General features: G+C 44.2%; 756 protein-coding genes, 19 tRNA genes, 6 rRNA genes, 1 other RNA gene, 2 pseudogenes and 2 riboswitches (2 of these 786 cut by a window edge). Of the genes and pseudogenes, 402 read left to right on the forward strand and 382 right to left on the reverse strand.

From position 1 onward, the window contains the following. The 6 genes from serB to hemJ all read left to right on the forward strand — a co-directional run. Positions 1-412: the final stretch of a phosphoserine phosphatase SerB gene (serB, locus tag AC5JPY_RS06015; protein ID WP_443525604.1), read on the forward strand. 776 nt of this gene lie to the left of the window's left edge; only the last 412 of its 1,188 coding nucleotides appear in the window; its start codon lies off the left edge, out of view; it ends in the stop codon at positions 410-412. A gap of 219 nt (positions 413-631) precedes the next feature. Next, positions 632-1,627 (forward strand): DUF368 domain-containing protein, encoded by a 996-nt coding sequence (locus AC5JPY_RS06020; RefSeq protein WP_443525603.1) that lies wholly within the window; start codon positions 632-634, stop codon positions 1,625-1,627. A gap of 289 nt (positions 1,628-1,916) precedes the next feature. Further along, the gene (aciT, locus tag AC5JPY_RS06025; RefSeq protein WP_443525601.1) at positions 1,917-2,309 is read left to right on the forward strand and encodes an AciT family ciprofloxacin tolerance protein; all 393 of its coding nucleotides are present in this window, start codon (positions 1,917-1,919) and stop codon (positions 2,307-2,309) included. Between the two features lie 189 nt (positions 2,310-2,498). Then, positions 2,499-3,005: an SCP2 sterol-binding domain-containing protein gene (locus tag AC5JPY_RS06030; protein WP_443525599.1), complete on the forward strand. Its 507-nt coding sequence runs from the start codon at positions 2,499-2,501 to the stop codon at positions 3,003-3,005. Between the two features lie 299 nt (positions 3,006-3,304). Beyond that, positions 3,305-4,426: a biotin synthase BioB gene (bioB, locus tag AC5JPY_RS06035; RefSeq protein WP_443525597.1), complete on the forward strand. Its 1,122-nt coding sequence runs from the start codon at positions 3,305-3,307 to the stop codon at positions 4,424-4,426. A 319-nt stretch (positions 4,427-4,745) separates the two neighbouring features. After that, entirely contained in the window at positions 4,746-5,180 is a 435-nt protein-coding gene (hemJ, locus tag AC5JPY_RS06040; RefSeq protein ID WP_319050960.1) for a protoporphyrinogen oxidase HemJ, read from the forward strand. A gap of 111 nt (positions 5,181-5,291) precedes the next feature. On the opposite strand, the gene AC5JPY_RS06045 is transcribed toward hemJ, so the two are convergent. The 6 genes from AC5JPY_RS06045 to AC5JPY_RS06070 all read right to left on the reverse strand — a co-directional run bounded on the left by AC5JPY_RS06045 (position 5,292) and on the right by AC5JPY_RS06070 (position 13,860). Next, positions 5,292-6,062, reverse strand: coding sequence for a hypothetical protein (locus AC5JPY_RS06045; protein WP_443525595.1), 771 nt, complete (start codon positions 6,060-6,062; stop codon positions 5,292-5,294). 263 nt (positions 6,063-6,325) lie between these two features. Further along, entirely contained in the window at positions 6,326-6,817 is a 492-nt protein-coding gene (locus tag AC5JPY_RS06050; RefSeq protein ID WP_443525594.1) for a hypothetical protein, read from the reverse strand. Positions 6,818-6,934: 117 nt separating this feature from the next. Continuing rightward, positions 6,935-7,651: a ribonuclease PH gene (rph, locus tag AC5JPY_RS06055; protein WP_194364566.1), complete on the reverse strand. Its 717-nt coding sequence runs from the start codon at positions 7,649-7,651 to the stop codon at positions 6,935-6,937. Positions 7,652-7,833: 182 nt separating this feature from the next. Next, positions 7,834-9,633 (reverse strand): AMP-binding protein, encoded by a 1,800-nt coding sequence (locus tag AC5JPY_RS06060; protein ID WP_443525593.1) that lies wholly within the window; start codon positions 9,631-9,633, stop codon positions 7,834-7,836. Between the two features lie 501 nt (positions 9,634-10,134). Next, on the reverse strand, positions 10,135-11,862 hold the full coding sequence (locus tag AC5JPY_RS06065; RefSeq protein WP_443525592.1) for an AMP-binding protein: 1,728 nt from the start codon (positions 11,860-11,862) through the stop codon (positions 10,135-10,137). Between the two features lie 354 nt (positions 11,863-12,216). Next, positions 12,217-13,860: a vWA domain-containing protein gene (locus AC5JPY_RS06070; RefSeq protein ID WP_443525590.1), complete on the reverse strand. Its 1,644-nt coding sequence runs from the start codon at positions 13,858-13,860 to the stop codon at positions 12,217-12,219. 567 nt (positions 13,861-14,427) lie between these two features. On the opposite strand from AC5JPY_RS06070, the gene parC reads away from it, so the two are divergent. After that, a complete protein-coding gene (gene parC / locus AC5JPY_RS06075; protein ID WP_443525588.1) occupies positions 14,428-16,734 on the forward strand; it encodes a DNA topoisomerase IV subunit A in 2,307 nt (768 codons plus the stop codon). Positions 16,735-16,965: 231 nt separating this feature from the next. On the opposite strand, the gene AC5JPY_RS06080 is transcribed toward parC, so the two are convergent. From AC5JPY_RS06080 to AC5JPY_RS06090, 3 genes are all read right to left on the reverse strand, one after another. Beyond that, complete coding sequence (locus AC5JPY_RS06080; RefSeq protein WP_443525587.1) at positions 16,966-17,427, reverse strand: BLUF domain-containing protein; 462 nt, start codon at positions 17,425-17,427, stop codon at positions 16,966-16,968. Positions 17,428-17,737: 310 nt separating this feature from the next. Further along, on the reverse strand, positions 17,738-18,211 hold the full coding sequence (locus tag AC5JPY_RS06085) for a BLUF domain-containing protein (protein ID WP_493844260.1): 474 nt from the start codon (positions 18,209-18,211) through the stop codon (positions 17,738-17,740). A gap of 432 nt (positions 18,212-18,643) precedes the next feature. Continuing rightward, complete coding sequence (locus AC5JPY_RS06090) at positions 18,644-19,183, reverse strand: hypothetical protein (protein ID WP_443525586.1); 540 nt, start codon at positions 19,181-19,183, stop codon at positions 18,644-18,646. A 319-nt stretch (positions 19,184-19,502) separates the two neighbouring features. Between AC5JPY_RS06090 and AC5JPY_RS06095 the strand changes: the two genes are divergently transcribed. Continuing rightward, entirely contained in the window at positions 19,503-20,342 is an 840-nt protein-coding gene (locus tag AC5JPY_RS06095; RefSeq protein ID WP_443525584.1) for an HAD family hydrolase, read from the forward strand. 66 nt (positions 20,343-20,408) lie between these two features. Here AC5JPY_RS06095 and AC5JPY_RS06100 read toward each other — a convergent pair whose 3' ends face one another. After that, on the reverse strand, positions 20,409-21,206 hold the full coding sequence (locus AC5JPY_RS06100) for a 3-oxoacyl-ACP reductase (protein ID WP_443525583.1): 798 nt from the start codon (positions 21,204-21,206) through the stop codon (positions 20,409-20,411). Between the two features lie 368 nt (positions 21,207-21,574). Here AC5JPY_RS06100 and AC5JPY_RS06105 point away from each other — a divergent pair, with 368 nt between their 5' ends. Then, entirely contained in the window at positions 21,575-22,702 is a 1,128-nt protein-coding gene (locus tag AC5JPY_RS06105) for an ABC transporter substrate-binding protein (protein ID WP_443525582.1), read from the forward strand. Between the two features lie 94 nt (positions 22,703-22,796). On the opposite strand, the gene AC5JPY_RS06110 is transcribed toward AC5JPY_RS06105, so the two are convergent. The 11 genes from AC5JPY_RS06110 to pilM all read right to left on the reverse strand — a co-directional run bounded on the left by AC5JPY_RS06110 (position 22,797) and on the right by pilM (position 39,837). Then, a complete protein-coding gene (locus AC5JPY_RS06110) occupies positions 22,797-24,008 on the reverse strand; it encodes an FUSC family protein (RefSeq protein WP_443525581.1) in 1,212 nt (403 codons plus the stop codon). A 203-nt stretch (positions 24,009-24,211) separates the two neighbouring features. Continuing rightward, positions 24,212-25,633, reverse strand: coding sequence for an FAD-dependent oxidoreductase (locus AC5JPY_RS06115; RefSeq protein ID WP_319050978.1), 1,422 nt, complete (start codon positions 25,631-25,633; stop codon positions 24,212-24,214). A 265-nt stretch (positions 25,634-25,898) separates the two neighbouring features. Further along, positions 25,899-30,362 (reverse strand): glutamate synthase large subunit, encoded by a 4,464-nt coding sequence (gltB, locus tag AC5JPY_RS06120; RefSeq protein ID WP_443525580.1) that lies wholly within the window; start codon positions 30,360-30,362, stop codon positions 25,899-25,901. Positions 30,363-31,244: 882 nt separating this feature from the next. After that, entirely contained in the window at positions 31,245-32,360 is a 1,116-nt protein-coding gene (locus AC5JPY_RS06125; protein WP_443525579.1) for a hypothetical protein, read from the reverse strand. A 163-nt stretch (positions 32,361-32,523) separates the two neighbouring features. Continuing rightward, complete coding sequence (gene aroB / locus AC5JPY_RS06130; protein WP_443525577.1) at positions 32,524-33,633, reverse strand: 3-dehydroquinate synthase; 1,110 nt, start codon at positions 33,631-33,633, stop codon at positions 32,524-32,526. 106 nt (positions 33,634-33,739) lie between these two features. Continuing rightward, positions 33,740-34,300, reverse strand: coding sequence for a shikimate kinase AroK (gene aroK, locus AC5JPY_RS06135; RefSeq protein ID WP_443525576.1), 561 nt, complete (start codon positions 34,298-34,300; stop codon positions 33,740-33,742). Positions 34,301-34,503: 203 nt separating this feature from the next. After that, entirely contained in the window at positions 34,504-36,858 is a 2,355-nt protein-coding gene (locus tag AC5JPY_RS06140) for a type IV pilus secretin PilQ (protein WP_443525574.1), read from the reverse strand. Positions 36,859-36,885: 27 nt separating this feature from the next. Further along, positions 36,886-37,419 carry a pilus assembly protein PilP gene (locus tag AC5JPY_RS06145; protein ID WP_443525573.1) on the reverse strand — a complete coding sequence of 178 codons (534 nt, stop codon included), beginning with the start codon at positions 37,417-37,419 and terminating at the stop codon, positions 36,886-36,888. Then, positions 37,419-38,138, reverse strand: coding sequence for a type IV pilus inner membrane component PilO (locus AC5JPY_RS06150; RefSeq protein WP_319050985.1), 720 nt, complete (start codon positions 38,136-38,138; stop codon positions 37,419-37,421). The genes AC5JPY_RS06145 and AC5JPY_RS06150 overlap by 1 nt, the downstream gene beginning before the upstream one ends. Then, complete coding sequence (locus tag AC5JPY_RS06155) at positions 38,135-38,782, reverse strand: PilN domain-containing protein (RefSeq protein ID WP_443525571.1); 648 nt, start codon at positions 38,780-38,782, stop codon at positions 38,135-38,137. The genes AC5JPY_RS06150 and AC5JPY_RS06155 overlap by 4 nt, the downstream gene beginning before the upstream one ends. Then, positions 38,782-39,837, reverse strand: coding sequence for a type IV pilus assembly protein PilM (pilM, locus tag AC5JPY_RS06160; protein WP_319050987.1), 1,056 nt, complete (start codon positions 39,835-39,837; stop codon positions 38,782-38,784). The genes AC5JPY_RS06155 and pilM overlap by 1 nt, the downstream gene beginning before the upstream one ends. A gap of 192 nt (positions 39,838-40,029) precedes the next feature. Between pilM and AC5JPY_RS06165 the strand changes: the two genes are divergently transcribed. Beyond that, positions 40,030-42,684, forward strand: coding sequence for a penicillin-binding protein 1A (locus tag AC5JPY_RS06165; RefSeq protein ID WP_443525570.1), 2,655 nt, complete (start codon positions 40,030-40,032; stop codon positions 42,682-42,684). A gap of 114 nt (positions 42,685-42,798) precedes the next feature. On the opposite strand, the gene AC5JPY_RS06170 is transcribed toward AC5JPY_RS06165, so the two are convergent. The 15 genes from AC5JPY_RS06170 to AC5JPY_RS06240 form a co-directional block, all read right to left on the reverse strand. After that, a complete protein-coding gene (locus AC5JPY_RS06170) occupies positions 42,799-43,323 on the reverse strand; it encodes a DUF6586 family protein (RefSeq protein WP_319050989.1) in 525 nt (174 codons plus the stop codon). A gap of 166 nt (positions 43,324-43,489) precedes the next feature. Then, positions 43,490-47,707, reverse strand: coding sequence for a DNA-directed RNA polymerase subunit beta' (rpoC, locus tag AC5JPY_RS06175; RefSeq protein ID WP_443525568.1), 4,218 nt, complete (start codon positions 47,705-47,707; stop codon positions 43,490-43,492). A gap of 151 nt (positions 47,708-47,858) precedes the next feature. Next, positions 47,859-51,977: a DNA-directed RNA polymerase subunit beta gene (gene rpoB / locus AC5JPY_RS06180; protein WP_443525566.1), complete on the reverse strand. Its 4,119-nt coding sequence runs from the start codon at positions 51,975-51,977 to the stop codon at positions 47,859-47,861. Positions 51,978-52,730: 753 nt separating this feature from the next. Further along, positions 52,731-53,102, reverse strand: coding sequence for a 50S ribosomal protein L7/L12 (gene rplL, locus AC5JPY_RS06185; RefSeq protein WP_319050992.1), 372 nt, complete (start codon positions 53,100-53,102; stop codon positions 52,731-52,733). A gap of 132 nt (positions 53,103-53,234) precedes the next feature. Beyond that, on the reverse strand, positions 53,235-53,762 hold the full coding sequence (rplJ, locus tag AC5JPY_RS06190) for a 50S ribosomal protein L10 (protein ID WP_057761724.1): 528 nt from the start codon (positions 53,760-53,762) through the stop codon (positions 53,235-53,237). Positions 53,763-54,237: 475 nt separating this feature from the next. Then, a complete protein-coding gene (gene rplA, locus AC5JPY_RS06195; RefSeq protein WP_319050993.1) occupies positions 54,238-54,939 on the reverse strand; it encodes a 50S ribosomal protein L1 in 702 nt (233 codons plus the stop codon). Then, the gene (gene rplK, locus AC5JPY_RS06200; RefSeq protein ID WP_058025423.1) at positions 54,940-55,371 is read right to left on the reverse strand and encodes a 50S ribosomal protein L11; all 432 of its coding nucleotides are present in this window, start codon (positions 55,369-55,371) and stop codon (positions 54,940-54,942) included. A gap of 87 nt (positions 55,372-55,458) precedes the next feature. Continuing rightward, on the reverse strand, positions 55,459-55,989 hold the full coding sequence (gene nusG, locus AC5JPY_RS06205; protein ID WP_319050994.1) for a transcription termination/antitermination protein NusG: 531 nt from the start codon (positions 55,987-55,989) through the stop codon (positions 55,459-55,461). 71 nt (positions 55,990-56,060) lie between these two features. Then, on the reverse strand, positions 56,061-56,546 hold the full coding sequence (secE, locus tag AC5JPY_RS06210; RefSeq protein ID WP_443525565.1) for a preprotein translocase subunit SecE: 486 nt from the start codon (positions 56,544-56,546) through the stop codon (positions 56,061-56,063). A gap of 51 nt (positions 56,547-56,597) precedes the next feature. Beyond that, positions 56,598-56,673 (reverse strand) — tRNA-Trp (locus tag AC5JPY_RS06215). A 371-nt stretch (positions 56,674-57,044) separates the two neighbouring features. Continuing rightward, on the reverse strand, positions 57,045-58,235 hold the full coding sequence (gene tuf, locus AC5JPY_RS06220) for an elongation factor Tu (protein ID WP_319050997.1): 1,191 nt from the start codon (positions 58,233-58,235) through the stop codon (positions 57,045-57,047). A 223-nt stretch (positions 58,236-58,458) separates the two neighbouring features. After that, entirely contained in the window at positions 58,459-60,585 is a 2,127-nt protein-coding gene (gene fusA, locus AC5JPY_RS06225; protein ID WP_319050998.1) for an elongation factor G, read from the reverse strand. A 340-nt stretch (positions 60,586-60,925) separates the two neighbouring features. Beyond that, complete coding sequence (gene rpsG / locus AC5JPY_RS06230) at positions 60,926-61,399, reverse strand: 30S ribosomal protein S7 (RefSeq protein ID WP_057761735.1); 474 nt, start codon at positions 61,397-61,399, stop codon at positions 60,926-60,928. Positions 61,400-61,606: 207 nt separating this feature from the next. Further along, positions 61,607-61,981 (reverse strand): 30S ribosomal protein S12, encoded by a 375-nt coding sequence (rpsL, locus tag AC5JPY_RS06235; RefSeq protein ID WP_011281154.1) that lies wholly within the window; start codon positions 61,979-61,981, stop codon positions 61,607-61,609. A gap of 471 nt (positions 61,982-62,452) precedes the next feature. Next, on the reverse strand, positions 62,453-63,547 hold the full coding sequence (locus AC5JPY_RS06240; RefSeq protein ID WP_443526984.1) for an EcsC family protein: 1,095 nt from the start codon (positions 63,545-63,547) through the stop codon (positions 62,453-62,455). Positions 63,548-64,099: 552 nt separating this feature from the next. Here AC5JPY_RS06240 and AC5JPY_RS06245 point away from each other — a divergent pair. Beyond that, entirely contained in the window at positions 64,100-65,335 is a 1,236-nt protein-coding gene (locus AC5JPY_RS06245; RefSeq protein ID WP_443526985.1) for a beta-ketoacyl-ACP synthase II, read from the forward strand. 3 nt (positions 65,336-65,338) lie between these two features. After that, a complete protein-coding gene (locus tag AC5JPY_RS06250; RefSeq protein ID WP_443527043.1) occupies positions 65,339-67,048 on the forward strand; it encodes an anthranilate synthase component I family protein in 1,710 nt (569 codons plus the stop codon). A gap of 150 nt (positions 67,049-67,198) precedes the next feature. Here AC5JPY_RS06250 and hisC read toward each other — a convergent pair whose 3' ends face one another. The 8 genes from hisC to AC5JPY_RS06290 all read right to left on the reverse strand — a co-directional run bounded on the left by hisC (position 67,199) and on the right by AC5JPY_RS06290 (position 75,431). Next, positions 67,199-68,323, reverse strand: a complete 1,125-nt coding sequence (gene hisC, locus AC5JPY_RS06255) for a histidinol-phosphate transaminase (RefSeq protein WP_443526986.1) — start codon at positions 68,321-68,323, stop codon at positions 67,199-67,201. Positions 68,324-68,398: 75 nt separating this feature from the next. Continuing rightward, entirely contained in the window at positions 68,399-69,694 is a 1,296-nt protein-coding gene (hisD, locus tag AC5JPY_RS06260; protein ID WP_443526987.1) for a histidinol dehydrogenase, read from the reverse strand. Positions 69,695-69,944: 250 nt separating this feature from the next. Further along, a complete protein-coding gene (gene hisG, locus AC5JPY_RS06265; protein ID WP_319051004.1) occupies positions 69,945-70,637 on the reverse strand; it encodes an ATP phosphoribosyltransferase in 693 nt (230 codons plus the stop codon). A gap of 116 nt (positions 70,638-70,753) precedes the next feature. Next, entirely contained in the window at positions 70,754-72,022 is a 1,269-nt protein-coding gene (gene murA / locus AC5JPY_RS06270; RefSeq protein ID WP_443526988.1) for a UDP-N-acetylglucosamine 1-carboxyvinyltransferase, read from the reverse strand. 111 nt (positions 72,023-72,133) lie between these two features. Next, positions 72,134-72,385, reverse strand: coding sequence for a BolA family protein (locus tag AC5JPY_RS06275; RefSeq protein WP_058025509.1), 252 nt, complete (start codon positions 72,383-72,385; stop codon positions 72,134-72,136). Between the two features lie 170 nt (positions 72,386-72,555). Beyond that, positions 72,556-73,557 carry an alpha/beta hydrolase gene (locus tag AC5JPY_RS06280; RefSeq protein ID WP_443526989.1) on the reverse strand — a complete coding sequence of 334 codons (1,002 nt, stop codon included), beginning with the start codon at positions 73,555-73,557 and terminating at the stop codon, positions 72,556-72,558. A gap of 356 nt (positions 73,558-73,913) precedes the next feature. Further along, the gene (locus AC5JPY_RS06285; protein ID WP_443526990.1) at positions 73,914-74,714 is read right to left on the reverse strand and encodes a BON domain-containing protein; all 801 of its coding nucleotides are present in this window, start codon (positions 74,712-74,714) and stop codon (positions 73,914-73,916) included. 246 nt (positions 74,715-74,960) lie between these two features. Further along, complete coding sequence (locus tag AC5JPY_RS06290; RefSeq protein ID WP_443526991.1) at positions 74,961-75,431, reverse strand: YraN family protein; 471 nt, start codon at positions 75,429-75,431, stop codon at positions 74,961-74,963. A gap of 134 nt (positions 75,432-75,565) precedes the next feature. Between AC5JPY_RS06290 and rsmI the strand changes: the two genes are divergently transcribed. Then, the gene (rsmI, locus tag AC5JPY_RS06295; RefSeq protein WP_443526992.1) at positions 75,566-76,522 is read left to right on the forward strand and encodes a 16S rRNA (cytidine(1402)-2'-O)-methyltransferase; all 957 of its coding nucleotides are present in this window, start codon (positions 75,566-75,568) and stop codon (positions 76,520-76,522) included. Between the two features lie 82 nt (positions 76,523-76,604). Further along, entirely contained in the window at positions 76,605-77,618 is a 1,014-nt protein-coding gene (locus AC5JPY_RS06300; protein WP_443526993.1) for an adenosine kinase, read from the forward strand. A gap of 217 nt (positions 77,619-77,835) precedes the next feature. Here AC5JPY_RS06300 and AC5JPY_RS06305 read toward each other — a convergent pair whose 3' ends face one another. After that, complete coding sequence (locus AC5JPY_RS06305; RefSeq protein WP_443526994.1) at positions 77,836-79,152, reverse strand: O-acetylhomoserine aminocarboxypropyltransferase/cysteine synthase family protein; 1,317 nt, start codon at positions 79,150-79,152, stop codon at positions 77,836-77,838. Positions 79,153-79,378: 226 nt separating this feature from the next. Continuing rightward, positions 79,379-80,050, reverse strand: a complete 672-nt coding sequence (nfuA, locus tag AC5JPY_RS06310) for a Fe-S biogenesis protein NfuA (protein ID WP_443526995.1) — start codon at positions 80,048-80,050, stop codon at positions 79,379-79,381. A gap of 628 nt (positions 80,051-80,678) precedes the next feature. On the opposite strand from nfuA, the gene AC5JPY_RS06315 reads away from it, so the two are divergent. The 4 genes from AC5JPY_RS06315 to AC5JPY_RS06330 all read left to right on the forward strand — a co-directional run bounded on the left by AC5JPY_RS06315 (position 80,679) and on the right by AC5JPY_RS06330 (position 85,288). Beyond that, positions 80,679-81,668, forward strand: coding sequence for an alpha/beta fold hydrolase (locus AC5JPY_RS06315; protein ID WP_443526996.1), 990 nt, complete (start codon positions 80,679-80,681; stop codon positions 81,666-81,668). Positions 81,669-81,807: 139 nt separating this feature from the next. Further along, positions 81,808-82,875, forward strand: coding sequence for a bifunctional nicotinamide-nucleotide adenylyltransferase/Nudix hydroxylase (locus tag AC5JPY_RS06320; RefSeq protein WP_443526997.1), 1,068 nt, complete (start codon positions 81,808-81,810; stop codon positions 82,873-82,875). A 194-nt stretch (positions 82,876-83,069) separates the two neighbouring features. Further along, positions 83,070-84,467, forward strand: a complete 1,398-nt coding sequence (locus tag AC5JPY_RS06325; protein ID WP_443526998.1) for a nicotinate phosphoribosyltransferase — start codon at positions 83,070-83,072, stop codon at positions 84,465-84,467. Further along, positions 84,461-85,288, forward strand: coding sequence for an SGNH/GDSL hydrolase family protein (locus AC5JPY_RS06330; protein ID WP_443526999.1), 828 nt, complete (start codon positions 84,461-84,463; stop codon positions 85,286-85,288). The genes AC5JPY_RS06325 and AC5JPY_RS06330 overlap by 7 nt, the downstream gene beginning before the upstream one ends. Positions 85,289-85,397: 109 nt before the next feature. On the opposite strand, the gene AC5JPY_RS06335 is transcribed toward AC5JPY_RS06330, so the two are convergent. Beyond that, a complete protein-coding gene (locus AC5JPY_RS06335) occupies positions 85,398-85,676 on the reverse strand; it encodes a type B 50S ribosomal protein L31 (protein WP_057761772.1) in 279 nt (92 codons plus the stop codon). A 516-nt stretch (positions 85,677-86,192) separates the two neighbouring features. On the opposite strand from AC5JPY_RS06335, the gene AC5JPY_RS06340 reads away from it, so the two are divergent. Further along, positions 86,193-86,792 carry a YceI family protein gene (locus tag AC5JPY_RS06340; protein WP_443527000.1) on the forward strand — a complete coding sequence of 200 codons (600 nt, stop codon included), beginning with the start codon at positions 86,193-86,195 and terminating at the stop codon, positions 86,790-86,792. A gap of 118 nt (positions 86,793-86,910) precedes the next feature. Here AC5JPY_RS06340 and AC5JPY_RS06345 read toward each other — a convergent pair whose 3' ends face one another. Continuing rightward, positions 86,911-87,345: a COG4315 family predicted lipoprotein gene (locus AC5JPY_RS06345; protein WP_443527001.1), complete on the reverse strand. Its 435-nt coding sequence runs from the start codon at positions 87,343-87,345 to the stop codon at positions 86,911-86,913. A 599-nt stretch (positions 87,346-87,944) separates the two neighbouring features. Here AC5JPY_RS06345 and AC5JPY_RS06350 point away from each other — a divergent pair. After that, positions 87,945-89,513, forward strand: a complete 1,569-nt coding sequence (locus AC5JPY_RS06350; RefSeq protein ID WP_443527044.1) for an FAD-dependent oxidoreductase — start codon at positions 87,945-87,947, stop codon at positions 89,511-89,513. Positions 89,514-89,708: 195 nt separating this feature from the next. Here the strand turns inward: AC5JPY_RS06350 and AC5JPY_RS06355 are convergent, their stop codons facing one another. After that, positions 89,709-90,392 (reverse strand): LOG family protein, encoded by a 684-nt coding sequence (locus tag AC5JPY_RS06355; protein ID WP_443527002.1) that lies wholly within the window; start codon positions 90,390-90,392, stop codon positions 89,709-89,711. A 306-nt stretch (positions 90,393-90,698) separates the two neighbouring features. On the opposite strand from AC5JPY_RS06355, the gene AC5JPY_RS06360 reads away from it, so the two are divergent. Beyond that, the gene (locus tag AC5JPY_RS06360; RefSeq protein ID WP_443527003.1) at positions 90,699-91,664 is read left to right on the forward strand and encodes an alpha/beta hydrolase family protein; all 966 of its coding nucleotides are present in this window, start codon (positions 90,699-90,701) and stop codon (positions 91,662-91,664) included. A gap of 7 nt (positions 91,665-91,671) precedes the next feature. Here the strand turns inward: AC5JPY_RS06360 and AC5JPY_RS06365 are convergent, their stop codons facing one another. Beyond that, a complete protein-coding gene (locus AC5JPY_RS06365) occupies positions 91,672-92,391 on the reverse strand; it encodes a 3'-5' exonuclease (protein WP_493852313.1) in 720 nt (239 codons plus the stop codon). A gap of 196 nt (positions 92,392-92,587) precedes the next feature. Here AC5JPY_RS06365 and AC5JPY_RS06370 point away from each other — a divergent pair, with 196 nt between their 5' ends. Further along, positions 92,588-93,178 (forward strand): M23 family metallopeptidase, encoded by a 591-nt coding sequence (locus tag AC5JPY_RS06370; protein WP_443527005.1) that lies wholly within the window; start codon positions 92,588-92,590, stop codon positions 93,176-93,178. Positions 93,179-93,394: 216 nt separating this feature from the next. Here AC5JPY_RS06370 and phoR read toward each other — a convergent pair whose 3' ends face one another. The 3 genes from phoR to dtd all read right to left on the reverse strand — a co-directional run bounded on the left by phoR (position 93,395) and on the right by dtd (position 95,832). Further along, positions 93,395-94,504, reverse strand: a complete 1,110-nt coding sequence (gene phoR, locus AC5JPY_RS06375; RefSeq protein WP_443527006.1) for a phosphate regulon sensor histidine kinase PhoR — start codon at positions 94,502-94,504, stop codon at positions 93,395-93,397. A gap of 58 nt (positions 94,505-94,562) precedes the next feature. Continuing rightward, positions 94,563-95,267 (reverse strand): phosphate regulon transcriptional regulator PhoB, encoded by a 705-nt coding sequence (gene phoB / locus AC5JPY_RS06380; RefSeq protein WP_319051026.1) that lies wholly within the window; start codon positions 95,265-95,267, stop codon positions 94,563-94,565. A 112-nt stretch (positions 95,268-95,379) separates the two neighbouring features. After that, complete coding sequence (gene dtd / locus AC5JPY_RS06385; protein ID WP_443527007.1) at positions 95,380-95,832, reverse strand: D-aminoacyl-tRNA deacylase; 453 nt, start codon at positions 95,830-95,832, stop codon at positions 95,380-95,382. Positions 95,833-95,946: 114 nt separating this feature from the next. Here dtd and asd point away from each other — a divergent pair, with 114 nt between their 5' ends. Then, the gene (asd, locus tag AC5JPY_RS06390; RefSeq protein WP_443527008.1) at positions 95,947-96,783 is read left to right on the forward strand and encodes an archaetidylserine decarboxylase; all 837 of its coding nucleotides are present in this window, start codon (positions 95,947-95,949) and stop codon (positions 96,781-96,783) included. A 93-nt stretch (positions 96,784-96,876) separates the two neighbouring features. On the opposite strand, the gene AC5JPY_RS06395 is transcribed toward asd, so the two are convergent. The 4 genes from AC5JPY_RS06395 to fadB form a co-directional block, all read right to left on the reverse strand. After that, on the reverse strand, positions 96,877-97,506 hold the full coding sequence (locus AC5JPY_RS06395; protein WP_443527009.1) for an HD domain-containing protein: 630 nt from the start codon (positions 97,504-97,506) through the stop codon (positions 96,877-96,879). 130 nt (positions 97,507-97,636) lie between these two features. After that, on the reverse strand, positions 97,637-98,212 hold the full coding sequence (locus tag AC5JPY_RS06400) for an isochorismatase family protein (RefSeq protein ID WP_443527010.1): 576 nt from the start codon (positions 98,210-98,212) through the stop codon (positions 97,637-97,639). A 270-nt stretch (positions 98,213-98,482) separates the two neighbouring features. After that, positions 98,483-99,655, reverse strand: a complete 1,173-nt coding sequence (gene fadA, locus AC5JPY_RS06405) for an acetyl-CoA C-acyltransferase FadA (RefSeq protein WP_443527011.1) — start codon at positions 99,653-99,655, stop codon at positions 98,483-98,485. A gap of 231 nt (positions 99,656-99,886) precedes the next feature. After that, positions 99,887-102,046, reverse strand: a complete 2,160-nt coding sequence (gene fadB, locus AC5JPY_RS06410) for a fatty acid oxidation complex subunit alpha FadB (RefSeq protein ID WP_443527012.1) — start codon at positions 102,044-102,046, stop codon at positions 99,887-99,889. A gap of 797 nt (positions 102,047-102,843) precedes the next feature. Here fadB and AC5JPY_RS06415 point away from each other — a divergent pair. The 5 genes from AC5JPY_RS06415 (at position 102,844) to AC5JPY_RS06435 (ending at position 107,265) form a co-directional block, all read left to right on the forward strand. Further along, complete coding sequence (locus tag AC5JPY_RS06415; protein WP_443527013.1) at positions 102,844-103,902, forward strand: polyprenyl synthetase family protein; 1,059 nt, start codon at positions 102,844-102,846, stop codon at positions 103,900-103,902. A gap of 71 nt (positions 103,903-103,973) precedes the next feature. Next, positions 103,974-104,792 (forward strand): DUF72 domain-containing protein, encoded by an 819-nt coding sequence (locus AC5JPY_RS06420; RefSeq protein WP_443527014.1) that lies wholly within the window; start codon positions 103,974-103,976, stop codon positions 104,790-104,792. 70 nt (positions 104,793-104,862) lie between these two features. Beyond that, a complete protein-coding gene (locus AC5JPY_RS06425) occupies positions 104,863-106,023 on the forward strand; it encodes a metal-dependent hydrolase (protein WP_443527015.1) in 1,161 nt (386 codons plus the stop codon). Next, complete coding sequence (locus AC5JPY_RS06430) at positions 106,016-106,210, forward strand: hypothetical protein (protein WP_443527016.1); 195 nt, start codon at positions 106,016-106,018, stop codon at positions 106,208-106,210. The genes AC5JPY_RS06425 and AC5JPY_RS06430 overlap by 8 nt, the downstream gene beginning before the upstream one ends. Before the next feature lie 314 nt (positions 106,211-106,524). Beyond that, complete coding sequence (locus AC5JPY_RS06435; RefSeq protein ID WP_443527017.1) at positions 106,525-107,265, forward strand: SDR family oxidoreductase; 741 nt, start codon at positions 106,525-106,527, stop codon at positions 107,263-107,265. Positions 107,266-107,351: 86 nt separating this feature from the next. On the opposite strand, the gene sodB is transcribed toward AC5JPY_RS06435, so the two are convergent. Then, entirely contained in the window at positions 107,352-107,981 is a 630-nt protein-coding gene (sodB, locus tag AC5JPY_RS06440) for a superoxide dismutase SodB (RefSeq protein ID WP_319051038.1), read from the reverse strand. Positions 107,982-108,530: 549 nt separating this feature from the next. On the opposite strand from sodB, the gene rdgB reads away from it, so the two are divergent. Then, positions 108,531-109,181 (forward strand): RdgB/HAM1 family non-canonical purine NTP pyrophosphatase, encoded by a 651-nt coding sequence (gene rdgB / locus AC5JPY_RS06445; protein WP_443527018.1) that lies wholly within the window; start codon positions 108,531-108,533, stop codon positions 109,179-109,181. 424 nt (positions 109,182-109,605) lie between these two features. Further along, positions 109,606-110,949 carry a trigger factor gene (tig, locus tag AC5JPY_RS06450; protein ID WP_319051041.1) on the forward strand — a complete coding sequence of 448 codons (1,344 nt, stop codon included), beginning with the start codon at positions 109,606-109,608 and terminating at the stop codon, positions 110,947-110,949. 168 nt (positions 110,950-111,117) lie between these two features. Here the strand turns inward: tig and AC5JPY_RS06455 are convergent, their stop codons facing one another. The 7 genes from AC5JPY_RS06455 to AC5JPY_RS06485 all read right to left on the reverse strand — a co-directional run bounded on the left by AC5JPY_RS06455 (position 111,118) and on the right by AC5JPY_RS06485 (position 117,932). Continuing rightward, complete coding sequence (locus AC5JPY_RS06455) at positions 111,118-111,870, reverse strand: HupE/UreJ family protein (protein ID WP_493852314.1); 753 nt, start codon at positions 111,868-111,870, stop codon at positions 111,118-111,120. A gap of 69 nt (positions 111,871-111,939) precedes the next feature. After that, positions 111,940-112,626, reverse strand: coding sequence for an urease accessory protein UreG (gene ureG / locus AC5JPY_RS06460; protein ID WP_493844213.1), 687 nt, complete (start codon positions 112,624-112,626; stop codon positions 111,940-111,942). Positions 112,627-112,683: 57 nt separating this feature from the next. Next, entirely contained in the window at positions 112,684-113,478 is a 795-nt protein-coding gene (locus AC5JPY_RS06465) for an urease accessory protein UreF (RefSeq protein WP_443527021.1), read from the reverse strand. Next, positions 113,468-114,082 carry an urease accessory protein UreE gene (gene ureE / locus AC5JPY_RS06470; RefSeq protein ID WP_319051045.1) on the reverse strand — a complete coding sequence of 205 codons (615 nt, stop codon included), beginning with the start codon at positions 114,080-114,082 and terminating at the stop codon, positions 113,468-113,470. Before ureE ends, AC5JPY_RS06465 begins: the two co-directional genes overlap by 11 nt. Positions 114,083-114,247: 165 nt before the next feature. Beyond that, on the reverse strand, positions 114,248-116,431 hold the full coding sequence (ureC, locus tag AC5JPY_RS06475) for an urease subunit alpha (protein WP_443527022.1): 2,184 nt from the start codon (positions 116,429-116,431) through the stop codon (positions 114,248-114,250). 55 nt (positions 116,432-116,486) lie between these two features. Then, a complete protein-coding gene (gene ureA / locus AC5JPY_RS06480; RefSeq protein ID WP_443527023.1) occupies positions 116,487-116,789 on the reverse strand; it encodes an urease subunit gamma in 303 nt (100 codons plus the stop codon). A gap of 159 nt (positions 116,790-116,948) precedes the next feature. Further along, positions 116,949-117,932: an urease accessory protein UreD gene (locus AC5JPY_RS06485; protein ID WP_443527024.1), complete on the reverse strand. Its 984-nt coding sequence runs from the start codon at positions 117,930-117,932 to the stop codon at positions 116,949-116,951. Between the two features lie 978 nt (positions 117,933-118,910). Here AC5JPY_RS06485 and clpP point away from each other — a divergent pair. The 3 genes from clpP to AC5JPY_RS06500 all read left to right on the forward strand — a co-directional run bounded on the left by clpP (position 118,911) and on the right by AC5JPY_RS06500 (position 122,352). After that, positions 118,911-119,546: an ATP-dependent Clp endopeptidase proteolytic subunit ClpP gene (gene clpP, locus AC5JPY_RS06490; protein ID WP_319051071.1), complete on the forward strand. Its 636-nt coding sequence runs from the start codon at positions 118,911-118,913 to the stop codon at positions 119,544-119,546. A gap of 204 nt (positions 119,547-119,750) precedes the next feature. Further along, positions 119,751-121,025, forward strand: a complete 1,275-nt coding sequence (gene clpX, locus AC5JPY_RS06495) for an ATP-dependent protease ATP-binding subunit ClpX (protein WP_319051048.1) — start codon at positions 119,751-119,753, stop codon at positions 121,023-121,025. A gap of 340 nt (positions 121,026-121,365) precedes the next feature. Continuing rightward, positions 121,366-122,352 (forward strand): SDR family NAD(P)-dependent oxidoreductase, encoded by a 987-nt coding sequence (locus tag AC5JPY_RS06500; RefSeq protein WP_443527025.1) that lies wholly within the window; start codon positions 121,366-121,368, stop codon positions 122,350-122,352. Positions 122,353-122,506: 154 nt separating this feature from the next. Here AC5JPY_RS06500 and AC5JPY_RS06505 read toward each other — a convergent pair whose 3' ends face one another. The 3 genes from AC5JPY_RS06505 to argS all read right to left on the reverse strand — a co-directional run bounded on the left by AC5JPY_RS06505 (position 122,507) and on the right by argS (position 126,443). Beyond that, positions 122,507-123,601 (reverse strand): PTS sugar transporter subunit IIC, encoded by a 1,095-nt coding sequence (locus AC5JPY_RS06505; RefSeq protein WP_443527026.1) that lies wholly within the window; start codon positions 123,599-123,601, stop codon positions 122,507-122,509. Positions 123,602-123,725: 124 nt separating this feature from the next. Then, a complete protein-coding gene (locus AC5JPY_RS06510) occupies positions 123,726-124,526 on the reverse strand; it encodes an SPOR domain-containing protein (RefSeq protein WP_319051051.1) in 801 nt (266 codons plus the stop codon). A gap of 87 nt (positions 124,527-124,613) precedes the next feature. Continuing rightward, on the reverse strand, positions 124,614-126,443 hold the full coding sequence (gene argS, locus AC5JPY_RS06515; RefSeq protein WP_443527027.1) for an arginine--tRNA ligase: 1,830 nt from the start codon (positions 126,441-126,443) through the stop codon (positions 124,614-124,616). A 431-nt stretch (positions 126,444-126,874) separates the two neighbouring features. On the opposite strand from argS, the gene AC5JPY_RS06520 reads away from it, so the two are divergent. Further along, positions 126,875-127,093, forward strand: a complete 219-nt coding sequence (locus tag AC5JPY_RS06520; RefSeq protein WP_319051053.1) for a DUF2788 domain-containing protein — start codon at positions 126,875-126,877, stop codon at positions 127,091-127,093. Positions 127,094-127,387: 294 nt separating this feature from the next. Here the strand turns inward: AC5JPY_RS06520 and cmoB are convergent, their stop codons facing one another. Beyond that, positions 127,388-128,422, reverse strand: a complete 1,035-nt coding sequence (gene cmoB / locus AC5JPY_RS06525) for a tRNA 5-methoxyuridine(34)/uridine 5-oxyacetic acid(34) synthase CmoB (RefSeq protein WP_443527028.1) — start codon at positions 128,420-128,422, stop codon at positions 127,388-127,390. Positions 128,423-128,472: 50 nt separating this feature from the next. After that, positions 128,473-129,270, reverse strand: coding sequence for a carboxy-S-adenosyl-L-methionine synthase CmoA (gene cmoA / locus AC5JPY_RS06530; RefSeq protein ID WP_443527029.1), 798 nt, complete (start codon positions 129,268-129,270; stop codon positions 128,473-128,475). Between the two features lie 247 nt (positions 129,271-129,517). Here cmoA and msrA point away from each other — a divergent pair, with 247 nt between their 5' ends. The 4 genes from msrA to AC5JPY_RS06550 all read left to right on the forward strand — a co-directional run bounded on the left by msrA (position 129,518) and on the right by AC5JPY_RS06550 (position 133,372). Next, positions 129,518-130,039 (forward strand): peptide-methionine (S)-S-oxide reductase MsrA, encoded by a 522-nt coding sequence (gene msrA / locus AC5JPY_RS06535; protein WP_319051057.1) that lies wholly within the window; start codon positions 129,518-129,520, stop codon positions 130,037-130,039. A gap of 181 nt (positions 130,040-130,220) precedes the next feature. Then, positions 130,221-130,934 carry a thiopurine S-methyltransferase gene (tmpT, locus tag AC5JPY_RS06540; protein WP_443527030.1) on the forward strand — a complete coding sequence of 238 codons (714 nt, stop codon included), beginning with the start codon at positions 130,221-130,223 and terminating at the stop codon, positions 130,932-130,934. Positions 130,935-130,984: 50 nt separating this feature from the next. Then, on the forward strand, positions 130,985-131,698 hold the full coding sequence (locus tag AC5JPY_RS06545; RefSeq protein ID WP_443527031.1) for a DUF1499 domain-containing protein: 714 nt from the start codon (positions 130,985-130,987) through the stop codon (positions 131,696-131,698). Positions 131,699-131,914: 216 nt separating this feature from the next. After that, positions 131,915-133,372 carry a lytic murein transglycosylase gene (locus AC5JPY_RS06550; protein ID WP_443527032.1) on the forward strand — a complete coding sequence of 486 codons (1,458 nt, stop codon included), beginning with the start codon at positions 131,915-131,917 and terminating at the stop codon, positions 133,370-133,372. Between the two features lie 147 nt (positions 133,373-133,519). On the opposite strand, the gene AC5JPY_RS06555 is transcribed toward AC5JPY_RS06550, so the two are convergent. From AC5JPY_RS06555 to AC5JPY_RS06570, 4 genes are all read right to left on the reverse strand, one after another. Then, on the reverse strand, positions 133,520-133,819 hold the full coding sequence (locus AC5JPY_RS06555; RefSeq protein WP_319051061.1) for a hypothetical protein: 300 nt from the start codon (positions 133,817-133,819) through the stop codon (positions 133,520-133,522). Positions 133,820-134,054: 235 nt separating this feature from the next. Further along, complete coding sequence (locus tag AC5JPY_RS06560; RefSeq protein WP_443527033.1) at positions 134,055-135,059, reverse strand: DUF4062 domain-containing protein; 1,005 nt, start codon at positions 135,057-135,059, stop codon at positions 134,055-134,057. A 164-nt stretch (positions 135,060-135,223) separates the two neighbouring features. Beyond that, complete coding sequence (gene murI, locus AC5JPY_RS06565; protein WP_493852729.1) at positions 135,224-136,102, reverse strand: glutamate racemase; 879 nt, start codon at positions 136,100-136,102, stop codon at positions 135,224-135,226. Between the two features lie 434 nt (positions 136,103-136,536). Continuing rightward, on the reverse strand, positions 136,537-137,322 hold the full coding sequence (locus tag AC5JPY_RS06570; RefSeq protein ID WP_493852315.1) for a DUF1285 domain-containing protein: 786 nt from the start codon (positions 137,320-137,322) through the stop codon (positions 136,537-136,539). A gap of 535 nt (positions 137,323-137,857) precedes the next feature. On the opposite strand from AC5JPY_RS06570, the gene AC5JPY_RS06575 reads away from it, so the two are divergent. After that, positions 137,858-139,495: an electron transfer flavoprotein-ubiquinone oxidoreductase gene (locus tag AC5JPY_RS06575; protein WP_319051073.1), complete on the forward strand. Its 1,638-nt coding sequence runs from the start codon at positions 137,858-137,860 to the stop codon at positions 139,493-139,495. Positions 139,496-139,632: 137 nt separating this feature from the next. Here AC5JPY_RS06575 and AC5JPY_RS06580 read toward each other — a convergent pair whose 3' ends face one another. Continuing rightward, positions 139,633-141,129, reverse strand: a complete 1,497-nt coding sequence (locus AC5JPY_RS06580; protein ID WP_493852316.1) for an alanine/glycine:cation symporter family protein — start codon at positions 141,127-141,129, stop codon at positions 139,633-139,635. 738 nt (positions 141,130-141,867) lie between these two features. Here AC5JPY_RS06580 and AC5JPY_RS06585 point away from each other — a divergent pair. The 3 genes from AC5JPY_RS06585 (at position 141,868) to AC5JPY_RS06595 (ending at position 144,710) form a co-directional block, all read left to right on the forward strand. After that, entirely contained in the window at positions 141,868-142,128 is a 261-nt protein-coding gene (locus AC5JPY_RS06585; protein ID WP_319051064.1) for a DUF4212 domain-containing protein, read from the forward strand. Positions 142,129-142,131: 3 nt separating this feature from the next. Continuing rightward, on the forward strand, positions 142,132-144,000 hold the full coding sequence (locus AC5JPY_RS06590; protein ID WP_319051065.1) for a sodium:solute symporter family protein: 1,869 nt from the start codon (positions 142,132-142,134) through the stop codon (positions 143,998-144,000). Positions 144,001-144,161: 161 nt separating this feature from the next. Continuing rightward, positions 144,162-144,710, forward strand: a complete 549-nt coding sequence (locus AC5JPY_RS06595) for a hypothetical protein (RefSeq protein WP_443527036.1) — start codon at positions 144,162-144,164, stop codon at positions 144,708-144,710. A 60-nt stretch (positions 144,711-144,770) separates the two neighbouring features. Here AC5JPY_RS06595 and AC5JPY_RS06600 read toward each other — a convergent pair whose 3' ends face one another. The 13 genes from AC5JPY_RS06600 to AC5JPY_RS06660 all read right to left on the reverse strand — a co-directional run bounded on the left by AC5JPY_RS06600 (position 144,771) and on the right by AC5JPY_RS06660 (position 157,281). Further along, the gene (locus AC5JPY_RS06600) at positions 144,771-145,373 is read right to left on the reverse strand and encodes a rhomboid family intramembrane serine protease (protein WP_443527037.1); all 603 of its coding nucleotides are present in this window, start codon (positions 145,371-145,373) and stop codon (positions 144,771-144,773) included. Between the two features lie 41 nt (positions 145,374-145,414). After that, entirely contained in the window at positions 145,415-146,461 is a 1,047-nt protein-coding gene (locus AC5JPY_RS06605; RefSeq protein WP_443527038.1) for a 5'-nucleotidase, read from the reverse strand. Positions 146,462-146,623: 162 nt separating this feature from the next. Next, a complete protein-coding gene (locus tag AC5JPY_RS06610) occupies positions 146,624-146,842 on the reverse strand; it encodes a dodecin family protein (protein ID WP_057761866.1) in 219 nt (72 codons plus the stop codon). A gap of 144 nt (positions 146,843-146,986) precedes the next feature. After that, positions 146,987-148,276: a TRAP transporter large permease gene (locus AC5JPY_RS06615; protein ID WP_443527039.1), complete on the reverse strand. Its 1,290-nt coding sequence runs from the start codon at positions 148,274-148,276 to the stop codon at positions 146,987-146,989. Then, the gene (locus tag AC5JPY_RS06620) at positions 148,273-148,800 is read right to left on the reverse strand and encodes a TRAP transporter small permease (protein WP_443527040.1); all 528 of its coding nucleotides are present in this window, start codon (positions 148,798-148,800) and stop codon (positions 148,273-148,275) included. The genes AC5JPY_RS06615 and AC5JPY_RS06620 overlap by 4 nt, the downstream gene beginning before the upstream one ends. 17 nt (positions 148,801-148,817) lie before the next feature. Continuing rightward, a complete protein-coding gene (locus AC5JPY_RS06625; RefSeq protein WP_443527041.1) occupies positions 148,818-149,879 on the reverse strand; it encodes a TRAP transporter substrate-binding protein in 1,062 nt (353 codons plus the stop codon). A 370-nt stretch (positions 149,880-150,249) separates the two neighbouring features. Continuing rightward, positions 150,250-150,597 carry a hypothetical protein gene (locus tag AC5JPY_RS06630; protein ID WP_443527042.1) on the reverse strand — a complete coding sequence of 116 codons (348 nt, stop codon included), beginning with the start codon at positions 150,595-150,597 and terminating at the stop codon, positions 150,250-150,252. 113 nt (positions 150,598-150,710) lie between these two features. Continuing rightward, positions 150,711-150,824 (reverse strand): 5S ribosomal RNA (gene rrf, locus AC5JPY_RS06635). Between the two features lie 146 nt (positions 150,825-150,970). Further along, a 23S ribosomal RNA gene (locus AC5JPY_RS06640) occupies positions 150,971-153,826 on the reverse strand. A gap of 339 nt (positions 153,827-154,165) precedes the next feature. Beyond that, positions 154,166-154,241: transfer RNA gene (locus AC5JPY_RS06645), tRNA-Ala, on the reverse strand. A 10-nt stretch (positions 154,242-154,251) separates the two neighbouring features. Continuing rightward, positions 154,252-154,328 (reverse strand) — tRNA-Ile (locus AC5JPY_RS06650). A 73-nt stretch (positions 154,329-154,401) separates the two neighbouring features. Further along, positions 154,402-155,940, reverse strand: a 16S ribosomal RNA gene (locus AC5JPY_RS06655). Together the 16S, 23S and 5S rRNA genes with 2 tRNA genes alongside form the textbook arrangement of a ribosomal RNA operon. A gap of 672 nt (positions 155,941-156,612) precedes the next feature. After that, a complete protein-coding gene (locus AC5JPY_RS06660) occupies positions 156,613-157,281 on the reverse strand; it encodes a DNA glycosylase (protein WP_443526811.1) in 669 nt (222 codons plus the stop codon). Positions 157,282-157,666: 385 nt separating this feature from the next. Between AC5JPY_RS06660 and upp the strand changes: the two genes are divergently transcribed. Further along, on the forward strand, positions 157,667-158,326 hold the full coding sequence (upp, locus tag AC5JPY_RS06665) for a uracil phosphoribosyltransferase (protein WP_443526642.1): 660 nt from the start codon (positions 157,667-157,669) through the stop codon (positions 158,324-158,326). A 69-nt stretch (positions 158,327-158,395) separates the two neighbouring features. After that, complete coding sequence (locus AC5JPY_RS06670; protein WP_443526643.1) at positions 158,396-159,148, forward strand: SDR family NAD(P)-dependent oxidoreductase; 753 nt, start codon at positions 158,396-158,398, stop codon at positions 159,146-159,148. Between the two features lie 27 nt (positions 159,149-159,175). On the opposite strand, the gene AC5JPY_RS06675 is transcribed toward AC5JPY_RS06670, so the two are convergent. Then, the gene (locus AC5JPY_RS06675) at positions 159,176-159,832 is read right to left on the reverse strand and encodes a hypothetical protein (RefSeq protein WP_443526644.1); all 657 of its coding nucleotides are present in this window, start codon (positions 159,830-159,832) and stop codon (positions 159,176-159,178) included. A 170-nt stretch (positions 159,833-160,002) separates the two neighbouring features. Here AC5JPY_RS06675 and AC5JPY_RS06680 point away from each other — a divergent pair, with 170 nt between their 5' ends. After that, a complete protein-coding gene (locus AC5JPY_RS06680) occupies positions 160,003-160,959 on the forward strand; it encodes an alpha/beta fold hydrolase (protein ID WP_443526645.1) in 957 nt (318 codons plus the stop codon). A gap of 182 nt (positions 160,960-161,141) precedes the next feature. After that, positions 161,142-161,978 carry an alpha/beta fold hydrolase gene (locus AC5JPY_RS06685; protein WP_443526646.1) on the forward strand — a complete coding sequence of 279 codons (837 nt, stop codon included), beginning with the start codon at positions 161,142-161,144 and terminating at the stop codon, positions 161,976-161,978. Positions 161,979-162,072: 94 nt separating this feature from the next. Here AC5JPY_RS06685 and AC5JPY_RS06690 read toward each other — a convergent pair whose 3' ends face one another. After that, positions 162,073-162,309 carry a DUF1653 domain-containing protein gene (locus tag AC5JPY_RS06690; RefSeq protein WP_443526648.1) on the reverse strand — a complete coding sequence of 79 codons (237 nt, stop codon included), beginning with the start codon at positions 162,307-162,309 and terminating at the stop codon, positions 162,073-162,075. A gap of 71 nt (positions 162,310-162,380) precedes the next feature. Then, a complete protein-coding gene (gene tyrS, locus AC5JPY_RS06695) occupies positions 162,381-163,595 on the reverse strand; it encodes a tyrosine--tRNA ligase (RefSeq protein ID WP_443526650.1) in 1,215 nt (404 codons plus the stop codon). A 143-nt stretch (positions 163,596-163,738) separates the two neighbouring features. Between tyrS and AC5JPY_RS06700 the strand changes: the two genes are divergently transcribed. The 3 genes from AC5JPY_RS06700 (at position 163,739) to AC5JPY_RS06710 (ending at position 167,621) form a co-directional block, all read left to right on the forward strand. Then, positions 163,739-165,169, forward strand: a complete 1,431-nt coding sequence (locus AC5JPY_RS06700; protein WP_443526651.1) for an anhydro-N-acetylmuramic acid kinase — start codon at positions 163,739-163,741, stop codon at positions 165,167-165,169. A 153-nt stretch (positions 165,170-165,322) separates the two neighbouring features. Beyond that, entirely contained in the window at positions 165,323-166,657 is a 1,335-nt protein-coding gene (gene fabF / locus AC5JPY_RS06705) for a beta-ketoacyl-ACP synthase II (protein WP_443526813.1), read from the forward strand. Positions 166,658-166,787: 130 nt separating this feature from the next. After that, positions 166,788-167,621, forward strand: a complete 834-nt coding sequence (locus AC5JPY_RS06710) for a hypothetical protein (protein WP_443526652.1) — start codon at positions 166,788-166,790, stop codon at positions 167,619-167,621. Between the two features lie 130 nt (positions 167,622-167,751). Here AC5JPY_RS06710 and AC5JPY_RS06715 read toward each other — a convergent pair whose 3' ends face one another. The 5 genes from AC5JPY_RS06715 to AC5JPY_RS06735 form a co-directional block, all read right to left on the reverse strand. Next, a complete protein-coding gene (locus tag AC5JPY_RS06715; RefSeq protein WP_443526654.1) occupies positions 167,752-169,569 on the reverse strand; it encodes an aminopeptidase P family protein in 1,818 nt (605 codons plus the stop codon). Positions 169,570-169,978: 409 nt separating this feature from the next. Then, positions 169,979-171,484 (reverse strand): peptide MFS transporter, encoded by a 1,506-nt coding sequence (locus AC5JPY_RS06720; protein WP_442967666.1) that lies wholly within the window; start codon positions 171,482-171,484, stop codon positions 169,979-169,981. A 361-nt stretch (positions 171,485-171,845) separates the two neighbouring features. Further along, positions 171,846-172,301: a hypothetical protein gene (locus tag AC5JPY_RS06725; protein WP_443526655.1), complete on the reverse strand. Its 456-nt coding sequence runs from the start codon at positions 172,299-172,301 to the stop codon at positions 171,846-171,848. Positions 172,302-172,492: 191 nt separating this feature from the next. Next, positions 172,493-174,067 carry an apolipoprotein N-acyltransferase gene (gene lnt, locus AC5JPY_RS06730; protein ID WP_443526657.1) on the reverse strand — a complete coding sequence of 525 codons (1,575 nt, stop codon included), beginning with the start codon at positions 174,065-174,067 and terminating at the stop codon, positions 172,493-172,495. 297 nt (positions 174,068-174,364) lie between these two features. Next, complete coding sequence (locus AC5JPY_RS06735; protein WP_319051586.1) at positions 174,365-175,264, reverse strand: CBS domain-containing protein; 900 nt, start codon at positions 175,262-175,264, stop codon at positions 174,365-174,367. Positions 175,265-175,597: 333 nt separating this feature from the next. Here AC5JPY_RS06735 and AC5JPY_RS06740 point away from each other — a divergent pair, with 333 nt between their 5' ends. Then, on the forward strand, positions 175,598-176,809 hold the full coding sequence (locus AC5JPY_RS06740; protein WP_443526659.1) for an Lnb N-terminal periplasmic domain-containing protein: 1,212 nt from the start codon (positions 175,598-175,600) through the stop codon (positions 176,807-176,809). A 49-nt stretch (positions 176,810-176,858) separates the two neighbouring features. Here AC5JPY_RS06740 and AC5JPY_RS06745 read toward each other — a convergent pair whose 3' ends face one another. Next, positions 176,859-177,386, reverse strand: a complete 528-nt coding sequence (locus AC5JPY_RS06745; RefSeq protein WP_443526815.1) for a YcgN family cysteine cluster protein — start codon at positions 177,384-177,386, stop codon at positions 176,859-176,861. Between the two features lie 235 nt (positions 177,387-177,621). Here AC5JPY_RS06745 and AC5JPY_RS06750 point away from each other — a divergent pair, with 235 nt between their 5' ends. From AC5JPY_RS06750 to mutY, 5 genes are all read left to right on the forward strand, one after another. Next, positions 177,622-178,359 (forward strand): dienelactone hydrolase family protein, encoded by a 738-nt coding sequence (locus tag AC5JPY_RS06750; protein WP_443526661.1) that lies wholly within the window; start codon positions 177,622-177,624, stop codon positions 178,357-178,359. Between the two features lie 351 nt (positions 178,360-178,710). Next, complete coding sequence (locus AC5JPY_RS06755; RefSeq protein WP_443526662.1) at positions 178,711-181,854, forward strand: DUF2339 domain-containing protein; 3,144 nt, start codon at positions 178,711-178,713, stop codon at positions 181,852-181,854. Between the two features lie 174 nt (positions 181,855-182,028). Then, positions 182,029-182,985 (forward strand): ribosome biogenesis GTPase YlqF, encoded by a 957-nt coding sequence (ylqF, locus tag AC5JPY_RS06760; RefSeq protein WP_443526663.1) that lies wholly within the window; start codon positions 182,029-182,031, stop codon positions 182,983-182,985. 23 nt (positions 182,986-183,008) lie between these two features. Continuing rightward, the gene (locus tag AC5JPY_RS06765; protein ID WP_443526664.1) at positions 183,009-183,938 is read left to right on the forward strand and encodes a GIY-YIG nuclease family protein; all 930 of its coding nucleotides are present in this window, start codon (positions 183,009-183,011) and stop codon (positions 183,936-183,938) included. Between the two features lie 91 nt (positions 183,939-184,029). Beyond that, positions 184,030-185,304 (forward strand): A/G-specific adenine glycosylase, encoded by a 1,275-nt coding sequence (mutY, locus tag AC5JPY_RS06770; RefSeq protein ID WP_443526666.1) that lies wholly within the window; start codon positions 184,030-184,032, stop codon positions 185,302-185,304. A 98-nt stretch (positions 185,305-185,402) separates the two neighbouring features. Here the strand turns inward: mutY and AC5JPY_RS06775 are convergent, their stop codons facing one another. Together AC5JPY_RS06775 and rapA are read right to left on the reverse strand one after the other, a co-directional pair. After that, a complete protein-coding gene (locus AC5JPY_RS06775) occupies positions 185,403-186,305 on the reverse strand; it encodes an acyl-CoA thioesterase (RefSeq protein ID WP_319051593.1) in 903 nt (300 codons plus the stop codon). A 384-nt stretch (positions 186,306-186,689) separates the two neighbouring features. Continuing rightward, entirely contained in the window at positions 186,690-189,578 is a 2,889-nt protein-coding gene (rapA, locus tag AC5JPY_RS06780; RefSeq protein ID WP_443526668.1) for an RNA polymerase-associated protein RapA, read from the reverse strand. A 491-nt stretch (positions 189,579-190,069) separates the two neighbouring features. Here rapA and AC5JPY_RS06785 point away from each other — a divergent pair, with 491 nt between their 5' ends. Further along, a complete protein-coding gene (locus tag AC5JPY_RS06785) occupies positions 190,070-191,014 on the forward strand; it encodes an NAD(P)-dependent oxidoreductase (protein WP_443526669.1) in 945 nt (314 codons plus the stop codon). Positions 191,015-191,054: 40 nt separating this feature from the next. On the opposite strand, the gene AC5JPY_RS06790 is transcribed toward AC5JPY_RS06785, so the two are convergent. Together AC5JPY_RS06790 and AC5JPY_RS06795 are read right to left on the reverse strand one after the other, a co-directional pair. After that, positions 191,055-192,611 carry a flavin-containing monooxygenase gene (locus AC5JPY_RS06790; RefSeq protein WP_443526817.1) on the reverse strand — a complete coding sequence of 519 codons (1,557 nt, stop codon included), beginning with the start codon at positions 192,609-192,611 and terminating at the stop codon, positions 191,055-191,057. Between the two features lie 182 nt (positions 192,612-192,793). After that, on the reverse strand, positions 192,794-193,507 hold the full coding sequence (locus tag AC5JPY_RS06795; protein ID WP_443526670.1) for an RluA family pseudouridine synthase: 714 nt from the start codon (positions 193,505-193,507) through the stop codon (positions 192,794-192,796). A 406-nt stretch (positions 193,508-193,913) separates the two neighbouring features. Between AC5JPY_RS06795 and trxA the strand changes: the two genes are divergently transcribed. The 3 genes from trxA to AC5JPY_RS06810 all read left to right on the forward strand — a co-directional run bounded on the left by trxA (position 193,914) and on the right by AC5JPY_RS06810 (position 196,657). Next, positions 193,914-194,240 carry a thioredoxin gene (gene trxA / locus AC5JPY_RS06800; protein WP_443526672.1) on the forward strand — a complete coding sequence of 109 codons (327 nt, stop codon included), beginning with the start codon at positions 193,914-193,916 and terminating at the stop codon, positions 194,238-194,240. A gap of 523 nt (positions 194,241-194,763) precedes the next feature. Further along, entirely contained in the window at positions 194,764-196,032 is a 1,269-nt protein-coding gene (gene rho / locus AC5JPY_RS06805; RefSeq protein ID WP_319051599.1) for a transcription termination factor Rho, read from the forward strand. A gap of 397 nt (positions 196,033-196,429) precedes the next feature. Further along, the gene (locus tag AC5JPY_RS06810; RefSeq protein WP_058023542.1) at positions 196,430-196,657 is read left to right on the forward strand and encodes a YMGG-like glycine zipper-containing protein; all 228 of its coding nucleotides are present in this window, start codon (positions 196,430-196,432) and stop codon (positions 196,655-196,657) included. A 174-nt stretch (positions 196,658-196,831) separates the two neighbouring features. On the opposite strand, the gene ypfJ is transcribed toward AC5JPY_RS06810, so the two are convergent. Continuing rightward, complete coding sequence (gene ypfJ / locus AC5JPY_RS06815; RefSeq protein WP_443526673.1) at positions 196,832-197,722, reverse strand: KPN_02809 family neutral zinc metallopeptidase; 891 nt, start codon at positions 197,720-197,722, stop codon at positions 196,832-196,834. A gap of 525 nt (positions 197,723-198,247) precedes the next feature. Between ypfJ and AC5JPY_RS06820 the strand changes: the two genes are divergently transcribed. Next, entirely contained in the window at positions 198,248-198,604 is a 357-nt protein-coding gene (locus AC5JPY_RS06820) for a hypothetical protein (RefSeq protein WP_443526675.1), read from the forward strand. Between the two features lie 228 nt (positions 198,605-198,832). Here AC5JPY_RS06820 and AC5JPY_RS06825 read toward each other — a convergent pair whose 3' ends face one another. The 5 genes from AC5JPY_RS06825 to rpmI all read right to left on the reverse strand — a co-directional run bounded on the left by AC5JPY_RS06825 (position 198,833) and on the right by rpmI (position 203,960). After that, positions 198,833-199,132, reverse strand: a complete 300-nt coding sequence (locus tag AC5JPY_RS06825; RefSeq protein ID WP_058023539.1) for an integration host factor subunit alpha — start codon at positions 199,130-199,132, stop codon at positions 198,833-198,835. 245 nt (positions 199,133-199,377) lie between these two features. Further along, entirely contained in the window at positions 199,378-201,783 is a 2,406-nt protein-coding gene (gene pheT, locus AC5JPY_RS06830) for a phenylalanine--tRNA ligase subunit beta (RefSeq protein ID WP_443526676.1), read from the reverse strand. Between the two features lie 102 nt (positions 201,784-201,885). After that, complete coding sequence (gene pheS, locus AC5JPY_RS06835; protein ID WP_443526678.1) at positions 201,886-202,941, reverse strand: phenylalanine--tRNA ligase subunit alpha; 1,056 nt, start codon at positions 202,939-202,941, stop codon at positions 201,886-201,888. 328 nt (positions 202,942-203,269) lie between these two features. Beyond that, complete coding sequence (gene rplT / locus AC5JPY_RS06840; RefSeq protein ID WP_011281252.1) at positions 203,270-203,626, reverse strand: 50S ribosomal protein L20; 357 nt, start codon at positions 203,624-203,626, stop codon at positions 203,270-203,272. Positions 203,627-203,762: 136 nt separating this feature from the next. Continuing rightward, positions 203,763-203,960, reverse strand: coding sequence for a 50S ribosomal protein L35 (gene rpmI, locus AC5JPY_RS06845; protein WP_011514608.1), 198 nt, complete (start codon positions 203,958-203,960; stop codon positions 203,763-203,765). A gap of 435 nt (positions 203,961-204,395) precedes the next feature. On the opposite strand from rpmI, the gene AC5JPY_RS06850 reads away from it, so the two are divergent. The 6 genes from AC5JPY_RS06850 (at position 204,396) to AC5JPY_RS06875 (ending at position 209,586) form a co-directional block, all read left to right on the forward strand. Continuing rightward, on the forward strand, positions 204,396-204,839 hold the full coding sequence (locus AC5JPY_RS06850; RefSeq protein WP_319051604.1) for an acyl-CoA thioesterase: 444 nt from the start codon (positions 204,396-204,398) through the stop codon (positions 204,837-204,839). A 170-nt stretch (positions 204,840-205,009) separates the two neighbouring features. Further along, positions 205,010-205,846, forward strand: coding sequence for a bifunctional phosphoribosyl-AMP cyclohydrolase/phosphoribosyl-ATP diphosphatase HisIE (gene hisIE / locus AC5JPY_RS06855; RefSeq protein ID WP_443526680.1), 837 nt, complete (start codon positions 205,010-205,012; stop codon positions 205,844-205,846). A 201-nt stretch (positions 205,847-206,047) separates the two neighbouring features. After that, on the forward strand, positions 206,048-206,290 hold the full coding sequence (tatA, locus tag AC5JPY_RS06860) for a Sec-independent protein translocase subunit TatA (RefSeq protein WP_319051606.1): 243 nt from the start codon (positions 206,048-206,050) through the stop codon (positions 206,288-206,290). 26 nt (positions 206,291-206,316) lie between these two features. Continuing rightward, on the forward strand, positions 206,317-206,976 hold the full coding sequence (gene tatB / locus AC5JPY_RS06865) for a Sec-independent protein translocase protein TatB (RefSeq protein ID WP_443526682.1): 660 nt from the start codon (positions 206,317-206,319) through the stop codon (positions 206,974-206,976). Between the two features lie 143 nt (positions 206,977-207,119). Continuing rightward, complete coding sequence (gene tatC, locus AC5JPY_RS06870) at positions 207,120-207,857, forward strand: twin-arginine translocase subunit TatC (protein WP_443526818.1); 738 nt, start codon at positions 207,120-207,122, stop codon at positions 207,855-207,857. Positions 207,858-208,089: 232 nt separating this feature from the next. Continuing rightward, positions 208,090-209,586: a UvrD-helicase domain-containing protein gene (locus AC5JPY_RS06875; protein ID WP_443526684.1), complete on the forward strand. Its 1,497-nt coding sequence runs from the start codon at positions 208,090-208,092 to the stop codon at positions 209,584-209,586. A gap of 14 nt (positions 209,587-209,600) precedes the next feature. On the opposite strand, the gene AC5JPY_RS06880 is transcribed toward AC5JPY_RS06875, so the two are convergent. Next, entirely contained in the window at positions 209,601-209,999 is a 399-nt protein-coding gene (locus AC5JPY_RS06880) for a hypothetical protein (protein WP_443526686.1), read from the reverse strand. 27 nt (positions 210,000-210,026) lie between these two features. After that, entirely contained in the window at positions 210,027-210,431 is a 405-nt protein-coding gene (locus AC5JPY_RS06885; RefSeq protein ID WP_443526687.1) for a hypothetical protein, read from the reverse strand. An 84-nt stretch (positions 210,432-210,515) separates the two neighbouring features. Here AC5JPY_RS06885 and AC5JPY_RS06890 point away from each other — a divergent pair, with 84 nt between their 5' ends. Then, positions 210,516-211,532, forward strand: coding sequence for a tRNA dihydrouridine synthase (locus AC5JPY_RS06890; RefSeq protein WP_443526689.1), 1,017 nt, complete (start codon positions 210,516-210,518; stop codon positions 211,530-211,532). Between the two features lie 46 nt (positions 211,533-211,578). Here the strand turns inward: AC5JPY_RS06890 and AC5JPY_RS06895 are convergent, their stop codons facing one another. Further along, complete coding sequence (locus AC5JPY_RS06895) at positions 211,579-212,007, reverse strand: MAPEG family protein (protein WP_319051611.1); 429 nt, start codon at positions 212,005-212,007, stop codon at positions 211,579-211,581. A gap of 11 nt (positions 212,008-212,018) precedes the next feature. Continuing rightward, on the reverse strand, positions 212,019-212,432 hold the full coding sequence (locus tag AC5JPY_RS06900; protein WP_443526690.1) for an OsmC family protein: 414 nt from the start codon (positions 212,430-212,432) through the stop codon (positions 212,019-212,021). A 477-nt stretch (positions 212,433-212,909) separates the two neighbouring features. Here AC5JPY_RS06900 and AC5JPY_RS06905 point away from each other — a divergent pair, with 477 nt between their 5' ends. Next, on the forward strand, positions 212,910-213,428 hold the full coding sequence (locus AC5JPY_RS06905; protein ID WP_057761956.1) for an RNA pyrophosphohydrolase: 519 nt from the start codon (positions 212,910-212,912) through the stop codon (positions 213,426-213,428). Positions 213,429-213,542: 114 nt separating this feature from the next. On the opposite strand, the gene AC5JPY_RS06910 is transcribed toward AC5JPY_RS06905, so the two are convergent. Together AC5JPY_RS06910 and AC5JPY_RS06915 are read right to left on the reverse strand one after the other, a co-directional pair. Next, entirely contained in the window at positions 213,543-214,367 is an 825-nt protein-coding gene (locus AC5JPY_RS06910) for an NRDE family protein (protein WP_443526691.1), read from the reverse strand. 93 nt (positions 214,368-214,460) lie between these two features. Beyond that, the gene (locus AC5JPY_RS06915; RefSeq protein WP_443526692.1) at positions 214,461-216,113 is read right to left on the reverse strand and encodes a DUF4139 domain-containing protein; all 1,653 of its coding nucleotides are present in this window, start codon (positions 216,111-216,113) and stop codon (positions 214,461-214,463) included. Positions 216,114-216,501: 388 nt separating this feature from the next. Here AC5JPY_RS06915 and urtA point away from each other — a divergent pair, with 388 nt between their 5' ends. The 8 genes from urtA (at position 216,502) to AC5JPY_RS06955 (ending at position 225,587) form a co-directional block, all read left to right on the forward strand. Next, on the forward strand, positions 216,502-217,854 hold the full coding sequence (gene urtA / locus AC5JPY_RS06920) for an urea ABC transporter substrate-binding protein (RefSeq protein WP_443526694.1): 1,353 nt from the start codon (positions 216,502-216,504) through the stop codon (positions 217,852-217,854). A 496-nt stretch (positions 217,855-218,350) separates the two neighbouring features. Further along, positions 218,351-219,988, forward strand: a complete 1,638-nt coding sequence (urtB, locus tag AC5JPY_RS06925) for an urea ABC transporter permease subunit UrtB (protein ID WP_443526819.1) — start codon at positions 218,351-218,353, stop codon at positions 219,986-219,988. 58 nt (positions 219,989-220,046) lie between these two features. Next, on the forward strand, positions 220,047-221,069 hold the full coding sequence (gene urtC / locus AC5JPY_RS06930; RefSeq protein ID WP_443526820.1) for an urea ABC transporter permease subunit UrtC: 1,023 nt from the start codon (positions 220,047-220,049) through the stop codon (positions 221,067-221,069). Continuing rightward, complete coding sequence (gene urtD, locus AC5JPY_RS06935) at positions 221,069-221,914, forward strand: urea ABC transporter ATP-binding protein UrtD (protein WP_443526696.1); 846 nt, start codon at positions 221,069-221,071, stop codon at positions 221,912-221,914. The genes urtC and urtD overlap by 1 nt, the downstream gene beginning before the upstream one ends. Before the next feature lie 98 nt (positions 221,915-222,012). Beyond that, complete coding sequence (gene urtE / locus AC5JPY_RS06940) at positions 222,013-222,711, forward strand: urea ABC transporter ATP-binding subunit UrtE (protein ID WP_443526698.1); 699 nt, start codon at positions 222,013-222,015, stop codon at positions 222,709-222,711. A gap of 308 nt (positions 222,712-223,019) precedes the next feature. Next, the gene (lgt, locus tag AC5JPY_RS06945) at positions 223,020-223,904 is read left to right on the forward strand and encodes a prolipoprotein diacylglyceryl transferase (RefSeq protein WP_443526700.1); all 885 of its coding nucleotides are present in this window, start codon (positions 223,020-223,022) and stop codon (positions 223,902-223,904) included. Positions 223,905-224,055: 151 nt separating this feature from the next. Beyond that, positions 224,056-224,925, forward strand: a complete 870-nt coding sequence (locus tag AC5JPY_RS06950; protein ID WP_443526701.1) for a thymidylate synthase — start codon at positions 224,056-224,058, stop codon at positions 224,923-224,925. 80 nt (positions 224,926-225,005) lie between these two features. Then, positions 225,006-225,587: a dihydrofolate reductase gene (locus tag AC5JPY_RS06955; RefSeq protein WP_443526703.1), complete on the forward strand. Its 582-nt coding sequence runs from the start codon at positions 225,006-225,008 to the stop codon at positions 225,585-225,587. A gap of 465 nt (positions 225,588-226,052) precedes the next feature. Here AC5JPY_RS06955 and uvrC read toward each other — a convergent pair whose 3' ends face one another. Both uvrC and AC5JPY_RS06965 read right to left on the reverse strand, forming a co-directional pair. Further along, positions 226,053-227,897: an excinuclease ABC subunit UvrC gene (gene uvrC, locus AC5JPY_RS06960; protein WP_443526704.1), complete on the reverse strand. Its 1,845-nt coding sequence runs from the start codon at positions 227,895-227,897 to the stop codon at positions 226,053-226,055. 269 nt (positions 227,898-228,166) lie between these two features. After that, the gene (locus tag AC5JPY_RS06965) at positions 228,167-229,702 is read right to left on the reverse strand and encodes a DUF3360 family protein (protein ID WP_443526706.1); all 1,536 of its coding nucleotides are present in this window, start codon (positions 229,700-229,702) and stop codon (positions 228,167-228,169) included. 408 nt (positions 229,703-230,110) lie between these two features. Between AC5JPY_RS06965 and AC5JPY_RS06970 the strand changes: the two genes are divergently transcribed. Continuing rightward, positions 230,111-230,671, forward strand: coding sequence for a DUF4442 domain-containing protein (locus AC5JPY_RS06970; RefSeq protein WP_443526708.1), 561 nt, complete (start codon positions 230,111-230,113; stop codon positions 230,669-230,671). A gap of 230 nt (positions 230,672-230,901) precedes the next feature. On the opposite strand, the gene rplS is transcribed toward AC5JPY_RS06970, so the two are convergent. The 4 genes from rplS to rpsP form a co-directional block, all read right to left on the reverse strand. Next, positions 230,902-231,321 carry a 50S ribosomal protein L19 gene (gene rplS / locus AC5JPY_RS06975; RefSeq protein WP_290176744.1) on the reverse strand — a complete coding sequence of 140 codons (420 nt, stop codon included), beginning with the start codon at positions 231,319-231,321 and terminating at the stop codon, positions 230,902-230,904. A 205-nt stretch (positions 231,322-231,526) separates the two neighbouring features. Then, positions 231,527-232,291 (reverse strand): tRNA (guanosine(37)-N1)-methyltransferase TrmD, encoded by a 765-nt coding sequence (gene trmD, locus AC5JPY_RS06980; protein WP_443526710.1) that lies wholly within the window; start codon positions 232,289-232,291, stop codon positions 231,527-231,529. 76 nt (positions 232,292-232,367) lie between these two features. Continuing rightward, positions 232,368-232,901 carry a ribosome maturation factor RimM gene (gene rimM, locus AC5JPY_RS06985; RefSeq protein WP_443526711.1) on the reverse strand — a complete coding sequence of 178 codons (534 nt, stop codon included), beginning with the start codon at positions 232,899-232,901 and terminating at the stop codon, positions 232,368-232,370. 165 nt (positions 232,902-233,066) lie between these two features. Beyond that, entirely contained in the window at positions 233,067-233,336 is a 270-nt protein-coding gene (gene rpsP, locus AC5JPY_RS06990; protein ID WP_021812802.1) for a 30S ribosomal protein S16, read from the reverse strand. Positions 233,337-233,786: 450 nt separating this feature from the next. On the opposite strand from rpsP, the gene AC5JPY_RS06995 reads away from it, so the two are divergent. After that, the gene (locus AC5JPY_RS06995; RefSeq protein ID WP_443526712.1) at positions 233,787-235,268 is read left to right on the forward strand and encodes an ATP-binding protein; all 1,482 of its coding nucleotides are present in this window, start codon (positions 233,787-233,789) and stop codon (positions 235,266-235,268) included. A 33-nt stretch (positions 235,269-235,301) separates the two neighbouring features. On the opposite strand, the gene AC5JPY_RS07000 is transcribed toward AC5JPY_RS06995, so the two are convergent. From AC5JPY_RS07000 to AC5JPY_RS07060, 13 genes are all read right to left on the reverse strand, one after another. Then, positions 235,302-235,481 (reverse strand): hypothetical protein, encoded by a 180-nt coding sequence (locus tag AC5JPY_RS07000; protein ID WP_443526713.1) that lies wholly within the window; start codon positions 235,479-235,481, stop codon positions 235,302-235,304. 131 nt (positions 235,482-235,612) lie between these two features. Continuing rightward, positions 235,613-237,301, reverse strand: coding sequence for an ATP-binding protein (locus tag AC5JPY_RS07005; protein ID WP_443526715.1), 1,689 nt, complete (start codon positions 237,299-237,301; stop codon positions 235,613-235,615). A gap of 312 nt (positions 237,302-237,613) precedes the next feature. After that, the gene (locus tag AC5JPY_RS07010) at positions 237,614-238,330 is read right to left on the reverse strand and encodes a response regulator (RefSeq protein WP_058023509.1); all 717 of its coding nucleotides are present in this window, start codon (positions 238,328-238,330) and stop codon (positions 237,614-237,616) included. Positions 238,331-238,942: 612 nt separating this feature from the next. Continuing rightward, positions 238,943-239,359, reverse strand: coding sequence for a F0F1 ATP synthase subunit epsilon (locus AC5JPY_RS07015; protein ID WP_261869167.1), 417 nt, complete (start codon positions 239,357-239,359; stop codon positions 238,943-238,945). A gap of 114 nt (positions 239,360-239,473) precedes the next feature. Then, positions 239,474-240,907, reverse strand: coding sequence for a F0F1 ATP synthase subunit beta (gene atpD, locus AC5JPY_RS07020; protein WP_443526717.1), 1,434 nt, complete (start codon positions 240,905-240,907; stop codon positions 239,474-239,476). 38 nt (positions 240,908-240,945) lie between these two features. Continuing rightward, positions 240,946-241,827: a F0F1 ATP synthase subunit gamma gene (gene atpG / locus AC5JPY_RS07025; RefSeq protein WP_443526718.1), complete on the reverse strand. Its 882-nt coding sequence runs from the start codon at positions 241,825-241,827 to the stop codon at positions 240,946-240,948. Positions 241,828-242,036: 209 nt separating this feature from the next. Next, positions 242,037-243,581 (reverse strand): F0F1 ATP synthase subunit alpha, encoded by a 1,545-nt coding sequence (atpA, locus tag AC5JPY_RS07030; protein ID WP_319052002.1) that lies wholly within the window; start codon positions 243,579-243,581, stop codon positions 242,037-242,039. A gap of 96 nt (positions 243,582-243,677) precedes the next feature. Further along, on the reverse strand, positions 243,678-244,301 hold the full coding sequence (locus AC5JPY_RS07035; protein ID WP_443526721.1) for a F0F1 ATP synthase subunit delta: 624 nt from the start codon (positions 244,299-244,301) through the stop codon (positions 243,678-243,680). Between the two features lie 13 nt (positions 244,302-244,314). Beyond that, positions 244,315-244,785, reverse strand: coding sequence for a F0F1 ATP synthase subunit B (locus AC5JPY_RS07040; protein ID WP_493844142.1), 471 nt, complete (start codon positions 244,783-244,785; stop codon positions 244,315-244,317). Between the two features lie 117 nt (positions 244,786-244,902). Continuing rightward, positions 244,903-245,151 (reverse strand): F0F1 ATP synthase subunit C, encoded by a 249-nt coding sequence (gene atpE / locus AC5JPY_RS07045; protein ID WP_010197960.1) that lies wholly within the window; start codon positions 245,149-245,151, stop codon positions 244,903-244,905. A gap of 33 nt (positions 245,152-245,184) precedes the next feature. Continuing rightward, positions 245,185-246,051 (reverse strand): F0F1 ATP synthase subunit A, encoded by an 867-nt coding sequence (gene atpB / locus AC5JPY_RS07050; RefSeq protein ID WP_443526724.1) that lies wholly within the window; start codon positions 246,049-246,051, stop codon positions 245,185-245,187. A gap of 674 nt (positions 246,052-246,725) precedes the next feature. Continuing rightward, a complete protein-coding gene (locus tag AC5JPY_RS07055; protein ID WP_443526725.1) occupies positions 246,726-247,124 on the reverse strand; it encodes an ATP synthase subunit I in 399 nt (132 codons plus the stop codon). Positions 247,125-247,395: 271 nt separating this feature from the next. Beyond that, positions 247,396-248,280: a metal ABC transporter solute-binding protein, Zn/Mn family gene (locus AC5JPY_RS07060; RefSeq protein ID WP_443526726.1), complete on the reverse strand. Its 885-nt coding sequence runs from the start codon at positions 248,278-248,280 to the stop codon at positions 247,396-247,398. A gap of 275 nt (positions 248,281-248,555) precedes the next feature. Between AC5JPY_RS07060 and AC5JPY_RS07065 the strand changes: the two genes are divergently transcribed. The 6 genes from AC5JPY_RS07065 to gluQRS all read left to right on the forward strand — a co-directional run bounded on the left by AC5JPY_RS07065 (position 248,556) and on the right by gluQRS (position 254,184). Beyond that, positions 248,556-249,110 carry a transcriptional repressor gene (locus tag AC5JPY_RS07065; RefSeq protein WP_443526727.1) on the forward strand — a complete coding sequence of 185 codons (555 nt, stop codon included), beginning with the start codon at positions 248,556-248,558 and terminating at the stop codon, positions 249,108-249,110. Between the two features lie 163 nt (positions 249,111-249,273). Continuing rightward, complete coding sequence (locus AC5JPY_RS07070; protein ID WP_443526821.1) at positions 249,274-250,032, forward strand: metal ABC transporter ATP-binding protein; 759 nt, start codon at positions 249,274-249,276, stop codon at positions 250,030-250,032. A gap of 101 nt (positions 250,033-250,133) precedes the next feature. Then, the gene (locus AC5JPY_RS07075) at positions 250,134-250,955 is read left to right on the forward strand and encodes a metal ABC transporter permease (RefSeq protein ID WP_493852317.1); all 822 of its coding nucleotides are present in this window, start codon (positions 250,134-250,136) and stop codon (positions 250,953-250,955) included. Positions 250,956-251,213: 258 nt separating this feature from the next. Continuing rightward, positions 251,214-252,056, forward strand: a complete 843-nt coding sequence (locus AC5JPY_RS07080) for a metallophosphoesterase (protein ID WP_443526730.1) — start codon at positions 251,214-251,216, stop codon at positions 252,054-252,056. Between the two features lie 486 nt (positions 252,057-252,542). After that, positions 252,543-252,980, forward strand: coding sequence for an RNA polymerase-binding protein DksA (gene dksA, locus AC5JPY_RS07085; protein WP_319051992.1), 438 nt, complete (start codon positions 252,543-252,545; stop codon positions 252,978-252,980). Between the two features lie 223 nt (positions 252,981-253,203). Then, complete coding sequence (gluQRS, locus tag AC5JPY_RS07090) at positions 253,204-254,184, forward strand: tRNA glutamyl-Q(34) synthetase GluQRS (RefSeq protein ID WP_443526732.1); 981 nt, start codon at positions 253,204-253,206, stop codon at positions 254,182-254,184. A 122-nt stretch (positions 254,185-254,306) separates the two neighbouring features. Here gluQRS and ftsW read toward each other — a convergent pair whose 3' ends face one another. Continuing rightward, a complete protein-coding gene (gene ftsW / locus AC5JPY_RS07095) occupies positions 254,307-255,503 on the reverse strand; it encodes a putative lipid II flippase FtsW (protein ID WP_443526734.1) in 1,197 nt (398 codons plus the stop codon). Between the two features lie 274 nt (positions 255,504-255,777). Then, positions 255,778-257,214 (reverse strand): UDP-N-acetylmuramoyl-L-alanine--D-glutamate ligase, encoded by a 1,437-nt coding sequence (gene murD / locus AC5JPY_RS07100; protein WP_443526735.1) that lies wholly within the window; start codon positions 257,212-257,214, stop codon positions 255,778-255,780. A gap of 668 nt (positions 257,215-257,882) precedes the next feature. Between murD and AC5JPY_RS07105 the strand changes: the two genes are divergently transcribed. From AC5JPY_RS07105 to AC5JPY_RS07120, 4 genes are all read left to right on the forward strand, one after another. Further along, positions 257,883-259,382, forward strand: coding sequence for a SulP family inorganic anion transporter (locus AC5JPY_RS07105; protein WP_443526737.1), 1,500 nt, complete (start codon positions 257,883-257,885; stop codon positions 259,380-259,382). Between the two features lie 176 nt (positions 259,383-259,558). Next, positions 259,559-260,413 carry a universal stress protein gene (locus tag AC5JPY_RS07110; protein WP_443526738.1) on the forward strand — a complete coding sequence of 285 codons (855 nt, stop codon included), beginning with the start codon at positions 259,559-259,561 and terminating at the stop codon, positions 260,411-260,413. A 457-nt stretch (positions 260,414-260,870) separates the two neighbouring features. Continuing rightward, positions 260,871-261,209, forward strand: coding sequence for a P-II family nitrogen regulator (locus AC5JPY_RS07115; RefSeq protein WP_201556743.1), 339 nt, complete (start codon positions 260,871-260,873; stop codon positions 261,207-261,209). A 106-nt stretch (positions 261,210-261,315) separates the two neighbouring features. Further along, a complete protein-coding gene (locus AC5JPY_RS07120; RefSeq protein ID WP_319051986.1) occupies positions 261,316-262,578 on the forward strand; it encodes an ammonium transporter in 1,263 nt (420 codons plus the stop codon). Between the two features lie 233 nt (positions 262,579-262,811). Here the strand turns inward: AC5JPY_RS07120 and AC5JPY_RS07125 are convergent, their stop codons facing one another. The 3 genes from AC5JPY_RS07125 to AC5JPY_RS07135 all read right to left on the reverse strand — a co-directional run bounded on the left by AC5JPY_RS07125 (position 262,812) and on the right by AC5JPY_RS07135 (position 264,624). Beyond that, the gene (locus tag AC5JPY_RS07125) at positions 262,812-263,195 is read right to left on the reverse strand and encodes a DUF2147 domain-containing protein (protein ID WP_319051985.1); all 384 of its coding nucleotides are present in this window, start codon (positions 263,193-263,195) and stop codon (positions 262,812-262,814) included. Between the two features lie 272 nt (positions 263,196-263,467). After that, positions 263,468-263,731 carry a hypothetical protein gene (locus AC5JPY_RS07130; protein ID WP_443526739.1) on the reverse strand — a complete coding sequence of 88 codons (264 nt, stop codon included), beginning with the start codon at positions 263,729-263,731 and terminating at the stop codon, positions 263,468-263,470. A gap of 71 nt (positions 263,732-263,802) precedes the next feature. Next, positions 263,803-264,624 (reverse strand): DNA/RNA non-specific endonuclease, encoded by an 822-nt coding sequence (locus AC5JPY_RS07135; RefSeq protein ID WP_443526740.1) that lies wholly within the window; start codon positions 264,622-264,624, stop codon positions 263,803-263,805. A 204-nt stretch (positions 264,625-264,828) separates the two neighbouring features. Between AC5JPY_RS07135 and AC5JPY_RS07140 the strand changes: the two genes are divergently transcribed. Then, positions 264,829-264,919: transfer RNA gene (locus AC5JPY_RS07140), tRNA-Ser, on the forward strand. 856 nt (positions 264,920-265,775) lie between these two features. Here AC5JPY_RS07140 and AC5JPY_RS07145 read toward each other — a convergent pair. The 3 genes from AC5JPY_RS07145 to AC5JPY_RS07155 all read right to left on the reverse strand — a co-directional run bounded on the left by AC5JPY_RS07145 (position 265,776) and on the right by AC5JPY_RS07155 (position 269,442). Continuing rightward, entirely contained in the window at positions 265,776-266,846 is a 1,071-nt protein-coding gene (locus AC5JPY_RS07145) for a hypothetical protein (protein WP_443526742.1), read from the reverse strand. An 81-nt stretch (positions 266,847-266,927) separates the two neighbouring features. Continuing rightward, positions 266,928-268,466: a YHYH protein gene (locus AC5JPY_RS07150; RefSeq protein ID WP_443526743.1), complete on the reverse strand. Its 1,539-nt coding sequence runs from the start codon at positions 268,464-268,466 to the stop codon at positions 266,928-266,930. Between the two features lie 673 nt (positions 268,467-269,139). Further along, complete coding sequence (locus AC5JPY_RS07155) at positions 269,140-269,442, reverse strand: hypothetical protein (protein ID WP_443526744.1); 303 nt, start codon at positions 269,440-269,442, stop codon at positions 269,140-269,142. A 372-nt stretch (positions 269,443-269,814) separates the two neighbouring features. Here AC5JPY_RS07155 and AC5JPY_RS07160 point away from each other — a divergent pair, with 372 nt between their 5' ends. Next, complete coding sequence (locus tag AC5JPY_RS07160) at positions 269,815-270,597, forward strand: YdcF family protein (RefSeq protein ID WP_443526745.1); 783 nt, start codon at positions 269,815-269,817, stop codon at positions 270,595-270,597. A gap of 88 nt (positions 270,598-270,685) precedes the next feature. On the opposite strand, the gene AC5JPY_RS07165 is transcribed toward AC5JPY_RS07160, so the two are convergent. The 7 genes from AC5JPY_RS07165 to rsmH form a co-directional block, all read right to left on the reverse strand. Continuing rightward, the gene (locus AC5JPY_RS07165) at positions 270,686-271,630 is read right to left on the reverse strand and encodes a putative RNA methyltransferase (protein ID WP_443526822.1); all 945 of its coding nucleotides are present in this window, start codon (positions 271,628-271,630) and stop codon (positions 270,686-270,688) included. 139 nt (positions 271,631-271,769) lie between these two features. After that, entirely contained in the window at positions 271,770-272,888 is a 1,119-nt protein-coding gene (mraY, locus tag AC5JPY_RS07170; protein WP_443526747.1) for a phospho-N-acetylmuramoyl-pentapeptide-transferase, read from the reverse strand. Between the two features lie 3 nt (positions 272,889-272,891). Continuing rightward, positions 272,892-274,343 carry a UDP-N-acetylmuramoyl-tripeptide--D-alanyl-D-alanine ligase gene (locus tag AC5JPY_RS07175; protein ID WP_443526749.1) on the reverse strand — a complete coding sequence of 484 codons (1,452 nt, stop codon included), beginning with the start codon at positions 274,341-274,343 and terminating at the stop codon, positions 272,892-272,894. Between the two features lie 82 nt (positions 274,344-274,425). Beyond that, on the reverse strand, positions 274,426-276,207 hold the full coding sequence (locus AC5JPY_RS07180; RefSeq protein ID WP_443526751.1) for a Mur ligase family protein: 1,782 nt from the start codon (positions 276,205-276,207) through the stop codon (positions 274,426-274,428). Between the two features lie 68 nt (positions 276,208-276,275). Further along, on the reverse strand, positions 276,276-278,357 hold the full coding sequence (locus AC5JPY_RS07185) for a peptidoglycan D,D-transpeptidase FtsI family protein (RefSeq protein ID WP_493852318.1): 2,082 nt from the start codon (positions 278,355-278,357) through the stop codon (positions 276,276-276,278). Next, a complete protein-coding gene (gene ftsL / locus AC5JPY_RS07190) occupies positions 278,354-278,833 on the reverse strand; it encodes a cell division protein FtsL (protein WP_493852319.1) in 480 nt (159 codons plus the stop codon). The genes AC5JPY_RS07185 and ftsL overlap by 4 nt, the downstream gene beginning before the upstream one ends. Before the next feature lie 421 nt (positions 278,834-279,254). After that, complete coding sequence (gene rsmH, locus AC5JPY_RS07195; protein WP_493852730.1) at positions 279,255-280,307, reverse strand: 16S rRNA (cytosine(1402)-N(4))-methyltransferase RsmH; 1,053 nt, start codon at positions 280,305-280,307, stop codon at positions 279,255-279,257. A gap of 367 nt (positions 280,308-280,674) precedes the next feature. Between rsmH and gltX the strand changes: the two genes are divergently transcribed. From gltX to AC5JPY_RS07220, 5 genes are all read left to right on the forward strand, one after another. Beyond that, positions 280,675-282,198 (forward strand): glutamate--tRNA ligase, encoded by a 1,524-nt coding sequence (gene gltX, locus AC5JPY_RS07200; protein ID WP_443526754.1) that lies wholly within the window; start codon positions 280,675-280,677, stop codon positions 282,196-282,198. Positions 282,199-282,371: 173 nt separating this feature from the next. After that, positions 282,372-282,737 (forward strand): hypothetical protein, encoded by a 366-nt coding sequence (locus AC5JPY_RS07205; protein ID WP_443526755.1) that lies wholly within the window; start codon positions 282,372-282,374, stop codon positions 282,735-282,737. 122 nt (positions 282,738-282,859) lie between these two features. After that, positions 282,860-282,935, forward strand: a tRNA-Ala gene (locus tag AC5JPY_RS07210). A 148-nt stretch (positions 282,936-283,083) separates the two neighbouring features. Further along, positions 283,084-283,159 (forward strand) — tRNA-Glu (locus AC5JPY_RS07215). 291 nt (positions 283,160-283,450) lie between these two features. Continuing rightward, positions 283,451-284,104 carry a LysE family translocator gene (locus tag AC5JPY_RS07220; RefSeq protein ID WP_443526756.1) on the forward strand — a complete coding sequence of 218 codons (654 nt, stop codon included), beginning with the start codon at positions 283,451-283,453 and terminating at the stop codon, positions 284,102-284,104. 98 nt (positions 284,105-284,202) lie between these two features. Here the strand turns inward: AC5JPY_RS07220 and acnA are convergent, their stop codons facing one another. Further along, on the reverse strand, positions 284,203-287,040 hold the full coding sequence (gene acnA, locus AC5JPY_RS07225) for an aconitate hydratase AcnA (protein WP_443526758.1): 2,838 nt from the start codon (positions 287,038-287,040) through the stop codon (positions 284,203-284,205). Positions 287,041-287,347: 307 nt separating this feature from the next. Beyond that, complete coding sequence (locus tag AC5JPY_RS07230) at positions 287,348-288,364, reverse strand: DUF3025 domain-containing protein (RefSeq protein WP_443526759.1); 1,017 nt, start codon at positions 288,362-288,364, stop codon at positions 287,348-287,350. A gap of 127 nt (positions 288,365-288,491) precedes the next feature. Here AC5JPY_RS07230 and AC5JPY_RS07235 point away from each other — a divergent pair, with 127 nt between their 5' ends. Further along, positions 288,492-289,208: a metal-dependent hydrolase gene (locus AC5JPY_RS07235; RefSeq protein WP_443526760.1), complete on the forward strand. Its 717-nt coding sequence runs from the start codon at positions 288,492-288,494 to the stop codon at positions 289,206-289,208. 29 nt (positions 289,209-289,237) lie between these two features. Next, a complete protein-coding gene (locus AC5JPY_RS07240; RefSeq protein ID WP_443526761.1) occupies positions 289,238-289,813 on the forward strand; it encodes a YchJ family protein in 576 nt (191 codons plus the stop codon). Here the strand turns inward: AC5JPY_RS07240 and AC5JPY_RS07245 are convergent. From AC5JPY_RS07245 to AC5JPY_RS07265, 5 genes are all read right to left on the reverse strand, one after another. Beyond that, a complete protein-coding gene (locus AC5JPY_RS07245) occupies positions 289,810-290,241 on the reverse strand; it encodes a hypothetical protein (RefSeq protein ID WP_443526762.1) in 432 nt (143 codons plus the stop codon). The two genes, AC5JPY_RS07240 and AC5JPY_RS07245, sit on opposite strands and share 4 nt — an antisense overlap. Positions 290,242-290,375: 134 nt before the next feature. Further along, positions 290,376-291,296 (reverse strand): class II glutamine amidotransferase, encoded by a 921-nt coding sequence (locus AC5JPY_RS07250; protein ID WP_443526763.1) that lies wholly within the window; start codon positions 291,294-291,296, stop codon positions 290,376-290,378. Beyond that, positions 291,297-291,620, reverse strand: coding sequence for a hypothetical protein (locus AC5JPY_RS07255; RefSeq protein WP_443526764.1), 324 nt, complete (start codon positions 291,618-291,620; stop codon positions 291,297-291,299). 78 nt (positions 291,621-291,698) lie between these two features. Continuing rightward, a complete protein-coding gene (locus tag AC5JPY_RS07260) occupies positions 291,699-292,865 on the reverse strand; it encodes a homoserine kinase (RefSeq protein WP_443526765.1) in 1,167 nt (388 codons plus the stop codon). A gap of 281 nt (positions 292,866-293,146) precedes the next feature. Then, positions 293,147-293,995, reverse strand: a complete 849-nt coding sequence (locus AC5JPY_RS07265; protein ID WP_443526767.1) for a class II glutamine amidotransferase — start codon at positions 293,993-293,995, stop codon at positions 293,147-293,149. A gap of 97 nt (positions 293,996-294,092) precedes the next feature. On the opposite strand from AC5JPY_RS07265, the gene hisF reads away from it, so the two are divergent. The 9 genes from hisF to AC5JPY_RS07310 all read left to right on the forward strand — a co-directional run bounded on the left by hisF (position 294,093) and on the right by AC5JPY_RS07310 (position 304,512). Then, positions 294,093-294,875 (forward strand): imidazole glycerol phosphate synthase subunit HisF, encoded by a 783-nt coding sequence (gene hisF / locus AC5JPY_RS07270; protein WP_493852320.1) that lies wholly within the window; start codon positions 294,093-294,095, stop codon positions 294,873-294,875. A 186-nt stretch (positions 294,876-295,061) separates the two neighbouring features. Next, the gene (ribH, locus tag AC5JPY_RS07275; protein WP_493852321.1) at positions 295,062-295,580 is read left to right on the forward strand and encodes a 6,7-dimethyl-8-ribityllumazine synthase; all 519 of its coding nucleotides are present in this window, start codon (positions 295,062-295,064) and stop codon (positions 295,578-295,580) included. A 257-nt stretch (positions 295,581-295,837) separates the two neighbouring features. Beyond that, positions 295,838-296,680, forward strand: coding sequence for a transcription antitermination factor NusB (gene nusB / locus AC5JPY_RS07280; protein WP_493852322.1), 843 nt, complete (start codon positions 295,838-295,840; stop codon positions 296,678-296,680). 2 nt (positions 296,681-296,682) lie between these two features. Continuing rightward, positions 296,683-297,723: a thiamine-phosphate kinase gene (thiL, locus tag AC5JPY_RS07285; protein ID WP_493852323.1), complete on the forward strand. Its 1,041-nt coding sequence runs from the start codon at positions 296,683-296,685 to the stop codon at positions 297,721-297,723. Between the two features lie 3 nt (positions 297,724-297,726). After that, entirely contained in the window at positions 297,727-298,332 is a 606-nt protein-coding gene (locus tag AC5JPY_RS07290; protein ID WP_493852324.1) for a phosphatidylglycerophosphatase A family protein, read from the forward strand. Between the two features lie 169 nt (positions 298,333-298,501). Continuing rightward, on the forward strand, positions 298,502-299,878 hold the full coding sequence (gene glmU / locus AC5JPY_RS07295; protein WP_493852325.1) for a bifunctional UDP-N-acetylglucosamine diphosphorylase/glucosamine-1-phosphate N-acetyltransferase GlmU: 1,377 nt from the start codon (positions 298,502-298,504) through the stop codon (positions 299,876-299,878). Positions 299,879-300,074: 196 nt separating this feature from the next. Continuing rightward, positions 300,075-301,919: a glutamine--fructose-6-phosphate transaminase (isomerizing) gene (gene glmS, locus AC5JPY_RS07300; RefSeq protein WP_493852326.1), complete on the forward strand. Its 1,845-nt coding sequence runs from the start codon at positions 300,075-300,077 to the stop codon at positions 301,917-301,919. Between the two features lie 200 nt (positions 301,920-302,119). Next, on the forward strand, positions 302,120-302,887 hold the full coding sequence (gene truC, locus AC5JPY_RS07305) for a tRNA pseudouridine(65) synthase TruC (protein WP_443526776.1): 768 nt from the start codon (positions 302,120-302,122) through the stop codon (positions 302,885-302,887). Between the two features lie 665 nt (positions 302,888-303,552). Further along, positions 303,553-304,512 carry an SEL1-like repeat protein gene (locus tag AC5JPY_RS07310; RefSeq protein ID WP_493852327.1) on the forward strand — a complete coding sequence of 320 codons (960 nt, stop codon included), beginning with the start codon at positions 303,553-303,555 and terminating at the stop codon, positions 304,510-304,512. A gap of 270 nt (positions 304,513-304,782) precedes the next feature. On the opposite strand, the gene AC5JPY_RS07315 is transcribed toward AC5JPY_RS07310, so the two are convergent. The 8 genes from AC5JPY_RS07315 to AC5JPY_RS07350 all read right to left on the reverse strand — a co-directional run bounded on the left by AC5JPY_RS07315 (position 304,783) and on the right by AC5JPY_RS07350 (position 315,460). Then, complete coding sequence (locus AC5JPY_RS07315) at positions 304,783-305,598, reverse strand: sulfite exporter TauE/SafE family protein (RefSeq protein ID WP_443526780.1); 816 nt, start codon at positions 305,596-305,598, stop codon at positions 304,783-304,785. 38 nt (positions 305,599-305,636) lie between these two features. Further along, positions 305,637-306,161, reverse strand: coding sequence for a flavin reductase (locus tag AC5JPY_RS07320; RefSeq protein ID WP_443526781.1), 525 nt, complete (start codon positions 306,159-306,161; stop codon positions 305,637-305,639). A gap of 38 nt (positions 306,162-306,199) precedes the next feature. Beyond that, complete coding sequence (locus tag AC5JPY_RS07325) at positions 306,200-307,228, reverse strand: methionine synthase (RefSeq protein ID WP_443526782.1); 1,029 nt, start codon at positions 307,226-307,228, stop codon at positions 306,200-306,202. Positions 307,229-307,281: 53 nt separating this feature from the next. Then, a complete protein-coding gene (locus AC5JPY_RS07330) occupies positions 307,282-308,289 on the reverse strand; it encodes a DUF1852 domain-containing protein (RefSeq protein ID WP_443526783.1) in 1,008 nt (335 codons plus the stop codon). Between the two features lie 579 nt (positions 308,290-308,868). After that, positions 308,869-309,870: an NADPH-dependent aldehyde reductase Ahr gene (ahr, locus tag AC5JPY_RS07335; RefSeq protein ID WP_443526785.1), complete on the reverse strand. Its 1,002-nt coding sequence runs from the start codon at positions 309,868-309,870 to the stop codon at positions 308,869-308,871. Between the two features lie 346 nt (positions 309,871-310,216). Beyond that, entirely contained in the window at positions 310,217-310,831 is a 615-nt protein-coding gene (locus AC5JPY_RS07340) for a YceI family protein (RefSeq protein ID WP_443526787.1), read from the reverse strand. A gap of 196 nt (positions 310,832-311,027) precedes the next feature. After that, a complete protein-coding gene (locus AC5JPY_RS07345) occupies positions 311,028-314,132 on the reverse strand; it encodes an efflux RND transporter permease subunit (protein WP_493852328.1) in 3,105 nt (1,034 codons plus the stop codon). Next, positions 314,129-315,460, reverse strand: coding sequence for an efflux RND transporter periplasmic adaptor subunit (locus AC5JPY_RS07350; protein ID WP_493852329.1), 1,332 nt, complete (start codon positions 315,458-315,460; stop codon positions 314,129-314,131). The genes AC5JPY_RS07345 and AC5JPY_RS07350 overlap by 4 nt, the downstream gene beginning before the upstream one ends. A 525-nt stretch (positions 315,461-315,985) precedes the next feature. Between AC5JPY_RS07350 and AC5JPY_RS07355 the strand changes: the two genes are divergently transcribed. Continuing rightward, positions 315,986-316,114, forward strand: a complete 129-nt coding sequence (locus AC5JPY_RS07355) for a hypothetical protein (RefSeq protein WP_493844083.1) — start codon at positions 315,986-315,988, stop codon at positions 316,112-316,114. A 152-nt stretch (positions 316,115-316,266) separates the two neighbouring features. Here AC5JPY_RS07355 and recG read toward each other — a convergent pair whose 3' ends face one another. Beyond that, positions 316,267-318,630 (reverse strand): ATP-dependent DNA helicase RecG, encoded by a 2,364-nt coding sequence (recG, locus tag AC5JPY_RS07360; RefSeq protein WP_443526792.1) that lies wholly within the window; start codon positions 318,628-318,630, stop codon positions 316,267-316,269. A 276-nt stretch (positions 318,631-318,906) separates the two neighbouring features. On the opposite strand from recG, the gene AC5JPY_RS07365 reads away from it, so the two are divergent. After that, positions 318,907-319,887 (forward strand): patatin-like phospholipase family protein, encoded by a 981-nt coding sequence (locus AC5JPY_RS07365; RefSeq protein WP_443526793.1) that lies wholly within the window; start codon positions 318,907-318,909, stop codon positions 319,885-319,887. Positions 319,888-320,086: 199 nt separating this feature from the next. Here the strand turns inward: AC5JPY_RS07365 and AC5JPY_RS07370 are convergent, their stop codons facing one another. Next, the gene (locus AC5JPY_RS07370) at positions 320,087-320,668 is read right to left on the reverse strand and encodes a hypothetical protein (protein ID WP_443526795.1); all 582 of its coding nucleotides are present in this window, start codon (positions 320,666-320,668) and stop codon (positions 320,087-320,089) included. 547 nt (positions 320,669-321,215) lie between these two features. On the opposite strand from AC5JPY_RS07370, the gene argA reads away from it, so the two are divergent. Beyond that, on the forward strand, positions 321,216-322,538 hold the full coding sequence (gene argA, locus AC5JPY_RS07375; RefSeq protein WP_319052100.1) for an amino-acid N-acetyltransferase: 1,323 nt from the start codon (positions 321,216-321,218) through the stop codon (positions 322,536-322,538). A 146-nt stretch (positions 322,539-322,684) separates the two neighbouring features. On the opposite strand, the gene bamJ is transcribed toward argA, so the two are convergent. Then, positions 322,685-323,416 (reverse strand): BamJ family beta-barrel-assembly machinery protein, encoded by a 732-nt coding sequence (gene bamJ / locus AC5JPY_RS07380; RefSeq protein WP_443526796.1) that lies wholly within the window; start codon positions 323,414-323,416, stop codon positions 322,685-322,687. A 444-nt stretch (positions 323,417-323,860) separates the two neighbouring features. Between bamJ and AC5JPY_RS07385 the strand changes: the two genes are divergently transcribed. Continuing rightward, complete coding sequence (locus tag AC5JPY_RS07385; RefSeq protein WP_443526798.1) at positions 323,861-325,525, forward strand: mechanosensitive ion channel; 1,665 nt, start codon at positions 323,861-323,863, stop codon at positions 325,523-325,525. Positions 325,526-325,729: 204 nt separating this feature from the next. Here the strand turns inward: AC5JPY_RS07385 and AC5JPY_RS07390 are convergent, their stop codons facing one another. Beyond that, positions 325,730-327,235 (reverse strand): hypothetical protein, encoded by a 1,506-nt coding sequence (locus tag AC5JPY_RS07390; RefSeq protein ID WP_443526799.1) that lies wholly within the window; start codon positions 327,233-327,235, stop codon positions 325,730-325,732. A gap of 294 nt (positions 327,236-327,529) precedes the next feature. Between AC5JPY_RS07390 and budC the strand changes: the two genes are divergently transcribed. Then, positions 327,530-328,312: a meso-2,3-butanediol dehydrogenase gene (gene budC / locus AC5JPY_RS07395; protein ID WP_443526800.1), complete on the forward strand. Its 783-nt coding sequence runs from the start codon at positions 327,530-327,532 to the stop codon at positions 328,310-328,312. Between the two features lie 106 nt (positions 328,313-328,418). Here budC and AC5JPY_RS07400 read toward each other — a convergent pair whose 3' ends face one another. The 3 genes from AC5JPY_RS07400 to AC5JPY_RS07410 all read right to left on the reverse strand — a co-directional run bounded on the left by AC5JPY_RS07400 (position 328,419) and on the right by AC5JPY_RS07410 (position 332,108). After that, a complete protein-coding gene (locus AC5JPY_RS07400; RefSeq protein WP_443526802.1) occupies positions 328,419-329,108 on the reverse strand; it encodes a lysophospholipid acyltransferase family protein in 690 nt (229 codons plus the stop codon). Between the two features lie 177 nt (positions 329,109-329,285). Further along, positions 329,286-331,172, reverse strand: a complete 1,887-nt coding sequence (parE, locus tag AC5JPY_RS07405) for a DNA topoisomerase IV subunit B (RefSeq protein WP_443526803.1) — start codon at positions 331,170-331,172, stop codon at positions 329,286-329,288. A gap of 276 nt (positions 331,173-331,448) precedes the next feature. Then, positions 331,449-332,108: a YqiA/YcfP family alpha/beta fold hydrolase gene (locus AC5JPY_RS07410; RefSeq protein ID WP_443526805.1), complete on the reverse strand. Its 660-nt coding sequence runs from the start codon at positions 332,106-332,108 to the stop codon at positions 331,449-331,451. Positions 332,109-332,296: 188 nt separating this feature from the next. On the opposite strand from AC5JPY_RS07410, the gene AC5JPY_RS07415 reads away from it, so the two are divergent. After that, positions 332,297-332,557, forward strand: a complete 261-nt coding sequence (locus AC5JPY_RS07415; RefSeq protein ID WP_443526806.1) for a DUF1289 domain-containing protein — start codon at positions 332,297-332,299, stop codon at positions 332,555-332,557. Positions 332,558-332,608: 51 nt separating this feature from the next. On the opposite strand, the gene AC5JPY_RS07420 is transcribed toward AC5JPY_RS07415, so the two are convergent. The 8 genes from AC5JPY_RS07420 to AC5JPY_RS07455 form a co-directional block, all read right to left on the reverse strand. Then, on the reverse strand, positions 332,609-333,298 hold the full coding sequence (locus tag AC5JPY_RS07420; RefSeq protein ID WP_319052110.1) for a DUF3885 domain-containing protein: 690 nt from the start codon (positions 333,296-333,298) through the stop codon (positions 332,609-332,611). A 122-nt stretch (positions 333,299-333,420) separates the two neighbouring features. Beyond that, the gene (locus AC5JPY_RS07425; protein WP_443526808.1) at positions 333,421-334,251 is read right to left on the reverse strand and encodes a TIR domain-containing protein; all 831 of its coding nucleotides are present in this window, start codon (positions 334,249-334,251) and stop codon (positions 333,421-333,423) included. A 378-nt stretch (positions 334,252-334,629) separates the two neighbouring features. Next, on the reverse strand, positions 334,630-334,851 hold the full coding sequence (locus AC5JPY_RS07430; protein ID WP_319052112.1) for a hypothetical protein: 222 nt from the start codon (positions 334,849-334,851) through the stop codon (positions 334,630-334,632). Positions 334,852-334,963: 112 nt separating this feature from the next. Beyond that, positions 334,964-335,077 (reverse strand): 5S ribosomal RNA (gene rrf / locus AC5JPY_RS07435). Positions 335,078-335,223: 146 nt separating this feature from the next. Then, positions 335,224-338,079: ribosomal RNA gene (locus AC5JPY_RS07440) — 23S ribosomal RNA — on the reverse strand. Between the two features lie 339 nt (positions 338,080-338,418). After that, a tRNA-Ala gene (locus tag AC5JPY_RS07445) sits at positions 338,419-338,494 on the reverse strand. A gap of 10 nt (positions 338,495-338,504) precedes the next feature. Next, positions 338,505-338,581, reverse strand: a tRNA-Ile gene (locus AC5JPY_RS07450). 73 nt (positions 338,582-338,654) lie between these two features. After that, positions 338,655-340,193 (reverse strand): 16S ribosomal RNA (locus AC5JPY_RS07455). Positions 340,194-341,353: 1,160 nt separating this feature from the next. Between AC5JPY_RS07455 and thrS the strand changes: the two genes are divergently transcribed. From thrS to rnr, 4 genes are all read left to right on the forward strand, one after another. After that, complete coding sequence (gene thrS, locus AC5JPY_RS07460) at positions 341,354-343,288, forward strand: threonine--tRNA ligase (RefSeq protein ID WP_443524851.1); 1,935 nt, start codon at positions 341,354-341,356, stop codon at positions 343,286-343,288. 23 nt (positions 343,289-343,311) lie between these two features. Continuing rightward, on the forward strand, positions 343,312-343,815 hold the full coding sequence (gene infC, locus AC5JPY_RS07465) for a translation initiation factor IF-3 (protein ID WP_057762155.1): 504 nt from the start codon (positions 343,312-343,314) through the stop codon (positions 343,813-343,815). A gap of 350 nt (positions 343,816-344,165) precedes the next feature. Beyond that, the gene (locus AC5JPY_RS07470) at positions 344,166-345,410 is read left to right on the forward strand and encodes a toxic anion resistance protein (RefSeq protein ID WP_443524853.1); all 1,245 of its coding nucleotides are present in this window, start codon (positions 344,166-344,168) and stop codon (positions 345,408-345,410) included. A gap of 138 nt (positions 345,411-345,548) precedes the next feature. Beyond that, positions 345,549-347,825, forward strand: a complete 2,277-nt coding sequence (rnr, locus tag AC5JPY_RS07475) for a ribonuclease R (protein WP_443524855.1) — start codon at positions 345,549-345,551, stop codon at positions 347,823-347,825. A gap of 97 nt (positions 347,826-347,922) precedes the next feature. On the opposite strand, the gene AC5JPY_RS07480 is transcribed toward rnr, so the two are convergent. Next, positions 347,923-348,210, reverse strand: a complete 288-nt coding sequence (locus AC5JPY_RS07480; protein WP_443524856.1) for a hypothetical protein — start codon at positions 348,208-348,210, stop codon at positions 347,923-347,925. A 294-nt stretch (positions 348,211-348,504) separates the two neighbouring features. Here AC5JPY_RS07480 and AC5JPY_RS07485 point away from each other — a divergent pair, with 294 nt between their 5' ends. Next, complete coding sequence (locus AC5JPY_RS07485) at positions 348,505-349,005, forward strand: 2-thiouracil desulfurase family protein (RefSeq protein WP_443524857.1); 501 nt, start codon at positions 348,505-348,507, stop codon at positions 349,003-349,005. A 22-nt stretch (positions 349,006-349,027) separates the two neighbouring features. Here the strand turns inward: AC5JPY_RS07485 and AC5JPY_RS07490 are convergent, their stop codons facing one another. After that, entirely contained in the window at positions 349,028-350,638 is a 1,611-nt protein-coding gene (locus AC5JPY_RS07490; RefSeq protein WP_443524858.1) for a mechanosensitive ion channel domain-containing protein, read from the reverse strand. Positions 350,639-350,694: 56 nt separating this feature from the next. Continuing rightward, complete coding sequence (gene hisA / locus AC5JPY_RS07495) at positions 350,695-351,432, reverse strand: 1-(5-phosphoribosyl)-5-[(5-phosphoribosylamino)methylideneamino]imidazole-4-carboxamide isomerase (protein WP_201547583.1); 738 nt, start codon at positions 351,430-351,432, stop codon at positions 350,695-350,697. Between the two features lie 1,077 nt (positions 351,433-352,509). Here hisA and AC5JPY_RS07500 point away from each other — a divergent pair. The 14 genes from AC5JPY_RS07500 to AC5JPY_RS07565 all read left to right on the forward strand — a co-directional run bounded on the left by AC5JPY_RS07500 (position 352,510) and on the right by AC5JPY_RS07565 (position 367,310). Further along, positions 352,510-353,862 (forward strand): Na(+)-translocating NADH-quinone reductase subunit A, encoded by a 1,353-nt coding sequence (locus AC5JPY_RS07500; RefSeq protein ID WP_443524859.1) that lies wholly within the window; start codon positions 352,510-352,512, stop codon positions 353,860-353,862. Positions 353,863-353,867: 5 nt separating this feature from the next. Beyond that, the gene (locus AC5JPY_RS07505) at positions 353,868-355,103 is read left to right on the forward strand and encodes an NADH:ubiquinone reductase (Na(+)-transporting) subunit B (protein WP_443524861.1); all 1,236 of its coding nucleotides are present in this window, start codon (positions 353,868-353,870) and stop codon (positions 355,101-355,103) included. Then, complete coding sequence (locus AC5JPY_RS07510; protein WP_443524862.1) at positions 355,084-355,986, forward strand: Na(+)-translocating NADH-quinone reductase subunit C; 903 nt, start codon at positions 355,084-355,086, stop codon at positions 355,984-355,986. The genes AC5JPY_RS07505 and AC5JPY_RS07510 overlap by 20 nt, the downstream gene beginning before the upstream one ends. 1 nt (position 355,987) lies before the next feature. Further along, the gene (locus tag AC5JPY_RS07515; RefSeq protein ID WP_201602231.1) at positions 355,988-356,659 is read left to right on the forward strand and encodes an NADH:ubiquinone reductase (Na(+)-transporting) subunit D; all 672 of its coding nucleotides are present in this window, start codon (positions 355,988-355,990) and stop codon (positions 356,657-356,659) included. Next, positions 356,659-357,267 (forward strand): NADH:ubiquinone reductase (Na(+)-transporting) subunit E, encoded by a 609-nt coding sequence (nqrE, locus tag AC5JPY_RS07520; protein ID WP_075107228.1) that lies wholly within the window; start codon positions 356,659-356,661, stop codon positions 357,265-357,267. Before AC5JPY_RS07515 ends, nqrE begins: the two co-directional genes overlap by 1 nt. A 122-nt stretch (positions 357,268-357,389) precedes the next feature. Continuing rightward, complete coding sequence (gene nqrF / locus AC5JPY_RS07525; RefSeq protein WP_443524864.1) at positions 357,390-358,625, forward strand: NADH:ubiquinone reductase (Na(+)-transporting) subunit F; 1,236 nt, start codon at positions 357,390-357,392, stop codon at positions 358,623-358,625. Between the two features lie 147 nt (positions 358,626-358,772). Continuing rightward, positions 358,773-359,573, forward strand: a complete 801-nt coding sequence (locus AC5JPY_RS07530; RefSeq protein WP_443524865.1) for an SDR family NAD(P)-dependent oxidoreductase — start codon at positions 358,773-358,775, stop codon at positions 359,571-359,573. A gap of 122 nt (positions 359,574-359,695) precedes the next feature. Then, entirely contained in the window at positions 359,696-360,862 is a 1,167-nt protein-coding gene (locus AC5JPY_RS07535; protein ID WP_443525524.1) for an FAD:protein FMN transferase, read from the forward strand. Between the two features lie 182 nt (positions 360,863-361,044). Further along, complete coding sequence (gene nqrM / locus AC5JPY_RS07540; protein ID WP_443524867.1) at positions 361,045-361,290, forward strand: (Na+)-NQR maturation NqrM; 246 nt, start codon at positions 361,045-361,047, stop codon at positions 361,288-361,290. A 344-nt stretch (positions 361,291-361,634) separates the two neighbouring features. Next, a complete protein-coding gene (locus AC5JPY_RS07545) occupies positions 361,635-362,849 on the forward strand; it encodes an MFS transporter (RefSeq protein WP_443524869.1) in 1,215 nt (404 codons plus the stop codon). Positions 362,850-362,999: 150 nt separating this feature from the next. After that, complete coding sequence (locus AC5JPY_RS07550) at positions 363,000-363,788, forward strand: arylesterase (protein WP_443524871.1); 789 nt, start codon at positions 363,000-363,002, stop codon at positions 363,786-363,788. 51 nt (positions 363,789-363,839) lie between these two features. Beyond that, entirely contained in the window at positions 363,840-364,553 is a 714-nt protein-coding gene (locus tag AC5JPY_RS07555; protein ID WP_443524873.1) for an ABC transporter ATP-binding protein, read from the forward strand. Next, positions 364,553-367,147: an ABC transporter permease gene (locus AC5JPY_RS07560; RefSeq protein WP_443524874.1), complete on the forward strand. Its 2,595-nt coding sequence runs from the start codon at positions 364,553-364,555 to the stop codon at positions 367,145-367,147. The genes AC5JPY_RS07555 and AC5JPY_RS07560 overlap by 1 nt, the downstream gene beginning before the upstream one ends. Positions 367,148-367,157: 10 nt before the next feature. Continuing rightward, positions 367,158-367,310 (forward strand): hypothetical protein, encoded by a 153-nt coding sequence (locus tag AC5JPY_RS07565; protein ID WP_443524876.1) that lies wholly within the window; start codon positions 367,158-367,160, stop codon positions 367,308-367,310. Between the two features lie 336 nt (positions 367,311-367,646). On the opposite strand, the gene AC5JPY_RS07570 is transcribed toward AC5JPY_RS07565, so the two are convergent. Further along, on the reverse strand, positions 367,647-368,507 hold the full coding sequence (locus AC5JPY_RS07570) for a DUF4760 domain-containing protein (protein ID WP_443524877.1): 861 nt from the start codon (positions 368,505-368,507) through the stop codon (positions 367,647-367,649). Positions 368,508-368,998: 491 nt separating this feature from the next. Here AC5JPY_RS07570 and AC5JPY_RS07575 point away from each other — a divergent pair, with 491 nt between their 5' ends. Beyond that, the gene (locus AC5JPY_RS07575) at positions 368,999-370,324 is read left to right on the forward strand and encodes a valine--pyruvate transaminase (RefSeq protein WP_443524878.1); all 1,326 of its coding nucleotides are present in this window, start codon (positions 368,999-369,001) and stop codon (positions 370,322-370,324) included. 103 nt (positions 370,325-370,427) lie between these two features. Here the strand turns inward: AC5JPY_RS07575 and hchA are convergent, their stop codons facing one another. The 4 genes from hchA to hisB all read right to left on the reverse strand — a co-directional run bounded on the left by hchA (position 370,428) and on the right by hisB (position 373,592). Beyond that, complete coding sequence (gene hchA, locus AC5JPY_RS07580) at positions 370,428-371,333, reverse strand: glyoxalase III HchA (protein WP_443524879.1); 906 nt, start codon at positions 371,331-371,333, stop codon at positions 370,428-370,430. Positions 371,334-371,739: 406 nt separating this feature from the next. Further along, positions 371,740-372,129: a hypothetical protein gene (locus AC5JPY_RS07585; protein WP_443524880.1), complete on the reverse strand. Its 390-nt coding sequence runs from the start codon at positions 372,127-372,129 to the stop codon at positions 371,740-371,742. A 171-nt stretch (positions 372,130-372,300) separates the two neighbouring features. After that, entirely contained in the window at positions 372,301-372,936 is a 636-nt protein-coding gene (gene hisH, locus AC5JPY_RS07590) for an imidazole glycerol phosphate synthase subunit HisH (protein WP_443525526.1), read from the reverse strand. Positions 372,937-372,944: 8 nt separating this feature from the next. Then, a complete protein-coding gene (gene hisB / locus AC5JPY_RS07595) occupies positions 372,945-373,592 on the reverse strand; it encodes an imidazoleglycerol-phosphate dehydratase HisB (RefSeq protein ID WP_443524882.1) in 648 nt (215 codons plus the stop codon). Between the two features lie 413 nt (positions 373,593-374,005). Between hisB and AC5JPY_RS07600 the strand changes: the two genes are divergently transcribed. The 4 genes from AC5JPY_RS07600 (at position 374,006) to AC5JPY_RS07615 (ending at position 376,070) form a co-directional block, all read left to right on the forward strand. Beyond that, entirely contained in the window at positions 374,006-374,428 is a 423-nt protein-coding gene (locus tag AC5JPY_RS07600; protein ID WP_319050843.1) for a hypothetical protein, read from the forward strand. 123 nt (positions 374,429-374,551) lie between these two features. Continuing rightward, positions 374,552-374,627: transfer RNA gene (locus AC5JPY_RS07605), tRNA-Phe, on the forward strand. A gap of 192 nt (positions 374,628-374,819) precedes the next feature. After that, positions 374,820-375,320, forward strand: coding sequence for a DUF4385 domain-containing protein (locus AC5JPY_RS07610; RefSeq protein WP_443524884.1), 501 nt, complete (start codon positions 374,820-374,822; stop codon positions 375,318-375,320). A 42-nt stretch (positions 375,321-375,362) separates the two neighbouring features. Further along, complete coding sequence (locus AC5JPY_RS07615) at positions 375,363-376,070, forward strand: phosphoglycolate phosphatase (RefSeq protein WP_443524886.1); 708 nt, start codon at positions 375,363-375,365, stop codon at positions 376,068-376,070. Between the two features lie 61 nt (positions 376,071-376,131). Here the strand turns inward: AC5JPY_RS07615 and AC5JPY_RS07620 are convergent, their stop codons facing one another. Beyond that, positions 376,132-377,661, reverse strand: a complete 1,530-nt coding sequence (locus AC5JPY_RS07620) for a YifB family Mg chelatase-like AAA ATPase (protein WP_493852330.1) — start codon at positions 377,659-377,661, stop codon at positions 376,132-376,134. Between the two features lie 315 nt (positions 377,662-377,976). Between AC5JPY_RS07620 and AC5JPY_RS07625 the strand changes: the two genes are divergently transcribed. Then, the gene (locus AC5JPY_RS07625) at positions 377,977-380,427 is read left to right on the forward strand and encodes a penicillin acylase family protein (RefSeq protein ID WP_443524901.1); all 2,451 of its coding nucleotides are present in this window, start codon (positions 377,977-377,979) and stop codon (positions 380,425-380,427) included. A gap of 396 nt (positions 380,428-380,823) precedes the next feature. Next, complete coding sequence (hemN, locus tag AC5JPY_RS07630; protein WP_443525530.1) at positions 380,824-382,302, forward strand: oxygen-independent coproporphyrinogen III oxidase; 1,479 nt, start codon at positions 380,824-380,826, stop codon at positions 382,300-382,302. A 73-nt stretch (positions 382,303-382,375) separates the two neighbouring features. Here hemN and AC5JPY_RS07635 read toward each other — a convergent pair whose 3' ends face one another. The 4 genes from AC5JPY_RS07635 to AC5JPY_RS07650 all read right to left on the reverse strand — a co-directional run bounded on the left by AC5JPY_RS07635 (position 382,376) and on the right by AC5JPY_RS07650 (position 385,448). Then, the gene (locus tag AC5JPY_RS07635; protein WP_319050837.1) at positions 382,376-383,257 is read right to left on the reverse strand and encodes an SPFH domain-containing protein; all 882 of its coding nucleotides are present in this window, start codon (positions 383,255-383,257) and stop codon (positions 382,376-382,378) included. Between the two features lie 90 nt (positions 383,258-383,347). Then, positions 383,348-383,944 (reverse strand): NfeD family protein, encoded by a 597-nt coding sequence (locus tag AC5JPY_RS07640; RefSeq protein ID WP_443524903.1) that lies wholly within the window; start codon positions 383,942-383,944, stop codon positions 383,348-383,350. 196 nt (positions 383,945-384,140) lie between these two features. Next, positions 384,141-384,692 (reverse strand): outer membrane protein, encoded by a 552-nt coding sequence (locus tag AC5JPY_RS07645; protein ID WP_443524904.1) that lies wholly within the window; start codon positions 384,690-384,692, stop codon positions 384,141-384,143. A gap of 219 nt (positions 384,693-384,911) precedes the next feature. Next, a complete protein-coding gene (locus tag AC5JPY_RS07650) occupies positions 384,912-385,448 on the reverse strand; it encodes a porin family protein (RefSeq protein ID WP_443524905.1) in 537 nt (178 codons plus the stop codon). A gap of 303 nt (positions 385,449-385,751) precedes the next feature. Between AC5JPY_RS07650 and AC5JPY_RS07655 the strand changes: the two genes are divergently transcribed. Beyond that, a complete protein-coding gene (locus AC5JPY_RS07655) occupies positions 385,752-386,999 on the forward strand; it encodes an 8-amino-7-oxononanoate synthase (RefSeq protein WP_443524907.1) in 1,248 nt (415 codons plus the stop codon). A gap of 72 nt (positions 387,000-387,071) precedes the next feature. Next, the gene (locus AC5JPY_RS07660; protein WP_443524908.1) at positions 387,072-387,881 is read left to right on the forward strand and encodes a methyltransferase domain-containing protein; all 810 of its coding nucleotides are present in this window, start codon (positions 387,072-387,074) and stop codon (positions 387,879-387,881) included. A 227-nt stretch (positions 387,882-388,108) separates the two neighbouring features. Here AC5JPY_RS07660 and dnaK read toward each other — a convergent pair whose 3' ends face one another. After that, positions 388,109-390,052 (reverse strand): molecular chaperone DnaK, encoded by a 1,944-nt coding sequence (gene dnaK / locus AC5JPY_RS07665; RefSeq protein WP_443524909.1) that lies wholly within the window; start codon positions 390,050-390,052, stop codon positions 388,109-388,111. A gap of 184 nt (positions 390,053-390,236) precedes the next feature. Next, complete coding sequence (gene grpE / locus AC5JPY_RS07670) at positions 390,237-390,836, reverse strand: nucleotide exchange factor GrpE (RefSeq protein ID WP_443524910.1); 600 nt, start codon at positions 390,834-390,836, stop codon at positions 390,237-390,239. Between the two features lie 465 nt (positions 390,837-391,301). Between grpE and AC5JPY_RS07675 the strand changes: the two genes are divergently transcribed. Continuing rightward, entirely contained in the window at positions 391,302-392,696 is a 1,395-nt protein-coding gene (locus tag AC5JPY_RS07675) for an alpha/beta hydrolase (RefSeq protein WP_443524912.1), read from the forward strand. A 158-nt stretch (positions 392,697-392,854) separates the two neighbouring features. Here AC5JPY_RS07675 and AC5JPY_RS07680 read toward each other — a convergent pair whose 3' ends face one another. From AC5JPY_RS07680 to fmt, 8 genes are all read right to left on the reverse strand, one after another. Then, positions 392,855-393,988: a metallophosphoesterase gene (locus tag AC5JPY_RS07680; protein ID WP_443524914.1), complete on the reverse strand. Its 1,134-nt coding sequence runs from the start codon at positions 393,986-393,988 to the stop codon at positions 392,855-392,857. A 98-nt stretch (positions 393,989-394,086) separates the two neighbouring features. Further along, the gene (locus tag AC5JPY_RS07685; RefSeq protein WP_443524915.1) at positions 394,087-395,142 is read right to left on the reverse strand and encodes a TIGR01777 family oxidoreductase; all 1,056 of its coding nucleotides are present in this window, start codon (positions 395,140-395,142) and stop codon (positions 394,087-394,089) included. Positions 395,143-395,497: 355 nt separating this feature from the next. Then, complete coding sequence (locus AC5JPY_RS07690; RefSeq protein WP_443524916.1) at positions 395,498-396,127, reverse strand: L-threonylcarbamoyladenylate synthase; 630 nt, start codon at positions 396,125-396,127, stop codon at positions 395,498-395,500. Between the two features lie 124 nt (positions 396,128-396,251). Further along, positions 396,252-397,529 (reverse strand): DNA-processing protein DprA, encoded by a 1,278-nt coding sequence (gene dprA, locus AC5JPY_RS07695; protein ID WP_493852331.1) that lies wholly within the window; start codon positions 397,527-397,529, stop codon positions 396,252-396,254. A gap of 51 nt (positions 397,530-397,580) precedes the next feature. Further along, a complete protein-coding gene (locus AC5JPY_RS07700) occupies positions 397,581-398,690 on the reverse strand; it encodes a LysM peptidoglycan-binding domain-containing protein (RefSeq protein ID WP_443524919.1) in 1,110 nt (369 codons plus the stop codon). A gap of 335 nt (positions 398,691-399,025) precedes the next feature. Then, entirely contained in the window at positions 399,026-400,447 is a 1,422-nt protein-coding gene (thrC, locus tag AC5JPY_RS07705; RefSeq protein WP_443524920.1) for a threonine synthase, read from the reverse strand. Positions 400,448-400,493: 46 nt separating this feature from the next. Then, entirely contained in the window at positions 400,494-402,083 is a 1,590-nt protein-coding gene (locus AC5JPY_RS07710) for a transcription antitermination factor NusB (RefSeq protein ID WP_443524922.1), read from the reverse strand. 65 nt (positions 402,084-402,148) lie between these two features. Next, positions 402,149-403,243 carry a methionyl-tRNA formyltransferase gene (gene fmt, locus AC5JPY_RS07715; RefSeq protein ID WP_443524924.1) on the reverse strand — a complete coding sequence of 365 codons (1,095 nt, stop codon included), beginning with the start codon at positions 403,241-403,243 and terminating at the stop codon, positions 402,149-402,151. A 343-nt stretch (positions 403,244-403,586) separates the two neighbouring features. On the opposite strand from fmt, the gene AC5JPY_RS07720 reads away from it, so the two are divergent. Then, the gene (locus AC5JPY_RS07720; protein ID WP_443524925.1) at positions 403,587-406,451 is read left to right on the forward strand and encodes a response regulator; all 2,865 of its coding nucleotides are present in this window, start codon (positions 403,587-403,589) and stop codon (positions 406,449-406,451) included. A 107-nt stretch (positions 406,452-406,558) separates the two neighbouring features. Here the strand turns inward: AC5JPY_RS07720 and AC5JPY_RS07725 are convergent, their stop codons facing one another. The 8 genes from AC5JPY_RS07725 to rpmH form a co-directional block, all read right to left on the reverse strand. Next, a complete protein-coding gene (locus AC5JPY_RS07725; RefSeq protein WP_443524926.1) occupies positions 406,559-407,233 on the reverse strand; it encodes a riboflavin synthase in 675 nt (224 codons plus the stop codon). A gap of 424 nt (positions 407,234-407,657) precedes the next feature. Continuing rightward, complete coding sequence (ribD, locus tag AC5JPY_RS07730; RefSeq protein WP_443524927.1) at positions 407,658-408,713, reverse strand: bifunctional diaminohydroxyphosphoribosylaminopyrimidine deaminase/5-amino-6-(5-phosphoribosylamino)uracil reductase RibD; 1,056 nt, start codon at positions 408,711-408,713, stop codon at positions 407,658-407,660. Positions 408,714-408,793: 80 nt separating this feature from the next. Continuing rightward, positions 408,794-409,252 (reverse strand): transcriptional regulator NrdR, encoded by a 459-nt coding sequence (gene nrdR, locus AC5JPY_RS07735; protein WP_319050816.1) that lies wholly within the window; start codon positions 409,250-409,252, stop codon positions 408,794-408,796. 87 nt (positions 409,253-409,339) lie between these two features. After that, positions 409,340-410,776, reverse strand: coding sequence for a tRNA uridine-5-carboxymethylaminomethyl(34) synthesis GTPase MnmE (mnmE, locus tag AC5JPY_RS07740; protein ID WP_443524929.1), 1,437 nt, complete (start codon positions 410,774-410,776; stop codon positions 409,340-409,342). 196 nt (positions 410,777-410,972) lie between these two features. Next, entirely contained in the window at positions 410,973-412,655 is a 1,683-nt protein-coding gene (gene yidC / locus AC5JPY_RS07745; protein ID WP_319050814.1) for a membrane protein insertase YidC, read from the reverse strand. Positions 412,656-412,872: 217 nt separating this feature from the next. Next, on the reverse strand, positions 412,873-413,247 hold the full coding sequence (gene yidD / locus AC5JPY_RS07750) for a membrane protein insertion efficiency factor YidD (RefSeq protein ID WP_493852332.1): 375 nt from the start codon (positions 413,245-413,247) through the stop codon (positions 412,873-412,875). A 1-nt stretch (position 413,248) separates the two neighbouring features. Then, a complete protein-coding gene (gene rnpA, locus AC5JPY_RS07755; protein ID WP_443524935.1) occupies positions 413,249-413,620 on the reverse strand; it encodes a ribonuclease P protein component in 372 nt (123 codons plus the stop codon). 174 nt (positions 413,621-413,794) lie between these two features. Further along, complete coding sequence (gene rpmH / locus AC5JPY_RS07760) at positions 413,795-413,929, reverse strand: 50S ribosomal protein L34 (RefSeq protein ID WP_007394757.1); 135 nt, start codon at positions 413,927-413,929, stop codon at positions 413,795-413,797. A 589-nt stretch (positions 413,930-414,518) separates the two neighbouring features. Here rpmH and dnaA point away from each other — a divergent pair. From dnaA to gyrB, 4 genes are all read left to right on the forward strand, one after another. Further along, a complete protein-coding gene (dnaA, locus tag AC5JPY_RS07765) occupies positions 414,519-415,964 on the forward strand; it encodes a chromosomal replication initiator protein DnaA (RefSeq protein ID WP_443524936.1) in 1,446 nt (481 codons plus the stop codon). Positions 415,965-416,124: 160 nt separating this feature from the next. Then, positions 416,125-417,300 carry a DNA polymerase III subunit beta gene (dnaN, locus tag AC5JPY_RS07770; protein ID WP_443524937.1) on the forward strand — a complete coding sequence of 392 codons (1,176 nt, stop codon included), beginning with the start codon at positions 416,125-416,127 and terminating at the stop codon, positions 417,298-417,300. 128 nt (positions 417,301-417,428) lie between these two features. Beyond that, the gene (gene recF, locus AC5JPY_RS07775) at positions 417,429-418,640 is read left to right on the forward strand and encodes a DNA replication/repair protein RecF (RefSeq protein WP_443524939.1); all 1,212 of its coding nucleotides are present in this window, start codon (positions 417,429-417,431) and stop codon (positions 418,638-418,640) included. Positions 418,641-419,213: 573 nt separating this feature from the next. Beyond that, complete coding sequence (gene gyrB, locus AC5JPY_RS07780; protein WP_443525531.1) at positions 419,214-421,766, forward strand: DNA topoisomerase (ATP-hydrolyzing) subunit B; 2,553 nt, start codon at positions 419,214-419,216, stop codon at positions 421,764-421,766. 334 nt (positions 421,767-422,100) lie between these two features. On the opposite strand, the gene rlmF is transcribed toward gyrB, so the two are convergent. Together rlmF and AC5JPY_RS07790 are read right to left on the reverse strand one after the other, a co-directional pair. After that, positions 422,101-423,138 (reverse strand): 23S rRNA (adenine(1618)-N(6))-methyltransferase RlmF, encoded by a 1,038-nt coding sequence (gene rlmF, locus AC5JPY_RS07785; protein WP_443524940.1) that lies wholly within the window; start codon positions 423,136-423,138, stop codon positions 422,101-422,103. 65 nt (positions 423,139-423,203) lie between these two features. After that, positions 423,204-423,911, reverse strand: coding sequence for a LysE family translocator (locus tag AC5JPY_RS07790; RefSeq protein ID WP_443524942.1), 708 nt, complete (start codon positions 423,909-423,911; stop codon positions 423,204-423,206). Between the two features lie 260 nt (positions 423,912-424,171). Between AC5JPY_RS07790 and AC5JPY_RS07795 the strand changes: the two genes are divergently transcribed. Next, positions 424,172-424,972 (forward strand): crotonase/enoyl-CoA hydratase family protein, encoded by an 801-nt coding sequence (locus tag AC5JPY_RS07795; protein ID WP_443524943.1) that lies wholly within the window; start codon positions 424,172-424,174, stop codon positions 424,970-424,972. Positions 424,973-425,081: 109 nt separating this feature from the next. Here the strand turns inward: AC5JPY_RS07795 and AC5JPY_RS07800 are convergent, their stop codons facing one another. Next, positions 425,082-425,573: a cupin domain-containing protein gene (locus tag AC5JPY_RS07800; protein WP_443524944.1), complete on the reverse strand. Its 492-nt coding sequence runs from the start codon at positions 425,571-425,573 to the stop codon at positions 425,082-425,084. Between the two features lie 190 nt (positions 425,574-425,763). On the opposite strand from AC5JPY_RS07800, the gene AC5JPY_RS07805 reads away from it, so the two are divergent. Continuing rightward, the gene (locus AC5JPY_RS07805) at positions 425,764-426,918 is read left to right on the forward strand and encodes a MalY/PatB family protein (RefSeq protein ID WP_443524945.1); all 1,155 of its coding nucleotides are present in this window, start codon (positions 425,764-425,766) and stop codon (positions 426,916-426,918) included. A gap of 133 nt (positions 426,919-427,051) precedes the next feature. Here AC5JPY_RS07805 and AC5JPY_RS07810 read toward each other — a convergent pair whose 3' ends face one another. Together AC5JPY_RS07810 and AC5JPY_RS07815 are read right to left on the reverse strand one after the other, a co-directional pair. Then, positions 427,052-428,113 carry a hypothetical protein gene (locus AC5JPY_RS07810; protein ID WP_443524946.1) on the reverse strand — a complete coding sequence of 354 codons (1,062 nt, stop codon included), beginning with the start codon at positions 428,111-428,113 and terminating at the stop codon, positions 427,052-427,054. A gap of 247 nt (positions 428,114-428,360) precedes the next feature. Continuing rightward, a complete protein-coding gene (locus AC5JPY_RS07815) occupies positions 428,361-430,343 on the reverse strand; it encodes a YadA-like family protein (protein ID WP_443524947.1) in 1,983 nt (660 codons plus the stop codon). A 573-nt stretch (positions 430,344-430,916) separates the two neighbouring features. Here AC5JPY_RS07815 and guaA point away from each other — a divergent pair. Then, the gene (guaA, locus tag AC5JPY_RS07820; protein WP_443524948.1) at positions 430,917-432,527 is read left to right on the forward strand and encodes a glutamine-hydrolyzing GMP synthase; all 1,611 of its coding nucleotides are present in this window, start codon (positions 430,917-430,919) and stop codon (positions 432,525-432,527) included. 212 nt (positions 432,528-432,739) lie between these two features. Here the strand turns inward: guaA and AC5JPY_RS07825 are convergent, their stop codons facing one another. The 4 genes from AC5JPY_RS07825 to AC5JPY_RS07840 all read right to left on the reverse strand — a co-directional run bounded on the left by AC5JPY_RS07825 (position 432,740) and on the right by AC5JPY_RS07840 (position 436,517). Next, a complete protein-coding gene (locus tag AC5JPY_RS07825; RefSeq protein ID WP_443524950.1) occupies positions 432,740-433,588 on the reverse strand; it encodes an HNH endonuclease in 849 nt (282 codons plus the stop codon). 199 nt (positions 433,589-433,787) lie between these two features. Next, positions 433,788-434,792, reverse strand: a complete 1,005-nt coding sequence (locus tag AC5JPY_RS07830; RefSeq protein ID WP_443524951.1) for a YhdH/YhfP family quinone oxidoreductase — start codon at positions 434,790-434,792, stop codon at positions 433,788-433,790. Between the two features lie 197 nt (positions 434,793-434,989). Then, positions 434,990-435,967, reverse strand: a complete 978-nt coding sequence (locus AC5JPY_RS07835) for a zinc-binding dehydrogenase (RefSeq protein ID WP_443524952.1) — start codon at positions 435,965-435,967, stop codon at positions 434,990-434,992. Positions 435,968-436,262: 295 nt separating this feature from the next. After that, positions 436,263-436,517, reverse strand: coding sequence for a DUF2798 domain-containing protein (locus AC5JPY_RS07840; protein ID WP_319050797.1), 255 nt, complete (start codon positions 436,515-436,517; stop codon positions 436,263-436,265). 304 nt (positions 436,518-436,821) lie between these two features. Between AC5JPY_RS07840 and AC5JPY_RS07845 the strand changes: the two genes are divergently transcribed. Together AC5JPY_RS07845 and AC5JPY_RS07850 are read left to right on the forward strand one after the other, a co-directional pair. After that, positions 436,822-437,544 (forward strand): aspartate/glutamate racemase family protein, encoded by a 723-nt coding sequence (locus AC5JPY_RS07845; protein ID WP_443524954.1) that lies wholly within the window; start codon positions 436,822-436,824, stop codon positions 437,542-437,544. Between the two features lie 86 nt (positions 437,545-437,630). Next, positions 437,631-438,578 carry an alpha/beta fold hydrolase gene (locus AC5JPY_RS07850; protein ID WP_443524956.1) on the forward strand — a complete coding sequence of 316 codons (948 nt, stop codon included), beginning with the start codon at positions 437,631-437,633 and terminating at the stop codon, positions 438,576-438,578. A gap of 2 nt (positions 438,579-438,580) precedes the next feature. On the opposite strand, the gene AC5JPY_RS07855 is transcribed toward AC5JPY_RS07850, so the two are convergent. Next, positions 438,581-439,624, reverse strand: coding sequence for an NAD(P)H-dependent flavin oxidoreductase (locus tag AC5JPY_RS07855; protein ID WP_443524958.1), 1,044 nt, complete (start codon positions 439,622-439,624; stop codon positions 438,581-438,583). A 217-nt stretch (positions 439,625-439,841) separates the two neighbouring features. On the opposite strand from AC5JPY_RS07855, the gene AC5JPY_RS07860 reads away from it, so the two are divergent. Continuing rightward, positions 439,842-440,750 (forward strand): abortive infection family protein, encoded by a 909-nt coding sequence (locus AC5JPY_RS07860; protein WP_443524960.1) that lies wholly within the window; start codon positions 439,842-439,844, stop codon positions 440,748-440,750. A gap of 121 nt (positions 440,751-440,871) precedes the next feature. Here the strand turns inward: AC5JPY_RS07860 and AC5JPY_RS07865 are convergent, their stop codons facing one another. The 4 genes from AC5JPY_RS07865 to AC5JPY_RS07880 form a co-directional block, all read right to left on the reverse strand. After that, a complete protein-coding gene (locus AC5JPY_RS07865; RefSeq protein ID WP_443524962.1) occupies positions 440,872-441,249 on the reverse strand; it encodes a DsrE family protein in 378 nt (125 codons plus the stop codon). A 254-nt stretch (positions 441,250-441,503) separates the two neighbouring features. After that, complete coding sequence (locus tag AC5JPY_RS07870; protein ID WP_443524964.1) at positions 441,504-442,046, reverse strand: acyl-CoA thioesterase; 543 nt, start codon at positions 442,044-442,046, stop codon at positions 441,504-441,506. Positions 442,047-442,114: 68 nt separating this feature from the next. After that, the gene (locus tag AC5JPY_RS07875) at positions 442,115-443,212 is read right to left on the reverse strand and encodes a YheT family hydrolase (protein WP_443524966.1); all 1,098 of its coding nucleotides are present in this window, start codon (positions 443,210-443,212) and stop codon (positions 442,115-442,117) included. 239 nt (positions 443,213-443,451) lie between these two features. Beyond that, positions 443,452-444,054: an IMPACT family protein gene (locus tag AC5JPY_RS07880; protein ID WP_443524967.1), complete on the reverse strand. Its 603-nt coding sequence runs from the start codon at positions 444,052-444,054 to the stop codon at positions 443,452-443,454. Between the two features lie 196 nt (positions 444,055-444,250). On the opposite strand from AC5JPY_RS07880, the gene AC5JPY_RS07885 reads away from it, so the two are divergent. Beyond that, positions 444,251-444,955 carry a pseudouridine synthase gene (locus tag AC5JPY_RS07885; protein ID WP_443524968.1) on the forward strand — a complete coding sequence of 235 codons (705 nt, stop codon included), beginning with the start codon at positions 444,251-444,253 and terminating at the stop codon, positions 444,953-444,955. 375 nt (positions 444,956-445,330) lie between these two features. Next, the gene (locus AC5JPY_RS07890) at positions 445,331-446,395 is read left to right on the forward strand and encodes a disulfide isomerase DsbC N-terminal domain-containing protein (RefSeq protein ID WP_443524969.1); all 1,065 of its coding nucleotides are present in this window, start codon (positions 445,331-445,333) and stop codon (positions 446,393-446,395) included. Between the two features lie 184 nt (positions 446,396-446,579). Here AC5JPY_RS07890 and AC5JPY_RS07895 read toward each other — a convergent pair whose 3' ends face one another. Beyond that, a complete protein-coding gene (locus AC5JPY_RS07895) occupies positions 446,580-447,230 on the reverse strand; it encodes a DUF2939 domain-containing protein (RefSeq protein WP_443524970.1) in 651 nt (216 codons plus the stop codon). 417 nt (positions 447,231-447,647) lie between these two features. On the opposite strand from AC5JPY_RS07895, the gene dnaJ reads away from it, so the two are divergent. The 3 genes from dnaJ (at position 447,648) to AC5JPY_RS07910 (ending at position 450,819) form a co-directional block, all read left to right on the forward strand. After that, positions 447,648-448,784, forward strand: coding sequence for a molecular chaperone DnaJ (gene dnaJ / locus AC5JPY_RS07900; RefSeq protein WP_319050784.1), 1,137 nt, complete (start codon positions 447,648-447,650; stop codon positions 448,782-448,784). 172 nt (positions 448,785-448,956) lie between these two features. Continuing rightward, positions 448,957-449,787 carry a 4-hydroxy-tetrahydrodipicolinate reductase gene (gene dapB / locus AC5JPY_RS07905; RefSeq protein ID WP_443524971.1) on the forward strand — a complete coding sequence of 277 codons (831 nt, stop codon included), beginning with the start codon at positions 448,957-448,959 and terminating at the stop codon, positions 449,785-449,787. Positions 449,788-449,922: 135 nt separating this feature from the next. Then, positions 449,923-450,819 (forward strand): hypothetical protein, encoded by an 897-nt coding sequence (locus tag AC5JPY_RS07910; protein ID WP_443524972.1) that lies wholly within the window; start codon positions 449,923-449,925, stop codon positions 450,817-450,819. A gap of 97 nt (positions 450,820-450,916) precedes the next feature. Here the strand turns inward: AC5JPY_RS07910 and AC5JPY_RS07915 are convergent, their stop codons facing one another. The 8 genes from AC5JPY_RS07915 to erpA all read right to left on the reverse strand — a co-directional run bounded on the left by AC5JPY_RS07915 (position 450,917) and on the right by erpA (position 459,487). Further along, positions 450,917-452,092 (reverse strand): type III PLP-dependent enzyme, encoded by a 1,176-nt coding sequence (locus tag AC5JPY_RS07915; RefSeq protein WP_319050873.1) that lies wholly within the window; start codon positions 452,090-452,092, stop codon positions 450,917-450,919. Positions 452,093-452,205: 113 nt separating this feature from the next. Then, positions 452,206-452,760: a peptide deformylase gene (gene def, locus AC5JPY_RS07920; RefSeq protein WP_319050781.1), complete on the reverse strand. Its 555-nt coding sequence runs from the start codon at positions 452,758-452,760 to the stop codon at positions 452,206-452,208. 206 nt (positions 452,761-452,966) lie between these two features. After that, positions 452,967-453,221, reverse strand: coding sequence for a GlsB/YeaQ/YmgE family stress response membrane protein (locus AC5JPY_RS07925; RefSeq protein WP_319050780.1), 255 nt, complete (start codon positions 453,219-453,221; stop codon positions 452,967-452,969). 389 nt (positions 453,222-453,610) lie between these two features. Next, positions 453,611-455,098 (reverse strand): UDP-N-acetylmuramate:L-alanyl-gamma-D-glutamyl-meso-diaminopimelate ligase, encoded by a 1,488-nt coding sequence (gene mpl / locus AC5JPY_RS07930; protein WP_443524975.1) that lies wholly within the window; start codon positions 455,096-455,098, stop codon positions 453,611-453,613. A gap of 325 nt (positions 455,099-455,423) precedes the next feature. Then, on the reverse strand, positions 455,424-456,068 hold the full coding sequence (locus AC5JPY_RS07935) for a copper resistance protein NlpE N-terminal domain-containing protein (RefSeq protein WP_443524976.1): 645 nt from the start codon (positions 456,066-456,068) through the stop codon (positions 455,424-455,426). Positions 456,069-456,521: 453 nt separating this feature from the next. Continuing rightward, a complete protein-coding gene (locus AC5JPY_RS07940; RefSeq protein WP_443524977.1) occupies positions 456,522-457,049 on the reverse strand; it encodes a disulfide bond formation protein B in 528 nt (175 codons plus the stop codon). Positions 457,050-457,173: 124 nt separating this feature from the next. Then, complete coding sequence (gene gshA, locus AC5JPY_RS07945; protein ID WP_443524979.1) at positions 457,174-458,748, reverse strand: glutamate--cysteine ligase; 1,575 nt, start codon at positions 458,746-458,748, stop codon at positions 457,174-457,176. A 358-nt stretch (positions 458,749-459,106) separates the two neighbouring features. Further along, entirely contained in the window at positions 459,107-459,487 is a 381-nt protein-coding gene (gene erpA, locus AC5JPY_RS07950; RefSeq protein WP_057757666.1) for an iron-sulfur cluster insertion protein ErpA, read from the reverse strand. A gap of 734 nt (positions 459,488-460,221) precedes the next feature. On the opposite strand from erpA, the gene AC5JPY_RS07955 reads away from it, so the two are divergent. After that, positions 460,222-462,243, forward strand: coding sequence for an ATP-binding cassette domain-containing protein (locus AC5JPY_RS07955; RefSeq protein ID WP_443524980.1), 2,022 nt, complete (start codon positions 460,222-460,224; stop codon positions 462,241-462,243). A 74-nt stretch (positions 462,244-462,317) separates the two neighbouring features. On the opposite strand, the gene AC5JPY_RS07960 is transcribed toward AC5JPY_RS07955, so the two are convergent. Further along, the gene (locus tag AC5JPY_RS07960) at positions 462,318-462,680 is read right to left on the reverse strand and encodes a septal ring lytic transglycosylase RlpA family protein (protein ID WP_319050774.1); all 363 of its coding nucleotides are present in this window, start codon (positions 462,678-462,680) and stop codon (positions 462,318-462,320) included. A 680-nt stretch (positions 462,681-463,360) separates the two neighbouring features. Between AC5JPY_RS07960 and AC5JPY_RS07965 the strand changes: the two genes are divergently transcribed. After that, complete coding sequence (locus tag AC5JPY_RS07965; protein WP_493852333.1) at positions 463,361-464,380, forward strand: DnaJ C-terminal domain-containing protein; 1,020 nt, start codon at positions 463,361-463,363, stop codon at positions 464,378-464,380. A 98-nt stretch (positions 464,381-464,478) separates the two neighbouring features. Further along, complete coding sequence (locus AC5JPY_RS07970) at positions 464,479-464,802, forward strand: chaperone modulator CbpM (protein WP_493843991.1); 324 nt, start codon at positions 464,479-464,481, stop codon at positions 464,800-464,802. Positions 464,803-464,880: 78 nt separating this feature from the next. Here the strand turns inward: AC5JPY_RS07970 and sstT are convergent, their stop codons facing one another. From sstT to AC5JPY_RS07990, 4 genes are all read right to left on the reverse strand, one after another. Then, entirely contained in the window at positions 464,881-466,083 is a 1,203-nt protein-coding gene (gene sstT, locus AC5JPY_RS07975) for a serine/threonine transporter SstT (RefSeq protein ID WP_493852334.1), read from the reverse strand. Positions 466,084-466,430: 347 nt separating this feature from the next. Next, positions 466,431-466,895, reverse strand: coding sequence for a DNA polymerase III subunit chi (locus AC5JPY_RS07980; RefSeq protein WP_443524987.1), 465 nt, complete (start codon positions 466,893-466,895; stop codon positions 466,431-466,433). 7 nt (positions 466,896-466,902) lie between these two features. Then, positions 466,903-468,534: a leucyl aminopeptidase gene (locus tag AC5JPY_RS07985; protein WP_443524989.1), complete on the reverse strand. Its 1,632-nt coding sequence runs from the start codon at positions 468,532-468,534 to the stop codon at positions 466,903-466,905. 194 nt (positions 468,535-468,728) lie between these two features. Next, positions 468,729-469,346 (reverse strand): cysteine hydrolase family protein, encoded by a 618-nt coding sequence (locus AC5JPY_RS07990; RefSeq protein WP_443524990.1) that lies wholly within the window; start codon positions 469,344-469,346, stop codon positions 468,729-468,731. Positions 469,347-469,866: 520 nt separating this feature from the next. Between AC5JPY_RS07990 and AC5JPY_RS07995 the strand changes: the two genes are divergently transcribed. After that, on the forward strand, positions 469,867-471,159 hold the full coding sequence (locus AC5JPY_RS07995; protein ID WP_443524991.1) for an LPS export ABC transporter permease LptF: 1,293 nt from the start codon (positions 469,867-469,869) through the stop codon (positions 471,157-471,159). Next, positions 471,159-472,367, forward strand: a complete 1,209-nt coding sequence (gene lptG / locus AC5JPY_RS08000; RefSeq protein WP_443524993.1) for an LPS export ABC transporter permease LptG — start codon at positions 471,159-471,161, stop codon at positions 472,365-472,367. Before AC5JPY_RS07995 ends, lptG begins: the two co-directional genes overlap by 1 nt. Positions 472,368-472,465: 98 nt before the next feature. On the opposite strand, the gene AC5JPY_RS08005 is transcribed toward lptG, so the two are convergent. From AC5JPY_RS08005 to recN, 9 genes and pseudogenes are all read right to left on the reverse strand, one after another. Continuing rightward, the gene (locus AC5JPY_RS08005; protein WP_443524994.1) at positions 472,466-473,074 is read right to left on the reverse strand and encodes a class I SAM-dependent methyltransferase; all 609 of its coding nucleotides are present in this window, start codon (positions 473,072-473,074) and stop codon (positions 472,466-472,468) included. Between the two features lie 59 nt (positions 473,075-473,133). Next, positions 473,134-473,537 (reverse strand): annotated as a pseudogene (locus AC5JPY_RS08010) (MgtC/SapB family protein). Positions 473,538-473,715: 178 nt separating this feature from the next. Further along, the gene (locus AC5JPY_RS08015) at positions 473,716-474,054 is read right to left on the reverse strand and encodes a DUF3817 domain-containing protein (RefSeq protein WP_443524995.1); all 339 of its coding nucleotides are present in this window, start codon (positions 474,052-474,054) and stop codon (positions 473,716-473,718) included. A 67-nt stretch (positions 474,055-474,121) separates the two neighbouring features. Further along, entirely contained in the window at positions 474,122-475,060 is a 939-nt protein-coding gene (gene xerD / locus AC5JPY_RS08020) for a site-specific tyrosine recombinase XerD (RefSeq protein WP_443524997.1), read from the reverse strand. A 65-nt stretch (positions 475,061-475,125) separates the two neighbouring features. Then, entirely contained in the window at positions 475,126-475,452 is a 327-nt protein-coding gene (gene tusA / locus AC5JPY_RS08025) for a sulfurtransferase TusA (protein WP_443524998.1), read from the reverse strand. Positions 475,453-475,506: 54 nt separating this feature from the next. Next, the gene (locus AC5JPY_RS08030) at positions 475,507-476,025 is read right to left on the reverse strand and encodes a hypothetical protein (RefSeq protein ID WP_443524999.1); all 519 of its coding nucleotides are present in this window, start codon (positions 476,023-476,025) and stop codon (positions 475,507-475,509) included. A gap of 84 nt (positions 476,026-476,109) precedes the next feature. Further along, a complete protein-coding gene (ruvX, locus tag AC5JPY_RS08035) occupies positions 476,110-476,598 on the reverse strand; it encodes a Holliday junction resolvase RuvX (RefSeq protein ID WP_443525533.1) in 489 nt (162 codons plus the stop codon). A gap of 214 nt (positions 476,599-476,812) precedes the next feature. Next, positions 476,813-477,376, reverse strand: a complete 564-nt coding sequence (locus AC5JPY_RS08040) for a YqgE/AlgH family protein (protein WP_101204671.1) — start codon at positions 477,374-477,376, stop codon at positions 476,813-476,815. A gap of 189 nt (positions 477,377-477,565) precedes the next feature. Beyond that, entirely contained in the window at positions 477,566-479,245 is a 1,680-nt protein-coding gene (gene recN / locus AC5JPY_RS08045; RefSeq protein WP_443525001.1) for a DNA repair protein RecN, read from the reverse strand. A gap of 727 nt (positions 479,246-479,972) precedes the next feature. On the opposite strand from recN, the gene ppnP reads away from it, so the two are divergent. Together ppnP and rlmB are read left to right on the forward strand one after the other, a co-directional pair. Next, positions 479,973-480,308 (forward strand): pyrimidine/purine nucleoside phosphorylase, encoded by a 336-nt coding sequence (gene ppnP / locus AC5JPY_RS08050; RefSeq protein ID WP_319050756.1) that lies wholly within the window; start codon positions 479,973-479,975, stop codon positions 480,306-480,308. Between the two features lie 248 nt (positions 480,309-480,556). Next, positions 480,557-481,327, forward strand: a complete 771-nt coding sequence (rlmB, locus tag AC5JPY_RS08055; RefSeq protein WP_319050755.1) for a 23S rRNA (guanosine(2251)-2'-O)-methyltransferase RlmB — start codon at positions 480,557-480,559, stop codon at positions 481,325-481,327. Here the strand turns inward: rlmB and coaE are convergent. The 4 genes from coaE to pilB form a co-directional block, all read right to left on the reverse strand. Next, positions 481,290-481,976, reverse strand: a complete 687-nt coding sequence (gene coaE / locus AC5JPY_RS08060) for a dephospho-CoA kinase (RefSeq protein ID WP_443525002.1) — start codon at positions 481,974-481,976, stop codon at positions 481,290-481,292. The two genes, rlmB and coaE, sit on opposite strands and share 38 nt — an antisense overlap. Before the next feature lie 114 nt (positions 481,977-482,090). Continuing rightward, on the reverse strand, positions 482,091-482,993 hold the full coding sequence (locus AC5JPY_RS08065; RefSeq protein ID WP_443525003.1) for a prepilin peptidase: 903 nt from the start codon (positions 482,991-482,993) through the stop codon (positions 482,091-482,093). A 7-nt stretch (positions 482,994-483,000) separates the two neighbouring features. Then, the gene (locus AC5JPY_RS08070) at positions 483,001-484,224 is read right to left on the reverse strand and encodes a type II secretion system F family protein (protein ID WP_443525004.1); all 1,224 of its coding nucleotides are present in this window, start codon (positions 484,222-484,224) and stop codon (positions 483,001-483,003) included. Between the two features lie 172 nt (positions 484,225-484,396). Beyond that, complete coding sequence (gene pilB / locus AC5JPY_RS08075; RefSeq protein WP_443525006.1) at positions 484,397-486,112, reverse strand: type IV-A pilus assembly ATPase PilB; 1,716 nt, start codon at positions 486,110-486,112, stop codon at positions 484,397-484,399. Between the two features lie 419 nt (positions 486,113-486,531). Between pilB and tpiA the strand changes: the two genes are divergently transcribed. From tpiA to pnp, 14 genes are all read left to right on the forward strand, one after another. After that, positions 486,532-487,356, forward strand: a complete 825-nt coding sequence (gene tpiA / locus AC5JPY_RS08080) for a triose-phosphate isomerase (RefSeq protein ID WP_443525007.1) — start codon at positions 486,532-486,534, stop codon at positions 487,354-487,356. Positions 487,357-487,562: 206 nt separating this feature from the next. Then, a complete protein-coding gene (gene secG / locus AC5JPY_RS08085) occupies positions 487,563-487,871 on the forward strand; it encodes a preprotein translocase subunit SecG (protein WP_319050749.1) in 309 nt (102 codons plus the stop codon). Positions 487,872-488,014: 143 nt separating this feature from the next. Next, positions 488,015-488,099: transfer RNA gene (locus tag AC5JPY_RS08090), tRNA-Leu, on the forward strand. Positions 488,100-488,223: 124 nt separating this feature from the next. After that, a tRNA-Met gene (locus tag AC5JPY_RS08095) sits at positions 488,224-488,300 on the forward strand. Positions 488,301-488,755: 455 nt separating this feature from the next. Next, positions 488,756-489,256, forward strand: a complete 501-nt coding sequence (gene rimP, locus AC5JPY_RS08100) for a ribosome maturation factor RimP (protein WP_443525010.1) — start codon at positions 488,756-488,758, stop codon at positions 489,254-489,256. 158 nt (positions 489,257-489,414) lie between these two features. Next, complete coding sequence (nusA, locus tag AC5JPY_RS08105; RefSeq protein WP_319050747.1) at positions 489,415-490,899, forward strand: transcription termination factor NusA; 1,485 nt, start codon at positions 489,415-489,417, stop codon at positions 490,897-490,899. A 151-nt stretch (positions 490,900-491,050) separates the two neighbouring features. Then, on the forward strand, positions 491,051-493,777 hold the full coding sequence (gene infB / locus AC5JPY_RS08110) for a translation initiation factor IF-2 (protein ID WP_319050746.1): 2,727 nt from the start codon (positions 491,051-491,053) through the stop codon (positions 493,775-493,777). 195 nt (positions 493,778-493,972) lie between these two features. Next, complete coding sequence (locus tag AC5JPY_RS08115) at positions 493,973-494,362, forward strand: ribosome-binding factor A (protein WP_319050745.1); 390 nt, start codon at positions 493,973-493,975, stop codon at positions 494,360-494,362. A gap of 9 nt (positions 494,363-494,371) precedes the next feature. Further along, positions 494,372-495,466, forward strand: coding sequence for a tRNA pseudouridine(55) synthase TruB (gene truB / locus AC5JPY_RS08120; protein WP_443525013.1), 1,095 nt, complete (start codon positions 494,372-494,374; stop codon positions 495,464-495,466). 348 nt (positions 495,467-495,814) lie between these two features. Next, entirely contained in the window at positions 495,815-496,339 is a 525-nt protein-coding gene (locus tag AC5JPY_RS08125) for a type 1 glutamine amidotransferase domain-containing protein (RefSeq protein ID WP_443525015.1), read from the forward strand. Positions 496,340-496,394: 55 nt separating this feature from the next. Next, entirely contained in the window at positions 496,395-496,556 is a 162-nt protein-coding gene (locus AC5JPY_RS08130; RefSeq protein WP_443525017.1) for a hypothetical protein, read from the forward strand. A gap of 116 nt (positions 496,557-496,672) precedes the next feature. Beyond that, on the forward strand, positions 496,673-496,843 hold the full coding sequence (locus AC5JPY_RS08135; RefSeq protein ID WP_443525019.1) for a hypothetical protein: 171 nt from the start codon (positions 496,673-496,675) through the stop codon (positions 496,841-496,843). A gap of 348 nt (positions 496,844-497,191) precedes the next feature. Further along, positions 497,192-497,458 carry a 30S ribosomal protein S15 gene (rpsO, locus tag AC5JPY_RS08140; protein WP_045443035.1) on the forward strand — a complete coding sequence of 89 codons (267 nt, stop codon included), beginning with the start codon at positions 497,192-497,194 and terminating at the stop codon, positions 497,456-497,458. Between the two features lie 746 nt (positions 497,459-498,204). Further along, a complete protein-coding gene (gene pnp, locus AC5JPY_RS08145) occupies positions 498,205-500,307 on the forward strand; it encodes a polyribonucleotide nucleotidyltransferase (protein WP_443525021.1) in 2,103 nt (700 codons plus the stop codon). Between the two features lie 151 nt (positions 500,308-500,458). On the opposite strand, the gene AC5JPY_RS08150 is transcribed toward pnp, so the two are convergent. The 4 genes from AC5JPY_RS08150 to AC5JPY_RS08165 all read right to left on the reverse strand — a co-directional run bounded on the left by AC5JPY_RS08150 (position 500,459) and on the right by AC5JPY_RS08165 (position 504,234). Further along, a complete protein-coding gene (locus tag AC5JPY_RS08150; protein ID WP_443525022.1) occupies positions 500,459-501,022 on the reverse strand; it encodes a hypothetical protein in 564 nt (187 codons plus the stop codon). A gap of 29 nt (positions 501,023-501,051) precedes the next feature. After that, positions 501,052-501,603, reverse strand: coding sequence for a hypothetical protein (locus AC5JPY_RS08155; RefSeq protein ID WP_443525024.1), 552 nt, complete (start codon positions 501,601-501,603; stop codon positions 501,052-501,054). A gap of 177 nt (positions 501,604-501,780) precedes the next feature. Then, the gene (locus AC5JPY_RS08160) at positions 501,781-502,038 is read right to left on the reverse strand and encodes a YheV family putative zinc ribbon protein (protein ID WP_443525026.1); all 258 of its coding nucleotides are present in this window, start codon (positions 502,036-502,038) and stop codon (positions 501,781-501,783) included. Then, a complete protein-coding gene (locus tag AC5JPY_RS08165) occupies positions 502,039-504,234 on the reverse strand; it encodes a M3 family metallopeptidase (RefSeq protein ID WP_443525028.1) in 2,196 nt (731 codons plus the stop codon). 559 nt (positions 504,235-504,793) lie between these two features. On the opposite strand from AC5JPY_RS08165, the gene AC5JPY_RS08170 reads away from it, so the two are divergent. The 11 genes from AC5JPY_RS08170 (at position 504,794) to AC5JPY_RS08220 (ending at position 520,231) form a co-directional block, all read left to right on the forward strand. After that, positions 504,794-505,906, forward strand: coding sequence for an AOC03_06830 family ribosome hibernation factor (locus AC5JPY_RS08170; protein ID WP_443525030.1), 1,113 nt, complete (start codon positions 504,794-504,796; stop codon positions 505,904-505,906). A gap of 642 nt (positions 505,907-506,548) precedes the next feature. Beyond that, positions 506,549-506,662: riboswitch (guanidine-I (ykkC/yxkD leader) on the forward strand. 45 nt (positions 506,663-506,707) lie between these two features. Next, entirely contained in the window at positions 506,708-507,472 is a 765-nt protein-coding gene (locus AC5JPY_RS08175) for an urea amidolyase associated protein UAAP1 (RefSeq protein WP_443525032.1), read from the forward strand. Between the two features lie 229 nt (positions 507,473-507,701). Beyond that, a complete protein-coding gene (locus tag AC5JPY_RS08180) occupies positions 507,702-508,331 on the forward strand; it encodes an urea amidolyase associated protein UAAP2 (protein WP_443525535.1) in 630 nt (209 codons plus the stop codon). Positions 508,332-508,390: 59 nt separating this feature from the next. Continuing rightward, the gene (gene uca / locus AC5JPY_RS08185) at positions 508,391-512,044 is read left to right on the forward strand and encodes an urea carboxylase (protein WP_443525034.1); all 3,654 of its coding nucleotides are present in this window, start codon (positions 508,391-508,393) and stop codon (positions 512,042-512,044) included. A gap of 79 nt (positions 512,045-512,123) precedes the next feature. Beyond that, positions 512,124-513,959, forward strand: a complete 1,836-nt coding sequence (gene atzF, locus AC5JPY_RS08190; protein ID WP_493852335.1) for an allophanate hydrolase — start codon at positions 512,124-512,126, stop codon at positions 513,957-513,959. 119 nt (positions 513,960-514,078) lie between these two features. After that, the gene (locus AC5JPY_RS08195; protein WP_443525037.1) at positions 514,079-515,104 is read left to right on the forward strand and encodes an ABC transporter substrate-binding protein; all 1,026 of its coding nucleotides are present in this window, start codon (positions 514,079-514,081) and stop codon (positions 515,102-515,104) included. Positions 515,105-515,176: 72 nt separating this feature from the next. Beyond that, positions 515,177-516,118 carry an ABC transporter permease gene (locus AC5JPY_RS08200; protein WP_443525039.1) on the forward strand — a complete coding sequence of 314 codons (942 nt, stop codon included), beginning with the start codon at positions 515,177-515,179 and terminating at the stop codon, positions 516,116-516,118. Between the two features lie 15 nt (positions 516,119-516,133). Next, positions 516,134-517,051, forward strand: a complete 918-nt coding sequence (locus tag AC5JPY_RS08205) for an ABC transporter ATP-binding protein (protein ID WP_443525537.1) — start codon at positions 516,134-516,136, stop codon at positions 517,049-517,051. Positions 517,052-517,298: 247 nt separating this feature from the next. Then, on the forward strand, positions 517,299-518,054 hold the full coding sequence (locus AC5JPY_RS08210; RefSeq protein WP_443525041.1) for an endonuclease/exonuclease/phosphatase family protein: 756 nt from the start codon (positions 517,299-517,301) through the stop codon (positions 518,052-518,054). A gap of 140 nt (positions 518,055-518,194) precedes the next feature. Beyond that, a complete protein-coding gene (locus AC5JPY_RS08215) occupies positions 518,195-519,193 on the forward strand; it encodes an NADP-dependent oxidoreductase (protein WP_443525043.1) in 999 nt (332 codons plus the stop codon). 195 nt (positions 519,194-519,388) lie between these two features. Next, on the forward strand, positions 519,389-520,231 hold the full coding sequence (locus AC5JPY_RS08220) for an EcsC family protein (RefSeq protein WP_443525045.1): 843 nt from the start codon (positions 519,389-519,391) through the stop codon (positions 520,229-520,231). 78 nt (positions 520,232-520,309) lie between these two features. Here the strand turns inward: AC5JPY_RS08220 and AC5JPY_RS08225 are convergent, their stop codons facing one another. The 3 genes from AC5JPY_RS08225 to AC5JPY_RS08235 all read right to left on the reverse strand — a co-directional run bounded on the left by AC5JPY_RS08225 (position 520,310) and on the right by AC5JPY_RS08235 (position 523,815). After that, positions 520,310-520,927: an alpha-ketoglutarate-dependent dioxygenase AlkB family protein gene (locus AC5JPY_RS08225; protein ID WP_493852336.1), complete on the reverse strand. Its 618-nt coding sequence runs from the start codon at positions 520,925-520,927 to the stop codon at positions 520,310-520,312. Positions 520,928-520,940: 13 nt separating this feature from the next. Beyond that, positions 520,941-521,831 carry an alpha/beta fold hydrolase gene (locus AC5JPY_RS08230; protein WP_443525049.1) on the reverse strand — a complete coding sequence of 297 codons (891 nt, stop codon included), beginning with the start codon at positions 521,829-521,831 and terminating at the stop codon, positions 520,941-520,943. A 76-nt stretch (positions 521,832-521,907) separates the two neighbouring features. After that, on the reverse strand, positions 521,908-523,815 hold the full coding sequence (locus AC5JPY_RS08235) for an ABC transporter ATP-binding protein (RefSeq protein ID WP_443525051.1): 1,908 nt from the start codon (positions 523,813-523,815) through the stop codon (positions 521,908-521,910). Between the two features lie 378 nt (positions 523,816-524,193). Here AC5JPY_RS08235 and AC5JPY_RS08240 point away from each other — a divergent pair, with 378 nt between their 5' ends. Both AC5JPY_RS08240 and AC5JPY_RS08245 read left to right on the forward strand, forming a co-directional pair. Further along, positions 524,194-525,042 (forward strand): EamA/RhaT family transporter, encoded by an 849-nt coding sequence (locus AC5JPY_RS08240; protein ID WP_443525053.1) that lies wholly within the window; start codon positions 524,194-524,196, stop codon positions 525,040-525,042. A 174-nt stretch (positions 525,043-525,216) separates the two neighbouring features. Next, positions 525,217-526,107: a fructose bisphosphate aldolase gene (locus tag AC5JPY_RS08245; RefSeq protein ID WP_443525054.1), complete on the forward strand. Its 891-nt coding sequence runs from the start codon at positions 525,217-525,219 to the stop codon at positions 526,105-526,107. A gap of 134 nt (positions 526,108-526,241) precedes the next feature. Here AC5JPY_RS08245 and thiC read toward each other — a convergent pair whose 3' ends face one another. Then, on the reverse strand, positions 526,242-528,380 hold the full coding sequence (gene thiC, locus AC5JPY_RS08250; RefSeq protein WP_443525056.1) for a phosphomethylpyrimidine synthase ThiC: 2,139 nt from the start codon (positions 528,378-528,380) through the stop codon (positions 526,242-526,244). 242 nt (positions 528,381-528,622) lie between these two features. Then, a riboswitch (TPP riboswitch) is annotated at positions 528,623-528,778 on the reverse strand. 293 nt (positions 528,779-529,071) lie between these two features. On the opposite strand from thiC, the gene pstS reads away from it, so the two are divergent. From pstS to phoU, 5 genes are all read left to right on the forward strand, one after another. Then, entirely contained in the window at positions 529,072-530,232 is a 1,161-nt protein-coding gene (gene pstS / locus AC5JPY_RS08255) for a phosphate ABC transporter substrate-binding protein PstS (RefSeq protein WP_443525058.1), read from the forward strand. A gap of 243 nt (positions 530,233-530,475) precedes the next feature. Further along, positions 530,476-531,429 (forward strand): phosphate ABC transporter permease subunit PstC, encoded by a 954-nt coding sequence (gene pstC / locus AC5JPY_RS08260; RefSeq protein ID WP_319050716.1) that lies wholly within the window; start codon positions 530,476-530,478, stop codon positions 531,427-531,429. 49 nt (positions 531,430-531,478) lie between these two features. Continuing rightward, a complete protein-coding gene (gene pstA, locus AC5JPY_RS08265; RefSeq protein ID WP_319050715.1) occupies positions 531,479-532,384 on the forward strand; it encodes a phosphate ABC transporter permease PstA in 906 nt (301 codons plus the stop codon). Between the two features lie 78 nt (positions 532,385-532,462). Beyond that, a complete protein-coding gene (gene pstB / locus AC5JPY_RS08270) occupies positions 532,463-533,383 on the forward strand; it encodes a phosphate ABC transporter ATP-binding protein PstB (RefSeq protein ID WP_442967648.1) in 921 nt (306 codons plus the stop codon). 149 nt (positions 533,384-533,532) lie between these two features. Next, the gene (gene phoU / locus AC5JPY_RS08275; protein ID WP_443525061.1) at positions 533,533-534,315 is read left to right on the forward strand and encodes a phosphate signaling complex protein PhoU; all 783 of its coding nucleotides are present in this window, start codon (positions 533,533-533,535) and stop codon (positions 534,313-534,315) included. Between the two features lie 91 nt (positions 534,316-534,406). Here phoU and AC5JPY_RS08280 read toward each other — a convergent pair whose 3' ends face one another. Continuing rightward, on the reverse strand, positions 534,407-534,697 hold the full coding sequence (locus AC5JPY_RS08280; protein WP_443525063.1) for an oxidative damage protection protein: 291 nt from the start codon (positions 534,695-534,697) through the stop codon (positions 534,407-534,409). A 290-nt stretch (positions 534,698-534,987) separates the two neighbouring features. Beyond that, on the reverse strand, positions 534,988-536,361 hold the full coding sequence (gene argH, locus AC5JPY_RS08285) for an argininosuccinate lyase (RefSeq protein ID WP_443525539.1): 1,374 nt from the start codon (positions 536,359-536,361) through the stop codon (positions 534,988-534,990). A gap of 227 nt (positions 536,362-536,588) precedes the next feature. Here argH and AC5JPY_RS08290 point away from each other — a divergent pair, with 227 nt between their 5' ends. The 6 genes from AC5JPY_RS08290 (at position 536,589) to AC5JPY_RS08315 (ending at position 542,584) form a co-directional block, all read left to right on the forward strand. Continuing rightward, the gene (locus AC5JPY_RS08290; protein WP_443525065.1) at positions 536,589-537,614 is read left to right on the forward strand and encodes a histidine kinase; all 1,026 of its coding nucleotides are present in this window, start codon (positions 536,589-536,591) and stop codon (positions 537,612-537,614) included. Between the two features lie 222 nt (positions 537,615-537,836). Further along, positions 537,837-538,574, forward strand: a complete 738-nt coding sequence (locus AC5JPY_RS08295; RefSeq protein WP_319050711.1) for a LytR/AlgR family response regulator transcription factor — start codon at positions 537,837-537,839, stop codon at positions 538,572-538,574. Between the two features lie 193 nt (positions 538,575-538,767). Next, complete coding sequence (gene hemC, locus AC5JPY_RS08300; protein ID WP_493852337.1) at positions 538,768-539,802, forward strand: hydroxymethylbilane synthase; 1,035 nt, start codon at positions 538,768-538,770, stop codon at positions 539,800-539,802. A 96-nt stretch (positions 539,803-539,898) separates the two neighbouring features. Continuing rightward, a complete protein-coding gene (locus AC5JPY_RS08305; protein ID WP_443525069.1) occupies positions 539,899-540,930 on the forward strand; it encodes a uroporphyrinogen-III synthase in 1,032 nt (343 codons plus the stop codon). A gap of 59 nt (positions 540,931-540,989) precedes the next feature. Beyond that, on the forward strand, positions 540,990-542,045 hold the full coding sequence (locus AC5JPY_RS08310) for a hypothetical protein (protein WP_443525071.1): 1,056 nt from the start codon (positions 540,990-540,992) through the stop codon (positions 542,043-542,045). Positions 542,046-542,095: 50 nt separating this feature from the next. Beyond that, entirely contained in the window at positions 542,096-542,584 is a 489-nt protein-coding gene (locus AC5JPY_RS08315; protein WP_443525073.1) for an acyl-CoA thioesterase, read from the forward strand. A 160-nt stretch (positions 542,585-542,744) separates the two neighbouring features. On the opposite strand, the gene ribBA is transcribed toward AC5JPY_RS08315, so the two are convergent. Together ribBA and AC5JPY_RS08325 are read right to left on the reverse strand one after the other, a co-directional pair. Continuing rightward, positions 542,745-543,857, reverse strand: a complete 1,113-nt coding sequence (gene ribBA / locus AC5JPY_RS08320) for a bifunctional 3,4-dihydroxy-2-butanone-4-phosphate synthase/GTP cyclohydrolase II (RefSeq protein ID WP_319050705.1) — start codon at positions 543,855-543,857, stop codon at positions 542,745-542,747. Between the two features lie 346 nt (positions 543,858-544,203). Then, complete coding sequence (locus AC5JPY_RS08325; protein WP_493852338.1) at positions 544,204-545,493, reverse strand: replication-associated recombination protein A; 1,290 nt, start codon at positions 545,491-545,493, stop codon at positions 544,204-544,206. A gap of 447 nt (positions 545,494-545,940) precedes the next feature. Here AC5JPY_RS08325 and AC5JPY_RS08330 point away from each other — a divergent pair, with 447 nt between their 5' ends. Further along, positions 545,941-546,474 carry a type IV secretion protein Rhs gene (locus AC5JPY_RS08330; protein ID WP_443525077.1) on the forward strand — a complete coding sequence of 178 codons (534 nt, stop codon included), beginning with the start codon at positions 545,941-545,943 and terminating at the stop codon, positions 546,472-546,474. 246 nt (positions 546,475-546,720) lie between these two features. Beyond that, entirely contained in the window at positions 546,721-547,686 is a 966-nt protein-coding gene (locus tag AC5JPY_RS08335; RefSeq protein WP_493852339.1) for a hypothetical protein, read from the forward strand. Positions 547,687-547,804: 118 nt separating this feature from the next. Here the strand turns inward: AC5JPY_RS08335 and gltA are convergent, their stop codons facing one another. Continuing rightward, on the reverse strand, positions 547,805-549,085 hold the full coding sequence (gene gltA, locus AC5JPY_RS08340) for a citrate synthase (protein WP_443525081.1): 1,281 nt from the start codon (positions 549,083-549,085) through the stop codon (positions 547,805-547,807). Between the two features lie 1,029 nt (positions 549,086-550,114). Here gltA and sdhC point away from each other — a divergent pair. The 13 genes from sdhC (at position 550,115) to AC5JPY_RS08405 (ending at position 568,453) form a co-directional block, all read left to right on the forward strand. Beyond that, positions 550,115-550,501 carry a succinate dehydrogenase, cytochrome b556 subunit gene (sdhC, locus tag AC5JPY_RS08345; protein WP_319050700.1) on the forward strand — a complete coding sequence of 129 codons (387 nt, stop codon included), beginning with the start codon at positions 550,115-550,117 and terminating at the stop codon, positions 550,499-550,501. Positions 550,502-550,503: 2 nt separating this feature from the next. After that, positions 550,504-550,908, forward strand: coding sequence for a succinate dehydrogenase, hydrophobic membrane anchor protein (gene sdhD, locus AC5JPY_RS08350; RefSeq protein ID WP_319050869.1), 405 nt, complete (start codon positions 550,504-550,506; stop codon positions 550,906-550,908). Positions 550,909-551,236: 328 nt separating this feature from the next. Further along, entirely contained in the window at positions 551,237-553,087 is a 1,851-nt protein-coding gene (gene sdhA, locus AC5JPY_RS08355) for a succinate dehydrogenase flavoprotein subunit (protein WP_319050699.1), read from the forward strand. A gap of 224 nt (positions 553,088-553,311) precedes the next feature. Then, the gene (locus tag AC5JPY_RS08360; RefSeq protein ID WP_192518379.1) at positions 553,312-554,022 is read left to right on the forward strand and encodes a succinate dehydrogenase iron-sulfur subunit; all 711 of its coding nucleotides are present in this window, start codon (positions 553,312-553,314) and stop codon (positions 554,020-554,022) included. A gap of 936 nt (positions 554,023-554,958) precedes the next feature. Then, entirely contained in the window at positions 554,959-557,844 is a 2,886-nt protein-coding gene (locus AC5JPY_RS08365; protein WP_443525084.1) for a 2-oxoglutarate dehydrogenase E1 component, read from the forward strand. 154 nt (positions 557,845-557,998) lie between these two features. Next, on the forward strand, positions 557,999-559,231 hold the full coding sequence (odhB, locus tag AC5JPY_RS08370; protein ID WP_443525086.1) for a 2-oxoglutarate dehydrogenase complex dihydrolipoyllysine-residue succinyltransferase: 1,233 nt from the start codon (positions 557,999-558,001) through the stop codon (positions 559,229-559,231). A gap of 259 nt (positions 559,232-559,490) precedes the next feature. Further along, entirely contained in the window at positions 559,491-560,945 is a 1,455-nt protein-coding gene (lpdA, locus tag AC5JPY_RS08375) for a dihydrolipoyl dehydrogenase (protein WP_443525088.1), read from the forward strand. A 152-nt stretch (positions 560,946-561,097) separates the two neighbouring features. Then, positions 561,098-562,264: an ADP-forming succinate--CoA ligase subunit beta gene (gene sucC, locus AC5JPY_RS08380; RefSeq protein WP_201579290.1), complete on the forward strand. Its 1,167-nt coding sequence runs from the start codon at positions 561,098-561,100 to the stop codon at positions 562,262-562,264. 122 nt (positions 562,265-562,386) lie between these two features. Further along, entirely contained in the window at positions 562,387-563,262 is an 876-nt protein-coding gene (gene sucD, locus AC5JPY_RS08385) for a succinate--CoA ligase subunit alpha (protein WP_298808923.1), read from the forward strand. Positions 563,263-563,339: 77 nt separating this feature from the next. After that, positions 563,340-564,413 (forward strand): UDP-glucose 4-epimerase GalE, encoded by a 1,074-nt coding sequence (gene galE, locus AC5JPY_RS08390; protein WP_443525091.1) that lies wholly within the window; start codon positions 563,340-563,342, stop codon positions 564,411-564,413. Between the two features lie 70 nt (positions 564,414-564,483). Beyond that, positions 564,484-565,356 (forward strand): UTP--glucose-1-phosphate uridylyltransferase, encoded by an 873-nt coding sequence (locus tag AC5JPY_RS08395; RefSeq protein WP_443525092.1) that lies wholly within the window; start codon positions 564,484-564,486, stop codon positions 565,354-565,356. A gap of 3 nt (positions 565,357-565,359) precedes the next feature. Next, complete coding sequence (gene pgi, locus AC5JPY_RS08400; RefSeq protein ID WP_443525094.1) at positions 565,360-567,030, forward strand: glucose-6-phosphate isomerase; 1,671 nt, start codon at positions 565,360-565,362, stop codon at positions 567,028-567,030. A 64-nt stretch (positions 567,031-567,094) separates the two neighbouring features. Continuing rightward, the gene (locus AC5JPY_RS08405; RefSeq protein WP_443525096.1) at positions 567,095-568,453 is read left to right on the forward strand and encodes a UDP-glucose/GDP-mannose dehydrogenase family protein; all 1,359 of its coding nucleotides are present in this window, start codon (positions 567,095-567,097) and stop codon (positions 568,451-568,453) included. Positions 568,454-568,554: 101 nt separating this feature from the next. Here the strand turns inward: AC5JPY_RS08405 and AC5JPY_RS08410 are convergent, their stop codons facing one another. Continuing rightward, positions 568,555-570,048: a phosphohexomutase domain-containing protein gene (locus AC5JPY_RS08410; RefSeq protein WP_443525098.1), complete on the reverse strand. Its 1,494-nt coding sequence runs from the start codon at positions 570,046-570,048 to the stop codon at positions 568,555-568,557. 244 nt (positions 570,049-570,292) lie between these two features. On the opposite strand from AC5JPY_RS08410, the gene mazG reads away from it, so the two are divergent. The 8 genes from mazG to yjgA all read left to right on the forward strand — a co-directional run bounded on the left by mazG (position 570,293) and on the right by yjgA (position 577,987). Next, positions 570,293-571,156: a nucleoside triphosphate pyrophosphohydrolase gene (mazG, locus tag AC5JPY_RS08415; RefSeq protein ID WP_443525100.1), complete on the forward strand. Its 864-nt coding sequence runs from the start codon at positions 570,293-570,295 to the stop codon at positions 571,154-571,156. Then, positions 571,140-571,517 carry a ComEA family DNA-binding protein gene (locus AC5JPY_RS08420; protein WP_443525101.1) on the forward strand — a complete coding sequence of 126 codons (378 nt, stop codon included), beginning with the start codon at positions 571,140-571,142 and terminating at the stop codon, positions 571,515-571,517. Before mazG ends, AC5JPY_RS08420 begins: the two co-directional genes overlap by 17 nt. Positions 571,518-571,683: 166 nt before the next feature. Next, positions 571,684-573,906 carry a polynucleotide adenylyltransferase PcnB gene (gene pcnB / locus AC5JPY_RS08425; protein ID WP_443525103.1) on the forward strand — a complete coding sequence of 741 codons (2,223 nt, stop codon included), beginning with the start codon at positions 571,684-571,686 and terminating at the stop codon, positions 573,904-573,906. A gap of 32 nt (positions 573,907-573,938) precedes the next feature. Further along, a complete protein-coding gene (gene folK / locus AC5JPY_RS08430) occupies positions 573,939-574,517 on the forward strand; it encodes a 2-amino-4-hydroxy-6-hydroxymethyldihydropteridine diphosphokinase (RefSeq protein WP_443525105.1) in 579 nt (192 codons plus the stop codon). 118 nt (positions 574,518-574,635) lie between these two features. Then, entirely contained in the window at positions 574,636-575,436 is an 801-nt protein-coding gene (panB, locus tag AC5JPY_RS08435) for a 3-methyl-2-oxobutanoate hydroxymethyltransferase (protein ID WP_443525106.1), read from the forward strand. 52 nt (positions 575,437-575,488) lie between these two features. Beyond that, on the forward strand, positions 575,489-576,391 hold the full coding sequence (panC, locus tag AC5JPY_RS08440; RefSeq protein ID WP_443525108.1) for a pantoate--beta-alanine ligase: 903 nt from the start codon (positions 575,489-575,491) through the stop codon (positions 576,389-576,391). Positions 576,392-576,459: 68 nt separating this feature from the next. Further along, on the forward strand, positions 576,460-577,425 hold the full coding sequence (gene rapZ / locus AC5JPY_RS08445) for an RNase adapter RapZ (RefSeq protein ID WP_443525110.1): 966 nt from the start codon (positions 576,460-576,462) through the stop codon (positions 577,423-577,425). A gap of 49 nt (positions 577,426-577,474) precedes the next feature. Further along, on the forward strand, positions 577,475-577,987 hold the full coding sequence (gene yjgA / locus AC5JPY_RS08450; protein WP_319050683.1) for a ribosome biogenesis factor YjgA: 513 nt from the start codon (positions 577,475-577,477) through the stop codon (positions 577,985-577,987). 138 nt (positions 577,988-578,125) lie between these two features. Here the strand turns inward: yjgA and AC5JPY_RS08455 are convergent, their stop codons facing one another. Continuing rightward, entirely contained in the window at positions 578,126-578,746 is a 621-nt protein-coding gene (locus AC5JPY_RS08455; RefSeq protein WP_443525112.1) for a thiol:disulfide interchange protein DsbA/DsbL, read from the reverse strand. A 501-nt stretch (positions 578,747-579,247) separates the two neighbouring features. Between AC5JPY_RS08455 and ubiG the strand changes: the two genes are divergently transcribed. From ubiG to AC5JPY_RS08475, 4 genes are all read left to right on the forward strand, one after another. Beyond that, the gene (gene ubiG, locus AC5JPY_RS08460; protein ID WP_443525113.1) at positions 579,248-580,081 is read left to right on the forward strand and encodes a bifunctional 2-polyprenyl-6-hydroxyphenol methylase/3-demethylubiquinol 3-O-methyltransferase UbiG; all 834 of its coding nucleotides are present in this window, start codon (positions 579,248-579,250) and stop codon (positions 580,079-580,081) included. Between the two features lie 68 nt (positions 580,082-580,149). Next, complete coding sequence (locus tag AC5JPY_RS08465) at positions 580,150-580,860, forward strand: HAD family hydrolase (protein WP_319050680.1); 711 nt, start codon at positions 580,150-580,152, stop codon at positions 580,858-580,860. 126 nt (positions 580,861-580,986) lie between these two features. Then, a complete protein-coding gene (locus tag AC5JPY_RS08470) occupies positions 580,987-581,835 on the forward strand; it encodes a YciK family oxidoreductase (protein ID WP_443525114.1) in 849 nt (282 codons plus the stop codon). 146 nt (positions 581,836-581,981) lie between these two features. Further along, positions 581,982-582,248, forward strand: coding sequence for a DksA/TraR family C4-type zinc finger protein (locus AC5JPY_RS08475; RefSeq protein ID WP_201600864.1), 267 nt, complete (start codon positions 581,982-581,984; stop codon positions 582,246-582,248). 130 nt (positions 582,249-582,378) lie between these two features. Here the strand turns inward: AC5JPY_RS08475 and AC5JPY_RS08480 are convergent, their stop codons facing one another. Together AC5JPY_RS08480 and ompR are read right to left on the reverse strand one after the other, a co-directional pair. Further along, on the reverse strand, positions 582,379-583,590 hold the full coding sequence (locus AC5JPY_RS08480; protein ID WP_443525116.1) for a CobW family GTP-binding protein: 1,212 nt from the start codon (positions 583,588-583,590) through the stop codon (positions 582,379-582,381). A gap of 79 nt (positions 583,591-583,669) precedes the next feature. Next, a complete protein-coding gene (gene ompR / locus AC5JPY_RS08485) occupies positions 583,670-584,428 on the reverse strand; it encodes an osmolarity response regulator transcription factor OmpR (RefSeq protein WP_319050677.1) in 759 nt (252 codons plus the stop codon). Positions 584,429-584,804: 376 nt separating this feature from the next. Between ompR and AC5JPY_RS08490 the strand changes: the two genes are divergently transcribed. Further along, positions 584,805-587,339 carry a Tex family protein gene (locus AC5JPY_RS08490; protein WP_443525119.1) on the forward strand — a complete coding sequence of 845 codons (2,535 nt, stop codon included), beginning with the start codon at positions 584,805-584,807 and terminating at the stop codon, positions 587,337-587,339. A 119-nt stretch (positions 587,340-587,458) separates the two neighbouring features. On the opposite strand, the gene AC5JPY_RS08495 is transcribed toward AC5JPY_RS08490, so the two are convergent. From AC5JPY_RS08495 to AC5JPY_RS08505, 3 genes are all read right to left on the reverse strand, one after another. Further along, the gene (locus AC5JPY_RS08495; RefSeq protein ID WP_443525121.1) at positions 587,459-587,983 is read right to left on the reverse strand and encodes a hypothetical protein; all 525 of its coding nucleotides are present in this window, start codon (positions 587,981-587,983) and stop codon (positions 587,459-587,461) included. Between the two features lie 450 nt (positions 587,984-588,433). Further along, on the reverse strand, positions 588,434-589,273 hold the full coding sequence (locus AC5JPY_RS08500; protein ID WP_443525122.1) for a hypothetical protein: 840 nt from the start codon (positions 589,271-589,273) through the stop codon (positions 588,434-588,436). Positions 589,274-589,771: 498 nt separating this feature from the next. Then, the gene (locus AC5JPY_RS08505; RefSeq protein ID WP_443525124.1) at positions 589,772-591,058 is read right to left on the reverse strand and encodes a saccharopine dehydrogenase family protein; all 1,287 of its coding nucleotides are present in this window, start codon (positions 591,056-591,058) and stop codon (positions 589,772-589,774) included. A gap of 474 nt (positions 591,059-591,532) precedes the next feature. Here AC5JPY_RS08505 and AC5JPY_RS08510 point away from each other — a divergent pair, with 474 nt between their 5' ends. After that, complete coding sequence (locus AC5JPY_RS08510; RefSeq protein WP_114701374.1) at positions 591,533-591,688, forward strand: DUF1328 domain-containing protein; 156 nt, start codon at positions 591,533-591,535, stop codon at positions 591,686-591,688. A gap of 108 nt (positions 591,689-591,796) precedes the next feature. On the opposite strand, the gene AC5JPY_RS08515 is transcribed toward AC5JPY_RS08510, so the two are convergent. From AC5JPY_RS08515 to AC5JPY_RS08530, 4 genes are all read right to left on the reverse strand, one after another. Continuing rightward, the gene (locus AC5JPY_RS08515) at positions 591,797-592,090 is read right to left on the reverse strand and encodes a 4a-hydroxytetrahydrobiopterin dehydratase (RefSeq protein WP_319052233.1); all 294 of its coding nucleotides are present in this window, start codon (positions 592,088-592,090) and stop codon (positions 591,797-591,799) included. A 293-nt stretch (positions 592,091-592,383) separates the two neighbouring features. Then, a complete protein-coding gene (locus AC5JPY_RS08520) occupies positions 592,384-592,677 on the reverse strand; it encodes a GNAT family N-acetyltransferase (RefSeq protein ID WP_443525125.1) in 294 nt (97 codons plus the stop codon). Between the two features lie 319 nt (positions 592,678-592,996). Further along, on the reverse strand, positions 592,997-594,424 hold the full coding sequence (locus AC5JPY_RS08525) for a fatty acid desaturase family protein (RefSeq protein WP_443525126.1): 1,428 nt from the start codon (positions 594,422-594,424) through the stop codon (positions 592,997-592,999). A gap of 249 nt (positions 594,425-594,673) precedes the next feature. Beyond that, complete coding sequence (locus AC5JPY_RS08530) at positions 594,674-595,855, reverse strand: flavin reductase family protein (RefSeq protein WP_443525128.1); 1,182 nt, start codon at positions 595,853-595,855, stop codon at positions 594,674-594,676. A 464-nt stretch (positions 595,856-596,319) separates the two neighbouring features. On the opposite strand from AC5JPY_RS08530, the gene ettA reads away from it, so the two are divergent. Further along, positions 596,320-597,981 carry an energy-dependent translational throttle protein EttA gene (gene ettA, locus AC5JPY_RS08535; RefSeq protein ID WP_102090906.1) on the forward strand — a complete coding sequence of 554 codons (1,662 nt, stop codon included), beginning with the start codon at positions 596,320-596,322 and terminating at the stop codon, positions 597,979-597,981. A gap of 99 nt (positions 597,982-598,080) precedes the next feature. Here ettA and plsB read toward each other — a convergent pair whose 3' ends face one another. Next, on the reverse strand, positions 598,081-600,885 hold the full coding sequence (gene plsB, locus AC5JPY_RS08540) for a glycerol-3-phosphate 1-O-acyltransferase PlsB (protein WP_443525129.1): 2,805 nt from the start codon (positions 600,883-600,885) through the stop codon (positions 598,081-598,083). 248 nt (positions 600,886-601,133) lie between these two features. Here plsB and ybaK point away from each other — a divergent pair, with 248 nt between their 5' ends. Next, positions 601,134-601,622 carry a Cys-tRNA(Pro) deacylase gene (ybaK, locus tag AC5JPY_RS08545; RefSeq protein WP_443525131.1) on the forward strand — a complete coding sequence of 163 codons (489 nt, stop codon included), beginning with the start codon at positions 601,134-601,136 and terminating at the stop codon, positions 601,620-601,622. Between the two features lie 90 nt (positions 601,623-601,712). After that, positions 601,713-602,087, forward strand: a complete 375-nt coding sequence (locus AC5JPY_RS08550; RefSeq protein ID WP_443525133.1) for a 5-carboxymethyl-2-hydroxymuconate Delta-isomerase — start codon at positions 601,713-601,715, stop codon at positions 602,085-602,087. Positions 602,088-602,203: 116 nt separating this feature from the next. Here AC5JPY_RS08550 and AC5JPY_RS08555 read toward each other — a convergent pair whose 3' ends face one another. After that, positions 602,204-604,024: an acyl-CoA dehydrogenase C-terminal domain-containing protein gene (locus tag AC5JPY_RS08555; RefSeq protein ID WP_443525134.1), complete on the reverse strand. Its 1,821-nt coding sequence runs from the start codon at positions 604,022-604,024 to the stop codon at positions 602,204-602,206. Positions 604,025-604,404: 380 nt separating this feature from the next. On the opposite strand from AC5JPY_RS08555, the gene AC5JPY_RS08560 reads away from it, so the two are divergent. Further along, positions 604,405-605,529 carry an FUSC family protein gene (locus tag AC5JPY_RS08560; RefSeq protein ID WP_443525136.1) on the forward strand — a complete coding sequence of 375 codons (1,125 nt, stop codon included), beginning with the start codon at positions 604,405-604,407 and terminating at the stop codon, positions 605,527-605,529. A gap of 63 nt (positions 605,530-605,592) precedes the next feature. Here the strand turns inward: AC5JPY_RS08560 and aroE are convergent, their stop codons facing one another. Further along, entirely contained in the window at positions 605,593-606,456 is an 864-nt protein-coding gene (gene aroE / locus AC5JPY_RS08565; protein ID WP_443525138.1) for a shikimate dehydrogenase, read from the reverse strand. A gap of 376 nt (positions 606,457-606,832) precedes the next feature. Between aroE and AC5JPY_RS08570 the strand changes: the two genes are divergently transcribed. Continuing rightward, on the forward strand, positions 606,833-607,498 hold the full coding sequence (locus tag AC5JPY_RS08570) for a hypothetical protein (protein ID WP_443525139.1): 666 nt from the start codon (positions 606,833-606,835) through the stop codon (positions 607,496-607,498). Positions 607,499-607,501: 3 nt separating this feature from the next. Beyond that, on the forward strand, positions 607,502-608,521 hold the full coding sequence (locus AC5JPY_RS08575; protein WP_493852340.1) for an aminotransferase class IV: 1,020 nt from the start codon (positions 607,502-607,504) through the stop codon (positions 608,519-608,521). A 12-nt stretch (positions 608,522-608,533) separates the two neighbouring features. Here the strand turns inward: AC5JPY_RS08575 and AC5JPY_RS08580 are convergent, their stop codons facing one another. Next, the gene (locus tag AC5JPY_RS08580) at positions 608,534-608,701 is read right to left on the reverse strand and encodes a DpnD/PcfM family protein (protein ID WP_493852341.1); all 168 of its coding nucleotides are present in this window, start codon (positions 608,699-608,701) and stop codon (positions 608,534-608,536) included. A 173-nt stretch (positions 608,702-608,874) separates the two neighbouring features. Between AC5JPY_RS08580 and AC5JPY_RS08585 the strand changes: the two genes are divergently transcribed. Then, positions 608,875-609,207 carry a hypothetical protein gene (locus AC5JPY_RS08585; RefSeq protein ID WP_493852342.1) on the forward strand — a complete coding sequence of 111 codons (333 nt, stop codon included), beginning with the start codon at positions 608,875-608,877 and terminating at the stop codon, positions 609,205-609,207. A 9-nt stretch (positions 609,208-609,216) separates the two neighbouring features. Continuing rightward, positions 609,217-609,441 carry a hypothetical protein gene (locus tag AC5JPY_RS08590; protein ID WP_493852343.1) on the forward strand — a complete coding sequence of 75 codons (225 nt, stop codon included), beginning with the start codon at positions 609,217-609,219 and terminating at the stop codon, positions 609,439-609,441. On the opposite strand, the gene AC5JPY_RS08595 is transcribed toward AC5JPY_RS08590, so the two are convergent. Then, positions 609,433-610,197, reverse strand: a complete 765-nt coding sequence (locus tag AC5JPY_RS08595; protein ID WP_493852344.1) for a DpnI domain-containing protein — start codon at positions 610,195-610,197, stop codon at positions 609,433-609,435. The genes AC5JPY_RS08590 and AC5JPY_RS08595 overlap by 9 nt on opposite strands. Positions 610,198-610,367: 170 nt before the next feature. On the opposite strand from AC5JPY_RS08595, the gene mltG reads away from it, so the two are divergent. Together mltG and tmk are read left to right on the forward strand one after the other, a co-directional pair. Continuing rightward, positions 610,368-611,648 (forward strand): endolytic transglycosylase MltG, encoded by a 1,281-nt coding sequence (gene mltG, locus AC5JPY_RS08600; RefSeq protein ID WP_493852345.1) that lies wholly within the window; start codon positions 610,368-610,370, stop codon positions 611,646-611,648. Positions 611,649-611,730: 82 nt separating this feature from the next. Then, on the forward strand, positions 611,731-612,459 hold the full coding sequence (tmk, locus tag AC5JPY_RS08605; protein ID WP_443525151.1) for a dTMP kinase: 729 nt from the start codon (positions 611,731-611,733) through the stop codon (positions 612,457-612,459). Positions 612,460-612,614: 155 nt separating this feature from the next. Here the strand turns inward: tmk and AC5JPY_RS08610 are convergent, their stop codons facing one another. Then, positions 612,615-614,948: a cation:proton antiporter gene (locus AC5JPY_RS08610; RefSeq protein ID WP_443525153.1), complete on the reverse strand. Its 2,334-nt coding sequence runs from the start codon at positions 614,946-614,948 to the stop codon at positions 612,615-612,617. Positions 614,949-615,827: 879 nt separating this feature from the next. On the opposite strand from AC5JPY_RS08610, the gene AC5JPY_RS08615 reads away from it, so the two are divergent. From AC5JPY_RS08615 to purC, 4 genes are all read left to right on the forward strand, one after another. Beyond that, positions 615,828-617,192 (forward strand): Do family serine endopeptidase, encoded by a 1,365-nt coding sequence (locus AC5JPY_RS08615; RefSeq protein WP_443525541.1) that lies wholly within the window; start codon positions 615,828-615,830, stop codon positions 617,190-617,192. Between the two features lie 532 nt (positions 617,193-617,724). Beyond that, on the forward strand, positions 617,725-618,630 hold the full coding sequence (dapA, locus tag AC5JPY_RS08620; RefSeq protein ID WP_443525155.1) for a 4-hydroxy-tetrahydrodipicolinate synthase: 906 nt from the start codon (positions 617,725-617,727) through the stop codon (positions 618,628-618,630). 144 nt (positions 618,631-618,774) lie between these two features. Continuing rightward, a complete protein-coding gene (locus AC5JPY_RS08625; RefSeq protein ID WP_443525157.1) occupies positions 618,775-619,098 on the forward strand; it encodes a hypothetical protein in 324 nt (107 codons plus the stop codon). Between the two features lie 129 nt (positions 619,099-619,227). Continuing rightward, positions 619,228-619,941, forward strand: a complete 714-nt coding sequence (gene purC, locus AC5JPY_RS08630; protein ID WP_443525159.1) for a phosphoribosylaminoimidazolesuccinocarboxamide synthase — start codon at positions 619,228-619,230, stop codon at positions 619,939-619,941. 190 nt (positions 619,942-620,131) lie between these two features. On the opposite strand, the gene AC5JPY_RS08635 is transcribed toward purC, so the two are convergent. Both AC5JPY_RS08635 and AC5JPY_RS08640 read right to left on the reverse strand, forming a co-directional pair. After that, a complete protein-coding gene (locus tag AC5JPY_RS08635) occupies positions 620,132-620,665 on the reverse strand; it encodes an SMI1/KNR4 family protein (protein WP_443525160.1) in 534 nt (177 codons plus the stop codon). A gap of 387 nt (positions 620,666-621,052) precedes the next feature. Further along, the gene (locus tag AC5JPY_RS08640; protein ID WP_443525162.1) at positions 621,053-621,370 is read right to left on the reverse strand and encodes a barstar family protein; all 318 of its coding nucleotides are present in this window, start codon (positions 621,368-621,370) and stop codon (positions 621,053-621,055) included. A 292-nt stretch (positions 621,371-621,662) separates the two neighbouring features. Between AC5JPY_RS08640 and AC5JPY_RS08645 the strand changes: the two genes are divergently transcribed. Both AC5JPY_RS08645 and AC5JPY_RS08650 read left to right on the forward strand, forming a co-directional pair. Next, entirely contained in the window at positions 621,663-622,295 is a 633-nt protein-coding gene (locus AC5JPY_RS08645) for a DNA-3-methyladenine glycosylase (protein ID WP_443525164.1), read from the forward strand. A 41-nt stretch (positions 622,296-622,336) separates the two neighbouring features. Beyond that, on the forward strand, positions 622,337-622,648 hold the full coding sequence (locus tag AC5JPY_RS08650) for a YqfO family protein (protein WP_443525166.1): 312 nt from the start codon (positions 622,337-622,339) through the stop codon (positions 622,646-622,648). A gap of 142 nt (positions 622,649-622,790) precedes the next feature. Here AC5JPY_RS08650 and AC5JPY_RS08655 read toward each other — a convergent pair whose 3' ends face one another. The 4 genes from AC5JPY_RS08655 to AC5JPY_RS08670 form a co-directional block, all read right to left on the reverse strand. Continuing rightward, positions 622,791-623,165 (reverse strand): hypothetical protein, encoded by a 375-nt coding sequence (locus AC5JPY_RS08655; protein ID WP_443525168.1) that lies wholly within the window; start codon positions 623,163-623,165, stop codon positions 622,791-622,793. A gap of 154 nt (positions 623,166-623,319) precedes the next feature. Beyond that, positions 623,320-623,988: a hypothetical protein gene (locus tag AC5JPY_RS08660; protein ID WP_443525170.1), complete on the reverse strand. Its 669-nt coding sequence runs from the start codon at positions 623,986-623,988 to the stop codon at positions 623,320-623,322. Positions 623,989-624,789: 801 nt separating this feature from the next. After that, complete coding sequence (locus tag AC5JPY_RS08665; protein ID WP_319052385.1) at positions 624,790-624,993, reverse strand: CsbD family protein; 204 nt, start codon at positions 624,991-624,993, stop codon at positions 624,790-624,792. A gap of 507 nt (positions 624,994-625,500) precedes the next feature. After that, positions 625,501-626,733, reverse strand: coding sequence for an NADH:flavin oxidoreductase/NADH oxidase family protein (locus tag AC5JPY_RS08670; RefSeq protein ID WP_443525172.1), 1,233 nt, complete (start codon positions 626,731-626,733; stop codon positions 625,501-625,503). Positions 626,734-627,066: 333 nt separating this feature from the next. On the opposite strand from AC5JPY_RS08670, the gene AC5JPY_RS08675 reads away from it, so the two are divergent. Next, a complete protein-coding gene (locus AC5JPY_RS08675; protein WP_443525173.1) occupies positions 627,067-627,759 on the forward strand; it encodes a TetR/AcrR family transcriptional regulator in 693 nt (230 codons plus the stop codon). Positions 627,760-627,808: 49 nt separating this feature from the next. Beyond that, on the forward strand, positions 627,809-630,007 hold the full coding sequence (locus AC5JPY_RS08680; protein WP_443525175.1) for a molybdopterin oxidoreductase family protein: 2,199 nt from the start codon (positions 627,809-627,811) through the stop codon (positions 630,005-630,007). A gap of 105 nt (positions 630,008-630,112) precedes the next feature. Here AC5JPY_RS08680 and AC5JPY_RS08685 read toward each other — a convergent pair whose 3' ends face one another. Beyond that, on the reverse strand, positions 630,113-631,438 hold the full coding sequence (locus tag AC5JPY_RS08685) for a D-amino acid dehydrogenase (protein ID WP_443525177.1): 1,326 nt from the start codon (positions 631,436-631,438) through the stop codon (positions 630,113-630,115). Positions 631,439-631,522: 84 nt separating this feature from the next. Then, a complete protein-coding gene (ygfZ, locus tag AC5JPY_RS08690; RefSeq protein WP_443525178.1) occupies positions 631,523-632,275 on the reverse strand; it encodes a CAF17-like 4Fe-4S cluster assembly/insertion protein YgfZ in 753 nt (250 codons plus the stop codon). 371 nt (positions 632,276-632,646) lie between these two features. Between ygfZ and AC5JPY_RS08695 the strand changes: the two genes are divergently transcribed. The 3 genes from AC5JPY_RS08695 to AC5JPY_RS08705 all read left to right on the forward strand — a co-directional run bounded on the left by AC5JPY_RS08695 (position 632,647) and on the right by AC5JPY_RS08705 (position 636,450). Continuing rightward, complete coding sequence (locus AC5JPY_RS08695) at positions 632,647-633,000, forward strand: zinc ribbon domain-containing protein YjdM (protein WP_319052121.1); 354 nt, start codon at positions 632,647-632,649, stop codon at positions 632,998-633,000. Positions 633,001-633,122: 122 nt separating this feature from the next. Then, entirely contained in the window at positions 633,123-634,424 is a 1,302-nt protein-coding gene (hemL, locus tag AC5JPY_RS08700; protein WP_443525180.1) for a glutamate-1-semialdehyde 2,1-aminomutase, read from the forward strand. 280 nt (positions 634,425-634,704) lie between these two features. Then, positions 634,705-636,450 (forward strand): AMP-binding protein, encoded by a 1,746-nt coding sequence (locus AC5JPY_RS08705; protein ID WP_443525182.1) that lies wholly within the window; start codon positions 634,705-634,707, stop codon positions 636,448-636,450. Between the two features lie 123 nt (positions 636,451-636,573). Here AC5JPY_RS08705 and AC5JPY_RS08710 read toward each other — a convergent pair whose 3' ends face one another. After that, a complete protein-coding gene (locus AC5JPY_RS08710) occupies positions 636,574-636,909 on the reverse strand; it encodes an Mpo1-like protein (RefSeq protein WP_443525543.1) in 336 nt (111 codons plus the stop codon). A gap of 695 nt (positions 636,910-637,604) precedes the next feature. Here AC5JPY_RS08710 and ppx point away from each other — a divergent pair. From ppx to AC5JPY_RS08735, 5 genes are all read left to right on the forward strand, one after another. After that, entirely contained in the window at positions 637,605-639,167 is a 1,563-nt protein-coding gene (ppx, locus tag AC5JPY_RS08715; RefSeq protein WP_443525184.1) for an exopolyphosphatase, read from the forward strand. Positions 639,168-639,348: 181 nt separating this feature from the next. After that, complete coding sequence (locus AC5JPY_RS08720; protein WP_443525186.1) at positions 639,349-640,152, forward strand: acetyl-CoA carboxylase carboxyltransferase subunit alpha; 804 nt, start codon at positions 639,349-639,351, stop codon at positions 640,150-640,152. 219 nt (positions 640,153-640,371) lie between these two features. Continuing rightward, the gene (gene tilS / locus AC5JPY_RS08725; RefSeq protein WP_443525188.1) at positions 640,372-641,931 is read left to right on the forward strand and encodes a tRNA lysidine(34) synthetase TilS; all 1,560 of its coding nucleotides are present in this window, start codon (positions 640,372-640,374) and stop codon (positions 641,929-641,931) included. A gap of 167 nt (positions 641,932-642,098) precedes the next feature. Continuing rightward, the gene (proC, locus tag AC5JPY_RS08730) at positions 642,099-642,932 is read left to right on the forward strand and encodes a pyrroline-5-carboxylate reductase (protein ID WP_443525189.1); all 834 of its coding nucleotides are present in this window, start codon (positions 642,099-642,101) and stop codon (positions 642,930-642,932) included. 109 nt (positions 642,933-643,041) lie between these two features. After that, positions 643,042-643,611, forward strand: coding sequence for a YggT family protein (locus tag AC5JPY_RS08735; RefSeq protein ID WP_493852346.1), 570 nt, complete (start codon positions 643,042-643,044; stop codon positions 643,609-643,611). A 111-nt stretch (positions 643,612-643,722) separates the two neighbouring features. Here the strand turns inward: AC5JPY_RS08735 and AC5JPY_RS08740 are convergent, their stop codons facing one another. Continuing rightward, on the reverse strand, positions 643,723-644,517 hold the full coding sequence (locus AC5JPY_RS08740) for a hydroxymethylpyrimidine/phosphomethylpyrimidine kinase (protein ID WP_443525190.1): 795 nt from the start codon (positions 644,515-644,517) through the stop codon (positions 643,723-643,725). 337 nt (positions 644,518-644,854) lie between these two features. On the opposite strand from AC5JPY_RS08740, the gene AC5JPY_RS08745 reads away from it, so the two are divergent. The 3 genes from AC5JPY_RS08745 to AC5JPY_RS08755 all read left to right on the forward strand — a co-directional run bounded on the left by AC5JPY_RS08745 (position 644,855) and on the right by AC5JPY_RS08755 (position 646,132). Further along, positions 644,855-644,944: transfer RNA gene (locus tag AC5JPY_RS08745), tRNA-Ser, on the forward strand. 183 nt (positions 644,945-645,127) lie between these two features. Further along, positions 645,128-645,204 (forward strand) — tRNA-Arg (locus AC5JPY_RS08750). Between the two features lie 265 nt (positions 645,205-645,469). Next, positions 645,470-646,132: an RDD family protein gene (locus AC5JPY_RS08755; RefSeq protein ID WP_443525192.1), complete on the forward strand. Its 663-nt coding sequence runs from the start codon at positions 645,470-645,472 to the stop codon at positions 646,130-646,132. A gap of 99 nt (positions 646,133-646,231) precedes the next feature. Here AC5JPY_RS08755 and AC5JPY_RS08760 read toward each other — a convergent pair whose 3' ends face one another. The 11 genes from AC5JPY_RS08760 to AC5JPY_RS08810 form a co-directional block, all read right to left on the reverse strand. After that, a complete protein-coding gene (locus tag AC5JPY_RS08760; RefSeq protein ID WP_443525193.1) occupies positions 646,232-647,212 on the reverse strand; it encodes a calcium/sodium antiporter in 981 nt (326 codons plus the stop codon). 188 nt (positions 647,213-647,400) lie between these two features. After that, on the reverse strand, positions 647,401-647,781 hold the full coding sequence (gene panD, locus AC5JPY_RS08765; RefSeq protein WP_201548990.1) for an aspartate 1-decarboxylase: 381 nt from the start codon (positions 647,779-647,781) through the stop codon (positions 647,401-647,403). A gap of 100 nt (positions 647,782-647,881) precedes the next feature. Beyond that, positions 647,882-648,463: an aminoacyl-tRNA hydrolase gene (gene pth / locus AC5JPY_RS08770; protein WP_443525195.1), complete on the reverse strand. Its 582-nt coding sequence runs from the start codon at positions 648,461-648,463 to the stop codon at positions 647,882-647,884. Positions 648,464-648,640: 177 nt separating this feature from the next. Continuing rightward, entirely contained in the window at positions 648,641-649,330 is a 690-nt protein-coding gene (locus AC5JPY_RS08775; protein ID WP_443525197.1) for a 50S ribosomal protein L25/general stress protein Ctc, read from the reverse strand. 436 nt (positions 649,331-649,766) lie between these two features. Continuing rightward, a complete protein-coding gene (locus AC5JPY_RS08780) occupies positions 649,767-650,714 on the reverse strand; it encodes a ribose-phosphate pyrophosphokinase (protein ID WP_057758042.1) in 948 nt (315 codons plus the stop codon). A gap of 108 nt (positions 650,715-650,822) precedes the next feature. After that, a tRNA-Gln gene (locus AC5JPY_RS08785) sits at positions 650,823-650,898 on the reverse strand. 240 nt (positions 650,899-651,138) lie between these two features. Continuing rightward, positions 651,139-651,214 (reverse strand) — tRNA-Gln (locus AC5JPY_RS08790). A gap of 214 nt (positions 651,215-651,428) precedes the next feature. Continuing rightward, positions 651,429-651,908, reverse strand: coding sequence for a hypothetical protein (locus AC5JPY_RS08795; protein ID WP_443525198.1), 480 nt, complete (start codon positions 651,906-651,908; stop codon positions 651,429-651,431). A 77-nt stretch (positions 651,909-651,985) separates the two neighbouring features. After that, positions 651,986-652,948, reverse strand: coding sequence for a 4-(cytidine 5'-diphospho)-2-C-methyl-D-erythritol kinase (gene ispE, locus AC5JPY_RS08800; protein WP_443525200.1), 963 nt, complete (start codon positions 652,946-652,948; stop codon positions 651,986-651,988). Positions 652,949-653,023: 75 nt separating this feature from the next. Next, positions 653,024-653,653, reverse strand: a complete 630-nt coding sequence (gene lolB, locus AC5JPY_RS08805) for a lipoprotein insertase outer membrane protein LolB (protein WP_443525201.1) — start codon at positions 653,651-653,653, stop codon at positions 653,024-653,026. Positions 653,654-653,815: 162 nt separating this feature from the next. After that, positions 653,816-655,753: a tetratricopeptide repeat protein gene (locus tag AC5JPY_RS08810; RefSeq protein ID WP_443525202.1), complete on the reverse strand. Its 1,938-nt coding sequence runs from the start codon at positions 655,751-655,753 to the stop codon at positions 653,816-653,818. A 550-nt stretch (positions 655,754-656,303) separates the two neighbouring features. On the opposite strand from AC5JPY_RS08810, the gene hemA reads away from it, so the two are divergent. The 4 genes from hemA (at position 656,304) to AC5JPY_RS08830 (ending at position 660,480) form a co-directional block, all read left to right on the forward strand. Then, on the forward strand, positions 656,304-657,704 hold the full coding sequence (gene hemA, locus AC5JPY_RS08815; RefSeq protein WP_443525203.1) for a glutamyl-tRNA reductase: 1,401 nt from the start codon (positions 656,304-656,306) through the stop codon (positions 657,702-657,704). Between the two features lie 462 nt (positions 657,705-658,166). Further along, positions 658,167-659,303, forward strand: a complete 1,137-nt coding sequence (locus tag AC5JPY_RS08820; RefSeq protein ID WP_443525205.1) for an aminotransferase class V-fold PLP-dependent enzyme — start codon at positions 658,167-658,169, stop codon at positions 659,301-659,303. 221 nt (positions 659,304-659,524) lie between these two features. Further along, positions 659,525-659,962, forward strand: coding sequence for a YeeE/YedE family protein (locus AC5JPY_RS08825; protein ID WP_443525206.1), 438 nt, complete (start codon positions 659,525-659,527; stop codon positions 659,960-659,962). Between the two features lie 98 nt (positions 659,963-660,060). Further along, entirely contained in the window at positions 660,061-660,480 is a 420-nt protein-coding gene (locus AC5JPY_RS08830) for a DUF6691 family protein (RefSeq protein ID WP_443525208.1), read from the forward strand. A 203-nt stretch (positions 660,481-660,683) separates the two neighbouring features. On the opposite strand, the gene AC5JPY_RS08835 is transcribed toward AC5JPY_RS08830, so the two are convergent. Further along, positions 660,684-662,348 carry an AMP-binding protein gene (locus AC5JPY_RS08835; RefSeq protein ID WP_443525210.1) on the reverse strand — a complete coding sequence of 555 codons (1,665 nt, stop codon included), beginning with the start codon at positions 662,346-662,348 and terminating at the stop codon, positions 660,684-660,686. Between the two features lie 487 nt (positions 662,349-662,835). On the opposite strand from AC5JPY_RS08835, the gene AC5JPY_RS08840 reads away from it, so the two are divergent. Continuing rightward, positions 662,836-664,971, forward strand: a complete 2,136-nt coding sequence (locus tag AC5JPY_RS08840; RefSeq protein ID WP_443525212.1) for a 2,4-dienoyl-CoA reductase FMN-binding domain-containing protein — start codon at positions 662,836-662,838, stop codon at positions 664,969-664,971. Positions 664,972-665,143: 172 nt separating this feature from the next. Here the strand turns inward: AC5JPY_RS08840 and AC5JPY_RS08845 are convergent, their stop codons facing one another. The 3 genes from AC5JPY_RS08845 to AC5JPY_RS08855 form a co-directional block, all read right to left on the reverse strand. After that, on the reverse strand, positions 665,144-665,707 hold the full coding sequence (locus tag AC5JPY_RS08845) for a hypothetical protein (protein ID WP_443525213.1): 564 nt from the start codon (positions 665,705-665,707) through the stop codon (positions 665,144-665,146). A gap of 103 nt (positions 665,708-665,810) precedes the next feature. Further along, a complete protein-coding gene (gene lplA, locus AC5JPY_RS08850; protein ID WP_443525214.1) occupies positions 665,811-666,815 on the reverse strand; it encodes a lipoate--protein ligase in 1,005 nt (334 codons plus the stop codon). A 253-nt stretch (positions 666,816-667,068) separates the two neighbouring features. Then, positions 667,069-667,482: a hypothetical protein gene (locus tag AC5JPY_RS08855; protein WP_443525215.1), complete on the reverse strand. Its 414-nt coding sequence runs from the start codon at positions 667,480-667,482 to the stop codon at positions 667,069-667,071. A 605-nt stretch (positions 667,483-668,087) separates the two neighbouring features. On the opposite strand from AC5JPY_RS08855, the gene AC5JPY_RS08860 reads away from it, so the two are divergent. Both AC5JPY_RS08860 and AC5JPY_RS08865 read left to right on the forward strand, forming a co-directional pair. After that, positions 668,088-669,017: a DMT family transporter gene (locus tag AC5JPY_RS08860; RefSeq protein WP_443525216.1), complete on the forward strand. Its 930-nt coding sequence runs from the start codon at positions 668,088-668,090 to the stop codon at positions 669,015-669,017. A 223-nt stretch (positions 669,018-669,240) separates the two neighbouring features. Then, on the forward strand, positions 669,241-670,344 hold the full coding sequence (locus tag AC5JPY_RS08865; protein ID WP_443525218.1) for an alkene reductase: 1,104 nt from the start codon (positions 669,241-669,243) through the stop codon (positions 670,342-670,344). Positions 670,345-670,445: 101 nt separating this feature from the next. Here the strand turns inward: AC5JPY_RS08865 and AC5JPY_RS08870 are convergent, their stop codons facing one another. Beyond that, positions 670,446-671,441, reverse strand: a complete 996-nt coding sequence (locus tag AC5JPY_RS08870; RefSeq protein ID WP_443525219.1) for a pirin family protein — start codon at positions 671,439-671,441, stop codon at positions 670,446-670,448. Between the two features lie 115 nt (positions 671,442-671,556). Beyond that, complete coding sequence (locus AC5JPY_RS08875) at positions 671,557-672,897, reverse strand: BaiN/RdsA family NAD(P)/FAD-dependent oxidoreductase (RefSeq protein ID WP_443525220.1); 1,341 nt, start codon at positions 672,895-672,897, stop codon at positions 671,557-671,559. A gap of 347 nt (positions 672,898-673,244) precedes the next feature. Between AC5JPY_RS08875 and AC5JPY_RS08880 the strand changes: the two genes are divergently transcribed. From AC5JPY_RS08880 to pgsA, 22 genes are all read left to right on the forward strand, one after another. Continuing rightward, on the forward strand, positions 673,245-674,123 hold the full coding sequence (locus tag AC5JPY_RS08880; protein WP_319051226.1) for a branched-chain amino acid ABC transporter permease: 879 nt from the start codon (positions 673,245-673,247) through the stop codon (positions 674,121-674,123). 76 nt (positions 674,124-674,199) lie between these two features. Beyond that, positions 674,200-675,297, forward strand: a complete 1,098-nt coding sequence (locus AC5JPY_RS08885; protein ID WP_443525222.1) for a branched-chain amino acid ABC transporter permease — start codon at positions 674,200-674,202, stop codon at positions 675,295-675,297. Continuing rightward, positions 675,294-676,061: an ABC transporter ATP-binding protein gene (locus AC5JPY_RS08890; RefSeq protein WP_443525223.1), complete on the forward strand. Its 768-nt coding sequence runs from the start codon at positions 675,294-675,296 to the stop codon at positions 676,059-676,061. The genes AC5JPY_RS08885 and AC5JPY_RS08890 overlap by 4 nt, the downstream gene beginning before the upstream one ends. Beyond that, entirely contained in the window at positions 676,061-676,903 is an 843-nt protein-coding gene (locus tag AC5JPY_RS08895) for an ABC transporter ATP-binding protein (protein ID WP_443525225.1), read from the forward strand. Before AC5JPY_RS08890 ends, AC5JPY_RS08895 begins: the two co-directional genes overlap by 1 nt. A 5-nt stretch (positions 676,904-676,908) precedes the next feature. Continuing rightward, on the forward strand, positions 676,909-678,894 hold the full coding sequence (locus AC5JPY_RS08900) for an AMP-dependent synthetase/ligase (protein ID WP_443525227.1): 1,986 nt from the start codon (positions 676,909-676,911) through the stop codon (positions 678,892-678,894). 87 nt (positions 678,895-678,981) lie between these two features. Next, complete coding sequence (locus AC5JPY_RS08905) at positions 678,982-680,214, forward strand: ABC transporter substrate-binding protein (RefSeq protein WP_443525228.1); 1,233 nt, start codon at positions 678,982-678,984, stop codon at positions 680,212-680,214. Between the two features lie 425 nt (positions 680,215-680,639). Continuing rightward, a complete protein-coding gene (gene acs / locus AC5JPY_RS08910; protein ID WP_443525229.1) occupies positions 680,640-682,601 on the forward strand; it encodes an acetate--CoA ligase in 1,962 nt (653 codons plus the stop codon). A gap of 266 nt (positions 682,602-682,867) precedes the next feature. Continuing rightward, the gene (locus AC5JPY_RS08915; RefSeq protein ID WP_443525231.1) at positions 682,868-684,085 is read left to right on the forward strand and encodes an NAD(P)/FAD-dependent oxidoreductase; all 1,218 of its coding nucleotides are present in this window, start codon (positions 682,868-682,870) and stop codon (positions 684,083-684,085) included. Between the two features lie 311 nt (positions 684,086-684,396). Next, complete coding sequence (locus tag AC5JPY_RS08920; RefSeq protein ID WP_493852347.1) at positions 684,397-685,731, forward strand: tyrosine-type recombinase/integrase; 1,335 nt, start codon at positions 684,397-684,399, stop codon at positions 685,729-685,731. A gap of 114 nt (positions 685,732-685,845) precedes the next feature. Further along, on the forward strand, positions 685,846-687,030 hold the full coding sequence (locus AC5JPY_RS08925; RefSeq protein WP_493852348.1) for a hypothetical protein: 1,185 nt from the start codon (positions 685,846-685,848) through the stop codon (positions 687,028-687,030). A gap of 217 nt (positions 687,031-687,247) precedes the next feature. Then, positions 687,248-688,702: a hypothetical protein gene (locus AC5JPY_RS08930; RefSeq protein ID WP_493852349.1), complete on the forward strand. Its 1,455-nt coding sequence runs from the start codon at positions 687,248-687,250 to the stop codon at positions 688,700-688,702. A gap of 157 nt (positions 688,703-688,859) precedes the next feature. Further along, entirely contained in the window at positions 688,860-689,885 is a 1,026-nt protein-coding gene (locus tag AC5JPY_RS08935) for a hypothetical protein (RefSeq protein WP_493852350.1), read from the forward strand. 258 nt (positions 689,886-690,143) lie between these two features. Beyond that, entirely contained in the window at positions 690,144-690,374 is a 231-nt protein-coding gene (locus AC5JPY_RS08940; protein WP_240365797.1) for a helix-turn-helix transcriptional regulator, read from the forward strand. 2 nt (positions 690,375-690,376) lie between these two features. Then, entirely contained in the window at positions 690,377-690,658 is a 282-nt protein-coding gene (locus tag AC5JPY_RS08945) for a helix-turn-helix domain-containing protein (RefSeq protein ID WP_493852351.1), read from the forward strand. Further along, the gene (locus tag AC5JPY_RS08950) at positions 690,659-690,946 is read left to right on the forward strand and encodes a hypothetical protein (RefSeq protein WP_493852352.1); all 288 of its coding nucleotides are present in this window, start codon (positions 690,659-690,661) and stop codon (positions 690,944-690,946) included. Continuing rightward, positions 690,939-691,220: a hypothetical protein gene (locus tag AC5JPY_RS08955; RefSeq protein WP_493852353.1), complete on the forward strand. Its 282-nt coding sequence runs from the start codon at positions 690,939-690,941 to the stop codon at positions 691,218-691,220. Before AC5JPY_RS08950 ends, AC5JPY_RS08955 begins: the two co-directional genes overlap by 8 nt. Then, a complete protein-coding gene (locus AC5JPY_RS08960; protein ID WP_493852354.1) occupies positions 691,207-691,833 on the forward strand; it encodes a hypothetical protein in 627 nt (208 codons plus the stop codon). The genes AC5JPY_RS08955 and AC5JPY_RS08960 overlap by 14 nt, the downstream gene beginning before the upstream one ends. Then, entirely contained in the window at positions 691,826-692,407 is a 582-nt protein-coding gene (locus AC5JPY_RS08965) for a hypothetical protein (RefSeq protein WP_493852355.1), read from the forward strand. The genes AC5JPY_RS08960 and AC5JPY_RS08965 overlap by 8 nt, the downstream gene beginning before the upstream one ends. A gap of 109 nt (positions 692,408-692,516) precedes the next feature. Next, positions 692,517-694,634 carry a DUF3987 domain-containing protein gene (locus AC5JPY_RS08970; RefSeq protein ID WP_493852356.1) on the forward strand — a complete coding sequence of 706 codons (2,118 nt, stop codon included), beginning with the start codon at positions 692,517-692,519 and terminating at the stop codon, positions 694,632-694,634. Between the two features lie 474 nt (positions 694,635-695,108). Next, positions 695,109-695,324 (forward strand): hypothetical protein, encoded by a 216-nt coding sequence (locus AC5JPY_RS08975; protein ID WP_444521130.1) that lies wholly within the window; start codon positions 695,109-695,111, stop codon positions 695,322-695,324. 197 nt (positions 695,325-695,521) lie between these two features. After that, complete coding sequence (locus AC5JPY_RS08980) at positions 695,522-695,782, forward strand: hypothetical protein (protein WP_444521131.1); 261 nt, start codon at positions 695,522-695,524, stop codon at positions 695,780-695,782. A gap of 854 nt (positions 695,783-696,636) precedes the next feature. Then, on the forward strand, positions 696,637-697,317 hold the full coding sequence (gene pgsA, locus AC5JPY_RS08985; RefSeq protein WP_443525233.1) for a CDP-diacylglycerol--glycerol-3-phosphate 3-phosphatidyltransferase: 681 nt from the start codon (positions 696,637-696,639) through the stop codon (positions 697,315-697,317). Positions 697,318-697,401: 84 nt separating this feature from the next. On the opposite strand, the gene AC5JPY_RS08990 is transcribed toward pgsA, so the two are convergent. Further along, positions 697,402-697,896 carry a pyridoxamine 5'-phosphate oxidase family protein gene (locus AC5JPY_RS08990; protein ID WP_443525235.1) on the reverse strand — a complete coding sequence of 165 codons (495 nt, stop codon included), beginning with the start codon at positions 697,894-697,896 and terminating at the stop codon, positions 697,402-697,404. A 404-nt stretch (positions 697,897-698,300) separates the two neighbouring features. Further along, positions 698,301-698,795: a pyridoxamine 5'-phosphate oxidase family protein gene (locus AC5JPY_RS08995; RefSeq protein WP_319051217.1), complete on the reverse strand. Its 495-nt coding sequence runs from the start codon at positions 698,793-698,795 to the stop codon at positions 698,301-698,303. 386 nt (positions 698,796-699,181) lie between these two features. Between AC5JPY_RS08995 and purL the strand changes: the two genes are divergently transcribed. After that, the gene (gene purL / locus AC5JPY_RS09000) at positions 699,182-703,180 is read left to right on the forward strand and encodes a phosphoribosylformylglycinamidine synthase (protein WP_443525237.1); all 3,999 of its coding nucleotides are present in this window, start codon (positions 699,182-699,184) and stop codon (positions 703,178-703,180) included. Between the two features lie 204 nt (positions 703,181-703,384). Here purL and AC5JPY_RS09005 read toward each other — a convergent pair whose 3' ends face one another. The 13 genes from AC5JPY_RS09005 to AC5JPY_RS09065 form a co-directional block, all read right to left on the reverse strand. Further along, a complete protein-coding gene (locus tag AC5JPY_RS09005; RefSeq protein WP_443525238.1) occupies positions 703,385-704,296 on the reverse strand; it encodes a hypothetical protein in 912 nt (303 codons plus the stop codon). Further along, complete coding sequence (locus tag AC5JPY_RS09010) at positions 704,289-704,858, reverse strand: DUF6932 family protein (RefSeq protein WP_372887599.1); 570 nt, start codon at positions 704,856-704,858, stop codon at positions 704,289-704,291. Before AC5JPY_RS09010 ends, AC5JPY_RS09005 begins: the two co-directional genes overlap by 8 nt. A 428-nt stretch (positions 704,859-705,286) precedes the next feature. After that, on the reverse strand, positions 705,287-706,312 hold the full coding sequence (tdh, locus tag AC5JPY_RS09015) for an L-threonine 3-dehydrogenase (RefSeq protein WP_443525240.1): 1,026 nt from the start codon (positions 706,310-706,312) through the stop codon (positions 705,287-705,289). 53 nt (positions 706,313-706,365) lie between these two features. Continuing rightward, positions 706,366-707,556, reverse strand: coding sequence for a glycine C-acetyltransferase (gene kbl / locus AC5JPY_RS09020; protein WP_443525242.1), 1,191 nt, complete (start codon positions 707,554-707,556; stop codon positions 706,366-706,368). Between the two features lie 102 nt (positions 707,557-707,658). Then, positions 707,659-708,405, reverse strand: coding sequence for a pyridoxine 5'-phosphate synthase (locus AC5JPY_RS09025; protein ID WP_443525244.1), 747 nt, complete (start codon positions 708,403-708,405; stop codon positions 707,659-707,661). 63 nt (positions 708,406-708,468) lie between these two features. After that, the gene (locus AC5JPY_RS09030; protein WP_443525246.1) at positions 708,469-709,344 is read right to left on the reverse strand and encodes an N-acetylmuramoyl-L-alanine amidase; all 876 of its coding nucleotides are present in this window, start codon (positions 709,342-709,344) and stop codon (positions 708,469-708,471) included. A gap of 65 nt (positions 709,345-709,409) precedes the next feature. Then, a complete protein-coding gene (locus tag AC5JPY_RS09035) occupies positions 709,410-709,550 on the reverse strand; it encodes a hypothetical protein (protein WP_493852357.1) in 141 nt (46 codons plus the stop codon). A 42-nt stretch (positions 709,551-709,592) separates the two neighbouring features. Continuing rightward, the gene (locus AC5JPY_RS09040) at positions 709,593-710,669 is read right to left on the reverse strand and encodes a hypothetical protein (RefSeq protein ID WP_443525248.1); all 1,077 of its coding nucleotides are present in this window, start codon (positions 710,667-710,669) and stop codon (positions 709,593-709,595) included. A 60-nt stretch (positions 710,670-710,729) separates the two neighbouring features. Continuing rightward, a complete protein-coding gene (locus tag AC5JPY_RS09045) occupies positions 710,730-711,485 on the reverse strand; it encodes an MOSC domain-containing protein (RefSeq protein WP_443525249.1) in 756 nt (251 codons plus the stop codon). A gap of 213 nt (positions 711,486-711,698) precedes the next feature. After that, positions 711,699-712,112, reverse strand: a complete 414-nt coding sequence (gene rsfS, locus AC5JPY_RS09050; protein ID WP_443525250.1) for a ribosome silencing factor — start codon at positions 712,110-712,112, stop codon at positions 711,699-711,701. A gap of 131 nt (positions 712,113-712,243) precedes the next feature. Further along, complete coding sequence (locus AC5JPY_RS09055) at positions 712,244-713,188, reverse strand: nicotinate-nicotinamide nucleotide adenylyltransferase (protein ID WP_443525251.1); 945 nt, start codon at positions 713,186-713,188, stop codon at positions 712,244-712,246. Positions 713,189-713,413: 225 nt separating this feature from the next. Further along, positions 713,414-715,561, reverse strand: coding sequence for a phosphate acetyltransferase (gene pta / locus AC5JPY_RS09060; RefSeq protein ID WP_443525252.1), 2,148 nt, complete (start codon positions 715,559-715,561; stop codon positions 713,414-713,416). A gap of 80 nt (positions 715,562-715,641) precedes the next feature. After that, positions 715,642-716,874 (reverse strand): acetate/propionate family kinase, encoded by a 1,233-nt coding sequence (locus tag AC5JPY_RS09065; protein WP_319051202.1) that lies wholly within the window; start codon positions 716,872-716,874, stop codon positions 715,642-715,644. Between the two features lie 680 nt (positions 716,875-717,554). On the opposite strand from AC5JPY_RS09065, the gene lptM reads away from it, so the two are divergent. The 4 genes from lptM (at position 717,555) to AC5JPY_RS09085 (ending at position 721,581) form a co-directional block, all read left to right on the forward strand. Continuing rightward, complete coding sequence (lptM, locus tag AC5JPY_RS09070; protein WP_443525253.1) at positions 717,555-717,866, forward strand: LPS translocon maturation chaperone LptM; 312 nt, start codon at positions 717,555-717,557, stop codon at positions 717,864-717,866. A 255-nt stretch (positions 717,867-718,121) separates the two neighbouring features. Next, entirely contained in the window at positions 718,122-719,351 is a 1,230-nt protein-coding gene (gene lysA, locus AC5JPY_RS09075) for a diaminopimelate decarboxylase (protein WP_443525545.1), read from the forward strand. Positions 719,352-719,569: 218 nt separating this feature from the next. Beyond that, positions 719,570-720,457 carry a diaminopimelate epimerase gene (gene dapF / locus AC5JPY_RS09080; protein WP_319051200.1) on the forward strand — a complete coding sequence of 296 codons (888 nt, stop codon included), beginning with the start codon at positions 719,570-719,572 and terminating at the stop codon, positions 720,455-720,457. Positions 720,458-720,540: 83 nt separating this feature from the next. Then, on the forward strand, positions 720,541-721,581 hold the full coding sequence (locus AC5JPY_RS09085) for a tyrosine recombinase XerC (protein WP_443525254.1): 1,041 nt from the start codon (positions 720,541-720,543) through the stop codon (positions 721,579-721,581). 51 nt (positions 721,582-721,632) lie between these two features. On the opposite strand, the gene AC5JPY_RS09090 is transcribed toward AC5JPY_RS09085, so the two are convergent. Further along, on the reverse strand, positions 721,633-722,532 hold the full coding sequence (locus AC5JPY_RS09090; protein ID WP_443525256.1) for a nitrilase-related carbon-nitrogen hydrolase: 900 nt from the start codon (positions 722,530-722,532) through the stop codon (positions 721,633-721,635). A gap of 287 nt (positions 722,533-722,819) precedes the next feature. On the opposite strand from AC5JPY_RS09090, the gene AC5JPY_RS09095 reads away from it, so the two are divergent. After that, positions 722,820-724,433 (forward strand): RNA polymerase factor sigma-54, encoded by a 1,614-nt coding sequence (locus AC5JPY_RS09095; RefSeq protein ID WP_443525258.1) that lies wholly within the window; start codon positions 722,820-722,822, stop codon positions 724,431-724,433. A gap of 71 nt (positions 724,434-724,504) precedes the next feature. Here the strand turns inward: AC5JPY_RS09095 and AC5JPY_RS09100 are convergent, their stop codons facing one another. After that, the gene (locus tag AC5JPY_RS09100; RefSeq protein ID WP_443525259.1) at positions 724,505-725,191 is read right to left on the reverse strand and encodes a LemA family protein; all 687 of its coding nucleotides are present in this window, start codon (positions 725,189-725,191) and stop codon (positions 724,505-724,507) included. Positions 725,192-725,780: 589 nt separating this feature from the next. Between AC5JPY_RS09100 and hpf the strand changes: the two genes are divergently transcribed. After that, positions 725,781-726,161, forward strand: a complete 381-nt coding sequence (hpf, locus tag AC5JPY_RS09105) for a ribosome hibernation-promoting factor, HPF/YfiA family (RefSeq protein ID WP_319051195.1) — start codon at positions 725,781-725,783, stop codon at positions 726,159-726,161. A 287-nt stretch (positions 726,162-726,448) separates the two neighbouring features. On the opposite strand, the gene thiS is transcribed toward hpf, so the two are convergent. From thiS to AC5JPY_RS09125, 4 genes are all read right to left on the reverse strand, one after another. Continuing rightward, positions 726,449-726,649: a sulfur carrier protein ThiS gene (thiS, locus tag AC5JPY_RS09110; RefSeq protein WP_319051194.1), complete on the reverse strand. Its 201-nt coding sequence runs from the start codon at positions 726,647-726,649 to the stop codon at positions 726,449-726,451. Positions 726,650-726,785: 136 nt separating this feature from the next. Then, a complete protein-coding gene (locus AC5JPY_RS09115; protein WP_443525262.1) occupies positions 726,786-727,160 on the reverse strand; it encodes a DUF423 domain-containing protein in 375 nt (124 codons plus the stop codon). Positions 727,161-727,184: 24 nt separating this feature from the next. Next, positions 727,185-728,075 carry an RNA polymerase sigma factor RpoH gene (gene rpoH / locus AC5JPY_RS09120; protein ID WP_319051242.1) on the reverse strand — a complete coding sequence of 297 codons (891 nt, stop codon included), beginning with the start codon at positions 728,073-728,075 and terminating at the stop codon, positions 727,185-727,187. A 214-nt stretch (positions 728,076-728,289) separates the two neighbouring features. Continuing rightward, positions 728,290-728,754, reverse strand: coding sequence for a sulfurtransferase TusA family protein (locus tag AC5JPY_RS09125; protein ID WP_443525263.1), 465 nt, complete (start codon positions 728,752-728,754; stop codon positions 728,290-728,292). Positions 728,755-729,078: 324 nt separating this feature from the next. On the opposite strand from AC5JPY_RS09125, the gene AC5JPY_RS09130 reads away from it, so the two are divergent. Beyond that, positions 729,079-730,698: a M48 family metalloprotease gene (locus AC5JPY_RS09130; protein WP_443525264.1), complete on the forward strand. Its 1,620-nt coding sequence runs from the start codon at positions 729,079-729,081 to the stop codon at positions 730,696-730,698. Between the two features lie 81 nt (positions 730,699-730,779). On the opposite strand, the gene AC5JPY_RS09135 is transcribed toward AC5JPY_RS09130, so the two are convergent. Both AC5JPY_RS09135 and rpsU read right to left on the reverse strand, forming a co-directional pair. Further along, positions 730,780-731,229 (reverse strand): GatB/YqeY domain-containing protein, encoded by a 450-nt coding sequence (locus AC5JPY_RS09135; protein WP_443525265.1) that lies wholly within the window; start codon positions 731,227-731,229, stop codon positions 730,780-730,782. Positions 731,230-731,431: 202 nt separating this feature from the next. Continuing rightward, entirely contained in the window at positions 731,432-731,647 is a 216-nt protein-coding gene (gene rpsU / locus AC5JPY_RS09140; protein ID WP_110921885.1) for a 30S ribosomal protein S21, read from the reverse strand. Positions 731,648-732,039: 392 nt separating this feature from the next. Between rpsU and AC5JPY_RS09145 the strand changes: the two genes are divergently transcribed. From AC5JPY_RS09145 to crcB, 4 genes are all read left to right on the forward strand, one after another. Then, positions 732,040-732,399, forward strand: a complete 360-nt coding sequence (locus AC5JPY_RS09145; protein WP_443525266.1) for a hypothetical protein — start codon at positions 732,040-732,042, stop codon at positions 732,397-732,399. 20 nt (positions 732,400-732,419) lie between these two features. Continuing rightward, positions 732,420-732,902: a c-type cytochrome gene (locus AC5JPY_RS09150; protein ID WP_443525268.1), complete on the forward strand. Its 483-nt coding sequence runs from the start codon at positions 732,420-732,422 to the stop codon at positions 732,900-732,902. Positions 732,903-733,138: 236 nt separating this feature from the next. Continuing rightward, positions 733,139-734,197: a tRNA (adenosine(37)-N6)-threonylcarbamoyltransferase complex transferase subunit TsaD gene (tsaD, locus tag AC5JPY_RS09155; RefSeq protein WP_443525269.1), complete on the forward strand. Its 1,059-nt coding sequence runs from the start codon at positions 733,139-733,141 to the stop codon at positions 734,195-734,197. 44 nt (positions 734,198-734,241) lie between these two features. Next, positions 734,242-734,613 carry a fluoride efflux transporter CrcB gene (crcB, locus tag AC5JPY_RS09160; RefSeq protein ID WP_443525270.1) on the forward strand — a complete coding sequence of 124 codons (372 nt, stop codon included), beginning with the start codon at positions 734,242-734,244 and terminating at the stop codon, positions 734,611-734,613. A gap of 213 nt (positions 734,614-734,826) precedes the next feature. On the opposite strand, the gene AC5JPY_RS09165 is transcribed toward crcB, so the two are convergent. The 6 genes from AC5JPY_RS09165 to potA all read right to left on the reverse strand — a co-directional run bounded on the left by AC5JPY_RS09165 (position 734,827) and on the right by potA (position 739,953). Continuing rightward, the gene (locus tag AC5JPY_RS09165; protein ID WP_443525271.1) at positions 734,827-735,276 is read right to left on the reverse strand and encodes a hypothetical protein; all 450 of its coding nucleotides are present in this window, start codon (positions 735,274-735,276) and stop codon (positions 734,827-734,829) included. 121 nt (positions 735,277-735,397) lie between these two features. After that, complete coding sequence (locus AC5JPY_RS09170) at positions 735,398-735,790, reverse strand: CDI toxin immunity protein (RefSeq protein ID WP_397476623.1); 393 nt, start codon at positions 735,788-735,790, stop codon at positions 735,398-735,400. A gap of 242 nt (positions 735,791-736,032) precedes the next feature. Next, positions 736,033-736,923 (reverse strand): LysR family transcriptional regulator, encoded by an 891-nt coding sequence (locus AC5JPY_RS09175; RefSeq protein ID WP_443525272.1) that lies wholly within the window; start codon positions 736,921-736,923, stop codon positions 736,033-736,035. A 104-nt stretch (positions 736,924-737,027) separates the two neighbouring features. Continuing rightward, positions 737,028-737,834, reverse strand: a complete 807-nt coding sequence (gene potC, locus AC5JPY_RS09180; RefSeq protein ID WP_443525274.1) for a spermidine/putrescine ABC transporter permease PotC — start codon at positions 737,832-737,834, stop codon at positions 737,028-737,030. After that, positions 737,834-738,712, reverse strand: coding sequence for a spermidine/putrescine ABC transporter permease PotB (potB, locus tag AC5JPY_RS09185; RefSeq protein WP_443525275.1), 879 nt, complete (start codon positions 738,710-738,712; stop codon positions 737,834-737,836). The genes potC and potB overlap by 1 nt, the downstream gene beginning before the upstream one ends. Beyond that, on the reverse strand, positions 738,712-739,953 hold the full coding sequence (potA, locus tag AC5JPY_RS09190) for a spermidine/putrescine ABC transporter ATP-binding protein PotA (protein WP_443525276.1): 1,242 nt from the start codon (positions 739,951-739,953) through the stop codon (positions 738,712-738,714). The genes potB and potA overlap by 1 nt, the downstream gene beginning before the upstream one ends. Before the next feature lie 413 nt (positions 739,954-740,366). Between potA and AC5JPY_RS09195 the strand changes: the two genes are divergently transcribed. The 4 genes from AC5JPY_RS09195 to AC5JPY_RS09210 all read left to right on the forward strand — a co-directional run bounded on the left by AC5JPY_RS09195 (position 740,367) and on the right by AC5JPY_RS09210 (position 743,993). Then, complete coding sequence (locus tag AC5JPY_RS09195; RefSeq protein ID WP_319051178.1) at positions 740,367-741,005, forward strand: carbonic anhydrase; 639 nt, start codon at positions 740,367-740,369, stop codon at positions 741,003-741,005. A gap of 154 nt (positions 741,006-741,159) precedes the next feature. After that, positions 741,160-741,723, forward strand: coding sequence for a lactoylglutathione lyase (gloA, locus tag AC5JPY_RS09200; protein WP_443525277.1), 564 nt, complete (start codon positions 741,160-741,162; stop codon positions 741,721-741,723). A gap of 79 nt (positions 741,724-741,802) precedes the next feature. After that, complete coding sequence (locus tag AC5JPY_RS09205) at positions 741,803-742,777, forward strand: mechanosensitive ion channel family protein (protein ID WP_443525278.1); 975 nt, start codon at positions 741,803-741,805, stop codon at positions 742,775-742,777. Between the two features lie 85 nt (positions 742,778-742,862). Beyond that, a complete protein-coding gene (locus tag AC5JPY_RS09210; RefSeq protein ID WP_443525279.1) occupies positions 742,863-743,993 on the forward strand; it encodes a hypothetical protein in 1,131 nt (376 codons plus the stop codon). A 74-nt stretch (positions 743,994-744,067) separates the two neighbouring features. Here the strand turns inward: AC5JPY_RS09210 and AC5JPY_RS09215 are convergent, their stop codons facing one another. The 3 genes from AC5JPY_RS09215 to ribA form a co-directional block, all read right to left on the reverse strand. Further along, positions 744,068-744,541 carry a c-type cytochrome gene (locus AC5JPY_RS09215; protein WP_319051174.1) on the reverse strand — a complete coding sequence of 158 codons (474 nt, stop codon included), beginning with the start codon at positions 744,539-744,541 and terminating at the stop codon, positions 744,068-744,070. A 398-nt stretch (positions 744,542-744,939) separates the two neighbouring features. Continuing rightward, positions 744,940-745,926, reverse strand: a complete 987-nt coding sequence (gene hemF / locus AC5JPY_RS09220; RefSeq protein WP_443525547.1) for an oxygen-dependent coproporphyrinogen oxidase — start codon at positions 745,924-745,926, stop codon at positions 744,940-744,942. Between the two features lie 31 nt (positions 745,927-745,957). Next, the gene (gene ribA, locus AC5JPY_RS09225; RefSeq protein ID WP_443525280.1) at positions 745,958-746,647 is read right to left on the reverse strand and encodes a GTP cyclohydrolase II; all 690 of its coding nucleotides are present in this window, start codon (positions 746,645-746,647) and stop codon (positions 745,958-745,960) included. A gap of 590 nt (positions 746,648-747,237) precedes the next feature. Here ribA and dxs point away from each other — a divergent pair. Beyond that, on the forward strand, positions 747,238-749,292 hold the full coding sequence (gene dxs / locus AC5JPY_RS09230) for a 1-deoxy-D-xylulose-5-phosphate synthase (protein WP_443525281.1): 2,055 nt from the start codon (positions 747,238-747,240) through the stop codon (positions 749,290-749,292). Between the two features lie 351 nt (positions 749,293-749,643). Beyond that, positions 749,644-750,471, forward strand: coding sequence for an inositol monophosphatase family protein (locus AC5JPY_RS09235; RefSeq protein WP_443525283.1), 828 nt, complete (start codon positions 749,644-749,646; stop codon positions 750,469-750,471). A 98-nt stretch (positions 750,472-750,569) separates the two neighbouring features. Here AC5JPY_RS09235 and AC5JPY_RS09240 read toward each other — a convergent pair whose 3' ends face one another. Beyond that, a complete protein-coding gene (locus AC5JPY_RS09240; protein WP_443525284.1) occupies positions 750,570-752,009 on the reverse strand; it encodes a WS/DGAT/MGAT family O-acyltransferase in 1,440 nt (479 codons plus the stop codon). Positions 752,010-752,129: 120 nt separating this feature from the next. Further along, positions 752,130-752,912, reverse strand: coding sequence for a thiazole synthase (locus AC5JPY_RS09245; protein ID WP_443525549.1), 783 nt, complete (start codon positions 752,910-752,912; stop codon positions 752,130-752,132). 464 nt (positions 752,913-753,376) lie between these two features. Between AC5JPY_RS09245 and gspE the strand changes: the two genes are divergently transcribed. Next, positions 753,377-754,930, forward strand: a complete 1,554-nt coding sequence (gspE, locus tag AC5JPY_RS09250; RefSeq protein WP_443525286.1) for a type II secretion system ATPase GspE — start codon at positions 753,377-753,379, stop codon at positions 754,928-754,930. 215 nt (positions 754,931-755,145) lie between these two features. Here gspE and AC5JPY_RS09255 read toward each other — a convergent pair whose 3' ends face one another. Next, positions 755,146-755,817 carry a DUF4442 domain-containing protein gene (locus AC5JPY_RS09255; RefSeq protein ID WP_443525287.1) on the reverse strand — a complete coding sequence of 224 codons (672 nt, stop codon included), beginning with the start codon at positions 755,815-755,817 and terminating at the stop codon, positions 755,146-755,148. A 212-nt stretch (positions 755,818-756,029) separates the two neighbouring features. Between AC5JPY_RS09255 and AC5JPY_RS09260 the strand changes: the two genes are divergently transcribed. The 24 genes and pseudogenes from AC5JPY_RS09260 to tfpZ all read left to right on the forward strand — a co-directional run bounded on the left by AC5JPY_RS09260 (position 756,030) and on the right by tfpZ (position 781,033). Beyond that, positions 756,030-757,550, forward strand: a complete 1,521-nt coding sequence (locus AC5JPY_RS09260) for an McrB family protein (protein WP_443525288.1) — start codon at positions 756,030-756,032, stop codon at positions 757,548-757,550. A 15-nt stretch (positions 757,551-757,565) separates the two neighbouring features. Next, a complete protein-coding gene (locus AC5JPY_RS09265; RefSeq protein ID WP_493852358.1) occupies positions 757,566-759,101 on the forward strand; it encodes an McrC family protein in 1,536 nt (511 codons plus the stop codon). Between the two features lie 287 nt (positions 759,102-759,388). Next, positions 759,389-759,465, forward strand: a tRNA-Pro gene (locus tag AC5JPY_RS09270). A gap of 107 nt (positions 759,466-759,572) precedes the next feature. Next, positions 759,573-759,649, forward strand: a tRNA-Arg gene (locus tag AC5JPY_RS09275). A 39-nt stretch (positions 759,650-759,688) separates the two neighbouring features. Further along, a tRNA-His gene (locus AC5JPY_RS09280) sits at positions 759,689-759,764 on the forward strand. Between the two features lie 465 nt (positions 759,765-760,229). Next, a complete protein-coding gene (locus tag AC5JPY_RS09285; RefSeq protein WP_319051165.1) occupies positions 760,230-761,165 on the forward strand; it encodes an AraC family transcriptional regulator in 936 nt (311 codons plus the stop codon). Positions 761,166-761,502: 337 nt separating this feature from the next. Further along, positions 761,503-762,549 carry a hypothetical protein gene (locus AC5JPY_RS09290; RefSeq protein WP_443525290.1) on the forward strand — a complete coding sequence of 349 codons (1,047 nt, stop codon included), beginning with the start codon at positions 761,503-761,505 and terminating at the stop codon, positions 762,547-762,549. Positions 762,550-762,621: 72 nt separating this feature from the next. Then, positions 762,622-763,824 carry a type II secretion system inner membrane protein GspF gene (gspF, locus tag AC5JPY_RS09295; RefSeq protein ID WP_443525291.1) on the forward strand — a complete coding sequence of 401 codons (1,203 nt, stop codon included), beginning with the start codon at positions 762,622-762,624 and terminating at the stop codon, positions 763,822-763,824. Between the two features lie 514 nt (positions 763,825-764,338). Continuing rightward, positions 764,339-764,776, forward strand: a complete 438-nt coding sequence (gspG, locus tag AC5JPY_RS09300) for a type II secretion system major pseudopilin GspG (RefSeq protein ID WP_443525551.1) — start codon at positions 764,339-764,341, stop codon at positions 764,774-764,776. Between the two features lie 260 nt (positions 764,777-765,036). Next, positions 765,037-765,603 carry a protein-disulfide reductase DsbD N-terminal domain-containing protein gene (locus AC5JPY_RS09305; RefSeq protein WP_443525292.1) on the forward strand — a complete coding sequence of 189 codons (567 nt, stop codon included), beginning with the start codon at positions 765,037-765,039 and terminating at the stop codon, positions 765,601-765,603. Positions 765,604-765,650: 47 nt separating this feature from the next. Continuing rightward, complete coding sequence (locus tag AC5JPY_RS09310; protein ID WP_443525293.1) at positions 765,651-767,798, forward strand: cytochrome c biogenesis protein CcdA; 2,148 nt, start codon at positions 765,651-765,653, stop codon at positions 767,796-767,798. Between the two features lie 391 nt (positions 767,799-768,189). Continuing rightward, positions 768,190-769,641 (forward strand): phospholipase A, encoded by a 1,452-nt coding sequence (locus AC5JPY_RS09315; RefSeq protein WP_443525294.1) that lies wholly within the window; start codon positions 768,190-768,192, stop codon positions 769,639-769,641. Positions 769,642-769,682: 41 nt separating this feature from the next. Further along, positions 769,683-770,531 (forward strand): ComF family protein, encoded by an 849-nt coding sequence (locus tag AC5JPY_RS09320; protein ID WP_443525296.1) that lies wholly within the window; start codon positions 769,683-769,685, stop codon positions 770,529-770,531. A gap of 272 nt (positions 770,532-770,803) precedes the next feature. Continuing rightward, positions 770,804-771,298, forward strand: coding sequence for a pilus assembly FimT family protein (locus AC5JPY_RS09325; protein ID WP_493852359.1), 495 nt, complete (start codon positions 770,804-770,806; stop codon positions 771,296-771,298). Further along, positions 771,298-771,864, forward strand: a complete 567-nt coding sequence (gene pilV / locus AC5JPY_RS09330) for a type IV pilus modification protein PilV (RefSeq protein ID WP_493852360.1) — start codon at positions 771,298-771,300, stop codon at positions 771,862-771,864. The genes AC5JPY_RS09325 and pilV overlap by 1 nt, the downstream gene beginning before the upstream one ends. Further along, entirely contained in the window at positions 771,864-772,847 is a 984-nt protein-coding gene (locus AC5JPY_RS09335) for a PilW family protein (protein ID WP_443525300.1), read from the forward strand. Before pilV ends, AC5JPY_RS09335 begins: the two co-directional genes overlap by 1 nt. Before the next feature lie 21 nt (positions 772,848-772,868). Then, positions 772,869-773,744, forward strand: coding sequence for a pilus assembly PilX family protein (locus AC5JPY_RS09340; protein WP_493852361.1), 876 nt, complete (start codon positions 772,869-772,871; stop codon positions 773,742-773,744). A 31-nt stretch (positions 773,745-773,775) separates the two neighbouring features. Beyond that, the gene (locus AC5JPY_RS09345) at positions 773,776-777,768 is read left to right on the forward strand and encodes a pilus assembly protein (protein ID WP_493852362.1); all 3,993 of its coding nucleotides are present in this window, start codon (positions 773,776-773,778) and stop codon (positions 777,766-777,768) included. A 12-nt stretch (positions 777,769-777,780) separates the two neighbouring features. Next, positions 777,781-778,329 (forward strand): type IV pilin protein, encoded by a 549-nt coding sequence (locus tag AC5JPY_RS09350; protein WP_493852363.1) that lies wholly within the window; start codon positions 777,781-777,783, stop codon positions 778,327-778,329. Then, positions 778,329-778,778, forward strand: coding sequence for a type IV pilin protein (locus AC5JPY_RS09355; protein WP_493852364.1), 450 nt, complete (start codon positions 778,329-778,331; stop codon positions 778,776-778,778). Before AC5JPY_RS09350 ends, AC5JPY_RS09355 begins: the two co-directional genes overlap by 1 nt. A gap of 414 nt (positions 778,779-779,192) precedes the next feature. After that, positions 779,193-779,316: pseudogene (locus AC5JPY_RS09360) on the forward strand (prepilin-type N-terminal cleavage/methylation domain-containing protein); the annotation flags it as partial. A 20-nt stretch (positions 779,317-779,336) separates the two neighbouring features. Beyond that, positions 779,337-779,675, forward strand: coding sequence for a pilin (locus AC5JPY_RS09365; RefSeq protein ID WP_493852731.1), 339 nt, complete (start codon positions 779,337-779,339; stop codon positions 779,673-779,675). An 86-nt stretch (positions 779,676-779,761) separates the two neighbouring features. After that, a complete protein-coding gene (locus tag AC5JPY_RS09370; RefSeq protein ID WP_493852365.1) occupies positions 779,762-780,211 on the forward strand; it encodes a pilin in 450 nt (149 codons plus the stop codon). A gap of 84 nt (positions 780,212-780,295) precedes the next feature. Next, positions 780,296-781,033 (forward strand): TfpX/TfpZ family type IV pilin accessory protein, encoded by a 738-nt coding sequence (gene tfpZ, locus AC5JPY_RS09375; protein WP_493852366.1) that lies wholly within the window; start codon positions 780,296-780,298, stop codon positions 781,031-781,033. Positions 781,034-781,118: 85 nt separating this feature from the next. On the opposite strand, the gene fdxA is transcribed toward tfpZ, so the two are convergent. Both fdxA and mutS read right to left on the reverse strand, forming a co-directional pair. Next, positions 781,119-781,442, reverse strand: a complete 324-nt coding sequence (fdxA, locus tag AC5JPY_RS09380; RefSeq protein WP_194363584.1) for a ferredoxin FdxA — start codon at positions 781,440-781,442, stop codon at positions 781,119-781,121. 201 nt (positions 781,443-781,643) lie between these two features. Further along, positions 781,644-784,784 carry a DNA mismatch repair protein MutS gene (gene mutS / locus AC5JPY_RS09385; RefSeq protein WP_493852367.1) on the reverse strand — a complete coding sequence of 1,047 codons (3,141 nt, stop codon included), beginning with the start codon at positions 784,782-784,784 and terminating at the stop codon, positions 781,644-781,646. A 443-nt stretch (positions 784,785-785,227) separates the two neighbouring features. Here mutS and secA point away from each other — a divergent pair, with 443 nt between their 5' ends. Then, entirely contained in the window at positions 785,228-788,026 is a 2,799-nt protein-coding gene (gene secA, locus AC5JPY_RS09390; protein ID WP_493852368.1) for a preprotein translocase subunit SecA, read from the forward strand. Positions 788,027-788,242: 216 nt separating this feature from the next. Beyond that, positions 788,243-788,773 (forward strand): hypothetical protein, encoded by a 531-nt coding sequence (locus tag AC5JPY_RS09395; RefSeq protein ID WP_443525314.1) that lies wholly within the window; start codon positions 788,243-788,245, stop codon positions 788,771-788,773. 127 nt (positions 788,774-788,900) lie between these two features. Here AC5JPY_RS09395 and AC5JPY_RS09400 read toward each other — a convergent pair whose 3' ends face one another. From AC5JPY_RS09400 to AC5JPY_RS09420, 5 genes are all read right to left on the reverse strand, one after another. After that, positions 788,901-789,479 carry a YsnF/AvaK domain-containing protein gene (locus AC5JPY_RS09400; RefSeq protein WP_493852369.1) on the reverse strand — a complete coding sequence of 193 codons (579 nt, stop codon included), beginning with the start codon at positions 789,477-789,479 and terminating at the stop codon, positions 788,901-788,903. Positions 789,480-789,687: 208 nt separating this feature from the next. Then, positions 789,688-790,536: a DUF2382 domain-containing protein gene (locus tag AC5JPY_RS09405; RefSeq protein WP_493852370.1), complete on the reverse strand. Its 849-nt coding sequence runs from the start codon at positions 790,534-790,536 to the stop codon at positions 789,688-789,690. Between the two features lie 407 nt (positions 790,537-790,943). Further along, positions 790,944-792,125: a thiolase family protein gene (locus tag AC5JPY_RS09410; protein WP_493852371.1), complete on the reverse strand. Its 1,182-nt coding sequence runs from the start codon at positions 792,123-792,125 to the stop codon at positions 790,944-790,946. Between the two features lie 130 nt (positions 792,126-792,255). Further along, complete coding sequence (locus AC5JPY_RS09415; protein ID WP_493852372.1) at positions 792,256-793,614, reverse strand: homoserine dehydrogenase; 1,359 nt, start codon at positions 793,612-793,614, stop codon at positions 792,256-792,258. A gap of 285 nt (positions 793,615-793,899) precedes the next feature. Then, complete coding sequence (locus tag AC5JPY_RS09420) at positions 793,900-794,769, reverse strand: DsbC family protein (RefSeq protein WP_443525320.1); 870 nt, start codon at positions 794,767-794,769, stop codon at positions 793,900-793,902. Between the two features lie 443 nt (positions 794,770-795,212). Between AC5JPY_RS09420 and AC5JPY_RS09425 the strand changes: the two genes are divergently transcribed. Then, complete coding sequence (locus AC5JPY_RS09425) at positions 795,213-796,145, forward strand: DUF808 domain-containing protein (protein ID WP_443525321.1); 933 nt, start codon at positions 795,213-795,215, stop codon at positions 796,143-796,145. 160 nt (positions 796,146-796,305) lie between these two features. Here the strand turns inward: AC5JPY_RS09425 and AC5JPY_RS09430 are convergent, their stop codons facing one another. Both AC5JPY_RS09430 and AC5JPY_RS09435 read right to left on the reverse strand, forming a co-directional pair. Continuing rightward, positions 796,306-800,466, reverse strand: coding sequence for an Rne/Rng family ribonuclease (locus AC5JPY_RS09430; protein ID WP_493852373.1), 4,161 nt, complete (start codon positions 800,464-800,466; stop codon positions 796,306-796,308). A gap of 519 nt (positions 800,467-800,985) precedes the next feature. Beyond that, positions 800,986-801,171, reverse strand: coding sequence for a hypothetical protein (locus AC5JPY_RS09435; protein WP_493852374.1), 186 nt, complete (start codon positions 801,169-801,171; stop codon positions 800,986-800,988). Between the two features lie 473 nt (positions 801,172-801,644). Between AC5JPY_RS09435 and AC5JPY_RS09440 the strand changes: the two genes are divergently transcribed. Beyond that, positions 801,645-802,655, forward strand: coding sequence for an RluA family pseudouridine synthase (locus AC5JPY_RS09440; RefSeq protein ID WP_443525324.1), 1,011 nt, complete (start codon positions 801,645-801,647; stop codon positions 802,653-802,655). 135 nt (positions 802,656-802,790) lie between these two features. Next, positions 802,791-803,504 carry an HAD-IA family hydrolase gene (locus tag AC5JPY_RS09445; RefSeq protein ID WP_443525325.1) on the forward strand — a complete coding sequence of 238 codons (714 nt, stop codon included), beginning with the start codon at positions 802,791-802,793 and terminating at the stop codon, positions 803,502-803,504. Positions 803,505-803,584: 80 nt separating this feature from the next. On the opposite strand, the gene yihA is transcribed toward AC5JPY_RS09445, so the two are convergent. Beyond that, positions 803,585-804,340: a ribosome biogenesis GTP-binding protein YihA/YsxC gene (yihA, locus tag AC5JPY_RS09450; protein WP_443525327.1), complete on the reverse strand. Its 756-nt coding sequence runs from the start codon at positions 804,338-804,340 to the stop codon at positions 803,585-803,587. A 391-nt stretch (positions 804,341-804,731) separates the two neighbouring features. Between yihA and AC5JPY_RS09455 the strand changes: the two genes are divergently transcribed. From AC5JPY_RS09455 to AC5JPY_RS09470, 4 genes are all read left to right on the forward strand, one after another. After that, positions 804,732-805,076, forward strand: a complete 345-nt coding sequence (locus tag AC5JPY_RS09455; protein ID WP_319051136.1) for a c-type cytochrome — start codon at positions 804,732-804,734, stop codon at positions 805,074-805,076. A gap of 320 nt (positions 805,077-805,396) precedes the next feature. After that, positions 805,397-806,065, forward strand: coding sequence for a c-type cytochrome (locus AC5JPY_RS09460; RefSeq protein WP_443525329.1), 669 nt, complete (start codon positions 805,397-805,399; stop codon positions 806,063-806,065). 338 nt (positions 806,066-806,403) lie between these two features. After that, positions 806,404-807,537: a hypothetical protein gene (locus AC5JPY_RS09465; RefSeq protein WP_443525331.1), complete on the forward strand. Its 1,134-nt coding sequence runs from the start codon at positions 806,404-806,406 to the stop codon at positions 807,535-807,537. Next, positions 807,525-807,896, forward strand: a complete 372-nt coding sequence (locus AC5JPY_RS09470; protein ID WP_443525333.1) for an RnfH family protein — start codon at positions 807,525-807,527, stop codon at positions 807,894-807,896. The genes AC5JPY_RS09465 and AC5JPY_RS09470 overlap by 13 nt, the downstream gene beginning before the upstream one ends. A 52-nt stretch (positions 807,897-807,948) precedes the next feature. On the opposite strand, the gene AC5JPY_RS09475 is transcribed toward AC5JPY_RS09470, so the two are convergent. Then, positions 807,949-808,368: an outer membrane protein assembly factor BamE gene (locus AC5JPY_RS09475; RefSeq protein ID WP_443525334.1), complete on the reverse strand. Its 420-nt coding sequence runs from the start codon at positions 808,366-808,368 to the stop codon at positions 807,949-807,951. A gap of 323 nt (positions 808,369-808,691) precedes the next feature. Between AC5JPY_RS09475 and fur the strand changes: the two genes are divergently transcribed. Beyond that, the gene (gene fur, locus AC5JPY_RS09480) at positions 808,692-809,126 is read left to right on the forward strand and encodes a ferric iron uptake transcriptional regulator (protein WP_319051131.1); all 435 of its coding nucleotides are present in this window, start codon (positions 808,692-808,694) and stop codon (positions 809,124-809,126) included. Positions 809,127-809,247: 121 nt separating this feature from the next. Here fur and AC5JPY_RS09485 read toward each other — a convergent pair whose 3' ends face one another. Beyond that, entirely contained in the window at positions 809,248-810,369 is a 1,122-nt protein-coding gene (locus AC5JPY_RS09485) for a PilT/PilU family type 4a pilus ATPase (protein ID WP_443525337.1), read from the reverse strand. A gap of 119 nt (positions 810,370-810,488) precedes the next feature. Next, the gene (locus tag AC5JPY_RS09490; protein WP_443525339.1) at positions 810,489-811,544 is read right to left on the reverse strand and encodes a type IV pilus twitching motility protein PilT; all 1,056 of its coding nucleotides are present in this window, start codon (positions 811,542-811,544) and stop codon (positions 810,489-810,491) included. Between the two features lie 363 nt (positions 811,545-811,907). Between AC5JPY_RS09490 and AC5JPY_RS09495 the strand changes: the two genes are divergently transcribed. Further along, on the forward strand, positions 811,908-812,645 hold the full coding sequence (locus AC5JPY_RS09495) for a YggS family pyridoxal phosphate-dependent enzyme (protein ID WP_443525341.1): 738 nt from the start codon (positions 811,908-811,910) through the stop codon (positions 812,643-812,645). Positions 812,646-812,858: 213 nt separating this feature from the next. Here AC5JPY_RS09495 and paeA read toward each other — a convergent pair whose 3' ends face one another. Continuing rightward, positions 812,859-814,133, reverse strand: a complete 1,275-nt coding sequence (gene paeA, locus AC5JPY_RS09500) for a polyamine export protein PaeA (RefSeq protein WP_443525342.1) — start codon at positions 814,131-814,133, stop codon at positions 812,859-812,861. Between the two features lie 212 nt (positions 814,134-814,345). Then, positions 814,346-816,037 carry an NAD+ synthase gene (locus AC5JPY_RS09505; protein ID WP_493852375.1) on the reverse strand — a complete coding sequence of 564 codons (1,692 nt, stop codon included), beginning with the start codon at positions 816,035-816,037 and terminating at the stop codon, positions 814,346-814,348. A gap of 812 nt (positions 816,038-816,849) precedes the next feature. On the opposite strand from AC5JPY_RS09505, the gene AC5JPY_RS09510 reads away from it, so the two are divergent. The 3 genes from AC5JPY_RS09510 (at position 816,850) to epmA (ending at position 820,375) form a co-directional block, all read left to right on the forward strand. Continuing rightward, positions 816,850-818,007: an AI-2E family transporter gene (locus tag AC5JPY_RS09510; protein WP_493852376.1), complete on the forward strand. Its 1,158-nt coding sequence runs from the start codon at positions 816,850-816,852 to the stop codon at positions 818,005-818,007. An 86-nt stretch (positions 818,008-818,093) separates the two neighbouring features. Continuing rightward, complete coding sequence (locus AC5JPY_RS09515; RefSeq protein WP_493852732.1) at positions 818,094-819,275, forward strand: 4-phosphoerythronate dehydrogenase; 1,182 nt, start codon at positions 818,094-818,096, stop codon at positions 819,273-819,275. 77 nt (positions 819,276-819,352) lie between these two features. Continuing rightward, entirely contained in the window at positions 819,353-820,375 is a 1,023-nt protein-coding gene (gene epmA / locus AC5JPY_RS09520) for an EF-P lysine aminoacylase EpmA (protein WP_493852377.1), read from the forward strand. Positions 820,376-820,546: 171 nt separating this feature from the next. On the opposite strand, the gene AC5JPY_RS09525 is transcribed toward epmA, so the two are convergent. From AC5JPY_RS09525 to AC5JPY_RS09550, 6 genes are all read right to left on the reverse strand, one after another. After that, complete coding sequence (locus tag AC5JPY_RS09525; RefSeq protein ID WP_493852378.1) at positions 820,547-821,185, reverse strand: SDR family oxidoreductase; 639 nt, start codon at positions 821,183-821,185, stop codon at positions 820,547-820,549. Positions 821,186-821,460: 275 nt separating this feature from the next. Continuing rightward, entirely contained in the window at positions 821,461-821,910 is a 450-nt protein-coding gene (locus AC5JPY_RS09530) for a YaiI/YqxD family protein (protein ID WP_102093310.1), read from the reverse strand. Next, complete coding sequence (locus AC5JPY_RS09535) at positions 821,910-823,250, reverse strand: 5-(carboxyamino)imidazole ribonucleotide synthase (RefSeq protein ID WP_493852379.1); 1,341 nt, start codon at positions 823,248-823,250, stop codon at positions 821,910-821,912. The genes AC5JPY_RS09530 and AC5JPY_RS09535 overlap by 1 nt, the downstream gene beginning before the upstream one ends. Before the next feature lie 201 nt (positions 823,251-823,451). Next, the gene (purE, locus tag AC5JPY_RS09540; protein ID WP_493852380.1) at positions 823,452-824,003 is read right to left on the reverse strand and encodes a 5-(carboxyamino)imidazole ribonucleotide mutase; all 552 of its coding nucleotides are present in this window, start codon (positions 824,001-824,003) and stop codon (positions 823,452-823,454) included. 99 nt (positions 824,004-824,102) lie between these two features. Beyond that, positions 824,103-825,068, reverse strand: a complete 966-nt coding sequence (locus AC5JPY_RS09545) for a metallophosphoesterase (protein WP_493852381.1) — start codon at positions 825,066-825,068, stop codon at positions 824,103-824,105. A gap of 136 nt (positions 825,069-825,204) precedes the next feature. After that, positions 825,205-825,813 (reverse strand): rhomboid family intramembrane serine protease, encoded by a 609-nt coding sequence (locus AC5JPY_RS09550; RefSeq protein ID WP_319051118.1) that lies wholly within the window; start codon positions 825,811-825,813, stop codon positions 825,205-825,207. A gap of 381 nt (positions 825,814-826,194) precedes the next feature. Here AC5JPY_RS09550 and AC5JPY_RS09555 point away from each other — a divergent pair, with 381 nt between their 5' ends. Next, positions 826,195-827,892, forward strand: a complete 1,698-nt coding sequence (locus tag AC5JPY_RS09555; RefSeq protein WP_443525351.1) for a hypothetical protein — start codon at positions 826,195-826,197, stop codon at positions 827,890-827,892. A 461-nt stretch (positions 827,893-828,353) separates the two neighbouring features. After that, positions 828,354-829,934, forward strand: coding sequence for an OmpA family protein (locus AC5JPY_RS09560; RefSeq protein ID WP_443525352.1), 1,581 nt, complete (start codon positions 828,354-828,356; stop codon positions 829,932-829,934). Between the two features lie 117 nt (positions 829,935-830,051). On the opposite strand, the gene nagZ is transcribed toward AC5JPY_RS09560, so the two are convergent. After that, positions 830,052-831,137 carry a beta-N-acetylhexosaminidase gene (gene nagZ / locus AC5JPY_RS09565; RefSeq protein ID WP_443525354.1) on the reverse strand — a complete coding sequence of 362 codons (1,086 nt, stop codon included), beginning with the start codon at positions 831,135-831,137 and terminating at the stop codon, positions 830,052-830,054. A gap of 585 nt (positions 831,138-831,722) precedes the next feature. Between nagZ and AC5JPY_RS09570 the strand changes: the two genes are divergently transcribed. Next, positions 831,723-833,933, forward strand: coding sequence for a carboxy terminal-processing peptidase (locus AC5JPY_RS09570; protein ID WP_443525356.1), 2,211 nt, complete (start codon positions 831,723-831,725; stop codon positions 833,931-833,933). 568 nt (positions 833,934-834,501) lie between these two features. On the opposite strand, the gene AC5JPY_RS09575 is transcribed toward AC5JPY_RS09570, so the two are convergent. Continuing rightward, positions 834,502-834,987 carry an FKBP-type peptidyl-prolyl cis-trans isomerase gene (locus AC5JPY_RS09575; RefSeq protein WP_319051113.1) on the reverse strand — a complete coding sequence of 162 codons (486 nt, stop codon included), beginning with the start codon at positions 834,985-834,987 and terminating at the stop codon, positions 834,502-834,504. A gap of 324 nt (positions 834,988-835,311) precedes the next feature. On the opposite strand from AC5JPY_RS09575, the gene AC5JPY_RS09580 reads away from it, so the two are divergent. Next, entirely contained in the window at positions 835,312-837,327 is a 2,016-nt protein-coding gene (locus AC5JPY_RS09580; protein WP_443525357.1) for a M61 family metallopeptidase, read from the forward strand. A gap of 171 nt (positions 837,328-837,498) precedes the next feature. On the opposite strand, the gene copM is transcribed toward AC5JPY_RS09580, so the two are convergent. Then, a complete protein-coding gene (copM, locus tag AC5JPY_RS09585) occupies positions 837,499-838,365 on the reverse strand; it encodes a CopM family metallochaperone (RefSeq protein ID WP_443525358.1) in 867 nt (288 codons plus the stop codon). A 215-nt stretch (positions 838,366-838,580) separates the two neighbouring features. Beyond that, positions 838,581-839,192: an rRNA large subunit pseudouridine synthase E gene (locus AC5JPY_RS09590; protein ID WP_443525360.1), complete on the reverse strand. Its 612-nt coding sequence runs from the start codon at positions 839,190-839,192 to the stop codon at positions 838,581-838,583. 455 nt (positions 839,193-839,647) lie between these two features. Between AC5JPY_RS09590 and icd the strand changes: the two genes are divergently transcribed. Then, positions 839,648-840,907, forward strand: coding sequence for an NADP-dependent isocitrate dehydrogenase (gene icd / locus AC5JPY_RS09595; RefSeq protein WP_443525361.1), 1,260 nt, complete (start codon positions 839,648-839,650; stop codon positions 840,905-840,907). Between the two features lie 387 nt (positions 840,908-841,294). On the opposite strand, the gene AC5JPY_RS09600 is transcribed toward icd, so the two are convergent. Further along, positions 841,295-843,514 carry an NADP-dependent isocitrate dehydrogenase gene (locus AC5JPY_RS09600; protein ID WP_443525362.1) on the reverse strand — a complete coding sequence of 740 codons (2,220 nt, stop codon included), beginning with the start codon at positions 843,512-843,514 and terminating at the stop codon, positions 841,295-841,297. 606 nt (positions 843,515-844,120) lie between these two features. Between AC5JPY_RS09600 and AC5JPY_RS09605 the strand changes: the two genes are divergently transcribed. The 4 genes from AC5JPY_RS09605 (at position 844,121) to AC5JPY_RS09620 (ending at position 849,788) form a co-directional block, all read left to right on the forward strand. After that, positions 844,121-845,500 carry a GNAT family N-acetyltransferase gene (locus AC5JPY_RS09605; RefSeq protein WP_443525364.1) on the forward strand — a complete coding sequence of 460 codons (1,380 nt, stop codon included), beginning with the start codon at positions 844,121-844,123 and terminating at the stop codon, positions 845,498-845,500. A 99-nt stretch (positions 845,501-845,599) separates the two neighbouring features. Next, on the forward strand, positions 845,600-846,100 hold the full coding sequence (locus tag AC5JPY_RS09610; protein WP_443525365.1) for a chorismate--pyruvate lyase family protein: 501 nt from the start codon (positions 845,600-845,602) through the stop codon (positions 846,098-846,100). 468 nt (positions 846,101-846,568) lie between these two features. Beyond that, positions 846,569-847,825: a serine hydroxymethyltransferase gene (glyA, locus tag AC5JPY_RS09615; protein WP_319051105.1), complete on the forward strand. Its 1,257-nt coding sequence runs from the start codon at positions 846,569-846,571 to the stop codon at positions 847,823-847,825. A 427-nt stretch (positions 847,826-848,252) separates the two neighbouring features. Further along, positions 848,253-849,788 (forward strand): alanine/glycine:cation symporter family protein, encoded by a 1,536-nt coding sequence (locus AC5JPY_RS09620; RefSeq protein ID WP_443525368.1) that lies wholly within the window; start codon positions 848,253-848,255, stop codon positions 849,786-849,788. 135 nt (positions 849,789-849,923) lie between these two features. Here the strand turns inward: AC5JPY_RS09620 and gltS are convergent, their stop codons facing one another. From gltS to AC5JPY_RS09640, 4 genes are all read right to left on the reverse strand, one after another. After that, positions 849,924-851,198 carry a sodium/glutamate symporter gene (gltS, locus tag AC5JPY_RS09625; RefSeq protein ID WP_443525370.1) on the reverse strand — a complete coding sequence of 425 codons (1,275 nt, stop codon included), beginning with the start codon at positions 851,196-851,198 and terminating at the stop codon, positions 849,924-849,926. A gap of 130 nt (positions 851,199-851,328) precedes the next feature. Beyond that, entirely contained in the window at positions 851,329-851,763 is a 435-nt protein-coding gene (locus AC5JPY_RS09630) for a barstar family protein (RefSeq protein WP_443525371.1), read from the reverse strand. A gap of 58 nt (positions 851,764-851,821) precedes the next feature. Further along, positions 851,822-852,622, reverse strand: coding sequence for a ribonuclease domain-containing protein (locus AC5JPY_RS09635; protein WP_443525373.1), 801 nt, complete (start codon positions 852,620-852,622; stop codon positions 851,822-851,824). Between the two features lie 151 nt (positions 852,623-852,773). Beyond that, the gene (locus AC5JPY_RS09640; RefSeq protein ID WP_443525375.1) at positions 852,774-854,075 is read right to left on the reverse strand and encodes a glutamate-5-semialdehyde dehydrogenase; all 1,302 of its coding nucleotides are present in this window, start codon (positions 854,073-854,075) and stop codon (positions 852,774-852,776) included. Between the two features lie 435 nt (positions 854,076-854,510). Between AC5JPY_RS09640 and AC5JPY_RS09645 the strand changes: the two genes are divergently transcribed. From AC5JPY_RS09645 to AC5JPY_RS09695, 11 genes are all read left to right on the forward strand, one after another. Continuing rightward, entirely contained in the window at positions 854,511-854,810 is a 300-nt protein-coding gene (locus AC5JPY_RS09645; protein ID WP_443525377.1) for a hypothetical protein, read from the forward strand. Positions 854,811-855,213: 403 nt separating this feature from the next. Further along, positions 855,214-856,011, forward strand: a complete 798-nt coding sequence (locus AC5JPY_RS09650; RefSeq protein WP_443525379.1) for an ABC transporter ATP-binding protein — start codon at positions 855,214-855,216, stop codon at positions 856,009-856,011. Positions 856,012-856,401: 390 nt separating this feature from the next. Beyond that, positions 856,402-857,202: a transporter substrate-binding domain-containing protein gene (locus AC5JPY_RS09655; protein WP_443525381.1), complete on the forward strand. Its 801-nt coding sequence runs from the start codon at positions 856,402-856,404 to the stop codon at positions 857,200-857,202. A 138-nt stretch (positions 857,203-857,340) separates the two neighbouring features. Continuing rightward, on the forward strand, positions 857,341-858,159 hold the full coding sequence (locus AC5JPY_RS09660) for a transporter substrate-binding domain-containing protein (RefSeq protein WP_443525383.1): 819 nt from the start codon (positions 857,341-857,343) through the stop codon (positions 858,157-858,159). Between the two features lie 131 nt (positions 858,160-858,290). Continuing rightward, positions 858,291-859,220 (forward strand): ABC transporter substrate-binding protein, encoded by a 930-nt coding sequence (locus AC5JPY_RS09665; protein ID WP_443525385.1) that lies wholly within the window; start codon positions 858,291-858,293, stop codon positions 859,218-859,220. Positions 859,221-859,854: 634 nt separating this feature from the next. After that, positions 859,855-860,589, forward strand: a complete 735-nt coding sequence (locus AC5JPY_RS09670; protein ID WP_114701215.1) for an ABC transporter permease — start codon at positions 859,855-859,857, stop codon at positions 860,587-860,589. A gap of 12 nt (positions 860,590-860,601) precedes the next feature. After that, positions 860,602-861,327: an ABC transporter permease gene (locus AC5JPY_RS09675; RefSeq protein ID WP_443525387.1), complete on the forward strand. Its 726-nt coding sequence runs from the start codon at positions 860,602-860,604 to the stop codon at positions 861,325-861,327. 91 nt (positions 861,328-861,418) lie between these two features. Continuing rightward, positions 861,419-862,135 carry a fumarylacetoacetate hydrolase family protein gene (locus tag AC5JPY_RS09680; protein ID WP_443525389.1) on the forward strand — a complete coding sequence of 239 codons (717 nt, stop codon included), beginning with the start codon at positions 861,419-861,421 and terminating at the stop codon, positions 862,133-862,135. A gap of 369 nt (positions 862,136-862,504) precedes the next feature. After that, the gene (locus AC5JPY_RS09685; protein ID WP_443525391.1) at positions 862,505-864,712 is read left to right on the forward strand and encodes a PhoX family protein; all 2,208 of its coding nucleotides are present in this window, start codon (positions 862,505-862,507) and stop codon (positions 864,710-864,712) included. 284 nt (positions 864,713-864,996) lie between these two features. Next, positions 864,997-866,490 carry an esterase/lipase family protein gene (locus AC5JPY_RS09690; RefSeq protein ID WP_443525393.1) on the forward strand — a complete coding sequence of 498 codons (1,494 nt, stop codon included), beginning with the start codon at positions 864,997-864,999 and terminating at the stop codon, positions 866,488-866,490. A 48-nt stretch (positions 866,491-866,538) separates the two neighbouring features. Next, positions 866,539-867,201 (forward strand): hypothetical protein, encoded by a 663-nt coding sequence (locus AC5JPY_RS09695; RefSeq protein ID WP_443525395.1) that lies wholly within the window; start codon positions 866,539-866,541, stop codon positions 867,199-867,201. A gap of 115 nt (positions 867,202-867,316) precedes the next feature. On the opposite strand, the gene hslO is transcribed toward AC5JPY_RS09695, so the two are convergent. Then, positions 867,317-868,297, reverse strand: a complete 981-nt coding sequence (gene hslO / locus AC5JPY_RS09700) for an Hsp33 family molecular chaperone HslO (protein WP_443525397.1) — start codon at positions 868,295-868,297, stop codon at positions 867,317-867,319. A gap of 407 nt (positions 868,298-868,704) precedes the next feature. Here hslO and AC5JPY_RS09705 point away from each other — a divergent pair, with 407 nt between their 5' ends. From AC5JPY_RS09705 to AC5JPY_RS09765, 13 genes are all read left to right on the forward strand, one after another. After that, positions 868,705-869,676, forward strand: coding sequence for a glutamate/aspartate ABC transporter substrate-binding protein (locus AC5JPY_RS09705; protein ID WP_443525399.1), 972 nt, complete (start codon positions 868,705-868,707; stop codon positions 869,674-869,676). Between the two features lie 99 nt (positions 869,677-869,775). Further along, positions 869,776-870,522, forward strand: a complete 747-nt coding sequence (locus tag AC5JPY_RS09710) for an amino acid ABC transporter permease (protein ID WP_319051089.1) — start codon at positions 869,776-869,778, stop codon at positions 870,520-870,522. Then, positions 870,519-871,187 (forward strand): ABC transporter permease subunit, encoded by a 669-nt coding sequence (locus AC5JPY_RS09715; RefSeq protein WP_319051088.1) that lies wholly within the window; start codon positions 870,519-870,521, stop codon positions 871,185-871,187. The genes AC5JPY_RS09710 and AC5JPY_RS09715 overlap by 4 nt, the downstream gene beginning before the upstream one ends. 150 nt (positions 871,188-871,337) lie before the next feature. Next, positions 871,338-872,069: an amino acid ABC transporter ATP-binding protein gene (locus tag AC5JPY_RS09720; protein ID WP_319051235.1), complete on the forward strand. Its 732-nt coding sequence runs from the start codon at positions 871,338-871,340 to the stop codon at positions 872,067-872,069. A gap of 231 nt (positions 872,070-872,300) precedes the next feature. After that, positions 872,301-872,924 (forward strand): FMN-binding negative transcriptional regulator, encoded by a 624-nt coding sequence (locus AC5JPY_RS09725; RefSeq protein WP_493852382.1) that lies wholly within the window; start codon positions 872,301-872,303, stop codon positions 872,922-872,924. Between the two features lie 95 nt (positions 872,925-873,019). After that, entirely contained in the window at positions 873,020-873,616 is a 597-nt protein-coding gene (locus AC5JPY_RS09730) for a DJ-1/PfpI family protein (protein ID WP_319051086.1), read from the forward strand. 100 nt (positions 873,617-873,716) lie between these two features. Continuing rightward, complete coding sequence (locus AC5JPY_RS09735) at positions 873,717-874,958, forward strand: FAD-dependent oxidoreductase (RefSeq protein WP_493852383.1); 1,242 nt, start codon at positions 873,717-873,719, stop codon at positions 874,956-874,958. 303 nt (positions 874,959-875,261) lie between these two features. Next, the gene (locus AC5JPY_RS09740; protein WP_493852384.1) at positions 875,262-877,040 is read left to right on the forward strand and encodes an AMP-binding protein; all 1,779 of its coding nucleotides are present in this window, start codon (positions 875,262-875,264) and stop codon (positions 877,038-877,040) included. A 179-nt stretch (positions 877,041-877,219) separates the two neighbouring features. Further along, positions 877,220-878,830 carry a carboxyl transferase domain-containing protein gene (locus AC5JPY_RS09745; protein WP_493852385.1) on the forward strand — a complete coding sequence of 537 codons (1,611 nt, stop codon included), beginning with the start codon at positions 877,220-877,222 and terminating at the stop codon, positions 878,828-878,830. Positions 878,831-878,920: 90 nt separating this feature from the next. Next, a complete protein-coding gene (locus AC5JPY_RS09750; protein ID WP_493852386.1) occupies positions 878,921-879,727 on the forward strand; it encodes an enoyl-CoA hydratase/isomerase family protein in 807 nt (268 codons plus the stop codon). Positions 879,728-879,796: 69 nt separating this feature from the next. Next, positions 879,797-881,902, forward strand: a complete 2,106-nt coding sequence (locus AC5JPY_RS09755) for an acetyl/propionyl/methylcrotonyl-CoA carboxylase subunit alpha (protein ID WP_493852387.1) — start codon at positions 879,797-879,799, stop codon at positions 881,900-881,902. 15 nt (positions 881,903-881,917) lie between these two features. Next, the gene (locus AC5JPY_RS09760; protein WP_493852388.1) at positions 881,918-882,838 is read left to right on the forward strand and encodes a hydroxymethylglutaryl-CoA lyase; all 921 of its coding nucleotides are present in this window, start codon (positions 881,918-881,920) and stop codon (positions 882,836-882,838) included. A gap of 203 nt (positions 882,839-883,041) precedes the next feature. After that, positions 883,042-884,229: an isovaleryl-CoA dehydrogenase gene (locus AC5JPY_RS09765; RefSeq protein WP_493852389.1), complete on the forward strand. Its 1,188-nt coding sequence runs from the start codon at positions 883,042-883,044 to the stop codon at positions 884,227-884,229. A 148-nt stretch (positions 884,230-884,377) separates the two neighbouring features. Here the strand turns inward: AC5JPY_RS09765 and AC5JPY_RS09770 are convergent, their stop codons facing one another. Continuing rightward, entirely contained in the window at positions 884,378-885,106 is a 729-nt protein-coding gene (locus AC5JPY_RS09770) for a pantothenate kinase (protein ID WP_443525418.1), read from the reverse strand. Positions 885,107-885,181: 75 nt separating this feature from the next. Beyond that, entirely contained in the window at positions 885,182-886,177 is a 996-nt protein-coding gene (locus AC5JPY_RS09775) for a biotin--[acetyl-CoA-carboxylase] ligase (protein WP_443525420.1), read from the reverse strand. Between the two features lie 175 nt (positions 886,178-886,352). Here AC5JPY_RS09775 and AC5JPY_RS09780 point away from each other — a divergent pair, with 175 nt between their 5' ends. The 6 genes from AC5JPY_RS09780 to AC5JPY_RS09805 all read left to right on the forward strand — a co-directional run bounded on the left by AC5JPY_RS09780 (position 886,353) and on the right by AC5JPY_RS09805 (position 896,804). Next, positions 886,353-887,156, forward strand: coding sequence for a sulfite exporter TauE/SafE family protein (locus AC5JPY_RS09780; RefSeq protein WP_443525557.1), 804 nt, complete (start codon positions 886,353-886,355; stop codon positions 887,154-887,156). Between the two features lie 50 nt (positions 887,157-887,206). Then, positions 887,207-888,148 (forward strand): hypothetical protein, encoded by a 942-nt coding sequence (locus tag AC5JPY_RS09785; RefSeq protein WP_443525422.1) that lies wholly within the window; start codon positions 887,207-887,209, stop codon positions 888,146-888,148. Positions 888,149-888,214: 66 nt separating this feature from the next. Continuing rightward, positions 888,215-892,177 (forward strand): AAA family ATPase, encoded by a 3,963-nt coding sequence (locus AC5JPY_RS09790; RefSeq protein WP_443525424.1) that lies wholly within the window; start codon positions 888,215-888,217, stop codon positions 892,175-892,177. 213 nt (positions 892,178-892,390) lie between these two features. Then, positions 892,391-893,407 carry a cell division protein ZipA gene (locus AC5JPY_RS09795; protein ID WP_443525426.1) on the forward strand — a complete coding sequence of 339 codons (1,017 nt, stop codon included), beginning with the start codon at positions 892,391-892,393 and terminating at the stop codon, positions 893,405-893,407. 282 nt (positions 893,408-893,689) lie between these two features. Beyond that, a complete protein-coding gene (gene ligA / locus AC5JPY_RS09800; RefSeq protein WP_493852390.1) occupies positions 893,690-895,810 on the forward strand; it encodes an NAD-dependent DNA ligase LigA in 2,121 nt (706 codons plus the stop codon). A gap of 67 nt (positions 895,811-895,877) precedes the next feature. Further along, entirely contained in the window at positions 895,878-896,804 is a 927-nt protein-coding gene (locus AC5JPY_RS09805) for a Hint domain-containing protein (RefSeq protein WP_443525427.1), read from the forward strand. 148 nt (positions 896,805-896,952) lie between these two features. Here the strand turns inward: AC5JPY_RS09805 and AC5JPY_RS09810 are convergent, their stop codons facing one another. From AC5JPY_RS09810 to AC5JPY_RS09820, 3 genes are all read right to left on the reverse strand, one after another. Beyond that, positions 896,953-897,522 carry a hypothetical protein gene (locus tag AC5JPY_RS09810; protein ID WP_443525429.1) on the reverse strand — a complete coding sequence of 190 codons (570 nt, stop codon included), beginning with the start codon at positions 897,520-897,522 and terminating at the stop codon, positions 896,953-896,955. Between the two features lie 267 nt (positions 897,523-897,789). Continuing rightward, a complete protein-coding gene (locus AC5JPY_RS09815) occupies positions 897,790-898,191 on the reverse strand; it encodes a hypothetical protein (protein ID WP_443525430.1) in 402 nt (133 codons plus the stop codon). A gap of 406 nt (positions 898,192-898,597) precedes the next feature. Next, the gene (locus tag AC5JPY_RS09820) at positions 898,598-901,045 is read right to left on the reverse strand and encodes a YgiQ family radical SAM protein (RefSeq protein ID WP_443525432.1); all 2,448 of its coding nucleotides are present in this window, start codon (positions 901,043-901,045) and stop codon (positions 898,598-898,600) included. Between the two features lie 478 nt (positions 901,046-901,523). Here AC5JPY_RS09820 and AC5JPY_RS09825 point away from each other — a divergent pair, with 478 nt between their 5' ends. Then, entirely contained in the window at positions 901,524-902,840 is a 1,317-nt protein-coding gene (locus AC5JPY_RS09825; protein WP_443525559.1) for an ammonium transporter, read from the forward strand. Positions 902,841-902,850: 10 nt separating this feature from the next. After that, complete coding sequence (locus AC5JPY_RS09830) at positions 902,851-903,480, forward strand: hypothetical protein (protein ID WP_443525434.1); 630 nt, start codon at positions 902,851-902,853, stop codon at positions 903,478-903,480. Between the two features lie 153 nt (positions 903,481-903,633). Here the strand turns inward: AC5JPY_RS09830 and AC5JPY_RS09835 are convergent, their stop codons facing one another. Together AC5JPY_RS09835 and AC5JPY_RS09840 are read right to left on the reverse strand one after the other, a co-directional pair. Continuing rightward, the gene (locus AC5JPY_RS09835; RefSeq protein ID WP_493852391.1) at positions 903,634-904,383 is read right to left on the reverse strand and encodes a YidX family protein; all 750 of its coding nucleotides are present in this window, start codon (positions 904,381-904,383) and stop codon (positions 903,634-903,636) included. A 146-nt stretch (positions 904,384-904,529) separates the two neighbouring features. After that, positions 904,530-904,997, reverse strand: coding sequence for an Lrp/AsnC family transcriptional regulator (locus AC5JPY_RS09840; RefSeq protein WP_443525438.1), 468 nt, complete (start codon positions 904,995-904,997; stop codon positions 904,530-904,532). 240 nt (positions 904,998-905,237) lie between these two features. Here AC5JPY_RS09840 and rarD point away from each other — a divergent pair, with 240 nt between their 5' ends. Further along, positions 905,238-906,263, forward strand: a complete 1,026-nt coding sequence (rarD, locus tag AC5JPY_RS09845; protein WP_443525440.1) for an EamA family transporter RarD — start codon at positions 905,238-905,240, stop codon at positions 906,261-906,263. Between the two features lie 158 nt (positions 906,264-906,421). On the opposite strand, the gene smpB is transcribed toward rarD, so the two are convergent. After that, entirely contained in the window at positions 906,422-906,898 is a 477-nt protein-coding gene (smpB, locus tag AC5JPY_RS09850) for an SsrA-binding protein SmpB (RefSeq protein ID WP_057758370.1), read from the reverse strand. Positions 906,899-907,149: 251 nt separating this feature from the next. Between smpB and coaD the strand changes: the two genes are divergently transcribed. The 12 genes from coaD to recO all read left to right on the forward strand — a co-directional run bounded on the left by coaD (position 907,150) and on the right by recO (position 917,713). Continuing rightward, positions 907,150-907,668, forward strand: a complete 519-nt coding sequence (gene coaD / locus AC5JPY_RS09855; protein ID WP_443525441.1) for a pantetheine-phosphate adenylyltransferase — start codon at positions 907,150-907,152, stop codon at positions 907,666-907,668. A gap of 267 nt (positions 907,669-907,935) precedes the next feature. Next, on the forward strand, positions 907,936-908,184 hold the full coding sequence (locus AC5JPY_RS09860; protein WP_201568453.1) for a YfhL family 4Fe-4S dicluster ferredoxin: 249 nt from the start codon (positions 907,936-907,938) through the stop codon (positions 908,182-908,184). A 61-nt stretch (positions 908,185-908,245) separates the two neighbouring features. Continuing rightward, the gene (bioA, locus tag AC5JPY_RS09865) at positions 908,246-909,574 is read left to right on the forward strand and encodes an adenosylmethionine--8-amino-7-oxononanoate transaminase (protein ID WP_443525561.1); all 1,329 of its coding nucleotides are present in this window, start codon (positions 908,246-908,248) and stop codon (positions 909,572-909,574) included. A 2-nt stretch (positions 909,575-909,576) separates the two neighbouring features. After that, positions 909,577-910,305, forward strand: coding sequence for a dethiobiotin synthase (gene bioD / locus AC5JPY_RS09870; RefSeq protein WP_443525444.1), 729 nt, complete (start codon positions 909,577-909,579; stop codon positions 910,303-910,305). A gap of 74 nt (positions 910,306-910,379) precedes the next feature. Next, an RNA gene (gene rnpB / locus AC5JPY_RS09875) (RNase P RNA component class A) lies at positions 910,380-910,746 on the forward strand. A 121-nt stretch (positions 910,747-910,867) separates the two neighbouring features. Further along, positions 910,868-910,944: transfer RNA gene (locus tag AC5JPY_RS09880), tRNA-Met, on the forward strand. A 387-nt stretch (positions 910,945-911,331) separates the two neighbouring features. Continuing rightward, the gene (gene lepA / locus AC5JPY_RS09885; RefSeq protein ID WP_319051907.1) at positions 911,332-913,131 is read left to right on the forward strand and encodes a translation elongation factor 4; all 1,800 of its coding nucleotides are present in this window, start codon (positions 911,332-911,334) and stop codon (positions 913,129-913,131) included. 102 nt (positions 913,132-913,233) lie between these two features. Continuing rightward, positions 913,234-914,136 carry a signal peptidase I gene (lepB, locus tag AC5JPY_RS09890; RefSeq protein WP_443525446.1) on the forward strand — a complete coding sequence of 301 codons (903 nt, stop codon included), beginning with the start codon at positions 913,234-913,236 and terminating at the stop codon, positions 914,134-914,136. Positions 914,137-914,262: 126 nt separating this feature from the next. Then, on the forward strand, positions 914,263-914,655 hold the full coding sequence (locus AC5JPY_RS09895; RefSeq protein ID WP_319051905.1) for a DUF4845 domain-containing protein: 393 nt from the start codon (positions 914,263-914,265) through the stop codon (positions 914,653-914,655). 103 nt (positions 914,656-914,758) lie between these two features. Further along, positions 914,759-915,556 carry a ribonuclease III gene (rnc, locus tag AC5JPY_RS09900; RefSeq protein WP_319051904.1) on the forward strand — a complete coding sequence of 266 codons (798 nt, stop codon included), beginning with the start codon at positions 914,759-914,761 and terminating at the stop codon, positions 915,554-915,556. Positions 915,557-915,907: 351 nt separating this feature from the next. Further along, positions 915,908-916,873 (forward strand): GTPase Era, encoded by a 966-nt coding sequence (gene era / locus AC5JPY_RS09905; RefSeq protein WP_443525563.1) that lies wholly within the window; start codon positions 915,908-915,910, stop codon positions 916,871-916,873. 63 nt (positions 916,874-916,936) lie between these two features. Then, positions 916,937-917,713, forward strand: a complete 777-nt coding sequence (gene recO, locus AC5JPY_RS09910; protein ID WP_319051903.1) for a DNA repair protein RecO — start codon at positions 916,937-916,939, stop codon at positions 917,711-917,713. Between the two features lie 46 nt (positions 917,714-917,759). Here recO and AC5JPY_RS09915 read toward each other — a convergent pair whose 3' ends face one another. After that, on the reverse strand, positions 917,760-918,314 hold the full coding sequence (locus AC5JPY_RS09915; RefSeq protein WP_443525449.1) for a pilus assembly FimT family protein: 555 nt from the start codon (positions 918,312-918,314) through the stop codon (positions 917,760-917,762). Between the two features lie 586 nt (positions 918,315-918,900). Here AC5JPY_RS09915 and AC5JPY_RS09920 point away from each other — a divergent pair. Beyond that, complete coding sequence (locus AC5JPY_RS09920) at positions 918,901-920,082, forward strand: OmpA family protein (RefSeq protein WP_443525451.1); 1,182 nt, start codon at positions 918,901-918,903, stop codon at positions 920,080-920,082. A gap of 343 nt (positions 920,083-920,425) precedes the next feature. Then, positions 920,426-922,276 carry a translational GTPase TypA gene (gene typA / locus AC5JPY_RS09925; protein ID WP_319051900.1) on the forward strand — a complete coding sequence of 617 codons (1,851 nt, stop codon included), beginning with the start codon at positions 920,426-920,428 and terminating at the stop codon, positions 922,274-922,276. A gap of 150 nt (positions 922,277-922,426) precedes the next feature. Here the strand turns inward: typA and AC5JPY_RS09930 are convergent, their stop codons facing one another. Then, on the reverse strand, positions 922,427-922,746 hold the 3' portion of the coding sequence (locus tag AC5JPY_RS09930; protein WP_443525452.1) for a hypothetical protein. Its footprint extends 121 nt past the window's final position; only the last 320 of its 441 coding nucleotides appear in the window; its start codon lies beyond the right edge, outside the window; its stop codon occupies positions 922,427-922,429.

The raw sequence follows: 922,746 nt of genomic DNA on the forward strand, positions 1-922,746 counted from the left end.
CACCATCAGTGCGCTAAAAGCATTGGGCTATCATACGGTGCTGGTCTCAGGCGGTTTCACTTATTTTGCCCGCTATATCGCTGAGCAGCTGGGTATCGATGAAGTCCATGCTAACGCCTTGGATATTGAAGACAATGAAGTAACTGGTCATGTGCAGTTTCCTATTGTTAATGGTGCCAAAAAAGCCGCTATCGTCGAGCATACTGCTGAACGCTTGGGCATCAAGATGTCACAAGTGGTCTGTATCGGAGATGGTGCTAATGACCTGCCGATGATGGCGCTTGCTGATCTAGGGGTTGCCTATCATGCTAAGCCAATCGTGCAAGCACGTGCAGATGCCGCTATTAATGTGACTGGTCTTGAGGGTACGCTTTATGCACTCGGCTATCCAGCGCTTGCGCCTACTGAGTAATCACTAAACATTCTAGAGTACCTGCTAAGCTGGATTGATGTTTTTTTCATTGATCCAGCTTTTATGCGTTAGTGCATGCCTTATGAGATGGTTTTACTTCGATGGTTTAATATTCTAGTAGTACCCACCACTTATATTTTTCATTGCTTATTAGTCATTCATGCTTAGATGACACTTACTCTCAAACCATACTCACTTCCAAAAAATAAAGGACTGTTCATGACGGCACCACAATCTCCACGGCCAAACCAGCCGTCAGCAGCGCAGCTACTTGATACCAGCACGGCTCCTGTACGCAACGACAACCCAAAACAACTTTTGGGGGTTTATCTCAAAGGAATGGCTATGGGAGCCGCTGATATCGTACCTGGTGTTTCTGGTGGTACCATTGCACTGATTGCCGGCATCTATGAGCGCTTGATTAATGCGCTTAGTAGCATTGGTCCCAATCTATGGCAGATATTTCGCCAAGAAGGCGGCATCAAAGGATTCGCTGCGATTTGGCGCCACGTTGATGCGACATTTTTGTTGTGCTTACTACTTGGTATTGTCACAAGTTTTGCTACGCTAGCTGGTATCATCAAGCATCTACTGGACAACCAACCGCTCCTCATTTGGTCGTTCTTTTTTGGGTTAGTTGTCGCGACCGTATTTATCTTATTGAGTGAAATCAAGCACTGGAACATAGGCCGTGTGGCATTGTTTACTATTGGATTAATTACTGCTGTGGGCGTTAGTAGCCTGCCACTACTCGCAGCCACACCCAGTCTGCCCTATTTGTTTTTTGCAGGGGCAATCGCTATTTGTGCCATGATCCTGCCAGGTATATCAGGGTCTTTTATTTTGCTACTGTTAGGTGCTTACGATGCGGTACTAGAAGCAGTCGACACGATGAATCTAAGCGTCATCCTAACTGTCGTCGCAGGTATGGCGACTGGATTGTTGTTATTTACTCGCGCATTAAAGTGGTTATTGTCCCGCTACTATCAAGCAACATTGGCACTGCTGACAGGGTTTATCGCAGGCTCTCTAGTAAAAGTCTGGCCGTGGAAAGTAGATGTTTCGGGTGCGCTTAACAGCGAGGCAATCAATAACGTCATGCCATGGCAATATCCTACTGGTCCACACTGGGTCACCACAATTGGTCTTATGCTGATCGGCGCTGTTTTGGTGTCCTTACTATCGTGGTGGGGCAATCGTACCAATCGAGTCTAAGCGTTTGGCAGACTGTCAATTCTAAAACTGACAATCATATTAGCGAACTTACCAGCTAACAGATGACATCCCAAGCAAGCAAAACCATTTCCGTATCACTCAAAATGAGCGCCAGTCCTCACGGCGCTTAGCCTAAAACCTAGCCATCAAATATCTTAAAAACAAACTAAAAAAATCAAACGTCAACGGTTGTCGCAAAGTCGCCTATACCCTCTTTAGCTTTGTCCGATAACCTTTCATAATAGCTTCATTGGAGTTCACCTTATGAATAGCGAGATGAATGATGGTAATGACGGTTTTTTCTTTTATTGGTGTAGAGGCATGGAGTAGCACAGCTTGGCTGGGCTATGGCTTGCTGGTAGGGATGATTGTGGCACTCGCCTTATCATCACAGCGTTGGCTTTTATGGTATCTGTTTGGCGGGATGGTTTATTGGCTGAGCGTTGAGGTTATCCAGAATATCTTGGCAGGTCGCTCGATGTTATCTGCACTGTCAGAATGGCACAGCTATGTCATTGCTATGGGTATCAGCTGGTTGCCTTTGGCAGGTTGGGTGTTGTATCGAGCATTGCGTTACGACGATGTGAGCCAGTCAGTGAGTCAGCAGCGCGAGCTGGAAGCGGCACGTTATGTTGAGCATACACCTGTTTACGATGATGATTACCATCCACGCTTTCACTAATCCTGTCTTATATATGCCGCTGTCTCATTCATAATACTGACATCGAATGTTACAAGATACTTAACGCACTCTACTTAACTCCTAAAGAGTTCAAAGCATCTGATAGTTTATAATCTAATTATATATTTATTATAAAAACTGGTATAAAGTACGTTTTATTTTTATGCCCCATCCTTTAGGAGTTCCACTATGTTTACTATTCCTGTATTAGATATCAAATCTGACCCATTAGATGCATTGCTCGCAGTCGTTGGCTACCGTCTATCTATGCTAGCTGATAGCGACAACGAAGATGTCAAAGCATTGTTTGCTGATCGCAACGTCACCATTGAGTTTGCCAGTACCGAATCTGATATCGCTCGTTCTTTTAGCTTTGATAACGGACAGTTTAGTCAACAAAGTGGTCATGCAAAAGACGCAGATCTTACCATCACTTTTAAAGACTCTATGACTGGTGTAAAGCTATTGACCAAAGGCAGCTTACCTGCGTTTATGACAGCTGTTCAAGAAGGCAATCTGAGCATTGAAGGTGACTACAGCTTAATGATGTGGTTCAATAAACTGGCTAAACATATCGTGCCAGCCGTACCAGAAGAGTGCAAACCATACCTCCAAAAAGCCAAGCCTTATGTTTATAAAGCACAGCAGCTTGCTGGACATTGGGTTGGGGTTGCTAAGCATAAATTGGGTAAATAAATAATCGTAAGTCAGGTCAAATAAATCAGAGATTTAGTATTGAGCTGGTTACATAAACGGCTAATGTATTAGATCATAGTAAGTAGTAAAAAGTTTGTCATGCAGTTGAGCAGAATATAAATCCTTACTATTTATGTGCGCTACTGTGACATTTATACATACTCTCTAGCAGGGTTCTGATTTTCTAAAAAGGTTGCGGTATACTATACTGCAACCTTTTTTGTTACCTTATAAATGACAACAGATAACAATATTGATTTTACCCAATACTAACTAATATCTATAAAAGGACTTACCTTATGGCAGGACTGCTTAGCATCTCTGAACCAAACGCCGATAGCCTAATTGATGACGGCGCAATCGAGGATAGCCTAATCAATGATAGTACTTCGACAATATATAGCCGTGACGATATCGCTCAGTTGTTTGACCTTCCGTTAATGGATTTGCTGCTACAAGCGCAAACTATTCATAGAGAGCATTTCAAAGCCAATGAAGTACAAATCAGTACACTACTGTCTATTAAGACGGGTAACTGTCCTGAAGATTGTGGCTATTGTTCTCAATCGGGTCACCACCGCGACACGACAAAGCTACAAGCAGAAAAACGCATAGAAGTGGACAAGGTCATCGCTGCAGCAAAACGTGCTAAAGCAGCTGGCTCCTCACGCTTCTGTATGGGTGCGGCTTGGAAGCATCCAAGCGCCAAAGATATGCCTTATGTGGTAGAGCTCGTTAAGGAAGTCAAAGCATTGGGGCTTGAGACCTGTATGACGCTAGGTATGCTCGATACCAATCAAGCAACGCAGCTCGCCGATGCAGGACTGGACTATTACAATCATAACTTAGATACTTCGCGTAGCTATTATGAGCAGGTGGTCAGCACACGTAGCTATGACGAGCGTTTGGATACGATAGAAAACGTGCGCAACTCTGGCATCAATGTCTGTAGTGGCAACATCGTTGGCATGGGCGAGAGCCGTGATGACCGTATTGATTGGGTTCACGAGCTACTCAAGATGCCAAAAGCACCTGAATCTATTCCTGTGAACTTGTTGGTTCCTATTGCTGGGACACCAATTGGTGATAAAGTGTTGGCGGAAGGTCAATTGTCAGTACTTGAGTGGATTCGTACCATTGCTGTGGCGCGTATTTGCTGTCCAACCAGTTACGTGCGTTTGTCTGCTGGTCGTGAGAGTCTATCAGACTCTGAGCAAGCCCTAGCCTTTATGGCAGGTGCCAACTCTTTCTTTTATGGCGACAAGTTACTGACGACTGGTAATGCAAGTCAATCAGGCGACGATAGACTCATGCGTGAGCTTGGTCTAACCAAGCAGTTTGCCGCCCCAAGAGCACCTAAAGTGTTACCTGTAATGGATGCAATGAACGGTCATCAAACCCAAGTGGTATTGGCTGACTAATGTGGCCATGTGCAGTTGCTATGCATTAACAACATGCATCAGTAACCTGCATCCATAATCTGCATTTGACGTATCAACAGTTAGCCCTAACAGACAGTATATGAAAATAAGCCTAGGGCGTTTCCCTATTTTAAAAATGGAGATAGAAATAAGATAAATCGCAGGCAAACAAGGAAAATGGTACAGACAATATCGAGATATTGACCAGCTATTTGACGCCGTTTGTCAAAGATTTAACCATTTTTAGCCCATTTAGTGATAAAAGTTTGAATTAGGGACACGCCCTAGTAACACATGGCTAATAACAAGAGATTAAGTAATGGCAGATTATTTCAACTGGATCAAGGCGGCACATATTATTTCGATGGTCTGCTGGTTTGCGGCGATTTTCTACTTGCCGCGCCTGTTTGTTTATCATGCAATGAGTGATGATACCATTAGCCAAGAGCGCTTTTCTATTATGGAGCGCAAGCTATATCGCGGTATTATGACACCATCGATGATCGCGACATGGGTATTCGGTCTATGGATGTTGGGGCTGGGCTGGGATGTCTACAAAACCCAAGGCTGGTTACATGTCAAATTGCTATTAGTAGTGCTGCTGTCAGGCTATCATGGCGCTTGTGGGTTTTATCGTAAGAAGCTGATTGATAATCCGCATTATAAAACTCATAAATTCTGGCGCTGGTTCAATGAAGTACCTGTCTTTGCCTTAGTGATTATCGTGATTTTGGTCGTGGTAAAACCGTTTTAGGTTCAGAAGAACCATTTAACCTGTAAAACAAAAGCGTCCGTAACTTCAATGAGTTGCGGACGCTTTTTTATTCAATTATAGAACATGTTGTCAAACTGGAAATATCAAACACTAAACACTAGGGCGCATAATTTGATAAACATTGCTTAAATCATAAACACGGTAGCGCGCAGGCTCACGGCGATTTTCGCCAGCATAGCTCAGTATTAATGCTTGCTTGGCACGCTCATCGACCCAACCGACGAACAGTCCACTATGCTCGACGCCATTGTAACCATGATTGATATAATAGAGCCAGTCGCCTGCTTCAATCTCACTGCTACTAGCATAGGGCCCTTGCGCATAAGTGCCTTTGTGTATGGTATCACGCGATACCCCTGCCCGATTAAATACAGCATTTAAATAGTCCCAGCAGCCACCTTGAATAATCGTGCGCTCGTTAAGTGCCATTTTGCGGGCCGTACTCACTACCTCACGCGCAGCCCTACTGCTTTGCGTTTCAGCACTACTTAGTAGCGGCAAATACTCGTTATCGACGTTGTCATAATTCCCTGATAAAAACGCAGGCAATATTTGAGGCGCCTGACGCTGCATCTCAGGGTACTGATAAGTAGAACTCGTAGCGTAGTTGTTATTGTATGTTGGCAATACTTCGGTAGAGCGTCGAGGTAAGCTTGCACGTTGAATGGTAGAGTGTGTACTTACTTTGACAGCAGGGACTGCTGGATAGGATGATGTATAGCGTGTATGGGTATCAGACTGAACTGACTTTTGCGCAATAAGTGCACTCATACTATCTGCATGGGCTTGTCCGGTGATACTACAGGTAAATAACAACAAACTGCACGACGCTGCGACTGACGGTATAGACAAACGCGACATGACTAACTCCTGGTCAAGAAAGTATCAATGACAGTATAAGTAATAGTAGGATTAATGTTTATACGCTTACTTATAAACCATTTAGATAGGCGTCTGCAAGCACTATTCGCTTTAGATGGGCGATAGACGGTGCAAATATAATGATGGATGGCACTATTGGAGAGGCGCGCAGAGTAGAATTTAAAATGACATTTGGGTTAGGAATTTAGATGATACGAAGATAATAGCTGTGATTTCGCACCGTATGAGAGTGAGCGATCATATCAGTTACTTTTCATTTTGATATTTACGTGACGTTTGGTCAGCGCCTGCCCTTCTAATATAGCTTTCGTTGCTTTTACTTCTTGAATACTTTCAAAACCTGCAATATGGTATTTACGGACGTCACTATCATCAACAATCTGTAGGGTGTCACCATTTATCACGATTTTATCATTATCAGTGAGATGGATATGCTCACGCTTGCCTAAATTGTCATGAACCAGCTCACCAGCGCGCACCCACAATGTACCACTGCTGATCACACCGCTCATGGCTTTCTTATGCTGCTGGCGTTTTTTGTTAAATACAAAGCTACCGATGATAAGTAGTGCCAGCGCACCAATCGCCAATCGTTCAGACAGTAGACTCATTGCCATAGCCACCGCGACCGCGCCTATCAGTAGTGCAGACCCAAACCAGAACATACCATTGTCAGCAGTACTTGGCTGACCCTGTAAGGTGATTTTGGCGCCATCGTCAGTCAGCTTAAGCATGCATTTTTACCTATTAATAGATACAGGAGATATTTTTTAATAAAAAACTGCCTATCAGAAGCTAACAGGCAGTTATTGAAACCAAAGATAAAGACAGCGTACTATATGATAACTGGACTACCAGCCAAGCGCTGTCTGTTGCATCTTAATCAATTCAGCGATGCCTTTTTCTGCCATTGATAGCATAGCGTCTGCTTGTGCACGAGTGAACGGCTTTTCTTCAGCAGTTCCTTGCAGCTCAATAAACTCGCCTTTTTGAGTCATAACCACGTTCAAATCAGTGTCACAACTAGAGTCTTCTTCGTAGTTCAAATCCAGATAAGCTTCGCCGTCTTTCATACCGACAGAAACCGCAGCGACCAATCCGATGAGTGGATCTGCTTTAAGTTTTTTGCTCTTTTGGATGGTTTCTAACGCATCAATCAGTGCAATTGCCGCACCAGTGATACTGGCTGTACGAGTACCACCATCTGCCTGTAATACATCACAATCAAGATAAATGGTGTTTTCACCGAGCTTACTTAGATCAATCATGGCACGTAAGCTACGACCTATCAAACGCTGAATCTCTTGGGTACGACCTGATTGCTTACCACGGGCCGCTTCACGCTGATTACGGGTGTTGGTCGCACGTGGCAGCATGCCGTATTCAGCCGTAATCCAGCCTTTGCCTTTACCTTTGAGCCAGCGCGGCACGCCAGATTCGACACTAGCCGTACAGAGTACTTTGGTATCGCCAAAACTGACCAGTACGGACCCTTCAGCATGCTTAGTATAGTGGCGCTCAAAGCTGATAGAGCGAAGTTGGTCAAGTTCACGATTGTCAATACGCATAAAAATTCCTAGTACGATGTTGTAAAAGCAGTGTCATAAAAGCGCACTGTCGATGGCTAATGAACCAATTAATAGGTGCTTGTCTGACTAAAATCTTAAGATATCCTAACGTGGTAGCAGCGCAATAGCAAGATTCACACCAGCTATCGCGCCATTCATTAGGGGATAATCGACGTTGAGAGCTATTCTAAGCCTTCCATCTTACGCAATTCTTTACGTAGGATTTTGCCAACGTTCGACTTTGGTAATTCATCAACGAACTGTATGTGACGTGGACGCTTGTAACCAGTCAGCTGTTTTTTGCCGTAATCGAGCAGCTCTTTTTCGGTGACCTCACCTTTTTTGACCACGAACAGCTTTGGCTCTTCGCCGCGTTCATCATTTGGCACACCGATAGCACCGCACTCGACCACAGCTGGGTGCTCGCTCATGGCTTCTTCGATCTCATTTGGATAGACATTAAAGCCAGATACCAAAATCATGTCTTTTTTGCGATCGACGATTTTGATAAAACCTTTTTCGTCCATGATACCGATGTCACCTGTCTTTAAGTAGCCATTAGCAGTGAATGATTCGGCCGTCTCTTGCGGACGGTTCTGATAGCCAATCATGACCTGTGGACCTTTGACACAGATCTCACCGCGATCCCCCATAGCCACTACATTTTCTTCTTCATCGATTAGCACAACATCAGTACTAGGCGCAGGGATACCGATCTTTCCCGTAAACTCTGCAATAGTCATCGGATTGAAAGCGACGACTGGTGAGGTCTCAGACAAACCATAGCCTTCAACAATCGGCAGACCAGTGATTTTGTGCCACTCTTTGGCGACGCTCGGCAATACAGACATACCTCCGCCGATAGAGGCTTTTAGATTAGAAAAATCTAAGCCAGCAAAACTCTCTTTATGTACTAAGCCATTGAACAGTGTATTTACGGCTGGGATAAAAGACGGTTTGTATTTCCCCATCTCTTTGATAAGACCATCAAGATCGCGCGGGTTAGGAATGAGCAGACCAGCATAACCTTGGTACATGCTGCATATGCCGCACACCATAAAGGAGAATACATGGTATAGCGGTAGCGCCGTCAAGATCACATCTCTGCCATCCACATCATCATCAAATGCGCTATTCATCAATGCGCTGACCTGTAGCATATTGGCGACTAGGTTGCCATGTGACAACATCGCACCTTTAGCCACACCTGTCGTACCACCAGTATACTGTAGCAACGCCACATCATCTAAGTTCAACTCAGGACGCTCATACTTACTGGCAGATACCGCGCCTAATGCGTGCTTAAAACTTACGCTATTTGGAATGCTATAAGGAGGAATCATTTTTTTGATATGGCGAGCCACAAGATTGACCACGGTCCCTTTTACTGTGCCCAGCATGTCACCAACTTTACAGACGACGACATGCTCAACTTGACCTTTGTCTTCTGCGTCTTGGTAGGTTTTTGCAAAATTTTCAACGATAAACAATGCTTTGGCACCGCTGTCATGCAACTGATGCGACAGCTCGCGACTGGTGTACAGCGGGTTTACATTGACCAGTATCATACCGGCGCGAATAACGCCCAAAGCCACGACTGGATACTGCAAGATATTGGGCATCATGACCCCAACTTTATCGCCCTTGACCAGACCTAACGACTGCAAATAACTGGCAATCTGGCGGCTATATAGATCTAACTGCTTAAAACTAATAGACGCGCCCATGCAGATATAGGCTGTTTTTTGCCCATAACGGCTAAAGTTACGCTCGAATACATCAAGTAAAGAGGTGTTGTCCTCTGGCATATCGATGGTCGCATCGATGCTATAGCGCTCATACGCGCTCAGCCACGGACTGTCACTGGCGATGGTAGGCATAGTAGGAAATGCATTATCCTGATAAGTATATTCAGATGTATTGCCTGTGCCATTGGTCTCAGCGTTGTTGCCTGTCGTCTCTTTATTGATGTTATCCGTCATAATTTTCCCTAAATGTTACCGTTGAAGACATAGAATATTCTATATAAAAACACCATTTTTTATATTTGGTTTATGATAATACGCTCGTAAATAAACAGCAGTTAGCCTCAAGCTATTTACCGTTCACAAGCGGTATCATGCGTAAGCTTTGTAGACCGAAAAACATCACTTAGCGCATAATAAATGATATTAAGCCTCGGTAGGGCAAAGTCATAATGATCATAGTCGTTTTGCAAATCATACTAAGTAAAATTAATACTCTGTTGTAAATAAATACAAAAATATATCGGTGGGCACTATAGCAGTTTTGCCACAAATTCTCTATCTATACCACTTGAGCGGGAATGTTCACAAAGATTACGAATACAAAAAATGATAAGGCAGCATAGAGCAACCTTATCATTTTGATTATAACGGCATTGATCATTCTAGTATTTTATAAGTAAACGTTATTAATGACTGTACTCATAAAATAGTTGTCTGACACTGAGGATTGGTAGCCTAGCCGTTGTTTTTCTCTTCGAGCGCACGTAGGTCTTTACGTAGGATTTTACCGACGTTAGATTTTGGTAGCTCATCGATAAACTCAACATGGCGAGGACGTTTGTAGCCAGTTAGGTTTTCTTTACCGTAAGCGATGACTTCATCCGCTGTTAGGCTATCGTCACTACGTACCACATAAATCTTTGGCACCTCACCACTCTTCTCATCATCAATACCGATAACACCACACTCCAAAATTTTTGGATGTATCGACATTGCATCTTCTACTTCGTTTGGATAGACGTTAAAGCCAGACACCAAAATCATGTCTTTTTTGCGATCGACAATCTTAAAGTAGCCTTCCTCATCCATAACCCCAATATCACCAGTACGGAAGAAACCATCCGAGGTCATAACCTCAGCAGTCGCATCTTCGCGTTTCCAGTAGCCTTTCATTACCTGAGGACCACGGATACTAATCTCACCGCGCTCACCTAGAGCAACTTCATTGCCTTCTTCATCCAAGATTGCCATATCAGTGGCAGGCATCGGCAGACCGATGTTGCCTGAAAACTCGCCTGTACCATGTGGGTTTGCTGACGCCACTGGCGAAGTCTCTGACAGACCATAACCCTGAACGATGACGTTACCCGTTACTTGTTCCCACTTGGTCGCAGTGTCTTTTAGTACTGCCATACCGCCGCCCATAGACATCTCAAGCTTACTATGGTTTAACGACTGAAACTCTTCGTTGTTAGCAAGCGCGGTAAACAATGTATTTACTGCTGGGAAAAACGCTGGCGGATAATCTTTGTATGCTTTGATCAAGCTTGGTAGATCACGCGGGTTTGGTACGAGTAGACCAATACAACCACGATATAAGCCATACATACCACAAACGGTAAACGAGAAAATATGATATAGCGGTAGAGCAGTCATAATAACCGGCTGCTCGTTACCCTTCTCAAACTTCTCAAAAGCATCACCTAGATACGTATCGCTCTGAATCAGGTTGGCCACCAAGTTACCATGCGTTAGCATCGCGCCTTTGGCGACACCAGTAGTACCACCAGTATACTGCAGTACAGCGACATCATCGAGACCGATGTTATTGGGACGCTTATAGTTTGCAGCAGAAAAGCGGTTCATTGCTTTTTTGAACTTAACACTGCCTTTGATATGATAGTCAGGTACCATTTTTTTGACATGACGTACAACAGCATTAACAATAAATCCTTTGAGCGGACTCATCATATCGCCCATTGAAGCCACAACAACATGGTCAACTAAATCCTGACCGATGTCTTCATAAGTTTTGGCAAAGTTCTCAAGTAAGATCAGAGCTTTGGTATCTGAATCTGTTAACTGATGCGACAGCTCTTTAGTCGTGTAGAGTGGATTGACGTTGACCAACGTCATACCAGCACGCAGCACGCCCAGTACAGCAACAGGCAGCTGTAAAATGTTGGGCATCATCACCGCAACTTTATCGCCTTTTTGCAATCCTAGTGACTGTAGATAGGCGGCGACTTGTTTACTATAGAGATCCAACTCTTCGTAAGACAGCTTTACATCCATACAGACAAATGCTGTCTTTCCAGCATAGTTGATGAAGTTTTGCTCAATGATATCGATGAGAGACGTATTGGCTGGTGGCATATCGATATCATACTGAATGCCTAGCTTTTCATACGTTTTTACCCATACTTTGTCGTCACGACGAGTCATGTTACCTTGATTTTCCATAATCTTTTCTCTCCTAGTAATAAACATTACCGTCCACTCATGCAAATCGCAATATGATACCTATGCGAAAAATCAGAGCACAAGCTTGCCATCATAATGGTCAGCGAGACTAAGATATAATCATACGATGATAAGCGGACAATATAGTGGTAAGTAGCCCTTTGTTCATTAACATACACACTTTGTACAGACTACTCAATATAAAAGATTGCTACACGAGTTCTCAAACTGGCTTGACTGCTACTATTGACATAAATATCAATCATTTACATAGTTAGCAACCAATCCTACCCTACAAATTGAGCATGGTGTGTTTTTTACTTTTAGTAATACTTTTGGCATGGTACAGGCCTGTTATCGGGTACTCTCAAGCGCACCGGCCAGCTCAGTCAATGTCAAAAAGTTGCGACGAATACCATCTTTGTCGCTACTTGCTCTAGCGTCGATGGTGTTCTGCACGAGCTTGGCAGTATCATCATATTGCCAATTGTTTATATAATCGCTCTGGTTTAAACGCTGACCAAACCCTGCCACGGCTATCGCAAATTGGGTATCCATACTGGCTTTGGTAAGTACCTGAGCAGCGTTCACAATCGGCTGGTTAATCAGTTTTGAGCGGCTGCCTGTAGGATCCTTATAACGTATCTTTAGATAACCAAGCTCATTGGTTCTTTTACCTTTGTTGATACTGGCATTCATCTCTTTATCATTACTCGTCCCATAACGCCTATCACTATATAAGCCTTTTTGTCCTGTTGGTGTCACTTCAAAAAGCGCAATGACCGCTTTGCCAGCGCCCAGCTCACCTGCATCGACTTTGTCATTGTTAAAGTCTTGCTCATCAAGCACACGATTTTCGTAACCGATCAAGCGCCACTCACTTACCACATTAGGGTTGAACTCTACTTGTACTTTGACGTCTTTGGCAACGGTATTGAATGTCGCTGCTAGCTCATCACCAAAGACCTTTTTAGCTTCTGTTAAGCTATCGATATAGCTATAATTGCCATTGCCGTTATCTGCCATTTGCTCCATCATATAGTCGTTTAGATTACCGCGACCAAAGCCGACAGTAGATAACGAGATGCCACGGTCACGATTGGCTTTGACCACATCTAGCATGTCATCGACATCACTAATACCAACATTAAAATCGCCATCGGTCAGCATGATAATACGGTTGATACCAATCTTTTTCATTGCTTGTTCAGCTTGTCTATAAGCCAGCTTTAGAGCGTCTTCGCCGTTGGTTGACCCTGCCGCATTCAAGCTATCAATTGCAGCAAGTATTTTTGCTTTTTGGTCACCCGTAGTCGCAGACAATGCCACATTAGTACTGCCTGAATACGTCACAATACTAATGCTGTCTTGAGCACGCATCTGCTCTGTCAGCAGCTTGAGCGAGGATTGCGCTAGTGGCAATTTGTCACGCGATGACATAGAGCCTGAGACATCGACTAAGAATACGAGGTTGGCAGGTGGCATAGACTGCGTGTCAGTCTTATAAGACCCATTTTTTTCAACGGCTTTGATACCGATCTTGACTATTCTATTGTTCTGGTCGGCGCTATCCCATGGCGACTCAACAACTTCAGTTGCCACAACAAATGGCGCGTTGCCGATGCGCTTAGCATCATCAAATTGATAATTGAAATAGTTAATCAACTCCTCTACCCGTACAGCATCAACTGGAGGAAGCTGACCTTCGTTTAGGTAGCGGCGCACGTTGGCATAGCTGCCTGTATCTGTATCAATAGACAGTGTCGATACTGCCATATCGGTCGTACGGTGCACAGGGTTGGCGGTGTTTTCTTGATAGTTGTCTCTTGTTTTTGGCTGTATTGCTATACTAGGCAAAGGACGAATACCCAACTGAGGCGCAGCACGTATCATCATCTGTGAGGCATTGGTTACACTCATCTTGTTTGGCGCAATCATCATAGACTCTGATACCACGACTGTGTCCTGACCGACGGAGCTACTGGTCACAGTTGACACGGAGCTGTCTCTCTGCGATGAGCTGCAGGCTACAAGTCCTAAACTGGCGATAGTGGCAATAGTGACTGTTAAGAATGTGCTTTTAGGTAAGTTCTTAGGTGAGCTTTTGACTATATGCCTGGTCGTGTTTTTCGCAGCGTTACGTATTGGTATTGATGATAAATGGTCAGATGACATAGCAGATTTTCCTTATTGTAAATAGGTCAATGGCGACGTGTCCTTGTCGATAGTATAAACTTGCCAGCTAATAAATTTTTATAGCCAATATAATGAGATATTTATTAATAACTTAAAAAAATATTAGATTTACTATACTCAACTTAACGGGCGAAAGCTACGTGTCAAAACACTATACTGGAAGTCTATAAAGGTAAGTCATAAGCACGTCACGAGCTGTCGTATATTCTGACATACGCCTTTTTAATTGGCTCAATATCCTTTACGATAGCACTATCTTAATTTTAAGTGGATGTTGCGCCGAACCCAGTAGACACTGCGACGCCTATTCACGCTATGCATCACTATATAAACCATACTAATTAAAAATCTATAAGCGAAATCTATTTTATGTCTGATGTTATTGATAATACGATTGCTCCACCCATTGCTAATGAACCGATGGATACTCGCTCAGTTGCAGAATTCACTGAGCAGGCGTATCTCAACTACGCCATGTACGTCATCATGGATCGGGCACTACCCAATATCGCCGACGGTCTAAAACCTGTTCAGCGCCGCATCGTCTACGCTATGAGCGAGCTTGGCCTAAAGTCCTCTGCTAAAGCAAAAAAATCAGCACGTACTGTCGGTGATGTACTGGGTAAGTACCATCCGCATGGGGATAGCGCTTGTTATGAGGCCATGGTACTGATGGCACAGCCGTTCAGCTATCGCTATCCGCTCATCACAGGTCAAGGCAACTGGGGTAGCCCAGATGATCCTAAATCCTTTGCGGCTATGCGTTATACCGAAGCAAAAATGTCAGCTTATGCCAATACCTTGCTTGCAGAACTCGGTCAAGGCACGGTCGACTGGCAAGATAACTTTGACGGCACCATGCAAGAGCCAACTACCCTACCCGCTCGCTTGCCTAATATACTATTGAACGGTACGACAGGTATTGCAGTCGGTATGGCAACGGATATCCCGCCACATAATCTCAATGAAGTGGTGCGCGCAGCGATTCGTTTATTGAAAAATCCTGAGCTGTCCGTCAAGCAGATTACGCAATCGATACCAGCACCTGATCTGCCAACCCCAGCTGAGATCATCACTAGCAAAAAAGACTTGCAGGCGATGTACGAGACTGGTCGTGGCAGCTATAAAATGCGTGCCACGTTCCATATCGATAGCAAAGAAAAGAATCTCGTCATCATTGATGCGCTGCCCTACCAAGTCTCAGGCAACAAAATCCAAGAGCAAATAGCTAAGCTTATGACGGACAAAAAACTGCCTTGGATCACCGATATTCATGATGAGTCGGATCACGAGAATGCTTGCCGTATCGTATTGGAACTACGCTCGACGCGGGTCGATGTCGAGCGTGTCATGAGTCACTTGTTTGCCAGTACAGACCTAGAGAGCAATTACCGCGTCAATATGAATATGATTGGCCTCAATGGTAAACCGCAGGTCAAAAACCTAAAAGAAGTGTTAGAAGAATGGCTCATCTGTCGCCGTTCAGTAGTCACTCGCCGTTTGCAGTATCGTCTTGATAAAATCGATAAGCGCTTGCACATTCTGGCAGGTTTGCTGATTGCATATCTTAATATCGACGAAGTCATTCGCATCATTCGTGAAGAAGACGATCCAAAAGCGACACTGATGCAGGACTATGACTTAACTGATATTCAAGCCAATGCAATCTTGGATATTCGTCTGCGTCAATTAGCAAAGCTAGAGGAAATTGAGCTGCGCCGCGAGCAAGATGAATTGGCTGCCGAGCGTGCCACTATTCAAGAGTACTTGGATAATCCAGACAGTCTGACCAATCTGATGATTGATGAGCTGACTGCCGATATGAAAGAGCATGGCAACGAGCGCGTATCACCATTAGCAGAACGTGAAGAAGCACAAGCCTTAAAAGAGTCTGACCTGGTGCCGAGTGAGCCTATTACTGCCATCTTATCAAAAGCAGGCTGGATTCGTGCTGCCAAAGGTCATGACGTAGACGCCGCTGGTATGAGCTATCGTTCAGGTGACAGCTATCAAGCCCATGTGCGCGGTAAATCTAATGAAAAAATCTACGTACTTGACAGTACTGGACGCAGCTACAGTGTCGATGCGCACAACCTCGCCTCAGCGCGCGGTCAAGGTGATCCACTAACCAGTGTATTGAAGCCGCCAGCAGGTGCCAGCTTTGAGCAGCTATTGACGGGTGCTGACGATCAACGCATCATTCTTGCCAGCTCGCAGGGCTATGGTTTTATCAACACTCTTGGTAATTTAGACAGCAATCAAAAGGCAGGTAAAAATGTCATTAATCTAGCTGCTGATAGCCGTCTGCTGTCTGTTGCTCGTATCGATGCACCAGTAAAAATGGCGGATAGTACTGATGACGAGACCACCAAGCTAGATATAAGTCCTGATCATGTCGCTGTGGTAACCAATGCCGGATATTTACTGATATTTGCCCTCGATGATTTGCCTGAACAGGCTCGCGGTAAAGGAAATAAGCTGATCAAGTTAAAAGATGGCGAAGAGGTACTCGCCATCACGCCACTGAGTCAACAAAATAGCCTTGTCATCACCGCTGGTAAACGCCATGTGACACTAAAGCCGAATGATTTGGCTAACTATACAGGTAGTCGCGGCAACCGGGGTGGACAGCTGCCAAGAGGATTTCAGAATGTGACGAGCGTTGAGGTTGGGTAGTTTTAGTCTCTCAAGTTTAACCAAGCCCAGTTACCACACATTAAAAAGCCGCCTATATGATATAGGCGGCTTTTTTGTACTATTAAAGGTTTGCACTATCACGAACAAGAATTTGTATAACTAGAGAAAAGTAGCTAACCATATTGAATGTCAAAGCTATGAGCTACTGACACTAGAAGCTATTAAAACTAAAGTGGCAAAATACCATTTTAACGAACACATACACTCAGTTTAAATTTCACTAAGCTGCTTATCTGTAAAAAGCGCATCCATAAAGCTTATGATGCGATCCTTTGACATAAGATAGGGATTGAAATCAGTTCCTGCCGAAAAATGTTTGAGGGTATGCACTTCGTATTCAGGACCTGACGTTAAATATCTAATCAAAAAACCATCCCATTTACGTACTTCCACTTCTTTAATTTCTACTACATGAATTGATAAATGCGGACGTTCTGTGATGATTCTGGTTATCAGCTCGTTGACATCAAGTCTTGAACCTTCAATATTTTGAATAATATAGTTATCATTGATGGCAAGTGCTGAAGTTATACCGCTTTGCTCGTTGTTTCGTCTTGCTATCTCAAACGTACGAGCCATTTTGACACCATTGTCTTTTTCGCGGTTTTTACCAATATACGTCAAGCTGGTGAGAATGTGAGCACCATTTTTATTTCTCTCGTCTGAAATCATTCCCTTCTCTCTTCTGAATTAGAATTCAATAAATCTGTGCATAAGATATCTAATTAAAAAATCCATTTAACTTAAGATACTATTTAAGAATCACCCTAATCAATAGCCTCTTAGTTTTTTTGTTATATGACTGTTAATTGATAACCTTAAGTTATTAATTATCGAAAATCCAGCTTGTATTTTTATTCAATTTTAGCTTATTAAACTCTAAGAACAGCACTTACAATACCCTTCTTTAGGAGATCTGTAGCGAGAATAACTTATCAACTCTCCTTCCCAACCCTCTTTTGATCGTTAGGTGGTTATGTCATCATAAAGTTTTTTGGTCTGCAAAAATCTCGTGCAAGAAGCTCTCAATCTGGCTACTTCTCATGAGATAAGGGTTATAGTCAGAGCCTGCTGAGAAGCTTTTTAAGGCATACAACTCATCCTCATTACTTGACGTTAAATGTTTGATCAAAAAACCGTCCCATTGACGTGATTCTATTTCCTCTATGTTGATAATATTAGGAAAGATGGTTGAATGCTCATCGAATATCTTGTGTAAGGCAGTGCTGATGGCAGGCCTTGTTCCTTGAAAACTTTGGACAAAATAGCCTTCACTAATAACCAACGCTGAAACGATACCGTTTTCTTCAAAATACCTCCTCCAATACTCAAGTGCACGAGTCAACTCGATACCTGAGTCTAGATCGACATTTCTGGCGATGTATGTCATGTTGATAAGGATATGTTCGCCATTTCTTTTTTTGTTTTCTGGAACATGGCTTATAATAGAAGACATAAAATACCTCATTTATAAAAATGATAATCTAAATTAAGATACATTTTGAAGTTAAATACAATCAATAAAAACTTTTAGCTTTTGATGATTTTGAAATTATAGCTTAAACATTTTAACACGATACCATACCAATATTCGTCATAGTAAAATAACACTACAACTCTTGGCATTACTAGGGCGATAGCATTATTCTAATCAGTTAAAAGTTTAATCCATATTTCTTTATAACACTAATTCAATCCCAAAATAGCACTAGCTGGGTTTTTCTTGTTGAGTTGATGACGTTTTAGTATCTGTTTACTAATTTTAATCAATTTTTCCACCATTTACTGTCATATATTTAACACATACAGCTAGATTGCATTGATTAAAAACCCGCTTATAAACGCTGTATAAAAAACTCTTTGTATTTAATTTTAGATTATCTATATATCAATAGCGACCCATCTCAACGGTTGTCTCAGCGAGTACCGTATCACCTTGCCATGCCTGCACATCCACCGTATAGAGGTGGTTTTTGCCACCTGAGCAAGGTGGTTTGTAGGCACCGCGAATATCGCCCTTACGGCTACGATACTCTGCTATCATCTCAATACCGACTGGCACTTCATAAGTATGCCCGAACACACGTGGTACTTTGGCATTCATTGCGCCTTCTGGTAGCGCAAACTCTACGATACCATGTCCACCACTTTGCATACGCTTATTGCTGACGTCGTTATAAACGAACACCAAGCTCTCTGCACCTGTTGGAATATTTGAGACAGTCATACTGGGTGTGGCTGGACTTTTGCCATCGTAGTTCAAACATTGCTGCCCTTCAGGTATTGTTTTACCATTCCAAATAGCATCGTCAAATGTAACATCCATCGCAAAGACATGCGTAGATAAGGCTAACGTTGTACAAACCATAAGCGTTTTTGTGGTGAGTGACTTTATAGTAGAAATATTAATAATAGTAGAAACGTTCATATTTATTCCTTTAAATAGCTGATGCGTTAGCGACGTACCATGATTAGTATATTGCTAACTGTTGGCGGTGGTTTGGTACTAACCTACTAGTTAAACTGCCCTATTAGTAAAACTACGCTATTCAGTGACCGATATCGTTGGGGGTTTTGTTACATTTTTGGACAAACGTCAGTCAACCTTAACACGATAGCATCGAGCACTTGATTGTCAGATGACTTTACAACATCACAGGTTACGCTATGAGTATTTATCTCTTTAGCGCTGTTGTAGTAGTATTTAAATCATGAGTATCTAAACGACCAAAAATAATAGGATCATCATGTTTATCGAAGATAAAATTGCCAAAGAAAATATAACCACTAAGACCCCAGCGCCCAAAATCATATTTTTTGATATTGATGATACTTTGAGTCGTGGCGGTATCATTGCTGCACACAATAAAACCACCCTTGAACAGCTAGCAGACACTGATATTAAATTGGTGATTTCGACTGGTCGCTCCAAAGCTATACTGCCCGAAGATATTCTGGGTCTGCTTGATGTCGGCGTATTGGACGCTATTATTTGTATGAATGGACAATATAGCTTCGATAAAAACGGCCGAATCAGCCACTATCCATTGACGGATGGGCAAGCGGAAAAAATCGTGCGTCTTTGTGAGCAGAGCCAGCTCATTCATAAGTTTGACTCCGCCACTCATATCGCATGGTCGGGTGAAAACGATCGATTACGTCAGTTCAATGCGATAACGCCCAATTCTATCGTTGACCCTGAGTACTATCAATCAAACACCATCTATCAGTGTTCTGTATTTTTTAATAACCAGCAAGAAAAGATGCAGAATATTGACTTTGCACAGTACGACCTAAAGCTGGTTCACTGGCATCAAATTGGCGCAGATATCTTACCCGCGGATGCCTCTAAAGCCCGCGGAATAAAAGATGTATGTGCATATTATGGCGTAGAGGCAAGCGACTGCATGGCGTTTGGTGATGGGTTTAATGACCTTGAGATGTTTGATTTGGTTGGATTCGCCGTGGCGATGGGCGATGCACAACCTGATCTGATAGAGCGTGCTGATTTCGTCACGGGGACAATCGAAGAGTATGGTATACAAGCAATATTAGAGCCATTTTATGCGGTGCCCGTAGCTAAATAAACCGTAGCCAAATACAAGCATCGCGCTTATTGATTTGGCTACTTTGACTCGCATTAATCATACAATCTAAGGCATAGTCAGACCGCCATCAACAGCAATTGATTGTCCAGTAATAGCCATACTCAAATCAGATGCCATAAGTAATACGGAGTTGGCAAAGTCAGCTACCGAAGTTGCTTGACGCAGCGGCGTGGTGATCGCGATATAATCGAACACGTCTTCAGTCGTCAAGCTACTCGCATCGGTTGTCTTTAATAACCCGCCTGCCAGTAAGTTCACACGAATACCATATTGCCCAAGCTCGCTTGCTAAATTACGCGTCAAGCCAATCAGTGCAGATTTTGCCGTAGTATAGTCGTAATAAGTGACGACAGGGTTGTAGACAAGGTTGGTTGAGATATTGATAATTTTACCCATCTGCTGTGTTTTCATCTGTGGCAATACGGCTTGTGTTGTATTGACTGCGCCTTTGACAATACCATCCATCTGCTGCGAGAAATGCGACCACTTGACGGTTTCAATACTGGTGTATTCAGCACTTGGGTCAAACTTGTAATACGGTAAGGCATTGTTGACCAATATATCGATATGACCATAACGGCTGACGACCTCAGCAGCCATTGCTTGTACTTGCTCAAGCTCAGTAACATCTGCCTGATAAGCAAAGGCCTGTCCGCCCGCCCCTACGATATCAGCAACTACCGTATTGGCGGCGTCTACGCTGCTTAGATAGTTGACACAGACAATGGCGCCTGCTGCTGCCATTTGCTGGGCAATCTGTGCACCAAGCCCGCGACTAGCGCCAGTGACAATTGCAACCTTATTGGTGAGTAGCGCTGGTATAACAGAGGTGTGTTCAGACATCGTATTGCATCCTTTACTATTGTGGTGTGTTCAATGTTCTATAGGTTCGGCTGTGAGACTATGCTGGTCTTTATACTGCTTCCTATACCCATTGTAGTATGGTTATATACTATCATCACTCAGCTTATCATTGGCAATGACCTAAAAAACCTGCTTAGCACGCGTTACCTCTACACTTAATGTATAAGTCTATTCGATGAGCAATATTCACTGTTTTTATTAGTATGACTCCGCACTGTCTTGGTAATTGCCCTTTAAATCGCATGGAATAATAACCATAATAGGGTTATTGGTGACGCTATTCATCTATCGTTTTGCTATTTTCATTTTCTTTTTACTTTGTATTGTCTTTATTTAGGAGAGCTATTTTGACTCATTTATCATCGTTTCACCCAGACAACCCAACCCCTATCGGACGTATCGTACCAAAGGCACTGCTAGCAGCAGCGATTGGTTTGGCACTGGCCAGTTGTAGCAGTTCTGATAACGCTGCAGATGGTAGCGCTGCGGCGAGCAATGAGACGCTCAACTTGTACAACTGGTCAGAGTATATGCCGCAAGAGATTTTGGATGGATTTGAAGAAGAGACTGGCATCTCGGTCAATTACACCACGTTTGACTCTAATGAAGCGATGTACGCCAAACTCAAACTGCTTGATGACTCTAGTCAATACGATCTGGCAATACCCTCAACGTATTATGTCGAAAAAATGGCGAAAGAAGGACTGTTGCAAGAGCTAGATAAGTCTAAATTAAGCAACTTTAAAAACCTCGATACGTCATTTACTAACACCAAAGTCGATCCTGAAAATAAGTACTCTATCCCTTATATGTGGGGTAGCACCGGTCTTGCGATAAATGGTGATAGTGTCGATCCTGCGACTGTAAATAGCTGGAATGACTTATGGGATCCTAAGTACAAAGGTCAGGTGATGCTGACCAACGATGTACGTGAAGTGTTTGGTATGGCTTTGCTGACGCTTGGCTACTCGGGTAACAGTAGCAACCCTGACGAGATCGAAGCGGCTTATGATAAGCTGACTGACTTGATGCCAAATGTCAAGACCTTTAACTCTGATGCAACACGTATGCCCTATATTGAGGGTGAAACGTCGCTTGGTATGACTTGGAATGGCGAGGCTGTCATGGCAAATGACGAGGGTCTGACCAGCTTGGTTTATAAATACCCAAGTGAAGGCGCGATATTGTGGATGGATAACTTTGTTATTCCAAAAAACGCCAAACAAGTTGATGCAGCACACAAATTTATCGATTATCTGCTGCGTCCTGAAAACGCTAAGATCGTTAGTGAAGAGATCGGTTATGCCTCACCAAACATGGCTGCGCGTGAGCTGATGGACGACAGTGTTCAGAACAACCCGACAATTTATCCTTCTAAAGAAGTCCTTGCACAAGCTGAGTTCCAAGAAGATGTAGGCGACGAAGCGTTGCAGGTATATCAGCAGTACTGGGATAAACTAAAAACTGGTCGTTAATAGCCATAGCTTAGTAACGATTTAGAGTTTTAGAAATAAAGTAAATCTTTAAGAGCAAAACGCTGATCCTAAATGGTCAGCGTTTTTTTGTGCGTTATAAGTGCAAATCTGTCTCACCGCCCTGCTCTTTCATCCGGCGCTGCTCACGGCGCTGATAACCCAAACCTGACGCTGCAAACCAGTGAGGCTTACAGGTCTGTAGCAAATCACTCAACTGCTGCAGCTGCGTCTGCAAAGTCTGCGTCAACCAAAAATATCCCTGCCATTCAAACGCCAAGTGCTGCACGCTTGGGTACTCCGATACAGCAATGCGAGTAATAGGACGAAACACTTCGTCGCTCGGGCTACGTAGCACCGCTGCGATATGCTGCATAGCTTGCGTCAACTCATGCTGATAATGTATCAATAGCACATGGTTTTCTTCATCTATCTCGATATTCGCCAAGCGCGGTGCAGCACTCAACAATAAATCAATCGTACCAATGATATTACGATGCGTGCGCTGAATCGTCTCTAGCGTCTCTTTTTCAATCCCTGACTCACTTGCTGTTGCGGCGATATGAGGGCGTACGGCTAGCAGGCGTTTATTGATTTGCTGCAACGCGTTGACTAGTGCTCGATCGACAGGCACCTCCTCTACAGGAAAAGCTACTGGGTTTACCTTTTGGACAGAATCATCCACTACCCCATCTGCTGCATCAATATGATGACCTACGCCCGCGTAGAGACTGCTACAGGCGTCGAGATTGCTGCTCAGCAAGAACCGCCACATCAAAGTCGATTTCAGTGGCAAAATAAGCGTAACCGCAACGGCAACACCTGTACCCAACAAAATATTTAGAGCACGGTAAATACCATCTTGACCAATACTGTTATTGCCCAAGTCAGAGACAATCATCAGCATGGTAATACCCGTCAGCAGTCCTGTATATCCAAGCTTTCTGACAGCTAGATAGCCAATGATACCGCTTAGTAGACCGATGAGCGCATAGTCTACCCATAGCCATGCGCCTGCATTTTGATTGAACCATAGTACGCCAAGGGCAGCAGCAATACCGAATAGCGTACCTAATATGCGCTCTTTTGCCTTAGTATAGATCGCACCTTGATACTGCAACAAACCAAGAATGATAAAAACCGTAATGGTCGTCCACTCTCCATGTGGCAAACCAGTGAGTTTGTTGACCAAAAAAGCCAGTATTACGGCCGCACCCAAACGAATAGCGTGCAAAACATCTGCATGCTGATATCGAACATAAGGTTCAGTAAATGGAGCAGTAATACGCTGGTAAAGGGTTGGTTTCACGCAAGGCTACTCTTTTTAGTTGATAAGCGAGATAGATGACTATTAAAACAGATCATACAGCACATAGATTGCTCACAAACATGCTAGCAGTTGAACCTCCATTTACAAAGCATTAATCAAAAAAAACGCCTTTTGCCTATTAAAGACAAAAAACGTTCAATTATGAACCAAAGCCATAAGTGGCTAAGCTTAGGTAAATATAACTACACTTCCAAAAAGTCTAGGATACCTTCCGCTGCCTGACGACCTTCCCAAATCGCCGTGACGACCAAATCAGAACCGCGAACCATATCGCCCCCAGCAAAGATCTTTGGATTTTTGGTTTGGAACTTGTAAGGCTGCTCTTCAAGAGCCAGTACAAGACCATTGAGATCCATTTCAACCTCATAACCTTCAAACCAATCAGCAGGACTGGGTCTAAAGCCGAATGCCATAATGACCGCATCACATGGGATAATCTCTTCAGAGTTAGGAATGGGCTCAGGACGCCTACGACCGCGGTTATCTGGCTCACCTAAGTGAGTCGTCACGACCTTAACCCCATTAACCTTACCATTTAAGCCAATGATTTCGGTAGGCTGACGGTTGAATAAAAACTCAACGCCTTCTTCACGTGCATTGACTACTTCGCGGCGTGAGCCAGGCATATTTTCTTCATCACGGCGATAGGCACAGACCACTTGTTCAGCACCTTGGCGAATACTGGTACGGTTACAGTCCATCGCTGTATCGCCGCCGCCTAGTACCACCACTCTTTTGCCCTTGAAGTCGATATACTCTTCGGCATCTTTTTCCCAGTCATTGCAACGGTTTACATTGGCAATCAAGTAATCTAGCGCATCATAAACGCCTGTCAGCTCTTCACCTGCAAAGCCGCCGCGCATATACGTGTATGTTCCCATACCCATAAAGACCGCGTCATACTCAGCCAATAGCTCGTCAATAGTGACGTCAGTGCCGATCTCAGTCTCTAAGCGGAACTCCATACCCATGTCTTCAAAGATCACACGGCGATTGCGCATGACGTCTTTTTCCATTTTAAACTCAGGAATACCAAAAGTCAGCAAACCACCAATCTCAGGACGCTTATCAAAGACGACAGGTTTGACGCCATTTCTGACCAAAATATCTGCACAGCCAAGACCCGCTGGTCCTGCACCAATGACCGCGACTTTTTTGTCTGTCCAAACGACTTCAGACATATCTGGACGCCAGCCCAATGCAAACGCAGTATCGTTAATGTATTTTTCTACATTGCCGATAGTCACGGCACCAAAGCCATCATTCAGCGTACAAGCGCCCTCACACAAACGATCTTGAGGGCAAACACGACCACAAACTTCAGGCAACGTATTGGTACGGTGGCAGAGTTCAGCTGCTTGAAAGATCTGTCCTTCGGTGGCCAGTTTTAGCCAGTTAGGGATATAGTTATGGACTGGACATTTCCACTCACAGTAAGGGTTACCACATTCAAGGCAACGATGCGACTGCTGTGCAACGGCTTCGTTTTCGAACGGTTTATAAATTTCGACAAACTCTGTTGAACGTGTGGCAATGTCTTTTTTGGTGGGATCAAAACGAGGTACATCTAAAAACTGAAAATTATTTTCTAAGCGTTTTGCCATGGTGCTATCTCTTTTATCTAAGGTTCTTTTATAGTGAGCGGCGACCATCAGCAATGTCTCATTTATCTGCTACCCTATTTGGGTTAACACTGAGACTTATGATGTACTGTGGTCGCTTACCTGCTAAAAACCTGTGAGTTAAACGTCTCTAAAAACGGAACGCTGGCTAACCTAATCAAAACTATCGATACTCTATGCCTACCAAGTAGCGATCATAAAGTCATAAATAGCAAATGATCGTTACTGAGTAAGCATTACAGATCGACTACTGAGGATCTGCCATAGTGGTTTTGAGGAGGCTTGCGATATTTGCCGCTTTTGGCTTCACCAAATAGAACTTACGAACGTAATGTTCAAAGTCATCTAGTATGGTCTGGCCCCATGCGCTACCTGTTTTTTCTACGTGAGTCTCAATCACTTGTTGCAAGTGAATACGATGCTCTTCGGTTTGCTCGCTTGAGATACGGTTGAGATCGATCAGCTCATGGTTACAGCGATCAAAGAAATCTCCTTCCATATCGAGTACATAAGCAAAACCACCGGTCATACCAGCACCAAAGTTGAGGCCAGTACGTCCAAGGATAGTCACGATACCGCCTGTCATGTATTCACAGCAATGATCACCTGTGCCTTCGATGACAGCATGCGTACCTGAGTTACGTACCCCAAAACGCTCACCTGCTGTACCAGCAGCATATAGCTTACCGCCTGTTGCCCCGTATAGGCAGGTATTACCAATGATGGCGGTTTCTTGTGCTGTAAAGTTCGAATTTTTTGGCGGGTAAATAACAATCTCACCGCCTGCCATACCTTTACCGACATAGTCATTGGCATCGCCTTCAAGCTCAATATTCAGACCGCCCGCATTCCATACACCCAAGCTCTGACCTGCTGTACCAGTAAGACGAAGCTTGATCGGCATATCACTCATGCCAAGGTTGCCCCATACTTGTGCAATCTCACCAGAGATACGAGCACCGATAGAGCGGTCACAGTTACCAACGAAATAGTTGTAATCACCGCCTGAACCTTGGCGAATATTCACAATCATATCGCTAATCATCTGTTCAGCAAGTAACCCTTTATCAAATGGCTCGTTACGCTCCACTTGACACGTCTGGGCTTTGCCCACACTAGCTGGATGACTAAATAGCAATGGGGTCAAATCAAGATGGCGCTGCTTTTCAGTATTGCCTTCTAAAATATCGAGCAAGTCAGTACGACCGACCAGCTCTTCCATACTACGAACCCCTAGCGCTGCTAACCATTCGCGTGTTTCGGTCGCCACAAACTTAAAGAAGTTAATCAGCATTTCTGCTTCGCCAATGAAATGCTCATCACGCAGTTTGGCTTTTTGGGTAGCTACGCCTGTTGGGCAGTTGTTCAAATGACAGATACGTAGGTATTTACAACCAACCGCAATCATCGGCGTGGTACCAAAACCAAAGCTTTCTGCACCAAGAATAGCGGCCTTGACGACATCCAGTCCTGTTTTTAAGCCACCATCAGTCTGAACACGTACCTTATCACGTAATCCATTCACTCGTAGAGACTGATGAGTCTCAGCCAGACCCAGCTCCCATGGTGAGCCTGCATGGTGGATAGACGATAGCGGAGACGCTGCTGTACCACCATCATAACCTGAGATAGTAATCAGATCGGCATAGGCTTTTGCAACGCCCGTTGCGATTGTTCCCACACCTGGACGCGACACCAATTTAACTGATACTAATGCGTCTGGATTGACTTGTTTTAAATCAAAAATCAACTGCGCCAAGTCTTCGATAGAGTAAATATCGTGATGCGGCGGCGGTGAGATCAGTGTCACTCCTGGCACCGAATAACGTAAACGTGCAATCAGCGCGTTTACTTTACCACCAGGCAGCTGTCCACCTTCACCTGGCTTAGCGCCTTGAGCAACTTTAATCTGCATCACCTCAGCTGAGCGTAGATAGGCAGGCGTCACGCCAAAACGACCAGAGGCAACTTGCTTGATTTTTGAGTTGCGCAGCGTACCGTAACGCGCAGGATCTTCGCCGCCTTCACCAGAGTTTGAGCGCCCACCGATGGTATTCATAGCCATCGCGATTGACTCGTGCGCTTCAGGAGATAGCGCGCCTAACGACATACCAGCTGAATCAAAACGGGTTAAAATCTCAGAGATATCCTCTACATCATTGACATCAATACTGTTGTCAGTTTTGAGTTGCAACAAATCACGTAACGTCGCAACCGGACGGCTATTGACCAGATTGGCATAATTCTGATAGTTCTCATAATCACCTGTACGTACTGCTGTATGTAGGCTGTTGATCACATCAGGGTTAAAAGCATGGTACTCTTTGTTAAAGACAAACTTGAGCAAGCCACCCTGATCTAGTGGTGCACGGCGCTTAAATGCATTGGCAGCCAGTTGCGCTTGGTCAGCAGCAAGATCTGCAAAGGTAGCGCCTTTGATACGGCTTTGTACGCCTTTAAAGCATAGATTTACCACTTCTTCTGATAGACCAACTGCTTCAAACAGCTGTGCCCCGCGATAAGAGACAATGGTAGAGATACCCATTTTCGAAAGGATTTTTAGTAAGCCTTTATCCAGGCCTTTACGGAAATTGACGCGTGCTTGGATCGGATCACCAAGCAGCTCACCAGTAGCAACCAAGTCATCAATGACATCATATGCTAGGTATGGATACACACAGGTTGCACCAAAGCCAATCAATACTGCTATTTGATGCGAGTCACGAGCAAGACCTGTCTCAATCACTAAGTTGGCATCGGTACGAATACCCTGAGCGATAAGGTAATGGTGTACGGCGCCAGTAACCATAATAGCGTTGGCCGGTACTTTGTCTGCATCGATATCTCTATCAGATAAGACAATCAACGTATGACCTGAGCGGATGTTATCTGCCACTTCCTCACAAATAGCGACGATAGCATCAGATAGCTCCAGAGTACGGTCATAGTTTAGATCAATACGGGCCATCTTAAACGCTGGATCATCCAGTTTTTCAAGCTGCTGCATCTTGCTGGCTGACAAAACTGGTGACGACAAGATAATACGGTGCGCGTCTCTCGCTGATGGTGCAAATACGTTAGTCTCAGCACCTAAGCATGTCTGCAATGACATCACAATAGATTCACGGAGTGGATCGATTGGTGGGTTGGTTACCTGAGCAAACTGCTGACGGAAAAAATCACCGACATGGCGAATTTGCTGTGACAACACTGCCATTGGCGTGTCATCACCCATCGAGCCAACTGGTTCCTGACCGTTTTCGGCATTGGGGCGAATGATTTCTGTACGCTCTTCATTGGTGATGTGGTACATCTTCTGTAAGGCTTTTAACTTGTCACCGCGGCACGATTGCGTGGCCAAAGTTTCTTCTAAGCGCTCATCATCACGAACACGCGTCGCCTCTTCACGTAACCACCTACGGTACGGATGTGCGTTTTTCAGTAAGTTTGCAATGGCTGTGGTATCCATCACTTGACCTGTTAGCGTATCGATTACTAGCATCTGACCAGGCCCAACACGGCCTTTTGCCAATACGTCCGTTGGCTCATAATCCCAAACGCCAACCTCTGAGGCAACAGTGATATAGCCATTTTTGGTAGTTACCCAACGTGACGGACGTAGACCGTTTCTATCAAGCATACAAACGGCATAACGACCATCTTGAATCACGAGTCCTGCTGGACCATCCCACGCTTCCATATGCTGCGAGTAAAACTCATAAAACGCGCGTAAGTCCATGTCCATACTATCGACATTCTGCCATGCAGGTGGCACCAAAATCGACATTGCATGGAACAGATTCATACCACCAGACATTAGCACTTCAAGCATATTGTCTAAGCTTGATGAGTCAGAGCCTGTACTATTTACAAGTGGTGTCAGCTCATTCAAGTTAGGCAGTTTATCTGATTTGAGTTTTGGCGTACGTGCTTTAGACCAGTTGCGGTTACCTGTGATGGTGTTCAATTCGCCATTATGGGCAAGGTAACGGAATGGCTGTGCCAATGGCCAGCGCGGCAATGTATTGGTGGAGAAACGCTGATGGAACACAACGATATGTGACGCCAGGCGCTCATCTTGTAAATCTAAAAAGAATGCTGGTAGATCTGAAGGCATCACCAGACCTTTATAGATAATTGTCTGGCAACTCAATGAACAGACATAAAACAGCTCGTCGTCAGCCAAGCGCTGCTCTGCTTTTTTGCGTGCGACAAACAGCTTACGATTAAAGTCATCCGCAGCCAAATCATCTGGCGCGTTGACGAATACTTGCTTAAAGTCTGGCAACGTTTCACGGCCAATATCACCGACGATGCTCAAATCAAGTGGCACATCGCGCCAGCCAGCTACTTCTAATCCTTGGGCTTTAATCTCATCGCTTAGCACTTGCTGGCTATGTTTGGCTTTATCATCGTCCAAATTGACGAACACCATACCAACAGCAAAATTATCTGTGATTGCAAATTGCTGCTCATGGGCAATCTGTTTAAAAAAGTCGGTAGGCGTTGCTAATAGCAGGCCACAACCATCACCAGTTCTACCATCAGCTGCTACGCCGCCGCGGTGTGTCATACAACTTAAACTATGAATGGCGGTTTTTACCAAGTCATGGCTGGCTTGACCTTCAATATGAGCAATCAGACCAAAACCGCAATTATCAGAAAAATCATCTGGCGTGGCCAGGTGTGTTTGCGAGGAAATCATCGACATAGCTTGTCCTTTTAAGTAGACGGGCAACTTACACCTCCAATGCGGAATATAAGCTGGTACCCGTAGGCAGAACGGGCTGATAATGGATATTCGGGTTTTCTCGAATTAGTAAATGGCGCGAGGCTCAATAGACATCATGCTCTAGCAGCAAGTAAACCCCTGACCCTCCTGGTCATTAGATAATGTCGTGACATATGCTTCATATATTAATAGACAGTAAGTAGCAGCCCTTGGCAACGGGGTAACTTATACTCCTAAATGCCAGTTACTTACTCATTAATATCTTATGTCATTCGTTTAAGCATCGTTTGTTATGTTGTCATGTCTAGCAATGAAGGCTGGACATCTGACCATTTAATAACCGTGCATTTGGTTCGTTTTGAATATCTGACGCTCTGTATTCAAGCGCTTTATTCACCCTAAAAAGAGTGATAATAAGAGAGGTTGCGTCACTTACGATAACTTTATTGTAGATGGCAAGTAGCCGCGCTTGAGACAACAAATTATAGTTACAAAACCAAAAAAACCTTGGATTTATAACTAAATGATTGTTTAATAAACAGTTTTTACGATAACTATACAGAACGTCGCCCACAGTTATATTAGTTAATGATTCACAAAAAATCTAGTCTTTTCTGTCGATTCATCAGCCATAATTTGTAAGAAGACTTATTACTATTGGTTATAGGATAGACAACAACGCTATTAAAAATTTAATGTAATAAGACCATATAAGGCTTCGCTGCGTTGATATATATCAGTTTATCTCCGTTGATATCTCTTTTAAATTATTCAGACCTACTATTAGCAACCTAGAAAATAGCACAAAAAAACCCACTAGCTATTTGGCTAGTGGGTTCTATAAGCAACGACAAATAAAGATCAGTTGCTTTTATCTTCTATCAGTGTCTTTATGCTATCACTGTTATTTTTAGGTGCGTTTGTGCTAGCAGGTTTATTGGTAGCGTTTGAGCTGTTACTGGTGCCAGTATTAGCTGTGCTTGGTGGTTTTGGTGCAGGTACGACTGGTGGTTTTTTACTAGTCGTATTGTTTTCAGGTGCTGGCGTTACTGGCTTTTTGTTGTCCTGTTTTGGTTTATTGGCATCATTTTCAGTTTTTGCTGGTGCTTCAGGAGTAGACTGTGGCTCTCCTCCAACGGTACGCTCTTCAGTAACGGATAGCGTGGCTGAGGTATCGACTGACTGGCGGATGCTTTCTTCTGTACTGCGGCTACTACTAGCGGTACTCTGACTGCTTTGACTAGACCCGCTATCGGTAGCTTGATTGTTACTAGTATTATTGACTGCTTGAGCCTGCTGACGTGCTGGTACTTCACGTTTAGTCGGCTTAAGATTCACAGCCCGCGTACGCTTGGTACTCAAGTCTTTTACTGGATCAGGGCGTTCGTAGTTATCGATAATACTGACATATCGATTGATCTCTTCTGGCAGCACTCGCACATTAGCAGGTAGCTTAAAATCTACCAATTTAGATGCGCCTGCCGCTTCTTGTGGACTACTCATCAGTCCATAAGTCAACATATAACGGATTTGTTTTTCTTCATCAAGGTAGCGAAAATAAGCAAACTTATCACGATCCGCACGGCCTTCAAGATAGCTGACAATCACATCATTCTCAGCAACGTTCATCACCTGCACGGTCCACTTGCCTTTATTAGCGAGTAAGTAACGCTTATCCTTGAACTCATCAGGATAGTTACGTAAATCACGGACAGTTGCATCAAAACTGATTGGCTGCACATCCGTATCAAGCTCATGTAGCGACTCGATCTGCAATGGCTGTTCAAACTCTTCTGCTAGCATTTGCGGCACTGATACCGGCTCGTTTTCGATTTTGGCACCCATTGCTGGTGTCTGACTGAGCATCCACACTAGGGCGGTAACAACGCCCAACAGCAGCGTCACTACTAGCCAAATCAATGCTTGACGACTGTGTGACTGCCTAGCGGTACGCGTCGTCGATTTTGATGCTGCCATGGAGATATCCTTGGTAAAAACACATTTAAGAGGAGTGTAGAAATACTCATTCTAGCAGAGGTGCCGTCAGTAACCTTAATAACCTCAGTACTTATCAAAAACGCTCATCAAAAGTGTTTACCAACGCTTGATATAAACAACTGATCGCTAAGATTTTGATAAACTATGCGCTATGTTGTGATAACACTTCAGATAACAGTGCCGAATCGAAATCATTAGTTAACACCGCACTGCCTATTGATTTTAACAAAATCAGCCTGATTTGTCCGTGTTTGACTTTTTTGTCGTGACCCATTAAATTCAGAGCCGTTTGTGCATCAATTGCAGGCGGCGTAATTGGCAAATTACCTAGAATTAGAACGCGTCTAATGCGTGCAACATCATCATGGGTCAACCAACCGATTTTTTGGGATAATTCAGCAGCTTGCATCATGCCAGCGGCTACTGCCTCACCGTGTAACCAATTGCCATAACCTTGATGAGTCTCTATCACATGACCAAAGGTATGTCCAAAGTTAAGCAATGCACGTACACCGGATTCTCTTTCATCTTGCGCTACGACATCTGCTTTGTATTGGCAGCAGCGCTTCACGGCTTCACCAAGCACAGCCAAATCTAGTGCCATCATCGCTGGCAAATTCTCTTCAAGCCATACCAAAAATGCATCGTCCATAATAAGCGCATATTTGATGATTTCAGCAACGCCTGCCGATAGCTCACGCGCAGGTAAGGTTTTGAGCGTACTCATGTCTGCAAGCACCATCTGCGGCTGCCAGAACGCGCCAATCATGTTTTTGCCTTGTGCATGATTGATACCCGTCTTACCCCCGACACTAGAATCAACTTGTGATAATAGTGTTGTTGGAATTTGGATAAAGTTCACTCCTCGCATAAAACTGGCTGCAGCAAAACCTGTCATATCACCAATCACGCCGCCGCCAAGCGCAATAAGTGTGACGTCACGATTGAAGTGCTCTGTCATTAGTGCATCATAGATCTTATCAATGCTTTGCTGGTTCTTGTATTGCTCACCATCTGGCAACACACAAACCTTTACTGTGAATTGCTCTGCCAGCTCGTCTTCCAATGCTTTTAGGTACAGGGGGGCGACCGTATCATTGGTGACAATTAATACTTGGCGACCACTGATATAAGGGGCAATCTGTTTTGCCATACTACTGTTTTCTGCCTCAGCATCTTCAGTAATAACAATTGGATAGTCATGGCTCTGAGCGTGAACAGTTAGGCGATCATGAAATAGTGATGCTGTCATGAGACACTCCTTAAGCATTTTTATTAGGGTAAAAGTAACTGAATTGACAGGTCGATACTATTGTTAACAGTTAAAATTATTAAAAATTAACATCTATAATATCGACCTATTTCTCATTATCTGTCAGCGATGCATCAGTACAGTCAAAAAACGTGGTTAGCTGCTGCAATAACTGATTGACCATATGGCGTGGGTAGGTGTGACCAGTGGGCATAATAATATGCGAAACCTGACGATATAATGGGTCACGAATGCTATATAGCTCTTGCAAGATTTTTCTGGGATTAGGCTGTTGTAGGAGTGGTCGCGATTTGTCTTTAGCAGTGCGTGCCATTTGTACATCAACGGGTGCATTTAGATAAACCACAATGCCACGTTGTTTTAAAAACGCTCGGTTTTCGGCACACATGACCGCACCACCGCCTGTCGCTAATACGATTTGGGGCGTTTGAGTCAATTCATCAATGGCACGTGTTTCACGCTCACGGAAACCTGCTTCGCCTTCTTTGGCAAATATCCAAGCAATATCGGCACCTGTTTGCGATTCAATATACCAATCGCTATCTACAAAAGTTCGACCCAGTTGCTTGGCAAGCAATTTGCCAATCGTTGTCTTCCCTGCTCCCATCGGTCCCACTAAAAACACCGACGGCAATTCCTGCACCATAATACTCACTCAGCTAAATTAGCTATGATACAACGTCATTGATATTCTGGCTAGTAATGCGCCATGATTATTGTCAGTAATATTTAGAGCGTCCTGCCCATTAGCCAATGTAGGTATATCGCAATCTTAGAGATATTTGATTCGCGCACAAAAAAAGCAAGCACGATGGCTTGCTTTTTAACTAAGGCGCAATAGATAGACGGTTAGTTCAGACGACTAGTACCATCATTGATCAGTTTTGGTGTGATAAAGATGAGTAGCTCTTCCTTGTTGTTATTACGGACATCTCTACGGAATGCGCGACCGATGTATGGTAAATCACCTAAGAAAGGCACTTTGTCTACATTATTGTTGGTACGGTTTCTAAATATTCCGCCCAGTACAACCGTTTGACCATCTTCGATAGTGACGTTGGTTGATATAGAGTCTTCATTGATAGCAACGATGCCATTAGTGAACACTGGCGTGCCGTTGGTGATAAGCAACTGCAAGCCAATCTTACCATCAGGTGTGATGTTCGGTGTGGCCTCCAAGCTCAATGCTGCTTCTCTGAAGCTGGTCGTAGTTGCACCGCTAGCTGAGGCTTCCTGATAAGGAATCTGTGTACCAGAAGAGACTTTCGCGGTTTGCTTATCAGCGGTCAACACTTTCGGCGTAGAAATGACCTCACCGCGATTGTCTGCTTGCAAGGCGGACAGTTCAAGGTCGAGCATGTAATCAGAAATATTTAGTAAGCCAAAGGCAATGCTGCCAGCCGCATTATCAATACCCAAATCCACATTGAGGTTGTCAGGACTAGTGATATCATAAGAAGGGTAAGAAACCGTTTGTCCGTTAATTGTCGTGGTTTCTATATCAAAATCTTTAAGATCTGCTAACGTCTGATTACTACCACCAACCAATAAGTTACGGTTAGTAGCTGCGCCACTAGACAAGATACCCCAGCTTACGCCAATCTCTTTACTGAAAGTATCAGTGGCGCTCACGATACGCGCTTCAATCATGACTTGTCGAACAGGAATATCGATTTTACTGATTAATTTGTGGATATTCTCAATGCTATCCGCCACGTCTTTAATGATGAGTGTGTTGGTACGCTCATCAATCGTTACCGTGCCACGACTGGATAATAACGTATTGTTGTCATCTACTCGATTTGACAGACTACTGTTGTTATTCGATGCGCCGCTGCCTTGAGAAATAAGTGTTAAGACATCTTGTGCTTTTGCATAGCTCAGACGAATATATTCAGTACGGAGCGGTGCATAAGATTGAACCGCTTGTTGTGCTTCTAGCTCACGAGCTTCTTGCTCTGCAAGCTCTGTAGAAGGCGCGACCAAAATGACATTACCGTTTTCGCGCTTACCTAAATTTTTACTTTTTAAGATAATATCAAGCGCTTGATCCCAAGGTACATTAATCAGACGCAACGTAATATTACCAGCGACTGAATCGCTAGCCACAACATTCATCTCAGTAAACTGCGCTAAGATATCTAGAACACTACGAATTTCAACGTCTTGAAACTCCATAGACAACGGCTCGCCGCTATATACTCTTTCTTCAAGCGTCGGCTCACGTAGCAGCTCAGGCCTATTGATACTGATATTTAATTGATTGCCTGACTGGTAAGCTTGATATTCGTAGTCCTCAGTCATGTTGATAGTGACAACACCATTTTGACCTTGGTTTTTTGTATCAATACTACTAACCAGACCACTATTAATATTTAATCGACGCAACAGGTTTCTAGGAACCGTACTGCCCGTTAGGCGTACCACAAGCTTGTTACCCTGACGCTGTACGTCCACTGGGATGGCTTCATTGGCCAGTACCATACTGACGTTGCCACCACCGTCACTACCTGCCGAAAAATTGACCGCGCTTAGACCGTCATAACTGTACTGTCTACTTACTTGTGAGGAAGCGAGCTGCGGATTTAGTAGTGGATTAACTCTTACCACCATCGTGTCGGCTGGCACTTCGTTTTTTACTACTGTGGTACTGGTTGTTTGGACAGCCGCCACAGGAGTAGCACTCGTCTCGACAATTGGTGTCACGACTGCCGTGGTGGTTATACCATTGTTGTTATTAAGGACATCTTGTATAGGGTCATCAGTTACCACTGGGCGGTTAGGATCAGTAATCGTCAATAGTAGATCATTACCCTCAATCGCTGTGGTGTAATTTCCTGACTGTTTGAGACCAACGATAAGGCGCGTTGTGCTATCGCTACTCAACGTGGTGACATCGTTGACCATACCAATATTGTATTCGTTAAAGCGACTAGTAAGACCGTTTTGCACTTGTTCAAAATCTAGTACTAAGCGGCTAGGATCATCAAGTTGGTAGGCTGCCGGCAATACAGGTAGTCCTGCAAACCCCAAACGCATTTGTGTCACTGCTGGTGCCGTTTGTACCACAGAGACATTATTGATACGCTGAGCCGCATGAGCGCTACTGCTTACTGCTACCATGCTCACTGCCAATGCTGAAATGGCAAAAGCAGAAGAAACGCGGTTACTCATCGTCATTACCTTGTTATTGCGTACTGTCATTATTTATTCCTCAAAAAATCTGCCGACTTAGCTTATGGGGGATACCAGCGACTGGGGTTTTTCAACAAACCCTGCGCGGCTGTCTGGCACAATTTCAATCAAGTTAATCTGGGTCGGCGTGATTTCAACAATACGGCCGTCATTCAATCCAAGATAATCACCTACCTTTACACTAGCAACTGAACCATCAGGGCGTTGTACCAATGCGTATCGCTGACCTTCGGGTGAAACCACGACTCCTCGAAAGATCAGTTGCGATAACTCATATTGCTCAAGTGGTTCTTTGACCCTTGTAATGTCTGGGCGGACGCCATCAATAGACGTCGTAGGACCTTGTACATTGACCAAGCTTGGCGGTAGAAAAGGACTACGCTGCGCGCTGGCACTATAGACAAAATCTTCTACCAGTTCAGCTTGAGGCGGTGGTTCGATAGGCTGTGCTGGCTGGTTACGAATATCAGTCATCGCTTGCTCTGCCATTCCGATACGGTCAGCACAGCCAGCCATAAATACAGCTGAGACACTCAAAGCCAACAACATGGGTAATTTTTGTATACTCATTAGTTGCCTCCTGCGTTTGTATCAGTAGCGACTGCTGCTTCATCTTCAGGAGCAGCTTCTTTGGAACGATAAGTCTTCGTTTGCAGTACCAAATTCAGTTCTGGTAAAACATCCAAACTCGGCTGCGGGTTACTCACTTCAAAATCATGCATAGTAATGATTCGAGGTAATGCAGCAAGGCCACTGATAAAGCTACCAAATTGATGATACTCACCCAAAGCCGCGATACGGATCGGCTGCTCAATAAAGAATTCGTTTTCAATCTCAGGCTCTACTGATATATCTTGGAAACGAATATTACTACCGACACCTGTCATATTGATACCTTCTACCAATTCTGACACACGGGTATCTTTTGGCAACTGATCTAACAAGGTATTAAATTCAGTTTCCATTTGCACAACTTGCGCTTGATAAGCTTCTAAGTGACGCGCACGTGACTCTTTTTCACGGTAGCTGTCAAGCAAGGTCTGTTGCTGACTCTCAGCTGCCTTGATCTCATCTATTTTGCTGCTAATTGGTAGCGCCCATGACAGTGCCGCGATAAAGGTAATAATAAGACCAATTACCGTTACCTTTACTGGTAATGGCCAGCTGCCATAGTTCTCAGAATCCAACGATTCAAAGCTGCGGCGGAATTCATTTAAGTCAAACTGCTTTTTCGGTTTTAACGCCGTTTTCTTAGTTTTGACTAGGCTTTTCTTGCGGACAAGCTTCATAACTCCCCTCCCACACCATCTTCAGCAGGAACAGGTGTCTCAGATTGTACTTTAGTCGTTACCACAAACTGCACATAACTGTCTTCAGGGTATACAGGACGTGGTTGTTCGCCAGTAGCGACAGTGTTATTAAGTACTGGGGCTGCTTCATAAGCACTGATATTCTGCTGAATATTACTCACTGCCGAGTTACCCATCCACTTACTACTATCTAAGTTACGAATCAAGCTCGACACAATGTTTGGGTTATCTGCAAGGCCTGTCAAAGTCAAAACATCGCCTTCGCGTTTTAGGTTGTTCAAATATAGTGCTGGTGGAATGGCACGAGCCAAGTCATCCCATAAGCGTACAGGAACCGGACGGCGACCCTGCAAGTCCTGAATAACCTGCATACGCGAGATAATATCTTCACGGCGCTGCTCTAAACTGTCAATTTCAGTGAGTGCCGTATCTAAGCGTGCGTTTTCTTGTTCAATTAATGCATTGGCATCAAGCTGCTCATCGAGCTCATTATTGAAATAGCTCCATGAAGCAAATGCAGCCAGTAAAGTGAGTAGAGTCACTGCGACTACCAGAGTCATAAACTCTTTGTTGCGACGGTCACGCTCTTCTTGTCGCCAAGGTAAAAGGTTAATACGAGCCATTAGTCAAAGCTCCTTAACGCAAGACCGCATGCAGCCATTAGGCTTGGTGCATCAATGGTCAATTGTTCATTATCAATATTAGGCGCAATGGTCATATTGGTAAATGGATTGGCCACACTAACACTCACCCCGAGTTTTTGTTGTGCCAATCCAGCGAGACCTGCGATAGAGCTACTACCGCCTGCAAGTACTACATGGTCAATACTGCTGTACTGACTAGAAGAGAAATAAAACTGCAAAGAACGAGTGATTTGTTGAATGGTACTTTCTATAAAGGGGGTCAAGATTTCAGGATAGTAATCATCAGGTAAAGTACGTTCACGCTTGCTCAGCGTTGCTTCTTCAAACGATAATCCGTAGCGATTCTGGATGGCTTCTGTCAGTTGCACCCCGCCAAATAACTGCTCACGACTATAAATAAACTCGCCATTTTTTGCGATATACAAGGTAGTTTGATTATGACCAATATCTACCAATGCAACCAACTCTGGCATGTTTGGCAGATTGTCTACCATCAACCCAAAAGCGCGTTCAATAGCATGCGACTCAATATCCATGACCTTGGCTTGCATACCACCAAATGTGAGGGCATCAACACGTTGGTCGACGTTTTCTGAGCGAGAGGCTGCGAGCAACACTTGCACCATATTGTCATCAACTAAAGACGGGCCTAGCACCTCAAAGTCGAGATTGACGTCTTCTAGTGGATAAGGCACATACTGGTCAGCATCCAAACGTATCTGTGCTTCGCGCTCAACATCGTTTAGTACCATATCCATGTCAATGATTTTGGTAATGACAGCAGATCCTGACACAGCTGTTGCCGCATTACTGCCCGCTACCTGGCACCGTCTCGCTAGACTGGCTATAATGTTGCCAACCGCTTCTGTGTCTACTAAGAGTTTGTCAACGACTATACCTTCCGGTATTCTCTCGATACCATAAGATTTGAGATGGAACATGCCTTGTTGGCGCTGTATGTCAACCAACTTCACTGAAGTGGCACAAATATCCACACCAATCAAATGTCGACTTTTAGAAGTAAATAGCCTCACAAACTCTATACCTTATATTAAGTGTACAATCTGATAGTTATTTGTAATAATTGAATACAATACTTTACTTAATTGATAGATTCAAGCGTTTAAAAATATATTAAGGCCTACTTACACATTTATTATGACCTGCTGATTTTGTTCAAGGTATAATGAGTTATCCGCTACAAACTCTAATTAATAAGTCTTATTATGGCCAAAAAAAATGCTACCGCTCGTCTCATTCACTTTTTGGTGGGGCTTTTTGTCGCTTGCCTAGCATTGGCAGTCATCTTAGCACTTGCTGTGCCCATTGGTTTTTATGGCATGGCGATGTATTTATCGCCGACTCTGCCTAGCACTCAAGAAATCAAAACTGCCAACCTAGAAATGCCATTGCAGATTTATAGTAGCGATGACAAATTGATTGGTCAATATGGTAACCGTTTATCATTGCCAGTCACTTTTGATGAAATACCAAAAGATTTGACTCATGCTTTTTTAGCAGCAGAAGATGCTTCTTTTTTTCAGCATAGTGGTATTAGTATCAAAGGGCTTGGGCGCGCAGTTACTGAAGTTGTGACTGATGACGATAGTCAAACTGGTGGATCTACTATCACCATGCAGGTCGCCAAAAATTACTTTTTGAGTCCAGAGCGTACCTTAAATCGTAAACTGACGGAATTATTTTTAGCACGTAAAATCGAAGACGAGCTGAGTAAAAATGATATTTTAACTCTATATGTCAATAAGATTTATTTGGGCGAAGGCGCTTACGGCATTCGCGCTGCTGCCAAAAAGTATTATAGTAAATCATTAGACAGTTTAAGTATTGCTGAGATGGCAATGCTTGCCGGTCTACCAAAAGCCCCTTCTAAATACAATCCTGTTGCCAATCCTACGCGGGCTTTGACTCGCCGCAACTGGATTATTGGCCGTATGCATGAGCTTGGCTACATTACCAAGGCTCAACATGATGAAGCCGTAAACTCACCTGTGGGCATCAAACTATATCAAGAAAAGCTTGATGTAAATATGCCTTATTTAGCAGAAATGACGCGTGCTACCTTAGTTGAACGCTACGGTGAGCAAGTCATGCATGGCGGTTGGCGCGTACGTCTCACGGTCGATAGCAAAGCACAAACAGATGCAGAAGCTGCCATACTAACAGGCTTAGTGGCCTATGAGCACCGTCATGGTTGGCGCGGTGCCGAAGCAAATGACGAGCCTCTCGAAAATTTCCAGCGCTATAGCAATATGTCCCCTGCTAAAGTTACCAAAGTCAACGCTCGTAGTTTTGAAGCGACCTTGAAGTCAGGTGAAAACGTAACAGTCAACTGGTCTGGTATGCGCTGGGCACGTAAATATATCTCTGCCAACCGTATCGGTTACTACCCTGATAATGCCAGCCAAGTGGTCAGCAAAAATGATATCGTTCGCGTAATACCTACTAACAATGGCAGTTGGCAACTGGGTCAAATACCTGAAGTACAAGGTAGCTTGGTTTCTTTGAATCCAGAAACTGGTGCTGTCAATGCCTTGGTAGGCGGCTTTGACTTTAACCACAGTAAATTTAACCGAGCCTTACAAAGCTGGCGTCAACCTGGTTCAACCATTAAACCGCTTGTCTACACCGCTGCTTTAGAAAAAGGCTATCGTCCAGATAGTATTGTCTCAGATCGTCCTATACAAGTAGGGGACTGGAAACCTAAAAACTCGGACGAACGTTTCTTGGGCGATATCACCTTGCGCCGTGGTTTGTACCTGTCTCGCAACTTGGTTTCTATCCGCTTACTACAGGCCATTGGTATCTCCGATGCCCGTAACTTACTAGATGAGTTTGGCTTAGACAAAGAAAAACTACCAACGACTTTATCGCTAGCACTCGGCGCAGGACAAGCAACTCCTTTACAAATGGCAACGGCCTATTCGACCTTTGCCAACGGTGGTCATCGTGTACAGCCCTACTTTATTGAGCAAATCTATAACTATAAGAACGAGCTACTATTCCAAGCCAACCCTCTCCAAGCCTGTGCATTGTGTTTCAACGAGCAACTCGAAGAGGTCAATAAAACGCTATTAGAGGAATACAATCAATCACTCGAAGATGAGACTAGCACCACCGATGAGTCGACTACTGAAGACTTAGAGAGTGATGGAGAGACTGAAGAAGAAGCTACTACTGTTGCTGATGATACGATCTACAACGCAGGTCCACAGTCAGATCGCTTAAAAGCGCCTGCTGTACAGTACATCATGGCCAAACAAGCACCGCGAATACTAAAACCTAGAGTCGCATTTGAGATGGCAGATATCCTACGTGATGTCGTGCAGCGCGGTACTGCAGTACGAGCAAAAGCTTTGGGACGTGATGATATTGGCGGCAAAACTGGTACCACCAATGAAGCTAAAGACGCCTGGTTTGCAGGGTTTCATCCTACCAATGCAACAGTAGTATGGATGGGCTTTGATCAACCGACATCTATGGGTCGCCGTGAGTACGGTGGCGTGGCCGCCCTGCCCGTTTGGATAGACTTCATGAAAGCACAGCTCGAAGACACACCAAATCAGTGGGTATCTATCAATAATCGCTCAAAATCTAAAAAGCAACAACAGCAAATTATAGAAATGACTGATGATGGCATTGTCTCTAATGCTGCTGACGATGATGAGTTGTCCGATACCAATCAACCTGCAAAACCGGTTAAAACTCAAACCCAGCAGCGCAAACCAACTGCCCCTGAACCTATCGAAAACTCAAGCATTTCACAGACACAGGCATCGGGCAACAGTCGGAGTACTGACGGATCATCACAAAATGCTTTGTCAGCAACACCCGTTCAGCGTATGCCACCAATGCCAGAGTAGTTTCTATAAATTTATAGCACGTATTTAGAGCAAAAAGACCTGTCCAGTAATCACTGAACAGGTCTTTTTTTATGCTATTAGTTATTATCTCATTTATACTTCCAAGCAGTTTTATTAGAACTCAACCATCCCTGCACGCAACTGCTCAATCAACTCTAAAAGCTGTTGACGCCATTCGCGTATCGTGGCCTCATCAGGTAGCCACTGATTCGATAGAGTAACAACATTAACAATAAGATCTGGTGATACTGAGTTGTCGTTTGGTGTATTGTCTACAACAGTATCTGGTGGTACCGCATAGAGACAGCGTTGATAAGCACGCTCTATATTTGCCACAAAACCTTGCTGCTGCAATTGCTGTAAGCGCTGAATCTCAGGAGATACTTGCGTACGCTCGCTCAGTGCTTGCTCAATATCGAGCAACGTTGGTGCAGTCATGTTTAAACTATAGAAATGACCCAGTTCTTGAATAAATGCTAATAGTGCGCCATGCAAATGGAAAATAGCGGTTTCACAATGTGCCTGGTATAACTGCTTGTCATTGGAACCGCCTGCTGCTTGGCAAGATAAACGACAAAAATATAGCTTTTGATTGGTTCGATCTGCTTGGTATTTAGCGACGCGTGTTTTACCTGCCATTTGCTAATTGTCCTTTTATAAATAGTGAATTAGAGCCTATTTCCCAGTGTACTATTTTTTTAGATGATAGCACCATGCCTTTCTCAGTTTTTTACACGCACAAAAAAGCCAGCAACTTAGGCTGGCTTTTTATCAAATTAAGAATGAATCAAGATACTTAATACGATTAGTTGTCTTGATTCAACTCTTGAGCAAATGCTTCATCAAAGCTAGCGAAGTCTTTGCTATCAGTGCTTGCAGTCATATCGAAAGCGGCATTAAGATCTTTATCTTGTAGCTTCTGATCTGCTGCTTCTTTACGTGCCTTGTGGTAAGCGAGCCCCGTACCTGCAGGAATCAAGCGACCAACAACCACGTTTTCTTTCAGACCACGTAGCTCATCCACTTTACCAGTCACAGCAGCCGCAGTTAGTACACGGGTTGTCTCCTGGAATGACGCTGCTGAGATAAAGCTTTCAGTTGCAAGACTTGCTTTGGTGATACCTAACAATTGACGCTCAAACTGTACTGGGAATTTATCTTCCGCTTCTAGCTTCGCATTCAATGCTTTGATATCTGCATACTCGACCTGATCACCTTTGAAGTGACTTGAATCGCCGCCGTCAGTGATTTCAACTTTACGCAGCATCTGACGAATGATAACTTCGATGTGCTTGTCGTTGATTTTTACGCCCTGCAAGCGATAAACGTCCTGTACTTCATTGACGATATAGTCAGCAAGCGCAGTTTGTCCTTTCAGACGTAAGATATCATGCGGGTTTTGTGGACCATCAGCGATAACCTCACCACGTGCTACTGTCTCGTTTTCAAAGACGTTGATTTGACGCCATTTCGGGATTAGCTCTTCATGTACTTCACCATCTTCATTAGTAATAATAAAGCGGTTTTTACCCTTGGTCTCTTTACCGAAGCTAACCACACCAGTCATTTCTGCCATGATGGCGTGATCTTTTGGACGACGTGCTTCGAACAAGTCAGCAACACGTGGTAGACCACCAGTAATATCTTTTGTACCAGAAGACGCTTGTGGTACACGGCCTAGAATCGAACCGGCTGCTACTTTTTCACCGTCGCTTACGCGGATGATCGTTTCAGCTGGTAAGAAGTAAACCACTTCTTTGCCTTCATCAGTGTTCAAGATAATCGCAGGACGTAAGTCTTTTGCTGAGCTTGAACGGTCACGAGTCGCTAGAATCTCAAACGAGCTCATACCAGTCGCATCATCAACTTTTACTGTTGCAGTCATACCATCAGTGATGTCACTGAAGCGTGCTGTACCAGCAAATTCTGTGATAATTGGATGCGTATGCGGATCCCATTTAGCGATAGTTTGACCGCCTTCAACCTGCTCTTCGTCTTTTACAAGGACGCTTGAACCATATGGTACTTTATAGCGCTCACGCTCACGGCCAAGCTCATCGGTCAATGCGATTTCAGCTGAACGCGATACGATGACTAAGTGACCATCAGTATGCTGTACTGTTTTCATGTTCTCAAAGTGCGCTTGACCAGCATTACGTACAGAGATGCTGTTATCTACAGAAGCTGAGCTCGCGGCCCCGCCCACGTGGAACGTACGCATGGTTAACTGAGTACCCGGCTCACCGATAGACTGAGCAGCCATAACACCAACTGACTCGCCAATGTTCACTTTATGACCACGTGCAAGGTCACGACCATAACACTGTGAACACACGCCATGTTCGATATTACAAGTAATAACTGAGCGCACCCAGATATCATCGATTGCGTTGTTATCTAGAACGTTAACCCAGTACTCATCAATCAATGTACCCGCTGGAATCAAGATCTTATCAGCATCATCATTGTACGCAACATCGCGTGCAGTAACACGGCCCAGTACTAGCTCACCTAGCTTCTCAATGATTTCACCACCTTGGATATGTGGTTTCATGAGTAGGCCTTCTTCGGTACCACAATCATCGCTGGTGATAACCAAATCTTGCGCCACATCAACCAGACGACGAGTTAGGTAACCCGAGTTAGCTGTTTTCAGTGCGGTATCCGCTAGACCTTTACGTGCACCGTGAGTTGAGATGAAGTACTGTAGTACGGTCAAACCTTCACGGAAGTTAGCTTTAATCGGTGTCTCAATGATTGAGCCATCTGGTTTCGCCATCAGACCACGCATACCTGCCAACTGACGAATCTGTGCCGCACTACCACGAGCACCAGAATCCGACATGATGAAGATAGAGTTGAATGACTTCTGCTCGTCCTCTTCACCTTGTGCGTTGATAACTTTATCTGTTGCCAAGTTGTCCATCATCGCCTTAGCGACTTTGTCATTAGTACGTGACCAAATGTCAACGACTTTGTTATAACGCTCACCAGCAGTTACGAAACCTTGCTCGAACTGATCTTCGATCTCGCGAACTTCGCCTTCTGCCACTTCGATAATATTCTTTTTCAGTGGTGGAATGACCATGTCATCGATACCGATAGACACACCAGATAGCGTTGCTTGAGCAAAACCAAGATACATCAGTTGGTCAGCAAACATAACACTTTCTTTAACGCCAACTTTACGGTAGCAAGAGTTAATCAAACGAGAGATGTTTTTCTTCGTCATCTCTTGGTTACACTCATCAAACGTCATACCTTTAGGCATGATGTTCCAGATAAGTAGACGACCAGCAACCGTATCTTTGATACTGATCTCTTTGGTTTCGTTGCCGTCTTCGTCAATTTGCGTCTCAGTAACACGCACTTTGATCTTAGCGTTTACATGTAGATCGTTTGAACCAATTGCACGCAATGCTTCATTAACGGTAGCAAAAATCATGCTCTCGCCTTTGGCATTGATAGACGAGCGACTGATGTAATATAGACCCAGTACAACATCCTGAGATGGTACGATGATCGGATCACCATTCGCAGGTGACAAGATGTTGTTGGTAGACATCATCAAGGCACGTGATTCAAGCTGTGCTTCTAGCGTCAATGGCACGTGAACGGCCATTTGGTCACCATCGAAATCGGCGTTGAATGCAGTACAAACAAGCGGATGCAACTGGATTGCTTTACCTTCGATCAATACTGGCTCAAATGCTTGCAAGCCCAAACGGTGAAGTGTTGGTGCACGGTTCAAGAGTACTGGATGCTCACGGATAACCATGGCCAGCATATCCCACACTTGTGGCTCTTCACGCTCTACCATCTTTTTAGCAGCTTTAATCGTAGTCGCTAGACCATGAGACAATAGCTTGTTATAAGTAAATGGCTTGAATAGTTCTAGTGCCATTTTCTTCGGTAGACCACACTGATGTAGACGTAGTGTTGGACCTACAACGATAACCGAACGACCAGAGTAATCGACACGCTTACCAAGTAAGTTCTGACGGAAACGACCTTGCTTACCTTTGATCATATCTGCCAAAGATTTCAATGGACGCTTGTTACTACCAGTGATGGCACGACCGCGGCGACCGTTATCAAGCAACGCATCTACTGACTCTTGCAACATACGCTTTTCGTTACGTACGATGATATCAGGTGCGCTTAGCTCAAGTAGACGCTTAAGACGGTTGTTACGGTTGATCACGCGGCGATATAGATCGTTTAGATCTGATGTCGCAAAGCGGCCACCTTCTAGCGGTACTAGAGGACGCAAATCTGGTGGTAGTACTGGCAAGATATTCATTACCATCCACTCAGGCTTATTATTAGAATCACGGAATGCTTCTAATAATTTGAGACGCTTAGACATCTTCTTAAGCTTAGTCTCAGAACCAGTTTGTGGAATCGCTTCACGTAGCTCATCAATTTCAAGATCGATATCGATGTCTTTTAATAGGTCTTGAACGGCTTCAGCACCCATCTTGGCTGTGAATTCGTCACCAAACTCTTCAAGCGCTTTGTAATAATCTTCATCATCAAGCAACTGGTACTTTTCTAAGCTAGTTAGACCAGGCTCAGTTACGATGTAGCTTTCAAAATATAGAACACGCTCGATATCACGTAGCGTCATGTCTAGCAATAGACCGATGCGGCTTGGTAATGATTTCAGGAACCAGATATGCGCCACAGGACTGGCTAGGTCGATATGACCCATGCGATCACGACGAACTTTAGCAGTGGTAACTTCAACACCACATTTCTCACAGATAACGCCTTGGAACTTACGGCGCTTATATTTACCACATAAACATTCGAAATCTTTTACTGGGCCAAAGATTTTGGCACAAAAAAGACCATCACGCTCAGGCTTGAACGTGCGATAGTTAATGGTTTCAGGCTTTTTCACTTCGCCGTGCGACCATGACTTGATGACGTCAGGTGAGGCTAAAGTAATTTGAATGCTATCAAACTCTTGGTTACCGTTGCCGGTAGGGCTTTGCATGATATCGAGTAAATCTTTCAAGTTGCTTCTCCGTTATCTTTATAATCATCTGACAGCGTACTATAGACGCGGATGAGATGAATGAAGGCAATGAATAGGGTTGAGACAAATCACTAAAAGCAGCAGCAACAAAGCAGACTGCCTTTAGTGGACAACTAAGTTAAACAATGGGTTAGTTGCTTTGTTTTAACTCAATATTGATACCCAGTGATTTGATTTCTTTGGTCAGTACGTTGAACGACTCAGGCATGCCTGGATCCATATACTGCTCACCATCAACGATGTTTTTGTACATACGCGTACGGCCTTCAACATCATCCGACTTCACCGTTAACATTTCTTGCAACGTGTACGTCGCGCCATAAGCTTCTAGTGCCCATACTTCCATCTCACCAAAGCGCTGACCACCAAACTGAGCTTTACCGCCGAGTGGCTGCTGCGTCACTAGAGAATAAGAACCCGTTGAACGCGCATGCATTTTGTCATCAACCAAATGGTTCAATTTAAGCATGTACATGTAACCAACGGTTACTTTACGGTCAAACTTCTGACCAGTACGACCATCATACAGTGTCTGCTGACCATCGCGATCCATACCAGCAAGCTCAAGCAGATCTTTGACTTGGCTTTCTCTTGCGCCATCAAATACCGCTGTACCCATTGGGACACCGCCACGTAAGTTAGCTGCTAGCGCCATGATGTCGTCATCATTCAAGCTATCAAGATCAACTTGCTCACCGCCAACTTGGTTATAAATTTTATCCAAGAAGTCGCGTAGCTCTTTGATTGCTGCTTGAGATTTGAGCATACCGTCAATCTTCTCGCCCAACCCTTTCGCTGCCATACCCAAATGCGTCTCTAGAACCTGACCGATGTTCATACGAGATGGTACACCAAGCGGGTTCAATACGATGTCAACGGTATTACCATTTTCATCATAAGGCATGTCTTCAACTGGCATGATGCGCGATACAACACCTTTGTTACCATGACGACCAGCCATCTTATCACCAGGCTGAATACGACGCTTAACCGCTAGATATACTTTAACGATTTTTTGTACGCCATGTTGCAGGTCATCACCAGCAGTCAATTTGCGTTTTTTCTCAGCAAATTTCACATCGATATCTTTTTGCTTATCAACCAAGTAATCAGAAATCTGGGTCAAACGCTCAGAGATTTCTTCTTCTACTGGTTGGATATCAAGCAATGTCTCAAGGCTCATGTCTTTCATGTCAGCCAAAGCCATTACCGTACCCGCTTTTAGACCAGCCCCGCCGCTGACTTTTTGGCCATCTAAGAGATTACCAATACGGCCACGTGCTGCTTCTTCAAAGATACGTAGCTCTTCTTTCAAATCTTTGCGATAGCTATCAAGCTGCGATTTTTCAATCGCTCTTGCGCGTGCATCTTTTTCAACGCCATCACGAGTGAAGACCTGTACATCAATAACCGTACCTTTACTTGAAGTTGGTACGCGTAGTGAAGTGTCTTTCACGTCAGCCGCTTTTTCGCCAAAGATAGCCCGTAGTAGTTTCTCTTCTGGCGTTAGTTGTGTTTCACCTTTTGGCGTCACTTTACCAACTAGAATATCACCAGCGTCAACTTCAGCACCGATATAAACGATACCTGCTTCATCAAGGCTTGATAACGCTGCTTCACCAACGTTTGGAATATCAGCAGTGATCTCTTCTGTACCTAGCTTGGTATCACGAGCCACACAAGTCAATTCTTGGATATGAATAGTAGTGAAGCGATCTTCTTTCACGACTTTTTCAGATAGCAAGATTGAATCTTCGAAGTTGTAACCATTCCACGGCATAAATGCGATGCGAATGTTCTGACCAAGTGCAAGCTCACCAAGATCCGTTGAAGGACCATCAGCCAAGATATCACCCAAAGCAATCTCATCACCTTGGTTAACGATAATACGTTGGTTGATACAGGTGTTCTGGTTAGAGCGCGTGTATTTGATCAAGTTATAGATATCGATACCCGCTTCACCAGCAGTCATCTCGTCTTCGTTCACACGAACCACGATACGTGAGGCATCAACATCTTCAATCACACCGCCACGCTTAGCAATAACACAAACACCAGAGTCACGAGCAACATGACGCTCCATACCGGTACCCACTAGCGGCTTATCAGCACGTAGCGTAGGAACTGCCTGACGCTGCATGTTCGAGCCCATCAAGGCACGGTTAGCATCATCATGCTCTAGGAACGGAATCAAACCTGCTGCAACCGATACGACCTGACTTGGCGACACATCCATATGCGTCACTTTTTCTGGAGGCATACGAACAAATTCACCATAGCTACGTACACTGACCATCTCGTCAGATAACGCGCCTTCTGGAGTTATTGGTGAATCAGCCTGTGCAATGACCGTACCGACTTCTTCAATAGCTGATAGATACTCAATAACGTCAGTCACTTTACCATCAACCACACGGCGATAAGGTGTCTCTAGGAAACCAAAGCTGTTGGTTTTAGCAAAGGTCGCTAGTGAGTTGATCAGACCAATGTTTGGACCTTCAGGAGTCTCAATAGGACATACACGGCCATAATGGGTATCATGTACGTCACGTACTTCAAAGCCTGCACGTTCACGAGTAAGACCACCAGGTCCTAATGCTGATACACGGCGCTTATGAGTAACTTCAGACAACGGGTTGTTCTGATCCATAAACTGTGACAACTGGCTTGAACCAAAGAATTCTTTCACTGCAGCCGCAACTGGCTTAGAGTTGATCAAATCTTGTGGTGACAAGTTATCAGATTCCGCTGAGCTTAAACGCTCTTTTACCGCACGCTCAACACGTACTAGACCAACACGGAACTGGTTTTCTGCCATTTCGCCAACTGAACGAATACGACGGTTACCTAAGTGATCGATATCATCGACATCGCCGCGACCATTACGAATCTCGATAAGCTCTTTTAGAACGTTAACGATATCGTCGTTGGTCAATACACTGCGTTCACGCTGTACATCAGGATCATCAGTGTTATCAAACTCTAAACCGAGACGACGGTTGAACTTCATACGGCCAACGTTTGACAAGTCATAACGATCAGCGTTGAAGAACATGCTTTCAAATAACTTTTCGGCAGTTTCAACTGTTGGTGGCTCACCTGGGCGCATGACTTTATAGATTTCGATCAACGCTTCTTCACGGCTCGACGTGCTATCCGCACGTAGCGTATCAGCGATATAACTACCTTGATCGATATCGTTCGTGAATAGGATACTGAACTCTTTGATGGCACCACTGGCTTCAAATGAGTTCAATTTAACCAATAACTCATGGTCAATTGGCGTGTTTGCTTTAGCGATAATTTCGTCATTAACAACGATATCTTCGGCTAAGATACGCTCATATAGATACTCATCAGGCACAGCGATTTTCGTCATACCTGCTTCTTCAAGCTGACGAATGCGGCGTGCATTGATACGTTTGCCCTGCTCTACGATAACGTCACCTTCAGGTGATACGATATCAAACTGCGCCATTTCGCCACGCAAGCGATCAGCAACTAGATCAATTTCGAACGTCTCTTCGGCTTTATAAACAGCAACTTTATCAAAGAATAAATCTAAGATTTCAGAAGTGGTCAGACCAAGTGCACGCAGAATGATCGATGCAAGCAGCTTACGGCGACGGTCAATACGAGCAAATACTAAGTCCTTTGCATCAAATTCAAAATCTAACCATGAACCACGGTAAGGGATGATACGTGCGTTATAAAGCACTTTACCACTTGAATGCGACTTACCTTTATCATGATCAAAGAAGACGCCAGGTGAACGATGTAGCTGAGAGACGATAACACGCTCAGTACCATTGATAATAAAGGTACCGTTCGCAGTCATCAAAGGCATCTCGCCCATATAGACGCTTTGCTCACGGATATCTTTGATAGCGGCTTTGCTATCTTTGTCTTTGCTGTCTTTGTCTTTGATGATCAAACGGATTTTGACACGCATTGGCGCAGCAAACGTTGAACCACGTAAGATACACTCACGCTCATCAAATTCAGGCGTGCCTAAATAGTACTCAACAAATTGCAACTCAGCGTTACCAGAGTGACTCTCAATTGGGAAAATAGAGGAATACGCAGCTTGCAAACCAGTATTCTCACGAGCTTTTGGCTTTTTGTGCTCTTGCAAAAATTGCTCGTAAGAATCTACTTGAATAGACAGTAAATAGGGAACGTCCATTACAGTGGGCAATTCAGCAAAACTTTTGCGAATACGCTTTTTTTCAGTATAAGAATATGCCATCGAGAGTCCTTACAGTAAACGTGGAAACAAATTAAAAGCGCGGCTAGCATGCATAAATAAGATGCACACTTAGCGACGTAAACGATAATATAAAACGGGTCTTCGTGTTCAGTTCATGTCTTTTCTGTCAATTACTACTTTACTCATCAGTGCTTACCTAGCACATTTCACTTAATATCATTGTTGATTGCTATATTCATGGTAGGTGAATCAGTCTATATGACTGTTGCGACCAAGAAATTCAACATCATATAATATCTTGCCTATCAGGCTAAACTTACAAATACTTTGCTAGAAATAGAGTCAGCTGAGATTGCATATAAACTACTTGCCATCTAAACTACTTCTAAATAAGCTACTTACTACCAAACCATGACCCTACACGTATAAGCGGTCTATGAATCTAAATGCCGACAATAATGCCACACCAAGTAGGCACCTTAAGATCAACAGCTTTTTTCAGAATTAAGAATCGGGGTAACTATAACTTTTAGAATCAGTATAAACTATAGTGTTGATAGGAAAGCATGCAGACACAAAAAAATGCCAAACATCTACGGACGTTTAGCTCATATTAACTGATTTCAAAAACTGGTATGTGTGCTTGCATGTATATCGTCTGTCCTTTTGATGGGTATCCACCGTGATGTTGCATACGTATGTTGGCAGACACAAAAGGTCAAGCTACGAATTATAATAAAAAAAAGCTGGCAATGCAAGGCATTACCAGCTTTTTTTAGTACAGTGTTAAACTTATTTTAGTTCAACAGTTGCACCAGCTTCTTCAAGCTTCTTCTTCAACTCTTCAGCTTCAGCTTTAGATGCAGCTTCTTTGATTGGAGCTGGAGCGCTTTCAACCAAATCTTTTGCTTCTTTCAAGCCAAGGCCAGTCGCTTCACGTACAGCTTTAATTACAGCTACTTTCTTCTCACCAAAGCTAGCAAGAACTACGTCAAACTCGTCTTTTTCTTCAGCAGCAGCAGCAGGACCAGCAGCAGCAGGTGCAGCAGCGGCAACAGCAGCTGTTACGCCGAATTTTTCTTCCATGTCGCTGATTAGCTCAACGATATCCATTACTGACATTTCAGCGATTGCATTTAACACGTCATCTTTAGATAGTGCCATGAGAACTCTCCGTTATCTGATAAAAATTAATTGATTCTAATATCGCTTTGACCGCTTGCCACGATTTCAAATAGGTGTGGCAATAAAGTGCAATCAAGGTTAGCGATGTTAAAGTTACGTTAAAACAAGCAATTAAGCAGCTTCTTTTGCGTCTTTGATTGCCGCTACAGTGCGAACGAACTTGCCAGGAACAGCGTTCATAGTCTGGACAAGCTTGGTCACTGGTGCATTCATAGTAGCCATCAAGATAGAGATTGCTTCGTCGCGAGTTGGTAGCTTCGATACGCGCTCTAGCTCTTCTGGACCATAAACTTCACCACCGACTGATACTAATTTGGTCTCTAAAGCTTTGTTATCTTTGCTAAAGTCGAAAACGACTCGAGCGGCAGATCCCAAATCTTCCATAGAGAAAGCCAAAAGTAGTGGACCAGTCATACGGTCTGACATGCTCTCAAACTTAGTGCCTTCAAAAGCGCGTTTTGCTAGTGTATTTTTCACCACTTTCAAAACAACGCCTTTATCACGGGCTTGTTCGCGCAGCTTAGTAAGCTGTGCAACACCAATTCCATGATACTCGGCAGCTACTGCTGAGTAAGCATTAGCAGCAACTTCAGACACTTCAGCCACAACTTGTTGTTTTTGTTCTAGCGTTAATGCCATAAGTTGACTCCTTTAATCTTATCAATCTACTAATAGTAAAAATGCTAAAAACCGAAGTTTATCTGCCTTTGGACTAAAAGCTACGACTGACTTGATACGACACATTACCAGATGATTCGATTAATAAAAAAAGTATCAACTGGTAACGACTGATTACGGCACCGTTATCAGAATGACGTTAAGTAATAGTTTGGAGATCGTATAAACAATCATACCGCCCTATTGCCTCGTGTCTTAAACTGTGTGGGCCACCGTCTGCGTAGGACAACTAAGATTTTCATCTGTCATCGATTAACAAAAGTGACTCATAGTCATAAGCAACTATCCGAAGATCATTACTCATGACGTTAAACCACTCTCTACCTACGGTCTTAGACAGCGTAGCAAATGCTACGCTGACCTAATTCTTTAAAAATTCTTTATGCTCATCATTCAAAATATTCGACGTGCAAATATTAGAAGATAGAGACTCTAATTATTTTGCAGTGCGATAAGGTACTGGATCGATCGTTAGACCTGGACCCATAGTGCTAGACAAAGTAATTTTCTTGATGAAAGTACCTTTAGACGTAGCAGGCTTAGCACGCTTAAGATCTGAGATTAGTGCTTGAGCATTTTGGATAACTTGCTCAGCAGTGAAACCTACTTGACCGATAGTGGTGTGGATGATACCAGCTTTATCAACACGATACTGCGCTTGTCCCGCTTTTGCGTTAGTCACAGCTTCAGCAACATTTGGCGTTACCGTACCAACTTTTGGGTTAGGCATTAGGCCACGTGGACCTAGGATCGTACCCAATTGTCCAACAACACGCATTGCATCAGGAGCGGCGATAACAACATCAAAGTCCATGTTACCGGCTTTGATTTCTTCTGCTAGGTCTTCAAAACCAACGATGTCTGCACCAGCTTCTTTAGCGGCTTCAGCAGCAGCACCTTGAGCGAATACAGCAACGCGTTTGGTTTTACCAGTACCAGCAGGTAGATTAGTTGCGCCACGAACCACTTGATCAGATTTACGTGGGTCAACGCCCAAGTTTACTGCGATATCAATAGATTCTTTGAATTTTAGCGCTGGCAAATCATTTAGGATTTGAACCGCTTCTTCAAGCGTGTATTGCTTTTCGTTATCAATACGGCTTTGAATTTCTTTTTGACGTTTGGTTAGCTTGCTCATTTACACACCCTCCACGGTAATACCCATTGAACGTGCAGTACCAGCGATGGTACGGACAGCAGCATCAAGATCAGCAGCAGTTAAATCTGCATTTTTGGTCTTAACGATTTCTTCTAGTTGGGCACGGTCAACTTTACCAACTTTAGCTGTGTTCGGTGTACCTGAACCTTTAGCAATACCAGCAGCCTTACGTAGTAAGTATGCAGCAGGTGGTGACTTCATGATGAAGGTAAAAGACTTATCGCTGTATACCGTGATCTCAGTTGGGATCGGTAGACCTGGCTCTTGGCCTGAGGTCGCAGCGTTAAATTCTTTACAGAACGCCATGATGTTCACGCCTTTTTGACCCAAAGCTGGACCAATAGGTGGTGAAGGATTAGCTTTGCCTGCAGGCACTTGCAGTTTGATGTAACCATCAATCTTCTTAGCCATGATACTCTCCTAAATGGGTAATAACGCCAAGCCAAATCATTATCTGATGTGACGGGAGGCTCCCCGGTTGATGAAATTTTTGCTGAATTAGTCTAGTTTTTCAACTTTACTAAACTCAAGCTCAACCTGTGTAGGTCGATTAAATACGTTTACCGTTAGATGTAGCTTAGACTTTTCGTAATCGACCTTTTCGACCATTCCTTTGAAATCAGTGAATGGACCGTCGATAACCAATAACTCTTCGCCCGGCTCAAATAGCGTCTTAGGACGTGGGTCAGTTTCAGTCTGGTTCAAACGGTTTAAAATGCGGTCAGCTTCTACTTGCGTAATCGGTGCAGGCATCTCAGGCGTACCACCGATGAAGCCCATAATACGAGGACAGTCTTTTACGATGTGCCACGTATTATCGTTCATTTCCATCTGGATCAATACATATCCTGGAAAGAACTTACGCTCACTTTTACGTTTTTTGCCGTCTTTCATTTCGACGACTTCTTCAGTAGGAACCAATACATCACCGAATGACTCTGTAAAGTCACTACGGTTAATACGATCAGTTAATGAACGTTGTACTTGTTTTTCATATCCTGAAAACGCTTGGACAATATACCAACGCATATCACGCTCCTGATCGTTATAAATAAGTTGTTGTAAGTAAATGTCTCGCTAATGGTCACCAATACGCGCCATTAACCGATAAAGATACCAACGAACCAATTAAAGAAATTATCTAATAACCAAATAAAAAACCCAACAATCCCGATCACGACAATCACTTGCCATGTGTATTGAAAGGTTTCGTCTTTACCTGGCCATGTCACTCGGCGAAGCTCAACAGCCGCATCTTTTAATAATATTTTAAAAGCGCGACCTTGATGCGTCAATGCCAAGCATACTAATGCAAATACAATAAGTGCAACAATAATACCAATACGTACCCAAACATCATTAGCTGGTTGCCAATAGCCTGGTAAGTATTGATTAACGAGAGTCGCACCGATCAAAACAGCTGCAGCAAGTAGCCACAAAATCAAATCTTTTATTGAACCAGTCTTAGCCACTTCAACAGCAGTAGTACCGCTCGCTGAGACGTGCTTATCTTTAGACAGCATTCCACCAGCAACCGCCTTGGCATCAGATAACTTAGTCTCGAGGTTATCTTGATCATTGCTCATAAAGAACTCGCTTCGGAGATGGTGGGGTACAACAAAGATGAGATAAGAAGATGGCAGGCGATGTAGGACTCGAACCTACAACCCTCGGTTTTGGAGACCGATGCTCTACCAATTGAGCCAATCGCCTATGGGTGTAAAGGACAGCATTATACAATATTTAGCATAGAATGCAAGCCTTTAGCGGTAAAATTATTAGTTTTACCTGATTTGTCACTTAACTAACAGAGTTATCGTACTAACAGTGTTTTAACTTTCGCTAAAAGTAGATACTCGTTTTAAGTGCAGCGCTAATATAACAATCTATGAGATAGATTACAATACATTGTATAGTAAATAAGTGACTGGTCTCATCGGCTAAACTAACGATTCTATATCTCAGCTAAGCTATTACTTCATTCAACTACGACATCACACACAACGCAACCCACAAAAAAAGCCACCCTAAATAGGGTGGCTTTTTTATGACTAGCTCATAAGCTCATTACTGAGACTTAATGATTAGTTCAATACGTTAGCAACAACACCAGCGCCTACAGTACGGCCACCTTCACGAATAGCGAAGCGAAGACCTTTGTCCATAGCGATTGGGTGGATAAGCTCTACGCCCATCTCAACGTTATCACCAGGCATTACCATTTCAGTACCGTCTTGTAATTGGATTGCGCCAGTTACGTCAGTAGTACGGAAGTAGAACTGTGGACGATAGCCGTTTAAGAATGGTGTGTGACGACCACCCTCTTCTTTTGACAATACATATACTTCAGCGTCAAACTTAGTGTGAGGCGTGATTGAACCTGGCTTAGCTAGTACTTGGCCACGTTGTACGTCTTCACGCTTAGTACCACGTAGTAGTACGCCACAGTTTTCGCCTGCACGACCTTCGTCAAGCAGTTTACGGAACATCTCTACACCAGTACAGGTAGTTTTTTGAGTGTCACGGATACCAACGATTTCGATCTCGTCACCAACTTTAACGATACCAGATTCAACACGGCCAGTTACTACGGTACCACGACCTGAGATTGAGAATACATCTTCGATTGGCATTAGGAATGCTTTGTCGATGTCACGCTCTGGCTCTGGGATGTAGGTGTCTAGTACGTTTAGTAGTTCTACTACGGCTGGTTGGCCATATTTGTCTTCTGAGCCTTTTAGGGCTTCAGTAGCTGAACCTTTAACGATAGGCGTGTCATCACCTGGGAAGTCGTAGTCGTTCAATAGTTCACGAACTTCCATTTCTACTAGTTCTAGTAGTTCTTCGTCATCAACCATGTCACATTTGTTCATGAATACGATGATGTACGGTACGCCAACCTGACGTGAAAGCAGAATGTGCTCACGAGTTTGTGGCATAGGGCCGTCAGTTGCAGATACAACTAGGATTGCGCCGTCCATCTGAGCGGCACCAGTGATCATGTTTTTAACATAATCGGCGTGACCTGGGCAATCTACGTGGGCATAGTGACGGCTGTCTGTGTCATATTCTACGTGTGAGGTGTTGATGGTGATACCACGTGCTTTTTCTTCTGGTGCTGAGTCAATAGACGCGTAGTCTTTTGCTTCGCCGCCAGAGGTGATTGCAGCTACGGTTGCGATTGCAGCGGTAAGGGTGGTTTTACCATGGTCAACGTGTCCGATGGTTCCGACGTTGACGTGTGGCTTGTTACGTTCAAACTTGGCCTTTGCCATGGGTATTTCCTCTTTTTTTGGGGTCCAAGGCTCAACTCATATAAATATGATAATTGAGGTGTTCTTGACCACATTAAGATAATTGTTAAAAGGGTGCACATACTAATGTGCAGATATTATAAGAAAATTGCGACCAATAACAAGTCTTTTAACAAGTTATTGGTCTATTCTTTAGTGACAATACACAGATATACTCTATATTGTCACCTTCAGTAAGCTTTATTTACTCGTCATCATCTTTAGAGTTGAACTTAGAGATGATCTCAGCAGCAACTGATTTTGGAATTTCAGCGTACTTTTGGAATTCCATAGAGTAAGTTGCACGGCCTTGTGACATAGAGCGCATTTGAGTGGCATAGCCAAACATTTCCGCTAATGGTACTTCAGCACGAATCTGTTTAGTACCGCCAGGTAGATCTTCCATACCCTGTACCAAACCACGACGACGGTTAAGATCGCCCATGATGTCGCCCATGTAATCTTCAGGCGTTTCAACTTCTACTTTCATTACTGGCTCAAGTAGAGCTGGGTCAGCTGCCATGAAACCTTTTCTAAAGGCCATAGAACCTGCCATTTTGAACGACAATTCATCAGAATCGACGTCATGGTAAGAACCATCATACAAGGTCGCTTTTACGCCAACTACTGGGTAACCAGCAAGTACGCCGTTTTTCATGCGCTCTTGGATACCTTTATCAACGGCACCGTGGAATTCTTTTGGTACTGTACCACCAACAACTTCTTCAGCGAATTCGTATTCAGTGTCACCAGCTGGATCAAGTGGTTCAAGACGTAGCCAAACATGACCGAACTTACCACGACCACCAGTCTGACGTACAAATTTACCTTCTTGTTCAACCGTGTTACGAATCGTCTCACGATAAGCAACCTGCGGCGCACCGATGTTTGCTTCAACGTTGAACTCACGCTTCATACGGTCAACTAGAATCTCTAGATGTAGCTCACCCATACCACTGATGATCGTCTGGCCAGATTCTTCGTCAGTGTGTACACGGAACGAAGGATCTTCTTTTGCCAAACGGCCAAGCGCGATTGACATTTTTTCTTGGTCAGCTTTGGTCTTTGGCTCAACTGCTAGAGAGATAACTGGATCTGGGAATTCCATACGCTCAAGTGTGATCACGTTTTGCTCATCACATAGCGTATCACCAGTAGTCACATCTTTCATGCCGACTAGAGCTGCGATATCACCAGTACGGATTTCTGGAAGCTCTTCTTGAGAGTTTGCCATCATCTGTACGATACGGCCAACACGCTCACGCTTCATTTTAACTGGGTTATAAACACTGCTACCCTGCTTCATCACACCAGAATAAACACGTACGAAGGTTAAGTTACCAACGAATTTGTCATTCATGATTTTGAATGCTAGTGCTGAGAAAGGTGCTTCATCTGATGCTTCACGGCTGCCTTCGCTTTCGTCTTTGTCATCAAGAATACCTTTAATAGCAGGTACGTCGATTGGTGCTGGTAGATACTGAATAACAGCATCCAACATCTTCTGTACACCTTTGTTTTTAAAGGCAGTACCACAAAGAAGTGGGATGATTTCGTTATCGATAGTCAACTGACGAATAGCGGTATGAATTTGCTCTACGCTCAATTCACCGTTTTCTAGATATTCGTTCATCAACTCTTCGTTGGCTTCAGCAGCGCTTTCTACAAGATGTTCACGGTACTCGTCCGCTTTGTCTTGTAGTTCAGTTGGGATATCACGCTCTTCGTAGTTCATACCTTGAGACGCTTCATCCCAATAGATGGCTTTCATAGTAACTAGGTCAACAACACCTTCGAAGTCATCTTCTTTACCAATTGGGATAACCAATGGTACCGGGTTACCACCCAAACGAGTTTTGATCTGTTCAATAACACGATAGAAATCAGCACCAACACGATCCATTTTGTTTACAAATGCAAGACGTGGTACTTTATATTTGTTTGCCTGACGCCATACGGTCTCAGACTGTGGCTGAACGCCGCCTACTGCACAGTAAACCATGCAAGCGCCATCAAGTACACGCATAGAACGTTCAACTTCGATCGTGAAGTCAACGTGACCTGGGGTATCGATGATGTTAATACGGTGTTCGTCAAACTGCTTGGCCATACCTGACCAAAAACAAGTTGTTGCGGCTGAGGTAATAGTAATACCACGCTCTTGTTCTTGCTCCATCCAGTCCATGGTGGCTGCGCCATCATGTACTTCGCCAATTTTGTGGCTAACACCGGTATAGAATAAAACACGCTCAGTAGTGGTTGTCTTACCAGCATCGATATGCGCTGAGATACCAATATTGCGATAGCGTTTTAGGGGAGTTTTACGAGCCATAGTGTTTTCCTAGGAAAAGTCGTGTATATAATAATGTATTGTGTCTCTACCTCATACTCTATGACAAAGCGTTCAGCTTCGTAATATTACTTACTGATTATTGAGCCTAATGCGGACAAAAACAGAGCAAATACTAAGAATAGTGTGGCATCAAATTCGGGATGCTCTCTAATAAAAATTTTATTTTCAAAAGAAACATCTTGATAGATTTCCGCCATCTCAGTTAATAAATGAACTTACTATACAACTGGATAAATGATGGCGGCAATCAATAGAATAAACAACAATGTAAGACTAGTTGGCCTAAACCATTAGTCTCAAGCTACTGTTAAAAAGTAGCTTAGAAACGGTAATGCGAGAATGCTTTGTTGGCATCTGCCATGCGGTGAACTTCGTCACGCTTCTTCATAGCAGCGCCTTTACCATCAGCGGCGTCATTCAATTCGCCAGCTAAACGCAAAGCCATTGATTTTTCAGAACGCTTAGCAGCAGCTTCAGCTAACCAACGCATAGCCAAGGCAGTACGACGGGAGGGGCGTACTTCCATTGGTACTTGATAGGTTGCACCGCCGACGCGGCGAGCTTTTACTTCTACCATTGGGCGTACATTTTCAAGCACTTCTTCGAAGAAAGATACTGGATCTTCAACTTTACGCTTCTCACTTACTGTCTCAAGTGCACCATAAACGATACGCTCAGCAGTAGATTTTTTACCATCACTCATTACATGGTTGATGAATTTTGCAACAGTTTGGCTACCAAACTTAGGATCCGGTAGGATCTCACGGGCAGCAACGACGCGACGTCTTGGCATAATAAATTTCCTTGTCTTCAGGAGTGTCTAACATTCATAACATCAACTATGTTTCTTAATAAAAAATAGCAAGTTATCAGTTAGCCTTACTGCATGGTGGTATGTTTCGAGCATACACGACTTATATAAAAGTAATGTGACTACTGACACCAAACCCATGCACAGTTATTGGGTAGTGCAAAAAGCTTATTCAATAACGTTTAGTTATTAAACTTTAGGCTTCTTAGCACCGTATTTAGAGCGACCTTGCTTACGGTCTTTAACGCCTGCGCAATCTAGTGCACCGCGAACAGTGTGATAACGTACACCTGGTAGATCTTTTACACGACCACCGCGGATAAGAACAACACTGTGCTCTTGTAGGTTATGACCTTCGCCGCCGATGTAGCTTGATACTTCATAGCCTGAAGTCAAACGTACACGACATACTTTACGCATGGCAGAGTTAGGTTTTTTTGGCGTGGTAGTATATACACGAGTACATACACCGCGACGCTGTGGGCACGCTTCCAACGCAGGAACTTTTGACTTTTCCTTGATGGTTTTGCGACCTTTACGAATCAATTGGTTAGTTGTTGCCATAAGGCATCCTTCTCCCGTTTGGTATAAAACAAAAAAATGGGCCAATGCACCATCTATCTGACAATATTTGCAGATTTCGGGGCACCCATTTTTAGGACAGTGTATTATAAAGAGTTGTTGCTGCTATTTCAACCACTTATCTATGGTTTAACTTTACAACATTTGATGATATGCATCCAGCCTGACGCTATGCCGTTTTATAAATTTTTAACTAAAAAATAACTCAATAAATAAAGCAGATAGGTCAGTCTCAAGCTGGATTTACAGAAGATATTAAAAACTGCTCGATAATGCATATGTTGTGATGGTTGCTCTAGTTTTCAAGCTTTTTATGAAATCTAAACAAGTACCAATGTGAATACTGATATTTATGCAAGCAGATTGCTTATTATAGATAATACGTTATGGATACTATAGTGATGATTCCATGCTGACTGGGTATGTAACCAATATCAGCATGGATATTGATACTTATTTGGTCTTTTTATCAGATGTTTGCTTATCCGATAGCTTATCATCACTATTGTCTTTATCACTATCTGTTTCATTTTCACCCTTCGTATTTTGCTCTGCAGTGTTGTCACTATCGCTTGCTTTTTTTACTTCAGCTTCGCTACTGCTATCATCAGTAATGGCGCGATTGACCATTTTCGCTTCTGGTGCAAAAGTCGCTTGAGCAACGCCGATAACCTCGTCGATTAATTGACTATTGTAATGCACCCCTACCGCTACTGCAGTGATAGGGATAAAGCGGCGAACCCATGATAGATCGATCTGGTCAAGATCAATGCCTACTTGACTGGCAATGCTATCTATTTGCTCGGCATAATAGTTCACATTTTTATTTTTTAGACCTAAGTTTTTGAGCTCACTATGTAATCCACTGCTTTGAGCATTGTCAAGTAAACCTTTACCAATACCCATACCTGCTAACAATGCTTGTTTTTCTTGCATTTTGCTCAGGTCTGCACTGGAAAGTAGCTCATAAGCCATTTTTACGCCTTGCTTACCTGTTAATGGCTTATTGTACACAGATGCGATTTGATAAATCGTACGTAACGAGACCAATAATAACCATAATGTATCAGCAAGCAATCCTGGCAATCCAGCCAGACCAGTTATGCCGCCAATTGCTGCAAGCGCACGGTTTTGGTTGGCGATATCTGTCGCTAGCGCATAGCGCTCTTCGTCATCTAAGGTTGCGATATTGGCAAATCGGTGCTCATCCGGTAAATCTAACTGACTCCAGCTCGATGCAAGGTTAGCTACTTGGGCAAATGCACTATCAACTGTCGACTGAAAAAAACTATTTGGTACCACTTTTTTGGCGTACTTGCCATACATAGCAAAGCGTGGTCCTAATAACTGTTGCGTTGCTTTTAGCGTCTGTTCACGAAACAAGTCTTGTTGATAGTCTTCATCCCCTAAATCTACCGCTTTGTATTGACGCGGCTTGCCTGTTTTGGCATTGACGTTATCAATCATAGCGCCCATACGCTCTAGGTTGTTCCGAGCAAAAGAGCCAATAGTATTGATGCTTTTAGAAAGAGTACTACGCTTTGCCATCGTGATGTCCTTAATGTGATGAATATGGTAATTGGTTTTGTTTTAATAATAGTCAAGCTGTCATTCTAGCCAGCCGCTGTAACCTTTGTCAGTGCGAACAATGTTATCACGGTCACAAATTTTGTATCTAAAAGTATAATTGAATTTTTTATCACTTATCCATGGCTTTTAATTCATTTACAATATTTTCGCTGATTTCTATCTAACGCCAATAAATCTATTTAGCAAAGACCGTCTGTGAACATGTATTTGTTAATAAGCCTTAACGACAAGGGGCGGTTAGTCGTTTTTTTACATTTGCTCAAAGATTTTCAGCGCTTGATACGTTATCATGTGCCGTAATTGAGAGCATAATTGTACACTGAGTTAATATTACCTTTAATAGACTGTTAATAGAGTCTAGTTACCTAAATTCGTGCTATCGTTATCTCTTCTACATGAACTACTTTTTACTATAATGCTCACATTAATTCATCGTTAAATATCATATATAGATTTGCAACGATTATTGCAACCAACTGCTAGCAAGTCGTTACTTATAAGGAATAGCATATGCGCCGCGTCGTTATCACTGGAGCAGGGATTGTCTCTTGTATCGGACATGATTTAGCCACCGTTACCACTGCTCTCAAAGAAGGACAGTCTGGCATTACATTTAATGAGGCTCATGCCGAGCATGAATTCAAGTCACACGTGAGTGGTAGTATCAACCAATCAGACTTAGATACCAGCGGTATCGACCGCAAACTCAAACGCTTCTTTAGCGATGCCAGTTTGTATGCTTATGTTAGTGCCTTGAATGCTATTGAGCATTCAGGGTTATCACTTGAGACCATTAATAATAACCCACGCGTAGGCGTTGTCGCCAGCTCAGGTGGCGCATCAACAGAAAATATCGTAAACGCCGTAGATGCTATGCGCGAAAAAGGTTTACGCGGTGTCGGTGCGATGGCCGTACCCAAAACTATGGGTAGCTCAGTATCAGCAGCCTTAGCCACAGGTCTAAAAATCCAAGGGGTCTCCTACTCGCTTTCTTCTGCTTGCGCGACCTCGACCCACTGTATCGGTCATGCTGCCGAACTTATTCAATTGGGCAAAGCTGACGTCATACTGGCTGGTGGTAGCGAAGCTGAACACTGGACGCAGTCTTGTATGTTTGATGCGATGGGTGCAGTCAGTACGCAATACAACGACACGCCAACACTTGCTTCAAGAGCTTATGACAAAGATCGTGATGGTTTTGTCATTGCTGCTGGCGGTGCAATGGTAGTAGTTGAGAGTTTAGAGCACGCACAAGCACGCGGTGCTAATATATTAGCTGAAATCGTCGGCTACGGTGCTAGCTCTGATGGTGCAGAAATGGTTGCCCCAAGTGGTGAAGGTGCCGTGCGCTGTATGCAACAAGCCCTAGCCGAAGCTGGTCTAGAAAGCGTTGATTATATCAACAGCCACGGTACGAGCACACCGCTAGGCGATATCACAGAACTAAAAGCAATTGCCAAAGTCTTTGATAATGACATCAGTAAAGTACCTGCTATCAGCTCTACCAAATCCATGACAGGTCACAGCTTAGGTGCTGTCGGTGCTCAAGAACTTATTTATTGCTTATTGATGCTACAAGAGAGCTTTATCGCACCAAGTATCAATGTCGATAACCTAGATCCTGCAGCTGAAGGCTTCGATATTGTCACCCAGATGCGTGAAACTGACCTTGATACCTTGATGAGTAATAGCTTTGGCTTTGGTGGTACTAATGCTACGCTAATCATAAAAAAATTCGACGGTTAAATGATGCCTGTACCAAATCAAAATATAACCAGCCAGATAGACTCTGCCCCATCGCCAGCTATTAACTCTAGCTGGCGTTTTGGTGATTTATCTGCTGCCGAGTTGATGACCCATCTACAACACCATTTGCTCAATCAAGATAATGAAGCAAATTGGCAGCTTGTTTGGCTAAATAACCATAAGCAACCAGTCATTGGTCTGTTACCGAAAGTCAGCTGGTCTGTGTATCCTACTGATAAACAGCGCTCTAGCAATCTCTACAAAGTGGTTAAAATCTGGCGTGGCGATGGCCCTAACACTAGCAAATCTATCACGGCGTCTTATATAAGCTATCTAGACTGGCAAGATGAGCTGATTGCTTACAGCAAAATTTATGATACCAATAGTGACAATTCAAAAAACATAAATGTAGAAAATGCGAATTTAGAAAATGCAAATCCCGGTTATCATCACGGTCTAATAGGTTTTATTGGTTACGATATTGCCGCTCATGAATTAAGCCCTACAGATAGTATCGAATTGGCACAGCAGCCTTGTGCCTCATTAGGTCATTATGATATTTATCTCACCCATATAGCTGATACAGGTTGGGAGCTCACTAGTCATCAAACCAATAAGTATTCGGATGACACTACCGACAGTGAAGCACAGCAGAAGCTTTTGACTGCTCTTATATCTTCTCTAAACGAGTTAGATCACAAGTTGGTTGAGAAACACCTTTCTCAAACACTATCTGAAACCGCATCCAAGGTAGAGCCTATTGTTCTAACTGCACAATGGAGCAAGCGTGACTATCAGCAAGCATTTGATCGTACTCAAGACTACCTACAGCAAGGCGACTGCTATCAGATCAATCTGACGCAAAAGTGGTCTGGCAAACTACCGTATAACAATGATACTAACCAACCAACAGTCGCGCTTATCGATTATCTCCCTGCGCTGCATTACAATACAAAAGCCCCTTTTGCAGGTTACCTGAGCGTTGATGACTATACTGCCAAACACTTAAGTGAAAGTGGCAGCGATGCCACAGGTGATAACCGATTTGAATTACTAAGCTGCTCACCTGAATTATTTTTTACCTTTACAAAAGACAGCGATACTGGCAAACATCATATCTTAACCAAGCCTATTAAAGGCACCATGCCGCGTAGCCTCGATCAAGATCAAGATGACGCTCACAAACAACAGCTGATCGATAGTGAGAAAGATCGTGCCGAAAACGTCATGATCGTGGATTTACTGCGTAATGATTTGGGCAAGTATGCCAAGATCGGCAGTGTAAAAGTACCACAGCTATTCGCGATTGAGAGCTTTAGTAATGTTCATCATATGGTCAGCACGATCATCGCTGAGCTAAAAGCGAATACTCATCCGCTGGCAGTGTTGTTCGGTAGTTTGCCTGCTGGCTCCATCACAGGTACACCCAAAAAACGCGCTGTTGAAATCATCTCTGAACTAGAGACCTCAGCTCGCGGTGCCTATTGCGGCACGATGGGTTATATGAATTTTGATGGTAGTGGTCAATGGAATGTGCTCATTCGTACGCTACAGGCCAATGCATCGTGGAATGATGAGGCTGTCAGCGAAAGACATCTCAACCTATGGGCTGGTGGCGGCATCACGGTTGCATCAGATTGCGATGCCGAATACCAAGAGTGCTTGGACAAGGTAGGTAATCTGCTAGCGGTGCTGGCTAAAAAATATAAATAATTGTACTGCGCTTTTTCTTATGACCCAAAAAAGCCTGCTCACGTTGCGTTAGCAGGCTTTTTCAATACTTCTTAATACATCTATTACTTCTTAGTACATCTGTCTAATCATTACGATGTGCGCGTTGATATAAGTATTGAAAACACTGTATTAATCACTAGTAACGCTGTTATCGGCATGCAACACTGTCAAAGCCTCAATCAAACGGCTGTTCTGCTCTGCTGTACCAATTGTAATACGCAAGTACTCATTGATACGCGGTTTGTCAAAATGACGAACGATAATTCCTTGCTCACGTAACGCACTTGCCACTCCACTAGCATCACCGCCTTTTGGGCGGACAAAGACAAAGTTGGCATGTGACGGCAATACGTCATAGCCCAATGCTATCAGCGCTTCTGTCAATGACGTACGCAGGTCGATGACTTGTTGACGAGTCTGCTCGAAGTAGTCCACGTCTAGCACACTCGCCGTCGCTCCAGCTTGTGCCAGCTTATCTAACGGATAACTATTAAAACTGTTCTTCATACGCGTCAATGCTTCAATCAATGACGCATTGGCAAAAGCCATGCCGACACGTAAACCAGCTAATGAGCGTGACTTTGAGAAGGTTTGTGTCACGATGATATTGTCACATTCATTGATCAGACTTACTGCTGATACTTGAGTCTCTGACTCTCTCTGAGAAAAATCAATATAAGCCTCATCGATGACAATGACGGCATTGGAGTGTTCGCTGGCAAGCTTACGAATATCAGCAAGCGATAATAGCAAACCAGTTGGTGCATTCGGGTTGGCGATGATGATACCGCTACAAGGCTGGCGGTACGCATCAGGGTCGATACTAAAATCTTCTTCTAGGGGTATCTTAACAAGATGTACACCAAAGGTCTGTGCATAGACAGGATAAAAGCTATAGCTGATATCAGGTGACAACAGTGGACGCTCTTTTAGGAAGAAGCTGGCAAATATAAGTGCCAACACCTCATCTGAACCATTACCAACAAACACTTGGTTGATATCTAGATCATATGACTGTGCCAATGCCGCACGCAAATCATTAGACTCGGGCGCTGGATACAAGCGCAGCTCTTCTGCTTGCTGCGTCAATACCTTGGCAATTGCCTCTCCTACTTTTGGCGACGGTGGAAACGGGTTTTCATTGGTGTTCAGTTTGCACAAATTGTCATGCTGTGGCTGCTCGCCCGGTACGTAAGGTGACAAATTGCGTGCTTTAGATGACCAAAGTCTGGTATCTATCTTTGACTCACTCATAAATTATCCTGCTAATTAGTCAGACAGACTATTAAATACATATTAAAAGTAAATAAGAAAACGCTCAAATATATTTTACTGGTAACGATAACGTGCTGAGCGTGCATGGGCTTCTAAGTCCTCACGCTGCGCTAAAATATCAGCCGTCTCAGCCAATGGCTTGCTGCCAGCTTGGGTACAATAAATAATAGATGATTTCTTTTGAAAGTCATAGACACCTAACGGCGAAGAAAAACGCGCTGTACCAGACGTCGGTAACACATGGTTCGGACCTGCACAATAATCTCCGATAGCCTCAGGCGTGTGACGTCCCATAAAGATAGCACCGGCATGACGAATATTATCTAATAGCGCATCAGGGTTATCAACAGAGAGCTCCAAATGCTCAGGAGCAATACGATTGATCAGTGCCATGCCTTCACTACGGTCTTTTACTAAAATAAGCGCACCGCGGTTCTGCAACGAATCGCGTGCGATATCTGCTTTTGGCAGCTCAGCCAGTGCTTTTTCGATCTCCATTGCCACTTCTTTAAGCTGATCTTCGCTAGTGGTCACAAAGATAGCTTGAGCAATGCGATCATGCTCTGCTTGTGACAATAAATCCATCGCCAGCCAATCGGCACGATCTTGTGCTTCACCCTCTGCGTATACCAGCACCTCTGAGGGCCCAGCAATCATATCAATACCCACCTGACCAAATACCGCGCGTTTGGCTGCTGCGACATATTTATTACCAGGTCCTGTGATTTTGTCCACGGCTGGAATGGTTTGGGTACCGTAAGCCAACGCTGCTACCGCTTGTGCGCCACCAATAGTAAAAACACGGTCAACTTGTGACAAATGTGCCGCCGCCAACACTAGAGGATTAAGCACGCCTTTGGGTGCTGGCACGACCATGATAACTTCTTTGACGCCAGCGACCTTGGCAGGGATAGCATTCATCAATACCGACGAAGGATAAGAGGCCAAGCCACCTGGGACATAAATGCCAACACGATCAAGTGACGTAACCTTCTGGCCCAAACGGTTACCCAGCTCATCCTCATACTGCCACGTTTCTTGTACTTGACGCTCATGAAATGTCTGCACTCGAGTCGCAGCTGTAGTCAGTGCTGCCTTTACTTTATCATCTAGGCTGGCAAATGCCTCAGCCAGCGATTCTTTAGAAAGCTCTAACTCTTGCATCGCTGTTGCTGGGTGATGATCAAATTTCTGGGTCAACGCCAACACGACGTTATCGCCATCAGCACGTACTTGTGCGATGATGTCATCAACGGTATGTAATAATTCAGAGTCGTTAACCGTTTCAAAAGCAAGCAATTGTGTCAACTGACTATCAAAATCGGCATCTTGGGTACTTAACTGGCGCATGACCTAATCCTATATCTGAGCATAAAATACTTCTAAAAATAAATGAGGTAAACATAACTAATGTATGCTTAATTTTTATAAAATTATGGCTTATTCGCTGTCTTCTAATGTAGAGTTTACTTATATTTTATTTTTTGGCAAGCCAAGACAACAAAACCAGTTTAGCACGCTATATCTATCATAGAGCGCCAAACTGGTTTAAAAATTCGTATAACCGTGCTTTATATTACCAATGATCAACACCGGTCTATTAGGCATTTGCAATACTGTCTTTAAAGCTATCTAAAATTGGTTCTAGCAGGGCAAATTTGCGCTTGTAGCTGACCTGATTAACAATAAGACGTGATGAGACATCACAGATATGGTCGCGGGCTTCGAGCCCATTCGCACGTAGCGTATTACCAGTATCTACCACATCAACAATCAAATCACCCAGACCCACCAACGGTGCAAGCTCCATCGAGCCATACAGCTTGATGACATCGACTTGCTGACCTTGGCTTGCAAAATAAGCGCGCGCCACATTCACATATTTGGTCGCGATGCGTAGGCGACGATTGGGTAGTGGCGCATCTTTCACACCAGCAGTCATCAGCTTGCACTGAGCAATTTTTAGATCAAGTAGCTCATAAACATGATTGGCACCATGCTCAAGCAACACGTCTTTACCCGCCACACCAAAATCAGCTGCCCCGTGCTCGACATAGGTCGGCACGTCACTGGCACGCAAAATTAATACACGCACATTTGGGTTTGATGTCGGAAAAATAAGTTTGCGAGAGGCTTCAGGGTCTTCTAGTAAGTCAACGCCAGCTGCACGTAACAGTGGCATAGTTTCTTCTAGAATACGGCCTTTTGACAACGCTAAGGTTAGACCTGAAAACTCATCGTTTACTTCGTTTAATAAACCACTGGCTGGTAAAGGTTTGCTTGTCTCAGTCATAATGACATCATGTCCATGTACGGTTGATACCTCCCCCCAATTAAAAGTAGTAAGAAGGTAAGGAGGTTTTGATTTATAGCGTAATGTGCCCAAAAGTTAGCATCAATCTAGTGATACTAATCGTTGGTATTCACACGCTGAATATTGACACCCAGGCTACGTAGCTTTTCTTCGACATGCTCATAACCGCGATCAATATGATAAATACGGTCGATTAAGCTCTCGCCTTCTGCAGTTGCAGCCGCCATCACAAGTGACATAGAAGCACGTAAATCTGTTGCCATAACAGGCGCCGCAGTGAAGTTCTCGACACCTCTTATCACTGCAGTATGACCATCAACTTGGATAGACGCACCCAAGCGATTAAGCTCAGGTACATGCATGTAGCGGTTCTCAAAAATGTTTTCGATAATGGTGCTGGTACCATCAGCCAGACAGCAAATCGCCATCAACTGGGCTTGCATATCTGTTGGAAAACCTGGATGTGGCTGAGTGCGAATATCGACCGGCTTTGGACGGCCTTTCATCTGCGCGCGAATCCAGTCATCACCTGTCGTAATCACTGCGCCCATCGCTTCAAACTTCTCAAGTACAGGATGTAATAACGACGCTGTAGTATTTTTAGTCAATACATCACCACGCGTCATTAACGCACCAGCAAGGTATGAGCCGGTCTCAATGCGATCAGGTACGACTGAATACTCACAACCGTGCAGGCGCTCAACGCCTTCGATGGTCATGGTTGAAGTACCGATACCGCTAATCTTAGCGCCCATAGCGACCAGCATATTGGCCAAATCAACCACTTCTGGCTCTAACGCACAGTTGCCTAGCACTGTTGTGCCGTTGGCCAGTGCCGCTGCCATGATGACGTTCTCAGTACCACCAACGGTAACCATGTCAAATGAGAAGTTACAGCCCAAAAGCTTGCCGCCTTTAGGTGCTTGTGCTTTTACATAACCGTTTTCTACACTGATTACTGCACCCATCGCTTCAAATGCTTTTAGATGCTGATCAACAGGACGTGAGCCAATCGCGCAGCCACCTGGCAGTGATACTTCGGCTTCACCAAACCGTGCCAGCAATGGACCTAACACCAGTATCGAGGCACGCATGGTTTTTACTAAGTCATACGGCGCATAAAAGTTATCAATGCTTTTTGTATCGCAAGTGACGGTATCATCCTGCTTTTGGATATCGATACCCATACCACCGATCAATTCAATCAATGTTCGCACGTCTTTTAGTGACGGTACATTATGCAATGTCGTTGGCGTCTCAGCCAGTATCATAGCAGCAAGTAACGGCAAAGCGGCATTTTTGGCGCCTGAGATAGTGACTTCCCCTGCGATACGACTACTACCAGTGATTAAAAATTGATCCATAAAGGTGACAACCTAGCAATGAGTATAAGAAATTATGAAAACCAAATTTATGAAAAGCGTCTATTAAAAAGATGCATTCTATAATACTTGGTCATGTATACAGCTATTTAATTAGCCTTTTGACTGAGCGTCCCACTCAGCAGGCGTTAGCGCTTGGATATTGAGGGCATGAATATCGCCACTCGCAATCTTATCATTGACTAGCGCATAGATAGCTTGCTGGCGTTGAACTGCACGTTTGCCTTCAAAGCTGGCATCAACCACGCGTACATCAAACTTATTACCTTGGTTGGCAGCTTGAATAAAAGCGTCTGGGAAGTGAGTCTGTAAAAATGCGATCAAATCGTCAGCGTTCATGCTCATAAATATTCTGCCTTAAAATTTAGAATAGGGTGTAGATTTAAAGTGGTGACATTATAACAAGAGTTTGCCTGTCTTACAGCACTGTCTTGCTCAAGTACATTGCAGTGCTCGAGCAAGACAATAGAGATGAGGTTGCACGTAACTATTGACACCGACTGCGTCTATATAGACTATTTGAGCGTTTCGTCTAAATACGCTAACACTTGCGCACGCACATCATTGACCCAGCGCAGCGGCGGCGCCATTGCGCCAATACTGGTGGCATGACTTGCGCCTTCGATTTCACCAGTCTCGACCGTGACACCTGCTTCTTTGAGTGCTGCTGTCATCTTGGTCGTATTGCTTTCATAGACTATTTTGTCTTTTTCTGCTGTCAATAACAGATATGGCGGCTGAGCACCTTTAATCTGACGATCCGGCATCACTTGATCTGGTGTGGCATCTGGAGCAAAGGCTGTCGCACTATCGAATTTACGAAAGTCATAGCTATAAGGACCTGCAATACCAACCACCGCTGCTATGTCTGTGGGCTTCATACCGTAAGGTGCCAAGAAGTCTTCATTGGCAATGGCGGCAACCGCATTGAACGCGCCAGCAGAGTGACCCATGACAGCGACACGTGATGGATCAGCATGTAAGCTTTCGGCGTTTTTTACACTCCAAGCAATTGCTTGGGCTGCATCTTTGACATAATCAGGATAAACATGCTCAGGGGCTTTGCGGTAATTAATTACTGCGGTGACATAGCCTGCTTGCGCCAAGCTTTGACCGACAAAGGCATATTGCTCTTTGTTGCCACTCTCCCATGAACCACCATGCACAAACACCACCATAGGGTAGTTATTGCTAATAGTGCTTTGTTCTTTCATGGCCTTTGCCAAAGGCTTAGGATAATAAATATCCAAGTCTTGTAATGGCTGATCACCATATAAGATGTCTTTGCTAACACTGACACCGCCACTAGAGGTAATGCCGTTGACGATAGCCAGCGGTGAAAATGCCTGTGCATTTTGTGTGGCTAGCGCAATACTACCGAACACTACTATCATCGCCCCACCGAATTTTAGCGTGCGACCTTTGTTGCTAGCGACATGACCATACGTACCTGTATCACTGAACGTATCTCTACTGGTGCTATCACTCTGTTGTGTGTGGTTTTTTGAATCCTTCATTGCCAGTATCCTATTATATTTATTAATAATGCGTAACGTCATTGCAGCTATTGTTTTATCCATTGTCTAAAAATGCGTTGCTACTTAAATATATCAGCGACCAATATGCTGTCTGTGCTACTTTTTACTATGAATATAGTACCTACTGACCCAATATTTCTCGTGCTCTTACTGTTATCTCTATTTAGGCTTATTGTGATTAAATTAAAAAATCTATTAGCAATACGAAGTTATCAGCAATACATAGAGCTATTGAAAACAGATACAGACAACCTGTTTTTATCTGTTCGTTTTTAGCCACTCATCGCTATGACTGAACAGCATGCGGTAAAATGTCGCGCATTAGCTGAGATACTTTATGGTTCTTTATAGAGCTCAATATAAGGACTCGATGAGGGTTGAGTAACAGTATTCCCATCTTCTGTGACGACTATAGGCGTTGCCGTGCTGACCGCCGTATCTACAATCACTGGTGTGGTAGTAGGATTGGCTAGGTTGTTTTCATACATAATATCGTCATTATTTATTTTTACGCCTGTGTTGTCGACTACCGTCGTTAGCAATACAAGTTCGGTGACACCAACCGTGCTGTTGGCAATATCGATCAGATGGCTCTGCTGAGTGGGTGTCATCCGCCCCATGATATACACCACACCATTATTGGTAACGGCTTTGATCTGCGATGCTTTCACGCCATCACTAGCAGCTACCTTTGCCAGTAGCTTTGAGGTGATGTAACCATCATGCACAGTTGAGCTGTAGCCCTTTGACGCACTTACTTCCATCTCGTTATAGACACGGCGCACATCTGGCATAGAGCTGATGACTTTTTCTACTTCTACTTTGAGCGCTTCAGTAGGTACTTCACCCGTGAGGAGCACTTCACTGTTAAAGCTATCGATACCCATACGACTGCTCTGCTGCAAGTCTTCTTTTAGACCATAGACATTGATCTTGGCGGTGTGTTCGATACTACGATCGAGTAGCCGCTGCGGAATCGTGCGCTCAGTCATTGGTACACCATAGGTCCCCTCTGTACTGTTGGTCAGATAGTTTGTGGCACAGCCCGTACTAGCAACACAGGCAGCAACCATAATACCTGTCGTGATACGACGTGAGGAACCAAAAATAGCCGTGCGCAAATGCATCCGTGTCATTACTTACCTCTTAGAACCTGATGGTATAAATTCAATAAATTTATATTTAATGGTGATGTGCTAAATTTTTTCAGTAGGCACCCTACTTAAGCTACCCTACTTAACATAGCTACTTTACTTAATTTTAATGATGAGCGGTTAGGTTTTTAGTAACGAGTATTGCTCGTAAAATACGGCCCAAGCTCAGTAAACTCTGGGCTTATGATTATCTAGCCTTATATTCAGCGCTTGTATGCTTATGCTTAACTACCATGCAGTAGCCGCAAAAGCGCCTTTTAACCACTCAGGTTGGCTGTTTGTACGATCTTCTTTTACCGTATTATAAGCAATAACATCAAATCGGCAATCATAATGGCTATACTCAGGGTGCTGCTGCAAAAAACATTGCGCTGTTTTGATCACTTTGCGTTGTTTACTGGGCGTCACACTGAGTGCTGCATCGCCATAAACCGAGCGCTTGCGTTGACGAACTTCCACAAATACCAGCGTCGACCATGCAGATCCTGCCTCTATCATAACCAGATCCAGCTCACCTACCGCTGGCTGCTGCCAATTCTGTGCAAGTAAGTCCATCCCCTGCTCTTGCAAAAACTCACAGGCACGCTGCTCAAACCAACTTCCTTGTCGTTGTCTTGGCGAGGTGAGCATCAACGGTTTATGATTGGTCATAAGAGTAATGTGTCTAATCAACATTTGAGAATTATCATAGCACAACATGCTAAACTAGCCACTTCTGCGCCGCCCACTCTCGATATCTATACGTTTGTTCATTCATTATTTGATTGAAGCGCGCCATAAATAGCGACTGTGCATAATGGCGCACTATTACTTTTTAACGACCCGAGGTTTTCATGTCTACTCTCACTACGATGCCGGCTTGTCTCTATATCGTTGCCACGCCGATTGGTAACTTGACTGACATGACCCCACACGCCATTGATGTGTTAAAACAAGTCGCTATTATTGCCTGTGAAGACACACGCACCTCAGGTAAGCTGTTATCGCATTTCGGTATTGATACCAAAGGCAATAAAGCTGACGAGGCAAAAGACACTGAGACTCATACTGCTAAAAGTAACGCTGACAGTGATGACACGACCACCAAGCAAAAAGGTCACAATAAGCTATGGGCCTATCACGAGCATAATAGCGCGATTCAAACGCCTAAGATTATTGAGATGATTGAACAAGGTCATTCGGTTGCCCTTATTAGTGACGCAGGTACGCCACTGGTTAGTGATCCAGGCTATCAGCTGGTGCAAGCGGCGCATGATGCGGGCGTGACCGTATCACCTATCGTTGGTGCATCCGCTGCCATTGGTGCCTTGTCAGTAGCAGGTCTGCCATCGGATCGATTTAGCTTTATTGGGTTTTTGCCTGCCAAGACCCACGGCCGTCAAAAACAACTGAGTGCACTGGTATCACGTACCGAAACTTTAATCTTTTATGAAGCACCGCATCGCATCGTATCTAGCCTAGAAGATATGGCAACGATATTTGGAGCCGATCGCGCGGTGACGTTTTGTCGTGAATTGACCAAAACCTTTGAAACGGTACACAAAAGCACCCTTGGCGAGTTGGTCGAGTTTGTCAAAGCGGATGACAATCAACAACGCGGTGAGATCGTCGTGGTCGTTGCGGGTGTCAACGTAGCAAAAGATAGCGACGACATCAGTACTCATGATAAGTTACTGCAGCGGTTACTAGAGGATCTGTCAGTCAAAAAAGCGGCAGCGTTGGCGGCTGACATCACTGGGGTAAAAAAGAATGCGCTCTATCAGCGTTTGCTAGAATTACAAGCTGAATAAGTCATAGGCTGAATAATTTCAACGATACAATTCATAGTAATAAATCGATCATAGTTATAAACATATTAAAGAGAGGTAAGCAATGTACGACGTAATGGCAATAGGTAATGCGTTGGTTGATCACGAGTATGTGTTATCAGATGCCGCACTAGAAGAAACCGAGCTGACTAAAGGCAATATGACCCTAGCAGAATTTGAAGAGCAACAGCAGCTCCTAGCATACTTCCAGCTTGCCAACATTGCCCCGTCAAAGCAGGCGGGCGGCGGTTCAGCAGCCAATACGATGTATGCCTTTGCAAGCCTAGGCGGCAAACCGTTCTATGCCTGCCGCGTGGGTGATGACGATCAAGGCGCATTTTACCTTAGAGATTTGCACGAAGCAGGCGTCTCCACTTCAAAAAAATCTATCCATGCAGGCGGTGTGACTGGCTCATGTGTGGTCGCTGTCACAGAAGACGGTGAGCGTACTATGCAAACCTATCTTGGCACCTCAAGCGAGATCGCTGCGGACAACGTCGACTTCGATGCCTTGACGCAAGCGGATTGGCTATACCTCGAAGGATATCTAGCGATGTCTGAGAGCATTCAGCCAGCGATGACGCAGCTGCGTCAGCAAGCAGGTATTCATAATGCAAAAATCGCGGTGAGTTTTGCTGATCCTGCCGTGGTGAAGTTTGCCAAAGAAGGCCTACTCAATATGCTAGGTAATAAAGTCGCGGTGATATTCTGCAACAGTGAAGAAGCCAAGCTATTTACAGATAAAAAGCAAGTCAAAGCAGCAGCGCGTGCCCTACTTGAGTACTGTCAGACAGCGGTTGTGACTGATGGTGCTAATGGCGCCATTATCGTGCACAAACCAAATGACGAGGCAGAGATTGAGGTTTATGACGTTGCAACGCCAGTAGTGGCTAATGTTATCGATACCAATGGCGCAGGTGATAACTATGCTGGTGCTTTCTTATATGCCTTATCGCAACAATTTAGCTTACCAGAATGCGGACGTCTTGCCAGCGAGATATCAGCGCAAGTGATTCAACAGTTTGGACCACGCCTGACCTCGCAAGATTATCGAGACATCGCGCAGCGTATACTTTAGTTCAGCGCATATAATAGCCAGCCTTATATTGATAAAATACAGTGTCAGGCGCACGCCTTTGTATATCTAAGCTGATCATCTCTACTTTATCACTGAACATATTTACATAAAAAAGCCCATATCAGACAGATATGGGCTTTTTTGTATTTGAATGAGCACCATTCAATTACGTTGCTTTTGCTTCTATGTTGCTTAAAAAAGCAAGCAGTTGCTGATGTTATGCAGCAGCCAGTGCCTGTGCAAGATCCGCTTTGATGTCTTCAATATGCTCAATACCAATCGACAATCGCACCATATCTTCACTCACGCCAGCTTGCTCAAGCTCTTGTCCATTCAACTGACGATGAGTCGTCGTTGCTGGATGACAGGCCAGTGATTTGGCGTCGCCAATATTGACTAATCGAGTAATCAGCTGTAACGCATCGATAAAACGCGCGCCTGCTTCAAGACCGCCTTTTACCCCAAAGGTCAAAATAGCAGAAGGTGTGCCATTCATATATTTTTTAGCAAGCTCATGTTCAGGATGATCAGACAGACCTGCGTACTTCACCCAAGCGACTTTGTCATGATCACGCAAATATTCTGCGGCAGCTTGTGCATTCTGTACATGACGCTCCATGCGCAGACTCAACGTCTGCATTCCTTGTAAGATACTAAATGCGTTCAGTGGGCTAAGCGCGGCGCCCGTATTGCGCAATGGCGCGACACGTGCGCGAGCGATAAAGGCAGGTGCGCCCACGTCTTTTACAAAATTCACGCCATGATAGCTATGGTCTGGGGTGTTCAACAACGGAAAACGCTCTGGGTAGTCGCCCCAAGCAAACGTACCGCTATCGACAATTGCACCACCAATTGATGTTCCTGTACCACTCATATATTTGGTCAATGAATGAATCACAATATCTGCCCCAAACTCAAACGGGCGACATAGCGCAGGCGTTGCCACTGTATTATCAATCACCACTGGCACACCATATTCATGAGCGATATCACTGAGCGCCTGAATATCTACGATATTACCTAGGGGGTTACCGATACTCTCTGCAAACACCATCTTGGTCTTATCATCGATCAAACCCCGAATCGCTTCTGGGTCTTTGTGATCAAAAAACCGCACCTCGATACCCTGACGCGGCAGTGCGTGCGCAAACAGATTGTAAGTACCGCCATATAGCGTCGATACAGCGACAATATTGTCACCTGCTTCACAGATAGTCTGAATGGCATAAGTGATGGCTGCCATACCAGAAGCGACTGCAAGCGCACCGATACCACCTTCAAGCGCTGCAACACGCTCTTCTAGCACCGCGTTGGTCGGATTCATGATACGCGTATAAATATTTCCAGCGACTTTGAGATCAAAAAGATCAGCACCATGCTGCGTATTATCAAACGCGTATGAGCTGGTGTGATAGATAGGTACGGCTACGGCCTTGGTTGTTTGTTCAACACTATAGCCAGCATGAATGGCTAGCGTCTCCAGACGCTGGTTGCTCTCTAGGTCTTGCTGCTGGACTGCTTGTTCGTCGCTCATAGTACATTCCCTTGTGTGCATAAAATGTATAGATCAAAAGTTAATGTTTAACAATGACTGATTAAAAACTACTGCTCGAAAGTCAGCGTTTCAATACGGTCTTAAAAAGCTATCTACCAAATCATATCAATAAAAAAAGCCAAGTTCATTAGAACTCGACTTTTTTATTAAATATAATACTAAAGCTATTGTTTGACCATTCAGATTTTATATGGTTGACAAGCTTTTATTTATAATAAGCGTTCTCTGTGCGCGTGTGGTCAGTATCATCAACCACTTGCGTCAGCTCTGGTATTTGCTGCTTGAGCTGCACTTCAACGCCTTGACGCAGTGTCATATCAACAGCCGAGCACCCTTGACAACCACCGCCGAATTTCAATACCGCCGTCAGACCAATGCCTTCTTCGTCAATCAACTCAAGCAATTGTACATCACCACCATGAGCCGCCAACCCTGGGTTAATCTCAGACTGTAGTACATAGTTGATGCGCTCTTCGACGCTAGCATCAGCGCCTACTTTAGGTACCTTGGAGTTTGGCGCGCGGAAAGTCAGCTGACCACCAAAACGGTCTTTATTGTAATCAATGACCGCATCTTCTAGATAAGGTACTGACGCCGCCTCAATAAAGGCAGAAAAGTCATCGTAAGTAAAACGCAAGTCAGCGCTGTCTTCTTCGCCCGGCTGGTTATAAGCCATGCAGCACTCTGCACGCGGCGTGCCAGGATGCTCAACAAAGATGCGTACACCAATACCATCGGTATCCTGCTTGGATAACAAATCTGCCAAGTATCCTTGAGCAGACTCAGTGATCGTAATGTTACTTTTCGCTTCAGCTTGCTCGGTATCTAATGCTGATTCGTAATCGGTAGACTGATCTGGTTGGTTTAGCTCACTCATAATATTTCCTATGCGTTATGACACAAATGCGATATCTATTATGGCTACTGTGTCGTGAATTTGAATTTTTAATGTCTAGCATTTATGTTGGTTGGTAAGTCATCAGTGACTGAGGTTTATTATTGTATGACACTGATCACCATATTTATGAAAGGACCACAATGTTTGTGAAATTCAATCCGTTTATGGTGGTCATTATACCTGAAACAAGTCACAATTCCGACTGTGCTACTGTGAATTGGACAGTGACCACGACAAATGGTTGACATTGATTTTTTTAATAGCAAAAACAATCCATTGGGGTCATGTTAGTACGCTGATCTAGACGCTACCCTATATATAAAGACAGACTGGTCACTTATCAAGCACTCATTGCTTTTCTAGCAGGTCACAGGTTTTATTCTTGTCACTCTACATTGCTATACAATCATCGGTATGGTTTTCATCACTGCTCTATAAATCAATTAAACTACCCTGCAAATAAATTAATGCATACGCCGCAATGATTAAGTCTATACCGAGCAAATAATTTAGTTTTGACGTACTATTAACCATTTGATGCGCTGTTTTTATGAGCCATGGATGGCGGTATATCAGTCGTGCGTATGCTTAAGATAGGATCACTTTTATGATGACACGGACGTTGCACTTAGTAACTACCAAAGATGATGAAGAAATTGCCGTTTGGAAGGTGGTCGATACGGCAGCAAGCGCTACTACGACAGAGGGTTTAGCCAATACTGGTTCTGACGTTACCGCACAAAATGTATTTTTGACACATGGTACGTTTTCAGACAAACAAACCTGTCTAAAAATCGCTGAGTATTTTGCGGGTTTGGGACATCATTGCTATATCATGGAATGGCGTGGTCATGGTGACAGCTCACAGCCAAAAGAGTCGTTTAACTTTGAAACTGTTGCCACTTACGACTACGAAGCGACTTTTCGTTATTTCTTTGAAGAATTAAAACTTGATAACCTACACTGCGTTACTCATAGCGGTGGCGGTGTTGGTTTGACCATGTTTCTTGTCCAAAACCCTAGCTATATCGATAAGGTCAACAGCATCAGTATGTTTGCCTGCCAAGCTTTTGGGGCGACGCTAAATTCAACAAGCTACGCGAAAATTCTCGCCGCCAAACTCGTTACCAGGCTAGTTGGTTTTATTCCTGCCAAATCACTCAACATGGGGCCCTTTAATGAAAGCTATCATACGATGACCCAGTGGTATGATTGGAATTTGCACAAAAACTTTAAAAGCAGCTTTTTGAATGCGGCAAGTTTTAGCCAAGGCGCTGCGCATGCAGACAGTATGAACGAGCCTATGCACCACTCAAAAAACGCTAGTAACGACTTTATCGACTATCGACAGTATATGCCACAAATCACGACCCCTATTTATTCTATCAGTGCTAAAGGAGATAATTTTATCTCCCCTACTCGCGGCTGCCAGTTGTTTTTTGATGGTTTTAAAAATTCGTACAATGTCTTTCGAGAATACTCGCTCAGTAACGGCGATTTAGATGACTACACACACAGTCGCATTATGATCAGTCGCAACGCAGCCACAGAGATTTGGCCAACAGTGACAGCATGGATAGAGAAGCATTCAGGTTAAAGCAAATATGCGGATTAGATGATATCGATAACGACACACCCCTAAACATCTTTGCACTTGTCATAAAGTCATGCGCTGTGTCAGTATTAGCGTCATCAATTTTTAATCAATAAAAATAAGTCGTAGGAAGTTGGCGTCTATGAGTGAATTATCAGAGCAACAGTCAGATAAGCAAAACCTGGATCAGAAAGGCAATAAACACTATCGTTATTTGGTTTTTATCGGACGTTTCCAGCCGTTTCATGCTGGACACAAGGCCGTTATTGATGAGGCACTAAAACGCTCAGACGATGTGATTATGCTGATTGGCTCTGCTAATCTACCACGCAGCTTACGTAATCCGTTTAGCGTCGCTGAGCGTGCTGCAATGATCAAAGGCGCTTATTCAGCAGAGGATGCTGCACGTATCCACTGTGTTGGTCTAGACGATGCACTATATAACGACACACGCTGGCTCCAGTATGTCCAAGCAGGCGTGAAATCTGTCACTGGTGACTTGCAGACAGATATTGGCTTGATTGGTCATTCAAAAGACAGCTCATCGTATTACCTATCGCTATTCCCTAACTGGGACTCTGTGTCAGTGCCCAATTATCAGAACCTATCTGCCACGCCGATTCGCGACAGCTACCTAATGGGTGCTACGCCGACGCCCGAGCGTACGCCTGAGTCGACACGTAACGTCCTCGACAAGTTCAAGCAAACCGAAGACTATCAGCAGCTGCACGAAGAAGCAGACTTCATCGATAAATACAAAAGACAATGGGAGTCAGCACCCTACCCGCCGACCTTTATGACGGCTGACGCGCTGATTGTACAGTCGGGACATATCTTACTGGTTGAGCGGCGCAGTATGCCAGGGCGTGGGCTTTGGGCACTGCCGGGCGGGTTTTTGGACCCAAAAGAGACGCTATTCGATGCGTGTATCCGCGAGCTGCGTGAAGAGACACGCCTCAAGGTCCCTGAGCCTGTACTGCGCGGCTCTTGCCACAGTCAGCATACCTTTGACGACCCGTATCGATCAGCGCGTGGTCGCACCATTACCCAAGCCTTTTATTTTCAACTCAAAAACGATCCAAAAGGATTGCCAAAAGTAAAAGGCGGCGATGATGCAACCAAAGCATTTTGGTTGCCACTCGCTGAGCTTGATGCCAAGATGATGTTTGAAGACCACTATGCGATTATTACCAAGATGGTTGGATTGTAGCCTGTTTTTAGACATAGCTTGTCTTAGTGACTGGTTGAGAGAATAGCTGCTAATTCAACCATCATTAGCGAGCGCACCATTCGTCCTCAAAATTTTATACCAGTGCCGATAGACGGCACTTAACCGCCGCTACTGCTTTCTAATTGTTTTTTTATTAAAGCAGCTGCGGCATCTCAAAGCAGAGGAGTTCTGTGATGTACACCAGCAATCTAAATAATTTAATCTTAAACAGCGACAGCTATAAGACCTCACATTGGGTGCAATACCCAAGCGGTAGTGAGTATCTGTCAAGTTACATTGAAGCGCGCAAAGGTGACTACGATGTGGTGTTTTTTGGCTTGCAAGCCTTTATCAAAGAATACCTAAGTACCCCTATCACCCATCAAGATATCGATGAAGCCGAAAAAGTAATTCAAGCACATGGGCTAACCTTTAATCGTGCTGGCTGGGAGCACTTGATCGAAAAACACAACGGCTACTTGCCACTGCGTATCGAGGCCATCCCCGAAGGCAGTATCGTTCCTGTGTCTAACGTGGTCTGTCAGGTTATCAATACCGACCCTGAGTTTTACTGGCTACCCAGCTATATTGAAACGGCACTATTACGCGCGATTTGGTACCCGTCAACGGTTGCTAGTGTCTCTCGCTACTGCAAAGACATTATCCGTCAAGCGTTAGAAAAGTCAGCGGACAACACAGAGTCGCTCCCGTTTCGCTTGCATGACTTTGGCGCACGCGGTGCCTCTAGTCAAGAGACCGTTGCGCTGGGTAGTTTGGCACATTTGGTTAACTTTGCTGGGACGGACTCGATGACAGCATTGGTTGCTGCCAGTCGCTGGTATCAGATGGGTGATGACATGCCTGCGTTCTCTATCCCAGCGGCTGAGCACAGTACGATGACCGCATGGGGACGTGATGGTGAGACCGCTGCTTTTCACAACATGATTGAGCAGTTCGGCGGTGAAGATAAAGCGTTCTCAGTCGTATCTGATAGCTATGACTTGTGGAATGCAATCGACAATATCTGGGGTGATACCTTAAAGGATGAAGTCAAAAATATGGGCGGCACCTTAGTCATTCGACCAGACAGCGGTGAGCCGACCAAAGTCGTTCGAGAAGCATTAGAGCGTTTGGCTGTGAAATTTGGTACGACGACAAACAGCAAAGGCTACAAAGTACTGCCCGACTATGTGCGTATCATCCAAGGGGATGGTATCAGTGCCCAGAGCTTGAGCAAAATTATTGATGTGGTGACGAAAGCAGGCTTTAGCGCCGAAAACGTGACTTTTGGTATGGGCGGCGGTCTACTACAACAAGTCAATCGCGACACTATGAGCTGGGCAATGAAGTCTAGCGCCATCTGTATCAATGGCGTATGGAAAGACATTTACAAAGACCCTGTCACTAGCCGCTCAAAACGCTCAAAAAAAGGGCGACTGGCGCTAGTAAAAAACGAAAGCGGTCAGATAGAAACCATAAAAGAACAAGACATAAGTGCCACAGCTGACAACCTATTACGTGATGTCTATGTGGACGGTCAACTACTAATCGAAGATAGCCTGACAACTATTAGGGAACGTGCGGGATGGTAGATACCAACAAACTAACAGCGGTTGCAAAAGACGTACTATTTGCCCCTGTATACTTTTATCAAGGTCGTAAAATCAAGCGTGATACGGTTCGTCTGCCTGAGCCACACGGTGAAAGGCATGGTATGGTTAAATTGCCGAAAGCAGATGGGTCGTCATCTGAAATAAATACTACACTTAACCTAATGGTCGTCGGTGACTCGGCAGCAGCAGGTGTCGGCAGCCAAACCCAGCAAGAGGCGCTGGTTGGCAAACTCATACCGATATTGGAGCAGCATCAGGTTATTCGGGCCAACTTTGCTCAGCTTAATTGGTCATTGCAGGCGACCACAGGTCATACCAGTTTTGATATTTTGCGCAGATTGTATGTCTTACCTGCTCCTGAGCAACCTATTGATGTGATGTTGTTGAGTGTCGGCGTCAATGATACGACTTCTAATGTCTCTGTACAAAAATGGCAGCAGCAGATCGAAGACATTATTAATATTGCACAGCGTAAATTCGGTGTCCGTGAGTTAATATTTTTGAGTTTACCACCAATGGCGCAAATGCCTGCAATCCCTGCCCCGCTCAATAATTTTGTGGGTGCAAAAGCCTCATTGCTTGATGAGATATTACAGCAAGTATGCGCAGCTCATAATGGTGTCCACTACATGGCAACTGACTTTGCCCGTATGATAGAGGAGCATGCAAATGGTGACCCTATCGATATCGCTGTGATGTTCGCGAGTGATGGCTTTCATCCCAGTAGCCTGATGTATGGCTACTGGGCGCAGCAGATTGTAGAGACGATGACTCAGTTATTAGACTCATCTACCGCTTAGACTGACTACTAAGCACACCTAAAAACAAGAGACTCAAAACAAAAAAAACCGCTGAATAGTCAGCGGTTTTTTATTGCTTGGCAGTATATATTTACACCATAAGGGTAAATTACTCAGCAGCGTCAGCAGCTTTCTTGCTACGGCCACCAAATGCACCAAAGCGTTTGTTGAAGCTTGCAACACGGCCTTCAGTAGACGTTTTACGTTGCTCACCAGTATAGAATGGATGCGACGCACTTGAGATATCAAGTGGGTAGTATGGGTATTCTTTACCTTCGTATTCACGAGTCGCTTTAGTCTTAGCCGTTGAGCGAGTCAAAAAGAACACGTCAGCGTTAGTGTCGTGGAATAAAACTTCTTGATAGTTAGGATGGATATCTTTACGCATAATATACTCTCTAGGTCCGATGTATGTAGGGCAGTGTCAATCAACATCATAAATGATGTCTCAAACAAGCGAACACATACGTAACTGAGGCACTAAGGACATTACAAGTATGGCAACTGCATCACTGGCTTATTCCAGCACCCAATACCACGCTTCTGCTCACTTAGCCTTTCCCCAGCGGGAAAATTAAACCGCGATTTTAACGCTTTTTTGACGCGGACGCAAGCTGCAGTTGTGATAGAGATATGTGATAAGTTGTCAATAATATAGCTACGGTCTTGAGATAAGCAATGTAATTCAGTACAATTATTTAGTTAGTAAAATTAATCTGTAGTATAAAATACTGTAGTTTATCTAAATAAATATGCTATGACTATGTCATTTATACTTAGCATATTAAACTACACAACTATGCGATATTGATCAGGTCTACAGGAAGTATCGCTCTACTCATTTATAGACAAGCTTAGATTTATAATCAAGCATGGAAAACAAATACTCAATAAGGACTATTCAATGATAAATATGACAATGAAAACTACTGCTAAAGCGTTATTCGTCAGCTCAGCGCTTGCTATCACTACTATGGCAAGTGCGGCACTACCAACTCAGTGGGAATTAGATAATTCACATACTCGTGTTGGATTTTCTGTGAGCCATATGGGATTCTCGACCACAATGGGTCATTTTAGTGATGTCGAGGGCACGGTGAATTATGATATGAAAGCACCAAATCAAGCCAGCATGGAATTTACTATTGCAACTGATAGTATCGATACCAATTGGGATGCTCGTGATAAACATCTAAAAACCGATGAATTTTTTAATGTCGAAAAGTACCCAACTATGACGTTCAAATCGACCCAAGTTAAATTTATCAACCCACAGCAAGCCAAAGTAACCGGTGACTTTACCTTACTCGGTCAGACCAAGCCACTGACACTGGATGTTACGTTAAATAAAATCGATAACAGCCCACTGACTAAAGAGCCCGTTGCTGGTTTTCGCGCTACTGGTACGATCGATCGCGCCGCTTATGGTATGACTGCTTACGCTAGCGGTATTACGACCAACGTCCCTATCCAAATCGACGGTGAACTGGTAGAGAAAAAATAAAGACAGACTTTGCTGAATATCTACGTTCGTCCTAAATATCAATTTTTAGTCGACGGTAACAAAAAAGCAGCACCTATATAGGCGCTGCTTTTTTATGTTTATATCAAACTATCGTAGATTATTTTGTTGGGATCACGTGCCAAACGTCAAGCTTATCGTCGCCATCTTTATCACCCATTTTGGTGTCATTGGCGTAGAAGTATAAAGGCTTACCATTCATGGCCCACTGATACTTACCATCTTCACGTTTGAATGCAGCAAACTGACCAGAAGCTTTTGCATTGCTTGGTGCTTGAAATATTGGCCACACAACTTGGCAGGCGCCGCCGCAAGCTGACATGTTCATTGAATCTTTATCAAAAGTATATAGTGTCATGTGATTGGTTGCGTCGACCAATACGCCGTTTTTACTAGCGACTGGCGCAGTATTATTGCTAGTGGCTCGCACCTCATGTGTACCTGACATGTCATTACCGACGACGCTCTTTAGCGTCGTACAACCTGTCAGTGCCAAAACGCCTGTTAGAGCAGATAACATCATGATATTTTTCATAGTAACTTCCTTGTCATTTTGATAATTGTAATAATAAATTTTATGAGCCGTTTTTATTTTCTGATATAAAAACTGGGCTTTAACCTCACTTGAGCGAAATAAATATAGCACACAGTTTTTCGCCATAACGGTCATCCATATACAAACTTACAAAAGTGGCTGAACTTTACAAAATGATTAAGTACGAGCATTTTCACTTAGCACCTTAACTCTACTATCTTGCTTCCTGCTTTGCCCTTCTGCCAAAAACCAATCTGCGGTTATAGCACCTCGTTGACAAAACTCATGCATCTACTTACGTATTTGTCATCATATTATCTACAGTTCTTCGTAAAATAGTCTTATGGAAGTGAAGAATGACTACACAATAGACTATGACATGATAGATAACATGCTCACTGCAACTCATACATAAATGTTGAACTTAGCGCCTTTCGCACGCATATCAATAGTTATAAGACATTACACGATTACACCGAGCATAGCCTGATGCAAATGCTACTAAGGATACAACGACGACAATGACTCAGTCTTCTAATAAAAATCGCGCTCACCTTATCAAACAAGACTCTGCAAAACAGGGTTCTGCTTTTGACTTGATGTCTCATGGAGGCAAAAACGTATCGCCTACAAAACGCGTTGGTATCTTGGGCGGCGGTACTGCAGGGTCAACGATTGCTATTCGCTTAGCAGCGCTAGGACTTGAAACTTACTTGTTTGAAAAGAAAAAATCACTTATTGATGGTCCACCAATGTGCCATTTGCATGCAGGTGGTAACTTATACCGTGAGATACCTGATGAGGATTGTGTGGCACTTCTCAAACAATGTATCGATATATTACGCCTCTATCCTCATACCATCGATGTTCGCCCCACTGTATTTGCGGTGCCAACACGCGATGAAGGGTTTCCTGAAGACTTGCTACCGCGCTTGAACACGTTAACAGACGCTTATCAAGAACTGATCGAGCAAGACGCTAACAATAAAGTATTGGGCGAGCCTGAAGACTACTATCAGCTCTATAGTCATGAACAGCTGCTAGAGCTCTCCAAACGTGAGCAAGTTGCCGTACCGAGCACAGTTGATGAATGGGTAATACCTGTTGCCAAATACCTAGACTTAAACAAAGTAAAATTTCCGTTGATTGTGGTACAAGAGTACGGCTGGAATATCTTTCGTTTGGCGGCCTCTGCGCAGTTAGCGCTTGAAGAGTATGACCATGCCCATGTCTTCACTGATACTACGGTACAAAAAGTAGTTCCGGTAGATTGTGAGAACTGCACCAACGCCGATCATCATGTTACTAAATGGCGTATTGACTATCAACAAGCTCATAACCAAGCTTACGATCAAGAGAACGCCTCTCAAACTGAGTCTATCGAAGTTGATTACCTAATCAATGCGTGCGGTTTTCGTACTGGCGTCATCGACGATATGGTCGGTGTAGAAGTCACGCGTATGGTTGAGTTCAAGTCTTCCTATGTTACCCATTGGGGCGATGCAGGTGGACAGATACCCGAGATTATTGTTTATGGTCAACGAGGTACGCCCGAAGGTATGGCACAGTTAACCCCTTACCCTGGTGGCTACTTCCAAATACATGGGATGAGTAAAGCGATCACTTTATTCGATGATGGTTTGGTCGCCTCTAACACTGACAGTGCTCAGCCCAAGCTACCACAGCAGTATGTACATTACATCGAAGATGGCTGGGACAAAGCACCGCTACAAGCGCGTAGTCAGCAAGCAATTGAATATGTGGCTGAGTTTGTACCGACATTCAATAGTGCGCGTACCATCGGTAACGCGCTATATGGCGGGCAGCAAATTCCTGGAGAAGATGATACCTTACGGGTGGCTGATGTCAGCCTATACTCTAATATACGCTACGCCCGTGCAGAAAATGTCAAAGCGTCTTCAACCCTGATCGCTGCTGATCAGATAGTCAATGAGTTGACAGAACTTGGACTAGTAGATAACGATACACCGATGAATCGTGGCCGTTATGCGCACGAATGGTCATATCTGACACACAACGATGGTGTGTCTGTCGATAAGGTGGCTCGCGTACTCGCTGAGCAGCGCGGTTTTCCAATAGCGATGGCAGATGTCAATCATAGTGTTCGCGAAGCGGTTTTGGACGATTTGTCACCGGCTGGTGCGTAGCCGTTATCGTTTATTGATAAGTTGTTACTTTGTCCATACGTAGAAAAAAGAGCAGACAACCTATATAGGGTTATCTGCTCTTTTTTTGTGCTCACTTGCAGTGTGCTTGCTTTCAATGTACCTGCTTTCAATGTACTAATGATGATTGCCATCATTTCAGATTGATAAGCGTATTTAGGTTATATACTGACAACCCTAGCGGTTACTGCCCGCCATTTTTTCTGTATCGACATCGTCTTTGATAGTCACGACGGTCTGTAACATGTCGATTGCCTCATCAATGGTATTGCATACTACTAGACGGTCTAAATCTTGCTGCTTCATAAAGCCTTGCTCAGTCGTATATTTTAGATGCTCGATCATACGGTCATAAAAACCATTGATATTTAAAATAATCATTGGCTTTTCGTGTTGGTACAACTGACGCCATGTAGCGATTTCCATGATTTCTTCTAGTGTGCCTAGCCCGCCCGGCAAGGTAATAAAAGCATCCGCGTACTCTGCCATGACTGTCTTTCGAGTATGCATCGTATCGGTCAAATGCAAGCGAGTTAGCTGCTCATGAGCAATTTCGTGCTTGAGCATGAAAGTTGGGATGACGCCCACGGCCTCAGCACCACCAGTGATGACTTCATCTGCCACAGCACCCATAAGACCGATACTGGCTCCGCCATACACCAATCCCATGCCATTATTTGCCAACGCACTACCTAACTCACGCGCCGCCTGCTCATAAATATCACTGTTACCCAAGCGCGAACCGCAATATACCGCGACCAATGGCATCGTCAATGCTGATTTATCCACTGCTTTTTCTATATCTGTGATGTCCTTACTAGTAATTACATCGTAAGTATCGTCATTTATTTTCATTTGCATACAGCATCCTTAATTTTTATATCAGGTTTTATTGAGTGCTTGTTATTGGTGAAGGTAAAACACCGACACCCTTCGTTTGTATTATCATGCACATTGTTTATAAAACGCGCTCAGCCAAGGTTTATAAAACTTGGAAGTCATATTTGAGCAACCGTCTCACCAGCATTTATCTTAACATAAGCAATGCTATCACACAGTCACAGGGATTTATCACTACGCAAAAACTACACTTTAAAGACATGTATTTGTGACACATCATAGTTTAATAATTATTATCTACCAATAAAAAAACACTAAGGTATAACGATGGATAATCGCGACGCTTCTTTGACTACAGACCACCCAAATTCTATCATCGATAACAACTTGATCAACGCTAATAGTACGGACAGCGCTACTGATATCGACATATACTCGCTAAGCATCATGACCGATCGCAATCAAGTACTGGCAGCTACAGTCTATCGTCCTAAAGAGGCGCCCACAAAAGCCATTATGATGGCGCCCGCTACCGGCATCAAGCGCCGTTTTTATCATAACTTTGCGACATATTTGGCACAGAGTGGCTTTGGTGTCCTGACCTTTGACAATGAAGGTATCGGCGAGTCATTGTCGACTGAGCTGGCAAAATGTAGTGCTTCTTTAATCAGCTGGGGTCGCCATGATATGCCAGCCGTACTTGATGCGCTACAAGATCAGTTCCCTAACGCGTCTTACCATCTCATCGGTCACAGCGCGGGTGGACAGCTCATTGGGTTAATGCCGAACCATGACGCCATCTCTTCAGTGTTCAATGTCGCCTGCTCATCAGGACAGATCAAAAACATGGGTATGCCCTATAAGCTCAAAGCGATGTGGTTTATGGATGTTTTTATTCCGACTACTAACTTAGCATTGGGCTATACACCTGCAGACAAGATTGGTATGGGCGAGCCATTGCCACGCGGCGTTGCGCGCCAATGGCGTGAGTGGTGCAATGGCGCAGGCTATATCAAAACCGCGTTTGGCAAAAGCATTCACACGCATTTTTATGATGAGCTCAGCACGCCAGCACTGTGGTTAGGCTTTAGTGATGATGATATCGCCAATAGTGAAAACATGGACGATATGATACGCGTATTTACCAAGATGCCTGTAGAGAAGCGCTTCTTAGACCCTGATGATTTTGGACTAAATCAAGTCGGTCATATGCTCTATTTTAGTGGTAAAACCAATGCCAAAGCACCAGAGCTTTGGCAAATGGCAGTAGATTGGCTGAGCAAAGGTGAATAGGCTTTAATTATTCACCTTCTTGGGTTTTCTCTGCTTCAATACGCTTCTTTAGAGCAGAGTATAGCGACGGCTGCATATTATGAATATTGCCTATCATCCATTTTACATAGCTGATAGGCACCTCTTTGATTGGTTTGCCTTTATGCTTACCAAACGGCATCTTACTCACAGGAGTCGCTTTGTTAGAAATCGCATGTGCCGCTGCAAAATCTGTCGGGGCAATCTCCAGTCGCTCACAGCATGCCTGATAAAGCAGATAGCACATTCGTGCGTCACCTAACGCGTCATGAGCGGCAATCGTCATGGCACCCGCCTCGCTCTTGCCCAACAACTGCTCAATGCACTTGGACTGACCATACGCGCGCCATTCTGGAAAAGCGGCGCGCGCCAGTCTCACGGTACAGATGAGCTTAGCAGAGGGACTACCAATTACTCGCCAATCAAAGCGTACGTTATGTCCGATCAAATACTCTGGTAGCTCAAATTGATCTAACTCAAAGCGCTCAAGACCAGCGACATCAGCATCCGTAATACCATGCACCTTGATAACCACAGGTGATATCGAACGACCACTGTTAAAATATTTCATCCACTCATATCCAGTAGCTACGTTGATCGTTGCGACTTGAATCGGCCTCGGATCACGGCCTTGATCGGTTTCAGTATCGATGACAAGCGCCGTCTCAGCCATAGTAGAGATATCAGCCGTGTTAAAAGCATCATTCATAAGAAGTTAACCATCCATAGCACCGTCATCGCTCAACAACAGTGTTAAGTAGATAACGTTATATTTGCTGTGCTTGTGTTTAATGACACCTGTATTTATGGGGATAAAATCCATAGATAACAATGCTATACACACCTTTGTATACAGGGCTTTTATAATAAAGTCTTATATCGTATAAAACAAATAAGAGACCTCAATGCTAGCAGATGAAAAAAACCAACAACCCAAGCCTTCTATTTTTGGGCGCGTGTTGAGCGTACTGATTAGAGCAGTGGTATTGCTTGGGCTGTTATTTGTGTTTGATAAGCTGCTGCCCGATATCAGCCAACAGACCCAATCATTTGTGGTCGCCAAATGGCAACAGATGAGTTTGCTGCAGCAAGAACTGCCGACAGAAGATAGCTTACCCAGCCCACTACCAGGGCAAAACCTGACGGATACGTGGGGCGCAGCACGCAGTCAAGGGCGCTCACATGAAGGTATCGATATCTTTGCAGAACGAGGAACACCCATACAGTCAACCACGCAGGGTATCGTGAGCAAGGTTGGCGAAAATACTTTAGGTGGCCTCGTGGTCGTCGTAGTAGGACCGGGCGGTGCAGGACATTATTATGCTCATCTAGAGGACTATGCTGATATCTCTCCCAATGATTGGGTCAATAAAGGTGATACTATTGGCTACGTGGGTGATAGCGGCAATGCAAAAGGGACACCGCCGCATGTACATTATGGTATTTATATTAACGGCAGTGCTGTGAACCCCTACCCGCTTTTACAAAAGAATTAAGCATAATGTATAAAAAGCTCTAATAGCATGTATCAAGAGAGGTGCTAGGGCGTGTCCCTATTTTAAAAATGGTGATAAAAATGAAATAAATCGCAGGCTAACAAGGAAAATAGTGCAGACAATATCGAGATATTGACCAGCTATTTGACGCCGTTTGCCAAAGATTTAGCCATTTTTAGCCCATTCAATGATAAGCGTTTGAATTAGGGACACGCCCTAGTTTGCGGTGACTGTACGCACATAAGTGGCTGGAAATACCACACTAAATGTCGAACCCTCACCCTCTATTGATTCAATCTGTAGCTGCGCTTCGTGTTGATGCAGTACGTGTTTTACGATAGCTAACCCCAGACCTGTACCACCTGTGGCACGGCTGCGACCTTTATCAACACGGTAGAAGCGCTCCGTCAAACGAACAATATGCTCTGGTGCTATCCCCAATCCGTCGTCTTCGACTGCAAACCGGCATCCATCTGATGTTCGCGTCCAACTGATAGTAATATTGCCACCTTTTGGTGTGTATTTTATCGCGTTGATCACCAGATTGGACAATGCGCTGTTTAAGTACATCTCTGATCCATATAGACCATCATAGGTGTCTATATGTAGATGAATGATGTGCTTATAGGCTTGGTTATAGGCTTGCGCATCATCATAGATATTGGTGAGTAGCTTGGTCATATCTATAGCATTGACTTCGTGCGTCTCTTCGATCTCAATTCTAGATAAAAGCAGCAAGTCATTTACGATTCTATTCATACGCGCGGTTTGCTGAGTCATGAGCTCAAAACCACGGCGCCAATGGGGCGGCATATCTGGCTGATCCGTAAAGTTTTCTAAGTAACCGGTCATGACGGTCAATGGTGTGCGTAGCTCATGAGAGACGTTTGCCACAAAGTCTTGGCGCATTTGCTCTAAGTGCTTTAAGCGCGTCACATCATAAATAAATAGGAGTTTTTCATCACCAAAAGACGTGAGCTCAAATTTTAGGTAACGGCTAGGGTCGCGCCATGACTCTATGTGGATACCATCATTGGGCAGTGTGGTGTCTTCATAATACTGGTGAAACTCTGGTATGATAATAAAATCAAAGACACTCTTCCCTTTATCATCTTTCTGCAAAGACAATAGATCCTGCGCCGCCTGATTCCACCATCCTAAGCAATCATTCTCATCGATTAAAATCACCGCGTCTCGTAGTGCTCGCAGTGCGCTTCTGATTTTTTGTAGCTGCTCTGCTTCATGCTGGGCAGAGGTGTTTTCTGGGGTATCTTGCTGATGGCTGTTACGGGTTTTTTTGTGTTGTGCTGGCACTGTCTTGTCCATTTCTTATCCTTACCACTATCCGCTATTTTAGTATTCCAGCGACCTTATGTATGCAAGACTAGCTTGGTTCAATAAGACTAGAGAATCGATAGCCTGTACCGCGTACCGTCTGTATCAATGTATCGCAGTCATGAGGACGCAAGAGTTTACGCAGACGCTTAATATGTACGTCGATGGTGCGATCTTCGATGTATACGTTGCCGCCCCAAACCTGATCGAGGAGCTGCGTTCGTGTATAAGCGCGCTCTGGATGACTCATAAAAAACGCCAATAGACGATACTCTGTCGGACCCACATCGATGACTTTTCCGGCGGCGGTCACACGCTGACTTTTGGTATCTAGACTCAACTGACCGATTTCAATAGGCTTGTCACTACTCATCGCACTACTACGGCGCAATACCGCTTTGATTCTAGAGATCAGCTCACGGGTTGAAAAAGGCTTGGTCATATAGTCATCTGCACCCGCATCGAGTCCATAAACCTTGCTGTCCTCTTCACTTTTCGCCGTCAACATAATGACTGGTATCTCAGAGAGCAGCTCATCGTTCTTTAGCATACGACAAAAATCAACGCCGCTTTTGTCTCCTGGTAGCATCCAATCTAACAAGATCAGCGACGGTCTATGATCGACCACTTGCTGGTGCGCCTCTGAGACATCAGCGGCTTGCAGGCTCTCAAATCCAGCCATTTCTAGCGTCATCACAACCATTTCACGAATCGCAGGTTCATCTTCAACAATCAAAATTTGCTCGTTATACATATGACATTCTCAGTGTTAGAGGGCAAAATTTAGCATGTAAAAAGGCGATAAATACTCACCAGTCTTTATCTATTAAACGGATTAATTATGACAGCTTGATGACACTCTAGTGTCAGATCTCCAGTAGAAAATTTAGGGGTCCGTCATTGACACTAGCGACTTGCATGTCAGCGCCAAACTGACCAGTGGCGACGTTTGGGTACTGTGTTTTTGCATAATCTATAAGTTGCTCAAACAGTATTTGAGCCGCATCAGGTGCCATTGCACCACCAAAATCAGGACGGCGACCTTTGTCTGTTTTTGCCATCAAGGTGAACTGCGACACCAATAACAAACCACCGCCTGCCTGCTGGACATCTTTATCTAGTTTACCAAATTTTGTAGGATCTTCATCATTTTCAAAAATACGATACGTGAGAATTTTATCAATCATTCGCTGAGCCGTACTCAGACTATCCTCGTGTCCCAAACCAATATAAGCCAGTATTCCATGATCTATTTTGCCAACACAATGCTCATCGATAGTCACACTAGCCCGCCTGACTCGTTGTATAAGTGCCTTCATTTACTCATTCCTTAACAGATTATGCTCAGACAATAATGGGCTGTCCATGATAAAATACGGTCATTAACTTGCACATGCAATAATGACATCATCTCTTATTTTGGTAGCCGTATTATGAATGTATTTACCACCTTACAACAGCTGGTACCACAGCAGCAGCTCAGTAAAGTCGCTGGACGTTTGGCCGCCAGCCGCCATCCTTATGTTAAACGTACCTTTATTCGTAGTTTTGCAAAAGCCTATAACATCAGCCTAGACGAATATGAGCGCCAGAGTCTCAATGCATACGAGAGCTTCAATGATTTTTTCACTCGTGAATTAAAAGAAGACGCTCGTACCATCGATACCACTGACAACGGTATCGTCAGCCCTGCTGATGGTATTATCTCTCAGCTCGGACAAATCCAAGACCATAAGTTATTGCAAGCCAAGGGTCGTCACTATGATGTCGGACAGCTGCTGGCTGATAGCGAAGATGGCAGTTACTTTGCGGATGGCAGTTTTGCGACGATCTACCTAGCGCCTAGCAATTATCACCGTGTCCATATGCCGTTTACAGGTACGTTGACCAAGACTCGCTACGTACCTGGCACGTTGTTTTCGGTTAATAACACTACGGCCGCTAACGTGCCAGATTTGTTTGCCCGTAATGAGCGTCTGGTCTGCATGTTCGATACCAAGTACGGCAAAGCAGCCGTTGTCATGGTAGGCGCTATGATCGTCGCTGGTATCGAAACCGTCGCGACAGGTAAAATCACTCGTACTGACGACATCCAAGAAGCCGAGCATGACCTGCCGTTTGCCGCAGGGGATGAGCTTGGACGTTTTTATTTAGGCTCAACGGCTATCGTGGTGCTACCAAAAGCGGCAAAAGCTGACTGGTTGGATAGTATGCAAGCCAACAGCATCGTGCAAATGGGTCAACTGTTGGGGATGGCGAACGCTCAATAATATGACTGTATAAAAACGCTCAAAATATCAGCCCAGTTAGGTATGTTAATGCATACTTAACTGGGCTTTTTTATGCCTGTCACTCATATAGAGTTATGCATCGATCAGCCATCCTTGCTGGGTTGCATAGTCGATATTTTTGTTAAGCCAATCATGAATGGGTGGAAAGCTGTCTTTGATAAAAGCAAGGGCACAAGCTACCTGCGAACGTGTTACTTGGGCTTCGACCCACGTTTTTCCCTCAGTATTAAGATTGAGTAAAAATGGCAATAAGCGGTCAACCACTCTAAGCAACTGGCTTTCTTTGCTGCTACCCGTTTCTTGCGCCTCCCAAACCTCACTTAATGCTGCGATACCATTGCCACGCTCTGCTTGTAGTCGAGCAATACCAGCGCGCTCTTCAACGTGCGCATCGCTACGACTGTTTGCGAATAAAAACGTATCGCCAGCGTCAATCTCACCTAAATCATGTACCAGTGCCATCTTTAGCAGTCGCTCATGATTGACATCTAATTCAAACGCTTCAGCAATCGACCAACACGCCATAGCCAAGTGCCAAGAGTGCTCGGCAGAGTTTTCGCGGCGAGTGGTTTGTGTCACATAGCTACGGCGATTGATACGCTTGAGGGCATCTAGCTCTAATAAGAAGTGAGTAACATCATCTATGTCGATGTTTGCAGCAGACTTTGGGTTGGTCAATGACATAGTTGTGTTTAAGGACATATTTCTCTCTAATTTTTTGATAATCTTATGAATTATGATGTTGCTAACAGCAAGATAGCGCTGATGTTATCAAGCGCTATCTCTTATAAATGTTTCAGTTAAATGACTGAGCACCCTATTATATGACTGTCTACTTTATCAAATTAATAATGGTTTTGAACGCAGGATCTTCACTACTACGACACAGCTCAAACAATATCGACTCAACAGTACTGATCACTCCACCCGCACGGCGGATACGGCGAATCGCTTGTTTTTTATCGTAAGGGAAACGAGAGCCAACCGCATCGCCAATAATGACAGGTTGCATGCCGTTGTCTAATAAATCTAATGCTGTCTGCATAATACAGACATGCGCTTCAGCACCAAATAGCAGCACGGTACTACGGTTCTGCTGCGCCAAATGATGCCATGTGTCATTGTTATCACAAGCGCTAAAGGTAGCTTTTTCGAAGCTCTTGGCATTATCACCTTCAAGCACGTCGCGTAACTCTGGCAAGGTATCCCCCAATCCCTTTTTGTATTGTTCGTTCAGCATAATTGGGATATTGAGTGCTTGCAGCCCTTTGATTAGAGTAACGGTTTTTTTGACGATGTTTTCGTGGTCATAGATATGCGGTGTTAGGCGCTCTTGTACATCAATAATCATTGCCTGGGTGTTCTCACGAGCGATTCGATAGGTGCGATCATTAATCATGGTAGACATAGTACACTCCTTGTACGGCTGACAGTTATTATCAAAAGCTATTTTAGAATTATCATTAATAGTGCCATGGTTTATCTCACTCTTATTTAGTCACAGTTTTTTGGATGCGTCAATGGAGATAATTTGCAAACGCACCACATGTTTTGTTTTTGGGCATGTGCCTCGTTTATTTATGCCATAAAAAACCCCCAGCCATAATGACTGGGGGTTTTATTTATTAGAAAGTAGCTGTTTTTGCGTGTTCAGGTAATCTTATTTATATAGACTAGATTAAACGCGCTCAATAACAGTAGCAATACCTTGACCAAGACCGATACACATCGTCGCTAGACCGATTTCAGTATCTGACTGCTCCATTGCGTTTAGCAGAGTTACGGTGATACGAGCACCTGAACATCCTAGTGGATGACCTAGAGCGATTGCACCACCGTTGATGTTAACGATGTCTTGCTTGTCAGACAGGTTCAGTCCTTTCAATACAGACAGACCCTGAGCTGCAAATGCTTCGTTTAGCTCGATGGTTTGCATGTCATCGATGCTCATACCAGCACGCTTTAGTGCTTTGTTGGTAGCAGGTACAGGACCATAGCCCATGATAGCCGCATCACAACCAGCAACGGCCATACTACGAATACGAGCACGCGGTTTTAGACCAAGATCTTTGGCTTTTTGTGCGCTCATGACTAGCATGGCTGACGCACCATCAGACAATGCAGATGACGTTGCTGCTGTAACCGTACCGCCTTTTGGATCAAACGCTGGACGTAGGTTGCGCATTTGCTCCATCGTCGCATCTGGACGAATCACTTCATCCACAGTACATAATTGCAAGCGACCAGCCGCATCATGACCTTCAATGCCGATGATTTCATTGTCAAAACGACCTTCAGTAGTCGCAGCCCATGCACGGCGATGTGACTCAAGACCAAAAGCGTCCTGCTCTTCACGTGTAATGCCATTCATACGGCCTAGCATCTCAGCGGTCAAGCCCATCATGTTTGAGGCTTTTGCATAGTGCTTAGAGGCAGCTGGGTTTAAATCAACGCCGTGCATCATGCCTACGTGGCCCATGTGCTCGACGCCGCCGATGATGAATACATCACCTTGGTTGGTCATGATTTGCGCAGCAGCAGTATGTAGCGCTTGCATAGAAGAGCCACATAGACGGTTGACCGTTTGTCCACCAGCAGTTTTTGGAATACCAGCTAGCAGACCGATGTTACGACCGATATTTAAACCTTGCTCTAGAGTCTGGTTAACACAGCCCCAGATAATATCTTCGATGTCATTGGTATCAAAGTCATTACGTTCTACCAAAGCACGTACCAGTTCAGCTGAAATGCTGTCAGCACGTACATGGCGGAACATACCGTTTTTGGTTTTGCCCATTGCCGAGCGTACGCCATCTACGATGACCACATCTTTTGGACTTAAAGTTGTCATACTATCTTCCTTTTCAATTTTTATTGTCAGTGTAGGCAGTCCACTTCAGCGCTATGGTTTACTGGTCTTGCACAAAGCACCGTATGCTATGTACGTCGACGATTAATCCCATCCATCAGTTCTGAAGTAAATCTACTAAAACAGTACGTCCGCAATCAAAGAGTATTAATAAATCCATTGTTATCTCTCTTTTGCCAGACGTACCACACTTATCCTAATACGGTATGTTCATTAAGCGACCGAGTAAAAAGTCTCGCCAGCTGCTGCCATATCGCGAATCTTTTGCGGCGCTTCATAGGCTTTGCCAAGGTGTGCATACTTTTCACACAGTGCTAAATAGTTATCTAGACCCATTTGGTCAACATAACGGCAAGGGCCACCGCGGAATGGTGGGAAACCGACGCCCATAATCATTGCCATGTCGGCCTCGGCAGGCGTGCTTACGATGTTGTCTTCTAGGCAGCGAACCGTTTCGTTGCAAAACGCAATCATAGTACGGTCGATGATCGCTTGATCATCAAATTCTTGCTTGTCGCTGTCAGTCGTGGTTTTGAGTAACTCGTAAGTAGCTTCGTCAGCAACTTTCTTTGGCTTACCGCGCTTGTCAGTTTCATACTTATAGAAACCAATGCCGTTTTTCTGACCCAGACGCTCATTCTCATATAGATGCTGGATGGCACCTTTGTAGTCAGGCTTCATACGATCAGGGAAACCATCAGCCATTACTGCTGCGCCATGTACACCTGTATCTAGACCGACGACGTCGATTAGGTATGCAGGGCCCATTGGCCAACCGAATTTTTCCATGACTTTATCGACATGAGCAAAATCAGCACCTTGCTTGAGTAGTAAGTCAAACGCGCCAAAGTATGGGAACAAGACACGGTTCACAAGGAAACCTGGGCAGTCATTGACTACAACAGGGACTTTACCCATTTTAGAGGCTAGTGCAACGGTAGTCGCCACGGCTTCTTCAGATGATTTCTCACCGCGGATAACTTCTACCAGTGGCATACGATGTACTGGGTTAAAGAAATGCATACCCACGAAGTTTTCTGGACGCTCAAGCGCTTCTGCTAGATAAGTAATAGAGATCGTCGAGGTGTTTGACGCTAGGATGCAATCGTCTTTTACCAGGCCTTCTACTTCTTTTAGTACCGCACGTTTTACGTTTGGATTTTCTACGACCGCTTCGATTACGATATCAGTCTCAGAAAAGTCACCATAGTTCAAAGTAGGACGAATACGGCTCAACGTTTCACCCATTTTCGCTGGGGTCATTTTCTTACGTTCAACCATTTTGCCAAGCAGTTTGCTGGCTTCGCCCATACCAAGGTCTAATTGCTCAGACTTGATATCTTTCATGATGATTGGCAGGCCTTTGCTGGCTGCTTGATACGCGATACCGCCGCCCATGATGCCAGCACCTAGTACGGCTGCTTCATTGATTTCATGTGCTTGTTTGCTGTGTTGTTTCGCTAGCTTTTTAACCAATTGATCATTTAAGAATAGACCAACCAAGCTCTCTGCTTGTGGGGTTTTAGCCGCTTTAGCAAAACCAGCCGCTTCTACTTCGATTGCCTTGTCACGTGGTAGATTGACGTGCTTCTCAATCGCTTCGATTGCTAGCGCTGGCGCTGGGTATTGTTTAGGGTTGGCTTTAGCAAAAATAGCACCTTTGGCACTGTTGAACGCCATGGCTTGCTCAAGCTGGTTTAGCTTAACTGGAGCTAGTTTTTCTTCACGTTTTGCTTTCCAATCAAGCTCACCTGAGATACATTTTTTGACTAGGTCAATTGCAGCATCTTGTAAGTCATCAGCAGGTACGGTTGCATCAACTAAGCCAAGTTTAAGAGCAGCAAGTGGTTTTTTTGGGCTACCAGTAGCGATAAGCTCAAGCGCATTGTCGATACCGATCACACGTGTACTACGAACTGTACCACCAAATCCTGGGAAAATACCAAGTTGAGTTTCTGGTAGACCGATGATTGCTTTGTCGCTCATGACGCGGTATTCACAGACCAATGTCATCTCACAACCACCGCCCATCGCAGCGCCATTGATGGCAGCAACTTTCGGGAATGGTAGGTCTTCAAAACGGTTGAAAGCGTCATTGACATGAACGACCCAATCTTTGATCTCGCTTTCTGATTTTTTGAAAGAACCGACAAATTCTGTGATATCAGCACCAGCGATAAACACACCTTTGGCTGAAGTTACAATAAGACCTTTTACGTCGTCAGCTTTTTCTAACGCGCTAACGGCTTCACCAAACTGCTTGTTGGTCTCAGCATCAAACTTGTTCACGCTCTCATTTTCGGCGTTGTACTGCATGTTGGCGATGCCATCCTCTAGCATTGTCACCGTGATGCGATTTCCTTGGTATACCATTTGAAACTCCTTTCTATATAACGAAAGCTACGTTTTGAATTAAATAAATAGCCAGTTATTGTTAGTAAAATGGGTAATAGCACTCCACGCATGCTACGTCTTAGAGATAAACACATAGCTTACGCACGAGTGAAGATGTCTTTATTATCCAGCGCTCATGATGGGATACTTGTGTTGACGCTTGTACCTCACCACACGGCGCTTCATTTATATGTTACAACCACTGATATTAAAATACTGACTGAGACATGCTCCAATACAGATGATCGACCACACTGAGCAAAACTCAATACGATCACTATCGGACCATTTTCACGTCAATTAGTGTAGGGGATTATGCCCCTAGCTGTCACAAGCTAATACCATACTCGCAAGTCACTCTTAAATCACCTGTAGGCATTTACCTTATGCGCAAAGTGTTTTAGTGTATGACTGTATACTGAGTTACTGTTTTGGTATTAATTTATCTGGCTTGCCTATGCTGTCTACCACCACAAGGATGATAAACCGTTGCTGTGCTCAACAAATATGACTTACTTAGATTGTACCTTTATCAAAGCATATTCAACCAGTGAGTGACACCATCCATACGTAACAAAATCTTGTCGTTGTATTTCAGCTCAGCATGTCTTATTTTGGGATCTACACCCACTGTGAGAATCGTGATAAAAAAATGCAAAAAACAATCAATTGATACGGTGTCTCACAAAAGCCGTATAACCTATCATGCTACACTAATACTGTTTTTACCTTATCTCTGATAAGTCTCTACTGTACTCCTAATAAATGGTTGGATTATGACTGTTTCCCTTACTTCTGGCACTACTTCTTCTGATATCACCTCTTTTGACTTTATCTCTTTTCAAAGCACTGAGCAGTTTCATGGTGCTGTGCGCGAACAATTGGCGCAAGACATCGAGGTGTTGTTTGCTTATGCCAGGCTTCCTAGTCCACTGGTAGATGCTTGCCGCTATGTGATGACTGGACAAGGCAAACTGGTAAGACCGCTCATGGTTGCCAGTGCTTTTGCCAGTATCAACAGCAGTAATAATGAACGTACAGACGAGCGCAATGATGTCGATATGCTCAATGCTGATCTGGACTCATTACTCGAGAACGACTCAGACTATGATATGTCGCGCCGTGCTGCACTGGCTGTCGAGCTACTGCATACCTACTCGCTAGTACATGATGATCTGCCCTGTATGGATGATGATGAGCTACGCCGCGGCCAACCAACGGCTCATATTGCTTTTGATGAAGCGACGGCGCTGCTGGCAGGAGATGTGCTGCAGACGCTAGCATTTGAAGTACTCACTGCAGAGCTGCCAACCTTTGCGCCATTCAATGCGGACATTGCAAGCCAGCTATTGGCAATTTTTGCTCCGCGCGCACGGCGCATGGTGTCGGGTCAAATGCTAGATCTTAATGCCGAAGCCAGTACCAGTATCGCGCAGGACGATTTAGAAGCCATTCACCGCGACAAGACAGGGGCGTTGATCGAGGCAGCTATGCTTATGGGCGGCGTTTGTGCTGGTGCAACAGCCCCGCAGCGCATGGCACTGCAAGAGTGCGCACAACACATCGGGCTTGCCTTTCAAGTCCAAGATGATGTGTTGGACGTCACCATGACGACAGACACACTTGGCAAACCGGCAGGTAGCGATGAAAAGCTGGACAAGTCTACCTATGTAAAACTGATGGGTGTCGATAATGCGACCAGCTACGCGCAATCTCTTTTTAATGACGGACGCGCAGCAATCAGTCGTGAGCTTGGCGGTAACAAAGACAACATTGGCAAAAACAATGATGCTCTACTGGCGTTGATTGAATGGCTCTGGTCGCGTAAAAAGTAGCTTGTCGAATAGCAGTCGAAAGCAGATATCGTAGTACATTTTATTACCCAAAACGGCAGTGAGTGGTCAACATGGACAGTCCCCCTACCCCGCGTATCTATCTTGGCACTGGTGGCTATAGCGATACTGATTTACTCGGTACGCTATATCCAAAAGGCACCAAAAAGACAGATTTCCTACGTGAATACGCCAAGCAGTACGGCGCGGTAGAGGTAAACAGCACATTCTATGCACCCATCGGGCAAAAAGCCTTTGCGGGGATGGTTGATAAAGCCTACGCCCAAGCCGACAGTCAGTTAAAATTTTCTGTAAAATTGCATCAAGACTTTACCCACGCTCGCAAAGGCACTGCCGAACACGCACAAGCATTTCTAAACGCTCTATCACCGCTTATCGAAGCGGATGCGTTAGCACCGTTATTACTCCAGTTCCCACACGGTTTTGATCGTACCCGCACGCATCGCCTCTATCTGGCAGAGCTTGTCAGTTGGTTTAAAGATTATCCACTTGCTATCGAGTTCCGCCATAACGGCTGGCACACACCACAAGTGGTCGATAGTTTCCAGCAGCAAGGTCTCATTTGGTGCAGCGTCGACTATCCAAAAGTCGGTGGGTTGCCACCATCACGATTGATATTCACTGAGCGCACTGGCTATCTGCGTATGCATGGCAATAATACGGGCTGGTGGGATGCGATGAGCGCAGCTGACCGTCATGATTATCGTTATAGCGAAGCTGAGATGCAGGGCTGGGCACAAGCGATTGCCAATCAGCGTCAGCATTTTGATACACTTTATATCTTCTTTCAAAACACGGTCAAGGCGCATGCTTATTACAATATTGCGATGCTGCGTGAAGCGTTGATGACGCATCACTTTGTGGTTCTCTAAATAAAAATGTGCTGATAAACGCACTGATATAACGCACAATCCTTATTCGATAATCAACAAGTAGATAACTATGGACTCACTCAGTCAGATTGTCTTAGGTGCTAGTGTACAAGGTGCGATACTGGGAAAATACCAAGGTCGAAAAGCCTACCTATACGGGGCTATGCTAGGCACGCTACCTGATTTGGATGTGCTAGTTCATTATCCTGACCCCATCAGTGACATGACTTACCATCGCGGTTTTAGCCACTCACTGATCGTCCTGACTGCAGTGGGTATCATGGGCGCTTGGCTAATTAGCCGTTACCATCAATGGCGCGATATGCCATTGCCCTACTCCAAAGCTCGCTTAATGCTAGCCATGACATTGGCGCTGACGACTCATCCGATTTTAGACAGCTTTACCGTCTATGGCACTCAATTACTGTGGCCGCTACAGGAGTCTTTATCGCTGACACCTTTTAGCATTGCGTCAATGTTCATCATTGATCCGCTATATACCTTGCCATTGTTTATAGCACTACTTCTGGGACTTATTAAGGGTAGCAAACTTGCGGTATTCAAAGCAGGACTGCTAATCAACTGTCAACGCTTTACTCTATGGATGCTGCTGCTTAGTAGTAGTTACTTACTGCTTAGCTTAGGATTAAAATACCATGCACAGTCTCAAGCTAAGCAAACTTTGGCAGCGGCTAATATCCATACCACGCGCCTCAAAACCATGCCTGCCCTGCCGACAGTGCTTATGTGGCGTACAGTCGCTGAAGACGATAAAAATAGATTGATTGAAGTACGCGGTAGCGTTTTAGACAGTCGCTTACCTGAATATCGCTACCTGACGCAGTACGACAACGCGCAGACGCTACGCGCAAACATGCCAGCGCAAAGCCGACCTTATGCCGATCGTCTTGATTGGTTCTCAGGTGACTGGACAGGCTACCGAACTCAAACGATTCTTAATGACGCTGCCGAGCCTAACAAAAAAGACATTCAGCTGGTCGTTGATGACCTACGTATGATGGCAGGTGACACGGCGTTCTTTAGTTTTGTATTGGCTAATAAAATAGGACAAGGGGCACCATGGCAATCGATTACGCCTATAGAAGCACCTGTTATCAAAACGGATGGCGAACCTGAAGTGTCGCGTATTGAATTGGTCAAACAAGGATTTGTGAGAGTGTTTGATGAGTCGGTTGTGGATAGAGGTACCGGATGGAAGGTAGTTGAATGAAGATATCCTCGCTACTCAAACTATAAGTCTAAAAGAAGCTCCTAAAAAAGATTTTATTATAAAAGTCACAGGTATTTTAACTACTAAATATGGAGAAGTATTACCTTTCTCATATACTCGAAAAGGTGAAGTTCACTTAATGTCTAATTATTACTCTGGTTTTTACCTGTTAACGCCTACTGTGTAATACCTTCTTATCTTTCTAATCTAGAAATTGAGACTAATAAACCCGTAAAAATCTGACAGCAGCCATAACCTATAAACCAAAAAAAGGACACCTCACCGTGTCCTTTTTTTCATCCAAACCCTTAGCAACTCAAAATTTTTATCTTTCAAACCTATAGAAACTCAGCTCATACATTTATCTAAAAACAAGCCTACAGAATCGCTCTACTTATCGGTTTTGCACACTGGTAACTTATATCCTACTAATCAAGAGACATTAGTCAAGATGCAACATAAGCGTACTGATATTCACCTACAATAATAGAGAGAATAATAATGACAACCCTAAAAAATAAAGTCGCGATTGTAACTGGTTCATCAAAAGGTATCGGCGCACAGATCGCTATACTGCTCGCAGAAGCAGGTGCCAAAACGGTCATCAATTACGCAAATGATGATGCAGCAGCGAATGATATCGTGAGCCAGATTAAATCAGCAGGCGGTGAAGCCATCGCTGTGCAAGCTGATGTTAGTGATACTCAGCAAGTTGCTACGCTGTTCGACACCACCATCAGTGAATTTGGCAAACCAGATATTTTGGTCAATAGCGCAGGTATAATGATTAATAAACCCATTGCAGAAACTACTGATGAAGACTTTGACCGTATATTTTCTATCAATGTAAAAGGCACGTTTAACACGCTACGTGCGGCGGCGACTAAACTTAATAATGGCGGTCGTATCGTTAACCTTTCAAGCACGACCACTCGCATGATGCTGCCTGCCTATGGCACATACTGTGCAACCAAAGGTGCGGTAGAGCAGCTAACTAGAATCTTTTCTAAAGAAGTTGGCGAGCGCAACATCACTGTCAACGCAGTCTCTCCTGGCCCTACTGACACTGAGCTATTCAATCAAGGTAAAGCTGACGAGACTATCGAAAATCTCGCTGGTATGTCACCATTTAATCGTATCGGTGAACCAATCGATATCGCCCGCGTAGTGTCATTTTTAGTGAGCGAAGAAGCGGCTTGGGTGACAGGACAAAATATCGGTGCAAACGGCGGTATAGCGTAATATCGTTTTCTACTGAAAGTGATCAAACAAAAAAAGGACACCTTTCGGTGTCCTTTTCTATAAATCAAATACTTAGCTATTAAAGATTATGCTTCAACGCCAGCATCTTGACCTTTATATTTTGCGTTTGCGTAATCCCAGTTCACTAGCTTGTCTAAGAACGTATCAACATAGTCAGGACGACGGTTACGGTAATCTACATAATACGCGTGTTCCCATACATCACAAGTCAGTACAGCGACTTGGTCATGTGCAAGTGGCGTATCAGCGTTGGCAGTTTTGGCGATTGACAATTTGCCACCGACTTTATCAGCCACTAGCCATGCCCAACCTGAACCAAACTGAGTCAATGCTGCGTTCTTGAACTCTTCACGGAACTTGTCATAGCTACCGAAGTCTTCTTCGATTTTTGCTTTTAAATCGCCAGTAGGTTCGCCGCCGCCGTTTGTTGGCGTCATGCAGTTCCAATAGAACGTGTGGTTCCATACTTGAGCTGCTTGGTTGAATAGGTTTTGAGTGCTTTCGCTTTCAGAAGCTGCCTTGATAATTTCTGGCAATGTTTTGTCTTCTAGACCAGAACCTGGTAGCAAGTCTTTTAGCTTATTTACGTAAGCAGCATGATGCTTATCATGATGGTATTCTAGCGTCTCGGCACTGATATGTGGCTCTAGTGCGTCTTTTGCATATGGTAGGTCTGGCAATGTAATGTTTGACATAATTATTTTATCCTTGCTTATTTGGCCACTCATACTGTTTATATCTCGGAAATATATCATCAAAGTTAGTATTTCTGTCGATAGGCAAGCCTAAAAACAGAACTACCCTAAGAAGATGCGTACTAAAGACATAAACAATATCGAGCTAAATTGGCTGAGTTTATTGTTTGAAATGAATTTGATCGTTTAATACACGTTATTGCTTAACACAGTATCACGTATTATTATGAGTCCAAAATTAATCTAGCTATTACTTATTGCTATTATTCTTTGTCTAAAGGCTAAGTGTCTAACCCTATAGACTTTTATTAACTTAATGTTCACAAGCTATAAAATTTTATTCACTGTAGCTTAGAAACCATTATAGCAACAGTAGCCAATAATATCAGTTACCAAATGTTATAGCCCGCATAATTTGCATAGCAATTGGTTATTCATTTAATGATAATCACCACCATCGTATAGCCATACGCTATCAAGCGTAATACAGTCACAACATAGCTATCAAGGTCGATCAAATCATCGCTACTCACCTAACGGAATGTCTATATGAGCACCACTGACCCCTCTTTACTTTCTACTGAGTCGACCTCCGATGACCAATGGGTACTCGCCAGTAATAATAAAGGCAAATTGGCTGAATTTAAACGACTATTTGCTGAAGCCAATCTGAACGTAACGATTGTCCCGCAAGGTCAGCTCGATATTGACGATGCGGTTGAGGATGGCCTGAGCTTTGTAGAGAACGCCATTATCAAAGCCCGTCACGCCAGCCGTATCAGCGGACTGCCTGCTATTGCTGACGACTCAGGACTGTGTGTGCCGGCACTAGGTAATGCCCCTGGCATCTATTCAGCTCGCTATGCAGGTGAGCACGGTAATGATGCCAAGAATAACGCCAAACTCATCGCTGACTTACAGCCATTACGCACAGCCCAACCTGATACCCCAATTGAGGGCATGTTTGTTTGTGTGCTAGCCATGGTACGTCATGCTGATGACCCGCTGCCGATTATTGCTCAAGGTCTATGGCACGGCGAGATTTTGGAGACGCTGCATGGTGACGGCGGCTTTGGCTATGATCCATTGTTTTGGTTACCTGACTTTCAAGCCAGTGCCGCGAGTCTCAGCGCTACTGACAAAAACCGCATCAGTCATCGTGGTCAGGCAATCCAGCAGTTATTGAAACAGCTGGCCTAAACTTACCCAACTGACTTGATAAGCGTGCTTAATAAAAACAGCAACATAAGAAAACATGGCGTTAAAGAGATAATTTTTACTTTAATAAACAGATAGATTATACTGTTCTACTTTTAAAATTTTGTTGAAAGCCGTTATTTGGCTGTATAATTCACCAAAAAGCGTTATTATGCGCTGCATTAACGGTTTATGATTGATATTTGATAGTGTCTGCAACTTGGACAGCGTTATCTTAATGAGTATCAGCGGCGATGGCTACTGGTGCTGATTTTGAGGTTGCGAACTTATCACTATCCCCTATTTATTCCAACGGCAGCCCGTCGTACATGCCCGTAATTTGAGGCGCGGTCTGTCTATTACAATTTAACCCTAAGTACTATTTCATTAATCAAACGTACTACTTAATCCTAAAGGTGTAATTAACATGGCTACAGATTTACAAGTCACAACTAACAAGCTATCTAATAAAGAAACCCAGCTAACGGTTAAAGTGCCCGTTGAAAAAATTCAAAACAAAGTTGAAGGCCGTATTCGCCAAGTTGCGAAAACTGCCAAGATTGACGGTTTCCGTAAAGGTAACGTCCCTATGTCACACATCCGCTCTCAGTACGGTGCTGGCATTCAACAAGAAGTTATCAACGATGTCATCCGTGATACTGTATTTGAAGCGATCAAATCTGAAGACATCCGCGCTGTTGGCATGCCTAACATCGACGACGTAAAACTTGAAGACGATTTCTTGGTATATCAAGCTACTGTTGAAATCTTCCCAGAAGTAGACGTACAAGGTATCGATGAGATCGAAGTTGAGCGTCACACTGCACAAGTGAGTGAAGAAGACGTTGACACCATGATCGAAAACCTACAAAAGCAACGTGAAGAATTCGTTGAGAAAAAGGGCATGGCGGCAAAAGACAACCAAGTGACTTTTGACTTTGAAGGCTCTATCGACGGCGAAAAATTCGAAGGCGGCTCTAGCGAGGACTTCAAATTGGTTATCGGTAGCAACCAGATGATCCCAGGTTTTGAAGCTGGTATTAAAGGCATGAAAGCTGGCGAAGAAAAAACTATCGACGTGACTTTCCCAGAAGACTACCAAGCTGAGAACCTAGCTGGTAAAGAAGCTCAGTTCAAAATCAATGTAAAACTGGTTGAAAAATCTAAGCTACCTGAAATTAACGAAGAGTTCCTAGAGCTATTTGGCGTGACCGAGGGCGGCGTTGAGAAGTTGAAAGAAGACGTACGCAAAAACATGGAACGCGAAATCAAAAATGCTGCGCGTAGCCAAGTTAAGCAAGCGACTTTTGACGCATTGTTAGAAAAGAACGAATTTGACGTACCAAACGCGATGCTAGAGCAAGAAATCGAGCGTCAACGCAACATGATGATGCAACGTTTTTCTCAGCAGTTCGGTGCGAATGCTGATAGCTTCGATAAAGACATGCTACCAAATGAGCTATTTGAAGAGCAAGCGCTACGTGCTGCCCGTCTTGGTATCATCGTTGCCCGTGTTATCGATACCAAAGGTCTAGAAGTAGATCAAGAGCGTGTTGAAACCTTCATCAAAGAAGCCGCTGAAAACTACGAAGATCCAGCAGAAGTTATCGAGTACTACACCAATGACAAGCAGCAGCGTGCTAACATTGAGTCTGTAGTACTAGAAGACCAAGTAGTAGATTACTTGATCGAACAAGGTAAAGTCACTGACAAAGAAGTTAGCTACCAAGACTTGCTAGCCGCTCAGCAACAACAGCAGCAAGCAATGTAATTGATACGACAAGCTGTCTTTTTAGATATGCTGTAGTCTATTATCAAAACTAAAATGCGCCCCCGACCTTTTAATCGGGGGCGCATTTTTTGTGGCATTCGTTAACTAGATGAAATTAGTCGCAACTATCGAACCTACAAGCATCGTACTTGTACTATAAAACGCGCCTTATACCAAAACAGGCGCAAATACGGCGCTCAACCCTAGCAGTACTACCCCGCGCTGTAACCATAAGCTATCGCTAAATCGTTGCTGCAACTGTTGACTAACTAGCGTACCAACTGCATATAGCGCTAGCATCGTGACCATCATCCCTGCATAAAAACCCAGCTGACCGCTCACACCAACATTCGCTGGCACTTCAAGCGCATGTGCCAACCCGTGAAAGACTGCTAGACCACCAAAGCCAAACAGTGACAACTGCTGGATGTTTGGCGTACGTGCTGTATGGGTCTGCGCAGAGAATGCTTCTTGTCTGCTTTTTTGACTCATCAAAACCATCGCCAACACGACTACCGATAATGATATGGCGACTTCGATCAGCCCAGATGAGGCTGCAAACCCAATACCACCGATCAAGACACCAACCGTGCCTAATACTGCACCTAACGACAACCCTGCCGTCAATGACATCATACCTAAGCGCTGCTTTTGTAACCCATAAAACAACATGCCCATGCCTACTGCCAAAAATAGATGATCAAGGCCAGTCACTGGATGCATCAGTCCCGCTTGCAACGTACCCAAGAACGATGGCGCTTGCGTAGCAGTCGAATGAATATGCCCTGAGTGTGCTTGTGCCAGCGACGGCACCACAGACAACGTTGCCAATGTCGATGAACCAACTACGAGACTACGAGTAGACAACCTCTGTGAAAATTTAGCATTTTTGACATCAAGCTCTTTTGTATATCGTGTCATGTGGTTTGTTCCTTTTTATTCATGTTGTATTTTCGATGGTGAAGGATTCGGACTAAGGATATGCCTAAGCTACGCAAGCATACCGTGCTCTTTGATAAAGGCAATAATCTCATCCAGACCGTCACCTGTTTTCATATTGCTAAAGACAAAAGGTTTGTCACCGCGCATTTTTTTGGCATCGCGCTCCATTACCTCAAGCGACGCACCAACCATAGGCGCAAGATCGGTCTTATTGATAATCAGTAGATCAGATTTGGTAATACCGGGGCCACCTTTACGCGGTATCTTGTCGCCTGCAGAGACATCAATGACATATAAGGTCAAATCAGACAGTTCTGGGCTGAAAGTCGCGGCCAAGTTATCCCCACCTGACTCGATGATGATCATCTCCAAGCCGTCAAAGGTCGCCTGCAGCTCGGCAATGGTGGTCAGATTGATAGACGCATCTTCGCGAATGGCTGTGTGCGGGCAGCCGCCTGTCTCAACGCCGCGGATACGCTCAGCTGGCATGGCGTTATTACGGGTTAAAAACTGTGAATCTTCTTTGGTGTAAATATCGTTAGTGACAACTGCCATATTGATCGTATCACGCAGGTTTTGACATAGTCTCAAGGTCAAAGCCGTTTTACCACTGCCGACTGGCCCGCCAATACCAAGGCGTAAACACGATAAAGCAGGCTGATGTGAGCTCTCACTATCAATAGCTGAGTCGGGTATGGCTTGAGTATTTTTTGGTTTTATTGGGGTTAGAGACATCGTAAGCTCCTTAGAGGATTCATATAGGAATAACTGTAAATAGAAACAAATGTAAAATTATGAGCGGAATAACCGGCTGTATTGCTCCTCATGCATACTCGAGAGGATAGCTAGATTGGGCAAGTTGTTAGAGATGTTGAGGCTCTCATAGAGGTCTTGACACAGTTTTTGACAAACCTGATCTTCATTCATATCCAAAGCATGGGTAGCGTTTGCTGACGTGATTACATCATCAAAGGCTTGTTTTACGTCACCGCTCAACGCATCAACTTGAACGCCGAGATTGTTTTGTAATTGCCATAAAATACGTTGACCTGCCATCTGTCCTAGCGGTACGGTCTTTACAGCGGCGAGCACCATATTCTCTAATTGCGCAAATCCATAGGTAGTCATTGACTGCGCTAGTGGTAGTTGCCAATGCTGAGCAATATGAGCGAAAAGTGGCAAAAAGCCATCTTCAGGTAGCTCTGTAGGTACGCCCAGATTTAAAACTTCATTAAGCCAAGATACCATCGCCTGTGCCAACTGTTGGGACTCAAGCACAAACTCTTTACTCTCGAGGCTGGCATGGTAGTCATGTGCTACCTCGTTTGCCAGCGCCTCATGTCCTCCACCGAGCGCACACATTATTAGCCCTAATAGTGGTAGCTCGTAGCCAATCACTGCAAGCTCTAAATAGTCCTGCATAAATGCAAGTGTACTGGCTTCGTCAGAGATAACCCCTGACTCAATCGCTGACTCTACACCTTGCGAATAGGTATAGCTCCCGATTGGCAAATTACTTGATGCCAGCATCAATAGCTGTCCCAGTTGGACGGATTGAGTAGATTGCGTGCTGGTATTAACCATCATGTGAATGACCTACAGATGCCTCATCATGGTTATGGGAATGACTGTGTGAGTCGCTACTCGAATGAGAGTGGCTGCTTGCATGCGAATGAGAGTGCGCGTGAGAATGGCTATGTGCATGCCCTTGTCCTGTCTGATAGGCCCCTGTCTCAGGCTCGAACGGTACGGACGTGGACTCAGTATATAACCCTAAGTTTTCGAGCATTTGAGCCAGCACATGATCGTTTTCAAAATACAGCGCATAGCCTGCATCATCCTGATCAAAACTGTGCTCAAACATCAACGGCACATGACGATTGCCCAAATGATAAGCGCCTTTCATGAGTAAAAAATCATCGTTGGCCGTCACTTTAGTCACTGCTTGCGGTTTGGCGATGATTTGTATCAAGTCTCCTGCTGCATTACTAAGCACATCATTTCCTTTTAACACCCCTGTACGAGGCAGATCAATACCAACAGCTGTGCCTGCTGCAGTAACTGCTCTAAAGCGTGTATGCTGGCGCGTGTCAAAGTCCAGTAGCAGGTAATCATCCGCTTGATACTGCGCTGTTAGCTGCGCTTGTTGTGTGTCGTTAGGTGCGCTTAAACGGGTATTAAATATTTTCATAAATATAAGGCTCTGTTTACTGTTGCTCAAACTATCGGTCTATAATTTGAATGGTAAAATTGTTGGCAATGAAGGCAAGATCACACTCAAAACACCCCCTAACCATTGGCATACATGGTCTATGGTTCGCTCTTTTAAAAATCCTAAAAACGTGCGTCATAAGGCCTAAAATAAAAAGTAGCGCTGCGCCATGGGTAGTACCTCAGCTGGCTCACAAGTAAGTGTCTTACCATCAGCGCGCACCTCATAGGTCTCAGGATTGATATCCATATCAGGGCAGTAGCTGTTAAAGCGCATATCGCTTTTACGAATTTGACGGATTCCATGTACAGGCTGAATGACTTTGGTCAATCCAAGCTGTTTATCGACCTGCTTATCGATGGCGGCTTGCGACATAAAGGTAATACTGGTTTGGGCAACCGATTTTGGATACGACGCGAACATAGGACGATAATGTACGGGCTGAGGCGTAGGAATAGAGGCATTAATATCACCCATCGGCACCGCAGCGATGAGACCACCTTTGATGATGCACTCAGGCTTTACCCCAAAAAATTTAGGTGACCATAGCACCATATCTGCCCATTTACCTACCTCAATTGAGCCGACCATATCGCTAATACCATGCGTGATCGCAGGATTGATTGTGTATTTTGCGATATAGCGTTTGATACGGAAGTTATCATTGTCCACGTTTTGGTCGTAGTCTGTCAGCGTGATACGCTGGTTTTGGTGCTCGGTTTCTGCTGTCGCATCTGGAGCAAGATGCCCGCGCTGAACTTTCATTTTATGCGCCGTTTGCCACGTACGAATGACCACTTCGCCCACCCGCCCCATCGCTTGCGAGTCACTACTCATCATCGAAATCGCACCCAAATCGTGCAAGATGTCTTCAGCCGCGATGGTTTCTTGACGAATACGGCTTTCGGCAAAGGCCACGTCTTCTGCGATAGCAGGACTTAAATGATGACAAACCATCAGCATATCGAGATGCTCATCAATGGTGTTGACGGTATATGGACGCGTTGGGTTGGTTGAGGATGGCAGCACATGCGACTCGCCAATCGCCTTTAGAATATCGGGTGCATGACCACCGCCCGCACCTTCGGTATGAAAGGTATGAATACAGCGGTTTTTAAATGCGCCTAGCGTGCTCTCAAGATAGCCACTCTCATTTAGCGTATCGGTATGGATGGCGACCTGCACATCATAATCATCAGCGACGCTCAAACAATTATCGATAGCTTGCGGCGTCGTACCCCAATCCTCATGGAGTTTCAGTCCGACCGCCCCTGCTTCGATTTGCTCAGCAATCGGTTTGGGAACACTCACATTGCCTTTACCCAATAGCCCAATATTCATAGGGATACTATCAGTAGATTTTAGCATTGAGGCAATATGATATGCTCCTGGCGTACAGGTGGTAGCGAGTGTTCCTTGGGCAGGGCCTGTACCACCGCCCAGCATCGTGGTCACTCCCGACATCAGCGCCGTCTCACACTGCTGGGGCGCGATGAAATGAATATGACTATCAACGCCCCCTGCAGTGAGAATCTTTCCTTCACCAGCGATGATCTCAGTCGCGCCGCCAATAGGGATATCGATGGCAGGCTGAATGTCAGGATTGCCCGCTTTACCAATAGCACTGATACGACCATCTTTAATACCGATATCGGCTTTATAAATGCCTGTATAGTCCACAACTAATGCGTTGGTAATCACTGTGTCAGCAACTTCTGCCCCTAACAACTGCCCTTGCCCCATACCATCACGGATGACTTTACCACCGCCAAACTTGACTTCCTCACCCTTGATCTCTGTGGTTTTGCTAATACCCTCATCGCTTTGCGACGTCTGCGTTTGATCCATATCTGTGTGACTGGTCAAGTCCGCCTCAACCTGTAACCAAAGCTCCGTGTCAGCAAGGCGTACTTTATCACCAGTGGTCGGACCGAAATGCTCAGCATAAATCTGCCGGCTTACTCGCTTTTGCGAAGTGGTTACTGGTGCTTTGTCATGAGACGTATCTGATTCTTCATTTGGCTGTGCATTACCCATGATGCGACCCGCAAAACCGTAGACTTCCTGTTTGCCTGCGTAGGCCACCAATTCTACTTCTCGCGATTGTCCTGGCTCAAAACGAACTGCTGTCCCAGAGATAATATTTAGGCGATATCCGCGGGTCGACTCTCTATCAAAACTCAGCGCATCATTGACCTCGTAGAAATGATAATGCGAGCCAATTTGGATAGGTCTATCCCCAGTGTTGCTGACACTGATGGTCTGCACCTGTCGCCCTTGGTTTAAGATAATATCGCCATCTTTTATATTGTATTCACCTGCTTGCATGGGAGCCGCCTTATTTTGGAGTAATCATTTCGGTGGTAGACAGTGATAGACAGAACTACACGATGGGATGATGCACGGTGACCAGTTTGGTACCATCAGGGAATGTCGCCTCGATTTGCACCTCATCGACCATCTCTGCCACCCCTTCCATAACGTCATCGGCAGATAGATAGGTTGCCCCTTCACTCATCAATTCAGCAACTCGCTTACCATCTCGAGCCCCTTCCATCAGTAGCATACTGATATAAGCGATGGCTTCTGGATAGTTCAGCTTAACACCGCGATTTTTGCGGCGCTCAGCCACCATACCTGCGGTAAACAGCATGAGTTTGTCTTTTTCTGTTGGGGTCAGATGCATGGCAGATCCTTGTTATATTTGTCATTATTATTTATAGCAGGCTAGAGTTTGGCCAACATTATATACTGCCCAAAACAGACTTAGCACCACTTAGCCTCAGTAATTAGCCTCAGTAATTAGCTTCAGTATTCTTCAACTTTGGTGACAGTAAATGCAAGCTTAGGTGTCCCAAATACGCGGGCGACAACGCTCAAGCTGCCACCAGTGCTCACGTAAAGCCTCTCTGAGCTGATAAAACGCTTCAAAACAGTCGCGCACATCTGAGCCAATATAACGGATATTAACCGCTTGACTATTATGAGTGCAATAGACGGGCAGTTCAGCTTGAGCAATGACTTGACGTAATGCTGCTATGGTGTGGTCTAGATAGCGCGTTAATGCTTGTTTGGTAGCTGCTTGTGCAGTCTCGTCTGATTGCGTTGGCTGAGAGGCAGACAATGTAGGATTATCATGGACATCACTCAAACTTGGCACTGCCCAAAACGACCCATAAATATGATGGCTCGCTAGTCCCAAGTTTGAGGTAAACCAACGACTTTGGGCAGACTGATCTACACGTTCAGCAACGACGACTTTACCTTCTCGGTAAATGCGTAAGCCAGTATGATAACGCCCTTGTAGGAACTGTTCATCATACGCTTGTCGCCCAAACACGCTGATCTCCCAGGTTAGCAAGCTAGATGAATCCGCTAAATCAAAGCGACTCGTCGCATGCATATTGGCTTCATTATAAATAATGCTCTCTTGTGGCAGCCACTCCAAACGAGTATCTGCTTCAAGTTTGGCCTGTACATTCTGACTGGCATAGGTAGCCATCTCGTCTGTCACGGTATTAGCTGGCAATTTACTATCCTTGCCGTACCATTTACCGGCGCCTGGGGTAGTGATAACAGCATGGCTGCCCTGATCTAAACGTAAGTCTATCGTCAGGGTATCACCGCCTGCAATACCTGCTGGTGGATATAGCATCAATATATGACAAATACCTTGTTGTACACTCGGTTCAGGATAAAGCGCACGCTGTACCATAAGCGCGCCTGTGTGCTTTCGGTGATACAGCCGCGTCTTATCAATAGATGCGCCTTGGGTAGTCGTACGTTTAACAGCGTCAAAACTCAATGCTAAGGAGGAAGCCCAACTCATCTTATATACTCATCAAATATGATCTAGCGTCTTACACAACCATCATTATTTAGCAGTTGCAACTAGAGTGCTGTCAACATAAAAACTAGGTCACATAACGTAAAAAACCATCAATACTACTATTTATACAAGCATTGTGCCAACTTGTATCGGCCTAGTGCTGTAAAAATCAGTCTGTCTATCCAACACCGTGATTTTGCATTGGTTTTTGTTTCCTGTATTCGTTTAAGAAAACAGCAACAACAGTTTGGCTATTTTCTTACCCGATTTTGGGACTCGTTATACATGGACAGTTAGCTATACTTGCACCAAACCATGGCGCTCTAATGAGTATATGCACCATTTTTCAACAGAGCTATTGACCGATATGTCATATGCATGGTTGCTATTCTTTGGGCATATCCTGTTCATTCTTCACGCCACACTAGGCATATTTAATTACAAAGTCGAACGGAAAACTATAAAGATATTTCCCCACTCATAAAATTGACTAGGGCGTGTCCCTATTTTAAAAATGGTGATAAAAGTTTGGATTAGAGACGCGCCTTAGCAAGATAGGTAGATTGTCATGCTGTTAATCAGGTATTCTATGTTAAAAGTAGGCTGGCATGAGACTCAGGATATCTGTATCAAGGCGAAATACTATAGTAATCATTTGAGTCAAACATTGTGAAAAACGCTGTAAAAAACACTTAAGCCACTACTGACTTTATTCACATATTTGTTATCAAAAAGTTCTTTTTTAGTTCATACAGAAAATATAAAAACAGAGGATAGTTATTTTTTCCTCTATTTTGTGCACAAACCGTTTTTATAGGCTTGAATAGTGGGCACAGACCCCCTATAAACTATCCATTAGTTCAAAACCTACTAGACAATAAAATTACTCAAACCATTTTTATTTTATACTTTTATCGATAGGACCTCTCTATGACAGATTATGATCGCATCACTGCTAACCCACATTTTGATATGCTCATGAGTGCGCACAATGAAGTACAAAGCGCGCAAAACATTCAAAGCGCTTTAGTACCAATGGTGGTCGAGCAGTCCTCACGCGGTGAACGCTCGTTTGATATTTTTTCACGTCTATTACGTGAGCGCGTTATCTTTTTGACCGGACAGGTCGAAGACAATATGGCAAATCTTATCGTCGCACAGCTACTATTCTTAGAAGCTGAAAACCCTGACAAAGATATCCATTTATATATCAACTCACCAGGCGGCTCAGTAAGCGCAGGCCTAGCAATTTTTGATACCATGAACTTCATCAAACCTGAAGTATCGACCATTTGTATGGGCGGTGCTTACAGCATGGGTTCATTCCTATTGGCCGCTGGTCAAAAAGGCAAGCGCTACTCACTTGCTAATGCGCGTGTCATGATTCACCAGCCATCAGGCGGTGCGCAAGGTCAAGCGACTGATATCGAAATTAATGCTCGTGAAATCCTCAAAACTCGTGCACGTCTAAATAAAATCTTAGCTGAGCGTACCGGTCAGCCAATCGAAAAAATCGAAAAAGATGTTGAACGTGATTATTGGTTAGATGCTGATGAAGCAAAAGAATACGGATTGGTTGACGAAGTATTAGAGCGTCGCCCTGAATCTTTGTAATCTACCGATAAGTATTATGCCTCTCAAATGAGGGTACAATCATAAAAATAGTTATAGTCTGTTTGTATTATGGTAGATCAATATGTCGCTCATACCTGATAGCTCATATCTGATAGATAGTAAGCAGGTATGAGCGTTTAACCAATATAGCCATCGATGTGACGCAAATAGACTAACCAGTTTTAAACTTTAGGAGCGCCTTTTATGGCAGAAGATAATACCCCGCAGTGTTCGTTTTGCGGCAAAGCCAAAAGTGATGTACAGCAGCTGATTGCTGCCGACGATGCCAATATCTGTAATGAATGTATTGAACTATGTACGGATCTAATCGCCGATAGCGCAGAATATAGTGATGACGATAGTGACGTGGATACCTCGTGGGTCAACAAAAAGCTACCAACGCCAAAGGAGCTGCGTGCCAAGCTTGATGAGTATGTCATCGGTCAGGACGCTGCCAAAAAAGCCTTGTCTGTTGCGGTCTACAACCATTACAAACGTCTAAAAGTTAGCCAAACACTCGCTAATGACAGCAAAAAAGCCAAAATTGGTGCTGATGACGCTATGGTAGAGTTGGCGAAAAGTAACATCTTGCTGATAGGCCCAACGGGTTCTGGTAAGACATTGCTAGCCCAAACGTTAGCTCGTCTACTTGATGTGCCATTTGCGATGGCTGATGCCACGACCTTGACTGAAGCTGGTTATGTCGGCGAGGACGTTGAGAACATCGTACAAAAGCTGTTACAAGCCTCTGACTACGACGTGGCAAAAGCTGAGCAAGGTATCATCTATATTGATGAGATCGATAAGATCAGTAAAAAAGGTGACAATCCATCGATCACTCGTGATGTATCAGGTGAAGGCGTACAGCAAGCACTGTTAAAGCTTATCGAAGGTACGGTTGCTGCGATTCCACCGCATGGTGGTCGCAAGCACCCACAGCAAGAGCTGATCCAAGTTGATACTAGCAACATCCTAATCATCGTGGGCGGCGCATTTGCTGGACTGGATAAAGTCATTCAGCAGCGTACCGAAAAAGGCGGTATCGGCTTTAACGCTGATGTCAGCTCAAAAGATGACAGTCGTCGCAGCTCAGACTTGCTACAAGAAGTTGAGCCAGAGGATTTGATCAAGTTTGGTCTTATCCCCGAGCTGATCGGTCGTCTACCTGTACTTGCGGCACTAAAAGAGCTTGATGAAGAAGCACTGGTACAAATCCTGACTGAACCTAAGAACGCACTGGTCAAACAGTACAAGTACTTGTTCGATATGGAAGGGGCTGATATTAGCTTTACGCAAGAAGCGCTTGATGCCATTGCTAAAAAAGCCATGGAGCGTAAAACTGGCGCGCGCGGTCTACGTTCTATCGTAGAAAACGCTTTGCTTGAGACCATGTACGAGCTGCCTTCTATGGAAAACGCCAAAACCGTTATGGTTGATGCAGAAGTTATCAATGAAGGCAAAATCCCTAAAATTGCTTAATGTATATCAAGCCTTAGATAACTCATTATTAGTAATGAGCTATTCAAAAAAGCGCCTAGCTAAATAAGCTGAGGCGCTTTTTTTATGCCTATTTATCATCTGAATTATCTGAAAAACTCTCAATTGGGCTTCATATCGTAATAAGACGTAGCGACATCATATTTTAGAGATAATGGACCATCTCTCACAAAATGACAGCCGCGTTTATCAATCGCAAGTAGACCTCATCATGAATCATGCTAATGTAGATAGTCGGATTCGATCCTTATTCCATTGCTACACTCCAATATTTATAGCATCTGCGAATACTCGTTATTAATAATACAAAGGACTGTTTATTATGCTCACTCATGTGACTACTATGGCGACATCATTGCGCCAGCACCTGCCATTTTCCTCCCACACAGACTCACTAGATGATGCTGATATTGCTGCTTATTATCGTAATCATGTCGCTGCCATCACGGGCGCAGGGTCTGGTATGGGACGTGAGCTGGCGATTCATCTAGCAAAAATGGGCTGTCATGTCGCGCTATCAGATATCAATCCTGAACAGCTGGCAGAGACCAAACAGTTACTCAGCGGTTATGATGTCAACATTACGATGACTGTACTCGATGTATCAGATAATAAAGCTGTAGAAACGTGGGCTGATAGTGTCATGAGCGATCATGGCAAAGTGAATTTTATCTTTAATAACGCAGGTGTGGCGCTCTACTCTACGGTTGAAGGTAGCAGTATCAGTGAGCTTGAATGGGTAATGAATATCAACTTTTGGGGCGTGGTCTATGGTACTAAAGCCTTTTTACCTTTGATAAAAAACAGTGTGCAGCAGAGTCAGTTGAGGGAGCATGGTCATATTATCAATATCTCAAGTCTGTTTGGGCTGACAGCGCAGCCGTCACAATCTGCCTATAACTCTAGTAAGTTTGCGGTACGTGGCTTCACAGAGAGCTTACGCCAAGAGTTAAACATCCAGCGCTGCGGGGTATCAGCAACCTGTATTCACCCAGGTGGCATCAAGACCAATATTGCCAATAGTGCGCGCGGTAACGAGAGCATCCATGATATTGGCATGAGCACTGGACCCAAAGCCATCAGAAGCTTTAATAAGTTCTTAAAATTCGATGCCAGTGAAGCCGCTTGGATTATTTTGCATGCAGCAGCGACCAATCAGCAGCGCTGCTTAATTGGTAATGATGCCAAAATGATTGACGCCATTCAGCGGGTATTTCCATCGCACTACAGTCAAATCCTAACTGAATTTCATCAGCTCTCTCTTAAGCTAAAGCCGCGTCGCCATAAGAAGCCCAAAGCAGTTGAGTAATAGGCTATAAGCATCCTTTGTAACATGACAGTTGCACGACCCTGTATACAAAAAGCCCAGCTGCGATAATAGCTGGGCTTTTTGAGAGTTGTTAACTGCAGACCACAAGGCGTTTTGATACTGTCAGTAATATCTTAATTCGACATTTTGAGTATTAAGGCAGCTTCATATCTCCAGCAACCAACCAGCCCATACGGCGCATAATATAAGCAACCACACCTGCAATCACCGCAGGTAATACAAACATTAATAGAATAATCGCTGTCCACAGCTGACCTGTACTCATGATTTCTTGTGATGCTTCGATGACTCCGAACACCCCGACCAAACCAGCCGTACCCATGCCCGCTCCTGTCGCGGTACAAGCCAGCTCAAAACCGACAGTCGCGATAGGACCTACGATGGCACTCGCAATGACAGCAGGCAGTAGAATTAATGGCTTTTTTAGTACATTGGGAATCTGCAGCATACTGGTGCCCAGACCCTGAGATATCACACCGCTAACGCCATTATCCTTAAAACTAGCGACAGCAAAACCAATCATATGCGCTGCGCAGCCAACCACGGCAGCACCGCCCGCCAAACCACCAAGACCAATCGCGATACAAATGGCAGCACTCGATGTCGGTAAGGTTAATAGGATACCGACCACAACGGCAATGACAATACCCATTAGTAATGGCTGTAATTCAGTTGCCGCATGAATACCCTGTCCGATAGCCGCAACCCCTGCCACGATGGGTGGGTTGAGTAGCGCACAAACCAATAACGCAACACCGCACACTACTAAAGGCACCAATAAAATATCAAGCTTGGTTTTGCCAGCGATCCACGTACCCGCACGATAGGCAAACACCGAGGTCAAATATGCTCCTATTGGATTACCCGGTAATGCCACAAAGGTGGCAGGCCCAACCTCTTGCGGCGTAAATAGCGTCCCTGCCATCAATGCCTCAGAATGCGCACCCAGCATACCTGCTACAAGGCAACTGAGCATCACAAGCGTTGGTGCTTTTAGGTAGTAAGCGATACCGACACCGATACCTGCCCCCATCAATATCGAAGCAAGCTTGCCGACAGCGACCAGTGCTGGCAGATCCAACCAACCACCGATTTGAGAGATAATTAGACCAGCGATCAACGTGACAAATAGCCCTAACGCCATACCAGTAAAGGCGTCGATAAAATATTTTTGAAAGAATGCTCTGATAATGCCGACTTGCGGTGCCGCTGGGTGAGATACTGCCATAACCGTACTCTTTGTGAACGTTGCAATTGGATAAAATCGTTATGAGGGTTTGATAAAATAAAGAGATAAAAAAAGCGTCATTATGACGCTTTTTTCTTTACAGACTCACCTGATACGTACACGTTTAGCGGCGCTGTTCAACGATAATAGAATCAATACCATTGTTTTGTAGGCGCTGCTGTGCTGTTGTCACTGCTTGACGGTTATTTAACGGACGCGAGATTACCTGATAGATCGGTAAGCCATTACCTGTGGTGTTTTTGATTACTCTAGCATCAACACCTGCCATCAGCACTTGGGCGCGGCGGCGATCTGCTTCATCTGCATCACTAAAACTATTGATCTGCAAGATATAAGTCGCAGCAGGCTTAGCCGCTTGGATACTTGCTGTACCTGCTCCTGCAGTGTTGTTTCGAGTTGTAGGATTACTACTAGCTGGCGGCGTTCCGTCATAAGTCGCATCTTCTTCAACAATTACAATATCATCGTTCGCGGCATCATTACCACTATCACCTGCAGCATTGTCGGCACTACCAAAGCTACCAGTACCGTCTACGCCATTGGTCGACGTACCTTCTGGTTGAGTCACCACAACATCTGGTTCGAACTCGTCGATATCCCCTATTTGATCATTATCGATTTCTGCGATATCTTCATCAGGGATGGTTGCCATCTCTTGATTGGGCAAAATATCATAGAACTCATAATCACCATTATCAGTATCAGTATCCACACGTGGCTGTACTTGTCTGTCAGGATCGTTCTCAGCACTACTATCCGCGGGGCTAAAGTTAAATAATGGTGAGAGGTAGATAAACACCCCTATCATAAGAGTCAATACGGCCCCAACAAACATCCACAATAAGCCTGATACGCTACTTGATTTGCGCTTTTCTGTTGCGCCTTTGGGTTTTTTGGCTAGCATGGATCTCGTTCTCCCTACTGAATTTAACTATCATCATCGAATTAATGCTATCAGCTGTCTACACTTATTTCACGTAGTAAAAAGTTATTACATAGCAGAGGGTGCAGACAAGCCTAGCAGACCAAGGCCGTTCGCTAATACTTGTCTAACAGCTTTGGACAAACGCAAACGCGCTTGCATTAAGTCCAGCTCGTCAGCACTTGGCGTCTCACCTGATGTGACACTGACCGGCAAGATACGATTGGTGTCGTACCAGCCGTGGAATAATGCAGCAAGCTCTTTTAGATAATTAGTCAAGACGTGTGGTTCATAGCCTGTCGCTGCACGTAATAGCGTTGCTGGATAGCCTGCCAATAGCTTAATCAGCTCATCTTCATTGGGCGCATTAAGCAGGTCTTGCTGCGCTAAACCAACGGTATCATCTACCGCAAGACCATTGCTTTGTAGCTTTTCTAATACGCGGCAGACGCGCGCATGAGCATACTGAATGTAATACACTTGGTTGTCTTTACTCTGTGATTTGGCAAGCTCCAGATCAAAATCAATATGCACTTCAGGCTTACGGGCAACATAGTAAAAACGCGCCGCATCATTGCCGACTTCTGCGCGCAGATCGCGTAAGGTAACAAACTGCCCTGAGCGTGAAGACATTTGTACTTTTTCACTGCCGCGCCATAACGCTACAAACTGAACCAATACGACATCAAGGCGCTCTGCATCAATACCTAACGCGAGCAGCGCCGCTTTTACGCGTGGCACATAACCATGGTGGTCAGCGCCCCACACGTTAATGACTTTATCAAAACCGCGATCAAACTTGTTTTTGTGATAAGCGATGTCAGAAGCAAAGTACGTCGACTGACCATTGGCACGGCGCACTACGCGGTCTTTCTCATCACCAAAGTCAGTCGATTTGAACCAGATATTGCCGTCTTTTTCGTATAAGTAGCCTTTGTCATCAAGTATCTGAAGTACAGGCTCAATCTCACTATCGATAGAGCGCTCACTGAACCAGCACTCATAGCTCACACCAAAGTCATTTAGGTCGTCTTTGATATCCGCCAAAATACTACTCAATGCCGCATTCAAGAATAGCGCATAGCTGTCAGCAAGCAAGGCTTTGCTATTCGCAATCAAACCATCAATATGCGCTTCTTTATCACCTGAGATGAGCGTTTTTTCGCCATCAGCATTGATCTCAAACTTAGCATCTTCTGGTGCGTCCTTGGCAACTTGTGTAAAATCATGTACGTAACTATCGCCATGTTGCATTTTTAGTGTCTGCGCGATATCGCTGACATAGTCACCTTGGTAGCCATTGACTGGGAACGTGATTTGCTCACCATTGAGAGCCAAATAACGCAAATAGGTACTGGTCGCCAAGATGTCCATTTGACGACCAGCATCATTGACGTAATACTCGCGCGTGACGTCGTAACCGATAGCTTCTAATAGGTTAGATACGCTCATACCAAACGCCGCACCGCGCCCATGACCGACATGCAGGCTTGAGGTTGGATTCGCGGATACAAACTCGACTTGTACCTTTTGACCATCAAACTGGTCACTCAAACCAAAACGATCTTGCAAGCTAAAGATATCGTCTAGTACTGAAAATTTAGCCTCTGAATTTAGAAATACGTTGATAAACCCTGGGCCTGCGATTTCTACTTGACGGATATCTTGATTCTCAGGCAGCGCGCTGACAATTTTTTCAGCGAGTTGGCGCGGATTGGCTTTGGCAGCCTTTGCCGCAGTGAGCGCGATGTTACTGGCAAAATCGCCATGACTAAGATCTTTAGTACGGGTGATTTGGCTGTTATTTTGCCAATCACTTGGTAGCGTACCATCTGCTTGTAGGGTTTGAATCGCATCGTTAAATAGGGATGCAAGCGTATCAATTTGGGCTTGTGACATAGGGATCTGAACTCAATTAAATAGACAACAAAAGCGGTGCAAATACGAGCGATTAATAACGGTTTATGGTAATAGCGACCGACATTGCAGGGATAAAATAACGTAAAAAGATAAGTAACCTGTAAATATAACAATCTTTACGATGTATTGCACCATTTGCACTAAAATTAGCACCAAAATCTTACTGTTATGACAGCTACGACTGATAATTGATGACAATAAAAAATTGGTCACGTACTCGCTTATACTTAACGACGCAAAGTTGATATCACGCACATACAGCAACTCAGCGAATGGCACGCTCAATTGTAGCGTTCCTGTTGCCCAACACTGGGCAGTCGTTTATACCTATCTGCTTCCACGTTATAATAGCGGTTTGTACGGCTCTTCTAAAATATAGGAGATGCGTTACTACTTCATAGGATTACGCCATGTTTGCTATTGCTGCCAGTACGGTCACCAGTTGGGGACTGTACGTCTTACTGCCGATTTTCATCGCTTTTTTATTCTTTATTATGTGGGATATCTCCAAAAAATCTGACGCTGGGCGCGCAGGTACATTCTGGATATTTTTGGCACTAGGGGCAGGCTCTGTGGGATTCATACTTAAGATAGTCATGGAAGTCGCTTTCAAAAAATGGCTGATGTAAACGGTCATTTTTTATGTGTTGATTATGCAGCAAACACATATAGCGCATAACCAATATGGTCAATAAGATATCAGGTATTCGTCTTAAACGGCTATCTAGTGAGCATTCCTATTATTTTCTACGACCTTACTCACGTAAGTTGGCAGATTCCATGCGCCACCAGCAAAGCCTCGACACATTCCCGTACTCGACTTTTCGCTCTTAGCAAACGTTTGACCATTCTACGTCCATACAGCGCAATTCCAACAGTCACTAATACCTTATTTTTCCTAGTATTGTCCAGTACGGTACCTGCTATCTTTTTGCGATCAAAGTCGCACGCATAGGCGCAGGATAGCCCTCGATAGTCTTTGCGGCATCGTTAGGGTCTAAAAAATCTGTTAATGAATGGTATGTCATCCACTCCGTTTTTCGTTGTTCCTCAGTTGAGGTGACGGCGACATCCACGCAGCGTACATCGACAAATCCTGCTTTTTCTAGCCAGCCTGTCAATGCCGCCACTGACGGTAAAAAGTACACATTATTCATCTGCGCATAGCGATCATGTGGTACCAGTACTGTATTGGCATCGCCCTCTATGACCAACGTCTCAAGCACCAGTTCGCCACCTTTTACGAGCTGGCCTCTAAGCTGCTGTAAATGCTCGAATGGTGACTGACGATGATAGAGCACCCCCATGCTAAACACGGTGTCAAATAACTGACTGTGCTCAGGCAATGCCTCAAGCGGTACAGGAATATAATGCGTGCGGTAGCGACCTGTCTCATGAGCATCCGCGCCACCAACAAAATGACGAATCGCCATAAACTGATGATAAAACAAGCAAGAGGGATCAATAATAATAACAGTATCTGCCCCTGCGCCAGCCATCCGCCAGCCGTGATAACCCGAGCCTCCGCCGACATCCAATACGCGGCGACCATCTAATCTACTCAAATGCGGTGCGACCCGTTGCCATTTCCAATCACTATGCCATTCCGTATCAATCTTAATACCTGATTCATCATTACCAATATGAAACGGCCCTTTACGCCACGGCATGAGCTGCTTTAGTAATGCGGTGGTTTGTTTATATTGAGACTGATTCAAACTTGTATCAATCGTCAATGTAGCACTATTTAAATCGACGTGATTGACCGTCAAATGTGGCAGACGTGCCACTGACGCTTGGTAAGCAGGCGCATGAGCGTAGTTGGCTTTATCTTTGATCGCATTTAACCATGTTGGCAGTCGCGTCAGCCATTCGTAAGCGCTTGGATACTGCTGAGCCAGCTCTAATAAGGTTAAATATAATTCGCGTTCGGCGTGCGTGATTGTGTCGTTGAGCATAAAAACAGGTTACCGTATTGACTAAGAAATAACTGTGTTAAAAGTAAGGTTTATTTAAACGCCACAATAGAGACAAAGTTTAAAAACTGAAACCACGTCAAATGACGTTGAAAGCCAACTTGATCTAACCGCGCATGATGCTCATCTAGCGTATCGGTAATCAGCACGTTTTCTAGCGCATTACGTTTGCCACTGATCTCCATCTCGGTATAGCCATTGGCACGTTTAAAGTCATAATAACGCTCAACCAACCATGCATCATACTGCTCATCAAAGGCATGGGTTTTTTCGGTTAATACCAGTATGCCGCCTGCGCTTAATGCCGCATATATCTTCTCTAATATCGCGACTCTATCGGCTGCTGGCAAAAACTGTAACGTTAAATTCAGAATAACCATGTCGCAGGGTTCCAGCTCCACGTCGCGAATATCCGCAGTGATCACTTCGATGTCATGCTCAGGATAATTGTCACTTAATAACGTTGTGGCTTCGGTCGTCATCGCAGGCGAAATATCAATCGCCTTAATCTGCAAGTCTTGCGGCTCAAACTCGCCCGCCAGCGTCATACTTGCGGCACCCAGTGAGCAGCCCAAATCATAAATTCGACTAACGCGCTGACCACTATCGCTCTGCTGACGATACTTGCAATGACGACGGGCAAATATTGGTAGCATCGCTAAAACTTGACCATAACCAGGGACACTACGGCGAATCATGTCAGGGAAACATGCCACCACCTGCTCATCGAATGAAAAGCGTGCCGCCTTATCCAGCGGCGTGGTAAACGGTTTGTCAAATAGGGTGTCATGTTTGATAGCAGGCTGCGATTGGCTCATGGGGCGACTCATTTTTGATAATAGAACTTATATTAGGCGTTACTTGATGTATTTTACTTGATAGTTTCGCTTGTCACTGTCAGTTGATAAACAAGCGAGATAGCAAAAGCTCATTATAACATTACTGTTTGTTACTTATTGCCTTTGGCTTGCCTGCTAAGCTGAATAAATAGCGCTAGGACTAATGAGGCATTGAAAAATGAGAACATTACAACCAAATACAGTGCTTAATCCATATTTATAATAATAGGAAAAAACTATGCAAACAATCGTATTAGGCGGCGGCTGCTTTTGGTGCACTGAGTCGGTATTTTTGTCCGTGAAAGGCGTACAATCTGTTGTCTCAGGCTATATGGGCGGTGATGCAGTGTCTGCCAATTATGAAGCAGTATGTAGCGGTACAACTGGTCACGTCGAAGTTATCAAAGTCGAGTTTGATGAGACGACTGTTCCTCTAGAAGTCATCCTCGACGTCTTCTTTGCCACGCATGATCCCACCACGATGGATCGTCAGGGCAATGACGTTGGCAGTCAGTATCGCAGCGTGGTCTTTTATACTGAAGAAGATCAGAAGCCAACGGTCGACCGTACCATCAATAAGCTACGTGACATGGGCGTCAACGTCGTCACAGAAGTACATCCTGCCGTTGAATTTTACCAAGCAGAAGACGCGCATCAAGACTTCTTTAATCGCAATCCAGGACAGGCTTACTGTAACTTTGCGATACCACCAAAGCTGGCAAAATTGCGTAAAGAGTTTAGCAAGTATATGATAAGCTGATTTTAATTAAAGAAATTGAGCATCGTATTATTCAAAAAGATTAACACGATGCTAGCGAAATACCTAAGCCAAACACTTATACGATAGGTGTTTGGCTTTTTATTATTGTTTACTATATCGATAGCTGATATTTATAGTAAACGCTCCTTCCACATACACTATCCTGTTAGAGACCTCACATATGAACCCTGAGTTTTGGCGTAAACGCTGGCAAGAAAAACGCATTGGTTTTAATCAATCGGCTGCTAATCCATTGTTAGTTGAATATATCAAACATTTGGATTTATCGGCGGGTAGCCGTATTTTTGTTCCGCTGTGTGGTAAATCTATTGATATGGTTTGGCTAGCTGCTCAAGGATATGATGTGGTCGGTGTTGAACTGGTTAAAACAGCTGTGCAGGATTTTTTTGTTGAACAAAATATCCAGTACACTATCTCTCAACATGTAGAAAATCCAGCTATCACATGCTATCAAGGTCAACTGATAGAAGGTGAAGAGCGGCGAACTATTACATTATGGGTTGCCGATATTTTTACGCTTACCCCTACAGATGTTGGTCCTATCGATGCAGTATATGACAAAGCGGCATTAATTGCCCTACCAGCTGATATGCGAACAAAATATAGTGAGCAGATACGACAGCTTAGTGGTAATGTAAACAAATCTGTCAGCGTCGATAGCATTGACAATAATGTCGCACCGCAGCTTTTAATGACATTGAATTATGATCAAAGCAAGAAAAATGGACCGCCATTCTCTATCAGTGAAGAACAGCTACAGCAGTACTATGGCAGTCACTATCAAATATGTGAACTGGCAAATGTGCCTACTGTTATAGGGTCTACACCTAATTTACTCGTCACAGAGCATGCTTGGCTATTAAGTCATAAATAAATCAGTTTGCGCAGCGATTAATCAGTACTAAATCACAAGGAAAAAGCGGAATGAAAATATTGGTTGGTCTGATAAGTTTAATCGCTGTCTTACTGGTCGCGCTCGCAGGCCCACTCTATAAGTTTGGCATGATTGAGTTAGCGACTGCCTTTGCAGGGTTTAAGTTTGGCGTATTTGCGGGTATTGCAGCTTTAGTATTGTTGGTTATACAGCTTTTATTTAAACGAAACACAGCGAGCGTTGGCAGCGCATTGATATCAGCAGTATTGGCTATCACTGCCATCGCTATTCCAGTAAGTATGATGAGTACGGCCAAAAAGGTACCGCCTATTCATGATATCTCTACCGATTTAGCAAATCCGCCTACATTTGTGGCCATTGCCCCACTACGTGCTGACGCGCCTAATCCAGCTGCTTACGCTGGTGCTGAGACTGCAGAGCAACAGCGCAAAGCGTATCCTGACCTAAAAACATTACACTATAATCAATCACAACCTGAATTGATTGAGGCAACCAAACAAGCTGTTGAGAACTTAGGCTGGGAGCTGGTCAATATTGATGTAGATAGCGGTATTGTCGAAGCGACGGATACGACTGCTTGGTTTGGCTTCAAAGACGACGTTGTCGTCCGTGTGACTGATAACGATAGCGCGCGCCTAGTAGATATACGCAGCAAGTCGCGGGTTGGTGGTAGCGATTTGGGCAAAAACGCGGCGCGAATTGGTACATTTATCAATGAATTAGATAGTGTATTGGCTGAGTAGTTAAATTATATCTACCAAAAACCATTAGATGTTATTTGACTCTTGGCGTTCTGTTAAAGTTAAACCCTCTCCCAACCTCACGCCATCGTCAATTTATCGTAACCATTCATAATCTTGGTACTTCGGCAGCTTTTCTTTACTGTTTAGATTGGTTACTCTACGTTAATATCGCGTTTTACCTTTTGGTAACCACTTTGACGTTTATAGGATATTTTCATGCGTTTCACTCCTTTCTCTACCATGTCACTGCTTAGTGTTGCAGTTGGCATTAGTCTCGCAAGCACTGCTCAAGCCGCTCAGCCACCAGCACCAGATTTATCTAATAGCGAGTTTCAGCAGTGTTTGGATGGTCTAAAAAATTCAAGTAAATTTAGTGGCGTGAATAGCTATACCTTTAACAATTATCGCCCAAGCCAGCCTGATCCAAGCGTTATTCAGTCGCTTAACTACCAACCAGAGTTTCAAAAAGATGTCTGGGACTATCTGTCATCGCTAGTAGATAAAGAGCGTGTCGAAGATGGCATCCGAGCCAAGCGTCAGTGGGGCTCAACGCTTCGACAAATTGAGGCACGCTACGGTGTCAAAGCCGAACACGTACTGGGTGTGTGGGGCGTAGAGTCTAATTTTGGTCAGACATTAGGTAAAAAGCCATTGTTCGAGTCTTTGGCGACATTGTCTTGCTTTGATCGTCGTCAAAGCTACTTCCAAGGTGAGTATGCTAATGCCCTAAAGATTGTGCAAAACGGCGACATTGCACCTGGTGATATGACAGGATCATGGGCAGGTGCTTTTGGACAGACGCAGTTTATGCCCAGCACCTTTTTGGAATTGGCAGTAGATTTCGATGGTGACGGGCGCCGAGATTTGGTCAATAGTGTTCCTGATGCACTCGCTTCTACCGCAAACTTCTTGGATAATCGTGGCTATCGCACGGGCGAGCCTTGGGGTTACGAAGTCAAGTTGCCTGATGGATTTTGGGCAGCCTCAAATCGTAAAGATAAAAAATCTATCAGCCACTGGCGCAATCAAGGGCTGACCCTCGCCAACGGTAGCCCGCTACCTTATGACCTCAATAGTGCTGGCTTATTGCTACCTGCTGGTATCGATGGCCCTGCGTTTTTGGTCGGCAAAAACTTCGATACGTTTTACTCTTATAACGCCTCAGAAAACTACGCCCTAGCTATCGCGCACTTATCAGACTTGGTCACTCGTGAAGATAGTAGCAAAACAGACTTCATGACCGCTTGGCCAACAGACGATCCTGGTATCAGTCGCCAGCAGGCAAAAGATATCCAACAAGCATTGCTCAATACTGGTTATGATATTGGTGGCGTTGATGGCATCATCGGCGACAATACCCGTACCGCTATTCAACAATATCAATCTAGCCGTGGTATTTTTCCAGCTGACGGACGCGCAGGCCAAAAATTCTATCGCGCTATCGTTGGCAGTTCAGCACCAAGCCAAACTCAGTACGGGCAACCAATAAACAGTCGACCATTAAACCCTGCACCAGCCGATCGTATGGGGCAACTGATTCAGCAACAAACAACGCCTAATAGCTATTCGTCTCAACCATCGATCAGTCCATCACCCTCTAGCAATGCACGCTATCGCCGCACCACTAGTGCCGATGGTACGATTAAGCTGGTTCGTATTGATGAAGGGTTATAATAACGTATTGAACCGCTTTATCTTAGAGCACTAAAAAAGCCACGCTAATCATAGCGTGGCTTTTTTCACTTCTTATGTATCAATTTGTGTCTGTTATCGTGGGTCTATCACAGTATGTTTTTATCAACCAAGTCAGTCATTACAGATCTAAACAATAGGTGGTGGGTTTGGCTTACCGTTATCACCATCCCAATTTTCACGAGCATTGTCATCTAGATCAGCAGCAGTTTTCGGTTCCCACTTACCATTTTCTTTCCAAGTGGCATCGCCCCAGTCTTCGTCTTCTGCTTTTCTATCCAAATCTTTGTAGGCTTCGCTTGGATCAATACCGCGACGCTTCATGTCTGCCACTTGCTCTTCTAACGTGTGAAACTGATCTGCGTCATGCATGCTTTTTTCTAGACCATCAATCTCGCTTAACAGCTTGTCATTTTTATCGTTACTCATTATGTGTTCTCCTTAATAGATCAATGTTGTTTTGCATTTTATGTATTTTTAATTGCTACAAGTTATAATAAAGATAAGATCGTTATCTGATGCTTCTTATTATCACGAGTCCTGAGTCGATTCACAACCAGTGACGCGTATGCTTTGTATTACAAAACGTAGCCATAGACAGAAGTGGTGTTTTTTCGGATGTTTTATTGAATGTCACAAGGTTAGTGTATGCCAAGATTAGGCTTTACTCGTGTGTTTGGGAGGAGTTACTTACTAGTAAATTTTTTGCATAAAAAGTGAGCTTCCAAAGCTCTTGTGATAACCGCGTACCATAGGTCGTCAGCTGTATCCAATTTGCGCTTACCAGTTGACGCTGTAAATTGTTTAAGTCATCTTGAGCGATTTGGCAACGTGAGACAGCGTGAACATTTGGCATATCATTCTTGATGTCTATCTCAGCTTTTGGTGCGATTAGACGGTTGATAGCGTTTTGTAGACCGTAGCTAGAAAACGTAGAAGGTATTTTTATTAGAGCAACCAATATCTCTTGCCAAGATAAAGTAATTTCGCGAGTCACGTCTTTTAGATTACCACCTTCATAGGCTTGAGCGGTGTATTTCACAGTGAAAGTCTCTGTCAATACAATGGGCTGGCTGACATTGTCATCCGCAAAGTTATCCTCTACAGGGGCTTGTTTTTTTGTATTCTTATTAATTGCCAAAATATCAGCAAATCTTTCAGCAACAGTCTGATTGCTAAATTTGATCATCTCTTCAGTGGCTCTTATCCAACCACCCTCTACTCTATTACTCGCCAATGTGTTGTAGTAGGCTTGGACGAGTAGCGGCTCGATATCATCTTCTGATTCATAATAATATATTTGATTGTCTTGCTTAGATACCGTTTTGATGAGCTCTTGTAGTTGCCGGCTAACATCCAGTTCATGATGGTGTTTCTTTGCCAAGATTAATAATGGTTTGAGCTTGGCTTTGGCATTTAGATAACTCAGATGCATCTGACTGACACCATTCTTCTGCACAGTTCCGTAGCTGTCTCCAATAATCATCAACGCATAATCACAGGAATCTATGCATTGACGACCATATAAAGAGGCTTTGGGGAGCTTGCTAGACACATCATAAGTCAAAAATGCACGTGCTTGAAAAAATATCGCTAAGCTATCCAAGACTAACGATTGATCGTTGTCAGCGCATATAACATGAATATGGTGATAGCGGCGGTTTGGCACAATTACCTCTGAGCTTAGGTGATGGCATAAATAGGTGTAATATGAAATAGAGCACAAATATCTTGTTCTGCACAGCCTAGCATATTCTAACAAAACTGCACTCAGCTTGTTTCAAATAAATCAACAAAATGAGTAAGGATTAGCTTAAATAGTACTATCAGCACTTACTCAGTGTGGTATTGCAGCACAGTCTCTCTACCAAGTAAACGCACAACTAAAGCGCCTAGTCTATCACTATATTTGGTAGCATGAAAAGTTAATGGATAGCTAATATCAACTTTTGTTTTACTACTCACTTCTGAATGATAATCCTTTGTTTCACTATCTAAGCTTGCAGACATCTGATTTGCTACCAATAACTGCTTGACTCGCTCAGCAATCGCTTGCCCAGAGTCAACCACTTGTATCGATAGCTGCTGTCGTGCAATCTCATCAAGCAAAAACGCTTTGAAAAATGGGTAATGTGTACAACCTAACACCAGCTGATCCACGCCATCATCAGCAAATGCTTGTATCTGTTGACGCAATCGCTGTGCGGTTTCGTCTTGCACTGGCATTCCAGACTCTACCCAAGGCACCAATTGTGGATCAAAATATTTGGTAACCAATGTGCCATTAGGGTCAGCCACATTGCTAATGACATCATTGAGCAATGTACCATTCAAAGTGGCTTTGGTAGCCAGTACTGCAACATGTCCACTCTTGCTGGCCAATACAGCAGGCTTTAGTGCTGGTACTAAGCCGACAATAGGCAACTCTGGGTAGCAACGTCTTGCTCTGTCTAAAGCATAAGCTGACGCGCTATTACAGGCAATAACGATCAACTTGCAACCTTGCTGATACAGCCATTCCACCGCATTCAATGTCAACGTCTCAATGTCCTCGCTATCGCGGTTGCCATAGGGGACATTGAGGGTATCAGCGTAATATATATAATGTTCAGCGGGTAGTTGTTGAGCTAAATGCAGATAAACAGATAAACCACCAACGCCAGAATCAAACAATCCTATTGGCGCATGACGCACTTTACGATTGGCAGTCATACTGTTTTTACCGTTACTGTTTTTGACAATATTGTTTTTACTGATATCAGCTTTACTAATCCTAGCGTCTTTAACAGAATTACCGTCTAAAGTGTTTACGCGCGCTAGAGAATTTGCTTGCACAGGCTCCACTTTCATGATGTTATTTGCGGTAATATCCATGTCTACTCTACCGCTACTTTTGTATGCATGTGATTATCTTCATATTATTTATGTTTTCATCACTCAATTAAACGTCTCACACTTTGTGTGATTCCAATGTTTGGTCATGATCCAAAGACAGCCTAATTGTACGGCGAATCTCAACGTAGCAAGCCATTATCAGACCACTATAATTTGTGAAAGTTATAAACTTATAACATTCGCCATCATATAGCAATCAATAGACGTCTCTCTATTGATTGCTATCTATTGCATTATTGCAGCTTAATAGCTTAATTAGCTGGCATAGATAATGAGTAATCCTGTCCACCACTCCGTAAAGTCAATATGGTCTCGCCATTGCGTTCTGTCAATTCACCAATCTCTGCCAAATGGTAAAAGGTATTGCGTCCAATAAGCGCGGTCAAGCCATTTCTGACTAGCATATAAGGGCGTACTGGCTCATCGGTCGTAACGTTTTTACTTTGATCCGTATTTTCACTCTTGAGGCTTTCACTAAAATTTTCATTCTCAAGGTCGTTGCGCTTAACGTTTGATGAGTGATCTGCAGGCGCCGCTTTATCATTATTTTTAGGATCATACTTCTGTAGTGTGATTTGATGCTCATCATCCAAACGCACTACATCACCAGTTGTCGTCGTAAACTCCAGCCAACTCACATCGTCTTCATGGACGATACCAACATCGTTAATTAGAAGCGGGGCATCCTCGACTTGAATCCGTATTTTTTGTACTGGCGTCTTCAGAAAATACTCAGTAACGCCGTTATTTTCTTCTTTCCACAAAATAGTCGCAAACAAACTGACCAATGACTCACGGGTCATTTGTCCACCTTCATGCCACCACTCACCGTTTGCTTTTATGACCAGATCCATATCGGCAATATCTTCAGGATGCCATTTGTCGAGTGGTGGTATCGCACGCCCTTCACGCGCCCCAGCAGCAGACTTGAGATATTGACTTAATGCATCTACATTATTCATGCTAGAGGCCTTATCAATTGGGGCTTCAGCACTGTGATTTACATCTTCATTAGTCTTGTTATTATCATTACTCATCGCTCAATCCTTTATTTAGTATTCAAAGTTTGGCAAATCTATTATTACTATAAATTTTTGTTTCGGGTATGATGAAACGATATGGTTCAAGCACACTCGTTTATTCAATATAACCTTAACACCTATACTCATAAATGCGTATCGTGTTTGTAGGACTTTTCTTTTATAATGAGTAACGATTTTTTATTGAGATGGTCAAGCGGTCATTACGTTGATGGCATAATTTACGTTATGTGTTGATATCCTTGAATAAATTATTCACGACACCGACGTATTAACTGATACCGCAAAGACAGTTTTATCGGGCAGCCATATGTCTGAGTGACGTTAGCGCCGCAAGTCTATTATTCAGTTGTTAAGCTAATGATGCCCTGAGATAAGCCACTAAAGTTTAGGAGTAGGTATGCAAGAGCAAGACAATCAAGCGCCAGTCGTTGATGACAACACTGTGAATGCTGATGCACCAGTAGCAACAGAGACAGCAGCTCCAGTTGTAGAGCCTGTGGCAGCGGAACCTGAAATCGAGCGCGAATCAATGGAATTCGACGTTATCATCGTTGGCGGTGGACCTGCAGGTCTGTCTGCTGCCATTCGTCTACGCCAGCTCGCTATCGAAGCAGGTAACGATGAATTTATGGTGTGTGTGGTCGAAAAAGGCTCAGAGTTTGGTGCTCATACGTTATCTGGCGCCGTTATCGAGCCACGTGCGCTCAATGAGCTGATTCCAGACTGGAAAGAAAAAGGCGCGCCGCTTAATGTGCCAGCGACAGAAGACCGTTTTTATTACTTAAACTCTGCCACACGCTCAACCAAAGTGCCTCACTCGTTGATTCCAGGACCTATGCATAATGATGGCAACTACATCGTGTCATTGGGTAATGTGGTTCGCTGGTTAGCGGTACAAGCAGAAGAGCTTGAAGTCATGATGTTCCCAGGCTTCCCTGCCGATGATATTTTGTACAACGACGATGGCTCGGTACGAGGTGTACTGACGGGCGATATGGGTGTGGCCGCTAATGGTGAAGCAAAGCCTAGCTTTGAGCCGGGTTACGAGCTGCTTGCCAAATACACTATCTTCGCTGAAGGTAGCCGTGGTCACTTGGGTAAGCGTTTGATCAGCCGTTTTGATCTAGACAAAGATTCTGATGCTCAGCACTATGGTATTGGTCTAAAAGAGCTGTGGGACGTCGATCCTGAGAAGCACGAGCAAGGCGTTGTCATGCATGGTCTTGGCTGGCCATTGACTGAGACTGGCTCAACTGGTGGCTGGTGGTTATACTTTGATGAAAACAATCAAGTAAGTTTTGGTCTTGTGGCTGATTTGTCTTATCACAACCCATACATGTCTCCCTTTGATGAAATGCAGCGTTTGAAAACACATCCTGTTATCAAGAATGTCTTAGAAGGCGGCAAGCGTATCTCTTATGGCGCACGTGCATTGACCAAAGGTGGTCTTAACTCACTGCCGAAATTTACTTTCCCAGGCGGCGTATTGGTGGGTGATGATGCAGGTTTCTTAAATCCAGCAAAAATCAAAGGTACTCATACTTCGATGAAGTCAGGTATGCTCGCAGCCGAAGCGATCTTTGAGGCGCTACAAGCAGATCGTCAACATGATGAAGTGGTTGCTTATAGCACCATGTACAAAGAGTCTTGGTTATATCAAGACAACTATGAGTCACGTAACTTCTCACCAGCGATGCATCGTATGGGGCAGTTCATGGGCGGTGCTTTTATCTTTATCGAGCACAATTTGCTAAAAGGTAAGATGCCATTAACCATACATGATAACACTCCGGACTATGATCAGTTAGAGCGTGCTAACCACGCTTATCAGCCTACTTACCTCAAGCCTGATGGTAAACTGGTATTTGATAAGTTGTCGTCGGTGTTTATCTCTAATACTAACCATGCAGAAGATCAGCCAACGCATCTAAAATTGACTGATCCAACGGTGCCTGTTTCGATCAACTTACCATTGTATGCTGAGCCTGCACGTCTATACTGCCCAGCGGGTGTGTATGAAGTGGTCAAAGATGCTGAAGGTGCTAAGTTTGTCATCAATGCGCAGAACTGTGTACATTGTAAGACCTGTGATATCAAAGATCCTTCACAGAACATCACTTGGGTAACACCAGAAGGTGGCGGTGGTCCAAACTATCCAAACATGTAAATCAGAATAAATTCTGGTTCACGCTGGTGCAGTTAAGATCATTAAAACTGCACTCCAATAAAAACCGCCCTTCTCTTCGTAGGAGAAAGGCGGTTTTTTAATGCCTGGAACAAACCACTTTCGTTGATCAATGCTACTTAATCTGTCCATGCATCACGGTTGGCTTCATTTTTGAGTTTTACAAAGTTATCAGGGTTAAATTTAATCTGATCGCCTGTCTTACCTTCTTTCACCTGACGCTCATAGTCACGCAAGATTCTCAGCGCCACAGGAGATAGCATTAAAATAGCCACCAAGTTGACTAGTGCCATCAGACCCATAGACAAGTCAGCAAAGTTCCATATAGCAGGTAGACTGGCAACAGCACCAACAAACACCATACCAAGCACTAAAAAGCGAAAAATCATAATCATCACTTTGGCATTCTTCTCGCCAGAGATAAACTCAAGATTTGATTCACCATAGCTATAATTGGCAATGATAGAGGTAAATGAGAAGAAGAAAATAGCAATAGCGACGAATATCACACCCAGGTCACCCACATATTGCGATAGCGCTAACTGAGTCAGCTGTATACCTTCTTGCTCGACATTGGGATCAACCACGCCAGATAGTATGATGATTGATGCTGTTGCGGTACAAATAATAAGCGTATCCATAAACACGCCCAGCATCTGCATAAACCCTTGTACTGCTGGGTGATCAGGATGACTCTTTGCCGTTGCCGCAGCATTCGGTGCTGAGCCCATCCCTGCTTCGTTAGAGAACAGACCACGTTTGATACCGTTAATCATGGCCTGTGCAATACCATAACCGATCACACCGCCTGTCGCTTGTTCAAAACCAAATGCTGATTTTACAATCAATACGATTGCTGCTGGGAATTGGCTAAAGTTAGTGACGATAATGAATAGTGCTAGCAAAATATACAAGATCGCCATAACGGGTACGATCTTGCCTGCGATACGAGCCACTGAACGTAACCCACCGAATACCACTGGCGCTACCAATACTACCAATATCAATCCTGTCATCCACGTCGGGATACCAAACGCTTCATTGGTAGCTTGGGCAATGGTATTGGACTGTACGCCATTGAATGCCAAACCAAACGCCACTAACAAACACAACGAGAAAAATACCGCAAGCCAGCGCTTGCCCAGACCTTTTTCGATATAGTAAGCAGGGCCACCGCGGTACACATTATCATTGTGCGGTACTTTGTACGCCTGTGCTAAGGTTGATTCGATAAAGCTTGTCGACATACCGACAAGCGCCGTCATCCACATCCAGAATACAGCACCTGGTCCACCCAAATAGATGGCAATTGCCACCCCTGCCAAGTTACCAGTACCCACGCGCGCTGCCAGTGACGTCATCAATGCTTCAAATGAGCTGATACCGCCATCTTTGCGTCCTTGGTTAGATACACGCAGCAACTTCCACATATGACCAAAGTGCCGAAACTGGATAAATCGTGTAGCAACGGTGAAGTAAAGACCCGCACCTATCAGTAAGAACATTAGTAGCCCATACCAAGGGTTACTCGCGATCAACCAATCGTTATTACCCCAAATAATGCCAACACCATAATTGACGATGCTATTAAACCAACCGATTACCCCTTCATTCATGCGGACTCCTTATTCACACTTTATATAATTCATTTTAATTTTGCGTTGATACCGTATTTTGATTGATCAAAATCTTAACTAAACAACTCTGTCATATTGTCCGATACCAAAATGTCCTGTGCATGATATAGATATTCAGTCGCGTGCGACCATCACGTTTGGTTATTGGTTCCTTATTTTTATTTTTGAAATAAATAATCTTTGTAAATCATCTTATATAGAATATATTGAGTAATAAATTAAATGCATATACTGGATATTTGTCGTACACTTTCAGTCATGCACTTACTTATCGCTACCTTTTCCAAACTAATTTTTGGCAAAAATGACGTTAGATATGATTTGTTGTTTATAATCATATTTATTTAATCGTGCTAAGATAACCCTACATTCGTTGGTGCTATTTTATAATTTGCAGTTTGCATTTGCACTTAGAGCGTTAAAATTGTTAGAACTCTTGTCAGGAAGACGAGATTAAGAAAAAGACATCGGATAGTCCTACCCTTCTGTCTTCCTCGATAAATCCTATATTTGATAGTTGTATTCAAGGGTTCAATGTCGTGCCCGAAACTGTATTTATTTTGCTAAATAATTGCCGATAAATACATATGTGGCGGTGCATCGTCATTGGTACTATATAAAGTGGTCTCAGTCTATTTTTATGACGGTATTTATCATAAGAATGGCTCAAGGCGTTTTTATATAGTGGTTATTTTAGAAGACAAAAGGAGTTGTCCTATGAAAGGTCATAATGATCCATCTGGATATTGGCGAGCCAATATCCGTCTCATTGCAGGTAGCCTAGTTATCTGGGCGCTATGTTCTTACGGCTTTGCCATCTTGCTACGTCCTCTCTTAGCTGGCATCAAGGTTGGTGGTACTGACTTGGGCTTTTGGTTCGCCCAGCAGGGATCCATCGTGGTGTTTATTATTTTAATTTTCTTCTACGCCTGGCGTATGAATAAGTTAGATAAACAATATGGCGTAGACGAGGAATAGACTATGAGCCAGTATGTCATTAATATTATTTTTGTGGGTCTATCATTCGCTCTATACTTCGGTATTGCGATTTGGGCTCGTGCAGGATCTACCAGTGAGTTTTATGTAGCAGGCGGCGGTGTCCACCCTGTTGTGAACGGTATGGCAACCGCAGCTGACTGGATGAGTGCCGCTTCCTTTATTTCTATGGCAGGTTTGCTTGCTGCTGGTGGTTATGGCGCCTCAACCTATCTAATGGGTTGGACAGGTGGTTATGTACTATTAGCCATGTTACTTGCGCCCTATTTGCGTAAGTTTGGCAAATTTACCGTGCCTGACTTCATTGGCGATCGTTTTTATTCAAAAACAGCTGCCATGATTGCTGTTGTTTGTTTGATTATCGCCTCTACCACGTATGTTATCGGTCAGATGACAGGTGCTGGTGTTGCATTTTCACGTTTCTTAGAAGTCGATAACGACACAGGTCTTATTATCGCGGCCGTCGTTGTTTTCTTTTACGCGGTTCTTGGAGGCATGAAAGGGATCACCTATACGCAGGTTGCGCAGTATGTGGTTCTGATCATTGCTTATACGATTCCTGCTGTCTTTATCTCACTTGAATTAACGGGCAATCCGATTCCAGGTTTGGGCTTGTTTTCAAACCATATTGAATCTGGTGTTCCTATCTTGACCAAGCTTGATCAAGTAGTCACTGATTTGGGCTTCACAGCATATACCGCTGACGTACCTAATAAGCTAAACATGGTGCTATTTACGTTATCACTCATGATTGGTACAGCGGGTCTACCACACGTTATTATTCGATTTTTTACCGTTCCTAAAGTTGCCGATGCTCGCTGGACAGCTGGTTGGACATTGGTATTTATCTCACTATTGTACTTTACGGCACCTGCCGTTGGTGCGATGGCACGTCTAAACCTTGTTGATACTATCTACCCACAAGGGGTTGCAGAGCCTGCTATCAACTATGATCAACGTCCTGACTGGATGAGAACATGGGAAGATACTGGTCTAATCAAATATACTGACCTTAATAATGATGGTCGTATTCAGATGTACAATGATAGTGGACTTGGTGCAGCAGAGATTGCACTGACCAACGCCCAAACCGAAGGTGGCGATATAGCTGCTGCGACGACTGCTGTCGAAACCGCACGTCTCGCCCACGATACAGAAGTTGATGGCCGCTTTGCCGATGCAGGCTGGGCTGGTAACGAGCTGGATGTTAATGCTGATATCTTGGTATTGGCCAATCCAGAAATTGCACAGCTACCACCTTGGGTAGTCGGTCTCATTGCCGCAGGTGGTCTTGCTGCTGCACTATCCACTGCTGCTGGTCTCTTACTTGCTATCTCATCAGCAATCAGTCATGACTTGATCAAACGAAACCTGAATCCAAACATTACTGATAAGGGAGAGCTACGAGTTGCGCGTATCACTATGGGTGTCGCGATTGTCATCGCTACCTATCTAGGAATGAATCCGCCAGGGTTTGCAGCACAGGTTGTCGCACTCGCATTTGGTATCGCTGGTGCGTCCCTTTTCCCTGCCTTGATGATGGGTATCTTCTCAAAACGTATTAACAATATTGGCGCTATCGCTGGTATGTTGACAGGTTTGATTAGTATCTTGGTTTATATCTTTGTGTTCAAAGGCTGGTTCTTTATTAGCGGTACTGCCAACTTCCCTGATACTGCAGAGTACTGGCTATTTGGTATCTCACCATTATCATTTGGTGCGGTTGGCGCATTGCTTAACTTCATCGTCGCATTCATTGTCTCTTATGCGACCAAAGCACCACCGCTACACATTCAAGATTTGGTCGAGAGTGTTCGTTCACCACGTGGTGCTGGCGGTGCAGTCGATCATTAATTTGACGAATGATGACATGCATTCTGTTACTCTGTCTCACTCACTAGCAGTCACTGCCGGTGAGTGATTTTTTGTCTGTTACTTATTAGAATAACTTTTAGACTGTGCGTATACTGTTGAACACACCTGACGACCAGTATCTAGTGCATTAAGGAATACTTATGCTTTTTGAGTTTATCGCTACCATAACTGCCGCATTCGGTATGGCTGGGGTGGCATTGATCATAGCGCATCTCAGTAAACTGTCAGGTAAACGCGCGCCAAAATGGCTGGTGCCCTTGTTTGCTGCAATTGGTATTTTTGGGTTTCAAATACATCAAGAGTATAACTGGTATGACCAGCAAGTCAGTCAACTGCCCAAAGGGGTCAATGTTGTCAAAACTGCTGAAAGTACAGAGTGGTTTCGCCCCTGGTCTTATATTAAGCCGCAAGTATTACGTTTTATCGCGGCAGATACTGGCAATGCTAGCGTGCAAGTAGATGACCCAAATATGCATTTGGTTAATTTGTATCTGTTTGAGAGGCGCAGAAGTGTGCAAAAGATCCTACAAGTGATCGACTGTGACACCCCTGCTCGGGCAGACTATGTGATACCGCAGAAAAACAGTAACCTTTCGATTGATGAACACGTCAAACAAACTACCGCATGGCGAGAACTGACCACAAATGACCTTTTATTTATTAGGGTTTGTACTGATGCAAGCGTCTGACTCCATAACGCTGAGTACGACGATACTGATCCATTAAACGCTGATAGTAAGTTGCTTTTATTAGCGCCGATCAGTTGCTGAATACGTATGTTTGGAGTTAGCTCCCAATAGTAATCCAGCGCATAAACCACCGAAGTGTGCAGCAAACGAGATGCCTTGCTGCGGCATCAATCCTTGCTTGATGGTTAGCCAATAGCCAGCACCCATCACAATACAAGCAATCAGGTAACCCCAGCGCCTAGCAAACACAGCGCCGCCTATCATGTAACCGAACATGGCAAAACACAATCCTGATGCGCCGACATGGATAGAAGACGGTGATCCAATCACCCAAGTGACCAGCCCCGAAGCAATGATCAGCTTGATAATCGTCCGATAAGCATTCTTCTCAAATAACCCAAATAAAAATAAAATTTGCAATAATGTCACGGTATTGCCGGTCAAATGTGACAGGTTGCCATGCATGGTCCATGACGCAAATACCCCAATCATACTGCCTACATCCAACGTACGCGGTACAATACCAAAGATATTCCACAGACCAAATAACACCACTTCATTTAGAAAAAACATTCCCCACATCGGTATGAGTACAAAAGCATATAAGCCGATAACTTGTTTTATTCGTGTCACGATCAAGCTGAGCAACTGCTGCCAATCCATATCCCATCCTATGTTTTATATTCTGCGCATCTATATGTGCTTTATTGATTTATAGCAAATAACGGGCGTACAGCAGGCTTGAACGACAGCGGTGATGCATCCTTACTGGAGGTTAAGTAACTGTCCCCATGCAGCAACGATGTTGAATGATAGGGAACGAGTGCCGTAGGTATGAAACGACGTGCTGCATCAATATGCTTGATTGAGTCATCAAAGAAAATATGCGGTGCAAACGTTCTGAGCACCGCTGTCTTCTCAAGCCCTCCCAAAAAAAACGCCATATCCACATTGACGCCCCACTCTCTCAAGGTTTTTATGGCACGTAAGTCAGCTGGTGCATTACGAGCTGTCACTAGAGCAATTTTGATTGGAGAATATTTCAGACCCGCTGGTAGACGCTCTTGTAAATTTGATAGTTTAATCAACAACTCAGCGTAAGGGCCTTTTTCGATTGGTAGATCACGCAGTTGCACCTCACGATCATGAAAGGCTCGCAATCCTTTTTGCTTGTACAGCAGCTCACCCGAGTCATCAAACAGTACCGCGTCCCCATCAAAAGCAATACGTAGCTGCTGAGTATCCAATTCATAAGTGTTGACAGGCGTTGCGTCTAGTATGGCACAAGCACAGATATTGGCATCAGCCACTTGCTGAGCATCGTCACGGTTGGTGGTCAAAAACAGATCAACATTAAAGTCTTTTATATAGGGCGCTACAGGACTGCCTGAAATAAACGCCGAGCGTGAGATATTGATACCGCGTTCTAAAATTGCATTCAGCACTTGAATGCCTGTATCTGGGCTACTTTTTGAGACGATAACGACTTCTACTAAAGGCGTTTCCGTTTCTAAATCCTGCTTATTTTCACAATACTTATTCAAGTTTAGCAACGCTTTGATCAATGGATAGCCTGCACCACTATTTAGCGTATCGTTTTCACGTGCTGTCATATAATCTCGAAACTCTTTTATAGCGCTCTCAGGCCGCTCTTCGAATAACGCTAATAAGTAGTTTTCCGACTCTGTTAAATCAAAAAGCGCCGTTGCAGAGATTGCGACAATGAGCGTATTACTAAAATCGACAGCCATAAATATGTGCTTCTATGATAAGTATTGAGAATTAGAGGATTTATTTTACTATATATAAAAGTATGCCGTGTAGCTACTCGTGTATATCGTAGTTCTACTAATGACCATTTTTTTGTGCAAAAAAAAGACTGCAATCGCAGTCTTTTTTATCTTTATCAACGTTTAGCTGATATCAGTACCATCATCGATGACAAAGCTTACAATCATAATGACATGATATTTGCTGATTTTTCCATCAGTAACGCCTACTTTTTGCTCTTTTATCCAAGCACCTTCAACATTCTTGACTGTCTTAGAGATTCTTGCGATACCTTGTTGAATAGCATCTTCAAAGCTGGTTTCAGAAGTACTGCTGATCTCGATATTTTTAGCAATAGTCATAATATTTTTCGCATCCATATGATTTTAGAATAATTTTTATAAGACAGAATAACGATAAAAATATACATTTGGCTTTCTGTCTCTTAATCATTCTAGCGTTATACCCCGTATACAACAGTGTATCTATGTTACTTTATGTATGACTTACCCCAACAACACCAGCGATATTGCAGGGAATGCCACCAAGATTACCAATCGAATCACGTCAGAGACAATGAATGGAGCCACCCCGCGGAACATATCGGACAACTTAATGTGCGGTGCCATCGCCTTGATCACAAAGATATTCATCCCCATCGGCGGCGTGATCAAACCAAGCTCTACCGTCAATACTGCAATAATGCCAAACCAGACTGGATCAAACCCTAATGCTAATATAATTGGGTACACAACGGGAATGGTGATTACTAGCATTGCTAGCGCATCCATGAACAGTCCTAATAGGAAGTACATGAACAGGATACAGATCAGCACAATCATTGGACTAACAGCCAACCCACCAATCCAAGATGCTAACGAATATGATAAACGCGACACTGAGATAAAATAACCCAATGCCTCTGCACCTAATAGCATAAAGAACACTACGGCAGAGAGTGCTAACGTCTCAATCAATGACTGCTTGAGACCGTCTAAACGCATGCCTTTGGCAAAAGCATAAGCCCAAGAGACAAATGCTCCTACTGCCGCCCCTTCTGTTGGCGTAAATAATCCAAAGAAGATACCGGCAATAATCACAATAAAGATAAAGCTAAATGGTATTAGACCCGTTAGCGACAGTAGCTTGGCTTTCCACGTGGTTTTCTCACCACGCTGGGCTAAGTGCGGTTTCCAGCGTACCATGATCATCACGGTGATAGAGTACATTACCATGCCCAGCATACCCGGTAAAAAACCTGCGATAAACATATCGCCAACCGACTGCTGGGTTAAGATGGCATAGACGAGTAACGCAATACTCGGTGGAATCATGATACCTAAAGTACCACCAGCGGCTAAGATACCGCAGGCAAATCCCGGCTGATAACCATACTTCTCCATTTGCGGTAGCGCCACTTTAGTCATAGTAGACGCAGTGGCAAGTGATGAGCCTGAGATAGAGGCAAAGATACCAGACGATCCTATACCTGCAATACCCAGACTACCTCTCACTCCACCAAATATGGTTCTAGTGGCTTCAAAAAGCTTACCTGCCATACCAGAGTGTGTGGCAAACACGCCCATGAGAATAAACAAGGGAATGGCACTAAAGTCATACTTTGCTAAGACATCAACAGGGATATCTTTGAGCATTTGTAGGGCCCCACTTGGCGCGGTAACCGCACCGAAACCTACCAAACCCACACCTAACATGGCAAGAGCAACGGGTACGCGTAGGATAACAAGCAGGATCATGACAACTAGGCCAATGGCTCCGATAATCTCTGGACTCATGCGCCTGTCTCCTCGGCGTCAAAGAATTCGCCTGTCTTAAAGATGTTAATGGATTCGATCAATGAGCGAATGGCAAGTAGTAAGCTTAAGAACGCGCTAATCATATAAATAGGCATCATAGATAGTCGAAGATCTTGGGTGACCTTACCATACTCGACAGCGTCAATGGCACTCTCATAGAGCCCCCATGCGAAGACGACGCCGATGACAAAAAAACCCATCATGAAGATGCCCATAAGGTAGCCTTTGATAGACTGCGGCATCTTTTGGGTAAAAACATCAACGATAATTTGCGAGCGCTCGACGAAAGCGGCAAAGGCGGCAAGCAATGCAAATAGCATGAAGTAAGAAACAATCTCGACGGAGCCCTTGACGGTGAAGCCAAGCTCACCGCCGCTAAGCTTGAAGATGTAGCGTGCAGTAACGTCTAGCATGGTGGTCAGTACGATGATGATAAGACTCACCCCGCCTATAAACTGACACAATCTAGAGATTAGGACGCTGAGCTTGACTAAAAATGCCATGTGACACCTCCAATGGGTTATACCACTTTACAGGCGGCACTAGCGGCTTTGGCTTTTTCGTAGACGCCATCTGCATCTAGACCTAAAGCATTAACATCGTTTAAGTATTTCTGTGTGCCTTTTTCGAGCGGTCCTTTCCAGTTTGGATCATTTAACGGATCAGGAATATCCACAATTTCATCACCCTTATCTTTGGCCGCTTGCATTGCCATCTGATCATGCTTATCAAAGACTTCACCAACTTTACTGGCTAGGGCCATGCCTGAGTTTTTGTCTAGGACTTGCTTTAAGTCATCAGGTAAATTGTCATACTTATCTTTGTTCATAGTGACCATGAGGGCTGAACTATAAAAAGGAATGTTGGTATGATATTTAGTAATTTCATCAATTTTAAAAGCTGTCACCGCTTCCCAAGGGAAACTCAAACCATCAACGACACCACGCTGTAGAGAGGTGTACATATCATTTGCAGGTAGACCTACAGGGGACGCACCAGCACTTTCAATAATATCACCAGCGACTGCAGAAGGACGACGAATACGCATACCTTTCATATCCTCAGGCGTGCGAATCAGCTTATCTGTGGTATGAAGCGAACCAGGTCCCGCACCATACATAAACAATAGATGTGAGTCTTCATACTCACTAGCAAGAGTACCATCATCATAAAGGGTTTGAAGCATACAGCCCATTTGAGTGGCTGAGTTAGATAGTCCTGGTAGCTCGGTGATCTGAGTTAAAGGAAAACGACCATTGGTATAACCGTGCGCTTGTGAGCCGATATCGATCGTACCTTTAGCAGCGGACTCATAGGTTACATCTGCTTTGGCAAGACCAGCCGACGGATACAACTCTACCTTTAGGCGACCATCAGAATCTGTCTCTATTTGCTTAGCCCACGGTTCAAAAACTTCTTTGCTAATAGATGAAGTGGCTGGCCAAAAATGCGAAAAGCGCAAAACAGTAGTTTCTTGAGAAGTCGCTGATGAACCATCAGAGGTATCAGCAGATTGATTGGAGCAGCCGAAAAGACTAATAGCGGCCAAAGCGCCAATTGAAAAGAGAGGAGCTAACTTCATTATCAATTCCTTTTGATAATTATAAGAATGGGAGTAGAACATCACGAGTAAATAATCCGACTCAAACTAAATTAAACTACTTACAAGCTTTTATATATCTTTTACATCCCTGTAAGAAAAGTATAGTCTAAAATTAACAGCTATAATGATATAAGTCAAATCATTTTGATAATATGCTAAATAATGAATTGAAGCTTTGGGGCACTACTAGGCACTTATTTATAACTGATACAGCCGAATTAATATCGAGTAGATGAGTCGAATGAAAATAAAAAAAACCCTCAACTCGGCGTCAAGTTGAGGGATTTTCTGTCAGCTAGGAATAAACTAAAAATGGCTAAAGTAAATTACAAATGTAGGCAATGTAAATCTACTTTTCCATATGCCATCTGTCGTCTACCCACACCGCATCAGTATCGTCCACATGCACATGCCACTCTGCATCAGTTACTACGAGACGAATTTCAGTTAAGCAGTGTAGCCAATGGTTTATGCTATACATTAGGACTTCGATATCAATACTAGAGGGTACTTTAGTCGCTCCTGCGAGTATCACATCTGACTCACTATCATCATATGCATAAAGGTCAAAAGATTCTGCCTCTTCTATATACTTGAAGCTTTCATTGTACTTATCGACAATAGAAATGACATCTTCCTGCTCTTTTTCAGTCAAAAGCGTCGCGCGCTCAGCTGTATAATAAATAGCGGTGCCCATAATACATTGCTCCAAGATACGATAGTGATAGTAGATAATAGTATAATATATTTTCGCTAGACAAAGAAAATCCCCCGCCTAGATAACTAGTCGGGGGATATTTCAGAATAGAGAGCTGACGATGACCTACTCTCACATGGGCGAACCACACTACCATTGGCGCAACGATGTTTCACTTCTGAGTTCGGGAAGGGATCAGGTGGGGCCATCGCGCTATTGTCGTCAGCAAAGGGGGTTAGATATGAGTCTGTTTTATAGTTTTACTTATTTGACTAAGTATCACTTAACCTAACTGAATCAAGGTTAAAGGTGATATCGAAATGTTCTGTCTATGACAGATAATTAGACTTGATACAAACCACTTGGGTGTTGTATGGTCAAGCCAAACGAGCAATTAGTACAGGTTAGCTACACACATCGCTGTGCTTCCACACCCTGCCTATCAACGTCCTAGTCTTGAACGGCTCTTTAGGGAAATCTAATCTTGAGGTGGGCTTCCCGCTTAGATGCTTTCAGCGGTTATCCCATCCGAACGTAGCTACCGGGCAATGCCATTGGCATGACAACCCGAACACCAGTGGTTCGTCCACTCTGGTCCTCTCGTACTAGGAGCAGATCCTCTCAAATTTCCAACGCCCACGGTAGATAGGGACCGAACTGTCTCACGACGTTCTAAACCCAGCTCGCGTACCTCTTTAAATGGCGAACAGCCATACCCTTAGGACCTGCTTCAGCCCTAGGATGAGATGAGCCGACATCGAGGTGCCAAACACCGCCGTCGATATGAACTCTTGGGCGGTATCAGCCTGTTATCCCCAGAGTACCTTTTATCCGTTGAGCGATGGCCCTTCCATACAGAACCACCGGATCACTAAGACCTACTTTCGTACCTGCTCGACTTGTGGGTCTCGCAGTTAAGCGCGCTTTTGCCTTTATACTCTACGACCGATTTCCGACCGGTCTGAGCGCACCTTCGTACTCCTCCGTTACTCTTTAGGAGGAGACCGCCCCAGTCAAACTACCCACCATACATTGTCCTCGGTATTGTTATACCTGAGTTAGAACCCCAACATGACCAGGGTGGTATTTCAAGATTGGCTCCACCAAGACTAGCGTCTCGGCTTCAAAGCCTCCCACCTATCCTGCACAAGTCAGGTCAAAGTTCAATGTAAAGCTGTAGTAAAGGTTCACGGGGTCTTTCCGTCTAGCCGCGGGTACACAGCATCTTCACTGCGATTTCGATTTCACTGAGTCTCTGCTGGAGACAGCGCTGCCATCATTATGTCATTCGTGCAGGTCGGAACTTACCCGACAAGGAATTTCGCTACCTTAGGACCGTTATAGTTACGGCCGCCGTTTACTGGGGCTTCGATCAAGAGCTTCGCTTACGCTAACCCCATCAATTAACCTTCCAGCACCGGGCAGACATCACACCCTATACGTCCACTTTCGTGTTTGCAGAGTGCTGTGTTTTTAATAAACAGTTGCAGCAGCCTGGTATCTGCGACTGCCAGCAGCTCAAGGAGCAAGTCCTATCACCACCAACAGCGTACCTTCTCCCGAAGTTACGGTACCATTTTGCCTAGTTCCTTCAGCAGAGTTCTCTCAAGCGCCTTGGTATTCTCTACCTGATCACCTGTGTCGGTTTAGGGTACGATTCGTTTATAACTATTGCTTAGAAGCTTTTCCTGGAAGCATGGTATTTGCCACTTCGCTGTACAAGTACAGCTTGCTATCAGATCTCGGTATAAAATAGCCCGGATTTACCTAAGCTATAAACCTACATCCTTTCACCTGGACAACCAACGCCAGGCTGACATAACCTTCTCCGTCCCTCCATCGCATTATAAACAAGTATCGGAATATTAACCGATTTCCCATCGACTACGCCTTTCGGCCTCGCCTTAGGGGTCGACTCACCCAGCCCCGATTAACGTTGGACTGGAACCCTTGATCTTCCGGCGTGCGAGCTTTTCACTCGCATTATCGTTACTCACGTCAGCATTCGCTCTTGTGATACCTCCAGCATGCTTTACAACACACCTTCACAGGCTTACACAACGCTCCCCTACCACTTGAAAACAAATTCAAATCCGCAGCTTCGGCTCCTAGTTTGAGCCCCGTTACATCTTCCGCGCGGGCCGACTCGACTAGTGAGCTATTACGCTTTCTTTAAAGGATGGCTGCTTCTAAGCCAACCTCCTAGCTGTCTATGCCTTCCCACCTCGTTTCCCACTTAACTAGGAATTTGGGGCCTTAGCTGGCGGTCTGGGTTGTTTCCCTCTCCACAATGGACGTTAGCACCCACTGTGTGTCTCCCGGATATCACTCATCGGTATTCGGAGTTTGCATCGGTTTGGTAAGTCGGTATGACCCCCTAGCCGAAACAGTGCTCTACCCCCAATGGTGTTCGTCCGAGGCGCTACCTAAATAGCTTTCGGGGAGAACCAGCTATCACCGAGTTTGATTAGCCTTTCACCCCTATCCACAAGTCATCCCCTGGCTTTTCAACGACAGTGGGTTCGGTCCTCCGGTGCCTGTTACGGCACTTTCAACCTGCTCATGGATAGATCACTCGGTTTCGGGTCTATGCCCTGCAACTAATCGCCCTATTAAGACTCGGTTTCCCTACGGCTCCCCTAAACGGTTAACCTTGCTACAGAACATAAGTCGCTGACCCATTATACAAAAGGTACGCGGTCACCTAACAAGTAGGCTCCCACTGCTTGTACGCACACGGTTTCAGGTTCTATTTCACTCCCCTCACAGGGGTTCTTTTCGCCTTTCCCTCACGGTACTGGTTCACTATCGGTCAGTCAGGAGTATTTAGCCTTGGAGGATGGTCCCCCCATCTTCAAACAGGATTTCTCGTGCCCCGCTCTACTTAATATGTTAATGCTAATGTTTCGAATACAGGACTATCACCTACTACGGTCAGCTTTCCCACGCTGTTCTTCTACATTAGTACTAATCGGCTTCTCCCCGTTCGCTCGCCGCTACTAGGGGAATCTCAATTGATGTCTATTCCTAAGGGTACTGAGATGTTTCACTTCCCCTCGTTCGCTTCCTAATAAATTAGGATACTTACCTTATGGTAAGTGGGTTTCCCCATTCAGAAATCTCCGGATCACAGGATATTGCCGCCTCCCCGAAGCTTATCGCAGGCTGTCACGTCTTTCATCGCCTCTGACTGCCAAGGCATCCACCATGTGCGCTTCATTACTTGACCATACAACCCCAAGTAGTCTTTCGACTCCAAAGTGTCATACACTCTAATTATGATAACGATATCACCTATGTTTATACGCTTGATTCAGTTCTCTTTACTTTTTTAATAACTCACCCCTGGGATAACAACTGATGTCGTTAAGAGGTGAGTTATTAAGGTTAAGAAGTGCGCGTGAACACGCACCTCCTAACCCAGACTCATATCTATGTTTTTAAATAGTCTCTATGCTCTCGTCGAGTCACAGATTCTGTATAAAACAGAAAGAAGTAATCTTGTTCAAATCACTTGTTTCTATTTGATACCTATTTTTATTTAGCACTCTAAGCTTAACTAAAGTAGTGGTGGAGCCAAACGGAGTCGAACCGTTGACCTCCTGCGTGCAAGGCAGGCGCTCTACCAACTGAGCTATGGCCCCATTATATAAATGGTGGGTCTAAGTGGACTCGAACCACTGACCCCCGCGTTATCAACACGGTGCTCTAACCAGCTGAGCTACAGACCCTAATACGTCCTAAAACGTAAGCTTAAACTAAAGAACAACTTGTTGTGAATTCTTGCTGACCGAATGCTGTCTATAAGGAGGTGATCCAGCCGCAGGTTCCCCTACGGCTACCTTGTTACGACTTCACCCCAGTCATCAACCACACCGTGGTGAACGCTCCCCCGAAGGTTAAGCTATCCACTTCTGGTGCAATCAACTCCCATGGTGTGACGGGCGGTGTGTACAAGGCCCGGGAACGTATTCACCGCGGCATTCTGATCCGCGATTACTAGCGATTCCTACTTCATGGAGTCGAGTTGCAGACTCCAATCTGGACTACGATAGGCTTTTTGAGATTCGCATCACATCGCTGTGTAGCTGCCCTCTGTACCTACCATTGTAGCACGTGTGTAGCCCTGGTCGTAAGGGCCATGATGACTTGACGTCGTCCCCGCCTTCCTCCAGTTTGTCACTGGCAGTATCCTTAGAGTTCCCGGCTTAACCCGCTGGTAACTAAGGACAAGGGTTGCGCTCGTTGCGGGACTTAACCCAACATCTCACGACACGAGCTGACGACAGCCATGCAGCACCTGTATTCTAATTCCCGAAGGCACTCCCGCATCTCTGCAGGATTCTAGATATGTCAAGACCAGGTAAGGTTCTTCGCGTTGCATCGAATTAAACCACATGCTCCACCGCTTGTGCGGGCCCCCGTCAATTCATTTGAGTTTTAACCTTGCGGCCGTACTCCCCAGGCGGTCTACTTATTGCGTTAGCTGCGTCACTAAGTCCTCAAGGGACCCAACGACTAGTAGACATCGTTTACGGCGTGGACTACCAGGGTATCTAATCCTGTTTGCTACCCACGCTTTCGAGCCTCAGTGTCAGTATGATGCCAGGAAGCTGCCTTCGCCATCGGTATTCCTTCAGATCTCTACGCATTTCACCGCTACACCTGAAATTCTACTTCCCTCTCACCTACTCTAGCCTAACAGTTTCAGATGCAGTTCCCAGGTTAAGCCCGGGGATTTCACATCTGACTTATCAAGCCACCTACGCTCGCTTTACGCCCAGTAATTCCGATTAACGCTTGCACCCTCTGTATTACCGCGGCTGCTGGCACAGAGTTAGCCGGTGCTTATTCTGCAGCTAATGTCATCGTCTCCGGGTATTAACCGAAGAGTCTTCTTCACTGCTTAAAGTGCTTTACAACCAAAAGGCCTTCTTCACACACGCGGCATGGCTGGATCAGGGTTTCCCCCATTGTCCAATATTCCCCACTGCTGCCTCCCGTAGGAGTCCGGGCCGTGTCTCAGTCCCGGTGTGGCTGATCATCCTCTCAGACCAGCTACAGATCGTCGCCATGGTAGGCCTTTACCCCACCATCTAGCTAATCCGACTTAGGCTCATCTAATAGCGAGAGCAACAAGTTGCCCCCTTTCTCCCGTAGGACGTATGCGGTATTAATACGAGTTTCCCCGTGCTATCCCCCACTACTAGGTAGATTCCTAAGTATTACTCACCCGTCCGCCGCTCGACGCCTGATAGCAAGCTACCATCGTTTCCGCTCGACTTGCATGTGTTAAGCCTGCCGCCAGCGTTCAATCTGAGCCATGATCAAACTCTTCAGTTTAATCTTGCTATGAAGCTCTTTAAAGAAGCTTCTAAACTTGGCTCATCTAATCTGGCAAAATCGCTAAAAATTATGTTCGTAATGAATTAACTTTGAGTTTTTCTGCTGTCTTAAATGATAATTTTTATAGTTAATAATCTTTCCGAAAAGAAAAGATAGTCAACTTTATTTTTTAGCATTCTGAATCAGCAAAAATCCACACAAGTTGTTCTTTAGTTATGCTTTTAAATAGTCTCAATCACTGTCGTCCAGTCATCGATATATAGGGTATTTCTTTTGCCATCTAGCCAATCCGTCTCCGGTTAAGCTATCTAGCGAGCCGACTATCTTATCATAATGATTTGATTTGTCAAGACTTTTTATAATTTGTTTCACCAGGTTAACTGCGTTATTAATATGTAATTTACATATTAGCTGCCGCTAGTCCGTCCGATGAGGGCGTATTATAGAGAGTTTAATAACTGTGTCAACCAATTTTATACATGTTTTTAAACTTATTTTACAGCTATTAAAAATAATAAATAGTTTCAATAGGTTATGAATTGGTCGATTGGTTGATGTAGTAGAGGAATAGGTACGTGCTTCCCTTTTAGTAAGAATATTCTGCTTTAACAGATATAGATCCTTTACTATTTCCAGATCTTTTTTTGTATTAGGATAACTCTACTTACCTTATAACTTGCCCATTTTCTCAAAAAACGCTCTATACGCAGCAACTTTCTTATCCAGCGATAACGGATAGGCTCGTGAAGTCGACGGTAACCTATGTAGGGTTAGATTATTGACATCAGTTTTCTGGTTATCTGTACTCTGCCACTCGTAAGGATAATTGATACTTTGGTTGGTTTTGGGGTGCTTCGACTTGGCAAGTGGTTCTTTCAATAGTTCGATCAGCACTTCGGTTGCCTTACCTCCTGTCGTGAACAACGTTTTTACCTTTGGTACTTGTGGCAAAATACTATCTAAGTCAACGGGGGTAACTACCGTTAGGTTTTTATCCGACGCATTACCTGTCTCGCGAATGGCTTGTTTTACTGTGGGACATGAAGCGATACCTCGCTCAAACATAAAGTCACGGATACGTTCAGGATCAAATCGCTTCTCATCGCCTACTCTAAAATAATCAGCATCATCAAAGAATACTCGACCATATATTCGCCACATGTCGTTATAAAAGTTAGGGTAATGAAAATTCATTGCCCACTTATCGGCAGTCGGTGGAAAAGTACCCATCATCATGATAGTCGCGTTCGGTGGCAACACAGGCTCGAAAGGATGCGTTTCAATTTCTACAGCTTTGTTTTTAGTAGATGTGAGCGTTGTCTCTTTATCTTGGGTCATTGATGTTTTTATAGTCATGATATTCTTCATCAGAAAAGCAGTTTTTTTGGTATCATAGCAGGTCTAAACACTACCTCACTTATCATTACGCTTATAGTCAAATTTAGTCGGTTCAATCAGTTGACTTAAATGGCGCGATATCCTTTTACTTAGCCTGAACTGTTTAGGCTTTGATGGCCGTTGTGAACGTAAATATTGTCGTTGCGCTAAATCAATATCATCATAAAGCTGTGAGAGTAATTTGATTGTCTCAATTTTGAAGGCGTTAATTTTACTATTTACGCGTGATAAATAGGGTTAAAGTGCGGTAAGTGTTTGTATCTTTTATACTAATAGCAACCGCAGCAACTGCGCAAGCATCAGACAAGAAACCAAGAGAGATTCTATGAGTGACTTAAACAACGATTTGAACATTACGGTAATCGATCATCCACTAGTCCGTCATAAACTCAGTCTCATGCGTGAAAAAGACTGTAGCACTTATAAGTTTCGCACATTGACCAAAGAACTTGCGCGCTTGATGGCGTATGAAGCAAGTCGCGATTTTGAGATTGAGACGTTTCCAATGCAAGGCTGGTGCGGCGAGATTACTGGTGAGCAAATCATCGGTAAGACAGCAACTATCGTACCTATTCTGCGCGCAGGTATTGGCATGCTTGATGGCGTGCTCGATCTAATCCCTACTGCTAAAATTTCTGTTGTCGGCCTACAACGTGATGAAGAAACGCTACAGCCAGTACCGTTTTTTGAAAAATTCGTCAGCCATATGGACAAACGTCCTGCGCTGATCATTGACCCGATGCTAGCCACAGGTGGCTCAATGGTAGCAACCATCGAGATGCTCAAGAAAAATGGTTGTACGAATATCAAAGCATTGGTACTCGTGGCGGCACCTGAAGGCGTACGCTTGGTGAACGAAGCGCATCCTGACGTGACTATCTATACCGCTGCGCTAGACAGTCATTTGGATGAGCATGGTTATATCATCCCAGGTTTGGGTGATGCTGGCGATAAGATTTTTGGTAAGCAGTTATCTAATAAATAGTACCAAAACAGACAAAGTCGTCATTAGGGTTATAGCAAAAGTAGACAGTATCGCTAATAAGGACAGATAATGAACGTATTGATTACAGGGGCAAGCGCAGGGTTTGGTAAAGCGCTAGCAGAGCGTTTGGTTGCAAACGGTCATCGCGTGATTGGTTGTGCTAGACGCCTTGATAAACTGAATGCTTTGGCAGATACCCTAGGCGATGCGTTTTTGCCCGTGGTTATGGATGTGAGTGAAACAGACTCTATCCCGCAAATTCTTGCTGATCTGCCTAATGGTTTCAAGCAAATCGATGTGCTCGTAAATAATGCAGGATTAGCGCTCGGTACAGAGCCTGCACACAAAGCCAGTCTCGATGACTGGATGCGTATGAATGATACCAATGTCAAAGGTTTGATGGCGTTGACTCATGCTGTCCTGCCAGCGATGGTTGCGCGCGATAGTGGTTATATCATTAATGTTGGCTCAATCGCAGGTAACTGGCCTTATTTTGGTGGCAACGTTTACGGCGCAACCAAAGCATTTGTAAAACAATTCAGCCTAAACTTACGTGCCGATCTGCTTGGTACGCAAGTGCGTGTGACCAATCTTGAGCCAGGAGTAGTTGCGGGTACTGAGTTTTCAAACGTACGCTATCACGGTGATGATGACAAAGCGGCAAAGGTCTATGATGGTTTTAAGACCATGACGGGTGAAGATATTGGCGATATTTTGCTGTGGCTGATTGAGTCACCTGCGCATATTAATGTCAATCGCTTAGAAGTCATGCCAGTGGCCCAAACCTACAATGGCTTAACCGTTGCCAAGCAAGACAGTTAAGACAGGTCTAGCTCCTCGATATACTTATTAGCGTAACTCATACGACCGAAGCAATATAGAGCCCTCTATATTGCTTTTTTTTATGTCTTCAATCGTTACCTCACCCACCAGACGCAGGTCCTGAAAGTCCATAATCAACACTTCATTGCGCAGCCGCTCGCTCGTGCGTTTGTTGTGACGTATTGCAAACCCCAATACTTGCTTACCCGTGATGGTAATTTGGTTAATCACTACTCTGGAGGCATTGGTGACTGATGTCTTGGATGTTTTCTGAGCATTGACGATCGCAGTGGCTGGATTGACAGTAGTGGTAAGCAGTTTGGTCTGTCGCACACTTTTTGGCATATCTCCTGCAAAAAAAAGCACCTGTGTGAGCGGCAGATACTGCGTATGGCGCATTAGCTCCTGACGGAACAACGAAGGCATATCTATATTGAAACTGTCTTCTGTCTGCTGATAAAAGGCGGTAAAGTTGCGATGCAGGTACCGTCCAAATACCGTGGTATTGATCCATTCTTTATAAATATTATTCGCCAGTAGCTGCTTGGTAAAGGCGCTGGCATCAACCGTGACCTCGTTATTTAACATCGACAATAAAAGTGCTTGTGGACTGGTAAAGGTCTGCTGCTCCCAGACTTGTGGATACAAGCTACTATCCAATAATGATAATATCGATTTGCCCATACCCTTCTACCCTTGTCAGTTATTGCTACTGCTTTTACCACCCGCCAAATTTTGTGCTATGGTCAGATGACTGTTTAATATAACAGTCTTTTATCAGCGGTAAAGCCCATTTTGTAGCGACCTGTCTCAACAAATAAACAGGTGGCTTCATAACCCAAAGTGATCCCTCTATGAAAAAAAACCTTAGCGCCTTGGCTGCTCCTTATCAGTTACAGACGATCACTATCAAATCAGCGGATGGTATAGCGCTACCCGTATCGGTTATTGGACACGGCAAACCCGTCATGATGCTGCATGCTTATGGTATGGATGCACGAGAGTTTTTACCTTTTATACTGCCACTGATCGGTAAATACGAATTTTATCTGCCACATTTTCGGGGGTTTGGTGCCGCACAAAATATCGAGCTGACGCCGTTTGATTTTATCAATCAGTACGCTGAAGATATTGATGACATCATTGAGCATGTCTGCATAAACCGTAACGTAGAATCACTGCCCGTTGCTGCGATTTCGATGGGGGCGTTGGTGATGTGGTCTTATTTTACCCACTTTGGCACATCTCACATCAGCCGCTATTTGAACATCGATCAAAGCCCTGTGATTCACAATCAACCAGATTGGCAAGGTGGATTGTTTGGTGATCGGCAAACAGAGATGTTTGCAGTTTTCCAAGAAATTATTGATATGACGCTACCGTATGCGCAAGTCGAATGCTTTACGCATTTGCCTTTTTCTCTTAAACGCCGTGTGACAGACATTGAAAAATTATTTTCTTTACTCTCTGTCAGCCGCCCGCGCTCAAAAGCCATCGTGCAAGCGCTCACTCATCAAAACGATCATAAACTGGCATTTTATAATCACCAAACATGGAAACACAAAATGCGCTGCCTGCAAGCCTATCTCGCCATACCTTATGATTTTCGGGTAGGTATAGAAAACATCACCATTCCCGTCGTCAGTTTGATCGGTGGTCAATCAACGCTCTATGACCCTAAATGGCAGCAAAGAATCACCCAAATGCTGCCCAATGCTAGTGAAATCATACTGCCACACTCAGGTCATGCCGTGCCACTAGATGCACCTATAGCCTTCTATAAAGTCCTAAAAGAATTTCTACAAGATTAACTAGAGTTTTACACAACCGCTTTATAATCACTACTATAGCTTTACAACCTGTCATAGCAATTCATTTGGGCTGATTCTATACTTAAACGCTGATGCAAATCCTTAATAACTCACTACGAGTGACAGTCACTGATAAGCATCAACAAAATATATGACTACAATAATATCAAAAGGATGAAACCATGCCCTACGCTACCGTTGCAACACAGGACGACCAATCCGTCGAACTCTATTACGAAACCCAAGGTATAGGCAAACCTATCATACTCATCCATGGCTGGCCACTCAGTGGTCGCGCTTGGGAAGCACAGCTACCTGCGCTAGTCGCAGCAGGCTATCAAGTCATTACTTATGATAGACGCGGCTTTGGTCAGTCATCCAAACCATGGAACGGCTACGACTACGATACCCTAGCCCAAGACTTAAAAGGTCTTATGGAGACACTTGATTTGCAAGATGCCACCATCGTTGGTTTCTCTATGGGCGGCGGTGAAGTGGCGCGTTATCTGGGTAAATACGGCTCCGAGCGTGTGAGCAAAGCGGTACTCGCCTCTGCGGTCCCACCGTACTTATTTAAAGCAGATGATAATCCTGATGGTGGTCTTGAAGAGTCAGATATTCAAGGTTTTTTGGATGGTGTTAGCAATGATCGTATTGCCTTTTTAAATGACTTTACTAAGAACTTCTTTACCCCAAAAGATGGTAAGTTGCTGGTCAGCAAGCCAATGCGCCTATACAATCGTGATATTGCTGCATTTGCTTCTGCTAAAGCGACACTTGATTGCGTTAAATCCTTTAGCTATACCGACTTTCGCGATGATTTAAAAGCGTTTGATGTACCGACATTAGTCATACATGGCGATGCGGATCAAATTGTACCGATCGAAGCGAGTGGTGAACGCTCTCACGATATGATTGCAGACAGTAGATTACACGTCATTGAAGGTGGTCCACACGGTATCAATGTGACCCATAGCGAAGAGTTCAATAAAGCATTGATTGCATTTTTGAACAACTAATGGCGCATCTATCTAAAACCTAGATATAAAACAAAAAACGACCTCAACGGGTCGTTTTTTTTGGGTGAAATTTCTCGTGCGTGGTGGTTCAGTACTAATCATTCAATGGTTGAATCAACTCAAATCGTGGTACCTCTTTACCTTCAACGCTGACTGTTTCAGCAAACATCGCAAGCGGTCGTACCCACACCCCATACTCACCGTACAGACAACGATAGACTACGAGCGACTCTTCAGTCTCTGAGTGCTGCGCGGTATGCAATACTTGATACAAGCTGCCTTTGTAATGGCGGTAAATGCCTTGAGTTATAGTGGCTTGATTTGTCATCATTACAGTTTACTCTTTATATTTTGTTATTCACTCGCTATGACAGATTGAGCAGGCACTTGAGCAATAAGCACTTAAGCAACAGTCACTTTTGCATAGGCTTTCTTGCCCGCTTGAATCACGACCGTCTGACCTGAGGTTAGACTAAACCCACCATCAACCACTTCACCGTCGACTTTTACTGCGCCGCGCTTGACCATATCTTTAGCAGCTGCACCGTTTTTGGCAAGCTCAGCTTGGTTTAGGATTTGCGCGATAAATAAGGCTTCTTGACCTGCTTCAAGCGTTAATGTCACTTCTGGCAAATCAACCGGTAGCTCACCATCTGCCAAGACATTACCAGCAGATTTATGCGCATTGGCAGCAGCATCCGCATCATGGAAACGCTCAATCAATTCCTCGGCAAGGATACGTTTGATTTCTTGTGGGTTGCGCCCGGCTTCCATTTCCGCCATCAAGGCTTCGATCTGCTCCATCGGCTTGAAACTTAAAAACTCAAAGTAACGATGGATTAAGGTATCAGGCATCGATAGGATTTTCTGGTACATGGTACCTGGCGCATCATAGATAGCGACATAATTATTTAGTGACTTAGACATTTTATTAACGCCGTCCAATCCTTCTAAGATTGGCACCGTGATGCAGACTTGTTGCTCTTGATCATATCGCCCTTGCAATGTACGTCCCATTAGCAAATTGAAGGTTTGATCGGTACCACCGAGCTCAACATCGGCTTTTAGCGCGATAGAGTCATAGCCTTGCACTAATGGATACAGAAACTCATGGATTGAAATAGGCGTTTGCGAAGCATAGCGTTTAGAGAAATCATCACGCTCAAGCATACGCGAGACCGTCTGCTGACTGGCAAGCTGAATCATGTCAGCGGCGCTCATGTCACTGAACCACTCAGAGTTAAAGACCACGCGAGTTTTTTCTTTGTCTAAGATTTTAAATACTTGCTCAGCATAGGTTGTTGCATTGGCTTTGATTTGCTCATCAGTCAATGGCGGACGTGTAGAGTTCTTACCAGAAGGGTCGCCAATCTTGGCCGTGTAGTCACCGATTAGAAAATAAATCTCATGACCTAAATCTTGAAAATGCTTGAGCTTATTGATCAGTACTGTATGACCTAAATGCAGGTCGGGCGCAGTAGGATCAAAGCCTGCCTTGATACGTAGCGGGCGATTAAGCTTTAGCTTAGCCACCAAATCGTCTTCGGAGAGTATCTCTTGCGTACCGCGCTGAATGAGGGCCAGTTGTTCTTCTAGGGTGTAGGTTTTATCGGTCATGGTACTCTCTATATATTACTTTCGTTAGGGTTTTTATAAGTGATGGTTACCGGCTCTATACCTTATGACGTTTAGAAGCTCAAAAGGTAAGAAAAAATGCTAGAATTTGACGGATATACTAGCGTTTTTTAAGGTAAATTGCCATGACCAACCCCGCATCAACTACTGATACTGACCATAATGCCCTTGCCGACTTGCTTATGAATAATGGTTTGGATAATAGTTCAGACGATATCGACGACTTAACCCATGATAGTTCGAACTACGCCACACTGACCGACGCTCTTGAGCAAACGGTGTTTGAAAGCTTTGATGATGGCTTATATATCGGAATGATGTCAGGCACTAGTTTGGATGGGATGGATGCGGTTCTTTGTCAGTTCAATAACGACATGGCTGATAAAGAAAATACCAACAAAGAAAACACTATTGATGAAGAGAATAGCCAACCAGCAATGCAACTGCTCGCGACGTATAGTCAAGAGTTTCCACCAAGACTACGTGAAGTGCTACTGGGGTTATGTCAGCCGAATGGTGTGAATCAACTCGTACCGGAGGTCAATGAACCAAACAGTGAATTGGATTGGTTTGGCTGGGCAAGCCGCGCGTATGCGGAGTTCGCAAGCGAAGTGGTCAATACCTTATTGCAGCAATCAAATACCGACCCCGAATCAGTACTGGCGATTGGCTGTCATGGACAAACCGTCCGTCATCGCCCGCAAATGGGCTTTAGTTTGCAACTGGTCGACGCCAATATCATCGCTGAGCGTACAGGCATCAGCGTGGTCAGTGATTTTCGTCGTCGTGACATGGCAGTTGGTGGTCAAGGTGCGCCTCTAGTACCTGCGTTTCATCAGGCCTTATTTGCGATACCTGATAGCACACGCGTGCTCCTAAATTTGGGCGGTATTGCTAATATAACCGTCTTGCCAGCGTTAACTAATGGCGTGGACAGCAACCTAGATAGCAACACAGATAGCGCAGATAATGTCATTGGCTATGATACTGGACCTGCTAATCTATTGTTAGATGCATGGACGGCGTTGCATACAGATAATGACTATGATGCAAAAGGCGCTTGGGCACAATCTGGCACCATCATTGAGCCACTATTACACCAGCTGTTGACCCATGCATTTTTCGCTCAGCCTCACCCCAAGAGTACTGGTCGTGAAGACTTTAATTTGGCATGGCTACAGGGTGAGCTACAGGCTTTTGAACAAGCCAATGCTAATGTCAGTTATTCAGCAGCTGATGTACAAGCCACTTTGACTGAACTAACCGCTATCAGTGCGAGCACGCAAATCAGTATGTTTACAGATACGGATAAAAACAGCTCGGTATACGTCTGTGGTGGCGGCGCACTGAATGATTATCTAATGACACGTCTACAAGCTCATCTACTTCGCTGCACAGTACAAACCACTGATCATTTAGGGCTGGCGCCAACATGGGTAGAAGCCGTCGCTTTTGCGTGGTTAGCCCGTCAAACTATCATGGGTGAAACAGGTAATTTGCCAGCAGTAACTGGTGCCAATAAACGCGTGGTATTGGGTCAAGTCTGTTTTGCCTGACCAGTTATATTTTAGTTTACATACGTGCACCTATGTGTTTTATAATAACTTTTAAAACGCCATCCTCTTAGGACCCGTAAGTATAGGACATATCGTATGAGCCAACACAGCAGTTCACCTATTGACCAAGCCACCAATGATGACACAAACAATATGACCGCAGCACCTGTACATAAATCGCGTCAAAAACCACCACACTACGAGCGTTCTGATGAGACTCGCGTGGTGGTCACAGGGATGGGCGCCATCACACCGCTTGGTCTAGATGTTGATAGCTCGTGGTCCAAATTGCTCAATGGTGATAGTGGTATCGCACCGATTACTCATTTCGATGCCACAGGCTACCGTGCTCAGATCGCAGGCGTGGTCAAAGACTTCGATGCCAAACAGTATATGAGCGCCAAAGATGCCCGCCGCTATGATGAGTTTATACATTATGGGATTGCAGCATCTTCTATGGCATTGAAGCATGCTGGGTTTATTGATGAGATCGGTGCTGCTGATGCGCCAGTACAGGGTGTGGAGCAAGATCGTTTTGGTATTATTTTGGGCTCAGGTATTGGTGGTATCCAAACCATCGAAAACAGCCGCGATACCCTACGTGAAAAAGGCGCAGCCAAGGTGTCGCCTTTCATCATTCCAGGATCTATTGTCAATATGGCGGCAGGATTGGTCGCGATTAAACACACCCTAAAAGGTCCGAACTTGGCGACATCAACCGCTTGTACCACTGCCACTCATGCTATGGGTCTGGCAGCACGTTTGATTGCTTACGGTGATGCTGATGTCATGCTGGCGGGTGGTAGTGAAAAAGGCTCAAGCCCGCTTGGTATATCAGGGTTTAGCGCCATGCACGCACTCTCAACGCGTAACGATGAGCCGACCAAAGCGTCGCGTCCATTCGATAAAGGTCGTGACGGTTTTGTACTTGGGGATGGTGCTGGCGTGGTCGTATTAGAAAGTCTTGCTCACGCCAAAGCTCGCGGCGCGACGATATTGGCAGAGCTTGTCGGGTTTGGTATGAGCGATGATGCCAGTCATATTACCGCACCACCAGAAGACGGTAGCGGCGCTGCAAAAGCGATGCGAAATGCACTCAATGATGCGGGTATCGAGCCATCAAGCGTGGGTTATGTCAATGCTCATGGTACCAGTACACCTGCGGGCGACGTGGCGGAGTCCATTGCTATCGAAACTGTGTTCTCTCCTGTTAAAGACAGTATCTTGGTCAGCTCGACCAAATCAATGACGGGGCATTTGCTGGGTGCTGCTGGCGGTGTTGAAGCTATCTTTACCGTACTTGCCCTACAGAACCAACATGTACCACCGACAATCAACTTAGATGACGTCGAAGACAACTGTAACCTCGATTATGTAGCTAATCAATCGCGTAAGGTCGATAACCTACAGTATGCTGTCTCTAATAGCTTTGGTTTTGGCGGTACCAATGGGTCTTTGGTATTTGCACGTTGGCCTATCAGTCAATAACAGCCACCCATCTGCATCGCAGTGCATGATAATGATTGCGTTGTAACGCTGGTGTCAGATTGGCTACGTTTGTCCACTTGCAGCCCCTTATCGTACTTGCGTATGATAAGGGGTAATTTTTGGAACATTTATGGAAGATACCATGTCAAGCTACTCATTTTCCCATCAGTTTTATCAGCGTTGGACGTGCGCGCCTGAGCCGGTACGCGCAGCAATCACTCAAGAGCTCAAAGACATCACCACTCTACTACAAGCTGACACTCCATTTGAAAGCTTTGAATTTAATACGCATGATCTGGACGCTCATGTGGACGAGCTATACGACAACTATAATGCTGAACAAGCCATTGCCAAAGCGATCGCTGACAAACAAGAGCAAGCAGATGTAGCAGCCGAAAAACAGCGATTAGAAGAAGAACAAAAGAAAAAGGCTGAAGAAGCGGCTCTCCAAGCAGAAGCTGAACTGGCTGAAGAAGCTCAAAAAGAACAAGAAAAAAATGAGCCGATAGCAGCAGATAAAAATAATACTGATGAAAAATTTATCGCTACTAGCATAGATAAAGTAAATGCTGATAAAGACAGTCCAGTTACTGATAATTCTATTGCAAAGACCGAAACAGCAGCATCAGAACCACAAAAGACTGAAAGTAGTGCTAGCGATAACAAAAATGCTGACCACAAAGCCATTAACGAACAAACTCATGCTATTGGTGATAGCCATATTAAAGACATTCATCATAAAACCAGCACAGCGATTAACTTAGTCTTAAAAGACTCAAAATTAGATATAATGCATCAAGAGCTCATCCGTGAACTTGAAACGCAAGTCGATGATTATTTGAGTGAGCAGATGATGCTATTGTCTGAAAATCTAAAGTCTTGGCTACGTGCTGAAGTCACCCAGCATTTAAACGAACAGAATGATTCAACTGTCAATAACGAAGCCGCTAAGAGCATCCATTAATTTTGCTCATTTTTTAATATTGGACTTGCCGTTAGAAATAGCCGCTCAGCAGTAAGTAACGAGCATTAAAAAGCCCCGTAAATCTTTACGGGGCTTTTTAATGCTTTTATTTAATGTTTTGAGCTCAGTATTAAATGGCTTTGGTACGTTCAGTCAACCATTCAAGCGCAGCGCCTTCGACCCGATCTTTTAGCTCTGTATAGACTTGGCTATGATAGTCATTGAGCCAGTCTATCTCGGTTTGATCCAACAACGATGGCTCAATCAGGCGCGTATCAATTGGACAGTAAGTGATGGTCTCAAAGTTTAAGAAATCACCAAATTCTGTCTCAGTAGGCTTGGTAACTGGCGTATTTACTACCAAATTCTCAATACGGATACCCCATTTGCCTTCGCGGTACAGACCTGGCTCATTACTTGAAATCATACCGACTTTCATCGCGCGCTCTTTTGGCGTGCTGGCACTATAGGCGATGACTTGTGGGCCTTCGTGTACATTTAAGAAATAACCAACGCCGTGACCGGTACCATGACCATAGTCCATCTGTGCTTGCCACAACGGAGCACGGCAAATCGCATCAATCAATGGTGAGGCAATGCCATCAGGGAAATGGGCGCGAGCTAGTGCAATATGTGCTTTTAGCACTGTTGTAAAATCACGCTTATGCTCGGCGGTGACTTGACCAATACCAACCACACGGGTGATATCTGTCGTGCCGTTCTGGTACTGCGCACCTGAGTCTATCAGTAACAATCCGCCTTCGCCCTCAGCCACATCAAGGTAGCTGAAACTCTCTGGCGTCGCGCGGTAATGTGGCAATGCACCATTTTCATTAAAACCCGCGATAGTCGGGAAGCTTGGCGACACATAATGCGGCTGACGACTACGTACCTCTATCAGCATACTATCGACATCCAGCTCACTTAGACGCTCGCCTGCCGTTAGACGCTGCTCAAACTCAGCAAAGAACTCACTCAATGCCGCACCATCTTGACGCATCGCTTCACGCACATGCTCGATATCTGCATCAGACTTCACAGACTTAAGCAGTGTGCTGGGTGCCATCTGCTCAATAAAACCAATATCATCTGCCATTTTTGAGAGCGTACCTACGGCAACTTTGCTCGGATCTAGTAGCAATAAATCGTCTGGCGTCAGTGCGCCAAGTGCTTCTTGTACAGCCGAATAATCAGCCAAGGCGATACCGCTGTCTTTTAGACTCTGTGCTATGTCAGCACTGACTTTACCATTATCAACAAACAACGTCGCACGGTCTGCATCAATCAGCATATGTGATAAAAACACAGGGTTGTAGTCAACATCAGCGCCACGTAAGTTCGTCAACCAAGCGATGTCATCTAAGCTTGAAAGCAAATGATGGGTTGCTCCTGCCGCTGCCATACCTTCGCGTACTGCGGCAAGTTTTAAAGCAGCAGACTGGGCAAGGAACTGCTCATCATGTACGTATAGCTTGGCAGCTGGCAGAGCCGGGCGATCTGTCCAAACGCTCGTCAATACATCACGCTCAGTGATCAAAATAATGTCATTCACATCAAGGGCCGTGAGCAATCGGTCTTGCTCAGCGATAGAGAGTACATTGCCATCTATTGCCACGCTATCCCCTTCTTGTAGATGTTCGGCTAACCAATCGATATGGTTTGGTTGACCTGGCGCGAGCTTTTCTAAAGTGATACCTGTACCTGCTAACTGATCAGCAGCATGTACCCAGTAACGGCTATCAGTCCACAGACCAGCAAACTCAGCTGTTACAACTAGCGTACCAACAGAACCGGTAAATCCTGATAGCCATTGGCGGGTTTGCCAATACTCTGGTAGATACTCAGACAGGTGAGGATCAGCAGAGGGCACGATGATTGCAGTGAGATCTTGCTCTACTAAGCTCGCACGTAGGCTAGCTATCCGCTCGTGAATGGTTTGTTTTTTCATTGAATGTGTCCTTCTAGATGTTTTAAGAATATGATGATGACGTGATTATTTATAATCGTCTTGTTCTAATAGTCATTTCGCTTGGGTTATTGATACCGCTTTAGTTTTAATAAAATATTTATTATCGATAGTAATTGTTTAAGTAAGCACTTTCTTTAACTGTGTTTGCTTGATAGTTGCTTCTACTTATTGAGAATATTTGATTGAGGTTGATATTGCGTCACTGATGTTTAGCGTGAGCTACTCTTAGATGTTTGGGCAGAGTGTAAGCTTTCAATGACTGATGCCAAATATCTCACTAAATAAAACAATAAGACGTGCTACCAGCAATGGTAACACGTCTTGTCATACGTCATTTATGCCGTTGTCGTTCGCGGCTATACCGGTCACTCAGCTCCATAGACGTCGCTTACTGTTTGGCCAGCTGCTTCTCACGCTCACTATCTCTAAGCATTTTGTTGATAGGTTTAGCGAGTGCTAGCAAAAACAATGCTGTCACCACCAAGAATATGGTCATGGTAGTAAACAGTCCTGGCAACCCTTCGATTTTGTCAGCAGATACATGACCACCGAAGAACGCAGCAACCAAGTTACCCATGGCGATAGAAGCGAAGAACAACCCCATCATCTGACCTTGCATGCCCTCCGGCGCCAGCTTAGTCATTGCAGATAATCCAACAGGGCTTAATGCCAACTCACCTAGCGTCAGTAATAATAAACTACCAACCAACCATAGTGGCGATGCCAAGCCAGCACCCGGTGCTAAAATGCTTTTAGAGGCAAAAATCATCAAAGCAAAACCCGCAGCGGCAAGTAACATACCCAGCGCAAACTTCGCCATACTGCTTGGCTCAAGACCTCGGTTACCAAGCTTGACCCAGATGATACTGACGATAGGCGCCAGTATCAAAATAAACAATGGGTTCAATGACTGGAACCAGATACTAGGAACGTCAAACCCTAAAACGTTTAGATCGGTATAACGATCAGCAAATAAGTTAAAAGATGTGGGCTGCTGCTCAAAACTTGACCAAAACAGCGTCGAACCGATGATTAAGACAAAACAAATCAACAAGCGTAATTTGTCCGTCTTATCGAGGCGCGGTGAGATAAACATAATCGCAAAATATAAGATGACCACCGCAGCGATGATATACGTCATGTACTCTGCGACCATCTCAGGATTGAACGATATCATGCCAGTAGACACTAATAGCACTACGGCGACTAACAACGCGACAAACCCACCAACCCAGCGTCCAATGTTTTTGTAGCGGTCATTGGAATGCTCCCATTCGGCAGAGATACCTTTGGCTGTGGCATAACGAGTCAGATTTTTTTGCGCGACAAAACGATAGATAAGCAAGGACACGAGCATCCCCAAACCACCGACGCCAAAGCCGACATGCCACATGCCTTTTTCTTTGAAGACACCAACGATCAGTGCCGCCAATAGCGCGCCGATATTGATACCCATATAAAACAAGGTAAAACCACCGTCACGGCGAGAGTCCCCTTTAGGGTATAGCGCGCCAACCATGACTGAGATACAGGTCTTAAATAATCCTGAGCCCAAGACGATACAGATTAGACCTACGAAGAACAATGTCATGCCAAACATGGCAGAAAGCGCGATACATAAGTGACCAAGAGCAATCACAATACTGCCCCACCACAGCGCGCGCTCTTGACCAAGCCAGTTGTCAGCCAACCAACCCCCTGGTACCGCTGCTAAATACAACGAACCTGCAAAAATACCATAGATAGCAGAAGCCGTGACTTCACTAAAACCAAAACCGCCGCTACCCACAGTCGCAACCATAAATAGAACTAATAATGGACGGATACTATAGTAGGAGAACCGCTCCCACATTTCGGTAAAAAATAATGAGCGTAATGGCGCTGGGTGTCCCATAAAGCCATTGTCTAGTGCTTGCAGCTCTGCTGCACTAGTACCTGTTTTTGATTCTGTAATCACAGCTTTATTCCTTTAAAGATTGTTTTTTTAATGACCAAATGCCCTATTATCCAGACGAGCGGTCATATAGGCGGAACATTGTTTCACTTGGCCATAATCAAGTAAAGAAATAATTGGTTAAAAATTACACAAATACCCATAAAAAAGCCCGCTCTCGATGATTGAGAACGGGCTTTTTTATAGGTTTATCAACACATCTATCATATTGATATGACTAATAATCAGTACTTATAGAATGACCTACTTATAAGGTATTTCGCAATGTAGCTATTTACCTATCGAGTCACGACAGCAAACACTACTGTGCGGCGGCAGTATCGTCAGCGGTCGTGCCGGCATCGCCAGCATCTAAATCGCCATCTGCTTGCTCAGCGGTCAAGTCAGTATCGGCAACCGCGGCTTGGCTCACTGTACCAGAAGCTGTCGCTGTACCTGCTTCTGCAGTAACAATTGCGCTATCAGCGTCTGTTGCTGCTGCTGGTGTTACCGCTGCATCTGCAGCCGTATCAGGTGCTGCTGCATCTTCTGCAACCATCGCAGTATCTGTCTCAGCAGCTGTGTCTTCAGTCGCAATGGCTTCTGCCTCGTCTGCCGCCGCTGATGCTTCCGTTGACTCAGCAGTGATATGCTCACCTGCTGGACGCAAAAATGCAGAAACACCAATGAGTAAGACAATACCTAAGAACATGGCAATGCCGCCCAGAGTAAACAACAGCTCTTTTTTTGGATTGTTATTGACGATACCTTCTGACATACCTTATCACCTTGCACAAAATATTTGAAATATTGACCTATTATATCGCAATTTATACTGATTTGTGAAAACCCTTAAGTATTTAAAGGGTTTATTATCAACAATTTTACTACTCATTTTTGGTATATATAGCCATCATTCACCCAATTACCTGATTATCATAGGCTATCACCATTGAGCGTGTATCGTTTTTACTTACCCAGACGTACTGGAGTCTTTGGACGCTTGCCCAAGTAACTCAGTATGAGTAATAGCGCCATAATAAATAAAATAGGATAATGACCAAAGCGCATGAATGGTGTGTTACCCACTCGTGCTTGCACCTCACCGCGTAATACCGTGCGCTCGAACTGTGGCGCGCGTTCTACGATACGACCTTTGTGATCGATGATAGCGGTCACACCTGTATTGGTCGCACGCATAAACCAGCGACCGTTCTCTAGTGCGCGCATCTGTACCATTTGCAGATGTTGTAGTGGACCTGCTGACGTACCGAACCAAGCATCGTTTGAGATGGTTAATAAAAAGTCCGTACCAATCGCGTTTTTGCGCGTCGTATCTGGATACGCGACTTCATAGCAGATGGCAGCACCTAAGCTATGACCACGCACCTGTAACGGTGATTGTTGGTCACTGCCTCGGCTATAACTCATAATGTCTTGACTACCAGCCAGATTGGGCAATATGTCAAGCACACCTTGAAACGGGATGTATTCACCAAACGGTACTAGACGCTGCTTTTTGTATAGACCCTCTGCCTGAGCACCAAGCGCCACCACGCTATTATAAAACGGCGCATACTTGTCTGTACTGGCATCAAACGTGGCTTCGTCTTTGTAGGGAATACCCGTCACCCATGTCGTATCCGTTTCTTTCGCCATCGCTACCATTTCATTGATGAAGCCAACTGCTTCTGTCTGAAACATAGGAATCGATGACTCAGGCCACAAAACAAGATCACGGCCCCATTCGTCACGCGTCAAAGTAGCGTAGATTTTTAGGGTTTCAATCTGATACTCAGTGAGCCATTTTAGATCTTGCGGGATATTGCCTTGAATCAATGACACTGACAGATCAGGTGTACCTTTGGGCTTGGTCCATTGCGGATTGACCAACCACAGCGTAGTACTAATAACCAGCAACGCAATAGATGGAATCATGTAACCGCCACGGCGACGCAGCAGCTCAACGATACTGGTAGCCAATAGTATCGCCACAAAGGAAACCGTGAAGACGCCAGCAACAGGAGCGAGCGATGACAGCCAATACTGCTCAGTAAAGGCATAACCGACAAACAACCAAGGAAACCCTGTGAACAACCATGTTTTCAGCCACTCTTGGAGTATCCAAAGCGCGGCAAAAGATAATGGCTGTTTGCCAACCACGCGATTGAAAATCAACGCCAAAAACCCATGGAACAATCCCATGCCAAGACCCATCAACGCAATCATAATTAGCGCAAGCCATGCAGGGGTGGAGCCGTAAACATGAATAGATGTATATAGCCAAAATGCCCCCACGCACCAAAGCCCTGTACCGTATGCCTGACCAATAACAAAGGCGCGGCGACCTGTCATCTCAGGCATCAATAGTGCATATAAGATAGCAGGCGATATCAGAGCCACTGGCCAAATGCCATAAGGCGCGAGCGCAAGTATAAAAGCAGCCCCTGCCAACAAAGATATCAGTGCCGCCAATCCCAAATGTAAGCCTTTTGACTTCTCAGGGTTCAAGCGTTTTTGTAAATCAACAGTAGACAGGCGCATAGCAATTATCCAAGACTATATTTTTCAAATATTTCACGGCTCAGCACTAAAAAATTAAAGTAGAGCTGAGGCAAAGCTGGCTGCATCATACGTCATGCAGAACCACAAATAAAACCCACCCATGATACCAGTCAAAACCCATCAATGGGTAAATTTGCGTAGCGAAACCTCAAACTAAAAAGTAAAAGCCAGAAAGCAAAAAAACACGATTTTTTATCGTGTTTTTTATTACATTTACTAGCGAAATTCATTGAGCACTCAGCTGCTAAGACCTGGCTAACAAACTATATGAATAAGTTAATGGCTACCTATTAATATCTGCTGGTCTGCAGTGGTCTTGGTCAGCTCTAGGTTTTGGATAAATCGTCCCTCAACATCAGTGATGGTAATCTGCCAATCATCTATCAAAACGCTCTCGCCTTCTAGGTCGCCGACATAACCGAGTGCTTGCATGACCAATCCGCCCATCGTGTCGACATCGGTATCATCGAAACGACTACCAAGCTCATCATTGCAGTCTTCGATGACGGTAGACGCTTGGACACGCCATGTGTTCGGCTTTTCTGGATCTGCAACGATGTTGTTGATGTCGCTGTCTTCATCAAAGTCGTCATGCTCATCCACGATGTCACCGACGATTTCCTCAAGCAAGTCTTCCATGGTCACCACACCGCCAAAGTTACCAAACTCATCGACGACAATCGCCATATGAACTTGCGTCCGCTGCAACGAGCGTAGCAAAGTATCTGAGCGCGCAGTTTCACTAATATAGAGCGGCTGACGTACTAGGTCTTTTAGGCGTTTGCTATCGATTTTGTCTTCTTGGTTACGCACCATATGAACCAAAATAGGAATCAAATCTTTGGCCAGTAAGATACCAATAACGGCATCATCATCTTGACTGTCAAAAACAGGATAGCGCGAGTGCGTGGTCTCAAGAATAATGTCCATCACTTCAGCAAGGCTGGTGCTTTCGTGAATACCAATCACTTGCGGGCGTGGCGTCATGATTTCGCGCACTTGGGTTGCTGGTAGATCGAGTACGCCTTCTAGCATATCGACCGTATCAGGCTCTAAGAACTGGCGCGAGTCTTGTACCAGACGAATCAATTCGTCACGGGTCTCGGGGGCGGTCGATAGCCAGCGTTTTAAGCCGCGCATCGACCAACTACTCGGGCTGGGAGTGTCGTCAGACATGGTGGTGTGATTTAACCTCTTTAGTTAATGGCAATTAAAATAATCGTGAATAAAAACAAGTAGCGCCTAGATGGGGACAAAAGTAGCAAATAAAATGGCTGATTTATCATTAGTTGATGATTCAATCGTAAACATGCCAGCACAAATTAGCTTCACTTTATCGCAAGGCTCACCGACATTCAACGACAAATTCACTCAATTTGTATTGTCAGCGTGTTATAAACTTTGCTATGGTCAAAGCCTTTATTTAGCAAAACAAACCCTATGTCGCTACGTTCTCTTTTTTCTCGCTTGCTCTCGTCGCGTTCACGCCGCCATCCTAAGGATCGTAGCGTGAGCGATAGCGTAGCAGATAGCAAACAGCCAAAATCCACATGGCGACATCGGCTCGTGTCTTTTTTGATTGCTATTACTCTGCTCCTATCGGCAGTATGGTTGCTGCTAGCGATTTGGTACCAGTACGGGATAGGCTCTATAGTGACCTGGCTTTTCACCATTGTCATCATAAGTCTACTAGGAACACTGCTTAGCACCCGCTATTGGCGTGCCGTCACAAAAATACTGTATCGCCATACCTCAGCTGACAACACAGTGACTAATAAAGCCACTGCCAATAAATGGCTCATCGGACTATACGGCGCGATTTGGTTTATGGGTCTAGGTTGGTTTTTTTCTATTGAGCCCAAGCAGGATCGTGACTGGATGGCTGAGGTCGATCAGCAAGTCGCTTATAAGCGTAATGCGACCAACCCTAATTTGATTACTCTAACCAATGTCCGCAACTTTGATTGGCGTACAGATACAGAAGCAACCGCGCACTGGGATACCCGTACGATTGATTTGTCCAAACTCTCAGGCATCGATGTGACCAACTCTTATTGGATGGGACCACTCATCGCTCATACTTTGGTCAGCTTTCGTTTTGAAGACGATAGACCACTTGCCTTTTCCTTTGAAATTCGTAAAGAAGATGGTGAGTCGTTTTCAGCCCTTGCTGGGTTTTTTAGGCGTTATGAGCTGAGCCTGATTGCGGCAGAAGAGCGTGACATTATCTATACCCGTAGCAACGCACGCGGTGAGCAGGTCTATCTATTTCCCATCAGCAACTTGCAACAGCATGAAGTCAGATCATTATTTGAGTCCTACCTGACTGCCATTGATGAGCTAAATAACAAACCTGCTTGGTACAACACATTGACGAGCAACTGCACCAATATTATCTTTTATATGGCGCGTATTGTCAGTGGCGATCGCTTGCCATGGGATTACCGGATTTGGGTCTCTGGGTGGTTACCTAACTATCTATATGATGTTGGTATGCTCGATGCAGCGCCAGAACAGCCCGATCAACCTTGGTCGATGGATACATGGTATGAGCGTACTCATATTAATCCAAAGTCGCTCGGTTTTGACAATCTGCACTCCATTGGCAATAGCCATGCATTCTCACAGCAAATTCGTCAAGACATTCCACTACCACCACTCGCCCACTCTCAATCTAGTGCTGAGGCAAAAGCCAAGTCTACTGCTCAGGCGTCTAACTAAGTATCATCTAACGAATAAATGAAGAAATAAAAGTAGCGCAGTATTTTTGCTAAGGGTTAACCCAACTGACCACCCGTATCTCCATCTCTTCCTCAGACATACTGGTTTCAGACACACAGCGCCCTGCAACGCCGACATTAGCAGCGCGCATTTCGTGTTGTGTCACCACTGGATCCTGAGTCAATAACAGGTGCCAGCTTGGCAGACTCTGTCCTTTATATAACCGCTTGTAAGCACAGTGCGATGGTAGCCACATCATGTTGGGCAAGTTGTCCATGGTGAGCTGAATGCAATCTGGGACATACTCTTGACGCGTCGCATAATGGCTACAATACCCCGTCGCACAGTCCATTAGCTGGCAGGTGACATCGGTATATTCAACTAGCTCTTCGTCTACATTGCCGTCCTCATCCTCATCGATGTATTTGATCAAACAGCAACTGCCGCAGCCATCACACAATGCTTCCCATTCGCTATGATTCAGCTCGTTCAATGCAAATTGCGACCAAAACTGCGGGCGCAGTGGCTCAGACTTAAAGCCATTATTAGAATCGACACTAGAGCTATCAGGAAACAAACTTATCGATTGCGTAGGCTTAGTATCTGAATCAATACTTGAGTGCAAGTCTGGTTTGTCATCATTTTTGTTTAACAAATTTATAGTCATAAGGTCGCAGTAGCATTTTGATAAAGAGCGTTACAGTATTATAGCTGTTTTTGCTAGACATGGGCGTTAAGGTAGTACGAGTTAGGAACACGAACCATCACAGCCACAAAGAATTAAAACTCATAACATAAAAAAGGACAATAATATGTCAATTAAGACTTTTGAATTAATCAGTACAACCGAAAACGGTATCGAACTTATCAGCTATGTTGCACTGCCAGAAAATGCTTCAGATGATAATCCAGCAGCAGGTATTTTGGTCGCACCAGAATGGTGGGGCGTGGTCGACCATCCAAAATCAGTAGTAGAGCGTTTGGCCAAAGCAGGCTACGCGGCTGTCGCTATGGATGTCTACGGTGAAGGAAAATTAACTACTGATGCTGCCATGGCCAACATGTGGATGGAGCAAGTATTGGCTGATCAAGACATGCTCATGTCGCGCTGCCGTCTGATTCTAAATGACTTTAGCGATCAGTTATCAGTTGATGGTGACAACCTAGGCGCAATCGGTTACTGCTTCGGTGGTAAAGTTGTCCTCGATATGGCGCGCGAAGGCATGCCACTAAAAGCTGTTGCAACCTTCCATGGTAACCCAACGCCAAAGCAGCCAGCAGACAAAAACTTTGCCGCAAAAGTACTCGTCGCTCATGGCCGTGATGACTCAATGGTATCGATGGACGCTATCGAAGGTCTAAAATCAGAGCTAGATGCTGCTGATGTCGATTACACTATCGATGTCTATGACAACGCTAAGCACGGCTTTACCAATCCGCATGCTGATGAGCGCGCTGCCAACAATGAAGTAGACCTTGGCTATAATGAAGCAGCGGCTAAGCAAAGCTGGGAAAACATGATTGAGTTTATGAAAGCAAACTTGGCATAAAAGCAGTTTGATATAAAACTTATCAAGAAGGACAGCTTAACTATTTAAGCTGTCCTTTTATTTTGCGTATATTTTAACCACCATTTCTGAGACACGTTATCAGACCAGTCTTGTACTTCTTATCAAATCGCGTCATTATCACCTTACTATCTGTTGGCTTGAGTGACGAAGATGTTATATCTATTGGTGACCCAGCTCGGTTGGCTGGCTTTTACGATTCTATTGATTGTGGTAGTCGCGTTATACACTAGGACAACTCGAAAAATCGAGCATCTACGCCGCGATGTCACGAAACTACAATCTGAGCTTACACAGCGAAAAGACCTCAGAAAAGACAATAGTATAAGTCGTATGACTGCCTCATCTAACCGTTTGGCTGATGACAATGGTCATGTGCGTAGACCTTTTGCTGAAGATATCGCAACTGAAAACAATGCGCCTAAAAATAATGCGACTGAGCCCTCTAATAACGTTGCAACAAACAATGCTACTGAGGGTACAGCTTTTGATTCACAACATCCGTCAACAGCTGATACCTTACCAAGCACATCATCAGTCACATCCTCACTCCCGTCGTCACCCACATCACCGCCACCATTGCCAACGATGGCACCGGTGTCAACACCAGCGCCAGCCAAAAATAGCATATCGGGCGTCGCTAATGATGGAACTATAGGTCAACCCCACTCAAAAACAACTGCGTATAGCGTGCCAGTACCGAGCGCACCAGCTGCCCCAATTGAGCCTGATGAACGCTCACTACCCATCGTCACATCGCTCATTCATTCCATCAAAAACTGGTTTTTCGGTGGTAATCTTGTCGTGCGTGTCGGGGTACTGGTACTACTCATCGGAGTGGTATTGCTACTGCGATTATTAAGTGAGTATGTCGAGATTTCAATTACCACAAAGCTGATAGCCGTCGGTATCACAGGATTAGCATTGTCAGCACTTGGATTGAAGCTCACGGCAAAACGCTTCTCGTATGGCATTACGCTACAAGGTGCAGGCTTAGCGATTGCTTATTTGAGTACTTTTTTTGCCTATAGCGTCTATCAGATCATTCCGAGTGTACCGAGCTTTATTGGGCTAGGGTTATTGTCTGCGATTACGATTGCTTTAGCCGTACGCCAAAATGCCTTTCCTTTAGCGTTATTGGCATTGTCTGGTGGATTTTTTGCACCAATTCTGACCAGTGACGATACGGGGAGTTTAGTCACGTTATTTAGCTATTATCTATTGTTAAATGTCACGATTGCCGTTATTGCTCATTATCGCCCATGGAAAATCCTAAATTTATTCGGTGCATCGGTGACGTTTGGCTTGGCCTACTACTGGGGCGTCAGTGAAAATCTGAGCGCTGTCATAGAGTCGCAGCGTTGGTCACTTGTGATACTGGTTGCATTACATTTACTGCTTTATTTATTTGTCGTCATTCGTTATGCGCAGCAAATCATTACTTACAATACGCTTAATGACCAGAGTCTTAACCATACAGATGATGCAAACATACTAGGACATTTGGACAAAACACCTAAAAGTAATCACCCCTACCTATTCCCCATCGATACCGGACTGCTGTTTTCAGTACCGATTCTGGCTTTTGGCTTATTTGCTGCCTTACTCGATGACATTCCAAATGCCCTAACCTTTACTAGTACAATTTTGGCAGCGGTGTATCTCGGACTAGGCTGGCTGTTTGTGCAGCGTAGTGGGCGCTATGCACTCATTACTGAAGGTATGCTGGCATTGGGTTTTGGGTTTTTAGCGCTGGTAATACCGCTGGCGCTGGATGCTGAGTGGATTGCTTTTGGGTGGTCAGTACAGGGGCTCGCATTGGTCTGGTTTGGCAGGCGCTCCTTACGGTCATGGTCCGTGTTATTTGGTTTGCTTTTACAGCTTGTTAGTATCGGCATGCTCTTGACCACCGCGATATTCTCTATCAAAGACTATCCCGTCTTAGCCTTTAGTGTCTCAGCGATTGCTTATCTGGCGACTGTCTTTATCTTACGCGCCAGCAACTCCCCTACCATGCTCATGACTGAGCTCAATAATAGCAACACTGATGGCAACAGCAATAAGCACAACGCGGCAACTGCCTCAGAGTCGGTTACTCGTTACGCCCGTACGCTTGGTGTCAGCACCCAAGCTGCCCAGCAATGGCTAACCTCTATTGATAATCAAAGCCGCGCATTCAAGCTTGTTTGGCACAGTCCTAGACTAATAAAGTTCCTAACAGTGACTGCTATGGCGTGGGTGTTACAAGTGCTCATACTTGATCTTCATCATTGGTTTGATATTTGGCAGTTAGAGACCACGGTCATTGCGCTAGCTGCACTCATTAGCCTAACGACCTATTGGATGATCAATCGCTATCGCCCATGGGCGGAGATCCGGCAGTTTAGTCGTGGATTGCTACTATTGTTTTGTCTCATGCTAGTGGTACAACTCCCACAAAAGTTTGAGCTCAATTTGACATGGACGCCAGCAGAATGGCTGATATTCGTAGGTTTGATAATCGGCTGGCTCATGATAGGTCAGCTATGGCTAAAAGCATGGTCTGATATCTGCTTTGATACAGGGTCTAATAATAACAATACCTCACGCTATACGGCTATTAGTTGGCTGGGTACTGGTATCTTACTGATTGCTGCCGCTGCGCATTATGGCTTACCAGACTCTGATGGCATCATGGCAGTATTGAGCTCAGTGGTGCTCATTTTGACTGGGCTATGGCTCAGTCATCGTGATCTCAGTCATCGTGATCTCACTCAAAGCGAAAAAAACCCATCAACCAATAAAACTTCACAACAAGGGCTACTGTATTGGTTTGACTGGCAACAGGCACTACGAGGATGTGCTGCGATCTTTGCGCCCATTGCTTTACTTTGGGTTGTCATGACCAATTGGTCTTATGACGGTATAGTTTGGGACATATCTTATTTTCCATTATTCAACCTTTACGACATTACCTCATGGTTGACGCTATTGGTTGGTTTTAGTCTTTATTATATAAGCTGGCGACACCGAGACAAAAACCCTATCCAATCAAGTACAGTCACCAAAACCAAGCAGATATTCAATGCTGGCAGTTTGCTAATAGTACTAGGGTTTATTAGCTTTTGGCTGATATCTAGCATGTTAGTTAGAACGCTGCACGCCTTTATCGGTACACCGCTCTGGGACGGTACTGGCACTCAAGGCGGTGCATGGCAAAGTGAGCAAGTGCAAACAGGACTGACGATTTTATGGACGCTCTTGGCATTGGTCGCCACCATTATGGCGAGTCGCTACTGGCAACGCGCGCTTTGGTTTATGGGTATTGGATTGCTAGGTGTCGTCGTGCTCAAGCTGGTACTGGTTGATCTGTCACAGACCGAAGCGATTTGGCGCGTGATTTCCTTCCTTGGCGCGGGTAGCTTGATACTATTGATTGGTTATCTTGCGCCTTTACCACCAACCACCAAGGAAATAGAAAATAAGAATCAAGAGTAGTGGCGTACCTGGTCAAGCGAGCGGATCAAGTGAACTGGTCAGGTGAAATTGTCCCGTGAATACATGGGTTCTGTAGTAAACTGGCGACTATGAATAAAGACAATGCCAAAAGTTACCAAAATCGCGCACTGTCTTTAATGCAATATTTTATGAATAAAAAGGTTATGAAAGACAATGGATAAGAGAACAAGCATTCAGTGGTTCCCTGGGCACATGAACAAAGCCCGTAACGAAATCAAAGAAATCATGCCGCAGATGGATTTGGTCATCGAGGTCATTGATGCGCGTATCCCTCATAGTAGTGAAAACCCGATGGTTGCAGCACTACGCGGCGAAAAGCCTGTAATCAAAATCCTGAATAAAGCCGATCTTGCCGATCCAGAATTGACCCAAGCGTGGATGGACCATCTTGAGCAGCAAAATGGTGTCAAGGCCATTGCTTGTGATACGGAGAAAGCAGATGACGTCAAACGCATCATCGCCATCTGTAAGCATCTCGTACCCAACAAAGTCGGTACTGGCCGTCAGATCAAAGCGATGATTATGGGCATCCCGAACGTCGGTAAATCAACACTGATCAATACGCTAGCAGGACGCGCCGTGGCAAAGACAGGCGACGAGCCAGCCGTAACCAAGTCGCAGCAGTTGATTAAGCTCGATGATGACATCATGCTCTATGACACGCCTGGTATGCTGTGGCCAAAAGTTGAAAACGAAAACTCTGGCTATCGTCTAGCCGCAACGGGTGGCATCCGTGATACGGCGTTTGATTTTGCTGATGTGGCAAGCTATACCGCTGAGTACCTCATGCACGCCTATCCTGAGCTGCTAAAATCTCGCTACAAAATTGAAGAACTGCCCAAGACTGACTGGGAGTTCTTTGAAGTGGCGGGTCGTAATCGCGGCTGTGTGCGCGCGGGCAACCAAGTCGATACGTATCGCATGTCTGAGATTCTCATCAATGAGCTGCGTAGCGCGAAAATTGGGCGTATGACGCTTGAAACCCCAGCTATGATTGAAGCAGAAGAAATTGTCGTCGCTGAACAACGTCTCGCTGCTGAAGAGAAGCGCAAAGCTAAGGAAGAAGAAAAACGTCTACGTAAAAAGCGTACCCGTCAGAATCGGAAGTAGATCCCTCAACAATATAAGCTTTTATGAATCCATTAATACCCTCAGCAAAAACCATTCAAATCTACCTGCCCACAGGTAACCCTCGTGGGCTGCGTGTCGCTGAGATGACCACGCGCACCGTGCGTCTGATTGAAGTACCGCGCATTCATATTGCAGATTTTTTGAACATGCCCGATGCCAAACGAGTGGGCTTATACTTTTTAATCGGCGATACTGATAGTACGGACAAACCACTACTCTATATTGGGCAAACAGGCGATTTAACCCAGCGCCTAAAAAGCCATAATAATGGTAAAGATTTTTGGACAAGGGTGTTTGTCATGCTCTCAACCAATAACACCATTACCCAGACGCATGCGCTGTATATGGAGCATAAAGCCATTCAAATTGCCACAGACGTTGGGCGTTACGATTTGCAAAATGGTAATAATGGCAGCAAGCCGCACACGCCTGCACCGCTTCAAGCAGACTGCGAAGAACTGTTTCACACATTAGATATTTTACTATCTACCCTCGGACAGCCAGTTTTTGAAGCGATCGGTATTGATACTCCTAATACTGAAGCTTACCAACCAGTGATACCAGATACCTGCCAGTCTCTCCAAGACGCACCAGAAGTCGTACCTAACAAGCAACCAATGCTGTTTTATTGCAAAGCCAAAGACTGCGATGCTCAAGGCTACTACGATAATGATGGTTTTGTCTTGTTAAAAGGCTCCCTCTTTCGCAAAAGGCATACGCCATCATTGGGGAAATGGGCTGTTAACAAGACACACGAGCTGTTAGTAAATGGCAAATTAGTTGAACACAATAGTGATTCTTATCGACTCACAGAAGACCAGCTTTTTAAAACGCCAAGTGGCGCAGCGCAAGCGGTTACTGGCCGACCAACCAATGGCTGGGTAGAATGGAAAAACGGCTCAGGGCAAACACTTAGCGACATTTACCGCTAGTAAATCAACCAGATAATCACCATATAGGATAAACGCTTTGCTTAAGTATAATCAAAGCTCCCTTTACTTAATGTCAATTTTATAAGAGCCTATGACCCAACCTACCGCCATACCCGACACTCCCTTTTCTCAGCCTACAACAGCATTAGACTCTTTCGCTCCACGCCTACTCGATTGGTTTGCCGAAAACGGTCGCCACGATTTGCCGTGGCAACAGCATCAAACCGACACGCCCAATCCTTATATTGTTTGGCTATCTGAAGTGATGCTTCAGCAAACGCAGGTCACCACCGTATTACCCTACTTTGCGCGTTTTATGGAGACGTTTCCGACCGTGCAGGATTTAGCCGCAGCAGAATGGGATACCGTAGCAGAGCATTGGGCAGGACTTGGCTACTATGCGCGTGCACGTAATCTGCACAAAGGCGCGAAGCAGTTGGTCGAGGTAATCGATGAAACAGGCAACTTCCCGCAGACGCTCGCAGGGTGGGAGGCTATTTCTGGTGTTGGTCCATCTACTGCTGGCGCGATCATGGCGATGGGATTACACCGTTACGGCGTCATCTGCGATGGCAATGTCAAACGCGTATTAACGCGCTGGGCGGCCATCGATGGTGACATTACCAAGTCTGCCACGACCAAAGAGTTATGGGCACTAGCGGAGCGCCTGACCCCAAAAGAAAACTCAGGACTGTTTGCTCAAGCGATGATGGATATGGGCGCAACGCTATGTGTTCGCCGCAAGCCTGCGTGCCTATTATGTCCATTGCAAGCCGACTGCTTGGCACATGCAGAAGGGCGCGAGACTGACTACCCCGTCAAAGCCAAAAAACAGCCCAAACCAAGTAAGTTTAGTAATGCATTGCTGATAGAAAATGTAGACGGTGAGATACTATGGCTACAACGCCCTGACAATGGCATTTGGGGTGGATTGTGGAGCTTGCCATTACAGTTTGTAGAAAAAATTGACGGTAAGACAAGTAGTAAAGCCACTGGTAAGACTGATGCTAAAAAACCAGCGAGCGATGATAAATCATCAACTGTGCCAAGTGACGTCCGTAGTCATGAAAAAGTATACGAAGCCGAATTCACCACGGCTGAGCAAATTATTAATGAATGGTTGACGAATAATAAGCTAGCTGCACAATCAGTCAGTAAGTCATTGCTTGATGATGCGCCTATCAAGCACTCATTAACTCATTTTCATTGGTATTTAACCCCACAAAAACTAACGGTCAATGCTTCGCAAATACTAGAGCTCAATGAGAAATTAGCAGCGGCTGAGATTGATTTTAAATGGCTGACTGAACAAACAGCCCAGGATAGTTTAGGACTGCCGCGTGCGATGATTAAGATCTTAGAATAAAAGTCAGTGTAAAAAACTGGTACAAAAAAAGCGACTCACTATAGACAGTGAGTCGCTTTTTTATGATGGCAATGTAAAGGTAGCTGAAACTAAGAATCTTAAGACTTTGGCACACGCAAGCGCATTAGACCTTCTTGCTGCACGGTTGCGACCAGTTTGCCTTCTTGCCAAAACTGACCATGGTTTAACCCTTTCGCATTAGAAGTGGTGTCACTCCACATGTCGTATAGCATCCATTTATTCAGATCAAACTCACGATGAAAATGCATCGAGTGATCGATACTAGCGGCTTGTAACCCACTGGTCATAAAGCTCACGCCATGTGACATCAGCCCCGTGCCAACCAAATAAAAATCCGACGAAAATGCCAATAGTGCTTGCTGAATCGCTACTGGCTGATTCCCAAGCTTATGAATACGTAGCCAGTTTGCCTGTTTGGGTTTCATAGGTTCTGGGCTAATCGGGTTACGCGGCTTAACGGGTTTTATCTCGACATGACGGCGGCGCATAAATCTTGCTTTGAGCGCTTCTGGTACTTTTCCAACATTCTCTTCTTTTAACTCTTGCTCGGTCAGCAAGTCTTCTGGCGGTGGATAAACAGGCATGTCCTCTTGGTACTCAAGCCCTTCCTCCATCGGTGAAAACGAGGCAATCATCGAAAATATCACTTGCTCAACAGGCGGCTTACCACGTACTTCTTTATACTGAATAGCCGTCACTTCGCGTGCAGAGAGGCTGCGACCATCACGCAGACGGCGCACTTGATAGATCACTGGTTGATTGATATCCCCGCCGCGCAAAAAGTACCCATGCAGTGAATGACAGGGCTTGTCTTGCTCCAAGGTATGCGCGGCTGCCATGATCGCTTGGGCAAGCACTTGTCCACCAAATATACGACTGCCCACATAGTCATGGCTTTTGCCTTCAAAGACATCAGGGGTAACTTCAATAAGTGCGATGGTAGCCAGCAGCTCATCGATCAGTTGTGAATTATTGGACATGACGATATGTTTCCTTATTTTTATCAACAACACCCAGCATTCGAAAATAAGCATCTAACCATATCGACGCGATATAACTGCTGCGCTTGCATGTAAAATAACATGAGATCACTTGCTAACAGACACAAGCGATACTGTAGAACGAACATACAACGGTAGCTAACAGAGCCATCGCTACATATTTATTTTCGATAGAAAAGGTAAACATCTTACCCAATATCTATAGCTTTGACTAGCTACTGTCGGCTTACTTGCGAGTGTTGCTTTGCTGTTTTTGCTCAACAAATAACGATTTATCAGTGTGTGTAAGTAGTATGAACCAAAAAAACGAGATGTCTGATAACATCTCGTTTTTTGATGGTTTCAACGATAATACTGCACTATCTATGGCTTGACGGCGACCAGCACACGAATAGAGTCCGGTACCAATGACAAGTTACCAAGCGCTTGCTCGCCTTGGGCCTTGAGCTGTTCTAGACGCTCAATCTCTTCAGGACGTACGTTTGGATTAATAGTTTGCAGATGCTTGAGACGTTTGATCTCGCGCGACCACTGCTGACTAAAGCGGCTACTGGCTTGCTCACCAATCTCAGCGATCTGCGCGCGTGCGATATCTTCAGCTTCATAGTAACGCTGCTCAATCACATCGCTGCGTACCTTGATGACTTGGCGGGCACGGTTTTTGTCCAAACGCTCAATATGCGGCATGATCATATCGGCACTAATACGAGCAGATAAGTCACTGCCTTGCTCACTGATAAAGACGCGGATGTTTTGTGTGGTCAATGTCGCGGGCAAATTAAGCAGCTTTGGTGCGATGGCTTCAACGCGGAAGTTGACCTCTAGCAGTACCATGCCTTGCGGGACAGCAGCGCTTTTAAGCATAGCCACAGTGGTATTACCAAAGGTGCTGGTACTCGCCAGCTCATAGATGGCGCGCATCAACGGATGCTCATGCGTGATAAAGTCGATATCTTCACGCTGCAGCGCTTGCTCACGCTCAAATGTCAATGTCATACCATCTTCATCGCCAAGCGGCAACCCGTCGATATAGTCACTAATCTCTGTGCTGTCGATAGGCGCGATAACCCACGAGCCATCACGCTGGATGTTATGATCGATATTGGCAGAGGCAAAGAAACGCTCAATGAAGTGCGGTAATAGATTGTTGCCATCAAAATCGCGCATAGCGTCAGCGATACGACCAGCGACACGCGGGCGACACGAGTTGTACTCTAACAGACGATCGCGACCCGCTTGCAACTGCGCTTCAAGCCCCAGTCGCGTTTGCAGCGCTTCATCGATAATGTCTTGTAGAATGACATTGTTTTCAGCGGTGTCAGCGCCTTCAAGCATAGGCTTAAGATCTTGAATATACTGCTCTTGTACGCTTTGTGCGGTTGGCGATATTTGGCTAAACATGTTCAGCGCATCGTTATACCAGTGATACAGACGCTCTTGTGCCGTACCCTGCACATAAGGGACATGCAGCATGATCTGCTGGGTTTGTCCGATACGATCTAGGCGACCAATACGCTGCTCTAGCGTATCTGGATTGGCAGGGAGATCCCATAGTACCAGTTGGCTTGCAAACTGGAAGTTGCGACCTTCTGAGCCAATCTCCGAACACAATAGTATCTGCGCGCCTTCACTATCAGCAAAGAATGCGGCGGCTTGGTCACGCTCTAGTAGCGTCATCTGCTCAGTAAAGATAGCGGTTTTTATACCGGCATGCAGACGCAATACCGCTTCTAGGCTCTCTACGGTTGCACCACTACGCGCGATCAACAGCACCTTTTGCTGCTTAAGCTCACCGCGTAGGATATCAATCAACCAAGAGACACGCGGGTCGTCCTCTAACCAGCCACCATCTGGTTGGTTTTCTTCACCCCACAGCTGCTCACGCAATTTGCCATTGGTTTGATAGCTGTCACGCCATGCTTCAGGCAATGGTAGTGGATGCGGCTGGCTACTACGACCATAGAACCCCTTGACACTCTCACGCGTATTACGGAATAAAATACGACCCGTACCATGACGATCTAGTAGCTCGTTGAGCGCATGCGTGCGTAGCTTGTCGTCTTCATTAATCGAAGCCAGCTCATCAATACTGATGTCCAATAGACTACTCAGAGCAGCGATTTGACCTTCATTTAGCGGCTTGTCTTCTATCAAGACACCAGCCACAGCTGCCGTCTCCTCAAAAGCAGCCTGACCATCAATGAACTCATCTAGATCATCAAAACGGTCTGGATCGAGCAGACGTAGACGGGCAAAGTGACTTTGCGCACCAAGCTGTTCTGGTGTTGCGGTCAGCAGCATGACCCCTGGGGTCTCTTCTGCAAAATCTGCCACCAGATCATATTGATCATTACCGCCCTGTGCTTCATCCCAATGCAGATGATGCGCCTCATCAACGACCAGTAGGTCAAACCCTGCATCCATCGCTTGATCATACAAATCAGGATGGTCTATCAATAGATCCATACCTGCGATGATGCATTGCTCAGTGGCAAAGACGTTTTGCTCAGGGTCATGTTCTTTGATAGCAGCCGTACGCACCAAATCAAACAGCGCAAAATTTAGATTAAATCGGCGACGCAGCTCGATCATCCACTGATACTGCAAGCTGTCTGGCACTAAAATGAGCACGCGCTCAGCCTTGCCTGTTAGCAGCTGCTGATGGATAATCATACCCGCTTCGATGGTTTTACCAAGACCCACTTCGTCAGCCAATAGTACACGCGGCGCGATACGCTTACCGACTTCGTGTGCGATATAGAGCTGATGCTCGATAATATCGACACGCGCACCCATCAGACCCTTTAGAGGATGACCTGCCAGTGCTGACTGCATACGCAAGATATCTTGGCGCAGCTCATACCAGTCACCACGTTCGATACGACCAGCAAGCAGACGCTCAAGCGGCTTAGCCAATGTGATATTGGCAGCCAAACGGGTCTCCATGATGCCTTTTTCGTGCTCATCAACGCCGTACTTGAGTACACCCATGACTTCATCGACAGCATTTACGGTGTAGCTTTTGCCATCTTGGTCATAGATGGTATCGCCCACTTTGAACACCACGCGCGATAGTGGCGCAGAGTTTTTTGCGTAGACGCGCGTCTCTTCACTTTGTGGAAATAAAATATGCACACATCGATCATCGACATCGATAACCACACCTAAGCCAAGCTCAGATTCCGTATCAGATAAATAACGTTGGCCAACGGCGAATTCAGTACTGTGCAATGAAGCAATAGAGATAGTCATAGGGCGATGTCTTTTGTACTCAGATAATTAAAAATTAGATAGCAATGGTGGCTTTTGATAGCGATAAGATTACAAACCATGCACAGCATCAGTAAATGTGAATGCAGTATTGTAATCTTGGTAAAATTAGTCTTAAGAAAACCAATAGCTAAGCCATACCATTATATAACGTTAGCGGCTAGATGAGTGCGTTAAGTTGAATTTTCAAGAGGTCGATTGTGATACCCATAATTTTATGAAGACTTCAGACCAAATCAGCCTGGGTAGATCGGTTTATTATATAAATTACTTTGTTTTTAGCCGCTTATGTCTACGGCGATAGCATTTCACGAATTGGTTTTTGACTAAAAATATTAGCGTGCTACATTAAGCCGATAATGATTTATTTGATGAATGCTTATGTAAAGTGATTTGTTCGAGCATTTTCTATATAAAACTGACCTATATGACAACAATAAATCCTATATGACAACAATAAATAAGGAGCAACCATGCAAGCCGTTTTTTTAGACAAAGGTACTTTTTCTGACGGTATCGACCTGCCTGCACCAACAGGCGTGAGCGATTACGTCACTTATAATGACACACCAAAAGATACAGACGTCATCATCGAGCGCTGTCGTGACGCCGATATTATTATCACTAATAAAGTCCACATCAGCGCTGAGGTAATAGCACAACTCCCCAAGCTAAAGCTTATCCAGTTGACTGCTACTGGCATGAACAATGTCGATCATGACGCTTGCGATAAGCATGACGTCACACTTTATAATGTCGCAGGTTACGCGGTAAAAAGCGTCCCTGAGCACACCTTTATGCTGATGCTAACTGCCTTGCGTGCTGGCATTCACTACCATCAAAAAGTCGCTGATGGTACATGGCTAGCAAATGGCAATTTTTGCCTGCTAGATATTCCGCTGATAGACTTGGAAGACAAGACGCTAGGCATCATTGGTATCGGTACGATTGGCAAGCGCGTAACCGAGATCGCACGTGCTTTTGGCATGACAGTACTCTGGGCAGAGCATCAAGAGCGCACTCCTCGTAGTGATGAGTACACTGCATTTGATGACGTGCTAGCACAGGCTGATGTGATAAGCCTGCATTGCCCGCTAAACGAGCAGACCGAGCATCTCATTAATAAAGACACTCTGGCAAAAATGAGCAAGCAACCACTCATCGTAAATGTGGCTCGTGGCGGTGTGGTCGACAGTCAGGCATTGACCGACGCGATTAACAAGGAACAAGTTATCGGTTATGCCAGTGACGTGTTCGAACAAGAGCCTATTGCTAAGGACGACCCACTGCTCAGTCTCAGTGACCATCCGCGTGTTATCTTTAGTCCGCACAATGCTTGGGGCAGTAAAAGCGCACAAGAGACTTTATGGCAGATGTTGAGCAAACAGGTGGCTGAATTTATTGACAGTCACCATTGAAAACGAACATCAATAGCGACTGTCATACACTGATTAGCTACTAATGACTAAACCGCAACCAGTCGTCTTTTATTTTGCGGTATTTAAGCATGACATGATCGCTAAGATAGTTATTGGTCACGTACCACGGGTAGCGATCGCCTTGCTTAGGCAGTCTGTCTGTGGCGCGCCTGACATATCCAGATGACAGCGAGCCCATCACAGTGTCTGTCTGAGCACAGGCAGTAGCTTTCGCCGTCTCTGCTTGTGGCAATGCAACTTGGTAACGGTTTTTATGCATGTAACTCAGTAGCCTGACCAGATACTGACACGCCAAATCGATTTTTAGCGTCCATGAAGCATTGGTGTAACCGAACAAAGCCGCCATGTTAGGTATGCCCTCAATCATGACTGCCTTATACGTCATGCGCGTGCCGATATCGATAGCTTGACCATCGATATATACCGCTGCGCCGCCCAGCATTTGCAGTTTCAAACCCGTTGCAGTAACGATGATGTCAGCATCGAGATGCTCTCCTGATTGCAGCAGGATACCAGTCGTGGTAAAACGGTCGATCTGATCGGTCACCACCGCTGCACGTTTGCCTTGCAAAGACTCAAATAAATCACTGTCTGGTACGGCGCATACTCGTTGATCCCAAGGATCATAGTCAGGCATGAAATGCTCGACATCAATATCGCTACCTTTTAGCTCTTTTTTTACGCCACTCTTGAGTACAGCTCTCATCAGCTTGGGTGCGTGAGTCGCTAATTTATATAACCCTTGCTGCCGTAGCACATTACGTGCACGTAGCGCTGTATAAGCTTGCTCTTTTGACAAGGGTGAAAATTTACCTGATAGCCAATCCATAGCATAATCATCGCCTGGCACACTCGCCACATAAGTTGGCGTCCGCTGTAGCATCGTGATGTGGCGTGCACACTGATCACTATCTTCGTCCACCATCGCAGGCAGTAGCGTCATGGCAGTCGCACCGCTACCGATGATGACTACTTTTTTGTCGTGATACTTTAGATCATTCCAGTGCTGTGGATGGACAATATGCCCACGGAAGTCCTCTTCGCCATCAAAATGAGGTCGATACCCTTGCTCATAGTCGTAGTAGCCCGTAGCACCCACGACGAACTTTGCTGTTTTGACAAATACCTCTCCGCTGGCATGATTTTTTATGGTTGCTGTCCATAACTGATCAATGCTCGACCATGCTATCTGCTGGACTTCATGCTCGTAGCGGATATGATCTGTAATACCAAACTCGCGCGCCGTATCAGCGATATAACGCTTAATATCGCCCCCTGCTGCCAACATTCTATAATCTAGCCACGGCCTAAAGTTATAGCCAAAGGTGAGCGCATCGGAGTCAGAACGAATACCAGGATAAGTAAATAAATCCCACGTACCGCCAAGATCAGCACGTTTTTCTAGTACGACAAAGCGCTGCGAGGTATTTTTCTTATCGACTGATTTATTTTTCTTTTGCTTTTTTGCGCTTTTTTGGCCAAATAAGTTTGTGTGCTGTAGTTGCTGTAAACGGCAAGCCATGCCAATACCGGCGATACCGGCGCCAATAATCATGACTTCATAATCGGCTGGCACATTCAATTTTTTGCTTTTACGTCTAAGACGTTTTTTGATACCTTGTGCGGTGTTGTTAAGCATGCTCTCATCCTTGTGTGCATAGCTGATGCTATGTGACTGACTTTGAGGCCATAGCTGTTATGGCCTCTATTCATTTCCCTTTACAAAATCTAACGCTCTAAAACACAGAATCTAACGCCCTAAAACGGACATGGGCTTTCCCAATCCATCCAAGCACCCAATACTGGATGTTTTAACCGTAATTGCTGCGCATGTAAGTTTAGCCTTGGTGCAATCTTGAGTGCCGCACCTTCAGCATAAATCGGGTCACCAATCATCACGTGACCTGCATGGACCATATGTACGCGCAACTGATGACTGCGACCCGTCACCGGTTTGAGCATCACTCGAGTAACTGCTTCACCATTACACATTTCGTGCGCTATGACTTCATACAATGTTAATGCATGTTTTGACCAGTCGTGATCGACGATATGACGCGGTTTGGTAGTCGGCTCATAACGCACTGGCACGGAGATCTTACCCGTTGCACCCACCTGCTCCCATTCGCCAAAGACCCGCGCTTGATATTTTTTTTGTGGTAGACGCTCAATAAACTGCTTACTGATATTGGTTTGGGCTTCTGCATTTTTTGCAAAAATAAGCAGTCCTGATGTATCCATATCTAATCGATGAATCAGTTTGACCGCTGGATTGGCACGCGCAAGCCGAGCGAGCAGACTTACCTTTAGCGTTTTGCCATCGACACTTAGCAGCCCTGCTGGTTTATCAACCACCCAAATATCATCGTCCTCATAAACAGTAATTTCTTGTGCAAAATTCTTGAAAAACTCGAGCGGGTAAGCATTTTCTTGAGCGTTAAGGGCATTGACTTCTTCATCGGTAAAAGGCATAAAATTAACTACTTATGTAAATTGGATTAAATATGTGATTTTGATTGATGTCGTTTTGATACGCTAGCGCTGTGGTTACTGTGCTCAAAATATTGTTGTTTGATACCGAAAGCAACCGCTGCTATATGACTGGCAGGTGCTTAAAGAAATGCATTATTGTCACAATGGTTATAGCAAGTAACAGGGAAAACCTAAGCAGTATTATTTTGTCTTGATTTATTGTGCTAATCGTAATTGTTAAACAATTTAACCAGCCTGCATCTGTCAAGCATGAGCAAACATGTTAATATAATGGCACATTTTCACCCCTTCTAAACAATTCTTTAATCATCAATCGATTCATTATTAAATCAATATGCACGTCGATACGTGATGATAGAAGTTACAAAACAAGAGAGATAAAATTATGTCAGACATTATTGTACATACTACCGACACAGACTTTGATCAAGACGTTCTACAATCAGACGTGCCTGTACTGGTAGACTTCTGGGCACCATGGTGTGGTCCTTGTAAAGCCATTGCCCCTATTTTAGAAGATCTAGCAACTGAGTACCAAGATAAAGTTAAAATCGTCAAAGTAGATGTGGACAACAACCCACAAGCAGCAAGCCGTTTCGGTATTCGCAACATCCCAACGTTATTTGTATTCAAAGACGGCGAAAAGGTTGACTCAGTAATGGGTCTACAACCAAAAGCTGAATTGGCTAAAGTCCTAGACAAGCATTTATAAGCCGAATGCAGTTGCTCTAAACTATTTGGGGCAAATAAGTAGAACACGTGAAAAGCCATTATCTGAATCAGATAGTGGCTTTTTTGCTTGTTTTTTGTGCAAAAAACTTGATTATACGAATTTTTTGGCAAAAATTATTGACAATGCTATTGTGAAGACCGTATAGTCTGCTGACAAGAGAAAACCAACTGTTTTCCTAGTATCTTGTCGCTATTCTCCTCGTGTTTATCAACAAAAACACAATCGTCATTATAAACACCATTGCTGAACAAAATGACTAAACGCAATTACTGATATTGAGTTTTTGACGCAGACTCTTATGTAGCCTTTTTTATCCCTATTTCTTAAGACCTTGCATCTACCGATCGCAATGCGTCCATAAGCAGACATGCATAACCAAAACTACATAAACCACAGCGCTGTACAACTACCCTCTATCCTCATATTACTGTTATTTTAATCACTGTCGTGATTTGTGCTGCTAATGGCATCTCTCATCTGATCAATTGCTAATGACCTATCTATGAATCTAACTGAATTAAAGAAAAAATCAATCTCTGAGCTATTGGCTATCGCCAAAGAAATGGGTCTTGATAACATGGCGCGTAGCCGTAAACAAGACATTATCTTTGCTATCCTAAAAACTCACGCTCGTAATGGCGAGGCTATCTATGGCGATGGCGTACTTGAGGTTCTTCCTGATGGCTTTGGCTTTTTGCGCTCATCAGAAGGCTCTTATTTAGCAGGTCCTGACGATATCTACGTCAGCCCTAGTCAGATCCGCCGCTTCAGCCTAAAAACTGGTGACAGTATCGCTGGTACGATTCGCCCACCAAAAGATTCTGAGCGTTATTTTGCGCTTCTTAAAGTCGGCGAGATCAACTTTGATACACCAGACCGCTCACGTCATAAGCTTATCTTTGAGAACCTAACGCCCCTATTCCCAACTGAGCAGCTAAAACTTGAGCTTGGTAACGGTACTACTGAGGATTTGACGGGTCGTATCATTGACCTAATCGCTCCGATTGGTAAAGGTCAGCGCTCTATCATCGTCGCACCGCCAAAAGCAGGTAAAACGATGTTATTGCAATCTATTGCTCAGTCCATCACTCGCAATAATCCTGAATGCTACCTGATTGTACTTTTGATTGATGAACGTCCAGAAGAAGTCACCGAGATGGAGCGTACCGTGCGCGGTGAAGTGGTTGCCTCGACCTTTGATGAGCCGCCACAGCGTCACGTACAAGTGGCTGAAATGGTCATCGAAAAAGCCAAGCGTTTGGTTGAGCATAAGCAAGACGTGGTCATTTTATTAGATTCGATTACTCGTCTGGCGCGGGCTTATAACACCGTCATACCGTCATCAGGTAAAGTCTTGACTGGTGGTTTGGACGCCAATGCTCTAGAACGTCCAAAACGTTTCTTCGGTGCTGCGCGTAACGTCGAGGAAGGCGGAAGCTTGACGATTATTGCCAGTGCATTGATCGATACTGGTAGTAAAATGGACAGTGTTATCTTTGAAGAATTTAAAGGAACGGGTAACCAAGAAATCACGCTTGAGCGCGACTTGGCCGAAAAACGCGTCTTCCCTGCGATTAATATCAAAAAATCTGGTACGCGCCGCGAAGAGCGTCTATTGGATGAAGATAAGCTGCGTAAGGTATGGATCTTGCGTAAACTACTACAGCCAATGGATGGTGTCCAAGCGACTGAGTTCTTGTTAGATCGTCTCAAAGAAGCAAAAACTAATGACGAATTCTTTGAGCAAATGAAGCGCAAATCACAGCATTAATTTGCACACACTTTGCTAGCGCTGTTTTTGTAGCCAACTCAGATTAAGACCACTACTAGGTGGTCTTTTTTTGCTTATCTAAAACTCAGCGTACTCGCTATCATACTATTACTATTACTATTACGTCAGTTATGTCACCTAAGAAGGTATCAACACGATAAAGTGTCAATATAGAAAAACACTAATATAAATAGGTGATCATACGTGTAAGTGCCAGCTTGATGATACAGTCTGGCAACATCGATTACATTTTATTTGCAAAGTTTAGCGTTTTTACTACGACCAATAAGTTGTTAACCGACTATTATGGCAGACAGTAGAAATATATTTGAAAATACAATGGGTACTACTTTCTAAAAGTTCTGTATTCTAACTTGACGACTCAATAGGTGATAATATGAAATTTGCTAAAACAATCGCAATGACTGCAATTACTAGTTCAGCACTAATCATGACTGGCTGTAACTCATACGGTGGCATGAGCAACACTGCTAAAGGCGCAACTGCTGGTGCTGCTGCTGGCGCACTTATCAGAAGTAAAGGCGACAGCAAAGATATCGCTCGTGGCGCGTTAGCTGGTGCAGCTATCGGCGGTGCTGGTGGTTATGTTCTTGATAACAACTAATAGTACTTTACTTTGATATTCTCTGACTGTTAGGTTGGTAATATCAGATACAAGATATTAAAAAAGCCTGCAATCAATTGCAGGCTTTTTTAATGTCTTTATTTTAGTGTTATATGTGAGCTGTGGTGTTTACGGTTTAGTATACGTCGCTTTTAGCTCACGCTACTGATAGTTCTAGAGCGCACCACTAAAGGTGTCGCAAGATTGTACGTTACCGCTCTCTAGACCACGAGTAAACCATTCCACACGTTGTTGACTGGTGCCGTGAGTGAAGTTATCAGGAACAACTGCCCCGCCGCTAGCTTGTGCTAGACGATCATCACCGATTTGACTGGCAGCATTCACAGCTTCATCAATGTCACCTGCTTCTAAGAACTGTACGCGCTCTTGATTACGCTGCGCCCATACACCCGCAAAGCAATCTGCCTGCAGCTCTTGTAATACTGATAATTTATTAGATTGTGCTTGCGTGACTTGCTGACGAGCTTCGTTAACTTGCTGACTGATACCAAGTAGCGTCTGCACATGGTGACCGACTTCATGTGATATGACATAAGCCTGCGCAAAATCTCCTGCTTTGCCTTGGTTCTCTTGACTACCTGACCCTTGCTGATCTCCTGAGATACCAAGGTTCTGACGCATCTCTACAAAAAACGAGGTATCTAAATAGATTGTTTGATCACCAGGGCAATAAAATGGACCTGTCGCTGAACTGGCACTACCGCAAGCTGAGCTGACTTGACCATTAAAAAGAATTAGCGAGGGCTCTTTATAAGTACTACCTCCTTCATTGAATATCTGATGCCATACTTCTTCTGTATCCGCCAGTACCACTTTTACGAACTGTGTATCCCGATCAGTACTGGTCGCAGGCTCGGTAGAGGTCCCATTACTACCACCACCAGCAACCACCTGACCTGTTTGTAATGCGGTCATTGGATTGACGCCAAAGACTAGCCATAAAATTCCAGCAATAATAATACCGCCAATACCGCCGCCTATCATCTTACCGCCACCCTTACTGGATTGTACGTTAGAGCTACCTCGTCTGCCTTGCCATTTCATAGTTTGTTCCTCAAATATACGATATCTATAGTCATTCGTATTGGTTATTCATTATGTGATACAGTTTTTAGTACAAAGTTTCCAATTGGTTTTCTGTTCAGCCATCTGATATTTTCGTTAGATACTCTAAAACGAGCGATTCTAAAATACTTCAGCTGTCTTCGTCCCTCATAGTCTCAAGAACTGATATATTTTCTTATACTACTTATAGGTAAAACGCCAAGAATAATCAAAAACCATGGTGAATATTAAGCACCTAACACTTTCTTGAGTAGGCTGATGTCATTGATTATACGTCGATTAATTTTATTTGTTGTATTAAAAATACTATCAGTTAGACAAAGTAAAATATTATTGAAAATATTATTGTTACTTAATTGTACAGCCTATTCCTATTTACATAGAAAACATATAGAATGCGTGAAAGCTGAGTAGCTGTAACTGAGACTAGTTGGATTCTGAGAAATCTTGGAATTCAGCCTTTGTTGCTGCTACTGCTCATTTCATTTTTCCGGAGAAAACCTTATGAAACTTAAATTACTTGCTCTAGCTGGTATCATGACTGCAACTATGGGCTTAACTGCTTGTGATAGCAGCAAAGAAAACGCTGCTGAAGATCTATCTGACGCACAAGAAGAAGTGCAAGACGCATCTGAAGAGCTAAACGAAGCTGCTGCTGAAGGCGAAATGACTGCTGATGCTGAAGCTGCTGTTGTTGATGCTGAAGCTGACATCGCTGATGCACAAGCTGCTACTGCTACTGACGAAATGGACGCTGAAGTTCCTGTAGACGGTACGACTACTAGCATGGACGTAGCTAGCGAAACTGATACTGCTGCTGTTGAAGCTTCTGACGAAGTAGTAGTTGAAGAAGCTCAGTAATTTATTGTTCATACAATAGATACACTGTAGTAAAAAAAAGAGAGCATATGCTCTCTTTTTTTATGTCCAAATTATGGTGTTAATATCGCATGCTGTATCTAGTCTCGGCTGCTATAGCGATATCAGAACTATATATTATAACACTGATATAAAAGACCACAGTAGATGCTCTATAAAGTAATAATAAACGCTACTAGAGCATCATTTGAGCTCCTACTAAACAACACATCAAGTATCAAATAAACGCTCATCGACTTTTTGGCGAAACTTTTGTCCCGTTTTAAAAGTAACAACGCGGCGAGCAGATACAGCAACTGGCTCCCCTGTCTTTGGGTTACGACCGGGACGGCTGTTCTTATCTTTAAGCTCAAAGTTGCCAAAGCCTGATAGCTTGACCTCTTTGCCATCAATCAAACTATCTGACAGCTCATCAAAAAAGTTCTCTACCAAACAGCGGCCTTCTTGGCGTGTTAGGTTCAGGTGACTCATCAAGTGCTCAATCATGTCAGATTTGGTTAAGGTGCTCACAGTACGACTCCTATGCTATGTCGTGATGTCGAATATCATGGTTTAGCGGTATGAGGTTAAGAGTAGTCATTATAAAGGTTTTTTGACTGCTTTTTAACACAGTATGCATTAAAATCCTTTATTAATAACGACTTAACGTATTCTATAAACAAAAAAGGTTATAGATAATGGTTTTACGAATAACAATGCTCTATAGCCTAATAAGTAAAAGGCTATAGAGCACTGGGTGTTTTAAGTACTAAAAATTAGCTATCGCGTAACTGCGCTGAGTGCTGCTCTGTTAATGCCTGTACGACATTGTTCGTAGCAGTCTTTACAGCGTCATCAGATAGGGTCTGAGTACTGTCTTGCCATATCAATGCAAACGCCAATGAACGCTGACCTGTAGGCACGTTATCCCCTTGATACACATCGAACAGCCACAAATCAACCAACAAGTCCCCTGCCGCAGCTCTCACCGTTGACTCTAAGGTCTGCAAACTGATATCACTGTCAACTAAGATAGCAATATCACGGCGTACTTGTGGAAACTTACTTGGCGTGGTGATCGCATGCTGCTCACGAGCCATCGTTAATAGCGGTGCTAATGACAATTGAGCAACCCATGTCGTTGGCAAATCTAGTTGCTTTGCCGTACTTGGATGCAGCTGACCCAACCAACCGACGTATATATCATCGATATACAACTCAGCGCTTTGGCCAGGGTGCAAGAAGCTCAGCGTGCTACGCTCGTAGCGGATACGGGCGCTATCGATTTGTGCTGGTAATAGCTGCTCAACATCATGCTTTAGGTCATAGAAATCTAAGGCACGGTTTTGATACGCTTGCTCACTCCATATATCACCAACGGCAACTAAAGCAATGCTTGGCGTTTGTACCAACTCGCTAATACTTTGTCCAACAAAGCTAAGACCTGTCTCAAAAAAACGTACACGCGGCTGCTGACGATTCAAGTTGTATTGCACGCAAGGCAGTAGGCTCGATAGTAACGTACGACGCATCACAGCCAAATCACTAGAGATAGGATTTGCCAGTGCCAATACCTCCCCTAGCGCCTCATCATCAAGTAATGCTTCTAGTTTTGCATCACTAAAGCTAAAGCTGATAGCTTCCATATAGCCATTATCAACTAATGCCAGCTTCATCTGATGCGTCAAATCTGCAGTATCGTCATAATCCATGCTGACTTGCAAATGTGGCAATACGCTTGGAATATTGTCATAGCCATAGATACGAGCGATTTCTTCGATTAAATCCTCGCGGATACTCATATCAAAACGATAAGATGGCGGTATGCAAACCAGTTCATCACTCTGCTGCGTGACGTCAAAACCCAATTGAGTCAAGATACGTACCATCTCTGATGGCTCAATATCAATACCAATGACATCACGAACTTTTGCGATTGGCAATGTAATTGGCGCGCGTGCTGGGAGATGCTCGAGAGTCTCAACTGTTACTATTTGACCTGCTTCGCCGCCCGTGATGCTAGTGATCAGATCACAAGCACGTGCCAACGCCAGCTGTGGTAATTCAAAGTCGACGCCACGCTCAAAACGCTGCGAGGCATCAGTATGTAGACCAAAACGACGTGCGCGTGCAGCGATAGCAAGCTGATTAAAGAAAGCACTCTCTAACACAATGTTGGTGGTGCTATCCGTGACGCTACTGCGCTGTCCACCCATGATACCAGCTAAGGCCAAGGCACCTTTATCATCAGCAATGATGAGCTCATCACCCGTCAAGGTAACGGTTTGCTCATTGAGTAAAGTAAGGGTTTCAGACGGTTGTGCCAAACGTACAACGATATCACCGACGATGGTATCAGCATCAAACGCATGTAACGGTTGCCCCAACTCCATCAACACATAGTTGGTCACATCGACTAAAAAGCCATGCGAGCGTAGACCTGACTGTACCAACGCATCTCGCATCCATTTCGGCGTCTCAATGCTGCGATCGATATTGCTAATCGATTGTAACAAGTATCGAGGACATGCTTCTACTGCATCAACGGTTACCGCTGGTGTTGTGCCATTACTAGAAGCGACTATGTTGTCAGGAATCGCTGGTATTTGTACAGACAAATCATTGATGACTGAGATCTCACGAGCAATACCGCGAACGCTAAAGCAATCACCACGGTTTGGCGTGATAGAGATGTCCAGTATTTGATTATCCAGACCTAAGTATTCACGGATATCAGTACCGATTGGTGCATCTTCAGGCAACTCAAGCAAGCCATCGATGTCATCGACCAAGTCAATTTCAGAAGCGCCGCACAGCATGCCATTTGAGGCCACACCGCGTAGCTTGCTCTTTTTAATCTTAAAACCTTTGCTATCGTCACTTGGTAATACCGCACCGACAGTTGCAACGGGTACTTTCATACCGACGGTCACATTGGGCGCACCGCAGACGATTTGTAATGGCTCAGCAGCGCCGATATTTACCTGCGTCACACGCAGTTTATCTGCATCTGAATGCTGCTCAACACTGATGACTTCACCGATAACCACACCACTAAACTCACGGGCAACGGCATAACGATCATCAATCTCAAGCCCTGCCATGGTTAGCTGCTCGGCCAACTCTTCACTAGTATTGTTGGGATTTACCCATTGACGTAGCCACTGTTCGCTAATTTTCATAAATATCTCGGATCAGAATTTTATAATAAAGATGTTGGAGTAAAGCTTGGCAAATTAACTTGCTATATTAACAAGGGGCACTTTTATATCAACAAAAGCACTCTAGCCAAATTGCTTTAAGAAGCGCACGTCATTTTGGAAAAATAAACGTAAATCATCGATACCGTAATACAGCATCGCAAAGCGCTCGATACCCATACCAAAAGCAAAGCCAGTATATTTGTCGCTATCGATACCGCAGTTGGTCAATACTTGTGGGTGCACCATGCCGCAGCCCATTACCTCAAGCCATTTGCCGTTATCATCCAAGATATCTACTTCCGCAGACGGCTCAGTGAATGGGAAAAACGAAGGACGGAAGCGCACGGTTAGCTCTTTGGCAAAAAACGCTTCTAGAAACTCACTGATCAAACCCTTTAGCTCAGCAAACGTGCTCGACTCGGTAACCATAAGTCCCTCTAGCTGATGGAACATTGGTGAGTGGGTTTGGTCTGAGTCATTACGGTACACACGGCCAGGACAAATAATACGAATTGGTGGCTCGTTTTTTTCCATGGTACGGATCTGTACCGGACTGGTATGCGTACGTAATAGATAATGCGCATCAAAATAAAAAGTATCATGCATCGCACGTGCAGGATGATGCGAGGGAATGTTTAATGCTTCAAAGTTATAGTAATCACTCTCAACTTCAGGGCCGGTTGCGACATTAAAGCCTGCTTGAATAAAATACTGCTGCATGCGCTGAGTAATCATCGTTACTGGATGCAAATGACCTTTTTGACCACCGCGAGCGGGTAAAGTAACATCAATACTCTCACTCTCTAACTTGGCGTTGAGCGCAGCCACTTCTAATTGCTGCTGTTGATCAGTAAGTGCTTGCTGAATGCGACTACGCACTTGATGCAACCAGCCGCCATAGATCTTTTTATTATCGGCATCGAGTTTACCCATTTGCTTTGACCAACCTGTCAATGGGCTTTTTTTACCAGTCAATTGCACACGTAAGTCTTGTAGTGTACGCGCATCAGTTACTTGCACAATCAAAGCTTCAGCAGCACTCGCAAACTCAGTAAGTTGAGCCTCATTGAGCTCACTTAGCTCTGAAGACAAGGTCGGTAACGCCGACAAGTCGTTGGTAGCAGCAGGGTTAGTCATAAGACGCATTATTCCTGATTTAAACGGACAATTAATTGTAGGGATTTGACCAAATATTGCAAACCATTTATCCAGTTATATTCATATACAGAATGTACAGAGAGACTGGCTATTAGAATGGCTTGAATATTTAGTCGATGATAAGCGTATTTACTGTCGATACAGTCTCAACATCGATTAGGCATGGAATAATTTAATATAAAAAAAGCCACCGACCAGCGGTAGCTTCTATTAATATCATACTATTAATCAATATTAGTCCTATCCGTTTAGATAACTACTTATAAATAATTATTTAAAAGCATCATATCTAAAGGACGGTTAATATTTAGGCCAATTCCGCTTTTGCTTTTTCGACCAATGCTGTGAAAGTTGCTGCATCATGCATAGCGATGTCTGCTAGAACGCGACGATCGATTGCGATGTTTGCTTTTTTCATACCATTGATAAAGCGGCTATAGCTTAAGCCATTTAAGCGTGCACCAGCATTGATACGTGCGATCCAAAGACGACGGAAAGTACGTTTCTTGTTGCGACGGTCACGATAAGCATATTGACCAGCTTTGGTCACTGCCTGTACCGCTACGCGGTAAACACGTGAACGGGCACCGTAGTAGCCTTTTGCGCGCTTTAAGATTTTTTTGTGACGGCGATTTGCCTGTACACCACGTTTTACACGGGCCATAATTTACTCCAAGATTTTTTTGATCACTGTTAAGCGAGTGATGATGTTGTCAAATGACAAACACCATTGTCAGATTGCAAAGTCAAATATCATTTCATCAGATAATTTCTGATTAGATATAGATGACGGTAGGCTATTAGATGTATGGGCACATACGACGAACTGCTGCTTCGTCAGATTTATGCACTAACTTAAGACCACGCAACTGGCGAATACGCTTAGGTGATTTCTTGGTCAAAATATGGCTTTTGAATGCTTGCTTACGCTTGAAGCCATTCGCTGTTTTTTTGAAGCGTTTAGCTGCGCCGCTTCTGGTTTTCATCTTGTTTTTCATGATGATTTGCCTCTTTTTCTGTTTTAGAACCTGGTCGTCAAATAGTCATGCTGGCCAATTGTTATCATAAATAACAACCAAACCTCTATTTGCCTCGAGGTGGGAGGCGCTATTTTAGCAGATAGTGCGTTGTTTTGCCAAGTAAAGTTTTGGCTTGGCTCTGGTGAATAATAAAGACGGGTAGCCAATAGAATACAAGCCTTAACAGCACTGCCAAAAATTCCAATAAAATATCTAATTTGTCTCCAAATAGATTGAATGTCAGCTTAAGCTGTGCTTAAGTATGTACTGTATGTTTCCATGATACGCGTGCCATTGAATCAAGCGTATTTATCGCCTACATATAGCTGTACTATAAGGTCTTAATCACTGTAATACTACTCGCCTCTCGCATGATAGGTGGCGTAATCAATTACCATCACTTTAGGAGATAGTGTGTCAGAACAAGCGTTAGCATTTGAAGATGACTTATTCGTCTTTGAGACAGTGATGCGTGTGCGTCATACTGAGATTGACTTGGGACAGCATATGGCCGTTGAGTCTCTAACAGCACTCCTGTCTGAGGCACGTCTTAGATTCCTACAAGCCAAAGGTATTAAGGATATCAACGCAGAGCAACAGGGTTTGATTATTGATCAATTGCAGCTAGATATCATGAGCCGTATACGAGTGCGCGAAGAGCTTTTATTCGAAGTCGGTGTGGAGCCAATATATGACAATGGCGGTCACATAGTCATAAAGGTCACCCGTATGCATACTGGTGAAATCATGGCACAATCACGGCAGCACTTTGTCAATTATGACTTTAGCCTCAATAAAGTAGTCAAACTCGATAAGACGACCAAAGAAGCGCTGTATCCGCATTTATTTAGGCTGTAAAATAGTGGGCTATAGCGTACTTTTATTTTAATCAGTATTCATCTGATACAACTTGTCGAATCATCTCCTCGCATCCTTCATTACTTCACTCATAACATTGCTTCACTCATAAGTAGTATAATTGCTTATTGATCTTTTTCACCTTTTACCTATAAGACGATAGATTCATTATGACTTTACCTGCTTGGCTGACTGCCGTAACTTTTAACGATGATGGTTTGATTCCTGCGATTGCTCAAGATCACCAGTCAGGTCGTATCTTGATGATGGCTTGGATGAATAGCGACGCACTACAACTAACGGCACAAACAAAGACCGCCGTTTATTTTTCGCGCTCGCGTGCCAAATTATGGCACAAGGGAGAATTATCAGGTCATACGCAGACGGTGCATGATATTCGTCTAGACTGTGATGCTGACGTGATTGTCCTTAGTGTCACGCAAGCGGGCGGTATTGCCTGTCATACGGGCCGTGAATCTTGCTTTTATCAGCGTTTAGATTTATCTGGTCCAACGCCAGAGTGGCAAACGGTTGATAAGGTACTAAAAGACCCTGCTGATATTTATCATGCTACAAAAACTACTAACGATATGCCTGAAGGCAAGAAAGATGATACCCATGCTGATTCTGCTACTAACCAAGAGTCAGTTGATAAAGCCTCTGTACTACAACAGCTCGATCAAGTCTTAGCAGAACGAAAACAAGCCGATGCTGACAGTTCATACGTAGCCAGTCTATATGCCAAAGGCTTAAATAAGATATTAGAAAAAGTCGGTGAAGAAAGTACAGAGAGCATCATCGCTGCTAAGGATTTTGCTCACTGTGATAAAAGTAGGGATAAGGCGCAGTATGACGAGGCGCGTCACGAGCTAATATATGAAGTGGCAGATGTCTGGTTTCACACCCTAGTTGGACTGGCGTGGTTTGATATTGAGTCAGATGCTGTGTTGGGCGAACTGGGCAGACGTTTTGGGTTGTCAGGTATCGATGAAAAGGCTGCCAGATAGCACTTATGCAATAAGCATCACTTTTATTTGATTACTGTTGTTTTCATCTATTTGTAATAACTGCAGGTTATAATATATCTCTGTTTTATCTCGACTTATATGTCGATGCTTTTTGTTTGATACGTAAACCTTTTGTAACTGCAAAATATACATATAAAGACTGAAAACTAAGTCACAAAACCAAGTCACAAGGATACCGTTATGGGTAGTTTTTCTATTACACATTGGCTAATACTATTGGTTGTTGTCGTTGTCGTTTTTGGCACTTCAAAACTTAGAAATGCTGGCAAAGATTTAGGCGGTGCGGTTAAAGGCTTTAAAGAAGCGGTCAAAGACGAAAATACAGAACACGCCAAAAAACACGTGGTGCTTGATCACGACGGCACAGCCCATACCGAAGAGCGCACAGCAACCACCAAGGTTGATGATAAGCATAATGTATAGCATTTAGACAGTGACATCGGACCATTATGTTTGATATTGGGTTTTCTGAATTACTCCTCTTTGGCGTTATCGCTCTCATTGTCTTGGGCCCAGAAAAACTGCCGCAGGCAGCGCGTACGGCTGGGCAATGGTATGCCAAAATTCGTCGCACCGTCTCGACCTTACAGTCCGAGATAGAAGCAGAGTTGGATCTGGCTGAGACACGCCAACAAATGCAAAAAGAGCTTGCCAAAATTCGCGAAACCGAAGCTGATATGAGACGTGAGATGGCTGAGATGCGTGGCAACATGAAAGCTTTTGAAAGCTCACATAGTCCATCTTCAATGTCTGATGACGTCACAAATGATAGCAATAATGAAGAGAGTAAAGAAAACGGCACCCCTCATCGAAAATCAGCCACACCAAAAGCATTCGACTATCGTTATGCCACTGATACGCGCGAAGATACTTTAGAAGATAACCAACTATCTAAGAGTGACCACAGTAGCGATGACAGTGATAGGGTCGTTCCAATTACTCAAGTCATAAATACCCGGCCATGGGAAAACATGTGGTTTCGCCTCGGTGCTTATGACAAGGCAAGACGTTTACCGATTCCCCCATATGTACCAAATTATAAAGCCGATACTTTGCTAAATAACCCTATAGATATACAGACTTCTGACAACAAGCAGGAGACTGATTGATGCAATTATTCAAACGCAAAAAAAGCCGCCAAGAAAAAATCGCGCACTCAGACAGCCCTGCCAATATCACTGGTCAAGATACAGATACAGCAAACGATCCTAAAGACAAAGCAGCAGATGACGTGCTGAGCTCGTTGGGCGACATGCCCATTACCGAGCACCTAATCGAGCTGCGCCGGCATTTGATCAAAATATGCGTGGCTGTTTTAGTCATATTTTTGGCATTAGTCGGTTATTCACGTGAGCTTTATAATTTTTTGTCAGATCCGCTAGTTGCGCAGTTGCCCGCCAATTCAACGATGATTGCCACTGATATCACATCCAACTTTATGGCACCGATACGCCTGACGGTCTTCGTTGCTGCATTTTTGGCGATGCCCTATATCCTCTATCAAATTTGGTCATTTGTCGCGCCAGGCTTATACAAAAAAGAAAAGAAAATTGCTATTCCAGTCCTCCTGTCCTCGATATTTTTGTTTTATGCAGGTGTGGCCTTTTCTTATTTTATTGTCCTAAAAGGCGTCTTAAAATTCTTTATTTTGTTTGCCCCGCAAAACGTACTACCGATGACCGATATCGATAGTTATCTGAGTTTTGCCTTAAAACTATTTATGGTATTTGGCTTAACCTTTGAGATTCCCGTTGTCACTTTACTATTGATATTGGCTGGCATTGTCTCCATTCAAAGTCTAGAAGAAAAACGCCGTTATATCATTGTTGGCTGTTTTGCTGTGGCTGCCGTCGTCACGCCACCTGATGGGGTATCGATGTTGATGTTAGCCTTTCCAATGTGGCTGTTGTTTGAGCTTGGTTTATTTCTGGCAAAAATTTTGATAAAAGAAGAGACAAGCCCTAATCTGACATCAGCAGTCAAAAAATAGTCTCACCAGTGCCCTATTTGGATGTCCAATAGGTCCTAATTTAGATTAGAATGAGACTAGATACATAAAACTGTGCTGTAAACTGCTCACATATTTTCTTCTTGTCCCATCAGTAAGCTTAGCGCTTATTATCACGTTTTAGCACCATCATCATCTCTAAGCCATTGTTTATCCAATGGCTTTTTTTGCCCCTTGTGTTTTAATCATTTTTTGTACTTTAGGTAACTTTATTATGTCCGCATCGATGCCAGCTTATATGAGCGACCCCACTGATGAGCAGCTTGCCGCGCTGAATATGGCGATGGATCACAAGTCATTTAAAGTGGTCGCTTATGCAGGTGCTGGTAAGACAACGACCCTCAAGCTAATTGGGGAACGTTTACGTGGGCGCGGTCTATATTTGGCGTTTAACAAAGCCATTGCCAATGATGCACGGCAGAAGTTTCCGCCGCATGTAGAATGCCGTACGTTTCACTCGCTGGCCTATCGACATGTCGCTCGTGATATTACCGCAAAGCTGTCTTTGCCGCGCTTTTCACCCAAACGTCTGGGTGACGACTTGGGACTGCAGCCTGTGCAAGTACGTCGGCAAATGGATGGGGTCAATAGATATATTACGCTCACGCCAGCCAGGTTATCTCGGTTCGTCAGCGATGCGGTCAGTAATTTCTGTAGTACACATGCCAGCTACCCTGCGCCAAGGCATATCCTGTTCCCCAGTTGGCTCGATGCGTCGGACGCAGAGCAACTGCGTGAGATGCTCTACCCTGCTGTTGAGCAACGCTGGTTACAATCGATCGATGCGCGTCATCCTGCAGGTATCGGCCATGATATTTACCTTAAACTATGGGCGCTATCCAAGCCTAGTATCCCTGCGGATTTTATTTTGTTTGATGAAGCGCAAGATGCTGACCCCTTGATGATGGGCATTTTGACCCAGCAATCGAGACAAGTCATCTATGTGGGCGATGCGCATCAGCAGATTTATGAATGGCGCGGCGCGGTCAATGCCATGAAAAAACTGCCACTACCGCAGACATTATTGACGCAGTCCTTTCGCTTTGGTGAACCGATTGCAGAAGTGGCCAATACCTTGCTAAAAGCCCTACAAGAAGAGGTGCCACTAAAGGGCAATCCGAACAAACAGTCCTCTACCGATAAAGGCATGGTACATAGTAAAAAAGACGCTATTCTCTGTCGTACCAATGCCGCAGCGATGTCACAACTACTCACAGGGTTAAAGCACGGGCATCGCGTTGCGCTACAAGCAGATACCGATCGTATGCTCAAGTTCTGTCAGGCAGCCGAAAACTTAAAAAATGGTAAGTCGGCCTACGGTGTACCTGAGCTGGCTTATTTCTATAATTGGGGTGATGTGCAAGAGTACGCTGAAACCAATGAAGGCAGCGATTTGAAAACACTGGTCAAACTGGTCGATGACCACGGCACTAATGTACTCAGCCAAGCGGTCAACAGTCTCACCAGTATTGACAATGCGGACTATGTCATCTCGACCGCGCACAAAGCCAAAGGGCTCGAGTGGGGCAAAGTACAGCTCGATGATGACTTTTATTATGATGTGACCACTAATGCGGTCAAGATAAGCCCAGAGGAATTGCGCTTGCTCTATGTTGCCTGTACGCGCGCGCAGAGTAATTTAGACATTCACAATATTAAAGACTTGATCTCTGGATTACAGACAGGGAAAAAAGTGATTTTTGGGTCTTGAGCTCTTTTTAGTTTTTAAACCTTCTGTTGCCATATATCTAACTTCCCTTTTGTATATAAGCCAGAATCATCAGCATAGATTCCGTTCACCAGTTCATTTAAAGTCACTTGATTTAGCTCGCATCTAAAAGGCAGTTTTTTGTGCGACTGGCTGACGGCAGAAATTCTGATTTGTCCTGCTTGCTCATCGAACCATGCATAAAATAGCATTTCTGAAACACCACTTTTTCTATGATATAAATTAGCGCATTTACTAATAAACTCTATGACAGAATCTTCGCTCCACTCTACAAGTAGATCTTGGTTAAAGCCAAAGCTAACTATGTTTTGCGCTGCTTCCTGATGAATATCTTCAGCACATATCACTACCATGTCTTCTAACTCTGTTAACCACCTTCTAAACGTATTGTGCATATTTTATCCCAAGTAGCTAATCTGTTTTTAAAGTAGAGGATCTACTGTAGTAATTTTTGGTGCACTAGGGGATAGAATGCTAATACAGTCGTCTATTCCGATTACTAGATACTCTGTTAATAGGTCTTTTTCAAAATAACCTGTTACAAAGCCTTCTCGCTGTTTTTCTAAGTCGAACCAACCTCCATCGTTAACCTCCCATAGCCAACCGTTCGGGCAATCATCATTCCAAAATTCAACAAGGTTTCCATTATCTAATACTCTAAATCCAATAATATCAGTGAAATCGACGTACACCATTTGCCGTATTTCTTCAGTTGAAAAGAATAAAGACACTCTTAATAACCATGAATCATAACTTATATGATTAATTAACGGTACAACACTATAAAGCGGAATACTTTTGACTGACTCTACTCGTATTTCAGACATAATAAAGTCCTGTTTTAATTTATTAAGGACTATAATACTAGAATGAAATTATTTTACATTTATTAAAAACAGTCTTTTGAATATATGCCTCTATCAGAAAACCTATTTGCCAACCCCGTCCGCCTCCTCGCACCCATGGAAGGCTTGACCGATCCATTGATGCGCCAAATTCTAACGCAGATTGCATCAGATTTAGGGCGTCCTTATGATTGGTCAGTGAGTGAGTTTATTCGTATTACTCAGCATGTCTTGCCTGCGCATGTTTTCTATAGGTACGTCCCCGAACTCCATCATGATGCCAAGACCGCCTCTGGCACGCCCATCCATGTGCAGATTTTGGGTAGCGACGCGCAGCTGATGGCAGAAAACGCTGCTTATGCTTGCGAGCTTGGCGCACCTGCGATTGATATCAACTTCGGTTGCCCTGCCAAGACGGTCAATAGCCATCGTGGGGGTTCTGTATTGTTAGATGAACCCGAAACCATGTATCAGATTATCAGTGCAGTACGTCTGTCTGTGCCCGCGCATATTCCTGTATCAGCAAAGATTCGCTTGGGCTATACCGATACTAGCCGAATGGATGATATTCGCGGCGCGATTGCCGCAAGTGGCGCTGACTGGCTCACTATTCATGCCCGCACCAAGACCCAAGGCTATAAGCCGCCTGCCTATTGGGACAAAATCCAAAGTTTTAATGCGCTCGATATTCCAGTCATTGCCAACGGGGAAATATGGACAGCAGCGCAAGCAAATGACTGTATGACGCAGTCGGCAACGCATCATTTGATGTTAGGTCGCGGTGCAGTCACGCGTCCCGATCTGGTTGCACAGGTCGATAGCCATACTAATGCTAATGCTGAGAGCAATACTGAAAGTCTAGAGAATGCCTCTACATTGTTATGGCAAGATTTGATCGCCCATCAGATTAAGTTTTTGGAGGGCGCAGCAAAGAATGATGTGGTGTTGGTCGGTCGTTATAAGCAGTGGCTAGGTATGCTTACCAAAGGCTATGCTGAGGCGCAAACATTATGGGAAAGGATTAAAAGAGAAAAAAATAAAGCGGTGATTATTAGCGCACTACAAGCGAGTGTGCAAAAATAATCACCTAGTCATACGTGGCTTGCTTTATAAGTAACAATGGGCAGTGCTATACGCTGACTCGTATCGCTAAATAAAACAGCATTAGACAACATGCCATCGACAATACCCAGAGAATAGAGCGAAATGTCGATAAGTTGGTAATATAAGCGGTGCAGTAGCCAATCCTAATCATTACATACAACCAAGCCAATACATTAATAATAGACTGCGGTACAAAGAGTAGCATCGCTGTCAGTACAGCTGCTAAAAATACAGGTAAGGTTTCATAGCTGTTTTTTTGTGCGGCATCAGCGCGTGCAGCAATACCAGTAGTGCTTTGCATAAAGTCACGTGGATGCGCATTGTTTCTGATTCTAAATCCACCGGATATTTTTGCCACTAAAGATACTGCCCATGGCAGTAAACTTGCGGCTATCATCGCCCAGATAGCGGAGGCAACTTTATCAGAAACTAAGTCAAAGAGTGCACTGATCATTGTATAAGTCCCTAACCTGCAATCACTTCAAAATCGTGGGTAATGTTGACCCCACCTTCCACTAGCATACGGCTAGCAGAGCAGTATTTTTCTGCTGATAAATTAATGGCTTTTTCGACTTGTTTTTCTTTGACATCTTGACCCGTGACAATGAAATGCATATGGATATCAGTATAGACTGCTGGTACGGTCTCAGCGCGCTGGGCAGTTAGCTCACAACGTACATCCGTTACTGCTTGGCGTGATTTCTGTAAAATCTCTACGACATCGTAACTGGCGCATCCACCCAATCCTAGCAGGATCAGCTCCATCGGGCTTGAGCCTTTTTCTTTATCAGCATCAAGCTGTACGTTATGCCCTGATGGTGACACGCCCATAAAGGCTTTGTTTTCTTGCCATGTGACGCTTGCTTTTGATTCTGACATTGCAGATGCTCCTTACTTTGATTGGCATATTGCCTATTTTTATTGTTTGAAATATATAACACTTGGCTAGTGTAGCATAAGCCAAAGCAAGATTTTATAGAGCCATTGTTCTGCTACCGTGTCACGATGAGTAAATACACTACTCTTACTCTTCGATTTTTGATAAAGCTGTTATTTCGTAAACCTTTTGATTGTTTTGGAATAGTGCATTTGTCGCTGCTCATTACCACGCCTACAAAACCATTATCTTATAAACATACAAGAGTTCATTTATAAATAGTTGATTTTAAAAGGTAAAACTCGTGAAACATTTTATAGCAAAATACTGTTACACATTTTGCTTATTTCTTGGTTTAATAACGGTAATGAAACTCGTTTTAGGCAGATATCAATAACAATCACCTTATAATAATTACGATTGCTATTATGATTTGGATCTAGGACGAGCTATTTTTAAACAAATTAAAAGGTTTAGTCATGATAGATGCAGACGGCTTTCGCGCCAACGTCGGCATCATCTTGGCAAATACACAAGGGCAGGTTCTGTGGGCAAAACGTATTGGTCACAACGCTTGGCAATTTCCGCAGGGTGGTATCGACCGCGGGGAGACGCCGATGGATGCAATGTATCGCGAGCTCTGGGAAGAGGTCGGCTTACATCCGCGTCACGTAGACTTATTGGCAGTCACGCAAGACTGGTTGCGCTATCGTTTGCCAAAACGTTATGTACGTCATGGCCAGCACCCCTTGTGTATTGGGCAAAAACAAAAATGGTTTTTGCTACGCTTAGATGAGCCAAATACTCAACATATTCGCTTCGATGAAGGGAAGCCTGAATTTGACCATTGGCAATGGGTCAGTTACTGGTACCCACTCGGACAAGTAATTCACTTTAAACGAGGCGTTTATCGCCGTGCCTTGCAAGAATTGGTACGCGAACTCCCCCTAAAGCAAGAACTGATCATTCCTGAGCAGAATAACCATCTGCTTATGTAATGAGTTACTCAATAGTACGATGCAAAACACCCACTATAATAGCTAGAATTTTTAGCAATTACCGTGGGTGTTTTTTATGCTCCTAGACCTATACTCTCAAAACGCTATTGATGACTACTTTGGATTACCGTCAAATTCTCGGCTGATGATATCGGTCGTGAAATCTGCATCTCTATCTTTGCGTAATGTCAAAATGCTTTGAGTTCGCGTACCATAAGTTGGTGTGTTGGTTTTAACATCACCAAAAACTATTGGTTCAATATAAACAGAGGACAAGGTTTGCTCAATCTCAGTGCTCATACCTGTCTCTGGCAGCTGATCATCTGGTGCTTTGGTGTTATCCGATAGTACATCGAATGCCGCCGCTTGCCAGTATTCAGCCGAACTGTCCTCAGCAATCAATGGCAACACCTCTTGGCGCAGCCTGCCGCGCAGACGTTCTGTCTTAAACCAAGCTGATTCTGGCTGACCGTTAGATATGACATGCAGACCTGCATATAATGGCGTGGGTGCATGACCGCGATTATTAACGATGACAGCTTGAGTGGCGTCACCAATAATCAGGTTAAAGCCTGCATAGTTTTGCAAATCAATCTGCCGTGCAAATGTCATCGGACTAAGCATACTAGTCAAAAAATGGGTGACCAGCTCACCTCGTGAACGCTCATTAATACCTGCCTGCACACCATCACGAAAGTTCAATACTGCCGCCCAGCGTCCGTTCTGCTCATATATAACGCTTCCTTCTTTATCTGGCAGTGGCTGCTGATGAATGCCCAGCCAAGTCCCACCGCTTTGGCTATCACGTCCTGCATAAATAGGCTGGTCAGCCCACTGATGTAGCGGATCCGTCGGACGCTGTAAAAACTCATCGCGATTGGACAATAGTACTAAAGGTAGTTCGTCAAATAACTGCCAAGCAATGGCAACAATACACATAGCATTCCTTTTATTATTTTATGTTGGGCGCGAGATTTTCGGTAAAAATAAAAATCATCACTTAAAGCTGATTTACTAATCAAGCGCCGGTTATCAATTACCACTCAATATTTTATTAGCAGGGTAACTGATTTGAGACGTTGAGCGTATAACCTGTGACTGTTTACTCGGCAAGTCAAAATCCCACGCCACCATGCCTTGATTGTCATTCCAATTGCGATCAGTGATAGGCGGCGTGTGGGTGACTGTAACTTTCAGACTATCATCGCGGCTGATAGGCTCGCTACCTAGTACTTGCAAGCGTACAGCGCGGTTATGCTGGTTAGTAAATTGATAGGCTTGGGTAGTCGTTAAGGTTTGTGTGCGGCTTAGCACACCTTTTTCACCTTGCTTATCTTCGTTGATCAGCGCTTTCACGAGAATATTTGAATCACGGCCAAAACCAATCCCCTGCTCTTTTAGCATCTGATAATTATAGCGCGACTGTCCGACATAGTTGTCATCACGGTACAGCTGTAATGACCCATCCACCCACTCTGGCGTCAGAAATGGCGCTGATGCATACCAATACGCTGTCGTCTCAACGCTAGGGGTACTTCGAACCCACAGCTTACTGCCGCCAGACTGCTCGCCAATAACTGTGCGTACCCGTCTACCATCACTAGGGATACTCACCAGCTGCGCTAACCGATACTCGATGATACCGTTTTTGTTCTGGCTACTGACCGTAAAGTTCGGTAGCGGCGCCATATTTGGCGAGCTAGAGTCGTCGCTATAGCTCTCTCTTGCAGACACGACTACAGGCGTGTTATCCGCCATAGCTGATGCATACTGAGCATTTTGGTTTTCTTCATATAGCGATAGGCGCGGTACATATGGCAGTTGTCCTGTCGCACTTTGGTTGGGATTAGCGGTACTGAGAGTGACAGGTACGTTGGTCCAGTTCTCACCCGTTTGCTGGGCGATGATCGCCGAGGCGGTGAGACTCAACTGATCACTATTGGTGTTGAGACGCGCCTGATACGTAGGCTCCCAACCTGCACCCTGTACTTGATAGTGCAATTTAACGCTACTTGGCAAGCGACTGGCAGTGCGCACACTTACCTGTGTCACATCATTGGAGGTTGACGTTGCGCTGCCCGCCATCAGCTGATTCAGTGCGTCTTGGGCACTTGCCTGTCGCCGCTCAATATTAAAAATCTTTTGGTTAATGCGGGTTGCTTGCGCTTCTATGTCGCGTGCGTTATTTGCAATCGTACTCGCTGTGTTGACTTGCGTGGCTTTAGTCAAATTTTGTAAGTATGCTTTTGCCAAGCGCGCCGCTTCTAATTCAGCATTGATACTGGCTAGAGTGTTTTGCTGCGTCTGCACTTTAGTATCGCCTTGGTATTGGCATTGGGCGGCTTGCTCTCCACTCAACGCTTCAATACTGATTTCACCAATATTGACATTACCTATTGCCTGTACGCTTAGACTTTCTTTATCTATATAAGGTGACAGGCAAGAGAATATCACGGTTTGCTCGCCACTCTCTGTGATAGGCAACGAACGTGTGACACTTGCCAGTCCCTGATAGATAGTCACTTGCTCGACGCTACTGATAGCTGCTTGTGCACTAGATATACCCCATACTGCACTGCTACCGCATATCACTGGCAGGACATTGAGCCGCGTCATTCGAGCGAACGCAGACAATATACTGGTACGATCATTTGAGACAGACCAGTGTGTTAGGTGGACATTCATACGTCATTCCTCAAAATGAAATTATCCTAGCGTCACCGTCAGTCTTATATCAGATAAGCGCATAAGAGAACCTCTATCTTAGCAAGATTACCGTAGCCGTTTTGACCGTTTTTAATAGAAACTTTTTTATCGCCTCAGGTCTTTGAATGAGAGCTTCTCTATTTCAGTGTGCTGCTCTATACACTGCACCAACTTTTTATTCCTCTCCCCTTTATGGTGCACTTTTATTAACAATCGTGCACTAAATTAATGAAAACAACCGACAAGATTTAATTATTGCTCAATTATTACTCGATTACTGACTTTTTTGACTTGGCACAGAACTTGAAGTCTTAATTATTGTTCAGCAGCAGTATTTTTACTTTTTGTGTTTATTTAGGAGATGTCCATGTTTTCGTTACCAACTTTAGCCAATCCTCAGTGTGTTGACTCTCACTTACCCAGCAAAATCAAATCTCGCTTCTCACTATTAACCATCGCTGTCGTTGGTAGCTTGAGCCTCGCTGGCTGTCAAAAACCTGCTGAAACGGCGACCTCTACAGAGACAACAACCGAAACCACTACAGAAACAACGACGACTCCTGCTGCTGATGGCGACACCATCAAAGTGGGCATTTTGCATTCACTATCTGGCACCATGGCAATCTCCGAAACCTCTCTAAAAGACACGGCACTCATGACCATCGATGAGATTAATGCCAGCGGCGGCGTACTCGGCAAACAGCTAGAACCTGTGGTCGTTGATCCTGCTTCTGATTGGCCGTTGTTTGCTGAAAAAGCCCGTCAACTACTCACCCAAGACAAAGTAGATGTTATTTTTGGTGGCTGGACATCAGTATCACGCAAGTCAGTATTACCAGTGGTTGAAGAGCTAAATGGCTTGATGTTCTATCCTGTGCAGTACGAAGGACAGGAGCAATCAGAAAACATCTTTTATACTGGCGCAGCGCCTAATCAGCAGGCTATACCCGCGGTTGAATACTTAATGAGTGAAGAAGGTGGCGGCGCAGAACGCTTTGTACTGTTAGGTACTGATTACGTCTACCCACGAACCACCAACCAGATCTTAAAGGCGTTCTTAAAGTCAAAAGGTATTGCTGATGAAGACATCATGGAAGAGTACACACCGTTTGGCTTTAGTAATTATCAAACCATCGTCTCCAATGTCAAAAAGTTCTCAACAGGCAAAAAGACAGCCGTAATCTCTACCATCAATGGCGACTCAAATGTTCCGTTCTATCGTGAACTTGCCAACCAAGGTATCAACGCCTCAGACATTCCGGTTATGGCATTCTCAGTCGGTGAAGAAGAGCTACGCGGCATCGATACCAGTTTATTGCAAGGGCATTTGGCGGCATGGAACTACTTTATGTCGATCAAAAACCCAACCAACAGCGACTTTACCAAACGTTATAAGCAGTATGCACTAGATCAAAAACTACCAAATGCTGAAAAGGTTGTGACCAATGATCCGATGGAAGCCACCTATGTGGGCATCAATATGTGGAAACAAGCCGTTGAACAAGCAGGTACCACTGATGTCGATAAAGTACGTATTAGCATGGCTGGACAGACATTTGATGCGCCTTCAGGCTACACGCTAAAAATGGATGAGGAAAACCATCATTTATGGAAACCTGTCATGATTGGTCAAATTCGTGCCGATGGTCAATTTGATACGATTTTTAAGACGCCAGAAGTCATCCAAGCTCAGCCTTGGAGCGAGTACATTCCTAAATAGATCGTATTTTTAATGACTGTATGCTGACAAATATATGGCTGGTGAGCCTATAACGCCTGAGCATAATCACGAATCAGAGCGCGTTCAACCGCCATAGCTATGTTTGACTTTATAGTTATGTTTGACCTTTTAAAACCCTTCAAACTTTATCAAACCTTTATCGCTTAAGACATGAGCGGTAGAGGCTGAAGGTTTGTTGTCTGTAAAACATAGGGAGCCGCATATGCAGCGCCACACTTTACGCCCATTTGCAGGGCAAATATCGTCCAAAAATGATAACGCTCAACAAGCATCGTTAAGCGGGCTAATGACGCACGTCACTCGTTTTTCAGTGTGCACGATTTTGCGGCTACTTGCAGTCACCACGTTATTCATAACGACCTTGGCCACCACTGCACATGCTGATCACGGTGACCATGGTAATACAGAACATGCCCATGACCATATGATTAAGGCCACTCAATCTGCGAACACCGTCGCTGCGACATCGGAGTCAATGACCGACGGTAATGACACATTACGCATAAACAATGATCAGTCATTGACCACACCTGCTAATGCCTCAACGCCTGCAAAATCTCCCACTGCTCATCCAGCAACGATTAGCCAAGCAACTGTAGGCGATGCTATTCCCCAATTTGTGGCAGGAGACTTTAGTCAACGCCAAGCCATGCTAAGCAATTGGCCAGGATCGGTTGAGAGTTTGGACAGTTTGGTTGAGTTGATTGCAAATGACGAGCTATACCAAGGCAATGATGGACAGACTTATTTGCTCAATGCAGAGGATCAGCTATTTACCTATCCTGACAAAAAAGAAACGTCAGACTGGCCTAGTGATTTATCACAAATAACGTTGACCAACACATTACGCTCAGCGCTTATTTTTGGACAGGCAAAGGTAAAGCTCGAATCTGATAAGCCAGCTCAGCGCCTGCAAGCGGTGGAGATTTTGGCTAATAACATCGATCAAGTCGATCCAGCCATTATCACAGCAGCAGCCGCAAATGAAGACAATACCAAAGTCAAAAAAGCATTAGCCGCACTACAAGCTCGTATTGACTTCAAAAACGGTGACCTCCCCACTCAGATCGCCGCGGTCAATCTACTCGCCGATAGCGACAGCCCGCAGGTATTGGTTGATATCGAGTCCGCTCTTGCAGCCGATAACGTGGATCCTACGCTCGAAGCAGCGCTAATTGATGCCAGAGATAGCGTGGCACGCCGTATTCAGATAAGCACGTGGACGGGGCATATTTTCACTGGTATGAGTACGGCCAGTATTTTATTGCTAGCAGCGCTTGGTCTTGCAATTACCTTTGGGTTGCTTGGCGTCATTAATATGGCGCACGGTGAGCTGATCATGATTGGCGCTTATACCACCTATATGGTGCAAAACGCATTCCAAGCTTATATGCCAGACATGGCGGGCTGGTACTTGCTTGTTGCTATTCCCGCAGCATTTTTGGTCAGCGCCATCATCGGTATGATTATTGAGCGCATTGTCATTCGTCCGTTATATGGTCGTGAGCTAGAGACACTATTAGCGACCTTTGGCGTGAGTCTGATTCTCATGCAGCTGGTGCGGATGATTTTTGGCGCACAAAACGTTGAAGTCAGTAACGTGGCATGGCTCAGCGGTGCGTATCAAGTGTCCTCAAGCCTAGTACTACCTTATAACCGTATCGCCATTATCGTGTTTACGGTCATCGTCGTGGCGCTACTGGTGTACTTGCTCAACAAGACTCGCTTTGGGTTATTTATACGCGCCGTCACTCAAAACCGTCAAATGGCGCGTGCCGTTGGTATCCCTTCAGCACGCATCGATATGATGGCATTCGGTCTAGGCTCTGGGCTGGCTGGTATGGCAGGTTGTGCACTGGCGCAAGTAGGCAACGTCGGTCCTGATCTGGGTCAGACCTATATCATTGATACGTTTTTAGTCGTCGTTGTGGGCGGTGTCGGACAAGTGTGGGGCGCGGTATTGGCCGCCTTGGGATTGGGTGTCAGTGGCACCGTACTTGAGATTGGTATTGGCGCAGTATTGGCTAAGATTGTGCTGTTGGTTCTTGTGATTCTGTTTATTCAGAAGCGGCCACAAGGTTTATTTGCCCTCAAAGGCCGCTTTGTCGAATAAGGAGAGCTCTATGATACTGACCAAATTACTGTCTGACTCGCGGCGCAGTGCCATTTTAATCGGTTTATGTTTTGCCATACTTTTAATACTCCCTTGGCTACACCTAATGCCAGAGACCTCACCTTTTCATCTCTCAGCTTATTGGATCACGCTTATTGGTAAGATCATGGCACTGGCGATGGTAGCATTAGCACTAGATCTGGTCTGGGGCTATGCTGGCATTCTAAGCTTGGGACATGGTCTATATTTTGCGTTGGGTGGTTATGCGTTTGGTATGTACTTAACGCGTGAGACTGCTGGCAATGGCTTGCCTGATTTTATGCGTTTTCTGAGCTGGACTGAGATGCCATGGTACTGGGCAGGTACGCAGCATTTTTGGTGGGCAGTAGCATTAGTAGTCTTAGTACCAGGACTGATTGCCTTTATCTTTGGTTTTTTTGCCTTTCGCTCCAAGATCAAAGGCGTATATTTCTCCATCATCACCCAAGCAATGGTATATGCTGCAGCGTTGCTATTCTTCCGTAACGAAACAGGCTTCGGTGGTAATAATGGTTTTACTGGTTTCACTACCCTTTTAGGCTACGATATTACGGCTGCCTCAACCCGTGCCGTGCTATGTTTCGTGACTGCTTTGGCACTGCTGGTGTCTTACATGGGTTTGCGTCATTTGATGAACCAGCCTTATGGACGCGTACTGGGTGCGATTCGCGATAGCGAAAACCGCTTGCAGTATTTGGGTTATCGTACCCTATGGTACAAGCTATCCGCTTGGGTATTGTCCGCTGTCATTGCTGGTATCGCAGGCGCGCTCTATGTGCCGCAAGTCGGTATTATCAACCCGAGTGAAATGAACCCTGTGAACTCAATCGAGATGGCAGTCTGGGTCGCGACTGGCGGCCGAGGAAGTTTGATCGGTGCGATTTTGGGAACGGGTGTGGTGAATGCGGTCAAAACCTACTTTACAGTCGCTTACCCTGAGTTTTGGCTATTGATATTAGGCGGGCTATTCGTCGTAGTCACCTTGTTTTTACCCAATGGCATTATGGGCTTGTTTGACCGATTCAAAAAGGAGAAACAATAATGCTAAGTGATAAACCATCAACGACTGAGCAGCTTATCAATGAGTATGGGCGTACTCATGGCGGTACGGGACGCAGTCATCCTAAGCCATCAGGCGTCGATTTTAGCCACGGTATTGCGCTATACCTAGAAGATGTGAGCGTTTGGTTTGATTCATTTCGAGCACTCAACAATCTCTCACTCTATATCGAAGAGGGCGAGCTACGCTGTATTATTGGTCCCAATGGTGCAGGTAAAACCACGCTGATGGATGTCATCACTGGTAAGACCCGCCCTACTGACGGTAGTGTATTTTTTGGTCAAACGCATAACCTTGCTAGCCTATCTACCGAAGAAATCGCTGAAGCAGGTATCGGTCGTAAGTTTCAAAAGCCCACCGTATTTGAAAATTTTAATGTCATGGATAATTTACTACTTGCGGCGCCAAAAGATAAGCGCGTTGCTAAAAGCTTATTTAACAAACTCGATGCCGATACTCGCGACACACTCGATGCTACTCTTGAACAAATTCGTTTGACCGACAAAACCAACAAACCTGCCGGGCTGCTCTCTCACGGTCAAAAGCAATGGCTAGAGATTGGCATGCTGCTGATGCAGAGCCCCAAGCTTATTTTGCTCGATGAGCCAGTAGCAGGCATGACCGATGCCGAAACCGAGCATACAGCAGAGCTATGTCTACGACTAAAGAAAAATCATACTCTAGTGGTGGTTGAGCATGACATGACTTTTATCGATGCTATCAGTGAAAAAGTCACAGTATTGGCACAAGGGGCGATATTAGCCGAAGGTACTTTGGCGGAAGTGCAAGCCAATGAAGCGGTTATTGAGTCCTATTTGGGCCGATAATTGGTCAATAGCTAGAGTGATGATCAAGTGTATCTCGAGTAAATACACGGCTAGACAATATAGACATCAGAAAACAATGTAGAGGTTAGGAGACCGTCATGTTACAAGTCAATGGCATCAATCAATATTACGGCGGCAGTCATATTTTACGAGACGTCTCGTTCACAGCACCTATAGGCGCGTGCAGCGTGGTACTTGGGCGTAATGGCGTGGGCAAAACCACGCTGCTCAAATGCTTAATGGGTATATTGCCGATCAAATCAGGGCAAATCTTACTCAACGATAAAGACATCAGTAAGATGTCACCAGAGCAGCGTGTCCGAGCAGGTTTGGCCTATGTACCGCAAGGTCGCGATATCTTTTCGACACTGACGGTAGAAGAAAATATCTTGATTGGTATGGCAAAATTCTCACGCAGTAAAGCCAAGCAAGTACCCAAGCATTTATATGATATCTTTCCAGTGCTCGATGAGATGAAGCATCGTCGCGGCGGTGATCTGTCTGGTGGCCAGCAGCAGCAGCTTGCTATCGCTCGTGCGCTCGCCTCCGAGCCATCAGTATTGATCTTGGATGAGCCAACCGAAGGTATACAGCCGTCTATTATCAAAGATATCGGCCGCGTGCTTCGCGACTTAGCAGACAAGGGTGATATGGCGATTGTGTTGGTCGAGCAGTTCTATGAGTTTGCCGAAGAGCTCGCTGATAACTATACAGTGCTATCACGGGGCAAGGTTGTGTCTCAAGGTGCAGGCGACACCATGGTCGACAACAACGTACAAGAACTGGTGGCTATCTAATTGTTTCAATCCTATCTACTTGGTAGTGGGCATCTTTTATGCGCTAAGAACGCCATACTTTTCTTAGACTGTCCACTATCAAGAACCTCCTATGGTCACCTCAACCCCTTCTTCTATCACTGCGGCTATATCTGAGATCTAACGCTCCTTATCTCTCACACCTCTTGCCTAGCACTCTATCAACGACCCTCAACACCAATAGTAAATCTCCTAGCGCCCCCTAACTGGCGTCATAGCAATTATGTATGCTGGGCGCATGAAATTTGCTATTATAGTCAGCACTTTATTATCAATATTATGACACTCTTATGACGATTCACCCTCAGTACGATCCTGTCGCTTTAGCACTGGGACCTGTCGAAGTCCACTGGTATGGGCTGATGTATTTACTGGCATTTGCTGCCGCTTATGGCCTGGCATGGTATCGCAGTACCAAGCGTGAGGGCTGGACGACAGATATGGTCTCAGACTTAGTGTTCTTTGGCGCACTTGGCGTTATCTTAGGCGGCCGTGTCGGTTATGTGTTGTTTTATCAATTTAGCGAGCTGCTACAAAACCCTGCCTACTTGTTCAAAGTCTGGGAAGGCGGTATGTCATTCCATGGCGGTCTGATCGGTGTGATGCTAGGTATGCTGTACTTTGCTCGCAAGTATAAAAAGACACCGTTTCAAGTGCTTGATTTTATCGTACCCTGCGTACCGACGGGTTTGCTGTTTGGTCGCATCGGTAACTATATCAACGGCGAGCTATGGGGCCGCGTCTCTGATGGTGGCTATAACTGGCTCACCTACTTTCCCCAAGCGGCTGGGTTTGATATGCAGCAGCTACAGGCCAATCCGGCACTGCAAGACGTTATGACTGAGGTCAATGGTCAGTACCTACTACCTCGTCATCCGTCACAGCTATACGAGGCCTTTGCCGAAGGTCTGCTATTGTTCTTATTCCTGTGGTGGTATTCATCAAAACCCCGTCCACGCATGGCGGTGACTGGTGTCTTTATGCTGGGCTATGGCTTGAGCCGTTTCATCATTGAGTTCTTCCGTCAGCCAGACGTTGATCAAGGGTTTATCTTGCTCGGTTGGATGACCAAAGGTCAGATATTGAGCGCACCGATGATTATTATTGGTCTGTTTTTGATCGGTTACGCTTACAAGCGCGGCATCTACGACTGGGGCAAACAAGCGGCTTACTAAGGCTGTGCTCCCAGTAGAGTGATGGATAACTTGAATAATAGGGTAAATGGTCGCAGCACCTACCCTAGCAATACTTTTCATAATGACAGCGGCGGTATCGGTTATTTGACTAGTCGGTAGCTACTGTCAGCAGTAACTAAAGAGCATTTTTATGATCAATGGTAACCACAGTAATAACGAGCAAGCGTATCTTGATTTGCTACGCCACGTCTTAGACAACGGTACCGAAAAAGGTGATCGTACGGGTACGGGTACGCTGAGTCACTTTGGTGCGCAGTTGCGTTTTGACTTAGCAGAAGGTTTTCCACTGCTAACCACCAAAAAGGTTCACTTCAAATCTATTGCTTACGAACTGCTATGGTTTTTGAGTGGTAGCACTCATGTTCAGTACCTACAAGACAATGGAGTGCGCATTTGGAATGAGTGGGCAATAGCGGAGCAAACCGCACGCTTCAATCGTCCCGAAGGTGATCTTGGCCCAGTATATGGTCATCAATGGCGCAACTATGGCGCGACCAAAAATGAAGACGCCAGTTATAATTCTGATGGCGTCGATCAAATTGCACAAGTGGTCGAACAAATAAAAACCAATCCTAACTCGCGCCGCTTGATTGTTTCAGGTTGGAATCCAGGTGAGGCAGAGCAAGTAGCACTGCCCCCTTGTCATACGTTGTTTCAGTTCTTTGTGGCAGACGGCAAACTCTCTTGTCAGCTGTATCAGCGTTCGGCTGATTTATTTTTGGGTGTGCCATTCAATATCGCCAGCTATGCGTTATTGACTCACATGGTGGCACAGGTTTGCGGTCTGGATGTCGGTGAGTTCGTCTGGACAGGTGGTGATTGCCATATCTATCAAAACCACCGCGAGCAAGCTGAGTTGCAACTGACACGTTCGCTTTATAAGCTGCCAACACTGTCTTTGAATACGGATATCACAGATATATTTGCGTTTAAATATGAAGATATTAGCGTCAATGACTACGAGTCGCACCCTGCTATCAAGGCAAAAGTTGCTGTATAGAGCTGGTCTTAGTACCCGCTCTACGTAAGATCAAAATTTAGAAATATAAACGTTTAAAAATATAGTATAAAGGACACATTATGAGCTATGCCCACACTGAAGTCGCCCAGATCGCTGCCATAAGTAGCAATCGTTGTATCGGTAAAGACAATAAACTACCGTGGCACATCTCGGCAGATCTGCAACATTTCAAAAAAATGACCACACGCGATCCGCAAAATACTGCATCTAGTAGTGATATGCAGGGCATCGTTATCATGGGCCGTAAAACATTTGAGTCAATGGATAGCAAGCCACTACCCAAACGTGTGTGCTTCATCATCTCTACCCGGATGGACTATGCAGAGCAGCAAGGGCTAGTCGGACATGACCACGTGCATGTGGTTCATAATTTGGACGATGCACTCACTCACGCGGCAAGTTTGGCACATGGGCTACACCTAGATACGATTTGGGTGATTGGCGGTGAGCGTGTATTCAGTGAAGCGCTGATGTATACCGATCGTATTGAACTGACCCACGTAGATACTGATATTACCGATGGTGATGCGTTCTATCCTGAGTTACCTGCTCGTTTCAACGTAGCAGAAGAGTCTGAGCAGATGCATGATGAAAAAAGTGATTTAAACTTTAAATTTACGACTTATAAAGTAGAAGCCTAACGTCAGTTAGTCTTCTATTCTACTTAAAAGCATATAACGTAAGAGGAGAAATCAAATATGGAAAATTAAAAAAGCCCAGCAACGCTAATTGCTGAGCTTAAAAAACATTTAAATAAGACAACCGTGGAGCTAGGCTCCATTGTTAGCATATTGCAAATATTTTATATACCTGTCGGAAGGTCCATATATTTTATAGCAAATGCTAATAAACGTCTACGTCTCCATTGTTGTGAAATTATCATCATAATCATGGAGGTCATAATGGCCATTCAATGCGGTTATCCTAAAGCTGTGCACGTACGTTGGTACTGGAGATATAGATTTAATCGCTGGGAACACGTTTGCGAGCATTGTCGCAGTTACCCGAATCAACAGTTGAGTTTTGATTTTTAATAATTAAAACTTTCTAATATTAAAAAGACAAAATCCTAATGGATTTTGTCTTTTTCTATGCAATGAACAAAATTACTCGTGCAGTACTTTATAGACTGTTTTTGCGAGTACAGGTCCAATTCCCTGCACACCTGCCAGCTCTTGCTGTGACGCGCCAAGCAACTGCTGCATACCGCCGAAGTGGTTAAGCAAATCGCGGCGGCGCTTTTCACCAAGCCCCGGTATAACTTCTAACACCGATGAGGAGCGGCGCTTATCGCGTTTTTTACGGTGCGCAGTAATGGCAAACCGGTGCGCCTCATCACGAATATGCATCAATAAATGTAGCGCCTTGCTATCCATCGGCAGATCTAACGGCTCATGATCGATGAAATGTAGCACCTCAAGTCCCGCTTTGCGTCCCTCGCCCTTTGCCACACTGATAAGCAAGGTATCACCTAGGATACCCAATTCTGTTAGCACTTCTTTTGCGATACCAAGCTGTCCTTTCCCGCCGTCAACCAGCAATAGATCAGGCAATGGCTGCTTTTTGTAGCGTCTGGTCAGCACTTGCTTCATGGCGGCATAGTCATCACCGCCTTGGATATCATGAATAGCATACTGACGGTAATCTCGCTTACGTGCGCCGCCTTGATCAAACACCACACAGCTACCAATGGTCGCCTCACCCATCGTATGAGAGATATCAAAACACTCGATACGGTCAACGGTGCGGTCTGTCACATCAGCCAGTACGTCCTTTAGTGCACCAAAGCGCGCATGCAGCTCTAGATAATCTCCCAACTTGGTTTTTAGCGCATTACTGGTGTTGAGCGTTGCCAAATCCAGCCATTCTGAGCGATGCTCGCGCACATTGGTCTTAATGGTTACTTTACTGCCAAAATGCGTTGCCAGTGCTTCGCTCACTGCCACCTGATCTGGTATCTCATGACTCAAGATAATCTCGGCTGGTAGGTCATCGGTCACCTGAAAGTAAAATGATGTGATAAAAGCCGATAGATTATCTGCTAGCGACTCACTACTATCCACATCGGGGAAGTAGTTTTTGCCGCCTAACACGCGGCCACCGCGTACGGTCAGTATGTTGACGCAGGTCATGCCAGCCTGACTGGCAATCGCGATTACATCAGCCTCGCCTTGTACCGTATAGACTGCTTGTCTTGCCTGCACTTCGCGTAACATGGACAGCTGATCACGATAAAACACCGCCTTTTCAAAATCTAGCGCTTCAGCAGCCCCTTCCATTTTTTCAATTAGCGTACTATGAATATCACCCGAGTCACCTTTCAAAAACCGAATGGTATTATTCACATCTTCCGCATATTCCTCTGGCGATACCAGACCGACACAGGGCGCACGGCAACGCTTAATCTGATACTCAAGACAAGGGCGCTGACGCTGCTTAAAAAAAGTATTGGTACATTGACGCATTTGAAACATTTTCTGCATCAATACCAGCGTTTCTTTTGCGGCGTGGGCGGATGGGAATGGGCCAAAAAAACGACCTTTTTGATGGTTGCCTTTGCCGCGTCCATACGCCAAACGTGGATAAGGCTTATCGGCTGAGATAAACACATAGAGGTATGATTTATCATCACGCAGCAGGACATTATAGGGTGGGCGATGTTCTTTGATGAGGTTTTGTTCGAGCAGTAGTGCCTCGGTCTCACTACGCGTGATAATGGTCTCAATATTATGAATCCGAGCCACCAATGCGCGCGTCTTTGGATGATCAATCGTCTTGGCAAAGTAACTGTTCACACGGCTTTTTAGCGACTTAGCTTTACCCACATATAAAATATCACCGTTTTTTCCCAGCATCTTATACACCCCTGGCAAGTTTGGCAGGCGTTTGATGAGATGTTTGAGGCGGGCTTTTTCATCATCGACAGGGCTTGTTTCTGAGACGTTGACCATAGACTTTTTTGCTCTTAAAACCTTAATTGATATAGCCAGTTATGGGGCGGGAATGCTCATTTTACAAGCGAGTAGATCGTGTATGATGACTCACAAAAAAGCCAGCTTGATGCTGACTTCGTATGATTTATCTTATTTTAAGGTATGTTGACCGTTCAACTATGGCACTGATAGAGACAATTTTTTGACGATTCAAGGTAAAAATAGTGAGTATAGTCAGTCTATGCTTATCAATGAAGCGACAAAAAGAGTCATGTCCCCTGCTTTTATTATTGGCGGAAGCTTGCCATCAATGCTGGGATGCCAGGCAGCATACCAACGATAGCCATTACCCCTGTCAGCACCACAAACATAATGCCTGGTATGATCCAGCGGCTCATTTTAGATAAGCCCGCACTGCGCTCTTTAGAGCCAATTAAGCCTAAATTATCGAGCAGTAATGTGAGCGACCAACCAAAAGCGGGATTGACCAGTGCAGAAGCAAACACCACGATAGCAGCAGACTGCGTGGTCTTTCCTTCGCGCGTCATCTCCATGCCCGCTTCTAGCAATGGGATAAACACCCCTACGATCAATGCCACACACATCACAGGCTGCCAGATGGCCAAATCCATCGGATAACCCCAAACCCCTGCGATAACACAGAATAGTGCTGTCAATAACGCACCAGCCGGAATCGGACGCTTCGCAATCGCTGCTGGGACAATGTATGTGCCCCACGACGACGCAAAGTTGGCACCGCCCAGCACCGAACCCACTACTTGACGAAACGACGCACTGGTCATCGTATCATCAATGTCCATAAGTACTTTTTCAGTTCGTTTGGGATAGCTGATTTTTTGAAACACTTGATGACCCAAAAAATCTGGCGACCACATAGCAACGGCTAGGATGGCAAATGGTAGAACTACGATAAAGCTTTCAATCGTGGGCAGACCCAACATCCACCCTGTGTTTTCACCCCACCAATACATTGGATTCATGTTTGGTAGACCTGGCGCGGTCTGAAACTCAAAAGGCGCGCCCAATGCAAATGCAAGACCGCCGCCCAGTACGCAGCTAAGCGGTACCGCAAGCCAGCGCTTTTGCCAATGCTCAAGTAAGGCATATAGCAAGATAGTCGCCAGAATAATAAAGAAAGCAATGTGCGTCATACCAATACTTTCTGACCATGCAAAGAGATTTTTGACCTGCGATGTCGTACCAATAAACCCTAAGTAAATAAGTAGACCACCACAGACGCCTTTACTGGTCAAGTTGGCCAGCAAACTCCCCCCTTTACTGATAGCAAGGAGTAGACCAAAAGCACCGATAAGCAAACCAAATGCCATAGGGTGACCACCAGCGGCCACAACAATAGGAATCAATGGAATGAGTGGACCATGAGTACCAGCCAGGTTGGCTGTCGGTAATAAGAAACCAGAAAACAAGATAATGAAGAACGAAACAATCAATAGCTCATAGCGTACGTTTTCTAGAACAAAAGCATCGCCCAACCCTAGTGGTCCTGCAAACGTTGCGGCAATAGCACCCACCATAACTACTTTGCCAATCGTTGCTGCCATCGCTGGGATCGTATCTTCATACTCAAAACGATAATCTCGAAACGGCAAATTAGGTCGCCAGCGCTTCGGCTGCATGATCTGTAATTCATGGTTCAGATAAGCATCGCGATTATCAAAGCTTGAGCTTGGCTTATGTAATTCTGGATAGCTACCCTCTCTGTTACTGTCATTATTATTGTCATGATCGGATAGGTTCGGCGTCGGATTAGACCCCGGAGAAGGGGTCTGAGGGTTACTCATCACATTTCCTTGTGTGGATTACGTCTTTTATGGTTGCTAATACTCTGATCAAGTACTGAGTAGATCAATGTGTCCATCGCAAACTGCAAACTATTGTATGCTATGCATTGGTGAAATGCGACCCAAAACTCATGTAAAGATACTGTGTGTCTCACTATAATACATAAATGAAAGTTTGCATTTGTAATGGTACAAAGCCCAATAGAACTTTGTAGATGCGCTATATTGACAATATATAAGTGCATACCAAATAAATATATTGTTTTTTTGGTTACGCTTTAGAGCTAGCGAGCGTAGCCATTTTTCACTATGATAAATATTTTTTGACGATCTTCACCTGATAGTCAATACCGAAAAACAGTACTACTGGTAATATCAAAAAATTGAAAAAAGCAACAGGATAGAGCTATGAGTGTATTTCCCGCTAATTTTGAGACTTTAAAGCGTCGAGCAAAACAAAGTATCATGCCATTACTGACACCGCACCTTTTAAAGCTGCGACTCAATACTTATGCTCCATACATTGGCGCAGGTATCAAAATCGACCATATCAGCCTCGATCAGGGATTATGTGTGGTCAGCATGGGACTGACCACGCTAAACAAAAACATCGTCGGTACTCAATTTGGTGGTAGCTTATATTCGATGGTTGACCCCTTCTACATGCTCATGCTGATGCATCAACTGGGTAGCAACTACGTGGTATGGGACAAAAGCTCAAGTATTGACTTTGTCGCGCCCGGCAATAGCAAAGTCACTGCACGCATGAAAATACCCAGCTCAGAAGTCATTACCATTCAAGAACTGGCAAAAGATGGTGACGCTGTATTCCGCGAATATAAAGTCGACATCGTCGATGATCAACAAAAACTCATCGCTACCGTCACTAAGACGTTATATATCCGACTGCGAAAATACAGTAAGTCTAAAGAGCAAGTCAGCCGAATTGAAACACCTGACCCTGAATAACTACTGATTGTTAGTCTTAGGTTGATGATTGATGGTTGATAAAATCTACATTTATAATGGCACACATACAAAAACCCCAATCTAGCATACGCATAGATTGGGGTTTCGTCTTTTTTGGTATGGCCCGCTTATTTATAAATAAACCTATGAATAAGGGCTTGTATCTACTATTACCTTATCTTGAGTCAACCCTAAAATAATACGATCAACTCAAAACGGCAAACTTGTGCTTAAATACCAGGTGCGGTATCAACGGCATCAGGTACGCCAGCATCAGTCTTTTTCTGAGCTGGACGTGGCGCAAGTTTTTCGCGGATACGTGCTGATTTACCAGAACGCTCACGTAAGTAGTACAGTTTCGCACGGCGAACAGCACCGCGGCGTTTCACTTCAATGCTATCAATGATTGGTGAATGCAACTGGAATGCACGCTCAACACCAACGCCGCTTGAGATTTTACGTACGGTAAACGCTGAGTTTAGACCGCGGTTACGCTTAGCAATTACAACGCCTTCAAAAGCCTGTAAACGCTCACGCTCACCTTCACGTACTTTTACTTGTACCACAACGGTATCGCCGGGTGCAAAGCTTGGGCGCTCAATCAATTGAGCATTTTCGATGACCTGAACCAATGGATGCTTGTTGCTCATGAGAGTTATCTCCTCACATTAGATAATAGAGGCTTGACGCATATCACCTGTTTGTAATAATTAATTATATCTCTTTATAGTGAGACACAACGTAAATGGGTTATAACCAACGGCCACTATGTGATGACTCGTTTTATTATTGCTCAAAATTCTGTCTTTTAACTGTTTATCAAGCTTAAAAGCGATAAAACTAGATTTTGAAAATCTACTTTTTATCTACTTTTGCCAGTGCTTTTAGCCACTTCGCTTGCTCTGCCGTTGGGGTAAACGCTTGCCACAAATCTGGACGACGCGTTTGCGTACGACTGACTTGCTGAGCAAAACGCCACTTGGCGATATTGGCATGGTGACCTGATAGTAATACTTCAGGAACTGCCATGCCGGCAAACTCATGTGGCTTAGTATAATGTGGACAGTCAAGCAAGCCATCGACGAACGAGTCTTGCTCTGCTGACTTGTCATCACCCATGATATCAGGTAGACGACGTATTACACTATCCATCAGCACCATCGCTGGTAGCTCACCACCAGTCAACACATAATCACCTAATGACACTTCCATATCGACATACTGTGACAGCAGACGCTCATCGATACCTTCATAACGACCGCATAATAAAATCATGCCATCGTAATCAGTCATACCGACTACGCTACTCTCACTAAGCGTCTGTCCTTGTGGCGACATATAGATCACCGGACAGTGCTCGCTATCGATACGGCAGCCATGCTGACTGGCGCGCAAACGGGCATCCTCGATGGCTTTCGATAATGGCTCAGCCATCATCACCATCCCAGGACCGCCACCATAAGGGCGCTCATCAATACGGCGATAGTTATCAGTGGTATAATCACGTGGATTAATGCATTCAATCGTAACTTGCTCTTGAGTCACTGCCCGTCCCGTGATTCCAAACTCACGAATCGTGGCAAACATCTCAGGAAAAATACTAATTACGGCAAAATACATCTGATGTCTACTTACATTGAGGCTAAAACAATCGGTGTAAATATCAATAACGTCTAACTAAAAGCTAGAATCGATATTAATAATCACTCGGCCATGCCACAAGTACTGTCTTTTCAGTCATATTGACCTCTATTACAGTTTGCTTGTGCCATGGAACTAGGCGCTCTTCATTATCCAAACTGTCTGAATTGGCCGCTACGCGCATGATGTCATGGGCACCGGTTTCAAACATTTCAGTGATATTGCCTAGATACTCATCCTGCTCGTTCATCACGCGCAGACTGACCAAATCCGACCAATAATATTCGTCTTCAGCTGTTTCAGGCAAGACGTTTTGTTCGACCCAAACGGTAACACCGTTCATAGTCTCAGCAACATTACGATCAGGAATCTGCTCAAATTGAGCCACAATTCCTGTTCCTTGCTCACGCCAAGCTTTCACAGTCAAAGGTTTCATACCAGTGGCAGTTTTCATCCACCACGGCTTCATATCGAATATCGCTGTACGATCATCCGTATCACTGAATACCCATAGCCAACCTTTGATGCCGTAAGGCTTCTTAAGCTGACCGATTTTCATAAGGGCACTAGCGTTTGGAATGGATGACATAGCAGCTAACCTAACAATGATTACAACAGCAATTGCAAAAACAATTGTGTCAAAAGCGATAAACAGTTAATGGCGCACCCTGGTCAGACCAGTTACGCTATGTATTCTAAAGTCTACTGAATCAACTTGTAGTTAGACTATAAGTGGCTCAGTAACAGCAAAAACTTAAGCAGTTGCTTCAGTTTGTGCGGCAGACTTGTTGTAAGCTTTTGCTAATGAAGCAACGCGATCTGAAGGTTGTGCACCTTTTGCGATCCACGCATTGTACGCTTCCATGTTTAGGCGTACTGCTTCTTCAGACTCTTTAGCGAGTGGGTTAAAAAAGCCGATGTTTTCAATATAGCGACCGTCACGCGCGCGGCGTTGATCAGCAACAACTACTTGATAAAATGGGCGTTTCTTGGCACCGCCCCGTGCTAAACGAATAACAACCATGTGAATTCTCTCTTTCGCAGGTATACCAAAAAGGGCATAATTATATCACAGTCTTTATTTGTTGAAAACATAAACTGTGCATATTTAATTATTTATTAACAATAGCTTAAATACCAGTCTGTGTAAAATATAATTGTCGATAGGCGTTTTTTAAATGCGCACAGTAGCCACTTCATACAAACAAATTAATTACGTATCAAACTGTCTTTAAACCAAACTAGGCATCAAGCGAATTATGCATAAGTGATTTTATTTTGATCTTAAGTATTTAATGGTTATCCTTGGTGAGTACTATAAAGGTACTATTCATTGGATGTGGTATTCTATGATTATTGTAGCTTGCTTGGTTTTACACATACTCAAGGTATCAGTTGGACTTTCTTAGCCGCGGTACAGCGGTTTAACCCCAGACCAAACCCAACACAGTATCTCTCAATCTGCTGGATTTATATGATCACACCAAACTCAAAGCCACGTCGCAAAGGTTGGCTACCAAGCTCTTACTCCAACACTTGGCTGACGACCTTGATGGTCTCTTTTATTGTTCTTATCAGTGTGGGTTTGTCAATTCTATTTTTTTGGCGCAGTCTATATCTACCAGAGCTCAAAAATCACGCCCGTTATTTGACGAGTGAGCTGCGCTTAATCAATAGCGTTAATAAAGACTGGCAGTACCGCCCTGATATCCGTCAGTGGGTTTATCAGCATTCTCACGTCGTCGTCGTCAACAATCCCAGTGATTTCCCTGAAGTTGCTGATAAGGCGTTTGTCGGTTTCTTTACTGACGTGCTTCAGCGTGAGATTGGTGCACAGCTGGGTCGACCTGTCGAAGTGTACTTTAAATTTAAGCCAACGCCGCAGCTTTGGGTACAGGACAGCCGCGACGACAGTTTTTGGATTCGTGAGCCAGTAGTTTACTATTCACAGTACAGTCCGACATTGCTCGTACTGTTCTTGATTGGGTTGCCGATATTATCCCTACTGACCATTATTTTGCTTGCACGGCAACTCAATCGCCCGTTACGTTATTTGCAGCGTGCAGCGACCAATTACATTCGTTTAGGACACGCTACCACTTTACCTACGCAAAAGGGCCCTACTGAGATACGTCAAGTAAATATGGCTTTTAACCGTCTGTTTACGACATTAAACCAAGCGCAAAAAGAACGGACAATTATGCTTGCTGGTATCTCACACGACTTGCGTACGCCATTGACTCGTATGCGTTTGACTGCCGAGATGCTGCCAGATGATTTCTTTCGTGAAGGGTTGATTTACGATATTGAAGACATGGATGCCATTTTGGAGCAGTTCATCTCGTTTATGAAAGACGGCTCTGATGAGCCCGTCAGCCTAACCAATTTGGATACGATATTTAATGAAATCATGGTGCAATTTGCTCCGATGAAATTTATATATCAATCAGAGTGTAATAAGGTCGTTCCGGTGCGCCCCTTATCTATCAAACGTCTGATTATCAATCTCATCAACAATGCCAATCGCTATGGTAAACCACCGATTTATCTTTCAGCCACAGTAATACCTACGTTTATAGAAACGGCTCCAGAAGAAGATAGCGATGTGGTCAGTGAGAACGTAGTCACCCAAGAGGCGCAAGAGCAATTGATGATTTGTGTGCGGGACTGCGGTAACGGGGTAGCAGAGGATCAGTTAGAGCGGATTATGCAACCGTTTGAGCGTGGGGAGACCGCACGTACGACGCAAGGTAGTGGGTTAGGACTGGCTATCGTCGATCGTATCGCAAGGTTACATCACGGTACGGTGGAGGCCATTAACCATCCTGATGGCGGGCTACAAGTATGCGTACGCATACCCCTACTCTCCAAAGTTACTGGAGATAATACCATCGCAGCTGATACGGTCGATACCTCTGCAACCGAGAATGCTACAGCAAATAAAGAAACGCGATAAAACTGTCGCCCATATATATCGAGTGACAGCCGCTCAGTCTCTTGTACCAATAATAGGCGGGAGATACTCAGCACCATTGGTGAAGGTGAGTGGCTGCGTCATTTCCTCTTGTGCTGCCTTCAGCGTTTGGGTCGTTAAAGGCTGCTTTAAGAACAAATGATAACCCAATGTTATTGCGTTCAACAGCACTAGCCCTCCAAATAAATATGGCATCCTTTGCCCTCCTATATTATCAAGCTATTTTAGAAATATATGGTAAACGCATCATCTCATTACCAAAATGTCTGTAATCAAACCTGTTTAACCATAGTTCTTGTATTGCTCAACATGGTTACGAGGAGCAATTATTTAGTATCAAAATCGCGTTCGCTTCTCTCTTGCGTCAACTCATCAGCAGCAAGAATCTGGGTCAGCGGTTTGATAGGCCACGTCATCACAAATCTCGCGCCACCAAGCGTATGGCTTTCATCGACTTTCATACTACCATTAAACCAAAAAGCAATGCGCGATACAATTGATAAGCCTAAGCCATAACCACCAGACGCCCGTGTACGACTGTCATCTAAACGTGAAAACGGTATAAATACTTTTTCGCGATCCGCTTCAGAAATACCATGTCCATCATCCTCTACACTGACAAACGCATTGCCTTTTTTGACGCCTGCACTAACGATGATGGTCGTCTCAGCGTAACGCAAAGCATTTCCCGCAAGATTCTGAATCACGCGGTGCAAATAGCGGCGATCTGCAATGGCAGTGACTTTTGCACTTGGTAAATTAGTCACGATTTTAATTGGTTTACCCAATGCATTGGTCTCACGCTCGATTTGCTCAAGTAGCTCTTTGAGATTTACTGGCTCCAAATCTAATTTTGGCGAGCCTTCCTCAAGCTTAGCATAAGTCAAAATCTCATCAATCAGCCCATTAAGTGATTCAATATCTTCATCGATATAATCACGTTGCATGAAGCGCGAGTCCTCATCGTCAGTATCAGCAAGCATATCTACGGCAAACCGAATACGTGCCACTGGCGTCCGAAGCTCGTGTGATACTGCTCGCGTCAGCTCTCGTTGCGACTCAATCAAACGCTTGATATGTGACGTCATGGCATTAAATGTCGCTGACAGACGCGCAATCTCATCTTGCCCAATGACCTGTACTTGAATATCAAGATTGCCTTTACTGACTTCGTTGACACCTACTTGAATCAGCTGTAGCTTACGCTCAAGCGGGAAAATAAGCGCATAAACACCCAAACTGATTAAGAACATACTAATCAGAATCATACTGATGATTAGGTTAAGTGGGAACCAGTTGAACAACGGCACAGGACCAATCAATATCGCCATATCATTGATTTCAGACGGTACCACTACTCTAATAGATGAGTTGCTTTTGCTGCTATTAGTATCTTGCAATGAGATAACCACTTCGTCACGGCGCAAACGCGACATCTGATCTGAATCCAAATCGAGCGTATTGACAGCAGTAAACGCTAAAGGAAAAGAAAATTTCTCCTCTAACTCTGCTAGACGCGCACGCTTATCAGACAAGGTCATCTGATAGGACAAATCATCCAGTAAAAATATTGCGATAGCTCGTACTTGCTGCTCTGTGACTTGCGATATTCGCGCGGTCAACACGTTCTCATTGTCTGGCAGACGATAATACACATCTGCATAGACAGGTTGGCTCATATAACGAACCACTGTGGCATCGTTCTTAAAGCGTCTTAATTCACTGGCAGTAAAGTCTACCTCATCGATAGGGACAATCTTAAACGTTGAACCAAATAGACTACTGGCATCAGACAGCCAATACTCACGATCTTCTTTAGTATCTTGATGAGAGATGCCTTCACTTACTAAATGAAACGCCCCCATCGCCATACTCTCGCGATAGGACTGCACGCGTTCCTTATTGATGGTGTCCATCAATAACTGCGCAAACAATGCTACGCATAAACAGACTATAAGCAGTCCAGCATAGATACGAACAAAAATACTGTGTTTTAAAGAAGAGACTAATGACATACGTGCCGTGACCAACTTAATAGATAGAGAGTGCCGATATCATTCGCTACATAGTGAGCGCCATATACTGATATCGAGTATTATCAAATAGAGATAGACTTTGACTAATGCAGTCTAATTAATCTGCAATAATCGCCCAAATATAGATACAAGTCACCCATATTCGATCAGTGTCTATAATAATGGGTTAATTAAACCACATAACACTGCATTTAAGTTCAAAAGTTAAAATTTAGCCACAAAAAAACCAGCAAAGATGCTGGTTTTTTTCGAAAATGACTAATAATTAATCACTACGTAGATGCAGTAATCTTAGTTGCCTTCTTTCACAAACAGATAACCTTTACTACGTACGGTTTTGATACGCTTTGGATTTTCTGGATCATCACCGATTTTTGGACGAATACGTGAAATACGCACATCAATTGAACGATCCTGACCATCATACTCAATACCACGTAGACGCTCAAAGATATCTTCACGAGATAAAATGCGACCTGCGTTAGAAGCAAGTAACCACAATAGATCATATTCAGCGCTAGTAAAATCAACCAGCTCATCACCTAGATTGACTGAGCGACCACCGTTGTCAATGACTAACTCGCCAAACTCTAAACGCTGCGGCACATCTTCTGATGGTGCGTTTTCTGAACGACGTAATAAAGCACGGATACGAGCGAGCAATACGCGCGGCTGAGCAGGTTTGGCGACATAATCATCAGCACCCATCTCTAGACCCAATACTTGATCCATATCTTCGGTACGCGCAGTCAGCATCAAAATAGGATTTTGATAGTGCGGGCGAACTTCACGGCAAACTGTCAATCCGTCGCTACCAGGTAGCATGACATCAAGTACGACCATATCTGGTTGTTCATTGACAATGCGGCGAATAGCACGGTTACCGTCAGTTTCAATTGCCACTTCTAAACCATTTTTGACCAAGTAATCTTGAGTCAACATGGCCAGACGCTCATCATCTTCAACAATCAGGATTCGGGGGGTGTTGTCTTCTTCAGTCGTTGTCATTGTTATATCCTCTAATACATCTAATTTAAAAGCAGTAAAAGTAAGAGCGGTAAAATTAATAGCACCATAAAGCGGTACAATTGATGTTCGTATAGCTGTTACAAACTTGGTAGCACAGTATACTATTAAACCTACAGCTTCCTATACTATAGCTGATAGTCGTTAACAAAACCTATAAACTACCTCTAATAAAACTTTAGTTTGCGTCCAAGAATAATCCTACCTATCTCAATAATAGGCAGTAATTTAGTTTTCGTTAAATACTTACGACCAGAGCGCATCTTAATAACCAATGTTAGTGTCTTACATCGCACAGACGCACCACAGTATCACTCCATACTTACGATATTTCATAGTCTAATATAACCACATATCACCCTTACTGCTAGTGGCATTTTAAGGAAATTCAATATTATCTTGTTCTCAAACGATAATTAACGGAGGCTCATAAAATACTTATCTGTCCAAACACTGATATAAGTAAAAGTAGCAGCCATAGCATTGGCAAATTCAAACTGACAGACATAAAAAAGCAGCCCATATAATGGACTGCTTTCTGTCTTCAACTACACTGTTAGCTTCAGATTATTATCTATAACTAACAGTGATAAATTACACGCGATTTTTGTACTTGCGAATAGTCTGTAGCTGTCCTACTGACTCTGCAAGTGAGGCTAAAGCTGCATTAGTCTGTAGTGTATCAGACTGGTTTACTAGCATTTGCTCAGCTTTCTTGCGAGCTTCGACAATCTTACTTTCATCAAGATTGCTTGCACGCATAGCGGTGTCAGCCAATACGGTAACCATCTTAGGTTGTACTTCTAATACACCACCTGAGACATAAATTATTTCTTCTTCACCGTTTGGTGTTTGCACTCGCATTGCACCTGGCTTTAACAAAGTAATAAGCGGTGTGTGACCTGGCAATACACCAATCTCGCCTTCGGTACCAGTAGCTATTAACATGCTAATTTCGCCTGAATACAACTCTTCACGAGCACTTACGACGCGACATTGTAACGTTGCCATACTTAATTCCTTACCATCAAAGCGCGATCAAAAAACAGTAAAACTGCGATGCGTTACTGAAGAGTAGATACAAGAGTTATGTTGTATCTACTCATTAGCTCATGCTCATACAGCTTACGCTGCAGAAGACTTCATTTTTTCAGCTTTAGCGACAACTTCATCGATGCTACCAGCCATGTAGAATGCCTGTTCTGGTAGGTCATCGTATTCACCAGCGATGATTGCTTTGAAGCTAGCAATAGTATCGCGTAATGGTACGTATTTACCAGGTGCACCAGTGAAGACTTCAGCAACGTGGAATGGCTGAGACAAGAAGCGCTGAATCTTACGAGCACGATAAACAACCAGTTTATCTTCTTCTGATAACTCGTCCATACCCAAGATAGCGATGATGTCTTTAAGCTCTTTATAACGCTGTAGAACTTCCTGAACACCACGAGCAACATTGTAATGCTCTTCGCCGATCACTTGTGGATCTAGCTGACGTGACGTTGAATCGAGTGGATCAACCGCAGGATAGATACCTTGTGATGCGATATCACGGCTTAGTACGACCGTTGCATCCAAGTGAGCAAACGTTGTAGCAGGTGATGGATCAGTCAAATCATCCGCTGGTACATATACCGCCTGAACTGACGTGATAGAACCTGACTGAGTTGACGTAATACGCTCTTGCAGCATACCCATCTCTTCAGCTAGTGTTGGCTGATAACCAACCGCTGATGGCATACGACCAAGCAGGGCTGATACTTCTGTACCGGCTAGTGTATAGCGATAGATGTTATCAACAAACAATAATACGTCACGACCTTTGCCAGTGGCAGGATCTTTGGTATCACGGAAGTACTCAGCCATAGTCAAACCAGACAGTGCAACACGTAAACGGTTACCCGGTGGCTCATTCATCTGGCCATATACCATTGCTACTTTAGACTTACTAAAGTCTTCAGTGTTTACAACGCCAGCTTCCTGCATTTCGTGATAGAAATCGTTACCTTCACGAGTACGCTCACCGACGCCCGCAAATACTGACAAACCTTCATGTTTTAGAGCGATGTTGTTGATCAGCTCCATCATGTTAACGGTTTTACCAACACCAGCACCACCAAATAGACCAACTTTACCACCTTTAGCGAACGGGCAAAGTAGATCAATAACTTTAATACCAGTCTCTAGCAGCTCAGTGCTGTTTGACTGATCCGCGTAGCTTGGCGCTTCACGGTGGATAGACCATTTTTCGTCAGCAGCAACAGGACCTTCTTCATCGATAGGACGACCAAGAACATCCATGATGCGACCTAGCGTACCAGTACCTACAGGCACAGAAATCGGTGCACCAGTGTTGGTAACAGGTAGGTTACGCTTTAAGCCTTCGGTTGAACCCATTGCAATAGTACGTACAATACCATCACCCAGCTGTTGCTGTACTTCTAGGGTGGTTTCGGTACCATCTACTTGCAAGGCATCAAAAATCTGAGGAACTTCATTACGGTTGAACTCAACGTCAAGAACCGCGCCAATAATCTGTACAATACGACCGCTACTCATTGCGTTCTCCTTGAACTTCTATATATAGGTGTAGTCAATTATGAAACAGCAGCAGCACCGCCAACGATTTCCGAGATTTCTCGGGTAATCGCCGCTTGACGCAGCTTGTTATAAACCAACTGTAAATCGTTAATAAGGTCACCAGCATTATCTGTTGCCGCTTTCATCGCAACCATACGTGAAGACTGCTCAGAGGCAATGTTTTCCATTACCGCTTGATAAACAATCGACTCAATATAGCGACCAAGCAATTCATCAATCAATGTCTTGATATCAGGCTCGTAGATATAATCCCAGCTAAGTTCTGTCTGTAGACCACTGTCTTCATCATCAAATGACTGCTCTGGTAGAGGAACCAACTGATTGACCGTTGGTTTCTGAGTCATCGCATTGACGAATCGGTTATAGACCACATAGATACGGTCAATATTGCCGTTACTATAGTCTTCAAGCATCGCTTGAACTGGTGCATTCAACTGCTCAAACGTTGGTTTATCGCCATAATCGGTCACAGCCGATGTGACTTTACCACCAAAATTTTTGAAGAAGCTCACACCTTTGGCACCGATGACTGCAAACTCAGCTTGTACTGACTGATCTTGATAATCTTGGATACTTTTAGATAAAGCTTTGAATAGGTTAATATTCAAGCCACCCGCTAGGCCACGGTCAGAGGTAATGACGATATAGCCAACCTTATTGACTGGACGCGATACCATATACGGATGTTTGTAGTCTGATGAGGCATGCACCAAATGTGAAATAACCCGGCGCATACTATCAGCATACGGGCGACCCACTTCCATGCGCTCTTGAGCACGGCGCATCTTACTTGCCGCTACCATTTGCATAGCACGAGTAATTTTCTGGGTGCTTTTAATACTGGTGACTTTGGCACGTATCTCTTTTAAGCTTGCCATAATGATTCCAATATAAGAGGGTTAAAAAGCATTGGCGCATGCGACAATCATTTGATATGCAACATCACTCTTATAGAATAACATTTTATATCTTGTGGCATTACGCGATCTAATACCGGTAATGGTTAAAACAGTGGCGCAAATATCTAGTCAGACAACGCGCCACTTTTCAAACGACAGTTATAACCATTTCGGCTTAACCCGTTAAATTAATAACTGTGATTTTGTTTAAAGGTCTCTAACGCTGACTTTAAACGACCTGCGATATCATCATTGTAGTTCGCAGTGTCATCAATCTCACGCATCAATTCACTTTGCTCATCATGCATATAGCGCAAGTATGCTTCTTCAAAAGAACCAATCTTTTCAACAGGAACGTCAGCTAAGAAGCCTTCGTTTGAAGCATAGATAACGGCTGCTTGCTCAGAGATTGACATCGGCTGGTATTGCTTCTGCTTCATCAATTCAGTTACACGCTCACCATGATCAAGCTGTTCGCGAGTTGCGTCATCAAGATCTGAGGCAAACTGAGCAAATGCTGCTAGTTCACGATACTGAGCTAGAGCAGTACGAATACCACCAGATAGCTTTTTGATGATCTTAGTCTGAGCGGCCCCGCCCACACGAGATACCGAGATACCAGCGTTGACTGCTGGACGGATACCTGAAGCGAATAAACTAGACTCTAGGAAGATCTGACCATCAGTGATTGAGATCACGTTAGTCGGTACGAATGCAGAAACGTCACCGGCTTGGGTTTCAATAATAGGCAATGCGGTTAAAGAACCAGTTTTACCTTTCACTTCACCGTTAGTGAACTTTTCTACATAATCAGCGTTTACGCGTGATGCACGCTCAAGTAAACGTGAGTGTAAATAGAATACATCACCAGGATAAGCTTCACGACCTGGCGGACGACGTAGCAATAGTGAAATCTGACGATAAGCAACCGCTTGCTTTGATAAATCATCAAATACAATCAATGCATCTTCGCCGCGGTCACGGAAGTATTCGCCCATCGTACAACCTGAGTACGGTGCGATATACTGTAGTGCGGCAGGCTCTGATGCTGAAGCAACCACAACAGTGGTATATTCTAATGCACCAGTTTGCTCAAGTTTACGTACCACGTTAGCGATGGTCGAACGTTTCTGACCGATAGCCACGTACACGCACTTAATGCCAGATGATTTCTGTGCGATGATCGCATCGATAGCCATCGCTGTTTTACCAGTCTGACGGTCACCAATGATAAGCTCACGCTGACCACGACCGATTGGAATCATGGTATCAACGGCTTTATAACCGGTCATTACTGGCTGATCTACTGACTGACGATCGATAACGCCTGGAGCGATCTTTTCGACTTTGTCAGTCATTTTGGCATCGATAGGACCTTTGCCATCAATAGGATTACCCAAAGCATCAACAACACGGCCTAGCAGCTCAGGACCTACGGGTACTTCAAGAATGCGACCAGTACAATAGGCTTTTTGACCTTCTTGTAACTTTAGGAAGTCACCTAGTACTACTGCACCAACAGAATCACGCTCTAAGTTAAGCGCCATTCCATAGACTTCACCTTCAAACTCAATCATTTCGCCGTACATGGCATCTTCAAGACCATGAATCTGCACGATACCGTCAGATACTTTGACAATCGTGCCTTCATTCTTTGCAGTTGCACCCGCATCAAGGTCTTGAATACGCTGCTTAATCAGGTTACTGATTTCCGCTGGATTCAATTGTTGCATTGCCTTGTTTCCTTTAATTTATGATAACCCGCCCACTGACTTAAATGCTCTTACTATCACGCAGATTGTATTATATGTCTGCGCCGATACATGGCATTAGGCAGTTAGCTGTGTTTTTAACTGTTGTAACTTGCCGCGCATCGAATCATCAATGACTTTATCACCGACTTTGATTGTAGCGCCTGCCAATAGGCTTGGATCAACTGTTTCGTGAATCACTACACTCGCATTTAGCGAGGTAGCAAGACGCGTTTGTAGCATTTGACGCTGTTCATCAGTCAATGGATAAGCAGAGGTCACATATGCGTCAAGCTGCTTTAAGCTTACTGCCTTATGACGGCGATAATGCTCATAAACTTCAGGAAGCAGCGCTAGACGCTCTTGTTCTGATAACTGTTTAACGAAATTGCTAAGTGCTACTGATACTTTTGGATAGCTGGCGTTGCTGCCAAGGTTATTACCTTGAGCATCATCTAATAACTGCTTAAGAGCAGAGTCATTAGCGCTAGCTACTTGCGTATCATAAAGATCGACCAAAGCAGCTGACTTATGCTCAGCAGAAACAGCTGGATTGTCTAGCCAAGTACTGAACGACTTGTCATCGACAACAGTGCTAGCAACAAGCAAGAAGTTTTCCCACTCATTTACTGCGCCGTTTTCGTTGGCATAGTCAAACGCGGCTTTAGCGTACGGTCGTGCTAAGGTTGATAAGTCAGCCATTATATCCTCACAATTACAGCTTCGCCGCCAGTTGGTCTAACATACTGGCATGTTTTTGCGCATCGACTTTGTCTTGCAAAATCTTTTCTGCACCAAGTACAGCCAGCTCAGCAACTTGGGCACGTAATGATTCACGTGCTTGATTGATTTCTTGATCAATAGATGCTTGAGCTTGTTGACGAATACGCTCGCCTTCCGCTTGGGCTTGCGATTTTGCATCTTCGACAAGCTGATTAGCACTTTTGTTGGCTTGCTCGATTAATGCAGCAGCCTTGGTCTTTGCAAGATCAAGTTCCTGCTGGACACTTTGCTCCGCGGTCGCCAAATCTGCTTTTGCTTTTTCTGCGGCATTTAAGCCATCTGCGATTTTACGCTGACGCTCATTGATGGCACCGATAAGTGGTGGCCACACGAATTTCATGCAAAAAACCACAAATATTGCAAAAGCAATGGCTTGACCGACGAGGGTAAAATTGATATTCACGTGATCACCTCTTTGTTAATGAAAAATCAGTTTCATTGATCATGTTTGGCAGTCAAATCTTGACTATATGTGATAGAAAATTCTTGAGTACCAAACATTTACAACTGAGCTTTCGGATTAACCTGCTAGAGGGTTAGCGAACAACAATAGCATAGCAATACCAACACCGATCATCGGAATAGCATCAAGAAGACCTGCTACGATGAACATACGAGTTTGCAACTGTGAGCCAAGCTCTGGTTGACGTGCAACACCTTCTAAGAATTTGCCACCTAGAATAGCAAAACCAATACCTGTGCCAAGTGCGCCAAGACCGATAAGTAGTGCTACTGCGATAACTGTGTAACCACCTAATACTGGATCCATTGATGTATCCTCATTTACCTATTGAATGTCTAATTAATGTTCAGTTGATGATGCAAGCGACATATAAACTATCGTCAGCATCATGAATACGAACGCTTGAAGTGTAATAACTAAGATGTGGAAGATAGCCCACGGTACCGATAACGCCCATTGAATCCAAAATGGCATTAGAGCAATCAGTATGAAAATCAATTCCCCAGCATACATGTTACCGAATAGACGTAGACCAAGTGATACAGGCTTAGCTATTAGAGTAACTGCTTCTAGGATGAAGTTGATCGGGATCAAAATCGCTTGTACGATTGGGTTTTTGGCACCAAACGGATGTAGTGTTAACTCACCGATAAAGCCGCCCAAACCTTTTTCTTTAATGCTATAAAAGATAATCAGTGCAAAGACAGAGAACGACATGCCAAGCGTAATGTTAGGGTCAGTCGTTGGAACAATCTTGAAGAAAACATGATCTGGATCATGGCCCATAGCGGCACCGATCTGTCCAGCTAGACCTGGAATAAAGTCAACCGGTATCAAATCCATCAAGTTCATCAAGAAGATCCAGACAAAAATAGTCAACGCCAGTGGCGCGATCAATTTTGAGGTACCACTGTAAGAATCACGAACGTTGTTATCAACAAACTCAACGATCATCTCAACCGCTGCTTGAGTTTTACCTGGTACGCCTGAGGTTACTTTTTTGGCAACCATCCAAAAGACGGCACAAAATAAGATTCCTAGACCGATTGACCATAGCATAGAATCAAGATGGATAGCATTAAAGCCCATTAACCCTGCTTCTTCAGCATTGTAGGCAACTTTCCAACCTTCGCCCGGCAAGTAGCCGTACGTCCAGTTCGTTAAGTGGTGAGAGATATATTCTGATGATGTTTGCTCGGATGCCATAATGTAAGCTTCTTATTAATCAACGATTTAATCAACTACCAAAAATATGGTTGTCATCTGATGGGTTTAGCGTTTTTATTTGTGGTGCTATTAAGCAAGCAAATAAATCATACTAAAGCGCCCATGTAACCAATAACATCCAACCCATAGTTCTATTGCTAATGCTATATCTGATAGCGTGACATAAATTTTAGCTATCAAAAAAGGGCTTATGATAACTCAGTAATAGCCCTTGCATTTTTATACGCAAAATTATTATACATGTGCTTGCCTATTGGCCGTTTTTACGACCGACGCTCAATGTAGCGTTTATAAGCAAAATATTTAGCTGCCTATATTAATGCAGCGTTGTATTCGTGTAAAGTCTATTATGATCTTATTATCCATTGTATGAATAAGTTAGCTGACAACAACGATTGCTAATATAGCTTTTCGTTCATAATTAAACTGTAAAAAGTTCATTATTAATGACAGTTATGGCTGCGTCCGCCCTACCCTATCATTGTGTCGTTGCATACTGCGCCTAACGTAGAGGCTCATACTTCGGTCTTCATGATCATTAGTGCTGCCATAAGACAGTTTTGTGCTTTGACTTTCCGAACTAGTCATAGAGAAGTTGGACGGCAGGGTGACTTGCCAGTACTATTAATAAATCATCTAATCATTTATTAGCGCTAGCGTATATGCCACAACATCCAACTGTGACTAATTTGCATTACCATAAAACCGATAAACAACGCAGGCGCAGATAGGGGTTGTACGGTAATAAAAATTAGTGCGAAACCAAACACGGTCAACAGCCACTTTGCCATCTGACCTCGATATAGCTGGCTAACGATATGTTGGCGCGCGCGATATCCTGTGTACCAAAAGATAAAAAAAGCAAATACGGCTTGAGTCGTGAAACTGAGCAATGCCCCGATTGCGGCGCTTTTTGCTACTGTAAGCTCACTACGTAACCAAGTAGTATCTACCATCCAAGCAACAATGATAAAAATAAACAATATCCATGCTTGCCGTTTGATATAGATGCCAATCTTATCTTTTTGCGTGCGTTTGGCAGGCTTGGTCATCGATATTCCTATAGCCTTTCAGCATTGGGACAATATAGCATACTTGCCATATTTTTATCCGTGAATGACTTACTCTACAGGCATTACCTTTAAACCAAAATAAAACGCCACTTATTATAAGGAGACCATTACTATTAAGCAAGTAAAATATGACCTTTATCAGTCACCTAACTCACAGACTTACGACGATGGCGTGTTTTCATCTATCAAAATCAAATCACGCCATTACTTGAACATCTCTATATGACCCGTGGTGTAGTGTATATCACGTTTATGATGTTATACATTGATTGATTTGCTGGGCCATAGTTTGCCAACTGCTAACAAAATCTTCGCTGTTGTTGCTCATATCTTCGACTTGGATGGTTGTATTAACTGGCTGTAACTTAGCAAGCAAACCTTTTGAAACACTACCTTGGTTGACCATACACATTTGCTCAACAGGACGGTTTTTATTTAACCAAAGTAGCTGGCTGGCTTTTGGAGAGATATGATGATCGGGGCTTAGACTACCTGCTAATTTTATATGCGCCGCTTTTTCAATATATTGATAAGCGTCATGATATACCCAGTAAGGGCGATCTGTCTGTGTGCCTTGCTGTACGTCAGCAACGGCTTTATCCATACGTTCAGCAAACTTTTTGACATTGGCTTGATAAGTACTTGCATGCTCTGGATTAGCATGGCTATGAATCACAGCTAGTGCACGGGTAATGGCTTTGGCATTTTCAGGATCGAGCCAAATGTGCGGATCTAGCGTACCTTCAATCGCCTCGCCTTTTACATCACGCAGCGGATAACGGTTAAAGGCATCAAACTCAAACATAGCAATGGCGTTGGGTGCATTTTTCAAACTACCCGTTAGACTATTTTCTAATGCAGGCCCAAACCAAACAACAAATTTACTGTCTTTAATAGCTTTCATATCACTTGGACTAACGCTACCATGATGCCCAACATCGCCTGCCTGTAGAATTCTATTGGCCGATGGTGTGCCATCAGTGACCGCTTCACTAAGTAAAAACATCGGATAGTTGCTCACACTGACCGTCGCAGCTTGCGTACTTAATGTAAAAGATCCTATCACTAGTCCTGTAATCAGTAAGCGTTGTAGCATGATGATTGAGCGTCGAAAATAAGTAACAATAGCGTTCATAGCAAGCTCTTTGGTTAATGAGTCATTCTTTATTTAAAGTCGTTCTTTAGTTAACAAGTAACCACAATGCGAATCATCGTTTTTATTGTAAGGCTCCTTTTAAGAAGGAGACACACATATGGGAACAGCGTGTCTGGCTGTCTGTAGCGGCTTTAAAACAGCTGATTCGGATCTGTAGTTATAGTTTCAGCTTTATTATGTTATACTATAACAACAAAAAACGCTATCATAAAAAACGTCATACGATTACCATGCTATTTTTAGGAGCCTATACTATGTCTACTACTCCGTCACTCTGTGAGCATTTGCATGATGTGCAAGATTTGACTGCGCATGACGTTACTGAGCGATTGCTAGCCGCAAAGGAGCACTGCCGCTTGAATGGGGCACGGTTTACGCCGCTACGCCAGCAGATATACCAGTTGGTACTAGAATCTGATCAACCTGTTGGCGCTTATGACTTAATCACTCAATTACAGCAAATGCGACTGTCTGAAACAGATGATATATCGAAGACGCCTGTGGACGAACCAGCTGTTAAGAAGCGCACCCCCAAAAACGTTGCGCCACCAACCGTTTATCGCAGCTTAGAGTTTTTGTTGAGCGAAGGGTTGATTCATCAGCTGACGTCTATCAACGCTTATGTTCCTTGCTGTCATCCCAGAGCACGGCACACGGCCGCCTTTTTAATATGTGATCAGTGTCAGCGGGTTCAAGAGTGTAGTAGTTTACCGGTACAAGAGATGATGAGCTTTGCTGAGCAAGATGTAGGCTTTGTCGTTGAGCGCAGCGTGATCGAACTCAGTGGCCGGTGTCAGGCTTGTCAGTAACATATAAATTCAGCGACCCGTCAATACTGCCTACCTTTCTTTTAATACTGTTCTATTGGTTCTTAACACTTATATTCTGGTTATCCCTCCCCTTTACTTATCTATTTGTTGTCATATTATGAGCCTGTCTACCCTACCCTCTAATCGGCCAGTTGCCCCTATTATGGATAAAAATATTGTGAACGATGCTAGTCAACTGCTGAGCCTACGCAATATCAGCTATTATATTGGGCCGCAACGTCTTCTCTCGAACATTGATATCGACATTGCAACCAACGAAACCGTGAGTCTCGTTGGGCCTAACGGGGCTGGAAAATCTACACTGGTCAAACTCATCTTAGGTTTAATTGACCCGACCAAAGGCAGCATCACGGCACACCAACCACTACAGCTTGGCTACGTACCACAGCGATTTACCGTACCGCCAATATTGCCATTGCGAGTCAGCGACCTATTGGATCAAGCAGATAAAAAACGTCTTACCGCTGAGCAGCGCCAGTTTATCTTTGATAATTTATCGTTAACACACTTATTATCGCGACAAATGTTGCATTTATCGGGCGGAGAGGCGCAGCGAGTGTTGCTTGCCCGAGCATTGTTAGACAAACCCAACTTATTGATTCTGGATGAACCTATGCAAGGGCTTGACCCTGATACAGAGGTTTGGCTGTATCAGTTTATCGATAAATTGCCAGATTTTTTACGTTGTGCCATGTTGGTGATATCCCATGATTTGCACTGGGTTATGAGAGGCAGTCGACGTGTTATCTGTCTCAATAAGCATATTTGCTGCGAAGGAAAACCCAGCGAGCTAGCCATCAGTACCGAGTTTAAAAAGTTGTTTGGTCATTATTATGAACAACCTTACGTGCATCAGCCACATGCTTGCCAGCACCATGCACCAAACGAGCTCGAACTATAACCCTTAGCATCACATACTCTATAGCTTAGCTGTATTGGTTTCAATGTTTTGACATTTAGCAGTGCAGTATTAAGCTCTATAAAATTTCATGGATATTTATTATGACCTCATGGTTAGCTATTATCGCTCCTGCTTGGATCGCTGGCAGTATTTTAGCGCTACTATCGGCACCTTTAGGTTGTTTGGTATTGTGGCGACGTATGGCCTTTTTTGCTGATGCGTTAGCACATGGTACTTTGCTGGGCGTAGCTCTAGCAGCTTGGTGGCAGATGCCAATGGGAATTGGCGTTGCGTTAGTCAGTATCGCAGTAGTGTTAGGGCTGGTTTTGATTGATGATGAGCGTTTGCCTGCTGATGCAGTGTTGGCCGTTGTTGCGGTGTCATTGCTGTGTTTGGGTTTGTTGACCTTGACCCAGCTGACAGACCAACAAGCCAATGTGCTTGGTTTTTTATTCGGTAATTTACTGGAGCTTGGTTGGGATGAGTTGCCCCTACTCGCAGGGTGCGCACTCGTAGGCTTAAGCCTGCTCAGTTATATTTGGCCCGCTCAAATCAAACTGGCCACCCACGAGGCATTGGCGCGTATCCAAGGTATTAATCCGACCCGTCAGCGGCTGTTTTTTATGGGCTTACTTGCAGGGTTCTGTGCCGTTGCTTTACAAGCCGTTGGTAGCTTATTAATCAGTGGGCTACTGGTATTGCCTGCATTGACTGCCCGCTTATGGTCATCATCACCAAAACAAATGGTGATTATCGCATTTATCATCGCTCAGCTGGGGGTGACACTGGGTGTATGGGGAAGTATCTGGTTAGATATTCAAACGGGCCTCTCTATTGTATTGATATTAGCAGCTTTATTTTTTATCGCTCTGATTTTTTCGAAGCTAACCAAAATAAAATTTCGTTCAGCACGTCATCCATAGTTCATTGGCGTTCAGGCTGTAATGAAGATTTCTAGAAACTTTGTTCAACTTTATTTCACCAATATTACTAGAGCTTTAACTGGCTTTATGTTATAAAATTGGTTTACCACTGCGCGTCGCGATTCACTATTGTGACTCGTCACCAATCGGTGTTGATAACCGTTATAATAGGCACATGTACCATTAAAAATAGTAGATCATTTATCCACACTCGTTCTCACAATGACCATTGTTTTGATTCGATAAGGGACTGACCCAATGCCAAGCTATCCTGTCAATAAGATCAGTACGCCCGATGAACAGATGAATATTTTACAAATCACTGATTTGCATTTATCCACGCCTGTCGCTGCTGATATTGATAGCAGTGGTTACAACGATGCTGGCAATTGTCAGCGCAGCTTTGAGACAGTACTCCAGCAAGCACTGAGTGAAGATATTCGCTGCGACTTGATCATTGTGACCGGCGATCTGGTGAATAAAGTAAGGCTGTCAACCTACGACCACATATTTGCTGTCCTACAAGCGACTCAAATCCCTTTTGTTTGTATCGCTGGCAATCATGACGTGACTGACGAGGAGGGCGAACACCTACCGTTTTTTCAGAGGTCGCTCGTTGCCCAGCCAGCTGACTCACGTCTGCTCAGCCGGCATAGGATTGAGGGAGATCACTGGCAATTACTATTGCTAGACTCATCGATTACAGGCAAGGTAGCAGGTGAAGTAACAACCACTGATATTGATTGGCTGTGCGAATGTCTTGATGCCTGTGATAAGCCAGCGCTCGTTGCTCTACACCACCACATCATACCAGTGGATTCTGACTGGATTGATACCCATATGGCAACAAACACGGAGAGTTTTTGGGAGCATATGGCGCCTTTTGAGCATCTACAAGTCATTATTAGTGGTCACACTCATCAAGAGCAAGTTCGTTATCGCCAAGGGGTTACCGTCTATAGCACACCGTCTACCTGCTACCAGTTCAAACCTTATTCGCACGATTTTGCTTATGATGAAAGTGGCCTACCAGGCTACCGCTGGTTGCAATTAGCCAACAATGGAAAGGTTGCAAGCTGGGTTGAAAGACTGGATACTTAATGGCCATATTTTTTACTACAGATAATAGCTCCACCCCTTGCCCACTATGAGCTTAGCCTATATTGACCAAGATTGTACAAGTTAATGAATTAAGAAAAAACGAGATCAAAATAAAAAATAACTTCATTATTACTATAAACAATGATACAACTTGTAAAATGAAGCGAGGACGGTCTAATATTTAAAATTAGGCAATAGAATAATAGCTAGGATGGCCAAGAAACCACAAGCTAAGTGTTAATAGTCAATCATTTATAATACGATTTGAGCAGTGCTATTGAACTAAAGATTTGCATAGCAATATACCTGAGTCAGAGTATGCCGATATACTAAAATAACGATATTATTTGATCAGCTGTGTTACTTGTATCACCAAGTGGTAAAACGTTTGATAAAGGGACAACTTATAGCGTTTGTAAAACTGATAACGTCTTGTCTTTTGATACGTCGTTTTATTGAATTAATTTGAAAAAGTAGGATACCCATATGAGCACCGTGACCACGAATCCAAGTGAAGTCAAGTTTACTCCCTATGTGCCAGCCAAAGACGAAGAGTACATGTCTGACGCACAGTTAGAGCATTTTAAGTCAATTTTGTTGGAATGGAAAAACCAACTGATTGGCGAAGCGGATCGTACCAAAAACTACATTCAAGATGAGTCAAGTGCGATGCCTGACATCAATGACCGTGCAACTCAAGAAGAAGAGTTTGCGCTTGCCTTACGTACACGTGATCGTGAACGTAAGCTCATCCGCAAGATCGACAAGTCTATGTTAGAAATCGAAAATGATGACTATGGATTTTGTGAAACCTGTGGTGTAGAGATTGGTCTACGTCGCCTCGAAGCTCGTCCAACAGCCACGCAGTGTATCGACTGCAAAACCTTGTCAGAGATCAAAGAGCGCCAAAACCAAGGGGCTTAAGCGGTATACAGATAACCATACGTAAGCAGAAGCGACCACATCATGGGTCGCTTTTTGCTTTTACAAGACTATCATTTTTCTTAACCACCACCCCTACTCTACTCTCAAATATATGATCGACGCAAAGCTGCCATTACTAACAAAATAATTTCATTTAATAAATATCTTTTGATACCGATCTTTATTATTCTATCTCTATCATTTTTATCGATAGTTATTTATTTTGAAAAATATTTATACTGATACACCAACTGAACCCAGATTATCACAGCCTATTGGCCGTTTTGCGCCATCACCTACGGGTGAGCTGCATCTGGGTTCTTTTACCACGGCACTTGCTAGCTTCTGTCATATAAAATCGCTCGGTGGCCAATGGTTGCTGCGCATCGAGGACACCGATACTGCGCGCTGTGACAAGCAGTTCACTGAGCAGATTTTGATGGATCTAGAAATACTTGGATTGCACTGGGACGGTGACGTCATCTATCAGTCTGAACGTATCGATATTTACAATGACTACCTGTCTTCATCGCTGCGCCCCTTAACCTACGGCTGCCGATGCTCACGCAAAGACTTAGAGCAGTACTGGGCACAAGAAGATATCAATAGACATCATAGCCAGACCCATACTGAAACACCAGTCAATCAAAAACAGCCAAACCGGCAGCGTTATCCAAGGCGCTGTGTGGCAACCCATCTTGATAGGCAGCAGCATAAATTACGTATACAGCTACCAGACTATAAAATCGGTTTTAATGATGGTATTCAGGGTCAGCAATGGGATAATCCACAGCAGACACTAGGAGACATGGTAGCGCGTCGTCAAGATGGTATGATCAACTACATATTAGCCGCCAGTATCGACGATGGTCTACAACAGGTTACTCATATCATGCGTGGTTTGGATATCCTGCCGATGACCACAGCGCAGATCAGTATTATGCAGGCAGCGGGTCTACCAACGATCGACCATTGGTACCACTTGCCGTTAATTAATAATGCAGATGGTCAAAAGCTCTCCAAGCAAAACCTCGCGCAGCCAATAGACACATCGGATCCAAGCCAACTTATCACTGATGGACTGGCACTCCTACGGCAACCAAAAGTCGATGTCGACACGCCAACCAATATGCTCATCCAAGCCATTGCACAGTGGGACAATGCACCGCTACAAGGTATGCAGCAGCTAAATTTACTCTGTTGATGAGAACCAAGGAACCCTTAATAGCAGTAGACAGCAAAAAGCGCCACTATTTGCGGCGCTTTTTTTAGGTCTTACTCATAAAATGTATAAGCTAACTCAGATGTTTTACTAATTAAAATCTTTTAATAGTAGCGGCATTGGCTCTTTTCGATTTCAGGACTTTCTTTATATATCTTCAGTAGTAGTGCAACCATCACTAGGCTGATCAACATCGAAGATCCACCATAACTAAAGAATGGCATAGTGAGGCCTTTGGTTGGAATGGCACCCATATTCATCGCCGCGTTAATAATTGTCTGCGCAATAAATACCACACCGATACCAAACGCCGTATAACTCATGCGCATTTGACGACGTTTGAGTGCGTTGTAACTGATGCGCATCGCACTACCAATGATCAGTGCTTCGAGCACCAACACCATGCTGACCCCAACAAAGCCTAACTCCTCACCCGTAATCGCCAACAAAAAGTCAGTATGAGCCTCAGGTAAATGCGATAGTTTTTGTACGCTTTCGCCATAGCCGACACCCGTGAACTGTCCACGCCCAAAAGCAATCAAACTACGTGCTAACTGGTAGTCAGTATCTTGCACATCATCAAATGGATCCATAAAAGACATGACACGCACCAATCGGTACTCTGCCGTAGTCACCATCAGTACAGCACCGCCAATAGCCGCCGCACCTAATGCTAAGAAGTGCTTGTAAGGGGCACCAGCGATATAAAAAATCGCGAATAGTGTCCCTAAAATAACGACAAACGAGCCAAAATCAGGCTGTGATAAGAGCAGTATAGTGATTAGCGCTACCACCAGCATAATTCGCAAAAAACCATCGAGACCATTACGCACCTCAAACGAACGGCGCACCACAAAGTCAGAGACAAACACAATCATGACCAGCTTGGCCAACTCTGCGACCTGAAAATTAAAACCGCCTAACGTCAGCCAACGCTTAGAACCATTAATAGGTGTACTAAATAGCGTTGCCACTAGCAACAGACCTGTGATACCCAGTAAAAGAAATTGGGTTTCAGTCTTATAAAGCGTTCGCAGCGACACACTATAATAAGGGATAACAGCGACGATCAAACCAATCATCATGTACAACAGCTGGTTTTTGAAAAAATACAGCTCTGTCATACCGCGGCTGAGCGCAAAAGGAATAGAAGCAGATGCGACCATCAGTAAACTAAGCACCATCATGCAGCCTACGCTCGATAGTAAAATTGCACGTGCTGATGGCATAGAAAGCACACCATCTGTGCCAGAGGCTTGCTTGGTCTGAGACGAGGAACGAAAAAAAGAAGAGAGCGCCATAATTTTATATACACTAACGAACGAAGAAACACGGCGTCTATAAAACGCCACCGTTTAAAAAATGATAAAGTAAATCGTACCAGATAGAGGATGATAGGACAGTCATGAGCAACAAAAGATGCGTGAACTACCACCTATCTAAGCATCAAACCAGTTATGGTGACAGTAGCAGCAATCTATAAGCAAAACAATCGTTTATAAAGAAAATACCATCTAATGCCTACTGCCACAACGACTGAGCTGACTGATCAGAGCGTTTGGCTGATCGAGACTTTTAGCTGATAATCGTGTTATCTGATTGTGTCGCACCTAACTGTTCGACCAATTTACTAAAGTGCTCGCCGCGAGCAGCATAGCCACTGTATTGATCAAAGCTCGCGCAGGCAGGTGACAACAGCACCGCTTGCACTTGTGAAAGACTGCTTATCGTCACTTGCTGAACCGTTACAAACGCGTTTTCTAGTGTCTGGCATTGATGTAATGCGACATCATCACTGAGTTTGGCCGCTCGCAAATGCTGCTCAATCTGTTGTCCATCTTCACCGATGAGTATTACCTGACTTACGTATTGATTGATAAAAGGAGTCAACTCACCAAATTGCTGACCTTTACCTTGCCCACCCAAAATCAGTAGCAGCTTGCCATCTTTTGGGGCATAGACCGCGCCCAACCCTTCGATAGCAGCCATAGTAGAACCGATATTGGTGCCTTTAGAGTCGTCAAAATAGTCGATACCAGCAACGTTCCCTACATATTGGCAACGATGCTCAAGTCCTGAGAAATGCTGCAGCGTATCCAGCATGCTCTCGATAGGTAACCCTGCAAGCTCGCCAAGCGCTAAAGCAGCCTGCGCGTTTAGCAGATTATGACGACCTTTAATCAACAGTTTGTCCGCCGACAGTAACCGTTCTGTACCGCGCGCCAGATAAGTCTGACCTTCCGTATCGGTAATAAGACCGTACTGTCCTTTATCAGGAGCATGAATACCTGTGCTGATTCTTGGTAGGTTGTCTGCCACTAATGGACGGGTGAGCGCATCTTCACGATTAATGACTACTGATTTGGCGCCCTGAAAGATACGATGTTTGGCTTGATGATAACCAAGCATATCACCGTGACGATCTAAATGATCGGGCGACATATTGAGTACCGTCGCGACTTTTGCACCTAAATTAGTAACGGTTTCTAGCTGAAAGCTAGACAACTCTAACACGGCCAACTCCATATCCGTATTATCAAGCAAAGTCAGTGCTGGCACGCCAATATTGCCACCGACACCCACATTAACGCCAGCATCTGCTGCCATTTGCCCAACTAAGGTAGTCACGGTACTTTTGGCATTAGAGCCTGTAATGGCTACTATCGGTACTGTACATGCGTCACAAAACAGTTGAATATCACTGACGACTGGAATATTAGCTCGGCGGGCTGCTGCCACGGCATCGGTTTCAAGCGAGATACCTGGGCTGATAATAATACGTGCTGCTTGCTGTAGTAGCTCTGCATCGATCGCCCCAAACTGACGAATTTCAATATCAGCTGGCAGTTGATCCGCAAGCTTAGGCGCGGCTTGTGCATCTGTTACTGCTACTTGATAACCTTGCTTGGCAAGATAGTGCGCTACCGATAGTCCAGACTGTCCCAAACCGACCACGACCTGTAGACCGTTGCCCTTATGAATCAAGGTTTCTGTTGCGGTATTAGCGGTCATATCTATTCCTTCTGTTAGACGAACAAAGTAGTGGCAAGAAAACAAGCGTGTAGCGACTTTCGGTGACACCCTCACGATGATAGGCATCATAACGGTATCGTTCAAATTTGGGTAATGATTTTTTATGACTTTGTGCTATTATTCGCCTGTTTTTATATTTGGTAGCTAATGCTATAATGGCTGACTTGATTGGTATGTGACATTGTTATGCAATAAGGCGCTACGCCTGATTATTTTAGTTTAGCATGTTGTCACATTTATCGCGCTATTGTCACGTCTCTTTAGCACTGATTCGTGTGTGGTAACTTTATGTCAGGCAACGATCGTTGTGTGGCAAATTATTTATCACCCTCTACTACAGCAAATAATTGCTGATTCTATGCCTTATCTTGGGTGTTATATTCAATAGCCTATTTTAAGCAACCCAGTCCAAACCATATTTTTAGGTCATCTTACTGTCTTCATCATATTTATTATTGATGAGCGTATACGCGATACCAAAAAAATGAGTAGACATACTTATTATTGACCTTGCACATTCCAACACAGCAACATGACCCAGTGCATGTTGACGTAAAAGACAAATGAATAGCTATTATTAGCGACGCGATCATTTTATAAATGAGTAATGATTACTTTTTTTGCCTCTAACCCTATGTAGTTTACTTATGACATCTTTTATTGATAACTTGCGTGACGAGTGGTTTTCCAATGTTCGCGGCGACGTTTTATCGGGCTTAGTCGTAGCCCTAGCACTGATTCCAGAAGCCATTGCCTTTTCTATTATCGCGGGTGTTGATCCAAAAGTTGGCTTGTATGCCTCATTTTGTATCGCCGTCGTGATCAGCTTTGTCGGTGGACGTCCAGGGATGATTTCGGCAGCGACAGGGGCTATGGCATTGGTCATGGTTGATTTGGTTGCCGATCATGGTTTGCAGTATCTGCTTGCTGCTACCCTGTTATGCGGTGCCATTCAGGTCGTAATGGGCATTCTAAAGCTGGGCAATCTGATGCGTTTTGTCTCGCGCTCAGTGGTTATTGGCTTCGTCAACGCACTGGCGATATTGATATTCGCCGCGCAACTGCCTGAGCTAAACCCCATGACCGAACGTGTCGGTATGACGGTTTATATTATGACAGCGGCGGGTTTAGCGATTATTTACCTGTTCCCACTTATCCCTAAAATAGGTCGTGTGATTCCTTCTCCATTGATTTGCATCGTTGGATTGACCGCTGTTGCCATGTATATGAATCTTGATATTCGCAACGTTGGCAGCATGGGTGACTTGCCAGATTCATTGCCAGTATTTTTGCTGCCTGATATCCCATTGAATTTGACGACACTACTTATCATCGCGCCGTATTCTATTGCGCTTGCTATTGTTGGTTTATTAGAGTCTATGATGACAGCAACCATCGTCGATGAGTTGACGGATACACCCAGTGATAAAAACAAAGAATGCCGTGGTCAAGGTATGGCTAACGTGGTATCAGGGTTTTTCGGTGGTATGGCAGGCTGTGCGATGATTGGTCAGTCTATGATTAACGTAAAATCTGGTGGACGTACGCGTCTATCTACGTTGATGGCTGGTGTTGTCTTACTGATTATGGTGGTGTTTTTGAGTGAATGGGTCAGCCAAATTCCAATGGCTGCGCTGGTTGCCGTTATGATTATGGTATCGATTGGTACGTTTAACTGGCAATCTATTCGCGAATTCAAAACGCATCCTATGTCGTTCAATATTGTGATGCTGGCGACAGTATTGACTACGGTCTTTACTCATAACCTAGCTTATGGCGTTGGTGTTGGTGTGCTGCTATCTGCCTTGGCATTTGCCAATAAGATTGGACAGTTCTTGACCATCTTTAGCGAGTACGATGACAGTAGCAATACCCGTTACTACTATGTTCAAGGTCAAGTATTCTTTGCTTCTACGACACAGTTCTTGAATAGCTTCGATACCAAAGAAGCCGTAGATAGCATTCAGATTGATGTTAGCCAAGCACATTTTTGGGATGTGACTGCTGTGGATACTTTGGACAAACTGGTCATGCGCTTGCAACGTGAAGGTATTGATGTCAAAGTGGTAGGACTCAACAATGCGAGTCGCACACTGATTGACCGCTTCTCTGTTCATGATCGCCGAGATATTGGCTTATTAGATTAAGCCACTCTCTATCAGCCTTGCCATACTAATACGAATCAAGGTTTTGTAAATTGATACATGGTATGGATTGATATATGAATAGGCGGCCATAATGGTAATCAGGGTTGAGTATGATGGTTATGCTTAGCCCCGAACTGAGTGGCTGATTCTTATTATTAAAATGATGTGGTCGTTTTATGAGTAATTTAAAACTTGATAGTGTGATTGCTTGCTTGGATTGTCCCGATCATGTTCAAGCGGTATTAGAGGCGAGTATGTGGGCTTCTACCCGTCTGCAAGCACCTATTGGACTATTACACTCTGCACCAAGCTTACAACAAAAAGCTGCGGTCAATTATTCTGGCTGTCTAAACATCGATGATGAGAATGCATTGCTTGAGCAGTTCACGAGTAAAGAGCATCTGAGCAACTGTGAGTTAAAGGCACAAGGCAGATTGCTACTCTCACAAGCGACCACTTATTGTGAACAGCAGCGCCGCAAGCTTAAAACGTACACCTTACATCGTCATGAGAACCTAAACCAAAGTATCGATTACGTTGATGACAAAGCCCAATTGATCGTTATTGGTCATCATGTTACCTGCAAATCCACCCTAAGTCAGCTTATCAGAGTCAGTCACTGCCCCATTTTGGTGACACATGCACCATTTTTGACCCCTACTACGGCTTTATTTGCTTTTGACAACAGCCCAACGTGCCATAAACTACTCAATTGGCTATGTAAGACGCCACTTGTACGTGCCTTGACCGTACATATTGTTATGGTTGGTAGAGAAAATTCTGACAACTGTGATGCCCTACGCGAAGCTTATGCAAAGCTCAAGCAAGCAGGTATTAAATCCAAAAAGACACTACTAGACTGCCGTGATGTCGCAGCGGCCTTAAATTACTATCAGAATCAAAACGACATCGGTCTACTCATGACAGGCGCCTTCGGTCAGTCTCGTCTGCGTGAATTACTACAAGGTAGCGATACCAAAAAACTGCTAGTCAGTACCAAAACGCCGTATCTGCTATTCCCTAAAGCGTAAGTACGCTGCTGCATACACCCCCTATATCTAAGTACAGAGCACCCGTTACCTTGCTGGCGCTCTGCTGCTTATATCTGTTTTATATTTATCTTCTGTTTATAGCTTCCTCGCAAAAACCCCTTTTGATTGCCGAACTCAAGTTAGCAAATCGTCACATGAAATACGGGGATAGCTTCCCCAAGCACTCAAAAAGTTGGTTATAATAAAGTTGTCATTAACCAAACGCTGAAGATTGATTTACCTTTATTACGTCTATAATGAAGGCTCTCATTGTTGTACCGTCGGTTATATCCTCTATCGGAATGACGGTTATTTTTGAACGGACACGTCCAATTTACTTCCCCTTGAGTAAATTGGCACAGTTCTTGAATAACTTACCGTAAGCAAGGCAGAGATACGACGATGCACCATAATGCCTCTATCAATCTGCAGCATCACACAAATAAGGAATTTTTTTATGAAGCTAATCACTGCGATCTTAAAACCGTTTAAGCTCGATGATGTGCGTGAAGCGCTTTCTGACATCGGTGTCAAAGGTGTTACTGTCACTGAAGTCAAAGGTTTCGGTCGTCAAAAAGGTCACACAGAGCTCTATCGCGGCGCAGAATACGTGGTGGACTTTTTACCTAAGGTAAAAGTTGAAGTTGCTGTGATCGACGAGATGGTCGACCCTGCTATCGAAGCCATCACTCGCATCGCTAGTACTGGCAAGATTGGTGACGGCAAAATCTTTGTTACTGCACTTGAGCAAGTCATTCGTATCCGTACAGGTGAAACCGGACCGGATGCTATCTAGATTTGAGGCCATATCTATAAAAGGAGATTTGTAGATATAGGTTCTTACAGCATTTTTATCTATCGGTCATACCGATATCTATATTGTAAATTCAAGGGGAATGTAAATGGAAAGTCAAATCTTTGAGCTCCAGTATGCGCTCGATACGTTTTACTTTTTGATCTGTGGGGCGTTGGTCATGTGGATGGCCGCTGGCTTCACTATGTTAGAGGCCGGACTGGTCCGATCAAAAAATACGGTCGAAATCTTAACTAAGAATGTCGCGTTATTTGCAACGGCCAGCATTATGTACATGGTATGTGGTTACGCTATTATGTATGGTGGCGATCTGTTCTTAAGCGGAATTGCAGGCGGTGACACTTTAGTAGAAGATGCGTTGGCAGCCTCTGCCGAAAATGGCTTTGGTGGCGACTCCGTTTACTCTGCAGCCTCAGACTTTTTCTTCCAAGTAGTGTTTGTAGCGACCTGTATGTCAATCGTTTCAGGTGCCGTTGCTGAGCGTATGAAATTATGGGCTTTCTTATTGTTTGCAGTCGTCATGACTGGCGTTATCTATCCATTAGAAGGTAGCTGGACTTGGGGTGGCAACGATGTCTTTGGTTTATTCAACCTAGGTGACATGGGCTTCTCTGATTTTGCAGGCTCTGGTATCGTTCATATGGCAGGTGCTGCTGCTGCCCTAGCTGGCGTACTACTATTGGGCTCACGTAAAGGTAAATACGGTCCTAATGGTGAGATACGTGCCATTCCTGGTGCCAATCTACCACTTGCTGCACTTGGTACATTGATCTTATGGATGGGTTGGTTCGGCTTCAACGGCGGCTCAGTACTTAAACTTGGTGATATCGCCAGTGCCAATGCTGTTGCCATGGTATTCTTAAACACTAATGCTGCTGCTGCTGGCGGTGCTGTTGGTGCCTTAATCCTAGCCCGCATCATCTTTGGTAAAGCGGATCTAACCATGCTCCTAAACGGTGCATTAGCAGGTCTAGTGGCCATTACTGCAGAGCCTTCAACCCCTTCTGCACTACAAGCCACTATCTTTGGTGTCATCGCTGGTATCATCGTCGTGTTATCAATCTTAGCTTTAGACAAAATCAAAATTGATGACCCAGTAGGTGCAATCTCAGTTCACGGTGTTGTTGGTTTATTTGGTTTGCTCATTGTACCAATCACTAACCCAGCATCTACCTTTATCGGTCAGATTGTAGGCGCCGCGACTATCTTTGCTTGGGTATTCATTGCTAGCTTAGTAGTCTGGGCAATCATCAAAGCAGTTATCGGTCTACGTATCTCTGAAGAAGACGAGTACGAAGGTGCTGACATCGCTGAATGTGGTATGGAAGCTTACCCAGAGTTTATCAGATAAGATCACTCTCATAAGCTAGACATAAGTCTTAAATGCGCTGATACTGCTTACTGTAGTATCAGCGTTTATTATTTTAATCGATAAGAAACTTCCTCTATTAAACCTTCAATATAGAACTTACTTATTGAACCTAGAAAACAAATCTAGAATATAGAAAAATCCCGCAACACCTTTCGGTAATGCGGGATTTTTTTTATTAAGTTAAGGCTTGATGATTGGTTCTTAATGCTGGCTTATTTCTTTTTCCATTCTTGGCTACGAGAGAATGGACCAATATAACCTCTTAGCTTCAATGTGTTGCCGCTTAAGTTTGCAGTCATACGATAGTCCTTACCTTTTTCAGGGTCAGTGATCGTACCACCGCTATATTTACCACCACCGTCAGACTTCAGACCTTTGATAATAGTCGTACCAACGTGCTTCTTACCTTTGGCTGAATTAGTAGCAACAAGCGTACCTGTCAATACACCGTTTGACTCAGTGATTTTTACAGTACCTTTTGGCTTGCCCTCATCATATGTTTGCCAAGTCGTATTGGCAAGTGGATCAGCGGCAAAAGCCATGCTAGCGATACCAATACCAGCAACTGCTAAAGTGGTTTTTGTAAATAATTTCATAGATTGACTCCCTTCATACAATGATTGCTCGAAACGTTATGTTTCCGATGTCCTATGCTTATCCTTTGCTAGAATCTTTTATTATGAGCTTTGGGATATCTATCTAAGCACTTACACCTTAGGTAGGTATTACCGCAATTGCTCATAAGGTTTTGTTCAAAGACCTGAGCGACATAAGCGATGTCTTGATTCATTATAAGCAATTTTTTAAGTTTGCCTAGTAATTTTTTTATACTTTATTATTTCTGGAAAAATAAAACTATATCAAAGACTTACAGGAAAGGGTTGTCGATATCTTTGCCCAACTGGTCATCAATTTCTTTTGACTTACTGTCATTATTACTATAAAGGCTATTGACCTGAAATGCGTCAATAATCTTACTAGTTAGCTCATGTAACTGCTGGGCTTGCTCATATCCTGACGCATCTAAAGTCAGATCGATATCACCATAAATAACAATCTTGTCTTCTTGATTTTCAATAACTAGCTCGCCTATCTGCATGCTTTGGTGGTTGTTTGCGAATGGCTCAATCATGTATTCATCCTCACTATTAGTATGCTTTGGCGCAATTCTAATCTTTTATGCGTCGATATTTATAAAGCCTTTTACGCTTTTAGCTGTGCAATTAACCATTCTAGAATAGCCCATACAAATAACATCCAGTCAGGCTCTTCGTCTGTAGTATCAGGTGTATCTGAGCGCTCCCCTGCCTTTAATGGTAAATCAAACGCTTGTGTTTTTGTTTGGATGTCTAACATTGGTAAGACATCGATACCCGTTTCAGCGGTTAACTCATCAACACTAATAACATCGATACGTTCTGATTCATCATTGGGTGCGTAGTACACCCCGGCTTGATTGGTTGCTGGAATATATACCGCTTTAAAAAAATGGCTAGGAACCAGTACGCGGTTCGCAAGTTGCTTGGTTTTGCTATTAGTGAATGCTACACCTGTGATGGTATAGACCTCACCGTATTGCTGCGTTAAATATCGAGTAGCCGATTCAATATTACGCCAGATATAACGATTGTTGCGCGGTGACTGCGGCGCGATATTGGCCAGACTGAAACTATCATATTGCTGACTACGCGTTGCCATGTCGGCATTGGGTGCGAGATGTCCGCGATCATAACCTGAACCTGAATAGTCAGATAATGACGCGCGTGCTGACTCCGGGAGCTTACTTTCTTCGTGAAAGCTGTCTTCACGGTCGATTTGTTTTGCTTGTTGTAGGCGTGTCCGATCTAGATACTCTGCTGACCATAGGGGTGTGCGTGATACACCAGAGTACATGACAGCAAAACCATCCATACATAGTGCTTGTGTCTGATTACTCAGTTTGGTATTGGTAAATTCAGGATAAATACCACCATAAAAAGATTGGCTACACTGGCTGAAGTCATCAGCATATGCCTGAGTAGACATACCTATCGTAACAGTCACTATCGCCGTCAGCACGCTATGTTTAAATCCACTTTTGGACTTACTGAAACTTATCATTCAACTCTCAACCATTTATACTTGCTATTACATACTTGCTATCCTAGCAGGCGGCCACCAATAAAGAAAGATAGTGCGCAAGTCGTGACATTTTAAATGGTATCCGCTATACTTAGGCGTTCAAAAAACGGTGAAGTGGGTGAGTGGCTGAAACCGCACGCCTGGAAAGTGTGTATACGTTCATAGCGTATCGAGGGTTCGAATCCCTCCTTCACCGCCAATCTTATCTATTTTGATAAAAGCCCCAGTTTTTCTGTTTTGTCTTACTCTATCCTAAATAAAATTCAAACACTTCAATAGTAAGACTGTCAGTCTATACTTGTCATCTAATGCTGCCTGAATCGTTATTATCTATCAAAAAAACCAACAATAAAGTATATTGCTGGCTCATACCATTCATCTATCGCTGCTAATATCCAAACCTACAGCTACTTACTGCCTATACATCTCTTCATTGCTTCTTTTTCACTGTCACTTAGATTCGTGTATAACTTGTTCAGACCCAAATTGATGCGACATTCGCGTCTGATTTTTCGTATTTTAGCAGATACGACTGGTTTTGGAGTCGCGTCTACTGCTTCTGCAAAGGCAATACTCGGTACCATTGCATTGGCTGAGTAGCCTATTGCACTGAAAAAGATGGCAAATAGTATGAATAAGGTTTGTTTCATTGGCGCTCTCAGTCGATTTTTGAGATGATTATTTAGGACAATTAGTGGATATTTGGCATCATTTTTTTGGTTGGAAAGCATTACTTTGAATAACTAGCGCACGTAGACGATGTTAATAATACTGCCCTTTATCATAGCTAGTCCCTATGTTAAGTAGCTTGATGAAAGTTTAAGAAAGGTAACGATTTTTGAGTTCAACCAGCGCTTACAGACATACAAGTACGCGGTAGTGACAAACGAGGAAGGATATCGATAGATAGCTTTTTATTTATAAATATATACTGAGAATAAAGATACGGCTTACAAATAAAACGTAACCGCTATACCACTGCCGCTCCAAGATAGATCTAAGATAGCTATTTTGGAGCGGCATTTATGATGGTCTTTTAAGTATTTGTACAGCGCTTATAACGCATCTACGGTATAGCGTACGATAACTTCATTATCGAGTACGACATTGGTTGACCAAATGAATTGGGCATCTGCTTTTTCATTATCAAAAATATCTATGAAATTGGTATAAGCTTGTTTATTATCTACCCCAATGGTTTGGTTACTATAAGTAGTAGCGTTCGGCCAACTAGAGTCATCAAAGTCTGCTTGTTGCCAGTTGGTAGGCAATTCCCAATGCAGGCCATAATCTGCCGAACCGTCTTGTACATTAGCTGTGGTAACACAATTACTAGATAGGCGCTCGCTACCTGACTCACTAACACAGGATAAGTCTCTAATCGGCGCGGTATAAAAGGTCTGTGCTTTCCAGTTTTCATCAGTCTTAGCGATGATGCTATTGTCTTTATCTTTGATCACAGCGACTAGACCGCCGTCTCCTGCATGAAACTCTGAGCCTTGATTACTCTCTGAACCAATACCTAAGTTTTCTTCCCAATCCACCAAATGCATAGCAACGGTAAATGGTGCTTTTGCTTTGAAACGCACTATATTTGAATTGAACTGAGTAAATGGCACATTGTCACGTCCAACTGCCACACCATTTACATACATCTCAAAATAATTATCTGCAAAGACGTAAGCGGTATACACTTCACCATCTGCATCTATTTCAATGATGTCTGAACCATCAAGTTGAGCTAAAGCTTCACTGGCAGTGCGATAGTCGTTGCCCGTACAAGGGTTGTTTAAGTCAGACGCCACTGGGAAATCTGTATTGAGCAAATTGGTCGCTGCTGGTACTGTCCATGTTTTACCGTCAGATGACTGGATACTACCAATGTTGGTTTGACGACCACGGTCACATTCATAAGCATTTGTCACGTCAGTCTGGGCAACACCTTGGGTTAAGCTCGCGCTGCCAGTATAGCTGCTGGCATCTGCACTACTATTTACTGATGCTGTCGTTTGCTCATTGGCATTGGCATCGGTAGCCGCTGAGTCTATCTGGGTTTGGCTACACGCTGCCAGCAATACAGCAGATACTGTCGTGGTTAGCAAAGCAGGTATTAAAATAGGTTTCATTAGGATTCCTTAGCATTATATAAGATGGTTTTTGAACTCAGCTTATTATCTCTATAATTGATAATTATCATTAGATACGTATTATTTTTTCTGTGTGTTACCAGTGCGTTTATAAGTCTGTACGGTCGTACCCTCTGGATCAATAAATTCAAAAGTATAAATATCTTTGGTCGCTTCAGTAGCGCCCCAACCATAGTTAAGCTTATGCTCTTGACCGTCATGGGTATACGTTAGACTGTATTGAGTCGGACTTATAATCTTATAATCTGTGATCTCAGCTCCGCGCAAAGGCGTCAGCGCTGGGCGAACGCCATGAGTATGTGCTTGCGGTGAAATTTCATTTTCTGGCGCTTTTGTATCTGGGTTTATAGTGACCTTACCGCGCAAACCTGCAATTAAATACGGAAACTCTGAGGTAGCATGATATTCATAGCTGCCGTCTTCGTTAAATTTGCCTAAATACTCATCAAGCTCATCATCCGTTTCACCATAGACAGGAAAGCCGTCTAGTGCATAAGCAATAGGCTTACCTGCGCCAACTTGTGACTGTAGGTGGGTTGGTGCAAGATGATAGTGGTAATCATCAGCGCGTCCAGAATGCCCGCCCCAATTGTCTAATTCTCCGAATGCTTTGGCGTCCTCACCCCGATTGTTTAATGGGTTGAATATAGGAATGCCATTAGCTGCAATCGCGATGGCGCCTTTCATAAAATTGTCTTTGGCCATTAAAGGCTCATCGGCAAGCTCAGGCTGTAAGGGAATGACCCAACTGTTCTCATCGGTATAATCTTGGTCGATAGGTACTTGCTGTTGCCAACTGGTGATACCTATCATCATTTCGTGGCTTGGAATACCATTTGATTCGATATACAGATATTTATCATCATGATGAGTACTGACGTTATCGAATGAGCCAAATACTGACGCCATAAAATCAATATCATTGGCTGGTACTGGCAAGTGAGCGATCGCCTCTTTGGTCTTTTCACCGATATTTTGGACCGTCTCAGTACTGCTACAAGCAACCAGTAAAGCAGCTGAACCCAATACACCAAAAACTGAATAAGCTACTTTTGAGGTTCGGTTTTTTTTGTGGCGTATGTTCAAAACATAAAGACAAACCAAACCACTCGCTAAGATCAAGCCGCCCAAGAGGTAGAAGAATAAAACAGAGCGCGTGTCACTGTTATCCGTTATAACAGAACTTTCCGCATCAGCTTTGTTTAGGGCAGTCCCATTATCATTGGCAATAACAGTAGTATCGTTTGGATTTTGGATAGCCGTTAATTGATTACTACTTACTAGATTTTCAATCACTGCTAGCTGATTGATCGCTTGAATATGAGCGTTTTTTTCCAGAATATAGGTTTGATCATTGGCTGAAAAATCCGCCAAAATAAAAGAGAGTAGCTGATGGCGACTATCGGTCAGATAAACCGTACTGTCTTCTAATTTGATAAAGTCAGCGGCGACACTAGGCTGGCCTGTGATCTGCCACTCTTTGGCAGGCATGGTATGTTCATTAAGGTCATGGGCATAGGCAGAGGTCAGTGATGAAACTTGTATGGCAGTGACAATAGCAAGCAAGCTGAAAGCTTTAGCCGTTTTTGTGAGGTTCATAAAGCACTCTTGTAGGATATAAGACCTGAAAGGCAATGGTAGTGAAACAGGGAAAACTATCAGTTACCTGTTTATACGTCGTAATTGTTGATATTTATTCAAAAATAAACCTCTTATATTGATTAGATAATATCAACTTTTACTTTATAGAAACTTTAAGAAACGTTAAGTCTTGCTGAGTTTTTCTTCATGAAAGATACTTATATTCTAAGGCTTAGCGCCAAATATTATTTTAAAACACCTAATAGTGAGACTTACCAGCTATATTTATGAAAACTCAAGCAAGATATTGGGCAATATATAAAACACATCATCATATTTGCACTTACCGTAAAAAGGGCAAAAAAACCACCAAAATAATGCGTTATCTAGAAGATACTGAGCGTGGCATTGATGTAAAACAGTAGCTGTTCTCTCACATATTTTCTGACCACCAGTCCGTCAAATGGCTCAAAGCTATGTATCGACACTATATCTCCATGCATCAATACCATATTTCAGTACTCTCAATGATTATCACCTTTTGCTGAACTGTCCGTATAGGTTCATAGTCTAACGTTGAGGTATGATCATAAGCATTAAATAAGCCACTATCTTGAACAACGCTTAATTCGTCCTTACAAAAAAATGACGCCTACTTGAGGCGTCATTTTTAGATAATCAGATATTACTTTTAAGAGCGGTGTCTGTAATCATTTTTACTTTGTTTATCATTTTTATACTTGCTCTGATATTTGTCTTGGTGCTTTTCTTGTGCTTTATGTTTGGCAGCCATTATTTTTGCTTTTTGCTGTGATACCTTTGCCTTGTTTTTGACAACCTTGTGTTTGCTATCTGCTTTTGTTTTAGCATCATGTTTTTGATGCTGTACTTGGGCGGCATGAGACTTTGAGTAATCAGGTGCCGCGTTGGCTTGACCAACCATAGACAAACAAGCGGTAGCGGCTAAAATTGAACTTACTATTATCTTTTTCATTTTATTTTCCCAGTTTCATTCATATTGATGAATAATAATTAAAGATACCTTATGACGTATCAAATAAGATATTGCGATGTCGCATCGCTCTATCGACAAAGAAAATGATAACTGATTCTAGTATTAAGTAGATTTATGAAACATGAAGAAAGGTTGCGATTGTTGCCGTTGTTTGGCACATTCAGACACTAAACTGTAGACAGCCACAAAGTTGTGCTACTAGTGTAAGTAAATAGATGGGCAGACCTAAAAGTATATATATGATGCTTTTGATTACTGTAGAGGCGGATGTAGCATTCAATGTTTAATGTTTAATATTTGACACTTATATAGACAGCGCGACTGATCTATAAGTGCTGACTGGAAAAACTTATGTTTGGGTTATTACGTATTGTATTGATAGCACTTGGACTCATACTTATCATCGACTGTATCGCACTGATAGCCATTGACAAGGTTAATTTTGGCACGGTACTGCCTTTTCTGATAGGTGTAGTTTTTTTGGGTCATGGGCTGGGTGCGCCTATGATTGCTAGAGTGCTTGTCAAACATCCTGTACTGCGTCGTATCTGGTATGGGTTATGGTTAATATTTGGGTTATGGCTCATGAGCTTTTTGGTATTTGTTTACTCATTGCAGCAGCAGATTGCTCGTGGCAAACAAACGCTACCGCCCGTGGCCGCTATTATCGTGCTTGGTTCTGGTACCGTTGCGGGCAAACCCAGCGCCACCCTCGCCAGTCGTCTGGATACGGCAGCAACGCTGATTGAGCAGCAACCACAAGCATTGATCATTACCAGTGGCGGTATCGGTCTGGGGCAGCCGCGCAGTGAGGCAAACATTATGGCAACTTACTTGCAGGACACGCACGACATTTCGCTAGATCGTATTTATCAAGAAGGCAAAAGCACCAGCACTGAGGAAAATTTGGCGTACAGTCAGGATATTCTTGCGCAGCATAGTATCAATAAAAACATGCCCATTGCGATTGTCACCAGTGATTTTCATACCATTCGTGCCGTAGCAATTGCAAAGCATCAAGACTACCAGCAGCCTATGGCCCTCGCCAGCCCAACACCGCTATCTATTCGCTACAATGCCTGGTTTAGAGAGTATTTTGCCTTTGGTAGTGGCTGGTTGCTAAAAGAATACTAATACTTGGAGTATCAAAGACATCATTGCAGTGCACTGCACTGCAATGCACTACACTGCAGTGTATAACACCATGCTATTTTGAGAAGTGCTACGCTATCCTTTGTAAAACATAAACCACAAACTTTGCCTCTGTATTGAATGACGATTTTTCTACTGCTGACAATAATGCTTGTCGCTTCTCACTACGCGCCCGGTACGCATAAGGCGTCATCGTCATTAAATCGGCTAAGTCCTCTGCGGATAGACTCATGTCGGTACTGACACGCTGAGTCTCAACCAACGTAAAATATGGCGCCAATTCCTGTAGAAACTTATCAGAGTCATGCTCACGCACACTATCGAATAAGGCTTCACGTAGCGTCGCCAAATGCCCAACATCTGGTTTGGCAATAATCAGATAGCCATTATCAGCCAACACCTTAGCGAACGCTTCGGGCAAAATGGGGCTAAATATACTACTGATACCGGTAATGCTATGAGGGCGTAGTGGTAGATGCGCCGCACTGGTCACTAGTGGATAGACGGCTGTTGGCTTAGTAACACTATCCTCATTCTGTTGATACCAGAGATGACCTATCGCTTTGCTCACTTTAGCCAGCTCAACCAATGCAGGCTTACTGATATCAGCGGCTATTAACGTGTCTATGAGCGACGAGCCCATTTGTGCCATTGCCTGCGTATAATAACCTTCACCGCAACCGATATCGAGCCAATGAACAGAGTTGGTATTATGCTCATCTGTGGACTCAATTTTTGACAACAGCACTTCCATTTTTTGGCTGATCAGATCCTGCAGCGGTGCATAATACCCTTGGTTCAAAAACCGTTTACGCGCATTGATAGACGCTTGACTGTCGCCAGGTGCTTTGGACTTTTTCTGTTGCACAGGCAGCAGATTGACGTAGCCTTGACGGGCAACGTCAAAGGGGTGCGAGGTGTTTTTGGGATGCAAACTACCATCACAGCGCCACGTATCTGCGGCTGGCTGTAGTGGTGACTGGCAAAGTGGACAAATAAATAAGGACACAGATATCTCAAAGTCATAGCAATATGACTCGCATTTTAACAAATTTCGTGTGCCTTGAACGATAAAAAGCCACCTCAATATTGTTTGAAATGGCTTTTAGGAGGCTGGTATAAGTGTACTTACAATACGGTTTGAGGCTGACGTTTTAACGCAGCTTCAATGTCATCAGTCCAAGAATAACAAGTATGATAGCGATAATCCAAAACCTGGCTACTACTTGTGTTTCTTTCCAGCCAATCTCTTCGAAATGATGATGCAGCGGTGCCATACGGAAAACGCGCTTTTTGCGCAGTTTATAAGAACCCACTTGTAGCATCACTGATAGCGCCTCAGCAACAAACAAACCACCCATAATAGCAAAGGCAATCTCTTGTCTCGTCATCACCGCAATCGTACCTAGCATCGCACCGAGTGCCAGTGCACCGACATCTCCCATAAATACCTGCGCTGGGTGAGCATTGAACCATAAGAAACCAAGTCCTGCCCCAACCATCGCGCCACAAACAATGAGAACTTCAGAGTTATAGGCAATATAAGGCACATGCAAGTAATCTGCAAAGCGCACATCACCCGATACATAAGCCATTGCGCCCAAACCTGCAGCAACCAAAACGACTGGCAAAATCGCCAAACCATCTAAACCGTCCGTGAGATTGACCGCATTGGAGGCGCCATTGATCACAAAGTAAGTAAAGATAATAAAACCAATACCAAAGGGCACTGCTGAAAATGGAATCATCCAGTCTTTGAATACGGGCAATAACAGGTCCTGCATCTCACGAGTGGTGTTGATGTCTGGCTGTAGTGTGGCGATATAGTACAACGAGACACCGACGAACAATGCGCCCATCGACAACCAAAAATATTTCTTTCGTGCGATCAGACCTTTGGGGTCTTTATATTTAATTTTGAGCCAATCATCTGCCCAGCCTACCGCGCCAAAAATAACCATAACAACGAGCAAAATCCAAACGTAAGGATTATTTAGGCGTGCCCATAGCAGCGTCGATATGCCAATAGCACTCAGAATGAGTACCCCGCCCATGGTAGGCGTACCTGTCTTGGCCAAATGCGATTGAGGCCCATCGTTCCGAATAGCCTGGCCGTATTTGAGCGAACGCAAATGTCGAATGACACGTCCGCCAAAAACCATGCTAAACATAAGCGCGGTGACGACCGCGAGCAGTGCTCTTAGCGTCAACGAAGAAACCGCAGAAAACGGCGTATAATACTGACCAAGCCAGCCAAACAACCAAACTAACACCGCCTACTCCTCTACTAATGCATGTATAAGTGTTTCCATTTTCATGGAGCGCGAGCCTTTGAACAACACAGTGCAAGGCTTAGCTTGTTGCGCTTGTAAATACGGCTGTAAATATTCTAATAAACTGTCTTTGTCTGCAAATGCATGCGCATTGATATCAGAAATCTCTTGCGCGCCGGCAACAGTATAGGCGGCATACTCACCTACACACAGCAATACATCAATACCTGTGGTCGCGATAGTACGGCCCAAGCTTTGATGCTCACTAACTGCCGCATCCCCAAGCTCACCGATATCCCCTAACACCATCACTTGCGTGCCCGTTTGTGCAGCCAGCACTTTAGCAGCGGCACGTACCGAGTGAGGATTAGCATTATACGTATCATCAATAAGGCGATGCATACCCAGTATCTGACTGTTCAGGCGACCTTTTGCTGGACGCGCATTTTCTAGACCCACAACGATATCATTGACCTCAATATCTAGCGCGTATGCACAGGCGGCAGCGGCCAAAGCATTATTGACATTATGCTCGCCTGCTAATGGCAAATTGATATCATGAATTTGATTACCGATATGTAGCTTAAACTCACTACGCTCAGGTTCTACATCCAGATGACTTGCACTGACATCGGTATTACCGAACCCAATCACATGTGAAGTGTGCTTTTCAGCAATACGGCGCAACTGATTGGTAAAATCATCCTTATCAGGCACTATCGCATACTGCGCGTCCGTCAAAGTGTGATAAATCTCTGCTTTGGTTTGGCAAATCCCTTCACGGCTACCAAACTCGCCTAAATGGGCAGTACCGATATTTAGGATACAGGCCACGTCAGGGCGGACGATCTCAGTCGTATAAGCGATCTCACCAATATGATTGGCACCCAATTCTAAAATAGCATAGCGATGATGATCTGATAGCTCAAGCAGCATCATTGGCACGCCCAAATCATTATTGAGGTTGCCACGAGTAATCAATGTCGGCGCCAATCTACCAAAAATGCTACCCAGCATCTCTTTGCAGGTTGTTTTGCCACTCGAGCCTGTAATAGCAATCACGGTCAGGTCTGTGTGCTGCTGACGTCGATAGCTGGCCAATTGACCTAAAGCCAAACGGGTGTCACTTACCACCAACTGCGGGATAGTATTTGCATCGGATGATGCGGTAGGACGAGACACGATAGCAGCAATTGCACCTTTTGATGCTGCCATATCAATATAATCATGACCATCAAAATTCTCACCACTTAACGCCAAAAAGATATCACCTGGTTTTATCGTGCGAGTGTCGGTAGCGATACGCTTACTGGCTAGAGCGACTTCTCCTGCATTTGTATGGTCTTGTGGCAGTTGCCAATGACCATCGAGCGACGCTGTCGCAGCAAGCATATTATCCATTTGCCAGACATAAAGCCCTTGCGACTGGATGGTGTTATCGGTGTCGGCTGTCATAGTGGTTACCTTATATGATGACTACTTAATTTTTGTATTTAATGATCACTCTTGACTATTTTATGCAGCGAGAGTCTATCGGCTATACACGGCCCGCTTGTTCTAATACCTGTTGCAAAATAACACTGTCATCAAAGTCATAACGAACATTGTTGATTTCTTGGTAAGTTTCATGGCCTTTGCCTGCAATGACGACGATGTCATCTGGACCCGCCTGACTGACGGCATACACAATTGCTTGTTGGCGCGCAGGCTCTATGTGAGTGTGTTGATATTGCTCAGCACTCATTCCAGCTTGCATGTCTTGCAAAATAGCAGTGGGGTCTTCGGTACGTGGATTGTCCGCAGTTAGGACAACTTTATCAGCACCTGCTAGACCTGCTTGTGCCATCAGCGGACGCTTACCTGCATCACGGTCGCCGCCGCAACCAAATACTGCCCACAATTGGCCCTTACAGTGGGTCTTCAAACTCGCTAACACCTGACTGAGTGCATCTGGTGTATGCGCATAATCAACGATAAAACAGCCATCATTAGATGGCACACGCTGCATACGCCCGACAGCGCCTTGTAACTGTGTCACTGCCTCTGCAATGCGATGAATACTTATATCTGAATGGGCAGCATTTAACTGAACATCATTTAACTGAGTTCTATTTGACTGATTTTTATTTGACTGGGTATTCAGCGCCGTAGTAGCGGCTATCGCGGCGAGTAAATTGGCTACATTAAAACGGCCCAATAATGGACTAACAATATCTATAGTCGTGGCTTGCTCATCACCAAAATCTGTACGTAAGCTAATCTTGACCCCTTGCAGACTCGGCGTGATATCAGCCGCGACAAAGGTAGCGGATGCCAACGGGTCTAAACTGTAGGTCCATACCGTTAATTTACTAGCGCGTGCAGTCTCTAGCATCACCTGAGCATGCTCGTCATCAATATTGATAATGGCATGAGTTAGATCTGGAAAATGTGCCGTATCAAACAGCCTGGCTTTGGCGGCAGCATATTCTGCCATATCGGCATGATAGTCTAAGTGATCACGGCTAAGATTGGTATAAATTGCCACAGAAACAGGCATACCTTGCAAGCGCTGCTGATCTAAACCATGAGAGCTGGCTTCTAGTGCCAGTATTTCAGCACTCTCTGCACCCATTTGATACAAAAACTGCTGTACAGCCAAGGCGTCTCCTGTGGTATGACTCGCCTGCACTAACGCGCCAAGCCTACCATTACCTGCGGTACCCATCACCGCGCTACTCATACCTGTCAATTGTGTAAGCTGCGCTACCAATTGACTGATAGTGGTCTTGCCATTAGTACCTGTCACCGCCACTACTTTGGGTAATGTCACTGGCTGCTGATATTGTAGATACGCTTGGATTAAACTACCCAAAAAATCACGGATGTTAGGAACGTATAAGACTGGGCATGGGAGTGCTGCTAATTGCTGTGACGCATCGCTTTTGCTATCTACCGCCAACGCATTACTGGTATCTACAGAGCCACTCATTTCGCTCATTAAGGTGATAGGATCAATTTCTGATAGCACAAAAGCCGCTTTTGAGGCGGCCTGCAACAGATAATCGCGGCTTTTTTGAATGTTCGGCGTGTGGCTGTTTAAAAGGATAAATACGTCATTATCAGACAGTTGGCGACTGTCTAATTGAAACTGCCGAAAGGCGATATCAGCGATAGGATGAACCTGAGCTGAGATTGCCTGATTTGCCGCCTTTTGAGCCGATGTTGCCATCATTTCTGTCAATTGCTGCGTCAGTCTGCTATCGCTAGTATCGATAAGCTGTTGCAAAGTAACAGAGATAACAGGGGCGCCATTTGGCGATAAGGTAGGCAAGGTCATGAGCGATTCCTAAACAGTTAATACAAATCAGCGCTTAGAAGCGCTGACTACTTAAAATAATTCAACGCCTACTGTGGTTCTGTTTTGAGCGGCTTATCCAAAGGCACATTGTACAATCGTAACGCCTCTTTCATAACGTTATGAAATACAGGGGCAACGGTGAGGCCAGCATAGATTTGACCACGCGGATCTTCAATAAGCATCACGCCTACAAGCTTTGGATTAGAGGCTGGTGCCATACCAGCAAACACATTGCGATACTGATCAGTATAATAGCCGCCTTCTGGATTGATGCGGCGCGAGGTACCTGTCTTACCTGCCACACGATAGCCATCAATAGCAGCGGCTTTGGCGGTACCGCCTGGCTCAGTCACACTCTCGAGCATTTGGACGATCGACATCGCTTGTTCGCGCGCCATAATACGTTTGCTGGGCTGCGGCTTGTCATTTTTGATTAAGGTCAATGGGTGCATTACTCCGCCTGCCGCTAGTGCTGAATAAGCTTGAGCCACCTGTGCTAGCGTTACTTGTAGACCGTAACCGTAACTGACCGTCGCACGCCGTGAGGTTTCTTTTTCTTTTGGTGTCACAATGAGACCACTGCCTTCACCTGGGAACTGTAAAGGGGTTTTTGTCCCAAAGCCAAACTGTTTTTGCATGTTGGTAATGGCTTCAGGCGGTAGCGAGAGCGCAATCTTGGTAGAGGCGACGTTACTGGATTTTTGTAGCAGCGTTGCCATGTTGATCATACCAAGATTATTATGATCTCGAATGGTATAGCCGCGCACACGAATTGAGCCAGGGTTGGTATCAATCAAGGTAGTCGGTGTATATTTACCTGAGTCCAATGCAGCAGCAACGGTAAATGGTTTCATAACTGAACCTGGTTCAAACACATCTAACAGCGCGCGGTTACGTTGGTTTTCGCCCGTCATCTCATTGAGATTATTTGAGTTAAATGACGGCCATGTCGATAGTGCCAGTACCTCGCCCGTTTGCACATCGACGATCATACCTGTTGACCAGCGTGCTTTTTGCAAGCGTCCTGCTTTTTCCAGCTCTTTGTAGAGCAAATACTGCAAACGCGAATCAATCGTCAGGGCCACATCTTTACCTGGTATCTCAGGCTCGATTTGCTTGATCTCTTTTAGACTGTTTTGTTTGGCATCTTTCAAGACCAGCACTTTACCGTCATCACCTGCCAGCTCTTTTTCATGCTGACGCTCAATACCAGCACGGCCCTCATAACCGCCCTCGGGATCATTGGCATTCTGTCCCATAAATCCTAGTAGCTGCGCATTAGATTGCGGCTGCGGGTAATAACGCTGAAAGAAGTTTTTCTCGTGGACACCAGGGAAGTCAAGGGAGCTGACGCTTTGAGCAATCTCAGGCGTTACTTTGTTGAGCAGCGGTAGATAATGCGAGCCTGCACCAGATGGCAGTGCCGCTTTGACAGCATCCTTGTCAGTCACATCGAGACTGTCATCGATTGCGGTGACTTTTTTTAGCTCATCGACTGAAATATTAGCAGCCGTTGCTAGCGTGGTCAGATCCATATTATCCAAGCGTTTTTGCATACGCGCCTGTAGTTGTGGACTACTAGGGTTGGTCAAAATAATACGCTTAAGCTCGTAATACTCACTGGCGTAATCGTGCGGACTAAATGATACGGTCGCAAGCGGCGCACTGACTGCAAGCGGTAAGTTATTGCGATCTGTAATCATGCCTCGATAAGATTTTTGTGTGCGCTCACTGGTGATGAGCTCATTGCCTTTGTCTTGATAAAACTGCGCATTAGCCACTTGGATATAATAGGCACGGCCAATCAATAACACTAATATTACCAGCGCCAAACCCCAAACAGTACGAAAACGGTTTTTGTCTTGCTCAAAACCGCCACGAGAAGAAGCGCCAGAGGCCTTACCTAAGAACCCTCGTTTGCTCTTTGAGTTTTTCCCAGCGTTATAAGCGCCTTTAGTATCACTCTTTTTTATACGGCCAAATAACTTTGCCTTACGATTGCCTGCCGCCTTATCGCCCGCTTGCCCAGATTTGGCAGTGCTAGCACGGCGCAACGGCTTTGTTACCTTGCCGCTGGCTGGTTTTTTACCAGTGCTTTTTGCTGTAGGTTTGGGTTTTTTCTCACTCATTGTCCTGCCTCCATTGCTGGCTCTTCAGGAGAGATATCGGTGGAAGCACGTGGACCAGTAGCGTCAGTCAACTCTTCGTCTGAGTCATCAGAAACTACTGGCACCAACGCTGTCGCGACGCCAGGCTGGATAATAAGCTTGTCTTTTAGGGTTGGGGAGTACATGCCCAGTTCAGCAACGGCACGGCTGGCAATCTGAGGTGTGGCGCTGAAGGTTTGCTGCTCAATCAATAGCCGCTGGTGCTCTACTTGTAACTTACGCTCTTGTTTTTTCATGTCTTGCAAGGTTTTATAATCCTGATGATATTGCTGAACTTCTTCGGCAGTTTTGATACCACTCCAGACGATTGCGGCTGCCAGTAGCAGCAGTACGACCACATAAATGCTTACCACATTGAATCGGCGCACGAACAGCTCGCCAATATCGGTGTTGGAGGGTATAGCGCGGCGATTTGCAGGTTTGTCAGATATTGCCATGACGATCTCAAAAAAGTGAACGTAAACGATAAAGTAAATAGTGAGTTGCAAACAACGAACTTAACATTGCCCAGCAGTACCATCAATAAAAATAAAACCAAAGATAACCATCGTATGACCGTAGCAGCCTGACTATAAAAGCCTATTACCTTACAAGTCTCCGACTATCAATGTATCCTGCTAAAGCCAGATCTACTGCTGTGCTAGATTAAATGAATGGACACTTAATTTTAACTTAGAAGATGATCGATCCATGAGCCCATAAGCCTCATAGATCGTGAAACAGATAAAAATTATTTGCCGAGCCTAACAGACAATATTTACAGCTTTTTAACAGTGGCGTAGCGATTAAGACATTTGCACATCATTGAGATAGATAATAGTAACCATACGCGACCTGCTTAGTGCTTTCATCCAAGATTTATGATGCGTCCATTTGCTCATAAGCTGTGTTAGTACGCGTTGCCAGTCGCAACCAGGCGCTGCGCGCGCGCGGATTTTGACTGGTTTCAGCTTTGCTAGGGCCAACGCGTTTTGGCTTGCTAAAATAACGCGGGCGATTCGGCGGCATCGGCAGGCTTTCGTCTTCTGGATATTGGCCTTTACTATGGCGCTGCAAAAACTGCTTGATACGGCGATCTTCTAATGAATGAAAGCTAATGACTGCAAGCTGTCCACCTGACTTTAAGATAGGAATGCTTTGCGCTAAAAAATTGTCAACATCATCCAGCTCATTGTTAATAAAAATACGCATCGCCTGAAAGCTTTGCGTCGCTGGATGCTTACCGCGCTGCCAGTTAGGATGCGCAACCTTAATCACTTCTGCCAGCTCAAGCGTAGAGTCATAGCTTTCCATCTGTTTGATAGCGCGGGCAATACGGCGACTGTGACGCTCTTCACCAAACTCATAGAGCACATTGGCCAACGTCTCATCATCGACTGTTTCAAGCCACTCGGCAACGGACTGTCCACGGCTGGTGTCCATACGCATGTCCACTGCCCCATCACGCATAAAGCTAAAGCCGCGACTACCATCGTCGATCTGCGGTGATGAAATGCCCAAATCCGCCATCAAGCCATCAACTTGACTAATGCCCATAGCAGCTAGACTGTCAGTCAAGGTCGCAAAGCTGTCATGAACCACACGCACACGGCTGTCTTTACTTGCCAACTCTTGCGCTACGCTAATGGCCGTTGGGTCTTTGTCAAAGACAATCAGTGTGGCATCATCAGCAAGTTGACTTAATAGTAACCTACTATGACCGCCACGACCGAAGGTCGCATCGACGTAAATCCCACTTATATCTAAGCTATCTTGGTTATTTGGGCTATTTTGGTCGCTTGCTTTTTGCTTAGGTAATGCTTTTACGCCCAGCACTGCAGCGACAGCCTCTTGTAATAGCACCGCATCATGGACAAAACTTAATTCATCAGACGTGATATCGCCCTCATGACGGGCGTGAGTAATATCCATATCGACATTTTGCGTAGACGCATCACTTGTCAATGATGGGCTGGGCGCTGACTCAGAGAGATCAGTGGCAATAGAAGAACTGGCTTTCGATTTTGGCTTAGACTTTGATAGGGACACAAACAACTCAATAGATGACGACCATACTGGCCAGTAATTGGATGAAAATAAACAAGTTATGACTTGCCTAGCATTATTATCGCAAGGATACACGGCGAGTCAAGCACTAGAAGGGCTTTTCATTAAAAATATCACATGTCTCTGTTATACTAGCGCTATATTTTACGCTATTTCTTCACATCGACTTCATATCTTTCATCGCTATTTATACTAATAGCTTATATCGATAGCAAATTTTGAGACTTTTACCATGCAAACCTCTACTGACAGCACACGCCCTGTGCGCACGCGTATCGCCCCTTCACCTACTGGCTTCCCACACGTAGGTACTGCTTATATTGCGCTATTCAACCTAGCATTTGCCAAAGCGCATGGCGGCGAATTCATCTTACGTATCGAAGATACTGACCAGACGCGCTCGACTGAGCAATCAGAACAAATGATTTTGGACGCCTTACGCTGGGTCGGACTAGATTGGGCGGAAGGTCCAGATATTGGTGGCCCGCATGCCCCTTATCGTCAGAGCGAGCGCAGCGATATCTACAAAAAACACGCCGAGATACTCATAGAAAAAGACCATGCGTTCCGCTGTTTTTGTACTAGCGAAGAGTTAGATGCCATGCGTGCTGAGCAAATGGCCAACGGCGAGACCCCTCGTTATGATGGTCGCTGTGCTCATCTTGCACCGGAAAAAACTGAGCAATTGGTAAGCGAGGGCAAGCCGCATGTGATTCGTATGCGTGTACCGACTGAAGGCATCTGTCACGTAAATGACATGCTGCGCGGTACCGTTGAGATTCCTTGGACCCAAGTCGACATGCAAGTGCTACTAAAAACAGATGGCATGCCAACGTATCATCTAGCCAACGTCGTCGATGACCATCTGATGGAAATCACCCACGTCATGCGCGGTGAAGAGTGGCTGAACTCTGCGCCTAAACATCAGCTGCTTTATGAGTATTTTGGTTGGGAGATGCCAACCCTTTGTCATATGCCGCTACTGCGTAACCCAGATAAGTCAAAGCTCTCTAAGCGTAAAAACCCAACGTCGATCACCTACTATCGTGATGCAGGCGTACTGCCTGAAGCATTGTTAAACTATCTTGGGCGTATGGGCTACTCAATGCCTAATGATGCCGAGCAATTTACCTTGGATGAGATGATCGCAAGCTTCGATATTCAGCGTGTGTCGCTTGGCGGCCCTATATTCGACATCGAAAAGCTCAACTGGGTCAATAGCGAATGGCTACGTGCGCTCACCCCTGAAGAGCTAAAGAACAAAATTCTTGAATGGGCCAGCAATAGTGACAAGCTCACCGCAATCGCAGCGGCGATTCAACCACGTATCGAGCTATTGTCTGATGCGGTAAACTGGGGAGGTTTTTACTTCCAAAACTTACCTGATATTAATGCTGAGAGCTTCACTCATAAGACGCTTGCACCTGAGCAAATTATCGAGATGCTGCAATTGGCGCTTTGGCAGCTTGAGACCCTACCAACGTGGTCGGAAGAAAACATCTATGCCACGTTAAAAGGCCTTGCTGCTCACCTTGATATCAAGATGCGCGACTTTATGGCGCCGTTCTTTATCGCTATCGCTGGTAGCACGTCATCGACGCCCGTTATGAACTCCATGGCGATTATCGGTGCTGATATGACATTGACTCGCTTGCGTCATGCGGTTGATGTACTAGGTGGTTTGGGTAAAAAGAAACTTAAAAAGCTTGAAAAACAAGCGGCAGAATTACCAGATTTCTTAGCCTCTGCTGAATAGTTCAGTTGCTGCATAGTTTATCGGCTAAACAGCCTAAATAGTTTCAGCCAATTAGCCAAACTTGTTGAATGTAAAAGGGTCAGGCCATCTCTGACCCTTGTTTCGTTGTTGATAAGCACTACTACTCTCAGAATATAAAAATCTCTTACTCAATATTTTAATTGGAAATAGACATGGCTGCCAAAACCGTCACCATAGAAAGCAAAGATTATGTATTTAACACCCTAAAAGAAGCACAGAAATATTATGATGCCATCGTAAAAGAGCTTTTTGACGCAAATTTGACTCTGACCAAGGGCCAAGACTTCGAAGATTTAAAATGGATATATAGCACTTACTGTGGTTACACCAAGCATAATCTAGATAAATTGAGCGAATATGACATCATTGGCGTCAAAGGTATAAGAACAATCAGAGAAAAAGGCGGTCAATATGTGCCAACTGAATGCTGTGCGATTATTTTTTCTGATGGCAGCGAAGCAGAGTTTTATACCGATAAAGCCATCAAAGAGATCGCACTTAAGCAAAATCTACGTTAATTTGGCTTTGTTAAGCTTTTAGAGTAGGCTAAATCACTTTTTTTTGCATATTTATGAATTATTTTTAAAATAGTGGTTGACAGGACAGCCGGTCTTGCATAAAATACGCACACTCTTAGCGAGGGGCTATAGCTCAGTTGGTAGAGCACTTGCATGGCATGCAAGGGGTCAACGGTTCGACTCCGTTTAGCTCCACCATACTTATTTATACCAACGCTCAGTATTACTGAAACGTAATCATAAATACTCGCTAGTAGGACGATATCAGCACCTGGGCAATGCTTATTTAATAAGCTATCTGATATTGTGAAGTACCGTTGTAACCACTGGTTATAACACTCTATGCGTCCCCATCGTCTAGAGGCCTAGGACACCGCCCTTTCACGGCGGTAACGGGGGTTCGAATCCCCCTGGGGACGCCACTATTCGGCGTCACTTATTAGCACTTTTGCTTAGCATCAGGTTAGACTAATAAGCGAACAATAAAAAACCCAGTCATCATACGGTGACTGGTTTTTTTTATGTCTGTCATTTCTCAAAACCCTCTATTCTGTTGTCGTTAGCTTATTATTAATAGCTGCTAGCTTACTGTTGATAGCGCTATTGCCAAACTATCTAATACTCGTTAATATCGATCTGATAAGCATATTTACAAAGCGTACCTATCTACTATAAATGATGGGGCTTAGCGTGATTGAAGGGAAGTGATTGCTATGTTTGGTATTGAGGACTATTTAGGGTTTATCTTGGCAGCTATTTTGTTAAACCTAACGCCAGGTACGGATAGCATGTACATCATCACCCGTAGTGTTTCACAAGGGCAAACAGCAGGGTTTTATTCTGTTCTGGGCATCACCTCGGGTATTTTGGTCCATACCCTCTTGGCATCTTTAGGATTGTCCGTATTGATCGCCAGTTCACCTGTGGCCTTTATGATCGTCAAATATATCGGTGCGGCTTACTTATGCTACTTAGGTCTAAAAATGCTACTGAGCAAAAATTCAAATTCAATAGCGAATAGTTTATCTAAAGACGAACGCACTATTGATAAACAGAATGTAGACAGCTGGCAAATCTATAAGCAAGGCGTGTTGACCAATGTATTTAATCCAAAGGTCGCCTTATTTTTCCTCGCGTTTTTCCCTCAATTTATCGATGCCAGTTATGCTTATGGCATGTTGTCATTTCTAATGCTAGGGCTGACCTTTGCTACCAGTGGGTTTATATGGTGCTTATGTTTGGCACTATTAGCAGCTCGGTTTAGTATACGCTTGCGAGAAAACCCTTCTATTGAAACAATACTCAACAGAATTAGTGGTGTGGTGTTTGTGGGCTTGGGGATTAAGTTATTGACTGAAGAAGCATAGAGAAAAGTGTATTAATAAAAAAACATCTTCAATAAAAAAGCCCAATCCCCTACTTTAAAGGAGATTGGGCTTTTCGTCATATAAAGCTTAACGAATTACTAGCTTGCTTCTTTACTTTCAGCCGCCAGTTGACGTAGTACGTAGTGCAATACGCCGCCATGACGCACATATTCGCGCTCTTTTGGCGTTTGTAGACCGACATTAACCTCAAAGGTCTCGCTCGATCCATCAGCACGCGTAGCCGTAACGGTGGCCGTTTTGCTTTCGCCATTGTCCAGACCCGTGATGCTCAATACTTCAGAACCATCTAGTTTGTAGGTTTCTGCGTTTTCACCATCTTCAAACGTCAATGGCAACACGCCCATACCGACGAGGTTTGAACGGTGAATACGCTCAAACGAACTGGTCAATACCGCTTTTACGCCTAGTAGGATTGTACCTTTGGCTGCCCAGTCACGGCTAGAGCCTGAGCCATACTCTGATCCGCCAAGCACGACGAGCGGACGCTTATCTTCTTTATACTTCATCGCTGCATTATAGATGGGCATTTCTTCGCCATCTTGTAACGTAGCGCTGTCATCTTTGAAGTAATAGGTATAACCGCCTTCCTTGCCGTCCATCATGGTGTTTTTGATACGGATATTAGCAAAGGTACCACGGGTCATGACTGCATCGTTACCACGGCGTGAACCATAGCTGTTGAAGTCTGCTTCCATTACACCGCGCTCTTGTAAGTACTGACCTGCTGGCGAATCTGGGTCGATGTTACCTGCTGGTGAGATATGATCGGTGGTGATTGAATCACCGAACAGACCAAGGATACGTGCGCCTTCGATATCAGGAATACCTTCTGGCTCCATAGTCATACCATCAAAGAACGGTGGGTTTTTGATATAGGTCGAGCCTTCGTCCCACGGATACAGCTGACTATCCGCTGAGCTAATTGCGTTCCACGCTGCGCTACCATCGAACACTTCACCGTAGTTTTTGCGGAACATATCAGCGTCGATATTGTTAGCGATCAGCTCATTAATCTCTTCTGAGGTTGGCCAGATATCTTTTAGATAGACATCATTGCCGTCTTGGTCTTGCGCTAATGGATGTGTTGTCAAGTCGATATCGACCGTACCTGCCAACGCATAGGCAACTACTAGCGGCGGTGATGCCAAATAACTGGCCTTCACATGTGAGTGGATACGACCTTCAAAGTTACGGTTACCTGACAGTACGGCAGAAGCAACCAAGTCGTTCTTTTCAATACCTTTTTCAATCGCTTCAGGAAGTGGCCCTGAGTTACCGATACAGGTGGTACACCCATAACCCACAAGATAGAAGCCTGTTTTTTCTAGCTCATCCATAAGGTTGGTTTTTTCTAGGTAATCAGTGACGACTTTAGAGCCAGGGGCCAATGACGTTTTGACCCATGGCTTAGCTTTGAGCCCTTTGGCAGCAGCTTTTTTGGCTACTAGGCCGGCACCGATCATAACCGCAGGGTTTGAGGTATTGGTACAAGAGGTAATGGCAGCAATTACGACTGAGCCATCTCTTAACTTGTGCTGCTTATCATCGATACTGACATTTGAGAAGACGTTATTTGCCGGAGCATGTTTGAGATCATCGTCTCTTGTGTCGACTTCGATCTTTGGCTCAGCCACTAGATCCTCTGCTTGCTCTTGCTCGCCGCCCTCTTGATCAAAACGTATCTTACCGTCCACTTCTACTTTACGGTCTTTATTCATTTTTGCTAACGTTTCGCCAAACTTCTCATGCATATCTGATAGGTTGATACGCTGCTGCGGCAAATTAGGACCAGCTAGTGCTGGTTGTACTGAAGATAAGTCTAGCTCTAGTTTACTAGAATAAGTCGCCGCTGGTGTATCAGCATCATGCCATAAGCCTTGCGCCTTGGCATATTGCTCAACCAGCTCAATTTGCTCTTCATCTCGACCAGACAGACGCAGGTAATCAATCGCCATCTGATCGATTGGGAAAATACCACAAGTCGCACCGTACTCTGGCGACATGTTGGCGATAGTAGCGCGATCGGCCAATGGCATACTGTGTAAGCCTTCGCCATAAAACTCAACGAATTTACCCACCACGCCGTGTGCACGTAGCATCTCCACCACACGTAATACCAAATCAGTTGCTGTGACGCCTTCGGTCAGCTTGCCTTTGAGCTCAAATCCGACCACTTGTGGAATCAGCATCGAGGAAGGTTGACCCAGCATCGCCGCTTCGGCTTCGATACCGCCCACACCCCAACCAAGCACACCGATACCATTAATCATCGTGGTGTGGCTGTCTGTGCCAAATACGGTATCTGGATAAGCCATCAGCTCGCCATCAACATCTGCTGCCATCACGACGCGAGCGAGATACTCAAGGTTGACCTGATGCACGATACCTGTCGCTGGTGGTACGACGACGAAGTTCTCAAAGGCTTGTTTGCCCCAATGCAAAAACTCATAGCGCTCATTGTTACGCTTAAATTCGATTTTTTCGTTGAGATCTAGTGCGTCCTCACGGCCATAAGCATCGACCTGTACAGAGTGATCAACGACCAGCTCACTAGGGATAAATGGGTTAATTTGCTCAGCTTTACCGCCAAGCTCAACCACTGCATCACGCATCGCGGCCAAATCAACAACTGACGGCACACCAGTGAAATCTTGCAAGACCACACGTGCTGGCATAAAGGCAATCTCTTTTGATGCCTCAGCGCCTGCATCCCAGTTAGCAACTGCTTCGATATGGTTTTTGCCAACCGACTGGCCGCCGTCTTCGTTACGCAATAGGTTCTCCAATACCACTTTCATACAAAATGGTAGGGTATCGATATGTTCGTAAGTTTCGGTCAGCTTTGGCAAACTATAAAAGGCATGTTCCTTGCCAGCGACTGAGAGGGTGTCTTTTACATTAAAAATATCACTCATGATAGCTTCCTTATCGTTGTTATAGATCCTAGACGTCAATTATTATGGGTGTAGGTATATGACTGGTGGCTGAATAAATGATCGAATTGATTTTGATAATCGAAAGGTGTCGTCAATTTATCTTATGACCGCTTCTGCTCGCAAAGAAAATAATGCTACTTTAACAATGCTATTTGCTTGCTCAACAAAAGCTTCTTTTACCATAACAAACATGCAAGGCTTTGTTAACGTCTAGACGTTATCGAATCGTGGCACAATCGTAAACGTAACAAAGGCTTAATGAGCTATATACTAATGGTGATCGCTATCACTTACTGGGTTTTTGGCGTCTGCCACTACGGAACACGTAGCTGTCGTCATAAAACTCGGTCACGGCGTTTGCTGCCCAGAAATGCGGTACACCTAAAATCGGTAGCGGCGCAAGCTGTCGTGGTTTGACATCATCATTTGATAATAACGTGTCCATGTATTCGGCAACCTTATCATCTAAATAGCTCATACGTTCAGCCAATGATAAGGTAAAGAGCTCTTGTGAAACATGAATGACAATACTATGCGCACATAATGGTTTACGCGGTTGTATCAGTTGCTCAAGTAGTGCATGCCCAAAGATATAGACTGCTGCCTGAGCGCTGTTATCAGGTTGTGCTGGGTTGTCCCATTTAGCTCGTGGTTTCACCAAACTTGCCTGCCAGTCAAAACTAACCAACGCCTCACCGATACTAACATCAGAAGTCACCAGCACGGCGCCATTCTCATCAAAGACAGTAATAGTGTCACGTACCCGTCCTCGTCGCTCACTAACGCCTTGCTTGGCAATCTCTAGCATATGATAGTAATTGAGCATAGCCTTAGTCTTTGGGAAGGTCAGCCAGATACTACCGTTAAATAAATCATGCAAATTGTCCCTCGTCGGAATATGTCCGCTTGTCCCGATGAAATGCTCGTAAGCTTCGCCATCGGGCAATGCATTTTGAGAGACAAACTGCAGGGTCTGCGGCTTGTTATCATGAGCTGGTTTGGTCTGTGGTAAGGGTTGCTCCAAGACCGCCGCTTGCCGTTCCATCGCTGTTTTCAATACTGCACCAACGACATCAGGTGTACTACCGATAGCTTTTGGCGTGCCCACACTGTCTGCCTGGTGCTTGATATTGCTAAGGTGCGCAATAGTTGTGCTGAGATAACCCAGCTGGGTAATATGAGACAACCACGGTGCTTGCCAATCAATATCGGCAAAGGACTTATCAAGTGTACCCTTTACGATAGAAGGGTCGTTATTGTCTGTGTCGGGATTTGGTTTGGCTGGCAAGTCACTGGCTGGCATAAGCGCTATCTCTCAAGGTTTATCTCTGTTAGACGTATGGGCGGTCTATGGTATCATGGTGCGCTTTTTTACAGCTAGATGAGCGACTCGAAAGGTCTTTTTGAGCGCGATGGATAAATGAGTTTTTATGGCAAATTTTAATACCCACTTAAACGTTGCATTTATGGTTAGCGGTGCCATGAGTCTGACCGTATATAAAGCTGGACTGATCGACGACTCAGGATTTTTGATGTGTGTGGCGCTTGGGACTATTGGCGGGTTGTTACCAGATTTAGATTCGGATAACTCAACACCGATTAAGCTTGGTTTTAATATCACCTCGTTTGTCTTTGCCTTTGGTTTAGTCATGCACTGGCGTAGTGAGCTAAGCTTGCTTTCGCTGATAGCATTATGGCTGGCTGGCTACGGTTTTATGCGTTATGTCGTTTTTCATATTTTTACTACGATGACTGTGCATCGCGGCGTCATCCACTCTGTGCCATATATGGCGATATTGGGATTGGGTCTGACGTGCTTAAGTTATTACGGTCTACACCTACCACTGACGACCAGCTGGTTTTACGGTCTGTTTTTGTTTGGCGGGGCGATAGTGCATTTATCATTGGACGAGCTGTATAGCGTGAATTTGTCTAATATGAAAATGAAGCGCTCATCGGGCACAGCGATGAAGTTCTACCAGCCAAAAGATAAATGGTGGTACTTGCTCTTATATACTATCCTTGCATTACTGGTGTATGTCGCTCCGCCTTTTGAGATGTTTTGGTCGCGACTAAGTGATCCTTCTGCATGGGCACAGCTAAGAGTTGGTATGCTGCCGACACTCCTAGAAGATATGCTACGGTAAGCTATTACTACCAATCATTAGAGTATGCTATGTCACTTTTTATACCATCTACTACCCAAACCTGCCCTTGCCAAATCAATCCGTTATCAGAGACAGACTCGCCGCTCTCCTATCAAGAGTGCTGCCAGCCTTATCATAATGCTTTTTATGATGACGAAGTAGGTGGTCTAAAAGCGGAGACAGCCGAGCGGCTTATGCGGTCGCGCTATAGTGCATTTGTACTCATCAAACCAGACTATATCGTTAAGACCACGCTACCTGCACAGCAGGCTTTGCTTGACGTCACATCGGTTGAGAGTTGGGCAAAAGAGACGGACTGGGCAGGCTTAGAGATTGTGAAGCATACGCCAAAGCTGGGCAAAAGACATGCGCAGGTTGAGTTTGAGGCGTATTTTAATACCAAAGATAATGCTCGTGATTTAGCAGAAAAAATACAAGCGCATCATGAGTTATCTACCTTTGTGAAAACAAAAGACAAGTTTAGTAATGATGCGCGTTGGTACTTTTTAGACCCGACGGTTGCGATAACAGTGACGCAAAAGCAACCGTGTATTTGTGGTTCTGGAGAGAAATTTAAGCGGTGTTGTGGGGGATATTTGGGTTAGTTTTTTATTAGCTTGTTATGAAAATATATTTGCTTATTATCTTCATTGTCGTCTTTAAGCCATTCAGATACTTCAATCATTTCGCAATCTGGCGTAATTTTGTAATAGTTGTAGTAACTACTAGCATAAACATTTTCAGAGGGCACATAGCAAGTTATAGACTCAGTTTTGCAAAAAGATTGAAGTCTTTTCAAAAAAATATCAAGTGGAATCTTAATTCGGTAAATCTGTAATAGCATACAAGCATCACCTTCTATGAGACTTTTTACTCCGAGACATTCGCAAAGTTTTGGAAGTTGATTTCCTAAGGTTCCTATCTCTTGCAAGCTTAATACCGCAACCTTATTTTCTGGCAAGCTAAAAACTTTCTGTAGTAACAAACTAGCCTTTTCATCACTAATAGCTTGTTTTACAAAAAAATCAATCATTAAGATACCTGATACAGTATGAAGAGAATTAAATACTGCTTATATATACATTCTAAGTTATTAGAAGGTCTGAACTATTCGTCAAAAACATCAATGTACAAAGTAAACTATTCAAAATTGCCAAATATCATTCCCTAAACACTCGCCCCAACCTCCCGTGCAATCGCAATCCCTTCCTCAACCGTCAAAAACTTGCGCTGGCTTGGGCTATCTTTATAAATGACATCACCGTCTTGAAAGATTAAGCACTCATTGACCGCCAGCTGTTGCCATTTCTCATTTTCAGTGAGCGGCACGGTGACTAAGATCGTGACTTTGTCCGTGTCTGTGGTCACATCACCAAAGTTAATCGCCAGATCGTCGTCTGATAATTTCGCCTCACCAAATGGTGCTTTTCGCGTTAGATAAAACAACAAACTGCCCGCATAAGCCAGTTGCCACTTGCCGTTCGATATCAAGCAGTTGAATAGACCATTTGCAGACAGATAGCGACACTGCGTGGTCAAAAAATTAAACAGTGTTTGGTCGTCAGGACGAGTTTTGAAGCTACTCTTTAAACGATTAATGAGATAGCAAAAGATCATTTCAGAGTCAGTGCTACCCACTGGCTGACAATGCGCGGCATTACCGTTGTCTTGCAGGCGCTGGCAACGCTTGATAAACTCGCTATTCATCTGTCCATTGTGCGCAAACACCCACTGCTCGCCCCATACTTCACGGACGAACGGATGCGTATTTGCCAAACAGTTCTGCCCTTGCGTCGCTTTACGGATATGAGCGATGACATTCATGGCTTTGATTGGGTAATTGTTCACCAAGTCAGCTACTGGTGACAGGTGGCTCGGTCTGTTGTCATGAAATAGACGCAGGCCTGTTGAATCATTTACCGTGTCATCGTTAGTGTTGTCATTATTGCTGCATTCGCTACGTTCAAAAAACGCAATACCAAAACCGTCTTCATGACTGTCTGTCATTCCGCCGCGTTTGCGAAATCCTGCAAAACTAAAGCCAATATCCGTCGGGGTATTGCAGTTCATTCCTAAAAGTTGACACATTTATAGTTCACCGTTTTTATAGTCTTGTTTGCCATGATTGTGCTCGGTTTCTGGAGTAATACCGAGCTCAGCATCGCTCATATTGGCGAGTAGATCAGCCCTAGCACTACTGTCTGTATCGATACCCTCTAAGATACGCTGAGCTTCTGCTAGCTCTGTACCCTCTACCCAAAGCACTATACCAGAGTTCATACCAGGGATAGCACTTAGCGGCTGTAGAGACACCGCGATGCCATTATTGCGTAGCAGGTTGGCATGCAGCTCGCCCTGCATGTTGGTATCGAAACGTGCCAGTTTGTGCCAGTTATCAACTTGATCAGTCATGGTGTCGTCTCCAAAGTGCTGCTACTAGGATATCTACTGCTAGCATATTTGTTACTAGGGTAAGTGGATAAGCAATGTTTAGGATACTTGATCTAGTGTATATTCTTTGACTGCAAACTCACTACTATTAGCTAATTTTTCGTGTGCTTGCTCGGCTTGTGCCATGCTACTAAACACACCAGCAATGTGATTGTTCTGTGTGTTCGATAATACAAACACTGCGTTCTGCGCTTTTTCGACATGTGCCCAATGATAGGCGGCTAAACGCTTCATCAAGTCAGGGTTTTTGACCATGATGTTGTCACCCGTACGACCTTCGGTACGGTTGTAATGAATCACGTTTAGACGCAGTAACCAGAATATCACTGCTGCTTTTGCTAGCATAACAGGTAGTGCACGTTTCTCATCAGTATTTAGTGGGCGTATCGATTCATAACCTTGTAAGAATACCGCCATTTTATTGCGATCAAAGTTCACAGACTCGCCCTGCTCAGCGACGCCCCACGTGGTACAAAAATCATTGATAGTGATAGCAATATCCATCACATAGTGCTCGACACTGACTTCAGTGAAATCTAACAAACCCGTCAGACGTGCTTCACCTTTTTGTAGATTCCATAATGTGTTGTCAGCAAACATATCTAAATGACATAAGCCGTTTGGCAATGTAGTCAGCGGTAGATCGCGATAAGACTGCCAAATATCGCTCATCAATTTGGCTTCGTCACCTGGCATAAACTGCATTTCGCGGTCACGTACATCTGCCCATGGGTATAAGGGTACGCCATATTGCTCGCTTGGCTGCAGTGCTTGCAGGGTCTCATGCAGCATGGCTAACGCCGCCCCGATATCGTGACACATCGCTTGCGTGGTTTGGTCTGGATGCGATCCTGATAGGCATGGCACTAGGGTAATCGCTTTGTCTTCATAATGGATGACATAACGTTTATCGTCACTATCCGTTTGAGCGCTATTCGATTCAATAACTGCCAATGGCGCGGCAACAGGTAGTTTGCCATCTAACTGGTTTAGGATGATTGCCATTTTTTCGATATCAGCAGGTGGACGCTCTTCAAACAAGGTAAATACATAAGAGTATGTACCCTCTACATCATCAGTCGTTTGAATAAACCAGTTTGAGTTTTTGATACCTTGAGTGATTGGAATCGCACGGGCGAACGACACACCAAAGCTTTGGCAAAAGGCGGCAAACTGATCATCGGTTAACTGGGTATAGACGGACATGACATCTCACTTATGACGGTTAAATAGTAAAAGTAGTACGTGAAATAATAAATTCAATTTGGGTAATAATAAATGTGGTGACAGTCAATAATAGTGACCATTACGTCGCCGATAAGCAAACTTTAAATATCGTTAAGATATTTTGTCAATCGGCTGCGTTCTATGACGTAGCTGATACTGATAAAAGTAGCCACATAGTAAAATAGCAACTCAGCAGGCAGCTACTTAATAAAACAATGACTTAATAAAACAGCTGACACATAGGCTAGCTAATATATAGGCTAAGCATTTTTTGCAATCTTTAAACCTTCTTCAATCGACAAATAAACAGGGGACTTAGGGACATCTTGATAAACCATATGACCTTCTGCAAAAATAATGCACTCATCAACGGCCAGCTGTTGCCAGTTTTCATCACTAGTAAGTGGGGTGGTAGCGAGCACCGTCATGACATCGTCTGTCTCGTTGACGGTCTCAAAGTCCATCGTTACATCCACATCAATGAGAGCCGCTGAGCCAAATGGAGTTTGACGAGTCACATGAAACAATAACGTATTGGCATAGCCAAGCATCCACTCACCATTGGACATCACGCAATTGAACAGTCCATAATTCGCCAAAAAACGGCATTGCACGGTTAAGAACTCATACAGTGTCTGTGCATCGGGCTTGTACTCAAACTGGTCTTTTAGTTGATTGAGCAAGTAACAAAACGCAAATTCCGAATCGGTGTCCCCTACTGGGCAATAGTGATGTGATTTGCCTTGCTTGATAGGGTCGCTATCGGCCGCATCTTTAATGGTCATTTTACCGTTGTGAGAAAACACCCAAGCCTCGCCCCAAATCTCACGCGTAAAAGGATGAGCATTACTGAGTAACTGATCATCTGATTTGCGTATATGGACAATAGTATTATCAGCTTTTACTCGAGTTTGACTGACCAACTCAGCAAGTGGGGAGTCCATCGCCGCGCGATTATCGCAGTACAAACGCAGACCCGTCGGCTCAAAATAAGCAATGCCAAAACCGTCAACATGATCGTCTGTAAGCCCACCACGAGCCCGAAAACCAGCAAAAGAGAAACCGATATCAGCAGGATTTTTACTGTTCATGCCGAGCAGTTGACACATAAGCACCCTTTGCATTTGTTTTGTAAAATAGTTACGCGTATCATAGCATTTTATGTGATGTATCTTTGTATTCTTGCGCGAATTAATAGGCGGTTTTATGCTAGCAAAACGTATTATTCCCTGTCTTGACGTAGACAATGGCCGCGTGGTCAAAGGGGTTCAGTTTGTTGATATCAAAGACGCTGGCGACCCTGTCGAAGTCGCCCGACGCTACAACGAACAAGGCGCTGATGAGATTACCTTTTTGGACATCACCGCGACCAATGACGAGCGCGACACCACGTATCATACCGTTGAGCGCATGGCTGAGACGGTATTTGTGCCACTCACCGTCGGCGGCGGCGTGCGAAAAATCGCTGATATTCGCAATTTGCTCAATGCAGGTGCGGACAAAGTCGCAATCAACTCAGCAGCAGTATTCACCCCTGAGTTCGTTGGTGAAGCCGCGCAAAAATTTGGTAACCAATGTATCGTTGTGGCCATCGATGCCAAACGTGTCGCTGATATCAACGTCGACGGTATTACCGTGCCGCGTTGGGAAATTTTTACCCATGGTGGTCGTAAGCCAACCGGTATTGATGCCGTTGCTTGGGCGAGCAAAATGGCCGAGCTGGGCGCTGGTGAATTGCTAGTCACTTCGATGGACGGTGATGGTACCAAAAAAGGCTATGACTTGGCACTCATGCAGCAGATCACCAGCCGGGTCAATGTACCTGTTATTGCCTCAGGTGGCGTCGGCAACCTACAGCACTTGGCAGAAGGCGTGCTAAAAGGTGGCGTCGATGCGGTACTTGCCGCCAGTATTTTTCACTTCGGTGAGTACACCGTGTTGGAGGCCAAGGAATACATGGCAGCGCAAGGTATACAGATGCGTCTATAGCACGTTCGTAAAATACAAATAAAGACCAAAAAAATGCTATCATAGTGCTAACCATTTATTTTCGTTCAATTAACTATGACAACGCCAAAATGATAGGCGACCGAGTTGATTGAACGTATTTGTATATTTAGCTATTTATTTACGTCTATATCTCAATTGAACGCTTTATTAAGCAAAGGATTTTTTATGTCGAACTTACAACAGCAGCGCAGCGATGTGACCCATATCGATGGCAACTTGCATCAAAATGCTGACGCTCGCATTGGCATCGTCGTTGGTCGTTTTAATGGTTTTGTCGTCGAGTCACTAGTTGATGGCGCAATCGACGCCCTACTCCGTCATGGTGTATTGGGTAGCAACATTACCGTTGTCCGTGTTCCTGGTGCATTTGAGTTGCCACTTGTTGCCCAGCGCGCGGCTGAATCAGATCGCTTTGACGCGATTGTGGCACTGGGTGCAATCATCCGTGGTAGCACGCCGCACTTTGATATTGTAGCCAGTGAGTCGGCCAAAGGTCTGAGCGCTGTGGCAATGGATTATAATATCCCTGTTGCCAACGGTATCATCACAACGGATAGCATCGAGCAAGCTATTGAGCGCTCTGGTACTAAAGCAGGCAATAAAGGCTCTGAAGCTGCGATGGTTGTGCTAGAAATGATTGCTGTTTTGTCACAGCTCGATATTGATGATATCGATGAAGTTTAAGCTTTGAAGCTAGAACGTACTGTTTTGACTGGTGCTGCTATTTGGTAATAACAGCACCTTATAGCATGACGCCAGCTATCAACACACTGGCTATTTTTTGAATTTTCGCCGTATTTCTATACCCTTTATAAAATTGAATAAGCAAAGTAAGTACATATGCGTTCTGATAGCATTCTGTCTCGACACACTTGAATCAATGCTTTGCTGGTTTAGTTTTTGACTGGGTATCATCTTAAAAATTTAGGTACAGACCCCCTATGACTGACCAACTCAAGCGCGCTATCAGCGCTGCGAAAACCGCACAAGCCAACGAAGCTGAAGCTACCCGTATAGCGAGCAGTAGTGCAGGTGATCAAACCTTCGATATGAGTGAGTCTTCTTACAAGACCAGTCACACTGCTATCCGTAAAGCGCGCCGCTTTGCGATGCAAGGACTATACGAGTGGCTCGTCACCGACCGCCGCTTTGATGTGGATGGCAAGCTTGGCTGGAAAGACAATGCTCCGCATGACATCGCTGCACGTACGCGTGCCACCAACGCCATGCATACTGTACATATCGGTTACTATCACGAAATGATGCGTGATATTCCAGAGCAAATTGAAGCGCTAGACGCCCTTATCAGTCAACATCTCGATCGTGAGATTGATAAGTTAGATACCGTTGAGCACGCTATTTTGCTGATTGGTGCCTATGAGCTGCAAAACCGTATGGAAATTCCTTACAAAGTTGTGCTCGATGAAGCGATGAAGCTTAACAATCACTTTGGCGCGACTGATGCTCACAAATTGATTAATGCGGTACTGGACAAAATGGCTGTTGAAGTGCGCGCGCTTGAAGTGCAAGCAGATACCAAAGCTAACCTACGTACCTCACAAAAAGCAGCATCTAAGCAAGCTGAAACAGTGCTAGCAGACGATGTTGAATCAGCTACTCAAACTACAAACGCTGTCGATGAGGCACCAACCGCTTCAAACAAGACGCGTATCAGTGCTAACAAGGCCAACGTCAAGCGCAGTAGTGCCAGTAAAGCCAGTGCCAATATCAGTGAATTTAAAGCAAATAAGAAAGCCACTGACGACACAAAAAGCAAAGACTAACCATGAACGAGTTTGAGCTGATTGAGCGTATATTTTTGCAAATGCAAACTGACTATTTACCGTCAGATGCTATCAAAAAGGGTATCGAAAAAGGTATCGGTGATGATGCGGCGGTCATGGCGGTACCAGCAGGGTCACGCTTGGTCAGTTGTATCGATACGCTGGTTCAAGGTCGCCATTTCCATGCTAATTTTGAGCAAGTAAATAAGCTTGCGTTTGAAATCGGCTACAAAGCCGTCGCAGTCAATGTTTCAGATATTGCAGCAATGGGTGCCACCCCGCACAGTATCTTACTGGCATTGGCATTGCCCGAGCAATTGGCAAACAGTGACTGGCTCACGACCTTTGCGAAAGGCTTATTTCATGCCTGTCAACTGTTTGGGGTCACGCTAACTGGCGGTGACACTACACGCAGCGAGCAATTGGTGATCAGTGTGAGTGCGCAAGGATTACTCGGAGCAGATACACCTGCTGTCTATCGCTCGGGGGCGCAGGTCGGTGACAAGGTTTATGTCTCAGGGACGCTTGGTGATGCTGCCTATGCATTAGAGTTCCCTGACAGCCCACAAGGTATAGAGCTGGCGCATCGCTTGCACATGCCAACACCTCGCATCACTTTAGGTGCAGCATTGGCAAACGCGGGCGCAACGGCGATGATCGATATCTCTGACGGTCTATACCAAGACCTTGGGCATATCTGTCAGCAGAGCGGTGTGAGTATGCAGCTTAACCTTGAACAACTGCCTACTAGTGATTCGTTATGCTTAGTAGACTTATCTGAGCGCTTGTTGTGTCAGCTGGCAGGTGGAGATGATTATGAGCTGGCTTTTACTTTGCCTGCGCATATTGAGCCACCAGCTGGCAACACATCTATCACCTGTATCGGAACAGTGATTGCGCTAACAGAGTCTGCAGTAAATAAAAGCACATCTACAGCGTTACGTCCGGAACTGTTCTATAACCATCAGTCAGTGACGCCTACCCAACCTGCACCATTCTCTACATGGCCTAATATGACTGGCTACCAACACTTCACAGGCTAATCTATGACTGATCATGACCTATCTAAGCCTGATATCCGTAAAGCAAATGACTGCCCACCACTGCCAGCAAGTGCCAGTATGTTTGATACTATCGTTTATTGGCTTGGGCTAGGCTTAGGTAGCGGCATGCCCCGCCGTGCCCCTGGTACGTGGGGCACCGTTGGTGGTCTGATTGTGGGCGTGCCGCTCATGGCCTTGGGGTTTGTCCCTTTTTTAATATTAACTATTCTATCTTGTATTGTTGGTATCTGGATATGTGGACGGACGTCTGAGTTGATGCAGGTACATGATGATCCACATATTGTGTGGGATGAGTGGTCCGGTATGTGGATTACCTTGCTACCCCTATCGTATATTTTGTCCTATGTATTTCCTCCTTCTGTAGATGCCTTATCGATGATGATGTTGCCGACCTTTTGGGGCTGGTTACCGGCAGCTTTTATCCTATTTCGTGTGTTTGATATTTTAAAGCCACCACCGATTGGCTGGGCAGACAAAAAAGTTGCTGGCGGTCTTGGGGTGATGTTAGATGACATCATTGCAGGAATCATGGCGGCCGTTATTTGGCTAATTATATATACCGTTGCAGTCATGTTTTTTGCTTTTTGATAGCAGTACGCAGGAATATCTAGGATAGTACTGGTGTATTTACTGGTTTGATTTCGCTGAATTAAGCGAAGTATATTCAAGTTACAAAGCCTGCACGTCATATTTTATTTTCAAAAGGGATTTTGCGTTATAATCCAATTTTATATTTTGTTGCACTTGTAGGGTTATTATGACATCTCCTCTTTCTGTGATTATTTTAGCGGCCGGTAAAGGCACGCGTATGCAGTCTGCAAAACCAAAGGTATTGCAGACATTGGCTGGTAAATCATTATTGGGTCACGTACTAGACACTTGCCATCAGCTCACTGTCGATGAAACGATTATCGTTCATGGGTTTGGCGGTGAGCAAGTGAAGTCGGAAATCACCAATCAATATACACAGTCATCGATCACTTGGGTTGCTCAAACTGAGCAATTAGGTACTGGTCATGCCGTCAAAGTGACACTGTCTGCTCTGCCACAATCAGGGCAAAGCCTTGTTTTGTATGGTGATGTACCATTGGTAAGCTGTCAGACGTTAGCCGCATTGAAAACTGCCAATACTGACGGTATGTCTATGTTAACCCTTACTGTCGATAATCCGTTTGGACTCGGTCGTATCAAGCGTGATCAAGCAGGTAATATTGAAGCTATCATTGAGCAAAAAGATGCCAGTGCCGATGAGCAAAGTATCAAAGAAATCAACAGCGGTATCTACTGCGTAGACAATGCGCTATTGCACAAATATTTACCTGAACTCTCTAACGATAACGCCCAAAAAGAATACTATTTGACTGATATTGTCAAAATGGCAGTCGCTGATGGTATTACTATTGCGGCGATTGAGCCTGAGCATACGTTTGAGATTGAAGGCGTGAATAATCGCCAACAACTTGCCAGCCTAGAACGCATATGGCAGCGCAAGTTAGTCGCTGATTTACAAGAAGCAGGTGTACAGTTTGCTGATCCTACCCGTGTTGATATTCGTGGGTCTCTAACCGCTGGCCAAGATGTGTTTGTAGATGTTGGCGTGGTATTTGAGGGTAATTGCGTTTTAGGTAATAACGTCTATATCGAAGCTGGCTGTGTGATTAAACATGCCACTATCGGTAATGCCTGCCATATCAAACCTTACTGCGTGATCGATCATGCTGATATTGGTGCTGGTGTCGATGTAGGGCCTTTTGCCCATCTGCGTCCTGAGACGGTATTGTCTGATAATAGTAAAATCGGTAACTTTGTAGAAATTAAGAAATCGACCGTCGGTCACGGCAGTAAAGTAAACCATTTGAGTTACGTGGGTGATGCGACTGTTGGTACAGGCGTCAATATTGGTGCTGGTGTCATTACCTGTAATTATGATGGTGCTAATAAATCACAGACCATTATCCAAGACAACGCTTTTATCGGTTCCAATGTTAGCTTGGTTGCGCCTGTCACGATTGGTGATACTGCGACCGTGGCGGCAGGTTCTGTAGTTACCAAAGATGTTGATAACAATGCTTTGGCATTTGGCCGCGCGCGTCAAGTACAAAAAAACGACTTTCAGCGTCCGACCAAGAAGTAACCGGCTCGTTGCCAGCGTGATCAATGACCGTCACTCTTGAGCAACCCTAAGCAGTACTTCAATCTTTGTGGTACTGCTTCATCGTATTTATAAACTGATGTGCTAATTGATGACTAGAGTGATGAATCAGTCGCTAGTCTTTTTATCTTGTACCATTCTATATTGAACTACTAAAAATTGAATTTAAGGAATAGCCATGTGTGGAATTGTAGGCGCAGTCGCTGAGCGAAATATTGCCAATATCTTACTTGAAGGCTTGAAGCGTTTAGAATATAGAGGCTATGATTCAGCTGGTCTGACGGTGATTCGTGATGGTGAGCTACACCGCGAGCGTCAAGTGGGCAAAGTAAAGGCACTGGTCGATGCCGTCGCTATCAACCCAGAGTTCTTTGATGGTCATATCGGTATCGCTCATACACGCTGGGCCACCCATGGCGAGCCCGCGCAGTGCAATGCACACCCACATGTATCAGGCAAAATTGCCGTTGTTCATAATGGCATCGTCGAAAACTATGCCGAGCTAAAAGAAGAACTGATGGCCAAAGGCTATGAGTTTACTTCGCAGACAGATACTGAAGTGGTGGCGCATTTAATCCATGATATCTATAAACAAACGCCTGACTTATTAGAAGCTGTCCGTACTATCATTCCATTGCTACATGGTGCCTTTGCTTTGGGTATCGTACATGTAGATTGCCCAGATGAGCTTATTACTGTACGTCTAGGCTCACCATTGGTGATTGGTGTCGGTATCGGCGAGAATTTTATCGCCTCAGACCAGCTGGCCCTTTTGCCGGTCACCAACCGCTTTATGTATCTAGAAGAAGGCGATATTGCTAGATTGACTCGCAGTAGCATTCAGGTTTATGCAGATGGCGTTGAAGTCCAACGTCAAATACATGAAATTGATGCCACTCAGCATAACGCAGACAAAGGCGAGTTCAAGCACTATATGCTCAAAGAAATCTATGAGCAGCCAGACGCGGTTGCCCGTACTATTGAGATGGCTTTGGACAATGGCGAAACCGCTTCACTACGCGATGATTTTTTGCAGCGTTATGAGACAAAGTTATCAGGTATCCGTAATGTCCAAGTCATCGCTTGTGGTACCAGTTATCATGCCGGCATGGTCGCCAAGTACTGGTTCGAGAGTCTTATTCGTATCCCTTGTTCAGTCGAAGTGGCAAGCGAGTTCCGTTACCGCAATCCTGTCGTCGTCGATAATACTTTGGTTATCTGTATCTCTCAGTCGGGTGAAACGGCTGACACCTTATCCGCACTACGTGATATTCAAAAAAACATACCTACAGGCTTGGTCAGCCTAGCGCTGTGCAATGTACCAACCTCATCGCTGGTACGCGAAACAGATATCTTCTTGCCGACACTCGCAGGTCCTGAAATTGGTGTTGCTTCAACCAAGGCATTTACCACGCAGCTGGTTGCACTAATGTTATTAGTATTGAAAGTTGGTAGCACTCAGCAGCGTATGACTGCTGAGCAATTAAGTAGCTTATTAGATGAGCTGCATCAATTACCAGGTCAGCTGCACACCAGTTTGATGCTAGATGCTCCCATCAAAGCCATGAGTGAGCATTTTGAAGATAAGAAAAGCTGTCTGTTTTTGGGACGTGGCTTGCAATTCCCAATCGCTCTCGAGGGTGCGTTAAAACTAAAAGAGATCTCTTATATTCATGCCGAAGGCTACGCCGCAGGTGAGCTCAAGCACGGACCATTAGCACTGGTGGACAAAGACATGCCAATCGTTGTATTGGCACCCAAGGACAGTATGTTTGATAAATTAAAAGCAAATATGCAAGAAGTGCATGCGCGTCATGGTGAGCTATTCGTTTTCGCTAGTGAAGCCAGTCAAATGGTCGCAGAGGACAGACTGCATTTGGTAAATGTGCCTGACGTTTGCGAGGCCCTAGCCCCTATCGTCTACAGTGTACCCGTACAGTTGCTGTCGTACCATGTAGCAGTGATGCGTGGCACTGATGTCGATCAACCACGCAATTTGGCCAAGTCAGTGACGGTTGAGTAGTATAACCTATTGATTTTTAATTTATTATTACTTAATAGTCACCTATTATACTGAAGAATCACCAACCATTCTATGATGCATCACTAAATCCTTCGCCATCTACTACTGACAAGATGACGAAGGGTTTTTTTTGAATAACGAAATAAGAAACTATGCATCATTCATATGACTATAGTTTCTACTATATAGGTACTGAACGCATGGATACTGAGAGTGAAAGCACTAACCAAATAGACATTATCTATGAAGATGAGCACCTAGTGGCAATTAACAAAGAAGCCGGGCTGCTAGTACATCGTAGCTGGCTGGATAAAGGCGAAACACGCTTTGCTATGCAGCTGACCCGTGATGCGGTCGGTTGCCATGTGTTTCCGGTGCATCGTTTAGACAAACCGACTTCGGGCGTGCTTTTGTTTGCCAAAAGCTCAGCCGTAGCGCGCACCTTGACCGAGGCATTTACTGAACGCAAGGTTACCAAGCAATATATAGCCGTGGTGCGCGGCTTCATGCCAGAGCACGGCACGATTGATTATGCGCTCAGCTTTAAGCCTGATGCCATCGCTGATAAACTCGCCAACTTAGACAAGCCCGCTCAAGAGGCGGTGACCCACTGGCAAAGCTTGGCAAAAATCGAGCTGCCGTTTGCAGTGTCAAAAAAGCATCCCACCAGCCGCTATAGCCTTGTGCGCCTGACACCTGAGACGGGACGCAAGCATCAGCTGCGTCGGCACATGAGACATGTATTTCATCATATCGTGGGTGATACCAGCCACGGTGATATACGGCACACACGATTTTTTCGCACTCACTATGACTGTACGCGCATGCTATTACATGCTCAGACATTGGCGCTCAGTCATCCCGTCACTGGTGAGCCATTACTCCTAAAAGCAGGCTTGGACGATCAATGGATGCGCATCCTAAAAGCGTTTTCTTGGGTAGAGAGTCTTGAATCTCAGATGCATTAAGATTTTTTGGTGCTGTTGCTTCATAGAAGTAACGACCCCGATACTACTCGTAAAGGCTCAATGCGCTAACAATGGCTCATCAATTCGAGCATTTTGCTCTGACAGAATATATTATTTCTCTAAACCCTACTTTCTTTTAAGACTCTGATTGATGACTAAAAGGTCGAACAAAAGACCAGATTATTTAACTCAGTCTTTGAGCAGCTACTAGCGCAACTTTTCCAATGAAATGGCAAGTATTTAGCTAATTAGAGCTTGTAAACTCACTTGTGTTATACCTACTCTAATAGAGCGAGTTATTGATCAAGTTACAACCTATTTTGTAAGGTCATTACGCTATAAACGTTACGCAGCCCTTATTTTTTCAAAATCTCTAATAATTCCAAACTCTTAATCATCTATTTCGAAAGATATATTTTGCGCTTGAAGTTTACTAATACAGGCCTCTATTTTGAAATAGCGGCATCAGAGCGTATGCTGAGGAAACAGCTAGTAGTAACTTAATCTTAGCTAAATAACATGACAGTTCACTAAAGGTAATTGCCCCATTCAGCATCTTTCTCTATAATCTCAACGAGATTAATTTTAAAGAACGAACAATGGTTTTTAAGTACCTAAAAGCGCTTTTCTCTTATAATAGAAGAGAATCTTATCTTGGCGAAAGCTTGACTATAGCTGCTAAATCGTATCAAAAAGCAGCTGAACAAGGTCATGCTATCTCCCAGTATCATCTTGGTTTACTTTACCAAGAAGGGCAAGATATGCGTCAAGACTTGACTGCGGCTATCAGTTGGTACCAAAAGGCCGCTGAGCAAGGTCATGTCACCTCCCAATATAATCTTGGTTTGCTTTATGAAGATGGTAAAGGCATTCGTCGAGATTTGGCTACAGCTTTCAGTTGGTATCAAAAGGCCGCTGGGCAAGGTCATCTCATCTCCCAGTATCATCTTGGTTTGCTTTATGAAGAAGGTAAAGGTATTCGTCGAGATTTGGCTACGGCTATCAATTGGTATCAAAAGGCTGCTGAGCAAGGTTATATTATTGCCCAGTATCACCTTGGTTTGCTTTATGAAGAAGGTAAAGGTACTAGTCAAGATTTGACTACCGCTATCAGTTGGTACAAAAAGGCCGCTAAACAAGGTCATGTCACCTCTCAGTATCACCTTGGTTCACTTTACGAAAATGAGAAAGGTACTAGTCAAGATTTGACTACCGCTATCAGTTGGTACAAAAAGGCTGCTGAGCAAGGTTATATCATTGCCCAATATCATCTTGGTTCACTTTATGAAGATGGGAAAGGTACTAGTCAAGACTTAACTAGGGCTATCAGTTGGTACAAAAAGGCCGCTAAACAAGGTCATGTAACCTCTCAGTATCATCTTGGTTTGCTTTACCAAGAGGGCAAAGGTGTTCATCAAGATTTGGCTACCGCTATCAGTTGGTACCAAAAGGCCGCTGAGCAGGATCATACTATTGCCCAATATCATCTTGGTTCACTTTACGAAGAAGGTAATGGCGTTCGTCAAAACAAGTCTCAAGCAAAAGAATGGTTTGGTAAGGCTTGTGATAGTGGTGGTCAAAATGGGTGCGATAAATATCGCATACTAAACGAAGCAGGTTACTGATCTTGTTCATTTGATATAAAAACCTCTCAATATAGTTTATGTGTACAAACAAAATATCAAAAAATACCGATCAGTTAAAAACCTGATCACTTAGATTATTAGAATTAATCTATGAGTCTGTTGCAAGCATATCCTAGCCAATTAACTCTCTCCCCTCCAGCATATATGTAGACTACTTAAAAAATCTCACTAAACTATGCATGGCTCGCAGCATTAGGCACTATCATCTTGTTCATGAGCTTTATCCTTTAGACACACCACTCCAAACCCTCAAAATAATCCTTTATACAGAAAGTAAAACCCTACAATAGTCAGCAGCACTGCAAAGCATTTTTTTAGTAGCGCTGGTGATAAGATATGCGCGACTTTTGCGCCCAGCTTGGCGGTAAAAAAGCTCATGATACTGATACCCGAAAAGGCATAGATATGCACAAAGCCAATCGCATTAGGTACATTGATATTGGCCTGCATCCCAAAAATCATAAAACCAAGCGCGCCTGCGATGGCAATCGGCAGACCGCAGGCAGCGGACGTGCCTACCGCTTTTTGCATCACCACACCGTAACGTGTGAGATAGGGCACCGTTAAACTTCCACCGCCAATACCAAAAATAGCGGAGGCAATACCAATACCCGCGCCTGCTGCCAGTTGCTTCGGTTTTGATGGCAACGCGGCATCGGTATGCTGGGCGCTGTTGTTTGTTTTCTTTTTTCCGCCCCTAAACATCTTATAGGCAACCCACAGCAAAAACACACCTACAATCAGCTGAAGGTACAATCCTGATATCTGCCCTGCAATCCCTGCCCCCAAAAAGCAGCCGATGGCTAAACCTGGGGTTAGGTTTTTAAAGACCGGCCACATAACCCCGCCCTTTTTGTTGTGCGCCATGAGCGAGCTGATAGAGGTGACAATGATAGTGGCAAGCGAGGTGCCCAGCGCCAGATGCATTACATTATCAGGGTTGTAGTCTATTTGAGTAAAAACGATAAATAATAGCGGCACGATGATGGTACCGCCGCCGACGCCGAACAGCCCCGCTGCAAACCCTGCCAGCGCTCCAATGATTAAAAAAATTATAAGTTCCACAGAATCGTTACTTTTGGTTGGAGGATAGAAAGATACGGTTAAGCCATATCAATTTGACGGACTTGACCGACTGGATGATAGCGACGGTTGAAGTAGACCAGACTCTCGCCTGACCCATTTCCACCCTCAGCATGTCTGTCAGTTTGGCTAATCGCGACGACGCGGCATATAAAGATGCTATGCGTACCCACCGCTTGTACTTGCTCAATCTCACAATCAAAGCTCACCAGCGCATCGTCTAACACAGGCGCACCCGTGATCAAAGTATGCCATGCGCCATGGGTAAAGCGCTCATCTGAGTCAAGCTTGGAGGCAAAGACATTAGATAGGTGCTCATGATGTGCGCCAAGCACATTGACGCTCAGGACGTTGTTATCCACAAAATGCGTGTGCGAGCGCGAGGATTGGTTCATACACACCAGCAAGGTCGGCGGGCTATCGCTGACACTGCACACCGCCGAGGCGGTAAACCCATGCTCGCCTGCCGCGCCTGCGGTAGTGACCACGTTGACTGCCGTCGTCAGCAGTGACATGGCGTCTCTAAAATTGCTTGCTTCACTCATCACTCACACCCCAAATTTGGATTATTACTAATCTCTCGTTAGCCTACTAGTTCTTGACGAACGATGTCTGCGCCTGCGCTTAATGCTTGTAATTTGCCTTTTGCCACTTGGCGCGACAACGGTGCCATGCCACAGTTGGTTGAAGGATAGAGCTTGTCGGCATCGACAAATTGTAGCGCTTTACGTAAGGTATCTGCGACCGCCTCAGGCGTCTCGATGTCATTGGTCGCCACATCAATCGCACCAACCATGACCTTTTTACCACGAATCAGTTCAATCAAGTCCATCGGTACGCGCGAGTTCTGACACTCAAGTGACACGATATCGATTTTAGACTGCTGCAATTTGGGAAAGGCTTTTTCGTATTGACGCCACTCTGAGCCGAGCGTTTTTTTCCAATCGTTATTGGCCTTAATGCCGTAGCCATAGCAGATGTGTACCGCCGTTTCGCACTTTAGCCCTTCAATTGCACGCTCAAGCGTGGCAATGCCCCAATCGTTGACGTCATCGAAGAACACATTAAACGCAGGCTCATCAAACTGAATGATATCCACGCCCGCCGCTTCTAGCTCTTTAGCTTCTTGATTGAGGATGGTAGCAAATTCCCACGCCAGCTTTTCGCGGCTCTTATAATGACTGTCGTACAACGTATCAATCATGGTCATCGGCCCAGGCAGCGCCCATTTGATCGGCTTGTCAGTGTGCTGACGTAAAAACTTGGCATCATCAACGAACACAGACTTTTGGCGGCTCACGCCGCTCACAACCGTTGGCACACTGGCATCATAGCGATTGCGGATACGCACGGTCTCGCGCTGATTAAAATCCACGCCGTCTAAATGCTCAATAAAGGTGGTGACAAAGTGCTGACGGGTTTGCTCGCCATCACTGACGATATCAATCCCTGCCTGTACCTGCTCTTGTAGCGACACCAATAGCGCATCTTGCTTGGCTTGGATTAAATCCTCACCGTCCAGCTGCCATGGTGACCAAATTTTTTCAGGTTCCGCCAGCCAAGTGGGTTTGGGTAAGCTGCCAGCAGTTGAGGTTGGTAGTAATACTGTCATATTGCTTCTTCTTTTGTATTGGTCTTTTATTAGTTTTTTCATGACGTGATCAATTAGGCAGCATGCTGTTTAGGCAGTGCCTCTTTCACAGAGTAACTGGCCGCCCATGTCTCAAGAATATCCTGATAAGGCTTGATAAAATGTGTTTCGGTGAACTTGCCTTGGGTCACTGCCATTTGGCTACGCTCTGCACGATCATATACGATCTGGGTCAATGAATAATCTTGGTAGTTCAAGCTTGGCTGATACACTTCCCCAGCGCTCGAGTTGGCATTATAAATCTCAGGACGATAGATCTTTTGAAAGGTCTCCATGGTACTGATCGCGCTTATGAGCTCAAGATCGGTATAGTCGCTGAGTAAGTCACCTGCAAAATAAAACGCTAACGGTGCGACGCTACCTTCAGGCTTAAAATATCGCACAACTAAGCCCATCTTGTGAAAATAGTCGTCGGTGAGCGAGTATTCATCTTGCTTGTACTCGACACCCAATACCGGATGTTGGTTGTTGGTACGATGATAGGTTTTGCTTGTCGACACACTCAGGCAAATCACAGGCTGCTTATCAAAATTGGCTTTATAGGCATCTGAGTTCAATAGGTACTGAAACAGCTTGCCATGCAAGTCACCAAAGTGCTCTGGTGGCGATGACGTTGGGTTTTTATCGAAATGATCTAATAGCACGACGCTAAAATCATAATCGCGCACATATGATGAAAAGCTATTACCAATCATACCGTTGATGCGTTTGTTTTCTTTGTGGTCAATAATCGTTGTTTTGAGTGTTTCAATGACAGGAAAAGCATCGCCATTGCCTTCGATATCCATATCTACAGAGATGATATCAATCTCAACAGAATAACGATCTGCTGTAGGATTGTCCCAATGCGCAAGGGTATTAAAACGGTTGTTAATCATCGTCAACGTTTTGCGTAGGTTATCCTCGCGCTGCTCTCCGCGTGCTAAGTTGGCAAAATTTGTCGTCAGTCGTGTATTGTCAGCAGGATGATAGTTTTCATCAAAACGAATGCTTTTAATCGAACAGCTAAACTCTTTACTCATAATGATTCACCACTTTCATATTTAAAATAGAACAAAATATCGTTATGGGTGAATCATACTCAAAACTTTACATGAATAAAAACGATACTATTTTAATATAAGATGAATTTTATTCATCTTTCACATAGATCTGGAATTAGATATAGATTGATAAGAGCATTTTTAACTATCGCTATAAAAAATCTAAGTCTGCAAAAAACTGAGAAGTGATGGCGGCGATCGACAAATGGGATAGAAAGGATAGAGAGCGATGTCTGATTAGAAATTGTGGACGAGTGATACCGTACTGTGATCCAAAGATTTTAAAGAAGGTAGAATTGTCACAAGTGAAAAATCAAAACGATATGATATATTCAAGACTCTAAATCAGTACCTAAACATGACTAATTTCTCGCAAGGTATACTACATAAAACAGCAAAGTAATCTTAGCAGTCTTATTTTACCTAGAGCCATTTTTTGATAGCATCAAGCACTGCTACGAGTACAAGACAAAAAAATAGTAGCGATACGTCATCTATTAAATGACCTATCGCTACTATGTTTAGAGCTCTCTATCTTTAGAGTAATGTCCTTAGAAGCTATTCTCTTTCCAATACCACTCTGTAGCGAGCATTACCACTTTCTAGGCGCTCAAACGCTTCGTTTATTTCAGACATTTTGTAAGTCTCAGTCACTGGTTGGATTTTGTGTCGCGCCGCGAAATCTAACATTTTGCGCAGCGTCGATGGTGAGCCAACTGGTGAGCCTGATAGGCTTTTTTGCGCCATAATCATCGGTGCAGCTGATATCTCTAGTGGTGCTTCTAATATACCAACAAAGTGTAGTTTACCCTTTGGCTTCAAGGTCTGAACAACCAGATCCCAATTCATATCGACGTTTACTGTTGAGATGATCAAATCAAAAGAACCCGCGACTTTTTCGATTTCGCTATCATTTCGTGAGTTCAATGAGTGGTGAGCACCCATCTCTTTTGCTTCTTCTAGTTTCGACTCACTGGTAAACGCGGTCACTTCACAGCCCCATGCATTGGCAAACTGCAACGCAAGGTGACCTAAGCCACCAATACCGATTACGGCTACTCTTGAGGTTGGTGTGATACCGTACTCTATAAGTGGGTTAAACACGGTGACACCGCCGCATAATAGTGGTCCCACTGCATTAAAATCTAGGCCTTCAGGAACCTTTATGACGCTGGTATCTTTTGCGCGCACTTTGTCTGCAAAGCCGCCATGGTTACCAATAATCGTACCTTCTTGCTCAGGACATAGGTTATGGTCGCCATCGATACATAAATCACAAACGTTACAGTACCCTTTATGCCAGCCAAGGCCGACTTTATCACCTAGCTCCAGGTGCTTAACATGTTTCCCCTTATTAAGGACTTTACCTGCAACTTCATGTCCGCCAACAAACGGGTATTGGGTCATACCCCACTCGTTTTGCCACATTGATAGATCACTGTGACAGATACCGCAGCTGTGTACTTCGATTTCTACTTCATGGTCGCCTAAAGTACCTGGGTCATACTCATAGGGCTCAAATTTGCCACCTTTCTCTTTTGCTGCATATGCATTAATCATCGTTATTCCTCATTTTTAGTCATTGTAAGAGTTAAATTTTTGGTCGTTGTGATTGTTGATTTATAGTTCTATTGGCTATTGGGACATCAAATGCATTGTTAAGGTCAGGCGTCATCGAGGTATCAACATCACTGAAATATCTATCGACCCGACATAGAAAGCATTTTGAATAGAGACGTTTTATATTGCAGCATCTTAAACAAAATCGCCTTTGATAAATCCAATTGAGCGGGCTTCCAATTGAGCGGACTATAGCAAAGACTAATGCTATTACACCATCACCTTTAACAAATTAGGACCAACCTCATACACAGTCTCATACTTAAAGGGCTGAGCACAGCTACTACTAACGCTTTGCGGCTTCAATCTGAATATTCAGCTGCACTTCGCTGGTGATACCTAATAGCGTATATTTACTAATACCCCATTTTGTTCGATCGATGGTTGTGGTGAAATCGCCACCGCAGACTGGCTTTTTGAGTATCGGGTTTAGGTAACAATTGAACTTAGTCGCTGTTAATGTAACAGGGTTAGTCTTGCCATGTAGCGTCAACATCCCATCGATTTTGCTGACGTTTGAGCCACTATCATCGGTCGAAAAGTACCATTTAGTAGACTCAAATTGCGCTAATGGAAACTGCTTAACATCAAAAAAATCTGCGCTTTTGAGTGCGATATCAAACCCTTTATCTCCTGTATTTAAGCTGTTCAGAGGAATAACCAACGAGATATTACCAGTTTTGGCAGCTGCGTTATAGTCCAGCTGTCCAGTTAGATTATAGAACCCGCCTGTGTTGGTTGAGGTATTAAAGTGGTCAATAGCAAAACGTACATTGGTATGAGTAGGGTCAATATCATAAATCACCGCATGGCTGCTAGTGAGACCTAACATGCCTATACATACAGCTGGTAGAAGCTTGCGAGTGGGCAGCATGATTGCCGCAAGAGACATTCGATTCATAATAACATTCCTTTGTGATCGTAAATGATAGGGCAATCGTGTCATTTATATTCTTTGCAATCAGGCCCTTATAAGTACTGCGCTCTTATATAATGACAACAAGCCCATACTTAATCAATAAGTATGGGCTTGTCTGTTTTGATACGACATCATTGCTAGTAGTATGTCACGCAAATGATCGACCAAAGACATCACATCATATCTTACTGTCCGTGGTTGCCTGATCTTTACCACTTGGCACCAACCATTTGGCAAACCATCCTGACAAATCATCCATCAGAGTATAGACGACTGGAATGACCACTAGACTAAGTAACGTTGAGGTGACCAGACCGCCCAATACCGCTGCTGCCATTGGTCGTCTAAATGTTGGGTCAGCATCACCCCAACCAAACACCAGTGGCAACATGCCAGCGCCCATTGCAATAGTAGTCATGATAATAGGGCGCGCGCGTTTGCGGCATGCATCTACGATAGCTTCAAAACGTGCCAAGCCTTGGCGCTGCGCAATCAGTGCATAGTCGACGAGCAGAATTGAGTTTTTGGTCGCAATACCCATGAGCATGATAAAGCCAATCATCGATGGCATCGACAAGCTACTATTGGTAATGACCAAACCAACAAACGCCCCGCCTATCGATAACGGCAATGCCATTAAGATAGTAAACGGCTGCAACAAACGACCAAACAGTAAGATGAGTACACCTAAAATACAGACCACACCCACCGACATGGCGATAATAAACCCACTAAAGAGATCGGCCATGTTCTCAGCTTGACCCTGATCAATAATAGTAATCGCAGATGGCAGTTGCTGCATGGTGGGTACAGATTTGACCGCTTGAACCAAATCACCAAGCTCACCACTCGCTGGTTGTACGGTGATACTGATAGCCCGCTCGCGATCTAACCTACTGATCTGCGCAGGACCTGTGCCAAAGTCTAGATCGGCGACCTCGCCTACGCGTACCCCCTGTCCTGCAGGCAATGTACTCGGTACATACAGACCTTCTAACTGATTCACATTTTGCTTGGCCACATCTGGTAGACGCACCACGATAGGAATCTGACGCGTATCCAGATTGAGCTTTGACAAGCGCTGCTCGTAGTCGCCAACAGTCGCCACGCGCAATGTGGTCGCTATGTCCTGAGTTGTGACCCCTTTATCAGCCATTGCCAGTCTATCAGGCGTTACCGTCAGCTCTTGACGCGGCAGACTACGGTCACTGGTCACAGCGCCTGCGCTCGGTAGCCCGCGTATTTCGGTCATGATTTGCTGGGCCGTTTGCTCCAGCAGTTGCGGATTGGTGCTGGTTAATGAAAAGTTATAGCCACTCTCCCCGCCACTTGATAATCCTACCGTAAAGCGTGCTCCTGGCACATCTGTCATCAACTCGCTGATTTTTCGTTCGATTTCTTTTTTGGTGCCTCGTTCTGCACGCGGCGCCAGCACGATATCTAAGCCTGCTATGTTTTCAGCTTTACCGCCACCACCATCTGACGCACCCATCGATGCCTGCGCCTCTCCCACTGAGGTGAAAATATTGGTCACTTCAGGCATTGCTAAGATACGAGTGCTAGCAAGTGCTGCCACGCGTTCTGTATCGGCCAATGACACATCAGGTGTCAGCTCAATGGCAACCCGAGTCTGGTCGATATCATTATCGGGAATGAATGAGGTCGGTAACAGCTTGACTAACCCTAGTGAAGCCACGAACAGCACTAACGTAGCAGCCATAGTGAGCCAGCGATGATGCAGTGTCCAAGAGACTATCTTAAGATAATACGTCATGATCGCGCTTTGTTTTTCGACGTGCTTTTTCTCTGGTCTGAGTATATACGCTGCCATCATAGGGGTGATCAGGCGCGCTACCATGAGTGATGCAAAGATCGATAACGCAGCGGTCCAACCAAACTGACGAAAGAACTGTCCAACAATACCGCCCATAAATGCCGTCGGTAAAAACACCGCAATCAAAGTAAAAGTAGTGGCAACCACCGCCAGACCAATCTCATCGGCCGCTTCCATAGCCGCCTCATAAGGCGTCTTGCCCATACGTAAATGCCGAATAATGTTTTCGACCTCAACGATGGCATCATCAACCAACACCCCGATGACCAATGACAACGCCAGCAGCGAGATGATATTGAGGCTAAACCCAAACAGATACATACCCAAAAAGGTCGGTATTACCGATAAAGGTAAGGCAACGGCAGCAACAATCGTCGCTCGAATATTGCGCAAGAACAGAAATACGACGACAACGGCTAAAATACCCCCTTCAATGAGCATACGTAGCGAGGATTCATAGTCTTCAGCTACTGGCGTTGCGCGATCATAAACTTTTTCGATATTGATATTACCCACATCAGCTGTGAGCTTGGCAAGTTCCTCATCGACAAGCTTCATGACATCGACTTCGCTGGCACCGCGTGAGCGAGTGATGTTGAACGCCACCACCGTCTCCCCATCCAGTTTCGCAATAGAGCTTGGATCAGCGGCGCCATCAGTAATTTGTGCCATACGTCCAAGCGCTTGTGTACCGCCTGTGGGCACAGCAACCTGTACATTATTGAGCTCATTTGCACGCTCAACAGCACCCAGCACACGGATAGTTTGAGTGGTATTACCCACTTCAGCTTCCCCGCCCGAGCTGTCTTGCTGGATACCAGCGATTTGCTGTGACAGTTGCGAGATGGATAGTTTTAGACCACTGAGCGCAATTGGATCAGCGGCAACCGTGATTTCACGCTGTAGTCCCCCAACACGGCTGACGGTACTGACACCAGGTATATCAGAGAGCCGCTTGGTGACAGTATCATCGACAAACCACGATAGATCCTCCACACTCATGTTTTGAGCGGCCACAGAATAAGTGACGACTGGAAACCCTGCCGTAGATACTTTGGTAATAATGGGATCATTGGCAGCGGCTGGTAGATCTCCTCGTACTTCACCGACTGCCGAGCGTACATCATCGACGGCTTCTTGAATGTCTTTTTCTAACGTAAACTCAGTCGCCATCGTCGCGGCACCAGTCTGTAACGTGGTACGAATATGACTCACACCCTCGATACTGGTCAGCTTATTTTCGATCTTCTTTGCGATGTCGTTTTCGAGCTGTGAGGGCGCGGCGCCTGGTAGTGTTACCGTCACGACCACAGCGGGTAGATCTATATCTGGGAACTGCTGCACCTTCATTTTCATGAAGCCGTAAATACCGCCCAATGTTAGAAGCACAAACAGCAAGATAGCCACTAGCGGGTTTTTAATCGAGTAAGCGGAGACGTTTAAACTCATGACTGTGCCTGCACTGCTGTACTCGTTTGGCTCACACCATCTACGATACGCACCAAGTCACCATCATTTAAAAAGCTACCACCTTGTTTTACAATTCGGCTATCACTTGGCAAAGGTTCTAATACGGTGACATTTTCACCCAGTCTTTCGCCTAGTGTCACACGTTGTTGCTTGATGCGGCCCATAGACTTGTCGTCTCGAGACGTGGTCTCAGCCATCACTAGCATCACATAATCGTAGCCATCGTTGCTCACAATAGCGCTATTCGGAATCGTTTGGGTACTGGTACTTCCAAGCAGGAACTGGCCTGTCTGATACATGCCAGCACGTATGTTTGCATTGGGTGCCAAACTTGCATAAATCGTGATTTGGCGATTGCTGTCTGCTGTCGGGGCAATACGGCTCACCTGCCCCATCACTGCATCACCGCCAGGCAGAGCGACTCGTACCGATGTACCAACGTTGATATCGCCAATGAGTTTAGGGTCGATATCAGCTTGCCATTCTAAAATACCGCCTTTGATAATTGTAAATAAAGGCTCGCCGCCTGCGACCTGCCCAACCTCTACCATCTTGGCACTGATGATACCGCTCACTGGTGCGACCACTTTTGCATTATCACGTGTCAAACGCTGATTGCTCAAACGAGCTTTGGACGCCTGCAAAGCGGCTCTTGCACGTACTTCAGAGGTACGATAGCGATCAGCTTCTTGTTTGCTAATGGCATCAATATCGATAAGAGGCAATACACGTGCCGCATCTGCACTAGCATTGGCAAGGGTTGCTTCTGCTTCTGCGACATCTGCCTCAGCCTGCAGCACTTGTTGCTCCATCGCATCGGTGTCAAACATTGCGAGGACTTGTCCTGCGCTTACGCGGTCACCCTCCTCGACCAGTATACGTTCGATGGCAACACCATTTACTTTTGCACTGACGTTGGCAGTGTCTTTGGCATTAATGGTGCCATCAGCACTGAGTGTACTACCGATCTCCTCTTGGCTTGGACTGATAGTTTCTACTGAGAGCACAGACTGCTCCGTACTAGCGCTACCATCAGCTATATTATCGCCTGCCACACTAGTGGACGCTGCTGACTCGTCCGTTGCTACCGTATCATTATTGCCCCAATACTTGCCCAAGAGGACACCAACGACCAGCACCGCTGCCAATACAGGTAGTAGCCATAGCGGCATTTTGGAAGTAGAGTTTTGAGACAGGGTATCAGATTGACGATACGGTGGTAGTTTGGAGGGTTCGGATGGCTCAATATTGGTGTCTTGCTCGCGAGTTGGTACGTGCTTATCCTCAGGCTGTTTAAAATCACTCATAGTTGGTCTCTATAAATAAGCACGGTACTAACGCCGCAAAAAGTATAAGGGAAACAAGATGATGCAAACCGATATTATCAACAATAGTCTTTTATCATTGTAGACTATCTCTTTACAGAGTCAATTGTGTAGAATATCTGCATAGTCAATTGATGATGATTATCAGAATATAGTAAGACATTGAACTTGATAAAGATATTAACAGCCAAAATTATAATGTGAGTAAAAAACCGACCACGATAATTTATCGTTGTATATCCACATTGCGTCCAAACCTATTTATCTATTCTTTTATATCTAATATTCAGCCTTCAAGGCATCTCTTTAACAATAACGCTTAATCCTTTATCCTTTGGATAGATAAGTAGCTGAACATGATGTCGCAGCGAATGCACGGATATGTAAAAGGCACACTTAAAACAGCAACTTGCAATAACTCACGATACATACGCCCTACAGTTTATACTTGTATTTATGAGGTAATTTGTCATTATTGATATAACGTCATCAATAAAGGAAACCATCATGGCTAATAAAGCAGAAGTAAAAAAGATTAAGCAAGAGATTAAAGATACCAAAGTAAAAATTAAGCAAAAACAGAAAGACCTTAAAGATTTAAAGAAGTCATTAAAAAAAGCGAAAAAAGCCAAATAGCTTTTTGCTGAGAAATGGCTTGATGCTGAGAGTAAGCCGCTTTTATAAAATAGCTTGGGTTCAAAATAGAAGAGGATAGCGTTGGCTGTCCTCTTTTTTGCTGTTTATTGATGGTAAGAAGATCGCAAACGGTATTGCTAGGCTTGACTTGACTAGGCGTTGGTATAACGACTGGCCTCTGGCATCCAGCGATGAATTAATTGGCTAACATCTGGTTTACGCGCTGGATCTGCTATCAAATGCTTAGCCAAACGCTGAGCAATGGCAAATAATTGCTCATCACGTATCAGGTCAGCCAAATAATATCCGACGTTACCCGTTTGGCGCTTACCCAGTAGTTCACCCGGTCCACGCAGCTCTAGATCCTTTTGAGCAATAACAAAACCATCAGTGCTATCACGCAATACCTTGAGACGCTCTGTGCCAGTCTCCGAGAGTGGCTTTTGATAGAGCAGCACACAGTAGCTTTTAGTAGAGCCTCGCCCAACACGCCCGCGTAATTGATGCAGTTGTGATAGACCCAAGCGCTCAGCATTTTCGATCACCATAAGCGACGCATTAGGGACATCGACACCTACTTCGATTACCGTTGTCGCAATCAGCAAGTCCAAGCTACCTTCCTTAAACGCTTGCATGATGGCTTGCTTATCAGCAGATTTCATTTTGCCATGCACCAGCCCAATGCGAATATCTAAGCGCTCATTTAAGTCTTCATAGGTGGCTTCAGCCGCTTGTGCATCTAGCACGCTTGATGCCTCGACTAACGAGCACACCCAGTAGGCTTGCCTGCCTGCCTCACAGTTAACAGCTATGCGCTCAATCACCTCATCACGTCGGTTCCGATCAACGGTCACCGTCGTGATTGGTGTGCGTCCTGGCGGCAACTCATCAATGATGGAGGTATCCATGTCGCCATAGACACTCATTGCAAGTGTCCGAGGGATTGGTGTTGCTGTCATGATCAGTTGGTGCGGCGTGCTGTTGGCTACCCCTTTATTAGTCAACGCCATTCGCTGCTCAACGCCAAATCGATGCTGCTCATCAATGATGACAAGACCCAGCTTGGCAAACTGTACTTGCTCCTGGAACAGAGCATGCGTACCAACGATGACTTGTACGGTATTTTCCGCAACCGCTTCCAATGCCTCGCGACGTTGTTTGGCCGTTTGCTTGCCGGCAAGCCAGCCAACACTAACTCCCAATGGCTCAAACCATTGCTTGAAGTTTACCAAATGCTGTTCTGCCAAGATCTCAGTCGGCGCCATTACGGCCACTTGCCAGCCGCTATCTAACGCATATCCGGCAGCTCCTGCTGCAACCAATGTCTTACCAGCACCCACGTCACCCTGTACCAGTCGCAGCATCGGAATTGAGGTTGCCATATCTGTGGTGATGTCTGTCATTACTCTTTTTTGGGCACCCGTTAAATCAAACGGCAATGCGCCAAACAACTGATCGGTAAGCTGGCTATGAGTAGTACATTTAGGCGCTTTGTGCTGATGTAGCTGTTGGCGGCGATATAGTAGACTGAGCTGATGAGCAGTCAACTCTTCAATAATTAGACGCTGACAGGCAGCATGAGTGCGTGCCGTCAGTTGAGTCAATAACTTGTACTGCTGGCTCGCATTCGTATAAGTCGGCGGTGTATGCAGCAGTACCAATGCTTCAAATATTGTTAAATTATAGACATTGTGCTGAGCAATACTGACAGCGACGTTATGTATGTCATTATCTGCCTGATAGGTAGAAGGACTGGGCTTATATACGCTATTGCCAATCGCATTGCTAGTCACATTGTCAGGCACGCTACGCGCCAACGTCGAGAAAATATCTTCGGTATATTCGGCCTCTGATACCACTGATTTGGATGGCTCAAACGGCACTAATGGTAGATCGGATACAACTGCAAAATCTTCAGCCGTAAACAAGGTCATGGGTAGACCTTGGCTCCGAACCGTTTGCAATGCCAGCTTAATCAAGGTGCGCAGCTTGTTTTGATGTAAGCCTTTGACAGTAGGATAAATAGGCTGCAATCCCGTATCAGTCATGATGGTATTGTCAGTGATAATTTGATATTCAGGATGATGTATCTGCTTACCGTAACGGCTGACTTTGACCTCACCAAATAGCTGTAAGCGTGTTCCCAAATTCATAGTCTGTACTAGACCACGATAGACCTTAAAAAACCGTAAGGATATCGTACCAGTGTCATCGTCCACGGTCACGGTCATACCGCTGCGTTTGGTATCGACATGGACGACCCGACCAGTGATCAACGCCGACTGTCCATGCGCCACCTCGCCAATTGATACCAGTCGACTGCGATCTTCATAATCACGCGGTAAGTGGAGCAGCAAATCAAATATCCGTTTGATATTCAGTTGCGCTAGTTGCTCTGCCACTTTTGTTCCAACGCCTGCCAGCGCTGTCACTGGCATGTCTAGCGATGAAAGTGGTAAATCAGACCTTGTGTGGACTTTTACACTGGCTAAAGAAGTATTCGTTGATACTAACATCAAAGATCCTAACGATATTATTTTTAATTTTTATATACTAAGGGTGTTTTTAATATACCGTACATATTGGCAGTTGTCATAAAATAGCTACCATATATAGCACATATAAAAATACCAATTCGTATCATTATAGCTGACAATACAATTGCTTATGCCCAGCTATTTGGTAATACTGCTGCAAAACAATCCAATGGCAAACGACTGAACGTCTGACTGTTATCCAGTAAACAACTTCTATCTTCTTTTTACATCATGGCAAAGCTATAAGGTGCTTTTATGTTCGCTTCTGCTTTTTATAGTCACCCTCCTCTAGGCCTACTACGCGCCAGTCTGTTGACTGTATTTGGACTTGCTATCAGTGCTTGTAGCACCATAACGCCTGACTATTCAGTAACATCAGAACCAGCCATAGAGCTACCTAGTGTTGCACTGGTATTGGGCGGCGGCGGGGCGAAAGGCTTTGCTCATGTGGGGGTAATCAAAGCATTAGAAGAGAATGGCATTAAGCCTACAATGGTGGTTGGTACCAGTGTCGGTAGCTTAATTGGCAGCTTGTATGCGAGTGGCTACACGCCTGCACAGCTTGAGCAGTTGGCACTGACCACCTCGGACAGCCAGCTGACAGATTTTACGATATCCAACCAAGGATTTGTTGAAGGTATCAAGCTCAAAAACTTTATTAATAATAAAGTGAACGCAAAAGCAATAGAGGCGTTTCCTATTAGCTTTGCAGCGGTCGCAGCAGAAAAGCATACTCTAAAAAAGGCCGTCTTTACGACGGGTGATGCAGGTCTTGCTGTTCAAGCCTCTTGTAGCGTGCCTAATATTTTTATCGCGCCGCGCATCCCCGAAAAAGTCGGTAAAAAATACGTCGATGGTGGGGTGGTGAGCCTAGTCCCTGTAGATAGCGCTCGTGACTTGGGTGCGGATATCGTTATTGCTGTTGATGTGACCACTGCTCAAGACAATGCCGCTACGATTAATAACCCTCTAACCATCAGCTCATTGAGTGACTTTTGGGGGTTTCTCGAAACCAATATCGTATCACCCGCAACGCACCAACGTACCTCATCAATGCGCCGTGAGCGAGACCGTGCTGATATTGTCATTACACCAAATGTGGGACACATCAGTTCAATAGATACCAGGCAGCGTCGCCATCTTATAGAAGCAGGCTCACAAGCAACTACATCTCACATCAGCGCTATCAAACAACTGATACAAGAAAAGTCCAAAAGCAAATACGCAACCCTTTAATCAGACCTATCTAAAAACGTGTATCCAAAGATACTTATTCAGAAACACCTACCAAAAAATTTCGGCCAACATTTATTCCAGTACATAAAAAAGCACCATAGCTATGAACTATGGTGCTTTTTGTTAATGCTTACTGTTACCTGGTAGCGCTTGGCAAACCCCTCAGAATAAAGTTTTTCAAGCCGTAGCTGATTTAGTGTTATTTAACACGTGCGCGATATTTTACTGCTACCGTATCATTCAGACCAACGCCTTCGAGATCCCAGCGAACTGCTTTGTAGTATCTGAGCGCAACATCTTGCAGTTGATTATCTACCTTTGTACGTAGTGGCATACGAGCGAAGTTATTGCCATCAACACTACCATATGGGAAATCAGGTGCCACGGTACCAAGCAGCTCTACTTGATCAGGAATACTCATAGTGACCGTCATCTTACGTACACGATCTGCATTGGTATTGGTGAAGTATCCTTTATACTCCAAAACATTGCCCGATTGCAATCGAGTATTAGTATCAACAGGAACGAGAGTCTCCTGACCATTGGCATCGACGCTTACCAACGATGCTGTGATCTTGCTATTGACCGCTTGGGCGCTTGAGTTACCGCTCGCACTTGCCTGCATTGCCATTGAACTATCAACTGCTTGCTCTGGTGTTGGGAGCATTGCTGACGCTTGCGTGACTACCATTGCACCGATGAGCGTACCGGCAACAACGTGAAATAAGCGATGACCGCTCCAAGCACTAAATGGGCTAGCAAATTGGTTACTTTTTTTCATAATTCTCATTATCCCTAGTTGATATTTCAGTAAAACGCAGATGGCAAAACGTAAACTTTTTAAATCTATTCAATAGCTGTCTTATATCGCTCATGACTGCTTGAGCAACCTAGCCCTAATACTACAGCACATATAACTGATGGTATTACTTAAACCATAGCCGATAAGCAAATTATCATTATCTGCTTTTTGACTATTTTGTTCTATCAATTACATGATCACGTCACAGTTGCTATTTCTTTCAGAGCCACTCTTTTTATAAAGTCACTTCTTACTTCCTACAAGGGTACTTCTTATAAAATCACTATTTTTATGATTATCTTCGTTCGCTAACCGTAAAGCAATAGCGCTTAGCATAGCAAAAAGCTTTTGTGTGTACATTAACCCCGTGTTGAGGTTGTGTATATCGTAATCCTGCGATGAAACACCCGAACACAGCTGAAATAAAAGATAGCTCATAACCGCGTTTTTTGCTATGGTAAATCTTTAGCGTAAGGCATATTTTTGCTGCGCACTCTTTCTTATTCTAACGACTACTGCTCCCATTATGACTACTAGTTCCATGCCCCAGATTAATCCTGAATACGTCCATTGGTTCCGTAACTCTGCCCCATACATTAATACCCATCGCGGCAAAACGTTCGTGATCATGTTTGGCGGTGAGGCGGTCAATCATCCTAACTTCAGCACACTGATTCATGACTTTGCTTTGCTCCATAGTTTGGGCATCAAGCTGGTACTGGTGCATGGGGCGCGACCACAAATCGAAAAAAACCTCAAAGACGACAATATTGAGTCTCCGCTACATCAAGATATCCGTATCACCCCGCGTGCAGCGATGCCAGCTATCCTACAGGCGGTTGGCGCTATTCGTTTACAGATCGAAGCACAGCTGTCGATGGGGCTTGCCAATTCACCTATGTATGGTTCGCGCATTGATGCCATCTCAGGTAACTTTGTGACGGCGCGCCCTTATGGCATTCGTGAAGGCATTGATTATCAAATGACGGGCGAAGTTCGTTCTATCGATGTGGAAGCTATCAAAAACAACTTATTACACGACCACACCGTGATACTAGGCTCTATGGGCTATTCAGCGACGGGCGAAGTATTTAATTTGCTCGCTGAAGACGTGGCGCTTAGTGCTGCAGTAGCGTTAGGAGCCGATAAGCTTATCTTCTTGGGTGAGGAAGCTGGCATCAATGATGGTGATCGTTTATTACATGAGATGATTCCCAACGAAGTGGATCGCTTCTTGCGCGACCGTGATCTAAACTGTGAAATCAATTACTTCTTAAACTGCGCAAGCCTAGCATGTCGCCAAGGGGTACATCGTACACATATCATCTCATATGCCAAAAATGGCGCACTACTAGAAGAGCTATTCACTCGTGATGGTTCTGGTACGCTTATCAGCCATGACCCTTACGAAGAGATTCGCCGTGCCAACATTGATGACGTGGTTGGTCTTATCGAGCTGCTATCCCCTCTAGAAGAGCAAGGCATCTTAGTCAGCCGCTCACGTGAACGCTTAGAGCAAGAGATTGATAATTATAGTGTCATCGAGCGTGATGGTATGATTTTGGGCTGTGCCGCGCTACATACGTTAGATGCTGAGTCAGCAGAAGTGGCTTGTGTGGCCGTACGTCCTGAGTATCGCAGTGGTAGTCGCGGTGCTGACTTGCTGGCGTTCTTGGAGCAGCAAGCGCGCAGTCATGGCTTGCATAAGCTATTTGTTTTGACGACTCGTACCGCGCATTGGTTCGTTGAGCAAGGCTTTGCTGAAGTTGAAGCAGATGCCTTACCAGAATCACGTCAAGAGCAGTACCATAATGGTCGCAACTCTAAAGTCTTTCAAAAGAACCTATAGAGGATAGCCAAGCTGATATTATTCTTATTTGACTTGCTCTAACAAGGGTAATATCAATCAAACTAAAATATTTGCGCAAAAAAAAGCCTTCATAATCATTATGAAGGCTTTTTATTCGCTAGATACCTATTTCACGCGCTAAATACTTACTTAACGCTTAATAGCTCAACCGTGAAGATAAGCGTGCTGTTAGGCTCGATACCCGCATTACCCGCTTCGCCATAGGCAATATCTGATGGGATATAAAACTCATATTTGCCGCCTTCTTTCATCAACTGTAGACCTTCTGTCCAGCCAGCGATGACTTGGTTAAGTGGGAACTCGATTGGCTCACCGCGCTCATAAGAGCTATCAAATACGGTACCATCAATCAATTTACCTTCGTAGTTGACTTCCACCACATCAGTTGCTTTTGGTGATTTACCAGTACCTTCTTTTAGTACTTTGTACTGTAAGCCAGAATCAGTTTGCTTGACGCCTTCTTTCTTCGCATTTTCTGCTAGGTATGCAGTACCTGCTGTTTTGTTTTCTGTTGCTTTGTTTTCCATGTCTTTAACGAACTGTTCTTCTTGTTCTTTTTGATAAGTCATCAATACTTCTTGCATCTGCTCTTGAGTCAATGCTGAGTCATTGCCTTCATAGCCATCACGGAAGCCTTTTTCAAAAGTATCTAGGTTCAGATCTTTAACTGCTTCTTTATTACCTTCTGCCATCATGAAGCCTAAGCTGTAGCCCACTTTTTCACTTGCTGAGCTTTGCTCTGTAATAGAAACGCTTTGAGCGGCTGTTTCTTGACTGCCGTTATTAGTGCTACAACCTGTCATTAACAACATAGCACTAGCAAGAGCGCTAACGCTTAAAGTAGTGATTTTTTTCATAAAGTACTCTCTAATTGTAAGAATAGTGGCGAGATGTCACATTTCTCTATAATAACAAATCTTAGTTTTGGGAACCACGCTTTGCACAAAATTATCGAGCGAATGTACAGTCTGTGTAAATATCTCCTGTGATAATAACAAGTTATCACACAAATATAGTGTCGGGTAAAGCTTTCTGTCTTTAAATCCATCAATACTTCAGTTAAGCTGAGTTCGTTAAGGAGATAAGTAATCGAATGTTGACATTTATTATCAACATATGAGTATCAGTAGCAAATCGATAACTAAAAATCAGACTGATGCCGTTGATAATAGAACCATTCAAAAAATACTATCTTCGTATAACTCAACCCCAAGACATTATTTTAATAATCATCTACATATCTGTCTCGCTCACTCATAGTTTTATTAGCGATATTTATAGGATGCTTCAAGGAGGATAAGATGAACCCAATGTATACATCTTTTAACGGTTATCTTGGTGGGCCTATCGGTTCTATCATTGGTGCTATTTTGATATTTATCATTGGTTGGCTAGTAGCACTCGGTATCGCAGCACTTGTCCGCGGTGTCCTATCTAAAGTCAATCTCAATCAACGCATGAACTCTTCAACCGGTAAAACTTACGATCTTGAGGGCATTATCTCCAAGATTGTTTTTTGGTTTATCTTTATCATTGCCATTTCAGGCGCGCTTAGCCAACTGAACCTAAACTCAATCTCGGCACCATTTGCAAATATGGTCAACCAAGTATTGGCGTTTATTCCTAACCTCATCGGTGCGATTGCTCTTGGTGTCATCGGTTGGGTCGTTGCTACGGTAGCTCGTACTGCTATCAATGCTGCACTGTCTAAAACCTCAATGGATGAGCGTTTAAGCGCAAAAGCTGGCGTAAAACCGATGAGCAGCACGATTGCTGACATGGTTTACTGGTTCATCTTGTTAGTGGTGTTGACCATGGTACTTGGTCAGTTAGAGCTTGATGGTTTGTTTGCCCCATTAACGAATATGGTCGACAAAATCTTCAGCTTTATTCCTAACATCCTGATTGCAGGTGTGGTATTTGTTGTCGGTTATATCATTGCCAAAGTGGTTCGCGGCATCGTAACCAATCTTGTTTCTACGTTTAATGTTCAAGCATTGGCGTCAAAAGCAGGCTTAAGTGAACAAAACAGCCTACCTAACATTGCAGGTTCGCTAGCATTTTTAGTAGTTATTATTCCAACGATTATTGCTGCGTTAAATGCATTGAAAATCGAAGTAATTGCTCGTCCTGCGACCAATATGCTTAACAAAATTATGGAAGCATTGCCAAATATCTTTATGGCAGTCGCTATCCTAGTAGTGACTTTCTATGTGGTTCGTATGGTTGCCAACATCGTTAAAGGTTTGCTTGAGAATACGCAAGTGAACCAATTGCCTGCCAAAGTAGGCTTGCAAGAAACCATGGGCAGCCAGAGAGTATCGGACTTAGTTGGTCATGCGATTATCTTCTTTGCTATGCTATTTGCAGCCATTGCAGCCGCCGATCTATTAGGTTTTGTTGCTATATCAGGCATCATCACGATGTTCATCGCTTTTGGTGCCAACATCGTATTAGGTGCGATTATCCTATTCATCGGATTTTGGCTTGCCAATATCATTGCAGGCGTTGTTGAACGTTCTGAGCAAGGTTCACAGTTCTTAGCAAACATCGTACGTGTATTGATCATGGGTCTTGTACTTGCTATGGGTCTAAAAGCAATGGGTATTGCTGATTCGATCGTCAATTTAGCATTTGGCCTAACTCTAGGTGCCGTAGCCGTTGCCTTTGCTCTATCGTTTGGTCTTGGTGGTCAAGAAGCAGCAGCACGCTTCCTACGTAAGATGCAAGACAAAATGGATCGTGAACGTGACGAAGCGAAAGCAAAGTCTGCAGTCACGCCAAACTCATCGACGCAAGAGAAAGTTGCTGATTCAGTACGTGAAAATACGCCTTCAGCTGCTACTACGTCAACTACTGAATTGCGTACTGATGTTATCGAAACGCCTCGCGTAGATACCAATGACATCTACAACAGTGATCAGACGCTTCCTGGTAGCAATCTTAACGATGATATCAATAAGTAAGCATCCATAACGCCTTACTTTTAAATAAGAAAAAGACAGCCTAGGCTGTCTTTTTTTATGCGCGTATCAGTAGAAATCGCTTAGAGGTAAGGTACAAAAAAATTGAAACCACATTGAAATAGCGTTGAAACAGCACCTGACTCAGAACCACCCTGCTCTAAAAACTACTTTGTAGAAATCATTAATCCCTATAATCATTGATCATTATCTGTCTTTTTTTGCAGGTATAGAAAGACTTAGCTTTACTTGAGGTAACTTAGCAGGTTTATTATTGTTCTCGGATTTATCCTCATACTTAGCATTCTGGTCAGCTTGCCTGTTTACTCTTTGGGCATTTTTTTGCGATTCTTGCTTTTTTAGCTGCTGTATTTGTTTAGTCAACTGCCGCTCTCTTTGAGTCATCGTATCGACTGGCTGTATCCACACATCAATATCAATAAATGTCTCATTGTCTTCAGTAATAAAGTCGATACCAAGCACAACGATATGATGTAACTCTACTATTGGCAAGCGCGTCGCTACGTCCTGGGCAATTTTTGCTAGATTCGGCTGGATAGCCGCTTTGCTGTTATTTGCCTGAGCATCCTGACCATAGAATATGAGCACATAGTGCCGACCCAAGCTCTCGTAAGAATGCTGATGTACCACATAACCATCTTGTCTCAGCTTATCACTTTGCTTAGGATGTCTATATAGCGTACGGACCAGCTCATGCCGCGAGAACAACGACTCATCCAACAGTTGCTGCTGCCAGCGAGACACCAAGGTATCTGGCTGTGTTTGGTCATCTGTCGCTGTCTGCTTTTCACGATACATTGCTATCATCTGTGCACTTAACTGCGACCATAGTGTCGCTGCTTGTTGCATATGCTGATGATACATCTGAGCAGTTGCACTTTGATTTTTGTACGCGAGCGCCATGGTGACAAGTGCTGGATTGGGTTTGTCCTGAGTTTCATGTTTGATAAGCGTATTATCTACTGTGATAGCAGGCGCCAACAAAGATGGACTTTGCAAAAACTGAGCCGCGAGTACTTCTTCTGATACAAAACTTGGCGCATGACTGATAGCCGAGTATTGCAACTGCGCTAAGTGATAACTCAAAAACCGCCATAACTCGCAGGGGGTCTGTACCGCTACCAAGACCGATTGCCAGTCGTGCCAGCTAAACACGTGTAGTTGTGGCCCAGCCTCACTCATATCTACCACCAAATCCTCCAAAAAATAGCGAGCGCCGAAGTCATGCTTTAGACGACTGGGTGGTTTGGTCTGATGACTATCAGTATGTGCTGCACTCCTCTCTTCATCATCAGTCAGCTGAATATCGACAACTAAAACATCATGGCAAAGGGGCTCTATGTCTTTATTGTTGGTGTCGATACTTTCAGTGCGGTTTTTTTCGATGTCGTTTCTTTCGGTGCTTTTATTTTGAGAAGCTGATGCCTTATGCCATGCGAGGGCAGATTTTACCGCAGTCATACGTGCTGCACTAATATCAGCTGAACTGGTATCTAAAGGTAAATACAGTGTCAACGCCAGCAGTTGCAGCTTGCCTGCTGGGAGTTGGTAGAGATATTGACCAGCATCATATTTTTGTCCAGCTGTTTGTATAGCAGGCAGCGTGACGCTTATCGCAGCTGACTGTAAATAACAGGCAAGCTCACTAGCAAGATAACTTTCATCAGATATTGTAGTAGAGGACTGAGACACAAATTCCAACCTTTTATTATCGTAAATTAGGCGATTAATCGCCTTTTAACTTCTCAAAACCATAGCGTTTTTACTAATATCATTGCTAGTACTTTAGCGCATTTACGACTGTAAAATTATGCTACATAAGCACTATCAGACACAGTCGCTTTCAACGCAATGACTTGTTATGATGATATCAAAGCGGTGTTACTTGTCCGTAGACTTTATAGTTCTAAGCTGCATCCACGCACCGCTGTTAGGTTCATTTATCAAATTTTAATCAGCACTATATAATAACAAGGATTGAGCATTATGAAGCGTTTTAAAGAAAAAACCGTGATCGTCACTGGAGCAGGTTCAGGTATTGGCCGTGCTACTGCCATTCGCTTTGCTGAAGAAGGTGCTAGAGTGGTTTTGGTGGGGCGTACTGCTGATACCTTAGCAAAAACAGCAGAACAGTTTCCAGAAGATCATACGTGGATTCATACTGATAACTATCTATGTGTCACTTGCGATATCAGCGTACAGAGCCAAGTACAGGAGATGATCAAACATACTATCGATAAGTTTGAAAGGATTGATGTTTTGGTCAACAACGCTGGAAAAGCGACTCAAGGTAAAATAACAGATCTGTCTGCTGAAGACTGGCGCTCAGCCATTGATGTTAATCTAAATGGTACATTTTATGTCTCACAAGCGGCGATGCCCCATTTGATAGAAACCAAAGGCAGTATCGTCAATGTCTCATCCCTCTCGGGAATGGGCGGTGACTGGAATATGGCCGCTTACAACGCTGCCAAAGCAGGTGTAACCAACTTAACGCGTACACTAGCGTTAGATCATGGTCCTGACGGTGTGCGCGTAAATGCTGTCAATCCAAGTGTGACTAAGACCAGCATGACCACTGCCATTCAAGACAATGACAGTAAGACAGACAAATTTCTAGCCCGCTGTCCACTTGGGCGTTTGGCTGCCCCAGAAGATATTGCCGCTGCCATTACTTTTTTGGCCAGTAGCGACGCTGCTATGATTACTGGGGTGAACCTACCTGTTGATGGCGGCGTTAGCGCCTCTAACGGTCAGCCACAGTTCTAATATCTTGGCTCTCTAAATTAACAGCCACGATAAAATCACTCAAAAAAAGCCCCTGATAATATATTATCAGGGGCTTTTTTATCTTTAGAGATATATTAAAAAAGGCTTATTCAGATTTAGCTGCGTTGTTGATATCCTGTAGCGGCTGCGATAGACGCTCAGGATGCCTTGGCATGACGCCTTGGTATTGAGCATAAATTTTTGGTAAATCCGCTTCAATATCTCCAGTTGGATGCATCACAGATAAAAAACGAACTTCTTTGGTATTATAATCCAGCGCGACTGGCAAGATAGGCACGCCAGCACCGAGCGCCAAATAGTAAAATCCTGTTTTCCAGCTCTCGGTATATTGCCGTGTACCCTCTGGTGATAAGCCCAAAAATAGTGGCTCACCTGTCTTAAACTTGTCGATACTGGCTTGCAATACTGAGCCTTTTTCAGTGCGATTAATCGGAATAATCCCCATCCAATACAGCAGCTGAGACAATACTGGCACTCTAAACAGCGTATGCTTTGCCATGATACTAATTTTTAAATCTAGCGCAAATAAACTAGGAAGTGCATAAACGCCATCAACATTAGAGGTATGGGGCAGTGCCAATACCACAGCCTGAGAGATATTAGGAATATCACCAACCGTTCGCCATCCCAATGTCTTCATGAGCCACAAGCCAATCACAGGCGACACTTTATTACCGCGCCTAGGCACGTTATCACCCACTTGTTTTCTACTGAGCTTTGGCAGTATCTTTGAGCGTGTAGATTCAGTAGTGGCAGACTTAGAGCGTTTAAACATCTTTGGTATCATGACAGCACAATATAGTGAAAGGTACTGATATGATAACATCTAGCCTGTTTAACTAGGCTGAATTTTGCGTGCTTTTACTATGTGCAATAGCGCGCAGCCATAAATATAAGTAATACCCTATGCCATTTAATCTTGCACATATTTCTCAAGACTCACTGATATCGATTAAGAAATATCAGCCAAGTCCCCTTTACTCTCAAGCCAAGACTTACGATCAGCGGCACGTTTCTTGGCTAGTAGCATGTCCATGATGCCATTGGTCAGTACCATGTCATCCATATCTAACTGCACTAACCGGCGCGTATCACGGCTCATCGTCGTCTCACGCAATTGCTCAGCACTCATCTCGCCCAGCCCTTTAAAACGGGTGATTTGCGCTTTTTTGTTGCCCGGTACATTAGCTAGGATATGCGCAAGCTCTGGCTCATCTAACGCATAGTGCACCTCTTTACCCACGTCCACACGGTACAATGGCGGCATCGCGACAAACAAGTGACCAGCATCCACCAGCGCAGGGAAATGCTTGACGAACAACGCACAGATCAGCGTCGCAATATGCAAACCATCAGAGTCAGCATCTGCCAAGATACATATCTTGTCATAGCGTAGTTCGGACAAATCATCAGAGGCAGGATCCACACCGATCGCAATAGCAATATCATGAATTTCTTGGCTTGATAGTACCGTATCTGACGACACTTCCCATGTATTCAAAATCTTACCGCGCAGAGGTAATATCGCCTGATAATGACGATCACGTGCTTGCTTGGCACTGCCACCTGCCGAGTCACCCTCTACTAAGAACAGCTCAGCGCCATCACGTAAATCACCACGGCAATCTGCCAATTTACCTGGCAGTGCTGGCCCTTGCGTGATTTTCTTACGAGCGACTTTTTTGGCTGATTTTAGGCGGCGACCTGCTTTATTAATCGCCAATTCCGCAATTTGCGTACCCATATCCGCATGTTGGTTTAACCACAGACTAAAGGCATCTTTTGCCAAGGTCTGTACAGCGCCCGCAGCTTCACGGCTCGATAAACGCTCTTTGGTCTGACCAGAGAACTGCGGCTCAGAGAACTTCAAGGATAAGATATAGTTCACCCCATCCCAGACATCTTCTGCGGTCAGTTTTACACTGCGCGGTAGCAAATTATGAATATCACAAAACTCACGTAATGCTTCTAAGATACCTGTGCGTAATCCATTGACGTGCGTACCGCCCTGCGCCGTCGGGATAAGATTCACATAGCTTTCTTGAATCGGTGTACCACCCTCAGGTAGCCAAGACAACGCAAAGGTCACACCCGCACGTTCGCCCACTTTTGCATCGTAATTATAATAAAAGGGTGCTTCTGGTAGCGTCTCAAGACCATCTAATTGCTCGCTTAGATACTCGACCACCCCATCAGTAAATTGCCAAACCACCTTTTCATCATTGATATCATCGGTGAACTCAATCGTTAGTCCCGCAGCCAATACCGCTTTGGCTTTTAAATTGTGCTTAAGCTGCTTCACATTAAATTTGGGCGTGTCAAAAAAGCTGCCATCGGCCCAAAAATGCACTTTAGTACCACGTTTGCGTTTATTTGAGCTGACCGCCTCGGTCAATGGCGTCACGGGCGCGCCATTTTCAAACGCCATATCAAACTGTGTACTATCACGCCATACCGTCACTGCAACGCGGGTTGATAGCGCATTGACGACAGAGATACCCACGCCATGCAAACCGCCTGACACTTCGTAATTGGAGGTCGAAAACTTGCCACCCGCATGCAAACGGGTCAAAATCAGCTCGATGCCTGATTGACCAAATTCAGGGTGAATATCAGTCGGCATACCGCGCCCATCATCCTCGACAGACAGCGACCCATCACTGTGCAGTTGCACCTTGATGTTTTTGGCATAACCCGCCAACGCTTCATCCACCGAGTTATCAATGACTTCTTGCGCCAAATGATTTGGACGCGTGGTATCGGTATACATACCTGGGCGACGACGGACGGGTTCAAGCCCCTCTAAAACTTCTAACGATTGCGCATTATATTGACTCACAAATGCATCCTTAACTATTCATGTGCGTTTAACTCTATAAAACCATTATAACCAAAAACAGCGACGTTAAGGTCAATAGTCCATCGTTCACGTCATATAATGTCGTCTATTTAAGACTTTACTAGGGCGTGTCATCATTTAGATAGCGAGGCTTAAAATGAGATAAATAGTAGTCAAACGAGGAAAAAATTGCAGAGAATATAGGTATATTCGCAAAATTTTTGACGATTTTTGACAAGATTTAGCCATTTTAAGACCGCTAAATGATTGAATGGGCTAGTTGATGATACGCCCTAGCTCTCGTAGCATCTCTATCACCATCGGTAGCTGCTCACCAAAATCACTAAAGCGATGATCGCCACCTGCTTGTGCGGTTACTGCTGCGCCTTGCCCTTCATAAAAGGCTTGAGACAGCTCAGAGTTTAATAGCTCATCACCCTGTTTAAGCAGTACAGCAATTTTGTTGGGATAATTAACTTGAGAGATTTGATGATCTGCAAACCATTGCAAATCAGCATTGGTTATATCCCAGCCGCCTGCTGTCGAATGTAAAACATAATCTTCAGACAATGCTGCTTTACCACTATCGATTAATACAGACTCATCAGCAAACCGCTGTAGCGTAATATGTGGCTGCGTACTAGGGTTTAGTAGTAATGCAGGGCAACCCATTTTATTACTGATTAACGTAGAAAAATATCCACCCAATGAGCTACCAACCAATACCGTACTGGAAGATTCGGTCTGCTCATCTTTGCTATTGTTTAACCCGTCTATCAATAACAACAACTTCTCACGAACTTGCGCAGGCGATTTATTCAAATCAGGACGCAGCACCGTGATATCAGGATGATGATGCTGACAGTATTTGTCTAACAGCAGCCCTTTAGTCGAGTTCGCATCGCTGTCCAGTCCATGGATATAAATCAGGTTCACGTATTATCTCACTTATTAATTTTGTTATGATTGTCTTATATAGGCTAGTAGCGCTAAGCATAGCACCCGATGCGCAAAAATAATAACAATAAAACGGCACACTATTAGTCGGTATTTGCGACATAATAATATGATCATAATCGTCTGGTGCCAGTCAAAGGAATGATGGTAATAGCAATGGAGTCGCCATGAATCAACAGTTTGAGCTGTTCGACATTGACAACCCTTGTATCGGTGTCTGTGAAAGCAATAAAAAAGGCTATTGCTTTGGTTGCCTGCGCAGTCGAGCCGAGCGCCAACGATGGCATCATATGACGACAGAGCAGCAACGTGAGGTACTGAGGCTTATCGCAGGACGTAAGCTGCGTATTGAGCTTATGCGGCTGCGCAAAAACGAGCAGCTAGGATTTGATTTTGAAGAAGAGGTTGAGATGGGTGAGTTGTTTTGATACTTTGGAATAATTTTGGTTACTAGAGCAAATCTGCTTAGCTTCTATTCATTATTTGCGTCGAAATAAATGATCGAATGTTTCTATATGGTACTCAACTAGCCATTCATAGAGGTTATCATATAAAAATCGAATAGACTCTATATCTGATGAATAGACCATACACCCACGATCATCATACATGTAAAAGACGATTTTCTTAGATTTGTTAATAAAGTATATATTGTCACTTATTGCTGGGGATAAACCCATTTCAAGATTAGCAGTACCTCTAAGGATATTGATATAGTTTACTGAGGCAAGATCTACTCTAAATATTTTCTGAATATGATGAGTAGTAATTGTCATTATCTCTGAAATTTCTTTTTGAATATCATAAAACTCGTCAGTTTCTGAAGTTATAACAATATTCTCATCTTTAATTATTTCGTCAAAATACGAAAATTGTGCTTCTAGATACCCATTCGTTGGCTTATAAAACTCTCCACCTCCGTCATGTTTAAAGGAGTTAATTAGAATGTAGACTTCATCTTCATCGTTAAATACAGACTCAAAAATCTTAACTGCTTTTTTTACACAATGATCAACTCTTTTGATGGTACCGTTTTCAAAACCATCGCCTAGTTCAAATCTTAAATGGTTGGTATGACTAATAAATGACTCTGTAGGATGTAAATTACTATCAGGAAAATTAGTTTTGATAAAATTTTGAAAAGCATACCAGTTTGAATTTTTACTCATAATATTCCTTAACCCTAAACTAAACAGTGTATGAGTCGACTACGAATAATTTGTAAAGCAAGCAATACACTACCTTATGAAACGCTTATGGAAAACCAGTGATTAACACTACTTTATATTCTTCAAAACGGAATATGGTCATCAAAACTGTTCACCGACTTAGATACTTTTAGTTGAAGAGCTTCTTCATTTTTTAAAAGTTCATCAACCCCTAATTCAGTTATAGAGTAAGCATAGAACTCATAACCTTCTTGGTGATCTATTTCTATAGATTTGCTTAAAAAACCCATGCGCTCTAGTTTTACTAAAGAAAGCTGAAGAACAGCATCGTCTATCCCATTGACATTATTACTTATCATGTAAAAAGGTAAACCAATAGGATTAGCAACTTGACTTTGAAGACAAGAAGCTAAAAATCTATAGTCTTGCTCTTTCAACTTGTAATTTGATGGATTCGCAATAATTGCTTTCGATTCAGAAAGACTAGAACGATTTAGAATACCTAAACTAGCAGCTTCTATTTTAATTAATGAGCAAGCCCTATTAGTTGCAGAAACTAAATCACCATCTGAACGATTCACATCATAGTCAGCAGGCGTCACACCTAATAAATCAGTTGGTAGATGTATATCTATATCACGAGGCTTAAGAATAAAAGAACGTTTCTTTCCAATAGCACCAATAAATAAACCAAGTTCAAATACTACATTATCTCTAACTATATGTTGATTTTCATCCCTAATTACAGCTACATCATCTGGTGCAAAAATAAACAGTGCAAAGTCGACAGTAGAAGACTTCTCAACTAAATCTTCAATAGTTGAAGATGAGAGTTTAAAAGTACCCCCTGTCCAAATAGTAACTTCAAACTGATGATCTAGATTGACATTAACAGCTTCGGCAATTGGAATACTTTCAACTGAGGATGCAATAAATAATCGGGGTTTTCTCAACTCATAATCTCCGTACTTTATTAAATGTCAAAAATTTAAAATCCTAAAAATAATGCCATAATCTCCTAAATAATATAGCAATAAAAATCACATCTTGCACTCTTTCGTATTTGTAAATAACAAAATCAAAAGTATTAAATATAATACTTTCAAAAAATAAAGCTTATTGAGATCCAAAGGCTAGATATAAAAAGGTCTCCAATCACACAATTGATTGAAGACCTTTAGTTATAAAAAGATAACGATGACCTACTCTCACGTCAGCGAACCACACTACTATCGATTATAAGATATTTCACTTCTGAGTCCGACAATTAACAAATTTTACATCGTGCTCTTTTCGTCAGCGATTGGGCTATTACTGCTTTACTTTCTCATTTATAAAGGACTAGTAACTAAACTATAAAGAGTACGTACGCCATTAATATAGTTACCCATGCGCATATTTTCATTGGCAGCGTGCTGATTATTGTCAGCGTTGACCAAAGGTACGATAACAAACGGCACTTGCAGAGCATCTACAATCTCTGCCGTTGGCACTGTACCGCCCATCATGCGAATACGGACTGGCGCAGGTTTCGCGCTGAATGATTCTACCATCGACTGGTACGCCCATTTACCGACTACCGACAGGTGCATCTGAGCTTTAGGAAATTCCAGCCAAAGAAAAGCCCCTTGATACGTTAGTATCAAGGGGCAAATCAGAATAGAGAGCTGACGATGACCTACTCTCACATGGGCGAACCACACTACCATTGGCGCAACGATGTTTCACTTCTGAGTTCGGGAAGGGATCAGGTGGGGCCATCGCGCTATTGTCGTCAGCAAAGGGGGTTAGATATGAGTCTGTTTTATAGTTTTACTTATTTGACTAAGTATCACTTAACCTAACTGAATCAAGGTTAAAGGTGATATCGAAATGTTCTGTCTGTGACAGATAATTAGACTTGATACAAACCACTTGGGTGTTGTATGGTCAAGCCAAACGAGCAATTAGTACAGGTTAGCTACACACATCGCTGTGCTTCCACACCCTGCCTATCAACGTCCTAGTCTTGAACGGCTCTTTAGGGAAATCTAATCTTGAGGTGGGCTTCCCGCTTAGATGCTTTCAGCGGTTATCCCATCCGAACGTAGCTACCGGGCAATGCCATTGGCATGACAACCCGAACACCAGTGGTTCGTCCACTCTGGTCCTCTCGTACTAGGAGCAGATCCTCTCAAATTTCCAACGCCCACGGTAGATAGGGACCGAACTGTCTCACGACGTTCTAAACCCAGCTCGCGTACCTCTTTAAATGGCGAACAGCCATACCCTTAGGACCTGCTTCAGCCCTAGGATGAGATGAGCCGACATCGAGGTGCCAAACACCGCCGTCGATATGAACTCTTGGGCGGTATCAGCCTGTTATCCCCAGAGTACCTTTTATCCGTTGAGCGATGGCCCTTCCATACAGAACCACCGGATCACTAAGACCTACTTTCGTACCTGCTCGACTTGTGGGTCTCGCAGTTAAGCGCGCTTTTGCCTTTATACTCTACGACCGATTTCCGACCGGTCTGAGCGCACCTTCGTACTCCTCCGTTACTCTTTAGGAGGAGACCGCCCCAGTCAAACTACCCACCATACATTGTCCTCGGTATTGTTATACCTGAGTTAGAACCCCAACATGACCAGGGTGGTATTTCAAGATTGGCTCCACCAAGACTAGCGTCTCGGCTTCAAAGCCTCCCACCTATCCTGCACAAGTCAGGTCAAAGTTCAATGTAAAGCTGTAGTAAAGGTTCACGGGGTCTTTCCGTCTAGCCGCGGGTACACAGCATCTTCACTGCGATTTCGATTTCACTGAGTCTCTGCTGGAGACAGCGCTGCCATCATTATGTCATTCGTGCAGGTCGGAACTTACCCGACAAGGAATTTCGCTACCTTAGGACCGTTATAGTTACGGCCGCCGTTTACTGGGGCTTCGATCAAGAGCTTCGCTTACGCTAACCCCATCAATTAACCTTCCAGCACCGGGCAGACATCACACCCTATACGTCCACTTTCGTGTTTGCAGAGTGCTGTGTTTTTAATAAACAGTTGCAGCAGCCTGGTATCTGCGACTGCCAGCAGCTCAAGGAGCAAGTCCTATCACCACCAACAGCGTACCTTCTCCCGAAGTTACGGTACCATTTTGCCTAGTTCCTTCAGCAGAGTTCTCTCAAGCGCCTTGGTATTCTCTACCTGATCACCTGTGTCGGTTTAGGGTACGATTCGTTTATAACTATTGCTTAGAAGCTTTTCCTGGAAGCATGGTATTTGCCACTTCGCTGTACAAGTACAGCTTGCTATCAGATCTCGGTATAAAATAGCCCGGATTTACCTAAGCTATAAACCTACATCCTTTCACCTGGACAACCAACGCCAGGCTGACATAACCTTCTCCGTCCCTCCATCGCATTATAAACAAGTATCGGAATATTAACCGATTTCCCATCGACTACGCCTTTCGGCCTCGCCTTAGGGGTCGACTCACCCAGCCCCGATTAACGTTGGACTGGAACCCTTGATCTTCCGGCGTGCGAGCTTTTCACTCGCATTATCGTTACTCACGTCAGCATTCGCTCTTGTGATACCTCCAGCATGCTTTACAACACACCTTCACAGGCTTACACAACGCTCCCCTACCACTTGAAAACAAATTCAAATCCGCAGCTTCGGCTCCTAGTTTGAGCCCCGTTACATCTTCCGCGCGGGCCGACTCGACTAGTGAGCTATTACGCTTTCTTTAAAGGATGGCTGCTTCTAAGCCAACCTCCTAGCTGTCTATGCCTTCCCACCTCGTTTCCCACTTAACTAGGAATTTGGGGCCTTAGCTGGCGGTCTGGGTTGTTTCCCTCTCCACAATGGACGTTAGCACCCACTGTGTGTCTCCCGGATATCACTCATCGGTATTCGGAGTTTGCATCGGTTTGGTAAGTCGGTATGACCCCCTAGCCGAAACAGTGCTCTACCCCCAATGGTGTTCGTCCGAGGCGCTACCTAAATAGCTTTCGGGGAGAACCAGCTATCACCGAGTTTGATTAGCCTTTCACCCCTATCCACAAGTCATCCCCTGGCTTTTCAACGACAGTGGGTTCGGTCCTCCGGTGCCTGTTACGGCACTTTCAACCTGCTCATGGATAGATCACTCGGTTTCGGGTCTATGCCCTGCAACTAATCGCCCTATTAAGACTCGGTTTCCCTACGGCTCCCCTAAACGGTTAACCTTGCTACAGAACATAAGTCGCTGACCCATTATACAAAAGGTACGCGGTCACCTAACAAGTAGGCTCCCACTGCTTGTACGCACACGGTTTCAGGTTCTATTTCACTCCCCTCACAGGGGTTCTTTTCGCCTTTCCCTCACGGTACTGGTTCACTATCGGTCAGTCAGGAGTATTTAGCCTTGGAGGATGGTCCCCCCATCTTCAAACAGGATTTCTCGTGCCCCGCTCTACTTAATATGTTAATGCTAATGTTTCGAATACAGGACTATCACCTACTACGGTCAGCTTTCCCACGCTGTTCTTCTACATTAGTACTAATCGGCTTCTCCCCGTTCGCTCGCCGCTACTAGGGGAATCTCAATTGATGTCTATTCCTAAGGGTACTGAGATGTTTCACTTCCCCTCGTTCGCTTCCTAATAAATTAGGATACTTACCTTATGGTAAGTGGGTTTCCCCATTCAGAAATCTCCGGATCACAGGATATTGCCGCCTCCCCGAAGCTTATCGCAGGCTGTCACGTCTTTCATCGCCTCTGACTGCCAAGGCATCCACCATGTGCGCTTCATTACTTGACCATACAACCCCAAGTAGTCTTTCGACTCCAAAGTGTCATACACTCTAATTATGATAACGATATCACCTATGTTTATACGCTTGATTCAGTTCTCTTTACTTTTTTAATAACTCACCCCTGGGATAACAACTGATGTCGTTAAGAGGTGAGTTATTAAGGTTAAGAAGTGCGCGTGAACACGCACCTCCTAACCCAGACTCATATCTATGTTTTTAAATAGTCTCTATGCTCTCGTCGAGTCACAGATTCTGTATAAAACAGAAAGAAGTAATCTTGTTCAAATCACTTGTTTCTATTTGATACCTATTTTTATTTAGCACTCTAAGCTTAACTAAAGTAGTGGTGGAGCCAAACGGAGTCGAACCGTTGACCTCCTGCGTGCAAGGCAGGCGCTCTACCAACTGAGCTATGGCCCCATTATATAAATGGTGGGTCTAAGTGGACTCGAACCACTGACCCCCGCGTTATCAACACGGTGCTCTAACCAGCTGAGCTACAGACCCTAATACGTCCTAAAACGTAAGCTTAAACTAAAGAACAACTTGTTGTGAATTCTTGCTGACCGAATGCTGTCTATAAGGAGGTGATCCAGCCGCAGGTTCCCCTACGGCTACCTTGTTACGACTTCACCCCAGTCATCAACCACACCGTGGTGAACGCTCCCCCGAAGGTTAAGCTATCCACTTCTGGTGCAATCAACTCCCATGGTGTGACGGGCGGTGTGTACAAGGCCCGGGAACGTATTCACCGCGGCATTCTGATCCGCGATTACTAGCGATTCCTACTTCATGGAGTCGAGTTGCAGACTCCAATCTGGACTACGATAGGCTTTTTGAGATTCGCATCACATCGCTGTGTAGCTGCCCTCTGTACCTACCATTGTAGCACGTGTGTAGCCCTGGTCGTAAGGGCCATGATGACTTGACGTCGTCCCCGCCTTCCTCCAGTTTGTCACTGGCAGTATCCTTAGAGTTCCCGGCTTAACCCGCTGGTAACTAAGGACAAGGGTTGCGCTCGTTGCGGGACTTAACCCAACATCTCACGACACGAGCTGACGACAGCCATGCAGCACCTGTATTCTAATTCCCGAAGGCACTCCCGCATCTCTGCAGGATTCTAGATATGTCAAGACCAGGTAAGGTTCTTCGCGTTGCATCGAATTAAACCACATGCTCCACCGCTTGTGCGGGCCCCCGTCAATTCATTTGAGTTTTAACCTTGCGGCCGTACTCCCCAGGCGGTCTACTTATTGCGTTAGCTGCGTCACTAAGTCCTCAAGGGACCCAACGACTAGTAGACATCGTTTACGGCGTGGACTACCAGGGTATCTAATCCTGTTTGCTACCCACGCTTTCGAGCCTCAGTGTCAGTATGATGCCAGGAAGCTGCCTTCGCCATCGGTATTCCTTCAGATCTCTACGCATTTCACCGCTACACCTGAAATTCTACTTCCCTCTCACCTACTCTAGCCTAACAGTTTCAGATGCAGTTCCCAGGTTAAGCCCGGGGATTTCACATCTGACTTATCAAGCCACCTACGCTCGCTTTACGCCCAGTAATTCCGATTAACGCTTGCACCCTCTGTATTACCGCGGCTGCTGGCACAGAGTTAGCCGGTGCTTATTCTGCAGCTAATGTCATCGTCTCCGGGTATTAACCGAAGAGTCTTCTTCACTGCTTAAAGTGCTTTACAACCAAAAGGCCTTCTTCACACACGCGGCATGGCTGGATCAGGGTTTCCCCCATTGTCCAATATTCCCCACTGCTGCCTCCCGTAGGAGTCCGGGCCGTGTCTCAGTCCCGGTGTGGCTGATCATCCTCTCAGACCAGCTACAGATCGTCGCCATGGTAGGCCTTTACCCCACCATCTAGCTAATCCGACTTAGGCTCATCTAATAGCGAGAGCAACAAGTTGCCCCCTTTCTCCCGTAGGACGTATGCGGTATTAATACGAGTTTCCCCGTGCTATCCCCCACTACTAGGTAGATTCCTAAGTATTACTCACCCGTCCGCCGCTCGACGCCTGATAGCAAGCTACCATCGTTTCCGCTCGACTTGCATGTGTTAAGCCTGCCGCCAGCGTTCAATCTGAGCCATGATCAAACTCTTCAGTTTAATCTTGCTATGAAGCTCTTTAAAGAAGCTTCTAAACTTGGCTCATCTAATCTGGCAAAATCGCTAAAAATTATGTTCGTAATGAATTAACTTTGAGTTTTTCTGCTGTCTTAAATGATAATTTTTATAGTTAATAATCTTTCCGAAAAGAAAAGATAGTCAACTTTATTTTTTAGCATTCTGAATCAGCAAAAATCCACACAAGTTGTTCTTTAGTTATGCTTTTAAATAGTCTCAATCACTGTCGTCCAGTCATCGATATATAAGGTATTTCTTTTGCCATCTAGCTAATCCGTCTCCGGTTAAGCTATCTAGCGAGCCGACTATCTTATCATAGTGATATGAATTGTCAAGACTTTTTATAATTTGTTTCACCAGGTTAACTGCGTTATTAATATGTAATTTACATATTAGCTGCCGCTAGTCCGTCCGATGAGGGCGTATTATAGAGAGTTTAATAACTGTGTCAACCAATTTTATACATGTTTTTAAACTTATTTTACAGCTATTAAAAATAATAAATAGTTTCAATAGGTTATGAATTGGTCGATTGGTTGATGTAGTAGAGGAATAGGTACGTTCTCCAATAAGCGAGCTTTTATGGCTACTTTTGGCTTTTATTAGTATAGATAATATTTGGGTTTTCTACCTATCTAATATTCGCTCTACTTGAGCACTTTATCGATTCTACCTTTTATATTGATATTTTCACAAATGATACTATATAGGAGAACCACGATAATCATTTATAGAGTACTAGCGATACTTTGACCCACAGAACTGGATTTATAGAATTGCGTGTTCAAAACCGTTTCTTCTTATCTATTAGCTTTTGTACCTCTTTCTAACTACCTCTCTATCCTTTGATATCTAGTGTTGTTAGAGGGTTTTTGCTATAATCGTCGGTCTATTGCATTATTTGTTTTTGCGCCGCACTAGCATTGCTCTGACAACGAAGTATTACTTACTGTATTAATAGTGGTGAATCTCCTTGAAGAATAATTGAGCTTCGCAATATGCAGTATTGGACAGCTTATAGAATAATGTATACCTCCCACTACATATCACAATGATTAGATATAATTGATGCGGTCTCACGGTTACATGATTGATGGTTGCAGTCATCACTGCCAACGGACCCAATAACAGGCGAATAGATTATGGTAGCGATTACTTTACCCGATGGTAGCGTAAAAGATTTCGAAGGTAATACAACAGTCATGGAAGTGGCGCAGAGTATTGGGACGGGACTCGCTAAAGCGACGGTTGCTGGACGTGTAAATGGTCAATTAGTCGATGCGCACGACCCTATCATCGCTGACGCCAATGTCGAAATCGTAACGCCGAAAGATGATGATGGTGTCGATATTATTCGTCATTCATGTGCTCATCTATTAGGGCATGCGGTTAAGCAGCTTTATCCTGACGTCAAAATGGTAATTGGTCCTGTTATTGACGATGGCTTTTATTATGACATTTTTAGTGAGACACCGTTCACACCTGAGCATATGGAAGCGATTGAAAAGCGCATGATGGCGCTGATCAAGCAGGACTATGACGTTATCAAAAAGATGACGCCACGTGCTGAAGCGATCGAGATATTCGAGTCACGCAATGAAGACTATAAGTTAAAGCTGATCAATGATATGCCAGGCGAAGAAGCATTTGGTTTGTATCATCATCAAGAATATGTCGATATGTGCCGTGGGCCGCACGTGCCGAACACGCGATTTTTGAAAGTATTTAAATTGACTAAAATGTCAGGTGCTTATTGGCGCGGTGATGCGAAAAACGAACAGCTACAGCGTATCTACGGTACGGCTTGGGCAGATAAGAAACAGCTAAAAGCTTATATACAGCGTATTGAGGAAGCTGAAAAACGTGACCATCGTAAAATCGGTAAAGCGTTAAATTTATTCCATATGCAAGAGCAAGCGCCAGGTATGGTGTTCTGGCATGCGAATGGCTGGACAATTTACCAAGTACTTGAGCAATATATGCGTAAAGTGCAATACGATAACGGCTATGAAGAGATCAAAACGCCACAAATTGTTGATCGTAGTCTGTGGGAACGCTCGGGCCATTGGGGCAATTATGCAACCAATATGTTCACGACTGCTAGTGAAAACCGTGATTATGCGGTAAAACCGATGAATTGCCCTTGCCACGTGCAGGTCTTTAACCAAGGTCTAAAGTCTTACCGTGACTTGCCACTACGTATGGCTGAGTTTGGTTCTTGCCATCGCAATGAGCCATCAGGTTCATTACATGGTTTGATGCGCGTACGCGGTTTTACGCAAGATGATGCACATATTTTCTGTACTCAGGCACAGATTCAGCAAGAAGTGGCTGACTTTATTAAGCTAACGCTCGCTGTTTATGAAGATTTCGGCTTTGATAATATTATTATGAAGCTCTCTACCCGTCCTGAAAAACGTGTTGGTAGTGATGAGTCTTGGGATTTTGCAGAAAAGGCTTTAGCAGATGCGCTTGATAGCTCAGGGCTAGACTGGGATTACCTACCTGGTGAAGGTGCATTCTATGGTCCAAAGATTGAGTTTAGTCTAAAGGATTCATTAGGTCGTATTTGGCAGTGCGGCACCATTCAGGTTGATCCAAACATGCCTGAGCGTCTCGATGCAGAGTTCGTCAATGAGCAAAATGATCGTGAAGTCCCTATTATGTTGCACCGTGCAATCTTAGGTTCGTTTGAGCGTTTCATTGGTATTTTGATCGAAAACTATGCCGGTTGGATGCCAGTATGGTTAGCACCGCAACAAGTTGTGGTGATGAATATCACTGATAAACAAGCTGATGCCTGTGAAAGCGTCGTTAGCGAGCTCAAAAATGCAGGTTTGCGCGCTATTAGCGACTTGCGTAACGAAAAGATTGGATTTAAGATACGAGAGAAAACATTAGAACGTATTCCCTATATGCTAGTATTAGGGGATAAAGAAGTCGAATCGGGCAGCGTTAACGTCCGAACTCGCGAAGGTGAGAACCTTGGCGTCATGAGTATTTCTGAATTTATTACATTAGTACAGACCGCTGTCAGTAAAAAAGGCCGACAGCCCCCAAAAACAGATGAGGAGTAATACCTATTAAACAGTCAAACCGTTTGAACATCAACGAAGATATCAACGTCAAAGAAGTCCGTCTCGTCAAAGAAGATGGCGAGCAAATGGGCGTGGTTGATATCGCAACCGCGATGAAAGCGGCACGTGATGAAAACCTAGATTTGGTTGAACTAGTTCCTGAAGCTAAGCCACCAGTATGTAAGATTATGGATTATAAGCATTTCCTCTATGATCAAAAACAAAAGGCTAAAGAAGCTAAGAAAAACCAAAAGCAGACTCAGCTAAAAGAGATGAAGCTACGTCCTAGTACCGAAGAAGCTGATTATCAGGTTAAACTGAGAAAAATCGTAAGCTTCTTGGAAGATCAAGACAAAGTTAAAATTAGCATCCGTTTCCGCGGACGTGAAATGGCGCACCAAGATATTGGTCGCAAACAACTTGATCGTATCATTGAAGATACTGCTGATATCTCAAACGTCGAACAATACCCTAAGATGGAAGGTCGTCAAATGGGTATGCTGCTCGGACCTACTAAGAAAAAGTAATCTGTTTGTAGGACTACTTTGAGTAGTGGCTGTTAGTCGATATAGCTATTTATAACTCTGACCATCAATATGCTGCGGGATATTGATGGTTTTTTATTACCTATGCTGATGCAGACCTCCTTGAAATGATGGCAGGGAAATGTGTGTAGCCAGATATAATTGGCTGACGCTATTTTACAAAACCCACCTTCTCAACTATTTGATTACGCGGTAATCTAAAGGTCTGTTTTATATTTGCTAATCAGCATTTATTCGAACGTTTTAGGTAAGTGTATAAAAATAACGTACATCATGACCATCAGAGTCATTGACAACAAACACTACTTTTATCAGACATCAAAGGAAATTTCATGCAAGAATTGACACCGCCAGAAAACGCCGCAACTCCTACTATATCTCTCACAGCGCCTGAGCCTGTCAAAGAAATACAGAAAAGTGAAGCCGATCAGATGGTCAAGTTGGATGAAAGCCAAATTCCAGAACTCGATGCCAAAGTTGATGCATTTGTCGATCATGTGATTACCAATTCAGTGCATAGTCCAGAGTTTCAGCAAAACGTTCAATCTATTCATAATCTAGGGACAAAAGAGATTCGTGAATCGGCACAAGTCTCTAATCGTATGCTGGATCTACCAGCAAAAAGTCTTAATGACAGTTTGTTTGATAACTCCCCTATTGCAAAGTCTTTAACTGAGCTACGCGGTATTGTGGAAGATTTAGACCCAAGTAAAAAAGAGCTGACTAACTCACGTAAGCTATTCGGTCTGATTCCATTCGGTAATAAAGTACAGGACTATTTCCGTCAGTATGAGTCCGCCCAGTCTCACATTAATGCTGTTGTGACCAGTCTATACAATGGCAAAGACGAGCTGCTCAAAGACAATGCGATGATTGAGCAAGAAAAAGTCAATATGTGGGAGCTGATGCAATCTATTCGTCAATATGTCTATGTTGGCAAAAAAATTGATGAACAGTTGGAGCAAAAGGTCTACGCGATAGAAGCAACAGATCCAGAAAAAGCGCGCATCATTAAAGAAGAGATGCTGTTTTATGTCCGTCAAAAAAACACCGACTTTTTGACCCAGTTAGCAGTGAATGTACAAGGCTATCTGGCACTGGATACCATTCGCCGTAATAATCTAGAACTAATTAAAGGCGTTGATCGTGCAACCACGACCACCGTTTCAGCGCTGCGTACGGCTGTTGTCGTTGCCCAAGCAATGACCAATCAAAAACTGGTACTAGATCAAATCACAGCATTGAACAAGACAACCAGTAGCTTGATTGAGTCAACCTCGGCGATGCTCAAGCGTCAGTCAGGCGAGATCCATGAGCAAGCGACCAGCAGTAGTATTGAACTTGATAAACTGCAAAACGCCTTCAATAATGTCTATGACACTATGGACATGATCAGTAACTATAAAATTGAAGCGCTAGAAAATATGAAGCAAACGGTCAATACCTTGACCACTGAAGTAGATAAAGCACAAAAATATTTGGATAAATCAAATCAAACTACGGTGCTCGAAGTTTCAAAAGAGCTGGATAGCAAAAAAATCACTAACCAATCAAACAGTGTCGATATTGATATTTGATTTATCTATATAGCAGTCACTAAAAGTTGGCTGCTTCCTGCTATCGAATACACATAAGAAAATTGACGCAAGATATTGCGCCGTCGTTCGTGTTAAGATAGCCCCTATTAATAGTCTTAAAAATAGATACGGTAATTTATGAGTTGGAATGATCCAAACGCCTCGAGTGAGGCAAAAAAATACGACAACCCGATTCCTAGTCGCGAACTGATACTCAGTACGATTAATGAACATGGGGAAGTCACACATCAACAATTGGCAAAAGCCTTTAATATTGATGATCCCGACCAATTCGATGCTCTAGGCAATCGCCTAAAAGCAATGGCACGTGATGGACAAGTAAACCGTGAAGGCCGTCCTTATCGCTATCGCACAGTCACTAAGCAAGATATCGTCACAGGTATGGTGTCTGCACATCCAAAGGGTTTTGGGTTTGTGGTATTGAGTGATATGCCAGATTTGTTTTTGCATGAAAAGCAAATGCGCTGGGTATTCAATGGCGATACGGTAGCAGCAGTCGGTACATCAACAGACAATCGTGGTCGCACTGAAGGTCGCATCGTCGATGTGGTTAAACGTCGCCAAAACAACTTCATTGGAACGCTTGCACGTGATGAAGACGGCTACTGCGTGGAGCTTGGTAGTCCAAACAACCATCAGCCAATTACCGTTACTGATGAAAATGTACAAGCGCTAAATGCTAAGCAAGGCGCACCTGTCAAAGTCGATATTATTGACTGGCCAAACCAGCATGAGTTTGGTACAGGTAAAATCACTGAAGTCCTATCTGACGATAATGATCGTGAACTGATCATCGAAACAACCCTTCTTAACTATGATATTCCATCAGAGTTTAGTGAGGCGGCTCTTAAGCAAGCTGGTGACTATCAAGAACCAACTGAAAATGATATCAAAGGTCGTAAAGACTTGCGCCATCTACCGCTTGTCACTATCGATGGCGAAGATGCTCGTGATTTCGATGATGCTGTATTTGCCGAGAAGCGCTCAGGTGGTAACTACCGTGTGGTGGTTGCAATTGCTGATGTTAGCTACTATGTCACGCCAAATTCACCACTAGACCAAGATGCTTATGAGCGCGGTACGTCCGTATACTTCCCACATCGCGTGATTCCGATGCTACCTGAAGTGCTCTCTAATGGTCTGTGTTCACTGAATCCTAATCTAGATCGTCTATGTATGGTCGCTGATATTAAGATATCGCGTGCTGGTAAAGTGACCGGATATGAGTTTTATCCATCAGTCATGCATTCACAAGCCCGTCTAACCTATAATCAAGTGAACGATTATTTGGTGAACCCGAATGATAAGAGACTACCTAAATCGTTAACGGGTAATAAAGACGTTAAAAAGTCTGTTGATACCCTACATCAGTTGTATGAACTACTGCTCAAAAAGCGTGAAGAACGTCATGCAATGGAATTTGAAACGGTTGAAACGTACATCAAGTTCAACGAAAAAGGTGGCATCGAAGCGATTTTGCCACGCACTCGTGGTGACTCTCAAAAGCTAATCGAAGAGTGCATGCTCCTTGCTAACACCTGTGCGGCTAACTTTGCGCTTAAACACGAGTTACCAGTCTTATATCGTAACCATGATAAGCCTGATAACGAGAAGTCGATGCGTATCCATGAATATGCAAAAAACTTCGGTTTACCTTTCCCAGAAGAGAACCCAACGCAAGCGGATTATCAGCGGATTATTGAAGCGACCAAAGACAGACCAGATGCAATCAGTATTCATAGCATGCTACTACGTTCGATGATGCAAGCAAGCTATGCACCTGACAATATTGGTCACTTTGGCTTGGCTTATGACGAATATAGCCACTTTACTTCGCCTATCCGCCGTTACCCAGATCTGATGCTGCATCGTGGTATCAAAGCACAAGTAACGAACAGCAAGCAGCCTTTTATGGACTTCTCGCTTGAAGGTGCTGGTACGCAGACCTCAGACACAGAACGCCGTGCAGAAAAGGCGTCACGATTTGTAGAGTCATGGCTCAAGTGTCATTACATGACTGACCATGTTGGTGAAGAGTTTGAAGGTGTAGTGACTACGGTTACTAGTTTTGGTCTGTTTGTTACATTGACTGACTTATACATCGATGGTTTGGTACATATCTCAAACGTCGGTGATGACTTCTTTGTCTATGATGAGCAGCAGCAACAGCTTATCGGTAAAGACAAAGGTACATTATTTGGGCTTGGTGACTCGGTCAAAGTACAAGTTGCTGGCGTGAACATGGACCTACTGCAAATTGATTTTGATCTAAAAGAAAAGTTGCAGTCGAGTGCCATGAACCAGTCAAAGAAACAGCCTGCTAAAAAAGATCAGCCTAAAAAGAGTCCTGCGAAAAGAAGTAATAATCGCAGAGGGTCTAGCAAAAAAAGCTAATCCGTAACTGAGATTGCAATACTACAAATAAAAAGGGCTAACGTTATCGTTGGCCCTTTTTATTTATGTGCACTTCAACTATAAGATAAGTCGATGATTACTGTGTATTATTCATTTGATCCAAACGATCTTGCTCAGATTGCTGCGCTTGATTGATTTTATTAGTGGCATCGTCTAGCATAACTTTTGGCTGTTCGCCAAGTGGCTTACTAGTAATAGCTGCCGCGTTGTCCTGAGTACTATCTGCATCAGTAGCTGAATCAGTAGCGACAGTACTGACGGCAACCTCCCTATTTTTCTCGCGACTGTTACCGTTTATGATATTAAAGCCCAACAGTGCGACTATGCCAATCACTGCAAATATAATGACATGTTTCATTTCCATAAAAAACCCCGTGTTTGACTCACCATCAAATACGGGTTTCGTTGCACTTTTTGTGCCTATCTTGTGAAGCAGTAGCTGAATATCAGTAATAGTAAATAAAATGAAAAACAACATGCAGATCGCCATAGTTACTTATGCGGACGAAAGCTTAATAGATATCGCTTGTTAAACAACATGTTAGAGCAGTAACCTCAAAATGTGATAAACACAAATAACATTAATAAGAGTGGTCTGATACTATCAATCAACGCCTCTCAAAAAACAAAGCAACTGAAAATGAGATAAGGAACATTTATGGAAAAGGTACTGGTCAGCGCTTGTCTGTTGGGCAAACCTGTACAATATAATGGCAAGGGATTAGCAGCAGCCAGTGACATTCTGACACGGTGGCAAATAGAAGGACGACTGGTTTTAGTGTGTCCAGAGGTCGACGCAGGTATGAGCATACCAAGAGCGCCTGCAGAGATCGTACGCGGTGATGGTACTGATGTCTGGCTGGGTAAATCGGAGGTTATAGAAGAGACAGGCACTGATGTAAGCGTGTATTTCAAAAAAAGGGCTCAGTTGGCATTGGCACTGTGTCAAAAACATCATATTAAAGTAGCAGTGCTGACTGAAAGCAGCCCTTCTTGTGGTAGTAATACCATATACAACGGCCATTTTAGCAATAATAAGATAGCAGGTATGGGCGTGACGGCAGCGCTACTGAGAAAGCATGGTATTGAGGTTTTTAGTCAATATGATCTTGTTGCTGCTGATAGCGCATTACAGTCCGTCATGCCCACAGGGGATTAGACTGTCTACTATCTAATAGGGTTTACTCTTGCGGACTATTGTTATTGAGTAAATCCGTCTCATCTGAGCTCTGGGCAATCTCCTGCTCGACTTTTTCCATTAGCTTGTCATCAGGGCGAGCATCGAGAACATCATTAGCGCTCTGACCTTGTAAAATAACTTTGGCTCGTGCTTTTGCCTGCTTCTTATCCTTATCATCAATATCACGCTCATCATTTGCTGGTGCATCAGGCATAGTAGGCGTAATTGTCAGGTCAGATTTGTCACTACTCGCACCACTCTGCATATGCTCAAAGGCTTTTTCTAATTTGTTGTTAAACCTCAGACGATAAATAGGTTCAGGCAAGCTAAAGCCCTCGTTTTCTAACGCATGCTTGGTTTCGCGAATGGCAATACTACGTGCTTTTAAAAAGTCCGTTTCGGATTGATCAACCCACACTTGAAATTCAAGCACGATATTAGAATCACCTACATTGGTAATAATCGCAATTGCTTTTGGCTCTTCTAATACAAATGCTAATGTATGTATCGCATCCAGCCCTACTTTGATTGCAGCCAATGGATCATCATTGGCATCCACACCCAACTCAAAGGTGAAGCGACGCTCGGGATTTTTGGTATAGTTTAGGATCGTACCTTTAAACACTTCAGCATTGGGGATACGTAGCTGATTGCCATCTAGCGTCATTAATATCGTCGCACGTGACGTCAGACGAACCACAATCCCCTCTTGACCATTAATCACCACTTGATCACGTGCACGAAAGGGCTGACGGATACTGAGCATTAAAGAAGCTATATAATTTTCGATAGTGTCTTTGACTGCAAAACCGACCGCGATACCAATGACACCAGCACCGCCGAGCAACGTGCCCAATACTGTTTCTGCACCGATCAAGCTCAGTGCCAGAATAAGACCAAAAATAATAAAGATAACTTTAATGGTCTGCGACAAGAGCTCAGCGACAAAAGGATTGGGCGTGAGGCGCTGCCACATTTTTTTGCGTCTAGATAACCAACTACCAAACCATGTCACGAGTGCAAATATGACGATACCAACCAGCAATAAAGGCAGCGCCTTTACTAGGTTTTCCAGTTGCGCTTTTAGACCCTGATAAACTGTCGATACGTTTTCTTGAACATCTAGTGTACGGTTGATGTTGTCATCAACCGTCACGACGTCTGTCAAACGGTTGGTCAAATTGATAGCTTGTTGTGCCTTTTTTTCGTTGGCAGTTTCTCCCGCTAAGGTGACGACACCTTGAGTAACATTAACAGTAACGGCTTGTAATCCTTCTATTTCAGAAAAGATTCCATTGATTCGCTGACGGATGTCGTTGTCTTTTTGGAGGGTGGGTGTAGTTTCAATTTGACCATTATTGGTACTTTCGCCATTGATTGCGGGTGGCGGGGCAGGAGTCGGTGTGGAAATGTTGGTTTCTGACGTGTCGTCATCTGCTGTCGTTGTATTATCAGGTATTGCGTCCTCTACACCCAATGCCGCTGCAATACCAGAAACCTCTTCACCAGCAGCATAGGCTGGCAACGTACAAAAGATGCTTAGTAGCAACACCATTTGACCCCACGCTCTTAGAAGATGACGTATCCTTGGGCGGTCAAGATAAGTGTCCATAAGCATCCTTTGCTGTTATAGAGTTTGTACCATTACGTTTTTACTAACTTTGAGCGTTAGCTGTCTAGATAGCGCTGCGCCTCACTCAAGTTCAATGTGCCTTCGTAGATAGCACGGCCAGTGATAATACCTTCTATACAGTCGCCATAAGGCTTCAATAGCTCAATGTCTTTCATATCAGTAACGCCACCTGATGCAATCACTGGTAATCCGCCTTCACGTGCCAAATTGACGGTTTGCTCTACATTAACGCCTTGCATCATGCCATCACGGGCAATATCAGTATACACAATAGAGGAGACACCCACATCAGCAAAACGCTTGGCTAGCTCAGTTGCCTTAGTATCAGTAACATTGGCCCAGCCATGTGTAGCCACCATACCGTCTTTGGCATCGATACCAACGATAATGTGTCCTGCAAACTCACGACAAGCTTCTGCGACAAAATCAGGATCTTCGACAGCTTTTGTCCCAATGATAATATAAGTCAAACCCGCAGTGATGTACTGCTCAATGGTATTCATATTACGCACACCGCCGCCCAACTGAATAGGCAGGTTCGGATACGCTTTGGTAATATCGTTGACCACTTGTCTGTGCACGGGTACGCCATCAAAAGCCCCATTCAAATCGACCAAATGCAGACGACGTGCGCCTTCATCTACCCAGCGTGCTGCCATCGCAACCGGATCATCAGAGAATACCGTATCATCTTCCATACGGCCTTGTTTTAAACGTACACATTTACCATCTTTTAAATCAATAGCCGGGATAATGACAGGTACAGCACACATATAGCATTCCTTATAAAGCACAGTATTGGTAATAAATTTAGACAAGCATATTTTTGGAAATCAAACGATATCAGAGCATTACACAATAATAGAAAACGTCACTCAACAGCGGTATAAATCATAGACAGATTATAAACCAGATAAAAAAGTCAAAATCTGCTCAGATAGAAATAGGAAATGAGGGAAACCAAACAGTCATAACCATAAGTTTTCGTATTTGGAATCACCACCAACATTCGTTAAATTCCATTACTGACTGGCAATTTTAGGTCAATTTAGCGTATAATCCTAGGTAAATTTTTATTTGTTTCTATGTGATGGTAACCAGGTGTTACGCTTTTTGTTGAGTCATTATTACTTAGTCGTAATTAAAGAGGACTCAGACACAAAGAGCAATAGCTGAATGTATCCGTATGATATTGACTGATATATTGCCCAAAAAGGTTATAATAGAAATCTAATCTGGTAGTCTGTATACCACCGATTCTGCAGTATTAAGCCCCATTGGATACCTTTTAAATTCCTGTCACTAGCCAACAATATCAGAACCGTTAAACCTAGCGTTGTAGCAGCTCATCACAACGATGTGATCCTGCTGACCTAGATTATCTTTTAGCCAGTTTATCATCTACTCAATAGATCGTTATGTGGTCACACTTCTAACCAATCAGGTATGTTTGACTGATAATGATTGGATAAAGGTGGTCCCTATACTGGTGTTACAAGTTTTAAATTTCAATGAAACGTGTGATAGGGCTGTTATTTTCAAAATAGTTTCTCTTAGCAATGTGCTTTAGAGGATTAATTTGGCTTAATAGTTTTAGCATACACCTTGGTAGCCAGTCGCCACTTTGGTAATTCGAATAAGACATTAACGTGTTGTTAAGGAGTCTAAGGTCAGCGTTAATACTCTTAATAGTAGTTATGATTATGTATTGTCCCAACAGAGCTTTCATCCCTATTTCGATATAGAAATAGACGATTGAAGGCTCTATTGAGTGATACAGGTTTTCATACTACCGATGTGCCAAACAGGATGTCTGGTATCGTTTTAGACTATGGACTAAGTTTTCGCTTATGATTACCATCAAAAAAGGTTTGGATTTGCCCATTACCGGTGAACCCTCCCGCGAGATATCTGAGCACCAACCGACACATGTAGCACTTGTCGGCTATGACTATGTGGGTATGAAACCTACAATGAATGTCAAAGAAGGTGACATTGTAGCCAAAGGTCAGCCCGTTTTTGAAGATAAAAAACGTGTCGGCGTCATCTACACTGCCCCTGCTGCCGGTAAGGTCGTCGCTGTTAAACGTGGCGAGCGTCGAGTGTTTGAGAGTCTTGTGATTGCGGTCGACCCAAATGGTGAAGAAGTAGACTTTGAGCGCTATGACTCACAGCAGCTTGCTGACCTAGACTCTGAAGTCGTTGAAACCCAACTGATTGCCTCTGGCGAATGGACAGCGTTTCGCACGCGTCCCTATAGCCGCGCACCAGAAATCGGTGCTCGTCCACACGCTATCTTTGTCACAGCGACAGATACCAACCCATTGGCGCTTGACCCAATGCTGGTGATCAATGAGCAGCTACAAGCGTTCAATGATGGCCTTGCTGTACTGTCTACGCTCACGCCAAAGACCTTTGTCTGTCATCATGGTGATGCCAAACTGACGCCAGTTGCAAAAACTGCTGCGGATAATGTCACTGAGTATCATGGTTTTGCTGGAAAACATCCAGCTGGTCTTGCTGGTACGCACATTCACTTTTTGCATCCGATTATGCGCGGTGTGACCGTGTGGACAGTTGGCTATCAAGACGTGATCGCGATTGGTAAGCTGTTTACGACAGGTCGTCTATATACTCGCCGTATGCTGAGCCTAGCTGGTCCTGCGGTTACCAACCCGCATTTGGTTGCAACCGAGCGCGGTGCTGATATTACGGCATTAACCAAAGGCAAGCTTGCTGCTGGCGAGAACCGAGTTATTTCAGGTTCAGTGTTGTCCGGTCGCAAAGTGTTTGACAATGTGGCTTATCTTGGTCGTTTTCACAACCAGATCAGTGTACTGACTGAAGGTCATGAGCGCCCAGCGTTTCATTTCTTTAGCCCAGGTAAAAACCGCTTTTCAAAACTGCCTATCTATATTTCGCAGTTCTTTGGTGGCAAAAAATACAACTTCACCACGACAAGTAATGGCTCACCGCGAGCGATGGTACCCATCGGTGTCTATGAAGAAGTCATGCCACAAGATTACCTACCCACTCAACTACTACGTGCATTGATTGTCGAAGACATTATTAGTGCTGTAGATTTGGGCGTTCTTGAATTGGATGAAGAAGATTTGGCACTATGCACCTTTGTATCTCCTGGCAAATATGAGTTTGGTGATATTTTGCGTGATAATTTAACGCGCATTGAGCTGGAGGGCTAACCACGATGAAATTTTTACACAATATGTTCGATCGTATGGAGCCATCTTTCACCAAAGGCGGCAAACACGAAAAGTACTATGCCATTTTTGAGATGTTTGATACGTTTCTGCGTCAACCAGGTACAACGACATTTGCCTCATCACATGTACGCGACGGGATCGACCTAAAGCGTATTATGATTACCGTATGGCTATGTACGTTCCCAGCGATGTTTTGGGGTATGTACAACATCGGTCATCAAGCACTGACGGCTATCGCCCAGCTTGGTCTACAGCCCGACGGCTGGCGTACTGTCATCACTAGCATGGCAGGCTATAACCCAGACAGTATCTGGGCAAGCTTCGTTTACGGGGCCATGCAGTTTTTACCTATTTATATCGTGACTTTTGCTGTTGGTATTCTCTGTGAGATTATCTTCGCGGTCGTACGCGGGCATGAAGTTAACGAAGGTTTCTTTGTGACCTCAGTTCTGTTTGCGCTATGTCTACCACCAGATATTCCTTTATGGCAAGTTGCCTTGGGTATTATCTTTGGTGTAGTCGTCGCAAAAGAAGTGTTCGGTGGTACCGGTAAAAACTTCCTGAACCCTGCCCTATCAGGTCGTGCGTTCTTGTACTTTGCTTATCCAGCCTATATGTCTGGTGACTCAGTATGGACAGCTGTAGATGGATTCTCAGGTGCAACCCCTCTCGGTCTTGCCGCGCTTGGTGTGGTTCCTCAAGACTTCGTTGATGTCTATGGCAATGCGATCACGTGGAGTGATGCGTTCTTAGGCAACATGCAAGGCAGTATCGGTGAAGTATCAACGCTGGCAATCTTGTTGGGTGCTGCAGTACTGCTATGGACACGTATTGCCTCTTGGCGCATCATGGCAGGTTGTGTGGTTGGTCTGATTGCGACCTCTCTTGTATTCAATATGATCGGCTCTGATGACAATATGATGATGAGCTTGCCATTCTACTGGCATCTGGTCATTGGTGGCTTTGCATTCGGTGCGGTCTTTATGGCGACCGACCCTGTTTCAGCTGCACATACCAATAAAGGCCGCTGGGCTTATGGTATTTTGATTGGTTTTATGACCGTATTGATTCGTGTCATTAACCCAGCTTTCCCAGAAGGCATCATGCTGGCCATCTTATTTGCCAACTTATTTGCCCCATTGTTTGATTATTTTGTGACTCAAGCAAACATCAAACGCCAAACTGCTCGGAGGGTTCGTTATGTCCAAGCCCAAAAGTAATAACGCAAAAACCATCAGCGTGGCGTTGACGCTATGCTTGGTGTGCTCAGTATTGGTCTCAGCGGTCGCTGTTGGTCTAAAGCCTGCACAAGTCGAAAACGCACGCTTAGACCGCAACAAAAACATCTTGGTTGCTGCTGATCTATATGATGCTGAATCTGATACCGCCGATGATGTTGCTGAACGTTTTAAAGACTTTGATGTGAAAATCATTGATCTAAACGAAGGCACTTATCTCGATGACGATGCGCTAAAAACTGCTGGTATTCCTGATCGTAATGCCTATGACGCCAGTCAAGCGACAAAGAACCAAGCCTTGAGCGAAGACTTGGGTGACAACGATCCTGCTGGTATCGGCCGTAAGCCAAAGTATGCCAAAGTCTATGTCAAAGAAGACGATGCTGGTCAACCAGAAGCGATTGTACTACCTATTCAGGGCTACGGTCTGTGGGGTACGATTTATGGTTTCTTAACGCTTGAGAGCGATATGAACACCATCAAAGGTATCAGCTTTTATGAGCATAAAGAAACCCCAGGTCTGGGCGCTCGTATCGAAGAGCCAGCATGGCGTGCAAAGTGGAGCGGTATCGAGTCTTATGACGAAAACGGTGACGTTGCTACTGGTGTAACCAAAGCGGGTAATCCAAAAGAAAACTGGGTCGATGGCATTAGCGGTGCAACACTGACTAGCCGCGGCGTCAGCAACATGATTCAGTTTTGGTTAGGTGAGCAAGGCTATAAGCCTTATCTAGATATGCTACGTGAAGAGAGCGGTCAAACGATTGATGATGCAGAAGCGCAAGCCAATCAATCAAAACCGGCCGCTCAACCTAAAACCGAATTGGCAGCCAAGCTACCAGTAGCAAACGGCAAGGAGGCATAACATGGCTGATACTAAAAGTATTTTAACCACGCCTATTTTTGACAATAACCCCATTGGCCTACAGATCCTCGGTATCTGTTCGGCGCTGGCGGTCACCACAAGTATGGCAAACGCCATGGTTATGTGTGTGGCATTGACATTGGTGACGGCGTTCTCAAGCTTCTTTATCTCCGTGATTCGTAAAAAGATTCCATCAAGTATTCGTATCATTGTACAGATGACGATTATTGCGTCATTGGTTATCTTGGTTGATCAGGTGCTAAAAGCTGTCGCTTATGATGTGAGTAAAGGTCTGTCGGTTTTCGTTGGTCTGATCATCACCAACTGTATCGTTATGGGCCGTGCTGAAGCGTTTGCCATGAGCAACCCACCAATTCCAAGCTTTTTAGACGGTATTGGTAACGGTCTTGGTTATTCGGCGGTCTTGCTGTTCGTTGCTACTATTCGCGAACTATTGGGCGCGGGCACTTGGTTTGGTATCACTATCCTACAGCCAGTTACTGATGGCGGTTGGTATATACCGAATGGTCTGTTGCTATTGCCACCATCAGCGTTCTTCATTATTGCTTTGTTTATCGCGATCGTGCGTATCTGGAAACCAGAACAAGTGGAAGAAGCTGAGTTTGTAATGAAGCCGCAGTCTAAAGGCATGGCACATGGAGGCGGTCACTAATGGGACATTATATTAGTTTATTTATAACCTCAGTCTTTATTGAGAACATGGCACTTGCCTACTTCTTAGGCATGTGTACTTTTTTGGCCGTATCCAAAAAAGTCTCAACTGCTATCGGACTTGGTGTTGCCGTTATCGTCGTTATGGCCATCACGGTTCCGCTAAACAACTTGCTATTCCAGTTCATCCTAAAAGATGGTGCACTGGCATGGGCAGGCTTCCCTGATATCGACTTGAGCTTCCTAGGATTGCTCAGTTATATCGGTTTGATTGCGGCTACCGTACAGATCCTAGAGATGTTCTTGGACAAGTTTGTACCCAGTCTTTACAACGCGCTTGGGGTATTCTTACCATTAATCACTGTAAACTGTGCCATCTTAGGTGGTGTACTATTTATGGTAGAGCGTGATTATAACTTTGGTGAGTCTGTTGTCTATGGTGTGGGTGCAGGCTTCGGTTGGGCACTTGCTATTACTGCATTGGCAGGTATTCGTGAAAAGCTTAAATACTCAGACATTCCAGCGCCATTGCGCGGTCTTGGTATTACCTTTCTCACGGTTGGTCTGATGTCGCTCGGCTTTATGTCGTTCGGTGGTATGTCCATCTAAACTGCTAAGCTCAAAGCTCTCATTAGCTGTTTGACTTATTTAATTCATTTATTCGGTAAGGGTTCGGATACAGCATAAAACATGCCTCCGCTCCCCTACCCCATAGATTAAGGATACCTACCATGGATTACGCTACGGCGATTGGTGGCGTTGCTATGTTTACCTTGATCATCATGGGCCTTGTCGCTATTATTTTGGCGGCACGCTCAAGACTGGTCAGTTCAGGCGATGTTACTATCCATATCAATGATAATCCCGATAATGACGTGGTGACACCAGCAGGCGGTAAGCTACTGCAAACCCTAGCAGGCGAAGGTATATTTTTGTCTTCAGCGTGTGGTGGTGGTGGTACTTGTGCGCAGTGCCGTTGCCGCGTTATTGAAGGTGGTGGTTCTATTTTGCCCACCGAAGAAGGCTATTTTACTCAAGGCGAAATCCGCAATCACATGCGCTTGGCCTGTCAGGTAGCTGTTAAGCAAGACATGAAGATTGAGATCGATCCTGAGTTCTTTGATGTACAAAAGTGGGAATGTGAAGTTATCTCTAATGATAACGTGGCTACTTTCATCAAAGAGCTGGTACTAAAAATCCCAGAAGGCGAAGAAGTAAACTTCCGCGCTGGTGGTTATGTACAGCTCGAAGCGCCGCCGCATGAAGTACATTACAAAGACTTTGCGATTGATGAAGAATATAGAGAAGATTGGGAAAAATTTGGTATCTTCGACTATGTGTCAAAAGTTGATGAGCCTGTTATCCGTGCTTACTCGATGGCCAACTATCCTGAAGAAAGAGGCCTGATCAAGTTCAACATTCGTATCGCAAGTCCACCGCCACGTGGCGGTGAAGGTATTCCGCCAGGCAAAATGTCTTCATGGGTATTTAGTCTCGTCCCTGGTGACAAAGTGACGGTTTCAGGTCCTTATGGTGAATTCTTTGCCAAAAAGACTGAAGCTGAAATGATCTTTGTTGGTGGTGGTGCTGGTATGGCTCCGATGCGCTCGCATATTTTTGATCAGTTGAAGCGCTTAGACACTGATCGTAAAATCAGTTTCTGGTATGGTGCTCGCTCGATTCGTGAGATGTTCTATGTTGAAGATTATGATCAACTAGAAGAAGAGTTTGATAACTTTGAGTGGCACGTTGCACTGTCTGACCCATTACCAGAAGATAACTGGGAAGGTCCAACTGGCTTTATCCATAATGTATTGCTCGAAAACTATCTGAAAGATCATCCAAACCCAGAAGATTGTGAGTATTACATGTGTGGGCCACCGATGATGAACGCTGCCGTCATCGACATGCTACACAGCATGGGCGTAGAAGACGAAAACATCATGCTTGATGACTTCGGTGGTTAAACCAGTTAGCTGAATTTAGAAGCATATAAAAAAAGAGTCTCAATTGAGGCTCTTTTTTTATGCCAAAATTTTAACTACAAATCTAATTGGTAGAGTAGCTTTGCTATCCTATATTATGGATGCTCTACACACTAAGAAAGGACTCTTATGAAAACAAAGTACAAAGATCTGACCATCTGGATCACGGGTGCTTCTAGTGGCATAGGTGAAGCCCTCGCTATTGCTTTTGCCAAACGTGGCGCTCGAATTGTTCTAAGTGGACGTGATAGTGGAAAACTAGAAACCGTCAAAAAAAGCTGCAAGCGTGCTAGCAAGCATATTGTTGTACCATTTGATATCAGTGATGCCAGTCAAACAAAAGCCGCTTATGACACTGCTAGAGCTCAAGCAGGAAAGATCGATTGGCTCATCAACAATGCTGGTATTAGTCAACGCTCGCTCATCATGGAGACAGATGAAGAGGTCGAGCGTCAGATTATGGAGATTGACTACTTTGCACAAACGCGTCTAACGAGATTGATATTACCTGACATGATTGCACAAGGCGGCGGTAAGGTTGTTATGGTATCGAGTGTGGCAGGTTTGTTGGGCACGCAATATCGCGGTGCGTACGGGGCAGCCAAAGCAGCACTTCATATGTGGGCAAACAGCTTACGTGCTGAACTATATGATCAAGGCATAGAAGTGGCGACAATATTCCCAGGGTTTATCCAGACCAACATCTCTATCAATGCTTTGACAGGCGATGGTAGTGCTCAAGGCACTATGGATGAGGCAACCAGTAACGGTCTGACTGCAACTGAGTTTGCCAAACAAGTTATGAAGGCGCTCATAAAGGGCGAAGAATATATCATTGTCGCTGGTAGTAAAGAAAAGCTGGCAACCAGAGTCAATCGAGTATCGCCGCCAAAGCTGTATAAGCTGATACGTGAGTCACAAGTAAAATAATCGAGCAGCCAAACAAACGATCATTGAGTATTACCATCGTTAGTATTTTGGGGCTTAAGGGGTGTAAAATGAGCATGACTTGTTTTACACCCTATTTATTTGTGCATCATACCGAAGATATTATGAAAAATAACACGTACCGCCCAGCTTCCAGAAACCTTTTGAACAACACGCTACTTAGCATCGTCGGTCTTGGTAGTATTATAAGCCTCAGCGCCTGCCAGCAGACACCAGATTATAACTATCTGACTGGTGAAACTATGGGGACGAGCTATCATATCAGTTACCAGCTGCCTGACAATGTAGACAGTGCAGACGAAGCTGCCATACAAGCATCGATTGATGAGCGATTAAAACAAATCAATGACAGCATGTCGACCTACCAGAGTGACTCGACCATATCTAAGTTCAATCAGTTGGGTGCAAATACCCCTATTGTCATTGACGCTGATTTTAGTCGGGTGCTAGATATCTCACAGGTTGTTTACGGACAATCTGGCGGCGCGTTTGATCCTACTGTGATGCCATTAGTAGAAACTTGGGGCTTTGGCAGTACCATGACCGTTGAGCGTTTGCAGAGTCCCCCAACAGCACTTGAGATTGCTCAAGCAAAAGCGCTGGTAGACTTTGAAAGCATTATAAAAAAAGACCAAACCCTCTATAAGACGAAAGACGGTGTCGAGCTTGATTTTTCTGCGGTTGCTAAAGGATATGGCGTTGATGTGATTGCTGACGTACTCAGAGATGAGTATCAGATTCGTAATTACATGGTTGAGATTGGCGGTGAGATTGCTACTTCTGGTGTGAATAGCCAACAGCAGCCATGGCAGATTGCGATTGACGCGCCTATCGAAGGCAGTACTGTCAGCGAACGCCAAACCATATCTGCCATTCGCCAACCAACAACTACCGCCACCCAAATGCACTTGGCAACCTCGGGCAACTATCGCAATTCTGTCATATTCGATGGTAAACGCTATAGTCATACCATTGATCCAACCACAGGCGAACCCATTGCAGGTGGCGCGCCTTCAGTAACGGTCGCCGCTGACTCTGTTGCACTGGCCGATGCATGGGCGACTGCTCTTACGGCAATGCCTTATCAAAAAGCACTAGATGTGGCTACCACGCAAGATTTAGCCGCCATGTTTGTAATATTGGCTGATGATGTAGAGGTAGGTGGCGCTGATAGTAATACTTTGGATGACGCTACCAACGACAGTATCGACAACTGGCAAGTGGTGCAGACTCCGGCGATGCAAGCATTACGTACAGACAAAAAACGCTAAACCTATGCTGAGCTCAGGATCACACAGTAGATTTATAGATGTGAAACAAGAGAATACGTTAATGCAAAACGAGCAGCGCCAAAATTTGTTATAATACAGCTATAGTTGCGAGCAAATTTATTTATGAAAATCATTCATTAATGTCTAGCGCGACTGCCCTATTTTAAAACGAGGTTACTTCTATGCTTAGCCAACTACTCCCGATGCTTGCCATTACCTTCACTGTTTTTGTCCTGTTCTTTATTTTTATGGGTATTGGCTATATGGTCAAGAAAAAACCGCTTAAAGGATCTTGTGGTGGTGTTGCTAAGCTCATGGGTGATGAGCAGTGCTCATTCTGCGGTGACGATCCCAATAAATGTGACTCATTGATCGCTGAACAGCAAGAGAACGCATTAAGAGCGGCTCAACTGGGCAAGTCAGTATAAGTTTCTTTGATTACCTTATGCGGGTAGCATTTACCTGACATCTGTTCGTATAATAGCGTCAAGTCTTCTATAGGAGGCTTGACGCTATTTTTATTGCGCAATGCTATCTTCTGGCTATAGATGCCTTTTATTTGGATGCTTTCTATATAGAAATATTAGCCAGCAGATTTGTCTGTATTGCTTCCTGCAAAATTTTCGAATGCTGATCGATACTATCAATGATCGTCTCGGTCTGTTTCTAGGTATCAGTTTCTAGATAAATGCTCTCTGGTGTTGTTTTGCGGACGACGATATGTCGTCTCTGTCTTACAACAGTTCTTTTCTATTATCATCGTTGTATTGCTATGTCCACCTCCTCCCATCTACCGTCACCGCGTTTTACATTTTGGCTAGTCCTATGTGCCATGGTCTTGCTGGCGACCAATATGCGCGCGCCTATCGTTGCACTCGGCGCTATCGCTCCCGTGGTACAAGAGGCATTAGATATCTCCGAGTTTCAGATTGGCTGGCTAGGCGCTGTCCCTATGCTGAGCTTCGCCGTTGGGGCGCTGATCTCGCCAGCAATTGCTAAGCGCTTCGGGCTTGAGAATACGCTGATTATGATGATTGGGCTACTGACCACAGGTATGATGATTCGTACCGTGATCCCAACGTGGACGGGATTTTTGGTAGGTACGTTGTTACTAACACTAGCTATTGGCTTTGCCAACACGCTGGCCGCGCCTATCATTAAGCAACGTACGCCTAGGCATATCCCGCTGATTACAGGTTTGTTCAGTTTAACCATGACCGTGACCGCGGGGATAGTCTCAGGGGTAGTTCTGCCTTTATCTGAGCGAGTAGGCTGGCAATGGGCGCTAGGCGGTTGGACGATTTTAGGGGTTTTTGCCTTGTTAATTTGGCTGCTTTTGCGTGTGCGTCTTGGCTCATCAAACCATCAACCCATAGTCTCGACAGACCCAGACGCCTCTGATATTTCGATGTGGCGCACGGCCTTTGCGTGGCAGATTGCTATTTTTATGGGACTACAATCATTATTGTTTTACACTGTTGCTAGTTTTTTGCCGTCTATTTGGGTCAGTAAAGGATTATCTGCTGTGAGCGCTGGACAAATGGGTTCTGTGTTTCAGTTTATGGCGCCCATCTCTATTTTGAGTCTCACATGGCTAATTAATCGCGGTCGTCCGATTCAAGCACTCGCTGTGTTTGCCGCTGTGCTCAATGTCGTTGGGGTGCTGGGCGTCAGCTATCTATCCACGGAGTTGGCGTGGCTCTGGTCAGCCCTGATGGGGATTGGGTGCTCAGCGATTTTTACCTTAAGTATGATGCTGTTCTCCCTACGAACCTATACCACCAATCAATCAAGTGAGCTGTCTGGTATGGCGCAAGCCGTCGGTTATTTGATTGCATTTTTTGGCCCGCTAGGCACAGGTTGGCTTCATGAAGCGACTGGTAGCTGGAGTGTACCGCTTTTTATTATGCTGATACTGATGATTGCAAACGTGGTGATTGCGTGGCTCGTGAGTCGTCCAGTGATGGTCGATGGCAAATATATTTGATTATAAAACATTAAATGCTCTAAATAGTACTCTCTATAATTCTTTAATTTCTAAAGCGCAATAAACCTGTCTCTAAATTAACCTTAGGGCAATATTGGTTGCTGTCTTATTTTGCTACACTGGTTTGATTGCTTATAGGACACAACTCCCATGATGAACTCCCCCTTACGTTTCTTGCCTGCTATCGTCACGCTCGCGGCTGTCATGGCTATCAGTGGCTGTCAAAAAGAGACGGAGCCTACTGAATCTACCAACACCACTGAAACACAGAGTACGAGTACTGAGACGACTACTAGTCCAGCCAATACGACGTCTGTAGACACTAATGCCGACGTATCCACCGATATCCAAGTCAACGACGCGCCCCTGACTATTTTGGCGCTTGGTGATTCATTGACAGAAGGTCTTGGGGTGGATAAAGATGACAACTACCCTGCGCAGTTAGAAGATCGTCTGCAAGCCATGGGGTATAAGAATACCGAGGTCATCAACTCAGGGCTGAGTGGTGAAACCAGTACTGGACTGGTCAATCGTCTTGACTGGGTGCTACAAACCAAACCTGATGTGACGATTTTGACCATTGGTGCAAACGATGCTATACGCGGTATCGATGTAGCAACGATTGAAGCGAATATTCGTACGGCAGTTAAACGATTACAAGACAATGGCAGTGTCGTCATCTTGGGCGGGATGTCAATCTATGACAACTTAGGCGATGACTATGTTGCCGCGTTCTCAGATATCTATCCTCGCGTAGCAAAAGACATGAACGTCACCCTTATTCCGTTTTTCTTAGAGGGTGTGGGCGGTGACCGCGCGCTCAACCAAGCGGATGCGATTCATCCGACGAAGGAAGGCTACACCATCATCGTCAATGACAATATCTTGCCTGTCTTAGCACCCACGCTAGAAGAAGTCACAGCAGCCGAAACCCCTTAGGCCGAAATGACCGAAAACACGACAAACGAGACCACTTAACGAGACACTGTAATGACATCACCTTCGACTGCCACATCAACACCGCCAGTAGATACTAAAAAAGCTGTCCTACTCACCGCCTCCCAGTTAAACAAAACCGTGCAAGTCGGCGAGCAAAGCCTGTCTATCATCAAAGACGTCGATATCCACGTCAACGCTGGCGAGTTTGTGGTCATCATGGGCAAATCAGGCTCAGGCAAATCGACCTTGCTAGGACTACTTGCCGCATTGGACTACCCCGATAGCGGCACGGTTACTTTGGCAGATCAAACGCTCAGCAGTTTGGACGAAGACGCGCTTGCCGTTATCCGCCAACAGGATATGGGCTTTGTCTTTCAGTCATTTCATCTACTGCCCACCCTAACCGTCGCCGAAAACATCGCCTTCCCATTAGATATTGCACGGCGCTCAAACCCAGCGCGAGTAGACGAGCTGATTGACGCGGTCGACTTAGGTCATCGCCGTCACAGCTTACCCAATCAGTTATCAGGCGGTGAGCAGCAGCGTACAGCGGTGGCAAGGGCATTGGTGTCGCACCCAAAGATTGTGTTCGCCGATGAGCCAACAGGTAACCTCGATGAGCAAAATGCCGATCAGGTCATGCAGCTATTATTGGATTTGCGCCAGCAGGTTGGCTCGGCATTGGTCGTGGTGACTCACGATCCTGCGCTTGCCGAGATGGCGGATCGCGTCATTACCATGCATGATGGTCGGATTGTAACCTAATGAATCAACGCACAGAAAACCAATCAACTGATGTTAAAAATACTGATACTAGTATGCTCAATCAACTGTTTACCAAGACGCTAGGCTCGCAAGCACTCAGCCGTAGCTGGTGGCAACGCTGGGTCTATCCAGTATTGTTTTTGCTGACGCTCACCCTATCGCTTGCCACCTATCTGACCCTCGACTCGGTGCAGCAATCTGTTGATCGCTATATCAATGACAATCAGCGTGCACTCGTTGGTGGCGATTTGATTTTGAACGGCAAGCAGGATTGGTCAAGCGACGTATTGACACAAGTAGACACAATCCCTGACACGCAGGTCGTATACGATTATCAGTTTAGCGCCATGCTGGTCACTGATGAGCAAACCTTGCTTGCCCGCGTCAAAGCCGTCTCACCGTCCTACCCTTTATACGGCGATGTTGAACTGGCCTCAGGACAGCCGCTATGGGATCAGCTGACCTCTGACAATGTCGTCGTTGCACCAGAAGTGCTTAGTAGCCTAAACGCTAGTGTCGGTGACCGTATAGCTATTGGCGATGCGCAGTTTACCATCAGTGATGTGCTGACCAAAGAACCTGACCGACCTTTGACCGCGTTTGGTTTTGGTGGGCGGGTGTTGATGAAACAAGATGCCTTGGCAGCGACCAACCTACTCGGTCAGCGTAGCCGCGTCAATTACCGTATTGAGATAGCAGGTGATCCTGAGCTGATAACGACGCAGCGTGATGCGTTCACAGATATCCTGACCAATTATCCTGATATCGAGCTGTCTGAAGCCGAGTCCGAAGACACCTCTGTGTCCCGTATCTCTGACAATGTATTGATGTTCTTAAAACTGCTGGTCATCGCCGTATTGCTACTCTCGGCCGTCGCCATGTATGGCGTCATTAGCGCGTTTGTCACCAAGCAACAATCCAATAATGCGATTCGCTTGGCATTAGGTGAACCGCTTGGCTCACTTAAGCGCAGCTATTATCAACTGCTTATCGTCACCACCGCCATTGCTTGTGTCGCCGCGATTATCCTGAGTTTAGGTTTGCTTAAAATCGGTCAGCCGTATCTCGTGGCTATCTTGCCTGCTGACGTGGGTCTCGCCATCAATCCAATCAGTGCGATCAAGACCATATTCATTGCATTAGCTCTGACCCTACTGATAGCGCAGCGTGGATTAAGTACGTTAAATACCACCAAACCCGCCACCCTACTCAATCAAGGGGCGAGTACGCAGGCGCAAAACCTACCGTGGTATCGACGCACGCCGTTACTATGGTATGGCATCGTGCTGGCAGGACTCTATGCCTTCTTCGCTTATGAAGTTGGCTCGCTGTCATTAGGCGCGCAGTTATTGGGCGGATTGATCGGCTTTGTAGCGATATTTTGGCTACTGGCGCGTGGGTGGCTATGGCTGCTTAATAAGTTAGCGAGCAATACCAAGGTCAGTTGGATGCAGCGTATCGCCATTCATAATCTGGCGCGTAAAGGCAATCAATCAGCATTATTCTTTGTCACCTTATCGCTATCGGTCGCGGTGCTGACGCTCATCACCACCCTCAATCACAGTATCAACGCGCAGTTTATCAATGCCTATCCTGAAGACGCGCCCAATCTGTTTTTGCTCGATGTGCAGAGCGATCAACACGATGAGATTGATACGATCATTGACGCACCTGTCACCTATTACCCAGTCATTCGCGCCCGTGTGGAGACGGCGAACGATGTACCAGCAAAAGATATCGAGCCTGAAGATGGCTTTGATGATCCTACGCGGGTGTTTAACTTAAGCTACGCAGATACGGTGATGGATACCGAGTATATCGTTGACTCGCTCACAGACGATGCGCTCTATACGCCTATCGATGATGCCGATCAGCAAGTCAAACCCTTATCCATCTTGGACACTGCCGCCAGTATGCTCAATGTCGGTATGGGTGATCAGGTACGCTTTAATATTCAAGGTATCGAAATCGTCGGGCAGATTACCAGTATCCGCACGCGCTATGAGCGTGGCCCCAGCCCGTATTTTTACTTCTTGTTTGAGCCGTCGGTGCTGTCCGCTGCGCCGCAGATTCAGTTTGCTACTGCGCACGTATCAGAAGATGCCATTCCAGAGCTACAAGGCAAACTGGTACGCGAGTTCCCTGCTGTCACGACGATTGATGGGACTGCTATTGCGAAGCAAATCCAAGAGCTGGTGGTACAAATGAGCCGCTTGGTCTATGTGTTCACTTTGCTTGCCCTACTCACTGGGGTCATGGTACTGATCAGCTCGCTACTGTCTACGTCACAAGATCGTATGAAAGACAGCGCGTCATTTAGACTGCTCGGTATGCAAAAGCGCGACTTGTATATGCTCAATATCTTGGAGCTGGGCGTGCTTGGTATTAGCGCGGCGACATTTGCGGTGGTCATCGCCAGCGTTGGCGCATGGGCGGCTATTACGCAGTGGTTTAATCTACAGTTTAGTGTGCCGTGGATGAGCTTGGCTATTGGCGGTGCAGCGTTAATCGTATTGCTGTTTGCCATTGCCATTATTTATGTAAGATTGGTGATTGGGCGCGGGATTATGGCTAGAGTCAGGGCGATGATTTAGGAGATGTGCTATGAATTCAAATGATCTAATAGTGAGTACTTTTCTGATAGGGGTTATTCGACTTTTACGCCTTGGTGAAATTAGCATCGACCAAGCTCATTTTTTGATTTTCAGCCCTGGTGGATTATCGAGAATTGAAGGTAATGATGACTTAAAAGGGTAGCGCCTATTATTCATTATGCGCTTGAACTCGAAGATATATTGTCTACATTAGGTATCGAAAAGTATCAGCAAGAACTGACACAGCTTGAACAACTTTTGGTCAAGCATCTAACGTTTGGTAGTCATGAGAAACTGTGTGGCACATCAAAAGTGATAATTTCACTAAAGTCTGATGGATAGGGCTTATTTAAAATTTCGCAATTATAAGTTGTATCTAACTTAAAATAAGCACTTTATTCCCGACTGGAATACTATACTAATATCTGGACAAAGAGTGATAGGAACAGGAATAATTTCATTTATATAAAACAGCTTATCTTCCTAATATGTAAATATTTCAATTGATTTTCTCATCATCAATTATTTCTACGCTAAGAGAGTGCATCTTTATGGGTTCATTATCCCACCTTCTTGCTAAATACTCTATTTCTTGATAGATAGTCTTTTTGCCACTTATGGCTCGAATCCGAATAATTAACGGATGAGCATATTTCCATAGTTTCATAAAACTAGAATAGTGTAGATTCTTAAAAAGCTCTTCTTCAAAAGCTTTTACACGTATACCTAGAGCGATGTGTTCATAATAATTTAATACATAATGGATATCATCTTTTAACTTTTCATCCTCTAATATTCTCTTATACCTTTTCTTTTTCTCTTCTTCGACATCTACTTTTCTTTTCTTTTCATTTTTTAGAAGATTTTTGTTTATCTTTATATGTTCAAATATTGTAAAATCTTCTTTATGTCTAATTTCTTTTGATATTTCCTCATCGGATTTGTTTTTGTACTTATGATTGTCTAGCTGACTATAATATTGGGGTAGATCGTTTCCTTTAACAAAAATCAAGTTCTTAGTATTTTGCAGTCTCTTATTTTCATTAAGCTCTGTCACAAGTTGTATTGTTAGTTGTTTCCTACTAGTAGACTTACTACTTTGTATGGACTGATAAGTTAAGTATAAACCTATTGTAGCTACAGCCACTAAAAGATAGCTAGGAAAAGATCCAAGAACCACTCTATATACGCTATCCTGGAAGCTTCGTACCGTTGCTCCACCTGAAGCGGACGTTACAGCATCTGAATAATTTATCTGATAGTGCCACCACAACCAAATAACCCCTAATGTAAACAATACAATAGGGGTTATTATAGGTAATTTGATTTTTCTTGTTAGTTTAACCATCCCATCCTTCATGAGCGACCTTTTTGAACATATTAAATTTTACCATTTAAACTCTCCTAGTTAAGTAGAATTGTAAGCTTAATTTCACTTCCCTATTAATTTGATTTACAGATAAAAAATACAATACATAGTATAAAAGTTTTATGCACGACAATGTGGTGTCAGTATTAGTTCACGTAAATAGAAACGAATATTAGTTTACTTCTCTGCCTCTGCTTAGCCAGCCGTTATTATCAAAATAATAACGGCTGGCTAAGCAGAGGCTTAATTATACACAAAATACTCTGTTTTGTCAATAGATAATTTTTAGAATACACGACAGGTTAGGGATGAACAAGACTTCTATATGATAATTATATTAATAATATGTATAAACTAAACTCTTTTCAATCCACATCTACTCCTGAACACCTCTACCCTCATCACCACCTTTTGCTATACTAGCCCAACTTTATCGGTTAAATACCCACTTATAACACCCTCCCAAACAGCATGGTAGCCTTATGAAATTCTCAAAGTTCGGTCAAAAATTTACCCAGCCCACTGGCATCTCGCAATTGATGGATGATCTCGGCGATGCGCTAAAAAGCGATCAGCCAGTCAACATGCTGGGCGGTGGTAACCCTGCCAAAATTGATGCCGTCAATGAGCTGTTTTTGGAGACCTATAAGGCGCTAGGTGTTGATAACGATGCGGGCGTACCCAATAGTAGCGCGATTATCAGCATGGCGAACTACTCCAATCCGCAAGGCGATGCTGCCTTTATCGATGCGTTGGTTGGCTTCTTTAACCGTCATTATGACTGGAACCTCACAGCGGACAACATCGCCCTGACCAATGGCTCACAAAATGCGTTTTTCTACCTGTTTAATCTGTTTGGCGGTGCGTTCACAAACGAGCAGAGCGAATCTGTCGACAAGTCCATTCTACTGCCATTGACCCCTGAGTATATCGGCTATAGCGATGTGCATGTGGAAGGTCAGCATTTCACCGCCGTATTGCCGCATATCGATGAAGTGACGCATGATGGCGAGGAAGGCTTCTTTAAATATCGTGTCGATTTTGATGCGTTAGAGAACTTATCAGCGCTAAAAGAAGGTCGTATCGGCGCAATTTGCTGCTCACGCCCGACCAATCCAACGGGTAACGTGCTGACCGATGACGAAATGGCGCATCTCGCCGAGATTGCCAAACGCTATGACATACCACTGATCATCGATAACGCCTACGGTATGCCTTTCCCAAATATCATCTATTCTGATGTCACTTTAAATTGGGATAACAATACGATTCTGTGTTTTAGCCTGTCCAAAATTGGCTTGCCCGGTATGCGTACGGGTATTATCGTGGCTGATGCCGAAGTGATTAAAGCGGTCAGCGCGATGAATGCGGTAGTCAATCTAGCACCGACACGCTTTGGTGCAGCAATTGCCACGCCATTGGTAGAAAACGATCGTATCAAACAGCTATCCGATAATGAGATTAAACCGTTTTATCAACAGCAAGCGACACTCGCGGTGAAGCTGTTAAAAGACGCATTGGGCGACTATCCGCTAATGATTCATAAGCCTGAAGGCGCGATATTCTTTTGGTTATGGTTTAAAGACTTGCCGATTAGCACCCTTGAGCTGTATGAGCGTCTCAAAGAAAAAGGCACGTTGATTGTACCAAGCGAGTACTTCTTCCCCGGTGTTGACGTGACCAATTATCAGCATGCCCATGAGTGTATCCGCATGAGTATCGCCGCCGATGAGCAGACACTGACGGATGGTATTAGAGTGATTGGGGATGTGGTGCGTGAGCTGTATGATGAAGCACAGAACAAGTAGTCATAGACTCAAACGAGCGAATAAAAAACGGACTGATTAATAGTCCGTTTTTTTATGCTCTGAAATGGTCTATTTTATTTTAGGTGAACGGTTTGCCACCCTTTTAGCTAAGCGCTTTTAGTAATTCATTAGCGCTTAGTTTACCAAACTCATTGGCAGCTAATGGTCCATCTCCTGAGATCAGTTTTCTATCTTGATGAGTGCTACCGGTGGCCAGTTTATTGCTAATAGTGACGCCTAGGTCTTCAAGCTTTTCACCAAAGTACCATGGCATCGTACCGGGCAGATAGCCAATTTTTGGCATTTGCTTATCCATACCAGTGGGGAACGCTACCATCTCATAGCCTTTAAAGATAAAGTCGCGCTCGGACTTATCATCTGCCTTATCAGAACCGTTTAGATTGACGGACAATAAAGCGGCAGGTCCATGGCAAATCGCTAAGGTAAACAAGTTATTTTCATGGCCCCAGCGTAGCAATTCGCCAAGGTTCTTGTCCTCAGGCAAGTCTAGCATCGCGCCATGACCACCTGGAATAAAAATCGCTGCATAGTCGTCGCTATCGGCCATGTCATTTTTGACAAAGTCAGCAATACTGTTCGGACTCTCAAGCTTTGACCGATACTCAGCGTATAATTGTTTAACGTCGTCATCATCTTCTGGCATCGCCCATTGCTCAACTTTGACAGACGCTCCTGTTGGCGTAAAGACGTCCACGTCAAAACCCGCTTTTTTAAAATGCAATAAGGGCACCATCATTTCAACAGGGTGATTGCCGGTATCAAACTTTTTACCGTTTTCCATAGTCATGTATTGCTGCTCGGTACAGACCATGAGGATTTTTTTATTGCCCGTATACGGCGTGTCATACTCTGTATTGTCATAATTAGTTTTACTTGGGGCCGCCAATTTCAAAGATGACTTGGAAGGAATATATACTCCCGCTTCGGTTTCTTGTGCTTGCAACCCTAACGTTTCTTTTGCATTGTCTAGTATTTCTTGGATATTCATAGTGCTTCCTAGTTATTATTAATTATGGAGGATCGATACCGAGTCAGGCGATATCTAAAGGCAGTATCTAAAGACAATATGCTTAAGATATACGCCGATACCGCTACCCTTTTATCTTAAGATAACAAACTGAGAAAGGGTTAAATAGACAAGACTTTTTATATTTCGTAAGCTTTGTAAAGAGAGCGTGTTTGATCTGTCAAATCACAACCGCTGCAATAGCGACCGATTTAGGTAAAAGCTATTTTAGAAGTCATTTGTGTGATGTTCTTATAGGAGTACTGCTCTTGACAAACAAATGCAAAAGCATGGTATCAAAGCGATTGTCGGAAGTGTTTCGTGAGCTTTATAATTAAGCACAAAGCAAATAGTCGTAAGTTCAAACGAACAAATAAAAACGGACTGATTAATAGTCCGTTTTTTTATGGCGTTTGGTTATTGAAGTAGATTTATTGGTTGGGTGAAAGACCGTCGTCCATTTATTGAGCGCAAAGAGCACATAGGGTAGCAAACACGTATTCATTAGATCGTGCAGGCTGGCCTTTATATCCACCATTTCTAAAGCTAGGAGCCCTTTGGGTATGATGATATGGCGATTGTCCAAGTATTCACCAGATAACGCCACGCCAGTCACAACAATCAAAGCGATAAATGCTCTGATATTTTGGCTTTTGATGATAGGACGCAGTAAGAATAGACAAAGCAGGTAGACACCAATACCGACATAGATATGTAAAGCATCTTTGGCAAGACCCGTAATCTCAACCATATTGAGTTTAAAATCGGTAAATTCCAATAGAGTATTCCAAATATAAGCGAGCAAGAAGTAATTGAGCGTATCACCAAACAATAATAACTGAGAATCAACAACTAAGAATGAAAATAATAGAGAACAAAAAAGGTAGATTATACAATTGATAATCTACCCTTTGCTAAATTAAATATTCAATTTATATTTATCGTTTATCTATATATTCCACTCTACAAAATTCTTGAGCAGTTGCAAGCCAGCAGTATGGCTTTTTTCTGGATGGAACTGGGTGGCGAATAGATTGTCTTTGATAACACTGGCACAGAACGGTTGACCATAGTCACATACCGCCGCGACTTGCGCACTATCAGCAGGCTCGCAGTAATAGCTATGTACAAAATAAAAATGCGCGTTGTCCTCAATACCGTGCCACAGCGGATGATCGGTATCCATCTCATTGATAGTATTCCAGCCCATATGCGGTACTTTTATCGTAGCGCCTTGCTGGTCAGTCCACGTCGGATCGAATGCTTCTACCGTGCCGTTTAAGATGCCAAGGCAATCTGTGCCGCCATTTTCAGCGGATTGCTCAAACAACGCCTGCATACCCACACAGATAGCCATGACGGGCTTGTTGAACACTGCTTGGCGTATGACCTCATCGATGCCAGCCTCTCTCATACCAGCGATACAATCGCGCATGGCACCGACCCCAGGGAAGACGATCTTATCTGCTGCCGCTACGATTTTTGGGTCATTGGTGATAGAGACGTCTGCGCCAACGACTGACAACGCTTTGCCAGCTGAGTGCAGATTGCCCATGCCATAATCTAGTAATGCTACTTTAGTCACTTTAGCCATTAAAACGCCTCTTTGGTCGATGGCAAGGTGTTCAATGCACGCTCATCATATTCACAGGCCATACGTAGCGCACGCGCAAAGGCTTTGAAGGTTGATTCGATCTGATGATGGCTGTTTTTACCTTTGAGATTATCCAAATGTACGGTCATCCATGAGTGATTGACGAACCCATAGAAGAACTCACTGAATAGGTCAACGTCGAAGCGGCCAACGTGCGAGCGGGTGAATGGAATATCCATGTGCAGCCCTGGACGACCTGATAGATCAACCACTGCGCGGGTCAGCGCTTCGTCTAGCGGCGCATAAAAATGTCCGTAACGACGGATGCCTTTCTTATCGCCCAATGCTTTGTTGAATGCTTGACCCAGCGTAATACCCGTATCTTCGACACTATGGTGGTCATCGATAAAGGTGTCGCCAACACATTTGATATCTAGATCAAACAAACCGTGACGCTTAATTTGATCAATCATATGATCCAAAAATGGCACACCCGTGTCTACCACACCTTTACCAGTCCCATCGAGGTTGACGGTACAGGTGATTTGCGTTTCGGCGGTGATGCGCTCGACAGTCGCAATACGCTCAGGGCGACCATGTAGATTTAGGTTTGTTGCTTGATTTTGCTCAGTTGCATTGGCTGTCATGGCTACTCTCTATCGGTTCTTTATCAGTGAAAAGCGGTCAATAAGTAGTGCAAAAAATACCCATTACTTTATATTATGTTTTCTGCCAGCACTCTAATCAGCACTAGCAATACAAGTATTAAAAAATGATATATACAAAAGATATCAATATATTAGGGTTTATACGTACTTAATATTATGTAGCCTCATCATAGCAAACCCTAACATTTACTGCCACGCTCAAGGGCCAAACCATGCACAAAATCACCTCATTCTGCTAAAATAGTGTGTTGAGTATTATCAATCATGACTTGCACCAACTTTTAGATACTCTATTCTGTAGCCTACCCTTTAACGTTGTGCCGTATTATGACTTTGTGCTGTGCCGTACTATACCCTTATACTATAAAAACCCTTTATTTATAGGAACCACTATGCCTTTAGAAGCGATTGCCATCAATAGTTTGGATGCACCACTCATCAAAAAACCATCTCGCGACAATGAGCTAGCAGAGCGTTTGCAGGCATTGTACGATAGCGATGATACGCAGCCTAATGGTACTGAGGTGTTAAATATCGTTGAGCAAGGGTTTAAACGCGGACAGACCCTATATGTCGGTATGTTCAATGACAAACCTATCGCTGCGGTTGGGTGTTTTGATGATGGACAGACCGATGCCAAACGTTTGCAATATCTCACAGTACACCCAGAGAACCGCAAACGCGCCATCGATGCCAAATTTATCAAATTGGTCTATGATGCGGAAGTCAAAAAAGGCGTCCGTGAGTTTGTCCCGGCTGATACTGATATTCACCGTATCATGAGCGAGTACGAACTGCTGCGCGTAAAAGACTAAACTGAGCGCTAAAACTGTTAATTCTGCCCATATCTAGTTATTTATCGTCTTTTATCAGATATAATTCAAAAACAGCTTGACAGCGACGCGTATATTTAGTTTAATAGCGACCTCAACGAAGACGGCTCGATAGCTCAGTCGGTAGAGCAACGGATTGAAAATCCGTGTGTCGGCAGTTCGAACCTGCCTCGAGCCACCATTCGTTAATAGAATTCTAAAAAGCCCCGAACAGCGATGTTTGGGGCTTTTTTTATGCCTGTTATTCATGCTTGTCGCACACCGTCACTATTGCATAACATTTCTATCCTGTTTTCTAAACAGCTTGGCTCAGTATACTCAATAACCATATGTGAGTAGATACCAATTATAATAAAGAGCAAGGGTAGCCATTATGAGAGAATTTGATTACGACTTAGATTACAAAAACTTAGATTTGCGCGCTCAGCCTGAATTGTATCGTGTGGGCCGCGGTGAGCAAGGGGTGCTACTGGTAGAACCTTATAAGTCTGAAATCTTACCGCACTGGCGCTTTGCCACGCCTGATATCGCCACCGAGAGTAGTGAGACTATTTATCAGATGTTTTTGGACTACTTGGCCGACGATGATTTTGTTGGTGCGGATATGGCGCGTAAGTTTATACAAATGGGCTATACCCGCGCTCGTCGCTATGCCAATCATAAAGGCGGCAAAAAGTATAAAGGCGCGGTCCCTGATGATAAAAAAGGTCAAAGCGGTGCTCATGGTCGCGAAGAATTGCCAAGGCAAATCGAGGATCCTATCAAAGCAGAGTCTGCGCGAATCTTTAAGGTCAAATGGGACGAGTGCCGAGAGAATAAGGATTATTTAAGGATGAAAAAAGAGCATCGCGAGCTTTATAAAGATGTCGAGTAACTACAAGAGCAAACGCAAACCCTTTAACCAGTAGGCAAAGCAATGAGTAAAAAAGAAATGAACAATAACGACAAGCAACTTTTGATCTTTGATTTTGATGGCACACTCATTGATAGCGTGCCCGATTTAGCTGATGCGACCAATGCTATGCTGACCAGCCTTGGTAAGGAAACCTACCCTATCGAAACGATACGCAATTGGATAGGCAATGGTTCACGGTTGCTGGTAGAGCGCGCGCTGGTGGGTAGAGTAGAAGTAGCAGACAGCGAGTTAACGGTTGAGGAAGCCAATCACGCAGAACGCGTATTTCTTGATGCATATAACGAGCTAAGCGGTAGTAAAACTGTCGCCTATCCCGATGTCGACGAAGGACTCAAAAAACTCCATGCCGCTGGCTATACGCTTGCCTTGGTGACTAACAAACCCATTCGTTTTGTCCCAAAAATACTACAGTCATTTGGCTGGCATGATTTGTTCAGTGAAGTGATGGGCGGTGACAGTCTACCTGTCAAAAAACCAGACCCAGCGCCCCTACTACACGTCTGCAAAAATCTTGATATTGATGCTGCTCAAGCAATAATGATTGGCGACTCTAGAAACGATATATTGGCTGGACAAAACGCCAATATGGATACGCTTGGACTGTCTTATGGCTATAATTACGGACAAGATATTCGTGAGCTAAACCCGACCGCAGCATTTGATAATTTTGCCGACTTGGTGGCTTGGGTTATGGCAGATAGCATTTAATCCGTAACAATATCTGCCTAGTGTTCAGAAGAACTTGCCAAAAAATCTGCTAAAACCAAGGTTACGCTTTGCTGCGATAGCTCAGTGCCTCAGACACATGGGCGCTATTAATATCAGTACTATTGGCCAGATCAGCGATGGTGCGAGCAACTCGCAGTACCCGATGATAACCACGAGCAGAGAGGTTCAAACGCTGCTGGGCAAGCTGCAATAGTTGCTTTTCACTATCACCCAGCTCAATGTACTGATCGATCTCACTAGGACTAAGCTCATTATTGACTTTTTGTTGCCGTTTTAACTGCTGCTGATGCGCAGTCGCTACTCGAGTACGCACTTGCTTAGACGTCTCACCTGCCTGCGTGTTTTGCAAGTCAGCAATAGGCAGCGCTGGTACGGTGATATGCAGATCAATACGATCTAATAGCGGCCCTGATAATTTGTCTTGGTAGCGTTTGATTTGTTCTGGTCGACAACGACAACGCCCTGAGGTATCGCCATCATAACCGCACGGGCAAGGGTTCATAGCAGCGACCAGCTGAAAGTTCGCCGGAAAGGTCATTTGAGAGTTGGCACGGCTAATAGTAATTTGCTTGGCTTCTAACGGCTGACGCAGCACCTCAAGCACGCTGCGATCGAACTCTGGTAACTCATCGAGAAACAAAACGCCCTTGTTCGCCAAAGTAATCTCGCCCGGTTTGGGTCGTGAGCCACCACCTACCAATGCGACGGCCGATATCGTATGATGAACCTGCCTGAACGGCCTTGTCCCATAGTCATAATCGCTGTCTGCCACTGAGTACGTACTGGCCACTTCTAGCGCATCTTCATCGCTCAGATCAGGCAGTATCGTCGGCAACCGTGATGCCATAAGCGTCTTCCCCGAACCTGGCGGACCAGTAAACAACAACGAATGACCACCAGCTGCTGCAATCTCTAGCGCGCGTCTGGCATGATGCTGTCCTTTGACATCCGCTAAATCTACTTGATACCCGACATGCTTTGGCGTGGGACTGGGCTGCACCACTTCCAAGCAGTCATAAGTTGCGCTTGGGTCAGTCAGGGATTGCAAATGATCGCAAACTGCCTTTAGACTCTGCGCGGCCAGTATCGTCACGCCATCGACGCGACTGGCCTCACCCCCATTATCAACGGGTACGATAAGTTGCGGTGTCTGCGATAGTTTTGATGCTAGCCCTTCCGCTTTGATCGCGCGAGCAACTGCCAAACTGCCAGTGACCTGCCGCAGCTCACCGTTGAGTGCCAGCTCTCCTATAAACTCAAACTTCGATAGCACCTCTGGCTCAAGCTGTCCGCTTGCCGCCAATATACCTATGGCTATTGGTAAATCTAAACGTGCACCATCTTTAGGTAGATCAGCCGGAGCTAAATTAATCGTGAGACGCCGATTGGGAAACTGAAATCCTGAATTAAGAATAGCAGAGCGCACTCTGTCTTTGCTCTCGCGTACAGCCGCTTCAGGCAGACCGACGATGGTCAACGCAGGTAATCCTTGCGACAGATGAACTTCAATGATGACTTTGGGAGCATGCAAACCGACGACTGAGCGGGTATAGACTTGGGCAAACGACATCAGTGTTTTCCTAATATTAGGGGATGATTGATGATAGATTATTCTTTATCAGTGCGCAAATGTCGTGTTTTATCACTGGTATAGTGAGTAAATAGTGTTATATGATGAGCAAATGTTCGTTTTAATTTTGATCCTACTGGCTAAATACTGAGGCGTGTTTGATACCACTCTTGTTTGCTGATCAGCAAATATCAAGCCACTACTAGCGTTCAAAATCAATCAGAGCATGGATGATAAACGGATTTTATTGTCTATATAAAGCGGCTTTTTGCTATCCGCTTTATACACACCAACTAACCATGGATGGATAAGCTTATGAGCATTGATATGCTTCCTCAGCGTGTGCCTAGGCTCGCGCTACTCACAGTGGCTGTTTCTGTAGGACTGTCTGGTTGTTTCACAGATGGCGATAACGATCCTTTTGGTTCTGAGACTACCTACGTTGCAGATATTCAGCGCACTGAATTTGGCATCCCACATATTACCGCACAGGATTATAAAGGGCTCGGTTACGGCGTAGGTTACGCTTTTGCGGAGGACAACATCTGTTCACTAGCACGTGAGGTCGTCGTAGCCAGCGGACAGAGCATGCGCTACCTCGGTGACGACGGTGACGTAGACAGCGACGTTTTTTATACTTGGTATAACTCTCCAGAGAGACGCGCTAGTTTCTTGGCCGCTCAGGATCCCGAGACTATTGATGCTGTCACAGGTTACGCTGCTGGCTATAGCCGGTATCTACGTGATACAGGGGTTGATAACATCAATCCTGACTGCGCTGGCGCCGAATGGGTACGTGAGATTACGATTGATGATTTGCTGACTGTCTACGGCAAAGCAAACTTGCGCGGCGGCTTGTCTAACTTTGTCAGATCTATCGTCGCAGCAGCACCGCCTGATCAAGATATGACTATGGACAGCAGTAGAATGCGTACTGTCAGCCCAGAGCCAGTAGCTGATTTCGATAATTCAACAATCAATGCGATGAAAGGTGGTAGTAACGCCTACGCATTTGGCAGCGAGGTAACCGGTACTGATAGCGGTATCTTGTACGGCAATCCACATGAGCCATGGGAGGGCGTACAGCGCTTCTATGAGTTTCATTTGACCTTGCCAGGCGAGCTCGATGTGATGGGCGCCGCTCAACAAGGCCAGCCCTTTATTAATATTGGTTTTAATAAAGATGTGGCGTGGAGTCATACGGTCTCTACCGCCAAACGCTTTACCCTTTATCAGCTTAGCTTGGTAAATGGCAATCCTATGAAATACAATTATCAAAATAGTGACGGTGTATTTGAGCAGCGTGATATCGAAGAAGTCGAGGTAACGATTCAGTTGCCAGATGGTGGGGAGCGTGTTGAATCCTTATATCTATCTCAATATGGACCGATGCTGAATGTAAAAGCACTAAACGATCAGCTGCCTAACTGGGGTGATAACAATCTCGCTTATACCATTCGCGATGCGGCATCTGAGAATCCGCGTGCCCTCAATCAATGGCGTAGTATGAATAAAGCCACGAGCGTCGAAGACCTAGTCGATAGAATGCAAGATACCCTTGGTCTTGGGTTCGTTAATACCATTGCCACTGATCGCTACGGCAAGGCCTTGTACGCCGATATTTCAACCGTACCGCATGTCACCAAAGATAAGCTTGAAGCTTGTAGTGCCAATGCTGGTCCATTCCTTGGCGCATTGATTGCAGCAGACTTGCCAGCACTAAACGGAGCCACAGCTGCCTGTGAATGGGGTAATGATGCTGACTCGCCGCAAGCAGGTATTTTTGGACGCTCAAACCTTCCTTTCTTAATTCGTGATGATTACGTCGCCAACTCAAACGACAGTTACTGGTTGAGCAATCCTCAGCAGCCACTGACTGGGTTCTCACCGCTCCTACGTCGTCGTCTAACGCCATTCTTAGGACCCAATGCAGTAGAAGGCGTACCGTTACTGATGCGTTCGCGTATGGGACTGACACAGATCTCAGATCGACTGAGCAATACAGACCAACTTGGTGGCTCCACCTTTAATCTGGATAATATGCAAGACGTGGTCTATGGCAACCGCAGCTATGTTGCTGAGCTCGTACTCGATGATGTATTGGCAGACTGTACAACCAACCCTATGATGCCACTGACTAGCGGTGGTACTATCGATGCCACTCAAGCTTGTAATATTCTGAGCAATTGGGATCGCCGTAACAACCTAGATAGCAAAGGTGCTCATGTATTTAGAGAGTTTTGGCGCAGCGTCGACTTTACTGAAACTACAGATGATGCCTTCAATGTGAAGTTCGATGTCAATGACCCTGTCAATACGCCACGTGACCTGATTATCAATGATAATACGCGTCAGGCATTGGGAGATGCCATTAGCTACTTCAATGACAAAAATATCGCCCTTGATGCCTCTTTGGCAGACTTACAGTACGTCATCGATGCAGGTAGTAATAACGAAAAAATCTCTATGCATGGCGGACTTGGACGCGAAGGTATCTTCAACGTCGCTCAAGGCCCAGGACTCAATGAAGATGGTACTTATAAGCCAATCACTACTGGTCCTACCTATATGCAGACCGTAACTTTTGATAGTAATGGCCCTGTCGTAGAAGCATTGCTGGCATATTCACAAGCCTCAGACAGTACGCGACCGTACCACCGTGATCAGACACGCCGTTACTCAGCCAAAGACTGGATACGCTTGCCTTTTAGTAAAACTGAAGTCAATGACCAAGCGGTTGGTGGTACCATTCAACTGAGAGAGTAGCATTGGCAAAATGAAGTAGATAAGTAAAGCAGAAATATAAAAACCTCAGCCCAGTGCTGGGGTTTTTTTTATTCAAAGTGCTGGGGTTTTCTGTGTCAAAGTAACCGCTGTATTTTAATAGCTGAGCACACTGACCAACCACCCCACTGGCAATAAGGATTTGTTATACTAGCCATCATAAATTCGGTGATAAATACAGCTACCAATAACCTGCTCAAATATTCTTATCAGCTTTCTAAAAATGAGACTAGCATTCACTTACTGAACGACTAACCATATAAGAATCCGTATGTTCGGCGTCAAAACGAGGAATATCGCATGACAGACTACTCAGAACAACACACTCAACAGCCTTACAACCGTGCGGACGACTCGCCCACCACGGTGCGCCCTGTTATGCAACCAGACAACCCTTATGCCAGCACCCGCGGTAGCATCACCAGTAAGCAATTACCACCGTTCGATGAGACCATCATCAACAAGTATAATCGTTCGGGCCCACGTTATACCTCATACCCAACGGCGTTAGAGTTCACGCCGATACCGGACAGACTCGAGACGACTGCTCTTGAGACAAAAATTCTTCAAAATCGCGAGTCTCGTGCGCCCCTATCTTTGTATTTTCATATTCCGTTTTGTCGTCACCTTTGCTATTACTGCGCGTGCAATAAGATCATTACCAAAAAAAACAGCGACTCTGGTGACTATCTACAGTATCTAATCGCTGAGATTGCTCTGAAACGTCGTTTGCTATCTGCGCCAGATGGCAGCGAAAAACCACTGGTCAAGCAGCTCCATCTAGGCGGTGGTACACCAACGTTTTTGCGTGATGAGGAAATAGTAAAACTGTGGGCATTCTTGCAAACTCAGTTTGAGTTTTTACCTGAAGATGAAGGTGATTACTCTATCGAGATTGATCCCCGTGAACTGGGTGACAATACCCTACAAACGCTGCGCAACCTGGGTTTCAATCGTATCAGCTTGGGTGTACAGGATTTGGATGAAATGGTACAAATCGCCGTCAATCGCGTGCACTCAGCAGAAATGATTGAAAATGTGTTAAATGAAGCGCGTAAGCTTGGTTTTGGCTCTATTAATATTGACCTCATTTACGGTTTACCGCATCAAACGCCTGATACTTTGGGCAACACTGTACAGCGTATTATCGAGATGTCACCAGATCGTCTGTCAGTCTTTAACTATGCTCACCTGCCCGAGCGGTTTAAAGCTCAGTGTCAGATCAAAGATGAAGACCTACCAACTCCAGCTGACAAACTTGCCATGCTCGGCAATACTGTCAATACACTGACCGAAGCTGGTTATCAATACATTGGCATCGATCACTTTGCCAAGCCTGATGACGAGTTGGCTGTTGCCCAGCGCCAAGGTAAATTACATCGCAACTTTCAAGGCTATACCATCATGGGCGACTGTGATTTATTGGGCTTTGGTGTCTCATCTATCAGTCAGATTGCCAATAGCAACACCCGCTATATATCGCAAAACGATACCGATCTACACACCTATCAAGCTAGAATAGACAAGGCAAAGTCTAACCCTCTTGTTATGCCTGCTGTAAAATATATCAAGACATCTATCAGAGATCGATTGCGTGAATATGTCATTATGAATCTGCTCTGCCACGATTATCTCGACTTTAAAGATGTGAACCAAAAGTTTGGTATCGATGCCATTACTTACTTTATTGATGAAATTCAACAATTAGGGACGATGCAAAACGATAGACTGATCGATATGGATGCAGCAGGTATTCGTGTCTTACCAAGAGGACGCCTACTTGGTCGCAATGTCGCCATGGTGTTTGATGAGTACTTGAAAGATAAACATAACAGCCATTTCTCAAAAGTGATCTGAGCTTACGACTCAAAAACCACTTATCAGCTATAAAAAAAGACCTCATGTGAGGTCTTTTTTTATGACTGGCTATCTACACTTTTAATTTATCACCAACCATACCTTTTACAGTGCTTAAGATATCTGCTGGTAGTACCACCATTTTTGAGTTATCAGACTCTGCCAGTTGGCGAATAGACTTGATGTACTGCTCACCAAGTAAGTAGACAATCGGCATCTCTTCATCACCCATCGCCGCTGTGATAAGACGAATCGACTCCTCTGAACCTCTGGCCAGTACCACTTGCGCTTCAGCATCGCGACGTGACGCTTCAAGACGTCCATCTGCTTCCAATATAGCCGCTTGTTTTTGGCCGTCAGCACGGGTGACTGTCGCTCGGCGTAAACGCTCTGCTGCTGCCTGCTCTTCCATAGAGGCTTGCATGGTTTGCGAAGGATTAATGTCTTGAATTTCTACGGTTTTGAGCGTAATACCCCAATCAGCGATGTCTTCTGAAATCGCTTGTTTGAGCAATGCCTTGATCTCATCACGACTCGATAAAGCATTATCAAGATCCATCTCACCAATGATTGAGCGCAATGATGTCTGTACTAAATTACGGATACCATGCTCATAATCTTCAATACCATAGACCGCTTTGTCTGGGCGTAGGATATTGATATAAGCGACCGCATTAGCGATGATGACCACGTTATCGCGGGTGATAACCTCTTGCGATGGGATATCTAGTACGATGTCTTTGGTAGTAACTTTATAGGCGATTCTATCCACAAAAGGAATAATAAGGCTAAAGCCAGGTTCTAGGGTCTGCTGATATTTACCCAGCCGCTGCACGACCCACTTGTACCCCTGCGGGACAATACAGACACTCTTAAAGACAGTAAAAACCACCAAGGCTGCTAATACCAACATCACGATACCGCCGCCATTTAAAATACTTAAGATGCTACTCATACGATTCTCCTTGATCCTCGCCTTGTTTGCCAGCGACGTGATTTATGTCCTTTTTATCTTGATTTAAAAATATTCGGTATATCATGCGCGTCATTTGCTAGTGCCTGTCTTTGTGGGGTCAGGTTTGTGCAAGCTCAGTCTATTCCCGTTAGGTTTTTTGGTAGACACTTGAGTATTTGCAGGTACTTGGCTATTGAGTGTCGGTGTAATATTTGGGCGTATCGTTTTGGGTGCTTGGAGGCGCTGTGTGGGAGCAACCACCAGCTCATCGCCGACCACTTTTAAGACCACCACGCGATCGCCCATCTCCACCCTCGCACCTGCTGTGCGGCATGGCCACTCGTCTGCACCCCAAACAGGTACGTTAAAGCGTATCATACCAGGGATACCTTTTTGCGGTTTGACCACGATCATACCGGTCTCACCAATCACCAAATTACTGCTTTGCGCCGCCTTTTTGCGACTCATGGATAGGGGCTTGATGTATTTGACCCAAGCCAGCATAAAAAAAACCGAAAGCGTAAGCCAGATCAGCACCTGAAATAATAAAGGAATAGGGAGCAACCATGCTAAGGCCGCAATGATCACAGCGGCTACGCCAAACCACAAGCTGGCAAACGTCGGCACAAACATCTCAACGATCAATAGTAAGAAGCCCAATACCAGCCAATGCCAAGGTTCAATCATCAAAAACATCTCCATCCTTGCCACCATTCCTATCTTTATCATTCCAGTTTTTAATGTATCATATTTTTAAGGATAACAATGCTTTAACCGTATTTCTGATACACATTTACATACTGTGCGCCCAAAATATCTGTTACGAATTTTAGGCAAAAAAAACGACCACCTAAGTGATCATTTTTTAGCTAAGGTTTGAGACTTAGAATTTGTAATGTGCACCAAGAGTTAATAGCGTAAGGTCTTCAGCAACATAGTCATATTCAGCTTCAACACTCATGTTAGGGTTGAAGTTATACCCTAAACCAATACCACCAGCGACACCACTATCACTACCACTGTTATTTTCAAAGTTGCCAAAGTCGTCGCTTATAGAAGCATCAATCTCGGCTTTAGCATAGCCTAGTTTACCCTTGGCATATAGACCAGTGTTAGGGAATGCATAGCGGTAAGTACCATAAGCACCATAGGTTTTAAGGTCATACTCAGCGTCAACACCACTATTACCTGTATCGACATCAGTATCACTAGAGCCTACGTATTCAATCTCGGCACCAAAGTTAGAATCAAAATTATAGCCAGCATATACACCGTACGCCGTTGGATCATCTAGATCATCAACATCTATCATGAACTTACCGGCTTTAATACCAACATACGATTGACCAGCACCATAAGAGATTGCTGCTTGCGCACTCATTGTCATTACTGAACCGACGATTGCTGCGAGTAACGCTTTTTGTAGATTTTTCATAGACTATTCTCAACCTTGGATTTAATAAACAAATGATTTGTTTAACCTTGAATACTACTCAACTATATTTCACTTGTTTTTAGTAGTGCGACATCATACCAAATTATCCAATAAAGTAAACATATGTTTTATATAATTTTAGACGAAAAAAAACGACCACTTAGAGTGATCGTTTTTTATTGCAGTACTTAAGCTAAATGCTTAATCTAGGCTAAATGCTTAGAATTTTAGCTGTGCACCAACAGTCATAAGATCTACATCATCACCTAACATGTCGTATTCAGCTTCAACACTGAAGTCAGAGTTTACTGCGTAACCAAGACCTACACCGCCAGCAAGATTGGTATCGTCTCTTGAACCATCAGATAAACCTAGATTAGTATTAGATGCTTCTACTTCAGTTTTCGCTACACCCAGCTTACCTTTTGCATATAAGCCAGTATTTGGGAATGCATAACGATAGGTACCATAAGCGCCATATGTTTTGGCATCGATGTCGCCGCCTCTATAGTCAGCGTCATCTGAACCAACATACTCAGCTTCTATACCGAAGTTAGGATCAAAGTTGTAACCAGCATACACACCATAGGCAGTTGGATCATCAGCATTATCGATATCTAAATCGAATTGACCGACTTTAGCACCAACATACGGCTGACCTGTATAGCCATTACCATAGTTAACAGCGGCTTGTGCGCTAACAGTAAGTAAAGAACCAGTTGCTAGTGCAAGTAACGTTTTTTGTAGAGTTTTCATTATTAGCTCCTCAGAGAAAATTGGGACAAACAAGTTGTTTATTTATAGTGGTCTTAGTGACCTATCGTCTTGTCTGCTAACGATGAGGATATAGTAACAAACTATTTCAGACACTCTGTCAGTGTTTAATGGTATGACAGTTAAAGTTTGAAAGCATTTATCAGTCCACTAGTTACAAAGGCTTAGATATGAAACCTTTTGTTACAACCGCTCCATTTGTGCAATAATTCCTACTCATTTCGCAGAATTTTTGCCAAATATTTGGTCAAATACGACTTAAATGATAAAAAATAAAGAGAAAAGATGAAAAAAGCCATCACCGATCATTTGCAAGTCGCACTTGCAGACCTCAAAGCAAAACAACAATATCGCCAACTGCCCGAGCTGCAACATCATGGTCGCTACATTATTAAAGAAGGCGAAGCATTACTCAATATCGCCAGTAATGACTATCTAGGCTTGGGCGGTGATACCGAGTTGCAGGCTGAATTCTTCGATCAGTTGGAGCAATCATCCGATACGCTGCCTCCCAAAATGAGCGCTACTTCATCGCGGCTATTAACGGGCAATGACACCCAGCTACAAACATTAGAGTCTGAACTGCAAAATTGGTACGAGAGCGCAGTAGAAAAACAAAACGTTCCTAAACAAAATATCCTTAACTCAAGAACAGCACTGGTATTGAATAGTGGCTATCATGCTAACCTTGGTATTTTGCCCGCGTTGACCGCCTTGCCAGTCAAGACACTTATATTAGCTGACAAGCTGGTACATGCGAGTATCATCGATGGTATGCGTTTGAGTCAAAGCAAACTGGTCACCTATCGTCGCTACCGTCACAACGATTACGAACATTTGGCTCGGTTTATTGAGCAGGCAGATGAGAGCGTTGAGCGCATCATCATTGTCACTGAAAGTATTTTTAGTATGGATGGTGACCGTGCTGACTTACTTCAATTAGTACAACTAAAAGCAAAAGATGCACGTATTGAATTATATGTCGATGAAGCACATGCTGTTGGCGTACTTGGCAAAACAGGTTTGGGCCTAGCAGAAGAAACACATACTTTAGTAGATATTGATTACTTGGTGGGGACGTTTGGTAAAGCCTTTGCATCAGTTGGTGCTTACATCATGTGTGACGATATCACAAAGCAGTGGTTGATAAACGCCATGCGTCCACTGATATTTAGCACTGCACTCCCCCCTATCAATCATGCATGGACGCGCTTTATTTTAGGAAAAATGCCAGCGCTCACTGATCAACGCGTACACTTAGCACAAATTTCAAGACAACTGAGCCAAGCCATCAGTCCTGAATATCGTGTCCCATCATCAGCACAAACTCCTACCTACGAATCGCCTATTGTGCCTTATATCTTGGGTGACAATGCGCGTACCATGGCAAAGGCAAAACAGCTCCAAGCCGCTGGATTTTACGCCTTGCCTATTAGACCGCCTACTGTTCCTGCCAACACCGCTCGCATTCGACTCGTTATGAATGCCAAATTGACCATCGCAGACTGCGAGCAACTGATAGCGCAGTTATGACATAGTCGTTTAGCACAAACGTTTGCGCTCACTATCAGCTGATTAGTGACTCACTTGGATAGAATAAAGCACATGACAATACTTAGCGCCCCTAATACCTTTAGTGTCCGAAAACAAACCATCGCTCATCACTTTGCTAGTGCCAGTGACTATGATCAGCACGCCAGTATTCAACGAGAAATCTGTCAGTATTTGCTCGCAAATATCGCTCATACGAAGCAATCAAGTGTGTTAGAAGTTGGCGCAGGTACAGGCCAGATGACTCGTCTGCTTGCTGAGCACATTCGTAGCCAACACTGGCGCATTAATGAGTTATGTACTGAGCAAGCTGCGACATTGCAATCGATACTACCAACTGCTGAGATAGTTATTGGCGATGCTGAAACGATGAATTTGGCAGCACATCACAGCCTAATCATTAGCGCCAATGCGATACAATGGTTTGACAATCCACTCAGCTTTGTCGCGCAATCAGCACAGCGTCTACAATCTGGAGGACAGCTGGTCTTTAGCACCTTTACGCCAAATAATTTTCTGCAAATCAAGACTCTCACTGGTCAAGGGCTGAGTTATCCAGACATTGATGCATGGCAATCAGCATTAGACTGTGCTGGTTTTAAAAATACTGAGCTTTCGGTTCAGCGCTATGATTTACCATTTCTATCTCCCTATGCTGTCTTAAAACATATGAAACTCACTGGCGTATCGACCAATCAGACACAACAGTCAGCCCATGATACTCAGACTTTTAGATGGACAAAGTCACGTCTACAGCAATTTGAGTCAGACTACTGGCGGTATTTTTCCGCAGAAAATGAAACAGGGCAACCTGTTGTGAATTTAACCTATGAAGTACTTGTAGTGAACGCCTTTATGCCATAAGCGCGCAGCACGAAATCAAGGCAGTAGCTGGGGCATATCATAAATAGCAAAAATAACAGCCATAAAAAAACGCATCTCGAAAGATGCGTTTTTTGATTTAACTGCTTGTCGATTTGTATCAACTATACCATTTTCAAAAACGTGAGTAGCAAGGAAAACGAGCGTAAGTACTACATTGAGTAGACTAGGCGAGTTTGACGCAGCTAAACGCGTTTTTGGAGTTGATATTATTTTTTGTCTTCGTCTACTTCAGTAAACTCAGCATCAACGACGTCGTCATCAGCCTGGTTGTTTTCTGCTGCACCTTCAGCACCTTGTTGGAACTGGCTTGGATCCATACCTTCTGCGCCAGCACCGCTATCAGCGTAGATTTTTTGGCTGATTGGCAAGAAGGCATTGTCTAATGCTTCAAGCTTGGCTTTGATTTCGTCATGATCGTCTTCTTTCGCTGCCGCTTCAAGCTCAGTGATCGCAGTTTCTACTGTTGATTTTTCTTCATCAGTAACTTTATCTTCTGCTTCTTTCAGTGCTTTTTGTACCGCATGAATACGACCATCTGCTTCGTTTCGAACTTGCGCTAGGTTAGCGAATTTCTCATCTTCAGCAGCATTGGCTTCTGCATCACGAACCATTTGTTCAACTTCTTCATCCGACAAACCAGAATCTGCTTTGATCTGGATGCTTTGTGCTTTACCAGTACCTTTATCGGTTGCTGAGATGTTCATGATACCATCAGCATTGATGTCAAAAGACACTTCGATTTGCGGTAGGCCACGTGGTGCTGGTGGGATATCCGTCAAGTCAAAACGACCAAGCATTTTGTTTTGGTTAGCGATTTTACGCTCACCTTGATATACCTGAATCGTTACTGCTGGCTGGTTGTCTTCAGCCGTTGAGAATACCTGTGATTTCTTGGTAGGAATCATGGTGTTTTTCTCGATAACTGGCGTCATCACACCGCCCATGGTTTCGATACCTAGGGTCAATGGCGTCACATCAAGTAGCAATACGTCAGTTTTATCACCAGACAATACCGCACCTTGAATCGCTGCACCCGCTGCAACTGCTTCATCAGGGTTCACGTCTTTACGTGGCTCTTGACCAAAGAACTGCTGTACGTTTTGCTGTACTAGTGGCATACGAGTCTGACCACCAACGAGGATAACGTCATCGATATCGCCAATTTTTAGACCAGCATCTTCAAGTGCAGTCTTACATGGACCGATTGTACGCTGTACTAGGTCTTCAGTTAGGCTCTCAAGTTTTGAGCGGCTGATAGTAACAACCAAATGCTTAGGACCACTGCTATCAGCGGTGATGTATGGCAAGTTGACTTCAGTGCTTTGCGCGCTTGATAGTTCAATCTTCGCTTTTTCAGCGGCTTCCTTTAGACGCTGCATCGCAAGAGAGTCACCTTTTAGGTTCACATCTTGCTCTTTTTTGAATTCAGCAACTAAGAAATCAATCAATGCTGAGTCAAAATCTTCACCACCAAGGAAAGTGTCACCGTTGGTCGCTAGTACTTCAAACTGTTGCTCGCCATCGACGTCTGCGATTTCGATGATTGAGATATCGAAAGTACCACCGCCCAAATCATATACAGCAACCGTGCTATCGCCTTGCTTCTTATCCATACCATAAGCAAGTGCCGCAGCAGTTGGCTCATTGATGATACGTTTTACATCAAGACCAGCGATTTTACCCGCATCTTTAGTTGCTTGACGCTGTGAATCGTTGAAGTAAGCAGGTACAGTTACGACCGCTTCAGTTACGCTCTCACCAAGATAGTCTTCTGCTGTTTTTTTCATTTTTTTCAAGATTTCAGCAGAAACCTGTGGTGGCGCAAGCTTTTTACCGTTGATTTCTACCCATGCATCGCCGTTGTCTGCTTTAGCGATTTTGTAAGGTACCATGCCGATATCTTTTTGCACGACTTTGTCATCGAAACGACGGCCAATCAAACGTTTGATTGCAAATAACGTGTTGCTTGGGTTGGTTACTGCTTGACGTTTAGCTGACTGACCAACAAGCGTTTCGTCGTCTTTATAAGCGACGATTGATGGTGTGGTACGCGTACCTTCAGCATTTTCGATAACTTTAACTTTGTCACCTTCCATCACTGCTACACACGAGTTAGTTGTACCTAAATCAATACCAATTACTTTACCCATAATCAATTGCTCCTAATTTGTTTTTAACTATAAATACTTATTTATCCAGACCGTAGTCGGTCACTTGTTGCTATATATCGGTTTGCCTGTTGTATTTTTCAAGGCAATAAATACGCAAAAACTGTCTTTCCTGTGGTTTTTTGTGAAAAACCTTCATATTAGTAGGGTTTAACCCCTAGAAATACTACTGACCAACACGAACCATCGCCGGACGCAACAGACGACCATTTAGGCTATAGCCTTTTTGTAAGACTGTACCAACTGTATCCGCTTCTGCTTCTGGGTCAATACCAACAGCTTCATGGAAGTCAGCGTTGAACTTTTCGCCTTGTGGGTCGACGGTCTCTACGCCATTTTTGGTCAATACAGCGACCAGCGCTTTATGAGTCAATTGAACCCCTTCAGCTACTGGATCGTTTGCATTTGCATTTTCCATAGCGCGCTCTAAGTTATCAACGATGTCGAGTAACTCTTTAGCGAATTTTTGCAGGGCGAATTTTTTGCTCTTATCTGCTTCTTGCTCAGCACGCTTTTGCGCATTGTAAGCTTCAGCATTAGCGCGCGCAGTACCTTCTTTGGCTTTTTTTACTTCGCCTTCTAGCTCAGCAATACGTGCTTTGAATGTGTCGAGGTTGATTTCGTTTTCGATAGTCGCCTCTTCACCTGAGTTGTTTTGCGGATCAAACTCTTTCATGGTTTCTTCTAAGATACTGTTTTGATGCTCAACATTATCGTGTACCACAGTCTGGTCAAGCGTTTCTTTATTTGGGGTTTGCTCGCTCATGATAGCTCCTTGGAATTTCAATAATAATGATTACGACAATAATAGTTACGACAAGACGCAACGACTCAGCCAATTGTTGGCTGTATTGAACCTTTATCAGATGCCTAACGATTCTTACTCATTGTTTTTATTAATGCGCTCTAATAGCTGATTGATAAAGGTGATACGTATAAATTTCAAGCCTAAAACGCAGGATTTTTTCGTATTTATGACAAATATAGTCAAAATACTCTTTAGCAGCGTTGCACAGTATTTTTCCGTTGTGTCAACGAATCTCCATATTTACTCACAAAACGTACAAAAAAACGTCAATTAGTCAAAACACTTTACTATTGCTATTCACGCCATTACTAAACAACACCCTGCTTTACGCACTACTGCCTTATTATTGCTACAAATATTATGACTTACATCAAAATGTACCTCGATGTAATCGTAAACACCCAAACCGTTATGAGAGATGTTATGTCCAATCCCACAGTATCATCAATCAATACCTTACTTAACAAAACCTTGATGGCGATGCACCTAGCATCGAATGATGAAACAGCCAATGGAACAAGAGAAAGTAGCGCACATGAGAAGCGTCTGAGCGTCAGAGAAAAAGTACTCAGCTACAACCCAGTTTCACAGTACCAACCACATACTTTGCATTATGCGATGAAAGGCTTTGGTTATTTGCCAACGCCGATACTAGAGGGCTTAATTGCCTATCTAAAAGGTCCGAATTCAAAACAATATCTTCATGCCAATGCACATTTACGCTTGATCCTCGCTGTAAATAGTCATCTGAAGACGCCTTTAGAGCTGACGCCCATGCATGAGCTTCGCGAAAGGTTTATTACCGATGCGGTGGCAATGCAGGCACCAAGAGTATGGCAGCAAGCTAGCGACAACATCCTGAACAATATTAAACCCTTTACCAAAAAGGGCGAAAAGCTTGTCAATTGGGAAGACAAGACGATAGCTAATGCTGATGACGGTGATATGACCATTCGCTGCTATCAAACGAAGGCCAATAAAAAACGCGCTAAAAAAGGGGCAGTACACAATCCTGACGAGACAGTGATGCTGTTTTTCCACGGCGGTGGGTTCTGTATCGGCGATGTCGATACACATCATGAGTTCTGCCATGCAGTCTGCGAGCAAACTGGCTGGCCTGTTGTTAGTGTCGACTATCGATTGGCCCCTGAGTGTCCTGCACCAGCCGCCCTCAAAGACTGTATCACAGCTTATGCTTGGTTGGCTGAACACTGTCATACACTAGGCGCGTTGCCATCACGTATCGTACTTGCAGGTGATAGTGCAGGCGGTGGTTTATCCACTTTGATCGCACAGCAGCTGACTGCACCGACCGAGAGCGCTTGGTCAGACTTGGGCGCTCAAGGTCAGAAGATGTACAAGCTTCTAGAGAGCCTACCAAAGCCATTAGCACAAATGCCGCTGTATCCTGTTACCGATATCGAAACAGACTATCCAAGCTGGGAGTTATACGGCGAGGGATTATTGTTAGATCATGCTGACGTAGCAGTGTTTGATGCAGCCTGCCTAAAAGACAGTCTCCTACCACGCCTACACATACTAAACTCACCCATGCTCGGTGATAACAGCAAAGTATGTCCGACTTATATCGTGGCCTCTGAGCTCGATGTACTGCGTGATGAAGCGTTTGCTTATGCAGAGCAGTTGAAAGGCTACAATGTGCCCGTTGAAACTCATACTGTTTTAGGTGCACCGCATGGTTTTATTCATTTTATGAGCGTGCATCAAGGTCTTGGGCAAGAGACAAAAGACATTATCAATGGGTTTTGTGGTTTTGTGCGCGATGTCATCAGTACTCGATCACAGCTGGCAGCATAGTGGTTTTTGAAGGTGCTTTACTTAAAGGTACTGTGATTTAAAGATGCCGCTATTTAAGAGCGCTATTACTTAGAGGTACCACTCAAAGACACTGCTTAAAAATGCTATTGTACGAATACATCAGTATATTGAAGGTACTGATCGATTAAAAACATCTATCAATCAGCATTACCAGACACGTTGATCAACCAGACCTCAGAGCGTGAACCCAATCTAAAGGGAATGCCCCAAAATCCATAGCCAGAGGAGACTACAAAATGTCCTTGGCCGATTGCTTCATATCCATAACCTAGTCTATTGATAGCACTGACAATAAAGTTAGCAGGAAACACCTGGCCATTGTGGGTGTGACCTGATACTTGCAGATCGATTGGTAACTGGCTATGCTCGTCGATATCACTCGGTCTATGATCTAGTAGAATCACTGGCTGTGAAGTATCCACTTTCGCTAACAGATCTATCGTGGCGACACGCTGACGTTTATGATTATCAAAACGTCCGACCAACCATACCTTCTGCCCTTCATGCTCTATACAAAATACGTCATCATTTAATAGATGCACATCTGCATCACGTAACGCTTGGCTAATTGGTCGCTCATGACCGTACAAATCATGGTTACCCAACGTCGCATAGACGCCATATGGCAAATTGGCACACAGTTCGGCTAGATTATTCTCCATACTATAATCATTAAATGCGTCTGTATTATCATCCATGATATCCCCTGGCATTAGCAGCATATCTGCACGTGTACTGTTCATCAGACGGGTGAGTCTATCTATTGCTGTAACCCCGAATAACCGTCCTAAATGTAAGTCACTTGCAACTGCGATGCGTAGTGGTTTGGCTAAAGGTTTATCAATACTGATAGACAAATGACGTACGATAGGGACATAGGCACTATATAGCGAAAAAATAAACAGTCCTAAGAACACGACTACTGCCAGTGCTCGCAGCCTAAGAGAAAGCGTATTTGACCCGTACCCTGTCTCACCTATTAGCGATACTACTAGCCAATAACCACCATACAAAAAGCTTACTACCAAAGCGGTTAATAGTATGAAATGCATGATCAGCATCCAGCCACTGACCCAGCGATAACTGTTCGCAAAGACTCGTTTTACACTAAGTACTAATAAGCCATTGGTGATAATAAACACGGCAGACCATACGATAGTTTGCAGTGTTTGGGTGATCCAAGGTTGTAGCCACCACTGTATACTCAACGCCGCACCTGCACTGAACAGCTGCAATAGCACAAAGATAGTAATAAAGAACGCATAGCGCATGATAGATCCTTGAGCATGATTAACTACAATATATGATGCTCAGAGCAAATAAAGCTATATAGAATAGCTTACTATGTTTCACATGAAACAATCGAAACTTATTGGTTTTGCTTTTCTAATGCTTGCTTGAGTGTAGTGTGTTCAAATGAATAACCTGCTTCCAACAATGCTTTTGGCAACACTTTTTGTCCATCGATGAGTAATGTCGACATCTCACCAAACATGAGCTTGAGCAAGAATTCTGGTAAAGTAAACACTGTCGGACGATGTAGCCACGAGCCAAGTGCCTTAGTAAAAGTGTGATTGGTCACAGGCTCAGGTGCTGTAAGATTATAGACGACTGCTGCTGTATTATTTTGCGTCTTTAAGCTATTGTTATTTGAGGTGCGGTCGCTTAAAACTCGGTCATTTGAAACATTACTACCTAAAGCCTGTTCGTTAAGACTCATAGCATCAGTAACTGGCTCACTGATATATTTGGCAGCTTTTGTATTAGCAAGATGCTGTTCGATAATAAAAATCACCGCACTTACCCAATCATCTCGGCTAATCCAACTCATAATTTGTTGTCCATCACCCAGTTGCCCACCAACACCAAACTTAAATGGTAGCAGTAACTTGGCCACCATACCGCCGTTGGGATGAATAACCACACCTGTTCGCACGATTGCTACAGGGACATCATACTCAGTTGCTCTGAGTGCCATATCCTCCCATTCCTGACACAGTGCATGCGCAAAATCTTCTTTGTAGTCGCTGTTTTCCGTTAGTGTTTTGTCGCCTTGCGTACCATACCAGCCAATGGCTGAGCCACTTACTAATAGCTTGGGCTTTGTGCTGATACGGGCGATGAAGTCGAGTATTGATTGAGTAGGTTTGATACGACTGGCAACCAGTTGCTCTTTGCGCTCATCGCTCCAGCGTGAATCGGCAATACCAGCACCCGCTAAATTTAAGATGACATCAAAGCTCGTCTCACACGTCGTAAGCTCATCATAAGTCATCATATTGATGTCATCAGGATGCGCCTGACTACTATCGCGAGTCAACCAAGTCACACTCACATCTTTATCTTGTTTACGATACCGTGCCAGTAGCTCTCGGCTGAACGCACTGCCCAAAAATCCTGAACCACCACTGATCAAAACATGCATACCCTACTCCCTATATGTACCCAATATTGCTTGTCACCAATATTGCAACTATGACTTATCGTTAAATGATTTGTTATTCCATAAATACCAAATGGTTATAACCATCGTCTGCTTTTTTGTGGTGTTTATCAAAATGACTTTTACATACTTTTGGTAAAGCAAGGACGAGATAAGAATAAGCTTAGTTGGGGCGGTACTCAGGAGAGGTATTTCTATTTTAGTGATATGACGATCGTAATCACTCGCTCAAGAACAGTTACTTTATATAAGGAACGCTGCTTCATAAATAATAAAGTCAAAAGGAGTTGTTGTAGAAGATTGCATTACAGTTTTGTGTAAAGGGGTATATTACATTTTAACGAATAACTAAGCCGGTCACAGCATCACGGATTTGGCTAGGAAGCGTGTAATGCAACGTATCCGCCTGCAAATACCCGATTTGCTTATCAAAATACGCATAGGCAGCATCGAAAGTACTGGCAGGTGATTGACCTGATGGGTTGCAGCTGGTCGAGACAAGTAAGCCAAACGGATTATGGGTACTGACCATCTGTTGACACAGTTTACGTATGGTCGGATGAGCAATGACTCTTACCGCGACAGTCTGATGCTCACCAGTTATCCAAGTAGGAATGGCTGTAGACAAAGCGTCAGGAATGGGTAGTAACCAAGTATGGGCTTGTCGGTTCTGTCGGTCATTGTCATCACTGCCTACCTGCCAGCTGTCAATGACTTGTTTTCGCTGCTCATCGTTTAACGCAACCAATAATGGTGTCAAGCGAGCTGCACTGTCAGTGATAACAATCATACCTTTGGCTTGTGGACGCTGCTTAATGTCCAAAATGCGCTGTACAGCCGCTTGGTTATAAGGATCACAGCCAATGCCCCAGACGCTCTCTGTTGGATACGCGAGCAGCTGTCCTTCTTTTAGCCACTGTGCAGCTTGAACGGTAGAATCAGTAATAAAAGATGTAGAGTGGCTCATAGCTGAAATATTTCATACTAGAATGGAGGTAGATGCTCATAATAGCATAACAAAAAGAGCAACTCAGAGCGCTACCATTATAGATGAGCCTTCTTTATATGTAGAAGCAAACATGTGTAACACTTTAAACACGTAGGTACCGTCCGCCCTGAACGCTAATAATACCCATTAGCTCAAGTTCCATCAACTGTCCGATGAGCTGTGATGGCTCAAGCTTGGTTGCGACAATAAGCGCATCCAAATCCTGTCCATGCCAATCGAGCTGCTCGTAGATTGCTGTTAAATGCTCAGGTATAACGGGCGCGCTACGAGTAGATTTGATGTTAGAAGGCTTCTGCTGGTTATTCGCTGTGCTAAGCGATCTACTATGCGATTTTTCGACATCTGAGCCTTCAGAGGACACTTTTGGAGAAGGACTTATTGCTGGTTGATCGTTACTTAGGTCAGTAGTAGCGCTTGATGCATTATACGAGCGATTGTCGTAGTCGAGCTGAGCATTCACATCTTCTAGTACTTGCTCAGGATGATAGATCAAGGTTGCGCCTTCACGTATTAAGTGATGGCAGCCTTCGGCATTGCTGTTATCAATATGACTTGGAATCGCAAAGACTTGTTTGCCTTGCTCTGAGGTTAGACGGGCGGTAATCAGCGAACCACTTTTGATTGTGGCTTCGGTCACGATAGTGGCTAGACTGAGCCCAGCTACCAGACGATTACGACGCGGGAAAGTATGCTTGTGCGGCTGAGTATGCGGTAACAGTTCACTAATAATACAGCCACCTTGATCAACAATTTGAGCAAACAACTGGTCACGATGATTGGGATAGTTCACATCAATCCCTGTACCCATCACGCCAATAGTACGGCCTTGATAGTCCTGATCTGTCTGCGCCAAGGCTCCTAAGTGCGCTCGTTTATCCACCCCTATCGCCAGACCACTAGTGATAATATATCCTGACTGCGCAAGATATTGCGCCATATCAAAGGTAATTTTTTGCGCGTGTGCAGTGGGTTTGCGGCTACCCACAATAGCAATTTGAGCCTGATGTAGACGCGCACTATTCCCCCGAAAAAACAATAGTGGCGGTGGATCGTAAATCTGTAGGAGCTGGATAGGATAATCAGGCTGATCAGCAAACAGTAGACTATAGCGACTATCAACGAGTGCTTGCTGGATTTTATCGATACTAGCGCGCGTTTGATCTGGCTGCTCGTGGCGTTTGAGATGGGTGTGGTGCAGACCCAACTGCTTCCACGCCTCTACTGTGGCTTGCCAAGCAAGCTGCGCGTTACCATAAGAGGTGACTAGCTTGTGGTAGGCAGACAATGATGCATTCACCTCGTACCATAGCGACAATATAGCACGCTGATCGTCGGATAAAGAAGCGGTGACTGCCGTCATTTTATCTGTCTCTTATAAGCAAATTTAGTATGGCTGTTTTATCACTCGTATTTATAGATAAGGTGGTGGTAATAACTGGTCACCAACGTTGAGTGGTAGCTCAGAATCAAGTACATAAGCATAGCTGATGTGGTCAAATGTGTTAAACACCATTACCATCCCACTTGGCTCATTTGGCAAACGTACAGGCATATCGTTGTCTTTGGTGTCACGTACTAATGGACCTTTTTGATAGACAGTCAACACATCGCCTGGCTTGGCACCATGTAGGCTACCTAAGTTGATAGCGACCACACTACCTTTAGCAGCAGCACTAATGGAATCCATCACCCGTACAATCATACCGCCACGGCTAACGCTGGCAGGTGTTGGGTAAAATACTGGTGGAATAGCATTATCAAGCTCAACAAACACGCGATCGCCTTCGCGCACTTCTTTATCATAACTTTCGGTCAGCTGTAAGCTGGTAATACCATTCGTTTCTGTCGATGTGACAAGACCAGTCGCTACCTGTGTAACCTCTAATCCGATAACCTCTTGAGTTTTAGGATCGACATACAGATCACCCTCGCGGTATACGCCATAACGCTGACCGACGATAAGCGGTACACCTTTGGCATAGACCTTGTCACCGCTTGCAGTAATGAGGTTGCGGTTTTTTGACGCCAAAATATAAGGAGTAGTATTGAAATCTTCTGGATTTACAATAAGGGTTTTATCCAACCAGTGTTGGATAGCAGACCATGGAATAGGCGGGACACTATTGGCGGTTGAAGTAACAGTGACTGTACTCGCAACCATGTTACCCATCATTTGTTTTTCGATACCTGCACAGCCTTCACCCGTATCGACTCCGATCAAGGTTTTGCCTTGAATAACACAAAGGATCAGAATGTCATTAGGATAAATAAGATTTGGGTTTTTGATTTGTTTGTTGGTGGCCCAAATCTCTCTCCAGCGCCATGGACTGTCGAGATAGCGACCTGAGATATCCCACAACGTATCGCCTTTTTTGACAGTATAGCGGTTGGGAGCATCAGCTTTGATAGTAGGTGGCGGATTGTTTGCGTGTGCTGTAGTCATCAACATAGCACTGCTAAATGTCGTAACTAATAATCCTTTTGCCAGTGCTTTTGCTGTCTTTTTTAAGCTCATCTTCATGGTTATATCCACAATATGTACCACTGTTTTGATCATAACAAACTGCACTAGCACTATTGATCTAAAGATATTTTACTTTATTAAAAAATAGCAAAAATCATTTAATATCAGCAATCTACAAGCAGTTCAGTCATGACAACTATAGGGCGGCTGTTCAGTATAATTGGCTGGAACGATTCCTAAAAAAGCGTCTAGCATAATGATGACTTGCCGACGCTGTTTCTAATACTACAATTATCTATACCATAACACAATCATAAACACTTTATTACAATGGTGTAACCTTTGGACCGCCCTACTGGTTCATTGAAGATGAGCTTATACTATCTGGTTGTCTAAGCTGGGTTTGGGGTCACATGCTGACGAATTTGCTCAGCGACCAGATCAGCACTATTTTCTAATACCACAACATGCTGCGGTAGGCTCTCTAAACCTTCCGTGTGAGCTGGGCGCTCGATGTCGATTTGACCCACTGCTTCGATGATAGTATCGGCAAACTTAACAGGCAATGCAGTCTCTGCACAGACAATGATTTCACCCTCACGCTGTAGCTCTTTAGCGACCTTGATACCGTCAGCTGTATGCGGGTCAACCAGCTCACCATGCTGCTCATATAGTGATTTGATCGTATTTAAACGATCGCTATGGGTTGATTTTCCAGCAGCAAAACCATAACGCGTATTGACCGCTTCCATCAAATCAGACAAGTCAAACCCTTGTCCTGATTTTACGCCGTCAAATAACTCGTGGACGCGTGCACTGTCTTTATCCAGCAACAAATAAACAAAGCGCTCAAAGTTCGAAGCTTTTGAGATATCCATTGATGGACTCGAGGTGACATAGGTTTTGTCAGTGGGACGCGGCTGATAAGCGCCTTGATTAAAGAAGTCATTGAGCACATCGTTTTCATTGGTGGCTACTATCAAACGCTCCACGGGCAGACCCATTTCACGTGCGATGTGACCGGCGCAGATGTTGCCAAAGTTGCCTGATGGCACGCTAAAACTGACTTTTTCGTCGTTACTCGTCGTCACCGCAAAATACGCTTTAAAGTAATAAACGATCTGCGCGAGGATGCGTCCCCAGTTGATAGAGTTGACCGTGCCCAAGTCATACTGAGCTTTAAAATCCGCATCTTGCTGTAGCGCTTTTACGATATCCTGACAGTCATCAAACATACCATCGATCGCGATATTATGAATATTATCGTCGGTCAAGCTATACATTTGCGCCCGCTGAAACTCACTCATTTTGCCATGCGGTGATAGCATAAAGACTTCGACGTTTTCTTTACCACGCAGAGCGTATTCTGCCGCACTACCTGTATCGCCGCTGGTTGCCCCAATAATCGTGATACGTGCCTCTTTTCTTTTGAGGACGTATTCAAAGGCATTGCCCAAAAACTGCATAGCAACGTCTTTGAATGCCAGCGTTGGGCCGTTTGATAATCCTAAAATATATATGTTGTCTTTGAGCTTGCGGACAGGGACAATATCATCGGAGCCAAACACATCGGCCGTATAAGTACGCTCGATAATGTCCTGCAAATCAACCGCAGGAATATCAGTGGCAAAGCGCTGCATAATCGCCATCGCAAGCTGTGGATAGCTGAGCGTGCGCCATTCATCAAGTACAGCGCTATCAATCGTTGGGTAATGCTCAGGCAGCATCAAACCACCGTCTGGCGCAAGACCCATTAATAGCACATCACTAAAGTCCATTGGTGCTGTCTGACCACGAGTACTGATATATTTCATTAGATTGTCCTGTCTACAATAATGTTATTCAATAGTTAAAAACGGTTTATTCAGCAGTCTTCTGCAACAACGCATAATAAAAACCATCGCCACTCTCGCTATCAATTGGCAAGCACTGGCGACCAATCTCTTGGGCAATACCCCAATTGCAATCCTCGGTAAACTCAATCGCTACCGCATCGTTGTGATAGCTGATGAAGTCTTGCATTTGCAGCACGTTTTCTTGCTTTAGAATAGAGCACGTGACATACAACAGATACCCGCCAGCTTTAAGCTGTGGCCATAAGTTATGCAAAATATCTGCTTGCAGCAGGACGGTTTGTTCGATGTCTTCTTCGGTACGCAAAATACTGATATCAGGATGGCGGCGAATCACACCCGTCGCGGTACAAGGAGAGTCCAATAATATCGCATCAAATACCGGCTCATTGGTCGCGGCTTTTTTATTTTTGCCGTGCTGCCATCTGGTGGCATCAGCACAGACAACGTTAAGGGCAATATTTTTCTCAGCTTGCTCTAAATCCTGCTGCTTTAAATTGAGACGCTGCAAATTATCATAAATGCGTTCGATGCGCGGAGCTTCATTATCGATAGCGGTTAGCTTTACTTTAGAAGCTAACGGTTTCGCTTCCTCATCGTCTTGTTTCACGTGAAACAGCGATGGAGAGTCGTTTGAGCTGAGTAGCTCTAACCAATGTGCAAGCTTACCACCGGGCGCGGCGCAGGCATCTAGAATATGTATCTCGTTATTGGTATTTTCCGTATCAGACTTTTCAGCGCTGAGCTTCGCCATTAACGCTTTGTTGACAATAGGTGCCGCAAGCTGAGCATGCATGTCTTGCACGCTAGCAATGCCTTCAGCAAAATGAGGCAAAGCATTGACAGCGGTAGTCTGATGCAGTCTTAACCCTTTAATCGACAACGTCGTCGTTGTCGCTGCCTCTGATGAACCAGTCAATTGTAAACCACTGGTAAGCTCAACGATATCGGCATCAATTTCTGCACCATACAGCGACTGTTGATAATCCTCTACTGAAGTAACTGCCGAGTTGACTCGCAAAAACATTGGCGCCGCTTGGCGTAAGCCTTGGGTCAGCTCATCGTACTGCTCACTCCAATCTTGCTTAAGCTGATAGGCAAGCCAGTTGGGCAAGCTGTGTTTTTTATCGCACTTCTTACGGAATTTACTCGGATTCTTAGCAACTTTACGCAAGATAGCATTGATCAAACCTGTCGCATGCGCAAATTCAATCTCCTTTGCCGCTTCGACCGTTTCATGGATCGCGGCATGATCTGCCACTTCTAAATACAACAATTGTGCTAAACCCACCTGAATTGTGGTACGAACTTCGACCTCATCTATGGGGTTGTCAGCTAGCGTATCAAGCAATCGTGCCAGAGCATGCCATTGGCGTAGTGTTGTCAGCAATAGCGCATGAGCAAAGCCTTTGTCACCATCGTGCAAGCTGTTTAATAACGGATCAAGCACGCTTGAGAGGGACTGACCGTTTTGAATAGCCAGTAAGGTACGAATCACACGTACGCGTACGCTACCGTTCATAATCAGATTGCTTGACGGTTTTAGCTTGTTGTTTCTAGGTGCATTGTTTCTAGAGCCAGTGCTGGTTTGTCTCATTGAGTTGTATTTCCTTGACGTCGTATCGATCGCGTCTTGTGCAAGTAAAAGGGAGTGTAGTGAAACTATTTTGATTCTACTGTGAATTTATCACCATCGTTTAACTGGTTGCCATGACAAAGTTGCTCCGCCGTCATCGGCTTACCACCAGCGAACTGTAACTTAGTTATGGCCAGTGTATTACTCAGCTGTATGTCATGAGCGGTATTATTGTTTGACGCCTCTACCTCTTTGCCGCAAGCGACCAAAATTGCTTTGCGCCCGACACTTACGACCGTACCTGCAGGCTTATCTGATGTTTGTATGGTGTTAATGGGCAGTGCCGTCAGTATTTTGACGCGTTGGCCTTCTAAGAAAGTGTATGCACCTGGCCACGGGGTCAATCCACGAATTTGACGCTCAATGGTAGCAGCTGGCTGTGTCCAGTCAATTTCACCTTCGGCTTTGACCAGCTTTTCCGCATAGTTTGCTTGACTATCATCTTGGGGAACGGCGTTCGCTTGATACTGTGACAAATCACCAAGCACCGTAGTGATCGCGCTCGCACCAAGAGTGGCCATCTTATCATGTAGGCTGGCAGCAGTATCATCCGGCGCGATATTGGCGCTAATCTTGTAAATCATATCACCCGTATCTAGTCCTTTGTCCATCTGCATGATGGTAATACCTGTCTCGTCATCGCCTGCCAAAAGCGCACGATGGATAGGAGCAGCACCGCGCCAGCGTGGTAATAACGAGGCATGAATGTTCAAGCACCCATGAGTAGGCGTGTCTAATACTCCAATAGGTAAAATCAAACCATAAGCAGCAACAATCATAAGATCTGGCTGATACGTACGCAGTATTTGACGAGCATCCATTCCTTCTGTGCTTGATTTCTTAAAAGTAACTGGCTGCTCCACCGTGATATTATTGGCTAATGCCACTTCTTTCACAGCAGATGCTGATAGTTTTTGACCACGTCCCGCTTTGCGATCAGGCTGAGTGTATACCGCGACGATATCTATATTGAGTGCTTCTTGCTGACGTATCAATGCCTCTAGACTCACCGCAGCAAACTCAGGCGTCCCTGCAAATACCACCCTTAATCGCTGAACAGATGGGTTATCATGGTTGAAAGACGAATCAGATGGAGCAAAAGTGGCAGCAGTGTTAGTCATAATCATGCATTATATAAAGTTAATTCGCTCATTATAGGTGAGTTTGCGACGTAGTGCCATGACCGTGCTAGTGACAAAACCTGTAGAACCTTTGATACTGTTTACCTTTATAATATAAAAACGATAAGTATTTTATTGATAAACATTCTATTTATCGTCTTTATGCGTAACATAAAAACGTACCAATCGTGACGTGCTACAAACAGTGACCCATTATTCTGTTATAAATAATAGCTACAGGGATTCAGTATCAAGTCAGTGCCAAATTTTTGAGAAGATTAATTATTAAAAAATTACTATGATTTCACTATATTTCTTTGTGTCGATATAGGGCCATGCTCTTATGCAACAGTTTCAGTCCTTACAGCGCTTATTGATTTTTTATGCATTGACTCTGTTAGTAATGCTACTGCTGTATTACGTCACAATGTTCGATGGGATAAGACAACATAGCGAACAACATAGCATAGATACTTTTTACTCATTACAGCACAGTATCATTGAGCATGCTGACCCTATTGATGAAGATATAGAAACTATTTTAGATCAACCTACCCTTCACCATGTCAGTTATCAGCTTATTTTAATGATGCCATCTGGGCAAACCTATATCTATCGTAGGACTCGTCCTAACGAATCAGCGTTTGCTAACGTAACATTCCCTGCTATCAGTGCAACTGCCTCTGATAATAGTCAGCAGAGTGCGTATAGGGTTGGCAGTAGCGAGCTCACAGGAACTATAAACCTCAAAAGTGGCCATCAGGTCTATGTTATTTTGCGGCATGAGCCTTTTACGATTGACTGGACGTCTTATCGTTACTGGTTGCCTTTGATGGTCGCAATCATACTATTTTTTATGGCTATGCTTTACATGCTCAATCGTCGAACCAACTGGGAACAACTACTGGTTTATACCGACAACTTGAGCAGCCGGGCAAAAGAAGCCTACACACCGCCGCCCTTCTCACAAAAAAAATCTACCACTGAATTTTTGCTTTTAGGTAATGCGCTGAGCCGTGTCAGCTATCAGCTTCATAATGACTATCGACGCGTCAAAACACTAAAACATCGTTTGGAGCGCTTGGTTGATCAAGCACCGCTGCCCATGCTGATGAGTGTACGTCATGGTCAGATTAGCTTTTACAATCAACGCTTTGAGCAAATATTTTCGCCATCTTCCCAAAATAGTGGCAGGCATGAGCTTACTGATTTTTTTGTAGGTAAGGATGCATCGACCCAGCAACTATTACAGACTTTAGCCAACTTACGAGTTACACGCATTCTGACAGCTTACAGTATAGAAAATAAGCAAACCTACCAGTTACATATTACACCGTGGTTTGGTGAACATGGACAGGTTCACGGCTTTACTGTCATTATAAATAATATCCATGAACTCATTAATCAAAACGAACAACTGCAGCAGCAAAACACACAACTACAGCGCAAGCTTGATGAGTTTAATACGCTTAAATTTACCATCGGTCACAAACTACGCATACCGTTAGAGGCTATGATTGACATCCTTGAGCCAATCGACCCTAATACGCTAGATGCGAGACAAAACAAGACGTTAGATATTTTGATTACTACCAGCCAAGATATGCTAACAGCGCTGAATGATACTCTACATATAGGAAATATCGAGGCAAGGAAGACTCGTCTCAATGTTGAGCCTGTCGATGTATATAAACTGGGTCAAGAAGTTAACGACCTAATCTTAAATGATGCGCGGTACAAAGGAATTGAGTTAATATATTTCTTTTCGCCAGACGCTCCACGCTCTATCGCTACTGACGATATTCGTCTCCGGCAGATCTTGCTTAACTTATTGCACAATGCTGTGAAATTTACCCCTTCTGGTCACGTCGCGCTGACTATCAACCCGATAACTCAGGAGCAAATATCAGAGGCCAGTAGAGAGACATTACGCCTTATTAGTAAAAACATAGTCACAAATGAAGTTGATTGCTGGATACAGTTTAGCGTGCAAGATACTGGTATCGGTATCTCCTCTGCAAAACAGCAACAGCTATTGGCATACTTCAATAAACCCCGCGGTCAGGATAATAACGAGATAGAGAAAAATGTAATCGACACAGGGCTTGGTCTAAAAAACGTCAATAGTTTTGCACGGTTATTAGGCGGATTTATTGAACTGGCAAGTACGGTCAACGAAGGCAGCATATTTAACCTTTATCTCCCTTGTAGACGCCCAAGTTATCAGCCGGTATATCATCATAGTCAGCATTTGAGTCAGATTTATCTTATTGCAGTTGTCCATCAACCACTTGTTGCAGCACACTTACAGCAACTGTGTGACCACTTGTCTATATCGATAACGATTTATACCTCTGTGGACCTAGCGACTATAGAGCAGCTGACAGACCGACTCAAACAGGATAAGCAAACCCTAGCACCTTTGCTGTTACTGGACTACGAGTACTATGATACCAGTACTATAGTAGTGGGCAGTAACTCTAGTTCTGATAGTCTGGACACCTATCCGCAGCAGTTGAAACAGGTACAAACTGAATCGGCAACAGCCATACTAAGCAATAGCCCTAAGTTAGCCACTAGCATCGATAGACGACAAGCGTTAGACAGCCTACTCGCTAATACCATACTCCCTAAGATATTGTTCAGCATGAAACCTGAGCGCCGTATACCGTCTGTGCTGCTCGACCAATGTGATGGTTTCTTAGCAAAACCTCTAGACAGTGCGCTGTTACTATCTGAGCTGATGCGTCTGACGTTACCAGTCAGGCAAACATTAACGCAGGTAAAAAACGTCAAAGACAATGTTAGTCAGATAAATACCTCAGATGACGTGAAACAAGAAATACAGCCGCTTGTTTTAGTGGTAGAAGACAGTCCAACCAATCAAAAGATAGCTTGCAAGATGCTGAGTAAAATTGGCTATCGTAGTATCGTGGCAGAGGATGGACAGCAAGCACTTGATGTACTGCAAACCCAACGTGAAGAGATTTCACTCATTTTGATGGACTGCCGTATGCCTGTTATGGACGGACTAGAAGCCACCCAAGCAATCCGCGCACAAGGGGATAATATACCTATCGTGGCATTAACTGCAAACAACACAGAAGAGGATCGCGAGGCCTGTATGCAAGTCGGTATGGATGAGTTTTTAGCTAAGCCAATCAGTAAGAAAGAGCTAGAAACTGTTTTGCAGAGCTTTATACCCTAAGGAATAAATAAAAAACACTCTTTCAATATCACTAAATTAAAGCAATATTGGAAGAGTGAGTTATTTGATAAAGAGACTGAGATGGTGGCAGATTAAGTACCTAAACGTTATTTCATAAAACCATTATCTGCCAAAAAACCTTCCGTAATTTGGCTTTGAGGGTTTGACGTATTCATGCCACTAGGTTGCGACTTATTTAATAAACGCTCTAAATAACGTGCAACGATATCCACTTCAATATTAACCTTATTACCAACCAACCAATGCTTAGCGATATTGGTCACTTGAGCCGTATGCGGAATAATGTTCAAACAAACAATGTTGTCACGCACAAGATTGGTAGTCAGACTAATACCATCCACCGTAATAGACCCTTTGGTCGCTGTATAGTGCGCCAGCTCTTGTGGTATTTCAATTTCAATATAGATAGAACGCGCATCTTGTTGCAGCTTACTAACAACACCCACCCCATCTACGTGACCAGCAACGATATGACCACCAAAACGAGTCGTTGGCAGCATTGCTTTCTCTAGGTTGACTATATGGCCTGCTTTCAACTCTTCTAGCGCTGTACGAGCAATAGTTTCACGTGAGACATCGACAGCATAGTAGTTGCTACCGAACTCTACCACAGTCAAGCAAATACCATTTGATGCAATAGAATCGCCTAACTGTACATCACCAAAATCCAAATCATCAGACTCTACGGTCAAGCGTATATCGCCGCCTGTGGGCTGCATGGATTTAACTTTACCAACGCTTTCTATAATTCCAGTAAACATATTACCCTCATCTCATTATTGTATTGTCTTTAGCAGCGATATTTTGTGGTGTATCGAAACCTCAGTATTGTTTGATCAGATCTATGTGTATGGTGAGTTATATACTCAATGTGGACGTTCATAAGATAGATTGTGGATAAGTAATAGTAAATCAATGGTCATTCACCAAAAAAACTTGAGGATTATAGAGTTATCCACAACTCTCCTAAATTCATTTTTTGGCATAAACAGTAATGGTAACTATACCAAGTCATTGATTTATAAATAATTAATTTTTTTTTGATATAAAAATTCGTATTTTATGTTTCATGTGAAACAGAGTTATACACAGTTTCATGTGAAACCCAACATATTCTAGCTTACTTATCCACATATAATGCACACAATAAGAAACTTATAAAGTGCAAGACGGAAAATAGGCAGTTTACAAAGGTAACAAGGTTAACTTGAGGTCAGAACCGAGCTGCTCGTGGTTCTGAATATCAAAGCGTAACTGCTGTGCCAGTGAAATAGGGTTAAAGTTAACCATCGGCCTTGCTTGATCACCGAGTAGACAAGGGGCTTGATAAACAATTAATTCGTCTACAAGCTGTTGACTCAAAAAACTACCGGCAACGCTAGCACCCGCCTCCACTAAGATGTCATAACATTGATACTTACTTACTAGCTCCGCGAGTAACCCTGTAAGATTATCTGTATGCCAATAAACTGTGTCTGTATGGCGACACAATTGATAATCAGACTGCAGGCTGTGTGCTAAACGCTGACGCCTATCAAGTACAATTACTTTAGGTCTTGGTATCTCATCAGCTGATACGCCTAACTGTGTTGAGCGTACATTGAGTTTTGGATCGTCCATTATTACTGTTTCACTACCTGTGATAATCGCGCCACTTATTGCTCTTAGTTTTTGCACATCTTCGCGAGCAGCAGCTGAAGTAATCCATTTAGATTCACCAGATGCCATCGCTGTACGGCCATCTAAACTGGTTGCTATCTTTAGTCTGACGTAAGGCATCTGTGTACGCATGGCTTTCAAAAACCCCCGATTCAATGTCTCTGCCTGCTCTGTTAGCACACCAACCTTCACGTCAATACCTGCTTGCTCCAGCAGCTTTACACCGCGGCCTGCGACCTGCGGGTTCGGATCTAGACCTGCGATTACAACGCGCTTCACACTGGCTGCAACCAGTGCAAGCGCGCATGGCGGCGTACGACCTGTATGACTACATGGTTCTAATGTCACATAAGCAGTTGCACCTACTGCGCGCGCGCCTGCTTCTTTGAGCGCAAATACCTCAGCGTGTGGCTCACCAGCTTTGGGATGAAATCCTTGACCGACTATTTCTTCTTTTTGGACAATCACACAGCCGACCGCTGGGTTGGGTCTGGTGGTATATAAACCGCGTTTGGCTTGTTCGATAGCAAGCATCATGAAGTAACGATCTTGCATATCTTGAGCGTGGTTTTTGGTTGGCATAGCAGTAGACTTAATGAATGATTAATAGTAATTAAGAAACAATGAGTGATTAGGAAACTACGTGCCGATAAGCTGCGAGCTTATTTATCGTTTGGACGGATATTGGCAATTTCTTGATGGAACGCATCAATATCTTGGAAGTCGCGGTAAACACTAGCAAAGCGTACATAAGCAACATCGTCCAATGATTTTAGCTCACTCATGATAATTTCGCCCAATACTTTACTGCTGATTTCACGCTCACCCATCTGTCTGACACGTTTTTCGATGCGACTGATCATCGCCTCTTGCTCGTCGATAGTGATCGGGCGCTTTTGCAACGGCAGTAAAATAGAACGGCGCAGCTTTTCGTTGTCATAAGGCTCAATTTTATTGCTTGATTTGATAATTCTGGGCATAACGACTTCTACCATCTCAAAAGTCGTAAAACGCTCTTGGCAGCTATTACATGAACGGCGGCGACGTACTTGTGCACCTTCTGCAGCGAGACGTGAGTCAATAACCTTTGTCTCTGATGCATTACAATACGGGCAGTGCATAGCATTTCCTTGTTTTACGATTGAGAATAAGATCGATGTTCCATAAGTAGCTAATACAAGTGATTCATAGAAGCTATTGCTGGGTCATTACTTGCCGATACAAAAGCTACCAAATATCTTGCCCAGTAGGTCATCAGCGCTAAACTCACCTGTAATCTCACCCAAGCTCTGCTGGGCTTGACGCAAGCTTTCAGCCACCAATTCACCTGCTTGAAATACGGTTAGTTGCTCATGTGCCTCTGCTAAAAAGTTAGCAGTTCGTCTAAGGGCATCTATATGTCTTGTACGAGCGATTAGACTATTTTCTGGTGGGTGAAAACCTACCTTTGCGCATAGTGCTTCGACTAGACTATCAATACCAATGCCTGTTTCACATGAAACATTGACTTGTTCGTAGCCTCTGTCTCTTATTTCAGCTTGTGTCATAGAAGCAGATTCTTCACTGCTATGATCATTCAATAAGTCGCTTTTATTGGCAATGATTAGTAAGCGTTTGGCTTCTGGTAGCTCACCAAACAACTGCTCGGCGAGTTGCAATGGTGTGCTCGCCTCTTCGACATCGCGAGTCACATCGTAGACCATCAACAGCATATCAGCTTGAGTGATCGCTGTACGGGCACGTTCAATACCAATACGCTCTACGGTATCCTCTGTGTCACGTAGACCTGCCGTATCGGTAAGATGTAGGGTCAAGCCATTGAGTACCACTGTCTCTTGTAGCGTATCACGTGTGGTACCCGCGACATCTGTAACGATAGCACGTTCCTGTCCCGCTAAACGATTGAGCAAGCTTGATTTACCCGCATTTGGTCTACCTGCTAAAACAACGTGAATGCCATCACGCAAGAGCTGCCCTTGTTTTGCAGTTGATAAGACTTGCTGTATTTTATCTTGCGTTTGCTCAAGCTTGCTTTGTATCACACCATCAGATAAAAAATCGACATCCTCTTCATCAGGGAAGTCAATCGCCGCTTCAACATGCAAGCGCAAATGGATCAGCTGTTCTAATAACTGATTGATTTTTTGTGAAAATTCACCGCTCAAAGAACGAATCGCACTACTGGCTGCAGCAGCACTGGTCGCATCAATCGCATCGGCAATCGCTTCTGCCTGTACCAAATCTAACTTATCATTATCAAAAGCGCGGTAAGAAAACTCTCCGGCACTCGCTTGTTTGGCACCTAATTCGAACACGCGCGCGAGCAATTGATTTTGCAAAATAACGCCACCATGCCCTTGCAGCTCAATCACGTCCTCACCCGTGAACGAATGCGGACCTTTAAAATACAGTACCAACCCTTCATCGATCACCGTACCATCCGCCTGATAAAAACGGCAAAAACTGGCCATACGCGGTGTAAATGCAGATTTGCCAGTGAGGGCGCAGGCCATGGCATAGGCACGGCTACCTGATAAACGTATAACGCCCACACCCCCACGTCCAAGCGGCGTTGCAATAGCGGCAATCGTGGCGAGTCCTGCTGTATTAGATTTTTCAGAAGAATTAGGTGTGGCTAGGGCCATCTCTAAGGAATCCACAATTACTCTCAATAGCTTAAAACCCTATTATAGACGCCTCAACTCATACTGACAAAACAAACTTTGAAAGGTAGTCCTTTCTTTACTGTGTTGATAAGTTGTGGATAACTAACCTACCATCTATAAAAAAACCACCGCTTGCGCGATGGTCTTTATTATTGGGTATTTAATAGTGTATCAGTTAATCAACTACTTTTACCGTACGGCGCTTTTGCTCTTCTTCAACCTTTCTATTAACAATATATTGCTGAGTCATACTAAACAAGTTATTCACTGTCCAATATAGAACCAGACCTGCTGGGAAGAACAACATGAACGCTGTAAAGATAATCGGTAAGAACTTCATAACTTTTGCTTGCATTGGGTCAGCTGGCTGAGGGTTCAGCTGCTGCTGTACAAACATTGAAGCGCCCATTAGCAATGGTAAAATAAACCATGGGTCCATTGCTGAAAGATCTTGAATCCACAAAACCCAAGGGGCATGACGCAATTCGACACTCTCTACCAACACCCAATATAGCGCTAAGAAAATTGGCATCTGCATCAAAATAGGCAAACAACCCGCCATTGGATTGACTTTCTCCTCTTTGTATATCGCCATCATTTCTTGCGACATTTTCATGCGATCATCGCCGTGCTCTTCTTTGAGCACCTTAAGTCTTGGAGCGATAGCGCGCATTTTTGCCATAGAGTAGTAGCTCTTATTAGAGAACCACATTAGAGCAATTTTGACCAAGATAGTCAGTATAATAATCGACCAACCCCAGTTTCCTACTACTTTATGCACACCATCCAAGATAGCGAATAGGACCTTAGATATCGGCCATAATAAACCGTAATCAACTGTCTGATTAAGACCTTCCGCCACATCTTTGAGCTCAGACTGTACTTTTGGACCTGAATATAGCGTCGCATTCAAAGTCACTTGCTTGTTCGGTGCTACATTTACTGGCTGACTATTAAAGCCAATAAAGTAATCATCGCCAGTTTCACGACTAAAGAACTTACCCGTAAAGTTTTGAGGCGTCCATGCAGAAACGAAATAATGCTGGACAATGCCGACCCAACCTTTATCACTGGTCGTAGTCAACTCGCCATCACTAAAGTCACCAAATTTCAGCTTGTTATAAGGATCGTCTGGTGTACCCCAAGCACCGCCTAAATAGGTCGCCATGCTCAGCGCGCCTTTATCAGACATGCCAGGATCTTTACTATCGTCACGCTTTAGCTGCGCAAACATTTGGCCTTGCCAAGCGTTGGTAGAAGCGTTTTGAATTTTGTAACTGATATCGATTGGATATTTGTTTTCGGTAAAGGTAAAGGTCTTAGTAACTGTTACACCATCTTTTTTGTACGTAAGCGGTACTGACAGTGTTTGTTGACCATTTTCCATGACATAGTTATTAGCAGTGTGCGTATATATCGCTCGACCTTCTGCTGTATCGATACCATTTTGACCAATCAGACCAGACTGAGCGACATATACACGGTTGCTATTATTTTCTAGCAATACGAAAGGCTTATCGCTATCGAGCGTTGCGTCATACTGCTTGAGTGCAGCATAGACAATATCACCACCTTCTGGGTTGATTTTAATATCATAGCGATCGGTCGTTACTGTGATTAAGCCTGTATCTTTCGCAGGCGCAGCTGTCACAGCTCCGTTATCGACAGGTACTGTCTGTACCGGAATATCACCTGCTGCACCAGTGGTAGAGGGAATGTCAGCACCTACTGAACTTGTAGTTTCTGGCACCGCATCGACAGCTGGCGCATCGGCATAATCATCTCGCCATGCCAAAATCAGCAGATAAGCGGTAATTAACATCGCAATGATGATCATCACCCGAAATATCTTTTGCATAAACCTTTCCTAGATTAAAAAATTAGGGAATGAAAAATTAGGGCATGTGTCATGACTGTACATCACAGGTGCTGGCTAACATGACAACTGCATTGATAGTCATTTACATAAAATGTGCATCATTTTACTAAAAATCTACTCTAAATGATACCAAGAGTGTGGATAACTTGTGGGTAACTCATTAGTTATCCACATTCAAGTTTTGACACCCTATTTTCTACATTAGTTTCATCAAATGGTTGAGACGTGAAACGTAGCTCTGACTGTCTCGGTAAACGCTCCATCCTTGAACACTATTAACTGATATGACAGTAGAGGATAAGTAATGATAGTGATAAGAGGATAGAGGAAGGGGTACAAAATCAATGCCATGTCCACCAAGTGGATGGCACTTACTAAGGCGTTTTAAAAGCAACCAACTACCTGCACGTGTTCCATGCCAAGCTAAAGCTTGTTTGCCATAGCTTGAGCAAGTTGGGTAATAACGACAGCGAGCAGGTAGTATGGGGCTAATTATTTTTTGATAAATAACAATTAAATTAAATAAGATTTTATAAATTATTTTATTTAATATATCTAATGAAAAATTCATTTTATTTTTTTTCTATTTTTTTAAAAATACTATTTATTTGATTTTTTATTTCTTCAGAATTTATATCTCTTAAAGATTTTTTTACAATAAAAACAATATCCTTATTTTCTATATTAAAGGCCTTTGTTCGAAACTGTTCACGTATATGTCGTTTGATCAAATTTCGAGCCACCGCAGTAGGGACTTTACGCTTAGTGATTGCCATGCCAATACGTGGTTTTCCGTGAGCACTGGGCTTCACAAAAGCCATAAGGTGGCTCTGATGTAGTTTACGCTCAGGTGCGTCAAATACTTCACGGAAAGCTGCAGGCGTAAGCAGACGCTGCTCTTTAGTGAAACTGGCTGCAGGTATAGCTGAAACGGATTTTGGCATGATATAACCTAGTATAAGAGCGAATGACGTGTGACAGATAATAGCAAACTATAGAAACAAAAAAAGCGCCGATGCGGGCGCTTTTAATATGTGGCTAAGTGTTAGTTGTGATGACTGCCTATAGCAATCCATAAACAATAAGCACTATTAGCCATGCTTATCGCAATCTAATGATTACACAGTAAGACGATGACGTCCTTTAGCACGGCGACGGGCTAAGACTTGACGGCCTTTTTTAGTTGCCATACGAGCACGGAAACCGTGAGTACGTTTACGCTTGATCACGCTTGGTTGGAATGTACGTTTCATAACTCACCTATCAAAATAATGGACTAAATTCGTAATAACGGAGGATTATACCATCCAGTATACTCTCGGTCAATAAACTAATTTGTCTTACTGTTAGAGAGTCGATTTGTACTACAAAGTTATTAAGCCTTTCTGAATAAATTGATCATCTAACATTAGCTAAATTGCGTCTTTGTTCACTCGTACATTTTGAAGTTATCCACAGTTATTCTTCAACTCTATAATAATAATTAATTAATATATATAAGTATTGTTGTTATTGGGAGCTTATTTTTCTGTGGTTAACTCATATTTCCCCTTTACTATCAAAATACTAGGCTATGGGTAAACCTGTGGATAACCTGTGGGCTAAATATGGATAACTCTCTATTTAAACTTATCCACAAAACTGTCCACAGTCTTATCCCCAAAAAATGATGTTTTATCCACAGGGCATCTGTGTTAGATTAGCGCCTACCTAAAAGTCGCTTTCACATACTGTGCTAGTTTGATTTTTGAGATAAATAAACATTAGTGATATTGATAACTAAGCAACAAGCTAAACGGCTAAAAGTAGCTATCATTTCAAATTATAGGGTCAGTACTTTTCATGATAGACACAGCAAATATTTGGGATAGATGTCTGAACGATTTGCGTTATAACGTCAAAGATAACGTATTCACGATGTGGCTGAGGCCTTTGTCAGCTCATCAAGAAGCACAAACGCTTATCATTCTTGCTCCTAATGACTACTTTGTAACGTATATCAAAAAAAATCACTTGCAGGATATTCAGCAATTGGTAGCTAAGCACAGTCAAGGCAGTATTGAAGAAGTTGTCGTACGTGTTGATAATGCTGGTCGTGATGTAGAAAGTAGTAACCAAGACCAATCAGGCTCGTTGTTTGTAGAAGATAACCCCTCCCCTACCCCATCTGAGCACAAATTTGAATCTATTCATCACAATAATTCAAAAGCAGATATAGACGCTAATATGCGTCATGCAGAATTGATAGATTCCGTTGACGCCAAGTCATTGAGTTATCTTAACCCTGATTTTACTTTTGAGACGTTTGTCACTGGTAAGTCTAATAACCTAGCTTACAAGGCCTGCTATGAGCTTGGTAAGAAACAATCAAAAAATCGACACAATCCTTTATTTATATATGGTCCTTCTGGATTGGGAAAAACACATTTAATGCATTCTGTAGCGCATCGCTATTTAAAAAATAATCAAAGTTTTTATTATTTCACTTCTGAAAAATTTATAAATCAATTGGTTTATTCATTGAGAAACAATAAAATAGAAGATTTTAAAAAGAAAATAAAAAAAGTAGATTTATTGATTGTAGATGATATTCATGTATTGGCTGGAAAGACAAAAAGTAGTAATGAATTTTTGACATTATTTGCTGATTTCACCAGTGGTGATAAGCAGCTGATCTTGGCCTCTGATCGTCATCCCTCACAAATGACAGAGTTCGATGAACGTTTTAGATCACGTTTTTCTTGGGGACTAACAGTTGCTGTTGATCCTCCTGAGATTGATACTCGTGTGCAAATTCTGCAGAAAAAAGCAGCCTCCTATGGCATGGCACTACCTAAAGAATGTGCTCTGTTTATTGCTCAGAATGTCGTATCCAATGTCAGACGTTTAGAAGGCGCCTTAAATCAGGTATTTGCAAATGCCAACCTAACAGGTGCACAAATTACGCTTGAAATGGTGCAATACGCACTAAAAGATATCGTTGCAATGCGTGTGCAAGCCGTCAACATGGATAATATCCGTAAAATAGTCGCCGAATACTACGATGTAACTGTTAAGGATATTATGGGGCGTAAACGTACACGTAGTATTGCAAGACCTCGCCAAATAGCGATGGCTTTATCACGTGAACTAACAGGTGATAGCTTCCCTGAAATCGGTCAATCATTTGGTGGACGTGACCACACCACAGTAATGCACGCTTGCGATAAGGTAAATGAGTTAAGAGCAGCAGATCCTTCGTTTGATAAAGACTACAAGACATTGGCTTTAATGCTACAGGCAGGTTAGACGCTGCAAATATCATTGTGTTTTAGCAGATGGAGATGGTCTATAATAGTGAAGATATAAGCGTACAGATGCTTTGTGGATTATCGTTAGTAGACAAGGTATTATTAGACCATTACGTCAGGTCTTTACAAAAGAATCATTCAAATAAGAGTAACTAAGCATGCAATTATCGATCAATCGAGAATCGTTACTAAAAGCTATCAACTTGATCGCCAAAGCCGCTGATAAACGACACAATATGGTGATATTGGGTAATATTAAGCTTCAGTTATCAGAGTCTGAGCTTATCTTGACAGCTTCAGATTTAGAGGTGGAGCTGACATCGACATTGAAATTGCCTGCTGGCGCTTGTATTGAAGCGGGTAACACTACTTTGCCTGCGACCAAGCTAAAAGATATTTGTAAGTCACTTCCAGCTCAGGCGCAAATCAATCTAGCCACTCAAGCAAATGAGCGCTGTCTGCTTACTAGTGGCAAGAGCCGTTTCACACTAGGTACGTTGCCAAGTGAAGACTACCCAAGCTTGGGTAATCCTGAAAATATCACACCATTGAACATCAGCCGCAGCCGTCTAACAGACTTGATCCATAAGACTCAGTTTGCAATGGCGATTCAAGATGTACGTTATTATCTGACAGGTATGCTGTTTGATGTTTCACAGCAGCAACTAACGACAGTAGCAACTGATGGGCATAGATTGGCTCTAGCACGTAGCGTTATTGATGCGAATGCTAATCTAAATATGCAGGCTATCTTGCCACGTAAGGCAGTAATAGAGCTTGAACGTTTGGCGACTGAGCTGGGTAAGATGCTGGGTGATCAAGACAATGCGGTTACCTTGAGCTTTGGTCGTGAGTTTCTGCAAGTGAGCTTACCATTTGGTGATGTAGATAGTGCAGGGCAAGTGAGCCAAAATCTAATGGTAACCTTTACTGCTCGTCTGATTGATGGAAAATTCCCTGATTATCGCCGTGTCATGCCAAGTAATACCGATAAACTTGCGTTATTTAGTCAAGATAAGATGACTGACGTATTACGCCGCGTTGCTATTTTGAGTAACGAGAAGTCTCGCGGTGTGGTCTTTAATTTTGCCAGTGATGGTATGGTAGAAGTACGTGCTAATAATGCTGAGCAAGACGAAGCCGTTGAGATGATACAAGCAAAATATCAAGGTGAGCCAATGGAGTTGTCATTTAATGCCGCTTATCTACAAGACGTGCTAGGGGTGATACAAGGTGATTTGCAGATGCATATGAGTCAGTCAAATGCCTCTGTACTAGTAAATCAGCTCAATGATGAGTTCCATCAATACGTTATTATGCCGATGCGTATATAGTTTGATTTTTTACGATCTATACAGCATTTAACCACGTTAGTATTTTCAGAAATCTATGTGAACGAATGGAATTTAAATAAACCTTTGCCTAGTTTGGTGTCTGGAAATAATAGGCGGCTATCGATAATATGATTGAACGTCTACAAATATCAAATCTGAGAAACCTTACACAAGTGAATTTACAGCCAACCGTTTGTAATGTCATGATTGGTGCAAACGGTAGTGGGAAAACTTCTTTACTCGAAGCTATATTTTTACTATCAAGAGGTAAAAGCTTTCGTCATCACCAGCCTAAACGCTATATTCAGCACCATCAAGATAATACCGTCGTATACGCCAAACTCAATGACAGCCGTACAGTGGCTATTCAAAAGCAAGCAGACGCCACAACTATTCTACGTCTCAATCAAACCACTGTCTATAACCAAAGCATATTAACAGAGCAGCTGCCCACGCTACTGATAGATCCTTCTACGATGGACATGTTAGAGCAGGGTAGTGCCAGTCGTCGACAGCTATTAGATTGGCTAGTGTTTCACATGAAACATGGGTTTCATGCGCAGTGGGTAGCCTATCAACGTCTTCTAAAACAGCGCAATAGTTTGCTAAAGAGCACACGTCAGTTGACTACAGTTCAGTTGGCTGAACTCAAATCGTGGGATAAAGGGCTAAGCAATCATGCTGCATTGATCCATCATTATCGTGAACGTGTCTTTACAGAGTGGCAGCCTTACTTTGCTGAAAGTGTCCTCAAACTACTGCCAACCTACGCTGAGCAATTGAGTCTAACGTATCAAGCTGGCTACGATACTAGTATTGCACTGGATATACAACTTAACGAGCGATTGGAGCAAGATTTACAGTTAGGATATACCCGTATAGGCAATCATCGCTCTGATGTTCATGTGCACTGGCGCTCTGATAGCGACACAGGCAAGCATGCTGAAAGTCTAAAAACGGCATCATTATCTCATGAGACGAGTGCTAAATTGCCGGCTCTAAAAGAGCAAGCAGCCAACGTCTTATCTCGTGGTGAGAAAAAACTGCTTATTACCGCACTGCGTTTGTCTCAATTACCACTGCTACTCAACAGTACTGACAACAACACTTCAGTTGATACTGGTTCGACATTAGGATTTACTCCTGTTGTATTGTTAGATGACATCACCGCAGAGTTAGATGGCAGAGCGATAAAGATTCTTTTATCAGCCTTGGCTAAGCTGCCTTGTCAGGTTTTTATGACCAGTTTGACGGATGACATTGTTCCTTTAGTTAATGAGTTATGGGCAGAGCCTAAACTGTTTCACGTGAAACGTGGGCAGATATTTCCTGTTGATTAGTCTCTTATCTATCATTGCCTATGACTTTTTCTAGTCTATTCTCAACTCTTTTATGTGATATCTACTTACCGTCATAGAGCAGATTATGGCGCAGATAATCTATCGGGTCAAAATACTGACTCTCTAGCAGTAAAACTCCCAGTAAACAGTGACTTAGAGACAAAAAAATGCTAAAATAACACTTTATTTTTGTCCTGTTCTCAGCAAGTTATTTGATTGCATCATGCAGTTAGCTTTTATCGTTTCTTGATTTTAACATATTGATATATATGCATTTTATTTTTTATATGGCTGTTATCATGTTTGCAATAACAAAGGTCATCGTTAATAAATAGTTCGATAATTTCAATATTGTGCGCCCATCCAAATAATCATGGTTGATAGTATATTCATCATCTATGTGCACTCAAGGTTTTGACGATAAAAGTTAATTTTAAAATGCCATCATAAAGCTTAGCCTTATAGGCGAGCTGATAAAGAAACAGCTGATAATGGCTAGATTAAGGAATGTACATGAGTGATTCATTACCTATTGACCACGAACAACTGACGTCAGATAGTGCTACCGAAACGATGGCCCCTGTTGTAGCGCCAGAAGGGTTGCCTTCTGATTATAGCTCTAAAGATATCCGTGTACTGCGCGGGTTAGAAGCGGTACGCGTGCGCCCTGGTATGTATATCGGCGACACTGACGATGGAACAGGCTTGCATCACATGGTCTTTGAGGTCGTGGATAACTCTATCGATGAAGCACTGGCCGGCCACTGTGATCAAATTGATATCATTATCCATGAAGATGAGTCTGTCAGCGTGATGGACAACGGCCGCGGCGTACCTGTTGATATTCATCCAGAAGAAGGGGTATCAGCGGCACAGGTCATCATGACGGTCCTGCATGCAGGCGGTAAGTTCGATGACAATAGTTATAAAGTATCGGGTGGCCTGCACGGGGTTGGGGTATCGGTCGTTAATGCGTTGTCTAAAAAGCTTGAGATGAATATCTGGCGTGAAGGCTATCACTACCATCAGACTTATACTGATGGGGTGCCTGACGCTGATATTCAGCAAATGGAAGCAACGGATCAAACGGGTACACAAATCCGCTTTTATCCAAGTAGTGAGGTGTTTACTGGTACGATTTTTGAGTATGATATTTTAGCAAAGCGCCTACGCGAGCTATCATTCTTGAACTCTGGCGTGCGTATCGTTCTGACCGATGAGCGCATTGATAAGCGTCACGAGTTTGAGCACAAAGGTGGATTGCTAGAGTTCGTCAGCTACATCAATGCGGGCAAAGACGGTATCAATGAAGTTTTTCATTTTACCAGTCAGCAGGATGACGGTATTAGTGTTGAAGTTGCACTGCAGTGGACGGATACTTATAACGAAAAAGTATTGTGCTTTACTAACAACATTCCGCAAAAAGACGGTGGTACGCATCTATCAGGTTTCCGCTCAGCACTCACACGTGGCTTGAACAGCTATATGGATCGCGAAAACTTGTTCAAAAAGGAGAAGGTCGCGGCGACTGGTGATGATGCTCGTGAAGGGTTGACGGCCATTGTCTCGGTGAAAGTGCCAGATCCTAAGTTTTCAAGTCAGACTAAAGATAAGCTGGTATCGAGTGAAGTGAAGTCTGCTGTCGAGTCAGCGATGCATGATAAGTTCAATGATTACCTGTTAGAGAACCCAAGTGCGGGTAAGGCCATTGCCAATAAAATTATGGAAGCAGCACGTGCGCGTGATGCGGCTCGTAAAGCGCGTGAAATGACCCGTCGTAAAACTACTTTAGATATTGCAGGTCTGCCTGGTAAGCTGGCTGACTGCCAAGAAAAAGATCCTGTACTATCAGAGCTGTACATTGTGGAGGGTGACTCTGCAGGTGGTTCAGCTAAGCAAGGTCGTAGCCGTAAAACCCAAGCAATCTTGCCATTAAAAGGTAAAATTCTAAACGTCGAACGTGCACGTTTTGACAAGATGCTATCTTCTGCTGAAGTGGGTAATCTGATTACTGCACTAGGCTGCGGTATTGGTCCTGATGAGTACAATCCGGACAAAGTGCGCTATCACAAAATCATCATCATGACCGATGCCGATGTGGATGGCTCCCATATTCGTACTCTACTGTTGACGTTCTTCTTCCGTCAAACGCCTGAGCTGATTGAACGCGGTTATGTATATATCGCTCAGCCACCGCTGTATAAAGTAAAAAAAGGTCGTCAAGAGTTGTACTTAAAAGATGATGAAGCGCTGAAAGCGTATCTATTGTCGTCAACGATTGATAATACTAAGCTTCATGTCAGTGCCGATGCACCTGCGATTACTGGTCAAGCGCTTGAGACATTGCTGAATGATTATAACCAAACGCAGCTTATCAAAGCGCGTTTGCAGATTCGTTTTCCAGCGGTGATTTTGGACGCGTTGACCCACACGCCAAAGCTCAGCACTGATATGACTTATGATAAGTCTGCAATGCAGGACTGGAAAGCTGCGATGCAGCTCAAGCTCGATCATTTCGGTAGCGATTTAAACCCTGAGATTGAATTGGTTAATATTCATGCGCCTCAGCCAGAAAACATGGATGCAGCAGCAGCCGATTTACTAGGTATGGCACCAGTACTAGGCGCTGAAGAAGGCGAAGCATCAGATAGTGAGGCGTTATCTACTAAGGCTCAGTGGCTACCACGTGTCACGGTATATGTGCACCAGTTGGCGCATCATTATCTACTAGATGCCAGCTTTATCAACTCAGGTGAGTATAGCAAGCTGTTACGCTTATCGAGTGAATGGAATACCCTGCTTGAGGACGATGCTTTTATTCGCCGCGAGAGTAACAGTGGTAGTAAAGACATGCCGATACGCGACTTTGATTACCTGTGGCAGCAGATGATGCTTGATGCACGTCGTGGTCTATCGGTTCAGCGTTATAAAGGTCTGGGCGAGATGAATGCCGACCAGCTATGGGATACGACTATGGATCCTGAAAATCGCCGGATGCTACGCGTCACTATCGAAGATGCGATTGCCGCTGATCATATGTTCACTTGCCTAATGGGTGATCATGTCGAACCGCGCCGTATCTTTATCGAAGAAAACGCACTAACAGTGTCAAATTTAGACATTTAAGTTTGATCAGCAATAATATAAAAAAACCGCTTCGATAATCGAAGCGGTTTTTTTTGTTTCACATGAAACCTTTTTTATGAAGCTTGCTATACCTAGCACTTGAGATAAGGTAAAAGATACGTAGTTGTAAAGTCGCTTAATTAAATGATGTTTTTCTTTCTTACTATGACGGCGTCTTCATAGGCTAGGAAAAATATCACTTGATCGTATTATCTCTTTTTTATAACGTATAGACTGTATCCCAAAATATTCCCAATAGAAAGCACCGCTTGGACTATCAAAGCGGCGCTTTTTGGTTTCACGTGAAACTTAAATTAACTGATATGTCTACGGGTTACTCTTCGTCAGTGTCAAAGCGCCAAGCCAGTACACGCGTGCTTTTTTGACCTTGGCTCATCTCGATAATACGCATTTGCGCGACATCCAGCTGCTTTAATAGCAGTTGCAAAGGTTTCACGTTTTCTGATTTTGAAACCAGTGTTGTGAACCATCCGACATGCTCAGCAAAGCTTTGGCTTTCTTTTGCCATCTTGGTTAAGAAAGCAATCTCGCCACCTTCGCTCCATAGCTCTTTATGCTGACCACCAAAGTTTAGGTTTTGCGCCGCGTTACCTGACTTGGTTGAATGACGGCTGATCTGCTCGCTTTCATTTTTACCACGATGGCGTTGCAAGTTGTGTTGCTTGCGGCTGTTGGCTTCCATCGCTTCTTCTAATGACGCGTGAAATGGAGGGTTACAAACCACCACATCGAAATAATCTTGACGACCGATGATGTTCTTAAAGATAAACTTAGGCTCAGGTTGCAGCTTTACTTTGACTGCGCTTTTTAGCTTAGGATTGGCGTCACAAATGAGGGCGGCAGTATTGACCGAAATCGGATCGATATCACTTGCGGTAAAGCGCCAGCCGTAGCTTTGGCTACCGACGATCGGGTAGATCGCACTGGCACCCGTACCAATATCAAGGGCATGAATCTCTTTGCCCGTTGGCGGTGTGTTGTCGGCATTGACATGCGTGGTTTGCGCGAGTAAATCCGCAATATAGTGGATATAATCGGCACGTCCAGGGATAGGTGGACATAAGTAGCCGTCTGGAATATCCCAAAACTTAACGCCGTAATAATTTGCCAGTAGCGCCTTGTTCAGCACGCGAACCGCTTGATGATCCGAGAAATTAATCGTCGGCTCGCCTTTGGGGTTGGTGATGGTGTGCTCAGCAAGCTCAGGCAACGCGCGTGTCAATACGGCAAAGTCGTAACGACCTTGGTGCGGGTTTCGCGGATGCAGCTGACCAAGTTTTTTGGCGGTCGCAGGCGATCGGTTTCTATGTTTGCTATTGGCAGGATTACGGGTCATGGGCTTACTTGTCATAATGTCAGGCTACGATATATGGATATAAGTCAGCAGTGTAGCAGATTTCACCGCTCACAAATGAGTTATCGATGACGCAAAATCAGGTTGAGTCCCAATACAATCATCGCCGACCCCAATACACGGTCGATCCAATGCTCAAAACGCTGAAAGCGGCGGTGAATCGCAGGAATAGAGAGTAGTATCACCACGGTGCTAAACCATGCCATCTGTAATACCATCATCCACACACCATAGATGGCCAGTTGCCAAAGTGGGATGTCTGGCGATAAGACGAGGGTAAAGATAGCCACAAAATAAACAGGCGCTTTTGGATTAAAGACATTACAGAAAAACCCACGGCGCAATATGGCAACGGCAGACTCAGCATTCAAAGATTCACTATTTATAGATTTGGTATGAGTAGATGCGTTTTGCTTCGCTTGTAAGTGATCAATAGGTGCGTTCTCTTGCGTTGTGGATGTTGCTAGTTCTGCTGGCTTTTTTGGTTTTGCCTGAATACCTTGCCACCCTAGATAGATCAAATAACCACCACCCAACCATTTAATCGCGGTCAATAGTGGCTGCGAGTGAGCAATGACTGTTGCTAGTCCTAGCACCGAATAAATAATATGTACCGACAGCCCCAAGGTAATCCCCAAGCTACAAATCAAACCAGTACGGCGACCCTTAGCTAACGTCTGCTGTGAAACCAAGACGAAATCAGGACCTGGTGAGGCGGCCGCTAGTAAATGAACGCTCGTGATAAGCAAAAACCCATGCCAAAATTCCATAAAATACCCTGTACGCTACCTGAACCTGAATTATAGTTGCACTTATCGCAAATGAGGTCAACTTTTATCGATTAAGCTTCATGCAAGTCATCTCTACTGCTTGTGTTATGGCATCATGATGTCTATATTAAAAGTCAGATTAAAGACAGAACTATCGACAAATCTCTATCAATATATCTCTATCAATAAGCAATCGAGATTGAGCGATGTGAGCGATATAACCACTTAATACAAAAAATTATTTCAACAAGGACAGTACCATGACAACGGACAGTAATACTCAAGACAATCGCATCACCTATGATACTGACGGTCACGTCTGCCTTATAGGGCTAAATCGCGCTAACAAACGTAACGCCTTTGACAGTCATATGATTGCTCAGCTCTCCGAAGCCATGAGCCGATATGAAAACGATGATCATTTACGTTGTGCGCTTATCTTCGCCCATGGCGATCACTTTACCGCTGGGCTAGATTTGGTCGAGCTACAAGACAAGCTAAACGACGGTGTGTTTGAGTTTGATGACAATCAAATTGATCCATGGGGTATCAGTGGAAAGCTACGTACTAAGCCAGTAGTGGTCGCGGTAAAAGGCACATGCTTTACGGTAGCTATCGAGCTGATGCTCAATAGTGACGTGGTTATCGCCAGTGACAACTGCAACTTTGCCCAAATGGAAGTCCAACGCGGCATCATGCCATTTGGCGGGGCGACGGTACGTTTCGTTGCGGCGGCAGGCTGGCAAAAAGCCATGCCGTATCTACTTACGGGTAAAGCCTTCGATGCGCAAACGGCTGATCGTCTGAACTTGATCAGTGAAGTGGTGGCAAATGGGACTGAGTATGAGCGTGCATTGACGTTAGCCCAAGAAATAAGCAAGGCTGCGCCGCTAGGTGTTAGAGGTGCACTCTCCTCAGCGCAGGATGCGAGCCGCAACGGTGCCGCGACGGCACTGGCTAATATCCATAGCTATCTGCCACCGCTCTTTCATTCAGAAGATGCAAAAGAAGGCGTAATGGCGATGGTTGAGAGAAGGGAAGCTGAGTTTACTGGTAAATAGTTCTTAACCATATTAAAAAGTATTACGCCTCGTGATAAGTATTTAAACCTGCCGTAACAGTGTCGTTCCTAGCAACTACTGATATTGCAGGTTTTTTATGAGGTGCGAACTATACCTCTCCTAAATTCTCCAAATCCACATACTCTTTTTTGCCATGGATCTTATACATCTTACGGTCGATCTCTGGATACAGGGTAATATCGATATCAGGTCGGCTGCCGCCCATTAGATAAGTGGCGTCCGCATCGCTATCATTACGCATCGAGTGCGCCGCGCCATGCGCAGGGAACGCCGCAAAATCGCCAGCCGTTAGCTGATACTGCTCATCACCATAGCGTAGTGACAGCTCACCTGACAGCACATAAATAAACTCATCTGACTCCTCATGATAGTGATGGGTCGTTGTCTCATCGCCTGCCTCAACGCGCACCAGGTGCAAGCCAAATTTGGTCAGACCGGCAATATCACTGAGCGACACTGTATGGCGAATAGCGTGTTCGTTAAACTGGTGGACATGCTTGGTCTCGGCGGTGTTATCGATATCGGATTTGGTTAAGACATATGTTTGCGTATCCTTACGCGGCTTTTGTTCTGTCGTCATCATCAGTCTCCATGATTTTTATTTTGAGTTCACACAGTTATTATCTAACAGTATTAGGTTGCAAAAAGTACAAAGTAGGCATGATTTTGTTAATGTCATCGCGCGTTTGTCTAATTCTCATAAAGCGATTGGTGATGATGCTACTCCTGTTGTACTCTAGGTCATTATCTTTAGATTTAGGAGCGTGCAGGTGTCATATAACTTTGATGAAGTCGTCGACAGACGGGATACAGGGTCGCTCAAATGGCACTATAGCGACGATACGATTCCGCTATGGGTGGCAGATATGGATTTCAAAGCTGCCCCGCCTATCTTAAACGCGATCGAGCAAGCCGTGCAGCATGGCATACTGGGTTATACCAAACCCACCAAAGCGCTGTATGACGCAATTATTAATTGGCACGGCAGTCGCTATGATTTGGCGCTTAATCAAGAAAATATATTGTTCTCTCCGGGTGTCGTGCCAAGCCTAGCGCTAATGATGAATGTCTTCACCGATGTAGGGGATGCGGTACTGGTCAACGCTCCGATCTATACGCCATTTATGAGTAAGGTTGAGCAAAATGGGCGCACGCTCATTACTTCCTCACTACAAGAGAGCGAAGACAAATATCGTTTGAATTTGGTCGATATCGAAGCCAAGATTATCGAGCATGATGTGAAGCTATATTTACTTTGCAATCCACACAATCCGGGCGGGCGCGTGTGGACAGCAGATGAGCTGAATACACTGCTTACCATTTGCAAAAAACATGATGTGGCGATTGTCAGTGACGAGATTCACCAAGATTTGACCCTGAGTGGGTATGCTTTTACGCCGTTTTTAACACTAGCGGCAGGATATGAACATAAGGTAGTTAGCCTAACCTCTATGACCAAAACCTTCAATATCGCGGGTATCAAAGGCTCAATGATCTTTGCTAAGGATGCAGCATTAATCCAAAAAATCAGCCAGCAGCAGCAGCTAAACGACGAGTATGAACTGAATTTATTTGCATACACAGCGATGCGTAGTGCGTATAGCGAGGGCAGTGAATGGTTGTCACAGGCGCTGGAATATATTGAGGGTAATATTGATCTAACCATGCAGTATTTCGCTGAGCACTTGCCTAAGATCAAGGTCATGCGTCCAGAAGCGTCCTATTTGATCTGGCTAGATTGTGCAGCCTATAGTCAAGACGATCAACAACTTTATAATGCGCTGCGTGCAGCAAAAGTGGAGCTCAATGCTGGAATTAAATATGGTGAGGAAGGGCATTCAAAAATGCGCCTTAACGTGGCTTGTCCTCAAGCGGTGTTGATAGAGGGATTAAACCGCATCCATCACGCTTTGAGCACTATATAGTTCCTGTATATAAAAGCTATATACAGGAGCTATTATCAAATGATTTGCTCATAAGTTTCGTCATAGTGAGATATAAAAAACCCCGCAATAGCGGGGTTTTTGCTGTTCATAGCATGACTAATAGTTGTTAGGATTACTGAGCTGCTTTGTAATAATCAACAAGCATGGTACCTAACGTGCCGTTCTCATCAATCGTTACGATACTGACTTGACCTGTCTGTGAGGCGGTACTTGATTTAACTTGTCCTGCATTACCCAAGACGACTTGATGTTTATTGGTTGCTTTGACGCCGTTACCGATAGCAATGCTGTTCAAACCGCTAGCAACCGAGATATTACCGATAGCAATAGAGGCTTCACCCTGTGCTGCAGCAGCTTCACCAACTGCCGTTGCACGTATGCCGCTAGCATTGGCGAGGTGACCAAACGCTTGCGCTCGCTCGCCCGTGGCTTTTGATTTCCAGCCGATAGAGGTAGACCCTAGACCTGCTGCATTGGCTTCGCCGCCGACCGCTGTGGCAGAGTTCATGCCAGCATTGGCTTTGTTACCGACCGCGACAGTGTCATTAGTTCCACCAGCCATTGCAGCTTCACCGACTGCCGTTGCACGTACACCGCTAGCATTGGCGAGATGACCAAACGCTTGTGCTCGCTCAGCCGTGGCTTTTGACTGCCAACCGATAGAGGTAGACCCTAGGCCCGCTGCATTAGCTTCACCGCCGACCGCTGTAGCAGAGTTCATACCAGCATTGGCTTTGTTACCGATAGCGACAGTATCGTTAGTTCCACCAGCCATTGCAGCTTCACCGACTGCCGTTGCTCGTACACCGCTAGCATTGGCGAGATGACCAAAGGCTTGTGCACGCTCAGCAGTAGCTTTTGATTGCCAACCGATAGACGTAGACCCTAGACCGGCTGCATTGGCTTGACCACCGACCGCTGTGGCAGAGTTCATGCCAGCATTGGCTTTGCTACCGATAGCGACAGTATCGTTAGTACCGCCAGCAGTTGCTGCGCTACCACAGGCAATGGCAGATTTGACGTTGCTAGTGGCACCCATAATGGTTTGGGTATTGGCATCATTGATCTGACATTCAGCTGCCATCACAGCGGTAGTGCTCAAAGACGCCGCGGCAACTGTTAGGGCAAGAGTGCTGATCTTTCGTGCTGAGTATGACGAGACTGCAATTTTCATAGTTTTTTCCTCTGTTAAAATAGTTAAAGACTTCCTAGTTGTTTTGATGGAACCGTAAACACGTCTCTGTGAAACGAATTTTTATTTATGTTGAGTAAACTTCTAACGCTAAGAGATATCTACCTCGCTATGTTCAAATACGCATGCAGACGAGGTAGATATCTGTTTATTGACTAGCCCGTATATCAATTAATAGACGAGCCAGTTGCTAAGCCAAAATTATCAAACGAAAATCACTAAGCAACACTTACCAAGCAAAGGTTACCCCGCCGCGTGCGCCTACTTTACCCGTGTCAGTACCGAAACCTGCACCAGTTGAGATAGTGATACTGTCACTGACTCGACCAGCGAATGAGGCGCTGATGGCTGAGCTGCTATTGTAATAGCCCGTACCGATAGTCATGGCGTAACGCTTACCTGAAGGGATAACTGGGGTTTCCATCGATAGAGCCATCGCAATACCATCTTCTGCTTCATCTAAGCGGTCTTCTTGACGGTTGTATTGACTACGCAAATCGTTGAATTGTCTTGATGTTGCTAGGGACTCCATATTAAGAGTACCTAGCGTACCACTTGCATCCGTTGTCACAATATTGGTTACGCCAGATTGTGATAGAGTGCTCTCTTGCAGTTGGTTTGTGCTACCTAAGACGATTTGATTGTCGTTTGCCGCTGCAGCACCATTACCAATAGCGATACCGTTTGAGCCACTAGCAGATGACTGATTACCCAGTGCTACTGATCCTGAACCTTGTGCTTGCGCAGCTTCACCCACAGCAGTAGAGCGTTCGCCCGTTGCAGATGCCAGATGACCAAAGGCCTGTGCACGAACGCCACTAGCGGTTGACTGCCAGCCGATTGCGGTCGCACCCGCTTGCGTCGCTTGGGCTTGCGCGCCGATAGCAGTAGAAGAGGTACCAGAAGCGGTCGTTTGACGCTCGCCGCTTCTATCGCCGCCAACCGCTACACCATCGAGACCTGAGGCGACTGAGTTATTACCGATAGCAATTGCATTGTCTGATTCAGCACTAGCATCTTCGCCTACAGCAAGTGAGCGTACGCCAGAAGCACTGGCTAGATGACCAAAAGCCTGCGCCCTCTCTGCGGTAGCCGTTGCACGCCAACCCACAGCGGTCGCACCTGCAGTCTCACCCGTAGAAGTTAGAGAGCCTGCGTTTAAATCTGTACCATCCGCCACTGTTCCGGTAAAGGCTTCGCCGCCTAATACCGTCGTCGAATTACCATTGGCTTGAGTCTTGTTACCGATAGCCACGGTATCGTTAGTCCCGCCAGCAAAAGCGTCTTCACCGACTGCGGTAGAACGAACACCAGTAGCACTGGCTAAATGACCGACTGCGGTCGCTCTCTCTGCCGTAGCCGTTGCACGCCAACCGAGGGCAGTCGCACCTGCTGTCTCGCCTGTAGAAGTTAGAGCACCTGCATTTAAATCTGTACCATCAGCCACTGTTCCAGTAAAGGCTTCGCCGCCCAATACCGTCGTCGAATTACCATTGGCCTGCGTCAAGTTACCGACAGCCACAGTATCATTGGTTCCACCAGCAAAAGCTGCTTCACCAACTGCTGTAGAGCGCACACCATTTGCTTGAGCCAAATGACCGAATGCTTGCGCACGCTCTGCATTTGCACCCGACTGCCAACCGATAGCAGTGGAACCAGGGCCAGTTGCCACTGATTCGCCACCAACCGCTGTCGTAGAGTTGCCTTGCGCGCTAGCACCAGCACCGATTGCTACAGCGTCATTACCATTGGCATTTGAGCCAACACCATCTTCGTCTAAGTTCCCGTCATTATTGACATCATTATTACCACCAATCGCGATAGCACCGTTACCTGTCGCCGTTGCATCCTCACCGACAGCAACTGACTGAACACCGATTGCAGAGGTCTGATGACCCAGTGCGGTTGATCGATTGCCTGCAGTAACTGCTTGCCAGCCGATAGCAGTAGCACCAGGACCACTCGCCACTGACTCGCCGCCAACCGCTGTAGTTGAGTTACCAGTTGCTGTGGAGTCTGTACCAACAGCAAGCGCATCTACACCTGTTGCAGCCGCATTGACACCGCACTCTAGAGCGGTGGCATCAGTGCCTGCATTACAGTCTGGAGTGGTATCAGCAAAAGCAGAAACCGAAGTCAATGTTGCTGCAGCAACTGCTAAAGTGAGTGAGCTAAGCTTAAGTGCTGAGCGCTTTGAAAATTCCTTTTGCATAATCTTATTCCTTTGATAAAAGCTCCTACGAGCCTTGTGGTTGGTACGACAAGTGTGAGTAAAGGCGTATTGACCCCCATATTTATAGGGCATTTATCTAAATGATTTAATGGTTTATTGTCTCTGTGATAGTAAGAACCTCTTAACAATGTACACGGAGTCGTAACAAAAATCGACTAATATTTCGCTATTGTTTGAATATATTTTTTATTGGATAGCAGTGCTTTATCGTCATTTAAGGACAGGTGTTAAGTGGGTGTAGTCGTTGTACTCTTGAGAAGATTTACAGCTAAAATATACTGACTAAAGAGCCGCTATAAAAAGTAAGAGTCGTTATATAGACATGGTGCTATAGCAAGTGAAAAGTCAGGAAAGTCAGGAAAGTCTTGAACATACAACAATACGATTGAAAAATAACAGGATGCCAGAGGACAAGGTCGTTTAAATGACAGGATTGAATGTTTTTTCCAAAGAAAATGATTGAATAGTAAAATATTGCGGAGGAAGTAACCCTTATGAGGCGTAAACTTGTTAAAATAGGGCACCAATTTATCTATTGATGGACATCGATTTATGACCACTGCCGCTGCCACTCCTACAATCAAAGAAGATCGCATCTTAATCCTCGATTTTGGCTCGCAATACAGTCAGTTAATCGCCCGCCGTGTGCGCGATTCTGGGGTGTTTTGTGAGATGTTCCCTTATGACATCGATACTCAGCGCATCATCGATTTTGGTGCAAAAGGCGTCATCTTATCAGGTGGTCCTGAGAGCGTTCATGCTGAAAACAGCCCACGTATCAACGATGCAGTGTTTGAGCTAGGCGTGCCCGTATTAGGTATCTGCTACGGTATGCAAGCGATGGCAGATCGTTTCGGCGGGCAGGTTCATGCTAGTGATATTCATGAGTTTGGAGCCGCGACCATTGATGTCACTGGTCATTCACAGCTCACTGACGGTATCGAAGACAGCAAGACTGACGGCGCGGCTGCTAAGCTAAACGTTTGGATGAGTCATGGCGATAAAGTCATCGAAGCGCCTGAAGGCTTCGATATCATCGCCAGCACGCCAAGCTGTCCGATTGCAATTATGGCCAATGATGACAAGCAATACTACGGTCTACAGTTCCATCCAGAAGTCACGCATACGCTACAAGGTCAAGAGTTGCTGGGTCGTTTTGTCCATCAAATCTGCGAGTGCGCAGGTGAGTGGACGCCAGACAATATCGCTGATATGCGTATCGCACAGCTAAAAGAGCAAATCGGTGACAAGCAGGTATTGCTAGGTCTATCGGGCGGTGTCGACAGTTCAGTCGTTGCCGCGCTATTGCATAAAGCAATCGGTGATCAGCTGACTTGTGTGTTTGTTGATAATGGTCTATTGCGTCTGCACGAAGGCGACCAAGTGATGCAAATCTTTGCCGAAAACATGGGTGTAAAAGTCATCCGTGTTGATGCTGAAGATTTGTTCTTAGATGCGCTAGCAGGCGAGTCTGATCCAGAGAAAAAACGCAAAATCATCGGCAAGACATTCATCGACGTATTCGCTGATAGCGCGCGTCAAGTGAGCGAGCAGAGCGATGGTAAAGTCGTTGAGTTCTTGGCACAGGGTACGATTTATCCAGACGTTATCGAATCTGCTAAGTCGCATCAAGGCAAAGCCCACGTGATTAAGAGCCATCATAACGTTGGCGGTTTGCCAGATGACTTGGCATTCAAACTGATTGAGCCGTTACGTGATTTATTCAAAGATGAAGTGCGCAAGCTTGGTATCACATTGGGCCTACCAGCCAAAATGATCTATCGTCATCCGTTCCCAGGTCCAGGTTTGGGCGTGCGTATCCTTGGTGAAGTCAAAAAAGAATATGCTGATATCCTGCGTTTGGCTGATGCTATCTTTATGCAAGAGCTTGAGCGTTCAGGCTGGTATGACAAGACGGCACAAGCATTTGCGGTCTTCCAACCTATTAAGTCTGTCGGCGTAGTCGGTGATGGTCGCCGCTATGCGTGGGTAATCGCGCTACGTGCGGTTGAGACGGTAGACTTTATGACGGCTCGCTTTGCACATCTGCCGTATGATCTGATCGAGACGGTATCGAACCGTATCATGAATGAAATCGCTGACGTATCACGCGTGACTTATGATGTGTCGAGCAAGCCACCTGCAACGATTGAGTGGGAGTAGTCCGTTTAAGTATTCTAAACAGTAACGGTGTTAACCGAGCGCAGATGTACAAACACGTACTATCTGCGCTCGGTTGCCTTGTTACCATCTTAGACTACGTAAACTTATCTAAATAGCTTTTCAAAGTAGCTTTTTTGAATTGATATACAGCTTGTCGTAAATAAAAAAGCACTCAACTTAGTTGGGTGCTTTTTTTTGTTGTTACAAGTACCTTATTGGTTTAGACGAGCTTCGATAGCAATAACTGTATCTATTAATCTACTGTTAAACTCTAAATGATCTAGAGAGTAGTGAGCTTTTCGATGACATATAGGACACAACGCGATAACGTTTTGAGGTAAGTCTGCCCCACCGTCTGCCAACCTAGTTAAGTGATGGACTTCAAGGTAAGGTCCAGACTTAGTTTCAAATGGAGCTATCTCGTTACACCCTTCGCATATGCCGTTAGCTCTTTTCTTAGCATAAAGCTTAATTGCTCTACTACGGTTTTGGATAGACTGAATTTTTTCTTGTGTACTTCCTTGGGTTGGTGTTGAACTTAAAGCAATCTCTCGTAGTTTTTGTAATGACTGGCCTTTGCTAGGCTTAGTAACGTACATCGCTTTAGGTGATTCAACTATTTTGGAATTTAGAGTGTGAGCTGCATCAATATTTCGATTGTTAACTATATCTAGATGGAAAATGATAGCCTCACGAAGATTACCATTTCTATCTGGTCGCTTTTCAATATGATGAAAAACATAATTGCATGTTCCTAAAAGCCGTACATAACCTCGTGATGTAGATTCAAAGAGTAGGATTTCTTTATTGTTTTTTTGATGATCGCGAATAGCTAAATTACCTTTAGACATTTTCATGTCACCCTCTTGTCCTTCACCTGTGTATTTAAAGGTACCATTAGGATCGAAATCGTCAATATATCCATACTCGCTACCAGAATCACCTGTAAATATAAATATATATGGATGAGCGGCAGGAGTAGCTATACCACCATATTGTTGGCCCTTATATTTACCGTGTATATCAGCACGCCTATTATAAATTTCTCCTATCTCAAACAATTTAACTTCCTTATTACTAATACTCTATGAAGATATTATAGTAAACTTAAGTTTGTTAAAGTCAATTCATGTTTTTCGACTTTTTATCCTAAGTCTCAATATGAACGAATTTTCCATTGTATATATGCCAAAAAAAGCGGTGCTCTTTTAGATAAAGAGCACCGCTACTATTTATAAAATTCGACCTTAAGCTAAAATCCTAACCCTTCACATTTACTACATAACGCCCAACCACTTTGCTAGACATAAAGCGATCTAAGTATTCTGGCGTTTGCTCTAGCGTAATCTCTTCACCATAGCTCTCAATATTAGGCAATTTCATATCGGTGGCGACACGTTGCCAAATCGCTTCTTTATCAGCCAACGGGATATAGACCGAGTCGATACCCAATAGTGACACGGCACGAGTGATAAATGGCATGACCGTCATGGAGAACTCAGCACCACCTGCTAGACCACAATTGGTCACTGCGCCGCCCGCTTTGGTTTGCTTGAGCAAGTTAGATAGATACTCACCGCCGAGGGTATCGATAGCGTTTGCCCACAGCTCAAGGCCGACAGGTTTTTTACCGATTTCATTGATGGTATCGCGATGACGGACTTCGCTTGCACCCACTTCTTTTAGATGATCGCTCTGCTCTGGCTTACCTGAGAACGCAATCACCTCGTAGCCGAGCTGCTTTAAGATAGCGATACTGATCGTACCGACGCCACCTGTTGCCCCAGTGACAGCAACTGGACCATCACTTGGTTTTGCGCCCATTTTCTCTAGTTTTTGGACACTGAGTGCTGCGGTCAGTCCGCCTGTACCATAGGTCATCGCTTCTTTTAGCGTCAGCGTCTCTGGACACGCCAGCGCCCAATCTGCTGGGATAGAGATCATTTGACCCAGACCGCCGTCGGTATTCATACCGAGATCATAGCCGAATACCAATACTTCTTGCCCTACGCTAAACGTGCCTGACTTATCACTGACGACCACGCCCGCTGCGTCGATACCAGGGGTATGTGGATATTCTCTCGTGATTCGCTTGTTGCCTGACGCCGACATTGCATCTTTGAAGTTCAATGATGAGTAGTGTACTTCAATGAGTAGGTCGTTCTCTGGTAGGTCGCTGACACTACGCTCTTGGATACTTTTTTTAAATTCACCGTCGCTGGTTTCTTCGACGACGAGTGCTTTGAATGTTGTGTTGTTTGACATGGTTATATCCTTATTCGGTTTTATTATGGGTACTTATTGATGATGGTGTAGCAACTATACTAGCGCCGCACTATGGTTAGAGACGTCTGGTCAAAGCAAAAAAGCCCACAGTATTATCTGACGAGTAATACGAGCGGGCTCTTTTGGATGTCATGTTACCTCTCTAGAGGACAGTCATTGTAAGGGTAATATATTGCTTACGGTTTTAAAATAACCTTGCCTTTTTTGCTTGATTGTACTTTTCCAGAGACGGCAGTTGTGATGTCATCCAGACTATAGATGGCTTCGATAGGGAGTTTTAGGTCGCCATTAGAAGCGCGCTCTAGTAGCTCATCGATCAGACGTTGTTTGTTATCGAGATCCATTTCTTGACTGGTTTTGCTGCCCCAGAACCCTTTTACCACCGCTTGTTTAAAGATCAAGCTACCAGCGTCTAGTGCCATTGGCTTGCCTGACATGATACCAAATGAGACCAGCGTGCCTTTGCTACCCAGTAGTGATAGCAGCTCATTGCTTGAATCACCGCCGACCGAGTCAACGGCTGCGGTAATCTTGTCATCACCGATGATGGCGCGGACTTGGTCTTTCCAATCATCGTCAGCGGTGACGACGTTGTTTTTAATATCGAGTGCAGTCAGCTCTTCAAGCGACTCTTTACTACGCACCAGATTGATGGTATTCACGCCGCGCGCAGCAGCGAGCATGGCTAGTGTCTTACCGACTGCGCCATTTGCAGCGTTATGAATAATCCATTGACCGCTATCGACTTCTAAGAACTCTAATAGCATCAAGGCAGACAATGGCATAGCAATCAGCTGGGCTGCTAGCTCGTCTTTGATACTGTCAGGTATGACAAATACCATATCAGCAGGGGCGACAAAATACTCGGCCCATGTCTCATGTACACTAGCGCACGCTACTCGCTGACCGACACTGAGATCTGTGACGTCGTCGCCGACAGCATCGATGATACCTAGCGCTTCACTACCACCGATGGCTGGCATCTCAGGCTTATAGCCGTATTGACCACTGACGGTTAGCAGGTCATGGTTGTGAATAGGGGAGAGAATGGTTTTGATGCGGACTTCGTTGGCAGCAGGCTGCGGCATGGGACTGTCGCCCACGCTTAATACGTCGGAGGGTTTACCAAAACTGTTATGAATAGCACTACGCATGATGATTTCCTTTGCTTATTTATGATTTTATTTATAAGTATATTAAGAGTCTGAATAACCAGCTAAAACATGATGTTATCAAGGTTATTCACCAATATTTTTTTGTTCGAGTGAAAACAATACCACGATAATGATAAATATAGGCCATCGATTCACAAAGATACTATACTTGAAAAAGGATACTATACTTAAAAATAGACTGGTCGTCTAGACAGTGGATACATTCGTGCTAAATGGATTTTATTATAGAAAGCTTGGCTTACATCGGTAATATTTTTGTCTGCTACATTATGGTCTAATAAAACTCAATACGACTGAGGACATGCTCTTGTATCATATAGGCACAGATATACGCGCTCGGCCACGCAAAGATAAAGGCCAGTCCCCAAGAGTGCATCAATTCTGCAAAAAAGCCATCAACGTAGCCTACTTTTACCAATAATAGCGCTGACGAGATGATAAGCGACATCATCATCGCCATCAGACCTGTAAAGATAAGGCGATAGAGCTTGCGGCGGATGCGTATTCTGATAGTGGGGAAGTTTGTCATAGTGTTCGGTGTCCTACAGGATGGTAGCAAATAGCGACGCTCAGCCTATGATGCTGGCGTATGGTATACATCTACGGTAATTAACAAACGTAGCCGACAGGATAGTTGGCTACGAGCGCACATGATACGCCTCAAAAATGAGTAGGTAAAATCGTTATTATTAATGGTAGTAATCGTTGTATATTGATTACAAGGGTTTTGTGTTGAGCAAAATAGCATTGGTGTAAACGCGCACACTATATATAGCCAGCGTTGCTACGATAATTGGCGATGAGCCAGACGATAAAATACCTAGGAGAGTGACATGGCAGATCAACAACAGCGAGATTTTGAACAACGAACATTGGGCATCATCGGCGGTATGAGCTGGGAGAGCACCGAGAGCTATTATCGCCTGATTAATGAAGGCATCAAACATCAGCTTGGCGGACTACATTCAGCAGACTTGATGATCTATAGCGTGGATTTTGCAGCGATCAATGAGTTACAAGAGCAAGGTCAATGGGATGAGCTGGGTACGATCATGGCTAGCAGCACTCAGCGTTTGCAAGCAGCTGGCGTGCAAGGAATCATGATCGCCTCCAATACGATGCATAAATTGTTTGATAACGTAGCAGCTGTCACAGCGCTGCCGTTGATTCATATCGCTGATGCGACTATCGAGGCTATCAAAAAGCAAAACCTGACCACAGTAGTACTACTCGGTACGCAGTTTACGATGACTCAGGACTTTTATAAGCAGCATCTGATCGATGCAGGCTTGCAAGTGCTGATACCAGAGCAGGATGCAAGAGTAGAGGTACACCGTGTCATCAAAAAAGAGCTGTGTGTCGGTGAGTTTAAAGACAGCTCACGAGAATATTATCGTCAAGTGATTAAGGACTTGGCTGCGCAAGGAGCAGAAGGCGTGATATTAGGCTGTACAGAGATTGGTCTACTTATCAAAGAAACCGATAGCCCGATTCCTGTATTTGATACCACTGCTATCCATGCTGCGGCTGCGGTAGAGTTTTTGTTAAATCAATAAAGGCAGTGGAAAAGGCTAGAGCACAAAAGGGTGGCATAAATAAGTGTTGTGCAACTCATTTACTGATAACTAATAAGGATGTTTTGATGTCATTGATGCGTATATGTTTTCCTCTTTTCTTGGCTTTGTCTGTTGCCAGTTGTACAACGCCTAATAGTTTCACCGTTGCCACAACCCAAAAAATCATCCAACACGAGCGCAATAAGTCTGATCTGACCACTAAGGTATTTACACTGGCGTCAGGTGAGCAGCTGACGTATGCCGAAAACAACAATACCGCTGCTGAGCCTTTATTGTTGATTCATGGGTTTGGTAGTAACAAAGACAGCTTTACGCGTGTTGCAAGCGAGCTTGGAGACTATCACCTCATTATCCCAGACCTACTAGGATTTGGTGACTCAAGCAAGCCCGATAGTGCAGACTATCGCGCAGATGCACAGGCTCAGCGCTTACATGAGTTGATGCAAGCGAAGGGCACCGCTTCAAACCTTCATCTAGGTGGTAACTCAATGGGCGGTGCTATCAGCGTGGCATATGCAGCAAAGTATCCAACCGATATCAAAAGTCTTTGGCTCATCGACAGTGCAGGATTTTGGTCAGCAGGTGTCCCAAAATCACTAGAAAATGCCACGCTTGAGAACAACCCACTATTGATCAATAAAACAGAAGATTTCTACAAGCTGTATGAGTTTGTCATGTACAAACCGCCTTATCTGCCCAAAACAGTGCAAGCAGTCTTTGCCCAAGAGCGTATTGAAAATAAAGCGCTACATGCCAACATTCTTGAGCAAATCGTGGTAGACAATGTCGAGACACGTGCCGCAGTCGTCGCAAAATATAATCTCCCAACGCTGGTCGTTTGGGGCGAAGAAGACCGAGTTATCAAACCTGAAACCACAAAGTTGATCAAAGAAATCATCCCACAGGCGCAAGTCATTATGATGCCTAAGGTTGGCCATGTGCCGATGGTCGAGGCGGTAGATCAGACGGCTGAGGATTATAAAGGGTTTCGCGACCGGCTAAAAAGTAAGTAAACCTATAGCTGTTTTACCAACCGTTCAAGCAGGTCAAGTGTGCTTTCTTGTTTGACTAAAGCTACCCCTTGTCCTGCCCATAATGATAGATGTTCTGCATCAAGACTATGAGTAGCATGCGCGCGCATAGACTTAGTCATAGCATTGAGTTGCGGGTAGGGTGGTAGCACATCCGTGTTCTCAAACTGAGCAAAATCACGTAGATAATCGTTTAATAAACCACGAGCGAGCTTACCTGAAAACAATCGAGTTAAGCGTGTCTCACTACTGCGTAACCCTTGCCTGGCATCAATGAGAGCTTGTTTATACGTGTCATTAATACCGCACTGATCTGTGGTCAAAAACGCTGTTCCCAGTTGCGCAAGCTCAGCACCAGCGGCTTGTACTGCCTTGATATCTTGTGCTGTCATGATGCCACCTGCTGCAATCAACGGAATCTCTGTGCATGCGCGCGTTTGGCTAATCAGTGTCAGCAATCCCAAAGGATCGGTTTCGCTTTGTGGCAACCAGCCACCGCGATGACCGCCAGCTTCTGCCCCTTGTACACAGACCGCATCAGCACCAATCTCGCTCCATGCTTTGGCTTCTAATGGATGATTTGCCGTACCGATGACGCATGTGCCGAGACTTTGCAGACGCTGAACTTGCTCAGCACTGATAAGACCAAAGGTAAAACTGGCAACAGGCACAGGGTTGTCATAGAGTACTTGTAGCTGATCTGTGAAATTTTGAGCAGGGCGTTCAGGTAATTCGGCGACTATGCCATTCTCTTGATAGTACTCACTTAGCCAAGCAGGTATAGCGGTATCAAAAATGTTCGAATCATACTCGGAGAGCACCATCAGATTAATCATAAAAGGACGGTCGGTCAGGGTCTTAATCGTATTGATTTGGCTATTCAAAACATCTGGTGCGGTCATGCCAGATCCCAATGAGCCCAACCCACCAAAGTTACTTACCGTCGCTGCCAGTTCAGGTGTGGTTGCGCCTGCCATCGGTGCTTGGATGATCGGGTAGGTTAAGTTTAGAGTATCAAGTAAGCTCATGAATGGCTCCTTTTTATTAGGATATTTGCATGGCTTACTGTAGCAGAGGAAGGCAGTGCGCGTGTTAGATAGTGTTTATTTAGTTTCTGAATGAAGAGGTGAGTTTTGACTACAAAGTTGTAGTTAAAGTAGTTGGCTATAAAACTGTAGTTGAAGCTTGTTAATACATATACTTGAGATTACTAAACACCTAGTCAAAGAAAGTTGGAAATAACTAATGAATAAAATATCTTCAATTACTCGACGCGATATATTTGATTCTATTCAGATAGGAAGTATCGATTGGGCTGGAAGGTTAGATGAAACCACATTTTTATCCAGACTTTATGATTTAGAAAGCCTCTCTTCAACTGATAGTAGGTATCCAAATGCTAAAGGTGATATTTGGCAGCATATATTTAATAACCACGATTGGGATGACGACTGGGTTTTTTATGATAGTAGGTTCAATTTGCTAGATTGCAACGATAATATCTTTCTGGATTTCTTGTGTCATATGATACATCCAGTAGTAAGAACAGATAGAGAAGAAGTAAAAATGCTTCTTGATATCTTCAATAAAATTCTAAGTCATGACGATTTTGAAATTGTCGAAGCAGTTCATATTTTTAATAGACCAACTTTTAGTGGAAGAAAAAAATTTACTGGCAAAGCTTCTATAGAAAAAAAAGGTAATGAGATTAAAATCATTTTTAACGCTGATTACGTTTCTCAGCAGATTAATTTAATGGAATCATCAATTGAGACTTCACCTTATCAAGCGATAGGAGTAGCGAAGGAGTTGATTGAAACTGCTTGTAAATCAATCTTTAAAAGTAGGCAAGAAGAATATAATAAAAACTGGGACTTATCTAAATTAATGAGAGAAACTACTAAACTACTCAAAATTACGCCTGATGATATATCTAACGAAGCAAAAGCGGCGAGGTCAATAAGACAGATTCTAGGTAGTTTATCCGCTGTTATCCAAGGCATTGCAGAAGTTAGAAACGAATATGGCAGTGGTCACGGTAAAGATAGTGAATTTAAAGGGTTACAACCTAGGCACGCTAAGTTAGCAGTTGGAGCATCATCTACCTTGGCTATATACTTACTGGAGACTCATGAAATGAGAAAAGATGATTAAAATTTGTCTTTTGAAGGAGTTTTACCAACTTAGAAAGTAAAAGAGCCAATTATCCAAGCCACCAAAAAGATGACCAAGAAAACTGACCCATTCTTATAACTTGGCTTCTTAATTTTTGCTATTAATTCAACTGCAGCGACCCTTTTGCATTCATCAGCAGCTCAACCACATCATCACCGCTAATCACTTCAAAGCGTTTATCGATATCTGATTCCTCGACTCCGCCATGTTTCATGCAGGCACCGCAGACCAGTACTTGTCCGCCTTTTTCAATAAAGGTCTCAAGCAACTCGTCAGCGGGCTCAAACGGATCGCCAATATCGACACCGTCTAGCGCGTTCGGTTTTGCCAGATGTACCGCATCTACCATGAGTATAACAGTAGCAGAGTGGCCTTTTTTGAGTGCTACGCCAGCCATAGTAAAGGCTAGGGTGATCTTGCTTGGATTTGTTTCGCTATTATCAAATAACGTACCGACAAAATCCGTCATGTTAGCCATATTATTCTCCTTATAGGACTATTTTTGGGTGAGTCAAATATAATACTCACTATTATCCTAACATTTATTATATGTATTTATATAATGACTTGTTATGGAATAGTAGTCATAAGGTGACTTGTTTGTGACGTGACTTTGACTTGTCTGTAATGTGCTTTTTCATGGCTTTGACGTGCTTTTAATCAATGTTCAGCAGCGCCACTTTTAGCTAAGTGGTCTATTCATTATTATTATATCTGTTACCAATCTGCCCATTATTCCGTTGGCGGCCATGGACGATCAGCATCGCTTTTAATCCATTCAGCCACGTAACCCGTTGGCGGTAGTTCCCAGTCAGACTGTCCTAATGCTGCCAGCACCTGTGCCGTGTCTATTACCCGTCCACCTTTGGTCACACCTGTACGCAGTAATCCAGACGAGCAAGGCTTGCCCTTGACCCACATGGATTGCTCGATATAGAGCCAGCGCGCATCGATACCGACAATTTTGGTCTTTAGCGTGACTTTGTCAAAGGCGCGAATACGCTTACGGTATTGGATAGTACTGCCAGCGATGACCAAACCCCAACGCTGTTTTAGGAGCTGGTTGCCAAGACCCGTCCGTACCGCAAAGTCCATACGACCCAAGTCATATAGCGTGAATACGCGACCGTTATTCATTTCCAAAAAGTTATCGATATCGGATAAGCGGCAGCGAAACTGAATCTCACTGGTGTCTTTGAACGTCAGTGTGTCACCCCGTTTTGCTTTTATGGCAGCATGAGCGATGGTAGCGGCATAGCGGATAAATGGATACATAGAACACTCTCAAAAGTTTGTAAACGTTGGCGTTATTATTTTGTCATTGATGACACTGGTGTCATTGATTATTTATCGTTAGAGACTACATCTTGAGAAGGCTCGCTAATGGAAGCCAAACCAATCCAATTAAAATAAGCACTAACCGTTTCAGGTATCCAGTTAATATCGAATTTTGAAATCTTAGACTTTTTAGCACTGGTGACAGACGGTTTGCTTTTGGCATGAGCACTGTCTGAACGATAGCGCAGATAACCGATATGTCCACCGTGTTCTGTATCCAATATAGTGACGCTATCAGAAACATCGTTTGGCGTCGCGGTAAAGCCAATGAAAGGATCGTCTTTTGCACTAATTAACAGTAGAGGCTTGGTGACATTGATCAAGTAAGGTAGGGCAGACGAAGAGTGGTAATAGTGATTGTTGGAGCGGTAGCCATGACGGGGCGCGGTAAAGATATCATCGAAGTCGCTGATACGATTGACGGCTTTGATAGCATCAATTTCTTCTTTGGTGATGTCGTTCGCCAACGCTTTTTTGATAATTGGATTGAGCAGATAAGGCGTATAGATACGATGACTCAAAAAGCTGTGCATAGTAATGGCAGCCGATGACATATCGACGGGAGCAGAGATGACTGCCGCGCCTTTGCAAATGGCTTCGTCACCATACTCGCCCATATATTTCGCTAGTGCGTTACCACCAAGTGACACGCCAGCCGCATAGATATTGGCATACTGTGCACGTAAGTTCTGTAGCGCGTGATGCACCTCATTGGTATCACCGGCATTATAAAAAACTCGTCCATTAGCTGGAATACCGCCACAACTACGAAAGTGCACCACTACAAAATGCCAGCCTTGCGCGTGCATCTGGTAAGCCAATGCGCGAGCATAGTGACTGTCACTGCTGCCCTCCATGCCGTGGAATAGGACAATCAACGGTGTTTGCTCAAGTGATCCATCAGTCGATGAATTTATAGGATGCGCATCATAAAAGTCGTAAGCAATATCGGTTTCACTTAAGGAATCTTGCATCACCACACGGCGATACGTTGGTGCTTTGGGCGCAAAAAATTTAGGCAAGATGCTCTGCAAATGAGGGTTGGTCAGCCAAAATGGTGGCTTAAAGGGAGCTGGAGAAAAAGGTGTGGTCGAGGTGGACATATAAGGATCTTATTTAAGGAGGGTTAAAAAGTAATGTTTTTTATCATAACGCCAGTGCCTACGAAAACCAATGATTTTCAGTGAACGCATGCTTACTGAAAAACAGCTACTGAAAGTAGTTGTTCCAAAGCATTTTCTAAAAGCAGCTATGGAATACAGAGACTGAAAGCAGCAGTTGAAAAAAGCGACTAACAATAAAGCTGTCTAAACTAACGGACGAGAGCAGTTAATCCGATCTTTTAATTTTTTGGCTGATTCAACACGCGACCATCCATTGCCAGACGCTCTTTTAAATTCTCAATATCTGCCTCAGCAAGGGTTGCGCTCAAAATAACTTGTTTGCTGTATGCGACATCATCAACACGCCCACCAAGACTCTCTATGATATAGCGGCATTGTGCCTCAGTCGCAAACGTCGCCAGCACCTGCACTTGTGCCATCGGTACATAGGGGCTCAATATCATCTCATCAACAGCTGCTTGTGCCGCGCCTGCATAAGCACGAGTAAGACCGCCAGCACCTAATTTGATACCACCAAAATAACGCACCACGATGATAATCACGTTGCCGATGGACTTGTGTTGCAGAACATTTAATATCGGCCTGCCAGCCGTACCGCTTGGTTCACTATCATCATCGAACCCTGCACTAGTGGTGTTGTCAGGGTCACCAACGATATATGCCCAGCAAAAATGACGGGCATCAGGGTACTGCTCGCGTAGTTGTTCCACGTGAAACATAGCTTGCTCGCGGGCGGTCACAGGATAGGCATAAGCAATAAACTCGGACTTTTTGATTTCTAGGCGCGCGGTAACCGCACGTTTTAGCGTTTGATAGCTCATATTTCATCAGGCTTAGGTTGGATATGTTAAACTGGTCTGACTGTCACTGGCTTTTATATTGGGCGCAGTGTTCATTCAATTTTTCATTATAGTACCATTTCTAACCATCGAAGATAACGAGGCGCTCACGGCTGAGAGCTGGCATCGTTAATTTCTGATTTAGGGCTGGTATCATAAAACCGATGGTAGTCATAGTATGCGTTTAGATAAATTTATTAGTAAAGCCACCGAGCTGTCGCGCAAAGAATCAAAAAAGATCATGCACGCCGGCGAAATCACTGTGAACGATCAAGTGGTCAAAGACCCTGGTCTACATGTCGATATCGTCAATGACGATGTGATGTGGGCAGGCGAGCCGCTGTCAGTGGCTACTGGCAATCGCTATATCTTGTTGTATAAGCCTGAGGGCTTTGAATGTACATTAAAAGCTAAAGAGTATCCAATCGTCACCGAGCTGATTGCGGTACCAGAACTGGGTAGCTTGCGTATTGCGGGACGTCTCGACGTCGATACCACCGGCGCACTGCTCATGAGTGATGATGGTGGCTGGCTACACCGCGTCACTAGCCCCAAGCACGAGCATGCCAAGGTGTACGAGCTGACCTTGGCAGATGCGATGGATAGCGATTCACAAGAGAAAGCTGTGAAAAAAGTCGCCGAAGGGATTCTATTAGAGGGAGATTTTGAGCCAACCAAGCCTGCTGTTCTAGAATTCATTGATGAGACTCATGCACGCCTGACACTAGAGCAGGGTAAGTATCATCAGGTCAAACGCATGATGGGCTATTTTGGCAATAGAGTCACTGAATTGCACCGCGCTAGTATCGGTCATATCAATTTAGACGGTTTGGAAAAAGGTGATAGCCGCTTCTTAACACCAGAAGAAGTTGCCAAGTTCTAGTTATAGACTGGATTTACTCTTCGCACTATCATTTTTAGACCATTGTTGTACAACTCATGAGCAGCCGCGACACCGTGTGCTGCTTTTTGCTGTCCGCTGTTTTTGTTTACCGTTTTCATCCACGGTGCTTGTGTTGCCTATCTCTTAAGATTAGGTAGCAGTTTTGCGATTTGGGCCATTTATCACTTTGCAAAACCAACCTATGTGCTACAGTTATTTTTATTTGTAGCATGACTTGTCTATTATCACTTGCCGAGTCGGATTTGCTCAGTATGCCTGAGTCGTAAAAGCAATCATTATCGAAAAAATATCATTATCGAAAAACTATCGCTATCAAAAAACGGTCATTATCAAAAACCAGATAGGAACCCTTCAGTGACATTATCTGTATTAAAACCTGCCAGCCTAATCGGCGTTATATTGCTAGCAACCACTGCTTGCGCTCAGCCAAGCTCCGCAGATGCTAGCAGTGCTCAGTTAAGCAACAATAGCCAAAGCGCAAAAACAGCCAAAGCGGTAAGTACGGCTATCGATCAGCGCTTGCGCCAAGTATTGACCCAAGCAGGTATCAAAACGCAAATTACCTCTATCGTGCCTTCCAACTTACCTAATATGTATCAAGTAAACTTGGCAGGGCAGTTGCCGTTGCACATCACTGAAGATGGTAGATATGTCATCCAAGGTGAGCTGCAAAAGAATCCAAGCAAGCGGGTAGTGACCAAAACACCAGCACGTAGCACGAGTGCGCAGGTAGGCAAACCTGTCAGTGCTAGCGTCAAATCTGACATGCTAGCAAATATGGCAGCGCTGAAAAACATGAGTGCTAAAACGCCATTCTTTTATACTGCCGTACCGGGCGTGATTTGGGGAGCAACGCTAGAAGGTGTGCCGTTTTTACTATCAGATGATGCACAGTACATTACTGATGGTGAAATATCAGTGATCGAAAACGGTCAATTTATCGGGCTCGATGAGAATTTTGAAAAGCGCAAAAATCAGTCTGTATTTGCGACATTGGATAACAGCCAGTTGATTACTTATCCAGCGACTAGCCCTGAGAAAGCCGTTATCTATGTGGCAGATGATGTGAACTGCCCTTACTGCCGCCGATTGCATCAGCAAGTACCATCGCTCAATGCAAAAGGCGTGACGGTCAATATCATCGGCTATCCAATATATGAAGCATCACCTGAGCAAATGCGGGGTATCTGGTGTCAAGCTGATGAAGACAGTCGTCGTCAAGCATTTGATAAGGCGATGCTACAAGGTCAGATGACACCTGCATCCTCAAGTTGTACCGTCGATCATGTCACGCCCAATCGTGAAAAAGCCGCGGGACTCGCGGTAATGGCAACGCCAGCCATTTACCGTGAAGATGGTGTGCTATATCAAGCGAGTTTTGAAAGCCCTGAGTTCTTAGAGTTTCTGGGCATAGAGTAACGACGTCAGCGTCATACAACATTCATAATTCATGTAGCCCCGCACTTCAAGCAAACAAAAAACCGCCTTATGACGCTACGCATAAGGCGGTTTTTTTGTTTTATATACTAGTAGTTCGAATACCATGGTTTAAGGGCTATAGTTTGAACGCTATAGTTTTAAGATCGTTGGCTGTCAAAAATAGTTATGGCAGCACCACATCCACAATTTTCCATCCAATCAAACCTTCACGCTGCATCTCGATAGTAAGTGGATAGCCTTTCACTTGACCACTAACATCGAAGCAATTGATACCGCAATAGCTCAATGTTGGTTTTTCGCTATCATTGCCTTGGGCGGCCTGCTGCTCAAGCTCAGCCGCTTGTTTTTTCATGACTTGCTGCATTTGGATTTTGACCACAGCATCTACGTCGCCGCGTTGAATAATTAAGCTTTGAATAAGGTTTTTTAGATCAACCTGATCACTAGCGATGGCCCATGCAGCAGCCAGCTCTTTGGTGGCTGTGTTGGCCTGGCCTTGGGTATTGATGAGTTTCTCGATGTTTTGCGGGGTGATGGCACCGTCGACGGCTTGCGTAATAAAGCCATTTGCCGCTTGGGTAAGTGGCTCACCACCCAGCTCAGCGATCAGCGGGTACTTGGTCAGGGTCGTTGCAAATTGACCAGTCAGCTGGTTTTGAATACTTGGTCGTACCTGCTCATAATCAATAGCCGCTGCGATAGTGGCCCCATCTTTATCATCATAAGCGTTTTTGAGCTGATAGGCGCTGTAGTAAGGGGAGCCTGCATAGACGACTACCGCAATGATGATCAATAAGAAAATCAGCTTTTTCATAAGACTTGGCACCTTGTTGCATGTTGTCGCAAACGTTGTCGCTATAGATATAAATGACGGTAGATATGGCGGTAAATATTAGCACGACTGGACATTACTTCGGTACGAAAAGCTGTGTAGCAACCTTAATAAATCGTGTATATCGCGATTTAACAGCGCTAACTATGAATTTGATGGCTTAAGCGCTTGATAAATCAGCAGACCATCTCCATAAATAGCGCAAACTTTTTATAATTGATTTGGCTAAGCGGCCCCACCAAACTTGCTCGTCGCATCCACTTGTTATTAGCCCGTGATATCGTTGTTTGTTATGTTTCATATGAAACCTGATGATGTAATCACGTATGAATAAAGAGCTAATGAGCAACGTTAATCAGTCAACGAGCTGGCGGTACTGCGAAGACGATAGGAGAAACCATGAGTAAACGCGATTTTTATGAAGTATTAGGTGTCAGCAAAACCGCTGATAGCAAGGAAATTAAGCGAGCCTACCGCAAGCTTGCTATGAAATACCATCCAGATCGCAACTCTGATGACCCTGACTCTGATGACAAATTCAAAGAAGCGTCGATGGCTTATGAAGTGCTAAGTGACGAAGAAAAGCGCTCAGCCTATGACCGCATGGGTCACGCTGCTTTTGAGAATGGTATGGGCGGCGGCGGTTTTGGTGGTGCAGGCGGTGGCAACTTCCAAGACATCTTTGGCGATATCTTTGGCAACTTTGGCGATATTTTTGGTCAATCACGTGGTGGCGGCGGTGGACGTTCACGTCGAGGCTCAGACTTACGCTATGTCATTGAGCTGACATTAGAAGAAGCGGTACGTGGCTGCAAAAAAGAAATCAGCTTCACCGCACCAGCGCCCTGTGATACCTGTGATGGTAAAGGCGCAAAAAACGCCTCTGATGTCGTGACCTGTCAAATGTGTCATGGTCAAGGTCAAGTGCGTATGCAGCAAGGCTTCTTTGCAGTGCAGCAGGCTTGCCCGCAGTGTGGTGGCTCTGGTAAACAGATCAAAAACCCATGTCCTGACTGTCATGGTAATGGCGTCAAAGACAAATCACGCACACTAGAAGTGTCTATCCCAGCAGGCGTCGATGATGGTGACCGCGTTCGCCTAGCAGGAGAAGGTGAGGCGGGCGGTGCAGGTGTACAGAACGGTGATCTGTATGTCGAAGTACGTGTCAAACAACACAATGTCTTTACCCGCCAAGGCGCTGACCTATACATGGACGTACCTGTTAGCATCACCGATGCAGCATTAGGTAAAGAAGTTGAAATCCCAACCTTAGATGGCAAAGTAAAGATCAAAGTCGCAGAAGGTACACAAAGTGGTAAATTGCTGCGTGTACGCGGCAAAGGCGTGACGCCAGTACGCACCACAATGAAAGGTGATTTGATCTGCCGCGTTGTCATCGAGACACCTGTCAACTTGACACGTGAGCAAAAAGATCTGTTACGTCAATTCCAAGATACTTTGGATGATGACAGCAAACATCAGCAGTCACCACACAAAAAATCATTCTTTAAAAAAATCGGCGATTTATTCGATTAAAAAATAGTCTGACTAAGTAGCTAGTACTAAACTAAGCCCAAAGGTTTCACATGAAACCTTTGGGCTTTTTCTTGTGCTGATAAAAAACCACTCAGGTAATGATATTTGCTAAACTTACGATAAATGATATTCACAATAATCCCAGTAAATATAAAGTATTTAAGGTAGAGAGATGAATCAACAAACAAATGAGCAAGCCATCAAAGTTGGTGTGATCGGTGCAGGTGGTCGTATGGGCCGCATGCTTATCGAAGCCGTACAGAACAATTCAAAAACTATGCTTAATGCCGCGATTGAGCGCCAAGGATCTAGTCTCGTCGGTGCTGATGCAGGAGAGGTTGCTGCTATCGGATGTTTAGAGGTACAGATTGTTGATAACCTAGAGACTGTGATTAACGACATCGATGTGCTGATTGATTTTAGTCTGCCTGATGCGACCGAGCAAAATATGCAAGTCTGTGCTGAGCACAAGGTGGCAATGGTTATCGGTACGACTGGGTTCAATGAAGCCCAAGAGCAAGTACTAGCAAAAGCAAGCGAAGCAATCGCCATCGTGTATGCTGGCAACTATTCGACGGGCGTAAATTTATCATTAAAACTACTTGGCATGGCCGCAAAGGCATTTGGTGCTGATGCTGATGTAGAAATCATCGAAGCACATCATAAGCATAAGATTGATGCGCCATCTGGGACAGCCTATATGATGGCAGAGGCTGTCGCCGACGCCCGCGGACAAAATCTAAAAGATGTTGCTGTCTATGGCCGCGAAGGACAAACGGGCGAGCGTGAAACAGGAACCATCGGTATACATGCCGTACGCGGCGGCGAGATCGTGGGTGACCATACCGTAATGTTTATCGCAGATGGTGAGGTGGTTGAGATCACCCATCGCGCACGAGAGCGCATGACGTTTGCCGCAGGTGCTGTACGTGCCGCGACGTGGGTAACCGAGCAAGCAGTTGGACAGTACAATATGCAAGACGTGCTGGGTCTAAATGAGTAGACGTGATCACTGAGGATTTAAAGAAACAATGGCTTAAACAGACAGTGGTTTAAATAGACAGGGATTTAAACAAACAGAGACATACAGGTTTTAAGACTGAAAGAGACGAGGCCGCAAACAACAAGGAGAATGCCTGTGAGTAATATCAAACGCTATACAACGTATAAGCTGGTTGGTGCGATTTCTATAGCCAATATTGCTCGCAGTGCATGCCTTCCTGTATTTGCACTCAGTCTAGCTGTCCTACCTATTGCAGTACAAGCCAATAGCACTCAAACCTATGTGATTGATACTTACGGTGGCGAGGCACTATTGACCCCTGTTAGACAACAATTGAATAGCACCGCTGATGGTGGTACGGCAAGTGTGTATCAGGACAAGCTGATACTGAGAACCACACCTCGCAATTATCAAATGATACAGCAGCTACTCAGCCAGATTGATCGTCAGCCGCAAGCGCTCACCGTTGCGGTACGTGTTGGGAATATTCAGGACAGTCAGAGTAGCACTCAGCAGGGTCAGGTCATCATTACCAATCGCGGTATCCAAGGGTCAGGGATTATCAACCAGCGTCGCAGCCAGCAGCAAAGCAATAATCTATACCAAGTACAAACGCTATCTGGCAGCGCGGCCAGTATCAGTACAGGCACGCTCTACTCACTCTACAATACTAATATTTATTCAAGCCATACCCGACCCTCAAGACAAATCATTATCCAGAATCAAGTATTGCTACCGACTAGCAGAGGCATCGCTGTTTTACCAAGGCTACTGTCAAACGGACAGGTTGAGGTCACACTATCTCAAGTTGAAGAAACATTAGCTAAAAACGGAGTTGCACAATCCCATTCGCCTTATCGTCAAAATAGTTATGACAATAATATGGTCGATGCTCAAAGATTGAACAGTACGCTCATTGTGCCACGTGGACAATGGGTGACGATTGGTCAAATCTCACAAACCTCAATCAGTAGCGGCAGTCGAACGTCTAGTAGCAATAATAACGCACCGATTGCTTTATTGGTTCAATAGCTTCTAAATCAAACAGCCAACCACAAAAAAAGCGCGGTGCTGTGATTGATCTATAATCAATAGCGCCGCGCTTTTTTATGGACAACAGGTTTGAAGGCTAGTCAATATAAACCACTTCGAGCGGCGGAAAACCGTTGAACTCTACTGATGAGTAAGAGTTGGTATAAGCACCAGTGGTGAGCCAGTAGATTTTGTCACCAATCTCAAGCTCTTGAGGCAGCTGATAACCAGCTTCTTCGTACATAATGTCGGTTGAGTCACAGGTTGGGCCTGCCAGTACGACGGTACCTTCGCTGGTTGAAGTTTCCATCTTAGGCGTATAGACAGGATACTTGATGGCTTCGCCTAGCGTCTCGATCAAACCTTGGAATAGACCGACATCCGTGTATACCCAGCGGGTCAAATCGGTATCTGATTTGCGCGAGATAAGCACGACATCACTGACCAGCACACCTGAGCCACCAACCAATGAACGACCTGGCTCCAAGATGATTTCAGGCATCTCTTCAGCGTTGTAGTCATCGGTTAAGTAACTGGTAATCTCTTCGGCATAAACCTTGATCGGGTTGACTTCACTGATATAGTTGGTTGGGAAACCGCCGCCCAGATTGATCATCTGTAGCTTGATGTCTTCTTCGTTTTTCATCCAATCAAACATATATTTGACCTTGGCCAATGCATCATCCCATGCAGCCACGTCTTTTTGTTGACTGCCTACATGGAATGAGATGCCATACGGTACCAAACCCAGCTCGCGTGCTTGAACCAACAAATCAATGGCCATATTAGGGTGACAGCCAAACTTGCGCGATAGTGGCCACTCTGCGGTCTCTGAACCCTGAACCAAAATACGAACAAACACTCTAGAGCCTGGGGCATGTTTGGCAATATTTTTGAGATCAGCTTCTGAGTCGGTAGCGTATAGATCGATACCCTTTTCAAAAGCGTATTTGACGTGTTCGGCTTTTTTGATGGTATTACCATAAGAGATGCGAGAAGGCTCAACACCGCAGTCTAGCACTCGATCAAGCTCATAGATTGACGCGCAGTCAAAGTTTGAACCAAGCTTTGCTAATAAGTTGATGACTTCTACCGCAGGGCTGGCCTTCATTGCATAGTGCAATTTGGCAGTCGGAAATAGACTGACCATTTCGTGGTACTTTGTTTCTATGCGACTAAGGTCTACCACCAGAAATGGGGTCTCACGACCTTCGGCAGCTTTGGTAAATTTCTGCCAGCTGGCAGGTTCAAAATATTGGTCGATTTTGATCATTGTCATAGTAATAAACCTTTAGTAAAAACAATACCCAACAAAAAACGTCGCCACACCGTGAATGTTATAGAGTCACAGTTACGTTAGGCGAGACGATATTAAGGATAAGAAATTTAAGAGTTGAGGGTTTGTGCTTGCTTGTCAGCCGCCTGAGCTTCTTGTTTTTCACGTATTTTGACGACTTTACGAACTTTATCACGCGCACGAGTTTGCTTTAGACGAGAGAGGTAATCGACGAATATCACACCATTTAGATGATCCATTTCATGCTGGATACAGACAGCAAGTAAGCCTTCTACTTCTTCATCAATGACGTTACCCTCACCATCCAAAGCCTCGATGCGTACCTTGGTAGGACGTTCTACTTTGTCATAGACGTCGGGCACAGATAGGCAGCCTTCTTCATAGGGTTTTTTGTCATCTACCAAGGGCGTGACTTTTGGATTGATGAATACTCTAGGAGCAGTTTTGTCTTCAGACAAGTCCATGACGATAAGCTGAATGTGACGATCGACTTGGCTAGCAGCAAGGCCAATACCTTGAGCATCATACATCGTCTCGATCATGTCAGCGATTAAGGTTTTGATTTCAGCTGTCACTTCCTTGACAGGTTTGGCAATCGTGCGCAAACGCGGGTCTGGGTAACTTAAGATAGGGAGTAGTGCCATAACGCTCACCTCAATGATAGGGACAAAATAGGGTTGATATTATAAGATAAATGGGGACAAAAGTAATGCTTATCAATACTTTCCCGTTCATATTAGGTTCTATGAGTCTATAGAATAGAGAGGTTGATGTTTGGTGATACAAAAAAACCTCGCTTGTTGCGAGGCTTCTTTGAGTGTTTCGTGTGACTGCTAACTATGTGCAGCAATTATGCACGGCGTTTGTTTACAATCATTTCATACAAGAATAGCAAGATAATGGCACCGATTACTGAGAAGATAAGACCAGTGAAGCCACCATCCGCATTAATACCAATCAAGCCTGCAATGAAGCCACCTAGCATAGCACCGACGATACCTAATACAATCGTCATGATCCAACCCATAGGGTCACTACCTGGCTTGATAGCACGTGCCAATAAACCTGCGACTAGACCTACGATAATCATCCAAATAAAGCTCATGTTATTCTCCTAAATTATTAATATTTATAATATGTCGTTAATTTGATGACTCCATTGTAAACAGTCCTCAGACACAAAAGTAAGCACGAAATGTTACCTGTGTAGGGGCTATGTGAGAAAAAAGTCTGATTTGCTATTACGTACGGGTAATAAGTAAACGAAAGGTTACAAAGGTAGCCGTGGTGCTAACAGAAAGAAATAATGGCAAGTTACGAGAGAGAAGTGTGTTCAAAAAAGCTTACTTAGAGGCAATTTGTTTAGAATAGCTCATTTAGAAAGGCTCATATAAGTGAACCGGGATAAGTGAACCGGAATAAAAAAACGCAGCTCGTCTACTAAACGGCTGCGCTTTTTATAATAAATACGGGGTCTAATCTTTGGGTAATCGTCTAGTCATTACGCAGTGCAGTGAGCAGACGCTGATGAATGCCCTCAAAACCACCATTGGACATGACGACAATGGCATCGCCTGCCTGTGCATGGGTAGTGATATGTTCGATGATGGTATCGATGCTAGACATCACTTGCTGGTTACCAATAGAGTCACTTTCAGTGCAGGACTGTTCGATGACTTCTTTTAGACCCCATTCTAGTCCCGTAGGCTCGTACCATAACGTATAGTCAGCGAGAGCAGCTGACTCAGCCAAGCTGTCTTGGTGAATACCCATTTTCATCGTATTACTACGCGGTTCGATAATCGCCCAAAGTCGTCTGTCAGCCAGTTTCTTTTTGGCGCCGTCCAAGGTCATTGTAATAGCGGTTGGGTGATGGGCGAAGTCATCAAAAACGAGAATATCGTTTACATCACCGATTAGCTCCATCCGGCGTTTGATACCAGCAAAGGCGGATAATGCAGCGCAAGCAGTAGAAACGCTCACGCCAACGTTGTAGGCTGCTGCAATAGCAACCAAGGCATTGTTGACATTATGAATACCGCTCATCGACCAATTTACGATAGCAGTTGCTTCTTTGTCAGCTGCAAAGCTTACTTGGAACTGACTGCCATCCTCGCGAATAAGCTCAGCTTGCCATTCGCTATTGTCTTTTAGGGTGTCGTCTGTGCTTGAAATAGACGTAGTAGAGTCGATAACCGCCGTACGCCAGATAGGCGTCCAGACCCCTTTTGCTAAGGTGTCCTCTAAACTGATAGTCGCGGCAGGCATGATGATTTTACCTGTGCTTGGAATCATGCGCACCATGTGGTGAAACTGGGTCTGAATAGCATCAAGGTCTGCAAAAATATCAGCATGATCAAACTCTAGGTTGTTCAAGATAGCGGTACGCGGGCGGTAATGGACGAACTTTGAACGTTTATCAAAAAACGCAGAGTCGTACTCGTCGGCTTCAATAACAAAATAACCAGAAGGAACGGTAGTGTCATCGTTTGTTGTTTCTGCGCCCAGATAGCTACTATGCGCAAACACCTTCTGCAAGTGCTCATCAGTCGTATCGACCAATGGCACACCGCCGATCAAAAACCCTGCATCGATACCAGCATAATGCAGTATCCAAGCGAGCATAGTGGTCGTGGTGGTTTTGCCATGAGTACCTGCGACGGCTATCACATGACGGGACTGTAACACTTGCTCGGACAAAAACTGTGGACCTGAGGTATAGCGCAGACCACTATCTAGCATGTACTCGATCACATCCATACCACGTTTCATTGCATTACCAACAACGACTAAGTCTGGCGCTGGTTGCAGATGCTCTACGAGATAACCTTCTTCGATAGTGACGCCAGCATTTTCAAGTTGGGTAGACATAGGAGGGTATACATTGGCATCTGAACCAGTAACAGTATGCCCAAGTTCACGCGCTAACAACGCTAGCGAGCCCATAAAAGTACCACAAATACCAAGGATATGAATATGCATAGACGTTCCGTACGAGCTTGAATAAAGGAGATAGACAGCTAATGAATAATAAGGTTTGGAGTGCTTAGCCGCTATCAGTAAGGATTAGTGCTTTGATCAGGCGTTGCCACTATAGCAGTGTGGCAGAGCAGCAATCATTGTAAAGTAAACGTTGTTCGATGACCAATAAAAAACGCCCAACAAGTAGGCGTTATGTGGCTGAAAAAATATGACTCGTTCAAAAAGATGTTGAATAGGGCTTACCTATTTAAAAAGATAGGTTGTTGATATTGAGTCTATTGATGACTGCTTACGTCGCTTTATTAGTGACTATTTGCGTTGATGATTATTTACGTGACAACGTATAGTCGTTATTGAGATTCTTTTGCTCATCTATCAAAATCAAATGGTTGTCTTGGATGTGATAGGACTCGATGTTCTTGTCTTCGTATACGATGGTGATTTTGTCATTGTCTTGACGATAAACGCCAGATTCAAGCAGAGGGGGTCGCGGTCGTTCTGGATTGTGATAGGTACTGGCTTTCAGTACAGAACCGTCAGCAAATAAGTTCAATGTGACATCAATACTGTCGCAGTCTGCGCAAGGCACCATACCGCCATAATCGCCCATTAATGTTGCTTGCAGTGTACTGCTGTTCGATTTTGAATACAGTGTCGATGGTTTTATCTTTGCATCATTATTTGATTGGGCAGCGGCAATAAGCGATTGCCCTTCGGTAGACTCGCTCAAGTTACTATTGGCATCTGATAGGGAGGTGCCGTCACTCTCTTCTGGCTCGTTTTGCGGTTCAGTCGTATCCGATGTATTGACAGAGCCAATTTTGGTCATCATGTCTTGGTCAGCATTAGATGAGGCGCTATCACAACTGGCCAACAACGCACACAGCGGTATCGCCAACAAAGGTAGACGCCAGCGTTTGATAATAGTAAGTGTAGTAGAGCGAATGGGTGCAAGAGATATCATTGTCATACCAAAAACAGTTTTTAAATAGTGTTTCTAAAAAATCACCCTTACTATCGAAACCCCAAACCATTGACAATATAATGCCGTTATCGAAACTAATCGACATTGGGGAATACAAGTTTAACGATAAAATAAACTTAGGAACTTGAGAACGTCATCTGCTCATCGAGATGCAGATAGCCTGTCGTTCTAAAGCAATTGAGCTATAAGGGCTAACGACTAATGGAATAAGCTGTATAAAGATATCAAAGGGTTAGGAATATCTCTGTAGACTTTTTGTTGTGCTTATTATATGTGCTAGATAAAAGAATATAGTTTTGCATCTGTCGATCGCTCTAATAGAGCTAATAAGAGATATTTAACAATGACATAAGTTAAAACAGACATTGCATAACAAAGTATGAATGTCTGTTTAGAAAAAACATTAGCTATAAAGTAGTAGAGTGCTTTGATGAATTACTAAGCGATACGAGCGTTATGGGTAGGTCGTACGATACGCCATAGGATCAACCCGTGTACCACTAGGAGTACACTAAACAAAATCAAGGACTGCTCAGGAATACTCAACCCCATAAATGTCCAATCGACAGAGGCGCATTCACCAGAGCCTGCAAACACCTCTTTGAATACTTGCAAGATAGGCAGGGTATCAAGCCAATAGTCCAAACCCGGACCACATGAAGGAACTTGGTCGGCAGGCAAATGTTGTAACCATACATGGCGCGCGGCAACAGCAGTCGCCCAGCCAATACCTGCCAAGCTACCAAGCCATAACAGCAGCCTGACAACTTTAGACTTAGGATTGAACAACGCTGATAGTAAGGCAAAACCGCCCATGACCATCAGACCAATACGTTGAAAAATACAGAGTGGACAAGGGGATAGTCCAAGATGCCGCTGCAAGTAAAACAGCGCAAAACTCATGCCTGTTATGGCCATTATCACCAAAAATACTTGCAAGTTACGGTAAGTGGTCAGGTGTCGCATAGTGCGTTACTCTTATATAGTCATCTACAATAGATGTTGGATAGCAGTCAGAACCTAGTAATCAGAGCTCAGTAATCAGAACCTATCAATCAGAACTCAGTCATAAAGACTCAGTAATCAAAACTTAGCGATACTGCTGCAAAAATTCCATAAAGTCTTCTGTTTCAGACTTTTCAATATCAGCTTGTTGTAGAACAGATTTTTCTGCCAATACTTCATACTTTGCTTGGGTATTCGGACTGAGTGTTTGTTGCAACAGAGAGTCACGATGCTGCTGAGCCAAAGTAAAGCCAAGCTGCCATAGGCTACCCAAACGTTTGCTATCTGAGTTTACTTGCGCAGATATGGTCGACTCAGAGTGTCCTGCCTTGCCTTGCATCAATGCTACTGCTGCGCGGTAGTCATTACCACCGTAGTGAGCATCTAACAATGCGGCAAGGGGCTGCATACGCTCCAAATGCGTGAGCATCCAACGCTCTAGTGACTGCTCTTGACCATTATTGATAATGTGTAAATCATCGCGGCGACCTTCATTGACCACACGCTCAAGATTGATAGCGAGTGTCTCTTCTTCTTCAGGAAGCAAGTCTGGCGACTCACTGAATAGACAGTAGAGCGCCATCACTTCTAAGAAGCAAGCACTGGATAGACGGATACCGACATCGCTATAAGGATCAAGGTCAATCGCACGAAACTCAACATAAGCGATACCGCGACGTTCAAGCGCTTCGGTCGGTGTCTCACCACTCAACGCAATCTGTTTAGGACGAATAGGGCTGTAATATTCGTTTTCTATCTGGAGGATATGATTGTTGATTTGGACAGGATTACCATCAGCGTCTTCTAAACCAAGTTTAGAAAAGCTGTCATGCGGCGTTTGAATCGCACGGCGTAGCCCAGCGACATATTCTGGCAGATAGTTATAACGAATATCTAGCTGTTCTTGCACGCTATTGGTGTAGCCAAGCTTACCCATGCGCAGGCTCGTCGCAGCAGGCTTGTAGTAGGTCGAGTCATTGAGCAACTCGAGATCATGCTCACGCCCTGCTACAAAACAAGGACACACGCTTGGGCTAGCGCCCAGTAAATATAGCACAAGGCTGGTTAGGCGCTTGAAGTTACGAATCAGTCCTAAGTACTTCTCGTTTTTGAACTCTGTCAGTGTCTGGTCTTGTGCCGTTGGGGTTTGCGCTTGCCACGTTTCAAAGAGCGTATCACCAAAAGACAAGTTGTAATGTAGACCTGCGATGGTCTGCATGCGGCGACCATAACGAATACCCAAACCACTACGATATAAGGTTTTTAGCTTGCCTGTGTTAGAGCTGCCATAATCAGCCAATGGAATGTCTTCATCTTTCGATGACAACATACAGGGCATAGATAGAGGCCACATTAGCTCACCTTCAGGCATCCCCTGATATACCAACACGTGCAGCTGGCGCAACATGTTTAGGGTCTCTTTTGGCGAGGTTTTTGGTTCGGTGATGAGCTCGAGTAGGCTCTCTGAATAGTCAGTGGTAATAAAAGGATGGGTCAGTTTTGATCCCAATTTGGCTGGATGCGGTGTCTGGGCCAAAAAACCATCGGGCTTTACGCGCAGACCTTCTTTTTCGATACCACGAAGCATACCTGTTAGGTGCTGGCTATCGAACCAGTTGGGAATGTCAAAGTTAACAAAGCTACTCGTAAAATTACTCATAATAGTCATCTATTGTTATTTATTATGGCGGATCAAAACACGATGGGCGTTTGTCCATAAAATAGGTAAATGTTAGGTCAATAATCCCGTCAGTTTAGCTCAAAGCCGTATTGAAAACCACGGACAATTACAAATACGATAAGCTTTAGGAGAGATGATTTATCGAAGTTTTTCTCAGTATTTAGAGCCAAATTCGCTCATACTCATACTAGCCAGTTTTATCAGATAGACTTGGGAGTGATAAAAAAAGCATCTACCGTGTAGATAGATGCTTTGACCGTTATGCTCTAAATCACCCCATACTGTTTTAGCGCGCCCACTAAGGATCTTAGGCCATAGTGCTAAAACGACAGGCAGTTTAAATAGAGAATGACGAGCCGCAGCCGCAAGTAGTGGTTGCGTTTGGGTTGGTCACCACAAAACGAGCACCCTCTAATCCTTCGGTATAGTCAACAGTAGACCCTTGCAAGTACTGATAGCTTAGTGAGTCGACAACCAAGGTCACATCACCATTATCAAAATTGGCATCGTCTTCGTTTAGATCATTGGCAAAGTTGAACCCATAGGAAAAACCAGAGCAACCGCCACCAGTCACATAGACGCGTAGCATCAGATCGCTATCACCTTCTTCTTCGCGCAGACGGCGTACTTTTTGGGCAGCACTATCAGTTAGACTCAATACGGTTGGGTCTACTGGCTGACTTGAGCTTGGGCTAAATTGGTTGGCTGATTCGTTCATATCTACCTCAGTTGCTAGGATCAAATGCGGTCGTCCTGTTTGGGTTTGCAATAAAATGATTGCAAAAAAAGATACGCACGGCGTTTGATTTGATTGGGTGCTGTCGTTATGTCAAAACTAGTAATGCATTATAAGCTGCTTTAAAAGGGTATTTGCGCTGCCACAATGCGTTATAGATACTGGGCGCTTATATCCTGCACTGGTGCTATATACCTATATTAAGCGCTTATTTTTTAGCAGTATATCATAATGGGGGTACGGATTCGTTTGTCAAGAGTGACACGATTCACTGTGTGCTAATCACATCATTGGTCACCATAAATAATGGATTAATATACTGATATTGTCTGTGCTATTTTCCTTGTTGGGCTTCTATCTATCGTGTCTTCATCGTTGTTTTTAGAGTGAGGACATGCTCTAGTATAAAGCACTATTAGACAGTACTAGAATGTATAACGCTTACTAGGCAGTATTGATGCTCGCTGTCTGTGTATAGGCGCATTGTGTTCATAACCTTTATAATAGCAATCTTTATAATGCTACTCGGTATTTGAGCGATCAATAGTTGGTTATCGAACCTCAAGCTATTAGCATAATAAATGCTTAGTTTTGAAATAGTTATTTAATTGTTTGCCTATGGGGCAAGCGTTTGAAATAATAGCCGCCAGTTGGCATACCCTATGTGTGTTTATTATTGCCCTATATTTATATTATTGCTGAGATGAAGAAATTATATGATCGAATTTAAAGACGTTGGTGTTCGCCGTGATGGTCGTGAATTGTTTGCAGGTGCAAGCTTTCAGCTCCATCCAGGTCACAAAGTTGGCTTAACGGGCAACAACGGCACCGGCAAGTCGACCTTGTTTGCACTATTACTGACGCAGATGGGCAAAGGTGATACCGAAGTCACGCTGGATAGAGGCGAAGTCAGTATTCCTGATAGCTGGCAAGTGGCGCATATGGCGCAGGAAGTGGGCGCGACGACGCAGTCTGCGGTTGATTATGTACTCAGCGGTGATGAGCAGTGGTATGAAATCAATGCGGCACTTAATGACTTAAGCAGCGTCAGTGATGAGCAAATTGGCGTATTGCATCAGCAGTTTGATGAAATTGATGGCTATCGTACGCCGACCAAAGCCGCTCAAATTATGGCAGGTCTTGGCTTTAATACCAGCCAGCATGAGCTGCCTGTAGAAGGGTTTTCTGGTGGTTGGCGTATGCGCTTGAATCTCGCCAAAACCTTGATGAGCCGCGCTGATCTGATGTTACTCGATGAGCCAACCAACCATTTGGACTTAGACGCTATCTTGTGGCTTGAGACATGGATCAATGCTTACATGGGTCTGGTTATTGTCATCTCGCATGACCAAGCTTTCTTGGATGCGACAGTTGGTCATATCCTGCATGTCGAGCAGCAAAAAATCACCCTTTATACCGGTAATTATCAGCAGTTCATTCGTACCCGTCATGAGCGTATGGCGCAGCAGCAGCAAGCGTTTGAGAAGCAAGAAGCGACCAAGGCGCATTTAGATGATTTCATTCGTCGTTTCCGTGCCAAAGCCAGTAAAGCGAAGCAGGCACAGAGCCGTATCAAACAGCTAGAGCGTATGTCAGAGCTGTCACCAATGATGGCGGACAATCCATTCTCATTTCAGTTTTATGAGCCAGCAAATATGAGCTCACCACTGATTGAGCTGACTCATGCAGACATTGGCTATAGCGAGACGCCACTGCTACACAATGCCAGCATGCAAGTGACGCCAGACACGCGTATTGGCTTGCTGGGTATGAATGGCGCGGGCAAATCAACATTGATTAAGGCGTTAGTCGGTGAGCTTGGCGTATTGACAGGGACTTACCGCGTTTCAGATACTCTAAAGCTCGGCTATTTCAACCAGCATCAAATGGATATCTTGGACGCCAAAGCCACGCCTATAGAGATGCTGCGTCGCCTAGCAGGTAAAACCTCCGATGCATTGTTACGCTCATTTTTGGGCAGTTTTGATTTTCGCGGTGAGCGTATTGATACCCCAAGTGAGCTGTTCTCTGGTGGTGAGCGTGCGCGTCTGACATTGGCGTTGATCGTTTGGCAGCGTCCCAACGTTCTCGTACTTGATGAGCCAACCAACCATTTGGACTTACAGATGCGCCAAGCATTGACCATTGCACTGCAAGGGTTCCAAGGTGCCGTGGTACTGGTATCGCATGATCGTGAGCTGATTGCCAATGTCTGTGACGAGCTGTATCTGGTACATGATGGCAAAATCGATGAGTTCGATGGTGATATCAGCGACTATGGTAAATGGCTGGCTGAAAAGCGTAAGCAAGAAAGCACACAAGAGAAGAGTAACCATAAAAAGAAAAGCAAAAAAGAGAGTAAGAAGTTTGTTTCACGTGAAACAGATAATAGCCAAGTCAGTAATAAAGCAGCTGACAACTCCTCAAAAAGCAAAACGATAGCGCCCGCACTTAGTAAAGAAGAACAGCGTAAGCTCGCTGCTGAACAACGCAAATTGACAGCGCCTATTCGCCGTGAGATAGAGGACACAGAGAAGTTGCTAGCTAAAATTGACGGGCAGCTCGTGACGCTTGAGGAAAAGCTGGCTGATACGACTCTATATGAAGAGAGCCGTAAGTCTGACTTGCTGGTTTTGTTAAATGAGCAAACGGCGCTACAACAGCAGCATAGTGATAATGAAGAAAAACTGTTGCTATCGATGACGACATTAGAAGAAATGGAAAGTAGGTTTGCATAAACCGCTTTGAATACTTAACAGTGAACAATAAAAAAGGGAGGGCGTTAGCCCTCCCTTTTTTTTAGACTATGACATCATTCTTTACGGTATTTACCATCACCGTAAGACAGTACTTCCATTGTGGTCGTACAAAGTTTACAGTTTATTTGACCAGCAGCGGCTTTCGATAAATCAAGGATGCGTCCACGAATGAATGGACCTCTATCAGTGATTTTTACGACCACGCTCTGCTTTGTCTTTTGGTTAGTTACTTGAACCTTCGTACCGAACGGTAACGTGCGATGTGCAGCGGTTAAAGAGTTCATATTAAAGATACTACCACTCGCTGTACGCTTCCCATGAAACTTACTACCGTAGTAACTGGTATTACCAGCAAAAACCGTAGTGCTCAGCAATAGTGATAACGCGACAACCAAAGACTTGATTAAATAAGACATTTAATACCTATAAGCAATTAATAAAATAGACAGATGCTCTTGCCTACGCTATCTATACTCCCTATGAGTATGAATAATGAGGGGATTCTACAAGAGATAGCTTGTCATATTATTACTACTGTGTAAAAAACTCATCAGGTCAAATGATTGTTTTTTAAGGAGAAAAATACGTTTTTGGCAAGAAAAATTGATATGAAAAAGACTTAATATGACGCAATAGAGATTGGTTCTCATAAACAAGCTGACAAAATACTGGAGACTGGATAATACAATGCAAATAGGTAATATATAAATACAAGTACTATCGATATAGCATTATTAAAGTGGCTTATACCTATCAAAACACTGACCATTAATTGTAACTAAACCTTTCTATAATGTTTCTAGGCCACTAATATAAAAAATTAAATACTCTTCCGAACGCTTTATAAAAAATATTTATCAATTAAAAAGTATCGAGCCCAGAGTAAAAATACTTATTTATCTGCATCATAAAGTTTCAGCATCACTTTGCGCCATGACTGGTAATATTTATATAACGGTGTTTGTCTTTATTATTATTACCATAAAAGGTAAGTTAGAAAGAGACAATATACCAATATTAAGTGGTCATTTATGACCTATCGTTCAAAACTGGTAAACCGATATCACTAATATGCTTTTATTTTGAGGGAAATAACATGGCAGAGAAAAACTACTATGACATTTTAGGGGTCAAAAAAGATGCTTCAGATGCTGATATCAAAAAGAAATACCGTAAGCTCGTTCGTCAATATCATCCTGATGTCAGCGATCATCCCGATGCGGACAATAAAATTGCAGAAATAAACAACGCTTACGAGACCATCAGAGACAAAGACAAACGCGCTGAGTATGACGCGATGCTAAACAATCCATTTGCAAATCAAAGCCGCGCAAGTGGCTTTGGTGGACAGAGTAGTGGGGGGCAAGGCGGGTTTCGTTGGGAAGATATCAAAAGCCAGTTTGGTGATGGTGAGGCTTTTGGTGATGGTGGTTTTCGCTTTGATGATATTTTTTCAGCGTTCGGTCGCGGCGCGCGTGGATCAGCTGGTGGGCAAACGGGTAGTCGCTCTCAAAGCAGTGGATTTGATCAGTTTGGTGGTGATTTTGGTACGCAAGATAGCAAAGGCCAAGATCAACATGCCGAGATTACGGTTGATTTATCCTCAGTATATAGTGGTGACGACTACAGCATCAAGCTAAATGTCCCTGTGCGCCAAGCTAATGGCAACGTCGACTATGACAACAAAACCCTAAAAATAAAAATTCCAAAGGGTATCACGGATGGTAAGCAGATCAGGTTGGCTGGACAAGGCGCTGCTGGTAGCAGTCATGGTAAAAATGGCGACTTGTTTTTAAAGGTTAAAATTCGCCACGATGCCAATATCCGAATAGAAGGCGCGGATGTCTATCAGACCGTAAATATTGCACCATGGGAAGCGGCACTGGGCGAAAAAATAAATGTCGACACGCCAGCGGGCACGCTTGGGGTAACGGTGCCCAAAAACAGCAAATCAGGTAGCAATCTGCGTCTAAAGGGTAAGGGTATTCCTGCCAAACAATCAGGCGATTTGTACTTAACTTTAAATATTGTCAATCCTGATATCAGTAGCGAAAAGGCCACCGATGCGTATGAACAGCTCAAGCAAGCCTTTGCTGATACTAGTATCAACCGTTAAACGACGCCCTTGATGAGAGTCATCTACCACTACAATGATAAGCTGCGCGTAGAGATGACTAGGATAACGATGAAATAGAGCAAACGAGGATAATAGCTATGAAACACTCGACTGAATTTACTGACATTATCATGAGTTTAGATGAGCTAGTCACGGCCTGTGGTCAAGAGCGCCAATGGGTCATTGAATTAATCGAAGAAAATATTATTGAGTATGATGTGCCAGAGCGCGAACAGTTCACTGGTTATCAGTTGACGACCGTACGCCGCGCCTCACGGTTGAGTCGTGATTTTGAAGCCAGTGTACCTGCTATTGGTTTAATTATTGAGTTATTAGATGAAGTTGAGCAGCTACGCCAACTCAAACGTCAAACAGAGCTGCAAACCCCAGTTATAGAGATTGATATAGACAGTATAAAGTAGTTATTTACTGGTAGTATTCAATAAAAAAGGGCCTTTCAAAGGCCCTTTTTTATGTCTATAGAGATGCTGCGCCAAACATTAGCGCGAGTAAGTAGGATCAGCGGCAGCGGTAAATAGTACATCCGTTGAAGAGTTCAAGGCTGTCTCTGCTGAATCCTGAATGACGCCAATAATAAAGCCGATGGCCACCACTTGCATGGCGATATCATTTGGAATACTAAATAAGCTTGCCGCTAGTGGAATGAGCAACAACGAACCACCAGCCACACCAGAAGCACCGCATGCACTGACTGTTGCAACGAGGCTTAATAACAGTGCTGATGCAAACGTGACTTCGATACCCAATGTATGAGCGGCCGCAAGCGTTAACACGTTAATTGTGATTGCAGCACCCGCCATATTGATGGTGGCACCCAATGGAATGGTTACTGAATATGTGTCCTCATGTAGACCCAGTTTGCGTGCCAGGTTCATGTTTACTGGGATGTTGGCAGCTGAACTACGGGTAAAGAATGCTGTAATACCTGACTCACGTAAGCAAGTAAACACAAGGGGATAAGGGTTTTTGCCAGTCTTTACAAGGATAATCAATGGATTGGCAACCAAAGCAATAAATAGCATACAGCTGATGAGTACCATCAAGATACGCGCATAACCTGCCAAAGAAGCAAAGCCTGTCTCAGCGACAGTGCTGGCGACCAGTCCCAAAATACCAAATGGGGCCAACGCGATAATCCACTTAACAACCTGTGAGATGGCATCAGCAAAATCACCAACGACATTGCGCGCACTATCACTGGCCTGACGCAGGGCAAAACCAATGATAATCGCCCATGCCAATATACCAATGTAGTTGGCTTCAGCGATGGCATTGACTGGGTTTGCGACCAGATTCATCAACAAATTCGTTAATACTTCTTTCAAATCAGCAGGTGGTACTTGCGCGATATCGGCGTTTATTAAGACCAAATTCGTCGGGAATAAAAAGCTGGCACCGACTGCAGTTAGTGCGGCCAAAAAAGTACCGAACATATACATGATCAGCACAGGCTTTACGTAGACTTCATTACCACTGCGGTGCTGACTAATTGCTGCCATGACCAAAACAAATACCAAGATAGGAGCAACTGCTTTTAACGCACCGACAAACAGTGTGCCGAGTAAGCCTATGGCAATACCCACACTTGGGGCAAGCCAACCGATCAGTACGCCTAACACCAAACCAATAATAATGAGCGGCACCAGCCCTATACGCTGATACATCGCAATCAATGAACGCATGTATACATCCTCGACGTCTGTCAAAAGTAAATGAATTGTTTAAGGGAAAATTTGTCGATGGATGGTAGCATTTTTTGGCATATTCGCATACCGCTCATAGCAGTGAGTGCTGTATGCAAAGTGGAGCGTAGTAGGTCAGCATCGCGAATAGGATAAAATATGACGCTGAGATGGGTTAACTCTAGATAATGCTGAGCTAAGTCTAGACAATAAAAATGCCTCAATAATGAGGCATCGAAAACCGTGATATATAAGGTAACAGGTAGATTTTATGACAGTAAATTCGATAAAAAGCGACAAAGTGACAAAGTGACAAAGTGACAAAGTGACAAAGTGACAAGGCAAAGCTAAACCTTAAAGTGGGTCAACTCATAGCCTGATTGCTGATACGCTTTATACTTATCACGGCCCGCTTGAGTACTCGCCGTATCTGGTTTGATCAGCTCAAGGACTCGGGAGGGTTTGGCATTACTAGTAGCCGCCATGAAATCATTAACAGGATGTGAAGTGGTATTGAGCACAATACCGTTGAAGTCTGTCGGCATGTGATTACCAAGCAATACAGGTGTCACAGACTTACTAGCCGCCATATCGACATCAGTCTGATTATCTAAAAGACACTGATGCGGTATAAAGCTCGTGGCATCTTGCGCCCAAAGTGCCGTATCTAGGCCTGATAGCAATGCTTTATCTTCAACTAAAATAAGCAAAGACTGAGCGCTTTTGTTGAGCGCCGTCTGAGTCAACTGACAAATAAAGCCCAAGAAATCTTGGGCCTTACTCTCACTTAATACATAAAAGCTGATCTTCATAGAACGCTTATACTCTGTCTGCGCTGTTTTTTAGATATTGCATGAATAGTGGCACAGGACGACCAGTCGCTGCTTTGTCTTTACCTGAATTCCAAGCCGTACCAGCGATGTCTAAGTGCGCCCATGCTTGACCTTCTTCAACGAAGCGAGATAAGAAGCAGGCGGCAGTAACAGCACCAGCACCTTTGCCGCCAATGTTTTGCATATCAGCGATTGGGGAGTCGAGCTGAGCCTGATACTCGTCATCTAATGGCATATGCCAGACAAGATCGCCTGATAGGTTGCTTGCGTTTTCTAAGTCAAACAATACGTCTTCATCGTTACTAAATACCGCTGAGCGCACATGACCTAAAGCAACCACACAAGCACCAGTCAGGGTTGCTACATCGATAATGGCTTTTGGGTTGTAGCGCTGTACATAACATAAGGTATCCGCGAGCACTAAGCGACCTTCGGCATCCGTATTCAAGATTTCAACTGACTTACCATTCATCGCTTTTACGATATCGCCTGGACGTGTGGCATCACCTGATGGCATGTTTTCAGCGCAAGCGAGTGCGCCAACGACATTGATAGGTAGACGCGCTTCACACAAAGCTTTGATGGTACCAAGTACTGACGCTGAGCCGCCCATATCGAACTTCATCTCATCCATTGCTGCGCCCGGCTTGATTGAAATACCACCTGAATCAAAAGTGACACCTTTACCGACCAATACGATTGGGGCATCATCGCTAGCGTTGTCTGCTTTCTTAGCTGATTTTTTGGTTGGTAGCTTATCAGCCAGTGCTTTTAGACCAGATACTTTTGCATTGCTACTGGTTGACTCAGTGGTTCCTGCCTCTGTACCAAATGCTGATTTGCCGCGATACTCCATCAGTACCAGCTTGCCTTCTTTGGTAGAGCCTTGTGCAACGGCTAAGAAACAATGCATACCTAGCGCAGTCATTTCATCTTCGCCAAGTACCTTGACGGTCAACAAATCAGGATAAGTGGTTGCAAGCTCTTGAGCTTGTTCTGCCATATAAGCTGGGAAGCAAATATTACCTGGTTCATTGGCCACGTCACGAGTGAGGCTCTGACCGGCGAATACTGACTGAGCGAAGGCAAGTGCAGGCTGTAATGACTCATCAGCTACTAGGTAGACATCGGTCAATACAGGCGTCGCTTGCTCAGATTTGTATTTATCAAAACGATAGCTGGCAGCTAGTAGATTGAGCGCAAATTGACCGAAGTGATTCTCTTCTAGCGCGTCGCCCAATGCAACTGTAATAGAAGACACACGCTTTTGTGTGCTGCTATAGATGGTCTTAGCAATTTTTTGCAGTACAGTGTTATTGAACTTATCCATGTTGCCCACACCGACTAGCAGTAACTGTACAGGATTCTGTTTGGTTGTCTTTTTATCACCTGCCAACGCATAGTCAGCAACGGTCTCACAGGTAGTGCCTTTGAAATGTGACACGTCTATCAACTGCTCAATACGAGCGGTATATTCGCTCAGCACAGTTTCTGCAAGAATGTTTTTCTTATCATCGACCAATACAACCAGACAAGCGTCGTCTTTGCTTTTGGCTTCTTTTTTTAGCATTTTTTGCGTATGGGTCTTTGGTAGGTGCTGAGATAATTTGATATTCATATCGTTATCCTTATTAGAGTTATGAAAAATACAGCGTTCGTATGATTGCGTATGCCTGTTAAATTATTAGAGTATTTGGCCTATTGAGCAATCACAGTAGTGTAGCATATTGCGATGATAGTGCGCAGTTAGCAAGGCTTAGGTAATAAGTTCGTACAATTTTACTGCGCCAATTTACACGATCATTTTAAGACTTAGCCATTAACCAATTCTTCTGTTGTCATTAGGGCACTGAATCTATCTTGCAATGCTGCCATCGCCGTATCATGCATAACTTCAGCACTGATGGTTTCTTTTTTGGCACTAGGTAGGTCGCGAGTTGCACAAGCGTCATAACAGACAAAGCTATCAAAGCCCAAATCAAATGCGGCGCGAACGCTTGAGCTAACACACATATGACTCATAAAGCCTGCAAAAATAACTTGCTGCTTTGATGCAGATGAAATCATTGATTGTAGCTGAGTATCGTGAAACGCATTGGGATGTTTTTTGGCAATGACTGCTTCGCCATCCTGCGGCTGGAGCTGCTCAACAATCTCAACATTGGCTGATAAAGGGTCAAAGACATTACCGTTTTCTGGTCCGTGATGCGTAATATGAAAGACAGGGACAGCTTGTTGGCGGGCTTTATCAAGTAATCGCTGCGCGTTTCCAATCGCTTTGGTGCCAGCGTCCCCTAATGGCATCGCGCCATCGACATATTCATTCTGATAATCGATAAGCACGAGCGCGCAATTTGACCAGTCAAGTGCATCAAACGTGCCGCCAGCGAGTTCGAGTAGGGTAGAGGGGGTAGAAGTTGTGTTATTCATTAATCTTATTCTCCATTTGATGATATAAAAATAATTTTTGTTTTTACTTAGCTTTATTTAGCAATGTCACTCAGTCTAGCAATTAATATTAGCCATACGCACTCAGTGATACGAACGACAAACAAACCTTTCTAAAATAAATAAAGTAAAAATATGATGGAAGAGACGTGTTTCATTTAATCTCATCTAAGACTGGGTTACTGCTTCATTCAATATTTGCTATATTTCTCTCTTACTGTCAATAATGCGCTGTCAGCAAGGTGTAGGTAATGTTTTCAAACACATTTCACAGCCATTTTTAGGCAAAACATGCTAGCATTAGCGGTTATATTTGCCGCTTGCATTTATTTAGTGTGACTAATTAATTGTTCAGCAGTATTTACTGTAATCTGCGGGTCTGTTTGACTCTATATCTTGCCTATGCTGCATTATCGTCGCCCTCAAATCCGATGATGACTGCTCAATCAACCACGCGCCTATCAACTGTTTAAGAGTACCCATTGTGATATTACGCCGCTATATGACTCAACAAGTTGCCTCGACCACAGCTCTGGTGTTGGGGTTTTTAGTGGTAATGATGCTTGGTGGACGTTTGATACGTTATTTTGGCATTGCTGCCGAAGGGCGTTTGGACGTTAGCCTATTGTTCACGATCATTGGGTACAATCTGCCGTACTTTTTAGAATTGATATTGCCGTTAGCTTTTTTTATTGCCTTGATGTTGGTGTTCGGTCGCTTATACGTCGATCAAGAAATGGCAGTTATTAATGCTAGCGGCGTGTCTCGTGGTAGATTGGCGCGATTGATGACGCCATTGATACTAGCATTGTTTGTTGGTGAAGCGGCGTTATCTATTGTTGGTAAACCATGGGGCGTACGCTCATCTGAGGCGGTCTGGCAGCAGCAAGCACTGACCAGTGCGTTTGATTTGATTCGACCGAATGAGTTTATCAGTAGCGGTAACTATCACTTATATGTAGGCAGTCTCAGCGATGATAAGAAAAAACTGCAAGATGTGATATTGATCCAGTCTGAGCCTACGTCAAAAGGCAGTGATACTAAAGATGCTGCCGATATGAACAACACCATTGATAAAAAGACAGCAGATCAGGTCGGCATCTCTGATATGCCAAAAGACATTGTAAATAGTAGTGCACAAAATATCAGTAAGGATACGATTACGCTTGCCAAGCGTGCTGAGCAAGTAAACACGGGTAATAGCGGCGTGACACAATTGGACTTGTTCCAAGGTCGTCGTTACGAAGTGGGCGCAGGCAGCTTAAAATACAATCAAGTGGCTTTTGATCGTTATCGCATCACACTCACCGAATCCTCACAAGACATTATCACCGAGGACAATATAGAAACCCAAGCGATTGGACCTCTATGGCGCGCTGCAACGGGTGACGCACGGACCAGTACTAATAACGCGCTGCGTGCTGCCCAAGGTGAGCTGGGTTATCGTCTCGCATTACCATGGCTGATGATTATCGCACCGATGCTAGCAGTACCGCTTGCACAGGTACGTCCACGCCAAGGACGTTGGTTGCGTCTGTTTCCCTCTATCTTGTTATTTGTCAGCTGTGCGTTGGGTATTATCTCGCTCAAAAATGCGGTGAGTAAAGGCAGCGTCAGCGTGTGGGCATATGCATGGTTAGTGCTAGGATTTATGGCATTGGCGCTCTATTTGAATTGGGGTAGCCGTGTGCAGCATCGCCTGCGTTTTCGCAAACAAGAAAATAGACTGGCTGCAGCCACTGCACATAGTGATATCGATAATAACAACAACCGCTCATCAGGAGGGCAGTCTTAATGCGCTCTTTATTTGCTAAGTCTGTAAGCACTGACCAACTGGCCAAAAAACCAGGTAGCCTAAAAGTGCTGGGTCGCTACGTCAAACTTAATGCCTTGCTTGCTATTATCGCTGCTGTTATGGGTCTGTGGGCATTGCAGCTGGTATTTTCTTATTTGTCAGAGCTTGATTCTTTGGACGATAGCTATACGATGGGTGAGGCGCTCAAATATATCTTTTATCGTTCGCCGTACTTTTTAGAGCAGTTTATCCCCACGGGTGCTTTATTGGGCGCTGTTATCGGACTGGGTTTACTCGCTAATAAAAGCGAGCTGGTCGTCATGCGTGCAGCTGGAGTTAGCATCTATCGTATCGTTGGCTGGGTCTTACAGCCCGCTTTGATTTTTGTGCTACTGGCACTGGCGATCAATCAGTTCGTGCTACCGCATTCCAATCAATTGGCAAAGCAAATCAACGATGAGGACAATATTTCATTAGTCACTTCGGTGCGCGGCTATTGGACGATACAGCCACGATTTGATAGCGCAGAGGATGGTAGTGCCATACCTGATGGTAGCGATATTTTGTACATCGATTACGCGGATGTCGAAGGTAATATTGGCGAGGTCAAACGTTGGCATTTAGACAATAATGGCAATCTGCAAACGGCAGTTCATGCTGAAGGTGGCAACTATACAGGGCGTGAGCCGATTGATCTTAGCAGTGACAAGCCAAGCGAGCAGTATCGCTACGAGTGGCAACTGAATGATATGGTCAAGCTCAGCATCAATCAGGGTTTTGAGAGTAGTCAAGCAGTCTCGGCCTCAGATACCCTCAGTTTACCTTTTGCCCCAGAGTCGGTGTACTTGCTAACGCGCAAAGCAGAAGACTTGTCATTGACGCAGCTGTACGAGCATCGCACGTTTATGCGTCAACAGGGCAATCGCTCCTTAGAGCATGAAGTGGCGTTCTGGCAAAAACTATTGTCACCCTTGTCGATATTGTCATTGGTCATCGTTGCTTGCTCGTTTGTCTTTGGCTCGCTACGGACACACAGCTTAGGCTTGCGTATCGTCGTAGCCTTGCTGTTTGGATTGCTATTCAGCTATATACAAGACTTGGTTGGGTTTGTATCGCTTGCCACAGGATTCTCGCCCATGCTTATGGTGCTGTTACCGATTATCGGCAGTGCAGCGCTCGGTGGTTATTTGATAAAACGTCAAATGTAGCAGACAACCTATACCCTTGAATAAACCAATAAAAAGCACGTTACATCAGATGTAGCGTGCTTTTTTTATGACGATCTTTTGTGACTCAATGCTAAATATTATTCTTTGATCGCCATGGTAATCGTATAGGTTTTACCTTGTTTGATTTTATCGCTATTGCCAAACACTTCGGTAAACGAGCGCTTCACAAATTGACGTAGGCCATTGATGGTCACCACATAAAAACGTCCACCTTTACGCATGCGCGCATAAGCATCGAGGAAATACAGATAATGCTGTTCTTTACCTACTTTGGCGGGCAAGTTTGACATCACAAGGCTAAAGTCTTTGTCGGCTGCCACATGGTTGAAGCCATTTGATAAATGCACATCGACGTTTTTTAGACCGTTTTTCTCACAGTTAAGGCGCGCATACTCTACCGCCATAAAGTCTTTATCAATGAGCGTATGCTGACCATTCGGACACTCGCGTGCTGCCGTCATACCCAGCACACCATAGCCACAGCCCAAATCGATCGAATCATCATCGTCTTGAAAATCTACATAATCAAGCAGCATCAGGCTACCATCATCGAGCTTTTGCGGTGAAAAAATGCCCCACGTGGTCGCAAAATCAAACGGCTTGCCTAGCACGTCTTGGCGAAAATTAATGTCTTCGCGCCAGTGTTCAGCGTTTTTGAGTAGGTCAGCAGGTGGTCTATGGCTCATGGGATTCTCAATTGATAAGTATGGTGAGTATTGTAGCGACAACCGAATAAAATTTCAGCTTACTTTTTGGTTTGCTTCTCTGTTTTAAATGGACTAGAGAACTGCAATATCAAAAAACTAACAACAGATAAAATAATAGCGATCTCGTAGCGGCTGTAAGCGACTGAGATGCCAATAGCACCCGTATTCCATAAACTTGCTGCTGTCGCTGTACCCTGCCGCCACTTTTAAAAATAGCGCCACCACCGATAAAGCCCATACCAGTGATAATACCGTACATAATACGTGCTTCGGCATCACCATCTGAATAAATATCTCGACCCACCAACATAAAAGCACAGGAGGCAATCGTCACTAGCGGAAAGGTTCTGAGCCCAGCACCACTGTCTTTCATCTCCCGATTGAGAGCAATGGGCAACGACAATATAAAAGCAATGCACAACTGAAAAAAATGATAACCCATTAACTGTAAGTCGATATCAAACCCAAACACAGCGTACCCCGCTATTCACAAGCCAGTAGACAATAATTCATGATACAGGGTTATGGCTCATTTAAAAAACAGCGATGTTTTTTTACTGGTTTCTGCACTATCGTCATCGCTTCAGGGTATAGGTTTGTGTCATCAAGACTTTTTAATACTACTGTACCAGCCGCTTCTTCAATAAGTGATCAAACACAAACGGTCCAAAGGGTAGAAACGAGCCAAGCACACCAGCGGGTAGCGCCCATAGGGGCAGTTTTATTCTACCCGCTGTGATGATTAGCACCATGATATAGGCAACGAATAACACCCCATGCACTGGGCCGACATAGCTTACCGCTTCAGGCATGCCCAACATATATTTGAGGGGCATGGCGATACCAAGTAACAGCAAAAAAGACGTGCCTTCCAAATAACCCATAATAGTAAGATTTCGAAGAGCAGCATTTTGCTTTTTGGTTAGGGTAGATAAGGTAGACGGCTGAGCTTGCGACACTATGTATTCCTCTGACGATCATGAATCAATGTTGAATGATAATTTTGCTCACCACGCTACCCAAAAGTTACCCACGCGGATGATGCGTAGCATGTAACTGCTGCAATCTTGCGGTCGCCACATGGGTATAGATTTGCGTGGTGGATAAATCACTATGCCCAAGCAATAACTGCACGCTACGCAGATCAGCACCATGATTGAGTAGATGGGTAGCAAAGGCGTGACGCAGGGTATGCGGTGATAGTTCTTTATCGATACTGGCAACTTTGGCATACTTTTTAAGTAGATACCAAAAGTTCTGACGCGTCATATAACCACCTTGCGCAGTCAAAAACACTGCTTGGCAATTACCAGATTTCAAATGCGCAATCAAATCCCCGCGTCCATGAGACAGATAGTCTTCTAGCGCGTCACTGGCATATTCACCGAGTGGCACCAGCCTCGTTTTATTTCCTTTACCTGTGATTTGTAGCCAGCCAGCATTTAGGTTCACTTGTTCTAGTGCTAGGTTTATCAGCTCACTGACGCGCAGACCGCAGGCGTAGAGTACTTCTAGCATGGCTTTGTCGCGCAGTCCGAGAGCAGTGCTGGTATCAGGCGCGGCTAAGAGGTTATCAATATCAGCCTCGCTCAAGTCTTTTGGCAGTGGGCGACCAAGCTTTGGACTTTTGATACGTTCACAAGGATTGTCTTCACGTAGGTTGCTCGCGATCATCCACAGATAGAATTGACGTAGGCTTGAGAGCATACGCGCTTGGGTACGCGGGGTTTTGCCATCTTGAGTGAGTAGTGACAGACAGTGCAGCACATCATCAGGCTGCCAGCGAGTCAGGGCAATAGGATTGGTTAATTCACAAGCACGTAAATCGCGCACATACGCATTACGAGTACGCGTTGCCAGGCCACGTGCCAGCATAGCTTGACGAAATTCCGTCATATAAGCTGGCTCATCATCGACTGCCAGTGCTTTGGGTTGCCTTTGCTGTACGGCGCGCTCACGGCTCATAAGACAATCTCAGATAAGGGGTAGGTTAGCAGTGACAGGTAATTATTAGGAAAAAACCAGACCTATTACGCCTCTTTTTTCTTAACCACATAACGATACAGCGTCACGCTTGCAGGTGTAGTATCGTCACTATCGATGGTAATTTCGTCAGGGTCAGTGTCTAAGCTTACGTTTTCAGCCAGCGTTTCTTGACCAATTAGCTCATGACCCAAATGACGACAGAAATTTGGAATATCGCGAGTGGTAGCAGGGTCGGTTGCCAGTATTTCGATCATATCCCCACTGTCTGCTCTGCGGATGACTCGGTGTAGCATCATCACAGGCTCAGGGCAGATCAGCCCCTGCGTGTCTAGATGATGGTTGATCGGGGTATCTGGTATAGAAGTGGTCATAGTCATTATCGTAAAGCTAAATAGGTGGGTTGAATAACAGTTGGTTTGCGTGATTTATTGATGCGTGCTGTCTGAATCGTCTACCATATCTGTCTCTGGCGTTTCGTCGTTATCAGGTAAGTCAGCCACTTCTAAAAAGTTGAAAAAGCGCTTAAAACTTACTTTAAATAAAAAAGCCACACCGAGCCAACAGGACAATCCCAACCAGACAGTATCTGCAAATATTAACCCACCAACGAGTATGATAGTCGAGACACCAATGCTCATCGCGATCATCGAGGGCTGGTTCAAACGGTAGCGATACACCACCAGCGCATCATAAATAGTAATAGGAATGGTGAGAGCAACTAGAGCATAGGGTAGGTTATAAAACAATCGATAAAGAAGCTGGTTGTCATGGAACATCTTGATGCTAGCGATGGTGCCAAAGACCACAAATGCGAGAATAGCCGCATAAATAAGATAAATCGCTACTTGGTTTGCACGCTGCGCACCTCTAATACGGGCAATAGCAAGTGGTGCAAAACCATGTTGCGACTTAGTATGCAAATCTTGGTCTGAAGCGGTGGTCATAGTAATCAGTCATTTATCTGTGGAAAGAGACGATATAGCGAAGTCGCCTCATAAGGCAACTATGTATTTTAGGTATTTTTTTAACTAGTCGGCTTTGATCGCGTCAATAGCCATACTGCTGCTTGGATCCGAAAAGTAAGTCGACATCAGGATACAGGCAGAGATATCATCAATCGGGTCGCGCTCGTTTTTTATCCAACCATTATCCCATGCGATTTCTCTTGCTTCGATTGAGGTTAGGCGCTCATCACATAGTGACACGGTTACGGGCAGATGTTGCTCCATAACCCTATGTGCTAGACGTCGCGCGAATTTATGTGCCCGCTTTGAGAGCATAGAGCTGCTGCCATCCATATTAAGTGGTAGACCGACGATAACTTGTGCCACGCCCCAGACCTTGATAATACCGATTAGATTGTCCCAGTCAGGCTGACCATTGTTCATCGCCAAAATGTCAAATGCACGGGCGGTCTGAGTCATGGTATTACCAAGCGCCATACCCATTTTTTTGACACCATAATCTAGTGCCAAAATAAGATGCGGCTTTACCGTTGGTTCAGCACTCTCAGTAATGCCGGTCTCAGCAGTACTGTCATTGTTACTATCAATGGTACTAAGGTCGCTGGTATTCAGGTCATTATGACTGACACCAGGGGCATTGAGACTATCAATGGCACTATTTATAGCGTCTTTGCTAGTGGCTGTAAAAGGGCTATCTACCATAGTCACGACTATCCTTTGGTTCTCTATCTGTATTTATAAGACGCAATGCATAAAACATATGATATCAAGCGTGACCAATGTCACTGCTGAGATAATCAAAATTGACACCGATTTTGTCCGCAGCGATTTGCCAACGTTCTTCAAATGGCGTATCAAACAGTAAATTAAGGTCGGCAGGGCACACCAGCCAATCACCATTACTCAGTTCTTGGTCTAACTGTTTTTTGCCCCAACTGGCATGACCCAGACACAGCTGATAATGACCGACACCTTGTCCTGCAGCGATACGCTTTAGGATATCTTGACTGGTTGTGATACAGACGTTTTCCGAAATCGCAAAAGAGGACGCCCACTCTGGTTGACCAGTATGCAGCACAAAACCAACCTCAGGATACATGGGACCACCTTCTAGTGCCACATCTTCCATGACTTGTGGATTGGTCACTTCGATATCTAAATCTTCTAATAACTTACCGACTCGAGATTGCTCAAGTGGACGATTAACCATCAGACCTAGCGCACCATGCTTGTCATGACGGCAGATGTAGATGAGCGCCTGCTCAAACCTGGGGTCTGACAGCTCCGGTGCTGCAATCAAGAAGTGATGGGTCAAATTGGTTTTAGACATAGAAACAAACGCAACCGAATAAAAAGGGTGAGAGACCACTATATGGTGATAACGGATAGAAAAGCAAGATTCACGCCACATGCTACTGACGGTTATAATTGTCTAGTAAACACTGTTATCTAGTAAACACTGTTTTGCTGACAAACAATAAAAGATTTGGCGATAGTGGGCGTGCTATTTGATAGTAGGCTATTTGACATCAGACAATAAGCTGCGAGCATGATCACGAGTGACCTCTGTAATAGTCACCCCGCCAGACATACGTGCCAGCTCATCTACTTGTGCACTATTAGTCAATATGAGTAGCTCGCTTTCAGTTTGCTCTTGATGATGCTTTTGTACCAATATATGCTGATGCGCCTGCGCTGCGACTTGGGCTTGGTGAGTAATGGCAAGCAATTGCTGCGTTTGCCCTAGTGTGCGTAGCAGCTCACCAACGACTTGTGCCGTACCGCCACTGATACCGACATCGACTTCATCAAATACGAGCATGGGCTTGGCAGCATTATTATCAGCATTGGTCGCTTGTAGTACTTGCATGACCAGCGCCATGCGCGATAGCTCACCACCTGAGGCGATTTTGTGTAGTGGCTGCATCGGCATACCGACATTGGCACTGAACAGTAAGTCGACATCGAAGCACCCCTGCGCGTTATAGTGACTCGGCTCTGCCTTTTCGGTAAATACAAACTCGCAGCGAGCATTGGGTAGTGCAAGCGGCTGTAACTGCTCAATAAGCTGTTTACTGATTGAGGGCGCCGCTTTTGTACGCGCTTTATTTAGCTGAGCTGCCAATGCTAAATAGTCTTGCCAAGCTTGCTCGATTTGCGCGGCCATCACATCACTGCTCGGCTCATTTTCTAATTGCTCTAATTGCTCTTGCCATCCTTTTGCTTCATCGATCAAATCACTCGCTGGCAAGTTGTGCTTGCGAGATAGGCGATGACCCAAACTGATGAGATTGTCTAATGATTGCAAACGCTCAGGGTCAGGCAGTTGCTGCTCAGCATAGTCCGACAGTAGGGTCGTGGCTTCAGTGATTTGTTGCTGTGCCAAATGCAGCTGTTCAGAGGCTTGCTCAAATGTTTGGCTGACACTTACTTGATGATCACAGAGTTTTATAGCCTGACCAAGCAACGTCATAACGTCTGGTTCGTCGGTATCATTATCGAGCAGATGCAAGCCATGACTGGCTTCTTGCATGAGCGCTTCGATATTGGATAACTCTTCATGCTCAGATTCAACGTCTGTATAATCGACAGCCAATAAAGGGGTGACATCCGCCAGTTGGCTTTGTAATAATTGAATACGGTCTTGACGCTGTGCTTCACGGCTAGCGAGGTCATCAGCGCGGCGCTTTAGCTGCTGATACTCCTGATAGCTACTGGCAGTTTGTTCAGCTAGTGGCGTGATTTGTGCCATCTCATCTAACCATTGCACCACAAACTGTGGTTTCAGCAAGGCTTGCTGAGCATGTTGACTGTGTATATTGACCAGTAACGTACCCAAGCTTTTTAGCTCAGCCAAGCTGACGGGCGAACCATTTAACCACGCTTTTGAGCGTCCTGTATCACTGAGCTGGCGACGAATAAGCACTTCAGGCTCTTCTAGCGCTCGATCATTTTTGGTAAACCACTCAGTGATAACAGGGTTATTCGCTATATCGAACTGAGCATAGACATCTGCATGTGCTGCGCCGTGTCTGACCATCGCACTGTCTGCACGCGCGCCGACACATAAAGACAGTGCATCGAGTAATAACGACTTGCCAGCCCCTGTCTCACCAGTGATGACATTGAAACCTTCAGCCACACTCAGCTCATGCTTAGCGATCAATGCAAACTGATGTAAAGTTAATGATACTAGCATCAACGCCTCTCGTGACAGACAATGGACTTCATATAAAACTCAAGGAGCCATCTATGAAATGGGATGAATAATGAGATGATTTTATCTATTTAACCGTATTAAGTAGATAGATATTGTAGGCAAATAGTATGGTGCTAAATAGGCTTAAATACAAACTTTAAGACGATGTATAATAGACTTTCTTCTAGGAAGAGTATCATATAACTATCGAAAATAGACCGCAAGTCATTACTATAATGTCTACAATATCAACTATTAGGATAGTTTGATGTCTCAAAACCAAGTAGGTATATAAACAGCCAATATATAAAATAACTCAGGCAGTGCTCATGACAGCCTATCCCTTATACTGATTAAATAGTCATACGAAAAAACACTAATTAAGTCGATGGATAATCAGTACTAAGCAGTATTTTCCCAGTCGCTTTAACAAACTTTATGGATATAATGTGGTAGCATAATCTCACACAATGATAAAATGTAATACATGACAACAAGTCATGATTTTGTAAAATTATAGGCGTATAGTGGGAAGCACAATGTCCCGATCAGTTGTTGTTCCAAAGCGTTTTCATAGAAGCTGCGATTACTTGTAGTGCGCAGACATCTAGTATAAAAGGATACAGTACGTCGAGCAGAAGTGTCTGGTCATGACGCTATGCTGGGACGACTGTAACCCGTTACTTATTTTTTAGTTTTACCATAATTATTTGATAAGGAAGCCACGATGACAGCGGCGCAATTTACTAACGTAACAGTCAATGCACAAGCGACAATATCTTATGACGGTCGATGCTCGAGCCATACCATCATGTTTGAAGATGGTCGCCATAAGACATTGGGTGTTATCCTACCCTGTGATAATCTGGTAGAGCACTATCACTTTAGCACCAATACCTCCGAGCGTATCGAAATTACCAGTGGCGAATGTGAAGTGAAAATCAACGGCGATGAGGAATTTAGCTACTACCGTGCAGGTCAATCATTTGTCGTCGAAGGCAACAGTGGTTTCAATCTTCGTACCGAAGAGATCGTTCAGTATGTCTGCCACCTAGAGGGCTGATCATATTAGAAGGCTGATAGTGTTAGCAGTACGATAAAAATACCGTTACGCTAATATCATTAATGATTGGCTAATAATGTCAACAACCAAAAAATAAACAATATCAGATTGGTATTGTTTATTTCTGTTTTTAAGTCTTGTTCAATTGGCAATGAATAGTCATAGCTACATCTATTATCAGTGCTAACGACATCCTTTTTTACTCCATCGCTTATCGCGATACCCACCTAATATTTAATAGGCCTACTATGGCAAAACCCATTTATTTTTATGGCATCCATGCAATTGATGCGCTACTTGAACATCGTCCTCTTGATGGTCTTAGCTTATTTGTGCAGCAAGGGCGCGAGACTGACAGTCATGTACAAGCCATCATAGCCCAAGCTGAGGCTAATGGTATTAGTATTCAGCCAACCCAAAAAGACAAGCTAACGCAGTTATGCGGTAGTCCGCAGCATCAGGGCGTGGTCCTCAATGCTCGTCCACTAGGTTTCGCCGATGAGGGCTTACTCGATACCATTATTGGTCGTGAGCAGTGCTTGTTATTGGTACTGGACCAAATCACAGACGCGCATAACTTTGGTGCATGCTTGCGTACGGCAGTTGCCATGGGTGTAGATGCGGTCGTTTGTCCCAAGCACCATGCAGCAAGCCTAACGCCCACAGTAGCCAAAGTATCGGTTGGTGCAGCAGAGATGATGCCGATTATCAGTGTCACCAATTTGGCACGCACGTTGTCACAAATTAAAAGTGCTGGTGTATTTGTATTTGGTACGGCGCTTAATGCCGATGCCAAACCAATACATGCTGCTGATCTGACTGGGAAAACTGCTATTATTATGGGTTCAGAAGGAGAGGGAATGCGTCGCCTAACAATGGAAAGCTGTGATGAGCTTGTATATATCCCAATGTCAGGAAACGAGCATGGCAATTTACAGAGTCTAAATGTGAGTGTTGCAACTGGTATGGCATTGTATGAAGTTAATCGACAGCGAACTTTAGCTGCTGGGCAAGCATAAGATACTCTTGATGTAAGGGTTCTAGCTGTAGGTATAAGGATGCCAGATCACTTTCATTGAGTATGACGTTGTCCGCATGACGATTACGCTCTTCACGACTGAGCTGATTGGTCATAATGGCTTTGATTTTTTGTATACTTTGATCATCACGCTGACTGGCACGTGCAAGCTGCGTGTCCTCAGTGGCGTCCATGACTAGAATACGTTGACATAAATTAGCAAGTCCTGCTTCCGCAGCCTCAATCAGTAGCGGTGCGGACAATATCACATAGGGGGAGGTGCTAGCCTCTAGCTGTGCTTTTGCCGTCTCACGTATCGCTGGGTGAGTGATAGCTTCAAGCTCAATAAGGGCTTCGGGGTTTGTAAACACATGAGTGCGCACAGCAGCTCTATTCATTGACCCATCACCGTTCAACACCCAATCACCAAACTTTTTCTGGATTTTGCGTAACGTGTCGCTGCCTTTGGCAACAGTTTCATGTGCAATCACATCTGCATCGATGATATCGATACCTTGTTCAGCAAACCAAGCGCTAGCAGCGGATTTACCACTACCAATACCACCTGTCAAACCGATTACAAGTGTTTTATTGCTCGTTTGGGGACTTTGTGATTGGTGCGAATAAGGGTGAGGCGTGTTTTTTAACATAGTAGTAGCTTGTCTAGTATATATAATAAGGAATGCAGCGATAAACCAACCATTAGATTTCAAAAAATCTTGTTTATTCGTTTATGGTGTCTGCTGAAAAGTTATGAGAATCATTTAGTAAGTATACATGCCAAGATACCAACTGACGATATCTGAACCATACAACAACGCCACGATACCTGCGATAGCAATGTAAGGACCAAAGGCAAAAGGCTTGCTCTCACCTTGTTTTTTCATCAAGATTAACCCGACAATCGACCCAAGTAGAGATGATAATAGAATGATTAAGGGTAACATCATGGGCCCAAGCCAAGCGCCCAGTACTGCCAATAATTTAAAATCGCCTTGTCCCATTCCATGTTTTTTGGTGATCAAGTAAAACACCTTCACGACGATCCATAGCGATAAAAACCCGAGCAGTAATCCCCAAATCGACTGTGTTGGTGACACAAACCAACTTTGTGAATTCACCGCCAGTCCTAAACCTGCCAATGGAAACGTCAAACGGTCAGGTAGTAGCTGCGTATCAAAATCAATCCCTGTCAAAGCCACTAATGTCCATACCAAAACCAGAGCAGACAGCCCCGTAGCATTTACACCGAATTTATAGATCACTAACACTGATAGTAGGGCAGTTATCAGCTCGACTAAAGGATAACGTATGCCGATCGAGGCTTTACAATTAGAGCAACGTCCGCGCAGCACTAGCCAACTTATTAACGGTATATTTTCATACCACCTGATTTTATGGGCACAGTGAGGGCAACGTGACGCTGGACGACTCAAAGTGATTGGCTGGTCTTTCGCTACAATGTTTGCTATCGGTAGCGTGTGCTCGCGCGGCATGTCTGCTTGTTCAGTCATGAATTGACTGCATTCTTGTCGCCATCCATGCAGCATCATGAGCGGAGTACGATGAATAACCACATTCAAAAAACTACCAATACAAAGACCCAATAGACCGAATATAACCAAAGCTAAGGCAGTATGTTCTTGTAGTAACTGTATAAATTGCATCGATTTATTATCCTACCACAGCGCCCATCTGGAAGATTGGCAAATACATTGCAATGACTAATCCACCGACCAACACCCCTAACACTGCCATAATCATTGGTTCCATCAAACTGGTCAAACCGTCGACAGCATTGTCGACCTCATTCTCGTAATAGACGGCGACTTTATCTAGCATTTCTTCCAAGCTACCAGACTCTTCACCGATACCAACCATCTGAATGACCAGACTTGGAAACAAGTTGGTAGATCGTATGGAGAATTGCAGTTGCTGACCAGTAGATACGTCATTCTTGACCTGCTGCGTAGCATTGTAAAAAACAACATTGTTGGTTGCGCCAGCAGTAGAATCTAAAGCATCGATAAGTGGCACACCAGCAGCAAAAGTTGTAGATAACGTACGAGCGAAACGAGCGATAATTGCCTGATAGGCAATATTGCCAAAAATTGGTGCTTTTAAGACAGCACGGTCTAAAAAATCACGGAATTTTTTAGACCGTTTTTTTGCTTCTGAAAAACCAACAATTGCAGAACCAATGATAAGTATTAAAATGAACCACCATGATTGCATCCACTCGGACATACTAACAACCATTTGAGTAAACGCAGGTAGTTCTGCACCAAAGGAACTAAAAAGATCAGAGAATACGGGGACTACCTTTATTAAGAGAATCATAGTAACGATAATGGCAACTACGATAACGGCAATAGGATATTTCATTGCTTTTTTGATTTTTGCTTTTAATAGCTCACTTTTTTCTTTATAGGTAGCTACGCGCTCGAGCATGGTCTCGAGTGCACCGGATTGCTCACCTGATTCAACAAGCGAACAGAATAAGTCATCAAAGTAGCGAGGATGTTTGCGTAGAGCAGAAGCAAAGGTGCCACCCGCTTCAACATCCGTTTTAATTTGTAGTACTAGGTCTTTCATGCTTGGATTATCAAGTGAGTCAGCGACAATCTCGAAAGACTGAGTGAGTGGAACGCCTGCTTTCATCATCGTTGCTAGCTGACGAGCAAAGATAGCAATATCAATGGCTTTAATCGGTTTTTTGAAGGTATACAAGGGTTTTGGTTTTTTCTTGATACCTTTAACCGTGATACCCTGTTTGCGTAGGGTCGCTTTGGCTAATTCTAAGCTGCGACTGGTCGTTTCGCCCTTTACTTTCTGCCCGCGTCTGTTCGTACCCTCATAGGTAAAGTCCAACAACATATCGGTCTTAGCTTTTGCCATGTTACTACCCTCAAAATGATCCAGTATAGATATTACAAATGTATAGGAGGATGCCGAACGCGTAATATTGGCTAGGCATACTTTATTTTAGCGTAAAAAACCAGTGTTTATCTGTTTTATTTTTAATTACTAGCTACAAACTTATGAGAGACCGATATCAACACTTAAGTGTCTATTCAGAAGTAACCCGCATCATTTCTTGTATACTAGTGACACCTTGTAGGACTTTTAAAATACCCGAACGGCGTAGATCGCGGAAACCATTTTTGAGAGCAGCATCTTTAATATCTATGGCATTACCGTCTTCCATAATAATACGTGAGATATCAGGGCTTACCTTCATCACTTCGTAAATACCGACACGACCTTTATAACCTTCACGGCATTCATTGCAGCCTACTGGCTCATAAATAACATTATCTTGATTGTCTAAGTCGGCATCGGTAAAACCAATCTCTAACAGGCTTTGCCGCGGAATACTGATCGATTTTTTACAGTTTTTACATAGTCGCCGTGCCAAGCGCTGTGCAATGACTAGGTTGACCGAAGTCGCAATGTTAAAAGAAGCGACGCCCATATTACGTAAACGCGTCAATGTCTCAGGTGCAGAGTTAGTATGCAAAGTTGAAAGTACCATATGTCCAGTCTGAGCTGCTTTTATAGCAATCTCGGCAGTCTCTAAGTCACGAATCTCACCAACCATGACAATATCAGGATCTTGGCGTAAGAAAGACTTGAGCGCATTGGCGAAGGTTAAACCGACTTTAGGGTTGACGTTAACCTGGTTAATCCCTTCAAGGTTAATCTCGACAGGGTCTTCGGCAGTTGAAATATTGGTGGCGCCCGTATTTAAGATATTGATACCAGTGTAAAGTGATACCGTCTTACCAGAACCAGTAGGACCAGTGATGAGGAGCATGCCCTGGGGCTTGTGTAGTGCTTCTAAGAACATTTCTTGTTGATCAGGCTCATAGCCTAATGCGTCAATACCAAGCATTGCTGATGAAGGATCCAAGATACGCAAAACGATTTTTTCACCAAATAAGGTTGGTAAAGAGTTTACCCGGAAGTCGATCGCTTTATTTTTAGAGAGTTTGAGTTTAATGCGTCCATCTTGCGGTACTCTGCGTTCAGAGATATCCATCTGTGACATAACTTTCAAACGGGCTGCAATTTTATTGGCAAGTTGCACAGGTGGGTTTGCCATTTTTTGCATGACTCCGTCGACGCGAAAACGTACTCGAAAAGATTTCTCATAGGGTTCAAAATGTAAATCAGAAGCTCCCATACGTATAGCATCAACCAGCATTTTATTGACGAACTTTACGACAGGTGCTTCATCAACGCCATCGCTAAGCTTGGTTTCCCCATCATCCTTATCTTCATCGCCATCTTCAAAGCCAACGTTCAGATCACTATCAGAAAAGCTATCAAAGCTCTGCATCGTATCAGCGTAAACATCCTCAATTCGTTTCTTGAGTTTGTTTTCTTCAACAACGATGGTCTCAATCGACAAGCGAGAGTTAAAAGCGATGGCATCAATGGCATCAACACGAGTTGGGTCACTGAGTGCCACAAACAGGCGTTGACCTCGTTTGAATAGTGGCAGAGCATTAAACTTACGAACGATCTTTTCATCTACCAGATCTTTTGGAATAACATCAGTGCTTAGTGCATCTAGATCAAATAATGGGTCACCAAAAGCTTGCGATAGCATTTGGGCGAGGTGATAAGCATCAGCCAGTTTATTGTCTACAAGGTAAGGTACCAAACCTATTTGCTGTTGTTGCGATTCCATTTGCGCTGTTTTCATATTTGCTTCGCTAACAACACCATCACTGATGAGTTGCTGGGCTAGACCAGCATACTTACTGGTTGCAATAGACATTATGACCTCTCCTTAATACCAAATATTTTGCATACGTCTTCGGTACGTACGTACTAATTATTTACAATTTAAAATATTTGCGGTGATTGATACATTGTTTTCTCAGTAAATTTCTTTAACACTTTATGATCTTGCTTAATCTGTCATTCTTGGCATATTTACGTAAAGAGAAGCCAATAACGGCATTTAATATTGTTATGCTTAATAATATACGACTTTACTTTAGTTTGAAGGCTTTATATTAACAATCAAATCGTCATAGTATAAAAGTATGGCTGACAACCTTGACGCTTGCATGCAGTGATCAAAACGCTCAGCGCTTCTTGATAGAACCCTACTATAGCACTTGCGAATTATTTGTTATACTGGCGCGCATATTAGCCGAATTGGCATCAATACATGAGACAAGGTAAATGAGTATGCAAGCTTGGGTGATCGGTAATTGGAAGCAAAATCCAGCAACTAGCAATGATGTTAATGTGTTGTTAGATGAGTTGCTGTCTAAAATGGGCACCCAAAAACAAACCGGAACGACAACTTCTAATAGCCAATGTAAGTTAATGGTAGCACCAAGCTGTATTCATTTATCCGCGGTCAGCGAACGCTTAGCAAGCAGCACAATACTCAGTGCCGCTCAAGATATTAGCACCTATAGCGCGAATGTTGGCGCGTATACTGGTGACTGTTCAGCACAGCAAGTCGCCGATGCGGGTGCTACTTGGACAATACTTGGTCATTCGGAGCGTCGCCAATACCATAAAGAATCTCACGACTGCCTGTTGAACAAGTTATCTCATGCATTTTCGGAGAACTTAGGTGTGGTGTTTTGTATTGGGGAAACACAAGAGCAGTATGATGACCATCAAACACTGGATGTTATTGATAAACAGCTCTCAGTAATAAAAGACTTACTTATCCAGCAGCCAAATCTTATCTCGCTGCTCTCTGAGAAACTGATTATTGCTTACGAACCTGTATGGGCTATCGGTACGGGTAAAGTGCCGACGGTAGAGGAAGTCAGTAAGACGCATCAGTATATCAAGCAAGCTATTGCAGGCTTTGCTAGCACCATAGACAATATCACCGTGCTCTATGGTGGTAGTGTCAATGCCAGTAATGCTGAAAGCTTTGCTGCAGATCCTATGATTGATGGTGCTTTGGTTGGTGGTGCTTCATTAAAGGCAGAGAGCTTTTTAGCAATTGCGAATGCTTTTAATCAAGCTAATGCTCAATTAGATAAATAATTCCCATATATCAAGATTATAGCCTATAGAGACTATTAGGTGCTGTGGCTTTATCAGTGGGTAAAAGTAGGTTTAACAGTGCCCTTGCAATCGTGTACAATGCGCCTTATTTATAGAATCGACCCAGCATCATTAGATGCTACTCCCATTAACCCTAAGTTTTATTTTTCGTTATCAGTCGTCATTACGCGGCAAAAGAGGCCACCATGTTTACGTTTATATTAGCCCTGCATATTATTGTGGCCATTGCCATGATCGGCTTGATTTTGATACAGCATGGTAAAGGGGCAGATGCTGGGGCTTCTTTTGGTGCTGGCTCGTCAGGTACGGTGTTTGGCGCAGCAGGTACGGCCAATTTCTTGACGCGCGCGACAGCGGCACTAACCGTGGTGTTTTTTATTACGAGTATGACGCTTGCGGTTCATGCTCGTAAGCAGGCTGAAGATCAGTTCCGTTTGGACGCGCCAGTGTCAGTACCGCAAACACCGCGTCCGTTAACAGAAAACCCTGAATAAGTGTCTTTTGAGCAGGCAACGCTTGCTATTTTGGCACGTTAGATTTACAATGCTTTCCTGTTTTCGCAATGCCTATTTCTACCGATGCCTACCTTAAGCATTATTTACCGTAGATTAGATGCTAGAGAACAGCGTAGTAAAATGCGATTGTGGTGGAATTGGTAGACACGCCATCTTGAGGGGGTGGTGGCGCAAGCTGTGGGGGTTCAAGTCCCCCCAATCGCACCAAGTTTTATAGACGTAGCATATCGTCAGGTTAGATATTTTAGTAGAAAATACTTAATTTATAATTTATTTAAAATAAGTATTGACACTTCCATAAAGTATCCCTATAATATGTGTTCTAGATTGATGCGGGGTGGAGCAGTCTGGTAGCTCGTCGGGCTCATAACCCGAAGGTCGTTGGTTCAAATCCAGCCCCCGCTACCACTTTTTATACTGATGTTTTGTACACTAAATTTGTCAGTACCGATTAGCCCACCATTATGCTTGTGGGTTTTTTTGTATCTGAAGGTCGGTGTTATCGCGGTATCTATCCTACTTGTGCTAAGCTCTAGGTCAATAGAGTATGATGTTACTCGTCACTGGTCATCATCGGCCGCTACTGGCACGATGCTCCTTAAGCAACACTATCTTTTATTCCCCACGCTTTTATCGATAGTAGTGCTTTATGAATAATAAAAGCATTGTTTGGCTGAGCTTGACGTTTTTTATGCTCATCCCTATATAAAGGCACAACACATCTCATATGTTTGTGATTTATAATTATATAATGACCGTGACTCTTCTTACTAAACTAAAAAATTTATATAGACAGAAGAGCAAGACTTCAATACGGTTTACTAAGTACGACAGATAAGTGAATAGGAAAAGACAAAGAGATTATGAAGCTTTCGACTAAAGTTGCAGAACTGACTAATATTATCGCCCCTGCTGTGGCTGCTTGTGATGTGTCACTATGGGGTATCGAGTTTGCGCCCCAAGGTCGCCGCTCTTTACTGCGCATTTATATTGAGGCATTGCCAGAAGAGCAAGCCCAAGATAAGCATGTAACAATCGAAGACTGTGCAGCGGTGAATCATCAGGTTAGTGGTATTTTAGAGGTACATGACCCTATCGCTGGCGAATATATTTTAGAAGTGTCTTCACCAGGTTTTGATCGTGCGTTTTTCTCAGATGAGCAGATGCATGCGTATGTCGGTCAAACTGTGAGCTTGCGTCTGATTCAAGCCATTGGGACTGGTGATCAAAAACGTCGTAAAGCTACAGGTACTTTAGATAGTATTGATGAAAACTCTTTAAAACTGACATCAAGTGATGGTGAACAGTTTGAGATTGCACTAAGTAATATTGATAAAGCCAATTTAGTTTATGAAGATGCCTAAATTCATACTATAACGTAACTGCTAAGAACCATAAAGTGACCTATAAGAGAGTAGTGGTGTCATCTTTCAATAGTTTACGCGGCTTATAGTAACGATATAATAGCAACACCCAAATTATAAAATTTAAGTCAATTAAAAAATGATAGGACAGGTATAGCATGAGTCGTGAAATCTTAACGGTAGTAGAAACTGTCAGTAATGAAAAGGGCTTAAATCCTGAAGATATCTTTGAAGCAATAGAAGATGCTTTGGTGGTATCGACTAAGAAAAAAGTATATACCGAACAGCCAGAAGTAGAAGTACGCGTATCAATCGACCGTGCCACTGGCGACTACGATACTTATCGTTACTGGACCGTGGTTGCAGATGAAGACCATGAAATGCCAGCTTGTCAGCTTGCGATCACAGATCTAGACCAAGAAGAATGGTCAATTGGTGATATCAAAGAAGAGCAGATCGAATCGATCGAATTTGGCCGTATTGCGGCTACTCAAGCAAAACAGGTCATCATCCAAAAAATCCGTGAAGCTGAGCGCGCGCTTGTTGCTGATGCTTTTGAGCCACGTGTCGGTGAAATGATGTATGGCGAAGTCAAAAAACAGACACGTGATGGCTATATTATTGACTTGGGCGATAACGCCGAAGGCTATTTGTCACGCGATCAGATGTTGCCACGTGAGCAACTACGTGCCAAATCTCGTATCAACGCTATCTTATACCATGTGAACCGTGAAAACCGCGGTGCACAGCTATTATTATCTCGCACGCACCCAGAAATGCTATCAGCATTGATGCAAAAAGAAGTGCCTGAGATTGCAGAACAAATTATCGAAATTCGCAACGTTGCTCGTCTGCCGGGTACCCGTGCTAAAATAGCGGTTAAGACTAACGATCATCGTATTGATCCAGTGGGTGCTTGTATCGGTATGCGTGGTACACGTATTCAAGCGGTACAACAAGAATTGGATGGCGAGCGTATCGATGTTGTGGTCTGGTCAGATGATCCAGCCCAATTTATCATCAGCTCTTTAGAGCCTGCTGACGTTAGCAGTATTATTCTAGATGAAGATGCACAGACAGCAGACATTATCTTTAGTACCAATGATCAGCTAGCGCGCGCAATTGGCTCACAAGGTCAAAATGTACGTTTGGCTTCTGAATTGACTGGTTATAAGCTGAATATGATGCTCGAAGAAGAGTATAAACAGCGTCAAGAAAATGAATCAAAAGCGTTCATCGAGTTGTTTTATGAGCGCCTAGAAGTTGATCAAGACTTAGCACAGGCATTGGTCGATATCGGTTTTACCAGTATTGAAGAAGTGGCTTACGTACCTGTTGAGACCTTCTATGACATTGAAGGCTTAGATGATGAAGCCATTGATATGATTCAAGAACGTGCCAAAGAAGTTGTCATCGCAGACGAATTGGTCAAGCAACAGAACATGAAAGAGCCAAGTCAAGAGCTTCAAGAGCTTGAAGGTATGACAGTCAGCTGGGCTTATAAAATGGCACAAAAAGACATCATTACCGTTGATGACTTGGCAGAACAAGCCGTCTTCGACTTAGAAGACATCGAAGGATTAGACTCTGAAACTGCAGGAAAACTCATCATGAAAGCTCGGGAATCTTGGTTCGATGAATAAGCGGTAACTGCATATCGCTGTCTTTTGGTGATATGCTATTGAGAATAAAGTGCTAATACTTACATGTTGTAGGTACTGGCCTTAACCCAATCATTTGTAGCCAACAACTGAATTGAACATATAGCAAATAATAGACAGTAGGTGATAATAAATGGCAGATAAGACCGTCAAAGAACTGGCAGAAATGGTAGGCAAAACTACAAATGCTGTACAGCAGCAACTAGTAGATGCTGGCCTACCTGCTCGCGCAGAGGATGACCTAGTCACCGAGCTTGAGCAAGAGAAGCTAGTGACGTATTTAAAGCAAAGTCATGGTCAACAAGAAAAGCGCCGTATCAGTCTTAAATCTAAGACGACCAGTACCGCGCGTGTGACCGGCTCTTCAGGTAAGTCTAAGAGCGTCAATGTTGAAGTACGTAAAAAGAAAGTATTCGAGAAGCCTGACCCAGAGAAAATGGCTGAAGAATTGGCAGCCCGTGAACAGGCCTTAGCTGAGTCTCAAGAGCGCGCCGCTAAAGAGGCTGAAGAACGTGCAGCCACTAAGAAAAAAGCTGAAGAACGCCAAGCAGCCACATTAGCTGCAATGCGTGCAAGTCTAGGTTCTAGCAAAAAATCAGATGACAAGAACGATGATGTTTCTACATCAGTTGTTGTAAAAAAAGGTGGTAAAGCCACTGCTGAAGTTAAGCCGAAAGAGCAGCCGAAGAAAAAAGTGGCTGCAACCAAGCCTAAAGTAGAAACAGCTGCTGAGCGTAAAGCTCGCGAAACGCGTGAGAAAGAAGAAGCGCGTTTACGTGAAATCGAATTAGAAACCCGCCGTACTCAAGCTGAAGAAGCGCAAAAGCGTACGCTTGAGCAAATGCGTAAAATGGCCGGTAAATATACAGATCGCGAGCCAGTTACTGAAGTGCGTAAAGATGAACCATTGGCCGAAGGTTTGGTTGGTGATGCCCTAGAAGAATCATTTGAAAAAGAGCGTCGCGAAATCAAACGCGGTTCAAACAGTACTGGCACACGTGGCCGTCGTCGCAAAAATCAAGATGAGCGTGAAATTAAGAACCGTAAAAACGGTTTGCGTTCAACTCAGGCGTCACAGCACAAGTTTGAAAAACCAGTTGAAAAGATCGTCTACGATGTTGAGATTAGTGAGCAGATTTCAGTTGCTGATCTTGCGCAGCGTATGGCAGTTAAAGCTCGCGAAGTTACTAAATTGCTCATGAAAATGGGTGAAATGGCTCGTGAGTCAGACACGATTGACCAAGCTACAGCAAGTTTACTTGTTGAAGAGATGGGTCATAACCCCGTGCCAGTCAGCGATACAAAAGTTGAAGATGATCTACAGTACGCTGTTGATGAGCGCAGTAGTAACATTCAAACGCGTCCACCAGTAGTAACTATCATGGGTCACGTTGATCATGGTAAAACGTCATTGCTCGACAAAATTCGTGAAACGAAAGTTGCGAATGGTGAAGCGGGCGGTATCACTCAGCACATTGGTGCTTATCATGTAAATACCGATCGCGGCGTTATTACTTTCCTAGATACGCCGGGTCACGCCGCCTTTAGTGCTATGCGTTCACGTGGTGCTCAAGCGACTGATATCGTGGTACTTGTTGTTGCAGCTGATGATGGTATGATGCCGCAAACAGCAGAAGCTATTGATCATGCACGTGCTGCTGGTACGCCAATCATTGTTGCTATTAACAAAATGGATAAACCAGGTGCTGATCCTGACCGTGTTCTTAACGAGTTGACTACCAAAGAAGTTATCTCAGAAGAATGGGGTGGCGATACGCCGATGGCTCGTATCTCAGCCAAAACTGGCGAAGGTATAGAGGACTTATTAGAATTCATTAGCTTGCAAGCTGAGCTAATGGAACTAGAAGCGCCTCTAGACGGTGCTGCGCAGGGCGTTGTTATCGAATCAAGACTTGAAAAAGGTCGTGGTCCTGTTGTTAGCGTATTGGTCAAAAAGGGTACATTGAAGCAAGGCGATTTGGTCTTGGCTGGTGAGCACTATGGCAAGGTTCGTGCACTAACTGACGAGCATGGTCAGCGTATCAAATCAGCTGGTCCTTCTATTCCTGTAGAAATCCTAGGTCTACCTGAGACGCCTGCTGCTGGTAGCGAGTTCTTGGTGGTTACGGATGAGAAGAAAGCCCGCGAAGTTGCAGATTTCAGAACCAATCGTGAGCGTGAGCGTCAACTCGAACGTCAGAATGCTATGCGTTTAGAGAGTATGTTCGATCAGATGGGTCAAGGCGATGTGTCATTCTTGAACATTGTGCTAAAAACAGATGTACGTGGTTCACTTGAAGCATTATTAGCTGCCCTAAATGAGTTGTCTACTGAAGAAGTGAAAGTCAGAGTCATCAGCTCAGGTGTTGGTCCGATTTCTGAATCTGACGTAACGCTTGCAGAATCAAGCGAGGCGGTACTGTTAGGCTTCAACGTTCGTGCAGATGCGACAGCACGACGCAAAGCAGATACTGCTAATATGGATATTCGCTACTACAGCGTAATCTATGGTTTGATTGACGATGTAAAATCAGCAATGAGCGGTATGCTTGCTCCTGAACATCGTGAGAAAATCCTTGGTGTGGCAGACGTTCGTGAAGTATTCCGCTCTAGTAAATTCGGTGCGGCTGCTGGTTGTATGGTCGTTGAAGGTACAATCTACCGTAACAAACCTATCCGTGTACTACGTGACGACCAAGTTATCTTTACTGGTCAATTGCAGTCATTGCGTCGCTATAAAGAAGACGTCAATGAAGTACGTACTGGCATAGAATGTGGTCTAGCGGTTCGTGGCTATGATGTCGAAGCTGGTGACAAAATCGAAGTCTTTGAAATCCAAGAGTTCGCACGTACTATCTAAAGCCACTGTTCGATAGCAGAGTATTCAGCAATGCAATAGGCGACATTCGCTAAGCATGTCGAATACTCCGTAAATATCTAGCGGTACATAGGCCTAACAGGTACACCCTGCTAGGCCTTTTTTGACAAGTATTCGTACTAAATTGATTGATAAGTCTATTAATAAAAATAAGTATCATTAAAGTAAGGTAATAACATGAACCAACGTCTACAACGCTTGTCCGATCAGATTCAGCGTGAGCTTGCTGTTCTTATCCGTGATGAAGTCAATGATCCTCGTCTAACAGGTTTTGTCACAATCTCTAGTGTCAAAGTCAGCCCAGATCTAGGCTATGCTGATGTCTATGTCACCATCATGGAGCCTGAGCTCAACGATGCCATGACTAAGACCAATCATGAAGATAGTATCAAAGTGCTCAACAAAGCAGCAGGGTTTTTGCGTACTGAGCTGAGCCATAGCCTCAAGACACGTACTACCCCGCGTCTACGTTTTCATTATGATGAAGTGACAGCTCGTGGTAATTACATGATGGACTTGATCAGTAAAGCCGTCACTCAAACTGAGCAAAACGAGAATGATGAGTAAATTATAATTATGTCTATAGCGTCCAAACAAGTGGATAAAAAAACGAATAAAACGCCTGATAAAATAAAAGTGTCGGGTGTTATTTTGGTGGACAAACCTCATGGCATGACTTCACAGCAAGTCGTCTCTAAAGTGAAGTATTTGTTTAAGTCACCTATGCATGACAGCAAAAAAGCAGGTCATACAGGGACGCTTGATCCAATGGCAACAGGCTTATTACCCATTTGCTTGGGTGAAGCCACCAAGTTCAGTCATTATCAATTGGATGCCGATAAATCTTACCAAGCAACTATTCTGCTTGGTAGCCAAACGGATACTGGTGATACTGATGGACAAATCATCGAACAAGCCTCTATTCCAGAGTTTGACGAAGACTTATTAGCGAGTATCGCACAGCAATTTTTGGGTGCGCAGCAGCAAATACCACCAATGTATTCAGCACTGAAAAAAGATGGCAAAAAACTTTACGAATACGCCCGTGCTGGTATTGAGGTTGATAGGCCACCGAGAGATATTACCATTAAAGCGATCGATCTGAATGTGATTGATGATCAGCAGATCCGCTTAACAGTAACGTGTACTAAAGGTACGTATGTGCGTGTACTCGCGGAAGATATTGCAAAGGGTCTAGGTACGCTTGGGCATCTGACTGCTCTGCGCCGTACAAAGGTAGGTAAGTTTATTATTGATGAATCTATCGCCTTATCATCGTTAGAAGAGTGTCGTTTAGAAGAACGTCAGTCTTGGTTACTACCTATCGATGCCTGTATCAATATCGATGCTGAGCTAACGCTCACAGAAGAGCAGTGTGCTCGTGTACATATGGGCCAACGTTTGAATGTATTTGATGAGCTAAACGGAGAACTCAGGGACTACATTTCTAATAAGGTTTCTTATCAAATAACTAATGATAATGCTATTAGCACTAATGACGCTGATCTAGAAATCGATAAAGAAGGCGACGCTGACCTCGAGTCTTATCAGCCCTTAGCACATGAGATACCTGTTGATATACGTCTACTCAATGAACAAGGAGAGTTTCTTGGGTTGGGAGCTGTCAGTCTTAATGGGCGCTTACAACCAAAAAAACTTATCCAGCGCTAATACTGATATCACTTTGTATACAAACCATTAGCCAGAACTCATTCGCTTTACTAATAGTTTACACTAATCACATACCGTCACATTTTATTGCAGGTTTCACCTATGGTGAAACCTGTTTTTTTTGTACATTATATACACCAGCTAGGGAAAGCTGAGCAGAAAAATAAAACGAAAAAACCATAATAATAGAAAATAATAACTAAAATAAACAGCATTATAAAAACACGAACCAAAAGATTTTATAACAATAGACAATAAGAACGAACAATAACACAGCGCAATAATCAGCTGGATCATAAAATCAAAATAATTATAGAAAACAAATAACTATAGATAGTAAGGACTATTATGAAAACGATTGCTTTTCTACTACATAACAATTTTGAGCAAGCAGAGTACGAAGAAGTTAATAATAAACTAAAAGACAAAGGCTATAAGACGCTTCTTATCACTACCAACAAAGACAAAGAAGTTCAAGCCATGCAGCAGGACGTAGATAAAGGCGATACCTTTACGGCTGATATCTTTGCGAGAGAAGCGAACGTTGAAGATTACGACGCATTGGTATTACCAGGCGGTACAGTGAACGCAGACACAATACGTGGCAACGAAGAAGCTCATCGTATCATTAATGCTATCAATGATGCAGGTAAGCCATTGGCAGCAATATGTCATGCTCCTTGGGTACTTATTAATACAGGCATTGCAAAAGGCAAAACGCTTACTTCTTACCAATCATTGCAAACTGATTTAGAAAACGCAGGTGCTAATTACGTAGACAAAACAGTACAAATCGATGGCAATTTGATCAGTTCACGTAATCCGGATGATATTGGCAACTTTGCGGATGCGATCGATAAAGCATTGTCTTAATTTGGTCAAGGATCAATCTATTTCAACTATTTATAACTACAATTAAGGAAATACTATGTCAAACTCTAACCCAAACGATACCAAACTTGAGCAACAGCGTTCTGACTCAGCGAATGCTGCTCTTAAAAGCCAAACTGAAAATAATCATACTGAAGATAGCGATGCTGCAGCAGACCGTATTGCAGATAATCTAGAGAACGCTAAAGAACATAAGTAGTATATTTAATGCGTCATTCATATCTGAATGGCGCTGTTTTTTTGATACTCATTTAGTTATCAAACAAGTAGACATTAGCAATCACGAAATTTAAAAACAATAATTTAGGAGTTAATATGAGTAATTCAGTAGATAACATGGACGAGCAAGAAAAAGAAATTGCAAAGCTCTCAGAAGATATCAATCCTAGAGAAGATAAGACGCCTGATAGTTTGGCTGAGGCAACTACGGCACCACTCGAAGATGACGAGTTGGGCGGTAACGCTAAGGAAAACGACGTTAAGTAGCAAATGAATGGTAACTTTGCTAGATAGACGATTAGACTTACAAGTATTATTAAAAACTGCTGCTAGTTCAGCGGTTTTTTGTTATAATCATCCTCACATTTAAATTAGGTTCTAGACAGTACATTGTATCTTGCCCAGCACTAAAACTAGGTAGGAAGTCAATATGCAGGAGTTTAGGCTTATTAAATGATTGTTATCTGTAACTGAGCTTGTCGTACACTAGGTCAACTCTAGTAATGCAGGGTTGTCCTGAATGGCGTACAAGTTATTTTATTTATTATTCTATTGCTTTAAAGCCGACTTAAATTGTAGTCCGTTCTAAAGCTCTTAGCATTGCCGGAGATATTTATGCTAACTAATACCGATCGTGAACAAATCATCGCTCAATACCAACGTGGCGAAAATGACACTGGTTCTCCAGAAGTTCAAGTAGCTTTGTTGAGTGCTCGTATCAATGATTTGCAGAACCATTTCAAAGCACACAAAGCTGATCACCATAGCCGTCGTGGTCTTATCCGTATGGTTAACACACGTCGCAAACTGCTTGATTACCTAAAAGGTAAAGATCTTGGTCGTTACACGACTCTTATCAGCCAGTTGGGTCTACGTCGTTAACCTGACAGGTACATCACGAGGGGCCACCAAAACTAAAGACACCATTATATGGCACAATCTTGAAGTTTTCGTTAGACCATTCGGGACTTGTTTGTTGTTATCGATAATATAGATTTTTATAAAACGGTGTGGAATAGTTTCACGCCGTTTTTTTATGCTTATTCATTTTATAAGACAGGTTCAGATAATCTCGTAAATCATTAGGTAAGACGCGCAGTGTAGACAGCAGCTTTAGTAAAAACAGCACGAAATGTATATACGATCGAATTTTTTCTATTGATAGTCGCTGTGTTTTGCAATTAATTGGTCAATGGCTCCAAATCACTGTAAAATAATGCTTTGTGACTTTTACAACATATCTACTTCATACATGGCGATTATCTAAAAGTAGTAGTCTCTTAACTTATAAGTTGATTAACTGAGCAAATACCTGACAATTGATATCCGATAACTGTGAGTGCAAGAGTAACCTGTATGATTTTTAGCACCAAAGTCTTTTGACTTGACGCCTTTTTGATAGTATTTATAGTAAAGTCAAAATTGCACGACCGAATATATATGATAGTACGATGTCTAACACAGACAGATATAAGAGATAACCAATTAACGTTATTGGCAGTGATTGAGATGAGTTTTTAGAAAAAGAGTGTCAATCAGTAGTAGCCATATACATAGAATTTTAATGACAGATATCAGCTTATTAGGTTGCTGATATCACTTTTGTCGGTCAACATTAGGAAGATTATATGACAATGTTTAACACCATTAAGCGTGAATTTCAGTACGGTAACCAGCAAGTTGTTATCGAGACAGGCCGTATGGCTCGTCAAGCAAACTCTATTTTAGTACACATGGGTGGCGTAACAGTATTAGTTGCAGCAGTCGTAAAGTCAGAGGCTAAAGAGGGTCAAAACTTTTTTCCGCTCACCGTAAACTATCAAGAAAAAATGTATGCAGCGGGTAAAATTCCAGGTGCTTACGGCAAACGTGAAGGCCGTGCAAGCGAATTTGAAACTTTAACCTCGCGCTTGATTGACCGTCCGATTCGTCCGCTATTCCCAGAAGGCTACGTAAACGAAATCCAAATCACAGCGACTGTTGTATCATCAGATAAAACTCAGTCTGCAGATATCGCTGCACTAATCGGTGCTTCAGCGGCATTAGCTATCTCTGATGCGCCATTCAATGGTCCTGTTGCTGCTGCTCGTGTTGGCTTTATCAATGGTGAATACGTTCTAAACCCAACGTCTGAGCAGCTTGAGAGTAGTGATCTAGACTTGGTTGTCGCTGGTACGAAATCTGCGGTATTGATGGTTGAGTCTGAAGCAGCAGAGCTATCAGAAGACCAGATGCTAGGTGCGGTACTATATGGCCATCAGCAACAACAAATCGTTATTGATAATATCGCGTCAATGGCTGAAGAAATTGGTACTACTAAGCAGCAGTATTCTGCACCTGAGCGTGACCAGGCGCTTACTAGCAGCATGAAAGAGCAGTTCGGCGAGCAAGTTGCTGACGCTTATACCATTACTGATAAGCAAGCGCGTTACACTAAGCTTGACGAAATTAAGCAATCAATTATTGATGCACTTGCTGGTGATGCTGAGTCAGAAGGCTATGCTGATACCGTATCTGAGCTAAAAGAAATCTATAATGACCTTAAATATCGTACCGTTCGTGACAATATCTTGTCAGGTAAACCGCGTATCGATGGTCGTGATCCTGAGACAGTTCGGGCGCTTGACGTACAAGTTGGTGTGTTGCCATACACGCATGGTTCAGCACTGTTTACTCGCGGTGAGACGCAGGCATTGGTTACGACTACGCTCGGCAACAGCCGTGATGTCAATATGATTGACTCATTAGGTGGCACGATTCGTGACCATTTCATGCTGCATTACAACTTCCCGCATTTCTCAGTTGGTGAAACGGGCCGTGAAGGTATTCCAAAACGTCGTGAAATCGGTCATGGCCGCCTTGCACGTCGCGGTGTACAAGCAATGCTACCAGATAGCGAACGCTTCCCATATGTGATCCGTGTAGTATCAGAGATTACTGAATCTAATGGTTCATCTTCTATGGCGTCTGTTTGCGGCGCAAGCTTGGCATTGATGGACGCAGGCGTACCATTAAAAGCACCAGTTGCTGGTATCGCGATGGGTCTGGTTAAAGAAGGCGAGCGTTTTGCTGTCTTATCAGATATCTTGGGTGATGAAGATCATCTAGGCGATATGGACTTTAAAGTAGCTGGTTCTAAAGACGGTATCACAGCGTTACAGATGGATATCAAAATCGAAGGTATCACTCCTGACATCATGGAGCAGGCGCTTAAGCAAGCACATGCTGGTCGTATCCACATCTTGGACGCAATGAATCAAGTACTGCCTGAGAGCCGTACTGAAATCAACGCTCATGCACCGAACTACGCGGTTATCGAAATCAATCCAGATAAGATTCGTGATGTTATCGGTAAAGGCGGCGCAACTATCCGTCAGTTGACTGAAGAGACTGGCGCAGTTATCGACATTGATGATGCCGGTACTATTCGTATCTTTGGTGAAAACAAAGCAGCTACCAAAGCCGCTATTGGTAAAATTGAAGCATTAACTGCTGAAGTTGAAGTTGGTAAAACTTATGAAGGTACGGTTGCTCGTATCGTAGACTTTGGTGCATTTGTTAACGTATTACCAAACACCGATGGTCTAGTGCATATCTCACAAATCGCAGAAGAGCGCGTAGAAAATGTATCAGACTATCTAAAAGAAGGCCAAGTCGTTAAAGTACTCGTACAAGACGTTGACAACCGTGGTCGTATCAAACTTACTATGAAAGGTGTTGAGCAAAACTAAGGCTCAGTATTTGATGTAGTTTGACCCAAAAAAACCGCCTTGAGTACTCATAAAGAGTATTTCAAGGCGGTTTTTTTTATCTTTAAAAACGATAACTGAGCAATTCATAATCAGTTTATAAGTAACAGTCAGTTTATAAGTAATAGTCTGTTTATAAGCTGATGCTTTTTGGGACGTGCACATCGATACGTAGCTTTGGTAGGTCTTGTAAATAGGTAGTCAGTAATGGCAATGTATCAGTCTGCCAATCTAGAGGCAGAGAATTTGCTTCAGTACTTTGGTGAGTTGCAGTATCACGTGGATTATCAAAAATAAGTGGACGTGCCAATAGTGCAACTCTGCGTATGCCTTTATAACGTATGAGCGGCATCATCTGCTGTTGTAGATCAATCAAGGCAGTGGTGAACCAACGCGTACGCGCAGGATGGTATGGATGATTTGATACTACAAGGTTAGCGATATAGCTTGGCTGATTGCCATTACTACTGATACCCAGACCTGCTTGCTCACGCATGCGCTTATGCAGTAAGCAACTGCCAACATTTAAGCTACCATCACGGCAAGCACGATGATAGCGATGATAGTTATCAGGGTACAAGGTTTTGGCTCGTGCAAGGACAGGGTCCAAAAGAACGCCAGCGTTATTGACAGGTAATATGAGCAGTTGTGCTCTACTATTCAATATAGACGCATGCGTAAGTCGCAGGTTCGCCATCCTAAGCCTCTTTATCAGAAATGCTGTTTTTATTGTGGCTCTGTTTGACCAGCGCCATCTGCTTCTAGCTGTGCTATTTGCTGTTCGAGTAGGGCGATCTCTTCTGCTTTCATATCGGTGAGTTTTTTGCTCATGGCTAATTGCTCAGCAGCCAGCTTTTCTTGTTCAGCTAAGCGCTTACGCTCATCTTCTAAACGATCAATCTCTTCTTTTGCTAGGCTGTCAGTCTTTGGTATAGGCGCGTTTAAGATAGCGGCGGGGCTGGGTAGTTCAGTGCTTGCACTCCCATCTAAAATGACACTTTCATTCATGTCTTCGCTATCGTCAATGATAATATCGTGCTCATCATTGGTCATGTCTTTTGAATTTGAAGCGGCTTTAGCGGCCTCAGTTTGCTCAGCCATTGTTGGTGATTTGCTAATAGGTAAGACAGGATCTGGTTGAGGCTTTGCCCAAATAAAGTAAGCCACAGCGACAAGTAGTAACGCAAAAATAAGGGTAATCCAAACTCGTCGGCCAGCTTTTGCAGAGGTTGCTCTAGAAGACTTGGTAGATAAAGGACGCATTTGTTTACGGTTCATATTATGATCGATTTATGTCAAGACTATAAGTAGACATACTATAGCAAACTCAAAATAAAAAGCCTATCTATTGATAGATAGGCTTAATAGACCATGAAACAATGAGTGAGTAATACATAGGTACGCTGTTTGAAACAATTGCTGAGTAGTTAGCACTAAGCGACCAGTTTTCAACAATTAAGGTTTGAACTTTACGGTACCGCTAGTACCTGTAGTCATGGCATCACGAGTAAGCTTATCCTCCAAATGGTTTTTGGCACTGATCGCATCAGGATCAGGACGATGCTCCGAATGTCCACATTGGGTACACTCAATGTACTCATCTGGCGCTGGCGTGACAATATTGACTTGTACTACCGCGTCCATCTCCTGGCATTTTGGACAACGCACTCCTGCCAAAAATCGACGCTTGGGTTTAGATGACTGATAGCGCATTTAGATAACCTCGTGCGTCGTCTGGTCGTTTGTAGCGTCGATGTTCTTAGTATCGACAAAGCCATTGTGACGTAGTAGAGCATCAATACTGGCACTACGACCACGGAAGTTTTCAAAGTTGGTCTTGGCTGGGAAACTACCACCAACGGATAAGACAGACTCACGAAAAGCTTTACCAGTTGCTGGGTTAAAAATACCCTCTTCCTCAAACTTACTAAAAGCATCCGCTGATAATAGCTCTGCCCATTTATAAGAGTAATAACCCGCCGCATAACCACCCGCGAAGATATGACTGAAGCCATTAGCAAAACGGTTATAGTCAGGCGTCTGCATGATAGCGATATCGCTACGTACTGCATTGAGTGTTGCTAAGATACCATCGTAATCAAGGGCTGGGGTATGAGCGTGAATCAGTAAATCAAACAATGCAAACTCGATTTGACGCAGTGTCTGTAGACCGCTTTGGAAGTTTTTTACCGCCAATAGCGCATCCAATTTATCTTTAGGCAATGGCTCACCAGACTCGACATGGCTACTGATAAGCGCAATGCCTTCAGCATCCCACGCCCAGTTTTCCATAAACTGACTAGGCAGCTCGACGGCATCCCACTCGACACCATTGACACCTGCGACATCACCGACGGTAACTTGGGTCAATAAGTGATGCAGGCCGTGACCGAACTCGTGGAACAGAGTCAATACTTCATCATGGGTTAACAAGCTTGGTTTGCCATCAAGCGCTGGTGTGAAATTGCCTACCATGAAGCAGACAGGCAGTTGTGTGTGGTTTTGCTCTTCATAGCTATAGCGAGACTGAAAACCACTCATCCATGCCCCGCCACGCTTGCCACTGCGAGCAAATAAGTCGAAGTAAAAGCCGCCAATCAAGCGATCATCGGCATCAAACAGCTGATAAAAGCGCACATCATCGTGCCAGCGTGAGACAGAGGGAACATCAGTATCAGTATTATCAAAGTCTTGCTCTTGTACCGTAATACCGTATAGACGTTCAACAATAGCAAACAAACCACTAATTACTTTTGGCAATGGGAAATAAGGACGGATCTCTTCTTGCGATAAACTAAACGCGCTTTGCTTTACTTTTTCGGCGATATAAGCGCTATCCCACGGTTGTAATTCATCAATACCATAATCCTGCGCACATTTTTGTAGCTGTGCCAAATCAGCCTTGGCAGCTGGAGTCGCTTTGGCAGCCAAATCACGTAAGAAGGTTTCCACCTCCAAGACGCTATCTGCCATCTTGGTCGATAGGGATACTTCAGCATAGTTGTCAAAGCCCAATAATTTGGCCTTTTGCTCACGTAATGTCAAAATTTGACTCATGATGTCGGCATTATTTAGCGACTCACCTTTAGTATTGGTATGAGTATCAAACTCAGAAGCACGCGTGACGTAGGCGTGATACAGCGTCTCACGTAAGCTGCGATCATCAGCATGGGTCATAACTGCCAAATATACTGGGATATTTAGCGTTGCCACGTAATAAGGAGTAGGGAGCGCATCCACATCAGCTCGGCTGAGGTTATCGCTGTCAAGCTCACGTGCCTTATACTGCTCGCCTGCATCTGCCAATAGTGCCAACCCACTTTCTGTTAGACCCTTCAGCTGTGAGTCTGCTAGAGGCAATACAAATGCTTGGGTCGCATCTAAGATATGATCTGAGAATGTTGCAGACAAGGTAGATAGCTCACTTTGGATAGCAGCAAATTTTTCTTGCTCTACCTTAGGCAGTGCTACCCCTGATAGCTCAAAACTGCGCAGTGCCAGTTCGATCGCGCGCGTACGTGCAGGCTCAAGTGTCGCAAAGAAATCTGTGTCATTTACGATAGTCTGGTAACGACTAAAGAGCGTCTGATGCTGACCAACTCGCGTGCCATAAGCGGAGAGCTTGGGCAGTAGCTCATGATGGACATGACGAATCTCGTCGTTACTCATCACGCCATTGAGGTGTGACAAGATACCCCAGCTGCGATCTAGCGCCAGATTGATATGATCAAAACGCATGACGTCTGCCAATGCCTGTTCAGCACTTACGCTGGTAGCGTCCGTCACTGCCGAAAGGTTATCTAGAAAATTATTGGCTTCATCGATAGCATCAACGACTTGGTTCTGTAGTGTGTGCGGCGCGGCATCGGCAAAGTCGACAAGGCGCAAGTCTGAAGAAGGAATAGTCATAAAAGTATCCAATATTAATGGTTGTTATAGAGCAAACTGTCGTATCAGATCGCACTCGTTACGGTTTCAATCTGTAATGCACGGCTATTTTTATAGTCTACGATTTATAGATAAGTTATATAAAAGATGGGTTCGTTTCATAAAAATACAACCTGAGTGTGCACAAACTGAGCGCGCGCTCAATGTATGAGTACATGATATGGTCAGTAGAGTTCAGAAGACAGTTGGTTGAGACGATGTCTGTCTTTAACAATACAGATTGCTCTATTTACAAAGCGCTATCATTTGCTTGCATTTTAACCCTACAGAGAGTGAGGAGCAGCTGCTAGGATTAAGACAAAGGAATTCAAAAATTATGCACATATAAAGTGTGTACAACATGGAAAAGCAGAAGATGATCAGCAAATGGCTTTAGCAGTTTTTTATGAGCAGTCTATATTTTGTGATTATACTGATAAAACCATCGCTAAGTATGGCATAGAGTAAAACAACATAACGCTGTACTAATAAGAAAATATATAAAATCGAAAGTAAATGATAATAAAACAAGGAGCACTATATGAAAGCGACTCTCAAAAGTTTACGTGAAACCAAAGCGAACCCAGCAGTGAGTATTTTTGTGAAGACTCACCGAGCACATCCTGCTAACGAACAAGATCCTATTGCCCTCAAAAATCAGTTAAAAGTCGTAGAAGATCGTCTGAATAAAGAGTATGACAAGAGCACAGCGACAATTATCTTGGATAACATTCATGCCAAGACCAACGACTTAAATCATAATTACAACCTCGATACCCTAGCTATATTTGCCAGTACTGATGATGTACAAGTTATCCGTATGCCAATTGACACAACAGAACGCGTGGTAATCTCAGATAGCTTCGCGACGCGCGATTTGGTACGTGACATGGCAAGCGCTGTCCATTATTACACAGTAATTCTAACCCGTGACAAAGCACGTTTAATCGAAGCTTCTAATGACCGTGTCATCAGAGAGTTTGACAAAGATGACGATGCGCAAAACAATATGGAAAATATTCAGTTCCCTGTAGAGAACAACGGACTGTATACAACGGGTGATGGTAGCTCGGATCGTTCATCAAATAACGAAAGCAGCCATCTTAAAGAGTACTTCAACCAAGTTGATAAAAGTGTGCAAGAGCTGTGGGGCGAGCACAAAATGCCACTCGTAATTGTTGGCGACGCAAAAAACATCGGTTACTATAAAGAAGTGTGTGATCGTCCAGACAACATCATTGCCACGGTATCGAACGCTACTAATTTAGAAGATGGTAGTGCCCAGCATATCGTGGACAGTGTACAAGACGCTGTAGAAGATTACCGTACATCATTGCATAAAGCAGCATTGGGTGAAATCGATAAAGCTCGCGGTGCCAATATGTTGCAAACTGACTTGCAGGAAGTATATCGTAGCGCGTTCCAAGGTGCTGGCGAGACTCTTTATGTGCGCCGTGGTTATATACAATCTGCCAAGATCGATGAAAAAGCTCAAACCCTAAGTCTTGCAAGCGATGTCACTGCAGAAGGTGTCACTGACGATGCAGTTGGTGAAATTATCGAGCACGTCATTCATAATGGTGGTGAAGCGGTGTTTATGCCACAAGATATCATGGGTGAAGATCAGCCTATTGCTTTGGTAACTCGTTACTAATTAAACAGGTCATTAATCAAACAGGCATATTTTATTAACGATGCTTATCCATAGATAAGCTATCGGGAATAAGCAATTACGATACAAGAGCGTTGGTTCTATATGGACCAGCGCTCTTTTTTATCATGCTTATTACTCATGTCCATGAGTACACACTATATTGGTTACGGATTCGAAGCACTGGTTCATATTGAGTCAGTGCTTTTTGCTATTTTTCACTTTCTAACAGTCAAATTATCGCAGATAAAGCTAAGTATCGATGCATACTTAGCATGGTTCAGAATAGAGCGATATTTCTCATTATGGTGCACGATGTTCTATGATAGTGCGTTTTTTAATTTACCTAGTAACTAACTTCTATCTTTTATGAACTGCTACTGCCAATCATATCAGAGCCCTATTTTTAGGAGAGTATCGAATTTGCTATTATGTACTCAGCCTATATGTATTAGGCTATAAGCGTCCCTAGAAGTAAATTTATCTTGGAGAAATACGACTAATATAGCGAATTTTTTAGTGAGCTAATTTTAAGTTGTGCGAAAAATAAGAGCCAAATCGATAGTGATGGATAATGACTGGCATACCGCTTGCAGAGTTAATAGTACACGGTTAACTACCGTATGCTATTAATCTAAGAGCTAAAAAAATGCCGTCTAGGGTTCCGATATAGTAGAGGAAGGCTTTCTAAAACTATATGACTGGTCCGAGAGATGGCGGTTCGAAAGAACTACACGGAGGGATAAAAGCCCGGGAGACTCTAAGTGACACTGTTCACTTAAGCTCATAACTGTGGAGTTTTTTATGTCATCCGTTTCAATCACTACTTCCGATAGTTCATATTCAGACCGTTTCACCATGCCTCTACCAGGTGGCCACCATTGGTGTGGACGTATCAACAAAAACACTGTATTAACGCTCAAATCAATGGCAGCCAATGCCAATGCTAGCCTATATGTGGTTAATGCTGATGAGAAGCTTGAACGCTTCAACATGCCAGATAGTCTAAAAGCACAACACACCTTATACCTATCTGAAGGTCACGTACTCTACTCCGATATGGGCCGAGTGCTGGCCTCTATTATCAGCGATGACCATGGCTGGAACGATGCTATTTGTGGCCCTAGCACCGCTGCTATGATCAGCTCACAATATGGCAAAAAAACCTTCCAAGATGCTCGTAACGAGCGCTATCAAAATGGTCTTGACGGACTACTAACAGAGATGTCGAAGTTTGCGCTAAATGAGAGCGATCTTACGGCAACGGTCAATTTATTCTCCAAAGTCATCCCCGATCTACAAGGGCAGCTGTCCTATATCGCTGCTGACAACACCAACCAATCTATCGCCCTACGGTTTGAGATGAATTGCTTAGTATTCATCTGTAACGCCCCGCATCCACTTGATCCATCAGACATCTATGATCCAGCTGATATTGAACTAACCATTCAGCAGGCAGCGCCTATCGTGTCGAAGGCAGAGTTTGATATTTGTCGTGACTCCTGCTCGCAAAACCAACGTGGGTTTGAAAACAATGCACGCTATTTTGGCGACTATACGAACGCCTAACGACAGGCAGTGTTCGATAGTCGAAGGCATTTATTAAGTAAGTGGTTATCAATTTCTAATTTTTGACTGGTAAAACGACTCTATAGGTTCGTGAGCACCATACCTACGTCCATAACCATTCATAGTAACTATTTATAATAACTAAGAGAGCAGACTCATGACAATTAATAATGATATTAAAAATAACGATGAATATACGCAAAATCCAGCCACAACAACTTTAGAGTCAATGGATCTAAAGCAGATCAAGCTGCGTGAAACGTGTGCTGCTGGAGAGGGGTGGATGGCCGAGGTTAAGAAAGACCAGACCTTGCGCATTATAGATGCCGAAGGCAATCAGGCAGTCGATACCTTGTTTATCAGCTGTGCTGATACGGCTGAACGTTATAGTGCCACGGATACCTTGGCACAAAATCAAAAGCTGTTTTTGGAGATGGGCAGTCAGCTATTCACTAATAGAGGGAAAGTTATTGCCACTATCACAGATGACACTTGTGGTCGTCATGATACGTTGGGCGGTGCATGCTCATGTGAGAGCAATACCGTGCGTTACGCTCATGATACTTATCCCATGCATAGCTGCCGTAACAACTTTATGCATACTCTAGCAACGCATTCAGTTGCTCAAAAATATGATCTGAACCTACGTCATGTCGGACCAAACATCAATTTCTTTATGAACGTACCTATTACGCCTGACGGTAGTTTGGCGTTTGATGATGGTATCTCAGCCCCTGGTAAATACGTCGATATCACCGCTCAAATGGACATGATTGTCCTGATATCGAACTGTCCTCAGCTCAACAATCCCTGCAACGGCTATAACCCCACGCCCATTGAGCTGGTGATTTATGAGTAAGTAAGCGATTTTCGAACAAGACGATACTGCCTATTAATGAGAATGCTGAGGAAGTTGTGATGTTTAAAAAAGTATTGATTGCCAATCGCGGTGCTATTGCTTGCCGAATTATACGTACCTTAAAGCAAATGGGTGTCGGCTCAGTCGTTGTCTATACCGATGTAGATCGAGGCTCACTACATGTCAGTCAGGCTGATGAAGCCATAAACATCGGCTCGGGTCCTGCCAGTGATAGCTATCTGAATATGGATAAAGTATTGCAAGCAGCGATAGATTCAGGCGCAGAAGCCATTCATCCTGGCTATGGGTTTTTATCAGAAAACGCTGCATTCTGTGATCGCTGCAGTGATGCTGGAATCGCTTTTATTGGGCCAACCTCTGAGCAGCTGCTGAGCTTTGGGCTCAAGCATACAGCTCGTAAGCTCGCCATTGACAGCCAAGTGCCATTGTTACCCGGTAGCGAGCTGCTACAAGATGTGGACGAAGCATTACGTGAGGCCGAGCGTATTGGTTACCCTGTCATGCTCAAAAGCACTGCAGGCGGCGGCGGTATCGGCATGCGTCTGGTATGGAATGAGGTCGAACTAAAAGATGCTTATGAGTCTGTGCATCATTTGGCACAAAGCAACTTCAGTGATGCTGGGCTATATCTCGAAAAATTTGTAGAGCATGCTCGCCATATCGAAGTGCAAGTATTTGGTGACGGGGCAGGTAATATCATCACCTTAGGAGAGCGTGATTGTTCTATTCAGCGTCGTAATCAAAAAGTGATTGAAGAAACGCCAGCGCCCTTACTATCAGACGTACAAAGACAAAACCTACAAGCGGTGGCGACTAAGCTCATGCAACAGGTCAACTATCGCTCTGCTGGTACCGTGGAGTTTGTGATGGATGTGTCGACGCAAGACTTCTATTTCTTGGAAGTGAACACACGCTTGCAAGTTGAGCATGGTGTCACAGAAGAAATCTATCAAGTGGATTTAGTACGCTGGATGATTGAGCTGGCTGCAGGCGAGTTCGTGTTGCCAGAGTTGCCACTGCGCGCATTAGGACATTCGATTCAGGTGCGTCTGTATGCCGAAGACCCTGTCAAAAGCTTTCAACCAAGCACGGGGATTTTAACGGATGCTTATTTTGACCCAGCCGCTCGAGTTGAAACTTGGATAGAAACAGGCAGTGAAATATCAGCCTTTTATGACCCGATGCTAGCAAAAATAATAGTTACGGCACCTGATCGCAAGCAAGCACTGGAGAAAATGAGCCAAAGTTTGGCCGTGTCACGTATGGCAGGTCTTGAAACCAATCTTGAGTATTTGCAGCAGATAGTGGCTTCAGAGACATTTTATGCAGGCGAGCAGACTACAAGGTTTTTGAACACTTTTACATGGCTCAGTCAAAAAATCGAAGTGTTGCAGTCGGGCGTACAGACGGCCGTACAAGATGTACTCGGCCGAGAAGGTTACTGGGATGTGGGCGTACCTCCATCAGGTGCGATAGATGGTCTGAGTCTCAATACGGGCAATCAGCTGTTGGGTAACCCATTTAACACTGCAGGTCTTGAGTGCGTGGTTACTGGACCGACTTTATTGTTCCATTGCGACAGTCAGATTGCTATTACTGGCGGTAACATGGCCTGTACCTTGGATGGTGTAGAGCAACCAATGTGGCAAACCATTCCTGTACGTAAAGGTCAAAAACTCATTTGTGGCAATATCACCTCAGGTTGCCGAAGCTATATCGCTATCAAAGGTGGCATAGATGTCCCTGAGTATCTAGGCAGTCAAGCGACCTTTAGTTTAGGTCAGTTTGGTGGTCATGCAGGTCGTAACTTACTTATCGGCGACATGCTACCCGTTGTACAGTGCGATACGTCCATTGCTACTAAAGCCTTACCTGCTGCCCAGCAACCGGCGTTTAATGGACTATGGCAAATCGCGGTTATGTATGGACCACATGGCGCGCCAGATTTCTTTACGGATGCTGATGTGACGCAGTTCTTTGAGCATGAATGGGATGTCCATCACAACTCTAGCCGTACTGGTATCCGTCTGGTCGGACCTAAACCTGAATGGGCGCGTGAAGATGGCGGCGAGGCAGGGCTACACCCCTCAAATATCCATGACAATGCCTATGCTGTTGGTGCGATTGACTTCACAGGTGACATGCCGATCATTCTAGGACCTGATGGACCAAGCCTCGGTGGCTTTGTGTGTTTAAGCGTCATTGTCGCAGGTGAGCGCTGGAAAATGGGACAGCTCAAAGCAGGTGATCGAGTGCAGTTTGTCCCTGTCAGCTACGATCAAGCTGCACAACTACATCAGCGTTACGATGACATGCTACGGGCTGATCACTGTGATTTGGTGGATTATGATTTACCTATTCATACAGAAAAAGTAACATTGCAAACAGCCATATTAGACACTTTACCCATCAATAATGACCAACCAAAAGTGGTGTATCGTCCTGCTGGAGACAGCTATATATTGATTGAGTACGGCGAGCAGGTGCTTGATTTGCAACTGCGCTTCCGCGTCCAGGCATTGATGGAGTGCCTACAAGCACAGCATATCGATGCCATTATCGATATGACGCCAGGTATTCGCTCACTATTAGTGCATTACCATTCATTGAAATTGCCACAGGCAGCACTGCTGGCAATCCTCAAGCAAGCAGAAAGCGCGTTACCCGATATTAAACATATGCAAGTACCGTCCAGAATTGTCCATCTTCCCATGGCGTGGGCTGACTCTCAGACTAAGCTAGCAACGGAGAAGTATCAGCAACTTGTCTATCCTGACGCACCTTGGTGCCCCGATAATATCGAGTTTATCAGACGTATCAATGGCTTGGCCTCTGCCCAAGCGGTCAAAGATATTGTCTATGATGCCAGCTATTTGGTTATGGGTCTTGGTGATGTCTATTTGGGTGCGCCTGTTGCCACACCGCTCGATCCCAGACATCGTTTGGTCACTACCAAATACAATCCTGCCAGAACATGGACACCAGAGAATGCGGTGGGTATCGGTGGCGCTTATATGTGCATCTACGGTATGGAAGGCCCAGGCGGCTATCAGTTCGTCGGTAGGACGCTACAAATCTGGAACCGCTATCGCTCACATCCAAGCTTTGAAGCCGAAAAACCATGGCTGCTACGATTCTTTGATCAAATTCGCTTTTATGAAGTTAGTGAAGAAGAACTGTTATTAATGCGAACTGCCTTTAAAGCAGGTGAACTATCTATTGAGGTTGAGGATAGTGTGTTAAACCTCGCTGAGTATTACGAGATGTTGAGTGAAAACAAGGATAGTATTCAGACGTTCAAAGATCAGCAGCAAGCCAACTTTGATGCAGAGCGACAACGCTGGAAGCAGCAAGGACTTGATCAGTATGTTGGCGAAGATATCGACGCGGTAGAAGTATCATCAGAGGTCTCTGTACCTGAGGGCGGAGTAGTCGTTAAAGCTCATATGATGGGCAGTGTCTGGAAGATTTCTTGCGCGGTAGGTGATGTAGTCGATGAGGGGCAGACTCTAGCAATCATAGAGGCTATGAAAATTGAGATACCAATTGTCTCACCCGTTGCGATGCAGGTGGTGAGTATTGAAATTGAGATTGGTACTACAGTGAAACCCGAGCAGCCTTTATTTGTACTTGCACCCATTACTGCTCACGAGACATTGGTGGCAGACTCAGACATACACGAAGAAAGCTGATGCTGTACGGACTCATCTAGCCGATAGTGAGATAGCAAAACAACGATAAAAATGGCGAAGAATAATAGAGAGAGCAACTATGCAAAAGAATTGGACGATCAAAGATTGGCAAAGCGCTTATGCCGAAGGAACGACCCAGCTAAGTGATCTATTAGATTATGTGGCGGGTATTAGTAATGATAATAATGCTTGGATTGAGATTGCGACTCCTGAGCAGCTGACCGCTCAGATTGACAGTATCGCCACGCAAAACTCCCAAGACTTACCGCTATACGGCATACCGTTTGCGGTAAAAGACAACATCGATGTGGCAGGGTTTCATACCACGGCAGGATGTACAGATCCTTTGTATTTGGCTGACAAAGACGCACATGTGATTGCCAAGCTCAAGTCGGCAGGCGCTATCGTCATCGGCAAAACCAATCTTGACCAGTTCGCGACAGGACTGGTAGGTACGCGCTCACCTTATGGGGCGGTGGCCAACAGTTTCAATCCTGACTATATCAGTGGTGGCTCAAGCTCAGGCTCTGCGGTCAGTGTGGCAAATGGCATCGTGCCTTTTGCATTAGGAACGGACACGGCAGGCTCTGGACGTGTACCTGCGGGTCACAACAACATAGTGGGTTTGAAGCCTACAAAAGGCTGGTTCTCCAGTACGGGTCTCATTCCAGCGTGTCGATTACATGATGTGATTTCTATTTTTGCGCTGGGTGTTGATGATGCGTGGCAAGTAGCTCAGCTAATGAAAGGCTACGATAAAGAGGATGATTACAGTCGTACCCATCCTGCCACTGCGCCAGTCGCCTTTAGTCTTGGCAAAATTGCTATCCCTGATACCTTAGAGTTTTACGGCGATACCGAGTCAGAGCAGGCTTTTGAGATAGCCATCTCGCAGCTACAGACGATGGGTTATGAGATCACACCGATAGACTTTACCGTCTTCAATGAGTTAGCAGATGCACTTTATAACGACAGCTGGGTTAGTGAACGCACCTTTGCCATTGATCAGCTCGTCGAGCGCGATGCGCTACTACCTGTCACTCGCCAAATCATCAGTCAAGCTGAGAACTACAATGCGGTTGATGCGATGAGTGCTGAGTATTCTCGTGCTGCATTAAGTCGCCGTATTCAACAAACGCTATCTAAATTTGATGCCTTAATGGTGCCAACCGCACCAACCATCTATACCATCGATGCGGTCAATGCTGACCCGTTAACGAAAAATAGTCACATGGGTGCTTATACTAATTTTGTGAATCTAGCGGACTTGTCGGCGTTGGCGTTGCCGAATCTAATCGCTAGAGATGGCCTGCCACGCGGTGTGACCTTTATCGCTATGGGCTGGCATGATGAAGCCTTAGCCAACTTTGGGCATCAATGGCAAACCGCTCTGGATATACCAATGGGAACCTCTCACCATCATTATCACTCCGGCACCTCTCAAACCCAAACCGCTCAATCTAATCAACCACAATCGCTTATTCCACTGAGCACAGATGATAGTGATAGTAGTGTAGCACTAGCAGTGGTTGGTGCGCATTTGAGTGGTATGCCACTCAACTATCAGCTGACCGATAGAGGCGGTGTATTGTCTGAGCAAACCCAAACGGCACATGCCTATCAGCTCTTTGCATTGGCAGGATCGACACCTGCCAAACCGGGACTGAGACGCCATGACGAAGGACGCTCGATTGCAGTAGAAGTCTGGCGAATCCCCAAAGCAAAATTTGGTGACATCGTCAACGAAGTGCCTGCACCATTAGGCATCGGCAATGTCGAATTGGCAGATGGACGCTGGGTCAAAAGCTTTATTTGTGAAGAGTACGGATTTGAAGGTGGTACGAATGTGACCGAGTTTGGTGGTTGGAAATCTTATATAGCTGAACAATCAGAGTCCGTAACTTATATCAAATAACTCTAATCATTATCCGAAAACAGTAACGCAAGCAATGCCGATATCTCTCATGGTATTGCATAACAATAATCAACGGACATTCCCATAATGGGCCTGTCTTTATTCAAGGAGCAAGACTCATGAATCGACGCTTATTTACTTTTGCGGTTTTCTCAAGCTTTATGCTATTTGGTTGTGACAACACGGCTACCGTATCAGCACCTGAAGGGGAGGCAGCACCAGAAAAAGTCACTGCCTCAAATGACGAACCAATCTCTATCGGTTACAGTGATTGGCCTGGCTGGGTAGCGTGGCAGATTGCAATTGATAAAGGCTGGTTTGATGAAGCTGGCGTCAATGTTGAATTTAAATGGTTTGATTATTCTGCTTCGTTATCTGCTTTTGCCTCTAATCAGCTGGACGCCATTTCTGTGACCAATGGCGACAATTTAGTCAACGCTGCGAGTGGTAGTGAGGGCATTATTATCTTGGTTAACGACTATTCAGCAGGTAATGACCAGATCATTGCTAAACCGTCGGTCACTAGCATAGCGGACCTAAAAGGCAAATCAATCGGTGTTGAAAAAGGCTTGGTAGATCATTTGCTGCTCAATAGCGCGCTGGCCGATAACGGGTTGACAGAGGCTGATGTGACACTGGTCAATGCCACCACAAACGAGTTACCACAAGTCTTCACAAATGAGAGTATTGACGCCGTCTCCATCTGGCAACCCAATGCCAATCAAGCCCTAAAAAATGTGCCAAGTGCAAAGGCTATCTATACCTCAGCGGATAAGCCGGGTCTTATTTATGACACGTTAGCCGTCAGTCCCGCCAGCCTATCTGAGCACAAGGCAGAGTACGCCAAAATCATCCAAGTGTGGGGCAAGGTCGTCAACTATATCAATGATCCAGCGACTAGAGATGATGCGATTAGCATTATGTCTAACAAGGTCAACGTGCCTGCTGATCAATATAGTGCCTTCTTGAATGGGACAAAACTGATGGGTCTTGAAGATAACAAGAGAATCTTTGCAAAATCTGATGAGCTCAGCTCTATCTATGGATCTAGCTATCATGTCAATCAGTTCAATATTGACAATCAGATTTATGATCAAAAGCTTGATATCGATAAATTGATCTATCCTGACTTGATTAATCAGTAAGGATAAGTGCCGTTTTATCTATTGCAAAGGCAGTGGTTGTTGAGTCTTCATCATCGTTTTAGAGGGTAGCCCATGAGTCATATCAACACATATCTAACCAAGAAAACCACTCTTGGGCTCAATGTACTCTCATTTTTGATTCCGATCTTACTATGGTGTGCGGTCAGCTACCTTCCTTTTATCTGGCATCCACAAGTTGAGATTACCGATGCTGGCGCGAGTACTTATCTACAAGAGGGTAGCCGCATTGATAAAGAGGTATTTTACCGCGAAGCACAAGATGCGATGGCCTCTGATGCAGCACCACCGCAAGGAAAACTGGTCAATCCTGTCTACTTGCCAGCACCGGATGAGGTAGCCACAGCGATGGTCACTGCCTTCGTCAACCCGCCTGCGCAAGCGGATGGGCCGTGGTTACATGAGAGTCTCTGGCAGAGTATCCGTACGGTATTTATCGCTTTTTTTATCTCATCTATCGTCGGTATTCCGTTAGGGCTGCTGTGCGGATTTTCTCAAAAAATTGCACAAATTACTCAGCCCTTCGTAGAGTTCTTTCGCTATCTACCAGCACCCGCATTTGGACCTTTGGCCGTGGCAGTGCTTGGTATCTACGATGGACCAAAAATTGCCATCATCGTGATTGGGACTCTATTTCAACAGATTCTAATCATTGCAAATACCACGCGTACCATGGATCTTGGTTTGATTGAGGCAGGCTACACGCTAGGCACGACCAAACTAAAAAGTTTCTTTTATGTACTGCTGCCTGCCGTCTTGCCCGACGTCTATCGAGACCTGCGTGTTCTACTCGGCTGGGCATGGACATATTTGATTGTTGCTGAACTGATAGGGACGACATCAGGTATTACTTGGTTTATTGTGCAACAAGCCCGCTACCAGCATTTTGATAACGTCTATGCAGGTATTCTACTCATTGGGTTTATCGGTTTAGGTACAGATATCTTGTTGTACCAGCTCGGTAAAAAACTCTTCAAATGGAAAGCGAGTATTTAAATGATAAATAACGATATGGTCTCTTCCGTCCCTACACATAGTGCTCGCACCACCCATAGCGGTGCCACTGACTATTTCAAAGCTTTGTATCAGAGAAATGTAGTGTTGCAAGTTGAGCAATTGACACAGTCGTTCGATCAAGGTGGTAGCCAAAAAGTAATATTGAAAGATGTCAGCCTAAAAATCTATGAGCGTGAGTTTGTATGTGTGATTGGTCCTTCTGGTTGCGGCAAGTCAACACTGGGGCGTATCGTTGCAGGCTTAGATGCGTATCCTAGCGGCGAGGTAGTCGTTGATAAAGAAAAAGTCAAAGGCCCAAGTGCTAGCCGTGGCATGGTTTTTCAAGGCTATACGTTATTTCCTTGGAAAACAGTCAAAGAAAATGTGATGTTTGGTCCTATCATGGGTGGCCGTAGTAAGTCGAGCGCAGAGCGTAGTGCCCGTGAGTGGCTAGATGTGGTCGGACTGACTAAGTACGAAAACCACTATCCACACCAGCTGTCTGGCGGTATGAAGCAGCGTGTTGCGATTGCGCGCGCACTGGTCAACGAGCCAAAGGTGTTGATCATGGATGAGCCATTTGGTGCACTTGATCCTTATACACGTCAAAAAATGCAAAAGCATCTACTAGATCTATGGCGTAATATTGATATTACCATCGTATTTATTACGCATGATATGGATGAGGCGGTGTTACTGTCAGATCGTATCGTGGTACTCAAGGCAAATCCAGGAGAGGTTCAAGAGATTATTGAAGTACCGCTCGCACGGCCTCGTTCTCCCGATATTGTGACAGACAGTCGTTTTTTACAACTAAAAGCACGTATCAATAGCATCGTTCATAACCCACAACCTGTCATTGACCCTGCATTGACAGATATGCCAGATATCCCGCGCATGACCCCTTTGGACAAACACAAATCCGTAACATAGCTATTTGTCTTAAGTTGAAAAAGGCAGTGTTCGGTCTCCGTTCTAACCTGCACAATCGTTGCTAGCCATATAGCGCAGCGGTTGTGCTCTATTATCATTAGTCACAAAAGCTGTGATGGGTTTATCGGTTTTGCTTAGCAATACTACTACGAGTTATCTCTGATTAACTGCTGCTGATAAATACGACTGCTGTTATACTCAGTAGCGTATTCATCTGCTTGCTGATCTATTTATGACGAACAAATTTATGACTACCAACTCTTTTGTGTTGACCAGCTACAATATTCACAAAGGCATGTCACCACTAAACCGCCAAGTAAAAATGCAAGGTATTGCCAAAGCGCTAGAGGCTGTCGGTGCAGATATACTGTGTCTGCAAGAAGTGCAGGGACAGAACCTAAAGCGCAACATGCAATACAACGAATACCCAAATCAGTCGCAGCATGAATGGTTTGGTGAGTTTTTAGATCTAGAAAACAGCTACGGTAAAAACTCAGAATACGAGAATGGTCATCATGGCAATGCCGTATTAAGCCGATTCCCGTTAGATCCAAAACACAACGTCAATATTACCGTCAATAAACTTGAGCAACGCGGCGTCTTACACTGTGAAGTACAGCCTAATGGTTGGGAGCGACCGGTCGTTGTATTATGCGCGCATCTCAATTTGTTTGAGCGTGATCGTATCAAACAGTATCAAGCGATCAGCGACTATGTGCGACATGAGATCGCGCCTGATCAGCCGCTTATATTGGCAGGTGATTTTAATGACTGGAAAAAGATGTCTTGTGACAAGCTTGCGACCGAGCTGGGTATGATAGAAGCGTTTAAGGATTGTCACGGTAAACTATTACCGACGTTTCCAGCAAAACTGCCAGTACTCAGCCTAGATCGTATCTATGTGCGTAATTTGATAGTCAAAGATGCGTGGGTACACACTGGTAAGCCTTGGTCGGCACTATCAGACCATCTACCGATTAGCGCAGAATTGGCCTTGCCATAAAACAGCATTACCGTACCAAAAAAACAATGAGAAACGCGCTATCAAACAAAGCTTCTGTAAGAAAAGCTCGATTACATAAAGTGCTAGTCAATAAATGGGTAAAAAATAAATTGCCCGATAATATATAAGGATATATAACGATGTCTAATAATCAAATACCGAACACTCAGCATGCAGTACTCATACGCGAATTTGGTGAGCCTGAAGTCATGCAATATCAAGATGGTGTGGCAGTACCAGAGCTGGCCGATGAGCAAGTATTGATAAAAATTGCCTATGCTGGTATCAACCCTGTGGACTATAAGACGCGGCAAGGTAAAGGGTGGGGAGCGACTGCTATCCAAACAGAAAAATTCGACAATGACCAGCCTGCAATTTTAGGATTTGATGTAGCAGGCGAGGTCGTCAGCAGTAATAGCGACCAGTTTGCTATCGGTGATAGAGTGGCTGCTTTGAGCTTTAGTGGTTGTGGCTATGCACAATATGCCGCAGTAGATGCCAAGTTGCTTGCAAAAGTACCAGAAAGTGTCACGCTGGAGCAAGCGGGGGGGTTGCCTTGTATTGGTCAAACCGCATTACAGTTTGTAGATTTTGCGGATATAAAAGCAGGCGAGCACGTGGTAATTAATGCACCAGCAGGCGGCGTTGGTCATTTATTGATTCAATTACTTATGAACAAAGTGGCGCAAGATAATATCAAAGTAACAGTTATTTGCTCACCAGAAAAGTACGCTAAGCTTGATGAGTTGATAGAGGTATCTAAGCTGGCAGGCTGGATTGATTACACCAAGGATGAGGATTTTCCTGAGCTGCAAGCGGATGTGCTGTTAGATTTGGTCGGCGGTGATGCAGGGATACGCGCACTTAGCGTGATGAAGCCTGAAGGTCATGTCTATGTATTACCCACCATTTGGGTAGATAAGCTCAAAGAAGCCGGCAGTCAAAAAAACCTAAACGTGGCAGGTTATAAGTCGCAACGTAACGGTGAAGATATGGCACGTGTTTTACAGCAAGTTGCTGATGGTAAGCTGATTTTGAAGATTCAAAAGATCTATCCATTATCTGAAGTCGTTGCCGCTCACCATGAGCTACAAAAAGGCGATTCTTTTGGCAAAATTGTCTTGTCAGCTGCTGATTGAATGTCAAGATCGCTCGAGTATTAGGCAGTATTTAGTCAGGTTTATTAGTAATGGGATTTCTGTTGAAACCTAATAAAACCAACTGATGACTTAATAAATCATACGAAAGTTTTATGTTGGACAACAGAACACCCCTGTAGTCGCCCCTTGTTTATCATAAGATAGAAAGTGAACGATACTAATAAAGGGACTAATATGACTACTAACGAAAAAACAAATGATCACATTGCTTATGAAGCCAAAGTCCGTGAAGACATAGAAGCGTGGAAAAACCCTGATAAAAGCGTACTTGATAAAGCGCTGTCCGTTATCAACAAACCTATTGTTGAAGCAGGTGACGCGCTTATGAGTATGCCGCAATTCGGTGATGCGCTGACAAAAGCCACAGAGCAGTCTATCACCGCTTTGAGTAATGCCGCAAACTGGACATTGAATACCCAGGACGTCATCAATACTTATCAAAACGAGTCTGATATCGCAGGCTCTTCTATCACTACATTCTCTGATATTGAACGCTTACCGATTGCTGTCGTTGATAAACAGGTTGAATTGTTTAAAAGTAAATATGTGGCTTTAACGAGTGCTCAGGGGGTGACCACTGGAGTCGCCGGGTGGGTAGGTATACCTGCTGACGTGGTCGGTCTCATTACGGCAAATCTACGTGCGATTGGTGAGTATGCGACTTACTATGGTTTTGATATTAATAATAAAGGCGAGCAGTTGTTTGCCATGTCTTTGTTAGCGGTGGCGACGTCTGCATCTGCCGAGGAGCGCAAAGCTGCTTTGGATAATACTGATGCAATGGTCAAAGATCCGCAGACGCAGGCATTTAACCAAGTTAATGAAGAGGTAATGTCGCGGGTAGTACGTCAAACGGCAACCAAAGTGGCGACCAATATGGTCAAAACAAAAGCAGCACAGATTATCCCAACAGTGGGTGCGGTGGTCGCAGGCGGTGTCAACGCCAGCTATACTGCCAGTGTTTGTGAGGCGGCGCACCAATGCTACAGAGAGCGTTTTTTGGATCGCCGTGTATAGTTAGTATTTGCGCATAACTACTAACCCTACATAAAACTAGACTACTTAACGAATACATCGCTCAGTATGACGCTGTTACTAACGGGTGAGCATTTGCCGAAATGTTAGGCTGATCCGCCCAGTAGAGACTGCTTTTGTTTTAGTGACAGTATGCTTCCAAAAGTTTTGCGTCGCGCCATGCATGACAATTAATTGACCAGACTCAAGATGAAGTTCAACTTTGTCTTGAGTTTTTTTATGCTTAAAAACAAATTTGCGTGTGGCACCTAGAGATAGAGAGGCAATAATTGGCTGATGACCAAGCTCTTTTTCGTCATCGGCATGGTAGCCCATACCGTCAACCCCAGAAGGATAATAGTTGAGCAAGCAGGTATTAAAATCGACCACAATACCGACATCTACCAAAGCCTGTTCAACCTGTTGTTTCACGTGGAACACTATACTTGACCACGGTACCGTCTGCCGTTTATGCCCTGAATACTGATAATCGGCATCCGTCTCTCCCATCCAGACAATTTGACGAGTCGTCACATGGGTCTTACCAAACAATCTCACGATGTCTGGCTGCCACGGTAACTCATCTAATAAAGTGTCATAGAGAGTATGAGCGTCGTCGATAATTATGCCCAAATCATTAACTTTACCATCATAAGGCAATAAATTATCGGTAGGAGCAGGGGCAAAGAGATCAGTCATAGATTAGTGGTCGCTATTTGCTGTTTTGATGATGATCATTGATGACTCGGGCACAGAGTGTAGGCGCCTCAATCGGCAGTAGATGACCATAATCTGGTAATGAGATCAGACTGCCATCAGGTACAAACTTGCGCCACTTTTTACGTACTTTATCACTGATAAACAAGGTAGGCTTACCGGTGATTAACGTATAAGGGCAGCTCAATTTTTTGAGCGCAGCATCAATATGAGGCGCACCAAAATAGTTTGCCAGCTCTTGTCCAGGTGCAAACATAAGCGTGTAGCTGCCATCAGTATTTTTGCTTAGACTTTGCTCAGCAAAGATCTGCAAGTGTGTATCACTGATGCGCTTATAAGCACGCTGCGCGCGTAGGCTCTGATAGTAGTCATCAGTACTTGACCAAGTCGATTGCTTAGTTGATGTGCTTTTAAATGGTTCTTGGCTAAGAAGTACAGAGCGAGGCAATAGATTATATAAAGTGGCTTGGCTTTTGGTAAATGTGACAGGTTCTATGAGATACAGCTGCGAAAACAGCTCTGGACGCTTGGCAGCAGCGATTGCCGTAGCTGTTGCGCCTTGGGAATGTCCAATACCCACGACAGGCTTATCTTGCGTTTGTTCTAAAAACTCAATCAGCATATCAGCATCTTGCTCACGTGTGAGGCGACGGCTTTGCGGTTTATCGTACCAGTAACCGCGCAAGGCAAGTGATCTCATATCAAATTCATTTGCTAGCTCACTCAGTAGCGGCATATACGTACCAACCGTAAAGCTGTTACCACCATAAAAGTGTGCTGGTGCACGCTGAGTCGTCGTTGACTCTGCTGGCTGATTGAACTGGCTCAGGTTATAGTAGCGTGCTTTTTTTTTGCTAAGGGTGATACTGCGTGTGAATGCGTCCATAAAATAAACACTTCCTTGTGACTTATTTATTATGATTTATTTTTTGTGATCTATTTGCTTATCGTTTTAGTGAGTCTTAGTTGTCTTCACCTAAGAAGCCACCGCTTTGGCGCTGCCACAATCTGGCATAGACGCCGTTTAACGCTAGTAGCTCATTGTGGCTACCTTGCTCGATGATACGTCCTTGATGCATGACGACCAGTCTATCTAACGCAGCAATGGTAGAGAGTCGATGGGCGATAGCGATAACCGTTTTGCCTGTCATGATGTCATTTAGACTCTCAGTAATCGCATACTCAATCTCAGAATCTAGCGCACTTGTTGCTTCATCCAAGAGCAGAATTGGTGCGTTTTTTAGCATAACACGTGAGATAGCGATACGCTGACGTTGACCGCCAGAGAGTTTGACTCCGCGTTCACCTACTTGCGTATCGAGACCTGTATTGCCTTTATCATCATATAAGTCTTTGATAAAGTCCCATGCTTGCGCTTGTTTTGCTGCAAACATAATCTCCGCGTCAGTAGCATCAGGGCGACCATAAGCGATGTTTTCACGCACAGTACGATGCAGCAAAGAGGTATCTTGAGTTACCATACCTATTTGTTGACGCAAGGATTCTTGAGTGACGGCGTCAATAGCCTGACCATCGATCAAGATTTTTCCGCTATCGACGTCAAAGAAGCGCAGCAATAAATTGACCAAGGTTGATTTGCCAGCGCCTGAGCGCCCGACCAGACCAATTTTTTCCCCTGGTTTGATGTCTAGATGAAAGTTATCTAGCAGTTTGGTATATGAGTTAGGTGTGTGCGTAGTGCCATCATGAGACTCGCTGTCTTGCGCGCGCTCATCTTCTTCAGATTCATAACTGAAATCAACATGCTCAAATACAATACGACCATCAGTGACAGTAAGCGCGCTTGCATCAGGTTTGTCTATGATCGTTTGCGGTGCTGATAGTGTACGCATACCGTCTTGCACGGTACCGATGCTCTCAAATAAACTGGCCGTCTGCCACATGATCCAGCGCGTCAGACCATTTAGACGTAACGCCATAGCGGTCGCCGCCGCAATTGCCCCGACACCCACAGCGCCTTGTTGCCATAAGTACAGACCAATACCTGCGGTACTACTGACCAAGATGACACTGATGAGGTGGGTTGATACTTCTAGATAGCTGACCCAGCGCATTTGTGCATGTACCGTACCCAAGAACTGTCCCATGGCGTTTTTAGCATAACCCAGCTCCCGGCGTGAATGGCTAAAGAGCTTGACGGTCATGATATTGGCATAAGCATCTGTGATACGCCCCGTCATCAGAGCACGAGCATCAGCTTGAACGATGGCAGTGTCCTTGAGCTTAGGAATAAAGTACCAAATCGTTAGTGCTACTAACACCAACCAAATAATAAAAGGTATGAGCAGCAGACTGTCTAGGTTAAATAAAATCACCCCTGAGGTGATAAAGTAGACAGAGACATACATAAACATATCAGTGACAGTCATGACCGTATCGCGGACAGCGAGTGCGGTCTGCATGACTTTAGCGGAGACACGCCCTGAGAACTCATCTTGATAAAACTGCATCGACTGACCAAGCATACGCTGATGAAAACGCCAGCGCATTTGCATAGGGAAAACACCCTGCAAGGTTTGAAAATGGACGAACGATGACAACGCAATCCACAACGGGCTGACAATCATCACCGCAAGCATAAGCAGTAGCATATCGCCTTTTTCTGCCCATAAGTTTTGCGGTGTATAGATACCTAGCCAGTCGACGATATCACCAATCCACGCAAACAGCATAGCCTCATAGATACCGATACCAGCGGACAAAACCATAAAGAGCAACAGCCAGCCACGCAGACCGTTGGTACATACCCATAAGAACTTTAGCATACCATCGCGAGGTGATGGCAGCGGCATAGGGGTGTCTGGAAAGGCGGGTAGACGGTTTTCAAAAAAGCGAAATAGAGCATTCATAGGCAGCAGTAAAACATCAATAGCAGTACGTCGAGATGAACGAGAAGTCTCGTTATCTCAAATCTTTACTTTTGTGATTGGGGTTAGGTGCTATTTTAGCAAAATTACCCATCATACCTGCATGCTAATTGTAATTTGATCACCCATGATGCTCATTGCCAGAGCTTTGGTATGGGCAATAATAAATGGATTGCTGCAAAAAATATATTTTGCTACCTTTTACAGCGCGCTTATCTAACTCACTATTCATGTGCTTAAGTATAGCGTTGGCAGTTATGATGTGATCAGGCGCCCGTTGGATAGATAAAGTGGCTTAAGTCAGGTACTACTGGTATACAAACAAGCACCCAATATAGAGGTCAAACAAGGTAGAAGTGAATGATGTATTTAACAATCGCGGTGCTATGCAGCGTTGCTGTCTCTGTACTCTTAAAAGTATTGCGTCAAAAAAACATAGATATACGTCAGACTATCGTGGCAGGGTATCCGGTGGCATTTTTACTGACATGGGTATTATTACAGCCTGATATTGGTGCCATACATGCGCTTGATAGTGCTTGGGGTATTATCATCGCGCTTGGGGTATTGTTGCCCGCGATATTTATCATTCTGGGCCGTGCTATTGAAGCAGTCGGCATGGTAGCAACGGATGCGTCTCAGCGCTTATCACTGATTATCCCCATTGTCGCTGCTTTTCTATTGTTTGGTGAAGTGTTGACGGGTACTCGTATACTTGGGTTGGCATTAGGATTTTTGGCACTAGGTGCGCTTGTCTATCGACCACAGCATAATGATATCACTCGGCAAGCAAAGCATACGCCACTATGGTTATTCGGGGTATGGGCAGGCTACGGCATTATTGATATCTTGTTCAAACAGGTCGCCAAACAAGGCGCCGCTTTTCCGTTGACGCTGTTTGTGAGCTTCGGTATGGCAGGTATGCTGCTTTTTATCTATCTACTTATCAGCCGGGTACGCTGGCAAAAAGACGCACTCATAGCAGGTCTGCTGCTTGGAGCGCTAAACATGGGTAATATCTATGCCTACGTACGTGCCCATCAAGTGTTATCTGATTCACCCAGTATCGTCTTTACGGGTATGAATGTCGGTGTTATTGCGGTGGCAACATTAATTGGCGTAGGCGTATTCAAAGAGCAACTTAACCGTATCAATATAGTGGGGTTACTACTCGCTGTATGCTGTGTGGGCGTGCTCTTTTTAGCATAGTTTTTACCCAAAATAGTTGTATAAAAGTAATTTTAGACACGCTGTCACGTATCCTATATAGGCAGACAATCCATCCTATGATAAGGTTGTTTGCAAATAACATGGTTTATATAAGCCATATACCGTCTCGTTATGATATTTGACCTCAACCAATAAAAACAGGATGCATCCTCAATGGAATACGATAAGCAATTACAGCACATAAAAAATGGCTCAGGTTTCATCGCGGCGCTTGATCAAAGCGGCGGTAGTACACCAAAAGCACTAGAAAACTATGGTGTTAGCGGTGAAGCGTACGATAGTGATGAGGCGATGTTTGATTTGGTGCACGAAATGCGTGCGCGTATCATGACATGTGACTGTTTTGACAAGGAACGTGTGCTTGGCGCTATTCTATTTGAAGACACCATGGAGCGCGACGTCAATGGTAAGTCGACTGCCAATTATCTATGGGAAGACAAACACATCGTACCATTTTTGAAGGTAGATAAAGGGCTGGCTGACCAGATGGATGGCGTACAAGTGATGAAGCCGATGCCCAATCTAGACCTGCTATTGGATAAAGCAAAAAACTATCCAGTATTTGGCACCAAGATGCGTTCAGTGATCTATGAGCCAAGCGCTGATGGTATTGAGCTGGTGGTACAGCAGCAATTTGATGTGGCCAAGCAAATCATCTCAAAGGGTCTCATGCCGATCGTCGAGCCTGAGGTCAATATAGACAGCGCGCAAAAGCATGATTGTGAGCTATTATTAAAAGCCGATATCTTGCGTAATCTTGAGCGCTTGGGTGACGAACATCAAGTGATGCTTAAGCTGACATTGCCTGAAGAAGCAGGATTTTATCAAGAGCTGATTGATCATCCAAAAGTGCTCAAAGTAGTCGCACTATCTGGTGGTTATAGCCGTACCGATGCGTGTGCTAAGCTCAAGCAAAACCCCGGTATGATTGCGAGCTTCTCTCGTGCCTTTACCGAAGGGTTGAGTAAGCAACAAAGCGATAGCGAGTTTGCTGACACCATCAATAATTCTATCGAAGAGATTTATCAGGCGTCGAAGGTTTAATAGTACTGGTTTAATGAGATGGGTGTAATAGGTACTGGCTTGATAGTCATACATAGACCAAAGAAAAGCCCGAACCTGACTATCAGGTTCGGGCTTTTCTTTGGTAGGACTATTATTTGATAGAGCTAAAAAACTTACACCTCTTTATATAACTGACGCCCTTCCTTATTGTATTTCTCCATCATTTCAGCCATGCCTTGACGGACTTCCTCAGCACTGGCTTCGCCAACTTGTCCCACCAGTTCAGTATCAACTTTTTTAATCAAATGATCAGCATCGCTTAAGTCGCCTGATTGCGGTGTGACTTTTTTATTCGCGGCATCTTTATCAAGTCCAGCTGCATACTCACGTACGTTTTGGGTGATTTTCATGGAGCAAAACTTCGGACCACACATCGAGCAGAAATGGGCTGATTTATGTGCGTCTTTTGGTAAGGTCTCGTCGTGATATTCGCGCGCGGTATCAGGATCGAGCGCCAGATTGAACTGATCATCCCAGCGGAATTCGAAACGTGCTTTGGATAAGGCATTATCACGTGCCTGCGCACCAGGGTGACCTTTGGCCAAATCAGCAGCGTGAGCGGCAATCTTGTAAGTGATAATACCGTCTTTGACGTCTTTTTTGTTTGGTAAGCCCAAGTGCTCTTTCGGTGTCACATAGCACAGCATCGCTGTACCAAACCAGCCAATCATCGCTGCACCAATCGCACTGGTGATATGGTCATAACCCGGTGCGATGTCGGTGGTTAATGGCCCTAAGGTATAAAAAGGCGCATCCGCACACAGCTCAAGTTGCAAGTCCATGTTTTCTTTGATACGGTTCATCGCCACATGTCCAGGGCCTTCGATCATGACCTGTACATCATGTTCCCATGCGACTTTGGTCAATTCCCCAAGCGTACGTAGTTCACCGAACTGCGCCTCATCATTGGCATCTTGTAGACAGCCAGGACGTAAGCCATCACCTAGACTAAACGCCACATCGTACTGCTTCATAATCTCGCAGATGTCTTCGAAATGCGTGTACAAGAAACTTTCTTTGTGATGCGCCAGACACCACTGCGCCATGATAGAGCCACCACGCGACACGATACCCGTTAAGCGTTTTGCAGTGAGTGGTACATAGCGAAGTAGGACGCCGGCATGAATGGTGAAATAATCCACGCCTTGCTCTGCTTGCTCAATCAAAGTGTCGCGGAAGATTTCCCATGTTAGGTCTTCTGCGACGCCATCGACTTTTTCCAGCGCTTGATAAATCGGTACGGTACCAATTGGCACAGGCGAGTTACGGATTAACCATTCACGGGTTTCATGAATATGATTACCCGTTGATAAATCCATAATGGTATCCGCACCCCAACGTGTGGCCCACGTCATTTTGGATACTTCTTCATCGATAGACGAACCCAGCGCGGAGTTACCGATATTGGCATTGATTTTCACCAAGAAATTGCGCCCGATGATCATCGGCTCAGATTCAGGGTGATTGATGTTGTTTGGGATGATTGCACGTCCAGCTGCCACTTCGTCACGGACAAACTCAGGCGTTATGATAGTAGGCGTATTGGCGCCGAAGCTCTCGCCGTCATGTTGACGCATATCGGTCAGCGCGTGCTGTTTTTGCGTCTCACGTATGGCGATATATTCCATCTCAGGGGTGATGATGCCGCGACGCGCGTAGTACATCTGCGTGACATTCCCTGGTTTTTCATCAATATCTTTAGCACGGCGTGGCTTGTCAATATGAGCAAATCTAAGGTTGGCAGTGCTGATATCGCGAGCACGTGCTTGACCGTATGAGCTAGATAGACCGCTTAATTGCTCCGTATCGTCACGCTCGGCGATCCAGTTTTCACGCAGTTTTGGTAGACCTTTCGTCAAGTCAATCTCGACATTGGGGTCAGTGTAGACGCCTGAAGTATCGTAAACATAAAATGGCGGATTATGCTCACCGTTTTTATCACCCGTACCGCCGACTGGTGTATCCGCCAAGCTGATTTCGCGCATCGGTACTTGGATGTCAGGTCTTGAACCTTGGATATAGACTTTGCGAGAGGCGGGTAGAATACGGTGCAGGTCGCGTGCATCTTCTTCAAAGCGCGCATCACTGGCAGCACGGTGGGCAGGTGTTTTTAGGGCGTCTGCTTTTTTATCTGCTTTGACGGTGTCAGTAGAGTCTGAGGTAAGAGGTATGTTGTTGGCTGGGTTATGCGTTTGTGCAGATGAGGCACTGTCTAAAGAGGTGTTGTCTAAAATGCTGTCTAAAGTAGTCATATGCTGTCCTAGCGTGTTGGTTTTTGAATAAAATCAACACCGCCAGTATCTGCGGGTGCAGCACCTATCATTGAGACAAGTTTGGACTATCGACACCTAACAGCGATCAAAAAATTGCCGCGGTAAATGGTCATCAAATAGTGGACGCAGATTTGTATCTTCGCTCGTTGTCTGCTCATGCGGCACGCATACTCAGACAATGATGATAAAAATGTATTTCTACGCGTCCTTTGTCATCAATAACAAAGTGCTTAAGACTTCCCTGCGTCGGTACTAACCGCATCAGGTTCGGCGGGTGATCTCTCAGCGAATGTAGATAGGCGGCTACTGTTATTAATGTTTAACTATAAACGCTTAATAAAGTAGGCCAATACTACACCGCACCCCGAGTCTGTCAGTGTTGTAAATCAGATTTCATACTAGCAAAATTCTGCACTAACAGCTAATAGTATTTGAACGTAAGTATCAGACTCCAAATGCGATGTTTAATATATTTATCCAATAGGCCACTCAGTATCAGTAACGACTATCGCTTGGTATCACTGGGCTAGGCAGAGGTTGTCTAAATATTATGTAAAGCGAATAAAAGATTGCGACGGTTGTCATTAAATTGTCATAAAGATTTGGCAAGATATCACGCATATCACAAACAATGCTTTTTTATATCGTCGTTAAACTTCAGGAGTTCTACATGCGTTATTCGTTATTAGCAGTAGCCGTCAGTTGCACCTTAATGCTTACGGCATGTAATAAGTCAACAGATACGACAGAAACCGCTGCCGCTGATACTAGTAGCGCTACGACCACTACTCAGACTCAGGAAACGACTGCTGCTGATGCTGGTTTTAAATCTGCTGAAAACATCGCAATGAACATCACGGGTGCAGGTGCCTCATTCCCGCAGCCTATCTATGCCAAATGGTCTTATGACTACAATGGCGCGACTGGCGGGCAAGTTAACTACCAGTCAATTGGTTCATCTGGCGGTATCAAACAAATTCAATCAAAAACTGTCGATTTTGGTGCTTCTGATGCGCCATTGACACCTGAAGAGCTAGCAGAATCTGATCTTATCCAGTTCCCAACGGTCATCGGCGGCGTCGTACCTATCGTTAATATTGATGGTATTGAGCCAGGTGCCTTGAAGCTAGATGGTACGACTTTGGCAGACATCTATCTAGGTAAAATTAGCAACTGGAATGACCCGGCTATCGCAGCTATGAACCCAGATTTGACCTTGCCAGATGCGGCAATCACAACGGTATTCCGCTCAGACGGTTCAGGTACGACGTTTAACTTTACTGACTATCTAGCAAAAGTATCACCAGATTGGAAAGATACGGTTGGTGTTGATAAAACGGTTAAGTGGCCAACCTCTGCGACTGGCGCAGGTGGTAAAGGTAACGAAGGCGTCTCAAGCTATGTAAACCGTATGAAAAACTCTATCGGTTATGTTGAGTATGCATACGCTAAGCAAAACAACATGTCACATACTGCACTGAAGAACGCCGCGGGCAACATCGTTCAGCCATCTGCTGAGACATTTGCCGCAGCAGGTGACATCGATTGGTCACAACAAGAAGGCTTTTATAAAGTCATCACTAACTCTGAGACTGAGCAAGCATGGCCTATCGCTGCTGCAACCTTTATCTTAGTACACAAGCAGCCAGAGAATCCTCAGCAAGTTGCTGGCGTGTTGAACTTCTTTGACTGGGCGTATACCCAAGGTGATGACAGCGCTATGAGCCTAGATTATGTCCCATTCTCTGATACGGCAGTGGCTCTATTCAAAGCAAAATGGAACGACGTAAAAGGTAGCGACGGTCAGCCAGTTTATAAGCCAGCGCAGTAAGTTGCTACTCTTGATTTTGACATAGTTAGACTCTCAAACAACCACTCTATAGAGAGCCTGGTTGTTTGAGAGGTTTTATCACAGCAATTTTGACCGTAACACTGACTGCAGTACTGATGGATATATTGAGCAGTTGCCATTGGTACACAGGATCGTCAATGATTATGCGGGCGGGCTTGTTGTGATAAAGCTGAACAAACACACTGGTTTTTTGAATTCACTCTATTCAATGCTGAGACACTTATGACAGACTTAAGGTCCCAACTGGCTAAACAAAAACGTTACGACGCTTTATTTGTCAACTCTACCAAAGCGTTTGCCATACTGGTCCTCCTATCTTTAGGGGGCATTTTAGTTTCTCTCATCGTTGGTGCTTGGCCGAGTATTCAAGAGTTCGGGCTTGGGTTTTATACCAGCAACAATTGGGACACGGTCGCCAATGAGTACGGCGCGCTTGCGCCTATTTACGGTACGCTAGTTACCTCACTCATCGCTATCGTGATTGCCGTACCCGTCAGTTTTGGTATTGCGATATTTCTGACTGAGATGTGCCCTAAGTTCCTCAAAAAACCACTGGGTATTGCCATTGAGCTATTGGCCGGCATCCCTTCTATCATTTATGGTATGTGGGGTTTGTTTGTTTTTGCGCCATTCTTTGGCGATCATATCCAGCCATGGTTTATTGAGCACATCGGTCCTCTACCTATCATCGGTAAATTGTTTGTAGGTGCTCCCATGGGACTGGGGATGTTCACGGCATCTCTAGTGCTGGCTATCATGATTATTCCTTTTATCGCAGCCACCATGCGTGACGTCTTCTCTGTTGTACCAGATTTACTCAAAGAGTCTGCCTACGGTATGGGCGCGACGACGTGGGAAGTTATGTTCAAGATTATCCTCCCTTATACCAAAGCAGGGGTTGTTGGCGGCGTTATTTTGGGTCTGGGGCGCGCACTTGGCGAGACCATGGCGGTGACTTTCTTGATAGGTAATGCTTTCAATATCAGTCCAAGTCTGTTTACTTCTGGTGTGACGATTACCTCTGCCTTAGCCAACGAGTTTGCCGAAGCCTCTAGTGAGCTGCATTTGGCCTCGCTACTACATTTGGGCTTAATACTGTTTGTCATTACCTTCATTGTGCTGTCTTTGGCCAAACTCATGCTTATGCGTATGGATCATAAAGCGGGCAACCGATAAATCATGTATCAGACTTTGATATTGATAAAAGATATGGGAAATAAAGACTATGCCTTCTAACAATGCGCTCAACGCACCACTACCAGTCAAGACAAGCTCTAAAGCACGTTATAACAAGAGTCTTTATAACAAGCGCCGTTGGACCAATAAGCTTGGGCTAGGGTTTGCCATGTCAGCCATGGTTTTTGGTTTGTTTTGGTTGTCGTGGATTCTAGTGACATTATTTGTTGAAGGTTTTCAGGGAATGATGGAGTTACCCATCTTTACCGCTGATACGCCGCCCCCTATGAGTGCTGGTGGTTTGCGTAACGCCATTGTTGGTTCGGTAATGCTCGCATTTTCAGGATTGTTCATTGGTGCGCCCATTGGTCTTATGACCGGTATTTATTTGTCTGAGTTTTCTAAAGGGAGTATGCTGGGTAAGGTCACTCGTTTTTTGAATGATATCTTATTGTCAGCGCCTTCGATTGTTATTGGTCTATTTATCTACGCTCTGATGGTAAAAGGTCAAAGCTTCTCTGGTTGGGCAGGTGCATTAGCATTGGCATTGATTGTTATTCCAGTGGTCGTGCGTACGACTGAGAGCATGCTCAATTTGGTGCCCAATAGTTTGCGCGAAGCAGCATACGCACTCGGTACGCCAAAGTGGAAAATGGTAACGCAGGTCACGGTCAAAGCGGCTAAAGCTGGACTGACCACAGGTGTACTATTAGCCTTTGCTCGTATCACAGGCGAGACGGCACCGTTGCTATTTACAGCACTTAACAACCAGTACTTCAGTACCGATATGGGTCAGCCGATTGCCAACTTACCCAACACCATCTATCAATTTGCTATGAGCCCGTATGATAACTGGCACATGTTGGCTTGGGCAGCCGCGCTGCTTATCACGGCGTCTGTCTTGGTACTAAACGTATTGGCACGGTTTATTGGTAATAGAGGTCAGGTTAAATAAGTCTTGATTCCCTGTAGTATCGCAGCAGATACTCACTCAAATTTATATGAAATCAATTAAGATAGGTTGAATAATATTATGAATGATGTCATAAGCAAAGCCCGTACAAAAACCACAACGAATGATTTTGATACGGCAACCGACAGCCTATTGAGTAGACCTATGTCAAATAACCAAAAGTCACAGCAACCCGTTGCTACTGATTTCAACAAACAAACCCGTCACGATATCCCTAAAAACATGCCTGCCGCAAAAATGGAAGTGCGAGATCTAAACTTCTATTATGATGATTTTCAGGCACTAAAGAATATCAATATTGATATCGCTGATAAAAAAGTCACTGCCTTTATCGGTCCTTCAGGTTGCGGTAAATCTACACTACTGCGTACCTTTAACCGCATGTATGACTTATACCCAGGTATGCGTGCAGAAGGTACGATCAATCTCGATGGCAATAACATCTTGGGCAAAGACGTCGATGTCAACTTGCTAAGAGCACAGGTCGGTATGGTTTTTCAGAAACCAACACCGTTCCCTATGTCTATCTATGACAATGTCGCCTTTGGGGTACGACTCTACGAAAAGCTGAGCAAAGACGAGCTCGATCACCGCGTGGAGTGGGCGCTGAAAAAGTCAGCCCTATGGCCAGAAGTGAAAGACAAACTAAAAGCATCAGGTCTGTCACTATCGGGCGGTCAGCAGCAGCGTCTATGTATCGCCCGTAGCGTCGCGACCAAACCCGAAGTCCTACTGCTCGATGAGCCAACATCTGCACTTGATCCTATCTCAACTGGCGCGATTGAGGCGTTGATTGAAGATCTAAAAAACGACTATACGATTGCTATTGTCACGCATAACATGCAGCAGGCTGCCCGTGTGTCTGACTACACGGTGTATATGTATTTGGGCGATATGATTGAGATGGGTGAGACCGATCAGATATTTACTAAGCCTGCCCAAACAGCTACAGAAGACTATATCACTGGTCGTTATGGTTGATATTGAGTGACACCAAAGGTAAGTAGTAATGCGTTAAAACTGAAGCTGGATCAAACATCAAGTGCTCAACAGGACATTGTGAGTCGAACTGTTTTATCTAGCCAGCACACACTGAGCTCATAAAATATAGATTTCAGGGAATACCTCTCATGCAAAGTGATAAGCATATCTCCAAAAGTTTTGACCAAGATCTTGATGAAGCCATTCGTTTGTTTTTGTACATGGGTGATAGCGCTGCCAACCAAGTGGCGAAAGCGATCCATGCACTGATTGACAAAGATGAGATACTGGCGCAAGAGGTCATCGAGATGGACTTTGATATCAACCGAATGGAGGTTGAGCTCGATGAACACATCTTGCTATTGGTTGCGAAGCGTCAACCTGCAGCAGGAGACTTGCGCCTAGTCATGTCTATCAGTAAAGGTGTGGTAGATCTTGAGCGTATTGGCGATGAAGCGGTAAAAATTGCAAAAATGGCAAGCAAAATTGCAGCACAAGGCAAATCGTCTTATGGCTATGCTGAGGTACAGCACTTAAGCAATCAAGTAAGGTTGATGCTTAATAACGCGTTAGAAGCCTTTAGCCAATCAAATGCTGAGCAGGCGTTTGAAGTGATGCGCAATGACAGTGTGGTCAATAACGAATATCAATCTGCTATCCGAGCATTGATGACCTATATCATGGAAGACTCTAGACAAGTCTCAAAGGTCATTAATATCATGTGGATTTTGCGTTCGCTTGAACGTATCGGTGATCATGCACAAAACGTAGCAGAGCTAGTTATCAATTATATCAGTGGTCAAGATGTACGCCACTCAGACTACGCCATGGTCGAAAAAGCAGTACAAGAAGCCAATGACCGTCTGGCTGCTCGTCAAGTCAGTACCATGTCAGTCGACGACTACGAATCGTTAGAAAGTAATGACGACTGATAATGCAGTCAGCATAGTTTGCTCATAATAAAAAACGCGCTATAGCTAGCGCGTTTTTTTGTGGTCGTTACCAATACATAGAAAGCTCAGATTAGCTTTCTGGTGTCCAGCCTTGGGCGCGTTCGTAGTCTTCATTGTCCAAGAACTTATCACGTTGCTCGGTCAGGAATTTTTTGGCTTCAGGGTCCATCATGCTCAAATGATTTTCGTTGATGAGCATGGTTTGATGTTCAAGCCATTCTTTCCATGCCTTTTCAGATACCGTTTCTTGTAGTTCTTGACCTTTTTTATTTGGGAAAGGTGGATGCGGCATTTTTGGCAGATCTTGCTTGTATTTACGGCAAAAGACGGTATTGGCTTGAGGGTTAAAAGTCTCAGTCATAAGGCATTCCTTATTTATTATATTGGGTAAAATCACATGATCTTATGAGACCATGATAACGGTCTTGGTAGATTTAGCAAAGGATATCTGGTGTATCGTTTGCAATTACTAGCTTAGTAGCATAAGTCTTAGCATCTTAAATTTTAGTGTCACAAGTTTCAGCATCACAAACTTTAGTACGATAAATAAAAACACCCGCTACAGATGCGGGTGTTGGGTGTAGATATTACGAATATTGATCGTCAACCATAGCTTAGCCGCTATTTTGAATCAGCTATCTCGTCAGTTGACTAGACAAAGGCCTTTAAGCGTGCGCGTCCATTAACCACAGCTTTCTTAACTTGGTTTGGCGCAGTACCACCTAAATGGTCACGAGCGGCAAGCGAGCCCTCTAGAGTTAGATAATCAAAAACATCTTCGCCAATAGCGTCGCTGAATTGCTGCAACTGTGCTAATGATAAATCACTGAGATCGACACCTTCTTTGATACCTAGCGCAACCGCATTACCGACCACTTCATGCGCATCGCGGAAGGCAACGCCCTGGCGTACCAGATAATCTGCCAAATCAGTTGCCGTAGCATAGCCTTTCATTGTCGCCGCGCGCATACTTTCTTTATTCGGGACGATGTTTGGTAGCATATCAGCGAATGCCAAAAGCGACCCTGTCAGGGTGTCGACACAATCAAACAAAGGTTCTTTGTCTTCTTGATTGTCTTTATTGTAGGCGAGCGGTTGGCTCTTCATCAAGCTGAGCAATGTCATGAGCTGACCAAAGACTCTTGCCGCCTTACCGCGTACCAGTTCAGGCACGTCAGGGTTTTTCTTTTGTGGCATGATCGATGAGCCAGTACAGAAGCGATCTGGTATCTGTACAAAGTTGAACTGTGCTGACATCCAAAGAATAATCTCTTCGCTCATACGTGACATGTGCATCATCAGGATAGAGGCAGCTGAGGTAAACTCAATTGCAAAGTCACGATCTGAGACCGCATCAAGTGAGTTTTGACAAATACCTTCGAACCCTAATAGTTCGGCGGTGATGGTGCGGTCGATAGGGAAAGTCGTGCCAGCGAGGGCTGCGCTGCCCAGTGGCATCTGGTTGATACGGCGGCGGGCATCAACCAAGCGCTCAGTATCACGATACAGCATCTCAAACCAAGCCATCACGTGATGACCAAAGCTGACAGGCTGGGCGGTTTGTAGGTGTGTAAAACCAGGCATAATGGTATCGGTATGTTGATCAGCCAGATCAAGTAAGCCGCTTTGTAAACGCACGAGCAGGGCAATAATATTATCAGTCTCTTCACGTAACCATAAACGGATATCAGTGGCTACCTGATCATTACGGCTACGACCAGTATGTAGTTTTTTACCGACTGCGCCTATAATGTCAGTTAGGCGTGATTCGACATTCATGTGGACATCTTCAAGAGCGATTGACCAGTTAAACTCGCCTGCTTCGATCTCGCGTAATACCTGGTGCAGTCCATCAATAATCGTGGCCGTTTCATCAGCGGTTAGAATATCGCATTCTTTGAGCATCGTTGCGTGGGCAATTGAGCCTTGAATATCGTGACGAGCAAAACGTTGATCAAAGCCGACAGAAGCAGTAAAAGCGGCAACGAAGCTGTCCGTCGCTTCGCTAAATCGTCCGCCCCACATTTGCTGGCCCTGACTGTTTTGTGTCGCATCAGTTGTTGTAGAGACATCTGTGCTAGAATCAGAGACAGATGAACTTTTACTTGATTCGGGATTACTAAGGTTTGAAGAATTGGCGTTCATATCGGTACAAGACAAGTCAAGAGAATAAGAACTCGAGTATAGCAAATGATGAGGTTGCCTTACTAGCCGAACGTTTAGAGTTTTTTATTCCCAAACTCATGAAGCTCATGAGACCTTGGCAGTGGCTGACATATATCGTTTTTTGGTCACTGTTTCTGACAGTGATTGAGCGTCATGGTCTGTCAGGTTGGTCTGATTTTATTATCAAGTTCTTTTCTCGAGTGCTACAGAATTCACTAACCGTCATTCCAGCGCTATATTTGGTCGATTATCTGCGTCCTGCCTTCAAAAATGCGAGCATTCCTAGTGTGAGTGTGCGTATTGTCATGCTCATGATGTTTTCTGCTACGGTATCCATGGCGTTAGTGGTGTTGGTCATGATTAATCTAGGATTGATGGCATACGACCGTCAAGCTTTTGTGATCAATTTGCTATTCAATACAGTACTGACTGGTGGTTTTACCATTGTGTTTTTATTATATTTTTTGCGTAATCATCGTGAGCTCAACGCACTCAAAATATCTTTTGAGTATAAGTTAACCGCCCAAAACGATTTGATTAAAGCCCGTACTGCTCCGCATTTTTTCTTTAATACGATCAACACACTTGTATCACTTATTGAATCCAATCCGCCAAGAGCTGCTGCCTTACTACAGCATGTCTCTGCTTTGTTCCGTGCCAGTTTTAGCGGTGCGCGTGAGATCAGTTTTGAAGAGGAAGTCGCGCTTTGTGAGCATTACTTAGCGATTGAGTCTAGTCGCTTAGCAGATAAGCTCGAGGTAAGCTGGCAGCTGCCTGATGAAGACATCATGTACGATATGGTCATCACGGCTTTAACCTTACAAAGTGTTTTAGAAAAGATGCTGCTCAATGTTGTAGAGATGACCACCGAAACGATTCATATTGATATCAAAGTCACTTGGCAGCAGCACCGTGTGGCAATTCAGATTGAGGTAGAACTGCCCAAAAAAACCTTGATCATCAATCATGATTTGCGTCAGCACATGAATTTTTATATTCAAACGGATCGTTTACGTGCCCATTTTGGTCAAAGTGCTGATATCCAAAGTCTCGTAACCAGTAACCAAGTTACCACCATTATTGACTATCCCTTACAAGATGTCAGTTTATAATATTTGCACCTTTTAGGTGCTTTTGAGTGCTACTGTTCACGTATTATGAAGTGTGGCATATTTATTGCATCATCTTTTATATCTATATGGTTATTGCGATTTATATCTGGTGAATAATGGTTAATATAAAATAGGATGCGACGAAACGTCATCATATCGAACCGATCAATATATTCGTAATACCATCAAAAACATTAAGTATGTCTTTAGGTGGGAGTTTTCATGCGTATCGTAGTTTGTGATGATGAGCCTTTGGCACGTGAGCGCTTAGTCAGAATCGTACAAGAGTCAGGTCACGAGGTCGTCGCTCAAGCCACAACAGGTGGAGAGGCCATCGTCGCTGTAAAAATTCAGCAGCCTGATATTATATTATTAGACATTCGGATGCCTGAGATGGATGGGGTACGCTGTGCTCAAGAGCTTGCCAAACTTGAGCATCCACCTGCTATTATTTTTGTTACCGCTTATGATCATTACGCGATTGCGGCACTAAAAGCCAATGCAATCGGGTATCTGTTAAAGCCTGCAAACAAAGATGAGCTATTAGAGGCACTGAACAAAGCAAAAAACCTAAACGCGGCGCAGCTCAACGAAATTCGTAAGCTAGAAGATCCAACCGCGCGTCCAGTACGCGAGCATATTGCTGCCCGTACTCACCGCGGTGTAGAACTGATTAAACTAAAAGACATTTATTACTTTGCAGCAGACCAAAAGTACGTCAAGGTACGTCACAAAGATGGCATGGTACTGATTGATGAAACGCTAAAAGAACTAGAGCAAGAGTTTGATGACCGTTTATTTCGCGTGCATCGCAATGCGATCATTAACCTTAATTTCTTGGATTATTTAGAAACCTTAGATGCGGGTCAATATCAGATACGATTTAAAGACATTGATGAGACGCTAGCCGTGAGTCGGCGCCATCTGCCAGCCTTACGTGACAAAATTCAAAGCATGTAATGAGGTGTTCCCATTTCGACATAATCCTGCCATATCATCCAACCCTTATTTATGCTTAAATAGGGGTATTTTTTTGCGTCAGCCTCTACTATCAATGATTTGAGTGACCACTTTTCTGTGGCAAGATTGCCCTATTATTTGGTAATGACGTCATGATGGTGGGCTGATAGCATCGAGTTTATTGAGGCCCTTTATGAGCAATCTACAGCAACCTGCTTTGACTACACTAACTATCGCTACGCGGCAGAGTCCTTTGGCTCTATGGCAAGCGGAGCACATTCGCGATCGTTTATTGGCGCTTTATCCTGAGCTGACAATCGAGTTACTAAAAATTGTCACTAAGGGTGACAAGATTTTGGACACCCCTTTAGCCAAAATCGGCGGTAAGGGTTTGTTCGTAAAAGAGCTGGAACAGGCACTGTATGACAAACAAGCAGATATTGCCGTACATTCACTAAAAGACGTACCGATGCAGCTTCCTGAGGGTTTGATGCTAGGCGTTTATTGCAAACGTGCTTCACCAACGGATGCTTTTGTCTCAAATACTTATAATAGTATTGACGAGTTGCCGCAAGGTGCCGTCGTTGGGACGTCGAGTCTGCGCCGTCAGTGCCAGATCAAAGCGTACCGCCCAGATCTACAAATCAAAACCCTGCGCGGCAACGTAGGTACGCGTTTGGGTAAACTAGATGCTGGTGAGTATGATGCGATTATTTTAGCGACCAGTGGATTACAGCGCATTGAATTAGATGCGCGTATACGCGGAGAGTTAGATATTGCTGCTTGTTTACCTGCAGTTGGTCAAGGTGCCTTAGCTATCGAATGCCGTGAGGGTGATGATGAAGTACTACAACTACTGGCACCGCTAAACGATGACAAAGCTCGCATTCGGCTCATCGCTGAGCGTGCACTAAACCGTCATCTAGAAGGTGGCTGTCAGGTGCCGATTGCTGCTTATGCTGTGTTGCAAATGGCGGACGAGACCAGTGCCAATAATGATGACAATGGCGAAAACGGCAATAACGATGATGGTAATGTGTTGTGGTTACGTGGGCGAGTGGGTCAAGCTGATGGTAGCGAGCTGTTAAAGGCAGAAAAGCGAGCGACGTTGGTCGGTACGCAAGATGAGCAAGAAGTGCAGGCCAATCAGCTAGGTATCGATGTTGCAGACATGCTACTCGCTGATGGGGCTGGAGATATATTATCAGCCATTTATGAGCCTGAATAACCGATAGATTGCATTGTGATTTTGTTATAGACCAGCATTTCAAATGGCTGGTCTATAGTGGAGCTAACTTTATAGGTCTTTTGCCATGGTACAGCTATGTCATCAACGTCAACCCAAGTGACATTCAGTCGTGATAGTCACAATAGTCACCCGGATGACTCATCATCAGTGCCGCAAATTGTCATCAATACGCGTCCAACAGAACGTGCTGCGCCGCTGACACACCATCTGCAAGCAGCAGGGTTTACAGTAGTCGAGATACCAATGTTGGTATTGCAATCACGTTCAACGACTGACGATGATATGACACTGATGCGTGCATGGCTCGCTGGTGAATATAAGGCTCTGGTAGTTATCAGCCCAACTGCGGCTACGTTAGGATTGAATGCTTGGCGTGCACTTGTGCACAACGAGCATAGTGACTGTAGTCATTCGGGAGAAGCGCTCAAGCGGCTAGTATCTGAACAGCCAGAGACTAGGCAAGCTGAGATACTCTATGAACTTCTTGTCGCGCCAAGTCAAATCATTGCAGTCGGTCAAGCCACTGCTACGGTACTGAATCAGGCAACAATAGAGGCGACAAGCTACCAAGTATTGCAGCCTGAGGTTGCCAATAACGAAGGTATGCTGGCAATGCCTGAGATTGAAAGTTTGCAGCCTGGTGATAAGCTACTGATATGGCGTGGTCTTGGCGGGCGACGATTATTGGTCGATACATTACAGGCCCGCGGTGTGCATATTGATAGTATTGCGTGGTACGAGCGCACGATGCCTATTGATGCACGATCTCAATATCAGCAATATCAACAAGATTTTCTTGCACATAACAAAGAAAAGAACGCACGATCGAATCAATCAAAACCAATCGTAGTTGTGAGTAGTGGGGTCGCCTTTGAGCACTGGAAACATATCATTAAAGGTGCACAGGTAGAGACTTTGGTATCAAAACCAGATACATATGCGGTGAGTCATACCGAGGAAAGTGTGCCACTCGCGTTATCAGACTTTGCTTATGTTGTACTGGGTGAGCGTTTAGCAAAGATGGTGGCAGCAGAACACTTGAGCTATTGGCGTGTAGAAGACTTAGCACCAGATACGATTCTCTCAGCCATCAACGCTACCAATTAGTATTATAATCTTTTATTTGCTTTAAACATAGTCACACCTATAAATAGTGGTACAGCCTTATGTCAATGAATCCTGAGTCTTTACCCGAAGGTCCTTCTGCTGTACAGCAGCGCCGCCAAGCAAACATTTTGCTGCTGCGGATGCAGTGGCTAGTTATTCTGCTACTTATCGCAGCGCTGCTTTGGTTATATATCAGCCAGCAACGCTTTCAACATAGTGTCAATGAGCGCTTACAAAGTAATGAACAGGTCGTCAGCCGTTTAAACGAAATGGACGATCGCTTATTTGCTATGAGCCAACAGACACTGCCTGAACCGAGAGTGGAGGCCAGCAGTCAAGCGCAAAACCAGCTGGATCTATTACGTATCCAAATAAAGGCTGCCGATAGACTACTAGCAGATAATAATGATAGTGCAGCGATAGAGCTACTGCGAGGGTTGCATTGGCAGTTGGCACAAAGCAGTAATGAGATTGCACCTGCGTTGACTGTGGTCATCAAGCAAAGCTTGCTCCAAGATATCGAACGCTTACAAGCGCAAAGCTCACAACCGAGTCCATGGCAAATCCAAAACCTTGCGATTCAAAATATCCAAGAGTTTTTGCACAGTCATGAGCGTCTTGGAAGCTACGAGCGTACGGATATTCAGCGCCGAGAGCTTGTCGATGCTGCAACAAACAAGCCTGCTAACAGACCGGTGAACAATGAGGCAAGTCTCTCTCGCAGACAGCTCGTCATTCACGAAGTCATCATGACCTTAAATCTTGCAAGCCAATCTAGCAATATGCGTGAACAGGACCAATTGAGTAGTTATTTGACCCAAGCGCGCAAACAGCTAAAAACGTTAATTCCTAAGTCATCAGTTAGCAAAAAGTCTACTCAAAGTGATGCGATTGGCATTGTTCCAGCGGACAAAAAACCGATAGGTGCACAAGCTAATTCGGACACGGCTTTAGACACCAATTTAAAAACCAACGTAGACACTAATTTAGAAATTATGAAAGCCCCTAGCGATATACCAGAAGTTATCGCTTGGCTAGATCAACTGATTGCCAATACACCCAAACCAACCCCTTTATTGACCACACAAATCTTAGACAAACCTCAGAGCCAGTAGAGGTTGTTTAGCAGCGCGACAAATACTGAATATAAAGAAAAAGGTAAGTTATGACTGATTTTAACGAAAAATATGATTTTTTGGCTGACGTGATTACCGAGCGTCCTGACGTACTGGCTAATTATCCAATCATTCATCCCCAGCCAATTCATTGGGGTGAGATGGATGCATTTAACCACCTCAATAATGTGGTTTATTATCGTTACTCTGAGTCAGCGCGTATTGGTTATTTACATGCGTTAGATATGTTTGATGGCAGTATGGTTACCGTACTGGCGCAATCGAGCTGCCAATACTTACGCCCAGTAACGTATCCTGATACCTTGCTGCTAGGTGTGCGCTGCCAGCGTCTGGGTAATACCAGTATAACAATGGAATATAGCTACTATAGTACAGCGCAAAACATCATCGTGGCGACGGCCGAGGCAGTGGTGGTACGTCTCGATAGTGATGGGAAAGGTAAGTTGCCATGGACAGCGGAAGAGCGCGCGCGGCTGTTAGCACTAGAAGCGAAATTTGATCACACTCCCGAGCTTTAGAGTGATATTAACCTGACGCTTTTTTGAGAGGTCTCGCTGGTTAAAGTTGAAGGGTATCGTCGGTTAAGCGTTGATTATTGAAAACAAAAAAAGGGCACGCTAACATGATATTAGCGTGCCCTTTTCGCGACTTATGTTTTAGTCCACTTTTAAACAGGCTTTAGCTTTGTTGCGGGGCGCTGACAAAATCAACCACATTTAAGTCAAAGCCTGATAAGGCATAAAACTTCATCGGTGATGACAGTAAACGCATATCACGTACACCCAAGTGACGCAGTATTTGTGCACCAACGCCGATACTACGATAAGGCTGCTGGGCGATGGTCGATAGTGACTGATTGTCTGAAGCTTTATCTAACGCATCTCCTAGATCGACTGGCTGATGATTACCTACCCAAACCATGACGCCACGATCTGAAGCACTGATTTCTTCTAGTGCTGACTGTACGCTCCAGCCGCTACGACCCGTCGTATCATTTTTGGCAGCAAATAGATCACGTAGTGGATGGAAGCCATGGACACGTACGGTACTCACGCCTTCGCTCACATCACCTTTTACCAATGCTAAATGTGTTTCTTCAGCACCAAACTCACGGAAACGATGCAAGGTAAAAGTGCCATGTTCAGTTTCAAAAGGACGCGACTCGATTTCTTCTACCGTTTGCTCATTGGCGATGCGGTAGTTGATGAGATCGGCGATTGTACCCATTTTGATGTCGTGTTCTTTTGCAAATATCTCAAGATCATCTCGACGTGCCATCGTACCATCAGCATTGATGATCTCTACAATGACTGCTGCAGGCTCTAATCCTGCTAATCTTGATAAGTCGCAACCGGCTTCTGTGTGGCCTGCACGGTGTAGAACACCGCCGTTTTGTGCCATGATTGGAAAAATATGCCCAGGTTGGACGATGTCTTCTGGCTTTGCAGCAGACGAGACCGCAGCTTGAATCGTACGAGCGCGGTCCGCTGCAGAGATACCAGTGGTAACACCTTCAGAAGCCTCAATAGACACCGTGAAGTTTGTGCTAAATTTTGCTTCATTGCGATCTGACATAAGCGGCAGGGCTAATTGCTGGCAACGCGCCTGTGATAGGGTTAAGCATACCAAGCCGCGCGCGTGAGTAATCATAAAGTTGATATCTTCAGGGCGAACGTGCGTCGCTGCCATGATGATATCACCTTCGTTTTCGCGGTCTTCATCATCCATCAAGATGACCATTTTTCCGGCACGAATATCTTCGATAATCTCAGGAATCGTATGTAAACTCATAGTAAGTCTCAATATTTTATTATTAATAAATATGTGTGGTTTGGAATATAAAGCGTTATCTGCCTATTGTAGCAGTAGATGGTACAACGCGCTGTTGCTGTTGAGCAAAGCGCGTGATAATCATAGTAATCAAATAACAGTAATCAAATATAGAAGTAACTCATGACTCTTATATATCATTGTGGATACATTTTAACGGTTTTTGACCACGCGTGCTGCCTCAAAGCTGAACTATCACGCTTAGTCTTTTAAAAATGGGGTTAAATATTACTAATGGCTCATACGTATAATGACTAATCCCTAAACCAACGATAGCTCAAAATTTCCGACACATCAGATGGTATTCTCAATCATTACTCGCTGCTTGGGTTTTTAGCCATTCTATAAACTGTTTACTATGCTGCTCACGTTGGTTATCAGCAAACTTATAAAAACTGGTACCCAACAAGTTTTCTGGCAAATAGCTTTGAAGATAGTAGTGATTAGGATAGTCGTGAGGGTAAGCGTAACCTTGTCCGTAGCCCTGATTGCGCATCAGTTTTGTCACACCATTACGTAGGTGTAATGGTACAGGGGAGGCATCCTTTTCTGCCAAAGCCATCGCTGCATTTATCGCTTTATAAGTGCTGTTGCTTTTGGCACTGGTCGCCAGATAGACCACGACTTGCCCCAATATGATGCGTGCCTCTGGCATACCGATAGATTGCACACTACGTAGGGCTGCATCAGCAAGAAGTAGGGCATTTGGATTGGCATTACCGATATCCTCACTGGCGAGTATTACCAATCGACGCGCAATAAAATCGGCAGGCTCTCCGCCAACCAGCATCCGCGCCATCCAATATAGCGCAGCGTCAGGATCTGAGCCGCGTACTGATTTAATCATGGCTGAAATAATATCGTAATGCTGCTCACCATCTTTGTCATAACGTACCAACGCCGTTTGCGCCACTTGGCTAACCAGCTCGTCATCAATGATTATTGGTGATTGCTCGGTGTCGGCTGTTTGGATCGCAAGCTCTAATAAGTTTAGCGCCTTTCTTGCGTCGCCATGTGCCAATTGACTGATGGTATCTTGCGCTTGCAAGTCGATAGTCAGTTTTTTAAGGACAGCGTCTTCTGCTAGTGCTCGCTGTAATACGGCACCAATCTGCTCAGGCGTCAACGGCTCTAAACGATATACTTGGCAACGTGATAATAGAGCATTATTGACGCTAAATGATGGGTTCTCTGTGGTTGCACCAATTAAGGTAATATCCCCAGACTCCACAGCGCCCAAGAGCGCGTCTTGCTGCGCTTTATTAAAACGATGTATCTCATCGATAAATACCACAGGTGACTCAAGGCTTAATGAGTCTTTATTGTCTAATACTTCACGCAGCTGCTTGACCCCAGTATTCAAGGCAGAGAGCGCATGAAAAGGTCTACTAACGGCATCAGCCAATAGCATCGCGATGGTTGTTTTTCCGATACCTGCTTCACCATGTAAGATAATAGACGGCAAGTGTCCTTGCTCTACCAAACGTCGTAGCGGTGCGCCTATAGCTAAGAGGTGCTCTTGACCAATAATAGCAGCAAGTGAGGCAGGGCGCATACGCTGGGCAAGGGGGGTGTCGGCGTGAAAGTTGGTCGGCATAGAACTCTCTATCAAATAATTAAAAAACCATCAATGGATCATAATGGCAGTTATCAATGGGCGTTATCGCTAAATACAGAACGTTGAGTACAGAGCACCGCATTCTATTCTATATTTACTATTCTGAGTTCATCTAAATACACTCAGTTGTTTGGCATGATTCTCGCAGCAACTTTATAATGACACTCAATATTGGACATGAGCCATAAAAGTAGGCTAGGTTATAAACCTAATGTTACCTGTAAGTATGGGTCATACACGCTAGGCTAACGCAAAAACATGTTAATGAAAGCTCACTAAGCGTATAGCTTATGTCCTTGATACTTTAGTTCTCACAATTCATCTATATTAACGGTTCAACCATTTCAGTAACGGACTTGGTAAAAATGGATAACCAAACATAATCTATTAGAAGTAGCCTATCAAATATAAGGTAATACATTGACGATGTCTAAACCCACACTCAAGCGCTTATTTAATCGATATCTACGTAACCGTAACCACAGCCAGCGGTCGCGTGGTTTGACGGCAGGCGAGATAGCGCTGGCGAGATCCGTATTTGGTGAGAGTATCAGACTTGATGAGGTTCGGCTAAAGACCGCTTGGTGGGTACTAAAAAACTATGCCGTCAGTCCCAATGGTAATATCTATTTTAACCCAGCTGATTGGATTATAGATTTTAGTGACGCGCCTTTGGCGAAACAGAGCTGGCTAATACATGAGTTGACTCACATATGGCAATTGCAGCAAGGTTTAAAAGTCGTACGCGGTGCCCTTATCGATCGGCGCTATGACTATGTATTAGAAACGGGTAAATCCTTTTTTAAGTATGGTATAGAGCAGCAGGCACGTATGGTACAAGATTATTTTGTACGTCGTCAGCGCGGACAAGACTGCCAAGCTTTGGAGGCTTGCATACCATTTTTGACCGTAAATCCTATTACTAACATTAAAAGCACTGGTAGCTCTTTTATCAGCTAGGTTTTGCCTGTCATATGATAATTAGGTTTCTAACTGCTTGGGGTAATTAGAGATAGTGCTATGATTAGTAATAGTATGACTAATGAATAAGATAAAAATAATTATATGCCTATTAAATTGGGTTTGTTCAATGACTAATAAGTCAGTGATGGCTCGAAGAATAAATGAACAGAGAATGACAAACGTTAGTTATCGTCATCACTTTAGCTTTTTATACGTTTGCTTTATTAAAGGATATGTACTCTTATGCTTAGATTTTTATCAGTGAAGCCTAATACTGACACTCATTATCAATCGCCACTGCTTGCAGCAGCGTTGACGAGTGTACTGTTTCTGACGGGTTGCCAACAGCAAGCAGATACCCAGCCTGTACCAAGCGATACCGAGACAAGCGAAAAAACAACTGAAGAAGACAGTCAGCCTATGCCACAAAGCGATTCGGCTGCAGCGCGTATAGAACAGTTTCAACCTATATATGTTGCACAAGCGCAAGGGTTGCAGCGCCGTCTTCAAGCAGAGTATGAGTCACTGCAAGCGGCAGATGCATCAGACAGCGATGAGTCCTTACTACTAGGCGGTGCAGCTGACAATGCTAACGATAACGTGACTGACAGCACAGGTGAAAACACTACTAGCAACAACAGCAACGATGAGACAATAGAGAATGCGTCAGAGGGCTCTGGTGTTGATAGTGCTGAGCAGACAACAGCATCGAACAGCCCAGTGGCTATAGGTAGCAATACAGATTCGGATGCAGCGGTCGATATCAATACTAGTACCGAAGTTGGTGAGCGTGACTTGACGGTGTTAAAGCGTATTAGTCTGGAGCCACGTAAACCTGTGATACTGACCGAAGCGCAGATAATAGAGCGCTATCAACAAACGATGGATACGCTATATCAGCCTGTGACGACGCCACTCAGTGCAGAGGATTCTGACACACTGATTAACATCGCGACTTTAGTGCCGCAATTGTTTGAACATGCAGAGATTGCCGGAAGGTTAAGTGCAAAAAGCCCAGCGCTGGCTCGTTTGATTATTCAGCATCAAGTATGGGAGCAGATAGAAGCGCAGCAGGTAGTCGATATGCAGCAGATGAAACAACAGCAGCAGCAAGAGTTTGAGATGCTCATGACTAAGTTTAATGATACGATTAAAGGCTATGATGAGCAGATTGCAAAGTATGAACAGACTTTGAAAGAATTTCAGTAAATAACCATGTCATGTTCGTAGTATCAAATATACATACTAGAGCCAATAGTACCTATCAAAGAGCAATAAAAAATCCCGCATGATAGCGGGATTTTTTATTGCTCAAACACGGCTCAGCTTACTTGCGATCTTCAACTTTTACAAAATCACGGCGCGTTTCACCAGTATACAACTGACGCGGGCGACCGATTTTGAATGGTGCACTATGCATTTCTAACCAGTGGCTGATCCAGCCTGAAGTGCGAGCCAATGCGAAGATAACTGTAAACATTGACGTTGGGATACCGATGGCTTTCAAGATGATACCAGAGTAAAAATCAACGTTTGGATATAGGTTACGCTCGATGAAGAACGGGTCTTCTAGCGCGATTTTCTCTAGTGCCATCGCTAACTCAAGCTTAGGGTCGTTGATACCTAGTGCTTCTAGTACTTCATCACAAGTCTCTTTCATTACTTGAGCGCGTGGATCGAAGTTTTTGTAAACACGGTGACCAAAGCCCATGAGCTTCACTTCACGGCTTTTTACTTTTTCCATGAACTCAGGCACGTTTTCGACAGTACCGATTTCATCTAGCATCTCAAGAACAGCTTCGTTGGCGCCGCCATGTGATGGTCCCCATAACGCAGCAATACCTGCAGCGATACATGCATAAGGGTTTGCACCGGTAGAGCCAGCTAGACGTACTGTTGACGTAGAAGCGTTTTGCTCATGGTCAGCGTGCAAGGTAAAGATCTTGTCCATGGCGCGAGTGATAACGTCATTGGTTTCGTAATCTACATCAGCAGGCGTTGCAAACATCATGTACAAGAAGTTTTCTGCGTAGTTAAAGTCATTACGCGGATACATGAACGGTTCGCCTTGTGAATACTTATAACTCATCGCAGCAAGCGTAGGCATCTTAGCAATTAGACGAATAGCTGTGATTTCGCGATGTTCTTCATTGCTCACGTCTAGGTCTTCATGATAGAACGCTGATAAGGCACCAACGACACCAACCATAATAGCCATTGGATGCGCGTCACGGCGGAAGCCTTCAAAGAACTTACGCAATTGATCATGGACAGGAGTATGCTCGCGGATTTTTTCAAAAAAGTCTGCTTTTTGCTCAGCAGTAGGTAGGTCACCATGAATCAATGCATAAGCGACTTCTAGGTATTCAGCGTTGTTCGCTAACTCGTCGATAGGGTAGCCACGATGCAATAACTCGCCTTTACCGCCGTCGATGTAAGTAATCTTTGATTCAACAGGAGCAGTAACTTTAAAGCCAGGGTCATAAGACCAGAAGCCTGATTCTTGTAGAGCAGCAACATCGATAACTGGGCGCCCTAAAGTACCTTTAATAATAGGAAGTTCGTATTCTTCACCATTCACGGTTAGTTTGGCATTATTATCAGCCATAAATTGCTCTCCATTGGTTTTAGCTTGTTAGAATAAAATTACTACAGACGTACACCTCACGTCATCATCGGTCAAACGGTAAAATGAATTTAACTCATTTAATACGCAGGGTATATTAGCAGCAATCACTTGTGATTTGAAAAAACTTTTATTGACTACCATCCCAATTGGCATGGGTTAGCGGTGGTTATTCGCTGTAATTTTTGTATCAAAATATGTCTGTTTGGTTATTTTGCTTAAATTTATCCATTTTTCAGCCATATTTATGATGTCAAAATCGGTACAACATTGTTCGAATATTGGCAAAAATCTAGACACATATGCATAAAAATTGAGCTTAAAATCTTCTAGGTCATGAGTAGCAAACCAATCGAATTCGACTTAAGTTTGATATAGATCAATGCTTTTCAGATTGAGTATTACATATCTCTATTTATTTGTTAAATAACTGTGTTTTACTATTGCTTCAGGGATAAGTTTGTAATTATCGCTCAGTCATTTTATAATTGTAGTAATTAACTAGCACTAGCTTGTGCAAATTGATAAGTGGTCATAACATAGTGTCGTTTATAGCTTGCTTTATATATGCCTATTTACGATTGTCTAGTGTTTTGATAGACCAAACCGAATTCTATGGTTTGAGTGTTCCTATTAACCATTCTGTTTTTGAGTGCTGAGCACAAGTATCTGTTGCTTAGTATGCGGCTCGCTCTGAAGTAGAGGACATATTAACGTTGTCTTGCGCTTCATACGACCAATAAAAATAGACTGGTTAGTCGATCTTACTCATGTTTATTCTCTTTGTTGTATAATAGATGGGTTGTTTGATAGGCCTGTCATCTCGACAAGCGATGTTGAACAGTCTATTACTACCTTTATATACATGATCCTTTCTTCATATTTAGCGCAAACTAAAAGAAGTCAGCTAGCTCTTCCTTACTTTATTCGTCTCGTGTGTTGCTCGACGCTCATCTGACACTATCCATGTCAAGCCTCGATAGCAGATACAGGAGTATAACCGCAAAAAGGATGCCCGCTGTGAAAAGCAACCGACCTATTGATCTGCCTTTAAGCCAAGTGATTAGTGTTAATCGCTCACCGATTGCGATCGCCTCTATCTTGCATCGTATCTCTGGCATTATTTTATTTTTATTAATTCCTGTCATGCTATGGTTATTACAGAACTCACTGGCGTCGCCTGAGAGTTTTGCAACTGTATTTGACAACGTACTTGTGCGCTTTTTAGCATGGATATTTGTTGCCGCTATTGCCTATCATTTCGTAATGGGTATGAAACATTTATTTGCTGATATGGGCATGAACGAAGAGCTAAAATCTGGTCGCACTGCCTCTATGGTCAGTTTTGTGATCGCCGCGATTTTGGTTGTCGCGTCATTTGTATGGGTGATGTTCTAATGATAAAAAATGATTCAGGAATCAAAAGTGCTACTGGTCTGACAGGTTCAGGCTCACGTGATTGGATTATTCAGCGTATTAGTGCTGTTGTTTTAGCCGTTTATAGCGTGATATTGCTGGGCTTCTTTTTGACCCATGGTGATGTCACTTTCATTGAATGGTCATCATTTATGACCAGTTTACCGATGCGTTTATTCAGTTTGGTTGCAGTACTTGCACTGGCTGGCCATGCTTGGGTCGGTATGTGGACAGTATTTACTGACTATATTACGACAGGCAAGCTAGGCTCAAGCGCAGCAGGTTTACGTTTAGTACTACAGTCATTGATGATTATCGCTATTTTAGTATTTCTATTTTGGGGCATTATGATTTTTTGGGGTAACGGTTTCGGTATCGCTGCTGTTTAACCATTGAACAAATACCTCTTATATCTATATATAACAGCAGGTATATCCAACTGATAAACTGGTTGGAAAGATAATCGCAATTATCTGCTGATAGCCAAGAATAGTCATAGCATTGGACTAGCATTGATGACCAGCTAATCTGATTATAGCTGAGTAGGCTTAGTCCAGTATAACGATAGATATGCACATGAAGTGGTTGCAGACTGTTTAGATTGTTATGTTACAAGTTTATGAAATAGCCAAATAGTGAGCTTTCATAAATGTGATACAAGCTTTTTAAAGAGTTTTAATTAACTTCTGAGCATTAACAGGCATTAGGAAAACCGTAATGGCAACTAGACAAGACAATACCATTAGTAATATCAAGACCCTAAACTACGATGCAGTCATCGTTGGTGGCGGCGGCTCAGGTATGCGTGCTTCATTGCATTTAGCGGAAGCGGGCATGAAGGTTGCAGTCCTTACCAAAGTATTCCCAACGCGTTCGCACACGGTTGCCGCTCAGGGTGGTATCGGTGCAAGTTTGGGTAACATGAGCAATGACAACTGGCACTTCCACTTCTATGATACCGTAAAAGGATCAGATTGGTTGGGTGACCAAGATGCTATCGAGTATATGTGCCGTGAAGCGCCAAAAGTAGTCTATGAGCTTGAGCACATGGGCATGCCATTTGACCGTAACGAAGATGGTACGATTTATCAGCGTCCGTTCGGTGGTCATACGTCTAACTATGGCGAAAAAGCTGTACAACGTGCTTGTGCTGCTGCTGACCGTACAGGTCACGCGCTGCTACATACGCTATATCAAAAGAATTTAGAGCAAGGCACTGAGTTCTTTATCGAGTGGATTGCCCTTGATTTGATCAAAGACGAAGCGGGTAACATCAACGGTGTCGTTGCGCTTGAGCAAGAGACGGGTACGGTTGCGGTATTCCAGTCACCAATTACTGTCCTAGCGACAGGCGGTGCGGGTCGTATCTTTGCAGCGTCTACCAATGCTTATATCAATACTGGCGACGGTATTGGCATGGCAGTACGTGCTGGTATCCCATTGCAGGATATGGAATTCTGGCAGTTCCATCCAACTGGTGTTCATGGTGCAGGTGTACTACTGACTGAAGGTTGTCGCGGTGAAGGCGCTATCTTGCGTAATAAAGATGGTGAAGCGTTCATGGAGCGTTATGCACCAACCGTGAAAGACTTGGCACCACGTGACCTCGTATCACGTTCAATGGACCAAGAAATCAAAGAAGGCCGTGGTTGTGGTCCTAATGCTGATCATATCGTTATGGATATGACGCATCTAGGCGTTGAAACCATCATGAAGCGTTTGCCATCAGTATTTGAGATTGGTAAAAACTTCGCCAACGTCGACATCACAAAAGAACCAATTCCAGTAATCCCAACCATTCATTACATGATGGGCGGTATTCCAACCACTATTCATGGTCAGGTTGTTGTGCCAGATCTAGAAGCAGGTACTGATGAAGACGGCCTATATGCTAAAGGCAATGTGGTTAAGGGTCTTTATGCAATCGGTGAATGTGCTTGTGTGAGTGTTCATGGTGCCAACCGTTTAGGTACGAATTCACTACTTGATCTACTCGTATTTGGCCGTGCAGCGGGTAAACATATCGTTGATGAGTTCCATCACGCTGATCACAACTACAAGCCGCTTGATCCACGTGTGCTTGATTTTACAGTGAAGCGTTTAGACAAGTTGCAACAGTCTACTGAAGGCTACAATGCGCAAGACGTGGCTGATGAGATTCGGGCAACTATGCAAAAGCATGCTAGTGTATTCCGTACCCAAGCAATGATGGATGAAGGCGTTGAGAAAATCCTAGCGCTAGGCGATAAGATCGAAAAAATTCATCTTGGCGATAAATCACAGGTGTTCAACACAGCACGCATCGAAGCTTTTGAAGTGGCAAATCTGTACGAAGTAGCAAAAGCCACTATGATATCAGCGGCTACACGTCACGAAAGCCGCGGCGCACACAGTGTATCTGACTATGACCGTCCAGAAGATGATGATTACGCACCAAATGGTCGTAACGACCACGATTGGATGAAGCATACTTTATGGTATTCTGAAGGCAACCGTATTATTTATAAGCCCGTTCGCAAAGTACCATTGACTGTTGACTACATTGAACCAAAAGTTCGCGTCTATTAACTCTAGATTGCATGCTTGGTTCATAGCCAACATGCAACAGCAGTCTCAACGTTTTATCCCTTATTAATTTATTAAAAAGGTGACCGCCAGCTACATGCTCATGCCAGCGTTACTGGGCTATTGATTGATATTCGATATTTAATTATCAGTACTAATCAATAGCCAGCGCTAATATGTTGCAGTCTTTGTATGCCCGCCATCACCTACGTGTGGAGTTTAGCATTATGAGCCGAGGTACTCGCACCATCGAAATCTATCGCTACGATCCTGATGTGGACGCAGCGCCGCGCATGCAAACCTATACGATTGAATTACTTGATTCAGATCGTATGTTGCTTGACGTATTATTACGCCTAAAGAAAGAAGATGAGACAATTACTTTCCGTCGCTCTTGTCGCGAAGGTATTTGTGGTTCTGACGGCATGAACATCAACGGCAAAAATGGTCTAGCATGTTTAATCAACATGAATACCCTACCAGAAAAAGTAACGGTTCGCCCGTTACCTGGTTTGCCAGTGGTTCGTGATTTGGTTGTTGATATGAACCAATTCTACGAGCAATATGAGAAAGTACACCCGTACTTGATCAATGATCAGCCAGCACCGCCGACGGAACGTCTACAGTCACCTGAACAGCGTGAAAAGCTAAACGGTCTGTATGAGTGTATCTTGTGTGCGTGCTGTTCAACCAGTTGCCCATCATTCTGGTGGAACCCTGATAAGTTCCTAGGTCCATCAGCGTTACTGCACGCTTATCGCTTTGTTGCTGATAGTCGTGATGGTGATACCCAAGCACGTTTGGCCCGTCTAGACGATCCGTTTAGCTTGTTCCGTTGCCGTGGTATCATGAACTGTGTATCGGTTTGTCCTAAAGGCTTGAACCCAACCAAAGCCATTGGCCATCTACGTAATATGTTGATTGATCAAGCCGGTTAGTAGTTTGCAAGCGCATCAGTTATAATAGATACAGTACGAAAAACACCACCTATTCGTTAGGTGGTGTTTTTGTTAGTTAGACTGGCTTAGATATATTTGCGTGCATACTCTACTGGCTCTATACCAAGCAGGCTTACCTATAGAGTCTTAGATCACAGCAGCAGGAAACTAAAGCAGTAAGTTTGACTCGCAAATGGTCAATATTCAGCCATTGAGCTGGCAAAACACCATACGCAATACATTGGTTGTGTGTAAGAAGACATAATATATAGACAATCAATCTATATAATCGGATATAGACACGAGAAAAGTTTGGTATAATTACGTTTTTGACGATACTAAATGCTAATTGAGTGGTTCAGTAATACGTATCAATTAATAGAATAAAACGTTATGTATACAATTATTGTGCTTGTATAATTGATAATAGATATTCATTACGTAAATACTTAGTATTGAACAAACAAACTATGTCGCAAAAAATGGTCGTGATAGGCTATACAGCAATGTATTTCTGTCTTGATGGACAACATTTCTAGTAGACATAGGATGTTTTAGCGTTAACAGCCATTATAAATGGTTAGCTAAAAGTTTGATTGATTGTTAATAACTTATAACTTACCAATCGGTTATAGCTACAAGAAGTATATATAAATTAATGTTGTGAAACGAGTCAGTTAACAAAACTGAGCGTTCACAAATAATTTTATTTTTAATATAGGTATTGCAATAAGACTTGTTATCACTATTTAGCATCCCTTGCTTCTTTAGACAATGACGGCAATATTCTATAGTGACGGCAATACTTAGGGATAGAAGTGTTTTATCAAATAGTATTTAACGGGATATGACAAATTGTCTATATGCCTAGCATCTAGCGATTGACACCATAATAAGCACGACTCCATTCATTTATCTATCAAATAGACGATTATTATGAATAGTATAACTAAAGAAAAAGCGGACCAAGGACATACTGAACTGGCCGCTGATAATGCCAGCTATATAGAAGCTCTTTACGAGCAGTACCTAACAGACCCTGATAGTGTTGACACAGATTGGCAAGCGTACTTTGAACAGTACAAATCGTCAGACGATGCCAAGCATAACGCGATTAAGGACCAATTTTTATTACTTGCTCGCAATCAGACCGCGAATAAAGTAAGTGATGAAAACACTGACCAAAGCAGTGGTACCTCAAATAACTGTACTGATCCAAAGCAAATGGGTGTGCAGCAATTAATCTCCGCATATCGTCGCCGTGGCCATCGCCGTGCCAAACTTGATCCTTTAGATTTGCATCCACGTGCCGAAGTAGAAGATCTAACGCTTGCTTATCATAATTTATCAGAAGCAGATCTTGATACTGTATTCCCAACCAATGATTTAGTAATCGGTAAAAATGAAGCGCCATTGCGTGAAATTATCGAAATCATGGAGCGTGTGTACTGCCGTCATATTGGTATCGAGTACATGCACGTCACCACCAGCACAGAAAAGCGCTGGATGGAAGAATACTTAGAAACCAACTTGGGCTATATCCAATTTGATAAAGAAAAGCGCTTATCTATTCTTGAGCGCCTGACTGCTGCCGAAGGTTTAGAAAAGTACTTAGCACGTAAATATACGGGCGTTAAACGTTTCGGTCTAGAGGGCGGTGAAAGCTTCATTCCTGCTATCAATGAAATTATTCAACGTGCTGGTGGCTATGGCACAAAAGAGATGGTCATTGGTATGGCTCACCGTGGACGCCTTAACCTACTAGTCAATATCCTAGGTAAAAATCCTGCGGATCTGTTTGACGAATTTGATGGCAAAGTACAACCAGAAAAAGGCTCAGGTGACGTTAAATACCACAATGGTTTTTCATCAAATGTGATGACGCCAGGTGGTGAGGCGCATTTGGCACTAGCGTTTAACCCATCTCATCTTGAAATCGTTGCACCAGTATTACAAGGCTCAGTACGTGCCCGCCAAGTGCGCCGTAATGATCAGCCGTCATTAGACAATACTGGTGGTAATTCAGTATTGCCGATCGTTATCCATGGCGACGCGGCTTTTGCTGGTCAAGGTGTGGTTCAAGAAACCTTCCAAATGTCACAGACCCGTGCTTATACCACTGGTGGTACTGTACATATTGTCATCAATAACCAAGTTGGTTTTACCACCAGCCGTCAAGAAGATGTTCGTTCAACCGAATACTGTACTGACGTCGCTAAGATGGTACATGCGCCCATCTTGCACGTGAATGGTGACGATCCTGAATCAGTCGTATTTGCAGCTCAGTTGGCATTAGATTATCGTCATCAGTTTGATAAAGACATCATCATTGATCTTTTTTGCTATCGCCGTAACGGACATAATGAAGCAGATGAGCCTTCAGCTACGCAGCCATTGATGTATGCAGTTATTAAAAAATTGCCTACAACGCGTACCATCTATGCACAGAAGCTTATCGCTGATGGGCTTTTAAATAGCGAAGAAGAAAAGCAATACGAAGACGACTATCGTGAATCTTTAGACCGTGGTGATTATGTTGCCAGCTCACTAGTAAAAGAACCTAACGAGCAGTTATTTGTAGACTGGAAGCCTTATTTAGGTCACGAATTGGTTGACGACTGGGACACTAGTGTCGATATCGAAAAGCTAAAAGCTTATGGACGCCGTATGGCTGAAATGCCAGAGGGCTACAAGCTACAACGCCAAGTTCAAAAAGTAGTTGAGCAGCGTCTAGCGATGCAGACTGGTGAAGAGCCTCTCAACTGGGGTGCAGCTGAGACATTGGCTTATGCATCATTGGTCGATAACGATGATGTATTGGTACGCATTACGGGCGAAGATGTAGGACGTGGTACGTTCTCGCATCGTCACAGTGAAATCTATAATGTCAATGACGGCAGCATGTATGTGCCACTCGCTCACATGAGTAAAACGCAAGCACGCTTTGCCACCTATAACTCATTGCTATCAGAGGAAGCAGTATTAGCCTTTGAATATGGTTATGCTACGACAGTACCAAATGCATTGATTGTTTGGGAAGCGCAGTTTGGTGACTTCGTGAACGGTGCGCAGGTCGTTATTGATCAGTTCATCTCAAGTGGCGAGACCAAGTGGCAGCGTGTTTGTGGTTTGACCATGTTATTGCCACATGGTTTTGAAGGTCAAGGTCCAGAGCATTCTTCTGCGCGTCTTGAGCGCTTCTTACAGCTATGTGCTGAAGACAATATGCAAGTTATTACGCCAACGACTCCTGCACAGATTTATCACGCCTTGCGTCGTCAAGCAGTACGCCCGATTCGTAAGCCTTTGATCGTTATGTCACCAAAGAGTTTGTTACGTCATAAGCTGGCAACGTCTAATCTAGAAGAGCTTGCCAATGGTAAGTTTGAAACCGTAATTTCAGAGATGGACGACCACAACGCAGACAAAGTTACTCGCATGGTGCTATGTGGCGGTAAGGTCTATTACGATCTACTAGAGCAGCGCCGCGCATTGGGTCTTGATCATGTTGCTATCGTACGTATTGAACAACTTTATCCATTACCAGAGCAACGTTTGGTTGCTGAGATTGAAAAATACAGCAATCTAGCTGAGATTGTATGGACGCAAGAAGAACCACTGAACCAAGGCGCTTGGTACTATCTGGCCCCGCATATGTTCCGTATTGTTGTACCACATCCAACTAAGGCAAAAGTCATGGAGCCGGTGGCACGTCCTCCTAGTGCAGCACCTGCAACAGGTTCGCCAAAACTGCATGCTCAGCAGCAGCAAGCATTGATTGCTGGCGGTCTTGGTATAAGTGTCGATGAGCTATCTAAGTAACAGGTTATCTAATCGAAAGACTATAGCAGATAAATGAATCAGGCGATGACAGTTAGTATTTTTTAATACAATCTAAGCGTTACTTTTAACGAATACTGACTGCCTATCACGACTTAATAATAAGTATGAATATCCACATCTAAGGAGTATATCGATGGCTGACATCAAAGCCCCCGTTTTTCCAGAATCGGTTGCCGATGGCACAATCGTTGAATGGCATGTCACTGAAGGTCAACAAGTTAATCGTGATGACCTACTAGCTGAGATCGAGACTGACAAAGTAGTACTAGAAGTTGTTGCACCTGATGATGGTGTAGTAACTAAAATCGTCAAGCAAGTTGATGACACAGTATTGTCTGATGAGTTGATTGCACAGTTCGAAGCCGGTGCAAGTGCAGGCGAAGCACCAGCTGCAGAGACAACAGAGCAGCCAGCTGCATCAGAAAAGCAAGCTGCAGACGGCGGTGAGCCAGTACAAGCGACTGACAAAAAAGACGAAGCAGATCACAAAGATCAAAGCCCAGCAGTCCGTAAAGCAGCAAAAGAGTCTGGCGTTGATCCTAAAGAAGTTGAAGGTAGTGGTCGCGGCGGTCGTGTCACCAAAACGGACATGGCAAATCCAACGCTAAAATCAGACAGCAGCATCAAATCTGATAGTGGCCGTCCCGTTGCTGAGTCAATGGGCGAACGTACAGAAAAACGCGTTCCAATGACTCGTCTGCGCAAGCGTGTTGCAGAGCGTCTATTGTCAGCATCACAAGACACAGCGATGTTGACGACGTTTAACGAAGTTAACATGAAGCCATTGATGGACATGCGCGCTAAGTACAAAGAAAAATTTGAGAAGCGTCATGGCGTACGTCTAGGCTTTATGTCATTGTTTATCAAAGCCGCAACAGAAGCACTCAAACGCTTCCCAGCAGTAAATGCGTCACTAGATGGCGACGACATTGTTTATCATGGTTTTTATGATATCGGTGTAGCCGTATCATCAGACCGTGGTCTAGTAGTACCAGTATTACGTGACACTGACCGTATGAGCATGGCTGATGTTGAAAGTACCATCCGTGAGTTTGGTAGTAAAGCACAGCAAGGTAAGCTTGGTCTAGAAGATATGACTGGTGGTACTTTTACCATCTCTAACGGCGGTGTGTTCGGTTCATTGATGTCAACGCCTATCTTAAATCCACCACAAACCGCTATCTTGGGTATGCATGCTATCAATGACCGCCCAATGGCTGTTGATGGTAAGGTTGAAATTCTACCGATGATGTACCTAGCGCTATCTTATGACCATCGTATGATTGATGGTAAAGAGGCCGTACAGTTCCTAGTAACTATCAAAGAGTTGGTCGAAGACCCAGCCATGTTGTTACTAGACTTGTAAGCTTCTAAGCTTGTATTGGCAATAGCCGATACAAGCTTTTTCACTTTAGTACAGATTATAGTTTTGCTCAGTCAGCAATCAGTTAATCCGCTGACATATACGAAAATGATTTTAAAAACGGTGACTTACTATCGACTAGAGATAAGTGAGTCTTTCTCACTGATATGGTGTATTAACCATAGAGTGTAGACCGTACTGATTTATCATTAAGATAACAATCTATTTAAATGACACATACAATTAAAAATAGGAACGTACTATGAAAGACAATTATGATTTAGTCGTCATCGGCGGCGGTCCTGGTGGTTACGAAGCGGCTATTCGTGCAGGTCAACTCGGTATGAGCGTTGCCTGTATCGAAAAGCGCGTTTATAAAGGTGAGCCAGCACTTGGTGGCACTTGCTTAAACGTTGGTTGTATCCCATCAAAAGCCTTGCTTGACAGCTCACATCGTTATGAAGCCACTAAGCATGATCTTGACGAGCACGGTATCAGTACTGGTGACGTTGCTATCAATATCGAAAAAATGATAGAACGTAAAGAAGGTATCGTCAAGCAATTGACTGGCGGTGTTGCAGCGTTGCTAAAAGGCAATGGTGTTGACTGGCTACAGGGTTGGGGTACGCTAGTTGATGGTACGGGCACTGACAAAAAAGTCAAATTTACTGCTCTAGAAGACGACAGCGAAACGACGATCACTGCTAAGAACGTTATTCTTGCGGCAGGTTCTGTGCCTATCGAGATTCCTGTTGCCAAAACTGATGGTGACCGTATTGTTGATTCAACTGGCGCACTTGATTTCACTGAAGTACCTAAGCGTCTAGGCGTTATTGGTGCTGGTGTTATCGGTCTTGAGCTTGGTTCAGTATGGCGTCGCCTAGGTGCAGAAGTAGTTGTGTATGAAGCGCTTCCTAGTTTCCTAGCTGCTGCTGACAAAGATATCTCAAAAGAAGCTGGCAAAATGCTGAAGAAGCAAGGTCTTGATATTCGTGTCGATACCAAAGTAACCAACGCTGAAGTTCAAGGTGACCAAGTTGTCGTCACTAGCGAAAACAAAGGCGAGTCGAGCGAGGAAAGCTTTGATAAGCTAATCGTTTGTGTTGGTCGCCGTGCTTATTCTGAAAAACTGCTTGGCGATGACAGCGGTATCACGTTGACTGAACGTGGCCTTATCGATGTCAATGACCAGTGTAAAACCAACCTTGATGGCGTGTATGCTATCGGTGATTTGGTCCGTGGTCCAATGCTTGCGCATAAAGCTATGGAAGAGGGCATGATGGCTGTTGAGCGTATTCATGGCGAAAAACCTCAAGTTAACTATGACACTATCATCAATGTCATTTATACTCACCCAGAAATTGCATGGGTAGGTTTGACTGAGCAAGAAGCTGAAGAAGCTGGCTATGAAGTGAAGACCGGTTCGTTCAACTTAGCTGCTAACGGCCGTGCACTTGCTCAAAGTGAAGCTCAAGGCTCTGTGAAAGTAGTCGCTGATGCGAAAACAGATCGTCTATTAGGTATGCATGCGATCTCTGCTGGTGCTGGTGATATTGTCCATCAAGGTATGATTGCGATGGAATTTGTCTCTAGCATTGAAGATTTGCAGCTAATGACCTTCGCACATCCAACTATTTCAGAAGCAGTGCATGAAGCTGCTCTATCTGCAGACGGCCGTGCTATCCATGCTATCCAGCGCAAAAAACGTAAAAAATAAGTAGTTAATTTAGTTATTGTCGATTTACAACCTGATTGTGGTATCGCTATGTTGGCGATAGCCACGATCATGAGTGCGTTATATGTATGCTTAATATATGTGCGTACTTGATTTCACTTTTTATTAATTGTAAAAAATAAAGGATACAATCAATGAATTTACATGAGTATCAAGCAAAAGAGCTATTAAAAAGCTACGGTTTGCCAATTCAAGAAGGCATCATCGCCCATAACGGCGAAGAAGCTGCTGCAGCTTTTGATAAAACCCCAACTGATATTGCGGTAATTAAAGCGCAAGTACATGCTGGTGGTCGCGGTAAAGCGGGTGGCGTAAAGCTGGTTAAAACTCGTGAAGAAGCGAAGCAAGTTGCTGAAGAGCTGATCGGTACTAACCTAGTAACATTCCAAACTGACGCTGACGGTCAGCCAGTAAACTTCGTATTGGTTGCAGAAGATATGTACCCAGTACAGACTGAGCTATATCTTGGTGCAGTTGTAGATCGTGCAACTCGTCGTGTAACGTTCATGGCATCTACCGAAGGTGGCGTAGATATCGAAGAAGTAGCACACAGCACCCCAGAAAAAATCTTCAAAGTAAACGTTGATCCTTTAGTTGGTTTGATGCCTTTCCAAGCGCGTGACGTTGCGTTCAAACTTGGTCTAGAGGGCAAGCAAATCAACCAGTTCGTTAAATTGATGACTGGCGCTTATAAAGCATTTGTTGAAAATGACTTTGCTCTAATGGAAATCAACCCATTAGCTGTTCGCGAAAACGGCGAAATCGTTTGTGTTGATGGCAAAATCGGTATCGACTCAAACGCACTATATCGTCTGCCTAAAATTGCAGCGCTACAAGACAAGACGCAAGAAAATGAGCGTGAGCTTAAAGCCGCTGAGTTTGACCTAAACTATGTTGCACTAGAAGGTAACATCGGTTGTATGGTTAATGGTGCTGGTCTTGCAATGGCGACCATGGATATCATCAAGTTGTATGGCGGCAAGCCTGCTAACTTCTTGGACGTTGGCGGTGGCGCAACCAAAGATCGCGTTGTTGAAGCGTTCAAAATCATTCTAGAAGACAGCAGTGTTGAAGGCGTTCTAATCAACATCTTTGGCGGTATCGTACGTTGTGACATGATTGCAGAAGCTATCATCGCTGCTATCAAAGAAGTTGATGTACAAGTACCTGTGGTCGTGCGTTTAGAAGGTAACAACGCTGAGAAAGGCGCACAAATCCTAGAAGAGTCTGGTCTAAAACTGATTTCAGCTCAAGGTCTATCTGACGCGGCTCAAAAAATTGTCGATGCTGTTAAAGCCTAAGTCTTTAAGCATAGTAGTCAAATCGTAATAGTGGTTTTTATAACAAAGATTGGTTATCAATATCTGATAATAAGAGTTATAAAGACCACTGTTGCAAGACAACCGAATACAAGGAAAATATAATGAGTGTATTAATCGATAAAGATACCAAAGTATTGGTACAGGGTTTTACTGGTAAAAATGGTACGTTCCATTCTGAGCAAGCCATCGAATATGGTACTAAAGTTGTTGGTGGTGTGACTCCAGGTAAAGGCGGTCAAACGCACCTAGGCTTACCAGTATTTAACACTATGAGCGAAGCGATGGAAGCGACTCAAGCTGACGCTTCTGTCATCTATGTACCAGCACCATTTGTACTAGACTCTATCGTTGAAGCAATCGATGCTGGCGTTAAGTTGATCGTTGTGATCACTGAAGGCGTACCGACTATCGACATGCTAAAAGCAAAACGCTATCTTGAAGAAGCGGGCGACGTACGTTTGGTTGGTCCTAACTGCCCAGGCGTTATCACTCCAGGCCAGTGCAAAATCGGCATCATGCCAGGCCATATCCATCAGCCAGGTAAAGTGGGTATCATCTCACGCTCTGGTACGTTAACTTATGAAGCGGTTGCTCAAACAACTAAGCTCGGTTTTGGTCAGTCAACCTGTATCGGTATCGGTGGTGATCCTATCCCTGGTATGAACCAGATTGATGCATTGAAACTATTCGAAGCTGATCCACAAACTGAAGCGATTATCCTAATCGGTGAGATTGGTGGTACTGCTGAAGAAGAAGCTGCTGCTTACATCAAAGACCATGTAACCAAGCCAGTTGTTGGTTATATCGCTGGTGTTACCGCTCCAGAAGGCAAGCGCATGGGTCATGCTGGCGCTATCATTTCTGGTGGTCAAGGTACTGCTGAAGAGAAATTCAAAGCGTTTGAAGATGCTGGTATCGCGTATACGCGTGACCCATCTAAGCTTGGTGACAAGCTAAAAGAAGTTACTGGTTGGTAAGATAGGCAAAAGCCTACTAACTACCAAAACTTTGTTGAAATGTTGAGAGGGCACCCCTACAATGGGGTGTCTTTTTTATGTCTGAAAACTTTATGAAAAACAAAATATTAGTCACTGGCGGTGCTGGATATATCGGTTCGCACACTTGTATAGCTTTACATGAAGCCGGTTATGATATTGTCGTGTACGATAACTTATCTAATAGTAGCCGTGAAGCAATTAACCGTGTCTCTACTCTTATTGGAGAGACGATTGAGTTTGTCGAAGGTGATATTCGAGATAATGAGTTGCTTAGAGAAGTTTTTGCTTTGCATGAGTTCTTTGGGGTGATTCACTTCGCTGGGTTAAAAGCCGTTGGCGAATCAGTCGTCAAACCATTGTTGTACTATAATAACAATGTTAGCGGTACCATTACTTTGCTAGAGGTTATGTCAGAGTATAATGTGAAAAACTTAGTTTTCTCATCGTCTGCAACTGTATATGGCGACCCCGATACCTTACCTATCGAGGAGAGCTCGAAACGTTCCTGTGCCAATCCATACGGACAAAGTAAGCTTGCTGTAGAGTACATACTAGAAGACCTAGCGGTATCAGATGACAGTTGGAATCTTATTTCTTTAAGGTATTTTAATCCTGTAGGTGCACACGCATCAGGGCAGATCGGTGAAGATCCAAATGATATTCCAAACAACCTCATGCCTTATGTTTCTCAAGTTGCTATCGGTAAGCTTGAAAAGCTAAGTATTTTTGGTAATGATTACTCCACTATTGATGGGACTGGTGTCAGGGACTTCATACATGTGACTGACTTGGCTCAAGGTCATGTAGCAGCGCTTGACTATTTAGAGCAGCAAACTAGTTCAGAAATCTATTCAAATACAGCCAGTCCAATTGGGTTTTTACCTATCAATTTAGGAACTGGCAAAGGTACTTCTGTATTAGAGCTAATATCCACATTCTCTGACGTGTCTGGACAAGCTATTCCTTACCAGTTTGCGTCTCGACGTGCAGGCGATATTGCCAGTTGCTATGCCAGTTCGGAGAAAGCGAAGAATTTATTAGGTTGGCAAGCAGAACTATCAATTGCCGATATGTGTAAAGATACATGGCACTGGCAGAGTATGAATCCAAACGGATATACTATGTCTTAAGATTTATTAAATCCTATTACTTATTTAATATTCTTCTCTAAACTCATCTTTTTAATATAGCTAAAAAACTATGAATAAAATAACGCATGCTGTTATTCCCGTCGCAGGCTTTGGTACTCGTATGTTGCCATTGTCTAAATCTGTACCTAAAGAGTTGTTACCTTTGGGTAATCGTCCAGCTATTCATTACGTGGTAGAAGAGGCCATCGCTGCAGGTATTAAGCATATCGTCTTGGTCGGTCATGCACAAAAAAGCGCAATTGAAAACTACTTTGATGTCAATGCTGAGCTTGATAATCAACTGCGCCATAAAGGTAAAGATGAGCTGGCTGACAGCTTGAACTGGCTACCAGAAGACGTCACAGTATCGATGATACGTCAAGGTAAAGCTTTGGGCTTAGGACATGCGGTATTGGCAGCGCGTCCAATCATCGGTGAGCATGATTTTGCGGTATTGCTTCCAGACGTTGTGCTTGATCCGTTTACTAATGACATGTCGGCTGATAATTTGGCTTTTATGATCGATGCATTTGCTAAAGATGGTCATTCACAGATATTGGTTGATCAAGTGGCAGATGAGGATGTGCATAAATATGGTATCGCTAAACTGAGTAATAATAGTAAAGTGAACGACCACGTAGATGTTAATACTAGCTTTAAAGTTGCAGGTTTTGTGGAAAAGCCAAGCTTAGCAGAAGCGCCTTCGAAACTGGCGGTTGTAGGCCGTTATATTTTTAGTAATCATATTTTTGACTATCTGGCCGATACCAAAGCTTCAGTCGGTGGTGAAATTCAACTAACGGATGCGATTGATGCTTTGATTAGTAAGTACGGCGTGCATGTCACCACTATGCGCGGTGATAGTTATGACGCAGGTGATATGCGCTCATATATGCAGGCTTTTATCTACTTTGCCGAGCAGCAACTAGCGGACGATAAATAATCAATGGAAGAGATAAAAGGCAACAAAAAACATAAGCGTGCTCGTGGCTCTGAGCATTGGGAGCACTTACAATCGCTTGCATCGCGCTCATGGTCGCTGGCAGATTTATTTGCGCAAGATGGTAGCCGTACGACACGCTTTAGTACCCAAGCGGGTGCATTGTATATGGACTATAGCAAACAGTGCATAGATGAGCAGGTAGTAGACAGTCTGTTACAGCTAGCAGGCAGCTGTGAGTTGTCCTCTCGAATTGATGCGCTTATGCAAGGTGCGATGGTCAATAACAGTGAAGAACGTGCGGCGTTACATACGGCCTTGCGTCTACCTGAGACGGCAAAGCTACAAGCAGGTGAGCAAAATATTGTTGCTGATGTACATCACAGCCTAGGGCAGGTGGCGAGACTATCCGAGCGTGTTCGTAGCGGAACGTGGCGTGGGTTCTCAGGAAAAGCCATCACCGATGTTGTTAATATTGGAGTCGGTGGTTCCGACCTTGGACCACTGATGGCAACTACTGCGCTTGATGAGTGGGCAGATACTAGTATCGAGGTACATTTCGTCTCCAATATGGATGGTACTCAGCTCGATAATTTGCTCAAGCACTTAAATCCTGAAACCACTTTATTTATTATTTCCTCTAAATCTTTTGGCACCGTTGATACTTTGTCAAATGCTAAGACAGCGTTATCTTGGTTGCTTGCTACAGCGAAACTGCGTGCCGGTACAGAAGATAGTGTGCTACGCCGGCATTTTATAGGTATCTCGGCCAATAGTACAAAGATGGATACATGGGGGATTCACCCTGAGCACCAGTTAGAGCTTTGGGATTGGGTAGGCGGGCGCTTTTCTCTATGGTCGGCGATTGGGCTTGCCATTGCTATCCGTATTGGCATGGCTGGGTTCAGAGCGCTGTTAAGCGGTGCACATAGTATGGATGAGCACTTTGCACAAGCTGATTTTTCGGACAACCTACCAGTATTGTTAGGATTACTAGCAGTATGGAACAGTACGTTTTTGAAAGTAAGTGCCCATACGGTATTGCCTTATGATGGCAGGCTAGGTTATTTACCGAGCTATCTTACCCAGCTTGAGATGGAAAGCAATGGTAAGTCGGTCACTCAGTACGGCGATCATATTGACTATGATACTTGTCCGATTCTGTGGGGAGAAATTGGTTCAAACGCCCAGCATGCCTTTTATCAACTCCTACATCAAGGCACGCAGCAAGTCTCTTGTGATTTTATCGCTTGCGTACGTCGCTATAGTGATCAAGCGCAAAATACTTCATTACAGCAGCAGCATGAACTGTCTTTAGCCAATTGTCTGGCGCAAAGTCGGGTACTGGCTTTTGGTAATGCTGCCGTGACAGAACTGGTCGATCAAACAACAGTATCTCGTGTAGATAAATACAAGTACTACCGTGGTAATCAACCATCAACCACATTACTTATTGATGAGCTGACACCGCATAGTTTAGGGGCGCTGATCGCGCTCTACGAACACAAAGTCTATGTGATGGCCAGTATTTGGGATATCAACCCGTTTGACCAGTGGGGCGTTGAGATGGGTAAACAAATGGCAGAGTCTGTCCATGATGCCATGCAAGAAGAGTCTCAAGGTCAATTTGATACGTCTACTGACCAATTATTACAACATATTAAAAAGTTGTCCTAATAACGGTTATGGGTCAACAATACAGGAAAGTACGCTCATGGAGACTGCCACAAATGACAGTTATATGCCTAAATATAAAAACATATCTGGAACCAAGCAAATGAGTGAGCCTGCAGTCAGTGTGCTCATTGGTCACAGTATAGAAGCGATTACCAGTGCGGTCGTGCTGGCAAGTCTTGGTCAGCGTGTGCATCTTTATGCAGATATAGATCTATTGACTGAGCAGATACAACAGTATGGTTTTGAACATCATTTGCAAGCATTGTGGCAGATGTATGAGCAACAGCAAGTCATCATTAGTAAAGCATTGCCAGCCAATGCGGAGACAGTAATAGCACACTATGAGTCTGCAAGTCACAATGAAGTCGATACGCAAAGTCTTGCAGCACTATATTGGTTGTTCCTTGATAGCGCTCAGTCAGTATGGACAGAGGACAGCTGGATTACCGCTTTTAATCAAAGCCATCAGCAGAAGATACCTGTCATCATGAGCGGCATTGAGCAATTGGGCCATATATCGGAGTTAGCTCAGCGTTTGCAGCGTGCATGGGTGTACTACGTGCCCTTTGTATTCTTACAAGATGGAGATGCCTATAGCTCGATGTTGAACCCTTCGCTATGGCTATTGGGTGAAAAAACAGCGAGTAGTAGTCAACAACTACATTTGTTAAAACCTTTGATGCAGCATGCGCGTGCTGCTCATTATGCTGATATCGCAACGATTGAGTTTGCTCGTAGTAGTATCATGGCGATGCTGGCAACACGAGTGAGTTTTATGAATGAAATGTCACGCTTGGCTGATAGTCAGAACGTTGATATCAGTCAGGTCAGTCGTATAATGGGGTTAGATGAGCGTGTAGGCAGCAGCTATCTACAAGCAGGATGGGGATTCGGTGGTAACACCCTACCTACCGAGCTGACCAAGTTGCAGCAGTCGAGCAAAATAAACAGTCTGGATATGCCTTTATTAGATTCTGTCGTACATATTAATACAGATCAAAAAGAATTGATATTTCGTAAGTTTTGGCAATATTTTGATGGGTTTATTGATAATAAAACCGTCATGGTTTGGGGCGGCAGTTACAAGTCAGGTTCAGGACGTACTGCAGGGTCAGCCATTCATCCGCTATTGGCATTGTTATGGTCTTATAATATACGTACGTTGGTGTATGGTGATAAGGCGCAGGCTGAACTTGCCGAACGCTACCAACAGCAGCCATTACTCAAATTGACTACTAACCCTTACGAAGGCTTGGACGATGCCAACGCTATTTTTATTATCAGTTGGTCACCGCGAGATCAGTTGGATATTGCCAACATAAATCAGCAAGCGATGCCTATATTTGATGCACAAAATGCTCTCACTCGAACGCAAATCAATGATTTGGTAGGGGACTATATGGGTATTGGCCGATCCAAATAGCTTGTTTTCATAGTTTTCACAATACATATTAATCAAAAAACGCTCACTAAATAGCATTAGTGAGCGTTTTTTGAATGTCTAATCAGCACTAAACGATGAGGCTATGCGGGCACAGCTCCTTGATCTGCTAGCCATTGCTGAATAGTTTGAGTTTTAGTGGTCAGCAGTTCTTTATCACCACGACTCTCGATATTCAATCTAATAAGTGGTTCGGTATTCGATGCACGTAAATTAAAGCGCCAGTCACCAAAGTTCAGACTTAAACCATCTAGAGTTGATTTGGTAGGATTATCCAAACTGAATTTTTCTTCAATGGCATCAATAATGGTTGGTGCCTCGAGGGTGGTTAGGCGAAAGTTTAATTCACCTGAGCTTGGGTAATTTTCAATATAACCTGTGACTAATTCTGATAAGGTCTTGCCAGTGACAGACAGAAGCTCAATCGTCAATAGCCACGGAATCATACCGCTATCGCAATAGAAAAAATCACGGAAATAGTGATGAGCAGACATCTCGCCACCATACACGGCACCCGAGCTGCGCATGACTTGCTTGATAAATGAGTGGCCAGATTTACTAATGACAGCCTTACCGTTGTGCTTTTCTATCACCGCTTCAGTATTATAAATGACACGTGGATCATAGACGATTGATTCGCTTTGTTCTTGATGTTTATTCAAAAACGCTTGGGCGAGCATGCCAACGACGTAGCTACCATCGATAAACTCACCTCGCTCATCAAATAAGAAGCAGCGATCAAAATCCCCATCAAAAGCAATACCAAGGTCGGCGTTGTTTTCTAAAACCGCTTGCTGAGTGGCTACTCTATTGGCTTCAATCATTGGATTAGGGATGCCATTAGGGAAGCTACCATCAGGGGTATGGTGCAGCTTAATCACTTCAATAGGTGCACCAGCTTGGGACAGTTGATCGATTAATAAATCGACCACGGGACCTGCGCTACCATTGCCTGAGTTGATCACCAGCTTGAGTGGCTTGAGCTTATCAACATCAATAAAAGTCATAACATGATCGATGTACGCGCTTTTATCGGTCAATAACTGCAATTTACCTGATTGGTTGTCTGTAGTGAATTGTCCCGATTCTGCCAATGCCTGAATCTCTGCCAATCCATCATCAGCACTGATTGGTTTTGAATGCTCTTTGACCAGTTTTAGGCCATTGTAGTTGATAGGGTTGTGGCTGGCAGTGACTTCGATACCGCCAAGCGTGTCGTAATGGCTGGTAGCAAAATACACTTCTTCAGTACCGCTCATACCCAAATCAATAACGTCGACACCGGCATCCATTATTCCTTGAATGGCGGCTTGTTTTAATTGTTCACTAGAATGACGAATATCGCTACCAATAGTGATAGCTGGCTTCAGAGCTGTCATATCATTATTCTGAGCCTTCACTGCTGCCTGATAACGCTGATACAAAATCTGTGCGAATGCTCGTCCGATACGATAGGCTATGTCTTCATCTAAACTGACGCCCAGCTCGCCGCGAATATCGTACGCTTTAAACGAATCAATAGTAATAGGAGTAAATTCCGTTGCAGGTTGATAGCTGGTGGCAGCAGAGGTTGACATAATGATAAAGTTCCTTGGGAATGAGCGGTGATAGAGTTAAAACGCGCGTAGCACGATTATAAATCAAGTTGTGTTCAATGATACACTAACTACTAAAGGTGTGAGGCGTGTGTCGAGAGGTAGGGTCAAAATATATGCCCATCAACCATTCAAATCAAATATACGCTACATTGAGTTATAAAATAATAAGCGACACGTTCTGTTAAGTAGATAATTAACCCATAAAATTATAAGAGTTACCATCATGAGTATTATGAATACTACTACCGAGCCGAAGCCGGCACAAGGAACACCAGCCCCTAGCGGATCGCTCGATGATCTTTTAGCGTTGATGGCACGATTAAGAGTAGACTGTCCATGGGACAAAAAGCAAACCAATCACAGCCTTATTCCTTATGCTATCGAAGAGGCTTATGAGCTAGGCGAAGCGGTACAAAGTGACGATGACGAAGATATCAAGGGCGAGCTTGGCGATGTGCTACTGCAGGTGGTTTTTCATTGTCAGATGTATGCGGAGCAAGGGCGCTTTGATATGAGCGATGTCATCAGTACTTTGCAAGAGAAGTTAGTTCGCCGTCATCCACATGTGTTTGAGGCTGAAACGCTCAAAGACGACGCTGCGGTAAAAGAGCGCTGGGATGAAATCAAGTTGGAAGAACAGCAAGCTCGCGAGGCACGTGGTAAATCAAAACGTCGTTTAGATCAGGTTAAGGCGGGTAGTGCTTTGATGCAGGCACAAGATGTACAAAAGCAAGCGTCAAAGTTAGGTTTTGATTGGGAAGGCATTGCAGGTGCGGTAGATAAGCTAGACGAAGAGATTGCTGAACTCAAGCATGAGCTAACAAATAAACCCACAGCTGAGGTCAAAGCCAATATCAGAGAGGTCGAAAAAGAATTAGGCGACTGCATGTTTGCGCTCGTCAATGTCGCACGTAAGCTAAACCTCGATGCAGAAGCAGCGACTTTAACCTGCGTGCACAAATTCAAATCTCGCTTTGGCTATATCGAAGAGCAATTGGCAGCGAGTGGCAAGCGTGTCGAGGACAGCGATATATCAGAGATGGATGCACTATGGGAAGCGGCGAAACAACATGAACGCTCAGCATAAAACGTCATTTACCAGAATGATTATGATAGCGGCCTTTAGTCTCGTATCGACTGTCGGTACAACTATTGAGGCTAATGCCTCTGAGCCCTGTTTTGATGATCCTAAACGCGCCTATGAGTATTTGATCGCAAAAGAGCAATCTGTGATACAAGCGCGTGAGCAAAAATTAATCAATATTAATAGAGCCAGTGAAGGTGAGCTGGTGTCATTAGATGGCATTGGCAGTAGTAAGGCGCAGGCTATTATTCTATATCGTGAGATGTTTGGTGGTTTTAGGACTGTTGACGAGTTAGAAAAAGTAAAAGGGATTGGGGCAAAAACAGTTGAGAAAAATCAAAAGCGTTTAAGCGTAGTGGATTAATAGCTGCGTTTTGCATTAATTAATCCTAATATTGACAAAATAGCATGTAAGTAAATGTCATAACACCCCCAGTACGTCCAAAATTTGTTAAACTAGCGGGTACATCCGCCTGATAAACGCTGTGTTATTCAGGGGTAGTTAAAGAATACCGGCGAGGAGTAGATGCATGGCCGAGCGTGCCGCCAAGCAGTTAGAACTGAACAAATCTGAATTACCCAATTCCATTACTGAAGTGATTGCCACATTGACCCGAGCTGGGTTTGATGCCTATATCGTCGGTGGTGGTGTGCGCGATACTTTATTGGGCTTGCGCCCGAAAGACTTTGACGCTGTTACTGATGCCAAACCACATGAGATCAAAGATGTCTTTGGTAAGCGTTGCCGTATTATCGGTCGTCGCTTTCAGTTAGCGCATGTATATTCAGGTCGCGAGTTGATTGAAGTGGCTACTTTTCGCGGTCCGCCAACCAGCGATGCCAATACCAATCGTGATGGTATGATCCTGCGTGACAATGTTTGGGGCGATATTCAACAAGATTTTTCTCGCCGTGATTTTTCTATCAATGCGCTCTATTATCAACCGCTCAAAGGCATCGTCCATGATTTTTGTGGTGCGCTGGAAGACATCGATAATAGAGTCATTCGCCTGTTAGGTAATGCGCCAGTGCGTATTGAAGAAGATCCTGTGCGCTTGCTCCGTGCCCTGCGTTTTAAGGCAAAATTAGGCTTTGAGTTTGATGACGCATTGGCTGAGCAATTCCATGATGGTAATTGGGCACTGCTTGAGCAGATATCACCGCATCGACTCTATGATGAAACGCAAAAAATGTTTACTGGTGGTTATCTAGTGCCACTGTTGCCGTTACTTTTTGAGTCAGGTGCCATTGATAGTCTTGTTATTTATCCACCAGCCGAGCCAAGCGCCTTGGTCAACCAAGTAGCGATCAATACTGATAAGCGTATCGCTGCTGGCAAAAGTATTAATCCAGCATTTTTCTATGCTGCGCTGCTGTGGGAAAACTATTTACATCAACTGGCAAAAGCCAAAAAGCGCAATATGCCGTTTGCGGAAGCACAAATGCATGCGGCTGGCAAAGTTATTGACCGTCAACGTATCAAGACAGCAATTCCAAAATTTGCTGAGCAGTTTATCCGTGATATTTGGATATTGCAGCCAAAACTTGCCGCTCCTCGTAGCAAACAAATTGTTCAGCTCTCTGAGCATCCACGCTTTCGTGCAGGTTTTGACTTTTTGTTATTGCGCGAACAGTGCGGTGATGCTGAGCACCCGCTATCAGAGTCGACCAATGATATGGGTGACTGGTGGCAGACATATCAGACATTGTCTGAGCGCGAGCAACAACAGGCGATTGATGAGTTTGACGAAAACATTCGCCGCGGTGCCTACAAAAAAGGACAACGTGGTCGCGGACGCAATCGTCAAAAGCCAGAAGCCAATACCATTGATAATGCATCATCTAATCAAAACAGCGCTAAACAAAGCAAAGCCAGTAATAGTGCTGGGCAGGGAAGGAATGATCAGACAATGGTAAACGATCCATCGAATATTCCAGCACGTCGTCGCCGCGCTACCAGCCAAGCTAAAACAGGTCGAAATGGTAGTAAGCATCACGATACGCAGCAGGTGAAACAAGATAGCAGCGAGCTTGCACAGCTACAGCAGTTATCGCTCAGTAGCAACGATCAATCAGCAAACAAACGCCATCAGACTAAACCTGCGCCACTGTTTGTAATAGAGCATGATAATGTCGTGCCGCCATTACGGAAGCAGCTATCAGATGATAAAGCGTCAAAGCGCAGTAAGGCGCCTGTAAACAAGCAAGAAGCTACGCAGAAGCGAGCATCTATTGATAGCGATGCACCGCAGCAAACAGCCAAAGCTGATCGTCAGAATAGGAATCAGCCTACTAAAACTGATCTGCCAGAGACTAATTCGACTAATTCGTCATCTAGTCAGGCAAGACCAACGCGCTCGATCGCAAGGTCACCTGCATTGGTAAGTATGAATAACGAGCCAATTCCGCATAAGCGTCGCCGCCGCGAGCCTACTGTTGACAGCATAGACAGTACTCAAGTACAAGCTGATGATAAGGCGCCAGCAACAGCAACAGCAAAGTATGCGAAAAAAGCACCTAAACAAGTCGCTCAATCGACTGGTAAAGCTGATGTCAAAGAAGCGACAAATACCGAAGCAAAGAAAGTCGCTACACCTGCAAGAGCTAAAAGACCAGCTAAAACGACTACTGATAAACCTGCTCAACCCAGTCAAATGGCGAGTGACCAACTCTCTGCTATCAAAGTGACTGAGAGTAAAGGCCCTGTACCATCAAAGCGTCGCCGTCGTCAGCCTAGTACCGATAACGCTTAATGTTCTCAGGATGATTTGTAAATGGTGGTAGGATGAGTAAAAGTAGTTTTGATAGTGGCAACGTATCGGGTAGCAACACATCTATATCGGCAACTAATAGCGTTGACGAGACCATTTGGTTCACTTGCTATGTGGGCTTAGGTAGCAATCTGACTAACGAGCTAGGATCACCTATAGAGCATTTGCAGCAAGCGCTTAAAAATATGCAGAATCATGAGAAGATACGTAAAGTGACGGTATCTTCTTTTTATGCATCAGTGCCAATGGGACCACAGGATCAGCCAGACTTTGTTAACGCAGTTGCTGGTTTTGAGACAATAATGAGTCCTTTCGATTTGCTTGGCTTTTGTCAGCAGTTAGAAATGTCGGCCAAGCGAGCACGTTTACGTCATTGGGGTGAACGCAGCCTGGATGTCGATATTTTGTTGTATGGAGATATACAAGTCGCTGAACCGCAGCTAACGATTCCACATGAAGGCCTAGGCGAGCGTAATTTTGTCCTGATACCATTACGAGAGTTGGCACCACATTTGACTATACTAGACAAACCAATAGGTGACTATTCACAAAGCTGCGATTGGACAGGCTTAAAGCTACTATCAGATGCTTGATATCAAATAAACCATAGTCAATGCTCAAAGTTATGCGATGAGAGCGTAATCAATTGCCAGCAAAATTACAGCTAGCGATATCAATAATTAAAGGTACTACAAGTTAATTGAGGGTCATATGACAACGTTATCTACTTTAAATAAATTTAAAAAAGACGGTACTAAGTTTACGTGTTTGACGTGCTATGACTCAATGTTTGCACGGATGATGGATAAGGCGCAGATCGATACGATTTTGATTGGTGATAGCTTAGGAATGGTCGTGCAAGGCCATGATTCAACAATACCTGTGACAACCAACGATATGGCTTATCATACCGCCAATATTGCCCGTAGCAACAAACATGCTCTGATACTGGCTGATCTACCGTTCATGAGCTATGCGACATTGCCAGAAGCCATTGCCAATAGTCGCCAACTGATGCAGGCAGGCGCGCATGTAATCAAAATTGAAGGCGGCAATGAGCTGTGTGAACTGGTCACTACCTTAGCACAAGCAGGGACACCAACTTGTGTACATCTCGGTTTGACGCCGCAATCAGTTAATGTCTTTGGGGGTTATAAAATCCAAGGTCGCGGTGATGAAGCGGCTGACAAATTACTCGCTGATGCTAAAGCGGTCGTTGATGCAGGTGCGGCGCTATTAGTGTTGGAATGTGTTCCAGCAGCACTGGCAAAGGCAGTCACAGAAGCGGTCGCGGTACCTGTTATCGGTATCGGAGCAGGCGCAGATACCGACGGTCAGGTACTCGTTATGCATGACATGCTTGGTATGGTACATGGGCGTGTGCCACGCTTTGTACATGATTTTCTGACCGATGAGCGCAATGATGCAAACAGCATCGAGGGTGCTTTTGCTTTGTATCAACAGTCAGTACGCGAAGGCAGCTTTCCAACTGAACAACATCAATTCGATTAATCTCGTTGACGCTTTTACATAACAGAACGCTTTAATAAAAGAAAAAATTACCATGTCTCCTATCATTCATCATCATATCTCGTCGTTACGTGAGGTTTTGCAGTCTTGCCGTGGTCAGCAGCATACCAAGGAAAAAGGTGTGCAGCGTATTGCTCTAGTACCAACGATGGGCAATCTGCATGACGGTCATCTTGAGCTGGTAAAAATTGCCAAGCAGCATGCGGATGTGGTTGTCGTGAGCATTTTTGTGAATCCTACTCAGTTTGGCGTGGGTGAAGATTTTGACAGTTATCCGCGTACGTTAGACGAAGACGTGGCTAAGCTTGCGACAGTGGGTACAGATTACGTGTTTGCCCCTAGTATCGAAGAGATGTATCCCGTATTGCCACCACCCACCAGCGTGTTGGCTGGTGAGATTGCCAATCAATTATGCGGTCAATCACGTCCCGGTCATTTTGATGGTGTGGGTATTGTGGTCTCCAAGCTATTCAATATTGTACAACCAGATATCGCCGTCTTTGGACAAAAAGATTACCAGCAGCTGGCTATCATTAAGCAGTTAGTGCGTGATTTGAGCTATCCCATCGAGATCATCGGCGCCCCTATTGTTCGTTCTGATGATGGGCTAGCACTGTCATCACGCAATCAGTACTTAAGCACATCTGAAAGAAATACGGCGCCTATATTGCATCAAGCATTACAAGATTTAGCCGAAAAATTAACAAATAGCAGGATTAGTCAGCAAGCGTTTGAAACATTGCTAGCAGACGCACGTAAGCGTATTAGCGACGCAGGTTTTGTGATTGACTATTTAGAAGTAAAAACTGAAGATCTAGACGCTATGACTAATGATTCAATAATCTTCAATGCAGAAAATAAAAACCTCGTTATTTTGGTCGCAGCTTGGTTAGGGCGTGCACGGTTATTGGACAATCAGTTAGTGGCTATTAATTAGTGATTATCAGTTAATGACAATGGGTTAGCTTTTTTATACCGTAATGTACTAGATGGGATGAATAGAGCATGGATACACGTCAGGATCAAAGCGATAATAATACAGCATCGACAACGCCTCAAGTATCAACCGATAAGCTCAGCATCTTGGTGGTATCAGGTCGTTCAGGATCGGGGAAAACCTCGGTGTTGAACATTCTAGAAGATCTGGGATATTATTCTATTGATAATCTACCCTTGTCATTGTTACCCAATGCGGCACACAAGCTGATTGGTGAGAGCGGTATCAATCGTATTGCCCTTGGGGTTGATATTCGCACGCCGCGCGCTGATCTGTCTAACTTTGCAGCAACACATGAGTTATTACGAAAAACTTATGGGGCGCAGGCAGTACAAGTCCTATATGTGACAGCGCAAGAGAGTACGCTAATTGCACGTTTTAATGCGACGCGCCGCGTCCATCCGCTAATGTCTCAAGATGTCGATAGCGACAACGCCAGACACATTGCATTTAATTTGCCTGCTGCACTCAAAAAAGAAGTAGAGCTGTTGGAGCCAATTTCTGCTCATGCAGATATCACCATCGATACCAGTAGTTTAAACATCCATCAGCTAAAAGACAGCTTGCGCGAACATGTTGGTGTGGACAATCAAATCGTCATTAATTTGCTATCTTTTGGTTTTAAATATGGCAGTCCCATTGATGCGGACTTTGTATTTGACGTTAGGATCTTACCCAATCCGCATTGGAATCCTAAGCTGCGCGCATCGACTGGTCTTGACGTTGAAGTGGATGCCTTTTTTAGCGACTATCCTGAAGTGACAGAGATGCTCAATGACATTGATAAGTTTTTGACGCGCTGGCTGCCCGAGTTCTTGCACAATAATCGTCATACGGTAACCGTTGCCATTGGCTGTACAGGCGGTAAACATCGTTCAGTATTTATTACTGATCACCTGCAGCGCCGCCTCACTGATACCATGCCACAAGGCGTCAAAGTATTGGCAAAGCACCGCGAAAAAAGCCGTTGGTAATCCATTTCGACCCTATTCATTTTATTACTTATTATTTTGGAACGCTTTTATGATCGACTGGAAAGAACAGGACATGCGCGTCTCGCGCACAGAACTCAAAAAAGCCCATGAGCGTTTACAGCAATTGTCTATACCGCTCGCAAGCTTATCAAAAAAGCAGCTAAAGACTCTACCTGCCAGTGATTACTTTATGGCTGAGCTCATGGCATTGGCTGACATTACCAGTGCTAATGCTCGCAACCGTCAGACTAAGCGCGTTGGCAAACTTATCAGTGAAGAAAACCGTCACGAACTTGTCAAAGCATTGTTTGATGCATTCTTTCCAAAAGAGCAAGTCTCTAAAATAGAAAGCTGGTACGATCGTTTAAATATCAATGATGAAGGAACGCTCAAGCAATTCGTCAAGCAATACAAAGCTTCTGAGCACAACAGTATGTATCAATTACTGCTATGGATTGAGTATGCCAAGCATATGCAAGACGATGAGCTACTGGCAGAATCGAAAGAAGATTTGGCAAGCTATATACGCGAAGTAGCGATTTTGTCGCAGTTGAAAAAATAGACACACATAATAATATCGATTATATTTTAGAGCATAAAAAAGCCAATCAATTATGATTGGCTTTTTTTTATCACCTAGTGATTCATATTGTATGTATCACTAGGTTCACTAGGTTGTTTCGATTTGCACTTGCTTCAATTATTTTTTCTCAGCACGCGCTTTATCGACTAAATATTCAACAACTTTAGGTACTTTAGCATCTTCACCAGTTACCACATATTTGCCTTGTACAACGACGGCTGGTACGCCAGACAGTTGATAACGTTTAGCACCTGCTTGTGAGCGACCAATTTTTGTACCCACTGCAAATGAGTTATAAAGACTGTTGAATTTCTTCTCGTTCACCCCTTTTGATGCATACCATTTGCTCAATGATGATTGATCAAACAGTTTTTTGCCGTCTTTATGGATGGCATCAAACAACGCAGCATGAGTTTTGTCTTCAAAGCCCAAAAGCTGAGCGGAGTAAAAACCACGTGCATTGGCTTCCCAAACAGGGTTGAGCGCTGCTGGTGTTCTAAAAAACACGACATCTTTGTCTTTGGTTTTTGCCCATTTTTCCATATGCGGATCAAGAACATTACAATGCGGGCAGCCATACCAGAAAAACTCACGAACAATGATAGCATCACCGCTGATGGTTTCTGGATTGTCTAGTACGCGATAATCTTTTCCAGCGACATAGTCCGCAGCTTGTGCGCCCATAGAAGCAAGCCCAATGGCCATCGCTAGACCAGTCAGTGTCATGACACGTTTCATACTTTATCCTTGAGGTGTAGGGATTTGGAGTTCGTTAAGAGGTTTATGCACTGGTGGCTTTCAAACGCATGATATTTGCAATATGCAGTTTTCACCGTGTTTGAATGATGCAGCGCCAAGTATAGTCGAACGATACAGCAGTATTAAGGTATCGACTATGATAACGCAAAATGCATACACTTGTGAATCGGATTCTTAACCGACAGTTGTAAAGCTGTTAGCTATTATTGAAGACATATTGCTTAGCGCTTTTCAGTCTTAGCTTGTTTGGCCTTGTCTCGCCAACACTTATCATGATCCTTGCTCCGTGATGATTACGAATAATGCGAACAAATAATGCCTGCGACAAGGTGATAACTCATAAAAAATGTGTATTTACCAAACCTATTCACAATCAGTGACGATGTACTTACGACAAATTCGCAGCTGCCATGCTAATATTGAACACATAATCGTGCACTGCATACGATAACAACTATAATAGTAATCAAGGACAATCCTATGAGCTCAGCCTTACCTGCTTCGTCATCTTCAAACGACGAAAACATAAATAATAAATCGGCTAATACTGTCAATGTAGATCCTAGCGAAGTCGAGAAATTCAATAATTTGGCAAGCGAATGGTGGAGCAATACAGGTGCCTTTGCCACTCTGCATGAGATCAATCCATTACGTTTGAACTGGATAGAAGAAAACATCAAACGTGGCTATCAGGGTGATACTAGTAATAATGGTACGCCTGCCAAAACAGCTGAACAAGGACTTGCTGGAAAAAAAGTACTTGATGTTGGCTGCGGCGGTGGCATATTGGCAGAGTCTATGGCACGTCGCAATGCTGATGTGACAGGAATCGACCTAGGTACCGAAAACTTGAAAGCGGCGGCGTTGCACGCAGAACAAAGTGGATTAGAAAGCACTTTACGCTACCAGCATATCCCAGTAGAAGCGCTGGCAAAGACGCATGCGGGTCAGTTCGATGTCGTAACCTGTATGGAAATGCTTGAGCACGTTCCTGATCCCAGCTCGATTGTGCAGGCTTGTTATGAGCTGCTAGCCCCTGGCGGTGTCTGTGTGCTGTCGACAATCAACCGAAACCCCAAGTCGTATCTGTTTGCTATCGTGGGGGCGGAGTACGTACTACGATTGCTTGATCGCGGTACCCATGACTATGCCAAGTTCATCACGCCAGCTGAATTAGACAAGATGGCAATAGACACGGGGTTTGTCCGTCAAGATATTATTGGCTTGCATTACAATCCATTGACTAAGCGTTATTGGCTTGCCCAAAACGTCGATGTTAATTATATGATGGCAGTCCAAAAGCCATTGGCTTGATACTGGCGTCAATTACCTCTATTCACTGTAATTCACTAAATACATGATCAATCTCAAGAGCATTCACTATGACCCAATTCGTAAAAGCTGTTTTATTCGACCTTGATGGGACGTTAATCGATACTGCTGCTGATTTTGTTCGTATCATTGGCAAAATGAGTTTGGAGAATAACTGGCAAGCGCCGCCTGAGGCAGCAATCCGTGAGCAAGTCTCGGCGGGTGCGTCAGCTATGGTGCAATTGATGCTCAGACACAATGATCAACTTGAGGTTAGCGATGACGCATTGCTTGATTTTCGTCAGCAGTTTTTAGACGACTATGAAGCAGATATTTGTGTGGACAGCTGTGTGTTTCATGAGCTCGAAGCGGTACTGACTGATTTGGAAGAAAAAGGTGTTCCATGGGGAATTGTCACTAACAAGCCCCGTTATCTGGCAGAAAAGCTATTAAGCGAAATGCAACTAGATGATCGCTGTGCCGCTCTGGTATGCCCTGATGATGTGTCCCGATCAAAGCCTGATCCAGAGCCGATGTATATGGCATTAGAGAAGCTAGGGATTCCTCGCGGCGCAGCTGGTTGTGTCCTATACGTCGGTGACCATATACGTGATATAGAAGCAGGCAATGCGGCTGGTATGCCAACGATTTTGGCCGCTTATGGTTATATTCCGCCTGAAGATCAGAAGTCTTTGAAAAAGTGGGGTGCTGATTATATTGCTGATACCCCTGAGCAATTAAACAAACTGCTGTTGTCTTCTGGCAAATTTGATTATTTATAAATTTTTAGTTTTTAGTTTTTAGTTTTTAGTTTTATAGCTATCAGCTATTGGTATATTTCAGTCTATAAAGACAAGCACATATTTTAACGATTCCATGATAATAAATGATAAGTAGTGAGCAACGCTATGAGTGACCATATTGACCAGCCAGCCAATCAACAAAACAGTCAGCAAGACAACCAAAAAACCGTCCACAGTCGTCTCCAGCCTTTGACTCATGATGATATTCGTAGTTTTGTGCCACTTAGCAATTGCCTAGATGGTAAGACTATCTTGGTGACTGGCGCAGGTGATGGTATCGGCCGTGTTGCCGCTTTGACCTATGCTCGTTATGGTGCCACAGTCCTATTGCTAGGACGGACCAGTAGCAAGCTTGAATATGTCTATGATGAGATCGAAAGTCTGGGTGGTAAGCAGCCTGCAATGTTGCCTATGAATCTAGAAGGGGCGACTTATGCTGAGATGCAGCAGTTAGAAGGATTGATCGACAAAGAAGTGGGTCAGCTGGATGGCATATTGCATAATGCTGGTGTGCTTGGGCAACTGACCCCGCTTGAGATGTACGACGTCGATACGTTTGCTGAAGTGATGAAGGTTAACTTTACGGCGACCTTTATGCTCACCCAAGCCCTGCTTCCCTTATTGAAAGATGCTGATCACGGCTCTATCGTCTTTACCTCTAGTACAGTAGGTACGCATCCTCGCGCATTTTGGGGCGCTTATGCGCTCTCAAAACAAGCAGTAGAGGGTATGAGCGATATATTTACGCAGGAGACGCAAAACACCACAAACTTACGTTTTAATTGCGTGAATCCTGGCGGTACGCGCACTAATATGCGTGCTCATGCTTATCCAGGTGAAAACCCTATGAGTTTAAAAACACCTGAGGATATTATGGCAGGTTATGTCTGTCTGATGAGTGACGACAGCATTGGCGTGCGCGGGCAAGTTGTTGAGCTACAGCCTAAAAACTAACAGCGAAATATTTTAATTAATATTGCCGAGTTATATTTACGATACAGTGGTTGTTATCAGGTTGCAATCCAGTAAAACCAGCCCCATCTATCTGTTATTAAAGACTTTTGTATTGTCTAATTATGACAAATAAATAGGATGAGATTATGGCAGGTGGTTGGTCAAGAGATGGTGCTGAGCACGAGCAGATGGACGCAACGGTCAACGATGCGTTAGAGCGAGCACGACGTTCGCTGCCTACAGGTATCAGTGCTGAGCTATGTGATGAATGTGGTAACCCTATTCCAGAAGCGCGGCGATTAGCGGTTCCTGGTATTCAACACTGTGTCAGCTGTCAGACCGAGCTTGAACAAGAAGCAAAAGCTGCGGAACTGTTCAATCGCCGTGGTAGTAAAGACAGTCAATTGCGTTAATTGAATGGTTTTAGCAAGAGCTAAGCAACTTTGGGTAAGAGAAGTCAGAATGAGCACAAAAGAACGACCCCTGTTCTACATAGCAGAGGTCGCTTTTTTATGTTCATTTTTTTGTGTTAATGCTTTTATTCTAGAGCGACTGTATAACCATCGCCATCAACTCTCGATCAAAAGCTTCCCAATCTACAGAGTCTGATGAGGATTTAGTATGGGATGCGGTCTCTATTTTTTCTATATTTGTATCGACAGTATTGCCTAACTGTAAGATAACCTCCAACCGACTGTCAGTCTGTGCATCAATTGTCTTGGTAGTTATACTGCCAGGATTGAAGTTGAGTTGCAGCCAGCCATCTGAAGTATGTACGACGCCTTTGATACGCTGCCAGTTTGGCAGTGCTAATAGCCAGTTTTGTAATTCATCAGCGTCTAGCACGTAGTGTGTAGGCAATCGCCATCCAGCCAGCTGAAAATCTTGCTGCTCTTCATGATATCGATAGGGTAATTCGGTATCAGTATTAGCTTGAGTCTCATCCTCATCCCCAATACCGTTCGAAGATGATGAAACTCCCAAAGTGCTTGGCTGTGACAGTGAGCCAAGCGTAGGTTTTTGATTATGAGCGATGTTGACTTTGCGTTGGTTTGAAATGATAGCGCTGGGCTTATGCAGTTGCTCGTTTAGCGTTGCTAAGTAGTTATGTGCTAAAGGGGTATTTGACGAGCCTGCTATATCAGGCACTACTTGTTCAGATACTGCCCAAACAATTTTTACTTGTGAATTGAGCTTGGCTATCCACTCTACCAAGGATTGTTTTTCGTTACTACTCAATTGAGCATAGCGATTGATGATCAGTACATCGGCATCACGGATATGCGCTTGAAAGCCATCATGATGACGGTATTTAGTTTGTTGCCACTGCTCAGCGCTCAGTACAGTGATCACGGCGCTCATTTTCAAAGCTGTCTGCCAGTGCGGGGCACTGAGCTGTAATATAAGCTCGCGCGGATGAGCTAACCCTGTAGGCTCGATAAGGAGTCGCTGTGGATGATGGTCACTGAGTAGACGACTGATCGCTATTTGTAAGGGCAACTGACTGGTACAGCAAATACAGCCGCCACTGACTTCACGAATGGCAATGTTCTTTTGCTCAAGCGTGCTGTCTTGTGAGCTTGCTAAGAGTGCACCATCAATACCGATACGACCAAACTCATTGATCAGTAAAGCCCAGCGTTCGTTATCAGGCTTTGCGGCAAGCAACTGATTAATCACTGTGGTTTTGCCAGCACCTAAAAACCCTGTCACTAACGTGCAGGGTATATTTTGAAAAATAACAGAGTTCTTCACACAAATACTCATTATATAGACCGTATTTGTGAGTTACCGAACACGGCCCTTACTAAAAGAAAATGATAGTAGTCAGAAGCTACTCGCTTTTGACGGTGTCTGCCTCAGCCTCGTCAGGGACGAACACATAGCCGACACCCCATACCGTTTGAATATAACGCGCTTGTGAAGGATTATCCTCAATCAGACGACGTAGACGTGATACCTGTACGTCAATAGATCGCTCCATCGCACCCCATTCGCGCCCGCGAGCAAGATTCATCAGCTTATCGCGTGTCAACGGCTCACGTGGATGTTGTACCAAGGCTTTGAGCACTGAGAACTCACCTGTGGTAAGCGTCACTACATTGCCGTCGCGCTTGAGCGTACGAGTTGATAAGTCTAGGGTCCATGGACCAAACTCAACCACTTCTAATTGATGACTTGGTGCGCCTGGGAGCTCACGATTCTGACGACGTAATACTGCTTTGATACGCGCCAATAGCTCTTTTGGATTAAAAGGCTTTGGCAGATAGTCATCTGCACCTGCTTCTAGACCTGCGATGCGATCTGCATCGCCACCTTTGGCGGTCAGCATGATAATTGGGATGTCAGCATTGTCTTCGCGTAAGCGTTTACAGATACTGATACCGTCTTCACCTGGCAACATCAAATCTAGTACGACCAGAGAGAAAAGCTCGCGCTGCATGAGTTTGTCCATTTGACTGCCATCGTGAGCAGTACGAACCACAAACCCGTCGTCTTCTAGAAAGCGCTGCAGCAAAGAGCGCAGACGGGCATCGTCATCGACGACTAAAATACGCTGAGTCAAAGTATCTGGGCTGTTATTATCAGTCATACAGGCATCCTTTTATAAAAATTATTGTTAGCAGAAACTACGAGTCAAAAGCGATGAGTAAAACATTGCTATTGGTTGCCATTATTTAATTATTGGGCAAAATAGATACGTCACAAAATCAAAAACTATTGTTCAATATGTCAACGCATATCGATATTTGTGTCATTGATACTTTAGTGTATAAGATTGCACCGCCAATTGCATCACTCATAAGGACAAATGCTGTATGCGTTTGTTTAACGAAGCCATGGAACGTTTGATACAAAACGATTTGCGCCACAAAATAGACGATAAATAACGAAAAGATAAAAAGGATTTTTATTCATGCAGCTTTTGCTATAATGCAAAACTACATTTCTCAACGATTGATACGTATATGAGTAGCACTGATACCTTAACGTCATCTCAAGCCTCGACAAATGCACAGGTTTTGGATGCAACCACACACGCGAATATTCACGACAAGCTTGCTCGCGCGCTTGGCATTAAGACTGCTCAAGTCAATGCGTTTGTGAAACTTTATGATGAAGGCGCGACTGTTCCTTTTATTGCGCGTTACCGCAAAGAAAAGACGCAAAATCTGGACGATGCACAGCTGCGTGCACTAGAGAAGTCTTTGAACTATGAGCGTGATATGGCTACACGTCGCCTCAAGATCTTGGAGCTACTCAGTACACAGGGCAATCTGACTGATGAGCTACAGGCGCGTATCGATAATGCGACCTCTAAGCTTGAGCTTGAAGATATCTATCTGCCATATCGTCCACGTCGTCGTTCACCTGCTGCCAAAGCGCGTGCCGCAGGTCTCGATGTTGCTGCACAAGCAGTATTGACGCAAGAAATCACTCCGACTGACGCATTGACTGATTATCAAGTCCAATCAAGTATTACTGATGATAGTGGTAATGAGATTGAAGTTGATTTTAGCGATATTGAAAAACAGCTCGCGGGCGTACAGGCAATTATCGTTGATGAATGGACACAGGCACTAGGCTTGCTAGATAACTTGCGTAGTGGTTTTGCCAAAACTGCCAGTATCGTATCGAGTGTTGCGAGCGAAGAAAAGCGCGAAGTGGGCGAGAAGTTCAAAGACTATTTTGAACATAGCGAAAGCCTAGCTCGTCTCCCAAATCATCGTCTACTCGCAATGCTACGTGGTCGTCAAGAGAACGTCTTGGGTCTAAAGATTGAAGGCGAGGATGCCCCCTTTATCGAAAAAATCATTAGCAATTTTGATATTGATGCCAAAGCACCGGCTGCACGTCGTGAATTTTTGACGGAAGCGGCCAGTAGCTTGTGGAAAGACAAATGGCGTCCGCATATCGAGCATCGCTTGTTGACTGAAAAGCGTCTAGCCGCAGAAGCGGATGCGATTGATGTATTCGCTAGCAACTTACAGCATCTACTCATGTCTGCACCAGCAGGCCCCAAAGTGATTTTGGGCGTTGATCCTGGTATCCGTCATGGCGTAAAGATGGCTATCGTGAACGCTCAAGGTCACGTGATGCTAGACAGCGAAGAAAAGCCTGTCATCGCGACGGTTTATCCATTTGCACCTGATAACAAAATGACTGAAGCCAAAACAGTCATTGATGAGCTATTAGGCACTTATAATGTAGACCTAGTGGCTATCGGTAATGGTACGGCAAGCCGCGAAACCGATGCGATGATTAAAGAGATTCTAGCGGCAAATGATGCACTGAAAGCTAAAGCTGTTATCGTTAATGAGTCAGGCGCGTCTGTCTATTCAGCGAGCGAGCTTGCCAGTGATGAGCTTGCTAACTTAGATGTCTCTGTACGCGGTGCCGTTTCTATCGCACGTCGCCTGCAAGATCCGTTATCAGAGCTTGTCAAAGTCGATCCGAAAGCTATCGGTGTTGGTCAGTATCAGCATGACGTGAACCAGAACCAGCTAGCGGATAGTCTCGACAAAGTCACTCAAGACAGCGTGAATGCGGTTGGTGTGGACGTCAATACGGCGAGCCCTGCTATCTTAGCTCACATAGCAGGTCTTAACCGCAATGTGGCACAGCAAATCGTCACGTATCGCCGTGAGCATGGCGCCTTTGATAGTCGTGAAGCACTCAAAAATGTCCCACGCCTAGGTGCTAAAACTTTTGAGCAAGCAGCAGGCTTCTTGCGTATCCATAATGGTAGCAATCCACTAGATGCGACTGGCGTACATCCAGAAAGTTATGCCTTGGTCGATAGCTTATTGGCACAAGCGGGTAAGCCGTTGCCAGAAGTTATCGGTAATGATGGTGTGCTGAATGCCATCGATACGACCACACTAGCGGCTAACGATGATAATGTCAGCGTAAAAGCGATTATCGAAGAGCTTGCTAAACCTGCTCGTGATCCTCGTCCTGAGTTTAAAACGGCTAACTTCCGTGATGATGTAAATGGTATCAAAGATCTTAGCGAAGGCATGGTCTTAGAAGGTGTTGTCACCAATGTAACGGCCTTTGGTTGTTTCGTTGATGTAGGGGTACATCAGGATGGTCTGGTACATATCTCACAGATGGCCAATGACTTTGTCGCAGATCCTATGAACCGCGTCAAGCCAGGTGATATCGTATCGGTACGTGTTATTTCTATCGATGAAAAACGTGGGCGTATCGGTTTTAGTATGAAACCTGAATCTGAGAAACCTGCACGTACAGCGACTACAGATACGGATGGCGAAAAAACCAGTCGTCCACGTAGCAATCCTGCAAATAGCAACCGTCCAAATAATAGTCGCCCAGCTACTGATAAGCGTTCCGCTAAACCACGCGGCAAGCGTCCGGACAATGCAAACAGTAACCGCAGTAGTAAACCAGTCAAAAATGACAAAGCTGAATCACCGAGCAAGATGGGTACGCTTGGTGCCTTGTTACAAGAAGCTGGCGTGACTAAGACAAAGAAATAAGTACGCTACGGTATAGGTAATATACCAATCGCAATACATAAAAAGGCAGCCATATGGCTGCCTTTTTATGTTCGGTAAATCAGTGATAAAACATTGATTAACTCAAGAAATCGTTAGTCTTAACGCGATACCGCAATACGGCGGTTTTCTTTGAACTGTACATTGGCTGGCTGTGTGGCTAGTAATTCACCGCGCTTGTCTTTTTTCTTTTCTTGTAAAGTACTAGCGGTATCTGCCATCTTGTTATCGGAAGCAGCTTCGCCTGCAATCAATGGTTGATAGTTTGCATTGCTGTGCTGCATGTTAGGTGTCTGGACGTTACGTGCAGGAACTTGAGCAGTTGGCGCCGCAGTCATTGCTGCAGCATTGGTAGATACCTGGGCGTTGTTTCTCAAAGCGGCATTATTGTTGGCCTTATTACGCATCATATCATCGGCTTCGTCACCCATGTCATCGGTTTCGTCGTCCATATCGTCGGCATCAGACTCATCGATATCAACAGCGCCAGGTTGGGTAGCCAGTAGCTCACCATCAGGACCTTTTATTTCAGCTCGTAAAGTATTGTCAACGGCCGTGCTACGCATATCTGCTGGCATAATGTCACTGTTTCCCATAGGGGCAGCCATTGCTACAGCTGGTAACATAAGAGTAGTTCCTACGATTAAAGATAAAACGTTCTTTTTCATTGTAAAGCTCCAAAACCTATAAATTAATAATTGAAAACTGATCTATATACCCAAGTCCTAACATCTATATCCAAATACAATCACTCAGCTAAAGTGTTTTAAACAAAGTAACTTATATGAGGTAACTTATAATAAATAGCTTAGATATTAATAAGTAATTTAGATATAAACTGCTTTGAATATAAAGTGACCTATATATGAAACGAATTAAATATAAACCGACTTAAATCAGGGCATATATAAATGTGATCAGCTTTTGATTTAACCTTGTTCTAATTGGTAAAAACAAAATACCAGCTATATAGCTGGTATTTCAGTAGTAAACTCATTAAAGTTCTAACAGCTTGGTATATTCTTGTGATGTTATGAAATCAAGCTCTATGATTATTGGTACATGCATCACCGTTTTTATTGGATAATCATGTATTCAGTATCATCAGAATTCATTGAGCGTTGCTGATTGTCACTATCAGCATCATCAGATAGGTCTATCACAGGATAGCTCTGAGTCACTGCTATATTATTAATAACATCAGCATCTGCTTTTTTCCCAACGATAACCGTGTCATTGGCACTGTTTTCAATGGCAATGGCATCTCCTCTGGCTGTATTAATACTTTTGACTTGGTTTTCTGGCACGAGGATAACTTCTTTAACTCTGTAACTTGTAGGGCGGATGACACGGGTGGTCTCAATCATCACTGGTTCTACGCTACGTGCTTCAGCGATAGCGAGTTGTGCTTCTGGCGCTGCTACCTCACCTACGATAGGAGTAGGGAACTTGCCGCCAAAATGGTTATCACATTGTTGCATGCTCAGGCGTACAGGGTTTCCTGCACTGTCCATGTAGACGTTGACAGGCATGTCAGCTGCAATAGGGATGTACTTGCCGACCAAATCTCCTGATACACCATAGCGACCGTTTGCTTGACCAACACCTAAGTCACAAGCACCAGCTGAATAGTTACTAGTAGGCAAATTATTGTTATTGACGACGCTCTGAGGGATCATAACTTCAGACAATCGCATTTTGCCGACAGTTGCTTCACCAGCTTGGCGTTTTGGGTTTTGATACGTATATGGGGTATAGAATTTGGCTGAGCCATCTCGAACGGCAGTTACGCACTCTTCATAGCTGTCGTAACCAACGTTGCCATGACCGTCCGTCACCATGGCGGCATTAGCCGAACTGGCAAAAAAAGCAAAACCTGAACTTAATATGGCTGCTGTTAATACATTGTATTTCATCGTTATTTCCTTTTTAGTTAATATTAGCAATCCTGCTGTTTCTCTATCTTATAAGAAGCTAGAACTATTCTTATGTCTAGTATCACTTCTTTAAGCAATACTTAATCCTTTAACCAATACGTTTACTTATTTTTTCGTTTTCTTTTTTCTTAAATAATTAGCGTGTCAAAACTGTTTTTAAATTTCCGCTATAAGTTTGATACGCCTTTTTGTATGTCTCTTTCTTATTTTCTATAGAACGGACTTTATGACCTGTTTCATCCTAGCGTACTGCCCCAGTCATGGCTGTGACATTACGCTAGGAATGTGTAGCATAATGTATTAAAAAATCGAAAAGCCGCAACATTGTTTACTAAAAAAGTACGGTATTAGTATTTGTTAACATGCACTGCAAGATTGATAGATGTACAGCCATCAAAAAACCGTACCTTGTTACCAAGATACGGTCATAAAAGTAATAAGCGTTAACCCATCGCTATTTAAAAATTGTTCGAGCGACTAGCCGTCGACAACCTCAAAGCTCAGACCTGAGTGTTCTTCTAGACGAGATATCAAATTATCCCCCATTGCAGAAGCTGGTGTCCAAAATCCACCGCCGACGTCCTCTTTACTCACATCTTGTGCAAGACACAATGCTGCTTGTGCAATCATACGAGAGGTACTGCCATAACCAGGGTCTTTATCACCTGTGACTTTGACAGTGATGGTGTCTTTTTTAGCCGTTTCTCCAAAATGACGAATATCGAAATAGCCGTTTTCTTGCTCATCTTTAGACGGGCCTGACCCTGCCTTAGGAAGGACATGTTTAGACAACAACTCACGGCTTGGCTTGATCATCATGGCGGTAGCGAAACCCAGCAACCCTGCACTCATAGCATAACTTGATAGTTTACCCTTAACGCCGTCTTGCATCCACATGGCTTCGTCATATTTGAAATCGCGACCATATTCATAACTGAGTAGTTGGTTGCTGCGATGGACAATACGCGTATTAATGGTCGCCATCACAAAAGGCGCTAACCAACGTTTATGGTTGCTATCGTACTTTGGTTTGCTGACATTGTCTTGACGTACATTGGGTGCCTCTGCGTCGTCATTCAGCAAGTAAGGGTTGGCGACTTGTTTACGGCGTGATTTATCTTCTCCAGCTTCTTCAAAGATCGATGCCATCGAGGCAATCGTTCCACCAGAAATGCCACCTTTCGCCGCTTTTACGCGCATATTGATCACATTACAAGTTTCGCCAAACTTCTCTTCCGCCTTTTCTTGTAAGAAATAAACGCCCAAGTCTGACGGGATAGAATCAAATCCACAAGAGTTTACGATACGTGCGCCGCTTTGTTTGGCAGTATCTTGATACTTGTCCATCATATCTTTAATAAAAATCGCCTCACCGGTAAGGTCGACATAATCAGTGCCGTTTTCAGCACAAGATTTTATCAGTGGCTCACCATATTTTAGATAGGGACCAACGGTTGAGATGATAACTTGTGTCTGCTTTGTCATGTCATCGAGACTGGCAGAATCTTTGCTGTTGGCAATGATAATGTCTACTTTACTCTCAAGCTTTGACTGTAGTTTATTTAGCTTGTCTTCGTCGCGCCCTGCAATCGCCCAAGTGATATTAGAACCGTCTTTGTTTTTGGCATTAGACAAAAAGTTGGTTAGGTAGTGAGCAGTGATTTGACCAACAAAGCTCGTTGCGCCATACAAGATAACGGCATAAGGGCGGTTATCAGTGTTGCTTTGTTTTGATGGTTTTGCGGTGTCCGTTTCGGTATTCATGGGTATTATCCTTAATAGAGTGAATGATCATGTGACCTTAAACTATAAACCAAGTGGTTTAAATAGGTTAGGAGTTTATAGAGTCGCTACAGTTTTCATTGCCAAACATCTGTTTCAGAAAACAGTTAGGTCATCTATCCTAATGCTACTTATCTATATTTCTAATAGGTACATAGTTCTAATAGGCATAGCTATAAAGTACACAGTTATAAATCAATAAGTAGATTATCAAAAGATATTAGATAATCCCAAATAGCGTAATTATTAAGACAATAAAAAATAAAAGATACCAGGAGTTGCTACAAAGTTTACATAACCTACCGATATCATTACCAAAGTGTACGCTCTTTAGAAAAAAATATTGCTAATCTATGTTTGTAAGCAGATATGACTGGTATTAAAAAAACAAGAAGTTAAATGAATACCATATAAAGTTTACTATCTGGTTTTTAATAATTATTTTAGGAGAATATTATGTTTCGTTGGGCTATTATTTTCGCAGTAGTTGCACTATTAGCAAGCTTACTAGGTTTTGGCGGTGTTGCAGGACTATCTGCTAATCTGGCATACATTTTCTTAGCCGTTGCGGTCATCTTATTTATCGTCGCATTCGTTAGTCGTAAAATGTAAAAAAATCTTATCGTTCTAAGAAATTCATAATTATAAAAAAGACCCTAATATTAGGGTCTTTTTTATGTCTAACTCAAAAAATTACTTATTAATGCATTTAGCGTAATACTATAGACGTTTGGGCTGAACGATATGTTCCATTCGTTTTGCTAAGCGAATATCCAAACTAGAAATACCACCTGTATCCTGATTGGTCAAACGTACTTCTACTATGTTGTATGTATTGCGCCATTCAGGGTGGTGTTCGAGTGCTTCAGCATGAAATGCTGCTTGATTCATAAAGCTCATAGCTTCGATGAAATCAGCAAAGTGGTAGGTCTTGACGATGCTATTACCATCACGCTGCCAACCAGCAAGGTCTTCTAGCTGTAGATTGATTTGTTTGTCAGATAAACTACTCATATTAATAACCTTTATTGTTGTATCGGATTGGTTGATTAACAGTTATGTGCGGGCAGGTCTCCTAAGGTATGTCCCTATTTTAAAAATGATGATAAAAATGAGATAAATCGCAGACAAATAAGGAAAGTCGCACAGATAATATCGAAATATTGACCAGCTATTTGCCGCCATTTGTCAAAGATTTAGCCATTTTTATTCTATTTAGTGATAAACGTTTGAATTAGGGATATGCCCTAATCTCTCATTGTCAAAACCATGGTTTAACAAAAACTGCCGCGCTGATAGACAACAGGCTAGATCAAATCTTGATACTCAGGGTGTTTGCTGATGTATGAGGCTACAAATGAACACTGCGGTATGACTTTCTTATCTTGCGCACGTGCATAGTCCAACGCATGTACAACCAATGCAGACCCAACACCTTGGCCGCCTAACTGCTGAGGGACAATGGTGTGATCGTAGACAAGCGTATCATCACGCTCTTGATAACTGATATAGCCAGTTTGACCATCAATAGTTGTCTCAAAACGTTTTGCTGCCTGATTATGCGTAATATCTAATTCTGATTTAGAAACTTGGTTGCTCATTGATAAACTCCATTTATTATTATCGGATTTTTATTGTAAATTAAAGGTCTTTTGAGTGTTAAGGCGCTAGCAGTAGGGACCTATCGAGTCCTATTTTGCTAATTGAGTATATAACTATGCAACATTGATACTAAATACTCTAGACGCTTACCGTAAGGGTCGATAGGGTGATTGTTAACGTTATTAATGTCTTGTCTCTGCTAGGCATTTCTCAATCACTTAAGTATTCAGTTATCTAAGCACTTAAACATATAAACGTTTAAATATCTAAGCGCGTAAACATCTGGCATCGATTTATCAGAGTAACAATCTAAATATATTACCGTGCGTATGAGATGGCTTTACGAACCACAGGAGGCAAGAACCGACTGAGTCCACCTTCGTCCTCGATCTCTGATTTAGCATCATTGGTGGCAGTATTGTCCGTACGTGATACCGACTGCTGGTACGCTTGCCATTCTTGTTCGCTAGGTTTGCTAAAGTGGTGAATGCGTCCTAAGACTTGTCGAAGCTGTGTGCTAAAGCGCCCAGTGTTGTATGCCAGATTATATTTGTGGCATATGGCTTGTACTTGCGGCGCAATTCTAGCGTAGTGGCGGGCTGGCATATCAGGAAAGATGTGATGCTCAATCTGATGGGATAGATTGCCTGTCAAAATATGAAACCACTTGCTGCCCTTGATATTGCTAGAACCAAGGATCTGCCGCACGTACCAGTCGCCTTTGCTTTCATCAGCATCGAGGCGGGTGTAGATATGTGCTTGCTCAGTGAAGTGACCACAAAAAATCACCGCCCATGTCCATAGGTTACGGACAATATTAGCTGTGACATTACCACTCAGTGTACTCACAGCGCTACGGCGTCCTAGTGTTATTGCTGCTATCGTTGGCAATACAACATAGTCCTTACCCATTTGCCGTCCGATTTTGGCAAATAGGGCACAAGATTTTTGCTGCATGATTTGGTGCAGCTCAGGAGAATCCGCATACTCATCTGCGCTAATCTGAATATCATGAAAAGCAACCGCCCACTCAAACCCAAGTGCCAACCCTGCCGTACTGAGTAAATTATAACGGTCTTCTGGTACCCATGGCTGCTCATCAGTGACCCTGATCAGATGGTAACCGACATCATGATCACGACCAACAATATTGGTAAATGTGTGATGCAGGTAGTTGTGAGAGTGCTGCCATAATGGCGCAGGACAGACAATATCCCAGTCAAATTTTTGACTGTTGAGATGCGGGTGCTGCATCCAGTCGTATTGCCCATGCATGACATTGTGCCCAAGCTCCATATTGTTTAATATCTTGCTAAAGCTCAGTAAGGATGTGCCCAGTAGCCAAGTCGCTACTTGTGAGCGCCGCGACGGCATATGTCCTACTGCGGCAAGAAGGCCACGTGCGGCAACCTCACTGTAGGCCACAGTGGCATATATTCGCTGAATGTAACGAGCATCATCACTGCCCAGTGAATCCATCACGTTCTTATAGATAGTATCTAGCTCTGCTCCTAAAGCCTCACTTTGTGTTTTTGTGAGTGGTGCACTACTCAGTGTTGGATAGCGAGCTGACTGTGATGGCAAGTTTGTCGGGTTATCACTGCCAGTTATTTTATCGTCGCTATGAGCGTCAGACATCTCTGGGGCTAATGCTAGCTGCCCTTGAGCTGCACGTTGTGTATCGGATAGTGGCGTCAAGGTAGGTACGGCAGATTGTGCTGGAGTAATAGGTGGTAATAAGCGCATAAATAATCCTTAACCGAAACGGCACGAATAAGCAGCACTGGATCCGGTTTAATAAGTCATCTGAGTTTTAGCATACAATATGAGTTAACATCAGTCTATTTTTTAGTTTTAAGAGGTCAATAGTTAGGGGTCAGTGGTCGTATTTTCATTTCAATACTACTGAGGTATGTCATCAACTAGCGTATCTTTAAATTTTGTCGGCTTAAAATGGCCAGATCTTAAGTCTGACACCATCAATAATGACACGCCTTAAACGTCTAATACCACGTCAGTCATCGCGATATTGATACAAGTCTGGATAGACTCGTAGCCGTCACTGCTGAGCTTACCTGTTTGGATGTTTTTGACCACGCCGCTGACTTTATTGCAGCGGCACAACTGGCAAATACCTTGCCGACAACCATAGGCTAGGCGTAGATCTGCGCTCTCAGCAGCAAGTAGTAAAGTCGTGTTACTGCTAAACTGTCGCTGACGTGCACGTAGATAAACGGTGTGCGCTTCTGTCTGTGGCTGTCGATCTATCTGGTCACTATCACCCTCAAAATCAGGTAACGCACTACCGAAGTTTTCTACAATAATATTGTCGCGTAGCTGGATACCCTCGAGTAAGCTGATCTCTGCTACCGCTTTGTACAGGCCAGCTAAGAGAGTTTGTGAGCCACATGCAAATATTATTGTGTCTGCTAGAGGCAGATTTAGTGCCGTCAGGCTATCTGCACTCAAGTAGCGCTCACCAGCCAAGTATGTCGCAGGAGTGTCAGTACGAATCAGATGATAGTTAAAGGTCGAGTGTACATCGCCTAGTTGTTGCCACTGGTGCTCAAGCTGTGACAGTTCAGAACGACTATAATGCAGCAGAGTCACTGGATGTCCGATCTCTAGCGCTTGGGTAATGAGCCCTAACATGGGCGTAATACCGCTGCCACCAGCGATAAACAACAAAGGATTAAGTCTTTTATTATCTAGGCTTGTTTTCGCTAAAGTAAAACCACCCAGTGGCACACTCGTATCAACGACGCTAGCCATCGGCATTTGCTTGGCGAGGTAATTGGATATCAATCCTTGCGGTTTGATGGCGATAGTCACTGTATGGCGACGGCTTTTTGCTGCTTTTGTATTGGTATCATCTGACCACCATAATGGCTGGTTTGCCAATCCTACTATTGAATAGCTGCGCTGATGATAAACGCCATCGATGAGCACGCGTAAATCAAGATACTGACCGCCTTGCCAACTCTCTGTCTCTTTAAAAGATTGCTGTCTAAAGGCGCCATTGGTCTCAAATCTGAGTGCAATCAAATCATCGCTCAATGGATACCGCGCAACAAGTCTGAGCTTCGGCGTCGTCAGCGACCAAAATGGATGGATGCGCGATCCGATAAAATCGACAAACGCACGTTGAATAACTTCAGGGCGATAGCCGGTGGTCATATTACCAGTACCTTTATGATTGTGGTTAAAATGAATGTTGCACATTCTATGTCAGCTTGTCAGTCATGCGGTAGCTTACTAGTCATGTTGTAGACAATAACCCCAAACTATCTGTCCAACGCTATTAAGCTATCCTAACATGCTAACGGCTATTGATTAAATTTGCGAAAGTTTTGATGCTACTTTTTGTGGTTTTTATAAAACACTAATGAATCAGAATGTTAGGTTTGCGTATTGAGTCGAACTTTTAAGTGACTCTTTTAGAACACTTATATCACTAAAGTAGATGGCTTAATACCAAAAGTAGCAAAACAAAGGGGAAAACAACCTGTTAGCTTGCAGGGTATGCGTCACAATGCGATAATAACCTATAATTTGTAACCCTGATTTTGAGGTACAGCACGCTTGGCATCATTGCTGAGTGGTATTTGCTGTTCTCTTCTATGCAGTCTATCGGAGTGTTAATGGCTCAATATATCTACACGATGAACAACGTGTCAAAACTTGTTCCCCCTAAGCGTGAAATTCTAAAGAACATCAACCTGTCGTTTTTCCCTGGTGCCAAAATTGGTGTCCTAGGTATCAATGGTTCAGGTAAATCAACGTTGCTACGTATCATGGCTGGTGTCGACACTGAATTTAGTGGTGAAGCGCGCGCGCAAGCAGGTACCAAAGTTGGCTATTTGCCACAGGAACCACAGCTTGATGACAGCAAAGATGTACGCGGCAATGTCGAAGACGGTATGCGCGAAGCACTAGACGCGCTCGCTCGTCTAGATGCCATTTATGCTGAATACGCTGAGCCTGATGCTGATTTTGACAAACTTGCTGAAGAGCAAGGCAAGATGGAAGATATCATCCAGTCTTGGGATGCGCACAACTTAAATAACCAGCTAGAAAAAGCCGCTGATGCACTACGTCTGCCACCATGGGATGCTGATGTGAGCAAACTGTCAGGTGGTGAAAAACGCCGTGTGGCACTATGCCGTCTGCTATTGTCACGCCCTGATATGCTATTACTTGACGAACCGACCAACCATTTGGATGCCGAGTCTGTCGCATGGCTAGAGCAGTTCTTGCAAAACTACAGCGGTACTATCGTTGCCATTACCCATGATCGCTATTTCTTGGATAATGTTGCTCAGTGGATCTTAGAGCTGGATCGTGGCCATGGTTATCCGTATGAAGGCAACTATACTGAGTGGCTAGAGCAAAAGAACACGCGTCTAGAGCAGCAGAATAAGCAAGAAGAATCATTTGCTAAAGCGCTGAAAAAAGAGCTTGAGTGGATTCGTAAAAACCAAAAAGGCCAACAAGCCAAATCTAAATCTCGTGTACAGCGTTTTGAAGAATTGAACTCAACTGAGTTCCAAAAACGTAATGAGACCTCTGAGATTTATATTCCACCAGGCCCACGTTTGGGTAACAAAGTTATTGAGATCAACGATATCTCTAAATCATTTGGCGATCGTCTACTGTATGAAAACCTAAGTTTTAACGTACCAGCGGGTGCGATCGTTGGTATCGTCGGTCCTAATGGTGCGGGTAAGACCACACTGTTTAACATGATTACTGAGCGTGATACGCCAGATACTGGTTCAGTTGATTTGGGTGAAAGTGTCAAGGTTGCCTATGTCGGTCAGGTACGTGATCATCTAGATGATAACAAAACCGTGTGGGAAGAAGTCTCTGATGGTCTTGATATTATTACGGTTGGTGACTACACCACGCCAAGCCGTGCGTATATTGGGCGCTTTAATTTCAAAGGCTCAGACCAGCAAAAACACGTCGGTCAACTATCCGGTGGTGAGCGTAACCGTCTGCAATTAGCGAAGACGCTAAAGCAGGGTGCCAACGTATTGCTACTCGATGAACCATCAAACGATTTGGATATCGAAACCTTACGTGCGCTAGAAGATGCGATTCAAGTATTCCCAGGTACCGTCATGGTGGTCTCGCATGATCGCTGGTTCCTTGATCGTATCGCGACTCACATCTTGGCATTCGAAGAAGAAGGCCCTGTGTGGTTCGACGGTAACTATACTGAGTTTGAAGCGTATCGCAAGAAAACAATGGGCGATGATGCGACTCCTAAACGTGCTAAGTATAAGAAGATTACCAACTAATATGGCTGTTTAGTATAGTTAAGTACAATAAAAAAGACCGCTAATAATTAGCGGTCTTTTTTTATAGCTATTTAGTCAGTATGAGTTATTAAATCAACACTAACGTTTACGCCCGAATTTACGCTGCTTTTTATTACTAATCTCAGTAATCGCATGGGTAATCTCTTCTTCGTCTAGACTCGCCACTTGCTGTAAGATTTGCATCATATCAGGCGTTAGGACGTACTTAGCGTGACTGGCGATGTCATTGATACGATGATCAAAGGTCAGTATGCCTGTCTCGTCATCCTTTTGTAGATAGTCTAAGCGAGTCAATGCACTGATAAAGCTGGTGAATAAGGCGCGATCAAAGAAGTCTGGAATATCATCGGCGTATAGTACAGATAGTCGCTGTCCAAGCAGATGACATAGGTCAACGACTTCGTTCTCAGTCAAATTACCAGAACCCTGCTGAGCGAGTAGGGCAAGCGTCATGAAATAACGCTCAAGACTCTGTCCAACGGGTGTCGCCAGTACTTGCAGCTGCTGATAATGCTTGCTATTAGACTCAGGAACGCTAAGCGTGTCATCACCCAGCTCAACAATCAGCCCATGAGAGAGTAAGCTGTCGACTTTTTTGTTGAGGGTCTCAGCCAAGCCATGTGCGGGATAATATAAGAATAGCTCACCTTGCAAGAATGGGTATAGCTGCTCAGCGATACTATCTAGGCGACTGCGTTTGATACGGCCGTTGCGAGCGACTAGCGCGGACAAGAACGACAATAGAATAAACACATGCAAAATATTGTTGCGGAAGTAACTGAGCAGGGCAGCTTGCTTGCCTGCAACCTGAATAATATCACCTAAGATATGCGGTGTACGTTCGATCAATTTCAGCTTGATACCATAATCGATGATTTGCTGCGGTGTCATATCGGTGATCACCGTATCCTCTGCGTAGACCAGTTGCTGAGCGAGGCCTTGGTATAAAGCGATCTGCTCACGGCAGCTATTTTCATCCAATGCAGCTTTCGGTGCGGACAGCAAAACCAATGATAATAGCGAGACAGGCGTCACCACTGCTGCTTTATTGATATGCTGCATGACTTTGACACCGATGTTATCAACCATAGCGCTGGTTTTTTCATCGAGCGGTGAGTCAGTACGATCGGATGGCAAGCTGTCAGCAGGAACATCAAACTTGGTCATAAAGTCGCTAAGATGCAGTGGTGTACCAAAGCTTAAATGTACATTGCCAAAGATGCGCTCAATCTTACGACCAACTTTGAGTAATCCAATCAAAGACTCTGACTCTTTTGGTTTACCTTTTAGCTCACCAACATAAGTACCGCCTTCCATGATACGCTCGTAACCAATATAAGTTGGAATAAAGACTACAGGTTTATTGGTTTTGCGCAATTGGCTATGCACTGTCATCGCAAGCATACCCATCTTTGGAGGTAGTAGGCGACCTGAGCGTGAGCGACCACCTTCTATAAAGTACTCAATCGGGGTATTACGCGTAATGAGTGTGTGCATGTATTCACGTAGTACCGCAGTATACAGGGCGTTCCCGCGGAAACTACGACGAATATAAAAAGCGACGGCACCGCGTAATAATGGTCCCAATACAGGTACATCTAAGTTATCACCTGCCGCCACATACGGAATACTTAGACCGCGTTTGTAAATGACATAAGACAGCAATAGGTAATCGACATGGCTGCGATGGCAAGGCACATAAATCAGCTCATAATCGGTCGCTAGATCGCGCACTCGCTCGAAGTGATGAACTTCCACGCCGTCATACAACTGCGTCCATAGCCATGTCAAAAACTTATAGAATCCGCGGATAATAGAATGAGAGTAGTCATTGACCATCTCATTGGCATAGCCGCGGGCTTGGCTACGAGCGTCTCGAACGCTAGTGCCTGTCTCTGCTGCTTCCATCTCGATGGCATGTTTGATGGCAGGCGAGTACACCAGCTTGTCCACTAGGTTACGTTTGTCTGACAAGTCCGGTCCCAGCATGCTAGCGCGTTGCTTATCTAGATAGATCGTCAACTGCTGCTGTAGCATACGTACGAGCTCGCGATTGCCGTCCGCGGCTGCAACCAGAGTATAGCTAGGTGCTACCTCGGCATCAGTTTTTGCATCATCGTTTGTAGAGGTGTCTTCAGCACTTTTGGTGTTAGTTGGTGTTAGTTCTGCCATAGCCAAGTCTGTAGAAACCGAATCAAAAACAGCAGGTCCTTCTACATCACCTTTGAGGCTGTCGTTGATAATGGTGCGTAAGTCTTGCGGTGGATGAAACTGTACAAAGGTATCGCGGCCCATCACACCGATATTAAATAACTGCCTAGTGATACTAGGATCCTGCCAATTATCAGCAGTTAGCAGCTTAAACAGCGAGTCTTCTTTTTCAGGTGCGCGTCCCCATAAAATAGACACCGGCACTAGGCGGACCTTTAGTTCTGGATGTTGCAAGACCGCAGACACTAAGCGCGAAAGACGAGGGGATAAGGGATTATCTTTGGCATGTGGGTGGTTCAAAAATATGATAGCAGCGTTTTCTTTAATGCCGTGGGCCGTATCATTTACCCCAACCAATGCAGGCGGCAAGTTGTGCTCTTGTGTCTGCAAGTCAATTAAAATACTATTGGAGCGAGAATAGTCCTGTAGCACATAAAACCTGAGTATCTGATCGTCGTTATCAAACTCAGGCAATTCTCCAAGTAGCTTGGGTTTGACCGCGACATCGAGTAGCTGACCCGATAGCTTGCGATACAACTGATTGATCGGTGCATTCGAGTATGGCTTAGTGGCGACTGGACCGGCGTCAGTTTCAGAAGTGTCAGTTTCAGATGTACGATCAGTCGCGACTGGCGCTTTAAAAATCCGTTTTTTTAGGAACTTCGGTATCATAATCAGTATCAAAAATAGTCAAATATGTTGCGCTTATGATGCCATAAAAGCCATTAAAGCGATATATCGTGTCTGCATATACTGCGAATATTAATACGGTCTGGTCACGCTATAGTAAGTGATAGATGATATAAAAAATCCAAATATTTGAAATATGACGGTGTTTGGCGTAATAATACAGTGGTGACAGATATGATAAACATATGTGTCTTCTACTTTTTAACTTCACTATACTAAGCCTAAATCCTATGACGCCAGCTATCGACCTTGCCAAAAAACGTGGTCTTGATTATCAAGTACACGAATATACTCACGACAGCCATGCCCCATCGTTTGGACTAGAAGCTGCAGAAAAGCTTGGCGTGGATGCGACACAAGTGTTTAAGACATTGGTTGTATCAACGGATAGCGATGTGCTTGCTGTCGCGATACTGCCAGTAGACAAAACGCTTAATTTTAAAAAAATGGCCAAGGCGTTATCTGCCAATAAATTGCTGTCCTGCAAAAAAGTACAGATGGCTGACCCAAAACAAGTCGAGCGCAGCACGGGCTATGTACTGGGCGGCGTCAGTCCTTTAGGACAAAAAAAGCGCCTGAAGACAGTGATAGATAGCACGGCTCAAGATCAGTTAACCATCTATGTCAGCGGTGGTCGTCGCGGTTTAGAGATTGAGCTGCCACCCGTACAATTGGCTCAGACACTTGATGCCTGTTTTAGTGCGATTACTGATGAATAATATCAATAAATATTTTACGGTAGTCAGGCAGAACGCGTAAACTGATGAGCCAATTTATTTATTAATTTCTCTATATCTAAGGATGTACTCATGCCGCATTTAACCCTTCAAGTCACGCCAAACGTTCGTATCGCTCACGAAGAGTCATTGCTCAAATCGCTAAACAAAGCGCTGTGGGACAGTGGACAGTTCAAACAACCTGCTGATATCAAGGCACGTATCATACCCATGGAAACATTTTTGGTAGGTATTGAAGATGATGAGCAGGCCAATGGATTTATTTATGCGCACCTAAAGTTGATGAGCGGACGTCATATGGCCACTCGTGACCAGTTGGCTGAGCTATTGGTTGCAGCCATTGAGGACAAGATAGGGCACGAGCAGTCAGGACGTGCAGCCCTGCAGATATGTGTGGAAGTCGAAGAGATTAGTGCGGTGTATCACAAGAAGATGCTAGGCAGCTAACAGCGGTTATACTTTTCAAGTCTATTGTATTGAATACGATGTACTAGCGTATTTTTAATTAAGCACAAAAAAGCGCCCAAATGATAGGCGCTTTTTTATAGCTTATTAGTACAATCTTAATCTAGGAACGAAAAGTGTTCGATATCCATTGCGGTCATGCTTTCGCTAGGTGCGACCATCGCTTCAGCATGGCCTGACGTACGAGGCAACAGCTTATCAAAGTAGAATTCAGCGGTTTGAATTTTAGCCTTGTAGAATTCTGGTGCTTCTGTGCCACCATTTTCAAGCTTATCATAAGCGACGGCTGCCATACGAGCCCAGTGATAACCCATCATCACATAGCCTGAGTACATGAGGAAGTCTTCTGACGCGGCTGAGATGATTTCACGATCTTTACGTGCCATCAACATCAAGCGTACTGTTAGCGTGTTCCACTCAGCACATAGTTTGGTCAGTGCCCAAACAAATTTACGCATTTCTTTATCAAGTGCGTACTCGCCACACCATTTCATGATGCTAGACGTGTAGTCACGGATAATCTTACCTTTAGACTGTAAGATAACCTTACGACCTAGTAGATCAAGTGCCTGTACGCCAGTAGTACCTTCGTACATTGTCGCAATACGAGCATCACGAGCGATCATCTCCATGCCCCATTCTTTGATATAGCCGTGACCACCATAGACTTGCTGACCATGCTTAGCAGCTTCGATACCTAGCTCAGTTAAGAAGCCTTTTAGGATTGGCGTGTAGAAGCCTAGCTTGTCATCCCATTTTTCGAATTCTTCATCATCGCCATTGACGATACCCTGTGCCATTTTATCAGCGTAGCGAGCTGAATGATAAATCATTGAGCGGCCGCCTTCGGCGAAGGCTTTTTGTGTCAGTAGCATACGGCGTACATCAGCATGATGGATGATTGCATCAGCTACTTTTTCAGGATCTTTAGTACCTGATAACGTACGCATTGAGCGGCGTTCTTTGGCATAAGGAAGCGCGTTTTGGAAAGACAGCTCAGTATGCGCTAGACCCTGGATACCCGTACCGATACGAGCCGTGTTCATGAAAGTGAACATGGCTTTTAGGCCTTTGTGCGGCTCGCCAATCAGATAGCCTGTCGCACCATCAAAGTTCAATACACAAGTTGATGATGCGCTGATGCCCATTTTGTGCTCAATTGAACCACAAACTACGGCATTGCGCTCGCCAGCTTCACCTTCAGCGTTCGGCATGAACTTAGGTACGATGAATAATGAGATGCCGCGCGTGCCTTCTGGTGCATTTGGTAGACGTGCTAGAACGATATGGACGATGTTATCTGTTAAGTCATGCTCACCGCTTGAGATAAAGATTTTGGTGCCGCTGACTTTGTATGTACCGTCTTCTTGCGGGATGGCTTTTGATTTTACCTGACCCAAATCGGTACCACACTGTGGCTCAGTCAAACACATGGTACCTGCCCATGAGCCTTCGACCAGTTTTGGCAAATAAAGCGCTTTTTGCTCATCTGTACCGTACTGAAGCAACGTATTGATACAACCCGTTGATAGACCAGGATACATCGACCAAGACCAGTTAGCAGTACCGATCATCTCAGCTTTGATAAGGTTGATCGAGGTTGGCAAATTCATACCACCAAACTCTTCAGGGTATGAGATACCTTGCCAGCCACCTTCTACAAACTGGTCATAAGCCTCTTTGAAACCTTTTGGCGTAGTCACTACACCATCTTCGAAATGACAGCCTTCTTCACCACCTGATTGGTAGAGAGGCGCAATGACGTTTTCAGCAAAGTCAGCCATGCCTTGTAGAATCATATCGATAGTTTCAGGGTCAGCGTTTTCGCCGTTGTCTAAGCTTTTGTAATGAGTCTGATAATCAAATACATCATTAATCAAAAATTTGATATCACGTAAAGGTGCTTTGTAAGTTAACATAATCGCTCTCTTTGGTTGGTTCGCTATCATAGACTTACGACGCAGTATTCGAGTCAAAATGCATGTCAGCGATATTTGCTTATTTTAAGTGAGATAGACACTATAGGTCGTCATATGGACTGATAATAAACAGCAAGTCCGTTGTGAGGGTAAGTAAGACGTCCTTGTTAAGCGTCAGCTGTTATGGCGTTGATATGATTATAAATCTTATAGGGCAACAAATATACAACTAATAACTATTATTCATGTTTTGATGTTTTATTAATTACATTTAGTTATTACGTATGATCGATATATATATTTAAAGCCGTCTGTAATGGACTATCTCTATGGGCAAAAGGTCGAAGATAAGTAGATTCAATAAATGAGGAAAGCCTTTTATGAGTGAGTCAAAACAACAAAAACAAGGGTCAGGGTTGTCCGCGCTATTCACTCGCATAAAACTGCTTATTGATGGAGAGCTTGGACATCTACTCACCATCAATCGTAGCCAAAGACCGTGGCACATGCCTATTGTTATGGCGATTGCCATTAGCTTTCCGGTATTTGTGGGGGCTTATTTTGGTGACTTGTCCTCCGGTATCAAAGCGTCATTAGGGTCGATGATTATTCTGAACTTGCCATTGGCTGGTACATTACCTTATCGATTGGTGACGGTAATGGCTTGGGGGTTTGCCATGATACTTAGTTTTGCACTGGGACTCATGGCGCAGCAGCTGCCTGTGCTCAGGCTTCCTGTATTTATGTTCATTGCTCTTGGTGTTGTGATGCTAGGTCGCTATTATCGGCAGCCACCACCAGCAGGACTGTTTGTGTTAATGGCAGGTGCCATTGCGCTGTTTATTCCTGTGCCGATAGACCAAACCCTATCAGCCATAGGACTTGTGCTGTTGGGCAGCGGGTCTTCGATGCTGTTAGCGCTGCTCTATACATTGTTTCTACTCGCCGCACGTCCTATCGCCCCTGCACCTAGCTATCAGTATGAGCCAGATACGATCAGTGACAGTCTCATTGTCGTAAGTTTTGTCAGTTTGGCATTGGTGATAGCGGTACTGTTAGATATGCCTTATCCATACTGGGCGGCGATGAGTTGCTTTATTATTATCCAAGGCATGCAACTACGGACCATGTGGATTAAGCAGTTGCATCGCTTGCTAGGCACGTTGGTTGGTATGGCGGTTGCAAACTGGATGCTGTCTTGGGGACTATCGATGTGGGGTGTTGCCGTAGCGATACTATCTATGATGTTTTTGATTGAGTCGTTTGTCGATCGGCATTACGGACTGGCGGTGATTTTTATCACACCGTTGACGATATTTATTGCAGAATATGGTAGTACGATGCTTGTGCCGCCAGTGGCGAGCGTGGTTATCAACGCACGTATGATTGATACAGCACTTGGCTGTGCGATTGGATTGAGCGGCGGTTTGGCGATACATTCGGCGCGATTACGCGTACCACTACGGCGTTTTGAGAACTGGTTGCTGCTGCGTTTTGGTCCATAAAAAGCAGCAGTCTTTTTGATATCGCTCGTTTAGTCAGTAGTCATTAATTATGGGCGGTATTCATCATGATTTTTGGCTCAATGATTCTGTGGCTTTGGCGACGTCGATAGTATGACCCGTCCAGCGCTCAAAACTCAGCGCCGCTTGTCCGATGAGCATGCCGTAGCCTTCTGATACTTGGGCCTCTCGCGCTGCAAAATGCTGCAAAAATGGTAGCGCGCGCCCGTACATCATGTCATAAGCGTACTGGCAGTTTAGATTATTATCCAGAGGTAAGGTGTCACCTGACAAGCCAATAGAGGTGGCATTGATAATAATATCAAAGGCACCGCTCAACTCACTGGTAGCACAGCTCTCAATTTGCTTTACTGCAATGACGGGACTGGCGGCACTTAGCTCTTTTACTAAATCAGTTGCTTTACTCACGGTACGATTGGCGATAGTAAGGGTGCCAATACCTGCTTCAATCAGTGGCAATATGACACCGCGTGCAGCACCGCCTGCCCCAATGAGCGCAACACGAGCATCCGCCAGTGGCCAGCCCAAGCTTACGATGTGATTGACGAGTCCTTGCCCATCTGTATTATCGCCATATATAGCCTCTGTTATCGAGGCGCCTTTTGCGACTAATGCTTTGTTTATCAGTAGGGTGTTGACTGCGCCTGCCGTCTTGGCGTGATCCGATAGACCACCGCGCGCTGTGCAAAGATCATAAGCCGTTTGTTTAAAAGGAACAGTCACATTGGCACCCACGCCGCCACCACAAAAAAACGCCTCAACGACAGCGATAAAACTGGCATCGTCAGCAGGGCAATACTGACGTTGGTAGCTGATATCTGCCTTTACCTGTCGCGCAAACTGCTCATGAATTACTGGAGATTTACTATGGGCAATGGGGTTGCCAATGACGATGAAATGTTGAGTCATAAATAGTCCGTTAGCTAAAAGGGGCGAGGCATTATCAAACAAGCCGTCAGTCACGACCAATCATCATAAGCGATAAAATGATGATTGACAAACCGAAGGGTCAACCAAAAATAAGTCATTAGCCAGTAATATTAAAGGATTAATGCTTTAACAAATATGTACTCTCCAAGACTACTATGCGTAACGTAAAAGGTAGTCAAGCAATGAGCAGTTGGGTAAACTATGGATTATATGTTAATTAATATGCTCTAATGATTGTAAGGTTATAACTTTTATTAAATACATTATTTATTAAAAATTCTTCGTTATCGGCGGCATCTGTGCCAGCTCGGTAATGTCATTTTGAGACTAATTTAAAAGTGTGAGTAAACAACCCATGTGGAATCATAACCTTCAGACCCTGCTAGTTGGTACGATAATGGCGGTTAGTGTGTCATTAAGTGGCTGTGATAGCACCAAAGACGATACTCAAAATCCAGAGACAAACGCTGAGAGTAGCGAGCAGACAGTCACTGACGCGCCAGCCAGTACGACTGATAATTCTGACACGGATACGGCAGCTGTCCAGCAAGGCACACCAGTAAAATATGACGTCTCGGCATGGGGCGCTGATACGGTAGAGCCGATCAGTGTCAATGAGCTCAATGGTATCCAGTCGGCGTTCGGAGAGGTGATGAGCACGGATGAAAATAGCCTAGACTATGCCAGTAACCCTGCGACCAAATACCGCTTTATGAAGACAGATGCGCCTTATCTGGATATTATCGATTCTGAAAAGTATCTAGAGCTTGGCTGGTATTATGCCAACCCTACCGACTCTGACAACGAAAAAGAGCTGAGTCAAAACCATGCCAAAAAAGCCTACCAGCTATCGCGACAACTGATGAGTGATGAAGGTGGCAAACTGGTCGGTGAAATGCTCAATGGTCAAATCGTCAAAAACAGAGTCGTTGGCGGACAAAAAGTAGAACTGGCAAAATGCGAGTTTTATAGCTGTATGCTGGTCATCAATAAATCTGATGCTCAGACAGACGATAGCTAAACTATGATAGATAAGACGTCAGTACCGAATGGCTGGGTATGCCTGTATCCACAAGACAGCAGTTTGACCAAAGACAATAGTGTGACCGAAGATAATCGGTCGACTAGCCAAACGGTGACGGTGTCTCTAGATAATCGCGGACTGGCATATGGCGATGGATTTTTTACTACCATGGGCGTCATCGATGGGTTGATACTGTGGTCAGACTATCATTATCAGCGGCTCGTCTCTCATGCTGACGCCTTGCAGTTAAATATAAACAGCGAAGAGTTATTAGCAGTACTGCAACTGTATGCCCAGCAATTAGAGCAGGGTATGCTAAAACTCGTAGTCACCCGCGCTGCGCAGGATGTGCGCGGTTATGGTTATACACCTAATGCAAATGGTAACGACTGTGAGATATGGCTAAAGGCTACGGTAATGAGAGTTTCTACGGCGCTGCAACTGTCCTTGCCTGATGGGAGTTTGGTACCCATCCAACCTCATGCCTCGGCAATATGTTTGTCTTCGCAGATTGCTTGCTTACCGCCACCGCTGGCAGGTCTCAAGAGTCTTAATCGTTTAGACAATGTCCTCGCTAGTGGGGAGCTGCAGCGTGTTAAGACTGAGCCACTCGTTTCTAAACTTGCGGTAATACTTAGCGAAGGACTGCTGCGTGATATGAGCGGGCGGTGGGTTGAGGGTACGATGAGTAATGTATTCTATCAATTGGCAGAAGCACCACTATCAGAGTCCAAACAATCCTCCAACAGTCATGAGGTGAGTGACAGCTCTCTAGCCAAAGGTCATTATCTAACCAGCGGTCAATGGTACACGCCTTCTATGACTCAGTCGGGTGTTGCTGGTGTCATGCGTCAAGTAATTATCGATGCTCTATCCACGACGCAATATCCAGTGGTGGTACGGTCGTTATCAGATGAGGATTTGCCTAGAGTCACGCAGTTGTTCTTTTGCAATGCACTGCGCGGTATCATGCCAATGAGTAGTTTGACGTTGTTATCAGGTGAGGTTGTAGATTTTTAATCTACCTAGCTGTTATTGAAAAATATTGAATTGGGTATCAACGAAGTCATCAGGATATAAAACCACTTGCTCACTGCTATACATCTCTTGCGCTTTTAAAAGCGCACTTTGTTTATCTTCTGCGACGACTTCCACAATATTGCTTAGTGTTTCGACAATCTCTATTTGAAATTTTTGCATCGTTTTCTCATCTTTTCTTATCGTATTCACTTCCATTTCTCACAAATAACTTTAGTCATCAATGCTAAGTAGATTAGCAAAAGCCCTCAAAAGAAGTGATCGTCTTTTGTTACGTGGTCTTGTGTCTTAAAGCAAATCGATCAATGCTGCTTATCTAATAAGGAGATAAGCCAATGTACGAAGTTTATGAAGATGAAAGTATCCCGCTACAAATCAGACGTTTGATGGTGTTTGATGAAATTTGTAGATTGGCCAAAGCTAAGCCTAATAAAATCGTACATTTGTCGCCTTATACTCAATTGGCTTTTGGTGTCATATATTTAAAAGACCTTAAAAGGTTTGTCGGGTTTGGTGGTATGTTTGAGTATGCGCATACGCGAGAAGAAGTCATCGAGCAGGGTATCGACGTTATTGCTAATGATGAATTGGTGATGTGTGCATTGACGGTTAACCTAATTCCTTTCACCAAACCTGCACGCAATTCGGTACAGCTGTTATGGCATTGAAATCGCTATGTGCGTAATCGATTGCATGCCTATATCGACTATCGTGAAGAGCATTTCTTCAAAATTAATGATGAGATTGATTGGGAGTATCCAGCGCACAAGTTTCATCAACGCCTCGTGGCTACTGCACGATTACCACTATGGGATGACAGGGGTGAGCTAATTGCTGATGTTTACCGTGACAAAAAAGAACAGCTGAGACCTAAGCGATATAACGAGAAGCGGTTAGTATAATTTTCGATAGTAACCACGGCTTACAAATTCAATAATTCCTTTGTCTCGTAATACTTGTAATTGTTGGCGAATTTTATCTTTTACATGGCTGTTTTCAGGATGTTTGAGCTGCAATTCATCAGCAAAAGCATAGACTTGATTGAGAGAAAAACTGGTATCGAGTCGATCGATACATTGCCAGACATCGAGTGTCCAACCGCGTGAAGCTATAGATTGCTTGCGTAAAAACAAAGTATTTTGGAATTGTTGGCTGACATTTTCACGAGGTATAACTTGTTGGTTTTTGACCAAGAATACTTTGCCTGATTCGGGTATTTGGCGTAAGTCAATATTACAACCAACCCAACCTGCTCGTTTAGCAGTCACTGATAAGGGTTTACGTTTAACAATAATATCGGGCGTAAAGAAATGCTTGGGAATAATCAGAAAATTATTGACGGTGTATGCTTTTGAGTATGTCAAAAAGAAAAAACTAGGATTGTCCTTACTCTTGATACGCTCAATCATCGTCTTATAAGCGCCATCATTGACGATATGACTGAGCTTGGCCTTTTTACTTTTTAGCTCATATTGCTCATGACAATGTGTGCAATAAAAATCAGCAACTGGTCTATTGTTCGTAAATTCATTCAAAGGCTGCTCGTTACAGCTAGGACAGTACCCATTTTCTTTTACCCATCCCTCACTGAGCACACGAATAATCTGTGCTTTAGAAGTATAGTTTTTGGCTAGGCTTTTATTGAAATGTAGATTCATAGGAGTTTGTCATCATTAATAGATAAGCTAAAAATGCCATTGAAAAAGCATACAAATTGGGTCACGTAAATGAGCACTAGTAGCAAGATAATCGATAAGCTAAGCAAATACCATTGAAAATCGCACAGTTCAGTGCTAAATTCTAGCAAACATCTGCCTCGCGAGTTGCCATGAGCAAGCCTACACCTAGTACGCCACCTGAACGTCCCAATGAGACGCCATCGAATAAACAAGATGGCACAGTCGAGGAGCGTGTCGATACCACGCTACCGGACGATCAAACCGTGGTAGATGGGGTGAAGGACACGCCAGCAACTAACGTCTCACTCATCAGTGGTGACAGTAAACCGCGCCAATACAAAGTCAATAACCCCTCGTTTTTTATGCAGCGTGGTTATCAAGTACTGCTGGTGTTGGGACTTATTGCTGCGTTTTTCTTAGTCATGGTCTATCAGACACTGTTCGGTCGTATTGAGCAGCCACAGCAAATGGTCACTATTGACCAAGGTCAGACCTACTATGGTTTATTGCCACAGTGGCAAAACCAGATTCCGCTATTTTCGGCCAGTGTCGCCAAGCTGTATATTAAGTCACAAGTTGACGCTCCATTGCACGCCGGTATTTATCAGCTGCCTGAGAACCCAACCATCGCGGAGGCACTGCAAATATTAGAGCAGGGCGCAAAAGCGGCTATGGTAAAGGTACAAATTATCGAAGGTAAAACGTCAAAAGATTTGTACCAAACGCTACGTGATAATGACAATATCAAAAAAGAAGTACTGACCGCTGACAGTGATAATGCCAGTATTGCGCAAGCACTAGACTTGGCAAGCATACTGCCAGATGCTGTGACGAGTAGCAGCGACCCAATTGTTAATTACAATCTTGAAGGTTGGTTTGCTCCTGATACGTATTACTATGGTGAAGGTACCAGCGACAAAAAAGTCCTTACTGACCTATACAAACGCCAGCAGCAAGCCCTTACTGAGGCGTGGGAAAATCGCGCACCGGATCTACCTTATAAGAGTCCCTATGAGGCGCTAGTGATGGCCTCTATCATCGAAAAAGAAACCAGCGTACCTGAAGAACGCGAGTTGGTCTCTGCGGTGTTCAGAAATCGTCTGAACAAAAACATGCGTATGCAAACGGATCCGACCATTATCTATGGGATGGGCAGTCGCTATGATGGTAATATTCGCCGCCGCGACATCGATGAAAAGACCTCGTATAACACGTATCAAATTGACGGTTTACCACCAACCCCTATTGCACTGCCTTCTGCTGCTTCTATTGAAGCAACACTGCATCCTGCCGATAGTGAGGCGCTCTACTTTGTAGCGACAGGTAACGGCGGACACAAATTTACCAACAGTCTTGCTGAGCACAACCAAGCGGTCAAAGACTATCTAAGCGTCATGCGTGAGAAAAAATCTCAAACACCGCCGCAGTAAATACCCTCTAATTTATAAAACTTATCGTTTATTGAGCGCTATAATCTAACTATAGCGCTCATCAATGACATAAGGTCATATCATGTCAGTATCTATGAATACCAGCGCACCATCACATACCAGCACGGCATCATCAAACCTCATCGACCCCGACGCTGTACAGACTACTAGTACACCTAGTATAGGACGGTTCATTAGTTTTGAAGGGACTGAAGGTGTAGGTAAGACCACTGCCATTGAGCAACTGTGCTTGCGACTAGAGAACAGCGGCGTTGAATATCTACGTACGCGCGAGCCAGGTGGTAGTCCGTTCGCTGAGCGACTGCGTGATATGTTGCTAGACCCTGCCACTGAGATTGAGGATGATACAGAGCTGCTACTGCTGTTCGCGGCGCGCTGTGATCATATTCAGCGAGTCATCATGCCTGCACTACAACAGGGCATATGGGTCATCTGTGATAGATTTACGGACTCTACTATTGCCTATCAAGGGTTCGGACGGGCGCATGGTGATAAGGTCATGCTAACCAAGATTGAGACGCTAATCGCTCAGTTCGTAACGCAATTGCCTGAGCTAACGTTGTGGATTGATTTGCCAGTAGCAGAAGGCATGGCGCGCGCCAATAAGCGCAGTACAGCCGATCGCTTTGAGCAGCAGGCAATGACGTTTTTTACTTGGGTACATAATGGCTTTAGCCAACTTGCAAGCTCGCATCCTGAACGTATACAGCGTATCGATGCATCAGGCAGCGCAGATGAGGTGAGTGCTCGCATATGGCAAACCGTCACAGAAAGATTCGCTATAGAATAATCAGATGTGATTGAGCGGTTCTATTTTGTCAGTAGCGTGGATAATCAGTCAGATGTGATAAAAACAAAAAGCCCCAGCATATCGCTGGGGCTTTTTATGAATCAACGTTTATTATTTAACGAACTATGACAGTAGCGGTTAAACAGCTACAGATGTCATTTATCACTATTTTTATCAGTTAGCTCACTTTGCTCTGCTGGTTTTTCAACAGTGACAGAAGTATCGGTGCTAGTACTAGTATCAGCTTTGGCATTCGTATTAGTCGCATTGTCTTGACCAGAATCAGGAAGACGATTGGGATCAAGCGCGCCTTTCTTGTTTTTTGGCGCGTTGCCGTTACCATTACTGTGAGTAGAGGTTTTCGTCTTTGAGGTCGCTGTTGAGTTTGCGGACATTACACCTGTATGAGCATTACTAGTAGAGTTGGTAGAAGCTGTTTTTTGCTCTATATCTGTATCCTCAGCCGCTACTGGTGTAATAGTAGATGACTTGTCCACGTTACTATCCTGAACCGTTGATGACTGAGTAGCCGTGTTTTTCTCAGTGCTTTCAGTAGTATCCATCGGAGTCTCTGGCTCGACTTTCGGAGTGCTATCACCGCTCAACTCTCTTTCTTTACGTTTTTCAGGCGCTTTTGAACTCGATTCAAAGTTAGCGTCAGCTGCCATACGAGCTTGCTCTTGCTTAGCGGTCACGTCGACAGGTTTTGGCTGTACTTCGTCATCCACGACCAGTGAGATAAGCTTACGATCACGAGGTACCGTACCGTCGAATTTATCAGTGATGACATGCAGCTTGCCTTCTTTGTCTATCGTATACAGCGGTACGAACTGTTTGTTATCCGCTTTATACTGCTCAAAGCTATAGCTATCAGTGATATTAGTGATTTTGATACGGGCTTTTTTGGACAGCATACTAGCAAGTTTGGTATACGTCACATCTTTGCCAAACAGCCACTGCGAGTGGAAGTTTGATTGCTTGTCGTCACGCTCACTTCTGACTTTTTCATCACTGAATTTGAGACGGTATAGCTTACGCTCTCCGAATTCATGACGATAATGAATCTCAGACAGGGTGTTCATCTCTTTATCCATACTCATGGCAAACAAACGACCAATACCGATAAGATCGAGATGATGATCGGCATGATCGGAGATAGGATTACCAAAGTACGTACGCAATCCACTCATACGGGCGCGTGCAATATTGGTATAGTTGTTATGCGCGACGATAACGTCAAACCCTTGGTCTTTGAGCGATGTCGCAATCAATAGGGCGATGGGGTTTGAGCCGACAATCAGAATACCGTTGGTTTCAGGCTCGCGTACGCCGAGCAAGTTACCGACTACTTTTGCACCCAGTCCTTGAATCATGACCGTACCGATGATGACCATAAACACCAGTGGCACGAGCAGCTCGACACCCTGAATATCATACTCTTGCAAACGAATCGCAAACAGTGATGAGATAGCAGCAGCAACGATACCACGTGGTCCAATCCAGCTAATCATTAGCTTTTCGTTGGTTCTTAGGTTTGAGCCAATAGCCGATGCCCAGACCGATAGAGGACGTGCCACAAACATGACGATAGCAAGTAGTACCAGCCCTGCAAAACCCACGCTCAATAAGCTTGCCAACTCGACACGAGCCGCCAGAATAATGAACAGGACAGAGATAAGCAGAACGGTCAACGACTCGTTGAACTCCAAAATCGTCTCGCGAGGGAACTTTGGCCAGTTTGCCAATGCCACACCCAGTACGGTGACCGTCAAGAGACCGGACTCATGCTCTAGGTGGTTAGAAATCGAAAACAATACCAGCACAAACGCGAGGGTAAACACATTGCGTAGAAACTCAGGAACCATATGTCGACGCATGAGGAACGCTAGTAACCAAGCACCTGCCATGCCAAGTGCTGTAGCCAATACAACGATTTTGGCAAATAGCAAAATACTACTGGCTTCGCCGCCTGAGATAATATATTCATAGACCAATACAACGGCAATCGCGCCGATTGGGTCAATGATGATACCTTCCCATTTGAGGATATTAGATATCGTCTTGTTGGGACGTACACTACGCAAGAGTGGCATAATGACCGTCGGACCAGTCACACAGACTAGCGCCCCGAACAGCAGAGCTATCAATGGGTCGACATCGAATAGTAAGTAAGTCGATAGCGCTACGATGGCGATGGTGATAAGCACACCCACCGAGACTAGCATTTGTACGACAGTACCGTGCTGCTTGATCTCATCGAACTCTAGGGTCAGCGAACCTTCAAATAAGATAATCGCGACGCCCAGAGAGATAAAGGGGAACATCAGCTCACCCAATACCAAATCGGGGTCAAATATCCCTAATACGGGACCGACGATAATACCAATCAATAATAAAAATAAAATGGACGGTTGCTTTAAATACCAAGCCAACCATTGGGCGGCGATGCCGATCCCAACCACGCCGGATAGCAATAGGGCGGTATCCATAAATTAATCCTTTTATAATCTTGTCATATTTTATATCTATCCATAGCTACTATAAAATAGTGTCATCGTTCATTCTAATAATCGGTTGTCACCAGTACTTACCGTGTCTGGGTCACAACATTGACAGCCATCATGAATCACAACATGAGCCAGATATGATATATATACTATAAAGTAGTAAAGACAAAAGCATCTGTAGACAAATAATATTGTCCTAAAAATGCAAAAGATGGAAAACAAGGGTGATGATGGTCAGCCTGATAAAACTGCTCATCGATAATATTTTTCAAAGTAACTTTTGTTTATTAAGTAATATGTTTTGCTTGCTATCATAGCATGGTTTTATTTCATGCCCATGTAGATAGCGCCGGTCACAATATCATCATAGCGCCATAAAATTGTACAAAGTAAGTATGAAATAGCGATACCTTGGGTTATTCTGCACTATAGAGGCGATGACAACACAGCGTTTTACTCATCATACAGTAGCGACGGTGGTCTTGCACGCTGCGAATACGACAATAATATGAGGTCAACTAGGCACTATATAAGGGTGACGATCGGACGTATTTGCCACGTTCTGTAGTCCTATAATGTATAGAGCAGTAATGAGAGAGTAAGCAGATATAATGATGGATATAGTAGCTTGGTTGTAAGATAGTTATAAGCAACATGGATAAGATACTATTGAAAACAACCATCAACAGTAATCATCAAAAATAACCGTCGTACAATGATCAATGATAACGATCGATAACAATAATAATGACCACTCATATGGAGGACAATATGCCTATCAATATGTTTAGAGCACGAACCACTGTCGATATGCGACTTTGGTTACAGCGTAGCGCACTAGCATTTGCTGTGAGTACCGCTATGGTGGCTGGTATCAGCGTCACAACCATGAATAATGCCCAGGCTGCCGTGACGACGGCTGATTTTTCTGATCTGGTTCAACAAGTCACACCAGCGGTAGCACGTGTCAACGTCACCAAAACCATCAGTGAAGCTGAGCTTGCTAAAGCCCAAACGGCTGAAGTGTTAAGACAGTTCTTTGGTGACCGTGTGCGTATCCCTGATCGTGCAGCCACGCCAGCGATTGAGAATGCTTATGGTACGGGCTTTTTTATCTCGTCTAACGGCTATATGCTGACCAACCATCATGTCATCGAAGGCGCTGACAAGATTACTGTCACACTGAATGATAGAACAGAGCTGGATGCGACCTTAGTCGGTAGTGACGAGCGCTCAGATGTGGCTGTGTTAAAAGTAGAAGGCAGTCAGTTTCCTGCGCTGCCGATTGGCGATTCAAACAGCCTAAAAGTAGGGGAGCCGGTACTGGCCATTGGTTCACCATTTGGCTTTGATTATTCTGCTTCTGCTGGTATCGTCAGTGCAAAATCACGCAGCTTCTCACGTGAGACCAGTGTGCCATTTATCCAGACAGACGTAGCGTTGAACCCGGGTAACTCGGGTGGGCCGCTGTTCAATCAGCGCGGCGAAGTCATCGGTATTAACTCGCGTATTTTCAGTGGTACTGGTGGCTATATGGGACTGTCGTTCTCTATCCCAATTGATGCTGCGATGGATATCTATGAGCAATTAAAAACCAATGGTGAAGTAGCCCGTGCATATTTGGGTATCTATCCGCAAGATATCGACCGTAATCTAGCCGAAGCGTACAAACTGGATCGACCTCAAGGTGCCCTGCTAACTCGTGTGTCTCCAGATTCACCAGCACAAAAATCAGGTCTAAAACCTGGTGACATCATCTTGCAATATAACAATGTACAAATCATGCGCGCCTCTGACTTGTTAAATTTACTCAATCGAGCAAAGCCAAGCGATCCATTCCGCGCACAGATTCAGCGTAATGGTAAGCAAATGATTGTGAGCGGTAAGCTTGCCTATGCACCCGATGATGTGAGAGCTCAGGGCGGCGATCAGCAGAGTGATGATATACAGCTGGGCTTGCGCTTGCGTGATTTGACTGAGGATGAGCAAGCAGAAATCGCTAAGGATAGAAAAACGGGTATCTTAGTGACGACTGTTGACCCTACTGGGCTTGCGGCACGTTCGGGGATTTTGGCCGGTGATGTCATCACCAATTTCCACCAAAAGCCGATCAAAAAGGTAACGGATTTCTCTAATGCTATCTCATCCCTTCCTAAAAAAGGCGTGGTAACGATAGAAGTCATCCGCCAAGGCATTCCTGCTATTATTGGCTTGCGTATTGAGTAGATACTACTGAAGGTGAGTTTTCGGGAAATCAAGATAAGAGGTGTGGCTATATCGCCCGACTATTGACGTGTTGACGATTCGTTAAGATTATCTCAGTGGGTAATCATTACGCTAAACTGACTATTAAGTGATAGTCTTATCTATTGATGCGCTTTTGCGCTGATAGTTACGGTTTTTAGTAATAAAAAAGACTCTTTTTTAGTCTGTAATTTGTGTTTCAATCATCAATTGATTGATAGCGGTCAAAAAAAAATATGCTACACTAGCAGGCGTTTTTATTATTATATTTGATGACTGAGCAAGTATTTATCATCATTAGCGTAGCTGATGTCAATACTGGTCTAAATACCTGGTCTAAATACACAGTCATTTTCGATGTAAGTATTATTATAATAAACAAACATTCGGCATCAACATCAAGCAAGACATGGTCATTAGCGTTTATCGACGCATATAAATATTTGACCACTTGCAAACGACCTATCATGTGACAGCTTTGATAAAAGCTAGGATAATACAGTAAGGCACGGTTATGAGCACAGCATACGACGAGATTAAAACCCGACTACAAGGCTCAATGGTAGCTTTGGTAACGCCCATGCATCCTGACGGCACGGTCGATTATAAACGTCTGGCAGACCTCATAGACTGGCAGATTGAGCAGGGCACTCATTGCCTCGTCGCTGTCGGCACTACTGGCGAGTCGGCAACCTTATCTATGCAAGAGCATAGTGATGTTATTCGCTACTTTGTAAAGCATGTCAAAGGTCGCGTGCCTGTTATCGCGGGTACTGGTGCCAACAATACCATGGAAGCTATCAAGCTGACTCAAGATGCAGCAGATGCTGGTGCAGACTGTGCGTTATTGGTTGCCCCTTATTACAACAAGCCGCCGCAAGAAGGCTTGTATCAACATTACCAAGCCATCGCCAAAGCCGTAAACATACCGCAAATGCTGTATAACGTGCCAGGACGTACAGTGGTTGATATTGCGCAAGATACGGTCGAGCGTTTGTGTGATATTGATAATATCGTTGCTATTAAAGATGCGACAGGCTCTGTCGGTCGCGGCGAGCAACTGATAAAAGTAGTTGGCGATAGAATGGTTGTCCTATCAGGTGATGATGGCACGGCGCTTGATTTGCTGAGAGTAGGCGGTAAAGGCAATATCTCAGTGACTGCAAACGTAGCACCAAAAGCCATGAGCGAGACATTTACAGCAGGATTGCGCGGTGACTTTGAAGCGGCTGACAAAATTCACGACGTGGTCAAGCACTTACATCGTGATTTGTTTATCGAATCAAGCCCTATCCCAGCAAAATACGCACTACACAAAATGGGCATTATCGATAAAGGTATACGCTTACCGCTCGTTTGGTTGGCAGAGCAGCATCATGCGACTATCGATGAAGCATTGGTTCGAGCAAACATACGATAAATTGATAACCAGTACATTGATATTCGGCGATTTAAGACTTGCTGCACATTAGATGAGTGTTATTCGATCTAGCAGCAAGTCACCTTATCACGGTAAGTCAATTGCCCACATGAGCAACAACTGCTAACTCAGAGAGACAATACGATGACAGTAACATCAAAAACAGTATCATCAACGAAAAAATTATTTCCTGCGATGCTGACCTTAGTTTTGGGTAGCACGCTAGTATTGAGTGGCTGTCAGGCAACCAAGAACCTACTTGGTAAGCGTGACAACGGTAGCTTAGATTATCAACAAAGCAAAAAGCTTGCGCCAATCGAGCTACCTGCTGCCCAAGAAACAGCCCCTTTTGTACCTTTATACCCAACACCTAACGTTGGCGCAAACACGCTCAAACTGCAGAACGAATCAGGCAATCAGTATCAGCTGCCAAAACCTCAGCGTGCTGTTAGTAACGCTTCGAACTAATTTCATTTTCCTTATTTATACCGCTGGCTTTTATCGTTATTGATTACAATGACATCGATATTACACAATAAGAGTGAGCGGTCGCTGCGCGTTTTTACCACATAAGCTTGAACGAACAGGAACCCCATAATGCAAAAGCAACAACTGCTGTATAAAGGTAAAGCCAAGTCTGTCTATGAAACAGAAGACAATGATCTTCTGATTTTGCACTTCCGTGATGATACTTCAGCGCTTGATGGTAAGCGTATCGAACAATTGGCACGCAAAGGTGTGGTCAATAACCGCTTTAACGCTTTTATCATGCAAAAATTGTCTGATGCTGGCATCGAAACGCATTTCGAAAAGCAACTGTCTGATGATGAAGTCTTGGTCAAGCGCTTGGATATGATTCCTGTTGAGTGCGTGGTGCGTAACTTTGCCGCAGGTAGCCTAGTGCGCCGTTTAGGCTTAGAAGAAGGACAGGCATTGACGCCACCAACGTATGAGCTGTTTTATAAAGATGATGCGTTAGGTGACCCGATGGTCAACGAATCACTTTCTGTATCTCTTGGCTGGGCTACCAAAGAGCAATTGGCTAAGATGAAAGAGCTAACCTATCAAGTCAACGATGTATTGAAAGCATTGTTTGATGCGGGTGATTTAATCCTAGTTGATTTCAAACTAGAGTTTGGCGTATTCCATGACCGTATTGTTTTAGGTGATGAGTTCTCACCAGATGGCTGCCGTATCTGGGACAAGAACACCAAGAAGAAACTTGATAAAGACCGTTTCCGCCAGTCATTAGGCGATGTGATCGAAGCTTATGAAGAAGTGGCTGACCGTATTGGTGTGCCATTAAACTAAGCTATCAATAGTCACAATATAAAATAAAAAACTGAGCCATGTGCTCAGTTTTTTTATGGCATTATACAATGGTGGTACCCTAGTGAGGACTTGAACGCTAAGCTGTAGGCTAATGATAGTAATGGTATTAATTATTTAGGTGGCCACAGTGTACACGGTGGTGTACTTACTGAGAGGGAATGCACCTAAGCTAAATTGATTCCCAATATTTGTATCCTTCAGCTTTCACAAAATCTGATAAAAATTTTGAGAAACCATCCTCTATGTAGAACCAATCTTTACGTTCATCAAATGGATGAGAAATAATAATAGCGCCATAATCATCAGCTTTCTTATCGCATCTCAAAACTACAAAATCACTATCTCCAACAAATTCACCAATAATTAAATCGCCTTTAATTAGACTATTTGCCCTATAGCTCGATAACCAAAAGCCTATTTTGGCTTCAAAATCTTTTAAACTATAGAGATCTAATCCAGCCTGGTTATACTTTTTATCCAAAAATAAGAAAGCGCCATTACTGGCTAATAGAAACTGCTTATATTCGAAAGGTAATTCTTCAATACCTATTAAATTAAAAGTACTGACAATTTCAGACTCTAAAGAACCTTCGTTAAATATACAAATTAGCTCAAATGAGTAGCTTTCGTTGTCGTAGCTAGCCTTCTTCGGCTGACTCCAAGTCTCTTTGAGAAACTGTATTTTTTCTATAATATCTATCATTTTATTTCTGCCCAAATAAGCCTCTAGAAAACCAAAGATCTAGCTTTGAGAAACAGTATGTGATTGCATTATGGCTGGTATCAAAGAGTAATTAAGAAAAGGAGAGTGTCTTGTGATAACGTCCGTTAAAGTGGCTATAACAAAGGGATGTTGGAAACTGAATAGACACGGTATGTACGTCAAAGGGTACATTGTGATTATCTCAATGTACCAATTCAATAATTCTTATTAAACTGGTTCGGTTCCCTATACAGGCATCGAACTGCTAGTGCTAGACAGGAAATTAATTAATATAAAACTCATAGCACAGTATTATCGAGCTGTATGATTAAAATCTCCCAAGTTAATTCCTACGAGATTAACGGCAGGGGCCACTTATCAGTTGACCTAAACTAGTATCAAATGTATCGAAGGACTTTCTTCATTTCGAATAGACTTAGCGTTAACATATTTAATAGCAAGAAAAAAAATATTTATAATTATGTCGTTCTCGTAAGGAAAGTTTTTAATCGTTAGGTTTAACACTTCATTTTCTCCTATAGTAACCTCCGACATGCCGTATTCTGGATGGCGTATGTCACCTAAGCAATCAATTAAGGCATGAATATTAGCACCATAAAAATCTGGAAAGCCAAAAGCTTGCTTCAATTCTTTATGCATTTTATCAACTGTATCAACATCTTTAAAATCTATAACCATTTCCATATATTATCACCATTTTTTAAGTATACCCCAGCGGAACTAGTCATTTCACTCCAAAAATCTATTAACAGACCTCTTAAAATAGACCATCATAATGGAACCACTTATAGCAGACTGCAATTCCTATCTATTTATCAACCAGTATTACTCTTTAGACACAGGCTGGTAGTTTAGCTCGTATAAAAAATCAAACATAGCGCCAACACTGTCCTCGATACCTTATCTTATTTTTATGCTAATTTGATAGTACTTACTCATATCAATTAGACCATAAAAATAAGAAAAGGTTTTGCTAATGTCTACTGCTTCACCAACTGTTTTAGAGCCTGACTGGTTTACTCGTCCGACCTGTGTGGTCGCGGCCGACTTGGTGGGTAAAGTCTTATGTCGAGAGCTAACAGATAGTGATGGACAGCAAAAAACGCTACGTATGCGTATCTCAGAGACCGAAGCCTATATTGGTCAAGATGATCCCGCTTGCCACTCACATGCAGGCACTCGAACAGCGCGCACAGAGATTATGTATGAGCAAGGCGGTGTGTTCTATGTCTATTTGACTTACGGCGTGCATCATATGCTCAATCTGGTCAGTGGTGCAGCCGAATCCCCTGAGTCGGTACTGATTCGCGCTGGGTTTTTGACCGAGGATAGTGACCGCCTGATTAATGAGCAACAACTGAGTCCAGATAAGCAATTTACTCATCCTAAGCAATTCGCAGGGCCGGGTAAATTGACCAAACGCTTGCAGATCGACCGTGAGCTATATGGCAAACCAATCTCGCCAGACTCAAGCGTTTGGGTCGAGGATGATAGTTGCCAGCCACCCGTGTCAGTACGTCCACGTATTGGTATTGACTATGCAGGTGATGCCAAAGATTGGCTACTACGCTATATTTGGACCGACCATCCGTCTCTGTCCAAAAATTAGTTCGACTGACTGCCTGTTGACGACATCTATGAGGTAAACCTATGTATAAGTTAACCGTATTCATTCCTAATGATGCGTTAGACCAAGTAAAATCTGCGATGTTTGCTGCTGGTGCTGGGAGTATTGGTAACTACGAGCAGTGCTGTTGGCAGGTACGAGGAACCGGTCAGTTTATGCCATTATCAGGTAGTACGCCGCATATCGGTCGTCACGATAGTTTAGAAACGGTCGATGAGTGGCGAGTAGAGATGGTCGTCGATGACGCATTTATAACGGCTACTATCGCCGCGTTAAAAGAGACGCACCCGTACGAGACACCAGCGTATGATGTAATAAAAGTCTTGGATTTTTAGTGTTATGTAGAGAAATATCAGCTTATTGAGCGTAAGACTTGTCATAAAAAAACCAAATAAACCACTCAATGACTTATTTGGTTATAAAATTTTTGATGTTCCAACTAGGTATTAATAGTGAATGCCAGTATTTAACAACTGATCAATCTTTTTTAAGCTTAATCACATTGTAGCTCGGATAACCCAGCTCGATTTTATAATCATCGCGTCCACGTTCAGCCTTCACTTTAATTTTACGATCGCCCTTTTTATATTTAACGTCTTTGACACGGTAGCCCATACTGCTGACTTTACTAGCCGCTCGGCGCTCGACAGTAGATGATGAGACGTTTTTGTCAGCTTTTTTGTTCTTATACTTTTTGTGATCTTTACTGTCCTTATAGACATCTCCGTAGATGTCATCGTAGACATTGTAGCCATTAGGGGTAGTCACACAGCCAGTTGTTGCTGCTAGTAGTGTGGCAACAATACTACCGGATACTACATTTTTTATTGCCAAAGGTAATATGGTTCTCATAAAAATTTTCTCATAACAGGACATTGTTTAATACAGATTGCTTTGCAATGCTTCAAGATATCTAGCCAACACTCAGGTCAGTAAGATTGACGATTTACACTTGCTTTGATGGACAGACATATAGAGCTGCGCTAATAAAAGCGACTCAGCACAATCAATCTTTTTTGACTCTAATAACCTCTAGATTTGGGTAGCTCAGCAATATCTCATATTTCTGTGAACCGCGTTTTGCTTCAATTTCAAAGACACCGCGCTTGTTCTTTTCTTCAAGATCTATATCCTCGACACGGTAGCCCATCGCTCTTACTTTGTTGATCGCACGGCGCTTAAGAGCGGGGTAACGTGATTCTCTCTTGATACTGTCTTCGACGTTTCCTTTTTTGTAGCGCTTATTCCCTTTGTATTTGTCATCATCCTTGTACTTGTCTTTCTTATATCGGTCATTGTCTCGTTGGTACTTATTATCTTTCCCGTTATTTGACCATGCTATCTTATTTGAGTTGATGAGTCTTAGAGAAGGATAAGTATATTTGACTTCATAAGCTTGGTTGTTCTTTTTAACGAACGCTGTAATTGCACGCTCGCCGCGATAACTGTCAGGTCTAATATCCATCACCTGGTAGCCTTTGCGGCGCAAGTCTTGACGTAACTGCTGGCTGACACGGTTAAAACTATCATTTTGACGGTTGTTATCGACACGATATATACGCTGATTGTCATACCCTGAACCAGCTATCGTACAACCGACAGTTGTACCTAATAACGCGATGGCAAGACCAGTAGATACAGCAGTCTTAAATGAGAACGGCTTTATAGTTTTCATAATTTGATGTCCTATAAGGTTTCAGAAGGCTATAAGGTAAAGTGCGGGTATTGGCTAAAACAATAAGTTGCAGAGTAGGGTAACTTTTGCTGAAAAGTTCACAACTATTACTATTAGGAAGTACGTTTAGAAATATTTTCTTACATTATCTATAGTAAGATGCAAAACTTTATATTAAGTGTCATTTGCGTTAGTAAGTTGTAATCATTGCTATAATTTAATCGATGTAAGCATATGCTTACACACAATGACGTTTACGCGACTTAACATGAGAGTGAGAGTTAGGCATTATAGTCACACGGCATTAGGGAATGTGACTCAAGGATTGAGTTGACCGCATTAAGGATAATGATTCAGTTATCACCATCAGGATGATAATGATAGCTGAAGTAAGGACACATACCCTGTGCTGATAGCAGCAGTTAATATCAAACGCTGTATGTAGTAATAAGGGCAGGATGCCCAGTATCGCAATATACTAACTATTTGTGCAAGGATGCATGAAACTAGTCCGCGATAGGTAACATGGATGGTTAACAATAAAACCGCATAACAATTAATTGCTATGCGGTTTTATCGTGTCTGGATGACGCTCATTATTGTTACTGTTTAATTATCGCAATGCATATGTTCTTTTAGATAGTAATAGTTCATAACAAGTATTTATTTGATAACTAGCCTTTATTTGATGGCTAATATTTATTCAATTATTAATATTCATCCGACGCAAAAAAACCGCATATATCAATATACGGTTTTTTATTTGTGTTAAAAAATTATTATTTTTCTAAGTATAATTAATTAGTATTTGTTTTCGCGGCGCCAGTCATCTACTTCACGCTCTGCATCTTCTTTAGCATGACCATAGCGCTCTTGGACACGACCGACTAGCTTATCTCGGCTACCTTCGACATGGGTGAGATCATCATCAGTCAACTCTGCCCACTTTTGCTTAGCCGAACCTTTCATCTGGTTCCATTCGCCTTTTAGAGTATGTTCGTTCATTGTATTATTCCTTTTGTTGAACTTATTGTCTTTGGTTGGTTTTAACGCTTCTTTTCTGGTACTTCTTCTTTGTTATTAGATAATATTTATTATTATATTATTTTTATTTTAAAATCTTAATTTTATTTATTGTTATTCTAGATATTATTATTTTATTTATGATTCACAAGTATAGTTGGTTGTTTTCAAAAATCTTGTGAAATCAAATATAGGACTTTTCAATTGGACTGTCTGTATGTGCTATGTTTATAGTGTTACTTAATTATAGTGAACGTTCGCTAAGTGTTATCCATACGGATGCTGTGATAGTGCAGCGTAAATTGCGTCTATCGTGCGTAATAGTATTAAACTGAATATGGAAATATAAGCGTAATTAAATAGCGCGTCTACAAGGTAGAAGGAACGTCTAGGCAAAATAAATAGCGAAAAAAAAGCAGAGTTCTAAATTTAGAATTCTGCTTTTTACTGTTTTATACTCAATAGAGATTAATGAAGGGCGCCAGATTATTAGCGGTTAGCCAAGTAACGCTTATAACGCGTGGTCAGTTTCTTTATGCGAATACGGTCACTAACCAGTGAAAATAATGGCGATACATTAGACTTAGGCGGCTTGCCATTGCCCATGCGCTGTAGCTGACGTTTGACTACTGCCATGGTCGCAAGCGCACTTAAGGTTTTGTCTTTCCAGCGTACCATAGGATCGTGAGCACTCAATGTGGTATCTTTTTTCCAATCATTGGGAAGGGCTGGATTCAGCGCCAACGCTGTGCCCATGCCGACAATATCGATGCCCTGAGCCAGTACCTCTTCTGCAACAGCCAACCGTCTAACGCCACCTGTCGTCATAATAGGCATGGTAGCGGCTTGAGCAATCTCTTTTGCAAAATCCAAAAAGTAAGCCTCTCTCTGTAGAGTGCGTCCATCTGCTGTACTGCCTTGCATGGCTGGGCTTTCGTAACTACCACCAGAGAGCTCGACCAAATCTACTGCCAGCTCGTTCATGGCTAACACCACCACTTTAGCATCATCAGCATCAAAACCACCTCGCTGAAAGTCAGCTGAGTTTATTTTTACAGCCACTATAAAAGTGGCAGAAACCTGCTCACGAATGGCTTTGATCACTTCGATCAACAGCCGCATACGGCTTTCGATAGAACCACCGTACTCATCTTTTCGCTGATTGGTGAGCGGGGATAAAAACTGAGAGATAAGATAGCCGTGGGCGGCATGAATTTGTACCCCGTCAAAACCTGCCTGCTCTGCTTTGACAGCGCTATCAGCGAACCGCTGTATCAGCTGCTCTATATCCTGCTGTGTCATAGCACGAGGTTTACTAAATAAATGAGAGTGCTTGCCCAAATCAAGCGCCACATCAGAAGGAGAGAGAACATCACCGCCCATCGCAGCGTATACCTGACGACCAGGGTGGTTGAGCTGCATCACAACGCGGGTGTTGTTTTGTTTGGCAACACGTGCCCACGCCTCAAAAGGCGCTATATCACTATGCTTGTCTAGTACGACACCGCCAGGGCCAGTCATGGCGCGACCATCGACCATGACATTCCCTGTAATGAGTAAGCCTGTACCGCCTGCTGCCCAGCGCTTATACAGACGAAGGAGGACAGCGCCTGGAATCTGACCTGCATCAGCCATGTTTTCTTCCATAGCAGCTTTTGCTAAGCGATTGGGTAAGGTGATGCCACAAGGCAATACGAACGATGAAAAAACAGGTGATGTCATGATAGCGGCCTAAGATTATGTTTTTGTGAAGCACGAGTTCTACTATGCGTTTGGCTATAGACTTATAGTTTAAATGACTATAACCTTATAGTCGAAACATGATTGGTAGTAATTGTGGCGGGTTTAGGAGTAGTGACTCTAAAGACGACTGGTCGAAAGATAGCACACCCGAAAACCGTTATCTCTATCTATCATCACATTTTTCAGCACAATAGCACTTCAGGTAAATTACTGACGTGTTGACCACACTATTGACTGAGTTGTTGATCGAATTCTTAATCAAGTTATTAACCAAATCAGGATACCTTTGTATTGAATGTATTAGCACAAGATATGACAGTACCTATGGGTTCAAAACTAGAGTCAAAACGCGAGCAGGCAAAAGCTAAAACGCGGCGCGCATTGCTCAAAAGCGCCTTGCGGTTATATAGCTTGCAAGGTGCTCAAGGTATGAGCATGAATAAAATTGCTAAGGGTGCTGGTATAGCGCAGCCCAGTTTTTATAATCATTTTGAGAGCTTAGATGCGCTGCAAAACGAGCTAAGTGCTCAGTTAAAAGATAACTACCTATCTCCTATGCGACTGGCGTGGGTCAATATGCTCAAAGACTACGACGTATTGAGTGAGGAGCAGTTTAATGAGCAGTGTCAGCAATGTCTGACCATGATTTTTGATTCAGCGTTTCAGAATATCGAACTGTTTCAGCACCTGCTCGAAGACCGTCCGCGATTTAGTGCCACTATAGAAAACCAGTCTTCACTAAGTAATGGGCTAGGAAATCTGGTCAGCGAAATACAAGAAGAGTGGACAGAGATATTTATTCAGGGGTTACAGCTATCCAATCGTTCTGCTGAGAGGAGTGCTGTCAATCTTTGTGTCGATATGGCTGCTGCACAAGTACACGAGTTGATATTAGGCTGTCATCAGCAGCGCTATTCAAGGGCGCAGGCGATTAACACATTGAGCATTAGCTTTGATGCGCTGTTCGCTAATTTTTTGCACGGAAGCAACCATAGCAAGTCATGATGTATGTCGTGACAGCTAGGATTCACAACACATAAAAGGGAGCATGACTATGGCCACAACAGCGGCTACACCAACGGACAATGAACAGATACACTTTAGAACCTGTACCTTATGCGAGGCCATGTGCGGCGTCGAAATAAAGCACGACGGCGAAAAAGTCTTATCGATTAAAGGGGATAAAAATGATCCTTTTTCGCAAGGCTACATTTGCCCAAAAGCAACTGCTTTGCAGGACTTGTACGAAGACCCTGATCGTTTGAGAGGGCCTGTTGAGAGAACGGCGGATGGCTGGAAATCGATCAGTTGGCCAGAGGCTTTAGACAAAGTCGCTGCAGGTATTCAGTCCGTTCAGCAAAAACACGGACAAAATGCGTTTGGGGTCTATTTAGGTAACCCGAATGTCCATAATATGGGCGGTATGTTGACCATCAAACAGCTACTGACCAGCCTAAAGACACGCAGTCGTTTTTCTGCGACATCTATTGACCAGCTACCACACCATATTGTTAGTATGCACCTGTTCGGTCATATGCTGCGTATTCCGGTCCCGGATGTGAACCATACCCAGTATATGCTCATCATCGGCGGTAACCCGCTGGCGTCTAATGGCAGTATCATGACTGCGCCCAACATGCGCCAAAAACTAAAAGACATCAAAGCCCGCGACGGTAAAGTGGTGGTGATCGATCCAAGACGTACCGAAACCGCAGATATCGCTAGCGAGCATCACTTTATTCGCCCAGCGACAGACGTACTGCTGTTACTTGCCATGCTCAATGAAATCTATGCACAAGGCTATGCCAAAGTAGATAGCCGAGTGGCAGGCTTGGCACCAGAGATTGATCGTATTGAGTCATTTGCAGAAGGGTTCACACCTGAATCGGTAGCGGGCATCACGGGTATCACAGCTGATGAAATCAAACGTATAGTCAAAGAGTTCTGTGAGGCCGAAAGCTCAGTCTGCTATGGCCGTATGGGTATCTCAGTGCAAGAGTTTGGGCTGCTGAGCCAGTATCTCTCTATGGTCATCAATATCGTGACAGGACGCTTGGATGAAGTGGGCGGACTCATGTTCCCGAACCCAGCTGTCGATGTGGTCAATAGCTCGGGTCCTGGCTATTTGGGCAAACGCCACAGCCGCGTGAGTAACCTACCTGATTTTAATGGTGAGTATCCCGTCGTTGCGATGGCCGATGAGATGCTAGTAGAAGGAGAAGGACAGTTAAAAGGCTTTATGACAGTTGCGGGTAACCCCGTCCTCACGACACCAAACGGCGAAAAACTAGACGAGGCGCTATCAGGGCTGGAGTTTATGGTGTCGCTCGATTATTTTGTGACTGAGACCAGTCGCCATGCCAATATTATCCTGCCGCCTGTATCGCCATTAGAGCGTGACCATTACGACATCACGTTTAACGGTTTTGCGGTACATAATGTTGCCAAATACTCGCCTGCCTTGTTTAGTAAAACAGACAATGAAAAGCATGACTGGGAGATTTATTTGGGGCTTGCTGATCGTTTGGATAAAGATGCCCCTGAAGCGGTACAAAAAGAGCGTGCGGCGACAAAAGCATTTGGACCAAAGTTCTTACTTGAACAGGGTCTCAAATATGGACCTTATAAAGACGTGACATTGGATGCGCTGATAGATAACCCACATGGTATTGATTTGGGACCATTGCATCGTATGTTGCCAGAGGCTATCAAGCATGCGGATAAACAAATCAATCTCAATGTTGATTTTTATCAAGCAGATTTGGCACGGGTTAAAGAGATGATGCAGCAGTACGACAATCAAGAGATTTTACTCATTGGTCGTCGCCATGTACGTAGCAACAACTCATGGCTGCATAACAGTTATCGATTGGTCAAAGGCAAATCTCGTTGTACGCTGATGCTGCATCCACAAACGGCAGAGCAGTATGGTATTGAAGATGGTCAAGACGTAAAAGTAACGTCTCGAGTCGGTAGTGTAGTCATCGCAGCAGAAGTAACCGATGAGCTGATGCCAGGCGTGGTGAGTATTCCACATGGCTTTGGGCATGGACGTAAAGGCGTTAAGCAAAAGATTGCTCAAGAGCATGCTGGTGTGAGTGTCAATGACTTAACAGACGATACCCTAATCGATCAGTTGAGCGGTAATGCCGCTGTCAATGGTGTGCCAGTACAGTTGGAAGCGTTGGGTACTAGCATAGAAAGTATATCTACCGAGGCATCAGAGACGTTAGTAGACAGTGCAATCGCATAAGCTTAGGTTTCATTGCAAGTTTGTCACAAAGCAAAAAGAAGGCGCTTACACGATGTAAGCGCCGTTTTTTTGGGTACCATTCTCATATATTCTTTCGATACTAGGTCAGCTACTTACGCCTACAAAATCAAAATCAACATTGGGCGTATCCCCTTGGATTAACAAGCTGATCGCTTTTGCAGAACCGCAAGCATGTGTCCACCCTAGTGTGCCATGCCCTGTATTGAGCCATAAATTGTCAAAAGTCGCTGAAGCATTATGACTGCCATGTTTGACTTGACCACAGTGCGCACGACCAATCAATGGCACGTTCGATGGGGTCATCGGTCGTAGTCCTGTCCAATACTGAACAGAATTTGCGATGATGCCTTTGGGAAACAATTGCTGTACGCGGCGAGTAATCGCCTCACAGCGCGTGGCATTTAGGTCGAGATTATAGCCGTTAAATTCTGCTGTCCCCGCAACTCGCAGTTTGTCACCCAGCCGCGAGGTTACCAGCTTAAACTCATCATCTATTAGGCTAACAAAAGGTGCTAAATGCGGCGCTCGCGGATTCACCGTATATGTGGCTGAATAGCCCTTTGCAGGAAAGATGGGTACATGAATACCCAGTGGTTTTAAGAGAGGAACGCTATAACTGCCAAGTGCGACCACATGACTATCAGCCGTGAAAGTCTGCGCGTTTTCACCTTTCGGGCGAATAGTAATACTGTGCACATGGGGCCTAGTAGAGTGAGCGTCAGTATTGAGGGCTAATATCTCAGTATCATACAAAAACTGCACACCCGCACCGATGCAGCGCTGTGCTAAGCGCTGAGTAAACAGATGCGCGTTGCCAGACTCGTCGCGGCTGGTATAGGTAGCCCCTGTGAGATTGTGTGCAATAGGGTAGAGTGCTGGCTCTAAGCTGACGGCATTATTGATATCAATCACATGACGCTCACAGCCTAGCGCTTGCATGCGCTCTGTAGGTTCGATAGCGGCATCGAACTCCGCTTGGCTGGTATAAAAATGCATGATACCGCGTGTTTGCTGCTCATAGTTGATACTGATATCTGCGCGTAGCTGTTGTAGGGCGTCTCTTGAGTAAAGCCCCAAGCGTACCATTTGCACCAGATTGGCATCGGCACGATCGGCGCGGCACTCTTGCAAAAACTGCATGGCCCATTTGAGCTGATTCTTATCTGCACGTAGACGAAACAGCAGTGGCGCATCTTCTTTAAACAACCACTTGAGCGCTTTCATTGGCGTTGCAGGGTTGGCCCATGGCGTGGCATGCGAGACCGATATTTGACCGCCATTGGCAAAGGAGGTCTGCATGCCTGCTGCGGACTCACGCTCAATCACGGTCACATCATAGCCTGCCTGACGTAGATACCATGCGGTGGTCACGCCCACCACGCCTGCTCCGAGTATCGCAATATGTGTCATAGGATTCTCTATGCTCATGTTAATCATGATGGCAGTTCTGTATCAAACCACTATCACCTTTGCCAAGTAGCTATATTGCTTGAGTTACTTTGGGCGCGCTACGTCCACTTGTAGTGCTGCTGGCAAGTCCAGTATGCTCAGTGTGCTTTCTGCCAATTGTTCAGGACGCGCCACGACAAGAGCGATAAAGCCATCGTCGGTCTTCATGGTGTTGACCACTTGGATTTTGTCCAGTTTGTCGCCTGCTACTGGTGCTGCGCCAATGCCTTGTACATAATGCAAAAATGCTTTGGGTGCTGACTTAAAATAAATACGGGCGATAACTTCTTGACCCAAATAGCAGCCTTTATCATAGTCCATACCGCCGCGCTGATGTAGACGCAGTTCTTGCGGTTGAAACTCAGCTTGAGTCGCCGCAACGATCCAATAGTTGCCTGTGGCTATGCTGCACGTCATCCACGCCTCAGTATCGGCGGCTGTATTATGATCTTCTTTGTGACTAAAGGTGGGTGCATCTGCCAGCACGCAAGGATAGATGGTAGTCGGCGCACTGGTCTCAAATTTTGAAAACGCGCCATACTTGTTCAGATGCGCTTGCAAAGATGCCGCACAATCGCTGCTTATGACCACATCATAATGCTTTTCTGCTTGTTTCTTAATCCAAATGCCAAATTCAATACGACCTTTTAGGTTGCCGATAGCGGCTGCCTGATAGCTGAGCCCAAGTTTGGTCACATCACAAGTCAATTGACCTTGCAAGAATTTTTCGGCGTCCTCACCTTGAATGGTCAGCTGTGAAAACTGCGGTAATACTGAGGTATCTGAAGACTGAGTCATTGTTATTATCCTTCTGCTAAGCGCTTAATTATTAGGGCATGCCCCTAATTCAAATGTTTATAAATAAATGGGCTAAAAGACAACATCGAAGTGATAAAAAATTATACGCGCACTTTTTATATAGATGCCATTGTTACTGACCATGTTACTAACTAAAAGCGCGCGTATAAATCGTTATAAGGTTAAGAAGAGTACCACAAAAATACAGTCACAAAAACGTCATCGCTAAGGGGTGCATTAAAGTGAGGGGTTACGTATTAAATTGGGTACAGTGTCCAATTTTCAACCGTACAAATTGGTTAAAGATGGTGAGTTACGGTACAATGTTGACTCTATATTGAACCCAATATTTGATGACTACCGAGGATATAATGAGCTTACCAAATTGCCCGAAATGTGATGCTGAATATACGTACGAAGATGGTGCGTTACTGGTATGTCCTATGTGTGCTCATGAATGGACGGCGGCTGAGACTGATGAGGCACAAGCAGAAGAACAAGATGCATTGATTCGTGATGCGGTCGGCAACGAGTTGCAGGATGGTGATGCTGTTACGGTCATCAAAGACCTCAAGGTTAAAGGCTCGTCACTGGTCATCAAAGTCGGGACAAAAGCAAAAAGTATTCGCTTGTTGCCAGACGCAACCGATGGTCATGATATCGATTGCAAGCTCGACGGCTATGGTCCAATGAAGCTAAAATCTTCTGTCGTCAAAAAAGCGTAAATTGTAAAAACGTCTTGAAAGATTGGATAATAAACAAATATAAAACTAACGTTAATCAAAAAATACAGACCCTATAAAATATAAACCCTATAAAATACAACATCTACAAATAGAGACTAGCTATGAGTACTAAAAACGAACAGCTCTTTGCCCAAGCGCGCAAACATATCCCAGGTGGCGTCAATTCACCCGTACGTGCCTTTGCCGGAGTTGGTGGTACGCCGATATTTATGCACCGTGCCAACGGTAGCAAGATTTATGACACCGAAGACAATGCCTACATCGATTATGTGGGTTCTTGGGGTCCGATGATTTTGGGTCATGCGCATCCAAAAGTCATCGATGCAGTAAAAAAAGCGGCCGATGATGGTTTGAGCTTTGGTACACCAACGCCGTTTGAAACCACCGTTGCTGATAAGATTTGCGATATCGTACCAAGCGTTGAGATGGTTCGTATGACCAGCTCGGGTACCGAAGCGACCATGAGCGCAATCCGTCTGGCACGTGGCTATACCCAGCGTGACAAAATCGTTAAGTTTGAAGGCTGCTATCATGGCCATTCAGACAGTCTGCTCGTCAAAGCGGGCTCTGGTATGCTCGATATCGGCGAGCCAACCTCGAAAGGTGTGCCAGCGGATTTTGCGAAGCATACCATTACGATTCCTTATAATGATCCACAAGCGATCAAAGACTGTTTTGAAAAATGGGGTGAAGAGATTGCTTGCGTTATCTTAGAGCCTATCGCTGGCAACATGAATATGATCATTCCAGAGCAGGATTTTCACGATACGCTGCGTGCCCAGTGTACTGAGCATGGCGCAGTATTGATTTTTGATGAAGTCATGACAGGGTTCCGCGTGGGTCTTGGCGGTGCGCAGGCACATTTTGGTATCACGCCTGATTTAACTTGTTTTGGCAAAATCATCGGTGCAGGTCTACCTGTTGGCGCGTTCGGTGGTAAAGAAGACATCATGTCTTGCATCGCACCCCTCGGCGGCGTGTATCAAGCAGGCACGTTGTCTGGTAATCCGCTGGCCATGCGCGCTGGTATCGCGATGTTTGAAGACTTAACGGAAGCAGGTTTCTACGACGACTTATCTACCAGAGTCGATCATTTGGTCGATGGTTTTCAAGCGGCAGCGGACAAACACGGCATCAATCTGCGTACCAATAAATTAGGCGGTATGTTTGGTATGTTCTTTGTCAAAGATGCTGACACTCAGACGCCAATGAACTTCGATGATGTGACAGAGTGCGACATGACGGTATTCAATACCTTCTTTCACGGTATGCTAGATCGCGGTATCTATCTTGCACCTTCTGCGTATGAAGCAGGCTTTATGTCGATTAAGCACAGTAATGAAGATATCGATGCATCGATTGCTGCTGCTGATGAGATATTTGCAGAGATGGCGAAAGCTTAGTCTATCTTTAGCGTAGTTTAACCATATAGTTATCAAGCTTTATAAACATTCAAAAGTTCAAAAAACCAGCAAAATCAAACAGTGATTTTTGCTGGTTTTTTTCGTTTAGCGGTACTTGTCTTATAGCTATTGCAGAAATAAAGGTGTATTTCTAAGGCGCGTTTATATGGGTCATAGCGTGACTGATGCTTATACATTCAATCCCTGTGTGTCTAAAAAATAGACAATAAACTATGATACTCTGAGATAAATTCGGACAATAACGCAAGGATGCAAAAGAATGAGCAATAGTACTTCTAGTAGCGTAGCGCCTCTATGGCAGACCACGTATGAGCAGTATGGTTTGGACAACAACTTGGACGTATTGGCAGGTAAGCAAAACCTGATTGACTTATTGCAACCAAAGATAGATCAGCACAGTAATCGTCCCGCTTTTAGTATGGGCGCTGCGACCCTTACTTTTGGTCAATTAGACAGTGCCAGCCGCCGTTTTTCGGCGTTCTTACAGGCACAAGGTATAGAAAAAGGCGACCGTATTGCCGTACAGCTACCAAACATACTGCAATATGCCGTAGTACTGTTAGGTTGCTTACGAGCGGGTGTGGTACTGGTCAACGTCAACCCCATGTATACGCAGTATGAGTTGGCACATCAGTTGACGGATGCCCAAGCTTGCGGTCTCATTGTGCTAGATGGTATGAGCACGGCTTATGAGCAACTAGATGAAACGGTAAAAGCACAACTAAAATGGGTGGTCAGGTGCTCTATAGATCCTAGTATTTCTGATAACGATATTGCCTTGCTCAGTCAAATTGACTCAGCACAATCTGCAAGCACACATAAGCCAGCACATACCTCGACCCAGTCAACAACTGAGGCAGTAACCAAGTCATCAACTGACTCAGCAAAGCACAACATAACGTTTGCCCATGTTATGCAGGCGTATAGTGAGTCAGCGTTCAAAGACGTTACGATAGAACGTGAAGATTTGGCATTGTTGCAGTATACAGGTGGTACGACTGGCAAGCCAAAAGGCGCTATGCTGACCCATTACAATGTCATGGCCAATGTCTGTCAGTGCTACGCGATGTTTGGCAAGACAATTGAAGCCAATCGTAGTGAGCAAATCAAAATCCTCAATCCTTTACCGCTCTATCATATCTTTTCATTTACAGTTTGCGGATTACTGGGTCTTTATGGCGGCTGGGAAGATGTCTTAGTTACCAATCCTCGTGATATCGATGGTTTGGTCAAAACGATTGAACAGCATCGACCTCATGTCATTCCTTCGGTAAATACCTTGTTCATTGGTATGTTGCACCATCCAAAATTTGCTAGCCTTGATTTTAGCCGCTTGGCATTATCTATCGGTGGCGGCACAGCGATTATCAAAGCAGTCTCCGATCAGTGGCAGCAAGTGACGGGTATGATTATTAGCGAAGGCTATGGTATGTCTGAGACAGCGCCGGTTATTTCTTTCAATCCTTCTGGTGTTACAGCATTCAATGGTAGCGTTGGACTGCCGCTGGCTTTGACGGATATTAATATCATAGATGAGAATGGCAAAACATGTCCGATAGGTACGCGTGGAGAGGTTTGTATCAAAGGCCCACAGGTCATGCGCGGCTACTGGCAACGAGACAATGTAGATACCTTTACCGACAATGGCTACTTTAGATCAGGTGATATTGGTGTCATAAATGACGAGGGTTTTTTGACGCTCGTAGACCGCAAAAAAGACATGATATTGGTCTCAGGATTTAATGTGTATCCCAATGAAGTAGAGGCTGCCCTGACCGAGCACCCTAAAGTATTGGAGGTGGCTGTGGTAGGCGTTGCAGATGATCATAGCGGTGAAGTGCCAAAAGCATTTGTGGTGAAAAAAGACCCAGACCTCACAGTAGAGGAGCTACAGGATTTTGCAAGCAAACGACTCACTGGCTATAAGCGTCCGCAATCCTATGAGTTTATCGATGAGCTACCTAAGACTGCTGTTGGCAAGATATTACGTAAATCCTTAAGATAAAAAATGTGTCGTGTCGTTTATAAAAATGAGCTGACAGCAATAAAGCGATCAATAATAAAAAACTGGGCTACTAAAAATAGTACCCCAGTTTTTTTGTCATTTGTCTCGTACGATAGGTGGTTTTTATCGTGCTTTATCGTACTTACGATTTCTTAGGCTCAGATTGCCCCTTAGGACGTCGCTATACATACGGAAGTCGCTAGCAAAGCTTTTTAGTGGAAATTTAAAGGAAGCTGGCTTGTTTTTTTCAAAGAAAAAGTGCCCAACCCAAGCACAAGCATACCCAGCGGCGATACCTTTTACCAAAGGTTTTGCTGATCTGGTTTTGACAGACTTTGCCAGTCCCAACAAGCCAAAACTACTGCCTGCAAAATGCAGACGGCGACAAGCCATGTTTTGATGCTCGTCCAAATAAAAATCATAGAATGCTTGTTCAGATGGCATCTCAGTTTTTACCATATCTGTCTTGGTGCTATTGGCCTGAGTGCTTGCGATTTTGGTAGTATTTGTGGTGGTGGTTTGATTCATGCGACTAGCTTCCTTGCTGGCGGGTTTATCGGTGGTCAATCGAAGACGATTTATAAGAGAAATTTGAGCAAATAATTCATAATTTTGATGTCAGTTATAAGGGTATATAACCATTAAATAACGGTTTTCTATCATGTTATTGATAACTTTCAATGTAGCAAACCGCTATCACTAACACAAGCACTAGATGTCCAGTACTTAGAGGATAAGTGTCAAGATAATAAGTGCCTAGACGATAAATGCCAATATGTTCTCTTAGTCTAAAGAGTAGGTTTTAGAGGGAGTGAGCCTGTAACAAACTGTGCCAAATGTTGTTCATGTCCCAATATTATCTATACTGGATTTTTGATGATACTGCTTATTTGGCTGCCATTTATCTTATGCATATCGTCATTTATACCCTCAGTAGATACACCAATGATAACGCTGCTGCTTTATAGAATGGTTGGTTGTGTGCTCGCCATGATTTTACGTTGCTTGCGAGTGTTTGAGATAAATGCTTTAATGACAAAATTGCCCTGATTTTTGTAGATGCTGCTCTTTTCTACACATGTGGTTTCTATATCTATGTAGCACATGATTTTGATAAACTACACATTCTCTCTAACACGGTGACGACTTGTCTTATGCCTATTGACTATCTTGCAAATCCGCCTCTCAGCGATGATCAAATGATGGCCGCTATTGATATTGGTTCCAATAGTTTTCACTTAGCCATCGCTCGTCTGGATCACGGGGAAGTGCGTAAAGTAGTCTCCATGTCTGAAAAAGTGCAGCTCGCTGCAGGATTGGATGAGAATAATATATTGAGCGACGCCGCTGAGCAACGCGGTCTGGACTGCTTGAGCCGATTTGTCGCGCGTTTGGATTCTGTACCGCCAGAGCGTATTCGTGTGGTTGCTACCAATGCCTTGCGCCAAGCCAAAAACGCTAATGACTTTATTTCCCGTGCCAACAAAATCTTGCCAAAGCCCATTGAGACTATCGCTGGACGTGAAGAGGCGAGACTGATCTATTTGGGTGTCTCGCATACCAATGAGAGTAGTGATAAACGCTTGGTTATTGATATCGGTGGCGGCTCAACAGAGTTTATCATCGGTCAAGAGTTCGATCCGCTACTGACCGAAAGCCTGCAAATGGGCTGCGTTGCCTTTACACAAAAATTCTTTGCTGATGGTCTTGTTACCAAAGAAGCGTTCAATGACGCGATTTCAGGTGCGCGCAAAGAAGTATTAGCGATAAATGGTCGTTACCAAAAGACAGGCTGGAGCAGTGTGGTTGGCTCAAGTGGTACGATCAAAGCCGTGCGCAACGTTCTGGTATCCAAAGGATGGGCTGATGAGCAAGAACGCATCACCTATAAAGGAGTCAAAAAGTTAGAGAGACTGCTGGTTAAGATTGGCAATATTGACGATATCGAACTAGAAGGCGTCAAAGATCACCGTAAAGCCGTGTTCCCTGCGGGCGTAGCAGTACTGCGTGCCGTTATGAAAGTATTGGGTGTTGAGACTATTACCTACTCAGATGGGGCATTACGTGAAGGGGTGATGTATGACATGCTGGGACGTTTTGCAAGCGAAGACGTGCGTGACCGTAGTGTGCTTGCATTGATAAAACGTTATTCAGGCGACAAAAAGCAAGCCAAGCAAGTGGTAAAAACCAGCCGTAATCTGTTCGAACAAGTAAAAGAGTCGCTTGATCTTACTAATGATGATTGTGACTTACTTAGACGCGCCGCGTTCTTGCATGAAATAGGTCTTGCGATCAGTCATAGCAGCTATCATAAGCACAGTGCCTATTTGCTTGAGCATTCTGATATTCCAGGGTTTTCGCAAGTGGATCAAAAGCGCATGGCGCAGCTGATGCTCAATCATCGTCGCAAGCTTAAAAGCGATATGCTAGATCAGACCTGCCAGGTTGGCGGCGATCAGTTGGTCTATCTGTGCTTGCTGTTACGTCTTGCTGTCTTGGCACACCATAGCCGTAGTGATCATAAGCTACCAGATCTAGCACTCAAGGTCACAAGCGATAGTGAGTGGCAGATTACGGTTTCTGATAGCAGTGAACATTATGCATTTTTGCTGGCTGATTTGCGTACGGAGATTGACCAGTTTGCCAAATGGGGCATACAGCTGAGTGTGATTGAGGCCGAGGAATCCGAGCCGTTACCATTGTCAGTATCGAGTTAAAGAGTAACGTAACAAAAGCGGTGTCGCCGATAATGTCATGCTATATAAGATGTGCTACTATAGCTTCTATTGAGTTTACAACTGTACTTTCATTATCAAAAGATCGATAACGATATTATTTTTTAAACATAATTATTTTAAACATATATACACTAAGTATAATGAGTAAAAGGAAGCGTTTATGAGCACTGTCTGGGATAGTGTGCAGCTTGCACGACATGCCAAGCGTCCATTGTTTATGGACTATGTTAATCAGCTTTTTACCGAATTTGATGAGTTGCACGGTGACCGTGCTTATGCCGATGACAAAGCCATCTTGGGTGGTTTGGCGCGTTTTGATGGTCAGCCTGTGATGGTAATCGGTCAACACCGTGGTCGCAGCACTCGTGAGCGTATCGCCCATAACTTTGGTATGGCCAATCCTGAAGGCTACCGCAAGGTGATACGTTTGGTCAAAATGGCTGAGCGCTTTAATATTCCTGTGATGACCTTTGTCGATACTCAAGGGGCTTATCCTGGTATTGGTGCAGAAGAACGCGGACAAGCGCAAGCGATTGCAGAGAGCATCGCTGTATTCTCCAGTCTTCAGGTACCTGTAATCGTAACCATTATCGGTGAAGGTGGTTCAGGCGGCGCGCTTGCTATTGGCGTTGGTGACAAAGTAAACATGCTACAGAACAGTATTTACTCAGTTATCTCTCCTGAGGGCTGTGCCTCTATCCTATGGAAAACCGCTGAAAAAGCACAAGACGCCAGTGAGGCACTGAAGCTAAACGCCATTAACCTTTATCAAATGGGTTTGATTGATGCTGTTATTGATGAAGGCGAGGGCGCACATGTACAGCCGCAACCTGTAATGGCTGCATTAAAAACCCTGATCACTGAACAACTTGATGAGATTAAAGACTTAGACCCTCAAGAACGTTGTGAGTTACGTTACGAAAAGCTCAAGTCTTTTAATTCAGAAGTGATGTTGCCTTGCTAGTTCATGACATGCGCTAAGCTTTTCATATTAGAGGCTGAGTCTTAATGCTAAAATAAAAACGTGTCATTGAATGGCGCGTTTTTTTGTGGCTATTGTTATACGAAGCTCTCGATACAAAGCCCTTAATACAACGCATTCAGTGTGATGTCGTCATTGACACAGATGCTCATTCATCGGCGCATTAATAAATATATAACTCCCTAATGACTAAGGCTGATTATGACCAGCAATGCCATCCTCCCATATCCTGTTAGATCCGTTGCCAATTTGCCGATTGATGACGTATTGGCAGACGCATTGTTGAGCAGTATGCAGACGTATAGCGAGCAGTTACATGGTCGCCGCCTTTGGTTGGCATGTAGTGGTGGACGTGACTCGTTGGCACTTGCGGCGTTATGTGCGCAGCTCTACCAGCAAGGCAAACTACCATGTCTACCGCAGCTCTTACATGTCGATCATGGTATGCAAGCGGACAGTCAGCACTGGTCCAAGCATGTTGCCAATTGGGCGCAAGCGCAGCAGATACCTTGTCGCATTTTACAGGCACAAGTGAATGGACATGATGAGCAAGCAGCGCGACAAGCACGTTATAACGTCATGCGCGCACATATGAACCAAGATGACGTACTGCTATTGGCACATCATGCTGATGATCAAGCGGAAACCGTACTGATGCGCTTGATTCAAGGCGCTGGAGTCAACGGTCTCTCAGGTATGCAGCCATGGCGAGTGCAAATGCAGGGCGTACAGCGTCATGTACTATGGCGACCTTGGCTCACGGTGAGACGCGCCGCGATTAGTGCTTATGCCCAGCGCCTAGAGTTGCCTTATATAGATGATCCAACCAACGAGAATGGCGATAATGTACGTAGTGGGCTACGCCGCGACATCATGCCCATACTGGCGACTTATAACCCCAACGTCATTGATAATATAGCCCGTAGTGCGCAGCTATTGAGTGAGGCACAAGCCACTGTCAATGCGCAAGCTGAGCAAGATATGCAGCAGACAGTCAATGAAAGCCTACAACTACCAACTGCACAGCGCGTGCTCAATATTGATGCGCTACGATCACTACCGATCTATCGCCAGCGCCAACTACTGCATCATTGGCTGGGTCAAGATGAGCCGTTGCCACCTGCTAAGCAGCTCGTCGATGACGTACTAAATGTAAGCCAACGTGATGACCAAGATCATCAAACAGAGTTGTTTTGGCAGGGTCGTAAGCAGTCCTATACTGTTCGCCGCTATCGTCAGCAGATCTACCGTCTGAGTAGCACATGGCTGTCTTGGCTAAATATACCAATCACAGAGCAAGTGCTGCCATTATCTGGTCTGCTCTCTATTGAGAGCGATTCAGCTGATGACGGTTCAATCATGTTGCGCCGCAGTATTGAATATGTGTGGCAGTTACAAGTATGTACAGATAAACTGGCAAAGCTGCTAAGCGATCACGCAGATAAGGGAGTATCGACAGCTACACTCAAAATAACCCCATTGAATAGCAAAACGCGCCTCAAGACTGCACTGGCGACGCGTCCACAAGCGGGCAAAAGACTGTATCAAACCCTCGGTATTCCGTCGTGGCTGCGAAAAAACCTACTGGTAATCAGTATCGCTTTTATCAATAAAGACGGTACCGAAAATGATGCGCCTATATTGCTCATATCACCATTTGAGAGTTGGGATTTGAGCTCTGAAAGCGTAATGAGTGATACTACACATCAGAAGTTAACTGAATATATCAAAAGCAACCTAAGCCTACGTACCATAAACTAAAGATCGAAGCGCTTTATGCCAGCGCATTGGTTGTCATTAGCCTGAGGTCGGCACTCACAGTTTGAATTTATCAAACGATACTAGTGGCAGTATGATAAACTGAGTGTCGTTTTATATATCAAGATGTTAAGTTGAATACCTTTGAATGTTGTGACTAGGAGACAAGTATGTCGGTATTAGATAATAAGAAAATCAGTTTTATTGGTGGCGGAAATATGGCGCAAGCGCTTATTAGCGGGCTTGTAGGCTGCGGCATCAAACCTGATCTCATCACGGTCGCCGATCCTAGCAGCGATGCACGTGAGCAACTGGCGGCTAAAGGCTTAAATACCGTTGACCCAATGGCTGATGCAACAGCCGCTGTAGTCGATGCTGATATCGTAGTACTCGCTGTAAAACCACAGATGATGAAAGTGGTTGTTAGTAGCTTTGCTGATGTATTAGACACGCAATTGGTCATTTCAGTCGCAGCAGGTCTGTCGACCGACCTGTTATCTAGTATGCTGGGCGACTATAGCAATATTGTGCGCGCCATGCCAAACACGCCCTCTATGATTCAGATGGGTGCGACGGGTCTCTACGGTACAGATAATATCTCAGCAGAACAAAAACAGCTGGCAACTGCGGTAATGGAAGCATCAGGACTGGTCATGTGGGTTGATGACGAAGAGCATATGCATGCGGTCACAGCCGTGTCAGGTTCAGCGCCAGCATATATGTTTTACTTTATCGAATCGATGGTCGATGGGGCCGTGGCGTTAGGTCTAGACAAAGAACAAGCCTCAGCGCTTGCAATGCAAACCATGCTTGGTGCTGCAAAAATGGCGATGAACAGCGATGATGCACCAGCTGAACTGCGCCGCAAAGTGACGTCTCCGAACGGTACGACTCAGGCAGCGGTCGAGTCCATGCAAGCCAACGAAATTGGTCGTCAGATCAGCGAAGCCATGCAGGCTTGCTACGATCGTAGCCAAGCGTTAAGTGAAGAGATGAGTAAGTAATTACTGACACGCGGTATTGTAAGTTACGATAGCGCTTATGCAACCACCAGCTGATAATGACCTTTGTCATCCTAGCATCTGTTAATAATGTCCCATTGAGTAGCACTTCATGAACAACATGTTATTTCAAATTTTTGATTTGGTCACCACATTCGCTATGATGCTGGTGTTTATTCGTTTTATGTTGCAGTTTGCAGGGATGGATGCGAGCAATCCGATGATTGCGCCTGCCTACAAAGCGACTCATGTCGTCGACGTATTTGGGCGTATTTTTCCAACGGTAGCACAGGGTCGTATCAGCATTGCTGCTATTGTCCTTATGTTTTTGATTCGTCTGATCGACATCTCTGGAAAAGCAGCATTGACGCATCAAGGTATAGCCCCTGTACCGTTATTCTTTACGGGTACGACCAGCTTAATATTAGATTTTTTGCGCATGTGTCGCTACTTAGTGATTGGTTCTATCATCGTTAGCTGGATCGTGGTGTTTACCCAGTCTCAGCATCCTATCATCGGCATTATTATGAACTTAGCAGAGCCGATACTCGCGCCGTTTCGTCGTATTACGCCAAATCTAGGTATGCTTGACTTGTCACCAATGGTTGCTTTTTTTGCTTTTTACTTACTTGAGATATTTATTGGCGGGTTAACTGCCAGTGTGATGCCAATGTTAGGGTAGGGTAAACGTCCTATCGTTCAATCCAAAAATATATAGTACAAAAAAGCGCTCTATGGCATATAGAGCGCTTTTTTATTTGCTGCATGTGTGAGACAGGCTTCTATAATAGTATTAAAAACTAACAAAGCGGTTGGGTATTAATTGAGCCTGAGCATCATTAGGGTGCGGTGCGTCAGCTGCACGTAATGTCTGAATAATCCAGCTGTCTGCAGCTTTTATAGCATCAATCAACGCACCGCCCATCGCCAAACGCCCAGCGATAAAGCTAGCAAGAGAGCATCCTGAGCCATGGAACTCACCATCTAGGCGCGGCAACGTGCTTTTGTGTACCATCTCGCCCTCTATGTATAGATACTGCTCGATATCACCATCTTCAAAATCGTGTGAAGTTTTTACCAGTACGGCATGAGCGCCTTGCGCGCACAGCTGCTTTGCCCCACTGTGCAAGTCCTGTTCGCCGCTTAATGCTCGAAGCTCGTGCGTATTTGGGGTGATTAAGGTGGCATAGGGTAGGAGCTGTCTAAAGGCACTCACCAATGTCTTTTCGTCACCCAAGCTACCACCGCTATTGGCAACCAATACAGGGTCCAACACAAAAGGTATGTCTTTGGAGATCTTTTCTTCTGCAAATAAGCGTGTGAGCATTGCAATATTGTCAGTGGTGCCAAGCATGCCTGACTTGATAGCGCTCACTGGCAGATCATCGAGCACGGCAATGGCTTGAGCCTGTACCAAATCTGCGGCGCAAGCGTCAAAACCAAATACCTGCTGTGAGCTCTGAATCGTGACTGCTGTGCAAGCGATGGCAGCATGTGCTCCTGTCTGTCCGATGGCCTCAATATCTGCTTGTAACCCAGCACCACCTGAAGGATCCAATCCTGAAAAACACAGTACGACAGGTCGCATAACCGCTCCTTTTAGATATTTTGAAATAAGTAATAAATACTATAGCCACCTACTGCCAAAAAATCTATCGTAGTCTAGCGTTTATAGAGCAAGTAGCAAAAATATCATCAACGATGATCAAGTAAGTGGTGATGCTTCGCTACGAGATGGTACAATTTTTAGCAATAGTACGTGAGATAGGTGCTTATATCCTTAATTATGATAAAAGCTGCATTAAATTAGCAGACAAGGCTTGCAATTCATTTTGGCTTTGTTATAATACTCGCCCACGACATGAGACGTATTGTTAGCATCAATACTATGTTTATAGCGGTTTTATAAATGTCTTGATTCGTTAGGTGAAGTGGGTGAGTGGCTGAAACCAGTTCCCTGCTAAGGAACCATACGTGTAAGCGTATCGAGGGTTCGAATCCCTCCTTCACCGCCATTTATTCAGTTGTTATTAGAGTAGTAGCGCAGTATACTGGCGTTAAACATTTTAATCGTTAAATCAAAAAGTATTTTGTTTTTAATTAAAAAAGATGTTGACACAAGCTATATTATCTATATAATAGCCAACCTAATTTACTGAGATTGTTTTTAACAAGTCAGTAAATGATTTGCAAAATACGCGCCTGTAGCTCAGTTGGATAGAGCACTTGGCTACGAACTAAGGGGTCGGGAGTTCGAATCTCTCCAGGCGCACCATTTGCATAATCAAATAAATCAATCGCCTGTCTTATGACAATTGGCGGTTTTTTTATGTCCAAATTTTGTGTGGTTTAAAACCTTAAGTCGTTGTCTAGAGTTATCAGTGACTCCTTTATAATTTGTCATCATTATCTTATGACTAATGTAGATGCATGGTGTCGGTCGCTAGCGTGATTGGACAGTCATTTAGGATAATGTACGACAGTCCAATAATTTACGGTACAATAGCGCTATTATTCACTGCTTGCTATGAGCTTGTACCATGTCAAAACGTCCATCTAAACGCCCATCAAAATCTACTCGCAACGCGAAGCCTCAGTCGAGCGCTTCTGTGCAGCAAGATCCCAATGAAGAGCCTACCATCGCTAAACCCACGACTCGAGTTGTGGCGATTCTTTATGATGGCATGCTGATTTTGGCATTGTTGTTTTTGGTGGGTACGATACTGACGGTAGTGGGAACGATTCTAACGATGGAGACGGGGACTGAGTCATCGCAGGCCCAGTCGCTGCCGCTATGGTACCAAAACGCTATTATGACGCCGTCGTTTGTGCTGACGTTGGTCGCATTCTATGGCATATTTTGGCGCCGCGGCGGGCAGACATTGGGAATGCAGACATGGCGATTGAAGACTATCAATGATGCTGGTCAATGGCTAACATGGGGGCAGTCGTTCAAACGTATCTTGTCAGCTTGTTTGATGCCATTACTTTTTGGCATTATCGGTAGTTTAGTCGATGGGTCACGCGCCGCCTTACTTGCCAGCGCGTTCCTTGGATTGGTATTTAATTATGTATTCTGTCTGTTCAACCCTCGCGGTTTGGCAGTACAAGACATGCTATCGAATACCATTACGCTAAAAATGCCAAAAGTGGCACATGAAGGGTTATGGCGCGGTTTTAGAAACCGTAACAAAAAACCGTAACATCATCCAATAGATAGCTTTTTGCTGAACCCTAAACAGACCGTTTGAAACGATACCATCCAAATTATTGAAAATTGAATGGTATAAGAAAAATGCTGGTTACATACTGACGCTTTGGATCAGCCATGCGGTATAACCCACAAAGAAAAGTACCAAGGTCGCGCCTGACGTACGACCAAATTGACGATTTTTCATAAAAGCAAACACGCATAGGACAACAAGCAACACGGTCAGTAATCCCATCGCCATCACGTCGCGTGAAAAAATAATTGGATCAGCGGTAATAGGGGCAATCACGGTCGCCAAACCGACAACGGCCAACGTGTTAAAGATGTTTGAGCCAATGATATTACCTAGCGCCATATCATGCTCGCCTTTACGCGCCGCTGACAAGCTCGATACCAGCTCGGGCAATGAGGTGCCAACAGCGACAATCGTCAATCCAATGATAAGCTCACTGAGCCCCCACAGCGTTGCCAGCTCGACCGCACCCCAGACGATGGCACGTGAACTGATGACCAGCATCAGCATACCGATAAGTAAGCTGACAAGACCACGCGCCATACTTGGCTCTATGTGATCTGGATCAGTGCTCTCAACAATTACATCATCCTCATGCTCATGATACCCTTCACGGATACTCAGTACGATCTGTATCGCCAAGACGACAACCAAGAGTATCAGTAGCACAATACCATCAGCTTGGCTCAACACGCCATCACGCAGCTGCCACGCCGCTGTAGCAGTGATTAGGAGTAATAGAGGTAGATCGCGCTTTACGATGCCCTTACGAATGATAATAGGGCTAATCAGTACGGTTGCACCGAGTACCAAGGCAATATTGATGATGTTTGAGCCGTAAGCATTACCCAAAGCCAGCTCAGGGCTGCCTTCAATTGCGGCCAATACTGACACCACCATTTCAGGGGCTGATGTGCCGATACCCAGTATCAATACGCCGATCAAGAAGCTTGGCACGCTAAACTTCTTTGCTAGTGCTGTCGCCCCATCAATAAAGACATCGGCACTCCAAACCAAAATTGCTAACCCAATCAGTATTGCAATCACTGCCAACCACATCAGTATGTTTCCTTATAGATAATAAAAGTGATGAACTTGATAAATAAAACTGGCACAAAAAAAGCTGAATCGACACAAAGATTCAGCTTTCATTTTAGCATCGAGGTTTTTGGCAATAACCAGAGTTAAACCAACGCTCTAGTTTGATATTTATCTTGATCTAACCAAAACCTCGTCATCCTGTCATATTAAGCAACTTGTACAGGGATGATATTTGCTGTGTCTTTAACCGTGTTGTCTTCATTACAGTAGACAAGTTTTGGTTGGTAGGTAGATGCTTCAACTTCATCAAACTGGGCATAAGCACAGATAATGACGATGTCACCTAAATCTGCCATATGAGCTGCAGCACCATTTAATGAGATAATACCAGAGCCTGCTTCAGCACGGATAGCATAGGTGCGAAAGCGCTTGCCATTGGTCACATTATAGATATCGATAGATTCGTTTTCACGTAGACCAGCAAGGTCAAGTAGATCACCATCGATACCGCATGAGCCTTCATAATGAAGCTCAGCATGGGTAACGCGAGCACGATGTAATTTGCATTTAAGCATATTAAGTAGCATAGGTTGCTTCCTTAGCGTAACTGATATTAAATAACTAAATCAAAAGGTTAATGGGGACAAAACTACCAAAATAAAAGGTCGTTGTTATAATGAAGCTATATTATTCAGGTAATTTAAAGCCATTAATTTGTGAGCGGGCTTTTTCAGTATCGCCACTCATCAACAGGGGTAGTGCTTCAAAAGCTGCTGTCAGTGCGCTATCGATAGCGATTTGCTCATCGGGTGACGCTTTTGAGAGGACATGCCCACTAACTTTGGACTTGTGTCCTGGGTGGCCAATACCTACGCGTAGACGATGAAAGTCATTGCCGATGTGCGGTGTAATATCACGCAGACCATTATGACCGCCATGACCGCCATCGGTTTTGAGCTTGATGCTGCCAGCTGGGATGTCGAGCTCATCATGAGCAATCAATAGCTCGTCGTTTTTGATGCTATAAAAATTTACCATAGGCACGACTGACTGACCAGATTTATTCATAAACGTCAGCGGCATCAGTAGACGCACATCAGACCCATGAATTTGCCCGCGTCCTGTCACCCCGTGAAACTTCTTGTCAGGGGCGAGCGTGATATTGAACTGCTGTGCCAAATGATGAACGAACCAAAACCCAGCATTATGACGCGTGAACATATACTGCTGACCAGGATTACCAAGACCGACAATAAGCTTTATGGCCATAAAAACACCCTGCTTGAATACGATAAATAGAGATAAGGCTTTAAATTTGAGAAAACCATGTATTTTCAAACCTTACTTACAAAAACAGCAGGAGATTTTAAATCACCTGCTGTTTTCTTAACTAAACGAGTCTGTTACTAAGTAGCACAAAATAAAGTGCTACCTAGACATAGTATATTACTCGTCGTCTTTGCTTTCTTCAGCATCAGCGTCGTCGTTTTGCTCAGTTGCTGGTACTTCATCAGCATCAACGTCTTCAGCATCTTCGTCAACTTCTTCAACAGTAGGTGGCTGCATGTTAACGATAGTACGGTCATGGCCGTCTTCTAGCTCAAGCTCATGAATCACAACACCTTCAGGAAGTTCGATGTCTGATAGACGGAACAAATCACCGATTTCCATACCAGAAACGTCTACATCTAGGTATTCAGGAAGTTTAGATGGTAGGCAGATGATTTCGATGTCAGATACTAGAGTAGACAATACGCCACCAGCAGCAGTACCAGGAGCATCTTCACGGCCAGAGAAATGCACAGGAACGTTCATGTGGATTTTTTGACCTTTCACAATGCGCTGAAAATCAGCATGCATTGGGAAACCTTTAGCAGGATGACGCTGCAAGTCTTTGATGACTGCTTGATGCTCTTCACCATCAACATTGATAGTCAAGATGTGTGAGAAGAACGCTTCGAATTCTAGTGATTTTACTAGTTCGTTAAGCTTGATAGAGATAGCTGTTGGTTCTTCATTACCACCATAGATGATAGCAGGAACTAGGTTCTGCTTACGTAGGCGGCGGCTCGCACCTTTACCTTGTAGTTCAGCAGAACGATCAACGGCTTTTAGTTCAAAATGATTAATGCTCATGGATATAATCCTATAAAAAGAATGATGAAGTGTCTGGTCATAAAAAAGTGGATTTGCGACCAATCCACTAATACGTGATGAGAGCTAAGGTTTATCATCGTATGTAAATAACACGATTAACAACATTAGCCATTTGCCTATAACAATGATTTTTATAGTAATAATTACTACAATAGCCATTATTATTCAGCTTGATCAGCACTTTTAATAATGCCACCCTTGCGTAATAAAACAAAAGGCTAGCACAGGCGCGCATTATACGTGATTTTGTAGCAATAATAAAGACCTACGAAAATCACGGACATAAAAATAGCGCCAAGTACTCATACTTGGCGCTATTTCTTTGGCTTATTCAATATCTATTAACACAGGCGTTGCTGTTTTGATTATAACAACTACTATCTAGCGTTCAGTATTAAACACTGATCACTAAACATTAGGCATCAAACATTGCACTAATAGATTCTTCGTTGTTGATACGGCGTAAGCTCTCAGCAAGCATCGGCGCGATACTGACCTGACGGATTTTGCTGCAGGCTTTTGCTTCAGCTGATAATGGAATCGTATCGGTCACAACGACTTCGTCTAGCGCCGATTCGCTGATGTTTTTGAGTGCGTTACCTGACAGGACAGGATGCGTGATATAAGCCAATACGCGACGTGCACCATTTTCTTTCAATGCTTCGGCAGCTTTACACAATGTACCTGCAGTATCGACCATATCATCAACGATAACGCAATCACGGTCACGGACATCACCAATGATGTGCATCACTTGTGACTCATTCGCACGCGCACGGCGCTTATCGATAATCGCCATGTCAGTATCGCCTAACTGCTTGGCCATCGCACGGGCACGAACCACACCGCCAACATCAGGAGAAACCACCATGATATTGTCATAATCTTGTTTTTGTAGGTCGTTTAGGAGTACTGGCGTACCATAGATGTTGTCTACAGGGATATCGAAGAAACCCTGAATCTGATCTGAGTGCAAATCAACCGTCATGACGCGATCGATACTAACGATATTTAGCATATCAGCGACGACTTTGGCTGAGATAGGTACACGAGCTGAACGCGGGCGACGATCCTGACGAGCATAACCAAAATATGGCATGACAGCTGTGATACGGCCAGCACTAGAGCGACGCAAGGCGTCTGCCATCATCATGATTTCCATCAAGTTGTCGTTGGTCGGTGCACAAGTAGGCTGCATGATAAACACATCTTTACCACGTACGTGTTCTTTGATTTCCACGGCAATTTCGCCATCAGAAAAACGCGTGATGTCAGCTTTACCAAGAGGTATATGAAGATGATCGGCTACGGTTTTTGCTAATTCTGGGTGGGCATTACCCGTAAAAATCGCCAAATAAGGCATGACAGAAGTCCTATTGATTGACTCAAGCAGCGACCGCTAAGCAGTGACAAACTGCTCAAATTAAGAAAAGAGTGGTGAAGGTGTTGATGACTACTATTACAGTAAAAATGGCAGGGGTAGCTGGACTCGAACCAACGGATGTCAGGATCAAAACCTGATGCCTTACCAACTTGGCTATACCCCTGTAATGTCTAGGCTATATACGTCCGATAGCTAATATTGATTGTTTAATCATTATTAGAATGGCGTCATGACCTATCAGTTATATTATAAACGATTGAGCCGTCTAAAGTATAACTTTTCCCTAGCGGTGTCCATTGCGAACTATACCGAAACTGGGATAACGTTGTCAATGACAATAAGATAAGAGGTTGTCTATAAACCTCTTATACTCACTATATCTCTAACGCTTCGTACTAAAAAATGGCAGGGGTAGCTGGACTCGAACCAACGGATGTCAGGATCAAAACCTGATGCCTTACCAACTTGGCTATACCCCTATTGTGGCGACCTATTATAAGTAAATTTTCAGATTTTGCAAGTCATTTGCGACTTTTTCTGGGATTTATTCTTAATTTATCAAGGACGGTATGATTTCGATAGGTATATGGTGAAAGTTGGTGATAAGGATTGATATCTTACTTATATTCTCTTTTAGGGCTATATGAGTAAGCTTGAGACTAGTGTGTCTGGCACGAGGTTTCCAAAATAGTCTTATATGTTTCGAGGAGCAGCGTAAGGCTCAACTGTATGCAACAGCTTGAGCAATGTAGCTAAGAACTCACTTTTTCTTATTTTTGAGGTGATAATATTATTACCATCAAAAAATTTCCCAAAAAATATCAGACATCCATCTTCTTGGTAAACGTAAAATAGAGATTTGTTAGTAGATAAGTCGTAGAACAAAAAGTTACCTCTCTCATTACTGCTATCGTAAACTCCAGTTTCAGTTTCATAAAAAATATCATGTAGCTTGCTTAGTGGTGTATTGATCAAACTTTTATTTAGGTGAAATTCGCCATTAGTAATCAGTTCTATTTCTTTCTTAATATTGTTAACAAGTGGAAACGCATAATAATTATTATCTTGATAACTGATGTTTACTGAGTTCACAATAATATCCATCACTATGAATGGCTTTTCCATTTCATGTATTTTAAAAGCAATAGTTTTTATATTTCCGAGAGTGATCATATTTTGCTCTTAAATGCTTTAGGCTTGGTAGTATTTGCGGCGCTTACCTTTTCACCTATCTATAAAAATTTGCGCAGTTACAAACTCCCCACCACATATCCTGAAAAAGGCGCACCTTCAACCCACTTCGCCAACAGTTTTTTATCGGTGGCAATACTCGTATCTAAAGGCAAAAACACCGCGCTACCAGAGCCAGTCATGCGTGCTATGCCAAGCGCTTGCGTCTCTAACCCTTGCAAATAATTTAAAGCCTCTGCAACAGCAGGAGCGAGGCTCGTCACTACTGGCGTAAAGACATTATGATAGGGCGCGGTGAGCGTTTGCACGTAGTCAGTATATTGGCTTTGAATAGTATCAACCGAAAGAGGAGTGATATCTCGCTGCAATTTGGAGTGAGCGAATAGGGTGGCAGTATTGACATGCGCATCAGGCGTTAGGATTACATACTGCTGGTCAGGTAAATCAATGGCAGTCAATTCTTCACCAATACCCATCGCAATGGCGTCTTGCCCAAAGATAAATATGGGCACATCTGCGCCTACCTTTGCACCGATTTTTATAAGTTCGTCGCAAGTAATGTTAAGTTGCCAAATTTCATTAAGCGCCAGCATAGTAGTTGCGGCATTGGACGAGCCACCGCCCAATCCTGCACCCATTGGCAAATGCTTGTCTAAAGTGATAGTAACTTGTACCAATTGCTCAGGTAAAGTGTCTGACTCTATGGCAAACGCTAGCAATGCGCGCGCCGCTTTAAATATTAAGTTGTCTTCTATATTGGCCGTGATCGTCTCTGCACCGGCTAATACCAACAGCTGATGACAGAGGGTAGTAGCGTCTAATTCACTATTTTTAGTAGAAGTCATAGCATCATCGCCGACCGAGAAGTGCAAGTAATCGCCCCAGTCGAGCAGGCGAAATACTGTTTGCAAATTATGATAGCCGTCAGCTCGTTTGCCCGTAATGTGCAAGAAAAGATTGATTTTTGCAGGGGACAAACGAGTGAAGGTAGAAGTCGGCGCTATAGCAGTATCTTTAGTCATAGTCTCGGTCAAAAACAGCTATCTTAATAAGCAGTGATAGCTTGTGGAGTGGTTTTATTAGCGAGTCGTGATGCGTTAGTGGTTGATCGTCATCACAACTTTATTTCCTTGTGACCGTACGGCACTGATCTTACTAGGTAGCTTATCATTACCCTTGTAAGTGAAGCTCGCATTCCATTCGCCATTGACTGAGCTTACTAAGCGGTTTTGAGCATCAAGCTGCGGCGCGCTGTCTGAAGGTGCCGGACGTCCAGATATCCAATAAGGCATCTGTGAGATAGGCGCTTGCCAGCCAGTGGCTTTTTTGAGCAAGGTTTCAGGATCATTAGCGGTCAATGTGCCTGTTTTTTCACTAACTAGCGTGGCCGTTTGACCATTGTACTCAATGTTGGTTTTGCCGATACCGAGTGCGCCGATGAGCTCAATCGCAAAACGATCGTCTTGTTGACCCCATGCATAAAACGCACTACCGCCTTGGGTACCTGAGGTATCATTGGCAGGCATTGTCACCCCAATTTTACCAGTGATGTCAAAGCTTTCTAGCTTTTTGGGTTGTTCGACATTTTGGCCTTGCATGGTGGTTGGTTGATTGGTTGCGCTGGCTGTTTTTAGCGACTGACAGCCAGAGGTGATGACCATTGCGGTCGCCATGGCAGTCAATAGCGTCAATTTATTTGGTTTATAAGACGAGAGTGATACAGACATAATAGGTTCTCAGAATAGGAAGTTAAACAAAGATATTAGCTTAAGCGTTATTTGTTGCTCGGTTATGCACGGCTGTTAGCTTCTTATAACTGCCTTGTAATGTATAAGTGCTGTGTCATATATAGAGCTAAAAGACCAAACAGGAAGCTTGAACCGTCAATATCAATACAACTGTATGCGGTCATTGATATTGTGTTGTCCAAATGAGAAGCGCTGTTGTAAGTCTGCGAGTAGGGCTTCAACCTTTTCGTTATTGCCTAGCCCTTGGTAAGCGCGCAATAGCAAAGTACCTGAGCGCAGGGTTGGCAGAACATCATAAGGTGTCTGTAGATAGTTAATCACTTGTTTATAGTTTTCTTTTGCAAGTGCATTGCCCGCCAGTACATTTAGGGCTTGCAGATGGAGCTCGTTGTCATAGCGGGGATCATCGTAGCGAATCTGAATAATAGCGGTGGCTAATGCTAGGCCCTGCTCTGAACTGCGCTCGTTGGCCAGCAGTAACTGCGCATAACTGAGCTGGTAAGATAGGTTACTAGGATCTAACGCCTGCAAATGATTGAGCAAAGTGCGTTTGACGACATAATCATCTTTGTCATCTAAGAGCTGAGCCCGAGCAAACAGTAGCATTTCATTATCAGGATATTTGCGGGCGGCACGTGTTAGTAGCAGCAATGCTTCTGCTGACTGGTTCTGTTGCCACAAAATATCGGCCTGCATGACAAACGTGTCAGGCGCAAATACTGTAAAGTCTTTGCGTAGCTTTTCTAACGTAGCGATTGCGGCGTCAACATCATTATCAAGTAATTCAAACGCCACTACCTTTCTACGAGCTTCTAATACCAAGTCCTCTTGCATCACGTCATTGAGATAATATTTGGCTTGCTCAAAGAGCTGCTGACGCTCAGCACTGATACCGAGATAGTAATACGCTTGGTCGAGATAGGTGGGGCTTTTGGCAAGTATGTTGAGTAGATCATCTGCGCTCGCATACTCTTCGATATCCAGACTCACCAATGCCGCTAGCAAAGTAATTTCGGCATCATCGCTAAAGCGATTATGGGCTTCGAGCAGTAATCTCCAAGCTTGCTCGCTTTGTTTGAGATCCAATAAATAGCGAATTTCGTATAAGTACAAGCTCTTACTATCAGGGTTACGAAGGCGCGCTTGGCTGACATAATTGACCACGGTCTCGGCAGTAACGATTTTGCGCAGTATGTCAGCTTTTAAGGTAATAAAAGGCACATAGTCAGGCTGACGTTCTAACGCGCGGTTGATGTGTACAATAGCGACTTCAGGCTCGTTAAACTGGTAGAGTAGACCTGCTTTTAGTACAGATAATGAAGCATTTTGCTCGCTATCTAGAGGCTGCAAAGCAGCAAGTAGCTCGCGTTTATCCTCATCGTTATTTGGATAAATACCAATGAGGATTTCGCTTAGATCTGCACGCGGATCATAACGTAAGATACGGTTTAGTGTCTCACCAGCTAGGATATAATCGTGCGCGCGCAGGGCTAAATGCGCCACATAAAACCAAGCAGGTACATGGTCAGGGTTTTGGTCTTGCCATGATTTGGCAAATGCTAACGAGTCTTCGACCCGTTCATTACGTAAGGATAAAGTCAGCGCTCTCTCAAAAACTGCGGTGGCGTCTTCTTTAAAAGACTGCTGCTTATAGATTGCAATCGCTCGCTGTCGATTGTCGCGATCCGCGGCAAACTCTGCATCTAGTAGAGCATATAAACTTGGTTCATTAAGCTCAGGTTTCCACAAGCCAGTAGGTGCTAGACCATCAATATTTGCAATGTTATCTGCCGGCTGGCTGACTCTACGAACGGTCGTGTTAATAGTAGTGTTGGTGCTAGTACTGGTATTATTCGCATTATTATTGATAATAGCTGGTGCTTGCGGAAAGGTTACCTGTGATGAAGTATCAGGTTGGCTGGCATGAACTGGTGTGGTCAAGCACAAACAAACGGCCAATGATAAGGCAAGCTTATACCGTTGGCACAGACGCTCCATAACGACCTGCAACAGAGCACGAAGGCTAGATTGCTCATTAAGTGGAGGATGCGCGTGAAATAATGATCCAAAAAACATCATAGATAGCCGTATTCGTCCATGGTTTACCTACATCACTGAGGTATTTTATTTTAATCATTGTAAGTTAAATAGTGGTAACGAGTACCTATGACAGACATTATAAGAGCAGAGGTACAGTATAAACAATAGGAGCCGTGTTACTCCGATGAGAGTCATAGTTCTTATATGAATACGCGACATGTGAGGCCTGTTTTAAGCGCAAACACGGTCGACTATGTTTTTATTTTTAAGTGCGTATCGATCAGAATACTGTGGAAATATAACAAGTTAAGTCATACTAAGCGAGCGATTTATGTTTGTTTTATTGAGCACTTGCCAAAATCTGGCTATTGATTTTATAAATCGTATGGGTAGTTGATTTGTTACCGCCGTGACCAGATACAGAGATATAGCTATCATAGATAGGTGAGTGTTAATTAACGCCAGCAATAATGATATAATAAGCGGTTTTTAGGGTCTTCCTTTCAGCGCTGTCATCAAAAACTGTCTTTTGAAAATAATAAGATAGCGTAAGTAGGCAACTGAGCGTCATGTTTATGGTCTATCAATAATGAGATTAGTGGTCATTGGGGTCAATCACAAAACCGCACCAGTCGCTCTACGAGAGCGCTTGGCACTTGTGGGTGACGATGTGAATGTCGCGCTCGACCAGATAGAGAGTTTCACTGATGGTAGTGTGATTGTCTCAACGTGCAACCGTACTGAGATCTATGCCCTCGTGCCGCACAACTCAGCATCGCAACCTTCAGTGCCGCAAAGCACAGTCTCACAGCCATCTAGCTTGCAAACGACCGTTACTACCGAGCAAAACAACTTTAGTGGTAGCAGCAATGTTTCGGCTACCGCCATTAGCGCTCACATTATCAAAATCAAGACGTGGCTTGCTGAATTCAAACAGCTCCCACTCTCAGACATCGACCCTTATCTTTATGTACATCGGGATACTCATGCATTGACCCATTGGTTAAGAGTAGCTGCAGGGCTCGACTCTATGATACTGGGCGAGCCACAAATCCTTGGTCAAATAAAGCGCTCTGTGCACTTAGCGCAAGAGCAAAAAGTACTCAGTAATCAGCTTGGCTGGATTGTAGATCAAGTATTTGCCGCGGCCAAACGAGTGCGTAATGAGACGCAAGTCGGCGCGCAAGCGGTATCGCTTAGCTTTGCTGCAGCGAAACTGGTCACGCAAATATTTGATGATCTGCCCAGTCGTACACTATTGGTCGTTGCTGCAGGCGAGATGAACCGCTTGGTCGCGACCCATATCGCAGGGCTTGGGGTAGGACGAGTCATTATCTGTAATCGCAATCCTGAGCGTGCCGAAGCATTGGCCGCGGAACTGCGTAGTCCCAATCGCCGTGTCGATGTCAAACCATTGCAGGAGTTGCCACAAGTACTGGCAGAAGCAGATATTGTCAGTAGCTGTAGCGGCAGTATGGACTTGTTGATTGATAAGACAATGACGATGCAAGCACTCAAGCGTCGTCGTTATCAGCCAATGCTGATGATAGACTTGGCAGTACCGCGCGATATCGACTCCAATATCAGCCGCATTGATGATGTGTATCTATACTCTGTCGATGATTTACAGCATGTGATTGCTGGCAATATCGAGCAGCGTCGGCAAGCAGCGGTTGACGCTGAGTTACTGGTGAGTCAATTGGTTGTTGAGATAGACCGCCGCTTTCAAGTTCGTCAAGTCGGCAAAGACATTCAACAGTACCGCGCCTGTACCCAAGGTCAAGTGGATAAACTGCTACACGAGTCTATCGCTAAGCTGCAACAGGACGATGTCAGTCCAGAAGATATCCTCACCGAACTGTCACGACGCTTGACCCAAACATTGACGCATGCACCATCAAAACTCATGCGCAAAGCGGCGCGCGAAGGCGATAGTGATCTGCTCGACTTTGTGGTTTCAGGGCTACAGGATGCTCATCGCGGGCATTGATAGTTACACACGACTTATCAACAAATCATCGACAGTGCAAGTCATAACACTGCCCCAGCATGTCGTTGTCAACCTCTAGTATCAGTGCTAATATCAATCTCTTATGAATGGTTTGGTTCAAAATAATGTGCCGATGTCTACTCGTGATATGACTACAGATATATTGATGCAACGTTAGTAGACCTCATCAGTGTTCCTTGTTTTTTTATGCGTTCAAAAGCGAGGAACCTCTAAACAGCTCAAGACATTATTATTCAAGACAATATCGCTATATTAAAGTGCTATCTGGTCAATACTCCGTTCTATCCTTTGTTTTTGTTCTAGCTCAGTACTTAATTACTACTTATTAGCTAGTTATTAATTCTGCTACTTGATCAGTATCTATATTATTTCATACCCAGATATTACGGAAAAAAGAGCCAAAAAATAGTCAACCATCTAATCACACACTAGGAGTGTTCAATGCCTGCATTACGTCAAGATATCGATCCAAATGGTTTGTTAGAGTATTCAGTGGTATATACCGATCGCGCGCTGAACCACATGTCAAAAGCTTTTCAACAAGTAATGAACGATCTATCTAGTGACCTAAAATCTGTTTATAACGCTGATGCCGTGGTGATTGTACCTGGCTCTGGTACCTATGGCATGGAAGCCGTCGCTCGCCAACTGGCAAACGACGAAGATTGCCTGATCATCCGTAATGGTTGGTTCAGTTATCGTTGGACGCAAATTTTAGAGAAAGGCAAAATTGCCAAATCTTCTACTGTACTTACGGCCAATCGTGCGGATGATAGCGAGTCACCTAAACCATTTGCACCAGTCGATATCGACACCGCCGTAGCCAAGATCAAAGAAGAAAAACCAGCCGTTGTATTTGCACCGCACGTTGAGACATCGTCTGGTATGATTTTGTCAGATGACTATATAAAAGCACTGGGCGACGCTGTGCATAGCGTTGGTGGTTTATTGGTCATTGACTGTATCGCATCAGGCTGCGTATGGTTAGATATGAAAGCATTAGGTATCGATGTGCTGATTAGCGCGCCGCAAAAAGGCTGGAGCAGTACGCCTAGCGCTGGTCTGGTCATGCTAAGCGACGCTGCTGTCAAAAAAGTAGACAGCACTGAGTCTGACAGTTTCAGTGTCGATCTTAAGCAATGGTTAAACATCATGCGTGCTTATGAAAACGGTGGTCATGCCTATCACGCGACGATGCCGACAGACAGCTTACGCCAGTTCCGTGATGCTGTGAATGAAGCCAAAGCAATCGGTTTTGATACGCTATGTGATGCACAGTGGACACTTGGCAAACGTATCCGTGAAGTATTAGAAGCCAAAGGTGTTGAGAGTGTAGCGGCTGAAGGTTTCAAAGCGCCTGGCGTTGTCGTCTCTTATACCGATCGTGATGACATGCATAAAGGTAGCGCTTTCGCTGAAATCGGAGTGCAAATCGCCGCGGGCGTACCACTAAAAGTAGGTGAGCCTGATAATTTCAAAACTTTCCGTCTAGGTCTGTTTGGTTTGGATAAACTAACCGATATCGATGGAACTGTGGCACGTTTTGAAGCGGCACTGGATAAAGTGTTGAGCAAGTAAAACTATTTAGGGAACGTTTATAAACTGATGCTGTCGTGTTTATAGACGTTTTTTAGATGCTGCTATCGTCATCGAAATACTGAGCCGTAAATATTCTTATACGTGCTCAGTATTTTTTTACTCTTTTATTATATTTTATAATATAATGTATTTTTATAATATAACGTATTTTTATAAATAATGGTCAGAAATATCTAACACATCTATATAGGCAGCTCATTATGAGTATACAAATAGACTGGCAAGCATTTACACCGATCTCTTTGGTAGGTGGTTTGATGCTCGGCGTGGCAACGGTTATCTTGCTACTTGGCATCGGGCGTATTGCGGGTATCAGTGGCATTTTTTCAAACTTGCTAAGACCTAAGCGTGTAGAGATGTGGCAGGTGCTATTTATAGTAGGTTTGGTCATATCACCAGTGCTATACGGCCTAGCAAGACCATTACCTGATGTAGACATTAGCAGCTCGTTGCCACTGTTGATTATTGCAGGGTTATTGGTTGGTTTTGGTACTCGTCTTGGTTCAGGATGTACGAGTGGTCATGGCATTTGCGGTAATGCACGTCTGTCTCCGCGCTCGCTGGCCGCGACCGTGACCTTTATGCTGTTTGGGATTGTGACTGTCTATATCGGTCGGCATGTCCTAGGGCTACTATAGATGCTGGATGGTAGATTACCAGACAGTAGCGATCAGTCGTGTTAGAGCGTAAATGATAGAAGATGATTAATAGAAAACAATAATAGCGAGAGACAATAATGCTAAAGAATATAATCGGATTGCTAGCCGGATTGCTATTTGGATTTGGTCTGCTGGTATCAGGTATGACTGATCCTGTGAAGGTACAAGGATTCTTGGACGTGTTTGGCGCCTGGGATATCTCCCTTGCACTGGTGATGGGTGGCGGTTTGGTTGTAGCGTTCTTTGGTGTGCTGCTGGCCAAGCGTCAACAAAGCAGCTGGATTGGCACGCCGATCGATATGCCAAGCAAAACGGTGATTAATAAAAAACTGCTTATCGGTGCGATGTTGTTCGGTATTGGTTGGGGTTTAGTTGGTATTTGTCCAGGGCCTGGTATTGTGTTGCTTGGTACAGGACAATGGCAAGCGTATGTGTTCATCCCAGCGATGATCATAGGAATGCTGATTTATCAGTGGCTTGAGCCCAAACTTGGCTGATATAGTTAGTTCTCTATAAATTGGATATGGTGTCAGCCTCGCTTAATCTACTATTTGTAGTACTTTTGCTTGGCTTCCTTGTCTCCAAACTATATTGAACCAGCTATAGTATAAATAGTCTAGCACTCAAAAAAAGGTCAGCTATGTGTAGGTGACCTTTTTTATGAAGTTTAATCAATGATACGATCTAATATATTATCAGTTTATTTAGCACTGGCAGTGACTTTTGGCGTCTCATGCGCCAATGATTTGGCCGCTTGGCGTAGCTCAAACTTTTGTACTTTACCCGTACTGGTCTTAGGTATTTCGGCAAACACAATATATTTTGGCACTTTAAAACCTGCCAAGTGCTGACTACAGTGCGCCATCACAGTATCGCGTTGTAGCGTGCTACCAGTATGAATCTCGATAAAGGCGACGGGTACTTCTCCCCATTTATCATGGGGCGCGGCGACGACCGCACAGCTCTCGATTGCTGGGAGTTTGTACAAGACGTTTTCTACCTCGATACTAGAGATGTTCTCACCGCCTGAGATGATGATATCTTTGAGTCTATCCATGATTTTAATATAGCCATCAGGATATTTGACACCCAAATCACCTGTGCGGAACCAGCCATCGGCGAATGCTGCTTCGGTGGTTTTGCAGCTTTTGAGATAGCCTTTCATCACCATATTGCCACGTAATGCCAGCTCGCCCATCTCTTCGCCATCAGCGGCAACGGGCTCAGTGGTACCTTGTCTAAATACCTCAAACCCTGCCATAAGATGGGAAGTCATACCTTGACGAGATTTCTTTTGGGCGCGTGTGGCGACATCAAGCTCATCCCATTCTTCTTGCTCAGCGCAAACTGTCACTGGTCCATATACTTCAGTAAGTCCATAAACGTGTGAGATATGAAAGCCCATTGCTTCCATCGCTGCTAGCATGGTCTCGGATGGCGGTGCACCAGCGACCCAACCTTTGACTGTATGCGTGATGGCATCCTTATACTCTGGTTTACCGCCAGCAATCATATTGTGGACGACGGGCGCGGAGCAATAATGGGTGACCTGATGCTTGGCAATCAGCTGTAATATCAAATCTGCATCAATGTGACGCAAACAAACATTGACTCCAGCACGCTCAGCGATACTCCAAGGAAAACACCAACCATTGCAATGAAAAAGCGGCAATGTCCATAAGTAAATTGGGTGTTTTGGCATGTCCCAATCTAATATATTGGAGATGGCATTGAGCGTAGCCCCGCGGTGGTGATAGACCACACCTTTTGGTTTGCCTGTCGTGCCAGAGGTGTAGTTTAGAGCGATAGCATCCCACTCGTCTGCTGGCATCTCCCAATTGTCCAGACTGTCTGAACTGGCAACCAGCGCCTCATAACTCATGTGTCCAAACGGCTCAACATCGATAGCCGCATCCGCTGCGTGAATGACGATCAAGTTGGGGAAAGTCTCAGTGATGATCTCGGCGTGCTCAGCAAACTCGCTATCTAAAATTAAAACCTTTGCTTCTGAATGCTGTAAACAAAAGGTAAGGGCATTGATATCGAGGCGCGTGTTCAGTGTGCAGAGTACGCCACCTGACATCGGCACACCAAACGCGCATTCGACCATCGCGGGTGTGTTTGGCAACATGACGGCGACCGTATCATTTTTATCTATACCCAGTTTACGTAATCCATCTGCCAGTTGACGACAGCGGGTATAGGTCTGTTGCCACGTCTGAATCAGGTTGTTGTGCTCTAGATCATCATAGATTATGGCGGTTTTATCAGGATAAACTTGCGCGCTACGGATGATAAAGTCAATAGGGGTGAGCGGTTGATGGTTGGCGGCGTTTTTGCCAAGGCCAGTATGAAAGTCTGTCATGGTGATAGTCCTTTATCGTATTGCTATAATGCGGTAACTCAGCATATTACCTTTCTATAATGCAGTAACCTAGCACAGTAATTTAACACAAAAAGGTTTTATATTAGTCGATTTTTATCGATTATCCTATTATGCTACGCGAGATACTGTAACTATGAGAGACACTGTAACTATGAGAGATACTGGCAAAAGCATCTGCCCCACTGTAGGCAAGCTGCCTGGCAATTTGGGTTGGTTTTTATAACAGCTAGTGCAATTACTCGTTGCATACTTGGTGTCCTATTATTATTTAGCCATCCTCTAACTGTCGCCCAATTGCCATCTAGCCGTTATCTTGCTGTCGTCATGTATATAGTGCTCACTCATCAGTCGTTTGTCTGCATAGCTGACAATAATAGCGGTGTGTTACGATACTGATAACGCTACATCTTATCGCATGTCTGTTCTGCAAAAATAGTCCAAAAAAACCATTCATAAGGAAAATGATATGACCGCCAGCCGTTCTGCTAATACGATCGATACTGCCAGCACCAATGAATACTATCCACATTTATTTGAGCCATTGGATTTAGGGTTTACTACCCTAAAAAACCGTATGGTCATGGGCTCTATGCATACGGGGCTTGAAGACCGTTTTTATAACTACGGTAAGCTCGCAGCTTATTTTGAAGAGCGTGCCAAAGGCGGCGTGGCCATGATGATCACAGGCGGTATCTCGCCCAACCGCGAAGGTTGGCTACTGCCTGCTGGCGGCACCATGAATAACAAAGCAGATGTCATCAATCACCAGCGCGTCACTCGTGCTGTCCATAAGCACGACAGCAAAATCATTATGCAGATATTGCACAGTGGTCGTTACGGTTATCATCCTTTTGCGGTGTCATCTAGCCCAATCAAATCCCCAATTTCACCGTTCAAACCACGCAAGATGAGCATCAAAAACATCGAGCAGACGGTAAAAGACTATGCACGCAGTGCCAAACTTGCCAAACAAGCAGGCTATGACGGCGTCGAAATCATGGGTTCTGAAGGCTACTTGCTCAATCAGTTTTTATCCAGTCATGTCAACAAACGTAAAGACATCTATGGCGGTGATATTCAAGGTCGTATGAAATTCGCGGTCGACGTGGTCACAGCCGTTCGCGAGGCCGTGGGTGAAGATTTTATTATCTTGTTCCGTCTGTCGGTGATTGACTTGGTCAAAGACGGTAATGTCATGGATGAAGTCATCACCGTAGCAAAAGCGCTAGAAGAGGCGGGCGTGACGATCATGAACACGGGTATCGGCTGGCATGAAGCGCGTGTCCCGACTATTGTGACGAGTGTTCCACGTGCCGCTTTCGTTGACTTCACTGCTGAGATCAAAAAACACATCAATATTCCAATGATGGCGGCCAACCGCATCAACATGCCAGATACGGCAGAAGAAATTATCGCTGACGGTCAGGCAGATATGATTCAAATGGCACGTCCATTCTTGGCGGATGCGCATTGGGTCAACAAAGCCAAAAACGGTCAGACAGATCGAATTAACACCTGTATCGCCTGTAACCAAGCGTGCCTCGATCATACGTTTGAAAACAAACGCTCGACTTGTCTGGTCAATCCGCAAGCGTGCTATGAGACAGAGCTGGTCTACAAAAAAGCGAAAAAAGCGAAAAAAGTCGCCGTCATCGGTGGCGGTGTCGCTGGTATGTCAGCTGCTCACGTCGCTGCCTTACGTGGTCACGATGTGACGTTGTTTGAAGCAAAAGACGTATTAGGCGGGCAGTTCAACTATGCCAAAGTCATCCCTGGTAAAGAAGAGTTCTTTGAGACCGTTCGCTACTATATTAATGAGCTTGAGCACTTGGGCGTCGAGGTCAAACTCAACACCTTTGTAGATAAAGACATGCTAGAAAAAGCCAAGTTCCACCATGTCATCGTGGCCACGGGCGTTGTACCCAGAAGCCTAGCAGGTAAGCTGGAAGGAGCGGATCTGCCACAAGTCATCAGCTACGCAGAATTGCTCTCTGGTGAAAAAGCCGTGGGTGACACGGTAGCGGTCATCGGTGCTGGCGGTATTGGTTTCGATGTCAGTGAGTATCTGACCGCCAACCATGGTCAGTCGCTGGATGAGATCGGTCCTGAGGGTCTCAAAGACCCAAGCTATCGTCCTGAGCCGCAGTCCATCAGCGAGTGGCGCGAAGAGTGGGGCGTGACCAATGATACTGACTATCAAAGTGATGGCGGTCTGGTCAGACCTAAAGCGATTAAGCCCATTCGCCAAGTCTATCTGATGCAGCGTAGCAAAGGTCGTCTGGGTAGTGGTCTGAACAAAACCTCAGGCTGGGTGCATCGCGCTCATATCAAATCGCATGGCGTCATTCAAGTGGCTGGCGTGCAGTATGATAAGATCACTAACGAGGGTATCTGGGTTACTGACCCACAAGGTCAAAGCCAGCTACTCCGTGTCGATAGCGTCGTCGTCTGCGCAGGTCAAGAGTCGGTCGTTGAGCTGATGCCAAACGTTGGCGATGCGCCAGACGCGCAATACCATCTCATCGGTGGTGCTAAGCTCGCAGCTGAGCTAGATGCAAAACGTGCAATCCGTGATGGTGCTGAGGTTGCAGCAGAAATCTAAAAGTTAGATAGTTTGAGTTAAATGTAAAAGCAGCAAGATAGATTATCTTGCTGCTTTTTTTGCTTTGGAAAAAGTGGTAGTTAGTACCTTATTTATCTGGCTTTATTTTGGTCCGATATCGTAATTATTTTAATGGCAAAGACTTCAACTATAGAGAGGCGTTAGTGAGAGGCTATTGTATTAAAGCATCGTCTTCAGCCAGTATTTGCGTTAATGGTTGTTTAAGGTTCTGGTATACCTGAGGTAGCGCTTTGAACGGCTCAAGGGTAAAGCTAAAAGGCTTGTCTGCATTAAATACCCAATAATTTCCTATTAATTTACCATCTGTCGTTTGCAGATCATCTCGTGGTACATGGTTGATAGAAAAATGATTTTTATCAGCCTCATACCAGATACCCATCGCACGCAAATCTTTCTCATCGTTATAACTTAGTGTTAGCTGTGGCTGAATTTGGTTATTTACCGTTGCTAGCGTTATTGTCTTACTAGGAAAAGGCGCTAATGCTTTTGCCCAACCAGTACCCTGTTGTGAGTTAGCTAATATGTGAGACCATTGTTTTCTGACGTGGGTTGCATCTGCATTCGAGTGGACAATAGCAAATAGATCTTGTTGAGTGATTTCTACTATTTGGCGTCGAGGGTATACCGTCACAATCGTTTTATCGGCTGCAATAGTATTGTCTTCCATCCCCAAAAAAGAAGTCAGCACAAAGAAAATAATAGCTATTTGTTCCATAAGTCATTCTACCTTTTTTAACGGATTCAACTTTAAATAGCCACCTCTAAAATGCCAAAGCTGAAATGTAAATATCAGCACAAGATATCAGCAGACTAAAAGTTTAAGCATTCATCTCCGCAACCAGCCATTTCTCAAAATCACCCACCTGAGCCGCCAACTCAGGTTGCGAGTTTGCCAGTTCAGCAAGCGTATCTTTAATCTCGCTCTTATTATATTTCACACCAGTCAATGTCTCCTTGAGCAAGTCAATAAGCTCAACATTTAACGCATCAGAAAAGATAACAACTTCTGCAATCACCGCTTGCCTCACATCCATATGTACATCCATGATACCCCAATCAAAGCGCGTCTCGATATGATGGCTAAACTCAGGCGTCTTGCCAAAGCGCCAATCCCAATCTGCCATTTGCTGGTAGTAAGCGTTTAGCGTTGGCTGTTTGGCAAGGCTGGCTTCATCCAACTGCTCAACTGGCGCAGTATCTTCGTAATACTCACAAAACGCCTCGATAATCGCATTAGACAAGATTTCATGATTGATAGCGTCATTGAGCTCTACCAAGTTTGCTACGCGCGCACGTACCGATTTGATGCCTTTTGCTTTGAGCTTTAAGGGATGCGGATTGAGATAGTCGCCAAGCTTTTGCATATTGGCATTGACCAGTAGTGTCCCATGATGAAAGCTGCGATCGGCGGCATGTTTAAAGGCGCTGCCTGATATTTTTCTATCGCCCACTTGCATGTCATTACGACCAGATAGCGTGGCGTCTATGCCCAGCTTTTTTAGCGCATTGATGATAATGGTAAAGTTAGCCGTTTGGTCATACGCGTGCTTGGGGGACAAAAAAGTAAAATTGGTGTTGCCCAAGTCATGGAAAACTGCACCGCCACCACTCTGACGCCGCGCCAAAAACACATCATCTGCCGCCATCTTATCCATCTTGCACTCGACCCATGGGTTTTGCGAGCGACCAATGACTACGGTTTCAGAGTTGCGCCACAAAAATAGCGTGTGCGAGTCGGCATTGAGTGTGTTAAATATCCAATCCTCGGTGGCAAGATTGAACCAAGGATTGGTCACCGCAGACTTTAAGATGCGCAGTTTCATGATGGATCCTTTTTTTAATCGCTTTTATAGGGTGAGGGTTATAAATAGATACTGATATTCTTACTGATAAGAAATTTAGGTTCAATGGGAGAGTGGTAGGAAAGGTAGTTCAGATTTTAGTATCGTAGAGTGTTCAGGTGGAATATATGAGTAATGCTGTGACATAAAAAATATTAAGTCTCGCTGTTAGTAGTGAAAAAGCCGAGCAATAGGCTCAGCTTTATGATGTATTAAGTCTCATTAATATCTCACCCTATTTAGCACAAATCTCCCACTGCGATTTGGTACTGAGATAACACTGCATCACCGTTTTGCCAGACTGCGCATAGGCATCACTGACGATACGCTGATTGGTTGGCAGACGATATCTGATGATCGCGGGCTCGTCATTGACGGTCGTCGTCCATCCAGTCACCTCATTACGGTCATTATAGTTTGCACTGGTAGAGGTTGCCATTTTGCCAAATCCCGGCAGATTATAAGCGACCTGCCTAAAACTATAACTCATCGCTGCACCCTCAGCGCCCTCATACTGACAGTTTAGCTTTTTTTGTAATTTGTCTTGTTTATAAACGTAGCAAGTGGTCTCATCTGAGAACTGACCAACCCCGCAAAACCCTGCCGTTGCAACTGACATCATACCGATGCATAACGCTATCCGTTTCATAATCATTCCTCAATAATTTATAAATCCTACTAATCATATTTGTCATCTATTTTTGTATCGCTAGATACGAGCCAATACCTTTTAGATAGTAAAAAATTAGTAAACAAATATCAACTATTATATTTTTAAGGAAAACTCCTACTGATTAGATAGTATTGGTTATACTTTGATATTATTAAGATTATCTATCGCGCAGTCTTATTGTTAAAAAGCTTCGATATCCAGATAGGTTCTACTCTTATAGGTACTGATGAGAGTAATGTCTCAAGAGTGACTTCGGAGTTTGCCAGTATATGAATAGTGAGGTGCTGAAATAGGCTAAAGTACATAAGTTATAGGTCAGCAGCAACTACTGGTCTATCACTAAATAATGTGTTTTACCCGGCTATTTAAGATAAAAAAAGACGAATATATGGATATGGCTTTAAATGAAATGGGTCAACCAATTAGAATGGCGCTATAAAATTTATAAAAAATGACATATCAAACGACTAAAGTTCTACCATCATAGTGCTTTATTAGCACGATAATTTTCACCACATAGCAGACAGTTATGACCGACACGAGTTGGCAAATGCAGTCTAAGCACTTAATAGGATTACCCAATGACCAACCGTGACCTCATCATCTTCGTGACGCTCTCTTTTATGTGGTCGCTCTCCTTTGTGTTTTATCGGGTTGGCGTGCCTGAGTTTGGCTCATTGGCTTTTGCCAGCCTGCGTGTGATATTTGCCGGACTGGTCATGCTTGTCTTTGTACTACTAAAGAAAAAAAACAGAGTAGGTATCAAAGAGCATTGGAAAATGCTATCGCTCGTCGGCATATTTTCGGCAGCGCTTCCTTTTGTACTGTTTTCTTTCTCTGCTCAGTCAGTGAACGCTGGTGTATTGGCAGTATTGAATGCCTCTGTACCGATGATGAGTGGTTTTATCGCTCGCGTATTCTTTAAAGATAGGCTATCAAAAAAACAAGCACTCGGTCTGGTCATTGGCGTGGTGGGGGTCATTATATTGATGAGCGAAAGCCTGTTTGGCGGCGGGGAGCAGGGCAAAGGCTTGGTCGAAGGACTACTACCGATGGGCTACGCGTTACTGGCCTGTGTCGGCTATGCTGTCGGCGCTAACATCACCAAAAACTATCTGTTCAATGTCTCCCCTGTTGCGATCACGGCAGGCTCACTGATTATTGGTAGCATCATTATGCTGCCTGTTGCCTTTAATGAGTTCCCTTATGGTCAGGCAATCAGTCTAAAAGCATGGGTATCTGTGATATGTATCGGCGTATTTTCGACCGCCATTGCTCTGATATTCATGAACCAGTTAATCAAAAATATTGGTCCAACGCGTGCCACGAGCATCACATTGGTTATTCCTATTTTCGCGATTATTTTGGGATATGTATTGCTTGGTGAAGCGCTAAATATACAAGCTATTATTGGCTCAATCGTAATCTTGATCGGTACCTATCTGTCATTAGAGCTATCTGTTAAGAGTATGCTGCAGTCAAAGAATACCACTCAGACAAATAAAGCTTAAGACTTGGTAAACAGTCTTAGTAGCAATGGCTTACAAAGATTCAAATAAGTGAATATTGGTGTATCTGTTTGTAAATATTGCTTGGAATAATTGCAGCTGCCCCCTATAAAGAACTCGGCTAACGAATAAAGCGCTTGGCAAATCAAATCAATAAAACCGAGCGCTATATACCAACAAATACAAAACCTATGATTTAGGTTTAATACAACGAACAAGGCTTTTTATGGCACACGATAACTTATTTGAAACCGTCGAAATGGGCACTCAGACCCTAAAGAACCGCATCATTATGGCACCGCTTACGCGTTTGCGTTCAGTTGAGCCAAGCGACGTACCGACAGCGCTTGCTGGCGAGTATTATTCTCAGCGTGCAAGCTCTGGTCTGGTCATCACTGAGGCGACGCAAGTCTCATTCCAAGCAAAAGGCTATGCAGGCGCACCAGGCGTCCACACCAAAGACCAGATCACGGCATGGAAAGCCATCGTAGATAATGTCCATGCAAAAGGCGGCAAGATCGTCGTGCAGCTATGGCATACAGGTCTGGTCTCTCATGAGAGCGTACAGCCAGATGGCAAAGCGCCAATCTCTGCCTCTAATGTTGATGTTGGTGTGCGCACCTCGCTACGTGATAGCGATAACCAAGCCATTCGCGTCGATGCAACGCCGCCGCGTCCAGCCACGCTAGACGAAATCAAACAAGTCATTGCTGATTTTGCTCAAGCAACCAAAAACGCTCAAGAAGCTGGCTTTGATGGCGTAGAGGTTCATGGTGCCCATGGTTATTTGCTACATCAGTTCTGGGTTGAGCAAACCAACCAGCGTGATGACGAATATGGCGGTAGCCGCGAAAACCGTGCGCGTCTGACGCTAGATGTCGTCGACGCATGCGTAGATGCTTGGGATGCTGACCATGTGGGTATTCGTATCTCGCCACTAGGTACGTTTAACAATGTAGAAGCGGGCTACGATGAAGACGAAAACGTCTGGATGGTTGAGCAAATCAACAAGCGTGGTCTGATGTATTTACATCTATCAGAGCCTGACTGGGCAGGTGGTACGCCTTATAATGACGGATTCCGTCAGCGCGTCCGTGATGCTTTTGACAATATGATTATTGCTGCGGGCGGCTATACAGCCGAAAAAGCAGAGAGAAACGTAAAAGCAGGTTATATTGACGCGGTTGCTTTCGGCCGTGACTATATTGCAAACCCTGATCTGCCTGAACGTATCCAAAAAGGCGCTGCGCTCAACGAGCAGCATCCAGAGTCTTTCTATGGCGGCGGTGCAGAAGGTTACACCGACTATCCATCTTTAGATCAAGCGTAATAGCCATTGGGTCAATATTTTTGACTCAGTAGCTGGATTGCGTATCAAAAAGCCCTCTGACTACCGTTAGTCAGAGGGCTTTTTTTGTGCGTCAATTTTGTTTATTTACCAAAATTACCAGTTTGATAGTCGCGAAAGGTCTGCCTTAGCTCTTCTTGTGTATTCATGACAAAGGGGCCATAACCTGCAACTGGCTCACCGATTGGTTGTCCACTCAGCAGGAGTAACTTGATAGGGGCGTTCTCATCGGTAGTTGCAAGGCAGGTCAACTCAATGGTATCGGTAGCATCGTCAGATAGTGGCATAGGCTGATTATATACAGAGGTTGGCGCTGCAAACTGAATCAGTCTACCTGCACTGACGGATACGCCGTTAACCAACAGAGTACCTTCTTGTACGAGCAGCAACGTGTTGTGTGTACTTGGTATTTGTAGGGTCGTTGTGCCCATTGTGTGCAGCTCGATATCCCATAGATTAATAGGGGTAAAGGTCGTTGCCGCACCAGTGACACCATGCCAGTCACCTGCGATAATAGCGACTTGTCCTATGGCAGTTTGCTTGTCAGCACCTTTAGCAACAGTATCTTGAGAGCCAGCGCCACTATCGTCCATCAGCTCGATGATAGGCATATCAACACGCTTGATAGACTGATACTTGGGATCGGTCAACTTATTGGCACTTGGTAAGTTTACCCATAGCTGCACCATACTAAACACACCACCGCGCTGCCCAAAGGCTTCAGAATGAAACTCTTCATGCAAGATACCGCGACCAGCAGTCATCCACTGTACCCCACCTTCTAAAATATCGCCGCGCCCTCCTGTCGAGTCAGCATGACTGATCTCACCTGAGTAAGCGATAGTAACGGTTTCAAAACCCTTATGGGGGTGTTGACCGACACCATGAGGCTGTGTCTGGTAGTCAGGATTAGGTGAAAAGGTCGTGGGCTCACCATAGTCAAACAATAAAAACGGATCGGTGTGACTGTAGTTAAAGTCTGGATGGTCATCAAGATGATTGATTAATGTCTTTACAAAAAATCCATCACCGACCCAATGTGGTGCTTTATCACCATGAATCTGCTTAATTGGGCGCATTGATTACCTCGCAATTCCATTAACATAAATAATGGTAAGTAAATATTATATATGAATGATGCAATAAAATGAACTTATGTTGTGTTTAACTTAATAATGCTGATGCTAAGTAGCGCTAAACGACTTCGCCACTGACAAACCCACTGGCCCATGCCCATTGGAAGTTATAGCCACCAAGCCAGCCTGTCACATCGAGCACTTCACCGATGAAGTACAAGCCCTCTTGCAAGTTGCTTTGCATAGTCTTCGAAGAGACTTCATCCGTTTTTACTCCGCCACGTGTGACCTCAGCGGTACGATAGCCCTCGGTACCAGAGGGTTTGAGTTGCCAACCATTAAGAGTAGCGCCAAGATCATCAAGCCGCTCATCTTTGATATTAGCAAGCTCCGTGTCTTTGATGTCATCCCACAGATGAGTTTGCAGTGCTGCCAGTAGTTTTTTGGGTAGGGCGTTGTTTGTGGTCTCTGCCAGCACAGTACGGATCAGCTGGCGTGGATGCGACTGCTTGCGGGCAAGCAAAATATCAGTAACATTCACATCAGGTAATAGGTTGATACTGATGGTCTCTCCAGTCTGCCAATAGTTCGACAGCTGTAGCATCGCCGGGCCAGAGAGTCCGCGATGGGTGAACAGTACAGGCAATTTAAAGGAGATACGCTCATTACTAGCAATGACAGGTAGGCTGATACCTGCCAATGCACGGATCAGCTCGCCAGTCTTGTCCGTAAAGGTAAACGGTACAAGGCTAGCATCGGTGGCTATCAGTGTATGACCGAACTGCTGCGCCAACTCATAACCAAGGCCAGTTGCGCCCATCGTTGGGATAGATAGACCACCAGTTGCCACGACTAGGGACTCACAGCTATAGCGCGTCTGCACAGGCTGACCCTCAGTTGGTGTGTCTTTTTTGCCTAGCTTTTTGCTAGTGGTCAGTGTAAAACGTTTACCTTTATCATGGTCGGTCTTTTGCACGTGGTCAATCTGAGTATTGAGCTTGACTTGGACGCCGACCGCCGTGCATTCGTCCAAGAGCATGGTCAGAATATCTTGGGCAGAGTCATCACAGAACAGCTGACCATGCTCACGCTCATGATAAGGAATCTGATGCGCCTCTACCATACCGATAAACTCCCAACTTGGATAACGACTCAGCGCTGATTTACAAAAATGCGGGTTGGTACCGATGAAGTGCTCAGGCTCAACGAAATAGTTGGTAAAGTTGCAGCGACCACCACCTGACATCAAGATTTTTTTGCCCGCTTTGTTGGCGTGATCTATGACTAACACGCGGCGACCACGGCGACCAGCTGTCAGTGCACAATACAATCCTGAAGCGCCAGCACCAACGATGATGACGTCGTAATGTTTGTCATTAGACTTTTTAGATACTGACGGATTGTCTATTGACTGGTTATGTGACTTGGCTGACCTGGCTTGTTTTTGCATTTGACTCATGATGATGACTTATAAAATAGATTTAGATAAACGATATAAAGTATCCAAATTATATCATGGCAATAATAGAAGTGTTTTAAGTGATTGATGCATATCACTTCAGCCTATTTGCTATAAATCATTGAATGACCTTATTTTTTTATAGACAACAAACAGTAGTTGGTATAATGTAAAAGCACAAATATTGTTCGTTAGTACTGCTATTACGTTTATTATTTGTTGAGAATGTAGGCATTTTTATTGGAAGGGCATGATGTTCTCCAAAAGTAGTTGAGTTAAAACCCAGCCGATTGACCGGCTTATTTAAACATTGTCATGGATGATAATGTTAAGACAAAAGGGACTTTATGGATATCCTACAACTGCTCATTAGCGGGATTGCTAATGGCTGTATATATGGGCTGTTAGCGCTGGGTTTTGTACTGATTTACAAAGCCTCTGAGGCCGTAAACTTTGCTCAGGGCGATATGCTCATGCTCGGCGCTTTTTTAGGCATCGCTTTCATCAATGCTGATGAAGCAAACCTTCCTTTTCTATTGGGTATCACGCTTGCCTCCATTATTATGGGGGTGTTTGGTTATCTGCTTGATCGATTCGTATTGCGCGGAATCTTTGGTCAACCGCAATTCGCCATGGTTATTCTTACCATCTCGCTAGGCTTTTTGATACGCTTTGTCGCGGGTGTCATCTGGGGACATAGCCCAGTCTCATTACAGACACCGTTCTCAGGTCAGATGCTAGCGTTAGGGTCACTGAGTATTGCTTATGTTGATCTGATAATTATCGTATCTACCATCGCACTCACTTCTATTCTGTACTTCTTCTTTGCCCATACGCGGCTCGGTATCGCGATGCAAGCGAGTAGCCAAAACCAAATGGCAGCTTACTATATGGGCATCCCCGTCAAACGAGTCAACGGTATTGTGTGGGCGCTGTCCGGTGTTGTCGCTGCGCTTGCGGGCATATTGTTTGCAGCCAAAGGCGCGATCGAACCCTCCATCGGGCTGTTATTCGGCATCAAAGCATTTGCTGCTGCGGTAATCGGCGGTCTAGGCTCTCTCCCAGGTGCTCTTGTCGGCGGGCTGTTAGTTGGCGTAATAGAACCATTCGCCAGTCGTTATCTGCCGTTAGGTCTCAGTCAGATTGCGCCTTATGTGGTGATGTTGATTGTGCTGATCGTACGTCCAGGTGGTATCTTTTCGCAGGTCAAACAGAAAAAAGTATAGAAGCTTTGATTCATAGACGCTTTGATTCAAGGATGACAAAGCTTTCTCTAAACAATTTCAAGGAAGAGTACTGTCAATGAAAGCCCAGTTTAAACACAGCTACGATCAAGACATCAATGTCTTCGATGATAAACGCCAGCTTATAAAATACGGCGTGCTTCTCTTACTACTCCTAATGGCACCTTGGTTGCTCAGCAACTATTATATTAGTGAGCTTAGTGCCATATTAATTTGGTCCATATCAGGACTCGGTCTCATGCTTTTGACGGGTCATACCGGTCAAGTCAGCCTGGGTCATGCCGCCTTTATGGCGATAGGCGCCTTTAGCCATCTGGCACTGATGAGTCGAGGCTGGAACTTTTTCCCAGCTTTGATCGCCTGTGCAGTTATCACAGGTGTTATTGGCGCAATGATTGCTCGGCCGATCTTGAGAACCAGTGGTATTTACTTAGCCATTGCCACCTTGGCGCTTAGTATTATCATCGAAGATATTGCTATCGTTGCTGAGCCCATCACTGGCGGTATCTCTGGTACCTTCGCTTCTCCTATCAATATTTTTGGCTACACAATCGATCGCTACATCACGCCAAAAGCCTTTTATTACTTATGCTTGGCACTAGTGGTACTGATTACCTTTGGTTATATCAATCTACTTAGAAGTAATACTGGACGCTCGTTTTTGGCTATTAGAGACAGTGAGGTCTCTGCCCGTGCGCTTGGTGTCAATGTGCCACAAGCCAAAACGTTAGCTTTCAGCTTATCTTGTGCGATTACAGCGGTCGGCGGCGCGATGTACGGGCATTTCGTGCAAGCGGTTAACTATGAGAGTTTTACTGTTGTTATCTCTATCACCATATTGCTGCAGATTGTCATCGGTGGTTTAGGGTCTATACACGGTGCATTTTTTGGTGCAGTGGTTGTCGTCTTATTACCGCAAGTTATTGCAATTTTAGGTGACGTCATCGGTCAAAGTACAGGCGCTAGTATCACCAATATTCCTGGTATTGATACCGCATTATTTGCTTTGGTTATCGTCATTATGATCATTTATGAGCCGCGCGGTATATACGGTATGTGGATTAAGATACGCACTTGGTTCAATATGTTTCCGCTGTATCGAAAAGGTCTATTCCGCCGTTCCAAAACCTATCTAAAAACGGAGCGTATGCGATGAGCCTATTACAAGTAGAGTCGTTATCTATCGCGTTTGGTGGTGTGAAAGCCGTTGATAACATTAGTTTTGAGGTGAACGAAGGTGAAGTGTTTACGATCGTAGGACCCAACGGTGCGGGTAAGTCGACTATTTTTAACTTAATCAGTCGCTTGTATGAGCCGCTCAGTGGTCGTATTACTTTTGATGGTACGGACATCACCGATCTGCCAGCTCATGACATTGCCAAACTAGGTATTGCGCGCACGTTTCAGAATATCGAGCTGTTTGATCACTCTAGTGTGCTACAGAATCTACTCATCGGTCGTCACTCTCAGCGTAGCACCTCATGGATACAGGACTTGCTGTTTTCACCAAAGGTGCGCCGCAGTGAGCGCGAGCATCGTATGCACGTTGAGAAGATCATAGACTTCTTGGAGCTAGCGCCTTATCGAGATCAACTGATTGCAGGCTTACCTTATGGTATTAGAAAAGTCGTCGAAATCGCGCGCGCGCTTGCGGCCAACCCCAAGCTTATTTTGCTCGATGAGCCCGCATCAGGTCTTAGTGTAGAGGAGACGTCCGAGATGGCATGGTGGATTGAAGATATGCAAAAAGACTTGGGTTTGACGATATTGATGGTCGAGCATGACATGAGCCTAGTCAACCGCGTATCAGATCGTGTCTTGGCTGTAGCTGAAGGTAAGTTTTTGGCTCAGGGCACGGCAGCTGAAGTTCAAGCCAATCCACAAGTCATCGAGGCCTATCTTGGGCAGGAGAGCGTGTGATGAAACCAATTAAAAAATCACTGTCATCTGCAGCGCCAGCAACTGAGATGAATTTAGTGGATTCTGAAGTAAAGAACAACATGTTAGAGGTACGTAACCTAGAATCTGCCTATGGCCCTGTCATGGCATTAAGGGGCGTAAGCCTTGAGGTGCCAGAAGGCAAAGTGGTCACGATTTTAGGCGCTAATGGTGCGGGTAAAACCACGCTCATGAAAACTATCTCTGGGGTCATTAATCCACGTAAAGGCGCGGTATGGTTCCACGGTGAGCGTATCGATGGCACTGAACCTGATCGGTTAGTAAAGAAAGGTCTATCACATGTCCCAGAAGGCCGAGAAGTTTTCCCGTTTTTGAATGTTGCCGAAAACCTCGCAATGGGCGCTTATACTCGCCGTGATAAGTCTGAGATAGAGCGTGATGTTGAGATGATATACGAGTATTTTCCAATACTCAAAGACCGCCGCACTCAGGCTGCTGGTACGATGTCTGGAGGTCAGCAGCAGATGCTGGCGATCGGTCGCGGACTGATGTCACGCCCTTCATTGATGCTACTTGACGAGCCGTCGCTTGGTCTGTCACCACTTCTGGTACAAGAGATATTTGCCATCATTCGCAGATTGAACAAAGAGCAGGGCGTGACAATCTTACTGGTTGAGCAAAACGCAAGAGTCGCGCTCGCTGCAGCGGATTATGGTTATGTGTTAGAAACGGGACGTATCGTCATGGCAGGCTCAGCAGACAAGCTGATGCACTCTGATGATATTAAAGAGTTCTACCTTGGACAAACCAAAGACAATACAGCGGAAGCCACTCGGTGGAAACGCAAAAAGACTTGGCGATAATACTCATGACTAATTCTACTGATAATTCGACTGATGTGACCCATCCCGCTACTGCTGATATGGCAGTCACTGAGAGCGTCTCTGTGGCACAAGCATCGGCTCATATGGAGTCTTCTACTCGCAATAACAGCCATAGTAACGACCACAATAACAGCCGCAAGATACGTAATGCGCCTTATGACCATGAGCTGCAGGTCCTAGAAGGCTGCGATACCTTAAGTAAGCTCTGGCGACAGATGTGCCTGAGCCGAGGAGAAAAAATCGCCCATCGTGAAAAAGCTTTTGGTATTTGGCAAAGTTATAGCTGGCTTGATTATTATCATCGCGGCTGTGATATCGGCATGGCACTTATTGAGCTGGGTCTGACCAAAGGGGACACGGTTTCTATCTTGAGTGAAGACAATAAAGAATGGCTCTATTGCGATATGGGTATCTGCGCTGTAGGCGGTATACCCAATGGCGTCTATACCACAGACAGTCCAGATCAGCTCGCCTATATACTCAATGACAGTCAGTCTAAATTTTTGATCGTTGAAAACGATGAGCAGCTCCATAAGTTTTTAGAGATACGTGAGCAGACACCGATGCTCAAAAAAGTCATCGTCTTTGAGCGTAAAGGTCTACGTAGCCTAGAAGATGAGCAGGTTATCTTTTTGGATGAGCTGTACGCGCTTGGTCAAAGTGTTGACAATGCGCTAGAGCGTTTTGGCAGTTATATTGATCAAAGCACCGCGAATGACATACGCACACTGATCTACACGTCAGGCACGACTGGCGACCCAAAAGGCGCTATTTTAACGCATGCCAATGTCATGTTTGGTCTAAAGACAACCACCGAAGTCATCGAGGTTTTACCTACTGATGAGCAGTTATGTTTCCTGCCTTTATGCCATGTACTAGAGCGTGTGGTGTCGGTAGATGTCCCCATTCATAGAGGCTGTATCGTCAACTTTGCGGAGAGTACCGAGACCGTATTTGAAAACATGAAAGAAGTATCGCCCAATACCTTTACGGCTGTTCCAAGGCTATGGGAAAAAATGTATGCCTCTATCAGTAATATGCGTAGCGATGCCAGTGCGTTTAATGGCTGGGCATTTGATCAAGCCATAAAAGCGGGTCATGACCATGCTGACACGATTATGGCAGGGAAGACGCCTACGGCTGGTCAACGGCTTCGTTACGAGTTTTGGGACAAGCTGGTATTGCGTAAGATTCGCGATCTTATCGGAATGACCAATGTTCGCCGTGCTACTACTGGTGCTGCCCCAATATCATTGGATATTATTCGTTGGTTTCATGCGATAGGTGTGCCTATCTATGAAGGCTACGGCATGACTGAAAGTACAGGCGTGATATCCATGAATACCCAAGACGCCCAAATGGTCGGTAGCGTCGGTAAACCCTTACCGCATTCTCAAGTTCGCATCGCTGATAATGGCGAGATATTACTAAAAGGCGGCAATGTGTTTGCAGGGTACTGGAACAAGCCCGACAAAACCGCTGATGACCTACGTGACGGCTGGCTACATACAGGTGATGTGGGCGAGATAAGAGATGGTTATATATTTATCACAGGCCGTATCAAAGACATCATCATCACAGCAGGTGGTAAGAACGTTACCCCAGCTGCCATAGAAAGTAAGCTCAAATTTTCACCTTATATCTCAGACGCGGTCGTCATTGGCGATAAGCGTAAGTACCTCACTTGTCTTATCATGATAGATCAGGAAAACGTAGAAAAATATGCCCAAGACAATCAAGTGATGTTCTCCGACTTTCGCTCATTGTGTCACGCGCCTGAAGTGATCGCCTTGATAGATGATGTGGTCCAGTCTGCCAATGCGACCCTAGCACAGGTCGAAACCATAAAAAGGTTCCGACTAATAGACGTGTTACTCAGTCCTGAAGATGATGAGCTGACAGCAACTATGAAATTAAAAAGGAATCTGGTTGAGAAAAAACATCATGCGTTAATCGAGTCTATGTACTGATTACACACGGACAGTTGGTATAGATCAGTGCTATCAAATTTACCGTAACATCAAACTGACAGCGACTCAGTCGCAAGGAGATAGGCAATGAGATGGACATTCAAAACGACGCTACTGGCATTGACAGTTGGGACGATAGGTTTGGTTGGGTGTAATAATCCAGAAACCACGTCAGCAACTGGCACTGATGCTGAAGCGACAGCTTCTACGAGTGATATACCAGTACAAGGCGTCACCGATACCGAAATTGTCTTGGGCGGTGCAAATGATTTATCAGGTCCGTTTGCAGGTTTTGGTAATCCTGCGGTCACTGCGGCCAATATGTATTTTGACGAAGTAAATGCTGCAGGCGGTGTCAATGGTCGAAAGATTCGCTACATTGTCGAAGACCATTCTTATCAAGTGCCAAAAGCAGTACAGGCCGCCAACAAATTAGTGAGCCGCGATAAAGTCTTTGCGATGTTGATGTCGTTAGGTACACCGCATAACTTAGCCAGCTTCCCTATCATGGATCGTGCCAATGTCCCTAGCGTTATGCCGATCACGTTTGCAACCCCTATGCAAGAAGAGGGCGCGCTAAATCGTCGTTATACGATCGGCAGTACTTATTACGATTCAATGAAACTTGGGATGGAGTATCTGATCGCTGAAAACGATGTGAAAAACCTATGTGTCATGTATATTCCATCAGATTATGGAGAGGAGACCAATGCAGCGGCAAAGGACATCAGTGATAATAATCCTAATGTTACTTTGGTTGCTTCTAGCTCACATCGCCCAGATGAGACAGACTTCTCAGGGGCGATTGCCAAACTAAAAGAATCCAATTGTGATTTGATTGCGTTATCTCTCACTATCCGAGGCGCTATCACGGCTGTCGGTACGGCAAACGCCATGGGCTGGAGCGATGTGAAGTTTATCGCACCTGCAACAGGATTCCATCCGGCAGTTGCTGCAGCGCCAGGCGGTGCAAGTGAAGGGCTGTATGCGGTCTCTTACTATAATGACTTGGCATTAAGAGCCAATGAGCCTGAAACCAAAGCGTTCGTTGATAAGTTCAAAAAAGCCACTGGTGAAGACGTATCAGCAGGCGCGATTATTGGTCATGTTGCTGCAAGAATCACCGTTGACGGACTAAAAGCTGCAGGTCCTGACTTGAATGCCGATACATTCAATGCCGGTCTAGAGACGGTTAGTTTTGTTGATGGCGTGACAGGATCTACGGTCGCCATCACACCTGAGAGCCATGTTGCGATTAATGATGTTTACCTATCACAAGTGAACAGTGGCGCATGGAAAACCGTTACTCAGCTCAAATAAGTACGTACGCTACATAGTTGAATATCGATAACAGCAAGCCATACTTATGTATGGCTTGTGTCGTTTACAACTTTAGATTTTACCCTTTGTCTTAATGGTTTCTTATAGTCTTATAAGTCCAAAGGTTTTGCTCAATATCAGCTCAATATCAAAATAGATCATCACTTATAGGCAATCAAAAGCAATTAAAGGAACAAGAGGAGGGAACAAGGTAAGCATTTACAAAGACGAGACTATCGGTCTGAAAGTACACAGTTGTACAGCGAAATTGTTATGATTGGCGGTTGAAGCCTTGCAACCGTCACGCTTATTTGTCAAACTATCGCTGAGTGTCACACATTATGGAAGATGGCTCTTATCACCTGTATAGACAGTCGTCATAGACGATTATCTGTGTAGGTCATAACAATTAAAAGGACAAAACTATGACCCAGAAATCATTCCCTATCACAGCCGAGTTCATGGCTGCAGCCAATACCACACCTGAGCAGTACAACAAAGATTATGCACAATCCATCGAATCAACCGAAACCAGTGATGCTTTTTGGGCACAGCGTGCTGAGCTGATTGACTGGATAAAGAAACCAACAAAAATCAGCAACGTCAACTATGACCTAGACGATTTCAATATCAAATGGTTCGAAGATGGTGAGCTGAATATCTCAGTAAACTGCCTCGATCGCCATCTTGAAAACAATCCCTATAAGCCTGCTATTATTTGGGAAGGGGATCACCCTTCATTGCACAAGATTATTTCTTTTAAAGAATTACATGAGGCAGTCTGTCGTCTAGGAAACTCGCTACGTAAGCTTGGCGTTGGGAAAGGTGATCGTGTCACGTTATATATGCCAATGATACCAGAAGCTATGGTTTCGATGCTGGCATGTGCACGTATTGGTGCGGTACATTCAGTGGTGTTTGGTGGTTTTTCTGCCGAGAGTCTAGGCAATCGTTTGATAGACAGCCGCTCAAAAGTCGTTATCACCGCTGATGAAGGCTTGCGCGGTGGCAAACATACACTGCTCAAAGCCAATGTCGATCAGGCGTTAGAAATGGATGGGACTGACAGTGTCGAAAAAGTCATCGTCGTCCACCGTACAGGTAATTCTATCCCAATGAGTGGTCGCCGCGATGTCTGGTATCACAATCTCGTTGATGGGCAGTCAGAGATCTGTGAGCCTGAAGTGATGAATGCCGAAGATCCATTATTCTTATTGTATACCTCTGGCTCAACGGGTAAACCCAAAGGTGTGGTGCATACAACAGGGGGTTATATTACTTATGCGTTGTCTACCTTCCGTGATGTCTTCGATGTCAAAGAAGATGACGTGTATTGGTGTACCGCAGATGTCGGCTGGATTACTGGTCACACGTACTCCACGTATGCACCGCTCGCTAATGGCACAACCACGGTTATGTTTGAAGGGGTACCAGAGCATCCAACCTGGGCACGTATCGGACACATCATCGACAAGCATGACATTACTATTTTATATACTGCGCCAACTGCTATCCGAGCGATGATGAAAGAAGGCGACGCCTTTGTACGTGAGTCAGATCGTTCAAGCTTACGCCTGCTAGGTTCGGTCGGTGAGCCGATTAACCCAGAAGCATGGGACTGGTACTATAATGTTGTTGGTGATAGTAAATGTCCAATCGTCGATACATGGTGGCAGACCGAGACAGGCGGTATCCTAATGGCGCCAATACCAGGCACAGTTGATTTAAAGCCAGGTGCTGCAATGACGCCGCTATATGGTGTTAAGCCACAAGTCGTCAATGCTGACGGCGCAATAATGGAAGGCGCGGCAGAAGGCAATTTGGTTATCAGCAGTGGTTGGCCAGGACAGATGCGTACGATCTACAATGACCATCCGCGCTTCTTAAAGACATACTTTAGTGATTATCCGGGTCATTACTTTACAGGTGATGGTGCCCAGCGTGATGAAGATGGGCATTATTGGATTACGGGCCGTGTCGATGACGTCCTCAACGTTGCTGGGCATCGCTTGGGTACAGCAGAGATTGAGAGCGCGTTGGTTGCTCATCCGGCTACTGCCGAAGCCGCAATTGTCGGTATGCCGCATGAGATACGCGGAACAGGTATCTGTGCCTTCATTATTTTAAAATCAGGTGAAGAAGCAACAGATGATCTAAAAGCGGAGCTCAAACGTCATGTACGTGCTGAGATCGGGCCTATTGCGACTTTAGATGCCATCTATATGGTTGAGGCACTACCAAAAACCCGCTCAGGAAAGATCATGCGCCGTATCTTGCGTAAACTGGCAGAAGGGCAGTATGTTGGACTGGGTGACTTATCTACGCTGGCAGACAGCTCAGTGATCAATGATCTGGTCGAACAGGTCAAAGCTGGTCGCGGAGAGTAGAGTCGTTGATGGGTTAGTTTTTGCCAGAGAAAGACGTGCAAAACTAACCTGTAGTGCTCGCTTATACATCTTAAAAAAAATCCAAAAAAGCCATGCTATCGCAAATAGCGTGGCTTTTTTACGTAGACGATATTGATATTGAGGTGTTTTGAAGGTTCAATACGTCTAAGCGACAATATCATGACTACACATATGCATACGACAATGTGATTCACAGAGTGGCTATGATGGCGACTCATAAAGACTCTATAAGGTTTACGGCCATTATGACGGAATATGCTTCGATCTCAACGGATACCCTATCATCAAAAATAGCGATCATTGGCGGTGGTCTGACAGGGCTGCTCACCGCGACACTACTAGAACGCGCATCAAGCCAGAACGATAATCAAGCAATCACACCTCACATCACTATCTTTGAAAAGTCACGTAGTGTGGGACGCCTAGCAACGCGTTATCGTACTGACAGTGATACAGGCAAAAACTGGCAGTGGGCATTTGGTGCGCAGTTCTTTACAGCAAAGACCAAGAGCTTCCAAGCGTTTGTCGCTCCTTGGTTAGATACGCGGCTGTTACAGCCATGGTGTGCCAAAGTGGCTGAGCTAACGCCAGCATCTGAATCACAGCACAACAACGCTCAATCGCCTGATATCAAAAGCAAAGAACAATGGGATACCGTCCATGCACGCTATATCAGCACACCAAAGATGACCAGCTGGGGACGTGAATTAGCGGCTGCGCTCAAACACACAGACATAGTATTCAAAACTCGTGTGGCACCACTTGTTCAGTTTACCCAAAGCCCGACTCAGCATCAAAACGAAAAGCATCAAAACGAAAAGCATCAAAACGAAAAGCAAACTGAGCTCTTTGATGAGACTGGGGCTAGTCTTGGCTGGTTTGATTGGGTGATCTGTACTGCACCGAATGGTCAGGCAGTAGAGCTTATGGCGGAGAGTGGGTTTAGTCAGCAAGACAACATCACTCAGCCACAGATGCAGGCGTGCTACACGCTGATGCTCGGTTGGGATGACTCCCAGCCGTTGCCTGGAACACTAAACAACCAGATGGCACCACAATGGGATGTTGCTTATGTAAATAGCACTGTACTCGATAGAATATTTATCGAACATCATAAGCCTGGACATGATGGACTGCTACCAAGTATCACGATTCATGCACGCAATGACTGGTCGCAGATACATGTCGATGATGATATCGAGGCGGTCAAAGAGCAATTATTACAGGCAGCCAAGCAGGCATTGGGCTGGGATGAGAATAGCGCCCCTAGCCAGACAGATTGTCATCGCTGGCGCTATGCAGCAACTATAGTAGATACGGATACGAAAGCATTAGGCATCCTAGTAGATGAGTCCAAACAATGGATAGTCAGCGGTGACTGGTGTACAAAAGGGAACATCGAGAGCTGCTACCAAGCAGCACTACAAACCGCTCAGACCATTGGGCAAGCGCAACAAGCGTAGTAGATATTAATTTTTTTGAATTATAGACATATCAAACCAAGCAGTAACCAGATCAGTCACTCATTCAATCTGAGTTAGATAAAGACAGTGCAAGCGAGAAGTTCAGAGACAAAAAAAGGCCCACAGAGGGGGTGCTTTCGGCATTATCAGACATTCTCTAATGTTATCCAAACCCTATGTATTATCTAGTTTACATGCTAATATCTATTATCTAGCGTTATCACAACTGACCACCATTTAGTTACATTATTGGTGGTCAAAGTGGTGGTCAAGTTCTCATCTGTATAGATAGATAATAAAGGCGTGTAATCATGGCAGCGTTAACAACTGATACTCAGATAAAGAAAGCTATCAAAGAAGCGCAAGGGCAAAAGCGTGTCTATCACACTATTGGTGGGTATCAAGGTTTAAGACTACGCATGAGGGGTGGTTGTATCGAGTTTCAGCACCGCTACACGCACCCAATGACTGGCAAACGCAAGGAGATGACGCTCGGCCAATACCCCGCCTTGTCACTTGAGCAGGCAAGACGAATGCACAACGACAATATGAGCATGCTTGCCAATACGATGGACCCAATCTCGCACCGCGATAATGAACGAACCAAGCAAGCCGCTGCTATAAATAACACATTCCAAGCCGTAGCTGATGACTGGCTATATGAGCAAACTAGTAACCCTGACCACCAACCAGCACCCAGTACCTTAACAAACATCAACAGCTACCTTAAGCCGTTAACTACTGCTTTTGGCAAATTTCCCGTTAGTGAAATTACCACTCAGCAAGTGCTATCACTATGTCGTGACATACAAAAAAACTATGTTCACAAAGGTAATCGCGTTAAGCATATGGCACAGCGTATCTTTGCCCATGCTGTGTTAAAGGGCCTCATTGAGTATAACCCCGTGACCCAGCTTTCAGGCGCAAAGGCATTGAAGGCCACACGCACCAAGCATCATGCGTCACTGACAGACCCCAAGGACTTTGCTGTCTTACTAAGAGATATTGACCAGCTAAGCGATAAGCAGGCATACAACAAAACTATACTCAAGTTATTAACACTGACCTTTGCCCGTGTAGGTGATGTATGCGCAATGCGATGGGCAGATATCGACCTAAACGCTAAGCAATGGGTATTTACACCTCAAAAGGGGCAGAGGCGTGAGGACATGGTAGAGAGTTTGGTTGTACCACTGGCGCCGCAAGCAATAGCAGTCATAGAGCAAATGCAGTCACTAACGGGTGGCTATGAGTATGTTTTCTATAACGGCAACCGTAAGAAAGGCCAATATCATGATCCGCAAGCAATCAATAAGGTATTAAACGATCCATCTATGAATAGCGGTGGCATTGGTGCCAACTACGAGGGTAGAGGTTACAAAGAAGTGCACACGCCCCATGGATTCCGTGCCAGCGCGAAAACGATGCTAATGGAACGATTAGGCTATGACGAGCTGTTAACTGAAATACAGTTAGGCCACCAAATGCTTAATAAGTATGGCAAAGCATATAACCGAATGCAGGCCGTACCTGAACGCACGCGCATGATGACAGATTGGGCAAATTATCTTGATAATATCAAGGCTGGCAAGATTGACAACGTCATTCACACTAGCTTTAAACAACAAGCACAAAAGCTGGGTTAATGCTCAGCTAAACACTTTGCAAGGCTAGGACTAATTACCCGAACGGCAGCTATTCACACCCTTATGCTGTCACTGCCTTGCTCCTATTTTTGCTTAAGGGTGTAGGGGTGTGATATGAGCGTATTAGATGATGAAGTGTTTCAAGGGAAAAAATATATTCTCGCAGTTGATTTTATAAATCTAGCTGCCAGCACTACAAAAGATTATATAGATGATATAGCTTCCTACCTTGTCTTAAATAATTTTGATAAAGAAGTATCGTCTTATTTAATGGATAAATATTCGCGTGTCACTCGAGTTGAACGTAGCCAATCTCATGATTATGATGTTAATACTAGAAATTTTTTAGAGAATTGCCACTCAAAGGTAGTTCTTAGTAAGAGTATTTCACTCCGCTTAATAAATGATTTAAAAGGGGACTTCTATTACTCCTATGAAGAGTTAGAGTCCATAGGGTGTATCAAAAAACTAAAGCTAGAACTGACTGCTGAAGCAGCTAGAGTAGTTAGGGACAAGGTAAGAAAATATGATGAGAATGAGATACATTTTATTTATCGAAAGCCTATAGATAAACCTGAAGAGCCTAATGCATGCCAGTTAAATTACTTCAAGTTAGAAAGGTTTGATATTAAAACCGCGGCTTGCTTACTTGCTGGTATAGAAGTACGTCTGATAGATGAACATGAAGGCGAAAGTTTATTCGCGGAAGTATTCGCTGATTATATTAGCTATAAACTGATGTTTGAGTTGGCTATAGATAACAACGAGGTCAGTTTCGATGATGATCTTATTAAATCTGAAGATTTACAGAAATATCTCTTCAGGATTGGTTATGTTCTCAAGGGTTTCAATGACTGGTTGAGAATTGAGCCAGCAAAACCTTTGGTAGATGTTCAATTACCTGTTATAGATTCTAGCTTGCCAAAAACACCAAAAGTGGACCATGATGAGTTTACAGAAAAATATGAAGTGCTTAAGAAGAAGTATGAAAGCTTAGAAAAGGAGTTTGATAAAATCCAGAAGCAACTTACAAATGCTACGGTTGAGCTGGATGACAATACTGCCGCAAGTTATCAGACAACTATAGGTATATTGTTGGAAATAATGAAAGCGCCAAAAGGAACAGAAGACAAACCAGCATTTCCTAGCGAAGCTGCCATCATTGGGTTAGCTACTGAAGAAGCAATATTCCGTCAAGGTAAAACATCTTTAGAAAATCGTTTTGGGGCAGCAAAAGAGGCGCTGGCTAATGAAAGAAAAAAACCGCATAACCTCAAGAGAAGTTCGAGCTCACGTTGAGGTGTAATCACTGCCAACAATAAAGCGGCCATACTTTAATAAGTGTGGCTTTTTTAATGCTAAGTAAATAACTAGGCATAAACTTGCATCCCAATTAGGGCATAGCTTCACCCTAGTTAGGATGCCCATAATACAGGCTTGAGCCATACTGATAACCTCAATCAACGTTAGTTTCAATCTGAAAACTTGAGCTAACAATATTAAGAGAGGTAAAAGTATGCAGTTAGCACAAAGTTATTTACAAGGCATGGGTAGTCCATTTGATGGCGTTCTTGAAGCGTACGGTCAAGGTCAAGTGTTGCGCCAAAACAGAGACACACTACAAGCACAGCAAGCCGAGCAAGCGCGTAAAATACAGGCACAGCAGCAATTAGAGCAACTAGACTGGAACGACAAAAATGCGGTTGCTCAGGTCGTCGCTCAGTTTCCTGAATACACCAAAGGCGCAAAAGACTACTACGATAACCTGGAACAAAAAGAACAGCAGTCCATGTTGTTTGATATGAGTACAAGCATATCAGCACTTGGTAGTGATAGGCCTGATTTAGCGGTTCAGAAAATGCGTGATAAGGCGGCCGCCTACAACGATATGGGGTTACCCGACAAAGCGGAAGAATACTCGATGATGGCTGAGTGGATGGCAACAGACCCACAGTCGGCGAGAAAAGCCCTATTGATGAATTACTCGCTATTAGCAGGTAAAGACGCAGGTGCAGCCTACGATTCTTACTCAGGCGCTAGTATTGCGGAAGAAGCGGCCCCAGTCGATAGAGCTAAAACGCAAGCCGAGATAGATGAGTTAACAACATTAACGCCATTAAATGCTAACAAAGTAGAGGCGGAAACCGTAGATACATACGCAGGCGCCAAGCAGAAAATCGCAGCGGCAGGGAAGTTGGGGGCAGAAACCACTGAGATCAATGAAATGCTGCCTTACAAGCAAGCCGAGAGTGGCTCAAGATCATCGCTAAACACAGCTAACTCAACCTTAGCTGCTACAAGAGCAACCGATATTCCTATTGCTCGTGCAGACGCGCAGGCGCAGCAAGAAGTTAATAATCAGCTTGCTCAGCTAAAGATACAACTGCAAAGTGAGAGCAACCAAGTGCAGCGAGAGCGACTCGGCATTCAGATTAAAAATCTAGAGTTCAAGCAAGCGCAGTATGAAGCAGGTCTAACCAGTAAGCAGATTGAAAAGAACCTCAAGAACCAAGAGCGCTTAGCGCAGTATGAGAGTCAAAAAGAGGGCCTGGCGCAGTCTCGAGCAACTATTACGCGCCTACTGAACAATAAAGGCGCTATGTACGGTCTATTTGGTGGTGGCGCGGTTGGCCCAATAGCAGGCAAGGTACCGTCAATTAGAGCTGCTACAAAAGCGTTTGAAAAAGATATTGAAACATTAAAGAGCCAGGTGTTTTTGACACAAGTCGAAAAAATGCGAGGACTTGGCGCCCTAACTGACTTTGAAGGTAAGAAATTAGAAACAGCAATTGCTAGCCTTGATCTTGATATGGGTGAAAAAGACATGATGAGAAACTTAGCTATCATCCATGACAGTACAAAACTAGCAGAGGAGCGTCTAGGCACTAAGTACAAAGACCTGCTAGGCGAAGTTAGCACAAATCAAACGGGCTCGACAGTAGGACGTAGTTATATGCAATATGCTTATTAACTATTTTGGCTTTATTCAAGCATAATAATAAGGCTAGCAAGTAAACTAAATTGCTGAACCTTATTGTTTTGTTTATAGTGCATAAATAAAACAAATATTGGTGATACGGATAGTGTTGGTTTGACAGCTCATACTATCCGTCATTAAAGGTCGACATATGGAATATCTATTACTCGCTATTGGAATTCTTGCTGGCATTACTGCTTTGGTATTACTATTTTATCTAGCAAAAATACTTTGGCGTTTTGGTAAATATTTAAAAGGTAGAGTACCTGCTCTTTGGTATATTTATAGCGGATTTTGGGCCCTAATACTATTAGCTATCTTGATAACTATTTTTGTAAGTACTATCAACGTCTATATAGAGAAAAAAGAAGTGAAAGCTAAAGACGGTTTTTTAAAAGCTAATTCTAATCTCATAGATAGCGCGGCAACTGACCTAATTGAGCTGAAGTATTTAACAGATAGAACGTTTTATGTGGATTCTGATGTTGATGAATCAGCACAATGCATACCAAGTCTCATTGAGCTAAAAAAACATTATGACGATAGCAGTAGTGGACATTTCGATTTGAGCTATGCAATTGCTGAACGAGCTGAAGAGCTGAAAGAAAATTCAATAGCTTGGAATAACCTAACTCAAAAAGAAAGAGATAGGATATCTTTAAAGATTATTGATTGCGATAAAGCGCTAGGGTTGCTGACTGATGATGAATATGAAAGACAAAAAAGACTTGTGTTAGTAAAATTACAACCAATACCTAAAAATGAAGTAAAGAAAGAAATTGAACGCCTACGAGAAACTGGTATGAGTGATGCAGAAATCATGGACACATTGCTTATCCATAAAGATTTTGGAGCAAACTTACAACTTCTTGCTCAACGTCTTGAAGACACAGGCTCAATAGATCCTTTATATGGCGTTGGTAATCGTCTCGGTTTGAACACGCATGATATGGGACCATCGGCTAGCATGACCAAACTGCAATCAAGACTTGATGAGCAGTATGAACGTTCAGAAGCTACAAGAGCTAAGATAGACAATATGATTACTAGTCCAGAAATTGATTACAGCCAATATAAAGCTACTGAACCTCCTTTAGTAAACATTGAAAGGCCAGAAATAAGCAAAGAAGATTATGATCTGGCTAGTGATGAGGAAGATGCGATAGTGGTCGAATAACGGACGTATTAATACTTATGAAGTTTTGAATTAGTAGTTACATAAGTAGACGACTTAACAAGTAGAAGAATAACCCGCCCTTGAGCGGGTTTTTGTTTTTTATCGATTACAAACACTGATAAACACTTATCGCAAGACAAACTAGCACCCTAACTAGGATGCGAACTTACCCCAACTAGGATGGCAGCCCACTAAGCTTTTAGCATACTGATAACTCAAATCAACGCCAAGTAACGGCATGACACAGGAGTTAGCAATATGCTAAATGTATCAAACAATCCGCAAAGTTCAACCCAGTTACATCCGCAAGGGCAGACGCGCATTAAGACAGCGGCATCCCTAGTAGGTGTTCATCATCAGACACTTCGCCGATGGTGGAAGGCTGACAAGTTCCCAAGACCGATTGATATCAACGGCATTCTACTATTTAGAAATGCCGATTTACTAGCATGGCTTGAACGCCAACACTCAGCTAGCAAGGGGGCTTAATCATGACTACTACAGCCACCGCCCCAGTGACCAACCAGCCAGCACCTAAAACACAGATTGACACTGTTAGAGCGCACCTGATGACAGGGGCAACAATCACTACTTGGGATGCTTACCGCCTTTATCAAATCACATGCCTAGCACAGCGCATTCATGACCTAAGAACCGCAGGGCTAACCATTCAAAGCGAGATAGTCACGCACAATGACAAGCGTTTTTCGGTCTATTGGCTTGATGAGCAGACATTACTTGAAAGCGAACTATCTAACAGCGAGGGGAGCTAAATGAATAACCACCCTAGCATATCAATCGACACCCCAGCCAGCCGCCTAGTGACCGTGGATAGTCTGTACTTACGTCTTATGTATGACCGCATACAGGACATTTACCGCGATACTGACCACCTAGCCACCGCGCTAGATGCTATCAAAACAAAAGATGAGGTTAGCCAAGGCGTTCTTGTGGCAGTCAAAGCCGCACTTTATGCCAATAGCGAGCTGGCAGGTATTGTTAGTGACATGTTTTGTGAACACGCATTACCGTACCAAGCGGAGGCAACAAGCCATGAGTAATAACGATCTAGTAAACGAAGTTATAGACAGGTTAAAAAATGAAGGGTTTTTGATGATAACTGATGAATTTATAGATCAGCTAATCATTACCCTACATGCCAATGTGACCGCCATTAATAGTCTGACTAAGATAGTAGAAGTAGAAAATAAAATGCTAGCTCTACGCGGTTCACTACCTACAGGTAGCAGACAAGTGGACTCACTCAAAGGGCTATCCAAACGCATAGCAGAAATAGCGTTCAACGTGGAAGGGGTGAGAGATGAGCAAAGATAAGAAAAACGACCTAACATTCTGTGATGTGGAGCACGATAGCCAGAATGTCACGAATTTGAGCCTTTATCATACGAATTTGAGTGTAAATAGCCAAAATTTGAGCCTAAATGCTGCAAATTTGAGTCTTATTTGTAACATTACAAATAGGGTCACTAAATTAGCGGAAAACACAAAAAACCGCCTGTTTTCTGGCAGTGAAAAAAAAGGATGTAACAGGGGAGATTACCCATTTTTAGGTAGTTTTTTGACATCTAGTAATAACGAAAACCATCGCTTTACAAGTCATGATAACAAGCGTTATCATAACCCCACAACAAAACATTCAGCGGCAAAGCCAAGTCGTCAACCTTTGGCTATTTTTGTGTCTAAAACTGACCTGATTAACACCCAGAAAGTTACCACGGACACAGATAACAACGTAATAAGTAGTAATCGTTATGCCTATGGCACTGGACACAGTGACGTAAGTTATGACGGGATGAGTGAACCTAATAAAACACCCTTTTGGGGAAATAAGTTCCGCGGCCTGAATGCCGTTGTTGTAATCCCGTTTATACCCTTTTTTAAGCATACCCTCACACATACAAAACATTCAGGAGGCTATCATGCCTAAATCTATCCGTACGACCTCAAACACCCAAACCACGACTAACACCACACCAGCCCCATTCAAGGCAGGTGATAGCGTTCTGTGTCCGTCTGTAGGCAATGGCACTTATACCCTAGTCCAAAAGTCAAAAGACTGCCTAACCATTAATATTGGTAATGTTGAGTGCCTATATCGCGCTGATGGTAGGGCTTATCATGATGACTGCTACGTCCTACCCTCACTATTTCATGATACGCCAGCAAACCGCCAAGCGATAGCCACGCTATACAGGGGCAGCCAATCAAACCAGCGTAAAGTTATCGACACCACCGAAGCAGATGACAACGAAGTTATCGTTATGTCGTCACATGAGTTATCAGATATTGCTTGTGATCTTGAAAGCGCAGCCGTTGTTATAAGCGACATTGGCAAACTATTAGCTCTCATTCACTATGAGAAAATAAAACCTGATGTTGCTATATCAATGGCACGCTTAACGCATGACACCACTGACACGTGGCACGACTTATTACAAAGCCAGTTAAGTTCAATCAAAGAAACCCTAGCAATGACAAGTTACGGCAAGGAGAGGGAATAATGAAAACATACCCTCCAAAACAGAGCCGTAAGCACGCTAAGCGCAAAAGCTACTACAAGAAATACAGAGCTACGCGCAAGCCGAACCAGTCACAAGCAAGGGGGAACAGATGACCACCACATCAATAGACACCCATGAAAAAGCCTGCGCATTTAGCGCAGGCTTTGAGATGATAAGTAGGTTTAATGCAGCTACACGGCAAGAGCTGGCAGATGACAATACATTATTAAACTTATATAACCTATGTGAGCAGTTATGCTCGCAAGATAAGCTATTGTACCTTGATAGTAATATTAACATAACCACGGGCTTTGACATAGGCAAGACAGCACCCACAGCTGGCACGATAGGGCTAGTATTGAGTAATAACCAAGATCAACCCGTAACCCTTGCCAGCGTCACACCTAACAGCAATCATAAGCCGTTAATCATTGACCGTATGCAGCCGTCTGCCTTAATCATTGGCACGTTAGACAGTGGTAATGAGATTATAGCGATTGATAACGCATTAGAGGACGTTATAAAGCTGGCTTACTACCTCATAGCTGATAACGTTACGCTACTGGTAAGCCTTGATAAGCTGCTATTCAATAGCACGGTCAGTCATTTTGCCGAAGCCTATCCCGTGACTATCTTTACTACCTTAGATCAGAAAGACAAAGTTTGTAAGCCATTCAAAGGCGCAAACGTCAAAGCCATTGTTACCAGTGATAGAAACGTACTAGAGCATTTAGAATATGGCGAGCTAAGCTATAGAGGTATATTAGCCCTTGATGATACAACCATACTCGATCTACAAGCTGAAATATGGGGCGAACCTGAGCCGTTAGCCAATGATCCTAGCAAACCCACACCATACCCAATAAATGCTTTCACAGGACTACTAAGGCGGGTTATTGAGTTAGTGGCGTACTACGCACAAGTGCCGCTTGCCATGGCAGGTCAGTGCGTTTTAGGGTCACTAGCACACATGGGGCAGCGGTTTATTGATGCACCTTTTGGTCATAGTCATATGGCAGCTTGCTTGATATTAATCACGGAGGGTGAAAGCGGTAGCGGTAAAACACAAGCAATGGGATTAACTCACTTCAAAATTAAAGAGTATGAGCGCCAGAAGTACGCTAGCTATCTAGATGACGTATCAACGTGGGAAAGTGACAAGGCTAGTTTAAAGGGTAAAGAGCTATCCACATTCTTAGATGAAAACCCAAAGCCGCAAAATCCTAAGACATTATTTGATGATGCAACTATTGAGCCGATACTCGATAGGTTTATTAGTGGTGAAATGAGTAACGCATCGTGGACCACAGATGAAGCAGGGCAATTCTTCAATGGCCATACGATGACTGGTGACACTGCAGGCAGCGCATTGTCTGCAATTACTAAGCTATATAGTGATGGCGAAGTGTCTCGTTTACGCTCGCAAAAGTCTGCTTATGCCACGCCGCAAACAGATGCACATGGCGTACGCATGACACTACTGCTACAAGGTCAACGGGTAGTGTTAGAGCAGGCATTAACTGATCCTTTAATGAACGGACAAGGGTTTTTAGCCCGTGCCTTAATTGCTTGTCCTGAAGACTTACGCGGTCAAAGAACTTGGGACGATGAGCAGCGCAGGAATGACAGCCCCTATGATAATCCTGATTTAATCGCCTACTGGTCACGCTGTCATAGCTTACTTGATCCACTGCCAGCCAGCCTACCAAATGACAGTACAGGCACACCGCAGCGTATCAAAATGAAATGGGGAGATGGTGCGGAACAGGTCTTCTATAAACATATGCAGGCAATAGAGAATCGCCAAGCACAAGGGCAGACATTGGAGTACCTAAAAGCGTATGCATCACGGATGGCAGAGAATGCTAGTCGTATAGCATCATTGATGGCGTTCTTTGATGAGCGCAAGGTAGTAACCACTGATGATATAACGCGCGCCTTTATGCTAGTGGAATACTCAACAGCCGAACGCTTGCGCTATCTTGATGCAACGCCAGCAGGTGAGCAGAACGATAGTGAGAAACTAAGTAGCTGGCTAGTCGATAAAGTGAGGGGTAAAAACCCACCTATATTGAATAAGTCATTTGTTACCCAAAATGCACCCAATGCACTAAGAGGCAAGAAGCTTAACGGCTTACTTGAAGACTTACAAAGCGTAGGACATATCAGGTTGGAAAGTGACGGGCGCAGGCGTTTAGTTTGTATCAATCCTAAACTGATCAATTAACCTTAGCTAACCCTAAAAAGCTGCTAAACTTGCTAAACTTTACATAGCCCTTGCTAGTCAAGGGCTTAACTTTAGGTAGTGCGCTGCTAAGCATTGCTAAACTTGCTAAACTTTAGCTAAGAATGGCTAACTTTAGCGGAACTCTAGCAACTTTAGCAGGACGTTAGCAGATGCTAACTAAGCTACAGGCTATAATTGATAAGGCTTACGGGAACTTTAGCAACTTTAGCGACTTTTTCTAGGTATAAAGCTATATTGGTGGGCGTTTATCGTCTGCCTTTTTTGTGGCTGTAGCAATTAAAGCATTGTTTATGTAGGTATAAATTAAACCATGTTATAATCAAGGTTATAAATTGCCTAATGATTTAGATAACAACCAGAGATTAGACATGCCAGCAATTGCTATGACTCACAGCTTAGATGACTATCTTAAACTGAATATCTCACGCTATCGTGAGCAGCTGAGACAAGGCAATGCTCAGAGCATCGAATTCAATTACAGCTATCGCAGCAGATCCTACCAATACTCTGTTCAGTTATCTAAAACATCATGCAACTATGGCGGTCATCGCTACTGGTGGTTATGTCCTAAATGCCATAAAAGAACATCAACTTTATATTGTGCTGGCTTATATGTTTGCCGTCATTGCATTGGCGCAAATTATGGTAGTCAGCTACAACAACCGATAGACCGCCTATTCAGTCGTGCAGACGCAATCAGGCAGCGTCTAGGTTGGCAATCAGGCGTTGCATACGGTAATCAAGGCAGACCCAAAGGAATGCACTTCACGACCTACTACAGGCTAGTGAATGAGCATGACAGATTGACCGCTAAAATATGGCAATCAACACTTGATAAACTAGGGTGCACCAGTTGAGGCTAAGTAATGAAAATACCTGACTTAAATGACTTAATGCAAGATTTGCAGCTAGCTAAACAAATCGCTATCGATGAGCGCAACCCAAACGCTGTAGTTATAGCGACGATGAGTCAAGCGAAGTTATTGTCCCTCGATAGACCAGTGATTAAAGATGTTGTTGCTGACGATGTGACTACTCTTAATGATCTTATTAGTGAGATAGTAAGCGATAAACAGAAAAGAGCCGCATTTAATGAAAGGCTTGAGTATGTCCGTAATGAGTACTAAGAAGCTGACACGCTAACTGAATTAAGCTAAATGGGTAAGTTCAACCTTTAGGCTATCCATTCTTTCTGTGACTATACAAAAAGATAACCCCAAATGTGGTGATATCTATTTCAAGTGTAGGTCGCTTTCTACATTGTCAAAATCTGACATGCCCGCATAAAAAAACCATATAAAAAAATAAAAATTTTGAGCAAATGGTGGTCAAATTGGTGGTCAATTTACTATTTTTAAATATAAAAACTATATATATCAATGGTTTAATAGGTAAAAAAAGGCCCACAGAGGAGATACTGCGGGCTGAGGAAAACGGGCTGTGTAGGTAGGTAAGCTACATATTCCGTGGTCGTGATTTATTGTAGTTATTAGTTCTCTATATTGTCATTTATCACAGTCATAATGACCCATATAAAAAGTCAAGATAGACTCATTTTTGAGTGTACAAGTGTTTTATTGCAGTTGCTATCATAACCTAATTGATTATGGTTGGGCGGTTTTGGTTACAGTATATTACGTTTTAAAAACCTCAAACCATATATCTGAAGATAACCTCTGACTGCTAGAACAGTCGCACACGTTTTAAGTAGTTAGCATTTGAGCCATTGTCGTTTAAAGGGTTTCTAAACGGTAAGTGATTAAATAAATGATAAGGTCTCTACGGTTGGGGTTAAGAGTCAGTGATCAAAGCGTTCAATGCTTTTAACGTTCAATACTTTCAATAGGTTAGGTAACTAGGGTCCCAAATATCTGATCTAGATAGCTGTGATCACTCAATCGCTGAAGAGATGGCATGACGTCTTGTCCGAAAAATGCTAAGCTATCTGCCATTATTATGTCTATATTGAACTGGGTTTGCCATGACTGAGAGCACGCATTTGCACACGCAGGAGCCGTCAAGTTCGCAAAATACTAAGAGTATTTTTAACTTGCCCAACAATCTGACGATTGCTCGTATCTTGATGATTCCGCTGTTTGTTGCAATTGCCTACTGGCCACCTGCTATGGGTATCGGCATGCCGGCAATCTCAGACAATGTTATTGCTCGAGTAGGGATGAGCGAGTTTAGCGATAGTTTGCTGCGCCACTTACTTTTGACCGGTGTCTTTATTATTGCGGCGATTACTGATTGGCTCGATGGCTATTTTGCTCGTAAACTAAACGTCATGTCAGCATTTGGGCGTTTTTTGGACCCTGTGGCTGATAAGCTCATGGTAGCGGTCGCATTGATTGTGCTTGTACAGTGGCACCCTAATATCATCATGGCTATCGCCGCTATCGTCATTATCTCACGTGAGATCGCGGTATCTGCGCTACGTGAGTGGATGGCAGAGCTCGGCAAAAGCACCAGCGTTGCGGTGTCTTACGTTGGCAAGCTAAAGACGACCTTTCAGATGGTTGCCATTACGGTGCTGTTGTTAAATTGGGAGTCGCTTGAGACGATTGGTTATGTTTTGATGGTGGCCGCTGTGATATTGACATTATGGTCAATGATGATTTATCTAAAAGCAGCGTGGCCTTATTTAAAACAAAGCGGCTAGTATTGAGAGCCGTCACTGATAAAAAACGCCAGTCGCTACTGCCACTGGCGTTTTTTTGTGTTCACGTTTTTGATGTCCAGCATACTATAGTTCTATTGAGAAGTTCTCACCCAAGCTTTTCTCAATAGCGGTATCTGTCACCGCTGCAGCTGTCATCTTCACAGCACTAGCGATGGCATTACCATTTGCCCAGTATTCAGCGCCGTGAGGGATGACTTTGATCAGCTGTACTGTTGGGTCCTCTTTACCTTTCTCAAAGTAAGCATTATAAGTCACTGACCACAGCTCATCTAACTTGTCTTTGTCATCTACCAGTTCAGCTTTACCCGTGATAGACAGGTATTTTTTATTGTCTTGACTGACATAGGCCAGATTAACTTGTGCATCATTGTTGATGTTATCAACGGTCTCAGACGGGTTATGAGCGATGAACCAAATCTCTTTGGCACCAATACTGGTTTCAGTAGTATTCATCGGGCAAGAGTGGAGATGGTTTTCACTAGTGCGAGTAGTCATCATCGTGTATTTAATGTCTTTTACCATGGCTTGTAGGGTGTCTAGCTGTTCTTGCTTATTCATAATAATTATCCTTTACTATTTGATTTTTATAATGAAATGAGGGCGCGGGATAAAAGCTATCTGATAAAAAATGATCTTTACATCGCTGGATAGGTACTGTCATTACAATTTGATCAATACCTGTTAGTACTTGTAGATAGTGTAGTAGATCAGCGACTGCGACAACTATCATCAATGCAACCACAGTTAATATAACGATATCGTCCAGTTCAGCGATACAGGCAATCTGTAATACTCTGTGATGGTTTGTAAGGGCTGACAATCGTGCAGCGATTGATCTGACTACTGCTACAGTACCTACTAAAAAACGCCAATAAGCAGATGCTTACTGACGTTTTAGATTATTAAATATCCGATTATCAAATAATCGTCTTATCTAATACTTATGATTCAATACTTATAGATTATAGCGATACTTCGAACTGTTCGCCGATGTCTTCAGCTGTTTTGCCATCTTGTAATGCTGCTGCTGCCATCTTGAACATATTAATAGTAGAACTACCGCCTAACCAGCACTCAACACCATGTGGTACGACTTTGATTAGCTGTACGTTTGGATCTTCTTTACCATGTTCAAAAAATGCATTGTAAACTGGTGACCACAATTCTTCTAACTTATTTTTGTCCGTTGGCAGTTCTGCATTGGCACTCACAGAGACATAGTCTTTCTCATCTTGAGAAGCATAAGACAGACCGACTTTTTCGTTATTCTGGATGTCTTTTACTATGTCTGACGTTTTATCACCGATGAACCAAATCTCTTTGCCACCGATGCTCGCTTCGCTAGTCGTCATTGGCCACGCGTGTACATCGCCTTTGCTATTAACAGTGCTCAGCATCGCAAACTTTACATCTTTAATGACGTTTTGGATTTTATCAATTTGGTCTTGCTTGCTCATAGGATATCCCTTTTACATTAAAATTATAGTGAAACGTTTTGGTTACACGTTTTAGTTTTTATCTGGGTGTAGAATACCGAGTTGTACCCATACATTTATATAGGTCCCCAGTAATGCGATGTGAGTGTTTGTAAGGAGTATGAGGGTTAAGTAAAAAGTGTGACGCTGTGTATTTTTCACTTTTGTTTGTCTCGTACAGCACTAGCAGGGTAATGGATAAACCGTGGCACAAGCTTATTATTCTGCAACTATTCGATAGCAGTAGCGCGCAACTTATCAGCAATTTATCTTGGTTTAGACCTGCTTATTATAGGTCTTCTTGTTATAATACCCAGACCATTTACTTAGCATGGCAGAGATGCCTTGATCTTACGGATTATGCCTTTATGATGACCATCGCCGGACAACCGTTTCTTACCGATTTTCAGACGCAGCAACTCATCAGTCAGTTCCAGCAAAAAACCGAGCTAAATGTCAGTCAAATAAATACTCAGCAAGTTTATGTGTTATCACGAGAGCTATCTGGTGAGGAGCACAAAAAAGCGCTAGATCTCCTGGCGGTTGACCCATCAAAAACGTTAGCGGCGCCGCAAGACAATCAATACCAAGTCATTGTTGGGCCACGTTTCGGCACCATCTCACCATGGGCAAGTAAAGCGACAGATATCTTTAATAACTGTGAAATCGAGATCAACCGCGTTGAGCGTGTCGTTGTTTATACACTAACAATCGATGGTGAAGTGGGCGAAAAACTACCAGTAGATGCCGAGCAGTTATTGTTTGATCGTATGACTCAGAGCCTAGTCTATGACTTGAGCGATGTGAGCAAATTGTTCGACGATCAAGCGCCCGCATCACTGAATCATATCGACGTGATCGGGCAAGGTCAGGCAGCGCTAGAGTCGGCCAATACCGAGTTTGGTTTTGCATTATCCAGTGAAGATATCGACTATCTGATGAATGCGTACGTCAATGAGTTGAAACGCAACCCAACTGACGTTGAGCTGATGATGTTTGCACAGGCGAACTCAGAGCATTGCCGTCATAAGATTTTCAATGCCCAGTGGACCGTCGATGGCGAGGTACAACCCAAATCACTGTTCCAAATGATTAAAAACACCTACCAGTCTAATCCGCAAGGCATCTTGTCTGCTTATAAAGACAACGCTGCGGTGATGGCAGGCGCTAATGGTATGCGTTTTTATCCGATTCCGACCGACGCTATGGATGTAAATTCTGCTCATCCTTATGATTTCCATCAAGAAGAAATCGATATCCTGATGAAAGTTGAGACGCACAACCACCCAACAGCGATTGCGCCATACTCTGGTGCAGCGACGGGTGCTGGCGGTGAGATTCGTGATGAAGGCGCAACAGGTCGTGGTGGCAAGCCAAAAGGTGGTCTAACTGGTTTTCACGTATCACATTTGCATATCCCAGAGCTCGCTGAGAAATGGGAGCAGTCAGGTCAACTGAGCACGCAAGCGTATGGCACGCCAGATCGTATGGCAACCAGCCTTGAGATTATGACCGAAGCGCCATTAGGTAGTGCCAACTTCTCGAATGAGTTTGGTCGTCCTAATCTGTGTGGTTATTTCCGTAGCTTTCAGCTAGATACGTCAGCGGCAAAAGACGGCAGCGAGATGCGTGGCTATCATAAGCCAATCATGCTGGCAGGTGGTTACGGCAATATCAAACGCAACCTCATTGAAAAAAACGCCATTCAACAAGGTGACTTACTCATCGTCCTTGGTGGTCCTGCGATGCAAATCGGTTTGGGCGGCGGTGCCGCATCGTCGGTCGATAGCGGTGACCTTGATGAAGGTTTGGATTTTGCTTCAGTCCAGCGTGACAACGCTGAGATGGAGCGTCGTTGCCAAGAAGTGATGGATCGCTGCTGGGCACTAGCGGGTAGTGATGTCGATGCGAGCAATAATGGCAAAGACGGTAACCCTATCGTGTCATTGCATGATGTGGGCGCGGGCGGTATCTCTAATGCGATGCCAGAGCTGGTCAATGACCATGAGATGGGCGCGGTACTTAACCTGCGTAACGTTCCATCGCTAGAAGCTGGCATGTCACCAATGGCCATCTGGTCAAACGAAGCGCAAGAGCGTTATGTCCTCGCGATTCGCCCAGATAGCGAAGCCCAGTTTGATGCGATCTGCGCGCGTGAGCGTTGCCCGTATGCTATTTTGGGTACAGCTACGGATGTGCGTCAATTGGTTGTTAATGATACATTGCTCGCTGAGCAGCCTGTCGATATGCCGATGCAAGTATTGCTCGGTGGCACGCCAAAGATGAAGCGTAGCTTTGAGCGTCAAGAGAATACACTACCAGCATTAGCGCTTGATGACGTTAATCTAGCCGAGTCAATTACCGATGTATTGCGTCACCCAACGGTCGCTAGTAAATCATTCTTGATTAGTATCGGTGACCGCTCTATCACGGGTATGGTCGTGCGTGATCAGTATGTGGGTCGCTATCAAGTGCCCGTGGCAGATTGCGCAGTGACGGCGTCAGGATTGATCGCGCTAGACGGTCAGGTGATGACTGGTGAAGCGATGAGTATCGGTGAGCGTACGCCTGTTGCACTTATCAGTCCAAAAGCCTCTGCGCGTCTGGCAGTGGGTGAAGCAATCACCAACATCGCTGGTGCGCGTATCGCTCAGTTGTCTGACATCACCATGTCAGCGAACTGGATGGCAGCGTGCGGTGATGATGCCGAAGACGCTGCATTGTTTGATGCGGTACATACCGTCGGTGAAGAGCTATGCCCAGCATTAGGTATCGCTATCCCCGTCGGTAAAGACTCGCTATCCATGCGTGCTAACTGGACTGATAACGAGAATGGTGACAATCAAGATAAATCAGTGGTCTCACCAATGAGCCTTGTGATTACCGCCTTTGCTCCTGTCGTTGATGTGGCAAAAACACTAACGCCTGAGCTGATCAATGGCGATAGCGCGTTCTACCGTATTGACTTGTCTAAAGGTAAACTGCGCCTCGGCGGTTCAATCCTTGCGCAAACGCTGAGCCAATTGGGTAACGACTGCCCAGATCTAGCGCAGCCAAGCGACTTGGTCGACTTCTTTAACTTTGTGCAAGCAGGTAACGCACAAGGCGTTATCAGCGCCTATCACGATATCGGTGATGGTGGTCTACTAGCAACTATCGCTGAGATGCAGTTTACCAGCCGTCAGGGTATCAAGCTGTCATTAGATGATGATAACTTACTCGGTCAGCTGTTCAGTGAAGAGCTGGGCGCGGTCATCCAAGTACTACCAGAAAACGTCGCGGCTCTAATGCAATTGGCAGAAGAGTTTAACGTTAGCGATATGCTCAGCCTTGTGGGTCAAAGCTCTGAAGAAGACAGCTTACTTATCCAAACACCAACGCTCATGGGTGATGACACGCTACGCTTTAGCCGTACTGAGTTACAGCAAGCGTGGACGCAGGTCAGCTATCAGATCGCGCGTCGCCGTGATAATCCAGCGTGCGTACAGCAAGAGTATGACTTGATTAGCGACGCGAGCCATAAAGGTCTAATCGCTGCGCCAAACTTTGATCTGAATCAAAAAGTTGAAGAGCCGTACTTGGCTAGCCGCGAAGAGAAGCCAAGAGTCGCCATCCTGCGCGAGCAAGGCGTCAACGGTCAGACAGAAATGGCAGCAGGCTTTACCCAAGCGGGCTTTGAAGCGGTCGATGTGCACATGAGTGATCTACTCAGTGGCCGTATCAATCTACGTGACTTCGACGGTCTGGTCGCCTGTGGTGGCTTTAGTTATGGTGACGTACTCGGCGCAGGCTCTGGCTGGGCGAACTCTATCTTGTTCCATGACGAGCTACGCATGCAGTTTGTACGCTTCTTTGCCCGTCCTGATACCTTTAGCTTAGGTGTCTGTAACGGTTGTCAGATGATGGCTCAGTTAAAAGACCTCATCCCAGGTGCAGAAAACTTCCCACGTTTCGTCGCAAATAAATCCGCTCGATTTGAAGCGCGTACCGTCAACGTAAAAGTTGAGCGTACCAAGTCGATCCTGTTCAAAGGTATGCAAGATAGCATCTTGCCAATCGCGGTGGCGCATGGTGAAGGTTATGCCACGCTAGACAACAACGAAATCGACGGTATGGCAAACCATGGTCAGCTCGCCATGCGTTATGTCGATAGCCAAGGTCATCCGACTGAGACGTATCCGCTCAATCCAAACGGTTCGCTCGGCGGTGTCACGGGTCTATGTAGCACCGACGGTCGCGTCACTATCATGATGCCGCATCCTGAGCGTAACCTAAAAGCGTATAACCACAGCTGGAAACCAGAAGCATGGGATGAGGACGGCGCGTGGATGCGTATGTTCCGTAACGCTCGCGCTTGGTTTAGATAGACTAAGTTGGTTTAGAGTATTATTGTAGATATAAAAAAGGTGGGCGTAATGCTCACCTTTTTTGTGTTTTGTGTTTGGCTTTTTAAAGTAGGAAAGCTATTTCCCGCCTTTCGCTTGTACCTGTTAATTTGGACCAAAACGCGCCTTTAGATAATTATTGATGACTAATGAAAGTTCTTTCTATTAGAATCTTGCAATAATCAGTCAATTAATTTTCTTTATATCTTGCAAAGTATATTTAGGTTTGGCTTGTCCATATTGTACAACCTTGAACTTAACTGTGACAGGTTTGTGCAAATACTCACGATTTATCACGTCTGGGTCTTCAAATGTGTGGTCAATCTTACCTTTGATCAAAGTTCTATCAGAATATTCTGTAAACTCGAAAGTTCTAGAATTAGGTAAAACTCCTTGAAATTCACCTTTGTACTCTTCGAAAATTTCACTAATATTTTCTTCTGAAAGTCGTAAAATGAGTTTTTCTAAAACATTTTGGGAATCAATGCGAGTTAATTTTTTATTGAATTCCATTGCAAACAAAGCTTCACTACGAAACATTAGTTCAAGAAAATCATGTACTTTACGAACAGCTCTTGGGTGTATCTCATTAATTACATCACTAATTTGCTCGTCTGTACCATCAATTCCATACTGTAGTAGCTTTTGTATATCATCTATGGCTGTTTCAGTTCCATTTCTTTCTGCTAGCAAGTCGTGATCAGGTTCTGGTAACTCTAATTCAAAACCAAATGAACCAGTTGCAGTACCTGTTATTAACAGTTGATGCTGATTTCTATTTGGTATGGGTCCTGAAAAACGTAAATTATTACTCAAACTAGCAACTACACTTGCAATCATATCGTTTAGACTATCGATAGCTTTACCAGAAAATTCAGCTGTAATACCGTGACTTTTATGAACTGGTTTACCCCTGAATGTAAAAATGGTCTTTTTCACTAACCTACGAGTATCGACTTTATTAATTGCGGTTTGAACACTTTTTAAACGTGACTCTAGGCTCATCCTATCGACAATAGCATAAGGTGGTGTTTCGTCTATTAGGCCTTCAAGTGTACTTCTTTCAGCAAGTAACTTGTTATAGTCATTTTCACGCATTGTTAGACTCTATATTTAATTCAGAAAGATACTTGAGAGCCTCAATATCCTCGCTAGGAGATAAAGGAATAACAAAAAAACCTTTCCAAATATTAGTATCTCTTTGATGAGACCACATACTGTACCAATAAGTACATCGTTTGATACTGGCTTCATTAAAGCCTAAGTCCATGTCAACCCAGTAAGAATCGACTTTGTATTGACTCTTAGCGATTGGATTGTCAACTAAATTATTATTCCTTTCAGCCCAATCGATATAATCGGGTATAGTTTTATATAAGTTGCTAAATGTCACAACATCAATATCGTTCGGAGCACGTTCAGCAATTGACTCTATGTTTTCAACAAAACTTCCATTTACCCATTGAAAACCTGCTTCAATACCAGATAAGTATATAGCTCTTCTATATGCTAAGAATCCAATAAGTATTTCAATTCGTTCAGTTGAGAATGCGAAATTCTGTACGAATTCATTGATGCTAATTGGATATGGAGAGCGTTTAGGGCTATGACCTTCTTCGCCGATAGCAATAGGTGGTATTACTCCTTGTATATTCCACATTCTATATCTCTTAAAAAGTTTTATGTGAGTAGCAAAGATCTTAAAAAAATTCAAAACAAACTGACTGTGAGTCTTAAGTACAAGCTAATTTAATATTTCAAGCTAAGCTTATCATATACAAATTCAGTCTAAAGCCAAGGTGCAGTACTTATCTAAATAATTATTTATAAGAGGCTTTGATGTCGTATAGGTTCTTAAAGCTGAGTCTTACCAGCTGAAACAGGTTTCGCTTCCTGTTCCTTTCCCTATGCTTACTTGGCTTTTTTGCCAAGTACTTTTGAAGCTTATCTTGGTTAGAATTACTCATGATTTACCTATCTGATCACTTTTCAATACCTGAAAAAAAACGGCACTGAAATCAGTGCCGTTTTATAAGTTGCCATGATATAAAAGCTAACCACGACTCCTCAAATACTAAATCGCCAAAATCAATCCCAGCTTAAAATTACCTTACCGCATTGTCCACTTTCCATGATATCAAAGCCTTCTTGAAAGTTGTCAATGTGCATGCGATGGGTAATGATAGGCGAGAGATCAATACCGCTAATCAGCATTTGCTCCATCTGATACCACGTCTCCCACATCTCACGACCATAAATACCTTTTAGGGTTAACGCTTTAAAAATAATCTTGCTCCAATCCACCGTGGTAGTGTTGGGCAAAATGCCCAAGAGCGCAATTTTAGAGCCGTTATACATATTACTAATCATCGAATCAAAGGCCTGAGGCGAGCCTGACATCTCAAGCCCAATATCGAAGCCGTGCATTTTTAACGTATCGATAGCGCCTTCGATGGTTTCACCTTTGGCTGGGTTGATGGTCATCGTCGCACCCATTTTTTTGGCAAGCTCTAGGCGATAATCACTAATATCACTGACCACGATATTACGTGCTCCGGCAAATCGGCAAATAGCTGTTGCCATTGATCCAATCAGCCCTGCACCCGTGACTAGCACATCTTCACCCAGTACAGGGAATGAAAGGGCAGTATGAGTAGCATTACCAAAGGGGTCCATAATGGCGGCCATCTCATCGCTGATACGCTCATCGAGTCTGATGACATTATCGGCAGGGATCACCAAATATTCGGCAAACGCGCCATCGCGATCGACGCCCACACCGATGGTGTTTTCGCATACATGTAGCTTACCACGGCGGCAGTTACGGCAATGCCCACAAGCGATATGCCCTTCGCCTGTAACGCGGTCGCCCACTGCAAAATGCTTGACACCATCGCCCATTTCACTAATGATACCGACGTATTCGTGCCCGATAATCATTGGCGTCTTTATGGTGTTTTGTGACCACTCATCCCACTTGTAAATGTGCAAATCTGTCCCACAGATAGCGGTTTTTTTAATTTTTATTTTGACGTCATTGATGCCGACCGTTGGTTCTGGCACGTCTTGCATCCAGATGCCTTTTTTGGCATGAGTTTTAACCAGTGCTTTCATAATTTCCTCTTATTTTAGCTATAAGTAGTGCCTACCTATGAATTATCAAACACCTAAGCAATCACTTCCATTTGCTTGGCGACTTTGATAAAGGCGGCGATACACTGGTCGAGCTGCGCGCGAGTATGGGCAGCAGAGAGCTGGACGCGAATGCGAGCCTCGTCTTTGGGGACAACAGGGTAGAAGAAGCCAATCACATAAATGCATTCCTCAAGCAGCGCCTCTGCCATTTGCTGCGAGACAGTGGCGTCATACAGCATCACTGCACAGATTGCCGATTCGGTGGGCTTGATGTCGAAGCCTGCATCTTGCATTTGCTTCACAAAATAGGCGGTATTTTCATGCAGTTTGTCTTGTAGGGTATTGTCTTCTGCTAGCATCTCAAACGCTTTTAACCCAGCGGCTGCGATCATGGGCGGAATAGAGTTTGAAAACAGATACGGGCGTGAGCGTTGACGCAGCATCTCAATCATTTCTTTTTTACCCGTCGTAAAGCCGCCAATCGCACCGCCAAATGCCTTGCCCAATGTACCTGTGATCAGCTCAATATCACCGCGTAGGTCAAACAATTCAGTCACGCCGCCACCCGTACGACCGACGACGCCAGCTGAATGACACTCGTCAATCATGACCATGGCATCGTACTTTTGTGCCAACGCATAAATCTCATCCATCGGCGCCACATTACCATCCATTGAAAACACGGCATCGGTGACAATCAAACGAAAACGTTGTGCTTGCGCTGCTTGCAGCTGAGTCTCTAAGTCTTGCATATCCGCATTGGCATAGCGATAACGTGCGGCTTTACACAGGCGCACACCATCGATGATTGAGGCATGGTTTAACGAATCAGAAATGATGGCGTCATCTGCGGTTAGCAGTGGCTCAAAGACACCACCATTGGCATCGAAACAGGCCGCATAAAGAATCGTGTCTTCGGTATTAAAAAACTTAGAAATCGCCGCCTCTAGTTGTTTATGCAAATCCTGCGTACCACAAATAAAACGTACCGATGACATGCCATAACCTGAGTCTTCAATAGCCTCGGTAGCCGCTTTTTTAATCTCAGGGTGGTCAGACAGTCCAAGGTAATTATTGGCACAGAAGTTAAGCATCTCACGACCATCGGCGATGGTGATGAGTGCATCTTGCGGAGAGGTGATCACGCGCTCGTTTTTATACAGACCTGCGTCGCGTATGCCGCTGATTTCTTGTTGTAGGTGTTGTTGAAAGGCTTGATACATAAAAATTCCTTTTTTTATATTATTAGTGTTTGCTTAGGATCTGTTGAGCATGAAAATATTGAAACTACTAATAGAACCAAACTATTTGCTTATTGATGCAGTTTAAGCACAAATCGTCAAATACTGACGCACCACGTTGTCCATGCCTTGCTCTAGAGACTCGATGGTAAACGCATGACCGATAGACACCTCAGCGATATCACTAAGCGCGAGCAGATCAGCCAAATTATCCAAATTCAAATCATGACCCGCATTGACTCGGATACCGTTTTGATTGGCTAGGGTGATACAGTCGCTAAAGCGTTGCTTGACCTCATCGAAATCAATATTTGCATCACTCTTACCATTACTGTAGGCGCGTGCCCATTCTTCGGTATACATCTCGATCGTTTGCACGTCGCTGTCGATGACGGCTTTGATTTGTTCGATATCAGGATCGATAAATACCGCGCAGCGTGTACCAAATGCTTGCAGCTCATGACTCAGTGCTGACAGCATGTCTTTGTGTTTAATGATGTCAAAACCATGATCGGAGGTCAGTTGGTCTTCGCTATCGGGCACGAGCGTACACTGATGCGGTTTGACTTCGCGGATAATCTTTAAGAACTGCTCATTTGGATTACCTTCGATATTGAACTCAATCTCTGGATAGTCCTTTAAGAATGCACTGATATCATAGACATCCTGGTATCTGATATGACGCTCATCAGGTCGCGGATGCACGGTAAAGCCTTTGACACCCAAATCTATGAGCTTCTTCACAAAGTACAACAGATTGGGATAATCTGTGCCGCGAGAGTTTCTGATTAAGGCGAGTTTATTTAAATTGACACTAAATAGGGTGCTCATCATATTTCCTTTTTCATTGTTGTTATGGGTAGATAAATAGTTATTAATCGCTAATACCTAATTTCAATAGAAGTCATCCCGACCAGCATACTTCATATTGAGCGCCTGTAGTATCGCATAGGTCTCGCTATCCATATTACCGGTTGGTTGCTGCGGTCTGAAATGCAGCTGAAACGCATAGATCACATCACGGCTAGGTTTGTCCCACTCGTCGGTATCGTTGATTTGGTAGCCGTATGTGCGAAAGGCTTGCTTGATCTCCTGCACGCTTGGCGCGACCAGGGTACGCCGATTCATAATGTCTTGCTTGTCCGCTTCATTATACCAAGCGCCGATACCGTAATCGAAATACAGTCGCTCCCACGGGAATTTTGCTCCGGGGTCGATCTTGCGCGAGGGTGCCATATCCGAGTGACCGATGATGTTCTTCGGTGAGATATCATAGCGTCTGGCGATATCTTGTACTAGCTCTGCGACTTTCTTAATCTGCAATTCATCAAATGCCACATAATGCTCATAAGGATGGTAATCCATATCGCCATTCTTTAGCGCGTCTCGATATTCAGGTTTGATCCCTGCGTTGACGATTTCGATACCGATAGAGGTATCATTGAGGATGGTTCGTCCTGAAAAGCCACCGTCGCCTGCATGCCACGCGCGCTCAGATTCGGGTACGAGGTTATAAATTTTATCATCGTCACTGTCCAAGACCAGATAGTGCGCGCTCACATTGCCCTTGGTTAATGTTTTGATTGAGCGTTCATTATCTGAGACGGTGTAATGTAGGACGATGGTTTTGATGCGTTGGCTTTTGCCACTGGCTTGGTAAGTATCACTATCAACGCTGTAATTTTTGGTAGTGGCGACTGGTGCAGTGGTCGTGACGCAGCCAATCAAAGGCAGAGTTAAGCCAAGTGCTAAAAAGATGTTTTTCACCATGAAATGCTCTGTAAGGAGAGGGTAGATAAGATGTTTGAGGTAATAGTTTTTTATATTTCGCCTACTTATAATTTGCTTTGCTCAATAGCATTAATAACCTCATTACCTAGATTACGAGTATTCTTTTGGTTACTACTACCACTACCACTATCAAGCTCAATATTGAGCTGATCACAAAGCTTTCTTAGTACAGATTTAGCGTTCACTGTTGTACCATTTCTATTTACAAGGATTGTTAAATCTTCGAGTTAAATGATTTTATAATCTTCAATTGATACCTTTCTTTTTTCTGGACTGTTTGGAGTTAAAAGTTTTTCGATTTCATAACCAAGTGCGTCAGTAGCAAATTCAATAAACTCTTCAATATTCGCTTTACCCCATTGGCTTGATACGACATATAGAGAACCATCATCCATTCTCAAAATATCATTGTCATTCAAGAAATATCTAACCCTACCTTTAGCTCTAGCATGATCTTGAGCTACCTTTAAACTTTCTACAATCGGCTGAGAGTGAGCAATACTACCAAAATCATTGACTAGTGCATCAATAGATCTATTTCTATGTTTGTTAAAGTAATATTTGATAATTTCTAGCGCAAGTCTACCTTTACCTAACTCCATATCATTAAATCGGTACTTTGAATAATCTCGTGAGCTGTCTTTACGAATATCTCTTTTTTCCTCTAGTTTACGTTTTACCTTGATTTGATAATCTTCTGCTTCAGGTAAAGGAATGATTTGTTGAATATCAATCAGTATTTTTCCATTATCGTTATAGGGTTGTATTTTCATACAAGTAATGTCTAAATTACGTTCATTCAGCCAAATGACTGAGGTTGTTAACTCGGCAGAAAAATCTTGTGAGACTAAGACTGTTTTAACATCTTCTGCAAAACCTGTTTCAACAATACCGTCCTCAACAAAATCTTTAATTTCAGACTGTGCATCGTCTAAGGAGTAGCTGAGATAACCATTTCGTTGTTTGTATTTTTGTAATACTTCTATAGCATCATCAAATGTCATAGTTGAGATCATAGATGCATACCGTAGAGCTTGTAGCTCCATATGGTCGCCTGTTTCAGTCCTCTTTAGTTCAATAACGACTAAATTAGCTTGTTTATCAATAGCTAGTAAATCAATTCTTTTTTTTGAGCCTTGCCAGTCAGAGAACTCTTCTGCTATCACCATACAATCAGGAGCGATAATATCAATATTATTTTTAAAAGCTTCTTGTAAATCATCTCGTTCAAAAATAGACTCAATCACAAAGCTAGTAGGCTTGATTGCTAATAGCTGCTTGCCCTCCAACGCATAAATACTCATATTAATATTCTCATTATTTAACCAACAGTGATAACATAGCGTCATTAAAGCTTATAACACTCAATCTTTCCGAATCTTCTTCGCCAACACTTTCTTCCAACTCTCCTCCAAACACTCAATCGCCAGCCATGGCTCAATGACCTCAGTGTCAAACTTCTCTTCTGAGTTTGCCAGTTGCCAAAGTGTCTCTAGCGTGGCAAACGGATAGGGACGTTCGATTAAATATACAGGCAAATCAGGGTTAATCATGCCATCACGCACCACTTGAAAATACCACCCTGAGATACCTTGCTTGCTGACCCATGCCGCGATATTGGGCACTTTGGTAAATTGGCCGATTTGGTCATTGATTTTGTAGCACGGGCGGCGCGGTTGCACGATACGCAGTTGCACGCTATCTTCACCGTTTATATTGTCTTGTCCGTTTTCAAAATGTCCACCGTACTGATAAATGTCGCCAATACAGACGTTAGACTCATCCATCTCAGGCAAGCCATCAAGGGCTTCAGTGGTAAGGTTTTCACCGAGCGTACCGACGCGTACTTGTAGGTCAAACTCTGCATTGATTTTTTCATAAGTTGCCGTTGGCAATTGATGCACGGCTTTGAGTGGGCCACCATGATGTTTGCGATCGGCTTGCTCGTCAGTGGTCAACCCCATAAAGTTGACGGCGACAGGGGCTGCAACGGGTGCCTTGTCAATGGCGCTCATCTCTTCACGAGTGAACGGCATGGCTTTTCCCGCGCGGACACATACTAAGTTTGCCACATGCAAGGGTAGGTTAATCTTAGGGTTTGAGCTGTGGTCAGCAGACATGAGCAGTCCTTAATAAAAGCGTCATAGACAAGACAAAAATTGGGCAAAAAAGGAAAAGATTATCATAGCAAGCTATCGCATTATTAGCCATTTTAATGGGTATTTATCATGACATATATGCTCAAATATAAGCACAAAAAAAGACCAGAATAATGATTCTGGTCTTTTTGGTCTCATGCTTTTAGGATGATGCGATCATTGTACTCAATGACTTTATTTGTTCTTGTTGCGACGACCAGCAGTTTTCTTTTCACGCGGCGTAGCAACCAGCTCAGCCAACTGGTCAGGTGATGACCATAGACCTTCTAAGTCATAGAACTCACGCGCTTGCGGGGTCATGATATGAACGACAACTGCGCCCAAATCGATCAGTGTCCAGTCAGAGTCGATACCGCCTTCACGACCCAGCGGCATAAAGCCTGATTGCTTGGCTTCAGCACCAACGCTATCCGCCATCGCACGGACATGACGTTTTGAGGTACCATCAGCGATGACGATGCGTTCGGTGACGTCGGTCAAGTCTTCTACATTCATTACAGTAATGTTCTTTGCTTTCATATCATCTAGAGCGCTTTGTACTATGGTCAAACATTCTTTTAGGCGTTCTTCAGTCATGGTTTTGGTCATAAACTTTAATCTCTTGAATCGTAAATATTAAAAATAAAGGGGTAAAACGTCAATTTGTCTTATCCGACTGATCACATATTGTCAGTCATGCATAAAAACAGGATAGGAAAAATGACATAGATAAGGCGATTTTAACGGAATTGAGCAGCAGAATATAGCTGATGGGCGATAATATAGTGATAAACAGCAGGATTTAGCCATTTAGCTAATGGATTGAATTCAGTATTGCTAATGATAGCATTTATTGATGCTATAGATGCGATTTGCCTGTCAGCGACGGGTATTTTATTTATTTTTTGTGCCAGCTCTTGTAGCTGTTCACGTATTTGGGTGCTGGATACGGCAGTGATGGACCGCGTATCTATATAAATGCGTCCTTGATTGGCGTTTTTCAAGTCAAAGCTATTTGGATCAGAGCTATTTAAATGAGTGCTGTCTTTCAAGCATTTGGAACTTGAGGTTAATAGGGTAATAGGTGAGTCTGTGATATGGGGCTGCAATGGTAATGGCAGTTGCGATTTTAGAGTAGAGATATCTTGAGCAGGTGCTGTATCTGCAAGTGACGACACATTGTCAAAAATTTCATCATTAATACTATCGTGGCTTACACGATTGAACACCCATAGATTGACATAGTCAGTGAGTCGTAAACCATCTTTCCATTTGTCCAAGCTATGCGCGCTATCCATACCCATAATAAATATCAAGCTGTCATGAGGATATTGCTGTCTGAATGCGCGCACACTATCAATCGTATAGACAGGTGGCGTTTGCCATAGCTCCAGCTCATTGATCTGTATCGGCGTGTCTTGCGTTGCGAGTTGCAACATAGCTAATCGGTGATTGGGATCTGTGCTTTGTGACTTGAATGGCGAGCGGGCATTGGGTAGTAAAGATACGTGCAAGGCGCGCTGTTGTTGTATAGCGATGGGTAGTAGATGCTGATAGACAGACATAGCCACTTGTAGATGTCCATTATGTACCGGATCAAATGAGCCACCAAGATACGCGCGGATAGCAGGTAGGGGTGAGGTGAGTGTGCTTTGCTGGTTGCTTGTGGTATTAGACATAGTCATAACGGGTCAGGCGCTTATTGTAGTGACGGTACATGAGCTATTAGAGCATGGCAGTCATGAGTAAGTGATAGAACCATTGTAGAGGGCAGGTGAGCATCTGTCACCACTGTCTGTCCGCATAGCAACTGTCTGTCACCGCATCACCAGTAAAACGACAATAAAAAACCGACTATCATGGCGATAGTCGGCATTATATAAGAGGATAACTAGCAAGACCTATAGCAATTAAATCAAGTCGCTATGTGCTTGGATCGCCGTCAGTGCAATGGTATAGACGATATCATCAACGAGCGCACCGCGAGACAAGTCATTGACGGGTTTATTGAGCCCTTGGAGCATAGGACCGACACTGATGACATTGGCACTGCGCTGTACGGCCTTATAGGTGGTGTTACCTGTATTAAGATCAGGGAAGATAAAGACATTGGCTTGACCAGCGACAGGCGAGTCAGGTGCCTTTTGTTTACCCACGCTCATGACCGAGGCGGCATCATACTGTAGTGGACCATCGACTTTTAGGTCTGGTGCACGCTCGCGGACGATTTGGGTGGCACGGGCGACTTTTTCGACATCCGCGCCAGCGCCTGATGAGCCAGTAGAGTAGCTGATCATTGCCACTTTTGGATCGATACCAAATGCGGCAGCTGACTGTGCTGATTGGATAGCAATCTCTGCCAGCTCTTCAGCGTTGGGGTCAGGGTTAATGGCACAGTCACCATAGACCACCACTTGCTCAGGCAACAGCATAAAAAACACAGACGATACTAAAGAGTATTGCGGTGCGGTCTTGATCAACTGAAACGCTGGGCGTACCGTGTTGGCTGTGGTATGAATAGCGCCCGACACCAAACCATCAACTTCATCCAGTTGCAGCATCATGGTACCAAGATATACCGTGTCTTTTAGATATTCAGCAGCGACATCTTCATTGGTTTTGCCTTTGCGGCGTTCTACTACTGCGCTGATGTATTTGCTCATATCGACACTATCAGGATCGATGATTTCTAGCCCTTCTGGCAACGTCAAATCACGGTTTTTGGCGACTTGTTCGACATCGCTACGCTTGGCAAGTAGGACGCAGTTGGCGATACCGCGGCTTTGGCAGATACAGGCCGCCTCAACGGTACGTGGCTCAGACCCTTCGGGCAGTACGATGCGTTTTTTGGCCTGTTGTGATTTTTTGACCAGCTGATGACGGAACGCTGATGGCGAGAGGCGTGGTTCGTGATTCCGGCTAAAGTATTCTTTGATCCAGCTCAGATCTAAGTGCGCCGCCACGTAACGAGCCACTTCTTCTGCACGCTCGGTATCATCGCTTGGAATCTCAGAGCTCATATGCATCAGGCTCTGTACCGTTTCATAACTGTCGGTCTCGACACTCATAACAGGGATACCTGTTTTGAGCGCTGACTGCCATAGCTCAGCCACGGTTTTGCCTGGCGTGATACCACCAGTCAGCACCAGTCCTGCAAGTGGAATCCCATTGATACAAGCCAAGCCCGCCGCCAATAATAAGTCATCACGGTCACCAGGGACGACCATTAGTGTGCCACGTTTAAAGACTTCATTGACTCGGGCCACTGAGCGTGCGGTCAAGCTAATACGGTTGATACGACGAGTCTTTGCTTCACCGACATTCAGCCATGTAGCATCGAGCTCTGTCGCGATATCCCACGTACGCGGTACTGACAGTGAATCGCTAAACGGCACCACACCGATAAGACGGAACGCTTCGGTATTGAACGATGGCGACAAGCGCTGCACTTCTTGCAAAAAGGTTGGGTCTAAACTAACAACTGCTTCACCAGGGGCAACTGGTTGATTGTCAAAGGTATTGGGCACGTCTTGTACGCGCATCAATATCACACCCAGCGTGCGGGTATCGATGACACCGCCGAACTCGCGTGCATGGACGTCGAGTTTGTCCGCTAGATAAGCAGGTTTACTGATATCTGCTGTACCAACAAAGATGATTTTGGCATCTAAAGCATGAGCAAGCGCACGGTTGATTTGCGAGGCGTAAGACGTCTCCGTGGTAGGCACAAGTCCTTCGCAAATGACCACATCATGCCCACTATCCATGGTGTGGTAATTGGCAATTACCTCTTCCATCAAGTCATCTAAATTGTCATCACCTAGCATACGCTCAACGTGCTGACGGCTGATCGATTTTGGCGGTTTTAGACCAAACGCATGCATGGTTAGAGCGTTTGAGCTGTCTAGACTATGTTGCTTATCAAGCGTGTCATCTTGCAAGAATGGCTTCATAAAGCCGGCCTTGATGCCGTTATAATCAAAAGCACGAATCAAACCAAGAGCGGCTGATGTCACGCCAATACCGCGGCTAATGGGAACAAGTAAAATAGTTTGCATAATAAATCCTATGGTTTATTTTATATTTTTATAATGAATGCCAATTAATCATTGCTCAATACTGCTCAATATTGCCCAATCTAGCCAAGATTTAGTGCTTGACGGGTCTCTTGAGCGATACGGTACTCTTCATCGGTTGGTACAACCCATAGCTCGACGCTACTATCTTCGGCATGAAAACTGCCTTCTTTACCGCGTATCAATTTTGCATTCTTGTCAGCATCTATTTTTATACCGAAATGACGCATCACTGCCAAGATTTTGGTACGTGTAATGTCTGAGTTTTCACCGATACCACCAGTAAAGACAATACCGGTAAATTCAGGTAGCGCACAGCTGAGACTGGCGAGATACTTACCCGCGCGGTAACAGAACATCTCGATAGCAAGTTGTGCGTCTTCATGACCTTCACTAGCTGCTTGTTCGATAGTACGCAAATCATTGGACAGACCTGAGATACCGAGGAGACCACTGTCACTGTTCAACATTTTATCTGTTTCTTCTAGGCTCATACCCAGTTGGCGCTTTAGATGCATGTGCAGGCTTGGGTCGACGTCGCCGCTACGAGTACCCATCATTAGACCCTCAAGCGGTGTCAGCCCCATGCTGGTATCGAGGCTCTTGCCGTCGTATACAGCAGCAGCGGAACAACCATTACCTAAGTGCGCCGTTAGCCAGCCATGTGGCCCTGTAGACTCAGTAATTTGGCTGGTGCGTTCTGAGACATAAGCGTGCGACGTTCCATGAAAGCCATAGCGACGAATTCTATGCTCTTCATATAGATACTTTGGTAGTGCATAGCGGAACGCAACAGGCGGCATGGTCTGATGAAAGGCAGTATCGAATACGACCACTTGTGGAATATCAGGATAGATCGCCTGAACTGCTTCAATTCCTAAGGCGTTGGCAGGATTATGCAGGGGCGCTAACGCTTTGAGGCGCTTCACCTCTTCTAACGCATGAGTGTCAACGCGTACCGCTTCTGAGTACTCACGGCCGCCATGTACCACGCGGTGACCAACAGCGATAAAGTGATATTGCTCTAGTAGCTCAAGGATTTTCTGTAGTGCCAGTTTGTGTCGACCACCAGGAATAGATATCTCGAGCTTGTCACCATCTAGGGTAGTGTGTTTGATGCGAGCAGTATCAAGTCCTAAGTTTTCGGCCAGACCTGTGATACGAGTAGAGTTGTCGTCACTAATCAACGCGTATTTGATGGAAGACGAGCCGCAGTTCAAAACCAGTGTGGGGCTAGTCAGGGTTGATGTTTCAGTGTTCTTGTCATCAAAAGTGGTGGTTAGGTTGTCGCTCATGCTCTATCCTCAGGTTAGTGTTTGTTAGGTGGCGCATCATCATATCGTAAGCGTTAGATACCGCAATATAAATAGATGCTTATGCCAATACAGCATTAATACTACTAAATAGTTAGGTTGATATCGTATCGTTTTTATAATAAATACATTAAACAAACATGCTGTCGATTTGCATGATACTTAGACCAGTTTGGACCAGTGAATTTATTATTTTATAAAATAGTCCTAGGCTGCAGGTTGTTGTAGCTGCTCATCATAGTGCCAAGGTCGCGCTACAATGTAACATATTTTTGTACCTATACCTCGATGATGGTGTGGCTTAAGAGTGCTGCATATTAGGCTATCAAAGCGTTGACATACCTATCGTTATGAGTCGTACTTGGGTGCGATAGCCATAAGCGTTCGATTATCTTAGGACAGCATTGTTGGTAGTAAGAAGGGTAAGGAAGCATCCAACACTGTCAGAAGTACTTTATTTATTTCTAGCAACAGCTTCAAAATAACGCTTAATATTTAGCAAATTTATTAGCCATTCATGTTCAGTATACGTACAGCTTTGTGTAATAATGCTATGATTGAAATGATCGCATTGGCAGTTTTTTAGCTGCCTATTTGACTGTCTGTCCATTATGATTTTTTATCGCACTTACACCACTGCACGCTCATAGGTTATACGCTTTATGTCTATTACATCTCGCCCCTCAAACACTGAGCACACCTCATATCTGCTTACCAGTCGCCGTGCCATTGCTACTCTCATTATCGGCAGCGCCGTCATGGTAGGTGTATCAGGCTGCGGACAAAAAGGCGACTTGTATTTAGCTGAGTCCAGTAGCCAAACAGTCGAAGGCAGCTCATCTGTACTCAATAGTACAAGTAATCCGCAAGATGCTGCCTTTGCAGGCATCGATGACGATACCTATCAAAAAAACGACTATCTAGATGAGCAGCAATTACTACCTGAACCGAGTACGGACCCCAATGACTATTAGCGTCTGGCTATCAAAGCTTAACGACTGCTGATACCTAATCATTAGGTCGTGCTCGCTACCCAAAATTTATGTTAACCCTGTTACCCTGATTATATTAGAGATGTTTATATGAGTCATTCTGAACTACCTGCTGACTTGACCGACTCTGCAACTGGCGAATCGGTCACTATCCAAACTGAGCAAGGGTTATACATCGACCCCAAGGCATTGAGTGCTCATTTGCCTGCACTGAGCTATCGCGCTGATGCGCTATATATGGAGCAGGTCAGTGTCGATGAGCTAGCAAAACAATATGGTACGCCATGCTATGTCTACTCAAAGCAGGCGATACTCGACGTCTATCAGGCGTATACGGACAGTTTTGCCAGACTTGATCATCAGGTATGCTATGCCGTAAAAGCAAACTCTAACCTTGCTGTACTTGGTGTGTTGGCACAGGCAGGTGCTGGGTTTGATATCGTCTCTCGTGGCGAGCTGATGCGTGTACTGGCAGCAGGTGGCGCCGCATCACGCGTTGTGTTTTCGGGTGTTGGCAAAACGTATAGCGATATTGAGTATGCACTGACCCAAGGTATTGGCTGCTTTAACGTCGAGTCTATCAGTGAGTTGACTCTAATCAACGAGGTCGCACAGTCACTTGATAAGCGGGCGCCAATCTCATTACGTGTTAACCCAAATGTCGATGCCAAAACACACCCCTATATTTCAACCGGCCTCAAAGACAATAAGTTCGGCATCACTCATGAAGACGCACTAGCCGTCTATCAGCAAGCGGCAAATCTATCGCATATCGATATCGTTGGTATCGACTGTCATATTGGCTCGCAGCTGACTGAAGTGGCGCCATTTGTTGCGGCGTTAGATAAAGTTATTGAGCTGATACATAGCCTGCGCGATAGTGGTATTGCGCTACGCCATGTTGATCTAGGTGGCGGACTGGGCGTGCGTTATATTGATGAGACACCAGTATCGATTAATGAGTTTGCCGAGGCCTTATTGCCGAAACTTAGCGAGCTTGGGTTGACTGTGTTCTTTGAGCCGGGTCGTAGTATTGTGGCCAATGCTGGTGTGCTATTGACGCAAGTTGATGTGCTTAAGCCAACGGAGCACAAGAACTTTGCGATCGTTGATGCTGCCATGAATGATTTGATTCGTCCTGCTTTATATCAAGCTGAGATGGCCGTGATCCCAAGCACACTCCCAAGCAACGGTATCGATACGGAAGGTACGCAGCCGTGGGATATCGTTGGGGCGATTTGTGAGACAGGTGATTTCTTGGCAAAAGACCGTTTGTTGTCATTAAGCACCAATGATGTCTTGGCCGTGACAGGTGCGGGTGCCTATGGCTTTACAATGAGCAGCAATTATAATTCGCGTCCGCGTGCTAGCGAAGTCATGGTGTCAGGTGATAGCCATCAACTGATCCGTAAGCGCGAAACGGTCGAAGCGTTATATGCTGATGAAATGTTATGGCAGGATAAATAAAACCGCAAAACTGAAACTGTAAAACTGAAACTGTTTTTGAGTAATAAAGAAAACCCACCATTATGATAATGGTGGGTTTTTTATGGCAAACCCTAAGTAACCAAAACAATTTTTAGTCATAACGATAAGTTAGTATTTGAGCGCGGTGATAATTATGATTGTATCTGGCAGCGTGCTAATATAAGCCATACATAAAAATAGGATAGGACATCAAGGATATGCTAATAGAGTTTACTAAAATGCATGGGCTGGGCAATGATTTCATGGTTATCGATTTGGTGACCCAGCGTCTGGAGTTGACTAAGGATTTGGTAGCGTTATTGGGAGATCGCCATTTGGGTATCGGTTTCGATCAATTGCTGGTGGTCGAGCCACCGATGCGTCCTGATGTTGATTTTAGCTACCGTATTTTTAATACTGATGGCACCGAGGTTGAGCAATGCGGCAATGGCGCGCGCTGTTTTGCCCGTTTTGTGCAGGCCCGTAAGCTATCTTTTAAGCAGCGTCTGCGTGTGGAGACTGCCAGTGGTATTATCTCTTTGACCACGGATCGGTTTGGCTGGGTAGAGGTAGACATGGGTAAACCTCGGTTTGAACCAAACGAGATTCCTTTTAGCCCGAGAGCCACGACCAAAATTCAAAACACCTATCACCTTGATGTAAATGGTACGCCTGTGCAGCTATACGTTGCCAACATGGGTAACCCTCATGCCGTCATCAAGGTTGACGACGTACTCGATGCTGAAGTTGAAACGTTAGGTAAGGCAATCGAATCTCATCCTGCTTTCCCAGACCGCGTCAATGTAGGCTTTATGCAGGTGATGAATCAGCGTCATATTCGTCTGCGTGTATATGAGCGCGGCGTGGGTGAGACTCAAGCTTGCGGTACTGGTGCCTGTGCAGCAGTAGCAGTTGGTATACGCGAAGGCTGGCTCGATGAAGGTGAAGAAGTCCGTGCACAGCTCTATGGTGGTAGCATGATTATCAAATGGCAGCCCGGCTACTCAGTCATGATGACGGGTCCGACTGCCTTTGTTTATGAAGGGGTATTTAGTCCAGATGGATTGATGGCGCAAGCAGGTATCAAGCCAAATTCCGAAGGCTGATAACGTCTAAAGACTGCTGCCTATCATCAGGAAAATGATATAAATGTCAGGCAAATGATATAAACGGCACAGGTGCTTTTGATATGGTTATGTCCAATAAAGTCAGTCAAGCGATGCAGGCTATTCCTTCTACGCCTTCTATGCCTTGGCTGTCAGATGAGCTGGCGACCAGTATAGAGTCAGATGCGATATTACGAGAGCTTCTAGCCCCTGTGCACCGCTGGCTCAACACCCTATCTATACGTAATCACTCACCGCATACGCTCACGGCTTATTTTGCAGGCTTAAACCAGTTGGCACTGTTCTTACGTGGCAAGCGTTTGACATGGACACGCTGTGATAAGCGCCAATTGGCTCAGCATATCAGTCAGCGCCTAGATGAAGACAAGCTTGCGCTTGCTAGCGTACAGCAAGAGCTGTCAGCGATTCGGCATTTTTATGGTTGGTTGATAGAAGAGGGCTTAGCACGTATTAATCCAGCCACAGGCTATCAGCTTAAACGTAGCCCTAGACCACTGCCATCTATTGCTGATGTCGATTTATTAACCCAGCTGCTTGATCAAGAAGTTCCCGATATACCAGAGCAGGCGCGCTTATGGCTACGAGATAAAGCGATGTTCGAATTGCTCTATAGTAGTGGTCTGCGTGTCGGCGAGTTGGTTGCACTGGATATCGCGGATGTTGACTTGTCTGATTTGCGCGTTCGTGTCACGGGTAAAGGTAATAAGACACGTCTAGTGCCGCTGGGTGCAAAGGCAGCAGAAGCGATTGGACGCTATCTACCACATCGTAATCTATGGGTCGAGCAAATGGATAATGCTTTGTTTATCAGCGAAAAGCTCGGGACTCGGCTATCTACACGTGCTGTACAACAGCGCTTAAAAGTTGCGGCGGCACGCGCAGGCATCGCCCAAAACATGTATCCGCATCTATTACGTCATTGTTTTGCTTCGCACATGTTGTCAGGCAGTGGCGACTTGCGCGCTGTGCAAGAAATGCTGGGGCACAGTGATATTAGTACCACTCAGATCTATACTCATGTTGATTTTGCCAAGCTGACCCAAGTTTATGACCGTGCCCACCCGCGCGCAACCCATGCTCAGAATGAGAGCAATCCTACCTAATAGCAGTCCTATCCACTATCCAATAGCGAACCTCGCGATAGGCAGTATTGTTTATGCTAAGCGATGGCAATCAAAGATTGGTAGCTTTTGTCGACCTTGTATTTGAGCTTGCCTGTCGAACGATGCCATGACGATAGCATAGCCTTTATTTGTTTCAGATGTGGTAGAGGAAGTCAGCTCACTACTGTCATGACTGTTAATGATCCTACCATCAAACGTAGTAATGGCGGTATGTCCCCATGTCTGGCGAGTATTACCATCTTTGTACCTATGATCACCGCCTTGTGCGGCGCCAATCACCATACATTGACTGTCTAGAGCACGTGCCTGTAACAGCAGTGACCAATGCGCTTGCCCAGTCAAATAGGTAAAAGCAGACGGGGCACTCAGTATGTCGGCACCTGCTTGGCGCAAACGCTGCGCCAATGCAGGAAAGCGCAAATCAAAGCACACCATCATGCCCAGCTGATAGACAGAACTGCCTGACTCCAAAGGAGCGACTATCGTCTGAGTACCTGGCTCAAACGTTGCTGCTTCGTTATAGCTGCCTTGCTTATCAGCGATAGTTGCAGTAAATAGATGGATTTTGTCGTAGCGTGCTACCCGCGTACCGTCTGGTGCAAACAACTGACTGACTTGACGCAATCTACCGTCAGGGACTACAGCACCATCAGGACGATAAGGACAAGGCAATGAACCTGCAAGTAGGTAAATACCATGAGTGCGAGCATAATCAGCCATCGTCGCTGAAAGCGCGTCAAAACGCTCGGCAGTCGCAAATTGTTGCCCCATACTACAGCAGTTCTCAGGTATCACAACGAGCTCAGCGCCTTGGGACTTAGCATCTATGATGGCAGATTGAATATCTGCTAAATTGCTCTCGATACTTTGCTGACTGTTCATTTGGATAGCAGCTATGCTAAATTGAGGGTTGTCTATTGTGTCATTCATGACGGTGTTCTCCGTAACTGCTGAGTTTTAATGGTCGCTCATTGCCTTTTATTTATTATAAATGTTGGATGCTGTTGAACAGACCATTCATAATTATTGATTGGCTATTGATGCCAAAATGATAAGTTTATATAAAAAATATTTCAGACGTATCTGAGTAGAATATAAATTATCATAGCAAAATTGTGGCAAAAAATGCTATCGTCATGTCCTAATAAGGTTATGACACAGCCTCGATTGGCACAATAAATATAAAATCACCAAGACTGGAGTTTAATAAGCCGCCCATGAGTATGTCGTTCGGATTGGCGACCACGCTGAGTAACTCACAAAAACTAACGCCGCAAATGCAGCAGGCTATTAAACTGTTGCAGCTCTCTAGTCTTGAACTCGCACAAGAGGTTCAGGCCAAGCTGGATAGTAATCCGCTGCTTGAACGTATTGAAGATGATGAAGAGTACGAAAATAGCCACGACGATAGGGTGGATGAGTTAAGCGAGCCCCTAACACTCGATAGTTGGAATCAAGGTAGTGACTCATCAAAGACAGGGTCTGAGAGCAATACAGAGTATAATAATGACGATGCCACTGATAGCTTAGACAAGTTGCAGCAACCGAGTATCGATGATGGTGCGATGGATAGCGACAGCAGCTTTGATAGAGATAACTATGCCTCTGCCCAAACAGGCTCAGGCAGCAGTAGAAGCGATGAAGACTTTGACAGCTATCAAGGCGGTACATCCTCTACTATTCAGGATCATGTACGTTGGCAGCTTAACTTCAAGCGCTTGTCAGAAGTGGATACGCTGATTGCAGAGTATCTGATGGATTCTATGGATGACATGGGGTTTATTCGGATAGATGTCGATGAGTTATTACAAAGCTTCGATACTATGGCAAACTTCTATCAGTGGGATGAGCGGGTCGAACACGATGAAGTCATGGCAGTATTACATATTATCCAGTCTTGCGATCCTATTGGCGTTGGGGCGCGTCACTTAAGTGAATGCTTAGCCATTCAGCTGTCCAAGCTAGATGCGCGCACCGAACATCTTATAGAAGCAAAAGCACTACTCACCGCAGGCGAGCACTTGGTGAGTAATAATATCAAAGCACTTACTGAACTGACAGGACTTGCACCTGAAAAAATCACACCTGCTATTACCTTGCTACGTACCTTAAACCCTTCACCAGGATTACTGTTTCAAATTAGTCAGCCGGACTATACCCAGCAATCTGATAGTTATGACATTCCAGATGTACTGGTCACACCTATAAGAAGCCGTAAAGCGACTACTAACTCTGAAGCGCTAGAAGATGGCTGGCACGTACGCCTAAACCCTGACACACTACCCAAGCTACGAGTCAACCAAGAGTACGCCAATCTAGTCAAACGCGGTGATGACAGTCCTGACAATCAATATCTACGTGAAAACCTGACCGATGCGCGATTATTTATACGCAGTATCGAGGAGCGTAACCAAAACCTGCTAAAAGTAGCGACCAGCATCGTCCGCTATCAACAAGAGTTCTTGCAGCACGGTGCAACTGCCATGCAGCCTCTTATTCTAAAGGTAATTGCAGAAGAGGTGGACCTACATGAGTCTACCGTTTCACGCCTCACAACAAGCAAGACCATCTTGACACCGCAAGGGCTGTTTTCGTTGAAGCATTTCTTTTCATCACATGTGAGTAGTACCGATGGAGACATTTCATCAACGGCTATTAGCGCTATGATCAAAAAACTTATCGCCAACGAGGATCCCAAAAAACCACTATCAGACAGTCGAATCAAAGATGAGCTGCTAGCCGACGGTATTGATATAGCCAGAAGAACCGTCGCCAAATATCGCGAGGCGATGAATATAGGTTCGTCTACTCAGCGTAAGCAAAAATATTAAAAAAATCCCGAAAGACTCAGCTAAGTCTGTTTAGTTTTCTAAGTCTTACAAGCTAGCCAAGTCATCAAGTCCTATAGCTTCTTGGCTTCTTCCTCGTAAATATTGCGTGCCGCTATCATTCGATCATCGATTTCTTCCAATGTTGATTGTAGCCTCACAAACTCTGCATTGGCTTGTAGTTCGGTGTAATGCTGTGAGAGCTCCATCAGTCTAGACAAAGCAATACCCATCTCTGTTTGAGCGTTTAGATAAGGTGCTGCTTTTTCCAAGCTTGTAGGTGGTTCTAAGTTAATATCGAAGCGATCTAAAGCTGATTTTTTAGCGGTGACTTGAGTGAAGGTCGACTCATCATTATGAGTATGGTTCCGTATGATTTTGGGAATATTACCTGCTACATCTTGTAAGCGTTGATAATGTACAAATAAAGACCTATATTCGACTTTTCGTTGTTCGTAGAGTGTACGCGCTAAGGTTATCTTCTGTTCTTGAGCGTCTATAGTTGCCAACAAATCTTGAAACACAGCATCAGAACTAAGAGCAGGATATCGATTTGAGATTTCTATAACAGTTGCTAACGAACTACTCAGGTTGGTTTGTGCCTGTTGATATTTTACCAATTCTTGAGTGTCATTAAATGTCTCTACACTCAATTGCAATTTACCTACTTCTGCTCGTGCCTCTTGCAGTTGTTTAAATGCGCTTTGCTCCTCATCATAAGGCTTTTTGACAACAGCTAGTAACCCAGGGACTAACGCCATTCTATTTTAATTTTCGCTTACCATTTCAGACCAAGCAATATTGAGTTTTTCATTTACTTGCTCGATTTCTTTCATAGCAGGTTTCTCATCACTAGTAGACGATTGGTTATCACTGCAGCCAGTCATGGTGAACGAGATTATTAGAGCAGCAAAAATGAGAGCAGGTCGGATAGACGTCATTATCATCATGAATTTAGCTCTTATTTGAATATAAAGTTTTAGGGCAGTAGAAGACGAGATAAGTGGTACGCAACCTTTAATAGTAGCGTTAGATTATTTAATTGACCATAGTTTAAAAATAAAATTTTTTGATTATATAGAAACATGATAGAAACAACAGGTGTTGTTACACTTAATTACAATTTAATGTCTTGCTACTATCTGATTTTCATGACAAATTAGAGTCATACCAACAACAAAATCTAAGTGTCGAAGCATAGTATTTACTTATAACTAATAAAGGAGACGATAAAAGGATACGTCGATATTTTACTAGAGACACTAGTATAGTAATTGGTAAGGCAAGGTGAAAAGAGCAGGAATGCGACCTCATCTGTTGAATGTAAGTTACAACTAAAAGGACAATAATATGAATGTTTCTATCAGTGGTCACCATATCAGTGTTACCGAAGCTATGGACACAGCAGTTCGCGAAAAGCTTGAAAAAGTAGAGCGACACTTTGATCAGATACAGAGTATTAAAGTGATATTATCGCTAGACAATAGCGGCGCAAGTGATGGTGGTAAAAAGAGCCATAAAGCTGAAGCAATTATGCGCGTCTCAGGTCAAGAAATGTTCGTCCAAGCATTAGAAGATGATATGTATAAAGCCATTAACGAGATGGCAGACAAACTTGATAGACAAGTACGCAAGTATAAAACCCGTCAAGAGCGCAAAAAGACTCAGGGTGCCGGACGAGATGGACGTTATCAAGACATCAGTCCAGCTGAAGCAGTACCAGCTGCCTAGTCTACTAATAAGTAGGGTTAGTTGAGTAGCGAATAGTTCTACTACAGCTTCGTAAGACTAAAATATAATAAATTAGGAAAATAAAATAAGAAGTACGATAAACAGCTGTTCCATTAAGTAGCGAGCCAGTTAAGTAGCAACTTAATGAAAAATCAACAACCAATGATTTAACAAAGAAAAAAGACCTCAAACGTTTGATACGTTGGGGTCTTTTTTAGTACTGGTGTTAAGGTGTTAAGTTTTTAGAGTTGTCGAAGGATGACAGTAAACCATAGTACAAAAACTTTCTAACCACCGCCAACAGCTTGCACTACTTCGATATTCATTCCTTCTACGATGTGTAGTTGGGCAAGCTCGCTTTTTGGTATCAAATCGCCATCAACTTCGACGGCGTAACGCCCTTGACTAAGCCCAAGTTCATTGACGACCAGTTGTACAGTCTGATGAGTGGTTTGTAGACTTCTACCATTAACAGTAATGGTGCTCATATTAAATGCTCCCTAATGATTTAAGATTCCTTTTGTATCGTTCTGTCTCTGCGATTGACGAGCGACTGTCTGGATAGTTGCTCATAGTATCGGCAAAATCTATTGTATAGACGACGAACTGAAGACGAACCGTAGATTAGCGCGCCACATCATTTGATCGAAACGCAGAGACTGCAAGCCATAACCAGCCAGCTATCATAAGTATTCCGCCAATAGGCGTGATCGCGCCAAACCAAAGTGGCGCACCAAGGGACATAGCATATAGGCTACCAGCAAAGATGATAACACCACCCTGTAGTAACCAAGCCGTTGCCTGAGTGATATACCTCAAGCGTATCAGCAGGCCAACAAACAGTAGGCCAAGCGCATGTACAAACAAATATAGCGTAGCCGTATGCCACCATTCAAGCTGTTGCGAGCTGGCTATGTCTTTTAAGCCATGAGCACCGAACGCACCCAAAGCAACAGCAACGGCCATATTAATCGCTGCAATACCAATCCAATTCAACATGATACAACTCTTAGGATCATAAGACTATTGAATATCATCTGGTAAGATAACACTATCGATAGTCATGGCATCGCGGATTTTGTCCATCGCATTCTTTTCAATCTGACGCACACGCTCAGCTGAGATAGAGTAGACCGCTGCCAGTTCATGGAGTGTGGATTTTTGCTCAGAGAGCCAGCGCTGCTCAACGATATCACGTGAACGGTCATCCAATGTACCCATAGCAGCGATTAGCGCTGACGAGTTGTTTTCTTCCCAGTCTTCTTCTTCTAGCTGTTCGGCAGGATCGATACCATCTTCCAAAAACAGCTGCGGTGCGTAACGACCATCATCATCGTCACTTGACTGCGCTTCAAATGAAGCATCGTAAGAGGTAAGACGTGACTCCATCTCTAGCACTTGCTTACGTGTGACATTTAAGTCATTAGCGATTGCGTCTGCTTCTTCTAGTGTCAGCTGGTTGTTGGTCTTTTTTAGGCTACGTAAATTAAAGAACAATTTACGATGGGCTTTGGTCGTCGCGACTTTTACAATACGCCAGTTGCGGATCACAAATTCATGAATCTCAGCTTTGATCCAATGTACCGCAAAAGATACCAAGCGCACGCCTTTATTAGGATCAAAACGTTTGACCGCTTTCATCAGTCCTAAGTTGCCTTCTTGGATCAAATCAGCTTGTGGTAAGCCATAACCTGAATAGCTGCGCGCAATATGAATCACAAAACGCAGATGCGACATCACCAGTAGACGCGCTGCCTCGACATCACCTTCATCATAATAGCGATGGGCGAGTTCTTGTTCTTGGACAGGGGTCAAGATAGGAATTTGATGCACAGTATTGATATAAGCACCCAAATTCACACCTGGCGCTGACAAGTGAGTTGGCATCGCAGGCACCAAATCACGTGTATTCATATCACCTAGCGTACTGGCATCATAAGGAGGACGCTGTGCAGCTGCCTTTAGTGCAGCGTCGCGCGCATCGTTTTTTATAGGAGCTGAGCCGTCTCTTTTATTCGCATTTGCAGCATCAGAAGTAGTAGTAGCCATATTCTTGACCTTGGTTAAATAGTTAAGCAAACAGTCAGATAAAAATCTCTATAGTTGTAATTGTAAAGGACAGCAGCGTTTAGTTGCTATCAGTTTTGGTAATGATGAAGTGATATATTGTAGCGAAACGCTGTAATGATGTGCTATCACCTGTCAAATCTGTAACGTCATTGACCATCAGTTTCAGGTCATCAGATGATTGTACTTGCTGGCTTTGTCGGCAAAACGCTGTGATATCAGCTTGTGAGTTGGGATCCGTTGCGACGATATATAGTGACTCACCGATTGCCACATTACGTAGTGCGACTTTAGTTTTCAATAAAGGCATCGGGCATGCAAGACCGCGACCATCAACAAAGCCTCTGATATCTAACAAAGGTAGCGCACTATCCACATCGCTTTTAGAGTGATCTGCGATACTATGACTGGCTGGCAATAAATCTAATAGATGAGTCATTTCTCGTTGTACGGCATCGGACAAGTCCGTTGATAAGCAAATAGCGTATGATTCTTGCGTGATGAGTGATTGGCTATCAGCGGACATAGAACAAACCTTGTGAATAACAGTATTTTTTCATTAATAGATGAGCTGACAGTGCGCTCTCAAAAATGACTATTTTGAGCATATTAGTTATAAATGCGAGCTTACTGTCACAACACATTATACCAAATCGCTGATGTATAGTTGTATTTGAATATAGTCAACGTCACATTCGGTTCTCTAGAATCACACAATCATGTTGCACAATAGTGACGGGTCGCTAAGTTATTGGTAGTCAAATGAATAGTAGAATTGACCTGATAGGAACAAGCTCGTATAGTCGAAAATACGCCATAAAAAATACGATAGGATATACGCTTGCACCACATGAATAGCAAATCGTCGCGACTCGATAAAGAATACAAACGCTCAAAGACCAAGTTGACTACCAGACATGGCCTGAGATGGTGCCTGTCAGCGACCTTACTAGCGATGTCGACAGGTGCTCATAGTAATGACAGCCAAACGCTGTCATTTGGTGAGTATGCGGGGCAAACAGTAGACTCACAAGCATTAGATCTACCCAATTTACGCGGGCAAGGACTGAGCTTTTCTGAGCAGTATCAAAACAAAATGCTTGGTGAGTGGTCGCTACAGAATATTAACGGCCGTGTCAAAATGGAGCACGATCCATGGGTACAAGAAACGGTAAAGGATATGACGTGGCGACTGAACGCCCAAGCGCGTCAGCAGGCACCGCTTGGTTTGGTGATTCTTGATAATCCTAGTATCAATGCTTTTGCGGCGCCTGGTGGCGTCATAGGTATCAACACAGGGACGATACTGGCAGCTAATAGTATGGATGAGCTGGCAAGTGTCATAGCCCACGAAGTGGCGCACATCAGCCAACGTCACTATGAGCATGGCGCAGACGAGCGCAAAAAAGCGTTGCTGATGCAAATAGGGGGCATGCTGGCTGCGATTGCTGCATCTGCCGTCGATGGTGATGCCGCCGCGGCTGTCATGGCGGGTAGCCAGACGGTATCTATGAATAGCAGTATGGCGTTTAGTCGAAACAACGAGCGCGAGGCCGATCGAGTAGGGATGCAGATCATGACTCAAGCGGGCTATGACCCTCGGGCGATGCCGCGGTTTTTTGCCACGATGAATCAGCAAAGCCAGCTCAATCAGGTTGAAAATCGGTTCTTGCCGAGCTTTGTGCGCTCGCATCCGCTCAGCGGTGAACGCTTAAGTGAGTCGCAGAGCCGTGCTGGGCAGTATCCTACGTTATCACTGAGTCAGCAGCAGCGCCATCAGGCATTGTTTGATCTACTCTATTGGCGTGTACAAAGTACCGGCAAGCATGCCTCTGAAGTGACGCTCACAACCGCTGCCAAAAACAGTCCGGGTGCCAAGCTTGCATTAATGAGGTGGTATGGCGAGCAGCAGCGCTTTCAAGAAGCTAATAAGATGTTGGCTGAGATAGATAAGCTCCCTGTACTTCAGCGCCAACAACTCGAGCCTTTACTATCGATTGCCCATAGTGAGCTACTCAGTGAGCAAGGTAGATGGCAACAAGCTGTAGATGTTTTGGAGAGCCAGCAGCGGCTTTATCCTGAGCGTCGTGACCTGCGTCTTTATTTGGCAGAAGCACTCACCAACAGTAATCAACCGACACAAGCACAAGCATTGTTAAAACCACTCACAGCGCAGCAACCAAGCGATCGTTATGCGTGGCAAAGCCTACAACTCGCCAATGAAAAGCTTGCTAAAACCACAACGTCACCAACACTGGCAAACATTGCGACAATCAACGCATTGCGCTATCGCAGTTATGATCAGTTGTGGAATGGACGTTATGAGAGTGCGCTCACCTCACTGACGCAAGCCAAGCAATTGACTGAGAATTTGCAAACCACAGCGCAAGCCAATAGTGCGCGTCCGTTACTGGCCAATATCAACGCAGAAATCAAAGCAATAAAAACCGCCAAAGACTTTGAGCCTTAGGCGGTTTTGGTTGTGTCAGATCATGTTTGCATGAACCTACATTTCATACTTATTAGCAACGCTCATAGTTCAAGCAAAGTTCTAGCCTTGTAATGTCTCTTTAACCATCTTAGAGATTAGGGCAGGATCAGCACGACCAGCGGTTTTATTCTTTAATACACCCATTACGCTACCCATATCGCGCATAGAGGTGGCACCTTGCTCTTTGATTTCAGCATTGACCAACACCATGATCTCATCATGACTCATTTGCTGGGGCATAAACTCATTGATAAGATCAATCTCAAACTGCTCTTTTGCCGCTAAATCATCGCGGCCATTTTCTGTAAAAATAGTGAGCGACTCTTGACGTTGTTTTAGCTGCTTTTGTAGTACTTCTAGTACTTGTGCATCATCAAGCTCTGTCTGACGATCGATCTCAATCTGTTTAACCACTGATTGTACGTTGCGTAGTACTTTGACGCGCTCAAGCTCACGCGCTTTCATAGAAGTTTTGATGCTGTCTGACAGAGTCTGTTTAAGTTGGCTCACTGCTATTATCCTTATTAATTTGTTAACTGCTGTTTGTTAGATAGTGTTTAATTAGGTTTGGGGTAAAACCTGCTGAGAGCGGGCTTTGATAAAAAGTGGCGTCAGCAGTAATAACAAAAATTGTAGCATAAAAAACGCCACTGATATCGATGGATAACAGTGGCGTTAGTGTAGCGCTGGTACTAACTAATCAGATTGTTGATTAGTACATACGAGTGGTACGAATAGTTTCGCGTTGTAACTTCTTCTTATAACGCTTTACGGCAGCAGCTTTTTTGCGCTTACGTACTTGCGTTGGCTTTTCATAAAACTCACGCTTACGTACGTCTGATAATACACCAGCTTTTTCACAAGAACGTTTGAAACGACGGATAGCGATATCAACTGGTTCGTTTTCTTTAACCTTAACTGCAGGCATGAAGACTCCTCGATTAGGATGAGATATAAGGGCATTAGTTTGGCTGTGTGTTAGTATTTAGCCGTAATATCTCAAGATTACTGGCATCAGCTCAAACTAGGACAATTCCCACACATAAGTGTGAGGGCAAGTATTTTAATAAAAAATACCAACAAAGTCAATGATTTTAACGATTTATTGCTTATAAGCTATTTATAATTTCATATATGTTCTTTATATAAGCCAGTCTATAAGGTTCGCTGCTTTAATTTATTATGCTCATACATGAGAACTCTCTAGAAATAAAAAGTCCTTACGGTCTATAACGGTTTAGTAGGAGTTTATGCTATGATAATTTCCATATTATAGTCAGCATATAAACCGTTTTATGTGTATTTTATTGAGGATTTGGCATGAAAAAGACAGCATTGAGCATGGCGTTTATTCTAGCGTTAGGTGCAGGCGTAAGCGCTTGTAGTGGCGGCGAAGAGCACGAAGAAGTACTAGCAATCGATCGCGTTGATGAAGCTGCTGAGCTTGCAATCAAAAATGGACCACCTGCTCAAGAGATGGAGTTCCCAGAGACTGCACCAATGCCAGCGACTGATGCAGCCACGACAGACGCTGATGGGACAGCGACTGCCGAAGCGGGAATGGCTGACGCTGATATGGCAGAAGCGGCGACTACAGATGGCACTGATACCGAAGCGGCACCCACTGATGAAAGTGCTGATATGGCAACGGAAGACGCAGCAGCCACGCCTGCTGAATAAGCCAATTAAAAGGTCAGGTCATGATTGAGATACAGCAGCATATAAATAAGCTGAGCTTGTCTGCAATTAGTATAAGCATGTTATTGGCATTAAGTGCTTGTAGTAGTGACAACGAGGCGGCGACAGCACCAGTAGAGTCTGACGCTACTGAAGCAACAGTGGCAGCCGATGCACCAGTCATTGATACCACTAGCGAGATTGACGCTACAGAACAGACGATAACGGCAGAAACTGATGTTGCTGCTGAGCCAGAAGTGTTAACTGCAAATGCTGGTAGCGCGCTGTACGAATCAAATTGCAAGGTTTGTCATACTGCTGGGTTACTTAATGCGCCAAAATATGGCGATAAAGCAGCTTGGACGGCTCGTTTGACCAAAGACAAAGAGGTGCTATATATGCACTCGGTCAAAGGCTTCAACAAAATGCCGGCTCAAGCGGTAGACGGTGTGACTGAGGCGCAAGTCAAAGTAGCTGTTGATTATATGCTCGCGTCAGTAAGCTGATACGGTATATATAGAGTATATCAGCTATTGAAATTTGTTAAAATGACCGTCATTGTGACTGACAATGGCGGTTTTTTTATGCCCATTTTTATTCATATCACTCTCAGACGTTCGACTGGCTGTGTGTCACTTATCTTATTTACTATTGACAGTTTTAGAGTGATATAAAACCAAAGCGGTATAAGACAAAGATACGACGAAAAGTAGTCCGAAAATAAAAGCATAAAGGCAAAAGTATGAAGGTATTGGGTTTAGAGACCTCTTGTGATGAGACGGGGCTAGCGATTTTTGATAGCGAGCAGATCAATAGTGACAATCAAGGCTTGGTCGGGCAAGTGCTGTACTCACAGATTGAGCTGCATGCGCTCTATGGCGGCGTTGTACCTGAGCTTGCCAGTCGCGATCATATTCGTAAACTGGTGCCATTGCTCAACGAGCTGCTTGAGCAGTGCAATATGAGCAAAAGCGATATTGATGCGATTGCCTATACCAAAGGGCCAGGGTTGATCGGTGCTCTAATGACGGGTGCGTTGTTTGGGCGTAGCTTGGCATATGGTTTGGATATTCCCGCTATTGGTATTCATCATATGGAAGGGCATTTACTTGCGCCGCTGATGGGTGCCAATCCACCCGCTTTTCCGTTTGTCTCCCTACTGGTATCTGGTGGTCACACGTTACTTATTGCCGCTCATGGTGTGGGGCAGTATGAGATCTTGGGTGAGTCGATCGATGATGCAGCAGGTGAGTGCTTTGACAAAGCCGCCAAAATGCTAGGTCTACCTTATCCGGGTGGTCCTAATATTGCCAAGCTGGCAGAAACAGGTAACCCTGATGCTTATGCACTGCCAAGACCGATGCTCCATCGTGGTCTAGACTTTTCATTTAGCGGTATGAAAACAGCGGTACATAATCTGATTAAAGACACACCACTGTCTGGTGGTTCAGGCAATAGTACTGATAGTGATCCACAAGTTCGTGCGGATATCGCCGCTAGTTTTCAGCATGCGGTAGTCGATACACTGGTAAAAAAATGCGTTAAGGCACTTAAGCAAGCAGATATGAGCCGTCTGGTTATTGCAGGCGGCGTCAGTGCCAACACCCATTTGCGTGAGATGCTAGAAGCTGAGCTGGCTAAGATAAATGCGACGGTCCACTATGCACCGCCTGCGCTATGTACTGACAATGGTGCGATGATTGCTTATGCAGGGTTTGAGCGTCTGCAAGCTGGTCAAGCAGATGATCTAGCGGTGAGCTGTATTCCGCGCTGGCCGATGACAGAGTTGCCAGCTGTATAGTTGAGTATTTAGCCCAACAAATTTATACGAACTAAGGACAGTCTATGCAGTGGCTTGCTATTGGTCTGGGAGCAGCATTCGGTGCTTGCCTGCGCGCGTGGCTATCGCGCTTCAACGCTTTGCATGGTTGGGTGCCACTAGGTACCTTGAGCGCGAACATCCTTGGCGGACTATTAATTGGGCTTGCGCTGATATGGTTTGAGCGTATGGGAAGCAATTTATCTGATCATGTGCGTGTCTTTGTGATTACGGGATTCTTAGGTGGTTTGACGACTTTTAGTACGTTCAGTGCAGAAGTATTTGGCTTTATTCATGACGGGCGGTTGCTAGCAGGCTTAGCGCTCATCGGTTTGCATGTTGGATTGACATTATTGGCAACCGCGCTTGGCTTTTATTTCTTTAAGCTAGTTTTGTAGTCATTAGTAGATATTAATCGTTTAATGGTCTGTTATAAGTGGTTCCATTATATCAGTCTGTTTTAAGGGGTCTGTTAATAGGTTTGAGGAGTGAGATAGTTGGTTCCGTTGGGGGATAGTCAAAGTTTCTTGCTATATATTCTGATGAGTTGAACCCAAAATACATGCTTTGATTTAGACGTAATCAATTAGACAGTGCAGTTAATTTCGAGCTTAACTTGTGACTTTTTCAAGAGGCATAGTCTTCAATTCTATTGTTTTGCATTCAAAAACTATTTCTGTATCACCTAATAAAAATAGTGAATGTATAATATTATTATCAGGCGTTACGTCTACTTCATGTGCCATTATGGTGATTGGTAATATCCAACAACTGATATTAACATTTACAATATCAGAATAGATAATTTCTATTAAATCTCTGCCATATCTTTGCTCGATCTTCAACGATATTTTATCGTGTTCTAAATCATAATAAATCGCCTTAATTATACCTTTATTAAGCGTCTTCTCTATATCGTCTATTCCGTTTAAATCACTTGATAAAATCGGGCTCAAATCTTCTCTACGTTTAAGTATCTCAGGTACTACTTCATCATAGTAGTACCTAAAATCCAAATTATGGTCTCCACGAGAGTTTACAGAGTGTTTGATATATTTCATTATAACTGTCCTTAAATCTGACCCTACCGTTAATCTCGTAGGAATGAACTTGGAAAATTTTCATCATATAGTTCGATGCCTGTATAGCGCACCGATCACGTATAGAATACGCAGATAAACCCTAAAAAAACGTACTCATTCTTAAGCCGGAGGGAGTACTTTCAATTACATTATTGTTTTTTGGGATGAATATCCATGTATCAAAACTTACAGCTGTAACGTCGTCAAAAGCATTTACTATCCTTTCAACAGTAGTCTCTAGAATCGGGTGTGCTGCATCATTCCAGATAATAAAACAGTTATCTGCTAGTGTGAGATTTATTTGATTTTTAATTTCTTCTATACAGTTTAGCAGCACTTTTTTATCAACCTTGTTCCAGTCAATTCCTCCGTTACCACTAGTTCGTATTGGAAATGAGCTAACAAACTGACTCATTACTTTCCTAGATTCTTCATCTGCTAACACTCTAACTTCTTTAAGAGCAACTGAAGCTTCATCGAATAAAACGTTCATACAAATGGCCTGTTAAATTGTCTAAGATAATTAAGAACAATTCGATTGAATCTTGAAAAACTCACTTCGTGTACATTACCAAGTACATCGTGACTACCTAAATAGCTCAAGATACTAATACCATTAGCCTACAGCCAAATATTCGAGTCCTCACTAGGGAACCATTATTTAATATAAAGTCTGTTGAGATATAAGCAAGTAGTCGATATTTTATCAATGAAAAATGTAATAGATAATAAAATCTACAACGGTTTTACGATCCCTTCCAATAAATTGGCAAATCCCTGCATATAAGCAATATTTTGACTAGAAGTACGTGTCGCTGCGTATAGCTGACAATGCACACCATCACCTAATGGTCGTGAGACGACCCACCCTTTTTTCTCATACTCAGCAACGACCCAGTCGGGCAGTGCTGCCACACCGCGTTCGCTCGCGACTAATTGGATGAGCATCGCGGTCAGCTCTGTGGTACGCACATTCTCAAAGCTAACTTGCGCTGGTGTCATAAAGTTAGCAATGATATCGAGGCGTTTGGCCTCTACTGGATAGGCAATTAGTGTCTCATTAATCAAATCATCTGGCTCTATAAAATCTTGTGCTGCTAAATCATGTGTTGGTGACAGTACCAAACGGCTCTCATACTCAAACAATGGCTGATAGCTGATACCATCGATCGGTAAGTCGCTGGTGGTAATGAGCAGATCAATATCACCTTCCATCAGCAGATGATGCGGCTCAGGCTCAAACCCTGTGGCAAAGTCGAGCTCGACATCCGACCATTCACGGCGATAGTGATTGAGTATCGGCATGAGCCAATCAAAACAACTATGACACTCTGATGCCAGTCGTAACCTGCCTGCTTGACCGTGTGCTAAGCGTTTGAGGTTGGATTTGGTACGGGTAACTTGCGGTAAGATATTGTCTGCTAATGATAGAACCGCCTTACCCGCTGGCGTAAAGCTAAGCGGACGAGTTCGGCGATTGACCAAGCTGATATCGTAGTAGTTCTCAAGCTCTTTTAATTGATGTGACACAGCAGAGGCGGTGACGTGCAGCTCGTCTGCTGCTGCCGCAAGTGAACCATGCGCACGCAGCGCGGTTAATGTATTAAGATGACGCAACTCAAGCATGATATTACCCAACCGCTACCGTGAGAAAAATTCATTATAGTCAATATAGCGCTGACTTTCACTCATAGTCCATCAATAATGAGTAGTTAATGAGCAATCAACATTTAGCGCTTACGTAATAACAGCTGTGAGATAACCACCAATACTAGTGAAGCAACCAATAATAATGTACCTATCGCGTTGACCTCTGGCTTGAGACCGACCCGTACCATAGAGTAAATACGTAGCGGTAAAATCTCATAACTCGGTCCGGTGACAAAGGTCGATACCACCACATCATCTAGCGACAAGGTAAAAGCAAGCAACCAACCTGCCATAACCGCAGGCAGAATAACGGGAATGAGCACTGTACGTACCATCGTCGATTCGCTAGCGCCCAAATCACGTGCCGCTTCCATCAAGCGCTCATCTAGACTACTCAGTCGTGCAAAGACGGTAATGACCACAAAAGGCAAGCAAAAGGTAATGTGCGCCAATAACAAAGACACAAAACCTAACTGTAGACCGATCAACAAAAACAGTGCTAATAACGAGATAGCCAGTACAATCTCAGGTGACATCATAAGTACAAACAGCAGCCCGTTTAGTAAGCCTTTACCGCGAAAATTATAACGGTGTAGCGCTAGTGCTGTGAGTGTTCCTATTAAGGTTGAGACGGTAGCCGCGACTAACCCCAAGACAATAGAGTGCCAAAACGCATCGAGCATCGCTTGGTTATTAAATAGCGACTCATACCATTTTAAACTGAAGCCGCCCCAATTGTAGCCGATTTTTGACTTATTAAATGACATCACTACCAAGACAATGATAGGTAGATATAACAAGGTATAAATAAGTCCGAGATAGCTTTTGGCTGCGATACTGCCAATCTTCAGCTTACGAGTTGTTTTGTTGGGTGAGCTATAAGACATTAGGCCACCTCGTTGAAGTCAGTTTTGCCAATACGGCGGCTACTAGCACGGTAAGCCAGCAGTAGTACTGCCATTGCAAGCGTCAATAGCACGCTCGCCGCAGCACCAAAGGGCCAGTCACGCGCGTCCAAAAACTGGTTTTTGATGATATTACCGACCAGTAAGTTCCGAGAACCGCCCAAAATATCCGCCACATAAAACATACCCATCGCCGGTAAAAGCACGAGCAGTACGCCAGAGATGATACCCGGTGTCGTTAAAGGCAGTACCACATGCCAAAAAGTCTGTGTTCTTGATGCACCCAAATCTTGTGAGGCGAGCAGCATATCATTGCGTAAGTCGGTAAACACGGCATATAGCGGCAATACCATAAAGGGGAATAACAAGTACGTGAGGCCTGCAATCACCGCGCCTTGTGTATATAAAATATCGATAGGGGTATCGATCACACCGATGGCGAGTAGCGACTTGTTAATCAATCCATTGTTAGCAAACAATAGCTTAAGTGCATACGTTCGTACCAAAGAGTTGGTCCAAAATGGCAGTATCAATAGCAGCATAAGTAGCGGTTGCCATCGTACTTTTACCCTAGATACTAGCCACGCAAAAGGGTAGCCGAGTAGCAAGCAGATCACCGTTGTGATACCTGCCATCCACAATGAATGAACAAAGACCTCAAAGTATAACGGATCAACCATGCGCACATAGCTGTCGATGCTGAAAGGCAAACTAATAAAATCACTACTGTCTCGGGTCAAAAAGCTGACCGCGATTACCAATATATTTGGTAGTAGTGCAAAAATAAGTAACCAACCCCAAATTAGCCAGAGCGTGACCGTACGAAATGGACTTTTGCTGCTTAGGTGATTGCGTGCCATTAGCTCCCATCCTTTTGTGCAGTCGAATTATGTACATGGTCAGTATCATCTGGCAATACCCACTCCCAGCCATCGACCCATGAGACTTTTACCCCTTCGTTTAATTTATAATCAAAGCTTGGGTCGTCTTCATCAAAGAATTCAGAGGCCTTAATAATATGACCATTGGCCAATTCAATAATAGAATCTAAGGTACTGCCCTTATAGTTACTTTCGATGACGCGACCTATTAGTCCATTATGCTCATTGTCTTTTGGATCATATATACGCAGATCTTCAGGGCGTAGTAATAAATTGACAATGTCGCCCACTTGTACATCATTGGCAAAATTGGGTCGACGCAGATTACGACGCGTGGTTGGTCCCTCTTGCGCCTGTGCTTCACAGACTTCAACTTCAATGCGTCCATTGGTCACGTTACCGTCACGATCTGGCTGGTCTGGATAGACGCCCTTAACTTCGGCTCTAAATAGGTTAGTCTCACCAATGAACTTGGCGGTAAACAAATTGGCGGGGGTCTCGTAAATCTCGATAGGGGTACCGATTTGCTGGAACGTGCCATCTTTCATCACCGCGATACGGTCTGACATCGATAGCGCTTCCTCTTGGTCATGGGTCACAAACACAAAGGTAATGCCCAGCTCGCGCTGCAAGCGCTTTAGCTCAGACTGCATTTGCAAACGCAGTTTGTGATCGAGCGCAGATAGTGGCTCATCGAGCAAGAGTAGTTTGGGTCGATTAATTACGGCGCGGGCAATTGCCACGCGCTGCTGCTGTCCACCAGATAAGTCTTGTGGTTTGCGATTGGCTAAATGCTCTAGCTGCACCATAGCTAACATCTCACTGACCCGCGTTTGAATCTCATCTTTCGGTACTTTTTTTAGTGTCAGTCCATACGCGACATTTTGCGCGACGCTCATGTGTGGAAACAACGCATACTGCTGAAAAACCGTATTAACCGGGCGTTTATCAGCAGGCAAACCTGCCATTTGTACGCCATCCAAGTGTATGGCGCCTGCATTTGGTTGCTCAAAACCAGCAATCAAGCGTAGCAATGTGGTTTTGCCACATCCTGATGGGCCTAGCAATGTCAGAAACTCACCATGCTTAATATCAAGGTTGATGTCTTTTAGCACTTCGGTTTGATCGTAGGTTTTTTTGAGACCCGTTATTTTCAGTAGTGTCTTGTCATCATGAAGAGACGCAGAAGTGGTGTGCGTGTTTTGAGATGGGTCGGTCATAATATCTGTTCCTAAGCATCCGATATAGTAGCTGGCGTGGCCATCGAGGTCGCTCGCTGCCATCAAAAAACTGGCAGGAGCGTAAGCACGATTTGATTACTGTTTGATTGTTGCCTGACTCCTGCACATTATAGCAAACCCTTGATGCAAATCAGTGCAAGTTCGTTATCAGTGATGCGAGCCTTACCGCTATGACAGCGATAAACACGGCGATGTTTCCAGTGATATGTGCTTTACATAATGACATTTAAACAAAGTTTTTTATCATTTTTTGGCTGTTATTCCTATACAATCACAATATGGCTGACAAACATCATGCGCGTGATAAGCTGGTAGTTGTGCGTATACCCATGTTTGAATATATATGTAAAGCCACTCATAACTCTCATATTATTGATAATAAAGGATCTCTCATGCCTAACGATACACGTCCAACAACCGGTCAAGAAGCGCTTGAGCTGTTAAAAGAAGGTAACGCCCGCTACGTGGATAGCCTTACCAGTACCGATGAATATATGCAGCGCCGCCCAGAACTGGTCAAAGACCAGAATCCATTGGCCATTATTTTGGGCTGCTCTGATGCACGAGTACCTGTTGAGATTGTCTTTGATCAAGGATTGGGAGACTTGTTTGTCATACGTGTTGCGGGCAATGTGGTAGCACCTTCACAGATAGGCTCAATCGAGTTTGCAGCAGAGGCCTTTGGTACGCAGTTGGTGGTTGTCCTTGGACACTCCCAGTGCGGTGCGGTTACCGCTTGTGTTGAGACTTTGATTAATCCTGAACAGAATTACTCGCCTAACTTACAGTCTATCGTTGATCGTATTCGTCCAAGTGTCTATAACTTACATGAATTGGCGACTGCCAATGGTCAATCTGTCGATGCAGACGAGCTGGTCGATCGCTCTATCCGTGCCAACGTACGTATGTCCGTCAGTCAGCTAAAGCATGGATCACGTGCACTAGAGGATTTGACCAATAGTGGTAAGCTGCTCGTCGTTGGGGCTGAGTATGACTTGGCAACAGGGAAGGTCAAATTCTTAGACAGCTAATATTTGCTTAAGTATGAACATACTTTGTTCATACTCTTACAAAACCCTATCACTTATTTTGCTATTTTTTATTATGATGAGAGGGATGCGCGAATCGTGACAGCCGAGTCTCGCGCAACCGTAAATCTATTTATTGAATTATATTAGGATAATTATGTCTGCTCCCTCTAACAATAATGACTCAATCATAAACCAGCCAGCCAGCAGCGTTAGTACTGATGGCGTTCAATCAATCTCCGCGCAAACGACAGGATTTACCTTTAACCATACGATGCTACGCGTCAAAGATCCCGCCAAATCATTAGCGTTCTACACGGGCGTTCTGGGTATGACACTGCTTGCGGTCAAAAAGTTCCCTGATATGGGGTTTGATTTGTATTTCTTAGCAAAATTGACCGAGAGCGAGCGTGAAAACCTACCATCCGGTGAGGATTTAGAAATTTTTGCGTTCCGTCAGCGTGGTATTTTAGAGCTGACTCATAACTATGGCACTGAGACAAAGCCAGGCTTTAGTTACCATGATGGCAATCAAGACCCGCAAGGTTTTGGTCATATTTGTTTTAGCGTACCGAATTTAGAAGAGGCGGTTGTTTGGTTTGATAAGAACGATGTCGAATTCAAAAAACGTCCAGAAGATGGCAGTATGAAAAACATTGCCTTTATCAAAGATGTCGATGGCTACTGGATCGAAATCGTACAAGCTGATTTGATGTCGTAATTGAGATATTGTAATTAGCAATGCAGCCAGTTATTTATCCCTTAAACACGCGCTAAAACAATAATAGGAGTAACCCTTTATGCCCACCCCTGATGTGAGCCGCATATCGAACACGCTAACCGATGGTGTGACCATCTATCAACAAGTGGTCTATACCACGCAAGATTTGGCGAGCGGCTTTATCGAGCGCATTCCATACTTTGTGGCGGCGCTTATTGTTCTGGGTATTTTTTGGCTATTGTCTATTGTATTCAAAAAAGTGGTACATAAAATACTAGGCGCGCGCGTGCGTCATCAAAACTTGGTAAAGGTGTTCCAGCGGATAGGCGGGGCACTTATTTTGTTTATTGGCTTTATGATTGCCATGGTCGTTGCTATTCCAGGATTTACGCCTGCTAAGCTCATCGGTGCGCTTGGTATCGGTTCGGTTGCGATTGGTTTTGCCTTCAAAGACATTTTCCAAAACCTACTCTCTGGTATTTTATTGCTGATATCAGAGCCATTTCGTATTGGCGATCAGATTGTCTCAGGGGACTACGAAGGTACGGTTGAAGATATCAAAATTCGTGCAACGACCATTAAAACGTATGATGGTAGGCAAGTGGTTATCCCAAACTCGGAGCTGTATACCTCGGCATTGACGGTTAATACTGCTTATAAACAGCGTCGTCTACAAGTGGCGGTTGGTATTGGTTATGAGGATGATATCGAAACCGCAAAAGCTGAGATCTTACAAGCACTAGACAAAGTCAGTAGCGTATCAAAGAAGGCCACACCTAGCGTAATTGCGACAGGGTTCGGTGGCTCGTCTATGGATCTGATGGTACGCTGGTTCATCGAAGATGGCACGCAGGCCAACAAAGTCACCTCGATTCATCAAGTGATCGTCGAGATCAAAAACGCTCTTGATGCAGCAGACATCAATATTCCGTTCCCAATCCGCACGATAGATTTGAGCGACCCTTCAGTAAAGTCTATTGTTAAGCAAATAAACGAGCAACAAGGTGAAGACGCTAACCACACTAACGAAACCAACAAACCGGTGACCGAGTAGCTTGGCTGGTACAGAGTTCTCATTTGACCCGCTGCATCCCTCAGTGACCGATAGAAATCTCGCTGTCGGTATTATGAGGCTCGATATGGCTGGACAAGAGAGCGACGGTGCTTTCAATGATCTGACGGCGGCAGCAACGGCTACCTTTAGTCAGATCGTCCAGCAGAATCTAGCGGTACAGGTCGAATCCTTTTCTTTTGCAGGTCCTAGTCTTAACTCGAGCGAAAACGGTTATTTGGCGCTTGATTTCATTCAAATCGGTATCAATGAGAAAACCGAACGCAAACTTGCTTTTCTGCTTATCATTACGGACGTAGAAGTTGCAGCGGCGTCGATGTCCTATCTTTTGGCCCTTCCTTCACAAATCACCAATGTCGCTGTGATCTCAACGCGCCGTTTGATCGCCTATGGAGAAAACAGCACTCCTAAGCCAGCGCTACGTACCGAGCGTTTAGCCAGCCTAATGTTGCATTGTTTTGGACGGCTACTCAATCTCAACTACGCAGACACACCAACCAACTATATGGCACGCGTCCAAGTGCCAGATGATCTTGATACCATGCGGCACTTCACAAGTACGCAGTATCAGCAAATGAGTAAAAACTTGCCACGTGAAGCTAATGATCGTTACTCTGAAGGCAGTAAATTTGCTTTTATTATGCGGCATGCTTTTGGTAATCTTCCACGTATTCTTCGCGGGGCTATTCGCGCCAATCCTTTGCGTATCGCTACCAAACTGCCAACCATGATCGCAACCGCGCTATCAGTGATTATTGTGCTCATCTTCGGCGGCGAGACTTGGGACTTTGCAGCCTCGGTCTCTTATAGTCAGTTAATGATATTTGTAGTAGCAAGTTTTTTGGCAGCCACGTTTGTACTGTATCGCGCTTTTTCCTTTCGGCTAGTATCCACGCGGCGAGGGCAGACGTCAGAGAGCTCTGTGGTCACGGCTGGAGCGACTTATGTCGCACTGATGCTGACTTTGATCTGTCTGTTTTTTATGTTTGGTGTGCTCATGTATGGTGTGGTGGTCTTTGTGTTTCCAGACCCATTGATGAGTACATGGACCTCTGACAAGGATAGCGCAACCTTTGCAGCTCACATGCGTCTAGCGGCTTTTTTGGCAGCTGTAGGGATACTATCAGGCTCGCTAGGTGGATCAGCAGACTCGCGCTCTGTGGTCCGCAATGTACTGTTTGCGGCTGACGAAACTTAATTTCAAAAACGAAAAAACCACGCTATTTTTGATAGGGTGGTTTTTGTTTGGCTATTTTTTATGAGTGCATAGTGTTAGTCATTCTTTGCTCTAAATTCTGTGTGGCACGATTTGCAGCTTGCACCCACTTCACCAAAAGCAGGCTGAACGTCACTGGCACTCGTAGCTGTCTGTGCAGCAGCGCTCAGATCAGCAGTCACTTTTTGGAAATTATCTGCTTCAGCACTGAAGCCATCAGCATTTGACCAAACAGCTTCAGTCGCGTTACCCATAGATTCTTGGTTTTCAAAATGACTCCAAGGACTTGAAGCGTCTTCTGCTAAGAATGCGGCTTGTTCTTTGAACACTGCAGCATCGAATGTATCAGGCGCTTTGACCATATCACCCATGACGCCCATCGCATCGCCCCAGCTTTTCATACTGTCTTGTCGTGCTTTGATATCAGAATCATCTGCTGGACTGCTACAGGCGGTTAAACCTAATGCAGCTGCCATCAAGGTAATGCTGAATAAAGACTTTAAAGATTTGTTGGTGTGAACCTGTGCCATATGACTTACTCCTTTAAACTTGGCCAATCGCAGACGTCATTGTAAACGCTCACTTTGCCTAAAATATTATTATAAAAATACTGCCGAAAATTCTTTTATGTACAGTGACCGTCAAAGAACTTCTCTTATTGTAGCCGTTATCTGCAAAATGGTGATGATATAGTTGTTATATCCTCGTAAGCGTTCAGGTTATTGTGAAGATGTTTAAGACGTGTAGACTCAGTGCTCAGTTTTTTTGTTTTTATACTTTTGTTTTTTGCTGTAAAAACGCAATAACGTACACGATAAATAGAAATTTTTGAACGAAAAAAGTCAGCTATTGCAGCTGACTTGATGGGAGTTCTTTAAAAAAACCAGAACTCCTGATAATGATGATAGCAAGTACTGACAAATACGAACTATTTATGGACCTCTAATGCCAGCCAATTACGGGGCTTCAGATAATAGTCAGTCAACTCAAACTCAGGCGTGCCTTCAGCAGGCTCGAGGCGATAATGCCAGCTAGCAAGTGGCGGCATACTGACTAGTATAGATTCGATACGTCCATTACTTTGTAATCCGAACAACGTCCCACGATCGTAGACAAGGTTGTATTCAACATAACGACCACGACGATAGAGCTGAAATTCACGCTGCTCATCAGTATAAGGGGTATTTTTACGCTGCTCAAAGATGGGCATGATGCCGTCAAGATAACCATTACCAACTGCTTTCATAAAGTCAAAGCAAGTCTCAAAATCCCAGCCGCGACTCTCGGTACTGACGTCATCATAGAACAGGCCACCGATACCGCGTTGTTCATCGCGATGACGCAGATGAAAATACTCATCGCACCACTGCTTGAAATCAGCATAAATATTATCACCAAATGGCGCACATAAATCATGGCACACCTGATGCCAGTGCACGCAGTCTGCCAAAACAGGATAAAAAGGGGTCAAATCAAAACCACCACCAAACCACCAAATAGGCGCTTCGCCTTCTGCTTCTGCCACAAACAGACGTACATTGGCATGGCTGGTCGGCACGTTAGGGTTTTTGGGATGGACAACCAGTGAGACGCCCATCGCCTGGGCTTTTCGGCCAGCGATATTAGGATGGCGTGCCGTCGCTGAGGCTGGCAGATTGTGGACATGAATATGGCTGAACATCACGCCTGCTTTTTCGATGACCGCGCCATCGGCCAACACGCATGACCGACCGCCACCGCCTTCTGCACGCTCCCAATTATCAGGAACAAAGGTGGCATTGCCGCCACCATCACGCTCTTGCGCCTCTAGAGAGTCACAAATACGTGCCTGCAAATCAACCAAAAACTCACGTACTCGCATGATGTCGCTGTTGGTTGGCGTTGCTACTGAGGCGATCTCGGGCAAGTCTGTCATGTTGTCTGTGTGTGAAATACTCATAAGCTGTCTATTTGTTTAGGTGTATGGCTGTATTAAAGTCTTTGTCGAGACTGAGGTCTTGATCCAGTAGATGTCCCATTCTGTCGCGCTTAGTTGCTAGGTATTCAGCATTCATGTCGTTTACGCCAACGAGCATGGGCACACGTTCAACGACATCGATACCGTGCTTGGTCAGATAAGCAACCTTATTTGGGTTATTAGTGATGAGTCTCACAGCGTCAACGCCGATATGTGCCAGCATCGGCCCGCACATGTCATATATACGCGCATCAGCAGGCAACCCTAACATGAGATTGGCATCTAGCGTATCGTGTCCTTGGTCTTGCAGGGCATAAGCGCGAATCTTGTTGGTCAGACCAATACCGCGACCTTCTTGACGAAGATACAAAATTGCACCGCACCCAGCTTCTTGTATCGCTTGCATCGCGCTGTTGAGCTGCGGACCACAGTCACACTTCAATGAGCTAAAGGCATCACCCGTCAGGCATTCAGAATGAATACGAACCAGTGGAACTGGAGAGACCGAGTCAGTATTGATTGAGTGCTGTGCAGTCGTGCTGCTGGTCTCTTGATCGACCGCAGACAGGCCAGCGGTCAACATCACATGCTCTTGACCCTCGTCGTTCTCAAAGATATGAATATCGAACTCGCCGTGACGAGTTGGTAATTTGGCACTAGTGATAAATTGATATGACATTACTGTCCTGCATAAGCCTATAATCGTGGCGGTAAAGCGTCTGTGATGTCTGTACTAAAACAGCGACGATATCCTAACCTATATAATTTGGCTAAGATATTATCAGTATACCCTGTTCGTAAAGAGCGCGTGCTTATTGTATTTATTATAAAAACACACAAAGTTCACATACGACGCACGATGATTAAAGCGACAATTAAAAAAAAATGCTATTATGCCATACTATTTTGACGGATACAGTGACAAGTCTATACCCTTACATTACTATGTCGTCACTAACATCCGATATTGATGCAAACTAATAGGGCATAATAACAGTCTCTAACACAGCCCTGAATATAGTCCTTAGCGGTGAAGCACACAGTATCAACGCACCACGCAGTATCAAACACGTAGTCTTAAGGCATGATCTACTAGGGTAGTGTGCTGACGGTATACGTAGCGCAGCTATATACACGTAAAAGTTGCATGAATAATTATATGGTCGATTACATCAATAACGATGTAGATATTATTGGCGTGCCTTGGTTGTAGTCTTAACTATACTACAGGCGCGTCTTGTCAGCAGATTGGTAGGTATCGTACGGTTTATGCAGCAGTCACCTCACTCCCCAAAGTCTCAGTCCCTATCTGCATCAGTATCTGATCCTGCTGCCCAGCTATCGAGCTTACAGCAGACTTATACTGTGATCCCACGTGTACGCCCTAATACGCCATTGCTTGATTCGATAGATTCTCCCTCTGATATGAATATGTTGTCATCAGCTCAGCTAATTACGCTAGCTGATGAGCTGCGTCTTTTTTTGCTGTATTCAGCCGGTCAGAGTGGGGGACATTTTGGCGCTAATTTGGGTGTGATTGAGCTGACCATTGTGTTGCATTATTTGCTTGATATGCCGCAAGATCAGATTGTATGGGATGTGGGGCATCAAGCCTACGCGCACAAAGTATTGACTGGTCGCCGTGATCAGTTGGCGACCATTAGATCTAAAGATGGTCTGACGGCATTTCCTGAGCGCGCTGAGTCTGTTTACGATACTTTTGGTGTGGGGCATTCATCGACTTCTATCTCAGCAGGTCTGGGCATGAGTCTAGCGCTACGCTATCAAGGCCGAGCACAAACGGTTGCTTGTATCATTGGTGACGGGGCAATGACAGGCGGCATGGCGTTTGAGGCGATGAACGATGCCGTACAACAAGACGCTGATCTACTGGTTATCTTAAATGATAACGACATGTCGATATCTTGCTCTATTGGTGGCTTTTCACGGCATTTAGCAATGCTTTGGGAGTCAGGCTATCAAGTCGATATTTCTGATACAGGCGAGCCGATGCTGTGTAAGCGCCCTGACATGCAAGCATTTGACCGTCGTAAACGTCATACCGAACATCGCGCCGTACCGCAGTTAGAAGACAATTTGTTCAAAGCGATTGGCTTTGCCTATTTTGGTCCATTCGATGGGCATGATATTCCTGAACTCTTGCGAGTGTTGTCATTAGCAAAGCAGATCAAAGGCCCAGTCTTGGTACATATATATACCACCAAGGGCAAAGGCTTTGCGCCAGCAGAATTAGATCCGGTTGGTTATCATGCGATTAGTAAGCTACCCGCCGAGAGTCATGATGACACGCCGAGCGAGTCTATAGAACCAACTAAACAATATGCAAAACCTGCGCTGAAGTACTCGCAAGTATTTGGCAAGTTCTTATGTGATAAAGCGGACGAGGACGATAAGCTGTTGGCAATCACGCCTGCTATGGAAGAAGGCTCAGGGATGATTGACTTTGCTCGTCATTTCCCAGAGCGTTTTTTCGATGTGGCTATCGCTGAGCAACATGCCGTCACGCTAGCTGCAGGTATGGCAACCCAAGGCGTTAAACCTATTGTCGCGATTTACTCGACGTTTTTGCAGCGCGGTTATGATCAGCTGATTCATGATGTGGCTTTGCAAAATCTTGATGTGATGTTTGCCATCGATCGAGCAGGGTTAGTGGGTGAAGACGGTGCTACGCACGCTGGCGTGTTCGATTTTGGGTTTTTGCGTGGTATTCCTAATGTCATCATTGCAGCACCAAAAAATGAGAACGAGTGCTACCATCTGCTCAATACCTGCTATGAATACCAAGGCTGCACTGCTGTGCGTTATCCGCGCGGCACGGGTACTGGCGCTGCTATCGAGCAACCAGCACAAGTTTATAAAATTGGTGAAGCGGTTGTCGAGTCAGTCATTGGCAACGATGATGCGCCTCATAAGCTTGCATTACTGGCATTTGGTACGATGGTGGCAACAGCACAGCAAGCAGCTGAGAGCATAGCCATCGACACCACGCTGGCGTGTCAGGTACATGTGATCAATATGCGCTGGGTAAAACCTCTAGATACGGCGATGATTGAAAGATTGTTGGCGCAAGGGGTAACTCATATTGCAACGCTAGAAGAGCACATGGTTATGGGCGGCGCAGGTAGCGCGGTAAATGAGTATTTACTCAATGAATCTACAGCCTTCAAACGTCAGCGTCCGTCAGTTAGTAATATAGGAATTTCTGATCGCTTTATCGCTCACGGCTCGCAAACAGAGCAATTGGCAGACTGTGGTCTAGACGTCGCTGGTGTGATAGGGCAGCTCAAGCAGCTCTTGTCATAGCACGGATTATTTCATTCTATGATTGTGTCACTCAATACTTTAAATATACATTGAATGACACAGATATTAGCTCTCTAAACAGAGCAAACGCCTGCTAGCCGTAGGTGCTAACTTTTTTACAACTTGCGCAGTGTCTGTGGCTACCAAAACATTGGTATCGTCAGCGTAATGGTTTTTTCGTTTTTATCGAACAATTTTAGTATAATGCGATTGTCGTTTATAAGTTTTCATTTATGAAAGGCACGTTTTTAAATCGCATAGATGTGGTGTGATGCGGCGGCTGTTTGGCATGTTGTGGGCACAGAGTTGGTCTTATTTTTTATATTCATTCATCAAGCAAATAGGTTATTTATGGAACCCATGGTCGTCATCGCAGCGCGTACTGCTGAAAAAGTTGGTAAAGAGATTTTATATGCGCATCAAAACCGCCACAAAATTGAGTTAGATATTGAGTCTAAAGGACTTGATGGTCTGGTTACGCGTATCGATCGCTTTAGCGAAGAGCTCACAATCGAGACGCTAAAAGCCAGCTACCCTGATCATTCGTTTTTGGGTGAAGAGTTTGGTATGCAAGAAGGTCGCGGTGAAGATGCTGACTGGTGCTGGATTATCGACCCACTAGATGGCACCAAAAACTTTGTACATGGTGTACCGCAGTTCTGTGTATCTATCGCTGTACAGCACAAAGGCGTCACCCAACATGGTGTGGTCTATGATCCTGTTCGTGATGAGATGTTCTCAGCCAGCCGTGGTAAAGGCGCGCGCTTGAACAATCGCCGTATGCAAGTGAGCGAACGCAAAACCATTGATGGTGGTTTCTTTACGACTGGTCATCCGCTTGAGCGTAAGCGTAATGGCGAAGTGGTCTCTTTTGCTAAACAGCATTTTGAGAGCTTACAAAAGGTATCTGAGGCAGGTGGTCAGGTACGTCGTATGGGTTCAGCTGCGCTTGATCTATGTTACGTTGCGGCTGGTCGTTTTGACGGTTATTTTGAGATGTCTATCAAGCCTTGGGATATCGCAGCAGGTGAGTTGATTGTGACTGAAGCACGCGGCGTTGTGGTTGATCACACGGGCGCGCACAACTCTATGACGTCAGGTTCGATCTTTGCTTGTAACGTTAAGCTGCTCAAGCCATTGATGCAGACAGTCGTGCCAATCTGGGGCAACGCTATCTAAGCGCAGACGAAATGCGCAATTATCCAACAGATAGCTAATAGCACTGGGTTATCTGAAGAGTAAATAGCTGTTATCCAAACAACAAAAAGCTGGTTCCGTTATGGAGCCAGCTTTTTTGTTTTATTATCACCCTTGTAGCCACTTTTGTCTTCAACAGTAATGCCTTTAAACGCCATCTCTTTACTGGTGGTCTCTAGCAATTGCAATTCTTCCTCTATCAGCATCAGCATGTCCTGTACACGCGGCAATGCTTTGCTACATGCAGTTATACCAAACTCAATCCTATCCAAATAACTGGCTAAGGTGATATTCATGGCTTGACCATTAAATACGATAGAAGCGGGGTACAAAGACTGCAAACGTGCACCATTCCAGTAGAGAGGTTTCTCAGAGCCTGGAACGTTAGAAATAATTAGGTTAAACGCCTGTTTTTTAGGGAACAGCCCAGTCGCTAGATTAATACCTTCCCATGCGTATGAAACGATACTGTAGTTAATGACTTGCGCTTGATTCATACGGCGAAAGCGGCGCTTGCCGTTATTCATACTACGGTGGATCAGCTCTACTCTACGCATCGGATCGTCTAAATGCGTGCCCAAGTTTGCCAATATAAATGACAATTGATTGCCCGATATGCTGTTGTCAGTGCGTAGTGACATGGGCACAAAAGCAATGAGCGGCTTGCTTGGCAACGCATCCATGGATATCAGATAACGACGTATAGCCCCAGCACAGACGGCTAGAACCACATCATTTCTACTGATTTTGAGTCTGTCAGCAATCATATTGAAGCGCTGTATATCATAGGACTGCGCCGCGATTCGGCGCGATGCTGATATACGCTTATTTAAGATACTCATCGGCGCATCAAACGTACCGACATAGCCTTCATCACCGTAGTTCTTGAGGTTATCTACCAACTCTGTAAATACCGGTTTGATGGTTGATATCTGCTCTTTTAAGATCTTTTTGATGGATCTTTCGGCAGGCAAGATAGCGTTGACTTGGTTACGGTGGCGCGCCATCAGTGACCACACGGGTAGCGTGACAGGCTCAGCAGGAGACTGCGATAAGGACTTTTTGACCAGACGCATCGCAGCGATACCATCAACGAGTGAGTGATGAATCTTAAAATACCAAGCAAATCGTTCAGGACCGCCTTCTACCTCTGGCTCAATCCCTTCAATGATATGACATTCCCACAGAGGCATCGCCCGATCTAGCAGTCGTCCATGCTCTCTTGACACATACATCAACAGCTCACGAACGCGCCCAGGACTTGGAAGTGCGACATGGTGAAAATGGTGCTCCACATCGAAATCTTTGTCTTTTTTCCAAAACACCAAATGCTCTAGCACCTGATTAAACGGGAAGCTTGGCGGCACATCAGAGTTTTGCATTTGCTGTACCAGCTGATAGACAAAATCACTATCAGCACCTTCTGGTAATTCAAATAAAAACAATCCGCCAACATGCATGGGCTGTTTACGCGACTCGAGAAGTAAGAACAACTGGTCGACTGCTGTGAGAAGTCGCATAATAAATCCTTTTATGACGATAATGAATAATAAATGATAGCTGACAGAGCGCTGAACAAAGAGTCTTTCTGTCTTATTGTTTTATAATTGGTTTTTATAAGGGTGGTTCAGTCTAACTACTTACTGAAAGAAGTACCCTGTCTGCGGTGAGCTGGCCGTCGCCATCTTACGCATCGGCATACGACCTGCCATGAACGCAGCGCGACCTGCCCATACAGCATGCTTCATGGCATGTGCCATCATAACTGGGTTTTGGGCGTTAGCAATAGCAGAGTTCATCAGGACGCCATCACAACCAAGCTCCATAGCAATCGCCGCATCAGACGCTGTACCGACCCCTGCATCGACCAATACAGGCACTTTGGCATTTTCGATGATAAGACTGAGTGTATGACGATTCAGTAAGCCAAGTCCAGAACCAATCAAGCTGCCAAGTGGCATAATAGCGACGCAGCCCATGCTCTCTAGCTCTTGTGCGACGATCGGATCATCTGAGCTATAAACCATGACTTCAAAACCATCATCGACCAATACCTGAGCTGCCTTCAATGTCTCGGTAACGTTGGGATAAAGAGTTTTTTCATCGCCCAATACCTCAAGCTTGACCAAATTATGTCCACCTAATAGCTCGCGAGCCAGCTTGCACGTACGAATGGCTGTTTCGGCATCGAAGCAACCAGCAGTGTTGGGCAAAATGGTGTATTTGTCAGGTGAGATGACATCGAGCAAATTAGGCTCATTGCTATTTTGACCAATGTTGACACGACGAATAGCAACGGTCACGATCTCTGCTGCTGAAGCGGCAATGGCTTCTCCGGTCTCAGTCATGTCTTTATATTTGCCTGTACCGACCAATAGACGGGAGGAAAAGGTACGACTACCAACGGTAAAAGTATCTTGCAAAAGTGGTGTCGGGTGAGTAGCAGTGCTAACGTTCTCTGACATAACTAAAAATCCTAATGGCGAGCGGGCGAGGTAGATATAATCGGTTGAAAATAATTCAGACATAAAAGATATAGGCGCAAGTACGGCAAGTCATTGCCGAGCAACGCCCCTACATGGTATGACATTGATTATAGCGAAATATCATGAGCCGTCTTTATAATATTAAAAAGTGAAATAGACAATAATAGCGCACCATCAGCAAAATAAAAAATCGATGTCTATATATAGCGTAACCTTAAGCGAATGGTGATAGCCAAAATTGCCCACCGCATAAAACAATACGCGTCTAAAACAAAATGCTATTATAACAAACTCATCCAATCTTACTTGCACTCTTTTTGGTTTGGTCAGTGGTGTACAAGGTGTTTACAACGCTCGGCTATGATTTGGTTTTTGATACTATTTTTTATTAGGTCGTCTTTATGATGCAGTTACCGTACAGTTTTGCGAAACGCCATCAGATTTTGGCGATACTCGCGATTGACCCTGAGTTGCCGCCGACGTTAGTACTGACAAAAGCCACACCATTATCTGCAATTAATGAAGCGGTGCGGTTTTTGCAGCAGCAAGGTAGCCGCAGCGTGCCTACTTACGAAAGTATCAGCGCGGATGACTTTGAAAAACGTATGAACGCCGCTTACGCTGGCAACACAGGAGAGTCGCAGCATATCGCCGCTGGTCTTGAAGATAATCCTGACCTTGATAGCCTAGCAGACAGTGTCCCCGAAACTGAAGACCTGATGGATCAGCAGGACGACGCGCCTATTATCCGTCTGATCAATGCATTACTGTCCGAAGCCATTCGTCTAAGTGCATCCGATATCCATATAGAGACTTTCGAAAAACGCTTGGTTGTTCGCTTTCGTGTCGATGGTGAGCTAAAAGAAATCATCACCCCAAAACGCCAGCTGGCGCCATTATTAGTCTCGCGTATCAAAGTCATGGCAAAGTTAGATATCGCTGAAAAACGTGTACCGCAAGATGGTCGCATTAGTTTGCGATTGGCAGGGCGCGAAGTAGATGTGCGCGTATCGACACTGCCATCGAGCTTCGGCGAGCGCGTGGTGATGCGACTATTAGACAAGCAAGCAGGTCGCCTAAATATGACGTATTTGGGGCTGTCTGATAATGATTATACCGAGCTTAAACGTTTGATTCATCGTCCACATGGCATTATTTTGGTGACAGGGCCGACGGGTTCAGGCAAGACCACCACGCTGTATTCTGCATTGACTGATCTGAATGACCAAACTCGTAATATCTTGACCGCCGAAGATCCCATTGAGTTTCAGCTGGATGGTATTGGACAAACGCAAGTGAATAATAAAGTAGATATGACCTTTGCAAAGAGTCTACGAGCGATGTTGCGCCAAGACCCCGATGTCGTGATGGTAGGTGAAATTCGTGACTTAGAGACGGCGGAGATTGCTGTACAGGCTTCTTTGACAGGGCACCTGGTCTTGTCGACATTACATACCAACACGGCTATTGGTGCAGTGACGCGCTTGCAAGACATGGGTGTTGAGCCATTTTTACTATCGTCTTCGCTCATTGGTGTGGTAGCGCAGCGTTTGGTGCGTACTTTGTGTCCACATTGTCATGACTGGCAGGCAGCAGATACGGAGCAAGCCAAGCTTTTTGCCGAAGTTGGCATGGCGTCAGATGCAGATGATAATAATGAAAAGGCAGTCAACACGTCCATTCGCTTACCGAAACCCGTTGGCTGTGATAAATGCAATCAATCAGGGTTTAGAGGTCGTACCGCGATATATGAAGTCGTGCCAGTTGATGATACGCTGCGCCGTATGATCCATAGCAATACTGCTGAGTATGAGCTAGAAGAATATGCGCGCCTACAAACGCCATCGATTCGCGCCGATGGTCTACGTAAAGTGATAGAGGGGCGAACGACGTTAGAAGAGGTGCTGCGAGTCACAAAGGAAAGCGCAGTAGCAGATGACGAAATACTGGTCTAATTCTGATCTAAGTTCGGTGATATACAAATGATTGGACAAGACAGCTAATAAGCAAAAATAGAGCAGTGGTGACTGATGTAGTGAGTACAAGACGACCAGCGAGGCTGTAGATAGATAAGTGCGCGATGTGAACATCGCGCACTTATCTCATTGATTGCCAATAGGTAACCTGCATTACAAGAAGTAAATAGCACAGGTTACCTCAATCCAACTCATTATTTACTATCAACGGTCTCACTTTCTACAGTTTTGTCCGCCGAGCCTTTGCGACGTGCTTCTAGCTCAGATTTTGGAATCCAGGCCCAAGTCATCTCGACTACGATAGGGTCGCGGTCACTGTCAGACTCACGATCATCAATGAGGCAAGGAATAACCATTTCACCCTTTGGTGTATTTAAAATCTCCAAGCGCTGCTCATCAGAGAGACTAGCCACCGCCGCAATTTGACCTTTTTTGATCGGACGATAAAAGTTAACCGAGTAGGATTTGATCAGTAGTATACGATCAGAGGGTAGGTTTAAACCCAAAATAAATCCTGTTGCTGTTTCAGCCAGCAAGGTAATGGCTACTGCATGAATAGAGCCAATATGGTTCTGTACCGCTTTGACATTGTTGAGGCTGACGACCACTTGGTTTGGTTCGACGGTTTCGTAGTACACACCTGTCGTCCCTACGTAAGGCACGACTTTACCAAAGGCTTTAGACAAAATGCTTGAGCGTGCACTAGCAGGTAGGTATTTGGTGACAGATAGTAGTTTGGTAAATTGATTGTTAATAGGTTTTAGCGTACTGCTGGGTGTTTCGGTGGGTGGTTTTTTGTTGTCAGAGACTTTGGCTGGTCGCTTACCAGTTAGCTTGGCGGGTAGGTTTTTTAGTAATCCTGACATACAAAATTCCTTAATGTAGATAAATCGAATGATGTTTTTTGATAACGGCAACTGTGCGTAAAACCACTATAAACACTATGGTACATTAACGGCTACCTTTCGACTATTATTAGCATGAACTGCTGCGCTTATAAAATAGCAAGACAGTCAGCTAACCCGTAGATACCTTCACGCTTGTTACCCGCGTTATAATGACACGATATGATTATTTTATGAATGCTTCAATGCTGGATGCCGCTATGTCTGATATGTCTACTCCTGAGCCAACCAATATCATCTATACTGGCGTCGCAGGTACAGGGAAAACATATCGACTGCTCCAAATCGCCAAGCAATACACTGATTATCTGCCTGAGATCAATGGGGAAGAGCTGCTCGGGCAGTTGTTACAGGACTCAAGCTGGCGTGAGGTACTGTGTTTGGTGTTTTTGGACCTACACGCGGAGCAGCAGGATTTGGTAAAAGTCAGAGAGTTGGTTAATCATCCATTTTTTATTACTAAAGCTGCGCAAAACGCCCGCGAGAAAAACCTAGAGAGTACTGCTTGGCTAGAGCTGCGCAGACATAGTCCTGTAGACTCTAAAACCGTCAGTTTCGACAATCGTGCCAGCCAAGCTTATTTTGATAAGGACAACAGCGGTGCATGGTATTTACTGCCTGAGAGTATGACGCTACTAAATGAGCTGTCACAGCAACTAGCAGAGTTCCAGCAGGCACAGCGTGATCACAAAGCTAAGCTCAATCAAAACATCGGTCAGCAGCGATTTAGTATGGTGAGCTTCCATCAAGCCTATGGTTATGAAGAGTTTGTTGAAGGGATTCGCCCTGTCATGGCAGGCTCTAACCAAGCACACAATAACCAGGTAAATAATAATCAGGTAAATAATAGCCATGCCAATCAGACGCAAATGAGCTACGCGGTACAAGACGGGGCGTTTTTGAAGTTGTGTCAGCGTGCGGCGCGCGATCCTCAGCAGCGTTACGCGATGCTGATTGATGAGGTCAACCGCGCCAATGTCTCACGAGTATTTGGTGAGCTGCTCAGTTTGATTGAGCCAGATAAGCGTGCAGGCAAGCCAAATGCGATGACAGTGAATCTCGCATATTCAGGACGTGCTTTTAGTGTGCCTGATAACGTCGATATCTATGCCACTATGAATACTCAAGATCACTCGCTTGCGCCTCTCGACATGGCACTACGTCGACGCTTTCGCTTTATCGATTGTCCGCCGCAGCCTGAATTATTACCTATAATTAGTAGTAAGCGTAACGCAGCTGATAGCGTAGAGGCTGACACGATTGACCTGGGTAAATTACTAACGGGGCTCAATACACGTATTACACAGACGTTAGGAGTAGACGCTTGTCTAGGGCATGCGTTTTTATTATCAGTTGAGAGTTTGACCCAATTACAATCCGTTTTAGTCGAACAGATTATTCCCCAACTGGCACAAGCTGCTGGTGGTCAAGTTGCGGCATTACAGTATATTTTTCAGGATGAGCAGCAGCCAATAAGCGCGCAGTTCATTCATGACAGTCATGTGCTGGTCAATAATAAACCACAAGGTTCGGTGAGTCATCAGCAGATTATGGCCAACCAAAACCATATGTTCACAGGGCAAGACAGCTTTCTTAGTCAATCCATGAACATGAGCAGCTACATAATCAATGCAGACCTTATCGCAAAGACTGGTAAATTCAACCAGCCCTCTATCTATCAGCGTCTGTACTAGCAAGGTGGCTGACTTATGATAAACGACAGCGTATATCACCAAAAAGGCTACAATAAAAGCTACGATGAAAATATCATTCGTACTTATACGCCTCGTAAGAACGCTAAAGCAAAAAACGTCAAAACCAATATCATCACCGTGTTCGAGCATCAACGCCTGACCGCGCATGATTTTTTGCATGTGTCTGATTTTCAATGGTTGATGGCGCAGGAGTTTGCTGTATTTACCATCAAGCGTAAGCAAGGACAGTGGCAGCTCAAGGTCGGACATTATATAGGCATTATTTTACTGCCTAGTGGCATGACGCTTGAGCTACTACCAAAGCTGAATACATCCATTCAGGACGATGATATCGCTCAAACGCGTCGCTGGGTACAAGGCATGCTATCCGACTTGACTCGCCTTGATAGGCCAAAGAGTTGTAAGCTGCCCAACATGAAAAATCTCGGTCAATTCGCTCATCCATCAGTACAATTACCCATAGAAGCACCGCCGTTGTCGGATTGGCTGATTACGCAATTTTTACAGCGTCTAGTACACTATCAACCAACCCAACATTATCAGGAGCGTGTCCAAAATCAGTCTTCCGTACAAGGGCGACTACTCATCAAAGAGCAGCTAAGACGCAATAGCATGCAGCCGCATCGATTTGTCTGTGAAAGTAGTATGCTGAGTCATGATATGCTGGCCAATCGATTGATAAAAAGCGCATTAGTCTACTTGATGCCTTTATTTCTACAATCTGGATATTCGACGCTCTTGCAGCAGTGGCAGCACTTGCCTACGCTCGACCAACGTGAGATGCAGCGCTTAGCGTCAATATATACTCAGGCAACAAAGCAACTAGACACTCTGCCACTACAAAGGCAAAAACTGCAAGCTGCTCATCAACTGTTAGATTTGGCTTATTGGTTATTACGGCAGTCAGCTGCTGCAGCAGGCTATGGTGTTGACTCAACCAAACCAAATCGACCCCCACTGCGCTTGTGTTTGTTGATTGATATGAATCAAGCATTTGAGCAGTGGGCAAGTCAGCGTATCGCATCGATGTTCCAACGATTAAGTAATCACTGTCGTCCCTTGTATCAAACTCAAAGTGTTTGGCTAAACGATGCAGAAGGGCGGGCATGTCTATCTATAAGACCTGACCTACTGATATATCAAATGTCTGATAATCACTACCAGGGTCAGAGTGATACTGATCAGGATGATAGGGCAGTGACTAGGACTACAATGACTAAGACTAGAGGTCACTACAGCCATGTTATCGATATCAAATGGAAATACTTACCTCATAGCAATGCTATTAGCGCGAGCGATGCTTATCAATTGACCAGCTATGCACAGGCTTATCAAGCAGGGCAGGTTTGGATGGTTTATCCCGTATTAGGAAATGAGAGGCAGCCAGTGGCACTCAAGCAGCAAATTCATCAAGCTCTTGATACCGATAATGATGATGGCTCAAGTGATGCGCATTTGTGGTTGATACCGTTTGATGTATTGACAGGGACAGTAAACGGTAATGGGCGACCACATTTGAATAGAGCATAATGACGCTAGTAGTAATACAGGCTATAGCTGATAGGCAGACTGAATGATTAAGATTGCTATTTAAAAGCTACCGATTAGAGACTGTCCATTAGAAGTCGTCGCGATGTTTTTGTGATAATCTGCTTTTTTAAAGAATTTAGAGATTATTTTAAATTAATTGAAAATAGGTGTTGACACAATCGCCTTTTCCCCTTAATATGTGCACCTCGATAGCGAGGAACATTAACAAGTTAGCGGCATTGCCAACAACGAGTTACTCAACAAGCTATCGTGATAATAGAGAATTTCGGAGTGTGGCGCAGTTTGGTAGCGCATCTGGTTTGGGACCAGAGGGTCGTAGGTTCGAATCCTATCACTCCGACCATCTATTTTAAGAGCCTTACAGGCTTTTTTTTATGTATAATGGTTTAGTTTCTGATATAGTAAAAACTGTATTTTTGACTGAATGTGGTATATAAAAGTCCTCTAAGAGCGCCTGTAGCTCAGCTGGATAGAGCATCTCCCTTCTAAGGAGGTGGCCGCAGGTTCGAATCCTGCCAGGCGCGCCATTTAGCCTGCAAATCTTGCCTTATCAGGCAATAGTTATGGCGGTTGTAGCTCAGTTGGTAGAGCCCCGGGTTGTGATCTCGGTTGTCGTGGGTTCGAGTCCCATCAGTCGCCCCATTTATTTTGTATTATCCGTATAAACATTCTATATTTATACCAAAACCTATAAGCAATACCATTCGCCACTGTTGGCGTTTTTTTATGTCTGTTTGTTTTTCATCCCTCTGTAGCCTCCTACAATATTGAACCGTTCGAAGTGCCCATACTTTGTTGGTTTACGTCCTTTGTCTTTTGATATTCATATCGTTGTAGGTTTTTTCCAGAAGCCTAGATTCACTGTGTCTGCTCTATTATTAATTAGTAATACTTATGAGTGAATGGACACGAAGTTTCAAATCGGGCATTATGCTTATGTTTCGATTTATTCATCACACTAATTGTGTCGTCAACTGAGGTGTTAGGCACTGGCATAAAATAGCGAGTCAAAATATCCTATTGATTACGTTAGCGTTCAAAAGTATTTTAAATATATCTACATTTTTAAGCTTTATTATTGACCCTGTATGATTGAGGAACTGATTAATGGACGCATTGAGCGTATTGCTACAAAACGTGCACTTATTTGAGACCAAGTATTATCGTTTGAACGGTGCTGGCAATTGGTCTTACTCTATTACGAGAAAAGACACTATTTTGTTTTATTTGGTGATGTCTGGCGGTTTTTGTATTGATGTTGGTAATGGTCTAAGAGAAGCCCGCGCTGGTGATATGATTATGATCCCCAATGCACACAAGCATGTGAGCTATGCGCTCAATCATAATGGTGATGTTGCCGAACCGCTTGATGAGTTATTGATTAACAGTAAAGATCGTACGCTTGACATCGATGGTGACGGTGACCCTAATTCGTCTTTGATACTTATCGAATGCAAATATGACAAAGAGATGATTAATCCTCTACTGTCTGTACTACCACCGATATTACCCGAGCTCAATGATGCCGCCGATGGTCGTTTTGAGGTCATTGATGTAGAGATTAAGCTGCTGACCTTGGAGGCTGAGCGTGAGCGTATGGGTAAAACCGCTGTCATCAATCATTGGGCGAGTATCATGATGATTGAGTGCTTACGCGTCTATATTGAGAGCTTGCCTGAAGCCACCGAAAACTGGCTCAAAGCAATGAAAGATCCGTTTTTGACCAAGGCGCTAGCCGCGATGCACGAAGCACCAAGCCAAAGCTGGACCATTCATAAGCTTGCAGAAGTAGCAGGAATGTCACGATCTAGCTTTGCTCAGCGTTTCAAAGACACAGTCGGCATGCCGCCGCTCACGTATCTGATCGATTACCGCTTGCGTTTGGCAGCGCGATATTTACGCTTACAGCAGAACAGTATCAGCCGCATCAGTGATATGGTGGGCTATGCATCCGACTCTACCTTTAGTCAGGCATTCAAGCGTGTCTATGGGGTCTCACCAAAAGCGTACCGACAGCAGTATCAACAACAAAAACTCGCCTAGGTCAGTTTTGCTATATCGGCAGTATCTATTTATAGAAGCACTAAAGTCTATAAAAGCGCTAAAGCGACCAACATTGCTTTAGCGCTTTTTGCTTCGATTAACTCTTTTAGTTTTATCCGCGATCTTTTATATACTGAGCAGGTATAGAGACACAGTATCTGATAGTTAGACCGTGCTATTTCGGTTATACAAAGCTGACAAGGCGTGCGTGTTCAGGTACTATGAGATAATGAGTCGTCGAAATATGAGCGTGTGCGTTTAGCGCACGATGTATAGCTGAATGCCAGCCATACAAAAGGATCTAGACGATGTTTATTTTTGCTGCTGATGGTATGTTATGACTGAACCGACCGCAAAGCCAAGTACAGAAGCCAATAGCCAACAAGGCGCTACTGCAACTGCTAAAAAAGAAAATAATACTGATAGAGATAATTTGATTAGCACACAATCAGCGCAGCCAGAAGATGTGAGACAAGTTCCTGATAAGGCGGCACTATTGACCTTATTTACTTTATCAGATGCCAAAGAAGAAGCGTACGACTTAGGCGCTACAGAGCAGTCCAATACCCATAGCTCAACCAGTCAGTCGCCTGCCAGTGAGACATCTGTCGCGGCACAGCGAGTCGCTCTTTATCGTACTCAGCATGAACGTACCCGGCTACTATATATGGCATCTGCCAATACGCGCCCCACATATTTGGTACAAACCCTCAAATCACAATTTATAGAACATCAGCAATACTTGCTTGCTCAGCAGCTCGATAAGCGTGGTCTGATGGATACGGATATGCTTGAACGACTCTGGCAACAGCTACATGTGGTCGATGATATCATCGCAGATATCGTGCGTCATATGCCTGCTCAGCAGCCAGCAGGCTGGCAGCTCACCACTCAGGATGGACGCAACCCACTGTGTTTTGCCACGGTCGGTAAACTAAAACATGGCAAGCCCGTTCGCGATCAAGGTAGTCTCAACAGCTACGTACTTGGTCACTTTGGGGTAAGTAGTTTCACTTATGATCGAGGTTATTATATCGGTCATGTGGTTGGGTACCTATTTAGCTGTTATTTTTGCGCGCATCTATCGGTCAGTTATGGTGTAACGGCGCTTGGTCAGCAAGTAGTCGCCGATTATGACTATGCTAGTCTTGAGACCCCGCATATGGTTAGACTGCTACAAGGCCTGGATGGTTATTGTAAAAAACGCATTTATCAATTGGCGGTTATTTGTGCACGTTTGAGCGTTTTTGCTAGTGACAAACGTATTGAGCGTATGCTGATCGCTGAGGTCAATGATTTTGATAAAAAGTTACAGCAGCAGCACTTGGATGTTTTATTATTACAAGGCTTGATGCCTGATAGTAACGACTCAACGCCGCTTTGATAGGTATGAAGCCTTCTGTTAAGTCGTACGCTATGACCGTTTACCTGTGACCCACTTAGGATATCTGCTGCTATGCCCGCTTATCACTTCAAAGCGCTTGATGACCATGGCAGTGTCCAAAAAGGCTTGCTAGAAGGGGACTCGGCGCGGCAAGTTCGTCAGCAGCTGCGTGATAAGCGGTGGACACCAGTCGAAGTCAGCGCTGTCAATGACCGAAAAAGCCAAAGTAAAAACCGTTACAAAAAACCATCTGCTTATGAGCTGGCGCTGCTCACACGCCAATTGTCTGTGTTGCTGGCGGCTGGTATTCCACTCGAGGAGACTTTGGCTGCGGTCGCCAAACAATCACCAAAAACTCATATCAAATCTTTGATGCTCGCTGTACGCTCACATGTCCTAGAAGGGTTGAGCTTAGCACGAGCACTACAACAAGCCGCTAGCTTTCCGCCACTATATATCGCCACAATTGCAGCAGGCGAAAAATCAGGTCATCTTGATCTCATCCTGAACCAGTTGGCAGACTACACCGAAAACCGTTTTGCCCTCCAAAAGAAAATCCAAGGCGCCATGGTCTATCCGGTTGTACTGATGGTTATGGCAATTGCGGTGATTATGGGTCTAATGAGTTTTGTGGTGCCCAAAATTGTCAAAGTTTTTGAGCAGTCCGAGCAAGCCCTACCATTGATTACCCAAGTCGTTCTGACCTTATCGAATATCATTACTCAGTGGTGGTGGCTAATGCTTCTGGTATTGGCAGGGGCTGCATTTTTATTCTACCGTTTTGCTCAAACGCAGGCAGGGAAATTGACCATTGATAGTGTGGTACTTAGATTACCGATACTGGCCAGGTTGTCCAAAGGATTGAATGCCGCGCGATTTGCTAGCACCCTTGCGATATTAGTACGCTCAGGCGTGCCACTGATTGAGGCATTGCATATCGGTGCTGCGGTCACGACCAATTTACATATCCAAAAAACGATTATCACTGCTGCTGATAGAGTCACAGAAGGCTCAAGCTTATCTAGTCAGCTAGAGAAATCTACTTATTTTCCACCGATGATGGTGCAGATGATCAAAAGTGGCGAAAACTCAGGTGAGTTAGAAAATATGCTAAGCCGTGCTGCCAATATGCAAGAGGCAGAAGCAACCAACTTCATCAGTACTTTGCTGTCATTGCTCGAGCCTCTGATGCTGGTATTGATGGGTGTGGTCGTGATGATTATCGTTATGGCGGTTATGCTACCTATTGTTAATATGAATGACTTGGCAGGCTAGCAAGCAGTCACTTGAACGGCTGACACAAATCCGATATCTCTATCTTACCTATACGGCACATCTTGCTAAACTCTGAGCGAGCTTTCTTAAGATTTGCTTACTGTTGTATATTATTGTCTATGATATAGTTTTACTAGGGTAAATCTGAGCACCACGCTATAGTAAAAGTAGGATGAAGCGACAGTTATAGACCTCACTGTTTATTCAATACTGACCATAATGACAATCTGAGCACCGCGCTGGATAAAAATAAAACCATGGTTTATAGTGATAATGATGTAGGATATTACTGATAAGATCTGACAGTAGTAAGCGCCACTAGAATGCTACTGTTACCACTGACATAACTGTGATGACCAAAGCGATGACTATGACTGACAATTTTCAAGTGAATACGATTCCAAAAAGTGCCCATATTACAAACAATGCTAAAAACAATAATAACGCCAAAATTAACAACAGTATATTAGATGACTCAGCTACTGTAAGTGTTCATCAGAGTCTGTCTTCAACGATGCCGTACAGTTCAGCACATAGATCTATGCAGTCAGGGTTTACTCTGATTGAAATCATGGTCGTCATCGTGATCTTGGCTATCTTAGCGGGTTTGGTCGTACCTAAAGTCGTCGGACAAAGCGATAAAGCTCGTGTCAAAACGACTGAGACCGCGCTAGCTACTGTTTCAAATGCACTAGATATGTACAAAGTCGATAATTCACGCTATCCAACGACAGCTCAAGGATTAGAGGCACTGACAACACCGCCTGCCGATGCAAAGAATTACCCTGAAGGTGGTTATATAAAAGGTGGCTATCCGACAGATGGTTGGGAAAACGAAATGCAATACGTAGCCCCAGGTAGTGAAGGTCGTCCTTATGATTTGTTTTCATTGGGTGCAGATGGGCAGCAAGGTGGCGAGGGTCAGGATGCTGATCTTTACGCTCAGCTATAAGGTTTGATTGTACAAACGCTTATGAAACCCATAGCATTATATTGTTTATAAACGTATTTGGTCACTTGCTCATATTTACTACCCTCTAAATATCAACCAATAATCCCTTATTGGTTGATATTTTTTATCAGCTTATAAAGTGCTCATCGTTCAATATGAGTGATGTACTGAGCGCTGATATTTTTATCAGCATGTTTATGCTGAGTTTATGCTTTTACTGCCAGGCTTTTACTGCTAACCATTATCAGAGGTAACGATTTATGCCCATTAAAATGCCAGCACCCCAAATAACTGCACTTAATAGACGCATTTCCAAATGCTGCGCGCTTGCACTTACTGTCACCAGCACCTCACTGATAGCCGCGTTATCAATGACATCAATAAGTGTACAGGCTGCAGGATTGAGCGATTTATTTAATAGTAGTAGCTCATCGCAATCAAAGTTTTTGCCGGTGGATGAGGCTTTTCAAGTCCTCAGTAGTGCCAAGGTAACATCTAAGGGTACACAATTATCTATTATCTTTGATATCACGCCAGGGCACTATGTCTATAAAGATAAGCTGACTGTAAGCTTTCCTAAAGGTGTGATTGCAGCCCCATTTATTTTTAATCAGGCACCCGTATCAATTGATGATCCGACCTTTGGTCAGGTTCCTGTATTCACGCAAAGAAGTATCGTTGCAACCACAACGCTGACGACCAGTAGTGGTAAGGGAGCGAAAAATGTCCCCATTATGATTGGCTGGCAGGGCTGTGCAAAAGCTGGATTATGCTATCCACCAGAAAAAATCAAAACCAAGATAAATATTGCTGCAACGCGCAGATAAGTATCGCGCAGGTCGATTCACATATTAGTCATAACAGGTAGCTATTCATGTCCATCAAGGCGCCATCACAACCTTTCTCACGAACTGCTAAAACGTCTCCAAAAAAATCGTACGTATTAGCGTTTGCTATTGCGAGCAGCTCGCTGTTAACTGGTTTGGCACCAATAACAGCGCAAGCTGCAGGATTGAGTGATTTATTTGGCAATAGTCAAAGCAACGCACAGTCGAAATTCTTGCCAGTGGATGAGGCTTTTCAGGTCATTAGTAGTAGTACACCTACCCACACAGGCACGCGCCTGTCTATCAATTTTGATATCACGCCCGAACATTATGTTTATAAAGATCAAATAAAACTCACGCTACCGGCTGGCGTGAATGCAACCCCTTTTACCTTTAGCCAACAGCCATACTCAATCGATGATCCGACCTTTGGGAAAGTGCTGGTGTTTGATCAAATCAATATGGTCGCAACGACCATATTGACCAGCAATAATGGCACAAGCATGAGTGACGCAGCGATTGTCATTGGCTGGCAAGGCTGTGCAAAAGCAGGGCTGTGCTATCCACCCGAAAAAATCAAAACTACAGTTAACATCGCAGCGACGTCACCGCAAACGAGATCAAGTAACGCTAGTATTGATAGCGCTGCTGCAAGTAGTAGTCTGGCTGATGTGACAGCATCAACGAATGACAATGAGACGACATCGATAGAGGCTGGTATAGCCAATACAACTCAGTCTGATGACGATCAAGCATTGATAGATGATGACGTTATTGACTATGACCTCATTGATGACAGCACTTTAGAATACGACTCTTTAGATGGCAGTACGTCGACGACCACGATTTCTGGGTCAGATACGAACATCTCAGGCAGCGCGACCAGTAGCGAAAACGTCGCTGGCAATACGCTGGTCGATGGTGATCCTTTTGGGCTTGCCTCTCATCCTTGGCTTGCACTGGTGTTGCTATTCTTAGCAGGTCTGGGTTTGGCATTGACGCCCTGCGTACTGCCGATGCTACCCATCGTTGCCAATATCGTGGCCCGTGAACAAAACCCAACTGTCAAACGTGGCATTATCTTAACCACCAGTTATGCGATTGGTGTAGCCACTGCCTATGGTGTTTTGGGTGCAGTTATTGCGGTGTTTGGGGAGTCACTAGGTATTATTGGGTGGTTGCAAAACCCGATTATTCTTATCAGCTTTGCCGTGGTTTTTGTATTATTAGCGCTATATATGTTGGATGCGTTCACCGTACGCTTGCCACATGTGCTAAGGAGAAAAATGCAAAATCTAAGCCAAGCAGGTGACAGTAAGCTGGGTAGTACGGGGGGCAGTTTGATTGCTGGTTTCTTGTCAGCATTGGTAGTATCTCCCTGTGTCTCTGCGCCACTGTTCGGTGCGTTACTCGCCGTTTCGACTATTGGCAGTCCGTTGTTGGGCTTTGCTGCTTTATTTATGCTGGGGTTTGGTTTGTCAGCGCCGCTTATCTTGATAGGTGCTACCCAAGGCAAGATCATACCAAAGGCAGGCGAGTGGATGAACTGGGTCAAACAAGGCTTTGCCTTATTGCTATTCGCTGTGGCATTGCTCCTCATCGAGCGTGTGTTTATATCACCAGTCATGCTGATGGTATGGGCATTATGGTTTATGGTGGTAGCGATATGGGCATGGAGTTGGCTGGGTAAAGGTCGTATGCTGACCCAAGCGTTGAGTCTCATTGTGGGTATTTGGGCCACTTGTTTGATCGTGGGTGCAGCACTAGGAAATGATGATAGCTTACATCCATTAGCGTCATTGAGCGCCGCGCCAATGATGGCACCGTCGAATGCTACTTATCCAGTAGGTAGCAATAGCGCAAAAGATGAGAGGATCACGACGCTTACCGAGCTAGATACTATCGTTGCCTCCAACCCAAAAGTAATCGTTGATTTAACTGCCGACTGGTGCGTTGAGTGCCGTATTATGGATAAAAATTTATTTCATAATCGTCCAGCACAAATGCAAGACTGGCAACTGGTCAAGCTCGATATTACAGAAACGACTGAAGATTCCAAAGCTGTTTTGTCTCGCTATAAACTATTTGGTCCACCAGCGTTGCTTTACTATCAAAATGGTCAATTGGTTAATCAGCAAGTGGGCGAAATCGGTCGCTTGGAGTTTGAGCAAACTCTAACAACGCTGAATAACTGATAATGAATAACTTTTAATCAATAAGTAGATTTAATCATTTGAGTAGAATCCTGATTTAGGATTAATAATAAAGAGCAGCCGGTGTACCGTAATAACCGTACATCGGCTTTTTAGTGTCATTAATTCATGCTTGTAATATCTTATACCGATATCTATTTGGATAGAGATTAGGATTTTCTGATCGTATTTAATATGCCGATAACGCTAGTATAGTCTTTATATTTTCATTACAATAAAGTAACAATAGTGCAGGGATAGATCAGTCCGTCAAGACTGTCTTTGGTGTTTATGTACTATTGATTTCTTCTTGTTTTTAGCGGTGACGCTAACGGTTATACCAATTAATTCACATACTCTGCTAGCGATAATGCTGGTTAGATAAAGGACATTTATGTTTGCCCACATCACCACTCAGCGTCAATTACAACGTACCAATGTAATCAGTCGTAACGCCAGTAGCCAAACGAGGCATACTCATTTGAGTGTTGCCGTTGCTATCGCTTTGAGTTGTACAGCGGTACAAGTACAAGCAGCTGACAATAGTCAGACTTACAATGAGCTGCCAGTACCAGAAGCAGCATTTGAGTACGGCAGCGTGGAGACGGCTCAGAATACTAGCAATAATGAGACATACACGAGCGTCACTGCCCAAAGTGGCAACGTGATTAGTAAAGAGTTTATTGCTCAACAAGCAAAGCTGTTTTCTGACTGTACGCAAGTTCAGAGTAGTGCTGCCCGTTTGGCATGTTTTGATAAGGTGGCTGAGCAAGGAAAAACCCCAAGCTATACTACGACCAAACAGCCTGTTGATTTGGCAAAGACGTTTAAAACGACCATTTCAGGTAACCCGCAGGTTGTCTTTGTAGAAGAAAAATCAACCAATACTTTCAATGGTAACAGCACAACTACAGGTCTAGCCGCCACTCAACAGACTGCTGCTAAGCGTATGGATACAGATGCAGATAGTGAACAAGAGATTCAGGTTTTAGATAGCGTAGGCGTCACTCAAACAGATATCGAAAAGTATACACCGCTGAGCCTAGCGTATGATCTGGATCAAAATAGCGAGCGCGGTACTTGGACAGTAAGACCATACCGACCGACGTATTTGCTGCCGTTGTTTTATACTTTTGATCCTAACTTAAACCCAAGCACACCTTCTCAAGACATTGAGCCTTTTGACTCTAATGACATACGTGAAACTGAGCTGAAGTTTCAGTTATCACTGAAGAGTAAAGTAGCAGAAGATTTATTCGATACCAGTGCAGATTTATGGTTTGGCTATACTCAGGAGTCGCATTGGCAGGTTTATAACGAAGACAACTCACGACCGTTTCGTGCCACCGACTATCAACCAGAGATATTCTTGACCCAACCTGTGACAGCAGACCTTCCCTTCGGTGGACGTTTACGTATGTTAGGGGCTGGTGCTGTGCATCACTCAAATGGTCAGGATGATCCATTATCACGTTCATGGAACCGTGCTTATCTGATGGCAGGGGCAGAGTGGGGTAAGCTATCCGTCATACCGCGTCTCTGGGCTCGCGTGAATAGTGACAGTAGCAGCGATGATGACAACCCAGATATCGAAGATTACATGGGTTATGGCGATATCAAATTCTTATATGATTTGCCAGACCAGCAGAGTGTCAGCGGTACTTTGCGCTATAACCCAAGCACCAATAAAGGTGCTGCACAAATCGATTATATCTATCCATTGTCAGAAAACGTCAATGGTATGGTGCAGTTGTTCCAAGGGTATGGCGAGTCTATTGTTGATTATAATCATGAAAACACCTCTATCGGCTTTGGTATTGTGCTTAACGATTGGAAAGGTCTCTAATATAGCAGAGCCTTATCATGCATTATGATGATAAATAATCTATGCACAACTTAGCACCGTATCAAACTGGACTGTGGTTGGCAGAGTATATAGATATACGCTGCCAGCTATGCCGTATTTACCGTAGTACATTAGCACCTCAGCTAATACCGCATCACGCGCTATCTAACGCTGGTCACTCGCCAAGCACAAAACATGAGAGTACAAAATCTAAGCTCGCATTGGTAACTAGCGACGCTTTGCTTACTCGTATTCATCATCAGATCAGACTTCGCGTAAGCAGTGGCTTACTTTGTACTCACTGTCACCATAGTATCGCGTGGCTCCCAGAACCTTTTGACGTTGATATCGCTTTTGGTAAATCGCTATCCATACAAGCGTCTACTTATTATGACTATCCAATACGCCAAGCGATTCGGGCATTCAAGCATCATGAAGACATGACCAAGCTACCTTTATTACTACATGTCATACGCCAGCTGCCACGCCCGCATGGCTGTCATCAGCATAATAGTGTGATTGTCGCTATGCCGACCACCGATCAACGCCTAGCCAAACGAGGTTTTGATCCTGTCAGTATTCTATCCGCGCAACTATCAAAGCACTGGAACATTCCATTGTGGCACGGTGTTCAGCGCATTGACGATACGATGAGCCAGCAAGGCCTGACACGTGCTGAACGCCTAAGTAACCTAGATAATGCTTTCGCGCTCTCACAGAGCCCTCCTACAAAACGCTTATTATTGTTCGATGATGTCTCAACGACAGGTGCAAGCTTACAGGCTTTAGCGCGAGCATTTATCGGACCTGAGCATCCAAATACGATAAATGCTCAACGCTATAGTAACTACCACATTTCAGCATATGCTTTAGCGCATGGTAGTCAATAGTGTTAATTAAGCTATCTATTTGAAATCATTAATATATTGCTAATTCTTTGCCTTCACTATATATTATTAAATACGTATATAGTTGTTGACACACTGAATAGGGATTTTTGTCGTTTTGTATATAAACTCAACAGAATGTTATGGAACAAAAATTGCATGTTATTAGTTAAGTTAACTACAAAATCATTAGCAAAGACGACATCAGATTTTAGTTATTTTAAAACAAAAACTGATAAGAGACAGACATTAGCGGTGCTAAATAGGGATTTGATGTGAATGCATCTGTGAATAATCGACAACCCAACAGACTGATGGCTAATTCAGGTTTTACCTTAATTGAGCTCATGGTGACGATTGCGGTACTGGCTATCATTGTAAGTATTGCCGCACCAAGTATCAGTACTCAGCTTGCCAACCAGCGGGTTAAATCAACGGCTTCTACTATTACTAGTATATTGAAAGACGCTAAAGTCGAAAGTGTTATTCGTCGCCAGAATATTCAAGTCGTATATAGCGATACTGCAAAAACTATTGTATTGAAAAACACCAGTGGTACTGTGTTGACCAGTTATGATATTAACTCTAGAAGCACCGTATCTATTACTCCTAATTCAACCAATACGGTAACTTTTCAGCCGAATAAAGTGACTGCTAATGGCGTCAAAGTCACTTATACCATTTGTGATAGTAATACAGCCGCTACACCTCGAAAAATTGAAGTTAGTACGATAGCAAGCATTACTCACAAACTAGAAGGAACTTGCTAGTGAGAAACTTAGGTAGTCAGCATGGTGTAGGCTTGGTAGAGGTGCTAGTAGCACTATTATTACTAGCAGTTGCAGTGCTTGGATTCTCAGCTATGCAAATGACTGCAGTAAAAGCTACTGATGAGAGCCTCATGCGTACACGAGCATTAGCTATTATGAGAGGTGGCGCGGAAACAATGCGTGCAAATTCAAGCGGAATAGGCGCTTTCAAAACAGCTGTAAACGGTAGCACTGACTCTGTAACAATAGATGGCGCTGTAATCACAAAGGACAGTTGTATCAAAAATACAACGGGAGCACCTGTCGCTGCAGACAGTTGCACTATTAATCAACTAGCAACACGTGATGCCTTATTAATGAAGTCATACGCGGTGATAAATGATATCAAGTTAGGTTTAGTTCCTAATGGGTGTCCTGGCACGTCAGGTGAACAAGAGCGTCAATGCTTTGTAGCCAGCTGGGGCGATACTACTGTAGCTCTAAGTGATAGTGATACAAATGCTTGTGCTTATGCGAATGGTACTTATAAAAATGGTGCAGAGTGCTTTATTATGGAGGCTTACTGATGCTGAACGTTGACAGCCATAACAACAGTAATTGCAAGCAGTCTGGTTTTACTCTAATAGAGCTTATGATCTCATTAGTGCTAGGTTTGATTATCTCCGCCGCCGTCGTACAGATATACACAATTAGTGTAAAAACAAGCAGTGTGCAATCTAGTGGTAGTGAGTTGCAAGATGCTAGTGTGTTCGGTTTGCAGCAGTTAGAAAAGAAAGTTCGTTTAGCTAATTTAGGTAACCCAATTACGAGAATAGACGGAACGACTGCGAAGGGCGGTATTGTGTTAACAGGCGCCAACTTAGGTATTACTACTACGCCGTATACTGACACTGGTTACTTGACGAGACGTGCGGGTGATGCGGTTGGTGGTACGAATGGCTGGACAGGAGTCTCAAATACTACTGTTAATAGTGATCAACTGACAATCCAATATACAAATATAACGGGTAGCCCATTCAGCGACTGTGAAGGCTCAGCAGTTGAGGTAAACGATATTGCTATTGAGCGTTATTTTCTGCGACCTGTTACGAATGACAGTAGTAGTGGCGCCATCAAAGACCTAGTGTTAGCTTGTGATGCTGGAAGGGTTGACTTTGCAGCAGGTAAGATCAGAACGATAAGTGGTACAGACGCTCGCAACTTTGGTCAAGCTGGTCAAGAATTTATTACTAATGTAGATCAGTTCAAAATCTTGTTAGGTGTCCAATATGATTCGGGTGTCAATGCAGGTCAGACTATGTACTTACCAAGTAGTGCTTATCTATCGATAACTGCGAACAAACCAGCAATAACATCAGTAAAAATAGGTCTAATTGTTCATGGTAGCACTCCTGTTTTAGGTAGTGATGATCAAACTTCGTTTACACTGTTAGGTCAGAATAATGCACTAAAGACAGATACTACACGTCAAAAACAAGTACGCGCGACTTATGAGACTACAACGTTATTACGCAACGCTCGTGTAGTCAATGTGAAAACCAGCTTATAAATTCTGGTAAGGAGAGTAAGAGTGACGATCCATCGCGATTCACCAAACCCAACCGTGAAAGACGTTAAAATGACTCTCGGATATCGGCATACCGAGCGCGGGGCAACGTTAATAGCAGTTTTACTATTCTTAGTCTTGATTATGCTCGCTGGTGCTATAGCAGTGAGACAAAGCAATACAGATCTCAAAATAGCGACAAGCGATCAGATCAATACAGTATTATTACAGTCTTCAGATAGTGCCAACCAAAAGCTCGAAATGATGCTCAATGGTAGCTCAACCTCTACTGAATACCTAGATGTGACAAGTGCATCAGGTGTGTTTGGGCATTTTCTATTGAATGATGAAAATGCAAACAATGAGTTTATTTATTGTTTCAACCCTCGTACCAAAAAGTATCTGACATCCAATGCCACTGTTATGTTAAAGGGAACTGCAGCAAATCCTACAGCCTATTGGAGTGGTTTGAACAATGGTATATGTGATTACAACAGTGCTGATGGCTATACCAGTGCTAGGCAAACGGTTGTTACTCAAATGAGCGTCACTGTTGCTCCCGTCGATCCAAATGCCGAAAGATTTGGGCATATGGTCATCGGTAAAGAAATCGAAGACAGAACCAGCAAAAAATTCACATTTGATATTAGGTCTGCTTCAGCGTTGCCATCCTATAGTGAACCTAAAGCTAATGGAGATAATTGTTTTGCACAAACCAGCATTAAAGATAACGTCGTCGGTAGTAAAAAATCACTGAGCGATTGTATGCTCGCTGCCGACACTCCAAGCAAAATGTTATATGAGCAAGCAGATGTTGAAAACATCTCTTCTTCTACGAAGTGTATCCCGTTTGGTAGAGGTACATTAAATGCAGAATGCGTCCTCAAAACTGCGCCATAAATAGTTTACTTATTATAAAAGGATAGAGGTTATGAAACGACTAAATACTGTATCGCCAATGAGTGGCAAAGTTACGTTACCTTTGAAGTATCTAGTCGTTGCCATGGCTGCTATGGTCGCTCTGCCAGTCGCACAAGCTGATGTCGCGGGCAAAAAAATTGGCGATCTAGAGATATACAAGGCGGCTGAAGGTGGCAAAACCACCATCACCATGATGCTTGATACCTCAGGTAGTATGACAGCAGCCCAGTCAAATGTAGGCGCATCTGCCTGTGACTTACCTGCTGAAGTCTCTTCTAGCGACATCACAATAATGACAGAACCATCTGCAACAACGCCGTCTTATACGAGAAGATATTGTGAGACTGATGGTGAAAAAAGATACTTTTATAGAAGAACTTCTGGTTTTTTTAGCGCTACGCGATGGTATCGTTGTGGTAGCAACAACGGATCAGGTAGTGTAAATATAAATGCTTGTAATGGCAATGCTGAAATAAATACACCTTCAACTAATGGTTTTGAACAAGAAAGTAGCGGTAACTTTTTTAACACTACAACTTACTACTACAAAACTAATGGAGGTGATAGATACTATGACCGACTAACTCGTCTTAAAGATGCCATTTTTACTTTAATGGATAGCACTCAGTTAGACTCTAATAAGGTGGCTATTGGCATTGGTCAGTTTTCTTCTCAAAGCGGCAGTAATAACGTGGTGGAGCTCAATTCAGACGGCACTGCTAGAAATACTGATGGTAGTAGTGGTAAGATATTATTACCTGCCGCTTTACTAGATGATGCTCAACGTCAGAATATAAGAAACGTTGTTGCTGCTGCAGGTGGTGGTAACGGGACGCCCACAGCTAATGCTTACGCAGAGGTTGGCGCTTATATGTTAGGTACCAAAACAAGTGGTACTGGGAGTGGTTTCAGTAAATCGTCATCATCCTCCAAAAATAGTAGTAATTATATTAGCCCGCTTTCATCTCCCTCGAGTTGTGATGGACGTGGTATTTATTTCTTAACTGATGGTGCTCCAAATAGTTCAGATAGTCCTTTAGCACTGATGAAAACCGCTTTAAATCGTAGTTCTTTTAGCTTATCTACGGTCACGTTACCGGATGGTAGTCAGAATGATCATGGTATGCCTGAGGTTGGTTCGTTTGCCAAAGCCTTACGTGATCCTACCATTAACCCTTTAGGAACAGATCGTGAAATCTATACAGCAGTAGTTGGTTTTGGCTCGGTATTTAATATCGATAGAGCGGAGGACGATAATAGAGATCCAGCAGATCGCATTATTCGTAACCTTCCTTATACCAATCCAAGAACTGGCATCACTGCCAATCGAGACTTTTATAATTGCACAAAATTCACAGATATTGATGCAAGAAATGCTTGTAACTGGGGTGAAAAGACAACTGCAGCATTGCCAGGCGTTGGTGGTTTTGGCGAAGGAGGTTTCTACTCTGCACAGTCTACCGAGGATATTGTTAATAGTATTACCACGTTCGTTAGCGATTTGAATCAAACACTACCTTCTACGCCATCAGGGACTATTGTCATCCCAGACGATCCCTATCGTGCTGATAGTCAGCTTGCGGTCGCCTACTATCCAACTATACAGCCCAAGGTTGCTGAAAACTCAGTAATTTGGGAAGGTAACCTAAAGAAATATAGTTTAAATGAAGGCACGCTATATGGTAAGAGTAATACTAAGCTCTTCAAAAATATAGCAGGGGAATTAAACCCAGCAGCACAGGATCTGTGGTCAGACACTAACTATGCTGGTGCCAATGACAAGGTAGAGTCTGGTGGGTTTTATTCTCAGCTAAGTACACCAGCTACTGGTCTTGCCTCTGTTAGAACTCTGTATGTAGAAGATTGGGAAAATAATTCTAGTAAAAAACCAGTATTAAAAAAGGTGAGTGTCAATGCTGCAGGTAAAGTGTTAGTAAATAACACTGCTTTGACAAATACATCCTTTATAGATACAGCAACCTACAATGAAGCGACGTTGAGAAAGCTACTGAACTTTTTAGGTTTTGCCAATCTTCCAGCGACAACGGTCAATGTGAAGGATATGACGTTGACCAGCGCTAATGCAACCCAACCTATCAAAGTACTAGGAGCGACGATACACTCGACTCCTGCTTCAGTATCATATTCAGCAAACTTAGATGAAGATGGTAGAGTCAACACTACTCGTGATGATTACGTACTATTTGGTTCATCAGAAGGTGGTCTGCATTTGGTTAATGCTGACAATGCCAGTACTAGTGGTGATGGCGGTAAAGAGAAGTTTGTCATTATTCCAAGAGAGATGCTGATAGATCCCGAAAAATCAGCAGCATTAGTCAAAGACGCGACCAAGGCTAGTACGGGTTCACCTAATTTTGGTGTTGATGCACCTTGGATGGTCAGTGCTGACTATAAATACGATTTTGAAGCTAAACGTGTCAATATTGACACTACTGATGGCAAAGGTGTCTATGCTTATGGTGGTCTACGTATGGGCGGCGAAGCTTTATATGGTCTGAACCTCATTGACAATGACAACCCTAGTATGATGTTTGCAATTACACCAGCGACTTCAGGTTTCAGTCGTATGGGTCAGATTTGGGAAAAGCCTACTAAGGCTAAAATAAAAACAAGTACTGCTGCTAGTGATAAAGGTACAGACGTTCTAGTATTTGGTGGTGGTTATGACATGTGTTATGAAAATGAAGGTTTTCAAGTGGGTTTGATTGACTCTATATTGGGTGGCTGTGCGTTGACGGCGACCACGCAGGCGAAAGGTAATGCTGTCTATATCATTAATGCTAAAACAGGCGCTCTTATTTGGTCAGCCTCCAGTGATTCAAGTGCTACGAAAACAGTGCCTACCATGAAAAATAGTATCGTCGCTGGCGTGACCACGTTAGATCGTAACAATGATGGCTTTATGGACCATATTTATTTTGCTGACTTAGGTGGTCAAGTATTCCGTGCCGACTTTACCAATGCAGGGTTTATAAAACCATCTGCGACAGCCACAGCATCGTCGCCTGAAAGCTCTTTCACCAATACGCGGGTCACTCGGGTTCTGCAAAGTGCTTATACTGGTTCTGATACCAAATACAATCATCGCTTTTATGAGCGTCCAGTCGTTAGTTTCTATCGTAATCCAGTGAGTAGTAGCTTATTTGCACTTGTAAATGTCATTTCAGGCGATCGTAGCTCACCTCTATCTAAGATACGTGATCTCAGTAAAGCTGACAGACTTTATGGCATCATGGATACTGATGTTACAAAGGCAGACAGCATTTTTTATGCAAGCAACTTTACAGCAGCAAATAACGCTAATGGTCAAAAAATAGCTGATTTAACAGCTAATAGCTCATCAACTAGTAATTTGACTCAATTACCTAACGCGATTGGAACTCTGAATGCTGCAGGTTATACATTGGCGCAAAAGAATAGTGCTATCTCGGTACTACAAGGAACATCAAAGAATGGATGGTACATTCCGCTAACGAACTTTGATGGCTATGGCAACGTCAGATATACCAAAGGTGTAGGAAAGTCTGAAGTGATTGATAGTTTTTTGTACACTACCGTCTATAACCCAGATATGAACTATGGAACGGTAGATTCTTGTTCTGCCAAGATTACTGGTGGTTCAGAGAGACAACTATATTGTCTACCTTATGGTATTTGTACTGATGATGCCTCCAAAAATGGTTTAGGTGGGTTTGTCCGAGCAGGTAAAGGTATTCAAGAGCTTACTTTAGGTCCACGAAGTTCGACACTCTCTAATCAGCGTTTGCTTATCGGTACTAGAACTCTGACAGAACGTGCGAATGATCGTGTGAATTTTGGCTCTGATACAGATAAAGGGCTATTTAACGCAACATCAAAACCTAATGGGCTGAATCAAAACTTATCAGCTGCTGATTTAATTTTGGGAAGTGGTACTGCTCCTGATTTTATATTCAACGAAAGATTTACCCTTCAACCAAAAGTATGGTACGAAGTAGACTGATGAGACAGCCGTATGAAGAAATTATTTAGGCAACAGATAGGTTTTACCCTCATTGAGTTAATGGTCGTGATTTTTATCGTCGCTATTTTGGCTGCGATAGCGATTCCGTCTTATAGACAGTATGTGGTTCGTAATTCAGAGCTACAAGCGCAAGCACGTATGCAACAGCTTGAGATAGAGCTCAATCGTTGGCGTGCTACTGCGCTTACTTACAAAGGGTTTCAACCTAGAAAGCTAGCTAGTGATGGTACGGTTAGCAATGGCTACGACGATGCACCTACTAACCAAACAATCTACGTGCCAGCAGGTAGTGATAATAATAATTACCGCTACAAAATTCGTCTAGTTGATGCAAGTACAGACGCCACTCTAGCACCTAATGCAGCGGGTTTTTCTGTGGCAGGTAATGCGTGGCGAATGCTTGCTGAGCCCAATTCTAGCCTTACAGGCTCTAATGCACACCTTCTTATGCTCGATAGTACGGGGTTAAGGTGTCAGAGCAAAGATAGAACGGTGAAGATAACGTCTACTGATTGTGGTACGGGGGAGGAGAGCTGGTAATGTCTATAATTATAAAAGCATATAAGCCACAACATGGTTTTACTTTGATTGAGATGATGATAGTCGTCGCTATTATTGGCGTACTTGCTGCGATTGCTTATCCTAGCTATCAGCAATACGTCATTAAAACCAAACGTACCGATATGATGAGTGAAATGTACAATATTGCTTCGGAAATCGAGAGTCGAAAATTAGCTCAAGGAAGTTATAGTGTTATCAGTACAGGTGTCATAGCAGATTTTGCTACAGCATATCCAAGACAGGGAACTAAGCTATATGATGTCACTATCACAAATCCACTTGTCACTAAATGGACGATTACTGCTACGCCAAAGTCTAATACTCAAATGGCAAGCGATGGTAATCTAACGCTTAATTATCAAGGTATAAAGTGTCGAGGTAACAGTACTAACAAAAAATGTGGTACAGATAAAGAGTGGAGTAATTGATAATAATAGCTTCAATCTCGCATGCTGACAAAAAATGTCAGCTGTAATTACGGCAATATTCGACAATTTACATAAACTGACAATTTTAAGCAATAAACTGGCAATAATATTAACTCATCCCATATTGTCCGCTATGTTGTTCAGCAAAAGGGCGGAATAAGCATGTCTAATAGCTAAGATAGGTCATAAATTAAATGCTACAAGGTGACAAGCATTAGTAAGAGTGTCAGTTAAAAGATATAAACGAATATTTTAGATAATTATAAAAAAGTTGGCACGCTACCTGCAACAATAATAATAAGACAGTAAATAGATTAGATACTTAGTCTAAACTGACACCTACAATCAGTAGTAATGATAGCTAGGCCAGACCATGCATCATACTGCCATTATCTTATCGCAAAAGGAGTTCTTATGAACACTCAAAAAGGTTTTACTTTAATCGAACTAATGATCGTTATCGCTATTATCGGTATCTTGGCTGCGATCGCTCTGCCTGCTTATCAAGACTATACGGCGCGCGCACAAGCATCTGAAGGTTTTAAAGCAACTTCAGGCTTGCAAAGTGACATTGGAGTTTTTGTTGCAGATCAAAATCGCTTTCCTTTACCTACTGAAATTCCGAATGTTAACGATTTAGAAGGTAAGTACTTTTCAGCTAGTGATACACCTGCTGACGCTGGTGTAACATTGACAGGTGGTGATGCGGCTACGGTTACAACGCCTACAGCTCCTACAGTTATTAATGTAACCTTTGATGCTGGCGCTAACAATGGTAAAGCTATGTTACTTACCCCTGCTGCAACTGATTCAGGCCAAATCAGTGGATGGACTTGCAAACCTGCTGCTACAAATGGTATTGATCCTTCACGCTTACCAGCTAGCTGTCAGTCATAGTAGATGCTTCGCTAATAATTTGAGTTAAGAAAAGCCCTAGCTATTGCTAGGGCTTTTTTCAAAACATCAATATAGGAAGACCTATTATGAGAACACAAAACGGTTTTACTCTAATCGAGTTGATGATTGTTGTTGCTATAATAGGTATTCTATCCGCTATTGCGATACCAAGTTACCTTAACTATATTGGTAGATCACAAGCGGTCGAGGGCTTTACTGTTTCAGCGGGTCTGCGTAGTGAGATCACTACCTATGTTTGGGAAAACAAGCGTTTTCCTGATGCCAACGAAGTAGCAATAACGGGTAATATCGGAAAGCAAGCAAATACCTTAGAAGGTAAATACATTGCTACTAATGGCATTTCTGTGACGCCAGATACTGGTATCATTACTATCAATTTTGACGATGGAAATATCGCTGGTGAGTCGTTAATATTAACGCCTGAAATAAATACCCTCAATAATCAGCAGATTATCAAATGGTCATGCAGTGGCACGATGAGCCCAAATAAGCTACCATTAAGTTGCCAAGATTGATGCTGTTGGTATTCTATAATAAGTATATTCAATTTATGCACCGTTGAACGTGCTCATTATCACTAATCATAAACTAGTGTACATATGTTAAATTCATCATTTAGATTTCGGCTCAAAGCATTTGCTTACCATCTAGGCATCTCTATTTTTATTGCCCTTGTAGGTCTATATATCGTCTTTATGGTATGGCATCCAGCGCCATTAGCAAAGGCAGTAGGCGTTACTCATATATTTATCATGATGCTAGCGATTGATGTGATATTAGGACCATTATTGACTTTCATTGTTGCTAGACAAGGTAAAAAGTCCTTAAAGTTTGATTTAGCCATTGTTATCATTTTACAGCTCGCTGCATTTACTTATGGTATATACAATATCGCTATTAGCAGACCTGTATATATCGCCTTTGATACTATCCGCTTTGAAGTAGTGCAGGCAAATAACATTCCTGTAGAACGCTTAGAACAAGCATCAGCTCCTTATAATAGGTTGGGGTGGGGACAGCCAAAACTTGTAGCAGTCAAACCTACAAAAAGCATAGAACAAAAAAATGATAGATTGTTTGTAGAGCTTGAGACTGGTATTGCGCCAAGTATGCAGCCAAATCTATATGAGCCGATAAACAATCAATGGTCACTTATTATTCAGAAATCTAATAGCTTAGACACGTTATATACGAACAACCCTAGAGTATCAGTCGATAATATAATTAATAAATATCCATCTGCCATAGCATGGCTACCACTAAAAGCTTACGAACAAAATATGGTGGTATTGATTAGTGAAGATAACGTGGTAGATATCCTAGATTTGAGACCATGAAGCCAATAAAAAACCACCTAACAGCATATCACTATTAGGTGGTTTTTTATTGGCTCAATGTATTGAGAAATGCTTAAAGAGTTATCTATCTCTCAAGATACTGAATCTTACCTTCCACGCCATCCCACTTAGCCGCTTCTGGCATTTGTCCTTTCATCTCAGTAATGTTTGGCCATTTTTGTGCCAACTCTTCATTGAGCTGAGTGAACATCTCTTGATCTTTCGGCACTTCGTCTTCTGAGAAGATCGCATTAGCCGGACACTCAGGCTCGCATAGCGCGCAGTCGATACACTCATCAGGATCGATGACGAGGAAGTTTGGGCCTTCATAAAAGCAGTCCACAGGACAGACTTCTACACAGTCGGTGTATTTGCAAAGAATACAGTTATCTGTAACGACAAAGGTCATAGCGAGGTCTACCTGTTATTGGATTGGCTGATATAGTCAATTTTTAAAAGCGCTACTGCGTCAACTTTACTTGAAGTAAGGTGTATACTTACACTCGGTCGCATTGCAGCACTTTTAAATTTAATCAACTATAAGGGCTATATAGAATAGTGAAAAAATAAATCGTATTTTAGCGCCTTTGCTACTATTTGACAATTCCCTTTAATGACTAATGATTTTCTTTAGATGATATAGCATATCATGAGCCTGTTTAGGGGTCAGGCTATCAGGATCGATAGCACTCAGCTCGTCTTGTAAGCTAAATAGCTGATTTTGTTTTGGATTATCTATTACGTCTACCGCTTGCGAAATATGGTTTATCTCGTGATTTAGAGTGTCACCATTATAATCCTTTGCTCGTTTATCCGTTACTGACTTAGCTAATTCATTTTTATCATCAGTAATTTTCTGATTATCTACTTTTAGGTCATCTGTTTTTAGGCTATCCGTTTGTAGATGATCGGCTAAGTAGCGTTTGGCATCATCTAACACTTGAGTGGGAATACCAGCCATTTTTGCGACATGTAATCCAAAGCTAGAGCTTGCTGCACCCTCCTTAATTTTATGAAGGAGTAACAACTGACCATCGACCTCGCTAGCGGCAACATGGACATTACGGATATTGTTGTGGTGACCCCCATCGCTGTGTACCAATTGCGTCAGCTCAAAATAATGAGTGGCAAATAGTGTCAGGCAGCCAATCTCTACTAGGCGATTGACACAAGCGTGAGCAATGGCCAAGCCATCAGTGGTCGCCGTACCGCGTCCGACTTCGTCCATTAATACGAGCGACTTATTGGTTGCTTGGTTTAATATATTAGCCGTCTCTATCATCTCTACCATAAAGGTCGACTTGCCGCCGGCTAAATCGTCTGCTGAGCCGATGCGGGTAAAGATACGGTCGATATCACCGATATGAGCACTTGCTGCTGGCACAAAGCTACCGCAATGAGCAAGCAAGACAATCAGCGCGGTCTGGCGCATATAAGTGGATTTACCGCCCATATTGGGACCAGTAATCAGGAGCAGTCTTTCAGGATGTCCTTCTTCAGCACTATCAGCATTGGTGCTACCTAGCGTACAGTCATTGGCGACGAAGTGTTTGGCGCTTAATGAATGATTATTGCTGTGGTTGGCGTTATTTTGACTCAATGCGGCTTCGACGACAACGTGACGGCCTTGGCGAATATCAATAGTGCTCTGATTACGAGCGATTAATTCGTTTTTATCTTTCGAACTATGACCCATGACTGGACGTTGCCAGTTATAGGTTATGGCAAGATCTGCCCAGTTACTCAGCACGTCTACTTGGGCGATAGCAGCACTCAGCTGTTGTAGATCGGCCAGACTTTCATTTAATTGATTCAGTAGCTCTTGGTATAGCTGTTTTTCACGAGCTAGTGCCAAAGATTGCGCACTCAGATATTCTGTCTCGACTTCTTTTAGTTCATCGGTGATAAAACGCTCGCTACTCTTGAGGGTTTGCCGACGGATAAAATGAGCCGGAGCGTTCTTTGCTTGCACTTTAGGCAGTTCAAAGTAAAAGCCACTGACTTTATTAAAGCCTACTTTTAGACTGGGTAATTGATTGTCCTGACGAGCCTGTTCTACCATCTTATCCAGGGTGGCTTGGATATTGTCATGAAGATGAGTCAGACGATCGAACTCATCGTCATAACCCGCTGCCAGCATGCCACCATCACGTATATGTGCAGGTGGCTCTGTGATGATGGCACGCTCGATCACTTCAGAGACAGCCTGAACAGCAGGGAGCTTATTTGGTAATTGCTGCATCAACATCGGTAACAGGCCAGCGTCTTCATGGCTGATACCCGCATTCACGAGTAAAGTTGTAAGGTGAGCGCTACTCGCGATACTGTCGGCAAGCTTGCGCAAATCGCGAGGTTTTGCGCTCATTAGCCCGATACGGCTACTAATACGCTCGATATCACCAATGGTATTGAGTGTGTCACGTAGGCTAGTTACCAATGAGCCATTTTTTGAATTTTGGGTAGTTTGAGCGGAGTTGCTATCGGTATTTAATAAGGCGTCTATTGCATCAAGACGCATATTAATATGCGAATGTTGACGAAGTGGACGCTTCATCTGCTGCATGAGCAGTCGCTTGCCCATTGGTGTCTGGCAGTGGTTGAGGACCGATATCAAAGACGTGCCGCTGCTACTAACAGGAGCAAATAGCTCAAGGTTTTGCTGACTATTAGCATCGATAATCAGGTAGTCATCACTATGCTCAACGATAAGCTGATTGATCTGTGGCACATGCCGCTGCTGAGTCTGCCGTGCATAGTGAATCAGCGCAGCGCAACTAGATTGCGCCAGTACATTGTCCGCAATACCCAAACCATCGAGACGCTGCACCTCAAACTGCTGACAAAGCGTGTCACTAGCGTGCCCACGATGAAAATCATTGGCAGCAACTTCTATAATAGGGCAGTCAAGATGCTGCCGTAACCATAGCATCCATTCTGTATCATTGCTTCCAATGCTGCCGCTAATGCTATCGCCAAGTGCTTCGCTAATGATACATTCACTGGGTGCAAACCGTGCTAACACCGTCAGCATCTGCGTCTGCAAGCTATCTGCATCGTCTTTGTCAGCGCTCAAGGTTTGCGTGGTTAATGTGCCAGCGGCCAAGTCCATTTGACTGACTGCCGCCCGTATGGTCTGGCTACTATCTTGAGCTTTTACACTAGCAATATCGATAGCGACCACGGTGGGTGTATGGTTTGGCGCAATCAGAGCGTCATCAGTAATAGTGCCTGCTGTGAGTGTTTTGACGACTTCGCGGCGCATGATGCTACCAGCCGCTGATTTACCTTTACTCTTTTTTTGTTTGTCACCCATGCTAGGTAAGCTGACGCTATCGTCAGCGGCAGGGCTACTGACAGCGTCGTCTACCTGCTCACAGACCACTACCGTTTGCCCAGCTGCGATCAAGCGTGCCATATAGCTATCGGCTGCATGAAACGGTACCCCCGCCATCGCTATCGTATTGCCTGCTTTGTCATTACCGCGGCGAGTGAGCGTAATATCTAATATTTGCGCAGCGCGCTTGGCATCATCGAAGAACAGCTCATAGAAGTCACCCATCCGGTATAGCAGCAGCGCTTGTGGATAGTTGGCTTTCATGGTTAGATATTGCACCATCATTGGCGTATGGTCTGCTAGGTTATAGACAGCATCGCCTATATTTAAGCAGTCAGAGCTCTCTTGTTTTGATAAGGGTTTTTCCAATGAATTAGGGTTTGACGACTGATTTTGTACAGGTGGCTTTACGGTCATGCAGAGTCTCTTATAGTACTGTAATGAGTGATGATCAGTGTATTGTGGTAGGGACTTTATGGCATTGCTTGTTTGATATATGAATGTTGACTTAATAGGTGCATCAGATGTTCGTACATAACTGGTTCAGTTATCAATTTTGGATCAATGTATGCCGATAGAGTTATACGAGACTCAAAGCAATGACAAACCGATAAAGTCATTCAAAACGCTAAGAAATGTAAGAAGGTATTCGCTATTTTAACACGTCCTACGTGGTTTTTACTGCGGCAAATATCTACTCGCTGCCCTTGTATCCATCAGCGCCATAACCATATATAATGACGGCACACTTAATTGGGCGATACTAAATTAGGTAGTACTTAGTCGAATGAAGACAAGGCCGCGAGCTAAGCTTTGGCTAATGCGCACTAATTATCGAATATTCCATAGGTCAAAAAATTATGTTATCAAAGATTATAGGCAGTGTGGTTGGCACTAAAAATGACCGCGAATTAAAACGCATGCGTAAAGTGGTCAGTAAGATCAACGCAAAAGAGGCTGAAATACAAGCCCTGTCTGATGAGCAACTACAACAAAAAACCGAAGAGTTTAAAGCGCGCCATCAAAAAGGCGAAAGCCTAGATGCACTATTGCCAGAGGCATTTGCCGTTTGCCGCGAAGCATCATTACGTGTAAATGGTATGCGTCACTACGATGTGCAGCTGATCGGTGGTATCACCTTGCACGAAGGCAAAATCGCTGAGATGAAAACAGGCGAAGGTAAAACCCTAATGGGTACCTTGGCAATGTATCTAAACGCTATCAGTGGTAAAGGCGTCCATCTGGTCACGGTTAACGATTATTTGGCTGCTCGTGATGCTGAGCTAAACCGCCCACTATTTGGGTTTTTGGGTATGACCGTTGGTGTTATTTATTCGCAGCAGCTGCCACAAGAAAAAATCAATGCTTACCAAGCAGACATTACCTATGGTACCAATAACGAGTACGGCTTTGATTACTTGCGCGATAACATGGTGTTCAAGCTAGAAGAGAAGAAACAGCGCGCACTAAATTTCTGTATTATAGATGAAATTGACTCAATCTTAATCGATGAAGCGCGTACACCGCTTATTATTTCGGGTCAAGCTGAAGATTCATCACGCATGTATGCGCTGATCAACACTATTATTCCTGTGCTGATCCGCTCAAAAGATGAAGAAGCCAACAAGAACAACGAAGAAGAAGATTTTTGGATTGACGAAAAAAATCGCCAAATTGAAATCAGCGAAAAAGGCTACGAGAAAATTGAGCGCTTCTTAATCGAAGTAGGTGAGCTTGGTGAAAACGAAAGCTTGTATAGCCCAAGCCGCTTGCCACTATTGGCTCACGTTCAGGCAGCCATTCGTGCGCATCATGTCTTTGTCAAAAACGTCCATTATATTGTCGATGAAGGCGAAGTGGTTATTGTTGATGAGAATACCGGTCGTACGATGCCAGGTCGCCGTTGGTCAGAAGGTCTACATCAAGCAGTAGAAGCGAAAGAAGGTGTGGAGATTCAAGCAGAGAACCAAACGCTTGCAACGACGACGTTCCAGAACTACTTCCGTCTGTATGACAAACTGTCTGGTATGACGGGTACTGCTGATACCGAAGCAGCAGAATTTAAGTCTACCTATGATCTAGATGTCATCGTTATTCCAACGCATGAGCCCATTGCTCGTATCGATATGGATGATCAGATTTTCTTAACAAAGTTAGGAAAGTACAAAGGTATCATCCGCGAGATTAAAGAAATTCAGGAAAAAGGTGCGCCAGTATTGGTTGGTACGGCGACGATTGAGGCCAGTGAGGAGTTGTCTTACTTACTCGATCAAGGAGGCGTCAAGCATAACGTTCTAAACGCCAAGCAGCATGAACGTGAAGCTGAGATCATCGCGCAAGCAGGTAGTCCAAAATCAGTCACGATTGCAACCAACATGGCAGGTCGTGGTACGGATATTATCTTAGGCGGTAACTGGCAATCCTTTATCGAAGATATTGATGCGGTCAGCCCAGAGGAGATGCAGCGTCTAAAAGCCCAGTGGCAAGTCAAGCACGATCAAGTTGTGGCCGCTGGTGGTTTGCATATTATTGGTTCTGAGCGCCATGAGTCACGCCGTATCGATAACCAGTTACGTGGCCGTGCTGGTCGTCAAGGTGACCCTGGTATGTCACGCTTTTTCTTATCGCTTGAAGATGACTTGATGCGTATTTTTGCAGGCGATCGCGTGGTCAACATGATGCGTGCAATGGGTTTAAAAGAAGACGAAGCTATCGAGCATAAGATGGTGTCTAGATCGATTGAGAACGCACAGGGTAAGGTTGAGAGCCGCGATTTTGATGCTCGCAAAAATCTATTGAAGTATGATGACGTCGCCAATGAGCAGCGTAAAGTGATTTATGGTCAGCGTGATGATCTGCTGGCTGAGATGGAGCTATTAGAAGCCATCGAAGTGATGCATAAAGAAGTCTACAATGCCATGATTAATCAGTTTATTCCGCCTGGCTCTATTGATGATCAGTGGAACGTCGATGGTTTAGAAGATGAGCTTGAGGATGAGTTCAAGATCACAATGCCGATCAATGACTGGTTAGATGAAGACCGCCGACTGGATGAAGAAGGGCTACGCGAGAAAATCGTTCAGACGGCGATAGATCGTTATCACAGTCGCCGTGAGCAGATGGGTGAGCAAGACGCAGCTCAGCTTGAGCGTCACTTTATGCTACAAAGCCTAGATAAGCATTGGAAAGAGCATTTGACACAGATGGATCAGCTGCGTAAAGGGATTCATTTGCGAGGTTATGCACAAAAAAACCCTGAGCAAGAGTACAAGCGTGAATCGTTTGAGCTGTTCCAGATGATGCTGGGTGCAATCAAGTCTGAAACCGTACAGGACTTGTCACGTGTACATATACCAACAAAAGAAGAGCTTGAAGCACTAGAAGCTCAGCAGCGCGAAAATGCCGCTCACATGCAGATGCAGTTCGAGCATGATGATGTCGATAACTTAGATAGCAGTGCAAACAGTGCCACCGCTCAGCCGCAACCACAGAACCGCAATACTGCTGGTGCTGCAGCAGCTGGCGTGAGTGCAGCTGTAGCAGGTAACCCGAATAATGCCAACGAACCAAATCCATACGCTGGTATGAATATCAGTCGTAATGCCCCTTGTCCTTGTGGTTCAGGCCTCAAGTATAAGCAGTGTCACGGCAAGATCTAAGGATTGGTCATCGTAGAGCAATACCTTTGAGCTAAAAAAGAAAAGCCCTTATCTAAATTAGGTAAGGGCTTTTTTATGTGAATACAAAGCTTTCTTGCACTGACATCTATTCTTATATGTCTAGCAGACAATTTGTATTGATTATTTACAAATTCAGCATAGGCGTGAATTTGCGGACACGCTATAGTGTTTAGCATATCTATTTGGGAGAGAGTTATGAGTTTAGAATTATTAAAACAGTTGCGGACTTCAGTAGCGTTGACAGGACTGCTAGCTGGTGCATTGACGATCAGCGCCTGTCAGCAACAATCAGAGCCAGAAGCAGGCATGGAAGGCGTTAGTACAGAAGAGTCTGTGCCTATGTCTGCTGAGCCTGCCGAACCGAGTGACGTTGTGGTCAATAGCGAAGATGCCTCACTCAATGAAGTAGAGGATGACACGGTTGCTTCTGTTAATAGCGGCGTGACACAGATACTATATTTGTGCTCGCCTGAGTTGAAAGTTGATGCAACCTATAAAGAAGAAACCAATCAAGTGGTGGTTGCAACTGACATGGGTACAGTAACATTGAATCAAACCAATGAAGGTACTAACCCTGAAGTGTTTGAAGTCGCAACATCGATTGATGGTGGTCAAGGATTCACTCAGTGGCGCGTCGCCCACGAAGCGCGCGATACAGGTGTGATGCGTACTGCTGGTACTGATGAGGCAAACGTTGATACTTTTGAATGTAACAAAGTCTCATAGCTAAACATTAGCAACTATACAATGATATAGCCAATCGTTAACAAGCAATAAAAAGCAACGCGAGTAAGCGTTGCTTTTTATTGTCTGTAGCTTTTGCGGGCTAATAAACAAAAAGTCAGACTCTCATCTATTTCAAACGAGTAGAGTCATTATTCTGTGACTCGTGCGCTAAGAACCCCTCTTCAGTGACGTCTAGCTCTTCATGCTTGAGCTCTACTTGAATGCTATCGGTATGCACATGCGTGCTCTTATTGACGTCAATCTCTTGAATGGCATAAGTGTCTTTAGTAACCGTAGCCACTTGACGTGACAACACAATCTCAATTGGCTCATCACCAATTTCTATTTGCTTGCCATTGACAGTTACTACTGCCTTACTGTCTAGTGATGGCTCAACATGACGCAATATATCTTTTTCATCGTAGTTACCTGAGAGCAAATCTTGACTCTCTGTATCATGATACTCAGTACGAACAGTAATATATTCTTCTATAAGCTCAATGGGTACGTTGATGGTCTTTGTACGTGCATGTTTGGTGACCGTCACTTTACCCACGTCTAAGCGCTCTTTATTAACAACTGGACGTTCTTCTAGCAGCTCTAGATGTCCAACATTAACTACGTTCGATGTATTGTCAGTTGATAGGTGTTGCTCATTGTCTAAATTGTCTTGGTATAGATCGCTATTGTTATTATCAGTAGACATGGTTATTTCCTTATTGTATGCGAGCAATGGATGATAGGTTTTTAAAATTATTTATAGTATATAAGATACTAAATATAGCGAGTATCTCTCAGTATAAATCGTGCAACAGAGTACACAGGAAATTCCTGGGAAAAAGGATCAATCCATAAAAAAGACCAGAGTATAACTCCGGTCTTTTTTAGATATTAATTTGTATCTGCTTTATATATTACATACCACGAGCACGTCTTACGTCATCTGCAGTAATGTCATCACGATTCACTAAATTGCCTTCACGATCAACCACATTACCATTATTATCTACGTCTAACTCTTCACGTTGGATAGTTTCAACAAGAGTCTCTGTATGACGATCTGTTGTTTTGCCAACGTTGACTTCTTCAGTTACGTAAGTTTCTTTAGCCACACGAGCACGCTCTGCTTCTAACTCAACTTCTACTGTTTCGCTTACATCTACGTCACCGATACGGCGATCTGTCGGACGATCGACACTGGTACGCTGAATGTCAGCATGCTCTTCTTCTAGCTCTACTTCAACATTACGCTCTTCAGTTACGACATGTTTGCCAACTTTTACTAGACCAGCTACGATACGGTCTTTATTTACAGTTAGACGCTCTTCTAATAGCTCTAGTGTATTTGGTGCTTCATAAGAATGATCTGCGATATCTACGCGCTCTTCAGCCGGTAGGGTATCAGCAGTAAAATTCTGACGATCTTTTTCGTACTGCTCTTTATAGCTGTACTGGTAGTCATGATCGTATGCTTCCATTGCTTCTACTTGTGATTTAGTCAAACTATCAAAGAATACGTCGTCACCTACAATACGTGCTAAACCTGCTGGCACCAACACTTCTTTTGAGCTGAACCAGCCACCTGCATCAACGATCAAATAGCGAATGCGACCAGTAGTGTCTTCTACTAGGGCACCTTCAATTTTACCGATCTTTTCTTCATTCACACCGTAGGCGGTTTTTTCTGTTGGATCATAATAGTCATCACCGATTAAGTCGCGGTGAGTGGCTTGGATATCTTTTAAACGGATTAGCTGGCTCATTATTGTCTTCCCTTTATATGAGTTTATAGTTTTAAAATTAATAGTTATTTTTAAGTTTTAACGCAATATCATTTGTATTACAAAGTTAGGATTAAACTATTGGAATAGCCCTCTCATCAACTTGTATTTATCCTAACACCATGATTTTGGATGAGATATATGAGCAAGGTAGCAAAGTGTGCACTTGCCGTAATTGCGTGTAATAGGCTGTAAGTGCAATAACAGAGAAGGGGGTACAAGTTAACGCGCCTTAACATAGAGTAATGTTTGGCGTGTATTTTAATTAAATAGAAACAAAAAAACCGCATCACTTAGGGCAATGCGGTTTTTGGGTAACATATATCAAGTAAGTGATATACTAAATAGTCAGTTACATTCTAAATGTCATGTACAAGTGCAGTTTTTACTTAAGGTAGCTCAATCGCAACGGCTACAGCTTCGCCGCCACCGATACATAGGGTTGCAACCCCTTTTTTGCCACCGGTACGCTTAAGAGAGTTGATAAGGGTAACGAGAATACGCGCACCTGAACAGCCTACTGGATGGCCAAGGGCACAAGCACCGCCTTCAACGTTTACTTTGGCATGGTCGATTTTTAGCTCATCCATAGCAGCCATAGTGACCATCGCGAAGGCTTCGTTGATTTCCCATAGATCCACTTCATCTACTGACCAGCCAGCACCTGCGAGTACTTTTTCAATTGCGCCAATCGGTGCAATTGTAAATTCGCTTGGGTGACGCGAGTTTGATGCAGTCGCAACGATACGAGCCTGATAATCCAGACCTTCAGCTTTCGCTTGTGATTCTTTCATGACTACAACAGCAGCAGCACCATCTGAGATTGAGCTGGCATTTGCCGCTGTAACCGTACCGTCTTTAGCAAATGCTGGACGTAGGGTAGGGATGCGATCAGCATTTGCTAGGGCTGGTTGTTCATCAGTATCGACTGTCTGTTCGCCTTTACGAGTTTTGAACGTTATAGGCTCGATCTCATCTTTGAAATGATCGTCTTTGATCGCTGTTAGAGCACGGTTAAGTGATTCAATAGCAAACTCATCCATTTGCTCACGCGTATAGCCTTTCTCGTCTGCCATTTCTTGAGCAAACATACCCATTAGCTTACCCGTTTCAGCATCTTCTAGACCGTCTAAGAACATATGGTCTTTTACTTCTTTGTGACCCATACGGTAGCCACCGCGCGACCCTGGCATCAGGTAAGGGGCATTGGTCATTGATTCCATACCACCAGCCACAGCAACATTGAAGCTGCCAGCTTTGATACCGTCGTGCGCTTGCATGACTGCTTTTAGACCTGAACCACATAGCTTGTTAATGGTCACAGCACCAGTCGCATCAGGTAGGCCTGCTTTGCGCATTGCTTGACGGGCAGGGCCTTGACCCAAACCTGCAGTCAAAATACAACCCATGATAACTTCATCAACGTTATCAGCACTAACGCCTGAGCGTGTGAGAGCGGCTTTGATAGCAGCAGCACCTAAATCGGTAGCGCTGACGTCTTTTAATACGCCTTGGAATCCGCCCATTGGAGTACGTGCGCCGTTTAAAATTACAATTGAATCATTTGACATCGTTATTATTCCTTATTACGTGTTTTGTTTAAAAATTTTGCTGAATGGATCAGACATTGATCAGCTAGCTGCACTTGTATGACTACAAATATTTTTATTACTAAAAGGGCCGATTCATTCAGTATTTTGTTTACGCTAGCTCATCTAAGCGAATGCGTACTACTTTATCAGTAATGGTATCGAGTTTTTCAATTTTTTCGATAGCTAGGTTCATCCGGCTCTCAACGACAGGCAAGGTCAATATAATCACAGGCACTTGACCGACTTTGTGAGCAGGCTTTTGCAAAATAGCATCGATATTGATACCAGCATCACTTAGGATGCGAGTGATGTCTGCTAAGACGCCAGGGCTATCGTAAGCATGTACGCGTAAGTAATAACCAGTAATCATCTGCTCAGCGCGTAATATTGGCGTGTCCGATAACTGTTCAGGGATGAATGCCAAATGCGGCACATGATGTCCGTGATTATTTTGATCGCTGCTGCTTTGATCGTCATTATCTTTGCTGCCAAGTACACGGACTAAATCCATGACATCTGCCATCACGGCAGAAGCAGTAGCGCCTGCACCTGCACCATCACCGCAATAGAGTGTTTGTCCAAGCGGATGTGAGTTGACCAACACGGCGTTTTTGACGCCATTGACATTGGCAAGTAACGCATCCTGCGGAATAAGCGTTGGATGTACACGCAGCTCAACACCAGCATCGTCGTCGTTACCTTCACCATCACGGCGTACCGCAAATCCTAAGTGCTTGATACGATAGCCCAGCTCTTCGGCATAGTTGACGTCTTGTAGGGTAATACCAGTAATGCCTTCACAGTAAACCTTGTCAAATTGCAGCGGGATACCGAACGCAATAGAGGCGAGCAAGGCCAATTTGTGCGCGGCATCAATACCTTCGACATCAAAAGTTGGATCGGCTTCCGCATAACCAAGCTCTTGTGCTTCGCTCAATACATCAGCAAATGGACGACCCTTGTCACGCATTTCGGTCATGATAAAGTTGCCAGTACCGTTGATAATACCTGCAAGCCAATCGATTTTATTGGCAGCGAGAGCTTCACGCATCACTTTGATGATTGGGATACCGCCTGCCACTGCTGCTTCATAGGCAACGTGGACATTGTTTTCTTCAGCAAAAGAAAAGATCTCATTGCCATGCTCAGCCAATAAGGCTTTGTTTGCGGTCACTACATGCTTGCCATTTTTGATAGCCTGCATGATGACGTCTTTTGCTAGGGTAGTGCCGCCAATCACTTCAATAACGATATCGACATTGTCGCTTGCCGCAATTGCCATCAAGTCACTGTTTTGCGTGATGTTTGTATCGATATCATCACGCTGACGACGCGTACCTACTTCGGTAATAATAATGTCGCGTCCACTACGGCGTTTTAGCTCATCTAAATTGTCATTGATTAGGTTGATCACGCCTGTTCCGACGGTTCCTAGACCAAGTATCGCTAGTTTGATGGAATTGCTCACAGTATCCTCAAGAGGTTGAATATAATGAAGTAAAACGCTGTGACAGTGCCAAATGAGCCTGCGGTACTAAACCGACAGTCTGTGCGCATTTTCTATGGCAGCCTCGCATACATACTTCATCATAGTTGAATAAAAAATGCTCAGATAAAAGGGTATTGCTGATGTTGCATCGTGCTTTATCGTATCATACCGACAAGCAGTTGTGACGTCTACACAATGTCGCCAAGGTCATATCGTCTACTGTTGATAAAACGATAATAGCAGTGAATTTTGCCAAAAAAATCATCAGTTAGCACCGACGGCTTGCGCCAATTGTGCCGCAGGTAGGTAGCCGCCCACTTGTTGTCCTGTCTCAGTAAAAATAGCTGGGGTGCCACGTACGCCAAGTCTTGACCCTAATGCCATATGTTCTTGTACTGGGTTTGCGCAGTTGGGGGCTTGCACATTGGCACCCATTTTTGCCTGATTCATAGCGGCGTTGCGGTCTTGACTACACCAAACTGCTTCCATTTTTGGTACCGACTCTTGGCTACGTGGCCATGCCAAGTAACGTACTTCAATACCGCGGGCATTGATATCATCCATCTCTTCGTGCAATTTACGACAATAACCACAGTCTGCATCAGTAAAGGCATAGACAACAGCGGTGGTCGCCCCTTTTGCTGGATAAATAATCATCTCTTTTTTGTCCACTGCCTTTAGCGCTTCTTGTGCAGTATTGGCGACCAAAGCGGCACTAATATCAACGGGTGCAGCATCACCAACGGCTACGATTTGTCCTTGGATAATATGCTTGCCGGATTTATCTGTAAAGAAAGACGGTAGTCCTTCAGCCGTCACCCAATAGATACCATCCATATCTGTCGGTACTGCTGAAACGATATTTTCTTCGATACCAGATGCTTTTAAATTTGCTTGTAATGCTTTGACAACGGTAGGGTCATTGTCAGCTGATGTTGCACCAGTTGATACTTTCCCAGAAGCAGCTTGAGCTTGTGTAGCACCGACCACGCTAGTATTGCTGGTTGCGTCCGCTGAATTATTGGAGCAGCCAGCAGCAACACCTACCAGTAAGGCACCCATCACAACACGAGAGAGGATAGTACGAGAAAAACGATTATATGTAGTGGTCTTTTTGCTAATAGGTGATGGCATACGGGTTTCCTATAGGCATCGCGCCTAATGATGAGTTCGTTATATAACAACACTATATATAAAAATACTATGAACGTTTATCTATAGTGGTGTGTCTTAGTAGTATTTTAAAGGTCTAACTTTAAAGGTCTAACTTTAAAGGGCTAACTTTAAAGGTCTAATTTTATAGACATTTTTATGACTTGTTGATGGTAAAGGGTAGGTGGTGAGTTTCTCTATATTACCATAATTGTAGATAATGACAGCGGCAGTACATCAGCCAATTAGTGCAAACAATACTAACTTTAAAGAATGGTTGCTAACGTGAGCTAAAAAAATAAGATACATTTGTACTATTTAATATATATGCCTGCCCTTGTAATCTACAGCTAATAGCATCGTTTTTATAATAATTTATATCATTTAACGATTTATCTTTAACAAATTTGCTTTAAGGAGCACGCATGGCAGGTGCCAGTTTATTAACCTTACTCGATGACATCAGCATCTTAATGGATGATGTAGGCGTCATGACCAAAATTGCTGCCAAAAAAACCGCAGGCTTAGTTGGCGATGATTTGGCACTTAACGCCGAGCAGGTCACAGGAGTTAAGCCAAGTCGCGAGCTTCCTGTTATTTGGGCAGTTGCCAAGGGCTCGGCTGTGAATAAGGTGATTTTAGTACCAGCGGCGCTCTTGATCAGCTATTTTATACCGTGGTTGATTACCCCACTATTGATGATCGGCGGGTTGTATCTGAGTTATGAAGGGGCTGAAAAGGTCATACACAAATTTTGGCCAAAGTTATTGCCTCATGATGAGGAGCAAAATGCCCGCTTAAAAGCCAATGCAGATGACAATATAGACTTGGTTGCGTTTGAAAAAGACAAAATTAAAGGCGCGATACGCACCGATTTTATTTTATCGGCTGAGATTATTGTTATCTCTTTAGGCGCGGTCACAGCTGCTGGTGGCGATATCGTTCAAAAAGGTATCGTGCTCTCGATAGTAGCTGCTGTGGTGACCGTCGGTATTTATGGCTTGGTTGCAGGTATCGTCAAGATTGATGATGCAGGTTTACATCTTATTGAGAACTCACAAGCAGGTGACAGCAAACGCAAGTTTGGTGAGTTTATGCTTGCAGCAGCACCGAAGCTAATGAAGTTTTTATCAATAGCGGGCACAATTGCGATGTTCTTAGTGGGTGGCGGTATTATTGTTCACGGTATCGGCTTTTTGCATCATAGTGTAGAAGATATTGCTCATCTTACTGGGGTGTTCGAAGGATTGACCGCGTCATTATTGAATGGACTGGTCGGACTAATCGTTGGTGTTATCGTGGTAGCCATTGTGACGACTATTAGCAAAATGCGTGGCGGCGATGCTACTGCGCACTAACTCAGTCATTGCGCCGTTAGCTATGTATTAGGTTAAAGAAGTTAAGTTGAAAGCAAGCTAAGATTATTAAACTAAGATCATCACGCCAAAAAGATAGAAAGCCCCGATACTTATAAGTATCGGGGCTTTTACATTTAAATGACTTTTATATTACCGTGCTTTAGCTATCATCGCCGGTGTCATCAGCTTCTGCTTTTTCTACTTGTGTCGGTTTTTTATGCTCAGACTTAGGCTTACGACTGCGTGCCTTTGGTACTTTTGGCGTAGTCAGATTAAACATGCCTGTCTGCGGCAGTAATTGCTCAGCCACATTCTCGATCATATTTTTATAGCTGGCAATAGTCGTCTTAGATTTGGCTGCCTGACTATCTTCTTTACTTGCTTCTTTAGTAGACTCTTCTGCTTGAGCGTCGGTAACTTGCTCAGCTTCAGCTTCTACATTTTCAGTCGCTGATTGAGCATTCTCAAGCTCTAGTAACTGTTCGCTATCAGTGCTGACATCATCTGTCTGCTCTTGATTCGCTAATGCAGTTGCCTCAACGTTATGCGCGTCCACTTCAGCAGTATCTTGCTTGGTCTCTACCGACGGTTCTTCATTTTCTGAAGTTTGCTCGGTAGGGACATTTAAGACTGCGGACTCTTGAGTGGATTCTTGATAGTCAGGATGTTGACCACGTGGATCATTACTAGCACGCTTATTGATAGTACGTGGCTCTACGTCCGTCTTGCCTTGAGCTGCTGCAAATTGACTAACGGCTTGCGTCATCGCTTCAAAGCGCATCAAATACTCATCAGCTAGTGGCTGATAACCGTAGTTACTAAAGTCAAAGCTCTGACTGGCCACTTCACTGTTGCTAATACTGTTTTTATCTTCAGCAGCATTGCCAGTAGCTTTTGCTTGCTCAGCATGCAAGGCAACCGTTGCGATAAAGCAGTTGATAACGCCATCTTCTGCCAAGCGAGCTGGCGCGTCTGGCAGCGTTGTACGTATAAACTCACCAACTGTACCGCGTATTGCAGGAGCACTTACCACAGCAGAATTTGCTACTTGAGGTGTTTGCACTGCTTGGGCTTGCTTGCTCTTTACGACTCGTGGATCGTTACTGGCTTGACCAAACTTCTCAGCAGTCACGTAACGTGCACCAAACAATGCCTCATGTGTCAGCTCAAGTGCTGAGTTACTCATGGCATTCTCGTTCGAGCGCCTCTCCTGGGCTGGAGCTTGCTTAGATGCTTCTGTCTTACTGTCACTATCGGTCGTATCAGCTGTCTGCTGCTGTTTTGAAGTCTCTTCCGTTTCTTTTGCATCAGCAGTTACCGGTGTTGGCGCTTCCGATTTGCTTTCGGTGTTACTTGTAGAACTCGATGATGCTTCTACAGGTGCTTTTCTTTCTTTAGCAACTGGCTCATGTACAGGTGTCTCGTTCTGTACCTCAGCTTTGGTAGCATCATCCTTATCATTATTAACTTTACGCTCTGGCATTTCTACCGTGCTTTGCTTATCGTCACTTCGCTTATCCGCCTTTTGAGCCGTGGTATTTTGCTTTTCAGCGTTTTGCTCACTGCCACTAGGTTGTTGGCTAGCAGAAGGCTGTTGAACAGCGCTTTCTTCAGTACGCTCGTTTTTCACCGTACTGTTTTTTTGGCTATGCCTATCGTTAGGTTGAGGTTTTACCTGTGCAGACTTGCTGTCATCTAAAGACAAGTGCACGACTTCTGACGCTTTTAACGTAGTGGGTGCTTCGTTGACCTGTAGCACGACTTCGTTAGGATCTTGACTACGGCGCGTACCAGAGTGGTTTTTGCTATTGGCGGCATCGCTGTTCTTAGAGTTTTGCTGCTTGCTTTGCTCAATATTGTCAGCCGTTAGCGTCTCACCGCGCTCCAGCTTGCCACGTGAGCCACGTTGGCTATGCGATTTACGCTTAGCACGAGTCTGCTCATCAGGCTTTTGGCTGGTTTCGTTCTCAGTCTTGTCAGCTTTGTTCTGCTCATTCGCGCTGCGATTGCTGTCTTGACGATTGTTGCGATTGCGATTGTTATTACGTCTGTTGTCTGGCTGACGCTTTTCTGGCTGATTTTGGTCCTGACTGTCATAGGATTTACTATCAGCGCTATTGTCCGTATTACTGACGTTGTTAGTATTCTCGTCAGTTGTCTCTTTTCTTTGACGCGGTTTAGAAGATCTAGACTTACGGGTCTTACGTCTTCTTCTGTCCTCGTTATTGTTTTCATCAGTATCACTGTCGTTGTTGCGACGAGCTTGCTGACGGTTGCTATTACTATCTGACGATTGACTGTCATCATTTTGACTATTGCTTCGTTGAGCTGGTTGCGCACTATTTGTGCCAGCACTATTCAACGCATTACTATCAACTTGACCGAATGAGCCTAGGCTTTGGGCCCCAGTGTTTACTAGTGCTTCGATAGCTTCAGCGGCATCACGACTGCTGACACTAGGTGTTGTGGACGCTTGCGGCGCCTGAGCAAATAGGTTGGATAACCAAGCAACGGCTTGTGGTTGAGCAGCCGTTTCGATATTTTGAGTCTGCGGCGCGACTGGTACGGAGTTGCTCTGGGTTTTGCTATCTTGCGGTGCAGACACAGTATCATTGGTATTTTTATGATTACGGCGATCATTGCTATGATTTACCGTCTCATTTTGCGTTTGTGACGCTTTGCTCTGCTGCGTGTTTGGTCGGTTTGGTTTGTTGCTGTCATTTGGCGTTTTGCGTGGCTGGCGAGTAGGCTGCTGCTCAGGACGTTCTTTTTCTGCAGTTTGCCAGTCGACATTGTAGCCAAGATCGCTGTGCTCTTGTTCTTGAGCGTCAGTGATACGCTCATAGCTCGATGGTGCAAAACCATCACGGTTAAAGTGTAGCTTGAAGTTTGGTGATTCTAGATGAGCATGTGGCAAAATCGTGATACGCGTCCCACTGTCTTGCTCAAGATACACCAAGCTGTCGCGTTTTTCATTCAGTAAGAATGCTGCGATGTCTGTAGGCACTTCTGCTTGTACTTCACCTTGACGCTCTTTGAGCGCAATTTGCTCGATTTGGCGCATAATAGAGAGCGACAACGAACGTAGGTCACGAATCATACCATTGCCATGGCAACGCGGACAGATATAGCCAGTCGACTCTTCTAGTGAAGGACGTAGACGCTGACGGCTCATTTCCATCAGACCAAACTTAGAGATATCACCGAATTGTACGCGCGCCCGATCATATTTGGTGGCGTCAATCAGACGTTTTTCCACTTCTTTTTGATGTTTGTTGTCATTCATGTCAATGAAGTCAATGACAATCAAACCACCCATATCACGCAAGCGAAGCTGACGGGCAATTTCATCAGCCGCTTCTAGGTTGGTATGATAGGCAGTCTCAGCGACGTCTGAGCCTTTGGTTGATTTGGCTGAGTTGATATCGATAGAGACCAGTGCTTCTGTTTGATCAATAACAATTGAGCCACCTGAAGGCAGACGCACTTCACGCTGATAGGCGGTTTCGATTTGTTTTTCGATATTAAAGCGCGAAAACATCGGCTCATAATCAGTATACTTGCGTAGCTTCTCGGCTTGCTTTGGCATCACCGCATCGATAAAGCCCGCCGCTTCAATGTAAGCGTTTTCGTTATCGATCCAAATCTCAGCGATATCATCACGTAGATAGTCACGCACAGCACGAGTGACCACCCCCGCTTCTTGGTGAACCAAGCGCGGTGATGGGTATTTTTGGTTTTGTTCTTGGATAGCTTGCCAAATATTGAGCAAGTGATTTAAATCATGCTGTAAATCTTCTTGAGTTTTACCAATACCTGCCGTACGAATGATGACGCTCATGCCTTTTGGTAAATCAAGATTGCTTAACATGCGCTTCATGTCTTCACGCAGTTTGCCTGAGATCTGACGTGAGATACCGCCGCCACGTGGGTTATTTGGCATCAAGACTAGGTAGCGACCAGCTAATGAGACATACGTCGATAGGGCAGCGCCTTTATTGCCGCGCTCTTCTTTTTCGACTTGAACAATAAGCTCGTCGCCTTCTTTGATCAGCTTTTTGATGTTTTCGTCACGTGGGTTGCCGCTTAGGTATTCAGCAGAGATTTCACGAATTGGCAAGAACCCCTGACGCTGTGAGCCATACTCAACAAACACAGCTTCGAGTGACGGCTCAACACGAGTCACGTGACCTTTATAGATATTAGATTTTTTTTGCTCGCGGGTACGGTTTTCTAAATCGAAATCGTACAAGTGGTTGCCTTTACATAAGGCGACACGAATCTCTTCGTTTTGGGTGGCGTTGATCAAAATGCGTTTCATATTTATATCCTATATGAGTACGCATAACAACGATAAGACAGTCTTTAGAACATAGTGGCAAGTGTGACTAATATTATATTAGCGTTTACAGATATTAATTAACGGTAAAACGTAAATCGTGGGTCTAATAAAGCACAATGGCTTATTCAATGGCTTTTTTTACCTGAAGTGGTTAGCGATACTCATGTCAATGTAAATAATATAGGGTGTAAGGCTATGGTATTTGTATGTTGTCATCAGTAAATTTAGTACATATAGCGAATTCACCAAGCCTAGTTAAAGTCAGTACATTTTGTTGGTCGTGATTTTGGCGCACGTTGTAAGCGTGGGCGATGGTCAGTTGCAGTGTTCAAAAGTACTCATACTAAAAAGGCGTGATGATGTTGCCATTTATCCATCAAAGTCTAACAATAATATCGCGATCGTGGTGGCTATTATATATAGTTCGTCAGTCAGCGATTATCTATTCAGGTAAAGCGATTGGTTACTCTTTGTTTATCGTTCTTTGTGTGTCGTTAATCATATCTTGGGTGTCTCAAGGTTAGGGGTTGCGGCTGTGGTTATCAGCGGGGCGTACTTGGCAAACAGAGTAATGAGCCAGCTCATCAGCATGGTATTGTATTTACATTTTGTCGTCATCTGTTTGACCACCAATACTTCGGCAGCTATCGAGTTACTTTTCGATCCTAACGCTATGCTACCCATACTTGCTCAACTACGCTGGCATAAAGAACCATCAGATAAGTAATCATTAAATAATAAATAGTTATCAAGTAAAGTCGTTGTCATGCAGTTAGTGAGTCAATGTGGTGTTGTCATCCGTTGATAAATAGATTTGTTGTCATATTTACGAACGCGATGGTGTTTAGTGTCACTATTTATTTTATGGTATCGAATAACATTCAATACAGTGTTTTTAATTTATGGAGCGATATCTGGTAAGTAATACCTTTAAGTAAATAATGCGCCCTAAATCAGATCAAACGTCTAATATCAGCAAGGTAAATAGCATGGACCTCTTTAATAGCAATCAGTAAATACTGAAAAGCAATAAAACGGTGACCAGCTATCTGAAACAACAATGATTATTGTCGTAGTCTCTGCTTAATTGTCGCTCAACATGCTAAACTATAACAAATCTTTGTGTAAACACCTAACTAAAAATGACAAACTCAAAAATGACTGACGACGCTCCTACCCACGAAGCCCCTGCTATTTTCAATAGCAAAACACGCCCGCAAAGCGCTGACGATGAGATTAGTAACTTTGGCAAGGTAAACTACCTTGAAGTGACACGCCATCAACACGATCAGCGTTTGGATAACTTTTTGTTGAATCGCTTAAAGGGTTTGCCAAAACCGCATATCTATAAAATGATTCGTTCAGATGAAGTGCGCGTCAATAATAAGCGCTGCAAGGCCCACGACAGAGTACAACGTGAAGACGTCGTGCGTATCGCTCCTGTGGAGCTGGCGACACGCGAAAAACCAATCATCAGCACTGAGTTTGCTAAGAGCTTGCTGGCACGTGTGGTCTATGAAGATGAAGGCCTGATTGTGCTAAACAAACCTTCTGGTATTGCTGTGCATGGCGGTAGTGGTTTGGACTTTGGGGTGATCGAAGCCATGCGTGAAGTGACGGGTAAAAAATACCTAGAGCTGATACATCGTATCGACAAAGATACCTCAGGGCTGTTGATGATCTCTAAAAAACGCTCAACGCTAAAAGTGTTGCAGCAGCATTTGGTCGATAAGACCATTCAGAAGCACTATTTGTGTTTAGCAAAAGGGCAGCCTGCATTGAACGAACAGCGTATCGATGCGCCACTGTTGCGTTATACGCTAGCCAGTGGTGAGCGCCGAGTCAAAGTAGACAGCCAAGATACGCAGGCAAAAGAAAGCCAGACTGATATTATTGTACACGATCGTTTTGTGATGGTAGGTCAGCCAGTAAGTGTGATCGAAGCCAAGCCAATGACAGGACGTACACATCAGATTCGTGTGCATTTGGCACATATTGGTCATGCTATCTTGGGTGATGACAAATACAATGTCCATGATAAATCGGGCGTGCATCGCCTATGTCTACACGCATGGCGCCTAGATATCCCAGGCTACAAGACTATTACTGCGCCATTGCCAGACGATATGGCAGATTGGTTACCAGAGACAACGCAGTTGCCTGAGTAAGTTTAAGGCAAGCACTGCGGCTTGACCTATTAGGTCATTGCTAGACCACCAAAACGTCACGAACTCTTATTTTTATGAATAAGCCGCCGTGACGTTTTCGTATCTCCTATTACTGTTATTCGTTAAGGTAAATTCATGACTGTACCAATGACAACCAAAATTACAGATCTTGCCAAAAATGCTCAATCTGTAAACGAGCATCATCTCTCTGATAAGACACTGATTATTTTTGATTGGGATGGTACGTTGATGGATTCAATCGGTTTGATCGTTGAGTCTATGCATGTAGCGGGAGAGGCGCACGGGTTTGAAACCACTGATAAAGCGGTTAAAGACATCATTGGCTTGAGTTTGATAAATGGTATAGAGATTTTATATCCTCATGCCAACGAGTCGCAAATGCTCGCCATTCAACAGAGCTACGCAGAGTATTATATTGCCAACAGTCATGCGACGCCGCTATTTGAGCCGATAGAAAATATGTTGCAGACTTTGCAGCAGAAGGATAAAAAACTTGCAGTCGCCACTGGTAAAAAAAGAAAAGGGCTAGATCGTGTGTTAGATGCCTCAAAGAGTCACCATTATTTTGTGATGACGCGCTGTGCTGATGAGTCAGGCTCAAAACCTGATCCGCAGATGTTGACCGATATCTTGGAATATACGCAGCAGCAGATTTCTGACGCTGTGTTTATCGGTGACAGTATCTACGATATTCAGATGGCAACGGCATTGGGTATGACCAGTATAGCGGTCAACTATGGCACGGCAACGAGTGCAGAACTTGCCGCACAAAACCCTACTTATCAGGTTGATACCCCGCAGGCATTGGTCGAGCTATTGTGTGCTTAAATAACAGTATCATTATATTATATAAAAAAAGGGTTTATCGTTATTATCGATAAGCCCTTTTTAACTCAAAACTATCGTATTTATTTATCTTCTTCTTGAGTACCTTCTTTTTCAATGGCTTCTTCTAGTTCAGCACCTTCTAATAACGCAAAAGAGGACTCAATGATTTTATCGGCATCGAGCTGATACTCGTACCAGTTGCCCATGATACCCGCCAGCTCATCAAGACCTTCTTTTCTGAGCGCCGAGAATAACTGAATAGTACAGTTCAAGCCTAGTTTTTTGAGTCTTTTGCGCGTATTGAGTAGGGCGTTTTTGGAAGCGCCGTATTTCAGCTTATCTGCTTTCGTCAATAGAATATGTACCGGCAGCTCGCCATCTTTTGCCCAATGCAGCATCTGCTCATCAAAAAACTTAAGGGGGTGACGAATATCTGTCATCAGCACCAATCCTGCCAGGCTTGATCGTGATACCAAATACTCTTCTAGCTCAACCTGCCATTCTTTTTTCATCTCAAGTGGTACAGCGGCATAGCCATAACCTGGCAAATCGACCAATCGTCTGTCAGTGTCGCCGATACTAAAAAAGTTAATCATTTGCGTACGTCCAGGTGTTTTAGACGAACGAGCCAGTTGACGCTGATTGGTCAAAGCGTTGATGGCCGAGGATTTACCAGCGTTCGAGCGACCTGCAAAGGCGACCTCTAAGCCCATATCAGGCGGACAAAGCTTAAAAGTAGGCGCTGATGTCATAAATTCAGTTTGTTGAATTTTTTGACGAGACTTGGTGTTGAACAGCGCATGTTCGGCTGCAACATCTGTAAACGGGGTATTCATAAATGGCTCATTAATCTTAAAAATTGGATACGGTGATAAAACGTTAGTTTTTGGATATTAAATTGGTACTGAAATGCAGGTAATGTATGAAAGCTATTTGCTCTCAATAAATTCAATCTAAATCACTAGTTATACACTATAAAAGTTACGACTTTACATTGGTAGCTATTCTATACCATTACCTGTCTTACTTATTGAAATAACTGCGATTAGCATCATATAAATAGTAGAATAACATTAAAGTTAATGGTTCATAAGACAAGTTGATGGCGTTAACAAAGCCACATCCAATTTGCCTATGTTTACATGACATATATTGTTACAATGTTTAGTGAAAGACGTTTAATAGAACGATTGATGAGACACGTGAAATATCACGAGGAGGTGCTCCATGTTTTCAATCAATAAACTTCTTAGTAAAGGTCATGCGGCTATGACCGCTAGTGGTGCTGCATTCTTTTTGAGCATTGCCATAATTAGCAGTGCAAGTGCGGCTGACGTTACTAACATAGCCACCACCTATGATAACTCATGTGCAGCCTGCCATGATAGTGGCGCATTAAATGCTATTAAAAAAGGCGATAGTACCAAGTGGCAGCAGCTCATCGAACAAAAAAGCATGCCGACGCTTATTCAGTCTGTTAAAGGTGGTATGACGCAGATGCCAGCAGGTGGTCTCTGTGACACCTGTAGTGATGATGACTATCGAAAACTCATCGAGTATATGAGTCAGTAGTCAGCTTATAAATTAAGCCCAAGTATATGAAACAAAGCGCTGGTCTTGTGGCCTTGATGCGCTTTTTGTTTTTGTGTGGTGCTTTAGGCTGTATCAGTTAGAAAACTGATGAATACTATGATTAAGTAGGCAAATGATACAAAGTCTTGCTATAATAATCGAAAATAAACCCTGATATTAGTAAGTACTTTTCAGACTGCTTGTGTCCGATACCTCAAAATATGCGCCATGCTCATTGTTAAAGAGACGGCTATATCGGGTATCCTATCCATGCAATCATTCTAGATAATGCTTACGCCGAGCTAGTAGGATTTGTATCAATGAAAAAGTTAATCGCTGCTGCCAGCTTATGCGTTGCAAGTTTCAGCGTACAAGCTGCTATTGTTGTTCCTGAGCATGATATCGAAGCAGGTCAGAAAATTGCAGAAACCGTTTGTGCTGCGTGTCATGGTCTTAATGGTGTCAGTGTTGTTCCTGCACAGCCAAACCTTGGTGGCCAAAACGTAAAGTATCTATACAAACAGTTGGTCAACTTTAAAGCAGGCTATCGCAAAAACGGTATCATGCAATCACAGGTTGCAAACTTGTCTCAGCAAGATCTGGCTGACGTGGCAGGTTATTATGCTACTCAAGCGCCTTGGGGTGTTGGTTACGGCAACCCTGCAACCAACCAAGAAGCAACCAAGTTGTTTTTGGGCGGTGATAAGTCACGCGGTGTCATTGGCTGTGCCGGTTGTCATGGACCAGATGCGGCAGGTAATACTTGGGCTGCGTTTCCAAAGCTAGGCGGACAGCACGCTGAGTATATTTCTACCCAGCTAAAACTATTCCGTGCTGCGGGACGTGTTGATGATATCGATAGCGATGACCAAAAACGAGTCAATGATGCTGCTAAAGAAGGCGAGATGGGTATGATGCAAACGGTTGCATCGAAGCTATCAGATCGTGACATTCGTATTTTGTCAGACTACGTGAGTGCTATTCATTAATTGAGTCGCATTGATGCATACTAGTAACAGCCACTTGTAGATAAAATGGCTAAGTACTTCATTTTGTATCTACTATGCCTGAACTATTAAACCCCGTTTTCGGGGTTTTTTTATAACTGTTTGTCTCTTATATCAGACAAGCAATAAAAGCTTAACTCCTTTACAGATGCCTATCATTGGTCTGTATAATTACAAATTATCATTATTCACTTTATATCAAATTTAAAAACATGATTAGCCTTATCAAATTCGCTTAGTCTACAGTGCGTAGTACTTGTAGCGACTTCTTCTGCTACTCAAGTTTTTGTCGATGATATCAGATCGTTTGGATTGAGATTATGATGACCCGTTCTGCCTCTTATTTTATCGCGGCGCTGTTACCGTTACTCCTGTTTCGTTGGTTTGCACCGACGTCAATTGGTGAGATTGATTTTTGGTTACTATGGCTGCTAGCAATGGTAGTCGTTGCATTGCCAGTGGTTTATGCTGAGATTGCATTGGCCTACCGCAGTGTAGAGGGGCCGCTAGCTGGTATGCAAAAGCTGACTCGTGAAGCTGATGCGAGCCCAATATGGCGAAGCTTTGGTTGGCTTGCGGCATTGGTTTCTATTGTGATCGCAGCATTGATTATATCAGGTGCCAGCACTGGTATATTAGGCGCGCTTACTGAGCTAAATAGTGTACCCAATATACCAAGCTTTGCTGTTGCTGCTGGGTTGATGGTTATTGCTGTCTTACTAAGTTTATTAGGCGTGGCACCATTACCCATTGGATTAGGACTGATGGTAATCGGGCTGGTACTGGGTGTCGCAAATGGTGTGCCAAATGCTGGTTTTGCCATGACGGATATCAGCTTGGTGGAATGGGCACGCGCAGTGGCACTTGCATTGGTCAGTGTCGGTGCAGGTACAGGGCTGTACTGGTTCGCTCAGAACTTGGTTAGCAAACAAACAGTCACAGCAGTAGAAACCAGCGATCAGCAAGCACAAAGTAGAGCTGCCGCTCGTCACTACCGTGCAACGAAATTGGTATTACCGATTTGGATATTACAGCTAATGGTGGGTGTTGTAGCCTTGTTTATCAGTGGTATGTCATTACCTCCGATTGGCCAGCTATCATATTGGATCGGGGTGCTGTTCGTGGCAAGCTACCTATTACATTACAGCACACAGCAGTTAACGCATAAATTTGGACTGTTAGTCAGTTTAATAATGACTTTTGCTTTAGCGTTGCTACTGGTAGTTGCCATTCCAACCCAATGGCTGGTAGGTATCTTAGTGATAGTTAGTAGTATCGCTGTATTGTTATTATCGATATTTGCAGGTTGGCAGATGAAAATCAGTCATCTACGCAAGTCATTGAATTTTAGCAATGAAGCGTTCTATAACTTGTGGCGCATAGCAATACGTTTGGTGGTGCCATTAGCATTACTGCTAGCACTGATAGGTTGGGTGATGCAGTGGCTGAGCTAACGGGGAATACCAATAGTAATAGTACGCCGCAATCTGTTGAGTCCAAGCTAATGACGGTATATCTGGCGTATGCTGAAGATGAGCGGTGTCAACATTACTTGGCGTTAAAAGTCATATCTGGAACCAGTCTATACGACGCACTGAATCAAGCAGGATGGTTAGAGAAGTTTGCAGAATTAGCAGAGTGGTGTGAGCAAGTCAAAGATGTGGCTACGCCAACGGCTAAACGTTGGCATGTAGGTATCTATGCACAAAAACAGCCGCTCAGTTACGTATTACAGCCTTTTGACCGTATTGAGGTGTATCGCAGTTTGAGCGCTGATCCAATGTCTCAGCGCAAAAACAAATCTCGCGGATAGATGATTAGCAGTTAGCGCTCATAGCTTTCATTGGATCTCATACTCTCATCGACTATGATGCTGGTAAGCTTTCGATACCTTCGATACGCGTGACCAAGCCATTATCATCGAAGTAAACCACTAAGTGCTGGCTGGCATTTTTGACATCAGTAATACCTTTGCGGCTACCTTCTGTGCCTGCTTTATAATCGTAGATATAATCCCAGCGCTTAGGCTCAAGGGTATCTCTGATCGCAGGGCTACCAAGAATATAGAGCACTTGGTTTTGGTTCATGCCTACTTTTAGTTTTTGTGCTTGTACTTGAGTAATCGCTGTGCCTTGTGGCAAATCAATCTTATAAACACTCAATAATGAGCAGCCAGACATAGCGACAGTAGCGCTAAGCATGCTGGTCATGACAATTTTGCGTAATACACTGGCATGGCTCAACGGACGAAAATTTAATGTCTTTATCATGGTAAGATGACTCATAAGAAATGAATTAGGCGCGGTCAACGTTAGATGATGCAAGTCTGACCGACAATCTTGAACAAATGATACGTCATTTACTTGCAATTGCCTACCACTTACGACATTATTTACCAAACACTACCTGAGCGATTTTATTATTTATATTTTAAATTCATGCGCTTGCATGGTGTCATCGAAAAAACAATAAGCAAGAGATTCGCTTCAGTAGCGCTGTTTTTATAATATTAAAATCACTTATATTCAAAAAAATAATCCTTAACGATTATTCGTCTCCTATTTTTAGTTTTTAATTTGCTAAGACTGTCACAGTCAGAAGGGATATTATGGCTTCTTTTACCAATCAAGATTTACGCAGAGCAGGATTAAAGGTCACGCTACCGCGCATCAAAATTCTAGAACTATTAGAGAGTGCAGAACTGCATCATATGAGCGCAGAAGAAGTATATAAAGCGCTGATCGAGCAAGGTGAAGATGTTGGTCTAGCTACAGTCTATCGTGTGCTGACTCAGTTTGAGCAAGCAGGTATTGTTGAGCGTCATAACTTCGAAAACAATCTGTCAGTGTTTGAAATCACCCAAGAAGAGCATCATGATCATCTGGTCTGTGATGTTTGTGGCAAGATTATTGAATTTCACAATGAGGTGATCGAGGAAGAGCAGCTGAAAGTAGCGGAGACGCACGGCTTTAAACTCTCAGGTCATTCGCTAGTATTATATGGTATCTGTGCTGACCAAGCTTGCAGAGACAGTGCTAAGTAACGATTTTATGGCTTCATAATCTTTTGGCTCGTTATCAGTATATTTATATCAAAAAGCCCTCGTATCAGTAACGAGGGCTTTTTTAGTTATTTCATTATCATACTATGGCAAAATTGACTGTCTAACTGACATCCAACGATAGGCTATCAGCACCTTCATCTAAATTGGCCTTACCGTTTTTGCTGCTAAGTTTGATCTTTAGGCGCAAGTCATTAGGAGAGTCAGCATGGAGAATGGCTTCTTTGTAAGTGATTTCCCCTTGTTCATACAAGTCAAATAACGCCTGATCAAAGGTTTGCATACCGCTGTCTCTTGAGCGCGTCATGACATCTTTGATCTCGTGTACCTCACCTTTACGAATATAGTCACTGATCAGCTGAGAGTTCAATAAGATTTCAATAGCCGCGCGGCGTCCTCTGCCGTCAGGAGTTGGGATGAGTTGCTGAGCGATAATGGCTTGCAAGTTCAAGGATAAGTCCATAAAGAGCTGATTATGGCGACTGGTTTCAAAGAAATGAATGATACGGTCAATAGCTTGGTTAGCATTGTTGGCATGCAGGGTAGCAAACACTAAATGTCCTGTCTCTGCATATTGAATCGCATAGCTCATGACCTCACGGTTACGAATCTCACCGATCAAGATAACATCTGGTGCTTGGCGTAGCGTGTTCTTCAAGCCAGCTTCAAAGGAGTGGGTATCAATACCGACTTCACGCTGAGTAATGATACAGCCACGGTGTTTATGCACAAACTCGATAGGGTCTTCAATCGTAATAATATGGCCATGCGAGTGCTGATTGCGATGTCCTATCATCGCCGCAAGGGTAGTGGATTTACCTGTACCCGTCGCGCCTACCAGCAAGATGATACCGCGCTTTTTCATGGATAACTCTTTGAGCGCTGGTGGCAGGCGTAGCTCTTCGACCGTAGGAATTTTATTTTCAATTTTCCGTAGAATCATTCCTGCCATATCGCGTTGTATAAATGCACTGACTCGAAATCGTGCTTGCTGTGCTTCATCAGTGATCGCAAATTGACACTCGTTCGTTTCTTTAAATTCTTGTTGTTGGCTTGGTGTCATTACTCCTTTAACCAATGTCATTGTTTGATCAGCACTTAAAGGGGTTTTGCCCACAGGCAAAATTTTTCCATTTACTTTCATGGAAGGTGCTACATCAGCAGTAATAAAAAGGTCAGAACCATTTTTATTAATCATTAATTGCAATAATTTATCAATGTCCATATCGTACCTGCATTTGATGTAAGTAGATTAAATATTATTTGAAGTTATATTTTAAAAACTATAAACAAAAACCAATAAAACCTAGCCAGCATTACTCCTTTTATTTGGCTTAAATTGTATTATAAAAATGCCTCAGGTTGCTTAGCATAAGGACGAGCCACATCTTTACTAATTGTGCCTTTACCTACCAAATTCTTTAGGGTTTGATCGAGTGTGATCATACCTTCACCTGCACCCGTTTGAATGGCAGAATACATCTGAGCAATTTTGTTTTCGCGTATCAAGTTACGAATAGCTGGCGTCCCTAGCATGATTTCGTGAGCTGCCACACGGCCACCGGCTTGACGACGCAACAGTGTCTGTGAAATCACGGCCTGCAGCGACTCCGATAGCATGGCACGAATCATATCTTTTTCAGCAGCAGGAAAAACATCAATGACACGGTCAATCGTTTTGGCAGCTGAGCTGGTGTGCAACGTACCGAACACTAAGTGACCTGTTTCTGCTGCTGTCAGTGCCAGACGGATAGTCTCAAGGTCACGTAGCTCACCGACCAAGATCACGTCTGGATCTTCTCGCAATGCTGAACGCAATGCCGGCTCAAAACCCAATGTGTCACGGTGCACTTCACGCTGGTTGATCAGGCTTTTCTTTGACTCATGAACAAATTCAATCGGATCCTCAATCGTTAAAATATGCTCTTTACGACTTTCATTTATATAGTCAATCATCGCCGCAAGGGTAGTGGATTTACCCGAGCCTGTTGGACCGGTGACCAATACTACGCCGCGTTTGAAATCTGAAACACGTCTGAAAACATCTCCCATTCCCAAGTCTTCCATCGTCAAAACTTTGGATGGAATCGTACGAAAGACCGCACCTGCACCGCGGTTTTGATTAAAAGCATTCACCCGAAAACGAGCTAAATTGGGGATTTCAAAAGAAAAATCTGTTTCAAAAAACTCTTCAAAGTCAGCACGCTGCTTGTCATTCATAATGTCATAAATGAGCTGATGAACCATTTGGTGAGTCATCGCAGGCATATTGATACGGGTCATTTCACCATCGGTACGAATCATCGCAGGCATACCTGCTGAAATATGTAAATCTGATGCCTTGTGTTTTACGGTAAAACGTAGCAAATCTTCAATACTTAAAGCGTTTTTTTCAGCCATAATTCGATATTCCTATCAATCAGTCAGCGTAAGACAAAAGAGCATGAGAGCACGTGATAAACTATCGATCAGTCACTCTATACAATCACGTAGTAACTACGAGTCAACCAGTACGCAGTCTTTATGACTGCTATCATATTTAGTAGCATATGTTAATGCATGTAACAATATCATAACAAGACTATGAGTATTTAACCATCCACTCCTGAATAAAATATAAAATTAATTATTTTCAAGCTCAATTTCCATATAAAAAATAAGTGATTTACTTTATTGATGAGATTTAATTACCTTATTTACTATTCATAATAAAGATTTTCTGCACAGACTATTAAAAAGCTAAAAAAAACGAGATCCTGATATATGACAAATACGACAAAGACAAACTGCAATATTGATAATCAAATGTTGATTGATAATTGGCAGCAAGTAAAAACACAAATGACTCAAGTTTATGAACAAGCAGCCGATCATGCAGACAGATCTGCCAATCATACGACCTTGCTAGCAGTTTCGAAAACCAAACCTGCTAATATGGTGGCAGCTTTAGCCAAGCAAGGACAGCGGGACTTTGGTGAAAACTACCTACAAGAAGCTATCGAGAAAATCAATTCGCTAAAGTCACAGTCTGAAGGTGACAAGATTGTGTGGCATTATATCGGTAGTATCCAGCGTAACAAGACGCGTGATATTGCAGAGCATTTCGATTGGGTACAGACTCTTGAGCGCGATATTATCGCTAAACGCTTGAATGATCAGCGCCCAGCTGATCTAGCACCACTGAATGTGCTGATACAACTTAATATCGATAATGAGGAGAGTAAATCAGGCTGCTTACCAGAACAACTACCAGAACTGATCACAGCGATTCAAGGATACGAGCGTCTACAACTACGTGGCTTGATGATTATCCCTGCCAAAACAGACACAAATGCCTTTGCTCGAACCAAAGCACTGTTTGAGGAGGTCAAAATCAGCTACCCAGAATTAAAGGCTTGGGATACGCTTAGCATGGGGATGAGCGGTGATATAGCAGAGGCAATAGACAATGGCTCTACCATGGTACGCGTTGGTACGGCTATCTTTGGGGCGCGAGACTAGGGCGTGTCCCTTAAGCTGAATAGTAAGCAGACTCAGAATGGTTTAATCGCTGTCAAGTTATTCTGAGTCGCTTGGGAATGTTTTGATGCTATTGCTATTGGCTATACGGTTTTGTTAGAGCTATGGGCTTTTTTTATGACAGCTATAAAATGAGTATGTACTCTCAAAGTTTGTGTACTCATCTGATGGAATAAAAACTTACTCATTTATTGGTTAAGTAGCCTCTTCTAACTTGGTCACTAACATTTGAGTGATTTTGAGATTATCAGTCGCAATAATTTCAAATCGATAATTGGCATACTCAATAGTATCGGTCTTTTTTGGGATTTTTCGGAGCATATACATCATAAAGCCGCTGATAGTTTCATAGTTCTCACTGCGTGGTAAGTCGACAATGTCTAAGGCGCGAATGACGTCTTCGATAGGTGTCATACCATCGATGAGCCATGAGTTGTCAGTACGCTGAACGATAGGTTGCTCCTCAAGCGTCACAAGCTCACCCATCACAATACTCATCACATCTTTGAGCGTGATGACACCAACCACGAGCCCGTATTCATTGACGATAACCGCAAAGTCAGCGCCAGTAGATTTGAACATCTCTAACACTTCAAACAAAGACAACGTATCAGGCACAAACAGAGCGGGCTTTAATAAAGTTTTATTGGTGACGCTAACCTCTTGCTGGTTTAGCACCAATGCCAAAAAGCTGCGTGACTCTACATAGCCGACGATATGCTCTAAATCATCATCATGACAGACCAAGAACTTGTTGTGTGGCTGTGCAATCATGATCTTTACTACATCTTCGGTACTGGTATTGGTATCAAAATAAACGATGTTTTCGCGTGGGTTCATAACTGAGGTGACAGTACGCTCTTGCATATCAAAGATATTTTCTATGAGGTGGTGTTCTTGTTTTTTTAGCACACCAGCCTCGGCACCAGCATCCATGACGGCATAGATATCTTCTGGGGTCATATCATCTTGACGTATAGTTGAGATACCCAGAAAGCTAAACAAAATATTCGCAGCGCCATCGAATACCCATATGACTGGTTTTAATACAAAGATTAATAATATCATTGGGCGTACCAGTCGTACGGCTAACGTCTCAGCATTTGACATTGCCAAACGTCTAGGCATCAAATCGGCAAGTAAAGAAAACAAGCTGGTGATGAGCACAAACGATATGACTGATGCTACTGCCTCGCTACCTAATAACTGCTCAAGATAAGGGCTAATGGCTGATTCACCCACGGCACCCGCAGAGATTGCTACTGCATTTAGCACCACCTGCACAACAGTAATAAAACTACCAGGGTGCTCCTGCATTTTGAGAACATCAAAGGCACGGACGTCTCCTTCTTTTGCCATAATTTGGAGTTTTATTTTGCGTCCAGCGGCAATGGCAATCTCAGTAGCAGAAACACAGGCACTCAAGGCAAGCAGTAAAAGAAGAAACACACTAGCGGTTAGCAAACTCATGACGTACTCGAAAAAATAAATAAAGACAATTAAATGAGAAATAATCGGTGGGAGGGTACAAAAGAAAATCGTTATTTATGAAGATTGTTGATATATAGAAACCAAAAAAGCTGGGCAAGCACCCAGCTAATCGTAAAATTCAGGACTGTGTAAAACCAGCTAACTAGCCCTTAGCAATTTCTACATTTTAGAAGTTGCTAGGGATGCAATATTTAGCCTTTTATTGACCATTTATTGACTAATGGATAACGACGCTCACGTCCAAAAGCCTTGTGGGTAATTTTCGTACCGATAGGAGACTGCAAGCGTTTGTATTCGCTGTTGTCTACCATCTTGATGACTTTTGCCACCATGTCAGCGTCGAAACCTTTATCGATAATTTCCTGATAGCCCATATCTTCATCGATATATGACATCAAAATACTGTCTAATACATCATAATCAGGCAGGCTGTCTTGATCTTTTTGATCGGGACGCAGTTCAGCTGATGGCGGGCGAGTGATAACGCGCTCAGGAATGACGGGGGTGTCTTCTAAACGATTGCGATAGCTTGCCAATTTATAGACTTGTGATTTGTACACGTCTTTTAAGACATCAAATCCACCTGCCATATCACCATATAAGGTTGAGTAACCAACGGCTAACTCTGATTTGTTACCCGTCGTGATGACCAGATGACCAAACTTGTTAGACAGTGCCATCAATACGACACCGCGAGCACGGGCCTGGATATTCTCTTCAGTAGTGTCAGCCGGTGATTTATTGAACAATGGGGCCAATGTATGACGGATACCTTCAACAGCATCAAAAATAGGACATACGGTATAAGAGACATTCAAGCGACGCGCTTGAGCCTGTGCATCTTCTAAACTGATCTGAGAGGTGTACTCATATGGCATCATGACCGCGTAGACTTTATCAGCGCCTAGTGCATCAACAGCGATACAAAGCGTTAGTGCCGAATCGATACCACCTGATAATCCAACGATAATGCCAGAGAAGCCAGAATGATTGACATAGTCGCGTAGACCGACGACTAATGCTTGGTACATCTCTGACTCACGGCTTAGTGTTAGCGGTGCTTTAGCTTGGCTGTCAAATTTGGCAGTCTTTACATCTAAAGTGGATAATAATAGTTGATTCATAAAGCGCGGTGCTTCATGGGCCACGCTACCGTCTGCTTGTACGGTCATAGAGCCGCCATCAAACACCAGGTCATCTTGACCGCCAACAGCGTTGACATAGACGATAGGCAGATTGTTTTCACGGCTGCGTTTGGCAAGCATGGTCTTACGGTTGTCTTGTTTTTCAATCTCAAAAGGTGACGCATTTAAGCTAACAATGAGGTCAGCACCTTGTTTCTTGAGTTCGGCGATAGGTGCTTTTTCCCATAGGTCTTCGCAGATGAGCAGACCGATAGTAATGCCTTTATAGTCAAACAAAACTTGGTTACGACCTTTATCAAAATAACGACGCTCATCAAACACGCCATAATTTGGCAAAATTTGCTTATGATAAAAGCCTTTTTGATGACCGTTGTGCAAGATAGCGGCAGAGTTAAACGTACCGTGATGATCGACATGCGGATAGCCGACAATCATAACGATATCGTCGATATCACTCAGGGTAGATAGGGCGCTTTTGACGCGGCCTGATAAGCTTGGACGTAGCAATAAGTCTTGTGGAGGGTAGCCGAGCAAAGCCAGCTCTGGGAATACAATGACGTCAGCCCCTTGTTCGCGAGCTTGTAATGCAAGGGTACGCATTTTTTCGACGTTGGTTGCGATATCACCTACCAAAAAATGTGATTGGGCTAAAGCAAACGTGACAGTATCTTGTGATTTATTGGTCTTGCTAGTTTCGTTTGAGGGGTTAGAGTTTGGGTTATCAGTGTCTTTTGACATTGTTATTGTTCCTATCGATATATTATTAAAATGTGGTGAATTTTTATTGGTTTAAAATAAGTCCTAAATACATTCAAAACTTCGCTCTAAACTATCACGCTCGAATATTGAGCGGATATAAAGAGTCTAAATCTGGCATAAGCGCTAAGACAATATGTAAAATTTTACTCGCTATACCTGCTGTCCCAACTAATCACGCCATCTTAAAATTAGCGTTTATAATAGTCTAGATGACAACGATACAAGAGGATCTAGACTCTGCCTTATCAGTTATAGTGTCTGTGCCAACGACAAAAATAAATGCGTGCAAATACACTTAACTATATTGAAAAGCTTAAAATAATTGCTTTAGTATAACATCAATTGTCACGACAAATAGAACGCACCAGTGAATTCCCTCATAAGATAGCAGTTTAATAGCTGCACACAAAAGTGGTTTCAATTACACCGTTTTTACATACCAAATCCATGCATTATGCGCTAGTTATTGTGGTCATCATCTAGTAAGCTTACATAGACAAAGTTGTAAGTAAAGATTACAACATAGCGTTATATAATTATCGTACTTTATTGCATAATAAAGTGTAACAACGGCGCTTTTCGTTATGTCCTTATGGGAGTGATAGTCTGTAAATATTTGACACTATCATTTGATTTATTAGCGTCAACGTCGTTTTTATTGATACATAAATAAGCTACCACACTCGCCTATGGATACCGTTTATGGACACCATCTATAAGCTGGTGTTCATCACCCATTTATAAACTCGCCAGCAAGCTGTCGTTTGCTGTCCGCTCTTGGTTTATACGCTATGATTGAAAACTGGACAAAAGAATTTATTATTCAGCGCTTACTTGCTATTACGTTGCTGGTTGCGCTATTTGTATTGTGCTTTCAAGTGGTGCAGTTTTTTATTGTGCCTGCACTGTGGGCTGCGATTTTGGCATATGTGACGTTTCCTGTTTATAAGTTTTTTCACGAAAAAGTTAAGTTAAGTCCAGATTTTAGTGCTGCGATTATGACGGTCAGTATCTCCTTGATGATAGGCATACCACTGGTTATCGGGGTTTTTATTTTGCAGCAAGAAGCGCTAAGTCTCATTAGTAATTTGATATACCGTATTAAAGTGGGCTATTTGGATGTGCCTGACTCACTCAAAGAGCTGCCTATCATTGGGCAGCAAGTCAAAGATGTACTGTGGCGAATCAACAAGAATCCAGAAGGGACATTAGAGACCTTTCGTCTTTGGGTTCAGTCGCATCTGTATTATGGCAAGATCGCATTCGATGTGGTGTTTAGTGCGCTGGCCAAACTTGGTATGGCACTGATGACCTTATTCTTTTTTTATCGTGATGGCACCAGTTTGGTACGCCAAATTCGCCAAGCGCTACGCAACATCATTGGCAACCGCATCGATGGCTACATTGACTCTGTGGGTACAACCACCCGCGCGGTCGTATACGGTATTGGGCTCACAGCACTGGCGCAAGCGACGCTCGCTGGCATTGGCTATTACTTCTCTGGTGCGCCAAGTCCTATTTTATTGACTATCGTCACCTTCATCATTGCATTGATCCCGTTTGGAACTCCATTCGTTTGGGGCGGTGTATCGATTTGGCTATTGAGCCAAGGGCATACTGCAGGCGGTATTGGTCTGGCACTATGGGGCGTATTAGTGATCAGTTGGGTGGATAATTTGATTCGTCCTATCGTCATTAGTGGCGCGACCAAGATTCCTTTTATCATTATTTTTATCGGAGTATTGGGCGGTCTGACCGCATTTGGTTTTGTCGGGTTGTTTATCGGTCCTGTGGTACTGGCCATCGGTCTTGCCGTATGGCGCGAGTGGATATCACAGCACAAGAATGAGATATTCGCTCAGCAAGAAGTTATGCTCTCTGAGACTGGTGCTGTAACGCCAGTGCCTAGGCCAGAACAAGAAATAGTTGGTAAAAACGAATCTATATAGCAAACCTATAGGATAGAAAATGTAGCTAACAACAAACTCGAACGTTGCAGACGTTATAGGCAGTAAAAATGGATAAGATGAGCAAAATTAAGGGCATTACTATCGTTGCTGATAGCAACATTGCTAGTCTAAGTGAGTTTTTTAACACTGAGACACTGGGTAAGCTGACTGAGCAAACTGTCAATATCATAAGCACTGCTGGCCGTGATATCGATGCACATTTGCTTGCTGAGGTACAGCCAGATATATTACTGATACGCTCTGTGACGCGAGTAGGTGAGGCGTTATTGGCTGATAATCATAGCGTGCAGTTTATTGGTTCGGCGACTATCGGCACCGACCATGTCGATCAAGACTATCTCACCATGCGTAATATTACTTTTGCCAATGCGGCAGGCTGTAGTAAGCATTCTGTGGCTCAGTATGTGTTGACGTCTATTTTGACGTTGCGTCCGCAATATTGGCAGCAGTCGACAACATCTACGAAGCCTATGACACTAGGCATCATTGGACTTGGCAATATTGGTAGTACGCTTGCTCAGTATGCACATGATTTAGGATGGCAAGTACTAGGTTATGATCCCTTAGTCCCAGCGTCCACAACCAACAATGCTAGCCTTGAGCAAGTCCTGTCTCAAAGCGACGTAGTCAGTCTACATGTGCCTTTGACGACCGAGAAAGCCGATAGTAATCCTCGCGGGAGTGAGTATCCAACCTATCACCTTATTGATGCAGAGGCATTGGCAGCGATGTCCGCTGATACGATACTGATTAATAGCGCACGTGGTCCTGTCATTAATGAAAGTGACCTAATGAGCGATATTGATCGTACTGGGCGACAAGTGGTACTAGATGTGTTTGAGTATGAACCAAAAGTTGCTGCAAGATTATTATCGAAGCTTGCTATTGCCACGCCGCATATCGCTGGCTACACGCTAGAGGGTAAACTGCGAGGTACACAAATTATTTATGATGCCCTATGCGCGACGCTTGCGATAACACCTGTCCAGTCGATGTCTAACCTGCTACCACTCAATATGTTTCTATGGTCGGAACTAAAAGCACATCCAGACAGATTGGCTAAGTTCTATGACATCATGCAAGATGACGCTGCATTGCGAAACAAAGTATCTCATAATGTGTCTAGCAATTTATCCAGTAAGACATATAGCAATGTATCTGATGAACAGATGACAGGACAGGTCAATGGGGATGATTTTGATCAGCTGCGTCGTGATTATCATCTTCGCCGTGAATGGCAAGCTTGACGTATCAAGTGGACCACTTAAGACTCAAGCAATTACGTCGTTATCAATTTATTATTCGTGAATCACGGTAGACCGTCATGAGCCAACCAAACAGCATGCCCAGTTACGACACAAAACCAAAATATGCACCAACCATGACACTTGCGATGGCACAGCAGCGTGCGCAATTCATCGGAGATATTCGACAGTTTTTTACGAGTCGCCAAGTGCTTGAGGTACAGACACCGCTTTTATCGCAGGCAGGTAATACCGATACTTTTTTACAATCAGTAGCAGCGCAGGTGACCTACCAAGATCGTCCTCGCACTTACTACTTGCACACGTCTCCCGAGTTCGCGATGAAGCGTTTATTAGCCAGTTGGCAAGTACCTATTTATCAAATCTGCCCTGTCTTTCGAGATAACGAAATAGGTGTGCGCCATAATATCGAGTTTACGATGCTCGAATGGTACCAACCTAATTACAGCTTAGATGATATGGCAGGCGAGCTTAATGAGTTGTTGGCGGCGCTTTATGGTCATTCGATTGTGATGAGTCATTACCGCTACGTCGATGCCTTTATGGATTTCGTTGGTATCCATCCACTGACAGCGAGTTTAGCTGCGCTACAAGCAGTAGCAGAAGATAGTGGTCTGACAGGGTTTGATTTCAACAACGCTGACGATAGCGAGGAGAGTCGTCGCCAGAGCTGGTTGGATTTGTTGTTCAGTCATGCCGTAGAGCCAAATCTGGGACATGATTTGCCAACGTTGATTATAGAGTATCCCCCTGCGACGGCGGCATTGGCAAAAACGGCTTTAGATAAAGAGGGCAATAAAGTCGCAAAGCGTTTTGAGCTGTATATCAATGGCATTGAGATTGCTAACGCCTATGATGAGCTGGCAGATGGTCAGGCTTTACGAGCACGCTTTGAACAAGACAATCAATTGCGTCAGCATCATAATCTGCCCCAAATGCCAATCGATGAGCACTTATTAGCGGCGTCTAATGATTTAATACCTTGTAGCGGTATCGCAGTTGGTGTTGATAGGTTGCTGATGGTCATAACAGGTGCAAGCAGTTTAGAAGAGGTGATTCCTTTCCCTAGTGGGCAAGCATAATGAGCTAGTAGATTTTTAATTTATTTGTAGACCAAACAACAAAAGGTCGTTACTGATGTACCAACTAAAGGTGGGCAATCTGGTAACGACCTTTTTATACGTTATATCTGTCAACTAATATATTAAATGATAGCTAATAGCTACCTATATGATAGTAGCTTATAAAGTACCTTATACGGTAGCGACTGCCTCATTGATGTCGATATCACCATTATGTAGATTGAATACCTTACCTATGGTGTTATCTGCTGTGAGTACAGCAGCCAATGTAGTCGCAACGTCTTCGATGGCATTTTCGCCAGAGCTGGTATCATTAATAGTAATTTTACCAGTACCTGCGCGCTCTTTTAGTGCACCCGGTTGTACAATCGTGTAATCAAGCGCACTGTTGACCAACCAATGGTCTGCATAATGCTTGGAGATATAGTAATCTTTTAGATCTGCAATACCAGGGTTTTCGTCCCATTTTTCGGTCTCTAGCGAGAATACAGAGCTAAGCATAATATAGCGTTTGATACCTTTGTCCTCAGCCGCCTGCATCGTTTTTACAGCACCGTGCAAATCAACTTCTAATACGTTTTTGCCGCCAGATCCTGCCACGAAGTAGACCGCATCGATATCTTGATCCAATTGTTTTGCGATTGACTCTTTACTTGCCATGATATCTAAATCTAACTGAGTGTAACGGTCACTATCAAATAACTTTTCTTCCTGGCGGGTTGTTCCAATGACTTTATGATCATCAGCTAATAGCTGCTTAACCAAATCACCACCTACACGACCACTAGCACCAACGACTAAAATTTTCATAATAATTCCTATTTTTTTCTAGATTTTGTTGTTTGATGTTCTTATAGTATGTTTATACAAATACTATTTATATAAAAACTATTTATCTCAAAAACTGAATATAGCGTAACAAAAATAGGCAGCACGCTTCGTTATAAAGCGTGCTGATTGAATGGTGTTTGGTTATAGAGTGTATATGGTTTGCAAGGAGGTAAGTAAAGCTCATGAAACGCCGTTATAAAAAGGGCTTTGTTCTATAAGCTTATAACAGATAATTGCCAAAAAAATGAGAGGTACTAACGAACCAGACGATTGAGACCGTCAGCAAAAGCTTTTTTGTCACGGTCGCCATACGGTTTTTGTCCGCTCATTTCTTGTAGCTCTAACACGCCAGTGCCTCGCATGGTGTCCATAAAATCACGCATGTTAAGCTTTTGTTTGATGTTGTTTTTATCATAAACCACGCCGCGCGTCGTCAGTACCATACCACCTTTGTCCAAGATGTCATTTGCCAAAGGAATATCACTGGTGATAGCTAAGTCACCTGCTTGTATCTGCTCAACGATATAATCATCAGCCTTATCAAAACCTGATGGCACCACAGTCATGACCAGTAGGGGCGATTTGCGTAGCTTGATCGGCTGATTGGCCACAAATATTGCCATAGTCTTGGTACGCTCAGCTGTTTTGATAATCAAGTCTTTGGCAATCAATGGCACTGAGTCGGCATCTACCCAAATTTGCATTATTTTTTGGCCTTCTCGGTATCTGATGAAAGGACTGGTTGGCTGTCTTTATTTTTCAACTCATTGTCTGTATTGTCATTCTGATCATCATTCGTAGCATCGCCTTCTACCGTTTTGGTTTGCACATTGACACTCGCATACTCTTTATCGAGCCCTACCTTATTCGGCAATATAGAAACCAGCTTTGCCATAGCAGGTTCTAAATCAGTCACGTCATTGGGCATTAAGGTGATATGAGCAATCTTGCGATCGTCACGCTCAGCTTTATGATAGCTATGATAATGAGCACCATCGATGTTTAACACTGCACTGATATCGGGATATTGACCAAGTACATTCACCATAATTGCAGGATGCACGTTATCTGTATCGCCTAATGGTAAATTGACCACGGCACGGATATGGTTTTCAAACTGACTGGTAATAGCGCCTTCGATACTCCAGTGTCCAGAGTTGTGTACACGTGGTGCGATCTCATTCGCCAGTATCGTGTTGTGACCGCGAGCATCTTTGGTGACGAACAACTCAAGCGCCATGACACCGACATAGTCTAAGTGATTCATAACTTTGGTAATAGCGTCTGTTGCTTGCTCAAACAGGTGGCTTGTACCAACCGCAGGTGCTTGAGTTTTTGCCAAAATACCATGATGATGATGATTTTCGACCAAATCATAGCAGCGTACCTGACCGTCTTGCGCTCGTGCGGCAATGATAGAGACCTCACGGCTAAAGTTAATAAACCCTTCGGCAATCAGTGGTGCAGGCGTTGGTGTGAGTGAGCCTTTACCGCTGACCGCATCCTTTAAGTCTAGCCAAGCTGTTTTAATATCACTGTCTTGTTTGATGACGAACTGTCCTTTGCCGTCGTAACCACCGCGACTAGTTTTCAGGACAATAGGCAGTCCTAGCTCTTTACAAGCGTGCTTGAGCTCAGTCTCGGAACTGACTTCCAGAAAAGGCACTGTCGCAATATCGAGTGTGTTAAACATCTGCTTTTCTTTTAGACGATCTTGAGCGATGTCGAGAGCAATCAGTGGCGGGAACATGCCTTGCTTGCTGCCAGATTTTGACAAACTAACCAGTTGCTCGACTGTAGATGTTGGTGTGTTTTCAAACTCTAAGGTAAACACATCAGCGGCTGCGATAAAGTCTACTAATTGATCGCTGTGAAAGACACGGCCGTATAAGCTGGCAGGGCATTCTAGATTGTCTTCTAAGAATACGCATTGGTAGCCGAGTGGCATCGCGGCTTCGGCAAGCATCATACCAAGCTGACCACCGCCTAAAATACCGATGGTACGAATGGTTTGGGTAATAGGATAAGCGTTTGCTGTAGTCATGGCAGGCTCTTTGAATAAAAGTGAATGAGGTCTGATGTATATTGAAAGTTAAAACCCGATGGGTGAAAATAGGAAAAGGTGCACTGTATGCACCTTATCTTTAGTAGGACTGAATCAAAAATAAATAATAGTAGCTTTACTATTGCAATAGCAGTCTTATGCTATCAAAAGTACTCGTCAATCTATATGCAATCAATGCATTTAGGTATTGATAATACCAGGTGTTGGACTAGCAAGAATGGTGTCGGTTTGCGTCTGGCGCATGTGATCGAGCTTGGTCGCAATCGTATCATCATGCAATGCCAATACCTGAATCGCAAGTAGAGCAGCGTTATAAGCACCAGCAGCACCAATCGCCAATGTCCCAACCGCGACGCCTTTAGGCATCTGCACGATAGACAGCAGACTGTCCCAACCACTCAGCATTGAGGATTTTACCGGTACCCCAAAAACAGGTAGTGGTGTTTGGCTTGCGCACATACCCGGCAGGTGAGCGGCACCGCCTGCACCAGCAATGATGACTTGCAGACCATTACCTTTAGCATTCTTGGCATAATCAAACAGTCTGTCAGGTGTGCGATGTGCAGAAACCACTTCACAATCAAAAGCAATATCAAAGTCTGCTAGCAATTGTGCAGCCACACTCATGGTCGCCCAATCCGACTGCGAACCCATGATAATGCCAACTTTCGATTGACCAGCAGGAGAGGTGATAGGGCCGTTCTGGTTAGCAGCAGTATTTATGGTGCTCATGACTGGATATCCTCAAAAAGACCATCATACAAAAGTTTTGCTATAGTCGTAAAGCCAAGTTTGATTTTTAATACTTGCTTGGTATTAAGAGCCGCAACATCACTGGTTTATATCTGTTTTTTTATCATGATAATGCTGTACAAAATGAGACGCTGCTAAGGGTAGGGGCTGGTTGGTATCAAGCTGATAACAAGTGAGGTAACCACTATCTACAGCTGCCGAATAATCAGTACAAGCAACTTGTGGACTAAGCGGTGCGGGTGTGCCTGTCAGCCAATAGTGACCGACAAACACAGGTTTATGTGTTTTGAGCGCAAAATCAATATTTTCAGCGAGTGCATCGGCCGGTATTTGCGCCATTGCTGATGAGGGTACGCGTGCCACCTCGCGAAGCGTGCGTTTATTTAGCTCATCAAGCCACCAGCGTACTCGCACTCGCGAGCGCTCTGTGCCTTCTTTGTCGACCATTACGATGCCATCGGGCAAGCCTGTTTCGACGCCCTTTAGTACGCGCTCCAATGCATCAAATTCGACAGTATCTTCTTTGGCAGTCGCGAGTAGACCCTCAGTGGTTAGGCAGTTATTATCAGTCAAAAACGGTTTGAGGATATCCATACTATCTACGTCCCAGCATGCATGTACAAAACAAGCATAGTCTGTCTCAATCCATAAAGGTATCTCATACAAACGCTGCAACCAGTACTTATGTAGCTCTGAACCAAATGCAGCCTCTGCTAAAAATGCTTCGTGCTGACGCTTATGTATAGCATTATGCGTTCGTAGATACTCAGTCTTATCATCAGGATTGAGCGTAGCATAAGCCAATGCATTGTATTCATGATTGCCCATCACTGCATCAGCCACGCCCGCATCTATCATAGCAAAGACAATCTCAAGCGTTGCTAACTGCTGCGAACCACGGTCAATCAAATCTCCAATGAACAATGCTTTATGACCCGTAGGCGGGACAAAATGCTGACCATTATGCTCGTAACCTAATTGGTTTAATAAACCGACCAGCTTATCTGCATAACCATGAATATCACCGATAATATCTATAATCATAACGAGTGGTTAAATCTCACATATAAAAGTAAATGGTTGCTCAATAGCTGGATGTTAAAGGTTGTTTATTCTGATGCTCTTCATTCTAATAACGCTCCTAATTCTAACAACGCTCTTCACTCTAAATAAAGTTAGTCTAAAAACCAGGCGATAATAGAGCATTTATAAAATGGGGCAGCACTTTGGGTTCCAAGATAATGGTAGCAACGACACCGAACGCGCCGCCCCACATATGGGCCATGTGATTGATATTGGAACCACCGCGTTTGTCAGCATAAATACTATAAAACACATAAGCGACAGCAAATAATATTGCAGGAATCGGAATAACGGCAAACAAATAAATGCGTTCCCATGGCGCTAGCAAAATGAAAGCAAATAAAACGGCTGATACGCCGCCTGAGGCTCCAAGGCTTAAGTAACTGGCATTGTTTTTATTTTTCAGGTAGCTTGGAATCATGGCCACAACAATAGCCAACACATAAAAAACGACAAAACCATAGCCGAATAAGAATGAGCGATACAGACCTTCGATAGCTCGACCGAAGAAATACAGCGTAAACATATTGAAAAGTAGATGCATACTATCGGCATGAATGAAGCCATGCGTCACAAAGCGATCCCACTGTCCATTGTTTACAGCTGGTGGATAAAATATGAGTCGATTGAGTAGCTTTTTGTTTTGCCATGCCAACAAGCTGACAATAACCGTGATAATGATAATAAGGGTCGTATGGTTTAACAAAGGATAATCCTTAGGCCGCGCCTGATGTGTGACAATGCGATAAATGACAGTGTTCAAAACCTAGCGCTAAGGCTGAATGAAAACTAAATATGACCGATAATTAACGTACTAATAATAAATCTAAGCTATTCGTAGAGTAATAAAACAATACTAACAGTAGTTATCAGGTTGCAAATGTTTATTATGTGACAAAACGATGCTTTTTTATGCTTTTATAGTGAGTAATGTAGCAGTGTATCATGTGAGTTCAGTAAACAATCTATAGATGCGGCATCTTAAGTACGATTAGGAAGGCAAGAGCAAAAAGCGAGTGTTATACATATAATTAAAGACGAGCAATTAACCTTTGTAAATTTCAAAAGCCGAACGAGGCGGTGACTTATGAGTATTATTGATCAATTAGAGCAGACGGTTACCCCAGCTGTATTGGGCGAGCGCAATAGTAGCGATAGTGTGGCATATATCAGTCTTCTGGAGCAATTTTATGCGGTCCTAGCTGCGCGTTTGGCGGTGCCGCAGGTTTATTCGCAATTGCTGCGTAACGATCAAGTAATAGCTAACGACAATATTCCTGAAAAGCCTTTATTTGAGCAGTTGTGGCATAGTGAGGTATTACAAAATACAATTATTCAAGAGCTGTCAGCCACACATCATATTGATGAGTCAGTCACTGCCCAATTACTGATCAATGCCGCACCCTTAGCGTATCGTGAGCTAAAGACACTTGCTAATGGGCAGTTTTTACCAGCATTTTTACAAGCAGAGCAGCCTTCGCTACGCCCATATCTACCCATATGGGCAAAACCAGTTATTACATCTACTCTAGACGTAGATAGTAAAAGTAATGTCAGTCAAGACATTCCGTCAGCTGCTATGGCGGATAACTCTATCGGACCATTGAGTGATAGTACGTCAACTATGTTAGATAGACTTGATGATCCCAGTCTGAACACCAGCACTGTTCCTACTATTACAGCCGCTGCAACTACAGACCCTGATGGCGGACAACCTCGTGTAGGATCTACTGACGGATTGGGTGAAGAGACTCGATTCGGTAGTGACGATGCCATTCATGCCAGTCCAGCAGCACATCATTTGGCAGAGAACGGCAGCCTGAAGCGAGAGCAAGTACGCACTCGTAATCAGCGAAACGATTTGCTGATACGGGTGTTTTTGTTGATAGTAGCACTTGCCGGGCTTGCGCTTGCTGCATGGGCATTGCTGATCAAGCCCAACAATGACATACCAGTAGAGCCTATTGCTGCTGCGCCTGCGATATCAGCGCCTGCACCCGAACCAGTAGTAGAAGCGATGACGCCTGTCGAGTTCATCATTGGTGTTGATGATAGCGGCAATCTCTATACTTGTAGTGCCACAGTCGGCGACGTAGGACTGCAAAGCACATTGCAGCAGGCACTCAATACAAGCTTTGGAGAGCAAGCAGGTATTTGTGAATTGACTATACAAGATGGGACAGCAACTACTATTGCTAATATGCCAGTGGACGTACTTCCTAACGTCTTAACCATGCTCAGATCAACGCCATTTGCACGTCTACAGTTACAAAACGAACGTCTTATAGTAGAGGCACCAGATAATATGCTACTACAGCAATTGGTGACAAACATACGCAGCTTAGTACCCGCTATGGCAGTTGATAGTACTGCACCGTTGCCACTACCTAATAATAACGCTGCATATGGTATGGGAAGTACTGATGGTGTGAACAATCAGTTTGATGGTGGAGCAGCCTCTAATAATCAGTATAGTAACGATGGTACTGGTAATGGCTCTGTAGAGTATCAAGCGCCTGACGATAACACTGGTGATCGCGTGATACCGGCGCCGCTACCTAATAATGGTAACAACAGAGGGCTCAATAACAATCCAAGCAGTAATAACCCAAACAGTGGGCTGCCTAACATACCAAGCAATAGCCCAAGTAGTATGTCTAATAACATGCCTAGCAGTGCTCCTTCTAATAATAGAACGAGCAGACCGTCAGGTCCTATCTCTGAATCAGAAGTAGATGACATGGCGAGCAGTGTCATCGTCGCTGAGCCTGCCCAAGTGAGATAGCTAAGAGGTCAAGGAGTCCAAAGGTCAAGTGGCTAAAAGAACAAGAGCTATAACGGCAAAAAGCAGTATAGGTTTCTATACTGCTTTTTGCCGTTATAGGTTAACAGTACCTTCTCTGTATATTCGAGAGATAAAGTTTTTAAATCTACACCGTTCGATATGAAAGCAAGCTCCAACAACTAATTGTTCAACTGTTATTGATATGTACCCAAGTGCTTGTATAGTTACGAGTACCAACTCAAACATTACTTAACGTATCATTTGTACAACAACGCATCGACTGTGAACCTTCTCTTAATAATTTTATAATGTTTGAAATAAAATGCAGTAGCGCGACTACAGTAGACTGACAACAGAATTTTTGCATAATGAATTTTGATGTCATGTTTTAGCTTTACTTGGCGGTCTTATGCATTGAGTAATCGGATGATACAAATAAAAATTAAGAGGAGAGTTATATTATGGATATTATCAGTCATTTGACACGTACGGTCAGTCCTGCGGTACTAGCGGACGATCATAGTCCTGCTAAGAAGAACCTGCTGGAACAGTTTTATGCGATTTTTGCCGCTCGCTTAGCGAATGATGAGACCTACAATCGCTTTGCCAATGAAAACATTGCGCGTGATGACGACGCCTTTTATAATCGCGTATGGACAGAAGGGGCTCATCGCGATCAAATCTCCCGTGAGCTTGCTCATGAACACAACGTTGACGAGACAGCCTCTCGTGGCTTAGTTGCGATGGCAGCACCACTTGCCTTTCATGAAATAAAAAGTCTGGCCGGTACTACGCCTGTACCTCAATTTTTAAGTAATAATCTGAGTAGCTATCAGCATCATATTCCTGCATGGGCAGCTGCTGTATTGCCTGCGAGCGCAGTTGCTGCTACACCCATGTCCGATACTGTCAGCACTGCACCGCTACACAAAGAAGAAGAACCACAAGGTAGCTTTATGAAAGCGCTACTACCGATTATTGGTTTGATTATTTTGGGGGCATTGGCTTGGGCCTTACTTCGAGGTTGCCAGGAAAATCCAGAGCCTGTTGCTACGCCAGCGACTACCATGCAGAAAGATGAGCAAGGCAATGAACAATCAGTGATGGCAGCTGATATTGAGCCTGCATCGTTGCGAATTGCTACTGGCGAAAATGGTACGCTTTACGCCTGCCGCATGAACGTAGGCAATGAAACGCTACAGACCAATGTAATGAATGCGCTAACTGGTGCATTTGGCGATGAAGCCAATAAGTGTCGCGCCGACGTTGATGATAACTTTGCCATAGACATGCCAGCTGCCGCTCAACTTGCCACTATATTACCTATCGTCAAAAATGTCCCAAATGCCAGTATGATTATTAAAGGCGATACCATCACGGTCAACGCACCTGACGATGCGGCATTGGCCCAATTAGTATCCGACTTACAAGCAGCTGCACCCGCAATGATGGTAGAGGCTGAAGGTCCATTAGACCTACAAGGTGAGATTGACGATAGTGTGGCTGCAGCAGATGTCGCAATGAACAATCTAGGTGAAAACCCAGATCCACGTGACGTTGCTCGTGCTTTGAGTATTCAGGTTATCAATTTCCAAGTGGATGAAGCTGTCATTCCTGATGTCAATAAAGCCATTTTAGACCGCGCTGCAAAAATCATTGACGACGTACCTGACTTGAACTTGATGATTATCGGTCATACAGACAGTCAAGCTTCTGATTCTTATAATATGGAGCTGTCTCGTGAGCGTGCTGAGTCAGTGAAAGAGTACTTAGTGGCTCAAGGTGTCGATGCAAGCAAGTTGACGACCAAAGGTATGGGTGAGTCAGATCCTATCGCAGACAATTCAACCGAGCAGGGTCGTTTCCGTAATCGTCGCATCGAATTTATGGTTAATGACGAGATGGTTGATCCAAACGATGGTATGACGATCAATAGTGATTCGTTAGACCCAGATTTGAATCCTTTAGACAGTAATAATGATGATTTGCTACCAGATGGTGATGACGCCACGCAAGATACGGTAGTAGATCCAACAAATTAATCTGCAAACCTCTGATCACACGATAGTTAAAAGTAAAAAACCGCCTTTATACAAAGGCGGTTTTATTTTATCAGCGCGTTAGTGGTTACCTATTACTGATTATCTATTATCGAATACCTATTTGTAATAAGTAGGGTCTATCGGTTCTTTTAACTCTCCAGTAACTTGCGTGTCAGCAGAGGCGTCAAAAAAGGTGTGAGTGACGTTATTCTTTGCTTGTTGCCAGTAATCAAAATGCTGGCAAGTAGATTCAAGATTGCCTTGCCATTCTGGTATATTGCCGCACATGGTTTTGATGCGTTTTTGATTGGGATAAGACAACTCCTGTGCCGCAGCAGCAGCCTCATGAACGGCCACGCGGTCATTACATACCAATGCAATATCGCAGCCAGCCTCAATAGCGGCCTTGACACGCGCGCTGACATCGCCAGCTGCCTGTGCCCCAGCCATCGACAAATCATCAGAGAAGAGTACACCATCGAACGCTAATTGATCGCGAATAATATCTTTTAGCCAAATTTTTGAAAACCCTGCAGGCTTATCATCTACTTGCGAGAAAATCACATGTGCTGGCATAAGGGCATCGAGCAGTGGTAGCGTTTGGGCAAACGGTTGCATATCACTATTGATGATCTCATCCAAGCTACGTGTATCGATGGCTTCTGACACATGAGAGTCAGGGGCAATAGCGCCGTGACCTGGGAAATGCTTACCAGTGGTGGCCATGCCTGCTGCTTTCATACCGCGCATAAACTGTGTCGCAAGTGCGATAATCGCTTGTGGCTCGTGATGAAAGCTACGGTCACCAATGACTTGGCTGATACCATCTCTGTCTAGTACAGGCGCAAAACTCAAATCAATCCCTACCGCCAATACTTCAGCTGCCATTAGGTAGCCGCAGTCATACGCACAGCTAAGTGCACGACTCGGATCTTGATTAAACAACTCGCCAAGTCTGCCCATTGCTGGTAAGGGGGTAAAGCCTTCACGTAGCCGTGCAACGCGCCCACCTTCTTGGTCAACACCAATCAATATATCGGGATTGTGATAACGTATATCGTCGCACAGTGTACGTACTTGGGCGGCATCGGCTACATTACGTCCAAACAGTATGACCCCGCCGACTTGTGCTTGTTTGAGTAAACTGACATCCTCAGCGGTCAGTGCGGTACTATCAATATCAATCATTAAAACGCCGTACATTGCATGATCCTTATTCTTCTTTATATTGTTATATTATGGGTCTGATGAACTCTAAATGTCTACTCACTCGCAGGCCATCGTCAATAGACTTTATTATGACAGCTATTATCAAATGAACCTAATGTACGAATTATAGACGTCAAATCAGTCTATTAATCATCATCGAATAGAGGTTGATAGTCTGCATTTGCTCTAAGTGAGAAAAGTGATAGAAAGTTTGGTATGTGTAGGCGTAGCGTGTAAGATTGCTTATACAGTTTGAGACAGTTCAGTATTATTGCTCATGATAATATTATTCAATTTAGAGTATATATTAGTGGGTAATAACAGTAGCTGTAAGCTTCAAAGGCTATAAAATATAAAGAGCTTCAAAAATAACATCGTTGTAAAAATTATGGAAAGATACAACGACAAAAAAATCTTATAACAATAAAAGTATAGAAGAGCGTAAGCTCAAGACGACGAGTAATGAAAATAATCAGTATTGATAGATAATCACAGATTCAGAGTTTTTAGATTTTAACAAAACAAACAATATCCCCAATTCCAAACAAATCACTAACTTCAAATAACTAGGTACATATGATGAAAAAACAACCAGCACAGTGGTTACTCAGTGCAGCGTCAGTGGGCATAGCCGGTATTATCCTGACACAAAGTTACGGTACTGCAGTCGCAGAAACCAATACAGGAAGTTTTGTTCAGACGCCTGAACAAAAAGTCACTACCCGCCAAGTCGCCGCCTTGCTGGATCGCAGTCATTACCTAAACCAGCCGTTAGATAGCAAAACGGGCAGCGAGATTTTATCAATGTATATTGATAGCCTTGATCCAAACCATACGTTGTTTTTGCAGTCTGATGTCGATGAGCTGAAAAAAAAGCACGCGGCTGATTTTGGCGCGCGTCTCAAACAGGGTGATCTATCCGCAGGGGTAGAAGTCTATGATCGGTATCGCAAACGCTCAAATGAATACTTTGCGATGGCAACGAAAATGTTAAAAACAGATATCGATCTGACAGGTAATGACACCATCATACTTGACCGCGAAAAACTGGGTCACTTCAAAACCAAAAAAGAACAACGAGACTACTGGGCGCGTCAGCTGAAATTTCAGTTGATGAGTATTACGCTAGGGCAAGAAGACGAAAAAGCCAAAGAAGCTGTGTTCTTAAACAATCCAGATATCACACGTGGTCAAGACTTAGTACGCAATGATGAGCGTACACCAAGTGAGATTTTGCAGAATCGTTTGTCACGTCAGCAGGAGCAGTTCAAACGCCTCAAAGACGATGAGATCATGGAAACCATCTTGAACACGGCAATGCTGACGTATGATCCACATAGCAACTACTATGCACCGATCCAAGCGACTGAGCTGCAAATCCAATCTAGCTTGCAGTTAGAGGGAATCGGTGTCTCTATCCGCCCTGATCGTAAAAACCCAGACTATACTCGTATTGTGACTTTGGTAGATGGAGGGCCCGCTGCCAAATCTGGTCAAATTAAGCCCAATGACTTAATCGTCGGTATCGCAAAAGATGGCGAGAACATGACTGACGTGGTCGGGTGGTCAACGCGTGAGATTGTCAGCTTGATTCGTGGTAAGCGTGGCACCTCGGTCACTCTTAAGCTACGTCAACCAAATACACCAGATGCTAGCGCCCGTACGGTTACTGTCGTACGTGACATTATTCAGCAAGAAGAGTCTGGCGTGACTCAGCGTGTGGTAGAGGTGCAGCGTCCTAATATAGATGAGACACCCAAACGTATCGGTGTGCTTGAAATACCAAGTTTTTACTTGAACTATCGTGCGCGCCGTAACGGTGAGGATTATCGCAGTGTCAGTATCGATACCGAAAAAGCACTGAAGGAGTTGAACAAAGAAAACATCGATGGCTTGGTTGTCGATCTACGCAACAACCCTGGTGGCTCTTTGGATGAAGTTGCCAAAATGCTCGGTATGTTTATTAAGAGTGGACCACTGGTACAAATTCGTGATAATCGCGGTAACATTCAAGTATACCGTGACAATGATGGTGGCGAGCAGCTGTATGATGGCAAAATGACCGTCATCACCAATTTGGCATCGGCATCAGCCAGTGAGATCTTTGCTGCTGCCATTCAGGATTATGGCCGTGGATTGGTCGTGGGTAGTACCACGACAGGTAAAGGCTCAGCACAGATTCAGCTCGATAGCTTGGCGCTGGGTTCTGCTACCTTAACTCAGCGTAAGTTCTATCGTATCACTGGCGGTAGTACTCAGAACAAAGGCGTGGTACCTGATGTTGAATTGGTCAACATCTATGACGACGCCACCTTTGGCGAGCGCGCGCAGAAAAAAGCACTACCTTGGGATACTATCAGAACGTCTCCTTATAAGCCTGAGGGTAAATTTACCAGTGATACGCTTGCAACACTCAATCAGCAGTCTAAGGTTCGCCAACAGAAAAACCCGCAGTTTACTTATCTATCGACACTCAATGACATACGTAACATGGATGATGAAAAGAAGCCTGTTCGTTTAGACATCAACAGCCGCCGCGCTAAAATGCAGCTCATAGAAAAGCGCTCATTAGAAGCAGAAAACAAGCGCTTGATCGCCACTGGTGAACGTCCATACTCTAACTGGAATACGTACCAAGCTGCAATGGATGCAAAGTTCGAAGAGCGTAGTCGCATGAAAGCTGGTGAGCGTCCAGAGTTACCAGAAGATGAAGCATTTATTAATGAAGCTGCTTATCTCATGCTTAGTGCTGAACATACAGCAATGCTAAGCCCGCAAGAAAAGCTATAACCAATTATAAGTAGCTATGATTTCCATGTAAGCATATGCTTACATGGATTGACGTTCAGACTACTTACTAATGATAGAGCAATCTGCGATTATAACTGTACGGCACGATTGAACGGAATGGTTCATTGATACTAGGGATTGGTATCTTAAGGTCGCATCAGGGATAAGTGGTTTGCTGATTAGGGATGATAAGGCTGGATGCCTGTCAGTTATGAGATACCCCGGGATTAGGTATCGCGTAACGCTAACATGGATGGTTGGTAATAAAAGCCGCATGACGCTTGTCGTTATGCGGCTTTGTTATGTCTGAAACTCATGAATACTCATTGGTTGTTATTTATAAATAGCACAATTGAGCTTGAACAAAGTCTGTTGAGTATTCAACTTTTCAGATCACTCTATTTACTTGGTAGATTATTTATTCGACAAAGCATCTATTTGATAAGTCACCGATGATGACACACGCATAAAAAAAGGTCAGTAGACATAGTCACTGACCTTTTTGATTGAGCGACAAGTCTAATAATAACTCATCACTCAATAGCTGTTCACTGTACTCTAGGAGAGATTAGTGCTCAACGCCACCTGCACCATGTACATGGCCGTGGTTTAGTTCGTCTTCAGTTGCTGCACGTACTTCTTGGATCTCAACATCAAATGTCAGACGCTTACCAGCCAATGGATGGTTTGCATCAACAGTAACTTCTTGCTCGTTCACGTCAGTTACAGTAACTAGCATAACTTGACCACCAGCTTCTGACTGGAACTGCATACCAGGCTGAATGTCATCAACGCCTTGGAAGTTCTCACGTGGTACGTGCTGTACTGCTTGCTCTTGATACTCACCGTAGCCATCAGCAGGCTCAACAACTGCGTTGACTTTTTCGCCAGCAGATTTGCCTTCTAATTGTGCTTCTAGGCCTGGGATAATGTTGCTGTGACCATGTAGATAAGCAAGTGGCTGACCTTCTGGTGATTGGTCAAGGATATTGCCTTCGTCGTCTTTTAGCGTGTAGTTAAATTTGACGGCAGTGTCTTTTGCGATAGTAGTCATAAAATATCCTAAATATATCTATGTAAAAAATTAAATGCGGTTGCAATAAACCTAAAAAAGCCAATCAGCAAGCCAAATAGCCACGATATTAGTCAATTATCATCAGTTTATTAAAGTAACTTTAGCAGTTAGCATCTTTAATTGAGATGGGTCACATGAGTTTCAAGGCAAAAAACATAAAAAAAGCCAATTAATGCCCCAATTTACAATAATAACTGTTATTTTCTATAGTTGATGGGTAGCTATGGGCTATTTAAGGTTTGGGAGTTGCGTTTTTTAGAACTGGCTTCTACCATAATGATAAAAATAAGGAAGAGAGAGACGATGACTTCATTTACCAATACTGCCAACAATCAACCAACGAGCGATGTGTCCATCAGCCACAATGATGCCAAGCGACTGCCCTTGATCAGTTATCGGTTCGATTTTGCGCGTTTTTCTGAGCATTTGGTTGATGTGTCACTGACCTTTACGACAACCTCAGCCGCGCCTCAACTTTGGCTACCAGCATGGATACCAGGCAGTTATTTGATGCGTGAGTTTGCCCGCAATATTACTGCGGTACACTATCAAATCATAGACAGCCAAATAAAAGAGGGTGACGAGTCCTCCAAGACTTATCGCGCACAAAAAATAGATAAACATACGTGGCAACTCCCAGCTGTACAGGCAGGACAAACGGTAAATGTCGCGTACGAAGTCTACTGTTATGATTTATCAGTGCGTACGGCGTATGTTGACCAGCAGCGTCTGTATGGTAATTTTACCTCGCTCGCACTCGCAATTGATGGACAAGAGCTGGAACCCGTACAGGTCAGTTTGATTGTACCTGCGGCATTTTTGCTAGATAAAAAAGAGAATAATGTACTCTTGGCGTGTGGTTTGGCAGCTACTCATCTGCGTGTTGAAGGTCAGGACACAGATGGACAGCACAGTTATCAGTTACAGGCAGACAACTACCACGAGCTGATCGACTATCCTTTCGAGATTGCAGAGCAGCAAAAATTTGATTTTATTATCAAGGATAATCAGCATGAGACGCTGCAGCACAGTTTTTATCTCTCAGGTAAGCATAGCGCCAACATGGGCAGGCTACAGCAAGATGTCACTCAGATTTGCCAGACTTATCTAGACTGGCTGGGCGATGCGCCATTCAATGATTATACTTTTATGACCTTTGCCAGTGGTCAAGATTACGGCGGGCTTGAGCATATTAACTCTACTAGCCTGATTACGCCGCGCCGTGACTTACCAAATATGGATGAGCCAAAACTACCCAGTACCGATTATCAACGGTTCTTGGGCTTATGCAGTCATGAGTATTTTCACTCGTGGTGGGTCAAAACAGTGCGTCCCGATGTCATGATCGATGTTGATCTACGCCGCGAAGCATTTACGCCTCTGCTTTGGGTGTTTGAAGGATTTACCTCTTATATCGATGATTTTATGCTGCAGGCGTCTGGTGTGATCGACAAGCCAAGCTATCTGAGATTATTGGCAGAACAAATCAATCGTTACTATCAAACACCTGGTCGCAGCAACCAAAGCGTGGCAGAGTCGAGTTTCGATGCGTGGATCAAGCTGTATCGTACTGACGAAAATACGGGCAATGCAGGTATCAGCTACTACAACAAAGGTGCGCTAGTGGCATTGTGTTTGGATCTGATACTGCTAAAAAACACTGATGGTCGCTATCGTCTCTTTGATGTGGTCAAAGCGTTCTATACTCAAGCCAAGCAAAAAGACAATAAACGTATCGGTATCAGTAGTGCCGATATGGGTACGGTGATTGGGCAGTTCATGCCGCTAGCAGAGTGGGAGGATTTTGAGCATCGTTATGTTAATGGAGTAGAGGAGCTACCCATTGAGACGTTGCTAATCGAAAACGGTATCAAAATACAGGCAAATAAAAAGGAAGTGGCTGATAAACATGTGCCTTGGGGCATGCGCTGTAGCGAAACGCCAGTCGGACTCAAGGTCAATCGTGTGATGCGTGGTAGCGTGGCTGCCAGAGCTGGCATCTCAGCACATGACATCATTGTTGCGATTGATGGTATAAAAGCAGACAGCAAGCAGTTAGCTTCGCTTAGTAACGCTAAGCGTCCTATCGAGTGTTACTTGTTCCGCCGTGATGAGCTGATGTGTGTTCAAGTACAACCAACTAAAGCGCATCAAAAAGACAGCATAGATAGCAATGATGCTAGCGAAAAGTCATTCCCTCACAAGATCGGTCTATGCTTAGCAAAAGAAGGCAAGGCTTTACAAGGCAATGGCGATGAGGCGCAAGCAGAAGCAGGCTGGGAGATGTGGCTAAATGTTATGAATCATCAGTCAGATTAGATGTATCAAGTGGTGTGTCAACATTAGGTGCGCTAGTATAGCTCGCGATACGCAACGCCATTCATAACCTATACCGCACCGACAAATGCTGCACTGACGATAATCCCCCAACAAGCAATAGTGCTTGTTGGGGGATTGTCATTAGTAGCTTACTGCTTCCCGATATTCTTACTACTGTGCCTCAGTACTTTTATCAACACGGTTATTATCGGTGTCTTCACTGTCCGAACTTTCGTTTTCAGTAGACTGGCTATCAGGATCCATAACGTCAGTGCTGTTCTTAGTGCTATTCAAAACTTGAAGCGCTGCAATCCAATTTTGCATGATATCAATTTCTGCTTGTTGTGTATCGATAATACTCTGTGCCAATTGGCGCATTTCCTCATCGGTGCCGTACTCGAGCTGGACTTTTGCCATGTCTACTGCGCCAATATGATGCGGTAACATACCCCGTGCAAAGGCCATATCAGGCATAGGATCGGCAATACCTAATGTCATATCACCATGCATATCTTCCATGCTTTTGGCATATGCCTGCTGCATGGCAATCGTATTAGGCTTAGGTTTGGGTGCATCAGGGTGGCTGGCTAGCCATTTATTTAGAATATCAATCTCAGCTTGCTGTGCGGTGATAATGCCTTGAGCAAGCTGGCGCATAGCCTCATCAGTACCGTATTTTAACTGGATTTTTGCCATCTCTATCGCACCGCGATGATGCCCAAGCATACCTTTGGCAAACGCAGTATCAGGGTCGTTATAACCCATTCCAACCAGCATCTCAGCATGCATATTGGTCATGGTTTTCTTGTAGTCTCTAAGAATATCAGTCATCTCGGAACCATCCGCGACGTTTACATCGTCTTGTAATGTATCCTCGCTCATGCCGTCATGCTCAGCATGAGTAGTATCAGTCACTGGTGACGTGCTTTCTTCAACGGGTGCTGGTTGATTGTTCTCTGCTGCTGGTTGACACGCGCTCAGAAAAAGCGCCGCGAAAACGCTGGTAGCCAACAAAGCAAAACGATGAGAAGCAATCATGACATATTCCTATTATAAAATAAGACGATAAATGGATAAGACCCACTTGATACAACTAATGGCTATACATAACCAATGACGTGCCGAATTTTAGCAGATAAACCTTACCCATTCGAGACGCTATGTTTAATAGGTCGTAATATCTTTAGATTATATGAAATTATATATCGGTAACTGAGCAACGAGCAACTCAGCAACAGACAGCTAAGTAGTGTTCACTGATTGATAATACCCAATTGCTGATAATGTGCGCTATCTAAGGAGATGCGCACAAACTCACCAACCCCTAGATTGTCAAGTTCAAACCCTGCAACCGACCAACGGATCAAGCGTAGACAAGGTAGACCAACATGAGCAGTCATGCGTCTAACTTGACGGTTTTTACCTTCGTAAATCGTCATCATCAGCCATGAGTCCGGCACACTTTTACGCTCACGTATCGGTGGGTTACGCTGCCAGAGCATCATTGGCAACTCATCTTCACGGACGTGTTTAACAGTGGCGGGCAGGGTCTTACCATCTTTTAGAATCACGCCTTTACGCAGTTTGCTCAGTTGCTCGGTAGTAGGAATCCCCTCGACTTGTACTAAGTAAGTCTTACCTTGCTTGCGTCCAGCATTGGCCTTGGGTGGATGAGTGATTGCTTTATTGACACGCCCATCATCGGTCAAAATAAGTAGACCCTCTGATGTGGCATCAAGCCTACCTGCCACACGTAAAGACTTATCGGTAAAGTACTCAGATAGGGTAGTGTGATCGTTATTGCTGTCATCTCTGAACTGACTTTGCACGCCATAAGGCTTGTTGAATAAAACGAGACTAGACATAAAACGATATTTCCTAGTATTTGGTGAGTGGTGGTCTATTGTAGCCTATGTCTTATAAGGTCACGCCAGTATTGAGTAATCGGCATTAAACAATCAGCATAGCCGTCTTGTCAGTGACAGAATAGATGTCGCATCATCCGCTACAAAAGTAGGACAGTGGTCATATAGGTTTATTGCTATTCTAAATCCATATCTCAATAGTGGTTTTTTGTATTTTTGGCGAGATAAGCATTCAGTTTGATTGCGATGTTACTTTCGTTTTAGCTTTTGTCGCTTAAAACTATTTTTAGTACGGTTCAAACCAATGATACCAGGACTACAGTTATCGCAGCTTTGCTCAGTTAATATTTGTTCAAATCATAAGTTTTTAAGCGTTATAACGATAAAAAACCGTTGGCATAATAGCGTGTTCAAATCATTTTCGATCTATAACAGACAACCAAGGAGTATCATCTATGTCATATGATAAGGTTATCGTACCAAGAGACGGCGAAAAAGTGACCGTAAATGCTGATTTGTCGTTAAACGTCCCCAATCATCCGATTATTCCGTTTATTGAAGGCGATGGTATCGGGGTAGACATCACACCCGTCATGAGAAAGGTGGTCGATGCTGCGGTCGATAAAGCCTATCATGGCAAAAAATCTATTGTGTGGATGGAAGCGTATCTCGGCGAAAAAGCGGCCAAGATATACGACGGTGATTATCTACCAAGTGAGACGTTAGAGATTTTAAAAGACTATGTCGTTAGTATCAAGGGCCCATTGACCACGCCAGTGGGTGGTGGCTTTCGCTCACTCAATGTGGCAGTACGTCAGGAGCTCGACCTATATGTTTGTCAGCGTCCAGTACGTTGGTTTGAAGGCGTGCCAAGCCCGGTTCAGCATCCTGAGCTGACAGATATGGTTATTTTTCGTGAAAACTCAGAAGACATCTATGCTGGCATCGAGTGGAAAGCAGGTAGCGAGGATGCTAAAAAAGTTATTAAATTCCTAAAAGAAGAGATGGGCGTGACCAAGATTCGTTTTGATGATAACTGCGGTATCGGTATCAAACCTGTCTCAAAAGAAGGCTCCCAGCGTCTAGTACGTAAAGCAATCCAGTATGCTATTGATAATGATTTGCCAAATGTGACACTGGTACACAAAGGCAATATTATGAAATTTACTGAAGGGGCATTCAAGGATTGGGGCTACGAGCTGGCAGCAGAGCGCTTTTGTGCTGAGCTATTAGATGGTGGCCCATGGATGACGATAAAAAACCCAAAAACCGGCAACGACATCATTATCAAAGATGTGATTGCTGATGCGTTTCTGCAACAGATTTTGATGCGTCCTGCAGACTATTCTGTAGTCGCAACGCTCAACCTAAATGGCGACTATATCTCTGATGCGCTAGCGGCTGAGGTCGGCGGTATCGGTATTGCGCCAGGAGCGAACAAAGGCGGTGCTATCGCAGTATACGAAGCGACACATGGTACCGCGCCCAAATATGCTGGTCAAAACAAAGTAAACCCAGGGTCATTGATACTATCTGCTGAGATGATGCTACGTGACATGGGCTGGTGTGAGGCGGCTGATCTTATCATCGACGGTATCAAAGGTGCGATTGCAAACAAAACAGTGACGTATGATTTTGAACGTCTCATGCCCGACGCTATCTTACTCAGTACCTCTGAATTTGGTAAAGCAGTCATTAAGCATATGGATGCTTAGCGATATACGTGCTGCGCCATAGAAGTTTTAAATCATATAAGTGCTCACAGCACCGCGTTCTATTAAACATCATTAAAAGCCATTTGCTGACGTAGGTGGCTTTTTTTTGTGTACTTGAAAACTGAAAAGGTAGAATAAAGCTAATAATTATGGTTTTGAGTATGAAAGGTGAACGATAAGGTCAACCTTTTACATAGGGTAATGTATAAAAGCGAGCGTTCCATATTTTTAGAGCGCGCATAAAAAACACCTCAATGTCCTAAGACCATTGAGGTGTTTGATTTACAATGACTGTAAATAGCATAACCATAACCGGCATAACTAACTTTGACTTTAAAGACTAAAGACAATTATGCTCAATTATCTCGGCACAGCTATTTAAACAAACTATAGCGATGCCAATGCGTCGTTAAACAATTTGCTTGGACGCATTACTTGTGTCGCCAGTTTTTCGTCAGCATAGTAGTAGCCTTTGATATCTACAGATTTGCCTTGAGCATCATTGAACTCTTTGACGATAGCCGCTTCGTTGTCTTGCAGATTTTGCGACAGCTCTGCGAACGTCGCTTTTAGTTCCGCGTCTCGATCTTGCGCCGCCAGCTCTTCTGCCCAGTACATGGCAAGATAGAAGTGACTACCACGGTTGTCCAGCTCGCCTGTCTTGCGTGATGGCGACTTGTCGTTCAATAGCAACTTCTCAGTTGCGGTATCTAACGTGTCAGCCAACACTTTGGCTTTGGCATTCTTATCATTTGTCGCCAGATGATCCAGAGACTCTGTCAATGCCAAGAACTCGCCCAAAGAATCCCAACGTAAATGGTTTTCTTCTGTGAGCTGCTGAACATGCTTTGGTGCAGAACCGCCAGCGCCTGTCTCAAACAAACCGCCGCCTTTCATTAATGGCACAACCGATAGCATCTTGGCACTGGTACCTAGCTCTAGGATTGGGAATAAGTCAGTGAGGTAATCACGTAAGATGTTACCAGTAGCAGAGATGGTATCAAGACCACGAGCGACACGCTCTAGGGTATAACGCATGGCGCGAACCTGAGACATGATTTCGATATGTAAGCCATTAGTGTCATGATCTTTTAGATACGTTCTGACCTTTTTGATCAGCTCGTTCTCATGTGGACGGTATGGATCTAACCAGAAGATAACTGGTGTATCTGAATCGCGCGCACGGCGTACCGCAAGTTTTACCCAATCTTGGATAGGCTCATCTTTGGTCTGACACATGCGCCAGATATCGCCTTTCTCAACGCGCTTTTCTAGCAATACTTCATCGGTATCCACATCTACAATGCGAGCAGTACCCGCATCGCTAGATTCAAATGTTTTGTCATGTGAACCATATTCTTCAGCTTTTTGAGCCATCAAGCCAACGTTAGGCACGGTGCCCATTGTTTTTGGATCAAAGTTGCCATGCCACTTGCAGAAATTAATCATCTCTTGGTAGATACGAGCAAAGGTAGACTCTGGCATAACGGCTTTACAGTCATACATTTTGCCGTCTGCACCCCACATCTTACCACCTGAGCGAATCATCGCTGGCATAGAGGCATCAACGATGACATCACTTGGCGAATGGAAGTTGGTGATACCTTTTGAAGAGTCCACCATCGCCAGACGCGGGCGATGCTCTTGACAGGCATGTAGGTCGCGCTCAATCTCTTCGCGTTTTGATGATGGTAGGGTTGCGATTTTGTCGTATAGATCTGCCATACCGTTGTTTACATTTATGCCTAGCTCATCAAAGAACTCGCCATGCTTTTCAAAAGCTTCTTTATAGTAAATACGTACCGCGTGACCAAATACGATAGGGTGTGACACCTTCATCATGGTGGCTTTTACGTGCAGTGAGAATAGAATACCAGCTTCGCGGCAGTCTTCCATTTCACGCTCATAAAAATCTAGCAACGCGGCTTTGCTCATAACCATCAAATCGATGATTTCTTTATCAAGTAGCGCAAGTTTAGGTTTTAATACTTTTGTGGTGCCATCATCAAGTAGTAGCTCCATACGTACGGTACGGGCTTTGTCTAGCGTGATTGATTGTTCGCCATCATAGAAATCGCCACCATGCATGTGTGATACATGCGTGCTTGACCACTGTTTCCATTCGCCCATAGAGTGCGGATGTTTTCGGGCATAGTTTTTGACTGCTTTTGGCGCGCGGCGATCTGAGTTGCCTTCACGAAGTACTGGGTTGACAGAGCTACCTAGGCTCTTGCCATAGCGCTTACGCAATTCTTTTTCTTCATCAGTTTGTGGATCTTCTGGGAAGTCAGGTAGTGCAAAGCCTTTGCTTTGTAATTCTTTGATAGCGGCTCTAAGCTGCTGTACAGAAGCACTGATGTTAGGTAGTTTGATGATATTGGTGTTTGGGTCTTGAGTCAGGCGACCAAGCTCAGCTAAGTTGTCAGGAACACGTTGCTCTTCAGTCAAGTACTCAGGGAACTCGGCCAATATACGCGCGGCAACAGAGATATCACTGCTCTCAACAGAGACGCCTGCAGTTTGCGTAAACGCTTTAATAATAGGTAAAAAAGATAGAGTCGCCAGCGCTGGGGCTTCGTCAGTTTTTGTATAAATAATTTTTGACATTTTATTTAGATCTTCCTTTAGTTGTCGTTAATAATAAAGCTCAAATACAGTGTTGAAGATGGGTCAATGATACTATGCAATAATGAATGATATCGTTCGATCAAGTACGTTGTATGTAGCTGCTTAGCAATATTCAAGTTAGCAATATTCAAGACGGGTAAAGCATTTTCTTTTAATAATATTTATTCAAGCAGCACTCTTAGGCAATACGTCAACTGTGATGCGATATTGCTTAAGAGTCATTCACTGACGGTATATTATAATCAATCCACTATAAATCCAATAGGTTGTCAATCATATACGATGAACTAAGTATACTGTTTTAATCCATATCCTATGATTTCTAATTGTACTAAGCTAATAACAACCTTATTCTACCAGTCATCGGCTTCGATATCATCTTTTCCATACAACTACTGTCTTTTTATGGGCTTTTATATCGACCCAAATGCTACAGCAACCGCGTAATAAAAAACCATCGACCTCTCAATCGGTGGTTTTTTTATTACGCCGCAATAATTTTTGCAAATTGTGACAGCAAAACTGCAAAAGTTTGCTAGGCTAGGTCATCAACAGATAGATTATCTATATATAGCGACGATGAATATGAGTTTAGAGTATGCGCTGATCAATGATACCAGTTGGCAGAGCCAGACAGAATGGCAAACGCCAGATACCCCTTTTATGTCATTTGAGTTTTGGCAAGCTTTGACTGACACTGGCGCGATTGGTGAGCAAGCAGGCTGGCTACCAATATTTATTTTGGTACATCGAGTCGACGATCATGCTGATAATGAAGACAGTACCGATGGCTCAGTAAGCAGCACTGCAAACAATGCATGGCAACCTGTGGCCGTGATGCCTGTATTTATAAAGGGTCATCATCGGGGTGAGTTTGTATTTGATCATTCATGGGCGGAAGCTTACGCGCGCTATGGCGTAGATTATTATCCGCGTTTGGTCACCAGCGTGCCCTATACACCGATTACGGGTCAGCGTCTTTGGATAGCAAAAGGGCAAACCCTAAACGACGATATCCTCAAAACAGCCATTGCAGGTATCGACGATATTGCCCAGCAAGTGGGTGCCTCAAGCTGGCATGGGCTATTTGTCACTCCTACGCTGGCATCTATTGCTACCACCTCTATGCCTACTGAAGTTGATGTAGAGCGTGCGATAGTCGCACAAGAGAGTGGTATTGATGCCGTGCCTATCGAGATGCCTATACTCGAGCGCCAAGGCTGCCAGTTCTTATGGCAAAACAAAGACTTGCTCAATAACAGTCAACCATTTGCTGATTTTGATGCGTTTTTGATGACGCTAAAAGCCAAAAAACGCAAAACCATTCGTGCCGAGCGCCGTAAAGTTGCAGAGCAAGGTATCACCTGTGAGCGAAAGTGCGGCGATGCAATCAGTGAGGCAGACTGGAAAGCTTTTTATCATTGCTATGTCATGACCTATGCGGTGCGTGGACAGCAGCCTTATCTCACGCTAGACTTTTTTATGGCATTGGCAGCGAGTATGCCTAGACATATTATGCTCGCACAAGCGTTTGATGCTAGTGGTGAGATTATCGCGAGTAGTCTGTTCTTATATGATGACCCTGATAGCGATAATCAGAATCCTGATAGCGACAATGTTGATGTTAGTGATAATGCAACCTTGTATGGTCGATACTGGGGTGCGCTAGGGGAGTATGACAGTTTGCATTTTGAGCTATGCTATTATCAAGGTCTTGAGTTTGCCATCGAGCAGGGGTTGACGTTTTTTGATCCTGGGACACAAGGAGAGCATAAACTGGTTCGAGGATTTATTCCAACAACGACGCACTCTATCCACCGTATTTATGATCCGCGGTTTGTACCTGCGATTGGTGACTTTTGTATGAGAGATCGGATGCATATGGCACAGTATCGCAAGCAGGCGTTTGAGGCGCTACCTTTTAACGCGGATAATATGCCTGATTTTAATAGTAGCAACTCATAGCAGTCACTTATAACGGCAATCAGCCATGGTGAATGCTGCTTCTACGCGCAAGCACCTTTTAACTATCAAATACCTATCAAAGCGTACCAGCTATCAACTATGACCTGTAACCAGTCTCATTCTACTCATTATCTACCACCTACCGAGCTGTTACCTTGGCTGGGTGCCAAAGGCTCTCTCACTGCTATGCTAGAAGAGAGGGCAGGGCAGCCACTGCGGGTAAAACGTAGCTTTGAGGGCTATCGACAGCTGTCTTTAATGCAAAAAAAGCAACTGGGTATCATAGGTGGTATGTTAGGACGACCGCTGCTGGCATGGGTGCGTGAAGTACACCTCTATGGCTGTGACGACGCGCCATGGGTACAAGCCCAAAGTATCTTTCCTCTATATAGTTTGCAGGGTCAGGCACGTCGTCTTCAGCAACTAAAAAACACCCCTATCGGCTATGTACTATTCAAGCGCTGCCGTACCTTGCCGAACGAGCGTTTTATTAGCCATACGAGTGACGGTTGGCAACGGCAAACGCGTTATGACTGGTATGGCCGCACACTCATGATTAGCGAAACGTTCTTGCCTGCGTTTTTATCTAAAGATCTATAAAAATATTTCATGCCTTTATCAGTATGAAAAGGCAGTCAAGCGAAAATTCTCAATGGGTAAATCCTTTATTTTGTTGGCTATTTAGCTGCGTTATATGACCATTTAATTCGCTCATCTTAAGGTGAGGTTTTTTTGCGCTCATCGCACAAATTTTCATGTTACACTTAATCTTTCGCAGTGATATCGATGCAAATGTATATCGATTTTATTGACGAATCAGTCAAGTTAATAGCAGGTTAATCGCCTGTGTTTGTTCTTATTTTATTCTTTGCTAATAGACGCCATTCACAATAGTGGACATACCATAAGACAGAACGTAAAAAGACAACAGATTGTAGAAAAACAGAGTGCAGAGGTGTTTAACATACCTCAAGCGACGTTGACGCATTAGTTGTTTTATTGTGGGCAGGCTATCAGCTTCTTTTCAATGACATTTTTTCAATGACAGTCACTACTTAGGACATCACTATGTTTAAAGATATTTCTATCAAAGATTTTGATCCAGTACTTGCTGAAGCCATGGCCGCAGAAAGCGTTCGTCAAGAAAACCATATCGAATTGATTGCGTCTGAGAACTACTGCTCACAAGCAGTAATGGAAGCGCAGGGTACTGACCTGACCAATAAATACGCGGAAGGCTATCCTGGTAAGCGTTACTACGGTGGTTGTGAGCATGTGGATGTCGTTGAACAATTGGCAATTGACCGTGCAAAAGAGTTGTTCGGCGCTGAGTATGTCAATGTCCAGCCACACTCTGGTAGCCAAGCAAACTCTGCGGTGTTTTTAGCATTGCTAGAAGCAAATGACACCGTACTGGGCATGAGCTTAGATGCTGGTGGTCACTTGACGCATGGCGCGCACATTAATTTCTCAGGCCTGAACTACAATGCTGTACAGTATGGGTTGGTAGACGGTACTGGTTTGATCGATTATGACCAAGTAGACGCTCTAGCACGTGAACACAAGCCAAAAATGATCATTGCTGGCTTTTCAGCGTATTCACAAGTAGTCGATTGGCAGCGTTTCCGTGACATCGCTGACGAAGTAGGCGCGTATCTGTTGGTAGATATGGCACACGTTGCTGGTCTGGTTGCAGGCGGTGTTTATCCAAACCCAATACCTTTTGCTGATGTAGCCACCACTACCACGCACAAAACCCTACGTGGCCCGCGCTCAGGTATGATCTTGTCACGTGATGAAAAATTGGCTAAAAAGCTTAATTCTGCGGTATTCCCAGGCAACCAAGGCGGTCCGTTGATGCACGTCATCGCGGCAAAAGCGGTCTGCTTTAAAGAAGCGCTAGAAGACAACTTCAAAACCTATCAACAGCAAGTAGTCAAGAATGCACAAGCAATGGCGAAAGTCATCCAAGAGCGCGGCTATGACATCATCTCTGGTGGTACTGAAAACCATCTAATGCTGATCAGCCTCGTTAAGCAAGAAATGACCGGTAAAGAAGCGGACAAGTGGCTTGGTGATGCACACATCACTGTCAACAAAAACGCAGTACCAAACGATCCAAAGTCACCATTCGTGACCTCTGGTATCCGTATCGGTACGCCAGCAATCACGACTCGTGGCTTTAACGAAGCACAAGCAGCTGACCTGGCAGGTTGGATCTGTGACGTGCTAGACAGTCGCGGTGATGAAGCAGTTGCAACTGAAGTACGCGGTAAAGTAGAAGCGATCTGCAAAGAGCTGCCAGTGTACGAGAAGAACCAGTAAACTTAAATCTATACTGATTAAGTCAGCGCTACTTAAAAACTGCCAAAATAAAAAACCGCTTAGCATTTGCTAGGCGGTTTTTTGTTGTCCTCTATAAATATTAGATCATCTAGCGCAACTTTGTGCTGGTATTATCATCTAGTAATTTTAAGTCTGTTATGTACACCTCAAACCACTATCAACATTATTTGATAAATACAGTGGGCTTGTCTGACTTTAATTGTCAATATAAGAACGCTAAGTTGATGTTTAGTCGAGAAAAACATATAAATTTTTTTTGTTTATACAAGAGTATTAGTATATAGTCAGCATTGAACATTTAGTAATAATACTAATACAAAGTATAATAAATAATTACACTTTGTATTAGTGTCGATGTAATTGATTAAGTAACGATATAAATATTATTTTTACTAAAGGGATTTATATGAAAAAACAATCTTTAGTCGCAACGATGCTATTACTTAGCACTACTCTTGCTCAAGCAGCAGAGCAATCAGGTTTAGCAGCATTTGGGGCAGGTCTCGACAGTTTCATGGCCAGTATATTTGGCTGGTTCGTTGATCTTATTTTCTTCTCAGTACCGCTTGGGGACGTTAGCTTCCCACTCATTGTAGGTTGGTTGTTGGTTGCCGCCTTAGTCTTTACCTTTTACTTTGGCTTTATTCAGTTTCGTCTTGTAGGGTTATCTCTGAATATCGTCAGAGGTAAATATACCGATCCTAATCCTGCTATTAAAGAAGAAGGCGAGGTTAGTCATTTCCAAGCCTTGGCGACTGCTCTATCAGGCACGGTCGGTCTGGGTAATATTGCTGGTGTAGGTGCCGCCCTTGCTATTGGTGGACCTGGTGCTACCTTTTGGATGATCGTGGTTGGCCTGTTCGGTATGGCATCTAAGTTTGTAGAGTGTACGCTAGGTGTTAAATACCGTACTATACTGCCCTCTGGTGCCGTATCAGGTGGACCTATGTACTATCTAAGCCGCGGTATGGCTGAACGTGGTATGGGCGGATTTGGTAAGGTTTTAGCCGTTGGTTTTGCCCTTATGACGATACTAGCAACCTTTGGTGCTGGCAACATGTTTCAAGGCAACCAAGCCTTTGCAATGGTAAGCTCTACTTTTTCTATTCCTACTGAGTACAGTATAATCTTTGGTGTTGTCTTAGCGGTTTTAGTCGGTTCGGTCATCCTTGGTGGTATGCCTCGCATAGCAACCGTTACCGAAAAAGTCGTACCCTTTATGGCTTTGTTATACATTACTATGGCAGTAATCGTACTGGTTGCTAACTTTAACCAAATTGGCACAGCATTTGGAGAGATTTTCACAGGTGCCTTCACTGGTGCTGGCGTGGCTGGTGGCTTTATCGGTGCGTTGATTCAGGGTTTAAAACGGGCAACTTTCTCTAATGAAGCAGGTGTCGGTTCAGCCGCTATTGCTCACTCCGCGGTAAAAACAAATGAGCCTGCAACTGAAGGTTTGGTAGCTTTACTAGAGCCTTTCATTGATACGGTTGTCATTTGTACTATGACTGCGTTAGTGATTACCATCTCTGGTGTGAACACAGCAGCAAACTTGCAAGATCAAGCGATCACTGGTGTAGAGCTAACCCGTGCCGCCTTTATGCAAACGGCTCCAATTTTTCAGTATTTCCTAGCCTTAGCTGTAATCATGTTCGCATTTTCAACGATGATTTCATGGTCATATTATGGTCTAAAAGCTTGGACTTACCTCTTCGGTGAAGGTAGAACTAAAGAAATAATATACAAAATTATATTTTTAGTCTTCGTCGTTATCGGTACTGTCATACAGTTTGGTTTTGTTATCGACTTCGCAGATGCGGCTCTGTTCGCTATGGCGATCTTTAACATCATCGGTCTATACTTCTTGATGCCAATTGTGAAAAAAGAAGTGAATTCTTTCGTCGCTCGTGTGAAGAGTGGTGAAATCAAAAAGTATAAATAGTGGGTTTGATTAAATACGCTATGATAACTTGATAATTAAAAAAGCCCGCCAAGATGAGTCTTGGCGGGCTTTTTGATGTCTGGCATTCTTGATTTTATAGACAGCTATCAATCTTCAATCTACGACAGCATTAGCCTACATAAACGGCAACTTGGTAAATATCTGCAATATCGTCGCATTGACGATATCGACAAAGAACGCACCTACCATTGGCACGATTAAAAACGCTTTGGGCGAGGGCAGATAGCGATCCGTAACTGCTTGCATATTGGCAATCGCCGTCGGGGTCGCCCCCATACCAAAACCGCAATGTCCTGCTGATAGTACCGCCGCATCATAGTCTTTGCCCATGACTTTAAAGGTAATTAGGTAAACATAGATAATCATAATGATGGTCTGTACGACCAATATAATCAATACAGGACCTGCCAAATCGGTCAATTGCCATAGTTTCAAGGACAGCAATGCCATCGCCAAAAACAGACTCAATGACGCATTACCAAGCACATCAATCGAGCGGTCAAACATATCAAAGTTGAAGACCATGGTTAGTACATTACGTATGATCACGCCGCCTGCCAGTGCCCACACGAATGTCGGCAACTCAAACCAAGTGCCTTCAGCAACTATGGCCATCACATCGGCAAAAGCCAAAGCGCCTGCAAATAGCGCCAAGGTTTCGATAGTAGAGGACGCCGTGATAAAGCGCATGCTATCAGGTCTCTCAAAGATATCTTTATTACTACCTGCCGACTCCTCATCGTGTTTCGTGCTATACAGCGACTGATTTCCTGCGACCTTTTCTATATCGCTTGGGTTCGGATTAGCAGGCGCAGGCTTTAGGCCAAGTCGATTGATCAAACGACGCGCCACGGGACCACCGACGATGCCGCCTGCGACCAAACCATAAGTCGCAACAGCGATACCTAATGTGGTCGCGCCAACCACGCCGTAGTCCTCTTCTAATGTAATGCCCCAAGCCCCAGCAGTACCGTGGCCACCCGTCAGAGCGATAGAACCTGTGACCAGACCGAGTAGCGGATCAAGCCCTAATGCACTTGCCATAGCCACACCAACGACATCTTGTAGCACGATAAATACGGATACTACGATGGTGAAGATCAATAGCGGTGTACCACCCGCTTTTAGACGACTAAAATCAGCGCTCAGACCGATAGAGGCAAAAAACATCAACATGGTGGCAGTTTGTAGCCCTTGATGAAAGTTGAAGCTATATCCCCAAACCATATTGAGAACATAAACAACAATCGCTGCGACTAGACCGCCTGCAACAGGCTCAGGAATATTGAAGTCTTCTAAAAACTTGACTCTCTTTACCAAAAAACGCCCCAGCAGTAGCACTAAGGTCGCGAGTATCAGGGTGTAATAACCGTTTAAGGTAATCTCCATAGGTTAATCCTTTGTATAAAATAAATTAACCTGAATTCGGGATAAATATGGCTTTATCTCGAATTCAGGTTTCTATGATTCAGGTTTTTATGATGATGAATGATTAACGGTGATTACTCTATTAACAACACTAGATCTCATCTGCAGATGGCATAATGATCCACAATTGTGGTTTGCCAAAGTCTCGATAGGCATCTTCAATGATGCACTTAAACATATTGAAGTCTTCGGTGTTTATACTTTTTGCTCCCGTCAAATCAAGCATCAGGTGCATCACATCGCTATCTGTCAGGCAGTCCCATGCACTGTCCCAGTTGTACGAAAAGTAATTAGGGAACTCACAGGCGCGGGCAAGACTCGTCAATAGCGTGGTTTTATCCAGTATGTCACCCGCCGGTATGGTAACAGCCTGCGCAGGAATATCCGCATGTAGTGCTGTACCGTTTTGGTTAATGTGGCTTTGATTAATACGGTCTTGATCAACATGGCTTTGGTTAATATAGTGGATGGCTTGGCTTATACTTTCTTGATCGATATTTGCTTTTTTTATATCTGCTTGTTTCATGTCCGTTGCTCCTTATCTATGCTGCATATCTGTTTGCTCAGTATTTGTTTGTTTAGCACTAAGGCACCTGCAGTCTTTGAAAACTATCGTAATGATCGATGGTCAAGTAATACACAGTAGGTGGATAACCCCCTGTGACGATACGACGTGCGCCGCGATGTGAGACGCCAGGTGTGGGTGCGGTGTACTCGCGGTAGTAGCCTTGTGACTGTGTCGGTAGTCTGCCTTCACGATTATAAAACGTCGTGCCATCCTTATTTGGGTAAGGGTATGGTCCACCTTGCTGGATGAGCGCAATCGTATTATCGACTTGTGCATCACCTGTTATGCTGGCAGCAGTGCTATTGGTACTGATTTGACTTGTACTATCTGAGGCAGTTTGCGCCGAGGTGGTTGACTCAACACTATTAGCAAATAACGTTGAGCTGATATCGCCAAAGAAATAGACAGCAATGGCGATAATAGCAATGAGACTAAATAGGGTAGAGCCTAGGCTTCTTTTATTTTGACTGCTGTTTTGACCGCCGTATTGAGTGTTATTTTGTCTACGATTTTGATTAACGGAGTTTTGGTTAATGTGATTTGAATGATTGCGTCGCTTGCTATCACTAGGTGTTTTACTGGGCGCATTTGGCCCAGTATCTGGTGCAATGCTCAGTGACGACGGTGTGACTTCGGTGGCTCGCAACTGGTTTTTTTCATTACGGGTACTATTGAAATACACGCTTTGACCAACCGTTATAGGCTCTACCAATCGTGCGTTACTAATATGAAAAAACACATCTTCACTTTGGTCATCTACATCGATAAAGCCATAGCCTTTATCCTGATTCCAGTGTTTAATCTTGCCACTTTGCATGGTTGCACCGCTCCCTATAATTTAAATGCCTATAATTTAAAAACCTATGACTCAAATATCTATAATTTGCATACCTATTATTCAAATGAAAAACGCCAGCAAAATTGCTGACGTTTTTGGTTACTCATGGGCGTAGTGAATGCTCGTATGATTACGCACGAGTCTCGCCATGACCGTAGACGATCCATTTTTGTGAAGTAAGACCTTCGAGACCGACAGGGCCACGTGCATGGATTTTGTCCGTTGAGATACCAATCTCAGCACCCAGACCATATTCGAAACCATCTGCAAAACGGCTAGACGCATTGATCATTACGCTTGCTGAGTCCACTTCGCGGATAAAGCGTTGTGATTTAGTATAGTTATCTGTGATGATAACATCAGTATGGTGACTGCCATGCGTATTGATATGCTCAATCGCCTCGTCAATGCCTGCAACAACTTTTACCGCGAGGATAGGGGCTAGATACTCGGTATCCCAATCCTCAGAGGTGGCAGCAGATAAGTGACCGTTAAGCTTAGCATTGTCATTTAGGATGGCTTGCGATTTGTCATCAAGACGCAGTTGCATGGCATCATCGGCAGCCACGATGGCTTCAGCAATCTTAGGCAGTAGCTCGCCTGCAACTGCTGCATCGACCAGTAACGTCTCCATCGTGTTACAAGTACCGTAGCGATGGGTTTTGGCATTGACACTGACGTTGATAGCCGTGTCTGTATCAGCATCGCTATCAATAAAGGTATGGCAGTTACCGTCTAGATGCTTGATCACAGGAACTCTAGCGTCGTTACTGATACGGGCAATCAGACCTTTACCACCACGTGGCACAATGACATCGACATAGTCAGTCATCGTAATCAACTCACCAACAGCAGCACGATCGGTGGTTTGCAATACTTGCACGCTGTGCTCAGAGAGATCGGTATGGCCAAGGCCTTTGATGATGCATTTCGCAATCGCTTGGTTCGATTCAAACGCTTCAGAACCACCGCGCAAGATAATCGCGTTACCTGACTTTAGCGCCAGCGAGGCCGCCTCTAATGTTACGTTAGGACGTGATTCATAAATCATACCGACCACACCCAGTGGTACGCGCATCTTGCCAAGATGAATGCCTGATGGCTGATAGGTCATGTCAGTGACTTCGCCGATTGGATCAGGCAGACCAGCCACGTCTTTAAGACCTTGAAGCATGCCATCAAAGCGCGCTTCATTTAGCTCTAAGCGATCGAGCAGAGCACTATCAAGGTCGTTCTTTTGACCGTTGTCCATATCGATTTTGTTGGCAGACAAGATATCTTGCTTGGCGTTGATGAGCTCATCATGAATCGCCATGAGTGCGGCGTTTTTATCGCCAGTATTGGCAGCAGCAAGGGCGCGAGAAGCGGCACGTGCTTGCTTACCAACAGAGTGCATGTAGGTTGTGATGTCTGTCGTATTTGCTTGACTCATAAATTATTTTCCTTATGTCATACAGGTTTTATATAGATAAAAGCGGTTCTAAATAAAAGCGCCTAAAAAGGCGAAAATTTGGCAAAAAAAGAAGTTTTGAATGCCTACTTACATAGCGGTAGGTCATTATGCTATTTAAAATAGAGTAGATTGCGGCGATAGTAAAGATGATTTTGTGAACAGCGCCCGCTTTACAACGTGCTGATCATCCTTTATTTAGGACAGCGCTGTGAGTTATTTAGTACAGTGCCATGAGCAATATCATATATTCTCCACTAGATAATGGTATCAATACTGCACTCTAACTTTACGTGTCTTTAACAGAACTGTGCTGTAAATACTAAGGTAGCCATGACGCATCATCAGTATAGTAAGCATTAACAAAGCAGCGCTAACAATAGATAGTGCTGGATCATAAAATAATGGAGAATGAACATGGCTACTAAAAATGCAACGTATAAAAATTGGTTGACGGCTGGATTGGTTGCAGGCGCGCTTGCGCTCAGTGCATGTAGTAAAGATGAGACACCGATGGAAACACAAGCTGATACGACTGTGGATGCGCAAACGAGCGTTGAAGAAAGCGCCACAGCAACCAGCTCTGACGACGTCGCCGTTGCTACTGCTGACGACGGCATGGTCGTTGAAACGACAGATGATGTGGCGGTTGCCACCGCAGATGACGCAGAGGTGCTCGATGGTACGGAAGACTCAGAGCATGTATCGACGTACTAAGAGTTATAGCGTACCCGTTTTATGCTACATATGACGGGTGACGCGCTGTCATCAGCTGCTGATCAAAGGCTCAGTATCAAAGGCGCAGTGTAAACGCATAAGATAAAACCACGCCTAGTACGCGAAAGTGATAAAATAAAGCCCAGAGCGATAAATGCCGTCTGGGCTTTTTTAGGTCAACGGTTTATAAAGTAGCCATAATCAGTAGTAACGACTAACTGACTGGTTAAACACAAGATTTGCCTTTTTGCTGTGGAATAAGAGACAATGTGGCATTTTTTCTCTTGGCCTGCTCAGGCATAGGACTATTACGCTAGTGCTATAGATACCTATACTATTATATAAAGCTCATATTTATTTTTATTCGTGTTTTCACTCATATTTATTGGAAGTCTGCTGAACCATGCTTGATACTGCAAAAACCCCGACTCGGCCTATCGCCCTAGACTTACAAGACATCCATAAAAGCTATGGCTCACTAGAAGTGCTAAAAGGGGTATCTCTTACCGCCTATGATGGTGATGTTATCTCTATTTTGGGCTCATCAGGCTCAGGTAAATCAACATTGCTGCGCTGCATTAACTTGCTTGAAAACCCAAATCAAGGTCGCATCCTAATCGGCAATGAAGAGCTGATGCTCAAACCTGCCAAGTCAGGCGAGCTGCAAGCATCAGACGTCAAGCAGTTAGAGAGTCTGCGTGCTCGCGTGGGGTTTGTCTTCCAAAACTTTAACTTGTGGCCGCATAAGACCATTTTGCAAAACATCATCGAGGGACCGACGCAGGTGCTCAAGATTAAGAAAGCACAAGCGATTAGTGATGCTGAGCAGCTACTCGACAAAGTAGGGCTACTCGACAAGAAAGATGCTTATCCAGCCAACTTATCGGGCGGTCAGCGCCAGCGTGTGGCTATTGCCCGTGCACTTGCTATGAAACCACAAGTGCTGTTGTTTGATGAGCCAACCTCGGCATTGGACCCTGAGCTGGTCAACGAAGTACTTGCTGTCATGCGAGAGCTAGCAGAAGAGGGTCGTACGATGCTGATCGTCACCCACGAAATGCGTTTTGCCCGTGAAGTATCCAGTAAGGTGGTCTTCTTGCACCAAGGTGTGGTCGAAGAGATCGGTACGCCTGAGCAAGTCTTTGACAACCCTACCTCTGAGCGTGTCAAAGACTTTATGGCTTCACATCGCCCGAACTAATTCTGTATAAATCAGATGGTAGTAGAATCCTACTGCCATCAGATATTACCATTATCCAACTCTGCCACAGTCAAACCATAAGTCTAATAACTCCTACCACAATCAGAACCTATCACTATCGCATCTTGCCAAACGCAAAAATCACTATATCGTAACCATTGTTGACTCTTTATTACCAGATAATAACTGTGAGTATGCAAAACGTTTGTTTTTGATATTTTACTCAGGTATTATCAAAAGGTTTATAGGTAGTCACAGCTGCTGGCTGCCTGTCATTCTGCTATCTATATTGCTTGTCTGGCAGGGACGTCAGAGAACCAAATATCAGAACCTGAAGCCAGAAAATCCTGTCAAAACCCTATGTCAAACCCATCAGAATTTAAGGAATGTATGATGTCGAATTCTCGCCTACTGTGGTCATCAATGACCGTCACCGCAGCATTGATGCTGAGTGCTTGTAGCCAACCTGCCAACGAAACAACTGATGCCAGCGCCGATGCACCTGCTGCAGAAACGACTGGGCAAACCATTCGTATTGCAACCGAAGGCGCTTACCCTCCATTCAACTATACCAATGCCGATGGTAGCTTGTCAGGCTTTGATGTCGATGTCGCAAACGCGCTATGTGATCAGATGCAAGCTGAATGTGAAATCGTCGCTCAAGATTGGGACGGTATTATCCCAGGTCTATTGGCACAAAAATATGATGCGGTTGTCGCAGGGATGTCTATTACTGCTGAGCGTCAAGAAAAAGTTGATTTCACTGAGCCGTACTTTGCCAACACGATGGTATGGCTAACCAACAATGATGGCAGTTTTGATCCGATGGCGATCAACAATGTCACACTAGGTGGACAGCGCTCTACCACGCCAGGGGCTTATCTACAGGATAACTACGAAGGCAAAGAAGGCAACACGGTTCAACTGTATGACAACTATGACAATGCTTACCTAGATCTAAAGTCTGGTCGTAGCGATGCGGTATTGGCCGAAAAAGTCTCTGCCAAATCATGGTTAGCAGACAATACAGAAGGCTTTGGTATTGTTGGTGATGAAATTGATAACGATGACAACATTGCGATTGCTGTGCGTAAAGGGGATGGCCTCAAAGCAGAATTTGATAAAGCATTGAGCGAAATCCGTAGTAACGGTGAGCTTGCACGCCTTGAGCAAAAGAACTTTGGTCAATAATGGTTTCCTGAATGTTTGTACTCAAAACAAGCGATGCTGATAAGTAAAAAACGGTTCAGTATTGCAGAAACAGTTGAGTATAAAGTAGTCAGTAATAAGTGATGATACGGCTGGTAAATATATTAAGGAATAAGAGATATGACAATTTCAATGAGCAAAAAAGCATTGTGGCTAGCGCCGCTTAGCGCAGCAATGCTAATGTTGGCAGGTTGTAACAATAGCGCAGCACCAGAAGAAAGCGCTGAAGCTGATACCGCTACCGAAGCACCTCTAGATATCAAGATCGCCACAGAATCAAGCTATAAGCCTTTTAGTTACACAGACGCTGATGGCAAGCTAATCGGTTATGAGATTGAACTGGTTGACGCATTGTGTGCACAGATGAAAGCTGAGTGTGAAGTGATCTCACAAGATTGGGATGGTTTGATTCCAGGATTGAACGCACAAAAATTTGATGCAGCCATCGCTGGTATGTCGATCACCCCTGAGCGTCAAGAAGTGGTTGATTTTAGTGACCCGTACTTCTATAGCGGCATCATCCTAATTGGCAAAAAAGGCGATGACCTCAGTGTCGATGCGCTAGCAGATCAGCCAATTGCGTCACAGCGCTCGACAGTATCCTCACAGTATCTGCAAGACGAGCATGCAGATGCTGATATCAAGCTCTATGACACGCAAGACAATGCTTACCTAGACCTGACGTCAGGCCGAGTACGCGGTATGATGTCTGACAAAGTCACTGGTACCGACTGGCTAAAAACCGAAGCTGGTAAAGATTACGAAATCAAAGGTCAAGAGATTAGCAGTGACGACGATGCAATGGGTATTGCCTTCCGTAAAGGCGATCCATTGGCTGCAAAATTCAATGCAGCATTGGCTGAGCTAAGAGATAATGGCACTTATGACCAAATCACTGGCAGCTATTTTGGTACCAGCTCGACCGCTGCTGCACAATAAGTAGTCGTCACGGATGGTGTCGAAGAGGTAGTGGTCGCCGACGAGGCGGCAACTGCCTAAAAGGACGTCTAGCGAGTGGACGGTTGTTCCTCAAAAGTACGTTATTTAACCAAGAAAACTCAAGGATGATCATGAGCAACCATTGTGCCTCAGCCCGTGCCACGATTGGCAAATCTGTTATGAGTACCATAACGACCAGTCGTCTATCTGTACCGTTGTTTGCATTAGCGACTGCTTTTGCAGTCACTGGGTGTAGCAACAGTCAAGACAATGCAAGCGATACCAATCCAGAGGCGACCGACAAAGCAGTAGTCACGAAGGAGGACGTATTGCGTATCGGTACTGAAGGGGCGTATGCGCCTTTCAACTATACCAATGCGGATGGGACACTTGGCGGTTTTGATGTTGAGATAGCAGAGGCGCTCTGCGCGGATATGCAGGTGACTTGTGAGATTGTAGCGCAAGACTGGGACGGTATTATCCCTGGTCTAAAAGCAGGCAAGTATGATGCGATTGTGGCGGCGATGTCGGTCACACCAGAGCGCGCAGAGCAGGTAAGCTTTACCGATCCGTACTTCAGTAATGCTTTGGTTTTTTTAGCCAAAAAAGACAGCAGCTTCGACCCCAGCAATCCTAGCGATATTGACGCTAATTCGATTGCCGCACAGCGCTCGACTATCTCATCACAGTGGTTTGAAGATACTTACCCGCAAGCTGAGATGAAGCTTTATGATACGCTGAGCAATGCATTTTTGGATCTCGGTTCAAACCGCGTCGATGCCATGATCTCTGATAAGCTGCCAGCGATAGAGTGGCTCAGCTCACCTGCTGGTAGCAAGTATGCGCTAAAGGGTGATGAGATTGATATCAATGACAACTTTGCCATAGCGGTACGTCCAGGCGACCCGCTACAGGCAAAGATCAATCAATCTTTAGCCAATATAAAGGCTAATGGTACATACGATAAAATCAATCAGAAGTACTTTGCGGTACCAGCAGCGGAGGCGAGCACGGTCAGTACAGAAGCTACTGAACAGTCAGCGGTAGCAGACGCTAGCTGATGTCTAATAGCAATAAAAAATACTGATTCAAAATTATTGATTCAAAATTACTGTTTTGATTCACAAAAGGATATCGCTGTCATGGCGATGTCCTTTTTTATCAATTCCTAAACCTACTCTATGCTCATAGCATAGTCATCGTTATTCCCCATCCGCTTTACTCAAATTTAGTCAGTCTTTTTCCTGGTTATCAGTCCAAGTGTCTGTTTAGGTACGGTTTAGGCACAGCTTTTACGCGTCAGTATTAACATCACGGCGAGTGAATATGATAAAATCAGCGCTCATTTCTACCGTGTCAATTATCGTAGCGCTAATCGTATTCTTCTGACGTCGTTTTTTGACGCCGACCATCCCTATTGATTTGGTATAAAATACGGTGTTTCGCCGCGTTCAGCTATTGATGCTGATTCTTTTAACTCATATTTTGCTAGGGCGTGTCTTCATTTTAAAAATGGTAATAAAAATGAGATAAATTGCAGTCAAACAAGGAAAATAGCGCAAATAATATCGAGATATTAGTCAGCTATTTGACGCCGTTTGGCAAGATTTAGCCGTTTTTAAACCATTTAGATATCTATCGATTGAACTGAAGACATGCCCTAATTGCTAATATAAAGAGACTGAGTGGATAATCGTGTTTGACTTACAAGGATTTGGCGCGCTTTTATTAAGCGGCGCTACCGTCACCATACAGCTTGCCGTGACCAGTTTAATTATTGGTCTGGGCTTAGGCTTGCTTGGCGCAACCGCAAAGATGTCTAACATCTGGTTACTGCGTAAGCTTGCGACTGTCTATACTGCGACGATGCGCGGTATTCCTGAGCTGTTATTGGTGCTCTTTATTTATTATGGCGGCTCTATATTATTGATGAGCATCCTCAAAAAGTTCGGCTATAACGACTATGTCGAGATCAGCGCTTTTTGGGGCGGTGTTATGGCGTTGTCTATTGCTTTTGGTGCCTATGCGACTGAGATTTTTCGCATGTCCATCCAAGAGATTCCGGTAGGTCAGCGCGAAGCGGCGCAAGCGATTGGTATGCGTCCTTTTCAGACGTTTTATCGCATTACGTTGCCGCAGGTATGGCAGATTGCACTGCCTGGTCTGGGGAATTTGTTTTTGGTATTGCTCAAAGATACGGCATTGGTATCGGTCGTGGGTCTCAAGGACATTATGTATCAGTCTTCACGAGCAGCGCAGTCAACACAGCAGCCATTTACCTTTTATATGGCAGCCGCGATTATTTATTTGGGTCTGACCATGTTGATTACTGGCTTTATGATGTGGCTTGAGTGGCGCGCCAATCCTGCGGCACGCTATGCCAAAAAGATAAGCCGTCAATCCACTCACAGTCAATCGACCATAGGGTAGAGGAGAGATACTATGGATTGGAATTGGCAGGTCATTTTTGATCATATCCCTGACTTACTAGGCGGCGCGGTATTGACCGTACAGCTGGTTGTGATCTCAGGTGTTATTGGGTTGCTCTTCGGCTTGGTTTTGGCATTGTTACGCCTGTCGAAAAACTGGCTCGTACAGATAATCCCGTTTTTATATATCTTCTTCTTCCGTGGTACGCCGTTGCTGGTACAGATATTCCTGATTTATTATGGTTTGGGTCAGTTCGAGGCGGTGCGTGAGTCGTTTTTATGGGAGCCAGTGCTTAGCCAAGCATACTGGTGTGCCATCATTGCCTTTACCCTCAATACCAGTGCCTATCTTGCAGAAATTATACGCGGTGCGATTCAGACGATACCCGTCGGTGAACTTGAAGCCGCTGATGCCCTTGGGATGTCAAAATGGCAGAAGCTTACACGGGTTACCTTACCGCGTGCGTTTGGTATCGTGATACCTGCTTACAGTAACGAAGTTATCTTTATGCTAAAAGGTAGTGCCTTGGCGTCGACGATTGCATTGATGGATATCACGGGTGTTGCTCGTACGATTAGTGCACGTACCTATACCTTGATGGAGCTATTCTTTGCCGCGGGTATCGTTTATCTATTGCTGTCATGGGTGATCTTATTTAGCTTTAGATTGTTTGAAAAACGCATGAATCGTCATACCAGTTATGTGCCACCAGATGTGGTGACCAATACGATTCCATAGTTAGCTACTGATTATTAAAATCATTAAGGTCACAGTACACAAGACAGTATGGATTGCTGAGAAGTATCCGTCATTTACAGGGAGAGTCTAGATGAGCCAATCACCACATGTGTCGTTAGCAAATGCTATTGCAGCGGGTGTCAATCAAGAGCAAAGCGTTAATAACCATAATGATAGTCTACGCGCTACTATTGGTAAAGTAGTTTGTGTAGGTCGTAATTATGCGGCGCATGCTGCAGAGTTAGGCAATGAGGTGCCGTCATCGCCAATACTATTTATGAAGCCAGCGTCTTCGGTGGTTTCTATGCGTAGCGATGTGATCCGACCCAATCCAGAGCAGTTTGGCGAGACGCATTATGAAACTGAGCTATGCATTCAGCTATCCGCTGATTTGTCTATGGCGACGATTGAGCAGGCGCAGCAAGCAATCGGCGGAGTGACATTAGGTTTGGATTTAACCTTGCGCGATTTGCAAAGCAAGTTAAAAGAAAAAGGTCATCCGTGGGAGCGTGCCAAATGTTTTGATGGGGCATGTGTGCTTGCTGATTGGCTTGACCCACAGGCGTTTGGCAATCTTCAAAATGTACAGTATCAGCTGACTATCAATGATAAATTAACTCAAGATGGTGATAGTGCTTTGATGCTGTTTCCCGTCTACGAGTTACTGGTCAATATCAGTCATGCCTTTAATTTGCAAGCAGGCGATGTGATTATGACTGGCACACCAAGTGGCGTAGGCGTTTTGCAAGCAGGGGATAAGCTTACCCTCACGTTGGGCGCTCATGAGTGGACATCGCCAGTACGATAGGCTTGCTAAGATAGCTGAAGCCATTATTTACAATAATATCTTGTAACAACGGCTAGCAATGACAGCTCGTAGTAACACATATCAAAAACCCTAAGCAATCGCTCGGGGTTTTTTGCGTTTGCTCTTTATATTTTGTGCTCTTTATATTAAGCCTGATTATTACACTATTTTATCTGCTTGATGGTTCTTATTGGCTCAATTGTTCTTAGTTGTCATCGAGCCGACAATTGTCATTATTTTGTCATCTATCGTTCAGCGTGCTGTCATAAAGGATCAGTAGACTTAAGCGGAATTCGTATTTTTGTGGTTGTAATTGCAACGCCGCGACCCACCCTCCGCCAATCTAGCCTAATAGCAAGGTGACTGATAATGACATTATTGAACAATGAGCGAACGCTTGCCCACGAAGTGGTTGAAGACTCAAACCCTACTAACAATACTGACTTTCAGACGATTATTAATCGTCGATTGAACCGCCGAAGCATCCTAAAAGGAGGCACAGGATTGACGGCTGCTGCGTTTTTTGGCGCACTACCATTGGTTGGTTGTAGTGATGATGACGACGGTAATATTATAGGCAGTGACAATAACGCCGCTATCCCTGCACAAGGGGATTTGAGTCGTCCGGATACGTTGAAGTTTGAGGCAGTCGCGCACTCAACTGCGAATACTATGACGGTAGCAGCAGGCTACACCGCTGAGATGATCTTGCCGCTTGGCACACCGCTTATGTCGGGTATTGAGGATTGGAAAGACAACCGCGAACAGTCTGCCGAATCATTTGAGTGGCGCATGGGCGATAACCACGACGGGATGTGGTTCTTTGGCAAAAAAGGCAATGCCTATGACGCCAAAGCTTCAGAAAATAGCCTATTGGTCATGAACCACGAATACGTCAACAGCAGTGAGCTCAGTCCTTTTGGCTATTATGTCACTCAGGATAATGATGCGGCACCTATCTTCAAAAACCGACGTCTTGCAAGCGACGTGCGCCGCGAGGTTAACTGTCATGGTGTCTCAGTGGTTGAGCTCACTCGCCGTGCGGATGGCAACGGCTATGAGATGGTAGCAAACTCAAAATACAACCGCCGTATTACCAGTAGTACGACTGCGCAATTAGCAGGTCCTGTAGCAGGCTCTGATCTGGTCAAAACCAAGTTTGATCCAACAGGCTTTCAGACTCGCGGTATCAACAACAACTGCGGTGCAGGACTGTCACCTTGGGGTACTTATCTGACTACCGAAGAGAACTTTTTGGGAGTGTTCGCCCGTGGACAAGATGCCAGCCAATTGAGTACTGGTGATAATTACGGTCGTGAGCGCTATGGTGCGACAGAGGACTTCCCAGGCTGGGAGTATCTATGGCATACCCCAGATGCAAATGACGCTAAGATAACAGACGAGTTCTCACGCTGGGATATGACGGCCGTCGGTGCCAGCGCCGCTGAGGATTATCGCTATGGTTTCAACACTTTTGGTTATATTACCGAGATTGACCCATTTGACCAAAACTCTGTACCGCAAAAACGTACTGCCCTAGGCCGTTTCGCTCACGAAAACTGTGCCTATGCCCCTGTAGAGCAAGGCAAGCCAGTGGTGTTCTATATGGGTGATGATGCGCGCGGCGAGTATATCTATAAATTTGTATCTACAGCAGTCTGGTCAAACTCAGATATCGGTGGTGGATTAGCAGCAGGTGATAAGTATCTCAATGACGGGACGCTATACGTCGCGATCTTCAATGAAGATGGTAGCGGCGAATGGAAAGCACTGGTTCATGGTCGAAACGGTTTAGATGTGTCTAACAGCGTATTACCGTTTAACGGACAAGATGAGGTGCTCGTATTTGCTCGCGCGGCTGCTGACGCGCTGAACGCTACTAAGATGGATCGACCTGAATGGGTATCGGTCAGTCCGATGACAGGCGATGTCTATGTGACATTGACCAATAATAAATATCGCGGTGTGCGCGATGATCAGCCTGTCTCAGCATCTAATCCTCGCAGTTATAATAATGATGGCAATGACAATGGTCATATCATTCGCTGGGCAGAAGCGGGTGGCGATCATGCTGCAACGAGCTTTGAGTGGGATATCTATCTGTTTGGTGCGCCAAATGATCTGTCAGCAGAAAACCTATCTGGGCTGAATGACAACAACGATTTTTCTTCACCTGATGGCTTGTATTTTGATCCACGCGGCGTCTTATGGATTCAGACAGATGATGGCGCTTATACTGATACCAGTAGCTGCATGCTGCTGGCCGCACTACCGGGTGAGGTCAGTGATGGATCGATGACCACCACATCAGCAGGGCAGTCAACCCGAGTGGGCACATCTGCCAGTAATGACAATATCAAACGTTTTTTTGTCGGTCCTGAGGGCTGTGAAGTCACAGGCATTACTATGGCACCAGATTTCAAAACCTTGTTTATTAATATTCAGCATCCAGGCAATACGTGGGGTGCGGTGGCTGGTGGCAATATTCCTCGTTCCGCGACTGTAATGATCACACGTGATGATGGTGATGTCATACTGGCAGAATCATTCGATGAGACAGATAGCTCGGCGCAATAAGCGAAAACAGTGATGCAAAACAATCAGATAGAACAGTCAGATAAATAATGGTCTATCGTATAGACAAAAGTACTAGAACTATATAAAAAATCCCAAGTCATGGCTTGGGATTTTTGTTTGGGTGTATATGCTGAATAACGCTTTTATGATGACAAAGCCACCGTTTATCATCTATATCTCTCTTTTGGTCACTAATGGACGCTGAAATCAAATCATTCGCTTCTATTTGCGACAGTTAAAGGATAGTATGGAAAACTATCCTTATCGCTAAATGTGTCAATATTATGAGCAGCCAAAATTTGTTTTATAACCCTAGTGTTAGTGACAGTAGCGCTCAAAATGATAGCAATTATACTCGCAATCACCATGAACTTGATGCGCATTTTTTCTCAGATGCTAGCGTACCGCTGCATAGTGATTGGTATGAGCAGATAGATCAGCTCGAAGCAATCGATATGGATGAGCTGGTCAAGTTATTAGCAGACACAGACGACGGCAACGAAGCCGTCAAAAAACCTGTCTCTTTGGCAGATTTTTTTGAAGGGTTGGCGCAGCTTGCAACCATGGGTGTGGTCGAGATCACTGAAATAGTTGAGGCTATCCACCGTGAGGTTATCTTGCGTCCGATGGGGCGATTCAATGATAAACATTTAAATAAGTGGCAGCGTGGTTTTACTGGACGCATCTATGGCACGATACGCCATATCATGCTAATGGTCGGTAATAATCTAGCCTCTGTCCTACGAATATACAAAAACTTCATCGTCCAAAAAACGGCTCAACCATTACCTGACTCATTAAAAAAATTGGTCAATGTCATCAACGGCGTCATGGGCGATCATTTGGTCAACAATCAAAACGCACTCGCTGTTCCGATGATGTTATACAACAAAGATGGCAGTCCCCAAGAAGAGGTGCTATCTGGACGTATCGTTATCTTTTGCCATGGTTTGTGTATGAGCCATTTGAGCTGGCATGCACAAGAAAATAACAACCTAGGGGATGCGGTACATGTCAGTCAGCCTGATACTACCGTGCTGTACTTAGATTACAATACAGGGCGACGTATCTCACGTAGCGGTCATAAGTTCTCTCAGCTACTACAGGACTTGGTCGATGATAACCCAGATATCAGTCAGATAGATTTGGTTGGTCACAGTATGGGTGGATTAGTTTCCCGTAGTGCGCTGTTTTATGGTGAGCAAGAGCGCTTGGGCTGGATAAAGCGCGTGGGTAATCTCATCACCCTAGGTTCACCGCATCACGGGGCAGTGCTTGAGCGTATCGGTAATTATGTACAGGACATCATTGCCAAGTTGCCATTTGCAGGCTCACTTGCCAAACTCGGTGACATGCGTAGTGCTGGCATCATTGATCTACGTCACGGCAGTATTCGTGATGCTGACTGGCAGGCATTAGAGGGACGCAGTGTATTACCACAAGATTTCCGCCATCCTGCGCGTCTGCCAAGCGGGATTAAAACCTACTTTGTCGCTAGTGCTTTGCTCGAGACGCATTATGATTCTAAAGTGACCGATCTGCTAGGTGATAGTCTGGTCTCGGTGGCATCAGCGCTGGGTGAGGATGATGCTGAGCATGCTTTGTTTGTGCCAGATGGTCACAAAGCGATATTTTATGGTGTGAACCATATGAACTTAATTCATAGTAGACGGGTGCGTGAGCAAGTCGTTGAATGGCTGTTCGACAACGGTCGAAGTGACTATGCCGGACGTCCTCGCATACATTCTTATCCTAGAAGTTTGGCTGTGGCGGTGTAGAGAACAGTGAGGATCATTTCGAGTTATCTGCGTTATGTGTACTGCGCAATGACGTTTTTATCATTCAAGAAAGGCTTATTGAGAAATTTGTTCTTGCTACTAGGCGGTGCGCTTATAGTCACTAGTTGTGCCAAGCCAAATGTACATGACCCTAACGCTCAAATTAAAGTAGATGTAGATGGTGACAATTATCTCATTCCCTTAAACCATATTGTCAGACCAGATACGGGTAGTTATGCCAGTTTTGAGGCGGATATGGGTCATGGTTATTTCTTTTGGCCTAGCGGTCGTGGCCTTAATAATAGTGATAAAAATCCAAATGTCTTTGATTATGACAATAATATTATAGAGTTTTACTGGGCAGCTAAAAACTCGAAAATTGAAGGTGCTGATATACCGACTAGAATAGAAAATATCAAGCATGAAGAGAGTAGAGATGTTGATAAAGATGCTTATGAACTAGAAGCATATATCGGATCAGGCGACAATCCCTTTATATACTATATAGGAAATATCTATCTAAACTCACCTTTCATGATTCGCTGTATGCCTACAGTTAATGAAGACCAGGATAGAATGTGCCAAATGGAGTATATGTACCCTGAGTACAATAACTATGTAAGACTTCAGTTTTCAAAAAAACATTTAGCTGACTGGCAGGCAATCAATACCATGGCGATTGATTATATGAAAAAATGGCATCAAGACTAAAGGTAATTCAACGTAAAAGCAGTCATATACTTTCAAAGTTCTAAAAATAAAAACCCCTCAAGCATGACGCTTGAGGGTTTTTTTATGAATACTGATTTATAGTAGGTAAGAAAACCTACTCAGCAAATATTGCTGCTACATCATCTTTATCAAAGGTATAGATTTCACCGCAGAATCCGCAATCCATCTCAAACGTGCCGCCTTGCTCATCGATAATATCTAACGCTTCTGCCTCACCGATTTGCTCGATTGCCATCTCGCATTTTTCGCGTGAGCAGGTACACCCAAAGGCTAGGGGAGCAGGCTCAGGGGCGACGATGTTTTCTTCATGATATAAGCGATAGAGTATCTCATTGGCATCCAGCGTCGTCAACTCTTCCGCCTTAACCGTACGCGTCAGCACGCTCAGACGAGTCCATAAGTCATCATCGATACCGGCATCTTGGTTTTGCTCAACTTCAGATGTTTCTTCAGCAGTACGCGGTAGCATCTGTACCAATATACCACCCGCTTGTAGGCCATCAGATGCCAAGTTGATCAATGTCGGAATCTGTGCCGATTGCTTTTGATAATGCGCCAAGCAGTCTGCCAGGTTGTCATGGCTACGCTCAACGATACCTTGGTACGGCTCACCGCCATCAGGTTGGATATTGATAAACAATACGCCTTGCCCCATCGCGCCCAGCTCAGCAAAGGCGTCTTTGGCATGAGTCATATTGTCCCACGCTTGTACTTGCTCATCTGTCTCACCTTTCCAGCTGGCAAGCGCACGGATGATACCGTCTTGATCGCATTCTGCCATTGCCCAGTTCAGTAGGCTGTCACTGTCTGACGACTGCAATTGAATAGATAAGCGACCGTTGATTTTGACTGTACTGATTAGCAAACTTGCGGCCGTCAACATCTCACCCAACAAGCGTTTGATGGCTTCGGGATAGGGCTTTTGAGCAATGGTGCTTGCATAGCTGCGTGATAGGCGCACGACGTCGCCGCGCACTGGAGAGTCTTCAATAAAGAAACGTTGGCGAATGTCGTTACTACCATGAGTGTCAGTAGTTTGGCTGTCCGTATTTGGGACTTGGATATCTTGTGTCATAAGTCATTTGTAGTATAAGGAAGTTGTTTGCTTTATGGGGATTGCTACCGATTTATCAATTGTATTTATCATACTGCGATGACCAGCTTGAATAGCAAAAGCCGATAAACGGTCTAAATAATAAGTCTATATCTATACAAGCTTTTATTGATCACAGTCTATATAGCCTTTATTGGTTCGAGTTTATAACCTTATAGAAGCAGTAAATCACTGGCGTTTAACCAAAGTATAGATATAGATTCTCTCGAAAAAAATTCACCATCGAGTGCAATTTTGTTGTACAGTAACATTAAATTGCATTGTGATAAACAACAGCAACAACCGTACGGATGCGGCGCAGTTAGGTCGTCCAATTAGACCTATGTCGTCCAAGCACTCATTAATCTTGTGATAAAAGGATGTATTTCATGACCTACTCATTTTCTAAACCGTTGACTTTGGCAGCCTTTATGGTACTTGGCTTAGCGGGTTGTAGCAACAGCAGCGACACGAGCACTGAAGCGCCAGCAGATGATGCAACCGCGACAGAAACCATGAATGGTACGCTACAAAAAATCAAAGACTCGGGTACCATCGTTGTCGGTCACCGTGACTCCTCTATCCCGTTTTCTTATATTGCTGATGACCCTAACCAGCCTATCGGTTATGCACATGACCTAGAAATGAAGGTAGTCGAAGCCGTCAAGCAAAAGCTAAACATGCCAGACCTCAACATTCGTTATAACTTGGTGACCTCACAAACCCGTATCCCACTGGTACAAAACGGTACGGTAGATTTTGAGTGTGGCTCAACCACCAATAACGAAGAGCGCCAAAAACAAGTGGCATTCTCTAACGGTTTCTTTGAAATTGGTACACGCTTATTGACCAAAAAAGACTCTGGCATTCAAGACTTTGAAGACCTAAAAGGTCAGACTTTGGTGACCACGGCAGGTACGACGTCAGAGCGCTATATTCGTCAGTACAATGATGACAATCAAATGGATACCAATATCATCTCAGCAAAAGATCATGGCGAAGCTTTCTTGATGCTAGAAAACGGCCGCGCTGATGCCTTTATGATGGACGATGTACTGCTCGCTGGTGAACAAGCCAAAGCAAAAAATCCTGATGAGTGGGTTATCGTTGGTGAGCCACAGTCGTTTGAGATTTACGGTTGTATGATGCGTAAAGACGATCCTGAATTCAAAGCAGTGGTTGATGAAGCATTGACCAATGTCTTTAGCTCAGGCGAAATCAATAGCATTTATGACAAATGGTTCTTGAACCCAATCCCGCCAAAGAACGTCAATCTAAACTTTGAGATGTCAGACAACCTAAAAGCGTTGATTGCCAATCCACATGACAGCGCTCAGCCAAAAGTTGCAACGGCTCAGTAACGCTCATTGTCCCTCAATATAGCTTGCCTATACGCTCAGATAGCTTGTGATGCTGCCTGTGACGTTTAGGCTTATCAATCGCTGCTCGGAGAGACAACCATGAATTATAGCTGGAACTGGGGTGTGCTCTTTGAGCAGACTGGTATCGGTAACGAGCTTTATATCCATTGGATGATTACTGGTCTAGGCTGGCTGCTATTGATTGGTAGTATTGCCTGGACCATCGCTATGGTCGTCGGTACCATCTTTGGTATCATGCGTACGCTGCCCAATAAGACTGCTCGTACCATTGGTACGGCATATGTGACGTTTTTTCGTAATATTCCACTATTAGTCCAGTTGTTCTTTTGGTTTTATATTGCACCTGGCTGGCTCACGCCAACGATACAAGAATGGTGGTACAAGGAGCTGTCTCCGAATACCTCAGCCATGCTATCAGCCAGTATCGGTCTGGGTCTATTTACCGCTGCTCGTATCGTTGAGCAGGTACGTACAGGTATTGAGTCGCTGCCTGATGGGCAGATCAATGCAGCTTATGCACTAGGGTTTAGTATTCCGCAAGTCTACAAAGAAGTACTACTGCCGCAAGCCTTTCGTATTATTTTACCGCCGCTCAGCTCTGAGCTGACCAACTGCTTTAAAAACGCATCCGTGGCCTCGCTTGTTGGGGTGATGGAGCTGATTAGTCAAACCAAAACCATCAGCGAGTACACCCAAAACAGCATTGAGATTTATACCTATGCGACGATTATCTACTTGGTTTTCAATCTGTCCTTGATTGCTATTATGGGACTGATTGAGCGTAAATTGCGCGTGCCTGGACTCATTGCAGGAGGTCAGAAATGAATATGACCGAATTGGCAACCGCCTATCCTGGTTTGATGGGCGGCATGATCACCACCTTAAAAGTGCTGTTTTTGGCTATTTTGGGTGGTATCAGTCTAGGAACTGTATTGGCATTGATGCGCTTATCAGGCATCAAAGCGCTTGAGATTCCAGCGAAGCTATACGTCAATTACTTCCGTTCTGTACCACTGCTACTTGTCCTACTGTGGTTTTATTTTGCGGTACCGATGATTTATCTGGGGGTAACAGGCAAGTACTTGCAACTTGATGCTGCTTTTGCGTCTTGTGTGGTTGCCTTTATGATGTTTGAGGCTGCTTACTTCTCAGAAGTGGTACGTGCTGGTATCCAATCGATTGGCAGCGGACAGGTCAATGCTGCCAAAGCACTAGGCATGACATATAGACAAACCATGAGTCTGGTTATTTTGCCGCAAGCCTTTCGTAAGATGCTGCCACTGATTTTGCAGCAGTGTATTATTCTATTCCAAGATACCACACTGGTATTTGCGATTGGTTTGACAGACTTTTTCCGTGCCGCATACGTTCGCGGTGAGCTTATGGGATTACTCACACCTTATATCTTAGGTGCTGGTGCTGTCTATTTTGTGATTAGCTTGAGTGCCTCTATTGGGGTGCAGCGTATTCAAAAGCGTCTGCGGTTCTGATGTGGTACTTGATGTGATTTTTTAGATGATGACGTCTTAAATAACAGTTATCAAAAATAACGTGGTTAGGAGCCAGTGATGAACACAGCGGATACATACTTAAATGCCTTTGGCGGACTGGTCACCAACAATGGTCATGCTAGTGATGAGATGGTCATTCAAATGTCCAATGTCAGTAAATGGTATGGAGACTTTCAGGTACTGAAGGAGTGTACCGCACATGTACATAAAGGTGATGTGGTCGTGGTTTGTGGCCCATCAGGTAGCGGTAAATCAACCTTGATTAAGACGGTCAATGGACTTGAGCCTTTTCAAAAAGGGGAAATCATGGTCAATGGTGTCTCTGTCGGTGACTCAAAGACCAATTTACCCAAGTTACGTAGCCGTGTCGGCATGGTGTTTCAACATTTTGAGTTGTTTCCGCATTTGACGATTATTGATAATCTGACCGTCGCACAGATCAAGGTATTGGGACGCAAAGAAAGCGAGGCCAAGCAAAAAGCTATGGCATATCTAGACCGCGTTGGTCTGACGGTACAGGCAGCAAAATATCCAGCCGAGCTCTCTGGTGGTCAGCAGCAGCGTGTGGCGATTGCTCGTGCACTGGCTATGGATCCTGTGGCGATGCTCTTTGATGAGCCGACATCCGCGCTTGATCCTGAGATGATTCAAGAAGTGCTCGATGTGATGGTTGAGCTGACTCGTGATGGTATGACTATGATGTGCGTGACCCATGAAATGGGTTTTGCCAGTCAGGTTGCCAACCGTATTATCTTTATGGATGAAGGACATGTGGTAGAAAACTGTAGTAAGGATGAGTTCTTTGAAGGTGCAAAAAGTGAACGCGCACAGCAATTTTTATCAAAGATTTTGAATCATTGATCGTATTTTGATTTGCGACTATTGATGGCACTGTTTGCAATCGTAATGCTATTAATCGTCATGCTACTAACAGTACCGCTTCTAGTAAAAAGACACGTCCACAAATATACTTTTTACTATTAATGGTTACACAAAGCGCCCTATTAAGGACAGCGAAATGCTCTCTTTGATAGGGCGCTTTGTATTTACTCTCTCTTCTATGGTTATTCAAAAAACGACTTGGAGCCTGCTATGTTTACTCCTAAAGCATTTAAAGAAGAGCGTTTTGATACGATAAAAGCATTTATCAAAGAGCAACCTCTAGCGACTGTTGTTGTACAAACACAGAATGGACTAGAGGCTTGTCATATCCCCATGTATTGGCAGGATGATGGTAGTGAGTACGGTTGCCTATACGGTCACATCGCCAAAGTAAACGCTTTGAACGACTATGATAATCTCGATGCACCATGGCTGATTATATTTCAGGATGCGGGTCATTATATCAGTCCCAATTGGTACCCAAGTAAAGCAATAACCCACAAAGAAGTGCCGACTTGGAACTATCGTAGTGTGCATATCAGAGGCTCAGTTAGTCTGTTGACCGACCCTATGGTATTGACGGAAATATTATCGGAACTCACTCAAGATTTTGAAGCCAATCAGCCTATTCCGTGGTCACTTGATGATGCGCCAGAAAATTATATTCAGGCACTTTGTCGAGCAATTGTGGGTATTCGCATCAGTATTACAGACATTCAAGCACAGTTTAAGCTGAGTCAAAACAAAACAGTTGAAAATAGAGCAGGTGTACTCGCCGGACTGCAACAGTGTAATACGGCAAAGGCAGATGCTATGGCTAAACTCATTCTTTAAAAAAACCGACTTAGAAAGATCGATGAAGATAATGATTACGATATTAACGGATTGAATATTGCTTAACGATATCAACTTAATTGAGGGGCACTATAATGGTCAAGCGAACCGTTGGTATATTACTGTTTAATGAAGTAGAAGTATTGGACTTTGCTGGGCCTTTTGAGGTGTTCTCGTTGGCGGAGAACGGTGCAAGCGATAAGCACTTTGAGGTTATTACTATTGCTGAGCATCAAGCACCGATCTCTGCCAGAAACGGTTTACAGGTTATTCCTGATTATAGTTTTGCAACTCATCCAGCTATTGATGTGTTGGTAGTTCCTGGTGGTTATGGTGCTGAACAAACAGAAATACATAATAAGGCAGTGATTGATTGGATTATTGCCCAAACAAACGTGGCAGTACTGACACTCTCAGTGTGTACAGGTGCCTTGTTACTAGCAAAGGCAGGTTTGCTCGCTGGTAGGTCAGCAACTACTCATTGGATGGATCTGGATAATCTGGCGTCATATCCCGACATTAATGTTATCTCTGAGCAGCGCTTTGTGGATGCAAGCGATGATACCTGTAGTATTGTCACATCAGCGGGGATCAGTGCAGGCATCCATGCCAGTCTATACTGTGTAAAGAAATTAATAGATAGTGACACCATGCGTGCAACTGCCCATCGTATGGAATTCGATATTGACTAATACCCGTGGCTAGATAGATGAGTGTATGTCTGTTTACTGATACAATAGCTGCCATTATTATCGATAATTAAAACAATTCCTTATCTATATTGGAGCTATTATGAGCGCAGAAAACCTATCTACAACGTCGCCAGCATCAGCAAAAACAGGTGTCGTCATCATTGGTGCAGGATTAGCAGGCTGGCATGTGATTGATGCTATTCGTGCCAAAGATAAAGCCATTCCAATCACTTTGATCACAGCGGACAGTGGTGATCGTTATCACAAACCGATGCTGACCATGGCAATCAGCCAAAACAAACGCGCATCAGATTTAGTAAGGGCGACGGGCGTAGATGCGGCGCAAACAGCAGACGTAACCTTGCTGGCCAATACAGAGGTAACAGATATTGATCCGGTGAGCCAAACCCTACAACTGCGTGCTACCAAGCACTCAGATGACGCACCGACGACCATCAGTTATAAAAAAATGGTGCTAGCAATGGGCGCACATCCTATTTTTCCTAAGAGCTTGCCACAAGATTTGGTCTGGCATGTCAATCATATTGAGCGTTTCGGTCAGCTACAAGAGCAACTGGCAACCGGTAGCCAACACGTTGCAATCGTTGGTGCTGGTATGGTGGGAACAGAAATCGCAGAAGACTTGCTCAAAGCAGGTCACAAAATAACGCTCATTGATCTAAATGACGCACCGCTGTCACAGATGCTACCAGCCAAAGCGACGGCACGTATTGCTAAGGCGGTTGAGTCACAAGGCATCCAGTTCTTAGGCGGCTATCAAGTGTCTGCTGTTACTCGTGTTGGCGATAACAGTGATAACGATAAGCTGCGAGTAGACTGTGCACCATTATCATCAGATACAGATAACACTGATACTCAGTCGCTTGAGCCGCTAATTGTCGATCATGTGATTGCCAGTACAGGTCTGACCGTTGACGCTCAACTGCCGACTGCGGCTGGCGTCGAGTTCGATCGTCGTACGGGTATTGTGGTCGATGCGGCGACACTGCGTACCAACGCGGCGAATATCTATGCCATTGGTGACTGCATGTCTATCAATGGGGTCGCGTGTCGCTACGTCGCACCGCTGCGCGCGCAGGCTGCGACTATCGCTGATGATATCTTAGGTCATGAGCATGATGGCTACGATCATAAGCCACCTATGATTCGCCTAAAAAACAAAGCGATCTCTGTGATGGTGACGGGTGTGCCACAAGCGGCTGGCAATTGGCAAGTCAAAACCGAAAGTGATGATGAGCTTGTTATGGATTTACTGGATGACAATGATGCTGTTAGTGCAACGGTAACGATAAAAGCACCTGCTACTCCTAAAGCATCATAATAAACTGGCTTTGAATAAGCACGTTTAAAAACAGCGTTTATGACTGCGCCAGCCCTATAGCGGTTAATAGGGCTGGCTTTTTTGTGTCAAAAATTTGCCATGATTTTATGCTATGTTTCGCTATATCTCTCTGAGCAAGTATTTTTTATGACTAATTAAATGATACATATTGTATTGATATTGTTGACAGGCTTTTGCCTATGGCGTTATAGTAGCTGAACGCTATGCACAGCCTCATCACGGAAGAAGGTTTGTATACAAGCGATCAATCAGCACATAAAAAGTAAAACGAAAGGACTCGTTATGACTCAAACTCCCGATTTCGATTCGACTCGCGTTGACTTCGATGCCATTTTAAACAACATTCCTAGTATCAATATGGGCGCACGCTCAGCAAATGCACCGCTCACTCAAAGCTATGATAAAGGTCCTGATGTACCGCTGATTGAAGCGACAATCGGCGACTTTTTTGATGCTGTTGTCTCTAAATATCCTAATCGCGAAGCATTGGTTGTTCGTCATCAAAACATCCGCTGGACATATCGTGAGCTACAACAGCAAGTCAATCAGCTGGCCAGCAGTATGATTGAGATGGGGCTTGAGATTGGCGATCGTATCGGTATCTGGTCACATAACAATGCTGAATGGCTACTGATGCAGCTAGCCACAGCAAAAGTCGGCGTTATCCTTGTCAATATCAATCCTGCCTATCGCACCTTTGAGTTGCAATATGCCCTAAATAAACTCGGCTGCTCAGCGCTTGTACTTATGCGCCATTTCAAAACCAGTGATTATGCTGGCCTAATCCGTGAGCTGTGTCCTGAGATTTATCACAAAGACTATACTCAGCTTGATTTGGTTGAGATTCCAACGATTGAGCGTATCATTTGGATTGATGAGCCAGAGTCTGAAGAGACTTTTGGCTTTATGCAGAAATTCTCGGCATGGATGAGCGAGGGTGATGCCAATGATCCACGAGTGGCAGAGCGTCAAGCTCAGCTCAAAAACACCGATGCTATCAATGTACAGTTCACCAGTGGCACGACAGGGACTCCAAAAGGCGCCACCTTAAGTCACCGCAATATCTTAAACAATGGTTACTTCATTGGTGAGGCGATGAACCTCACTGAAGAAGACAGACTGTGCATCCCTGTACCGCTATATCATTGCTTTGGCATGGTACTTGGCAACCTAGCGATTCTCACGCATGGTGGTTGTATCGTTTATCCAAATGATGGTTTTGAGCCACTGACTGTATTGCAAGCTGTAGAGGAAGAGAGATGTACAGGTCTGCATGGCGTGCCCACGATGTTTATCGCAGAGCTCGACCATCCTGAGTTCGAAAAATTTGATCTATCGACGCTACGCACAGGTATCATGGCAGGGTCCAGCTGTCCGATTGAGGTCATGCGCCGCGTCATCGATAATATGCATATGAGTGAAGTCACCATTGCCTATGGTATGACAGAGACCAGCCCCGTGTCTTGCCAGACCAATGAGCATACGCCACTTGATAAGCAAGTCTCGACCGTGGGGCTAGTACAGCCTGCGCTAGAAGTAAAAGTCGTTGATACCGCAACGGGTGAGATCGTAGCGTTAGGCGAGACAGGTGAGCTGCTCACCCGTGGCTATTCAGTGATGAAAGGCTATTGGGGCAGTCGCTTCAAGACACGTGAAGCCATCCAAGATGGTTGGATGCATACAGGCGATCTGGCGACAATGGATGAAGACGGCTATGTCAAAATCGTCGGTCGTAGTAAAGATATGGTCATCCGTGGTGGCGAGAATATCTATCCGGTAGAAATCGAAAACTACCTCTATCGTCATCCAAAGATTCGCGATGTGCAGATCGTCGGTATACCAGATGAAAAATATGGCGAAGTACTCGCAGCATGGATTGTTCCGAAAGAACCTGGCTGCTTGACCGAAGAGGAAGTACGAGAGTTCTGTAGTGAGCATATCGCTCATTATAAAGTGCCGGCATACTATCGCTTTGTGACTGAGTATCCGATGACCATCACAGGCAAGATCCAAAAGTATAAAATCATCGAGCAAATGAAAGAAGAATTAGGGCTGTCATAGGCTTATTTATCAGCTCTAAACTTGTTTATCAGCCCTAGAACATGAAAGATGAACCATGTGAGTAGCCATTACAAACAGCGGCCAGTAATATTTAAACAAATGACTGCGCACCTAAAAAATGACTCGCATAACAAGCTACTCGTAATTACGTATCTATGTATAAAAGAAAAAGGGATATCATGAGCGCTACTATAACCAGTAAACTGAGTCCGAACTCAAGCGATTTTCAGCAAAACAGTGCTGCGATGCAAGAGATCGTCGATGACCTGTATATACACTTGCGTAAAGTTGCCCAAGGTGGCTCGGAGCGCGCACGTGCCAAGCATCTTGCACGTGGCAAACTGTTACCACGCGAGCGGGTCGAGCGTCTGCTGGATGTGGGTACAGCATTTTTAGAAGTGGCGCCAATGGCTGCGCATGATATGTATGGCGAAGAGATTCCAGCGGCGGGTGTGATTGCTGGTATCGGCCGCATCAATGGGGTCGAGTGCATGATTGTCTGTAATGATGCCACGGTAAAAGGGGGCACATACTACCCAATGACCGTCAAAAAGCATCTACGTGCCCAAGAGATTGCGCAAGAAAACCATTTGCCATGCGTCTATCTAGTCGACTCAGGTGGTGCCAACTTACCCAACCAAGATGATGTGTTCCCTGATAAGGAGCACTTCGGTCGTATCTTCTTTAACCAAGCCAACCTGAGTGCGGCAGGCATTCCGCAGATTGCTGTGGTTATGGGCAGCTGTACGGCTGGCGGTGCATATGTGCCTGCCATGAGCGATGAGTCTATTATCGTTAAAGAGCAAGGTACGATCTTTTTGGGCGGTCCGCCACTGGTCAAAGCAGCGACTGGTGAAGAGGTCACCGCAGAAGATTTGGGCGGCGGTGATGTGCATACCCGCTTATCAGGCGTGGTTGACCATCTAGCGCAAAACGATACGCATGCGTTGTCGATCGCACGCAACATCGTCAGCCATCTCAATCGCCCAGCGAAAAATATTCCCAATCAAATCACACCGCGTCCGCCACGTTACGATGCCAAAGAGCTATATGGTGTCATTCCAACTGACAAGCGCAAGCCATTTGATATCAGAGAAATTATCGCCCGTATCGTTGACGACAGTGCCTTTGATGAGTTCAAAGCGCGCTTTGGCACAACGTTAGTGTGCGGATTCGCTCATATCGAAGGGATGCCCGTAGGTATCATTGCCAATAACGGCATCTTATTTAGTGAGTCCGCGCAGAAAGGCACGCACTTTATCGAGCTATGCTGTAAACGCAAAATACCGTTGGTGTTCCTGCAAAACATCACAGGCTTTATGGTTGGTCGTAAATACGAGAACGAAGGTATCGCCCGTCATGGTGCCAAGATGGTGATGGCAGTGGCCAATGCTAAAGTGCCAAAATTCACGGTCATCGTTGGTGGCTCGTTCGGCGCTGGTAACTACGGCATGTGTGGCCGCGCTTATAGTCCGCGCTTCTTATGGATGTGGCCAAACGCGCGTATCTCTGTTATGGGCGGTGAGCAAGCGGCATCGGTACTGGCAACGGTCAAGCGTGATAATTTTGATCGAAAAGGTGAGTCGTGGAGTGAGGAGGATGAAGCTGCATTTAAAGCGCCAATTCGTGAGATGTACGAAGAGCAAGGCCATCCGTACTATGCCACCGCGCGCATGTGGGATGACGGCGTGATTGATCCTGCTGATACTCGTAATGTATTGGCTTTAGGATTAAGCGCCGCTTACAACGCGCCAATTGAAGAGACGACGTTTGGTGTCTTTAGAATGTAAGATCAAGGGTCAGTGCTAACTATTTAATGACATTCAATAACGGTATTCGTTAGTAAAGATAGCGGATCGTGATCAAAAGAAGAGAGAACCATGCAAAACGATATTAATAATTATAAAAGTCTATTAGTCGATATAAAACAACACGTCGCTACCGTGACGTTAAACCGTCCTGAGATACGCAATGCCTTTAACGATGAGATGATTGCCGAGCTGACCGATGCTTTCACCACCCTTGGTGCTGATGGCGAGGTGCGTGTTATTGTATTAGCGGCTGCGGGTAAGGCATTTTGTGCAGGTGCTGATCTTAATTGGATGCGTGCCATGGCGGATTACAGTTATGAAGAGAATCTAGCGGATGCTGATAAATTGGCGCAAATGCTCAAGACTATTTATGAATGTCCTAAGCCGACAGTCGCAGCTATTCAAGGCGATGTATACGCAGGTGGTATGGGCTTAGTTGCTGTTTGTGATGTGGCTATCGCCGTTAAGATTGCTAATTTCTGCCTCAGTGAAGTGCGTTTGGGGTTGGCACCTGCCACTATCAGCCCTTATGTCATCCGAGCGCTAGGTGCTAGAGCCTCGCAGCGTTATTTCTTAAGTGCTGAAGTGTTTGATGCCAAAAAGGCGCGTCAGCTTGGTTTTATCCATGAGCGTGTCAGCGAAGAGTGGCTAAGCGATGAAGTGGCTGAGTTCTGTAACAAAGTGGTTAAGAACAGTCCAGATGCAGTCAAAACCTGCAAACAACTATTACACGATGTCGCTGGTGCGCCTATTACAGATGAGTTGATTACGGATACGGTCAAAGGTATCGCTGATATTCGTTCATCGGCACAAGGTAAAGAGGGCGTGCAAGCCTTTCTACAAAAGCGTAAACCTGATTGGCTGACAGCAGATTAACGATAAATAATAGATAAATGAGCCAATAGACAAGACGTCAAATAACAACGACAAGACACAGGGATAGTTATGTTTTCTAAAATTCTAATCGCCAACCGTGGTGAAATTGCTTGCCGAGTGGCTGCGACTGCTAAGCGTCTTGGCGTCAGTACCGTCGCGGTGTATTCTGATGCTGATCGTAGCGCCAAGCACGTGGCGATCTGTGATGAAGCAATTTATTTGGGTGGTTCGGCACCAAAAGACAGTTATCTCAAAGGCGATGCTATTATTGCTATCGCTAAGCAAACAGGTGCCCAAGCGATTCATCCAGGATATGGATTTTTAAGTGAGAATGCCGACTTTGCGCAGGCTTGCCAAGATGCCGGTCTAGTATTTATCGGTCCATCGGCGGATGCTATCCGTGCCATGGGCGGTAAGTCCGAATCCAAACGCTTGATGGAGTCGGCTGGCGTACCACTGATACCGGGCTATCATGGTGATAACCAAGATGCCCAGTTTTTGCAGCAGCAGGCAGATAGTATTGGCTATCCTGTCTTGATCAAAGCCAGTGCTGGTGGTGGCGGGAAAGGCATGCGTATCGTTGAGCAAAGCAGCGATTTTATTGACCTGCTCGATTCATGTCGCCGTGAAGCGATTACTAGTTTTGGTAATGATCAAGTGTTGGTTGAAAAATACGCCCTAAAACCACGTCATATCGAAATCCAAGTATTCGGTGATACGCATGGCAATTACGTGCACCTGTTTGAGCGCGACTGCTCCGTACAGCGCCGTCATCAAAAAGTATTAGAAGAAGCCCCAGCACCAGGTGTCGATACTGCCATGCGTGAAGCAATGGGCACAGCGGCAATCGAAGCAGCACGTGCGGTTGATTACGTTGGTGCAGGTACAGTTGAGTTCATCGTTGAGCAGCGTGAAGGCTCTATGAATTTTTATTTCATGGAGATGAACACGCGCTTGCAAGTTGAGCATCCTGTTAGTGAAGCCATTACTGGTGTCGATTTGGTCGAGTGGCAGCTGTTGGTTGCTGCGGGTCAGCCATTGCCAAAAACGCAAAATGATCTGGCTATCAACGGTCATGCAATTGAGGCGCGTATCTGCGCTGAAAACCCTGACAATAATTTCTTGCCAGCGACAGGGACGTTATTCACTTATCAAAAGCCTGAGCACAGTACGTTTGTCGTCGATAAAAACGGCACTGATGTACGTATCGATGATGGCGTACGTGAGGGTGATGTCATTAGTCCTTTCTACGACTCTATGATTGCCAAGCTGATCGTCCATGCGCCTACTCGCGAGCAAGCGTTAGCTAGACTAGATCGTGCATTGGCACAGACGCGTATTGTAGGTCTGCCAAATAACGTGGCATTTTTGCGTTACATTTTGAATACCGATTCATTTAGTAAAGCAAATCTTGATACAGCCTTGATTGAGCGCGAACAGGACAAGCTGTTTGATCAGCATCCGCTTGGATTATCGACGCTTGTGGTAACGGCTATTACGCAGCAGCTTGCGAGCGAAGCGACTATGCAGAGCTTAGATCCATTCAACAAGCCAACGGGTTTCCGTGCTTATAGCGACTATACTCGTTCATTTAGCTTGGTCTATGATGAGCAAGCCTATAGTGCTCGCATCAGCAATTGGCACAATGCGAGTTGCTCTGACAGCAAGAAGAGCGACGATAATCTCAGTAGCTTTACGCTTGTTATCGAGAAAGAAATCGCGAATACGCAAGATAATATCAATGTAGCTGCTCAGACCGAAACAGTTTATGAAGGGCAAGTCAGCTATGATAGCAGTGACGCGCACAATCATATCTTATGGTTAGAGGGTGCCCGTATCAGTGCCCAAAGCTGGGTCAATAATGAGACAGTTTATGTATTCACAGATAGCGGACGTGATGAAATTACGCTTATTGATATCATGGCACATGTGGGCGAAGAGTCCGCAGCAGTTGGTAGCTTAAAATCACCAATGCCAGGGCAAGTGGTTGCATTCAAAGTAGCTGTTGGCGATACTGTAAAAAAAGGCGAGCCACTTGCCGTCATCGAAGCGATGAAAATTGAACATACGATTACGGCACCGACGGATGGTGTGGTAGCAGAGTTGTTATTTGCAGCAGGTGATTTGGTCGCTGATGGTGATGAGCTATTGCGCATCGATAGTGAAAGCGAATAGAGAAGGATAATAAGTATGAGCCATTCGTATCCAGAGCATGTCACTATCGTCGATGTCAGTCCACGTGATGGACTGCAAAACGAATCGATGACGGTGCCGACCGCTATTAAGCAAGCACTCATTAATGATCTGATTGCAGCGGGTGTCGAAAAGCTAGAAGCAACCAGTTTTGTCTCACCGAAGTGGGTGCCACAGATGGGCGATAATAGTGCGCTGCTTGACGCACTTGAGCCTACGCGTCAGACAGACATTTGCTACTCAGTATTAGTACCCAATATGCGCGGCTTTAAAAATGCCATCGTACATCGCCCTGATGAAATCGTCATCTTTGGTTCAGCGAGTGAAACCTTTAGCCAAAAAAATATTAACTGTAGTATCGATGAGAGTATTGAGCGGTTTGCACCAGTGGCTGCGGCAGCAAAAGCGCAGGGTATCAAAGTGCGCGGCGTAATCTCTTGTACGGTTGGTTGTCCCTATGAAGGCGAGATTGATCCTAGCCAAGTAACTTATGTCACTAAGCGATTGGTCGAGATTGGCTCAGAGCAGATCGGTATTGCTGATACGATTGGTGTGGGTACGCCGCTCAAAGTACAGCGCGCCCTACAAGCAGCGCTTGAATACGCTGATATCACGATGCTGTCGGGGCACTTCCATGACACTTATGGTCAAGCACTCAGCAATACTTTGGCTGCATTACAAATGGGTGTCAGCGAATTTGATACTTCCGTCGCTGGCCTCGGCGGTTGCCCGTATGCCAAAGGCGCAACGGGCAATGTTGCGACTGAAGATGTGGTATACATGCTGCATGGCATGGGTATCAGCACCGGTATTGATTTAGATAAGCTGGTCGTGGCGGGTGAAGGGATCAGTACATACTTGAAGCGTCCAAATGGCTCAAACGTGGCTCGGGCTCTAATCAATAAACGTCAGTCTTAATTAGTATAGTCAATCCCTGTGAAGGTATGACAACGTTAACCTTGTTTGAAGTATTTGATATACATCTACACTCGGTTGCCTTGCCATACTCTCACATTGAATGGACTATACCATTAAAAACGGTAGCAAAAATACAGTTACAGTGGCTTTAAAAAACAGATTCAAATTCGAAAATTAAGAACATTTATATACAAGGAATGGTTATGAGTTTACCTGGATTAAATTTTCAGCTTGGCGAAGATATCGACGCCCTACGTGATGTCGTGCAGCAATTTGCAGCAAACGAGATTGCCCCACGCGCAAGCGAGATCGACAGTAGTGATGAGTTCCCCATGGATTTGTGGCAAAAGATGGGTGACCTCGGTCTACATGGTATTACTGTTCCTGAAGAGTATGGAGGTTCTAACATGGGTTACGTCGCACACATGGTCGCGATGGAAGAGATCAGCCGTGCTTCGGCATCGGTAGCGCTTAGCTATGGTGCACACTCTAATCTATGTATCAACCAAATTAAACGTAACGGCTCTGAGGCACAAAAGCAAAAATATCTGCCGAAGCTCATCAGCGGTGAGTTCATCGGTGCCTTAGCAATGAGTGAGACAGGCGCTGGCTCAGACGTCGTTAGCATGAAGCTCAAAGCAGAAGAAAAAGACGGTAGCTATATTTTGAACGGTAGCAAAATGTGGATCACCAACGGCCCTGATGCGGATGTGATGGTGGTCTATGCCAAGACCAACCCTGAAATGGGTGCAAAAGGCATGACGGCATTCATCGTTGAAAAAGGTATGGAAGGTTTTGGCACCGCGCAAAAGCTAGACAAGCTCGGCATGCGTGGTAGTCATACGGGCGAGATGACCTTTAATAACGTAACCGTACCGAGCGAAAATATCTTAGGCGGTCTCAATGAGGGTGTGAAGGTGTTGATGAGTGGCCTAGACTATGAGCGCGCCGTATTGGCCGCAGGTCCAATCGGTATCATGCAAGCAGTAATGGACAATGTTGTACCTTATATCCATGATCGTAAGCAGTTTGGTCAAGCGATTGGCGAGTTCCAGTTGATTCAGGGCAAAGTCGCAGACATGTATACGATACTGCAAGCGGGTCGTAGCTTCTTATATACCGTCGGCAAGAATTTGGATATGTTGGACGCGCGCGGTGCTGGTCATAGTCGAGAAGTGCGTAAAGATTGCGCCAGTGTGATTCTATGGTGTGCCGAAAAAGCTACTTGGATGGCAGGCGAAGGCATTCAGATATTTGGCGGCAATGGCTACACCAACGAGTATCCACTAGGTCGCTACTGGCGCGACGCCAAGCTCTATGAGATTGGTGCAGGTACCAGCGAGATTCGCCGTATGCTGGTTGGTCGTGAGCTATTTAACGAAACCAAGTAAAGCGATATCAGTGTAGTAGTTAGCTGAGTAAGATTAAAGTTTTATAAAAATTAATCTTCAAAAGACAATACGGAAAAAAGCAGCACGTTTTAGACGTGCTGCTTTTTTATGGGCATAACATTGCGTTAATTGCGTTATCTGTGAGTGACTATGGTTTGTTATGGTAATCAAAATATCGCGCCAATCCATTTAATAATAAATCATCACGCAAGCGTACGGGGCGATTGACATGCTGAGCAATAGTCGCTGCATCTCCGCCTGTCATAATAACCTCAAAGTTGGGATGACGACGGCTAATCTCATTAATGGCGCCAACAATGGACAATAGTATCCCGCGATGAACCGCATCTTGGGTAGTCACGCCTTGGCTAACACTATCAAAAGTGCCGTTAGAGATAGTTATTTGTTTGGTACCAGAAAACAGTGATTCACGCTGCAAGTAAATACTAGGGAAGATGTAACCGCCCAAATGCTCAGCATGATCAATCAAATCAATAGTCACCGCGGTACCGCAGCCAATCACGCATTGGCGTTTTTTCTTATCAACCGCCCCAAGCATTTGTAGCCAGCGATCACAGCCGAGCTGCTGATCGTTATAATCACTTTTCATAAGGGCATGTGCAGCGTCGACATGAACAAACTCAAACGGAATATTCAGACGGCTAAGTGTATCTGAGACTTTGGCATTGAGATCGTCGCCCAGTACTGATGAGATACCAATAAAATCAGGTGCATACCGCTCGAAGCGATCAGTTAGACCCATGAGCAACTCAGCAGGTGCTTGCAGGTGCTGCTTGGCATCATGTGCGACTATTTGCCCGATATCATCGGTAAGCCAATATTTTAGGCGGGTGTTTCCAAGATCAAGCCAGAGCATAAAAATCCCTTTACAAAGTGCTCGTTAGTGATGGTGCTCGTTAATGATGGGGTTCATCAATATAGTCATCTAAGCCTAATAAATAACGTCTATGCGTCCAGTAAAAAGCGTAGAAATCTTACCGTTATCTTGCTGCAATTGCAAACACCCATGCGTATCGACACCGCACGCCACTCCTGTGACGATTTGTTTTTTATTATTATAGTCTTGGGTGACGCGTAGGCGTAGTCCTGCCAGTGCGTCCATTGCTGCGAACTGCTGCAAAAACCCGTCTAAATAATAGGTATGACCTGTTGGCTTTTCTATATCCAAATGCTCAAAGCGTGTCATCGCCGCCATCAAGGCTTTGCTCATCTGCTGATACAGCATCTGTAAGTCTGGCAGGCTGGTGGTTTGTGCTGCTGGCTGCAGCATTGCATGAATATCTTGCAAGCTTATCGCCTGATAACTCATTCCTTCAGAGGTCTGCGCGGTGAGCGTTGGCGCAGCTTTTACATTCAAACCAATACCCAGCACCACACCGACCAATTTGCCAGATTTGGTTACTGGTTCTATTAAGATGCCAGCGAGTTTTTGAAAAGGTAGTGTGTGTTGCTGTTGCTGTTGCTGTTGCTGTTGCTGTTGCTGTTGCTGTTGCTGTTGCTGTTGCTGTGCGGCGGCGTTATCCGATGATATGCGATGAGCCTCTTGAGAGGGATAAAAGCCCAAATCATTTGCCCATTTCACACCTACTGGAGTTAACCCTTGCGCTTGCAGTTGCTCATTCAATATTTGGATGACAGGCATCTTTGCCAGCTCAAGGCCAATAATCAAAGACAACAATCCACTGATTGGTGTATGCACAGGATGGTACAGGGACAGATATACATTGCCGTGCGGCGACTGCCATGAACGCCCATGTTGTCCACGTCCAGCGCTTTGAGTCTCCGCGGTCAAAACGTGTACGGTAGCAGCATCTAGCGTACCATCCTGTAGCGCTTCTATTAGCTCGCTATTGGTCGAGGCACTACTGACGACATGGCGGTGGTTGAGCTCAGATAAATAGGCGGAAAAACTCGAGAGTGGTGGCATAAGTTTAGTCGATGTGGTTGGAGGAAACTTTGATATACTGGGCGATTGTTATCGTCAGACAGTACCGATTAGACAGCATAAAGCTCACATTGAGGTTTGGCAAATGTAATTAAACATGCTCAAGCGCAAGCGAGTACTATAGCGCCAGTCAGTATTATAAAAGGTTTTTTCTATGATGTTATATGTTTGGTTTGTGATTGCAGGGGCGTTTGCAGGGGTCAGTGCAGGTCTGTTTGGCGTGGGTGGCGGTATGATTATCGTGCCTGCACTGGTCTGGATATTTACCGCTTATGACTTTTCGCCAGAAGTGATCACCCACTTGGCCATTGGTACGTCTCTTGCGACTATTGTGGTGACCTCGATCAGCTCACTGACGGCTCATAACAAACGCGGCGGTGTGCGCTGGGAAGTATGGCGCAAGATGGCGCTTGGTCTAGTCATCGGTAGTCTGGTTGGCGCTGGTATCGCAGATATGATTGATGGACAGGCGCTACAAGCTATCATTGGTTTTGGTGCGCTATTGGTTGCCCTAAAGATGCTGTTCTTTTCTAACAAAGAGCAAACAGGCAAACCGTTGCCCCCTGCTGGTGTGCAGTTTGGCGCTGGTACGGGTATTGGTATGGCGTCGTCTATCTTTGGTATTGGCGGTGGCAGCTTGACGGTACCGTTTTTGAACTGGGCGGGGCTACCGATGAAGCAGTCAGTCGGTACGTCGGCGGCGTGCGGGTTACCCATTGCATTAGCTGGTGCGGCTGGCTTTGCTTGGTTCGGTCAAGATGTGGTCAACCTTCCTGAAGGCACCATCGGGTTTGTGCATGTCACAGGGTTTTTGTGCATTTCAGTGGTCAGTTTTGCGATGGCAAAGGTGGGCGCCAAGCTTGCCCACGTATTGCCTGCCTTGATGCTTAAGCGCGCGTTTGGCGTACTACTGATATTTGCAGGAGGGCAGTTGTTATTGAGTGGGCTGGGCATATTGTAGCCATCTCAAATCTTTATCGTAAAAAATGTAAACCATGAGATATTCTTAGTATGAAAGCAGCAGAAAAATATCGCCGTGTTTTTGGCTCAATACATCACTTAAAAGACCAGATATCATGGACGACTGGTCTTACGAACATGGTAGAGTTTTTGGCGTGGGAGCCAAAGCAGATTCTTGGTATCACCAAAAAGCAATATGTACGCCAAATCATCGAATGGGCGACCGATCCAGAGTTGGCGGGTAAAGATGTAGAAGAAATTGAACACGCTATCATCAAAAAGCTCACTGCAAAGATGCATGAGTCTGAGCGGTTAGAGACTTATTCAACACAAAGGATCGGTATTTGCCATCCGAGAGAAGCCACTCGCCGCGTCATGTTTTTTTCTGAAGAGTATCTCAATAAAGAGTTCGATATCTTTTTGAGCTTATGTAGTGATACCTACTTAGACTTATTTTATCAGCAATTCATCACTTTTAAATCAAATGAGACATGGTCGACGCATGGCAACAGTGGACTGTTTGAAGCCAGTACAGCGCTAAAGGCAATGTATATGGATAACTTAGCTTATAACCATCAGTCAAATGTACTGATCGCCAATGAGCTAAAATTTAATGGTCGAAAAAACCCAGATCAAATTCTAAAGTACTGCGTGATGTACGAGCATTTACTCGAGAACGGCTTTATCGATAAGGGCACAAAATTTTTGCTGTTATTTATTGGCGGTGATGCGCTAGAGTATAACAAGCAGCGCCTCGTCGACCGAGAACTGGCACTGTGTCATAAAAGACCTAAGAAGTATCAGCACTTATTGAGACAAGAGCTATTGGAAATCGTCGATCATCTGCAAGTAGCCAGTCTCACGTGGTCATCATTGATTGCGTTCAATGATCGTTATCTAGCAGAAAACGATGTGTGCCAAGTAGAGCAAAAACTACTACAAGGGTTTCGCCAAAGCCTGCAATCAAAATCGTTTATGCACTTAGCGGTTTAACCCTAAAAACTCACAACAATTTCAGGTAGAATAGCCGCCTGTTTCCGCCATATCAACTGACTATTCATGCGTTTAAAATCCCTAAAGCTGGCAGGCTTCAAATCCTTTGCCAACCCAACGACCTTTACCTTTCGTCATGGTATCACTGCCATCGTCGGACCAAACGGCTGCGGCAAATCCAATGTGATTGATGCCATTCGCTGGGTGCTGGGCGAAACCTCTGCCAAGCAGCTGCGCGGCGGGGCGATGAGTGATGTTATCTTTGCCGGTACGCAGGATAAAACAGCCAAGAGCGTCGCCAGTGTTGAGCTGACTTTTGAGCATACTCAAGATGAGCAGACGGGCATTCGCCATGAGTTTAACTTGTACCAAGAGCTGTCTGTTCGCCGTCAGGTAAATAAAGACGGTCGCTCGGATTACTTCATCAATGGCACACGTTGTCGCCGCCGCGATGTGGTTGATGTGTTCTTGGGGACTGGGCTGGGTGCGCGCAGTTATGCGGTCATCGAGCAAGGCATGATTGGGCGTATTGTTGAATCTAGCCCTGTGCAGCTGCGTGAGTTTATTGAAGAGGCGGCTGGGGTTTCGCGCTATCAGGCGCGCCGCGAAGAGACGCAAAAGAAGCTTGAGAAAACAAGAGACAATCTAGCGCGTTTACATGATGTGCAAAGCGAACTACTGCGCCAACAAAAGACACTGTCTAAACAGGCAGCGAGCGCACAGCGTTACGAAGAAATCTCTCTCAGCTTGGCTGATATAGAGCAGCAGCTTGCCATTCAGCAGCTCTATCAAGCCAAGCACAATCAGCAGCAGCAAAAAATAGCGCATCAGCGAAGTACCGCAGAAGTATCAACGCTGCAAGCTGACTACGATACGCTCAAAGCTCAGCAAGATAAGCTCACTTCCCGTATCAATCAAGAGCAGTGGCTCAAAGACGATGCCCAAAGCGCGCATTACGAACAGCAGCTCAGCTACCAAAACGCCGAGCACCAGTTAAGTGATGCCACATCACAACTGATGGCGATAGAGCAGCAACGGTCTCACTTGGCGCAGCAGCGTGAGCAAGCCCTTACTGACACCGAGCACTTAAAGTCTGAGCAAACTGAGCAGCACAACGCCCTAGACGAACTACGTCCACAGCTTGCTGAGCTAACCAGTAAGCGCGATAATGATAAGCGTAATGAGCAGCCGTTGCAGCGCGCATGGCATGACGCGCAAAACCAGCTGTCACGCTTGCAGGATAAAGCACGCACACTTGAGCAGCAGCAAGCGATTAATGCTCAAGCACAAAAACGCCATCAACAAAACCATGATAAATGGCAACGCCGCGCGCAAAACTGGCAGAATCTCTGGCAGCAGCTACAGCAGTCACTATCATTATCTGACAGTGCTAACACTGGCACAAACCAGGCAGATGATAAGCAAGACTTGAGTCAGGTGCTAGCGCAGCAAGTTACTGAACTGAGCAAACAGCTACAGCAGATTGAACGTCAAAAGGATGGCGTGGACGAACGGCTGTCCGACATGCAGCCGCAAGCACATCATTTGCAGCAAAACCTAAGCACGCAGCAACGCAAGCTAAGCGATGATGAAAAACGCCATGCGCTGCTGGCAGGCGAATACGATACCTTGCATCAGATACTACATCCTAAACCTACACAGCAAGCTCAGCAGAAACCCACAAAGACTGAAGCTACCTCGACAGACAATGTATATAACAATGATCTACAGACTCAGCAATTGGCCGTCGTCACCTTGCGTGAGCAGATTGAGCTGAGTGCAAAAGGGCAAGCGCATGCACAACTACTCGATAATGTCTTAGCGTTATGGCTAGATAGCCATGTACTGACCTCTAACCAACAAGCCAACCAAATCAATCCGTCACACGTTGATCATGTGAATGGTGAGGCTAAAAAAGCCGATAGCTTATGGCAAGTGCTTGCGCCGAACGTCAATGATTTACTAATGTACCAAACCTCACAAAATAAGCCTGCCAATACCAAAGACAAAGCAACAGTTGAAACAGGTCATAGCCATAGCCTGTGGCTGCCTACTGAGCAAAATGAAGTCAAAGACCATGCCTTTGTCAGCGACTTGCCAGAAAATTTGATTGATAAAGTATTGCCATTATCGCAGTTGATTACTCAGCCTTTACTCTCGCTATGGCAGCAATGTTATATATATACGTCGCAGTTTGAAACCATTGAACAGTATGAGATTGATACTCTTGCTGATGTACTAAAGTCATTACCACCATCAGCGATACTACTTACTACCGATGGTTGGATGATCAGTCGTCATGGAACAGTTAATCTAAGTAAGTTTGCTGGTGCTCAGGATGAGCAAAACGATAGCAGTAGCCAGTTCCTCACCCAGCGTTTGGCGCAGCGTACGCGTTTACAAACGTTAGAAGATCTACTCGGTGATCTAGAGTTGAGCATCGAAAATCAGCAAAAAATCATCACCAAAAACCAGCGCGACTATGATGCATTGATGGTCAGTCTAGAAGAAACGCGCGCGCAAGCTGAACAGTTAACCCGTGATAAGCATAAATACCAGCAGCAACTGACGACCGAACGCGCCAAAGCTGAGCGCTTGCAAGCGGATAGCCAGCGTCTGAACGCTGATGAGGTGACGCTTGAGCAGGAAAAGCAAGAACTGGTACAAGAACAACAGACGCTTGCGCAAGAGCAGCAGCATATCGACAGCGAGATCGCTACGCTCACCCCGCAAATAGCAGAGGCACGAGCGACAACCCAGCAATTACAATCTGAGCGCAGTGCGCTAAACCGTGCGCGGCAAGCTGATGATGACGCATGGCAAGCCTTGCAGCTACGTATTCAGCAGCATGAGATACGCCTAGAGAATAATATCAACAGTCTGACGCGTGCAACCGAGCAATATGATAAGTCATTAGAGAACGAACAAAAATTACAGATGCGTCATGAGCAGCAGCAGACCAAACTGCCAGAGCTAAAAGCCGCATTGCAGCGCGCACAGACCGCTCGCGATGCACAGCAAGTATTGTTGAGCGAGCGCGATAGCGTGTTAATGGAACTAAAACAAACGTATGCTCAGCAGCAGACGGTATTTGATGCCTTACAAAATACCTTGCAAATGCAGCAGAGCGCGCTTGCCCAGCATGCAACTGAACTGGCGCTAAGCGCAGCACGATTAGACGATGCCATTGTGCATACGCAAAGTGCCCTAGATGCTTACGCTCGTGTGAGTGATAAATACCAATCACAAGCTGCGCATACACAGCAGCAAAGCATGAGCGTCTCAAACTTATTGGCAGACTTTATCGCTCATGATCGCCGCGTCCGTCCAGACAAAATCGCTGAGCTAGAGTCCGAGCAAGCCAAATTAACCCAGAATTTAAGTAAGATTGGGCCAGTCAATTTGGCAGCAGTGGCAGAGCTGGCTGAGGTCAATGAGCGCCTAGAACCACTTGCTCAGCAGACGACAGATATTGCGGCAAGTATGCAGACGTTGGTCGAGGCGATTGCCTCTATTGACGAGACGACTAAGACGCTATTTATGCAGACGCTTGATGCGGTCAACAACGAGCTGTCCAATTTATTTGCCAAGGTATTTGGCGGTGGACAGGCTAGCCTAACATTGAACACTGACGAGATGCCCACGGGTACGCCAAAGTCAGAGCAATGGCGTGCAGGGCTGACCTTGATGGCGCAGCCGAAGGGCAAACGCAACAGCCGCTTAGCGGTGCTGTCTGGCGGTGAAAAAACCCTTACTGCGCTGAGTTTGATTTTTGCGATATTTAAGCAGCATCCCGCACCGTTCTGTGTGCTAGATGAGGTCGATGCGCCGCTTGATGATGCCAATGTCGCACGCTTTACCAGTCTTATCCATGAGCTGGCAGATGATTTACAGTTTATCTTTATCAGTCACAACAAACTGACGATGCAAATTGCTGATGAGCTAAAAGGTATCACGATGCCCAGTGCAGGCATTTCTACCCTAGTCAGTGTATCGCTCGATGAGGCCGCGCGTTACGTAGAGAGCTAATACAAAAGCCCGACAGCAAATAGGTTATAAGAATCAGAGCAATGCAAATATAATCAATCCATTAGCATAAATGCAAATAAGCTTGACCTTAGCCAAGCATACTGGTTATAAAGTACACAATGTGGTGACGACATAGATTAGCCATGCTAGAATATTGCCATTTATGCTCGTTTGTGTATTCCCTTTTGTTATATATACTAGGATGTATTTATCATGACCGTTATTCAGTTTATATTGATTGCCATTGCCGCGTTTATCGTGCTTGCAGGGCTGTTTATGGTCATTCGCAGTTTTAAGCGCCGCGGTAATGCTGAAGCGGCAGCGGTCAATTATGACAAAAACGGTATTCCTATCATACCGCGTCACGAGCGCAACATCGTTGATCAGCCAGACTTTGATGATACGGTCGCGGGCGAGACGAGTATCGGCCCTGACCGCAGCTATCTCAATGCTGTCGTCGAAGAAGAGCCACTGACTCAGCCTCATACCAATGTCGATGCGCAGCTGACGGCTGAGCGCAATCATGTCGCAGATACCGAGCATGACGTTATAGATGACGCTGACTATGCGCGCTGGCAAGAGGAGCAGCAACGTAGCGATGATACCGAGTTCTTAGCTGCTGCTGACCAAATGCAAGTCGAGCAAGAGCCTGATGCATTCTCAAGCCTGATGTCAGCAACAGATAGTTTGATGCCCTCAATCGACACTGCAGAAGAACCAAGCTTTGAGAATAATAGCCCAGTACTTGATCAGCACCTATCCGCATCTGACGATGATGCGCAAAACGGACCGTTGATCAATGCCAAAGACAACATCAATATCACCATCTTGCCGCACCAGTATCGTGATCGTCCAGCCTCAACTATCCGTGGTCGCGATCTATTAGCGTTGATTGACAAATACGGTCTGCGTTATGGGGCGATGAATATGTTCCATCGCTACGAGCAAAAAGACGGCACTGGTATGCTGTGGTTTAGTATGATGGGTATCACCGATAGCGGCATCGCGCCATTTGATCCGCATAGTGTTGCCACCAACACTTACAACGGCGTAGTCGTATTCTTATCATTGCCGCATCCACAAGCCGTGCGTAGCTTCGATAGCATGATGAGCATTGCTTATATGATGGCAAGCGATCTAGACGCGATTATGCTGGATGAAGAGAACGAACCAATCACCCCTGAGTACAAGCAGCAGCTGCGTAATCAAGTTCGTGATTATGAAGGCTAAGGGCTTAAAAGCTACGAAAGTTAAAAGCTGACTAGCATAAGCAATCATAAAGAAGGCAAATAGCGATTAACGTTATTTGCCTTTTTTAGTGGGCTCTAGTTTCTGCAAGATTCTAGAGTTGGTTAAAGATAAGTTAGATACAAGCAAAGTGAGTGTAAGTACTACACATAGTAGACTGAGCGAGCCTGAGACAGTATCTGATTTATATCGGATTGACTATACCGAGCATCCTGCAAACTTGTTATCATATCGGCATCTTGAATGACAAAAAAGACGCCGACTATGACTGACGCTACCTCATCAAATAATTCTAAAAATCTATCTGCTCAAGTAGAAAACCAAATTCCTGCGACATCTAATACAGCCAGTTCAACCGATAGTAGCAGCAACAATACAGAGATTGTCTCAAAAATGCGGTCGCTGATCGACGCGATCAAAACGCATAACTACGCTTACTATGTACTCGACAATCCGTTATTAGAAGACAGTGAATACGATCAACTGCGTCGCTCATTGCTAGAAATCGAAGAAGCCTATCCAGACCTGATACAACCTGACAGTCCGATTAACCAAGTCGGTGATATGCCGCTATCTGCCTTTACTCAAGTCACGCACGACATTCCGATGTTATCGCTGGGCAATGTCTTTGAATATGATGATTTGCGCGACTTTATGCGCCGTGTCAATGATCGCCTGAGCGTCTCGCAGCAAAACCCTGAATACGAGATGGAGCTAAAGCTTGACGGACTGGCAGTCTCACTGAAGTATGAGCACGGCAAATTTGTGCAAGCGGTCACGCGCGGTGACGGGCAGACAGGGGAGGACATTACGCAAAATGCCAAAACTATTCGTAATCTGCCATTATGGATTGCCGATGCGGCTGATATTGCGCTGTTAGAAGTGCGCGGTGAAGTACTGATGCCAAAGGCAGGGTTTGAGCGTCTCAATCGATTGGCGGAAGAGAGTGAAGGTAAAACCTTTGCCAATCCACGCAATGCCGCCGCTGGTAGCTTACGTCAGCTAGACCCAGCCGTGGCTGCCAGTCGTCCACTCGCATTCTATGGCTATTCGGTCAATCAAGGATTGCCTGAAAATATCGACACCCAATCAGGTGCGCTGGCGTGGCTCACCGAGCTTGGCTTTACCGTCAGCGCCGTAGAAGTGGTCGCCAACCCACGCGCCGCGCAGACCTATTATGAGTCTGTGATAGAAGGTCGTGGCGATTTGCCGTTTGAGATTGATGGTATGGTGATCAAGGTCAATAGCCTTGCGCTACAGCAGCAGCTTGGCTTTTTATCCCGTGAGCCGCGCTGGGCAACCGCTTATAAATTCCCTGCCGAAACCGTCATGACGCGTCTCAACGATATCGAGTGGCAAGTCGGTCGTACGGGTCAAATCACGCCTGTCGGTAAGCTTGAACCTGTCAAAGTTGGCGGCGTCACCGTCAGCAATGTCACCTTGCATAACTTTGGTGAGATTCAGCGTCTGGATGTACGAGCAGGCGACACGGTCAGTGTCCATCGGGCAGGTGATGTCATCCCCAAAGTCACACGCGTCTGGCACGATCAGCGCCCAGCCGATAGCAAGCCAGTAACCTTACCTTCGGCTTGTCCTGTCTGCGACTCGCCTGTGGTGCTGCCAGAAGACGAAGCATTGGCACGCTGTACGGGCGGACTGTTTTGCCCAGCACAGCAGACTGAGGCGCTCATTCACTTTGTCTCGCGCCGTGCGATGGATATCGATGGACTTGGCGCGAGTTGGCTCATTAGCTTCTTTGAGCATGGTCTGGTGAAAACGGTCGCTGATATCTATCAATTGCACAACCATGCGGATGAGATGGTCACCTTTGAGAAACTGGGGGAAAAGTCCGTCCAGAATATCATCAATGCTATCGAAGCGAGCAAGCACACGACATTGGCTCGCTTTATCTACGCGCTGGGTATTCGTGGTGTCGGTGAAGGTACAGCACAGAACTTTGCTCAACAGTTTGGTGATTTAGATAGTCTAATGTCGGCCAGTATTGAGACCTTGATAAAAACGCCAGATGTCGGTGAAATCACTGCCGAGCTGACCTATAAGTTTTTCCGCGCGCCGCACAATATCGAAGTCATCACAGCGCTACGTGAAGCTGGCGTCCATTGGGATAAAGTTGAGCAAGTCGCATCCGAAGGGCTGCCACTCGATGGGCAAACGTGGGTCATCACGGGAGCGCTCGATAGCATGGCGCGTGATGAAGCCAAAGCCAAACTACAAGCGCTGGGTGCAAAAGTCTCGGGCAGTATCTCTGCCAAAACCACGGCGCTACTGGCAGGAGATAAGGCTGGCTCTAAACTAACCAAAGCGGAAAAATTGGGCGTTAAAGTGGTAGGTGAGGAAGAGTTCTTGATTATGGTTAGAGAGTAGATTTAGCTTCAACTGAGATTTATAGATGCGCTGGGCGCTACCACTTGCAAACATTGGATGATGCTTTATGAAAACAATAATACAAGATGCCAGCCAGCGCGAAATTGGTTGTTTTGTTAAAGGAACATCAGTCAGAGTAGAGGGTCCAAATAGGTTTAGCTATAAACCGATACAAGATATCGAAGTGGGTGACAAAGTACTCTCAGCAGCTGAAAATGGTATCGGAGAGCCTGTCTTTAAACGAGTGACCAAAACCTTTAAGTTTGAAAACAAAGAGATATGGTACGTTGGATATATCGATATCACTAGACCCGCTCTAACAGATATAGATGATATACAGGACATTCATTATGCGATGTTACCAAACCATGTTGGTGTCACGCCAAACCATCCCGTTATGGTCGTGGGTAAAGGATATCATACTGATCGAGATCGTTCACTTATTGGACCGCCAAAGGATTTAGCGTTATTTGATATACCTGAATGGAGACGTGCAGATCAGCTAACGTTTGGGGATATACTAGTGAATCCAGAAAATGGTAATCATTATGCAGTGATAGCTGCTAAACCATTATACCAGTACGGGAGTGATCAGGTCGGTAATATGGCATGGATGCATGCCACACCTTATTATACTCATGCTGTGGAAGATATTGAAGGTATGGAGGAAAGCCTAAGTAAAGGCACGCTATTTGATATGGACAATATTCGTAAAACTTTTGGTCAGTTTCAAAAAACGGATATTTCTTGCGCTAACTACAATATCACCACTCATGATGATGGTACAGAGTCTTATATTCCTTATACCACGACGGTATATAATCTCGAAGTTGAGGACTATCACACCTACTGTGTCGGTGGTTTTAATCAAATTATGGTTTATAATACCAACTGCGGTACTGATAACCCCGAAAATTTTCTACTTGAATATATTGCGCCCAAACGTATGCTTGGCGATGGTTATGCTGACTTGAATATGGACGGACGCAAGTGATGGAACGTAGGGTGCGCTCAGCGCACCTAGAGAAATAAACTACTCTAATTTATCTGAAAAATGCTAAAAAAACCCAATTGAATCATTACCCCAGACTTCTACATAAAAACCTTGCCGTATATATAAAGATGAGATATATCTTAGCCTTCTACTCCACCATTTCCCCATGCGCCTTCGCCTCACCTTTTTTACCATCAGGTTTGATCTCAATGGGCAATACCAGTCCTTTGGCAAAGTCATCAGACAGCACATAATCATAGCTGCTGGCAGTGATATCGGGCGTGGTATGAATGATAAGCGTCATCTCATTGCCATCGGTCAGCTCATGTGAGACATAGGTTTCGCTCAGCTGATCCAAGACTTTAGACAGTGCTTCATTACTTGCCATGCTGATAGTGAGGTTGTGCTGTGAGGTCGCCGCATCCACTTTGAAAAACTCAGCATAGTCTCGGACGTTTTGACTATCGATTGCAAACGGATACTTGTAGTTGGTGGGGTCAGCAGGCTTTGTACCGTTGTCTACCAGTGACCAGTCTACCGTGTCGGCAGTCGGTTTTCCTTCTGATGTCGATGGCTCGGCTGCGGTATCTGCTGTCGCCACTTTGTTCGCTACTTGGTCGGTGGTATCAACAGAAGAGTCGGTAGCGTTATCGCAGGCTGTCAGCGCCCACATACTTGCCGTTGCGATTACCATCATACTTATCAGACGCTTAGCCATCGAGTTATCCTTTTCATCACTGATCATCATTGATTTGCTCTAACTGCTATTTTGACAGCTTTCTTGATGGTTCTCTAGCAAAAAGCGTCAGTGACCAGTTTTTGAGCTAATGCTAGAGCTGGAACGGATAGATGTAGTTGTTCTCATAACCACAGCCCTAGAGCCATAATCATAGTCACGAAACTATCGATCAAACAGGTATAAAAAAGCAGCCACTATCTAGTGACTGCTTTATTTTTTAATAGGTTTCTGCTTATCTTTGATGGACTAGATTTGGCAGTTTACTTTGTATTCTTTTCCATTTGCCCATTTCATTGCAAAGATACCTTTGTCTTCTTTCATGTGCCATGCATAGATGACTTCTGGGTTTGAGTCGTTGACATAGCTTGCAACGTCACCCTTGATACCGCCGTTCAAGACGACTGGCTGCTCTGCCCATTTTACTTTAGGTAATGTGGCATTGACCATGACTTGCTCTTTATTGATAGATTGCTTTGCCATGATTTTGCTGCCGTCAGTACAGGTGTAGGGTGCTGGCGCCATGCGATCATAAGCCGCGGTTACCTTTTCTGTGACGGGTGTATCAGTGGTTTCTGGAGCCGTCGTAGCACAAGCGCTCAATAGGGCAAGGGCTGGTAGGGCGGTTGCGATTTTAGTTATCATGTTCATGGTTCTCTCCAGAGTTTGTCACTGATGTCATTCGATTATATTTATTTAGGTAGGTAGCCTATGAGGGTTATAGTAGCGAAAACGAACTATTTCAGTGTTAGAAATTGTTTATTACCTGTTAGCTTGGTTACCTAATCCGTGACTAATGTAACTTATGATTCTAGATGTCCTTAATCCTGCGCACTACTAACCCTAGGTGCCATGAGTTCTAGGTGTTTTTAATCGTAAATACTACCAACTGCATATGTTCTATAAAGTAAAGGCAGTAAATCAAAAACACCGATTATAGTGGGTGGTACTGCTAAGTTTGTTCATAAAAAAGCGCCTATCAACGAATTGTCGATAGACGCTTTTTTGATTAACTAAACACGCTCTAAACTGAGCATGTTCTTTTATATCGTTAACGCTACTTGGTTTTGCGCGGTGGCAGACCAGTATGCTGGGTTTGGAAGTTGCCTTTACTGACTTTTTTCTTGGTATTTTTTCCGGCAGCGTTTTTGCTTGTGCCAGCACGGTTTGAGGCGTTGTTGCTACGCTTCACCGAATCATTACCTAGGCGACTGTTCTTTTTGCGCGCTGACTGATAGCTGTCTTGCGCCGCGTCACGCCCTTCTAAACTGGCGTTAAATGGTGGAATCAAGCAGCCACGGTTTTTACCAATCAGATCGCTACGGCCCATGTCTTGTAGCGCTTTACGCAATAACACCCAGTTTTTTGGATCATGATAGCGCAGGAACGCTTTGTGCAGTTTACGCTGTTTGCCAGACTTGACGATATCCATGTCACCTTCATCACGGCTAACCTTGTGTAGCGGGTCTTTGTGCGTGTGATACATGGTGGTCGCGGTCGCCATTGGGCTTGGATAGAATGCCTGTACTTGGTCGGCACGGTAGCCATTATTTTTGAGCCACAGTGCAAGGTTCATCATGTCTTCATCTTTGGTACCCGGGTGGGCGGCGATGAAGTAAGGAATCAGATACTGCTCTTTGCCTGCTTCTTGACTGAACTGCTCAAACATCGCTTTGAATTGATCATAACTGCCCATACCCGGCTTCATCATCTTCGATAGCACGCCTTCTTCAGAGTGCTCAGGGGCAATCTTGAGATAACCGCCGACATGATGGCTGACCAGCTCTTTGACGTATTCAGGGTCTTTTACCGCCAAATCATAACGCAAGCCAGACGCAATTAGGATTTTTTTCACGCCTTTGATATCACGGGCTTTGCGATAAAGTTTGGTCAAGTTACTGTGATCGGTCAGCAAATTTTCGCAGACATCAGGATAGACACATGACGGCTTACGGCAGTTCTTTTCAATAGTCTCATCCTTACAGCTCAGACGATACATATTGGCCGTTGGTCCGCCAAGGTCAGAGATCACGCCAGTGTAGTTAGGGGCGGTATCACGAATCGCTTCGACTTCGCGCAAGATCGACTCTTCTGAGCGGTTTTGAATAATGCGCCCTTCGTGCTCAGTGATCGAACAGAACGTACAACCACCAAAACAGCCACGCATGATATTGACCGAAAATTTGATCATGTCATAAGCAGGGATACGCGCATCGCCATAGCTTGGGTGTGGCAGGCGGGCATATGGCAAGTCAAACACATAATCCATCTCTTCTGTCGAGAGGGGAATCGGTGGCGGGTTCAGCCAGACATCGATAGAGGTATGCGAGTTACCCGCACCGCTACTATGACGCTGTACGAGCGCGCGAGCGTTACCCGGATTGGTTTCCAAATGCAAGATACGGTTGGCGTGGGCATAGAGCACAGGGTCAGATTTGACGTGCTCATAATCAGGCAGACGAATCACCGTTTCTTCACGTGGCGGCATCTTAATCTTATGCTTACGGGCGGTTTTTGGCTTATCAAAGCCACGCATTTGTACCACTTGCGTCTCTTCGTCGACTTGATCGACATTGATAACTTTATTGGCAACTGGTTCTGCGACAAAACCCTGATACTGTGACGACATTGATGACGGCATCGCTTGCCCAACAGGTGAATCTGATGGTTTGTTCTGCTCAATTGAGCAGCTATCAACGTCTTCGGTCATGACATACGGGTTGATGATAGGATCGACACGGCCAACGGTATCGACATCGTTACTGGCGACTTCTGTCATGCCTGCTTGCCAATGACGGCGAGTCGGAGTCAATAGATAAGAGGTACCGCGCAATTTACTCATTTGCTCGAAGCTATAGCCTTTTGACAGACCATGTACCACATCGACAATGGCACGCTCCGCATTACCATAGAGTAAGACATCAGCACGCGCATCCAGAAGGATACTACGGCGGACTTTGTCTGACCAATAATCATAATGGGCAATACGGCGTAAGCTACCCTCGATACCGCCTAAGATGATCGGTACATCAGGATAGGCCTCACGGCAACGCTGACTATAGACGATAGCGGCGCGATCAGGGCGTTTGTTGGCGACGTTGCCAGGAGAGTAGGCATCATCGCTACGGATTTTGCGATCGGCTGTATAGCGGTTGATCATGCTGTCCATGTTGCCTGCGGTCACGCCATAAGCATAGACCGGCTTGCCAAGCTCCATAAAGGCGTCTTTGCTCTTCCAATCTGGCTGCGCGATGATACCCACACGAAAGCCTTGTGACTCGAGCAAGCGACCGATGATTGCCATACCAAAGCTTGGGTGATCGACGTAGGCATCGCCTGAGATGATGATGACGTCACAAGCATCCCAGCCCAGATCGTCCATCTCTTTGCGGCTCATCGGTAGATAAGGCGCAGGCTCGTAGCAGCTTGCCCAGTGTTTGTCATAATCGTAAAGTGGCTTGGTGCCTTGTTTAAAGGCAGTGCGGGCGATGGTATCGGCAGACATGGGCGGACCTGTTAATTAGAAAATGGCACTAAAAATACGTCCCTTATCACTCAATGATAATAAAGGCGAATGTAAAAGCACTTATTTTAACATGAATCAACCTCACTATGCGACCTATTCTATGACGGGTGATTGCCGATAAGTTATTGATAGCGCGAGATAAACTGCAGTGACAAAGTAAGCCGCCAGTACAGCAGGGTAGCGATAAAAATAACCTAAGCTGAGCAGCAATATCATCAGCGCGACAAACCCATTTCTCACACATTTTCTCATGTTTGTTAGCCGTTCTAATTTTTCTCCACAGATTCTGGCATAGGTTTTGCTCCGACTCTATCAGGGCTTATTTGTGTGCCTCTATGAGTGAAAATGGTGCACCGATAACATTTAAAGGGTTGGATAAGTGTTTGGAGATAAAATGAGAACATCATCTGTTGGGCTAGATGTGACAAAGAAAATATGTGGGTCATTACCGCGTAATATGCTCATGCTGAGTACGCTATTGTTTGGCGCGATGGGCCGCGCACAAGCTGCTGAGGCAGATACGCTAACCATAGCACAGCTGCTCGAATACCAGAACATTGCTTGGATTATCTGGGCTGGGGTGTTGGTGTTTTTTATGCAGGCAGGTTTTGCATTACTAGAGAGCGGATCAGTACGCGCAAAAAATGCAGTAAACGTGATGATGAAAAACTATACCGATATGTGTATCGGTGGTTTGGCGTTTTATTTGGTTGGCTTTGGGCTGATGATGGGCACCAATAGCTCTGGATTTGTGGGTACTGATAACTTTATGCCAACTGCCTTGTCCAATATGGACTGGGCACTGATGTTCTTTCAGATGATGTTTGCGGCGACCGCAGTGACGATTGCGAGTGGTGCGATGGCAGAGCGCGTCTCGTTTTTCGGTTATGCGATAGCGGCTTGTTTGATTTGTTTGTTTATCTATCCTGTGTTTGCCAGCTGGGTCTGGGGCGGCTATTTTGGCGGGTCAGGCTGGCTCGCTGAGCGTGGTTTTATTGATTTTGCTGGCTCGACGGTGGTCCATTCTATCGGCGGCTGGTTGGCACTGGCAGGTGTCTTAGTTATCGGACCGAGACTGGGCCGTTTTGCACCTGATGGGACGCCGCGATTGATCGCAGGGCATAACATGACGCTACTGGCGCTAGGCGGGTTTATCTTGTGGTTTGGCTGGTTTGGGTTCAATGCTGGATCGACCCTGTCTATCACAGGCGATATCGGTCTTATCGCGGTTAATACCTTTGTCGCCGCAGTCAGTGCTGTAGTGAGCTATATGCTGATCTCTCGGACACTGAACAAAGCAATCTTGCTCAGTGATAGTGTCAATGCCAGTTTGATCGGACTCGTGTCTATCACGGCAGGCTGTGCCACAACGACGCCTTTATATTCTATTATTATCGGTGCCGTAGCGGCCGTGGTCTATATATTGTCTACGCAGGCGCTACTAAAGCTCAAGATAGACGATGTGGTCTCAGCAGTGGCCGTACATGGCTTCGGCGGCGTATGGGGTACGCTCGCGGCTGGATTATTCTATACAGGGGATTTATTTAATTTATCACGGCTGGGCGTGCAGGCGCTGGGCGTCGGTGTGGCTTTAGTATGGGCATTAGGGCTGGGTCTTATCATGTATAAGCTGATTGATCTGAGCTTTGGATTAAAGGCGAGCCGTTTACATGAGCAGCGCGGCCTTGATTATACCGAGCATGCAGAGCTGGGTTACCCTGAGTTTCAAAAGCAAATGTTTGATGCTAAAAGTCTAACAGAGCGTCACTTATAGGAGAGAGCTGATGAATACTGATACTCAATCCGTAGACCAAACGGTATCCGCGATGGCAGAGGTGCTGGCAAAATACTTACATCCTGAGGAAGTACGACTGCTGAAGACGCAATGGCTACGGTATCCGGCGGTCTCTGTCAAGATGATGCAACAGTGCGTGTTGGACGCAACCCGGCGCTATCCTGAGCTACAAGCGCACAAATCTGAGATTCGTAAAGGCTTTTGGGATACGCTGCAAGCGAGCAATGAGCAGATAGTGGAGACCGACAGTCATCAAGAGACCATCGATACCCCAGTACCATTGCCTCTCTCTGAGCTGGTATTGGCGTTTTATACGGTGATGGAGACGCTTCGCAGTCAACTAACGACTATCGACAGTCGTAACTTTTTTTTGACCATGCACCAAACTGTCTCGCAAGAGCGCACCTTCAAAGAGCATAGCATTCATATCAAATCATTTTTGGACGGTGATCGTCCATCCATACCTGACAATGAGTATCTTCTCAATAATTTGATTCAGCTTGCTTACGTTTGCTTGTGCGACGTTGCAGGACCTGTTGAGGCAGATGAGATATTGTTCCAAGCCGCACAAACGACCAAGCAAAGTTATCCAAAAGCAGTCGTCGAGAAGTTGTTTTAATAGACCAATTGGGCGCGTTACGGTTGAGTATGGAGTACCTGTCGATAACGTGCCTTTTATAACGTGGCTTTCATGACGTAGTTTCATTATGGAGCTTTCATAACGCACCTTGAAACTTGATACTAGACGATGAGTAGTCTAATAGTTAGCTATTTAATCTAATAACTGAAGCGGGAAAGTAACGACATCGAAGGCGAGGGCAAAGGGTAGCAATACTAGCTTTTGTGCACCATTTGGACCGCTACGAGTGACGACATCTTGCTGAGTCTGTGTATAGAAGCTTACGGTATAAGGTTTGGTCAAGGCGCGATACTTTGACTGAATGAGCCCCAAATTGCTGACTTGCGGATAGATAGCTCCTTTCACAGGCACGCTGAAGCAAAAGCGCTGAGCATTGATACGTTGATCGCTCGCTGAGGTGCATTCTTTACCATTGTTTTGCAAAAAGAACTGATAATCCGCGCGCCCAAACTCATCCTTTAGTTTGGCATAAGACAGCTTCATTTCCCCTTGAAAATAGCCATCGTTGTTCGGTACATAAAAGCTCATGTCATTATCAACTTGAATGTTTTTTTGTGTCAGATTACTCAGTAAGTTCACCATCTCAGTCCCACCTTGGGTGAGTACGTAACTGTTCTTCTCACCCACGATCACCATCGTGGCGTTTGGCATTTTGGGTAATGCCTGCGCTGGGCGACCAAAGGCTATGATTTGATCTTCAGAGAGTATCTGTTTTTCTGTATTAGTCGTGACATACTTGCCACTGTCAAGCAATGAGCTGGTAGCACAGCCTGAGCTGGCTAGTGCTGTCGCGAACAAAGCCCCTGTTAGTATTGCTTTTGGGCGCAGTGATTTTTGTGTGGCATGCATATCCGTGCCAGTAGAGTTTGTGTCGTTAGTCATGAGTAGGCGTCCTTGTCTATAGAATGAACCATCGATATTTTACTGCTTATCTAACTTTTACTATATCGTACAGGGATTAGCGACCACTTATCTACTTGTCACCAGAATTTATAAGAAACACCATCGCGTTAGACAGATAGGGGTTATCAGTCCAACGTAATTTTCGTCCCACTCTTGGTAAAGTTCATCACAAATTGGCTTTTAAAATTACGGACATTGTTTTCGTACGTCAGTAAGCTGCGGGTGAACTGATGATAGTCGCTCATATTTTTGGCATTGACCATCAACATAAAATCAAAATCGCCCGAAACCTCATAACAGCTCATGATACGTGATTGTGCGTCCATCAGTCGCTCAAACCGATGCTGCATTGAGGTGTTAGAGCGCTCTATTTCTATCATGACCACCGCTGTCAGACCGTAGCCTACTTTGTCAGGATTGACGATGGCGACTTGTTTGCTAATTACATCATGATCTATGAGTGCTTGTATACGCCGCTGAGCCGTTGCAATAGACACATGCACTCGCTCTGCGACAGTTTTAAGCGGTAATGTCGCATCATCTTGCAGCAAGTTCAAAATAGCTTTATCAGTATTATCTAAAATATAACTCATCTCAGGATATCCTTAATAGCAGAGAATTTAATGATTTTATAAAAATTATCACTAAAAATACTAATATAAGAAAATAATAATTTATATACCATGAATATGATAATTTTATTCATTTATTTGTTTATATAGAGATAATATCTCAAAACAATTAAGTAAAATAGACCATATCAATCAGAGCTACTCAAAAATGAGAGTAAGCGGTTGGGTCTTTACTGTCTATCAATACTTACGGTGCTTATCATGTCTATCTCAATGCTCTCCAATGTATTCGCTAATACGCTAGCAACGACTGCTGCACGTTTGCCATTAGCTGCGATTTGGACGGTAGGTAACACACAGCAACGCACTCTGATATTAGGGGTGTCTTTTGCCATATTATCCAATGTGCTATTTGGCGTCCTCTATGCGTATAGCAGTTTTTTGGCGCCATTATCAGGGACGCAGGTTTTCATCTGGCGCATGCTCGCGATGTGGGCAGCGTTGGTCGGATACTTAATAGTGAGTGGACGTCTAGGATTGCACGTTGATAAATTGAAAGTGCTCAAAGGCGCTAAACAATGGGCTTGGTTGCTACTGCCTACACCGATATTTCTGAGCCAGTTTTGGTTGTTTATGTGGGCGCCAGTCAATGGACAAGGTGTACAAACCGCGATGGGATACTTCTTATTCCCACTGATGATGGTGGTGTTTGGTTGCGTGCTTTTTGGCGAAAAACTCAGTCGTTTGCAATGGCTGGCAGTAGCCTTTGCTGCATTGGGTGTGGGTAGCGAAGTTATCCGTACGCAGAGTGTTTCTTGGGCGACGCTATGGGTGTGTAGTACTTATCCTATTTATTACATCTTACGCCGCATGCAAGGAACCGGTGCTGTAACGGGGTTGTTGGTCGATTTAACGATATCTGCGCCCTTTGCTTTGGCTTACTTATTCTTTTTTGCCCCAAACAGTGTAGTGATGGTTAGCGGCTCTGGTTTCTTTATCATGATGCTTATAGGATTGGGTGTGCTCAGCGTCTTGGCGATGAAGACCAATATTGATGCCAGTCAAATGCTACCCGTTAATGTTTACGGCATGATGAGCTATCTAGAGCCTGCATTGCTATTTATTTTGGCAGTGACCGTGCTGGGTAATCCTTTTGAGTCAGCGATGATCTATAGCTATGGTCTGATTTGGTTGGGTATTGCCTGTCTGATTGCGCATGGTGTTAGGCAGTTGCGTCAGGCTAATAGAAAGACAGCGTTGTCGATAGATGAGCAGGTCGCACAATAGAGCAGATGGTTGATGGTTACAAAAGCTATTAATTAGTAGTGTGCATTAGAGGTGATGAGCCATAAGATGTCATAAGAAGTGAATAATATACAGTGGACAATAAAAAGGACGGCTCAATATTTACTGAGCCGTCCTTTTCTATTTAGATTGAATACCACTTAATCTAAATGCTGTTTGAAGCCGCGCTGCTTATCACGTTCCCAGTCACGATCTTTTAGCGTTTTACGCTTGTCATGCTGCTTTTTACCCAAGGCTAGACCAATTTGACATTTCACCAGTGAGTTTTTCCAGTAGCAAGATAGCGGTACGCAAGCATAACCTTTTTGGTTGATTGCCCCAGATAGCTTTTCAATCTCACGACGGTTCAGTAGCAGTTTACGGGTACGAATGCTGTCTGGACTAACGTGCGTTGAGCTAGATAGTAATGGCTGAATGTGCGCACCGAACAGGAAGGCTTCATTATTGCGGAATATGACGTACGCTTCGGTAATCGTCATCTTCCCTGCACGAATGGCTTTTACTTCCCAACCTTGTAATGCCAGTCCTGCCTCAAAGGTTTCTTCGATAAAATACTCATGACGCGCCTTTTTATTGGCGCAAATCTGATTATCAGGTTTTTTTGATTTTTTTGACATAATTTCTCCATAAGGTTTGCCCGACATGCGAGCGCCTTATCTGATCAGTCCTACTAATTCCTCATCCTAATCCAATATATAGTCTTAAACTTTACTTAGATAATAAGACAGATGAGTCGAACCGCCTATTGTATCAAAGCCTCTAGTGAAAAGGTAAATCAGCTGTTAGGACAAATGTAGCAGATAAGTATTAAGTTTGAGCAAAATTTGCTAGCATATGGCCTAATATCACCGATTATATCAGTCATGCTATGAGCCACTCTATTTCTTCTAACTCCTCAAAGCTACATACCAAAATCCTATATCCTGGCACTTTTGATCCTATTACCAATGGTCATGTGGATCTGGTTACACGCGCCGTCAAGCTATTTGATGAGGTCGTAATCGCGGTTGCCTCAGGGCATCATAAAAAGCCCCTGTTCAATTTTGAAGAGCGGGTCGCCTTGGTCGAAACCGTATTTGCGGACTTACCGCAAGTCTCTGTGATTGGCTTTGAAGGGTTGCTTGTCGATTTCATGCGCGAAAAGCACGCTACGGCAGTGTTGCGTGGATTACGGGCGATGTCAGATTTTGAGTACGAGTTTCAACTGGCAAATATGAACCGCGAGCTAGACGAAAACTTTGAAGCAGTATTTTTGACCCCATCTCAGAACTACTCGTTTATCTCGTCTACCATGATTCGTGAGATTGCCAAGCTTGGCGGTGATGTTAATAAATTCGTCCCGCCCTGTGTTTTGCAAGCATTCGACAAAAAGCTAAATATTAAATAAAAGACGCTGCATTAAAGATAAGCTGCTAGCACTTGCTAAAACAGTAAGGAGCAGCCATATAGGAATAGGGCTTGTCCCTATTCTAAAAATAGTGATAAAAATTAGACAAATCGCAGACAAACAAGAAAAATAGTGCAGACAATACCGAGATATTGCCCAGTTATTTGACGCCGTTTGTCAAAGATTTAGCCATTTTTAGCCCATTTAGTGATAAACGTTTGAATTAGGGACAAGCCCTAATACGAGTAAAAATATAAGGAGCAGTTTATGGCACTATTAATCACTGATGAGTGCATCAACTGTGATGTGTGTGAGCCCGCTTGTCCCAATGAGGCCATCTCAGAAGGCGATGATATCTATGTCATCGACCCAGATTTATGCACAGAATGTGTCGGACATTTTGACGAGCCACAGTGCGTGGTGATCTGTCCGGTTGACTGTATCCCTCACGATCCCAATCATATCGAAACAGAGAGTGATTTATTGTCTAAATACAAGCGAATTACGGGTCAATAAAACATTGATAAGCGATTGATGACGTTTGGATTTACAACGTTTTGGGGACACCACGATGACCATGGAAACAACAACCACGCAAACAACAACCACCAAACCAATTCAAGTAGCAAGTGAGTTCGATCAGCGACATCTTTGGCATCCATATGCCAGCCTGCCACCCACTTATTCTAATATCGTAATCGATCGCGCTGAAGGCATTTATATCATCACTGAAGACGGCACACGCCTGATCGATGGCATGTCGTCATGGTGGGCGAGCGTCCATGGCTACAATCATCCCAAGCTAAACGAAGCGCTGACCCAGCAGTTGAGTAAAATGGCGCATGTGATGTTTGGTGGGTTGACCCATCAGCCAGCGATCGATCTTGGCAAAAAGCTACTCGATATTGTACCTGCTGGACTTGATGCGATTTTTTATGCAGATAGTGGCAGTATTGCCGTAGAAGTGGCACTAAAAATGGCATTGCAATATCAAGTGGCTGCTAAGCGTCCATTCAAGCAGCAGTTTGCGTCAACCCATTCAGGGTATTACGGAGACACGTGGCATGCCATGAGTGTCTGCGATCCTGTTAATGGTATGCACAGCCTGTATGGCAAGCAATTACCGATGCAGCATTTTGTTCCAGCACCGCCGCTTGGCTTAGATCGCGCATTGACAGTAGATGAGCATGAATCATTAGCTCAGTTTTTTGTCGAGTATGGTGCGCAGCTGGCGGGATTTATCATTGAGCCAATTATTCAGGGCGCAGGCGGAATGCGTTTTTATAGTCCTGAATATCTACAATTGCTGCGTCAACTGTGTGATGAGCATGATGTGCTCTTGATTGCCGATGAAATTGCCACTGGGTTTGGACGTAGTGGTAAATTATTTGCGTGTGAACATGCTTGCATCAGCCCTGATATCATGACCATTGGCAAAGCGCTGACGGGTGGCTATATGACCTTTGCGGCAACTTTGTGTACTCGTCATATTGCCGATACCATTCATAATAGTAATTATCCAGCGCTGATGCATGGTCCAACCTTTATGGGTAATCCACTGGCTTGTGCAGTGGCATGTGCATCTATTGATTTGATCCTGTCTTATGATATCGAAGCGCGTACCGCAAACATGCAGACTATTATGGAACAGCAATTAGCGCCTGCCGCGTTATTAGAAGGTGTTGCTGAGGTTCGTTGTTTGGGCGCAGTTGCTGTGATTGAGTTGCATGACGCGGTCGATATGCCCATTTTTCAATCCTTATTGATTGATAATGGTATTTGGGTTAGACCGTTTGGTAAGCTGGTGTACATCATGCCACCTTATGTGATTACTGATGACGAGCTGACTACCTTATGCCAAGCACTCCTAAAAGTGGTGCGTACGTATTTAGAAAATCGAGGTTGACCATGAGCGTGCTATTTGTATCTGGCATTGATACCGATATCGGTAAAACCTATGCTACCGGACTGCTTGCTAAAGCGTTGATGCAGCAAGGTGTAAATGTCATGACACAGAAACTGGTGCAAACAGGCATCAGTAAACAAGCAAATGGCGAACTAGGCATCGCAGATGATATCTTAAGCCACCGCAAGTTGATGAAGATTCCGCTGCAGCCTTGTGATTTAGATTTTACCACCTGTCCTTATCGCTACGAGAAACCTGCCTCACCGCATCTTTCTGCTGCATTGGCAAACCAGCCCCTAGATATTCAGATGATTACTGAAGCCACCAAAGCATTGCAAGCCGATTACGGTATGGTGTTATTAGAAGGAGCAGGCGGCTTATTAGTTCCCATTACTACTGAATTATTGACCTTAGATTATATTGCGGAGCAAGACTATCCTATTGTCTTGGTCACCTCCGGTCGGTTAGGTAGTATTAATCATACGTTACTGAGTTTAGAAGCCATAAAATCGCGCGGATTAACGGTGCATAGTATAATTTATAATCACATTCATGACGATGCTGAGCAAACGGATGCTGAGATTACAAACAGTACCATTGATTTTTTACAAGCCTATTTGGCTCATCATTATCCTAAGGCGCATTGGTTGCAGCTCCCGTATATAGAAATTGCTAGCACCGATACAATATCGAGCGACTGTTGTTTGTCTTTACCAAAAGATTTTATCTAAGTTATTTGTGCTGTCTTTGAAAATAAATTCAAAAGATAGTCGCATGCCCTTATAAGTTTGCTATACTAGCGCGCTTGGTAGACTAGGCGATCGCCGCTGCACACTGGCAACAGATGAGCAGGGGAGGAAAGTCCGGGCTACATAGGGCAGCGTGCCAGCTAACGGCTGGGCAGGGTAACTTGACGACAAGTGCAGCAGAGAGTAGACCGCCTTTAGTATCTTAGGGTATTATCGGTAAGGGTGAAAGGGTGCGGTAAGAGCGCACCGCGTGAATGGCAACATCTCACGGCATGGTAAACTCCACGCGTAGCAAGACCAAATAGGCATCGGCATGGCGCGGCCCGCGTTCGATGCGGGTAGGTTGCTTGAGCGTATTAGCGATGATACGCCTAGAGGAATGATCGTCCACGACAGAACCCGGCTTATCGGTTTACCAAACCTTTTTTATTGTTTGTGGTAGTAATCGTTGCAATTAATCTGAATTACATTCATTTTTTTGCAAAAAATGCCCATTAGGGGTTGACGGCAGTCAACAGCTTGGGCATAATGTGCAGCCTAAAACGGCGATGTAGCTCAGCTGGTTAGAGCGCATGACTCATAATCGTGAGGTCAAGAGTTCAAGTCTCTTCATCGCCACCATATATAGCAGTACTTGCAATATCAAAAAGCCAATCCTTTGAGATTGGTTTTTTTTTGCTTCAAATAATGTCTTGTCTCAAAAGTTTCTAGACGTCACTGCTTAGTTAAATATCTCTTGCCGATTATCAGTCAATCTTAAACCATTGATAAATCGTCTCTCTACTACTAAAATCGCCTTACTTTGTGGTCGAAAACTGCTAGAATACTCCTTCATGCGTATGCATAAGAGTTAATGTGCTTGGCTTTGTATAGTAGGCGACGACATTAGTAAAATTGACTGGATTGAGACATCTAATTCTCAACGAAGCACAAGTATCTCCAATTGTACCTGACCGCATCTGTTCTTTAGCTTCATTATTCTATCACCCTTAAATTAGTAGGCGCTTTGTGACTGCATTAGCCAATATTCGTAACTTTTCAATCATTGCCCACATTGATCATGGTAAGTCGACCCTTGCCGATCGTTTTATTCAGATGTGCGGTGCCTTGCAAGATCGAGAGATGCAGGCGCAGGTGCTCGACTCGATGGATATTGAGCGTGAGCGCGGTATTACCATCAAAGCACAGTCGGTAACGCTGTTTTATGATCACCCAAATGGTGAGCGCTATCAGCTGAACTTTATTGATACGCCCGGGCACGTTGACTTCTCATATGAAGTATCGCGCTCGTTGGCGGCTTGTGAAGGCGCGCTATTGGTCGTTGATGCGGCTCAAGGCGTAGAAGCACAGTCGGTTGCCAACTGCTACACAGCAGTAGACCAAGGTCTAGAGGTAATGGCAGTCCTCAACAAAATTGACTTGCCACAAGTAGAGCCTGAGCGTGTTATTCAAGAGATTGAAGATATCATCGGCATCGATGCAGTAGATGCACCGCGTGTCTCAGCGAAATCTGGTCTTGGTGTTGATAAATTGCTCGAAGCACTGGTTGAGTTTATTCCGGCACCGACTGGCGACCGCGAAGCACCTCTGCAAGCACTTATCATTGATTCATGGTTTGATAGCTATTTGGGCGTAGTATCGCTAGTACGCGTACGCCAAGGAACCGTAAGAAAGGGCGATAAGATTTATATCAAATCGACCGGCGATGCTCATCCCGTGAGTTCTATCGGTGTATTCACCCCTAAGCCTGTCGATACTGGCGTCTTAGAAGCAGGCGAAGTGGGCTTTATCATTGCGGGTATCAAAGACATCGCTGGCGCCCCAGTAGGCGATACGATTACGCATTCTAAAACGCCTGACGTCGATCGTATTCCAGGTTTCAAACAGATTACCCCGCAAGTATATGCAGGGATGTTCCCAGTAGATTCTAGCGACTTTGAAAAGTTCCGTGAAGCACTACAGAAACTACAAATCAACGATGCGTCGTTGTTTTTTGAGCCGGATACCTCAGATGCATTAGGCTTTGGTTTTCGTTGTGGCTTCTTGGGTATGCTACACATGGAGATTATCCAAGAGCGTCTAGAACGCGAGTATAACTTGGATTTGATCACCACTGCACCGTCTGTTATCTATGAGATCGAAAAGAAAGGCGGCGAGGTTATCTATGTTGATAATCCATCAAGACTACCTGAGCCGAACAATATAGAAGAGTTCCGTGAGCCGATTGCGCGCTGTCAGATTCTAGTACCGCAAGATTACCTAGGTAATGTCATGACGCTATGTATCGAGCGCCGCGGTGTACAGGTCGATATGCGTTTTATGGGCAAGCAAGTTCAGATTATCTTTGATATTCCGATGGGCGAGGTGGTCATGGATTTCTTTGATCGTCTAAAATCAGTCTCGCGTGGTTTTGCATCACTGGACTATAATTTTGATCGTTATCAAGTTGATAAATTGGTTAAAGTCGACGTACTAATCAATGGCGATAAAGTTGACGCCTTGGCGATGATTGTACACCAAGATCAAGCGCGTTTCCGTGGTAACCAGCTCGTGACTAAAATGAAAGAGCTGATTCCGCGTCAGATGTTTGATGTGGCTATTCAGGCGGCTATCGGTAGTCAGATCATCGGTCGTAGTACCGTAAAAGCGATGCGCAAAGACGTATTGGCTAAGTGTTATGGCGGCGATGTATCGCGTAAGAAAAAGCTGCTGTCTAAGCAAAAAGCGGGTAAAAAACGTATGAAGCAAGTGGGTAATGTGGAAATTCCACAAGAAGCCTTCTTGGCTGTCCTGCAAGTAGATAGCTAAACGCTAGCGTTATCCACTATAGTTTTGGTACATCACAGTTGAACGTCGTTAGTCTTATCGTCAAAGCAGCTATACAGGCAGCGTGTTAATAGGTAATTTGGTATGGATTTTGATTTTAATTTAATTTTAGTACCGTTAACTATAGGCTTAGGGATTGTATGGCTGTTAGATAAGCTTGCGCTCAAGCAACGTAAAACTCGCGGACGAGGTCAAGAAAGCCTCTTGGTACGCTGGGCTTATGACTTTTTCCCTGTTTTGGCCGTGGTACTGGTTGTACGCTCGTTTTTGGTTGAGCCTTTTAATATTCCATCATCTTCTATGGTACCAACGTTGTATACGGGTGACTTCATTGCAGTCAACAAGTATGCTTATGGCGTCCGTTTGCCACTGACTTATAATAAAGTTGTGGATACAGGTGAGCCTGAGCATGGTGATGTGGTGGTTTTCCGCTATCCTGAAAACCCAAGCATCTACTATATTAAACGCTTGATTGGTTTGCCTGGTGATACGGTCAGCTACAGTCAGGGTACGATTTCTATCAATGATGTTCCTGTAGATACGACGCCTATCGATTTTGATGCAAATGCTGAATTGACGTCACAGCTCTATCTGCCAGGGCAGATGGGTCCAGGTCAAGTGCTCACTGAAGAGAGTGCGGCTGCAATGGGTCAGCAAGAAGAAGACGCAGCAACGTACTTTCAAGAAACGCAAGGTGACAATAAGCACTTAGTTCGCTATTTAGATGGTATGAACAGCGCACAGTACGCGCCTTTTTTACAACAACAATCGCCAGAAGTGGTTGATTCGGAAGGCACAGAGTGGCGTATTGAAGTACCAGAAGGTCAGTATTTTGTGATGGGTGATAACCGCGATCGTAGTGCAGATGGTCGATTTTGGGGATTTGTTCCTGATGAAAACCTAGCAGGCAAAGCTATCTACATATGGATGCATAAACCACCTGGACTAAATTTACCGACCTTTGAGCGTAATGGTACTATTGATTAACATTGTGAGTGCTCTATTGGTTGATTTATAGATAATAGTTTTATGCTAATATCGTTGCTATCCAATCGATGACTGTCTGATAAGTAGCCATCAAAAACAGTTATTTACCCATAGAGGAATATCATAATGCAGCAGTTATCTGGTTTGACCACGCAGCGCGGTGCTAGTGTGACCAATATCGTTCTCATTATTATGGTGCTGGGTATTTCTCTGAAGCTTATGGTAGCTATCCTACCTGCTCAAATTGGTGACTATCAGTTAACAAAGCTTTTGAGCGCAGAGCTAAAAGTAGCCAACAATAATAATGAAACAGCTAAGCAGTTCGTTGAGCGTGTGAATAAACAGCTGTCTATCAATGCTGATTATGATACCAAGGCAGAAGAAGTATTTACTTTTACCGACAAAAAAACAGGCCAATTGGCTATTCATAAAAAATACGAAGTAACCAATAATTTTTTTAGCAATGTTGATATTGTCAATCGTTTCGAAGGCAATGTTGATATGGCTGAAGCAAAGTAAGCGGCAGCAATCCAGCACAGTACTTTTATACTCTTGATATTGCCCAACGTATACTTTTATTAAACTAAATCTGTAAAACAGAAGGGATAACCACAAGCCACGCATGAAACCAACTTCGCAACATTCCCAAGCGGTTCCTACTCCCAAAAAAAATAGCACGTCTGTCGACACGCTTGTTGTTAGCTCAGAATTTATTCAGCGGTTAGCGGTATTGACGCGTAAGTTAGGCTATGTGTTTAATGACTTAAGCCTCCCAAAGCTTGCATTGACACATCGCTCATTTGACAGCAAAAAAAACTACGAGCGTTTAGAGTTTTTAGGCGACGCGCTGTTGGGTATGATTGTGGGCGAAGCGCTATACCATCGTTATCCTAATCAGAATGAAGGACGTCTCACTCGTATGCGTGCCACGCTTGTACGCCAAGAGTCACTGGTTATCATTGCACAAAACTTGGAGTTGTCTAACCATCTAATATTAGGAGTAGGTGAGCGTAAAGGTGGTGGTCGCAATCGCGCTTCTATTCTGGCTGACGCAGTAGAGTCATTGATTGGTGCTATCTACTTAGACAGTCATGATATGGATATTACTAGAAACTGCGTGCTGTCATGGTATGGAGATTTGATCGATAACGTCAACGACCAAAAAGCATTAAAAGACGCCAAAAGCCGTTTGCAAGAGTGGCTACAGTCGAAGCAGTTTGATTTGCCAAACTATGAGCTGATGGAAACGCGTGGTAATGCTCCCCATCAGATCTTTGTGGTACGCTGTCACGTCAATATTAACAACTGTCCTGATATTACTGAATCTGGTGAAAGTCGCCGTATTGCTGAGCAAAAAGCAGCAGAGCTTATGATCAATCAGCTACATAAACTTCCAGGATCAGCCAAAAAGCGTCCTTAGTGAATGTTTATCGATGTCCGCAAAAATATTTTAACTGCAGAGTGTCGTTTTCAAGCGAGGATACCTTGAAAGGCACTGTTTAATACCACCTTACCTATCAATCGTTTTAAAACTTTAAATATTACTGGCCGATAGCCAATAGCAACGATATAAGCAAGCTATCAAACGATATTTGGCCAGATACAACCCCTATAGGAATACCTTATGAGCAATCGTACTGATTTGCCATCAAATGAAAAAAACAACCCTCAAGACATGGTCGAACAAGCCGATACTGATTTAGACCAAAACAATATCGAAATTACTGATGGCAATAGTGATAACGTAGAAGATGTCACAGTAGACAATGATATGGCAATCGAAGAGTTTTTTGCACCAAGTAACAATGCTCGCATGGCTGATGACTTCAGATCAGGTTATGTTGCGATTGTTGGACGTCCAAACGTAGGCAAATCAACGTTGATGAACCATTTGCTTGGTCAAAAGTTATCTATTACCTCACGTAAGCCACAAACGACTCGCCACCGTATTCATGGCATTTTATCGAACCATGAAATGCAAGCTGTGTTTGTTGATACGCCAGGTATTCATCGTAATGAGGTGCGTGCGATTAACGAGCGCATGAATAAAGCAGCAGTGTCTGCTTTGGTGGATGTTGATCTCGTATTATTTGTCGTTGACTCAGATCAATGGCGTGATGATGATTTGCTGACGTTGCAAAAACTTGGTGAAACCAATTTGACAGTCGTACTAGTGATTAATAAATCGGATACGCTAAAAGACAAAGGCAGTGTGTTACCGCTTATTGAAACCTTCAATGAAAGTTTCGATTTTGCTGATATTGTTCCAGTATCTGCGCTCAAAAACCAAAATTTAGATCGTCTGCAAGAAGTCATTGCTTCACATCTGCCAATTGCCGCACCTATGTATGATACAGAGCAGATCACTGATCGCTCAGAGCGCTTTTTGGCTAGTGAAATCATCCGCGAAAAAATCATGCGTAGTGCAGGTGATGAAGTACCCTATGACTTGACCGTACAGATTGACGCTTTTAAAGATGAACCTGCGCATACTGATCCAAAAACAGGACGTCCACGTAAAGCATGTACTTTTATTGATGCGACTATATTTGTTGAGCGCGGTGGTCAAAAAGCTATCGTCATTGGTGATAAAGGTCAACGCATCAAGCAAGTCGGTATGGATGCGCGTAAAGATATGGAGCAGCTGTTCGATAAGAAGATTATGCTTACATTATGGGTCAAAGTAAAACGTGGTTGGTCTGATGACGAACGTGCATTGACCAGCTTGGGCTATTGATAGCGATTAAAGGGTAGTGCGGTAATACTGCTACCCATATATTAAATGCTGAGGTGATAAACGATGCGTAACGAAGCGTTAATTGGCTATTTATTACATCAGCGACCTTATCAAGAAAAGCGTGCATTGTATTATCTTTTTTCTCAGCAGCATGGTGTGATTCATGGTATTGGGAAAAAAGGCGCACCGCTATTTATGCCTTTGCAACTTTTTGCGACGGGTAAACGCGATTTAAAGACATTCAGTCAAATTCATATCACCTCGCAAACGGTCACTCAAACAGATAGTGCATTAGAAGGTAGTTTTGCCAAGACTTCACAAGCAGTACCTTACGCCAATATCAATGGTCAACACCAATATGCAGCGTTATATCTTAATGAGATACTGTGGCGGCTGTTACCTACCGAAGATCCAATGCCTATTTTGTGGCAACATTATCAAACCAGTTTAGAGCGCCTCAAGCAGTCCTTGAGTGCTAATGAGCTACGCCTATGTTTGCGCCAATTTGAAAAGCATCTGTTTAATGAGCTTGGTTTTACGTTAACGCTAACACATGACAATGTCGAAGATAATATTGAGCCTGATGGTGTTTATCGGTTTTTACCTGATGTAGGTCTACTGCCTATTGCACAAAACGATACTGAATCTGAGCATTTGGAAAGTAGTACTAGCCAAACGGTTCTCAAAGGTGTGGATATTATTGAAATGGCACATCTTGGTATTGTTGAGACGACACTAAACAATTGGTCAAAGCTTCATCGGCATCTGATAGATCATTTACTTGACTATCAACCATTACAAAGTCGGCTACTATGGCAACAGCAGCAGCGTTATCAGTGAATTTATTCTTTCAAGTCATATAGTCAGCATGAGCTCTTTCGTCATGCTAGCAACCAGTAGGATGGTCTGCGTTAGGTTTGTATCTGACAATACCTGCTTGGTTGAATGATATCTGGTACATTGTCTGGTTGTAAGAAGAGGTGGGACAGTACTTGATATGTCCGAAGTGTCCTCGAGGTTTGCCGCTATCTCCCCAAAACTTAGTGTAGTGACGGTTGCTTGCTCTTAATTTTACCGTGCTGTATTTCAGGTTCAGAGACTGTTTGGTTATCAAAGTGTCTACGTTAGGATTAAAACGTTGGTTGTCGTTCTTATCTACAAACGCCAGAAGCGTTTTATCACCATTTTTATGACATCGTTTTTCGTTTTTAGACAAACAAACTATTATATCTTGTCTACTGATATAACTTTCAGCTTTAGCCAGAGATAGTGTGTTTTCCAGCTGGCTTTTAACACGGTTTGCTTCCATGCGTGTTAATTGTGTCAAAATACTTGGCGTTGCTACAGCAGTGACAATAGCCAGCACTGAAATAGTCACCATCAATTCAATTAGAGTGAAGCCTCGACTACTGCCTGATGATATCTTATGCCGCCATTTCATAACCTGCTATGTCCTATAGTATTCAGTTATTTTAACAAATGATCTAGCCTGTCCTATAGCTTCTACCAAATGCGATGCTTAGAGATTGTCGAGTGATGCAGTTAAATATCACAGTTAAAGTTAGTGTACAAACCGGGTACATTGACAAATTTGCTTTATGCCTAGAACAATGTTGATTGTCCTAATATAAACAGAATATATATCTACTGTCAAAAAATGTTTCAATTAGTGAATTATCCATATTAAACATAGAGAAAAATTATAAATTGTAATAAAATATGTTCAAACGATAGGTGTGGTCTTATCAATACCTACCGCGAACTCACATGCAATAGATAAAATTCGTAAGGTGTGTTAGTTCTGAGTAACTTAGGCAATGGATTGTGTTTTAGTTGCAACATCATCGTGTAATAATGTGTAGCTCGTTAACGAAAAACGTTGTAAACTGAATTGATAATCGCTAAGCTGCTTCTTAATTAGTTTTGCTCTGTAACTTAAATGTGTAAAAGATGTCTACTTTAAAGAAAACGTCTTGAGAATCGGTTTTGCTTAATGCATTACTAAAATTATCCTTTGGAGGAAGTCCATGAAACTGAATAAAATCGCTCTAGCACTGTTCGCTGTAACAGCGGCACCTTTAGCAGCTAATGCTGGTGTAACTATCAGCCCACTATTACTAGGTTATCATTACAGCGAAGGCGCTGATGATGATCAAGCTGAACTGTTGCAAAGCAACCAAGATAGTAATAGTTTTTACAAAGAAGACGGCTTATATACTGGTGCAGCATTGGGTATCGAGCTTACTCCTTCTACTCAGTTCCAAGTAGAGTATGGTGTATCTAATACTGATGCTATTGGTCAAAATGGTTCTGATAACTTTGATGCAGAACAAGAAATGATTTCTGGTAACTTCTTAATCGGTACTGAAGAGTTTACTGGTTATACTGATAGTGCATTAAAGCCATATGTTTTAGTTGGTGCTGGTCAGTCTAAACTTGACATTGAAAACAGTGCTGGTGACAAAGTCGCAAATACTACAGACACTATCGGTAACCTAGGTCTAGGTGCTATGTATCGTATCAACGATGCACTAAGCCTACGTGGTGAAGCTCGTGCAATCCACAACTTTGATAACAACTGGTGGGAAGGCATGGCCTTGGCCGGTCTAGAAGTTGTACTTGGTGGTCATTTAGCACCTACAGTAGCAGTACCACCAATGCAAGAGCCAATGGTTGATACTACTCCAGTAGTTGTTGTTGAAGCTGACCTTGATTCTGATGGTGATGGCGTACCTGATAGCATGGATGCATGCCCAGGCACTCCAATGAATGTAGTAGTTGATGAACGCGGTTGCCCAGTACCAGTAGATATTACTGACGAGCTGAAAATGGAACTACGTGTATTCTTTGACAACGACAAATCAGCTATCAAAGCTCAATACCAGCCAGAAATCGCTAAAGTAGCAGAGAAGATGCGTGAGTATCCTAACTCTACAGCTCGTGTAGAAGGTCATGCTTCTAAGACTGGTCCTTCAGCACGTTACAACCAACGTCTATCTGAAGCTCGTGCCGTTGCTGTTAAATCTATGCTAACCAACGAATTCGGTATTGCTCCAAACCGTCTATCAACTGTTGGCTACGGTTATGACAACCCAATCGCATCAAACGACACTGAAGAAGGTCGTGCTATGAACCGTCGTGTTTATGCCATCATCACTGGTGACAAAACTATGACTGTTGAGCAAACTAAAGATATGGTTGTTCAATAAGTATTAGCTAATCAGCTGTATAGTTAAATATACGGTTACAAAAAAAGTCACCTAATGGGTGACTTTTTTTTATTTGTGAATTGAGAAAAGTAAGTTATTTCATAAATTTATGAATCAATAATGTTATACTAGCCACCCAAACATTCTGTAAATTGACAGAATGTACATTAGCATAGCTATCTGTACGATGAATTTATCGGCATAGATATTTGATTATATTGAATTTCTTGATAGTACTTATATTGTGTTATCTAGATTTTAATATCTATCTGATTGATGATAAGAGTTTATCCAGCGGCGCTTATTGCTACTGCATTTTTTTAAGACGACACGAGCATTTTATATGGCGAACGATATCAAACACCTGCGTAACATTGCAATTATTGCCCACGTTGACCACGGTAAAACAACTTTGGTTGATAAATTATTACATCAATCTGGTACTTTTGGTGATCGTGCAAACATCGCTGAACGTGCAATGGATTCAGGTGATATTGAGCAAGAACGTGGTATTACTATTTTGGCTAAAAACACAGCTATCCGCTGGACAGATCAGACTTCAGAAACTGAATACCGTATTAACATTGTTGATACCCCAGGTCACGCCGATTTTGGTGGTGAAGTTGAGCGTGTAATGTCAATGGTTGACTGCGTATTGCTAGTTGTTGATGCTGTTGATGGTCCAATGCCTCAGACTCGTTTTGTAACGCAAAAAGCATTTGAGCAAGGTCTAAAACCAATTGTTGTTATCAATAAAATTGACCGTCCTGGCTCACGCCCTGACTGGGTGATGGATCAAATCTTTGATTTATTTGATAACTTAGGTGCTAATGACGAACAGCTTGATTTCCCAGTTGTTTATGCGTCGGCATTGAATGGTATTGCAGGTCTAGAAGCAGATGATCTAGCTGATGACATGACCCCACTGTTCAAGACTATCGTTGATGTTGTACAGCCTCCACAAGTTGATGCTGATGCTCCGTTCCGTATGCAAATCTCAAGCCTTGATTACAACAGCTTTGTTGGTGTTATTGGTATTGGTCGTATCCAGCGTGGTAAAGTTAAACTCAACACGCCAGTGACTATTATCGATAAACATGGTAAGACACGTAATGGCCGTATCCTGAAAATTATGGGTTATCATGGTCTTGATCGTATCGATGTCGAAGATGCGCAGGCAGGTGACATCGTTTGTATTACTGGTATCGATGCACTAAATATTTCTGATACCATCTGTGATCCTAATAATGTTGAAGCACTACCACCATTAACGGTTGATCAACCTACAGTATCGATGAACTTCCAAGTAAACAACTCACCGTTTGCTGGTCGTGATGGTAAGTTTGTGACGTCACGTAATATTCGTGAGCGTCTTGAGCGTGAGTTGATTCACAACGTGGCATTGCGTGTAGAAGATACTGAGTCTCCTGATAAATTTAAGGTATCAGGTCGCGGTGAGCTTCATCTATCTGTACTTATCGAAAATATGCGCCGTGAAGGTTTCGAGATGGGCGTATCAGGTCCAGAAGTTATCGTAAAAGAAGTTGATGGTAAGCTACAAGAGCCGTACGAAAACGTTGTTTTCGATATTGAAGAAGAGCATCAAGGTTCTATCATGGAGCAGGTCGGTCTACGTAAAGGCGAGATGACCAATATGGAGCTTGATGGTAAAGGCCGTATGCGCATTGAAGCCACGATCCCAGCTCGCGGTTTGATTGGTTTCCGCTCTGAGTTTTTAACATTGACTTCAGGTAGCGGTATCATGACGTCAAGCTTCTCACATTACGGTCCACAAAAGATCGGTGATGTTGGTGGTCGCTCTAATGGCGTATTGGTTTCTATGGCAAACGGTACTTGCTTAGGTTTTGCACTATTTAACCTACAGAAACGTGGTAAGTTATTTGCTGAGCCACAGCTTGAAGTTTACGAAGGTATGATTGTTGGTCTTAACTCTCGTAACGATGATATGACAGTTAACCCAACGACTGCTAAACAGCTTACCAACGTACGTGCAAGTGGTACCGATGAAGCATTGACGTTGACGCCAGCCGTTAAGTTCACTCTTGAGCAAGCGCTTGAGTTTATTCAAGACGACGAATTGGTTGAAGTAACGCCAAAAGCAGTACGTATCCGTAAGCGCTACTTGACCGAAAGTGAGCGTAAGCGTCACGGTCGTAGCAAGAAAGGTGCTTAATATTTTAGTATCTCTAAAATAAATCAATAAAAAAGGCTAACGTAACGTTAGCCTTTTTTTATATCTGTTTATAAATCGTTTGTTCACAAGCTGACAGTTCTTAAACTACCCAAAAAACCGTTAACAATAGTAATCTATGGAATGACAGTTCTATGGAGTGACAACCACGTAATCGTTGGTATTAATCAAAATCTCTGATGGTTGATCAACGACGATACGTACAATATTATTATCAACAACCTGCGATTTATAGTAGTTGTCTTCGGCAACGGTACAGCCTAAACATCTTCCCATGGCATCCCAAGGCTCAACAAACAATTTTTGCTGCGCTTGGTCTGCATTACCCCCAATAAGTGAGAAGGGGAGACTAACGAGATACACTGCGGTACCAGCGACAGCATTAACGAGTTGTAATGGCTTGCCAACGACTGTATCAACTACCATTGTCTCGTATGAAGGACCAAAGTCAG

Source organism: Psychrobacter sp. H27, from assembly GCF_059072655.1.

Excerpts from the sequence above, each read along its gene's own strand:
- AC5JPY_RS06020 (WP_443525603.1), top strand. The coding sequence starts at position 632 with ATGACGGCACCACAATCTCCACGGCCAAACCAGCCGTCAGCAGCGCAG.
- aciT (WP_443525601.1), top strand. The coding sequence starts at position 1,917 with ATGACGGTTTTTTCTTTTATTGGTGTAGAGGCATGGAGTAGCACAGCT.
- AC5JPY_RS06030 (WP_443525599.1), top strand. The coding sequence starts at position 2,499 with ATGTTTACTATTCCTGTATTAGATATCAAATCTGACCCATTAGATGCA.
- bioB (WP_443525597.1), top strand. The coding sequence starts at position 3,305 with ATGGCAGGACTGCTTAGCATCTCTGAACCAAACGCCGATAGCCTAATT.
- hemJ (WP_319050960.1), top strand. The coding sequence starts at position 4,746 with ATGGCAGATTATTTCAACTGGATCAAGGCGGCACATATTATTTCGATG.
- AC5JPY_RS06045 (WP_443525595.1), bottom strand. The coding sequence starts at position 6,062 with ATGTCGCGTTTGTCTATACCGTCAGTCGCAGCGTCGTGCAGTTTGTTG.
- AC5JPY_RS06050 (WP_443525594.1), bottom strand. The coding sequence starts at position 6,817 with ATGCTTAAGCTGACTGACGATGGCGCCAAAATCACCTTACAGGGTCAG.
- rph (WP_194364566.1), bottom strand. The coding sequence starts at position 7,651 with ATGCGTATTGACAATCGTGAACTTGACCAACTTCGCTCTATCAGCTTT.
- AC5JPY_RS06060 (WP_443525593.1), bottom strand. The coding sequence starts at position 9,633 with ATGACGGATAACATCAATAAAGAGACGACAGGCAACAACGCTGAGACC.
- AC5JPY_RS06065 (WP_443525592.1), bottom strand. The coding sequence starts at position 11,862 with ATGGAAAATCAAGGTAACATGACTCGTCGTGACGACAAAGTATGGGTA.
- parC (WP_443525588.1), top strand. The coding sequence starts at position 14,428 with ATGTCTGATGTTATTGATAATACGATTGCTCCACCCATTGCTAATGAA.
- AC5JPY_RS06080 (WP_443525587.1), bottom strand. The coding sequence starts at position 17,427 with ATGATTTCAGACGAGAGAAATAAAAATGGTGCTCACATTCTCACCAGC.
- AC5JPY_RS06085 (WP_493844260.1), bottom strand. The coding sequence starts at position 18,211 with ATGTCTTCTATTATAAGCCATGTTCCAGAAAACAAAAAAAGAAATGGC.
- AC5JPY_RS06090 (WP_443525586.1), bottom strand. The coding sequence starts at position 19,183 with ATGAACGTTTCTACTATTATTAATATTTCTACTATAAAGTCACTCACC.
- AC5JPY_RS06095 (WP_443525584.1), top strand. The coding sequence starts at position 19,503 with ATGTTTATCGAAGATAAAATTGCCAAAGAAAATATAACCACTAAGACC.
- AC5JPY_RS06100 (WP_443525583.1), bottom strand. The coding sequence starts at position 21,206 with ATGTCTGAACACACCTCTGTTATACCAGCGCTACTCACCAATAAGGTT.
- AC5JPY_RS06115 (WP_319050978.1), bottom strand. The coding sequence starts at position 25,633 with ATGGCAAAACGCTTAGAAAATAATTTTCAGTTTTTAGATGTACCTCGT.
- gltB (WP_443525580.1), bottom strand. The coding sequence starts at position 30,362 with ATGTCGATGATTTCCTCGCAAACACACCTGGCCACGCCAGATGATTTT.
- AC5JPY_RS06125 (WP_443525579.1), bottom strand. The coding sequence starts at position 32,360 with ATGGCAGCATCAAAATCGACGACGCGTACCGCTAGGCAGTCACACAGT.
- aroB (WP_443525577.1), bottom strand. The coding sequence starts at position 33,633 with ATGACAGCATCACTATTTCATGATCGCCTAACTGTTCACGCTCAGAGC.
- aroK (WP_443525576.1), bottom strand. The coding sequence starts at position 34,300 with ATGGTGCAGGAATTGCCGTCGGTGTTTTTAGTGGGACCGATGGGAGCA.
- AC5JPY_RS06140 (WP_443525574.1), bottom strand. The coding sequence starts at position 36,858 with ATGACAGTACGCAATAACAAGGTAATGACGATGAGTAACCGCGTTTCT.
- AC5JPY_RS06145 (WP_443525573.1), bottom strand. The coding sequence starts at position 37,419 with ATGAGTATACAAAAATTACCCATGTTGTTGGCTTTGAGTGTCTCAGCT.
- AC5JPY_RS06150 (WP_319050985.1), bottom strand. The coding sequence starts at position 38,138 with ATGAAGCTTGTCCGCAAGAAAAGCCTAGTCAAAACTAAGAAAACGGCG.
- AC5JPY_RS06155 (WP_443525571.1), bottom strand. The coding sequence starts at position 38,782 with ATGGCTCGTATTAACCTTTTACCTTGGCGACAAGAAGAGCGTGACCGT.
- AC5JPY_RS06165 (WP_443525570.1), top strand. The coding sequence starts at position 40,030 with ATGGCCAAAAAAAATGCTACCGCTCGTCTCATTCACTTTTTGGTGGGG.
- AC5JPY_RS06170 (WP_319050989.1), bottom strand. The coding sequence starts at position 43,323 with ATGGCAGGTAAAACACGCGTCGCTAAATACCAAGCAGATCGAACCAAT.
- rpoB (WP_443525566.1), bottom strand. The coding sequence starts at position 51,977 with ATGGCATATTCTTATACTGAAAAAAAGCGTATTCGCAAAAGTTTTGCT.
- rplL (WP_319050992.1), bottom strand. The coding sequence starts at position 53,102 with ATGGCACTATCTAAAGATGACGTGTTAAATGCAATCGCTGAAATGTCA.
- rplJ (WP_057761724.1), bottom strand. The coding sequence starts at position 53,762 with ATGGCATTAACGCTAGAACAAAAACAACAAGTTGTGGCTGAAGTGTCT.
- rplA (WP_319050993.1), bottom strand. The coding sequence starts at position 54,939 with ATGAGCAAGCTAACCAAACGTCAAAAAGAAATTCAAAGCCGTATTGAT.
- rplK (WP_058025423.1), bottom strand. The coding sequence starts at position 55,371 with ATGGCTAAGAAGATTGATGGTTACATCAAACTGCAAGTGCCTGCAGGC.
- nusG (WP_319050994.1), bottom strand. The coding sequence starts at position 55,989 with ATGCGTTGGTATATTGTCCAAGCGTTTTCAGGATATGAAAAACAAGTA.
- secE (WP_443525565.1), bottom strand. The coding sequence starts at position 56,546 with ATGAGCAATGATCAAGATAACCTCGAGACTAAGTTATCTGATGCCAAG.
- tuf (WP_319050997.1), bottom strand. The coding sequence starts at position 58,235 with ATGGCAAAGGCCAAGTTTGAACGTAACAAGCCACACGTCAACGTCGGA.
- fusA (WP_319050998.1), bottom strand. The coding sequence starts at position 60,585 with ATGGCTCGTAAAACTCCCCTAAAACGCTATCGCAATATTGGTATCTCA.
- rpsG (WP_057761735.1), bottom strand. The coding sequence starts at position 61,399 with ATGCCAAGACGTCGCGTCGTTGCTGCCCGTGAGATCCTACCGGATCCT.
- rpsL (WP_011281154.1), bottom strand. The coding sequence starts at position 61,981 with ATGGCAACAACTAACCAATTGATTCGTAAAGGTCGCAAAACCATCAAG.
- AC5JPY_RS06240 (WP_443526984.1), bottom strand. The coding sequence starts at position 63,547 with ATGGCAAAGCGTAGTACTCTTTCTAAAAGCATCAATACTATTGGCTCT.
- AC5JPY_RS06245 (WP_443526985.1), top strand. The coding sequence starts at position 64,100 with ATGCGCCGCGTCGTTATCACTGGAGCAGGGATTGTCTCTTGTATCGGA.
- AC5JPY_RS06250 (WP_443527043.1), top strand. The coding sequence starts at position 65,339 with ATGCCTGTACCAAATCAAAATATAACCAGCCAGATAGACTCTGCCCCA.
- hisC (WP_443526986.1), bottom strand. The coding sequence starts at position 68,323 with ATGAGTGAGTCAAAGATAGATACCAGACTTTGGTCATCTAAAGCACGC.
- hisD (WP_443526987.1), bottom strand. The coding sequence starts at position 69,694 with ATGCGCCAGTTAAGTACCCAAGATGCCGATTTTGATAGTCAGTTGACA.
- hisG (WP_319051004.1), bottom strand. The coding sequence starts at position 70,637 with ATGACTGAGACAAGCAAACCTTTACCAGCCAGTGGTTTATTAAACGAA.
- murA (WP_443526988.1), bottom strand. The coding sequence starts at position 72,022 with ATGGATCAATTTTTAATCACTGGTAGTAGTCGTATCGCAGGGGAAGTC.
- AC5JPY_RS06275 (WP_058025509.1), bottom strand. The coding sequence starts at position 72,385 with ATGAGCATGAACGCTGACGATTTGATCGCATTTTTACAGACTCACTTC.
- AC5JPY_RS06280 (WP_443526989.1), bottom strand. The coding sequence starts at position 73,557 with ATGAAGGATTCAAAAAACCACACACAACAGAGTGATAGCACCAGTAGA.
- AC5JPY_RS06285 (WP_443526990.1), bottom strand. The coding sequence starts at position 74,714 with ATGACACGGATGCATTTGCGCACGGCTATTTTTGGTTCCTCACGTCGT.
- AC5JPY_RS06290 (WP_443526991.1), bottom strand. The coding sequence starts at position 75,431 with ATGTTGTGCTATGATAATTCTCAAATGTTGATTAGACACATTACTCTT.
- rsmI (WP_443526992.1), top strand. The coding sequence starts at position 75,566 with ATGTCTACTCTCACTACGATGCCGGCTTGTCTCTATATCGTTGCCACG.
- AC5JPY_RS06300 (WP_443526993.1), top strand. The coding sequence starts at position 76,605 with ATGTACGACGTAATGGCAATAGGTAATGCGTTGGTTGATCACGAGTAT.
- AC5JPY_RS06305 (WP_443526994.1), bottom strand. The coding sequence starts at position 79,152 with ATGAGCGACGAACAAGCAGTCCAGCAGCAAGACCTAGAGAGCAACCAG.
- nfuA (WP_443526995.1), bottom strand. The coding sequence starts at position 80,050 with ATGAGTGAGCTAAACCAACCAGATCAGTCTACCGATTACGAATCAGCA.
- AC5JPY_RS06315 (WP_443526996.1), top strand. The coding sequence starts at position 80,679 with ATGATGACACGGACGTTGCACTTAGTAACTACCAAAGATGATGAAGAA.
- AC5JPY_RS06320 (WP_443526997.1), top strand. The coding sequence starts at position 81,808 with ATGAGTGAATTATCAGAGCAACAGTCAGATAAGCAAAACCTGGATCAG.
- AC5JPY_RS06325 (WP_443526998.1), top strand. The coding sequence starts at position 83,070 with ATGTACACCAGCAATCTAAATAATTTAATCTTAAACAGCGACAGCTAT.
- AC5JPY_RS06330 (WP_443526999.1), top strand. The coding sequence starts at position 84,461 with ATGGTAGATACCAACAAACTAACAGCGGTTGCAAAAGACGTACTATTT.
- AC5JPY_RS06335 (WP_057761772.1), bottom strand. The coding sequence starts at position 85,676 with ATGCGTAAAGATATCCATCCTAACTATCAAGAAGTTTTATTCCACGAC.
- AC5JPY_RS06340 (WP_443527000.1), top strand. The coding sequence starts at position 86,193 with ATGATAAATATGACAATGAAAACTACTGCTAAAGCGTTATTCGTCAGC.
- AC5JPY_RS06345 (WP_443527001.1), bottom strand. The coding sequence starts at position 87,345 with ATGAAAAATATCATGATGTTATCTGCTCTAACAGGCGTTTTGGCACTG.
- AC5JPY_RS06350 (WP_443527044.1), top strand. The coding sequence starts at position 87,945 with ATGTCTCATGGAGGCAAAAACGTATCGCCTACAAAACGCGTTGGTATC.
- AC5JPY_RS06355 (WP_443527002.1), bottom strand. The coding sequence starts at position 90,392 with ATGCAAATGAAAATAAATGACGATACTTACGATGTAATTACTAGTAAG.
- AC5JPY_RS06360 (WP_443527003.1), top strand. The coding sequence starts at position 90,699 with ATGGATAATCGCGACGCTTCTTTGACTACAGACCACCCAAATTCTATC.
- AC5JPY_RS06365 (WP_493852313.1), bottom strand. The coding sequence starts at position 92,391 with ATGAATGATGCTTTTAACACGGCTGATATCTCTACTATGGCTGAGACG.
- AC5JPY_RS06370 (WP_443527005.1), top strand. The coding sequence starts at position 92,588 with ATGCTAGCAGATGAAAAAAACCAACAACCCAAGCCTTCTATTTTTGGG.
- phoR (WP_443527006.1), bottom strand. The coding sequence starts at position 94,504 with ATGGACAAGACAGTGCCAGCACAACACAAAAAAACCCGTAACAGCCAT.
- phoB (WP_319051026.1), bottom strand. The coding sequence starts at position 95,267 with ATGTATAACGAGCAAATTTTGATTGTTGAAGATGAACCTGCGATTCGT.
- dtd (WP_443527007.1), bottom strand. The coding sequence starts at position 95,832 with ATGAAGGCACTTATACAACGAGTCAGGCGGGCTAGTGTGACTATCGAT.
- asd (WP_443527008.1), top strand. The coding sequence starts at position 95,947 with ATGAATGTATTTACCACCTTACAACAGCTGGTACCACAGCAGCAGCTC.
- AC5JPY_RS06395 (WP_443527009.1), bottom strand. The coding sequence starts at position 97,506 with ATGTCCTTAAACACAACTATGTCATTGACCAACCCAAAGTCTGCTGCA.
- AC5JPY_RS06400 (WP_443527010.1), bottom strand. The coding sequence starts at position 98,212 with ATGTCTACCATGATTAATGATCGCACCTATCGAATCGCTCGTGAGAAC.
- fadA (WP_443527011.1), bottom strand. The coding sequence starts at position 99,655 with ATGACAACTTTAAGTCCAAAAGATGTGGTCATCGTAGATGGCGTACGC.
- fadB (WP_443527012.1), bottom strand. The coding sequence starts at position 102,046 with ATGGTATACCAAGGAAATCGCATCACGGTGACAATGCTAGAGGATGGC.
- AC5JPY_RS06415 (WP_443527013.1), top strand. The coding sequence starts at position 102,844 with ATGACTGTTTCCCTTACTTCTGGCACTACTTCTTCTGATATCACCTCT.
- AC5JPY_RS06420 (WP_443527014.1), top strand. The coding sequence starts at position 103,974 with ATGGACAGTCCCCCTACCCCGCGTATCTATCTTGGCACTGGTGGCTAT.
- AC5JPY_RS06425 (WP_443527015.1), top strand. The coding sequence starts at position 104,863 with ATGGACTCACTCAGTCAGATTGTCTTAGGTGCTAGTGTACAAGGTGCG.
- AC5JPY_RS06435 (WP_443527017.1), top strand. The coding sequence starts at position 106,525 with ATGACAACCCTAAAAAATAAAGTCGCGATTGTAACTGGTTCATCAAAA.
- sodB (WP_319051038.1), bottom strand. The coding sequence starts at position 107,981 with ATGTCAAACATTACATTGCCAGACCTACCATATGCAAAAGACGCACTA.
- rdgB (WP_443527018.1), top strand. The coding sequence starts at position 108,531 with ATGAGCACCACTGACCCCTCTTTACTTTCTACTGAGTCGACCTCCGAT.
- tig (WP_319051041.1), top strand. The coding sequence starts at position 109,606 with ATGGCTACAGATTTACAAGTCACAACTAACAAGCTATCTAATAAAGAA.
- AC5JPY_RS06455 (WP_493852314.1), bottom strand. The coding sequence starts at position 111,870 with ATGACACGATATACAAAAGAGCTTGATGTCAAAAATGCTAAATTTTCA.
- ureG (WP_493844213.1), bottom strand. The coding sequence starts at position 112,626 with ATGTCTCTAACCCCAATAAAACCAAAAAATACTCAAGCCATACCCGAC.
- AC5JPY_RS06465 (WP_443527021.1), bottom strand. The coding sequence starts at position 113,478 with ATGATGGTTAATACCAGCACGCAATCTACTCAATCCGTCCAACTGGGA.
- ureE (WP_319051045.1), bottom strand. The coding sequence starts at position 114,082 with ATGAAAATATTTAATACCCGTTTAAGCGCACCTAACGACACACAACAA.
- ureC (WP_443527022.1), bottom strand. The coding sequence starts at position 116,431 with ATGCAAGCAGGTGAATACAATATAAAAGATGGCGATATTATCTTAAAC.
- ureA (WP_443527023.1), bottom strand. The coding sequence starts at position 116,789 with ATGCATCTGACCCCAACAGAAAAAGACAAACTCATGCTGTTTACCGCA.
- AC5JPY_RS06485 (WP_443527024.1), bottom strand. The coding sequence starts at position 117,932 with ATGAGTTGGGCTTCCTCCTTAGCATTGAGTTTTGACGCTGTTAAACGT.
- clpP (WP_319051071.1), top strand. The coding sequence starts at position 118,911 with ATGAGTGCGCACAATGAAGTACAAAGCGCGCAAAACATTCAAAGCGCT.
- clpX (WP_319051048.1), top strand. The coding sequence starts at position 119,751 with ATGGCAGAAGATAATACCCCGCAGTGTTCGTTTTGCGGCAAAGCCAAA.
- AC5JPY_RS06500 (WP_443527025.1), top strand. The coding sequence starts at position 121,366 with ATGCTCACTCATGTGACTACTATGGCGACATCATTGCGCCAGCACCTG.
- AC5JPY_RS06505 (WP_443527026.1), bottom strand. The coding sequence starts at position 123,601 with ATGGCAGTATCTCACCCAGCGGCACCGCAAGTCGGCATTATCAGAGCA.
- AC5JPY_RS06510 (WP_319051051.1), bottom strand. The coding sequence starts at position 124,526 with ATGCTAGCCAAAAAACCCAAAGGCGCAACAGAAAAGCGCAAATCAAGT.
- argS (WP_443527027.1), bottom strand. The coding sequence starts at position 126,443 with ATGTCACAAGCCCAAATTGATACGCTTGCATCCCTATTTAACGATGCG.
- AC5JPY_RS06520 (WP_319051053.1), top strand. The coding sequence starts at position 126,875 with ATGTTTGCTATTGCTGCCAGTACGGTCACCAGTTGGGGACTGTACGTC.
- cmoB (WP_443527028.1), bottom strand. The coding sequence starts at position 128,422 with ATGCTCAACGACACAATCACGCACGCCGAACGCGAATTATATTTAACC.
- cmoA (WP_443527029.1), bottom strand. The coding sequence starts at position 129,270 with ATGAGTCGCCCCATGAGCCAATCGCAGCCTGCTATCAAACATGACACC.
- msrA (WP_319051057.1), top strand. The coding sequence starts at position 129,518 with ATGCAAACAATCGTATTAGGCGGCGGCTGCTTTTGGTGCACTGAGTCG.
- tmpT (WP_443527030.1), top strand. The coding sequence starts at position 130,221 with ATGAACCCTGAGTTTTGGCGTAAACGCTGGCAAGAAAAACGCATTGGT.
- AC5JPY_RS06545 (WP_443527031.1), top strand. The coding sequence starts at position 130,985 with ATGAAAATATTGGTTGGTCTGATAAGTTTAATCGCTGTCTTACTGGTC.
- AC5JPY_RS06550 (WP_443527032.1), top strand. The coding sequence starts at position 131,915 with ATGCGTTTCACTCCTTTCTCTACCATGTCACTGCTTAGTGTTGCAGTT.
- AC5JPY_RS06555 (WP_319051061.1), bottom strand. The coding sequence starts at position 133,819 with ATGAGTAACGATAAAAATGACAAGCTGTTAAGCGAGATTGATGGTCTA.
- murI (WP_493852729.1), bottom strand. The coding sequence starts at position 136,102 with ATGACTGCCAATCGTAAAGTGCGTCATGCGCCAATAGGATTGTTTGAT.
- AC5JPY_RS06570 (WP_493852315.1), bottom strand. The coding sequence starts at position 137,322 with ATGAGTAATGATAATAACAAGACTAATGAAGATGTAAATCACAGTGCT.
- AC5JPY_RS06575 (WP_319051073.1), top strand. The coding sequence starts at position 137,858 with ATGGAATTCGACGTTATCATCGTTGGCGGTGGACCTGCAGGTCTGTCT.
- AC5JPY_RS06580 (WP_493852316.1), bottom strand. The coding sequence starts at position 141,129 with ATGAATGAAGGGGTAATCGGTTGGTTTAATAGCATCGTCAATTATGGT.
- AC5JPY_RS06585 (WP_319051064.1), top strand. The coding sequence starts at position 141,868 with ATGAAAGGTCATAATGATCCATCTGGATATTGGCGAGCCAATATCCGT.
- AC5JPY_RS06590 (WP_319051065.1), top strand. The coding sequence starts at position 142,132 with ATGAGCCAGTATGTCATTAATATTATTTTTGTGGGTCTATCATTCGCT.
- AC5JPY_RS06595 (WP_443527036.1), top strand. The coding sequence starts at position 144,162 with ATGCTTTTTGAGTTTATCGCTACCATAACTGCCGCATTCGGTATGGCT.
- AC5JPY_RS06600 (WP_443527037.1), bottom strand. The coding sequence starts at position 145,373 with ATGGATTGGCAGCAGTTGCTCAGCTTGATCGTGACACGAATAAAACAA.
- AC5JPY_RS06605 (WP_443527038.1), bottom strand. The coding sequence starts at position 146,461 with ATGGCTGTCGATTTTAGTAATACGCTCATTGTCGCAATCTCTGCAACG.
- AC5JPY_RS06610 (WP_057761866.1), bottom strand. The coding sequence starts at position 146,842 with ATGACTATTGCTAAAAATATCGAGATCAGCAGTACTTCTGAAACCAGC.
- AC5JPY_RS06615 (WP_443527039.1), bottom strand. The coding sequence starts at position 148,276 with ATGAGTCCAGAGATTATCGGAGCCATTGGCCTAGTTGTCATGATCCTG.
- AC5JPY_RS06620 (WP_443527040.1), bottom strand. The coding sequence starts at position 148,800 with ATGGCATTTTTAGTCAAGCTCAGCGTCCTAATCTCTAGATTGTGTCAG.
- AC5JPY_RS06625 (WP_443527041.1), bottom strand. The coding sequence starts at position 149,879 with ATGAAGTTAGCTCCTCTCTTTTCAATTGGCGCTTTGGCCGCTATTAGT.
- AC5JPY_RS06630 (WP_443527042.1), bottom strand. The coding sequence starts at position 150,597 with ATGGGCACCGCTATTTATTATACAGCTGAGCGCGCGACGCTTTTGACT.
- AC5JPY_RS06660 (WP_443526811.1), bottom strand. The coding sequence starts at position 157,281 with ATGACCCAAGATAAAGAGACAACGCTCACATCTACTAAAAACAAAGCT.
- upp (WP_443526642.1), top strand. The coding sequence starts at position 157,667 with ATGAGTGACTTAAACAACGATTTGAACATTACGGTAATCGATCATCCA.
- AC5JPY_RS06670 (WP_443526643.1), top strand. The coding sequence starts at position 158,396 with ATGAACGTATTGATTACAGGGGCAAGCGCAGGGTTTGGTAAAGCGCTA.
- AC5JPY_RS06675 (WP_443526644.1), bottom strand. The coding sequence starts at position 159,832 with ATGGGCAAATCGATATTATCATTATTGGATAGTAGCTTGTATCCACAA.
- AC5JPY_RS06680 (WP_443526645.1), top strand. The coding sequence starts at position 160,003 with ATGAAAAAAAACCTTAGCGCCTTGGCTGCTCCTTATCAGTTACAGACG.
- AC5JPY_RS06685 (WP_443526646.1), top strand. The coding sequence starts at position 161,142 with ATGCCCTACGCTACCGTTGCAACACAGGACGACCAATCCGTCGAACTC.
- AC5JPY_RS06690 (WP_443526648.1), bottom strand. The coding sequence starts at position 162,309 with ATGATGACAAATCAAGCCACTATAACTCAAGGCATTTACCGCCATTAC.
- tyrS (WP_443526650.1), bottom strand. The coding sequence starts at position 163,595 with ATGACCGATAAAACCTACACCCTAGAAGAACAACTGGCCCTCATTCAG.
- AC5JPY_RS06700 (WP_443526651.1), top strand. The coding sequence starts at position 163,739 with ATGACCAACCCCGCATCAACTACTGATACTGACCATAATGCCCTTGCC.
- fabF (WP_443526813.1), top strand. The coding sequence starts at position 165,323 with ATGACCGCAGCACCTGTACATAAATCGCGTCAAAAACCACCACACTAC.
- AC5JPY_RS06710 (WP_443526652.1), top strand. The coding sequence starts at position 166,788 with ATGGAAGATACCATGTCAAGCTACTCATTTTCCCATCAGTTTTATCAG.
- AC5JPY_RS06715 (WP_443526654.1), bottom strand. The coding sequence starts at position 169,569 with ATGAAAAAACAAACCATTCACGAGCGGATAGCTAGCCTACGTGCGAGC.
- AC5JPY_RS06720 (WP_442967666.1), bottom strand. The coding sequence starts at position 171,484 with ATGGGACACCCAGCGCCATTACGCTCATTATTTTTTACCGAAATGTGG.
- AC5JPY_RS06725 (WP_443526655.1), bottom strand. The coding sequence starts at position 172,301 with ATGTCAGAAGGTATCGTCAATAACAATCCAAAAAAAGAGCTGTTGTTT.
- lnt (WP_443526657.1), bottom strand. The coding sequence starts at position 174,067 with ATGCGCCTGTCTACTGTTGATTTACAAAAACGCTTGAACCCTGAGAAG.
- AC5JPY_RS06735 (WP_319051586.1), bottom strand. The coding sequence starts at position 175,264 with ATGTCTGACGACACTCCCAGCCCGAGTAGTTGGTCGATGCGCGGCTTA.
- AC5JPY_RS06750 (WP_443526661.1), top strand. The coding sequence starts at position 177,622 with ATGTCAATTAAGACTTTTGAATTAATCAGTACAACCGAAAACGGTATC.
- AC5JPY_RS06755 (WP_443526662.1), top strand. The coding sequence starts at position 178,711 with ATGACTGCCTCATCTAACCGTTTGGCTGATGACAATGGTCATGTGCGT.
- ylqF (WP_443526663.1), top strand. The coding sequence starts at position 182,029 with ATGGATAAGAGAACAAGCATTCAGTGGTTCCCTGGGCACATGAACAAA.
- AC5JPY_RS06765 (WP_443526664.1), top strand. The coding sequence starts at position 183,009 with ATGAATCCATTAATACCCTCAGCAAAAACCATTCAAATCTACCTGCCC.
- mutY (WP_443526666.1), top strand. The coding sequence starts at position 184,030 with ATGACCCAACCTACCGCCATACCCGACACTCCCTTTTCTCAGCCTACA.
- AC5JPY_RS06775 (WP_319051593.1), bottom strand. The coding sequence starts at position 186,305 with ATGTCCAATAATTCACAACTGATCGATGAGCTGCTGGCTACCATCGCA.
- rapA (WP_443526668.1), bottom strand. The coding sequence starts at position 189,578 with ATGACTATCTCTATTGCTTCATTGCACAGTACTGAATTCGCCGTTGGC.
- AC5JPY_RS06785 (WP_443526669.1), top strand. The coding sequence starts at position 190,070 with ATGCAAGCCGTTTTTTTAGACAAAGGTACTTTTTCTGACGGTATCGAC.
- AC5JPY_RS06795 (WP_443526670.1), bottom strand. The coding sequence starts at position 193,507 with ATGCCTTTTACCGATGAAGAAGTCAATGCCCTTAACGCTCAAGAAAAT.
- trxA (WP_443526672.1), top strand. The coding sequence starts at position 193,914 with ATGTCAGACATTATTGTACATACTACCGACACAGACTTTGATCAAGAC.
- rho (WP_319051599.1), top strand. The coding sequence starts at position 194,764 with ATGAATCTAACTGAATTAAAGAAAAAATCAATCTCTGAGCTATTGGCT.
- AC5JPY_RS06810 (WP_058023542.1), top strand. The coding sequence starts at position 196,430 with ATGAAATTTGCTAAAACAATCGCAATGACTGCAATTACTAGTTCAGCA.
- ypfJ (WP_443526673.1), bottom strand. The coding sequence starts at position 197,722 with ATGAAATGGCAAGGCAGACGAGGTAGCTCTAACGTACAATCCAGTAAG.
- AC5JPY_RS06820 (WP_443526675.1), top strand. The coding sequence starts at position 198,248 with ATGAAACTTAAATTACTTGCTCTAGCTGGTATCATGACTGCAACTATG.
- pheT (WP_443526676.1), bottom strand. The coding sequence starts at position 201,783 with ATGAAAATTAGCGAACAGTGGCTACGTCAATGGGTAAATCCCAACAAT.
- pheS (WP_443526678.1), bottom strand. The coding sequence starts at position 202,941 with ATGACTAACCCTGCTGCTACCAACGACTTGTCGGCGTTACCGACCTTG.
- rplT (WP_011281252.1), bottom strand. The coding sequence starts at position 203,626 with ATGGCCCGTGTAAAACGTGGTGTACAGGCAAATCGCCGTCACAAAAAA.
- rpmI (WP_011514608.1), bottom strand. The coding sequence starts at position 203,960 with ATGAAAAACAAGATGAAAACCAGAAGCGGCGCAGCTAAACGCTTCAAA.
- hisIE (WP_443526680.1), top strand. The coding sequence starts at position 205,010 with ATGACTTTACCTGCTTGGCTGACTGCCGTAACTTTTAACGATGATGGT.
- tatA (WP_319051606.1), top strand. The coding sequence starts at position 206,048 with ATGGGTAGTTTTTCTATTACACATTGGCTAATACTATTGGTTGTTGTC.
- tatB (WP_443526682.1), top strand. The coding sequence starts at position 206,317 with ATGTTTGATATTGGGTTTTCTGAATTACTCCTCTTTGGCGTTATCGCT.
- tatC (WP_443526818.1), top strand. The coding sequence starts at position 207,120 with ATGCCCATTACCGAGCACCTAATCGAGCTGCGCCGGCATTTGATCAAA.
- AC5JPY_RS06875 (WP_443526684.1), top strand. The coding sequence starts at position 208,090 with ATGTCCGCATCGATGCCAGCTTATATGAGCGACCCCACTGATGAGCAG.
- AC5JPY_RS06880 (WP_443526686.1), bottom strand. The coding sequence starts at position 209,999 with ATGCACAATACGTTTAGAAGGTGGTTAACAGAGTTAGAAGACATGGTA.
- AC5JPY_RS06885 (WP_443526687.1), bottom strand. The coding sequence starts at position 210,431 with ATGTCTGAAATACGAGTAGAGTCAGTCAAAAGTATTCCGCTTTATAGT.
- AC5JPY_RS06890 (WP_443526689.1), top strand. The coding sequence starts at position 210,516 with ATGCCTCTATCAGAAAACCTATTTGCCAACCCCGTCCGCCTCCTCGCA.
- AC5JPY_RS06895 (WP_319051611.1), bottom strand. The coding sequence starts at position 212,007 with ATGATCAGTGCACTCTTTGACTTAGTTTCTGATAAAGTTGCCTCCGCT.
- AC5JPY_RS06900 (WP_443526690.1), bottom strand. The coding sequence starts at position 212,432 with ATGTCAGAATCAAAAGCAAGCGTCACATGGCAAGAAAACAAAGCCTTT.
- AC5JPY_RS06905 (WP_057761956.1), top strand. The coding sequence starts at position 212,910 with ATGATAGATGCAGACGGCTTTCGCGCCAACGTCGGCATCATCTTGGCA.
- AC5JPY_RS06910 (WP_443526691.1), bottom strand. The coding sequence starts at position 214,367 with ATGTGTATTGTTGCCATTGCTTGGCAGTTATTTGACGAACTACCTTTA.
- AC5JPY_RS06915 (WP_443526692.1), bottom strand. The coding sequence starts at position 216,113 with ATGAATGTCCACCTAACACACTGGTCTGTCTCAAATGATCGTACCAGT.
- urtA (WP_443526694.1), top strand. The coding sequence starts at position 216,502 with ATGTTTTCGTTACCAACTTTAGCCAATCCTCAGTGTGTTGACTCTCAC.
- urtB (WP_443526819.1), top strand. The coding sequence starts at position 218,351 with ATGACCGACGGTAATGACACATTACGCATAAACAATGATCAGTCATTG.
- urtD (WP_443526696.1), top strand. The coding sequence starts at position 221,069 with ATGCTAAGTGATAAACCATCAACGACTGAGCAGCTTATCAATGAGTAT.
- urtE (WP_443526698.1), top strand. The coding sequence starts at position 222,013 with ATGTTACAAGTCAATGGCATCAATCAATATTACGGCGGCAGTCATATT.
- lgt (WP_443526700.1), top strand. The coding sequence starts at position 223,020 with ATGACGATTCACCCTCAGTACGATCCTGTCGCTTTAGCACTGGGACCT.
- AC5JPY_RS06950 (WP_443526701.1), top strand. The coding sequence starts at position 224,056 with ATGATCAATGGTAACCACAGTAATAACGAGCAAGCGTATCTTGATTTG.
- AC5JPY_RS06955 (WP_443526703.1), top strand. The coding sequence starts at position 225,006 with ATGAGCTATGCCCACACTGAAGTCGCCCAGATCGCTGCCATAAGTAGC.
- uvrC (WP_443526704.1), bottom strand. The coding sequence starts at position 227,897 with ATGGTCAACGTCTCAGAAACAAGCCCTGTCGATGATGAAAAAGCCCGC.
- AC5JPY_RS06965 (WP_443526706.1), bottom strand. The coding sequence starts at position 229,702 with ATGAGTAACCCTCAGACCCCTTCTCCGGGGTCTAATCCGACGCCGAAC.
- AC5JPY_RS06970 (WP_443526708.1), top strand. The coding sequence starts at position 230,111 with ATGAGTGTATTTCCCGCTAATTTTGAGACTTTAAAGCGTCGAGCAAAA.
- rplS (WP_290176744.1), bottom strand. The coding sequence starts at position 231,321 with ATGAGCAACAAGCATCCATTGGTTCAGGTCATCGAAAATGCTCAATTG.
- trmD (WP_443526710.1), bottom strand. The coding sequence starts at position 232,291 with ATGTATTTTGCCGTAATTAGTATTTTTCCTGAGATGTTTGCCACGATT.
- rimM (WP_443526711.1), bottom strand. The coding sequence starts at position 232,901 with ATGTCATCCATTCCAAACGCTAGTGCCCTTATGAAAATCGGTCAGCTT.
- rpsP (WP_021812802.1), bottom strand. The coding sequence starts at position 233,336 with ATGGTTGTTATTCGTTTAGCACGGGGCGGTGCCAAGAAACGCCCATTT.
- AC5JPY_RS06995 (WP_443526712.1), top strand. The coding sequence starts at position 233,787 with ATGATCACACCAAACTCAAAGCCACGTCGCAAAGGTTGGCTACCAAGC.
- AC5JPY_RS07000 (WP_443526713.1), bottom strand. The coding sequence starts at position 235,481 with ATGCCATATTTATTTGGAGGGCTAGTGCTGTTGAACGCAATAACATTG.
- AC5JPY_RS07005 (WP_443526715.1), bottom strand. The coding sequence starts at position 237,301 with ATGTCATTAGTCTCTTCTTTAAAACACAGTATTTTTGTTCGTATCTAT.
- AC5JPY_RS07010 (WP_058023509.1), bottom strand. The coding sequence starts at position 238,330 with ATGACAACGACTGAAGAAGACAACACCCCCCGAATCCTGATTGTTGAA.
- AC5JPY_RS07015 (WP_261869167.1), bottom strand. The coding sequence starts at position 239,359 with ATGGCAACGTTACAATGTCGCGTCGTAAGTGCTCGTGAAGAGTTGTAT.
- atpD (WP_443526717.1), bottom strand. The coding sequence starts at position 240,907 with ATGAGTAGCGGTCGTATTGTACAGATTATTGGCGCGGTTCTTGACGTT.
- atpG (WP_443526718.1), bottom strand. The coding sequence starts at position 241,827 with ATGGCAAGCTTAAAAGAGATACGTGCCAAAGTCACCAGTATTAAAAGC.
- atpA (WP_319052002.1), bottom strand. The coding sequence starts at position 243,581 with ATGCAACAATTGAATCCAGCGGAAATCAGTAACCTGATTAAGCAGCGT.
- AC5JPY_RS07035 (WP_443526721.1), bottom strand. The coding sequence starts at position 244,301 with ATGGCTGACTTATCAACCTTAGCACGACCGTACGCTAAAGCCGCGTTT.
- atpE (WP_010197960.1), bottom strand. The coding sequence starts at position 245,151 with ATGGATCCAGTATTAGGTGGTTACACAGTTATCGCAGTAGCACTACTT.
- atpB (WP_443526724.1), bottom strand. The coding sequence starts at position 246,051 with ATGGCATCCGAGCAAACATCATCAGAATATATCTCTCACCACTTAACG.
- AC5JPY_RS07055 (WP_443526725.1), bottom strand. The coding sequence starts at position 247,124 with ATGACCAAGCCTGCCAAACGCACGCAAAAAGATAAGATTGGCATCTAT.
- AC5JPY_RS07060 (WP_443526726.1), bottom strand. The coding sequence starts at position 248,280 with ATGAACGCTATTGTTACTTATTTTCGACGCTCAATCATCATGCTACAA.
- AC5JPY_RS07065 (WP_443526727.1), top strand. The coding sequence starts at position 248,556 with ATGTCTACTACTCCGTCACTCTGTGAGCATTTGCATGATGTGCAAGAT.
- AC5JPY_RS07070 (WP_443526821.1), top strand. The coding sequence starts at position 249,274 with ATGGATAAAAATATTGTGAACGATGCTAGTCAACTGCTGAGCCTACGC.
- AC5JPY_RS07075 (WP_493852317.1), top strand. The coding sequence starts at position 250,134 with ATGACCTCATGGTTAGCTATTATCGCTCCTGCTTGGATCGCTGGCAGT.
- AC5JPY_RS07080 (WP_443526730.1), top strand. The coding sequence starts at position 251,214 with ATGCCAAGCTATCCTGTCAATAAGATCAGTACGCCCGATGAACAGATG.
- dksA (WP_319051992.1), top strand. The coding sequence starts at position 252,543 with ATGAGCACCGTGACCACGAATCCAAGTGAAGTCAAGTTTACTCCCTAT.
- ftsW (WP_443526734.1), bottom strand. The coding sequence starts at position 255,503 with ATGGCGCTCTCTTCTTTTTTTCGTTCCTCGTCTCAGACCAAGCAAGCC.
- murD (WP_443526735.1), bottom strand. The coding sequence starts at position 257,214 with ATGACCGCTAATACCGCAACAGAAACCTTGATTCATAAGGGCAACGGT.
- AC5JPY_RS07105 (WP_443526737.1), top strand. The coding sequence starts at position 257,883 with ATGACATCTTTTATTGATAACTTGCGTGACGAGTGGTTTTCCAATGTT.
- AC5JPY_RS07110 (WP_443526738.1), top strand. The coding sequence starts at position 259,559 with ATGAGTAATTTAAAACTTGATAGTGTGATTGCTTGCTTGGATTGTCCC.
- AC5JPY_RS07115 (WP_201556743.1), top strand. The coding sequence starts at position 260,871 with ATGAAGCTAATCACTGCGATCTTAAAACCGTTTAAGCTCGATGATGTG.
- AC5JPY_RS07120 (WP_319051986.1), top strand. The coding sequence starts at position 261,316 with ATGGAAAGTCAAATCTTTGAGCTCCAGTATGCGCTCGATACGTTTTAC.
- AC5JPY_RS07125 (WP_319051985.1), bottom strand. The coding sequence starts at position 263,195 with ATGAAATTATTTACAAAAACCACTTTAGCAGTTGCTGGTATTGGTATC.
- AC5JPY_RS07130 (WP_443526739.1), bottom strand. The coding sequence starts at position 263,731 with ATGATTGAGCCATTCGCAAACAACCACCAAAGCATGCAGATAGGCGAG.
- AC5JPY_RS07135 (WP_443526740.1), bottom strand. The coding sequence starts at position 264,624 with ATGTCTACTCAGGCATATGCTGATGACTTCAGCCAGTGTAGCCAATCT.
- AC5JPY_RS07145 (WP_443526742.1), bottom strand. The coding sequence starts at position 266,846 with ATGAAACCTATTTTAATACCTGCTTTGCTAACCACGACAGTATCTGCT.
- AC5JPY_RS07150 (WP_443526743.1), bottom strand. The coding sequence starts at position 268,466 with ATGAACCTCACAAAAACGGCTAAAGCTTTCAGCTTGCTTGCTATTGTC.
- AC5JPY_RS07155 (WP_443526744.1), bottom strand. The coding sequence starts at position 269,442 with ATGAAAAAGATAATAGTAAGTTCAATTTTAGCCGCTACCGCTTGTTTG.
- AC5JPY_RS07160 (WP_443526745.1), top strand. The coding sequence starts at position 269,815 with ATGTTTGGGTTATTACGTATTGTATTGATAGCACTTGGACTCATACTT.
- AC5JPY_RS07175 (WP_443526749.1), bottom strand. The coding sequence starts at position 274,343 with ATGACAGCCGACACCGATAACACCATCCAGTCGCAAGGGCTTTATGTC.
- AC5JPY_RS07180 (WP_443526751.1), bottom strand. The coding sequence starts at position 276,207 with ATGACCTTGCCTACCTTATCGCCAAATGGCGCCCCTGTTATCTCTGTT.
- AC5JPY_RS07185 (WP_493852318.1), bottom strand. The coding sequence starts at position 278,357 with ATGAGTGAGAAAAAACCCAAACCTACAGCAAAAAGCACTGGTAAAAAA.
- ftsL (WP_493852319.1), bottom strand. The coding sequence starts at position 278,833 with ATGGCAATATCTGACAAACCTGCAAATCGCCGCGCTATACCCTCCAAC.
- rsmH (WP_493852730.1), bottom strand. The coding sequence starts at position 280,307 with ATGGATATTACTCACGCCCGTCATGAGGGCGATATCACGTCTGATGAA.
- gltX (WP_443526754.1), top strand. The coding sequence starts at position 280,675 with ATGCAAACCTCTACTGACAGCACACGCCCTGTGCGCACGCGTATCGCC.
- AC5JPY_RS07205 (WP_443526755.1), top strand. The coding sequence starts at position 282,372 with ATGGCTGCCAAAACCGTCACCATAGAAAGCAAAGATTATGTATTTAAC.
- AC5JPY_RS07220 (WP_443526756.1), top strand. The coding sequence starts at position 283,451 with ATGTTTGGTATTGAGGACTATTTAGGGTTTATCTTGGCAGCTATTTTG.
- acnA (WP_443526758.1), bottom strand. The coding sequence starts at position 287,040 with ATGAGTGATATTTTTAATGTAAAAGACACCCTCTCAGTCGCTGGCAAG.
- AC5JPY_RS07230 (WP_443526759.1), bottom strand. The coding sequence starts at position 288,364 with ATGCCAGCCAGTGACTTGCCAGCCAAACCAAATCCCGACACAGACAAT.
- AC5JPY_RS07235 (WP_443526760.1), top strand. The coding sequence starts at position 288,492 with ATGGCAAATTTTAATACCCACTTAAACGTTGCATTTATGGTTAGCGGT.
- AC5JPY_RS07240 (WP_443526761.1), top strand. The coding sequence starts at position 289,238 with ATGTCACTTTTTATACCATCTACTACCCAAACCTGCCCTTGCCAAATC.
- AC5JPY_RS07245 (WP_443526762.1), bottom strand. The coding sequence starts at position 290,241 with ATGATTGATTTTTTTGTAAAACAAGCTATTAGTGATGAAAAGGCTAGT.
- AC5JPY_RS07250 (WP_443526763.1), bottom strand. The coding sequence starts at position 291,296 with ATGTGTCAACTTTTAGGAATGAACTGCAATACCCCGACGGATATTGGC.
- AC5JPY_RS07255 (WP_443526764.1), bottom strand. The coding sequence starts at position 291,620 with ATGACTGATCAAGTTGATAACTGGCACAAACTGGCACGTTTCGATACC.
- AC5JPY_RS07260 (WP_443526765.1), bottom strand. The coding sequence starts at position 292,865 with ATGTCCGTCTATACCCAGTTAACCGATGATCAGTTTGCCGCCTTTTGC.
- AC5JPY_RS07265 (WP_443526767.1), bottom strand. The coding sequence starts at position 293,995 with ATGTGTCAACTGCTCGGCATGAACAGTAAAAATCCTGCTGATATCGGT.
- hisF (WP_493852320.1), top strand. The coding sequence starts at position 294,093 with ATGCTAGCAAAACGTATTATTCCCTGTCTTGACGTAGACAATGGCCGC.
- ribH (WP_493852321.1), top strand. The coding sequence starts at position 295,062 with ATGTCGAACTTACAACAGCAGCGCAGCGATGTGACCCATATCGATGGC.
- nusB (WP_493852322.1), top strand. The coding sequence starts at position 295,838 with ATGACTGACCAACTCAAGCGCGCTATCAGCGCTGCGAAAACCGCACAA.
- thiL (WP_493852323.1), top strand. The coding sequence starts at position 296,683 with ATGAACGAGTTTGAGCTGATTGAGCGTATATTTTTGCAAATGCAAACT.
- AC5JPY_RS07290 (WP_493852324.1), top strand. The coding sequence starts at position 297,727 with ATGACTGATCATGACCTATCTAAGCCTGATATCCGTAAAGCAAATGAC.
- glmU (WP_493852325.1), top strand. The coding sequence starts at position 298,502 with ATGACATCTCCTCTTTCTGTGATTATTTTAGCGGCCGGTAAAGGCACG.
- glmS (WP_493852326.1), top strand. The coding sequence starts at position 300,075 with ATGTGTGGAATTGTAGGCGCAGTCGCTGAGCGAAATATTGCCAATATC.
- truC (WP_443526776.1), top strand. The coding sequence starts at position 302,120 with ATGGATACTGAGAGTGAAAGCACTAACCAAATAGACATTATCTATGAA.
- AC5JPY_RS07320 (WP_443526781.1), bottom strand. The coding sequence starts at position 306,161 with ATGAGTGAAGCAAGCAATTTTAGAGACGCCATGTCACTGCTGACGACG.
- AC5JPY_RS07325 (WP_443526782.1), bottom strand. The coding sequence starts at position 307,228 with ATGACAGTATTACTACCAACCTCAACTGCTGGCAGCTTACCCAAACCC.
- AC5JPY_RS07330 (WP_443526783.1), bottom strand. The coding sequence starts at position 308,289 with ATGAGTAAAGAGTTTAGCTGTTCGATTAAAAGCATTCGTTTTGATGAA.
- ahr (WP_443526785.1), bottom strand. The coding sequence starts at position 309,870 with ATGATTAATGCATATGCAGCAAAAGAGAAAGGTGGCAAATTTGAGCCC.
- AC5JPY_RS07340 (WP_443526787.1), bottom strand. The coding sequence starts at position 310,831 with ATGAATCGAATGTCTCTTGCGGCAATCATGCTGCCCACTCGCAAGCTT.
- AC5JPY_RS07345 (WP_493852328.1), bottom strand. The coding sequence starts at position 314,132 with ATGAGTTTAAACGTCTCCGCTTACTCGATTAAAAACCCGCTAGTGGCT.
- AC5JPY_RS07350 (WP_493852329.1), bottom strand. The coding sequence starts at position 315,460 with ATGAGTGATTTTAAACAGCCTGAGGATAAGCACGTACCAACTCGCGAG.
- AC5JPY_RS07355 (WP_493844083.1), top strand. The coding sequence starts at position 315,986 with ATGGCTAATAAAGCAGAAGTAAAAAAGATTAAGCAAGAGATTAAAGAT.
- recG (WP_443526792.1), bottom strand. The coding sequence starts at position 318,630 with ATGTTAGTATCAACGAATACTTCTTTAGCCAGTGTAAAAGTCCACACA.
- AC5JPY_RS07365 (WP_443526793.1), top strand. The coding sequence starts at position 318,907 with ATGTTCGCTTCTGCTTTTTATAGTCACCCTCCTCTAGGCCTACTACGC.
- AC5JPY_RS07370 (WP_443526795.1), bottom strand. The coding sequence starts at position 320,668 with ATGAAAAAAAGTAACCAATTTGCTAGCCCATTTAGTGCTTGGAGCGGT.
- argA (WP_319052100.1), top strand. The coding sequence starts at position 321,216 with ATGACTACTAGTTCCATGCCCCAGATTAATCCTGAATACGTCCATTGG.
- bamJ (WP_443526796.1), bottom strand. The coding sequence starts at position 323,416 with ATGAAAAAAATCACTACTTTAAGCGTTAGCGCTCTTGCTAGTGCTATG.
- AC5JPY_RS07385 (WP_443526798.1), top strand. The coding sequence starts at position 323,861 with ATGAACCCAATGTATACATCTTTTAACGGTTATCTTGGTGGGCCTATC.
- budC (WP_443526800.1), top strand. The coding sequence starts at position 327,530 with ATGAAGCGTTTTAAAGAAAAAACCGTGATCGTCACTGGAGCAGGTTCA.
- AC5JPY_RS07400 (WP_443526802.1), bottom strand. The coding sequence starts at position 329,108 with ATGTTTAAACGCTCTAAGTCTGCCACTACTGAATCTACACGCTCAAAG.
- AC5JPY_RS07415 (WP_443526806.1), top strand. The coding sequence starts at position 332,297 with ATGAATCAACAGTTTGAGCTGTTCGACATTGACAACCCTTGTATCGGT.
- AC5JPY_RS07420 (WP_319052110.1), bottom strand. The coding sequence starts at position 333,298 with ATGAGTAAAAATTCAAACTGGTATGCTTTTCAAAATTTTATCAAAACT.
- AC5JPY_RS07430 (WP_319052112.1), bottom strand. The coding sequence starts at position 334,851 with ATGGTAGAATCATTCAGCGCGAAACCTGCGCCAGTCCGTATTCGCATG.
- thrS (WP_443524851.1), top strand. The coding sequence starts at position 341,354 with ATGGTAGCGATTACTTTACCCGATGGTAGCGTAAAAGATTTCGAAGGT.
- AC5JPY_RS07470 (WP_443524853.1), top strand. The coding sequence starts at position 344,166 with ATGCAAGAATTGACACCGCCAGAAAACGCCGCAACTCCTACTATATCT.
- rnr (WP_443524855.1), top strand. The coding sequence starts at position 345,549 with ATGAGTTGGAATGATCCAAACGCCTCGAGTGAGGCAAAAAAATACGAC.
- AC5JPY_RS07480 (WP_443524856.1), bottom strand. The coding sequence starts at position 348,210 with ATGGAAATGAAACATGTCATTATATTTGCAGTGATTGGCATAGTCGCA.
- AC5JPY_RS07485 (WP_443524857.1), top strand. The coding sequence starts at position 348,505 with ATGGAAAAGGTACTGGTCAGCGCTTGTCTGTTGGGCAAACCTGTACAA.
- AC5JPY_RS07490 (WP_443524858.1), bottom strand. The coding sequence starts at position 350,638 with ATGGACACTTATCTTGACCGCCCAAGGATACGTCATCTTCTAAGAGCG.
- hisA (WP_201547583.1), bottom strand. The coding sequence starts at position 351,432 with ATGTGTGCTGTACCTGTCATTATCCCGGCTATTGATTTAAAAGATGGT.
- AC5JPY_RS07500 (WP_443524859.1), top strand. The coding sequence starts at position 352,510 with ATGATTACCATCAAAAAAGGTTTGGATTTGCCCATTACCGGTGAACCC.
- AC5JPY_RS07505 (WP_443524861.1), top strand. The coding sequence starts at position 353,868 with ATGAAATTTTTACACAATATGTTCGATCGTATGGAGCCATCTTTCACC.
- AC5JPY_RS07510 (WP_443524862.1), top strand. The coding sequence starts at position 355,084 with ATGTCCAAGCCCAAAAGTAATAACGCAAAAACCATCAGCGTGGCGTTG.
- AC5JPY_RS07515 (WP_201602231.1), top strand. The coding sequence starts at position 355,988 with ATGGCTGATACTAAAAGTATTTTAACCACGCCTATTTTTGACAATAAC.
- nqrE (WP_075107228.1), top strand. The coding sequence starts at position 356,659 with ATGGGACATTATATTAGTTTATTTATAACCTCAGTCTTTATTGAGAAC.
- nqrF (WP_443524864.1), top strand. The coding sequence starts at position 357,390 with ATGGATTACGCTACGGCGATTGGTGGCGTTGCTATGTTTACCTTGATC.
- AC5JPY_RS07530 (WP_443524865.1), top strand. The coding sequence starts at position 358,773 with ATGAAAACAAAGTACAAAGATCTGACCATCTGGATCACGGGTGCTTCT.
- AC5JPY_RS07535 (WP_443525524.1), top strand. The coding sequence starts at position 359,696 with ATGAAAAATAACACGTACCGCCCAGCTTCCAGAAACCTTTTGAACAAC.
- nqrM (WP_443524867.1), top strand. The coding sequence starts at position 361,045 with ATGCTTAGCCAACTACTCCCGATGCTTGCCATTACCTTCACTGTTTTT.
- AC5JPY_RS07545 (WP_443524869.1), top strand. The coding sequence starts at position 361,635 with ATGTCCACCTCCTCCCATCTACCGTCACCGCGTTTTACATTTTGGCTA.
- AC5JPY_RS07550 (WP_443524871.1), top strand. The coding sequence starts at position 363,000 with ATGATGAACTCCCCCTTACGTTTCTTGCCTGCTATCGTCACGCTCGCG.
- AC5JPY_RS07555 (WP_443524873.1), top strand. The coding sequence starts at position 363,840 with ATGACATCACCTTCGACTGCCACATCAACACCGCCAGTAGATACTAAA.
- AC5JPY_RS07560 (WP_443524874.1), top strand. The coding sequence starts at position 364,553 with ATGAATCAACGCACAGAAAACCAATCAACTGATGTTAAAAATACTGAT.
- AC5JPY_RS07565 (WP_443524876.1), top strand. The coding sequence starts at position 367,158 with ATGAATTCAAATGATCTAATAGTGAGTACTTTTCTGATAGGGGTTATT.
- AC5JPY_RS07570 (WP_443524877.1), bottom strand. The coding sequence starts at position 368,507 with ATGAAGGATGGGATGGTTAAACTAACAAGAAAAATCAAATTACCTATA.
- AC5JPY_RS07575 (WP_443524878.1), top strand. The coding sequence starts at position 368,999 with ATGAAATTCTCAAAGTTCGGTCAAAAATTTACCCAGCCCACTGGCATC.
- hchA (WP_443524879.1), bottom strand. The coding sequence starts at position 371,333 with ATGAATATCCAAGAAATACTAGACAATGCAAAAGAAACGTTAGGGTTG.
- hisB (WP_443524882.1), bottom strand. The coding sequence starts at position 373,592 with ATGACAGCCAATGCAACTGAGCAAAATCAAGCAACAAACCTAAATCTA.
- AC5JPY_RS07600 (WP_319050843.1), top strand. The coding sequence starts at position 374,006 with ATGCCTTTAGAAGCGATTGCCATCAATAGTTTGGATGCACCACTCATC.
- AC5JPY_RS07610 (WP_443524884.1), top strand. The coding sequence starts at position 374,820 with ATGAGAGAATTTGATTACGACTTAGATTACAAAAACTTAGATTTGCGC.
- AC5JPY_RS07615 (WP_443524886.1), top strand. The coding sequence starts at position 375,363 with ATGAGTAAAAAAGAAATGAACAATAACGACAAGCAACTTTTGATCTTT.
- AC5JPY_RS07620 (WP_493852330.1), bottom strand. The coding sequence starts at position 377,661 with ATGTCGTTTGCCCAAGTCTATACCCGCTCAGTCGTCGGTTTGCATGCT.
- AC5JPY_RS07625 (WP_443524901.1), top strand. The coding sequence starts at position 377,977 with ATGAGCATTGATATGCTTCCTCAGCGTGTGCCTAGGCTCGCGCTACTC.
- hemN (WP_443525530.1), top strand. The coding sequence starts at position 380,824 with ATGCAACCAGACAACCCTTATGCCAGCACCCGCGGTAGCATCACCAGT.
- AC5JPY_RS07635 (WP_319050837.1), bottom strand. The coding sequence starts at position 383,257 with ATGAGTAGCATCTTAAGTATTTTAAATGGCGGCGGTATCGTGATGTTG.
- AC5JPY_RS07640 (WP_443524903.1), bottom strand. The coding sequence starts at position 383,944 with ATGATTGAACCTTGGCATTGGCTGGTATTGGGCTTCTTACTATTGATC.
- AC5JPY_RS07645 (WP_443524904.1), bottom strand. The coding sequence starts at position 384,692 with ATGAAAAATCTACAAAAAGCGTTACTCGCAGCAATCGTCGGTTCAGTA.
- AC5JPY_RS07650 (WP_443524905.1), bottom strand. The coding sequence starts at position 385,448 with ATGAAAACTCTACAAAAAACGTTACTTGCACTAGCAACTGGTTCTTTA.
- AC5JPY_RS07655 (WP_443524907.1), top strand. The coding sequence starts at position 385,752 with ATGAAAAAAGCCATCACCGATCATTTGCAAGTCGCACTTGCAGACCTC.
- AC5JPY_RS07660 (WP_443524908.1), top strand. The coding sequence starts at position 387,072 with ATGACAATACTTAGCGCCCCTAATACCTTTAGTGTCCGAAAACAAACC.
- dnaK (WP_443524909.1), bottom strand. The coding sequence starts at position 390,052 with ATGGGTAAAGTAATTGGTATTGATTTAGGTACAACTAACTCGTGTGTA.
- grpE (WP_443524910.1), bottom strand. The coding sequence starts at position 390,836 with ATGAGCGAGCAAACCCCAAATAAAGAAACGCTTGACCAGACTGTGGTA.
- AC5JPY_RS07675 (WP_443524912.1), top strand. The coding sequence starts at position 391,302 with ATGTCCAATCCCACAGTATCATCAATCAATACCTTACTTAACAAAACC.
- AC5JPY_RS07680 (WP_443524914.1), bottom strand. The coding sequence starts at position 393,988 with ATGCGCTATGCGTTCTTTATTACTATCTTTGTGCTATTGCAGCTGTTC.
- AC5JPY_RS07685 (WP_443524915.1), bottom strand. The coding sequence starts at position 395,142 with ATGCATGTTTTGATCAGTGGTGGTTCAGGATTTTTGGGCAGTGCGTTC.
- AC5JPY_RS07690 (WP_443524916.1), bottom strand. The coding sequence starts at position 396,127 with ATGAGCCACTCTACATCTTTTATTACTGATTCTACCGTTCAAGCTGCA.
- dprA (WP_493852331.1), bottom strand. The coding sequence starts at position 397,529 with ATGACGGCAGTCACCGCTTCTTTATCCGACGATCAGCGTGCTATATTG.
- AC5JPY_RS07700 (WP_443524919.1), bottom strand. The coding sequence starts at position 398,690 with ATGAAGATGAGCTTAAAAAAGACAGCAAAAGCACTGGCAAAAGGATTA.
- thrC (WP_443524920.1), bottom strand. The coding sequence starts at position 400,447 with ATGAAATATATCAGTACTCGTGGTCAGACAGCACCAATGGACTTTAGT.
- AC5JPY_RS07710 (WP_443524922.1), bottom strand. The coding sequence starts at position 402,083 with ATGAGACAAACCAGCACTGGCTCTAGAAACAATGCACCTAGAAACAAC.
- fmt (WP_443524924.1), bottom strand. The coding sequence starts at position 403,243 with ATGACTAACACTGCTGCCACTTTTGCTCCATCTGATTCGTCTTTCAAC.
- AC5JPY_RS07720 (WP_443524925.1), top strand. The coding sequence starts at position 403,587 with ATGCAACAGTTTCAGTCCTTACAGCGCTTATTGATTTTTTATGCATTG.
- AC5JPY_RS07725 (WP_443524926.1), bottom strand. The coding sequence starts at position 407,233 with ATGTTTACTGGAATTATAGAAAGCGTTGGTAAAGTTAAATCCATGCAG.
- ribD (WP_443524927.1), bottom strand. The coding sequence starts at position 408,713 with ATGCCAACCAAAAACCACGCTCAAGATATGCAAGATCGTTACTTCATG.
- nrdR (WP_319050816.1), bottom strand. The coding sequence starts at position 409,252 with ATGCACTGCCCGTATTGTAATGCATCAGAGACAAAGGTTATTGACTCA.
- mnmE (WP_443524929.1), bottom strand. The coding sequence starts at position 410,776 with ATGGCCCTAGCCACACCTAATTCTTCTGAAAAATCTAATACAGCAGGA.
- yidC (WP_319050814.1), bottom strand. The coding sequence starts at position 412,655 with ATGCAAAAGATATTTCGGGTGATGATCATCATTGCGATGTTAATTACC.
- yidD (WP_493852332.1), bottom strand. The coding sequence starts at position 413,247 with ATGAATTTTTCATTAGATATATTAAATAAAATAATTTATAAAATCTTA.
- rnpA (WP_443524935.1), bottom strand. The coding sequence starts at position 413,620 with ATGCCAAAATCCGTTTCAGCTATACCTGCAGCCAGTTTCACTAAAGAG.
- rpmH (WP_007394757.1), bottom strand. The coding sequence starts at position 413,929 with ATGAAACGTACATTCCAACCAAGCGTGATCAAGCGTAAACGTACTCAC.
- dnaA (WP_443524936.1), top strand. The coding sequence starts at position 414,519 with ATGATAGACACAGCAAATATTTGGGATAGATGTCTGAACGATTTGCGT.
- dnaN (WP_443524937.1), top strand. The coding sequence starts at position 416,125 with ATGCAATTATCGATCAATCGAGAATCGTTACTAAAAGCTATCAACTTG.
- recF (WP_443524939.1), top strand. The coding sequence starts at position 417,429 with ATGATTGAACGTCTACAAATATCAAATCTGAGAAACCTTACACAAGTG.
- gyrB (WP_443525531.1), top strand. The coding sequence starts at position 419,214 with ATGGCCCCTGTTGTAGCGCCAGAAGGGTTGCCTTCTGATTATAGCTCT.
- rlmF (WP_443524940.1), bottom strand. The coding sequence starts at position 423,138 with ATGACAAGTAAGCCCATGACCCGTAATCCTGCCAATAGCAAACATAGA.
- AC5JPY_RS07790 (WP_443524942.1), bottom strand. The coding sequence starts at position 423,911 with ATGGAATTTTGGCATGGGTTTTTGCTTATCACGAGCGTTCATTTACTA.
- AC5JPY_RS07795 (WP_443524943.1), top strand. The coding sequence starts at position 424,172 with ATGACAACGGACAGTAATACTCAAGACAATCGCATCACCTATGATACT.
- AC5JPY_RS07800 (WP_443524944.1), bottom strand. The coding sequence starts at position 425,573 with ATGACGACAGAACAAAAGCCGCGTAAGGATACGCAAACATATGTCTTA.
- AC5JPY_RS07810 (WP_443524946.1), bottom strand. The coding sequence starts at position 428,113 with ATGAAAATTGCAGTCTCGTCATACTCAGCACGAAAGATCAGCACTCTT.
- AC5JPY_RS07815 (WP_443524947.1), bottom strand. The coding sequence starts at position 430,343 with ATGCAAAAGGAATTTTCAAAGCGCTCAGCACTTAAGCTTAGCTCACTC.
- guaA (WP_443524948.1), top strand. The coding sequence starts at position 430,917 with ATGACCACTGCCGCTGCCACTCCTACAATCAAAGAAGATCGCATCTTA.
- AC5JPY_RS07830 (WP_443524951.1), bottom strand. The coding sequence starts at position 434,792 with ATGTCAAACAACACAACATTCAAAGCACTCGTCGTCGAAGAAACCAGC.
- AC5JPY_RS07835 (WP_443524952.1), bottom strand. The coding sequence starts at position 435,967 with ATGCGTAGTGCTATTCATAACAGTTTTGGTAAACCCTCCGACGTATTA.
- AC5JPY_RS07840 (WP_319050797.1), bottom strand. The coding sequence starts at position 436,517 with ATGACAAACTTCCCCACTATCAGAATACGCATCCGCCGCAAGCTCTAT.
- AC5JPY_RS07845 (WP_443524954.1), top strand. The coding sequence starts at position 436,822 with ATGGCAGATCAACAACAGCGAGATTTTGAACAACGAACATTGGGCATC.
- AC5JPY_RS07850 (WP_443524956.1), top strand. The coding sequence starts at position 437,631 with ATGTCATTGATGCGTATATGTTTTCCTCTTTTCTTGGCTTTGTCTGTT.
- AC5JPY_RS07855 (WP_443524958.1), bottom strand. The coding sequence starts at position 439,624 with ATGAGCTTACTTGATACTCTAAACTTAACCTACCCGATCATCCAAGCA.
- AC5JPY_RS07860 (WP_443524960.1), top strand. The coding sequence starts at position 439,842 with ATGAATAAAATATCTTCAATTACTCGACGCGATATATTTGATTCTATT.
- AC5JPY_RS07865 (WP_443524962.1), bottom strand. The coding sequence starts at position 441,249 with ATGGCTAACATGACGGATTTTGTCGGTACGTTATTTGATAATAGCGAA.
- AC5JPY_RS07870 (WP_443524964.1), bottom strand. The coding sequence starts at position 442,046 with ATGTATCCATTTATCCGCTATGCCGCTACCATCGCTCATGCTGCCATA.
- AC5JPY_RS07875 (WP_443524966.1), bottom strand. The coding sequence starts at position 443,212 with ATGTCCACCTCGACCACACCTTTTTCTCCAGCTCCCTTTAAGCCACCA.
- AC5JPY_RS07880 (WP_443524967.1), bottom strand. The coding sequence starts at position 444,054 with ATGAGCTATCAAACGCTAAAACGTGCGGTTACCGCGCGCCTAGAAATC.
- AC5JPY_RS07885 (WP_443524968.1), top strand. The coding sequence starts at position 444,251 with ATGCGTTTAGATAAATTTATTAGTAAAGCCACCGAGCTGTCGCGCAAA.
- AC5JPY_RS07895 (WP_443524970.1), bottom strand. The coding sequence starts at position 447,230 with ATGAAAAAGCTGATTTTCTTATTGATCATCATTGCGGTAGTCGTCTAT.
- dnaJ (WP_319050784.1), top strand. The coding sequence starts at position 447,648 with ATGAGTAAACGCGATTTTTATGAAGTATTAGGTGTCAGCAAAACCGCT.
- dapB (WP_443524971.1), top strand. The coding sequence starts at position 448,957 with ATGAATCAACAAACAAATGAGCAAGCCATCAAAGTTGGTGTGATCGGT.
- AC5JPY_RS07915 (WP_319050873.1), bottom strand. The coding sequence starts at position 452,092 with ATGATCAAAATCGACCAATATTTTGAACCTGCCAGCTGGCAGAAATTT.
- def (WP_319050781.1), bottom strand. The coding sequence starts at position 452,760 with ATGGCACTACTCCCTATCTTAAGTTACCCAGACCCGCGTTTGCGCACG.
- AC5JPY_RS07925 (WP_319050780.1), bottom strand. The coding sequence starts at position 453,221 with ATGAGCTTTATTTGGATGATTATCGTAGGTCTAGTCGCAGGTTTATTG.
- mpl (WP_443524975.1), bottom strand. The coding sequence starts at position 455,098 with ATGCATATTCATATCCTTGGTATTTGTGGTACTTTTATGGGCTCGCTA.
- AC5JPY_RS07935 (WP_443524976.1), bottom strand. The coding sequence starts at position 456,068 with ATGACAATGATATCTCTTGCACCCATTCGCTCTACTACACTTACTATT.
- AC5JPY_RS07940 (WP_443524977.1), bottom strand. The coding sequence starts at position 457,049 with ATGCGACACCTGACCACTTACCGTAACTTGCAAGTATTTTTGGTGATA.
- gshA (WP_443524979.1), bottom strand. The coding sequence starts at position 458,748 with ATGAGTAATTTTACGAGTAGCTTTGTTAACTTTGACATTCCCAACTGG.
- erpA (WP_057757666.1), bottom strand. The coding sequence starts at position 459,487 with ATGAACGAATCAGCCAACCAATTTAGCCCAAGCTCAAGTCAGCCAGTA.
- AC5JPY_RS07955 (WP_443524980.1), top strand. The coding sequence starts at position 460,222 with ATGATCGAATTTAAAGACGTTGGTGTTCGCCGTGATGGTCGTGAATTG.
- AC5JPY_RS07960 (WP_319050774.1), bottom strand. The coding sequence starts at position 462,680 with ATGTCTTATTTAATCAAGTCTTTGGTTGTCGCGTTATCACTATTGCTG.
- AC5JPY_RS07965 (WP_493852333.1), top strand. The coding sequence starts at position 463,361 with ATGGCAGAGAAAAACTACTATGACATTTTAGGGGTCAAAAAAGATGCT.
- AC5JPY_RS07970 (WP_493843991.1), top strand. The coding sequence starts at position 464,479 with ATGAAACACTCGACTGAATTTACTGACATTATCATGAGTTTAGATGAG.
- sstT (WP_493852334.1), bottom strand. The coding sequence starts at position 466,083 with ATGCGTTCATTGATTGCGATGTATCAGCGTATAGGGCTGGTGCCGCTC.
- AC5JPY_RS07980 (WP_443524987.1), bottom strand. The coding sequence starts at position 466,895 with ATGAAGATCAGCTTTTATGTATTAAGTGAGAGTAAGGCCCAAGATTTC.
- AC5JPY_RS07985 (WP_443524989.1), bottom strand. The coding sequence starts at position 468,534 with ATGAATATCAAATTATCTCAGCACCTACCAAAGACCCATACGCAAAAA.
- AC5JPY_RS07990 (WP_443524990.1), bottom strand. The coding sequence starts at position 469,346 with ATGAATAACACAACTTCTACCCCCTCTACCCTACTCGAACTCGCTGGC.
- AC5JPY_RS07995 (WP_443524991.1), top strand. The coding sequence starts at position 469,867 with ATGACTCAACAAGTTGCCTCGACCACAGCTCTGGTGTTGGGGTTTTTA.
- lptG (WP_443524993.1), top strand. The coding sequence starts at position 471,159 with ATGCGCTCTTTATTTGCTAAGTCTGTAAGCACTGACCAACTGGCCAAA.
- AC5JPY_RS08005 (WP_443524994.1), bottom strand. The coding sequence starts at position 473,074 with ATGAGCCATAGACCACCTGCTGACCTACTCAAAAACGCTGAACACTGG.
- xerD (WP_443524997.1), bottom strand. The coding sequence starts at position 475,060 with ATGAGCCGTGAGCGCGCCGTACAGCAAAGGCAACCCAAAGCACTGGCA.
- tusA (WP_443524998.1), bottom strand. The coding sequence starts at position 475,452 with ATGACCACTTCTATACCAGATACCCCGATCAACCATCATCTAGACACG.
- AC5JPY_RS08030 (WP_443524999.1), bottom strand. The coding sequence starts at position 476,025 with ATGACCACCGCTTCAGACCAAGATTTGCATACTAAGTCGCAACATGGT.
- AC5JPY_RS08040 (WP_101204671.1), bottom strand. The coding sequence starts at position 477,376 with ATGTCTAAAACCAATTTGACCCATCACTTCTTGATTGCAGCACCGGAG.
- recN (WP_443525001.1), bottom strand. The coding sequence starts at position 479,245 with ATGCTAGTATCATTAACTTTACATCAGTTTGCATTGATCGCTAAGCAT.
- ppnP (WP_319050756.1), top strand. The coding sequence starts at position 479,973 with ATGACAGCGGCGCAATTTACTAACGTAACAGTCAATGCACAAGCGACA.
- rlmB (WP_319050755.1), top strand. The coding sequence starts at position 480,557 with ATGGCAAAACCCATTTATTTTTATGGCATCCATGCAATTGATGCGCTA.
- coaE (WP_443525002.1), bottom strand. The coding sequence starts at position 481,976 with ATGTTAAAAAACACGCCTCACCCTTATTCGCACCAATCACAAAGTCCC.
- AC5JPY_RS08065 (WP_443525003.1), bottom strand. The coding sequence starts at position 482,993 with ATGCAATTTATACAGTTACTACAAGAACATACTGCCTTAGCTTTGGTT.
- AC5JPY_RS08070 (WP_443525004.1), bottom strand. The coding sequence starts at position 484,224 with ATGGCAAAAGCTAAGACCGATATGTTGTTGGACTTTACCTATGAGGGT.
- pilB (WP_443525006.1), bottom strand. The coding sequence starts at position 486,112 with ATGTCTATTGCAACCAGTAAGTATGCTGGTCTAGCCCAGCAACTCATC.
- tpiA (WP_443525007.1), top strand. The coding sequence starts at position 486,532 with ATGCAAGCTTGGGTGATCGGTAATTGGAAGCAAAATCCAGCAACTAGC.
- secG (WP_319050749.1), top strand. The coding sequence starts at position 487,563 with ATGTTTACGTTTATATTAGCCCTGCATATTATTGTGGCCATTGCCATG.
- rimP (WP_443525010.1), top strand. The coding sequence starts at position 488,756 with ATGAAGCTTTCGACTAAAGTTGCAGAACTGACTAATATTATCGCCCCT.
- nusA (WP_319050747.1), top strand. The coding sequence starts at position 489,415 with ATGAGTCGTGAAATCTTAACGGTAGTAGAAACTGTCAGTAATGAAAAG.
- infB (WP_319050746.1), top strand. The coding sequence starts at position 491,051 with ATGGCAGATAAGACCGTCAAAGAACTGGCAGAAATGGTAGGCAAAACT.
- AC5JPY_RS08115 (WP_319050745.1), top strand. The coding sequence starts at position 493,973 with ATGAACCAACGTCTACAACGCTTGTCCGATCAGATTCAGCGTGAGCTT.
- truB (WP_443525013.1), top strand. The coding sequence starts at position 494,372 with ATGTCTATAGCGTCCAAACAAGTGGATAAAAAAACGAATAAAACGCCT.
- AC5JPY_RS08125 (WP_443525015.1), top strand. The coding sequence starts at position 495,815 with ATGAAAACGATTGCTTTTCTACTACATAACAATTTTGAGCAAGCAGAG.
- AC5JPY_RS08130 (WP_443525017.1), top strand. The coding sequence starts at position 496,395 with ATGTCAAACTCTAACCCAAACGATACCAAACTTGAGCAACAGCGTTCT.
- AC5JPY_RS08135 (WP_443525019.1), top strand. The coding sequence starts at position 496,673 with ATGAGTAATTCAGTAGATAACATGGACGAGCAAGAAAAAGAAATTGCA.
- rpsO (WP_045443035.1), top strand. The coding sequence starts at position 497,192 with ATGCTAACTAATACCGATCGTGAACAAATCATCGCTCAATACCAACGT.
- pnp (WP_443525021.1), top strand. The coding sequence starts at position 498,205 with ATGACAATGTTTAACACCATTAAGCGTGAATTTCAGTACGGTAACCAG.
- AC5JPY_RS08150 (WP_443525022.1), bottom strand. The coding sequence starts at position 501,022 with ATGGCGAACCTGCGACTTACGCATGCGTCTATATTGAATAGTAGAGCA.
- AC5JPY_RS08155 (WP_443525024.1), bottom strand. The coding sequence starts at position 501,603 with ATGAACCGTAAACAAATGCGTCCTTTATCTACCAAGTCTTCTAGAGCA.
- AC5JPY_RS08160 (WP_443525026.1), bottom strand. The coding sequence starts at position 502,038 with ATGCGCTATCAGTCATCTAAACCCAAGCGTCGATTTTTGGCAGGAGTG.
- AC5JPY_RS08165 (WP_443525028.1), bottom strand. The coding sequence starts at position 504,234 with ATGACTATTCCTTCTTCAGACTTGCGCCTTGTCGACTTTGCCGATGCC.
- AC5JPY_RS08170 (WP_443525030.1), top strand. The coding sequence starts at position 504,794 with ATGAAAGCGACTCTCAAAAGTTTACGTGAAACCAAAGCGAACCCAGCA.
- AC5JPY_RS08175 (WP_443525032.1), top strand. The coding sequence starts at position 506,708 with ATGTCATCCGTTTCAATCACTACTTCCGATAGTTCATATTCAGACCGT.
- AC5JPY_RS08180 (WP_443525535.1), top strand. The coding sequence starts at position 507,702 with ATGGATCTAAAGCAGATCAAGCTGCGTGAAACGTGTGCTGCTGGAGAG.
- uca (WP_443525034.1), top strand. The coding sequence starts at position 508,391 with ATGTTTAAAAAAGTATTGATTGCCAATCGCGGTGCTATTGCTTGCCGA.
- atzF (WP_493852335.1), top strand. The coding sequence starts at position 512,124 with ATGCAAAAGAATTGGACGATCAAAGATTGGCAAAGCGCTTATGCCGAA.
- AC5JPY_RS08195 (WP_443525037.1), top strand. The coding sequence starts at position 514,079 with ATGAATCGACGCTTATTTACTTTTGCGGTTTTCTCAAGCTTTATGCTA.
- AC5JPY_RS08200 (WP_443525039.1), top strand. The coding sequence starts at position 515,177 with ATGAGTCATATCAACACATATCTAACCAAGAAAACCACTCTTGGGCTC.
- AC5JPY_RS08205 (WP_443525537.1), top strand. The coding sequence starts at position 516,134 with ATGGTCTCTTCCGTCCCTACACATAGTGCTCGCACCACCCATAGCGGT.
- AC5JPY_RS08210 (WP_443525041.1), top strand. The coding sequence starts at position 517,299 with ATGACTACCAACTCTTTTGTGTTGACCAGCTACAATATTCACAAAGGC.
- AC5JPY_RS08215 (WP_443525043.1), top strand. The coding sequence starts at position 518,195 with ATGTCTAATAATCAAATACCGAACACTCAGCATGCAGTACTCATACGC.
- AC5JPY_RS08220 (WP_443525045.1), top strand. The coding sequence starts at position 519,389 with ATGACTACTAACGAAAAAACAAATGATCACATTGCTTATGAAGCCAAA.
- AC5JPY_RS08225 (WP_493852336.1), bottom strand. The coding sequence starts at position 520,927 with ATGACTGATCTCTTTGCCCCTGCTCCTACCGATAATTTATTGCCTTAT.
- AC5JPY_RS08230 (WP_443525049.1), bottom strand. The coding sequence starts at position 521,831 with ATGGACGCATTCACACGCAGTATCACCCTTAGCAAAAAAAAAGCACGC.
- AC5JPY_RS08235 (WP_443525051.1), bottom strand. The coding sequence starts at position 523,815 with ATGAATGCTCTATTTCGCTTTTTTGAAAACCGTCTACCCGCCTTTCCA.
- AC5JPY_RS08240 (WP_443525053.1), top strand. The coding sequence starts at position 524,194 with ATGATGTATTTAACAATCGCGGTGCTATGCAGCGTTGCTGTCTCTGTA.
- AC5JPY_RS08245 (WP_443525054.1), top strand. The coding sequence starts at position 525,217 with ATGGAATACGATAAGCAATTACAGCACATAAAAAATGGCTCAGGTTTC.
- thiC (WP_443525056.1), bottom strand. The coding sequence starts at position 528,380 with ATGACTACTTTAGACAGCATTTTAGACAACACCTCTTTAGACAGTGCC.
- pstS (WP_443525058.1), top strand. The coding sequence starts at position 529,072 with ATGCGTTATTCGTTATTAGCAGTAGCCGTCAGTTGCACCTTAATGCTT.
- pstC (WP_319050716.1), top strand. The coding sequence starts at position 530,476 with ATGACAGACTTAAGGTCCCAACTGGCTAAACAAAAACGTTACGACGCT.
- pstA (WP_319050715.1), top strand. The coding sequence starts at position 531,479 with ATGCCTTCTAACAATGCGCTCAACGCACCACTACCAGTCAAGACAAGC.
- pstB (WP_442967648.1), top strand. The coding sequence starts at position 532,463 with ATGAATGATGTCATAAGCAAAGCCCGTACAAAAACCACAACGAATGAT.
- phoU (WP_443525061.1), top strand. The coding sequence starts at position 533,533 with ATGCAAAGTGATAAGCATATCTCCAAAAGTTTTGACCAAGATCTTGAT.
- AC5JPY_RS08280 (WP_443525063.1), bottom strand. The coding sequence starts at position 534,697 with ATGACTGAGACTTTTAACCCTCAAGCCAATACCGTCTTTTGCCGTAAA.
- argH (WP_443525539.1), bottom strand. The coding sequence starts at position 536,361 with ATGTGGGGCGGACGATTTAGCGAAGCGACGGACAGCTTCGTTGCCGCT.
- AC5JPY_RS08290 (WP_443525065.1), top strand. The coding sequence starts at position 536,589 with ATGAGACCTTGGCAGTGGCTGACATATATCGTTTTTTGGTCACTGTTT.
- AC5JPY_RS08295 (WP_319050711.1), top strand. The coding sequence starts at position 537,837 with ATGCGTATCGTAGTTTGTGATGATGAGCCTTTGGCACGTGAGCGCTTA.
- hemC (WP_493852337.1), top strand. The coding sequence starts at position 538,768 with ATGAGCAATCTACAGCAACCTGCTTTGACTACACTAACTATCGCTACG.
- AC5JPY_RS08305 (WP_443525069.1), top strand. The coding sequence starts at position 539,899 with ATGTCATCAACGTCAACCCAAGTGACATTCAGTCGTGATAGTCACAAT.
- AC5JPY_RS08310 (WP_443525071.1), top strand. The coding sequence starts at position 540,990 with ATGTCAATGAATCCTGAGTCTTTACCCGAAGGTCCTTCTGCTGTACAG.
- AC5JPY_RS08315 (WP_443525073.1), top strand. The coding sequence starts at position 542,096 with ATGACTGATTTTAACGAAAAATATGATTTTTTGGCTGACGTGATTACC.
- ribBA (WP_319050705.1), bottom strand. The coding sequence starts at position 543,857 with ATGAGTTTACATACGATTCCTGAGATTATCGAAGATATTCGTGCCGGA.
- AC5JPY_RS08325 (WP_493852338.1), bottom strand. The coding sequence starts at position 545,493 with ATGCCGACCAACTTTCACGCCGACACCCCCCTTGCCCAGCGTATGCGC.
- AC5JPY_RS08330 (WP_443525077.1), top strand. The coding sequence starts at position 545,941 with ATGTCTAAACCCACACTCAAGCGCTTATTTAATCGATATCTACGTAAC.
- AC5JPY_RS08335 (WP_493852339.1), top strand. The coding sequence starts at position 546,721 with ATGCTTAGATTTTTATCAGTGAAGCCTAATACTGACACTCATTATCAA.
- gltA (WP_443525081.1), bottom strand. The coding sequence starts at position 549,085 with ATGGCTGATAATAATGCCAAACTAACCGTGAATGGTGAAGAATACGAA.
- sdhC (WP_319050700.1), top strand. The coding sequence starts at position 550,115 with ATGCCCGCTGTGAAAAGCAACCGACCTATTGATCTGCCTTTAAGCCAA.
- sdhA (WP_319050699.1), top strand. The coding sequence starts at position 551,237 with ATGGCAACTAGACAAGACAATACCATTAGTAATATCAAGACCCTAAAC.
- AC5JPY_RS08360 (WP_192518379.1), top strand. The coding sequence starts at position 553,312 with ATGAGCCGAGGTACTCGCACCATCGAAATCTATCGCTACGATCCTGAT.
- AC5JPY_RS08365 (WP_443525084.1), top strand. The coding sequence starts at position 554,959 with ATGAATAGTATAACTAAAGAAAAAGCGGACCAAGGACATACTGAACTG.
- odhB (WP_443525086.1), top strand. The coding sequence starts at position 557,999 with ATGGCTGACATCAAAGCCCCCGTTTTTCCAGAATCGGTTGCCGATGGC.
- lpdA (WP_443525088.1), top strand. The coding sequence starts at position 559,491 with ATGAAAGACAATTATGATTTAGTCGTCATCGGCGGCGGTCCTGGTGGT.
- sucC (WP_201579290.1), top strand. The coding sequence starts at position 561,098 with ATGAATTTACATGAGTATCAAGCAAAAGAGCTATTAAAAAGCTACGGT.
- sucD (WP_298808923.1), top strand. The coding sequence starts at position 562,387 with ATGAGTGTATTAATCGATAAAGATACCAAAGTATTGGTACAGGGTTTT.
- galE (WP_443525091.1), top strand. The coding sequence starts at position 563,340 with ATGTCTGAAAACTTTATGAAAAACAAAATATTAGTCACTGGCGGTGCT.
- AC5JPY_RS08395 (WP_443525092.1), top strand. The coding sequence starts at position 564,484 with ATGAATAAAATAACGCATGCTGTTATTCCCGTCGCAGGCTTTGGTACT.
- pgi (WP_443525094.1), top strand. The coding sequence starts at position 565,360 with ATGGAAGAGATAAAAGGCAACAAAAAACATAAGCGTGCTCGTGGCTCT.
- AC5JPY_RS08405 (WP_443525096.1), top strand. The coding sequence starts at position 567,095 with ATGCCTAAATATAAAAACATATCTGGAACCAAGCAAATGAGTGAGCCT.
- AC5JPY_RS08410 (WP_443525098.1), bottom strand. The coding sequence starts at position 570,048 with ATGTCAACCTCTGCTGCCACCAGCTATCAACCTGCAACGGAATTTACT.
- mazG (WP_443525100.1), top strand. The coding sequence starts at position 570,293 with ATGAGTATTATGAATACTACTACCGAGCCGAAGCCGGCACAAGGAACA.
- AC5JPY_RS08420 (WP_443525101.1), top strand. The coding sequence starts at position 571,140 with ATGAACGCTCAGCATAAAACGTCATTTACCAGAATGATTATGATAGCG.
- pcnB (WP_443525103.1), top strand. The coding sequence starts at position 571,684 with ATGGCCGAGCGTGCCGCCAAGCAGTTAGAACTGAACAAATCTGAATTA.
- folK (WP_443525105.1), top strand. The coding sequence starts at position 573,939 with ATGAGTAAAAGTAGTTTTGATAGTGGCAACGTATCGGGTAGCAACACA.
- panB (WP_443525106.1), top strand. The coding sequence starts at position 574,636 with ATGACAACGTTATCTACTTTAAATAAATTTAAAAAAGACGGTACTAAG.
- panC (WP_443525108.1), top strand. The coding sequence starts at position 575,489 with ATGTCTCCTATCATTCATCATCATATCTCGTCGTTACGTGAGGTTTTG.
- rapZ (WP_443525110.1), top strand. The coding sequence starts at position 576,460 with ATGGATACACGTCAGGATCAAAGCGATAATAATACAGCATCGACAACG.
- yjgA (WP_319050683.1), top strand. The coding sequence starts at position 577,475 with ATGATCGACTGGAAAGAACAGGACATGCGCGTCTCGCGCACAGAACTC.
- AC5JPY_RS08455 (WP_443525112.1), bottom strand. The coding sequence starts at position 578,746 with ATGAAACGTGTCATGACACTGACTGGTCTAGCGATGGCCATTGGGCTT.
- ubiG (WP_443525113.1), top strand. The coding sequence starts at position 579,248 with ATGAGCTCAGCCTTACCTGCTTCGTCATCTTCAAACGACGAAAACATA.
- AC5JPY_RS08465 (WP_319050680.1), top strand. The coding sequence starts at position 580,150 with ATGACCCAATTCGTAAAAGCTGTTTTATTCGACCTTGATGGGACGTTA.
- AC5JPY_RS08470 (WP_443525114.1), top strand. The coding sequence starts at position 580,987 with ATGAGTGACCATATTGACCAGCCAGCCAATCAACAAAACAGTCAGCAA.
- AC5JPY_RS08475 (WP_201600864.1), top strand. The coding sequence starts at position 581,982 with ATGGCAGGTGGTTGGTCAAGAGATGGTGCTGAGCACGAGCAGATGGAC.
- ompR (WP_319050677.1), bottom strand. The coding sequence starts at position 584,428 with ATGACTGATAATAACAGCCCAGATACTTTGACTCAGCGTATTTTAGTC.
- AC5JPY_RS08490 (WP_443525119.1), top strand. The coding sequence starts at position 584,805 with ATGAGTAGCACTGATACCTTAACGTCATCTCAAGCCTCGACAAATGCA.
- AC5JPY_RS08495 (WP_443525121.1), bottom strand. The coding sequence starts at position 587,983 with ATGTTACCAGCTGTAGCAATGGCTGCCCCTATGGGAAACAGTGACATT.
- AC5JPY_RS08500 (WP_443525122.1), bottom strand. The coding sequence starts at position 589,273 with ATGAAATACAATGTATTAACAGCAGCCATATTAAGTTCAGGTTTTGCT.
- AC5JPY_RS08505 (WP_443525124.1), bottom strand. The coding sequence starts at position 591,058 with ATGAATACCGAAACGGACACCGCAAAACCATCAAAACAAAGCAACACT.
- AC5JPY_RS08510 (WP_114701374.1), top strand. The coding sequence starts at position 591,533 with ATGTTTCGTTGGGCTATTATTTTCGCAGTAGTTGCACTATTAGCAAGC.
- AC5JPY_RS08515 (WP_319052233.1), bottom strand. The coding sequence starts at position 592,090 with ATGAGTAGTTTATCTGACAAACAAATCAATCTACAGCTAGAAGACCTT.
- AC5JPY_RS08520 (WP_443525125.1), bottom strand. The coding sequence starts at position 592,677 with ATGAGCAACCAAGTTTCTAAATCAGAATTAGATATTACGCATAATCAG.
- AC5JPY_RS08525 (WP_443525126.1), bottom strand. The coding sequence starts at position 594,424 with ATGCGCTTATTACCACCTATTACTCCAGCACAATCTGCCGTACCTACC.
- AC5JPY_RS08530 (WP_443525128.1), bottom strand. The coding sequence starts at position 595,855 with ATGACCACCGGCTATCGCCCTGAAGTTATTCAACGTGCGTTTGTCGAT.
- ettA (WP_102090906.1), top strand. The coding sequence starts at position 596,320 with ATGGCTCAATATATCTACACGATGAACAACGTGTCAAAACTTGTTCCC.
- plsB (WP_443525129.1), bottom strand. The coding sequence starts at position 600,885 with ATGATACCGAAGTTCCTAAAAAAACGGATTTTTAAAGCGCCAGTCGCG.
- ybaK (WP_443525131.1), top strand. The coding sequence starts at position 601,134 with ATGACGCCAGCTATCGACCTTGCCAAAAAACGTGGTCTTGATTATCAA.
- AC5JPY_RS08550 (WP_443525133.1), top strand. The coding sequence starts at position 601,713 with ATGCCGCATTTAACCCTTCAAGTCACGCCAAACGTTCGTATCGCTCAC.
- AC5JPY_RS08555 (WP_443525134.1), bottom strand. The coding sequence starts at position 604,024 with ATGTTAACTTACAAAGCACCTTTACGTGATATCAAATTTTTGATTAAT.
- AC5JPY_RS08560 (WP_443525136.1), top strand. The coding sequence starts at position 604,405 with ATGAGTGAGTCAAAACAACAAAAACAAGGGTCAGGGTTGTCCGCGCTA.
- aroE (WP_443525138.1), bottom strand. The coding sequence starts at position 606,456 with ATGACTCAACATTTCATCGTCATTGGCAACCCCATTGCCCATAGTAAA.
- AC5JPY_RS08570 (WP_443525139.1), top strand. The coding sequence starts at position 606,833 with ATGTGGAATCATAACCTTCAGACCCTGCTAGTTGGTACGATAATGGCG.
- AC5JPY_RS08575 (WP_493852340.1), top strand. The coding sequence starts at position 607,502 with ATGATAGATAAGACGTCAGTACCGAATGGCTGGGTATGCCTGTATCCA.
- AC5JPY_RS08580 (WP_493852341.1), bottom strand. The coding sequence starts at position 608,701 with ATGCAAAAATTTCAAATAGAGATTGTCGAAACACTAAGCAATATTGTG.
- AC5JPY_RS08585 (WP_493852342.1), top strand. The coding sequence starts at position 608,875 with ATGTACGAAGTTTATGAAGATGAAAGTATCCCGCTACAAATCAGACGT.
- AC5JPY_RS08595 (WP_493852344.1), bottom strand. The coding sequence starts at position 610,197 with ATGAATCTACATTTCAATAAAAGCCTAGCCAAAAACTATACTTCTAAA.
- mltG (WP_493852345.1), top strand. The coding sequence starts at position 610,368 with ATGAGCAAGCCTACACCTAGTACGCCACCTGAACGTCCCAATGAGACG.
- tmk (WP_443525151.1), top strand. The coding sequence starts at position 611,731 with ATGTCAGTATCTATGAATACCAGCGCACCATCACATACCAGCACGGCA.
- AC5JPY_RS08610 (WP_443525153.1), bottom strand. The coding sequence starts at position 614,948 with ATGGATACCGCCCTATTGCTATCCGGCGTGGTTGGGATCGGCATCGCC.
- AC5JPY_RS08615 (WP_443525541.1), top strand. The coding sequence starts at position 615,828 with ATGGTGGCTGGTATCAGCGTCACAACCATGAATAATGCCCAGGCTGCC.
- dapA (WP_443525155.1), top strand. The coding sequence starts at position 617,725 with ATGAGCACAGCATACGACGAGATTAAAACCCGACTACAAGGCTCAATG.
- AC5JPY_RS08625 (WP_443525157.1), top strand. The coding sequence starts at position 618,775 with ATGACAGTAACATCAAAAACAGTATCATCAACGAAAAAATTATTTCCT.
- purC (WP_443525159.1), top strand. The coding sequence starts at position 619,228 with ATGCAAAAGCAACAACTGCTGTATAAAGGTAAAGCCAAGTCTGTCTAT.
- AC5JPY_RS08635 (WP_443525160.1), bottom strand. The coding sequence starts at position 620,665 with ATGATAGATATTATAGAAAAAATACAGTTTCTCAAAGAGACTTGGAGT.
- AC5JPY_RS08640 (WP_443525162.1), bottom strand. The coding sequence starts at position 621,370 with ATGGAAATGGTTATAGATTTTAAAGATGTTGATACAGTTGATAAAATG.
- AC5JPY_RS08645 (WP_443525164.1), top strand. The coding sequence starts at position 621,663 with ATGTCTACTGCTTCACCAACTGTTTTAGAGCCTGACTGGTTTACTCGT.
- AC5JPY_RS08650 (WP_443525166.1), top strand. The coding sequence starts at position 622,337 with ATGTATAAGTTAACCGTATTCATTCCTAATGATGCGTTAGACCAAGTA.
- AC5JPY_RS08655 (WP_443525168.1), bottom strand. The coding sequence starts at position 623,165 with ATGAGAACCATATTACCTTTGGCAATAAAAAATGTAGTATCCGGTAGT.
- AC5JPY_RS08660 (WP_443525170.1), bottom strand. The coding sequence starts at position 623,988 with ATGAAAACTATAAAGCCGTTCTCATTTAAGACTGCTGTATCTACTGGT.
- AC5JPY_RS08665 (WP_319052385.1), bottom strand. The coding sequence starts at position 624,993 with ATGAACGAACATACTCTAAAAGGCGAATGGAACCAGATGAAAGGTTCG.
- AC5JPY_RS08670 (WP_443525172.1), bottom strand. The coding sequence starts at position 626,733 with ATGACATCACCTGTTTTTTCATCGTTCGTATTGCCTTGTGGCATCACC.
- AC5JPY_RS08675 (WP_443525173.1), top strand. The coding sequence starts at position 627,067 with ATGACAGTACCTATGGGTTCAAAACTAGAGTCAAAACGCGAGCAGGCA.
- AC5JPY_RS08680 (WP_443525175.1), top strand. The coding sequence starts at position 627,809 with ATGGCCACAACAGCGGCTACACCAACGGACAATGAACAGATACACTTT.
- AC5JPY_RS08685 (WP_443525177.1), bottom strand. The coding sequence starts at position 631,438 with ATGACACATATTGCGATACTCGGAGCAGGCGTGGTGGGCGTGACCACC.
- ygfZ (WP_443525178.1), bottom strand. The coding sequence starts at position 632,275 with ATGACTCAGTCTTCAGATACCTCAGTATTACCGCAGTTTTCACAGCTG.
- AC5JPY_RS08695 (WP_319052121.1), top strand. The coding sequence starts at position 632,647 with ATGAGCTTACCAAATTGCCCGAAATGTGATGCTGAATATACGTACGAA.
- hemL (WP_443525180.1), top strand. The coding sequence starts at position 633,123 with ATGAGTACTAAAAACGAACAGCTCTTTGCCCAAGCGCGCAAACATATC.
- AC5JPY_RS08705 (WP_443525182.1), top strand. The coding sequence starts at position 634,705 with ATGAGCAATAGTACTTCTAGTAGCGTAGCGCCTCTATGGCAGACCACG.
- AC5JPY_RS08710 (WP_443525543.1), bottom strand. The coding sequence starts at position 636,909 with ATGGTAAAAACTGAGATGCCATCTGAACAAGCATTCTATGATTTTTAT.
- ppx (WP_443525184.1), top strand. The coding sequence starts at position 637,605 with ATGCCTATTGACTATCTTGCAAATCCGCCTCTCAGCGATGATCAAATG.
- AC5JPY_RS08720 (WP_443525186.1), top strand. The coding sequence starts at position 639,349 with ATGAGCACTGTCTGGGATAGTGTGCAGCTTGCACGACATGCCAAGCGT.
- tilS (WP_443525188.1), top strand. The coding sequence starts at position 640,372 with ATGACCAGCAATGCCATCCTCCCATATCCTGTTAGATCCGTTGCCAAT.
- proC (WP_443525189.1), top strand. The coding sequence starts at position 642,099 with ATGTCGGTATTAGATAATAAGAAAATCAGTTTTATTGGTGGCGGAAAT.
- AC5JPY_RS08735 (WP_493852346.1), top strand. The coding sequence starts at position 643,042 with ATGAACAACATGTTATTTCAAATTTTTGATTTGGTCACCACATTCGCT.
- AC5JPY_RS08740 (WP_443525190.1), bottom strand. The coding sequence starts at position 644,517 with ATGCGACCTGTCGTACTGTGTTTTTCAGGATTGGATCCTTCAGGTGGT.
- AC5JPY_RS08755 (WP_443525192.1), top strand. The coding sequence starts at position 645,470 with ATGTCAAAACGTCCATCTAAACGCCCATCAAAATCTACTCGCAACGCG.
- AC5JPY_RS08760 (WP_443525193.1), bottom strand. The coding sequence starts at position 647,212 with ATGTGGTTGGCAGTGATTGCAATACTGATTGGGTTAGCAATTTTGGTT.
- panD (WP_201548990.1), bottom strand. The coding sequence starts at position 647,781 with ATGCTACTTAATATGCTTAAATGCAAATTACATCGTGCTCGCGTTACC.
- pth (WP_443525195.1), bottom strand. The coding sequence starts at position 648,463 with ATGGCCATAAAGCTTATTGTCGGTCTTGGTAATCCTGGTCAGCAGTAT.
- AC5JPY_RS08775 (WP_443525197.1), bottom strand. The coding sequence starts at position 649,330 with ATGAGCATTAATCATTTTGAACTAAAAGCCGTTGATCGTTCTGCTGAA.
- AC5JPY_RS08780 (WP_057758042.1), bottom strand. The coding sequence starts at position 650,714 with ATGCCTTATTTGGCGATTTTTACGGGTAATGCCCACCCAGAATTAGCA.
- AC5JPY_RS08795 (WP_443525198.1), bottom strand. The coding sequence starts at position 651,908 with ATGATCACTCTCGGAAATATAAAAACTATTGCTTTTAAAATACATGAA.
- ispE (WP_443525200.1), bottom strand. The coding sequence starts at position 652,948 with ATGACTAAAGATACTGCTATAGCGCCGACTTCTACCTTCACTCGTTTG.
- lolB (WP_443525201.1), bottom strand. The coding sequence starts at position 653,653 with ATGTCTGTATCACTCTCGTCTTATAAACCAAATAAATTGACGCTATTG.
- AC5JPY_RS08810 (WP_443525202.1), bottom strand. The coding sequence starts at position 655,753 with ATGATGTTTTTTGGATCATTATTTCACGCGCATCCTCCACTTAATGAG.
- hemA (WP_443525203.1), top strand. The coding sequence starts at position 656,304 with ATGAGATTAGTGGTCATTGGGGTCAATCACAAAACCGCACCAGTCGCT.
- AC5JPY_RS08820 (WP_443525205.1), top strand. The coding sequence starts at position 658,167 with ATGCCTGCATTACGTCAAGATATCGATCCAAATGGTTTGTTAGAGTAT.
- AC5JPY_RS08825 (WP_443525206.1), top strand. The coding sequence starts at position 659,525 with ATGAGTATACAAATAGACTGGCAAGCATTTACACCGATCTCTTTGGTA.
- AC5JPY_RS08830 (WP_443525208.1), top strand. The coding sequence starts at position 660,061 with ATGCTAAAGAATATAATCGGATTGCTAGCCGGATTGCTATTTGGATTT.
- AC5JPY_RS08835 (WP_443525210.1), bottom strand. The coding sequence starts at position 662,348 with ATGACAGACTTTCATACTGGCCTTGGCAAAAACGCCGCCAACCATCAA.
- AC5JPY_RS08840 (WP_443525212.1), top strand. The coding sequence starts at position 662,836 with ATGACCGCCAGCCGTTCTGCTAATACGATCGATACTGCCAGCACCAAT.
- AC5JPY_RS08845 (WP_443525213.1), bottom strand. The coding sequence starts at position 665,707 with ATGGAACAAATAGCTATTATTTTCTTTGTGCTGACTTCTTTTTTGGGG.
- lplA (WP_443525214.1), bottom strand. The coding sequence starts at position 666,815 with ATGAAACTGCGCATCTTAAAGTCTGCGGTGACCAATCCTTGGTTCAAT.
- AC5JPY_RS08855 (WP_443525215.1), bottom strand. The coding sequence starts at position 667,482 with ATGAAACGGATAGCGTTATGCATCGGTATGATGTCAGTTGCAACGGCA.
- AC5JPY_RS08860 (WP_443525216.1), top strand. The coding sequence starts at position 668,088 with ATGACCAACCGTGACCTCATCATCTTCGTGACGCTCTCTTTTATGTGG.
- AC5JPY_RS08865 (WP_443525218.1), top strand. The coding sequence starts at position 669,241 with ATGGCACACGATAACTTATTTGAAACCGTCGAAATGGGCACTCAGACC.
- AC5JPY_RS08870 (WP_443525219.1), bottom strand. The coding sequence starts at position 671,441 with ATGCGCCCAATTAAGCAGATTCATGGTGATAAAGCACCACATTGGGTC.
- AC5JPY_RS08875 (WP_443525220.1), bottom strand. The coding sequence starts at position 672,897 with ATGAGTCAAATGCAAAAACAAGCCAGGTCAGCCAAGTCACATAACCAG.
- AC5JPY_RS08880 (WP_319051226.1), top strand. The coding sequence starts at position 673,245 with ATGGATATCCTACAACTGCTCATTAGCGGGATTGCTAATGGCTGTATA.
- AC5JPY_RS08885 (WP_443525222.1), top strand. The coding sequence starts at position 674,200 with ATGAAAGCCCAGTTTAAACACAGCTACGATCAAGACATCAATGTCTTC.
- AC5JPY_RS08890 (WP_443525223.1), top strand. The coding sequence starts at position 675,294 with ATGAGCCTATTACAAGTAGAGTCGTTATCTATCGCGTTTGGTGGTGTG.
- AC5JPY_RS08895 (WP_443525225.1), top strand. The coding sequence starts at position 676,061 with ATGAAACCAATTAAAAAATCACTGTCATCTGCAGCGCCAGCAACTGAG.
- AC5JPY_RS08900 (WP_443525227.1), top strand. The coding sequence starts at position 676,909 with ATGACTAATTCTACTGATAATTCGACTGATGTGACCCATCCCGCTACT.
- AC5JPY_RS08905 (WP_443525228.1), top strand. The coding sequence starts at position 678,982 with ATGAGATGGACATTCAAAACGACGCTACTGGCATTGACAGTTGGGACG.
- acs (WP_443525229.1), top strand. The coding sequence starts at position 680,640 with ATGACCCAGAAATCATTCCCTATCACAGCCGAGTTCATGGCTGCAGCC.
- AC5JPY_RS08915 (WP_443525231.1), top strand. The coding sequence starts at position 682,868 with ATGACGGAATATGCTTCGATCTCAACGGATACCCTATCATCAAAAATA.
- AC5JPY_RS08920 (WP_493852347.1), top strand. The coding sequence starts at position 684,397 with ATGGCAGCGTTAACAACTGATACTCAGATAAAGAAAGCTATCAAAGAA.
- AC5JPY_RS08925 (WP_493852348.1), top strand. The coding sequence starts at position 685,846 with ATGAGCGTATTAGATGATGAAGTGTTTCAAGGGAAAAAATATATTCTC.
- AC5JPY_RS08930 (WP_493852349.1), top strand. The coding sequence starts at position 687,248 with ATGCAGTTAGCACAAAGTTATTTACAAGGCATGGGTAGTCCATTTGAT.
- AC5JPY_RS08935 (WP_493852350.1), top strand. The coding sequence starts at position 688,860 with ATGGAATATCTATTACTCGCTATTGGAATTCTTGCTGGCATTACTGCT.
- AC5JPY_RS08940 (WP_240365797.1), top strand. The coding sequence starts at position 690,144 with ATGCTAAATGTATCAAACAATCCGCAAAGTTCAACCCAGTTACATCCG.
- AC5JPY_RS08945 (WP_493852351.1), top strand. The coding sequence starts at position 690,377 with ATGACTACTACAGCCACCGCCCCAGTGACCAACCAGCCAGCACCTAAA.
- AC5JPY_RS08950 (WP_493852352.1), top strand. The coding sequence starts at position 690,659 with ATGAATAACCACCCTAGCATATCAATCGACACCCCAGCCAGCCGCCTA.
- AC5JPY_RS08955 (WP_493852353.1), top strand. The coding sequence starts at position 690,939 with ATGAGTAATAACGATCTAGTAAACGAAGTTATAGACAGGTTAAAAAAT.
- AC5JPY_RS08960 (WP_493852354.1), top strand. The coding sequence starts at position 691,207 with ATGAGCAAAGATAAGAAAAACGACCTAACATTCTGTGATGTGGAGCAC.
- AC5JPY_RS08965 (WP_493852355.1), top strand. The coding sequence starts at position 691,826 with ATGCCTAAATCTATCCGTACGACCTCAAACACCCAAACCACGACTAAC.
- AC5JPY_RS08970 (WP_493852356.1), top strand. The coding sequence starts at position 692,517 with ATGACCACCACATCAATAGACACCCATGAAAAAGCCTGCGCATTTAGC.
- AC5JPY_RS08975 (WP_444521130.1), top strand. The coding sequence starts at position 695,109 with ATGCTCAGAGCATCGAATTCAATTACAGCTATCGCAGCAGATCCTACC.
- AC5JPY_RS08980 (WP_444521131.1), top strand. The coding sequence starts at position 695,522 with ATGAAAATACCTGACTTAAATGACTTAATGCAAGATTTGCAGCTAGCT.
- pgsA (WP_443525233.1), top strand. The coding sequence starts at position 696,637 with ATGACTGAGAGCACGCATTTGCACACGCAGGAGCCGTCAAGTTCGCAA.
- AC5JPY_RS08990 (WP_443525235.1), bottom strand. The coding sequence starts at position 697,896 with ATGAATAAGCAAGAACAGCTAGACACCCTACAAGCCATGGTAAAAGAC.
- AC5JPY_RS08995 (WP_319051217.1), bottom strand. The coding sequence starts at position 698,795 with ATGAGCAAGCAAGACCAAATTGATAAAATCCAAAACGTCATTAAAGAT.
- purL (WP_443525237.1), top strand. The coding sequence starts at position 699,182 with ATGATGACCATCGCCGGACAACCGTTTCTTACCGATTTTCAGACGCAG.
- AC5JPY_RS09005 (WP_443525238.1), bottom strand. The coding sequence starts at position 704,296 with ATGCGTGAAAATGACTATAACAAGTTACTTGCTGAAAGAAGTACACTT.
- AC5JPY_RS09010 (WP_372887599.1), bottom strand. The coding sequence starts at position 704,858 with ATGTGGAATATACAAGGAGTAATACCACCTATTGCTATCGGCGAAGAA.
- tdh (WP_443525240.1), bottom strand. The coding sequence starts at position 706,312 with ATGAAAGCACTGGTTAAAACTCATGCCAAAAAAGGCATCTGGATGCAA.
- kbl (WP_443525242.1), bottom strand. The coding sequence starts at position 707,556 with ATGTATCAAGCCTTTCAACAACACCTACAACAAGAAATCAGCGGCATA.
- AC5JPY_RS09025 (WP_443525244.1), bottom strand. The coding sequence starts at position 708,405 with ATGAGCACCCTATTTAGTGTCAATTTAAATAAACTCGCCTTAATCAGA.
- AC5JPY_RS09030 (WP_443525246.1), bottom strand. The coding sequence starts at position 709,344 with ATGGTGAAAAACATCTTTTTAGCACTTGGCTTAACTCTGCCTTTGATT.
- AC5JPY_RS09040 (WP_443525248.1), bottom strand. The coding sequence starts at position 710,669 with ATGAGTATTTATGCGTTGGAGGGCAAGCAGCTATTAGCAATCAAGCCT.
- AC5JPY_RS09045 (WP_443525249.1), bottom strand. The coding sequence starts at position 711,485 with ATGTCTGCTGACCACAGCTCAAACCCTAAGATTAACCTACCCTTGCAT.
- rsfS (WP_443525250.1), bottom strand. The coding sequence starts at position 712,112 with ATGACCAAAACCATGACTGAAGAACGCCTAAAAGAATGTTTGACCATA.
- AC5JPY_RS09055 (WP_443525251.1), bottom strand. The coding sequence starts at position 713,188 with ATGACTATGTCTAATACCACAAGCAACCAGCAAAGCACACTCACCTCA.
- pta (WP_443525252.1), bottom strand. The coding sequence starts at position 715,561 with ATGCAAACTATTTTACTTGTTCCCATTAGCCGCGGTATTGGCGTGACA.
- AC5JPY_RS09065 (WP_319051202.1), bottom strand. The coding sequence starts at position 716,874 with ATGAGCGACAACCTAACCACCACTTTTGATGACAAGAACACTGAAACA.
- lptM (WP_443525253.1), top strand. The coding sequence starts at position 717,555 with ATGTCTATTACATCTCGCCCCTCAAACACTGAGCACACCTCATATCTG.
- lysA (WP_443525545.1), top strand. The coding sequence starts at position 718,122 with ATGGAGCAGGTCAGTGTCGATGAGCTAGCAAAACAATATGGTACGCCA.
- dapF (WP_319051200.1), top strand. The coding sequence starts at position 719,570 with ATGCTAATAGAGTTTACTAAAATGCATGGGCTGGGCAATGATTTCATG.
- AC5JPY_RS09085 (WP_443525254.1), top strand. The coding sequence starts at position 720,541 with ATGGTTATGTCCAATAAAGTCAGTCAAGCGATGCAGGCTATTCCTTCT.
- AC5JPY_RS09090 (WP_443525256.1), bottom strand. The coding sequence starts at position 722,532 with ATGAATGACACAATAGACAACCCTCAATTTAGCATAGCTGCTATCCAA.
- AC5JPY_RS09095 (WP_443525258.1), top strand. The coding sequence starts at position 722,820 with ATGAGTATGTCGTTCGGATTGGCGACCACGCTGAGTAACTCACAAAAA.
- AC5JPY_RS09100 (WP_443525259.1), bottom strand. The coding sequence starts at position 725,191 with ATGGCGTTAGTCCCTGGGTTACTAGCTGTTGTCAAAAAGCCTTATGAT.
- hpf (WP_319051195.1), top strand. The coding sequence starts at position 725,781 with ATGAATGTTTCTATCAGTGGTCACCATATCAGTGTTACCGAAGCTATG.
- thiS (WP_319051194.1), bottom strand. The coding sequence starts at position 726,649 with ATGAGCACCATTACTGTTAATGGTAGAAGTCTACAAACCACTCATCAG.
- AC5JPY_RS09115 (WP_443525262.1), bottom strand. The coding sequence starts at position 727,160 with ATGTTGAATTGGATTGGTATTGCAGCGATTAATATGGCCGTTGCTGTT.
- rpoH (WP_319051242.1), bottom strand. The coding sequence starts at position 728,075 with ATGAATACACGTGATTTGGTGCCTGCGATGCCAACTCACTTGTCAGCG.
- AC5JPY_RS09125 (WP_443525263.1), bottom strand. The coding sequence starts at position 728,754 with ATGTCCGCTGATAGCCAATCACTCATCACGCAAGAATCATACGCTATT.
- AC5JPY_RS09130 (WP_443525264.1), top strand. The coding sequence starts at position 729,079 with ATGAATAGCAAATCGTCGCGACTCGATAAAGAATACAAACGCTCAAAG.
- rpsU (WP_110921885.1), bottom strand. The coding sequence starts at position 731,647 with ATGCCTGCAGTTAAGGTTAAAGAAAACGAACCAGTTGATATCGCTATC.
- AC5JPY_RS09145 (WP_443525266.1), top strand. The coding sequence starts at position 732,040 with ATGAAAAAGACAGCATTGAGCATGGCGTTTATTCTAGCGTTAGGTGCA.
- AC5JPY_RS09150 (WP_443525268.1), top strand. The coding sequence starts at position 732,420 with ATGATTGAGATACAGCAGCATATAAATAAGCTGAGCTTGTCTGCAATT.
- tsaD (WP_443525269.1), top strand. The coding sequence starts at position 733,139 with ATGAAGGTATTGGGTTTAGAGACCTCTTGTGATGAGACGGGGCTAGCG.
- crcB (WP_443525270.1), top strand. The coding sequence starts at position 734,242 with ATGCAGTGGCTTGCTATTGGTCTGGGAGCAGCATTCGGTGCTTGCCTG.
- AC5JPY_RS09165 (WP_443525271.1), bottom strand. The coding sequence starts at position 735,276 with ATGAAATATATCAAACACTCTGTAAACTCTCGTGGAGACCATAATTTG.
- AC5JPY_RS09170 (WP_397476623.1), bottom strand. The coding sequence starts at position 735,790 with ATGAACGTTTTATTCGATGAAGCTTCAGTTGCTCTTAAAGAAGTTAGA.
- AC5JPY_RS09175 (WP_443525272.1), bottom strand. The coding sequence starts at position 736,923 with ATGCTTGAGTTGCGTCATCTTAATACATTAACCGCGCTGCGTGCGCAT.
- potC (WP_443525274.1), bottom strand. The coding sequence starts at position 737,834 with ATGTCTTATAGCTCACCCAACAAAACAACTCGTAAGCTGAAGATTGGC.
- potB (WP_443525275.1), bottom strand. The coding sequence starts at position 738,712 with ATGGCACGCAATCACCTAAGCAGCAAAAGTCCATTTCGTACGGTCACG.
- potA (WP_443525276.1), bottom strand. The coding sequence starts at position 739,953 with ATGACCGACCCATCTCAAAACACGCACACCACTTCTGCGTCTCTTCAT.
- AC5JPY_RS09195 (WP_319051178.1), top strand. The coding sequence starts at position 740,367 with ATGCCTAACGATACACGTCCAACAACCGGTCAAGAAGCGCTTGAGCTG.
- gloA (WP_443525277.1), top strand. The coding sequence starts at position 741,160 with ATGTCTGCTCCCTCTAACAATAATGACTCAATCATAAACCAGCCAGCC.
- AC5JPY_RS09205 (WP_443525278.1), top strand. The coding sequence starts at position 741,803 with ATGCCCACCCCTGATGTGAGCCGCATATCGAACACGCTAACCGATGGT.
- AC5JPY_RS09210 (WP_443525279.1), top strand. The coding sequence starts at position 742,863 with ATGGCTGGACAAGAGAGCGACGGTGCTTTCAATGATCTGACGGCGGCA.
- AC5JPY_RS09215 (WP_319051174.1), bottom strand. The coding sequence starts at position 744,541 with ATGGCACAGGTTCACACCAACAAATCTTTAAAGTCTTTATTCAGCATT.
- hemF (WP_443525547.1), bottom strand. The coding sequence starts at position 745,926 with ATGACAGACTTGCCCGAGATCGCCTCAGTAGCAACGCCAACCAACAGC.
- ribA (WP_443525280.1), bottom strand. The coding sequence starts at position 746,647 with ATGTCATATCAATTTATCACTAGTGCCAAATTACCAACTCGTCACGGC.
- dxs (WP_443525281.1), top strand. The coding sequence starts at position 747,238 with ATGCAGCAGTCACCTCACTCCCCAAAGTCTCAGTCCCTATCTGCATCA.
- AC5JPY_RS09235 (WP_443525283.1), top strand. The coding sequence starts at position 749,644 with ATGGAACCCATGGTCGTCATCGCAGCGCGTACTGCTGAAAAAGTTGGT.
- AC5JPY_RS09240 (WP_443525284.1), bottom strand. The coding sequence starts at position 752,009 with ATGCGACTTCTCACAGCAGTCGACCAGTTGTTCTTACTTCTCGAGTCG.
- gspE (WP_443525286.1), top strand. The coding sequence starts at position 753,377 with ATGATGCAGTTACCGTACAGTTTTGCGAAACGCCATCAGATTTTGGCG.
- AC5JPY_RS09255 (WP_443525287.1), bottom strand. The coding sequence starts at position 755,817 with ATGTCAGGATTACTAAAAAACCTACCCGCCAAGCTAACTGGTAAGCGA.
- AC5JPY_RS09260 (WP_443525288.1), top strand. The coding sequence starts at position 756,030 with ATGAATGCTTCAATGCTGGATGCCGCTATGTCTGATATGTCTACTCCT.
- AC5JPY_RS09265 (WP_493852358.1), top strand. The coding sequence starts at position 757,566 with ATGATAAACGACAGCGTATATCACCAAAAAGGCTACAATAAAAGCTAC.
- AC5JPY_RS09285 (WP_319051165.1), top strand. The coding sequence starts at position 760,230 with ATGGACGCATTGAGCGTATTGCTACAAAACGTGCACTTATTTGAGACC.
- AC5JPY_RS09290 (WP_443525290.1), top strand. The coding sequence starts at position 761,503 with ATGACTGAACCGACCGCAAAGCCAAGTACAGAAGCCAATAGCCAACAA.
- gspF (WP_443525291.1), top strand. The coding sequence starts at position 762,622 with ATGCCCGCTTATCACTTCAAAGCGCTTGATGACCATGGCAGTGTCCAA.
- gspG (WP_443525551.1), top strand. The coding sequence starts at position 764,339 with ATGCCGTACAGTTCAGCACATAGATCTATGCAGTCAGGGTTTACTCTG.
- AC5JPY_RS09305 (WP_443525292.1), top strand. The coding sequence starts at position 765,037 with ATGCCCATTAAAATGCCAGCACCCCAAATAACTGCACTTAATAGACGC.
- AC5JPY_RS09310 (WP_443525293.1), top strand. The coding sequence starts at position 765,651 with ATGTCCATCAAGGCGCCATCACAACCTTTCTCACGAACTGCTAAAACG.
- AC5JPY_RS09315 (WP_443525294.1), top strand. The coding sequence starts at position 768,190 with ATGTTTGCCCACATCACCACTCAGCGTCAATTACAACGTACCAATGTA.
- AC5JPY_RS09320 (WP_443525296.1), top strand. The coding sequence starts at position 769,683 with ATGCACAACTTAGCACCGTATCAAACTGGACTGTGGTTGGCAGAGTAT.
- AC5JPY_RS09335 (WP_443525300.1), top strand. The coding sequence starts at position 771,864 with ATGCTGAACGTTGACAGCCATAACAACAGTAATTGCAAGCAGTCTGGT.
- AC5JPY_RS09345 (WP_493852362.1), top strand. The coding sequence starts at position 773,776 with ATGAAACGACTAAATACTGTATCGCCAATGAGTGGCAAAGTTACGTTA.
- AC5JPY_RS09350 (WP_493852363.1), top strand. The coding sequence starts at position 777,781 with ATGAAGAAATTATTTAGGCAACAGATAGGTTTTACCCTCATTGAGTTA.
- AC5JPY_RS09355 (WP_493852364.1), top strand. The coding sequence starts at position 778,329 with ATGTCTATAATTATAAAAGCATATAAGCCACAACATGGTTTTACTTTG.
- AC5JPY_RS09370 (WP_493852365.1), top strand. The coding sequence starts at position 779,762 with ATGAGAACACAAAACGGTTTTACTCTAATCGAGTTGATGATTGTTGTT.
- tfpZ (WP_493852366.1), top strand. The coding sequence starts at position 780,296 with ATGTTAAATTCATCATTTAGATTTCGGCTCAAAGCATTTGCTTACCAT.
- fdxA (WP_194363584.1), bottom strand. The coding sequence starts at position 781,442 with ATGACCTTTGTCGTTACAGATAACTGTATTCTTTGCAAATACACCGAC.
- mutS (WP_493852367.1), bottom strand. The coding sequence starts at position 784,784 with ATGACCGTAAAGCCACCTGTACAAAATCAGTCGTCAAACCCTAATTCA.
- secA (WP_493852368.1), top strand. The coding sequence starts at position 785,228 with ATGTTATCAAAGATTATAGGCAGTGTGGTTGGCACTAAAAATGACCGC.
- AC5JPY_RS09395 (WP_443525314.1), top strand. The coding sequence starts at position 788,243 with ATGAGTTTAGAATTATTAAAACAGTTGCGGACTTCAGTAGCGTTGACA.
- AC5JPY_RS09400 (WP_493852369.1), bottom strand. The coding sequence starts at position 789,479 with ATGTCTACTGATAATAACAATAGCGATCTATACCAAGACAATTTAGAC.
- AC5JPY_RS09405 (WP_493852370.1), bottom strand. The coding sequence starts at position 790,536 with ATGAGCCAGCTAATCCGTTTAAAAGATATCCAAGCCACTCACCGCGAC.
- AC5JPY_RS09410 (WP_493852371.1), bottom strand. The coding sequence starts at position 792,125 with ATGTCAAATGATTCAATTGTAATTTTAAACGGCGCACGTACTCCAATG.
- AC5JPY_RS09420 (WP_443525320.1), bottom strand. The coding sequence starts at position 794,769 with ATGCCATCACCTATTAGCAAAAAGACCACTACATATAATCGTTTTTCT.
- AC5JPY_RS09425 (WP_443525321.1), top strand. The coding sequence starts at position 795,213 with ATGGCAGGTGCCAGTTTATTAACCTTACTCGATGACATCAGCATCTTA.
- AC5JPY_RS09430 (WP_493852373.1), bottom strand. The coding sequence starts at position 800,466 with ATGAAACGCATTTTGATCAACGCCACCCAAAACGAAGAGATTCGTGTC.
- AC5JPY_RS09435 (WP_493852374.1), bottom strand. The coding sequence starts at position 801,171 with ATGGGTAGCATAGCGTTAGGATCGAAAAGTAACTCGATAGCTGCCGAA.
- AC5JPY_RS09440 (WP_443525324.1), top strand. The coding sequence starts at position 801,645 with ATGACTGACGACGCTCCTACCCACGAAGCCCCTGCTATTTTCAATAGC.
- AC5JPY_RS09445 (WP_443525325.1), top strand. The coding sequence starts at position 802,791 with ATGACTGTACCAATGACAACCAAAATTACAGATCTTGCCAAAAATGCT.
- yihA (WP_443525327.1), bottom strand. The coding sequence starts at position 804,340 with ATGAATACCCCGTTTACAGATGTTGCAGCCGAACATGCGCTGTTCAAC.
- AC5JPY_RS09455 (WP_319051136.1), top strand. The coding sequence starts at position 804,732 with ATGTTTTCAATCAATAAACTTCTTAGTAAAGGTCATGCGGCTATGACC.
- AC5JPY_RS09460 (WP_443525329.1), top strand. The coding sequence starts at position 805,397 with ATGAAAAAGTTAATCGCTGCTGCCAGCTTATGCGTTGCAAGTTTCAGC.
- AC5JPY_RS09465 (WP_443525331.1), top strand. The coding sequence starts at position 806,404 with ATGATGACCCGTTCTGCCTCTTATTTTATCGCGGCGCTGTTACCGTTA.
- AC5JPY_RS09475 (WP_443525334.1), bottom strand. The coding sequence starts at position 808,368 with ATGAGTCATCTTACCATGATAAAGACATTAAATTTTCGTCCGTTGAGC.
- fur (WP_319051131.1), top strand. The coding sequence starts at position 808,692 with ATGGCTTCTTTTACCAATCAAGATTTACGCAGAGCAGGATTAAAGGTC.
- AC5JPY_RS09485 (WP_443525337.1), bottom strand. The coding sequence starts at position 810,369 with ATGGACATTGATAAATTATTGCAATTAATGATTAATAAAAATGGTTCT.
- AC5JPY_RS09490 (WP_443525339.1), bottom strand. The coding sequence starts at position 811,544 with ATGGCTGAAAAAAACGCTTTAAGTATTGAAGATTTGCTACGTTTTACC.
- AC5JPY_RS09495 (WP_443525341.1), top strand. The coding sequence starts at position 811,908 with ATGACAAATACGACAAAGACAAACTGCAATATTGATAATCAAATGTTG.
- paeA (WP_443525342.1), bottom strand. The coding sequence starts at position 814,133 with ATGAGTTTGCTAACCGCTAGTGTGTTTCTTCTTTTACTGCTTGCCTTG.
- AC5JPY_RS09505 (WP_493852375.1), bottom strand. The coding sequence starts at position 816,037 with ATGTCAAAAGACACTGATAACCCAAACTCTAACCCCTCAAACGAAACT.
- AC5JPY_RS09510 (WP_493852376.1), top strand. The coding sequence starts at position 816,850 with ATGATTGAAAACTGGACAAAAGAATTTATTATTCAGCGCTTACTTGCT.
- epmA (WP_493852377.1), top strand. The coding sequence starts at position 819,353 with ATGAGCCAACCAAACAGCATGCCCAGTTACGACACAAAACCAAAATAT.
- AC5JPY_RS09525 (WP_493852378.1), bottom strand. The coding sequence starts at position 821,185 with ATGAAAATTTTAGTCGTTGGTGCTAGTGGTCGTGTAGGTGGTGATTTG.
- AC5JPY_RS09530 (WP_102093310.1), bottom strand. The coding sequence starts at position 821,910 with ATGCAAATTTGGGTAGATGCCGACTCAGTGCCATTGATTGCCAAAGAC.
- AC5JPY_RS09535 (WP_493852379.1), bottom strand. The coding sequence starts at position 823,250 with ATGACTACAGCAAACGCTTATCCTATTACCCAAACCATTCGTACCATC.
- purE (WP_493852380.1), bottom strand. The coding sequence starts at position 824,003 with ATGAGCACCATAAATACTGCTGCTAACCAGAACGGCCCTATCACCTCT.
- AC5JPY_RS09545 (WP_493852381.1), bottom strand. The coding sequence starts at position 825,068 with ATGATTATAGATATTATCGGTGATATTCATGGTTATGCAGATAAGCTG.
- AC5JPY_RS09555 (WP_443525351.1), top strand. The coding sequence starts at position 826,195 with ATGAGTATTATTGATCAATTAGAGCAGACGGTTACCCCAGCTGTATTG.
- AC5JPY_RS09560 (WP_443525352.1), top strand. The coding sequence starts at position 828,354 with ATGGATATTATCAGTCATTTGACACGTACGGTCAGTCCTGCGGTACTA.
- nagZ (WP_443525354.1), bottom strand. The coding sequence starts at position 831,137 with ATGTACGGCGTTTTAATGATTGATATTGATAGTACCGCACTGACCGCT.
- AC5JPY_RS09570 (WP_443525356.1), top strand. The coding sequence starts at position 831,723 with ATGAAAAAACAACCAGCACAGTGGTTACTCAGTGCAGCGTCAGTGGGC.
- AC5JPY_RS09575 (WP_319051113.1), bottom strand. The coding sequence starts at position 834,987 with ATGACTACTATCGCAAAAGACACTGCCGTCAAATTTAACTACACGCTA.
- AC5JPY_RS09580 (WP_443525357.1), top strand. The coding sequence starts at position 835,312 with ATGACTTCATTTACCAATACTGCCAACAATCAACCAACGAGCGATGTG.
- copM (WP_443525358.1), bottom strand. The coding sequence starts at position 838,365 with ATGATTGCTTCTCATCGTTTTGCTTTGTTGGCTACCAGCGTTTTCGCG.
- AC5JPY_RS09590 (WP_443525360.1), bottom strand. The coding sequence starts at position 839,192 with ATGTCTAGTCTCGTTTTATTCAACAAGCCTTATGGCGTGCAAAGTCAG.
- icd (WP_443525361.1), top strand. The coding sequence starts at position 839,648 with ATGTCATATGATAAGGTTATCGTACCAAGAGACGGCGAAAAAGTGACC.
- AC5JPY_RS09600 (WP_443525362.1), bottom strand. The coding sequence starts at position 843,514 with ATGTCAAAAATTATTTATACAAAAACTGACGAAGCCCCAGCGCTGGCG.
- AC5JPY_RS09605 (WP_443525364.1), top strand. The coding sequence starts at position 844,121 with ATGAGTTTAGAGTATGCGCTGATCAATGATACCAGTTGGCAGAGCCAG.
- AC5JPY_RS09610 (WP_443525365.1), top strand. The coding sequence starts at position 845,600 with ATGACCTGTAACCAGTCTCATTCTACTCATTATCTACCACCTACCGAG.
- glyA (WP_319051105.1), top strand. The coding sequence starts at position 846,569 with ATGTTTAAAGATATTTCTATCAAAGATTTTGATCCAGTACTTGCTGAA.
- AC5JPY_RS09620 (WP_443525368.1), top strand. The coding sequence starts at position 848,253 with ATGAAAAAACAATCTTTAGTCGCAACGATGCTATTACTTAGCACTACT.
- gltS (WP_443525370.1), bottom strand. The coding sequence starts at position 851,198 with ATGGAGATTACCTTAAACGGTTATTACACCCTGATACTCGCGACCTTA.
- AC5JPY_RS09630 (WP_443525371.1), bottom strand. The coding sequence starts at position 851,763 with ATGAAACAAGCAGATATAAAAAAAGCAAATATCGATCAAGAAAGTATA.
- AC5JPY_RS09635 (WP_443525373.1), bottom strand. The coding sequence starts at position 852,622 with ATGCAAAGTGGCAAGATTAAACACTGGAATCAGGATAAAGGCTATGGC.
- AC5JPY_RS09640 (WP_443525375.1), bottom strand. The coding sequence starts at position 854,075 with ATGAGTCAAGCAAATACGACAGACATCACAACCTACATGCACTCTGTT.
- AC5JPY_RS09645 (WP_443525377.1), top strand. The coding sequence starts at position 854,511 with ATGGCTACTAAAAATGCAACGTATAAAAATTGGTTGACGGCTGGATTG.
- AC5JPY_RS09650 (WP_443525379.1), top strand. The coding sequence starts at position 855,214 with ATGCTTGATACTGCAAAAACCCCGACTCGGCCTATCGCCCTAGACTTA.
- AC5JPY_RS09655 (WP_443525381.1), top strand. The coding sequence starts at position 856,402 with ATGATGTCGAATTCTCGCCTACTGTGGTCATCAATGACCGTCACCGCA.
- AC5JPY_RS09660 (WP_443525383.1), top strand. The coding sequence starts at position 857,341 with ATGACAATTTCAATGAGCAAAAAAGCATTGTGGCTAGCGCCGCTTAGC.
- AC5JPY_RS09665 (WP_443525385.1), top strand. The coding sequence starts at position 858,291 with ATGAGCAACCATTGTGCCTCAGCCCGTGCCACGATTGGCAAATCTGTT.
- AC5JPY_RS09675 (WP_443525387.1), top strand. The coding sequence starts at position 860,602 with ATGGATTGGAATTGGCAGGTCATTTTTGATCATATCCCTGACTTACTA.
- AC5JPY_RS09680 (WP_443525389.1), top strand. The coding sequence starts at position 861,419 with ATGAGCCAATCACCACATGTGTCGTTAGCAAATGCTATTGCAGCGGGT.
- AC5JPY_RS09685 (WP_443525391.1), top strand. The coding sequence starts at position 862,505 with ATGACATTATTGAACAATGAGCGAACGCTTGCCCACGAAGTGGTTGAA.
- AC5JPY_RS09690 (WP_443525393.1), top strand. The coding sequence starts at position 864,997 with ATGAGCAGCCAAAATTTGTTTTATAACCCTAGTGTTAGTGACAGTAGC.
- AC5JPY_RS09695 (WP_443525395.1), top strand. The coding sequence starts at position 866,539 with ATGACGTTTTTATCATTCAAGAAAGGCTTATTGAGAAATTTGTTCTTG.
- hslO (WP_443525397.1), bottom strand. The coding sequence starts at position 868,297 with ATGACACAAGATATCCAAGTCCCAAATACGGACAGCCAAACTACTGAC.
- AC5JPY_RS09705 (WP_443525399.1), top strand. The coding sequence starts at position 868,705 with ATGACCTACTCATTTTCTAAACCGTTGACTTTGGCAGCCTTTATGGTA.
- AC5JPY_RS09710 (WP_319051089.1), top strand. The coding sequence starts at position 869,776 with ATGAATTATAGCTGGAACTGGGGTGTGCTCTTTGAGCAGACTGGTATC.
- AC5JPY_RS09715 (WP_319051088.1), top strand. The coding sequence starts at position 870,519 with ATGAATATGACCGAATTGGCAACCGCCTATCCTGGTTTGATGGGCGGC.
- AC5JPY_RS09720 (WP_319051235.1), top strand. The coding sequence starts at position 871,338 with ATGGTCATTCAAATGTCCAATGTCAGTAAATGGTATGGAGACTTTCAG.
- AC5JPY_RS09725 (WP_493852382.1), top strand. The coding sequence starts at position 872,301 with ATGTTTACTCCTAAAGCATTTAAAGAAGAGCGTTTTGATACGATAAAA.
- AC5JPY_RS09730 (WP_319051086.1), top strand. The coding sequence starts at position 873,020 with ATGGTCAAGCGAACCGTTGGTATATTACTGTTTAATGAAGTAGAAGTA.
- AC5JPY_RS09735 (WP_493852383.1), top strand. The coding sequence starts at position 873,717 with ATGAGCGCAGAAAACCTATCTACAACGTCGCCAGCATCAGCAAAAACA.
- AC5JPY_RS09740 (WP_493852384.1), top strand. The coding sequence starts at position 875,262 with ATGACTCAAACTCCCGATTTCGATTCGACTCGCGTTGACTTCGATGCC.
- AC5JPY_RS09745 (WP_493852385.1), top strand. The coding sequence starts at position 877,220 with ATGAGCGCTACTATAACCAGTAAACTGAGTCCGAACTCAAGCGATTTT.
- AC5JPY_RS09750 (WP_493852386.1), top strand. The coding sequence starts at position 878,921 with ATGCAAAACGATATTAATAATTATAAAAGTCTATTAGTCGATATAAAA.
- AC5JPY_RS09755 (WP_493852387.1), top strand. The coding sequence starts at position 879,797 with ATGTTTTCTAAAATTCTAATCGCCAACCGTGGTGAAATTGCTTGCCGA.
- AC5JPY_RS09760 (WP_493852388.1), top strand. The coding sequence starts at position 881,918 with ATGAGCCATTCGTATCCAGAGCATGTCACTATCGTCGATGTCAGTCCA.
- AC5JPY_RS09765 (WP_493852389.1), top strand. The coding sequence starts at position 883,042 with ATGAGTTTACCTGGATTAAATTTTCAGCTTGGCGAAGATATCGACGCC.
- AC5JPY_RS09770 (WP_443525418.1), bottom strand. The coding sequence starts at position 885,106 with ATGCTCTGGCTTGATCTTGGAAACACCCGCCTAAAATATTGGCTTACC.
- AC5JPY_RS09775 (WP_443525420.1), bottom strand. The coding sequence starts at position 886,177 with ATGCCACCACTCTCGAGTTTTTCCGCCTATTTATCTGAGCTCAACCAC.
- AC5JPY_RS09780 (WP_443525557.1), top strand. The coding sequence starts at position 886,353 with ATGTTATATGTTTGGTTTGTGATTGCAGGGGCGTTTGCAGGGGTCAGT.
- AC5JPY_RS09785 (WP_443525422.1), top strand. The coding sequence starts at position 887,207 with ATGAAAGCAGCAGAAAAATATCGCCGTGTTTTTGGCTCAATACATCAC.
- AC5JPY_RS09790 (WP_443525424.1), top strand. The coding sequence starts at position 888,215 with ATGCGTTTAAAATCCCTAAAGCTGGCAGGCTTCAAATCCTTTGCCAAC.
- AC5JPY_RS09795 (WP_443525426.1), top strand. The coding sequence starts at position 892,391 with ATGACCGTTATTCAGTTTATATTGATTGCCATTGCCGCGTTTATCGTG.
- ligA (WP_493852390.1), top strand. The coding sequence starts at position 893,690 with ATGACTGACGCTACCTCATCAAATAATTCTAAAAATCTATCTGCTCAA.
- AC5JPY_RS09805 (WP_443525427.1), top strand. The coding sequence starts at position 895,878 with ATGAAAACAATAATACAAGATGCCAGCCAGCGCGAAATTGGTTGTTTT.
- AC5JPY_RS09810 (WP_443525429.1), bottom strand. The coding sequence starts at position 897,522 with ATGGCTAAGCGTCTGATAAGTATGATGGTAATCGCAACGGCAAGTATG.
- AC5JPY_RS09815 (WP_443525430.1), bottom strand. The coding sequence starts at position 898,191 with ATGAACATGATAACTAAAATCGCAACCGCCCTACCAGCCCTTGCCCTA.
- AC5JPY_RS09820 (WP_443525432.1), bottom strand. The coding sequence starts at position 901,045 with ATGTCTGCCGATACCATCGCCCGCACTGCCTTTAAACAAGGCACCAAG.
- AC5JPY_RS09825 (WP_443525559.1), top strand. The coding sequence starts at position 901,524 with ATGCTCATGCTGAGTACGCTATTGTTTGGCGCGATGGGCCGCGCACAA.
- AC5JPY_RS09830 (WP_443525434.1), top strand. The coding sequence starts at position 902,851 with ATGAATACTGATACTCAATCCGTAGACCAAACGGTATCCGCGATGGCA.
- AC5JPY_RS09835 (WP_493852391.1), bottom strand. The coding sequence starts at position 904,383 with ATGACTAACGACACAAACTCTACTGGCACGGATATGCATGCCACACAA.
- AC5JPY_RS09840 (WP_443525438.1), bottom strand. The coding sequence starts at position 904,997 with ATGAGTTATATTTTAGATAATACTGATAAAGCTATTTTGAACTTGCTG.
- rarD (WP_443525440.1), top strand. The coding sequence starts at position 905,238 with ATGTCTATCTCAATGCTCTCCAATGTATTCGCTAATACGCTAGCAACG.
- smpB (WP_057758370.1), bottom strand. The coding sequence starts at position 906,898 with ATGTCAAAAAAATCAAAAAAACCTGATAATCAGATTTGCGCCAATAAA.
- coaD (WP_443525441.1), top strand. The coding sequence starts at position 907,150 with ATGAGCCACTCTATTTCTTCTAACTCCTCAAAGCTACATACCAAAATC.
- AC5JPY_RS09860 (WP_201568453.1), top strand. The coding sequence starts at position 907,936 with ATGGCACTATTAATCACTGATGAGTGCATCAACTGTGATGTGTGTGAG.
- bioA (WP_443525561.1), top strand. The coding sequence starts at position 908,246 with ATGGAAACAACAACCACGCAAACAACAACCACCAAACCAATTCAAGTA.
- bioD (WP_443525444.1), top strand. The coding sequence starts at position 909,577 with ATGAGCGTGCTATTTGTATCTGGCATTGATACCGATATCGGTAAAACC.
- lepB (WP_443525446.1), top strand. The coding sequence starts at position 913,234 with ATGGATTTTGATTTTAATTTAATTTTAGTACCGTTAACTATAGGCTTA.
- AC5JPY_RS09895 (WP_319051905.1), top strand. The coding sequence starts at position 914,263 with ATGCAGCAGTTATCTGGTTTGACCACGCAGCGCGGTGCTAGTGTGACC.
- rnc (WP_319051904.1), top strand. The coding sequence starts at position 914,759 with ATGAAACCAACTTCGCAACATTCCCAAGCGGTTCCTACTCCCAAAAAA.
- era (WP_443525563.1), top strand. The coding sequence starts at position 915,908 with ATGGCAATCGAAGAGTTTTTTGCACCAAGTAACAATGCTCGCATGGCT.
- recO (WP_319051903.1), top strand. The coding sequence starts at position 916,937 with ATGCGTAACGAAGCGTTAATTGGCTATTTATTACATCAGCGACCTTAT.
- AC5JPY_RS09915 (WP_443525449.1), bottom strand. The coding sequence starts at position 918,314 with ATGAAATGGCGGCATAAGATATCATCAGGCAGTAGTCGAGGCTTCACT.
- AC5JPY_RS09920 (WP_443525451.1), top strand. The coding sequence starts at position 918,901 with ATGAAACTGAATAAAATCGCTCTAGCACTGTTCGCTGTAACAGCGGCA.
- typA (WP_319051900.1), top strand. The coding sequence starts at position 920,426 with ATGGCGAACGATATCAAACACCTGCGTAACATTGCAATTATTGCCCAC.